This window comes from Rhizobium sp. JAB6 (assembly GCF_003024605.1).
In the GTDB taxonomy this organism is placed as follows: Bacteria; Pseudomonadota; Alphaproteobacteria; order Rhizobiales; family Rhizobiaceae; genus Rhizobium.
The window spans coordinates 113,234-1,019,473 of sequence record NZ_PYJQ01000009.1 but is presented as its reverse complement, the minus strand read 5'-3'; the positions used below and the strand labels follow the sequence as shown (position 1 = coordinate 1,019,473).

872 protein-coding genes, 4 tRNA genes, 3 other RNA genes, 13 pseudogenes and 3 riboswitches (1 of these 895 running past the window's edge) are annotated in these 906,240 nt (G+C 59.7%); of the genes and pseudogenes, 500 read left to right on the top strand and 392 right to left on the bottom strand.

Features of this window, described 5'->3' with window-relative positions; translation table 11 throughout:
- Positions 1-1,861, bottom strand: the 5' portion of a protein-coding gene (gene tkt, locus C7U61_RS15040; protein WP_106998829.1) for a transketolase. Its footprint begins 122 nt before the window's first position; 1,861 of the gene's 1,983 nt are visible here — the first part of the coding sequence; the start codon lies at positions 1,859-1,861; its stop codon lies off the left edge, out of view.
- Between the two features lie 398 nt (positions 1,862-2,259).
- On the opposite strand from tkt, the gene C7U61_RS15035 reads away from it, so the two are divergent.
- The 3 genes from C7U61_RS15035 (at position 2,260) to ssrS (ending at position 3,290) form a co-directional block, all read left to right on the top strand.
- Positions 2,260-2,535 carry a DUF4164 domain-containing protein gene (locus C7U61_RS15035; protein ID WP_106998828.1) on the top strand — a complete coding sequence of 92 codons (276 nt, stop codon included), beginning with the start codon at positions 2,260-2,262 and terminating at the stop codon, positions 2,533-2,535.
- A gap of 47 nt (positions 2,536-2,582) precedes the next feature.
- Positions 2,583-2,960, top strand: coding sequence for a cell division protein ZapA (locus C7U61_RS15030; protein WP_106998827.1), 378 nt, complete (start codon positions 2,583-2,585; stop codon positions 2,958-2,960).
- A gap of 171 nt (positions 2,961-3,131) precedes the next feature.
- Positions 3,132-3,290: non-coding RNA, 6S RNA (ssrS, locus tag C7U61_RS15025), on the top strand.
- Positions 3,291-3,362: 72 nt separating this feature from the next.
- Here the strand turns inward: ssrS and C7U61_RS15020 are convergent.
- Entirely contained in the window at positions 3,363-5,162 is a 1,800-nt protein-coding gene (locus C7U61_RS15020; RefSeq protein WP_106998826.1) for a chloride channel protein, read from the bottom strand.
- A gap of 226 nt (positions 5,163-5,388) precedes the next feature.
- Between C7U61_RS15020 and C7U61_RS15015 the strand changes: the two genes are divergently transcribed.
- Positions 5,389-5,826 carry a helix-turn-helix domain-containing protein gene (locus tag C7U61_RS15015; RefSeq protein WP_106998825.1) on the top strand — a complete coding sequence of 146 codons (438 nt, stop codon included), beginning with the start codon at positions 5,389-5,391 and terminating at the stop codon, positions 5,824-5,826.
- Between the two features lie 37 nt (positions 5,827-5,863).
- On the opposite strand, the gene C7U61_RS15010 is transcribed toward C7U61_RS15015, so the two are convergent.
- Both C7U61_RS15010 and C7U61_RS15005 read right to left on the bottom strand, forming a co-directional pair.
- Positions 5,864-6,577 carry an SDR family oxidoreductase gene (locus C7U61_RS15010; protein WP_106998824.1) on the bottom strand — a complete coding sequence of 238 codons (714 nt, stop codon included), beginning with the start codon at positions 6,575-6,577 and terminating at the stop codon, positions 5,864-5,866.
- Between the two features lie 47 nt (positions 6,578-6,624).
- Complete coding sequence (locus C7U61_RS15005) at positions 6,625-7,443, bottom strand: SDR family NAD(P)-dependent oxidoreductase (RefSeq protein WP_106999118.1); 819 nt, start codon at positions 7,441-7,443, stop codon at positions 6,625-6,627.
- Positions 7,444-7,544: 101 nt separating this feature from the next.
- Between C7U61_RS15005 and C7U61_RS15000 the strand changes: the two genes are divergently transcribed.
- Positions 7,545-8,408: a helix-turn-helix transcriptional regulator gene (locus tag C7U61_RS15000; RefSeq protein WP_106998823.1), complete on the top strand. Its 864-nt coding sequence runs from the start codon at positions 7,545-7,547 to the stop codon at positions 8,406-8,408.
- A 35-nt stretch (positions 8,409-8,443) separates the two neighbouring features.
- Here the strand turns inward: C7U61_RS15000 and C7U61_RS14995 are convergent, their stop codons facing one another.
- On the bottom strand, positions 8,444-8,767 hold the full coding sequence (locus C7U61_RS14995; protein WP_106998822.1) for a metalloregulator ArsR/SmtB family transcription factor: 324 nt from the start codon (positions 8,765-8,767) through the stop codon (positions 8,444-8,446).
- A gap of 73 nt (positions 8,768-8,840) precedes the next feature.
- Between C7U61_RS14995 and C7U61_RS14990 the strand changes: the two genes are divergently transcribed.
- The 9 genes from C7U61_RS14990 (at position 8,841) to C7U61_RS14955 (ending at position 18,741) form a co-directional block, all read left to right on the top strand.
- On the top strand, positions 8,841-9,323 hold the full coding sequence (locus C7U61_RS14990; RefSeq protein ID WP_106998821.1) for an SRPBCC domain-containing protein: 483 nt from the start codon (positions 8,841-8,843) through the stop codon (positions 9,321-9,323).
- Positions 9,324-9,881: 558 nt separating this feature from the next.
- Entirely contained in the window at positions 9,882-12,491 is a 2,610-nt protein-coding gene (gene mprF, locus C7U61_RS14985; RefSeq protein WP_106998820.1) for a bifunctional lysylphosphatidylglycerol flippase/synthetase MprF, read from the top strand.
- Entirely contained in the window at positions 12,488-13,885 is a 1,398-nt protein-coding gene (locus tag C7U61_RS14980; protein ID WP_106998819.1) for an AcvB/VirJ family lysyl-phosphatidylglycerol hydrolase, read from the top strand. Before mprF ends, C7U61_RS14980 begins: the two co-directional genes overlap by 4 nt.
- A gap of 213 nt (positions 13,886-14,098) precedes the next feature.
- On the top strand, positions 14,099-14,761 hold the full coding sequence (locus C7U61_RS14975) for an HAD family hydrolase (RefSeq protein WP_106998818.1): 663 nt from the start codon (positions 14,099-14,101) through the stop codon (positions 14,759-14,761).
- A gap of 104 nt (positions 14,762-14,865) precedes the next feature.
- Positions 14,866-15,453 (top strand): 5-formyltetrahydrofolate cyclo-ligase, encoded by a 588-nt coding sequence (locus C7U61_RS14970; RefSeq protein ID WP_106999117.1) that lies wholly within the window; start codon positions 14,866-14,868, stop codon positions 15,451-15,453.
- A gap of 3 nt (positions 15,454-15,456) precedes the next feature.
- Positions 15,457-16,281, top strand: coding sequence for a TIGR00282 family metallophosphoesterase (locus C7U61_RS14965; RefSeq protein ID WP_106998817.1), 825 nt, complete (start codon positions 15,457-15,459; stop codon positions 16,279-16,281).
- Positions 16,282-16,409: 128 nt separating this feature from the next.
- Entirely contained in the window at positions 16,410-17,249 is an 840-nt protein-coding gene (locus tag C7U61_RS14960; protein ID WP_106998816.1) for an MBL fold metallo-hydrolase, read from the top strand.
- 82 nt (positions 17,250-17,331) lie between these two features.
- Positions 17,332-17,883: a hypothetical protein gene (locus tag C7U61_RS19390; protein WP_146143958.1), complete on the top strand. Its 552-nt coding sequence runs from the start codon at positions 17,332-17,334 to the stop codon at positions 17,881-17,883.
- A 111-nt stretch (positions 17,884-17,994) separates the two neighbouring features.
- Positions 17,995-18,741 carry a YebC/PmpR family DNA-binding transcriptional regulator gene (locus C7U61_RS14955; protein WP_106998815.1) on the top strand — a complete coding sequence of 249 codons (747 nt, stop codon included), beginning with the start codon at positions 17,995-17,997 and terminating at the stop codon, positions 18,739-18,741.
- 53 nt (positions 18,742-18,794) lie between these two features.
- On the opposite strand, the gene C7U61_RS14950 is transcribed toward C7U61_RS14955, so the two are convergent.
- Positions 18,795-19,595 carry an anti-sigma factor gene (locus tag C7U61_RS14950; RefSeq protein WP_106998814.1) on the bottom strand — a complete coding sequence of 267 codons (801 nt, stop codon included), beginning with the start codon at positions 19,593-19,595 and terminating at the stop codon, positions 18,795-18,797.
- Positions 19,592-20,347, bottom strand: coding sequence for a sigma-70 family RNA polymerase sigma factor (locus tag C7U61_RS14945; protein WP_106998813.1), 756 nt, complete (start codon positions 20,345-20,347; stop codon positions 19,592-19,594). The genes C7U61_RS14950 and C7U61_RS14945 overlap by 4 nt, the downstream gene beginning before the upstream one ends.
- 342 nt (positions 20,348-20,689) lie before the next feature.
- On the opposite strand from C7U61_RS14945, the gene C7U61_RS14940 reads away from it, so the two are divergent.
- The 3 genes from C7U61_RS14940 (at position 20,690) to C7U61_RS14930 (ending at position 22,694) form a co-directional block, all read left to right on the top strand.
- Positions 20,690-21,664 carry an MBL fold metallo-hydrolase gene (locus C7U61_RS14940; protein ID WP_106998812.1) on the top strand — a complete coding sequence of 325 codons (975 nt, stop codon included), beginning with the start codon at positions 20,690-20,692 and terminating at the stop codon, positions 21,662-21,664.
- 24 nt (positions 21,665-21,688) lie between these two features.
- Positions 21,689-22,150, top strand: a complete 462-nt coding sequence (locus C7U61_RS14935) for a tetratricopeptide repeat protein (RefSeq protein ID WP_106998811.1) — start codon at positions 21,689-21,691, stop codon at positions 22,148-22,150.
- Positions 22,151-22,256: 106 nt separating this feature from the next.
- Complete coding sequence (locus C7U61_RS14930; RefSeq protein ID WP_106998810.1) at positions 22,257-22,694, top strand: DoxX family protein; 438 nt, start codon at positions 22,257-22,259, stop codon at positions 22,692-22,694.
- A gap of 62 nt (positions 22,695-22,756) precedes the next feature.
- Here C7U61_RS14930 and C7U61_RS14925 read toward each other — a convergent pair whose 3' ends face one another.
- A complete protein-coding gene (locus C7U61_RS14925) occupies positions 22,757-23,755 on the bottom strand; it encodes an LLM class flavin-dependent oxidoreductase (protein WP_106998809.1) in 999 nt (332 codons plus the stop codon).
- Between the two features lie 189 nt (positions 23,756-23,944).
- Between C7U61_RS14925 and ruvC the strand changes: the two genes are divergently transcribed.
- The 8 genes from ruvC to C7U61_RS14885 all read left to right on the top strand — a co-directional run bounded on the left by ruvC (position 23,945) and on the right by C7U61_RS14885 (position 28,988).
- Positions 23,945-24,445, top strand: coding sequence for a crossover junction endodeoxyribonuclease RuvC (gene ruvC, locus C7U61_RS14920; protein ID WP_106998808.1), 501 nt, complete (start codon positions 23,945-23,947; stop codon positions 24,443-24,445).
- Positions 24,446-24,494: 49 nt separating this feature from the next.
- Complete coding sequence (locus C7U61_RS14915; RefSeq protein WP_106998807.1) at positions 24,495-24,746, top strand: AbrB/MazE/SpoVT family DNA-binding domain-containing protein; 252 nt, start codon at positions 24,495-24,497, stop codon at positions 24,744-24,746.
- Position 24,747: 1 nt separating this feature from the next.
- Entirely contained in the window at positions 24,748-25,161 is a 414-nt protein-coding gene (locus C7U61_RS14910) for a type II toxin-antitoxin system VapC family toxin (protein WP_106998806.1), read from the top strand.
- A gap of 12 nt (positions 25,162-25,173) precedes the next feature.
- Positions 25,174-25,788 carry a Holliday junction branch migration protein RuvA gene (gene ruvA, locus C7U61_RS14905; RefSeq protein WP_106998805.1) on the top strand — a complete coding sequence of 205 codons (615 nt, stop codon included), beginning with the start codon at positions 25,174-25,176 and terminating at the stop codon, positions 25,786-25,788.
- 153 nt (positions 25,789-25,941) lie between these two features.
- Positions 25,942-26,982 (top strand): Holliday junction branch migration DNA helicase RuvB, encoded by a 1,041-nt coding sequence (ruvB, locus tag C7U61_RS14900; protein WP_106998804.1) that lies wholly within the window; start codon positions 25,942-25,944, stop codon positions 26,980-26,982.
- Positions 26,983-27,885, top strand: a complete 903-nt coding sequence (locus C7U61_RS14895) for a metallophosphoesterase (RefSeq protein ID WP_106998803.1) — start codon at positions 26,983-26,985, stop codon at positions 27,883-27,885.
- Between the two features lie 6 nt (positions 27,886-27,891).
- Positions 27,892-28,401 carry an NUDIX hydrolase gene (locus C7U61_RS14890; RefSeq protein WP_181315849.1) on the top strand — a complete coding sequence of 170 codons (510 nt, stop codon included), beginning with the start codon at positions 27,892-27,894 and terminating at the stop codon, positions 28,399-28,401.
- A 23-nt stretch (positions 28,402-28,424) separates the two neighbouring features.
- The gene (locus C7U61_RS14885) at positions 28,425-28,988 is read left to right on the top strand and encodes a DinB family protein (RefSeq protein WP_106998802.1); all 564 of its coding nucleotides are present in this window, start codon (positions 28,425-28,427) and stop codon (positions 28,986-28,988) included.
- Here the strand turns inward: C7U61_RS14885 and C7U61_RS14880 are convergent.
- From C7U61_RS14880 to C7U61_RS14870, 3 genes are read right to left on the bottom strand one after another with little or no spacing between them, the layout of a single operon-like run.
- Positions 28,933-29,886, bottom strand: a complete 954-nt coding sequence (locus C7U61_RS14880) for an NAD(P)-dependent oxidoreductase (RefSeq protein WP_106998801.1) — start codon at positions 29,884-29,886, stop codon at positions 28,933-28,935. The genes C7U61_RS14885 and C7U61_RS14880 overlap by 56 nt on opposite strands.
- Positions 29,883-30,746 carry a glycosyltransferase gene (locus tag C7U61_RS14875; RefSeq protein ID WP_106999115.1) on the bottom strand — a complete coding sequence of 288 codons (864 nt, stop codon included), beginning with the start codon at positions 30,744-30,746 and terminating at the stop codon, positions 29,883-29,885. Before C7U61_RS14875 ends, C7U61_RS14880 begins: the two co-directional genes overlap by 4 nt.
- A complete protein-coding gene (locus C7U61_RS14870) occupies positions 30,746-31,966 on the bottom strand; it encodes an NAD-dependent epimerase/dehydratase family protein (RefSeq protein WP_106998800.1) in 1,221 nt (406 codons plus the stop codon). Before C7U61_RS14870 ends, C7U61_RS14875 begins: the two co-directional genes overlap by 1 nt.
- Positions 31,967-32,101: 135 nt before the next feature.
- Here C7U61_RS14870 and ybgC point away from each other — a divergent pair, with 135 nt between their 5' ends.
- The 11 genes from ybgC to glmM all read left to right on the top strand — a co-directional run bounded on the left by ybgC (position 32,102) and on the right by glmM (position 44,150).
- Positions 32,102-32,557 carry a tol-pal system-associated acyl-CoA thioesterase gene (gene ybgC, locus C7U61_RS14865; protein ID WP_106998799.1) on the top strand — a complete coding sequence of 152 codons (456 nt, stop codon included), beginning with the start codon at positions 32,102-32,104 and terminating at the stop codon, positions 32,555-32,557.
- 417 nt (positions 32,558-32,974) lie between these two features.
- On the top strand, positions 32,975-33,697 hold the full coding sequence (gene tolQ / locus C7U61_RS14860; RefSeq protein ID WP_106998798.1) for a protein TolQ: 723 nt from the start codon (positions 32,975-32,977) through the stop codon (positions 33,695-33,697).
- 26 nt (positions 33,698-33,723) lie between these two features.
- Positions 33,724-34,182, top strand: a complete 459-nt coding sequence (tolR, locus tag C7U61_RS14855; protein WP_106998797.1) for a protein TolR — start codon at positions 33,724-33,726, stop codon at positions 34,180-34,182.
- Between the two features lie 9 nt (positions 34,183-34,191).
- Positions 34,192-35,442: a hypothetical protein gene (locus C7U61_RS14850; RefSeq protein WP_106998796.1), complete on the top strand. Its 1,251-nt coding sequence runs from the start codon at positions 34,192-34,194 to the stop codon at positions 35,440-35,442.
- 8 nt (positions 35,443-35,450) lie between these two features.
- Positions 35,451-35,867, top strand: coding sequence for a hypothetical protein (locus C7U61_RS14845; protein WP_245410800.1), 417 nt, complete (start codon positions 35,451-35,453; stop codon positions 35,865-35,867).
- A gap of 20 nt (positions 35,868-35,887) precedes the next feature.
- Complete coding sequence (tolB, locus tag C7U61_RS14840) at positions 35,888-37,192, top strand: Tol-Pal system beta propeller repeat protein TolB (protein WP_106998795.1); 1,305 nt, start codon at positions 35,888-35,890, stop codon at positions 37,190-37,192.
- Positions 37,193-37,345: 153 nt separating this feature from the next.
- Entirely contained in the window at positions 37,346-37,879 is a 534-nt protein-coding gene (gene pal / locus C7U61_RS14835; protein ID WP_106998794.1) for a peptidoglycan-associated lipoprotein Pal, read from the top strand.
- Positions 37,880-38,034: 155 nt separating this feature from the next.
- Entirely contained in the window at positions 38,035-39,036 is a 1,002-nt protein-coding gene (gene ybgF, locus C7U61_RS14830; protein ID WP_106998793.1) for a tol-pal system protein YbgF, read from the top strand.
- Positions 39,037-39,041: 5 nt separating this feature from the next.
- On the top strand, positions 39,042-40,430 hold the full coding sequence (tilS, locus tag C7U61_RS14825) for a tRNA lysidine(34) synthetase TilS (protein ID WP_106998792.1): 1,389 nt from the start codon (positions 39,042-39,044) through the stop codon (positions 40,428-40,430).
- A gap of 53 nt (positions 40,431-40,483) precedes the next feature.
- On the top strand, positions 40,484-42,427 hold the full coding sequence (ftsH, locus tag C7U61_RS14820) for an ATP-dependent zinc metalloprotease FtsH (RefSeq protein WP_106998791.1): 1,944 nt from the start codon (positions 40,484-40,486) through the stop codon (positions 42,425-42,427).
- 370 nt (positions 42,428-42,797) lie between these two features.
- The gene (gene glmM / locus C7U61_RS14815) at positions 42,798-44,150 is read left to right on the top strand and encodes a phosphoglucosamine mutase (protein ID WP_106998790.1); all 1,353 of its coding nucleotides are present in this window, start codon (positions 42,798-42,800) and stop codon (positions 44,148-44,150) included.
- 84 nt (positions 44,151-44,234) lie between these two features.
- Here the strand turns inward: glmM and C7U61_RS14810 are convergent, their stop codons facing one another.
- Positions 44,235-44,795 carry an SH3 domain-containing protein gene (locus C7U61_RS14810; RefSeq protein ID WP_106998789.1) on the bottom strand — a complete coding sequence of 187 codons (561 nt, stop codon included), beginning with the start codon at positions 44,793-44,795 and terminating at the stop codon, positions 44,235-44,237.
- A 318-nt stretch (positions 44,796-45,113) separates the two neighbouring features.
- Between C7U61_RS14810 and C7U61_RS14805 the strand changes: the two genes are divergently transcribed.
- Entirely contained in the window at positions 45,114-45,965 is an 852-nt protein-coding gene (locus tag C7U61_RS14805; RefSeq protein WP_106998788.1) for an outer membrane protein, read from the top strand.
- 241 nt (positions 45,966-46,206) lie between these two features.
- On the top strand, positions 46,207-47,040 hold the full coding sequence (locus C7U61_RS14800; RefSeq protein ID WP_106998787.1) for an outer membrane beta-barrel protein: 834 nt from the start codon (positions 46,207-46,209) through the stop codon (positions 47,038-47,040).
- A gap of 10 nt (positions 47,041-47,050) precedes the next feature.
- On the opposite strand, the gene C7U61_RS14795 is transcribed toward C7U61_RS14800, so the two are convergent.
- Positions 47,051-47,836, bottom strand: coding sequence for a glycosyltransferase family 25 protein (locus C7U61_RS14795; protein WP_106998786.1), 786 nt, complete (start codon positions 47,834-47,836; stop codon positions 47,051-47,053).
- Positions 47,837-48,102: 266 nt separating this feature from the next.
- Between C7U61_RS14795 and C7U61_RS14790 the strand changes: the two genes are divergently transcribed.
- The 9 genes from C7U61_RS14790 to C7U61_RS19670 all read left to right on the top strand — a co-directional run bounded on the left by C7U61_RS14790 (position 48,103) and on the right by C7U61_RS19670 (position 56,082).
- Entirely contained in the window at positions 48,103-49,281 is a 1,179-nt protein-coding gene (locus C7U61_RS14790) for a phosphoserine transaminase (protein WP_106998785.1), read from the top strand.
- 145 nt (positions 49,282-49,426) lie between these two features.
- Positions 49,427-51,022: a phosphoglycerate dehydrogenase gene (gene serA, locus C7U61_RS14785; RefSeq protein ID WP_106999113.1), complete on the top strand. Its 1,596-nt coding sequence runs from the start codon at positions 49,427-49,429 to the stop codon at positions 51,020-51,022.
- A 208-nt stretch (positions 51,023-51,230) separates the two neighbouring features.
- Entirely contained in the window at positions 51,231-51,878 is a 648-nt protein-coding gene (locus C7U61_RS14780; RefSeq protein WP_106999112.1) for a lysophospholipid acyltransferase family protein, read from the top strand.
- 2 nt (positions 51,879-51,880) lie between these two features.
- Positions 51,881-52,831 carry a phosphatidate cytidylyltransferase gene (locus tag C7U61_RS14775; protein WP_106998784.1) on the top strand — a complete coding sequence of 317 codons (951 nt, stop codon included), beginning with the start codon at positions 51,881-51,883 and terminating at the stop codon, positions 52,829-52,831.
- Positions 52,828-53,226: a hypothetical protein gene (locus C7U61_RS14770; protein ID WP_106999111.1), complete on the top strand. Its 399-nt coding sequence runs from the start codon at positions 52,828-52,830 to the stop codon at positions 53,224-53,226. Before C7U61_RS14775 ends, C7U61_RS14770 begins: the two co-directional genes overlap by 4 nt.
- 6 nt (positions 53,227-53,232) lie before the next feature.
- Positions 53,233-53,886 (top strand): CDP-alcohol phosphatidyltransferase family protein, encoded by a 654-nt coding sequence (locus C7U61_RS14765; protein ID WP_106998783.1) that lies wholly within the window; start codon positions 53,233-53,235, stop codon positions 53,884-53,886.
- A 271-nt stretch (positions 53,887-54,157) separates the two neighbouring features.
- On the top strand, positions 54,158-55,357 hold the full coding sequence (gene mnmA / locus C7U61_RS14760; protein ID WP_106998782.1) for a tRNA 2-thiouridine(34) synthase MnmA: 1,200 nt from the start codon (positions 54,158-54,160) through the stop codon (positions 55,355-55,357).
- Positions 55,358-55,521: 164 nt separating this feature from the next.
- Positions 55,522-55,598, top strand: a tRNA-Met gene (locus C7U61_RS14755).
- Between the two features lie 67 nt (positions 55,599-55,665).
- Positions 55,666-56,082 carry a hypothetical protein gene (locus C7U61_RS19670; RefSeq protein WP_245410799.1) on the top strand — a complete coding sequence of 139 codons (417 nt, stop codon included), beginning with the start codon at positions 55,666-55,668 and terminating at the stop codon, positions 56,080-56,082.
- Positions 56,083-56,103: 21 nt separating this feature from the next.
- Here the strand turns inward: C7U61_RS19670 and C7U61_RS19665 are convergent.
- From C7U61_RS19665 to C7U61_RS14720, 7 genes and pseudogenes are all read right to left on the bottom strand, one after another.
- Positions 56,104-57,153: pseudogene (locus C7U61_RS19665) on the bottom strand (recombinase family protein); the annotation flags it as partial.
- A gap of 128 nt (positions 57,154-57,281) precedes the next feature.
- Positions 57,282-57,593 (bottom strand): hypothetical protein, encoded by a 312-nt coding sequence (locus C7U61_RS14745; RefSeq protein WP_106998781.1) that lies wholly within the window; start codon positions 57,591-57,593, stop codon positions 57,282-57,284.
- Positions 57,587-57,790 (bottom strand): hypothetical protein, encoded by a 204-nt coding sequence (locus tag C7U61_RS14740; protein ID WP_106998780.1) that lies wholly within the window; start codon positions 57,788-57,790, stop codon positions 57,587-57,589. The genes C7U61_RS14745 and C7U61_RS14740 overlap by 7 nt, the downstream gene beginning before the upstream one ends.
- On the bottom strand, positions 57,783-58,037 hold the full coding sequence (locus tag C7U61_RS14735; RefSeq protein WP_106998779.1) for a hypothetical protein: 255 nt from the start codon (positions 58,035-58,037) through the stop codon (positions 57,783-57,785). Before C7U61_RS14735 ends, C7U61_RS14740 begins: the two co-directional genes overlap by 8 nt.
- On the bottom strand, positions 58,034-58,264 hold the full coding sequence (locus C7U61_RS14730) for a hypothetical protein (RefSeq protein ID WP_106998778.1): 231 nt from the start codon (positions 58,262-58,264) through the stop codon (positions 58,034-58,036). Before C7U61_RS14730 ends, C7U61_RS14735 begins: the two co-directional genes overlap by 4 nt.
- 50 nt (positions 58,265-58,314) lie before the next feature.
- Complete coding sequence (locus tag C7U61_RS14725) at positions 58,315-59,046, bottom strand: Rha family transcriptional regulator (protein WP_106998777.1); 732 nt, start codon at positions 59,044-59,046, stop codon at positions 58,315-58,317.
- A 69-nt stretch (positions 59,047-59,115) separates the two neighbouring features.
- A complete protein-coding gene (locus tag C7U61_RS14720) occupies positions 59,116-59,805 on the bottom strand; it encodes an XRE family transcriptional regulator (protein WP_106998776.1) in 690 nt (229 codons plus the stop codon).
- 557 nt (positions 59,806-60,362) lie between these two features.
- Between C7U61_RS14720 and C7U61_RS14710 the strand changes: the two genes are divergently transcribed.
- The 3 genes from C7U61_RS14710 to C7U61_RS14700 are packed head-to-tail and all read left to right on the top strand — an operon-like array spanning position 60,363 to position 61,794.
- Positions 60,363-61,109, top strand: coding sequence for a hypothetical protein (locus tag C7U61_RS14710; RefSeq protein ID WP_106998774.1), 747 nt, complete (start codon positions 60,363-60,365; stop codon positions 61,107-61,109).
- Complete coding sequence (locus tag C7U61_RS14705; RefSeq protein ID WP_106998773.1) at positions 61,106-61,354, top strand: hypothetical protein; 249 nt, start codon at positions 61,106-61,108, stop codon at positions 61,352-61,354. The genes C7U61_RS14710 and C7U61_RS14705 overlap by 4 nt, the downstream gene beginning before the upstream one ends.
- Entirely contained in the window at positions 61,351-61,794 is a 444-nt protein-coding gene (locus C7U61_RS14700) for a hypothetical protein (protein ID WP_245410798.1), read from the top strand. The genes C7U61_RS14705 and C7U61_RS14700 overlap by 4 nt, the downstream gene beginning before the upstream one ends.
- A 2-nt stretch (positions 61,795-61,796) precedes the next feature.
- Here the strand turns inward: C7U61_RS14700 and C7U61_RS14695 are convergent, their stop codons facing one another.
- Positions 61,797-62,060 (bottom strand): DUF982 domain-containing protein, encoded by a 264-nt coding sequence (locus C7U61_RS14695; protein WP_106998772.1) that lies wholly within the window; start codon positions 62,058-62,060, stop codon positions 61,797-61,799.
- Between the two features lie 68 nt (positions 62,061-62,128).
- Here C7U61_RS14695 and C7U61_RS14690 point away from each other — a divergent pair, with 68 nt between their 5' ends.
- On the top strand, positions 62,129-62,569 hold the full coding sequence (locus C7U61_RS14690) for a hypothetical protein (protein ID WP_106998771.1): 441 nt from the start codon (positions 62,129-62,131) through the stop codon (positions 62,567-62,569).
- Entirely contained in the window at positions 62,566-62,826 is a 261-nt protein-coding gene (locus tag C7U61_RS14685) for a hypothetical protein (RefSeq protein WP_106998770.1), read from the top strand. Before C7U61_RS14690 ends, C7U61_RS14685 begins: the two co-directional genes overlap by 4 nt.
- A gap of 24 nt (positions 62,827-62,850) precedes the next feature.
- Here the strand turns inward: C7U61_RS14685 and C7U61_RS14680 are convergent, their stop codons facing one another.
- A complete protein-coding gene (locus C7U61_RS14680; protein WP_106998769.1) occupies positions 62,851-63,069 on the bottom strand; it encodes a DUF982 domain-containing protein in 219 nt (72 codons plus the stop codon).
- Between the two features lie 107 nt (positions 63,070-63,176).
- Between C7U61_RS14680 and C7U61_RS14675 the strand changes: the two genes are divergently transcribed.
- The 3 genes from C7U61_RS14675 (at position 63,177) to C7U61_RS14665 (ending at position 65,439) form a co-directional block, all read left to right on the top strand.
- Complete coding sequence (locus tag C7U61_RS14675; protein WP_106998768.1) at positions 63,177-63,611, top strand: hypothetical protein; 435 nt, start codon at positions 63,177-63,179, stop codon at positions 63,609-63,611.
- A complete protein-coding gene (locus C7U61_RS14670; protein WP_106998767.1) occupies positions 63,608-64,222 on the top strand; it encodes a DUF6362 family protein in 615 nt (204 codons plus the stop codon). Before C7U61_RS14675 ends, C7U61_RS14670 begins: the two co-directional genes overlap by 4 nt.
- Before the next feature lie 188 nt (positions 64,223-64,410).
- Positions 64,411-65,439, top strand: coding sequence for a DUF2806 domain-containing protein (locus C7U61_RS14665; RefSeq protein WP_181315848.1), 1,029 nt, complete (start codon positions 64,411-64,413; stop codon positions 65,437-65,439).
- A 317-nt stretch (positions 65,440-65,756) separates the two neighbouring features.
- Here the strand turns inward: C7U61_RS14665 and C7U61_RS14660 are convergent, their stop codons facing one another.
- The 4 genes from C7U61_RS14660 to C7U61_RS19660 form a co-directional block, all read right to left on the bottom strand.
- A complete protein-coding gene (locus C7U61_RS14660; RefSeq protein WP_106998765.1) occupies positions 65,757-65,981 on the bottom strand; it encodes a hypothetical protein in 225 nt (74 codons plus the stop codon).
- 100 nt (positions 65,982-66,081) lie between these two features.
- Positions 66,082-66,651 carry a hypothetical protein gene (locus tag C7U61_RS14655; RefSeq protein ID WP_106998764.1) on the bottom strand — a complete coding sequence of 190 codons (570 nt, stop codon included), beginning with the start codon at positions 66,649-66,651 and terminating at the stop codon, positions 66,082-66,084.
- Between the two features lie 157 nt (positions 66,652-66,808).
- The gene (locus C7U61_RS19385; protein WP_146143957.1) at positions 66,809-67,015 is read right to left on the bottom strand and encodes a hypothetical protein; all 207 of its coding nucleotides are present in this window, start codon (positions 67,013-67,015) and stop codon (positions 66,809-66,811) included.
- 200 nt (positions 67,016-67,215) lie between these two features.
- Complete coding sequence (locus C7U61_RS19660; RefSeq protein WP_245410797.1) at positions 67,216-67,764, bottom strand: hypothetical protein; 549 nt, start codon at positions 67,762-67,764, stop codon at positions 67,216-67,218.
- Between C7U61_RS19660 and C7U61_RS14640 the strand changes: the two genes are divergently transcribed.
- The 22 genes from C7U61_RS14640 to C7U61_RS14530 all read left to right on the top strand — a co-directional run bounded on the left by C7U61_RS14640 (position 67,763) and on the right by C7U61_RS14530 (position 87,426).
- Complete coding sequence (locus tag C7U61_RS14640) at positions 67,763-68,239, top strand: terminase small subunit protein (RefSeq protein WP_181315847.1); 477 nt, start codon at positions 67,763-67,765, stop codon at positions 68,237-68,239. The two genes, C7U61_RS19660 and C7U61_RS14640, sit on opposite strands and share 2 nt — an antisense overlap.
- Entirely contained in the window at positions 68,217-69,713 is a 1,497-nt protein-coding gene (locus C7U61_RS14635; protein ID WP_146143956.1) for a terminase, read from the top strand. Before C7U61_RS14640 ends, C7U61_RS14635 begins: the two co-directional genes overlap by 23 nt.
- Complete coding sequence (locus tag C7U61_RS14630) at positions 69,713-71,665, top strand: hypothetical protein (protein WP_106998761.1); 1,953 nt, start codon at positions 69,713-69,715, stop codon at positions 71,663-71,665. Before C7U61_RS14635 ends, C7U61_RS14630 begins: the two co-directional genes overlap by 1 nt.
- A gap of 130 nt (positions 71,666-71,795) precedes the next feature.
- Positions 71,796-72,668 (top strand): hypothetical protein, encoded by an 873-nt coding sequence (locus C7U61_RS14625; protein ID WP_106998760.1) that lies wholly within the window; start codon positions 71,796-71,798, stop codon positions 72,666-72,668.
- Between the two features lie 41 nt (positions 72,669-72,709).
- The gene (locus tag C7U61_RS14620; RefSeq protein ID WP_106998759.1) at positions 72,710-73,870 is read left to right on the top strand and encodes a DUF4043 family protein; all 1,161 of its coding nucleotides are present in this window, start codon (positions 72,710-72,712) and stop codon (positions 73,868-73,870) included.
- Positions 73,871-73,926: 56 nt separating this feature from the next.
- Positions 73,927-74,322: a hypothetical protein gene (locus C7U61_RS14615; protein ID WP_106998758.1), complete on the top strand. Its 396-nt coding sequence runs from the start codon at positions 73,927-73,929 to the stop codon at positions 74,320-74,322.
- A gap of 11 nt (positions 74,323-74,333) precedes the next feature.
- Positions 74,334-74,678 (top strand): hypothetical protein, encoded by a 345-nt coding sequence (locus C7U61_RS14610; RefSeq protein ID WP_106998757.1) that lies wholly within the window; start codon positions 74,334-74,336, stop codon positions 74,676-74,678.
- 57 nt (positions 74,679-74,735) lie between these two features.
- Positions 74,736-75,059 carry a Gp49 family protein gene (locus C7U61_RS14605; RefSeq protein ID WP_106998756.1) on the top strand — a complete coding sequence of 108 codons (324 nt, stop codon included), beginning with the start codon at positions 74,736-74,738 and terminating at the stop codon, positions 75,057-75,059.
- 18 nt (positions 75,060-75,077) lie between these two features.
- A complete protein-coding gene (locus tag C7U61_RS14600) occupies positions 75,078-75,419 on the top strand; it encodes a hypothetical protein (protein WP_106998755.1) in 342 nt (113 codons plus the stop codon).
- Positions 75,419-76,843, top strand: coding sequence for a hypothetical protein (locus C7U61_RS14595; protein WP_106998754.1), 1,425 nt, complete (start codon positions 75,419-75,421; stop codon positions 76,841-76,843). The genes C7U61_RS14600 and C7U61_RS14595 overlap by 1 nt, the downstream gene beginning before the upstream one ends.
- Positions 76,843-77,004, top strand: coding sequence for a hypothetical protein (locus tag C7U61_RS19535; protein ID WP_181315846.1), 162 nt, complete (start codon positions 76,843-76,845; stop codon positions 77,002-77,004). Before C7U61_RS14595 ends, C7U61_RS19535 begins: the two co-directional genes overlap by 1 nt.
- 2 nt (positions 77,005-77,006) lie before the next feature.
- Entirely contained in the window at positions 77,007-77,696 is a 690-nt protein-coding gene (locus C7U61_RS14590) for a hypothetical protein (RefSeq protein ID WP_106998753.1), read from the top strand.
- A complete protein-coding gene (locus C7U61_RS14585) occupies positions 77,696-77,941 on the top strand; it encodes a hypothetical protein (RefSeq protein WP_106998752.1) in 246 nt (81 codons plus the stop codon). Before C7U61_RS14590 ends, C7U61_RS14585 begins: the two co-directional genes overlap by 1 nt.
- Positions 77,942-77,944: 3 nt before the next feature.
- Positions 77,945-80,026 (top strand): phage tail tip lysozyme, encoded by a 2,082-nt coding sequence (locus C7U61_RS14580; protein WP_106998751.1) that lies wholly within the window; start codon positions 77,945-77,947, stop codon positions 80,024-80,026.
- Positions 80,023-82,170, top strand: coding sequence for a hypothetical protein (locus C7U61_RS14575; protein WP_245410796.1), 2,148 nt, complete (start codon positions 80,023-80,025; stop codon positions 82,168-82,170). The genes C7U61_RS14580 and C7U61_RS14575 overlap by 4 nt, the downstream gene beginning before the upstream one ends.
- A 598-nt stretch (positions 82,171-82,768) precedes the next feature.
- Positions 82,769-83,707: a hypothetical protein gene (locus C7U61_RS14565; protein ID WP_106998749.1), complete on the top strand. Its 939-nt coding sequence runs from the start codon at positions 82,769-82,771 to the stop codon at positions 83,705-83,707.
- A gap of 2 nt (positions 83,708-83,709) precedes the next feature.
- Entirely contained in the window at positions 83,710-84,057 is a 348-nt protein-coding gene (locus C7U61_RS14560; protein WP_106998748.1) for a hypothetical protein, read from the top strand.
- On the top strand, positions 84,054-85,469 hold the full coding sequence (locus tag C7U61_RS14555; RefSeq protein WP_106998747.1) for a hypothetical protein: 1,416 nt from the start codon (positions 84,054-84,056) through the stop codon (positions 85,467-85,469). The genes C7U61_RS14560 and C7U61_RS14555 overlap by 4 nt, the downstream gene beginning before the upstream one ends.
- 18 nt (positions 85,470-85,487) lie before the next feature.
- Positions 85,488-85,727 (top strand): hypothetical protein, encoded by a 240-nt coding sequence (locus C7U61_RS14550; RefSeq protein ID WP_106998746.1) that lies wholly within the window; start codon positions 85,488-85,490, stop codon positions 85,725-85,727.
- Positions 85,714-86,316, top strand: a complete 603-nt coding sequence (locus C7U61_RS14545; protein WP_106998745.1) for a lysozyme — start codon at positions 85,714-85,716, stop codon at positions 86,314-86,316. The genes C7U61_RS14550 and C7U61_RS14545 overlap by 14 nt, the downstream gene beginning before the upstream one ends.
- The gene (locus C7U61_RS14540) at positions 86,316-86,741 is read left to right on the top strand and encodes a hypothetical protein (RefSeq protein ID WP_106998744.1); all 426 of its coding nucleotides are present in this window, start codon (positions 86,316-86,318) and stop codon (positions 86,739-86,741) included. Before C7U61_RS14545 ends, C7U61_RS14540 begins: the two co-directional genes overlap by 1 nt.
- Positions 86,742-87,078: 337 nt before the next feature.
- Positions 87,079-87,426 carry a DUF1515 family protein gene (locus C7U61_RS14530; RefSeq protein WP_106998742.1) on the top strand — a complete coding sequence of 116 codons (348 nt, stop codon included), beginning with the start codon at positions 87,079-87,081 and terminating at the stop codon, positions 87,424-87,426.
- 61 nt (positions 87,427-87,487) lie between these two features.
- Here C7U61_RS14530 and C7U61_RS14525 read toward each other — a convergent pair whose 3' ends face one another.
- The 10 genes from C7U61_RS14525 to C7U61_RS14470 all read right to left on the bottom strand — a co-directional run bounded on the left by C7U61_RS14525 (position 87,488) and on the right by C7U61_RS14470 (position 94,475).
- Positions 87,488-88,051 carry a hypothetical protein gene (locus C7U61_RS14525; RefSeq protein ID WP_106998741.1) on the bottom strand — a complete coding sequence of 188 codons (564 nt, stop codon included), beginning with the start codon at positions 88,049-88,051 and terminating at the stop codon, positions 87,488-87,490.
- A gap of 16 nt (positions 88,052-88,067) precedes the next feature.
- Entirely contained in the window at positions 88,068-89,117 is a 1,050-nt protein-coding gene (locus tag C7U61_RS14520) for a hypothetical protein (protein WP_106998740.1), read from the bottom strand.
- A 218-nt stretch (positions 89,118-89,335) separates the two neighbouring features.
- The gene (locus C7U61_RS14515) at positions 89,336-90,253 is read right to left on the bottom strand and encodes a hypothetical protein (RefSeq protein WP_106999106.1); all 918 of its coding nucleotides are present in this window, start codon (positions 90,251-90,253) and stop codon (positions 89,336-89,338) included.
- Positions 90,254-90,607: 354 nt separating this feature from the next.
- Positions 90,608-90,907, bottom strand: a complete 300-nt coding sequence (locus tag C7U61_RS14510; RefSeq protein WP_245410795.1) for a hypothetical protein — start codon at positions 90,905-90,907, stop codon at positions 90,608-90,610.
- A 198-nt stretch (positions 90,908-91,105) separates the two neighbouring features.
- Positions 91,106-91,414 carry a HigA family addiction module antitoxin gene (locus C7U61_RS14500; protein ID WP_106998738.1) on the bottom strand — a complete coding sequence of 103 codons (309 nt, stop codon included), beginning with the start codon at positions 91,412-91,414 and terminating at the stop codon, positions 91,106-91,108.
- Between the two features lie 10 nt (positions 91,415-91,424).
- A complete protein-coding gene (locus tag C7U61_RS14495; protein WP_106998737.1) occupies positions 91,425-91,703 on the bottom strand; it encodes a type II toxin-antitoxin system RelE/ParE family toxin in 279 nt (92 codons plus the stop codon).
- Between the two features lie 177 nt (positions 91,704-91,880).
- Positions 91,881-92,117 (bottom strand): hypothetical protein, encoded by a 237-nt coding sequence (locus C7U61_RS14490; RefSeq protein WP_106998736.1) that lies wholly within the window; start codon positions 92,115-92,117, stop codon positions 91,881-91,883.
- 284 nt (positions 92,118-92,401) lie between these two features.
- Positions 92,402-92,656 carry a hypothetical protein gene (locus tag C7U61_RS14480; protein ID WP_106998734.1) on the bottom strand — a complete coding sequence of 85 codons (255 nt, stop codon included), beginning with the start codon at positions 92,654-92,656 and terminating at the stop codon, positions 92,402-92,404.
- Positions 92,653-93,264 (bottom strand): hypothetical protein, encoded by a 612-nt coding sequence (locus C7U61_RS19655; RefSeq protein WP_245410794.1) that lies wholly within the window; start codon positions 93,262-93,264, stop codon positions 92,653-92,655. Before C7U61_RS19655 ends, C7U61_RS14480 begins: the two co-directional genes overlap by 4 nt.
- Positions 93,265-93,314: 50 nt before the next feature.
- Positions 93,315-94,475, bottom strand: a complete 1,161-nt coding sequence (locus C7U61_RS14470; RefSeq protein WP_106998733.1) for a hypothetical protein — start codon at positions 94,473-94,475, stop codon at positions 93,315-93,317.
- A gap of 384 nt (positions 94,476-94,859) precedes the next feature.
- On the opposite strand from C7U61_RS14470, the gene C7U61_RS14465 reads away from it, so the two are divergent.
- A complete protein-coding gene (locus C7U61_RS14465; RefSeq protein WP_106998732.1) occupies positions 94,860-95,642 on the top strand; it encodes a DUF6551 family protein in 783 nt (260 codons plus the stop codon).
- A 315-nt stretch (positions 95,643-95,957) separates the two neighbouring features.
- On the opposite strand, the gene C7U61_RS14455 is transcribed toward C7U61_RS14465, so the two are convergent.
- Both C7U61_RS14455 and C7U61_RS14450 read right to left on the bottom strand, forming a co-directional pair.
- Entirely contained in the window at positions 95,958-96,350 is a 393-nt protein-coding gene (locus tag C7U61_RS14455; protein ID WP_146143955.1) for a hypothetical protein, read from the bottom strand.
- 487 nt (positions 96,351-96,837) lie between these two features.
- Positions 96,838-97,047 carry a hypothetical protein gene (locus C7U61_RS14450; RefSeq protein WP_106998729.1) on the bottom strand — a complete coding sequence of 70 codons (210 nt, stop codon included), beginning with the start codon at positions 97,045-97,047 and terminating at the stop codon, positions 96,838-96,840.
- Positions 97,048-97,343: 296 nt separating this feature from the next.
- On the opposite strand from C7U61_RS14450, the gene C7U61_RS14445 reads away from it, so the two are divergent.
- On the top strand, positions 97,344-97,670 hold the full coding sequence (locus C7U61_RS14445) for a hypothetical protein (RefSeq protein ID WP_245410793.1): 327 nt from the start codon (positions 97,344-97,346) through the stop codon (positions 97,668-97,670).
- A gap of 102 nt (positions 97,671-97,772) precedes the next feature.
- On the opposite strand, the gene C7U61_RS14440 is transcribed toward C7U61_RS14445, so the two are convergent.
- The 4 genes from C7U61_RS14440 to C7U61_RS14425 form a co-directional block, all read right to left on the bottom strand.
- Positions 97,773-98,024: a DUF6074 family protein gene (locus tag C7U61_RS14440; RefSeq protein ID WP_106998727.1), complete on the bottom strand. Its 252-nt coding sequence runs from the start codon at positions 98,022-98,024 to the stop codon at positions 97,773-97,775.
- 121 nt (positions 98,025-98,145) lie between these two features.
- Positions 98,146-98,400, bottom strand: a complete 255-nt coding sequence (locus C7U61_RS14435; protein WP_106998726.1) for a DUF982 domain-containing protein — start codon at positions 98,398-98,400, stop codon at positions 98,146-98,148.
- Between the two features lie 245 nt (positions 98,401-98,645).
- On the bottom strand, positions 98,646-98,933 hold the full coding sequence (locus C7U61_RS14430) for a DUF982 domain-containing protein (RefSeq protein WP_146143954.1): 288 nt from the start codon (positions 98,931-98,933) through the stop codon (positions 98,646-98,648).
- A 233-nt stretch (positions 98,934-99,166) separates the two neighbouring features.
- Entirely contained in the window at positions 99,167-99,427 is a 261-nt protein-coding gene (locus C7U61_RS14425; RefSeq protein WP_106998724.1) for a DUF982 domain-containing protein, read from the bottom strand.
- 258 nt (positions 99,428-99,685) lie between these two features.
- On the opposite strand from C7U61_RS14425, the gene C7U61_RS14420 reads away from it, so the two are divergent.
- A complete protein-coding gene (locus C7U61_RS14420; protein WP_106998723.1) occupies positions 99,686-100,381 on the top strand; it encodes a DNA-3-methyladenine glycosylase I in 696 nt (231 codons plus the stop codon).
- Between the two features lie 54 nt (positions 100,382-100,435).
- On the top strand, positions 100,436-101,467 hold the full coding sequence (locus tag C7U61_RS14415; protein WP_106998722.1) for a hydroxyacid dehydrogenase: 1,032 nt from the start codon (positions 100,436-100,438) through the stop codon (positions 101,465-101,467).
- A 64-nt stretch (positions 101,468-101,531) separates the two neighbouring features.
- On the opposite strand, the gene C7U61_RS14410 is transcribed toward C7U61_RS14415, so the two are convergent.
- From C7U61_RS14410 to C7U61_RS14395, 4 genes and pseudogenes are all read right to left on the bottom strand, one after another.
- A complete protein-coding gene (locus C7U61_RS14410; protein ID WP_106998721.1) occupies positions 101,532-102,188 on the bottom strand; it encodes a methionine ABC transporter permease in 657 nt (218 codons plus the stop codon).
- Positions 102,178-103,260, bottom strand: a complete 1,083-nt coding sequence (locus C7U61_RS14405; protein WP_106998720.1) for a methionine ABC transporter ATP-binding protein — start codon at positions 103,258-103,260, stop codon at positions 102,178-102,180. The genes C7U61_RS14410 and C7U61_RS14405 overlap by 11 nt, the downstream gene beginning before the upstream one ends.
- Before the next feature lie 353 nt (positions 103,261-103,613).
- Positions 103,614-104,462 (bottom strand): MetQ/NlpA family lipoprotein, encoded by an 849-nt coding sequence (locus C7U61_RS14400; RefSeq protein WP_106998719.1) that lies wholly within the window; start codon positions 104,460-104,462, stop codon positions 103,614-103,616.
- Positions 104,463-104,673: 211 nt separating this feature from the next.
- Positions 104,674-105,176 (bottom strand): annotated as a pseudogene (locus C7U61_RS14395) (cupin domain-containing protein).
- Between the two features lie 324 nt (positions 105,177-105,500).
- Between C7U61_RS14395 and C7U61_RS14390 the strand changes: the two are divergent.
- On the top strand, positions 105,501-105,890 hold the full coding sequence (locus tag C7U61_RS14390; RefSeq protein ID WP_106998718.1) for a hypothetical protein: 390 nt from the start codon (positions 105,501-105,503) through the stop codon (positions 105,888-105,890).
- Positions 105,891-105,942: 52 nt separating this feature from the next.
- On the opposite strand, the pseudogene C7U61_RS14385 reads toward C7U61_RS14390, so the two are convergent.
- A pseudogene (locus C7U61_RS14385) lies at positions 105,943-106,355 on the bottom strand (carboxymuconolactone decarboxylase family protein).
- Positions 106,356-106,691: 336 nt separating this feature from the next.
- Here C7U61_RS14385 and C7U61_RS14380 point away from each other — a divergent pair.
- Positions 106,692-107,969: an L-fuconate dehydratase gene (locus C7U61_RS14380; RefSeq protein ID WP_106998717.1), complete on the top strand. Its 1,278-nt coding sequence runs from the start codon at positions 106,692-106,694 to the stop codon at positions 107,967-107,969.
- Positions 107,970-108,128: 159 nt separating this feature from the next.
- Here C7U61_RS14380 and C7U61_RS14375 read toward each other — a convergent pair whose 3' ends face one another.
- The 3 genes from C7U61_RS14375 to ggt form a co-directional block, all read right to left on the bottom strand.
- Positions 108,129-109,682: a VOC family protein gene (locus C7U61_RS14375; RefSeq protein WP_106998716.1), complete on the bottom strand. Its 1,554-nt coding sequence runs from the start codon at positions 109,680-109,682 to the stop codon at positions 108,129-108,131.
- A 128-nt stretch (positions 109,683-109,810) separates the two neighbouring features.
- Entirely contained in the window at positions 109,811-111,265 is a 1,455-nt protein-coding gene (locus tag C7U61_RS14370) for an MFS transporter (RefSeq protein WP_106998715.1), read from the bottom strand.
- 352 nt (positions 111,266-111,617) lie between these two features.
- Positions 111,618-113,360, bottom strand: coding sequence for a gamma-glutamyltransferase (ggt, locus tag C7U61_RS14365; protein ID WP_106999103.1), 1,743 nt, complete (start codon positions 113,358-113,360; stop codon positions 111,618-111,620).
- Between the two features lie 274 nt (positions 113,361-113,634).
- Here ggt and C7U61_RS14360 point away from each other — a divergent pair, with 274 nt between their 5' ends.
- Entirely contained in the window at positions 113,635-113,817 is a 183-nt protein-coding gene (locus C7U61_RS14360; RefSeq protein ID WP_106998714.1) for a hypothetical protein, read from the top strand.
- 17 nt (positions 113,818-113,834) lie between these two features.
- Here C7U61_RS14360 and C7U61_RS14355 read toward each other — a convergent pair whose 3' ends face one another.
- Positions 113,835-115,100: a glycerate kinase gene (locus C7U61_RS14355; protein WP_106998713.1), complete on the bottom strand. Its 1,266-nt coding sequence runs from the start codon at positions 115,098-115,100 to the stop codon at positions 113,835-113,837.
- Positions 115,101-115,311: 211 nt separating this feature from the next.
- On the opposite strand from C7U61_RS14355, the gene C7U61_RS14350 reads away from it, so the two are divergent.
- The gene (locus tag C7U61_RS14350; protein WP_106998712.1) at positions 115,312-115,740 is read left to right on the top strand and encodes an OsmC family protein; all 429 of its coding nucleotides are present in this window, start codon (positions 115,312-115,314) and stop codon (positions 115,738-115,740) included.
- 210 nt (positions 115,741-115,950) lie between these two features.
- Here the strand turns inward: C7U61_RS14350 and C7U61_RS14345 are convergent, their stop codons facing one another.
- The 3 genes from C7U61_RS14345 to C7U61_RS14335 all read right to left on the bottom strand — a co-directional run bounded on the left by C7U61_RS14345 (position 115,951) and on the right by C7U61_RS14335 (position 118,889).
- A complete protein-coding gene (locus tag C7U61_RS14345; RefSeq protein ID WP_106998711.1) occupies positions 115,951-116,493 on the bottom strand; it encodes a hypothetical protein in 543 nt (180 codons plus the stop codon).
- Positions 116,494-116,517: 24 nt separating this feature from the next.
- A complete protein-coding gene (locus C7U61_RS14340; RefSeq protein WP_106998710.1) occupies positions 116,518-117,864 on the bottom strand; it encodes an LLM class flavin-dependent oxidoreductase in 1,347 nt (448 codons plus the stop codon).
- A gap of 113 nt (positions 117,865-117,977) precedes the next feature.
- Positions 117,978-118,889, bottom strand: a complete 912-nt coding sequence (locus tag C7U61_RS14335; RefSeq protein ID WP_106998709.1) for a LysR family transcriptional regulator — start codon at positions 118,887-118,889, stop codon at positions 117,978-117,980.
- 121 nt (positions 118,890-119,010) lie between these two features.
- Between C7U61_RS14335 and C7U61_RS14330 the strand changes: the two genes are divergently transcribed.
- From C7U61_RS14330 to C7U61_RS14320, 3 genes are all read left to right on the top strand, one after another.
- Entirely contained in the window at positions 119,011-119,751 is a 741-nt protein-coding gene (locus C7U61_RS14330) for an SDR family oxidoreductase (RefSeq protein WP_106998708.1), read from the top strand.
- A gap of 81 nt (positions 119,752-119,832) precedes the next feature.
- On the top strand, positions 119,833-120,735 hold the full coding sequence (locus C7U61_RS14325; protein ID WP_106998707.1) for an SDR family oxidoreductase: 903 nt from the start codon (positions 119,833-119,835) through the stop codon (positions 120,733-120,735).
- Between the two features lie 153 nt (positions 120,736-120,888).
- On the top strand, positions 120,889-122,100 hold the full coding sequence (locus tag C7U61_RS14320) for an adenylate/guanylate cyclase domain-containing protein (RefSeq protein WP_106998706.1): 1,212 nt from the start codon (positions 120,889-120,891) through the stop codon (positions 122,098-122,100).
- A 16-nt stretch (positions 122,101-122,116) separates the two neighbouring features.
- Here C7U61_RS14320 and C7U61_RS14315 read toward each other — a convergent pair whose 3' ends face one another.
- From C7U61_RS14315 to C7U61_RS14280, 8 genes are read right to left on the bottom strand one after another with little or no spacing between them, the layout of a single operon-like run.
- Positions 122,117-124,084 carry a 3-hydroxyacyl-CoA dehydrogenase NAD-binding domain-containing protein gene (locus C7U61_RS14315; RefSeq protein WP_106998705.1) on the bottom strand — a complete coding sequence of 656 codons (1,968 nt, stop codon included), beginning with the start codon at positions 124,082-124,084 and terminating at the stop codon, positions 122,117-122,119.
- 21 nt (positions 124,085-124,105) lie between these two features.
- Positions 124,106-124,501 (bottom strand): RidA family protein, encoded by a 396-nt coding sequence (locus C7U61_RS14310; RefSeq protein ID WP_069611780.1) that lies wholly within the window; start codon positions 124,499-124,501, stop codon positions 124,106-124,108.
- Positions 124,479-124,910 (bottom strand): thioesterase family protein, encoded by a 432-nt coding sequence (locus C7U61_RS14305; protein WP_106998704.1) that lies wholly within the window; start codon positions 124,908-124,910, stop codon positions 124,479-124,481. The genes C7U61_RS14310 and C7U61_RS14305 overlap by 23 nt, the downstream gene beginning before the upstream one ends.
- Positions 124,911-124,918: 8 nt before the next feature.
- Positions 124,919-126,100: an acyl-CoA dehydrogenase gene (locus C7U61_RS14300; protein ID WP_106998703.1), complete on the bottom strand. Its 1,182-nt coding sequence runs from the start codon at positions 126,098-126,100 to the stop codon at positions 124,919-124,921.
- Between the two features lie 14 nt (positions 126,101-126,114).
- Positions 126,115-127,296, bottom strand: a complete 1,182-nt coding sequence (locus tag C7U61_RS14295; RefSeq protein ID WP_106998702.1) for an acyl-CoA dehydrogenase family protein — start codon at positions 127,294-127,296, stop codon at positions 126,115-126,117.
- Between the two features lie 4 nt (positions 127,297-127,300).
- The gene (locus C7U61_RS14290; protein ID WP_106998701.1) at positions 127,301-128,152 is read right to left on the bottom strand and encodes an enoyl-CoA hydratase family protein; all 852 of its coding nucleotides are present in this window, start codon (positions 128,150-128,152) and stop codon (positions 127,301-127,303) included.
- 3 nt (positions 128,153-128,155) lie between these two features.
- Positions 128,156-128,935 carry an SDR family NAD(P)-dependent oxidoreductase gene (locus C7U61_RS14285; protein ID WP_106998700.1) on the bottom strand — a complete coding sequence of 260 codons (780 nt, stop codon included), beginning with the start codon at positions 128,933-128,935 and terminating at the stop codon, positions 128,156-128,158.
- 7 nt (positions 128,936-128,942) lie between these two features.
- A complete protein-coding gene (locus tag C7U61_RS14280; protein ID WP_106998699.1) occupies positions 128,943-131,261 on the bottom strand; it encodes a bifunctional salicylyl-CoA 5-hydroxylase/oxidoreductase in 2,319 nt (772 codons plus the stop codon).
- 297 nt (positions 131,262-131,558) lie between these two features.
- Here C7U61_RS14280 and C7U61_RS14275 point away from each other — a divergent pair, with 297 nt between their 5' ends.
- Positions 131,559-133,172, top strand: a complete 1,614-nt coding sequence (locus tag C7U61_RS14275) for an AMP-binding protein (RefSeq protein WP_106998698.1) — start codon at positions 131,559-131,561, stop codon at positions 133,170-133,172.
- A gap of 25 nt (positions 133,173-133,197) precedes the next feature.
- On the opposite strand, the gene C7U61_RS14270 is transcribed toward C7U61_RS14275, so the two are convergent.
- From C7U61_RS14270 to C7U61_RS14245, 6 genes are all read right to left on the bottom strand, one after another.
- On the bottom strand, positions 133,198-133,761 hold the full coding sequence (locus C7U61_RS14270) for a VOC family protein (RefSeq protein WP_106998697.1): 564 nt from the start codon (positions 133,759-133,761) through the stop codon (positions 133,198-133,200).
- 69 nt (positions 133,762-133,830) lie between these two features.
- A complete protein-coding gene (locus C7U61_RS14265) occupies positions 133,831-134,682 on the bottom strand; it encodes an ABC transporter ATP-binding protein (protein WP_106998696.1) in 852 nt (283 codons plus the stop codon).
- Positions 134,679-135,551, bottom strand: coding sequence for an ABC transporter ATP-binding protein (locus C7U61_RS14260; protein ID WP_106998695.1), 873 nt, complete (start codon positions 135,549-135,551; stop codon positions 134,679-134,681). The genes C7U61_RS14265 and C7U61_RS14260 overlap by 4 nt, the downstream gene beginning before the upstream one ends.
- Complete coding sequence (locus tag C7U61_RS14255) at positions 135,548-136,396, bottom strand: ABC transporter permease (protein WP_181315864.1); 849 nt, start codon at positions 136,394-136,396, stop codon at positions 135,548-135,550. The genes C7U61_RS14260 and C7U61_RS14255 overlap by 4 nt, the downstream gene beginning before the upstream one ends.
- A gap of 37 nt (positions 136,397-136,433) precedes the next feature.
- Positions 136,434-137,441, bottom strand: a complete 1,008-nt coding sequence (locus tag C7U61_RS14250) for an ABC transporter permease (protein WP_106998693.1) — start codon at positions 137,439-137,441, stop codon at positions 136,434-136,436.
- 222 nt (positions 137,442-137,663) lie between these two features.
- Positions 137,664-139,199: an ABC transporter substrate-binding protein gene (locus C7U61_RS14245; protein WP_106998692.1), complete on the bottom strand. Its 1,536-nt coding sequence runs from the start codon at positions 139,197-139,199 to the stop codon at positions 137,664-137,666.
- Between the two features lie 358 nt (positions 139,200-139,557).
- On the opposite strand from C7U61_RS14245, the gene C7U61_RS14240 reads away from it, so the two are divergent.
- From C7U61_RS14240 to C7U61_RS14230, 3 genes are all read left to right on the top strand, one after another.
- Complete coding sequence (locus C7U61_RS14240; RefSeq protein WP_106998691.1) at positions 139,558-141,711, top strand: indolepyruvate ferredoxin oxidoreductase subunit alpha; 2,154 nt, start codon at positions 139,558-139,560, stop codon at positions 141,709-141,711.
- 9 nt (positions 141,712-141,720) lie between these two features.
- Entirely contained in the window at positions 141,721-143,280 is a 1,560-nt protein-coding gene (locus C7U61_RS14235) for an indolepyruvate oxidoreductase subunit beta family protein (RefSeq protein ID WP_106998690.1), read from the top strand.
- Between the two features lie 99 nt (positions 143,281-143,379).
- Complete coding sequence (locus C7U61_RS14230; protein ID WP_106998689.1) at positions 143,380-144,690, top strand: MFS transporter; 1,311 nt, start codon at positions 143,380-143,382, stop codon at positions 144,688-144,690.
- Positions 144,691-144,721: 31 nt separating this feature from the next.
- Here C7U61_RS14230 and C7U61_RS14225 read toward each other — a convergent pair whose 3' ends face one another.
- The 3 genes from C7U61_RS14225 to C7U61_RS14215 form a co-directional block, all read right to left on the bottom strand.
- Positions 144,722-145,228 carry a MarR family transcriptional regulator gene (locus C7U61_RS14225; protein ID WP_106998688.1) on the bottom strand — a complete coding sequence of 169 codons (507 nt, stop codon included), beginning with the start codon at positions 145,226-145,228 and terminating at the stop codon, positions 144,722-144,724.
- Between the two features lie 24 nt (positions 145,229-145,252).
- A complete protein-coding gene (locus tag C7U61_RS14220; RefSeq protein ID WP_106998687.1) occupies positions 145,253-146,842 on the bottom strand; it encodes an NAD(P)/FAD-dependent oxidoreductase in 1,590 nt (529 codons plus the stop codon).
- 70 nt (positions 146,843-146,912) lie between these two features.
- Positions 146,913-147,695 (bottom strand): cyclase family protein, encoded by a 783-nt coding sequence (locus C7U61_RS14215; protein ID WP_106998686.1) that lies wholly within the window; start codon positions 147,693-147,695, stop codon positions 146,913-146,915.
- 395 nt (positions 147,696-148,090) lie between these two features.
- Here C7U61_RS14215 and C7U61_RS14210 point away from each other — a divergent pair, with 395 nt between their 5' ends.
- A complete protein-coding gene (locus C7U61_RS14210) occupies positions 148,091-149,659 on the top strand; it encodes an NAD(P)/FAD-dependent oxidoreductase (RefSeq protein ID WP_106998685.1) in 1,569 nt (522 codons plus the stop codon).
- A 98-nt stretch (positions 149,660-149,757) separates the two neighbouring features.
- Positions 149,758-150,273 (top strand): MarR family transcriptional regulator, encoded by a 516-nt coding sequence (locus C7U61_RS14205; protein ID WP_106998684.1) that lies wholly within the window; start codon positions 149,758-149,760, stop codon positions 150,271-150,273.
- Positions 150,274-150,345: 72 nt separating this feature from the next.
- On the opposite strand, the gene C7U61_RS14200 is transcribed toward C7U61_RS14205, so the two are convergent.
- The 7 genes from C7U61_RS14200 to C7U61_RS14170 form a co-directional block, all read right to left on the bottom strand.
- Positions 150,346-151,020 carry an amino acid ABC transporter permease gene (locus C7U61_RS14200; protein WP_106998683.1) on the bottom strand — a complete coding sequence of 225 codons (675 nt, stop codon included), beginning with the start codon at positions 151,018-151,020 and terminating at the stop codon, positions 150,346-150,348.
- Between the two features lie 93 nt (positions 151,021-151,113).
- A complete protein-coding gene (locus C7U61_RS14195; protein ID WP_106998682.1) occupies positions 151,114-151,911 on the bottom strand; it encodes an ABC transporter substrate-binding protein in 798 nt (265 codons plus the stop codon).
- 83 nt (positions 151,912-151,994) lie between these two features.
- The gene (locus tag C7U61_RS14190) at positions 151,995-153,200 is read right to left on the bottom strand and encodes a pyridoxal phosphate-dependent aminotransferase (RefSeq protein ID WP_245410792.1); all 1,206 of its coding nucleotides are present in this window, start codon (positions 153,198-153,200) and stop codon (positions 151,995-151,997) included.
- 188 nt (positions 153,201-153,388) lie between these two features.
- The gene (locus tag C7U61_RS14185) at positions 153,389-154,171 is read right to left on the bottom strand and encodes an aldolase/citrate lyase family protein (protein WP_106998681.1); all 783 of its coding nucleotides are present in this window, start codon (positions 154,169-154,171) and stop codon (positions 153,389-153,391) included.
- A gap of 167 nt (positions 154,172-154,338) precedes the next feature.
- Complete coding sequence (locus C7U61_RS14180; protein WP_106998680.1) at positions 154,339-155,619, bottom strand: cysteine desulfurase-like protein; 1,281 nt, start codon at positions 155,617-155,619, stop codon at positions 154,339-154,341.
- A 101-nt stretch (positions 155,620-155,720) separates the two neighbouring features.
- Complete coding sequence (locus C7U61_RS14175) at positions 155,721-156,443, bottom strand: GntR family transcriptional regulator (RefSeq protein WP_106998679.1); 723 nt, start codon at positions 156,441-156,443, stop codon at positions 155,721-155,723.
- 83 nt (positions 156,444-156,526) lie between these two features.
- The gene (locus C7U61_RS14170; protein WP_106998678.1) at positions 156,527-157,474 is read right to left on the bottom strand and encodes a DMT family transporter; all 948 of its coding nucleotides are present in this window, start codon (positions 157,472-157,474) and stop codon (positions 156,527-156,529) included.
- 136 nt (positions 157,475-157,610) lie between these two features.
- On the opposite strand from C7U61_RS14170, the gene C7U61_RS14165 reads away from it, so the two are divergent.
- Entirely contained in the window at positions 157,611-158,372 is a 762-nt protein-coding gene (locus C7U61_RS14165) for a helix-turn-helix transcriptional regulator (RefSeq protein ID WP_106998677.1), read from the top strand.
- A 2-nt stretch (positions 158,373-158,374) separates the two neighbouring features.
- On the opposite strand, the gene C7U61_RS14160 is transcribed toward C7U61_RS14165, so the two are convergent.
- Entirely contained in the window at positions 158,375-159,265 is an 891-nt protein-coding gene (locus C7U61_RS14160) for a sigma-70 family RNA polymerase sigma factor (RefSeq protein WP_106998676.1), read from the bottom strand.
- 126 nt (positions 159,266-159,391) lie between these two features.
- On the opposite strand from C7U61_RS14160, the gene C7U61_RS14155 reads away from it, so the two are divergent.
- Complete coding sequence (locus C7U61_RS14155; RefSeq protein ID WP_106998675.1) at positions 159,392-159,850, top strand: carboxymuconolactone decarboxylase family protein; 459 nt, start codon at positions 159,392-159,394, stop codon at positions 159,848-159,850.
- A gap of 55 nt (positions 159,851-159,905) precedes the next feature.
- On the opposite strand, the gene C7U61_RS14150 is transcribed toward C7U61_RS14155, so the two are convergent.
- Entirely contained in the window at positions 159,906-160,817 is a 912-nt protein-coding gene (locus tag C7U61_RS14150; RefSeq protein ID WP_106998674.1) for a LysR family transcriptional regulator, read from the bottom strand.
- 231 nt (positions 160,818-161,048) lie between these two features.
- Between C7U61_RS14150 and C7U61_RS14145 the strand changes: the two genes are divergently transcribed.
- The 6 genes from C7U61_RS14145 to C7U61_RS14120 all read left to right on the top strand — a co-directional run bounded on the left by C7U61_RS14145 (position 161,049) and on the right by C7U61_RS14120 (position 171,454).
- Positions 161,049-161,861, top strand: a complete 813-nt coding sequence (locus C7U61_RS14145; protein WP_106998673.1) for an alpha/beta hydrolase — start codon at positions 161,049-161,051, stop codon at positions 161,859-161,861.
- A gap of 170 nt (positions 161,862-162,031) precedes the next feature.
- Positions 162,032-163,222 carry an efflux RND transporter periplasmic adaptor subunit gene (locus C7U61_RS14140; protein ID WP_106998672.1) on the top strand — a complete coding sequence of 397 codons (1,191 nt, stop codon included), beginning with the start codon at positions 162,032-162,034 and terminating at the stop codon, positions 163,220-163,222.
- A 120-nt stretch (positions 163,223-163,342) separates the two neighbouring features.
- Positions 163,343-166,540 carry an efflux RND transporter permease subunit gene (locus C7U61_RS14135; RefSeq protein WP_106998671.1) on the top strand — a complete coding sequence of 1,066 codons (3,198 nt, stop codon included), beginning with the start codon at positions 163,343-163,345 and terminating at the stop codon, positions 166,538-166,540.
- 323 nt (positions 166,541-166,863) lie between these two features.
- Entirely contained in the window at positions 166,864-167,748 is an 885-nt protein-coding gene (locus C7U61_RS14130; RefSeq protein WP_106998670.1) for an NAD(P)-dependent oxidoreductase, read from the top strand.
- 7 nt (positions 167,749-167,755) lie between these two features.
- Complete coding sequence (locus C7U61_RS14125) at positions 167,756-169,540, top strand: IlvD/Edd family dehydratase (protein ID WP_106999101.1); 1,785 nt, start codon at positions 167,756-167,758, stop codon at positions 169,538-169,540.
- Between the two features lie 144 nt (positions 169,541-169,684).
- Entirely contained in the window at positions 169,685-171,454 is a 1,770-nt protein-coding gene (locus C7U61_RS14120) for a GGDEF domain-containing phosphodiesterase (protein ID WP_106998669.1), read from the top strand.
- Between the two features lie 26 nt (positions 171,455-171,480).
- On the opposite strand, the gene C7U61_RS14115 is transcribed toward C7U61_RS14120, so the two are convergent.
- Complete coding sequence (locus C7U61_RS14115) at positions 171,481-172,503, bottom strand: YeiH family protein (RefSeq protein ID WP_106998668.1); 1,023 nt, start codon at positions 172,501-172,503, stop codon at positions 171,481-171,483.
- A gap of 115 nt (positions 172,504-172,618) precedes the next feature.
- Here C7U61_RS14115 and C7U61_RS14110 point away from each other — a divergent pair, with 115 nt between their 5' ends.
- Positions 172,619-173,500 carry a LysR substrate-binding domain-containing protein gene (locus tag C7U61_RS14110; RefSeq protein ID WP_106998667.1) on the top strand — a complete coding sequence of 294 codons (882 nt, stop codon included), beginning with the start codon at positions 172,619-172,621 and terminating at the stop codon, positions 173,498-173,500.
- Between the two features lie 15 nt (positions 173,501-173,515).
- On the opposite strand, the gene C7U61_RS14105 is transcribed toward C7U61_RS14110, so the two are convergent.
- Entirely contained in the window at positions 173,516-174,325 is an 810-nt protein-coding gene (locus tag C7U61_RS14105; RefSeq protein ID WP_106998666.1) for a DeoR/GlpR family DNA-binding transcription regulator, read from the bottom strand.
- A 310-nt stretch (positions 174,326-174,635) separates the two neighbouring features.
- Between C7U61_RS14105 and C7U61_RS14100 the strand changes: the two genes are divergently transcribed.
- From C7U61_RS14100 to C7U61_RS14090, 3 genes are all read left to right on the top strand, one after another.
- Entirely contained in the window at positions 174,636-175,514 is an 879-nt protein-coding gene (locus C7U61_RS14100; RefSeq protein WP_106998665.1) for a choline/ethanolamine kinase family protein, read from the top strand.
- A 6-nt stretch (positions 175,515-175,520) separates the two neighbouring features.
- Complete coding sequence (locus C7U61_RS14095) at positions 175,521-177,971, top strand: FAD-dependent oxidoreductase (RefSeq protein WP_106998664.1); 2,451 nt, start codon at positions 175,521-175,523, stop codon at positions 177,969-177,971.
- Between the two features lie 90 nt (positions 177,972-178,061).
- Complete coding sequence (locus C7U61_RS14090; RefSeq protein WP_106998663.1) at positions 178,062-178,685, top strand: septation protein IspZ; 624 nt, start codon at positions 178,062-178,064, stop codon at positions 178,683-178,685.
- Positions 178,686-178,687: 2 nt separating this feature from the next.
- Here the strand turns inward: C7U61_RS14090 and C7U61_RS14085 are convergent, their stop codons facing one another.
- The gene (locus C7U61_RS14085; protein ID WP_106998662.1) at positions 178,688-179,227 is read right to left on the bottom strand and encodes an AAA family ATPase; all 540 of its coding nucleotides are present in this window, start codon (positions 179,225-179,227) and stop codon (positions 178,688-178,690) included.
- A 228-nt stretch (positions 179,228-179,455) separates the two neighbouring features.
- On the opposite strand from C7U61_RS14085, the gene ung reads away from it, so the two are divergent.
- Positions 179,456-180,157, top strand: coding sequence for a uracil-DNA glycosylase (gene ung, locus C7U61_RS14080; protein ID WP_106998661.1), 702 nt, complete (start codon positions 179,456-179,458; stop codon positions 180,155-180,157).
- Here the strand turns inward: ung and C7U61_RS14075 are convergent.
- Together C7U61_RS14075 and C7U61_RS14070 are read right to left on the bottom strand one after the other, a co-directional pair.
- Complete coding sequence (locus C7U61_RS14075) at positions 180,151-180,561, bottom strand: type II toxin-antitoxin system VapC family toxin (protein ID WP_106998660.1); 411 nt, start codon at positions 180,559-180,561, stop codon at positions 180,151-180,153. The genes ung and C7U61_RS14075 overlap by 7 nt on opposite strands.
- Positions 180,561-180,815 carry a type II toxin-antitoxin system Phd/YefM family antitoxin gene (locus C7U61_RS14070; RefSeq protein ID WP_106998659.1) on the bottom strand — a complete coding sequence of 85 codons (255 nt, stop codon included), beginning with the start codon at positions 180,813-180,815 and terminating at the stop codon, positions 180,561-180,563. The genes C7U61_RS14075 and C7U61_RS14070 overlap by 1 nt, the downstream gene beginning before the upstream one ends.
- Positions 180,816-181,037: 222 nt before the next feature.
- On the opposite strand from C7U61_RS14070, the gene C7U61_RS14065 reads away from it, so the two are divergent.
- Together C7U61_RS14065 and C7U61_RS14060 are read left to right on the top strand one after the other, a co-directional pair.
- Positions 181,038-181,970: a VOC family protein gene (locus C7U61_RS14065; RefSeq protein ID WP_106998658.1), complete on the top strand. Its 933-nt coding sequence runs from the start codon at positions 181,038-181,040 to the stop codon at positions 181,968-181,970.
- 15 nt (positions 181,971-181,985) lie between these two features.
- A complete protein-coding gene (locus tag C7U61_RS14060; protein ID WP_106998657.1) occupies positions 181,986-182,597 on the top strand; it encodes an alpha/beta hydrolase in 612 nt (203 codons plus the stop codon).
- Between the two features lie 50 nt (positions 182,598-182,647).
- Here the strand turns inward: C7U61_RS14060 and C7U61_RS14055 are convergent, their stop codons facing one another.
- The gene (locus C7U61_RS14055; RefSeq protein ID WP_106998656.1) at positions 182,648-183,073 is read right to left on the bottom strand and encodes a hypothetical protein; all 426 of its coding nucleotides are present in this window, start codon (positions 183,071-183,073) and stop codon (positions 182,648-182,650) included.
- Positions 183,074-183,312: 239 nt separating this feature from the next.
- Here C7U61_RS14055 and C7U61_RS14050 point away from each other — a divergent pair, with 239 nt between their 5' ends.
- From C7U61_RS14050 to rutF, 4 genes are all read left to right on the top strand, one after another.
- Entirely contained in the window at positions 183,313-184,221 is a 909-nt protein-coding gene (locus tag C7U61_RS14050) for a DMT family transporter (protein ID WP_106998655.1), read from the top strand.
- Positions 184,222-184,282: 61 nt separating this feature from the next.
- Complete coding sequence (locus C7U61_RS14045; protein ID WP_106998654.1) at positions 184,283-184,672, top strand: RidA family protein; 390 nt, start codon at positions 184,283-184,285, stop codon at positions 184,670-184,672.
- Positions 184,673-184,726: 54 nt separating this feature from the next.
- Positions 184,727-185,455 (top strand): methyltransferase domain-containing protein, encoded by a 729-nt coding sequence (locus C7U61_RS14040; RefSeq protein ID WP_106998653.1) that lies wholly within the window; start codon positions 184,727-184,729, stop codon positions 185,453-185,455.
- Between the two features lie 180 nt (positions 185,456-185,635).
- Positions 185,636-186,175 (top strand): NADH-dependent FMN reductase RutF, encoded by a 540-nt coding sequence (rutF, locus tag C7U61_RS14035; protein WP_106998652.1) that lies wholly within the window; start codon positions 185,636-185,638, stop codon positions 186,173-186,175.
- A 15-nt stretch (positions 186,176-186,190) separates the two neighbouring features.
- On the opposite strand, the gene C7U61_RS14030 is transcribed toward rutF, so the two are convergent.
- The 3 genes from C7U61_RS14030 to C7U61_RS14020 form a co-directional block, all read right to left on the bottom strand.
- Entirely contained in the window at positions 186,191-186,964 is a 774-nt protein-coding gene (locus tag C7U61_RS14030; protein ID WP_181315863.1) for an alpha/beta hydrolase, read from the bottom strand.
- Positions 186,965-186,969: 5 nt separating this feature from the next.
- A complete protein-coding gene (locus C7U61_RS14025; protein ID WP_106998650.1) occupies positions 186,970-187,974 on the bottom strand; it encodes an NAD-dependent epimerase in 1,005 nt (334 codons plus the stop codon).
- A gap of 72 nt (positions 187,975-188,046) precedes the next feature.
- Positions 188,047-189,369: a UDP-glucose/GDP-mannose dehydrogenase family protein gene (locus C7U61_RS14020; RefSeq protein WP_106998649.1), complete on the bottom strand. Its 1,323-nt coding sequence runs from the start codon at positions 189,367-189,369 to the stop codon at positions 188,047-188,049.
- 320 nt (positions 189,370-189,689) lie between these two features.
- On the opposite strand from C7U61_RS14020, the gene C7U61_RS14015 reads away from it, so the two are divergent.
- The 3 genes from C7U61_RS14015 (at position 189,690) to C7U61_RS14005 (ending at position 194,539) form a co-directional block, all read left to right on the top strand.
- Positions 189,690-190,547, top strand: a complete 858-nt coding sequence (locus tag C7U61_RS14015; RefSeq protein ID WP_106998648.1) for a GNAT family N-acetyltransferase — start codon at positions 189,690-189,692, stop codon at positions 190,545-190,547.
- Between the two features lie 271 nt (positions 190,548-190,818).
- Positions 190,819-192,114 (top strand): adenylosuccinate synthase, encoded by a 1,296-nt coding sequence (locus C7U61_RS14010; protein ID WP_106998647.1) that lies wholly within the window; start codon positions 190,819-190,821, stop codon positions 192,112-192,114.
- 61 nt (positions 192,115-192,175) lie between these two features.
- On the top strand, positions 192,176-194,539 hold the full coding sequence (locus C7U61_RS14005) for a hypothetical protein (protein WP_106998646.1): 2,364 nt from the start codon (positions 192,176-192,178) through the stop codon (positions 194,537-194,539).
- Positions 194,540-194,624: 85 nt separating this feature from the next.
- Here C7U61_RS14005 and rpoH read toward each other — a convergent pair whose 3' ends face one another.
- Both rpoH and C7U61_RS13995 read right to left on the bottom strand, forming a co-directional pair.
- On the bottom strand, positions 194,625-195,533 hold the full coding sequence (gene rpoH, locus C7U61_RS14000) for an RNA polymerase sigma factor RpoH (protein ID WP_015340865.1): 909 nt from the start codon (positions 195,531-195,533) through the stop codon (positions 194,625-194,627).
- A gap of 366 nt (positions 195,534-195,899) precedes the next feature.
- Complete coding sequence (locus tag C7U61_RS13995; RefSeq protein WP_106998645.1) at positions 195,900-196,925, bottom strand: RluA family pseudouridine synthase; 1,026 nt, start codon at positions 196,923-196,925, stop codon at positions 195,900-195,902.
- 49 nt (positions 196,926-196,974) lie between these two features.
- Here C7U61_RS13995 and C7U61_RS13990 point away from each other — a divergent pair, with 49 nt between their 5' ends.
- The gene (locus C7U61_RS13990) at positions 196,975-197,352 is read left to right on the top strand and encodes a hypothetical protein (protein ID WP_106998644.1); all 378 of its coding nucleotides are present in this window, start codon (positions 196,975-196,977) and stop codon (positions 197,350-197,352) included.
- 10 nt (positions 197,353-197,362) lie between these two features.
- Positions 197,363-198,193, top strand: coding sequence for an RNA methyltransferase (locus tag C7U61_RS13985; RefSeq protein WP_106998643.1), 831 nt, complete (start codon positions 197,363-197,365; stop codon positions 198,191-198,193).
- 20 nt (positions 198,194-198,213) lie between these two features.
- Here the strand turns inward: C7U61_RS13985 and C7U61_RS13980 are convergent, their stop codons facing one another.
- Together C7U61_RS13980 and C7U61_RS13975 are read right to left on the bottom strand one after the other, a co-directional pair.
- On the bottom strand, positions 198,214-199,425 hold the full coding sequence (locus C7U61_RS13980; protein WP_106998642.1) for a hypothetical protein: 1,212 nt from the start codon (positions 199,423-199,425) through the stop codon (positions 198,214-198,216).
- 187 nt (positions 199,426-199,612) lie between these two features.
- Positions 199,613-200,224, bottom strand: coding sequence for an EipA family protein (locus C7U61_RS13975; protein WP_106998641.1), 612 nt, complete (start codon positions 200,222-200,224; stop codon positions 199,613-199,615).
- Between the two features lie 297 nt (positions 200,225-200,521).
- Here C7U61_RS13975 and C7U61_RS13965 point away from each other — a divergent pair, with 297 nt between their 5' ends.
- Positions 200,522-201,169 (top strand): histidine phosphotransferase family protein, encoded by a 648-nt coding sequence (locus C7U61_RS13965; RefSeq protein ID WP_106998639.1) that lies wholly within the window; start codon positions 200,522-200,524, stop codon positions 201,167-201,169.
- Positions 201,170-201,369: 200 nt separating this feature from the next.
- The gene (locus C7U61_RS13960; RefSeq protein ID WP_106998638.1) at positions 201,370-201,732 is read left to right on the top strand and encodes a response regulator; all 363 of its coding nucleotides are present in this window, start codon (positions 201,370-201,372) and stop codon (positions 201,730-201,732) included.
- Between the two features lie 134 nt (positions 201,733-201,866).
- On the opposite strand, the gene ctrA is transcribed toward C7U61_RS13960, so the two are convergent.
- Positions 201,867-202,568, bottom strand: coding sequence for a cell cycle two-component system response regulator CtrA (gene ctrA, locus C7U61_RS13955; RefSeq protein ID WP_069611718.1), 702 nt, complete (start codon positions 202,566-202,568; stop codon positions 201,867-201,869).
- Positions 202,569-203,009: 441 nt separating this feature from the next.
- Between ctrA and C7U61_RS13950 the strand changes: the two genes are divergently transcribed.
- Entirely contained in the window at positions 203,010-203,366 is a 357-nt protein-coding gene (locus C7U61_RS13950) for a flagellar export protein FliJ (protein WP_106998637.1), read from the top strand.
- Between the two features lie 216 nt (positions 203,367-203,582).
- On the opposite strand, the gene C7U61_RS13945 is transcribed toward C7U61_RS13950, so the two are convergent.
- The 3 genes from C7U61_RS13945 to cysQ form a co-directional block, all read right to left on the bottom strand.
- Positions 203,583-203,864, bottom strand: a complete 282-nt coding sequence (locus tag C7U61_RS13945) for a GNAT family N-acetyltransferase (RefSeq protein WP_106998636.1) — start codon at positions 203,862-203,864, stop codon at positions 203,583-203,585.
- Positions 203,865-204,102: 238 nt separating this feature from the next.
- The gene (locus C7U61_RS13940) at positions 204,103-204,378 is read right to left on the bottom strand and encodes a DUF1153 domain-containing protein (protein WP_004107124.1); all 276 of its coding nucleotides are present in this window, start codon (positions 204,376-204,378) and stop codon (positions 204,103-204,105) included.
- Between the two features lie 302 nt (positions 204,379-204,680).
- Positions 204,681-205,475, bottom strand: coding sequence for a 3'(2'),5'-bisphosphate nucleotidase CysQ (cysQ, locus tag C7U61_RS13935; protein WP_106998635.1), 795 nt, complete (start codon positions 205,473-205,475; stop codon positions 204,681-204,683).
- 328 nt (positions 205,476-205,803) lie between these two features.
- Here cysQ and C7U61_RS13930 point away from each other — a divergent pair, with 328 nt between their 5' ends.
- From C7U61_RS13930 to ureG, 23 genes are all read left to right on the top strand, one after another.
- Positions 205,804-207,054: a sarcosine oxidase subunit beta family protein gene (locus tag C7U61_RS13930; RefSeq protein WP_106998634.1), complete on the top strand. Its 1,251-nt coding sequence runs from the start codon at positions 205,804-205,806 to the stop codon at positions 207,052-207,054.
- Between the two features lie 13 nt (positions 207,055-207,067).
- The gene (locus tag C7U61_RS13925) at positions 207,068-207,343 is read left to right on the top strand and encodes a sarcosine oxidase subunit delta (protein ID WP_106998633.1); all 276 of its coding nucleotides are present in this window, start codon (positions 207,068-207,070) and stop codon (positions 207,341-207,343) included.
- On the top strand, positions 207,340-210,297 hold the full coding sequence (locus tag C7U61_RS13920; RefSeq protein WP_106998632.1) for a sarcosine oxidase subunit alpha family protein: 2,958 nt from the start codon (positions 207,340-207,342) through the stop codon (positions 210,295-210,297). Before C7U61_RS13925 ends, C7U61_RS13920 begins: the two co-directional genes overlap by 4 nt.
- 7 nt (positions 210,298-210,304) lie before the next feature.
- Positions 210,305-210,859: a sarcosine oxidase subunit gamma family protein gene (locus C7U61_RS13915; protein WP_106998631.1), complete on the top strand. Its 555-nt coding sequence runs from the start codon at positions 210,305-210,307 to the stop codon at positions 210,857-210,859.
- 217 nt (positions 210,860-211,076) lie between these two features.
- Positions 211,077-213,503, top strand: coding sequence for an FAD-dependent oxidoreductase (locus C7U61_RS13910; protein WP_106998630.1), 2,427 nt, complete (start codon positions 211,077-211,079; stop codon positions 213,501-213,503).
- Between the two features lie 303 nt (positions 213,504-213,806).
- Positions 213,807-214,709, top strand: a complete 903-nt coding sequence (locus C7U61_RS13905; RefSeq protein ID WP_069611711.1) for a branched-chain amino acid ABC transporter permease — start codon at positions 213,807-213,809, stop codon at positions 214,707-214,709.
- A gap of 4 nt (positions 214,710-214,713) precedes the next feature.
- Positions 214,714-216,138 carry a high-affinity branched-chain amino acid ABC transporter permease LivM gene (livM, locus tag C7U61_RS13900; protein WP_106998629.1) on the top strand — a complete coding sequence of 475 codons (1,425 nt, stop codon included), beginning with the start codon at positions 214,714-214,716 and terminating at the stop codon, positions 216,136-216,138.
- A complete protein-coding gene (locus C7U61_RS13895; RefSeq protein WP_106998628.1) occupies positions 216,138-217,010 on the top strand; it encodes an ABC transporter ATP-binding protein in 873 nt (290 codons plus the stop codon). The genes livM and C7U61_RS13895 overlap by 1 nt, the downstream gene beginning before the upstream one ends.
- Positions 217,010-217,738 (top strand): ABC transporter ATP-binding protein, encoded by a 729-nt coding sequence (locus C7U61_RS13890; protein ID WP_106998627.1) that lies wholly within the window; start codon positions 217,010-217,012, stop codon positions 217,736-217,738. The genes C7U61_RS13895 and C7U61_RS13890 overlap by 1 nt, the downstream gene beginning before the upstream one ends.
- A 24-nt stretch (positions 217,739-217,762) precedes the next feature.
- Positions 217,763-218,116, top strand: coding sequence for a DUF6867 family protein (locus C7U61_RS13885; protein ID WP_106998626.1), 354 nt, complete (start codon positions 217,763-217,765; stop codon positions 218,114-218,116).
- Between the two features lie 183 nt (positions 218,117-218,299).
- Positions 218,300-219,421, top strand: coding sequence for a branched-chain amino acid ABC transporter substrate-binding protein (locus C7U61_RS13880; protein WP_106998625.1), 1,122 nt, complete (start codon positions 218,300-218,302; stop codon positions 219,419-219,421).
- A gap of 148 nt (positions 219,422-219,569) precedes the next feature.
- Positions 219,570-220,541 carry a D-glycerate dehydrogenase gene (locus tag C7U61_RS13875; protein WP_106998624.1) on the top strand — a complete coding sequence of 324 codons (972 nt, stop codon included), beginning with the start codon at positions 219,570-219,572 and terminating at the stop codon, positions 220,539-220,541.
- 210 nt (positions 220,542-220,751) lie between these two features.
- Complete coding sequence (locus C7U61_RS13870) at positions 220,752-221,573, top strand: urease accessory protein UreD (protein WP_106998623.1); 822 nt, start codon at positions 220,752-220,754, stop codon at positions 221,571-221,573.
- A 31-nt stretch (positions 221,574-221,604) separates the two neighbouring features.
- Complete coding sequence (locus C7U61_RS13865) at positions 221,605-221,907, top strand: urease subunit gamma (RefSeq protein ID WP_015340839.1); 303 nt, start codon at positions 221,605-221,607, stop codon at positions 221,905-221,907.
- Between the two features lie 7 nt (positions 221,908-221,914).
- Complete coding sequence (locus C7U61_RS13860) at positions 221,915-222,169, top strand: DUF1272 domain-containing protein (RefSeq protein WP_106998622.1); 255 nt, start codon at positions 221,915-221,917, stop codon at positions 222,167-222,169.
- Between the two features lie 10 nt (positions 222,170-222,179).
- Positions 222,180-222,485, top strand: coding sequence for an urease subunit beta (locus C7U61_RS13855; protein WP_106998621.1), 306 nt, complete (start codon positions 222,180-222,182; stop codon positions 222,483-222,485).
- Positions 222,486-222,503: 18 nt separating this feature from the next.
- Complete coding sequence (locus C7U61_RS13850) at positions 222,504-222,941, top strand: lysozyme inhibitor LprI family protein (RefSeq protein WP_106998620.1); 438 nt, start codon at positions 222,504-222,506, stop codon at positions 222,939-222,941.
- Positions 222,942-222,958: 17 nt separating this feature from the next.
- Positions 222,959-223,582: a Urease operon accessory protein gene (locus C7U61_RS13845; RefSeq protein ID WP_106998619.1), complete on the top strand. Its 624-nt coding sequence runs from the start codon at positions 222,959-222,961 to the stop codon at positions 223,580-223,582.
- A 3-nt stretch (positions 223,583-223,585) separates the two neighbouring features.
- A complete protein-coding gene (ureC, locus tag C7U61_RS13840; protein WP_106998618.1) occupies positions 223,586-225,298 on the top strand; it encodes an urease subunit alpha in 1,713 nt (570 codons plus the stop codon).
- A 263-nt stretch (positions 225,299-225,561) separates the two neighbouring features.
- Positions 225,562-226,422 carry a GGDEF domain-containing protein gene (locus C7U61_RS13835; RefSeq protein WP_106998617.1) on the top strand — a complete coding sequence of 287 codons (861 nt, stop codon included), beginning with the start codon at positions 225,562-225,564 and terminating at the stop codon, positions 226,420-226,422.
- Between the two features lie 77 nt (positions 226,423-226,499).
- The gene (gene ureE, locus C7U61_RS13830; RefSeq protein ID WP_106998616.1) at positions 226,500-226,997 is read left to right on the top strand and encodes an urease accessory protein UreE; all 498 of its coding nucleotides are present in this window, start codon (positions 226,500-226,502) and stop codon (positions 226,995-226,997) included.
- Between the two features lie 6 nt (positions 226,998-227,003).
- Complete coding sequence (locus C7U61_RS13825) at positions 227,004-227,690, top strand: urease accessory protein UreF (RefSeq protein WP_106998615.1); 687 nt, start codon at positions 227,004-227,006, stop codon at positions 227,688-227,690.
- Positions 227,691-227,895: 205 nt separating this feature from the next.
- Positions 227,896-228,507 carry an urease accessory protein UreG gene (gene ureG, locus C7U61_RS13820; RefSeq protein ID WP_106998614.1) on the top strand — a complete coding sequence of 204 codons (612 nt, stop codon included), beginning with the start codon at positions 227,896-227,898 and terminating at the stop codon, positions 228,505-228,507.
- Positions 228,508-228,542: 35 nt separating this feature from the next.
- Here ureG and C7U61_RS13815 read toward each other — a convergent pair whose 3' ends face one another.
- From C7U61_RS13815 to C7U61_RS13785, 7 genes are all read right to left on the bottom strand, one after another.
- Positions 228,543-231,890 (bottom strand): efflux RND transporter permease subunit, encoded by a 3,348-nt coding sequence (locus tag C7U61_RS13815; RefSeq protein WP_106998613.1) that lies wholly within the window; start codon positions 231,888-231,890, stop codon positions 228,543-228,545.
- 14 nt (positions 231,891-231,904) lie between these two features.
- On the bottom strand, positions 231,905-233,095 hold the full coding sequence (locus C7U61_RS13810; RefSeq protein WP_106998612.1) for an efflux RND transporter periplasmic adaptor subunit: 1,191 nt from the start codon (positions 233,093-233,095) through the stop codon (positions 231,905-231,907).
- A 491-nt stretch (positions 233,096-233,586) separates the two neighbouring features.
- The gene (locus tag C7U61_RS13805) at positions 233,587-234,555 is read right to left on the bottom strand and encodes an ABC transporter substrate-binding protein (RefSeq protein ID WP_106998611.1); all 969 of its coding nucleotides are present in this window, start codon (positions 234,553-234,555) and stop codon (positions 233,587-233,589) included.
- Between the two features lie 55 nt (positions 234,556-234,610).
- Positions 234,611-235,744, bottom strand: a complete 1,134-nt coding sequence (locus C7U61_RS13800) for an ABC transporter permease (protein ID WP_106998610.1) — start codon at positions 235,742-235,744, stop codon at positions 234,611-234,613.
- Entirely contained in the window at positions 235,741-236,628 is an 888-nt protein-coding gene (locus C7U61_RS13795) for an ABC transporter permease (RefSeq protein WP_106998609.1), read from the bottom strand. The genes C7U61_RS13800 and C7U61_RS13795 overlap by 4 nt, the downstream gene beginning before the upstream one ends.
- Position 236,629: 1 nt before the next feature.
- A complete protein-coding gene (locus C7U61_RS13790) occupies positions 236,630-236,965 on the bottom strand; it encodes a hypothetical protein (protein WP_106998608.1) in 336 nt (111 codons plus the stop codon).
- A 9-nt stretch (positions 236,966-236,974) separates the two neighbouring features.
- Positions 236,975-237,766: an ABC transporter ATP-binding protein gene (locus C7U61_RS13785; RefSeq protein WP_106998607.1), complete on the bottom strand. Its 792-nt coding sequence runs from the start codon at positions 237,764-237,766 to the stop codon at positions 236,975-236,977.
- A 124-nt stretch (positions 237,767-237,890) separates the two neighbouring features.
- Between C7U61_RS13785 and C7U61_RS13780 the strand changes: the two genes are divergently transcribed.
- On the top strand, positions 237,891-238,304 hold the full coding sequence (locus C7U61_RS13780) for a cupin domain-containing protein (protein WP_106998606.1): 414 nt from the start codon (positions 237,891-237,893) through the stop codon (positions 238,302-238,304).
- A 135-nt stretch (positions 238,305-238,439) separates the two neighbouring features.
- Here C7U61_RS13780 and hydA read toward each other — a convergent pair whose 3' ends face one another.
- Together hydA and C7U61_RS13765 are read right to left on the bottom strand one after the other, a co-directional pair.
- A complete protein-coding gene (gene hydA, locus C7U61_RS13775; RefSeq protein ID WP_106998605.1) occupies positions 238,440-239,894 on the bottom strand; it encodes a dihydropyrimidinase in 1,455 nt (484 codons plus the stop codon).
- A 238-nt stretch (positions 239,895-240,132) separates the two neighbouring features.
- Positions 240,133-241,386 carry a Zn-dependent hydrolase gene (locus C7U61_RS13765; RefSeq protein ID WP_106998603.1) on the bottom strand — a complete coding sequence of 418 codons (1,254 nt, stop codon included), beginning with the start codon at positions 241,384-241,386 and terminating at the stop codon, positions 240,133-240,135.
- Between the two features lie 307 nt (positions 241,387-241,693).
- Here C7U61_RS13765 and C7U61_RS13760 point away from each other — a divergent pair, with 307 nt between their 5' ends.
- Positions 241,694-242,338: a TetR family transcriptional regulator C-terminal domain-containing protein gene (locus C7U61_RS13760; protein WP_106998602.1), complete on the top strand. Its 645-nt coding sequence runs from the start codon at positions 241,694-241,696 to the stop codon at positions 242,336-242,338.
- Positions 242,339-242,475: 137 nt separating this feature from the next.
- Here the strand turns inward: C7U61_RS13760 and preA are convergent, their stop codons facing one another.
- From preA to C7U61_RS13740, 4 genes are all read right to left on the bottom strand, one after another.
- Positions 242,476-243,789: an NAD-dependent dihydropyrimidine dehydrogenase subunit PreA gene (preA, locus tag C7U61_RS13755; RefSeq protein WP_106998601.1), complete on the bottom strand. Its 1,314-nt coding sequence runs from the start codon at positions 243,787-243,789 to the stop codon at positions 242,476-242,478.
- 13 nt (positions 243,790-243,802) lie between these two features.
- Positions 243,803-245,161, bottom strand: a complete 1,359-nt coding sequence (locus tag C7U61_RS13750; protein WP_106998600.1) for an NAD(P)-dependent oxidoreductase — start codon at positions 245,159-245,161, stop codon at positions 243,803-243,805.
- 473 nt (positions 245,162-245,634) lie between these two features.
- The gene (locus tag C7U61_RS13745) at positions 245,635-246,666 is read right to left on the bottom strand and encodes a sensor histidine kinase (protein ID WP_106998599.1); all 1,032 of its coding nucleotides are present in this window, start codon (positions 246,664-246,666) and stop codon (positions 245,635-245,637) included.
- A gap of 147 nt (positions 246,667-246,813) precedes the next feature.
- A complete protein-coding gene (locus C7U61_RS13740) occupies positions 246,814-247,608 on the bottom strand; it encodes a response regulator (RefSeq protein WP_106998598.1) in 795 nt (264 codons plus the stop codon).
- Positions 247,609-247,868: 260 nt separating this feature from the next.
- Between C7U61_RS13740 and C7U61_RS13735 the strand changes: the two genes are divergently transcribed.
- Complete coding sequence (locus C7U61_RS13735) at positions 247,869-248,075, top strand: NepR family anti-sigma factor (RefSeq protein ID WP_106998597.1); 207 nt, start codon at positions 247,869-247,871, stop codon at positions 248,073-248,075.
- A gap of 12 nt (positions 248,076-248,087) precedes the next feature.
- Complete coding sequence (locus C7U61_RS13730) at positions 248,088-248,639, top strand: RNA polymerase sigma factor (RefSeq protein WP_106998596.1); 552 nt, start codon at positions 248,088-248,090, stop codon at positions 248,637-248,639.
- 178 nt (positions 248,640-248,817) lie between these two features.
- Here C7U61_RS13730 and C7U61_RS13725 read toward each other — a convergent pair whose 3' ends face one another.
- The 7 genes and pseudogenes from C7U61_RS13725 to C7U61_RS13695 form a co-directional block, all read right to left on the bottom strand.
- A complete protein-coding gene (locus C7U61_RS13725) occupies positions 248,818-249,222 on the bottom strand; it encodes a hypothetical protein (RefSeq protein WP_106998595.1) in 405 nt (134 codons plus the stop codon).
- Positions 249,223-249,231: 9 nt separating this feature from the next.
- Positions 249,232-249,582: a DUF883 family protein gene (locus C7U61_RS13720; protein WP_106998594.1), complete on the bottom strand. Its 351-nt coding sequence runs from the start codon at positions 249,580-249,582 to the stop codon at positions 249,232-249,234.
- A 164-nt stretch (positions 249,583-249,746) separates the two neighbouring features.
- Positions 249,747-250,536 (bottom strand): annotated as a pseudogene (locus tag C7U61_RS13715) (heme ABC transporter ATP-binding protein).
- A 7-nt stretch (positions 250,537-250,543) separates the two neighbouring features.
- A complete protein-coding gene (locus C7U61_RS13710; protein WP_106999100.1) occupies positions 250,544-251,617 on the bottom strand; it encodes an iron ABC transporter permease in 1,074 nt (357 codons plus the stop codon).
- Between the two features lie 37 nt (positions 251,618-251,654).
- Positions 251,655-252,590: an ABC transporter substrate-binding protein gene (locus C7U61_RS13705; protein ID WP_106998593.1), complete on the bottom strand. Its 936-nt coding sequence runs from the start codon at positions 252,588-252,590 to the stop codon at positions 251,655-251,657.
- 10 nt (positions 252,591-252,600) lie between these two features.
- On the bottom strand, positions 252,601-253,656 hold the full coding sequence (locus C7U61_RS13700) for a ChuX/HutX family heme-like substrate-binding protein (protein ID WP_106998592.1): 1,056 nt from the start codon (positions 253,654-253,656) through the stop codon (positions 252,601-252,603).
- A gap of 9 nt (positions 253,657-253,665) precedes the next feature.
- The gene (locus tag C7U61_RS13695) at positions 253,666-253,839 is read right to left on the bottom strand and encodes a hemin uptake protein HemP (protein ID WP_106998591.1); all 174 of its coding nucleotides are present in this window, start codon (positions 253,837-253,839) and stop codon (positions 253,666-253,668) included.
- Between the two features lie 193 nt (positions 253,840-254,032).
- On the opposite strand from C7U61_RS13695, the gene C7U61_RS13690 reads away from it, so the two are divergent.
- The 5 genes and pseudogenes from C7U61_RS13690 to C7U61_RS13670 all read left to right on the top strand — a co-directional run bounded on the left by C7U61_RS13690 (position 254,033) and on the right by C7U61_RS13670 (position 256,874).
- Positions 254,033-254,485: a hypothetical protein gene (locus C7U61_RS13690; RefSeq protein ID WP_106998590.1), complete on the top strand. Its 453-nt coding sequence runs from the start codon at positions 254,033-254,035 to the stop codon at positions 254,483-254,485.
- A gap of 31 nt (positions 254,486-254,516) precedes the next feature.
- Positions 254,517-255,737 carry a TonB family protein gene (locus tag C7U61_RS13685; RefSeq protein WP_106999099.1) on the top strand — a complete coding sequence of 407 codons (1,221 nt, stop codon included), beginning with the start codon at positions 254,517-254,519 and terminating at the stop codon, positions 255,735-255,737.
- A 131-nt stretch (positions 255,738-255,868) separates the two neighbouring features.
- Positions 255,869-256,267 (top strand): DUF2325 domain-containing protein, encoded by a 399-nt coding sequence (locus tag C7U61_RS13680; RefSeq protein WP_106998589.1) that lies wholly within the window; start codon positions 255,869-255,871, stop codon positions 256,265-256,267.
- Positions 256,264-256,542 carry a hypothetical protein gene (locus C7U61_RS13675; protein WP_106998588.1) on the top strand — a complete coding sequence of 93 codons (279 nt, stop codon included), beginning with the start codon at positions 256,264-256,266 and terminating at the stop codon, positions 256,540-256,542. The genes C7U61_RS13680 and C7U61_RS13675 overlap by 4 nt, the downstream gene beginning before the upstream one ends.
- Before the next feature lie 18 nt (positions 256,543-256,560).
- A pseudogene (locus C7U61_RS13670) lies at positions 256,561-256,874 on the top strand (antibiotic biosynthesis monooxygenase).
- A gap of 12 nt (positions 256,875-256,886) precedes the next feature.
- Here the strand turns inward: C7U61_RS13670 and C7U61_RS13665 are convergent.
- The 3 genes from C7U61_RS13665 to C7U61_RS13655 all read right to left on the bottom strand — a co-directional run bounded on the left by C7U61_RS13665 (position 256,887) and on the right by C7U61_RS13655 (position 258,794).
- Positions 256,887-257,264 carry a DUF423 domain-containing protein gene (locus tag C7U61_RS13665; RefSeq protein WP_106998587.1) on the bottom strand — a complete coding sequence of 126 codons (378 nt, stop codon included), beginning with the start codon at positions 257,262-257,264 and terminating at the stop codon, positions 256,887-256,889.
- A 7-nt stretch (positions 257,265-257,271) separates the two neighbouring features.
- Positions 257,272-257,661 carry a group II truncated hemoglobin gene (locus C7U61_RS13660; protein ID WP_106998586.1) on the bottom strand — a complete coding sequence of 130 codons (390 nt, stop codon included), beginning with the start codon at positions 257,659-257,661 and terminating at the stop codon, positions 257,272-257,274.
- A gap of 86 nt (positions 257,662-257,747) precedes the next feature.
- The gene (locus C7U61_RS13655) at positions 257,748-258,794 is read right to left on the bottom strand and encodes a substrate-binding domain-containing protein (RefSeq protein ID WP_106998585.1); all 1,047 of its coding nucleotides are present in this window, start codon (positions 258,792-258,794) and stop codon (positions 257,748-257,750) included.
- A gap of 136 nt (positions 258,795-258,930) precedes the next feature.
- Here C7U61_RS13655 and C7U61_RS13650 point away from each other — a divergent pair, with 136 nt between their 5' ends.
- The 13 genes from C7U61_RS13650 to C7U61_RS13590 all read left to right on the top strand — a co-directional run bounded on the left by C7U61_RS13650 (position 258,931) and on the right by C7U61_RS13590 (position 271,191).
- Positions 258,931-259,974, top strand: a complete 1,044-nt coding sequence (locus C7U61_RS13650) for a Gfo/Idh/MocA family oxidoreductase (RefSeq protein WP_106998584.1) — start codon at positions 258,931-258,933, stop codon at positions 259,972-259,974.
- Positions 259,975-259,978: 4 nt separating this feature from the next.
- Positions 259,979-260,872 (top strand): sugar phosphate isomerase/epimerase, encoded by an 894-nt coding sequence (locus C7U61_RS13645; protein WP_106998583.1) that lies wholly within the window; start codon positions 259,979-259,981, stop codon positions 260,870-260,872.
- Positions 260,873-261,109: 237 nt separating this feature from the next.
- The gene (locus tag C7U61_RS13640; protein WP_106998582.1) at positions 261,110-262,378 is read left to right on the top strand and encodes an extracellular solute-binding protein; all 1,269 of its coding nucleotides are present in this window, start codon (positions 261,110-261,112) and stop codon (positions 262,376-262,378) included.
- A 71-nt stretch (positions 262,379-262,449) separates the two neighbouring features.
- Positions 262,450-263,355, top strand: a complete 906-nt coding sequence (locus tag C7U61_RS13635; protein WP_106998581.1) for a sugar ABC transporter permease — start codon at positions 262,450-262,452, stop codon at positions 263,353-263,355.
- A gap of 1 nt (position 263,356) precedes the next feature.
- Positions 263,357-264,232 (top strand): carbohydrate ABC transporter permease, encoded by an 876-nt coding sequence (locus C7U61_RS13630; RefSeq protein ID WP_106998580.1) that lies wholly within the window; start codon positions 263,357-263,359, stop codon positions 264,230-264,232.
- 93 nt (positions 264,233-264,325) lie between these two features.
- Positions 264,326-265,414: a sn-glycerol-3-phosphate ABC transporter ATP-binding protein UgpC gene (gene ugpC / locus C7U61_RS13625; RefSeq protein WP_106998579.1), complete on the top strand. Its 1,089-nt coding sequence runs from the start codon at positions 264,326-264,328 to the stop codon at positions 265,412-265,414.
- 94 nt (positions 265,415-265,508) lie between these two features.
- Complete coding sequence (locus tag C7U61_RS13620; RefSeq protein ID WP_106998578.1) at positions 265,509-266,072, top strand: TetR/AcrR family transcriptional regulator; 564 nt, start codon at positions 265,509-265,511, stop codon at positions 266,070-266,072.
- A gap of 16 nt (positions 266,073-266,088) precedes the next feature.
- Complete coding sequence (locus C7U61_RS13615; protein WP_106998577.1) at positions 266,089-266,430, top strand: SMR family transporter; 342 nt, start codon at positions 266,089-266,091, stop codon at positions 266,428-266,430.
- 163 nt (positions 266,431-266,593) lie between these two features.
- Positions 266,594-267,379, top strand: coding sequence for a ThuA domain-containing protein (locus C7U61_RS13610; RefSeq protein WP_106998576.1), 786 nt, complete (start codon positions 266,594-266,596; stop codon positions 267,377-267,379).
- Between the two features lie 8 nt (positions 267,380-267,387).
- Complete coding sequence (locus tag C7U61_RS13605) at positions 267,388-268,431, top strand: Gfo/Idh/MocA family oxidoreductase (protein ID WP_106998575.1); 1,044 nt, start codon at positions 267,388-267,390, stop codon at positions 268,429-268,431.
- Between the two features lie 41 nt (positions 268,432-268,472).
- A complete protein-coding gene (locus C7U61_RS13600) occupies positions 268,473-269,300 on the top strand; it encodes a methyltransferase domain-containing protein (RefSeq protein ID WP_106998574.1) in 828 nt (275 codons plus the stop codon).
- Between the two features lie 62 nt (positions 269,301-269,362).
- Positions 269,363-269,451: riboswitch (Fluoride riboswitch) on the top strand.
- Positions 269,452-269,655: 204 nt separating this feature from the next.
- Positions 269,656-270,048: a fluoride efflux transporter CrcB gene (gene crcB / locus C7U61_RS13595; protein ID WP_106998573.1), complete on the top strand. Its 393-nt coding sequence runs from the start codon at positions 269,656-269,658 to the stop codon at positions 270,046-270,048.
- Between the two features lie 297 nt (positions 270,049-270,345).
- The gene (locus C7U61_RS13590; RefSeq protein ID WP_106998572.1) at positions 270,346-271,191 is read left to right on the top strand and encodes an aspartyl/asparaginyl beta-hydroxylase domain-containing protein; all 846 of its coding nucleotides are present in this window, start codon (positions 270,346-270,348) and stop codon (positions 271,189-271,191) included.
- Positions 271,192-271,339: 148 nt separating this feature from the next.
- On the opposite strand, the gene C7U61_RS13585 is transcribed toward C7U61_RS13590, so the two are convergent.
- Positions 271,340-274,663, bottom strand: a complete 3,324-nt coding sequence (locus tag C7U61_RS13585) for a thiamine pyrophosphate-dependent enzyme (protein WP_106998571.1) — start codon at positions 274,661-274,663, stop codon at positions 271,340-271,342.
- A gap of 223 nt (positions 274,664-274,886) precedes the next feature.
- A complete protein-coding gene (locus C7U61_RS13580) occupies positions 274,887-275,882 on the bottom strand; it encodes a sterol desaturase family protein (RefSeq protein ID WP_106998570.1) in 996 nt (331 codons plus the stop codon).
- Between the two features lie 130 nt (positions 275,883-276,012).
- Here C7U61_RS13580 and aac(6') point away from each other — a divergent pair, with 130 nt between their 5' ends.
- Positions 276,013-276,453, top strand: a complete 441-nt coding sequence (gene aac(6'), locus C7U61_RS13575) for an aminoglycoside 6'-N-acetyltransferase (RefSeq protein ID WP_106998569.1) — start codon at positions 276,013-276,015, stop codon at positions 276,451-276,453.
- A 24-nt stretch (positions 276,454-276,477) separates the two neighbouring features.
- On the opposite strand, the gene C7U61_RS13570 is transcribed toward aac(6'), so the two are convergent.
- Positions 276,478-277,140, bottom strand: a complete 663-nt coding sequence (locus tag C7U61_RS13570) for a GNAT family protein (RefSeq protein ID WP_106998568.1) — start codon at positions 277,138-277,140, stop codon at positions 276,478-276,480.
- 29 nt (positions 277,141-277,169) lie between these two features.
- On the bottom strand, positions 277,170-277,853 hold the full coding sequence (locus C7U61_RS13565) for a pyridoxamine 5'-phosphate oxidase family protein (protein WP_106998567.1): 684 nt from the start codon (positions 277,851-277,853) through the stop codon (positions 277,170-277,172).
- A 94-nt stretch (positions 277,854-277,947) separates the two neighbouring features.
- Between C7U61_RS13565 and C7U61_RS13560 the strand changes: the two genes are divergently transcribed.
- Positions 277,948-279,375 carry a PLP-dependent aminotransferase family protein gene (locus C7U61_RS13560; protein ID WP_106998566.1) on the top strand — a complete coding sequence of 476 codons (1,428 nt, stop codon included), beginning with the start codon at positions 277,948-277,950 and terminating at the stop codon, positions 279,373-279,375.
- On the opposite strand, the pseudogene C7U61_RS13555 reads toward C7U61_RS13560, so the two are convergent.
- Positions 279,365-280,227 (bottom strand): annotated as a pseudogene (locus C7U61_RS13555) (AraC family transcriptional regulator). The gene C7U61_RS13560 and the pseudogene C7U61_RS13555 overlap by 11 nt on opposite strands.
- Positions 280,228-280,361: 134 nt before the next feature.
- On the opposite strand from C7U61_RS13555, the gene C7U61_RS13550 reads away from it, so the two are divergent.
- On the top strand, positions 280,362-281,297 hold the full coding sequence (locus C7U61_RS13550; RefSeq protein ID WP_106998565.1) for a phytanoyl-CoA dioxygenase family protein: 936 nt from the start codon (positions 280,362-280,364) through the stop codon (positions 281,295-281,297).
- An 85-nt stretch (positions 281,298-281,382) separates the two neighbouring features.
- On the opposite strand, the gene C7U61_RS13545 is transcribed toward C7U61_RS13550, so the two are convergent.
- From C7U61_RS13545 to C7U61_RS13525, 5 genes are all read right to left on the bottom strand, one after another.
- Positions 281,383-281,964: a histidine phosphatase family protein gene (locus C7U61_RS13545; protein ID WP_106998564.1), complete on the bottom strand. Its 582-nt coding sequence runs from the start codon at positions 281,962-281,964 to the stop codon at positions 281,383-281,385.
- 129 nt (positions 281,965-282,093) lie between these two features.
- Positions 282,094-282,300, bottom strand: a complete 207-nt coding sequence (locus tag C7U61_RS13540) for a hypothetical protein (protein WP_069612804.1) — start codon at positions 282,298-282,300, stop codon at positions 282,094-282,096.
- Complete coding sequence (locus C7U61_RS13535) at positions 282,297-283,043, bottom strand: COG4280 domain-containing protein (RefSeq protein ID WP_106998563.1); 747 nt, start codon at positions 283,041-283,043, stop codon at positions 282,297-282,299. Before C7U61_RS13535 ends, C7U61_RS13540 begins: the two co-directional genes overlap by 4 nt.
- A 128-nt stretch (positions 283,044-283,171) precedes the next feature.
- Complete coding sequence (locus C7U61_RS13530) at positions 283,172-284,071, bottom strand: MurR/RpiR family transcriptional regulator (protein WP_106998562.1); 900 nt, start codon at positions 284,069-284,071, stop codon at positions 283,172-283,174.
- A gap of 147 nt (positions 284,072-284,218) precedes the next feature.
- The gene (locus C7U61_RS13525; RefSeq protein WP_106998561.1) at positions 284,219-285,256 is read right to left on the bottom strand and encodes an LLM class flavin-dependent oxidoreductase; all 1,038 of its coding nucleotides are present in this window, start codon (positions 285,254-285,256) and stop codon (positions 284,219-284,221) included.
- A gap of 202 nt (positions 285,257-285,458) precedes the next feature.
- Here C7U61_RS13525 and C7U61_RS13520 point away from each other — a divergent pair, with 202 nt between their 5' ends.
- Positions 285,459-285,836 (top strand): cupin domain-containing protein, encoded by a 378-nt coding sequence (locus C7U61_RS13520; RefSeq protein WP_106998560.1) that lies wholly within the window; start codon positions 285,459-285,461, stop codon positions 285,834-285,836.
- A gap of 60 nt (positions 285,837-285,896) precedes the next feature.
- On the opposite strand, the gene C7U61_RS13515 is transcribed toward C7U61_RS13520, so the two are convergent.
- Positions 285,897-287,576: a phosphoethanolamine--lipid A transferase gene (locus C7U61_RS13515; protein WP_106998559.1), complete on the bottom strand. Its 1,680-nt coding sequence runs from the start codon at positions 287,574-287,576 to the stop codon at positions 285,897-285,899.
- Between the two features lie 229 nt (positions 287,577-287,805).
- Here C7U61_RS13515 and C7U61_RS13510 point away from each other — a divergent pair, with 229 nt between their 5' ends.
- Positions 287,806-288,192 (top strand): response regulator, encoded by a 387-nt coding sequence (locus C7U61_RS13510; RefSeq protein ID WP_106998558.1) that lies wholly within the window; start codon positions 287,806-287,808, stop codon positions 288,190-288,192.
- An 18-nt stretch (positions 288,193-288,210) separates the two neighbouring features.
- On the opposite strand, the gene C7U61_RS13505 is transcribed toward C7U61_RS13510, so the two are convergent.
- A complete protein-coding gene (locus C7U61_RS13505) occupies positions 288,211-288,972 on the bottom strand; it encodes a phosphatase PAP2 family protein (protein ID WP_106998557.1) in 762 nt (253 codons plus the stop codon).
- Between the two features lie 170 nt (positions 288,973-289,142).
- Complete coding sequence (locus C7U61_RS13500; protein WP_106998556.1) at positions 289,143-289,520, bottom strand: VOC family protein; 378 nt, start codon at positions 289,518-289,520, stop codon at positions 289,143-289,145.
- A 359-nt stretch (positions 289,521-289,879) separates the two neighbouring features.
- Between C7U61_RS13500 and C7U61_RS13495 the strand changes: the two genes are divergently transcribed.
- Positions 289,880-290,272, top strand: a complete 393-nt coding sequence (locus C7U61_RS13495) for a YciI family protein (protein ID WP_106998555.1) — start codon at positions 289,880-289,882, stop codon at positions 290,270-290,272.
- Between the two features lie 31 nt (positions 290,273-290,303).
- Positions 290,304-291,575, top strand: coding sequence for an RNA polymerase sigma factor (locus C7U61_RS13490; RefSeq protein WP_106999098.1), 1,272 nt, complete (start codon positions 290,304-290,306; stop codon positions 291,573-291,575).
- A 32-nt stretch (positions 291,576-291,607) separates the two neighbouring features.
- Here C7U61_RS13490 and C7U61_RS13485 read toward each other — a convergent pair whose 3' ends face one another.
- Positions 291,608-293,008, bottom strand: a complete 1,401-nt coding sequence (locus tag C7U61_RS13485) for an MFS transporter (RefSeq protein ID WP_106998554.1) — start codon at positions 293,006-293,008, stop codon at positions 291,608-291,610.
- Positions 293,009-293,128: 120 nt separating this feature from the next.
- On the opposite strand from C7U61_RS13485, the gene C7U61_RS13480 reads away from it, so the two are divergent.
- Positions 293,129-294,124, top strand: a complete 996-nt coding sequence (locus C7U61_RS13480) for a LysR family transcriptional regulator (protein ID WP_106998553.1) — start codon at positions 293,129-293,131, stop codon at positions 294,122-294,124.
- A 19-nt stretch (positions 294,125-294,143) separates the two neighbouring features.
- Positions 294,144-294,662, top strand: a complete 519-nt coding sequence (locus tag C7U61_RS13475) for a GNAT family N-acetyltransferase (RefSeq protein WP_106998552.1) — start codon at positions 294,144-294,146, stop codon at positions 294,660-294,662.
- Here the strand turns inward: C7U61_RS13475 and C7U61_RS13470 are convergent.
- The gene (locus C7U61_RS13470; protein WP_106998551.1) at positions 294,659-295,120 is read right to left on the bottom strand and encodes a cupin domain-containing protein; all 462 of its coding nucleotides are present in this window, start codon (positions 295,118-295,120) and stop codon (positions 294,659-294,661) included. The two genes, C7U61_RS13475 and C7U61_RS13470, sit on opposite strands and share 4 nt — an antisense overlap.
- A gap of 373 nt (positions 295,121-295,493) precedes the next feature.
- On the opposite strand from C7U61_RS13470, the gene C7U61_RS13465 reads away from it, so the two are divergent.
- From C7U61_RS13465 to C7U61_RS13445, 4 genes are all read left to right on the top strand, one after another.
- Entirely contained in the window at positions 295,494-296,594 is a 1,101-nt protein-coding gene (locus C7U61_RS13465; protein WP_106998550.1) for a porin, read from the top strand.
- A gap of 289 nt (positions 296,595-296,883) precedes the next feature.
- Entirely contained in the window at positions 296,884-297,195 is a 312-nt protein-coding gene (locus C7U61_RS13460; protein WP_106999097.1) for a hypothetical protein, read from the top strand.
- Between the two features lie 577 nt (positions 297,196-297,772).
- The gene (locus C7U61_RS13450; RefSeq protein ID WP_146143953.1) at positions 297,773-298,591 is read left to right on the top strand and encodes a hypothetical protein; all 819 of its coding nucleotides are present in this window, start codon (positions 297,773-297,775) and stop codon (positions 298,589-298,591) included.
- Positions 298,592-298,606: 15 nt separating this feature from the next.
- Complete coding sequence (locus C7U61_RS13445; RefSeq protein WP_106998547.1) at positions 298,607-299,488, top strand: DUF4238 domain-containing protein; 882 nt, start codon at positions 298,607-298,609, stop codon at positions 299,486-299,488.
- A 3-nt stretch (positions 299,489-299,491) separates the two neighbouring features.
- On the opposite strand, the gene C7U61_RS13440 is transcribed toward C7U61_RS13445, so the two are convergent.
- From C7U61_RS13440 to xylF, 5 genes are all read right to left on the bottom strand, one after another.
- Positions 299,492-299,980, bottom strand: a complete 489-nt coding sequence (locus C7U61_RS13440) for a hypothetical protein (RefSeq protein WP_106998546.1) — start codon at positions 299,978-299,980, stop codon at positions 299,492-299,494.
- 251 nt (positions 299,981-300,231) lie between these two features.
- Positions 300,232-300,308 (bottom strand) — tRNA-Arg (locus C7U61_RS13435).
- 161 nt (positions 300,309-300,469) lie between these two features.
- A complete protein-coding gene (locus tag C7U61_RS13430; protein ID WP_106998545.1) occupies positions 300,470-301,252 on the bottom strand; it encodes an ATP-binding cassette domain-containing protein in 783 nt (260 codons plus the stop codon).
- A 15-nt stretch (positions 301,253-301,267) separates the two neighbouring features.
- A complete protein-coding gene (locus tag C7U61_RS13425) occupies positions 301,268-302,581 on the bottom strand; it encodes a sugar ABC transporter permease (RefSeq protein ID WP_106998544.1) in 1,314 nt (437 codons plus the stop codon).
- Between the two features lie 284 nt (positions 302,582-302,865).
- Positions 302,866-303,906: a D-xylose ABC transporter substrate-binding protein gene (gene xylF, locus C7U61_RS13420; RefSeq protein ID WP_106998543.1), complete on the bottom strand. Its 1,041-nt coding sequence runs from the start codon at positions 303,904-303,906 to the stop codon at positions 302,866-302,868.
- Between the two features lie 223 nt (positions 303,907-304,129).
- Here xylF and C7U61_RS13415 point away from each other — a divergent pair, with 223 nt between their 5' ends.
- Positions 304,130-305,371 carry an ROK family transcriptional regulator gene (locus C7U61_RS13415; protein ID WP_106998542.1) on the top strand — a complete coding sequence of 414 codons (1,242 nt, stop codon included), beginning with the start codon at positions 304,130-304,132 and terminating at the stop codon, positions 305,369-305,371.
- A gap of 53 nt (positions 305,372-305,424) precedes the next feature.
- On the opposite strand, the gene C7U61_RS13410 is transcribed toward C7U61_RS13415, so the two are convergent.
- The 4 genes from C7U61_RS13410 to iolG form a co-directional block, all read right to left on the bottom strand.
- Positions 305,425-306,048 (bottom strand): ATP-dependent Clp protease proteolytic subunit, encoded by a 624-nt coding sequence (locus tag C7U61_RS13410; RefSeq protein WP_106998541.1) that lies wholly within the window; start codon positions 306,046-306,048, stop codon positions 305,425-305,427.
- A gap of 45 nt (positions 306,049-306,093) precedes the next feature.
- Positions 306,094-306,453 carry an SRPBCC domain-containing protein gene (locus C7U61_RS13405; RefSeq protein ID WP_106998540.1) on the bottom strand — a complete coding sequence of 120 codons (360 nt, stop codon included), beginning with the start codon at positions 306,451-306,453 and terminating at the stop codon, positions 306,094-306,096.
- Entirely contained in the window at positions 306,450-306,764 is a 315-nt protein-coding gene (locus C7U61_RS13400) for a metalloregulator ArsR/SmtB family transcription factor (protein ID WP_106998539.1), read from the bottom strand. Before C7U61_RS13400 ends, C7U61_RS13405 begins: the two co-directional genes overlap by 4 nt.
- A 151-nt stretch (positions 306,765-306,915) precedes the next feature.
- Positions 306,916-307,908 carry an inositol 2-dehydrogenase gene (iolG, locus tag C7U61_RS13395; RefSeq protein WP_106998538.1) on the bottom strand — a complete coding sequence of 331 codons (993 nt, stop codon included), beginning with the start codon at positions 307,906-307,908 and terminating at the stop codon, positions 306,916-306,918.
- A 228-nt stretch (positions 307,909-308,136) separates the two neighbouring features.
- On the opposite strand from iolG, the gene C7U61_RS13390 reads away from it, so the two are divergent.
- Positions 308,137-308,397: a hypothetical protein gene (locus C7U61_RS13390; protein WP_106998537.1), complete on the top strand. Its 261-nt coding sequence runs from the start codon at positions 308,137-308,139 to the stop codon at positions 308,395-308,397.
- On the opposite strand, the gene C7U61_RS13385 is transcribed toward C7U61_RS13390, so the two are convergent.
- Together C7U61_RS13385 and C7U61_RS13380 are read right to left on the bottom strand one after the other, a co-directional pair.
- On the bottom strand, positions 308,398-308,865 hold the full coding sequence (locus C7U61_RS13385; protein ID WP_106998536.1) for a hypothetical protein: 468 nt from the start codon (positions 308,863-308,865) through the stop codon (positions 308,398-308,400).
- A 71-nt stretch (positions 308,866-308,936) separates the two neighbouring features.
- The gene (locus C7U61_RS13380; protein WP_106998535.1) at positions 308,937-309,944 is read right to left on the bottom strand and encodes a LysR family transcriptional regulator; all 1,008 of its coding nucleotides are present in this window, start codon (positions 309,942-309,944) and stop codon (positions 308,937-308,939) included.
- 275 nt (positions 309,945-310,219) lie between these two features.
- Between C7U61_RS13380 and chvE the strand changes: the two genes are divergently transcribed.
- The 8 genes from chvE to C7U61_RS13340 all read left to right on the top strand — a co-directional run bounded on the left by chvE (position 310,220) and on the right by C7U61_RS13340 (position 319,336).
- Positions 310,220-311,284, top strand: coding sequence for a multiple monosaccharide ABC transporter substrate-binding protein (chvE, locus tag C7U61_RS13375; RefSeq protein WP_106998534.1), 1,065 nt, complete (start codon positions 310,220-310,222; stop codon positions 311,282-311,284).
- Between the two features lie 104 nt (positions 311,285-311,388).
- A complete protein-coding gene (gene mmsA, locus C7U61_RS13370; RefSeq protein WP_106998533.1) occupies positions 311,389-312,927 on the top strand; it encodes a multiple monosaccharide ABC transporter ATP-binding protein in 1,539 nt (512 codons plus the stop codon).
- Positions 312,924-314,132 carry a multiple monosaccharide ABC transporter permease gene (gene mmsB / locus C7U61_RS13365; protein ID WP_106998532.1) on the top strand — a complete coding sequence of 403 codons (1,209 nt, stop codon included), beginning with the start codon at positions 312,924-312,926 and terminating at the stop codon, positions 314,130-314,132. Before mmsA ends, mmsB begins: the two co-directional genes overlap by 4 nt.
- Positions 314,133-314,250: 118 nt before the next feature.
- Complete coding sequence (gene araD1 / locus C7U61_RS13360) at positions 314,251-315,249, top strand: AraD1 family protein (protein ID WP_106999096.1); 999 nt, start codon at positions 314,251-314,253, stop codon at positions 315,247-315,249.
- A gap of 65 nt (positions 315,250-315,314) precedes the next feature.
- Entirely contained in the window at positions 315,315-316,748 is a 1,434-nt protein-coding gene (locus C7U61_RS13355; RefSeq protein WP_106998531.1) for an aldehyde dehydrogenase family protein, read from the top strand.
- A 62-nt stretch (positions 316,749-316,810) separates the two neighbouring features.
- The gene (gene araD / locus C7U61_RS13350; RefSeq protein WP_106998530.1) at positions 316,811-318,556 is read left to right on the top strand and encodes an L-arabinonate dehydratase; all 1,746 of its coding nucleotides are present in this window, start codon (positions 316,811-316,813) and stop codon (positions 318,554-318,556) included.
- 127 nt (positions 318,557-318,683) lie between these two features.
- The gene (locus C7U61_RS13345) at positions 318,684-318,929 is read left to right on the top strand and encodes a type II toxin-antitoxin system prevent-host-death family antitoxin (protein WP_106998529.1); all 246 of its coding nucleotides are present in this window, start codon (positions 318,684-318,686) and stop codon (positions 318,927-318,929) included.
- Positions 318,926-319,336: a type II toxin-antitoxin system VapC family toxin gene (locus tag C7U61_RS13340; protein WP_106998528.1), complete on the top strand. Its 411-nt coding sequence runs from the start codon at positions 318,926-318,928 to the stop codon at positions 319,334-319,336. The genes C7U61_RS13345 and C7U61_RS13340 overlap by 4 nt, the downstream gene beginning before the upstream one ends.
- A gap of 10 nt (positions 319,337-319,346) precedes the next feature.
- Here C7U61_RS13340 and C7U61_RS13335 read toward each other — a convergent pair whose 3' ends face one another.
- The 3 genes from C7U61_RS13335 to C7U61_RS13325 are packed head-to-tail and all read right to left on the bottom strand — an operon-like array spanning position 319,347 to position 322,535.
- On the bottom strand, positions 319,347-320,165 hold the full coding sequence (locus C7U61_RS13335; protein WP_106998527.1) for a transglutaminase family protein: 819 nt from the start codon (positions 320,163-320,165) through the stop codon (positions 319,347-319,349).
- Positions 320,166-320,177: 12 nt separating this feature from the next.
- Positions 320,178-321,119: an alpha-E domain-containing protein gene (locus C7U61_RS13330; RefSeq protein WP_106998526.1), complete on the bottom strand. Its 942-nt coding sequence runs from the start codon at positions 321,117-321,119 to the stop codon at positions 320,178-320,180.
- Positions 321,120-321,125: 6 nt separating this feature from the next.
- On the bottom strand, positions 321,126-322,535 hold the full coding sequence (locus C7U61_RS13325; protein ID WP_106998525.1) for a circularly permuted type 2 ATP-grasp protein: 1,410 nt from the start codon (positions 322,533-322,535) through the stop codon (positions 321,126-321,128).
- Between the two features lie 396 nt (positions 322,536-322,931).
- On the opposite strand from C7U61_RS13325, the gene C7U61_RS13320 reads away from it, so the two are divergent.
- The gene (locus C7U61_RS13320; protein WP_106998524.1) at positions 322,932-323,825 is read left to right on the top strand and encodes a DMT family transporter; all 894 of its coding nucleotides are present in this window, start codon (positions 322,932-322,934) and stop codon (positions 323,823-323,825) included.
- 50 nt (positions 323,826-323,875) lie between these two features.
- On the opposite strand, the gene C7U61_RS13315 is transcribed toward C7U61_RS13320, so the two are convergent.
- The 3 genes from C7U61_RS13315 to C7U61_RS13305 all read right to left on the bottom strand — a co-directional run bounded on the left by C7U61_RS13315 (position 323,876) and on the right by C7U61_RS13305 (position 327,944).
- The gene (locus C7U61_RS13315) at positions 323,876-325,528 is read right to left on the bottom strand and encodes a DEAD/DEAH box helicase (RefSeq protein WP_106998523.1); all 1,653 of its coding nucleotides are present in this window, start codon (positions 325,526-325,528) and stop codon (positions 323,876-323,878) included.
- A gap of 368 nt (positions 325,529-325,896) precedes the next feature.
- Positions 325,897-326,211 carry a hypothetical protein gene (locus tag C7U61_RS13310; protein WP_106998522.1) on the bottom strand — a complete coding sequence of 105 codons (315 nt, stop codon included), beginning with the start codon at positions 326,209-326,211 and terminating at the stop codon, positions 325,897-325,899.
- 146 nt (positions 326,212-326,357) lie between these two features.
- Positions 326,358-327,944 (bottom strand): trimethylamine methyltransferase family protein, encoded by a 1,587-nt coding sequence (locus C7U61_RS13305; protein WP_106998521.1) that lies wholly within the window; start codon positions 327,942-327,944, stop codon positions 326,358-326,360.
- A gap of 215 nt (positions 327,945-328,159) precedes the next feature.
- Here C7U61_RS13305 and C7U61_RS13300 point away from each other — a divergent pair, with 215 nt between their 5' ends.
- Complete coding sequence (locus C7U61_RS13300; RefSeq protein WP_106998520.1) at positions 328,160-330,973, top strand: response regulator; 2,814 nt, start codon at positions 328,160-328,162, stop codon at positions 330,971-330,973.
- Positions 330,974-331,022: 49 nt separating this feature from the next.
- Here the strand turns inward: C7U61_RS13300 and C7U61_RS13295 are convergent, their stop codons facing one another.
- On the bottom strand, positions 331,023-331,850 hold the full coding sequence (locus C7U61_RS13295; RefSeq protein WP_106998519.1) for an oxidoreductase: 828 nt from the start codon (positions 331,848-331,850) through the stop codon (positions 331,023-331,025).
- Positions 331,851-331,932: 82 nt separating this feature from the next.
- Between C7U61_RS13295 and C7U61_RS13290 the strand changes: the two genes are divergently transcribed.
- Positions 331,933-332,862, top strand: coding sequence for an AraC family transcriptional regulator (locus C7U61_RS13290; RefSeq protein ID WP_106999095.1), 930 nt, complete (start codon positions 331,933-331,935; stop codon positions 332,860-332,862).
- A gap of 45 nt (positions 332,863-332,907) precedes the next feature.
- On the opposite strand, the gene mnmD is transcribed toward C7U61_RS13290, so the two are convergent.
- Complete coding sequence (mnmD, locus tag C7U61_RS13285) at positions 332,908-333,642, bottom strand: tRNA (5-methylaminomethyl-2-thiouridine)(34)-methyltransferase MnmD (RefSeq protein WP_106998518.1); 735 nt, start codon at positions 333,640-333,642, stop codon at positions 332,908-332,910.
- Between mnmD and C7U61_RS13280 the strand changes: the two genes are divergently transcribed.
- The 9 genes from C7U61_RS13280 to C7U61_RS13240 all read left to right on the top strand — a co-directional run bounded on the left by C7U61_RS13280 (position 333,641) and on the right by C7U61_RS13240 (position 339,327).
- A complete protein-coding gene (locus C7U61_RS13280) occupies positions 333,641-334,813 on the top strand; it encodes an FAD-binding oxidoreductase (RefSeq protein WP_106998517.1) in 1,173 nt (390 codons plus the stop codon). The genes mnmD and C7U61_RS13280 overlap by 2 nt on opposite strands.
- Positions 334,814-334,929: 116 nt before the next feature.
- Positions 334,930-335,637 carry a DUF1045 domain-containing protein gene (locus C7U61_RS13275; protein WP_106998516.1) on the top strand — a complete coding sequence of 236 codons (708 nt, stop codon included), beginning with the start codon at positions 334,930-334,932 and terminating at the stop codon, positions 335,635-335,637.
- A 117-nt stretch (positions 335,638-335,754) separates the two neighbouring features.
- Positions 335,755-336,678 carry an allantoinase PuuE gene (puuE, locus tag C7U61_RS13270; RefSeq protein WP_106998515.1) on the top strand — a complete coding sequence of 308 codons (924 nt, stop codon included), beginning with the start codon at positions 335,755-335,757 and terminating at the stop codon, positions 336,676-336,678.
- Between the two features lies 1 nt (position 336,679).
- Positions 336,680-337,177, top strand: coding sequence for a 2-oxo-4-hydroxy-4-carboxy-5-ureidoimidazoline decarboxylase (uraD, locus tag C7U61_RS13265; RefSeq protein WP_106998514.1), 498 nt, complete (start codon positions 336,680-336,682; stop codon positions 337,175-337,177).
- A gap of 228 nt (positions 337,178-337,405) precedes the next feature.
- Positions 337,406-337,768, top strand: coding sequence for a HepT-like ribonuclease domain-containing protein (locus tag C7U61_RS13260; RefSeq protein ID WP_106998513.1), 363 nt, complete (start codon positions 337,406-337,408; stop codon positions 337,766-337,768).
- 7 nt (positions 337,769-337,775) lie between these two features.
- Positions 337,776-338,276, top strand: a complete 501-nt coding sequence (locus C7U61_RS13255) for an ureidoglycolate lyase (protein WP_106998512.1) — start codon at positions 337,776-337,778, stop codon at positions 338,274-338,276.
- Entirely contained in the window at positions 338,273-338,629 is a 357-nt protein-coding gene (uraH, locus tag C7U61_RS13250; RefSeq protein WP_106998511.1) for a hydroxyisourate hydrolase, read from the top strand. The genes C7U61_RS13255 and uraH overlap by 4 nt, the downstream gene beginning before the upstream one ends.
- 163 nt (positions 338,630-338,792) lie before the next feature.
- Positions 338,793-339,053, top strand: a complete 261-nt coding sequence (locus tag C7U61_RS13245) for a type II toxin-antitoxin system prevent-host-death family antitoxin (RefSeq protein ID WP_106998510.1) — start codon at positions 338,793-338,795, stop codon at positions 339,051-339,053.
- Positions 339,054-339,060: 7 nt separating this feature from the next.
- On the top strand, positions 339,061-339,327 hold the full coding sequence (locus C7U61_RS13240) for a Txe/YoeB family addiction module toxin (RefSeq protein WP_106998509.1): 267 nt from the start codon (positions 339,061-339,063) through the stop codon (positions 339,325-339,327).
- Here the strand turns inward: C7U61_RS13240 and C7U61_RS13235 are convergent.
- The 3 genes from C7U61_RS13235 to puuD are packed head-to-tail and all read right to left on the bottom strand — an operon-like array spanning position 339,296 to position 343,052.
- Positions 339,296-340,462, bottom strand: a complete 1,167-nt coding sequence (locus C7U61_RS13235) for an alpha-hydroxy acid oxidase (protein WP_106998508.1) — start codon at positions 340,460-340,462, stop codon at positions 339,296-339,298. The genes C7U61_RS13240 and C7U61_RS13235 overlap by 32 nt on opposite strands.
- A gap of 47 nt (positions 340,463-340,509) precedes the next feature.
- A complete protein-coding gene (gene guaD, locus C7U61_RS13230; protein ID WP_106998507.1) occupies positions 340,510-341,817 on the bottom strand; it encodes a guanine deaminase in 1,308 nt (435 codons plus the stop codon).
- On the bottom strand, positions 341,814-343,052 hold the full coding sequence (puuD, locus tag C7U61_RS13225) for a urate hydroxylase PuuD (protein ID WP_106998506.1): 1,239 nt from the start codon (positions 343,050-343,052) through the stop codon (positions 341,814-341,816). The genes guaD and puuD overlap by 4 nt, the downstream gene beginning before the upstream one ends.
- A 215-nt stretch (positions 343,053-343,267) precedes the next feature.
- Here puuD and C7U61_RS13220 point away from each other — a divergent pair, with 215 nt between their 5' ends.
- The gene (locus tag C7U61_RS13220; RefSeq protein WP_069612748.1) at positions 343,268-343,603 is read left to right on the top strand and encodes a hypothetical protein; all 336 of its coding nucleotides are present in this window, start codon (positions 343,268-343,270) and stop codon (positions 343,601-343,603) included.
- Positions 343,604-343,606: 3 nt separating this feature from the next.
- Here the strand turns inward: C7U61_RS13220 and C7U61_RS13215 are convergent, their stop codons facing one another.
- Positions 343,607-344,503, bottom strand: a complete 897-nt coding sequence (locus C7U61_RS13215; RefSeq protein ID WP_106998505.1) for a LysR substrate-binding domain-containing protein — start codon at positions 344,501-344,503, stop codon at positions 343,607-343,609.
- Positions 344,504-344,605: 102 nt separating this feature from the next.
- Between C7U61_RS13215 and C7U61_RS13210 the strand changes: the two genes are divergently transcribed.
- On the top strand, positions 344,606-344,809 hold the full coding sequence (locus tag C7U61_RS13210) for a hypothetical protein (protein ID WP_106998504.1): 204 nt from the start codon (positions 344,606-344,608) through the stop codon (positions 344,807-344,809).
- Between the two features lie 256 nt (positions 344,810-345,065).
- Here the strand turns inward: C7U61_RS13210 and xdhB are convergent, their stop codons facing one another.
- From xdhB to C7U61_RS13195, 3 genes are all read right to left on the bottom strand, one after another.
- Positions 345,066-347,405 (bottom strand): xanthine dehydrogenase molybdopterin binding subunit, encoded by a 2,340-nt coding sequence (xdhB, locus tag C7U61_RS13205; protein ID WP_106998503.1) that lies wholly within the window; start codon positions 347,403-347,405, stop codon positions 345,066-345,068.
- Between the two features lie 260 nt (positions 347,406-347,665).
- A complete protein-coding gene (gene xdhA / locus C7U61_RS13200; RefSeq protein ID WP_106998502.1) occupies positions 347,666-349,132 on the bottom strand; it encodes a xanthine dehydrogenase small subunit in 1,467 nt (488 codons plus the stop codon).
- Positions 349,133-349,197: 65 nt separating this feature from the next.
- Positions 349,198-349,974: a 3-hydroxybutyrate dehydrogenase gene (locus tag C7U61_RS13195; protein WP_106998501.1), complete on the bottom strand. Its 777-nt coding sequence runs from the start codon at positions 349,972-349,974 to the stop codon at positions 349,198-349,200.
- 231 nt (positions 349,975-350,205) lie between these two features.
- On the opposite strand from C7U61_RS13195, the gene glpK reads away from it, so the two are divergent.
- The 8 genes from glpK to map all read left to right on the top strand — a co-directional run bounded on the left by glpK (position 350,206) and on the right by map (position 357,015).
- Complete coding sequence (glpK, locus tag C7U61_RS13190) at positions 350,206-351,708, top strand: glycerol kinase GlpK (protein WP_106998500.1); 1,503 nt, start codon at positions 350,206-350,208, stop codon at positions 351,706-351,708.
- Between the two features lie 178 nt (positions 351,709-351,886).
- Positions 351,887-352,696: a membrane-anchored protein gene (locus C7U61_RS13185; protein WP_245410791.1), complete on the top strand. Its 810-nt coding sequence runs from the start codon at positions 351,887-351,889 to the stop codon at positions 352,694-352,696.
- A 208-nt stretch (positions 352,697-352,904) separates the two neighbouring features.
- Positions 352,905-353,279 carry a YciI family protein gene (locus C7U61_RS13180; RefSeq protein ID WP_106998499.1) on the top strand — a complete coding sequence of 125 codons (375 nt, stop codon included), beginning with the start codon at positions 352,905-352,907 and terminating at the stop codon, positions 353,277-353,279.
- On the top strand, positions 353,276-354,532 hold the full coding sequence (locus C7U61_RS13175; RefSeq protein WP_106998498.1) for an RNA polymerase sigma factor: 1,257 nt from the start codon (positions 353,276-353,278) through the stop codon (positions 354,530-354,532). The genes C7U61_RS13180 and C7U61_RS13175 overlap by 4 nt, the downstream gene beginning before the upstream one ends.
- 97 nt (positions 354,533-354,629) lie before the next feature.
- A complete protein-coding gene (locus C7U61_RS13170) occupies positions 354,630-355,100 on the top strand; it encodes an SRPBCC family protein (protein ID WP_106998497.1) in 471 nt (156 codons plus the stop codon).
- A gap of 30 nt (positions 355,101-355,130) precedes the next feature.
- Positions 355,131-355,559, top strand: a complete 429-nt coding sequence (locus tag C7U61_RS13165; protein WP_106998496.1) for a DoxX family protein — start codon at positions 355,131-355,133, stop codon at positions 355,557-355,559.
- 51 nt (positions 355,560-355,610) lie between these two features.
- Positions 355,611-356,123: a GNAT family protein gene (locus tag C7U61_RS13160; protein ID WP_106998495.1), complete on the top strand. Its 513-nt coding sequence runs from the start codon at positions 355,611-355,613 to the stop codon at positions 356,121-356,123.
- Positions 356,124-356,262: 139 nt separating this feature from the next.
- Positions 356,263-357,015 carry a type I methionyl aminopeptidase gene (map, locus tag C7U61_RS13155; protein ID WP_106998494.1) on the top strand — a complete coding sequence of 251 codons (753 nt, stop codon included), beginning with the start codon at positions 356,263-356,265 and terminating at the stop codon, positions 357,013-357,015.
- A gap of 9 nt (positions 357,016-357,024) precedes the next feature.
- Here map and C7U61_RS13150 read toward each other — a convergent pair whose 3' ends face one another.
- Positions 357,025-357,609, bottom strand: coding sequence for a PadR family transcriptional regulator (locus C7U61_RS13150; RefSeq protein ID WP_106998493.1), 585 nt, complete (start codon positions 357,607-357,609; stop codon positions 357,025-357,027).
- A 422-nt stretch (positions 357,610-358,031) separates the two neighbouring features.
- On the opposite strand from C7U61_RS13150, the gene sbmA reads away from it, so the two are divergent.
- On the top strand, positions 358,032-359,297 hold the full coding sequence (gene sbmA / locus C7U61_RS13145) for a peptide antibiotic transporter SbmA (RefSeq protein ID WP_106998492.1): 1,266 nt from the start codon (positions 358,032-358,034) through the stop codon (positions 359,295-359,297).
- 224 nt (positions 359,298-359,521) lie between these two features.
- Here sbmA and C7U61_RS13140 read toward each other — a convergent pair whose 3' ends face one another.
- Positions 359,522-360,502 (bottom strand): polysaccharide deacetylase, encoded by a 981-nt coding sequence (locus tag C7U61_RS13140; protein ID WP_106998491.1) that lies wholly within the window; start codon positions 360,500-360,502, stop codon positions 359,522-359,524.
- A gap of 179 nt (positions 360,503-360,681) precedes the next feature.
- On the opposite strand from C7U61_RS13140, the gene C7U61_RS13135 reads away from it, so the two are divergent.
- From C7U61_RS13135 to der, 3 genes are all read left to right on the top strand, one after another.
- Positions 360,682-361,263 (top strand): NnrU family protein, encoded by a 582-nt coding sequence (locus C7U61_RS13135; protein WP_106998490.1) that lies wholly within the window; start codon positions 360,682-360,684, stop codon positions 361,261-361,263.
- 101 nt (positions 361,264-361,364) lie between these two features.
- Entirely contained in the window at positions 361,365-362,048 is a 684-nt protein-coding gene (locus C7U61_RS13130) for a tetratricopeptide repeat protein (RefSeq protein ID WP_106998489.1), read from the top strand.
- An 11-nt stretch (positions 362,049-362,059) separates the two neighbouring features.
- Positions 362,060-363,487 carry a ribosome biogenesis GTPase Der gene (gene der / locus C7U61_RS13125; protein WP_106998488.1) on the top strand — a complete coding sequence of 476 codons (1,428 nt, stop codon included), beginning with the start codon at positions 362,060-362,062 and terminating at the stop codon, positions 363,485-363,487.
- A gap of 25 nt (positions 363,488-363,512) precedes the next feature.
- Here der and C7U61_RS13120 read toward each other — a convergent pair whose 3' ends face one another.
- The 8 genes from C7U61_RS13120 to C7U61_RS13085 all read right to left on the bottom strand — a co-directional run bounded on the left by C7U61_RS13120 (position 363,513) and on the right by C7U61_RS13085 (position 371,908).
- Positions 363,513-363,953: a MarR family transcriptional regulator gene (locus C7U61_RS13120; protein ID WP_106998487.1), complete on the bottom strand. Its 441-nt coding sequence runs from the start codon at positions 363,951-363,953 to the stop codon at positions 363,513-363,515.
- Positions 363,954-364,221: 268 nt separating this feature from the next.
- Positions 364,222-365,322, bottom strand: a complete 1,101-nt coding sequence (locus C7U61_RS13115; RefSeq protein WP_106998486.1) for a glycosyltransferase family 1 protein — start codon at positions 365,320-365,322, stop codon at positions 364,222-364,224.
- A gap of 123 nt (positions 365,323-365,445) precedes the next feature.
- Positions 365,446-366,363: a sugar kinase gene (locus tag C7U61_RS13110; RefSeq protein ID WP_106998485.1), complete on the bottom strand. Its 918-nt coding sequence runs from the start codon at positions 366,361-366,363 to the stop codon at positions 365,446-365,448.
- Positions 366,364-366,462: 99 nt separating this feature from the next.
- The gene (locus C7U61_RS13105) at positions 366,463-367,449 is read right to left on the bottom strand and encodes an oligopeptide/dipeptide ABC transporter ATP-binding protein (protein ID WP_106998484.1); all 987 of its coding nucleotides are present in this window, start codon (positions 367,447-367,449) and stop codon (positions 366,463-366,465) included.
- Positions 367,442-368,437: an ABC transporter ATP-binding protein gene (locus C7U61_RS13100; protein ID WP_106998483.1), complete on the bottom strand. Its 996-nt coding sequence runs from the start codon at positions 368,435-368,437 to the stop codon at positions 367,442-367,444. The genes C7U61_RS13105 and C7U61_RS13100 overlap by 8 nt, the downstream gene beginning before the upstream one ends.
- A 1-nt stretch (position 368,438) precedes the next feature.
- The gene (locus C7U61_RS13095; RefSeq protein ID WP_106998482.1) at positions 368,439-369,356 is read right to left on the bottom strand and encodes an ABC transporter permease subunit; all 918 of its coding nucleotides are present in this window, start codon (positions 369,354-369,356) and stop codon (positions 368,439-368,441) included.
- Positions 369,353-370,276, bottom strand: coding sequence for an ABC transporter permease subunit (locus C7U61_RS13090; protein ID WP_106998481.1), 924 nt, complete (start codon positions 370,274-370,276; stop codon positions 369,353-369,355). The genes C7U61_RS13095 and C7U61_RS13090 overlap by 4 nt, the downstream gene beginning before the upstream one ends.
- 51 nt (positions 370,277-370,327) lie before the next feature.
- A complete protein-coding gene (locus tag C7U61_RS13085) occupies positions 370,328-371,908 on the bottom strand; it encodes a peptide ABC transporter substrate-binding protein (RefSeq protein WP_106998480.1) in 1,581 nt (526 codons plus the stop codon).
- Between the two features lie 294 nt (positions 371,909-372,202).
- Between C7U61_RS13085 and C7U61_RS13080 the strand changes: the two genes are divergently transcribed.
- Positions 372,203-373,849, top strand: coding sequence for an alpha-glucosidase family protein (locus tag C7U61_RS13080; protein ID WP_106999094.1), 1,647 nt, complete (start codon positions 372,203-372,205; stop codon positions 373,847-373,849).
- Positions 373,850-373,867: 18 nt separating this feature from the next.
- Here the strand turns inward: C7U61_RS13080 and C7U61_RS13075 are convergent, their stop codons facing one another.
- The 8 genes and pseudogenes from C7U61_RS13075 to C7U61_RS13040 all read right to left on the bottom strand — a co-directional run bounded on the left by C7U61_RS13075 (position 373,868) and on the right by C7U61_RS13040 (position 382,474).
- A complete protein-coding gene (locus C7U61_RS13075; protein ID WP_106998479.1) occupies positions 373,868-374,686 on the bottom strand; it encodes a DUF2066 domain-containing protein in 819 nt (272 codons plus the stop codon).
- A gap of 87 nt (positions 374,687-374,773) precedes the next feature.
- A complete protein-coding gene (ade, locus tag C7U61_RS13070) occupies positions 374,774-376,471 on the bottom strand; it encodes an adenine deaminase (RefSeq protein WP_106998478.1) in 1,698 nt (565 codons plus the stop codon).
- Between the two features lie 90 nt (positions 376,472-376,561).
- Positions 376,562-377,890, bottom strand: coding sequence for an aspartate aminotransferase family protein (locus C7U61_RS13065; protein WP_106998477.1), 1,329 nt, complete (start codon positions 377,888-377,890; stop codon positions 376,562-376,564).
- A gap of 341 nt (positions 377,891-378,231) precedes the next feature.
- On the bottom strand, positions 378,232-378,549 hold the full coding sequence (locus tag C7U61_RS13060) for a metalloregulator ArsR/SmtB family transcription factor (RefSeq protein ID WP_004116664.1): 318 nt from the start codon (positions 378,547-378,549) through the stop codon (positions 378,232-378,234).
- 371 nt (positions 378,550-378,920) lie between these two features.
- Positions 378,921-379,406 (bottom strand): annotated as a pseudogene (locus tag C7U61_RS13055) (pyridoxamine 5'-phosphate oxidase family protein); the annotation flags it as partial.
- 36 nt (positions 379,407-379,442) lie between these two features.
- On the bottom strand, positions 379,443-380,492 hold the full coding sequence (gene choV / locus C7U61_RS13050) for a choline ABC transporter ATP-binding protein (protein WP_106998475.1): 1,050 nt from the start codon (positions 380,490-380,492) through the stop codon (positions 379,443-379,445).
- On the bottom strand, positions 380,489-381,346 hold the full coding sequence (gene choW, locus C7U61_RS13045; RefSeq protein ID WP_106998474.1) for a choline ABC transporter permease subunit: 858 nt from the start codon (positions 381,344-381,346) through the stop codon (positions 380,489-380,491). The genes choV and choW overlap by 4 nt, the downstream gene beginning before the upstream one ends.
- Positions 381,347-381,517: 171 nt before the next feature.
- On the bottom strand, positions 381,518-382,474 hold the full coding sequence (locus C7U61_RS13040; protein WP_106998473.1) for a choline ABC transporter substrate-binding protein: 957 nt from the start codon (positions 382,472-382,474) through the stop codon (positions 381,518-381,520).
- Between the two features lie 233 nt (positions 382,475-382,707).
- On the opposite strand from C7U61_RS13040, the gene C7U61_RS13035 reads away from it, so the two are divergent.
- The 3 genes from C7U61_RS13035 to C7U61_RS13025 all read left to right on the top strand — a co-directional run bounded on the left by C7U61_RS13035 (position 382,708) and on the right by C7U61_RS13025 (position 385,816).
- Positions 382,708-383,289: a thymidine kinase gene (locus C7U61_RS13035; protein ID WP_106998472.1), complete on the top strand. Its 582-nt coding sequence runs from the start codon at positions 382,708-382,710 to the stop codon at positions 383,287-383,289.
- 167 nt (positions 383,290-383,456) lie between these two features.
- Positions 383,457-384,479, top strand: a complete 1,023-nt coding sequence (locus tag C7U61_RS13030; protein WP_106998471.1) for a hypothetical protein — start codon at positions 383,457-383,459, stop codon at positions 384,477-384,479.
- A 197-nt stretch (positions 384,480-384,676) separates the two neighbouring features.
- Entirely contained in the window at positions 384,677-385,816 is a 1,140-nt protein-coding gene (locus tag C7U61_RS13025) for a DUF2333 family protein (protein ID WP_106998470.1), read from the top strand.
- A gap of 51 nt (positions 385,817-385,867) precedes the next feature.
- Here C7U61_RS13025 and C7U61_RS13020 read toward each other — a convergent pair whose 3' ends face one another.
- Positions 385,868-386,599 carry a LuxR C-terminal-related transcriptional regulator gene (locus C7U61_RS13020; protein ID WP_106998469.1) on the bottom strand — a complete coding sequence of 244 codons (732 nt, stop codon included), beginning with the start codon at positions 386,597-386,599 and terminating at the stop codon, positions 385,868-385,870.
- 546 nt (positions 386,600-387,145) lie between these two features.
- Between C7U61_RS13020 and C7U61_RS13015 the strand changes: the two genes are divergently transcribed.
- Positions 387,146-388,126, top strand: coding sequence for a hypothetical protein (locus C7U61_RS13015; RefSeq protein WP_106998468.1), 981 nt, complete (start codon positions 387,146-387,148; stop codon positions 388,124-388,126).
- 14 nt (positions 388,127-388,140) lie between these two features.
- On the opposite strand, the gene C7U61_RS13010 is transcribed toward C7U61_RS13015, so the two are convergent.
- Positions 388,141-388,650 (bottom strand): TIGR00645 family protein, encoded by a 510-nt coding sequence (locus C7U61_RS13010; RefSeq protein ID WP_106999093.1) that lies wholly within the window; start codon positions 388,648-388,650, stop codon positions 388,141-388,143.
- A 164-nt stretch (positions 388,651-388,814) separates the two neighbouring features.
- Between C7U61_RS13010 and C7U61_RS13005 the strand changes: the two genes are divergently transcribed.
- Positions 388,815-390,494, top strand: a complete 1,680-nt coding sequence (locus C7U61_RS13005; RefSeq protein WP_106998467.1) for a formate--tetrahydrofolate ligase — start codon at positions 388,815-388,817, stop codon at positions 390,492-390,494.
- 159 nt (positions 390,495-390,653) lie between these two features.
- Complete coding sequence (locus C7U61_RS13000; protein WP_106998466.1) at positions 390,654-391,502, top strand: protein-L-isoaspartate O-methyltransferase; 849 nt, start codon at positions 390,654-390,656, stop codon at positions 391,500-391,502.
- A 41-nt stretch (positions 391,503-391,543) separates the two neighbouring features.
- On the opposite strand, the gene C7U61_RS12995 is transcribed toward C7U61_RS13000, so the two are convergent.
- Positions 391,544-392,386: an extensin family protein gene (locus C7U61_RS12995; protein ID WP_106998465.1), complete on the bottom strand. Its 843-nt coding sequence runs from the start codon at positions 392,384-392,386 to the stop codon at positions 391,544-391,546.
- 275 nt (positions 392,387-392,661) lie between these two features.
- Here C7U61_RS12995 and C7U61_RS12990 point away from each other — a divergent pair, with 275 nt between their 5' ends.
- From C7U61_RS12990 to C7U61_RS12980, 3 genes and pseudogenes are all read left to right on the top strand, one after another.
- The gene (locus tag C7U61_RS12990) at positions 392,662-394,893 is read left to right on the top strand and encodes a TonB-dependent hemoglobin/transferrin/lactoferrin family receptor (protein WP_106998464.1); all 2,232 of its coding nucleotides are present in this window, start codon (positions 392,662-392,664) and stop codon (positions 394,891-394,893) included.
- Between the two features lie 414 nt (positions 394,894-395,307).
- Positions 395,308-396,832, top strand: a pseudogene (locus C7U61_RS12985) (ABC-F family ATP-binding cassette domain-containing protein).
- 253 nt (positions 396,833-397,085) lie between these two features.
- The gene (locus C7U61_RS12980) at positions 397,086-399,275 is read left to right on the top strand and encodes an anthranilate synthase (RefSeq protein WP_106998463.1); all 2,190 of its coding nucleotides are present in this window, start codon (positions 397,086-397,088) and stop codon (positions 399,273-399,275) included.
- 121 nt (positions 399,276-399,396) lie between these two features.
- Here the strand turns inward: C7U61_RS12980 and bluB are convergent, their stop codons facing one another.
- A complete protein-coding gene (gene bluB / locus C7U61_RS12975) occupies positions 399,397-400,137 on the bottom strand; it encodes a 5,6-dimethylbenzimidazole synthase (RefSeq protein WP_106998462.1) in 741 nt (246 codons plus the stop codon).
- A gap of 405 nt (positions 400,138-400,542) precedes the next feature.
- Here bluB and C7U61_RS12970 point away from each other — a divergent pair, with 405 nt between their 5' ends.
- Both C7U61_RS12970 and queF read left to right on the top strand, forming a co-directional pair.
- The gene (locus C7U61_RS12970) at positions 400,543-401,457 is read left to right on the top strand and encodes a cation diffusion facilitator family transporter (RefSeq protein WP_106999092.1); all 915 of its coding nucleotides are present in this window, start codon (positions 400,543-400,545) and stop codon (positions 401,455-401,457) included.
- Position 401,458: 1 nt separating this feature from the next.
- Positions 401,459-401,923 carry a preQ(1) synthase gene (gene queF, locus C7U61_RS12965; RefSeq protein ID WP_106998461.1) on the top strand — a complete coding sequence of 155 codons (465 nt, stop codon included), beginning with the start codon at positions 401,459-401,461 and terminating at the stop codon, positions 401,921-401,923.
- 59 nt (positions 401,924-401,982) lie between these two features.
- Here queF and C7U61_RS12960 read toward each other — a convergent pair whose 3' ends face one another.
- A complete protein-coding gene (locus C7U61_RS12960; RefSeq protein WP_106999091.1) occupies positions 401,983-402,789 on the bottom strand; it encodes a DUF2076 domain-containing protein in 807 nt (268 codons plus the stop codon).
- A gap of 232 nt (positions 402,790-403,021) precedes the next feature.
- Between C7U61_RS12960 and C7U61_RS12955 the strand changes: the two genes are divergently transcribed.
- Complete coding sequence (locus C7U61_RS12955) at positions 403,022-403,609, top strand: ATP-dependent Clp protease proteolytic subunit (RefSeq protein ID WP_106998460.1); 588 nt, start codon at positions 403,022-403,024, stop codon at positions 403,607-403,609.
- Between the two features lie 196 nt (positions 403,610-403,805).
- Here C7U61_RS12955 and C7U61_RS12950 read toward each other — a convergent pair whose 3' ends face one another.
- Genes C7U61_RS12950 through C7U61_RS12940 form a run of 3 tightly spaced genes read right to left on the bottom strand, consistent with a single transcriptional unit; the run spans position 403,806 to position 406,153 of the window.
- The gene (locus C7U61_RS12950) at positions 403,806-404,189 is read right to left on the bottom strand and encodes a VOC family protein (protein ID WP_106998459.1); all 384 of its coding nucleotides are present in this window, start codon (positions 404,187-404,189) and stop codon (positions 403,806-403,808) included.
- A complete protein-coding gene (locus C7U61_RS12945) occupies positions 404,155-405,345 on the bottom strand; it encodes an MFS transporter (protein ID WP_106999090.1) in 1,191 nt (396 codons plus the stop codon). Before C7U61_RS12945 ends, C7U61_RS12950 begins: the two co-directional genes overlap by 35 nt.
- Before the next feature lie 22 nt (positions 405,346-405,367).
- A complete protein-coding gene (locus tag C7U61_RS12940) occupies positions 405,368-406,153 on the bottom strand; it encodes a DeoR/GlpR family DNA-binding transcription regulator (protein ID WP_106998458.1) in 786 nt (261 codons plus the stop codon).
- Positions 406,154-406,331: 178 nt separating this feature from the next.
- On the opposite strand from C7U61_RS12940, the gene C7U61_RS12935 reads away from it, so the two are divergent.
- Both C7U61_RS12935 and leuA read left to right on the top strand, forming a co-directional pair.
- Complete coding sequence (locus C7U61_RS12935; protein WP_106998457.1) at positions 406,332-407,516, top strand: benzoate/H(+) symporter BenE family transporter; 1,185 nt, start codon at positions 406,332-406,334, stop codon at positions 407,514-407,516.
- Positions 407,517-407,845: 329 nt separating this feature from the next.
- The gene (gene leuA, locus C7U61_RS12930; RefSeq protein ID WP_106998456.1) at positions 407,846-409,552 is read left to right on the top strand and encodes a 2-isopropylmalate synthase; all 1,707 of its coding nucleotides are present in this window, start codon (positions 407,846-407,848) and stop codon (positions 409,550-409,552) included.
- 68 nt (positions 409,553-409,620) lie between these two features.
- Here leuA and C7U61_RS12925 read toward each other — a convergent pair whose 3' ends face one another.
- The 5 genes from C7U61_RS12925 to C7U61_RS12905 all read right to left on the bottom strand — a co-directional run bounded on the left by C7U61_RS12925 (position 409,621) and on the right by C7U61_RS12905 (position 414,567).
- Complete coding sequence (locus C7U61_RS12925; protein ID WP_106998455.1) at positions 409,621-411,465, bottom strand: ABC transporter ATP-binding protein; 1,845 nt, start codon at positions 411,463-411,465, stop codon at positions 409,621-409,623.
- Positions 411,466-411,731: 266 nt separating this feature from the next.
- On the bottom strand, positions 411,732-411,863 hold the full coding sequence (locus tag C7U61_RS19730; protein WP_280952772.1) for a hypothetical protein: 132 nt from the start codon (positions 411,861-411,863) through the stop codon (positions 411,732-411,734).
- 11 nt (positions 411,864-411,874) lie between these two features.
- Positions 411,875-412,714 carry an anti-sigma factor gene (locus C7U61_RS12915; protein ID WP_181315844.1) on the bottom strand — a complete coding sequence of 280 codons (840 nt, stop codon included), beginning with the start codon at positions 412,712-412,714 and terminating at the stop codon, positions 411,875-411,877.
- A 3-nt stretch (positions 412,715-412,717) separates the two neighbouring features.
- Positions 412,718-413,230 (bottom strand): RNA polymerase sigma factor, encoded by a 513-nt coding sequence (locus C7U61_RS12910; protein ID WP_106998452.1) that lies wholly within the window; start codon positions 413,228-413,230, stop codon positions 412,718-412,720.
- Between the two features lie 398 nt (positions 413,231-413,628).
- Positions 413,629-414,567, bottom strand: coding sequence for a metallophosphoesterase (locus C7U61_RS12905; RefSeq protein ID WP_106998451.1), 939 nt, complete (start codon positions 414,565-414,567; stop codon positions 413,629-413,631).
- Positions 414,568-414,605: 38 nt separating this feature from the next.
- On the opposite strand from C7U61_RS12905, the gene C7U61_RS12900 reads away from it, so the two are divergent.
- On the top strand, positions 414,606-415,097 hold the full coding sequence (locus C7U61_RS12900; RefSeq protein WP_106998450.1) for an NUDIX domain-containing protein: 492 nt from the start codon (positions 414,606-414,608) through the stop codon (positions 415,095-415,097).
- 15 nt (positions 415,098-415,112) lie between these two features.
- Here C7U61_RS12900 and C7U61_RS12895 read toward each other — a convergent pair whose 3' ends face one another.
- Entirely contained in the window at positions 415,113-416,102 is a 990-nt protein-coding gene (locus C7U61_RS12895) for a glutathione S-transferase family protein (RefSeq protein WP_106998449.1), read from the bottom strand.
- 344 nt (positions 416,103-416,446) lie between these two features.
- Here C7U61_RS12895 and C7U61_RS12890 point away from each other — a divergent pair, with 344 nt between their 5' ends.
- Both C7U61_RS12890 and C7U61_RS12885 read left to right on the top strand, forming a co-directional pair.
- On the top strand, positions 416,447-417,016 hold the full coding sequence (locus tag C7U61_RS12890; protein WP_106998448.1) for an N-acetyltransferase: 570 nt from the start codon (positions 416,447-416,449) through the stop codon (positions 417,014-417,016).
- A gap of 232 nt (positions 417,017-417,248) precedes the next feature.
- Positions 417,249-419,240: a PhoX family phosphatase gene (locus C7U61_RS12885; RefSeq protein ID WP_106998447.1), complete on the top strand. Its 1,992-nt coding sequence runs from the start codon at positions 417,249-417,251 to the stop codon at positions 419,238-419,240.
- 31 nt (positions 419,241-419,271) lie between these two features.
- On the opposite strand, the gene C7U61_RS12880 is transcribed toward C7U61_RS12885, so the two are convergent.
- Genes C7U61_RS12880 through C7U61_RS12860 form a run of 5 tightly spaced genes read right to left on the bottom strand, consistent with a single transcriptional unit; the run spans position 419,272 to position 426,553 of the window.
- Positions 419,272-419,694: a GNAT family N-acetyltransferase gene (locus tag C7U61_RS12880; RefSeq protein ID WP_106998446.1), complete on the bottom strand. Its 423-nt coding sequence runs from the start codon at positions 419,692-419,694 to the stop codon at positions 419,272-419,274.
- Between the two features lie 2 nt (positions 419,695-419,696).
- The gene (locus C7U61_RS12875) at positions 419,697-421,769 is read right to left on the bottom strand and encodes a hypothetical protein (protein WP_106998445.1); all 2,073 of its coding nucleotides are present in this window, start codon (positions 421,767-421,769) and stop codon (positions 419,697-419,699) included.
- A gap of 1 nt (position 421,770) precedes the next feature.
- Complete coding sequence (locus tag C7U61_RS12870) at positions 421,771-424,596, bottom strand: DUF4159 domain-containing protein (protein WP_106998444.1); 2,826 nt, start codon at positions 424,594-424,596, stop codon at positions 421,771-421,773.
- Positions 424,593-425,513, bottom strand: a complete 921-nt coding sequence (locus C7U61_RS12865; protein WP_106998443.1) for a DUF58 domain-containing protein — start codon at positions 425,511-425,513, stop codon at positions 424,593-424,595. Before C7U61_RS12865 ends, C7U61_RS12870 begins: the two co-directional genes overlap by 4 nt.
- 26 nt (positions 425,514-425,539) lie before the next feature.
- Positions 425,540-426,553, bottom strand: a complete 1,014-nt coding sequence (locus C7U61_RS12860) for a MoxR family ATPase (RefSeq protein WP_106998442.1) — start codon at positions 426,551-426,553, stop codon at positions 425,540-425,542.
- Between the two features lie 167 nt (positions 426,554-426,720).
- On the opposite strand from C7U61_RS12860, the gene C7U61_RS12855 reads away from it, so the two are divergent.
- The 3 genes from C7U61_RS12855 to C7U61_RS12845 are packed head-to-tail and all read left to right on the top strand — an operon-like array spanning position 426,721 to position 429,229.
- Positions 426,721-427,344 (top strand): DUF1285 domain-containing protein, encoded by a 624-nt coding sequence (locus C7U61_RS12855; protein WP_106998441.1) that lies wholly within the window; start codon positions 426,721-426,723, stop codon positions 427,342-427,344.
- Positions 427,341-427,976 (top strand): CoA pyrophosphatase, encoded by a 636-nt coding sequence (locus C7U61_RS12850; protein WP_106998440.1) that lies wholly within the window; start codon positions 427,341-427,343, stop codon positions 427,974-427,976. The genes C7U61_RS12855 and C7U61_RS12850 overlap by 4 nt, the downstream gene beginning before the upstream one ends.
- Complete coding sequence (locus tag C7U61_RS12845; RefSeq protein ID WP_106998439.1) at positions 427,973-429,229, top strand: CCA tRNA nucleotidyltransferase; 1,257 nt, start codon at positions 427,973-427,975, stop codon at positions 429,227-429,229. The genes C7U61_RS12850 and C7U61_RS12845 overlap by 4 nt, the downstream gene beginning before the upstream one ends.
- 42 nt (positions 429,230-429,271) lie before the next feature.
- On the opposite strand, the gene C7U61_RS12840 is transcribed toward C7U61_RS12845, so the two are convergent.
- From C7U61_RS12840 to hemF, 3 genes are all read right to left on the bottom strand, one after another.
- Complete coding sequence (locus C7U61_RS12840; RefSeq protein WP_075851104.1) at positions 429,272-429,457, bottom strand: DUF1059 domain-containing protein; 186 nt, start codon at positions 429,455-429,457, stop codon at positions 429,272-429,274.
- A 124-nt stretch (positions 429,458-429,581) separates the two neighbouring features.
- Positions 429,582-429,860, bottom strand: coding sequence for a hypothetical protein (locus tag C7U61_RS12835; RefSeq protein ID WP_106998438.1), 279 nt, complete (start codon positions 429,858-429,860; stop codon positions 429,582-429,584).
- A gap of 184 nt (positions 429,861-430,044) precedes the next feature.
- The gene (gene hemF / locus C7U61_RS12830) at positions 430,045-430,956 is read right to left on the bottom strand and encodes an oxygen-dependent coproporphyrinogen oxidase (protein ID WP_106998437.1); all 912 of its coding nucleotides are present in this window, start codon (positions 430,954-430,956) and stop codon (positions 430,045-430,047) included.
- Between the two features lie 171 nt (positions 430,957-431,127).
- Between hemF and C7U61_RS12825 the strand changes: the two genes are divergently transcribed.
- Positions 431,128-431,388 (top strand): hypothetical protein, encoded by a 261-nt coding sequence (locus tag C7U61_RS12825; protein WP_181315861.1) that lies wholly within the window; start codon positions 431,128-431,130, stop codon positions 431,386-431,388.
- A gap of 84 nt (positions 431,389-431,472) precedes the next feature.
- On the opposite strand, the gene C7U61_RS12820 is transcribed toward C7U61_RS12825, so the two are convergent.
- Positions 431,473-432,630, bottom strand: a complete 1,158-nt coding sequence (locus tag C7U61_RS12820; RefSeq protein WP_245410790.1) for a hypothetical protein — start codon at positions 432,628-432,630, stop codon at positions 431,473-431,475.
- A 199-nt stretch (positions 432,631-432,829) separates the two neighbouring features.
- Entirely contained in the window at positions 432,830-433,306 is a 477-nt protein-coding gene (locus C7U61_RS12815) for a tRNA (cytidine(34)-2'-O)-methyltransferase (RefSeq protein WP_106998435.1), read from the bottom strand.
- 394 nt (positions 433,307-433,700) lie between these two features.
- On the opposite strand from C7U61_RS12815, the gene C7U61_RS12810 reads away from it, so the two are divergent.
- Complete coding sequence (locus C7U61_RS12810) at positions 433,701-435,554, top strand: ABC transporter ATP-binding protein (protein WP_106998434.1); 1,854 nt, start codon at positions 433,701-433,703, stop codon at positions 435,552-435,554.
- 107 nt (positions 435,555-435,661) lie between these two features.
- On the opposite strand, the gene C7U61_RS12805 is transcribed toward C7U61_RS12810, so the two are convergent.
- Positions 435,662-436,273: a LysE family translocator gene (locus tag C7U61_RS12805; protein WP_106999089.1), complete on the bottom strand. Its 612-nt coding sequence runs from the start codon at positions 436,271-436,273 to the stop codon at positions 435,662-435,664.
- A 238-nt stretch (positions 436,274-436,511) separates the two neighbouring features.
- Between C7U61_RS12805 and C7U61_RS19380 the strand changes: the two genes are divergently transcribed.
- The 5 genes from C7U61_RS19380 to C7U61_RS12785 all read left to right on the top strand — a co-directional run bounded on the left by C7U61_RS19380 (position 436,512) and on the right by C7U61_RS12785 (position 440,529).
- A complete protein-coding gene (locus tag C7U61_RS19380) occupies positions 436,512-436,874 on the top strand; it encodes a hypothetical protein (protein WP_146143952.1) in 363 nt (120 codons plus the stop codon).
- A gap of 234 nt (positions 436,875-437,108) precedes the next feature.
- Complete coding sequence (petA, locus tag C7U61_RS12800; RefSeq protein WP_106998433.1) at positions 437,109-437,687, top strand: ubiquinol-cytochrome c reductase iron-sulfur subunit; 579 nt, start codon at positions 437,109-437,111, stop codon at positions 437,685-437,687.
- A gap of 14 nt (positions 437,688-437,701) precedes the next feature.
- The gene (locus C7U61_RS12795) at positions 437,702-438,982 is read left to right on the top strand and encodes a cytochrome b N-terminal domain-containing protein (RefSeq protein WP_106998432.1); all 1,281 of its coding nucleotides are present in this window, start codon (positions 437,702-437,704) and stop codon (positions 438,980-438,982) included.
- Positions 438,983-439,003: 21 nt separating this feature from the next.
- Complete coding sequence (locus C7U61_RS12790) at positions 439,004-439,870, top strand: cytochrome c1 (protein WP_106998431.1); 867 nt, start codon at positions 439,004-439,006, stop codon at positions 439,868-439,870.
- 116 nt (positions 439,871-439,986) lie between these two features.
- Positions 439,987-440,529 carry an adenine phosphoribosyltransferase gene (locus C7U61_RS12785; protein WP_075851091.1) on the top strand — a complete coding sequence of 181 codons (543 nt, stop codon included), beginning with the start codon at positions 439,987-439,989 and terminating at the stop codon, positions 440,527-440,529.
- 148 nt (positions 440,530-440,677) lie between these two features.
- Here the strand turns inward: C7U61_RS12785 and C7U61_RS12780 are convergent, their stop codons facing one another.
- Positions 440,678-441,145 carry a MaoC family dehydratase gene (locus C7U61_RS12780; RefSeq protein ID WP_106998430.1) on the bottom strand — a complete coding sequence of 156 codons (468 nt, stop codon included), beginning with the start codon at positions 441,143-441,145 and terminating at the stop codon, positions 440,678-440,680.
- The gene (locus C7U61_RS12775) at positions 441,142-441,606 is read right to left on the bottom strand and encodes a MaoC family dehydratase (protein WP_106999088.1); all 465 of its coding nucleotides are present in this window, start codon (positions 441,604-441,606) and stop codon (positions 441,142-441,144) included. Before C7U61_RS12775 ends, C7U61_RS12780 begins: the two co-directional genes overlap by 4 nt.
- A gap of 181 nt (positions 441,607-441,787) precedes the next feature.
- Between C7U61_RS12775 and C7U61_RS12770 the strand changes: the two genes are divergently transcribed.
- A complete protein-coding gene (locus tag C7U61_RS12770) occupies positions 441,788-442,912 on the top strand; it encodes a hypothetical protein (RefSeq protein ID WP_106998429.1) in 1,125 nt (374 codons plus the stop codon).
- Positions 442,913-443,034: 122 nt separating this feature from the next.
- On the opposite strand, the gene ychF is transcribed toward C7U61_RS12770, so the two are convergent.
- Positions 443,035-444,138, bottom strand: a complete 1,104-nt coding sequence (gene ychF, locus C7U61_RS12765) for a redox-regulated ATPase YchF (protein ID WP_106998428.1) — start codon at positions 444,136-444,138, stop codon at positions 443,035-443,037.
- Between the two features lie 230 nt (positions 444,139-444,368).
- Here ychF and clpS point away from each other — a divergent pair, with 230 nt between their 5' ends.
- Positions 444,369-444,680 (top strand): ATP-dependent Clp protease adapter ClpS, encoded by a 312-nt coding sequence (gene clpS / locus C7U61_RS12760; RefSeq protein WP_106999087.1) that lies wholly within the window; start codon positions 444,369-444,371, stop codon positions 444,678-444,680.
- A gap of 118 nt (positions 444,681-444,798) precedes the next feature.
- Here clpS and C7U61_RS12755 read toward each other — a convergent pair whose 3' ends face one another.
- The 5 genes from C7U61_RS12755 to C7U61_RS12735 form a co-directional block, all read right to left on the bottom strand.
- Complete coding sequence (locus C7U61_RS12755) at positions 444,799-445,272, bottom strand: GNAT family N-acetyltransferase (protein ID WP_106998427.1); 474 nt, start codon at positions 445,270-445,272, stop codon at positions 444,799-444,801.
- Entirely contained in the window at positions 445,273-445,989 is a 717-nt protein-coding gene (gene pth, locus C7U61_RS12750) for an aminoacyl-tRNA hydrolase (RefSeq protein WP_106999086.1), read from the bottom strand. It lies immediately after the preceding gene.
- Between the two features lie 73 nt (positions 445,990-446,062).
- Positions 446,063-446,794, bottom strand: a complete 732-nt coding sequence (locus tag C7U61_RS12745; RefSeq protein ID WP_106999085.1) for a transporter substrate-binding domain-containing protein — start codon at positions 446,792-446,794, stop codon at positions 446,063-446,065.
- 14 nt (positions 446,795-446,808) lie between these two features.
- The gene (locus C7U61_RS12740; protein ID WP_106998426.1) at positions 446,809-449,175 is read right to left on the bottom strand and encodes an EAL domain-containing protein; all 2,367 of its coding nucleotides are present in this window, start codon (positions 449,173-449,175) and stop codon (positions 446,809-446,811) included.
- Positions 449,176-449,416: 241 nt separating this feature from the next.
- Positions 449,417-450,034, bottom strand: a complete 618-nt coding sequence (locus tag C7U61_RS12735) for a 50S ribosomal protein L25/general stress protein Ctc (RefSeq protein ID WP_106998425.1) — start codon at positions 450,032-450,034, stop codon at positions 449,417-449,419.
- A 298-nt stretch (positions 450,035-450,332) separates the two neighbouring features.
- Between C7U61_RS12735 and C7U61_RS12730 the strand changes: the two genes are divergently transcribed.
- The 3 genes from C7U61_RS12730 (at position 450,333) to C7U61_RS12720 (ending at position 454,603) form a co-directional block, all read left to right on the top strand.
- Positions 450,333-451,775, top strand: coding sequence for a hypothetical protein (locus C7U61_RS12730; protein ID WP_106998424.1), 1,443 nt, complete (start codon positions 450,333-450,335; stop codon positions 451,773-451,775).
- 106 nt (positions 451,776-451,881) lie between these two features.
- Positions 451,882-453,342, top strand: coding sequence for a hypothetical protein (locus tag C7U61_RS12725; protein WP_106998423.1), 1,461 nt, complete (start codon positions 451,882-451,884; stop codon positions 453,340-453,342).
- 25 nt (positions 453,343-453,367) lie between these two features.
- A complete protein-coding gene (locus C7U61_RS12720) occupies positions 453,368-454,603 on the top strand; it encodes an MFS transporter (protein WP_106998422.1) in 1,236 nt (411 codons plus the stop codon).
- A gap of 14 nt (positions 454,604-454,617) precedes the next feature.
- Here the strand turns inward: C7U61_RS12720 and C7U61_RS12715 are convergent, their stop codons facing one another.
- From C7U61_RS12715 to lgt, 6 genes are all read right to left on the bottom strand, one after another.
- Positions 454,618-455,550 carry a ribose-phosphate pyrophosphokinase gene (locus tag C7U61_RS12715; RefSeq protein ID WP_106998421.1) on the bottom strand — a complete coding sequence of 311 codons (933 nt, stop codon included), beginning with the start codon at positions 455,548-455,550 and terminating at the stop codon, positions 454,618-454,620.
- A gap of 105 nt (positions 455,551-455,655) precedes the next feature.
- Positions 455,656-456,537: a hypothetical protein gene (locus C7U61_RS12710; RefSeq protein WP_106998420.1), complete on the bottom strand. Its 882-nt coding sequence runs from the start codon at positions 456,535-456,537 to the stop codon at positions 455,656-455,658.
- Between the two features lie 55 nt (positions 456,538-456,592).
- Positions 456,593-457,744, bottom strand: coding sequence for a Xaa-Pro peptidase family protein (locus tag C7U61_RS12705; RefSeq protein WP_106998419.1), 1,152 nt, complete (start codon positions 457,742-457,744; stop codon positions 456,593-456,595).
- Position 457,745: 1 nt separating this feature from the next.
- Positions 457,746-458,528 (bottom strand): peptidoglycan editing factor PgeF, encoded by a 783-nt coding sequence (pgeF, locus tag C7U61_RS12700; protein WP_106998418.1) that lies wholly within the window; start codon positions 458,526-458,528, stop codon positions 457,746-457,748.
- A gap of 135 nt (positions 458,529-458,663) precedes the next feature.
- Entirely contained in the window at positions 458,664-459,761 is a 1,098-nt protein-coding gene (locus tag C7U61_RS12695; RefSeq protein ID WP_106998417.1) for a class I SAM-dependent methyltransferase, read from the bottom strand.
- Between the two features lie 73 nt (positions 459,762-459,834).
- Entirely contained in the window at positions 459,835-460,722 is an 888-nt protein-coding gene (gene lgt, locus C7U61_RS12690; RefSeq protein WP_162703259.1) for a prolipoprotein diacylglyceryl transferase, read from the bottom strand.
- Between the two features lie 262 nt (positions 460,723-460,984).
- Here lgt and C7U61_RS12685 point away from each other — a divergent pair, with 262 nt between their 5' ends.
- The 4 genes from C7U61_RS12685 to C7U61_RS12670 all read left to right on the top strand — a co-directional run bounded on the left by C7U61_RS12685 (position 460,985) and on the right by C7U61_RS12670 (position 463,332).
- The gene (locus tag C7U61_RS12685; RefSeq protein WP_106999083.1) at positions 460,985-461,245 is read left to right on the top strand and encodes an accessory factor UbiK family protein; all 261 of its coding nucleotides are present in this window, start codon (positions 460,985-460,987) and stop codon (positions 461,243-461,245) included.
- A 388-nt stretch (positions 461,246-461,633) separates the two neighbouring features.
- On the top strand, positions 461,634-462,134 hold the full coding sequence (locus tag C7U61_RS12680; RefSeq protein ID WP_041677603.1) for a YbjN domain-containing protein: 501 nt from the start codon (positions 461,634-461,636) through the stop codon (positions 462,132-462,134).
- A gap of 1 nt (position 462,135) precedes the next feature.
- On the top strand, positions 462,136-462,975 hold the full coding sequence (proC, locus tag C7U61_RS12675; protein ID WP_106998416.1) for a pyrroline-5-carboxylate reductase: 840 nt from the start codon (positions 462,136-462,138) through the stop codon (positions 462,973-462,975).
- A gap of 15 nt (positions 462,976-462,990) precedes the next feature.
- Positions 462,991-463,332, top strand: a complete 342-nt coding sequence (locus tag C7U61_RS12670; RefSeq protein WP_106998415.1) for a tRNA-binding protein — start codon at positions 462,991-462,993, stop codon at positions 463,330-463,332.
- A 35-nt stretch (positions 463,333-463,367) separates the two neighbouring features.
- Here C7U61_RS12670 and C7U61_RS12665 read toward each other — a convergent pair whose 3' ends face one another.
- From C7U61_RS12665 to C7U61_RS12640, 6 genes are all read right to left on the bottom strand, one after another.
- Positions 463,368-463,949 (bottom strand): DUF1349 domain-containing protein, encoded by a 582-nt coding sequence (locus tag C7U61_RS12665; protein WP_106998414.1) that lies wholly within the window; start codon positions 463,947-463,949, stop codon positions 463,368-463,370.
- Between the two features lie 12 nt (positions 463,950-463,961).
- A complete protein-coding gene (locus C7U61_RS12660) occupies positions 463,962-465,344 on the bottom strand; it encodes an ATP-binding protein (protein WP_106998413.1) in 1,383 nt (460 codons plus the stop codon).
- Positions 465,345-465,366: 22 nt separating this feature from the next.
- A complete protein-coding gene (locus C7U61_RS12655) occupies positions 465,367-466,068 on the bottom strand; it encodes a response regulator (protein ID WP_106998412.1) in 702 nt (233 codons plus the stop codon).
- 77 nt (positions 466,069-466,145) lie between these two features.
- Positions 466,146-466,616, bottom strand: coding sequence for a MarR family transcriptional regulator (locus tag C7U61_RS12650; protein ID WP_181315843.1), 471 nt, complete (start codon positions 466,614-466,616; stop codon positions 466,146-466,148).
- Between the two features lie 459 nt (positions 466,617-467,075).
- On the bottom strand, positions 467,076-467,339 hold the full coding sequence (locus C7U61_RS12645; protein ID WP_106998410.1) for a hypothetical protein: 264 nt from the start codon (positions 467,337-467,339) through the stop codon (positions 467,076-467,078).
- A 243-nt stretch (positions 467,340-467,582) separates the two neighbouring features.
- Entirely contained in the window at positions 467,583-468,221 is a 639-nt protein-coding gene (locus C7U61_RS12640; RefSeq protein WP_106998409.1) for a DUF1236 domain-containing protein, read from the bottom strand.
- Positions 468,222-468,470: 249 nt separating this feature from the next.
- Between C7U61_RS12640 and C7U61_RS12635 the strand changes: the two genes are divergently transcribed.
- Complete coding sequence (locus C7U61_RS12635) at positions 468,471-469,115, top strand: MBL fold metallo-hydrolase (protein ID WP_106998408.1); 645 nt, start codon at positions 468,471-468,473, stop codon at positions 469,113-469,115.
- Positions 469,116-469,122: 7 nt separating this feature from the next.
- Here C7U61_RS12635 and C7U61_RS12630 read toward each other — a convergent pair whose 3' ends face one another.
- From C7U61_RS12630 to C7U61_RS12610, 5 genes are all read right to left on the bottom strand, one after another.
- The gene (locus tag C7U61_RS12630; RefSeq protein WP_106998407.1) at positions 469,123-469,671 is read right to left on the bottom strand and encodes a nucleoside kinase; all 549 of its coding nucleotides are present in this window, start codon (positions 469,669-469,671) and stop codon (positions 469,123-469,125) included.
- A gap of 312 nt (positions 469,672-469,983) precedes the next feature.
- Positions 469,984-470,421 carry a BA14K family protein gene (locus C7U61_RS12625; protein ID WP_106998406.1) on the bottom strand — a complete coding sequence of 146 codons (438 nt, stop codon included), beginning with the start codon at positions 470,419-470,421 and terminating at the stop codon, positions 469,984-469,986.
- A gap of 147 nt (positions 470,422-470,568) precedes the next feature.
- Positions 470,569-470,784, bottom strand: coding sequence for a cold-shock protein (locus tag C7U61_RS12620; RefSeq protein ID WP_106998405.1), 216 nt, complete (start codon positions 470,782-470,784; stop codon positions 470,569-470,571).
- Positions 470,785-471,282: 498 nt separating this feature from the next.
- Positions 471,283-472,173: a DMT family transporter gene (locus C7U61_RS12615; protein WP_106998404.1), complete on the bottom strand. Its 891-nt coding sequence runs from the start codon at positions 472,171-472,173 to the stop codon at positions 471,283-471,285.
- Between the two features lie 96 nt (positions 472,174-472,269).
- Positions 472,270-473,379 carry a PQQ-dependent sugar dehydrogenase gene (locus tag C7U61_RS12610; RefSeq protein ID WP_106999082.1) on the bottom strand — a complete coding sequence of 370 codons (1,110 nt, stop codon included), beginning with the start codon at positions 473,377-473,379 and terminating at the stop codon, positions 472,270-472,272.
- A 568-nt stretch (positions 473,380-473,947) separates the two neighbouring features.
- Here C7U61_RS12610 and C7U61_RS12605 point away from each other — a divergent pair.
- Positions 473,948-475,150, top strand: coding sequence for a pyridoxal phosphate-dependent aminotransferase (locus tag C7U61_RS12605; protein ID WP_106998403.1), 1,203 nt, complete (start codon positions 473,948-473,950; stop codon positions 475,148-475,150).
- A 147-nt stretch (positions 475,151-475,297) separates the two neighbouring features.
- Here the strand turns inward: C7U61_RS12605 and C7U61_RS12600 are convergent, their stop codons facing one another.
- Positions 475,298-476,401, bottom strand: coding sequence for a calcium:proton antiporter (locus tag C7U61_RS12600; RefSeq protein WP_106998402.1), 1,104 nt, complete (start codon positions 476,399-476,401; stop codon positions 475,298-475,300).
- A gap of 229 nt (positions 476,402-476,630) precedes the next feature.
- On the opposite strand from C7U61_RS12600, the gene C7U61_RS12595 reads away from it, so the two are divergent.
- Entirely contained in the window at positions 476,631-476,912 is a 282-nt protein-coding gene (locus tag C7U61_RS12595) for a DUF2188 domain-containing protein (RefSeq protein WP_069612638.1), read from the top strand.
- Here C7U61_RS12595 and C7U61_RS12590 read toward each other — a convergent pair.
- Positions 476,909-477,430, bottom strand: a complete 522-nt coding sequence (locus C7U61_RS12590) for a GrpB family protein (RefSeq protein WP_181315842.1) — start codon at positions 477,428-477,430, stop codon at positions 476,909-476,911. The genes C7U61_RS12595 and C7U61_RS12590 overlap by 4 nt on opposite strands.
- Positions 477,427-478,338, bottom strand: coding sequence for a LysR family transcriptional regulator (locus tag C7U61_RS12585; RefSeq protein ID WP_106999080.1), 912 nt, complete (start codon positions 478,336-478,338; stop codon positions 477,427-477,429). The genes C7U61_RS12590 and C7U61_RS12585 overlap by 4 nt, the downstream gene beginning before the upstream one ends.
- Positions 478,339-478,433: 95 nt before the next feature.
- Between C7U61_RS12585 and C7U61_RS12580 the strand changes: the two genes are divergently transcribed.
- A complete protein-coding gene (locus C7U61_RS12580; protein WP_106998401.1) occupies positions 478,434-479,411 on the top strand; it encodes an SDR family oxidoreductase in 978 nt (325 codons plus the stop codon).
- 140 nt (positions 479,412-479,551) lie between these two features.
- Here the strand turns inward: C7U61_RS12580 and C7U61_RS12575 are convergent, their stop codons facing one another.
- The 4 genes from C7U61_RS12575 to trxB all read right to left on the bottom strand — a co-directional run bounded on the left by C7U61_RS12575 (position 479,552) and on the right by trxB (position 483,545).
- Positions 479,552-480,664: an alkene reductase gene (locus tag C7U61_RS12575; RefSeq protein WP_106998400.1), complete on the bottom strand. Its 1,113-nt coding sequence runs from the start codon at positions 480,662-480,664 to the stop codon at positions 479,552-479,554.
- A 130-nt stretch (positions 480,665-480,794) separates the two neighbouring features.
- Positions 480,795-481,088, bottom strand: coding sequence for a metalloregulator ArsR/SmtB family transcription factor (locus C7U61_RS12570; RefSeq protein WP_106998399.1), 294 nt, complete (start codon positions 481,086-481,088; stop codon positions 480,795-480,797).
- Between the two features lie 562 nt (positions 481,089-481,650).
- Positions 481,651-482,547, bottom strand: coding sequence for a LysR family transcriptional regulator VtlR (locus C7U61_RS12565; RefSeq protein ID WP_106998398.1), 897 nt, complete (start codon positions 482,545-482,547; stop codon positions 481,651-481,653).
- A gap of 23 nt (positions 482,548-482,570) precedes the next feature.
- The gene (gene trxB, locus C7U61_RS12560) at positions 482,571-483,545 is read right to left on the bottom strand and encodes a thioredoxin-disulfide reductase (RefSeq protein ID WP_106998397.1); all 975 of its coding nucleotides are present in this window, start codon (positions 483,543-483,545) and stop codon (positions 482,571-482,573) included.
- Between the two features lie 238 nt (positions 483,546-483,783).
- Here trxB and C7U61_RS12555 point away from each other — a divergent pair, with 238 nt between their 5' ends.
- Genes C7U61_RS12555 through C7U61_RS12545 form a run of 3 tightly spaced genes read left to right on the top strand, consistent with a single transcriptional unit; the run spans position 483,784 to position 486,134 of the window.
- Positions 483,784-484,251, top strand: a complete 468-nt coding sequence (locus tag C7U61_RS12555; RefSeq protein ID WP_106998396.1) for an Lrp/AsnC family transcriptional regulator — start codon at positions 483,784-483,786, stop codon at positions 484,249-484,251.
- Between the two features lie 4 nt (positions 484,252-484,255).
- Positions 484,256-485,164 (top strand): glycosyl transferase, encoded by a 909-nt coding sequence (locus C7U61_RS12550; RefSeq protein ID WP_106998395.1) that lies wholly within the window; start codon positions 484,256-484,258, stop codon positions 485,162-485,164.
- A gap of 55 nt (positions 485,165-485,219) precedes the next feature.
- Positions 485,220-486,134, top strand: coding sequence for a glycosyltransferase family 92 protein (locus tag C7U61_RS12545; RefSeq protein WP_106999079.1), 915 nt, complete (start codon positions 485,220-485,222; stop codon positions 486,132-486,134).
- Positions 486,135-486,143: 9 nt separating this feature from the next.
- Here the strand turns inward: C7U61_RS12545 and C7U61_RS12540 are convergent, their stop codons facing one another.
- The 4 genes from C7U61_RS12540 to C7U61_RS12525 form a co-directional block, all read right to left on the bottom strand.
- Entirely contained in the window at positions 486,144-487,223 is a 1,080-nt protein-coding gene (locus C7U61_RS12540; RefSeq protein WP_106999078.1) for a glycosyltransferase family 4 protein, read from the bottom strand.
- Between the two features lie 6 nt (positions 487,224-487,229).
- Positions 487,230-487,706 (bottom strand): transcription elongation factor GreA, encoded by a 477-nt coding sequence (greA, locus tag C7U61_RS12535; RefSeq protein ID WP_069612629.1) that lies wholly within the window; start codon positions 487,704-487,706, stop codon positions 487,230-487,232.
- A gap of 254 nt (positions 487,707-487,960) precedes the next feature.
- Positions 487,961-491,446 (bottom strand): carbamoyl-phosphate synthase large subunit, encoded by a 3,486-nt coding sequence (gene carB / locus C7U61_RS12530; RefSeq protein WP_106998394.1) that lies wholly within the window; start codon positions 491,444-491,446, stop codon positions 487,961-487,963.
- Between the two features lie 168 nt (positions 491,447-491,614).
- Positions 491,615-492,439, bottom strand: coding sequence for a LytTR family DNA-binding domain-containing protein (locus C7U61_RS12525; protein ID WP_106998393.1), 825 nt, complete (start codon positions 492,437-492,439; stop codon positions 491,615-491,617).
- Between the two features lie 86 nt (positions 492,440-492,525).
- Between C7U61_RS12525 and C7U61_RS12520 the strand changes: the two genes are divergently transcribed.
- Together C7U61_RS12520 and C7U61_RS12515 are read left to right on the top strand one after the other, a co-directional pair.
- A complete protein-coding gene (locus C7U61_RS12520) occupies positions 492,526-493,017 on the top strand; it encodes a DUF2306 domain-containing protein (protein ID WP_106998392.1) in 492 nt (163 codons plus the stop codon).
- A 93-nt stretch (positions 493,018-493,110) separates the two neighbouring features.
- The gene (locus C7U61_RS12515) at positions 493,111-494,025 is read left to right on the top strand and encodes a neutral zinc metallopeptidase (RefSeq protein ID WP_106998391.1); all 915 of its coding nucleotides are present in this window, start codon (positions 493,111-493,113) and stop codon (positions 494,023-494,025) included.
- A gap of 52 nt (positions 494,026-494,077) precedes the next feature.
- Here the strand turns inward: C7U61_RS12515 and C7U61_RS12510 are convergent, their stop codons facing one another.
- A complete protein-coding gene (locus C7U61_RS12510; protein ID WP_106998390.1) occupies positions 494,078-495,070 on the bottom strand; it encodes an aldo/keto reductase in 993 nt (330 codons plus the stop codon).
- A 123-nt stretch (positions 495,071-495,193) separates the two neighbouring features.
- On the opposite strand from C7U61_RS12510, the gene C7U61_RS12505 reads away from it, so the two are divergent.
- The 4 genes from C7U61_RS12505 to C7U61_RS12490 all read left to right on the top strand — a co-directional run bounded on the left by C7U61_RS12505 (position 495,194) and on the right by C7U61_RS12490 (position 499,732).
- Positions 495,194-496,105: a LysR family transcriptional regulator gene (locus C7U61_RS12505; protein ID WP_106998389.1), complete on the top strand. Its 912-nt coding sequence runs from the start codon at positions 495,194-495,196 to the stop codon at positions 496,103-496,105.
- Between the two features lie 159 nt (positions 496,106-496,264).
- Complete coding sequence (locus tag C7U61_RS12500; RefSeq protein ID WP_106998388.1) at positions 496,265-497,521, top strand: TCR/Tet family MFS transporter; 1,257 nt, start codon at positions 496,265-496,267, stop codon at positions 497,519-497,521.
- 148 nt (positions 497,522-497,669) lie between these two features.
- The gene (locus C7U61_RS12495) at positions 497,670-499,067 is read left to right on the top strand and encodes an MATE family efflux transporter (RefSeq protein ID WP_106998387.1); all 1,398 of its coding nucleotides are present in this window, start codon (positions 497,670-497,672) and stop codon (positions 499,065-499,067) included.
- A gap of 92 nt (positions 499,068-499,159) precedes the next feature.
- Positions 499,160-499,732: an EVE domain-containing protein gene (locus C7U61_RS12490; protein ID WP_106998386.1), complete on the top strand. Its 573-nt coding sequence runs from the start codon at positions 499,160-499,162 to the stop codon at positions 499,730-499,732.
- Positions 499,733-499,836: 104 nt separating this feature from the next.
- On the opposite strand, the gene carA is transcribed toward C7U61_RS12490, so the two are convergent.
- A complete protein-coding gene (carA, locus tag C7U61_RS12485) occupies positions 499,837-501,045 on the bottom strand; it encodes a glutamine-hydrolyzing carbamoyl-phosphate synthase small subunit (protein WP_106999077.1) in 1,209 nt (402 codons plus the stop codon).
- 297 nt (positions 501,046-501,342) lie between these two features.
- Between carA and C7U61_RS12480 the strand changes: the two genes are divergently transcribed.
- Positions 501,343-501,795: a GatB/YqeY domain-containing protein gene (locus tag C7U61_RS12480; RefSeq protein ID WP_106998385.1), complete on the top strand. Its 453-nt coding sequence runs from the start codon at positions 501,343-501,345 to the stop codon at positions 501,793-501,795.
- Positions 501,796-502,128: 333 nt separating this feature from the next.
- Here the strand turns inward: C7U61_RS12480 and C7U61_RS12475 are convergent, their stop codons facing one another.
- Positions 502,129-502,362, bottom strand: a complete 234-nt coding sequence (locus C7U61_RS12475; protein WP_106998384.1) for a hypothetical protein — start codon at positions 502,360-502,362, stop codon at positions 502,129-502,131.
- Between the two features lie 567 nt (positions 502,363-502,929).
- On the opposite strand from C7U61_RS12475, the gene dnaG reads away from it, so the two are divergent.
- Positions 502,930-504,915, top strand: coding sequence for a DNA primase (dnaG, locus tag C7U61_RS12470; RefSeq protein WP_106998383.1), 1,986 nt, complete (start codon positions 502,930-502,932; stop codon positions 504,913-504,915).
- A 7-nt stretch (positions 504,916-504,922) separates the two neighbouring features.
- Positions 504,923-506,803: a DNA helicase RecQ gene (recQ, locus tag C7U61_RS12465; protein ID WP_106998382.1), complete on the top strand. Its 1,881-nt coding sequence runs from the start codon at positions 504,923-504,925 to the stop codon at positions 506,801-506,803.
- Between the two features lie 26 nt (positions 506,804-506,829).
- Here the strand turns inward: recQ and C7U61_RS12460 are convergent, their stop codons facing one another.
- Positions 506,830-507,600 carry an SDR family oxidoreductase gene (locus C7U61_RS12460; RefSeq protein ID WP_106998381.1) on the bottom strand — a complete coding sequence of 257 codons (771 nt, stop codon included), beginning with the start codon at positions 507,598-507,600 and terminating at the stop codon, positions 506,830-506,832.
- A gap of 262 nt (positions 507,601-507,862) precedes the next feature.
- On the opposite strand from C7U61_RS12460, the gene C7U61_RS12455 reads away from it, so the two are divergent.
- The 10 genes from C7U61_RS12455 (at position 507,863) to C7U61_RS12410 (ending at position 520,499) form a co-directional block, all read left to right on the top strand.
- On the top strand, positions 507,863-509,050 hold the full coding sequence (locus tag C7U61_RS12455) for a glycine C-acetyltransferase (RefSeq protein ID WP_106998380.1): 1,188 nt from the start codon (positions 507,863-507,865) through the stop codon (positions 509,048-509,050).
- A 21-nt stretch (positions 509,051-509,071) separates the two neighbouring features.
- Positions 509,072-510,109 (top strand): L-threonine 3-dehydrogenase, encoded by a 1,038-nt coding sequence (gene tdh / locus C7U61_RS12450; RefSeq protein ID WP_106998379.1) that lies wholly within the window; start codon positions 509,072-509,074, stop codon positions 510,107-510,109.
- Between the two features lie 449 nt (positions 510,110-510,558).
- Positions 510,559-512,619: an RNA polymerase sigma factor RpoD gene (gene rpoD / locus C7U61_RS12445; RefSeq protein ID WP_106998378.1), complete on the top strand. Its 2,061-nt coding sequence runs from the start codon at positions 510,559-510,561 to the stop codon at positions 512,617-512,619.
- A gap of 100 nt (positions 512,620-512,719) precedes the next feature.
- Positions 512,720-513,520, top strand: coding sequence for an APH(3')-II family aminoglycoside O-phosphotransferase (locus C7U61_RS12440; RefSeq protein ID WP_106998377.1), 801 nt, complete (start codon positions 512,720-512,722; stop codon positions 513,518-513,520).
- 235 nt (positions 513,521-513,755) lie between these two features.
- Complete coding sequence (locus tag C7U61_RS12435) at positions 513,756-515,141, top strand: DUF930 domain-containing protein (protein WP_106998376.1); 1,386 nt, start codon at positions 513,756-513,758, stop codon at positions 515,139-515,141.
- Positions 515,142-515,276: 135 nt separating this feature from the next.
- Complete coding sequence (locus C7U61_RS12430; RefSeq protein WP_106998375.1) at positions 515,277-516,251, top strand: DMT family transporter; 975 nt, start codon at positions 515,277-515,279, stop codon at positions 516,249-516,251.
- Between the two features lie 91 nt (positions 516,252-516,342).
- Positions 516,343-517,149: an AraC family transcriptional regulator gene (locus C7U61_RS12425; RefSeq protein ID WP_106998374.1), complete on the top strand. Its 807-nt coding sequence runs from the start codon at positions 516,343-516,345 to the stop codon at positions 517,147-517,149.
- 81 nt (positions 517,150-517,230) lie between these two features.
- Positions 517,231-517,962 (top strand): phenylalanine--tRNA ligase beta subunit-related protein, encoded by a 732-nt coding sequence (locus C7U61_RS12420; RefSeq protein ID WP_106998373.1) that lies wholly within the window; start codon positions 517,231-517,233, stop codon positions 517,960-517,962.
- A gap of 92 nt (positions 517,963-518,054) precedes the next feature.
- Entirely contained in the window at positions 518,055-519,284 is a 1,230-nt protein-coding gene (locus tag C7U61_RS12415; RefSeq protein ID WP_106998372.1) for an MFS transporter, read from the top strand.
- A gap of 288 nt (positions 519,285-519,572) precedes the next feature.
- Positions 519,573-520,499: a LysR substrate-binding domain-containing protein gene (locus C7U61_RS12410; RefSeq protein WP_106998371.1), complete on the top strand. Its 927-nt coding sequence runs from the start codon at positions 519,573-519,575 to the stop codon at positions 520,497-520,499.
- A 12-nt stretch (positions 520,500-520,511) separates the two neighbouring features.
- Here the strand turns inward: C7U61_RS12410 and C7U61_RS12405 are convergent, their stop codons facing one another.
- Positions 520,512-520,904 (bottom strand): GNAT family N-acetyltransferase, encoded by a 393-nt coding sequence (locus C7U61_RS12405; protein WP_106998370.1) that lies wholly within the window; start codon positions 520,902-520,904, stop codon positions 520,512-520,514.
- Between the two features lie 133 nt (positions 520,905-521,037).
- Here C7U61_RS12405 and C7U61_RS12400 point away from each other — a divergent pair, with 133 nt between their 5' ends.
- The 4 genes from C7U61_RS12400 to C7U61_RS12385 all read left to right on the top strand — a co-directional run bounded on the left by C7U61_RS12400 (position 521,038) and on the right by C7U61_RS12385 (position 522,960).
- Positions 521,038-521,391, top strand: a complete 354-nt coding sequence (locus C7U61_RS12400) for a DUF1428 family protein (RefSeq protein ID WP_106998369.1) — start codon at positions 521,038-521,040, stop codon at positions 521,389-521,391.
- A gap of 80 nt (positions 521,392-521,471) precedes the next feature.
- Positions 521,472-521,897 (top strand): secondary thiamine-phosphate synthase enzyme YjbQ, encoded by a 426-nt coding sequence (locus C7U61_RS12395; protein WP_106998368.1) that lies wholly within the window; start codon positions 521,472-521,474, stop codon positions 521,895-521,897.
- A 168-nt stretch (positions 521,898-522,065) separates the two neighbouring features.
- Positions 522,066-522,374, top strand: a complete 309-nt coding sequence (locus C7U61_RS12390) for a hypothetical protein (RefSeq protein ID WP_106998367.1) — start codon at positions 522,066-522,068, stop codon at positions 522,372-522,374.
- 247 nt (positions 522,375-522,621) lie between these two features.
- Positions 522,622-522,960 carry a hypothetical protein gene (locus C7U61_RS12385; RefSeq protein WP_106998366.1) on the top strand — a complete coding sequence of 113 codons (339 nt, stop codon included), beginning with the start codon at positions 522,622-522,624 and terminating at the stop codon, positions 522,958-522,960.
- 124 nt (positions 522,961-523,084) lie between these two features.
- On the opposite strand, the gene C7U61_RS12380 is transcribed toward C7U61_RS12385, so the two are convergent.
- The gene (locus tag C7U61_RS12380) at positions 523,085-523,828 is read right to left on the bottom strand and encodes an SIMPL domain-containing protein (RefSeq protein ID WP_106998365.1); all 744 of its coding nucleotides are present in this window, start codon (positions 523,826-523,828) and stop codon (positions 523,085-523,087) included.
- 161 nt (positions 523,829-523,989) lie between these two features.
- Here C7U61_RS12380 and C7U61_RS12375 point away from each other — a divergent pair.
- The 4 genes from C7U61_RS12375 to C7U61_RS12365 all read left to right on the top strand — a co-directional run bounded on the left by C7U61_RS12375 (position 523,990) and on the right by C7U61_RS12365 (position 525,810).
- Positions 523,990-524,065: transfer RNA gene (locus C7U61_RS12375), tRNA-Ile, on the top strand.
- A 311-nt stretch (positions 524,066-524,376) separates the two neighbouring features.
- Positions 524,377-524,550 carry a hypothetical protein gene (locus C7U61_RS19530; RefSeq protein ID WP_181315841.1) on the top strand — a complete coding sequence of 58 codons (174 nt, stop codon included), beginning with the start codon at positions 524,377-524,379 and terminating at the stop codon, positions 524,548-524,550.
- Positions 524,551-524,692: 142 nt separating this feature from the next.
- Positions 524,693-525,193: a ferritin-like domain-containing protein gene (locus C7U61_RS12370; RefSeq protein ID WP_106998364.1), complete on the top strand. Its 501-nt coding sequence runs from the start codon at positions 524,693-524,695 to the stop codon at positions 525,191-525,193.
- Between the two features lie 119 nt (positions 525,194-525,312).
- The gene (locus C7U61_RS12365; RefSeq protein WP_106998363.1) at positions 525,313-525,810 is read left to right on the top strand and encodes an NUDIX hydrolase; all 498 of its coding nucleotides are present in this window, start codon (positions 525,313-525,315) and stop codon (positions 525,808-525,810) included.
- A gap of 155 nt (positions 525,811-525,965) precedes the next feature.
- On the opposite strand, the gene C7U61_RS12360 is transcribed toward C7U61_RS12365, so the two are convergent.
- Positions 525,966-526,199, bottom strand: a complete 234-nt coding sequence (locus tag C7U61_RS12360; RefSeq protein WP_106998362.1) for a hypothetical protein — start codon at positions 526,197-526,199, stop codon at positions 525,966-525,968.
- A gap of 211 nt (positions 526,200-526,410) precedes the next feature.
- Here C7U61_RS12360 and C7U61_RS12355 point away from each other — a divergent pair, with 211 nt between their 5' ends.
- The gene (locus C7U61_RS12355; protein ID WP_162703255.1) at positions 526,411-526,665 is read left to right on the top strand and encodes a DUF982 domain-containing protein; all 255 of its coding nucleotides are present in this window, start codon (positions 526,411-526,413) and stop codon (positions 526,663-526,665) included.
- A 91-nt stretch (positions 526,666-526,756) separates the two neighbouring features.
- On the opposite strand, the gene C7U61_RS12350 is transcribed toward C7U61_RS12355, so the two are convergent.
- A complete protein-coding gene (locus C7U61_RS12350; RefSeq protein ID WP_106999076.1) occupies positions 526,757-526,942 on the bottom strand; it encodes a hypothetical protein in 186 nt (61 codons plus the stop codon).
- A gap of 245 nt (positions 526,943-527,187) precedes the next feature.
- Here C7U61_RS12350 and C7U61_RS12345 point away from each other — a divergent pair.
- Positions 527,188-527,791, top strand: a pseudogene (locus tag C7U61_RS12345) (NAD(P)H-dependent oxidoreductase).
- Between the two features lie 36 nt (positions 527,792-527,827).
- Here the strand turns inward: C7U61_RS12345 and C7U61_RS12340 are convergent.
- Positions 527,828-528,115, bottom strand: coding sequence for a DUF3175 domain-containing protein (locus C7U61_RS12340; RefSeq protein ID WP_106998360.1), 288 nt, complete (start codon positions 528,113-528,115; stop codon positions 527,828-527,830).
- A 237-nt stretch (positions 528,116-528,352) separates the two neighbouring features.
- Between C7U61_RS12340 and treS the strand changes: the two are divergent.
- Positions 528,353-529,984: pseudogene (gene treS, locus C7U61_RS12335) on the top strand (maltose alpha-D-glucosyltransferase); the annotation flags it as partial.
- Between the two features lie 143 nt (positions 529,985-530,127).
- On the opposite strand, the gene C7U61_RS12330 reads toward treS, so the two are convergent.
- A complete protein-coding gene (locus tag C7U61_RS12330; protein WP_106998359.1) occupies positions 530,128-532,536 on the bottom strand; it encodes an FdhF/YdeP family oxidoreductase in 2,409 nt (802 codons plus the stop codon).
- On the opposite strand from C7U61_RS12330, the gene C7U61_RS19525 reads away from it, so the two are divergent.
- Both C7U61_RS19525 and C7U61_RS19725 read left to right on the top strand, forming a co-directional pair.
- A complete protein-coding gene (locus C7U61_RS19525) occupies positions 532,513-532,764 on the top strand; it encodes a hypothetical protein (protein WP_162703249.1) in 252 nt (83 codons plus the stop codon). The genes C7U61_RS12330 and C7U61_RS19525 overlap by 24 nt on opposite strands.
- 55 nt (positions 532,765-532,819) lie before the next feature.
- Complete coding sequence (locus tag C7U61_RS19725) at positions 532,820-533,137, top strand: DUF2934 domain-containing protein (RefSeq protein ID WP_106998358.1); 318 nt, start codon at positions 532,820-532,822, stop codon at positions 533,135-533,137.
- 382 nt (positions 533,138-533,519) lie between these two features.
- Here the strand turns inward: C7U61_RS19725 and C7U61_RS12320 are convergent, their stop codons facing one another.
- Entirely contained in the window at positions 533,520-533,723 is a 204-nt protein-coding gene (locus tag C7U61_RS12320; protein WP_106998357.1) for a hypothetical protein, read from the bottom strand.
- Between the two features lie 320 nt (positions 533,724-534,043).
- Between C7U61_RS12320 and C7U61_RS12315 the strand changes: the two genes are divergently transcribed.
- The 7 genes from C7U61_RS12315 to C7U61_RS12285 all read left to right on the top strand — a co-directional run bounded on the left by C7U61_RS12315 (position 534,044) and on the right by C7U61_RS12285 (position 539,512).
- The gene (locus C7U61_RS12315; protein WP_106998356.1) at positions 534,044-535,129 is read left to right on the top strand and encodes a DNA topoisomerase IB; all 1,086 of its coding nucleotides are present in this window, start codon (positions 534,044-534,046) and stop codon (positions 535,127-535,129) included.
- Between the two features lie 352 nt (positions 535,130-535,481).
- Positions 535,482-536,339 (top strand): SDR family oxidoreductase, encoded by an 858-nt coding sequence (locus C7U61_RS12310; RefSeq protein ID WP_106998355.1) that lies wholly within the window; start codon positions 535,482-535,484, stop codon positions 536,337-536,339.
- Positions 536,340-536,730: 391 nt separating this feature from the next.
- Positions 536,731-536,913, top strand: coding sequence for a hypothetical protein (locus tag C7U61_RS12305; protein WP_106998354.1), 183 nt, complete (start codon positions 536,731-536,733; stop codon positions 536,911-536,913).
- Positions 536,914-536,923: 10 nt separating this feature from the next.
- The gene (locus C7U61_RS12300) at positions 536,924-537,121 is read left to right on the top strand and encodes a hypothetical protein (protein WP_106998353.1); all 198 of its coding nucleotides are present in this window, start codon (positions 536,924-536,926) and stop codon (positions 537,119-537,121) included.
- A gap of 133 nt (positions 537,122-537,254) precedes the next feature.
- Positions 537,255-537,707 carry a DUF2231 domain-containing protein gene (locus C7U61_RS12295; RefSeq protein ID WP_106998352.1) on the top strand — a complete coding sequence of 151 codons (453 nt, stop codon included), beginning with the start codon at positions 537,255-537,257 and terminating at the stop codon, positions 537,705-537,707.
- Entirely contained in the window at positions 537,697-539,040 is a 1,344-nt protein-coding gene (locus tag C7U61_RS12290) for a sorbosone dehydrogenase family protein (RefSeq protein ID WP_106998351.1), read from the top strand. The genes C7U61_RS12295 and C7U61_RS12290 overlap by 11 nt, the downstream gene beginning before the upstream one ends.
- A 49-nt stretch (positions 539,041-539,089) precedes the next feature.
- On the top strand, positions 539,090-539,512 hold the full coding sequence (locus tag C7U61_RS12285; protein ID WP_106998350.1) for an HD domain-containing protein: 423 nt from the start codon (positions 539,090-539,092) through the stop codon (positions 539,510-539,512).
- Positions 539,513-539,527: 15 nt separating this feature from the next.
- On the opposite strand, the gene C7U61_RS12280 is transcribed toward C7U61_RS12285, so the two are convergent.
- Positions 539,528-540,457, bottom strand: a complete 930-nt coding sequence (locus tag C7U61_RS12280; RefSeq protein ID WP_106998349.1) for an NADP-dependent oxidoreductase — start codon at positions 540,455-540,457, stop codon at positions 539,528-539,530.
- Between the two features lie 117 nt (positions 540,458-540,574).
- Here C7U61_RS12280 and C7U61_RS12275 point away from each other — a divergent pair, with 117 nt between their 5' ends.
- Positions 540,575-541,360 (top strand): Crp/Fnr family transcriptional regulator, encoded by a 786-nt coding sequence (locus C7U61_RS12275; protein ID WP_245410789.1) that lies wholly within the window; start codon positions 540,575-540,577, stop codon positions 541,358-541,360.
- Between the two features lie 263 nt (positions 541,361-541,623).
- Entirely contained in the window at positions 541,624-542,016 is a 393-nt protein-coding gene (locus tag C7U61_RS12270) for a response regulator (protein ID WP_106998348.1), read from the top strand.
- A 10-nt stretch (positions 542,017-542,026) separates the two neighbouring features.
- Here the strand turns inward: C7U61_RS12270 and C7U61_RS12265 are convergent, their stop codons facing one another.
- Together C7U61_RS12265 and C7U61_RS12260 are read right to left on the bottom strand one after the other, a co-directional pair.
- Positions 542,027-542,521, bottom strand: a complete 495-nt coding sequence (locus C7U61_RS12265) for a sigma-70 family RNA polymerase sigma factor (RefSeq protein ID WP_106998347.1) — start codon at positions 542,519-542,521, stop codon at positions 542,027-542,029.
- A gap of 221 nt (positions 542,522-542,742) precedes the next feature.
- Positions 542,743-544,659 (bottom strand): hypothetical protein, encoded by a 1,917-nt coding sequence (locus tag C7U61_RS12260; protein ID WP_106998346.1) that lies wholly within the window; start codon positions 544,657-544,659, stop codon positions 542,743-542,745.
- Between the two features lie 1,032 nt (positions 544,660-545,691).
- Between C7U61_RS12260 and C7U61_RS12255 the strand changes: the two genes are divergently transcribed.
- The 4 genes and pseudogenes from C7U61_RS12255 to C7U61_RS12240 all read left to right on the top strand — a co-directional run bounded on the left by C7U61_RS12255 (position 545,692) and on the right by C7U61_RS12240 (position 550,753).
- A complete protein-coding gene (locus tag C7U61_RS12255; protein WP_106998345.1) occupies positions 545,692-547,452 on the top strand; it encodes an ABC transporter permease subunit in 1,761 nt (586 codons plus the stop codon).
- A gap of 21 nt (positions 547,453-547,473) precedes the next feature.
- Entirely contained in the window at positions 547,474-548,805 is a 1,332-nt protein-coding gene (locus C7U61_RS12250) for a nitrate/sulfonate/bicarbonate ABC transporter ATP-binding protein (RefSeq protein ID WP_106998344.1), read from the top strand.
- Positions 548,806-549,033: 228 nt separating this feature from the next.
- Positions 549,034-550,098, top strand: coding sequence for an ATP-binding protein (locus C7U61_RS12245; protein ID WP_106998343.1), 1,065 nt, complete (start codon positions 549,034-549,036; stop codon positions 550,096-550,098).
- 3 nt (positions 550,099-550,101) lie between these two features.
- Positions 550,102-550,753, top strand: a pseudogene (locus tag C7U61_RS12240) (response regulator transcription factor).
- Positions 550,754-550,812: 59 nt separating this feature from the next.
- Here C7U61_RS12240 and C7U61_RS12235 read toward each other — a convergent pair.
- The 3 genes from C7U61_RS12235 to C7U61_RS12225 form a co-directional block, all read right to left on the bottom strand.
- Positions 550,813-551,208 carry a DUF4440 domain-containing protein gene (locus tag C7U61_RS12235; RefSeq protein WP_106998342.1) on the bottom strand — a complete coding sequence of 132 codons (396 nt, stop codon included), beginning with the start codon at positions 551,206-551,208 and terminating at the stop codon, positions 550,813-550,815.
- 45 nt (positions 551,209-551,253) lie between these two features.
- Positions 551,254-551,649 (bottom strand): hypothetical protein, encoded by a 396-nt coding sequence (locus C7U61_RS12230; protein ID WP_106998341.1) that lies wholly within the window; start codon positions 551,647-551,649, stop codon positions 551,254-551,256.
- Between the two features lie 316 nt (positions 551,650-551,965).
- On the bottom strand, positions 551,966-552,754 hold the full coding sequence (locus C7U61_RS12225; RefSeq protein ID WP_106998340.1) for a LexA family transcriptional regulator: 789 nt from the start codon (positions 552,752-552,754) through the stop codon (positions 551,966-551,968).
- Between the two features lie 361 nt (positions 552,755-553,115).
- Between C7U61_RS12225 and C7U61_RS12215 the strand changes: the two genes are divergently transcribed.
- The 4 genes from C7U61_RS12215 to C7U61_RS12200 are packed head-to-tail and all read left to right on the top strand — an operon-like array spanning position 553,116 to position 554,807.
- Entirely contained in the window at positions 553,116-553,358 is a 243-nt protein-coding gene (locus C7U61_RS12215) for a hypothetical protein (RefSeq protein ID WP_106998338.1), read from the top strand.
- Positions 553,359-553,414: 56 nt separating this feature from the next.
- The gene (locus tag C7U61_RS12210) at positions 553,415-553,699 is read left to right on the top strand and encodes a hypothetical protein (protein WP_106998337.1); all 285 of its coding nucleotides are present in this window, start codon (positions 553,415-553,417) and stop codon (positions 553,697-553,699) included.
- 51 nt (positions 553,700-553,750) lie between these two features.
- On the top strand, positions 553,751-554,167 hold the full coding sequence (locus C7U61_RS12205) for a hypothetical protein (protein WP_106998336.1): 417 nt from the start codon (positions 553,751-553,753) through the stop codon (positions 554,165-554,167).
- Positions 554,139-554,807 carry a DUF6362 family protein gene (locus C7U61_RS12200; protein ID WP_245410788.1) on the top strand — a complete coding sequence of 223 codons (669 nt, stop codon included), beginning with the start codon at positions 554,139-554,141 and terminating at the stop codon, positions 554,805-554,807. Before C7U61_RS12205 ends, C7U61_RS12200 begins: the two co-directional genes overlap by 29 nt.
- Positions 554,808-554,877: 70 nt before the next feature.
- Here the strand turns inward: C7U61_RS12200 and C7U61_RS12195 are convergent, their stop codons facing one another.
- Positions 554,878-555,558, bottom strand: coding sequence for a 50S ribosomal protein L11 methyltransferase (locus tag C7U61_RS12195; protein ID WP_106998335.1), 681 nt, complete (start codon positions 555,556-555,558; stop codon positions 554,878-554,880).
- Positions 555,559-555,871: 313 nt separating this feature from the next.
- On the opposite strand from C7U61_RS12195, the gene C7U61_RS12190 reads away from it, so the two are divergent.
- The 4 genes and pseudogenes from C7U61_RS12190 to C7U61_RS19650 all read left to right on the top strand — a co-directional run.
- Positions 555,872-556,219 (top strand): hypothetical protein, encoded by a 348-nt coding sequence (locus tag C7U61_RS12190; RefSeq protein WP_106998334.1) that lies wholly within the window; start codon positions 555,872-555,874, stop codon positions 556,217-556,219.
- A complete protein-coding gene (gene terL / locus C7U61_RS12185; RefSeq protein WP_181315840.1) occupies positions 556,176-557,660 on the top strand; it encodes a phage terminase large subunit in 1,485 nt (494 codons plus the stop codon). Before C7U61_RS12190 ends, terL begins: the two co-directional genes overlap by 44 nt.
- Before the next feature lie 48 nt (positions 557,661-557,708).
- A pseudogene (locus C7U61_RS12180) lies at positions 557,709-558,623 on the top strand (phage portal protein); the annotation flags it as partial.
- A gap of 59 nt (positions 558,624-558,682) precedes the next feature.
- Positions 558,683-559,033 (top strand): annotated as a pseudogene (locus tag C7U61_RS19650) (sugar phosphate isomerase/epimerase); the annotation flags it as partial.
- A gap of 89 nt (positions 559,034-559,122) precedes the next feature.
- Here C7U61_RS19650 and C7U61_RS12170 read toward each other — a convergent pair.
- The 3 genes from C7U61_RS12170 to C7U61_RS12160 form a co-directional block, all read right to left on the bottom strand.
- Positions 559,123-559,329, bottom strand: coding sequence for a hypothetical protein (locus tag C7U61_RS12170; RefSeq protein ID WP_106998333.1), 207 nt, complete (start codon positions 559,327-559,329; stop codon positions 559,123-559,125).
- A 307-nt stretch (positions 559,330-559,636) separates the two neighbouring features.
- Positions 559,637-559,933, bottom strand: a complete 297-nt coding sequence (locus tag C7U61_RS12165; RefSeq protein WP_106998332.1) for a hypothetical protein — start codon at positions 559,931-559,933, stop codon at positions 559,637-559,639.
- A gap of 130 nt (positions 559,934-560,063) precedes the next feature.
- The gene (locus C7U61_RS12160; RefSeq protein WP_106998331.1) at positions 560,064-561,032 is read right to left on the bottom strand and encodes a polysaccharide lyase; all 969 of its coding nucleotides are present in this window, start codon (positions 561,030-561,032) and stop codon (positions 560,064-560,066) included.
- A gap of 328 nt (positions 561,033-561,360) precedes the next feature.
- Between C7U61_RS12160 and C7U61_RS12155 the strand changes: the two genes are divergently transcribed.
- Positions 561,361-562,584 (top strand): polysaccharide biosynthesis protein GumK, encoded by a 1,224-nt coding sequence (locus C7U61_RS12155; protein WP_181315839.1) that lies wholly within the window; start codon positions 561,361-561,363, stop codon positions 562,582-562,584.
- Here the strand turns inward: C7U61_RS12155 and C7U61_RS12150 are convergent.
- Positions 562,525-564,033 carry an oligosaccharide flippase family protein gene (locus tag C7U61_RS12150; protein ID WP_106998330.1) on the bottom strand — a complete coding sequence of 503 codons (1,509 nt, stop codon included), beginning with the start codon at positions 564,031-564,033 and terminating at the stop codon, positions 562,525-562,527. The two genes, C7U61_RS12155 and C7U61_RS12150, sit on opposite strands and share 60 nt — an antisense overlap.
- A gap of 71 nt (positions 564,034-564,104) precedes the next feature.
- Here C7U61_RS12150 and C7U61_RS12145 point away from each other — a divergent pair, with 71 nt between their 5' ends.
- On the top strand, positions 564,105-565,064 hold the full coding sequence (locus tag C7U61_RS12145; RefSeq protein ID WP_245410787.1) for an ATP-grasp fold amidoligase family protein: 960 nt from the start codon (positions 564,105-564,107) through the stop codon (positions 565,062-565,064).
- A gap of 59 nt (positions 565,065-565,123) precedes the next feature.
- Positions 565,124-565,612: a heme-degrading domain-containing protein gene (locus C7U61_RS12140; RefSeq protein WP_106998328.1), complete on the top strand. Its 489-nt coding sequence runs from the start codon at positions 565,124-565,126 to the stop codon at positions 565,610-565,612.
- A 42-nt stretch (positions 565,613-565,654) separates the two neighbouring features.
- Here C7U61_RS12140 and C7U61_RS12135 read toward each other — a convergent pair whose 3' ends face one another.
- Positions 565,655-566,911: an AGE family epimerase/isomerase gene (locus C7U61_RS12135; protein WP_106998327.1), complete on the bottom strand. Its 1,257-nt coding sequence runs from the start codon at positions 566,909-566,911 to the stop codon at positions 565,655-565,657.
- A gap of 264 nt (positions 566,912-567,175) precedes the next feature.
- Here C7U61_RS12135 and metH point away from each other — a divergent pair, with 264 nt between their 5' ends.
- On the top strand, positions 567,176-570,952 hold the full coding sequence (gene metH, locus C7U61_RS12130; protein WP_106998326.1) for a methionine synthase: 3,777 nt from the start codon (positions 567,176-567,178) through the stop codon (positions 570,950-570,952).
- Positions 570,953-571,083: 131 nt separating this feature from the next.
- Here the strand turns inward: metH and C7U61_RS12125 are convergent, their stop codons facing one another.
- Positions 571,084-571,848: a GntR family transcriptional regulator gene (locus C7U61_RS12125; RefSeq protein ID WP_106998325.1), complete on the bottom strand. Its 765-nt coding sequence runs from the start codon at positions 571,846-571,848 to the stop codon at positions 571,084-571,086.
- Positions 571,845-572,729, bottom strand: coding sequence for a BadF/BadG/BcrA/BcrD ATPase family protein (locus C7U61_RS12120; protein ID WP_106999071.1), 885 nt, complete (start codon positions 572,727-572,729; stop codon positions 571,845-571,847). The genes C7U61_RS12125 and C7U61_RS12120 overlap by 4 nt, the downstream gene beginning before the upstream one ends.
- 545 nt (positions 572,730-573,274) lie before the next feature.
- Between C7U61_RS12120 and C7U61_RS12115 the strand changes: the two genes are divergently transcribed.
- The 7 genes from C7U61_RS12115 to phnF all read left to right on the top strand — a co-directional run bounded on the left by C7U61_RS12115 (position 573,275) and on the right by phnF (position 580,185).
- Positions 573,275-574,534, top strand: a complete 1,260-nt coding sequence (locus C7U61_RS12115) for an ABC transporter substrate-binding protein (protein ID WP_106998324.1) — start codon at positions 573,275-573,277, stop codon at positions 574,532-574,534.
- A 197-nt stretch (positions 574,535-574,731) separates the two neighbouring features.
- Positions 574,732-575,685, top strand: a complete 954-nt coding sequence (locus C7U61_RS12110; RefSeq protein WP_106998323.1) for a sugar ABC transporter permease — start codon at positions 574,732-574,734, stop codon at positions 575,683-575,685.
- Positions 575,686-575,699: 14 nt separating this feature from the next.
- On the top strand, positions 575,700-576,539 hold the full coding sequence (locus C7U61_RS12105) for a carbohydrate ABC transporter permease (RefSeq protein WP_106998322.1): 840 nt from the start codon (positions 575,700-575,702) through the stop codon (positions 576,537-576,539).
- A complete protein-coding gene (locus C7U61_RS12100; RefSeq protein WP_106998321.1) occupies positions 576,536-577,600 on the top strand; it encodes a Gfo/Idh/MocA family oxidoreductase in 1,065 nt (354 codons plus the stop codon). Before C7U61_RS12105 ends, C7U61_RS12100 begins: the two co-directional genes overlap by 4 nt.
- 12 nt (positions 577,601-577,612) lie before the next feature.
- Positions 577,613-578,617: an ABC transporter ATP-binding protein gene (locus C7U61_RS12095; protein WP_106998320.1), complete on the top strand. Its 1,005-nt coding sequence runs from the start codon at positions 577,613-577,615 to the stop codon at positions 578,615-578,617.
- A 151-nt stretch (positions 578,618-578,768) separates the two neighbouring features.
- A complete protein-coding gene (locus C7U61_RS12090) occupies positions 578,769-579,455 on the top strand; it encodes a methyltransferase domain-containing protein (RefSeq protein WP_106998319.1) in 687 nt (228 codons plus the stop codon).
- A gap of 1 nt (position 579,456) precedes the next feature.
- Positions 579,457-580,185, top strand: coding sequence for a phosphonate metabolism transcriptional regulator PhnF (gene phnF / locus C7U61_RS12085; protein WP_106998318.1), 729 nt, complete (start codon positions 579,457-579,459; stop codon positions 580,183-580,185).
- A 40-nt stretch (positions 580,186-580,225) separates the two neighbouring features.
- Here phnF and C7U61_RS12080 read toward each other — a convergent pair whose 3' ends face one another.
- The 7 genes from C7U61_RS12080 to C7U61_RS12050 form a co-directional block, all read right to left on the bottom strand.
- Positions 580,226-580,591: a VOC family protein gene (locus tag C7U61_RS12080; protein ID WP_106998317.1), complete on the bottom strand. Its 366-nt coding sequence runs from the start codon at positions 580,589-580,591 to the stop codon at positions 580,226-580,228.
- A 146-nt stretch (positions 580,592-580,737) separates the two neighbouring features.
- Positions 580,738-581,214: a 6,7-dimethyl-8-ribityllumazine synthase gene (locus C7U61_RS12075; protein WP_106998316.1), complete on the bottom strand. Its 477-nt coding sequence runs from the start codon at positions 581,212-581,214 to the stop codon at positions 580,738-580,740.
- 89 nt (positions 581,215-581,303) lie between these two features.
- Positions 581,304-581,450, bottom strand: a riboswitch (FMN riboswitch).
- A gap of 106 nt (positions 581,451-581,556) precedes the next feature.
- Positions 581,557-582,618, bottom strand: coding sequence for an ABC transporter ATP-binding protein (locus C7U61_RS12070; protein WP_106998315.1), 1,062 nt, complete (start codon positions 582,616-582,618; stop codon positions 581,557-581,559).
- Between the two features lie 11 nt (positions 582,619-582,629).
- Positions 582,630-583,418: an ABC transporter permease gene (locus C7U61_RS12065; protein ID WP_106998314.1), complete on the bottom strand. Its 789-nt coding sequence runs from the start codon at positions 583,416-583,418 to the stop codon at positions 582,630-582,632.
- On the bottom strand, positions 583,415-584,305 hold the full coding sequence (locus C7U61_RS12060; RefSeq protein WP_106998313.1) for an ABC transporter permease subunit: 891 nt from the start codon (positions 584,303-584,305) through the stop codon (positions 583,415-583,417). Before C7U61_RS12060 ends, C7U61_RS12065 begins: the two co-directional genes overlap by 4 nt.
- 72 nt (positions 584,306-584,377) lie before the next feature.
- Positions 584,378-585,481: an ABC transporter substrate-binding protein gene (locus C7U61_RS12055; RefSeq protein WP_106998312.1), complete on the bottom strand. Its 1,104-nt coding sequence runs from the start codon at positions 585,479-585,481 to the stop codon at positions 584,378-584,380.
- A gap of 188 nt (positions 585,482-585,669) precedes the next feature.
- Positions 585,670-586,542, bottom strand: a complete 873-nt coding sequence (locus C7U61_RS12050; RefSeq protein WP_106998311.1) for a MurR/RpiR family transcriptional regulator — start codon at positions 586,540-586,542, stop codon at positions 585,670-585,672.
- Positions 586,543-586,719: 177 nt separating this feature from the next.
- On the opposite strand from C7U61_RS12050, the gene C7U61_RS12045 reads away from it, so the two are divergent.
- From C7U61_RS12045 to C7U61_RS12025, 5 genes are all read left to right on the top strand, one after another.
- Positions 586,720-587,490, top strand: a complete 771-nt coding sequence (locus C7U61_RS12045) for an N-formylglutamate amidohydrolase (RefSeq protein WP_181315860.1) — start codon at positions 586,720-586,722, stop codon at positions 587,488-587,490.
- A 125-nt stretch (positions 587,491-587,615) separates the two neighbouring features.
- On the top strand, positions 587,616-589,187 hold the full coding sequence (locus C7U61_RS12040) for an amino acid permease (protein WP_106998309.1): 1,572 nt from the start codon (positions 587,616-587,618) through the stop codon (positions 589,185-589,187).
- A 123-nt stretch (positions 589,188-589,310) separates the two neighbouring features.
- Positions 589,311-590,681 (top strand): glutamine synthetase family protein, encoded by a 1,371-nt coding sequence (locus C7U61_RS12035; protein WP_106998308.1) that lies wholly within the window; start codon positions 589,311-589,313, stop codon positions 590,679-590,681.
- A gap of 155 nt (positions 590,682-590,836) precedes the next feature.
- A complete protein-coding gene (locus C7U61_RS12030; RefSeq protein ID WP_106999070.1) occupies positions 590,837-592,222 on the top strand; it encodes an aldehyde dehydrogenase family protein in 1,386 nt (461 codons plus the stop codon).
- Positions 592,219-593,367: an iron-containing alcohol dehydrogenase gene (locus C7U61_RS12025; RefSeq protein ID WP_106998307.1), complete on the top strand. Its 1,149-nt coding sequence runs from the start codon at positions 592,219-592,221 to the stop codon at positions 593,365-593,367. Before C7U61_RS12030 ends, C7U61_RS12025 begins: the two co-directional genes overlap by 4 nt.
- A gap of 46 nt (positions 593,368-593,413) precedes the next feature.
- Here C7U61_RS12025 and C7U61_RS12020 read toward each other — a convergent pair whose 3' ends face one another.
- The 3 genes from C7U61_RS12020 to C7U61_RS12010 form a co-directional block, all read right to left on the bottom strand.
- Positions 593,414-593,836 carry a type II toxin-antitoxin system VapC family toxin gene (locus tag C7U61_RS12020; protein WP_106998306.1) on the bottom strand — a complete coding sequence of 141 codons (423 nt, stop codon included), beginning with the start codon at positions 593,834-593,836 and terminating at the stop codon, positions 593,414-593,416.
- A complete protein-coding gene (locus tag C7U61_RS12015) occupies positions 593,833-594,072 on the bottom strand; it encodes an Arc family DNA-binding protein (RefSeq protein WP_106998305.1) in 240 nt (79 codons plus the stop codon). Before C7U61_RS12015 ends, C7U61_RS12020 begins: the two co-directional genes overlap by 4 nt.
- 128 nt (positions 594,073-594,200) lie before the next feature.
- Positions 594,201-595,661, bottom strand: coding sequence for a L,D-transpeptidase (locus C7U61_RS12010; RefSeq protein WP_106998304.1), 1,461 nt, complete (start codon positions 595,659-595,661; stop codon positions 594,201-594,203).
- A 217-nt stretch (positions 595,662-595,878) separates the two neighbouring features.
- On the opposite strand from C7U61_RS12010, the gene C7U61_RS12005 reads away from it, so the two are divergent.
- The 3 genes from C7U61_RS12005 (at position 595,879) to C7U61_RS11995 (ending at position 597,560) form a co-directional block, all read left to right on the top strand.
- Positions 595,879-596,718: a DUF4432 family protein gene (locus C7U61_RS12005; protein WP_106998303.1), complete on the top strand. Its 840-nt coding sequence runs from the start codon at positions 595,879-595,881 to the stop codon at positions 596,716-596,718.
- 72 nt (positions 596,719-596,790) lie between these two features.
- On the top strand, positions 596,791-597,129 hold the full coding sequence (locus C7U61_RS12000; RefSeq protein WP_106998302.1) for a sulfur transferase domain-containing protein: 339 nt from the start codon (positions 596,791-596,793) through the stop codon (positions 597,127-597,129).
- A gap of 86 nt (positions 597,130-597,215) precedes the next feature.
- Positions 597,216-597,560 carry a RidA family protein gene (locus C7U61_RS11995; RefSeq protein ID WP_106998301.1) on the top strand — a complete coding sequence of 115 codons (345 nt, stop codon included), beginning with the start codon at positions 597,216-597,218 and terminating at the stop codon, positions 597,558-597,560.
- 39 nt (positions 597,561-597,599) lie between these two features.
- Here C7U61_RS11995 and C7U61_RS11990 read toward each other — a convergent pair whose 3' ends face one another.
- From C7U61_RS11990 to C7U61_RS11975, 4 genes are read right to left on the bottom strand one after another with little or no spacing between them, the layout of a single operon-like run.
- Positions 597,600-599,258, bottom strand: a complete 1,659-nt coding sequence (locus C7U61_RS11990) for a thiamine pyrophosphate-binding protein (RefSeq protein WP_106998300.1) — start codon at positions 599,256-599,258, stop codon at positions 597,600-597,602.
- A complete protein-coding gene (locus C7U61_RS11985; RefSeq protein ID WP_106998299.1) occupies positions 599,255-600,457 on the bottom strand; it encodes a CaiB/BaiF CoA-transferase family protein in 1,203 nt (400 codons plus the stop codon). The genes C7U61_RS11990 and C7U61_RS11985 overlap by 4 nt, the downstream gene beginning before the upstream one ends.
- A gap of 18 nt (positions 600,458-600,475) precedes the next feature.
- Entirely contained in the window at positions 600,476-601,435 is a 960-nt protein-coding gene (locus C7U61_RS11980) for a DMT family transporter (RefSeq protein WP_106998298.1), read from the bottom strand.
- Between the two features lie 19 nt (positions 601,436-601,454).
- A complete protein-coding gene (locus C7U61_RS11975) occupies positions 601,455-602,384 on the bottom strand; it encodes an alpha/beta hydrolase (RefSeq protein WP_106998297.1) in 930 nt (309 codons plus the stop codon).
- Between the two features lie 165 nt (positions 602,385-602,549).
- On the opposite strand from C7U61_RS11975, the gene C7U61_RS11970 reads away from it, so the two are divergent.
- The 4 genes from C7U61_RS11970 (at position 602,550) to metF (ending at position 607,191) form a co-directional block, all read left to right on the top strand.
- Complete coding sequence (locus C7U61_RS11970) at positions 602,550-603,296, top strand: ribonuclease (protein WP_106998296.1); 747 nt, start codon at positions 602,550-602,552, stop codon at positions 603,294-603,296.
- 124 nt (positions 603,297-603,420) lie between these two features.
- The gene (gene ettA, locus C7U61_RS11965) at positions 603,421-605,070 is read left to right on the top strand and encodes an energy-dependent translational throttle protein EttA (protein ID WP_106998295.1); all 1,650 of its coding nucleotides are present in this window, start codon (positions 603,421-603,423) and stop codon (positions 605,068-605,070) included.
- A 191-nt stretch (positions 605,071-605,261) separates the two neighbouring features.
- On the top strand, positions 605,262-606,287 hold the full coding sequence (locus tag C7U61_RS11960) for a metalloregulator ArsR/SmtB family transcription factor (protein WP_106998294.1): 1,026 nt from the start codon (positions 605,262-605,264) through the stop codon (positions 606,285-606,287).
- A gap of 1 nt (position 606,288) precedes the next feature.
- Positions 606,289-607,191, top strand: a complete 903-nt coding sequence (gene metF / locus C7U61_RS11955) for a methylenetetrahydrofolate reductase [NAD(P)H] (RefSeq protein WP_106998293.1) — start codon at positions 606,289-606,291, stop codon at positions 607,189-607,191.
- 413 nt (positions 607,192-607,604) lie between these two features.
- On the opposite strand, the gene C7U61_RS11950 is transcribed toward metF, so the two are convergent.
- From C7U61_RS11950 to C7U61_RS11930, 5 genes are all read right to left on the bottom strand, one after another.
- Positions 607,605-608,531 carry a DMT family transporter gene (locus tag C7U61_RS11950; protein ID WP_106998292.1) on the bottom strand — a complete coding sequence of 309 codons (927 nt, stop codon included), beginning with the start codon at positions 608,529-608,531 and terminating at the stop codon, positions 607,605-607,607.
- Positions 608,532-608,685: 154 nt separating this feature from the next.
- Positions 608,686-609,930: a lytic murein transglycosylase gene (locus C7U61_RS11945; protein ID WP_106998291.1), complete on the bottom strand. Its 1,245-nt coding sequence runs from the start codon at positions 609,928-609,930 to the stop codon at positions 608,686-608,688.
- A 79-nt stretch (positions 609,931-610,009) separates the two neighbouring features.
- Complete coding sequence (locus tag C7U61_RS11940; RefSeq protein ID WP_106998290.1) at positions 610,010-610,801, bottom strand: GH25 family lysozyme; 792 nt, start codon at positions 610,799-610,801, stop codon at positions 610,010-610,012.
- A 214-nt stretch (positions 610,802-611,015) separates the two neighbouring features.
- Positions 611,016-611,636, bottom strand: a complete 621-nt coding sequence (locus C7U61_RS11935; RefSeq protein ID WP_181315859.1) for a class I SAM-dependent methyltransferase — start codon at positions 611,634-611,636, stop codon at positions 611,016-611,018.
- Positions 611,637-611,686: 50 nt separating this feature from the next.
- Entirely contained in the window at positions 611,687-612,934 is a 1,248-nt protein-coding gene (locus C7U61_RS11930) for a DUF3419 family protein (protein WP_106998288.1), read from the bottom strand.
- 192 nt (positions 612,935-613,126) lie between these two features.
- Here C7U61_RS11930 and C7U61_RS11925 point away from each other — a divergent pair, with 192 nt between their 5' ends.
- The gene (locus C7U61_RS11925; RefSeq protein ID WP_106998287.1) at positions 613,127-614,515 is read left to right on the top strand and encodes a serine hydrolase; all 1,389 of its coding nucleotides are present in this window, start codon (positions 613,127-613,129) and stop codon (positions 614,513-614,515) included.
- A 27-nt stretch (positions 614,516-614,542) separates the two neighbouring features.
- On the opposite strand, the gene C7U61_RS11920 is transcribed toward C7U61_RS11925, so the two are convergent.
- From C7U61_RS11920 to C7U61_RS11910, 3 genes are all read right to left on the bottom strand, one after another.
- Positions 614,543-615,697 carry a lytic transglycosylase domain-containing protein gene (locus C7U61_RS11920; RefSeq protein ID WP_106998286.1) on the bottom strand — a complete coding sequence of 385 codons (1,155 nt, stop codon included), beginning with the start codon at positions 615,695-615,697 and terminating at the stop codon, positions 614,543-614,545.
- Between the two features lie 134 nt (positions 615,698-615,831).
- Positions 615,832-616,467, bottom strand: a complete 636-nt coding sequence (locus C7U61_RS11915) for a LysE family translocator (protein WP_106998285.1) — start codon at positions 616,465-616,467, stop codon at positions 615,832-615,834.
- Between the two features lie 118 nt (positions 616,468-616,585).
- The gene (locus tag C7U61_RS11910; protein WP_106998284.1) at positions 616,586-617,797 is read right to left on the bottom strand and encodes a pyrophosphate--fructose-6-phosphate 1-phosphotransferase; all 1,212 of its coding nucleotides are present in this window, start codon (positions 617,795-617,797) and stop codon (positions 616,586-616,588) included.
- 275 nt (positions 617,798-618,072) lie between these two features.
- On the opposite strand from C7U61_RS11910, the gene C7U61_RS11905 reads away from it, so the two are divergent.
- The 17 genes from C7U61_RS11905 to murB all read left to right on the top strand — a co-directional run bounded on the left by C7U61_RS11905 (position 618,073) and on the right by murB (position 636,672).
- A complete protein-coding gene (locus C7U61_RS11905) occupies positions 618,073-618,783 on the top strand; it encodes a DnaJ family molecular chaperone (RefSeq protein ID WP_106998283.1) in 711 nt (236 codons plus the stop codon).
- Positions 618,780-619,541 carry an N-acetylmuramoyl-L-alanine amidase gene (locus C7U61_RS11900; protein WP_106998282.1) on the top strand — a complete coding sequence of 254 codons (762 nt, stop codon included), beginning with the start codon at positions 618,780-618,782 and terminating at the stop codon, positions 619,539-619,541. Before C7U61_RS11905 ends, C7U61_RS11900 begins: the two co-directional genes overlap by 4 nt.
- Before the next feature lie 267 nt (positions 619,542-619,808).
- The gene (locus tag C7U61_RS11895) at positions 619,809-620,366 is read left to right on the top strand and encodes a transglycosylase SLT domain-containing protein (protein WP_106998281.1); all 558 of its coding nucleotides are present in this window, start codon (positions 619,809-619,811) and stop codon (positions 620,364-620,366) included.
- 78 nt (positions 620,367-620,444) lie between these two features.
- Positions 620,445-621,638, top strand: coding sequence for an FAD-binding oxidoreductase (locus C7U61_RS11890; RefSeq protein ID WP_106999069.1), 1,194 nt, complete (start codon positions 620,445-620,447; stop codon positions 621,636-621,638).
- 67 nt (positions 621,639-621,705) lie between these two features.
- An RNA gene (rnpB, locus tag C7U61_RS11885) (RNase P RNA component class A) lies at positions 621,706-622,102 on the top strand.
- A gap of 430 nt (positions 622,103-622,532) precedes the next feature.
- Complete coding sequence (mraZ, locus tag C7U61_RS11880; protein ID WP_106998280.1) at positions 622,533-622,973, top strand: division/cell wall cluster transcriptional repressor MraZ; 441 nt, start codon at positions 622,533-622,535, stop codon at positions 622,971-622,973.
- 14 nt (positions 622,974-622,987) lie between these two features.
- The gene (gene rsmH, locus C7U61_RS11875) at positions 622,988-624,013 is read left to right on the top strand and encodes a 16S rRNA (cytosine(1402)-N(4))-methyltransferase RsmH (RefSeq protein WP_106998279.1); all 1,026 of its coding nucleotides are present in this window, start codon (positions 622,988-622,990) and stop codon (positions 624,011-624,013) included.
- Between the two features lies 1 nt (position 624,014).
- Positions 624,015-624,536 (top strand): hypothetical protein, encoded by a 522-nt coding sequence (locus C7U61_RS11870; protein ID WP_106998278.1) that lies wholly within the window; start codon positions 624,015-624,017, stop codon positions 624,534-624,536.
- Positions 624,536-626,290 carry a penicillin-binding protein 2 gene (locus tag C7U61_RS11865; RefSeq protein WP_106998277.1) on the top strand — a complete coding sequence of 585 codons (1,755 nt, stop codon included), beginning with the start codon at positions 624,536-624,538 and terminating at the stop codon, positions 626,288-626,290. The genes C7U61_RS11870 and C7U61_RS11865 overlap by 1 nt, the downstream gene beginning before the upstream one ends.
- A gap of 66 nt (positions 626,291-626,356) precedes the next feature.
- Positions 626,357-627,820, top strand: a complete 1,464-nt coding sequence (locus tag C7U61_RS11860) for a UDP-N-acetylmuramoyl-L-alanyl-D-glutamate--2,6-diaminopimelate ligase (RefSeq protein ID WP_106998276.1) — start codon at positions 626,357-626,359, stop codon at positions 627,818-627,820.
- The gene (locus C7U61_RS11855; RefSeq protein WP_106998275.1) at positions 627,817-629,277 is read left to right on the top strand and encodes a UDP-N-acetylmuramoylalanyl-D-glutamyl-2,6-diaminopimelate--D-alanyl-D-alanine ligase; all 1,461 of its coding nucleotides are present in this window, start codon (positions 627,817-627,819) and stop codon (positions 629,275-629,277) included. The genes C7U61_RS11860 and C7U61_RS11855 overlap by 4 nt, the downstream gene beginning before the upstream one ends.
- 11 nt (positions 629,278-629,288) lie before the next feature.
- Positions 629,289-630,410, top strand: a complete 1,122-nt coding sequence (mraY, locus tag C7U61_RS11850; protein WP_106998274.1) for a phospho-N-acetylmuramoyl-pentapeptide-transferase — start codon at positions 629,289-629,291, stop codon at positions 630,408-630,410.
- A 7-nt stretch (positions 630,411-630,417) separates the two neighbouring features.
- Positions 630,418-631,830: a UDP-N-acetylmuramoyl-L-alanine--D-glutamate ligase gene (murD, locus tag C7U61_RS11845; protein ID WP_106998273.1), complete on the top strand. Its 1,413-nt coding sequence runs from the start codon at positions 630,418-630,420 to the stop codon at positions 631,828-631,830.
- 1 nt (position 631,831) lies between these two features.
- Positions 631,832-632,986: a putative lipid II flippase FtsW gene (ftsW, locus tag C7U61_RS11840; RefSeq protein ID WP_015340353.1), complete on the top strand. Its 1,155-nt coding sequence runs from the start codon at positions 631,832-631,834 to the stop codon at positions 632,984-632,986.
- Positions 632,987-633,167: 181 nt separating this feature from the next.
- On the top strand, positions 633,168-634,289 hold the full coding sequence (murG, locus tag C7U61_RS11835) for an undecaprenyldiphospho-muramoylpentapeptide beta-N-acetylglucosaminyltransferase (RefSeq protein ID WP_106998272.1): 1,122 nt from the start codon (positions 633,168-633,170) through the stop codon (positions 634,287-634,289).
- A complete protein-coding gene (gene murC / locus C7U61_RS11830) occupies positions 634,286-635,701 on the top strand; it encodes a UDP-N-acetylmuramate--L-alanine ligase (protein WP_106998271.1) in 1,416 nt (471 codons plus the stop codon). The genes murG and murC overlap by 4 nt, the downstream gene beginning before the upstream one ends.
- Positions 635,698-636,672 (top strand): UDP-N-acetylmuramate dehydrogenase, encoded by a 975-nt coding sequence (murB, locus tag C7U61_RS11825; RefSeq protein ID WP_106998270.1) that lies wholly within the window; start codon positions 635,698-635,700, stop codon positions 636,670-636,672. The genes murC and murB overlap by 4 nt, the downstream gene beginning before the upstream one ends.
- Before the next feature lie 92 nt (positions 636,673-636,764).
- Here murB and C7U61_RS11820 read toward each other — a convergent pair whose 3' ends face one another.
- Positions 636,765-638,096: an MFS transporter gene (locus tag C7U61_RS11820; protein WP_106998269.1), complete on the bottom strand. Its 1,332-nt coding sequence runs from the start codon at positions 638,094-638,096 to the stop codon at positions 636,765-636,767.
- 259 nt (positions 638,097-638,355) lie between these two features.
- Between C7U61_RS11820 and aqpZ the strand changes: the two genes are divergently transcribed.
- The 9 genes from aqpZ (at position 638,356) to C7U61_RS11775 (ending at position 649,187) form a co-directional block, all read left to right on the top strand.
- Positions 638,356-639,042 carry an aquaporin Z gene (gene aqpZ, locus C7U61_RS11815; RefSeq protein WP_106998268.1) on the top strand — a complete coding sequence of 229 codons (687 nt, stop codon included), beginning with the start codon at positions 638,356-638,358 and terminating at the stop codon, positions 639,040-639,042.
- 299 nt (positions 639,043-639,341) lie between these two features.
- Positions 639,342-640,268 carry a D-alanine--D-alanine ligase gene (locus tag C7U61_RS11810; RefSeq protein ID WP_106998267.1) on the top strand — a complete coding sequence of 309 codons (927 nt, stop codon included), beginning with the start codon at positions 639,342-639,344 and terminating at the stop codon, positions 640,266-640,268.
- Positions 640,269-640,279: 11 nt separating this feature from the next.
- The gene (locus C7U61_RS11805; protein ID WP_181315838.1) at positions 640,280-641,188 is read left to right on the top strand and encodes a cell division protein FtsQ/DivIB; all 909 of its coding nucleotides are present in this window, start codon (positions 640,280-640,282) and stop codon (positions 641,186-641,188) included.
- Positions 641,185-642,516: a cell division protein FtsA gene (gene ftsA / locus C7U61_RS11800; protein ID WP_069612528.1), complete on the top strand. Its 1,332-nt coding sequence runs from the start codon at positions 641,185-641,187 to the stop codon at positions 642,514-642,516. The genes C7U61_RS11805 and ftsA overlap by 4 nt, the downstream gene beginning before the upstream one ends.
- Positions 642,517-642,618: 102 nt before the next feature.
- The gene (gene ftsZ, locus C7U61_RS11795) at positions 642,619-644,352 is read left to right on the top strand and encodes a cell division protein FtsZ (protein ID WP_106998265.1); all 1,734 of its coding nucleotides are present in this window, start codon (positions 642,619-642,621) and stop codon (positions 644,350-644,352) included.
- A gap of 330 nt (positions 644,353-644,682) precedes the next feature.
- Positions 644,683-645,639, top strand: coding sequence for a UDP-3-O-acyl-N-acetylglucosamine deacetylase (lpxC, locus tag C7U61_RS11790; RefSeq protein ID WP_106998264.1), 957 nt, complete (start codon positions 644,683-644,685; stop codon positions 645,637-645,639).
- A 287-nt stretch (positions 645,640-645,926) separates the two neighbouring features.
- Complete coding sequence (locus C7U61_RS11785) at positions 645,927-646,796, top strand: outer membrane protein assembly factor BamD (protein WP_181315837.1); 870 nt, start codon at positions 645,927-645,929, stop codon at positions 646,794-646,796.
- Between the two features lie 12 nt (positions 646,797-646,808).
- Positions 646,809-648,482: a DNA repair protein RecN gene (gene recN, locus C7U61_RS11780; protein WP_106998262.1), complete on the top strand. Its 1,674-nt coding sequence runs from the start codon at positions 646,809-646,811 to the stop codon at positions 648,480-648,482.
- Positions 648,483-648,554: 72 nt separating this feature from the next.
- Entirely contained in the window at positions 648,555-649,187 is a 633-nt protein-coding gene (locus C7U61_RS11775; RefSeq protein ID WP_106998261.1) for a DapH/DapD/GlmU-related protein, read from the top strand.
- A 21-nt stretch (positions 649,188-649,208) separates the two neighbouring features.
- On the opposite strand, the gene C7U61_RS11770 is transcribed toward C7U61_RS11775, so the two are convergent.
- The gene (locus C7U61_RS11770) at positions 649,209-649,949 is read right to left on the bottom strand and encodes a CDP-diacylglycerol diphosphatase (protein WP_106998260.1); all 741 of its coding nucleotides are present in this window, start codon (positions 649,947-649,949) and stop codon (positions 649,209-649,211) included.
- Positions 649,950-650,291: 342 nt separating this feature from the next.
- Between C7U61_RS11770 and ligA the strand changes: the two genes are divergently transcribed.
- On the top strand, positions 650,292-652,445 hold the full coding sequence (ligA, locus tag C7U61_RS11765) for an NAD-dependent DNA ligase LigA (protein ID WP_106998259.1): 2,154 nt from the start codon (positions 650,292-650,294) through the stop codon (positions 652,443-652,445).
- 39 nt (positions 652,446-652,484) lie between these two features.
- Here ligA and C7U61_RS11760 read toward each other — a convergent pair whose 3' ends face one another.
- The gene (locus C7U61_RS11760) at positions 652,485-653,021 is read right to left on the bottom strand and encodes a GNAT family N-acetyltransferase (protein ID WP_106998258.1); all 537 of its coding nucleotides are present in this window, start codon (positions 653,019-653,021) and stop codon (positions 652,485-652,487) included.
- Positions 653,022-653,353: 332 nt separating this feature from the next.
- Between C7U61_RS11760 and C7U61_RS11755 the strand changes: the two genes are divergently transcribed.
- From C7U61_RS11755 to C7U61_RS11745, 3 genes are all read left to right on the top strand, one after another.
- Complete coding sequence (locus C7U61_RS11755) at positions 653,354-653,677, top strand: helix-turn-helix domain-containing protein (RefSeq protein WP_106999068.1); 324 nt, start codon at positions 653,354-653,356, stop codon at positions 653,675-653,677.
- Between the two features lie 38 nt (positions 653,678-653,715).
- On the top strand, positions 653,716-654,159 hold the full coding sequence (locus C7U61_RS11750) for an SRPBCC family protein (protein WP_106998257.1): 444 nt from the start codon (positions 653,716-653,718) through the stop codon (positions 654,157-654,159).
- 190 nt (positions 654,160-654,349) lie between these two features.
- Positions 654,350-654,844, top strand: coding sequence for a CreA family protein (locus C7U61_RS11745; protein WP_106998256.1), 495 nt, complete (start codon positions 654,350-654,352; stop codon positions 654,842-654,844).
- Positions 654,845-655,110: 266 nt separating this feature from the next.
- Here C7U61_RS11745 and C7U61_RS11740 read toward each other — a convergent pair whose 3' ends face one another.
- Entirely contained in the window at positions 655,111-655,575 is a 465-nt protein-coding gene (locus tag C7U61_RS11740; RefSeq protein ID WP_106999067.1) for a chemotaxis protein CheW, read from the bottom strand.
- 45 nt (positions 655,576-655,620) lie between these two features.
- Here C7U61_RS11740 and C7U61_RS19375 point away from each other — a divergent pair, with 45 nt between their 5' ends.
- The 4 genes from C7U61_RS19375 to C7U61_RS11725 all read left to right on the top strand — a co-directional run bounded on the left by C7U61_RS19375 (position 655,621) and on the right by C7U61_RS11725 (position 658,675).
- Entirely contained in the window at positions 655,621-655,809 is a 189-nt protein-coding gene (locus tag C7U61_RS19375) for a hypothetical protein (protein ID WP_146143951.1), read from the top strand.
- Positions 655,810-656,018: 209 nt separating this feature from the next.
- A complete protein-coding gene (locus C7U61_RS11735; protein ID WP_106998255.1) occupies positions 656,019-656,621 on the top strand; it encodes an SCO family protein in 603 nt (200 codons plus the stop codon).
- Positions 656,622-656,627: 6 nt separating this feature from the next.
- Entirely contained in the window at positions 656,628-657,776 is a 1,149-nt protein-coding gene (locus C7U61_RS11730) for an NAD(P)/FAD-dependent oxidoreductase (RefSeq protein WP_106998254.1), read from the top strand.
- A 20-nt stretch (positions 657,777-657,796) separates the two neighbouring features.
- Positions 657,797-658,675: a 50S ribosomal protein L11 methyltransferase gene (locus C7U61_RS11725; protein WP_106998253.1), complete on the top strand. Its 879-nt coding sequence runs from the start codon at positions 657,797-657,799 to the stop codon at positions 658,673-658,675.
- Positions 658,676-658,874: 199 nt separating this feature from the next.
- On the opposite strand, the gene C7U61_RS19520 is transcribed toward C7U61_RS11725, so the two are convergent.
- Entirely contained in the window at positions 658,875-659,015 is a 141-nt protein-coding gene (locus tag C7U61_RS19520) for a hypothetical protein (protein ID WP_162711788.1), read from the bottom strand.
- 343 nt (positions 659,016-659,358) lie between these two features.
- On the opposite strand from C7U61_RS19520, the gene C7U61_RS11720 reads away from it, so the two are divergent.
- A complete protein-coding gene (locus tag C7U61_RS11720; RefSeq protein ID WP_106998252.1) occupies positions 659,359-661,194 on the top strand; it encodes an aminopeptidase P family protein in 1,836 nt (611 codons plus the stop codon).
- A gap of 44 nt (positions 661,195-661,238) precedes the next feature.
- Here C7U61_RS11720 and C7U61_RS11715 read toward each other — a convergent pair whose 3' ends face one another.
- Both C7U61_RS11715 and C7U61_RS11710 read right to left on the bottom strand, forming a co-directional pair.
- On the bottom strand, positions 661,239-661,550 hold the full coding sequence (locus tag C7U61_RS11715; protein ID WP_106998251.1) for an AzlD family protein: 312 nt from the start codon (positions 661,548-661,550) through the stop codon (positions 661,239-661,241).
- A 2-nt stretch (positions 661,551-661,552) separates the two neighbouring features.
- Entirely contained in the window at positions 661,553-662,275 is a 723-nt protein-coding gene (locus C7U61_RS11710; RefSeq protein ID WP_106998250.1) for an AzlC family ABC transporter permease, read from the bottom strand.
- Positions 662,276-662,510: 235 nt separating this feature from the next.
- On the opposite strand from C7U61_RS11710, the gene C7U61_RS11705 reads away from it, so the two are divergent.
- Positions 662,511-662,762, top strand: coding sequence for a DUF2164 domain-containing protein (locus C7U61_RS11705; protein WP_106998249.1), 252 nt, complete (start codon positions 662,511-662,513; stop codon positions 662,760-662,762).
- Between the two features lie 7 nt (positions 662,763-662,769).
- Here C7U61_RS11705 and panB read toward each other — a convergent pair whose 3' ends face one another.
- The 3 genes from panB to C7U61_RS11690 form a co-directional block, all read right to left on the bottom strand.
- Entirely contained in the window at positions 662,770-663,591 is an 822-nt protein-coding gene (gene panB / locus C7U61_RS11700; RefSeq protein ID WP_106998248.1) for a 3-methyl-2-oxobutanoate hydroxymethyltransferase, read from the bottom strand.
- Position 663,592: 1 nt separating this feature from the next.
- On the bottom strand, positions 663,593-664,465 hold the full coding sequence (gene panC, locus C7U61_RS11695) for a pantoate--beta-alanine ligase (RefSeq protein ID WP_106998247.1): 873 nt from the start codon (positions 664,463-664,465) through the stop codon (positions 663,593-663,595).
- A 237-nt stretch (positions 664,466-664,702) separates the two neighbouring features.
- Positions 664,703-665,407 (bottom strand): SDR family oxidoreductase, encoded by a 705-nt coding sequence (locus C7U61_RS11690; protein WP_106998246.1) that lies wholly within the window; start codon positions 665,405-665,407, stop codon positions 664,703-664,705.
- Positions 665,408-665,723: 316 nt separating this feature from the next.
- On the opposite strand from C7U61_RS11690, the gene C7U61_RS11685 reads away from it, so the two are divergent.
- A complete protein-coding gene (locus C7U61_RS11685; RefSeq protein WP_245410786.1) occupies positions 665,724-667,109 on the top strand; it encodes a hypothetical protein in 1,386 nt (461 codons plus the stop codon).
- A 6-nt stretch (positions 667,110-667,115) separates the two neighbouring features.
- Here the strand turns inward: C7U61_RS11685 and C7U61_RS11680 are convergent, their stop codons facing one another.
- From C7U61_RS11680 to C7U61_RS11670, 3 genes are all read right to left on the bottom strand, one after another.
- Positions 667,116-668,201 carry a glycosyltransferase family 1 protein gene (locus C7U61_RS11680; RefSeq protein WP_106998244.1) on the bottom strand — a complete coding sequence of 362 codons (1,086 nt, stop codon included), beginning with the start codon at positions 668,199-668,201 and terminating at the stop codon, positions 667,116-667,118.
- Between the two features lie 79 nt (positions 668,202-668,280).
- A complete protein-coding gene (gene pncA / locus C7U61_RS11675; protein ID WP_106998243.1) occupies positions 668,281-668,904 on the bottom strand; it encodes a bifunctional nicotinamidase/pyrazinamidase in 624 nt (207 codons plus the stop codon).
- Between the two features lie 110 nt (positions 668,905-669,014).
- Positions 669,015-670,298, bottom strand: a complete 1,284-nt coding sequence (locus C7U61_RS11670) for a sugar MFS transporter (RefSeq protein ID WP_106998242.1) — start codon at positions 670,296-670,298, stop codon at positions 669,015-669,017.
- Positions 670,299-670,914: 616 nt separating this feature from the next.
- On the opposite strand from C7U61_RS11670, the gene C7U61_RS11665 reads away from it, so the two are divergent.
- Positions 670,915-671,985: a type I restriction endonuclease gene (locus C7U61_RS11665; RefSeq protein WP_106998241.1), complete on the top strand. Its 1,071-nt coding sequence runs from the start codon at positions 670,915-670,917 to the stop codon at positions 671,983-671,985.
- On the opposite strand, the gene C7U61_RS11660 is transcribed toward C7U61_RS11665, so the two are convergent.
- A complete protein-coding gene (locus C7U61_RS11660) occupies positions 671,986-674,451 on the bottom strand; it encodes a UvrD-helicase domain-containing protein (RefSeq protein ID WP_106999066.1) in 2,466 nt (821 codons plus the stop codon).
- 362 nt (positions 674,452-674,813) lie between these two features.
- On the opposite strand from C7U61_RS11660, the gene C7U61_RS11655 reads away from it, so the two are divergent.
- The 4 genes from C7U61_RS11655 to C7U61_RS11640 all read left to right on the top strand — a co-directional run bounded on the left by C7U61_RS11655 (position 674,814) and on the right by C7U61_RS11640 (position 681,258).
- Positions 674,814-675,980 (top strand): efflux RND transporter periplasmic adaptor subunit, encoded by a 1,167-nt coding sequence (locus tag C7U61_RS11655; protein ID WP_106998240.1) that lies wholly within the window; start codon positions 674,814-674,816, stop codon positions 675,978-675,980.
- A 17-nt stretch (positions 675,981-675,997) separates the two neighbouring features.
- The gene (locus C7U61_RS11650; protein ID WP_106999065.1) at positions 675,998-679,132 is read left to right on the top strand and encodes an efflux RND transporter permease subunit; all 3,135 of its coding nucleotides are present in this window, start codon (positions 675,998-676,000) and stop codon (positions 679,130-679,132) included.
- Positions 679,133-679,378: 246 nt separating this feature from the next.
- The gene (locus C7U61_RS11645; RefSeq protein WP_106998239.1) at positions 679,379-680,392 is read left to right on the top strand and encodes a flagellin; all 1,014 of its coding nucleotides are present in this window, start codon (positions 679,379-679,381) and stop codon (positions 680,390-680,392) included.
- A gap of 197 nt (positions 680,393-680,589) precedes the next feature.
- A complete protein-coding gene (locus C7U61_RS11640) occupies positions 680,590-681,258 on the top strand; it encodes an OmpA family protein (protein WP_106999064.1) in 669 nt (222 codons plus the stop codon).
- Positions 681,259-681,315: 57 nt separating this feature from the next.
- On the opposite strand, the gene C7U61_RS11635 is transcribed toward C7U61_RS11640, so the two are convergent.
- Entirely contained in the window at positions 681,316-681,723 is a 408-nt protein-coding gene (locus C7U61_RS11635) for a DUF2000 family protein (RefSeq protein WP_106998238.1), read from the bottom strand.
- A gap of 35 nt (positions 681,724-681,758) precedes the next feature.
- Here C7U61_RS11635 and C7U61_RS11630 point away from each other — a divergent pair, with 35 nt between their 5' ends.
- Entirely contained in the window at positions 681,759-682,625 is an 867-nt protein-coding gene (locus tag C7U61_RS11630; protein WP_106998237.1) for an AraC family transcriptional regulator, read from the top strand.
- Positions 682,626-682,641: 16 nt separating this feature from the next.
- Here C7U61_RS11630 and C7U61_RS11625 read toward each other — a convergent pair whose 3' ends face one another.
- The 4 genes from C7U61_RS11625 to C7U61_RS11610 form a co-directional block, all read right to left on the bottom strand.
- Positions 682,642-683,367 (bottom strand): amino acid ABC transporter ATP-binding protein, encoded by a 726-nt coding sequence (locus tag C7U61_RS11625; protein WP_106998236.1) that lies wholly within the window; start codon positions 683,365-683,367, stop codon positions 682,642-682,644.
- A complete protein-coding gene (locus C7U61_RS11620; RefSeq protein ID WP_106998235.1) occupies positions 683,345-684,004 on the bottom strand; it encodes an amino acid ABC transporter permease in 660 nt (219 codons plus the stop codon). The genes C7U61_RS11625 and C7U61_RS11620 overlap by 23 nt, the downstream gene beginning before the upstream one ends.
- Positions 684,001-684,672, bottom strand: coding sequence for an amino acid ABC transporter permease (locus C7U61_RS11615; RefSeq protein WP_106998234.1), 672 nt, complete (start codon positions 684,670-684,672; stop codon positions 684,001-684,003). Before C7U61_RS11615 ends, C7U61_RS11620 begins: the two co-directional genes overlap by 4 nt.
- A gap of 63 nt (positions 684,673-684,735) precedes the next feature.
- A complete protein-coding gene (locus C7U61_RS11610; RefSeq protein ID WP_181315858.1) occupies positions 684,736-685,509 on the bottom strand; it encodes a transporter substrate-binding domain-containing protein in 774 nt (257 codons plus the stop codon).
- A 352-nt stretch (positions 685,510-685,861) separates the two neighbouring features.
- Between C7U61_RS11610 and C7U61_RS11605 the strand changes: the two genes are divergently transcribed.
- The gene (locus C7U61_RS11605; protein WP_106998232.1) at positions 685,862-687,274 is read left to right on the top strand and encodes an FAD-linked oxidase C-terminal domain-containing protein; all 1,413 of its coding nucleotides are present in this window, start codon (positions 685,862-685,864) and stop codon (positions 687,272-687,274) included.
- Positions 687,275-687,519: 245 nt separating this feature from the next.
- On the top strand, positions 687,520-691,242 hold the full coding sequence (locus C7U61_RS11600) for an AsmA family protein (protein WP_106998231.1): 3,723 nt from the start codon (positions 687,520-687,522) through the stop codon (positions 691,240-691,242).
- 78 nt (positions 691,243-691,320) lie between these two features.
- Here C7U61_RS11600 and C7U61_RS11595 read toward each other — a convergent pair whose 3' ends face one another.
- The 4 genes from C7U61_RS11595 to ssrA form a co-directional block, all read right to left on the bottom strand.
- Positions 691,321-691,533, bottom strand: coding sequence for a ribbon-helix-helix domain-containing protein (locus C7U61_RS11595; RefSeq protein ID WP_041677915.1), 213 nt, complete (start codon positions 691,531-691,533; stop codon positions 691,321-691,323).
- Positions 691,534-691,637: 104 nt separating this feature from the next.
- Entirely contained in the window at positions 691,638-691,832 is a 195-nt protein-coding gene (locus tag C7U61_RS11590; RefSeq protein WP_106998230.1) for a DUF4169 family protein, read from the bottom strand.
- Positions 691,833-691,887: 55 nt separating this feature from the next.
- Positions 691,888-692,397 (bottom strand): SspB family protein, encoded by a 510-nt coding sequence (locus C7U61_RS11585; RefSeq protein WP_106998229.1) that lies wholly within the window; start codon positions 692,395-692,397, stop codon positions 691,888-691,890.
- 118 nt (positions 692,398-692,515) lie between these two features.
- Positions 692,516-692,886: a transfer-messenger RNA gene (ssrA, locus tag C7U61_RS11580) on the bottom strand.
- A gap of 181 nt (positions 692,887-693,067) precedes the next feature.
- Between ssrA and C7U61_RS11575 the strand changes: the two genes are divergently transcribed.
- The gene (locus tag C7U61_RS11575; protein ID WP_106998228.1) at positions 693,068-693,988 is read left to right on the top strand and encodes a thymidylate synthase; all 921 of its coding nucleotides are present in this window, start codon (positions 693,068-693,070) and stop codon (positions 693,986-693,988) included.
- A 68-nt stretch (positions 693,989-694,056) separates the two neighbouring features.
- On the opposite strand, the gene C7U61_RS11570 is transcribed toward C7U61_RS11575, so the two are convergent.
- Entirely contained in the window at positions 694,057-694,584 is a 528-nt protein-coding gene (locus tag C7U61_RS11570; RefSeq protein ID WP_106998227.1) for a GNAT family N-acetyltransferase, read from the bottom strand.
- 273 nt (positions 694,585-694,857) lie between these two features.
- Between C7U61_RS11570 and C7U61_RS11565 the strand changes: the two genes are divergently transcribed.
- The 6 genes from C7U61_RS11565 to C7U61_RS11540 all read left to right on the top strand — a co-directional run bounded on the left by C7U61_RS11565 (position 694,858) and on the right by C7U61_RS11540 (position 701,118).
- The gene (locus C7U61_RS11565; protein ID WP_106999063.1) at positions 694,858-695,424 is read left to right on the top strand and encodes an XRE family transcriptional regulator; all 567 of its coding nucleotides are present in this window, start codon (positions 694,858-694,860) and stop codon (positions 695,422-695,424) included.
- Positions 695,425-695,526: 102 nt separating this feature from the next.
- On the top strand, positions 695,527-696,363 hold the full coding sequence (locus tag C7U61_RS11560; protein WP_106998226.1) for an NAD(P)-dependent oxidoreductase: 837 nt from the start codon (positions 695,527-695,529) through the stop codon (positions 696,361-696,363).
- A 105-nt stretch (positions 696,364-696,468) separates the two neighbouring features.
- Complete coding sequence (locus tag C7U61_RS11555; protein ID WP_106998225.1) at positions 696,469-696,987, top strand: dihydrofolate reductase; 519 nt, start codon at positions 696,469-696,471, stop codon at positions 696,985-696,987.
- Between the two features lie 163 nt (positions 696,988-697,150).
- Positions 697,151-698,275, top strand: coding sequence for an FtsH protease activity modulator HflK (gene hflK / locus C7U61_RS11550; RefSeq protein WP_106998224.1), 1,125 nt, complete (start codon positions 697,151-697,153; stop codon positions 698,273-698,275).
- On the top strand, positions 698,275-699,213 hold the full coding sequence (locus C7U61_RS11545; RefSeq protein WP_106998223.1) for a protease modulator HflC: 939 nt from the start codon (positions 698,275-698,277) through the stop codon (positions 699,211-699,213). The genes hflK and C7U61_RS11545 overlap by 1 nt, the downstream gene beginning before the upstream one ends.
- A 192-nt stretch (positions 699,214-699,405) precedes the next feature.
- Complete coding sequence (locus tag C7U61_RS11540; RefSeq protein WP_106998222.1) at positions 699,406-701,118, top strand: Do family serine endopeptidase; 1,713 nt, start codon at positions 699,406-699,408, stop codon at positions 701,116-701,118.
- 3 nt (positions 701,119-701,121) lie between these two features.
- Here C7U61_RS11540 and C7U61_RS11535 read toward each other — a convergent pair whose 3' ends face one another.
- Genes C7U61_RS11535 through serB form a run of 3 tightly spaced genes read right to left on the bottom strand, consistent with a single transcriptional unit; the run spans position 701,122 to position 703,181 of the window.
- A complete protein-coding gene (locus C7U61_RS11535) occupies positions 701,122-701,700 on the bottom strand; it encodes a GNAT family N-acetyltransferase (protein ID WP_106999062.1) in 579 nt (192 codons plus the stop codon).
- On the bottom strand, positions 701,697-702,260 hold the full coding sequence (locus tag C7U61_RS11530) for a GNAT family N-acetyltransferase (RefSeq protein ID WP_106998221.1): 564 nt from the start codon (positions 702,258-702,260) through the stop codon (positions 701,697-701,699). The genes C7U61_RS11535 and C7U61_RS11530 overlap by 4 nt, the downstream gene beginning before the upstream one ends.
- Before the next feature lie 30 nt (positions 702,261-702,290).
- On the bottom strand, positions 702,291-703,181 hold the full coding sequence (gene serB / locus C7U61_RS11525; protein WP_106998220.1) for a phosphoserine phosphatase SerB: 891 nt from the start codon (positions 703,179-703,181) through the stop codon (positions 702,291-702,293).
- Between the two features lie 13 nt (positions 703,182-703,194).
- On the opposite strand from serB, the gene miaA reads away from it, so the two are divergent.
- Positions 703,195-704,076, top strand: a complete 882-nt coding sequence (gene miaA / locus C7U61_RS11520; protein ID WP_106998219.1) for a tRNA (adenosine(37)-N6)-dimethylallyltransferase MiaA — start codon at positions 703,195-703,197, stop codon at positions 704,074-704,076.
- An 8-nt stretch (positions 704,077-704,084) separates the two neighbouring features.
- Here the strand turns inward: miaA and C7U61_RS11515 are convergent, their stop codons facing one another.
- Positions 704,085-706,109: an ATP-binding protein gene (locus tag C7U61_RS11515; RefSeq protein ID WP_106998218.1), complete on the bottom strand. Its 2,025-nt coding sequence runs from the start codon at positions 706,107-706,109 to the stop codon at positions 704,085-704,087.
- 328 nt (positions 706,110-706,437) lie between these two features.
- Here C7U61_RS11515 and C7U61_RS11510 point away from each other — a divergent pair, with 328 nt between their 5' ends.
- From C7U61_RS11510 to C7U61_RS11500, 3 genes are all read left to right on the top strand, one after another.
- Complete coding sequence (locus C7U61_RS11510) at positions 706,438-708,231, top strand: acetolactate synthase 3 large subunit (RefSeq protein WP_106998217.1); 1,794 nt, start codon at positions 706,438-706,440, stop codon at positions 708,229-708,231.
- 85 nt (positions 708,232-708,316) lie between these two features.
- Complete coding sequence (ilvN, locus tag C7U61_RS11505) at positions 708,317-708,889, top strand: acetolactate synthase small subunit (protein WP_106998216.1); 573 nt, start codon at positions 708,317-708,319, stop codon at positions 708,887-708,889.
- Between the two features lie 142 nt (positions 708,890-709,031).
- Positions 709,032-710,063, top strand: coding sequence for a capsular biosynthesis protein (locus tag C7U61_RS11500; protein ID WP_106998215.1), 1,032 nt, complete (start codon positions 709,032-709,034; stop codon positions 710,061-710,063).
- A 2-nt stretch (positions 710,064-710,065) separates the two neighbouring features.
- Here C7U61_RS11500 and C7U61_RS11495 read toward each other — a convergent pair whose 3' ends face one another.
- Positions 710,066-710,908, bottom strand: a complete 843-nt coding sequence (locus C7U61_RS11495; RefSeq protein ID WP_106998214.1) for an aldo/keto reductase — start codon at positions 710,906-710,908, stop codon at positions 710,066-710,068.
- Positions 710,909-711,113: 205 nt separating this feature from the next.
- Here C7U61_RS11495 and C7U61_RS11490 point away from each other — a divergent pair, with 205 nt between their 5' ends.
- The 4 genes from C7U61_RS11490 to C7U61_RS11475 are packed head-to-tail and all read left to right on the top strand — an operon-like array spanning position 711,114 to position 713,389.
- Positions 711,114-711,707: a LysE family translocator gene (locus C7U61_RS11490; protein WP_106998213.1), complete on the top strand. Its 594-nt coding sequence runs from the start codon at positions 711,114-711,116 to the stop codon at positions 711,705-711,707.
- A 23-nt stretch (positions 711,708-711,730) separates the two neighbouring features.
- Positions 711,731-712,375, top strand: a complete 645-nt coding sequence (nthA, locus tag C7U61_RS11485; RefSeq protein WP_106998212.1) for a nitrile hydratase subunit alpha — start codon at positions 711,731-711,733, stop codon at positions 712,373-712,375.
- Positions 712,372-713,031 (top strand): nitrile hydratase subunit beta, encoded by a 660-nt coding sequence (nthB, locus tag C7U61_RS11480; protein WP_106998211.1) that lies wholly within the window; start codon positions 712,372-712,374, stop codon positions 713,029-713,031. The genes nthA and nthB overlap by 4 nt, the downstream gene beginning before the upstream one ends.
- Positions 713,018-713,389, top strand: coding sequence for a nitrile hydratase accessory protein (locus C7U61_RS11475; RefSeq protein WP_106998210.1), 372 nt, complete (start codon positions 713,018-713,020; stop codon positions 713,387-713,389). Before nthB ends, C7U61_RS11475 begins: the two co-directional genes overlap by 14 nt.
- Here C7U61_RS11475 and C7U61_RS11470 read toward each other — a convergent pair.
- From C7U61_RS11470 to C7U61_RS11460, 3 genes are read right to left on the bottom strand one after another with little or no spacing between them, the layout of a single operon-like run.
- Positions 713,386-714,189, bottom strand: coding sequence for an anti-sigma factor (locus tag C7U61_RS11470; RefSeq protein ID WP_106998209.1), 804 nt, complete (start codon positions 714,187-714,189; stop codon positions 713,386-713,388). The two genes, C7U61_RS11475 and C7U61_RS11470, sit on opposite strands and share 4 nt — an antisense overlap.
- A complete protein-coding gene (locus C7U61_RS11465) occupies positions 714,186-714,740 on the bottom strand; it encodes an RNA polymerase sigma factor (RefSeq protein WP_106998208.1) in 555 nt (184 codons plus the stop codon). The genes C7U61_RS11470 and C7U61_RS11465 overlap by 4 nt, the downstream gene beginning before the upstream one ends.
- Positions 714,724-715,104, bottom strand: a complete 381-nt coding sequence (locus C7U61_RS11460) for a hypothetical protein (protein ID WP_106998207.1) — start codon at positions 715,102-715,104, stop codon at positions 714,724-714,726. Before C7U61_RS11460 ends, C7U61_RS11465 begins: the two co-directional genes overlap by 17 nt.
- 151 nt (positions 715,105-715,255) lie before the next feature.
- Between C7U61_RS11460 and C7U61_RS11455 the strand changes: the two genes are divergently transcribed.
- Positions 715,256-716,383, top strand: a complete 1,128-nt coding sequence (locus tag C7U61_RS11455; protein ID WP_106998206.1) for an ATP-dependent RecD-like DNA helicase — start codon at positions 715,256-715,258, stop codon at positions 716,381-716,383.
- A 167-nt stretch (positions 716,384-716,550) separates the two neighbouring features.
- Entirely contained in the window at positions 716,551-717,303 is a 753-nt protein-coding gene (locus C7U61_RS11450; RefSeq protein ID WP_106998205.1) for a pyridoxine 5'-phosphate synthase, read from the top strand.
- 235 nt (positions 717,304-717,538) lie between these two features.
- Here C7U61_RS11450 and C7U61_RS11445 read toward each other — a convergent pair whose 3' ends face one another.
- Positions 717,539-718,426 carry an SDR family oxidoreductase gene (locus C7U61_RS11445; RefSeq protein WP_106998204.1) on the bottom strand — a complete coding sequence of 296 codons (888 nt, stop codon included), beginning with the start codon at positions 718,424-718,426 and terminating at the stop codon, positions 717,539-717,541.
- A gap of 137 nt (positions 718,427-718,563) precedes the next feature.
- Here C7U61_RS11445 and C7U61_RS11440 point away from each other — a divergent pair, with 137 nt between their 5' ends.
- Together C7U61_RS11440 and C7U61_RS11435 are read left to right on the top strand one after the other, a co-directional pair.
- Complete coding sequence (locus C7U61_RS11440) at positions 718,564-718,980, top strand: helix-turn-helix domain-containing protein (RefSeq protein WP_106998203.1); 417 nt, start codon at positions 718,564-718,566, stop codon at positions 718,978-718,980.
- 8 nt (positions 718,981-718,988) lie between these two features.
- Positions 718,989-720,236, top strand: coding sequence for an NAD(P)/FAD-dependent oxidoreductase (locus C7U61_RS11435; RefSeq protein WP_106998202.1), 1,248 nt, complete (start codon positions 718,989-718,991; stop codon positions 720,234-720,236).
- A gap of 89 nt (positions 720,237-720,325) precedes the next feature.
- Here the strand turns inward: C7U61_RS11435 and C7U61_RS11430 are convergent, their stop codons facing one another.
- The 4 genes from C7U61_RS11430 to C7U61_RS11410 form a co-directional block, all read right to left on the bottom strand.
- Positions 720,326-721,552: an MFS transporter gene (locus tag C7U61_RS11430; protein ID WP_106998201.1), complete on the bottom strand. Its 1,227-nt coding sequence runs from the start codon at positions 721,550-721,552 to the stop codon at positions 720,326-720,328.
- A gap of 51 nt (positions 721,553-721,603) precedes the next feature.
- Positions 721,604-722,221 carry a TetR/AcrR family transcriptional regulator gene (locus tag C7U61_RS11425; RefSeq protein ID WP_106998200.1) on the bottom strand — a complete coding sequence of 206 codons (618 nt, stop codon included), beginning with the start codon at positions 722,219-722,221 and terminating at the stop codon, positions 721,604-721,606.
- A gap of 187 nt (positions 722,222-722,408) precedes the next feature.
- Positions 722,409-723,338, bottom strand: coding sequence for a helix-turn-helix domain-containing GNAT family N-acetyltransferase (locus C7U61_RS11415; protein WP_106998198.1), 930 nt, complete (start codon positions 723,336-723,338; stop codon positions 722,409-722,411).
- 69 nt (positions 723,339-723,407) lie between these two features.
- Entirely contained in the window at positions 723,408-724,127 is a 720-nt protein-coding gene (locus tag C7U61_RS11410; RefSeq protein WP_106998197.1) for an aspartate/glutamate racemase family protein, read from the bottom strand.
- 162 nt (positions 724,128-724,289) lie between these two features.
- Between C7U61_RS11410 and C7U61_RS11405 the strand changes: the two genes are divergently transcribed.
- Together C7U61_RS11405 and C7U61_RS11400 are read left to right on the top strand one after the other, a co-directional pair.
- Positions 724,290-724,754, top strand: coding sequence for an Lrp/AsnC family transcriptional regulator (locus C7U61_RS11405; protein ID WP_106998196.1), 465 nt, complete (start codon positions 724,290-724,292; stop codon positions 724,752-724,754).
- A gap of 107 nt (positions 724,755-724,861) precedes the next feature.
- Positions 724,862-726,124 (top strand): NAD(P)/FAD-dependent oxidoreductase, encoded by a 1,263-nt coding sequence (locus tag C7U61_RS11400; protein WP_106998195.1) that lies wholly within the window; start codon positions 724,862-724,864, stop codon positions 726,122-726,124.
- 39 nt (positions 726,125-726,163) lie between these two features.
- Here the strand turns inward: C7U61_RS11400 and C7U61_RS11395 are convergent, their stop codons facing one another.
- Positions 726,164-727,207: an NAD(P)-dependent alcohol dehydrogenase gene (locus C7U61_RS11395; RefSeq protein WP_106998194.1), complete on the bottom strand. Its 1,044-nt coding sequence runs from the start codon at positions 727,205-727,207 to the stop codon at positions 726,164-726,166.
- A gap of 202 nt (positions 727,208-727,409) precedes the next feature.
- On the opposite strand from C7U61_RS11395, the gene C7U61_RS11390 reads away from it, so the two are divergent.
- From C7U61_RS11390 to ilvC, 3 genes are all read left to right on the top strand, one after another.
- Positions 727,410-728,321 carry an AraC family transcriptional regulator gene (locus C7U61_RS11390; protein WP_106998193.1) on the top strand — a complete coding sequence of 304 codons (912 nt, stop codon included), beginning with the start codon at positions 727,410-727,412 and terminating at the stop codon, positions 728,319-728,321.
- Positions 728,322-728,522: 201 nt separating this feature from the next.
- Positions 728,523-729,173 carry a TetR/AcrR family transcriptional regulator C-terminal domain-containing protein gene (locus C7U61_RS11385; protein ID WP_106998192.1) on the top strand — a complete coding sequence of 217 codons (651 nt, stop codon included), beginning with the start codon at positions 728,523-728,525 and terminating at the stop codon, positions 729,171-729,173.
- Between the two features lie 44 nt (positions 729,174-729,217).
- Positions 729,218-730,237 (top strand): ketol-acid reductoisomerase, encoded by a 1,020-nt coding sequence (gene ilvC / locus C7U61_RS11380; protein ID WP_106998191.1) that lies wholly within the window; start codon positions 729,218-729,220, stop codon positions 730,235-730,237.
- A gap of 50 nt (positions 730,238-730,287) precedes the next feature.
- Here ilvC and C7U61_RS11375 read toward each other — a convergent pair whose 3' ends face one another.
- Positions 730,288-730,875: a class I SAM-dependent methyltransferase gene (locus C7U61_RS11375; protein WP_106998190.1), complete on the bottom strand. Its 588-nt coding sequence runs from the start codon at positions 730,873-730,875 to the stop codon at positions 730,288-730,290.
- Positions 730,876-731,033: 158 nt separating this feature from the next.
- On the opposite strand from C7U61_RS11375, the gene C7U61_RS11370 reads away from it, so the two are divergent.
- The gene (locus C7U61_RS11370; RefSeq protein ID WP_106998189.1) at positions 731,034-732,263 is read left to right on the top strand and encodes a PLP-dependent aminotransferase family protein; all 1,230 of its coding nucleotides are present in this window, start codon (positions 731,034-731,036) and stop codon (positions 732,261-732,263) included.
- A gap of 32 nt (positions 732,264-732,295) precedes the next feature.
- Here the strand turns inward: C7U61_RS11370 and C7U61_RS11365 are convergent, their stop codons facing one another.
- Complete coding sequence (locus tag C7U61_RS11365; protein WP_106998188.1) at positions 732,296-733,354, bottom strand: aldo/keto reductase; 1,059 nt, start codon at positions 733,352-733,354, stop codon at positions 732,296-732,298.
- 172 nt (positions 733,355-733,526) lie between these two features.
- Between C7U61_RS11365 and C7U61_RS11360 the strand changes: the two genes are divergently transcribed.
- The 8 genes from C7U61_RS11360 (at position 733,527) to C7U61_RS11325 (ending at position 741,398) form a co-directional block, all read left to right on the top strand.
- Complete coding sequence (locus C7U61_RS11360) at positions 733,527-734,507, top strand: ABC transporter substrate-binding protein (protein WP_106998187.1); 981 nt, start codon at positions 733,527-733,529, stop codon at positions 734,505-734,507.
- A gap of 17 nt (positions 734,508-734,524) precedes the next feature.
- Positions 734,525-736,219 carry an iron ABC transporter permease gene (locus C7U61_RS11355; protein WP_106998186.1) on the top strand — a complete coding sequence of 565 codons (1,695 nt, stop codon included), beginning with the start codon at positions 734,525-734,527 and terminating at the stop codon, positions 736,217-736,219.
- The gene (locus tag C7U61_RS11350) at positions 736,207-737,238 is read left to right on the top strand and encodes an ABC transporter ATP-binding protein (protein WP_106998185.1); all 1,032 of its coding nucleotides are present in this window, start codon (positions 736,207-736,209) and stop codon (positions 737,236-737,238) included. The genes C7U61_RS11355 and C7U61_RS11350 overlap by 13 nt, the downstream gene beginning before the upstream one ends.
- 76 nt (positions 737,239-737,314) lie before the next feature.
- Positions 737,315-738,310, top strand: coding sequence for a 2OG-Fe(II) oxygenase family protein (locus C7U61_RS11345; RefSeq protein ID WP_106998184.1), 996 nt, complete (start codon positions 737,315-737,317; stop codon positions 738,308-738,310).
- A 48-nt stretch (positions 738,311-738,358) separates the two neighbouring features.
- Positions 738,359-739,474: an endonuclease/exonuclease/phosphatase family protein gene (locus tag C7U61_RS11340; RefSeq protein ID WP_106998183.1), complete on the top strand. Its 1,116-nt coding sequence runs from the start codon at positions 738,359-738,361 to the stop codon at positions 739,472-739,474.
- A complete protein-coding gene (locus C7U61_RS11335) occupies positions 739,471-740,214 on the top strand; it encodes a DNA mismatch repair protein MutT (RefSeq protein WP_106998182.1) in 744 nt (247 codons plus the stop codon). The genes C7U61_RS11340 and C7U61_RS11335 overlap by 4 nt, the downstream gene beginning before the upstream one ends.
- A gap of 66 nt (positions 740,215-740,280) precedes the next feature.
- Positions 740,281-741,198 carry a PhzF family phenazine biosynthesis protein gene (locus tag C7U61_RS11330; RefSeq protein ID WP_181315835.1) on the top strand — a complete coding sequence of 306 codons (918 nt, stop codon included), beginning with the start codon at positions 740,281-740,283 and terminating at the stop codon, positions 741,196-741,198.
- A gap of 124 nt (positions 741,199-741,322) precedes the next feature.
- Positions 741,323-741,398, top strand: a tRNA-Lys gene (locus tag C7U61_RS11325).
- Between the two features lie 155 nt (positions 741,399-741,553).
- On the opposite strand, the gene C7U61_RS11320 is transcribed toward C7U61_RS11325, so the two are convergent.
- Positions 741,554-741,850: a hypothetical protein gene (locus tag C7U61_RS11320; protein ID WP_106998180.1), complete on the bottom strand. Its 297-nt coding sequence runs from the start codon at positions 741,848-741,850 to the stop codon at positions 741,554-741,556.
- A 1,043-nt stretch (positions 741,851-742,893) separates the two neighbouring features.
- On the opposite strand from C7U61_RS11320, the gene C7U61_RS11315 reads away from it, so the two are divergent.
- The gene (locus tag C7U61_RS11315) at positions 742,894-744,354 is read left to right on the top strand and encodes an FAD/NAD(P)-binding protein (protein WP_245410785.1); all 1,461 of its coding nucleotides are present in this window, start codon (positions 742,894-742,896) and stop codon (positions 744,352-744,354) included.
- Between the two features lie 207 nt (positions 744,355-744,561).
- Positions 744,562-745,029 carry an Rrf2 family transcriptional regulator gene (locus C7U61_RS11310; protein WP_106998178.1) on the top strand — a complete coding sequence of 156 codons (468 nt, stop codon included), beginning with the start codon at positions 744,562-744,564 and terminating at the stop codon, positions 745,027-745,029.
- A 21-nt stretch (positions 745,030-745,050) separates the two neighbouring features.
- On the opposite strand, the gene C7U61_RS11305 is transcribed toward C7U61_RS11310, so the two are convergent.
- Positions 745,051-746,268 carry an SfnB family sulfur acquisition oxidoreductase gene (locus C7U61_RS11305; protein WP_106998177.1) on the bottom strand — a complete coding sequence of 406 codons (1,218 nt, stop codon included), beginning with the start codon at positions 746,266-746,268 and terminating at the stop codon, positions 745,051-745,053.
- A gap of 701 nt (positions 746,269-746,969) precedes the next feature.
- Here C7U61_RS11305 and C7U61_RS11300 point away from each other — a divergent pair.
- The 4 genes from C7U61_RS11300 to C7U61_RS11285 all read left to right on the top strand — a co-directional run bounded on the left by C7U61_RS11300 (position 746,970) and on the right by C7U61_RS11285 (position 753,880).
- Positions 746,970-748,385, top strand: a complete 1,416-nt coding sequence (locus C7U61_RS11300) for an FAD/NAD(P)-binding protein (RefSeq protein WP_106998176.1) — start codon at positions 746,970-746,972, stop codon at positions 748,383-748,385.
- Positions 748,386-748,781: 396 nt separating this feature from the next.
- Positions 748,782-751,397, top strand: coding sequence for a mechanosensitive ion channel family protein (locus C7U61_RS11295; protein ID WP_245410784.1), 2,616 nt, complete (start codon positions 748,782-748,784; stop codon positions 751,395-751,397).
- 135 nt (positions 751,398-751,532) lie between these two features.
- Positions 751,533-752,372, top strand: a complete 840-nt coding sequence (locus C7U61_RS11290; protein WP_106998175.1) for a response regulator — start codon at positions 751,533-751,535, stop codon at positions 752,370-752,372.
- 176 nt (positions 752,373-752,548) lie between these two features.
- Positions 752,549-753,880 (top strand): diguanylate cyclase, encoded by a 1,332-nt coding sequence (locus C7U61_RS11285; protein ID WP_106998174.1) that lies wholly within the window; start codon positions 752,549-752,551, stop codon positions 753,878-753,880.
- A gap of 40 nt (positions 753,881-753,920) precedes the next feature.
- Here the strand turns inward: C7U61_RS11285 and C7U61_RS11280 are convergent, their stop codons facing one another.
- The 3 genes from C7U61_RS11280 to C7U61_RS11265 all read right to left on the bottom strand — a co-directional run bounded on the left by C7U61_RS11280 (position 753,921) and on the right by C7U61_RS11265 (position 755,759).
- Positions 753,921-754,940 carry a GlxA family transcriptional regulator gene (locus tag C7U61_RS11280; protein ID WP_348627044.1) on the bottom strand — a complete coding sequence of 340 codons (1,020 nt, stop codon included), beginning with the start codon at positions 754,938-754,940 and terminating at the stop codon, positions 753,921-753,923.
- Between the two features lie 303 nt (positions 754,941-755,243).
- Positions 755,244-755,447: a DUF1127 domain-containing protein gene (locus C7U61_RS19645; RefSeq protein ID WP_106998172.1), complete on the bottom strand. Its 204-nt coding sequence runs from the start codon at positions 755,445-755,447 to the stop codon at positions 755,244-755,246.
- Between the two features lie 66 nt (positions 755,448-755,513).
- On the bottom strand, positions 755,514-755,759 hold the full coding sequence (locus tag C7U61_RS11265) for a hypothetical protein (RefSeq protein WP_106998171.1): 246 nt from the start codon (positions 755,757-755,759) through the stop codon (positions 755,514-755,516).
- A 120-nt stretch (positions 755,760-755,879) separates the two neighbouring features.
- Between C7U61_RS11265 and C7U61_RS11260 the strand changes: the two genes are divergently transcribed.
- Positions 755,880-756,779, top strand: coding sequence for a LysR family transcriptional regulator (locus C7U61_RS11260; RefSeq protein ID WP_106998170.1), 900 nt, complete (start codon positions 755,880-755,882; stop codon positions 756,777-756,779).
- A 17-nt stretch (positions 756,780-756,796) separates the two neighbouring features.
- Here the strand turns inward: C7U61_RS11260 and C7U61_RS11255 are convergent, their stop codons facing one another.
- From C7U61_RS11255 to C7U61_RS11225, 7 genes are all read right to left on the bottom strand, one after another.
- Complete coding sequence (locus C7U61_RS11255) at positions 756,797-758,797, bottom strand: ASKHA domain-containing protein (protein WP_106999060.1); 2,001 nt, start codon at positions 758,795-758,797, stop codon at positions 756,797-756,799.
- A 54-nt stretch (positions 758,798-758,851) separates the two neighbouring features.
- Complete coding sequence (locus C7U61_RS11250) at positions 758,852-759,181, bottom strand: hypothetical protein (RefSeq protein ID WP_106998169.1); 330 nt, start codon at positions 759,179-759,181, stop codon at positions 758,852-758,854.
- A gap of 1 nt (position 759,182) precedes the next feature.
- Positions 759,183-760,148 carry a methyltetrahydrofolate cobalamin methyltransferase gene (locus C7U61_RS11245; protein ID WP_106998168.1) on the bottom strand — a complete coding sequence of 322 codons (966 nt, stop codon included), beginning with the start codon at positions 760,146-760,148 and terminating at the stop codon, positions 759,183-759,185.
- A 100-nt stretch (positions 760,149-760,248) separates the two neighbouring features.
- Positions 760,249-761,355 carry a methylenetetrahydrofolate reductase gene (locus C7U61_RS11240; RefSeq protein WP_106998167.1) on the bottom strand — a complete coding sequence of 369 codons (1,107 nt, stop codon included), beginning with the start codon at positions 761,353-761,355 and terminating at the stop codon, positions 760,249-760,251.
- Positions 761,356-761,358: 3 nt separating this feature from the next.
- Complete coding sequence (locus C7U61_RS11235) at positions 761,359-761,937, bottom strand: methylenetetrahydrofolate reductase C-terminal domain-containing protein (protein ID WP_106998166.1); 579 nt, start codon at positions 761,935-761,937, stop codon at positions 761,359-761,361.
- Positions 761,930-762,232, bottom strand: a complete 303-nt coding sequence (locus C7U61_RS11230; protein ID WP_095435163.1) for a virulence factor — start codon at positions 762,230-762,232, stop codon at positions 761,930-761,932. Before C7U61_RS11230 ends, C7U61_RS11235 begins: the two co-directional genes overlap by 8 nt.
- 237 nt (positions 762,233-762,469) lie before the next feature.
- Positions 762,470-763,108, bottom strand: coding sequence for a DUF1638 domain-containing protein (locus C7U61_RS11225; protein WP_106998165.1), 639 nt, complete (start codon positions 763,106-763,108; stop codon positions 762,470-762,472).
- A 21-nt stretch (positions 763,109-763,129) separates the two neighbouring features.
- Here C7U61_RS11225 and C7U61_RS11220 point away from each other — a divergent pair, with 21 nt between their 5' ends.
- Positions 763,130-763,288: an entericidin A/B family lipoprotein gene (locus tag C7U61_RS11220; RefSeq protein ID WP_106998164.1), complete on the top strand. Its 159-nt coding sequence runs from the start codon at positions 763,130-763,132 to the stop codon at positions 763,286-763,288.
- Between the two features lie 143 nt (positions 763,289-763,431).
- Here C7U61_RS11220 and C7U61_RS11215 read toward each other — a convergent pair whose 3' ends face one another.
- Positions 763,432-764,133: a B12-binding domain-containing protein gene (locus C7U61_RS11215; protein ID WP_106999059.1), complete on the bottom strand. Its 702-nt coding sequence runs from the start codon at positions 764,131-764,133 to the stop codon at positions 763,432-763,434.
- Between the two features lie 256 nt (positions 764,134-764,389).
- On the opposite strand from C7U61_RS11215, the gene C7U61_RS11210 reads away from it, so the two are divergent.
- The 5 genes from C7U61_RS11210 (at position 764,390) to C7U61_RS11190 (ending at position 771,752) form a co-directional block, all read left to right on the top strand.
- A complete protein-coding gene (locus tag C7U61_RS11210) occupies positions 764,390-765,970 on the top strand; it encodes a trimethylamine methyltransferase family protein (RefSeq protein ID WP_106998163.1) in 1,581 nt (526 codons plus the stop codon).
- 101 nt (positions 765,971-766,071) lie between these two features.
- Complete coding sequence (locus C7U61_RS11205) at positions 766,072-766,764, top strand: 4Fe-4S dicluster domain-containing protein (RefSeq protein WP_106998162.1); 693 nt, start codon at positions 766,072-766,074, stop codon at positions 766,762-766,764.
- Positions 766,765-766,847: 83 nt separating this feature from the next.
- The gene (locus C7U61_RS11200) at positions 766,848-767,579 is read left to right on the top strand and encodes a phosphodiester glycosidase family protein (RefSeq protein ID WP_245410815.1); all 732 of its coding nucleotides are present in this window, start codon (positions 766,848-766,850) and stop codon (positions 767,577-767,579) included.
- Positions 767,580-767,698: 119 nt separating this feature from the next.
- On the top strand, positions 767,699-769,177 hold the full coding sequence (locus tag C7U61_RS11195; protein ID WP_106998160.1) for a glycosyltransferase family A protein: 1,479 nt from the start codon (positions 767,699-767,701) through the stop codon (positions 769,175-769,177).
- A 58-nt stretch (positions 769,178-769,235) separates the two neighbouring features.
- Positions 769,236-771,752, top strand: a complete 2,517-nt coding sequence (locus C7U61_RS11190; RefSeq protein WP_106998159.1) for an FkbM family methyltransferase — start codon at positions 769,236-769,238, stop codon at positions 771,750-771,752.
- 143 nt (positions 771,753-771,895) lie between these two features.
- Here the strand turns inward: C7U61_RS11190 and bmt are convergent, their stop codons facing one another.
- The 5 genes from bmt to C7U61_RS19515 form a co-directional block, all read right to left on the bottom strand.
- On the bottom strand, positions 771,896-772,909 hold the full coding sequence (bmt, locus tag C7U61_RS11185) for a betaine--homocysteine S-methyltransferase (protein ID WP_106998158.1): 1,014 nt from the start codon (positions 772,907-772,909) through the stop codon (positions 771,896-771,898).
- A 167-nt stretch (positions 772,910-773,076) separates the two neighbouring features.
- The gene (locus C7U61_RS11180; protein WP_106998157.1) at positions 773,077-774,129 is read right to left on the bottom strand and encodes a glycine betaine/L-proline ABC transporter ATP-binding protein; all 1,053 of its coding nucleotides are present in this window, start codon (positions 774,127-774,129) and stop codon (positions 773,077-773,079) included.
- On the bottom strand, positions 774,122-775,033 hold the full coding sequence (locus C7U61_RS11175; protein WP_106998156.1) for a proline/glycine betaine ABC transporter permease: 912 nt from the start codon (positions 775,031-775,033) through the stop codon (positions 774,122-774,124). Before C7U61_RS11175 ends, C7U61_RS11180 begins: the two co-directional genes overlap by 8 nt.
- A 248-nt stretch (positions 775,034-775,281) precedes the next feature.
- Entirely contained in the window at positions 775,282-776,280 is a 999-nt protein-coding gene (locus tag C7U61_RS11170; RefSeq protein WP_106998155.1) for an ABC transporter substrate-binding protein, read from the bottom strand.
- Between the two features lie 814 nt (positions 776,281-777,094).
- Positions 777,095-777,238, bottom strand: coding sequence for a hypothetical protein (locus tag C7U61_RS19515; RefSeq protein WP_181315834.1), 144 nt, complete (start codon positions 777,236-777,238; stop codon positions 777,095-777,097).
- A gap of 234 nt (positions 777,239-777,472) precedes the next feature.
- Here C7U61_RS19515 and C7U61_RS11165 point away from each other — a divergent pair, with 234 nt between their 5' ends.
- Entirely contained in the window at positions 777,473-778,930 is a 1,458-nt protein-coding gene (locus C7U61_RS11165; protein WP_106998154.1) for a cobyric acid synthase, read from the top strand.
- Here the strand turns inward: C7U61_RS11165 and C7U61_RS11160 are convergent.
- Entirely contained in the window at positions 778,927-780,723 is a 1,797-nt protein-coding gene (locus C7U61_RS11160) for a chloride channel protein (protein WP_106998153.1), read from the bottom strand. The two genes, C7U61_RS11165 and C7U61_RS11160, sit on opposite strands and share 4 nt — an antisense overlap.
- A 181-nt stretch (positions 780,724-780,904) precedes the next feature.
- Positions 780,905-781,303, top strand: a riboswitch (cobalamin riboswitch).
- 140 nt (positions 781,304-781,443) lie between these two features.
- Here C7U61_RS11160 and cobU point away from each other — a divergent pair.
- The 5 genes from cobU to cobO are packed head-to-tail and all read left to right on the top strand — an operon-like array spanning position 781,444 to position 788,259.
- Positions 781,444-781,968 carry a bifunctional adenosylcobinamide kinase/adenosylcobinamide-phosphate guanylyltransferase gene (gene cobU, locus C7U61_RS11155; RefSeq protein WP_106998152.1) on the top strand — a complete coding sequence of 175 codons (525 nt, stop codon included), beginning with the start codon at positions 781,444-781,446 and terminating at the stop codon, positions 781,966-781,968.
- 5 nt (positions 781,969-781,973) lie between these two features.
- Positions 781,974-783,023: a cobalamin biosynthesis protein CobW gene (cobW, locus tag C7U61_RS11150; protein WP_106999058.1), complete on the top strand. Its 1,050-nt coding sequence runs from the start codon at positions 781,974-781,976 to the stop codon at positions 783,021-783,023.
- Positions 783,024-783,032: 9 nt separating this feature from the next.
- Positions 783,033-787,022 carry a cobaltochelatase subunit CobN gene (gene cobN, locus C7U61_RS11145; protein WP_106998151.1) on the top strand — a complete coding sequence of 1,330 codons (3,990 nt, stop codon included), beginning with the start codon at positions 783,033-783,035 and terminating at the stop codon, positions 787,020-787,022.
- Entirely contained in the window at positions 787,019-787,618 is a 600-nt protein-coding gene (locus C7U61_RS11140; RefSeq protein ID WP_106998150.1) for a dimethylsulfonioproprionate lyase family protein, read from the top strand. Before cobN ends, C7U61_RS11140 begins: the two co-directional genes overlap by 4 nt.
- On the top strand, positions 787,615-788,259 hold the full coding sequence (cobO, locus tag C7U61_RS11135) for a cob(I)yrinic acid a,c-diamide adenosyltransferase (protein ID WP_106998149.1): 645 nt from the start codon (positions 787,615-787,617) through the stop codon (positions 788,257-788,259). Before C7U61_RS11140 ends, cobO begins: the two co-directional genes overlap by 4 nt.
- Positions 788,260-788,274: 15 nt before the next feature.
- Here the strand turns inward: cobO and C7U61_RS11130 are convergent, their stop codons facing one another.
- The 3 genes from C7U61_RS11130 to C7U61_RS11120 all read right to left on the bottom strand — a co-directional run bounded on the left by C7U61_RS11130 (position 788,275) and on the right by C7U61_RS11120 (position 790,327).
- A complete protein-coding gene (locus C7U61_RS11130) occupies positions 788,275-789,078 on the bottom strand; it encodes a helix-turn-helix transcriptional regulator (protein WP_106998148.1) in 804 nt (267 codons plus the stop codon).
- Positions 789,075-789,440, bottom strand: a complete 366-nt coding sequence (locus tag C7U61_RS11125; protein ID WP_106998147.1) for a nuclear transport factor 2 family protein — start codon at positions 789,438-789,440, stop codon at positions 789,075-789,077. The genes C7U61_RS11130 and C7U61_RS11125 overlap by 4 nt, the downstream gene beginning before the upstream one ends.
- Before the next feature lie 101 nt (positions 789,441-789,541).
- Positions 789,542-790,327 (bottom strand): TSUP family transporter, encoded by a 786-nt coding sequence (locus C7U61_RS11120; RefSeq protein ID WP_106998146.1) that lies wholly within the window; start codon positions 790,325-790,327, stop codon positions 789,542-789,544.
- A gap of 149 nt (positions 790,328-790,476) precedes the next feature.
- On the opposite strand from C7U61_RS11120, the gene C7U61_RS11115 reads away from it, so the two are divergent.
- From C7U61_RS11115 to C7U61_RS11050, 14 genes are all read left to right on the top strand, one after another.
- Positions 790,477-790,881 carry a cobalamin biosynthesis protein gene (locus C7U61_RS11115; protein WP_106998145.1) on the top strand — a complete coding sequence of 135 codons (405 nt, stop codon included), beginning with the start codon at positions 790,477-790,479 and terminating at the stop codon, positions 790,879-790,881.
- A gap of 162 nt (positions 790,882-791,043) precedes the next feature.
- The gene (locus tag C7U61_RS11110; RefSeq protein ID WP_106998144.1) at positions 791,044-792,003 is read left to right on the top strand and encodes a nucleoside hydrolase; all 960 of its coding nucleotides are present in this window, start codon (positions 791,044-791,046) and stop codon (positions 792,001-792,003) included.
- 257 nt (positions 792,004-792,260) lie between these two features.
- Positions 792,261-793,109, top strand: coding sequence for a uroporphyrinogen-III C-methyltransferase (cobA, locus tag C7U61_RS11105; RefSeq protein WP_106998143.1), 849 nt, complete (start codon positions 792,261-792,263; stop codon positions 793,107-793,109).
- On the top strand, positions 793,106-794,413 hold the full coding sequence (locus C7U61_RS11100) for a cobyrinate a,c-diamide synthase (protein ID WP_106998142.1): 1,308 nt from the start codon (positions 793,106-793,108) through the stop codon (positions 794,411-794,413). Before cobA ends, C7U61_RS11100 begins: the two co-directional genes overlap by 4 nt.
- On the top strand, positions 794,410-795,408 hold the full coding sequence (gene cobD, locus C7U61_RS11095; RefSeq protein WP_106998141.1) for a threonine-phosphate decarboxylase CobD: 999 nt from the start codon (positions 794,410-794,412) through the stop codon (positions 795,406-795,408). The genes C7U61_RS11100 and cobD overlap by 4 nt, the downstream gene beginning before the upstream one ends.
- Positions 795,405-796,385 (top strand): adenosylcobinamide-phosphate synthase CbiB, encoded by a 981-nt coding sequence (gene cbiB / locus C7U61_RS11090; RefSeq protein WP_106998140.1) that lies wholly within the window; start codon positions 795,405-795,407, stop codon positions 796,383-796,385. Before cobD ends, cbiB begins: the two co-directional genes overlap by 4 nt.
- A gap of 116 nt (positions 796,386-796,501) precedes the next feature.
- Positions 796,502-796,930, top strand: coding sequence for a L,D-transpeptidase (locus C7U61_RS11085; RefSeq protein WP_106998139.1), 429 nt, complete (start codon positions 796,502-796,504; stop codon positions 796,928-796,930).
- 220 nt (positions 796,931-797,150) lie between these two features.
- Positions 797,151-797,429 carry an acyl carrier protein gene (locus tag C7U61_RS11080; RefSeq protein WP_069613139.1) on the top strand — a complete coding sequence of 93 codons (279 nt, stop codon included), beginning with the start codon at positions 797,151-797,153 and terminating at the stop codon, positions 797,427-797,429.
- A gap of 123 nt (positions 797,430-797,552) precedes the next feature.
- On the top strand, positions 797,553-798,026 hold the full coding sequence (locus C7U61_RS11075) for a 3-hydroxyacyl-ACP dehydratase FabZ family protein (protein ID WP_106998138.1): 474 nt from the start codon (positions 797,553-797,555) through the stop codon (positions 798,024-798,026).
- 43 nt (positions 798,027-798,069) lie between these two features.
- A complete protein-coding gene (locus C7U61_RS11070) occupies positions 798,070-799,275 on the top strand; it encodes a beta-ketoacyl-ACP synthase (protein ID WP_106998137.1) in 1,206 nt (401 codons plus the stop codon).
- Positions 799,276-799,285: 10 nt separating this feature from the next.
- Entirely contained in the window at positions 799,286-800,566 is a 1,281-nt protein-coding gene (locus tag C7U61_RS11065; protein WP_106998136.1) for a beta-ketoacyl-ACP synthase, read from the top strand.
- 54 nt (positions 800,567-800,620) lie between these two features.
- Positions 800,621-801,649: a zinc-binding dehydrogenase gene (locus C7U61_RS11060; RefSeq protein ID WP_106998135.1), complete on the top strand. Its 1,029-nt coding sequence runs from the start codon at positions 800,621-800,623 to the stop codon at positions 801,647-801,649.
- A 5-nt stretch (positions 801,650-801,654) separates the two neighbouring features.
- Positions 801,655-802,587, top strand: coding sequence for a lipid A biosynthesis lauroyl acyltransferase (locus tag C7U61_RS11055; protein ID WP_106998134.1), 933 nt, complete (start codon positions 801,655-801,657; stop codon positions 802,585-802,587).
- A 271-nt stretch (positions 802,588-802,858) separates the two neighbouring features.
- Entirely contained in the window at positions 802,859-803,581 is a 723-nt protein-coding gene (locus C7U61_RS11050; protein WP_106998133.1) for a PAS domain-containing protein, read from the top strand.
- Between the two features lie 187 nt (positions 803,582-803,768).
- Here C7U61_RS11050 and C7U61_RS11040 read toward each other — a convergent pair whose 3' ends face one another.
- Together C7U61_RS11040 and znuA are read right to left on the bottom strand one after the other, a co-directional pair.
- Positions 803,769-804,974: a GTP-binding protein gene (locus tag C7U61_RS11040; RefSeq protein WP_106998131.1), complete on the bottom strand. Its 1,206-nt coding sequence runs from the start codon at positions 804,972-804,974 to the stop codon at positions 803,769-803,771.
- 81 nt (positions 804,975-805,055) lie between these two features.
- A complete protein-coding gene (gene znuA, locus C7U61_RS11035) occupies positions 805,056-806,018 on the bottom strand; it encodes a zinc ABC transporter substrate-binding protein ZnuA (protein WP_106998130.1) in 963 nt (320 codons plus the stop codon).
- A gap of 100 nt (positions 806,019-806,118) precedes the next feature.
- Here znuA and C7U61_RS11030 point away from each other — a divergent pair, with 100 nt between their 5' ends.
- From C7U61_RS11030 to C7U61_RS11020, 3 genes are read left to right on the top strand one after another with little or no spacing between them, the layout of a single operon-like run.
- The gene (locus C7U61_RS11030) at positions 806,119-806,982 is read left to right on the top strand and encodes a metal ABC transporter ATP-binding protein (protein WP_162703476.1); all 864 of its coding nucleotides are present in this window, start codon (positions 806,119-806,121) and stop codon (positions 806,980-806,982) included.
- On the top strand, positions 806,975-807,802 hold the full coding sequence (gene znuB / locus C7U61_RS11025) for a zinc ABC transporter permease subunit ZnuB (protein ID WP_106998128.1): 828 nt from the start codon (positions 806,975-806,977) through the stop codon (positions 807,800-807,802). Before C7U61_RS11030 ends, znuB begins: the two co-directional genes overlap by 8 nt.
- Positions 807,799-808,197 carry a Fur family transcriptional regulator gene (locus tag C7U61_RS11020; protein WP_106998127.1) on the top strand — a complete coding sequence of 133 codons (399 nt, stop codon included), beginning with the start codon at positions 807,799-807,801 and terminating at the stop codon, positions 808,195-808,197. The genes znuB and C7U61_RS11020 overlap by 4 nt, the downstream gene beginning before the upstream one ends.
- A gap of 49 nt (positions 808,198-808,246) precedes the next feature.
- Here the strand turns inward: C7U61_RS11020 and C7U61_RS11015 are convergent, their stop codons facing one another.
- Both C7U61_RS11015 and C7U61_RS11010 read right to left on the bottom strand, forming a co-directional pair.
- A complete protein-coding gene (locus tag C7U61_RS11015; RefSeq protein ID WP_106998126.1) occupies positions 808,247-808,777 on the bottom strand; it encodes a gamma carbonic anhydrase family protein in 531 nt (176 codons plus the stop codon).
- A 16-nt stretch (positions 808,778-808,793) separates the two neighbouring features.
- Entirely contained in the window at positions 808,794-809,489 is a 696-nt protein-coding gene (locus C7U61_RS11010; RefSeq protein ID WP_106998125.1) for a fumarylacetoacetate hydrolase family protein, read from the bottom strand.
- 142 nt (positions 809,490-809,631) lie between these two features.
- On the opposite strand from C7U61_RS11010, the gene dusA reads away from it, so the two are divergent.
- The gene (dusA, locus tag C7U61_RS11005) at positions 809,632-810,645 is read left to right on the top strand and encodes a tRNA dihydrouridine(20/20a) synthase DusA (protein ID WP_106998124.1); all 1,014 of its coding nucleotides are present in this window, start codon (positions 809,632-809,634) and stop codon (positions 810,643-810,645) included.
- Between the two features lie 343 nt (positions 810,646-810,988).
- Here the strand turns inward: dusA and C7U61_RS11000 are convergent, their stop codons facing one another.
- The 4 genes from C7U61_RS11000 to uvrB form a co-directional block, all read right to left on the bottom strand.
- Entirely contained in the window at positions 810,989-811,201 is a 213-nt protein-coding gene (locus C7U61_RS11000; protein WP_106998123.1) for a cold-shock protein, read from the bottom strand.
- 465 nt (positions 811,202-811,666) lie between these two features.
- Entirely contained in the window at positions 811,667-812,719 is a 1,053-nt protein-coding gene (locus C7U61_RS10995) for an adenylate/guanylate cyclase domain-containing protein (RefSeq protein ID WP_106998122.1), read from the bottom strand.
- Between the two features lie 160 nt (positions 812,720-812,879).
- The gene (locus tag C7U61_RS10990) at positions 812,880-813,338 is read right to left on the bottom strand and encodes an SRPBCC family protein (RefSeq protein WP_106998121.1); all 459 of its coding nucleotides are present in this window, start codon (positions 813,336-813,338) and stop codon (positions 812,880-812,882) included.
- 186 nt (positions 813,339-813,524) lie between these two features.
- Entirely contained in the window at positions 813,525-816,311 is a 2,787-nt protein-coding gene (gene uvrB / locus C7U61_RS10985; protein ID WP_106999057.1) for an excinuclease ABC subunit UvrB, read from the bottom strand.
- A 281-nt stretch (positions 816,312-816,592) separates the two neighbouring features.
- Between uvrB and C7U61_RS10980 the strand changes: the two genes are divergently transcribed.
- Positions 816,593-817,843 (top strand): MFS transporter, encoded by a 1,251-nt coding sequence (locus tag C7U61_RS10980; protein ID WP_106998120.1) that lies wholly within the window; start codon positions 816,593-816,595, stop codon positions 817,841-817,843.
- A gap of 55 nt (positions 817,844-817,898) precedes the next feature.
- On the opposite strand, the gene C7U61_RS10975 is transcribed toward C7U61_RS10980, so the two are convergent.
- The 5 genes from C7U61_RS10975 to C7U61_RS10955 all read right to left on the bottom strand — a co-directional run bounded on the left by C7U61_RS10975 (position 817,899) and on the right by C7U61_RS10955 (position 822,421).
- Entirely contained in the window at positions 817,899-818,414 is a 516-nt protein-coding gene (locus tag C7U61_RS10975) for a hypothetical protein (RefSeq protein ID WP_106998119.1), read from the bottom strand.
- 183 nt (positions 818,415-818,597) lie between these two features.
- Positions 818,598-819,668, bottom strand: coding sequence for an SEL1-like repeat protein (locus tag C7U61_RS10970; RefSeq protein WP_106998118.1), 1,071 nt, complete (start codon positions 819,666-819,668; stop codon positions 818,598-818,600).
- Between the two features lie 55 nt (positions 819,669-819,723).
- Positions 819,724-821,316, bottom strand: coding sequence for an SEL1-like repeat protein (locus C7U61_RS10965; protein WP_106998117.1), 1,593 nt, complete (start codon positions 821,314-821,316; stop codon positions 819,724-819,726).
- Positions 821,317-821,436: 120 nt separating this feature from the next.
- The gene (locus C7U61_RS10960) at positions 821,437-822,027 is read right to left on the bottom strand and encodes a hypothetical protein (RefSeq protein WP_106998116.1); all 591 of its coding nucleotides are present in this window, start codon (positions 822,025-822,027) and stop codon (positions 821,437-821,439) included.
- Positions 822,028-822,031: 4 nt separating this feature from the next.
- Positions 822,032-822,421: an acyl-CoA thioesterase gene (locus C7U61_RS10955; RefSeq protein ID WP_092716191.1), complete on the bottom strand. Its 390-nt coding sequence runs from the start codon at positions 822,419-822,421 to the stop codon at positions 822,032-822,034.
- A gap of 235 nt (positions 822,422-822,656) precedes the next feature.
- Between C7U61_RS10955 and C7U61_RS10950 the strand changes: the two genes are divergently transcribed.
- The 6 genes from C7U61_RS10950 (at position 822,657) to C7U61_RS10925 (ending at position 828,209) form a co-directional block, all read left to right on the top strand.
- Positions 822,657-823,850: an extensin family protein gene (locus C7U61_RS10950; protein WP_106998115.1), complete on the top strand. Its 1,194-nt coding sequence runs from the start codon at positions 822,657-822,659 to the stop codon at positions 823,848-823,850.
- A gap of 103 nt (positions 823,851-823,953) precedes the next feature.
- Positions 823,954-824,208 (top strand): hypothetical protein, encoded by a 255-nt coding sequence (locus tag C7U61_RS10945; protein ID WP_106998114.1) that lies wholly within the window; start codon positions 823,954-823,956, stop codon positions 824,206-824,208.
- 380 nt (positions 824,209-824,588) lie between these two features.
- Positions 824,589-825,515, top strand: a complete 927-nt coding sequence (locus tag C7U61_RS10940) for an ABC transporter ATP-binding protein (RefSeq protein ID WP_106998113.1) — start codon at positions 824,589-824,591, stop codon at positions 825,513-825,515.
- Positions 825,512-826,273 (top strand): ABC transporter permease, encoded by a 762-nt coding sequence (locus C7U61_RS10935; protein ID WP_106998112.1) that lies wholly within the window; start codon positions 825,512-825,514, stop codon positions 826,271-826,273. Before C7U61_RS10940 ends, C7U61_RS10935 begins: the two co-directional genes overlap by 4 nt.
- A 77-nt stretch (positions 826,274-826,350) precedes the next feature.
- On the top strand, positions 826,351-827,682 hold the full coding sequence (locus tag C7U61_RS10930) for a Mur ligase family protein (protein ID WP_245410783.1): 1,332 nt from the start codon (positions 826,351-826,353) through the stop codon (positions 827,680-827,682).
- Positions 827,679-828,209, top strand: coding sequence for a GNAT family N-acetyltransferase (locus C7U61_RS10925; protein WP_181315833.1), 531 nt, complete (start codon positions 827,679-827,681; stop codon positions 828,207-828,209). Before C7U61_RS10930 ends, C7U61_RS10925 begins: the two co-directional genes overlap by 4 nt.
- Positions 828,210-828,235: 26 nt before the next feature.
- On the opposite strand, the gene C7U61_RS10920 is transcribed toward C7U61_RS10925, so the two are convergent.
- The 4 genes from C7U61_RS10920 to C7U61_RS10905 form a co-directional block, all read right to left on the bottom strand.
- Positions 828,236-829,141: an EamA family transporter gene (locus C7U61_RS10920; RefSeq protein WP_106998111.1), complete on the bottom strand. Its 906-nt coding sequence runs from the start codon at positions 829,139-829,141 to the stop codon at positions 828,236-828,238.
- 105 nt (positions 829,142-829,246) lie between these two features.
- Positions 829,247-829,948, bottom strand: a complete 702-nt coding sequence (locus C7U61_RS10915) for a TIGR02281 family clan AA aspartic protease (protein WP_106998110.1) — start codon at positions 829,946-829,948, stop codon at positions 829,247-829,249.
- Positions 829,945-830,166, bottom strand: coding sequence for a DUF1289 domain-containing protein (locus C7U61_RS10910; protein ID WP_106998109.1), 222 nt, complete (start codon positions 830,164-830,166; stop codon positions 829,945-829,947). The genes C7U61_RS10915 and C7U61_RS10910 overlap by 4 nt, the downstream gene beginning before the upstream one ends.
- Before the next feature lie 19 nt (positions 830,167-830,185).
- Positions 830,186-830,962 (bottom strand): adenosylcobinamide-GDP ribazoletransferase, encoded by a 777-nt coding sequence (locus C7U61_RS10905; RefSeq protein WP_106998108.1) that lies wholly within the window; start codon positions 830,960-830,962, stop codon positions 830,186-830,188.
- A 127-nt stretch (positions 830,963-831,089) separates the two neighbouring features.
- Here C7U61_RS10905 and cobT point away from each other — a divergent pair, with 127 nt between their 5' ends.
- Both cobT and C7U61_RS10895 read left to right on the top strand, forming a co-directional pair.
- A complete protein-coding gene (gene cobT / locus C7U61_RS10900; protein ID WP_106998107.1) occupies positions 831,090-832,106 on the top strand; it encodes a nicotinate-nucleotide--dimethylbenzimidazole phosphoribosyltransferase in 1,017 nt (338 codons plus the stop codon).
- Positions 832,107-832,294: 188 nt separating this feature from the next.
- Positions 832,295-832,687, top strand: coding sequence for a diacylglycerol kinase (locus tag C7U61_RS10895; protein ID WP_106999054.1), 393 nt, complete (start codon positions 832,295-832,297; stop codon positions 832,685-832,687).
- Between the two features lie 119 nt (positions 832,688-832,806).
- On the opposite strand, the gene C7U61_RS10890 is transcribed toward C7U61_RS10895, so the two are convergent.
- Complete coding sequence (locus C7U61_RS10890; RefSeq protein ID WP_106998106.1) at positions 832,807-834,336, bottom strand: HAMP domain-containing sensor histidine kinase; 1,530 nt, start codon at positions 834,334-834,336, stop codon at positions 832,807-832,809.
- A 126-nt stretch (positions 834,337-834,462) separates the two neighbouring features.
- Here C7U61_RS10890 and C7U61_RS10885 point away from each other — a divergent pair, with 126 nt between their 5' ends.
- The 3 genes from C7U61_RS10885 (at position 834,463) to C7U61_RS10875 (ending at position 836,219) form a co-directional block, all read left to right on the top strand.
- Positions 834,463-835,035 (top strand): thermonuclease family protein, encoded by a 573-nt coding sequence (locus tag C7U61_RS10885; protein ID WP_245410814.1) that lies wholly within the window; start codon positions 834,463-834,465, stop codon positions 835,033-835,035.
- Complete coding sequence (locus tag C7U61_RS10880) at positions 835,032-835,664, top strand: uracil-DNA glycosylase family protein (RefSeq protein ID WP_106998104.1); 633 nt, start codon at positions 835,032-835,034, stop codon at positions 835,662-835,664. The genes C7U61_RS10885 and C7U61_RS10880 overlap by 4 nt, the downstream gene beginning before the upstream one ends.
- Before the next feature lie 66 nt (positions 835,665-835,730).
- Positions 835,731-836,219, top strand: a complete 489-nt coding sequence (locus tag C7U61_RS10875) for an Lrp/AsnC family transcriptional regulator (RefSeq protein WP_069613098.1) — start codon at positions 835,731-835,733, stop codon at positions 836,217-836,219.
- A gap of 60 nt (positions 836,220-836,279) precedes the next feature.
- On the opposite strand, the gene C7U61_RS10870 is transcribed toward C7U61_RS10875, so the two are convergent.
- A complete protein-coding gene (locus tag C7U61_RS10870; RefSeq protein WP_106998103.1) occupies positions 836,280-837,152 on the bottom strand; it encodes an NAD(P)-dependent oxidoreductase in 873 nt (290 codons plus the stop codon).
- Positions 837,153-837,419: 267 nt separating this feature from the next.
- On the opposite strand from C7U61_RS10870, the gene C7U61_RS10865 reads away from it, so the two are divergent.
- The 4 genes from C7U61_RS10865 to C7U61_RS10850 all read left to right on the top strand — a co-directional run bounded on the left by C7U61_RS10865 (position 837,420) and on the right by C7U61_RS10850 (position 841,430).
- On the top strand, positions 837,420-838,388 hold the full coding sequence (locus tag C7U61_RS10865; protein WP_106998102.1) for an aliphatic sulfonate ABC transporter substrate-binding protein: 969 nt from the start codon (positions 837,420-837,422) through the stop codon (positions 838,386-838,388).
- A gap of 194 nt (positions 838,389-838,582) precedes the next feature.
- A complete protein-coding gene (ssuD, locus tag C7U61_RS10860; RefSeq protein ID WP_106998101.1) occupies positions 838,583-839,758 on the top strand; it encodes an FMNH2-dependent alkanesulfonate monooxygenase in 1,176 nt (391 codons plus the stop codon).
- 24 nt (positions 839,759-839,782) lie between these two features.
- Positions 839,783-840,619 carry an aliphatic sulfonate ABC transporter permease SsuC gene (gene ssuC / locus C7U61_RS10855; RefSeq protein ID WP_106998100.1) on the top strand — a complete coding sequence of 279 codons (837 nt, stop codon included), beginning with the start codon at positions 839,783-839,785 and terminating at the stop codon, positions 840,617-840,619.
- Positions 840,620-840,629: 10 nt separating this feature from the next.
- On the top strand, positions 840,630-841,430 hold the full coding sequence (locus C7U61_RS10850) for an ATP-binding cassette domain-containing protein (RefSeq protein WP_106998099.1): 801 nt from the start codon (positions 840,630-840,632) through the stop codon (positions 841,428-841,430).
- A 96-nt stretch (positions 841,431-841,526) separates the two neighbouring features.
- Here C7U61_RS10850 and C7U61_RS10845 read toward each other — a convergent pair whose 3' ends face one another.
- The 4 genes from C7U61_RS10845 to C7U61_RS10830 form a co-directional block, all read right to left on the bottom strand.
- Positions 841,527-842,003 carry an SRPBCC family protein gene (locus C7U61_RS10845; protein WP_106998098.1) on the bottom strand — a complete coding sequence of 159 codons (477 nt, stop codon included), beginning with the start codon at positions 842,001-842,003 and terminating at the stop codon, positions 841,527-841,529.
- Positions 842,000-842,344: a metalloregulator ArsR/SmtB family transcription factor gene (locus C7U61_RS10840; RefSeq protein ID WP_106998097.1), complete on the bottom strand. Its 345-nt coding sequence runs from the start codon at positions 842,342-842,344 to the stop codon at positions 842,000-842,002. Before C7U61_RS10840 ends, C7U61_RS10845 begins: the two co-directional genes overlap by 4 nt.
- Positions 842,337-843,029 (bottom strand): glutathione S-transferase family protein, encoded by a 693-nt coding sequence (locus C7U61_RS10835; RefSeq protein ID WP_106998096.1) that lies wholly within the window; start codon positions 843,027-843,029, stop codon positions 842,337-842,339. The genes C7U61_RS10840 and C7U61_RS10835 overlap by 8 nt, the downstream gene beginning before the upstream one ends.
- Before the next feature lie 128 nt (positions 843,030-843,157).
- Positions 843,158-843,982 carry a class I SAM-dependent methyltransferase gene (locus tag C7U61_RS10830; RefSeq protein WP_106998095.1) on the bottom strand — a complete coding sequence of 275 codons (825 nt, stop codon included), beginning with the start codon at positions 843,980-843,982 and terminating at the stop codon, positions 843,158-843,160.
- A 144-nt stretch (positions 843,983-844,126) separates the two neighbouring features.
- Here C7U61_RS10830 and C7U61_RS10825 point away from each other — a divergent pair, with 144 nt between their 5' ends.
- The gene (locus C7U61_RS10825; RefSeq protein ID WP_106998094.1) at positions 844,127-844,852 is read left to right on the top strand and encodes a DUF2270 domain-containing protein; all 726 of its coding nucleotides are present in this window, start codon (positions 844,127-844,129) and stop codon (positions 844,850-844,852) included.
- Positions 844,853-844,897: 45 nt separating this feature from the next.
- Here the strand turns inward: C7U61_RS10825 and C7U61_RS10820 are convergent, their stop codons facing one another.
- The 4 genes from C7U61_RS10820 to C7U61_RS10805 all read right to left on the bottom strand — a co-directional run bounded on the left by C7U61_RS10820 (position 844,898) and on the right by C7U61_RS10805 (position 847,890).
- Positions 844,898-845,164 (bottom strand): aspartate-semialdehyde dehydrogenase, encoded by a 267-nt coding sequence (locus tag C7U61_RS10820; RefSeq protein WP_106998093.1) that lies wholly within the window; start codon positions 845,162-845,164, stop codon positions 844,898-844,900.
- A gap of 185 nt (positions 845,165-845,349) precedes the next feature.
- Positions 845,350-846,180 carry an ABC transporter permease gene (locus C7U61_RS10815; RefSeq protein ID WP_106998092.1) on the bottom strand — a complete coding sequence of 277 codons (831 nt, stop codon included), beginning with the start codon at positions 846,178-846,180 and terminating at the stop codon, positions 845,350-845,352.
- Positions 846,177-846,989 (bottom strand): ABC transporter permease, encoded by an 813-nt coding sequence (locus C7U61_RS10810; RefSeq protein ID WP_106998091.1) that lies wholly within the window; start codon positions 846,987-846,989, stop codon positions 846,177-846,179. The genes C7U61_RS10815 and C7U61_RS10810 overlap by 4 nt, the downstream gene beginning before the upstream one ends.
- A gap of 118 nt (positions 846,990-847,107) precedes the next feature.
- Entirely contained in the window at positions 847,108-847,890 is a 783-nt protein-coding gene (locus C7U61_RS10805; protein ID WP_106998090.1) for a lysine/arginine/ornithine ABC transporter substrate-binding protein, read from the bottom strand.
- On the opposite strand from C7U61_RS10805, the gene C7U61_RS19370 reads away from it, so the two are divergent.
- Positions 847,883-848,077, top strand: coding sequence for a hypothetical protein (locus tag C7U61_RS19370; RefSeq protein WP_146143950.1), 195 nt, complete (start codon positions 847,883-847,885; stop codon positions 848,075-848,077). The two genes, C7U61_RS10805 and C7U61_RS19370, sit on opposite strands and share 8 nt — an antisense overlap.
- A 181-nt stretch (positions 848,078-848,258) precedes the next feature.
- Positions 848,259-850,742, top strand: coding sequence for an OmpA family protein (locus C7U61_RS10800; RefSeq protein WP_106998089.1), 2,484 nt, complete (start codon positions 848,259-848,261; stop codon positions 850,740-850,742).
- Between the two features lie 50 nt (positions 850,743-850,792).
- Here the strand turns inward: C7U61_RS10800 and mobB are convergent, their stop codons facing one another.
- The 3 genes from mobB to C7U61_RS10785 are packed head-to-tail and all read right to left on the bottom strand — an operon-like array spanning position 850,793 to position 852,892.
- Positions 850,793-851,323 carry a molybdopterin-guanine dinucleotide biosynthesis protein B gene (gene mobB / locus C7U61_RS10795; RefSeq protein WP_106998088.1) on the bottom strand — a complete coding sequence of 177 codons (531 nt, stop codon included), beginning with the start codon at positions 851,321-851,323 and terminating at the stop codon, positions 850,793-850,795.
- On the bottom strand, positions 851,320-851,970 hold the full coding sequence (gene mobA / locus C7U61_RS10790; RefSeq protein ID WP_106998087.1) for a molybdenum cofactor guanylyltransferase MobA: 651 nt from the start codon (positions 851,968-851,970) through the stop codon (positions 851,320-851,322). Before mobA ends, mobB begins: the two co-directional genes overlap by 4 nt.
- 10 nt (positions 851,971-851,980) lie before the next feature.
- Positions 851,981-852,892 carry a DMT family transporter gene (locus tag C7U61_RS10785; RefSeq protein WP_106998086.1) on the bottom strand — a complete coding sequence of 304 codons (912 nt, stop codon included), beginning with the start codon at positions 852,890-852,892 and terminating at the stop codon, positions 851,981-851,983.
- Positions 852,893-853,247: 355 nt separating this feature from the next.
- Here C7U61_RS10785 and C7U61_RS10780 point away from each other — a divergent pair, with 355 nt between their 5' ends.
- On the top strand, positions 853,248-855,800 hold the full coding sequence (locus C7U61_RS10780) for a methyl-accepting chemotaxis protein (protein WP_106998085.1): 2,553 nt from the start codon (positions 853,248-853,250) through the stop codon (positions 855,798-855,800).
- A 103-nt stretch (positions 855,801-855,903) separates the two neighbouring features.
- Here C7U61_RS10780 and C7U61_RS10775 read toward each other — a convergent pair whose 3' ends face one another.
- Positions 855,904-856,656 (bottom strand): MBL fold metallo-hydrolase, encoded by a 753-nt coding sequence (locus tag C7U61_RS10775; RefSeq protein ID WP_106998084.1) that lies wholly within the window; start codon positions 856,654-856,656, stop codon positions 855,904-855,906.
- 19 nt (positions 856,657-856,675) lie between these two features.
- The gene (gene moaA / locus C7U61_RS10770) at positions 856,676-857,725 is read right to left on the bottom strand and encodes a GTP 3',8-cyclase MoaA (RefSeq protein ID WP_106998083.1); all 1,050 of its coding nucleotides are present in this window, start codon (positions 857,723-857,725) and stop codon (positions 856,676-856,678) included.
- Positions 857,726-857,858: 133 nt separating this feature from the next.
- Here moaA and C7U61_RS10765 point away from each other — a divergent pair, with 133 nt between their 5' ends.
- Both C7U61_RS10765 and C7U61_RS10760 read left to right on the top strand, forming a co-directional pair.
- On the top strand, positions 857,859-858,233 hold the full coding sequence (locus C7U61_RS10765; protein ID WP_106999053.1) for a DUF971 domain-containing protein: 375 nt from the start codon (positions 857,859-857,861) through the stop codon (positions 858,231-858,233).
- 31 nt (positions 858,234-858,264) lie between these two features.
- Complete coding sequence (locus C7U61_RS10760) at positions 858,265-859,449, top strand: low temperature requirement protein A (protein WP_106998082.1); 1,185 nt, start codon at positions 858,265-858,267, stop codon at positions 859,447-859,449.
- Between the two features lie 8 nt (positions 859,450-859,457).
- On the opposite strand, the gene C7U61_RS10755 is transcribed toward C7U61_RS10760, so the two are convergent.
- Positions 859,458-859,943 (bottom strand): MarR family transcriptional regulator, encoded by a 486-nt coding sequence (locus C7U61_RS10755; RefSeq protein WP_106998081.1) that lies wholly within the window; start codon positions 859,941-859,943, stop codon positions 859,458-859,460.
- Between the two features lie 45 nt (positions 859,944-859,988).
- Here C7U61_RS10755 and C7U61_RS10750 point away from each other — a divergent pair, with 45 nt between their 5' ends.
- Both C7U61_RS10750 and C7U61_RS10745 read left to right on the top strand, forming a co-directional pair.
- Positions 859,989-860,954 carry an alpha/beta fold hydrolase gene (locus C7U61_RS10750; RefSeq protein ID WP_106998080.1) on the top strand — a complete coding sequence of 322 codons (966 nt, stop codon included), beginning with the start codon at positions 859,989-859,991 and terminating at the stop codon, positions 860,952-860,954.
- A 56-nt stretch (positions 860,955-861,010) separates the two neighbouring features.
- Positions 861,011-861,619: a pyridoxamine 5'-phosphate oxidase family protein gene (locus C7U61_RS10745; RefSeq protein ID WP_106998079.1), complete on the top strand. Its 609-nt coding sequence runs from the start codon at positions 861,011-861,013 to the stop codon at positions 861,617-861,619.
- A gap of 54 nt (positions 861,620-861,673) precedes the next feature.
- Here the strand turns inward: C7U61_RS10745 and C7U61_RS10740 are convergent, their stop codons facing one another.
- The 3 genes from C7U61_RS10740 to fumC form a co-directional block, all read right to left on the bottom strand.
- Positions 861,674-862,741: a GGDEF domain-containing protein gene (locus C7U61_RS10740; protein ID WP_106998078.1), complete on the bottom strand. Its 1,068-nt coding sequence runs from the start codon at positions 862,739-862,741 to the stop codon at positions 861,674-861,676.
- A 194-nt stretch (positions 862,742-862,935) separates the two neighbouring features.
- The gene (locus C7U61_RS10735) at positions 862,936-864,543 is read right to left on the bottom strand and encodes a fumarate hydratase (protein WP_106998077.1); all 1,608 of its coding nucleotides are present in this window, start codon (positions 864,541-864,543) and stop codon (positions 862,936-862,938) included.
- Positions 864,544-864,818: 275 nt separating this feature from the next.
- The gene (gene fumC / locus C7U61_RS10730; RefSeq protein ID WP_106998076.1) at positions 864,819-866,210 is read right to left on the bottom strand and encodes a class II fumarate hydratase; all 1,392 of its coding nucleotides are present in this window, start codon (positions 866,208-866,210) and stop codon (positions 864,819-864,821) included.
- 404 nt (positions 866,211-866,614) lie between these two features.
- On the opposite strand from fumC, the gene C7U61_RS10725 reads away from it, so the two are divergent.
- A complete protein-coding gene (locus C7U61_RS10725) occupies positions 866,615-868,513 on the top strand; it encodes a L,D-transpeptidase family protein (protein WP_106998075.1) in 1,899 nt (632 codons plus the stop codon).
- A 70-nt stretch (positions 868,514-868,583) separates the two neighbouring features.
- Here the strand turns inward: C7U61_RS10725 and C7U61_RS10720 are convergent, their stop codons facing one another.
- Positions 868,584-869,258 carry an HAD family hydrolase gene (locus C7U61_RS10720; protein ID WP_106998074.1) on the bottom strand — a complete coding sequence of 225 codons (675 nt, stop codon included), beginning with the start codon at positions 869,256-869,258 and terminating at the stop codon, positions 868,584-868,586.
- 195 nt (positions 869,259-869,453) lie between these two features.
- Between C7U61_RS10720 and rpiA the strand changes: the two genes are divergently transcribed.
- The 5 genes from rpiA (at position 869,454) to C7U61_RS10695 (ending at position 874,400) form a co-directional block, all read left to right on the top strand.
- Positions 869,454-870,155, top strand: a complete 702-nt coding sequence (gene rpiA / locus C7U61_RS10715; protein WP_106998073.1) for a ribose-5-phosphate isomerase RpiA — start codon at positions 869,454-869,456, stop codon at positions 870,153-870,155.
- A 13-nt stretch (positions 870,156-870,168) separates the two neighbouring features.
- Positions 870,169-870,723 carry a DUF2059 domain-containing protein gene (locus C7U61_RS10710; protein WP_106998072.1) on the top strand — a complete coding sequence of 185 codons (555 nt, stop codon included), beginning with the start codon at positions 870,169-870,171 and terminating at the stop codon, positions 870,721-870,723.
- 180 nt (positions 870,724-870,903) lie between these two features.
- Positions 870,904-872,289 carry a glutathione-disulfide reductase gene (gene gor / locus C7U61_RS10705; protein WP_106998071.1) on the top strand — a complete coding sequence of 462 codons (1,386 nt, stop codon included), beginning with the start codon at positions 870,904-870,906 and terminating at the stop codon, positions 872,287-872,289.
- A 152-nt stretch (positions 872,290-872,441) separates the two neighbouring features.
- Positions 872,442-873,815 carry a 3-deoxy-7-phosphoheptulonate synthase class II gene (locus tag C7U61_RS10700; RefSeq protein ID WP_106998070.1) on the top strand — a complete coding sequence of 458 codons (1,374 nt, stop codon included), beginning with the start codon at positions 872,442-872,444 and terminating at the stop codon, positions 873,813-873,815.
- A gap of 159 nt (positions 873,816-873,974) precedes the next feature.
- A complete protein-coding gene (locus tag C7U61_RS10695; protein WP_106999052.1) occupies positions 873,975-874,400 on the top strand; it encodes a GFA family protein in 426 nt (141 codons plus the stop codon).
- 3 nt (positions 874,401-874,403) lie between these two features.
- On the opposite strand, the gene C7U61_RS10690 is transcribed toward C7U61_RS10695, so the two are convergent.
- On the bottom strand, positions 874,404-874,940 hold the full coding sequence (locus C7U61_RS10690; RefSeq protein ID WP_106998069.1) for a DUF1003 domain-containing protein: 537 nt from the start codon (positions 874,938-874,940) through the stop codon (positions 874,404-874,406).
- Positions 874,941-875,211: 271 nt separating this feature from the next.
- On the opposite strand from C7U61_RS10690, the gene C7U61_RS10685 reads away from it, so the two are divergent.
- The 3 genes from C7U61_RS10685 to C7U61_RS10675 all read left to right on the top strand — a co-directional run bounded on the left by C7U61_RS10685 (position 875,212) and on the right by C7U61_RS10675 (position 879,638).
- Positions 875,212-876,891, top strand: a complete 1,680-nt coding sequence (locus C7U61_RS10685; protein ID WP_106999051.1) for an NAD+ synthase — start codon at positions 875,212-875,214, stop codon at positions 876,889-876,891.
- Positions 876,892-876,921: 30 nt separating this feature from the next.
- Positions 876,922-877,746, top strand: a complete 825-nt coding sequence (locus C7U61_RS10680) for a TolB family protein (protein ID WP_106998068.1) — start codon at positions 876,922-876,924, stop codon at positions 877,744-877,746.
- 164 nt (positions 877,747-877,910) lie between these two features.
- On the top strand, positions 877,911-879,638 hold the full coding sequence (locus C7U61_RS10675; protein ID WP_106998067.1) for an ankyrin repeat domain-containing protein: 1,728 nt from the start codon (positions 877,911-877,913) through the stop codon (positions 879,636-879,638).
- Positions 879,639-879,689: 51 nt separating this feature from the next.
- Here the strand turns inward: C7U61_RS10675 and C7U61_RS10670 are convergent, their stop codons facing one another.
- The 3 genes from C7U61_RS10670 to C7U61_RS10660 all read right to left on the bottom strand — a co-directional run bounded on the left by C7U61_RS10670 (position 879,690) and on the right by C7U61_RS10660 (position 883,992).
- Positions 879,690-880,442 carry a hypothetical protein gene (locus tag C7U61_RS10670; protein WP_106998066.1) on the bottom strand — a complete coding sequence of 251 codons (753 nt, stop codon included), beginning with the start codon at positions 880,440-880,442 and terminating at the stop codon, positions 879,690-879,692.
- Positions 880,443-880,576: 134 nt separating this feature from the next.
- Positions 880,577-881,525 (bottom strand): IS630 family transposase gene (locus C7U61_RS10665; RefSeq protein WP_106998065.1). Its coding sequence is split into 2 segments (ribosomal slippage): positions 880,577-881,188 and positions 881,190-881,525, totalling 948 coding nucleotides; the frame shifts between segments, so codons are not numbered across the junction.
- A 154-nt stretch (positions 881,526-881,679) separates the two neighbouring features.
- Complete coding sequence (locus C7U61_RS10660) at positions 881,680-883,992, bottom strand: NADP-dependent malic enzyme (protein ID WP_181315832.1); 2,313 nt, start codon at positions 883,990-883,992, stop codon at positions 881,680-881,682.
- A gap of 327 nt (positions 883,993-884,319) precedes the next feature.
- On the opposite strand from C7U61_RS10660, the gene C7U61_RS10655 reads away from it, so the two are divergent.
- From C7U61_RS10655 to C7U61_RS10630, 6 genes are all read left to right on the top strand, one after another.
- The gene (locus tag C7U61_RS10655) at positions 884,320-885,159 is read left to right on the top strand and encodes a UDP-2,3-diacylglucosamine diphosphatase (protein ID WP_245410813.1); all 840 of its coding nucleotides are present in this window, start codon (positions 884,320-884,322) and stop codon (positions 885,157-885,159) included.
- Between the two features lie 157 nt (positions 885,160-885,316).
- The gene (locus C7U61_RS10650; RefSeq protein ID WP_106998063.1) at positions 885,317-886,534 is read left to right on the top strand and encodes an MFS transporter; all 1,218 of its coding nucleotides are present in this window, start codon (positions 885,317-885,319) and stop codon (positions 886,532-886,534) included.
- A 150-nt stretch (positions 886,535-886,684) separates the two neighbouring features.
- Positions 886,685-887,845, top strand: a complete 1,161-nt coding sequence (locus tag C7U61_RS10645; RefSeq protein WP_106998062.1) for an MlaE family lipid ABC transporter permease subunit — start codon at positions 886,685-886,687, stop codon at positions 887,843-887,845.
- A gap of 12 nt (positions 887,846-887,857) precedes the next feature.
- Positions 887,858-888,721, top strand: a complete 864-nt coding sequence (locus C7U61_RS10640) for an ATP-binding cassette domain-containing protein (protein WP_106998061.1) — start codon at positions 887,858-887,860, stop codon at positions 888,719-888,721.
- A 9-nt stretch (positions 888,722-888,730) separates the two neighbouring features.
- Complete coding sequence (locus tag C7U61_RS10635; protein WP_106998060.1) at positions 888,731-890,101, top strand: MlaD family protein; 1,371 nt, start codon at positions 888,731-888,733, stop codon at positions 890,099-890,101.
- A 38-nt stretch (positions 890,102-890,139) separates the two neighbouring features.
- A complete protein-coding gene (locus tag C7U61_RS10630) occupies positions 890,140-890,751 on the top strand; it encodes an ABC-type transport auxiliary lipoprotein family protein (protein WP_106998059.1) in 612 nt (203 codons plus the stop codon).
- Between the two features lie 6 nt (positions 890,752-890,757).
- On the opposite strand, the gene C7U61_RS10625 is transcribed toward C7U61_RS10630, so the two are convergent.
- Entirely contained in the window at positions 890,758-891,156 is a 399-nt protein-coding gene (locus C7U61_RS10625; protein WP_106998058.1) for a polyketide cyclase, read from the bottom strand.
- Between the two features lie 280 nt (positions 891,157-891,436).
- On the opposite strand from C7U61_RS10625, the gene gndA reads away from it, so the two are divergent.
- On the top strand, positions 891,437-892,864 hold the full coding sequence (gene gndA, locus C7U61_RS10620; protein WP_106998057.1) for an NADP-dependent phosphogluconate dehydrogenase: 1,428 nt from the start codon (positions 891,437-891,439) through the stop codon (positions 892,862-892,864).
- A 61-nt stretch (positions 892,865-892,925) separates the two neighbouring features.
- Here gndA and C7U61_RS10615 read toward each other — a convergent pair whose 3' ends face one another.
- Positions 892,926-893,960, bottom strand: a complete 1,035-nt coding sequence (locus C7U61_RS10615) for a LacI family transcriptional regulator (protein WP_106998056.1) — start codon at positions 893,958-893,960, stop codon at positions 892,926-892,928.
- A gap of 449 nt (positions 893,961-894,409) precedes the next feature.
- Here C7U61_RS10615 and C7U61_RS10610 point away from each other — a divergent pair, with 449 nt between their 5' ends.
- From C7U61_RS10610 to C7U61_RS10570, 9 genes are all read left to right on the top strand, one after another.
- Positions 894,410-895,645 carry an ABC transporter substrate-binding protein gene (locus C7U61_RS10610; RefSeq protein WP_106998055.1) on the top strand — a complete coding sequence of 412 codons (1,236 nt, stop codon included), beginning with the start codon at positions 894,410-894,412 and terminating at the stop codon, positions 895,643-895,645.
- A 210-nt stretch (positions 895,646-895,855) separates the two neighbouring features.
- On the top strand, positions 895,856-896,761 hold the full coding sequence (locus C7U61_RS10605; protein WP_106998054.1) for a sugar ABC transporter permease: 906 nt from the start codon (positions 895,856-895,858) through the stop codon (positions 896,759-896,761).
- A gap of 37 nt (positions 896,762-896,798) precedes the next feature.
- On the top strand, positions 896,799-897,695 hold the full coding sequence (locus C7U61_RS10600) for a carbohydrate ABC transporter permease (protein WP_245410812.1): 897 nt from the start codon (positions 896,799-896,801) through the stop codon (positions 897,693-897,695).
- 3 nt (positions 897,696-897,698) lie between these two features.
- Entirely contained in the window at positions 897,699-898,790 is a 1,092-nt protein-coding gene (locus C7U61_RS10595) for an ABC transporter ATP-binding protein (protein WP_106998052.1), read from the top strand.
- 58 nt (positions 898,791-898,848) lie between these two features.
- Positions 898,849-901,326, top strand: a complete 2,478-nt coding sequence (locus C7U61_RS10590; RefSeq protein WP_106998051.1) for a glycoside hydrolase family 2 protein — start codon at positions 898,849-898,851, stop codon at positions 901,324-901,326.
- A 79-nt stretch (positions 901,327-901,405) separates the two neighbouring features.
- Positions 901,406-902,167: a sugar phosphate isomerase/epimerase gene (locus C7U61_RS10585; protein ID WP_106998050.1), complete on the top strand. Its 762-nt coding sequence runs from the start codon at positions 901,406-901,408 to the stop codon at positions 902,165-902,167.
- Positions 902,168-902,178: 11 nt separating this feature from the next.
- Positions 902,179-903,312 carry a Gfo/Idh/MocA family oxidoreductase gene (locus C7U61_RS10580; protein WP_106998049.1) on the top strand — a complete coding sequence of 378 codons (1,134 nt, stop codon included), beginning with the start codon at positions 902,179-902,181 and terminating at the stop codon, positions 903,310-903,312.
- A gap of 69 nt (positions 903,313-903,381) precedes the next feature.
- Positions 903,382-904,413: an L-glyceraldehyde 3-phosphate reductase gene (gene mgrA / locus C7U61_RS10575; RefSeq protein ID WP_106998048.1), complete on the top strand. Its 1,032-nt coding sequence runs from the start codon at positions 903,382-903,384 to the stop codon at positions 904,411-904,413.
- 81 nt (positions 904,414-904,494) lie between these two features.
- Positions 904,495-906,105 (top strand): glycoside hydrolase family 43 protein, encoded by a 1,611-nt coding sequence (locus tag C7U61_RS10570; protein ID WP_106998047.1) that lies wholly within the window; start codon positions 904,495-904,497, stop codon positions 906,103-906,105.
- Positions 906,106-906,240 lie beyond the last annotated feature (135 nt).

Sequence of the window (906,240 nt, the reverse complement as noted above, 5' to 3'; positions counted from 1 at the left end):
GTCCGATGAAGGCATCCCAGCCTTCACGGACGCCAGCTTCGACGGCAACCTTGACCGGCGAGTTGCCGATGACTTCCTTGCGGTAGGCGTCCGGCTGCTCGAAGAAGAGTTCGGTGCAGGGAACCGAAACGACGCGCGTGGAGACGCCTTTGCCTTCGAGAACGGCGCGGGCGGCGACGGCGAGTTCGACTTCGGAGCCCGAAGCGAAGATCGTCACCTTGGCGTCGGCATTGCCGGCCAGTGTGTAGGCGCCGAGTTCGCAAAGGTTCTTCTCGCTATATTCCGTACGGGCGGCCTGGAGGTTCTGACGGGTCAGGGCAAGGCCGGAGGGACGGTTGGTCGTCTTGATGGCGATCTGCCAGCATTCCGCCGTTTCCGTTGCATCCGCCGGGCGGAAGAGCTGGAAGTTCGGAATGGCGCGCAGGCTTGCGACCTGCTCGACCGGCTGGTGGGTCGGGCCGTCTTCGCCGACGCCGATGGAATCATGCGTCAGGACATGGATGGCGCGGATGCCCATCAGGGCGGCGAGGCGCAGCGGCGGACGGCAATAATCCGAGAAGATCAGGAAGCCGCCGCTGTAGGGGATCAGACCGCCGTGCAAAGCGATGCCATTCATCGCGGCAGCCATGCCGTGTTCGCGGATACCCCAGTGCATATAACGGCCGGAGAAATCGGTCGGGGTGATCGACTTCATCTGGCTGGTCTTGGTGTTGTTCGACGGCGTCAGGTCGGCGGAGCCACCAAGCGTTTCCGGGATGAAGCCGTTGATGACTTCGAGCGCATCCTCCGAAGCCTTGCGGGTCGCAACCGTCGGCTTGGTTTCCGCGAGCTTCTTCTTGTAGTCGCTGATGGCGGCATCGAAGCCGGCGGGCAGCTTATGGTCGAAGCGGCGGGTGAACTCCGCCTTCTTGGCCGGGTCGGCGGCAGCAAGGCGGCCTTCCCAGGCTTCGCGGGTGCCGACGGAGCGTTCGCCAGCGGCGCGCCACTCGCCGAGAATGTCGTTCGGGATGACGAAGGGCTCGTAAGGCCAGTTGAGCGCGATGCGGGTTGCGGCAATTTCCTCGGCGCCGAGCGGCGAGCCATGGACCTTATGGGTGCCCTGCTTGTTCGGCGCGCCGAAGCCGATGATCGTCTTGCAGGCGATGAAGGTCGGGCGGTCGGACTTGTGAGCGGCTTCGATGGCGGCGGCGATGGCAGCCTGATCATGGCCGTCGATCTCGATCGTGTTCCAGTGAACGGCCTTGAAGCGTGCGACCTGATCGGTCGAATCCGAAAGCGAGACGGCGCCGTCGATGGTGATGGAGTTGTTGTCCCAGAACAGGATCAGCTTGTTGAGCTTGAGATGGCCGGCAAGCGCGATCGCTTCATGGCTGATGCCTTCCATCAGGCAGCCGTCGCCGCACATGGCGTAGGTGTAGTGATCCTGAAGCTCGGCGCCGAACTCCTCGCGCAGCTTGCGCTCGGCGATCGCCATGCCGACGGCATTGGCAATGCCCTGGCCAAGCGGGCCGGTGGTGGTTTCGATGCCGGTGGCGTGACCATATTCCGGATGGCCGGCGGTCTTGGAGCCGAGCTGGCGGAAGCGGGTGAGCTCATCGACCGTCATATCCGGATAGCCGGTGAGGTAGAGAACCGAATAAAGCAGCATCGAGCCGTGGCCGGCCGACAGGACGAAACGGTCGCGGTCCGGCCAAAGCGGGTTCTTCGGGTCGAAGCGCAGATATTTGCTAAAGAGAACGGTGGCGACATCAGCCATCCCCATCGGCAAACCGGGGTGACCGGAATTGGCCTTCTCGACAGCATCCATGGCAAGGAAACGGATCGCATTCGCCATCCGGTCGTGTTGTTCGCGAGAGTTCATGGGTTTTTCCGCAGTGTTCCGGGTTCGGGGATGGCCGCACGCTTGGGAGGGAGGCCATCGGTTAAAGGCGGGTGAAGGGAGGCGCTCTTCCGAACGCCATTTCCAACGTCGCCTCAGGCGGTCGAGACATAGCAGTTAGGGCGAGCAAGTCAATAAATCGAGGGCTCAATCCGGCCCTCCTGCGGCAATTTTTTGACATTTGCCCGTTCACTTTTACAAAAGACGACAATCATGCGACAAGGCGTGCGCAGGCGGCAAAGGCGGCATTCATCCACAGAATAGGGGCACTGCCACATGACGGCCTTTATTGACGTGCTGTTGCCGAGTTGAATATTGTTGCGAAATCAGACAAGTGGCCGGATGTTTTGATTCGGGCCTTGCGCGGAGATGCGAAGGGTATGACACCTTCAAGCAAAACGGTGGACACGGCGCTCGCCCGGTTGCGCCAGGCGCTTTCGACTTTGGAGAGTGCCGTCGACGGACGGTTCGAGCGGGAACGGGCTCAGAGCGATATAGAAGGCGAGGTCCGCAGGGTTCACGCCGACCGGTCGCGCCTTGCCCAGGAATTGGATCAGGCCGAGTTCCGGGCGAACCGGCTCGAAGAAGTCAATCGTGAAGTGTCGCGCCGGCTTGTTACGGCGATGGAAACCATAAGAGCCGTGCTGGACCGCTGATCCCTCGGGAGGCAGCCGTTCCAGAGCGGCAGTGATCGGAAAGTCGAATGGCGCAAGTAACGGTAACGATCGACGGCAAGGCCTATCGGATGGCCTGCGAAGAGGGGCAGGAAGACCATCTGACGGATCTTGCCAGTCGCTTCGACCGCTATGTCCTGCATTTGAAGAGCCAGTTCGGTGAAATCGGCGATCTCAGACTGACCGTCATGGCCGGGATCATGATTATGGACGAGGTATCGGAATTGACGCGCCGCATATCCGCGCTGGAAGCCGAACTGGAATCCCTGACCAGTAATCGCGATACGGCGCTTGCCGCCAATGCCCGCGCCGAGGAAACGCTCGCCAGCGTCATCGACGAGGTGACGACGCGCATCCACGGCATTACCGAGAAGCTCCTGGAGCGCCCGGGTATCGAGCAGGCCTAAAGCGCGCATCGCGAGCTTTCAGCCTCGCTTCTCTCGCTTTAGATTCGATTTCACGCATGTCGTTATCGCAAAACCGCTTGTCTCACTTTTGCGCGACATGCTTTGAGTTATTTCTGCGGATGCCGGCTGCGGCCCTCTGGTGCGGCGACACAATCCGCTCTATATAGTTCAGGCGGTCTGCGCTTCCCGACAGGAACCACAATCCCTGGGGCCATACTCGATCCAAAGGGAGCTGTCCCTGACCAGGCCCGTGGGCCTGGACACACGGTGCCCACCTACGTTTGTAGGCACCCAGGATCGTAAACATCCATCGGTCGTCGTGGATCGCTCTTCAATTTTTCGACAATGGTCAAGGAAGGCGCCGCGCAGTTCTTTTGCCGCGCTGGCGCCACTCCTCCTCCCCTAACCTTTAGCCCGCAGATAAGCCCCGCGTTCGAGTTCGGCGCGGTTGGCTGCGCTGCGCAGCCGCAGCAGATCCTTGCGGGCGATGAGGCCGACGAGGCGGCCGGTCTGCGGTTCGACAACGGGAACACGTCCCGTATCAGCCTGGATCATGATGTCGGCGACGCGGCCGACGGTATCGTCCGCATGCGCGACCGGAAGGGACGTATCCGAAATTGCGTCATACAGCGATTGATCCATGAGTTCCGGTTTGCTCTGCCAGCGCAGGGCGTCGGAGCGCGAGATCATGCCGACAAGGCGATCGTTTTCGCCGACGACGGGATAGAAGCGATGCGCGTCCGGCCGCTCCGTCATCTGCGCCAGCGCTTCCGATAGACGCATGGATGCGGGCAAGGTGTCCACCTTGGCGATCATGATGTCGCGGGCGCGGGTGAGCTCAAACGGATCGATGCCATATTCGCGGGTGATATGCTGGCCGCGCCGCGCGATCTTTTCGGTCAGAATTGATCGCTTCAGCAGCAGGACGGTGACGGCATAGGCCGCGACCGTTGCCGCAAGCAGCGGCACGAGCGCGCTGGTATCTCCCGTCAGTTCGACGGCGAAGAAGGTGCCAGTCAGCGGCGCGCGCATCGTACCGCCCATCATGGCGGCCATGCCGAGCATCGCCCAGAAGCCGGGATCGCCGGGCAAAACCAGGCCGACGAGCCAGCCAAGCGTACCGCCGAGAATGAGCAGCGGCGCCAGGACACCGCCTGATGTGCCCGAGGATAGCGCCACGAGCCAGATGCCGGCCTTGACCAGCAGGATCGCCAGCACTGCGGCGAGAGTGACGTGGCTATGCAGCAGATCGGCGATGATGTCGTAGCCGACGCCCAGCGCACGCGGCTCGATCAGGCCGCCGAGCCCGACGACGAGGCCGCCGAGTGCTGGCCACCACATCCAGTGGATCGGCAGCTTCTCGAAGGCGTCCTCGATCCTGTAGAGCAGAGTCGTGAGCAGGCCGGATTGCAAGCCGGAGACGATGCCGAGGCCGGTAGCGAGCAAGATGCCCCACCAGGAGAGCGACATTTCGAAATGGGCTGGGAAGAGCGCGCCGCTGCCGAGCAGCAGCGGACGCCAGACGACGGAAACGCAGGCTGCGACCGCGACCGGAATGAAGCTGCGCGGCTTCCATTCGAACAGCAGCAGTTCGACGGCAAGCATGACGGCCGCGATCGGCGTGCCGAACACCGCCGTCATGCCGGCCGCGGCACCGGCGACCAGCAGGGTCTTTCTCTCCGCCGCACTCATGTGAAAGAGCTGGGCGAAGAGCGAGCCGATGGCACCGCCCGTCATGATGATCGGACCTTCCGCACCGAAGGGACCGCCGGAGCCGATCGAGATCGCCGACGACAGAGGTTTCAGGACCGCCACTTTCGGCGACATGCGGCTGCCGCCGATCAGAATCGCCTCGATGGCTTCCGGAATGCCGTGGCCGCGGATCTTTTCCGAACCATAGCGTGCCATCAGACCGATGACGAGGCCGCCGAGGATGGGGGCGGCCACCATCCAGGGCGAGCGCGTCACCATGGCGAAGGATAGCGGCTCCGTGCTGATCTTGAACAGCCAGACGGCATTGCTGACGAGTGCGATGAGATTGATGAGCACCCAGGCGGCGAACGCGCCGCCGGTGCCGACAACGAGCGCCATGGCAATCAGCACCAGAACGCGCTTGTCCGTGGTGAAATCGCCATTGTCCTTGCGGGAGGCCCCGCCAGAGAAATCGTGGGTGTGACTTTGTGAGGTGGGTATGTCCTGCATGGGAGGCCTTCTGTGCTAAGCGCGCGCGGCCATCCTTCAGCCGCTCCCCGCTTCGAGATGGCAAATATATCGTAATGCGATATAAATCAACCGACGCGCGTCACGATCTGCAAGATTCGTTTTCGGCACTATAGTTCCTTGATCTGGAGCACGGTGTTGCCGCAAAACGCTGAAGATTTCGCGCGACTGCTTTAGGACCGCGAACGGCGGCAATGAGGACGATTTGATGGTGCGACGTTTGGACAAAACCCTTTCTCAGGCGGATTACGAGGCGCTGGCAACCTTGCGCTATACGCTGCGCAAATTCATGGATTTCAGCACTTCGGCCGCGCATGAGGCAGGCCTGCCGCCGCAGCAGCATCAGGCACTGCTGGCCATCAAGGGGAACGGTGTCCGCGAAGCCATGACCATCGGCATGCTGGCGGAAAAGCTGCTGATTGCGCCGCATACGGCAACGGAGCTGGTGGGGCGGCTGATCGATGGCGACTATGTCACCCGCCATCCCGATCCGACGGACAAGCGTCGCCAGACCCTGCAATTGACCGAGAAGTCCGAAGAGGTTCTTCAGCAGCTCAGCTCGATCCATCTGGTCGAGATCCGTGATATGGCGCCCAAGCTGATCGAAATCCTCACGCGTTTGCAGGCGGGTGTCCGCCAGGATTGAGAGCGCGATCGCCGGATGATGCCGGCAACGGCGGGGATTATTGGCCCAGGCGGATGCCGCCGTCACAGATCAGCGTATGGCCGCTGGTGAAGCCATTGCCGATCAGGAAGGCGATGGCTTCGGCGATTTCCCCTGGGTTGCCGACGCGGCCAACCGGCGTGCGTGCCGCAAAACCGGCAAAGGTCTGCTTCCTCCGCTCAGCGGTAAAATCCCACCAGGGGGTGTCGACGACGCCTGGAGATACGCAATTTACCCGGATCGGCTTGAGCTCGACGGCGAGAATCGGCGCCAGCGCGGCAATGGCGGCGTTTATGGCTCCGAGCCCCGCGGTTCCCGGCATGGCCGCCTGTGCCGATACGGCGGAAACGAAGGTGATGCTGCCCTGTTTCGACAGATAGGGAAGGCAGGCCTGGGCACAGGCAAAATGGGCCATCGTCTTCCGCTCGAAACCTCTTCTGACGTCGGCAAGATCGACCGTGGCGAAGGGACCGGCGCCATTGCCCCCGCCCAATGCCAGCACGAGATGATCGAACGGGCCGATTGCCTCGAATGCGGCGGGAAGGCCGGCGAGGTCGGCGGCGTCCATGGCGATCGCCGTGAGATCGCCATCCAGGCTTTGAGCGGCAGCCTGAAGTTTCGCCTTATCGCGACCAGTGATCGTGACGCGATAGTCTTTTTCGAGAAGATGGGCGGCAGTCGCAAGGCCGATACCGGAGGAGCCGCCGATAATGACGACACGTTGAGACGACATGGGTGTCTCCTTCTAAGGGCTAGGGAGGGGGAACAAGGAATAAGGTCTCAGACCAGGCCGGTAAGGCTTTGGCTGAGTGTTCGCAGCTCACGGCGCGCAGCCACGTCATAGGCCTGAGCATTGGCGCGCGACGGACGCATTCCGTCGAAATAGAGACCGGTGCGTCCGTCCAGAGCATTGCTCAATGCCAGATTGAGAATGGCGTCGGCGCCTTGCTCGACCGTGCTTAGCGGTGCAACGCCAGCCTGACGCACCATCGTCGTATCCATATAGGTCGCCGGGTGCAGGCAATTGACGGTGACGCCGGAACCCATCAGTTCCTCAGCAAGATCGAAGGTGAAGAGGATCTGCGCCAATTTGCTCTGACAATAGGCGCGCACGCCGCTATAGCCGCGCGTCATCATGACATCGGAGAAGTCGATGGCTTGCTGACCGGCGGAGGATACGTTGACGATGCGGGCGGGAGTACTTGCCTTCAACAGAGGCAGGAGCTGGCGCGTCAGCAGAAAGCCGGCAAGATAGTTCACCGCAAAGCGCAGCTCGTATCCGTCTCGGCTTACCTGGCGCCCGGCGCCGCCGCCAGTGGTGCCGATGCCGGCATTGTTGATCAGCAAATCGAGGCGATCATGATCGCGCTCGATGGCTTCCGCCAGAGTGCGGACCTCTTCCAGCGAGGAAAGGTCGGCAAGATAACAGACCGCTTTGCCGCCCTTGTCCCGGATACGAGAGACCAGCTCTTCAGCGCGGGTCTCGTCGCGGCCGTGAACGATCAGCGTAGCGCCTGCCGCTGCCAATCGTTCCGCAACTCGGCGCCCGACACCATCCGTCGAGCCTGTAATCAGGGCTGTCTTGCCGCTCATGTCCATAGCAATCGCCTTCTCGTTGTCTGCATGATGATATTTGGCAGCTTGCGGAACCGGCAAACAGTTCTGACTTTATCCTAGTATTGATCCTGCTATGATAGAGCATGACCATCAATCAGAGCCAGACCCTCCTCGAAGCCAGGCGTCGTGAGTTCGGCGCCTTCCTGCGCTCGCGCCGGGAAAAGCTGACCCCTGCCAGCGCCGGACTACCGGAAGGGTTTCGGCGGCGTACGCCGGGGCTCAGGCGCGAGGAAGTGGCGCTGCTCGCCGGTGTCGGCACCACCTGGTACACATGGCTTGAGCAGGGCCGGGATGTCCGTCCCTCCGCAGAGGTTCTATCGGCGCTGGCCGACGCGTTGCGCCTCGATCCGGCCGAGCGGCGGCATCTCTTTACGCTGAGTGATCGGCCGTCTGCAGAAGCTCCGTCGCGCGGACCGGAGGATGTGCCCGATGCGCTGCAGCGCATGCTGGCGAGCCTTGCCGGCCAACCGGCCTATGTTCTCGGCCGACGCTGGGATGTGCTGGCCTGGAATGCGGCGGCTGTTGCAGTTTTCGGCGACTACAATCTGTTGCAGGGCGATGCGCGCAACAGCGTCCATCGGGTATTTACCGACCCGGCCCATCGGCAGCTTCTTGTCGATTGGGAGATCGTGGCCGCGAATTCGCTGGCGATGTTTCGTGCCGACAGTGCCCGTTATGCCGGCGATCCCGATTTCGAGCGGCTAATCTCCACCTTGATGCAGGCGAGTCCCGAATTTCGTGCGTGGTGGCCCAGGCAGGACGTGCTGCGGCCGCTGACGGGTCACAAACGTCTGCGTCATCCGAAAGGCGGGTTGATGACATTCGAATATACCGCGCTCGCGGTCATGGATCGGCCCGATATGAAGCTGGTGGTCTATACGCCGCTTGACGAGGACGGAACGGGCGACAAGCTGAAAAGACTGTTGAGCCGAGCCCGCGCAGCCTAAATCGGCTTTCGCCGGCTGCGGTCATCCCTTTCCTCTTAATCTTCCAGATCCTTTTTCAGCTGATCGAGGATGGAGAGCGCATGGCCGGCATAGGCGCTGATCCAGCGGTCGTGGATCTGCTTGATCGGCAGGCTATTGAGATGGTTCCAGCGCTCGCGGCCATCCTTCTTGGCGATAACAAGATCGGCTTCTTCCAGCACCTTCAGATGCTGCATGACGGTGCAGCGGTCCATATCCGTGAATGCCTCGCAGAGCGAGCCCGTCGTGCGCGGTGCATCCTTGAGCATGTCCAGGATTTCGCGCCGGCGACGATGCGCAAGGGCCTTGAAAATAGCGTCGCTATCCGATTCGTTTGACATGTTATATTTTTATAACATAATGGTGTTGCTCGCAATCGAGGAATGGCAACCAGCGGATAATGGAGGAGATGTCATGACGTTGAATGTTCGGATTTCAGGGCGGATCGGCCGTAAGGTCGAAGATGTCTTCGATGCGGTCGTCAATCCGAAGAAGCTCTCGAGCTACTTCACCACAATCGGCGGTGCCAGCGCACCCCTCGTGGCCGGAACTACGGTCATCTGGTGGAAGAATGCGCCCGTCGAGGTCAATGAGGTGGAGGATAACAAGCGCATCGTCTTTCATTGGGACGGCGGCACGGGGGAAGACGGCGTTCGTTATAGAACCAAGGTTGAGATGACTTTCGATGCACTGGAGGATGGCGGCACGCTTGTCGTCATCGAGGAAAGCGGCTGGCGCGAAGACGAGGCCGGCCGGCGCGGCACCTATCTGAATTGCGAGGGCTGGACGCAGATGCTCTGCTGCATGAAGGCCTTCGTCGAATACGGGATCAATCTGCGCGAAGGATTCTTCCTGAGTGAAATGCGCGGCGAACCGGCGGAAGCGCCCGATCGCTGAGTTCCGGCATGGGCATACCGCAACTCGGCTCTTTCCGGCTTGGCCTTGAGCCCGGCGCCGATATTGGTGCCGGGCCGATTCGTTTGCCAGCCAGGTGCCGGTTGACTCGCGAGGTGGATATCTATTCCACGTTGTAGTAGGCTTCCGCAATCAGAAGCAAGGCTCGGCTTCAGCGGTCGAAAATTGCCTGGATGAGGTCTCTGGGGGAATAGCGATTCACGCGGGCTGGCCGACGGCCGCGATGCGCTTGAGTGAGGAATGGGTACACAGGTGACCGGATCGCGAATTCCTGATAGAGGCCGCCTTCGGGATGGAAGGGGAAATCATGTTATGTATGGATAAGCTCGAAAGCCGGCTGAATGGCAAAATCCTCTGACTAACGGCAGATTCATAGCTGCCGGTCCCGGGCCTGCGCCAAAATTGCCTAAATTTAGAATAATGGGAGCACGCGTCATAACGGACCTGTGAAAGAAGTGTATACGGCCACACCAAACATATGACCGGTGTACCGAATATCCCAATAATCAGGACCGCAAGGTCAATATAAACAGGTAGAGCATGTCGAGCCCAATCGATCTGGAAAATGCCGACGAGGAATTGGAAGAGCGTGGTGGCATCGTCGGGCTGTTGAACCGCTATCGCGCGCTGATTGTCGCCGTTCTCACTGTCGCCGTCTTCTGCATCGCCGCCTATGCGATCTACGACCTGACCACCGAAGTACGCTATGACGATGTCGTCCACGCCTTGACGACGACGAAGATCTCCTCGGTGCTGCTCGCGCTGTTGTTTACCGGCCTGAGCTTCGCCTCGCTGATCTTCTACGACCAGAATGCGCTCGAATATATCGGCAAGCGGCTGCCCTTTCCGCATGTCGCGCTGACCTCCTTCAGCGCCTATGCGGTCGGCAATACGGCCGGCTTCGGCGCGCTCAGCGCCGGCGCGATCCGCTATCGCGCATATACCCGACTCGGGCTATCGCCCGACGACATCACCCGCGTCATCGCTTTCGTCACGCTCGCCTTCGGTCTCGGCCTGGCCGCCGTCGGCGCCATCGCGCTTCTGGTTATCGCAGATGAAATCGGGCCGCTGATCAGCGTCGATGGCTTGTGGCTGCGGCTGATCGCCATCGCCATTCTTGCCGCGTTGGCTTTCGTCGTTTATGCGGGCCGCAATGGCCGCGAGGTGCGCATCGGGCCGGTCGAAGTTCGGCTGCCGGATTCGCGCACATGGTCGCGGCAGTTTCTCGTCACCGCATTCGATATCGCAGCATCGGCCTCCGTGCTCTATGTGCTGCTGCCGGAAACCTCGATCGGTTGGCCGGGCTTCTTCGCGATCTATGCGATCGCCGTCGGGCTTGGCGTGCTCAGCCACGTTCCGGCCGGCTTCGGCGTCTTCGAGACGATCATCATCGCCTGGCTCGGCAGTTCCGTGAATGAAGACGCCGTTCTGAGCTCGCTGGTCCTCTATCGCGTCATCTACAATGTCATCCCGCTCGTTATCGCCATTGCCGCGATCTCGGTGGCGGAGCTGCGCCGCTTCGTCGATCATCCGGTGGCTTCAAGCATGCGCCGCGTGGGCGCGCGCCTCATGCCGCAGCTATTGTCGGCCTTTGCGCTGCTGCTCGGCATGATGCTGGTCTTTTCGAGCGTCACGCCGACGCCCGACCATAACCTGATCGTGCTGTCGGATTATCTGCCGCTCTCCTTGGTCGAAGGCGCACATTTTCTCTCGAGCCTTCTCGGTCTTGCGATCATCGTCGCGGCGCGCGGTCTCAGCCAGCGTCTCGACGGCGCCTGGTGGGTCTCAACTTTCTCTGCGCTGTTCGCGCTGTTCTTCTCGCTGCTGAAGGCCATTGCCATCGTGGAAGCCGGGCTGCTGGCTTTCTTCGTCTTCAGCCTTGTGGTCAGCCGCCGCCTATTCAAGCGGCCGGCTTCGCTGCTTAACCAGACGCTGACGGCCGGCTGGCTTACCGCGATCGCGGTCGTCTGCATCGGCGCCATCGTCGTGCTGTTCTTCGTCTATCGCGATGTCGGATACAGCAACGAACTTTGGTGGCAGTTCGAATTTGCCGATGAGGCGCCGCGCGGGCTTCGTGCGGCGCTCGGCATTTCCATCCTGTCCTCGGCGATCGCGATCTTCAGCCTGTTGCGCCCGGCAACGAAGCGGCCGGAGCCTGTCAGCGACGATGCGCTGGCGCGCGCGGTCGAGATCGTGCGCAAGCAGGGCATTGCCGACGCCAATCTGGTGCGCATGGGCGACAAGAGCATCATGTTCTCGGAAAAAGGCGATGCCTTCATCATGTACGGCAAGCACGGCCGCTCGTGGATCGCCTTGTTCGATCCGGTCGGTCCGCGCCAGGCGGTGCCCGATCTGATTTGGCGCTTCGTCGAGACGGCACGCGCTGCCGGCTGCCGCTCGGTCTTCTACCAGATCTCGCCGGCGCTTCTCTCCTACTGCGCCGATGCCGGCCTGCGGGCGTTCAAGCTCGGTGAACTTGCCGTGGTCAATCTCGCCAATTTCGAGCTGAAGGGCGGCAAATGGGCCAATCTCAGGCAGACGGCGAGCCGCGCGGTGCGGGATGGACTAGAATTTGCCGTTATCGAACCTCAGGATATACCCGACGTGCTGGATCAGCTCGCCCATGTCTCGGACACATGGCTTGCCGATCACAATGCCAAGGAAAAGAGCTTCTCGCTCGGGGCGTTCGATCCGGATTATGTGTGCTCGCAGCCGGTCGGCGTGTTGAAAAAGGATGGTAAGATCGTCGCATTTGCAAATATCCTGATGACGGAGACCAAGGAGGAGGGATCCGTCGACCTGATGCGTTTTTCCCCTGATGCCCCGAAGGGTTCGATGGATTTTCTGTTCGTGCAGATCCTCGAATACCTCAAGGGTCAGGGATTTCAGCGTTTCAACCTCGGCATGGCGCCGCTGTCTGGCATGTCGAGACGGGAATCGGCGCCGGTGTGGGACAGGGTCGGGGGAACTGTGTTTGAACACGGCGAGCGTTTCTACAATTTCAAAGGGCTTCGTGCCTTCAAATCAAAGTTCCATCCCGAATGGCAGCCCCGCTACCTGGCTGTTTCGGGAGGTGTCAGTCCAATGATCGCGTTGATGGATGCCACATTCCTCATCGGGGGCGGACTTAAGGGGGTCGTGAGGAAATGATCTTGAAATACGCAATGTCATTGGCTTTTGCATGCGTGCTGTCGGCGGGCCTGCTGGTGTCGGGCCAGGCGCGGGCTGAGGCCGATGATACGAAATATGATCTGGGCGTAATCCCGGCGCCGCACATCATGCGACCGCATGGCAAGGTTTCGAACGAAGTCGTCCTGATTTCCGATCTCGCCGGCTGGGGCGACAAGGAGAAGGCCGTTGCCGACAAGCTCGTCGCCAATGGTTCGCTCGTCATCGGCATCGACTATCCGTCCTTTCTGGCTTCGCTCAATAGTTATGATGTCAGCAAGAACGACGGCTGCATCTATATCGTCGCGGATCTGGAATCGCTGAGCCAGCAGGTGCAGCGCTCCTTTGCCGACAGCACCTATCAACTGCCCATCATCGCCGGTGTTGGCGCCGGCGGCGCCATGGCGCTCACGATCGCGGCGCAGACCCCGGATGCGACCGTTGCCGGTACGCTGGCCGTCGATCCGACTGCCGGCATCGGCCTGAAGCAGGAACTCTGCACGCCGGCCGAGAAGAAGACCGATGGCGATATGGTGTCCTTCGGTCTGCAGGAGGGTGCGCTACCCAATCCTATTCTCGTGACCTTTACGGCAAATGCCCCGAAGGATGGCCGCGACCATGTTGCAGACATCCAGAAGGATCATCCCGAAGTCCAGACTACGGATTCCGACAATGCCGACACCTATGCGACGCTGGAGGCTTCGCTCGCCGATCTGATGAAGACGATCGACAGTTCCAAGTCGCCCCTCGGCCTGCCCCTCGATGTCATGGAAACGACGCCGACCGAGGACACGCTCGCGATCGTCTATTCGGGCGATGGCGGCTGGCGCGATATCGACAAGGAGGTCGGCAGCTACCTGCAGGATCAGGGCATCCCGGTCGTCGGCGTCGATTCGCTGCATTATTTCTGGTCCGAGAGGGATCCGCTGCAGACCGCCAATGATCTTGCCCGGATCATCGACTTCTACACCAAGCGCTTCAAGGTCAAGCATGTGGTGCTGGTCGGCTATTCCTTTGGCGCCGATGTGCTGCCGGCGAGCTATAACCGCCTGCCTCAGGCCGAAAAGGACAAGATCGTCCAGATGTCGCTGCTGTCCTTGTCGCAGAAGGTCGACTACGTGATCTCGGTCATGGGCTGGCTAGGGGCTTCGAGCGAGGGCAAGGGCGGCGATCCCGTCAACGACCTCAAGTCGATCAATCCGAAGATGGTGCAATGCGTCTACGGCAAGGATGATGACGAAGATGTCGCCTGCCCGCTGCTGAAGGGCACCGGCGCGGAGGTCATCGCCATGGATGGCGGCCACCATTTCGATGACGATTACGAAGCCCTGGCGAACCATATCATCAACGGCCTGAAGAGCCGCCTCGGCGAATAATGCTCACGGCGCGCGGCCTCTCTTGCTGCCGCGTGCCTTTTCTCGTCTTTCCTCAGTCACTGTCTCAAATTCACTTTTCCCGAGCGTCCTGCGCAGCATTTATTTGCTTCTTGCGATGGCTGCCGCTAGTCGAGAAGGGCTCACAGTAAGAGCGTCGCGTTTGCCGCAGTCGCTCACCGTCTTATCCAGAAAGGTCCGCCCTTGTCCGCCGCAATGAATTCCGCCTTCACCAAGACCTATTCCGGCTTCCTGTTCGACATGGACGGTACCATCATCAATTCGATTGCCGCTGCCGAACGTGTCTGGGGCAACTGGGCGCGCGCTCAGGGTCTTGATGTCGAGAAGTTCATGCCGACCATGCATGGCAAGCGCGGGGTCGATACGATCGGTCAGTTGAATCTGCCTGGCGTCGATCCGGTCGCAGAGGCGCTGAAGATCACCGAAGCCGAGATTGCCGATGTCGAGGGTGTGATCGCGCTGCCGGGCGCCGTCGATTTCCTCGCGTCGCTGCCGCCGGAGCGCTGGGCGATCGTCACCTCGTCGCCCTATCGTCTGGCGCTCGCGCGTCTGGACGCCGCCGGGATCCCGGTGCCGCGCTTCATGGTCACCGCCGAAGACGTGAAGGTCGGCAAGCCCGATCCGCAGGGCTATATTCTCGGCGCGCAGCGCCTCGGCCTCAGCCCCTCGGAATGCCTGGTGTTTGAAGACGTCTTGGCCGGAGTCAAGGCGGGCGAGGCGGCAGGTGCGGATGTGGTGGTCATCACGGCCACGCATTCGCATCCGATCGAGACCAATCACACCACATTGCAGAATTATGAAAATGTTCGCGCGCATGTGGATGGCGACGGAAAATTGTCGATCATCCGCAAAGGCTGATGCAGTTCACTCCTTTGCGCGACCACTGCATGTCGCTTTCGCGCTTTGCAACGGGCGACCGGCTCATTATGGTTTCGCGACAATATAAATTTCGCGAAGATCCTATGACTCCCAAAGAGCTGAAAGCCCGATATCGCAACGAGCGCCTGGCGGCGCGGGACGCCATTCCGGCAGAAGACCGCATCGAAAAAGGTCTGGCCATGGTGGCGCACGGCGGTGACGCCATCGATATCGGGCCAGGCGATATCGTCTCCGGCTTCCTGCCGATCCGTTCTGAAGTGGACATAAGGCCGTTGATGGCGCGTCTGCGGGAGCGTGGGGCGCGGCTTTGCGTGCCCGTGATCCTTGATCGTAGCACGATCGTCTTTCGCGAGCTCGTTGCCGGGGTACCGTTGGTTCCGGTTGGATTCGGGACCTCCGGTCCCGGACCTGATGCGGCGGTGCTGGATCCGGACGTCATGCTGGTGCCGCTTTCGGCCTTCGACAGAAGCGGCCATCGCATAGGTTATGGCGCCGGCTATTACGACCGCGCGATCGAGCAGTTGCATCAAAAAGGCCTGGATCCGCGGCTGATCGGCATTGCATTCGATTGCCAAGAAGTGCCATCAGTACCTGCGGAGCCGCATGATGTCCGTCTTGACGCGATTTTGACCGAGAGCGGACTCAGTTTCGTTTCGGAAGTGATTGGATAGCGAATGCGGCTGCTTTTTCTGGGTGACATGGTCGGCAAGACCGGACGGACCGCTGTGTGGGACCGCCTGCCGGGGCTCGTATCCGACCTGAAGCTCGATTTCGTCATCGTCAACGGCGAGAATGCCGCCGGCGGCTTCGGTATCACCGAAGACATCTTCCTTGAGACGATCAATGCGGGCGCCGATGTCGTGACGACCGGCAACCATGTCTGGGACCAGAAGGAAGCCGTTGTTTTCTGCGACCGCCACGACCAGTTCCTGCGCCCCGCCAACTATCCGGCCGGCACGCCCGGCCGGGGTTCCGGCCTCTATTATGCCCGTAACGGCGCGCGCGTGCTCGTAGCCAACATCATGGGCCGCGTCTTCATGCATCCGGAGCTGGACGACCCTTTCAAGTCGGCAGAGGCTATTCTCGATGCCTGCCCGCTGAAGGAACAGGCCGACGCCATCGTCTTCGACTTCCATGCGGAAGCGACGAGCGAAAAGCAATGTTTCGGCCATTTCGTCGATGGCCGCGCCAGCTTCGTCGTCGGCACGCATACGCATGTGCCGACCGCGGACGCGCAGATCCTGAATGGGGGTACGGCCTATATGTCGGATGCCGGCATGTGCGGCGATTACGATTCTTCGCTCGGCATGGAGAAGGAGGAGCCCCTCAACCGCTTCATTTCGAAGATGCCGAAGGGCCGCTTCGAAGCGGCTTCGGGGCCAGCCACCATATGCGGCGTCGGCGTCGAGATCTCCGACGCGACCGGGCTGGCCGAAAAGATCGCACCGCTGCGGCTCGGTCCGCGGCTGGCGGAAACCATTCCGGAGTTCTGGCGCTAAACGCCGGCCGATAATTCATCATCGCCTTATGATGACGCGATTGTGAGCAATCGCGTCCGATTGTCGCTGGACCTGTATCAACTCGTGCCGCATCCTTTCGCCACTATCGGGCTTGAGGGGATGGCGTCATGCCGCGATTTCCTGTGCTTGCCGTGTTTTTTCTGTCATTGGCCTTCTGCTGGAGTGCGGTAAATGCCCAGCAAATACCTTCGCGCCCGCAGCCCAGCCAATGTCAGGCGATCGCGCAATCCGTCCCCAAAGCGACTTTCGCCAGCTTTTCTCGTCCTGGCCCGACACTTGCCAATGATCCCGTCGACGGTGATGTGAAGATCACATTCCTCGGCCATGCCACGCTTTTCATCGAAACGCCTGGCGGCGTTTCCATCGCCACGGATTATAGCGGCGCTTATCAGCCGCCTTATACGCCAGAGGTCGTGACGATGAATAAGGCGCATCCGAGCCACTATACGTTGACCCCAGATCCGGCGATCAAATATGTGCTGCACGGGTGGAGCGACGTGCCCGGAGAGCCCGCAAAGATCCGCATGGCAATCGGTGATACGCTCATCCGCAATGTCGTCACCGATATCCGCTCCTGGGGTGGCGGCATCGAGGCCAACGGCAATTCCATCTTCATCTTCGAAGTCGCGGGCCTTTGCATCGGCCATCTCGGACATCTGCATTTCGAGCTCACCGACCAGCAATATGCCGAGATCGGCCGGCTCGATGTGGTGATGGTGCCGGTCGATGGCGGGCTGACCATGGGGGCTGACAGCATGAGCCGCGTCGTCAAGCGTCTGCGTTCGTCGCTGATCCTGCCCATGCATCGCTGGGGGCCGCCGATCGACCAGTTCCTGGCCCTGTTCGGCCCAGACTTCGACGTTGCCTATGCGCCGACACCGAGCGTCACGGTGTCGGTGAAGACCTTGCCGCATAAGCCGCTGATCTATGTGCTCAAGGGGCTATGACAATTTTCGTTGAGATATATCCCGCCATCTATGCAACTTCCGCTAGCCATGATTGATTGTGCCGTACCATTGGGGGAGGCGCATGAGCCGGGTTCTTTTGACTACAATCATAACTGCGACACTATCGGGGTGTGTCTCTCCGAATCCGGTAAGCACTACATCGGATGGCTACCGCATCGAAAAATTCAGTCAGGGAACGGTTTCTGTTGGCAAAAGCGCAAACCTGTTGGCCGCTGGCAATTGGAGCGTGTCATGCCCAACCGATGCAATGACCGATAAACGCAATTGCAGCATTACGTCCCTGTCGGGGGCCTTGTTCATTGATTACGGCAGTTCACCAACACCCCAACGCGTCTGTGCCTTGTCGCATGATGGGCCGGGCATGACTGCATTGATCAGAGTTGATAGCCATCCGGCGGTGGCTACGGATACACAGGGTTGCGTTCCGGCAGGCCGGATCATTCAACAGATGAGAAGCGGCAGCACTTTCCTGGCGCGTATTGGCGCCATCAATGACTGGTCGCCCGATCTACGGCCGGTAATCAAGGACGAACGCGCCTCGCTCGAGGGATTGAACAAGGCCATGGAAACCGTTGCGGATATTCGGGCGGGCAAGCTTGCGGTCAAGCTGTAGGAATGTGGCGCAAGGCTTCTACCGCCGCCATTACCCGGCTTTTTGCTTGAATGAAGGCTGCTTCGCTCTTATAAGGCGGCCATTCCAACAAAAGACGTGAACAGGGGTGCCATGGCTGGCCATTCACAGTTTAAAAACATCATGCACCGCAAGGGCCGTCAGGATGCCGTGCGGTCGAAAATGTTCTCCAAGCTGGCGCGCGAAATCACCGTCGCCGCCAAGACGGGCCTGCCCGACCCGACGATGAACGCGCGTCTGCGTCTGGCTATCCAGAACGCCAAGGCCCAGTCGATGCCGAAGGACAATATCGACCGCGCCATCAAGAAGGCGTCCGGTGCCGACACCGAGAATTATGATGAAGTCCGCTACGAAGGCTACGGTCCGGGCGGCACGGCGATCATCGTCGAAGCGCTGACCGATAACCGCAATCGCACTGCCTCGAACGTCCGCTCGATCTTCACCAAGGCCGGCGGCGCGCTTGGCGAAACCGGTTCGGTCTCCTTCTCCTTCGACCATGTCGGCGAAATCACCTACAAGCCAACCGTTGGCGATGCCGACAAGGTCATGGAAGCGGCGATCGAGGCCGGAGCCGATGATGTCGAGAGCGACGAGGAGGGCCATGTGATCATCTGCGCCTTCGAATCTCTCGGCGAAGTCGCCAAGGCGCTCGAGGCCTCGCTCGGCGAAGCCGAGACGGTCAAGGCGATTTGGCGTGCGCAGAACAACGTGCCGGTCGATGAAGAAAAGGCGCAGTCGCTGATGAAGCTGATCGACAGCCTTGAAGACGATGATGACGTTCAGAACGTCTATTCGAACTTCGAAGTTTCGGATGAAGTGCTGGCCAAGCTCTCGGCCTGATCCTTTGCAGTTATTCAACAAAGCCGGCTGCAGCGATGCGGCCGGTTTTTGCGTTATGGATTTGTCGCGCGGATAAAATTGTCGCGAAAGGCGGCAAGGTCGGCTGCGGCGACGTCGGAGATGGCCCAGAAGACCAGCCCGTCCGCATGCCATTCGGCGAAATTGTAGCCGTCTTTCTCGGCATTGCGGCCGGTACCCGAGGCGGCAGGCCAGATGAAGAGATTGATCACATGGCCATGCCGGCGATAGATCAGCGCCGCAACCACCCGGCCGTCGAGATAATCTACCCTCCCGCCGACCAAGGGGAAGCCTTGTGCCGCCAGATCGACCACCGGCGGTGAGAAATCGATCTTGCCGTTGAACCATGGCTTGACCGTGTGCTGGTCTGAGGTCAGCACATCGGTCAGGTGATCGGCCAGCATCGAGCGCACGTGGCTTGCAAGAAGCTGATCCTCGATCGTTTGGCTCTGCTGCGGCACGTTCAGCACGAGCATGAGGCTTGCGGCCAGAACGGCGAGCGAGGGCACGAAACTCCATTCGCGAACCCATCGCCAAAGGCGCCGCAGTGAGCTCTCGGCCCGATGCGGGGCGACCGCGCGCCTTGTCATGGCCTGTTCCAGCGAAAGTGCCGCTTGTACGCGCGCGTGGACGGTGTCCGGCGCCTGCCATTTGACGCCTTCGCGTGCGGAAAGACGCTTGACCATCATGGCATTCTCCATCTCGCCGGCACATTCGGCGCAGCTTGCCAGATGCGCCTGGAAAAGGGCGGCATTGGCTGCGTCCAGTTCGCCGTCGATGAAGCCGTGCAGCAGGTCTGCCCACTCGCTGTGGTCATTGAGTTCTCCGCCGCTCATCGCGCCGCCCCTGTTCCTTCGAGGCTACGCCATGCCTCGCCGAAATCGCGGCGGGCGCGGGCGAGGCGCGACATGACGGTGCCGATCGGCGCATCGATGATCTCGGCGATTTCCTTGTAAGAGAGATCTTCGAGTTCCCGCAGGACGAGGACCTCGCGCATGGCATCGGGCAGCCTGTCGATGACCTCGCGCACGCGCTGCGTTTCCGATTTGCGGAGGAAGGCTGCCTCCGGCGTATCTTCTTCAGAAGCGGGATCGGGAGAGGCGGCGCCTTGCTCGAGATCTCGTCCGTCGGTCAGCGGCTGCTCATAGCGGGTCTTGCGCCGGCCCTCCTGCAGCCAGGCATGGTAGCAGTTGCGGACGATGGTGAAGGTCCAGGCGCGGGCATCGCCGTCGCGAAAGCCGCCAAAGCCGCGATAGGCGCGAAGATATGCCTCCTGCACGATATCCTGCGCCGCATCGGCGTCCCGGCTCAGAAAGCGTGCGAAATTATAGGCGGCGTCCAGATGCGGGATGATGGTGCGCTGGAAGCGGCGCATGGTCTCGTCGGGCGAGGCGGGCGCGCGCTGTGAAGACACCGCATGCGTCGATGGTTCTGCCGTCGCCGTGAGGACAATGTGCCTCTCCGGTTTCATTGCGGCGAGGAAGGCGCGCAGGCGGTGGAGAAACCAAGCCAGCCTGCCAGCCGCGGTGTCTTGCGGCGAACGCCAGCTCCATGGTGCGAACTCGTCATCGCGCGTCATCGAAGTCATAAATCGGGCGTCTGTCATCATGATCCCCGCAAAACGCCGATGTGGACTGTAAGCCGCTGATACGGTGCTTGCAATGTTGCCTGCAACACTAGATCGCGCCCGCGCGGGCTTTATTCCCGATCGGATACAAAAAATCGCGGATGCCGAATGCGGACGCCCGCCGTTCTCACGCTTCAATCCGATCGTTCAAAAATAATACCATATACCTCAATGGCTTGTGGGAATTTTTCGAACTGCAGGGAATAAGCGCTCATCGCCATCGATCTTCTTCCTCAGTGGAAGGCCGCAATCGCTTGCGACTTCTGCCTAGCCCGAAAGCCATAACTTTGAGGAGATATTGCGATGTTTGATATGACCCGCCGCGCCGTTCTCGGCACGGCCGCAGCTGCGGCAGCCTTCGGTCTGTCGTCGAAGCTCGAATTCATCCCGCAAGCCTTTGCCGCCACGCCGCTGGAGCCGGCGATCGGCTTCTACAAATACAAGGTCGGCTCAATCGAGGTCACGGCCATTTATGACGGCATCTGGCACAAGCCGCATGACCCGGCCTTCATCAAGAATGCTTCCGTCGAAGACACCAAGGAAGCGCTCTCCAAGGCCGGCCTGACCACGGATTTCATGCCCATTCCGCTGACCGTCGTCGTTCTCGATATCGGCGGACGGAAGATCATGATGGATGCCGGCTCCGGTGTCGGGCAGTGGCAGACCAATGCCACGCATCTGCCGGCCAACATGGCGGCCGCCGGCATCGACTACAAGAAGATCGATACGATCATGATCTCGCATTTTCATCCGGACCACGTCTGGGGCCTGATGGAAAAGGGGACCAATGCCGCCGTCTTCCCGAATGCCGAACTGATCGTCAACGCGGCCGAATACAATTGGTGGACCGATCCCGGCCGTGTCGGCAAGCTGGCGGAAGGCCGCAAGGAAGCTGGCCGGCGCATTGCCTCCGTCTTTCCGACATGGAAGAACTGGAAGCTCGTCGAGGACAATGCGGAAGTCGCACCCGGCGTCCACATGCTGGCCGCATACGGCCATACCCCCGGCCATTCCGTCTTCCTCGTCGATGGCGGCAGCGAGCAGCTGATGGTCTCGGCCGACATCATGTATGTGCCGGCGCTGCTTGCGCCCCATCCGGAATGGGAAGGCGCCTACGACCAGGACGGTCCGATGGCCGTCGCCACCCGCCGCAGGCTGATCGATCGCGTCATTGCCGACAAGATCAGGATCTGCGGCTCGCATTTCCCATTCCCGGGCTCCGGCACCTTCGTCAAGGACGGCAATGCCTACGGATTCACCCCCACCATCCAGGCCTGAGCGGCCAAAAAGAGGAGCAGTATCATGTTCAGACATGCCATTTTCGGGATCGCCGGGCTTTGCGCCGTTACCATCCTTCCTGCCGCAACGTCAGGAGTCGCTTTTGCCGTCGACAATATGGAATCGAGCGATGCGCCCGATCTGACTTCGGTGCGCACCAAGATCGACGCGAAGGACTATGCCGGCGCGCTCGCCGAGCTTCGTGATATCGCCGAGGAGCACCAGCAAGCCGATGTCTACAATCTGATGGGCTTTACCCTGCGCAAGACCGGCGACTTCAAGACATCGCTGACCTACTACACCAAGGCCCTGGAACTGCAGCCGGGCCACAAGGGTGCGCACGAATATCTCGGCGAACTCTATGTCGAAACCGGCGATATGCCCAAGGCCCGCGAGCAGCTCGCAGCACTTGCCAAGCTTTGCCCGTCGGGATGCGAGGAGCTTGAAGATCTCACCAAGGCAATCGCCGCCAAGGGAACCAACTAAAGCCCCGGCCGCAACCGATCCGGCGGCATTTCACTCGATGACGTCGAGGGGATGCTGCCGGACGGGATCGGAAGCCGCGCGGATTTCGACGGGAAGGAGAAAGGCCATGGAATTGGAAGAGGAGAATGCCGTTCTCGTGAATATGGCCGACATGGCATTGCTGTTCGGCCGTCTGCTGCTATCGCTGCTCTTTCTCGAAGAAGGCATCGAACTTGCCAGCAATCTCGACACCGCATTGGAGGCGATGGCGAGGCTTGGCGTCACTGCTCCCATCGCCATTGCCACCATCGTGCTGCAGCTTGGCGCCGGCTTTGCCATCGCGCTCGGGTTCATGACCCGCCTGGCGGCATTTGGCCTTGGCCTGTTCTGCGTGCTGACGGCACTGCTGTTTCACACCAATTTCGCCAGCCACAACGAATTGCTGCATTTCGAAAAGGATTTGGCGATCGCAGGCGGCATGTTCGCCCTGATCGTTGCCGGCGCCGGCAAGCTGTCGCTCGACATGCTCATCCGGCGTCATTGGAAGACGAGGCTGGTGGCTTGAGCCCGTCGATCGCCCGGTGAGCCCGAATATGAGATCGGCTCACCGCATAGACCGCCTGAAAGTCAGGAGACCTTCTTGAAGCTTGGAAGCGTCGCGAAGAGTTCCACCGACTTCAAGCGCGCCTCGATGTCGTGGATCGGCATCGAAATGATGACTTCGTCTGCTTCCGTGTCCTTGATGAATTGCGAAAGCTTCGCCTGCGCCGTTGCCGGCGAGCCGACCACGGCATAGCGCAGCGTATTTTCCACATTCAGCTTTTCCATCGGCGTCCAGAAATCATCCATGTCACGGCGCGGGCGCGGGAAGGGGCCGCGCACGTTGCGGCGGAGATTGACGAATTGCTGCTGTGCTGAGGTGAAGTGATACTGCGCTTCTTCGTCCGTATCGGCCACAGCGCCCATGGCGCCGACCATGACATAGGGCTTATCGAGCGTGGCCGAAGGCGTGAAGCGCTCGCGGTAGATGGCGATAGCATCCATCAAGGCTTCTGGCGCAAAATGCGAGGCGAAGGCATAGGGCAAGCCGAACATGGCGGCGAGGTGGGCGCTGTAGAGGCTGGAGCCGAGCAGCCAGATGGGGATGTTGGCGCCATGGCCGGGAACGGCGAGGATGACCTGGTTGTCGTCAGCCGGGCTGAAGAGGTGCTGCAGCTCGACGATATCGTTGGGGAAGCTTTGTGCTCCTGCTTCCATATTCCGCCGCAGGGCCTGGGCCGTGCGCATGTCGGTGCCGGGCGCGCGGCCGAGGCCGAGATCGACGCGGCCGGGAAACAGCGCTTCCAGTGTGCCGAACTGCTCGGCAATCACGAGCGGAGAATGGTTCGGCAGCATGACGCCACCCGAACCGATGCGGATGCGCGAGGTTGCCGCGCCGACATGGCCGATGACGACTGAGGTCGCAGCACTTGCGACACCCGGCATGCCATGATGCTCGGCGAGCCAGAATCGGTTGTAGCCCAGTTCTTCCGCCTTCTGCGCCATGCGCTTCGAACTCTCGAAGGACTGGCTGATAGTGCTGCCTTCGGCAACGGGCGAAAGATCGAGGATGGAAAAGGGGACCATGGCAAGAAACCTGCGTGGTGGAAGGGAGGGTTGCTTGCACATGTAGGAGCGCTGCACGCCTATTCCAAACCCGCCGCCGCAATTTCGTCACGATGTTTTCAGCGTGGCTTCGGCGATCCAATCCAGGGCTTGTTTTTGTTTTGTTCACATTTTGCTGGCACATGTCGGGTCTGAAAGATAGGTTGGCTTATGCAGAATACGATTCGCATCATCGGCATCGATCCGGGCTTGCGCCGCACCGGCTGGGGTATCATTGATACGCTTGGCAATTCCCTGCGCTTCGTCGCATCGGGAACCGTGACCTCGGACGGCGACATGGATCTCGCGTCCCGCCTGTGCCAGCTTCACGACGGGCTTGTCGACGTCGTTCACAGCTATCAGCCCGACGAGGCTGCCGTCGAACAGACCTTCGTCAACAAGGATGCGGTGGCGACTTTGAAGCTCGGCCAGGCGCGTGGCGTAGTCATGCTGGTGCCGGCGCGCGCCGGTCTGCCCGTCTCGGAATATGCGCCGAACGCGGTCAAGAAGGCCGTGATCGGCGTCGGACACGGCGAGAAGCAGCAGATCCACATGATGCTGAAGATCCTGATGCCCAAGGTCGAGTTCAAGGGCAATGACGCCGCGGATGCGCTCGCCATTGCCGTCTGTCATGCCCACAACCGCGGCGCCAGCCGGATAGTTTGTTCTTGACTTGTTCCTATGGTAATGATAATTCTTACTTTGTGACGGGAGAGTAAGAATGCGTGTGACATCCAAGGGACAGGTGACTATCCCTCGCGATTTGCGTGAGTTGGCTGGCATAGAGCTCAACAGCGAGGTCATATTCTCCATCGAGAATGGAAAGCTGGTTGTTTCACCCAAAAACGGCAAGCGGGAGATCGAGGATCGGCAACGGCTCGATCGGTTCATGGCCACTCTCAAGCGCCTGGAAGGCACCGGCGATCAGGATATCGACGCCGAGACTCTGATGTCGATGACTCGTGACCGGTAGCATGGTCACCATCGTCGATACGAATGTGCTGGTTGATCTGGCGATATCTGGTTCAGCCTGGCACGGCTGGTCCAGTGGGCAGATTCTTTCCGCTTTCAAGCGAGGACCGGTCGTTATCAACCCCATCATTTATGCGGAATTCTCTCTGCGTTACAGCAGCATGGATCAAGTGGACGAGCTGCTGCCGCAAAGCGAATTTCGCCGTGAAAGCATTCCCTGGCCAGCAGCATTTGCCGCAGCGGCGGCTTTTAGGGTTTATCGCCAGGCTGGTGGTGAGAGAGAGCGCATTCTTCCAGACTTTCTGATCGGAGCGCACGCTGCAGTGCGCGGCTATTCCATATTGACGCGAGATCTCAAGGGCTACCGCTCCTACTTTCCCTCACTCGACCTCATCACTCCAGAAACCCATCCCTGACGGACGCAATTCATGATCGGCAAGCTGAAAGGCACAATCGAAGAGATCGGCGAAGACTATGTTCTCGTGGATGTCCATGGCGTCTGCTACGTCGCCTATTGCTCGGCCCGAACGCTGTCGAAGCTCGGCTCCGCCGGCGAGGCCTGCATTCTATTCATCGAGACCTATGTGCGAGAGGATCAGATCCGGCTTTTCGGCTTCATGACGGCGCTGGAGCGCGAGTGGTTCAATATCGTGCAGACGGTTCAGGGCGTCGGTGCGAAGGTGGCGCTGGCGCTGCTGTCGACGCTGACGCCGGCCGAGCTTGCAAATGCCATTGCGTTGCAGGATCGCGCCGCCGTTTCGCGGGCGCCTGGCGTCGGCCCGAAAGTTGCCATGCGCATCGTGACGGAACTGAAGAACAAGGCACCGGCTTTTGCCGGCGACGCCGCCAACATCCAGCTCAAGCAGGAGTTGGGCGAAGGAGTCGCATCGGCACCCGTGGCAGACGCCGTTTCGGCGCTGACCAATCTCGGCTATTCCCGCGATCAGGCGGCCAATGCCGTAGCGGCAGCGATAAAGGCGGCCGGCGAAGGTGCCGATAGTGCCAAGCTGATCCGCCTCGGACTCAAGGAACTCTCGCGGTGAGGCTTTGCACCTTCCGCAATCCTGACTATTGTCGCAAAGCCGAGAGATTGAGCTTCTGCACTCCTTCGTCGAAGAGTATTTTTGATGCGGCGGATGTGATAACGCCTTTGACGCGCGAGCCGCAAAACGCATACCGGAAATGGAACCTCTGACATGAGTGAAGCCGCACGTCTGATATCGCCGGAGAAGCGGGGCGAAGACATCGACGCGACGCTCAGGCCGCAATCGCTGGACGAGTTTACGGGCCAGGCTGAAGCGCGCGCCAATCTGAAGGTCTTCATAGAGGCGGCCAAGGGGCGCGGCGAGGCGCTGGACCATGTGCTGTTCGTCGGTCCGCCCGGCCTCGGCAAGACGACGCTGGCGCAGATCATGGCGAAGGAACTCGGCGTCAATTTCCGCTCGACATCAGGCCCCGTCATCGCCAAGGCGGGCGATCTTGCCGCACTGCTCACCAACCTCGAGGAGCGGGACGTCCTCTTCATCGACGAAATCCATCGTTTGAACCCGGCTGTCGAGGAAATTCTTTATCCGGCGATGGAGGATTTCCAGCTCGATCTGATCATCGGCGAGGGCCCGGCGGCACGTTCGGTGAAGATCGATCTCGCCAAGTTCACTCTGGTTGCCGCGACGACCCGTCTCGGCCTGCTGACGACGCCGCTGCGCGACCGTTTCGGCATTCCGGTGCGCCTGAGTTTCTATACGGTCGAAGAACTTGAACTGATCGTCCGGCGTGGTGCGAGGCTCATGGGTCTTGGCATGACCGATGAGGGTGCGCGGGAAATTGCGCGTCGCGCCCGCGGCACGCCGCGCATTGCCGGCCGGCTGCTGCGGCGCGTGCGCGATTTCGCCGAGGTCGCCAAGGTCGAAGCGGTAACGCGCGAGATTGCCGACGAGGCGCTGAGACGGCTTCTCGTCGACGATGTCGGTTTCGACCAGCTCGACAAGCGCTATCTGAACATGATCGCGGTCAATTTCGGCGGCGGCCCTGTCGGCATCGAGACCATTGCCGCCGGCCTTTCCGAGCCGCGCGACGCGATCGAAGATATTATCGAGCCCTATATGATCCAGCAGGGCTTCATTCAGCGTACGCCGCGCGGCCGTGTCTTGACCGCGATCGCCTGGAAACATCTCGGCATGCAGCCGCCCAAGGATTTGGAGGCAGCACAGTTCGGGTTGTTCCGGGAGGACGATTGAATGCTCGGCCGTCGTGCCTTCCTGAAGCTTTTCGGCGGCAGCATATTTGGTTTGATGGCATTCGGGGGATATGCGCTCGGCTATGAGCCGGTCGTTCGGCTGAATGTCACCCGCTATGCGCTGACCCCGCCGGGATGGACGCCCGGGCTGAAGCTGAGGATCGTTGCGCTCGCCGATTTCCATGCCTGTGAGCCCTGGATGAATGCCGAGCGCATCGCCTCGATCTGCGCCCATGCCAATGAGCTCGGCGGTGACATCATCGTACTGCTCGGCGATTACACATCGGGAACCGATCTCATTACCAGCCGTGTCGATCATCGCATCTGGGCGGCGGAACTGGCGAAGCTGAAGGCGCCGCTCGGTGTCCACGCCATCATCGGCAATCACGATTGGTGGCATGATGCGACGGCCCAGAGAACCGGCCATGGCCCTACTTTCAGCCATCGGGCGCTGGCCGCCGTTGGCATCGAGGTCTATTCCAACCGGGCAGCGCGCCTGGAAAAGGACGGGCAGGGTTTCTGGCTTGCCGGCGTCGAGGATCAGCTGGCCTTGCGCCGCAGCATCCGCTGGAAGAGGCCGCTCACCAAAGGGCTTGACGATCTCGGCGGCACGCTGGCGCAGATCGGCGATGACGCCCCGGTCATCCTTATGGCCCATGAGCCCGATATCTTTCCTGCCATTCCCCGTCGCGTGGCGCTCACCCTGTCAGGGCATACGCATGGCGGGCAGGTGAGGATTTTCGGCTGGTCGCCCTATTCGCCCTCGCGCTATGGTGACCGGTATGTCTATGGGCATATCGTCGAAGAGGAGCGCCATATCATCGTATCGGGCGGCCTCGGCTGCTCCATTGCGCCGGTCCGCTTCGGCGTTCCGCCCGAGATCGTGGTGATCGATGTGGGATAGAGGATCATGCCGAAACGCAAACATATCAGATTGAATGCCGGCCGAGCGCGCTTCCAGGTGCGTGTCGGGGGCCTTGGATTTCGCGACGGCCATGTCCTGGTGCATCGCGCCGTACATGAAGCCTTCTGGACCTTTCCAGGCGGCCGGGCCGAGATCGGTGAGACCTCGGAAGAGACCCTGCGGCGCGAGATGATGGAGGAGCTCGGCGTGGATGTCACGGTCGGGCGCCTGCTCTGGTCCGTAGAGAATTTCTTCCATTACGAAGAACTGGACTGGCATGAACTCGGCCTCTATTACCTGATGGAAATTCCAGCCGGATTTCCTTTCGATCCCGAGAGGATCGTGCATCGAATCAAGGACGGCGACAACGATCTGGAATTCAAATGGGTGCGGGCGACGCGCAAGGCGCTGGTGGCGCTCGACATCCCGCCCTATTTCATCGCCGAGGAAATCGAGAATCTGCCGCTGACGTCTCGTCATCTCGTCTGGCGGGATGGCGATCTCGACAGGACTTAGGGGATTTGGCTTTGGGGGATTGGATGGCCGCTTTCGATTCGGTTCGCAGCTTTCGTAAGCTTGCCTATAATAACGCATTGGCGAATGTCCGGCTGTATCGTGCTTGTGCGGCGTTGCTGCCCGGCGAATTCGAGGCGAGGCGTATGAGCTTCTTTCCGTCTATCAAGGCGACCCTTAATCATATCCTGACGGTGGACTGGTTCTACGTCGACGCGCTTGAAGGCGGTACTCTGGGCCTGAAGGCTTTTGACATCGAGGAGCCGTATGACCGGCTGGACGAGTTGAGCCGGGAGCAGGCCGATGTCGATCGCAGGCTGATCGTGTTCTGCGAGGCTCTGACGCCGGAGACGGCTGTGCGGATCGTCGATATCCAACGTGAGGGCCGTATTCAGCGGGAGAGGGCGGACGATGTGCTGAACCATCTGTTCCAGCATCAGACGCATCACCGCGGGCAGGTGCATGCCATGCTGGCCGGAAGCAGCGTTGCGCCGCCGCAGCTCGATGAATTCATCGTTTCCGACGATGCGCGGTTCAGGGGCGAGGAACTGGCGGCGCTTGGTTGGGACGAGACGAAGCTGATGCGCTGAGGATAACCTGTGGCGACATCGTCTTCGCCAGCGTTTCGATCGTCTGCCGCAGCAACGCCTTTCCGCCGCCTTGCCATCCGAGTGCGCGGATTTTCGCCGTATCCATGACAGAGATCGCATCGCGCTCCGCGGGCGCCGGCAGCGCATGCGCACAACCCATTGCGCTTTGAAGATGCCCTAGGATTTCGCACGTGTCTGTCAGGATATCCGAGAGATTGAAGGCTTGGCCGTCAATGCGGCCGGTTTCCGTTTCCAGCAGAAGACGAACCGCGCGGCCGAGATCGCGGCCGTGAACCTCGGTTCCGGCGCGGGAAGGAACTGGCTTGCCGCTCAGATGGTCGCTGAACATCTCATCCCATTTGTTCGGCCGCAGGTCGCCATAGACGCCCGTCGCTCTAAGGCTCGCCGTGGCAAAGCCCGGCATGGACAGAGAAAACAGGGCGTGCTCGGCATCACGCTTGATTTCACCGTAGAGCGTATTCGGCTTCGGCGCGGCCGTCTCGGTCAGCTCCTCCCCGGCAATGCCATCGCCATAGACGGCGCGGGAAGACAGAAAGATGCAGCGGCGAATGCCGGCCCTTCTGGCCGTCTCGAAAAGCTTGACCGAGCCGTCGAGATTGAGGCGGCGAAAGCCTTGCGGATCTTCCCCTTCGCCGCCGCGATATTTGCCGGCGACATGGCTGAAGGCGGCATGCACGAAGAAATAGGCATCGTCGAAGGCGCTGCTTTGATTTTCCGTTGGGTTAAGGCTCAGGGGGACGAAAGAGACGGGCTGGGAAAAGAGGCCCGGTGGGGGCGGATTGCGCCCACCGATGACAACCTTATATCCGGCCGACAGCAGTTCCTCGGCGATGTATCGGCCGACGAGGCCCGTTCCGCCTGATACAAGGACTTTCATGCCGCCGCTCGCGGGTTTGCGAGCGTGGCGATATCGGGCATGTTCCGGCCGGAATGGAAGCTATGCCACAGCTCGATCAGCGGTTTCAGCAGCTCGGCCTTGGGATGATTTTCCTCCCAGGGCTTCTCATACTGATAATGCAGGATCGAAACACTGCTCCAGTTCCAAAGCTCGGGCATGCTGAACCACACATATTGCAGCATGTTCATGAAGATGGGCAGTCCGTGCCAATCCGGGAAGAAGGTCTCGAGGAAGGTCTGGTCGGTGCGCCGCCAGAAGACGTCAGGGCGGTCGAGGTGCTCCAGCATGTGCTGAAAGGTCGCTAGCGACGGCTTGGCGACGAAGACGCCGGAATTCAGCCGATGGAAATCGGTGAGGCTTTCGTAGACATTCGGCGCGGCCGAAAATTCCGGATAGTCGAAAAGCCTGTCGACATTACGCAGCACCAGCGCATCCGCATCGATGAAGACGCAGGTATCGTATTCGATCAGCTGCCAGAGCCTGAGCTTGCAGAAATTATCGAGCGGCGTGTGGAAGGAGGGCTTGCGGCCCTTGGTGAAAGGCGCAGCGGCGTGAAGATTGCCACGGGCATGCCGCTCGTTGAAGGCATCCGAGAGCGGAAGATGTTCGACAGCGACCAGCCGGCAGTCGAGCGCGGCCAATGGGGCGAGGTCGCCTTCGCCGACCCCTTCCGTATGCAGCACGACGATATCGGCTTTCGTACCGCTGCGCACGATCGAGCGCGCCAGCGCCAGAGCGCCCATGGCGTAGTCGGCATTCGTGACGAGCGTCACGAATGCTTGTCTGGCACGAGGACGGGTCTGCGGGCGCAGGCCCTGCAGTAATTCGCTTCCCGGCATCATGACACGGACTTCAGCCTCTTGCCCTCGGGATCATGGTTGACTGTCGCGGCGAGATCCTTGGTCCAGGCGGAAACGGCGGGAACGCGCGAGCGATCCACACGATAGGCATATTTCCTGGCGACATCGACGATTTCGCTAAGAAGACCCGCCTCCAGTGTGATCGGCGCCAGCCCGAGATCGAGGAACTTGTCGTTTTTGACGATGAGATCGTTTTCCGGTGCCTCCTTGCGCGGGTTCGGCAGGCGGACCACCTCAGCGCCGCTCATCTTGGCGATCATATCGGCAAGATCGCGCACGCGATGCGTTTCCGTCATCTGGTTGAAGATTTCGACGCGGGCGCCGCGGGCCGGCGGATTCTTCAGCGCGAGCTCGATGCAGCGCACGGAATCCTGGATATGGATGAAGGCACGGGTCTGGCCGCCGGTGCCATGGACGGTCAGGGGATAGCCGATCGCCGCCTGAATGAGGAAGCGGTTGAGCACCGTGCCATAGTCGCCGTCATAATCGAAGCGGTTGATCAGCTGTTCATGCCGGCGCGTCTGCTCGGTATGCGTGCCCCAGACGATGCCTTGATGCAGGTCGGTGATCCTCAGCCCGTCGTTCTTGGCATAGAATTGAAAGAGCAGCTGATCGAGGCATTTCGTCATGTGATAGATCGAGCCGGGATTGGCTGGATAGAGGATCTCCTGGCTCGCCGTGCGGCCGTCGGTCGTCTCGATGCCGACGGGCAGATAGCCCTCGGGGATGGCGGCGCCGATCGTCGAATAGCCATAGACGCCCATCGTGCCGAGATGCACGAGATGCGAGTCGAGATTGAGCTCGACCAGCGCGTTCAGAAGATTGTGGGTGGCGTTGACGTTGTTGTTGACCGTGTAGTTCTTGTGGCGGTCACTCTTCATCGAATACGGAGCGGCGCGCTGCTCGGCGAAATGGACGATCGCGTCGGGGCGGTGCTCGGCCAACCATTTCTTCAGAAGTTCATAGTCCTTGGCGAGGTCGATCAGGTGGAAATGGATGCGGCGGCCGGTTTCGGCGTGCCAGATGCGGGTGCGTTCCTGAATCGAATCCATCGGCGTCAACGACTGCACACCCAGCTCGGTATCGATCCATCGGCGGGAGAGATTGTCGAGGATGTGGATCTCATGACCGGCGTCGGAGAGGTGAAGCGAGGTTGGCCAACCAATGAATCCGTCACCGCCCATAACCGCAATTTTCATAGGATCTTCCTTCCATGCCGATCCGCTAGCCGGCACGATTCCGGATAGTCGGAGTTTATGACAATTGTTCAAAGCTTGCTTGATGGCAGAACTTCGGCCAAAGAGATGCCGGACATTCAAGGAGATGCGGCAACGATGAACAGCCCCTTTCTGATTGCTGGGGAACTGGAAGCCGGAAGCCACCGGCTGGTGCAGCGAGTCTATTATGAGGATACGGATTTTTCCGGCCTCGTCTATCACGCGCGCTACCTGCATTTCCTCGAGCGCGGACGCACGGATTATCTGCGTTGTCTCGGCGTGGAACAGCGCGAACTTCTGAATGCCGATGAAGAGGGGTTGGTTTTCGTCGTTCACCGCATGGAGATCGACTTCAAAGGGCCGGCGCTCATGGATGACCTGCTGACGATCCGCACAGTCACCGAAAAGGCCGGCGGTGCCAAGATGGTCCTGTCCCAGGAAATCCGGCGCGGCGAAACGCTGCTGATTGCCGCGAAGGTCATCATTGCCGTGATCAATGCGAAAGGGCGTCCGCGCCGCCTGCCTGAGAAACTTGCCGCGCAGATGCTCATGGCGTCGGAAAATGCTGGTTAATCAATAATTTGGCATGCTCATCGTATCAGGCCGCCTCGCATAGGGGTAGCATGATGGACAAGAGACAGCTTGCAATAACTTGAGTTATATGTGAAGGAATTCCGCGCGCAAGCTTGTCTGCGTTTGTCGCCGGTCTCGTCCGGTCCGTTCTTCCCTCGAGCGAGAATAACCTTCGCCGCTGCCAAATCCTTCCTGTTTCGACGCTAACATTCTTTTAACCATAATAGTGTCTTACTGATTATGTCGGAGTTTGTGCGGTGCACGCCTTCCTTTGACCAAATTTGACGGCAAGAAGGCAGTTGTAAGCTTGGAAGGCTTGACCAGGGCGTTCAGCGGCGGCTGCCAAACAATTCTTGTGAGATCACTTTTAGCCGCCCGGTCTAGCACCGGGCGTTTGGATTCGGGGATTTTGGATCAATGGAACAAGTAGCATTGGCAGCGGCCACCACACCGGATATCACCCTCTGGTCGCTCTTCATGCAGGCAGGCCTGGTGGTCAAGCTCGTCATGATCGGCCTGCTGGCAGCGTCCGTATGGACCTGGGCGATCGTCATCGACAAATATCTGAGCTATGCGCGGGCGCGGCGGCAGTTCGATCACTTCGAGCAGGTTTTCTGGTCCGGCCAGTCGCTCGAAGAGCTGTACCGCACGCTTTCGGAGCGCAACAATACCGGCCTCAGCGCCATTTTCGTCGCGGCCATGCGCGAATGGAAGAAATCCTTCGAGCGCGGCGCCCGTTCGCCGATCGGTCTGCAGATGCGTATCGATCGCGCCATGGACGTGACGCTGGCGCGTGAATCGGAACATCTGACGGCCCGTCTCGGATCGCTTGCGACCATCGGCTCCGCCGGTCCGTTCATCGGTCTCTTCGGTACCGTCGTCGGTATCATGACCTCGTTCCAGGCGATCGCCGGCTCGAAGTCGACCAACCTTGCGGTCGTCGCGCCGGGCATCGCCGAAGCGCTGCTCGCAACCGCGATCGGTCTGGTTGCCGCTATTCCGGCGGTTATCGCCTACAACAAGTTCTCGGCCGATGCCGGCAAGCTCTCGGGCCGCATGGAAGGCTTCGCGGATGAATTCTCCGCCATCCTTTCGCGCCAGATCGATGAAAAGCTGCAGCCGCGTCAGGCTGCGCAGTAAGTCGCGGACAGAACCGGAGTATTCACATGGGAATGTCTGTTGGAGGTAGTGGTGGCGGCGGTGGCCGCCGTGGCGGTCGTCGTGGTGGAGGCCGTGGCGGCCCGATTTCCGAGATTAACGTAACGCCGCTGGTCGACGTCATGCTCGTGCTGCTGATCATCTTCATGGTGGCGGCGCCGATGATGACATCGGGCGTGCCGATCGACCTGCCGCAGACGCAGGCCGGCGCACTGAACGCCCAGACCCAGCCGATCACGATCTCGATCAAGGCCGATGGCCAAGTCTTCCTGCAGGAGACGCAGATTAACGTGACCGAGATCGCCGACAAGCTGAAGGCGATTGCGACGACCGGCTATAACGAGCGCATTTTCGTGCGTGGCGACGGCAAGGCGCCCTACGGCGTCATCGCCGACGTCATGTCTCGCATTCAGGAAGCCGGTTACAAGAATATCGGCCTGGTTACGCAGCAGATAACGGACCACTGACGAACCGACATGAAGCGCAGTCTTGCTACCTCTGCTGTCATTCACATCCTGGTGCTGATCGGCGCCATGGTGACGCTGAGTGCGCCGGCGCCGCTTGAGACGCCGGAAAGCACGGCAATGGATGTCGATATCGTGACTGCGGACCAGCTTCAGCAGGGTGAGAAGAAAGCGCCCGTGACGGATCACGCCGCGCGCAAGCCGACCACCAAGCAGGACCAGGTCGCCAACGCCCAGAATACCGGCGAGAACAAGGTCGATATCAAGAACCCGGTCGTACCGACGCAACGGCCGGAGAGCGAGACTGCGGCCCTGGCGCCGAAGAAGGTGGATGCGCCCGTTCCGCAGGACGATCCGAGGCCGAACGACGTCAAGACGATCGAACAGAAGGAAACGGAAGCCGCCCCCAAGGAAGTGGCCGCCATTCCGCAGCAAAAACCTGAGGTGACGCCGACCCCGAAGCCGGATCCCACGCCCCCGACACCGAAGGCCGATGCAACGCCGACCCCGCCGGCGCCGCAGCCGACGGAACAAGCCGAAATTCAGCTGCCAAACAACGTCCCCGTGCCGGATGTGAAGCCCCAGCCGACGCCGCCGAAGGCTGCCGAGCAGAAGCCGGAGGCCAAGCCGACGCCGAAGCCGGACGTGAAGGTCGCCGACGCAAAGCCGACGGATAAGACGACGACGCAAAGCACAAGCAAGAATACGTCGTCCGACGACGGCAAGAAGGACGCCGACAAGAAACGTGAGTCCGCCAAGGGACCCAAGTCGAGTGCCAGCGATTTCAACGAGAATGACATTGCTGCCATGCTGAACAACACATCGTCGAAGGGCGGTGCGAAACGTTCGTCCCAGCAGGCTTCCGCCGGTGCTGATACGCCCGTTACCTCGCGCGGCGGCATGAAGTCGCTCGGCGGCGGCAAGCTCAGCCAAAGTCAAAAAGACGGTTTGCGCGATCTGATCAGTAAGAACTGGCTTGTCGTCCCCGGCATGGAAGGGGCAAGCGATGTCACGATCAAGGTTCATGTTCGCCTCGACAAGTCAGGACAGATTATCGGCACACCGGAAGTCTCCGTCAGCGGTGGACCGACAACCACCCAGAATGCCCTGAGGGGGGCTGCTGAGCGTGCGGTGATGAAAAGCCGCGCCGATCTGCAGAAGGAAGTAAATGCCGGAGGGTTGTTGCCGCCGGACAAGTACGATGGCTCGGACGGCTGGAACGAGCTGGTGCTCAACTTCGATCCGAGAGACTTGGGAATGTGATGCGGGGGGTGCAGCTTTTGACAATTCACTGTCCTCGCTTCGGCATGAGCTTGCTTATGGCCTTGGGGATGATGTTGGTTGGTGCCGTGTCAGCACAGGCTGGAAGCGCTACACAGCCTCGCGGAAATTCGATTGGGGCCAGCATCCGCGACGACGTGGCGAAGAATTGGAATATCGTGCCCGGCATGGCAGGGGCGAAGCATGTCCACGTCCGAGTGCATCTCAAGCTCAGCCGAAGCGGAGAGATCGTGGGCGAACCGAAGGTTACCGCGGCTGGTGGACCCAAGGCGACGCAACAAGCCATGGAGGCCGCCGCTGTGCGAGCCGTGCTCCGGGCCGCTCCGTTCAAAAACCTACCAATAGATCAATATGACGACTGGAAAGAAGTGACGCTTCGCTTCGATGCCAGTGATCCAGCGAATTAATGCTGAAAGGCTTGATACATATGATCAGAAAATCCTTCGTCCGCCTCCTGGTGGTGCTAGCAGGCCTGATGGCTGTGGCATCCACTCCGGCCTATGCCGTGGTCGAGCTCAATATCAACAAGGGCAACGTCCAGCCCATGCCGATCGCTATCACCGACCTTCTGTCGAACGATAGCCTCGGACCGCAGATCTCGAGCGTGATCGCCGCCGACCTGCAGCGCTCCGGACTGTTCGCTCCGATTAACAAGCAGGCCTTCATCGAGAAGATTACCAATCCGGATTCGACTCCGCGTTTCCAGGACTGGACCTCGATCAACGCGCAGGCGCTGGTGACTGGCCGCGTGACGCAGGAAGGCGGCCGCCTCCGCGCCGAATTCCGCCTCTGGGATACGTTCGGCAATAGCCAGATGATCGGCCAGCAGTTCTTTGCCCAGCCTGATAACTGGCGTCGTGTCGCGCACATCATCGCCGATGCGATCTATCAGAAGATCACCGGCGAGAAGGGCTATTTCGATACCCGCGTGGTTTTCGTTGCCGAAAGCGGCCCGAAGACCGCCCGCAAGACGCAGCTCGGCATCATGGACCAGGACGGCGCCAACGTGCGCATGCTGACCGACGGCAGCGACCTGGTATTGACGCCGCGCTTCTCGCCCAACCGCCAGGAAGTGACCTACATGTCCTTCGCCAACCAGCAGCCGCGCGTCTATCTGCTGCAGCTGCAGACGGGCCAGCGCGAACTGGTCGGCAACTTCCCGGGCATGACCTTCTCGCCGCGCTTCTCGCCGGACGGGCAGCGCGTCATCATGAGCCTTCAGCAGGAAGGCAATGCCAATATCTACACGATGGATCTGCGCTCGCGCACCACGACGCGTCTGACGTCTACGGCGGCGATCGATACCTCGCCGTCCTATTCGCCCGACGGCACGCAGGTCGCCTTCGAAAGCGACCGCGGCGGTCAGCCGCAGATCTATGTCATGAATGCCGATGGCTCCAACCAGCGCCGCATCTCGTTCGGTAACGGCTCCTACTCCACGCCGGTCTGGTCGCCGCGCGGCGATCTGATCGCCTTCACCAAGCGGGCCGGCGGCAACTTTTCCATCGGCGTCATGAAGCCGGACGGCTCCGGCGAGCGAATCCTGACCTCCGGCTCCTACAGCGAGGGACCGACCTGGGCGCCGAACGGCCGCGTCATCATGTTCTTCCGCGCGCCGTCGGGCGCGAGCGGGCCGCAGCTCTACTCGATCGACCTGACCGGTTATAACGAGCAGAAGATCCCGACGCCGGGCTTCGCTTCCGACCCGGCATGGTCGCCTTTGCTCGAGTAGTGGAAAGACCTGCCACTTTATCGCCGCAAAGTCCTGTGAGTGGACCGTTTGGGGACAATCTTAGGACATTATTAACCATATTTGTTGGAATCCGATTAACCGAACCCGGTTACAGTCTGGCAACCCTGATAGAGACTTAAGGAGAGACCGGCCATGAGCCGCACCGCAATCCAGGCCGCTGGCCATATGCAGAACCTCGCCCGCAACCCGATCATGATCGCGCTTTTCGTTGGCCTTTCTCTGGCCGGCTGCGCTTCCAAGAAGGGCCTGCCGAACGATGCCAACGGTCTTGGCCTGAACGGTGCCGGCAACGCTACTCCGGGCTCGCCGCAGGACTTCACGGTCAATGTCGGCGACCGTATCTTCTTCGTCGTCGATAGTTCCTCCATCAGCTCCGAAGCAGCACAGACGCTCGATCGTCAAGCTCAGTGGCTTGCTCGCTATCCGAACTATTCAATCACGGTCGAAGGTCACGCGGACGAGACCGGCACTCGCGAATACAACCTCGCTCTCGGCGCCCGCCGTGCAGCCGCGGCGAAAAATTACCTCGCTTCGCGCGGCGTTCCCGCGAACCGCATGAAGACGATTTCCTACGGCAAGGAACGCCCGGTCGCTACCTGCGACAACGAGTCCTGCTGGTCGCAGAACCGCCGCGCGGTCACCGTGCTCAACGGCGCCGGCTCCTGATTCCAAAGACCAGTCGAAATGCAAAAGGCGGCCTCGTGCCGCCTTTACTTTTTTGACCACACTTTGGCCGAACTCCGTTGCTTTTTGAGAGCAATTGTAAAAATCTCCTGTTCGAGCCCTCCGGCCCGAAGAATCAATAGGACAGGAAGATCCATATGAGAAAACTTGTCGTGGCGAGCATGCTTTGTCTCGCTGCCGTCGTGGGTAGCGAGCGCGATGCTTCTGCCTTGTCGTTGTTTGGACTCCATTTCGGGGGCCGCGATGCTTCCGCGCAGGCGGCGCACGGCAACGCGTATCAAAGACAAGCGCAATACGGCCAGGCACCGGTCATCAACGTTCAAAACAGCGATGCCGAAATGCGCCTGCAGCAACTCGAAGACCAGATGCGCCAGTTGAACGGACGCGTCGAGGAGATGAGCTACCAGCTTCTCCAGATGCAGGAGCAGATCCGCAAGGCGCAGGAAGACAACGAATTCCGCTTCCAGCAGCTTGAAAAGCGCGGCAGCGCGCCGGCATCGGGCGGCACGATGAAGAAGAGCGAGGCCGATGTGCCCGCGCAGAGCGGCGGCAAGCAGGACGATATTGCCGGCGTTATCAGCAGCTCGCAGAATGGCGGCACCGCAGCGCCGCGTGGCGGCGGCAAGCCGCCGAGCGAACTCGGCTCCATCCAGTTCGACCAGAGCGGCGACCAGATCGGCTCCTCGATGAGCGGGGCCAACAATGGTTCGGGTGCGCCGCCAAGTGCAGGCTCAGGCTCGCAGACGGCATCGCTCGGCAGCGAGAACGACCAATACAAGGCCGCCTACGGTCACGTCCTGTCCGGCGATTATAACGTTGCCGAACAGGAATTCCGTCAATATCTCGACAGCTATCCCAGCAGTTCGCGGGCTGCGGATGCGAATTTCTGGCTCGGCGAAGCGCTCTATTCGCAGGGCAAGTACAACGAAGCCGCCAAGACCTTCCTGAATGCGCATCAGAAATATAGCACCTCGGAAAAGGCGCCGGAAATGCTGCTGAAGCTCGGCATGTCTCTGGCCGCCCTCGACAACAAGGATACCGCCTGCGCCACGCTTCGCGAGGTAACCAAGCGTTATCCGAAGGCCTCCAAGGCTGTGACCAGCAAGGTTGCTAGCGAACAGAAGCGGCTGGCCTGCTGACCGCCATGTCCGTTGACGCTGTGACCGGCGATGCCACAGCCATTACGCCCGAAGCGGCAGCCAGCAAATTTCTGGATTCTCTCTCGAAGCCTGCTCATATTCTCGTCGCCGTTTCGGGCGGCAGTGATTCCACAGGGCTTCTGATTGCCCTTGCCGAGCGGCTGAAATCCCATTCTCACGAAGATATCACCCTTACCGCAGCAACGATCGACCATGGATTGCGCGACGCATCCGCGGACGAAGCGCAAGAAGTTGCGGCATTCTGCGCTTCGCGCGGGATTTCCCATTTTATCCTTCGCTGGCAGGGGGAAAAGCCCGAAACCGGCATCATGGCCGCAGCACGCGAAGCGCGTTACGCGCTGCTTGCGGAGCTCGCCTCGGAGATCTCGGCCGACGTGATCGTTACGGCCCATACGCTGGACGATCAGCGCGAGACGATGGCCATGCGCGACGCGCGGAGGGGGCAGAGCGGTTATGGCACGGGCATCGCCGATGCGGTTCTCTTCGATCGGCGTATCTGGGTTATCAGGCCGTTTCTCGCATGCCGGCGGGCCGATATCCGGACCTACCTCCAGACGCATGGCGTATCCTGGCTCGACGATCCCAGCAACGAGGATGTGAAATACGAGCGCGTACGCACCCGCATGAGCCTTTCCAGGCAGCCTGTGGCCGAACTGCCTGCTGATGGAGGCGCCGATCGCGCCGCGCTTTCGACGCGGGCGGCAGCATGGCTGGACGAGCATGTCACCATCCATGCGGACGCGCTCTGCGCCGTCGGCCGGCCTGGCCTTTCCGCTGATGCAGCGGTCGTCGCCTATGCCCTGTCTTATCTTGCCGCCGTCTTCGGCGGCAAGTCTTTTCCGCCGGGGCGGGCGCAAATGCAGCGTGTTCTCGAATTTGTGAGCGGAGGGAACCTCGGCCGGCGCACGGCGGGAGGAGTGATCTTCGACCTGCGTCGCGATGCGCTTTATCTTATGCGGGAGAGCCGCAACATCGCTCCGGTTTCGGTCCTGCCTGGCGAAAAACGCAATTGGGATGGCCGCTTCGACGTCGAGAATTTCGGCTCGACTGCAGTCCGCATCAGCGCTCCTGAAGCGGGAAACGCGACGATTTTCCCGGCGAATCTGCCAGGAGGCGTGGTGAAACGCGCTCAGGCGGCGATGCCGTCGATTGTGGCGGATGGCAACGAAAAGGCGGCGACCGTCGCGCTTCAACCCCGTCTTTCGCCCTTCGACCGCTTTTTGACACGATTTGACCTCACATTCGCCGACCACCTATCCGCCGCTTTCGGACGTGAAGCCTATAGGCGGCTGCCGCTTTTCGGCCCTATAGACGGAAAAAACATGCGGCGATGCGGTTTGCCTTGGCAAGGGCTTGGCGCAACCCTATGTTAGGGATCAAGTAATACCGCCGCTTGACGGCGGGAGTTTCAGTGCTGGGGAGTTCGATGAACCCTAATTTTCGTAATTTCGCTCTGTGGGCAATCATAGCCTTGCTGTTGATTGCCCTGTTCAGCATGTTTCAGAACGCGCCGGCACAAACAGGCTCCAGGGAAATACCGTATTCGCAGTTCCTGCGGGAAGTCGATTCCGGACGCGTCCGTGACGTGACCGTCACCGGCAACCGCGTCGTCGGCAGCTATGTCGAAAACGGCACGCCCTTCCAGACCTATGCTCCGGTCGTGGATGACAGCCTGCTTGAACGCCTGCAAAGCAAGAACGTCAACATCGTCGGCCGTCCGGAATCGGACGGTTCTTCGAGCTTCCTGAGCTATCTCGGCACGCTGCTGCCGATGCTCCTGATTCTCGGCGTCTGGCTGTTCTTCATGCGTCAGATGCAGGGCGGCTCGCGTGGCGCCATGGGCTTCGGCAAGTCGAAGGCCAAGCTTCTGACGGAAGCGCATGGCCGCGTTACCTTCGACGACGTCGCCGGTGTCGACGAAGCCAAGCAGGATCTGGAAGAAATCGTCGAATTCCTGCGCGATCCGCAGAAGTTCCAGCGTCTCGGCGGGCGTATCCCGCGCGGCGTTCTGCTCGTCGGACCTCCCGGCACCGGTAAAACGCTTCTGGCGCGCGCCATCGCTGGCGAAGCCAACGTGCCGTTCTTCACCATCTCCGGTTCCGACTTCGTCGAAATGTTCGTCGGCGTCGGTGCGAGCCGTGTGCGCGACATGTTCGAGCAGGCCAAGAAGAATGCGCCTTGCATCATCTTCATCGACGAAATCGACGCCGTCGGCCGCCATCGCGGTGCCGGTCTTGGCGGCGGTAACGACGAGCGCGAACAGACGCTCAACCAGCTGCTGGTCGAAATGGACGGCTTCGAGGCCAATGAAGGCATCATCCTGATCGCCGCCACCAACCGTCCCGACGTTCTCGACCCCGCGCTGCTGCGTCCGGGCCGTTTCGACCGTCAGGTCGTAGTTCCGAACCCGGATATCGTTGGCCGCGAGCGGATTCTCAAGGTTCACGCCCGCAACGTGCCGCTGGCTCCGAACGTCGATCTGAAGACGCTGGCCCGCGGTACGCCCGGCTTCTCCGGTGCCGACCTCATGAACCTCGTCAACGAAGCCGCCCTCATGGCCGCCCGACGCAACAAGCGCCTGGTGACGATGCAGGAATTCGAGGACGCCAAGGACAAGATCATGATGGGTGCCGAGCGCCGCTCTTCGGCCATGACCGAAGCGGAAAAGAAGCTCACCGCCTATCACGAAGCCGGTCACGCGATCACGGCGCTCAATGTCGCCGTCGCTGACCCGCTGCACAAGGCGACCATCATTCCGCGCGGCCGTGCCCTCGGCATGGTCATGCAGCTCCCCGAGGGTGACCGCTATTCGATGAGCTACAAGTGGATGGTCTCCCGCCTCTGCATCATGATGGGCGGCCGTGTCGCGGAAGAGCTGACTTTCGGCAAGGAAAACATTACTTCGGGTGCCTCCTCCGATATCGAGCAGGCGACCAAGCTTGCGCGGGCGATGGTCACTCAGTGGGGCTTCTCCGACGAGCTCGGTCAGGTCGCCTATGGCGAGAACCAGCAGGAAGTCTTCCTCGGCCATTCCGTTTCGCAGTCGAAGAATGTCTCGGAAGCAACCGCTCAGAAGATCGACAACGAGGTTCGCCGTCTGATCGATGAAGCCTATCGTCAGGCCAAGGATATCCTCACCGAAAAGCATGACGAGTTCGTGGCTCTGGCGGAAGGACTGCTCGAATACGAGACTCTGACTGGTGACGAAATCAAGGCGCTGATCCGCGGTGAGAAGCCTGCGCGCGATCTCGGTGACGATACGCCGCCGAGCCGCGGCTCGGCCGTGCCAAAGACCGGCGCGAAGAAGGACGGCTCGCTCGGTGCCAAGGGTGATGAGCCCGAAAGCGGCTTCGAACCGCAGCCGCGTTAAGGCGCGGGAGACGAAAACCTCGAGATTGAAGGGCCAGTCACCTGAAAAGGCGGCTGGCCCTTCTGCTTTGAAGGCGAAGGAGATAGTGCTTGGGAATGGCGGCCGAGCCTTATGACAAGCCCAGTGCCTGGGCGAAGTAATGCGAGCGCGATGGGCTGTGGATGACTGTCTCCATGAGGATCTGATGCAGTTTTTTAGTGCTTATTAATGGTAACGCGGTGTAATAGGCGTTCTCGGTAATTTAAGTGCCGAGTTTTACAATCTATGGCATGAGCCAGAAGCATCGATGTTTGCAGTGCCGCTGGCTTCCAGGCGGCGATATCGATGCCGCCGCATTCCTTGCCCGAATGCGGCAACGACAGGAGTGCATATGAAACGCCGTTATTTCGGAACTGACGGAATTCGCGGTCAATCCAATATCTATCCGATGACGCCGGATCTTGCCATGCGCGTGGGTATCGCTGCCGGCACGATCTTCCATCGAGGCAGCCATCGCCACAGGGTTGTCATCGGCAAGGATACGCGCCTTTCCGGCTATATGCTCGAAAATGCCATAGTGGCAGGCTTTACCGCGGCCGGTGTCGATGCCTTCGTTCTCGGTCCTATCCCGACGCCGGCAGTCGCGATGCTGACGCGCTCGCTGCGCGCCGATATCGGCGTCATGATCTCGGCTTCGCACAATCCTTACCAGGATAATGGCATCAAGCTTTTCGGCCCTGACGGCTATAAGCTCTCCGACGATCTCGAAATGAAGATCGAGGACATGCTCGACAAGGACATGTCGGAGCATCTGGCCAGATCGGAAAATATAGGCCGCGCCAAGCGTATCGACGGTGTCCATGACCGCTACATCGAACATGCCAAGCGCACGCTGCCGCGCGATGTGACGCTGCAGGGGCTGCGGATCGCGATCGATTGCGCCAATGGCGCCGCCTACAAGGTCGCCCCGGCCGCCCTTTGGGAGCTTGGTGCTGACGTTGTGACCATCGGCAATGAGCCGAACGGCACGAATATCAATCTGAATTGCGGCTCCACCAGCCCGGTTGCCTTGCAGAGGAAGGTGGACGAAGTGCGCGCCGATATCGGCATTGCGCTGGATGGCGATGCCGACCGCGTCATTATTGTCGATGAAACCGGCACGATCATCGATGGCGACCAGCTGATGGCTGTCATTGCCGAAAGCTGGGCCGAGAGCCAGACGCTGCGCGGCAATGGCATCGTCGCAACCGTCATGTCCAATCTCGGGCTGGAGCGCTTCCTGGGCGATCGCGGCATGTCGCTTGCGCGTACGGCCGTCGGCGACCGCTATGTCGTCGAGCATATGCGCCAGCACAATTACAATGTCGGCGGCGAGCAGTCCGGTCATATCGTGCTCTCCGACTATGGCACGACGGGCGATGGTCTGGTGGCTGCGCTGCAGATCCTTGCCGCGGTGAAGCGCACGGGCAAGCCGGTCAGCGAAGTCTGCCGCCGCTTCGAGCCGGTGCCGCAGCTGCTGCGCAATGTCCGTATTTCCGGCGGCAAGCCGCTGGAGGACATTCACGTGCGTCAGGCAATCGCCGATGCGGAAAGCGAGCTGTCCCGCAACGGTCGGCTGGTGATTCGCCCCTCCGGCACCGAGCCCCTGATCCGCGTCATGGCGGAAGGCGACGATCGCGGCCAGATCGAGCGCATCGTCGGCGGATTGATCGACGTGATATCGAGCGTGCGTTCGGCCGCCTGAGCAGGCAAAAGAAGTTACTGGTAATATATTATGGCCGTCCTGTCAGGCGGCCATCATGTTTTCAGTTTCGGAATGACGGGCGGTCTACTGAAACATTTCTCCGGGATAAGCGCCCCAGAGCTTGTCCTGCCGGATATAACCTCTGACGGAGTGCCCGCGGACGGAGACGCGACACCACGTTCCGGTGCAGGATTGCAGTGAAACCAGCACCCGCGGCTGCAGCTCCGCGATCGCCCTGGCGGCGGGATTCGGATCGGCGCGCAGCATGGCATTCTTGGTCAGCCAGGGGGCGATCACGCCCGTACGCGTCCCGGAAAGCAGTGCACTGTGCATCCAGCCGGTAACGCCGGTATCATCACGGACCTGCCGCCAATGGCCGTATTCGTCGATGATCTCAAGGGGAAGACCGGGCTTCATATAGATCCATTTCGTGGCGTAGATCGTCGATGGCCCGACGCGCATGCGGGCTTTGTGAGCGCGAAGAGAAACATAGCGCGGGATCGGCAAGCCCGTTTCGCGCCCCTTGTTCCATGGGGCGGCTGTGGCCGCTATCGGCTTGACCGGCATCGCGCCTGCGAGGGGGGCGGAGCTCAGAAAGATAAGAGCAAGGCCCAAGGTGGCCCATATCGTTCGATGGTAAGTCAATGACTCCCTCCTGCGTTACCTCCCCGGCGGCAGCACTGTAATGGTTCGATACTTGCCAAACGGTTTAGGAACCCCGCCTTCGGTGATCCGCGGATCCGGTGCCTGAATGGAAAAAGAAGTTGGGCGGCACGCCTTATCTCATTCTTTTCACTTATATATAAAAATTGCCTTATATGTTGAATGAAGTATAATTCTGAATAAACACGGTAAATATTCGTAGTTAATCAGGTTTTAACTCCTTTTCATCATTATCCTGTCATGTCTTTTCAATTGGCAAGCATTTGCTGTGCCAAGGGCAAGAAATTTGGAGCCAAAGCCATGATGAAAACCCTGATTGGGGCACTTGCCACTTTGCTTGTTGGCACGTCGGCCTTTTCTGCTGATCTTTATACGCCCGAACCGGTACAGCCGGCGCCGGAAGTGACCGTCGCTCAATCCAGCGGCTGGTATCTGCGCGGCGATGTCGGCTATGCCTTCACGAATCTGCGCGGCGCGAACTACTTCCAAGGCTCCAATGCCAGCCTGGTCGATTTCGATCGCGCCAAGCTCGATGGCAATGTCACGCTCGGCGGCGGTGTCGGCTACCAGATCAACAACTACCTGCGCACGGACTTGACGCTCGACTATCTCTTCAAGTCCGACTTCAAGGGTTCTACGAAGGGCGATTGCGGTGCCTGCGGCCCGGGCTTTACTCCGGCGGCGGCGACCTCGCGTGATCTTGCCTCCCTGACGGCCTATAGCTTGCTTGCCAATGCCTATGTCGATCTCGGTACCTACGGCATCTTCACCCCCTATGTCGGTGGCGGCCTCGGCGGCACTTACGTCAAGTGGAGCAATCTGAAGAACACGTCCTGCTCTGACGCCAATCCGGATTCCTGCGACGGGACGGTCTCGCATAATGGCCGCGGCGGCTGGCGCTTTACCTACGCGCTGATGGCCGGTACCTCCATCGATCTGAGCTGCAACCTCAAGGCTGATGTCGGCTATCGTTATCGCCACGTTCAGGGCGGCGACATGTTCGGCTACAACGAGAATGGCGGTCCCGGCTACGACAAGGGCCTGAACCTGCACGAAGCCCGCATCGGTGCCCGCTATACGTTCGGCGGCTGCCAGACGGCAAGCTACATGCCGCCAGCTGACATTCCGGTCCAGGCGCCGGTCTACAAGTAAGCCATATCCATTCAAGCTATTGAAAAGCCGCCTGGTTCTCGCCGGGCGGCTCTTGTTTTTCCCCCTATCCCGTTAAGCAATTCTCCGTCGCCTTAAAGCTTCATTAACCATGAATTCCTTATGGTTAATGAAATGAGAATGGCAGCCTTCCCGCCAGACCTGACTGAAGGGCTATCGAAGGGATGGGCAGGCCAGCCGGTTCGGCATGCGGCGCGAGCCCGAGGATGGAAGGCGAGGGGTAATGATCCGTTTTGACGCTTTGGCGCTGGCGGCAGCGATGGCAGGCGCATCGGCGGGTATTGCACTTGCGGCCGATGCGACACCGCCGGAAATCAAGATGTCGGAGGTGAGCGTCAAGGATGCCAGGGGATGGTATGTGCGTGGCGATGTCGGCTATGCCGCCAATGCCAGCCGCACCGCCACGAAATTTCGCGCCTATGATCCTGCCGGTGGCGATTATAGCTCGAACAGCTTTGATTCGACCCGCTTCGGCGGCGATTTTTCCGGCAGCCTTGGTGTCGGCTATCAGTTCAACGATCTATTCCGCGCTGATGTCACCGGCGATTTCTTCAGCGGTGATTTCAATGGCCGCATTTCCAGCGATGCGCCATGTTCCGGCGGAGCCGGTGGCACGGGATGCTCCATGAAGGCACGATCTTCCTTCAGGGCGGGCAGCCTGATGGTCAATGGATATATCGATCTCGGGACGCTTGCAGGCTTCACGCCCTATGTCGGTGCCGGCGTCGGCGCCACGCGGGTTTCCTGGAGCAGTGTCAATGCCATCGGCTCCTGTGTCGATGGCACGTCGGGCTGTGGCGGTACTGCTTCAGTCAGCGCACGTTATCCCGGTGACAGCGACTGGCGCTTGACCTATGCCTTGATGGCTGGTGTCGCTTACGAGGTTGCGCCCAACATCAAGGTCGATCTTGGCTACCGCTTCTCCCATATCGCCGGCGGAGACATGTTCGGCTATTCCGCCGCAGATTCGGCTGCAGGCGCCGGCGGTACGGCAGGCCGCGACGGCGCGTTGTCACGCCATGAGATTCGCGTGGGGTTGCGGATCACCACCTGGTAGCGTCCGGCGCTCACGGCGTCGTCAGCACATAAGCAATGCGCCGGAAAAAATCCACTGTTCTGAAGATGTGCGCGGGTATGCGCCGCCATGCAGGCGCCTTGGCTGCGCGATAGTCGCGGCGCCAGCCGATCATCGTCGTTCGCTGCAGCCGGCTGAAACCGGCTATATTCGCACGCGTGCTGACGATGGATATATTCATGTCCCAGCCGCGTTCCACCGCCACATCCCAGGGCAGCGACATGATGGCCAGCGATTTTACGATCTTTTCGGCGCCTTTACGCGTGACGAGATAGCAGGCCGTGGAGCCCTGCGGACCAAAGAGGCAGCGGCCGACGATATCTCCCTTGCTGCTTCGGCCCATGATGCGAAAGCCGTTCCAGCGATGATTGACAAGCTTGATCAGGTCGGCGTTGGGCGCAGCGTCCTTCGCCGCCACTGCGCGTGCGAGGAAATCGATGTCCAGCGCAACATCATCCTCTATGACCACGGCCATTTCCTCGCCGCTCGCCAAAAACCGATGCAGCGCCAGCAGGTGACTGCGGTAGCAGCCATACTCTCCGGGCAGGATGGTACGGCCGTGCCGGCGCTGGAAGCGATTGTGATCCACGTCGGTCCACTCGTCGCGCGGGATGAGGGCACCGTCGATACCATGGACGCGCTCGAACCGAAAACCGACCTCGTCGCTCTGCCGCTGAATCTCCGCGAGCCGTTCGGTTGCCCGATCAATATTGATAAGATAGACCGGCATTGTTTGCGACGGCGTGAAAGAAGTTTCGGCAAGCGCAGTTAGGGACATCGAGCACACTTGATTTTTTTCATCGGCGCAATCGGCGAGCGCCAGGCCATATATGATTGCGTGTCAGTACGGAAACCAGCTTTTGTGGCACCAAATTTGGCATATTTCCGTTGCGCGTGACTTACGCGCTATCAAAAATCTCGCACGAAATCGTGAGGGAGCGCCATGCGCGAATTTAACTGTTGCGCCGGCAGGCGGCTTCCAATATATCCGGCGGCGGGACACCCTTCCCCAACGAAGGGCTTTCTATCTGAGAGGATAGCATCATGACTAAGCTCGCCAAGCCGGACATCCGTCCGAATAATACCCATTTCTCTTCTGGTCCATGCTCGAAGCGTCCCGGTTGGACGCTTAACGCTCTTTCCGACGCGGCTCTCGGCCGTTCGCACCGCGCGAAGGTCGGCAAGGCAAAACTGAAGCAGGCTATTGATCTTACTCGCGAAATTCTGGAAGTGCCGGCGGATTACCGTATCGGCATCGTTCCGGCTTCCGATACCGGCGCCGTCGAAATGGCGCTCTGGTCGCTGCTCGGCGAACGCGGCGTCGACATGCTCGCCTGGGAAAGCTTCGGCGCCGGTTGGGTCACTGACGTTGTCAAGCAGCTGAAGCTCAAGGACGTCCGCAAGCTCGAAGCCGGCTACGGCGAGCTGCCCGATCTTTCCGCTGTCGATTTCGATCGCGATGTGGTCTTTACCTGGAATGGCACCACCTCCGGCGTGCGCGTTCCCAACGGCGATTTCATCCCAGCCGACCGCAAGGGCCTGACGATCTGCGACGCCACCTCGGCCGCATTCGCTCAGAACCTCGATTTCGCCAAGCTCGACGTCGTCACTTTCTCCTGGCAGAAGGTTCTGGGCGGCGAGGGCGCTCATGGCGTCATCATCCTGTCGCCGCGCGCTGTCGAGCGCCTGACGACCTACCAGCCGGCCTGGCCGCTGCCGAAGATCTTCCGCATGACCAGCGGCGGCAAGCTGATCGAAGGCATCTTCACCGGCGAGACGATCAACACGCCTTCGATGCTCTGCGTCGAGGACTATATCGACGCTCTCCTCTGGGCCAAGGATCTCGGTGGGTTGAAGGCGCTGATCGGCCGTGCCGATGCCAACGCCAAGGTCATCCACGACTTCGTTGCCGCTCATGACTGGATCGCCAATCTCGCCGTCAGGACCGAAACCGCATCCAACACCTCCGTCTGCCTGAAGATCGTCGACAAGGATGTCGTCGCTCTCGATGCCGATGGTCAGGCGAATTTCGCCAAGGGTCTGGTGGCGCTCCTCGAAAAGGAAGGCGTCGCCTATGATATCGGCCATTACCGCGACGCGCCGTCGGGCCTGCGCATCTGGGCCGGTGCGACGATCGAAGCTTCCGACATGCAGAAGCTGATGCCCTGGCTCGCCTGGGCTTTCGAAACGCAGAAGGCGACGCTCTCCCCGGCTGCTGCCTGAGGCTGAAGCGTTCACGGTTCCGCCCGGACAGGCGGAGCCCAGCATCCCGAAATTCTCGTTGTTTTTCTCGCAATTCCAACCGGATAATCGTTTCGCATTTTTCGTGGAATTGCTCGTCTTAGCTGACCTTTTTCAGGAGGCCTCCATGGCACCTCGCGTTCTCGTATCCGATGAACTGTCGGAAACCGCCGTCCAGATCTTCCGCGATCGCGGCGTCGAAGTCGATTTTCAACCGCAGCTTGGCAAGGACAAGGACAAGCTGTTCGAAATCATCGGCAATTATGATGGTCTTGCCATCCGTTCCGCCACCAAGGTGACGGAGAAGATCATCGCAGCGGCGAAGAACCTCAAGGTCGTCGGCCGTGCCGGCATCGGCGTCGACAATGTCGATATTCCGGCCGCCTCGCGCCGCGGTATCATCGTCATGAACACGCCGTTCGGCAATTCGATCACGACGGCCGAACACGCCATCGCGCTGATGTTTGCCGTTGCCCGCCAGCTTCCGGCCGCCGATGCCTCGACGCAGGCCGGCAAGTGGGAAAAGTCGAAGTTCATGGGCGTCGAAATCACCGGCAAGACACTTGGCATCGTCGGCGCGGGCAATATCGGCTCCATCGTCATTGCCCGCGCCCTCGGCCTGAAGATGCATGTCCTTGCCTATGACCCGTTCCTATCCAAGGAGCGCGCCGAGGAAATGGGGGTCACCAAGGTCGAGCTCGAGGAGCTGTTTGCCCGCGCCGACTTCATCACGCTGCATGTGCCGTTGACCGACAAGACCCGCAACATCATCGATGCCAGCGCCATTGCCAAGATGAGGCAGGGTGTGCGCATCATCAATTGCGCCCGCGGCGGTCTCGTCGATGAAGCGGCCCTTGCTGCGGCCATCAAGTCCGGCCATGTCGCCGGTGCCGCTTTCGACGTCTTCGAAGTCGAGCCTGCCAAGGAAAGCCCGCTCTTCGGCCTGCCCAATGTCGTCTGCACGCCGCATCTCGGTGCGTCGACGACCGAAGCCCAGGAAAACGTCGCGCTGCAGGTCGCCGAACAGATGTCGGACTACCTGATGAAGGGCGCCGTCTCCAACGCCATCAACATGCCCTCGATCACAGCCGAGGAGGCGCCGATCCTGAAGCCGTTCATCAAGCTTGCCGATGTTCTCGGCGCCTTCGTCGGGCAGGTCACGGACGATCCGATCAAGGAAATCGAGATCCTCTATGACGGCGTCACAGCCGGCATGAACACCAAGGCCCTGACGAGCGCGCTGCTCGCCGGCCTGATCCGCAATCAGGTCGCCGACGTCAACATGGTTTCGGCGCCGATCATGATCAAGGAAAAGGGTATCGTTCTTGCCGAGGTCAAGCGTGACAAAACCGGCGTCTATGACGGCTATATCAAGCTGACGGTGACCACCGACAGTATGACGCGCTCCGTCGCCGGCACCGTTTTCTCGGACGGCAAGCCGCGATTCATCCAGATCAAGGGCATCAACCTCGATGCGGATGTCGGCAACCATATGGTCTATATTGCCAATACCGACGTTCCCGGCATGATCGGCTTCATCGGCACGACGCTCGGCTCTGCCGGCGTCAATATCGCGAACTTCCAGCTCGGCCGCGACAAGCAGGGTGGCGACGCCATCGCGCTTCTCTATGTCGACGGCCCGATCGGCGATGATGTACTTGCCAAGCTAACGGCGCATCAGGCGATCCGCCAGGCCAAGCCGCTGGTGTTCAACGTCGACTGAGTCTGCCCCGCCCTGATCGAGGGCGGCAGCCACAGAGTTTGCTCCTCCCAAGAGCCAACCGAAAGCCCGGTGCGACATGAGTTGCGCCGGGCTTTCTTCATGGTTGTGAGGGTTGTGGATAAGCTGGGCCCGCAGACTATCGAGGCCGAGGAAACGCGCCTATCTCTATGTCATGGAGGCTTTGCGGAAGAATATCCTCGGGGAAGGAATGGGTACGCCGATCGGATGGCTGGCGAAGCCGGTCTCGGTGGCGATCGTTCTGTTCGCACGGGCCATCACCGCCGTGCGGGCCATCTGGCCCGAAAGCGGCATGCAAACCCGCCGCTGCGTCTATTTCGCCAATCATTCCAGCCATGGCGATTTCCTCCTGATCTGGACTGTCCTCCCGCCGCGATTGCGCCGCCGCGTCCGGCCCGTAGCGGGCGCGGATTATTGGCTGAAATCGCCGCTGAACAGCTTCATCGGCCGGGATGTTTTCAACGCCGTGCTGATCGAGCGGGATCGCGAGGCGCGCAAGGAAGATCCCGTCACGCAGATGACGCAGGCGCTCGATGCCGGTTCCTCGCTGATCCTGTTTCCAGAGGGCACGCGTAATCTGACCGAGCAGCCGCTGCAGCCTTTCAAGAGCGGGCTTTTCCACCTTGCCCAGGCTCGCCCCGATATCGATCTTGTTCCCGTCTGGATCGACAATCTCAATCGCGTCATGCCCAAAGGCGAGTTCGTACCTATTCCGCTTATCTGCACCGTGACCTTCGGCGAGGCGCTGTATATCGGTGAGACCGAAGAGAAGGCGGAGTTCCTGGCGCGAGCCGAAACGGCGCTGCTGGCGCTCGCGCCCAAGCGGGCGGGAGACTAAACATGGGGGCGGCAAGCGCCGATCTGATCCACCTCGTTCTTGGCATTTTCGGCGTCCTGATCGTCGCCTCCATCATCGGCTACGTGCTGCAACGGCGCCTTTCGCCGGATGGATCGAATGCCGCGATCGAAAATCTGAATGCGCGCATCAAGGCTTGGTGGGTGATGGTGGTGCTGATCGGCATCGCCTTCATTGCCGGGCGTGCCGGCGTCATCCTGCTCTTTGCCTTCTGCTCCTTTGCGGCGCTGCGCGAATTCGTGACGCTGATCAATACGAAGCGGGCGGACCACTGGGCGCTTGCCGCGGCCTTCTTCGTGGCGCTTCCCGTACAATATTACCTGCTGTGGGCCGAGCAATACGGCATCTATTCGATCTTCATTCCCGTCTATGCCTTCCTCTTTATGCCGATCATCGCGGTGCTGCGCGGCGACACGGAGCGTTTTCTCGTGCGCATAGCCGAGGTGCAATGGGCGCTGATGATCTGCGTCTTCTGCGCCTCGCATGTGCCGGCGCTGCTGACCCTACATATTCCCGGCTATGAAGGCCGCAACGTGCTGCTGATCGCCTTCCTCGTGATCGTCGTGCAGCTCAGCGACGTCCTGCAATATGTCTGGGGCAAGCTGTTCGGGAAAACCAGGATTGCGCCGCGGCTTTCGCCATCGAAGACGGTGGAGGGTTTTGCCGGCGGCGTGATCAGCGCTTCTCTGATTGGCGCGGCGCTCTGGTGGGTAACGCCGTTCACGCCGCTGCAGGCCGGGCTTCTCGCCTTTGTCATCACGCTCATGGGCTTCTTCGGCGGGCTTGTCATGTCGGCGATCAAACGGGATCGCGGCGTCAAGGACTGGGGGCATCTCATCGAGGGACATGGCGGGCTGATCGATCGGCTGGACTCGGTCGTCTTTTCCGCGCCGGTTTTCTTCCATCTCGTGCGCTACTGGTGGTCGCTGTCATGACAGGAAAGCTGAGAGCGCTTGCCGGCAGCAGCATCGTGCATGTGCTTTTCGCCTTCCTTGCCATGGGCGGCTGGGCTTTCTTCGCCAACCGCATGCATCCGATGCCACGGCCACTGATCGCGGGCCTCGTGCAGGGCGTGCTTTCCGGCTGCCTGACACTGTTTCTGAAGTCGGCCGTCGAGGCCTTATCGCGGCGGTTCAGCGGCCTTATGCGTCTTTGGGCGCCGCCGCTGATCGCCTGCCTGAGCTCGGCGACCATCCTGATTGCCATCCACGCGCTGAGCGGCACACCGGAGATCCTGAAGACCATCGCCGTGCCGCTGCTGGTCTCCTCCAGCTACGCGGCGATCTACAATTATTCGATATACGCAAGGCTGCGAAATCATGAAGGGTGAGGGGACATGACAGGCGAGGGGGTAGGCGACAGGCGGCCGCTGGCGAGCCGCAACACCCGATGGGCGCAGATGCTGGCGCGGCGAATGACCGCGCTTTCGGTGACGCCGAACCAAATATCGCAGGCGAGCATGCTCATGGCGGCCTTGGCGGGGGCTTCGTTCTGGCTCTCTGGCGCCGCCGGCGGTATCGGGGTGCGGGTGGTCTTGCTGTTCCTTGCCGCCTTGTTCTGCCAGCTGCGTCTGCTCTGCAATCTGCTTGACGGCATGGTGGCGGTCGAGGGTGGAAAGGGTGAGGCCGACGGGCCGTTCTGGAACGAGTTTCCGGATCGGATCGCCGATATCTTCATCTTTGCCGGCATCGGCTATGGCATTGCAATGCCGGGGCTTGGCTGCGCGGCTGCCGCCTTTGCCGTGCTGACGGCCTATATCCGTGAACTCGGACGCGCCACAGGCAGCCCGAGCGATTTCTGCGGTCCGATGGCCAAGCAGCATCGCATGGCGGTCGCGACAGCTGCGGCTTTGCTCTCGATCATCGAGGCGCTATGGAGCGGCGGAAGCTGGGTTTTGACCATCGCGCTCTGGATCGTCACAATCGGATCGGCGGTGACAGTCCTGCGGCGCAGCCGCAATCTGATCCGGCATTTGAAAGCAAGGGGATGATTCGCAATTTCGCCCACCCCTTGCATGGGTCGGCAATCCTTTCTATATCCGTCCACAATTGAGGCTGGCTGCAAAGAGCGCTAAAGGCCCTGTATGATGAAAATTCGCCGCTTTTGCATCGCATGCGGCGACGAGAAGCATGATCCGGAAAAGTGTGCAGCGGTTTTGGATCAGGTCATGCGAAATCAAATTGTGAGAGCGTGACGATTTCTCGAAGAAAATCATCGCGCTCGGCAGCATCGAAGATCGTTCAAGACTGGCGGCAACGACCGTGAATACACTGGATTTTGACAAGAGGCCGGAAGATACCCGGGTCGTCGTCGCCATGTCGGGCGGTGTCGACAGCTCCGTCGTTGCCGGCATTTTGAAGCGGCAGGGCTATGATGTGCTCGGCATCACGCTGCAGCTCTATGACCATGGCGCAGCCGTGCATCGCGCCGGCTCCTGTTGCGCCGGCCAGGATATCGACGATGCGCGCCGCGTCTGCGAGACGCTTGGCATTCCGCATTATGTGCTCGACTATGAAAAGCGCTTCCGCGAGACGGTGATCAATCCTTTCGCGGAAAGCTATGTCGCCGGCGAAACGCCGATCCCCTGTGTTGCCTGCAACCAGACGGTCAAATTCGCCGATCTGCTGGCGACGGCGAAGGAGCTTGGCGCCGATGCGCTGGCAACCGGCCATTACATCCGCTCGCGCCCGAACCCATCGCCGGAGCATCCGCATCGCCGCGCACTCTATCGCCCGGCCGATGCCGATCGCGACCAGAGCTATTTCCTCTTCGCCACGACGCAGGAGCAGATCGATTATCTGCGCTTTCCGCTGGGCGGCATGCCGAAGGCGGAAACGCGGGCGCTCGCCGAAGAAATGGGCCTTGTCGTCGCCAAGAAGGCCGACAGCCAGGACATCTGTTTCGTGCCGCAAGGCAAATATTCCGACGTGATCGCCAAGCTGAAGCCGAATGCGGCGCTTGCCGGCGAGATCGTTCACCTCGACGGCCGCGTGCTCGGTCAGCACGAGGGTATCCTGCATTACACGATCGGCCAGCGCCGCGGCATCGGTGTGGCCACAGGCGAGCCGCTTTACGTCGTCTATCTCGACGCCCGCTCGCGCCGCGTCATCGTCGGCCCGAAGGAAGCGCTGGAAACGCATCGCGTCTATCTACGGGATGTCAATTGGCTAGGCGACGAGCCGCTAGAGCAGGCCGCTTCCGCCGAGGGCTTTGCCTGCTTCGCCAAGGTCCGCTCCACCCGCGCGCCGTCGCCTGCCGTGCTGCATGCCGATGCCAGCGGCATCTATGTCGATCTCACCGTCGGCGAGGCCGGCGTGGCTCCGGGCCAGGCCTGCGCGCTCTATTCCGCACCTGGCGATGATGCCCGCGTTTATGGCGGCGGCTTCATCGAACGCTCGGAACGCGAGCCGATGGCGGAGGCGTCGTTGAAGGCGTTGCTGGCAGGTCCGGTGGCTGCCTGAGGGAAGGCGGCATCGGCGCCAAGAGAAAGCACTGATTTTTCCAAATCATCCGCTTGACACCAAGCCGAACCGCACCTTATAAGCCGCTCAACCGACGGGCCAGCGCTTTTCGAGTGGCGGTTCGTTTGACCTTTGCATTTGATGTTCGACATCAAATGCGGCGTGGCGGAGTAGCTCAGTAGGTCAGAGCAGAGGAATCATAATCCTTGTGTCGGGGGTTCAAATCCCTCCTCCGCTACCACCTTTATCACCGACAGTTCGGGGCTGACCAAACTAGCCAAGCGGCCCTTGAGTCCGATGTCATATGGTTGACCGGGATCGGTCTGGTGGACCACCACGGCGGCGACAATCTCCCGGAACGGCCCGATAAGCTCGGGCGATGGTTCTGCCCCCTCCTTAGCGACAATCTGCGCCAAGCTTTCAATGTTCTCCCGAAAACGGGTAACCGCCTTCGGCTGAAGCTCAATGACGTTCGTAGGCTCTTCGATGGATTCGAGGATAGCCTTCTGGGCGTCCCTTTGTTCGCGCAGCGGCGTCAGCAATGCAACGCCTTCCTCTTCGCCGATCAATTCCTTTGCCATCATGCTGATGATCTTGGTTATCTCTGCCTTTGCTTCCTCAAGGAGGCGGGTGGCGCTCGCGCGATCACGCAGCGCGGAGCTGCGCAGTTTCTTTTGCTCTTCCTGATAAGCCTGAATGTAGGACTCGATATATTTCGTGTCTGAGAAGATGGACCTCAGCCGGTTCATCACTAGAGCCTCGATGCGCCCGAGATAATAGCGCCTGGTATTGTGGCAAACCCCTGATTCCCGATGATCACTGCACTGGATACGATGGCCGTTTCGATCCGGGCCGATCATAACCATTCCGCCCCCGCATGCGCCGCAGCGCAACAGGCCCGACAGCAGACGCTTTGATCGCGGAGCCTTTGGCCCGACCTTTGCCGCCGCAACCTTTCTCCCCTGTACAGCCTCGAAAATATCCTCGTCGATGATCCGCAGATGAGGGGCATCTATGGTTTCGATCTGTTCGTGATCGTTGGCCCTAGACAATCTTTTGCCGCTGGTGGGGTCTTTCACCATGTGCGTGCGGTTCCACATGATCTTCCCGGCGTAGATGCTATTCCTGAGAATGCCGTTGTTCCGTTGATTGCTGCCATTGATGGTAGAGGCATTCCATTGCCGCCCACGGGGTGCAGGGACGGCCTCCCGGTTCAATATGCCAGCAATCGTACGAGGCGAGATCCCTGCGGCGTACATCTCGAAAATGCGCCGGACTGTTGATGCCTCGTCTTCGACAATCTCCAGCTCGCCCGGCTTCCCCACTACAGGTCTATAGCCATACGCTTTGCCGCCGGCATTGCGTCCCGAGCGGACGACGCCGATCATCCCCCGCTTGACCTTCCTAGCCCCTTCCTCGCGCTGCATTTGGCCGACGAGGCCGTACATCCCGATCTGAACGGTATCCATAAGACCGCCATTGACGCAGTGCATTTCAATGCCGCGAAATTTCAGGACCTTGTGGATATGCCCCAAATCGGAAATGTCGCGTGACACGCGATCCGCATGCTCGGTGACAAGGATATCGAACTCGCCGCGCTCAGCGGCCGTCATGAGGTCGGCCAAGCCTTGGCGGCCGAACATCGATGCGCCGGATTTCGCCCTGTCGGAAAACTGCTTCACAACAGCGGCGTCGAGGCGCGCGGAGTACTCATGGCAAAGACGGAATTGGTCCTCGACCGATCTATCGTTCTGCAAATCGGTCGAGTATCGCCCATACAATGCCGCGCGCTTCATTTTTGCCTCGCCTGCTCGTCCTTTGGAAGGTTTTCATTTGCTGGCTGCTTCGGCGCGGCGTCAAGTCGCGCTTGACGCCGAGCAAGTGCCTTTACAAACTCGATAAAGGGGTCTCGGGGCTCCATCGGTCAGTTCTCCCCGTTATCCACAGGGCCAGCTCCATAAAATGCGCCGCCTTTCAGCGATCTCAGGAAGAGGAGAGCCCCATGGTTATCGGAGCGATCTACGAGCTCTTCAAAAAGGTTTGCATCACTCTCAATGAGCTCAATCTTCCGGAAATGCTCTTCTCGGCTCAGGCAGCAGTAGCCGAGAATTTCACCCGTCAAGGACATGTAAGCCGCCCATTCGGGAGAAGTGGTGGCACTGGCGCAATCATGTTCGAACTGCGCTTCCCAGACCTTCTTGGCATCGGTATAGCGGGCGATAAGGTCGGTCAGCATGAGCCTTCCTCCCCAATTCGATCAAAGGCGGTGAGCGCCTTGTTGATTTCTGTCTGCGCCGCTTCGGCGAGAAGTTGGAGGGCGCAATAATCCCTGCCGCCGCCTCCAAGCGCTTCGCTGCCCTCAGTCGCCATTTTTATGGCGTGAAGGAAGCTATGGGCTGCACCCAAGGCATCTTCGATTTCGGTATTATGCACGGGCGTTCTCCCCAGCTGGGGCACGCTCACTGTGGCGCGCGTCCGAGAAGCCACCTTGAATGCGCTCGCTTAGATCGCGGGCAACCCAGACAAAGGCTGAAGCCCGGTCGATATAATGTTTGGTATCGGCGGTGAGCGTGTGGCGATCGATTTCCAAAAGCTTATTCATGGTCTCGTCGATCAGATGGCCGAGGTGAATGACATCGCTTTGGATATCGTCGAGCGTGTACGGCTGAGCGGAAATCATGCGAGCTCCTCCCCAGCTTCGATCATAGCTTCGATTTCGGAGATGAGATCTTGAGCGATAATCGCGCCTCGTTCCATCGCGTTGCGCTCATGCGACATTTCAAGGGAACGCGCTCCAAGGTTCAAAAGGAGGAGGAGATCACGAAGGTCGTGGACCTTATCCAAAAGGCCCAATGGACGCTTTTGTTTAGCCATAGCTTCGCCATCCGACTGAATCGGGTCTGTCATTTTCTTGCTCCGTTTTCAGAAAATTGCCGTGGATCAGCCACGGCGCCGCATCAGTGCTCGAGGACCATCTTGAAGCGGCCCTCGACAAAAGGATGGGTATAGAAGGCGGCAGAAACCGGCCTGCATTCGTCGATGAAGCGTTCGAACGCCGCAGTCACATCTTTCTTCCAATATACGGCATAGGTTGCGCCATCCGCCTCAGCGCGGTCGTTCCGGACCATTCCGGCCGGCTTTGGTGCATACGGTGATTGGCGCATAACGGCGTCGATCGTGGCGTCCGAGAGTCCGTAAAGCCGCCAGATGCGCTTGCGGATATGCATGATGCTTTCGGAGTTCGCCGGCCGCGCGCTCAAGACGGTCTGCGCGGTCTCGATACGTTCGACCTTTGCATCGATAAGGTTCAGCCGCTCGTCCCGTTGCGCTTCGCGCTGCTCGGCATCCGCAATCATGCGGAAGGCGTGGGCGAAGGCCTCGGCTGTCGTCGGGATCTGTGCGGGCTGGCTCTTATGTGTTTGCCAGTAGTCTACCAGCCGCGCAGTGAATTCGGGGGAGAGCTGCGCGACGACGACGTAGCTGTCGCGCTCGTTGACGAGGTAGACTTCGACCGGGCGCGCGCCGGCGCCATCATGGGAGGTTTCCTCAAATTGAGTAAACCTCACCAAGCCCTTCTCAGCCAACGTCTCGATTGTACGCTTCACATTGTCGTGGCGCTTTTGAACGACGTCCGAGATCTCGCGGCTGGACATCATAGCCGATGCATTCATTTGGATGAGCGGATTCATGTTCACTCCATCGGGTTGATGGAGTCTTAATTAACTCAGTTATGTGTGGTGGTCAACACGAAAAATGGGTTAAATAGATCGACCGATTTTAGCGACGACAAGTTGCGGCATCGCGTACTCATCTTTTTTGAGGTCGGTCTTGATCAGCGGCTTCCATTGCTGGACCGACCATACCGTGTCGCTCTCACCGATAAAGGTCCTGATCGTTGGCTTTCCGTCAATCGTAACGACTACTTCGCTTTGCCATAGAGGCGGCAAATTCGGGTTTACGATAGCAATCTCGCCATTACGAATCGCTGGCTCCATTTCCGTGCCAAACATCACAAGGCCATATGCATCCTCCGAAAATTCGACCGGGTACGCCTTGGGGATAGCGTTAATCAAGCGAGGACCTGTGCCGTCTCCTGGAGCATATACGGGCATTCTTCCCTTTGTGACGATGTCAGAAGCGTGCTTTCCTTCTTCCATGAATCGCCGATAACTCTCGGCGCTGTCGGCTTTCATTCTCTCCACGGTCTTCTTGAAGCGTTCTAGATTGAACCCCTCATTGGGGATACCCAGCACGTCTAATATTCGTGGGTAGGCTCGCGAGTGCTCGACAGCGCCGCGCTCAATTCGATCGACCGTTTGCTGTGACGTATTGGCGAGCTTCGCGAGTTCGGTCTGGCTTAATCCGCGCTCCTCGCGCGCACGGCGCACGGCTGTACCTTTTCCTTCGCGCAGGCGGTCAATGAGGCTTTTTTCTTCTTTGTCTGCCATGGGAGTCCCTTTTTCTGATGAATGCCTCCTTTGTGTAACCAGTTCAAGTTAAATATGTGTTGCATAATAACTCAGAAATGGGTAATTCTGAGTGGCCATGAAGCGAAAATCCAATTCACAACAGATTACGCGGCTCCTAGAGGCCGCAATCACAATCGCTGGCTCCGAAGCTAAGCTTGGGACGCTAGCTGGGTATTCTCAGAATGCCATCTGGTACGCGAAACGGAACGGTCGCGTATCTGCCGAACTCGCGAGTGCGATTGATCATGCGACGAAGGGTGCTATTTCGAAGACCCAACTTCGCCCAGACATCTTTCCGCCCGCCACGACAATATCGGGAGCGTCCCTGTGACGGCGCCCTCCTTGGACAGACGTGAAAGTGTACGGAATTACGTACACCGCGCCGCCCAATGGCTCGCCGATCGCCACGAATGTTCCGATCCGGAACGTTCGCCGACCCTCCCAGAAATCGCCTCTCGCTTTGGTCTGACGGACGCTGACGCGGCCGAAGCGATATTGCTCGCCGGAAACTTCTCCGTCTGCAGGAGGGCGTTCGGATGAGCAAATATCGCAAGGTCGATACGAGAACTCTCTATGACGAAAAATTCCGTGATCTCGGTGACGACGGAAAGCTCGTCTTCCTCTCAATCCTGATCCATCCCCATATGACTGCCCTTGGCGCAATGCGAGCTTCGTTCGCCACCTTGGCTGAGGATCTCGAATGGTCGACGGAACGGTTTACGAAAGGGTTTCAGGAACCGTTGTCGAAAGGCATGATCCGGTTCGATGAAAAAGGGCGGCTCGTCGCGCTCCCGAATTTCCTCAAATACAATCCCGCCGACAATCCCAACGTCATCAAAGCATGGGCAAACAGCGCCGATCTTCTTCCGGAGTGTGATCTCAAAGAGGAAGTCATTTCATGGGCTTATGACAGCCTAGCGGACCGCCCGCAGTCCATGATCGACGCGTTCAAGAAACTGTTTGGCAAACCGTTACCGAAACCTTCTCGAAACCGTTTGGCAAACAAGGAACAGGAGAAGGAGCAGGAACAGGAACCGAAACAGGAGCAGAATTCTCGCTCTGAAGGAAGAAAGGATACGTATACACACGCACATGCGCGAGAGACGGACAGTGATCATCCCTTCGATCCACCAACCTCGGCTGAAGACGGTGTTGCCTTTCTCGTAAGCAAAGGTGTTCCACGTCAATTCATGGATCAGGCCCTTCACCGCCTGATGCGACATGCCCTTTTCCAGTGCGATATCGATGACTGGCGCCAGGAAGCGGCGGGAGGGGTAGCATGATAGTTTTTCCCTATCATCGTCGTCGCGCTGTCATCAATCGGATCGCTGACACCTTCGTCAATGAAGGTTTCGAGGCTGGTAATTCGCTCGCGTTGCTTACGGGAGCCCAAATGGTCGCCGATCTCATCAACAATGGCGCATCAGATGCTGAAGTCGAGGCCTCGATCACCCTTTTCATCAACGCATGGCGCGGCGCGGCGATTCCTCGGCTCGTCGAACAACAGCGAAATGGAGGCGTAGCATGACAGCTTTCATCGACATCAAGCCGGGCCAATGGGTTCTGGCGTTCCAACAGCCGTTTGGCCCCTACGTTCGGGAAATGCCCGATGTGCTCGAAGGCTATGCCGTTAAGCACTGGATGGACAGCTTCACCAAGGATGAGAATTTCTTCATCGCTCAGGTCGAGACAGTGAAGCCGAAGACATTCACGGCCACGGAACCAGTTCGATACGAGGGCAGCAGAATTCCGCGCTGTCAGGTCATCGCTGCTTGCCGATCGAAGGAGGCCGCTATTGCCCTCCGCGACAAGTTTTTCGCGATAGGCGAGGAGGCTGGCGAGGCGATCGAGAAAGAGATGCATAGGCGCATTGAGAAATTCGCCGAGCGCAAACGCGCGGCCGGTGAAAAGAAGATCCGCAAGCTGTTTCCAAGCTTCTTCGCAGAACCCAAAGGAGCTGCAGCATGACTTCAGCAGACGACCGAAATATGCGGGATATGTTCCTCGTTTGCAGCCCTAATCAGCGCCTCTCTGACTTCGCTGGCCGGCACGACGTCGTAGTAGGCGTCCAAGCATACACGAACCGCGATGATGTATTGCTCGCCATCATGCGACGGCCAGTCGCTTATGAGCGTTTCCGCTGCGTCTCTGACTGTTCTCACCACCCTGTATTTTTGCCGGCCATTCAGGACGAGCCGAAGTGCCGGAAACTGATGCGAAGTGTGCCGATTCATTACGGTTTGCCCTCACATGGTTATGATATTAGTAATCATGCAAGTGCTGTACCATTCGAGGTTGCGGCATGACGATGAACCAGATCCTCAACGTCAGCCGAAACGACGACGGCCAATTCGAAATCGTCGACCAGCGCGGCAAAGTCGTCGAAGGGCCGTTCGATACCAACGCAGCCGCATGGAAGGCGCTGGACCGTCTCGATCATCGGGATGTCAACGTCCCTGAGAAGCGCAGTTCGAACAAGAAGGTGCTTTGGGGCAAGCCTGAAAAGGGAAAATCGAAAAAGAGCCTGAAGCGGGAGCAGAAGATTGCGGCGCGGCAGGAAAAGCAGATGAAGCGCGATGCCGCAAAGGCGCCAGGCTGGGTGCGTTCGATTGCCGCCAAGAAGTTCGATCCTGCCGGCGAGCGTGCATTTCGCGATTATCGGTTGGGCACATTCGGGCCAGCATCCGAGGTTCGAAGGATCGATCCAGAACAATATCTTCGCGAGAGAGGTGGAAAGCTATGAGCAACATCCCGGACGATTTGAGAATGATTGCCACTCACCTTTCACATAGGTTCCATCAAAAGGACCTTGACGACGATTTGCCGACGGCGATTGCGAAGCTGTTGCTTGATGAGCGTAATCGCTGTGCCGCAGTTGCGGAGACTATGGCTGATACGATGGAAACGGCGCCCGGCATCTATCGAAAGACGCGGTTCAGCGATATCGCTGCGGCAATCCGCAAACCCGTCACGTCTCCGCGTCTGCCGTCCAAGAGATAGTGCTCGTCAATGAACCCAGTGATTTCACTGCTCCTTGATCGGTATCTTAGCTTCTTCGACAGCGGCGATGAACGCTCGGCGGGCATCCTCTGGGGTTCGCTTGCCGCTGATCACGTCGGCGCAGACGGTCAAGGCTCGATCCAATGCGGGCGCCTCCTCCAGTGGCCAATCCGCGATAAGTGCCCAGCTGGCGGCTTGGGTCGTATCGATGACGACCCACTCGTCGGGGCCCTCAAGCGCGATCGTGACCGCCTTGCTCCATTTTCTATGCGTCCCCGGAAATCCTCAGGTTTGTGGATGCTCATCGTCGCTCTCATAGGCCGATTTGTTTTGTGTGGCGAGGCGGCCATATGATCCAAACCGGCGCCCATTCCTGCGATATCCATAAGGTAGCCCGTCAATGTGGTGTGCTGCTACGGGATTGGCGACATCACAGTCCCAGCAGCCGCAAGGCTCGAGAATGCTATTGCAAGCCGACTGTCAGAGAAATCGGCCGGCGCTACGGTGAAGAGCATCTTCGTCTGGTGTTGATGCTCGTCACTGGCAGCCAGCGCAATGCCGACGAACTCTTTGCCGATGTCCTGAAAGCTGTATCGCGTCTTCTCATCGCCAATCCGGAACTGGTTAGGCGCCCTACCTTGATTTCCGACTTCAACGCTATCGACCTTGGCGCCCTCCGACGCGGTGCCAAGGCCATGAAATACGGGATGGCGACGAGTGACGAGATCCTCGTTGCCCTGAGAATGCAATTCGGCCTGTGGCCCTATCGAGGAGAAGCAGCATGACGATGGTTTTCGCTGAGTGGACTTATGAGCAGGTGCGGGCACAGATTATCGAGGGCGCTTTGACGCTCAGAGCCTCACCTGCAGCGTTGGGGCCACGGATGGGGCTTGGTGCCATGTCGGACATCGTTCGCGAGATGATGGAAGGCTACGGGTACAACGAAACGACGGTTAGAAGGATACCTTCGGCTGGCGCCATTAGCCGGATGTACGAGACTTGGGACTGGATCAACACGTACCTAAACGAGGAAGAGCGCAAGCTCGTCTACGATTACGCGTTCATCAAAATCCGGAAGGGCGTCTACTTCGATGCCTATCTGAAGAAAATCGACGTGTCGCGAAGAACTTTTGAGCGTCGAATAGCTTCGCATTGTCAACGTATTGCGGACAATCTGAACCAAAAGCACCGCGTCCGGTTGACAGTGACCTTTGACGACGTGACGCAAATTGCCCTAGAAGACATATCAATAACGGTAGCTTCGAAGAATTGCGCGACGAACTGGCGCGATGACGAGGTGGGCGGCCAGAAGAAGCAGGTGAGGGCAGACGTCCTAGCGCATGCCAACTGGCGAAACGAACGCCGGCGGCAGCTCTTGGAGCGCGTCGAACGGTAATGCCGCAATCGACCCTTCCTATTCGGGAATTCGAACACCGGGTGACCGGGCGCGGCGCTTACTTTTACTCGGAAGTAAACGGGTGAGGATAAGTATATAAGCGAGAAATATCCCCATCGTCTATGCAATCGAATGGTTGCCAAGAATCGAATCCGGCGCGATGCTTTCTCTACTTAAAGGAGAAAGCTATGTCCGACGATCATCTGAGTACTGAGACATCAATTTCGGCGGAATTGACTGAAACGGGTGTGAAAGCGGCAGCTAAGAGCCGCGCTGTGTCAGCGGTTGATCGTCTCATTGGAAACGTCGCCGACCTTGGGAATGCATGGCTTGAAGGCATTTCCGCGCGCAGGCGCGCAAAGACGGAGGGGGAGCGTCAGTTGATCGAAGCTGCCGCGAAGTACGGTGTAGAGCGCATGAATGCCGATGATGAGTTTGCAAATCGAGCTCTCGAAAATCACTTCAAAAAGATCGCGCAGCAGCAAGTTAACAAGGATGCCGTGGTTGCCGAGGCATTGGAGGATCTTCGCCAAAACCCACCGTCGGAGGAAGAGTCGTTGGCTGGGCCTGCAAACGTCAGCGACGAGTTTATGAATCGTTTCGAACAGTATGCGGAATCTGCGTCGACTGATGAGCTACGTCAGAGATGGGGACGCGTGCTTTCTTCGGAAGTCCGAAAGCCCGGTACCTTTGGTGCAAAAGTGCTGCGGGCAACCGATGAGCTGGATGCTCCAACGGCGCAGTTGTTTGAGCGCGTCTGTGCTTCCCGAGTTCGCCCGACTGCACTGGCCAAATCTCTCACGGGAGTGTTGTCGTTTGCGGAATTGACCGCATTGATATCAGCTGAATTGGTGGTCGACCCAGGAATTGCTGGTCATCTGAGCTTATTTATCGAAGGAACGATGAATTCGACAGATCCGGTTTGGTTATTCGGTGTTGGCAACTTCGCAATTGCCTTTAAAAAAAGCTGCACTATTACTTACACTGAAGATGGAGCGCTGGAAGGCCACAATGGGACGCCTGCTCTCCGGTCTTACATTCTTACTGACGTAGGTCAGGCGCTTGCTACGATCTTGCCGCATGATGACTTTGACGTATTCAAAAGGCTTATCGCCAGCATAAGGCCTGCGCTGCCTGACGGCGAATTGAAATACTTCCGAATTATGCCAGACGGCAATTTGATCGAAATACCACCTCAGAGCATTGGGCTGGTCTAGTCATCTTGCGGCGTCACTGAAGTTGCCAGATAGCCGTTCCTCAGATAGGGTTTGATAGCCGAAGTGCATCTCGGTCCCCCATCACAATTCGCCAAAATGGGCAACGAAATTGGGAAGAGCTGACATCTATGCGCCCTCGCTACGGCGAGGCTTCCCGGTACCCGTCCGAGCGGCTGCATTCATCAGCAGAACCGGAACGCAGAATGATGACTGCTCCGGCTAGTCGGTTAAATGGCAGGGGAAAGCCCACGTAGACAGCCACCCTCCGGGGCCTATTATGGTGCGCTCGGTAATTTTGGCCTTCATGCTCGATGCAATTACATCATCAGCATTGTTATCAGCGCTTCGATAGTCCCCCTCGGGGACCAAGCAAATGGCCCGCCGACTACGAGACCAACGAACCCAAGCGCAATGGCTGCAACCAGGCCATGCTTATGCCAGCCATAGGCGGCGCCAAAGCCTACAGCGGCCGCGATGATGATAAATGCCCAAACACACCGAAAGATGATCCGGATCCACCACACGGCAGCATCTGAGGTCATCGAGTTCTCCTGACGGTCTCGTATGGTTTCCACATGGGAGCGCACGCCATGAGTTGCAAGCCGCCCGATCGGCATAACCGCTGGGCGGGCTTTTCAATGACTAATTTGCTTCACCAGTCTGATTGCAATACTCATTGATGAGCGCATTTCTTTCGGAATTTGTTAATCCAGTCGCCGATGTCACCGCTGTGTCGATAGCCAGCGAGTTTTTTAACAACTTATCGCACCAGCCATCCATTTCAGCAATGGAATAGCTTTTCTCGACCCAAGGCTTAGCTCTCGCAGCGGAGAGTGCCATAACCGTTATTTTCCCTTGTCCACCATTGGAAATGATCGAATGACACAGCGTATCGCGATGTTTCTTGACCTCAGAAAGACGCTCCGTGGCCTTTCGGATGGTTTCCAGCAGCTCGTCCCCGAATGGAGCAGCAGCATTTTTCAATTGCTTGCTCATGGACTCAAACCCACCGGATCCAGTGTAGTAGGCCACACTAAGAAACGTTAGGGGATTGAATTCGACTTTTGTCTGATTGGGAGCGGTAGCGGCTAGTCTAGCGATCTGAATCTTCAGTCCGTGTTCAACAACGGCCCACGCTGAAACGACGCGGCCAACGGCAGCTTGCGTCTCCTTATCCAGAGGGCTTGTGTAATTCTGAATGCCTTCTTCCATAAAAGTGCGTTTGCCTCCGTATAATTAATTTCACTCCTGAAAACGCTTGGCGTGAGACTGGCTGAACTTCGAACGATAATCAATGCAACCAGCCGACTGGCAATGCAGAACGTTGCACTTTCTCGCGGCCCGGCCGGCATAACTGCTAGTCGGGCTTTTACGTTGGAAAGTGAGATGAGTTGGAGCCGACGCTGGCTTTATGTTCCTGCATCGTCTCGACCCGCACATTTACAGAAACCACCAGCCGCAGGCCCTGCCGCGCAGCTTCTGCAGATATTTGCTTGAGGGTGAGAGCCTGGTTTGGATGTTTGTCCATCATTTCATCGACAAGCCGCTCGAACGCCATGTCACCTGTCACTTCCAAAATATCGTTCCTCGTATCGATCTGGTAGGAAACGCGGATATCTAAATAAGAGACCATAAGCTGGCGTGGCAGATGGTGAAAGCCCGCTTAGCTGGTATCGCATTCAGACCATCTTTGCCAAGGAGCGCGTTCACTCGTGGCGGAGGATGCCGCGCGGCCGCTCGAGAATCTGCATTCCCAGGTGACTAGCGGATAGTGGATCAGTCTTGGATACGCTTGATGACATCAACTCGTTGGCAAGTGCCGGTAGCCGGAACGACGTCGAGCTTCTGTCCGACTGCAAAACTGTCCTTCGGCACGCCCAACTCGATTGTCATTTCGCATTGATATGATTTCCCCGCATGCGTTCGAGTAAATGAGATTCTACCTTCTGTGATGGTTTTACGCCCAGTCTCGAAGCCTAACCGATCTGTTATGATGAGCTCGTGGTTCCATACTTCGGCGATCGTCGCGACTGCATGCGGGAAGTGATGGATACGCCATGACCAGATCCCAAAGACAAGAATGCCGAAGATCAGGCAGCTGCCGACAATCACAGCCAACAGCCAATATTGCCCAGTGGACTCGTCGCGCGGAACGTCATCGATCGCTTCTCTCATCTCGATGAAATCGATGTTGGGATCGGACGGATGATCCATATCTGCCGCCGTTCGCCTTTCCGGCTCTTGAGAAGTGCACGGCATGAGTGTGGCTGAACTTCGAACGACAATCAACGCAATTCCAACTGGCCCACCAGAAGGCGCAGACATGACAGGCAGACCTTCAGACTTCACCTCAGAGATAGCGGAACAGATCTGCGAGCGCCTTGCCGAAGGCAATAGCCTGAGAAGCATCTGCGAGGCAGAAGATATGCCTTCGAAGACGACGGTCTTCCGTTGGCTCAATGCATTCCCCGACTTTCGGGACCAATACGCCCGCGCGCGCGAAGCCCAGGCCGACGCTCTCTTTGACGAAATCCTCGACATCGCGGACACGCCGATCACAGGCGAGAAGACGAAGGTCGACAAGGACGGCAATGTCATAGAGATGACGAAGGCCGACATGATCGAGCATCGCCGGCTGCAGATCGAGGCCCGCAAATGGATGGCCGGCAAGCTTCGCCCGAAGGTCTATGGCGACAAGCTCGATATAGACCTGAACAGCAAGGTCAACTTCGTCATAAATGCCAAGCCCATGACAGAAGCGGATTGGCTGAAGGAACATGGATCAGACGACGATAAGTAGGACGGCGTGGGCGCCTCAGGCTGGCCCGCAGACCGCTCTTGTCGATTGCCCGTTTCGTGAGGTGTTCTTTGGCGGCGCGCGCGGTGGCGGCAAGACTGACGGTGTTCTCGGCAAGTATGCGATAAAGGCCGCGACCTACCGATCTGCATTCAATGCCATTTTCTGCCGGCGCGAGTTGCCGATGCTTGATGACGCGATCGAGCGCAGCAAGGAAATCTACGGCAAGATCGGTGCCGACTGGAATGAGCAGAAGAAGACGTGGGTGTTTCCCGGTGGCGGCCGTCTGCGCTTCCGCCCGCTTGAGCGTGTCCAGGATGCCGACAAGTATCAGGGGCAGAACGTAACGGATGCCTGTGTCGAGGAAGCCGGCCTTTATCCTGACCCGAAGCCGATCGACAGAATGTTTGGTGTCCTTCGATCTGCAAAGGGCGTACCGACGCAACTGATCCTGACCGGTAACCCCGGCGGCGCTGGGCAGCATTGGATCAAGCAACGGTATATCGATCCTGCTCCTGGTGGCATGAAGCTTCTGACCCGCAAACTGCCGAACGGTAAAGAGCATCGTTATGTCTTCATCCCGAGCCGGATTGAAGACAACAAGCTCCTGCTGGAGAATGACCCGGACTACATCAACAACCTCTATCTGGTCGGCTCCGATCAGCTCGTAAAGGCATGGCTCTCTGGTGACTGGAACGCAATCGAGGGAGCATTCTTTGACTGCTGGGATACTCGAAAGCATATCGTTCGTCCTTTCACCGTCCCGAGCGACTGGACACGTTTCCGATCAATGGACTGGGGATCTGCCAAGCCGTTCTCGGTCGGCTGGTGGGCAATCGCTGGCGATGACTATCAGACGGAGACCGCTGTCATTCCTCGTGGTGCAATCGTCCGATATCGAGAATGGTACGGCTGCAAGGCTGGCGAGGCCAACGTAGGCCTGAAGCTGACGGCAGAAGAGGTTGCCCGCGGCATAGCCCAGCGCGAGGGCGCGAAGTTCGATCCGGACACGAAGGCGATGATCGAGAACCCAACGGAGAGGGTCTCCTATGGTGTTCTCGACCCCGCGGCCTTTGCCGAGGACGGCGGCCCGTCGATTGCCAGCCGCATGATGCGGGAAACGAAATTCAAAGTGATGTTCAAGGGCGCTGATAATTCCCGCGTGTCGCAGCGCGGCGCTATGGGCGGCTGGGATCAGATGCGCGCCAGGCTGAAGGGCGACGGCGAGCGTCCGGGATTGTTCGTGTTCTCGACCTGCACGGATTTCATTCGCACAGTCCCGCTTCTGCAGCACGACAAAGACCGGCCCGAAGATCTGGACACAGACGCTGAAGATCACGTTGCCGACGAAGCGCGCTACGGCTGCATGTCCCGGCCGTATCTGCCGCCAAAGAAAGACGAGCAGCCAGCGCAAAAGCACAAAGACTACACGCCGCGCAACAGCGATGCCGATGCCGGGGATTGGATGACCTACTGATGAATCAAACAGGCTATACGGCTGGTTCGTCTCCGTCACAGGGGCCGACAGCCTCGACCCTTCCGTCTGCCCAGTCGTTCGCCAATCACGCGAAGCTGAAGAAGCAATATCTAGATTATCTCGGCTTAAAGAACGAGGAAATCAAAGAGCAGCAGAACGCACGGCGCTATTACCATGGGGCGCAATATACGGCTGACCAGATCAAGATTCTGAACAAACGCAAGCAGCCGGTCGTCACCTACAATCGCATCGGTCGTAAGATCAACAGCCTCGTCGGGCTGCTTGAGCAGCAGAAGACGGACCCGCGAGGATTCCCGCGCACGCCGAAGCACGAAGAGGGCGCCGAAGTTGCGACTGCCGTGCTCCGGTATGTCTGCGATGAACAGGACTGGCAGACGAAAGCGCTTCTGAGCGGTCAGGATGGCGCAGTTGATGGCTTGGCCGGTGTCGAGATCATTATCGAGCACGGCGATCAAGGCGATCCCGAGATCGGTATCGAGACGGTTGACGCTGCCTCGTTCTTTTACGATCCGCGCTCCCTCAAGCCCGACTTCTCCGATGCTCGTTATATGGGCGTTGGGAAATGGGCTGATGAAGAAGCGGCAATGGAGATGTTTCCGGACAAAGCCGATGAGATCAGCGCCTCGTTGGAGAACGGCTCCGAGCTGACCAGCAACCCGGACAGCGACAATAAATGGTTTGCCAATGGTGAGACGTCGAAGCGCATTCGCATCGTCGATCATTGGTACATCAAGAACGGCGAATGGTACTGGTGCATCTATACGGGCTCCATGATCCTGGCCGAAGGGCCGTCTTATCTTCGAAATGAGAAGAACAAGACGATCTGCAAATACATCATGTGGTCGGCGGCGATCGATCAGGATGGCGACCGGTACGGCTTCATCCGCAACATGAAGTCAAGCCAGGACGAGGTGAATGCCCGGCGCTCCAAGGGGCTGCACACGCTTAACTCTCGGCGCATCATCGTCGAGAAGGGTGCTGTTGATGACGTCGAGCAGACAAGACGCGAGGCTGCGCGCCCTGATGGGGTGATCGAAGTTGCCCCGGGCGCTACGCCTCCTGTTTTCGACGATGCCGCTCGCGGCCAAGAGCTGCAAGGGCAAATGGCATTCCTTGAGGATGCTAAGAACGAAATCGAGAACTACGGCTTCAACCCGGCTCTGATGGGGCAGGGCGTCCAGGACATGTCAGGCCGCGCGATCCAATTGCAGCAGCGCGCCGGCGTTGCCGAGCTTGGGCCTTACCTGTCATCCAACCGGGGTTGGAAGATCCGCGTCTATCGGGCGATCTGGTGCGCGGTTCAGCAGCACTGGACAAGTGAGCGGTGGATTCGCGTCACGGATGACGACAAGGTTGCGCAGTTCTTCGCGGTCAATCAGCTGTCGATCGATCCCCGGACTGGTCAGCCGGCCATTGTGAACGCTCTCGGCTCGCTCGATGTCGACATCATCCTCGATGAGGGTCCCGATAGCGTTAACATGCAGGGCGACGCGTACGACACCTTGTCCATCATGGCGCAAAAGGGAATCGCGGTTCCACCAGAGCTGTTGATAGAACTCTCGCCATTGCAGGGCTCGATCAAGCAGCGGGCGCTTGCCATCATTCAGGAAGCGAAGCAGTCGGCCGCGCAGCCCAACCCGATCGCTGTTGCCCAAGCACAGGCTGAATTGCAGCAGACGCAGGCCGGCGCGCAGCTGAAGCAGGCACAGGCAGCCAAGGCCATGTCCGAAGCGAGCAACCCGAAACAGCCGAACGTTCCGAATGACCTCGATGTCGTGCGCAGTGTTGCCGAGATCAGAAACACCAACGCGCAGACGGCGAAAACTCTTGCCGATGCGCGCAAATCGAATGTCGAGGCCGAATTGAAGCCCGTTCAAGCCGCCAATGAGGCCGCGCGGACGCGTCAGCAGGCTCAAAGCAACCTCACATAGGAGCCGCCATCCTCAAGGGCGATCATCGGGCGCTGGTCCGCATCCAGCAGAGTGCCGCCGACTTCATGGGCGATAGCCGCCGCCAGGCTCAAGGGCGATCCGTGAAACCTCCCACGAATTGGAGACTACAATGTCCGTAAACTCGGAATTGAATGAGCTGTTGTCTGATAACGCCCCGGCGCCTGAGATCACAGCAGATGCACCAGCACCAGTAAATGAGCAGCCAGCCGTCGCTCGCGACGATCAGGGCCGCTTCGCCACCAAGACGCCGGCAGAAGCGCCGGCTCCTGTTGTCGATCAGCCAGTCGCAGCTACGCCGACCGAACAGCAGCCCATCCCCGGCAATGTACCAGTCGGCGCCGTCAAGGCTGAACGTGAAAAGCGGCAGGCAGCAGAGGCAGACGCCGAAGCCCTGCGCCGTGAAGTAGCGGAACTGCGCGGAATGGTCGTTGCGCGCCAGCAACCAGCTCCGCAGCCACCAAAGGAAGAACGTCCGATTGCCCTGTGGGACGACCCGGACGCCTACCTGCAGAACCAGCTAACGCCGTTCCAGCAGCAGATGCAGGAAATGCGTGAGGAACTGTGGGAGTCGAAAGCAGCAGCCGTGCATACACCTGAAGCCGTGCAAGCGGCCAAGGCAGCGGCTGAAAAGCTCTTCGGTACTCCGGAAGGCAACGCTCTGCATCAGCAGATCACGGCCTCCGGCAATCCCTTCGATAACCTGGTGAAGTGGCACAAACAGCAGCAGGCGATTGCTCGGGTTGGAGACGACCCGGAAGCGTTTATCCAGGCTGAACTTGAAAGGCGTCTCGCTGATCCAGCCGAGCAGGCGAAGATCCTCGAACGCATCCGCTCTGGTGCAGCATCCAATCCGACTACGGCACAGCCCGTCACAAGCCTTCCGCCCTCTCTCAGTCGTCTTCCGTCCGGTGGGAACGCCGCGGCCGACAATGACATGAGCGACAGCGCGCTATTCAGCCACGCAACCAGCGGCAAGCGGTAAAGCCACGAGAGGCGCCGCGCCCGTCTTGAAAGGACCATACCATGGCCGTCTCTACGGTTCAGGACAACAACAAACTTGTCCAGTACACCAAGGAAATCAACCGCGAGTTCGTTCGCGAAAACCTGTTCTCGCCCTACATGGGCCAGGATCTGACCGCTATCATCCGCATTCGCCAGGAGCTGAAGAACGGCGGCGAGCAGATGAACATTCCGCTTGTCACGAAGCTTCGCGGCAAAGGGCGAGGGGCCGGCACGCTCGTCGGCAACGAGGACAAGATCGACAACTACGGCATGCGCCTGTGGATCGATTGGGCGCGCAACGCGGTCACCATGAAGAAGAACGAGATCCAGAAGGACTCTGCTGACCTGTTCGGCGAAGCGAAGCCGCTTCTCGCGGATTGGGGCAAGGAGCGTCAGCGCGACGACCTGATTGCCGCCTTCATGGCTCTTCCTTCGGAAACCGCTCCCGCAGGGCTCGGCTCTGACGACGGCAACACCGTCAACGGTATCAGCTATGAGGCAGCTACTGCCGCGCAGCGCAATACGTGGAATGCCGATAATAGCGACCGCATCCTCTACGGCAATGCGATTGCCAATTACAATGCGGTCCACGCCACCGCTCTCGCCAACATCACCACGGCAGCCGGCAAGTCCAGCGCAGCGTCTCTCACTCTGGCAAAGCGCATGGCTGAAAATGCCGTGCCGGCGATCCGGCCGTTCAAGACCGCTGACGGCTATCAATGGTACGTCTATTTCTGCGGCTCGAACGAATTCCGCGATTTGCAGAATGACCCTGACATCAAGACGGCGAACACGAACGCCCGCGCCCGTGAAGGCAACGGCATCGATAAGAACCCGCTCTTTGTCGACGGCGACTTGCTCTATGACGGCATCATCATCCGCAAGGTGCCGGAAATCACCTTGTACGTCACTCAGATTTGGACATCGCTCCAGACGGCCGGCAACAGCGGCTCGCGCGTCGAGCCAGGTTTCCTCTGCGGCCAGCAGGCGGCCGTCCTCGGCTGGGGCCAGATGGCAAAGCCAACCTTCCGCAAGGAAGATGATTACGGGTTCATCCAGGGCGTCGGCACCGAAATGGCCTACGGTGCTGCGAAGATGTTCAAGAAGCACCCGATGGACGGCACGGCACTGAAGCAGTGGGGCGTCGTCACCAAGTTCAGCAGCGCCGCGCAGGACTCTTGATGAACGGCTAGGGCGGCTATGGCCGCCCGTTTACCTTCCCTCATTCATGAAAGGGCATGACGATGCCTCTCAATGCCAACACCACGGCGCGCGACGCCGGTTTCCAGAACGTCCAGTACTACCGCAAGCGCATCCAGTATTCGGACGGTGTTTTGACGTGGAAGTTCAAGATTCCCGCCGGCTCGATCATCCTGGCGCCCATCTCGGGTGTGGACGTTCAGACGGTTTTCAACTTCGGCACCAACAATCGCGTCCAAATCGGTGATGCCAGCAACCCATCCAAATACGGGCTGAACGTATCCCTGGCGGCGTTGGGTTTTGCGCCAATGGCTGTTGCAGTCGGCCACAAGGTCACGGTTGACACGGATATCGTGTTCACCGTCGACAACAGCGGCACGGCGGCAACAACCGGCGATGCCGAGCTTGTCCTTGCCTATATCCCGGCCAACTGAGGATCACGCTGATGGTAAAGGTCAAATACTTGCCGGAACCGGGCACCCCTGACGATACCGAGACGCTGAATCACAAGTTCAGCGCTCGACGCGCGGCCGATGTCACCGATGAAGCCGTTCTGGCCGTTCTTCGGGGAAATCCGTTCTTCCAGGTTCTGGATGACGAAAAGGGTTCCAGGACGCCCACTCCGGCGCCCAAGACGGCTGAGGTTGTCCTCACTGCCCTGGAGCAGGTTGATGGCACGTTTGCCATCATGAGCGGCCCCGATCTCATCAAGGAAGGCCTGACCAAAGAAGACGCAGATGCATTCAACGCCCTGTCCGACGAGGACAAGGCCGAATACGTCGCGGCATGACCATAAGGCGGCTTTCGGGCCGCCTTTTTTCTCTCCATAGATTGAAGGAAAAGATCGATGTCCAAGGATGAAGCTCAGATCGAAGCTGAAATTCAGGCAAAGGGCCTCAATGCCCCGCGGGTGACGCCAACGCAGATCGACGAGACAATCGTCTCCGAACAGTACCATGTCTTTCCGAACACGACGCTGACCGTGTGCGCACTGACGCTGCGCAATGGCTATATCGTGACCGGCGAGAGCGCGGCCGCGTCTCCCGAGAATTTCAATCAGGAGATCGGACGCAAGATCGCTCGCGACAATGCTCGCAACAAGATTTGGGCGCTGGAAGGTTATCTGCTGCGCGAGCACCTTTCGCGCGTTTCCCATGGCGTTGCTCAATAAAAGCTGGAGCGTGGCGAGATGAAGACGAGACAAGACCTGATCCTTGCCACGCTCAAGCTCCTGCAGGCCGATGGCGGGGTAGGGCAGAACCCGCCGCCGGAGAACGTCGAGGATATCGACGGCATTGTCGACGGAAAGCTCGCGGAACTGAGCCAGCGCCAGATCTATGGCGCCAGCGATCCGCAGCAGTTTGATGACGAGGTGATCGAGCCTCTATCGACCATCCTCGCCAATTCTATAGCGCCCAGCTATGGGCAGCCCCGCAATGAAGCTTCGAAGCTGGCCGCCGAAAACACGCTGCGCCAGCTCAAGCCTTCCACTTACGTTTCCGGCTCCGTTCTACCGGTGGAATATATCTGATGGTTGACATCATTTTTCCCACCAGCACGGCGCCGGGCGCGCGTCCGGGTGAAGGCTCCGGCAGGCTTATCAACTGCTATGCCGAACCACTCGAGCAGGGATCGCGCAACAGCTTTGCGCGCCGCCGTGTGCCGGGTCTGTCGCCAGTGGCGAATACGGCGCATAGCGGCTGCCGTGGCTTCCACTATTACAATGGTGATCTTTTTGTTGCGCAGGCCGATCGGCTCTCTCGAGTTAATTTCGTCTCGGGCGCCTTCACAGTAACCGACATCGGCGCGTTGACCGGCACAAAGCGCGTGACATTCGCCCGCAATAATAAAGCACCGATCCCCGATATCGTCTGCGTGACCGAGAACGGCGCTTTCGTCGTCACCCGCGATGCCCCGCCAACGGCGTATCCGGACGGTGATCTGCCGCAGCCGATCAGCGTAACGTTCATCGACGGCTATTTCGTCTTTCCGATCCGTGATGGCCGATATTTCGTGTCGGCGCTCAATGACACTGCCGTCAACGCCGTGGACCTCGGTAAAGCGGAGAGCCATCCTGGCGGTCTTCTGAACGCCTTCGGCTTCGGTGAGCAGTTGGTGCTCTTCGGACCTTCGGGGATGGAGTTTTGGCAGAACGCCGGTAATGCCACCGGCACGCCGTTTTCGCGCGCCGCAGTGTTTTCGAAGGGCTTGGCCGATACCTACGCGATTGCCGGCAATGAAGAGGGCTTTTCGAGCCTTATTTTCGTCGGTGACGACAATGGCGTCTATCGGCTCGATGGCGGATATCAGCCGTCCAAGATTTCTGGACCTGATCTCGATCGCCTGATTGAAGCCGTCGCGGACAAATCGACGATCGACGTCACGGTAGCTGTCACCTCCGGTCATATGTGGGCGACGGTGACTGGACCGACCTTCTCGTGGACCTATGAGCTTGCGACTGGCTTCTGGCATGAGCGCGCAAGCTATCTCGACAATCATTGGCGCGGCGTCTGTTCTGTCAAGGCCTTCAACGGATGGGTGATCGGTGATCGCACCTCGGCCGACATCTGGAAGCTTGACCCGGATTACAGAAAAGAGGGTAGCAATCCGCTCGTCATGAGCGCGATTTCGCTGCCGACGACGAGCTTCCCGGATCGCATCGCCATCCCACGCGCTGACTTCGACCTGATCGTTGGTCAGGGCCTTGTGACCGGAGACGAACCGATCGAAACCGATCCCGTTTGCCTGATCTCATGGTCCGATGACGGCGGTAATTTGTTCGGGACGCCATTGGTACGCCCAATCAGCCGCTTGGCGGCGCATCGTACGCCCGTCGTCATCAACCGCGCCGGCATGTCGAGCAGATATGGCCGCGTCTGGCGTATCGACGTATCCGACCCTGTTTATGTGTCGATCTTGGGCGGTTCACAGCAAGCAACACCGGTTTCGAACTGATGTCTTCCACACTCGCAGCGCTTCCGCAACTCCCGGTCCCGACCGAGCGGATTGCAGACCCACAGACGGGCCGCGTCAATCAGAACTGGTACCAGTATCTGAAGGCGCTCGATCAACATATCCGCGAAGCTGAAAAGCGCATCGCTGCCTTAGGAGGCTGACTATGGGATTTCTTAGCTCTCTGACCGGCAGCAACATCGGCAAGGCAACGACGAAGGCGATTGGGCAGAACGGCGTTTTGCTCAACAACTTCCAGAACGCCGGCAACAGCATCATCGACACGGGCGAACAGAAGTCGGCCGGCGCGCTAGATCAGGCTGTCGGCAACTACGATCCCTATCTTACGGCCGGCAAGAGCGCGACCAGCATGTATTCCGACGCGCTGGGCCTTAACGGCGCGGACGGAAACGCCGCCGCGACAGGTGCCTTCCAGGCGAGCCCTGGCTATCAGTTCTCGCTAGATCAGGGCACGCAGGCGGTTTTGCGCGGTGCATCTGCCGCTGGGATGCTCAATTCTGGAAATACGCTCACGGCGCTATCGCAGTATGGTACCGGCCTTGCAAATCAGGAATTTGGAAGCTGGCTTGATCGACTGAACGGTCTCTCCGGTCAGGGGCTTACCGCTGCCAACGGCGCAGCCGGTTCCCTCGGCAATCTCGCCAGCCTCTATCAAGGCACCGCAAATGATCGCCTCGGGCTCGAAAGCTCTGTAGCTCAAGGACAAATGGGCCTGAACAACGACCTGGCAGCGGTCAAAGAGCAGCAGGCGCAGAACAGCGGCGGCTTCCTTGGAAAGCTGCTGGGCACCGGCATTAGCCTTGGCACGAAGGCGCTGACTGGAGGATTGTTCTGATGTCGGTGACGCTTCCAAAGCCTGATTTCTCTTGGATGGGACAACTCGTCGGAGCGATTGGCCCACAGCAGCGGACGCTACCTGCTGGCGGCCAGATGACGGCAAACGGATACTTCCCGCCCGCACCTGGTATCAATCAAGGTCAGCAGCCCGGCGGCTTCTTGAGCCAACTCATGGGCAAACTCCCGCAAAATCAGTTCTCGATTAACCCCAGCATGAACCCCAACATTCGTCTTGGAGGGTGACCCATGGCCATCGCGAGCCTGCGCGTCCCGATTACCGCGCTTCCGACGCCCGACCGCTCCTGGCTCGATAGCCTGACAAACTCGCTTGGCAGTGCGATTGACACGGCTGCGCAGAACAAGGCATTCGAGCAAAATGTGATTCCGGCAATCACCGGCACGCCGGCACCCCAGCAGCAACCGGGTTTTCTCGGTCGTCTGTTCGGTGGAAGCCGCATTCCCGCGCCCGGGGCACAACAGCAAGTCGCGGCCACCAATCCCGCTCCGGTGCAGGGCAGCGCCGCAGTTGGCTCGCCGAACGATATCCAGAACCAGTTCATCAACACGGTGCGCAGCGGGGGCTTGACGAACCCTTACGGCTTGGCGGCGGTTGCCGCGACTGGCCGTGCGGAGAGCTCGTGGGATCCGTCGAAGGTCAATGCTGCTTGGCCCGATCCGTCGCAAGGCGGTGCTCCCGGTACTGCGGGTGGCATTCTGTCGTGGCGGAACGAACGACTGGCAAATCTACGCAACTTCGCGCAGTCGCAGGGCGCTGATCCTTCGAACATCAGTCCAGAGCTGCAGGCGAAGTTCTTCCTTCAGGAAGACCCGACGCTGATCCAGCGCCTGAATGCCGCCAAGAGCCCACAGGAAGCCGCCAGCATCATGGCGAATGCCTGGAAGTTCGCCGGATATGATCAGCCTGGAGGGGAAGCTGCGCGGCGTGCTGCCATGGCGCAGAACTATTATGCCAACCAGTTTGCCAATGCTCAGCCCCCGGCCGCGGCGCCTGCCGGTCCAACACAGGTTGCGAGTCTTGACCCGTCGATCGGTCTGCCTGCGCCTGGTGCTGCCGCTGAAATCCGTGCCACCAATCCGGCTCAATTAGCAGCCGGCTTCGATCCTGCCAGCGCAACGCCTGCACAACTGAATGCAGCGCTTGGCCCAAGCCAGCCGCAGACCGGCTATGTCGACCCTGTCGTGACGACAGCCTACCGGCAGACGCCGCCGGCAGCCGGGAGCTCACCGGTCAATCCTCCTGTGCAGTCAGCCGCCGTTCCCGCGACAGTTGCTCCGGCGGCGAGTGTCAGTCCCGATGTGATTGCCGCAGCCCAACCCGCAACCCGGCAGAACGTCACCAATGACCAAATCGCCGCCATGGTGCGCAATCCCTACACGCGCCAGGTCGGCTTGCAGCTCTGGCAGCAGGTTTTGACCGGCAAGACAGCGCAGCCGTGGTCATTCGTCAAGCTCGACGACGGCACGCTAGCACGGGCGAACCAGTCAACAGGCGAGGTCCAGAGCCTCGGCAAGTTCGCGAGCTCGAAGAAGGAAATTCTCAGTAACGGGAAGGGCGCCTTCTACGATACCAGCACCGGGCAGTGGATTGCTCCTCCTGAGGGAATGGCCGGCGGCACGGAATATGGACTTGCGCCGATCTATGGCACGGATGCAGGCGGCAACACCGTTATCGGTCAGCTCGCCAAAGACGGCACGTTCCAGCAGACGAAATTGCCGCAGGGCTTCGTTCCTACGCCTGGCGTCAGCAACACCGATCTGGGAACATCGGTTATCACCCGGAACAACAAGACTGGTCAGATCATCGATACCCAGGCGAAAGATGTTCGCGGGGAGGCACGGGATAAAGCTGGCGGCACAGCTCAGGCAGCGGCACAAACTGCGTTGCCAGCAGTCGAAGGCGCTGCAAATCAGATCCTCTCGTCGATCGATAGCCTCGCGAACGACCCGTATCTCCCGAAGATGCTGGGCAAGAGCAGCTATCTGCCGAACGTCACGACGGATTCCCAGCGCGTCCAGTCGAAAATGGATCAGATCACCGGCCAAACCTTCCTGCAGGCCTACAACACGCTGCGCGGTGCCGGTCAGATCACCGAAGTCGAAGGGCAGAAGGCAACAGCCGCTATGGCGCGCCTGAACACGGCCCAGAGCGAAAAGGACTACCGAGACGCACTCAACGATCTGCGCGGCGTTGTTCAGAATGCTGTCCAGCGCGCTCGCCAGCAGGCAGGCCAATCCGCGGCACCCCAAGCCACAGCGCCGGCTGGCAACACGACGTCTTCGGGCGTCAAATGGAGCATTGAGCAATGACCGTTCTGAATATCGCCGGTCATAGGGTGACGGTGGACGACAGCTTTCAGCAGCTCTCGCCCGACCAGCAGAACGCGACCGTCGCGGAGATTGCGAAGACGCTTGGCAGTCAGCCCGCGACCCAGCCGGACGGTAGCGCCGTTGTGCCTCGCACGCCCGACACTGGGATCGGTCAGCCGGCCGATCCTCGCGATAGCATCGCCGGCCGTGTAGACGCGTTTGGGCGCGGCGTCGCCGATACGCTTTCGTTCGGTCTCGCCGACGAAATTGCCGCTCAGGCAAAGAGCGGCCCGCTTTCTGTCCAACGGCCGCCCGACGAGTATTACAACAGCGGCATCTATGCCGGCGAGTATAACCCGCTCGGCGCCGTTGCTCGTTTTATCAATGCCCCGTTCGCATCCGATAGCAAGGACGCTGATTACAATCGTGTTCTTGCCGAAGAGCGCGCGACTAATGCTTCTGACGAGCAGAACCGCGGCGGCTATCGTCTAGCGGGCCAGCTTACCGGCGGTGTTGCCGGCGGCGCTGGGCTCGCCAAAAGCGGACTATCCGCAACTGCGAACGCTATCAATCGCGGCGCGAGCCTCGCGCGAACCGCAACGATCGGCGCTGGTGAAGGTGCGGCTCTCGGCGGTGCGCAAGGCTTTGGCAGCGGGCAAGATGGTTTCCTGAATAGGCTTCAAAGCGGGGCGGCAGCGGGAGCCGTGGGTTTAGCCGCTGGCGGCGCGACCCCCTATGTCGCTGCAGGCGCGGGCTCCTTCCTCCGGTCGCTTTTTGCGCCGGTCACATCGCGCCTGAATCCGACGCCGGCGGCAAACCGCGCTCTTGCCGTCGCTCTGCAGAGATCTGGAAAAACACCAGATCAGATTGCGAATATCATCCAGTCGGCAATCGACGACGGACAGCAAGGTTATGCCGTAGCGGACGCCATTGGTAATGCGGGTCAGCGGATGCTCTCGTCTGTCGCCCGCACGCCGAACGATGCGAGGCAGGAAGTCGTCAATCAGCTTCTGACGCGCCAGGCAGGGCAGGGCGAGCGCTTATCCAATGCCCTCGCGGAAGGCTTTGCCGCTCCTGACACCGCTGCGCAGCGCGCCGCTACGCTAACGGCGGCCCGAGATGCTGAAGCCAATCAGCTTTACGGCGCCGCGCGTCGAGACGCCGGCGCGGTCAACGTCTCACCTGTCCTCGATACAATCGATCAGACCCTTTCGCCTGGCGTCAATCAAGTCGCGAACCCTCGTGACAATATCGGCTACGACACGATCGAGGGTGCGCTCGCTCGGGTCCGGAACATGCTCTCCGACGGCAATTCGCAGGTCACGGATTTCAATACCCTATTCCGTGCGAAGATGGACGTTGACGACATGATCCAGCGCGCCACGAACCAGGGCGCAAACTGGCGGGCGAATGCTCTCGGTCAGGTACAGCGGCAGATCAACAACGCGCTTGCCGAAGCATCACCTTCCTACCGCCAGGCCGCTGCAAACTATGCCGAGCGGAGCGGCGTCATCGATGCCGTTGATGCCGGCACTGCAGCCGCTTCGGGTCGCACCCGCGCCGCCGACAATATCGCTGGGTTCAATGCGATGACGCCGGACCAGCAGCAGGCTTTCCGGGCAGGCTATGCTGATCCGCTGATCACCCGTGTCGAGGCCGCCGCTTCGTCTCCGACGACGAACAAGGCGCGCATGCTCATGACGCCGAAGTATGAGGATGAGTTTCAAGCCATTGCGGCCCCAGGAATGGCCCAGCAGCTCGGAAATCGTATCGGTCGCGAGCAGCGAATGTTCGAAACGATGAACCAGGCGATCGGCGGCTCGCGCACCGCCGATAATCTAGCGGACATGTCTGACATCGCGAACTTTGATCCGGCCGTGCTGACGAACCTCTTCAGCGGGAACCTCAAGACAGCCGCCATTCAGGCGGCCGTTCGGGTGCTAAACGAGGGAAAGGGCATGCCGCCGCGCGTCATAGAGCGTATCGGGCGAGGGCTGATGGAGACCGATCCGCAGGCCGCGAGAAACTTGTTGACGGTGGCGTCAAGTAAGATGACGTCTGATACCGCAAAGAGGGGGTTGGCGACGGCGATATTGAACAATCTGGTGTCGACGGTGCCGGGACGTATTGCCGCTCCGAACTAAGGGCCATCCCTGCGTGAATTGGCTTTCCACGAGCCCGGAACTTTGTTGCCGGTGATCTCGATTGCCCATCCGGCAAGCGTGCAGCCCATTCCGAGTCCAAGGCATAGAGAGATCCAATCAATCTGCCGGGTCAGCAGATTCGCCAAGAATAAAACGGCGATGATCGGAAACACCCAGCGCCACGGGCCAGGCGTCCGGTCAATCTTCGGCTCTTGGGGATCGTGGTCGATTGTTTGCATGCCGGAACATTACATGAATGCCGCGAGAAGGAAACAGGCGAACTGTTTCCTTCGGCCGATAATGGCAGCCACTTATCGTCTCCGGTGACCGTAGTGATAGGGGTAATGGTAGGTACCGCCGGGATGTTTCGTATAGCAGCTCGCCCTTTTGCAATGGCCAGTGGCCCAGCCGTTGTAGGGACGAGTGTCACGGTACCGAGCCTCGGCAGCGGAAATGCTGAACGCGAGGGTGCAAAGCGCAATTACTAAGATCTTCATGGGGCTCTCCGTTAAAGGCGAGCGTCCAGATACCATTTTCTCGTTAAAGGCGAGTTAGCAAAGGCGGTTCTTCGGAGCCGCCTTTTTCTATGGAGAAGCGAATGGCCGGTTTCTGGAACCAGTCTAATACCCAGATCCACGACGCAAACGGCAAGCCGTTTATTGGCGCCCGGGCATATTTCTATAAAGGTGGTACGACGACGCCGATCACGGTCTACAAGTCGTATTCGCTCGGCTCGATCAATGCGCATCCAAACCCGGTCCAGACCGACGGAAATGGGTATTTCCCGCCAGTTTTCTTCGATGAGGCTGACGGCTTCTATCATGAGCGTCTGACCAGCGCGCAGGGCGTCATCATCTATGACGTCGATGGGCTGCCGATTATCGGGCCATCGGCGGGCGGCGGTGGTGGCGGCGATACGCCGGTTGATCCAAGCTCAGTGCTGATCACTGGCGACATGATCATGGGCTACGGGAATGGAACTCGAACAGGCTTCGTCCGAGCTAATGCGCGGACGATCGGAAATGCCATCTCCGGAGCGTCGGAGCGGGCAAACTCCGATGCTCAGGCGCTCTTCTCCTGGCTTTGGAATGCCGATCCCAATCTAACCGTCGTCGGTGGCCGTGGCGCGAATGCGCTCGCGGACTGGAACGCGAACAAGCAAATGACGCTTCCGGATTGGCGCGGCCGCGCGATCGTCGGCACTGATGTCATGGGAAACATTGCGGCCAATATTATCCCAGGGGCCGGTCTGGGCTGGGCCGGAGGTGAAGCGGCGCATACCCTGTCCGTGGGTGAAATGCCGAACCACGCGCATCCCCTTAGCGATCCTGGTCACGTCCATAACTGGGGCAATAGAGCCCAGGGGTTTCCGCTTGGCTCTGGCAATGTGGGTGCCTTTGCCCAAGGCGGCCCAGATCCAAGCGCCCTGAATACCCAGAATGCTTATACCGGCATCACAATGTCGCCGGTCGGTGGCGGCCAAGCGCATAACAATATCCAGCCCTCCCGCGCCCTCACGATTTACATAAGGCTTTGACGATGTACGAAGCGAATTTTGCTCCTGTGTCGAACCGCGCGGATTGGTTCGGCACAATCGAGCTTGTCTATGACGATACCGGTGAAATCCTGACCGACCTGACAGATCTCTCGGTTCTCTTGGAGATCAGGAGCCGCAACCCGCCTTGCCGCGTGCTGTCAGCCTCAACCGATGACGGCCATATCGAGCTGACTGCCGCGGGCATCATCCAATGGCATTTCACCGCCGACGAAATGCGACGCCTTACGCCTGGCACATATGAAGTCGGCATCACCATCACGCGCGAAGACTTCACCGAACAGGAGCTCATTGGCTCTGTTCCGGTCATTGACGGGATTGTCAGAACATGAGCCAAACTTCTCTACGTCTCCGCGTCGTTCCGCGGTATCCGGCAAAAGTTACCGCGACCGATGGACTAAAAGCTGTCCGCACTGGTGTCGATCTCGTCGTGAAGTCTGATTATAGCAATCTCGTGCAAGTCCCGACGGTCACCAATCCCGACAGGACGTTCATGCTCGCGTGGGATTCCGACCTCGACAATTATCAGTCGATGTCCTTCACGAACATCATCAACAACATCCAGGATGCTGTGATCGGGCCGCCACTGGCAGCGATCGATGCCACCAATCCCGGCGCTAATCAGGCTGTCTATTTCACCGGTGTAGGTGTCGCTGCCACCTATACAATATCGCCCTTCGTGCGAGGCATTTCGAATGCGCCGGACCAAGGCTCGTTCGTGACTGCGGCCGGAGCGGCAACTGCAAGTCAGGGTGCGAAGGCAGACAGTGCGCTGCAAGCATCTACGCTGACTATTCCTGGTAACCGTACGTTCGGAGATTTTGCCTTCAAGAAGGCAGACCAGATTTACGGCGCCGTATACCCAGATATCACCGTAGATGGTGGGTTTTTCGACCAAACCTCCACCATCTTACACATTCCCTCCAGCGACTCGTTGGTCAATAACTACGGTGCCACGTCATCCTATATTTGGAATGAAAGCGGTAGCAATCAGAGTTCTACGCATGCCGGAAATGGCGTTAACTTCTTCGGCGTGCAAATTCTAGGCGCGGCGCATTCGGCAGCATGGGGCCTAAACACCCTTCTACAGGATGCGCCGACAAGAGCAGTGAGCACTCAGGCCGGCGGCATCTTGATCGGAGCTGAATTCGATAGCAATGTCATGTCGCCACTAACTCAGGTTATTGGTGTATCTGTTGGTGGTAACGGACTAAGGCAGCCTGCGTCCGCGAATGCGTTTATTGCAAATAGTTTGGGAACAATTGATGCAGGTGGTATTACACCTATCCGATGGGAAACCGCGTTCATCAGCTTCAATGGTTGCGCTCAGAGAATTCTATTCGGCGGCTCCGCTTCGCTGACTGCGAACAGTGACAGTCAGTTGATTACTCTGCGAGCTTTAGATGCGTCAAGAAATCCCATCGATACCAATATATACAACAGTGGTGGGTTCTTGGTCGCTGATACCGTCAATGGCCTGGCAGTTCGTAATGGCGGCATCTTTCTCGATGCCGGGAAGACGTTATTGATCGGTGGCGTGGGTGTCATCGGCAGTCGCAAGACCGGATGGGCCGCTGACACCGGGACCGCCAAACGGTCTGCCAACACCACCTACTCCGCCACAGCCGAAGCGGCCTATACGCAAGCCACTATCCAAACGTTGATGAACACCGTTCGCGATCTCAGCCAAACGATCAAGGCGTTGAAAGACGATATGATCGCGCACGGCCTGATCGGCGCGTAGTTTCCCTTAGGACATCCCATGAAACCGAAACTCGTCCCGAACGCGGGCCGGGTGCTTCGCCGCGCGTGGAGCATCCGGCTCATCATCTTGGCCGGCATTCTGTCCGGCTGCGAAGTCGCCCTCCCGATCATCGATCAGTTCGTCACCATCCCGCGCGGCACGTTTGCTGCACTCACGGGTCTCGTCACCTGCGGCGCTCTGATTTCTCGCATCGTCGCCCAAGAAAACCTGAAAGGTAACGCTGATGCCGATCAATAAGATCGTCGCCACCAAGCGCGGTAAGACTGCGATCGCCGCCGCTCTCGTCGCCGCTGGCGCCGCCGGCTGGCAGTCCGTTAAAGACACCAACCCCGCAAAGCACGTCTATCCTCCGGCCGTTATCCTCGCGACGGACAAGCTGATCAAACCCTGGGAAGGTCTGGTGCTCAAAGCCCATCGGGACCCGTACGCCAAGATCTATGACATCTGCTACGGCAAGACGCGGATCAACGGCAAGCCTGTCACCGCTGGCATGACCTTCACCAAGGCCCAATGCGATGACTTCCTCGAGCGGGAAGTCTACGAGGAATATTACCTGCCGCTCACCAAGCAAGTGCCGAAGTTCACGAGCTTCCCTGTCAGCTTGCAGGCCTCACAGATCTCCGGCGGCTATAACTTCGGGCTGGGAGCGCTGTTGCGATCGAGCGCCATGCGGGAGGCTGGAAAGGGCAACTATCGGCCGGCCTGCGAAATGCAAGCCCGGTTCAATCAAGCCGGCGGCCAAGTCGTCAATGGGCTGGTCAAGCGGCGCGAGATGGGTGATGCCCAGCGGCTCGGCGAAGCTGAAATCTGCGTGAGTGGTCTCTGATGCTCGGTCTCCTCGATTACCTCAAGCTCGGCGCCGGCATAGCGGTCGGAGTCCTGATCACCTCCCTGTATTGGACCGGCGTTCCGATCCTCAACGACTACCCGATCCTCAAGAATATCCCTCTGCTCGGCGACATCGCCGTTGGGCATGTGCAGGCGGTGAAGGACGAAGCGCTGAAGGGCTACGTGCTCGAAAGCGAGAAGACGACGGCAGAAGCCAAGGTGGCCGAGATGGAGCGCCAGCGCAATGCCTCCGCACAGGCCTTGGAAGAAGCCAGAAAGCGCCAGGCGGCCGACGATGCCGCCGAGCTCGCCAAAGACGCTCAAACCGATATCGAGATCGCTGACTATGAAAAGAAGCTCGCTGCTGCAAATCGCCAGTGCCTTGCCGATCCTGCTGACGTTCAGTTCCTGCAGTCTCACTGACCGGCTCCAAAGGGTGTCGTCGGCAAAGGGCATCATCAAGGCCGGCACCAATCTGCCGCCACTGCCCGACGACTGCCGGAAGAAAGAACCGCACACCGCCGTCAGGGTGGGGGACGAGCTGCGTTCCGTGCTTGTGCGGGAGCGTGGGGCTCTCGACCGGGCGAACGCGCGTGGCGAGCGTTGCGCGTCGTTTTATGACGATACGAAAGCCGGCTTCGAACGGCGTCCATGATGTCGGCCCGTCTGACCCTCCTTCTCTTCCTTCTATCTACCGGCGCATTTTTCTGTGTGATCGCACCCGGTTTAATTTCCCTCCTTCAGTGAAAGCTCCCACGGTATGGCGCCTCCCGACGACAACTACATCCATCAGCAGATCGGCACCCTCACGGCCAAAGTTGATATGTTGATCGAGGCTACGCGCCGTCAGGAGGAGAAATCCGATGTCAGCCGGTCGTCAATGCACCGCCGCCTGGATGAGGTCGTAGACCGTGTGAGTAAGGTCGAGACGAGCATCGTCACGGTTCAGGAAGATGTCTCGGAGATGCGTCCAGTCACGGATGATGTGAAGAGATGGAAGCTCATGGGGCTCGGGGCACTAGGCATGATCGGGATCGCCGGCATGGCCATGGGCGTAACCTTTGCTGACGCCATACGACGTATAGGCGCTGTAGTACTCGGAAAATAGTCAAAGCCAGTATGAGACATCGCTAGAATAGGTATTGCCGTGATTTTCACTGCAATTGAACCTACTGAATGATTTTGCCGTAATCTTTTGGGTTCTCTACCGGTGTGGTCGTGGATCTGCTTTGCGCTTTATCAAACCGGTCGGCCTGCTTGCGCTCCACCGCTCGGACAAAGAACTCTGCTTGAAGATCAACAAGGCCGACATCTCCCTCAATGACCGCTGTCACCCTAACGAGGATGTATGAGAGGAGAAGGCCAATCAAGCCTGAAATTCCAAACTGGAAAGCATGTGAAGCACTCGGCCATTGTGCAGATGCAGCTACAGCTAATCCCTTCGCCAAAACGAGACTTACCATCGTAAATAAGATCACCAGAATCAGAACGCGCAAAGCACGGATCGATTGCTTAATCGCTGCTGAAATTCTGCGCGCCTCATCTACCTGAAATTGGTCGATATTTGTAAACGGTAGACCACGGGCCAGACGCACAAGCACGCCCGCGCCGATGACTGACAACGCAGTCAAGATCGACGCTTTAGATGTGTCCCAGAAATCGACCGAAGCTGCTGCGATTGCGATCGCAGCTCCGAGCGTTGGGACGAGCACGTGGGTAGGCTTTATTTTCATAAAACCGATTCTACACCTATTCGGTGATTTTACCATCATGCAAGAAGCGCCGATGGACCTCTAAAATCTGCTCTATAACGTCTGGAATATCCAAGAGATTGCTCTCCTTGGAGAATTTCTTAATGCTCATGTCGGCCGATAGGCGGGCATCATCCCCTTTGATTTCGCCGTCCGTTCCGCGAACACGAAGCTCACCGTCGGGGGCGTTGCGAAGTCCGGAAGCCAAGTTCTTCATGAATTCTTTCTGGAACTTTCGCTTCTTGGCGCGATAGCCGATATTTACCGTAACTTCCAGCGCCGCATCGGGTGGCATCTGGGCCAAAAGCTTATCTGCCTCGACTTCGCCCAGTAGCTCAACAATTACGCCTTTCGCCTTTCCCCAACTCGCGGCCAACTTTTCGCCCAGGCTTTCGTGTGTCACGACATCAACAGCCGTCGCGGTATAAGTTGGAGGCGCTTCAGGTCTAATCGTTTCAGGAACCAAGCCCCCAATCTCGATCGATTTAACGTCGCCTAGGTCAGAACCAATTTGGGCGCGGTCAAACTCGGCCTGCAGTTCAACGTGCTGATCGTGTGCAATTACCCCGGACTGGTCTCGAAGAAACCAGGTTAGATATTCTTCGCTCGCTTTTGTCTGGAGCGCCACGTGTTGGATTTGATAAAAGTGGTCACCGACGGCCATCCAATAGGCCATCCCGTGCAAATACTCATGCCCTGCCGGCGCTTTAGATTCCGCGATCGCCCATGCCTTCAAGACTTCATCGAGGGAAGAATGGCTAGGGTCTGTCGACAGTTGTAGTAACGCCTGCATCTGGCCGGGAGAGAAAAGGCAAAGGTCGCCGAATACGTAGTTTTCGTTTATGTGAAAATTATTTAAGACCCGCTGATATCCGTCTGCACGCGGAACTTCGGAGATGCGCTTTTGAACACTTTCGCCGAGGACTATACCCTCTTTCTTGCTGCTTAACGCGGCCGCGATTTTCTCACTCAAGGTTTCGGCCGGAAATTGTCCGTTGTCCCGACGCAGTCGTCTATATTGAATTTTCACCCTCTTGCTGGTTGCCATGAGCCCCTCCCTGTCTTCTTTATGGGAGGTTGTATTATTTAATAAAATAGTCAACCTAGATTAGGGGTACACCAGGGATTACTTGCGGATAACGAAAGTGGTTTATCTAGCTGGCAGTCAGATTTTCTGGAAACGGACTCGGAAGGGCCAATCGTTTCAGTTGGTGAAACGTGGGCCGCGCAAAAAGAAACCCGCCGAAGCGGGTTTCCATGGGCTAGCTAGTTACCGGCGATTGTCTTCGGCCTGAATGCGTCTATCGCCTTCGTGGCGATTGCTGGCTTGACTTTCCCAAGCTTCGCCTGATTGCTGAGGTAATCAGGCAAATGAACCTCAATGTACATTTTTCTAAACCACTTGCGGAATTCCCCAAGGGCTTCGTCTGGATAGCAGTACGGCGTCTGCGGGTTGGAAAGTGCTTGGGGGAAGTAAACTGGATAATCATGCGAGTACTGCCGCCGCTCGCCGTACAGTACCTCGAGATTTTCTGTTTTCCAGTGCTTGGCCCACCGCTGTCCCACGCTGATGTCGGGAACTATGTGAGGCCCAACATCAATGCCAGCGTTAATCATCGGTACAATCATTCCGGCAATTTCTTGATAGATGCTGAAAAATCCGGCGGGGACCGCGTTGGCGACGAGGCTTACTCTATCGTGAAATTGCTGCCAGGCGAGGCTTACTTTACCATCTGGATTGTAGCCGACCTGCGCATAGACAAAATCGGTGAAGCCCTTTTTCGCCAGGGTACGGTAGCTCTTGATCGCATGATCGTTGCCAGCAACCTCGAACGCGTAGTATTCCAACGCCGCCATACAGACGTGAGCTGGTACCGCATGGTGGATAGTGCCGTTCTTTTTCACTGCGTGGAAGAAGACAGTATCATCAAATCCTTGCGCCTTTATCAGGTCGCGGATTTTCTGCTCCCGACCTTTTGTCGGGATTTGCCCCCATTCATCGGTGAGTTTCACCAGTGTAGAAATGGCGACGCCGCACATTCTCGATAGGCCGCGAAGCGTCAAAAATGGCGTCCCGTCACCCAAGACGCCCATCCCTACGCCATCAATTTCGGCTTCGACGACGATCTCGAGGTCGAATGCCAATTGTGAGGGGGTGATCGCCAAATCGCTGTTCTGAGTCATTTTTTCTAACCTTTTCAATTGGTTGAGGTGATGCCCAACGAGGCTAGAAATCTTTCCCAAAAAGCTTATCTTAAGGGTGCGTAGAGAGATCAAGCCTAGTTGCTGATCTACTCGCTAAAGCCGCTTTCCTTGGCCGGGGGCGGCTTTTCGTTTTTGATCGAGCAAATTGTACTCGATCCTTGCTTGATCCGCCAGTGGGGTTCCTCTGGGCCGACTCAGGTTGCGATTGCATCGTTGCGATCAACTCTCGATCTGCAGCAAAGACGCCGCTGTTATCGCTAATCGGGAGATCGGAACCCTGGCTCTTCCATCACTCGGCGCACGAGCGCAATTACCGCGACCGTCACGCCTTTATCAGCCGCGCGAACGAGCCTTGCGGCCCATGAACGGCTCAAACTCATCATTGCCATCGAGATATTCCAGCTCATGGTCGATATGATCGATTGCCCAGCCCAGCAGCTCGATCTGACTTTTCAGGTGGTCGGCCAAGTCTTCGGTGATAATGGCGAGATCAGCCGCCGGCAGCGATGCCCTGTTATTGATGATTTTGATCGCATCAGCCTCTAGGCGCAGCAGATGGCAATTGGCCTGCTTGATCTGGAACAGCAGCTTGTCGCGGTGGTCGAGCAGGTATTCTCTCGTTTCGTCGAGCATCGAGGCGTCCTCTATCGGCAAGGAAATCACTTGCGAAGATAGCTCTTTCGGCCGTCGTCGGTAAGGCAGTAGTGGACGCCGCGTGGCCCGACACAATAGGATCCCCCTCGGCACGAGCACTCGGACGACCCGGTTGATTCCATTTCAGCCGGCGTCGATCCGAGTAGTGCAGCTCCGCCCATGCGCGCGCAGATGGCGTCAAGCAACCTGCAGCGTAGGGATCGTCGATAAATCCTGGTCTCGCTCCGCATGCCAGGCATCATAGGCAGCCTGCATGCGAAGCCAAACTCCGGTCCCGTCTCCAAACAACTTGCCGAGGCGGGCTGCGACGGTCGGAGAAACACCCTTCTTCCCGCGGAGGATGTCGTGAAGATGCTGCCGCGAAATGTCCAGCATTTCGGCGATCTCGGACTTGCTCTTGCCGGTATCAATGATGACATCCTCAAGGAGCGCGCCCGGATGAGTAGGGCACCTGTCGGGCGAACGGCGAGCTACATATTCGGTCATTTTGTTACTCCTAGTGATATTGCTCATAGTCGACACGGGTTGCGTCTTTGCCATCAAATTCAAAAGTGATGCACCATGGTCCGTTCACATGAACTGTATAGCGTGCAGGATTGAAGCCATTCAGCGGATGAAAATCGAAGCCTGGGAGATCCATTTCATCCGGCTTTTCGGCTACATCTAAGCGGTCAAGGCGTTTCAAAATTCGGGAATGCATCTTTTTATCTATTTTCCCAGTCTTGCCGGTATCAAACAGATCCGCGAGGCCTTTGTGTCGAAACGTCTTGATCATGCTCTGGAATATGTAAGCAAAAAGGCGACAGTGTCAACTGTTTGTTGACATATTTTTTAGGCCTCAGATCCAGCCAAGGTACTCCATTAGAGCCGCTCCGCCGATGATAAGGGGCGCCATCAGGATCATGATCGCGAATATCAGGCCACCTATGTCCCTGGAATTGATCATCGGATATCAATCCTCCCAATTCTCTCGCCCATATGGTGCTCCGTTTCGGGCGGTCCCATAATCTTCCCAATTCTCTTTCCCATCGGGCGCAAACCCCGTGAAGGGATCGATCTTTTCCTTTTCCGGACTTGGGTGGATCGTCACGACCAGCGTCCGCAAATCGATCTGCACTACGGCGCCGGTGGCCTTCGCGGCCCGTATTATGCGTTCGATATCGACCTGGCGGAAGGCGGCTTTGGTCATCCACCTATTTTCCCGACCAATTTTTCTGCGAGAGTTTCTGGAAAGCCTCCTTCAAATCGACCATCGGAAATAAACCGAGGCCGAAAATAAAGAGGAAGGATAAAACGTCCACGAAGAAGGCATCTTCGAAAATATAAATTATTAGGATGCCGATCGGAAAATACGGAATTAGGTATTTTCGATTGTTCTTCCAGTTTTTACGCTCTTTCGGCCCAAAGGGTCCCATCATCAGCTTTTCCAGTGTCTGGTCGAAGCTCGGCTGTCCGGCAGAAGTTTTCTTTTTGTCAATTTGCCTGTTTGCTTTCTATGGCCGCTAGCTCTTTACGTGCGCGTTCGAGATCTTTCCAAGCTTGCCACTGCGCCAAGGTCGCGAAATCGTTTGGCTGGCGATCACGGGGCGCCTTACTTTCGACGGGAGCTTCGGGAGTAATTCCGAACCTTTTTCCATCGATCTCTACCCACACGGTCACACCCTCAAGCTTAGCAACCTTCGCCATCCGCTGCAGCTCGGCTTGGCTAACGAATGCTCGTTTGGTCATTGCTTCGACTTCCACGCCTCGTAACCAGCCTCGGTCAACATATAGAACCCGATCCGATCAGGAAATTTTTCATTGGGGAGCGTTTCCACAAAGCCACGCGCTTTCAGCCGGTCTTCCGTGTCTGGGCCGCAGTTTTTCACGTCCCGCCAATGAACTTTGACGTTAGGGCCATGTGCAGCTAGCTGTTGCAACGCCGTAACCTCGCGTTTCTGAAGCGGTGTCCCAGGAATGGAGGCCGCCCAACGGTCTTCCGCTTCCTTCTGCAGCCTATTCATATCTTCCCTACCCATTGTTCGCGCATCGAAGCCGAGCCGGTCGTACCAACGCCGAAGGGGATGGGACTTGTCATCGATGATGGGGTATCCGGAAGGACCCTTCTCGGGCTCAGCCGACCGAGTAGGAGATAAATCGAACTCTTCTACATCGCTCCAGTCTTCCTTGCCGTCCGGCACTTGCGTAGCCAGACGCGACCATCCAATTTCAGGCGCGGCGATAGGTAGTACGGTGACAATGAGCGATCTGAGATCGATCTGGACCGTCGACCCGGCAGCCTTGGCGGCCTTGAGTATCCGTTGAAGATCGGCTTGACGGAAACTTGATTTGGTCATGCCTCAATCACCCTCGGTTCCGGCACAGGCTTCGATTTCGGAATTCGAATTTAGATCTGCGGTTCTCTAAAATGGCTTAAAAACTGACCGGACTTGATAGGATCAATTCGGTCGGCCTGCTCCAAGGCCCATTCTTCCCAGGCCTGCAATTCTGATGGCTCGATATCGCTTGCGCCGCTAACCATTGCAGCGCGGACGCGCTCAACCAGCATCCGGATATCTTGAGATTTCCGCAATAATTCGCCCGAGGCGATGAGGTTTTGCAAGCGCTCTTCATTCAGCGCCTTGAGGTGTTCTTGGCGTTGCCTCTCAGCCTCAAGCCGCTTTTTCTCTTCTTGCTCCTCCATCTCACGAAGAGAATCTCGAAAGCTCGCTTCGCCAGCAACGATAACCGAGGCGGCGATGATGGCAATCTTATCCTCTAGTTGCCCGTCCTTATCGTCTTGCCACCTTCTTGTTGAACGTTCTTCGTACCGCGGTGAAATTGTAAGAGCGAGCGGTGTGGATAGAGGCAAGCCATCGGGGAGCGGTTGTCCGCGTTGTCGACGCGGATCTCTTCCAACAAGAGAAACATCAATACCCACCCCAGTATCGCCGATTGTAGCGGACGCGTAAATCGTCCCGTCATGCTCGTAGGCTTGGCAATCATGTCGACGTTTCGCAAGGGCCAAAAATAAGCCATTGAGAATTCTCAATTGGCGTTTTGCGACCGGGCTATCGAAAAGAGGGCCACCCCAACCGCGCACAGCGAATTTCGCCCGCTTCTTATCTTCCTTATTCAATAACTGGACGAGGCTACGGTGTGGGCGATCGAGCGATCTAGGAACCGTCACTTTGCCAATCGCCTCCAACTCCCGGGTATAAAGCTCGTTCAGATCCTCTGGAACCTCGGTTGACGCAAATGGACCTCCGGCGGCGATCGGGGGGGCGGCCGGGACAACGTTTCGAAATCGATGGTCGATGCGAAATCGCCCAGATTGGCCCGGTCGTCTTGGTTCGGGTTCGGGCACCGCAGGCAATGGTTTTCCCGCGTGTACCTTGTTCCAATATCCTTGCGGAGGGAGGGGAACGCCAAGGCTGACGAGTTGTTTCCTTAAGCCGACGTCAGAGAGCTCGACTTTAACGGCAAGCTCGCGCAACGGCGCAGACCAAGCAAAGGCTATAAGATCTTCAGGAAGAACAAGTATTTCATTTCCGAAGTATCTGCTCATCTCGATCTCTTGGCGGACGTCGAGGAAAATAATTTCCAGCTCAATTGCCTGATTGGAGACAATTTGGCAGACGAGAAAATTGGCGGGTCAAACTGGCCGAGTCAAGGATTCTGGCTTTCCTCTGCGGCATAGCTTTCGACATGCCATGCTTTGGACACGCTTCCTCAGCCTCTGTTTTCCACCGATTGCACCACTACTGATCATCAGCCTGTGGATGTTAGGCATTGCGAAAGCCTTTGGCTAGGTCTCTGTGGGATGTAAACCACGCACGCCCCAAGCTTGGTCCCGTTGTCAGCTTCCAAGAGGGAAAGCCATGCAGGATCAAATCAGACAGATTGCGCCCATCAATACCGCGGGTCTCGTCCCGCAAAAGCCTCCCACGGGATGCCGATCTGCGAGCACGTCGACCCTATCACTTTATTTGTCGACCCGGCATACCAACGAGATATTGGCGAACGCGGGCTCCGGCAGATAAGGAAGATTGTCGAGAAATTCGATTGGTCAAAATTTAAGCCCCCGATTTGCGCGTACGCTGATATCGAAGGAGATACCGTCCTAAAAGTCCTCGACGGCCAGCACACCGCCATCGCTGCGGCCAGCAACCCATTTATCAGCCAAATTCCAGTCATGATCGTCGAGGCCGAAGACACCATGTCCCAAGCCAAGGCGTTCATTGGGCAAAACGCCGATAGGGTAGGGGTAACCCACCTACAACTTCACCACGCTGCGGTAGCCGCAGGGGAAGAAGATGCCAAAACGATTGAGGAAGTTTGCGCAGCTGCAGGTGTCAAAATCCTGAAACGACCTGGTGCTTACAATCGGGAAGCGTCCAGGGAGAGCATCGCTGTGGCGGCGATTAAGCAATTGATTGCCCGACGTGGCGACAAACTGGCTCGCGAGATTCTCGAAATCATAGCGAATGCTGAGAGAGGCCCGATCACAGCCCAGCACATCAAGGCCGTGGAATTTCTGATGACGCACTCAGAATATAGCGAGCTTATAATTCCCGAGGATCTGACGGCCGCGATCGTCGATCTATTGATGAGTGCTGAGGAAGATGCCCAGCAACTGGCCATGGCACGACGGTGGCCATTCTGGAAGGCGCTCGCCATCATCTGGTATAAGAAATGCAAGAAGCGCAAACAGCCGCTCACCCGGGCCGCTTAGGCTTTTCAAGGATGGATTGGGGCGCGGCGACATCGTTCGCTGCGTCGACTTCCTTTGTCTTTTCAAGATATTGCTTGATCGCCCTTTTGAGTTCGACTTGCCAGTTGCCAAGATCAATAAGGCTCGGACTGTCGAGGCGGAGGAATAGATTGAAGCGGTCCTCCGCTACCAAAACTAACTTGTCCAGCTCGGAGACATAGGTAACGAAACGTATGTAGCCGGACGCGACTTTCCGGTGTAGCCGGACGCGACTTTCCGGAATTTTGACAGGGACTTCCGGAATTTTTGAATTCCAAGCTTAGCGACTGTGATCGCCTAATCATCGAAGTCATTCCACATGATATCCGGATATTTTTCCACCTCGTGCGCCTTGTAACGAGCTGCTGTGATGTTTGAGTTCGCGTTGATCCAGATTATACTCCTCGTGCCGGGCGGAGCGTGATGCACACGGGCTTCCAACAGCGTTGTGCGATGTGGCCGACGAAGTGAAGCACCGATTATCTCATCTGGAGAAAGAGTTCTGCAGGCGAGGCGCTGTATAATAGCGACGACTTCCTTGTCGCTTACACCGGCTGACAAGCGTCGCCGAAACACTGTTTTATTGGCGCGATCTGCAACGGCGGCGCTCGAATATTGGAGGAGCTTTAACAGCCGCATTCCTCGCAATTCTCCGGCAGTCGAGGAATGGCTCAGGAAGGAGATGTCCACGACTGACACTGTTCGCATAGAGCGAGTTGTCGCAACCCCTGAATATGCTTTAGAGGGTCTGGCTCAAGAAGTCAGAAGATTGCGCCAAGGCGTTCGACGTCATCGTTAAGCATCCCTCCGCCCCGGCGCTGACTGAACTCTATTTGTGGACAAAGACCCTCCGCTGCTATCGATCACCGAACGATCTGCTGATCGATCTAAAGCAAGCGGGATTGTCCGATGGCCGCGTGGATGGCGCTTTCAGCGCCCAACACTTCAGTCTTTTCCATCTAACTGTGACCGGCCCGCTCGCAAATGCAATAATGGAAGAAGGGCAAAAAGAAAAAATGAGAAGGCTTCGGATCATTAAGCCGCCTTCGCCATCCGCATATACCATCGCGGTGCCTTGAGATGTTTGGCGAAGTTGTAGGCGGTTACGAAGGTCATGATCGTCAACGATCAAGCTGTCACCAGCGTTGAAATTGCCATCGGCCTCGATACCTAGACTTCAGGAGCCGGCTGCGCCAATCCCCTTGGGGCCATCGAGCTGTGCGACGTCGTCATTCAGGGTCCGTACGGCCGCTGCTAAGGTCGCCAGTGCGGACATCATCAGGGCATGGTCCTGGCCTTCCTGGGATTGCGACTGGGACAGGGCAAGAGCGCGATCATGCAGCTGTTGGCCGATTGTATCGAGCCGATCGATGATGTCTTGGTTCATAGCCGTCTCCTTCACGGGGCATTGGGCAAAGTGCCATATGTTTTGGGAATGCCCGTTGCGGCTTATTGTTCCGGCCTCATCGACAGGGCAGCGGTTGCGATCCGGGACGGCATCAAGCGGAGGTGCAGCCGGGAATGCGTTGATATGTCAGAAAAACCGGGTGAACGAAGGCTCCGGCGAACAAGCCGCCGTCCGTTGCGTTGTATTTTCAAATGGCCCATGAAAATCCACGCGACATATCTTGCAAGACGAAATCTGCTCTGGCACCGTGCTGCCATAGGGGATCGGGGTTTTCAATGAAACTGTTTTTGGCGGCGGCCACCATGCTGGTGGGCGCTAATTCCGCGATGGCAGCAGACGATGCCGTGAACAATGCGTTCCGCGTCTGCAAGATGATCGACAATACGGGCCTGTTTACAGCGCCGTGCCAGGTATCCAGCCGGAGGTACGCCGTCATAGGGACGATTGATCTGCCGAGCGCCGATGCCAGAAAGGCCTGCGCGCAGATTGCCGGCGTGGTTTCGTCAAAGGGCTTCCATTTTCCGGGAGGAGAATGGACCGTGCAGATCAAGTCACCGACAAGCGGCGACAAGTCCATCGCATTTTGCAGATTGCCGAAATAGAGCAATCGCGCGGAGCGCATCGCGTTTTCGTTCGGAATCGCGTGAAAGTCCAGGAAGGAGAGCGTTTTCGCGGTTCGAAAAAGCGAAAAGGCTTCAACACCGTCAGGCCGACGCGTTCAGTTCCTCTTCGGCAAAGGCGAGCTGCAGTTCCATCTGCACCGCATGCATGAAGAGACCGGCCTGCCGCGAGATTTCGCCGTCTTCCACCCCCTGTTCGCGCAGGGCATTGGCAAAGATTGCCATTTCCGAACGCCAGAAGCGGTTTGCCGCCTCGCCATGTAGCTGCTGAAGGGCTGCGGCACACCGCCTGACATCACTGGTACGCCTGTCGGCCGGGAATGGTAGAAGCGACATATTCTCTCCGTCATTGGCAGGGCGAATCGCCTGCCTCCATTGGCAAGATCGCCGGCACTCGTTCATAAAAAGTGAATAGTGTCAGAGAGATCCCGCCTGCTGCGGGAGGAGCGGGGTGATTTCACTGCATGACGGATATGCCGGCTTCCCGCGCAGCCTTGATCAAGGCCTCCCTTACGGCTTCGGCAGGGACGGCACCCAGCATCGCTTCGAGGCAGATCCGCACTGCCGCGACATATTCCTCGCCATTTTCCACCGGCCAATATTCCAGCAGCAATTCCGCCGCCTGATGCACTGAATTGATACGGCGCGTTCCGCCGTTCTCTCCCATGACAAGCGTGATAGCCGGGAATGGGCGTAAACTGTTTCGTTTCAAAACGTATTACCTCCGAAACATTCATGCTTCGGTAAGATTGCAAGAAGCGTTCCGCTCCGAGGGCCTTGTCCGATTTCATCGAAGCTGATGTCATTCTTCCCGGCAGGCGGGTACATTGCGCTCCTGTATTGCAGCCGAGACCGCTTCGGTGTTGCATCTTATGGAGCGAATGGAGGTGCCATTCCCGGGTGAAAGCCGTGATTGTCTCACAGCGGTTTGCGAGTGGATTGAACGTCGCGCGAGCGCTAATCCAATACGTTCGCTTCCACGCAGGCCGCGATGAACATCTTCCTGGCTTTATCGCTCAGCAGAGGATCGGTATCGGCTTGGAGACAGAGGCTTCGGGCGGAATCATATTTTTCGCCTCTGATGGCCGGCCAGCGGAAAAGAAGGTGATTATGGGCTTCCTTGGGGCTGCGGACGACCTCCGGCATTCCATAACCGATGCGCAGATAAACCGGTTCATGCCAGCGGCATTCGCCGGCATTAAAAATACTGTTCATTTCGTTGACGCTCCGACATTGCGTCTCCAAACTCCCGCCGAACCGAAAAGTTTCGCAATATCCGCAAAATTGATCTTTATATTATGAGCCGGTTGCCGTTCTGCGCGGAAAGCGATCCGGCCATACGGCGATCACAGGGGGAAGGGCGGCCGCGGCAGTCCCGCGATCGATGCGCCCAGTCCAGCCGGCTGCTTCGTCGAACCATTCCACGCCGAGACATGCGGCATGTCCATCTTCGAATGGATGAGAGAGGTCGAAAGGCTTTATTGAACTACCGGCATGTCAAGAGGGACCCCAGCCTCCGACGCCGCGGCTACAAAGCTGTTGCGGGCCTCGAGTGGCTGTCCTTGCCCGCTTTCGACGTCGGCGCAGACTTGCAGTGCCATCATGAACGCCTTGCCTTCCGCAACAGGCCATGCGTTCAACAGCATATCCAGCGCTTCTTTCGTGTTCGCCACCGTGTAGACTTTTCCGGTGCGTTTGCAGATGACCATGATGGGATAATTCCAGTCTTTATTATTCATGGCAGGAGGCTCCGATCCGACGTCGCCGAAATTAACGTTACAGTGCGTAATATCTCAAGTTAATTTCAAGACGATATCTGGAGCAATCGGGATTTGTTTCAATTGTCGGGGAGCCAATTCGAACGCCTATGCAATCAACTTTCGAGTCGTAACTTTCAATAATTTGTTTTTCACGGAAAATCATCGCACGAAATTACGTGCACGCGCCAATGAGGTCATAAAAGACTTGTCGCGTCGCATGACTGACGGGAGAGGATGATGGGAAGCTTTGCGGAGATCAGGGAGCGTGCCGAGAAGCGCAAGGACGGCGCCGACGGATTGAGGGCGCTGATGCCTGGAATGCCGAACCATGACGTGCTGCGTACGCTCCCCGACGATCGGATATTGTCGGAAATGACGCGCTATATCTTCTATGCGGGCTTTGTGCGTAATGTCATCGATTCGAAATGGACAGGTTTCCAAGCTGCCTTCTCCGGCTTCGATCCTGCCTTCCTCAATCTCGCACCGGACGATTACTGGCATGACCTGACCTCCGATGTCCGGGTCATCCGCAATGGCGCAAAAATCATGTCGGTCAGGGCCAATGCGCAGTTCGTCCGCCGGCTTGCCGACGAGTATGGAAGCGCCGGCCGCTTCTTCGCCGATTGGCCGCTGGAGGATCAGATCGGCCTGCTGGCTGTCCTGGACAAGCAGGCCAACCGGCTCGGCGGCATGACCGGCCAATATCTGCTGCGCGCCATCGGCCGCGACAGCTTCGTCATGAGCCATGACGTCCTCGTCTGCCTGCGGCTCGCGGGCGTGCCCATTTCGGACAGCAAGCCCACCAAGAAGGATCTGCGGCTGATCCAGGATCAGTTCAATGCCTGGCACGCGGAGACCGGTCTGCCACTCACCTATCTCTCACGCATCTGCGCCTTCTCCGTCGGAATGCCAGGGAAGGAGGACGAGGCCTGATTGATCTCATCCGTCGAATGATATTGGATCGTATCGCGATATCGGAGGAGCAGAATGACGACCGACAGCAGACCCTTGGCTATCAGTGCGCCGGAGCCGCGCTCGCTTGAGCTTATCTTCACCAAGGATGCATTGGCGCTCCTTCATTCGAAATACCGCATCGTCGAGGCGGATCCGGATGATATCGCCGGGTTGGACGACGAGGTGCTCGCTGAGGCGCGCTATATCATCGGCCAGCCACCCTTGTCGAAGGAGACGCTCGACCGCATGCCGCAACTGCGCTGCATCCTGAATGTCGAGAGCAACCTCATCAACAACATGCCCTATGAGGTGCTCTTCGAACGCGGCATCCATGTCGTCACCACGGGTCTCGTTTTTGCCGAGCCGGTCGCCGAAATCGGCCTCGGGTTTGCGCTGAGCCTGGCGCGCGGGATCGTCGATGCCGATCTCGATTTTCGGGAGGGCAGGGAGCTTTGGGGCGGCGATGGCAATGCCAGCGCCCGGCTGCTTTCAGGCAGCGATATCGGCATCGTCGGCTTCGGCGATCTCGGCAAGGCCTTGAACCGGGTTCTCTCCGGCTTCCGCGCCAATATCAGGGTGTTCGATCCCTGGATGCCGCCATCGATCCTGAGGGAACATGGCGTGCAGCCCGCCGGGCTGGACGAGGTGCTGTCCGCCAGCGACTTCGTCTTCGTTGTTGCCTCCGTCACCAGCGAGAACAGGGGCTTTCTCGGTGCCGAGGCGTTTGCCACGATGCGCAGGGGCGCGGCCTTCATCCTGCTCAGCCGGGCCGACGTCGTCGATTTCGACGCGCTGATGGCGGCGGTTGCATCCGGCCATATCGTGGCGGCGAGCGACGTCTACCCCGAGGAGCCGCTTGGCCTCGATCACCCCGTCCGCAAGCTCAAGGGCTTTCTGCGTTCGGCCCACCGCGCCGGCGCGCTCGACAGCGCTTTCAAGAAAATGGGCGAGATGGTGCTGGAAGACATGGATCTGATGGATCGCGGTTTACCGCCGATGCGCTGCAAGCGCGCCGAACGGGAAACGGTGTCGCGCATGCGTTCGAAGCCGGTCACGCGCAACTGATCACGGTTCTCCATTCCCGGCACAGTGTTTCCCCCGCGCCGGGAATAGGTTTGATTCGACAGAGCTAGCGGCGGTCGAGCCGGTTGGCCAGGTGGTCGCCCAGCCATTGCATGCCCCAGACCAGAACGATCAGGATGATGACGACGGCGATCATGACGCTCGTCTCATAGCGTTGATAGCCGTAGCGGATGGCAAGGTCGCCGAGACCGCCGCCGCCGATCGTACCGGCCATGGCCGAAGCGCCGATCAGCGTCACCATGGTCACGGTGAAGCCGGCGACGATGCCGGGCATGGCTTCCGGTATCAGCACCTCGCGAACGATGGTCCAGCGATTGCCGCCCATGGCGCGCACTGCATCGATCAGGCCGCGATCGACATCGCGCAGCGAGACCTCGGCGACGCGCGCGTAATAGGGGATCGCGGCGATGGTCAGCGGCACGATCGCGGCCGTCGTGCCGAGCGCCGTGCCGACAATCAGACGGGTCAGCGGGATGAGGGCGATCAACAGGATGATGAAAGGGACGGCGCGGAAGCCGTCGACCAGGACCCCCAGGACGCGGTTGATTGCGCCCTGCTCGGCGATGCCGCCGCGGCTGGTGACGACGAGGCCAAGGCCGAGAGGCAGGCCGATGATGAGGGAAAGAAAGCCGGATGCGCCCGTCATCCAGACGGTCTGCCAGAAGGAGCGCCAAAGCAGGCCGAGGATTACATCAGTTGTCATAGCCTAGAACCTCCACCCGGGCGGAACGGGCTTTCAGAAAATCACTGACCTTAGTCGGCAAGGTCGCGTCGCGCGCCGGCACCGCCACGAAAAAGCGGGCGACGGGCTGGTTCTGGATATGGTCTATGCCGCCATGGACCAGCCGGAATGAGCGGGGAAGAGCGGCCGAAAGTTCGGCAAAGAGCGCACCTTGCGCGGCAGGACCGGCAAGATCGACGCTGAGGATGGCCTCGGCACCCGATGTCGAGGAAAGGCGGGCGGTAATATGGTCCGGAAGCTGGGGACGCGCGCCGCTGAGCAGGCTGGCGGTGATGTCCTGCTGCGGATTGGCGAAAACGGTCCACACCGAGCCCTCTTCGACGATCCGGCCGGCATCGATGACCGCGACGCGATCGGCGATCGAACGGATCACCTCCATCTCATGGGTGATGAGCAGGATCGTCAGGCCGAGCTTGCGGTTGATGTCCTTCAACAGGGCCAGAATGGATCGGGTGGTTTCGGGGTCGAGCGCCGACGTCGCTTCGTCCGACAGGAGGATGGCAGGCCGAGCGGCAAGGGCGCGGGCAATGCCGACGCGCTGTTTCTGGCCGCCGGATAGCGCCGATGGATAAGCCGTGGCCTTGTCGGCGAGGCCGACGAGATCAAGCAGTTCGCGGGCGCGCTGCAATCGCTCCGCCTTGGCGACGCCTTCGATCTTCAGCGGCAGCGCGATGTTTTCCTCGACGGTTCTGGAGGAGAGCAGATTGAAGTGCTGGAAGACCATGCCGATACGGCGACGCAGGGGCTGCAGTTCCTTTTCCGAAAGGCGGGCGATGTCGCGGCCCTCGATGTGGATCTCGCCGCTATCGGCGCGCTCCAATCCGTTCAGGCAACGGATCAGCGTCGATTTGCCGGCACCGCTGCGGCCGATGATGCCGACGATCTCGCCACGTCGTGCGGTCAGCGATATGCCGTCCAGCGCCGGTGTTGCGCCGAACCGGCGGCGGACATCGATCAGGCGGACGATCTCGTCGCCTGTCGATTCAGGTGGGGCCTGCCCGTCGATCGACGTGGCTGGGGTGAAGGAATTCATAGTGTGTCTCTTCGTATAAAAGTGGCCTTCGAGTTCGTTGAGGCCATTGTACCCCCTCTGTCACTTCGTGACATCTCCCCCCAAAAAGGGGGAGATCGCTGGGAATATGCCGCGCACTCTGTGAAATAAATCAGCCGGGTGTCAGCAGATGCGATGTTCGTTTCTGGCGATAGCTTGCCACGAGTTTCCGATCTCTCCCCTTGTGGGGAAAGTGACAGGGGGGGTATGTACCCTCCGCGAACTCCATAACCAACTATAAACTTCATCGCATCTAACGGGAAAACATCAAAGGCGGCCCGGGCAAGATGCCCCGGCCGCCCGCCGTTCAACGCCGTCCCAGCACTGTTCTGATATCAGTAAGCGCTCTGGCCTGTGCCCTTGTAGACCTTATCGAACTCTGCCTTAACGGTATCGTTCTGGTAGGCGGCAACCAAGGTCTTTACCCAGGGCGCGTTCTCGTCGCTCTGCTTGACGGCGATGAAGTTGCGGTAAGGGTTATCTTTCGTCTGCTCTTGCGCGATACGGTCGTTGGCGGAGAGCCCAGCTTTCAGCGCCCAGTCGGTGTTGACGACGGCTGCATCGAGATCGTCGATCGAGCGGCCGACGATGCCGGCATCCAGCTCCTTGATGTCGACGTTCTTCGGATTTTCCGCGATGTCGGCGGTGGTGGCGAGGATGCCGGTACCGTCCTTGAGCTTGATGATGCCCTCATGCTGCAGAACGAGCAGCGCGCGGCCTTCGTTGGAGGGATCGTTCGGCACCCCGATGGCGGCCCCCTTCGGAAGCTCGGCCACGGTCTTGTACTTCTTCGTGTAGAGGCCGATCGGCCAGATGCCCGTATAGCCGGCAATGACGATGTGATAGCCGTGCTGCTTGATCTGGTTGTCGAGGTAGGGCTTGTGCTGGAAGGCGTTGGCGTCGATTTCGCCGCGTTCCAGGGCCTCGTTCGGCTGGGTATAATCGTTGAAGACGACTGGCTCGACCTTCAGGCCCTTCTTGGCGGCTTCGGCGACAACGACGCGCCAGACATCCTCGTCCTCACCGCTCATGATGCCGACCTTGATCGTCTTGTCTGCGGCGAAAGACGGCATGGCGGTAGCCGTCAGGCCGAAGAGAGCAACAGCGGAGGCAAGGATGGCAGCAAGGCCGGCGCGGCGGGAAAGGCGCAGCGCGACGAAACCTCTAGAAAGCTTTTCAGTCATGGGAAATCCTATTCCAGATGATCGAGATCGTTCTCTCGTTGACATCCGGATCATTTCAGACGCGCGTCCCCTCTACCAAGCAGGATCATGCGTTGTGCACTGCGGTTCTGAAAAACTCTTTTCGACGCAACGCAAAAGAGCAAACTAATTTTCTATAAATACCATAGATTACTTATGCGGCAAATAGGCATTTGCTCAAAAATTAATCGATTCAGCGATGAATAGGGTCTTTCCAGAGGACCTCTTCCGGTTTTTCGACTGGTTCGATATCCAGATTGACGACAACCGGCTCCTGGCCGGAGCGGACGAGAACGCATTCCAGCGTTTCGTCGCGGCTCGCATTGATTTCCTGGTGCGGCACGTAGGGTGGCACGAAGATGAAGTCGCCGGGACCGGCTTCGGCGACGAATTCCAGATTGTCGCCCCAGCGCATCCTTGCCCTGCCTTTGACGACATAGATGATGCTTTCGAGATCACCGTGATGTGCGCGCCGGTCTTGGCATTGGCGTGGATCGTCACTGTTCCTGCCCAGATCTTTTCGGCACCGGCTCGTGCATGGTTGATCGCGGTCGCGCGGTTCATGCCGGGGGTTTGCGCGGTATTCGGATCGAGCGCATTGCCGGGAATGATCTTGATGCCGTGTTCGCGCCAATCGATGGACTGATGGCCGTGATCGTGCCCGTCGTGATGCTGATGTTCATGATCGACGCACATGACGTTCCCTTTGGGAGAGAGAGATTCGCGCGCCTTTCCTCGGCCGCAGCGATTTTATACTACGCGAAGTCATTCAAAAATAAAGAGAATTGCAGAAAATTTATAAAAAGGCTTTTCAAGTCACGATTAATCTATAGACTTGATCAAGTTACATGACCGGTGGGAACATTTCGTGTGTATCCCGCGTTGCGCCGGTCACAAGATAGTTTGCCGCGCCACGCCCCGTTTCTGGCGCGCCAAGCTGAAGAAGCAGCGCTTGGGTCTCGGACGAGAGGCCATCCACTTTCATACATGCGCCGGACTTCCAATTGAAAGGAGACAGACATGTCGAATGCCTTGCCGCCCCTTCATGAGGGTCATGCTCCCATCACCCTGCAGCAGCTCTTCCGCGAAGCGCTCTATGCCTTCGAGGAATGGGACAGCGAAGTAACCGAACCGATCGTGACGTTCGAAGGACGCATTCATCCCATCAGCGTCGTATTCGAAGCCATGCGCGAATGCACAGATATCGTACCCAACAATATCGTCACGGCTGTGACCGAGCGGCTGACCAAGCCCTGGGAGGGTGAGGGTCCGCTTGACACGATGACCTTTTCGACAGCTGCCCGCGTAATGGGCGTTCTGGTTCGCAAGAGACTGCTCGCCGTGAACAACGGCCTAAACGTTGCCGCCATTGCTGCGGACGTACAGGCGACGGAAAAATCCGACCGCTAAAAGCGAAACACCGTTTAAGGCCCGCCGGCATGCCCGCGGGCCTTCTGCATTTTCAGCAGCTGCCGACGTCGAATTCCGGATCGACGGGGATCTGCATCGCCGTAACCAGATGGTTGGTCTGTCCGGCCAGTCCGATGACATCAAGCAGTTCTGCATGCTGGGCATCGGTCATTCCCTTAGCCCTGGCAGCGGCCGTGTGAGAATGGATGCAATAGCTGCAGCCATTGGCGGTCGATACCGCGATGTAGATCATCTCGCGCACCAGCGGATCGAGCGCACCTTCCGCCATCATGACAGTTTCAAACCCTCCCAGGTGCGCTTGAGTAGCGCAGGATCGTTCGCCAGACCGCGCCAGAAATTATCGACGAAATCGGATTTTTGCACTGCGCGAATATCATCGAACACAGCCTTTACCGCCGGGATTGCCTCCGCTTCCGCATCATCGAGCAATTTTACTGTCGCCATTCTTTTGGTTCTCCTTCAGCAAATCCGTTTAGGTCGGACAGTAGCGCATTTTTCCATGGTGTCGGCAGTGGGGAGCTTGAATTCCCTTTGCGTTTTCGATTGCAAAAATCATGCATATGTGAAAATACTATTCACCTAAGAAATTTGAGGATGATGCCGGCATCGATGATGAAGTGAGGGGAAGGTGTGCTCGCTCACCTATCCGTATCGGCGGGTGGCTGCTGAAATTCAACCGAACGGCCCCGCATGTTGGCGAGCATATGCGGCACTCTGGGAGGAGTTCGGCCTTAAGAAAGGGGTCCGAGGGGTTGCGATGAATATAGAAGGAGTTTTCCAATGACGCGCATCACCAATCTTCGCGTTTTCGATTTGCGCTTTCCGACATCGCAGAGCCTCGACGGTTCGGATGCGATGAATCCGGATCCGGACTATTCGGCAGCCTACGTCATCCTCGATACCGACAGACCGGGCCTTGCCGGCCACGGCCTGACTTTCACCATCGGCCGCGGCAACGACATCTGCTGCATGGCGATCGAAGCGATGCGGCATCTGGTCGTCGGCACCGAGCTGGGGACGGTTCTGGAAAACCCCGGCAGATACTGGCGCCATCTGACCAGCGACAGTCAGCTGCGCTGGATCGGCCCGGAGAAGGGCGCGATGCATCTGGCGACCGGCGCGGTCGTCAATGCCGTCTGGGATCTGCTGGCCAAGGAAGCCGGCAAGCCGGTCTGGCGGCTGGTGTCAGAGATGGATGCCGAGCACATCGCCGATATCGTCGACTATCGTTACCTGACCGATGTTCTGACCCGCGACGAGGCCGTTGCCATCCTGAAAAAGGCGGAGACCGGCAAGGCCGACCGCATCGCCACGCTCGAGCGCGAGGGCTATGCCTGCTACACGACGTCTGCGGGCTGGCTCGGCTATGACGACGCCAAGCTGCGCCGCTTGTGCCAGGAGGCGATCGACGCCGGCTTCAACCACGTGAAGATGAAGGTCGGCTGCGATCTCGAGGACGATATTCGCCGCCTGACCATCGCCCGCGAGGTGATCGGTCCCGACCGCTATCTGATGATCGATGCCAATCAGGTGTGGGAAGTCAATCAGGCGATCGACTGGGTGGGCAAGCTCGCCTTCGCCAAACCCTTCTTCATCGAAGAACCCACCAGCCCGGATGATGTCGCCGGACACCGCAAGATCCGACAGGCCATCGGCCCCGTGAAGGTCGCGACCGGCGAGATGTGCCAGAACCGCATCATGTTCAAGCAGTTCATCGCCGAGGGTGCGATCGACATCGTGCAGATCGATTCCTGCCGGATGGGCGGCCTCAACGAAGTGCTGGCGGTGCTATTGATCGCCGCCAAGTACGGATTGCCGGTGTGGCCGCATGCCGGCGGCGTCGGGCTTTGCGAATATGTGCAGCACTTGTCTATGATCGACTACATCGCCGTATCCGGCACCAAGGACGGTCGCGTCATCGAATATGTCGATCACCTGCACGAGCATTTCATCGACCCCTGCATCATCCGCGATGCAGCCTACATGCCGCCGAGCCTGCCGGGCTTCTCGATCGAGATGAAGCCGGAATCGATCGCGGAATATACGTTCAAGGGTTGAGTACAGCCGTAATTTCCTTCTCCCCTCGGGGAGAAGGTGGCCCGAAGGGTCGGATGAGGGGGATAGCTGCTTCCAATCCACAGACTTTCGTGCTCTTGACACGCCCCCTCATGCGCCTGTCGGCACTTCTCCCCGAGGGGCGAAGTGGGCATGTCGGCGCTAATCATGCCTCGTCAACCAGGCCCGAATAGCCGGCACGTCGGCATCGTCAAACTCGTGACCGGCAGGCACCGTCGCCAGCTCGACCTTTGCGCCGCCATCACGTAGCCGTTCGGCGAGAGGCTGGGCGTATGGGCCGTATAAATCCTTTTCGCCCGCGACCACCAGCACATCGGCATCCGACATATCCGCAGCTGGCGGATTTTCAAGGACGGCCATGGAGCGCAGCAGCACAGCGCGGCGGACAAGATGCGGGTGCAGCGACAGCATGGCATTCAGTAGGTTGGCGCCGTTCGAATAGCCGATATAGACGATGCGGTCCGGATCGAGCCCGTAGGCATGGACCGCGCCGTCGATGAAGGCGGCGAAGGCTTCGGCCTCGCTGACGATATCGGCCCGATCGAAGGACATCGGTCCATTGCGGCGGAACCAGCGTGGCGCACCTTCCTCCAGCGCACGGCCACGTACCGAGAGCAAGGTCGCATCGGGATCGATCTTGTGGCCGAGCGGCAGCATCGTCGTTTCGTTGGCGCCGGAGCCGTGCAGCAGAACGAAGACATTGCCGTTCGGCTGCTCCGGCGTGAAGAAGCGATGGATGAAGGGCAGATCGCGATAGATGACGCGCGGCTCACCCGGCATGGAGAACTGCGGCAGGATCACGTTCAGCTCAGCCAGAAGCTTCGGACTATCGCCGGGAGCGAAGAGGCGCGTGCCAAGCGTCGCTTCGTCCTCGTCGATCAACATGCCGGGCGCATCCGTTGCAAGTTCGAACAGGATGCGGCCGGGCTCGCGGACATAGAGCGAGCGGAAATATTTGCGGTCATGCATTGTCGTCGGCCCGGAATCGATCGCCTGCAGGGCCGTGTGGACCGACTGCAATTCCGCATCGTCGGTAACGCGAAAGGCAACGTGATCGACCGTACCAGTACCCGGGGCGCTCGCCCAGAAGCCGCGTGCATCGCGGATGTCGAGGATATCGCCGGGCTCCGAGACGAGCCTGTTGATCGCTCCGCTGGTGGAGAGCGGCTTATAATCGAAGTGGTCCACCAGAATGGCCTGCGTCTCCTCCGGCGTTTCGCTGAACAGCGTTGCACCGCGAATGCGGCGGATCGCATGCTCCGGCGGAATAGCCTCACTCGTCCATGGAGCCGCAGACTGCAGAGCATTGGTCCCGACAAGCTTGACGATGACGCCGTCGGGGTCCTTCAGCCGAAGCACAGGCTCGCCGAATTCGTCTGACGGGCCTTCCGGTTTAAGGCCGGCACTCAGGGCGCGCGTCAGCCAGAAACCGATGCTTGCGGGATCAATGGCGAGCGAGATTTCGCCGATCTGGCCGACGCCGGCGCGACCGGGTGAACCGTCTTCCCAGGCAAGGAAGGTAATCAGCGAGCCGGGTGAACCCACGGCGTCGCCATAGAGGAGGTGAAGCTGCGTGGAGTCCTCGAAGCCGCCAGTGCGCTTGACGAGACGCAGGCCTAGGAAGCCGACGTAGAAATCGACGTTCGCCTGTACCTTGCGGGTGATCAGCGTGATGTGATGGATGCCGGCGACCATGAGATGCTCCAGACCGTTATTCGTTCTGGTCGCTATGTAGGCGGTGGGCATTGTTCAATGCAATGCGCTGCCCGTGGAGGCACTGTTCACAAAAGACGCTATTGCCTTGATCGGCAGGCGGCGAGCAATCAATGCCCGCCGAGGCCGTCTTCCGGCGATTTGCGGCGGTGGCCGCTGATTTCCGAGCCGGCGGTACGCGAGAAGCTGGCGTTCCAGATCACCGCGAGCAGCGCAATGGCTGTGACCACGATGAACGCGACGGAGAAGTCGATCATCTGGGCCTTCGTCTCTCCACGCAACTGCATCGAACCATGCAGAGCAAGGGCGGCGACGCAGATGCCGAGGGACAGCATCAGCTGCTGGAAGGTCGAGTAGAAGCTCGTCGCAATGCTCATGCGGTCGCGTTCGATCTCGTCATAGGCGATCGTGTTGTAGGCCGTGAACTGGAACGACATGAAGAAGCCGCAGAAGAACAGGATCACGAAGATAATCGGCAGGGGCCAATCCGGCTTGAAGATGGCGCACATGCCATAGCCGAGCGTGCCGATCAGGCCGAAGATGATGAGGGCGGTGCGGAAGCCGAGCGTGCGAAGGATGCGGACCTGCAGCGGCTTCATGGCCATGGAGCCGAGCGCGGTCGCAATGGCGATCTGGCCAGCTGCCGCAGCCGAAAGGCCGAAGCCGAGCTGCAGCATCAGCGGAATCAGGAAGGGATGGGCGCCCTGGCTGATACGCGTCAGCGAACCGGCGATGACGGAGGTGCGGAAGGTCGGCACCTTCATCAAGGAGAAATCCATGATCGGCGAGGGGTGCTTGCGGGCATGGCGCAGATAAGCAATGCCGAAGAGCAGGCCGATGGAGATGAGGAAGACCGCTAGATAGCCTTCGCCCTCACGGCTCGACATTTCGAAGCCGAAGAGCAGCGATCCCAGCGAAATGCCCGAGAGGATGAAGCCCGAGAGGTCGAAGCGGCTGGTACGCGGGCCTTTCACTTCCTCGATGAACATGGACACGAGGATGAAGCCGATGATGCCGATCGGCACGTTGATGTAGAAGATCCAGCGCCAGTCGAGGTAGGTCACGAACATGCCGCCGACAGGCGGGCCGAGGATCGGGCCAACGAGCGCCGGAATCAGCAGCCAGGACATGGCGTTGACCATGTCCTTGCGCGCGACGCTGCGCATCAGCACGAGACGGCCGATCGGCAGCATCATGGCGCCGCCGAGGCCCTGCAGAAGCCGGGCAAGGACGAGGAAGAACAGGTTCGGGGCCTGCGCGCACAAAAGCGAGCCGATAACGAAAACCGCGATGGCGCTGCGAAAGACGGTGCGCGAGCCGAAGCGATCGGCGATGGCGCCGCTGGCCGGAATGAAGATCGCGAGGCTGAGAAGATAAGAAGTCAGCGAGATACTCATCGCCGGCGCGCTGACGCCGAAGTCTCTTGCCATGGTCGGAAGGGCTGTTGCGAGCACGGTCGCGTCGAGCTGTTCCATGAACATCGCACTTGCTACGATAAGTGCTACTACACGAAAATTCGGTGCGGCCCTCCTGGCGGGGGCGGCCTGGAATATCTGATCCGACATTGTCGGGAATCGCTCTCGATGGTGCGGTGGGGTCCTAAGACAGAACCGCAAGTCTGGTCACGGCGCGAAGGCCTATTTGAACGGCGGCTTGTATACTCCTGCTTGCGCGCGATTGCTATATCAGAAATCGCAAATCCTATTGATCGGAATAGAAAAAATCGCTCACATACGCGTGAGTGCAGCAGCAAATGAACGTAAGATGAATGGATAGGACGATATCGCGCTGAAATGCTCACGCTTGGTTTTGCCGCGTAAGATAATGTGCTCGTCTTGACGCCCGTTTAAGCCCGAAAAAGACCGGCGCCGACGATAGCGACACCGGTCTGATTCATTGTTCTGCAGGCTGCTGCGATCAGTAGCCGGCCGCCAATCCGGAGCCGGCGCGGCTGTCCACAGCGCCGTTGTAGCGGGCGCCGCCGCCCTTGGCGATGTCGCTGAGGCTCTTGCCGCCGACAAGGATACCGGCGGCCTGGCCCCAGATCGGCCAGCTATTGTCGACCTGAACCGTGTAGCCCATGCCGGTTAGAAGCTTGATCGTATCGGGCGAAAGCGCGCGGGGTTCCATGTAGACCTTATCCGGCAGCCATTGGTGATGGATGCGCGGCGCGTCGATGGCTTCCTGGATGTTCATGCCGAAATCGATGACGTTGATGATCGCTTCCAGCGTGATGGTGATGATGCGCGAGCCGCCGGGGCTGCCGATCACCATGAAGGGCTTGCCATCCTTGGTGACGATCGTCGGGCTCATGGACGACAGCGGCGTCTTCTTCGGCTGGATGGCATTGGCCTCTCCCTGCACCAGGCCATAAAGGTTCGGCACGCCAGGCTTGGAGGTGAAGTCGTCCATCTCGTTATTCAGGAGGATGCCCGTGCCGGGCGCCACAACGCCGGCACCGAACGAGCCGTTCAGCGTATAGGTAACGGCGACGGCATTGCCGTCATTGTCGATGATCGAATAATGCGTCGTCTCATGGCTTTCGCCGAGGCCCTTCGGCATCAGATCCTGGGAAACGCCGGCCTTGTAAGGAGAGATGCCGTCGCGGATCTTCTGGGCATAGGCCTTGTCCAGCAGCTTGCTGACGGGGTTGTCGACGAAATCGGGGTCGCCGAGCGCCGAGTTGCGGTCGACATAGGCATAGCGCATGGCTTCGACCATGTAATGGATAGTGTCGGCCGAGCCATAGCCCGTATAGGAGAGCGGATAGCCTTCCAGCACATTGAGGATTTCGCAGATGATGACTCCGCCGGAGGATGGCGGTGGCGAAGAGATGATCTCATAGCCGCGATAATTGCATTTCACGGGCTCGAGTTCGCGGACCTTGTATTGTTCGAAATCCTGGTTTGCGAGAATGCCGCCCTTGTCCTGGCTCGCCTTGACGATGGCGTTGGCGACCGGCCCTTTGTAGAAGCCATCCGGCCCCTGATCGGAAATGCCCGATAGCGCGTTGGCGAGATCCGGCTGCACCAACTTGTCGCCCGCCGCGAAGGGCTTGCCGTCGGATTTGGTGAAGATCGCGGCGGTGGCCGGATCGCGCGAGAGCCAAGCCTTGCCCTCATTCAGCTCGGCGGCATCGGCCTGGTTCAGCGTGAAGCCTTCCCTGGCATAACGTATGGCCGGCGCCATGAGATCCTGGCGGGACTTGGTACCGTATTTCTCGCGGGCGGTCTCGAAACCCATGACCGAGCCGGGAACGCCGACGGCGAGATAGCCGTCCGTGCTTGCGCCTTTGACGATATTGCCCTTGTCGTCGAGATACATGCCTTTGGTTGCCGCCAGCGGCGCACGCTCGCGGAAATCGAGGAAGGCTGTCTTGCCGTCGCGCAGGCGGATGGTCATGAAGCCGCCGCCGCCGATATTGCCAGCGGTCGGGTAAACCACCGCCAGTGCATAGCCGACCGCAACGGCGGCATCGACGGCGTTGCCGCCGTTTTTCAGCACCTCGACGCCGACGTCCGTGGCGAGATGCTGGGCGGTGACCACCATGCCATGCTCCGCTTCGACCGGTGGCGGCGCGGCGGCTCTGGCGGTGATGGAAAAGAGAGCAAATGTGACGAGGGTTACAGACGAAATCGCCCGTTGGCGGAAGTGGCGCATGATGAATATGCCTCCCATTATTGTCTTGGTGGAAAATCGCCTCTGATGACATGGGATCACGCGCGAAAATGGCGATATCCGCTGTCACAATTTTTTAATGGAGCGATCGGCTAAAGGCCGGAATCGGGCTCACTATGTCTTCCGTGCACTACTGCGGATAATTTCGATCCACCGACAGCGCAGAAGCTTGGTTCGCACTTGCAAGACTTGTTTCATTAGTTGAGCCTATTTTAGATTTTTGCTTGTCGAGGCAAGTATTGCGTGGAGGGTAATCATGGCCGTGACGAAGCTCGAGCAGTGGAAGAGCGAGCGCAGGATCAAGACCAGGCCGTTCATTGTCGGCGAAGGAACGCATGTCGTCGAAATCGAGTGCGATCATTGCAGCCGGCATTTCCTCCGGTGGGTATCGACGGCAGCCGCCTACTGGCGCTGCGACGATTGCATGGCAATCGTCTAAGCCACCTGTTCCGGTCGCTACGCGATCAGGATGGCACGGAAATCATTGACGTTCGTTCCCGTCGGGCCGGGTACGAAGAGATCGCCGATGGCGTTGAAGGCTGTCCAAGCATCGTTGTTTGCAAGCATCTCGGCCGGCACCATTCCGGCCTTGCGCAATCGCGCCACCGTACCTGCATCGGCAAAGGCACCGGCATTGTCCTCGCTGCCGTCAATGCCATCGGTATCAGCGGCCATGGCGTGAATGCCGGCGTGACCGTCAATGTCGATGGCGAGGGACAGCAGGAATTCCGAGTTCCGTCCGCCCTTACCCTTGCCTTTCAGCGTTACGGTCGTTTCGCCGCCGGAAAGCAGCACGACCGGTTTGGTAAAGGGGCGGTTGCGATGAAGCACTTCGCGGGCAATCGCGGCGTGGACATGGGCGGCTTCGCGGGCCTCACCTTCGATGGCGTCGGAGAGAATAGCCGCTTCGATGCCGGCGCCGCGTGCTACCTCGGCAGCGGCCTCCAGCGAGACGCCGGCAGAGGCGATGACATGGACTTCATTGCCGGCAAAACGAGGATCATTCGGGCGCGGCGCATCGGCTTCCACCTTTTCGATATGGGCAAGAACGGCCGGTGGCAGTTCGATGCGGTAGAGGCGGATGAGATCGAGCGCTTCGGCGCGCGTGCCGGCGCCGGGTATGGTCGGGCCGGACGCCACCAGGGCAGGGTCGTCGCCGGGGATGTCCGAGACAACGAGCGATACTATCTCGGCGGGATGAGCCGCGGCAGCCAACCGGCCGCCTTTGATGGTCGACAGATGCTTGCGAATGACGTTCATTGCCGAAATCGGCGCGCCGGAGGCGAGCAGCGCCTTGTTGACGGCGATCTCGTCGGCAAGCGTCAAACTGCCGGCCGGCGAGGGCAGCAGCGCCGAGCCGCCGCCCGATATCAGTGCGATCACCAGATCGTTCTCGGTTAGACCCTCGACGAGTTTCAGGAGCCGGCGGGAGGCGATCAGGCCCGCTTCATCCGGCACCGGATGGGCGGCTTCGATGATCTCGATCTGGCGGCAGGGGGCGGAAAAGCCGTATCGCGTCACGACAAGGCCTTCCAGCGGACCATCCCAGCATTGCTCCAGCGCCGCCGCCATTTGGGCCGATCCCTTGCCGGCGCCGACGACGATCGTGCGGCCCTTCGGTTTGGCAGGCAGATGGGCGCGAATGCCGGTCAGCGGATCGGCTGCTCGGACGGCGGCATCGAACAGCGAGGTCAGGAAGGCGCGGGGATCGGAAACGGTCATGTCGAACTGCCTGTCTGCTGGAGCGTTTGTACGCAATGCCGGACGGAAAACCGCTACACAGTTTTCCTGGAATTGCTTCTCAGAACTTGTAACCATTTGGTGGCTTAATTGGCTGGAAGACGCAAGGGCCAGGAACTGCAATTGTGCCCTGCGCGATGAATCCCTATGTAGAAGGAAAGGGTTTCATGCTTTTATTCAGGGGTTTTTCGATATGGCCGAATTGAAAGTGAAGACGAGGCAGACGGGTGCAACCGCCACGGTTGGCCGCACCGGCTTTCCGCATGTGACGTCGGTGACGGGCGGTGAGATCGATATCGTCACTTCGCCGTCGCAGCCGGGCTTCAATCCGCTCGATCTGCTTTATTCGTCGCTCTCGGCCTGCCTGGTCTTGAGCGCCCGCATGGCAGCCAGCAGCCTCGGCGTGCTCGACAAGCTTACCGAAGTGACCGCCGTCGTGACTGGCGAAAAGGCGACCGAAGGTCCCTCACGTGTCGAGAAATTCAACATCGCCTTCACCATCAAAGGCGATTTCGGCGATGAAATCCGCAACGCGATTGCGCATGCCGCCGAAGATGAAATTTGTACGGTGAGCAACACGATCCGCGGCAATCCGCAGTTCGAGACGACGATTTCGGGGTAGGGTGCGAGCCCTCATCCGCCCTGTCGGGCACCTTCTCCCCGTTTTGGCGGGGAGAAGGGGATAGCGGCACCATCAGCGTTCCTTCTCTCGCGCTGAGTTTGGCGAGGGTGAGTAAATCATCCTATTCCTACATACGGCAGAAGAGATTTAGGCGGGGTAGTCCCCTCTCCCCGGCGTGCGGGGAGAGGGTTAGGGTGAGGGGCTATTTCGTCACTCCGCCGGAAACTCAAATCCCTCAAGATAAGGCCCAAGCTCCGGATCGATATCCACCTTCACGGCATTGTTGTAGATGGCCGTTGCAATCATGATGCCGGCGAAGGCGACGAGGTTGGCAAGCGTCGGCTCGTCGTATCGTGCCTTCAGCCGCGCCCAGACTTCCTCGGGAATGGCGTTGGAATCCTTAGCGATCGCCTTGCCGAAATCGATCAGCAGCGCCTCTTCCTCGGTCGGTACGACCGTTTCCGGCGTCAGGCCGGCATTGATCAGCGCACGCCGAAAGAAACCGACCGGAATGATCGAGCGGCATTCGATCGCGATCGCAAGGCAGAGCAGCCAGACGGCGCGATCGTCCAGAGCCGGGCGCAGCTCTTCGCGCAACGGGAACCATTCCGCATAGATGCGATGCGCGACCGGCGAATGGAGCAAAGTCCGCTTCATGTTCGTCATGCGGCCGCGCAGCTGCACTTCGCGATCGTGCTCGGCGCGCACGGCCTCGGAAGCGGTCTCGTAGTCGATCGGCGTAATATGGCTCATGTCGGTCTCTTTTCTTGGGCGCTCTTACTGCGCCGCCGCTGCCGTTTTCTGGAAGAAGCGGTTTTCCGGGCGCGGCAAGCCGAGGTGTTCGCGCAATGTCGTGCCTTCATAATCGCGGCGGAAGATGCCGCGGCGCTGCAGCTCTGGAACGAGGCGGGTGGTTACGTCAAGCAGGCCTTGCGGCAGGAAGGGGAAGACGACGTTGAAACCGTCAGAGCCTTCCTCGTCCAGCCACTGCTCCATCTCGTCGGCAATGCTCTCAGGCGTGCCGACGAAGGCGAGCCCGGCATAGCCGCCGAGGCGCTGCGCCAGTTGGCGCACGGTGAGCTTTTCGGCTTCGGCAAGTGCGATGACACGCTCGCGGCCGCTCTTGCTGGCATTGGTTTCCGGAATCTCCGGCAACGGGCCGTCAGGATCGAATTTGGAAGCATCGTGTCCCAGCGCGATCGATAGGGATGCGATGGCGCTATCGTAATGGACGAGGCTGTCGAGCTTCGCCCGCTTGGCCTTCGCCTCCTCGATCGTGTCGCCGACCACGATGAAGGCGGCCGGCAGGATCTTCAGATGATCCGAATTGCGGCCGATCGCCTTCATCCGTCCCTTGATATCGGCAAAGATCGACTTGCCGTCTGCGAGGTTGCGCGGAGCTGCGAAGACCGCCTCCGCCGTTTCGGCAGCAAGCTGGCGGCCGGCATCCGATTGTCCAGCCTGGACGATGACCGGCCAGCCCTGCGGTGGCCGCGCGATGTTAAGGGGGCCGCGGACGCTCAGTTCCTCTCCCTTGTGCCCAAGCACATGCATCCGGTCCGGATCGAAGAAGATGCCGCTTTCGGGATCGCGAAGGAAGGCATCGTCGGCGAAGCTGTCCCAGAGGCCGGTGACGACATCATAGAATTCGCGGGCGCGATGATAGCGTTCGCCATGTTCCATATGTTCTTCGAGGCCGAAATTAAGCGCGGCATCGGGATTGGACGTGGTGACGATATTCCAGCCCGCGCGGCCGCCACTGATATGGTCGAGCGAGGCAAAGCGGCGGGCAATGTGGTAGGGCAGGTCGAAGGTGGTCGACGCCGTGGCGACGAGACCGATCCTGTCGGTGACGGCGGCGAGCGCCGAAAGCAGGGTGAAGGGCTCGAAGGAGGTGACGGTCTGGCTGCGCTTCAAAGCCTCGATCGGCATGTTGAGAACCGCCAGATGATCGGCCATGAAGAAGGCGTCGAATTTCGCCTTTTCCAGCTCCTGCGCGAAGCTTTTGATATGCTGGAAGTTGAAGTTGGCGTCCGGGTAGGCGCCCGGATAACGCCAGGCACCGGTATGCAGGCTGACGGGACGCATGAAGGCCCCGAGCTTCAATTGCTTCTGTTCGGTCATCGGCTCTCTCTCGAAAATCGTCAGGCTGTCATGACGTCGGAACTACGACGTAGGCGTGCCTGCCGTGCATTCAAAGAGCCGATTTCATTTATTTGATCGCTTTCGCGGAATATTCATCCGGCCTCGGCTCCGGTGCCGGCCTGTCCCGCAAAAACCTTCACGAGCCAGTCTATGAAGACGCGGACCCGCGGCGAAAGCTGGCGGCTGCGCGGATAGAGCATCGAGACGGGCGTTCGGGTCGGTGGGTAGTCCTCGAGGACATGCAGCAGTTCACCCGATCGTATGGCTTCCTCGGCGTGATAGCGCGGAACCTGGATCAGCCCGAGGCCGAGTTTGGCCGCGGTGAAATAGCTCTCGGCTGCGTTGACGGTGATGGTTGCAGGCAAAGTGATCTCGCGCACCGCGCCGTCGATCTGGAATTCCAGCGGCAGCAATCCGCCCGTCGCAGACGAGCGGAACCCGATCATCCGATGTCCGTCGAGCCTATCCGGATGGGTTGGCATGCCGAAACGATGGACATAAATGGACGCGGCAAGCGTCACTTCCTCCAGCATCGCGACGCGCCGGCCGATCATGTCGCTATCCTGCAGCGTGCCGACCCGCAGCACGCAATCGATGCCCTCGCGGATGAGATCGACGAACCGGTCGCCCTCGGTGATCTGCAATTCGATATCGGGATAGGTTTCGAGAAAGGAGGGGAGGTTCGGCAGGACGAAATGCCGCGCAAGCGTGCCGTGCACATCGACGCGCAGGACCCCCTTCGGCTTTGCGCCGGCAAAGGCGCCTTCAGCATCCTCGATGTCGGAGAGGATGCGCAGGCAGCGCTGGTAATAGGCTTCGCCGTCGAGCGTCGGGCTCACATGCCGCGTCGTGCGCTGCAGCAGGCGCACGCCAAGGCGGGTCTCGAGCTGCTTGATGGCATCCGTCACGGTCGAGCGGGGCAGGCCGGTGTCTTCTGCCGCCAGCGTGAAGCTGCGCCGCTCGACGACCCGGCAGAACACCCGCATTGCATCGAATCTGTCCATATTATTTGTTCGCCGATTTCGGATAGTGATGCCGATTATTGGCCGATTATCCGTCGCATGAAAAGAGGCATCTTCTCCTCATCGAAACGCGCTGAGGCGCACATCAACGAAGGATGATGAAATGAACAGCGATTCCAATAAGGTAGCAATCGTCACCGGCGCATCGCGCGGCATCGGCGCCGCGATTGCCGAGCGTCTGGCCGAAGACGGCTTCACCGTCGTCATCAACTATTCCGGCAGCGAGGCCGCCGCCGAGGAGCTCGCCCGCAAAATCGAGGAAAAGGGCGGCAAGGCCTTGACTGCGAAAGCCGATGTCTCCGATGCGGAAGCCGCACGCCGTATGTTCGACGCTGCGGAAACTGCCTTCGGCGGCGTCGATGTCCTTGTCAACAATGCCGGCATCATGCAGCTTGCCAGGATTGCCGATGCCGGCGATGAGCATTTTGATCGCCATATCGCCATCAACCTCAAGGGCACGTTCAATACGCTGCGCGAAGCCGGCAAGCGCCTGCGGGACGGCGGCCGCATCGTCAACCTCTCGACCAGCATCGTCGGCCTCAAGCTCGAAACCTATGGCGTCTATGCCGCGACTAAGGCTGCGGTCGAGCTTCTGACCGGCATCATGGCGAAGGAACTGCGCGGCCGCTCGATAACGGTCAATGCCGTCGCCCCCGGCCCGACGGCCACCGATCTTTTCCTCAACGGCAAGAGCGACGAGCTCATCGACCGCATGGCCAAGATGAACCCGCTGGAACGCCTGGGCACGCCGCAGGACATTGCCGCCGCCGTCTCCTTCCTCGTCGGTCCCGATGGCGGCTGGATCAACGGCCAGACGCTGCGCGCCAATGGCGGCATGATCTGAGCAGCCAATGAGGCGGCAGGCAATCCCTGCCGTCCTCCACTTCATCGTCAATAACAGCCAAGCCAGTAAAGGAACAAGATCATGAGCAAGCAAGTCATCGTTATTACCGGCGCATCGAGCGGCTTCGGCGCTTTGACGGCACGCGCCCTCGCCAAGGCAGGCCATATGGTCTATGCCGGCATCCGCGAAACCAAGGGACGCAATGCGGCGCAGGTCGAGGCAGCGGCGGCGTTCGCCAAGGAGAACGGCGTCGATCTCAGAACCGTCGAGCTCGATGTTACATCGGACGTTTCCGTCGAAGCCGGCGTTGCCGCCGTCATCGCCGAGCAAGGCCGCATCGATACCATCGTCCACAATGCCGGCCACATGTCCTTCGGCCCGGCGGAAGCCTTTACGCCCGAGCAGTTTGCCGAGCTCTACGACATCAACGTGCTCAGCACCCAGCGGGTCAATCGCGCCGTGCTGCCTTATATGCGCAGGCAAGGAAAAGGGCTGGTCGTCTGGGTTTCCTCTTCCAGCACGCGCGGCGGCACGCCGCCGTACCTCTCGCCTTATTTCGCAGCCAAGGCGGCAATGGATTCGCTTGCCGTTTCCTACGCGTCGGAGCTGACACGCTGGGGCATCGAGACCACCATCATCGTGCCCGGCGCCTTCACTAAGGGAACCAACCATTTTGCCCATTCCGGTTCGCCGACCGACAAGGCTCGCGCCGCCGAATATGACAATGGTCCCTATGCCGGCGTTCCCGATCAAGCGCTGAAGGGGCTCGCCTCGCTGGAGCCGGCGGATGCCGATGCCGCGTCGGTCGCGACCGCCATTGTCGATGTCGTCGGCATGCCGTTTGGCACGCGGCCATTCCGCACCCACATAGACCCCTCGGAAGATGGTGCGGAAATCGTCAACGGTGTTGCCGACCGGGTGCGCGCGGAACTCTTCCGGCGCATCGGTCTGGAGGATTTGCTGAGGCCCGCCGTAAAGGGCTGAGACCGTGTTGCCATCCCCCAGCGTCAAATCGCCGCTTCTGTGCCACAGGAGCGGCGATGACTGACGTGCATCGAAACTATTTTGTGCAGGACGGCATTCCAAGCCTTAGAGTTTCGTACTAAAGCGAATCCTTCAGAGGGTCGGGAGATATCCATGGACGCGAAGGACATTGGTGAAATTGCCAGCTGGGTCATACAGGCCGGCCTCAAGGGTATGACGGAAGTCGATATCCTCTCGGGTTTCTGCGAGCAGTGCCGTCAGCATGGCCTGAACCTCGATCGCGCCATGGCACTAATGGATACGCTGCACCCGGTCTATGAGGGCCGCGCCTTCCGCTGGGACGGCAACCAGATTATCGAGCGCGAGTTCGAGTATGGCCCGACGCAACAGGGGATCGCCTCCGAAAACTGGCAGCGTTCCGCCTTCTATCACATGCTGACGACCGGTGGTGACGAGGTGCGCCGGCGTATCGGCTTCGGCGATCCAACAGATTTCTATGGACTCGATACGCTGCTTGCCGATGGTCATACCGACTACATCGCCATGGTGCACCGTTTCGAAGAGGGCGGCACGATCGGCGAGATGGATTGCTTCTATTCCAACTTCGCCACCGCACATGAGGTGGGCTTTCCGGAAGAGGATTTGCGTGTACTGCGCAAGCTGACGCCGGCACTTGCCCTCGCCATCAAATGCACCGGCATGAGCCGCATTGCCCGCACCATTGCGGAAGTCTATCTCGGGGAAGATGCTGCCAGGCATGTGCTTGAAGGCAAGATTACCCGCGGCAAGACCGAACGGATTTCGGCCGCGCTCTGGTTTTCCGATCTCGCCAACTACACGCGCATTTCGGATACGGCCGAGCCGGATGAAATCATACCGATGCTGAATGCCTATGCCGATGCGGTGATCTCCTCGATCCATGAGGCGGGCGGCAACGTGCTGAAGCTCATCGGCGACGGCACGCTGGCGATCTTCAAGGCCCGCAATTCCGCCGATGCCTGCGCCGCTGCGCTGATGGCGGAATCGTTGCTGCGCCAGCGGCTGCGCGATCTCAATTCGCAGCGGCAGATCGAAGGCCGGCCCGTAACGGACGTCTATCTCGGCCTGCATATCGGCGATGTCTTCTATGGCAATATCGGCAGCATGGACCGGCTGGATTTCACGGTCATCGGGCCGGCTGTCAACGAAGTCAGCCGCATCGCCTCGATGTGCCGATCGGCCGACCGAAACGTCCTGATGTCGTCGAACTTCGTCGAGGCGCTGTCAGGCCAGCAAAGCAACGATCTCGTTTCCGTCGGCCGTTACGCGCTGCGCGGCGTCAAGCGGCCGCAGGAATTGTTCACGCTGCTTTCTTCAGCGGCCTGACCCTGCGTGACCTGTTTCAGCGGCGACCGGCGGCAAACATCGGGCCACCCTTGCTTGCCGGGAAGCCGTAGCCGTTGATCATCACGAGATCGATATCGCTGGCGCGCGCGGCGATGCCTTCCGAAAGCAGGGTGTCGCCTTCGTCAACCATGGCTTTCAGCAGACGGCTCACGATCTCATCCGCGGTGAAGCTCTTCGGCACGATGCCTTTCTCGGCGCGAGCAGCTTCGATCATGGCCGTTACCTCGGGATCAACAGTGCGGTTGCCCTCGGGATAGGCGTACCAGCCGCGGCCGGTCTTCTGGCCGAAACGGCCGGCTTCGCAGAGCCGGTCGGCGATGACGACGTAGCGCTCCGAAGGATCGCGCGTCGCCGCCTGCCGCTTGCGGCGCGCCCAGGCGATTTCCAGACCCGCCATGTCGAACACTGCAAAAGGCCCCATCGGAAAGCCGTAGGCTTCCAGAGCCGCGTCGATCTCCTGCGGCGAAGCACCGTCCTCGACCATGTATTCGGCCTCGCGGCGATAGGCGGAAAAGATACGGTTGCCGATGAAGCCTTCGGTGACGCCCGATACGACAGGCAGCTTGCCGAGCCGCTTTGCGAGGGCAAGGGCTGTTGCCAGCACATCCGGCGCCGTCTTCTTGCAATTCACCACTTCCAGGAGGCGCATGATATGCGCCGGCGAGAAGAAATGCAGCCCCAAGACGCGCTCTGGCAGTTTGGTGGCCGCAGCAATGACATCGGGATCGAGATAGCTGGTATTGGTCGCAAGGATCGTGTCGGCTCGAACGATGCCGTCGAGGCGCTGGAAGAGCTCCGTCTTGACGGCGAGATCATCGAAGACGGCCTCGATGACGATGTCGGCCTGGACGAGCTGCTGCATATCGGCGGTAACGGTCAGCCGGCTGAGGCGATCTTCGCGGCCAGCGGCGTCGACACGGCCGGATTGCACGGCCTTATCAAGGAGACCGGCGATTCGGTCGCGGCCCTTCTCCGCTGCTTCGGCATTCTGCTCGATGCCGATGACGCGGTAACCGCCATTGAGGGCGGAGACGGTAATGCCCGATCCCATCAGACCGGTGCCGACAATGCCGATGGTTTCGATCTTGCGTGGAGCGACGGCCTCCAGTCCCTCGACCTTGCCCGCGGCCCGTTCCGCGAAGAAGACATGACGTAACGCTGCCGCCTCTTCGCTGTCGCGAAGGGTAATAAAGGTACGGCGTTCTTCGGCCAGTCCCTCTAAAAGAGGCGCGGTCGCTGCCAGGCGCACGAGACGGACGGCCTCGGCCGGTGCGCGCTGGCCGCGGGCCTTGCGCAATGCGTCCGATGCCGCCTTCTCAATAGCTTCCACCGTTCCAGAAGGAATGGATAGATAACCGGTGCGGCGCACCGCAGCGGCGCTGATTGATTTCGCATCAGCGATGGCGTCCGCGAGCAGAATATTATTAGACACGCTATCGACGATACCGAGCTTCAACGCTTCGGCCGCCGATACGATGCGGCCACTGGCGATCATGTCGATGGCGGCGGCGATCCCAATCAGGCGTGGGAGGCGCTGCGTGCCGCCGGCGCCGGGTACGATGCCGAGCTTGACTTCGGGAAAGCCGAGCTTCGCGGACGGCGCGGCAAGGCGGCGATGGCAGGCAAGCGCCACTTCCAGGCCGCCGCCAAGCCCTGCGCCATTGATTGCGGCGACAACGGGTTTGGCAAAGGCTTCGATGCGCGAGATGACGTCAGGTAGATGCGGCTCGACCGGCGGTTTGCCGAATTCCTTGATGTCGGCGCCGCCGATGAAGCTGCTGCCCGCGCCGGTCAGCACGACGCCGACCACTGCGTCATCCTTCTCCGCATATTCGAATGCGGCCGCCAGGCCGGCCCTGACATCGGAGGAGAGCGCATTGACGGGTGCGTTGTCGATGGTGACGACGAGGATCCCGTCGGTCAGCGCCGCCGAGATAGTGTCCGAAAAGCGCAATGCCGACATGAGCTACTACTCCGTGCGATATTATTCCGGGATGACGGCCGTCGCCTGGATCTCGATCTTCGCGCGATCCTCGACGAGGGCGACGACCTGCACGGCGGCCATGGCGGGGAAGTGCCGGCCGATGATCTCGCGATAGGCCTGACCGATCCCCTTCAGATTGCCGAGATATTCCTGCTTGTCGGTAAAATACCAGGTCATCGAGGTGATGTGCTTCGGCTCGGCGCCGCCTTCCGCGAGGATGGCGACGACATTCTTCAGCGTCTGACGCACCTGCTCGACGAAATCGTCGCTTTCGAATTCGCATGCGGCATTCCAGCCGACCTGACCGCCGACGAATACCATGCGGCCCGTCGCCGCCATGCCATTGGCATAGCCGATCGGCTTGGCCCAGCCCTCAGGTTGCAGGATCGTGTGCATCGGTCGTCTCCAGATGAGAGGTCAGCGCGGCGCGGAGATCATCCGGCCATTCAATGGATCTATGCGTATCGAGCGAGGTGGCGACCACACGGTGCTTGGCCGTCCATAGCAGATGGCCGTTCGCCGAAACTTGATGTTGCAGATCGAGCGAGGAGCGGCCGATACCATGGACCGAAAGTGCGAATTCGAGATTGTCGCCCTGCAGACCCGGCTTGATGAAGGTCAGATCGAGCCGCACGGTGGGAACACCGATGCGGCGGTCGTCGATCAGCTTTCGCCAGGAAAAGCCGATCGAGGCGAAATAGTCCTCCAGCACCCCGACGAGGATGTTCAGATAGGAGGGGAAGTAAGCGATCCCGGAGGGATCGCAATCTCCGAACCGCAGGGGTCTGGTGGTCTTGAATGCCAAGGCGGGCCTCAGTTCGAAAAAGCGGCGATGCCGGTGATGGCGCGGCCGAGGATGAGGGCGTGGATGTCGTGCGTCCCCTCATAGGTGTTGACCACTTCGAGGTTAACGAGGTGACGCGCAATGCCGAACTCATCCGAAATGCCGTTACCACCCAGCATGTCGCGGGCGGCGCGGGCGATATCCAGCGCCTTGCCGCAGCTGTTGCGCTTGAGGATGGAGGTCAGCTCGACCGGCGGATGGCCTTCTTCCTTCATGCGGCCGAGGCGCAGGCAGCCTTGCAGGCCAAGCGTGATCTCGGTCACCATGTCGGCAAGCTTTTTCTGGATCAGCTGGTTGGCGGCAAGGGGACGGCCGAACTGTTTGCGGTCGAGCACATATTGGCGTGCCCGGGCATAGCAATCCTCCGCCGCGCCGAGCGCACCCCAGGCAATGCCGAAGCGTGCGGAGTTGAGGCAGGTGAAGGGGCCCTTGAGGCCGGATACGTTCGGCATCAGATTTTCTTCGGGCACGAAGACATCGTCCATCACCACTTCGCCGGTGATGGAAGCACGCAGGCCCACCTTGCCGTGAATGGCGGGTGCCGACAAACCCTTCCAGCCCTTTTCAAGGATGAAGCCGCGGATGAGGCCATCCTCGGTCTTTGCCCAGACGACGAAGACATCGGCGATCGGCGCATTGGAAATCCAGGTCTTGGCACCGGTCAGGCTGTAACCGCCATCGACCTTCCTTGCGCGTGTGACCATCGAGCCGGGATCGGAGCCGTGATTCGGCTCCGTGAGGCCGAAGCAGCCGATCCATTCGCCGGTCGCAAGCTTCGGCAGGTATTTCTGCTTCTGCGCATCCGAACCGAAAGTCTCGATAGGCACCATGACGAGCGAAGACTGAACGCTCATCATCGAGCGATAGCCGCTGTCGACGCGCTCGACTTCACGGGCGATCAGGCCATAGGCGACGTAGCTGAGGCCGGCGCCGCCATATTCCGGAGAGATCGTCGGGCCGAGCAGGCCGAGTTCGCCCATCTCGCGGAAGATCGCCGGATCCGTCTTTTCGTGGCGGAAGGCTTCGAGTACGCGAGGGGCGAGCTTTTCCTGCGCGTAGGAATGCGCGGTATCCAGCACCATGCGTTCGTCGTCGCTCAGCTGTTCCGTCAGCCGAAACGGGTCGGCCCAATCGAAAATCTCGCGGCTCATGCTGGTATCTCCCATTAATTGGTCTTCAAAAGTTCGCGCGCGACGATGAGTTTCTGAACTTCCGTCGCACCTTCATAGATGCGAAGCGCGCGGATCTCCCGATAGAGTTTTTCCGTTATCTCGCCCGATTTCACACCGCGTCCACCGAAGAGCTGGACGGCGCGGTCGATGACGCTCTGCGCGGTTTCCGTCGCCGTCATCTTGGCCATGGCCGCCTCGCGCGTCGTCGGCAAGCGCTGCACGTCGCGACGCCAGGCTGCCCGGTAGGTAAGCAATGCCGCCGCGTCGATGCCGGTCGCCATATCGCCGAGGGCGGCCTGCGTCAACTGAAGGTCGGCAAGGGCGGCGCCGAACATCGGACGAGACCGCGCATGGGCCAGCGATTCATCGAGGGCGCGGCGGGCAAAGCCGAGGGCGGCAGCGGCGACCGAAGCGCGGAAGATATCGAGCGTGCGCATGGCGATCTTGAAGCCTTCGCCCGGCGAGCCGAGGCGGCGCGAAGCGGGAATGCGGCACTTGTCGAAGCGGATCGTCGCCAGCGGATGCGGCGCGATCACCTCGATGCGCTCGGCAATCGAGAAGCCGGGATCATCGGCAAAGACGACGAAGGCAGAGATGCCCCGGGTCCCCGGCGCTTCGCCGGTGCGCGCGAAGACAGTGTAGACGTCGGCAATGCCGCCGTTGGAAATCCAGGTCTTCTCGCCGTCGAGGATATACTGATCACCTTCGATGCGGGCAGCGCAGCTCATCGCCGCCACATCGGAGCCGGCATCCTTTTCCGATAGCGCGAAGGCCGCGAGCCAGTCACCCGAGCGCACCTTGGGCAGAACGGCGGCGCGCAATTCGGGCGAGCCAGACAGGCCAATGGCGCCGGTGCCAAGGCCCTGCATGGCAAAGGCGAAATCGGCGAGGCCATCATGCCAGGTCAGCGTTTCGCGGGCGAGGCAGACCATGCGGGAATCGATCAGCGGCTCGCTGTCGGACGAACCGGTTGCGGCGGTGAGAAGCCCGGCTTCGCCCAGCCCCTTGACCAGCTTCCGGCAGGCGCCATCGACATCGGCATGATCGATCGACGCCATGACGCCGGATCTTGCGAAGGTATCGACCTCTACGGCAAAGCGATGATGGCGCTCCTCGAAGAAGGGCCACTCCAGATGATCGCGGGTCGGACGGGGGAGGTTGCTTGCCGTGGACATTCCCTCAATCCCCCTGGAATTCCGGCCGGCGCTTGGCGGCGAAAGCCTCGAAAGCGCGGCGGAAATCCTGCGTCGCCATGCAGATCGCTTGGGCTTGCGCTTCGGATTCGATCATTTCATCGATGCCCATCGCCCATTCCTGGTTCAGCATGGTCTTGGTCATGCCGTGGGCGAACCACGGACCGTCGGCCAGCGAGCGGGCAAGCTTGATTGCTTCGTTCTCCATATCGGCGCCGGCATGCAGGCCGTTATAGAAGCCCCAGGCCTGTCCTTCTGCTGCCGTCATCGAGCGGCCGGTGAAGAGGAGTTCGGCGGCGCGACCCTGGCCGATGATGCGGGGCAGGATGCCGCAAGCGCCCATGTCCGCACCGGCAAGGCCAACGCGGGTAAAGAGGAAGGCCGTCTTGGCTTCGGGCGTTGCGAGCCTCAGATCGGAGGCCATGGCGAGGATGGCGCCGGCGCCGGCGCAGATGCCGTCGACTGCCGAGACGATCGGCTGGGGGCACTTACGCATCGCCTTGACGAGATCGCCGGTCATACGCGTGAAGGCCAGAAGCTCGGGCATTGCCATGCGGGTCAGCGGCTCGATGATTTCGAAGACATCGCCGCCCGAGGAGAAATTGCCACCGGCGCCGGTCAGCACGATGGCGCGGATATCGGACGCATAGACGAGATCGCGGAAGAGATCGCGCAGTTCGGCATAGCTGTCGAAGGTCAACGGGTTCTTACGCTCGGGGCGGTTCAGGCGGATGGTTGCGACGCGGCCGTCTTCGCTGATATCCCAGAGGAAGTGCTGCGGCTTATAATCCCTGAAGGGCCTCAGATGCCCCTTCATCGTCATATCTAGATCGCTCATCGCTCAAATCTCCCCACCGGCAACCGCAATCGCCTGTCCATTGATCGATGCCGCGGCCGGAGAGGCCAGCCAGAGCACGGTATCGGCCACTTCTTCCGGCTTGATAAGACGTCCCTGCGGATTGAACTTCGTAAACTCGGCAAGCGCCTGTTCGGCCGAACGCCCGGTCTTGGCGACGATCGTCTCGATCGAACGCCGGATGATCGGCGTATCGGTAAAGCCGGGGCAGACCGCGTTGACGGTGATGCCGGTCTTCGCCAGCTCCAGCGCCAGCGAGCGGGTGAGGCCGACGACGCCATGCTTGGCGGCGACGTAAGCCGAGACGTAAGCGTAGCCTTTCAGGCCAGCCGTCGAGGCGATGTTGATGATGCGAGCACCGGAGCCGCGGGCTTTCAGGTCCGGAAGGGCGGCCTGGGTCACCACGAAGACACCGGTGAGGTCGACCGAGAGAACGTGGTTCCAGGCCTCCAAGGTCGTTTTCTCGAAGGGCGCACTCGGCGCTTCACCGGCATTGTTGACGAGGATATCGACCGGGCCGAATTTTTCGCGTGCCTTGACAAGGCCTCGGGCAACGGCGTCGGTGCTGGTGACATCGAAGCTGTCGACCACGAAACCAGCTGCACCGATTTCGGCGGCAACCGCTTCCAGCGGCTCGCGGCGGCGGCCGGCTAGGCTTACATGCGCGCCTTCGGCGGCGAGCGCCTTGGCGATCGCGGCGCCTATGCCGCTGCCCGCCCCGGTGATAAGGGCGTGACGGCCGGCGAGTTTGCCCGAAGTCGTCATCTCATCCTCATTTCGCCGGTGCTGCCGTGGCAGCGCGGGCGAGGTTGGTTTCATACTGAGTCTTGCCGGAAAGATATTGCTTCGGCCAGGGAATGGAAGTCAGGCCGATCTTCGCCGCTTCATGCAGCGACCAGGCCGGATCCGCCAGATGCGGGCGGGCGATGGCGCAGAGGTCGGCACGGCCGGCGGCGATAATCGAATTGGCGTGATCCGCTTCTGAAATCGCACCGACGGCGATCGTCGGGATACCGATCTCGTTGCGGATCTTGTCGGAGAAGGGCGTTTGAAACAAGCGGCCATAGACCGGCTTTTCCTGTTTGGAGACCTGGCCCGAGGAGCAGTCGATCAGGTCGGCGCCTGCTTCCTTGAACATGCGGGCGAAGATCGCCGCATCTTCGGGCGTATTGCCGCCATCGGTCCAGTCATGGCAGGAAAGACGAACCGATATCGGCTTGCCCGCCGGCCAGATCGCGCGCATAGCCCTGAAGATCTCCAGCGGGTATCGGGCGCGGTTTTCATGGCTGCCGCCATATTCGTCGTCGCGCAGATTGGTGAGCGGCGACAGGAAGCTCGATAGCAGATAGCCGTGGGCGCAGTGCAGCTCCAGCCAGTCGGCGCCGGTTTCGATGGCAAGCTCGGTCGAGCGGATAAAATCGGCTTTGACGCGCTCCATATCGGCGCGATCCATGGCCTTCGGCACCTGGCTGTTCTTGAGATAGGGGATCGCCGATGCCGAGATCAGCGGCCACTCGCCTTCGGCTAGCGGCTGGTCGATGCCTTCCCAGGCGAGCTTCGTCGCGCCCTTACGTCCGGCATGGCCGAGCTGGATGCCGACCTTGGCGGCGCTATTCGTGTGAACGAAGTCGACGAGCCGCTTCCACTGTGTCGCCTGCTCCTCGTTCCAGAGGCCAAGGCAGCCAGGCGTGATGCGGGCATCTGGAGTGACGCAGGTCATTTCCGCGAAGATCAGCCCCGCGCCGCCAAGCGCCCGCGAGCCGAGATGGACGATATGGAAGTCGTTCATCACGCCATTCTCGGCCGAATACATGGCCATCGGCGAGACGACGATACGGTTGACGAGTTGAACGTCGCGCAGGCGATAGGGTGTGAACATCGGTGGGAGGCAGCGGTCGTTGCCGACGGCTAGACCGGATTTTTCCGCGAACCAGCGCTCGTATCCTTCGAGCCAGTCCTTGTCCCGCAATCGCAGATTTTCGTGGCTGATGCGCTGCGAGCGGGTCAGCATCGAATACATGAATTGCGGCGGCTCGAGCGTATCGGCATAGCGGCGCCCGACGACCTCGAACCATTCCATGGCATTGCGGGCGGCATTCTGGATACGTGCGACATCGACGCGGCGGATTTCCTCGTAGGTTTCGAGGACGGCCGGTATCTTGTCCTTCTCATGCCCGTGGATCTGGAACTGGCGAGTGAGCTCGATAGCGTCATCGATGGCAAGCTTGGTGCCGGAGCCGATGGCGAAATGGGCGGTGTGGGCGGCATCGCCCATCAGCACGACATGGGAATTGCCGTTGAAATGGCTCCACTTGCCGCAGATCAGGCGGTTGAAGTTCAGCCAGGCCGAGCCGCGGATATGGCGGGCGTTGGTCATCAGCGAAGCGCCCTCGAGCACTTCGGAGAACAGGTTTTCGCAGAAGGCGATGGAGCCGTCCTGGTCCATCTTGTCGAGGCCATGGGCGAGATAGGCTTCCTCGGTCGTCTCGACGATGAAGGTCGAGGTCTTGTCGTCGAACTTGTAGATATGCGCCTGGAACCAGCCGTGATCGGTGCGGCGGAAATCGAAGGTGAAGGCGTCGAAGAGCTTTTTGGTGCCGAGCCAGATATAGCGGTTCGGCCGGGTGATCATATCGGGCTGGAAGACTTCCGGATAATGATTGCGGATCTTCGAATTGAGGCCGTCGGAGCCGATGACCAGATCGGCATCCGGATAGTCGAGATCGGAATTCACTTCCGTTTCGAAGATCAGTTCGACGCCGAGGGCCTCGCAGCGGCGCTGCAGGATGTTCAAAAGCTTCTTGCGGCCGATGCCGACGAAGCCGTGGCCAGAGGTGCGCTGGCGCGTGCCCTTGAACAGGACTTCGATATCGTCCCAATGGTTGAACGCGTCCTCGATTTCGGCGGCACTTTCGGGATCCCATTCCCGCATGGATACCATGGTCGCATCGGAGAAGACGACGCCCCAGCCGAAGGTATCATAGGGCCGATTGCGCTCGACGACACGGATCGAATGTTCGGGATGGAGCTTCTTCATTAGAAGCGCGAAGTAAAGCCCTGCGGGGCCGCCGCCGATACAGACGATGCGCATCGCTTTTCCCTCCTCGTTCGGCAGAAGCCGGTCTCAAAATAATTTAAGTTTAAAATATCTTGTTGGCGCCATTCGTCAAGGCTTTTCCTGCCTGAATCTGGGGAGGGGTGACGGCCATGATCCTGCGAAAACCGGGAATTTTCCTTCTAAATCAATGGGAATTCAAAGGTAGTTTAGGCTTAAAATTTCTTGCTTGAACATTCCGCGCTTCAGTGCGATCTTTTTAGCAACGCCACATGCGCCGCGGGGAAACGGCGGTCGTGGCGACTTGATCGATAAGAACGCGGGAGCAAGGCAATGCTGGGACCGACCGGTCATACCGATACATTCACGCGAGACAATCTGCCGCCCTTCGATGAATGGCCCGAGCTGCGGATGGAGGGTTTCGACTATCCGGAATGGCTGAATGCCGGCTTCGAACTCAGCGACCGGATGGTGGAGAAGGGTTTTGCCGATCACGTGGCCCTGATCGGCAACGGCCGCCGCCGGACTTACAAGGAGCTGGCGGACTGGACCAACCGCATCGCCCACGCTCTCGTCGAGAATTTCAGCGTCAAGCCCGGCAACCGCGTTCTCATCCGCTCCGGCAACAACCCGGCCATGATTGCCTGCTGGCTGGCGGTGACGAAGGTCGGCGCTGTTGCCGTCAATACCATGCCGATGCTGCGGGCGGGCGAGCTTTCGAAGATCATCGACAAGGCGGAAATCTCGTTTGCGCTTTGCGATACCAGGCTGCTGGAGGAACTCGTCGCCGCAGCCAAGGACAGCCGCTTCCTGAAGCAGGTGGTTGGCTTCGACGGCACCGCCAACCACGATGCCGAGCTTGACAGGATCGCGCTCAACAAGCCCGTCCGCTTCGAGCCGGTCAAAACCGGGCGGGATGACGTGGCGCTGCTCGGCTTCACTTCGGGCTCGACAGGCGTGCCAAAGGCGACGATGCATTTCCATCGCGATATCCTGATCATCGCCGACGGCTATGCGAAGGAAGTGTTGCAGGTGACGCCGGATGACGTCTTCATCGGCTCGCCGCCGATTGCCTTCACCTTCGGGCTCGGCGGCCTGGTCGTCTTCCCCTTGCGCTTCGGCGCATCGACGGCGCTGCTGGAAAACGCTTCGCCGAAGAACATGGTCGAGATCATCCAGGAGTACGGCGCGACCATCAGCTTCACCGCACCAACGGCCTATCGCGCCATGCTGGCGGCGATGGAGGAGGGGGCGGATCTATCCTCGCTTCGGGTTGCGGTGTCCGCCGGCGAGACACTGCCGGGTCCGATCTTCGAGGAGTGGACGCGCAAGACCGGCAAGCCGATCCTCGACGGCATCGGTTCCACCGAGATGCTCCACATCTTCATCTCCAATCATCTCTCCGATGCCAAGCCGAACTGCACGGGAAAGCCGCTGAGGGGCTATGAGGCTCGCGTGGTGGATGACGAGATGAACGAGGTTCCCTGCGGCACGATCGGCAAACTCGTCGTTCGGGGGCCGATCGGCTGCCGCTATCTCGCCGACCGCAGGCAGGCCGATTATGTGCGGGATGGCTGGAATGTGACCGGCGACAGCTTCATTCAGGACGAGGAGGGTTATTTCCATTTCGCCGCCCGCTCCGACGACATCATTCTTTCGGCCGGTTACAATATTGCCGGGCCGGAGGTGGAGGCAGCCCTTCTTTCGCATGCCGATGTGCTTGAATGCGCCGTGATAGGCAAGCCGGACGAGGAGCGCGGCCATATCGTACAGGCCCATGTGGTGCTGGCGCCGGGTGTCACAGGATCGGATCTGCTGGTCAAGGCGCTGCAGGATCATGTCAAGGCCGTTATTGCACCCTACAAATATCCGCGTTCCATCGTCTTCGTCGAAGCTTTGCCGAAGACGGAGTCCGGCAAGATACAGCGCTTCCGCCTGCGTAACTGAGGATACCGTCAGGCGAAGTCTTGCTTTACTTACCCGGATCCTTCGGGCTCCACAGCACGGTTTCGGCATGTTTTTCATAAGCCATGCCCTTGGGATAGCTGATGGCCTCGAACTGCAAACCCCAAGGCGCCTGGAAATAAAGGATCGACTGGCCGGCTGCGGGGCCGTCTGTGATTGAGAGCGGCCCCAGCCGTGTTTCGACGTTCCGGCTGTCCAGATAAGCCTTTGCTGCATCAATGTCGTCTACATAGAGCGAGATGTGAAACGCGCCGATATCGCTGTTCTTCTGCTTGAGGTCCCGTTGATCGGGCGCTGAATATTCGAACAGTTCGATGTTCGAACCGAAACCGCACCGCACCTGGGTTATCTGTTTTATCTCAGCCTTGGGATGGACGCCGAGCAGATCGGTCATGAATGTGCCCTTATCGTCGGCAAACGGGCCGAACGACATGATGATTTCGCAGCCGAGCACGTTTTTGAAGAAATCGACCGCCTGCTTCATGTCCGGCACCGTCAATCCCGTATGGTCGTGACCACGAAGACCGGGCAGGCCGGTGGCCTTTGCTGCTGCTGAAACAGGATCCTTCATGGGGTCTTCCCTTTCCTTATGCCGACGCTGTCGCAGTCTCGCTGACACCTGCAGCGCAATTGATGATCTTCATGCATCGGACGCTTCCATGAGGCTTTCGCGACCGAGCCAGTGCGGGTCCACCTCCGGCAGGGGGATGGCGTCGAGCAGCATGCGGGTATAGGCGGAAGCGGGCGCGGTGAAGACGCGCTCGCAATCGCCTTCCTCTTCGACGCGGCCGTGGCGCATGACATAGACGCGGTTGCAGATGGCACGGATGACCGAGAGGTCGTGGCTGATGAAGGCCATCGAGAGGCCGAGATCGCGCGAAAGCTCCTTCAGCAGATTCAGAACCTGCGCCTGGGTCGACACGTCGAGGCCGGAGACGATCTCGTCGGCGAGCACGAAATCCGGCTTCAGCAGGGCCGCACGTGCGATGCCGACGCGCTGGCGCTGGCCGCCTGAGAGTTCATGCGGATTGCGGTCGAGGCATGCCTGCGGCAGCGTCACACGTTCGAGAATTGCAGCCGCATGGTGCTCGGCTTCTTTCCTGTCTGAAGCCAGCCTATGCAGCAGCAGCGGCTCGACGAGGATGCGGCGGATCGTGTGGCGCGGATTGAGCGAAGCCATCGGGTCCTGAAAGATCATTTGCATGCGTCGACGCAGCGGCCGCATCTCCGAGTCCGGCAGACGCGTGATGTCTCGGCCGTCGAAATGGATACTGCCTGCGGTTACATCGACCAGCCGCAGCAAGGCGCGGCCGAGCGTCGTCTTGCCCGAGCCGCTTTCGCCGACGATGCCGATGGTTTCACCGCGGCGGACACCGATATCGACGCCGTGCAGCACCTTGATGCCAAGGCCCGGCGGTCCGAAAAGGTGCCTCTTGGCGCCATAGGTGACCTCCATGCCTTTAGCGGACAGCAGATGATCGGAAACGCTCATCGGCCACCCTCCGACATGCCGATTTCGCGACGCAGCTGATCGAAGACTGCCTGTGGGACCGGCGTCAGCCCCGCATCCGGCCGATCGTAACGAGGACCGGCGGCAAGAAGCGATTTCGTGTAGATGTGCCGGGGATGGGCGAGCACCTCACTCGTGCGCCCCTCTTCGATAATCTTGCCGGCGTAGAGCAGCGTGACGCTATCGCAAATCTGGGCGACCACGCCGAGATCGTGCGTGACGAAGATAACGGCGGTGCCGTGCGCTTCCTGCAGGCCGCGGATCAGCCGCAGGATCTGCTTCTGCACGGTGACGTCGAGCGCGGTGGTCGGCTCGTCGGCGACAACCAGTTTCGGCTCCAGCGCGAAAGCGGCGGCAATCAGGATGCGCTGGCGCATGCCGCCGGACAATTCGTGCGGGTAGGCATGCAATACACGTTCGGGATCGCGGATATGCACTTCCTCCAGGAGCTTCAGCGCACGACGGCGGGCATCGCCTGATGACATGCCCCGCTTCAATCGCAGGCCGTCGGTCAGCTGTGCCTCGATGCGGCGGCCGGGATTGAGGGCGGTTTGCGGGTCCTGCGGGATCAGCGAGATCTCGTTGCCCATGATGCCGCGCAATTCCTTGGAGGACAGCGTGAGGAGATTGCGGTCTTCGAACAGGATCGATCCGCTCGTGATGCGGACGCTGCGCGGCAGGATACCTAGCAGGGCTTTGGCAATGGTCGATTTTCCGGCGCCGCTTTCGCCGACCAGCCCGCGTACTTCGCCGCGCTCAAGCGTAAGGGAAACATCGCGGAGAATCGCTGAGCCGCCATCGCGGTCGGAGACGGCGTTGAGGCCGGCAATGGAGAGAAGCGGAGATGTCATCGGCGCATTACCGGATCGAGGGCGCGGCGCAGGCCGTCACCGAGTTGATTGAAGGCAAGCACCGCCGCAAAGAGCGCGATCAGCGGCACGACCAGCACCCACCAGCCCTGATAGATCATCTGCCGCCCCTCGGCGATCATGCCGCCCCAGGTCGGTGTGTCCGAAGCGACCGACAGGCCGACGAAGGACAGAATGGCTTCGACGATGACGGCTATACCCATTTCCAGGCTGACAAGGGCGATCAGCACCGGCGTCACATTAGGCAGGATCTCGCTGAAGAGGATTTTGGCCCGCGAAAAGCCGATCGTATGGGCGGCGGTCACATAATCCATCCGCGCCTGTGCCTGCGTTTCGGACCGCACGACGCGGCAGAAGCGCGTCCAGTCGATGATGACGATGGCGGCGATGACCGAATGCACTCCGGAGCCGAAGACGGCGACGAGCAGGATCGAGAGAAGCACCGGCGGAAAGGCCATCCAAATGTCGACGAGGCGGGAGATCACCTTGTCGATCCAGCCGCCGTACCAGCCGGAGAGAAGCCCGAGCAGCGTACCAATGAAGGCTGCGAGGCCGGCTGCGACGAAGGCGACCGTCAGCGCGATGCGCGTGCCGAAGATGGCGCGGGAGAGCACGTCGCGGCCGAGATCGTCCGTGCCTAGCAGGAAGCCCGGATCGGAACCCTCGATCCAAGCCGGCGGCAAGGTGCCGGACATCAGATCCTGCTCCAGCGGATCCTTCGGCGCGATATAGGGCGCGAAGATCGCGAGGATGAGGAGGATGAGAATGAAGCCGCCGCCCAAGATCACCTTCGGCTCGGCGAGCAATGCGCGCAGGCGTTTCGCCATCCTGGAGGGCGATCGAGGCATGGCGTGCGGGGTGGCGTCAACCATGGGCGAGCCTCGGATTGAAGGCCGCGACCAGGAGATCGACCGCCAGATTGACGAGAATGAAGAGGGCGCCGAAGACCAATACCAAGCCCTGGATCAGCGGCAGGTCGCGATTGATGACGGCATCGATCGCCATGTTGCCGATGCCGGGATACGCGAAAATACGCTCGACGATGACGGTGCCGCCGATCAGGAAGGTGAATTGCACGCCGGTCAGTGCGATCGTCGGCCCAACGGCATTGCGCAGCGCCTCCTGCAGCACCAACCGCAGCTCGGACATGCCCTTCAGCTTGGCGAGCAGGATATAGTCCTGCACCATGGCCTCGGAGAGTGCGGCTTTCAGCACACGGGCAATAATTGCGGCGAGCGGCAGGCCGAGTGCCAAGACCGGCATGACCATATGGGCACAGATATCGGCGAAGATCCCAAAGCGAAGCGTCAGCAGGCTTTCAACCAGGTGGAAGGGGGTCGCGAATTGCGCGTCGATGCTCGGGTCGATGCGGCCGGAGAGCGGGAAAAGCGGAAAGAGGACGCCGAGGACAAGAACTAGCGCCAATGCCCAGACGAAATCCGGAACGGCAAGAAAAAGGCCGTTGAGGCTGTCGATCACGGGCTCGAAAATCGTGCGCCGGGCAAGCGTGCCGATGATCGCGACCGCGCCGCCGAGAAGGACCGCCAGGACGAGTGCTGCGAAGGCGAGTTCCAGCGTTGCGGGAAGGCGCTCTCCGAGCAGAGAAAGCACATCGCGTTTGAGGGAGATCGAGGTGCCGAAATCGCCTATCAGAACCGATTTCAGCCACAGCCAGAACTGCGTGGTCAGGCTCGCATCAAGGCCGTAATGAGCGCGGAGTGCCGCTATATCGGCGGGGCTTGCGCCCGGCGAGATCATCATCGCGATCGGATCGCCTGGGACGACGCGCAAAAGGACGAAGACGATCACCGCCACTCCGAAGAGGGTGATGGCGGCCATGATCAGCCGGTTGAGAATGGAGATTGCTATCATGCGTTATGGGTTCCGATCGCACGGCTATGGCGCTGAAGAGTCCTAAAGCCCCTCATCCGCCCTGTCGGGCACCTTCTCCCCGTTTTGACGGGGAGAAGGGGGAAGGAGGCACCTGCAGCCTATCCCCAACCGCCTGTTCACGCGAGGGAACAGAGATCGTTGCCTCTCCCCGCGGGCGGGGAGAGGGCTAGGGTGAAGGGCAAGGCTACACGCTCAAAAGCATCAAGCCTTCGACACCAGCGTCGGCTGCAGAGCGCCCGAGACGTTCGGCGTGACCTTCAGGCTCGATTTGTAGACGATCGGCTGGGCATATTGCAGCAGCGGGATCACATAGCCCTGTTCGGCGATGTATTTGATCGCCGCCTTCCAGCCGGCAATGCGCTTCGCCTCGTCCTTTTCCACCCAGAGCGGCCCCAGCATATCGTCGACATCCTTGGTCTTCCAGGCCGAGTGCGGCGAAGGGCCGAACATGGCAAAGCCGGCCGAGGTCGTGGGATCACCGATGGCGTTGCCCCAGTTGTAGAAGGCGGCCGGGCCGAGCTGATGGGCGGCGCGCAGCTCGTAATGCTTGGCGATTTCGTAGACTTCGATCTCAGCCTCAATGCCGACCTTGCGCCACATGCCGACGATCGCCTGAATCATCTCGTAATCCTTCGGCTTGAAGCCGCGGGTGGTCTTGATGCCGAACTTTACCGGCTTTTCCGGCGAGTAGCCGCTGGCCGCCAGCAGCTTCTTGGCCTGCTCCGGGTCGTAAGGAATCTTCACGGATGCGTCATAGGCTTCGTATTCCGGCGCTTCCAGCGTCGACAGCGGCTTGCCGTAGCCGCGCAGGAGCCGCTTGATGATCGCTTCCTTGTCGATCGCCATATTGGCGGCGAGGCGGACATTCTTGTCGAGCATCGGATCGACATTGCTGATGAAGATCATGCCGATGTCGGAGACCGGCGTGGCGACACCGGCAAGGCCCGATTTTTTCTTCAGACGGTCGAAATCCTCATAGGGAATTTCCAGCGTCACGTCGGATGAGCCGGATTCGATTTCGGCGACGCGGCTCGTCGTATCCGGCACGAACTTGAAGATGACCGTGTCGAAGGCAGGCTTACCGCCGAAATAGTTCGGGTTTGCCTTCAGGCGCAGGTAGGAATTGCCCTCATAGGCATCGACCATGTAGGGGCCGGTGCCGATCGGCTTCTTTTCGAAGCCTTGCGCGCCTACCTTGGTGTAGTAATCCTTCGGCAGGACATAGCCGGTGAGGAAGGCCATCCATTTGAAGAAGGTCGGCTCAAAGCGGACGACATCGCCGGTGATGCGGTTGCCTTCCACCTTGTAATTGTTGGCGGTCGACCAGATGAATTGGATCGGATTGCCCGTCTCCTGCTTGGCGGCGCGCTCCAGCGACCAGACGACATCGTCTGGGGTGAACTTGGAACCGTCGTGCCAGGTCACGCCCTCGCGCACGTCCATCCAGACCTTGGTCTTGTCGTCGTTCCAACCCCAGGCGGTCAGCAGGCCCGGCTGGAATTTCAAGTCCGGCCCCTGGCCGATAAACTGGTCGAAGACCGAGCGATAGATCGCCTGGATCGTCGGGTTGACGGCGGACGGGCCGGTCGTCGGGTCGAAGGATGGCAGGTTGACGTTGAAAGCGATGGTGAGCGTGCCGGCTTCGGCAGCTTCGACAGGCGTTCTGCCGGCCAGAATCCCGGTTATGAATGCGGCTGCGCCGAGGCTCAGGGCCTCGCGCCGAGTAAGTGTTGTCATGGTCACTCCGTTCCCCTGTTAAGCGACAGAAAAGCATGACGCCCAACTGCCGCTGGCGATTTATTGTCGGAATGTTTTAATCTTAAAATACGTATTTCTGAGCGGCAAGCGCTTTCTCTCGTGTTTTCAAAGAATCCGACGCTTTTGCGGCATTCATATTATATGCATATCCATATATGTAGGCTGCTGACTATGTACTGCAGGCTCCAATTCGGAATAATAGAAATGACAGTTCCCGGCTTCGGCCAGTACCGCATTAAGCCGCATGTCATATTTGTTCGTTGACAGCTTAAGGAAGTTCAAAATATGATTTTGCAAATGATTTAAGACAAGCCCGGAAGGGCAAAGGGGTAACGTCATGGCCGAGCGATCGTTTGCGCGCGAGGTCGAGGATCTGAAGCTCGGGGAAGGCGACATCTTCCGCGGCGAGGGTATTCTCGCGATCACCAAGGCACTTCTGCAGTCCGGTGTTTCCTATGTGGGCGGATATCAAGGCTCGCCGATTTCCCATCTCATGGACGTGCTGGCCGACGCCAAGGACGTGATGCAGGACCTGGGCGTTCATTTCGAGACATCGGCATCGGAAGCCGCCGCGGCCGCCATGCTATCGGCTTCCGTCATGTACCCGGTGCGTGGCGCCGTCACCTGGAAATCGACGGCGGGAACGAACGTCGCCTCAGACGCGCTTTCCAACCTGTCTTCCGGCGGTGTGACCGGCGGCGCACTGATCATCATCGGCGAGGATTACGGCGAGGGCTCCTCGATCATGCAGGAGCGCAGTCATGCCTATGCGATGAAATCGCAAATGTGGCTGCTCAATCCGCGCCCGAACCTGCCGTCGATCGTGAAGGCGGTGGAGGAGGGATTCGAGCTTTCGGAGGCTTCGAACACGCCGGTCATGCTGCAGGTCGGCATCCGCAGCTGTCATGTGCATGGCCAGTTCGTCGCCAAGGACAACAAGCGTCCCGCCTATACGCTGAAGCAGGCGCTTGAAAATCCGGTTCGCGACGTCAACCGGATCGTGCTGCCGCCAGCCTCCTTCGTGCACGAGAAGGAGAAGCTGGAAAAGCGCTGGCCGGCGGCGGTTGATTTCATCGGGAAGCGTCAGCTCAACGAGCATTTCGGACCCTCCGAGGGCGATGTCGGGATTATCCTGCTCGGGGGGATGTATAATGGCGTGCTGCGCGCGCTGCAGCAACTCGGGCTTGCCGACGTCTACGGCAATTCCGCTGTGCCGCTGTATGTCCTTAACGTCGCCTATCCGCTGGTCGACGATCAAATCGCCGAATTCTGCGCCAACAAGAAGGCGGTGCTGATGGTGGAGGAGGGGGCGCCCGAATATATCGAGCAGTCCCTGAACACCATCCTGCGCCGCCGCGACATACAGACCAAGGTCGCGGGCAAGGATGTCCTGCCGATGGGCGGCGAATATACCGCGCCGGTGCTGATGAAGGGCATCAAGAATTTCCTGGAGGTCCACCAACGCGTGCTGCTCGGCAACCAGCCGCCGCTCCCGGACCCGACGCCGATCCTCAACGATCCGAAAATCAAGGCGCTCGCCGAAGTGGTGCCGCCGCGTCCGCCCGGTTTCTGCATCGGATGTCCGGAGCGGCCGATCTTCGCTGCCATGAAGATGGTGGAGAGCGAACTCGGCCAGCATCACATATCGGGCGATATCGGTTGCCATCTCTTCTCGATTCTGCCGCCCTTCAATATCGGCAGCACGACCATGGGCTATGGGCTCGGGCCGGCCGCCGCCTCGGCCTTCAATGTCGAGGCCGACAAGCGTGTGATCTCGGTCATGGGCGACGGCGGCTTCTGGCACAACGGCCTTGCGACGTCGGTCGGCAATGCCGTCTTCAACAAGCAGGATGGGGTCATCCTCGTTGTCGACAATTATTATTCGGCGGCGACTGGCGGACAGGATATACCGTCTTCGCGTGCGCTGAACCCGCGCCGCAAGACCAACAATTCCATCGTCAATGCGGTCAAGGGCATCGGCGCCACCTGGGTGCGCCAGATCGACCGGACCTACGATGTCGCCAAGATGCGCGATACGCTGCGCGAAGCTTTGACCTCGAAGGAACCGGGGCCGAAGATCATCGTCGCCTCCTCCGAATGCATGCTCAACAAGCAGCGCCGCGTGAAGCCGCAATTCGCCAAGGCGGTGAAGGACGGCAGGCGCATGGTCAAGGAGCGCTTCGGTGTGGACGAAGATGTCTGCACCGGCGATCATGCCTGCATCCGCCTTTCCGGCTGTCCATCATTGTCGGTCAAGCATACCGATGATCCGCTGAAGGACGATCCGGTGGCGGCGATCGACAATAATTGCGTCGGATGCGGCAATTGCGGCGAGGTCTCGGAGGCGGCGGTGCTCTGTCCCTCCTTCTACCGGGCCGATATCATCCACAACCCGACGGGCTGGGATCGCTTCGTCGCCCGCATGCGCTCCGGCATCATCGGCTGGCTGCAGGCGCGCCGCCGCGCCGGCCGCATCGTCTTTTCGGATTGAGAGGGCGATATGAACGAGTACGTGAGCATGAGTGATCTTGGCGCTAACAGGCTTTCGACGGACAAGCCGCTGTCGCTTGCCATCCTCGCCATGGGCGGGCAAGGCGGCGGCGTACTGGCGGACTGGATTGTGGGTCTGGCCGAAGCGGAAGGATGGATGGCGCAGACGACCTCCGTGCCGGGCGTTGCCCAGCGGACGGGTGCGACGATCTACTATATCGAAATGCTGCCGCCGAAGGATGGTCACGCGCCTATTTTCTCGCTGATGCCAACTCCGGGCGATGTCGATGTCGTCATGGCCGCCGAACTGATGGAGGCTGGCCGATCGGTGTTGCGCGGCCTCGTCACGCCGGACAAGACGCTGCTGATCGCATCGACGCACCGCTCCTTTGCGGTAGCGGAAAAGGAGAAGCCGGGCGACGGTATCGGCAATGCCGAGGTGGTGGTCGACGCAACGGATTTCGCCGCCAAGCGCACCATCGCCTTCGATATGGAAACGATGGCCGTTAGGAACGGCAGCGTGATTTCGGCCTCCATGTTCGGGGCGCTCGCCGGCTCCGGCGCGCTGCCGTTCGGCAAGCAGGCTTTTGAAGCGATGATCCGCGCCGGTGGCAAGGGCATCGAGCCCAGCCTGAAAGCCTTCAATGCCGCCTTCGATCGCGTCAGGGAGAAGCCGCGCGATCCGGTTTCCGCAACGCCGCCCAAGCATTTCGATGCCTTGCCCGAGACGGCCGGTCACCCGGCCCTGGATCGCCTGGTCAATCGTATCCGCTCCGACTTCCCGGAAGTTGCCTGGCCGTTGCTGTTTGCCGGCGTTAAGAAGCTGACCGATTATCAGGATCCGGCCTATGCCGACGAATATCTGGGCCGCGTTGCGGCACTTCATGCGCTGGATCGTAAAGCCGGCGGCGCGGCCAAGGATTTCGCCTTTACCGTGCAGGCGGCGAAATATGTGGCCGTGGCCATGGCCTATGACGATGTCATCCGTGTTGCCGATCTGAAGGTCCGCAGCTCGCGCTTCGAGCGTGTGCGCAAGGAGGTCGGCGCCAAGGACGATCAGATCGTCTACATGACCGAATACATGCATCCGCGCATGGAGGAGGTCTGCGGCACGATGCCGAAGGCGATGGGTCTCTGGATCGAAAGCCGGCCGCGGCTGTTTGCCCGGCTCGACCGTTTCATCAACAAGGGGCGCCGCGTTCAGACGGGCACGCTTTTCTGGTTCCTCGCGCTCTACACGGTCTCGGCGCTGCGCCGCACCCGTCGCGGCACGTTGCGGCACGCGCGCGAGGTACAGCATCGCGAGGCCTGGTTGACGGCGGCTTCCAATCTGCTGGCTGCAAATTACGATCTTGCCGTCGAGGTGCTCGGCAACCGCCGCCTCGTCAAAGGCTATTCCGATACGCATGCGCGCGGACTTTCCAAGTTCGATCGCGTCATGTCGGCCTTGCCGCTTCTTCGCGAGCGCGAGGATGGAGCCGCCTGGATGAAGCGGCTGCGCCAGGCAGCGTTGCTGGACGAGCAGGGGACGGCGCTTGATGGCGCGTTGAAGACTGTCGAGACGCTTTGACACGATCACGCCGGTGGCCAGCGCGGATATCCGCCCGCGCTGGCTTCGGTTGCAAATAATATCGGCCGAGACCGATAGATTCCAAAAGGGAACAGTCGCATGGACAACATTCGAAATGGCGCTGCGAGGGACCTTTCAAGTGCTCGCGGCGGCGAAATCTCGCATGCCAAAAGCCTCGTCGTCGTGCTCATCTGCTGGCTGGCGATCTTTGCGGAAGGCTATGATGTCGGCGTTCTCGGCGCTATTCTGCCGGCTCTCTCCACGGATAATGTCTGGCATCTTACGCCACTCCAGCTCGGCGCGATGGGCAGCTATACCGTCTTCGGCATGCTTGTCGGTGGCATCGTCGTCGGCACTCTCAGCGAGCTCTACGGCCGCAAGCCGATGTTTCTAGCCTGCCTCTCGCTCTTTGCCGTCTGCACGGCAGGCACCGCCTGGTCTCCGACGCCGACCTGGTTCGGCGTCAGCCGCTTTGCGGCCGGTCTAGGCCTCGGCGGCATTATCCCTCTGGCGGCAGCGCTGACCATCGAATATTCGCCGGCAGCGAAGAAGAATCTCAACTACGGGATCATGTACTCGGGTTATTCTCTCGGGCTGTTTGCCGCCGCCCTCGTCGGTAGATGGCTGCTGCCGGACTATGGATGGCGGCCGGTCGTTCTCGTCGGCGCGCTGCCGGTGCTGTTCGTACCCGTTATGGCCTGGCTGCTGCCGGAGTCGCTTGATTTCCTTGTGGCCAAGGGGAAAGGCGAGAGGGCAGGGCGGCTTGCTGCCCGGCTTGGCGTTCCCGTTCCTGCGGGAAGTGCGCCGCGGGAAAGGGGGCTCGGCTGGCGCGCAGTGTTGGGCGAGATCTTTTCGCCGCGAAACGCCTTTGCCACAGCCTGCTTCTGGATCGCCCTGTTCATGGGACTGCTCCTCGTCTATGGGCTCGCTCAATGGCTGCCGCAGATCATGCGCAAGAGCGGCTATGATCTCGGCGACAGCCTGCTGTTTCTCGCGGTCTTCAGCTTCACGTCGGCGATTGGCGGCATCGTGCTCGGCCAGTGGGCGGATCGTTTCGGCGTGCGGCTGACCGTGACGCTGTCCTATGTGCTTGGCGCCGTCGGCATTGCGCTGCTCGCCTTCAAGGGTTCCATCTGGCTGAACTATACGGTCGTCGCCATTGCCGGTTTCGGCACGGTCTCGGCATCGCTGATCCTCACCGGTTATCTCGCCGCTTATCTGCAACCCTTCGTGCGAGCCGCCGGCACCGGCTGGGCGCTGAGCTTTTCGCGCATCGGCGCGCTCTCCGGCCCGCTGATGGGTGGATACATCGCCAGCCTGAATGTCGGACCGGAATGGAATTTTTACGTTTTCGCCATCGTTGCCGCCATCGCCGCACTGGCGACGGCACTCATTCCGAACAGGCGATGATCCAATCCGAGCGGCGCCTGTTTCGGTCCGCTCAGATCTCATGCTTCCTGATATTGTGCAGCACCTTGTGCAGCGTCGAGATGAAGGTGCGATATTCGGCCTCGTCGACTCCGTCGAACATTTGCAGGAACAGGTCGTACATGGTCGGCCACACCTTCTCGAAGGCGGCGCGGCCTTCCTCGGTGATCGAGACGTCGCGGATGCGCATGTCTTCGGCGCGGGGCTGGCGGCGGATGTAACCCTGCTGTTCGAGTGAGTCCAAGGTGCGGCTCATCGTCGATTGCTCGGTCACCGCGAAGACGGAGAGCTCGTTGATCGTGAGGCTGGAAGAAACGCTGAGAACGGCGAGCGCCCGCATCTTCGCAGTCGTCACGTCGTATTCGCGCAGCTCTTCCAGCAGATTGGCGTTCCAGCGCGCCATCAGCCGGTTCATCAGATAAGGCGCGAAGTGGTTGAGGCCGATTTCGCCCATGGTCGGGCGCTTTGCGTTCTCATCCCGATTGCGCCGCAAAACGGTGCCTGAAAACCGCTCCTCCATCGACGATGCTCCTCCGGAAACCTGTTATTTCAGCGATGATGCAAGCAGGAAGCCGGAGCCTCCACCAAGGCCTGGACCGGGATGCGCGGAAGCGCCAATGTGGTACAGGCCTGATATGTGGGTGCGGTGGTTAACAGATGACTTGAAGGGACGCCAGATGAAAAACTGGTCGAGGCCGCAATAGCCCCCATAGGGATCGCCACCGACAAGGTTCATGTTCATCGTTTCCAGATCAGCCGGGGAATAGGCGCGGCGCGCAAGCTTGATGCTTGCAAAATCCTCGATATGGCTTGCAAGCAGAGTTTCGATGCGGTCGGCGTAGCGCTCACGCACCTCCTCTGTCCAGCGGCCGTCCTCAGGCGTTTCGATTGCGCTCGCGGCATCGCCCTTGATGCGGCGCGGCGCTTCGGGAAGCTGCAGCCAGAGGATCGATTTTCCTTCCGGGGCGCGGGTGGGATCGAGTGCGACAGGCTGGCCGACGCAAACGGTGGGTTCGGCGGGCAGAAGCCCGCGCTCGCATTCGTTGGCGGCGCGCGAGACGCCATCGAGACCTGGGGTCAGGTGCAGCAGCGCCACCTTGCCGAGCTCGGCATTGGCTTTCCAGCGCGGCGGCTCGGAAAGCGCATAATGGATCTGCATGTCGCCCTTGCCGTAGCGATAGCTGGCGACGCCTGTTTTGACCTCCGGCGGCAGCAGATCAGGCCAATCCTTTATAAGCCGCTCATAGAGCTGGTTCGGCGTTACCGAGCAGATTACGCCCGCCTTCGCCTTCAACGTTTCGCCATTCGCAAGCCGCACGCCGTCGGCGCTGCGATTGTGGTCCGGAATAATGGCCGTGACATCGGCGTTCACACGAATTTCACCGCCATGATCGGCAATCAATCGTTCGAAGGCCGTGAGCAGTTTGCCGGCGCCGCCCTTGACGATCGGTGCGCCGCCGAGTTCCAGCGCAAAACCGATTACCTTCAGCATCTCCGCGGAATAAGCGCTTTCGGGGCCGAGGCCGCAGTGAAGCACCCAGGGCGCCCAGAGCGCATGGATATCCTCCGACCTGTAGCTGGTTTCGAGATAGCCGCGCGCCGGCATCAAGGCCTGGCCAAACCACGCCGCAAGCTTCCGCAGTCCGCGGCTCCAGCCTTGCTTGCCAACGGTCTTCAGGGTCGATCCGGACCATAGCGCACCGCCAAGCAGGGAAAACAGGAATGGCGCGTCGGCGGCAAGAGCCTCCATCTCGCGGGAGAAGGTCTGCCCGTCGCCGGGCGACAATTTTTCGAAAGCGGCGATATTGCGCCGCCTGTCCTTGGAGAAGACGACATGGGAACCGTCGGGCCGGAGCACGCCTGTGGGAAAGTCGGCATGAGCGAATTCCAGGCCTCGCGCCTCAAGATCCTTACCGATGGCGCCATAGGCCGGCGAGGTGAGGAACAATACCATGGTCGTTGCCATGACATCGAGGATGAAGCCGGGTTCGGTGATCTCCTCGGTGCGCAGGCAACCGCCGATGCGGTCGTTGCGCTCGAGGATGAGGACCTTGTGGCCTTTTTTGCCGAGCATGGCGGCAGCGACAAGCGCATTTATGCCGCTGCCGACGATGATGTAATCATGATCGCCCATTGCCGTTGCCCCTCGCTGACAAGATGAACGAAAGGCTGGAAGCCCGGTCTCCAGCCTCCCCCTCAGCCTATCACGCAATCAATGCCAGCGCGCGGACCGGCGAGCCGGTGCCCTTGACGAACTTCAGCGGGGCGGCGATCAGCACGGCGCCTTTGGCCGGAAGCTGGTCAAGGTTGGAGAGGCTGGCGAGTCCATAGCGGTTAGCCTTGTGCATGAGGTTGTGCGCCGGGAAGGGCGGGTTCATGCTACCGGCGGAACCGGCATCGGTGCCGACCGTTTCGGAACCCCAACCGATGATACCCTTGCTCAGCAGGTACTCGATGGCCTCGGCCGTCGGGCCGGGCGAATGAGGGCCGTTTTCATCGGCGTTCAGGAAGGTCTCCGTCGAGCCGTTGCGCTTGTACCAATCGGTGCGCAGCAGCACCCAGCTGCCGGCCTCGATCGCGCCGTTCTGGGCCTCCCATTCTTTGATGCTGTCGACCGTCAGCAGGTAATCCGGATCGGCGGCGGCTTCCTTGGAACGGTCGATGACATTGACAGGCGCCACGAAATTCTGCGGGGGGATGGTGTCGGTCGTGTTGTTCGGATTATCCTTGCCGGTAATCCAGTGGCATGGCGCATCGAAATGCGTGCCGGTATGCTCGCCGAGTTCCAGCCAGTTCCACGCCCAGAAGGGACCGTCCTGGTTATATTCGGAAATCGTGTGAACCGCGACCTTCGGCGTGTTCTTGCCGAACTGCGGCGGCAGATAGAGCACCGGGGTGTCGGGCCCGAGCGGAGCGGTGAGATCCACGACCTTGACGGAGCCCGAAAGCAGGGCCGAGGCGAGGCTGGCGAGTGTAGTAGCAGTCATTTTCTAGTTCCCCTTGTTGTCGCGTGAGCCCATGCGAAAAGCCGGCAGGCGGACCTTCCGAGAGAGATCGGGCTTGAAGTCGATATCACCAGGCGCGGGGTGCCCTTCCTCCTGGCACCGGGTCCGCGCGGCGGCGGAATGAAGGGAGCCTATGTCACAATATATGATATTGCAAGCATTCCGAGATGCTTCCGCGGATCAAAATTGATACATCTTTCAGGACACGAGGAGGACTTTAAGTCGCTGCGAGAGAATAATGAATCTCGGCAAAATCCAAGCCGATACTATCGTGGATTGTTCACCTTGCGAATGATTCGTGTCACTGGATACTTGAAGCTTAAAGCTCAAGATGTATGCATGTGACGATAATAAGAAATCGACAAAGAGGGCAAGCGATGAGCTATGATGCGATCATAGTGGGGGCCGGCCATAATGGCCTGGCGGCGGCGGTGCATTTGGCTGCCAAGGGCTGGAAGGTTGCCGTTATCGAGGGTAATGAAGAGCCCGGCGGTGCGGTCAAGACCCGCGAGGTGACGCTGCCAGGCTTCCGGCACGATCTTTGCGCGATGAACCTCTCCATGTTTGCCGGTTCGGCTTTCTTCGCGCAGTATAAAAACGAGCTTTTGGCCGAAGGGCTGGACTTCGTGCCTGCCGCGGATTGTTTCGCCAGCGTCTTTCGTGACAACACCTATCTCGGCGTCAGCACCGATATTGAGAAGACGGCAGGCGCGATCGCCGACATTTCGGCTAAGGATGCCGCCGCCTGGCGCGAAATGCTGTCGCAGTTCGGTGCGGATGCCCCGCACATCTTTGGGCTGCTCGGTTCTCCCATGCCTTCGTTGGCCGCAGCCAGGGTCGTATGGAAAGCATGGCGCGAACGGGGGATCGGGTGGGTCTACGATACCGCGCGCATGCTCTTTGCCTCGCCGCGCGATTTTCTCGATGGACGCTTTCAGAACACCAAGCTGAAGACGATGATGGCTGCCTGGGGGCTGCATCTCGATTTTGCGCCTGACGTCGCCGGCGGTGCGCTGTTTCCCTATCTCGAATCCATGGCCAACCAGGCATTCGGGATGGTGATCGGCAAGGGCGGTGCCGATACGATCGTCAAGGCGATGGCAGCCGTGCTGAAAAGCAAGGGCGGCGAGCTGATGCTGGGCACACGCGTCGAGAAGATCGTTACCTCGGGCGGCAAGGCGACCGCTGTCGTTCTGGCGGATGGAAGCCGGTATGAGGCGAAGCGCGCCGTCATTGCCAATCTCCATCCGCAGATCCTGTTCGGCAAGCTTATGGATCAGGATCCGGCGCGCGATGAGTTTGACGGCAAGGTCAAGCGCTTCCGCGCCGGACCGGGCACGATGATGATCCATCTGGCGCTGTCGGGTCTTCCGGACTGGACCGCAGGCAAGGCGCTCCAGAATTTCGCTTACGTCCACATTGCGCCCGATCTCGATATGATGTCGCGCGTCTATGCCGAGGCTATGGGCGGTCTGCTGCCGGCCGAACCCGCGCTGGTGGTCGGACAGCCTACGGCCATCGATCCCTCGCGCGCACCTTCTGGGCAGCATGTGCTCTGGATCCAGGTGCGCGTCCTGCCGGCGCAATTCCATGGCGATGCGGCCGGTCAAATCACCGGCGCGGGCTGGGATGAGATCAAGGATAACTATGCCGAGCGCGTTCTCGATATTATTGAACGCTATGCGCCCGGCTTGCGCGGCAAGATATTGGGGCGCTCGGTCTTTTCGCCCGTCGATCTGGAGCGCGAGAACCCGAATCTCGTCGGCGGCGACAACCTTTCGGGCAGCCATCATCTCGACCAGAATTTCCTGTTCCGCCCCGTCGCCGGCTACTCGCGCTACAGGACGCCCGTGGGATCGCTTTACATGTGCGGGGCTTCGACATGGCCGGGTGCGGGAACGGGCGCGGGTTCCGGTTTCATGCTGGGGAAAATGCTGGCCAGGTGACGGTCATATCACTTGACGTCCAAACCTTTGACATTTCAAATATCGTCCCCTAGATCGCTCAGGTTAGCGATGCGGAACGATAGATCGAGGCGACGTTTATGACAGAGTCGGAAAGTGCAAGCGTTGATCTGGAGATCATCGTTCAGGGCGCGCAGGAAGGCAAAAAGCTGGAGCTGCGGCTTTGGCTGCGCATGCTGTCGACGACCAAGCTGATTTCGCAGGAAATCCGCCGCCGGCTGCGCAACGAGTTCGGAGCGACCTTGCCGCAATTCGACCTGATGGCGCAGCTTTATCGCGAGCGCGAAGGCTTGCGGCTTGGGGAGCTGTCGAAGCGCACCATGGTGACCAACGGCAATGTCACCGGTCTTGTCGAGCGGCTGGAAGCGGATGGTCTCGTGCTGCGCGTAACGCCCGACGGTGACCGGCGCGTGACGGTCGCGAAGCTGACGGCGAAGGGCGAGACCTCGTTCAGCGCCATGGCCGCTGCTCATGAAGGCTGGCTGAGGGACATGATGGCGGATGTCGATCCTGCTATCGTCAGTGAGCTGTGGCGGGATATCGGCGCGGTAAAGTCATCGGTGAGCAACCATCTTTCCGGCACCGACTTCGATTGATGGAAACGCTTTACCGGTTGGTTCATACGCATTCCGGACGGAAAACCGTTACACGCTTTTCCTGGAAATGCTCTATCTCGCGCGCTCGTCCTTGAACTTCTTCTCGAGCACGCTGACGAGGCGCACCATCGGCCAGAGCAGGATAATATAGATCAGCGCGGCCATGATCAGCGGCGAGGGGTTGGCGTAGAACCCTTGAGCGTTCTGCCCTTCCTTGAGCAATTCGGGCAGTGCCACGGTCGAGGCGAGCGACGTATCCTTGAACATCGACACGCAGTTGCTCGTGGTCGGCGGAATGACGATGCGTACCGCCTGCGGCAGCACGACCTTGTAAAGCGCGATCAGGAACGGGATGCCGAGGGCGGCAGCCGCTTCGAACTGCCCGCGCGGCACGCTCTCTATCCCGGAGCGGAAGACCTCGGCCGAATAGGCGGCAAGCACGATCGAGAAGCCGAGGATTGCCGACCACCAGGCGGAAAAGCTGATACCGACGAAGGGCAGGGCGTAATAGATGAGGATCAGTACGACCAGCATGGGCATGGCGCGCATGATGTCGATATAGGCGATCGTCAGCAGCTGCAGAGGCTTGGGGGCATAGAGACGGATCAGGCTGATGACGAGACCGCCGGTCACGCCGATGAGGATGCTGACCACGCCGAGCGCAATGGTCATCCAAAGCCCGCGCAGCAATTGCGGGAAAGCCGAGATCATGACGTCGGAATTGAAGAAGGTATCGACGAAAGACATTGGCACTCCCGCGTGCGGAACGAAGACGAGGTTTCTTGCATCAACGCCGGTCGTTGCGACCGGCGCAGTTTCATTTCAACGATGATCTTTTGATCAAGCCTTGGGGATAGGCAATTCAGTTACGGTGGAGGAGCCTGCCGGCGCCTTGCTGCCGAACCACTTTTCATGGATCTTTTCCAGCGTGCCGTCTTTCTTCATCGCGGTGATGGCATCGTTGATCTTGGCGACGAGCGGCGAATCCTTGGTCATCATCAGGCCATACTGCTCGCCGGTCTTGATGCGATCCCTGATGGCGAAGCCTTTGGTCTTGACGAAGAGATACTGCATGCCGGGAATGTCGCTGACAACAGCGTCGATGCGCCCCGCGCCGAGATCGAGGAACATGTCCTGCTGCGAGTTGTAGCCCTTGACGTCGCCAAAGCCCTGTGCGGCCTTGTTTTCGTTGACCCACTTTTCGCCCGTCGAGCCGGACAGCACGCCAACGACGGCGCCCTTCAGATCGGCAAGCGTCTTGATCGAGCTGCTTTCCTTCGTGGCGACGCCCATGTCGGAGTCGTAGTAGGGCTGGGTGAAGGACTGCGACTTCAGGCGTTCCGGGGTAATGGTGATGGACGAGATCGCCACGTCGATGCGCTTGGAGCTGGTTGCCGCGAACAGGGCCTGGAAGCCATAATCGGCGATATTGGTCGTCATGCCGGCGCGCTTGGCCGCTTCGTTGACGACATCGACCTCGAAGCCTTCGAAGCCGCCATTGGCGGTCTTGTATTCGAAGGGGGGATTGTTGGGGTAAGAACCGACGTTCAAGACATCGGCAGCATAGGCAAAGTGGCTTCCGCCGGCCAGGCCGACGGCGGTCGCAAGGACCAGCAGACTACGACGGGTAATGGGCATTTTCTTGGTCTCCCTCTGGTTATGGCTGCGGGCTTTTCCTCTCACCCGCGGGGGTATTTCCGTCCGCCCGACCGGCGGCCGTCTCATGTCATCGCGTTGACCATACGATCGAGCGCGATGCGCATCTGTTCGGTTTCGCGGAACGTACACATGCGCAGGAATGCGCGGGACGCCTCGCCGAAGTGATATCCAGGCGCCAGGCCGACGCGGGCCGTTTCGAGAATGCGCTCGCAGAGCGCCGTCGCATCGGGCTCGCCCTGCAGCGCGAAGAAGGCGTACATACCGCCGCGCGGCTTTTCCGGCAGGATGATGCCCGGTATCTTCGGCAGCTTCTCATAGGCAAGATCGAGGCCGGCCTTGATCCGGCCGCGGATTTCTGCAACCAGCGGCTCGCCTTCACGTAACGCTGCTGCTGCACCGGCCTGAACCATGGCCGAGGTGCCGCTGTTGATATATTGCGTCATGGCGCCGAGCTGATCGGCGACGGCCGATGGGTGCGTCAGCCAGCCGACGCGCCAGCCGGTCATCGCCCAGGCTTTGGAGAAGCTGTTGATCGCGATCACGCGATCGCCATCCTCGGCCACCTGCAGGATCGATGGCGCTATGTCACCATCGAAATAGAGGCGTGCGTAGACCTCGTCGGAAATGATCCAGATGCCGGTACGGCGGCTGAAATCGAGCAGCGCCTGCATCTCTTCGCGCGAGGCCGTCCAGCCAGTGGGGTTGGAGGGCGTCGACAGGAAGATAGCGCGCGTGCGGGCATCGCAGCGGGCGAAAAGCTTGTCGAGGTCGAGGCGCCAGTCGGTATCGAAATCGAGCGATACGGCGCGCGGTTCGCCGCCGATGAGATGAATGGCGTTATGAATGTTCGGCCATTGCGGCGCGACATAGACGACATTGGTGCCGACATCGACGAGCAGTTCGAGCGCCATGTAAAGCGCCTGCATGCCGCCGGGGGCGACCGTCGTGCGCTCGACCGGGATGGGGCGGCCGTGCCAGTGCGTCTGATAGTCGGACAGCGCCTCGTTCAGGGTTGCGAGACCCCGCATATTCGGAACGTAAAAGGTGGCGCCATCGTCGAGCACCTTCTTCGCAGCATCGCGGATGAACTCCGGCGTCACGATATCGCCTTCGCCAAACCAGAGCGGAATGACGCCGCCAAGCTCGCGGGCGCGCTTGGCCAGCACGGCGATATTGTCGGTGCGCATATCGCGGATCTGAGCGCGAATGCCTTCGAGGGCATCACGGCCCGTCATCGCGTTCGGCAGGTTATGCTGCGGTAGAGACAAGAAATTTCCCCTGGGAATTCGGTGTGGAAGGGTTCAAACGGCTCTGGAAGCGTTCGCTCTCGCCACCTGTCGATCTCGAATGGTTATCCAAAAGCTTATGCATTTCAAGGACAAATTTTAAGCTTAAAAAGTCCATCTCCTTGCTCGATTTCACTTCACCATTCGAAATGACAACCTACTGATACACATCATCTTTCCTTCTTGTTTACGCGCTCCCCGTCCACTCGTGCGGCATCGACCCCCGCGGCCAGGCCGGCGCCGAGAAACATCGTGTCGCTTGCGAGCATGAAGAAGCTGATGCCGGCTTCCGACCATGCGCCGATATCGTCTGCCGAAGGGCGGAAGATGCCGACTGCGCGGCCGGCGGACAAAGCGGTCTTTGTAATTGTGCTGATCGCTGCATGGAGCCTGTCCTCGCCGGCCGGTCCCATGGCATCGATCGAAACGGAGAGATCGCCGGGGCCGATGAAGATGAGGTCGATACCGTCGACGGCAACGATCTCGGCGATATTGGCAAGCCCCTCGGCCGTTTCGACCTGGATCGCGAGCACAAGTTCCACATTGGCTTTGGCGAGATAGTCCGGAATGCGGTAGCCATAGGCGGCCGCCCGACCCGGGCCGACGCCACGTGCGCCGAGTGGGGGATAGCGGGTCGCCTTCACCGCGGCGCGGGCCTGCTCCGCCGTCGAAACACGGGGCACGAGGACGCCTGCCGCACCTGCATCCAGAACGGTGGCAATATCTTCCGCCGCATGTCCCGGCACGCGCACCATGGCGGGAACGCGATGAACATCGGCGGCGCGGATCAGATCCTCGATGCGTTCGCGGCCGATCTGCGAATGCTCCCAGTCGATGCAGAGGAAATCGACGCCCGAGGCTGCCGTGACTTCGATAGCGACGGGATGCGGAATCGCCGCAAACGTACCGATGAGCAGCGTCTGCTCGATACAGCTTCGGCGAAAATCGCTCATCGTCATCCTCATTTTAGCGGCCTCTCGACGCGGGATGGGCCGAAAGATACAACTGCGAAACGGCACCTGCTCTGCTTTCAGAACAGCTTTCCGCGCCATCAAACAGCGGCACGGAGGCATCGCGGTGGCGGAGTTGTTCGGGCGCCGCCACCGCTCTGAGGCACGGCTTATTTGCGCCGGGCCATGATCTCGGTCAGGACCGCATCGAACCGGGCGATCTCTTCGACCTTGTTATAATGCACCAGCGACACGCGGATAGCGCCCGTTTCCATGGACAGGCCGAGACGCTTCATCAGGCGCGGTGCAAACATGTGGCCATCGCGCAGGCCGATGCGCTGCTTGCCCATTTCGTCGGCGAATTCCTGCGGCGTGATGCCCGGCATGTTGAAGCAGATCGTGGGAACGCGCTGCTCCAGCCGGCTCTCGTCGGAAATGCCGTAAATCACAGCACCGTGGCGCTTCAGGACCGCGATCATTTCCCGCGACAGCATGAGTTCGTATTGGCGGATCGCGCCCATGGCGGCTGCAAGCGCTTCACGGCGGCTATGGTCGCCGGTCGGCAGGAAGCGGCGGCCGAGGCCTTCGAGATATTTGACCGCCGCATTCATGCCGGCGACGTTCTCATAGGTGAAGGTGCCGACTTCGATCTTGTAGGGCGGGACGTCCGGAATGAAATCTTCCTTGAATGTGGGAAGCTTGACCAGCGCGTCATAACGGCCCCAGAGGAAGCCCATATGCGGCGAGAAATTCTTGTAGCCGGAGCATACGAGATAGTCGCAGCCCCAAGCCTGTACGTCGATGAGGCCATGCGGGCCGTAATGGACGCAGTCGAGGAAGGTTTCGGCGCCGGCCGCCTGCGCCAGTTTGCAGACGCTAGCGACATCGACGAGCGTGCCGATGGAATGCGCCGTGACGGTGCAGGCGACGAGGCGGGTCTTGTCGTTCAGCAGCGGCTTCAGGTCTTCCACATGCAGCATGCCGTCCTCGCGCATGCGCCACCAGACGATCTTGGCGCCGTCGGCTTCCAGCGCCATCCAGGTGGCGATGTTGGCGTCGTGATCCATGTCGGTGACGACGATCTCGTTGCGCTCGCCGAGCAGCTTGGCGATGCCGAGGCTGACGAGGCGGATGAAGGAGGTGGCGTTCTGGCCGAAGGAAATTTCCTCCGGGCGATAGGCGTTGACCAGCATGGCGACGCTTTCGCGCGCTTCTTCGAGATTGCGGTCGACGCCCTGGCTGTGCTGGTATTTCGCCATACGCTGGACGTTGAAATCGATCAGGTGATTGGCAACCGCATCGACCACGGTTTGCGGCACCTGCGCGCCGCCCGCATTATCAAGAAAGACGAAATCGCCAGCCTTCCGGATGGCCGGAAACATGGCGCGGATCTCGTCAACCGGAAAGCTGTTGTGGCCGGAAAATTGCGATGCGGAAGGGGCGGAGCTCATGGGGATCTCGCTCTGGGTGCTGGGATTGAAACCTCGATTGTGATCATTTGATCACAAAATACTTTAAGGTTCAACCAAATTCCTCGATCTCTTTTTTGGAGTTAGCGGCGGCTGGAGCTCGAGCCCTTGCGCGGCTCATCCTGCGTGGCCGGGCAATAATCCTGGAGGATTTCGTGGGTGCGGCTTATGTCGGCGACAATACCCTCACGGGCGGCGGTGAAGTCTCCCGCCTTCAACGCGTTGACGATGACAACATGCTCGCCGGCGGGATCGAGCTCGCCGCTGCGCATCAGAGGCTCTACCGAGGCGGAGAGCATGCGCATATAAGGGCCGAAGCGCAGCCAGAGGGTCTCGATCAATTGCAGCAGTACCTCGGAGCCGGAGGCGCGGTAGATGGTAAAGTGAAACTGCTGGTTCCTGGCCATAAGATCATAGACATTGGCGCCGCGGCCGATCACATGCTGCTCCCCGGCGATGCGATCGAGCGTCGCGATGTCGCTGACGGTGAGATTCGGAAAACCGAGTTCGGCGGCCAGACCTTCGACGGCGATGCGGGCGCGGCAAAGATCGTTCAGCCGGGCAAGGGTGACAATTGGGATGCGGGCCGAGCCATTGGCTGCGACTTCGAGCGCATTTTCGGCCGCCAGCCGGCGCAGCGCCTCGCGCACGGGCATATTGCTGGTTCCGAAGGTTTCAGCAAGCGAGGCGATAGTCAGGGTCTGGCCGGGATCGAAATTGCCTGCCATGAGCGCGTTTCGGAGCTGCTGATAGACGCTCTCCTGGATCGTCGTTCTGGAGGACACCGGTTCCAGGGCTATGCGCACGCTTGCTTCCTCTCCGCTTCTCGGGACTCGTTCATGGTAGAACGAAGGGCAGGCGAAAGGAAAGGGGCCTCTCGGAGCGGCGGTCAGGCTTCCTCGGTTTCCCAGCTTGCCTCATCGGCCGGACCATTTTTTGCCCGAGGCTTGTGTAAGCCAAGGCCAACGCCGATGAGGGCGAGGACACCGCCGATGGCGTGGTAGGAATGCAGATGTTCTCCCAGCAGCGCCCAGGCCAAAGCTGCAACGACGATCGGGAGCAGATTGATCAGCAGCGACGTCCGGCCTGCGCCGAGCCTCTGAATGCCGATCATCCAGCAGAGGGGCGCGATAAGGGAGGTCGGGATCGCGGCATAGAGGATCAGCGGCAGGTTCGCCGTGGTGACGGGCGAGATATCGCCCATCAGAAAAATCGGGATCAGCAACAGGGTCGAAAAGCCGATCTGCCAGAAAAGCTGCTGCCACACCGGAAGCGGCATCGCCCAGCGCTTCAGCATGACGCCGTAGAGCGCATTCGAAAGGACGGCAACGATCATCAGGCCGTCGCCGATATGGAATCCGCCGTTTGCAAGACGCATCGGATCGCCTTGCGAGGTCAGATAGATGAGCCCGATCAGCGAGATGGCTCCGCCCGCCAGACTTGCCAAGGTGAGCCTTTCGCCCGCCAGCACGCCGGCGAGCACTGTCGAGAGAAGCGGCATCAAGGCGATCATGACGCCCATGTTGACGGCGGAGGTGGTCTTGGCCGCCTCATAGGCGAGGCTCTGATAGATCACCATGCCCAACGCACCGAGAATGGCGAGCTTCAGCCAGTGCTGGCGAAGTAGGGAACGATTACGCCATGCGGCGCGGCCGACGAAGGGCAGGAGCACGAGAAAGGCCAGCAGCCAGCGATAGAAGGAAATCGAGCCTGGCGAGATCACGCCGGCGGATGCCTTGGTGACGATGGTATTGCCGGACCAGATCAGCACCGTCAGTAAGGGCGCGAGGCCGGCCGCGGTGACGATGGATGCGGAAGCATTCTGCTCAGTGTTCATGTGAATGGTCTCCGCGGCTTCCGGGGGGAGGCGAAATAAGGGAGGGCGGATTGGAATTCGCCATCCCGAAGTTTTCTATCGCCTGTCCGAATTCCGGTATATAGTGAGATTAAGACAACAGTAGCGAAATGACGACATGTCCACCAGGTCTCCGCGCATTGAGGGCGACCCGCCGAAGCCGGTTTCCTTCCGAACCGAGAATTATAGGGCGGGCACGGTCTTCCCCAAAAAAAGCCAGCCCTGGGGGGAACTCAATTATGCGCTTATCGGCGTCTGCGAGTTCGACATTCAAGGCATGCGCTATCTGTCGCCACCACATTATGCCATTTGGCTGCCGCCGGATACGATGCACGGTGCTTATAACCAGCACGACTTGCGCTATGTGACCGTCTATATTGAACGCGCCCTTTGCGCCGATCTGCCCGCCAAGCCGTCGACGCTCAGCATCAGTCCGCTGCTGAAGGCAATCCTGGCGGATTTTGCGGCGCGCGACGTCACCATACCTGAAACAGCCGAAGATTTACGGCTTGCACAGGTTCTGGTCGATCAGATTCGTCTGGCGCCGCAGTGTGAGAGCTACCTGCCGCTTTCCGACGATCCGCTGCTAGGTCCGCTACTGAGCGCCTTGCAAGCCGACCCCGGCGACCGGCATTCCCTTGCGGAATGGGCGCGAAGGATGGGGACGACCGAGCGTACCTTGTCGCGCCGGTTCCAGCACGATCTCGGCCTTTCTTTCAACGAGTGGAGGCAGCGACTGAAACTCGTTGCCGCGCTGTCGATGATCGAGGCCGGAGAGCCAGTGCACCGGATTGCAGCGCAGCTGGGTTACAGCAATGCGTCGGCCTTCATTGCCATGTTCCGCAGGCTGACCGGTACGAGCCCGACTCAGATGCGCTAATTTCAGTTTTCGATGAGAACGATCTCCAGCTTGCGCAGCTCTTCCGGGTCGGCCATCGCGTCGATGACGGTAATCATGCCATCCGCACTGAGGGTGCAACGGAGGGCGATGCGCAGTTGTCCGTCGATGACGACGATGGCGCCGACCGCGCCGTTGATAACCGCCAGCCGAGCTCCCCGGGCACGGCCCTGGAAGGTCTTGGCGACATCCGCCCGCCCGCGGATTTCGCCGGCCGCTCCCATGCGGGCGGCAACCGCGTCCGGCCGGAAGACGGCGTCAGGATCGAGGACGGCGAGCAACGCCTGCAGGTCGCCATCCCGCGAGGCTGTGAAGAAGGCGTCGACGACGTGGCGCTGGCGGGTGAGATCGGCCTCCGTCGTTGATGGCTTATCCTGCACGCGGCGGCGGGCGCGGCTCGCAAGCTGGCGCGTCGCGACCGTCGTGCGTCCCAGAATCGGAGCGATGTCATCGAAAGAGACATCGAACATATCGTGCAGGACGAAGGCGAGCCGTTCGGCCGGGTTCAGCTTTTCCAATACGACCAGAAGAGCGAGGCCGACGGAGTCCGCGAGCAAGGCATCCTGTTCCGGGTCGGTGCCGTTGCCAGCCTCATGCACCACCATCGGCTCGGGAATGTGGATGGTCAGCGGCTCCTCGCGACGGGTTTTGCGCGACCGCAGCAGATCGAGGCAAATGCGGGCGGTAACCGTAGTCAACCAGCCGCTCAGATTTTCAACGTCGGACGCATCGTTCCTCATCAGGCGCAGCCATGTTTCCTGCACTGCATCTTCGGCCTCCGTGCGCGAACCGAGCATGCGGTAGGCGACAGCGCGCAGATGCGGCCGATTTGCCTCGAATTTCTCTGCCTGCCATTTTTTTCGTCCATCGGTCACATTCCCTCATCCTGTTTCGTCAAACCCATGACGAATGAAATTCGGCCGGTGTGACATCGGATCGGCAGGAAAGTGCATCGTCGGGAGAGGAGCCGCAACAGGCTCTGACAATCAGAGGAAAGAAATATGCAAGCTCGTATGAAGAATCCGGTTCTCGTCCTGCCCGAAACGCTGCAGGCGCTTCTCGCCGTCAGCAATTCCATCAAGGATCGCGGCCTTTCGGAAAATACCATGGATCTCGTCCATCTGCGCGTCAGCCAGATCAATGGCTGCAGCGTCTGCACCGACATGGGCTTTCGCAAGCTGCAGAAAGATGGCGAGACCATGGAGCGCATCGTCGGCGTCTCCGCCTGGCGGGAAATGCCCTACTTTTCCGATGCCGAACGCGCCGCTCTGGCACTCGGGGAAGCCGTCACTCGGCTCGCCGACCGGCCGGATGCAGTTACCGACGAGATATGGAACGAGACCGCGAGACACTACGACGAAAAGGCACTCTCTGCCCTCATCGTTGCGATTGCGATCGACAATGTCTGGAACCGGCTGAACTCGACGGTCCGTCAGCAGGCGGGAGCCTCCTGGAATTGATTGTTCGCAATCGGCACCACCTTCTTCCCGCACAGAGAAGAAGGTGGCTTGCTTCTCAAGCTTCGCCGACTCGTGAGCTTGTCAGCAGTTTCGCCAGCCAATCGACGAAAACGCGCACCTTGTTGCTCAGATGCCGGTTTGGTGGATAGACGATGTGCATGGGTAGCGTCGGCCTTGTCCAATTGGAAAGAACTGGCACAAGCTCACCTTTGGCAAGAGCCTCGCGCGCCATGAAGCTCGGCACCTGCGCAATGCCCAGCCCCATCAGTGCCGCCTGAACGTAGCTGCGGCTGTCGTTCACCGAAAGGATATAGCGCGGGCTGATTTCCAACGACTCATTGCCTCGCTCGAACATGAACGGAATCGTCCGGCCGGTTTGCGCGCGGAAATAGCTGACCGCATAGTGGCTGGTCTCCAGGTCTTCCGGCCGTTCCGGCAGGCCATGCTTCTCGATATAAAGAGGTGCCGCACAGGTGATGAGGTGGATCTCGCCGACACGGCGAGCGATCAGCGACTGGTCGCTCGGCATGCCGGCGCGCAGCGCGCAATCGACATTTTCGGCGAGATAGTCGACCAGCCGGTCGCCGACGCCGAGATCGATGTGGATATCGGGATAACGCTGATGGAAATCGCAAAGCGCCGGCATGACGATCTTCTCGGCGAAGGCGCCGGCCATTTCCACGCGCAGACGGCCGCTCGGCAGGCTCTGCGAATTGCTGATGCTGCCGTCCAGCTCCTCTATCTCAGAGAGGATCTGAATGGCGCGTTCATAATAAAGCGCGCCATCGGTCGTCACCATGACGCGCCGTGTCGTGCGATTGAGAAGTTTGGCGTGCAGATGTGCCTCAAGCGACTGGATGAGCGTCGTCACCGTCGCCTTCGGCATGGAAAGGGCTGCCGCGGCGCGGGTAAAGTTACCCGTCTCCACCACACGCGCGAATGCCCGCATTGCTGACAACTGGTCCATTCCATGATGCCCCTCGGCCGTAAAAGAAAGAGGCCGATTGTTTGTTATGCTGAATAGTCTTATCGAATATAGGCTACTTATTCTCAAAGCGGAATAACAATATGTTGTTTCGTAATTTGTTGCAATGCGGCATGGGGCGCCGAAGACCGCATTTCGGGAATATGATCGCAAAGCGTGGTAACCGCTTTTGGATTGGGACATATTCGCTCGAGCAGACAGGGATTTGGGTCGATGAGTGCGCCGTGGAAAGATGTTGTGCTGGAAAACGTGCCTACGGGGCCGGTGGCAGCTCGGATCTACAACGGTGATGGTTTGAAGAAGGCGGCGCCGCTGGTGCTTTACCTGCACGGAGGAGCCTTTCTCGATACCGACCACGCGACGAACAGACCGGTGGCGGCAAGCCTTGCCGAGGCCGGCGCCATCGTGGTTGCAGCGGATTATACCAGCTGCAATCAGAATGCTTTTCCGAAGGTGCTGGAATGCGCCTACGGGCTTCTCGCCTACCTCAGCAACAAGCGGAACATGCTTGCGCTGGGTGGGGCGAAAAAATCGCTGCTGTTTGTCGCCGGAGAGGAATCGGGTGGCAATGTCGCAGCGGGCGTTGCTTTAAAGGCGCGCGATCAGATACCGGGTTCGTTGGACGGGCAGGTGCTGATATCGCCTTTGCTTGATCCCTTCATGGGGTCGAAATCTTTCCTCCAGGCGGAGGAAAGCGGCATGCGCGAGCGCTGGACGGAGGGTTGGAACCGTTACCTGGGTTTCCTGGGCGGTGTCTGTCACCCCTATGCAGCGCCTCGATACTGTTCGCGGCTTTCGGGCCTCGCGCCGGCATTGGTGCTCACGGCCGAGGACGACCCGCTCCGCGACGAGAGCATGGAATACGGCAGCCGGCTGAAAGCGGCTGGCGTCCGTGTTCGCCAGCAAGTCCTTCCCGCCGGGACAGGCTGGCCCACCCTCTATGGCGGGCAGTCGAAGGACAGGCCTTCATGGCAGCAGGATATCTGCTGTTGTTTCAAGGGTTTTGTCGAAGACGTGCAGGCTTGATCGGCTAGGATGTCCCGTCCGCGAGGGATGAGCGCGGATTGGACTGATGTCGAGCGCATGAGACCGGAGCGATGGTCACGCGGATGCGCGGTGCTTCGGCCCCTGATTTTATTGAGACGATAGGAATTTGCGGTCCCGTATCCCAAGACGGGGCCAAAGGAGAGACTGACATGAAGTCCAACGATAAGCGCTGGGCCCTGTGGGGCGCCGGCATGGGTGTTGCTGCGGCTGTTGCCGGCGCGGCCTTCTATCTGGAGCTGCCACGCGGCGCTCAGGCAACCGAGGCGGCGAGCCCGGCCGCAAAGCCGGCTATTCCCGTCACGGTTGCGGCCGTCGAGCCGCGCGACGTCACATCCTGGCAGGAATTTTCCGGCCGCCTCGAGGCCATCGACCGCGTCGAGGTCCGTCCGCGTGTCGCCGGGGCCATTCAATCGGTGCATTTCCGCGAGGGCGCGCTGGTCAAGCAGGGCGACCTGCTTGTCACGATCGATCCGGCTCCCTATGAGGCGGCGGTCGCTCAGGCACAGGCCCAGGTCGGAGCAGCCAAAGCCAAGCTCGACCTTGCCAAGGTCGAAGTCGATCGCGGCCGGAAGCTCTTCGACAGCAAGACGATTTCGCAGAGCGACGTGGACACCCGCACCAGCAACTATGCCGAGGCGGAGGCCAATCTGAAGGCAGCGCAAGCGGCGCTGCAGACCGCGCAGCTGAACCTCGACTATACGCAGGTCCGTGCTCCCATCGCGGGCCGCGTCGGCAAGATCGCCATCACCGTCGGCAATCTCGTCGCTGCCGGTTCTACGTCGCCGGCATTGACGACGCTGGTTTCCGTCGATCCGATCTATGCGAGCTTCAGCGCCAACGAGCAGACCGTCACCCAGGCTCTCGCCGAACTGCCGACAACCGGAGGCGCTGTTCCGCCAGTCGAGCAGATCCCGGTTCAGATCGGTACGGCAAGCGACAACGGCACACCGATCAAGGGCAAATTGCAGCTGATCGACAACGAGGTCGATGCAGCAAGCGGTACCGTCAGCGTTCGCGCCGTTTTTGATAATCCGGGCGGCCGTCTTATCCCTGGTCAATTCGTGCGGGTCCGTATGGGTCAGCCGAAAGCCGAGAATAAGATCGTCATCGACGACCGTGCAGTCGGCACCGACCAGGACAAGAAGTTCGTCTTCGTCGTGGATGGCGAGAACAAGGTCAATTACAGGCAGGTCCAGCTCGGATCGCTGACCGACGGCCAGCGAGTGATCGAGAACGGCCTGAAAGCCGGCGAAAAGATCGTCGTCAACGGGCTGCAGCGCATCCGTCCCGGTGCAGTCGTTGCGCCGCAGTTGGCGGAGAAGGTCGCGACCGCTCAGTAAGACTTCGCCTTCTGCCCGTGGGCAGAAGGCCGGCATTCCGAAATCACATGATCCGCCGGCGGCTCTCAAATCGTCGGACAGGAATTTTGCATCCGTTCTCACCCCGGAGGGGGCTTTGATATGAACATCTCCAGATTCTTTGTCGATCGCCCGGTCTTTGCCGGTGTTCTTTCGGTCCTCATCGTGGTCGCCGGCCTGATCGGCCTCAGAGCGCTGCCGATCTCCGAATATCCGGAGGTCGTGCCGCCGTCGATCGTCGTGCGCGCCACCTATCCGGGCGCCAACCCGACCGTCATCGCCGAAACGGTGGCGACGCCGCTCGAAGAGCAGATCAACGGCGTGGAGGGCATGCTCTACATGTCCAGCCAGGCGACATCGGACGGCGTTCTCAACGTGACGGTCACCTTCAAGCTCGGCACCGATCCGGATAAGGCGCAGCAGCTCGTGCAGAATCGCGTTTCGCAAGCCGAGCCGCGCCTGCCCACGGAAGTCCGTGCCCTCGGCATCACGACCGTCAAGAGCTCGCCCGACTTCATCATGGTCGTCAACCTCGTCTCGGACGGGGCAGACCACGACATCACCTATCTGCGAAACTATGCGACCCTGAACATCAAGGATCGGCTTGCCCGGATCGAGGGCGTCGGACAGGTGCAGGTCTTCGGCGCCGGCGACTATTCCATGCGCGTGTGGATCGATCCGCAGAAGGCGGCCGAGCATAATCTTGCCGCCAGCGACATCAGCAATGCGATCAGCTCCCAGAACGTCCAGGCCGCGGCTGGCATCATCGGTGCCTCACCCAGCCGGCCGGGCGTAGATCTGCAGCTCAACGTCAATGCTCAGGGCCGCCTGCGCACACCTGAGGAGTTCGGCAACATCATCGTCAAGACGGGCGCCAATGGCGAGATCACCCGCCTTCGCGACGTCGCTCGTGTCGAGCTCGGTGCGGAAGACTACACGCTGCGTTCGCTGCTCGACGGCAAGCCGGCCGTCGCCGTTGCCGTCCTCCAGGCGCCCGGTTCGAACGCGATCGAGATCGCGAACAACGTGCGCTCGACCATGAATGTGCTGCAGCAGGCCATGCCGGCGGGCGTCAAGTACGAGATCGTCTACGATACGACGAAATTCGTCCGCGCCTCGATCGAGAAGGTGATCGACACGCTGCTCGAAGCCATCGCGCTCGTCGTCCTCGTCGTCATCCTGTTCCTCCAGACATGGCGCGCCTCGATCATCCCGCTGATCGCCGTTCCAGTATCGATCATCGGTACCTTTGCGGTGATGTATGTCTTCGGCTTCTCGATCAACGCGCTTAGTCTGTTCGGCCTGGTGCTGGCGATCGGTATCGTCGTGGACGATGCGATCGTGGTGGTCGAGAACGTCGAACGCAATATCGAGAGCGGGCTCAGCCCGCGAGACGCCACCTACAAGGCCATGAAGGAAGTCTCCGGACCGATCATCGCGATCGCGCTGGTCCTCGTCGCGGTCTTCGTGCCGCTCGCCTTCATCTCCGGCCTGTCCGGCCAGTTCTATCGCCAGTTCGCACTGACGATCGCCATCTCGACCGTCATCTCGGCCTTCAACTCGCTCACCCTATCCCCGGCACTGGCGTCCCTGCTCCTGAAGGGCCATCATGCGCCGAAGGATCGGTTAACGAGGGTCATGGACGCGGTCTTCGGCTGGTTCTTCCGTGGCTTCAACCGGGCGTTCGGAGCAGGTTCGAAGTACTACGGCAAGGGCGTCGGCCGGCTGGTGTCGCGCAAGAGCATCGTCATGGTGGTCTATTTCGCGCTGGTGGGAGCGACCTACAGCCTATTCACAACGGTTCCAGGCGGTTTCGTGCCGTCGCAAGACAAGCAGTATCTGATCGGCTTCGCACAGTTGCCGGATGCCGCAAGCCTAGACCGTACGGAAAGCGTGATTAAGCGCATGACTGATATCGCGCTGAAGCAGCCGGGCGTCGCCAATGCGATCGCCTTCCCGGGCCTGTCGATCAACGGCTTCACCAATTCCTCGAACGCAGGCATCGTTTTCGTAACGCTGAAGGACTTCGATGAGCGTAAGACGCCGGACCTTTCGGGCGGGGCGATCGCCATGGCACTGAACCAGAAGTTCGGCGCCATCCAGGATGCCTTCATCGCCATGTTCCCACCGCCGCCGGTCAATGGTCTCGGTACGACAGGCGGCTTCAAGCTGCAGATCGAGGATCGCGCCGGCCTCGGCAACCAGGCGCTCGACCAGGCGGCCAAGGCAGTGATTGGCAAAGCTTACCAGACACCGGAACTCACCGGCATCTTCTCGAGCTTCCAGATCAACGTGCCGCAGCTCTTTGCTGATCTCGACCGCGCCAAGGCCGAGCAGCTCGGAGTCTCCGTCACCGACGTCTTCCAGGCGCTGCAGATCTATCTCGGTTCGCTCTATGTGAACGACTTCAACGCCTTCGGCCGCACCTACAGCGTCCGCGTGCAGGCCGATGCCAAGTTCCGCGCTCAGCCGGAAGATATCGGCCAGTTGAAGGTTCGTTCGGCATCGGGTCAGATGATCCCGCTTTCAGCCCTGCTGAAGGTGAATGCCACGACCGGTCCTGAACGCACGAACCGCTATAACGGCTTTCTGGCGGCCGACATCAATGGCGGCCCGGCGCCCGGCTACTCGTCGGGACAGGCACAAGCAGCCATCGAGAAGATTCTGCATGAGACGTTGCCCCCCGGTATAGACTTCGAATGGACTGATTTGACCTATCAGCAGATCCTGGCTGGCAATTCCAGCGTCGTCGTCTTCCCGCTGGCGCTGCTTCTGGTCTTCCTCGTGCTGGCCGCCCAATACGAGAGCCTGACCTTGCCGCTCGCCATCATCATGATCGTGCCGATGGGTGTCTTGGCGGCGCTGACCGGCGTCTGGCTGACGGGTGGAGACAACAACATTTTCACCCAGATCGGCCTGGTGGTGCTCGTCGGTCTATCGGCAAAGAACGCGATCCTGATCGTGGAATTCGCCCGCGAGCTGGAATTCGAGGGCCGCACCCCGGTCCAGGCGGCGATCGAAGCCAGCCGCCTGCGTCTGCGCCCGATCCTGATGACCTCCATGGCCTTCATCATGGGTGTCGTGCCGCTGGTCACCTCGACCGGTGCCGGTTCCGAAATGCGTGCTGCCATGGGTATCGCGGTGTTCTCGGGCATGATTGGCGTGACCTTCTTCGGCATTTTCATGACGCCGGTCTTCTACGTGCTGATCCGCAGCGTCACGGGCAATCGTCCGCTGAAGCAGCACCCGCATAACGATAACGAACATTCGGCGGAGGTACTCCCGATCGCCGCCGAATAGGGCCGTGCCGAGACTTAACTCCAGTACTCGACATGCCAGGGCGGGACCGAAAGGCCCCGCCTTTTCTATGTTTATATTTTCGCATAGCTAATTCCTCCCTATTTCGAAGAATTTGCTGCGCGGCCGCCGATTTCCTTTGCATGCTGGCACCAGAGGTTTATCAAGCTGTTGGAGGAGTTGACTGACGTACATCGGGCGGGGAGGCGCCCGTGGAATTTGGGAGTTGAGGCCATCGTAACCGGAAGATTCTCGGCTCATCCGCACGGCGAAAAGGCTCTGTTATTTTTTCGGTGTCCGATGCGTTCCAATTCGGAGGATAGTTTATGCACGGCAGGAAGATAGCTTTTCTCGGAACGGGATTGATGGGCGCACCCATGGCGCGGCGGCTGCTTGCCGCCGGTTTTACGGTGGCCGTCTGGAATCGCGACCGGAGCAAGGCCGAACCTCTGGCTGCCGATGGTGCGACGGTTGCCGATACTGCTGTCGAGGCTGCGCGAGGAGCATCCGTTCTTTTCACCATGCTGACGAATGGCGGCGCCGTTGGCGAAATCCTGTTCGGCAGCGGTGTCGCCGATGTGCTGGAGGCTGGAACGATCGTGATCGACAACAGCTCGATATCGCCGGCCGTTGCCCGCGAGCACGCCTTCAAACTCGCCGAGCGCGGCATCCGGCATATCGATGCGCCGGTCTCCGGCGGCGTGGTGGGAGCGGCCGCCGGGACGCTGGCGATAATGGCTGGCGGCGATGGCGCTGTCATCGATAGCGTTCGTGATATCATGGCGCCGCTCGGACGTGTAACCCGCGTCGGCCCCAGCGGTACCGGCCAACTCGCAAAGCTCGGCAATCAGCAAATCGTCGCCGTCACCATCGGCGCGGTCGCGGAAGCGATGCTGCTGGTGGAGGCCGGCGGCGGTTCGCGCGAGGCGTTTCGGGACGCCATTCGCGGCGGCTTTGCGGAAAGCCGGATTCTGGAGTTGCATGGTCAGCGCATGATCGAGCGCAACTTCGAGCCGGGCGGCACTGCCCGTAATCAATTGAAGGATCTCGATACGGCGCTGGCGGCGGCCCAGAATCTGTCGCTTCATCTGCCGCTGACCGAAGCCGTCCGAGCCGAGTTTGCAGAATTTGTCGAGAATGGCGGCGGCGAGCAGGATCACAGCGGTTTGCTGCAGCATCTGGAAGACAAGAATGCCCGAGGAAAGGCTTGAGAAAGAGATGAGCGATAAGGGTGCATCCAAGCGTCGCCTGCGGTCGCAGGACTGGTTCGACAATCCCGATCATATCGATATGACGGCGCTTTATCTCGAGCGCTTCATGAACTACGGCATCACGCCGGAGGAGTTGCGCTCCGGCAAGCCGATCATCGGCATTGCCCAGAGCGGCAGCGATCTTACGCCCTGCAACCGTCATCATCTCGATCTTGCGAAGCGCGTGCGCGACGGCATTCGCGATGCAGGCGGCATTCCGATCGAGTTTCCGACCCACCCGATATTCGAGAACTGCAAGCGTCCGACGGCGGCGCTCGATCGCAATCTCGCCTATCTCGGTCTCGTCGAAGTGCTCTACGGCTATCCGCTCGACGGTGTCGTGCTGACCACCGGCTGTGACAAGACCACGCCCTCGGCGCTGATGGCGGCTTCGACCGTCAATATACCGGCGATCGTTCTCTCCGGCGGTCCGATGCTCGATGGCTGGCATGAGGGCGAGCTTGCCGGCTCCGGCACGGTGATCTGGCGTTCGCGCCGCAAGCTGGCGGCGGGCGAGATCGACGAGGAGGAGTTCATGGAGGCTTCCCTTGCCTCGGCGCCTTCGATCGGCCATTGCAACACGATGGGGACCGCCTCGACCATGAATGCCATGGCCGAAGCGCTCGGCATGTCGCTGACCGGCTGTGCCGCCATTCCCGGCGCCTATCGCGAGCGCGGTCAGATGGCTTACCGCACCGGACGGCGGGCCGTGGAACTGGTGCTGGAGGATATCAGGCCCTCGGATGTGCTGACGCGCGAAGCCTTCCTCAATGCCATAAGGGTCAATTCGGCCATCGGCGGCTCCACCAATGCGCAGCCGCATCTCGCCGCCATGGCCAAGCACGCCGGCGTCGAGCTTTATCCCGACGACTGGCAGGTACATGGCTTCGACATTCCGCTGCTCGCCAATGTGCAGCCGGCGGGCGCGTATCTGGGCGAGCGCTTCCATCGCGCCGGCGGCGTTCCGGCCGTCATGTGGGAGCTGCTGCAGGCCGGCAAGCTCGACGGCGGCTGTCCGACCGTCACGGGCCGGACCATGGCGGAGAACCTGAAGGGCCGCGAGGCGACCGATCGCGATGTCATTCGTCCTTTCGCCGAGCCGCTGAAGGAGCGCGCCGGCTTCCTCGTTCTCAAGGGCAATCTCTTCGATTTCGCCATCATGAAGATGAGCGTCGTCTCGGAAGAGTTCCGCAGCCGCTATCTGCAGGAGCCGGGGCACGAGGGGGTGTTCGAGGGGCGGGCCGTGGTCTTCGATGGATCGGAGGATTATCACAAGCGCATCAACGATCCCGATCTCGGTATCGACGAAAGGACCATTCTCGTCATTCGTGGCGCCGGGCCGATCGGCTGGCCGGGATCGGCCGAGGTCGTCAACATGCAGCCACCCGACGCGCTCTTGAAGCGGGGTATCCGCAGCCTACCGACGATCGGCGATGGACGTCAATCCGGTACTGCCGACAGCCCTTCGATCCTCAACGCGTCGCCGGAAAGCGCGGCCGGTGGCGGCCTTGCCTGGCTCAGGACTGGCGACATCATCCGCATCGATTTCAACCAGGGACGCTGCGACATGCTGGTGGAAGAGGCGGAGATTGCACGCCGGAAGGGCGAGGGTATTCCGGCGGTGCCGGCGGATGCGACGCCGTGGCAGCGCATCTATCGACGTTCGGTCACGCAGCTTTCCGATGGAGCGGTGCTCGATGGCGCTGCCGATTTCCGCGGCATCGCTGCCAATCCGCCCAGGCATAATCACTGACAGGCATGGCGGGCGCAGGGATTGGGGGCGCTGCTGTTAATTTGGGTAGCTTGCATAGCCATTAAAGTTCGCGAAAGGGAGTAGTGCAACTATCATTGGCTGCGGTTGGCTAGTCTCTTCAGTTTCCGAAGGGGGTGGAGCTCTTTGGCAGGGACGACATCAGGGCGAAGCGAAGAAGAGTTCCAGGACCTTTTAAGAAGGCTGGAGCTGGCGCTGGAGGCATCTCAAATCGGCGTTTGGCAGCATAATGTCAACGAGCAGGAACTGCTCTGGGACCAGCGGATGCACAAGCTCTACGGGACCGGACTCCAAGAGCGCCGGGTCTCGTCGGACGTCTGGATGAACGCCTTGCATCCGCAGGATGTCGAAAGGGCCATCCAAGACTTCGATACCGCGCTGGCCAGGAAGGGTTTCTATAACTCCCAGTTCCGCATCATCCTGCCGGGAGGCGAGGTGCGCCATCTGCGTTCGCGCGCGCATTACTATGAAGATGCCAAGGGGGCGCCTTCCTTCATCGGCGCGGAGTGGGACGTCACTGCCGACGTTCAGCTCAATCGGGAGCTGTCCGATCAAAAGGCTATCGCCGAAGCGCGTGCCGTTGCGTTGGAGCATAGTCGCGCGCGAATAGAGCATGCCGCCGATCACGATTATCTTACGGGTCTTCCGAACCGCCGCTATTTCGACCGCCGTCTGGCCGAGCTGCGCAACGACGCCTCTGTCGCAACCTTGGCGATACTCCATATCGATCTCGATGGATTCAAGGAGATCAACGACAAATGGGGCCATGCGGCCGGCGATGCCACGCTGCAAAGCGCGGCTGCGCGCATTTCAGGAGCGATCACCCCCAATGACGTCGTTGCCCGGATCGGCGGCGACGAATTCGTGGCGGTGCTGGTCAATATCGGCAGTATCGAAAGGCTCCAGGCGATCGCCGACGATATTTTATCGCGCTTGCGCCGGGAAGTGCGTTTCGGCAACGAGATGCTGAAGATCGGCGCATCCATCGGCGTGGCGGTAGGCGAGACGAGCGGCACCGGCAATCTTCTGGCGGAATCCGACGTCGCCCTTTTTCAGGCCAAGAAACTCGGCCGCAACCGCGTGGAGTTTTTCACGCCGCAGCTCCAGTCCGACCTGCATGCCGAGCGACGTCTGGCCGACGAGTTGCGATTGGCGCCGATGCTGCGGCAGATCGAACCCTTCTATCAGATTCAAGTGAATGCGCAGACCCGCCGCATCGTCGGACTGGAGGCGCTGGCGCGCTGGCGCCACCCGGTAAGGGGGTTGCTCAGTCCCGTTGCCTTCCTCAAGGTCGCCGATGAATATGGAGTCACACCGGAGATCGACGCGGCGGTGTTGAAGCGCGCGTTGGCGGATCGGGCGGCCTGGGCTTCGCGGGGACTTTCGCCGCCCCGCATCGCGGTCAACATCTCCGGCCGCCGCCTTGCCGATCCAGATCTGATCGATGGATTGCGTGCGCTCAGAATACCGCGTGGCGCCATCGCCTTCGAACTGGTGGAGACCATCTTTCTGGATGAGCCGGACGAGGTGGTGCTTGCCAATATCGCTGGTATCAAGGCGATGGGGATCGATATCGAGATCGACGACTTCGGCTCGGGTCATGCTTCGTTGATCGGGCTCGTCAAGCTGAAGCCGAAGCGGCTGAAGATAGACCGGCAGCTGGTGACCGCCGTAACAGTGTCCGAGGAGCAGCGTCGCCTTGTCGGCTCGATCGTTGAAATCGCCCGCGCATTGAATGTCGAGGTGGTCGCCGAAGGGGTGGAGACCGAGGATCATGCGCGCGTTCTGGCCGAGGTCGGCTGCGATGAGCTTCAGGGCTATGCCATCGGCTATCCTTCTTGCGAAAGCGAGACCGCGGCTTTGCTGAAATCTGCCGAACCACCGAGCCGGAGCTGATCCTCGGCCGATGGTTGGGTTCCATGCTATTGGATCTGCAGGGCGATGATCAGAGCGTAGCTGATGGCGCCAAGCGCCAAAAGCGATAGCGTCGCTGCCGCGATCACCCTGCCGCCGGCATGGGCGACGGAGCGGATGTTCACCGACAGGCCGAGAGCCGCCATGGCGATGACGGTGAGAACGCCGGAAACCGTTTGCATAGGCGCCACCAATGCATCGGGAATGAGCCCGAACGAGCGAAGTGCCATAAGTCCTAGAAAGCCGCAGATGAACCAGGGGACCAGCGAATGATGATCGCCGTGGCGATCGTCCGGCGCTGTCGTCTCGGTCTTGGTGAGGATGCCGAGCAGAAAGATGACCGGGCCCAGCATCAGAACGCGCACCAGCTTGACGAGCGTGCCGGTCTGGACGGCGAGCAGGCCGACAGGGGCGGTCGCCGCCAACACCTGCGGCACGGCATAGACCGTCAGTCCGGCGAGAGTTCCGTATTGCGGCGCGCTCATGCCGAAGTGGAAATAAAAAAGCGGCAGCAGAAATACGGCGGCAATGCCGAGCACGGCGGTGAAGGCCAGCGCGGCGGCGATCTCCTGCGAGTCAGCCTCGATCACCGGCGCCACGGCGACGATGGCGGAATTGCCGCAGATCGAGTTGCCGCAGGCGATCAACGTTGCAAGCTTCGGCGGCAGGTCAAGCGCCCGGCCGATGAAATAGGTGACGGCGATCGACAGCACGACGACGATGGCGATGCCGGCGATCAGCCAGATACCGGCGCCGCGGATCGCCGAAAGGCTGATGGAGGCGCCGAGAAGGACAATGGCGATTTCCAGAAGGAGTTTGGCACTGAAATCGATGCCCGGCTTCATGGCCGGCTTTAGCGGCTTGATCGTGCAGACGACAATCCCAAGGGCGATGGCAAGCACCAGGCTTTCGATCCACCGCCCGCCGAGAAGACCGGTTTCCACGTGTTCGGCGGCGTAGGCCAGAAGCGCTATCGCCGAGCTGAGCGCGAGGCCGGGGAGAATTTCGTTTGTGCGTTGAGCCAGAGACATCGCGTGCCGTCATTCGTTTCTGATGATTCCTAACGGTTGGAAAGTCTCATCTGCCGATGTCGACATCCATCGAATATTATCCTATGTATCATTCGATAAATTAGAATGATTTCCCATGACCTTCGAACAGCTCGCAATTTTCGTCGCCGTTGCCGAACGAGAACATCTGACCAATGCCGCGGAAGCCATCAACCTGACGCCTTCCGCCGTCAGTTCGGCGATCAAAAACCTTGAGGCTTATTACGGCGTGGAGCTGTTTCATCGCGTCGGCCGACGGATCGAGCTGACAGAGACGGGCCGATCCTTCCTCGGAGAAGCGAGGGCGACGCTCGCGCGCGTACGCTCGGCGGAACTCATGCTGTCCGAACTCGGCGGATTGCAGCGCGGCCGGCTCAGCCTCTGTGCAAGCCAGACCATCGCCAGCTATTGGCTGCCACCCTTGCTGATGCGGTTTCGCCGCGATTATCCCGGCATCGAGCTGGATCTCACGATCGGCAATACCCGCACCGTCACCGAGGCGGTTATCGACGGTGCGGCCGAACTGGGTTTCATCGAGGGTGAGGTGGATGCGCCGGCGCTGTCGATGAGGATCGTTGCGCAGGATGCGCTTGTCATCGTCGTCCCGCCGCGCCATCCCTGGGCGGACGGACGTAACCTCACCGCCGCCGAGCTCGCAAGCGGAACATCCTGGGTGATGCGGGAGGAGGGGTCGGGTACGCGTTCCGAATTCGAGAATGCGGTTGCCAGGCTTGGCGCTTCGCCGCGCGATCTCGACGTGACGCTGGTCCTTCCTTCCAATGAGGCAGTGCTCTCCGCAGTCTGCGCGGGGCAAAGCGCTGCCGCCATTTCCAGTGCCGCGGCAAGAGCTTATCTCGGACAGGGGCTGCTGGTTCAGGCCACCTTCGACCTCCCCGCCCGCAGTTTCCGACTGCTGCGCCACAAGGAACGGCATGCGAGCAAGGCCGCCCAGACGCTGGAGGCGATGTGCAAGGGCTGAATAACGGCGAACCTGTTATCGCCGCTCTACCCGTTGCCGGTTGGCGATAATGAGCTCGATCTCGTTGCGCTCCAGCATGGCGCGAATGTCTGCCGGCGGTTGTTCGTCCGTCACCAGAACGTTGAAATTTTCCGGCTCATTCAAAACGATCGGCGCACTGCGGCCGAACTTGGCACTATCGGCAACGATGATGCAGTTTTCGGCGCGGCCGGCCGCTTCCCGCGAATATTCCGCTTCTTCCAGATCGTGCAGCATGAAGCCCGAGGCAGCGTTGATGGCACCGACCGAAAGAATCGCGTGGCGCACATTGAAGCGGCGCAGGAAATTGGCCGCTTCCATGCCGAAGGTGCCGCCATCGTGACCGCGCAGTTCTCCGCCCGCAAAGAAGACGCGGTTGCCGTTGCGTGTGGCAAGCGCATGGGCAACGGCGACGGCATTGGTGACGACGAAGAGATTCTGATGTTTCTGCAGGGCCGCGGCGATGAAGGCGGTAGTCGAACCGACGTCAAGGAAGAGCGCATCGCCATCTTCGATCATCGCGGCGACCGAGGCGGCGATCATCCGCTTGGCTTCCGCATTCTCGTTCATCCGCAGATGCAGCGGCGGCTCGATCATCGAATCCTTGATGTGGACCCCGCCATGCACCTTGGTCACGAGCCCGTTGGCCTCAAGGCTGCGGATATTGCGGCGGATGGTTTCTTCGGAGACGCCGAGCCGTTCGGCCAGGAATTGTATGCGGCTTGCGCCGCCGGCAAGGCGCAGCTCTTCCAGAATCTCGCGCTCGCGATGGTTGGAGTGCAGCGGTGGCTGGGATGTGCCCGGCATGATTCCTGATCCTGTTGTGGGTATCGATCCCAAATTTTCGGGCCTCCGACCGGCTAGTTCGGTTGCCGCAGGGGCCATAATGCGCGCAACCTTTGTCCGGTTGCCTCGCGCCTGAGTTTTTTATGGCAAATCTCACCTATGGTGAAGCGCAGTCTTCAGAATATCCATAGTCATCCGATGGGAGTTGGCTCCTCGATTCCAACAAAAAGCCAAACATTCGTTTCATTTTGTGGGTCGCATCTTGACAGCATTGCGTTTGTGAGGAACTTTTCAGATCCGAAGGATGCTCAGCAGCAGGACCGGAGGGGGAATGACTGCGACGGCGGAAGACTGGATACATTCTCTCAGCATCTGGAACGGGCCGATCGACATCGAACCGCTTGTCGGCGGCATTACCAATCGCAACTATCTGGTCGGTAATGACGGTCGTCGCTTCGTCGTGCGGCTCGGATCGGACATTCCCGTTCACCACATCAGCCGCACAAACGAGGTGGCGGCAAGCAGGGCTGCACATGCCGCCGGTCTTTCGCCTGCAGTCGTTCACCACGAGCCCGGCATACTGGTGCTGGATTATATCGATGCAAAACCGCTGTCCGCCGATGATATAAGAAATCCATCCGTGATGAGCCGGGTCGTGCCGCTTGTCCGGTCCTGTCATCGGGACGTCGCCCGGCATTTTCGCGGACCGGCGGCCATCTTCTGGGTCTTTCATGTGGTCCGGGACTATGCGGCTCTTCTAAAGGACGGCGATAGTCGCCACGAGCCGCGGCTGACTTCCTTTCTGGATATTGCCGAGCGGCTGGAGCGCGCAGCCGGACCTTTCGAAATCGCCTTCGGCCACAATGATCTGCTGGCGGCGAATTTCCTCGATGACGGCAAACGGCTCTGGCTGATCGATTGGGATTATGCCGGTTTCAACACGCCGCTTTTCGATCTTGGTGGCCTTGCCTCCAACAATGAATTCTCGGAAGCGCAGGAAGAGGCGATGCTGGAGGCTTATTATGAAGCTCCCATTGGCGACGGTCTGCGTCGGCGCTATCGGGCGATGAAATGCGCTTCACTGCTGCGTGAGACGATGTGGAGCATGGTTTCGGAAATCCATTCCGACATCGAATTCGATTATTCTTCCTATACAGCTCAAAATCTCAGGCGCTTCGAAAGCGCCTGGCAGGATTTTCGCAATTCTTGAGGTGAGATGATGAAGGAACTGCCTGCTACCGCAAAGACCGTCGTCATCGGCGGCGGCATTATCGGCTGCTCGACCGCTTACCATCTCGGTAAACTCGGCTTTACCGATACCGTGTTGCTGGAGCGCAAGAAGCTGACCTCGGGCACCACGTTCCATGCCGCCGGACTTGTCGGCCAGCTGCGCACCAGCGCCAATATCACGCAGATGCTCGGCTATTCCGTCGATCTCTACAAGAAACTCGAAGCGGAGACGGGGCTTGCCACCGGCTGGAAGATGAATGGCGGCCTGCGCCTTGCCTGCAATGAGGAACGCTGGACGGAGGTGAAGCGGCAGGCGACGACGGCGCAATCCTTCGGCCTGCAGATGTATCTTTTGACGCCGCAGGAGGCGCGGGATCTCTGGCCGCTGATGGATGTCGACGATCTCGTCGGTGCCGCCTTCCTGCCGACCGACGGGCAGGCCAATCCCTCGGATATCACGCAGGCACTGGCGAAGGGCGCCCGCATGAGCGGTGTCTCGATCTTCGAGGATACCGAGGTTCTCGATCTGGAAATCGACAAGGGCCGGATCCGCGCTGTCATCACCGAGAAAGGCCGCATCGAATGCGAGCGCGTCGTCGTCTGTGCGGGACAATGGACACGGACATTTGCAAGCCGCTTCGGCGTTAACGTGCCGCTCGTCTCGGTCGAGCATCAATATCTCATCACCGAATCCTTCGGCGTGCCCTCCAACCTGCCGACATTGCGCGATCCGGACCGGCTGACCTATTACAAGGAAGAGGTCGGCGGGCTGGTCATGGGCGGCTATGAGCCCAATCCCATCCCCTGGGCGCTCGACGGCATTCCGAAGGATTTCCACTACACGCTGCTCGACAGCAATTTCGATCATTTCGAGCAGATCATGGAGCAGGCGCTGGTGCGTGTGCCCGCGCTGCAGACGGCCGGCATCAAGCAGCTGCTGTGCGGGCCGGAGAGTTTTACCCCCGATGGCAATTTCATTCTCGGCGAGGCGCCGGAGCTGAGGAATTTCTTCGTCGGCGCCGGCTTCAATGCCTTCGGCATCGCCTCGGCGGGCGGGGCCGGTATGGCGCTTGCCGAATGGGTTGCCAAGGGCGAGCCGCCCTACGATCTCTGGCCTGTCGATATCAGGCGCTTCGGTCGCCCGCATTTCGACACCGACTGGGTGCGCACGCGGACGCTGGAAGCCTATGGCAAGCACTATACCATGGCCTGGCCGTTCGAGGAGCATTCCAGCGGCCGGCCCTGCCGCAAGTCGCCGCTCTATGATCGCCTGAAGGCGCAGGGAGCCTGCTTCGGCGAAAAACTCGGATGGGAGCGGCCGAACTGGTTTGCCGATCTCTTTGCCGGCGAGGAGCCGAAGGACGAGTACACCTATGGACGGCAGAACTGGTTCTACGCCGTCGGCCGGGAACATAAGGCGGTGCGCGAGGCGGCCGTCATTTTCGACCAGACCTCCTTTGCCAAATTCGTGCTGAAGGGCAGGGATGCCGAGGCGGCGATATCCTGGATCGCTTCCAACGACGTCGCCAAGCCTGTCGGCGCCCTGACTTACACCCAGATGCTCAACGACCGTGGTGGCATCGAATGCGATGTCACGGTCGCCCGCATTGCCGAGAACGAGTTTTACATCACCACCGGCACGGGCTTCGCGACCCATGACTTCGACTGGATCGCCCGCAATATCCCGCCGGAAATGCATGCCGAATTGGTGGACGTGACCTCGGCCTACTCGGTCCTGTCGCTGATGGGGCCGAAGTCGCGGGAGATATTGCAGGCCGTGACCTCGGCGGACGTTTCCAACGCCGCATTTCCCTTCGGCAAGGTTCGCACCGTCGGTATCGCCGGCTGTCCTGTCCGGGCGCTGCGCATCACCTATGTCGGCGAACTCGGCTATGAGCTGCATGTGCCGGTGGAATATGCGGCCACCGTCTATGACGTCCTGATGGCCGCCGGCCGCGAGCACGGCCTTATCAATGCCGGCTATCGCGCCATCGAAAGCTGCCGGCTGGAAAAGGGCTATCGCGCCTGGGGCTCGGATATCGGGCCGGATCACACGCCTGTCGAAGCCGGGCTTGCCTGGGCGGTGAAGACGAAAAAGGATATTGCATTTCGCGGCAGGGAGGCGATCGAGCGGCAGCTGGCGTCCGGCGTGAAGAAGATGCTTGCCTGCTTCGTGCCCGACGATCCCGAAACCGTGTTGCTCGGCCGCGAGACGATCTATCGCGACGGCCAGCGTGTGGGCTGGCTGTCGAGCGGCGGCTACGGCTACACGATCGGCAAGGCGATCGGCTACGGCTATGTCCGCGATCCCGGCGGCGTGACGGAGGATTTCGTGCTTTCGGGGCGCTATGAGCTTGATGTCGCGCAGAGCCGCGTGCCATGCCAGGTGTCGCTGAAGCCGCTTTATGATCCGCAGATGGTACAGATCAAGGGGTGACTGGAGAAGGTGATTACGGGCTATCTCCTTGATAATGGTGGTCTGGGGCTTTATGAACCTTTGCTAGCGTCGCAATGAGGGCCAGGTGCGGTGAGAAGCTTTTTCGATGCAGCAAGGCTGCTGCTTGCCGACCTGGCCTCCAGCCTGTTTTTCGTCGTTTTGCTGTCATTGACGCATAATGCGACCCTGTCGGCATGCTTGGCGATCATGCTTGGTCTTCTCCAAATCGGAATTCAGTTCATTCGAGGCAAGCCTATCGACGCTATGGAGTGGCTGAGCCTTTTTCTGGTCATTGCCGCCGGCGCGGCAACACTGTTGACGGATGATCCACGCTTCGTGCTGTTCAAGCCGAGCGTCATCTATTCGATTGTCGGCGTCGTGATGCTCAAGCGCGGTTGGATGAATCGGTATCTGCCGGCCATCGCGCGGTCGGTCGCATCGGACGTCGCCACCTATGTTGGCTTCGCCTGGGCTGGCCTGATGTTCGTGTCTGCTGCGCTCAATGCTTTCGTTGCGATCGCCTTTGATCTATCCACATGGGCGGTCGTGATGACGGCCTTCGGCATCGGCAGCAAAGTGGTGCTGATGCTGGCCGGATTTGCTGCGATCCGACTCACGGTGAGGCGACGGGTGCGCGCCATGCCTGACGCCGAACGCAACGCTTTGCTGATCTCGACGGGCGTGAGGACGCAATCGCTAGCAACGTCCGCTTGAGCCTATCGCCTGCTCGGCAGATCCCAAGCGCGATAAAGGCTATTGAGCGCCTCCGCTGTGTGGCATTCCACCATTGGCAACCCGCATTCCTGGAGGATTTTTGCATATTTAGCGCCGCTGTTGCGGGTCTTCACGAGTATCCAGTGAATCATTTCCCATTTAACGCTGTCCTTGGCGCCTTCGAGATGGCCTGCGCGATCTGAGCGGTTGATCAGGGTCCGCTTCAGATAGCGGGAAAAGCGCAGCCAATGATTGGAGGTGATGAGAATGGCGCCCGTAGCGCGGGCCAAACGTTGCGGCATCAGACGCGTATAATTGCCTTCCATAATCCATTGGTCGCCCAGACTCGCCGCGTCGTGAAGCGCAGCGAATTCCGCTTCAGGGCGCTGTTGCCAATCGGTATGGGGGAGGTGATGAAGCTGATCTAGGTGTATAGCCGGAAAACCCAGCTTTTTAGAAAGGGCGACGGCCAGGGTTGATTTGCCGGCATTGGAAGGGCCGAGCACAACGATGCGCTCGCCAAGGGAATGCAAGGGAAGCATGAGACACCGGTCGGAAAATTGAGATGGCTTCCATTGGCGGAAGCGAGTGGCCTTGTCAATGTTTGCGTGTCCTGCCGTTATTACTACGTCATTTACGAGACAACCTGGAGGCAGGCCACACCACTTCCAAAAACTGTGATCTCTCTTGCGCAGCCTCTGCCATTTTCTTGACACGCCGGCTCTTTCATTCTCAATCGACATGCTGGCAACAGACGGAGGCCCGAGACGATGGCTGAGGCGAACATAAAGCTGGAGGAGAGCTGGAAAGAGGCGCTGTCTCCGGAGTTCGAAAGCCCCTACATGCAGCAGCTCAAGGCTTTTCTCGTCGAGGAAAAGCAGCGCGGCAAGGTGATCTTTCCCCGGGGCAGCGAGTATTTCCGGGCGCTGGATCTGACGCCGCTCGACGAGGTGCAGGTGGTCATTCTCGGGCAGGATCCCTATCATGGTTTCGGGCAGGCACACGGGCTCTGCTTCAGCGTGCGCCCCGGCGTGCGCATTCCGCCATCGCTGGTCAATATCTACAAGGAACTGGAAACCGATCTCGGCATCCCGCCGGCGCGCCATGGCTTTCTGGAAAGCTGGGCGAAGCAGGGCGTGCTTCTGCTTAACAGCGTGCTGACGGTGGAGGAATCCCAGGCCGCGTCGCATCAGGGCAAGGGCTGGGAGCGCTTCACCGACGCCGTCATCCGCAGGGTCAACGACGAATGCGATGGCGTCGTCTTCATGCTCTGGGGCTCCTATGCGCAGAAGAAGGCCGCTTTCGTCGATACCGACCGCCATCTGGTGCTGAAGGCGGCGCATCCTTCGCCGCTGTCGGCCCATAACGGCTTCCTCGGCTGCCGGCATTTCTCCAAGGCCAATGCCTATCTGGCCGAGCATGGCCGGGATCCGATCGATTGGGCGCTGCCAAGCAATCCGGATGCTCAGTAAGGCGCTTGATCCCAGGGGTTGACGATTAAAGCGCCGGTGTCGTCGAAATCGCCGATGTTGCGGGTGACGACGATGAGGTCATGAACGATCGCCGTTGCCGCGATGATCCCATCGGCGTCACCACGCGGTCGCTGTGCCGCGATACGTCCCCATTCGACCGCAATCTGATCGGTAATGGGAAGAATGCGATTGCGGTGATCGTGCCGGAGCTTGCGCAACCATTCTTCCAGATGTGTTGCGGTACGCGGGTCCGATTTTCGCTTGAGCGCAATCCCGCGCATGATCTCTCCAAGTGTGATGACACTCAGATAGATAGTGGAGGGATCGACCGAGCGCAGCCACGTAATCGCTTGGGAATTGCCGCGCCGGATTTCCGATACGACATTGGTATCGACCAGATACATCAGAAAAGAACATCCCGGCTTGGCGTTTTATCTCGCTTAGATACGGCCTCAGCCATTTCGTTGTCCCAAGCCGGCCCCGCCAGTAGATCATCGGCAAGGCTTGGTTTGCCAGCCAGAAGTGCATCATAGTCTTCGGCAGACAGAACGACCGCCGCGGGCTCGCCGCGCAAGGTGACGATTTGCGGCCCTTCGCTGCGGGCTTTCTGTACGACTTTGGAAAACTGGTTCTTTGCATCCTGCAATGGCCAATTCATCGAATCCCCGCTAGCTAGACTGTCTAGCTTAAAAGGTAATGCTGCTCCTGTTTAGAAGCAAGAGATGAAGGGCGACACGGTGTTTGTGTGAACGATTAGAATTTCTCGTTCACTCATTGAAGACAATCCGTTTGGCTATTGAGGGCTATCGAAACGCGGCCGACAAGACCATCTTTGCCCATGAGAAATGCCTGCCGGTGCAGGCGAGACAAGGGGTTTAAGATGCTCAACCAGATCAAAGGTCTTCACCACGTCACCTCGATGGCGGAAGACGCCCGGACCAACAACAAGTTCTTCACCGATACGCTCGGCCTTCGCCGCGTCAAGAAGACGGTGAATTTCGACGCTCCCGATGTCTATCACCTCTACTATGGCGACGAAATCGGTACACCCGGCACGATCATGACCTACTTCCCGTTTCCGAAGATGGCGCGCGGCCGCCCGGGCACCGGTGAAGTCGGCAATACGGTCTACTCCATTCCGGAAGGCGCCATCGGCTATTGGACCGAACGGCTTGGCCAACACGGTGTCCAGGGCCTGAAGGCCGACGAATCCTTCGGCCAGAAGCGCCTGCATTTCGCCGGCCCCGACGGCGATGGCTTCGCGCTCGTCGAGGTCAAGGACGACAAGCGTCAGCCCTGGACGCATGGCGGCGTCGATGCCGAACATGCCATCCGAGGCTTCCACTCCGTTGCCATGCGGCTCAGGGATGACGGCGCTACTGCCGAGCTGTTGAAGTACATGGGCTATGAGGTGGTCGATACGCATGACGGCATCAAGCGGCTTGCCATTCCCGGCGGCAACGGTGCCGATTATGTCGACCTCGAAACCATGCCGGACATCAACCGGGCGCTGCCGGGCGCCGGCTCCGTCCACCATGTCGCCTTTGCCGTCGAGAACCGCGCAAAGCAGCTCGAAGTGCGCCAGGCGCTGATGGATACAGGCTATCAGGTCACTCCGGTCATCGACCGCGACTACTTCTGGGCGATCTACTTCCGCACGCCGGGCGGTGTGCTGTTCGAAGTCGCCACCAACGAACCAGGCTTCGACCGCGACGAGGATACGGCCCATCTTGGCGAAGCACTGAAGCTGCCCGAACAGCATGCGCATCTGCGTGGCCTGATCGAGCAGCATCTCGAGCCGCTGGAAGGCTAACCCGGGAGAGATATCATGACCGATACGACTTATGTGCACCGGCTGAAGGCCGGTGCATCCGGCAAGCCTATTTTCTTCACCTTCCACGGCACCGGCGGCGACGAGAACCAGTTCTTCGATTTCGCCGCTCGCCTGCTGCCGGATGCAACCATCGTTTCGCCGCGCGGCGATGTCTCGGAATATGGTGCGGCACGTTTCTTCCGCCGGACGGGCGAAGGCGTCTATGACGTGGTCGATCTTGCCCGGGCGACGGAAAAGATGGCGACGTATGTCTCGGAACTGGCGGCGGAATATGGCGCGTCGCAGGTTATTGGCCTCGGCTTTTCCAACGGGGCGAACATTCTTGCCAATGTGCTGATCGAGCATGGCAATCTCTTCGATGCGGCCGTGCTGATGCATCCGCTGATTCCGTTCCAGCCGAAGGATAATGCAAGGCTGGAGGGCAAGCGCGTGCTGATCACGGCGGGCGAACGCGATCCGATCGCACCCGCACCGGTCACGAAAACGCTTGCCGATTACTTTATGCGGCAGAATGCCGAGGTCACGCTCGAATGGCATCCTGGCGGGCACGATATTCGCCCCAACGAAATCGAGGCAATCCGCGGTTTTCTTGCGCCCTACGCTTAGGAACCCGCGCTAAACACCGGCTGCGCGGCAGAGACTTGCTGCGCAGCCTTCTATTTGCCGATCAGGCGCATCATCGCCTTTGCCTGTGAGGCAGCCGCGCGCCGAGTCTCCTGATCGATATAGTCTGTTCCGCAGAAACGGTTGAGATTGGCGAAATCCATACTGTCGGGTAGCGCATGCCTCGTTTCGGCAATGACTATGCGCCACGCGCAGCCGAGCATCTTGTCGGGTTGGATCGCCTCGTCGCAGCCCGTGCTGAGGCACAAAGCGACATGTTTCTGTGCCCGATACCCGCCCGCAATGGCCTCCTCGTAATCGACCTTCCAGTTATCGCGTGTATGCTCACAGCGGGCCGTATTGCTGCTCTGGCTGCATTGCGCCGTCTTGTCGATATAGGTTTGCGCCGGCGGCCATAGCGGACCGTCGGCCAGGCTGACGCAGCCGCATGCAAACAAGGTGGCCGACAGCAGGTGCAATTGATTCTCCTTCGATGAAGCCGCCAGAACCGTAGAGCGATCGTAAAGATGTGCAAGATCAATGTGATCTTGCTAACACCAACGGGAGGCGGTGCGCCTCAATTGGCCGCAGCGAGGCGTGACCTTCCTGCAACCTTCACCATCTTCCAGCAGCCGCGACGCGCAACGGCGCAAGCTTTGCTTGTGGGCATCGCCGTCGCCCGCTAATGCTCTGCCGCTAGAGGGCGGAGGATTTCATCGTGACGCTGGCGGAACAGCAGCAATACAGGTTGGGCGTGATTTATGTGGCGCTTTCGGCGCTCGCCTGGTCGACGTCCGGTCTCTTCGTGCGTGCGATCCACGCCGACCTCATGACCATCTTGTTCTGTCGCGGAATCGTGTCCGGTTTCGGCGTCTTTGCATTGTTTTTCTACATCGAACGCCGCAACGCCTTTCGCATTCTGCGCTCCATGCGCGGCCCTTCATTGGCGGCGACGGTTTTTTCCACCGCCTCGATGATCAGCGGCATCGGCTCGATCTATTATACCTCGGTCGCGGATGCGATGGTCATCTATGCGACGGTGCCTTTCGTTACGGCCGGGGTCGCTTTTCTCTTCATTGGCGAGCGTCCGAATATGAGGACGCTGATTGCCAGCGGCGTCGCGTTTATCGGCGTGCTGGTCATGCTTTCCGGACATGGGGCAGGAGATGCGAGCGATGGCGGAAGCTGGCTCGGCAAGGGGCTTGCCGCCATCATGACGCTGACGGTCGCCGGTCTTGCGGTCGTCATGCGCCAGCACCGCAATGTGCCGATGCTGCCGGCCATGGCGCTTTCCGCCTGGCTGTGCTCCTGTGTTACCTTCTGGTTTGCTTCGCCGCTTTCGATCTCCGGCCAGGATCTCGGCTTAATCGTCGCCTTCGGCATCATTCAGAATGCCATGGGTCTTAGCCTCTATACCTTCGGCTCGCGGCTGGTGCCGGCCTCGGATGCAGCGCTGCTGACGGCCCTTGAGGTGCCATTGACACCGCTCTGGGTCTGGATGGTCTTTGCCGAGCGTCCGTCGATGGCGACACTCATCGGCGGGCCGATCGTGCTCGCCGCGCTTTTCGGACATATCCTATTGGAAATACGGCGGAATCGTGCGGTGGCAGCAGTGGGTGGGCACTGACGGACTTGCCCCTTCCATTACAAAATGCTGATATCGGCACGGTCATAAGGAGTCGGAATCGATGAAAAAGGTCTTCAATCCCGCATCTGTCCGCCGCCCCTTCGGCAATTACAATCACGGCCTGCTGGTGCCGCCGGGCGCCAGCCTTCTCGTTACCTCCGGCCAGCTTGGGATCAGTCTGGATGACCGCATCCCGCATGACGTCACGGCCCAGGCCGAGATGTGTTTCAAGGCGATCGGCGCTATCCTCGAGGAGGCCGGCATGGGATTTGCCGACGTCATCCGCATCGCCGGCTTCATCACTACGCGCGAGGATTTTCCCGCCTACATGGCCGTGCGCGATCGTTACGTCCATAATCCCGCACCGGTCTCCACGCTGCTGATCGTCGGCGGGTTTACACGGTCCGAGTTTCTGGTCGAGGTCGAGGTTACGGCGGCGAAGGTGATGTGATCTTAGCCGTAGGCCGCCTTATCGGGTTGGCCTTGCCGATCTGCGGAGATACATATGACGCAGAATATCTACGACGATCCAGGTTTCTTCGAAGGCTATAGCCGCCTGCAGCGCTCCATCAACGGACTGGCGGGTGCCGCCGAGTGGCCGGCGATCCGTGCCTTGATGCCGGACATGAACGGCCTCGAGGTCGTTGATCTCGGCTGCGGTTTCGGATGGTTCTGCCGCTGGGCGGCCGAACAGGGCGCAGCCAGCGTGCTTGGACTGGATGTCTCCGCAAATATGCTGGAACGTGCCCGGGCGGAGACGGCGGATGCGCGTATCCGCTATGACCGTGCCGATCTCGAGAAACTTCAGCTTCCGAAAACGAGCTTCGATCTCGTCTACAGTTCGCTCGCCTTCCATTATGTCGAAGGCTTTGCCGGATTGCTGACAACGATTCGGCACGCGCTGAAGCCGGGCGGTCGGCTGATCTTTTCGATCGAGCACCCGATCTATATGGCGCCCCGGCGGCCAGAATGGCTCGACGATGCTGACGGCGGCAAGATCTGGCCGCTCAGTGCCTATCAGATCGAGGGGCCGCGCGTGACGAACTGGCTTGCCGAAGGCGTCGTCAAGCAGCATCGCACCATGGGCACGACGCTCAACCTCCTGGTTAAGTCCGGTTTCATCATTGCCCATGTCGAAGAATGGTCGCCGAGCGACGAGGATCTTGCAGCCCATCCGGACTGGGCAATCGAGCGGGAGCGGCCGATGTTTCTGCTGATTTCCACCCGGACCTGAGGCGTGCTTCGGCATGCCGTGGTGGCCCAGAACGACGAGTCGATCTGTTTTTCTTTTTGTTGATAGATTTTATAGAAAATTAATTGCTCGTGAAGGCATACTTCCGCAAAATGTCGTTTCTTGAGGCGCATCCTTCCCAACGATAGTGTGAGCTATCGGCGCGATTTAGGGAAGAGTGCGATGAACATGAAAACTTCCGTGGCAATCGAGAAGGCGGTGCCTGTCGCCGATCCCGATATTGCGCGCACCGAGTTTCGCAATGCCATGGCACGGATGGCGGCGGCGGTTAACATTGTCACCACCAACGGCCCCGCGGGGCTCGCCGGCTTTGCCGCGACCGCCGTCTGCAGCGTCACGGACAGCCCGCCGACCCTGCTCGTCTGCCTCAATCGCGGCGCTTCCGTTCATCCCGCCGTCACCCAAAACGGCGTGCTTTGCGTCAATGTGCTGTCGGAAGCGCATCAGGACCTGTCGCGGCTTTTCGGCGGCAAGACCCCGGTTGCCGAGCGCTTCGCCGGTGCCTCCTGGTCGGAACTATCGACCGGTGCGCCGGTGCTTGAGGATGCTCTGGTTTCGTTCGATTGCCGCATCGTCCGCCAGGCCGACGGCGGAACGCATGATATCCTGCTCTGCGAAGTCGATGCTATCCGTCAACGTGACTCGGGGCAGGGGCTTATCTATTTCGACCGGGCCTATCATCCTGCGGGTCGGGCCGAGTAAACCCGGCATTTTCATTCACGTCAGAAAGGTCTCGATCGCTTGCAGGACCTGGGCCGGACGCTCCCGATGCGGCGAATGTCCGGTGTCCGGCAGGATATAGGAAGATCCGCGTCCGGCCGCGATCCGGCGAGGATGAGCCTCGGAGCCATATTCGTCACGCTCCCCGTGAATGGCGAGCACCGGGCAACGGAGCTTCTCAAGAGCCGGATCGAGCGACCAACCGGCGCGTTCGGGAGCGAGCCACGTATCGATCCATGCATGCAACACCCAATCGGTCTTGCTGCCGTGATATTTCTCAAGCCGGGCGAAAGTCTCGGCCGATTTGAAGTCCTGCTGCGCGATCCTGATGCCGTGCAGGGTTCTCTCTTCCACGAAAGCCTGTGCGGCGATGGTGATGACGGCCTGGCAGCGCTCGCCAAAGCGCGCTCCCGTTTCAACCGCCATGCCGCCGCCGACGCTATGCCCGCAGGCGATGAACTCATGGATGGAGAATCGCTCGCATAGGAACGGAACGGCCTGCTCGGCCTCCTGAGCCACGAAATTCTGCTGCAGAAGGTCTGTACGAGCATCGGATCGACCGAAGCCCAGCCGATCATAGGCGATCACCTGCCGTCCAAGGGAATGGGCAAGCCGTTGCGGGAAATCTCTCCAGAGCGCGATGCATCCGAGGGAATCATGAAACAGGATGATCGGCGCCCGGGAAGTCTCGATATCCGGTCTCCAGGATTTGGCGTAACGCCGCCCGGCGGAGCTTTCGATCCAGTGTTCCGTTTCGAGGATGTCGGCCATTTTCGTCAATAATTTTCCTGATACCACTCGACGAAGCGCTTTACGCCCTCGTCGACTTCGATCTGCGGCTTGAAGCCCGTCAGCGCTATCAAGAGGTCCGGCACGGCATAGGTGTTGTGGACGTCGCCGGGCTGCATGGGTAGCATCTTGCGGATTGCCGGCTTGCCGAGCATAGCCTCGATGGTTTCGACGAAACTCATCAACCCGACCGGCTGGCCACCGCCGATGTTGACGACGCGGAAGGGCGCATTCTTCGACAAGGTGTCGATGACCGTCTCCGATACCACGCGGTTTTCTTCCGACGGCACGACGCCGATGAGGCGCACGATGCCTTCGACGAGATCGTCGATATAGGTAAAATCGCGGCTCATCTTGCCTTCGCCGTAGATCTCGATCGGCCTGTCGTTCTTGATGGCATCGACGAACTTGAACAGCGCCATGTCCGGACGGCCCCAGGGGCCGTAGACTGTGAAGAAGCGGAAAGCGGTCGTGGGCACGTTGAAGAGATGGGCGTAGCTGTGCGCCATCAGTTCCATGCTCTTCTTGGTCGCCGCATAGATCGTCATCTGCTCGTCGGCCTTGTCGCTTTCCGCAAAGGGGATCTTTTCGTTGGCGCCGTAGACGGAAGAGGTCGATGCTAATAGCAGGTGTTTCGGCTGCAGGTTTCTTGCCAATTCCAGGATGTTGAACGAACCGACGAGATTGGAATCGACGTAGGAGCGCGGGTTTTCGAGGCTGTAGCGTACACCGGCCTGTGCTGCGAGATGGACGATCACATCAGGCTCGGCGAGTTCGGCGGCGCGATCCAGCGCTGCCTTGTCTTCCAGCATGCCGGTCACGGCCTTGAAGCCGTTGGAGCGGGCGAGGATGGCCGTGCGCTTTTCCTTGAGCCTGACGTCGTAGTAGGGCGTCATGCCGTCGAAGCCGACGACGAAATGACCCTCGTCAAGCAGACGCCTGGCAAGGTGGAATCCGATGAAGCCGGCGGTGCCGGTGATGAGGTAACGCATTGATCGGCCTTTGCTTAAAAGCATTTCGAGGAAAGGTGCGTAGCGGTTTTCCGTTCGGAATGCGTAAACGCCCTAAAGTGTCGCGTCGCTCGAGGGTCTGCCGACGCTCGTATAGGCAAAGCCGTGCTTTGTGACCTCGTCATGGCGATAGATGTTTCTAAGGTCGACGAGGACCGGAGCCTTCATGATGGATTTGAGCCGGACAAAATCCAGCGCGCGGAACTGGTTCCATTCCGTCACGATGACGAGCGCATCGGCGCCGCGGGCGGCGCTATAAGCATCGTCGGCATAGGCAATGTTGTCGATGACGAGCCGTGCATTGTCCATGCCTTCGGGATCGTAGCCGGTCACCGTGGCGCCGGCATCCTGCAGCGTCTGAATGATCGAGATCGCCGGGCTGTCGCGCATGTCGTCGGTATTCGGCTTGAACGTCAGACCGAGGACTGCGACCGTCTTGCCTCGGATATCGCCGCCCATGGCCGTGACGACCTTGCGGCCCATGGCGCGCTTGCGGTTGTCGTTGATCGATACGGTCGTTTCGATGAGGCGCACGGGACTGTCGTAATCCTGCGCGGTCTTGGCAAGCGCCAGCGTATCCTTCGGAAAGCAGGAGCCGCCATAGCCCGGTCCGGCATGCAGGAATTTCGAGCCGATGCGGCCATCGAGCCCGATGCCGCGCGAGACCTCCTGCACATTGGCGCCGACCTTCTCGCAGAGATCGGCCATCTCGTTGATGAAGGTGATCTTCATGGCGAGGAAGGCGTTGGCTGCGTATTTGATCAGTTCAGACGTGCGGCGGGAGGTAAAGAGCAGCGGCGCCTGGTTGAGATAGAGCGGGCGGTAAACTTCTGTCATGACGCCGCGGGCGCGCTCGTCATTGAGGCCGATGACGATGCGGTCGGGACGCTTGAAATCCTCGATTGCGGCACCCTCGCGCAGGAATTCCGGATTGGAAACGACGGCGACGTCGGCTTGCGGATTGGTTTCGCGCACGATGCGCTCCACCTCGTCGCCGGTGCCGACGGGCACCGTGGATTTGGTGACGATGACGGTAAAGTCCTTCACATGCTCGGCGATCTCGCGAGCGGCGGCATGGACATAGGAGAGGTCGGCATGACCATCGCCGCGCCGCGAAGGCGTGCCGACCGCGATGAAGACGACATCGCTGGCGGCAACGCTTGTCTTTACATCCGTCGCAAAAGAGAGGCGGCCGGCGCGCACGTTTTCGGCGACAAGCTGTTCCAGACCTGGTTCGAAGATCGGTATTTCGCCGCGCTTCAAGGCCTCGATCTTGCTGGCGTCCTTGTCGACGCAAATGACATCGTGGCCAAAATCGGCAAAGCAGACACCCGACACAAGCCCCACATAACCCGAGCCGATCATCGTGATGCGCATGAAATTTCAATCCTTTTGCTGGCGCTGGATCTTGCGTCGAGACACAAACCCGGCATGGGCGAATATCTGCGTTTATACACGGGATCGCCGGCAACGCCTATATGCGATGCCAGCTTTAGGCGAGTTACGACGGAAGTGTCACAGAAGCTTCGTTGATCTTCTGCTTGCGCGATCATCTTGTTTTTCAAGTGAAACGAAGCCTTTGCACTTTAGGTTTATCGTAGCCTCTTGCTTGTGATCGGCGGCGTGTTGCCACATGATGAATAGGGTGCGGCCGTTCCGCAGGGGCGGCAGTGTAGTGGGCGGTTCGGGACTCTTGCATGAAATCGACTTTCGCCGTGCGGACAATGCGGGCTGGCGAGCTGGAGCTCGCTTTGGAATGGGCTCGGCAAGAAGGCTGGAATCCTGGCCTTGACGACGCGCATGCCTTTTGGGAGGCAGACCCTGCCGGCTTTCTGATCGGCGCCATCGGCGAGGTCCCCGTCGGCTGCATATCCGTCGTCCGCTATGGCGAGGCTTTCGCTTTTCTTGGTCTTTACATGCTCCATCCGGAGTTCCGTGGGCGAGGATACGGCAAGCAGCTTTGGAACAAGGGCATGGTGCTTGCCGGCAATCGCGTCGTCGGGCTGGATGGGGTCGTCGCGCAGCAGGAATATTACCGGCGGCACGGTTTCGAGATGGCCTATCGGACGCTCCGCTATGGCGGCATCCCCAAAGTGCCCGAGGTGGACGAACAGCAGGCAAGGCAGGTGATGCCGGTCGCGGATCGCAAGCTCGAGGCGCTGGTGCAGTATGACGCGGAAATTTTCCCCGGCCTGCGTCACTCCTTCATCCGGGCCTGGTGCGGTGCTCCCGAAAGGCGGACATCCTTCATTGTCGGCGGCGGTAGCAGGGTTCGCGGTTACGGTACGATCCGCCGCTGTTTCGAGGGTTACAAGATCGGTCCGCTATTTGCCAACAAGCCGGAGGTCGCGCTTGCATTGATGAGCAAGCTGCTCGCCAAAGCCGATGGGCAGCCCGTCTATCTTGACGTGCCGGCCGATAATGCCCCGGCGATCCGGCTTGTTGAAGAGTGCGGCCTGTCTCCGGTATTCGAGACGGCGCGCATGTATCGGGGCAAGGCGCCGGAAATCCCGCTCGACCGCGTCTTCGGTGTCACCACGCTCGAGCTTGGTTAGCTGTTGTCGACCCGGTGCCGCGCGGGGTGTCAACGATAGCGTTGCCCTGCGGGACGATCTGGGTTTGGACGAGCGTGGATCATCCCCAGGGAAGGCCGTCGAAAGGGCCGCGGAACTGCAACACGGGAAAAATCCTGTTGGAGGGGCTGATTCGTCATGCAAAAAGCCGATTCTCCTGAGACAACAGGGTCGCTTTCCCAAAAACAAAGCTTTATAGATGCGCGGGTTTGAGCAAGGCGCGCCGCCGCGCGCAGGAAGCGGGATTGGATAAATGGCGAATGTTGTAGTGATCGGCTCGCAATGGGGTGACGAAGGCAAGGGCAAGATTGTCGACTGGCTTTCGGAACGCGCCGACGTGATTGTACGCTTTCAGGGCGGTCATAATGCCGGTCATACGCTTGTCGTCGACGGTGTCAGCTACAAGCTTGCGCTGCTACCCTCCGGGCTCGTGCGCGGCAAGCTGAGCGTCATCGGCAATGGCGTCGTAGTCGATCCCCATCATTTCGTTGCCGAAGTGGAAAAGCTGCGCGCCCAGGGTATCGCGGTTACTCCCGATGTTCTGCGCGTTGCCGAGAACGCGCCGCTGATCCTGTCGCTGCACCGTGATCTGGATGCCATGCGCGAAGATGCCGCCTCCAACAGCGGCACGAAGATCGGTACCACGCGCCGCGGCATCGGCCCGGCCTATGAGGACAAGGTCGGCCGCCGCGCCATTCGCGTCATCGACCTTGCCGAGCCGGAAACGCTGCCCGCCAAGATCGACCGGCTGCTGACGCATCACAACGCGCTGCGCCGCGGCATGGGCGTCGACGAAATCTCCTTCGACGCCCTGCACGAGGAGCTGAGCTCCGTTGCGGAGCATATCCTTCCCTATATTGATCAAGTCTGGCGATTGCTCGACGAGCAGCGCAAGGCCGGCGCCCGCATTCTTTTCGAAGGTGCGCAGGGCGCGCTCCTGGACAATGACCACGGCACCTATCCGTTCGTGACCTCGTCCAACACAGTCGCCGGCCAGGCCGCAGCCGGCTCGGGCCTCGGCCCGACGGCGCTCGGCTATGTGCTCGGCATCACCAAGGCCTACACGACCCGTGTCGGCGAGGGGCCGTTCCCCTGTGAACTGCATGACGAGATCGGCAAGCATCTGTCGACCGTCGGCCGCGAGGTGGGCGTCAATACCGGCCGTCCGCGCCGCTGCGGTTGGTTCGATGCCGTACTGGTGCGCCAGACCGTGAAGACTTCTGGTATTACCGGCATTGCGCTTACTAAGCTCGACGTGCTCGACGGCTTGGACGAGCTGAAGATCTGCGTCGGCTACAAGCTCGACGGCAAGGAGATCGATTATCTGCCGGCGAGCCAGGCAGCGCAAGCCCGCGTCGAGCCGGTCTACATCACGCTCGAAGGCTGGAAGGAATCGACTGTCGGCGCCCGCAAATGGGCCGATCTGCCGGCGCAGGCAATCAAGTATGTGCGTCAGGTGGAAGAGCTGATCGGCGCGCCCGTGGCGCTGCTTTCGACCAGCCCGGAGCGCGAGGACACCATACTTGTGACCGACCCCTTTGAGGGCTAGAGTTGCGTATCTATGACGAATCCCGGCCCGGCTGCGCGCCGGGCATCATGAGAAAGTACTGATGGCGGATTTTGTAGCAGTTATTCGACGGGCCGTTGACGGCCTGACGGACAATACTCCCGAGATGCGGGTCAAGGTTTACGATCGAGCTCGTGGGGCCGTGCAACGGCAGCTCGAGAGCATGAAGCCGCGCCCGCCCGAGGAAATGCTGCGTCGCCAGCTCGACAAGCTTGAGGCAGCGATCGTCGAGGTCGAGGCCGAACATGCCGAAGCCTTGCCGGGCGGCGAGGAGCCGCCGGTTGCGGAAGCGCCTGCGCCGCATGAAGAGATCGCTCACGATTATCATGGGGCCGAGGAAGTCCACACTGAGCCGCATGAGGAAGAGCCCGCTCCGGCACCTGCCGAGGCTCATGTCCATGAGGAACCGGCCGCCGCTGCGCCGGTCGAGGAAGAGCCGGATTATGACGCGCCAGCCGCGCACGTCGAAGAGAGCCATGCGCCAGAGCACCAGCCCGCTGAGGAATGGAGCGAGCCGCATGGGGCAGATGAGCCTTTTGCTCCGGTTGCCGAGCATGCCGGCGTCGAGCACCATGCCGAGGTTCACGAGGAACCGGCTCTTGAGCCGGTTTACCATGAAGAGCCGCAGAGGCACTGGGAAGAGCCGCAACAGCATACGGAGCCGCACCATGTGGAAGAGGCACCGGCAGTCGCTGCAGCAGCCGCGCCGCATGTGCCGCCAAGGCCGGCTGACGATGTCATAAGCCAGGTCGAACAGATCTGGGCGGAGGTGGATGCGCCGGCGTCCCACGCCGCGCCGGGATCGGCGGCGGCCCGTCACAACGAGCCGGTCATGCCGGCCGCAGCTTTTACGGAAGCGCCCTTTGGCCAACCGGTAGAAGGGCCGGTCAATTCCAAGGCGCCTGCCGTCAACACCGGTTTCGCCTGGGATGCGGATGTCTTCGAGGAACTGCAGCCTATACCGGCGGTCTCCAAGCCCGCGCAGCAGCTAGCCCGGCAAATGCCTGAAAATGCCTTCGACGATGTCGATCTCTTTGCGGATGTGCATCCGTCCAGGAAAACCGCGTCCGAAGCCGATGCCACCAATGACGGCTGGCGTGAATTGAAGGAGCTTGCCGGCTTCGACAAGCGCGCCGAAGACGAACGTCGCGGGGGTTCTGCCGTTCCCCCTGATCTCGATCAGGCGATGGCTGCGAAACTGCAGGGCCGCAGCTTCCGCATGGAGCCGAAGCGTCGCCGGATCAATGTCACCGGTATCATCGTCACGCTCGTCTGCCTTGCGGTCGTTGGGGGCGGTGGCTATGCAGCCTGGCTGAACCGCGACGCACTCAATAATATGGTGACGAAGCTTGTCAGCTCCGCGCCGAAGAAGGCGGCGACGCCTGCGACTTCGGATACGGCAAGCAGCAACACGCCGAACAACGGCAATGCTGCAGCGCCTGCCCAGTCGACGGCCGCGCCGCAGCAGGCCAATACAGCCGCTCAGCAGCCGGCGGGAGCGGGCAAAACGGATACCGCCGCGTTGGGCAGCGATCCGAATACGGTCAATACGAAATTCACCCAGCGTCTTCTGGCGAATGGCACCGAAGAGGACGAAGGCCCTGCTCCAAACGGGCAGCCCGGCCTGGTCGAAGGCAAATCCGTAGCCGAGCAGAACGTTGCCTCTGCCGCGACGCCGCCGGCTGCCAACAATGCCGGTACGGTTCAGAGCCAAGCTCCTGCGACCGCCGCCCCGGGCACTCCATCCGCTTCGACCGACCAGCAGCCGCCTGCCGCCGGCCAGCAGCAACAGGCGGTCGCCAATCAGCCGCCGCCGGTGACGCAGCAGACCGCTCCGTCAACCGACGGACAGAAGGTTTTCCTCTACGAGGAGCGCCTCGGTCAGACGTCGCCCACGGCCTTCCAGGGCACGGTCAGCTGGTCGTTGCAGGAAGGCAAGGGGCCTGACGGCCGGCCGGAGCCTTCGGTGCAGGGTCTGATTACCGTTCCGGATCGCGGCCTGACTGCGACGATCACCGTTTCGCGGAATTCGGACTCTTCGCTGCCGGCCAGCCATCTGATCGAGCTTGCCTTCCAGGTGCCGCCGAATTTCGAAGGGGGGGCGATCGACAACGTCCAGCGCGTGGCGTTGAAGGCGACGGAGCAGGATCGCGGCGATGCGTTGATCGCGGTTCCGGCCAAGGTTACTGACGATGTCTACATGGTCGCGCTCAACGATTTCCCGGATGCCCGCAAGACCAATCTCGATCTTTTGAAGAGCCGCAACTGGATCGATATCCCAATCGTCTATCGCAATGGCCGGCGGGCGCTGTTGACCATGGAAAAAGGCCCGACCGGCACGGATGCTTTCAACAAAGCGATTGCGGAGTGGCAGGCCCTCGGCGGTGTTGCTTCGAGCGGCCAGTAAGTCATCTTAAATCGATGAATATGAAAAAGGCGGGTTTTGGCCCGCCTCTTTCTTTCTAGACTGCGAATGTGCGAAGCAGAGATCGTTATGCGGTCGCCTCGACGACGCGCAGCGCCTTGGCGCGCTCCAGAGCGTCCTTCTGGACGGCTTCCTGCACCTTTTCGAAGGCGCGAACCTCGATCTGGCGCACGCGCTCGCGGCTGATGTCGAACTCGGACGACAGGTCCTCCAGTGTCACCGGCTCCTCGGCGAGACGGCGTGCCTCGAAGATGCGGCGTTCGCGGTCGTTCAGGACGCCCATGGCGCGTGCCAGCATGCGGCGGCGGGTATCGAGCTCGTCCTGTTCGATCAGTACATCTTCCTGGCTGTCGTGGTCATCGACGAGCCAATCCTGCCACTGACCGGAATCGCCTTCTGAAGCCTTGATCGGCGCATTCAGCGAAGCGTCGCCGGACAGGCGGCGGTTCATCGAAACGACTTCTTCTTCCGAGACGTTCAGCTTGGTGGCGATCTCGGTGACGTGTTCCGGCTTCAAATCGCCGTCGTCGATGGCCTGGATGCGGCCCTTCAGACGGCGCAGGTTGAAGAACAGGCGCTTCTGGTTGGCCGTCGTGCCCATCTTTACCAGCGACCACGAGCGCAGGATATATTCCTGGATCGAGGCCTTGATCCACCACATGGCATAGGTGGCCAGGCGGAAACCGCGTTCCGGATCGAATTTCTTCACGGCCTGCATCAGGCCGACATTACCTTCGGACACGACTTCGCCGATCGGCAAGCCATAGCCGCGATAGCCCATGGCGATCTTCGCCACGAGGCGCAAATGGCTGGTGACGAGCTTATGCGCAGCCTGGCGGTCGGCATGTTCCGCATAGCGCTTGGCGAGCATGTACTCTTCCTGCGGCTCCAGCATCGGGAACTTGCGGATTTCGTCGAGATAACGATTGAGGCCGGCTTCTCCGGCAGCAATGGACGGTAAGGTATTACGGGCCATGATCTTGCACCCTCCTATTCGAGATTTGGTTCCTTCTGGGGGCGTATTTTGCGCGCCTTCTGCGAAGCGGACCAAGGTGTACGGGTCCTGCGACCCCGCACTTAACCAATGTAAAGATAAGTACGGCGAAACGGTGATTCAAGGATGCGGTCACGCAAGTGTTATATCGGCGTGACCGCAGGTCTCGCCGGAACATCGCCCTTGGGATGATCCTCCCGAATAATCCAGCGCCACGCGGCATGACCACATCGACCTCCCAAACGCGGTCGCGTTTTCGGTCAGCACAGGCGCTCGGACATCGGTCCTTCATACGCGATATTATAGGGCGGGAGACGGCTGGCGTCCAGTCATTGCGACGTTCGACGCCTAGTCCCTCAATGCAGCCGCCAATTCCTCCATGTCATCGGGCAGCGGCGCTTCGAAGCGCATGACTTCGCCGGTACGAGGATGCTCAAACTGCAGCATATAGGCATGCAGTGCCTGGCGCGTGAAGCGATGGACGGCCTGCTTTGCGGCTTCCGGCAGGAGATTGGCCTTGGTCTTGAAGCCCCCGCCGTAAACGGCGTCGCCGAGCAGCGGATGGCCGATGTGGGCCATATGCACGCGGATCTGGTGCGTGCGACCTGTTTCCAGGTGGCACTCGATCAGTGAGGCAAGCGCAGTCGCGTCCGGTGTTTCGTGAAAACGTTCCAGTACTTCGTAATGTGTGATCGCCTCATCGGCATCCTGCGAATCCGGGCGCTTGACGGCGCGGCGCGTGCGGTCGCTGCTCGACCGGCCAAGATGGGCATCGATGGTGCCGATGAGCTGGCGGGGGCGGCCCCAGACGATCGCCTGATAGGCACGCTCCAGGGAGGTGGTGCGGCCGTGATCGGCAAATTGCAATGAGAGATGCCGGTGCGCGACATCGTTCTTGGCGACGACCATGACACCGGTGGTATCCTTGTCCAGCCGATGCACGATACCCGGCCGGCGAACGCCGCCGATGCCGGAAAGGCTGCTGCCGCAATGGTGGATCAGCGCATTGACCAGCGTGCCCGTCCAATTGCCTGCGCCGGGATGGACAACCAGGCCGGCGGGCTTGGAGATGACGATGACATCCTCGTCCTCATAAAGCACGTCGAGCGGGATATCCTCGCCCTGCGGTGTCGGATCTTCCAGTTCGGGCATCGTGATCTCATAGACGTCGCCGGGGCGCACTTTGCGCTTGGCATCCGTCACCGGCGTGCCCTTGAGCAAAACGGCACCGTCCTTGATTAGCGCCTGCACCCGGCTGCGGGAAAATTCCTCGCCGATCTCGGCCGTCAGCCATGAATCCAGCCGTCCTTCGGCATTTTCATCGGCGGTTAGGACTTTTCTGTTGTCCGCGGCTTCTTTAAAGGGGTCGCTCAAACATATTCTCCGGCGCGCAAAGCGCTCTACTGGAAGCAAGGACGCATCAATGACGAATCTCGAGCCAGACGATCAAGAGGAAAAGCCCCTCGATCCGGCCCTGGAGAAAGTCCGACGCAAGATGATCCGCCTGCAGATCGTCTCCGCGGCCGTCATGGTGGTGAGCCTTATGGCCGTCTTCGGCGCCGTTGTCTACAAGACGATGAAGCCGGCGGCCAAGCCCGCGGGCCAGGCGGCGTCCGGTATCCCGTCCGATGCTCCCGTTGCCGTGACGGCTCTGCTGCCGGCGGGCTTTACGGTGCAGTCCACAGCTCTGTCGGGCAATCAGGTGCTGTTCTACGGCACGCTTGCCGGCGGCCAGCGCCAGGCCATCGTCTTCGACTACGGTATCGGCCGCATCGTGGCGACCATATCGCTGTCCAATTGACGGTTCGAGGATGATGAGCGGGCGGCTGATCGAGATTACGCATCCCGACGATCCGCGCATCGCCGAATTCCGTGACATCCGCGAACGCGATCTCACGGGCCGCGACAGCCGGTTCATCGCGGAAGGAACTGTCGTGCTGCGGCTTCTTGCCGACGCACATGCGGCCGCTGGCGATTTCGCCGCCGAAAAGGTGCTGCTCCTCAAGAATCGCGTCACGGGACTTGGCGATATCATCGATAGTTTCCCCGACGACGTTCCAATCTATGTCGCCGATGCTGAGGTGCTCGACGGCATCGTCGGCTTTCATCTGCATCGCGGTGTTCTGGCCCTGGGGCATAGGGCGGCGGAAAGCGGGATCGACGCCTTTCTTGATCGTCTTCCGAAGCAGTCGCTCGTGCTCGTCGGCTGCGGTATTTCCAACCACGACAATATAGGTTCCATGTTCCGCAATGCCGCGGCCTTCGGCGCGGCTGCGGTGCTGCTGGACGAAAGCTGCTGCGATCCGCTCTATCGCAAGGCGCTCCGGGTTTCGGTCGGCTCGATCCTGACCGTGCCCTACTGCCGGCAGTTGGGCGGGCCCGAATTGCTCGCATCGCTTGCCGGATACGGGTTTGCGATCTGGGGTCTGTCGCCGCGTGGCGCGTCGGATATTCGCGACGTCCCGGCTTCGGAGCGCATGGCGCTCGTGGTCGGCGCGGAAGGGGATGGCCTGCCCGAAAGCGTTCTTTCCGCGTTCGGCAGCGTGCGGATTCCGCAGGTTCCCGGATTGGATAGCCTCAATGTTGCGACAGCAAGCGGTATCGCCCTTTTCGAGATGGCGGCAAAGAACGGGCGCATCTAAGCGGGCTTGTGCCCCTGCGTTCAGGGATGCTTCGGCAGTATGGCGGCGACACGGTCGGCGAGGCTGATGCGAGCGCCGGGCTCAACTGGTTCTCGATTCTTCGGCAGCAGATCGAAGATCGGCGAGCCGTCGCCCTCTTTAAGCGCCGTCAGGGCGACCATATTGGCGGCGATCTTGGCGATTTCTTCGCGCATGGCATCGTCATGGGCCGGCGTGCGGGCCTTCAGCAGGCGGTCCGACAGAGCGGCGGCCCGATTGCGAACCTCTTCCGTCATCTGGGCGATTTCATCTTCCACTATTCGTTCCGGTTCCATTGCCTGCGGCGGCGCGGCTATGGACCCTTGCTCGCTGGGGCTGCCGGCAATCATCGGCGCGGCAGCGAGTTTCGGTGTTCTTGCCGTCTTCTTCGGTGGCGTGAGGCCTGCGGCGCGCAGCGCCTTGCCGGCTTCCTTCGATTCGGTGATGGCCGCCTCGAGCCGTTCCCTGAGGCGGGTAACATCCTGGGCCTGGCGTTCAATCGCGGTTTCCTTGTCGGCATTGCCGGCGATCTCGCGATCGAGGCGTTCTTCGAGCCGCTTGTTCCTGTCGCTTTCCTGGCGCAGCGATTGTTCGGCATCCGCAGCGCGCAGGTTTGCTGCGTTCAGATCCCGGCGCAGCGTATCGCGCTCGTCGCGCAATGTGTTGATGCGCAGCTTCAGGCTCTCGATTTCGGTTTCGCGGGCCGCCAGATCGATCCTGAGATTGTCCGCATCGGCACCCATTTTCGTCATCCGCTTGCGCAAGCTGTCGATATCTGCCTCCTTCTCGGCGCTGGCCTGCTCGGCGGCATGGATGCTCGATTTCAGCTGGCTGATATAGCTCTCTTCGTGACGCAGGCGCGAGCGCAGTTCACCTGCCTCCACCTCCAGATCGTCGATGCGCGTCTGCAACTCCGCGCTTGCGGCGGAAAGACGGCTTGCTTCCTGCTGAAGCTTGCCGTTCTGGATCTGCAGCGCGACGGTCTTGTCGCGCTCCTGCGTCAGAGCATGTTCCGTCCGCGCGTTTTCGGCTGCGAAGAGGGCGCGTGCCATGTCCTTCTGCGCGCGCACTTCCTGCGGGCTCAAGGGCATGGTCGCCCTAAGGCGTTTTTCGGTGAACCAGACGATACGACGATGGATTGCCGGCGCGATGAGAAAGACCAATAGAGCGGCCGTCAGAAAGCCCAATCCGAACAAGAGAGCAAATTGAATCACGACGCAGCCAGTATCCTGGAGTTATGTTCAAGGTCTATGAAATGATTAATCATGGGTTAGCCACACGGGCAAGCGTTTAACGCGGATATGGTTTATCGGCGTAGAGCCTGATTTACGAAAAGAAAAGGCCCGCAAGTGACGCGGGCCGAGGCGTGTGCTGCTTGGGAGGCCGTATGGGAAGATCGGTTCAGAAGGGGTTCCAGGTCGGGTTCGGCGTGACCTTCAGATAACCCATGTTGATGCCGAGGCGTGCGCCGAGGCCCGTGCGGATCGGAACGAGCACGATGTTGTTGTTCTTGAGGACCGTCATGCCGAAGCCGGCAACCACGAAGGCCTGGCCGCTGACGCCGCCGAAGCGGGTATAGACGCTGTCGACGCTGGGCAGATCATAGACCAGCATCATGACGCGGGTGCCCTGGCCGCCGTAGTCGAAGCCGAGTGATGGTCCCTGCCAGTAGAGCGGATGCTCGCCGGCATTCTTGGTGTTGAGCTGGCCTTCGCCATAGGTCAGGCCGGCGAGGAACGCACCGGAGCCTTCCTGGCCTAGGATGTAGCCGTTCGGCAGGCCATATTGCTGGAAGGCTCGCTCGACCACCTTGGCAAGGCCACCGCTGGTGGAGCCGAAGAAGGAGTGGCCCGCATCGACGATTTCCTGGGCCGAATACTGATTGGTAGGCGCGGCAGAGGCCTGACGGATCGGCAATGCGAAACTCACGAATGCGACAATGGCCAGAATCAGGCCGAGACCGAGCGTTCTGGTGCCGAAGCTTGGCATTCTCTTCAGGAATTCATAGCGCATGGAAGTCTTCCGTTCATCATGGTCGGTAGTCGGGGCAAGGATGCCGGCGCATTCGAAAAAACGCCCCAGCACGACATGCCCCTGATCTCAGACTTTCCGCCCTTCCATCGCTGGACGATTCGCGCGCGAACGAGTCTGATGGTGATGAACGCATTTTGCGTCGATGGTCTTAACAATCGGTTTACCAAATATGGTGTCATTATGGCGCGCGGTACACTGGCTGCGAAACCCTCGAGCAACCTTACCGTGGCAAGGTGGACCATTCGCTTTGCCCTGCCAGCATTCAGGAGACAATGAATGTCGAAAAATCCCAATCTCACTCTGACCGGACCGGATCTGGCCGCGCTGCTGTGCAGCCGCGTCTGCCATGACGTGATCTCGCCGGTCGGAGCGATCAACAATGGCCTGGAGCTGCTCGACGAGGGTGGTGCCGACGCCGACGCGATGGATCTGATCCGCACCAGCGCGCTCAACGCTTCCGTCCGGCTGAAATTCGCGCGGCTTGCCTTCGGCGCCTCCGGCTCCGTCGGTGCTTCGATCGACACCGGCGAAGCGGAACGGGCCGCCAAGGATTTCGCCGCTGCCGAGAAAAAGACCGAGGTCAGCTGGGTCGGTCCGCGCGCTATCATCGCCAAGAACCGCGTGAAGCTGCTGCTCAATCTCTTCCTCGTTGCCTATGGCGCCATTCCGCGCGGCGGCAACATCGAAGTGACACTCGAAAATCCCGAATTCGAGGCAAAATTCAGGATCACCGCCAAGGGGCGGCTGATGCGCATTCCGCCGAAGTTCGCCGAGATTTGCTCCGGCACGCTGGAGGAGGCCATCGATGCACATTCGATCCAGCCCTACTACACGGTGCTTCTTGCCGAGGAGAGCGGCATGGAGCTTTCCTATAATGCGACGCCGGAGGAATTGACCTTCGTTGCGGCGATGGCAGCCGAATAACGGTTCGATCCATCCTCGTTTTCGCCCGCAGTCGGTCACCGGCTGCGGGCTTATTTTTTCGTGTGTCAAAAATTCTGTGCAATCTTGAGGTTGTCCGCTCAATTGACAATGTAGCGGTAACGAATCCTTAGCTTGCTGCTCCTATCGTTTCAATTTGAAGCCGACATCGGACGATGGCGGTGACGTAAGGGAGCTCACACATGCAGCGGTTCATGATTACGGATACGTCGGATGTCGTACGCAAAGTCGGCAAACGGATCCTGTCCGAACTGGATTTTCTCGTGAGTGAAGCCGGGGATGCCCGCGAAGCGCTGATGCGCTGCCAAGCCGAAATTCCGGATTATCTGATCGTCGACGCCGGCATGGATGGGGCGCTCGATCTCATCGCCAACATCCGCGCCATGCCTGAAGGCAAGGATGTGAAGATCTATTACTGCGTTGTCGAGGCCGATCTTCGCAAGCTGATGGCCGGGAAGCGCGCGGGCGCCACGGATTTTCTGCTGAAGCCCTTCGATCGCAAGATTCTCACGGCCATCTTCGGCAATCGCGCCGCCGCCGCCTGAATGAGACGAGATAGATTGCAGCAGACAGCCGCCCCTTTGAGGCGGCTTTTTTCGTTCCATTTTCAGGAACCAATAAAAATCCCGCCTCGGAAGGCGGGATTTCTGCATGCCGGCGGTAAAAACGGGGAGGCGGCTCAGGCGCTTTCGGCGAAATCGCTGCTGTCGGGCTCGCGCAGCACGTAGCCGCGGCCCCAGACCGTTTCGATATAGTTGGCGCCGCCGGCGGCGTTTGCCAGCTTCTTGCGCAGCTTGCAGATGAAGACGTCGATGATCTTCAGTTCCGGCTCGTCCATGCCGCCATAAAGGTGGTTGAGGAACATTTCCTTGGTGAGCGTCGTGCCCTTGCGCAGCGAGAGCAGCTCCAGCATCTGATATTCCTTGCCGGTCAGATGCACCCGCTGGCCGCCGACTTCGACGGTCTTGGCGTCGAGGTTGACGATCAGTTCGCCGGTCATGATCACGGACTGGGCATGGCCCTTGGAGCGGCGGACGATGGCGTGAATGCGGGCGACCAGCTCGTCCTTGTGGAAAGGCTTGGTCATGTAGTCGTCGGCGCCGAAGCCGAGGCCGCGAACCTTGTCCTCGATGCCGGCCATGCCGGAGAGGATGAGGATCGGCGTCTTAACCTTCGAAAGGCGCAGCGTGCGCAGCACTTCGTAGCCGGACATATCGGGAAGATTGAGATCGAGAAGGATGATGTCGTAGTCGTAGAGCTTTCCAAGATCGACGCCTTCCTCACCGAGATCGGTGGTATAGACGTTGAAACTTTCGGATTTGAGCATCAGCTCGATGCTCTGCGCCGTCGCGCTATCGTCTTCAATGAGTAGAACCCGCATAATTGTCCCCTTTACCGCCGCCGAAAGGTCGTCAGCCCCTTAACGCGATACCGATCAAATCACTGCTTGATTTGGAAGCTGCCATGTAATGGTTAACAAATTCTGATTCACTCTGGCAAGTCGTATCGAATTTATTAAATAATTTTTCCATTACACTGTTTTCCAACGATAATCAGTGAAATCGACTCCTAAAGTATCGCATTAACAACCAACGCCAAGTGATTCATCCGACTCACCAATGCCGATATGCCGAATTCCGACCGCAACATTTACCGAGCCTTAAATCATTGCGCCTATCATTAACGATGCCCGTAAACGAAAGGTTACCAGCGGTAGGCTTTTATTAAGATCGCTGGAAATTTTTTTAACCAAGCCGTCTCAAAGCGGTGCGGCGAACGGGGATATCGAGAGCCGGGGTCTCGCATCACGGGAGTAATGCGTATGAAGTCACGTGAGAGCCTTGTTCGCCTGAAAGAATTTCAGGTGAACGAAAAACGCCGTCAGCTGCAGCAGTTGCAGATGATGATGGCGGAGTTTGACCGCATGACGAAGGAGCTGGAAAGCCAGATCGTCGTCGAGGAGAAGAAGTCCGGCATTTCCGATCCGAGCCACTTCGCCTACCCGACCTTTGCCAAGGCTGCACGCCAGCGTGCGGACAATCTGCAGGTGTCGATTCGTGAGCTGCAGGTTCAGGAAGAGGCACTGGAAAACTCGCTCGAGGAAATGCAGGCCGAATATGCCAAGGCCGCAGCACTCGAAGAGCGGGATGCTTCGGGTCCGGCGCGGGCACGCGCCTGAGATCCCAATTGCGTCATCTCCTTCGGATCAAGCATCATGGCGATGCGGGTCCATCGTTGGAATGCGAAGGGGTATGGCGGCGGTATTGAAGGCTGCGCATGACTGGCCGTGACGGGGCCGGCCATGCGCAGCTTTTGCATTTTGAGAAGCAATCCGGCCGAGCGGACGGATTTTTGCCTGCACATTCGCGCGATATACTGCCTTTGCCTCCGCGCATCAGAGATTGACGACGTCGCGCCAGTCGTCATGACGTTGCGCCTGCGCCTTGAAGAAGGGGCAGAGCGGGATGATCTTCCAGCCGCCGCGCCGCGCTTCCTCGACGGCGTGAAGCGACAGCGCCTGGCCCACCCCTCTGCCACGCAGAGCATCGGGCACGCCGGTGTGATCGATAATGATCAGCTTGGGAGATGTGCGGGAAAAGGTCATTTCCGCCTCGTGGCCGTCGACGGTTGCGACATAACGGCCGCCGGATGCATTGTTTTCGTTGCGAATATCCATGATTTTCTTCCTTGTCGCGTCTGATGGAGCAAGGATTGCATGTGCTCTGGCATCTGCCAACCATCGAGATTGGTAACGGATCGTTCCGTTTAAGTTGATGTCGAAAATACGGTCGGGCCAGGCCCTTTAGCGCTGGGCAGGCTTAACCGTTAGGGCACACTTCGACAAATAATTCGGGCCTCTTCCGTGAGAAAAGAGGCCCGAACACAAAAAAGGATTAGTGGTGCTGTCGCTGCTGTCAGTGGCGATACTGCTGTATGCGCGTCGTCCGGAGGCCAGCCAGGCCATGGGTATTGATGGACGACTGCCAGGAGAGGAACTCTTCGACGGTCAACGTATAACGTTCGCAGGCTTCTTCCAAGCTGAGCAGACCACCACGCACGGCGGCGACAACCTCTGCCTTACGACGAATGACCCAGCGGCGCGTATTCGGCGGCGGAAGGTCTGCTATCGTCAGCGGGCTGCCATCGGGGCCGATGACATACTTCACTCGGGGACGTATCATTTCGGTCATTGGACTCTCTACACACACTCAAGACCACGTGTGGCACTCTAGCTTGCCACATTTAAAAATTGCCTAAGCCCCGGGTAAGACTTTGCTAATAATTTTAATCAATGTGGCGAGGTGCTGATTTGCGCATGTTTCGCCTGAGCAAAATACCCAAAACCCCTTGTGACTTCGGGGAAAATCGCATTCGTTCTATGATTTTTCGTCAGTAAAAACTTACGCTTCCGACGCGAAAATCGCGGAAGCCGGTACCCGCTCTCGGAGTCAGGAGAAGGCACAAGAATAGCTTTTTACTTGCAAAAGCAAACTTACGCCGAGACGTCGTGCTTCTGTCCGCCCCAGCAGATGAAGTGCGGATTGGCGAAATCGGCATCTTCGCTCTGGTCGGTCTTGCCATAGGTCAGAAGGCCGCCCTCAATGGTGACCGTCTTGCCGCCCGCGGCCCGCAACACGGCATCGCCGGCTGCCGTATCCCATTCCATGGTGCGGCCGAAACGCGGATAAACATCGGCTTTGCCCTCGGCGAGCAGGCAGAATTTCAGCGACGAGCCGATCGACGTGCAGCCGGAAACCGCATTGTCGGTCAGAAAGCCTTCGGTCTTGGCGTTGCTGTTGCAGCGGCTGGCAAGCGCGGTCAGCCTAGCCGGCGGTTCGCGCACGGCGATGGTCAGGCGGTCGGCAATGGAAAATTGCTCGTCGACGATCAGCTTGCTTGCCCTGCCGGGCTCACCGGTAAAAGCGACACCGAGCGCCGGAGCGTAGACAATGCCGATGACTGGGATACCATTCTCGACATAGGCGATATTGACGGTGAACTCATCCCGATGTTCGATGAATTCCCTGGTGCCGTCGAGCGGATCGACCAGAAAGAAGGCGCGGCCGCGCACATCCGGAATCTTGCCGGCTGAAACCTGCTCTTCGGCAATGGCGGGAATATGGGGAAAATCGCGTTCGAGGTGTCTGAGAATAATGGTTTCGGCGCGTTCGTCGGCGAGCGTGACGGGGCTCATGTCTTGCTTCAAGGCAACCGAATAGCCGGCACGATAGACCTCCAGAATGGCCTTTCCTGCTTCGAGCGCCGCCTTTTCGAATGTTGCAAGCATGTGCTTCTTCGTCTTCCGCGCGCTGTCCGCGCCTGAATTCTCCGGACATTATATATAGGACGTTGCGATTGCGAAGTTTAGACTTCCGATGTCCCGGCTTTCTTCGCTTAGCGCTTGCGCGAGGGTTTAGCAACAGCGCTCCCCTTGCGTGCAAAACGGGCAGACCTTTCGGCTGGCCGGCGATGTATTCTTCTCGGCAGCCGATGCTCTCCGTCACTGCGCATTCGGAAAAGATCATGTTCTGTTTGCGAAGCTTTTTCGTCCTTCCGGGACTTGTCGTTTTTATTGCATATGCGAATGTGCGGCCGGACAGCATCGGGATGAATGCATGCGATATTCGGCATATCAGCTTCTAAAACAGGCGTTTTCGGGCAATCGTCATTGGCAGCCGGTGTGGCGGACCCCGGAGCCGAAGCCGCATTATGACGTAATCATCGTCGGCGGCGGCGGCCATGGGCTGGCGACCGCCTATTACCTCGCCAAGGAATTCGGCATTACCAATGTCGCGGTGCTGGAAAAGAGCTATATCGGCTCCGGCAATGTCGGCCGCAACACGACGATCATCCGCTCCAACTATCTGCTGCCCGGCAACGAGCCCTTCTACGAATTCTCGATGAAGCTCTGGGAAGGGCTGGAGCAGGACTTCAATTACAATGCCATGGTGTCCCAGCGCGGCATCGTCAATCTATTCCATTCCGATGGCCAACGCGATGCCTATGCCCGGCGCGGCAATGCCATGCGCATGCACGGCGTCGACGCGGAACTGCTCAGCCGCGAGCAGGTTCGCCGCATGATGCCTTACCTGAACTTCGATCATGCCCGTTTTCCGATCCTCGGCGGCCTCATGCAGCGGCGCGGCGGCACGGCGCGCCACGATGCGGTTGCCTGGGGCTATGCCCGTGGTGCCGACAGCCGCGGCGTCGATCTGATCCAGCAATGCGAGGTGATCGGCATTCGCCGCGAAAACGGCATCGTCACCGGCGTCGAGACCAATCGCGGCTTCATCGGCTGCAACAAGCTGGCGCTTGCGGCTGCAGGCCACACGTCGATCCTCGGCAAGATGGCCGATCTGGAATTGCCGATCGAGACGCATGTGCTGCAGGCCTTCGTTTCCGAGGGGTTGAAGCCCGTCATCGACAACGTCATCACCTACGGCGCGGGACACTTCTATATCTCGCAGTCGGACAAGGGTGGCTTGGTCTTCGGCGCCGATATCGACTACTACAGCTCCTATGCGCAGCGTGGCAATCTCGCCACCGTCGAGCATACGATGGAGGAGGGAGTGTCACTCATCCCCGGCCTGTCGCGCGTGCGCGTGCTGCGCACCTGGGGCGGGGTCATGGATATGAGCATGGACGGCTCGCCGATCATCGATCGCACGCCCATCGAAAATCTTTATCTGAACTGCGGCTGGAACTATGGCGGCTTCAAAGCGACGCCGGCTTCGGGCTTCTGCTTCGCGCATCTGATCGCCAGGGGCGAGAGCCACGACGTCAGCCGCCTTTTGCGGCTTGACCGCTTCGAGCGCGGCTTTGCGATAGACGAAGGCGGCAAGGGTCCGCAGCCGAACCTGCATTGAGGGCACAATACCAATGGCAAGCTTGATCAACTGCCCGCATTGCGGCGTGCGAGCCAAGGAGGAGTTCTCCATTCGCGGCGCCTCCGTGGTTCGTCCCGCGCCGAACGCGCCGGATGAGGACTGGAACCGTTACGTCTTCATCCGCGACAACGAGCGCGGCCGGATTGAGGAATATTGGCACCATAGCGCCGGGTGCCGCCGCTGGCTGGTCGTCGACCGCAGCAATGTCACCCATGAGGTCTTTTCCGTTACGGATGCCGAGGACAAGGCGAGGGAGGCGGCACGATGACGGCCTATCGTCTGTCGACCGGCGGCCTGGTCAATCGCAGCCGGCCGCTTTCCTTCCAATTCGACGGCAAGGAGATGAAGGGATTAGAGGGCGATACGCTTGCCGCCGCTCTGCTTGCCAACGACCAGCTGCTGGTTGGCCGCAGCTTCAAATATCATCGGCCGCGCGGCATTCTGACCGCAGGCTCGGCCGAGCCCAATGCACTCATCACCATCGGCAAGGATGGCCGCACCGAGCCGAATACGCGCGCCACTGTCGCCGAGCTTTATCAGGGCATGAGTGCGGTGAGCCAGAACCGCTGGCCGTCGCTGAAGTATGATTTCGGCTCGATCAATGGTTTGTTCTCGCCCTTTCTTGGCGCCGGCTTCTACTACAAGACCTTCATGTGGCCCGCCGCCTTCTGGGAGAAGGTCTATGAGCCGCTGATCCGGCGTGCCGCCGGCCTCGGCAAGGCCGTCATGCAGGCGGATCCGGACCGGTACGAGAAGGCCTGGGCGTATTGCGACCTGCTTGTGATCGGCTCCGGTCCCGCAGGCCTGATGGCGGCTCTGACCGCTGCCCGCACCGGCCTGCGCGTTGTCTTGGCCGATGAAGGTTTCCGGCTGGGCGGCTCGCTCTTGTCGGAAAGGCTGACGATCGGCGGCGCTTCCGCTGACGTTTTCGTGCAGGCAACGCTCGAGGAGCTGCAGAGCTTCGAGAACGTGACCTTGATGCCGCGTACCACCGTGTTCGGCTGGTATGACGACAACATCTTCGGCGCAGTCGAGAAGGTGCAGAAGCATCTGGCGATGCCATCGCGCGACCTGCCGGTCGAGCGGCTCTGGCGCATCGCCGCCAAGCGCGCAGTTCTCGCATCCGGCGCCGAGGAGCGGCCGCTGGTGTTCGGCGGCAACGATCGTCCAGGCGTAATGATGGCGGGCGCCATGCGCAGCTATCTCAACCGCTATGGTGTCGTTGCCGGGCAGAAGGTTGCCGTCTTTACCAATGGCGGGTCCGGCTACCGGACCGCCGCCGATCTCGCCGCTGCAGGCGCCGAGATTTCGGCAATCCTCGACACGCGCGCCGCATCGGCCGATGCTGCTCCTCAGGGCGTGCGCGTGGTTCATACAGCAAGCGTGCATGCGACCAAGGGCAAGTATCGCATCACCGGCGTCATTGCAGACCGCGGCGGCTTGGATGAGCTGATCGCCTGCGATGCGCTGGCCATGTCGGGCGGCTGGTCGCCGATCATTCATCTTGCCTGCCAGCGGGGCGCCAAGCCGGTCTGGTCGGACGAGAAGCAGGCCTTCATGGCGCCGATCGTCTCTGGCGAGTTGGAGATTGCCGGTTCGGCTGCGGGCATCGAAAGCGTTTCCGGCTGTCTTGCCGACGGGGCGGAAAAAGCGCGGAAAATCGCTGAAGGCTTCGGCCGCAAGGCTCACGGGGTCGAACTGCCGGAAGTGGAGGGCGAATATGATCCGTCTTTTGCGGCGATCTGGCATGTGCCGGGCGCGAAGGACAAGGCATTCGTCGACTTCCAGAACGACGTCCACGCCAAGGATCTTGGTCTCGCTTTGCGCGAAGGCTTTGGCCATGTGGAACATGCCAAGCGCTACACGACGAGCGGCATGGCGACGGACCAGGGCAAGCTCGGCAACGTCAACGCCGCCGGTATCATCGCCGGCATGCGCGGCGTCAGCCCGGCGGCCGTCGGCACGACGACTTTCCGGCCGTTCTACACGCCGGTTTCCTTCGGTGCACTGGCGGGAACCGCGCGCGACAAGCATGCGCAGCCGGTTCGGGAATCGCCGCTGCATGGATGGGCAAAGAAGAACGGTGCCGCCTTCGTCGAGGCCGGCCTTTGGTATCGTTCGTCGTGGTTTGCCCGACCGGGCGAAAAAGGCTGGCGCGACAGCGTCGATCGCGAAGTGCTGAATGTCCGCAGCAATGTCGGCATCTGCGACGTGTCGACTCTCGGCAAGATCGAGATTTTCGGCAAGGATGCGGCCGAGTTTCTCAACCGCCTTTATTCCAACGCCTTCCTGAAGCTGCCGATCGGCAAGGCGCGCTATGGCTTGATGCTGCGCGAAGACGGCATGGTCTTCGATGACGGCACGACGAGCCGGCTGACGCCCGACCACTTTTTCATGACGACCACGACGGCGATGGCCGGCGAAGTGATGACGCACATGGAATTTGCGGCACAGACGCTCTGGCCGCAGCTCGACGTTCGTTTCGTCTCATCTTCCGATCAATGGGCCCAGATGGCGATTGCCGGTCCGAAGGCGAGGCTGGTGCTGGAGCAGATCGTGGAAGACGATATTTCCGACGCGTTCTTGCCATTCCTCGCCGCAGCCGAGATCATGCTGAAAGGTGGGCTGAGGGCGCGCCTGTTCCGCATCTCCTTCTCGGGCGAGCTCGCCTATGAACTCGCGGTGCCGGCCGGCTACGGCGAGGCGGTCGCGGACGCGATCATGGAAGCGGGCAAGGCGCATGGCATCTGCCCATATGGCGTCGAAGCGCTCAACGTGCTGCGTATCGAGAAAGGGCATGTCACCCATAATGAGCTCGATGGCCGCACCACGCCTGATGATGTCGGGCTTGGCCGCATGATGTCGACGCAGAAGCCAGACTTCATCGGCAAGCGGCTGTCGACCCGCTTCGGTCTGACCGCCGCCGACCGTAGCCAGCTTGTCGGCTTGAAGCCGATCGATACGGCCAAGGAAATTCACGCTGGCGCACATATTTTGAAGGAGGGCGCGAGACCTTCGACGGTAAATGATCAGGGGCATGTCTCCTCGGCGTGCTTCTCGCCGACGCTCGGTCATTCCATCGCGCTCGCTTTCCTGAAGTCGGGTCGGGAACGCATCGGCGAGCGCGTGGTCGTCTGGGACGGGTTGCGGAGTGAAGAGGTGGCGGCGGAGGTCTGCAGCCCGGTCTTCGTTGATCCGGACAACAAGAAGCTTTTGGGGTGATGGACTGATGAGCGTCGCGTTTCAGAACAGGCATGTGCTGGAAGATCATATTTCCGGTTTCGAGGCTGCCGCAAATCCGAATCATCTCGCCATCGTGCGTCGCCCCGCGATCTTCTCCGTGCTCGCGAAGGCGGGGGATCGGGATGGCATTCTGGCGGGCCTGAAGGCGCTGAAGGATGTATCGGTTCGCGATGTCGGGCCGAGGGAATGGTTCGTTGTGTCGGACATGCTCGGAGCCGATAGCGTGGCGCGGGATCTCTTCATGCTCGATCCGGCCAAGGTCTCGTTTTTCGAGCAGAGCGACGGTCGCGTGCTGCTGCGCATTTCCGGCCCCAGCGTCCGCCGTATTCTCGCCAAATGCGTGGCTGTCGATCTGCATCCGCTGGTCTTTACCGAGGGAAAGTCGGCCAACATGTTGTGCTGCCATATCAGCGCCAATGTCGCCCGAACCGGCCCCGACCGCTTCGACATCATCGTGCCGCGCTCCTATGCCGGCAGCGTCTTCGAAGAGATCATGGAGATGGGACGGGAGTTCGCGCTCACGGCCGGTTTCGCCGATTGAAAATCCTTATATCGCCTGATGCCGGATGCTTGCCTGCGGGGTTGCGCCGCCAATAACCGATGACGCGATCCGAACAATTGCGATGGCGCAAACAGACATATCGGTTTCGCAGTTCGGGCTATTTGGCCTATCGGATAGTCTCTAGGTTTCCTCTCAAATAAGGCCGGTCGCGCGGGAAGACACCCGGCGGCTTCGTGCCGAAAACAGGGGATTCCCAATGAAAAGCCATGCCAAGGTCGTCGTCATCGGTGGCGGTGTCGTCGGATGTTCGGTGCTCTATCACCTGACGAAATTCGGCTGGACGGATGTGGTCCTGCTCGAGCGCTCCGAGCTGACATCCGGCTCGACCTGGCATGCAGCCGGCGGTATGCATACGATCAATGGCGATCCGAATGTCGCCAAGCTGCAGAAATATACGGTCGAGCTCTACAAGGAGATCGAGGAATATTCGGGCCAGGACATCGGGCTGCACCTGACGTCCGGCCTGATGCTGGCGGCCACCCCTCAGCGCTTCGACTGGCTGAAATCCATTCTCGCCAAGGGCCGCTACAACGGCCTGGAAGCGACGCTGCTGACGCCGAAGGAAGCGCATGACATGATGCCGCTTCTCGATCCCGATCAGTTCGTCGGCGCGCTCTACGACCCCGTCGAGGGCCATCTCGATCCCTATGGCACCACGCATGCCTATGCCCGTTCGGCCAAGAAGAACGGCGCCGAGATCTACCTGCACACCAAGGTGGAAGAGCTGGTGCAGCGTGAGGATGGTTCCTGGCGGGTCATTACCAACCAGGGCGAGATCATAGCCGAGCACGTCGTCAACGCCGCCGGCCTTTGGGCGCGCGAAGTCGGCCGTATGGTGGGGCTTGAGCTGCCGGTGCTGGCCATGGAGCATATGTATCTCATCACCGAGGACATGCCCGAGGTCATCGATTTCAACAGGACGTCGGGCAAGGAGCTGATGCACTGCGTCGATTTCGACGGCGAAATCTATCTGCGCCAGGAGCGGCAGGGCATGCTGATGGGCACCTATGAGAAGGCCTGCCGCCCATGGTCGCCCGTGACGACCCCTTGGGATTTCGGTCACGAGCTGCTGGCCGAGGATATCGAGCGCATTACGCCGGAGCTGGAAGTCGGCTTCCGCCATTTCCCGGCCTTCAACAATGCCGGCATCAGGAGGATCATCAACGGCCCCTTCACCTTCTCGCCGGATGGCAATCCGCTCGTCGGCCCGGTGCGAGGCTTGAGGAACTATTGGTCGGCCTGCGCCGTCATGGCCGGCTTCAGCCAGGGCGGCGGCGTGGGGCTCGCGCTCGCCAACTGGATGATCTACGGCGATCCGGGCTTCGATGTATTCGCCATGGACGTTTCCCGCTATGGCGACTACGCCACGCTCGCCTATACCAATGCCAAGGTGCGCGAGAACTATGCCCGCCGCTTCTCGATCCGCTATCCGAATGAGGAACTGCCGGCTGCGCGTCCGCTGCTGACGACGCCGATCTACGATAAGCTCAAGGAAGCCGGCGGCGTCTTTGGCGGCTACTATGGCCTGGAGCAGGCGCTGTGGTTTGCGCCGCAAGGCGAAGTGGATCAATTCTCGTGGCGCCGTTCCAACGATTTCGATGTCGTCGGCGCCGAAGCCAAGGCGGTTCGCGATAGCGTCGGCTTGATGGAGACATCCGGTTTTGCCAAATATTCGGTCAAGGGACCGGGCGCCGAGGCCTTCCTCGACACGTTGCTCGCCTGCCGCATTCCGGCCGTGGGCCGTATGACGCTGGCGCCGATGCTGAAGCATGACGGCAAGCTGATCGGCGATTTCACCCTGGCCAAGCTCGGCGAGAAGGATTTCCTTCTCATCGGCTCCGGCATCGCCGAAGCCTATCATATGCGCTGGTTCGAACGCCTGCTGCCGAAGGACGGTTCGGTGGAGCTCAAGGCACTCGGTCTTTCCCTGCTTGGCCTTTCGATCGCCGGCCCGAATGCCCGCAAGCTGCTGCAGAAGCTGACCCATCAGGATCTTTCCACGGCCGCGTTCCCTTTCATGTCGATCCGCCGCATGGATATCGGCATGGCGCCCGCGGTCGTCGGCCGCGTCTCCTATACGGGAGATCTCGGCTACGAGATCTGGATGAAGCCGGAGTACCAGCGCTACATTTTCGACCTTCTGATGCAGGAAGGTGCCGAATTCGGCATCCGGCTCTTTGGGTTGAGAGCATTGAACGCACTGCGTCTCGACAAGTCCTATGGCAGCTGGGCGCGCGAATACCGGCCGCTTTACGGGCCGTTGGAGGCCGGGCTCAACCGATTTGTCGCTCTGTCCAAAGAGGCCGATTTCATTGGCAAGACCGCCGCTGCTAAGGAAAAGGCGGAGGGCGGAACCTTGCGGCTGCGTACCTTTATCGTGAGCACAAGGGATGCAGACGTCATCGGCGACGAGCCTATTTATCACAAGGGCGCGGTCTGCGGCTGGGTGACGTCGGGCGGATATGCGCACGCTTCCGGCCTTTCCGTTGCCGTCGGCTATGTTCCGAAGGAAATTGCCGACGAGACGCAGGATTGGGCGATCGAATTGCTCGGCGAGCTTCTGCCGGCAAGGCTTCAGCCCGAGCCACTGTTCGATGCAGACGGCGCCCGTATGCGCGCCTGAAGAACGCCATTCACGCGTCAGCGGCGATCATGGCTGATCTGCCGCTGACGAAAGCTTTTCAGCACGGCGGCGTCCTGGACAGCTTTGGCTAATTTTGAGCCATGGACTGCCGTTTTCATGTCATTTTTGGTCGGATTCGCATCAGCCCACGGTGATTTGAAAAGAATTTGTCAATTTCTCGCCTTTTTGGCTTCACATTTCCTTCGAAACCAGTATGGAATCGCGGCCATAGGCCTTCAGAAGGAGCCTAAAAAAGTAATAAGAGATGCGGTCGCATGACGCCGCATCCAGGGGAAATGATATATGGATTATTTTATCCAGCAGCTCTTAAACGGGCTGACTCTCGGGTCGATCTACGGCCTGATCGCCATTGGTTACACCATGGTCTACGGCATCATCGGCATGATCAATTTTGCCCACGGTGATGTCTTCATGCTTGGCGGTTTTGCCGCGCTCATCACCTATCTCGTTCTCATTTCGCTCTTTGCCGGCCTGCCGGTTGCCATCATGCTTTTGGTGATGCTGATCGTCGCCATGCTGATGACGAGCCTCTGGAACTGGGTGATCGAGCGCGTTGCCTATCGGCCCTTGCGCGGGTCGTTCCGCCTCGCGCCGCTCATCACGGCAATCGGCATGTCGATCGTTCTGTCGAACTTCATTCAGGTCGCGCAGGGTCCGCGCAACAAGCCGATCCCGACGCTGGTGGGCGATGTCTATAATTTCGGCGGTGTCTCGCTGTCCTTGAAGCAGATCATCATCTTCATCATCACCGTCGTGCTGCTGGCCGCCTTCTGGTACATCGTCAACAAGACGGCGCTTGGGCGTGCCCAGCGGGCGACCGAGCAGGACCGCAAGATGGCGGCGCTGCTCGGCATCAACGTCGACCGGACCATCTCCATCACCTTCATCATGGGGGCGGCGCTCGCCGCTGTCGCCGGCACGATGTATCTGATGTATTATGGCGTTGCGAACTTCACGGACGGTTTCGTGCCGGGTGTCAAAGCCTTTACGGCGGCGGTTCTTGGCGGCATTGGCTCGCTGCCTGGCGCTGTTCTCGGCGGTCTGATGATCGGCTTCATCGAGTCGTTCTGGTCGGGCAATTTTCCCATCGCGTATAAGGATGTCGCGACATACGGTATCCTGGCCTACGTGCTGATCTTCAAGCCGACGGGTATTCTCGGCCGGCCGGAAGTCGAAAAGGTATAACGCCATGGCAAATTCAAACTTCGTTGCAGGCAAGACCGCACCCGGCCTTGTCCAGAAAGGGATTACGGACGCTCTCTGGGCGGCCGTCATATCCTTCGGCATGTTCGTCCTCTATATCGGTCTCAAGACCGATCAGAACATGGACAACAAGCTGATCATCGTGCAGCGCTGGGGCCTTCTGGCGACCATCGTTGCGATCGCTACCGTCGGCCGCTTCATCATGACGGTTTTCGTTCAGCCTTATCTGGCAGCGCGAAAGGCCGCCAAGGCGAAGGTCGTAAAGGTGGGAGGCGAACAAAGTTTCGCCGCCAGGCATTTCAACAAGATCGCGCTCCTGCTGCTGCTCATCTATCCGCTGGTGGCCGTTGCAATGTACGGTCCCCAGGGATCGTTGACCTATGTCGATAATTTCGGCATCCAGATCCTCATCTACGTGATGCTTGCCTGGGGCCTGAACATCGTCGTGGGCCTCGCAGGCTTGCTTGACCTGGGCTATGTCGCCTTCTATGCGGTCGGCGCCTATTCCTATGCCCTGCTGTCGACGCATTTCGGGCTGTCCTTCTGGCTGCTGCTGCCACTGTCGGGGATTCTTGCTGCACTTTGGGGGATGATACTGGGCTTTCCGGTGCTGCGCCTCAGGGGTGATTACCTGGCGATCGTGACACTCGCTTTCGGGGAAATCATCCGCATCGTGCTGACCAACTGGACCGATGTGACGCAGGGAAGCTTCGGCATCTCCAACATCACCAAGGCATCGCTGTTCGGCCTCTATACCTTCGATATGAAGGATCCGCACAATTTCGTGCGCAGTTTCGGTCTGCCGATCTCGTCGGCCTGGTACAAGATCTTCCTGTTCTACGTGATCCTGCTGCTCTGCATGCTGACCGCCTATGTCACCATCAGGCTGCGCCGCATGCCGATCGGACGTGCGTGGGAAGCGTTGCGCGAGGACGAAATCGCCTGCCGCTCGCTCGGAATCAACACGGTGACGACGAAGCTGACGGCTTTTGCCACCGGCGCCATGTTTGGCGGCTTTGCCGGCTCCTTCTTTGCGGCGCGTCAGGGCTTCGTCTCACCGGAATCCTTCGTCTTCCTGGAATCGGCGATTATTTTGGCGATCGTTGTTCTCGGCGGCATGGGCTCCTTGAAGGGTATCGCTATCGCGGCGATCGCCATGATCGGCGGCACCGAAGCGCTGCGTAATATGGGTTTCCTGAAGACCGGCCTGGTTTGGGGCGACACGACGCTCATTCCCGGTTTCGGCCCGGATTTCACCCCGGAACTCTACCGCATGCTGATCTTCGGCCTCGCCATGGTGGTCGTCATGATCATCAAACCGCGCGGCTTTGTCGGCACGCGTGAGCCGACCGCCTTCCTCAAAGAGCGAAAAGCGGTTTCCGGCAGCTTTACCAAGGAGGGCCACGGCTGATGAACGCTGTGACCGCAAACCATAATGACATTCTGCTGAAGGTCGATCACCTGTCGATGAGGTTCGGCGGCCTGATGGCGATCAACGACTTCTCCTTCGAGGCGAAGCGTGGCGACATCACTGCGCTGATCGGGCCGAACGGCGCTGGCAAGACGACGGTGTTCAACTGCATCACCGGCTTCTACAAGCCGACGATGGGCATGATCAGCCTGCATCAGAAGACCGGTAAGGAATATCTTCTGGAACGGCTTCCGGATTTCCGGATCACGCGTGAGGCAAAGGTCGCGCGCACCTTCCAGAACATCCGCTTGTTTTCGGGCCTCACCGTGCTTGAAAACCTGCTGGTGGCGCAGCACAACAAGCTGATGCGGGCCTCCGGCTATACGATCCTCGGCCTGCTCGGCATCGGTCCCTATCGCTCCGAGGCGAAGAATGCGATCGAACTTGCGCGCTTCTGGCTCGAGAAGGCTGATCTCGTCGATCGTGCCGACGATCCGGCCGGCGATCTTCCTTACGGCGCGCAACGCCGCCTGGAAATCGCACGCGCGATGTGCACGGGTCCCGAGCTGCTTTGCCTGGACGAGCCGGCCGCTGGTCTCAACCCTCGCGAATCCCTGGTTCTCAACGAATTCCTGCGCAGTATCCGCAAGGATACCGGTACATCTATCCTGCTGATCGAGCACGATATGTCGGTGGTCATGGAAATTTCCGACCATGTCATCGTACTCGAATATGGGCAGAAGATTGCCGATGGTACGCCGCAAGAGGTGAAGAACGATCCTCGCGTGATCGCTGCCTATCTGGGCGTTGAGGATGAGGAAGTGGAAGAGGTGATTGCCGAAGTCGAACACCTCCAGGAAGGTGAACATTGATGACGGGGCAGCCACTTCTCAAAGTTGCGGGTGTGGAAACCTATTACGGCAATATCCGCGCCCTTGCCGGGGTCGATATCGAAGTCAACCGTGGCGAGATCGTCAGCCTGATCGGCGCTAACGGCGCCGGCAAGTCGACACTGATGATGACGATCTGCGGCAGCCCCCAGGCTCGCACCGGGTCGGTCATTTTCGACGGCCAGGATATTACGCGCATGCCGACGCACGAGATTGCCCGGCTTCGCATCGCGCAATCGCCGGAGGGGCGGCGCATCTTTCCGCGCATGACCGTCTATGAAAACCTGCAGATGGGTGCGAGCCTCGACAAGCTCAAATACTTCAGCGAGGATGTCGAGAAGATCTTCACGCTCTTCCCGCGCCTGAAGGAGCGCCAGTCGCAGCGCGGCGGTACGCTTTCCGGCGGCGAGCAGCAGATGCTCTCGATCGGCCGTGCGCTGATGGCGCGCCCGAAGCTGCTGCTGCTGGACGAGCCCTCGCTCGGCCTGGCGCCGCTGATCGTCAAGGGCATCTTCGAAGCGATCAAGGTTCTGAACCAGAGCCAGGGGCTGACCGTGTTCCTGGTCGAGCAGAATGCCTTTGCTGCGCTGAAGCTTTCCGACCGCGCCTATGTGATGGTCAACGGCCGGGTGACGATGAGCGGTTCGGGCAAGGAACTGCTCGCCAATCCGGAAGTGCGCGCCGCCTATCTCGAAGGCGGACATCATTGAGTTTCGTTTCGCGGAGAATTTGAGATGCAGGGACTTCTCTTCGACAGCGATACCGGCGGCCGCATGGTCATCCGAGCCGTTATCGTCATCCTGGGGTTCTGGACCGCATGGCGCGCAGGCCGCGCTGTTGCCTCCAACTGGGAAACCTATCCGTTCGCCGTGGTCTACAGCTTTCTGATCGGCCTTGGGCTGCAGTTTCTGCACCACGCGCTGTTCAATGGCCCAGTGTTCGACATCACCATCTACATCATCGATGTCGTGCTGCTGCTTGTTTTTGCGACGGCAGGATACCGGTATCGGCGTACCGATCAGATGGTGAATAATTACTACTGGCTTTATGAAAAGACTTCGGCCTTTTCTTGGAAGAAGAAGAATTGACACTGGGCCTAAACTAGGCACAGTCTGCGTACAACCAAGAGCGTCACCCAGCCCATAAAACAGATGGGAACTGGCTGGGTCATGCCTCCAGAGTTCGGAATGCAAGCGTTACCGGCGTGATGATTGGTGGGTATCGCGCAGGGCAGATTAAACGGAACCCGCTCAAAAATTGGGAGTAATAATATGAAGAAGTATCTTCTGTCGGCGGTGGCTTTGTCGGCGATGATCGCTTTCGGCGGCGTTGCGAAGGCCGACATCATTGTTGGCGTTGGCGGTCCGTTGACGGGCCCGAATGCTGCGTTTGGCGCGCAGCTTCAGAAGGGTGCGGAGCAGGCTGCAGCCGACATCAATGCGGCAGGCGGCATCAATGGGGAAAAGATCAAGATCGAACTCGGCGACGACGTCTCCGACGCCAAGCAGGGCGTCTCGGTCGCCAACAAATTCGTTGCTGACGGCGTGAAGTTCGTCGTCGGTCACTTCAACTCCGGCGTTTCCATTCCGGCTTCGGAAGTCTACGCCGAAAACGGTATCCTGCAGATCACTCCCGCTTCGACGAACCCGCAGTTTACCGAGCGCGGTCTGTGGAACACGTTCCGTACTTGCGGCCGTGACGACCAGCAGGGCGAGGTTGCCGGCAAGTATATCGCCGACAATTTCAAGAGCGCTAAGGTCGCCATCGTTCACGACAAGACCCCGTATGGCCAGGGTCTGGCCGACGAAACCAAGAAGAACCTCAACGCCGATGGCGTGAAGGAAGTTCTTTATGAAGGCATCACCCCTGGCGACAAGGACTACTCGGCCCTGATCGCCAAGATGAAGCAGGCCGGCGTCGATTTCGTCTATTACGGCGGTCTGCATACGGAAGCCGGCCTCATCATGCGTCAGATGGCCGACCAGGGTGTGAAGGCTCACTTCATGTCGGGTGACGGTATCGTCTCGAACGAATTGGCTTCGATCGCCGGCGACGCCGTCGACGGCACGCTGATGACCTTCGCTCCGGACCCGCGCAAGAACCCGGCTTCCGCCGATCTCGTCGCCAAATTCCGCGCTGCCGGCTACGAGCCGGAAGGCTATACGCTGTACTCCTACTCGGCTCTGCAGGTCATCGCTGCCGCCGCCAAGGCTGCCGGCTCCAACGACCCGATGGCCGTCGCCGACGCGATCAAGGCAAAGGGTCCGTTCAAGACCGCTATCGGCGACCTCGGCTTCAACGCCAAGGGCGACATCACCCGTCCGGACTATGTCATGTACAAGTGGGCCAAGGGTTCCGACGGCAAGTACAATTACACCGAAATCACGAAGTAAGCTTTGCGATGCCGGTTTTCCGGCATAGGCAGGATCTGGGAAGCCCGGCCAGCGCGCCGGGCTTTTTCGTATCCGCGATTTCGGTTCGCCATTTCCTTCATGCCGAGGCTGCTTTAAATCTGACCCAGATCGGCAGGAGGATGGCAGCATGAGCAAACCCCGTATTCTTGTGACCCGGCGCTGGCCGGCCGCAGTCGAATCGGTGCTTTCTGGGCGTTTCGACACGACGCTGAACAGGGATGACATCGCGCTGGATGCGGGGCAGCTGCGCAAAGCATTGCTCACCTACGACGCCGTCCTGCCGACCGTCTCCGACAAGCTTCCGGCGGCGCTTTTCGAAGGCCAGGCGATCAGGACGAAGATCCTCGGCAATTTCGGCGTCGGCTTCAATCATATCGATATTTCCGCGGCAAGGCAGAAGGGCGTGATCGTCACCAATACGCCCGGTGTGCTGACCGATTGCACGGCCGATATTGCCATGCTGCTCCTTCTTTCGGTTGCGCGCCGTGGCGGCGAAGGCGAGCGCGAAGTCAGGGCTGGCGCCTGGAGCGGCTGGCGGCCGACACATATGGTCGGCACCAAGGTCACCGGCAAGACCGTCGGCATCATCGGCTTCGGCCGCATTGGCCGGGCCTTCGCGCAGCGCTGCCATTTCGGCTTCGGCATGAATGTCGTCTTCTACAATCGCTCCGCCATCGATCCGATGGAGGCGGCGCGCTATGGCGCCGTCCAGTTGCCGACGGTAGAAGATGTTCTGGAAATTTCCGACTTCGTCTCGCTGCACTGCCCGGGCGGCGCCGAGAACCGCCATCTGATGAATGCGGCCCGTCTTGGGGCCATGAAACCGGAGGCTTTCCTGATCAATACCGCAAGGGGCGATGTCGTCGACGAGGGAGCATTGATTTCAGCGCTGGAGCAAGGGACGATCCGCGGCGCCGGCCTCGACGTTTATGAGGCTGAACCGCATGTTCCGGAGCGGTTGAGGGCGATGGACAATGTCGTGCTTCTGCCGCATCTCGGCAGCGCGACGGAGGAGACGCGCACGGCCATGGGGATGAAGGTGGTGGACAATATCACGGCCTTCTTTGCCGGGCACGAACCACCGGATCGTGTTATCTAGGCTGATGCTTACGGCCCCACAGGGCCAAGGACCAGACAATCCGTTGGAGATGATTGCCTTTCTTTTGAGCGTTTGACGAAAAATGCAGCCGATGCAGCTGGCATAAGGCGGCTATCGCACGTCGTCGAATAAGGCACAGGAATTGCTTGCATTTATTCCTTGCCGGGCTTCAATGACCGGCTTGGCATGGTGCGATGCGTGGAGAGATTGATGGTGATGACGGAGGCAGGCACGAGACCGCAGAGGGCACGGGGTCGCGGCCATCTTGCGGCGAAGTCGCTTGGCGGCCGCACGCGCCTTTCCGAGCTCTTTCAGGAGGGGGCGGCCAAGATCAGGCTGCCGGAAACTTTCGATCATTCCATGGAGGCCGTCATCATCAACACGGCCGGCGGCCTGACCGGCGGCGACCGCATGGATTGGAGCATTTCCGCCGCGTCGGGCACACGCATCGATGTGACGACGCAGGCCTGCGAAAAGATCTACAAAGCTTCGGCTGGGACGGCGGAGGTCGAAACCTCCATCAAGGTCGGCCACAGCGCCCGGGTCGATTGGCTGCCGCAGGAGACGATCCTGTTCGACCGCGCGTCGCTTTCGCGCAGGTTGAATGTGGACCTTGACGATGCGGCCGAATTCCTTGGCGTCGAGGCGATCCTGCTTGGGCGCAAAGCCATGGGCGAGGCGATGGAGCAGGGGCTATTTCGGGATCGTTGGCGCATTCGCCGCGGCGGACGGCTGGTTCATGCCGAGGAGCTGCGGCTGGATGGCGACGTGGCCGCATTGACGGCGAAGATGGCCGTGCTTGATGGTCAGGTCGCCTTCGCGACCTTGCTCTATGTTGGCCCGCTGGCCGAGATCTATCTCGGCCGTATCCGGCCACTCCTCGAAACCTGTATGGGAGGCGCAAGCCACTGGGGCGAGAAGCTCGTCGTGCGGCTTGTCGCCGCCGATGGCTTCGCGCTCAGAAAAATCCTTATCCCGATCATTTCCGCCTTGCGCGACGGAGCGCCTGTGCCGAAAGTCTGGAATCTGTAAATTGAGCAAACAGCAATCACATAGGTAGGCGATGAACCTCACTCCGAGAGAAAAAGACAAGCTGCTGATTTCGATGGCGGCGATGGTGGCGCGGCGGCGGCTGGAGCGCGGCGTCAAGCTCAATCATCCCGAAGCCATTGCGCTGATTACCGATTTCGTGGTCGAAGGCGCGCGCGACGGCCGTCCGGTCGCCGAGCTGATGGAGACCGGCGCCCATGTCATCACGCGCGATCAGGTAATGGAGGGCGTTGCCGAGATGATCCATGACGTTCAGGTCGAGGCGACATTCCCCGACGGCACCAAGCTCGTCACCGTCCACGAACCGATCCGGTGAGACTGCCATGCTGGAATTGAGGCCCAATTGCGAATGCTGCGACAGGGATTTGCCGCCGGAAAGCCGGGAGGCGATGATCTGCACGTTCGAGTGCACCTTCTGCATGGATTGCGTCGATACTGTATTGGGCGGCGCCTGCCCGAATTGCGGCGGCGACTTCGCGCCGCGTCCTGTCCGTCCGGCAGCCATGCTCGCCAAATATCCTGCTTCGACCAAGCGTGTTCTGAAAGCTGAGGGATGTGCGCCCGTCCGGGCCGCATGAGGAGAGAACCATGATTCCAGGTGAAATCATTGCCGCAGGCGGCGACATCGAACTCAATGCCGGAGCGCCGACCGTGACGCTTGAGGTTTCCAATACCGGCGATCGGCCGGTGCAGGTCGGCAGCCATTATCATTTTGGCGAGACCAATGCCGGGCTTTCCTTCGATCGCGACAAGGCAAGGGGCATGCGGCTCGATATTCCCGCCGGCACCGCCGTTCGCTTCGAGCCTGGGCAGACGCGTTCTGTCACTCTGATCCCGCTGTCGGGCAAACGCGAAGTCTACGGCTTCCGTCAGCAGGTCATGGGCAAGCTTTAGATTTTTTCGGGGGGATTGATGTCTATGAAATTGCTTGCGCCCGCTGCAGCTCTTGCTGCGGCCCTGATTTGTGGTCCTGCCTTTGCGCAGAACAATCCGGATGAACCGAAGGTCGATTGCGCCAAAGCAGAGGCGCAGACGGACCTGAATATTTGCGCCGCGCTCGATTTCGACACTGCCGACAAGGCGTTGAACGTACAATACAAGAAGACCCGCGCTGCCATGATCGCCCTAGACACGGATCTCGACAACGATATGAAGGGCGCGGAAAAGGCGCTCGTCAAGGCGCAGCGCGCCTGGGTTGATTATCGGGATGGCGAATGCGAGGCGCAAGGGTTTCAGGCCCGCGGCGGCTCAATGGAACCCATGCTCGTTTCCGGCTGCAAGGCGGAGCTGACCAAGAAGCGAACGAAGGAATTGAAGGATCTCGCGGATGGGCCGGAGGGCGGTCAGTGAGCCTCAGGCGCCACGTGATGATCGTCGGCAATGGTGAGATTGCGGCCGGGACAGCCGCTGTCATCGATGCCGCCGATCTCGTGATCCGTTTCAACGATTGCCGATCGGTGGGGGCCGGCGGCAGCCGGACCGATGTCGTCGCGGTGTGCAACACAGGCCGGCCGGCCCGCGCCATGCTCGGCTCGGCGGAGTGGCGCAAGAGCTCTGCCGTTGCCGCCGCATCGGAAATCTGGAGTGTGCGCGATCCCGGCAAATTCGCTGAGCTGCGCGCGCCTCTGGCGATTTCGCATCCTGAGCTCGACGATTTCTGCGACGATTATACCGAGCAGTTCACTGCCTTCTGCCAGGCCGCAGGCAAGCGGCATATGGTGATCGACCGAGCCGTTCATGAAGGCGCCGATACGGCGCTGGCGGATTACGATCCCGGCTCCTACGTGGTGCCGAGCAGCGGCATGATCGTGATTGCCTATGTGATGGCACGCCATCCCGACGATGACATTGCCATTACCGGCTTCAGCCACACAGGCTGGGAGGAACATCCGTTTGCCGCCGAAAAACGGCTGGTGGATGCTTATGTTTCCCTAGGTCGCCTTAGGCGCCTTGCCGCCACGAACCTCATCTCTGCCTCCCAAGGAGACTGATTCATGCCTTACAAGATTTCCCGTGCCGCCTACGCCAACATGTTCGGACCGACGGTCGGCGACAAGGTTCGTCTTGCAGACACCGAATTGTTCATCGAAGTGGAGAAGGATTTCACCACCTATGGCGAGGAGGTAAAGTTCGGCGGCGGCAAGGTCATCCGCGATGGCATGGGACAGAGCCAGGTGACGCGCGCTGGCGGAGCCGTCGATACAGTCATCACGAATGCGCTCATCCTTGATCACTGGGGGATCGTCAAGGCGGATATCGGCCTGAAGGACGGCCGCATCGCCGCGATCGGCAAAGCCGGCAATCCGGATACCCAGCCCGATGTCAATATCATCGTCGGACCCGGCACGGAGGCGATCGCAGGCGAGGGCAAGATCGTCACCGCCGGCGGCATGGACAGCCACATCCATTTCATCTGCCCGCAGCAGATTGAGGAAGCCCTGATGTCCGGCGTCACCACCATGCTCGGCGGCGGCACCGGGCCGGCGCATGGAACGCTGGCGACGACCTGCACGCCCGGACCCTGGCATCTGGCGCGAATGATCGAGTCCTTTGACGCCTTTCCCATGAACATCGGCCTGTCGGCCAAAGGCAATGCGTCCGTTCCTGCCGCACTGGAGGAAATGGTGCTCGGTGGCGCCTGCGCGCTGAAGCTGCATGAGGATTGGGGCACCACGCCTGCGGCAATCGACTGTTGCCTCAGCGTTGCCGACGAGTACGACGTGCAGGTGATGATCCACACGGATACGTTGAATGAAAGCGGCTTCGTGGAAGATACGATCGGTGCGATCAAGGGTCGCACGATCCATGCCTTCCACACGGAAGGCGCCGGCGGCGGCCATGCACCTGATATCATCAAGATTTGCGGCCAGTCGAACGTCATTCCATCTTCGACCAATCCGACGCGGCCCTACACGGTTAATACGATTGCCGAACATCTCGACATGCTGATGGTCTGCCATCACCTGTCGCCTTCGATTCCCGAGGATATTGCTTTCGCCGAAAGCCGTATCCGCAAGGAGACGATCGCCGCTGAGGATATTCTCCACGATATCGGCGCTTTCTCGATCATTTCCTCCGACAGCCAGGCGATGGGCCGCGTCGGCGAAGTGGCGATCCGTACCTGGCAGACCGCCGATAAAATGAAGCGCCAGCGCGGCCGCCTGACGCAGGAGGTCGGCGACAATGATAATTTCCGCGCGAAGCGTTATATCGCCAAATATACGATCAATCCGGCAATCGCCCATGGCGTCAGCCATGAGGTCGGTTCGATCGAGGTCGGCAAGCGCGCCGATCTGGTGCTCTGGAATCCGGCCTTCTTCGGTGTGAAGCCGGAGATGGTGCTGATCGGCGGCTCGATCGCCGCAGCGCCCATGGGTGACCCGAATGCTTCCATTCCTACGCCGCAGCCGATGCATTACCGGCCGATGTTCGGCGCCTACGGCAAGAACCGGACGAATTCGTCGGTGACCTTCGTTTCCCAGGCAGCGGTCGATGCCGGGCTTGCCGGCAAGCTTGGCGTTGCCAAGACGCTGCTGCCCGTCCGGAACACGCGTGGCGGCATCTCGAAGGCATCGATGATCCACAACAGCCTGACGCCACATATCGAGGTCGACCCGGAAACCTATGAAGTGCGGGCCGATGGCGAGCTTCTGACCTGCGAACCGGCGACGGTGCTGCCGATGGCGCAGCGCTACTTCCTTTTCTGACGCGTTTCGCCGCTCGGTCATCGGCACACGAGAAAGTCCTGCTACGGGGCTTTCTCATGGTGCGCGTGGTGTGCAGCTTTATCGAGACCTGGGACGGCAGTGTCTGTCCTTCATTGCTGCCGATCCCTTCAGTGTTTCGTTGACGTCGTTCACCGTTCATAACCTCGCAATGCGGTGCATTTTAATTGTTACATTAAAGGGCTGGAAGCTCCTTCACCCCTATCTCACCTAGTTGAAACGATAGGTTGAGGAAGGTGAATCGCATGAAGCAATGGATTTCGCTGCAGGCCGAGTTCGGTAATTTTCAGCAGCGACGTGCGATTTTTATCTTCGCGCTTAAGATGAGTTTCGTTGCCGTCATCATGTCTTTGGCGATCATCGTCGCAATGCTGTTCGTGCTGGAGTGGCTCGACCTTCTGCCATTGCCGATCTTCGAGGCGATGCGCTTTGGCGTTTTGCTGGCATGGGTCATCGGCGGCACCGTATCCGGAGCGCTGGCAGTGATGGCCGGCTTCTTCATCCATAAGCTTGCCGTCTCGCGGGCCGAGTTCGAGCGCCTGAGCCGCACTGACATGTTGTCAGGCCTGCTCAATCGCCGCGCTTTTACCGAAGTCCTGAATACGGCCAAGGACGGCGCGTCATTGGTGATCTTCGATCTCGACCGGTTCAAGACGATCAATGATCGCTTCGGGCATGCCTCCGGAGATGCCGTCATCGTTGCTGTATCCCAGATATTTTCCGATGAATTCACTGGCGAAGATGTGATTGCCAGGCTCGGTGGCGAGGAATTTGGCGCCATCGTCCATGGCGGCGATGTCGCCGAGCGGATCGCCCGTATCGAAGCGATCAGGGAGCGGATTGCCGAATATCCGATCGCCATTGAAGGCGGTTCGGTGAAGATCACCATTTCGGCCGGAATTGCTGATATCACGAAGGATCGCAAGACGGAGGCCGTCTATGCCGCCGCCGACAAGGCGCTGTATCTCGCCAAGACGCTCGGCCGCAATCGCGTCATGCACGAGCGCGAGCGTCTGTCGCAAGTCTGGCATCGCTGCGCCTCCGAGCAGGAGCAGGAGGCGACGACGGATGTCAGGGAATTGCAACGCTATGTGCAGCGGATGTAATGCTTCCTCATGTCATTGAGCTTGCGCAGGCGGCGACAATTCTGCATGGTCTGACCAAATATTGAACTGGAACAGTCATGCTACGCGTCACTTCCTATCTGCCGGCCGGCACCCCTTCCTCCAATCCGATCGATCGTGTCGTTCTGCCTCATGATCTCAGGCATCTGCGCCGCAAGCTCCTGCATCTTGAAAATGGCGAGATGGTGATGCTAGACCTCAAGGAGCCGGTGCTGTTTGCGAGCGGCGATCTGCTGGTGCGCGAGGATGGCGAGCTGATCGAGATTGTCGCCGCCGACGAAAAGCTTTTCGAAATCCGTCCGCGTGACCGCCGGCATCTGATCGAGCTGGCCTGGCATCTGGGCAACCGGCATCTTCCCGCCCAGATCGAGGAAGAGCGTATCCTGATCCTGCGCGATCATGTGATCCGCTCCCTGCTCGAAGGCTTGGGTGCGACCGTGAGCGAAGTCAGCGAACCTTTCCAGCCGGCGCGCGGCGCCTATCACTCCCATGGCGGCCATTCGCATGGTCACGACCACCACCATGGTCACGATCACCACAACCACTCGCACGATTGAACTGCGATGACCGACACGGCGGTTTCGGACGACCACGATCTGCAGGCGCTGCTGCGGCTGATGGCGTGGCTGTCGCCGGCATTTCCGGTGGGATCGTTTGCCTATTCCGGTGGTCTCGAGCGTGCGGTGCATGACAGCGTTGTGCGAGACAGTATCGGCCTTAACGATTGGATTGCTGCGCTCATCGAGCATGGCTCCGCGTGGAATGATGCAGTGCTACTTGTCGAGGCGCACCGGGCAGGTACGGATGAGCAGCGGGTTGCGGCCGTGGCAGAGCTTGCGGAGGCAGTGGCCGGCTCGAAGGAGCGGCATAACGAGACCATGCTGCTTGGAGATGCCTTTCTTTCGGCGGCTGCCGCATGGCCGCATGCGATCTTTTCCATGCTTCCGGCAAGGACGGCCTATCCGGTTGCGGTTGGCGCCGTCGCAGGTGCGCATGGCATTGCCGCCGAGAAGGCGGCTGCCGCCTTCCTGCATGCGCTCGCTTCGCAGATGGTATCCGCCGGCATTCGCCTTGGCGCCAGCGGGCAGAAAGACGGTGTTGCAATTCTCGCACGGCTTGAAGCTCTCCTTGCCGATGTCGCATGGCGGGCCGCCCAATCCAGCCTCGACGACCTCGGCGCTGCGACTGTGCAGGCCGATATTGCGAGCCTGCGTCATGAAACCCAGGGCACGCGGCTCTTCAGGTCATGAGGGGCGTCACAAGGAAGATATTGAAACTGCGGCATCGCCTACGTCATTCGCCGCTGTGCGGCCGCCCGACGCTTGGCTATGCTAAAGCCATTTCGTCTTTCTTCGAATTGCGAAACTGCTCTATCTCTTTTTTACGCAATTCCGGACGGAAGACCGCCACGCGCTTTTCCTGGAATTGCTCTCTTGCTTTATCGGAGTTGCGAACATGAAATCGAGACATGGACCTTTGCGCGTCGGCATCGGCGGCCCTGTCGGGTCGGGCAAGACGGCGCTGACGGAGAAGCTGTGCAAGGCGATGCGCGACGACTATTCCGTCGCCGTCGTTACCAACGACATCTATACGACCGAGGATGCGGAAGCGCTGGTGCGAATGCAGGCGCTGCCATCCGATCGTATTGTCGGCGTCGAAACCGGCGGCTGCCCCCACACGGCGATCCGCGAGGACGCGACGATCAATCTGCAGGCTATCGCCAGCCTCAACGAGCGTCTCCCTGATCTCGACGTCGTCTTTATCGAATCCGGCGGCGACAATCTGGCGGCGACCTTTTCGCCCGATCTTGCCGATATCACCATCTACGTGATCTCGGTATGCCAGGGCGAGGAAATCCCGCGCAAGGGCGGCCCCGGCATCACCAAATCCGACCTTCTCGTCATCAACAAGAAAGATCTGGCGCCCTTCGTCGACGTGGATCTCGAGGTGATGGATCGCGATGCGACCCGGATGCGGCAGGCGCGTCCCTTCGTGTTTTCCGACATGAAGCGCGGCGATGGCGTCAGCAAGATCGTCGATTTCCTAAAGGAACAGGGTGGTCTTTGAGCCACCCCGTCCTTTCCGATATCCTCTGAACTGCTTTATTCTGCCGCAAAAGGCGGCAGCTTCAGGACATTCGTGCCTACGGACCTGTTTCTTCCATCCTTGTTTTCGATGGCCTCCAGCCGCTCTTCCAGATTGGTGAGCGACTGCCGGTTTTCGTTGACGGCAGCCGCCAACCCTTCCTTGGTGATGACCTCGTCGTCCACATCCTTCCTGCCGACAAGCCTGCCGAAGAGATAGCCGAGCAGGCGGGACAGGTCGTCCATAATCAGGAAGAAGGACGGCACGACCACTAGGCTAAGCACGGTCGAGACGATGATGCCGCCGATCACCGCAATCGCCATCGGTGCACGGAAGGAGCCGCCTTCGCCGACGCCGAGAGCGGATGGCAGCATGCCGGCCGACATGGCGATCGAGGTCATGATGATCGGACGGGCGCGCTTACGGCCGGCTTCGACCACTGCTTCCAACCGGGGCATGCCCTGATGCATCATCTCGATGGCGAAATCGACCAGCAGGATCGCATTCTTCGTCACGATACCCATGAGCATCAGAATACCGATCATGACGGGCATGGAAAGCGCATTGCCTGTCAGGATCAAGGCCAGCGCCACGCCACCGATCGCCAATGGGAGCGAGAGCAGGATGGTGAAGGGCTGGATCACATCCTTGAACAGCAGGATGAGCACCGTCAGAACAAGCATCAGGCCGAGCAGCATCGCATTGCCGAAGCTCTGCTGCATTTCCTTCTGGACCTTGGTATCGCCGCTCTCCGCCAGATGCACGGTTGCCGGGATCTTGGCGTTGTTGACGATATTGAGGAAGTGTTCTGATGCCGTATCCAACGCCACGCCCTGGGGCAGGTCGGCGCCGATGGCGACGACGCGGAAACGGTTATTACGCTTGATGGAGGACAGGCCCTCCGAATAATCGATGTCGGCCACGCTCGATAGCGGCACGGTGGTGCCCGTGGACGTCTGTCCGCCAGTGGTACCCATGGACGTCTTGATGCGCAACGCACGAATTGCTGCCAAATCTCGGCGCATGCCGAGCGAGGCCTGAACGCGGATCGGGATCTGGCGATCGTCGAGCGAGATCTTCGCAAGCGAAGCGTCGATATCGCCGATGGTGGCTACGCGGACCGTGTCGGAAATCATCTGCGGCGTGATGCCGAGGCGCGCGGCCTCGTCCTTGCGAGGATAGATCTGCAGTTCCGGCCGTGGCAGGGCGCCGTCGGCGCTGACATTGGCGAGTGCCGGATCGGTGCGCAGCTTGGCTTCCAGGATGCCGACCGCCTGGTTCAGATCCTTTTCGTTGCGCGAGAGGAAGTTGTAGGTCAGGTCGCGATCGCCGCGGTCGTTCAGCTTGGTGATGCGGACGTCGGGGATCGATCGGAGCGTGGCAAAGACTTCCTTTTCGATCTCCCATTGCGGGCGTACGCGGCCATGGACGGCGACCTTCGGCAGATGGGGGCCGATGACCGGGATCGAGCCGAGGACATCGTTCACCAGCTTCTTCATCAGCGACTGGTCGAGCTTGCCAAGTGTCAGCGTCACGGTTGCGCGGCGCAGTTCCAGATCGCCTTTCGGCGAGGCGCCGCCGAGCACGAAGACGCTTTCAACGCCGTCGATGCCCTTCACGCGCCGATAGATTTCATTGGTCGCCTGTTCCGTATCATCGAGCCGGGCGTTCGGCGGCAGTTCCGCCGACAGAACGATGCGTGAGGAATCTTCCGGCGGGATGAAGCTGCCGGGGACGAACATGATGAGGGCGAAGACCGAAGCGATCGAGAAGGCGAAGGCGGCAAGCAGCGTCGGATATCGCGTGTACCAGCGCTTTGTCGTCTGCCGCACCAGCCAGCTGTAGCCGCGCATGAAACGGCCGTCATTGTCGTGATGGTCGTCGACGCCATCTTCCGCGCGCATCAGATAGGCGGCCATCATCGGCGTGATCAGGCGCGCCACCAGCAGCGAGAAGAACACCGAGAAAGCGACCGTCAGGCCGAACTGGATGAAATACTGGCCCGGAATGCCCGGCATGAAGGAGACGGGCACGAAGACCGCGATGATGGTGAAGGTCGTCGCGATAACAGCGAGACCGATTTCATCGGCGGCATCGATGGCGGCGCGATAGGGCGTCTTGCCCATCTTAATGTGGCGGGCGATGTTCTCGATCTCGACGATGGCATCGTCTACGAGGATGCCGGTCGCCAGCGTCAGCGCCAGGAAGCTGACGAGATTCAGCGAGAAGCCGATCTGGTTCATGATCCAGAATGTCGGGACGGCAGAGAGCGGCAGAGCGATCGCAGATATCAGCGTCGCGCGCCAATTGCGCAAGAACAGGAAAACGACGATGACGGCCAGTATGGCGCCCTCGATCAGCGTGTGCATCGCTGATTCGTAGTTGCCATAGGTATAATACACGGCGTCGTCGATCATTTCGATCGAGACATTCGGGTTTTCGGCGCGGACCTTGCCGAGCGTGTCGGCCACCAGCTGCGCCACGGTCACTTCGCTGGCGCCCTTGGCGCGGAATACGCCGAAAGTTACGACAGGCGCGCTGTTGAACCGTGAGAAGGACTTCGGCTCTTGATAGGTATCCTTGATCGCACCGAGATCCGAGAGTTTGACGAAGCGGCCGTTGGTGAGCGCGATCGTCGTATCGGCGAGCTGTGCGACATTGCGGGCATCGCCGAGTACGCGGATTGCCTGCTCGCTGCCGGCTACCTGGCCGCGGCCGGAGCCGAGGTCGATGTTGGTGCTGCGCAGCTGCTGGCTCACCGAGAGCGCGGTAATGCCATAGGCGTTCAGCTTGTTCGGATCGAGCTCGATGCGCACTTCGCGATCGGCGCCGCCATAGCGGTCCACACGGCCGATGCCTGCCTTGCCCTGCAAGGCGCGCTTGACCGTATCGTCCACGAACCATGACAGCTCTTCCAGCGACATGTTCGGCGACGAAACGGCAAAGCTCTGGATCGCCTGGCCGACGACGTCTACCTTGGAGACGATCGGCTCGTCGATGGTGGACGGCAGGTTGCCGCGGATACGGTCGATGGCGTCCTTGGTATCCTGAACGGCCTGCGCAGTCGGCACTTCCAGGCGGAAGACGACGACAGTCTGCGATTGGCCGTCCGTGACGGTCGACTGTATCTCGTCGATGCCGTTGATGCTGGCGACGGCGTCTTCGATCTCCTTCGTCACCTGCATTTCGAGCTCGGACGGCGAGGCGCCGCTCTGCGTCACGGTGACGTTGACAACAGGCACGTCGATATTCGGGAAGCGGGTGATGGGCAGATTGAAGAAGGCGTGCGCACCCACCACCATCAGCAGGAAGAAGCCGAGGAGCGGGGCGACCGGATTTCGGATGGACCAGGCGGAGAAGTTCATCTTGCCGTTCTCGCTCAGTTGGAGGCTTGCGACGCGTCGCGGACGGGTGTGATGTGATCGCCGTCGCGAACATAGGCACCGGCCTTGGCAACGACATCATCGCCCGCTTTCAGGCCCTTGACGATCTCGACATAGCCAGCGTCCTGAATGCCGGTCTCGACAGCCACGAACTTGACCACGCCGTTTTCGACCTTGCGGACGGAGGAGCCGTTTTCCTCGCTGTTGACTGCCGTCAACGGCAGGGCGACGCCATCTTCCTGGCGAATGATGATCTCGGCGCTGCCATACATGCCAGCGCGCGCCTTCTCGCCATCGTCGATCGTGATATGCACCGCACCGAGGCGGGTGACGGCATCGACGATCGGGGCGACGAGGCGCACGGTTCCGGCAAGCTTTTCGCGGCTGCCGGAAAGCGCGATGGACGCCTTCTGGCCGATCTTGATCTTGGTAATATCGCTTTCGGAGACATCGACCACTAACTCGAGCTGGCTGTCGCGGATGATGGTGAAGAGCGGATCGCCATTGCCGTTGGCAATGGCTCCGACGCGGGCGTTGCGCGAGGCGACGGTGCCTGCGACCGGGGTCTTGATGCCCGTTCTGGCAAGCTTGAGGTTGGTGTCGGCGATCTGGCTGTCGGTGACCTTGAGATCGGCCTCCGCGACCGCGATCGCCTGCTCGGCGGAAACAACGCGCGCCTTGTTGGCGGCAGCCGAAGCATTGGCCTGTTCCACCGAGGAGGTCGACATGGTGCCCTTGGCACCCATGGCAACGGCGCGTACGCGCTGCAATTCGGCCTCTTCGGCATTGGCGCGGGCCTCGGTGAGCTGCGCGTGCAATTGCGCCAGGCTTGCCTCGCCCTTGGCGCGCGTCGCCTGCATCTGGCTCTTTTGCAGGATCAGCGCGTCGTCGTTCAGCGTGGCAAGCGTGCTGTTCGCCGTCACCTTGTCGCCGACATCGGCATTGAGAGAGCGGATTGAGAGGCCATCCACCTGCGGCTGGATATAGACCTCCTCGACGGCCTTTACCGTGCCGGTCGCGACGACCTTGTCGGTCAGGTGGCGCATCGCGGCTGTGGTGATGACGATTGCGGGCAGGTTCTGCTTCGGCGTGGTAACGGCAGCCTGCTCCGCCAAGGCGGCGGGAGCGGTCAGCAGCGAAAGCAGAATGGCAGTCGTGCTCAGTAGTCTAAACGGCGTGAAGGCCATGCGTCCGGTTCCAGTTCGGCATTGGTGAAAAAGATTTCGCTGTCTTCCGTCGCGAACACGGGAGATCACTGCATGCGAGCCGGCTTCCCCCGGCGGATTACTGCATAATTCCTTAAATCGAATCGATTTAAGGAATTATGTAGAAAATTTAATGCGTTACAGCCACCTTTTGCGCGTCACATTGGACGCGCGGCGCTGTAATATCCGTCTGTCATGCCTTGCAGGTCCTCATCCTAAAATCGCCCTTGTAAATGGGAGCGGTTTTCAATTCTCGCAAGATCACGAGAAAATGATTTCGCGGGCATTTCTATCCTCTACAACCATGCGAAGCAATCACGGCATTGTGATGTCAGCATTCGAATATTTGATAGCCGAAGGCTTTTCAGGCAATTGTTGCGGGAAAGCGAGCCTTTTGTTGCCTCTGTTACAAAATGAAAAAAACGCGCGAGGCCGGAAACCTCGCGCGTTTTAGTCTCTGTGGATGCTTCAAGCTATTTCAGAGCAGCGTCCGTGATCTCATGCGTGTAGGCGCCCGACGGCTTCTTATTGATGATCTTCTGATCGAGCAGGGCTTCGACCGTGCGATCATAGGTCTTCATGTCGAGCTTGCCGTTGCCGATCAGCTTGGCGACTTCGGCCGCCATGCGCTTCTGATGGTTTTCATCCTGGCCGCCATTGTCCATGACGATTTCGGCAGCTTCATCCGGATGCTCGACGGCATATTTCCAGCCTTTCATCGAAGCGCGGACGAATTTCACCATATCGACCTTGAACTTCGCATCCTTCAGCTTGTCTTCCTTGACATAGAGGCCGTCTTCCAGAAGGTCGTTGCCGAGCTTGGTGTAGTTGAAGACGGTCAGGTCTTCAGCCTTGAAGCCGGCATCGATCGCCTGCCAGTATTCGTTATAGGTCATGACGGAGATACAGTCGGCCTGCTTCTGGACGAGCGGTTGCACGTCGAAGCTCTGCTTCAGAACGTTGACGCCATCCTTGCCGCCGTCGGTCTTCAAGCCGAGCTTGTGCATCCAGGCGAAGAAGGGATATTCGTTGCCGTAGAACCAGACTCCGAGGGTATGCCCCTTGAAATCCTTCTCCGTCTTGACCGGGCCGTCCTTCGGGCAGATCAGTTCCAGGCCGGATTTTTCGAATGGCTGGGCGATATTGATGAGCGGCACGCCTTTTTCGCGGGCAACCAGCGCACCACCCATCCAGTCGACGATGACATCGGCGCCGCCGCCGGCAATCACCTGTTCCGGAGCGATATCGGGGCCACCCGCCTTGATATCGACATCGAGACCTTCCTCCTTGTAGAAGCCCTTGTCCTTGGCGACGAAGTAGCCGCCGAACTGAGCCTGGGCCACCCATTTCAGCTGCAGGGTCACCTTGTCCGCCGCCGTTGCGCCCTGGGCGGCGGCAAGCGTCATGGCACTTGCCATCAATGCAAACATTATTTTTTTCATGTCTTCACCCTTTCCCTCTGAAGTTATGCCTTGATCCCTTGGAAGGGATCCTGGATTACGTCTGCCCACCACGGATAGACGGATGCCAGAACGTCACCATTCGTTCGATGATGGCGACGATACCGTAAAAGACGGAGCCGGCGATCGCGGCAATCGCGATCTCGGCCCAGACCATATCAAGGTTCAACCGGCCATTTTCGGTTGAAATGCGGAAGCCCATGCCCGACATGGGCGTGCCGAAGAACTCCGCCACGATGGCACCAATCATCGCCAGGGTCGAGTTGATCTTCAGCGCATTGAAAATAAAGGGAGCGGCCGCTGGCAGCCGCAGCTTGAAGAGCGTCTGCCAGTAGCTCGATGCGTAGGTGCGCATCAGGTCGCGTTCCATGTTGCCAGCCGCGGCAAGGCCTGTCACCGTGTTCACCAGCATCGGGAAGAAGGTCATGATGACGACGACGGCGGCCTTGGATTGCCAGTCGAAGCCGAACCACATGACCATGATCGGCGCGACGCCGATGATCGGCAGGGCCGAGACGAAATTGCCGATCGGCAGCAGGCCGCGACGCAGGAAGGCGAAGCGGTCCGCGAGAATGGCGACGATGAAGCCGCTGGCGCAGCCGATGACATAGCCGATCAGGACGGCGGTGAGGATCGTCTGGCGCACATCGATCCACAATGTCGGGATCGAACTGGCGATCCGGGCGCCGATGGCGCTTGGCGGCGGCAGCAGAACCAGGGAAACGCCGGCGCCGCGGGTGACCGCTTCCCAGATGATCAATATCCATATGCCGAAGATCGCCGGGATCAGCAGCCGCAGCGTATAGCCGCCGGCGGTCGAGTGCGACCGCATCGACGACAGGACGGAAACGCAGCGCCAGGCCAGCAGCCAGGCGGCGGCAATCAGAATGAAGAAGGATAGCTGCGCTTTGCCTTCATTGCCGGAAATTCCGGCAAGCAGCAGCCATGCCGCAGCATGTGCGCCAAAGAAGAGGACCGCTGCACTGAGCTCATCGGAGAGGCGCATGAAGGAGAGGGCGGCGGCCGCCGCGATGAGAATGAAGATGACGAAGGTCGTTCCGCTGCTGACGGGTGCCGCGGCATCGGCCGCAAGCAGCGGCAAGGCGGGGATCGCCAAGAGACAGAGAAGAAGTGCAAGCACGCCTTGCCAAGAGAAATGAAAGGACTTCATGCCGTTCTGCCTCCCATCGAACGGTCGACGATGCGCGCGGCAACGCTGACGATACCGACAAGGATAGCCGCGAGAACGGAGCCTGCGACGAGAGCGGCCCATATATCGATCGTCTGGCTGTAATAGGAGCCTGCGAGCAGCTTTGCGCCGATGCCGGCGACCGCGCCCGTGGGCAGTTCGCCGACGATCGTTCCGACCAGGCTTGCGGCGATCGCAACCTTCATCGAGGTGAAGAGGAAGGGAATCGATGCCGGTACGCGCAGCTTCCAGAAGGTCTGCCAGCTGCTGGCATTATAGGTGCGCATCAGGTCGAGATGCATGATTTCCGGCGAGCGCAGGCCTTTCGTCATGCCGACCGTGACCGGGAAGAACGACAGATAGGTGGAAATCAGCGCCTTGGGGATCAGTCCGTCTATGCCAAGGGCACTGAAGACGACGATGATCGTCGGGGCAATGGCGAGGATCGGGATCGTCTGCGACGCGATGATCCAGGGCATCAGGCTGCGGTCGAGCGCCACGAGATGAACGATGCCGACGGCGAAGAGGACGCCGAGGATCGTGCCGAACGCGAAGCCGACCGCCGTCGGCGCCAGCGTCACCCACGCATTGTAGACGAGGCTGCGATTGCTGGTGGGCACCCGCAGGAAGGTGTTTTCAAAGACATTCTGCGCAACCTGATGCGGTGCCGGCAGGGTCGGCTTCGGCTGCGCCAACGTCTTGCCGATGAATTCCATCGCTGTCGGGCTGGCATTGCCGCGCCGATCCATATCGCGCTGAAACGGTGCGTTGAGGATGATGGCGAAGACATACCAGAACAGAATGATCGCCAGGACGATGGTCGTGACCGGCAGGAACTTGTGCTTGAAGAACTGTTCTTTCTCCATGTCATGCCCTTCCTTGCGCGGGAAGCAGCATGAGGATCATGGCGACGATGCCAAGACCCACGCCGGCAAGCTGCTGCAGACTCAGCCGTTCGCCGAAGACGATGAAGGCGATGACATTGACGACGACGAGCTGGGCGATGGAGGAGGCGGAGATCGCCAGCCCCAGCCCTCCCTCTCGCATCAGCCGCACCATCATCAGATTGCCGATGCAATAGAGCGCAAGCGACAGGATCAAGACCAACATGTTGTTGTTGGCGATATAGGCGCGCGAGGCTGTGGCAGCACCGATGAAGATCGCCATCGCACCGACAAGCCAAAGGAGGAATTGCGGGTTCATGGCCTGATCCTATTCCTCGTAGCTATGTCCGGCCCGCAGGCCTTCTCGGACGCGGTGGGCGATTTCCAGGAATTCGGGCGTTTCGCGAATGCCGAGTGGCCGCTCTGCCGGAAGCGTCGATTCGATGACATCGGTCACGCGGCCTGGACGCGGCGACATGACCACGATCCTGGTGGAAAGATAGACTGCTTCCGGTATGGAGTGGGTCACGAAGCAAATGGTCTTGTTCGTCTGCTTCCACAGCTTCAGAAGCTGTTCGTTCAGGTGGTCGCGGACGATTTCGTCGAGCGCGCCGAAGGGCTCGTCCATCAGCAGCAGATCGGCATCGAAGGCCAGGGCACGGGCGATCGAGGCCCGCTGCTGCATGCCGCCGGAAAGCTGCCACGGAAACTTATGCTCGAAACCGTTGAGATTGACGAGCTCCAGCGTCCGCGCGATGCGGTTGGTCTGCTCTTGCCTGTCATAGCCCATGATCTCGAGCGGCAAGGCGATGTTCTTCTCAATCGTGCGCCAGGGATAGAGAGCCGCGGCCTGGAAGACGTAGCCGTAGGCCCGGGTTTTACGCGCATCTTCCGGCGACATGCCGTTGACGCTGATATCGCCCGATGTCTTGCGCTCGAGATCGGCGATGACGCGCAGGAAGGTAGTCTTGCCGCAGCCCGAAGGGCCGATGAAGGAAACGAAATCGCCCTTGCGAACATCGAGATCGACATTGCTCAGCGCATGCACTGGCCCGTCGTTCGTATTGTAGGTGAGACAGAGATTCCGCGCGGAGACGACGGAGGAAGCGGATGACGTCATTAACACCTACCAGTCCTGTTTTCGCCGCATGTTTGTGGCGGATTGCGTGTTATCCTGTTTGGCATTGCTGCAGTCCGTAGAGGCGAGGGCGCCTTGTGGCTGCTGGACAGAGGGGAGCAATGCCATGAATGTCTCATCGAAGCCCACCTGCCGCGTCGTGCGGCCCGGCAGCACCTATGCCGGAAAACAGGGCCTCAATTATTTCGAAGGGATTGCCGCTGAGACAGTGGGCTCGACGGGGATCTGCATGCATCTTTTGACCATACCGCCGGGCGCCCGCGCCAAGGCCCATCTTCACGCCTCGCATGAAACGGCGATCTACGCGATTTCCGGCGAGACGCATTGCTGGTTCGGCGACCGGCTGGAAGAGCACGTGATCGTGCGGGAGGGCGAAATGTTCTATATCCCGGCCGGCGTTCCGCATCTTCCCGCCAATCTCAGCGATCGGCCGGCCACAGCGGTCATCGCCCGCACCGATCCGAACGAGCAGGAAAGCGTCGTCCTGCTGCCGGATCTGGAGCGGTATGTGCCGCGCTAGAACCGTTTCGCTTTTCTTCGAATCGCGAAAATGCTCGATCTCTTTGTTTTTACGCAATTCCGGCCGGAAAACCGCCACGCACTTTTCCTGGAATTGCTCTAGGCGGCCGATGAGCCGAAGCGCCGTGCCCAAGCGTCATACCCCGCTTGCGGGGATGCCGCTGCGCTGCACCTTGCGCGGCGCGGTGACTTCTTTCCAGGTGGAAAGCGCCCGGTTGACGGCGGTGAAGGGTTCGCGCTTGACGAATTCGCCGTGGCCCTCCCTGGTCTTGACCGCGCCTTCCTCGATGGCGACGACGCCGCGCGTCAGCGTATAGCGCGGCAGGCCGGTGACTTCCTTGCCTTCGAAGACATTGTAGTCGATCGCCGATTGCTGCGTCTTCGCGGCGATGGTCTTCGAACGCTTCGGGTCCCAGACAACGATATCGGCATCGGCGCCGACGAGGATCGCGCCCTTCTTCGGGTAGACGTTGAGGATCTTGGCGATGTTGGTCGAGGTGACGGCGACGAATTCGTTCATCGTCAGGCGGCCGGTGTTGACGCCATAGGTCCAGAGCATCGGCATGCGATCCTCAAGCCCGCCGGTACCGTTCGGGATCTTGGTGAAGTCATTGAGGCCGAAGCGCTTCTGCTCGGTCGTAAAGGCGCAGTGGTCGGTCGCCACCACCTGCAGCGAGCCGGAGGCAAGGCCAGCCCAGAGGCTGTCCTGATGCTGCTTGTTGCGGAAGGGCGGCGACATGACGCGGCGGGCAGCATGGTCCCAGTCCGGATTGGCATATTCGCTTTCATCGAGCGTCAGGTGCTGGATCAGCGGTTCGCCGTAGACACGCATGCCCTTCTGACGGGCGCGGCGGATGGCTTCATGCGCCTGTTCGCAGGAGGTATGAACGATGTAGACGGGCGAGCCGGCCATATCGGCGATCATGATGGCCCGGTTGGTTGCCTCGCCCTCGACTTCGGCCGGGCGGGAATAGGCATGCGCTTCAGGCCCGTTATTGCCTTCGGCCAGCAGCTTTGCCTGCATCTGTGCGACCACATCGCCATTTTCGGCGTGGACGAGCGGCAAAGCGCCAAGCTCTGCGCAGCGCTGGAAGGAAGAGAACATCTCGTCGTCATCGACCATCAGTGCGCCCTTATAGGCCATGAAGTGCTTGAAGGTGTTGATGCCCTTCTCGCGGACGACCGCTTCCATCTCGTTGAAGACCTGCTCGCCCCACCAGGTAATCGCCATGTGGAAGGAATAGTCGCAGGTCGCGCGCGTGGACTTGTTGTCCCACATGGTCAGCGCCTCGAGCAGCGACTGGCCGGGCGAGGGGAGCGCGAAATCCACCACCATCGTTGTGCCGCCGGCAAGGGCCGCGCGCGTGCCGCTCTCGAAATCGTCGGAGGAATAGGTGCCCATGAACGGCATTTCGAGATGCGTATGCGGATCGATGCCGCCAGGCATGACGTAGCAGCCGGAAGCGTCGAGCACTTCGCTGCCCGAGAGATTCTGCCCGATTTCGACGATCTTGCCGCCTTCGATCTTCACGTCGGCCTTATAGGTCAGGTCGGCGGTGACGATAGTTCCACCCTTGATGACTGTGCTCATGGTGTTTGTTCCCTGTTTTTGAAGCTCTGGCGTCCGTGGTGCCCCCTCATCCGACCCTTCGGGCCACCTTCTCCCCGAGGGGAGAAGAGGATTCTTGCCGCACCTTCGCTGTCAAACAAGAGCTTCTCAGCCTGGGCTGCATGTGCGAAAGCGAAGGGCACAGCGAGCCCCTCCTTCTCCCCTCGGGGAGAAGGTGCCGGAAGGGCGGAGTAGGGGGATGGCTGGGCGCGAGCCGTGATCAAGCTACGATCTCCGCCGTCTCGACGACTGCGTGGAACAGCACATCCGCGCCGGCGGTCGCCCATTCCTTAGAGATTTCTTCCGCCTCGTTGTGTGAGAGGCCGCCGACGCAGGGGCACATGACCATGGTGGCGGGAGCGACCTTGGCGGCCCAGCAGGCGTCGTGGCCGGCGCCGGAGATGATGTTCATGTGGCTGTAGCCGAGTTTTTCAGCCGCATTGCGCACGGAGGTTACGAGCTTCGGGTCGAAGGTGACCGGCTCGAAATGCCCTATGGCTTCGACCGAGCAGCCGACGCCGAGGGCATCGGCGATCTTCTTGCCTTCGGCTTCGATCCTGGTGCGCATGCGATCGAGCTTTTCCTTGTCAGGCGTGCGGATGTCGACGGTGAAGACCACCTTGCCGGGCAAGACGTTGCGCGAATTCGGCGAGAAGAAGACCTGGCCGACACCGCCGACGGCGCCCGGCTGGTTTTCCATCGCGACGCTCTGCACCATCTCGATGATCCTGGACATGGCGAGGCCGGCATTGACGCGCATCGCCATCGGCGTCGAGCCGGTATGCGCTTCCTTGCCCGTCAGGGTGAATTCCAGCCACCAAAGGCCCTGACAGTGGGTGACGACGCCGATGGTCTTGTTCTCGGCCTCGAGGATCGGACCTTGCTCGATATGATATTCGAAATAGGCATGCATCCTGCGGGTGCCGACCTCTTCCTCGCCGAGCCAGCCGATGCGCTTGAGCTCGTCGCCATAGGTCTTCCCCTCCGGATCCTTGCGGCCATAGGCGTAGTCCAGTGTATGCACGCCGGCAAAGACGCCGGAAGCGAGCATCGCGGGTGCGAAGCGCGCACCTTCCTCGTTGGCCCAGTTGGTGACGACGATCGGGTGCTTGGTCTTGATGCCAAGGTCGTTCATCGTGCGGACGACTTCCAGCGCCGCGAGGACGCCGAGCACGCCGTCATACTTGCCGCCGGTCGGCTGCGTGTCGAGATGCGAGCCGACATAGACGGGCAGCGCATCGGGGTCGGTGCCGGGACGGGTCGCGAACATCGTGCCCATCTTGTCGACGCCCACGGTCAGGCCCGCCTTGTCGCACCAGGTCTTGAAAAGGCTGCGCCCTTCGGCATCGGCATCGGTCAGCGTTTGGCGATTGTTGCCGCCGGCAATGCCGGGGCCGATTTTCGCCATGTCCATCAGCGTATCCCAAAGGCGATCGCCATTAATACGCATGTTTTCTCCTGGCGCTGCCACCATGATGCAATCCTCACCTGTTTGTCCCAGGGCATGCAAGGCGCATGCCCAAATTGTTCCCGTTGGTCTTATTTCAAATTCCGGAGCATCGTCTTGTTTTTCTTGCCCGGAAATCGCCGGTTGCCTTTAGGAGACATCTGACGGATAATTTGACCGATTGGTAAACATTACAACTTCCGTGGCGCGGCTCAAGACGAAAAGCACGAAAAATTCCGATAAAATTTCAGGCGATTGCCTAAATCCGATGCATCGACAGGATGAATGAGGGAACGGCCGAAAGGCTTGGATTTCAAGGAGAAACAGAGCAGACATGGCCATCCCCAGAGCCGCCAGGACGCAGCGCCGCACCCGTATCCAGGAAGAGAAAGAGGAAATCATACTGGAAGCCGCGCTGGACGTATTTTCCGTCAGCGGCTTTCGTGGCTCGACCATCGATCAGATTGCCGAAGTCGCGGGCATGTCGAAGCCCAATCTGCTTTACTATTTCCGCACCAAGGAGGCGATGCATCGGGCCTTGATCGACCGGGTGCTGTTTACCTGGCTGGAGCCGCTGCGCGCTTTCGACGCCAACGGCAACCCCGAAAGCGAGATCCGCTCCTATATCCGCCGCAAGCTTGAGATGGCGCGGGATTTTCCCCGGGAAAGCCGGCTTTTTGCCAATGAAATGCTGCAGGGCGCGCCGCATGTGGAGGACGAGCTGCGCGGGCCGCTGAAGGCGCTCGTCGACGAGAAGGTGGAGGTCATCCGTGCCTGGGCAAAGGCCGGCAAGATCGCCCAATGCGATCCCTATCACCTGATCTTTTCGATCTGGTCGACCACGCAGCATTATGCGGATTTCGACGTACAGGTGCGCGCCGTGCTTGGCGACGAGCATTCGGGCGAGGGACGCTTCGAAGATGCCGCGCGCTATCTGGAACAGCTTTTCGTCGACGGGCTTCGGATTCGTCAGGGCTGAGCGGCGGCGTCATGCCCGAGGCATAATGCTGCATATCGCGTCTGGTTGAGCTCAAGTTTTCTGATGCGATTGGTCACGAAGAAGGCGACCGCAGCAAGCTGCGACCGCCTTTTGAATGCCTGCGGACTTTACTGTTATTATTCCGCCGCCTGCCGCGCCATCGGATTGTTCGGATGGGTCGTCCAGTTGGCATAGTTGGGATCGACGATCTTGCCGGTGCGCTTGTCGAGGGCGCCGGCCGGCAAGGCTTCCATGGTGATGCAGTTCTCGACGGGACAGACGTTGACGCAGAGATTGCAGCCGACGCATTCCTCTTCCAACACTTCGAAGCGCCTGATGCCATCGACCATGTTGGTGATCGCCTGGTGCGAGGTGTCCTCGCAGGCGATGTGACAGCGGCCGCACTTGATGCAGGCATCCTGGTCGATCTTCGCCTTGGCGATGTAGTTGAGGTTCAGATATTGCCAGTCGGAGACATTGGGCACTGCACGGGCGATGACATCGTCCAGGCTGCGATGGCCCTTTTCGTCCATCCAGTCGGAAAGGCCCGTGATCATCTCTTCGACGATCTTGAAGCCATAGGTCATGGCCGCCGTACAGACCTGCACGTTGCCGGCGCCAAGCGCCAGGAATTCCGCCGCATCGCGCCAGGTCGTGATGCCGCCGATGCCCGAGATCGGCAGGCCATAGGTTTCCGGATCGCGGGCGATCTCGGCTACCATGTTGAGCGCGATCGGCTTCACCGCCGGGCCGCAATAGCCGCCATGGCTGCCCTTGCCGCCGACTGTCGGGTTAGGGGCGAAATTGTCGAGATCGACCGAGACGATCGAGTTGATCGTGTTGATCAGCGATACCGCATCGGTGCCCCCGGCCTTGGCGGCGCGGGCGGGCTTGCGGATATCGGTGATGTTGGGCGTCAGCTTGGTGATGACCGGCATGCGCGTGTACTGCTTGCACCAGCGCACGACCATTTCGATATATTCCGGCACCTGTCCCACCGCGGAGCCCATGCCGCGCTCGGACATGCCGTGGGGACAGCCGAAATTGAGCTCGATGCCGTCGGCGCCGGTTTCTTCGACCAGCGGCAGGATTGCCTTCCAAGCCTGTTCCTCACAGGGCACCATGATCGAGGCGATCAACGCGCGATCCGGCCAGTTCATCTTCACCTGCTTCATTTCGCGCAGGTTGGTATAGAGATCGCGGTCGGTGATCAGCTCGATATTGTTGAGGCCGAGCAGGCGCCGGTCGGCACCCCAGATCGCGCCATAGCGCGGGCCGTTGACGTTGACGACCGGTGGGCCTTCCTCGCCGAGCGTCTTCCAGACCACGCCGCCCCAGCCCGCCTTGAAGGCGCGCTCGACGTTATAGGCCTTGTCGGTCGGCGGCGCGGAGGCCAGCCAGAACGGGTTCGGAGACTTAATACCAACGAAATTATTGCGGAGATCAGCCATGTCGGTTCTCCTTTCAGGCGACTGCAGCGGCCGGGATGGCCGAGCCAAGCGCACGGTTGATGGATTCGGCTGCATCGCGACCCTGCGCCACGGCCGAGACCGTCAGGTCATCGCCGCCAACCACGCAGTCGCCCCCGGCCCAGACGCCTTCGATCGAGGTCCGGCCTTCGCCATCGATGGCGATGCGGCCGGATTCCATGCGCAGCGCGCCGAGCCCCGACGCTTCGAACGTTTGGCCGATCGCCTTGAAAATCTGATCGGCGGCGATGACGCCGATATCACCGGTACCAACGAGCTTGCCGTCACGCAGCTCGGTATATTCGACCTCGATACCGGCAACCTTGCCGTCCTTCTCGAGGATGCGCTTCGGGGCGAGCCAATGGCGGATGATGACGCCCTTGGAGGCGGCGAGATCCTGCTCGAATTCCGAGGCGTTCATGTGCTCCTTGCCGCGGCGATAACAGATCGTCACCTCTTCGGCGCCAAGCAGCTTCGCCTGCACGGCGGCGTCGATTGCCGTCATGCCGCCGCCGAGAACGACGACGCGGCGGCCGACGGCGATATCGGCCTTGTTGCCGGCCTGGCGCAGCTCGGCAATGTAGGCGACGGCATCAGCGACGCCCTCGAGATCCTCGCCTTCCGCCCGCAGCGCATTGACGCCGGCAAGGCCGAGGCCGAGGAAGACGGCGTCATATTGCTGGGAAAGGTCGGAAAGGCTGAAATCGCGGCCGAGCGCCTGGCCGTTCCTTACCTCGATGCTGCCGATGGCGAGCACGTAATCGACTTCCTTCTGTGCGAAATCGTCGACCGCCTTGTAAGTGGCGATGCCGTATTCGTTCAGGCCGCCGGCCTTCTCGCGGGCGTCGAAGATGGTGACGTCGTGCCCCTTGACGGCGAGACGGTGCGCGCAGGCAAGACCAGCCGGTCCGGCGCCGATGACGGCGATCTTCTTGCCGGTATATTCGGCGCGCGTATAGAACTGCTTGTTTTCCGCCATGGCCGTGTCGGTCGCATAGCGCTGCAGCCGGCCGATCTCGACCGGACGCTCTTCGGCAGTGTTGCGCACGCAAGCCTGCTCGCAGAGCTCTTCCGTGGGACAGACGCGGGCGCACATGCCGCCGAGGATGTTCTGATCGAAGATCGTTTTCGCCGAGCCGATCGGATTACCCGTCGAGATCTGGCGGATGAACATCGGAATGTCGATGGAGGTGGGACAGGCCGTCATGCACGGCGCGTCATAGCAGAAATAGCAGCGGTCGGCTGCGACCAGCGCCTCGTGTTTGGTAAGGCGCGGGTGAAGATCGGAAAAGTTCGCATCATATTCGGCGGGCGTGAGCCTGCCTTTATGAATCCCAGTTTCCAGTCGTCCCATTGAAGTTCCCTCTTATAGTAAACGGCTAGTACTGGAACGGTAACTCAGCTGAAAAAATTTATCAAACGGTAAAATTTTGACCGCAAAGCGCGTCGCGGAGCATCGTCAGCTATGGAATAATTATTTCATGGAGCACCGGCTCATGAGCCTTAAACTTATGATTTTAATGGATTTCCTGCTTTCGGAGAGGAGAACTGCGAAAGCTTGAATGGCAATGATGACAGCGGGCACGTGCCCGGGCGCCGATAAGCGTCATCTCCTCAGCCGCGCTGAAATGTGAAAGACTGATGAATTTTTTTGGCTCTGCACGGAACCAAGGCTGTGCAGCATCGTTATGTTGATGTCCTGATGATGATCGCATCTCCCGATGCACGCCCAATACATCTCAGGACTTCTACTCACGGTCCCCTCCCGATGAGTGCAAAGCAGCCAGTGCGCCGCCCTCGCACTGGCTGTTTTATTTTGCCTCAGCCTTAACGGCGTCTCAGGATTTCATATTCGGTTTCGGGAATGATGATCCGATAGCCGATGCTGCCGTCGTCGATGGCGAAATCGGCGCGGCCGTTCATGGATGTCGGTACGACGCGCTCGAGTACCGTGCGGCTGAAGCTGTTATCTTCGAACTCGTGATCGGAGGGGGCATAGAATCGCTCCGACCAGGCGACTTCGATCGCCTTCTTGCCATCGAGTTCGGCTTCCCTGCAGTTCAGCGTGATGCTGGTTGCGCCCGTCGAGATGGCGCCGTGCGATGCGGAATTGACGATGAGCTCATGCAGGGCAAGGCCCAGATGCACGGCGGCATTGGGCGTAAGATGGGCATTGATGCCATAGATCGGCATGGGTACGCCGGCATCCGGCCAATAGGGTGCGAACTGCTTCTCCGCCAGTTCGAAGAGATAGGCGCCCCGCCAGCTGGAATCCGTAATGAGGTCCTGCGAATTTGACAGGGATTGCAGGCGGCCGCGGAACTTGATGAGGAAATTGTCGACGGAAAGCGTGTGGCGGGCGGTCTGCGTAGCGATGCCCTGAATGATGGCAAGCAGGTTCTTGGAACGGTGCGACAACTCGCGCAGCAGCGATTTCAGCACTTTTTCGCGGTGGCGGCTTTCGGTGACTTCGGAGATGATCGACAGCACGCCTTGCGGCTTGCGCCCGCCGACCCGCTCCATTTTCAGTTCATAGATGCGTATGCCGTCGCCGCTGGGAATCTCGACCTCGGCGGTTGCCGGCTTGCCGCTATCGAGCACGCCCCGCTTCAATCGCGAAAGGTGCTCGCCGTCCTTGTCGCCAAAGAGATGCGAGTCGTTGCCGCCTATGACGACAGACTGCTGCAGATGATCCGGCAGATTGTCGGCATAACGGATCGAAAGATTTGCGTCCTGAAACAGGATGGACACACTGGCGCTCGCGAGCGCCCGCTCCATCAGAGCGGCCTTGCCTTCCAAACTCAAAGGCGCGCCGGGTAATGGTTCAGACGTATTCACCGGCTTGCCTTTCACACGCATTTCGAGAACCCCGCCGATAGGGTATTCTCAGTCGCAACAACTTGAACCGACCTATAGAATCATCCCGGATAACAGTCGGTAAACCGGCCGTTTCGCACACAAACGCCCGGTCATTGTCTTTGTTCCGCCGTAAGGTTTTCACTTGACTCAGGCGGCCACCTTTGTGGTTTCGTTAAAGAAGAGCGCCTGGCTGATGAGGGCCTTTACCATGTCTGGGTTGAAAGGCTTGGTCACAAGGAAGGTCGGCTCCGGCCGCTCGCCGGTCAGCAGCCGCTCGGGGAAGGCGGTGATGAAGATCACCGGTATGCTGGCAGTCTTGAGGATGTCGTTGACGGCATCGATGCCGGAGCTGCCGTCGGCAAGCTGGATATCGGCAAGCACCATGCTCGGTTTCGTCGCATTGTAGAGGGCGACCGCTTCGGCATGCGTGCGTGCGATGCCGGTGACGCGATGGCCGAGGCTTTCCACCATCTGTTCGATATCCATCGCGATCAGCGGCTCGTCCTCGATGATCATGATATCGGTCGCCACCTGCCGGGAGATTTCCTGGGAAGCCGTGTCGAGCAGGTGCATCGCATCGCTTTCCGAAACATCGAGGATATCGGCGATCTCGCCGAGGCGGAAACTTTCAACGGAGGCAAGCAGGAATGCCTGGCGGGCGAGCGGCGAAACCTTCGAGAGGTTGACGGTGGCCCGCTGTTCCCAGGCGAAAGGAGAGGTAGGCTCGGGAATCTGAAGTGTCACGGAACCGAACAGCTTCGTGAACAGTTTATAAAGTGCGACACGGTCGCTGTCCGTGTCCGGAAAGATGGATATGTCGGCGATGATGGCTTCCAAAACCGCAGCAACATAGGCGTCCCCCGATGTCTGCGTTCCGGTCAAGGCACGTGAATAACGCCGCAGGTAAGGAAGATGCGGCGCAATGCGTGTGGAAAGTGTCATCAATGGCTCCCGCCTTTTATCAAATTCTAATTAAATACAGCCCGCAGGCCGCAACGACTAACAAACGTCAGTTGAGTAAAAAAGTTCCTCTTTGTCGGAACTTTTTTTAGGCAGTCGCATTACAATGCTTACAATCGGTGGACCTCAACCTTTACGATTCGTCAGGCAATTGTTTTTGAATGAGGTCGATCGGCCTTCCGGACGGGAGACAAGGGCGTCTTATCCATGAACGCGAGAAAAATGAAAAGCGAGCGGGTTAAATGACTATCCAGAATCACGAGGACGCAGACAAGAAGACATCGGACCTGCGCGCGGTGGATATCCTCGATCCCAATAATCAGATCGGCAACCGGTTGCGTTCGTTCTACGCCGCCGTGCAGGACGAGGCCATTCCGGATCGCTTTCTCGACCTTTTAGAAAAGCTCGATCAAGCTGAGCGTTTGGCCTCCGCAAAGGTCTCCGAATAGGAGGTGGATGCGATGGAAACGCAAACGAGTTTCAAACGCGAACTTCTCGCAGCTCTACCCAGCCTTCGGGCCTTCGCCATTTCGCTGACCGGTCGGCACGACCGGGCCGATGACCTTGTCCAGGATACGATCATGAAGGCTTGGGCCAAGCAGGATCATTTCGAGATGGGCACCAACATGAAAGCCTGGCTCTTCACCATTCTCCGCAACGAGCTTTATAGCCAGATGCGTAAGAGCGGCCGCGAGGTGCAGGACAGCGACGGCGTGTTCACGGAATCGATGGCGACGCACCCCTCTCAATATGGCGCCGTCGATCTGCAGGACTTCCGTAAAGCCCTGGATCAGCTGCCTCCGGATCAGCGTGAAGCTATCGTCCTGGTAGGTGCGTCGGGATTTTCCTACGAAGAAGCGGCCGAAATCTGCGGCTGCGCGGTCGGCACCATCAAGAGCCGGGTCAATCGCGCCCGCCAGCGGCTGCAGGAACTGCTGGATATTTCCGGCGAGGCGGATTTCGGACCGGATGCCACCTCCGCGCCGTTGACGTCAAAGGCATTCGCTTTCTAGAACGGGTTCGCTTTTCTTCGAATCGCGAAAATGTTCGATTTCTTTGTTTTTACACAATTCCAGGAAAGCCGCTTCGCACTTTCCTGGAACTGCTCTAAGAAAAAGGTCCGGCGCTATCGACCGGACCTTTTCTCATTCCTACTCATTTCCGTGATTCATGCGCTTCGTGGATGCCGGCTCAATCGTCTTCGTCGCGCGTGCCGAACAGATTTCCGAAGAGAAGAGCGGCGGCAATGGCAGCAGTCATCAGCGGTTGCTTGCGCACGAGACCGAGCGCCGCGGCCGCAAGCGATTCGGTCGCCAGCAAACGTTCGCGGGCCCGGCGTTTCTCCTGCTGATTGATGATGGACATGACGACCAGGACGATCAGCCCGAGCAACAGCGCACCTGCGGCAATCAGCAATGCGGAGAGCGCCGCGCCATAGATCGTTGCCAGCCAGATGGCTGCCGCTATTAGCGCGAAGGCATAGGCTGTCAGCAGGAGAAGGGCCGCGACGGCGATGAAAATACCGCTGCGCTTGGTTCGCGCAACGGTGCGGGTGAATGTGCCTGACAGGAGCAGGCCGAGGATCGGGGCGATCATCCCGCCACCCTAGCGGCGAGACAGAAGCAGGGCAACCGCAAGGCCGAATGCAGCCGCCGCGCCGATGGTGGCGACGGGATGCTGACGTACGGTCCTGCGCACTTCGCGCGAACCTCTCGCATAGCCGCGCTGCAGATCACGCAGCAGCTCTTCGCCGCGAACGGTCAGATCGTCCAAATTGGACTCGGCAGTTGCGCGCAACTTCCTACCATGCCTTGCGCCGCTCTCCCCGAGCAGCTTGGCGAAGGCTGCAACTTCTTCGCGCAGCGATTCGATCTGATCTTCGATGCTTGCCTCGACATCGTGCAGGCTGCTGCCATTGCGCTTGCCGCGCGCCGAATGAAGGATGGATGTAGCCATGTTCAGCTCCCTTTCGCTTTGCTTCGGCACCTGAAGGCACCTGTTATTCGCGATGATCGGAGGTCCCTTGACGCACCGATAGCCTTCGGAACATCGATTCCGATCACCCGCTCTCAACGCGCGGATGCAACAAAAGGTTCCAGGAGCCGGCGGACGGAGAGTTCTCAGTCCTCCAGCGCGCTATGTGCGAGGACGAATGGAGCACCATCGGCGGGAACGCGATTGACCCGTAAATTGCATCCGAACACATCCTGAAGATGCCGATCGGTCAGCACGTCCTGGACCGAACCCTTGGCCTGCAGCCGGCCGCTCTTCAGCAGAACTATCCGATCGGCAAAAAGTGCAGTAAGGTTGAGGTCATGCATGACGGCGATGACGCCGCCACCGCGCCGGCAGAATTGCCGGGCAAGTGTCATGATAGTGAGCTGATGGGATATCCAGGCTGGAGACCGGCTCGTCGAGAAGTAGCCAACACGGTCTCCCGTCCATGACCGGCTCGGAAATCTGGCACAGCACGCGGGCGAGCTGCACCCGTTGCTGTTCGCCGCCGGAGAGCGCCTGATAGAGCCGCCCTTCGAAGCCGCCGAGATCGACGGCGGCGAGCGCCTCCATCGCGATACGATCGGTTTGATCGGGATGACGGTTGCGCCCGCTTGTCAGGCCCATGCGCACGATCTCGCGGACGGTGAAGGGAAAGGATATCGAGCTTGCCTGCGGCAGGACGCCGCGCATTTCGGCAAGCTGCCAGGCCGCGAGGCCGGCGATCTCGGCGCCGTTCATTCGAGCGCTGCCGCGATAGGCGAGTTCACCGGAAATGGCTTTCATCGTGGTGGTCTTGCCGGAGCCGTTCGGTCCGCAGATTGCCGTCAGCGTTCCGGCCTCGGCCGTGAAGGATATGTCCTGAACGACCGGCTTGCCGGCAAGCCGGACGCTCAGATTGGAAACATCGATCATCGCGAACTCACAGGCTGAGGCGCGAGCGCTGTCTCAGCAGCATCCACAGGAAGAAGGGACCGCCGACACCGGCCGTGAGAATGCCGATCGGCAGCTCGGCCGGAGAAACGATGGTGCGGGCAACGACATCGGCCACGACCAGCAACGAGCCGCCGAGCAGCGCGGAGGCAGGCAGCAGGAAGCGATGATCCGGCCCGATCACCATGCGCAGAATGTGCGGTACGACGATGCCGACAAAGCCTATGCCGCCACTGACGGCGACGGAGGCGCCGACCGCCGCGGCAACGCTGACGATTGCAATATTCTTCAGCCGCTGCACCGATATTCCCATGTGGAAGGCGGCCGCTTCACCGAGCGTCAGCGCATTCAGCCCGCGCGCCATGAAGGGCAGGGGCATTAGGGAAAGGATGATGATGGGGCCGGCACCCGCGACCTTGCTCCAGGTCGAGCCCGCCAGCGACCCCATGCTCCAGAAGGTGAGGTCTCGCAATTGCCGGTCGTCGGCCATGTAGATCAGGATTCCGGTCACCGCCAGCGCAAGCGAACCGAGCGCGATGCCGGCGAGCAGCATGGTCGCGATGGAGGTCTGCCCGTGCCGCGTCGCGACTTTATAAAGCAGTATCGTCGTTGCCAGCCCGCCGATGAAGGCGGCGATGGGCAGAGCGTAAATGCCGAAGAAATGTGCCACGGATGCAAGTACGCCGCCGCGGAGGACGATCATGGCGACCGCCCCGAGACTGGAGCCAGCGGAGACGCCGATCAAGCCGGGATCGGCGAGCGGATTGCGGAAAAGGCCTTGCATGACAGCACCCGAAACCGCCAGCCCTCCGCCGATCAGGAAGCCGAGGACGGCGCGCGGCAGGCGGATGTCGAAAATGACGATGCGGTCGCGGATGCTGAGGGTGCTTTCCGCGCCGCCGCTCATCATACCCGTTATTACGTCGATGACCGAAGCATTCGACGCGCCCGTCGTGATCGAGAAGAGAAGGGCAGCGGCCGAAACCAGGACGAGGCCGGCGAGGACAAGGATTGCCAGGGCGGTGCGATCCCCTTCGGGTCGGCGTGCCGTGATTTGCGGCATCTGCTTCAGCCCTGCCGTGGCATGGTTGAATGCCACGTCAGCCTCCGTAGATCGCCGCGTTCAGCTCTCGGATGGCGCTGGCCGTGCGCGGTCCGAAGCCGAGCAGGTGCAGGCCGTCCATGCGCACGATCGCCTTTTGACTCGCGGCCGGCGTCAACGAAATGGCGGGCTGTTTCAGCAGGTCCTCGTTCGATATCGATAGCGGCCCCTCGCGATCCATGATCAGGATGACGTCCGGCTTGGCCTCGATGATCGCTTCGTCCGTCACCGGCTTGTAGCCGGAGAAGCCGCTGATCGCATTGATGGCGCCTGTCAGCTTGATGATGCCGTCCGCAGCCGTGTTGGTGCCCGAAGCCATGATCTTGCCGTTCTGGCTGCTCAGCACGAAGAGCACGCGCTTGCGCTCGGCTTCCGGGCGCTTGGCGGAATCGTTGATCGCGGCATCGAGATCGGCGGCGACCCTGTCCTTCAGGGCCTCTGCCTTGTCCGGCACGCCAAGCAGTGTGCCGACGACGACGATCTTCTCCAGAATGCCATCGCGATCATAGGCCTGCGGCACGGTCTCGAAAGGCAGGCTGGCATTGCGCAGCACGGCCAAGGCTTCCGGCGGGCCGGAGCCTTCGACGGCGATGATGGCGGTCGGATTGACGGCCAGAATGCCTTCCGGCGATAGCGCGCGCATATAGCCGACATCGGGAAGCTTGGCCGCTTCCTTGGGATAAAGGCTGGTGGAATCGCGGGCGATGAGCCGATTCTCTTCGCCAAGCGCATAGACGATTTCGGTGACATCGCCGCCGATGGTGACGAGGCGTGAGGTACCGATCTTCGGTGCCGCCTCGGCAGCATGCGTGTGACGCACGAAGCTGCCAAGGCCGGCGGTCGGATTGGCCGGCAGGAGCGGCAGAGCCATCACCCCTATGATCAGGGCGATTTCCCGTTGTCTGATGTGCTTAAGATTCTTAAATATCATCATGCACCATCTCTTATGCGGCGACGCAGGTGCCGGCTCTTGTCAGGCTTTCCATGATGGCACGCCAATCGGGGCGTTCATCGAAGCCTTCCTTCCGCTTGCCGAAGAACTGGATGATCATCTCGCCCTTGGCATTGTAGGCCTCCAGCGAGGTGACATGGCCGTCCTTGGTCGGCTTGCGCACGGCCCAGGTCTCGGCGATGTGATCCAGCCGCAGATGCAGATGGAAGGTCGGATCCATGACATTGATCCATGGACCCATGGTCTGCACGTTGTGGATTGGGCCGGAATGGATTTGTACGGTGCCCTCGTTGGCGACGAAGCACATGATCGGCAGGCCCTCGCGCACGCAGGCGTGCATCATTTCGGCAACACCGCCGGCGTCCAGCTTCCACGCATAATCGTCGCCGACGGTGCGGATCGCGTCCTGGCGGCCGATCTTCAGCTTCTTCAGCATGCCGAAGAATTCGTGCGTATCGGTCATGCGGCTCCAGTGGTCGCGCAATTCGTCGCGGCTCACGTCGCCATCCGTTGCGCCATTGTCATGGCCTGAACGATCTTCGACGAACTCCTGCGACTGATCATCGACGCGCAGCTCGGCGACCATAGCGTGATAGGCATCGACATTCGAGGCAGGGCGCAGATGCACCTTGTGGACGGCATCGCCGGCCTTGTCGAAGAATTGCAGGCTCAGCCTCTTCTGATCGCCATCCGTCTTTGTGACGGCAAAGCCGTGCACCCAGCGCTTCGGGAAGATGCGAAGATCGATATTCTCGCCAAGCACGATCGCCGCCTGCGCGCCGAATTTCATGTTCTCATAGACGCCGATTTTCTCGTGCACGGCGCTTTCGTTGCGCGACAGCGCCATGATCTCGCCGAGCGAGGCGATCCGCTCCAGGAAGCGATCGACGCTGGGGTCGATGCGGATGGCAGAGATGCCGACTTCCGCCGCCACAAGAGCGGCTTCGGAAATATTGAGGCGGGCGGCGATGTCGCGCTCGCGCATCTTGGGGTTCTCGGTGCGGAAGGCCCGGATTTCGGCTGGGGTCGGTCTGGTCGTCTCAGTCATCTGTCATGCCTATTTGTTCAGTATGAGTTTGCCCTGGCGCGTAATCTTCATGCGGTAGATGACGCCCTCGTGCTTGATCATGATTTCGCTCTGGCCCCGGAAAATATCCGTGCTCTCGACAATTCGTATCTGTGGTGCGGCCATGCATTGCACCGGCGGCGTTGGGGTCTTTTCAGCAATCATCCTGTTTAGTTTTGCCTGAAAAATTCATCGGGGGCCGAACCATTGCGCGGCCAAATTTATCTTGACTCTCATACTCATGGTTTCATAAACACACAATAGGATACTTACAGAGTCAAGTTTAAATTTTTTGACGATACACGCCCAGGCCGCGCTGGGTCGGGCGAGTGGTGTCAAACCTTCAGGAGACATGCCGATGCTGACGAAAACGATCTTGGCGCTCGCTGCCTCGGGGCTGTTTGCCGCCGCATCTTCTGTTTCCGCTTTCGCTCAGAATGCGAATGCTGCGGCACCCGCATCGGCTGCGCACAAGCTCACTGTCGAGCTCAATGCATTGGCTCCCTCCCAGAAGGGATGCATGATGACCTTCGTTGCCGAAAACGATATGGCGACACCGATCAACAAGATCTCTTTCGAGCTTGCCTTCTTCAACGACAAGAATGCCGTCGACCGGGTTACGGTGCTTGATTTCCGTGACCTACCGCTCGGCAAGAAGCGGGTGCGGCAATTCGATATGCCGGGCCTCAAGTGCGAAACGGTCTCCCGCATCATCATCAATGACACGCCGGTCTGCGACGGTCCGGCGGCGGGTGAGTGCAAGGCCGCTCTAGCCACGCGTTCGCAGACATCGGTTCCCTTCGAAGGCTGAAGCCATGGCAATGCGCTCGGCGAAAGTTTCCATGAAACGCCGCGCCAACGGCGGCTTGAATGACAACTATCCGAGCGTGCTGCCCGGCCACGAACTGAGCGGCCTCGATGGCGTAGCGCGACCCCCGGCGGCCGAAGCCGTGGCGCACTACAGCCGTTTCACACAAATCAGCTCCTATCCGGAGCATCCGGCAGAGGCTGCGCCGATTGAGACGGCCGAGCACCTGCCGATAGAGGCGCTGCCTGAAAGGTCGGGTGAAACCGTTGCTGGGCGCAGGACGTCGCTGCTTTTCTCCGGCGTCGGATCCTGCCTGTTTCATGCTGCGATCATCACGATATTGTTGTTCACTTTCGTAGCGACGCCTGAGGAAGCGCAGGAAGAGGCGGGCGATACCGTCAGCGTCATCATGATCGGCAATTCCGACACCGACCAGATGGCTACGGGCGAGGAACCCCCGCAGCTCGAACCAGAACAGGTAGCGGCCGTGCAGCCGCAGCCGGTGCAGCCGACTGAAGTCACGCCCGAACAGGCGCAACCGCCGCAGCCGAATGTCGTTCAGCCGCAGGAGGCGGAAACACCGCAGATGCAAACCGTTGAACCCGTCCAATCCGTCGAGCAGGCTCAGCCGATGGAGGTGGCTCCGGAACAGCCGCAGATTTTGGCGACGCAGACACCGGCCGAGACGACGATCGTCCAGCCAACTGAACCGGTGCAGCCGGTGGAGACCCGGGTTGCGGAGGCGCAGCCGATCGAACCGCCCGCAGCGGTCGTAACCCCTGTCGAGAAGCCGAAGCCGGTTGAACGGCCGAAGGAAGTGAAAAAGCTCGCCGCAAAGGTGGCTAAGACGAAATCCGGATCGCGTGGACAAAACGATCAGGATTCCAAGAGGGGATCGGTCGACGGCACGGAGAACGCGCAATCCGATAACAATTCACAGCTGAATGCTCGCAGGACCGGCTCAGGCGATGCGGCGATTGCAAACTATACAGGCAAGGTGCAGGCCCGCATCAAACGCTATGTGCAGCGCGTATCATCAAAATATGAGAAGGGCCTGACGCTCGTCGTGCGTTTGACGATCGGTTCGGACGGCGAGCTTCGGTCTCTCTCCGTTGCGCGCAGTTCCGGAGATTCCGGCTTGGACCAGGCTGTGATCGAGCAAGTGCGGAAGGCCGCTCCATTTCCATCGCTGCCTTCCGAATGGGGTAGGCCGACCTGGCCGTTCACTCAGGCGGTTCAGGTCGGAGGGCGATAACAGCCGCTTCTCTCGTCTAAATATGATTTAAATTCTCAACTTTATACTTTACTCCCAAACTCATGTTTATTAAGGTCGCCCCATGCTCGGTGGAATCGAGCATGGAAGAGCAACCAGCAAACGGGTGATGCATGGCGCGTAAGGGGAAGAGGGATTCTGGCAGCGAGAGCCGCGAGGCGCAGACAAGGGCGCAGGTTTCCGGGAAATCCACTCTCGATGTGCGCAGCTTCCTCTATGTCGGCGGTCGCGATTGCCAGGTGGCGCATCTGCGCCAGATCGCCAGCAACTTCGGTGCCGAGCTCATCCATCATGATGGCGGTCTGCGCGAGGCAGTCTCGCGCATCGACACGGTGCTACCATCGGTCGACTGCGTCTTCTGCCCGATCGATTGTATCAGCCATGATGCCTGCCTGCGCGTGAAGACTGGCTGCAAGAAATTCGGCAAGGCGTTCATTCCCTTGCGTAATGGCAGCAAATCCAGCCTCGAACGGGCGCTGCAGACCATGAAAGAACGAGACGCTTCAAGATGATCGATAATGGCCCTGACGGGTTCATGCTGATCGGCCTGCACAAGCTGGCCGCACAGAATGGCGATGGGCTGGTGCCCGAACTCCATGAATTGCTGATGCGCCGGGCCGAGGAACAACGGCGGGCTTCGAATGTCACGACATTTCCCGTCTGGAAGACGCGGCAGCCAGGAGAGGCGCCGGAGCAGCCGCTCGATGACGCGAGCCGCAATGGCGCAAATGTCGTTGCCTTTGGGCCCGCCGTGGATAAGACTGCCGCACGCCGCAAGAAGGTCTGATCGTCGAACGAGGTCGCCATGTACATCGCCATGAACCGCTTCAAAGTCGTCATCGGTTTGGAAGGCGAATTCGAAGAGGTTTGGCGCAGGCGCGATTCCCGCCTGTCGGAAGTCCCAGGTTTATCGAGTTCCGCCTTCTGCGCGGAAAATCGAGCGTGGAGGAGGGCTATACCCTGTTTTCCTCGCATACGACCTGGCACAGCGAAGATGCTTTCATCAATTGGACGAAATCCGAACATTTTCGCATGGCGCATCGCAATGCAGCCGACAACAAGCGGCTCTACTGGGGGCCTCCGCAATTCGAAGGTTTTGCTGTCGTTACAGGTATTTAGGCCGAGATATAGTTACGCCTTTGCCGGGCTCGTCCTGAAGAATGTGCCGAGCGCTATCGCCGCCCAGCCGGCGATCATGCCTATTCCTCCTGTCGGTGCAGCCAGTGGAAAGAGCGAGCCGCCGCCGAAATGCCTGATGATCAGATCGCCGGCAAAGATCAGCGTTCCCAATCCGAGCAGGACTGCGGCCACAGGCGCTGTGCGAATGCGATCGTAGCCGGCATAGAGCGCCAAAAGGGCAGGGGCGTGGGCAAGGCTCATGGTGGAGGCTGCCCCGAGGAAATGCGTGTCGCCGCCATGAGTTGCGGCTGCGGCAAGTGCGACACCGCCGCCGCCGAGGATGCCGGCGATAAACAGGGTGGCCGGACGGATTATCCCGCCAATGCTCATGTTTTCCTCATTCCCTGTTCTGCATGTGGAAGGCCAGACGCTCTACCGGCTCCCAGATGATGGCCCGCAGCTTTTCGTTCCCGATGGTTTCATCCATGGCGCGGCGGAAGCACAGCAGCCATTCGTCTCGCTCCTGTGGTCCGATGGCGGCAGCGAAGTGGCGGCTGCGCAGGCGGGGATGGCCGCGCTTCTTGATATAGAGCTGCGGTCCGCCGAGAGAGCCGGTCAGATACTCGTAGAATTTCTCCCGTGAGCCCTCGAGGCTCGGCGGATGCACGGCGCGGCAATTGGCTGCCTCCGGCAACGTGTCCATCAGGTCGTAAAAGCGCGCCGTCAGCGCCCGCACGGTTCGGTCGCCGCCGATCGCCTCGTAGAGTGTGATGGTTTCGTCGCTCAAGCTCGCGCCTTTCTTTTGCGGTGTTCTACATGGCAATTGAAAGGCGAAGCTGCAACCGTCGAAGCGGCCAGTGCGGCGTTTCGGCGCTAGTTGCTCGGGCTCGCAAGCTGGAACGCGTCGCTTTCGCCGGGAATGAGTTCGAGCGGCCACACCGTCTGGCGCGATCTTCTAGGATATTCCTCACTATAGGCTGGCATGCAGGAGAGCAGGATTTCGGCGAGTTCGACGCCGAGATCGTGTACCGAGGTGCGAAAGCAGGTCAGCGCCGGCTGGAGGAATTTGGCGCGCGGCGCCTCGCGGAAGCTGACGACGGCAATGTCGCGACCTGGAACGACGTCGGCTTCCATGAGGCGGCGATAGAGGCCGATCGCCATCAACTCGTAGATCAGGATCACGGCGGTCGGCCGGTTTTCGAGACGCAGCAATTCGTCGCCTACCTGATAACCGCCCTGTTCGCTCGATTTCGCACGCAGGACCAGGGCTGGGTCGTAGGAAATGCCATGCCGCTCAAGCGCGCGGCGATAGCCCTCCACGAAGACGAAGCCGAGATTGATCTCGCTTGCGGGCGCGCTGATGGCAATGCGGCGATGCCCATGCGCGATAAGCCGGTCGATGGCGGCATTGGCGACGCCGTCAAAATCGAGATCGGCCCAGGGATGCTGCGCGCCCGACAGGCTGCGGCCGAGCGCTGCGAAGGGGATTTTCGCCTTGGCAAGCAGGTCGAAGCGCTTGTCGACGCGCTGCGTCTCCGAAATGATCAGCGCATCGACGATACGCCTTGCCACCATGCGCTTCAGATATTCATAAGGGTCCTCGTCATGCGGGCAGGGGAGCATGATGAGATCGAGCTTGTGGCGCGAGAATACGCTCTGCAGCCCGCCCGTCACAGTCAGGAAGAAATTGTCGCTGTTTTCAACCGTTTCCCGGCTGGACTGGATCATCAGGCCGATAACGTTCGTCGTGCCCTGCCGCAGGCTGCGACCGGATTGGTTGGCGACATAGCCAAGCTGCTCGGCAGCGGCGAGAACGCGCTTGCGGGTCTCCTCGTTGACATCAGGCTTGCCATTCAATGCGCGTGATACTGTGCCGATCGAAATATCGAGATGCTCGGCAAGCTGACGAATTCCCTTCATCGGCCGCAGTTTTCCTCCATGCGCCATTTTCCGTAGTCCTCCTCTATTGACACAGGAAAATCTTTTCGCATAGTATCGTAAACGTTTACGGAGCGCGTGTCATGAGGGGTTTACGCACCGCCCGCTGGAGGACATCGTGAAATTTAATGCCATTTTGTGCGGGTGCGGAGCTATGTCCAAGGGCTGGCTCAGGGCCATCGCCTCGACGCCGGCGCTTGCCGAATCCATTCAGATCGTCGGCCTGGTCGATCTCAATCGAGTGACCGCCGAAAACCTTGCGAAAGAATTCTCTCTCGAAGGCGCCGTTATCGGTTCCGATCTTGCTGACGTTATTGCGGCGACCAAGGCGGATATCGTCTTCGATATCGTCATTCCCGCCGCGCGCTTCGGCGTGGTGTCTACGGCGCTGAAGTGCGGCTGCCATGTCTTGAGCGAAAAGCCGATGGCGACGTCGCTTGCCGAAGGTGCTGCTCTGATCGACCTTGCGGCGGAAGTGGGCAAAGTCCATGCCATCATCCAGAACCGCCGCTTCATCTCCGGCATCCGTCGCATGCGACGTCTTGTGGAGGAGGGGACGATCGGCGAACTGACGGGCGTCCATTGCGATTTCTTCCTCGGTCCGCATTTTGGCGGCTTCCGCGAGGAGATGGACAATGTGCTGCTGCTCGACATGGCGATCCATACGTTCGATGCGGCGCGCTTCGTGTCCGGCAAGGTGCCTCTCTCTGTCTATTGCATCGAAAAGAACCCAGTAGGCTCCTGGTACAAGCATGGCGCATCGGCCCATGCGCTCTTCGATTTGTCCGATGATGTCGTCTTCAGCTATCGCGGTTCCTGGTGTGCCGAGGGAAGGCGCACCAGTTGGGAGAGCCAATGGCGGCTCACCGGCAGCAAGGGCATGCTGACCTGGGACGGCGAAGAGAATTTCGAGGCCAGTGTCGCCGGCAATGAGCCAGGTCTGCTGCATGGCTTTACGCCGATCGAGGTCCCCGCGCCGAAGCACGAGGAGGAGACGCATGGCCATGCCAGCGTCATCGCGTCCTTCATCGAGGCGATCAAAACCGGCAAGCCGCCGGAAACGGCGAGCAGTGACAACATTCGCAGCCTCGCCATGGTCTTAGGCGCCATCGAAAGTGCCAAGACCGGCCGGCGCGTCGACATTTCAGCACAAGGACAGTGACATCATGACAAATCCGGCAAAGGCCATCCGCATCGGCACGATGATCAGGGCGACGAACGAGGATGCCGCCCAGAACATCGCTAAGATCGCCGATCTCGGCTTCGAAAGCTTCGAGCCTTTCTTCTGGCAGACCACCAACGGCCAGAACCTTGCGGAGCTCGGCAAGCGCTGCCGCGACGCTATCGGCGACCGCGATATCACGATCTCCACTCTCGGCATGTTCGGCAATCCGCTTGAAGAGCGCGAGATGGACCTGCAGACGCTGCAGGGCTGGAAGGACTGCATCGACAACGCGCATCATTTCGGTGCGACCTGCGTTGCCGGCTTCACCGGCCGTATCCGCAATCAGCCGCTCACCGACAGTCTGCCTCGCTACAAGCGAATCTGGAGCGAGCTGGCGAAGCGCGCCGCCGACAAGGGCATCAAGATCGCCTTCGAAAATTGCGCCATGGACGGCAACTGGGCGACCGGCGATTGGAACATCGCTCATAACCCGGATGCCTGGGAACTGATGTTCAATGAGACCCCCGACGACAATCTCGGCCTGGAATGGGAGCCGTGCCATCAGATGGTCTATCTGATCGAGCCGCTGCCGCAGATCCGCAAATGGGCGAAAAAGATTTTCCACGTCCACGGCAAGGATGCGACGATCCGCTGGGATGTCATCAAGGAGCACGGCATCTTCGGCAAGGAGAAGTTCGTCTTCATGCGCACGCCCGGCTTCGGCGACAGCAACTGGACCGATATCATCTCCGAGCTGCGCTTGGCCGGCTGGTCCGGCTCCATCGATATCGAGGGCTGGCACGATCCGGTCTATCGCGATGCGCTCGAAATGACTGGCCAGGTTCACGGCCTGAACTATCTCAAGGCAAGCCGCGGTGGGGACTTCGTCGAGTAACGCACGCATCTGCAAAACTGCATCGATTTAAGAGGCAAGTTGTGCGTTAATGGAAATGCCCGGGGCGGTCGGCGCTTAGGGCAGGACGGATACCTGAACGGAGGAACTGCCGAGCGTCCGCACATTGTCCCACGGGGCAGGCGGGCGCTTGGCGCAGGTGAGAGGAAAACGCCGGTGGCAGCGCGGGCCATGTCATCGGACAGATACCGTCACGGTTCGCATGGTGGAGGAGAATATATGAATATTTTTTCGAAGCTGGCGATCTCCGCCGGCATGTCGCTTCTGTTGGCCGCCGGCGTGGCACAAGCGCAGGGCAAGACATTTAACGTCTGGTGGTTCGAGCTGCCGGACACTTCGCAAGCCAAGGCATGGACCAAGGCGCTCGAAGAGCTGAAAGCCAGGCACCCCGACGTCACGATCAATTTCGAACAGAAGACTTTCGAGCAATTGCAGAAGGCAGGCAGCCTCATCCTCAATTCCGATCAGGCGCCTGATGTTCTGGAGTACAACAAGGGCAACGCCACGGCTGGCCTCGTCGCCTCGCAGGGGCTGCTGACGCCGCTCGATGACCAGTTCAAGGCGCGCGGCTGGGACAAGATCCTCAACGAGACCAACAGCCAGCTCAGCAAATACGATGCCAACGGCATCTACGGTTCCGGCCCGATTATCGGTATTCCCGTCTATGGCGAATTCGTTTCGGTTTTCTACAATATCGACATGTTCCAGGCCAATGGCGTGAAAGTGCCGACCACGCTAGACGAATTCGAAGCTGCTCTCGACACTTTCAAGAAGAAAGGCATTACGCCGCTTGCCTATGGTACGGTGGATTCCAACGCGCAGCACCTAGTCTATACGCTTGCGCTGACGCAGGCTGACGACACCTGGGTCAAGAACTATCAGGGCCTCAAGGCACCGCTTGATACCAAACCTTTCCTCTTCGCCGCTCAGAAGATCGCCGACTGGGTGAGCAAGGGTTATATTTCGAAGGATTCGACCGGCCTGAAGGGTACGGGCGGCGCTGACAATCTCTTCTCGTCGGGAACAGCTCCGATGTTCGTCAGCGGCACCTGGAACAATGGTAACTTTGCAAGCTCGATCAAGAAGTTCAAGTGGAGCCAGTTCATCTTCCCGACCCCGAAGTACAGCGTGGGTTCGACCGGCAACCTGTTCATGGTACCGAAGAGCGCCAAGAACAAGGATCTCTCCTACGAGTTCATCGATCTCGTCCTGAGCAAGGAAAACCAGAACCTGCAGGCCAATCTCGGTGGCGTTGCCATTGCCGCCGATCCGGCTTCGGTCACCGACGAAGTTGGCAAGCGCAATGTCGAGCTCTTCAACCAGATCTCCGGCAAGGGCGGCCTCGGCTTCTACCCGGACTGGCCGGTGCCCGGCTACTACGAACTGTTGATCCAGGCGACCACCGGCCTTGTAAACGGCTCGACCACGCCTGACCAGTTCGTGGCGCGCCTGAAGAAGGCTTATGACGACGTGCAGGCAGCGCAATAGCACCATCGGCGACAATCACAACGGCAAGACGGCTTCCATGCCGCCTTGCCGTATCGGACTGGAGGATTTCGATGGATAAGTCGAAGAGCGCCGGCAGGGCGGGGTATTATTTCTATATGCTTCCCGGCGTGCTGGGCTTTGTTCTTATCGTGCTGGTTCCCCTGATTGCCAATTTCGCGATCAGCTTCACGACATGGAAAGGCGGCGTCATCCCACCGCGATATGTTGGCTTCGAGAACTACCAGCGGCTGCTTCATGATGCGGCTTTCTGGGGCTCCATTCAGCATACGCTGCTGTTCATCATCTCGATGACGATCGTGCCCATCCTCTTGGGGCTGGTGCTGGCGGCCGTGCTGTTCGACTATATCAGTGCGCAATTCAGTCAGACGTGGTCGAGCTTCTTTCGCGCAGGCTTCTACCTGCCGCAGATTCTGCCGCTGACCGCAGCCGGCGTATTGTGGGCGTGGATTCTCAACCCGATCGGCATCATCAATGCGGTGCTGAAGGCGATCGGCCTCGATTTCATGGCGAAGAACTGGCTCGGGGATGCCACCTATGCGCTGTGGGCGGTTTCGGCCGTTATCGTCTGGGTGCAGGTGGGTTATTGCCTGGTGGTGTTCATGTCCGGATTGGCGCGCGTCGATCCTTCGCTCTACGAGGCCGCCGAACTCGACAATGCGAGCTGGTTCGCGCGCTTCCGCGCCATTACCATTCCCATGCTGATGCCCGAAATTTTCGTCGTCGCGCTGACGACGCTGATTGCGGCGCTCAAGGTCTTCGCGCCGATCTACGTGTTGACGTCAGGCGGACCGGACAATGCGACGACGGTCCCATCCTATCTGTCGTACTATCATTTCTTCACGACGAACCGCGTCGGATATGCGGCAGCCATCGCGACGCTGCAGACGGTCATGACCATCATACTCGGCGTCGTCTTCCTGCGCATGCAGTCGAAGCAGGCCGAAGGAGGGCATTGAGATGGCAACGGCATCCTCGATTTCCACACAGGTCGTTTCGGCGGAACATCGCGCAAGAAGAGGCTTCGGCCGCTGGGTCGTCCTGGGCATCCTGCTGGTTTTTCTTGCGGGCACGCTCTTTCCGTTCTTTCTCGCGGCAATCAACGCCGTCAAGACGCCCTCTGACTATGCCGCCAATGGTCCGCTTGCAATTCCGCACAGTTTCGATCTGACGGCGCTCAAGAACTTCTGGGCGACCGTGGATTTTCCCCGCAAGCTCTTCAACAGCGTTCTCATCAGCGGATGCACCGCCATTCTGGCCGTCGTCCTCAGCCTGCTGAATGCCTATGCCATCGGCATAGGCCGGGTGCGGGGCGGGCAAGGGCTTCTCGTCCTGCTGCTGATATCCATCATGGCGCCGCAGGAGGCTTTGGTCTATCCGCTCTACTATATGTCGAAGCAGGTCGGCCTGTTCGACTCGATGCTCTCGGTTATCCTGATCATCGGCGTGCTGCATACCGCATTCGGAACCTATCTTCTGTCTTCGGTGATGGCGACCTTCCCGCGCGAGATCATCGAGGCGGCGCAGATCGACAATGCGACGCGGTGGCAGATTCTCTGGATGGTGATCGTGCCGGTGCTGCGCCCGACGCTCGCGGTGCTGGCGACCTTCTTCTTCATCTGGACGTGGAACGAATTCCTGATCCCGCTTGTGTTTCTGGTTTCCAACAACAATCAAACCGTCTCGGTCGCCATGGGCGTGCTGTCAGGCGCCAATACGCAGGACCCGACCGCGATTGCGGCCGCTTCTCTGCTTGGCATAACGCCAACGATCATCTTCTTCCTTATTTTCCAACGGACCCTGACGCGCGGCGTCGCGGTAGGTGCCGTCAAATAACCAATGCGGAAGCTCCGTTCCGGCGGCAGGCGCCGGGCGGAGCGCGATGAATGGCAAGTTCGATGAATTCGATTTTTCCGCAGGAGGCGTGAAGTGGCAGGAATCAATATCAAATCCCTCACCAAGCATTTCGGTGCCGTGCAGGTTCTGAACGACATCGATCTGACGATCGAGCGCGGCGAGTTCGTCGTCTTTCTCGGCGGCTCGGGCTGCGGCAAGTCGACCTTGCTGCGTATGATTGCGGGTCTCGAGACGATCACCAGCGGAGAGATCTGGATCGGCGGGCGCCGTGTCGATCAGCTGCCGCCGGGCGAGCGCGGGGTGTCGATGGTCTTTCAGTCCTACGCGCTCTATCCGCACATGACGGTCCGCGAGAACATGTCCTTCGGCCTGAAAAATATCAAAACGCCCAAGCACGAGATCGCAAGACGCATCGAAGAGGCCGCGAAGATCCTGGAAATGCCGCATCTTCTCGATCGCAAGCCCTCGGCATTATCAGGTGGTCAGCGCCAGCGTGTCGCGATCGGCCGCGCCATCGTGCGCGAGCCCGACGTCTTCCTGTTCGACGAGCCGCTCTCCAATCTCGATGCCGGCCTGCGTACCCGCACGCGCGTCGAGCTGGCGCAGCTTCACGAGCGGCTGGGCGCAACGATGGTCTTCGTCACCCACGACCAGGTGGAGGCGATGACGCTCGCCGACCGTATCGTGCTCCTGAACAACAAGAAGATCGAGCAAGTGGCGACACCCGTCGAGATCTATACGCGGCCTGCAACGCGCTATGTCGCCCAGTTCGTCGGATCTCCCGGCATGAACTTCATCAATATAGAGGGAGTTGGCGAGGCAGGTGGGCTTGCGACCGCCAGGTTGCCGGACGGTTCGGTCATCAAGACGGCGGTCGCGCTCAATGGCCTTGCGAATTCCGGACTGACGCTCGGCATCCGGCCGGAGCATCTGGTCGTTACGACGGCGGAGAAGGGCGACATCGGCGGCCAGGTCGAGACCGTCGAACGCTTGGGCGACCGTTCGCTCGTTCACGTCCGGCTCAAGGACGGCTCGAAGATCATCGGCACGGATCCCGGCATGACGAGGATCACGACCGGCTCGCCGATCGCCTTCGCCGTCGACGCAACAAAGGTTAGCATCTTCGATGAGAACGATGCCGCCCATCATTCCGTAAACTAAGGAGGAGGAACAGAAGGATCAGTCATTTCGATAAGCTTTAGAGGCGATCAAGTAGGTCGTTGACGAAACCGTCCAACTGGTATGTTATGTCGCCATGTCTACCGCGCACCACAGAAAGAAGCAGCCATTGTTCGTCCGCCAGCAGTTGCTGGAGGTAGCGGCGCGTCTTGCTTCCGAAAAGGGAATGACGGCGGTGACGCTGGATGCCGTCTCCGGCGCTTCTGGTGTCAGCAAGGGTGGATTGCTGCATCACTTCCCCAGCAAGAACATGCTGCTGGAAGCGCTGTTTGACAGCCTGCTGGAGCGGCTGGATGCTGCGATCGAGGAAGCAATGCGGGCCGATCCCTTGCCGCATGGCCGCTTTACCCGCGCTTATCTGCATGCCTGTCTGGCGCTGCGGGACCAGCCGCAGGGCACCAAGGATTGGGCGCAGGTGACGATGGTGCTGCTCACGGAGCCGCAATTGCGGCAGCGGTGGCACGCATGGGTGCGCGAGCGCAGCGAGGAATATGTCGGCACGGACTCTTCGGTGGATGCGGCGATCGTCAGACTGGCGGCCGACGGGATCTGGCTTGCCGACCTGCTCGGCAGCCACGACTTGGACGAGAGCGCCCGCCAAAGGCTGATCGACCGGCTGATCGAGCTCACACGGCTCTAACCTTATCGGAGAAACCATGGCGAACGCATCGGTCTATGCAATGCTGCTGGTTGCGATCGTGCTTGAAGTGATCGGCACGACGGCATTGCAGATGTCGCAGCAATTCACCCGCCTCGGTCCCACAGTCGTTCTGGTGGTCTGCTATGCGGCGGCGTTCTATTGTCTTTCGATAACGTTGCGGGTCATCCCGGTGGGCATCGCCTATGCCATCTGGAGCGCGCTTGGAATCGTGCTGATTTCCGTGGTGGGGGTGGTGCTTTTCCGGCAGAAACTCGATCTTGCCGCGATCCTCGGTCTCGCGTTGATCATCGCCGGAGTGCTTGTCGTCAACCTCTTTTCAAAATCCGTGTCGCACTGAAAACAGAGGTGTTGTTCGTGGCTCCTTTTGCCTTTGTCAAATCGCTTTGAACCCGTTATGTCATGGGCGAATGGGCTGATGAAGGCTTGAAATACGGCGCTTTCCCAAAGCGCTTTGAATCGCATAACCTATTCAATTCAAATGGTATCAGAGGAGTGCCGTAATGACTATTCGTGCCGTCGTTTGGGGCGAGAACATTCATGAGCAAACAAATAAAGTCGTCGCCGGCATCTATCCGGACGGCATGCACAACACCATCGCCAAGGCACTGAATGCCGATGTCGGCATCCAGGCGACTACGGCAACGTTGCAGGAGCCGGAGCACGGCCTCAGCGAAGCGCGTCTGAAGGATACCGACGTCCTTCTGTGGTGGGGGCACAAGGACCATGGCGCCGTCAAGGACGAGGTCGTCGAGCGCGTGGCGAAGCGGGTGTGGGAAGGCATGGGCCTCATCGTCCTGCATTCGGGTCATTTCTCAAAGGTCTTCAAGCGCCTGATGGGTACGCCCTGCGCGCTGAAGTGGCGCGAAGCCGGTGAGCGTGAGCGCCTCTGGGTCATCAATCCCCGCCACCCGATCGCCGCCGGCCTCGGCGAGCACTTCGAGCTCGAGAACGAAGAAATGTACGGTGAGCAGTTCTCCGTTCCGGAGCCGCTGGAAACCGTGTTCATCTCATGGTTCCAGGGTGGCGAAGTCTTCCGTTCGGGCATGACCTGGCGCCGCGGCGCCGGCAATATCTTCTATTTCCGTCCGGGCCACGAGACCTATCCGACCTATCACAACGGTACAATTCAGAAGGTTCTGATCAATTCCGTGAAATGGGCCCATAACCCGCTCGGCACTCAGGCCAGCATCCATGATGCGCCGAACGTGCCGGTCGAAAAGGCGTTGGAGCCGATCGTCGAACGCGGCCCGAAACTGCACCAGGCCGGCGAAGCCGGTTATCGCTGAGGTATCATATGCGTCTTATAGTAGTAGGCACGGGCGGCATGGCGAAGAACCATGTGGAGCATTTCGCCCGCATTCCCGGCGTCGAAATCGCCGGTGCCGTCGATACGGATGCGACGAGGCTCACCGCCTTCTGCGATACGTTCGATATCAAGAAGCGCTTTTCGTCGCTCGACGAGGCGCTGGCCTGGGGTGAGTTCGATGCGGCGACCAACGTCACGCCGGACAAGGCGCACCATCCGACGACCCTGCCGCTGCTTGCCGCCGGCAAGCACGTTCTCTGCGAGAAGCCGCTTGCGGAGAATTACGAAAAGGCACTCGAGATGACGGAGGCTGCCGAAAGGGCAGGGGTCGTCAACATGGTCAACCTGACCTATCGCAATGTCGCGCAGTTGCAGAAGGCACGCGAGATGGTGATTTCAGGCGAGATCGGCACGGTCAAGCATGTGGAGGCGTCCTATCTGCAGAGCTGGCTCGTCTCGAAAGCCTGGGGCGACTGGCGCAGCGAGTCGAAGTGGCTGTGGCGACTGTCGACCGGACATGGCTCGAACGGCGTTCTTGGCGATATCGGCATCCATATCTGCGATTTCGCCGCCTATGGGGCCGCAACGGATATCGATCATGTCTTCGCTCGTCTCAAGACCTTCGCCAAGGCGCCCGGCGAGCGGATCGGCGAATATACGCTCGATGCGAATGACAGCTTCTCGATGTCGGTCGATTTCGCCAATGGCGCGCTCGGCGTCGTGCATGCGAGCCGCTGGGCAACGGGGCACTTGAATGAGCTGAAGCTGCGCATCTATGGCGAGCGCGGCGGCCTGGAAGTGTCGCACAGCCCGAACGGTTCCGAACTGCGCGGTTGCCTGGGCGACGACACGGAAACGGCGACGTGGCGTGTGCTCGAAGTGCCTCCGGTGCCGACCAACTACCAGCGCTTTGCCGAAGCTGTCATGACCGGCAGCAGCCAGGATCCGAGCTTTCGCCATGCCGCCAACTTGCAGCGAGTGCTGGATCTTGCCATGGTGACGGAAGTTGAACGGCGCGAACTGAAGGTCTGATATCATCGCCAGCTTTCGGGCCAAACCTTGGGAGTGCACGCATGTCTACCGAGGAAAAAGTGGCCAGCCACTACACGCATGGATCGCTGGAAGCGGCGATCCTGCAAAGCCTTGCGGCCGACGGCAAGGATGTCGACAATCTTCGCATCCGCGATCTGGCTGATATCGATGAGTTCCATCTGGGGCGTCATGCGGCCACGGTGGATTTCGCGAGAGATCTCGATCTTTCCGCCGGCTTGCGGCTCGCGGATATCGGCTCCGGGCTAGGCGGGCCCGCCCGCCATTTTGCGGATTCCTATGGATGCGTCGTTTCGGGAATCGATCTCACCGAGGAATTCGTTCAGGTCGCCAATTCGCTGACGGCTCGCTGCGGTCTGGCGGACCAAGTCTCTTTCCGGCAGGGGAGCGCTTTGGCGCTGCCCTTCGAGAGCGGCAGTTTCGATCGGGCGACGCTCATTCACGTTGGCATGAACATAGAGGACAAGGCGAGACTATTTGCGGAGATCAGGCGCATTCTCAAGCCGGGCGGCCGTTTCGGCCTCTATGAAATCATGCAGATGCGCGACGGCACACTCCCCTTTCCGATGCCTTGGGCGATGGAGCTCGAGACGAGCTTCGTGTGCAGCCCCGATGTTTACCGCCGTTTACTTGAGGAAGCCGGTTTTGCTGTGGAACTGGAGCAGGACCGCAGCGCCCTCGCGATCCGGCTGGCACATGAGGCGCGCGCCAAGGCTGCGGCGGGTGGGGCGCGAAATCAGGGGTTCCGTACGCTGATGGGGCCGCGGGCCGGCGAGCGCAGCAGCAACGTCAACGCGTCGGTCGAAGCCGGCCTGCTTGCGCCGATCGAAATGATGGCCCGCGCGATGTGACGGGAAGTATGCGGCACCTCAGCTGTGGCGCATTGACAGCGGCGGGCCTGTTTCGGTATGGAAAATACGACGGTAATGGATTTCTGCCGGGCCATGGTGGCCGAACCGCTGCTCTGATTTTTCCAGGGAAGCTGATGACTCCTACTCAACACGCCTGAAAGGCGAAGGAGTAGAGTCGTGCCTGTTATCTTGCCGTTGCTCCATTCAGTTTTCGTAGTCACCGCCTCAACCGGTCTGTGGGCGGGCGGATTTTGGCGCCGGCATTTGCGATAGCCGATATCGCGACGCCGCCAATTCGGGTCTTTCGATCGGGAATGTTGCGGATGATGACCAATAAACACAGCGGGAGATTGCCGTGATCTATCTTATTGTTTTTCTGGGGGCCGGACTGGGCGGCGCGTTCCGCCTCGGTATCAACGAGCTCGTTGCCCGACTGCTCGGGGTCGAATTTCCATTCGGTACGCTCATCATTAATATCCTCGGAGCCTTTATCATGGGACTGCTGACGGAATATTTCGCCTTTCGCGGCGGTATGTCGCAGGAGATGCGATTGTTTCTGACTACAGGCGTTCTAGGCGGATTCACGACGTTTTCGACCTTCGCGCTGGAGAGCGTTGCGCTTTGGCAGCGCGGCCAATGGACGCCGGCCATCGCTTATGTCGGCCTGTCGGTTTTCCTGTCGATCGGGGCTCTGATGGGAGGACTTGCAATTGTCCGGCTAATAATTCAGGCTCAAACTGCGCAGTGATTGGAGGTCGGCAGATTTCGCCGCATTTTTGCCGATTCCGAGGTGAATCCCTCTTGAGAATCTCTGGAGATTCCTTGCACGACCAACCACCGCTCGTCGCGAACGGATTCTCTTGCGAAAATCGACTAATCAACTCATATAATCGGCTATCGTAATTACCGCATAACAAAGGAGTCGGGCGTCAATCAGGAAGGGATAGGCAAATATCTCAAAGCTTTGTGCCTGTTGCCTTCGGGATTTCCATGCAGATTCCTCCCGGGCCAATACTTCCTCCTAGGCAGCCCCTTAAAAACAGACATGACGGAGAGTCCCTTGAGCGCACCTGCTCCCACTTCCAACCAATCTCCCGCTCCGGAACAGACTTTCGGCACCGCTGGCATCGCGCCGATGGACCGTCCCAGCGCGATGACGCGCTTTTTCATGGGCATCGTCGCCTGGGCTGAAAGCCTCAATCTGAAATATGCCAAACTTGGCAACCCGCCGGTCTATGACACCGCGACTTTCCCCTGGGCGGCCGAGATCGAAAAGGATTTTCCAGCCATTCGGGCCGAGCTTGAGAAGGTACTATTGCGCCAGAGCGAACTGCCGACGTTCCAGGACATCTCCACCGACGTGAAGACCATCTCCACCGACACCCGCTGGAAGACCTTCTTCCTGCTCGGTTTCGGCGTGAAATCCGAACAGAACATCAAGGCGTGCCCGAACACCTGGGCGGCCGTGCAGAAGATCCCCGGCCTGACGACGGCGATGTTCTCGATTTTCGAGCCGGGCAAACATCTTCCTGCGCATCGCGGCCCCTATAATGGCGTGCTTCGCCTGCATCTCGGCCTCATCGTGCCGGAGCCGAATGACAAGCTTGCCATCCGCGTCGACAAGCAGGTTTGTCATTGGCAGGAAGGCAAGGCGCTGATCTTCGACGACGCCTATGAGCACGAAGCCTGGAACCATACCGACAAGACCCGCGTGGTCCTCTTCGTCGACTTTGTCAAGCCGCTGAAATTCCCGGCTCGTTTCGTCAACTGGGCTTTGATGAACCTGGCGATCTTCACGCCTTTCATCAAGGAAGGTCTCGACAATCACAAGGAATGGGAAAAGAAGTTCTACGCCGAAGCAGAGGCGTTCAGAAACCGTCCGAAGCGCTGATCACATCGACTGTTCAGCTTCAAAACCCCGACTCCCTGAGGAGCTCGGGGTTTTGTTTATTGGTCATGCGCAGCCGCTGAAGTGCGCAAATTGACGATGTGGCATTCGTCATTCTCGACGCGAGGATACCCGCAGAACGGAACCGCGACTACTTTACGGTCCGTACGATGGCAGCGCCCGCCGTCATGCCGCCGCCGAAGGCTACCAGGCCAAGGTTCAGCGGCTCGGAGCGTTCGCTGGCGACATGCAGCATGGCAAGCGGAATGCTTGACGAGCTGGTGTTGCCATAGGTCTCGATGACGCTGAGGGCAGGGCGGCCGCTGCGCTTGGCGATCGTATCGATGATGCGCTGGTTGGCCTGGTGCGGCACCAGGAGATCGAGATTTGCAAGCTCGATGCCGGCATCGACGCAGGCGTTTTCGATCGATCGGGTCATCGAATGTACGGCTTCGGTGAAGACCGAGCGGCCATTCATCGCGATGACGCCATCATCAGGAAGCGGAACATAGAGCAGATCCCCCGGCTCCGGCCGGCCGCTGACGATCGGGCGGCTCGCGGTAAAGAGCGGGTTGCGCGCCATGTCGCGGCTGGTCACGAGGCTGGCCGTGGCGGCATCGCCGAAGAGGATTGCCGTGGAGAAATCGTTCATGTCGAGCAGCGGCGATAGGACTTCCGAGGTGATGATCAGCACCTTGGCGTCGTTCTGCTGTGCAATGAAATCATAGGCCTGCTGCAGCGCATAGAGATAGCCGGAGCAGGCCGCGCCCATGTCATAGGCGGCGAGCGACGGCCGAACGCCATCCTCGGCGACGGCAACCGCGACGCGGCTTGCGAGCGACGGCGTGGCGATATCGGGCGTGCCGGTGGCGGCGATCACCAGATCGATATCGTGGATCGACATCTGGTTCTGCTTGAGAAGATCGCGCGCCGCCTTGGTGGCAAGACTCAGCGTGCCTTCCTCTGGTCCGACCCAGAAGCGGCTCTTGATGCCCGTCAGCGCGAGGATTTCGTCGGCGCGGCGGTTCGGCCAATTGTGGATGATCTCTTCGTTGGTGACGCGGCGGGCGCCGGTTGCAAATCCGATGCCGTTGATGGCTATTTCCGAAAAGCTGCCAGTATGACGGCGCAGCGTCTGGATCACATGCGACTTCAGGCGCCGCAGCACGAATTTGTTCTGGATTTCGGAGGCGAGGGCGAAATTCTGTTCGCTGAGATCGCGGTTGGCATCGACGGTCAGAAGCGGGCTGTCGGTGGCGATCTGGTCGCCGACCTTGGCGAAGACCTCCTGCACGACGCCGCCGATATTGGCGCAGATTTCGACGGAGGCTTTCGTCGCTTCAACGACGGCAACGAGCTGGCCGACCTCGATCTTGTCGCCGGGCTTGACGAGCAGATCCGTCACGAGGACGTTTTCGTCGGCGGGACCGGAGCCGATCGCCTTGATCGCCGCCGTCGGACCGCTGTCATCTTCTTCCTGCCAGGTGACCTCGCATTCAAGCACTTCGGCCATGAGATCGACCAGCTTGCGATAAGAGGGCAGCGTTTCGAGCTGATTGCGGAAGTTGAAGGGAATGTGGGCGTCCGAGCGGGCAAGCCGGCGCACGACAACAGGCACATCGGTCTTTTCGGTGACGGTGGCAATGATTTCCGCGCCCATGCCGACGGTGCGGTTATCTTCGTGGACGACGATCAGGCGGCGGGTTCGCCGTGCGCTCGCCAGCACTTCCTTCTCGTCCCAGGGGGAGATCGAGCGCAGATCGATCACCTCGACGGAGAAGCCCTGAGCCTCGAAGGCGCTTGCGGCATTGGCGCAGAGCGAAACGGTGTTGCCGTAGCTGACGAGCGTGATATCGCGGCCGCGGGTAACATGGCGCGACAGGCCGGGATGGACGAAATGCCTGTCGATATCCTCGGAGGTGCGGCCGTCGGAATTGTTGAGCACGGCCTTCGGATAGAGGAAGACCGTCGGGCGTCGCGACTCGAAGGCGGCATTCAGCAGGCCGGCGGCATCGCCGGCGCTGGAGGGCATGACGACGTCGATGCCGGGCGTATGTGCCAGCATCCCTTCGAAGCTCTGGGCATGGAACGGGCCGAGGCCGGGCTTGTAGCCGCCGCAGCTCACCATCAGGATGACGGGCGCTTCCCAGGCGCCATTGCTGCGCCAGAACATGCTGCCCATTTCAGAGACGATCTGGTTATAGGCAAGCGGCAGGAAATCGGCGAACTGCAGGAAGGCGACGGGGCGCTGGCCGGCCAGCGCGCGGCCGACGGCCGTGCCGACGATCGTCGATTCGGTGAGTGCGGCGTTGCGCACGCGGTCGGGATATTTGGTGCTGAGGCCGCGCGTCACACCAAAAACGTCGCCCTTCGGATCCTCTATATCCTGGCCGAACAGGACGACGTCGGGATTGGCGGCCAGCTGCTTGTCGAGAACGACATTCAGCGCCTCGCGCATCGTCAGCTTCGATGCTTTCTCGTTGCCGCGATATTCTGCCTTCTTATCGAAGGAAGCGGGGTAGGGAGCCTTGGCTTCCGGCTCGACCGTCGGTGCGTCTTCCTTGCGGGCAAGGGCGGCTTCCGCCTGCACTTCCGCAATCAGTTCCTGTTCGATCTTCTGCAGCGCATCGGCGTCGACACCGGCCTTATGGAGCATTGCCCGCAGGTTCGGCAGCGGGTCGCGCGAGGAGCCGGCCTCGATTTCCAGCAGGGTGCGATAGGTCTTCTGATCGTCGGCGTTAGTATGATCGGATAGGCGCTCGACGTTCAGAAGCACGATGCTTGGGGTGCGGTTGTTGCGGCTATGGCGGACGGCTTTTCGAAAGGCGTCGCGCGATGCGGTGAGATCGTCGCCGTCCGTGCGGATGATATCGATGCCGTAGAAAGAGGAGGCGGGGCCAGCCGGCAGGTCGAAGAAGGTCTGCTTGCCCGTACGCGTCGAGATGGAGAAGCTGTTGTCCTCGATGACGAAGACGACCGGATACTGGCTGCGCACGGCTTCGGCGACGGCTTCGAGGAATTCGCCCTGCTGCGTGGTACCGTCGCCGACGCAACAGATGGCGATCGGCAGGCCCGGCTTGTGCTTCAAGGACGCCGCGACGCCGACGGCATGCAGAGCATTGTTGCCGACCGGTCCGACGATCGATGTGATGTTGAGGGCGCGGGAGGAAAGATGCGCGCTCATCTGACGGCCGGCGGAATGCGAATTGGCTGTTGCGAGCAGGCTGGAGAAGAACTCACGAATGGGCATGCCGCGCGCCAGCATCAGGGCTTTGTCGCGATAATGCAGATGCAGCCAGTCGTCGTCCTGAAGGAATTCGTTGAGCAGCGCCGTGGACTCGTGGCCGGCGCCGGAAACATGAAAATGTGCTATGCCTTGCTTGATGAACTCTCGCTCAAGGCGATCTATTTCTCTGGAAACGAAAAATATTCTGTGAAGTTGCTTAAGGTATTCTGTGGCAAACCTCCCTTCCATCTCAATGATTTTCCTGATCTTTCGTCTAAATCAACTGCAGGGACCTAGGTAGACCCCTGGACTACCTTTTTCAATACACGTTAGATGACAATATCTTCCCGGTTTGAAACCGAAATACGTGAATTGCCGGGCAGCAATTTTTCGCGATGTTTCTATCCACAGGCATACATTGATAAATGCACCCGGTCCGGGTGATAAGATTGGCGCATTTTTCGAACCGATTTTAGCCGGATTTGCGGATCGTGATGCTGCCGCTCCGCCTTGCCACAGCGGCCTTTGCGGCCTGTTCTTCCTGCAGGATCAACTCCTTCGGCTTCTTGCCCATGATCTCCTTGCGGCCCTTCTTCGAGAAGGGTTGAACGAGCTGCGCGAGGAAGCCCTTGGCGACCTTGCCGGTGATGCCGATATCAGTCGAGGATGGACGCGGCGGGTTATAGAAGGTGCCGAGAAGCTGGTCCCAGATCACGAGGTTTTCCCCGTAATTCGTATTTCCCTCGGCCAGAATCTTGGAATGATGCCAGCGGTGCAGGCGGGGAGTGGAGAATATGAGGTCGAGCGGACCAGTGCGCATATCGACATTGCAATGGGTCAAGAGGCCGATGAAGGCCGTGACCGCGCCGATCCAGAGGAAAACCGGCAACGGCGCACCAAGGAGATAAAGCGGTATCTGACCGAGCGCGATCTTGAACAGCGTATCGATGACGTGAAAGCGGCCAGTATTGATGACCCAGAGACGCTCGACGCTGTGATGCAGTGCATGGAAGCGCCACAGCGACAGATGCTCATGCGCCAGGCGATGCGCCATATAAAGACCGAACTCGGCAATCACGAGGCCGAGCACCACCTGCAAGGCCATCGGCCATTGATTGGGCCAGAAATGCGAATGGTAGCTCAGCGCCGGTTGCGCGACCGTTGCGACGGCCATCGGGAAGGACGTGCCGATCGCAGCGGCGATCTGCACGCCGCCTTTGTTCAGCAGCGTGTGTGCGATATCGTTGAAGGTCTCGCCATCGCGCTTCTGCCAAGTCTTCTCGTAGGGCATCAGCCGCTCGAAGAGGGCAATGATGGCTACCGCCGAAAGATAGACGACATTGAACCAAAGAAGATGCATATCCGACTGGAAGGCGAAATAGCCTCCCGCTAGTCCCCCGCAGAGGATGCCAGGCCACAGCAGGGAGGAAACAGCAGCGTAAAGACGCGAACTGCTTTGAAATGTCATTCCATCAACCTCAGATTCTGATCGGCGAAATAGCGCATGAATATGCGCGATATGTAGCGCGATGATTGTGGAGTCGAAAGCGAAATTTTTCCGTTGGCCGGCAAGAGGCAGTTGGACAGGAGATCAAGACATGCGCATAGAGCAGGCGGCAACTGAACATCTGGAGGCGTGGGCGCGGTTGCGCGCCGAACTTTGGCCCGATAGTTCGCTCGAACATCATCAGGCGGAACTGGCGCAATTTCGCGCCGATGAAAATGGTACTGCGTTTGTTGCGATCGATTCTGTCGGTCATGTCGTCGGTTTTGCCGAAGCGACATTGCGGCACGATTACGTCAATGGCTGCGAGACCTCGCCGGTCCTGTTCCTGGAGGGCATCTATGTGCGGCTGGAAAATAGGCGGGAGGGGGTAGCGGGGGCGCTTTGCCAGGCCGTCGCCGCCTGGGGGCGGGCCGCCGGCTGCACGGAATTTGCCTCGGATGCGCTGATCGACAATCTTGCGAGCCACGCCTTCCATGACGCGCTCGGTTTCGACGAAACCGAGCGCGTCGTCTATTTTCGGAAGCTCCTATAGACGGAGCTGCCGGGAATATCCGGCCTAGCCGAAGCTCAGCTTGGTCTTCTGGTGGCCGGCCTCGTCGAAGTTCTCCGGGCTCAGCCAGCGCTCGTAGCCGGCCTTCAGACGCGGCCAGTCGGCATCGATCATGGCAAACCAGGCGGTATCGCGATTCTGGCCCTTGGCGACCATATGCTGTCGGAAAATGCCTTCGAAAAGGAAGCCGAAGCGTTCGGCCGCCCGCTTCGACGGTTCATTGAGATTGTTGCACTTCCATTCGAAACGGCGATAGCCGAGCGTGTCGAAGACATAGGATGCGAACAGATAGAGCGTCTCGGTCGTCACGCGGCTGCGGGCAATGGAAGGTCCCCACAGGATGCTGCCGATCTCGATGACGCCATGCGTGCTGTCGATGCGCATCAATGCCTGCCGCCCTTCGGCGCGTCCCGTACGCTTGTCGATTGTCGCGAAGAACAGCGGATCGGTGCTGGAAGCCGCTTTCTCGAGCCAGGGCGAAAAGGCGGCGCGATCGGCCGGCGCATCCTCAAAAAGATAACGAAAGCGATCTTCCGCGCCGGGTGCGCGGGCCGAGGCAAGAAGATCGTTGCCATGACGGGTCGCGTCGAGCGGCTCGATCCGGGCGTAGCGGCCTTCAAGGGTAATTCGCTCGGGGCGAGGGGCACCCTTCCAGTTCGTGAGATCCATGTCAAAGTCCTTTGGTCATCAAATATAATCTAGCGGAGCCGGCCGGATTGTATCAGGTCTGCAAGGGATTGTGGCAGTTCCACTCCGTTGGGCAAGCCGGGAGCGGGCTGCGGCGATACCAGACGGCTTTCGATGGGCAGGACGCCAGCCCATACGGGATGATCCGCCTCGTCCATATCGCCTGGCGGTCCATTGCGGATCTTGGCCGAAGCCTCGTCGATTTTCATCCGCATGACCGAGGTCGCCTTGACCTCCTGCTGGGTCATCGGTCTGAGACTATCCCAGCGGCCTGGAAACAGGTCTTCGATCAGGCGGCGCAGCGCATGGGTCTTTTCGTCGGGATCATCGACCAGCCGGGCCGTACCGAAGACCATGGCCGAGCGATAGTTGACCGAGTGATTGAAGGCGGAACGGGCCATCACATAGCCGTCCATGATGCTGCAGGTCAGGCAGACGGGCATGTCCTCCGCGGCGCGCAGAAAGCGGCTGGCGGATGATCCATGCCAATAGACGTAATCGCCCTCGCGCCAATGCAGGGTCGGCGTCACATAGGGCGCGCCGTCGATGACATAACCGACATGGCAGAGCGGGGCGGCGTCCAAAATGGCGTGGACATCGGCATGGGCGTGACTGCCGCGCTTCGGGCTGCGCCGGACCCGGGTGCGCTCCGTTGTGGGATAGGTCTTGGTATCGGGCGGATAGAGATCGGCCATGTCGTCCTCGTCGATTGAGCGTTGATCTCTGGCAGCAAAGAGGTAGGCTATAAACAGCCAGTTTCTTGATTTCTGACAGACCAGTTGAGGTTTCATGGCATCGGTTGCGCAATGGCCGGCACTCGACAGGATTTCGGGTGATCTGGAAGGGCAAGTCTATCGCCTGATGCGCGATCGCATCCTGCATGGACAGATGCCGGCAGGACAGCGCGTGCCGTCCACACGGACAATGGCACTCGCGCTCGGTGTCGCGCGATCGACCATCATCAATGCCTATGATCGCCTGAAGGCGGAGGGTTACCTGCAATCGGCGGCCGGCGCCGCAACGCGTGTCGCGGCCTTTCCATCGGTCCCCTTGCCGGGGCAGACTGCTACGCCGCTGCCGAACCAGCCGCGCATGACCGAATTCAAGACCGGAGGATTGTTCGAACCCGGCCTGCCGGACGTTTCCGCCTTTCCGCATGCCGCATGGGCGCGTTGTCTCGGTGCTCGCGGCCGCTCTTTGCGGGTTCACGACCTCGGCTATAGCGATCATGCCGGCATCCGCGAACTGCGCGATGCCATCCTCGACCATATCGCTGCGACACGCGGCGTCATCGCCCGGCCCGAACAGGTGGTGATCGTACCGTCCACCGGCGCAGCGCTCGGCCTTCTCGCGAGCGTGCTGATCCATCCAGGCGATCCGGCTAGCGACCTCGTCTGGATGGAGGATCCCGGCTATGCCACCGCACAGGCGATCCTGCGGATGGCGGGTGCCAGGCTCGTGCCGGTGCCTTGCGATGCCGAAGGTCTCGATGTGGCCCAGGGCGCCGGGCCGTCACCGCGGCTGATCTATGTTACGCCGTCGCATCAATATCCGACAGGCGTCACCATGAGCCTGCAGCGCCGTCTCGCCTTGCTCGAAGTTGCCCGCGCCGATGGCGCGATCGTGCTGGAAGACGATTACGACAGCGAGTTCCAATATGCTTCGCGGCCGATCGCCGCCTTGCAGGGCATCGATCGCAGCGAAGTGGTTGTCTATGTCGGCACTTTCTCGAAAACGCTCGCGCCTGGTTTGCGTGTTGCCTATGCCGTTGTGCCATCCAGGCTGGTGGCAGCGATCGAGGCCGCGCAGCGGCTGAGGGGCACCATCGTGCCCGTTCACATTCAGGCCGCTCTGGCCGACTTCATGCGGGAGGGACGGTTCCGTGCACATCTGCGGCACATGAACGGCATTTATGCCGAGCGCATGGCGGCGACCGTCGAAGCGCTCAATCGTCACTGTGGCAATTGGCTGGAGGTCGGAGCCGGTGGCGGCGGGCTGCAACTGGCAAGCTGGTTCCGCGACGGAAAGACCGATGATGTCGCCGTCGCGCGTGCAATCAACTCCAATGGTTTCGCGGTGCGGCCGATATCGGCACTATATCTTGGACCTGCCCGACCCGGGCTGCTGCTTGGTATCGCCCGCATGGAAGCTCAGGCTGCGGATGCTGCGGCTGCAAGGATTGCCAGGCTGCTTGCGACGTTGCCCGTCAACGCCTGAGAAACATCGCCCTGTATTCGCGTGGCGTCATGCCTTTGAGTGCCTTGAACTGCCTGTTGAAATTGGCAAGTGAACTATAGCCCACGGCATCGCTGATGTGATGAATCGCCTGATCGGTGGAAGAGAGGCGAGCGCAGGCATCACCGATGCGGATGCGCATGAGGTACTCCGATATCGTCCCGGCGGTATGGCGACGAAACATGCGATGCAGGCCGGATACACTGAGGGCTGCTATATCCGCCAGCTCATCGAGACTGATCGTACGGGCATAGTGAAGATGCAAGTGCGTGAGAACGCGGTCGATGCGCTCGCGGCTTTCCTTGAAATCCGGTGCTTGCGCCGGCGCGCTGGCGAGCGGCGTTGCCTGCCGGTCTTCCGCAATCCTCACCAGAATGTCGAGCAACGATAAGAGACGCTCGACAGGCGGCTTTTCGAAAACGGTTTCGAAGGCAGGCGGACGGCGGTCGAGGTCGTCTGCGAAAAACGCAGGCCTTTGTCACCACGCTGCAGCATCGCTTCCATCGACCGGAATTCGACGGCACCGCCCGTTATCTGCAAGAGCCATTCGCGGTTGAACCAGAGCACCAGGGCGATATGCGGCTTTTCTTCCTCGATCTTGGCGCGTGAAACCCAGCTGTGCGGCAGATTGGGGCCGACGAGAACGAGATCGCCGTCTTCATAGTCGCCGCTGTGATCGCCGATGAAGCGCTGGCCGATGGAGTTCAGCGTCAGCGTCAGTTCGAATTCCGGATGGTGATGCCATTGGAAGGGGATGCAGTCGTCAAGCCTGCGGTTCAGCATGCTCCAGGATGCCTCCGGCGAACGGGGCAGGACTTCGAGATAGGGCCTCATGGGGCGTCCATAACACGATTGAAGCCAGAATAGTATCAGAATTGGCCAGAGCCAGGCAACATGAGCGCGAGCTTCGGCGCCACAAGTTTTCTGTCACCCGAAATCAAAAGGGGTAGCCAAGATGGAGGAAACTTATGCAGCCTGCCTTGAAACGAGACGCGCACCAGACCGCATCCGCGGTCACGACGCAATTGAAGGATATCCAGAAGACATTGCCGCTCAGGGTCCTGTCGAAGGACGATTGGCAGCATTGGATCACGAAGGGTTATGTTATCGTGCGGCAGGCTGTGCCGGCTGTCAATGTCGAGCGGCTTGTCGATCTCTTGTGGCGTTTTGACGAGAAGGATCCGAACGATTCCTCCACCTGGTATGCGCCGCAGCGGCGCGAGCACAAGATGAAGGAGCTCAACAACACCGGCATGGTGGAGATCTACAATCACCAATATCTCTGGGACAACCGCATGGAAAAGCGGATCTACGATGTCTTCGTCGATATATGGGATCGCGAGGACCTCTGGGTGACCATCGATCGCGCCAATCTCAATCCGCCGAAGAAGGTGAAGGGCAATCCGGACGGATTCATCCATTGGGATGTCGATACCTCGGTCCGGCCTCTGCCGATCGGCGTGCAGGGTGTGCTCAGCCTCAAGAAGCAGGATGGCGATGTCGGTGGATTCCAGTGCGTGCCGGAACTCTTCGAGCATTTCGAAGAATGGGAAAAGACGCAGCCGGCGGATCGCGATCCGATGCACCCCGACATGACGGGTCTCTCGGTCGTCAACATCGACATGGAGCCGGGCGATCTCATGATCTTCAATTCGCTGCTGGCGCATGGCGTCCGTCCCAACCATTCGGACAACCGCGTTCGCATGGCGCAATATATCTCCATGCATCCAGCCGAGTACGACAATGTCGCCGAACGCGAGGAACGTATCCGCCTGTGGAGGGAGCTGGATTCTCCGAAGCGCGACGCCTTTCCCGGCGATCCCCGCGAATGGGAAAAGCACAATGCGACGACGGCCGAACTGACGCCGCTCGGTGAAAAGCTGCTGGGCCTCAAGGCCTGGTAAACGGTTGAAAGCACGCTCCCGAAGACATCGAGCGGCCATGGTCGCTCGAAATTCTTAAACAGATGTGATGGTAAATGCGCGGCCGTCAGGTCTCATTCCAGCGGCGGATGACCGGTTCGGTCAGATCATGTTCGTAGCCGAGCACGCTGATGCTGGTGGTATCGAGAACCAGATGCGCACCGCCTTCCGGCGGCAGGCCGACCCAGCGGGCGGCGAGGACCCGCAGGAAATGGGCGCTGGAAAAGATCAGGACGGAGCCATCGATGCCGCGAAGTTCGCTGATGATCCGGTCGGCGCGGGCGCCGACATCGGCCGCTGTCTCTCCATTCGGGCAGCCGTCGCGAAAGACCTGCCAGCCGGGGCGTTCAGCCAGGATCGCCTTGGTGGTGATGCCCTCATAGGCGCCGTAGTCCCATTCCGCCAGATCCTCTTTGACGACGCGCCGATCACCGAAGCCGGCCAGGGCGCAGGTGTTTTGGGCCCGCTGCGACGGGCTGGACCAGACGGCGGCGAAATCGATAACGAGCAGGCGGCCGGCAAGTTTGCGGGCGGCATCCTCTCCGGCAGCGGTCAGGGGAATATCGGTCCGGCCGGTGTGTCTGCCTGAGAGGCTCCACTCCGTCTGTCCGTGGCGTACCAGATAGACTTCGGGATAGGCGCTGCTCATGCCGTTTCTCCTTGCATTTGCCGTGCGAAATTCTTCGCATCTGCGAAAGCTTCTGTCGAGAGTTAAGGCTGTTGGATACGTGTCGCGACAACCCTCGCAAATTCAACCTCTTGCAGAGGGTCGTGAATCTCACCGTTTCACGGCGCGACGGACGCTGTAGAGCAGGATGGCGAGGCAGCCCACCAATAGCAGAATCCCGCCTGCGAGCGGCGGCATGGCGAGAAACTCCACCGCGCCGGCAATCACGAGGATGAGGATGAGGCAGAGCGTGGCGAGGCTACCATCGTCGATGAACATGCCGATGAGTTCGGACAGGGCGATACGCAGGACAGTCATTGGGCCGCCTTTGCTGTTTGGTTGCCGCGCAAGCCGCGGATGATGGCGTAGGAGGCGAGCGAGACGATCGCGAAGATGGCGATCAAGGCGAGGTCCTCTCCCGGCCAGTGTGCGCCGATGCCTTCGCCGGTCCAGAAGATGCCGAAGCTGGTGAGCATGAGGCCCACGACGAATTTGAGGGTATTTTCCGGGACGGTGGCGAGCGGGCGATGGACCAGCAGTCCGATCAGCATGACCAGCACGAAGGCGGCAAGCGCGCCGAGGCCGGCATAGTGTGTCAGGCCATGCGCGCCGCCGACTGCGATGACGATGAACACCACTTCGACACCTTCGAGCAGTACCGCCTTGAAGGCGGCAAGGCCGGCGAGATAATCGGCACGGCGGTCGGACGATTGAGCCTGTAATGCCGCGGTCTCTTTCGAAAAGGCTGCTTCCTCGTCATGCAGGGCGATAACGCCGAGCGAGCGCAGAATGGCTTTGCGCAGCCAGCGCATCCCGAACAGGATGAGGAGAACGCCGACGACGAATTGCAGGATTTCGATCGGTATCAGCGCCAGTAGCGGCCCGAAGATGAGAACGAGAGCTGCCAGTACCGCAAGCGCAAGCGCGGCACCGGTGAGTGCCGGCCGCCAGCTTCGCGTGACGCCGACGGCAAGGACGATGGTGAAGGCCTCCACGACCTCGACAAAAGAGCCGAGGAACGATGCCGTCACGGTGGAGAGAATGGGTGTGAGGCTGTTCATGAATTGATTCCCGAATGGCGATTAGGGCATTGAATGTAAATGGTATTTCCGGGCGATTGTTCTTCATGTCCTGGATGAGCTTACGCCAGGGCAGGTGCTGATATGATGCGCGCTGCGCTTTGCATCGTTCATTTGCGTTTCCTCGTGCCGCGCTTGCTCCATGTCTTGTCGATGGCGCCGCGCAGCCGGCTGAGCCGATCAAGGCTGTCGATGGCGGCGTCTTTCCTCTTGGCGGCGAGGGCGACGATCAGGGATTCGATCAGCACCATGGTGCCCGCATGCATGGCGAGATGGCCGGCATTGCCGCGCGGAACGGGCAGGACTTCCGCCACCTTGCCATCAAGCGAGAGGCCGAGATCATCGCTGATCAGGATAACCGGCACCTCGTGCTTGCCTGCCTGCTCGATCAGCACTTCCACTTCGCGGTAGAGCGGCGCATAGGCGATCATCAGCACCACGTCACCCTTGCCGATCCAGAGCAGTCGATCGGCAAGCGCGATGCCGGAAGCCGAGAGTGCATTGGTCGGCAGGCCGATGCGGTTGAACTGCAGGCTGGCATAGTCCGCGACCGCGCCCGAAGGGCCGATACCGAAGACATGACGCCGAGCCGCGTTTGCGAGACGATCGACGCAGCGTTCGAAGCTTGCGGCGAATTCCTCGCGCCGTAGAACGTCCAAAGCCTGCTCGTGCATGCCGATGACGTGGTGAAGCGCATCGCTGGCCTGGTTGCCGGTTTCAGCCAGCGTGCGTTGCATCCGCGTTCCGGGGGATGGCGCTCCGGTCAGTTCCTCAAGCAGGGCGACGCGCAGCGTCGACAGGTTTTCGAAGCCGAGGGCACGGGCGGTGCGGACGACCGTCGCGTCGCTGGCGCCGGCGAGCTGCGCGATTTCGGCAGCCGAATTCAAGAGCGCCGCCTGCTTCTGATCGACGAAGAAGCGGGCGACGCGCTGCTCTGCGGGCGCGAGCGTCTCGATCACACCGCGAACGCGATCTTCGAAGATGCGAGATTTCTGCATCTTGTCTGCCATGGAGATCTTTACGTAGTAAATGCTACCATTTCCATTATCTGTAGCATTTACTGCAAAAGAATGACAGCGCAAAACAAGGGGCGCTTCGCCGTGCCGCGAAGCGCCCGCTGACTTGATCGAAAAGCCCGAAGGAATATCCGGCCGCGATTATGCCGCTAGTGCGGCGCGCACCGCTGGGATCACTTTCTGTCCATAGAGTTCGATGCATCGCATCATCTTCTCATGGCCAAGCGCACCGGCGCTATACTTCAGCTGGAAGCGGTCGATGCCGAGGGTCTTGATGACGGGGGCAAGCTTGGCGGCGACTGTTTCCGGCGAGCCGACATAGAGCGAGCCCTTTTCGATCTCATTGTCGAACTCGGCGCGCGTCATGGGTGGCCAGCCACGCTCGCGGCCGATGCGGTCGCGCATCGCCTTGAAGCAGGGCCATAATTCCTCGCGGGCCTGTTCGTCCGTCTCGGCGATATAGCCCGGCGAATGGATGCCGATCGGCTGCACGGGCTTGCCGAGCTGCTCGAAGGCGCGGTGATAGAGGTCGACATAGGGCTGGAAGCGATAGGGGCTGCCGCCGATGATCGCCAGCATCAGCGGGAGATCATAGTGAGCGGCGCGCACCACCGATTCCGGGCTGCCGCCGACGCCGATCCAGGTCTTCAGCTGACCGCTCTCGATGGTCGGGAAGACCTTTTGATTGCGCAGCGGCGGGCGGATGCTCCCCTGCCAGTTAACCGGCTCGTTCTTGAGCAGGGCCGCGAACAGATCCAGCTTTTCCTCGAAAAGCTGCTCGTACTGCGACAGCTCGAAGCCGAACAGCGGGAAGGACTCGGTAAACGAGCCGCGGCCAAGAATGACTTCGGCGCGACCGTTCGAAACCGCGTTCAGGCTGGAGAAGCGCTGGAACACGCGGATTGGATCATCCGAACTCAGCACGGTTACGGCCGATCCCAGATGGATTTTTGATGTACGGCTGGCGATGGCGGCCAGGATCGTCTCGGGCGAGGAGACCGCGAAATCCTCGCGGTGATGCTCGCCGATGCCGAAGAAGTCTATTCCAAGCCGGTCGGCAAGGACGCCTTCCTCGACGACATTGCGAAGGACCTGCGCATGCGGCAACGGCGCGCCGCTGTCGTCAAAGGTCACGTCGCCGAAGGTATCCAGGCCGAATTCGACATTGTTTGTCGTCATGATTTTTCCTGCCATGTGTCGAAATGATAATGTTGAGACAGCATGTAGTGTCACTTCCGGCCATCCACTACCCGGAAAGTTTCGGCTGAAATCTTCGAAGAATTCGATATGCGAATGCGGTGGCCGGCGTTGTCTTCGGTTCTGCTGATGCCAATATTGGTGGCGGCGGCGTCAGCTGTTTGGACGCGCAAGGAGGAAACATATGGTCGCACTGAAAAAGGTTAATCTCACCAAAGCCTTTGCAGCCTTCGATGAAACATGGAGTCCGCGCGTCGGCGGCGACATCAACGATTTCCAGGTCAAGCTCACGAAGCTGGAGGGTGCCTTCCACTGGCACCATCATGAAGAGGAGGATGAGCTGTTCCTGGTCATCAAAGGCACGCTGCGCATGAAGCTGCGCGAGGAAAACGGCGGCGACGTTGTCCTCGGCCCTGGCGAATACATCATCGTTCCGCATGGAGTGGAACATTGTCCGGTCGCCGAACCGACCTGTGAAGTTCTACTGTTCGAACGCAATACGACGCTCAATACCGGCAATGTCGAAAATGAGCGGACGATCCGCGAGCCGAAGCGTCTTTGAGTGAAGCCCGATGTCCGGCGACCTCGTTAAAAAGGAGGCCGCCGGACGTCGTCCAGCCTATCATTTCAATGCCAGCTTGTTCGATGGCGTGCGGCAGGCGGCGAACACGTCGAGGCTCGGATCATAGACCTTCGTCGAGACGTCCATCATGCCAAGAACGCTGTGGAAGATGTTGTCGTGAGAGTAGGTGCCGTCGGCCGCGCGTTTTGCAAGGCAGGCCATGTCGAAACCGGCCGCCTTGGCAAGATCGTCGGCCATCCACACCAGCATCGGCACATGCGTCTGCTGTGAAGGGGCGATGATATAGGGCGTGCCGTGCAGATAGATGCCGTTTTCGCCGAGCGATTCGCCGTGGTCGGAGAAATAGAGCACGGAGCCGGATATCGAGTTCGAGCGCTGCTTCAGCTTGTCGATGACCATGGCGACGATATGATCCGTATAGAGGATCGTATTGTCATAGGCGTTGGTGATTTCCTCCTGCGAGCAGGAGCTAAAGTCGTTGGAGCGGCAGTCCGGCTGGAACCGCCGGAATTCTTCCGGGTAGCGCTGATAGTAGGCGGGGCCGTGACTGCCGAGCTGGTGCAGCACCAGCACGCTATCGCCCTTCACCTTGTCCAGCCAGTCGTCGACCTTGTCGACCAGGATCTCGTCCTTGCATTCGCCATCCTGGCAGAAGCGCGGATCGGCGGAGTGCGGCAGAAAGGTGTAGGAAACGCGATTGGTGACATCGTAGCTGCCGGTGTCGTTGTCGAGCCAAGTCACATCGACCTTGGCATGGGTGAGCACATCGAGCAGGTTTTCCGTCTCCAGACCCTTGCGGTGGCTATATTGTTCGCGCGTGTAGACCGAGAAGAGGCAGGGTATGGAGGTGGCCGTCGCGGTACCGCAGCTGCTCGTATTCGGGAAATAGACGACGTTGCGCTTTGCCAACTCCGGATTGGTCATCTTGGCGTAGCCGCCAAGCGAGAAGTTCTGCGCACGCGCCGTCTCTCCGGCAACAATGATCGTCACGCGCGGCTTGCCGTTGTCGACGGCGCCGACCCTGTGCGCATCCGTGCCGAGTGGCTGTGCCACGACGTTTGCGTTCCTTTGCGTATCGATGACGTAGCGCACCGCGCTGGTGATCGGCATCACGGGATTGAGCGTATCCATCATATCTCGGTGAGCGCGGCCGACGCCGGCATAGGTCTTGTAGTAAGTCGTTCCAGCGACGACGAAGATCGCCGAACAGGCGAGGATGACCGCCGTATTGGAGGCGAGCTTCTTAAGGATCGGACGATGGACGATCCGAATCCATACGATGACCAGGGACGGCAAGACGCCTGTCAGCAAAACATAGGTGATGAAGCGCGCCGTGATCAGATGGCCGCTTTCCGCGCCGGTCGAAACGGCGGCATTGCGGATCATTTCCTTGTCGATAATGACGCCGAACTGGTCGTTGAACCAGGAAGATATCGAAGCCACCAGAATGAAGAAGATAAGGACTGGTTTCGTCACGTATTTGGCGGAGAAGAACGTGAACAGCGCCATGATCGCCGCAGAGATACCGATGACGAAGGCGGCAAAGGCTGCCGGCTCGGCGGTGAAATAGCCGTAAGCCTTGGTCCAGAACATCCTGTTTGTCACAAGAAGTACATAAAGCGTCGCTACGAAGCATAGCGTAACGCTGCCGACTGCTGGCCTGAACTTTTGTCGGCCAGGTGCTGCTTTTTCGTTGGTCAATGATCGTCTCCGAGGCATGGGCTGGCGGTAAACGCAGAAAAACCCATCGCTGCAGGTGTGCTTTAGCGGCTAAAGCTGGCCACCATGGTGATCAATCCTGACATTTACCTGAACGGCGATTTGCTGCGCGGAGCTATTTCGGCGCAAACTCCCGTCATCCTTCCTTTTTGCCGGTGTCATATCGAAAGTTCAGGTTGTCGTCAGAAATACGTCTCATAGGTTCCCGATTGCAATCGGGGATGCAATCGTGCGGCTTCTATTGGTCGAGGACAACACACTCATAGGTAATGCCGTGCAGGATCATCTGACTGCGGACGGCTGGGCGGTCGACTGGTTCATGGATCTGGAATCCGCCAAGCTCGCCGTTACGGCCGAAGCTCATGACGTGATGCTTCTCGATCTTCGATTGCCCGATGGCAGCGGGCTCGATCTGCTAAAGCTCATGGAAGCGCGCGGAGATACCACCCCAATCATCGTCATGTCGGCCTATGATCAGCTGTCGGATCAGATGACGGCCATGGATATCGGTGCCGTCGATTATCTTGTGAAGCCTTTTGCGCTGAGCGAAATGGCGGTCCGTGTCCGCAAGGCAGCAAAACGCGGCCGCCTGATCCGCATGCGCAATGCCGGGTGAACAGGGCCAGCTTCAGGATCAGGGCCGCATTCCCGATCGCAGGAAGTCGATCGTCGCCATGGCCGCGGCAAAGACCACCAGAGACAATAGCCAGCCGAGCACTGCGTCCGAGAGGTAATGGGCTCCGGTCATCACGCGCATGACCGGCATCGTGATCGAGATGACGGCGAGCGGAATACCTACCGGGAAGCGCAGGCGCGGTGGCAGCAGCAACACAAGACAAAGTAGCCAGCCGCCAGACGATGCCTCGCCCGACACGAAGGAGCAGTTTGCAAGACATCGGCCGGCAAACGAACCTGCCTGAACGAAATCCAGCGAGCCGCCGAAGAGATCAGTGCTGCGTGGTCGCGGCCTGCCGCCATAGGCTTTTAGGAGCGCGTTCACGATAAGGCCGCAGCCGACGCCAAGCGATATCAGTGCGGCGATGTACCGGTCCGTTTTCAATGTCCGCCATCCTTCACCGTATTTGTACCAGGATGCAATCAGGGCGGCGAATAGGACAAGAATGGCAGTGTATGGCAGGGCGAGCGTCACCTCTCGCACGATCTTGAGGAGAGGGTTCTTGGCGAGCGTAAAGCTACCGCAGACGTTACCGATAGGGGTGGCCGATGTGCACGGCTCCGCCGTGAAGACGTTTTTTGCAACAGCGAGATCGATGCCTGGAAATCGATAGAAGACAAACAGCAGCGCCCACCAAAGCGCGAACAATGCGAGAAACACAAAGAAGTATCTGCTTACCGGCGCGTTCCGTTTCGTATAGGCAATGGAGTTGTCGTACATCTAAAAGGCCGGCCGCTGTCTAAACACGTTCCAAATGAATGCCCGTCCGCGTTGAGGGCGTCAGGAAGTCACAATCGAGCGACTATTATGATAGAAGCCTTAAGGCAGGCTGAAGGTCAATGATCGGGAAAGTCTTTCGAGGGCATCCCGATCGCGTCGCGCGCGGCGATCTATTCGCCCGTCTTGAAATAGGCTTCCAGCCGGTAGCCGTCGGGATCGATAACGAAGGCGGCATAGTAGAACTGGCTGTAGTCCGGCCGGATGCCGGGTTTGCCGTTGTCTTCGCCGCCATTGGCGATGCCGGCGGCATGGAAGGCGTCGACGGCAGCCCGGCTTGGCGCCACGAAACAGAAATGCAGGCCGGAACCGCGATCGGCGGGAACGGGACGCTCCACCTCGCTCACCCAGAATTGCGCACGCTCCGCACCATATCCGACCGTGCCGTCGAAGTTGGTGACGCGCTCGTAGCCAAGAGGAGAAAGCGCCGCATCATAAAATTTCTGCGCCCGCGCCAGCTCTTTGACGCCGATCGAAACATGGTCGAACATGAAAACAAGCTCCTGCCGTGTTGTCTGCGAAGCTTGCGGAAGGCCTGCTCGTGGGGAAGCGCGCTTTCGAAAGTCCGCGGGGTCGAGTTGGCCCCACCATCTTGCAACGATCATGGGAAGTCAACAAAACGAAGAAAGGGATCGTCGGGTCGCTTGATCCAAGCGCTTCATCTATGAGGCGGTGGGATGCTGCCGTTCCGCTGAGATAACCGGATCGGGCCTCGGATTTACTGCTGTTTGGCTGTGATCTAAATTTTTCGCAACGACTGTCGATTTCCAGAGAGTTGCTTCGTCGTCAATATGAGCGGGTTAGTAGAGCGGCAATGGTGCCGGTACCTGGCTTCCGGAGGACACTTTCCATGCGTTTCATGTCTATCGTCACCGCCAAGGATTTCATGCATCCGACGCCGGAGCTTGCCGAGGCCATGCACAAGCTTGCCGATCGGGAAATCAAAGCCGGCCGCATGATCGATACGGCGGGGCTGATGCCGCTTGCGACGGGCGCCCGCGTCACCATCAAGGATGGCAAATTGAGCGTGGTCGACGGTCCTTTCGTCGAGGCCAAGGAGGTCGTCGGCGGCTATGCGATCTTCGAGCTGCAAAGCAAGGAGGAGGCCGTGGCGCTGGCGGTCGAGTTCATGCAGCTGCACAAGGATTTCATGCCAGGCTGGGAAGGCACATGCGAGGTGCGCGCCTACTTCGAGCCAAATGCCGACGGTGTGTGCGACCCGCTCGCCGAAGCAAGGGCATGATGCTTTCAATCTGTCATCAGGGCAGGCGGCCTTGACAGCCGCCGGCGCCCATCAGGCGATCCTGGCCGTCTGGCGGATCGAGCAGCCGAGGCTTATCACCAGCTTGTCGCGACTGCTGCGCGACGTACCGCTGGCTGAAGATCTGACACAGGAAGCACTTGTTGCCGCCTTGGAACGATGGCCGGAGACCGGCATCCCCGAGCGGCCTGGCGCATGGCTTATGACCACGGCCAGGCGCCGGGCGCTCGATCATTTGCGGCGGCGTCGGATGTTGGACCAGAAACACGAGATGATCGTTCGCGAAATGGAGGAGGACGAGCAGATCATGCCCGATCTAGACACTCCCCTCGACGACGATATCGGCGATGAGATGCTGCGCCTGATCTTTACGGCATGTCATCCGTTGATCTCACGCGAGGCGCGGGTGGCGCTTGCCTTGCGGATGATCTGCGGTCTGACGACCGAGGAAATCGCCAGAGCGTTTCTGGTGACGGAGGCAACGATCGCCCAGCGTATCGTCCGCGCCAAGAAGACCTTGTCGGAATCCGGGCTTTCCTATGAGACGCCGCACGGCGAGCAGCTGTCACAGCGTCTCGCCTCGGTGCTGGAGGTGGTCTATCTGATCTTCAACGAGGGATATACGGCGGCGCGCGGCGAGAATTGGATGCGGCTGCAATTGTGCGGCGAAGCGCTGCGGCTTGGGCGAATCTTGACGTCCGTGGCGCCGCAGGAACCGGAGGCACATGCATTGCTGGCCCTGATGGAGCTGAATGCATCCCGTTCAGCGGCCAGGACGGATGCCGACGGCAATCCGATTCTGCTGCTGGATCAAAATCGCGGCCTCTGGGATCGGCTGCAGATCCAACGCGGCCTGAAAGCGCTGATGCGGGTGCATGAACTCGGCGGTGCCGGCGGAGCTTATGCCTTGCAAGCCGCGATCGTCGCCTGTCACGCAAGGGCAAGAACGGCCGATGAAACCGACTGGAGGCGGATCGCCGATCTCTATGCGGAGCTCGCCGGCCTCGTTCCGTCCCCGATCGTCGAACTCAATCGCGCGGTTGCGGTCGGGATGGCGGCAGGTCCCGGGGCGGCGCTTGATATCATTGAAAGCCTCCGCGACGAGCCTGCATTGAAGGATTATCATCTTCTGCCGAGCGTTCGCGGCGATCTTCTTTACAGGCTCGGCCGATACGATGAAGCGCGGCATGCCTTCGAGACGGCAGCCGCGCTTGCTGAAAATCAGAGGGAGCGTGATCTCCTGCTGCGCCGCGCCGGCGAAGCTGCCCGCGCGGAGAGGGGGTGACCCGCCGGTCGGGCGGGCCATCTTGCTTTGAACTATTCCGCAGCCTGATAATTTGCGGCCCTGACGGCGGACGAACGCGGGCCGACGGCTGCGAGCAGCGTGATGGCGGCCGCGAGGATCGTCACGAAACCGATGCCGGCGACGTAGGGGTTCCAGCCGAAGTTCGGAGCTGCACTGAAGACGGCCGAGGTTGCTGCCAGAATGATGCCGCCGCCGATCTGGAAGGAGGCAAACAGCATGCCTGAAGCCAGACCGGATTCATCGTCGCCGACATCGGAGAGGGCCGCGACCTGGATCGACGGATAGGTCATGGCATAGCCGACGCCGAGCAGGAGCTGCGAGATGGCGACGAGCACCATCGTATCGATATGTCCGGCCGACAGCACCCAGAAGAGATAGCTGATGGCCTGCAATCCCACGCCGAAGGTCATGAGCAGGGTCGTGCCGCGGCTCTGGCCGATCGTTGCAAAGCGCGGTGCCAGGAACATCACGCAGGTGCCGCCGATGGCGAAGGCGAAGCCTGTGGCAAAGGCCGACCAGCCGATGACGGTCTGATAATAGAGCGTCGCGATGAACTGGAAACCGACATAGGCTCCCTGGTACAGCGCGGCGATGGCATTGGCATGGCTAAGCTTGGTGCGGCGGAACATGGCGAGCGGCACCATCGGATCGTGATGGCGCGACTCGACGACCAGGAACAACAGGATCAGGATCAGCGCGGCAAGGAGCGAGCCCCAGGTTGCGAAGGCCTGCCAGCCATCGGCGGCGGCATTGGTGACGCCGAAGACGAAGAGGAGCAGGCCGGGAGTGATCGTCAGGGCGCCGGCCCAATCGAAGCGGGCGCGTGGGCCGCTTCGCTTGTGATCGGCAGGCAGGACCAGCGGAGCGACGATCAACGCCAGAATGGCGATGGGAGCGCCCATGACAAGCGTCGCGCGCCAGCTGATGAGGGTTGCCGCTCCACCCAGCACCATGCCGAGCACGAAGCCGGCAGCGCCGGTGGAGGAGAAGACGCCGAGCGCCTTGGCGCGCGCATTGCCTTCTCCAAAGACGGAGAGAAGGAGGGCGAGTGCCGCCGGCGCCGTGAAGGCCGCGGCAATGCCCTTGATCAGGCGGGCGGCGATCAGCGTCGGTGCGCTATCGACGAAACCGCCGGCGATGCTGGCGGCGGCGAAGACGCCGAGCGACCAGAGGAAGACGCGACGGTGGCCGAAGAGATCGGCAACGCGGCCGCCGAGCAGCAGGAAGCCGCCGTAGCCGAGCACATAGGCGCTGACGGCCCATTGCAGCGAGGTCGCCTGCATGCCGAGCTCTTTCTGAATTGCGGGCAGGGCCACACCAATGGTGGAGACGTCCATGGCGTCGAGGAAATTGGCGGCGCATAGCAGCAGCAACGCCAATCCCGCCCCGCTTCGGGTTTGGGAAGAAGTCATCGGGATCGTTCCTTTCTAGACTGCCATCTTTTGGGAGGTTGAAAACGGCAGGGAACGAGAAAATGTACATCTTCAAACCCTATTGCAAATTGATAGTAACCATGTCAGGTATTACTGACGATGATGAATGATGCGATACTTCGAAAGATCGATCTCAATCTGCTGCTCGCCTTTTCCGTGCTGATGCAGGAGCGGAATGTCAGCCGCGCGGCCGAGCGCCTGCTGCTCGGCCAGCCGGGTCTTTCCGCGGCGCTCCGCCGGCTGCGCGAGACGCTGGATGATGAATTGTTCGTGCGGGTCGGACGCGGCCTGCAGCCGACGCCGCGGGCGTTGGCGATTGCGCCGGCGATCGAGGATGCACTCTCCGGCATTGAACGCGCCATCCGCCCGCCGGCAGCCTTCGATCCGGAAAACTGGCATGGCGAGTTCCGTATCGGGCTCTGTGACAATCTCGAATCGTCTTTCTTCGGGCCGCTGGTGGCGCGGCTGCGCCAGCTCGCGCCGAATGCCCGGCTGACCAGCATTGCCTTCGACCGGCGTGATGCCGTGCGGCTGCTGGACGAGGGCGCCATTGACTTCAGCATCTCCGTGCATGACGAACCGGTCTCCTGGCATGTTCGCGCGCCGCTTTTCGAACAGGCTTCGCTCTGCATCTACGATGGCCGGCATCTCAAATGCGCGGCGCCGCTGAGCCTGAAGCATTTCGCCAGCGCGCCGCATGTCACCGTTTCGGTGGAAGGCGCCATATCCACCGGCGTCGACGTCGCGCTTGCGCGCCTCGGCCATCGCCGTCAGGTCGTGGCGACGGTTCCCCGCTTTTCCGCACTGCCGCCGACGCTCCGGGCCATCCCAGCCATTGCGACGGTTCCCGAAGCCATTGCCCGCTGTATGGCGCAGCTGCACGACCTGACGATTTCGGAGCCGCCGTTCGAGCTGCCCGCCGATCCGGTGACGATGCTCTATCGCCGCGTCGATCAGGCCGATAGCCGTTCGGTATGGTTCCGCCGCCTTTTCGTTGAGGTCGTCAAGGAAGCGCTCGAGGCCAGCGGGTGCCGCATGGGTGTTTCCACGGATGCCTGCTGCTACGATCCGCCTGAACTCGCAGAAGCTGTTTGACCCTTCGAGCGGAGGCGCCATGATCCGGCATACCTCACGCCTTTCCCTGCGGAAGCCGGAAGAGCGGGACATCGACTTCCTCACGGCCCTGTTCTTACGGCCGGAACTGGTCGCTCACAGGCCCGATCCGAAACCGGATTCTCCCGAAGAGAGTGCTCGGCGTCTGGCCCGTGACCGGGCACACTGGCGCCTGCATGGGTTCGGGCGTTGGGCTATCGAAGCGGAGGGACAACTGATCGGTTTCGGAGGTGTTACCGTGTCAACGGAATTCGAGGGGCTTAATCTCTCCTATCATCTGCATCCCGATCACTGGGGAAGCGGCTATGCGACGGAGCTGGTGACCGAGGCGCTGGCTTTTGCCGGCAACGATCTGCAGGCGAGGCGCGTGATCGGGCTTGTGCGCCCCGTCAATATCGCTTCGCGGCGCGTGCTGGAAAAATGCGGCTTCCGTTTCGAGCGTGAAGTCATGCTGCACGGAGCACCCACTCATCTGCTTTCCTATGAGATGAGAGCGGCTGACGTCGACGAACGCGCTTAGCCGTCCGGATAGGGCAAGCCGTCCTTGTGCACGAAGCGGCCATCGGTGCTGGAGCTCATCATATCGACATCCGAACAGGTGATGATGTCCGTCGGCGAACGTGTGCCCGCCTCCAGATAAATTGCCATGGCGCTCGACTTGTTGATCATGTGATGGCCGTTGCCCGAGCCTTTCGGGAAGGCGGCACAATCACCCGCGCGCAGCACGGTCTCGCCATCATCCTCGATCAGCGTCAGTTCGCCTTCAAGCACATAGATGAATTCGTCCTCCTCCGAATGCCAGTGGCGCTGGCTCGACCAATTGCCCGGCGGCAGCCGCATGAGGTTGATGCCGAAATCCGTGAGGCCGCCTGCATCGCCCAGCCGCTGACGTATGCGCTCGGCGCAGGGTTCATTAAACGGAGCGGGATAACGCGTGCCCTTGATCTCGGGTATAGCTGCAATATCGATCTTCGGCATGACGATCCTGCCTGCGATTTGCGATGGATGAATGGGTTGCTTGTCGTTTGAAGTCTAGCAAGACTTATCGCTTTCAGTCCAGCGGTGTATTGCGCGACAGCATGGCAATTGAGCCGTCAGTTGCCTCGCTTTGTCATCTATTTGTTACGTCGCTGTCATCGTTCATACACATGTGCGACGTTTGCGCAACACGGCATATGTAGGTGCTGTCACATATGTTTTGGGACCTCTCCAAGCCCTTGTAAAAGCAAAATACTAAATGCAGCTTATTAATCGAAGTGAAGCTTGTGCTTCGTATTAGGTACTGGAACTTGATGTCGAGCGACCCCCAGGTTCGTCCATCGCGCAAGTTCATTCGACGGATGGAGTTACCATGAACATCAAGAGCTTGCTTATCGGTTCTGCCGCTGCCCTCTGCATCGTATCCGGCGCGCATGCGGCCGATGCCATCGTTGCCGCAGAGCCGGAGCCGCTGGAATATGTCCGCATCTGCGACGCTTTCGGCGCCGGCTACTTCTTCATACCCGGCACGGAGACCTGCCTGAGGGTCGGCGGCAAGGTCCGCACCGAAGGCCAGTGGAAAGATCCTTACAATCGCGCCAGCAGCTTCGGTACCAAGTGGCATACCCGCGCCGAGCTCAACCTCAATACCGCAACCGACACCGAATATGGTCCGCTGAAGACCGAAACCATCGTGCGCTGGGACTGGAACGATGGTGGCTCTACCGGCACGAACCTGCTTTGGGCCTACATTACCCTCGGCGGCTTCACCGTCGGTAAGACCGATTCTCAATACAACCAGTTTATCGGCTACGCCGGCGATGTGATCCAGGACGACGTCATCTATGACGGCCCATATGAATTGAACCAGCTCACCTACAACTACGACAGCGGCACGGGCTTCACGGGCGTCATCTCGCTCGAAGACAGCAATTCGGGAACGACGACCAGCGCCTATGGCGGCAGCTGGCAGCTCTCCAAGAGCGACCATTACGCTCCGAACGTGGTTGCCGGTCTCGGCTACAAGGCCGGTGCCTGGCAGTTCCGTGTCGTCGGCGGTTATGACTCCATCGTCGAAGAAGGTGCCATCAAGGCGCGTATCGATGCCGATTTCGGCGTCTTCTCCGCCTTCCTGATGGGCGGCTGGAATACCGACGGCGACAAGCTCAACCAATATGCCGGCTCGAACCAGAACGTCTCGGCCTGCACGACCTCCGACGGCGTCGTTCACGGCGCGGATTGCGGCTGGGGTGACTGGGCAGTCTGGGGCGGCGTCGGCGTCCCGATCAATGACAAGCTGAAGTGGAACGTTCAGCTCGCCTATACCGACTCCAAGATCTTCGAAGCGACCACGAACGTCAAATTCAACCCGGTCAAGAACCTGCTCATCGAGCCGGAGTTCACCTACGTTCATTACGATCTGCCGAGCGACGATAGCTTCTCGGGCATCCTGCGCTTCGAACGGACCTTCTGAGGCTTTTCGTCCAGGCTGATCTTCACAGAAATAAGGCCCGGTCTTCTTATCGGGCCCCATCTATCTTGACGGAGGATTTCTAAATCTCCGTCCGCATCGCATCCTGCCGGCAGGCACCATGCGGTGCATAGTGATCCCCAGCGCAATCGTACCCAAACGGGCGCCCGGGTCACCCTTGGCAGTGGTCAAACAGCCGATAAAGGGAAGTCGGTTCACTGTCATAAATCCAATGCTCATCAACGACTATCTCATTTTCGATAGCGCCCTTCGCGCGACCAAAGGAAGCCCCATGAAGACGATCATCATCCTTGCAGCAATCGGAATGTTCTCCACGAACGCGGTGGCCATGTCGGCCTACAATTCCAAATCGATGACCTGCGCAGCCGTGCATGAAAAGATGGCCCAGGAAGGGTCTATCGTGCTGAGATACCCCTCACACCATCCGGGCTTGATGATGTACAGCCGGACGGTATCGAATTCGATGGCGTGCCTCGGGCAAGGTGCCATGGCCAGCGCCAGCGTGCCCACCAGCGACGACCCCAGTTGCAAGATCAAGACCTGCAGCTTTGCGACCGGCAAGGGGCCGAACAAGAACCATTGAGGTGGTGGGACGGAGGCTAACTAGCGCCTAAAAGAACGTCGCTGCGGCGGGAGATCTATCCTGTCGTCGGGTGATCGCTAAGATGATCGGTACTTCGCTCTTCTTTGCTCTGCGCTCGTCAAATCCCTCAAGAATCAAATCGAATTTCTGCAGGCCAAAGTCCAACGTTACGCCGCCGGCGTTGATCGGCTGGCGGCATAACTTGAGCCGTTCCTCATAGCCCGGGAGACGCTGGCCGAGGTCTATACCTCGCAGATGGTGCCTGCCGGCGAACGCCAGATGAAAGAGCCGGAATCGGACTAATTGAGAGGCAATATGGTCGCCCGAAAAACGAGCGGTCGTTGCGGTACGCGCCGTAACCGCGACGGCATAAATGCTTGGAGGCAAACCCTTCCTATAGTGCAAAGAGATAGCTTTGGCCAGGGGCTCACCTCATGCAACCCGCGCCATCTCTTCTTTTGTTAATTTACACGCGCCTCTCGGTTTTCCAGCAAATATTGTTCGATGCTCTTATGAGTGGCATGGTACTTGGTCGGGAAACAGGGCTGATCCGATGATAAACAACTTGCCGACAGAGATGTTGAATACATTCTACGATTTGTTGCGGGTCGAGTACGCAAGTTTGGACAAACAATTGCACGGTGAGATCAGGGCGATTGAGCACCAGGCCGCCGCGCGTGGAACTCTTGTCTCCGGGGGCACGATCCAGCTCGCTTGCGAAGCTGGCGCCGTTTCGCTCACGGCCAGATGCCGTCAGGCATGGGAACAGCTTTCCAGGACGATGACCGCAAATGGCATTGAGATCGATCGAGAGTCTGGGCAACTGTTCCTATCGGAAGTAGGATCGCAGGCGGAGAATTCGTCGATCGCCGTTAAGGCCATCGTTAAGGGCTGCGCCGTTTTCCGCTCCGAGCTCCCGGCCAATGCAATGCAAGCCGGAATGGACATCATCGAGAAGGCGCTTCAACATGAGTTCGCCCGCGCGAAAGCCGAGGTCCAACTCCTCATCGCGGCTTCGGAGAACATGAAACCCACGGCACACCAACCAGGCATCACGATCAACGGCGACGGTAATGTCCTCAACACCGGTAACGGGAACCAGATCAACGTCGCAACTACAATCGACACCAATGCGGCCACCGCGCTTGCGAATGCGCTGAAGGCTTCGCTCGATCACTTGGCCGTGCTGCCCGCTGGGACGCCAGTCGACGCAGACGAGATCAAAGAGCTTGTCGAGGACGCGCTTGCCGAAGTCCAGAAGCCCAAGCCAAACAAGATCAAGATTGCGAGCGTAATCAAAGGATTCGCGGAGGCGATCAAGTTCGTTCCGGAACTAAAGGCTGCCTATAACGTCATTAAGCCCGCCGCTGCCGTTGCCGGCATCTATTTCCCGTGATCGAATGGAACCCGTTTGAAACACCACTATATTCCAAAGTTCTATCTTCGAGAATGGCTCGGAAACGACCATAAGCTTCTGGAATATAGGCGGGAACAGCGTAAGGATGAGCTTCGCCCGCGTCTCGAAATCAAGCGTCGTGGCTTGAATGAGACTGGATACGAGGAAAATCTTTACACGCTCCCAGGCGCATCCAAGGAGACCCGGCAAAACGTCGAGCAAATATTCATGGGCGCGGTCGATAACAAGGCCAGCCTAGCGCGCAATTTGCTGTTGAATGGTGTCATTCCTGATGGCGAACTGCGGTTCGCGTGGGCGCGTTTCCTCCTATCGTTGATGCTGAGGACGCCTGACCAAATCCATCTTTTTAAGGAAATCATGCGCGCGTACTGGGACAACCCTTCTGCGGACTTGCTAGAGCGTTACAGCGGCGCCCGTGAGCAGAACTGGCCTGAAACGTTGGCAGAATGGCTCAAGGGCGAAGATCCGAAATCGTTGGAACGGAGCGCGATCATCGCTGCCACACAGATGATTCAGAATGAATTCGTCTTAAAGATGCTCATGCAGGCAAGATGGTGGGTGCTTGACACAGGTGCGGTTCAACGGCGCCTAATGACCTCAGACCATCCACTTTTCATGACGAATGGTCTTGGTCGTCGTGATGGCCATTTTGGTATTCCAATCAGCCCAACCAAACTGTTTCTCGGCTTTATGACAGACGACATATCGAAGACGGTTCGCGCTCAGGCGGTTGGCAAGATCGTCCGTCAGGCGAACGACCCAGTGATCGGTCAGGGGCGAAGATGGGTATATGCTCTGAATGAAAACGGTTCGCAGCTTGTGAAGCAGCGAATGGGCAAGCGTGACTACTTTCAGCCGCTACCGCAAGTGAAATGACTTTTATGCCTCTGGCTTACGACTGAAGCCGGAGAACGCCCACATAAACCACCAACCTAGGAGCAGAACCGCAAGAGGGAACCCGAATGCGAGCGAGACGATGCGGGCGAGATTGTTCCACGGATGGGGCGGTTTTAAATGATTGATGGGAATATTCATCTGCCAATGGAGCCGGTCAGAGAGGTCGGTGTCGGACAGGGCACTGTCTTCAGGGTAAAACGTCCGGTACTTTGGAATGTCATACCAGCAGATGTCGTAGGGGTTTGGTTTTGCAAGGCGCTTTTCTGTGGTGTAATCGACGTTCGCCGTCCCTCTGGCTTCTCCACACATAACCGGCACCACCACTGGGGCGTTGGCGTTGGCCACGTATTTGGTTAAGGCCGCGCGGTCGAATTCCGCTCTCATGCTCGACCATGTAATCAGAAAAACGAGCCCGGCAAAAATCACCGAAAGAACCAACCAAAGCCTGAAGAGACCACGCTTGATGTTCATGAAAAATCCCCCGCGGGTAGTGCTGATTAAGCACACCGTAGAGAGGTATCGATAGCGCGCTGCACCAGCGTTGGCGATTCAATTTTCTGTCCTGAAGCTAACGCCAGTCCGTCCAGAAGGTGCCGCCGCGCCACAGTTAGCGACCAGATTTGCCGTGCCAAAGCTGAGCCCGATCTGCGCCAAAGGTCGCGCCGCGCCACAGTCTCAGGAATAAACCGTAACCTATGTGTCCAGAATGGACACTTGGAAAATGGCGCACCCGACAGGATTCGAACCTGTGACCTTTGGAATCGGAATCCAACACTCTATCCAGCTGAGCTACGGGTGCATGCCTTGGCGGTTTTGAATCGCCTGTCCGATGGCTGGTTCTTAGCCCAGGAAAGGTTTGGCTTCAATGCGGAAAATTCAGGAAAGCGTGAGATCGGACGTTTTGTTGGGATAAGGCCGCGCCTTTGGGCGCGCGGCCTTGCTGTCATGGGCGGTATCGCCTCATTCCTTCATGGCGCCGGGGCCGGGGGTGGCCTTTGGCGGCACCTTGCCGAGGATGATCATGCCGAGCACTTCGTCCTTGGTGACGTCTTCCGTGCGGGCGTGGCCGACGACCTGGCCGTTTTTCATGACCGACACGCGGTCGGCAAGGTCGAAGACGTCGTGGATGTCGTGGCTGATGAGGAAGATGCCGATGCCCTCCTTCTTCAGCTGCTTGATCAGCTCGCCGACCTGCGCCGTCTCCTGGGGGCCGAGTGCCGCCGTCGGCTCGTCCATGATCAGGATGCGGGCGTTGAAGAGGATAGCGCGGGCGATCGCCACCGACTGGCGCTGGCCGCCGGAAAGCGCCTTCACCGGCTCCTTGAAGCGCTTGAAGTTGGGGTTGAGGCGCCCCATGACCTCACGCGCCTTGGCTTCCATCGCGACGTCATCGAGCGTACCCCAGCGGGTCTGCAGCTCGCGGCCGAGGTAGAGGTTGGCGGCGGCGTCGACATTGTCGGCGACGGCAAGCGTCTGGTAGATCGTCTCGATGCCGTATTTCTTGGCGTCGCGCGGGGTGCGGATATCGGCAGGTTCGCCATTGATCAGGATATCGCCGCTGTCGCGCTTGTAGGCGCCGGAGAGAATCTTGATCAGCGTCGATTTGCCGGCGCCGTTATGGCCGAGCAGAGCGACGACTTCGCCGGGGTAAAGGTCCACCGAGGCGTTGTCGACCGCGTGGATGCCGCCGAAGGAGATGGAAATGTTCTTCATTTCCACAAGCGGAGTGGTTTGATCCGTCATGGTTCAGAATTCCTTTTACTTGGCGCGCGAGCGGTAGACGATGTCGAGCCAGACGGCGATCACCAAGACGACGCCGACGACGACGTTCTGGATCGGCGTATCGACATTGGCGAGCCCCATGCCCGATTGCAGCGACTGCATGACCAGGGCGCCGAGCATGGCGCCGGCGATCGTGCCGCTGCCACCGGCAAGCGACGTGCCGCCGATGACGGCCGCAGCGATGGTGAAGAGCTCGTAGGTCGTGCCCTGCGAATTGGCGGCGGCATTCAGACGGGCGGTGGAAATGGCGGCGGCCACGGCTGCCAGCAGGCCCATCAGCGCGAAGATGCGCACCGTCACCCAGCGGGTCTTGATGCCGGCGAGTTCCGCTGCTTCCGGATTGCCGCCGATCGCGAAGACGTAGCGGCCGAAGCGCAGGCGGGTGGCGATGAAGGTCATGATGATACCGATGCCGACGGCGATCAGCACAGGCACGGCGATGCCGTAGGGGATATCGAGGCCGGTTTCCGGCCAGGGGATATTGTGCTCGGTCGCGTATTTCTTGGCGATACCGGTTGGCCAGTAATAGATGTTGAAGACGTAGATCGTGACGAGGACGAGGGCGGAGCCGAGAATGGCGAGGAAATATTCCGCCCAGAGCGGCCGGCGCGGAAAGTTGAAGCGCTTGCGCTGATGGCGTCCGCCGATAATGCCGAGAACGATGAATACGCAGGCGAGTACCCCGAGGATCCAGCTCCATGTCGCACCGATCGAACCTTCGGCGCCGCCTCCCATGATACGGAAGGTGGCGTCGAGCGGAGCGACCGTCTGACCGCTGGTGACGTACCAGGCGAGGCCGCGCCAGGCGAGAAGGCCGCCAAGGGTAACGATGAAGGAGGGGACATTCAGGAAAGCGATGATGACACCCTGAAAGGTGCCGAGCAGCGTACCGATGACGAGGCCGCAGATCAGCGTGATGACCCAGGTCCAGGAGCTGTCGAAGCCGAGATAGGTCGGCAGGTACTTTGCCTGGATGACGCCCATGATCATGGCGATGAAGCCGAGCAGGGAACCGACCGAAAGGTCGATGTTGCGGGTGACGATGATGAGCACCATGCCCGTCGCCAGCACGGCGATCTCGCAGGTCTGAACGGAAAGATTCCAGAGGTTTCTGGGGGTCAGGAAGAGGCCGCCGGTATAGACGTCGAAGCCGATCCAGATGATCAGCAGCGCGCCGATCATGCCAAGCAGGCGCGTATCGATTTCGGTCGCGCGCAGGAAGCGTGTAAACGCACCTTCCTCTGCCTTGCGCGGACCGCTCGATGTTGTGGAATGTGTCATGTCGGCCATCGCTTTGCCGTTCTCCCACTTGTTGGGCGCAGGCCCGCGAATGTTCTTTCTTGATCGCTGGGCAGTATCCGCGCTGGTCACAATAGACGTCATCGCTCGCCCATCCGGTCTCTCCCCGGTTCCACGACCGCCATCCGGCAGGCCGGTCGGATATGCAATGACGCAACACATGCGGGAAGGCTTGCGTCTCCATTCTTGGCGGAGCTGCGGGCCTCTTATCCGCACTCGACGCCGCAACGGAAAACCCCTTGCGGCGTCGGCATTATCTTCGGGTCAAGCCTTGCTTACTTGCAGGCAGCGACGCTGCCGGCCTTGACGCCCTGGCAGGCTTCAGCCTTGCTGATCCAGCCTGCGTCGATGACGACGTTCAGGTTATCCTTGGTGATCGGGATCGGGGTCAGGAAGACCGACTTCATGGCGACGTGCTTCGGGCCACCGTTGAAGGTCTGTACGCCGGAGATCTGATCCATCGTCTTGCCCTTGGCGAGGTCGATGGCGATTTCGGCGGCGCGCTTGCCGAGTTCGCGCGAGTCCTTCCAGACCGAAACGGTCTGCGTGCCGAGCGCGATGCGGTTGAGTGCTGCCTTGTCGGCGTCCTGGCCGGAAACCGGCACGGAACCGGCAAGACCCTGGGCGTCGAGAGCAGCGACTGCGCCGCCGGCGGTGCCGTCGTTGGAGGCGACGACCGCATCAACCTTGTTGTTGTTGGCGGTCAGGAACTGCTCCATGTTGCGCTGCGCGTTCTGCGGCAGCCAGCCGTCCGTATAGGCTTCACCGACGTTCTTGATCTTGCCGGCGTCGATGGAGGGCTTCAGCACTTCCATCTGGCCGGAGAACAGGAAGTCGGCGTTCGGGTCGGACGACGAGCCCTTGATGAAGACGTAGTTGCCAGCCGGCTTCGCCTTCAGGACTTCGCGAGCCTGCATACGGCCCACTTCCTTGTTGTCGAAGGTGATGTAGAAGGCGGCCGGATTTTCGATCAGTCGGTCGTAGCCGACAACCGGGATGCCTTCATCGGCGGCCTTTTCGACGGCCGGGCCGATGGCGTCGGAATCCTGTGCCAGAATGATGAGGGCGTTGGCACCCTGCGAAATCAGCGATTCGACGTCGGTCAGCTGCTTGGAAGCGGACGACTGGGCGTCGGCGGAAATATACTTGGCGCCGGCGGCTGCCAGAGCCTTCTTGATGGCTGCTTCATCGGTCTTCCAGCGCTCTTCCTGGAAATTCGACCAGGAAACGCCGACGACGAGATCCTTGGCGAAGGCGGCCGTCTGCATGGTCAAAACGATGGCCGCGCCCGCAGCCAGCTTGATGAAAGCTTTCATGTGAATCCTCCCGAGTGAATGCGACCGCACGTATCCTGAACTCCCGTCGGCCGCGGCGAAAACGCTGACAAGAAAAGTTTTGGACTTTTTTCTCGACAGTCGAGAAATTTAGTGTCAGAGATTTTTTCAGCTGTCAACACCCGCGCCACCAGCTTTCATCGGTCGTCCGAAAAAGCTATCAGGGCTGCGGAGAAGGAGGGTTGAATGAGCAGGGAGTTTGCCGATGCTGGCCAAATCGAGCACCGAATTGGTCCGTCAAAAGAACAGCGCCTTGGTCTTGTCGGCGCTGCGCCGGCATGGCCCGCTCGCCCATACCGAACTCTCTGATTTCACCAGGCTCTCATCTGCGACCGTATCGGTCATCACCGCCGATCTCGAGCGGGCGCAGATCATCGAAAAGGCGGAGCAGCAGCCTGCCAGCGGCCGCGGGCGGCCGCGCGTCTTGTTTTCGCAGCGGCGGGATTGCGGCTATCTGATCGTCGTCGTCATCTCGTCGGATGCGGTGCAATATTCCCTCGTCGATTTTGCCGGTCGTCTGATCGACCGCTTTACCGAGGACAGGCAGCAGAACGTTGCGGGAGTGGAGCGCTTCGTGGCCGCCTTGCGCGATGGTTTGAACCGTATTGTCACCCGATCGCAATTGCCGCGCGACAAGGTGCTGATGATCTCGATCAGCAGCAAGGGGCTGGTCGATGCTTCGGCGCCCGTGCTGCGCTGGTCTCCGATCCTCGGGCACGACGAGATCGATTTTGCCGCCGTGCTGCGCGACGATTGGTCCGCGCAGGTCGTTCTCGGCAATGAAACCCTGCTGGTGGCCGCAGCCCTTGGACGGCAGGAAGAAATCAGCACGCGGGGCGATTTCCGCTCGCTGGCGGCGCTATCGCTCGGCCATAGTATCGGGCTCGGCATCGTGCGCCGGGAACATGAGGGCGACCATCATATATCGGCGCCCAATTTTGGGCATATGATGCATGTGCCCGGCGGCGGTCTTTGCCGCTGCGGCGCGCGCGGCTGCATCGAGGCCTATGCCGGTTTCTATGCCATGCTGCGCACGGCCTTCGACGTGCCGCTCGACACGATCCCGGCGAAGTTCGTGCCGATCGCCGAGCTCGACAAGATCGCCGCGAGCGCGCGCCACGGAGGGCGCCGCAACGTGCTGGCCTTCCGCCAGGCCGGACTGGCGCTGGGCAACGGCCTTTCGCGTGTCCTGAGCCTGCATGAGCGGATGCCGATCGTCATCACCGGCCCCGGGGTCCGCTACTACGATCTTCTGATCGAGGGCATCATCGAAGGCCTGGCGGAATCGCATGTCGTGCGCATGGAGGGCATGCCGGAGCTGCGAGTCATCGCCGACGAGCCGACGCTCGTCTTCGAAGGGCATCTGAACCGCGCATTTTCGATCATCGACAATGATATCGTGAAGAGGGGGGCCTCGGTCGTCGAACTGCGCGGCCAGGCGGGTTGAGAGGTGTGGGCGCAGGGCGTGGCCATGCGCTTGGCCGCAGGGTATTGTCCTAATCAATCTGCCGGGCCCAGAGGCCGCTCGTCTTCGCGGACCCGAAGAATACGGTCGATCAGCCCCCATTCCAGAGCTTCTTCCGCCGTCATGAAGTGGTCGCGGTCCATGGCGCGTTCGAATTCTTCGTAGGAGCGTCCGCAATGCTCGGCGTAAAGCCGCGTCATGCGATGCTTCGTTCGCCTCATTTCCTCCGCGTGGATAAAGATATCCGATGCCTGTCCCTGGAAACCACCCAATGGCTGGTGAATATGGATGCTGGCATTTGGAAGCGCGGTGCGCTCGCCCGGCTGGCCCGACATCAAGAGGAATGAGCCCATCGAACGGGCGGTTCCCATGCATAGCGTATGCACCGGCGCCCGGATGTAATGCATGGTGTCATACATCGCGAGACCGCTGGTCACCACGCCGCCCGGCGAATTGATGTAGAGATGGATCGGTCTCTTGGGATTTTCGGCCTCGAGAAACAGCAATTGCGCGCAGACGAGGGCCGAGACGTCATCGTTCACCTCGCCATTCAGGAAGATGATTCTCTCGCGTAACAGGCGGGAGTAGATATCGAAAGATCGCTCCCCTCGGCTGGACTGTTCGACGACCATAGGGACGAGTTGCATCGCTTCGCGCATCGGCGAACTCCAATGTTCTTGAAATTTGAGGTGTATTCGACGCCGTCAGGCAGCGCGCATGACGGTCAGGCTGTTCGTGTTCGCCGCAGTTTTTTCCGTTTCGCGAAGCCGCGCATCGTCGAGCTCGTGGATGATGCGCAGGCTCGTGCCGCCGTTTGCGTTCGAAGATATTTTGAAAGTCACGGTGCTTTCGAGGAAGGGCGGTACATCGTCCCGCAGCCTGTAGCGGACCTCTTTACCCGGCGTGACCGCTATCGCCTCGGGATTGGCCAAGGCGTCCTGCGGCAACCAGTTTTGGCGAAGCTCAGGGGTGCTGATTGCACGCCAGACTTTCTGCGGCGGTTCGCTGAGCTGGTATTCCAGCTCGATACCGTTCTTTCGCTCGGGGATCTTGAGATTGTTCATTGATCCATGTCCTTCAGCAATACCTTGAGAGCTTCGATGCGGGCGGGCCAGTATGCGCGGTATTTCGCCAGCCAGCGGGCGATGAGGGCAAGTCCCTCCGGATCGACTTCGTAGTTCACGAAACGTCCCTGTCGTTCTTCCCTGACCAGCCCGGCACTCCGCAGAACCGCAAGATGCTGGGACATGGCCGGCTGGCTGATGTCGATACCTTCGCGCAGGGCACTGGCATTCATGCCGCCTGCCGCCAGCTTCTCGAAAATCGTGCGGCGGGTCGGATCGGCCAAAGCCTTGAATATCTCATTCTCTATCATGGAAACAAATAAGCATGGACTTATGTGATTCGCAAGAGATTTCGATCCAAGTCTGTTCGGGTGCTCCGGATGCGCCAAAAGAAAAGTCCGCCGCAATGGAGATCGCGGCGGACTTTCGGGAGGATCACATTCCCTGGGGAATGGAGAGGACTTAGTCGATCCTTATCAGCCGGCCTTCCTTGACCGACTGCAGCGCGGCATCCGCCAGCTTCAGGGCGGCAAGACCATCGGCGCCCGATGGTGTGATGGCGGTGCCCTTTTCGATAGCGGCGATGAAGCTTGCGATCTCATTGGCATAGGCTTCGGTGTAGCGCGTCATGAAGAAATCATGGAGCGGCGGGCGGGTATAGCCTTCACCGTTGGCGACTTCGATGGAGAAGGGACGCTGGTTTTCAGCGGAGACCAGGCCGTTCGAGCCGTGAATTTCGATGCGCTGATCGTAGCCATATGTGGCGCGACGCGAATTGGAAATGATCGCCTGCTTGCCCGATGCCGTCTGGAGGATGACGGAAACGCTGTCGTAATCGCCGGCTTCGCCGATCGCCTTGTCGACCAGAACTGCGGCCGTTGCAGTGACGGCGACCGGTTCTTCGCCGAGCAGGAAACGCGCCATATCGAAGTCATGGATCGTCATGTCGCGGAAGATGCCGCCGGAGCGCTTGATGTAGTCGACCGGGGGCGCGCCAGGATCGCGCGAGGTGATCGTCACCATCTCGACCGTCCCGATGCGGCCTTCGTCGATGGCTTTCTTGACAGCCATGAAATGCGGGTCGAAGCGGCGGTTGAAACCGACCATCAGCTTGCCCTTGGTCTCGTTGACGACCTTGATGCAGGCTTGGACGCGGGCGACGTCGAGATCGACGGGCTTTTCGCAGAAGATAGCCTTGCCGGCGCGGGAGAAGCGCTCGATCAGATCGGCATGGGTATCGGTCGGCGTGCAGATGACGACGGCATCGATATCCTTGGCGGCCTCGATCGCCTCGATGGTACGTACTTCACAGCCATAGGCGGCCGAAATTGCTTCCGCAGCCGCCGGAAAGGCATCCGCAACGGCGACGAGCTTGGCGTTGGCATCGCCGCTGACGGCTTTCGCATGCACCTTACCGATGCGTCCGGCGCCGAGCAGACCAAATCTGACAGTCATGATTACCTCCCTGGATTCGGAATAAATAGACCGAACATCAATCACTGTGGAATTTTCATTCCATTTTCCGGCGACGTCGTCAAGCCGCCCGGACTTCACAATTCTGAAAATTCCGCATCCACATCACTTAGCCGAAATCCGGATTCGAAAGCTTATTTATGCGGATGACTTCACAATTTTCCCGATGATGCGCTAAAGACATGTCTTCTTGAACAGGCAAAGAGACCCATGCAACTGATCGATCCCAGCCATCCCATCTACAAGCCGCTTTGGGTGCGCATTCTCATCGTGGCCGTCTGCTTTGGCTGGGCAGCCGTCGAAACGCTCGGCTCGCAGCCATTCTGGGCAATGCTTTCGGGTGCGCTCGGCGCCTATTCGGCCTGGATGCTGCTTCTGAATTTCAAGCCGCAACCGCCTGCGGCAGAGAGCGATGCGACCGCGCGGGACGATGCTGCCGAAAATGATGAGCCGCCCTCCGAAGGCAAATAATCATCGTCGGAGGCGGCGTATGGCTTCGTCGATCAGCTGATTGGCGAGCGTCATACGGGTCGTCGCCTGTTCGCGGAAGGGGGCTGCGACGCCGTCCGGGTGATTGGCCTTGGCGAAGCTGCGGCGCTTTTCCTGCAGGGCTTCGCGCGTGAGGTCGGAGGTGAGTGCGAGTTCGGCGGCGACTTCTTCCCGTGACGTTCGTGCCAGATGCTTTGGCATGACCGGCGGCTTCGGCTCTTGCGGCGCCGATTCCGGCTCCGGCTTCGGCAGGATGATGGGGTCGCCGAGATTGTCGCGGTAGGCTTCGTCCGGACGATGTGCGTCCGGTGTTTCGCCTCCCGGCACCGTTGCGGCAAAGCTGACGTTCAGGCCGCGGATGCGATGCGCGGCCTCTTCCTGTTCCGCAGGCTCCTCTTCGCTGTCGAAGCGATCGAGCACGGATTGAAACAATGATTGTTTGAACAGCATGCGTGGTCTCCACGCCAAGCGTCATAGGAGCGCAAGTTGGCGTGGAGCTTATGGCGGCAACCGTTCTTCGTTCATGTCGGCGAGAGATGCCGGCTTTCTTCCAGGATCATGTCGTGCAGCAGCCGTGCGCTCGGCGGCATCGCGCGTTCGCGGGCGGTGATGAGGCTGTAGGGCCTGACGTCGATGTCGAAATCGATCGGCAGGATCGAGGATTCGCCCGCCTGGGACGTTTGTCCGCAAATGAATTGCGCCATGTCGAGCGCAATCGGCGCGATCGCATCCGTCTTGCAGACCACCGCCAGCGTCAGCAGCAGGGACGAGGTGTTGATGACGTTTTCGGGCAGGGGCACGCCGGAGGCCAGAAAAATGTCTTCCACCTTGCGGCGAAGCAATGTGCCCGGCGGTTGGAATACCCAGTCGTAACCGGCTAAATCGTGCAGGCTGGCCACACCTTTTTCAAGCAGCGGATGTCCGTTGCGAACCACCAGGCAGGCTTTTTCGACGCCGATCTCGTGGGCGGTGAACAGGCGCGGATTGAGATCGTCCGGGATGCGGCTGATGATGAAGTCGTGGCGGGCCGCCAGTAGCTCGCGCGCGAGCACATTGCTGTTTTCCACCTCGATATTGATCTCTATGCCGGGATAGGTGCGCGTCACGCGCTGGATCGCCGGGACGACAAGGCTGATTGCCGGCGCGGTTACCGCCCCCAGAAAGACCGAGCCGCCCTTGCCCGTCCGCAAGGCGCCAAGCTCCCGGCCCGCCTCGCGCAGCTCCAGCAGGATCTTGCGTGCCCGCTTGGCCAAGGCGAGGCCGAAAGGGGTCAAGACGACGCCTCTGGCGACACGCTCGTAAAGCGGGCTTTTGACAATCGACTCCATTTCTGAGAGCATGCGTGAAGCCGCAGGTTGTGACATGTTCATGGACTCGGCGGCCGCGGAAATTTGCCCGTGATCCTCGATCGTGACGATCATCCGCAGGTGATTGAGCTTCAAACCGGCTTTCAACAACGCATCGTCGCGAAAATTGTCGGAATGAATCTCAATGCCGTCGCTGAAATAATCGTTATATATTTTCTCCATAGCGGCCAATTTTCCCCTTCATCGGCAAAAAAGTACTATTTTTTAACATTATATCAAAGTTGGTATATGTTTAGCCAGTTATTCTATTTGACAGTTATACGAAATCGTACGAGTTTGCCGATTGTGCGCTGGGTACAGCTCATAAACCGTGAGAGCGTGGAGGAGACCTACTTCGTTTCTCACAATTAGAAGTAAATCATTCCTTCTACGGAACCTGCCGCAGTTTCGGGCGGGCATTTTTTGTCCGCCGCATTTATTCAACAAGGGAGAGAGTAATGAAATCCATTATCTCATTGATGGCCGGCGCTGCGTTCGGCGTCGCTACGCTGGTGGTACCTGCCTTCGCGGCAGACAAGGGCACGGTAGGCATCGCCATGCCGACCAAGGCTTCGGCCCGCTGGATCGATGACGGCAACAACATCGTCAAGCAGCTCCAGGCTGCCGGCTACGGCACCGACCTTCAGTATGGCGACGACGATATTCCGAACCAGCTCTCGCAGATCGAGAACATGGTCACCAAGGGCGACAAGGTCCTCGTCATCGCTTCGATCGACGGCACCACGCTGTCCGACGTTCTGCAGAAGGCTCACGACGCCGGCATCAAGGTCATCGCCTATGACCGCCTGATCCGCAACAGCCCGAACGTCGACTACTATGCGACCTTCGACAACTTCAAGGTCGGCGTCCTGCAGGCAAACTCGATCGTCGACGCTCTCGGCCTCAAGGATGGCAAGGGCCCGTTCAACATCGAGCTGTTCGGCGGTTCTCCGGACGACAACAACGCCTTCTTCTTCTATGACGGCGCAATGTCGGTCCTGAAGCCGTACATCGACAGCGGCAAGCTGGTCGTAAAGTCCGGCCAGATGGGCATGGACAAGGTCGGCACGCTGCGTTGGGATCCGGCAACGGCCCAGGCCCGCATGGACAACCTGCTGTCGGCCTACTACACCGACGCTCACGTCGATGCCGTGCTGTCTCCGTATGACGGTCTGTCGATCGGTATCCTCTCCGCGCTCAAGGGCGTCGGTTACGGTTCCGGCGGCGTGAAGCTGCCGATCGTGACCGGTCAGGACTCCGAAATCCCGTCGGTCAAGTCGATCATCGCCGGCGAACAGCACTCCACGATCTTCAAGGACACCCGTGACCTTGCCAAGGTTACCGTCAACATGGTCAACGCTCTGATGGAAGGCAAGACGCCCGAAGTCAACGACACGAAGACCTACGACAACGGTGTCAAGGTTGTTCCGTCCTACCTGCTGACCCCGGTCGCAGTCGACAAGACCAACTACGAAAAGGTTCTCGTCGAGAGCGGTTACTACAAGGCTGATCAGCTGAAGTAATCTTCCGACATAGCGGTCAGGGCTCGCTCAATGCGAGCCCTGGCTTTGATATTTAAGACGATCGCGCGGTCTGCTATGTTCGATCGCGGCGTTGGATACGGACAATGGACAATACCATTCTCGAAATGCGGAACATAACCAAGTCGTTCCCCGGTGTGAACGCCTTGGAAAATGTCAATTTGAAAGTCCGTCAGGGCGAGATTCATGCTTTGGTCGGCGAAAACGGAGCCGGCAAATCCACCCTCATGAAGGTGCTATCGGGTGTCTATCCGGCCGGCACGTATGACGGCGATATCTATTACGATGGGGCAGTCCGTCAGTTCAAGACCATCAGGGATTCCGAAGATATCGGCATCATCATCATTCACCAGGAACTGGCGCTCGTTCCGCTTCTGTCGATTGCCGAAAATATCTTCCTCGGCAATGAGATCGTCGCCAATGGCATGATCAATTGGCAGGAAACCTTCAGCCGGACGAAACAGCTTCTTTCCAAAGTGGGTCTCAAGGAATCTCCGAACACGCTCGTAACCGACATCGGCGTCGGCAAGCAGCAGCTCGTCGAGATCGCCAAGGCCCTGTCGAAGAGCGTCAAGCTGCTCATTCTCGACGAGCCGACGGCATCGCTGAATGAAAACGACTCCGATGCGCTGCTCAATCTCCTCATGGAGTTCCGCAATCAGGGCATCACTTCGATCATCATCACGCACAAGCTCAACGAAGTGCGAAAGGTGGCCGACCAGATCACTGTCTTGCGCGACGGCATGACGGTGAAGGCGCTGGATTGTCATGAGGAAGAGATCAGCGAAGACATCATCATTCGCAACATGGTCGGGCGTGAGCTGGCCGACCGCTATCCGCCGCGCTCGGTGCCGATCGGCGAAACGATCTTCGAAGTGAAGAACTGGAACGCCTTCCACCAGCAGCATCGCGATCGCCAAGTGCTGCACAATATCAACATCAATGTGCGCAAGGGCGAGGTGGTCGGCATTGCCGGTCTGATGGGCGCAGGCCGCACCGAATTTGCCATGAGTGTCTTCGGCAAATCCTATGGCCACAAGATCAGCGGCGAAGTCTTCCTGGACGGTAAGCCAGTCGATACCAGCACGGTGCGCAAGGCGATCGATGCCGGTCTTGCCTATGTGACCGAAGACCGCAAGCAGCTCGGCCTGGTTCTGACCAACAGCATCCTGCACAACACGACGCTTGCCAATCTGTTTGGCGTTTCCAAGGCGACCGTCATCGACGACGTGCGCGAGCTACAGGTGGCGACAAACTATCGTTCCAAGCTGCGCATCCGTTCGGCCGGCGTCTTCCAGGAGGCGGGCAATCTTTCCGGCGGTAACCAGCAGAAGGTGGTGCTGTCGAAATGGCTGTTCTCGAATCCGGACGTTCTGATCCTCGATGAGCCCACACGCGGCATCGACGTCGGCGCCAAATACGAAATCTATTCCATCATCAACCAGCTTGCCGCCGACGGAAAGGGCGTTCTGATGATCTCATCGGAAATGCCCGAGCTTCTCGGCACTTGCGACCGCATCTACGTCATGAACGAAGGCCGGATCGTCGCCGAATTGCCAAAGGCAGAGGCAAGCCAGGAGAGCATCATGCGCGCTATCATGCGCTCAGGGGAGAAACAACAATGAGTTCGGCCAACCCAGCCACAGAAAGCAGCCACGTCGTTTCCATCGGCGACCACATCCGCAATAACATCCGCGAATACGGCATGTTGATCGCGCTTGTCGTCATCATGTTGCTGTTTCAGTATTTGACGAACGGCGTTCTCTTCAGGCCGCAGAACCTGACCAACATCGTGCTGCAGAATTCGTTCATCGTCATCATGGCGCTCGGCATGCTGCTGGTCATCGTGGCGGGCCATATCGACCTTTCCGTCGGCTCCGTCGTCGGTTTCGTCGGGGCGGTCGCCGGCGTCCTGGTCGTGCAGATGCATATGAATCTCGCGCTCGCGACGGTCCTTTGCCTGCTGATGGGTGCCGCGGTCGGCGCCTGGCATGGATATTTCATCGCCTATCACCGCATTCCGTCGTTCATCGTGACATTGTCGGGCATGCTGGTTTTCCGCGGCCTGACCTACGCCATCATCAACACGACCGGCAACGGCAGCAGCATCGGCCCGTTTCCGCCGGCATTCCAGATCGTCGCTACGGGCTTCATTCCCGATTTCACCGATATAGGCGGTATCCATTCGACGTCGATTTTGCTGACGGTCGCCATTCCGATCGTCATGTTCCTGCTGTCATGGCGGCGCCGTGCCGTCAATGAAAAGCACGGTATCGATGTCGAGCCGTTCAGCTTCTTCCTTGCCCAGAATCTGGTGGTTGCTGCTGCGACTATCTTCATCGGCTATCAGATCTCTTCCTACAGAGGCATGCCGAACGTTCTGGTTCTCATGCTGCTTCTGATCGCGCTCTACAGCTTCGCCACGCAACGCACGACGATCGGCCGCCGCATCTACGCCATGGGCGGTAATGAAAAAGCCACGAAGCTCTCGGGCATCGATACCCGCCGCCTGACCTTCTATACATTCATCAACATGGGCATCCTGGCGAGCATCGCCGGCATCATCATCGCGACTCGCCTGAATTCGGCAACCGCGAAGGGCGGTGACGGTCTCGAACTCGACGTGATCGCAGCCTGCTTCATCGGCGGCGCTTCGGCTTCCGGCGGTGTCGGCAAGGTGACGGGTGCCGTTATCGGCGCGTTGATCATGGGCGTGCTGAACCAGGGCATGTCGATCCTCGGCTACCAGACGGACTCCCAGAAGATGATCAAGGGTGCGGTGCTGCTCGCCGCCGTGTTCATCGACGTCTACAACAAGAACAAGGGCTGATCGCCTAAGCGACCAGCCGAGACTTTTAAAACCAAATCCATGACAGAGTCCGGCTCTCGCTGAGAGCCGGAACGGTAGAACGTGTCCGATCTCTGTCTGTTAGGAAAGGATGAAGGATATGCTCATCTCGCAGATCAAGGGTTCGAACGGCGAGATCGTCGTTGCGGTCCGCAACGGCCCCGGTGAAACCGCCAAAGCTGTCATCAATGGCGGCAGCGTCTATGCTCTGGCGATCGAAGCCGCCGATAGCGGCAAGTCGCTGGCATCGGTGATCGAAGCCCATGGTCTCGGCGAGCCGATCGATCTCGACAAAGCCTATGCCGAAGGCCGCTTCCTGCCGCCGATTACGCATCCCGACGCAGCTCACCTGCACCTGACGGGCACCGGCCTGACGCATCTGGGTTCTGCCGCGACGCGCGATTCCATGCATAAGAAGACGACGGAAGCCGCTGAGGAAACGCTGACCGACTCCATGAAGATGTTCAAGATGGGCATCGAGGGCGGCAAGCCGAAGGCGGGTGAGAAGGGCGTGCAGCCCGAATGGTTCTACAAGGGGAACGGCTATGGCGCTGCGGCCCCGGGTGCGGCACTCGTGTCTCCGTCCTTCGCGCTTGACGGCGGCGAAGAGCCGGAAATGGCCGGCATCTATGTCATCGCCAAGGACGGCACGCCATTCCGCATCGGCTTCGCGCTCTCGAACGAGTTTTCCGATCACGTCACCGAGCGGATCAACTATCTTTATCTCGCCCATTCCAAGCTGCGTCCGGCAAGCTTCGGGCCGGAAATCCGCATCGGAGTGGCGCCGGAGGATATTCGCGGCACCTCCCGCATCAAGCGCGGCGACAAGGTGATTTTCGAGAAGCCTTTCCTCTCCGGCGAGGCGAACATGTCGCACACCTTTGCGAACCTTGAATATCACCACTTCAAGTACGGCATCTTCCGCGTCCCAGGCGATGTGCATGTGCACATGTTCGGCACGGCGACACTTTCCTTCGCCGAAGGTATCAAGCCGGAAGTCGGCGATATCTTCGAAATCGAAGTTGGCGAATTCGGCCTGCCGCTGCGCAATCCGCTCGCGGTTGCTGCCGAGGACGACGTGGCTGTTCGCCAGCTGTAATGCATCGAGCCCGGCCGCAAGGATCGGTCGGGCATCTTCAATACGATCCAGGAAGGCATGACGCCATGACCATTCATCAGAACCTGATTGCCGGGGAATGGACGGGAACGAACGGCACCGAGAACATCAATCCGTCGGATACGAACGAGGTCGTCGGCCTCTATGCGAACGCAAGCGCGCAGGATGTTACGGATGCGATCGCTGCCGCCAAGGCCGCTTTTCCGGCCTGGTCGCGTTCCGGCATTCTGGAGCGCCACACGATCCTGAAGAAGACCGGCGACGAGATCCTCGCCCGCAAGGACGAGCTCGGCGCGCTGCTTGCCCGCGAAGAAGGCAAAACGCTGCCCGAGGCGATCGGCGAGACGATCCGCGCCGCGCAGATCTTCGAATTCTTCGCCGGCGAGGCACTCCGCCTGGCAGGCGAGGTGCTTCCTTCGGTGCGCCCGAACATCGGCGTCGAGATCACGCGCGAGCCGCTCGGCGTCATCGGCATCATTACGCCCTGGAACTTTCCGATCGCCATCCCGGCCTGGAAGATTGCGCCAGCGCTCTGCTATGGCAACACCATCGTCTTCAAGCCGGCCGATCTCGTGCCGGGCTGTTCCTGGGCGATCGTCGATATTCTCCACCGCGCCGGCTTGCCGAAGGGCGTGCTGAACCTCGTCATGGGCAAGGGCTCGGTCGTCGGCCAGGCGATGCTGGACAGCCCGGTTCTTTCGGGTATTACCTTCACCGGTTCGGTCGGCACGGGCAAGCGCGTGGCACTGTCCTCGGTCGAGCACGGCCGCAAGTACCAGTTGGAAATGGGCGGCAAGAACCCGATGGTCGTGCTTGACGATGCCGATCTGACGGTTGCCGTCGAAGCGGCTGCCAATTCCGCCTTCTTCTCGACCGGCCAGCGCTGCACGGCTTCGTCGCGCCTCATCGTCACCGAAGGCATTCACGACAGGTTCGTGGCGGCGCTGACAGAGAAGCTGAAGACGCTCAACGTCGACAATGCCATGAAGTCGGGCACGCATATCGGCCCGGTCGTCGATGCGAAGCAACTGAAGACGGATACGGACTATATCGAGATCGGCCGCCAAGAAGGCGCCAAGCTCGCCTTCGGAGGCGAACTCGTCAAGCGCGATACACCCGGTTTCTATCTGCAGCCGACGCTCTTCACGGAAGCGACGAACCAGATGCGCATCAGCCGCGAAGAGATCTTCGGCCCGGTGGCTTCCGTCATCCGCGTTAGGGATTACGAGGAGGCTTTGGCCGTCGCCAACGATACGCCGTTCGGCCTGTCCTCCGGCATCGCCACCACCAGCTTGAAGCACGCGACGCATTTCAAGCGCAATGCGGAAGCCGGCATGGTGATGGTCAACCTGCCGACGGCGGGCGTCGATTTCCACGTGCCGTTCGGCGGCCGCAAGGGCTCGTCCTTCGGCCCGCGCGAGCAGGGCAAATATGCCGCCGAATTCTTCACCACCGTCAAGACGGCTTACACGCTCGCCTGATCATCGATTTCAAAGTCCAGGCGCGAACGAGGCGGCCTGTGCGACGCAAAGGGTACTGAGATATGAAAAAGAAAGCTGAATGGCCGCGCAAGCTGCGCTCCTACGACTGGTTCGGCGGCACCGGCAAGAACGCAATCATGCACCGCTCCTGGATGAAGAACCAGGGTCTGCCGGCCGATACATTTGACGGCCGTCCGATCATCGGCATCTGCAACACCTGGTCGGAGCTGACGCCCTGCAACGCGCACCTGCGCGATCTTGCAGAGCGCGTGAAGCGCGGCGTCTACGAGGCGGGCGGTTTCCCCGTCGAATTTCCGGTCTTCTCCGTCGGCGAGAGCACGCTGCGCCCGACGGCGATGATGTTCCGCAACCTCGCTGCCATGGATGTGGAAGAGGCGATCCGCGGCAATCCGGTCGATGGCGTCGTGCTGCTCGGCGGCTGCGACAAGACCACGCCGAGCTTGCTGATGGGTGCGGCTTCGGTCGATATCCCCGTCATCCTCGTTTCCGGCGGCCCGATGCTGAATGGCAAGTGGCGCGGCAAGGATGTCGGTTCCGGCACGGCGATCTGGCAATTCTCGGAAATGGTGAAGTCGGGCGAGATGTCGCTGGACGAATTCATGGATGCGGAGCAGGGCATGGCGCGCTCGGCCGGTAGCTGCATGACCATGGGCACGGCCTCCACCATGGCATCGATGGCCGAAGCGCTCGGCATGACGCTGCCCGGCAATGCTGCCATCCCGGCCGTGGATGCACGTCGCCGCGTCATCTCGCAGCTTTCCGGCCGCCGTATTGTCGACATGGTCAAGGAAGACCTGAAACCATCAGATATTCTGACCAAGGAAGCCTTCGAAAACGCCATCCGCGTCAATGGCGCCGTCGGCGGTTCGACCAATGCCGTTCTGCACCTGCTGGCGCTTGCCGGCCGCGTCGGTGTCGATCTCTCGCTTGACGATTGGGATCGCCTCGGCCGCGAAGTGCCGACGATCGTCAATCTGCAGCCGTCGGGCAAATACCTGATGGAAGAGTTCTACTATGCCGGCGGCCTGCCCGTCGTCATCAAGGCTGTGGGAGAAATGGGCCTGCTGCATAAGGACGCCATCACGGTCACCGGCGATACGATCTGGGCCGGCGTGAAGGATGTCGTCAACTACAATGACGATGTCATCGTTCCCCGTGAGAAGGCGCTGACGCAGTCGGGCGGCATTGCCGTTCTGCGCGGCAATCTCGCACCGAAGGGTGCCGTCCTGAAGCCGTCGGCGGCTTCGCCGCATCTGATGCAGCACAAGGGCCGCGCTGTCGTGTTCGAAAGCATCGAGGACTACCACGCCCGCATCAACCGTGACGATCTCGACATCGACGAGAACTGCATCATGGTGCTGAAGTACTGCGGCCCGAAGGGTTATCCGGGCATGGCCGAAGTCGGCAACATGGGCCTGCCGCCGAAGGTGCTGAAGAAGGGCATTACCGACATGATCCGCATTTCCGATGCGCGCATGTCAGGTACGGCCTATGGCACTGTCATCCTGCACACCGCTCCGGAAGCTGCCGACGGCGGTCCGCTGGCGCTGGTCCAGAACGGCGACATCATCGCCGTCGACGTTCCCGCCCGCACCATCCAGCTCGAAGTGTCGGATGAGGAACTGGCAAAGCGCCGCGCCGCCTGGGTTTCCCCGGTCAAGCCGCTCACGGGCGGTTATGGCGGTCTCTACGTGAAGTCGGTCATGCAGGCCGACACCGGCGCCGACCTGGACTTCCTCGTCGGCCCGCGCGGCTCGGAAATCCCGAACAACCGCGACAGCCATTAAAATCATTGTCTGAATCAAAAGGGGCGGGCGAAAGTTCCGTCCCTTTTTCATTGCCGCATCTTGGAGTTATTGACGGCCTCGCGTTAGATGACCATACGTTATGTACATCTGTACAGGAAAAATGGACATGTCTATCAAGTCTGTCGGTGCAGCCGAATTCAAGGCAAAATGCCTTCATCTGATCGATCAAATGGGCGACGACGGCGAGCCGATTATCATTACGAAGCGTGGAAAGCCCGTCGCTTTGCTGACGCCCGCATCGGAGAAATCAGATCGCCGCAGCATTATCGGCGCGATGAAGGGCAGTGTTCTTCGATATGACGATCCGTTTCTGCCTGCTGTCGATGTTGGCGAATGGGATGCGACGCGTTGATCGTCATCGATACCCATATTCTGATCTGGGCCATGCATGACGATCCGAGGCTGAGTGCTCGGGCTCGTGAACTTATCGATGAAACGACGGCGCGCAGCCGCATTCTGGTCTCGGCGATTACGCCTTGGGAAGTCGCCATGCTTGCTGAGAAGGGACGCGTCGCACTTGGTGACGACGTCGGCCGTTGGCTCGCCTCAGCGCTGGCTTTACCCGGTTTGCAATTGGCTCCCATAGAGCCGCAAATCGCGGTCGATAGCGTTCGCCTGCCGGGCGAATTCCATGCCGGCCCGGCTGACCGGATTATTGTCGCGACGGCACGCTTCCACCGTATCCCGCTGCTGACGGCCGACAAAGCGATCCTTCACTATGGCGACAAAGGCCATGTCGCGGTTTTCCCTGCCGGATGAATTGCCTCTATCAGCTCTGGCTCTGACTCTGCCCCTGGTTCGCGACCGTCACCTTGACGGTAAGAGTTTCGCCCGGCGTGCCGATCCGCATGCCTGAAACCGGTGCTGCGTCGCGGTAGCAGAGGCCGGTCGCGACGCGGACGTAGCGGGCATCGGGGCAGACGTCGTTGGCCGGATCGAAGCCGACCCAGCCGAGGCCGGGAATATGCGCCTCGGCCCAGGCATGGGTGGCTGCCTGCTCGTTCTTGCCTTCCATCATCAGATAGCCGGAGACGTAGCGGGCAGGGATCTGCAATGCACGGGCGCCGGCGAGGAAGATGTGAGCATGGTCCTGGCAGACGCCACTCGTGGCTTCCAGTGCCTGCTCCGCCGTCGTCTCTGTATTGCTGGTGCCCGGCTTGTATTCCACGGCCTCATGGATCGCTTTCATCAGCGCATGCATCCTGCTGAGTTCATTGTCACCGGAAATACGGCGCAACAATTCCTTGGTCAGCTTGCCCGCCTTGGTGCGCGGCGATTCCCGCAGGAAAAGCCAGAGCGGGCTGAAGCCCTGATGCAGGCCGACGACGCCGTTGAGATCCTGGGTCTCGACTTCGCCTGACGCGATGATCTTCGTTGCGTCCTGCTGCCCGTCGAGGGAAACAAGGGTGGCGCGATTGCCGAATTGGTCGTCATATTCGACCTCGGGCTTCGCGCCTTCGACAGTCAGTTTCCAGTCGATGACCGTCTGACCGACGTCCGTCAATGGTGTCAGGTGCAGCCGCTGCAGGGAAAACTGCGCCGGCTCGTCGTAGCGATATTCCGTGATATGGCTGATCGTCAGTCTCATGATATCGCCCGCCTATTCGTAGAATCGGTAGCCGTCGGAGATCTCGGCGCCCAATTGGTTGTTGCGCGCAACGAAATCTTCGAGGAACTCATGCAGGCCCTGGTCCATGATGCGCTTGATCGTCAGCTTTTGCAGCGACTGACGGATGGCTTCCGCGGTATCGTGCGCCAGCAGCCGTTTTTCATATTCGGCGCTGAGATAACCCATGTTGCTGACGATCTTGTCATAGCAATAGGCAAGTGAGCGGGGCATCTGGCCGTTGAGGATCAGAAAGTGGGCAATGTTGGCCGGCTTGTATTCCGGATCGTAGGCCCATTTATACGCCCGGTGCGCCGAGACCGATCTGAGGATCGATTCCCATTGGGCATTGTCGAGCGAGGAGCCGACATGAGAGACGGATGGCAACAGGACATAGTATTTCACATCGAGAATGCGGGCCGTGTTGTCGGCGCGCTCGATGAAGGTGCCGATGCGGGCAAAGTTATAAAGCTCGTTGCGCAGCATCGAGCCGTGGAAGGCGCCGCGGATCAAGCCGGCGCGCTGCTTGATGACGTCGATCGTCTCGGGCAGTTCGGCCGTCTTCAGCTTCCGGCCAAGCAGGGCCTTCAGCTCGATCCAGCATTCATTGGTCGCTTCCCAGGTGTCGCGCGTCAGCGCCGTGCGCACCATGCGGGCATTGTTGCGGCCATATTCAATGCAGGACATGACGCTCGAGGGATTGGAACGATCGCGCATCAGATAATCGATCGCGTCGGCGCCGGTCAGTTTGTTATGCACTTCATTGTAGGCCTCGCGCACGCCGGCGCTTTGCAGGACGCCGTCCCAGTCGTCATCGGCAGCATCGCTGCGGGTCAGCGACATGCGCTGGCCGGCATCGACTAGGCGCGCTATGTTTTCGGCGCGCTCGATGTAACGGAACATCCAGTAGAGGCCATTCGCGGTTCTTCCCAGCATGTCCGATCAGTCCTCCAGAACCCAGGTGTCTTTGGTGCCGCCGCCCTGGCTGGAGTTGACCACCAGCGAGCCTTCCTTCAGCGCCACGCGGGTGAGCCCGCCGGGGATGATCCGCACCTTGTCGGAGACGAGGACATAGGGCCGCAGGTCGACGTGCCGCGGGGCAATGCCCTTGTTGACGAGGATCGGCACAGTCGAGAGCGAAAGGGTTGGTTGCGCGATGTAGTTGTTCGGCTTGCTCCTGAGTTTTTCGGCAAAGGCCGCCCGCTCTTTCTTCGTCGCCGTCGGTCCGACGAGCATGCCATAGCCGCCGGAGCCGTGGACTTCCTTGACGACGAGATCGGCAAGATTATCGAGCACATATTGCAGGCTATCGGGCTCCGAACAGCGCCATGTCGGCACGTTCTCCAGGATCGGTTTGCGGCCGGTATAGAATTCGACGATCTCCGGCATGTAGGAATAGATCGCCTTGTCGTCGGAAATGCCGGTGCCGGGCGCATTGGCGATGGTGATGTTGCCGGCGCGGTAGACATCCATGATGCCGGGGATGCCGAGGGCGGAATCCGGACGGAAGGTGAGGGGGTCGAGGAAATCGTCGTCGACGCGGCGATAAAGCACGTCGATCGCCTCGTAACCGCGCGTCGTGCGCATCTTCACCTTGCCGTCGATGACGCGCAGATCGGAGCCTTCCACCAGCTCCACGCCCATCATGTCGGCGAGGAAGGAGTGCTCGTAATAGGCGGAATTGTAGATGCCGGGCGTCAACACGGCGACGCGCGGCTTGCCGCTGCAGCCGGGAGGCGCAAGAGAGGCCAGGCTCTGGCGCAGCAGCAGCGGGTAGTCCTCGACGCGCTGCACCTTGTTCTGGTGAAACAGCTCGGGGAACATCTGCATCATCGTTTCGCGGTTTTCCAGCATGTAGCTGACGCCGGAAGGCGTGCGGGCATTGTCCTCAAGCACGTAGAACTGGTCTTCGCCGGTGCGGACGATATCGGTGCCGACGATATGGGTGTAGACGCCACCCGGCGGGCGGAAGCCGATCATTTCAGGCAGGAAAGCCACGTTCTTCTCGATCAGCTCGCGCGGGATGCGGCCGGCGCGGATGATTTCCTGTTTGTGGTAGATATCGTCGAGGAAGGCGTTGAGGGCGATGACCCGCTGCTCGATGCCCTGGGCGAGCTTGCGCCATTCGCGGCCTGATATGATGCGGGGGATGATATCGAAGGGGATGAGCTTTTCGGAGGAGTCTGCGTGTCCGTAGACCGCAAAGGTAATGCCCGTCTTTCGGAAGATGGTTTCCGCATCGCGGGATTTGGCAATGAGGTGGCCCCTGTCCTGGCCTGAGTACCACTCGAAATATTTCTCGTAAGGCGCGCGCGGACTTTCATCCGCAGTCATCATTTCATCAAATGCCAAAGGTGCGGTCCCCGTGTTTTTATCCATTTGAATACAACGGTTTTTACAATGCAAGAACTATGCGCAGTTGCCGTCGCGAATTTCGCAATATCAAAAAATGAGGGATTTACAGGCAGTTAAGAATAAGGTGGCCATCGTCTGCCGGGTCTTGTCGCAATCTGCGGATCAAAATTTGAGCATCTGCTTCTTTCGCGGACTGAACGCACGGGTGGCGGCCGAGATTTCTGAAACGAGGACGGCGGTTCACCGGAGGTGAAGAAAAATTGATTGCTGTTTTCAGCGGATCGATTTTGACCGCTCTACCGCCATCGGCTATCAGCCCTCAACCCTTCGCGCGGCACCCTGAGTCGACCAGGATTCCGGATCTCAAGCGCCAAATATATCGGTCCGATTCCCATGTCTCTCGATAAACTTGCGCCGGCAATTTTTGTCCTTCTCTGGTCCACCGGCTGGATCGTCGCCAAATATGCCTCGTTGCATGCAGGCCCTTTCACCTTCCTGATGATCCGTTACAGTCTGTCGGCGCTTGCCTTCGTGCTGCTTTGTTCGATCGCGGGCGCCCGATGGCCGCGCAACTGGACGAGCGTGTTTCGCGCCATCTATTCCGGCATTTTCCTCCACGGCATTTATCTGGGCGGTCTCTGGTGGGCGATTGCCGAGGGCGTGCCGGCCGGTATTTCCGGCATCATTGCGGCGCTGCAGCCGCTGATGACCGCTATGGCCGCGCCGCTTATCGTCGGCGAGCGGCTGCGGCCGATCCAGAAAGCCGGCCTGCTGCTCGGCTTCCTCGGCATTGCTATCGCGATCTCGCCAAAGCTCCTGGCGATGGATACGGCTAATCTCTGGCAGTCTTCCGTTCCGTTGATCGTCAATCTGCTGGCGATGGTGTCGGTAACTTACGGCACGCTCTATCAGAAGCGTCATCTGCAGACCGGCGACCTCAGAACCATCGCGACCTTGCAATATGTCGGCGCGCTGATCGTCACCGTGCCGCTCGCCTTCATTTTCGAAGGCTTGCGCTTCGATGGCACGCACGAGGCGATCCTGGCAATGTTCTGGTCTGTCTTCGGCCTGTCGATGGGCGCAGTTGGCCTGCTGCTCTATCTCATCCGCCGCGGACAGGTATCGCGCGCCGCATCGCTGATCTACCTGATGCCCCCCGCCGTCGCCACCGAGGCCGCGATCGCCTTCGGCGAGCCCCTGACGCTGCCGATCATCGTTGGTACGGTGATCGTGGTGATTGGGGTTTACCTCACCAACCGGCGCGCGGCGGATGCCGTGCCGGAATAGGTTAGCAGCATTCTTAAAAGAAAGGGGGCCAACCAGCCCCCTTCATTCATTCAGGCACGTTCGCGGCGCTGGCCGCCATTGCTGGGGCCACGGCGGCGCATGCGGCCGTTGCCGCCATTGCGCTGTTCGCCCTGGGCGCCACGCTCGTCATTGTGGCGGCCCGCAGGGCGGCCATGGGAATGACGCTGGCCGCGATGGCCCCCGCCCTCATGTGCGGCACCGTTGCCGCTGGACTGGCCGTTGTGCTGCTTGCGAGCGGGGCGGAAATCCGAGGTGGAGGCGAGGTCGTTATCGATCTCCGGACGCGGCGTCGGTTCGTTGCGGCGCTGGCCACGGAAATCGGCGTTGCGATTGTTTTCGCGCTGCGGGCGATCGTTGCGCGGGCGGCGATCCTGGCGCTCGCCAGCCTCACCACGAGCCTCGCCGTTTTCCCTGTCGAAGAACGGACGGCGGGCCGGGCGTTGCGGGCGTCCTTCGCCGCGCTCGCGTCCCTGGCCATTCTGCCCTCTGCCTTGATTGCCATTACCTTGGCCACCACGGCCCTTGCCGCGAACGGGGCGGCCGCGATCGGCCGGTGCTTCACCGCTGGCAACGGCGATCTCGATGCCCATCAGGCGCTCGATGTCGCGCAGCAGGCGGATTTCATCCGGAGCGCAGAAGGCGATAGCAATGCCGTCGCGGCCGGCGCGGGCGGTGCGGCCGATGCGGTGAACATAGGCATCCGGAACTTCCGGCAGGTCGTAGTTGTAGACGTGCGAGACGCCGGGGATATCGATGCCGCGCGCCGCAACATCGGTTGCAACGAGAACGCGGACATCGCCATCACGGAAGCCCTTGAGCGCGCGTTCGCGCTGGCCCTGGCTCTTGTTGCCGTGGATGGAGGCAGCGGCAAAACCGACGTGATCGAGGTGCTTCATCAACTTCTCGGCGCCATGCTTGGTGCGCAGGAACACGATGGCGCGGCCATCCGGATTGGCAGAGATGGTTTCCTTGAGGATTTCGGTCTTGTGGTTCTGGCCGGCAACGAAGTGGACATATTGCTCGACCTTGTCGGCCGCCTTGCCCGGAGGCGAGACTTCGACCTTGACCGGATTGGTTAGATAGTCGGAGGCGAGATCGGCGATCGCCTTCGGCATGGTGGCCGAAAACAGCAGGGTCTGGCGCTTGGCCGGAACAAGCTTGGCTATCTTGCGCAAGTCGTGGATGAAGCCGAGATCGAGCATCTGGTCGGCCTCGTCGAGGACGAGATGGGTGACATGGCCGAGCGAGAGGGCGCGGCGATTGATGAGATCGAGGAGACGCCCCGGTGTCGCGACGAGAATGTCGGTGCCGCGCTCGAGCTGAAGCTGCTGCTTGTTAATCGACGCGCCGCCGACCACCAGGTTGATGCGCAGCGGCGACTTACGGACGAAGAGCTTGAGGTTGTCCGCGATCTGGTTCACCAGCTCACGGGTCGGAGCGAGGATCAGCGTGCGGACGGTGCGATTGTCCGGGCGCTTGGCTTCCTTCAGCAGCATTTCGATGATCGGTAGGCCGAATGCGGCCGTCTTGCCGGTGCCGGTCTGGGCGAGGCCGATGAGATCACGGCCCTGGAGAACGAGCGGGATGGCCTGAGCCTGGATGGGCGTCGGCGTCGCGAAGTTGTTCTGCGACAGTGTATCGACGATCTGCTTGGAGAGACCAAGCGAGTGAAAATCGGTCAATTCAATACCTTTCGGGGCGCCAAAGCAAATAGGCCGGATCGCACCATGCGGTCCGGTCTGTCTCTGGCGTCAAGAACCCCGCGTGAAGTGGGAACTTGTAAGTTGGAAATAGCTTTCCAGCGCATCTGGCCGCAGCGCCTGGCGCGGCCTTATTCATAAAAGCGCTTTTGTCCTTCTCTTGCGTACAGATTGTCCCGCAGGGCACGCTCACGCGGCGGCCGGAAGGTGAAAGCTGAGGCGCATTTGGTCTTAAACGCGGACAATGTCAAGAGGTGTGAACGAAAGCTTTTCAACAGGCGGACGAAAATGCCGCCGGAATCCGGCGGCATTGGGTGGACAGATAAGAAAATCATCAGCAGCTTCGTGCCTCAGCGGCAGACTTCGACGCGGTAGGGCCGGCCCCACCCGTCGTGACGCCATGCCCAGTAGCAGCTGGGATAGCGGCGCATATAGACCCGCTCGTAGACAGGGCCGTCGTAATAGGCAGGATACGCCGGATAGTAGGCCGGATAAGCGGGTCGCGCGGCGCCGGCTACCAAGGCGCCGCCGACGACACCGGCGGCAAGGCTGCCGAAGAAGGCGCCGCGGTCGGAGGCGCTGGCAGTGGTGGTGGTTACGGCGGCGGCGCTGCCAAGCGTCAGCGCGATCAAACCGGCCGTCGTAAATGTGCGAAGCACAGACATTGACATCCCTTTCCAAAACACAGGCCGGCTCTCAGCCGAAGCCGAGTTAGACGTTGTTTGGGAAAGGGGGCGAAGTCGCGGCTAAAAAGCGGGTCGCGATATTAAATTTCGTTCATAATTTGAGGGCTAAAAACCTTTATTTTCAATCAGAAATCGGTGGGGACTCCACCCTCTGCCTTGCGCCGGGCGACAAAGGCGTCGAGCTCTTCCTCGATTGCCGCATCAAGCGGCGGGCGTTCATAACGCGCCAGCGTTTCCTTATAGACGCGGTTGGCGTGATCGTAAGTTGTGGGCCGCCCAGCTTCCGCCCAGGTTTCGTTGTTTCGCCAATCCGACAGGATCGGCGAGTAGAAGGCGGTTTCGTAGCGGGCGAGCGTGTGCGCCGTGCCGAAATAGTGGCCGCCGGGACCGACATCGCGCACGGCATCCAGCGCCAGGGCGTCGGCGCTGACATCGAGCGGCTTCAGGAATTCCGCGACCATCTGCAGCATGTCGACATCGAGGATGAACTTTTCGAAGGATGCGGTCAGCCCGCCCTCGCTCCAGCCGGCCGCATGCAGCACGAAATTGCCGCCACCCTGCGTCAGTGCCCATAGGGACAGCGCCGATTCGTAGGCGGCCTGCGCATCGAGCGTATTCGAAGCGTTCGTGTTTGAGGTGCGGTAGGGGATGCCGTAGCGGCGGGCGAGCTGGCCGCCTGCAATGACCGCCTTCATATATTCCGGCGTGCCGAAGGCGGGCGCACCCGTCTTCATGTCGACATTGGAGGTGAAGCCGCCATACATGACCGGCGCGCCCCTGCGCACCATCTGGGTGAAGGCGATGCCGCAGAGCGCTTCGGCGTTCTGCTGCACCAGAGCGCCGGCGATCGTCACCGGCGCCATGGCGCCCGCCAGCGTGAACGGTGTGACGACCACGACCTGGCCGCGCGAGGACATTTCGATGATGCCCTGCAGCATCGGCCCGTCGAGACGAAGCGGCGAGGAGGAGTTGATGATGGTGAAGAGCGAGGGTTCGCGTTCCATCTGTTCCATGCTGATGCCGCGCCCGATGCGGGCGATCTCGATCGCGTCGAGATTGCGCTGCTTGCCAAGCGAATAGCAGTGGAAGGCCTTGTCGGTGAGCTTTATGATATCGGAGAGGCAGTCGAGATGGCGCACCGAGGCATGGATGTCGATGGGTTCGACCGGATAGCCGCCGGTCATATGGATGACGTCGAAGGACTGGGCGAGCTTGATGAGCTTGCGGAAATCTTCCTGATTGCCGGCTCTCCTGCCGCCTTCGCGATCGGCGACGAAGGGGGCCGAGGCAACCTGCGCGAAGACGAGATTGCGGCCACCAATCTCCACGTTTCTGATCGGATTGCGGGCATGCAGGGTGAAGGTCGAGGGAACGGACGCGATCAGCTCCATGATCATGTTACGGTCGAAGCGCACGCGTTCCTTGCCGGGCGTGACGTCGGCGCCGGCGGCCCTCATGCGCTCGCGCGCCTCCGGCAGGATGATGTCCATGCCGATCTCTTCGAGGATGGTTAGGGATGCCTCGTGAATATCGTCGAGCGCTTCGGGCGACAGCAGTTCCGTGTGAGCGAGATTGTTGACGAGGTTGAGATATTTCGTGCCGCTCGGCTTGCGGCCGCGTTCGGCGCCGCGTCCTCCGGCCCGCCGCCGCCGTTCGCCCGTCGCCGTTGCGATCTGCGCTTCGTTCAAGGTCAGGCTTTCTTCGTCGCTCATGGCGCTCGCTCCCAATGATCCATCGACGGATTCTTGGCAGAGTTTCCTTCGGTGTGCCGCCGTCGTTTGCGACCAAGGCATGACCGTTATAGAACAGTCCATGGTCTGAACGCGACGTCGGCGCGACGGTCAACATGGTTAAGGCTTTGTTAAAGCCATTTGTGCTAGAGCGTCGTTTCATGAACTATCATGCGCGGTGAAAAGAGAGGCTCCGTTTGACCGTGGACGGTGAACTGCTCGACATAGTGTGCCGTCGGATCGCCAGTCTGGACAGGCCCGCCTACATCAAGAACAGCGAGCTTCGTTATGTTGCCGTCAACGATGCCTATGCGCGGTTTTTCGGGCGCGATATTTCCGATTTCATCGGCAATCGCAGCCGTGATCTTCTCGATGCGGGCGAGAGCGCCGACAGGGAAGACAGGGAGCGCCGCGCATTGGTCTTCGGTTCGGAAGAGGTGGCACTCTGCTTCGACGCATCGGGCCGTGAGCGTTCGCGCATCCAGATCGAGAGTTTTTCCCCTTCGGAAGACCGCGTCTATATTTTCGGCATGTTTCTCGAAGCGCCTGCCAGAGGATTGCATCAGGATCTCGACAATATTCTTCGCTCGATGCCGATCGGCGTCCTGATCCACGACAGCGGCTACGTTGTCGAATATGTGAATGACGCCTTCTATGACATTTTCGAATTCTCGAAGGATGAGCGCTTCGAAGGGCGCCCCTATCGGGATCTCATCGCCAAGCACTATGAACTGGCGCGCTTCGGCTCGGACGATCGTAGCGTCGACGACATCTATCAGGCGCGCCTGGCAGCACTGCGCAAGGCGGGCGGGCATCTGCAGACAGAAGTGAATTTTGCCGACGGCAAATCCGTCATCATCGATGCGCGCCGCATTGCCAATGGGCGGACGCTGATGTCCTACACGGATGTTTCCGCCGTCAAACAGCAATTCCGTGAGATCACCGAGGCCAGGCTGGCGTTGGAGCGCCTGGGCGAGCTGATGGCCGACGCCATGAAGGCCATGTCCCAAGGCCTGCTGATCGTTCAGGACGGTACGATCATGCTGGCCAACGACCGGCTCAAGGACATGCTGAAGCTGCCGGCCGAACTTCTGGAGGTCGGCAAAGACTGGTCTGCGGCGTTCGATTATTGTGCGCAACGCGGCGACTTCGGCGAGGATGCCGAGGCTGTGCGGGCATCTTGGGGGGAAAGCGTCGTTGCCGGCAAGCCGATCTCCTGCGTCTTCCAGATCAAGGGCGATCGCTGGATGCAGCTAGACGCCGCCATTGGCGAGCATCGCCGCTGGACCGTGGCCCTGACCGATGTCACCGAGATGAAGGGACGCGAGGCGGATTTGCAGCTGCTCCTGGCGCGCAGCAATGCCGCGGACCGGGCGAAATCCGAATTCCTGACCCATATGAGCCATGAAATCCGCACGCCGATGAACGGCGTTCTTGGCATGGCGGAGTTGCTTGGCAAGACCGATCTCGATGCGCGGCAGAAGACTTTCGTCGATATCATCGTCAAGTCGGGCAATGCGCTACTGACCATCATCAACGACATTCTCGACTTTTCCCGCATCGATACCGGCGAAATGCATCTGCGCAAGATGGCATTCGATCCCGCCGAGGCTGTCGAAGACGTTGCGACCTTGCTGGCAGCTGCCGCGTCGGAAAAGAATATCGAGCTGATGGTGCGCATCGCTCCCGGCGTGCCGGCGGCGGTACTCGGCGATGCCGGCCGTTTTCGACAGATCGTGACCAATCTCGTCGGCAATGCGATCAAGTTCACCGAGCGCGGTCATGTGCTGGTGGAGCTGGACAGCCAGCCGGCACCAGATGACAATATATTGCTGATGCTGCGGATCGAAGACACCGGGATCGGCATTCCCAAAGAAAAGCTCGATACGATCTTCGACAAATTCTCGCTGGCGGATTCGTCCTTTGCGCGGCGGCTTGAAGGTTCGGGTCTTGGTCTCGCTATTACTGCCGGCCTCGTCGATCTTTTCGGCGGTTCGCTGTCGGTGGAGAGCGAATGGGGCAGGGGATCGGTTTTCACCGTCCATCTAGCGGTGCCGCTGGTCGCGCCGCGCGGCAAAATCGCCGAGCTGCCGGCCAATGTGAGGGATGCCCGAGTTCTGATCGTGGAAGACGATGCTATCCATCGGCGCATCTTGACCGAACAGTTGCTGCAATGGGGCTTCGACGGGCATGTCGCCGAAGATGGCAGGACCGCGCTCGCCATTCTGAATGCTGCTTTCGATATGGGTGTATCGGTCGATGCGATCATCGTCGACTACAGCATGCCCGGCATGAACGGCTATCAGATCGCGAGCGCATTGCGCGCCGATCCGCGTTTCGAGGCACTTCCCATCGTGTTTCTCACGTCGATGGGCGTCGCGGGCAGCGATAAGGAGTTTGTCGCCGTCAATGGTCAGGCGCATCTCATGAAGCCCGTGCGGGCCAATGTGTTGCGCAGCACGATCATCGATGTTGTCCGTACATCGCGGCGGAAGAAAATGGCCGGACAATCGGGATCCGCGGAGCTGCCGCTACCGGTGGCGACCGAGGCGGCAGCAGCAATTGAGGCGGTCGATCAGATGGTATCCGCCGAAGCCGGCAATGCCATCGACGTCCTCGTGGCCGAGGATAACGAGGTGAACCAGATCGTCTTCACGCAGATCCTGCAGGCGACCGCCCTACGATTCCTCGTTGTGGAGAATGGCCAGGCGGCCGTGGACGCATGGCGCCAGCTACGGCCGTCGCTGATCCTCATGGATGTGTCCATGCCGGTCATGAATGGTCATCAGGCGACCCGCATGATCCGGCAGTTCGAGGCCCAGGCCGGGGAGGGTTGGCATGTGCCCATCGTCGGGGTGACGGCGCAGGCGCTGGATGTCGATCGCATCATGTGCACGCGCTCTGGCATGGACGATTGCATGTCCAAGCCGATCAGCCCCGAACTTCTCGAAACGAAGATCCGGCGCTATCTGGGCGATACCGCTCTCGTGGCCGATCGCTCGAAGAACTAGGGTCCAATCCAGACCCATACGCGTGACTGGCTGCCAACCGTCGCGGCGATCAGCCATCGGTGGAAACGGTAACGGTTTTCCAAGCTTCGATCTCCTGCTTGAGACGCTCGATCCTGTCCGTCACGAGTGCAAGGGCATCGCTGCCAAGCAGGAGCTGCGGCGGAGGGGCGTCGGATTCGATCAGGTCCAGAACGGCCGTCGCAAGCTTGTCCGGATTGCCAAGTTGCTTGCCGCTTTTGGATTGCCGCGCCTGCCGGATCGGATCGAACAATGCGTCATAATCCGCGATCGATCGTTCGGTTCGGACCATCGAGCGCCCGGCCCAGTCGGTCCGGAAGGAGCCGGGGCAAAGGGCGGTCACCCGAACGCCGAATGGCGCCATCTCCGCTCGCATGACCTCCGAGATGCCCTGAAGCGCGAATTTGCTTCCGCAATAATAAGCGATGCCGGGCATGGTGATCATGCCGCCCATGGAGGTGACGTTGACGATGAAGCCGCTGCGCCTTTGGCGGAAGCGCGGCAGGAAGGCTTTTGCGACCGCAACGGCGCCGAAAACATTCACGTCGAACTGGCGGCGCATTTCCTCGATAGGCGACTCTTCAAGAATTCCCTCGTGGCCGTAGCCGGCATTGTTGATCAGCACGTCGACAGGTCCATGATCTTCTTCCGCCTGTCGAACGACGTCGGCTATCCGGTCGAACTCCGTTACATCGCATAGGACGGATCGCACTGCCGGCAAGCGCTCCGCCAGGCCTGCCCGCGACTGTTCCGAGCGGACGGTGCCAATAACCTTATGGCCCTTCCGGATCGCGGCGGCTGCGATTGCAAAACCGAAGCCGGAATTCGTTCCGGTGATGAAAAAAGTCTTCTGTGACATGATCGATATCTCGTCTTGATTGCTCGATAGTCATGACTGATAATCTTCGAAATCATCCCCGGCGATTGCAAAAATTATGAATATCTTGCCAAATCCTATGAACCACACCGACAAGGGGTCAAAGCGCCGGGAATTGGTGGAACTGGCGGGCCTTCTTGCTCCCAGCCAGGGATACAATTCAACGGCGCTTGCCGGTGTCCGCATTCTCAGGACCGAAGCGGTCCTTCACGACGTCCCGGTGCTCTACAAGCCGGGCGCGGTTTTCGTCCTGCAAGGCCAAAAGCAGGGCATGCTGGACGGTGAGATCTATCTTTACAATGAGGAGCATTATCTGGCCGTATCGGTGCCCGTTCCGTTCCGGATGGAATCCTCAGCCAGCTCAGAACGCCCTTTGCTTGCCGTTTATCTCGAGTTCGACATGCTTCTTGCTGCCGAGATCGCCTCTGAGGTGGGGGCGAGACAGCCGGAGCCAAGGGCCGGCAAAGTGAGAAGCCTGATATCGAGCAGGATGGAGCCGATGATCGAAGATGTCGTGCTGCGCCTGCTGCGGGCACTGCGTGATCCTGTCGAGCTTGCGGTTTTGGGAGCAGGCATCCTGCGCGAGCTGCATTACCGGGTTCTCGTTGGCCCGCAGGGCGGAGCGGTGATCTCAGCTCTTCGACAGCAGGGCTTGTCCGGGAAGATCGTGCGAAGCCTGGCGCGATTACGTGAAACCTACAATTCCGAAATTTCAGTTGCCGCGCTGGCGCGTGAGGCGGGGATGAGCGTTCCCTCCTACCACGTCCATTTCAAAGCCCTAACGGGCAGCACTCCTATCCAATATGTAAAGGCGCTGCGGCTTCACGAGGCACGGTTGATGATTGCGCGTCAAAGAGGGACGATTGCGGAGGTGGCGGCATCGGTCGGCTATGCCAGTGCCGCCCATTTCAGCCGGGATTTCAAACGGTACTTCCGGCGGACGGCCTCGGAAGAGGCCAAGTGGGTTCGCCAGCATCTTGGCGAGCTCATTTGAGCCCTCGCGATGGTTGCCGCCTGACCCGGCACATCAGCTCCGGCTTCAGGCCGGCTTTATGCCGCAGAGCATTTCGCGCTTGCCGGCAAAGCCCTTGCGCCGTTCCACGATAAATCCCGCCGCCTGCAGGTTTCGCCTCACGAAGCCGGCGGCCGCGTAAGTGGCGAAGGTGCCGTTCGGAACCGTCTTGTCGTGGAGTGCCTGCATCAGTTCCGGTGACCACATGTCGGCATTGCGGGAGGGTGCGAAACCGTCGAGATACCAGGCATCAAAGCCCTGTTCGGCGCGGCTGACACCTTCGAGAGCCGGGCCGCAGACGACGCTGAGGCGCGTATTTGCATCTAGCCTCAGCGATACGACACCCTCGGGATGGCTCGGCCAAGTCGCGACAAGCGCCTGTCGCTCGCTGTCAATTTCAAGCCAGTGCGACAGCGCGCGGTCGATTTCATCGGCCCGCATGGGATAGAGTTCGAAGGACATGAAGTGCAGGGTCGAAGCCGAAACGGCCGACTCTCGCCATCGGCGCCAGGTCTCGCAGAAATTCAGGCCGGTGCCGAAGCCGAGTTCGCCGACGAGGAAATCCTGCCGTCCCTGCCAGCGGGCAGGCAGTCCATTGCCGGCCAGGAAGACATGGCCGCATTCCAGCCGGCCGTCCGTCTGGCAATAAAAATGGTCGCCAAATGCGGTCGAATAGGGCATATCGCCGTCGCGCCATTCGAGCTCCGGGCTTGCCGCATTGGTTTCGGACGCCTCGGTCCGATCGGAAACTGGATCTGTCATGGAAAGAGCCGATAATCCTCCAAGCCGCGCCGGTCAATCGTCCGTCGATCTGCTGATTGTTGGGGGCGGGATCATGGGGCTATGGGCCGCCGTTCATGCCGAGCGTCTTGGTATCCGGACATTGCTTGTCGAAGGCGGCCGCTTTGGGCAAGGGGCGAGCGGCGGTCTGCTCGGCGCGCTGATGCCGCACATGCCGGACAAATGGTCGGACAAGAAGCAGTTTCAGTTCGACGCGCTTGTCGCGCTGGAAGAGGAAATTGCTGTCATGGAGGCGGAGACCGGGCTTTCAGCCGGTTATCGCCGCGCGGGCCGGTTGATTCCGCTGCCGAAGCCGCATTTGAGGCAGATCGCCCTTGGCCATTCCCAAGATGCGGAGGTGCATTGGCGGCATCGGGATCGGCAGTTTCATTGGCACGTGCTCGATGCGGCGCCCGTCGAAGGCTGGATCGAGCCGTCCCTTGCCGAAAGCGGATTTGTCCACGATACCCTGGCGGCCCGCGTCGCGCCGAGGGCCCTGCTGGAGGTGCTTTGCAGGTCTCTGGCTGGGGCAGGGGATGTCCGGCTCGCCGAGGGCGTTGCCGTCGGCAGCATCGATCCGGACAAGGGGCTGGCACGCACGAATCAAGGCGACATCCGCTTCGGGCACTGCATTCTTGCCGCCGGCTACCGTTCGTTCCCCATTCTTGACGCGCTGACGGACAATCGCAAAGCCTCGCTCGGTCAGCCGGTCAAGGGGCAGGCGGCGATGCTGAAGGCGGATATCGACGGTGGCATGCCGGTTATCTTTCGGGATGGTCTCTACATCGTGCCGCATGAGAATGGATTGGTTGCGGTCGGCAGCACGAGCGAGAACCGATTTGACGATCCCTTATCGACGGACGGGCAGCTCGATGATCTGCTCGACGCGGCGCGCGCCATGGCGCCGGTACTCGCCGGCGCGGAAGTCGTTGAGCGTTGGGCGGGCCTACGTCCGAAGGCCGTGGATCGTGATCCGATGGTGGGCGCGCATCCCGATCATCCCTCGCTGATTGCCCTGACCGGTGGCTTCAAGGTGAGTTTTGGTTTGGCGCATCGACTGGCGGAGGCGGCCGTGCGTGAGGCGGTGGGCGTCCCCGGTCGCTTCGACTTGCCGCAGAGTTTCACTTTAGCAAGTCATATTTCAGTCATATAACATAAAAGGTGAGTTCAGACCTCTTCCGGGTCGTCAATCTGTCACGCAAATCACCTATCTCCTTGGCCATCGGTGCCGGTTCCATCTGCCTGATGTCACGCCCTGGAGGAGATTTCATGCGCTATGCCATTTGCTTCACGCCGTCTGCGAGCGATCCGCTGACGCTTGTGGCGGCGAATTGGCTCGGCCGCAACGTCTATTCCGGCGAGATGGTGGACCCGCCGGCAGTCCGTGGACTTGGTATCCATGAAATCGCCTTCTACACCGCAGTCCCGCGCCGCTATGGCTTCATGGGAATGCTCAAGGCGCCGTTCCGGCTGGCCGAAGACATGACCGAGGCAGGGCTGCTGCGCGACCTGATGCGGTTCTCCGGCACGGTGGCGCCCTTCGAAATACCGAGGCTGGAGGTCGCGCGGCTCGGCGGTGCGCTGGGCCTCGTTCCCTCCGCACCAAGCCAGCAGATGCATTTTCTGGCGGCATCGCTGGTGCAGACCTTCGATCAATACCGGGCTCCTTTGAGCGAAGCGGAAATAGAGCGCATCGATCCGGACGGCCTGTCGGCGACGCAATTCGCCAATCTGCATCGCTGGGGCCATCCGCATGTCATGGACGAATTCCGCTTCCAGATGATGCTGACGGGTACGGTAAGCCCCGGCGACATGGCGCGCATCGAGCGCGCGCTGCGCGATTTCTTCGAGCCTGCCTTGGCTGCGCCCATCCCCGTTTCCAATATCGCGCTCATGATGGAAGAAGGCGCTGGCGGTCCTTTTCGGGTGCACTCGCTGCATCCGATGGGAAAGGTCAGCGCCCGCAAGATCGCCTAGATTAGCGAATGGCGTTCACGCCAATACCTCGCTTTGAAGCGAAAGTGATTTTCCCATTTTCCGTCTCGACTTTCGCGGCGCGGATGCTACCGTTCCGCGATCAGAGAAGGTGCTTCAATGTCGGAAATCTATCCCCGTAATCTCATCGGCTACGGCCGCAACACGCCTGATCCCAAATGGCCGGGTGACGCCCGCATCGCGGTGCAGTTCGTGATCAACTATGAAGAGGGCGGGGAAAGCTGCATTCTCGACGGCGATCCCGGATCGGAAAACCTGCTGTCCGAGATCGTCGGCGCAGCCTCCTGGCCGAACCAGCGCAATCTCAACATGGAATCGATCTACGAATATGGTGCGCGCGCCGGCTTCTGGCGGCTGTGGCGCATGTTCACCGAACTCAAGGTTCAGGCGACCGTCTATGGCGTAACGCTTGCGATGGCGCGCAATCCGGAAGCGGTTGCCGCCATGAAGGAAGCGGGCTGGGAGATTGCGAGCCATGGTTACCGCTGGCTGGAATACAAGGATTTTTCCGAGGATCTCGAGCGCAAGCATATCCTCGAGGCCGTGCGGCTGCATACCGAGCTTACCGGTGAGCGGCCTTACGGCCTGTATCAAGGCAAGCCCTCGGACAATACGCTACGGCTCGTCATGGAGGAGGGAGGCTTCCTCTATTCCTCCGATTCCTACGCCGACGATCTGCCTTTCTGGGTCGATGGTCTGAACGGCAAGCCGTTCCTGATCATCCCCTATACGCTTGAGACCAACGACATGCGCTTTGCGACGCCGCAGGGCTTCAATTCCGGCGATCAGTTCTTCACCTATCTCAAGGATGCCTTCGACACGCTCTATGAAGAGGGCAAGCAGGGCAGTCCCAAGATGATGTCCGTGGGCTTGCATTGCCGTCTCGTCGGCCGCCCCGGCCGCGCCGCGGCGCTGCGTCGGTTCATCGAATATGTGCAGAAGCATGACAAGGTCTGGATTCCAAGGCGCATTGAAATCGCCAACCACTGGTATGAGAATCATCTTCCCGGGGGCGCGCGCTAACATGATCTCGCGGGATGATTTTGTTAGCCGCTTCGGCGGCGTCTTCGAACATTCGCCCTTCGTTGCCGAACGCGCCTACGATCAGGGCGCCATTGCTGAGCCGTTGACCTCCGGCGGCGTGCATGCCGCGCTGGTGCGGGCCTTCCGCGCAGCCAACGAGGCGGAACGACTTGGCGTGCTGCGGGCGCACCCCGATCTTGCCGGGCGCCTTGCGATTGCCGGCCAGCTGACCGAGGATAGCCGCAAGGAGCAGGCCGGTGCCGGGCTCGATCGGCTGAGCCCGGAGGAGCACGCCCGGTTCACCGAACTCAACGCCGCCTATGTGACGAAATTCGGCTTTCCCTTCATCATCGCGGTCAAGGGACTCGGCAAGGACGATATTCTCGCCGCCTTCGAAACGCGGATAAACAATGGCAGGGATGCGGAGTTAGCGACTGCGGCGGCGCAGGTCGAAAAGATCGCTCTGCTGCGGCTACAATCCATGCTGCCGGAAGCCTGACGCTCGGCCTCTGGGCTGCATCCTTGCTGCGTCTGTCCCTGCGCGGGTTTTCCCGTTGATGTATGCGCTGTTTTTCGGTTCACTCATGGCCTAGTATCCCCCGGCGGGATACTGAGCCATGGGGCCACGGAAAGAATTGGACAGAGATAGAAGCGGACGGATGATTGGTGACGCCAAGAGGCGCGTCATCGTAACGGAAACGGGTGTTGCCGGCGAAAGGAAGCCGGCATGAGCGTGGATCGGCTGATTACCTACCTTGAACGCATGCAGCAGGCTGCATCCGAAACCGGTCCTTTCCTCCGGGAAATTGATCAAGCGGTGTTCTCCACGAATGTTGAGAAGCAACGTGCCGTCGGCATGAATCTCATGCTGATCGGCGAGGTGGCCGCGCGCATTGCCGAGGATTATCCCGAGTTTGTCGTTGACCATCCCGACCTGCCTTGGCATGTGATGGGCGACTTCCGGAATCGGATCACGCAAGGGTACTTCGACATCGAGCCGGCGACCCTGTGGGATATCGCTCACAAATCTCTTCCGGAGTTGCTCCTGCAACTGGACTCTATTCGCCACTGGCGAGCGGAAGGCGAATAATCATTCAATGACACAGCATCTCGATATCAATCCTTTGACAAGGGCCGCATTCGCGCCGTTCGGCGATGTCATCGAGGCCGATCCGGCAACCATGCGATTCATCAACGGCGGTACGACCGAGCGCTTCCATGCCTTGTCCCGCGCCGAGGCTATCGGAGAGGGCGCGCGGGTCATCCTGAACCTCTTTCGCGGCCAGCCGCGTGCCTTTCCCTTCTCGATCGACATGATGGAGCGCCATCCCTTCGGCAGCCAATGTTTCGTGCCGTTGAACGGCCGGCCGTTCCTCGTCGTTGTCGCAGAGGATGAGAACGGCAAGCCCGGCAGACCGCAAGTCTTCCTGGCGCGGGGCGACCAAGGCGTGAACTATCGGGTCAATGTCTGGCATTATCCGCTGATGGCACTCGACGAGCCGAGCGATTTCCTTATCGTGGATCGCGATGGGCCTGGAAACAATCTGGAAGAGCACTTCTTCGACACGCCCTTCATCATCGGAGCACCGACGCTATGACGGGACTGACCACTCATGTACTCGATACCGCTCTGGGCAAGCCGGCCGAAGGTCTGGTGATCGATCTCTTCAGGATCGAAGGCGATGCCCGCAGGCATGTGAAGACGGTCACGACCAACTCGGACGGCCGCGTGGATGGCGGTCCAATCCTCGTCGGCGAAAGCTTCGTCGCAGGTACCTATGAATTGCTGTTTCGGGCCGGGGACTATCTGCGCGCCAGCGGCACCAAGCTGCCGGAGCCGGCTTTTCTCGATCTCGTACCCATCCGCTTCGGCATTGCGGATACGACGGCGCATTACCACGTGCCGCTGCTGATCTCGCCCTACGGCTATTCCACCTATCGCGGGAGCTGAGATTTGCGGTTTACCAGAATGAGGCCTATCTCTGCCACACGACCTCGGCTACCGCGAGGAGTGGGCGAGTGACCTGGCGACAGCTTGGCTGCGTTGGGTTGTTCCTTGACTTCAAGTTGGACTTGTACCATTTATTGTACAAGTGTAGGCACAGGAGCATAACATGCGAACGGTCATGTTTTCAGCAGCCCGAAATGAACTTGCTAGCTTGCTTGATGAAGTCGCGCAGGATCGTGTCGCCGTGGAAATTGTTCGTCGTGATAAGCCATCAGCCATTCTGATCGACAAGGAAGAATATGAAGGAATCATCGAGACGCTTCATGTCCTGTCGACACCGTCAAATGCGGCGAGATTGATGGAAGCGATCACCGACGCAAACGAGGGAAAGAACCTCGTTTCTCACGATTTGCTCGATCCGAAGTAAGCTCGTCATGTTGCTTGCCTGGCACGCACATGCTTGGGAAGACTATCTATATTGGCAGGAACGAGACCGTAAAATAGCCGTTCGAATCAACGACCTTTTACGGGACGCGCTACGCCACCCTTTTGAGGGACTCGGCAAACCAGAGCCCCTGCGCAATCAACTCAAAGGGCAATGGTCACGTCGCATCACGCAAGAGCATCGGCTGATTTACAAAGTTGAAGGTGAAGGCGATCGGCAAACCCTTATAGTTTTGCAATGTCGCTTCCACTACTAAATTCAGCAAGAATCGACCGATCCACCGCGTTGATATCCCGCTTGCCGCAAAGGGCCATGGAAATATCCAGTTCCTTGCGGATGATCTCGAGCGCGAGCGTTACTCCTTCCTTGCCCATGGCGCCGAGGCCGTAGAGAAAGGGGCGGCCGATGAAGGTGCCTTTGGCGCCGAGCGCGATGGCCTTGAGCACATCCTGGCCTGAACGGATGCCGCCATCCATATGGACCTCGATCCTGTCGCCGACGGCATCGACGATCCGCGGCAGCATGCTGATGGAGGAATGGGCGCCGTCGAGCTGCCGGCCGCCATGATTGGAGACGATGATGGCGTCTGCGCCGGTATCGACGGCCGCCTTGGCATCTTCGACGTCGAGAATGCCCTTGATGACCAGCGGGCCGCCCCATTGCTCCTTGATCCAGGCGACATCGCTCCAGGAAAGCTTGGGGTCGAACTGCGAATGTGTCCAGTGCGACAGCGTCGTCATGTCGGAAATATCCTTGGCATGGCCGATGATATTGCCGAAGGAATGCCGCTTGGTCTTCAGCATGTTCATGCACCAGCCGGGCCGGGTTGCCATCTGCCACAGGTTCTTTATCGTCATTTTCGGCGGTGCCGAAAGCCCGTTGCGAATGTCGTTGTGGCGTTGGCCGAGGATCTGCAGGTCGGCCGTCAGCACCAGCGCCGAGCATTTCGCCGCCTTGGCGCGATGGATCAGGTTCAGGACGAAATCGCGGTCCTTCATCACGTAGAGCTGGAACCAGAAGGGCTGCTTCGTCACCGAGGCGATGTCCTCGATCGAGCAGATACTCATCGTCGAGAGCGTGAAGGGGATGCCGAATTCCTCCGCCGCCCGCGCCGCCAGCATCTCGCCATCGGCGTGCTGCATGCCGGTGAGGCCGGTGGGCGCGAGCGCCACCGGCATCGAGGCCTTCTGGCCGACCATGGTGGTTGCAAGCGATCGGTCGGACATGTCGACGAAGACGCGCTGGCGCAGCTTGATCTTGGCGAAATCAGCCTCGTTTGCGCGATAGGTTGATTCCGTCCAGGAGCCGGAATCGGCATATTGGAAGAACATTTTCGGCACGCGCCGCTGCGCAAGCGTCTTCAGTTCAGCGATGGTAAGCGGCGCGGTCATGGCTATCTGCCCTCTGAAAGATTATCGTGCGGCGGGTTCGGATTGCCTCATTGCAGGATCGATTTCATCGGCTTTCCGGCAACATAGGTTTCGACGACGGCGCGATCGTCGCCCATCGTCTGCAGCAGGAACAGCTCTTCGGTGAGGCTTTTCGTCACCTCCATCTTCAGCGCCATGGCCGGCGTTGCGGCGGCGTTAAGGACGATAAGATCGGCTTCGGTGCCGGCATCGAGCGTGCCGATCTTGTCGACGAGGGAAAGGGCCTCAGCATTCCCTCGGGTCATGTAATAATAGCTTTCCAGCGGATTCAGGCGTTCGCCGAGCAGCTGCTGGATCTTGTAGGCCTCATCCATGGTGCGCAGCATGGAATAGCTGGAGCCGCCGCCGATATCGGTGGCGACGCCGATGCGAACGGGCTTCTCGCGGCGCGCCAGCGCCTTCAGCGGGAAGAGACCGGAGCCGAGAAAGAGGTTCGAGGTCGGGCAGTGGACGGCGACCGCGCCGGCTTCGCTCATGGCATCGGCCTCACGATCGGAAAGGTGGATCGCATGGCCGAACAGGCTCTTTGGGCCAAGCAGCCCGTAGCGGGCATAGATATCGGTATAGTCGATCGCGTCCGGATAGAGCTCGCAGGTGAACTTGATCTCGTCATCGTTCTCGGAAAGATGCGTCTGAATGTGCAGCTCTGGGAATTCGCGGGCAAGCGCGGCGGTCGCCTCCATCTGCGCCGGCGTCGAGGTGATGGCAAAGCGCGGCGTGATGGCAACGTGGTTGCGGCCCTTGCCGTGCCAGTCGGCGATGACCTGCCGGGTCTCGTCATAGCCCATCTCGGGCGTATCGAGCAGACCCTGCGGGGCGTTGCGATCCATCATCACCTTGCCGCCGACCACGCGCATGTTGCGGCGCATGGCTTCGGCAAAATAGGCGTCGGCGGAGGTCTTGTGAACCGAGCAATAGGCTACCGCCGTCGTCGTACCGTGGCGGATCATCTCGTCGTAGAAATGCCTGGCGATACGCTGCGCATGCGCGCTTTCCACGAAGCGGCATTCCTCGGGGAAAGTATAGGTGTTCAGCCATTCCAGGAGATTGGCGGCGTAAGAGGCGATGACCTGCATCTGAGGGAAATGCAGGTGCATGTCGATGAAGCCGGGCAGGATCAGATGCGGCCGATGGTCGATTTCGGTTGCACCTTTCGGCGCCTGCGCCTTGATATCGGCATAGGGGCCGGTCGCGACGATCAGGCCGTTTTCGACCAGCAGACCGCCATCGCTTTCATAGGCGTAGCTGTTGGTATCATCGAGGCCTTGCGGCAGGCGCTTGAAGGAAAGCAGGCGGCCGCGCAGAAGGGTAGTCATTGGCTCTTTTCTCCGATGGAGCTTTCGAACCAGGCAACCAGCAGCTTGCGTTCCTCCGGCGTGACGTCGGTGACGTTGCCGGGCGGCATGGCATGGCTGCGGCCCGCCTGGATATAGATCTCCCGGGCATGCATAGCGATTTCCGCGTCATTTTCCAGCGTTACACCCTTCGGCGGGCGGACAATCCCCTCATAGAGGGGTTCGGACGCATGGCACATGGAGCACCGCGCCGAGATCATCTGCTTGACCGCCGGAAAATGCGCATCGGAGGCGAATTGCTGGAAGGCAGGCGAGACAGCGTTGGCTTCTTTTTCGCCGGTCAGCACCTTTGGAACGGTCGAAAGCCACATGATGACGATGAAGAGGACGACTGTGACGATCCAGGTCCAGGTCGGGCGGCCTTTGCGCGCATGCGTCGTGTTGAACCAGTGACGGATGGTGACGCCCATCAGGAACACCAGCGCTGCAATAATCCAGTTGAACTGCGTGCCGAAGGCCAGCGGATAGTGGTTCGACAGCATGAAGAAGATGACGGGCAGCGTCAGGTAGTTGTTGTGCAGGGAGCGCTGCTTGGCGATGCGGCCGTATTTCGGGTCGGGCGTGCGGCCGGCAATGAGATCGGCGACGACGATCTTCTGGTTGGGGATGATGATCATGAAGACGTTGGCCGACATGATCGTTGCGGTGAAGGCGCCGAGATGCAGGAAGGCGGCGCGGCCGGTGAAGAGATGCGTGTAGCCCCAAGCCATGAAGACCAGGACCGCGTAAAGCACGATCATCAATCCCCAGGTATTGCTGCCGAGCGGCGACTTGCAGAGCAGGTCATAGATGATCCAGCCGCCAGCGAGCGAGGCGAGCGAAATCAGGATCGCGACGGGAACGCTGACATCGAGCACGTGCCGATCTATCAGGAAGAGGTTGGCGCCGCCGTAATAGACGATGCACAGCATCAGAAAGCCGGAAAGCCAGGTGAAATAGCTCTCGTATTTGAACCAGGTCAGGTGCTCCGGCATCTGCGCGGGGGCGACGAGATATTTCTGAATATGATAGAAGCCGCCGCCGTGAACCTGCCATTCCTCGCCATGGGCGCCGGGCGGCAGATGCGGGCGCTTCACCAGTCCGAGATCGAGCGCGATGAAGTAGAAAGACGAACCGATCCAGGCAATGGCGGTTATGACGTGGAACCAGCGGGCGGCAAAGGCCAGCCATTCCCACGTTATGGCGTATTCATACATTCAGTTCCCCTTTTCTTCCTCCGACTCGGTACCTTGCAGAATGTTGAGAGCGGATGGAAGAGGGGTGTTTGATGTGCCGGTAAAAAGCCGCGGTCTTGTCTAGCGCCGAGGGCGCATTAGATCAGATTATGGCAGTTTTTTAATAAAATGCCCTTGGCTGCTTGGAGCGGGCCGTGTCCGCGGCAGCCGTCTATTTTTTCGACGGAGAATTGCCCATGCGTGGTATTCTGACGTTCGTATTTTTTCTCCTCTCCGCAGCCTTCGCCCTGGCGCACGAGGCGCCCTCCGGCTGGTCCTACGACCCGTATTGTTGCAATGGCGACAGCAAGACGGGCGATTGCGAGATGATTCCCTCACGTACGGTCACCATTGTACCCGGCGGCTACCGAGTGACGCTCAATCCCGGCGATCATCGCTACATAACGCACGCACATATCTTTAATCTGCCGCAGCAGAAAACGATGCGTTCGCCCGATGGAGCTTATCATCTCTGTCTGTTCCCGGACGAGAATACACCGCGTTGCTTTTATGCACCCGACATGGATTATTGAGCGCTATTCCAGCGGCATGCCGAATTCGCAGAGGAGCCAGTCCCTGAAGGCGCGGATTCGCGGCGTATGACGCCTGTTTTCCGGATAGGCGATCCAGTAGTCGGTGTTGTCGGATGAGAGAATATCGAAGGGCTGGATGAGCCGGCCGGACGCCAGGTCATCCGCATAGAATTCCGGGGTCAGGATGGCGACGCCCTGACCGGCCAATGCCGCGCTCGCCTCGAAGGACTGGGCGCCGAGCCTGCTGCGCGGCCGGCCCTGAAGACCGGGGTCGGGAACGCCGGCTTCCCTAAACCATTGGGCCCACCAGGGGTCGCCTGCGTCGATGATGCGGAGCTTCAGGAGGTCTGCCGGCTCATGTATGCCGCCGATGGTGTCAGCGAGCGCGGGACTCAGCATCGGCGTAAAATAGACCTTCATCAGCAGGTGCGCGCGCAGACCCGGCCATTGGCCACGGCCCGCGCGGATGGCGATGTCGGAGCCCTCCCGGGCGAAGTCGATGATCGAGGCCGAAGTGTCCAGCCGGACGGCGATATTGGGATGCTTCAGCTGAAAGGAACCGATATGACGGGCCAACCACTGAGAGGCGAAGGTTGGAGTGGAATGGATGCATAGCGTCGTTTCGGATTCGCCGCTGATCGAGGTCATGGCCTCCTGCAGCATGGCAAAGGCTTCCGCCACTTTGGGTGCAAGCTGTTCTCCGGCCTTGGTCAACAGGATCTGCCGCGGGCGACGCAGGAATAGCGGTTCGCCCACGGTCTCCTCCAGCAATTTTATCTGATAGCTGACCGCCGTCTGCGTCATGCCAAGCTCTTCGCCGGCGCGTGTGAAACTGCCGTGCCGCGCGGCAGCCTCAAAAACGCGGAGCGCATTCAGCGGAAAGCGTTTGGAGAGCTTCATGGATAAGTTCTCTTTATGTATGCAGACGATAGTTCGATTGGAATTTCAGCATTTTCCGCGACAGACTGCAATTCACATCATTGATCGGACTGAGGTGTTATCATGGATTGCTATGTCGTGGAGGAGGTGGAAACCGCAAGGCCAAGGATTCTGGCTCGTCTTGTGGAATCGTTGGCGCAGGCCTTCGGCAAGCACGCTGAGCCGTCGCCGCATCTCGATCTCGACGAGATGCCGGACCGGCTGAAGCGGGACCTTGGATTTCTGGATGGGCGTGAGCCGCGTTATGATGACAGCCGACCGCTGTAGGTGGCAGAGGCAGTCGAAAAGTTGGTTATGAGTCGAGACCATGGGTTTGTGGGGAGGGGGTGCCCGCCAAGACTACGAAAACCCATGAATTCAAATCGGTAACCCCCTCAGCCGACCCTTCGGGCCACCTTCTCCCCGCTGGGGAGAAGGAATTTTCGGTGCCGATCCGCCCTATATGCGACAGCCCTGCCCTTGTGGGGGAGATGTCAGAGGAGGACTGCGTCAAATGCAGCTCCCTTGTTTTGCAGGAGGGCAATCACATCCGTTTCAGCCGCTCGACAGCCATCAGCACCCGTTCGGGTGTTGCCGGCGCATCGAGGCGCGGGCAGATGCGATAATCCGCGACACTGGCAACCGCCATCGATAGGGCCTCCAATACGGATATGCTGAGCATGAAGGGCGGTTCGCCCACAGCCTTCGAGCGGCCGATGGTCGCCTCCGTATTTTCAGACCATTCCGCCAGTCGGACGTTGAAGATCTTCGGCCGATCGGAAGCAAGCGGGATCTTGTAGGTGGATGGCGCGTGGGTGCGTAAGCGGCCCTTCGCATCCCACCAGAGCTCTTCGGTCGTCAGCCAGCCCGTGCCCTGCACGAAGGCACCTTCGACCTGGCCGATGTCGATCGCCGGGTTGAGGGAGCGACCGACGTCATGAAGGATATCGGTGCGATCGATCAGGTATTCGCCGGTCAGCGTATCGATCGACACTTCCGAGCAGGCGGCGCCATAAGAGAAATAGTAGAAGGGCGTGCCGCGGCCGGCCTTGCGATCCCAATGGATCTTTGGCGTCTTGTAGAAGCCGGCGGCCGACAGCTGGACGCGAGCGAAATAGGCCTGCTTGACGAAATCGGGGAAGGGGATCTCCGTTTCTCCGACACGCACGCGGTTCGGCAGGAACTGCACTTCCTCGGTGCCTACGCCCCATTTCTCGGCCGCGAAGACTACCAACCGCTCCTTGATCTGCCGCGCGGCGTCATAGGCTGCCATGCCGTTCAGGTCGGAGCCGGACGAAGCGGCCGTCGCCGACGTATTCGGCACCTTGCCTGTCGTGGTCGCTGTGATCTTCACCCGGTCGATATCGACCTGGAAGCTGTCTGCAAGAACCTGCGCCACCTTCGTATAGAGGCCCTGGCCCATTTCGGTGCCACCGTGGTTCAGGTGAATGGAGCCATCCTGATAGATATGCACCAGCGCGCCCGCCTGATTGAAGGCGGTCATGGTGAAGGAGATGCCGAATTTTACCGGCGTCAGCGCAATCCCCCTTCGGATGAAGCGGCTGGAGCGGTTGAATTCGATGATGGCGTTGCGCCGCGCCTGATAGTCGGAGGTTTGTTCGAGTTCGTCGACGATGCGGTTGATGATGTTGTCCGTGACTTCCTGATGATAGGGGGTCAGTGTCCGGCCGGAGCCCGGCTGGCCATAGAAATTGGCGCGCCGAACCTCCAACGGATCCTTGCCGAGCGCATAGGCGATCTCCTCGATCATGCGTTCGCCGCCGACCATGCCCTGTGGGCCGCCGAAGCCGCGGAAGGCGGTGTTGGAGACGGTATGCGTCTTCAGCGGCTTCGAGACCAGATGCACATGCGGGTAGAAATAGCTGGAATCCGCATGAAACAGCGCTCGGTCGGTCACCGGGCCTGAAAGGTCGGAGGAGAAGCCGCAGCGTGCGGCATAGGTGGCGTCGACCGCATGAATGCGGCCTTCGTCGTCGAAACCGACTTCGTAATCCACGAGGAAATCATGGCGCTTGCCGGTCGCGCTCATGTCTTCGTCCCGGTCGGGCCGGAATTTCACGGCACGGCCGAGTTTCTTGGCGGCGACGGCGGCAAGCGCCGCAAACTGGTTGCCCTGTGTTTCCTTGCCGCCGAAACCGCCGCCCATACGGCGGACGTTGACGGTCACGGCGTTGGAGGGAATGCCGAGGACATGGCCGACGATATGCTGGATTTCGCTCGGATGCTGGGTCGAGGACCAGACGGCGACTTCGTCGTCCTCGCCTGGGATTGCCATGGCGATATGGCTCTCAAGGTAGAAATGCTCCTGACCGCCGATGCGCATCTGCGCCTTGATGCGGTGCTTGGCATTTGCCATCTCGGTTTTGGGTTCGCCGCGCTTTAGCGTCATCGGCTCGTAGACGAGCGGAGCGCCGTTGGCGAGCGCGCCATCGATATCGCTCCAATGCGGGAGGTCGTGATAATCGATCTTGGCAAGGCGGGCGGCGCGGCGGGCAGCATCGCGGGTCTCGGCGATAACGGCGAAGATCGGCTGACCGTGAAATTCGACTTTGGTCTCGGCCAACAGCGGTTCGTCATGCATGCCGTTGGAGCTGGTGTCGTTGATGCCGGGGATATCGGCGCCGGTGAAGACCCAGACAACGCCTGGATAGGCCTTTACGGCCGAGAGATCGATGCCAGCGATCTCGGCGTGGGCTCGGTCGGAAAGGCCGAGCGCGCCGTGCAGGAGGCCGGCAGGTTCGGGAATGTCATCGATGTAATCGGCGGCTCCGGTCACGTGCTTGTGCGCGGAGTCGTGGCGCAGCGATCCATGCATCGAGCCGTTGATGACAACCTTGGCTTCTTCGAAGGTGGATTTGTCCATGGCTTAGGCCTCCGCGGTTTCCCTTCTCCCCAGTGGGGAGAAGGTGGCCGGCAGGCCGGATGAGGGGGATGCATCGCGAAGCGATGCGTGTGTCGAGACCAGATGGAAGGATGGTTGCTCTTTGCTGCGTAACCCGCTCATCCGCCCTTCGGGCACTTCCTCCCCGAGGGGAGAAGGGGGAAGGAAGCGGCTGCCGTCATCCGGCGAAAGGTGCCGTGCCGTGTCAAAGAAATACGGTCGAATAAATTCGAAATCCCTCATCATGCAAGCACCTCGAAACGCTTCAGTTCCTGCGGTGCGCCTGATGTCTCCAGGTAGAAGCGGATGAGAAGATTTTTGGCGGTCAGCTGGCGGTATTCGGCTGAGGCGCGCCAGTCGGTCAGCGGCGTGTAATCGGCGTCGAAGGCATCGCGTGCGGCAGTCACCGTCGTCTCCGTCCAGGGTTTGCCGATCAATTCCGCCTCGACGGTGCGGGCGCGCTTCGGCGTGCCGGCCATGCCGCCGAAGGCGATGCGGATGTCGGCGACATTGCCAGCGGCATCCAGTGACAGATGGAAGGCGCCGCACGCAGCCGAAATATCCTCGTCGCGGCGCTTGGAGATTTTGTAAACGGCGAAATGAGCCTCGTCGGCAGGGTAGGGTACGAAAATGCTTTCCACGAACTCGCCGGTATGCCGGTCCTGCTTGCCATAGTCGATGAAGAAATCTTCGAGCGGCAGGCTGCGCGTCCCCGCCGTCGAGCGGAGCTTCACGGTCGCGCCGAGCGCAATCAGCGGCGGCGGCGTGTCGCCGATCGGCGAGCCGTTGGCGATATTGCCGCCGATCGTGCCCATATTGCGCACCTGCTCGCCGCCGATACGGTTGATGAGGTTGGCAAAGGCCGGGATCTTTTCGCCAATGACAGCAAAGGCGCGGCTATAGGTGACGCCGGCGCCGATGGTCAGGCCCGCATCGTCAGCGGTAATTTTCTGCAGATCGGCCAGGTGGTTGATGAAGACGACCGGGTTCAGCCGGCGCATCTGCTTGGTGACCCATAGACCGACGTCGGTCGAGCCGGCGACGATGGTCGCCGTGGGCTCGTCGGCAAGCACCTGCGCCAGTGCCGATACTGAACCGGGCACGATGAGACGATCCTCGCCCTCGGCAATCTCTATCGTATCGCCGCCCTGCATGGCCCAGAGGCGGGCGATGATATCGGCTCTCGTCTTTTCGAGGGGATCGAAGAGCGCGCTCGGCCGCTTCTGGCTGACCTGTTCGGCCGCCTTGACGATCGGCTCGTAGCCCGTGCATCGACAGAGATTGCCCTGGAGCGACTTTTCGATCTGGGCCCGGCTGGGCTTTTCCGTCGTCAGCCACAGACCGTACAGCGACATGACGAAGCCAGGCGTGCAGAAACCGCATTGCGAGCCGTGGCAATCGACCATGGCCTGCTGCACCGGGTGAAGCGTGCCGTTCTGGGCGGCAAGATGCTCGACGGTAACGATATGGGTTGCATGCAGCGAGCCGACGAAGCGAATGCAGGCATTGACGGTTTCATAATGCAGCCCGCCATCGATCAGCCGTCCCACAAGCACCGTGCAGGCGCCGCAATCGCCCTCCGCGCATCCTTCCTTCGTTCCTGTCAGGCGCCGGTTGAGACGCAGGAAATCGAGCAGCGTCTCGGTAGGGCGCAGACTGGATAGGGTGATATCCTCGCCATTGAGGATAAAGCGGATGCTGTCGCTCATGTCGTTCCCGTTTATCTGTTGGCCGGGCCGGATGCGCGAACGAATCCGGCCCTAACGGCAAATGGTTATTCCGCGGTCCAGCCACCGTCAATCGAGACGTGTGTGCCGGTGACCTGGCGTGCCTCGTCGCTTGCAAGGTAGAGCGACAGGGCACCGATCTCCTCGGCCTTGACGAATTCGTGCGTCGGCTGGGCCTTGAGGATGACTTCGTTCTTGACCTGCTCCTCGGTCATGTCGCGTGCCTTGGCGGTATCCGGGATCTGCTTTTCCACAAGCGGGGTCAGGACGTAGCCGGGGCAAATGGCATTCACCGTCACGCCGAATTCGGCAAGCTCCAGCGCTGCCGTCTTGGTGAGGCCCAATATACCATGTTTTGCCGCGACATAGGCGGATTTAAAAGGCGAGGCGACCAAGCCATGCGCAGAAGCGATGTTGATGATGCGCCCGTACCTCTTTGCCTTCATCAGCGGAATGGCGGCACGGATCGTATGGAAGGAGCTGGAGAGATTGATCGCGATGATCTGATCCCATTTCTCGATGGGGAAATCCTCGATCTTTTCGACATGCTGAATGCCGGCATTGTTGACGAGAACATCGACGCTGCCGAAGGTGGAGTTGGCGGTCGCGATCAGATCGGCGATCTCGGCGGGCTTCGTCATATCGGCCGGATGATAGATTACCTTGCCGCCGCCGGAAGCTTCCAGCTTCGTCTTGATCCCATCGATTTCCTCTGGTTTTCCAAAACCGTTGATGACGACGTTATCGCCCTTGGCGGCGAAGGCGGCCGCGATGGCGAGACCGATACCGCTCGTGGAACCGGTGACGACAACTGTTCTTGCCATGATCTTCTCCCTGGACAGCGCAGCTTCCTGCTGCGGTGCAAAACTGTTTCAGCCTAGTCCTAAACCTCGGGATATGGCAATCGCGTTGCCACAGACAGCTTTCGCGGGCGCTCAGCGGGATGCAACGAACGGGAAAGCGCATATCCAGCGAAAAATTTCGTTTTGCTTTCTTTTCACATTCGTTTTGCTCGCGTATCTGTTGCTTCGGGATGCAACAGGCGGGAGGACTGTATGAGCGGTTATGTCTTGGCGATCGATCAGGGAACGACGTCGACGCGGGCCATCGTTTTCGACGGCAAGATGAAGGTTGCCGGTGTCGGGCAGCAGGAATTCACCCAACATTATCCGAAGCCCGGCTGGGTCGAGCACGATCCGGAAGAAATCTGGTCGTCCGTTCTCGTCACCGTCGGAAAGGCGATCGAGGCTGCCGGCATCACCGCCCAGGATATTGCAGCCCTCGGCATCACCAACCAGCGCGAGACTGTCGTCGTCTGGGATCGCGAGACCGGCAAACCGATCCACAATGCCATCGTCTGGCAGGATCGCCGCACAGCGAGCTATTGCGAGAAGCTGAAGCGGCGGGGCCTGGAAAAGCTCTTCACCCGCCGCACCGGCCTGCTGCTCGATCCCTATTTTTCCGGCACCAAGCTCTCCTGGCTGCTCACCAACGTGAAGGGCGCGCGGGCGCGTGCCGCCAAGGGCGAGCTTTGCTTCGGTACCGTCGATAGCTTCCTCATCTGGCGGCTGACCGGGGGCAGGAGCTTCGTCACGGATGCGACCAACGCCTCGCGGACACTGATGTACAATATCGGCGCGAACGAATGGGACGAGGAGCTGCTGGATATCCTGCGCGTTCCCGCCGCGATGCTGCCCGAAGTGAAGGATTGCGCCGCCGATTTCGGTGTCATGGACACTGCGCATTTCGGCGCGGAGATCCCGATCCTCGGCGTTGCCGGCGATCAACAGGCGGCGACGATCGGCCAGGCCTGCTTCGAACGCGGCATGATGAAATCCACTTATGGCACCGGCTGCTTCGCGCTGCTCAATACCGGCGCGGACATGGTGCGCTCGAAGAACCGCCTGCTGACCACCATCGCCTATCGGCTGAATGGCGAGACGACCTATGCGCTCGAAGGCTCGATCTTCATCGCAGGCGCTGCGGTACAATGGCTGCGCGATGGCTTGAAGGCCATCCGGCGGGCCTCGGATTCCGGCGAACTGGCGGCAAAGGCCGATCCGCTGCAGGAGGTCTATCTGGTGCCTGCCTTCACCGGGCTCGGGGCGCCGCATTGGGACCCGGATGCTCGCGGCGCAATCTTTGGGTTGACCCGCAACACAGGCCCGGAGGAGATCGTCCGGGCGGCGCTGGAGGCCGTCTGCTATCAGTCGCGCGACCTCCTGGATGCCATGCATAGGGATTGGCGCAACGGCAACGGGCAAGGGACAGTACTGCGCGTCGATGGCGGCATGGTCGCCTCCGACTGGACGATGCAGCGGCTTGCCGATCTGCTCAATGCTCCGGTCGACCGCCCGACGATCCTCGAAACGACCGCGCTGGGTGCCGCCTGGCTTGCTGGCAGCCGCGCCGGCGTCTGGCCGGATCGCGCGGGCTTCGCCAAGGCCTGGGCGCGCGATCGGCGGTTCGAGCCCGGCATGGATGACAAGACCCGAAACGCGAAGCTCAAGGGCTGGAAGAATGCCGTCTCGCGCACTTTGAGTACACGGCAGAGGTGATCGGCCCTCATCGGCCGCTCACCCCAGGTTATATCGTGTAAGATTTCTTTATTTTGCTTATATAAGTGTGCGCAGCGATACTCGTGTTGTTCGTAGCTCGATGAGGATTCTGGGCCGCATTTCGCCGGACCGCGCCTCTTGAGGGCGGACGCCCTCTCAAGAGACGATAAAGCGAATAATGGCTGCTCCATTTTCTGAACTGAAAAAACATTACTATCGGCAGATCAAATATCACCTGACCCGGCCGAAGCCGCCGATGCTCGCCGAGCGGTTCTATGGGCCTGTCCTGGTCGTCGGCTCGGCGCCGGTTTCGAACAAGCCGGTGGATTTCGATGAAAGCTTCAAGGTCATCACCATCAACGGTTCGCAGACGGTGACGAAGGGCTGGGGCATAGAGGCGCCCGATGTGACGCTTGTCCAGTTCAATCAGATCGAGGGAACGAATACAAACGCCGTCGAGGTGCGCCGCGTGCTGAACGGCGAGCGCACGAAGATGCTCTATGTTCTGCTGTGGCGGAAGGAGCTTCAACGGCTGGAAGATGGGCTGAAAGCCTTCAATTACGGCTATGACAAGCTTGAGATCGTCGATCGCTACAAGCGCATGGCGCTGCTCGACCGGGTCGGCGGGGTGAAGTGCAGCGAGCTCTGCGCCGACGACAAATGCTCGAACGGCATCAATGCCGTGCTCTTCGCCATCTATAACGGCGCGACCGAAGTCATCATCACCGGCATCAATCCCGATTCCGGCGGACATGTCTATAATCAGGAAAACCTCGCCCGATTGCATGTCCGCAAGGACCGCGAGGTTCTCGAACGGCTTCTCGAGCGCGGCTATCCGGTATTTACAAGCGATCCTGCCGTGTCACGATCGATCGGCCTTCCTCTATGGAGGGGCAGGGCGGAAGCGGGGCGCGCGGAGGAAGCGGCGACGCATATGGCAAGACCGTCATCGCCGCAGGCGACCGCTGCAAATCCCCAGCCCAGCTGATGCGGGCGCGGCTTGATGGCTGTCGTCCCCCCCAACCATAGCAATAGCCCCGCTAGCGTTTTTATCGGCGCTGTGGCGGAGCTTGATACGAAGGCTGGTATTCTGGCGATCCGGCGCGGGAGCGCCTGACGTCCTCTTCGATATTTTTTGACGTAGCCTGTCGGTGCAGGTGATATTCCTTCGTCTTTAAAGGGAGAAGGGAATATCCATGCTTTATGCCATCCTGTGCTACAATGACGAAGATACCGTGTTTGCCTGGTCCAAGGAACAGGAAGACGCGACGATGGCACGGTTGATTGCCGTGCAGGAGCCGCTCAGGGCGGCTGGAAAGCTCGGCCCCGTGGCACGCTTGATGCCGACGACGGCGGCGACGACCCTGCGCAAGGGCAAGAACGAACCGATCGTGATCGACGGTCCCTTTGCCGAAACGAAGGAGCAGTTGCTCGGTTTCTACGTCGTCGATTTTGAAACCCTCGACGAAGCCATCGGTTTTTCGAAGGAGCTTGCCGCGGCCAATCCCGGCGTCGGCTCCTATGAAATCCGTCCGCTTTACGTCTTCCGGCCGGGAGCTGTTGCAACATGACCGATATTGACTGGATCGACATCGCGCTTACCAATGCCCGGCCACAGGTTATGGGCGCGCTTTTGCGCTATTTCCGCAATCTCGACATTGCCGAGGAGGCCTTTCAGGAGGCCTGCCTCAGGGCCTTGAAGACTTGGCCCGACAAGGGGCCGCCGCGCGATCCCGTCGCCTGGCTGATCTTCGTCGGCCGCAATAGCGGCATCGATACGGTGCGCAAACAGGCGAAATTGCAGAGTCTGCCGGATGAGGAGACGATCTCCGATACGGGCGATGCCGAAAGCGATCTGGCCGAGCGGCTCGATGGCTCCGGATATCGTGACGATATTTTGCGATTGCTCTTCATCTGCTGCCATCCGGATCTGCCGGCCACGCAACAGATCGCGCTGGCGCTGCGCATCGTTTCCGGCCTTTCGGTGCAGCAGATCGCCCGCGCCTTCCTCGTCAGCGAGAGCGCAATGGAGCAGCGCATCACAAGAGCTAAGGCGCGCGTGGCCGCCGCAGGCGTTCCTTTTGAAGCGCCGGGCGCGGTGGAGCGGAGCGAAAGGCTGGCGCTCGTCAGCGCCATGATCTACCTCATCTACAATGAAGGCTATTCGGCCGGGGGAGCGCATCGTGAGGCTGCTGCCTTCGCCGACGAGGCGATCCGGCTTGGCCGGCTGCTGTTGCGGATCTTTCCCTCCGAGCCGGAGACCATGGCGCTGCTGGCGCTGATGCTCCTGCAGCAATCGCGAAAGGACGCGCGGTTCGATGCCAATGGACAGATCATTCTTCTGGAAGATCAGGATCGTTCGCTTTGGGATCGGACACTGATCGACGAGGCGCTGGCGCTGCTGGACAAAGCGATCCGTCACCGCAAGCCAGGCCCCTATCAGGTACAGGCGGCAATCGCGGCGCTGCATTCCAGAGCGAAGCGCGCCGCCGATACGGATTGGGAGGAGATCGATCTCCTCTACCAGATGCTGGAGCGGCTGACGCCTTCTCCCGTCGTCACGCTCAATCGTTCGGTTGCGCTCTCCAAACTCAAGGGGCCGGAAGCGGCTCTGGCGCTGATTGCGACGCTGGAAGTGCCGCTCGACAGCTATTTCTATTTTCATGGCGTCAGGGGTGGTCTGCTCGCGCAGCTCGGCCGCGCGCAAGAAGCCCGCGTTGCTTTCGACAGGGCGATCGCACTTGCCCGTTCGCCGGCCGAAGCAGCCCATATCCGTTATCAGCTCGATCGTCTCAGCGCGGACGCTCTCGCCTCTGTGAAATAATCAGCAAATTTGTACTTGTGCTGTCGGGAAGCGGCGGTTCCGAACGTCGTTAAGGTATAGGCCGAGCGGGCCGCGTCAAACCATAGAGGAGCAAGACATGACTGAGCAGACCGAGCGACACGAACTTTCCCTGACCCGCGTCATCGATGCGCCGCGTGAAAAGATCTTTCGTTGCTGGACCGACGTGGCGCTTCTCAAGCAATGGTTCGCGCCTCTGCCATGGGCGGTATCGGCAGCCAGTGTCGATGCTCGAGCCGGCGGTTCAAGCTCCATCACCATGCGCAGCCCCGAGGGCGAGGATTATCCGGGCAACGGCGTTTATCTGGAGGTCGTTCCCAATGAGCGGCTCGTCTTTACCGATGCCTTCACCAGCGCCTGGGTGCCGTCAGCGAAACCTTTCATGGTGGTGACGATCCAGCTCGACGATCTCGGCGGCGGCAAGACCCGTTATACCGCGACCGTCCTGCATTGGTCGGCGGAAGATCGCGAAGCGCATGAGAAAATGGGCTTTCATCAGGGATGGGCACAGTGCGCCGATCAGCTCGCGGCATTGGCGGCGAAGATCTGAATTTCCGATTCAATTCCGGGGGATACGACAATGTCTTACGCAGGCGATTCATTTCTGCCGTCAGTCACACGCGCTCAGCGCGTAGCCGGCATGATCCTCAGCGGCTTGGTCATCGCCTTTCTTGTCTTTGACGGCGTGATCAAGCTCATTCCGTTGCCTGTTGTGACGGAGACGATGGCGGGGCTCGGCTATTCCGTTGATCCGGCGCTTGCGCGGCTTCTCGGTGTCATCACGCTCGGCTGCGCCATTCTCTATGGGATCCCGAGAACGTCGGTTCTCGGCGCCATCCTGTTGACCGGTCTTCTCGGCGGGGCGATTGCGACGCATCTGAGGGTCGGCAGCCCGATCTTCTCGCATCTGCTGTTCGGCGTCTATATCGGCGTGATTGCCTGGGGCGGCCTTTATCTTCGTTATGAAGCGCTTCGCAAAATGATTCCGCTCCTTCAGCGAAGCTTTTGATTTCGGATTCGATTTGCTAAAGCTCGCTCCCGAACAAGGACGGAGCGAGCCATGCCGCAAGTGATCATCGCACCGGTCAGGCAATCGGATGCAGACGAGCTGATCGCCGCCAACATCGCCAGCCGCGCCCATCATGTGCCATGGGCCTATCCCTTTCTCGATCGCGACGGTTTCGATGCCTGGCTCGGCCAGACGGTGACGGGGCCGAATATAAGTCTTGTGGCGCGCGAGCCGGGCTCCGGCGGCATCGTCGGCGTCGTCAATATCAATCAGATGGTGTGGGGCGGGTTTCGCAGCGCCTTTCTCGGCTATCACGGCATGGTCGGATTTGCCGGCCAGGGCTTCATGACGGAGGCGGTCCGCCTGGCCGTCGCCCACGCCTTCGACGCAATCGGCCTGCATCGGCTGGAGGCCAATATCCAGCCGGGCAATCATCCATCCATTGCGGTGGTCAAGCGGCTCGGCTTCCGCAAGGAGGGATTTTCGCCCAAATACCTGAAGATCGGCGGCGTCTGGTGTGACCATGAGCGCTGGGCATTGCTCGCTGACGATCCGCGTTCCTGACCCCTTTCAGATTTCGAAAGCCGCGCTATCTGGCGGAAAACCTCACAAAGACATTGACTGCGCGGAGGGAAGGGGCGAAAGCCAGCTTGAGCCTCTCGCCGAACCGCTGCCGAGAGAGCGCGAGTGCCGGAAGCCTTAAATGATCGTTTCGACCGAAGAAGAACTGACCAAGCTCAAAGATATCGGCCACATCTGCGCCAACGCGCTGGAGGCCATGGCCACGGCTCTGGAGCCGGGCATCACCACGCTGGAGCTGGACGCGATCGGCCGCAAGGTACTGGAGGATGCCGGCGCGCAATCGGCGCCGGAGCTGGTCTACAAGTTTCCCGGCGCGACCTGCATCAGCATTAACGAGGAAGTGGCGCACGGCATTCCGGGTCCGCGCGTGATCAAGGCGGGGGATCTGGTCAATCTCGATGTATCGGCGGAGAAGGACGGGTTCTTTTCGGACACCGGCGCATCCTTTGCCGTGCCGCCCGTCAAGCCGAAGATCGAGCGCCTTTGCCGGGACGGCAAGCGGGCGCTCTGGGTCGGCCTCAATCAGGTGAAAAGCGGCGCGCCGCTTGCAAAGATCGGGCAGGCCGTCGGCGCATTCGCCCAGAAGAACCGCTACACTTTGATTGCCAATCTCGCCAGCCATGGCATCGGCCGCTCGCTGCATGAAGAGCCCGCCGAGGTTTCCACCTGGTCGGACCCTTCCGAGACCAGGATCATGGAGGATGGCCTGGTCTTTACCGTCGAGCCATTTCTTTCGCTCGGCGCGATCTGGGCAGAGGGCGGCGACGATGCCTGGACGCTCTATGCCGATCCGCAGGCGCCCACGGTTCAGTACGAGCACACGATCGTTGCCACCCGCAACGGTCCCGTCATCCTAACTCTGCCGGACAAGTGAGATTTCGGCTCAATCATCAGCCTTTGGCTCGTCCTGGCCCTTCGTCTCGCCGCGGATGATATCGGCGGCGGCGCGCTCCAGAATTGCCGCGATGCGTGCGCCTTCGGCCCTACTCCAGGGGAACTTCGAGCGAAGTGCGGTGCGGAGCAGATGGCGGGCGCGATGCACGTCGCCGCTGCCATGGCGATCGAACGGATTGTCGCGGCCATCCTCGTCCTCACCGCCGAAAACCTCGCGAACACGGGCCATTTTCTCGCCGATGGACGTGAGCTTTGCGAGTGTCACCTCGACCAGATCACGATTGTCGTCGACACGCTTCTGGCCGCTTTCGGTGATGCGGTAGAGCTTCTTCGTGCCGCTGACCTCGACCTCTGCCTGCCCTGTCTCTTCGAGATAGGTGAGGGCAGGATAGATGACGCCCGGGCTCGGCACGTAAAAGCCGCCCGAGCGCTCTTCGAAGGTCTTGATCAGTTCATAGCCGTGGCGCGGCTGCTCGGAGAGCAGGGCAAGAATGATGAGCTGCAGATCGGCCGCATCGAACTTGCGGCCGGTGCGAAACCCGCCGCCGAACATGCCGCCCTTGAAGCCTCTCATAAAGTCTCTCCTATGCTCGCCGCGCGATTCACGGCCTCGGCCATGTCGTAGGATATATGCCTCGACCATGTCAAAGCTATCTCCGAACATGCGATCTCTGAAACCTCTCATATCGTTTCTCCTTTTAAAGTGTGAGAGCTTATATCGTTCGTCATGTCGTAAGATATATATCGTAAGATAGAATTCTGCAAGGGGGCGATATGCAGATTGAGTAATCGACGAAGGAGATGCGTCTCTATGAGGAGGGGCTCATCCAGTGGATGAAAATTCGCTGCTGAACAACTGCATCACGATCATGGGATAAGCGGTTACATCTACGTAAGAATAGGGCTCCGACGGTTGCCGCTCCCGGCGAACTGTCTTAGGCTCGCCGCAAATTGACGCCATTGCGGTCGTTCGAACCAACAGGAATCCTAACCGTCGTGTTTCATTCTTTCTTCCCGAATCCGAGATTGTTTTTTTCCTCAGCGGTCGTGTGGGCGCTTGTCTGCGTTTTTCTGTGGTACTTTGTCGGTGCCCATGTCGTGGCGTCCATGGGCTATCCGCCGCTTCCGGAAGAGCAGCAGCCGGTCGGAGCAGCGTTCTTTGCTGCCCCCACCAATTTCCTGTTCTATATTTACTTTATTCTCTGTGCCGCCGTCTTTTGCGGTTTTTGGCAAGTGGTTTCCAAGAACAACCCCTGGGTCCTCTGGTCCGTGTGGGGATCCGCTTTCATCGTATTCATTACCTATTTCGGTGTTCAGATCGACGTCGCCGTGAACGTATGGCGCAGGCCATTTTTTGATCTTCTGCAAAATGCGCTCGGGGGAAAGCCGGGCGTTACCAATGCGGATTTCTATGCTTTGCTATGGGCGTTCACGCAGCTCGGCATGGTGGGCGTCACAGTGAGCGTCATTTCATCGTTTTTCCTGAGCCATTATCTCTTCCGTTGGCGTTGGGCGATGAACAATTTCTATATGTCGAAATGGGAAAAGCTCCGACATATCGAAGGCGCATCGCAGCGTGTTCAGGAAGATACGATGCGCTTTGCGACGAACCTCGAAGGGCTCGGGGTTAGCCTGATCGGCTCTGTCATGACCCTCATCGTGTTCCTGCCCATCCTTTTGGAACTCTCACAATATGTGACTGATTTGCCGATTATTGGCGCAATCCCGTATTCGCTGGTTTGGCTGGCGCTTATTTGGTCGGTATTCGGTACGTTCCTGCTCGCGCTCTTCGGTATAAAACTTCCGGGATTGAACTTCCGAAATCAGCGGGTGGAAGCGGCCTACCGAAAGGAGCTCGTCTATGGCGAAGATCGAGAAGACCGGGCGCAGCCGCTGACTGTAAAGGAGCTCTTCTCCAACGTTCGGCGTAACTATTTCCGGATGTATTTCCACTACGCCTATTTCAACATTGCGCGCTATTCCTATGGGCAGCTCGATGCGATCTTTCTCTATTTCGTGTTGGTGCCGACGTTCGTCGCCCACAAGATCACGCTTGGCATCTGGCAGCAAATCGCCACCGCCTTCGGTCAGGTCAGCAATTCTTTCCAGTATCTCGTCAGCTCCTGGACGACGATCATCGAACTGCTGTCGATCCACAAGCGTCTGAAAGCCTTCGAGGCCGCTATCTATGACGAGCCGCTGCCGCCGATCGATCAGCGCTATTTGGAACGTGAGGCCGGCGTCATTCACGCGGATGGTTGACGGCAAAAGGTTCTGACCTTCCCATTGGTCAGAAGATCCGAGTCATCCTCTCCCTTTGACAAAACTCTGGGTGAGGATGGAGTTGATTTCGCAGTGAATCCGAGGAGTTGAGCCGTTGGAGGTGAGGCCCTCATGGAGAGGCCTGAAGGGCCGTCTCGAACCACGGCGTCCGCCGCGGCAATCGATTCACGCGATCGATTGCTCGGGCTTTGCCCAACCGCTTTTCACCCCTGCTGCGGCTTGCCTCTTGCCGCGATGAGCGGGATCGCTTCGGAATAGCTGACGCAGGCGACATCCTGTTTGTGGCAGACGTCACTGACGAAACGGTCGAGGGCGCGCCAGTAGGCGCCGTCATTCATTTCGACGAAATGGAAGCCGAGCTGCAGCGGGATGCGCTCGCCGTCGTACTGCTTGTTGAAAGCCGCCTCGAAGGCTTCGAAGGCGCGGTCTTCATAGGTCTTGGCGTTTGCCTTGTCCTCGGCGCCCTTGGAGTGGCGCACATAAAGATTGTAATCCATGCCGATGACCGGGCGCTGCCCGGGGCCTTCGGGGATCAATGGCAGGCCGAAGCGATAGATGCCGTCGACGACCTGCGGCAGGGCAGGTCCCTTGGTGACGAGGCTTGCGTCATACTGAAAGCCCATCTCTTTTTCCGCCGGCACGAGACCATCGCTGGTAGAAAGATAGGGTGCGCGGAATCCCTTGACGTCATTCGTGGCGAAGTCCGCCCAATCCTGAGGTTCCTTATCGGCGAGGCCGACATTCTTCCAGGCGTCGCGAAGCGCGATGCGGGCATTCGTGAATTCCTGTTTCCAATCGGCAGCACTCCAGCCCTTGCCATCGAAATGACCACAGGCATGGCTGGAAATATCGTGGCCTTCCTGATGGGCGCCCCAGATGTTGGCGATGCGGGTGCGGACATCGTCCTCGCTCTTGGCGAAGCCGACATTGGATTTGCCCGGCCGCTGCTTCGGTCCCTGATAGGCCTTGGCCTGCGCCTGGTTCATCAGGAAGGTGCACGACAGAAAGTAAGTGAAATGCGCGCCGTTGCGCGAAGCGATCTCGCGGCTCTTGGTCCAGAGTGCATTGTCATGAGCGCCATCGAAGGAAATCATGACCAGCTGCTTGGGCTTGGCATCCGCCTGGGCGGCGGCGGGCAGGCCCAGGGAAATGGCGAGGGAGAGACAGGTAGCAAAGCGAAACATGGGCACCAAATACTGATTGGGTCGAGCACGGCTTGCCAAGATCGTCTGGCGATATGGGGATGGCGCGCTCCGGGTCACATTCTTCCTTTCGCGCAATTGCGGCGAAGCTGCGGTGATGCTGGCATTTTTTTGCGGCAGCCGATAAGGATGTGGCTACAAGACCATAGAGGATTTCATCCATGGCATTGCTCGTTCTCGGCATTGTTCTTTTTCTCGGCCTCCACCTGATCCGCGTCGTGGTACCCGGCCTGCGGACCTCATTGATTGCCAGCCTTGGCGAAGAGGGCTGGAAGATCGCCTATTCGATTGCCAGTATCATCGCGCTGATCGTCCTGATTTACGGCTTCGGCCAGGCGCGCGACATGACGCCGATCTGGTCGCCGCCGATCTGGATGAGCCACATCACCATCCTGCTGATGCTGTTCGCCCTGATCTGTCTTGTCGCCTCGCTGCTGCCGGCCGGACACATTGCGGTCAAGACCAAGCATCCGATGGTGCTGTCGGTGAAGATCTGGGCCCTCGCGCATCTTCTATCGAATGGCGACGGTGCGGCCATGCTGCTCTTTGCCGCCTTTCTTGCCTGGGGCGTGATCCTGCGCATTTCGCTGAAGCGGCGCGAGCGGGCGGGCGAAATCACACTGCGTCCCTTCGTCTCGGCCAAATACGATCTTTATGCGATCATCATCGGTGCGATCGCCTGGATCTTGATCATTTGGAAGCTTCATGCGTGGATTATCGGCGTTTCGCCGCTGGTTATGTGACGATTTCCGCCGTTCCCCCTTACATAAGCCGTAAAATGGAGTAGAAGGCCCAACTAACCCCTAAGCTTGTTGGAACTATTTGGCCTGGGCCGGAGACGAGAATGGCATTCAATGACGATAGCTTCATCCGCGAGGTGAATGAGGAACTGCGCTCGGACCAGTTGCGGTTCATATGGCGCCGTTTCGGCAAGCTCATCATCGGACTGGCCGTGCTCATCGTTCTCGCCACCGCGGCCTATAGCGGCTATCGCTATTGGGCCGGCAATCAGGCTGGCAGCGGCGGCGATCAGTTCATTGCCGCGCTGACGCTTGCCGATCAGAACAAGACGGATGAGGCGCTGGCCGCATTCGCCGCCATCGAAAAGAGCGGCCCTGGTTCCTATCCGGTGCTGGCACGACTGCGCGCCGCAACGCTGCAGGCGCAGAAGGGCGACAAGGCCGCTGCCATCGCCACATTCTCGGCGATCGGCAAGCAGACGGACCTTCCCGTCGTTATCCGCGATGCGGCCCGCTTGCGCGCTGCCTATCTGCTGGTCGATACCGGCACCTACGATCAGGTCGCCGCCGAAGCGCAGGAGCTCGCCGTCCCCGCTGATGCCTTCCGCCATTCGGCGCGCGACGTTCTCGGCCTTGCTGCCTACAAGGCCGGGGATTTCGCCAAGGCCCGGCAGTGGTTCCAGGCGATCGTCGACGATCCGCAGAGCCCGCGCAACGTTGCCAACCGTGCCCAGATGCTGCTCGACCTTATCACTGCATCCGGCAAGGCTCCGGTCGCAAAAGGCTGAAGGATCGCTCAATGAGTTTTACGGTCGCGATCGTCGGTCGCCCGAATGTCGGCAAGTCCACGCTGTTCAACCGTCTGGTTGGCAAGAAGCTGGCACTCGTCGACGATACGCCGGGTGTCACGCGTGACCGCCGTCCCGGTGAAGCCAAGCTGATCGATCTTCGCTTCCGCATCGTCGATACCGCCGGCCTCGAAGAAGCTGGCGAGGAGACGCTGGAAGGCCGCATGCGCGCCCAGACGGAAGCGGCGATCGATGAAGCCGATCTGACGCTCTTCGTCGTCGATGCCAAGATGGGCCTGACGCATGTCGACAAGACGCTCGCCGAAATGCTGCGCAAGCGCGGCCGGCCCGTCGTGCTCGTTGCCAATAAATCGGAAGCCCGCGGCTCCGACAGCGGCTTTTACGATGCCTATACGCTCGGTCTCGGCGAACCTTGCCCGATCTCGGCCGAACACGGCCAGGGCATGATGGATCTGCGCGACGCGATCGTTGAGGCCATCGGCCCCGAACGCGCCTTCCCGGAAGAGGAAGACGAGGCGGAGACGAATGTCAGCATTCCGCGTCCGGCCACCGGCGAAGATGGCGAGGAGATCGATGAAGAGCCGGCCTATGACGAGATGCGCCCGCTGCGTGTGGCGATCGTAGGCCGCCCGAATGCCGGTAAGTCGACGCTCATCAACCGCTTTCTCGGCGAAGACCGGCTGCTGACCGGCCCGGAAGCCGGCATTACGCGGGATTCCATTTCGGTCGACTGGATTTGGCGCGGCCGTACCGTCAAGATGTTCGATACCGCCGGCATGCGCCGCAAGGCGAAGGTGACCGAGAAGCTGGAAAAGCTTTCAGTGGCCGACACGCTGCGTGCCATTCGCTTTGCCGAAACCGTCGTCATCGTCTTCGATGCGACCATTCCCTTCGAGAAGCAGGATCTGCAGATCGTCGATCTCGTGATCCGCGAAGGACGTGCCGCCGTGCTTGCCTTCAACAAGTGGGACATGATCGAGGATCGCCAGGCCGTGCTTGCCGATCTGCGTGAAAAGACCGACCGCCTATTGCCGCAGGCGCGCGGGATTCGCGCGATACCGATTGCCGGCCAGACGGGCGAGGGGCTCGACCGCCTGATGCAGGCGATCGTCGATACCGACAAGGTCTGGAACAAGCGTGTGTCGACCGCGCGCCTCAACCGCTGGCTCGAGACGCAGCAGGTTCAGCATCCGCCGCCGGCCGTTTCCGGCCGACGCATCAAGCTGAAATATATGACGCAGGTTAAGGCGCGGCCGCCGGCCTTCATGATCTCCTGCACCCGTTCGGACGCTCTGCCGGAGTCCTATGTACGCTACCTGATCAACGGTCTGCGCGCAGATTTCGCCATGCCCGGCGTACCGATCCGCATCCACTTCCGCTCGTCGGAAAATCCTTACGAAAACAAGAAGAAGCGGTAATCCGCCGATCCTGTGATCGCGCGCGTCAGGCCGCATTTCTGCTCAGCGCTTCGCGCAGCATCGTGATTTCCGTCTTCAGCCGCACCAGTTCTTCGGGCGTTTGTTCCGTGGCTTCGAGAACGCACGGGGGAACTGTCGCCGCCTTCTTCTTCAGCGCCCTGCCTTCGCCGGTCAGCTGAATCAGGACCTGGCGCTCGTCTTCCTTGCTGCGGATGCGCTTGATGAAGCCGGCTGCCTCCAAACGCTTCAACAGCGGCGTCAGCGTGCTCGATTCGAGGAACAGCTTTTCACCGATGCCGCCGACGGTCTGGCCGTCTTCTTCCCACAGCGTCACCATGACGAGATATTGCGGATAGGTGAGATTGAGCGCGTCCAGCATGGGTTTATAGAGCCGGTTCATCGCATGGTTCGCCGAATAGAGTGCGAAGCAGATGAAGTTATCCAGCTTTAACAGGTCGTCGGTCATCTCAAGAACTCCCTGAGAGGTCTTATGTAAGTCGTGCGATAAATAATTGTACACCCAAATTTATGCTTGGGCTACGGGGTTTCTTCCTTTTCTGAGGATACCGTTCGCTGGCCGATATCTTCCGGCACTCGCATCTGGGCTGCGGAGATTTGACACCGGGTGCTATGGCGAGGTCTCGGGTGCTGACTTTGAAACCAAGGCCGAAATGACATTGGTTCTGGCGCGTCGGGTCAATAACATTCAATGCTGAAGGAAGCGGACCGCCAGTTCAGCGGGGATGAGCTCGGCCTCGATGGTTGGCAATCCGGACATTGCCGATAAATTGCGCTGTTGCAGCTTCCCAGGAATAGTTCAGTGCCAGCGCGCGTGCAGCATCACGCGAGCAGGAAAGGGCAGCAAGACAGGCAGTCGCCAGGTCGGTATCCACGACGCCGGCTGTCCTGTTTCCTCCCAGAATGTCCGCGGGGCCGGTGACTGGGTAGGCGGCGACCGGGACGCCGCTCGCCAGCGCTTCCAGAATGGCGTTGCCGAACGTGTCGGTCCTGGACGGGAAGACGAAGACGTCGGCCTGTGAATAGGCGTGCGCCAGTTCTTCCTCGAATTTCGCGCCCAGAAAATGGACATCGGGGTAGAGCTTCTGAAGTTCCGCCCGCGCGGGCCCATCGCCGACCACCACTTTCGATCCGGGCAGATCGAGTTCAAGGAAAGCGGGCAGGTTCTTTTCAAGCGCCACGCGGCCGACGGTCATGAAGATCGGGCGCGGCAGGCCGAAGGGTGCGTCGTCCTGGGGCTGTGGCCGGAACAGGGAGGAGTCAATGCCACGGCTCCAGGGCAGCAGATTGCGGATGCCACGCTGCCTGAGCTCGTTTGCCAGGCTTGGTGTCGCCACCATGCAGCCATAGCCCGCATTGTGAAACCATTTGACGAAGGCATAGAGCCAGCTTTCCGGTATCGGCAGGCGCGCGGCGACATATTCAGGGAAACGCGTATGGTAGCTGGTCGAAAACGGCATGCCATTTCTCAGGCACCAGCGCCTTGCCGTGAGCCCGAGGGGTCCTTCGGTGGCAATGTGGACATAAGTGGGCCGGAGCGCTTCTATTCTCGCGGCGATCTTGCGATAGCTGGCGATCGAGAGCCGAATTTCCGGATAGGTCGGGCAGGGGATGTTGCGAAAGGCGTCCGGCGTGATCATCGAAACCTCGACGCCCATGCGTGCCAGTTCGCGATTGGTGTTCTCGATAGAGCGGACCACACCGTTGACTTGCGGATGCCACGCGTCGCTGACGATGAGCAGCCGTTCAGGTACTGCGACAGGTGTCGCCGCCTGCGTCCAGGTGGTTTGATCGATGTCTGACAAGCGTTGCAACATGCCCAAAACAGTCCATCCGCACCGCATCCTCACGATGGCGGTGTCAGCGATTGCGGTGCTTCAAACATGATTCCCGCGCCCACTCTATTGTGGGGCGTCTCCATGATGGAAATATTACAGCGTTTAGCGGATGGACTTCAGCTTCTCAGGCGAGACGAGCGCGCCGTATTCCTGAATGACCCTTGCCGCGATCTTGGCCGCGAATCCGGCGGCGGCAACCGCATCCTTGTGCTGCAGATAATGTGCCAGAAAGGCGCCGTTGAAGCTGTCGCCGGCACTGGTGGTGTCGATAACCTTGACGACCTTGACCGCCGGAACGAGCGTCTCCTGAGTGCCGTCGCCAATGGTTGCGCCGTCGGGGCCATTCTTGACGATGACCATGGGGGCTCCATATTGCCGATAGCGGCGTATGGTGGCGGCAATCGAATCGTCACCGAAATGTGCGGCTTCATCGTCGAAGCTCGGCATGACGAGCGTCGCGGCACGCGCTCCCTCCGCAATCATCGTATGCATTGCGTCGAGGCTGGACCACAGGCGAGGGCGCAGGTTGGGATCGAAGGCGACCAACTTGCCGGCAGCCTTGGCCCGGCGCAGTTCCGCGAGCAAAGTGAACGCGTCTTCGCGCGCGAGGATTGCCAGCGTAATGCCGGAAAAATAGAGGACGTCGGAGGCTTCGATTGCCGTGCGCAGGGCATCGCCATCGGTCGCAAGCTGTCGGGCGGCAGAGCTGTCGCGCCAATAGCTGAAGGAGCGCTCCCCGTCCTTCAGATTGATCATGTAGAGGCCGGGCGTCTTGCCGCGAAGGCGGCGGATGCTCTGCGTGCCGATACCGGCGCTGGCCATGAAAGCGATCATCTCGTCGGACATGGCATCGTCGCCGAGTGCGGTGAAATAATCGATCGACCAGTCCGCCGGCAGGCAGGCGCGGGCATACCAGGCAGTGTTGAAGGTGTCGCCGGCAAAGCCCTTGCGCAGGTGTCCGTCATCGGCCTGCGACAGTTCCACCATGCATTCGCCGATCGATAGAAAACGCCCGCCCAAGACTGCCTCCTGCATTTTGCCTCGGTGCTGCATACGCGCAAGCAGAGGCGGGGGCAAGGTGGACGGCGGCAGCCGCCGTCCACTTTCGATGGACGCGCTTTACGGCCGATCCATGTGATAGCAGGCCGCGGTCTGGCCCGGACGCACCTGCTCGGTCGGCGGCATCTTCGTGCGGCAGATATCCGTCGCCTTCCAGCAGCGGGGCGAGAAGACGCAGCCCGGCGGCGGATTGAGCGGCGAGGGCGGATCGCCCTGCAGGCGGATACGCTCGCGGCCACGCGCCAGCTTCGGATCGGGGATGGGGGCTGCCGAGAACAATGCCTGCGTATAGGGGTGAGCCGGATGGTCGAAGACGGTTGCTGCTTCGCCGGCTTCGACCACCCTGCCGAGATAGAGCACCAGCACGTCATCCGAGATCAGGCGCACGACCGAAAGATCGTGGCTGATGAAGATCAGGGTAAGGCCAAACTCCTTGCGCAGGCGGCGCAGCAGGGTGATGACCTGTCCCTGGATCGAGACGTCGAGGGCCGAGACCGGTTCGTCGCAGATGATAAGTTTCGGCCGGGTGATGACCGCGCGGGCAATGCCGATGCGCTGCGCCTGTCCGCCCGAAAATTCATGCGGATAGCGGTTGATCATTTCCGGAACGAGGCCGACTGCCGCCATGATCTCGCGCACCCGATCCTGCCGCTGCGCGCGACTCAGTTTCGGCTCGAAGACGGTGAGCGGCTCGGCGATGATGTCACCCACGGTCATGCGCGGATCGAGCGAGGCGATCGGGTCCTGGAAGATGATCTGCATGTCGCGGCGGGCGGCGCGCATTTCCTCATCGGTGAGATCGAGCAGGTTGCCGCCTTGCCACATTATACGGCCCTTCTGCGCTTTGATCAGCCGCAGGATGGAGCGGCCGAGCGTGGACTTGCCGCAGCCGGACTCGCCGACGATGCCGAGCGTGCGGCCGGTCTTCAGCTCGAAGCTGACATCGTTGACCGCAGTCAGGATCAGCGGCGGCCTGAAGAAGGATTTCGATGGCAGTTCGAATTCGGTCGTCAGATGCTCGACCTTCAGAAGCGTTTGCTCAGCCATGGACGAGGCTCCGTTCCTGATTAGCCGAAAGGGGGTGGAAGCAAGCTGCGCAGCGTCGCGATGCCAGCCGATCGAGCGGAGGCGCCGCGTTCAGACAATCGTCCTGGACATGGGCGCAGCGCGGCGAGAAGGAGCAGCCGCGCGGCAGATGCATCAGGTTCGGCGGACGGCCGGGGATGACGGTGAGATCGTCGACATCCTGATCCGGCCGCGGGATCGCCGAGTGGAGCGCCGCCGTATAGGGATGGGCCGGATTTTCGAACAGCTCTTCGACCGGCGCTTCCTCGACGATGCGGCCGGCATACATGACGGCAACGCGGTCGGCGAGGCCGGCGACGACACCGAGGTCATGGGTGATCATCACCAGCGCCGTGTGCATTTCCGCGGTCAATTCATTGAAAAGATCGAGGATTTGCGCCTGGATCGTCACGTCAAGCGCGGTGGTCGGCTCATCGGCAATGAGGAGCTTCGGTTTGGTCAGCAGCGCCATGGCGATGACGACGCGTTGGCGCATGCCGCCCGACAGCTCGTGCGGATAGAGGCTGAAGCGGCGTGTCGGATCAGGGATGCCGACCCGCTTCAGCATATCGAGTGCCGCTGCAGAGGCTGCGCGCGCCGTCAGGCCGCCATGGACCTCGAGCTGCTCCGTCAGCTGCCGCGAGATGCGCAGGGACGGGTTGAGGGCGGTCATCGGGTCCTGGAAGACCATAGCCATGTCCTTGCCGCGCACATGGTCGAGCTCGCGCGGTTTCAGCGTCAGCAGGTCCTTGCCATCGAGCAGAGCCTGGCCGCTGGTGCGGCCGTTCTTGGCGAGCAGGCCCATGAGGCCGAGGAAGGTCTGGCTCTTGCCGGAGCCGGACTCGCCGACAACGGCGATACGTTCACCTCGGCCGATCTTGAGGTTCATCTTCGAAACCGCCGCCACTTCGCCTTCCGGCGTGCGGAAGGTGATGGAGTAGTCTTTGAGTTCGAGAAGTGTGTCTGTCATGTCAGCGATCCTTCGGATCGAATGCGTCGCGCAGACCGTCGCCGATGAAGAGCAGGCTCATCAGCAGCGCGACCAGGAAACCGGCCGGGAAGAGCAGCAGCCAGGGCGTCGTCTCCATGCCCGCAGAGCCTTCGGCAATCAGCGTGCCGAGAGACGTCAGCGGCTCCTGAACGCCGAAGCCGAGATAGGAGAGGAAGCTCTCCGTCGCGATGATTTCGGGGATGGTGAGCGTCGCGTAGATGACGACCGGACCGACGAGGTTCGGCACGATATGTTTCAGGATGATCTTGAACGATCGCTGCCCCGACGCGCGGGCGGCCTCGATGAACTCCCGCTGCTTGATCGACAAGGTCTGGCCGCGCACGATGCGGGCCATGGTGAGCCACTCCAGCGCACCGATCGCCGCAAACAGCAGATAGACGTTGCGGCCGAAGATCACCATCAGCAGGATGACGAAAAGAACATAAGGCAGGGCGTACATGATATCGACGAAGCGCATCATGATGGCATCGACGCGGCCACCGAAATAGCCGGCAACGGCGCCATAGAGCACGCCGATGACGACCGAGACGAGGGTTGCGACAAGTGCGACCGTCAGCGAGACGCGGGTGCCGTAGAGCGTGCGCGCCAGCAGGTCGCGGCCGTTGCCGTCGGTGCCGAAATAGTGGCCGGCGGCGAAGTCCGGAGCGCCGCGGAAGGAGGTCCAGTCCGGATCCTCGTAGTTGAAGGGCAGGAAATACGGGCCGAATATGGCGGCCAGGACCAGCACGGCCAATATGACCAGCGAAAGTGCCGCCGCCTTGTTGCGCAGGAGACGACGCATCGCGTCGCCGCTGAGGGACCGCCCCTTGGGTGCGAGCCCTTCTGCCGAAAGCAATTCCGCTTCCAGCAATTCTCTCTTGGCGGAATTGAGGATCATCGCATTCTCACTTTCGGATCGAGCCAGGCATAGGCGATGTCGACCAGCAGATTGAGGACCACGATCAGGACCATGTAGAAAATGACCGTACCGAGGACCATGCCGTAATCGCGGTTGAGCGCTGCGCCGACGAAGTAGCGGCCGACGCCGGGGAGACCGAAGATGCTTTCGACCACCAGCGAGCCGGTGAGCAGATAACTCGCCGCAGGCCCGAGATAGGAGACGACGGGCATCATGGCCGGCTTCAGCGCGTGCCGCATGATCGTCAGCCGCGGGCCAATGCCCTTGGCCTTGGCGGTGCGGATGAAGTTCTGGCTCATCACCTCGATCATCGAACCGCGCATCAGGCGCGAAATACGGGCCGCATGCGGCAGGGTCAGGACGACGATGGGCAAGATCAGGAATTTGAACGAGCCATCGCCCCAGCCGCCCACCGGCAGCCAGCCGAGCGTATTGCCGAAAACGAGCTGAAGGATCGGCGCTATGAGGAAGTTCGGCATGACAAGGCCGATCAGAAGGCCGCCGCCCAGCCAATAATCGGCCGCGCGGTTCTGATAAAGCGCCCCAAGACAGCCTATGAAGACGCCGACGACCGTCGCGAGCACGAAGGCGGAGCCCCCGATGGTCAGCGTGTAAGGGAAGCCGGACATGATCTGCTGTGTGACGGTGAAGTCCTGATTGGCGAAAGAGGGGCCAAGGTCGCCCTTCATGACGTCGCCGACATAGATCAGGTATTGCTCAACCAGCGGCTTGTCGAGGTTATAGTGAGCCGCGAGATTGGCTTTGACTTCGGGCGGCAATGGCCTTTCGCCATCGAAAGGGCCGCCAGGAGCGAGGCGCAGAATGAAAAAACACACTGTCACGGCAATCCACAAGACGGGGATTGTCGACAGCAAACGACGGAGAGCGTAGCCAAACATGGTCTTAGACGGCTCCCTCCCGGTTGTCTCCGGGAGAGAGCCTGTTCCCAATTATTCTTTGATCGACAGCCAGCGCGTGCGGTGGATGTCCTGGATATTATCGACGAAGCCCTGGACCTTCGGGGCGACGATGTTCTGGGAAACGTAGTAGTAGATCGGAATCGCGGCGCTGTCGTCGAGGGCGAGCTGCTCGGCCTTCTTATAGATTTCGGCGCGTTTCTTCAGGTCGGTCTCTTCATTGCCCTGCTTGATCAGAGCATCGTAGTCCTTGTTGCTCCAGCGGCCGTAATTCATTTCGACGCCGGTGGACAGCAGGTTCAGGAAGTTGATCGGATCATTGTAGTCGGCGAGCCAGCCGGCACGGCCGATCTGCACCTCGCCGCGCTGCATTTCATCGTAATGCACCTTGGTCTCGGTGTTATAAAGCTCGATATCAACGCCGAGCGGCTTCCACATGGCGGCGATCGCAACGGCGATGCGCTTGTGGTTGTCGTTGGTATTGTAGCGCAGCTGAGCCTTCAGCGGATGATCGGGGCCGAAGCCGGCCTCCTTCAGGAGCTTCTTGGCCTCTTCGACCTTCTGCTTGTAAGGCTCGTCCTTCCAGCTGACATAGGCTGGCTCACCGTAATTGGCCGTGCCCGGCGGGACCCAGGAATACATCGGCAGTTCGCCGGTGCCGAGGATCTTCGGGCCGATGACCTCGCGGTTGACGGCCATGGAGAGAGCCTGGCGGACGCGCTTGTCGTTGAAGGGCGGCTTGGTGGCATTCATGACGTAATAGTAGGTGCCAAGGAAGGGCACCACATGTGCCTGGCCGGGGAGGTTCTTCTGGATCCATTCGAACTGGTCGGCCGGGAAGGAGGTCAGAATATCGAATTCGCCGGCGCGATAGCGCTTCAAGGCGGCGGCCTGATCTTCCAGCGTGTAGAAGTTGACCTTGTCGATCTTCACGTCCTTGGCGTCATAATACTGATCGTTCTTGACCGTGGTGACGTGCGAACCCGGCACCCATTCGACGGGCTTATAGGGGCCGTTGGTGACGATGTTCTCGATCTTGACCCACTGATCGCCCTTGGCTTCCACGACATGCTTCGGCAGCGGATAGGCCGTGTAATGCATCAGGGCGTTGAGGAAGTAAGGCGTTGGGTTTTCAAGCGTGATTTCCAGTGTCTTGTCGTCGATTGCTTTGACGCCGAGCTGGGTCGGATCCTTGATCTCGCCCTTGTTGATCTTTTCCGCGTTCTTGATCGTGTACTGCAGATAGGCGTACTGGGCGGCGGTCTTCGGATCCATAAGGCGCTGGAAGGCGAAAACGAAGTCCTGTGCCGTCACCGGCTGGCCATCGGACCACTTGATGCCGTCACGCAGCTTGAAGGTATAGACCTTCTGGTCGGGAGAGATGGTCCAGCTTGCAGCCTGGCCGGGAATTGGGTTGTCCTTGGGATCTTCGGTCACCAGTCCTTCGAAAATATCGCCGTCGATGCGGTTTTCCCAATCGCCGGAAATCTTTTGCGGGTCGAGGGAAGTCGGGTCGCCGCCGTTGTGGATATTCAGTGTGGCAGCGTGCGCGGAGAAGCTCAATATCGTGCTGACGAGAGCTGTCGCTAGGAATTTTCTGGTGAAATGAGTCATACCTTTTCCCACCTTTCTGGAGTTATTGTCCTTGTTTTACAAGGGTGTTTTTGATCCCGCAGGTGACCTGTACGTGCAGGTCAATGCGGGAAGTTATCGAAAGCGACGTCGCATTCAAGTTAAAAAAAGTCGGGCATGCTTAGCGTGTGAACTTTCATATTGATAATTCTCTAAAATTGATACTGCGAATTTATCGTCCGTGGGTTGGGTTTACCGGAGCGGCCGATTTGCGGCTTGCCGCCTGCGTCCGAGTGTGCAAACTGGGAGGCCTTGTGCGATATCGAGGCGGTTTTGATGAAATCGACGAATAAAGCGGCGGGAGCCGACTGGTGGCGCGGCGCCGTAATCTATCAGGTCTACCCGCGGTCGTTTCAGGACACCGATGCCAACGGGCTTGGTGACATCAAGGGGATCACCCGGCGCCTGCCTCACATTGCCGCCCTTGGGGTCGATGCGATCTGGCTGGCGCCCTTCTTCACCTCGCCGATGGCCGATATGGGCTATGACGTCGCCGATTATTGCGATGTCGATCCGATCTTCGGCACGCTTGCCGATTTCGACCAGATGATGTCGGCAGCGCACGACCTCGGTCTGAAAGTCATCATCGACCAGGTTATCTCGCACACCTCGGACCGGCATCCCTGGTTCGTGGAAAGCCGTGCAAGCCGCGACAATCCCAAGGCGGACTGGTATGTCTGGGCCAATCCGAAGCCGGATGGCACTGCGCCGAACAACTGGCTGTCGATCTTCGGCGGCCCGGGTTGGGAGTGGGATGGCGTCCGCCGGCAATATTACCAGCATAATTTCCTGACCTCGCAGCCGGATCTGAATTTCCACAATCCGGAGGTTCAGGATGCCGTGCTCTCGGCCCTGAAATTCTGGCTTGATCGCGGCGTGGACGGTTTCCGCCTGGATACGGTCAACTATTATTTCTGCGACAAGAAGCTTCGCGACAATCCGCCCGCCATCGTTGCGACCGGCGGGCTCGACTCGCCCGAAACCAATCCCTACGGGATGCAGAGCCATCTGTACGATAAGACCCAGCCTGAGAATATCGGTTTCCTGAAGCGGTTGCGTGTGTTGCTCGATCAATACGAAAACCGCACGACCGTCGGCGAAGTGGGTGACGGCGCACGCTCGCTGGAGACGGTCGCCGCCTATACGACCGGCGGCGACAAGCTGCATATGTGCTATACGTTCGACCTGCTCGGGCCAAATTTCACGCCGGCTCATTTCCGGCGCTGCGTCAGCGATTTTCAGGACAATGTGGTCGATGGCTGGGTTTGCTGGGCGTTTTCCAACCACGATGTCCGGCGTCACGTCAGCCGCTTCGCCAAAACGCCGGAGGAGCAGCCGCGCGTTGCAAAGCTTGCGATTTCGCTGCTTTCCACCTTGCGCGGTTCGATCTGCCTCTATCAGGGCGAAGAACTCGGCCTGCCGGAGGCGGAGCTAGCCTTCGAGGATCTGCGCGATCCCTACGGGATTCGCTTCTGGCCCGCATTCAAGGGGCGTGACGGATGCCGCACGCCAATGCCCTGGGAAGCGGGCCGCGCTCATGCGGGCTTTACGACGGCCGACAAGTCATGGCTGCCCGTTCCCTATCAGCATGCGGCCCTTGCGGTGGACAAGCAGGAAGCAGATGGGAATTCCGTGCTGCATCACTATCGGCAGACGCTGGCCTTCCGCGCGGAGCATGCGGCCTTGCGCGACGGCGACATGACCTTCCTAGACACGGAGGAAGACGTTCTTGCCTTCACCCGCTCCAAGGGCGAGGAGACGCTGCTGTTCATCTTCAATCTTTCGCGCAAGCCGGTGAAGGTCGCGCTGCCGACGGACATCAAGCTCGGCAAGACGATTGCCATGCCAGGCTTCGCCACGGCCGATGCGGGATCGTTGGTGGCGCTTGCCGCGCTGGACGTCTATTGCGGCCGGGTGGAATGATCGAAGTTGGCCGAAGGCCTATTGTTTGACAGGGGCGAAGGCGCCGGCGGGTTCACCGTTTCGCGATAGAATCTGCGCGGCACCCTGAAGCGCCGCGCGGAACGCATCGTCGAAACTCACGCCTCGCACCTGCCACGTCACGTCATGCGGTTCAATGCCGTTTTGCTGATCGCTCAGCGTCCATGTCGCGACCCAGCCCAGGGCGCTCTCATTCCACTCCAAATCGCCTGATAAGGGAATCGCGCCTGCTGTCGAATCGGCTTGCAACCTCCCTTCGGAAGGGAAAACGACGTCGATGCCCGTGAGATCGGACGCTGCGGTGAATGCTTCGCGCATGGCCAGATCGCGGCCCCTCCCGGCCGTTACCTGATAGCTCAAGTCACCACGACGGACGGTCAACAGGATTTCGAGCACAGGCCGCTTGGCGAGCCACGGGCGGGTGCCAAGCCTCTCGAGCAGATCATCGAGGCGTTCCTTGCGAAAGCGGCATATGAGGTCGAAGGGGCGGTCGTGGGTGCCTTGCTCATCATGGATAGGACGGCCCGCGAGCCTGTCGCGATACGTGAAGTTCTCGATGTAGTCGGCCGCATGCTCGCGAGCGGTCCGCATGAGAGGGCTATCAGCCAATCTCGAGTTACCGGAAACGCGCGGCAGAACCTTATCCAGACAATCGGCAAAGCCCTTGGCTCGATTTTCCGGTCCCTGGCCGGTAACGACGCAGACGCTCGTGTAAACATCATCAGGCATGAAGGCTCGCGCCTGAGATGCAGGAAAAGTCGCGATCAACAGCAGCGCAAGTAGCTGCCAACTGGTCGCATAAGCGAAGTTTCGCACCATCCCCTCCCTGCGGTTTCCGAGCCTATAAGCGGACACGATAAGACAGCCTCGGGGATCGAGACAAGGATGGACGAATAAGTGTCGCCGTCAGCCGATCAGCATGAACTTGTCGACATCGACCAGGCCCCGGTCCGATATCTTCAGATGCGGGATGACGGGCAGGGGCAGGAAGGCGAGCTGCAGGAAGGGCTCTTCCAGCGTCGCGCCCAGGGCATAGGCTGCCTGGCGCAGATGGTGCAGCGTGTCCCGCACGCTTTCATAGGGCTCCAGGCTCATCAAGCCGGCGACCGGCAGGGCGATTTCGCCTGTCACGACGCCATTCTCGACGACGACGAAGCCGCCATTGATCTCACTGAGGCGGTTGGCGGCAAGCGCCATATCGTCCTCGCTGACGCCGACGACGCAGATATTATGGCTGTCGTGGCCGACGGTCGACGCGATCGCACCCTTCTTCAAGCCAAAGCCTTGGACAAAGCCGTTGGCATGATTGCCGTTCTTGCCGTGCCGCTCGATAACGGCGACCTTGATGATGTCGTTGCCTAGATCGATATCGGTCTGGTTGCCTTTGGCCGGCAGGCGATGGCGGCGATGTTGGGTGATGATCTTGCCAGGCGTCACGCCAATGACCGAGCTTTCGCCTTCCGTTACCGGCACACCGAAATCGGCAGCATTGATCGGGCGGGCCTCGACGCTGTCGAGGCCGACAGGTGCGACGGAATTTCGGGTCGCGAAGAGTTCGGGGGTAACAAGACGGCCTGCCGAGAAGACGATCTCGGCCTTGCAGCTTTCGAGACTGTCGATAACGACGAGATCGGCGCGCCAGCCCGGTGCCACGAGACCGCGATCCTTGAGGCCGAAGGCACGGGCGGCGGAGATGGAGGCGGCGCGATAGATCGCCAGTGGCTCGACGCCATGGGCGATCGCCGTACGGATCATGTAATCGAGGTGGCCCTGTTCGGCGATATCGAGCGGGTTCCGGTCATCGGTGCAAAGGGCGAGATGAGGCGACAGGCGCTCGGTGATGATTGGCATCAGCGCGTGCAGATCCTTGGAAACCGATCCCTCGCGCACGAGTATATGCATACCCTTGCGGATCTTTTCCAGCGCTTCCTCTGATGTCGTCGATTCATGCTCGGTACGGATGCCGGCCGCGAGATAGCCGTTGAGATCATTGCCGCGCAAAAGCGGTGCATGGCCGTCGATGTGGCCGCCCTGAAAGGCCTCGAGCTTCGCCATGCAGACGGGATCCTTGTGGACCACGCCGGGGAAGTTCATGAATTCGGCAAGGCCGATGACCTTGGGATGACCGCGGAACGGCAGGAGCTTCTCGATCGGCAGGTCAGCGCCGGAGGTTTCCAGATGCGTTGCCGGCACGCAGGAGGAGAGCTGGACGCGGATGTCCATGATCGTTTCCAGCGAGCAATCCAGGAAATAGCGGATGCCTTCGGTACCGAGCACATTGGCGATCTCATGCGGATCGCAGATGGCGGTGGTGACGCCGTAGGGCAGGACGCAGCGATCGAACTCGAGCGGGGTCACCAGCGAAGACTCGATATGAAGATGGGTATCGATGAAGCCCGGCACGACGATCCGGCCGGCAATATCGATTTCCTGACGACCATGATACTCGCCGCAGGTGCCGACGATGCGATCGCCGGAGATGGCGATGTCCGAAGCGACCAGCTCGCCCGTCACAAGATCGAAGAACCGTCCGTTCTTCAGCACGATATCGGCAGGTTCCCGGCCGACGCCCTGGTCGATATAGCGTTCGAGTTTGGTGGTCATTCGTCCCTCGCATATGGATCGCCCCTCACGCCGGCTCTCTTGCTCATACAAGAGGAGGCGTGAGGGGCGGAGATTGTTTGAGCTTAGGCCTTAGATATTATTCTGCAAGATCTCTCTCAACTTGCCGAACAGCTCGTCGACGTGGTGCTTCTCGATGATCAGCGGCGGCGAGAGCGCGATGATGTCGCCTGTAGTGCGGATCAGGAGGCCCTTTTCGTAGGCCTTCAGGAAGGCGGTGAAGGCGCGTTTGGTGGGTTCGCCGGCGATCGGGTCGAGTTCGATGGCGCCGATCAGGCCGGTGTTTCTGATGTCGATGACGTTCGGACAGTCCTTTAGGGAATGCAGGGCATCGGCCCAGTAGTCGGAAAGTTCGGCTGCGCGCGTCAGCAGGCCTTCTTCCTTGTAGGTGTCGAGCGTCGCAAGCGCCGCGGCCGAGGCGATCGGATTGCCGGAATAGGTGTAGCCGTGGAAGAACTCGATCATGTGCTCGGGTCCCTGCATGAAGGCGTCATGGATCTCCGAGGTGACGAAGACCGCGCCCATGGGGATGACACCATTGGTGAGGCCCTTGGCTGTCGTGATGATATCCGGCTTCACATCATAATACTGAGCAGCGAAGGGAGTGCCGAGGCGGCCGAAGCCGGTAATGACTTCGTCGAAGATCAGCAGGATGCCGTGCTTTGTGCAGATTTCGCGCAGCTTCTGCAGATAGCCCTTCGGCGGGATGAGCACGCCGGTGGATCCGGCAATCGGCTCGACGATGACGGCTGCGACCGTGGAGGCGTCATGCAGAGTGACGATACGCTCCAGTTCGCTGGCGATATCGCCGCCATGCTCTGGCTCGCCGCGCGTGAAGGCGTTCTTGCCGGGAACATGCGTGTGCGGCATGTGGTCGACGCCGGTCAGCAGCGTGCCGAACATCTTGCGGTTGGTGACGATGCCGCCAACGGAGATGCCGCCGAAATTGACGCCGTGATAGCCGCGCTCGCGGCCGATGAGACGGAAGCGTGAGCCATTGCCCTTCACGCGGTGATAGGCAAGCGCGACCTTGAGCGCGGTTTCGACCGATTCCGAACCCGAATTCGTGTAAAGAACATGATCCATGCCCTCGGGGGCAATATCGACCAGCCGGTTCGCCAGCTCGAAGGCCTTGGGGTGGCCGAGCTGGAAGGCAGGTGCATAATCGAGTTCGCCGGCCTGCTCGCGGATGGCCTCGGTGATCTTCGGGCGGCAGTGCCCGGCGTTTACGCACCAAAGGCCCGCGGTTCCGTCCAGCACCTGGCGACCGTCATGAGTGGTGTAATACATATCCTTGGCGCTGACGAAGAGGCGCGGTTCCTTCTTGAATTGGCGGTTGGCCGTAAACGGCATCCAGAAGGCGCGCAAATCGTTAGGGGTGGCATTCAAACGGTCCGACATGCTGTTCTCCAATGGCCATTCGGGGGCCTGTTTCCCGGCCACGGCCCCACGCCGCGCTATTATATTTACTGCTTGGTCAAATTATCAGCCGCCCCTTTGGCGTCAAGGCAAAGATAGCGCTGGGGGAGGCAGGTTGAGCGTCGAACTACGCGTATCGACAGTCGCGGGCAAGGAATCGCGCGACGAAGCATCGTGGGCGTCTGAACATGAAAAAACTGGCAAATCCTAGGATTTGCCAGTTAAAGCAGCAAAACGGCTGGTAATGAAAGCAAGTCGATCTTCCGAGGTTTAAAGTGTCCCCTAAAGATCATGTGCCGGCAGGCCAGGAGCCATCTTAGCTCTTAGGCAGCCGATCTACTTTTTTCCGGCTCGCAATAAATGTCTTCCAGCGTTTCGAGAACACGGATCACGGATTCCGATGTACTGGAGTAGTAAATCGTTTGAGCATCGCGACGCGTCTTGACCAGCTTCTGGGCGCGAAGCTTCGAAAGATGCTGGGAAAGTGCTGATTGGCTCAGACCGACCTGATTTGCAAGAACGCCAACTGGAACTTCGCCTTTAACGAGGCTGCAAAGGATCAAAAGGCGCTTCGGGTTCGCCATTGCTGATAATAATGCTGCCGCAACATTAGAGTGTTCGGCCAAATTTCTTGTCTTCATCTTCTAAACTTCCAAATACGGAGCTTACATCGGAAATTTTGCTATTTCCAACCCGGCTCTTACCGATATCTAACAATACCAAGACGGGGCAAAGATTGTATATACCTAAATTTAAGGTATCGAGTATGCTGTTTTAGGTATGTACGTATGATGCTCCTGCGATGGTGCGGGCGTCTCCAACACCCCAAGGGGAGGCTCGATTAGACCAAAATAGGTCGATTCTTATCGCTTTGGTGAGGCTAATGTACCAAATTTGGTCACCTGAGATTTGCAATCTGCCAATAATAGCCATTTCTACTCCGAGCTCTCCGACTACTAATTCTCGCACTATTGTATGACTTATTCCGGCGCGCTTTGTTTTCGGTTTAAAGCATCGCAAGGTCTTGCGAGGACAAGATATAAGCCCTTCCGAAGCCGCCATTCAGGCTGGCGTCCAGAGGAACAAGGCGGAAGAAGCAGAAGTCCGGAAAGTCGATATAGAGCTTGGACTTCGGATGGCGGTTGAGGAAAAGTGCGCGAATGCGCTCATGTGCCTGGCTCCGGCGATCGACGCGTTGCGCGTTGCATCGCAGGGTCAAGCGAGGATGAGCGAGAGGGTCGCCCTTACCGGGGTCACCAAAAAGCGCGGAAGCGCGACCGTCCTTCATCAGCGCTTTGGTATGCGAGGAAAGGCCAGAGACCAGAATGGCCGGAGCACCATCGGCGTCGATGACGGTCAGGACGCGGCTGACGGAGGGAAAGCCGGTGTCGGGATCGATAACGGCCAAGGCCGCATGTCCGGCAGAGCGCATAAGGTCGCGCGCTTGTTTGCGCGCATCCTCATCCGTTTCCCTTATCACCGATGGCTTGTCGTTCATTGCCTGCTCCGTGAATTGAGGAGCAGTGGCGAACGACTACTCCTTTCGCCGATGGCTGGTCAGGCCCGCCACCACGTCTTGTGCCGAGATCGTTCCGATAATCGTGCCGTTGTCAACAACGCCGATGTTGCCAGGCTGGCGCGTCAGAGCGTCGAGGATGTCGACAAGCGGCGTTGTCGCGGTTGCAGTGGCGGTGACGGAACCGGCATTGGCCGAATGTCCGATGCCCTGCTGCATGATGTCCCGTGCCGTCAGCATGCTGATCGGGTTCATGTGCTGCACGAAATCGGCTACGTATTGATCGGCCGGGTTCTTGACGATCTCCTGCGGTGTTCCGCACTGGATGATATGGCCGCTTTCCATGATGGCGATGCGGTTGCCGATGCGGAATGCCTCGTCCAGATCGTGGCTGACGAAAAGGATCGTGCGCTTCAGGCGACGCTGGAATTCCAGAAGTTCGTCCTGAAGGCGGGTGCGGATCAGCGGGTCGAGCGCGGAGAACGGCTCGTCCATGAGCAAGATCGGCGCCCCGGTCGCAAAGGCGCGGGCGAGGCCGACGCGCTGCTGCATGCCGCCCGAAAGCTCATTCACCTTGCGATTGGCCCATTGTGCGAGGTTGACGAGCTGGAGCTGCTCGTCGACACGCTTCTTGCGCTCCGCATCCGGCACGCCGGCGAGCTCGAGCCCGAAGCCGACATTGTCGGCGACCGTCCGCCATGGCAGCAGAGCGAACTGCTGGAACACCATGGAGACCGTATGCATGCGCAGATCGCGCAGAGCCTTGGGGCTGCAGGAATAGGGGCTGACGGCGCCGTTCTTGGTGTTGACGGAGACTTCGCCGCGCACCACCGGCGCCAAGCCGTTGACGGCGCGCAGCAGCGTCGATTTGCCGGAGCCGGACAGGCCCATGAGCACGAGGATTTCGCCTTCTTCGATCTGCAGCGAGGCATTTGCGACGCCGAGCACCATGCCGGTGGATTTGCCGATCTCGTCGCGCGACTTGCCTCCGTCGACGAGTTTCAGGGCGGCGTCGGGACGGTCGCCGAAGATGATGCTGACATTTTTGAAATCGACGGCGACGGTCATGAGCGGTCTCCTTCGCCGGGCGCGCGGAACATACGGTCGAGAATAATCGCGAGGATGACGATGCATGCGCCGGAATCGAAACTCTTGGCGACATTGACGCTGTTCAGCGCGCGCAGCACGGGCACGCCGAGGCCGGGAGCGCCGACGAGCGCTGCGATCGAGACCATCGAGAGCGACAGCATGATGGTCTGCGTCAGGCCGGCCATGATCTGCGGCGTGGCAAAGGGCAGCTCGACCTTGCGCAGAACCTGGCGAGGCGTCGCGCCGAAGGATTCGGCTGCCTCCACCAGCGAAGGGGGAGTGGAAATGATGCCGAGGCGGGTCATGCGGATCGGTGCGGGAAGAGCAAAGACGACGGTGGCAACCAGGCCCGGAACCATGCCAAGGCCGAGCAGGATCATTGCCGGCACCAGGTAAACGAAGGTCGGGATGGTCTGCATCAGATCGAGGATCGGCCGCATGATGGCGTAGAGCCACGGTCGGCGTGCAGCCGCAATGCCGAGGGGAACGCCCACCAGCATGCATACGAAGGTGGAGGCCAATACCAGTGCCAGCGTCTCGGTCGTCTCTTTCCAGTAGCCCTGGTTGATGGTGATCAGCAGGCCGATCAAGGTAAGGACGGTGATCGTGACGCTCCGGCGCATCCAGTAGGCGATTGCCGTGAAGACAACGACGACGATCAGCGGATGCGGCGCCTGCAAGAGGAACAGCAGCCCGTTGATTCCATGGGCGACAACGAAGGAAAGGCCGTCGAAGAACCATGTGACATTGCTCGTCAGCCAGTCGACGACGGCTTTGGCCCATGGCCCGATGGGGATGCGGTAATCGGTTAACCAGTTCACGTCTTTGCCCATGATTGGGGCGGCGTTTCCGATTGTTGCGTATGATGCCGGAGGTGCCGCCGCAGAATAACGATCTGTCACGCCAGGCGGACCATTGTCCTTGATATGGCGGGACGCGAAAGCAAGCAGTCCGTTCAAGGAAGAGAAAGGGGCGGTTTGGCCGCCCCTCCATGCATCCTCGTATTACAGGCCGAGCTTGGCCTTGACCGCCTTCAGGCCGTCACCACCATCCTTGGTGGTGACGCCCGCGAGCCACGGCGTGATTGCTGCGGGGTTGGCCTTCAGCCATTCGGTCGCTGCAACTTCCGGGTCCTTGCCGTCGTTCAGGATCTTGCCCATGATTTCGTTTTCCATCGGCAGCGAGAAGACCAGATTTTTGACGAAAGTGCCGACGTTCGGGCATTCCTGGAGGTAGCCGGCCCGGACGTTTGTATAGACGGTCGCACCGCCGAAGTTCGGTCCGAACACGTCGTCGCCGCCCGTAAGATAGGTCATCTTGTAGGTGGTGTTCATCGGATGCGGTGCCCAGCCGAGGAAGACGATCGGCTTGCCTTCCTTATCAGCGCGGGCGACCTGGGCGAGCATGCCCTGCTCGGAGGATTCAACCACTTCGAAGCCCTTGAGACCGAAGGTGTTCTTGTCGACCATGTCGATAACCAGACGGTTGCCGTCATTGCCCGGCTCGATACCGTAGATCTTGCCATCGAGATCGTCCTTATGGGCGGCAATATCCTTGAAATCCTTGATGCCGAGCGCGGCGCCCTTTTCGTTGGTCGCGAGCGTGTATTTCGCGCCTTCCAGGTTGGGGCGCACGGTTTCGACCGACTTGTCCGCGGCGAATGGCTTGATGTTCTCGGCCATCGACGGCATCCAGTTGCCGAGGAAGACGTCGATATCCTTGTTCTTCAGCGACTGATAGGTCACCGGCACGGCGAGCACCTTGACGTCGGTGTCGTATCCGAGCGCCTTCAGAAGAGTGGAGGCGGTTGCCGTGGTGGAGGTGATGTCGGTCCAGCCCACATCGGCAAAGTGCACGGTGCCACAGCTTGCCGGTTCGGCTGCGGAGGCCGTGGTGGCTCCCAATGTCAATGCGGAGAGAGTTGAAGCGAAAGCGAATGCAGTAAGGGTCATTTTTATCATTGCGTGACTCCCAGTCTAACGTTCCCAAGCAACCATCAATAACTGACATTTTCAAGCGACCACAGTGCATTTGCGGCGGTTTGAGGGGGCTGAATGCGACGCCTGTCTTTTTCTGTCCGCCGGTGGTCAAAGCTTTTGCCCCTTGGTGAAGCGCGCCTGAATCCTGTGGTTTTCGCCGAGACCATCTTTCCTTATCGTCGCGCAGCAACCATGAAACATTCAAGGAGAATGTCATGGCCAAACTCTACTTCCATTATTCGACGATGAATGCCGGCAAATCGACGATGCTGCTGCAGGCGGCCTATAATTATCAGGAGCGCGGCATGCGTACGGCGGCCTTCATTGCAGCCCTCGACGATCGCGCCGGGCGCGGTACGATTTCCTCGCGCATCGGCCTGACGATGGATGCCTTGCCCTTTGAAACCAGCGACGATCTCTATGCGATGGTCGATGAAATGCATGTGAAAGAGCCGCTTGCCTGCGTTTTCGTCGATGAGGCCCAATTTCTCACGCGCGAGCAGGTCTGGCAGCTTGCCCATATCGTCGATCGTCTCGGTCTTCCGGTCATGACTTACGGTCTGCGTACGGATTTCCACGGACGTCTGTTTCCAGGATCGCAGGAACTGCTGACCATCGCCGACGAGTTGCGGGAGGTGCGCACCATCTGCCATTGCGGACGCAAGGCGACCATGGTGGTGCGGCTCGATGCCGCCGGCAAAGTCGTCCACGAAGGCGCGCAGATCGAGATCGGCGGCAGCGACAAATATGTTTCGCTTTGCCGTCGCCATTGGGAGGAGGCGATGACCTGCGAGTGAAGGAGCCGCCCTGCCGGATGGCGTTCCCGGCTATGAAAAGCGAAAAAGACCTCGACACTCGCATCGCCCATCTGAAGAACCCTGCCGCTGCCCAATAGTTTTCGTGCATTTCCTTCTCCTCCGGAAGCGGCTAGTCTTGCGTCAAAGGTAGGGGAGGGAATGCTTTTATGCTCAGGCCTCATTCCTTCGATGGCATGCTCGACAAGGCGCGCACGACGCTAGACGACGCCATCGGCGACGCAAATTCGGCAGTGGCGACGCTCGCCGGCCACGCCAGGGACAGCGAGCGCGTCGCAGCCGTCAATTTTCCTGTCGAAGAAGCATTGGTCCGCGAAGCGGTCGAACTGCTCGACCGCTGGAAATCAGTCGCCCTCTCGCTGGTCAAGGAGCTGGATCATGCGACGGAGGAGCTCGATCTGCAACATCGGCGATTGTTCAATGAGAAGATCGGCCTTGAAAATGCAAGCCTGCTCCGACGGAGGCTGGCGCGCAAACCCATGAAGCCGGATGAGATCATCGTCAGTCTCGAAGCAACCCTTGCGGCATCGGCCGAACTCGATCTTCTTTTCAAGCAGGCAAAACCCGTATTCTCGCGGTGCTTTCACGAGTGCGAACTTCAACTCGAAGGCGCCATCGAGCGGCGGCGGAAACTCGATATTCAGATCGAGGAGGTGCAGCGCCGCGCCAATGCCCTGGCGGAAAAGCTCATGTATCAACGGCGCAACCGCCCATCCTCGCGCCATGCCGATCTCCAGTCCGAACTAGAAGCGGATTATCGCGCTCTGGTGGCCGAGCAGGACGATATCCGGCGGCAAGAACAGGAGCTTCAATCCCGCCGCACCGTGCGGCAGCGCCTCATAGACATTTATGAAGGGCTGGCGGCCGCCCTGAACAATCAGATCGCCGCCATCGGCGCCATGGCAGCCAAGCTGACCGTCGATATCGAGCAACGGATCGCCTTGCTCAAGGCATTGGCGACAGAAGCGGAGCCGGCATCGGCCACGGGTTCGCGAACGGCGGCGGTCGAGAGCCTGATCCAGGCGTTCGAGGCGAATGTGCTTGCGGGACATGATCTCGCCGCGCGCAAGGCTCACGTCGATGCCGTATTCACGAGGCGGCTGGAGCCACATCTGCTGCCAGCATCCGCGGACCCGGGCGGAGTGGCGGAAGAGACGCAACCTGAGGGATGATTGCCATCCGGCACTGAAAATTCCATACGGACGGTTGTTGTTTTTCTCGACAACACATATTTGCTGGAACGCGAGTGGCGATAAGGACTTAATGATCCGAGAACCGCGGCGATTTTTCGCGACGTCAATTGCGCAGGTTGGTGTGGTGCGTCCTTCGCATGTCGGCGGATGCGCGATAGGGTTTAGGAGGCGTGTCCATGCTTGACTCGATCACGGCGTTCTTCAAGCGGATCTGGGCGGCTATTGCACGCTGGGTGGGACTGGTTTTCGTCGGGCTAAGCTGGCCATTTCTTGCCGCTCATGGCTGGTATCGGCAGGGCAACTGGCTGATCAAGCTGCCGCTTGCCGCCTTCGTGGCGCTGATGGCGCTGCTTTACGTCTATTTCGTTTGGCAAACGCAGGTGTGGACCGGGTTCAATCCGGCCTATCCGGACATCTACAAATTCTCCGAGCGCAAATATTCCGCAGGTCAGGAACTGTCTGCGGCGGACGGTCAGCAGGCGGCCGCAACGGCGCCCAAGACCTGCCAAACCTCGGCTGTCGTCGACGTTGCCACCGACCTGATCGATTTCAATGTCAACCAGAATGCCTGGATTTCCTCCATGCTGCTCTACAAGCTCGGCTTCTTCGGCATTTCATGGGATGACACGCCCTTCCTCGACAACAAGGCTTCCTTCCAGCGGGGCATCAATTCCGTGGTTCGCCGCACCTCGGCGGAACTGGTCGATACGCTCGGCCGCGTGCGCGGGACATCCGGCATCAACAGCGATCTGCAGAAGGCGCGGGGCAATCTGCAGTTCGACGAGTCGAGTTGGTATTTCGGCCTGCACCCCTTCGGACCGAAAACACCGAGCCCAAGCTATTATCGCGCCGCAATGAGCAATCTGCGCAGCTTCAATAGCGACCTTGGCAACTGCAAGGCGATTTTCGACGGACGTGCCGACAATCTCCTTCAGTTCGTCGATCATATTGCCAACGATCTCGGCAGCACGGCGGATATATTGGCCAAAAGGGCGGGGGATCACAGCTATGGCTGGCTGGATATGCGGGCTGACGATCGTTTCTGGTTTGCCTATGGTCAGCTTTACGCGAGCTACGGCATCCTGACGGCGGCCCGCTCGGATTTCCAGCAGGTGATCGCCGAGCGTAATGTCGGCGCGCTTTGGGCTGATGTCACGACGCAGTTGCAGACGGCTTTGCGCATTCAGCCCTTCATCATTTCCAATGGGCCTGAAGACAGCTCCTTCATGCCGAGCCATCTTGCGACCATGGGCTTCCATATTCTGCGGGTGCGCTCGAGCCTTGTGGAAATCCGTACGGTCCTGGGTGGCCGCTAAACGAGCACGGCTGCCGGATTCAATTTAGACAGTACTGGAAGGGGAGTTCGGCTAGCTTATCAGCTTCAGGCGGATGGCTTTTGCGACGAGCTGCGTACGGTTGACGCAATCGAGCTTCTTGATAGCGCTCATCATATAGGCGTTGACCGTATGGTCGGAGAGCGAAAGAATCTGGCCGATCTCGACCGAGGTTTTCCCTTGGGCAGTCCAGCGAACCACCTCCAGCTCACGCGCCGAAAGCGAATGCGATGCGGCACCACCGTTGCGCTTGAGGCAATTATAGGAATCAAGCGCCTCCAGCATGAGCATGGTGAGCTCGTTGGTTTCACTCTGGCCGAGACTGCCGCGATTGCCCATAAACCAGAAGACGAGGCGCTGGCCATCCGGAGCATTGACCGGGATGATGACGCTCAGCGGACAATTGTAGCTGATCAGGAGTGCGCGAAGCTCATCCGGCAAATCGGCGTCCGGTTCGGCATCTTTTTCGAGCAGATGCCACGCGCGCGGCATTACCGAATCACGCGTGCGCAGCAGCATCGGACAGCGGCGAACCAGATGATGCCGATCGAACTCGCGTACGAACTGTGCTGGCACGGTGCCGTCGATAAGCAACGGCGTCATCATCGTATCGTCGGGAACCGGCGCGTTCATCATAGCCATATGGCTGAAGCCGAAAGCCGATCCTGTCCGCTCCAGCGCTAATGCAAACGCCGCCTGGGTCCGAGCGGCAGCCAACTCGGCAGAAAGCAGCAATTGTCTCTCGGCAGCAATGAGATAGGACATATGAGTTAAGGCGCCCGCAGCGTGTTATCGTTATCAAATACTGAATTTATGAGTGAATGCTAGACTCAAAAATACCACACGGCTAGAAATAATTTTCATTTTCATATATTTTAATATTTAAATCTATCTTCCCGAGGGCTTCGCCCAAAATGGCAATAATGCGGAGCGATCTTTAGCCGGCGGGACCTCCGTTCCATCATACATTTTGCGCCACCGCCAGGAGGGCGGAGCCGCCTTATGATGCTTTCTCACTATCTCGAATCGAGCCAAAAACGCAGGCTTTGAACTGGGTTCCGTGCTCGAGGGATATGTCAGGGATGCCTGTTGGCAGTTTTACCGTCCCACGGAACGAGCTGACGTAAGATTTCACGCTTTTGAGTTCGCCGCGGCCAATTTCCTGGAAATGTGCTTCTTGCGTGCGGGACTTTGCTGCAGGCGGCGTGGGAGCTTTAGCAAATGATGCATCGCCGCGTCGGTGCGCCTTGCGAAGGCCTAAAGCGGTTGCTATCCGTCTTGCCAAAGTAATCGCTTGCAGGCGTATAGCTTATGAAATTTCGCTTCTTCCCGCGGTTTGCGGCGCGCTGTTGTCACATGCTGTTGTGGTTCGCCACCAGCATTTCGCTTCTGCTGGTTTCGCCTGAACTGGCCGATGCGGCCGGCGCTGCCACTGGCACGCCGATGCGGTTTCTGCTCGTTCACGGCGAGATGGGCCAGTGCCGAGCCGACGATACTTGTCCGGACTGGATCTCCGCCGAAGGGCAGATCATGGCGGATACGCCGCGGAAGCTGCAGAAAGTTCTGAAGCAGGTGGGCAGCCGTAAACTGCCCATCGTTGTCAGTTCGCCGGGTGGCGATGTCAAGGCGGCCATGGAGATGGCTCGCATCATTCGCAAGCAGAAGCTCTCGATCGCAGTCGGCCGCACCCGCTCGCGGGCGTGCCCCTATGCCGAGCCGATCTGCCCTGCGGCTTTTGCCAAGGACGGCTCGATCACGGGGCAGCCATTCTCCTATGGGGCAATCTGCTTTTCGGCCTGCCCGCTGTTTTTTACGGGCGGTGTCCAGCGCGTTTCCAGCCCTTTCGCACTGCTGGGCGTTCATCAGATAACGACGACCTATAGCGAGGTGCGCGTCCAGTACCGCACCGAATACGAGATGGTGGACGGCAGGCGCAGGGTCATCTCCAAGAAGGAAATCGGGCGTAAATTCGTCGGCAAGTACGACACGACGAAGCTCGACAAGGCGCAGAGGGCGAGGCTGGTGGCCTTTCTCGACAAGATGGGCGTAGACCGGGGGCTTGTCGATCTGATGCTGGGAACCGACCCGAACGGCATTCATCTGATTTCGCGGATGGACGCGTTGAGGCTGAGGCTGACGACGGAGCCTGCCGATGCCGACGCCCTGGTTTCGGCGCGCAACTGCAAGGAAAATCAATCGATATCCGATTGCGCCGCGTCCGCACCCTCGACGAACGAGGCGCCGACGACCGGTGCGCCGATGACCAGCGCATCGGCAATAGCCGGCAAGTAGCCGCCGATCCGGCCTCAGCTATCCTTGGCTTTGGCTTTCGCCATGATCTTTTCCAGAAAGCCCAACAACAGCGCGGACACGACGAAGGCCAGATGGATGATGGTGAACCACATCAGCTTGGCATTGTCGTACTGCGTGGCGTTCAGGAAGATCTGCAGCAGTTGGATTGAAGAAATGGCGACGATCGACGAGGCGACCTTGATCTTGAGGCTGCCCGAATCGAGCTTGCCGAGGAAGGACACCTCACCTTCGGCTTCGTCGAAACGGCTGACGAAATTTTCATAGCCGGAAATCATAACCATGACGATGAGGCTCGCCACCAGGGCGGCGTCGATGAGGCCGAGAATGGCGAGGATCATGTCCGCTTCGTCATAACCGAAGACATTGATCGCCACCTTATAGAACTTGTAGGCGAATGAAACGGCATAGACGGCGAGCGAGGCGGCAAGACCGAGATAGAAGATCACCAGAAGCCAGCGACTGGAGAGAATGATGCGCTCGACCAGCAATTCCAGGGATTTTATATCTCTTCCTCTTTCTCGGTTCGAATTGGATGCCGAAAATAGGCACGCCCGCGCCATGAGACAAGCGGCGCTTTCCGATAGGGAGGGGCTTCGCCAACTATTCACACCCGATGGATATTGGTTTATCCCGACAGGGAAATGACCGTATGTTCGGGGCGAGACTTATGGCGACTGTGGCATCCGATATCGAGATCGCGCGCGCGGCAAAGAAGCTGCCGATTACGGAGATCGGCGCAAAACTCGGTATCCCGGCGGAGGAGCTCGCGCCCTACGGCTACGACAAGGCAAAGATCGGTGCCGGGTTTATCGAGGCTCAGGCCGGCAAGAAGGACGGCAAGCTGATCCTCGTTACGGCGATCAATCCGACGCCGGCGGGCGAGGGCAAGACCACCACGACGGTCGGCCTCGGCGATGGCCTGAATCGCATCGGCAAGAAGGCAGTAGTCTGCGTGCGCGAGGCCTCGCTCGGCCCCTGCTTCGGCGTGAAGGGCGGGGCTGCCGGCGGCGGCTATGCGCAAGTCATCCCGATGGAAGATATCAACCTCCATTTCACGGGCGATTTCCATGCGATCACATCGGCCCATAATCTGCTCGCTGCGCTGATCGACAATCATATCTACTGGGGCAACGAGCAGAATATCGACCTCAGGCGCATCACCTGGCGGCGCGCGATGGACATGAACGATCGGGCGTTGCGCGATATCGTATCGTCGCTCGGGGGCGTCGCGAACGGTTTTCCGCGCGAGGGCGGCTTCGACATCACTGTCGCCTCCGAGGTGATGGCGATCCTCTGTCTGGCATCCGACCTCAAGGATCTCGAAAAGCGGCTCGGCAACATCATCATCGGCTATCGCCGCGACCGCACACCCGTTTATGCCCGCGACCTGAAGGCCGACGGTGCCATGGCCGTGCTCCTGAAAGACGCCATGCAGCCGAACCTCGTGCAGACACTGGAGAACAATCCGGCGCTGGTGCATGGCGGTCCCTTCGCCAATATCGCCCATGGCTGCAATTCGGTGATCGCGACACGCACGGCCCTGAAGCTTGCCGATTATGTGGTGACGGAAGCCGGCTTCGGCGCCGATCTCGGAGCGGAGAAATTCTTCGACATCAAATGCCGCAAGTCCGGACTTTCGCCGGATGCGGCCGTCATCGTCGCGACCGTGCGGGCCTTGAAGATGAACGGCGGCGTCAAGAGGGACGATCTCGGCAAGGAGAATGTCGAGGCCCTGGTGAAGGGCTGCGCCAATCTCGGCCGGCATGTCGCCAATGTCCGCAAGTTCGGGGTGCCTGTCGTCGTCGCCATCAATCATTTCGTTTCGGACACGGAAGCCGAAGTCGAGGCGCTGAAGAATTATGTCGCACGGCTCGGCGCCGAGGCGATCCTTTGCCGGCACTGGGCAGAGGGTTCGGCCGGGATAACCGACCTCGCGCACAAGGTGGTGGAGCTTGCCGAATCCGGGCAGGCGAGGTTCCAGCCGCTCTATCCGGACGACCTGCCCCTCCTGGAGAAGATCGAGATCGTCGCCTCGAAGATCTACCATGCCGGGGAAGTCACGGCCGACAAGTCCGTGCGTGATCAACTCCGGTCCTGGGAGGATCAAGGTTACGGCCATCTGCCGGTCTGCATGGCGAAGACGCAATATTCCTTCTCGACCGATCCGAATGTCCGAGGAGCGCCCGAGGGCCATATCGTGTCCATTCGCGAGGTACGGCTTTCGGCCGGCGCCGGCTTCGTCGTCGTCATCACAGGCGAGATCATGACCATGCCCGGCCTGCCGAAATCGCCGGCGGCCGAGAGGATTTTCCTCAATGATCAGGGCTACATCGAAGGTCTGTTTTAAGTTCAGAATCCGGTTCAACTTGCCGGTCATGAGGCGCTGGTTCGCCAGCCGCGCGCAACTGTTGTCATCCGATCCCGCTACGGTATCTAATGCATTGATCTTGGCAAAATCCGAAGGCAAATCGGCACGGTCCAAGCGTGGTTAAGGTGGAGGCGGATCGTGACTGCTGACAGCCGTGCAAGTTTGGATGAGATACGGGATTTCCATGCGAAGATGATGGCGGCTGCCAGCAATTCTTCGGATGAAAGGCTGGAGCAGGCCTTTCGCCTCGTCAGGCGCGAGGCCTTCATGGGGCCGGGGCCCTGGCAGATCGGGGCCGGTGCCCGCTACCTGGAAACCCCAAATGCCGATCCTGCGTTCCTTTACCAGAATGTGCTCGTCGCATTGGACAAATCCAAGGGCATCAACAATGGAGAGCCGTTTCTTCATGCCGCCTTCATGGGCGCCGTCGCACCGCAACCCGGCGAGACCGTCATCCAGATTGGCGCGGGAACTGGATATTACACGGCTATTCTGTCGATGCTGGTGGAACCTGGCGGCGAAGTCCACGCTATCGAGATCGACGAGGCTTTGGCCAGCCGCACCCGTGATAATCTCGCCCCATTCGAAAACGTGTCCATCATCTGCGCCGATGCGACGGAACTGGAGCTTCCGGAGGCTGATCTGATCTACGTGAGTGCGGGGGTGGTGGCGCCGCCGATATCGTGGTTGCAGGCCCTGCGCCCCGGCGGCCGGATCATCGTGCCCTGGCAGGCGAATGAAAAGGTCGGGCTTGCCGTCCTGATCACACGTGCAGAGCAGGGGTTCAGCGCCCGCGCCTTGATGCCCGCCTATTTCATTCCCTGCATCGGAGCTTCGGATCCCACGCAATCCATGAAAATTCCACATGACGGCGAGGCTCGCTCCATCCAATCGGTCTGGCTCACCCAAGATCGAGCGCCGGATGAAACCGCAGTTGCGATCTATCGGGACCTATGGTTCTCGAACGCAGGCCTCGGGTGTGATTAGGTTTTTAGGATCAAAGTGCCCGTCGATTCCGGGACGCATTTCTAATGGCAATAGCGAAAGCCGCCATTCCTCTCGATGACGTCGAGATGGAAATGGGTTTCGTGCGCGGCGTCGCTCTCCGGGTCCAGAACGGTCGAGAAATAAAGGCAGGCGGAGGCGCTGGTTGCGCGCTGGAACGCACCCGTCAGCGTCGGATCTTCGCGCCGCGGCTCGATTGCGACGGTCTTGCCGTTTTCGAAGGTGAAGCTCGCGACATCTATGGCGTTGCCGCGGGCATGCTCGGAGATCTTACCGGTGGAAGCATTGTTGCGCAGCCGGCAGACATAGGTCGAGGCCTGGTTGATGGCGACGATCTTGCCATTATCCAATGCAGCGGCAGAGGGGATAACGCTTTCCTTCACCCATTGTGCCAGGGCGAGAGCCGCTTCGCAGCGCATTTTCCCTTCCGGCTTGAACTCAATACCCGGCAACGGGGAGCTAAGTGCGATCGGCTTGTCGATGCCGCAGCCATTGCCCTCGTCGATGCGGGGGATCTCCTTGAAGGTTGCTCCGATGGCGGTCAGCGCCTTCAGGCAAGCCTGGTGTTCGTCATCCGGCTCGGACGCGACGGTCAAAGGCGGGCGGGGTGGGCCTTGCATCTCGCCTGTCGTCTGTTCCTCTGGCTGTGATGCCGGTTTCTCCTCCGGTTGCGACGCCGGCTTTTCCGTTGGAACGACAGGGGCGTCCGGCGACGCAGCAGGTTTTTCTACCGGAATCGGCGCCTTGTCATCCGGTTGAACCTGTTGTTGATCCGGTTTTTCCTCGGGTACCGGTCCGGCCTGCGGGAGAGAGGCGGCCGCGAGAAGGACGACGGCAGAGCTCAATGAAACAATCCTAAACAGCATCCGGTAAAACAGCCAATTCTAACGACGATTCCCTCAGAACGCTTGAGACTGTCATTTCGTTGCAATTCAGCAACGCTCGCTGCTTGTCTTAAAATATGACAATTCTGTTCATGATTGTGTGTATCGAATATATTGACAAAAACAGTCATGTTTTTTATGCGGCGGAAAGAAGGCGAAATATTTCCGCCTGTCAACAGATCCAACCTAGCCAGCCCCTTGCCTGCATTCGAAGCAGCAACCAGCCAGCCCGGTGAAGCAATTCGAAAGGAATGGTTATGGTTGTCCGGCGATCCCGCTCGGTCCTCTTGGCATGCACCGCGTTTCTGGCCCTTGGGCTAGCCACAGTTTCTCTTGCGCAAACCGCGGCCCAGAATGATGAGGCGGCAGGCGAGGCCGTCAAGGGTGATCGCGTCACCAATCTGAAACCGATTGTCGTGAAGGGCAAAGGCACGGCGAACAAGGATGTGCTTGTCGACTCGCCGACCGCCAGCGAGACGACAGCCAAAGAGATCGAGGACAAACAGATCACGCGCATCGAAGATCTAGGCCGCAGCACCGAGGTCGGCGTCGGCTTCAGCCGCACGACCGGCGGCGTCAACATTCGCGGCCTTGGCGATGACCGCGTGCTGACGACGGTCGACGGGATCCAAATTCCTTTCCTTCTCGATGCATCCCGCGAATCCGACGGTGGCATCAATAGCTTCGATTTCAATGCGCTTTCGAGTGTCGATGTCGTTCGCGGCGCCGATTCCAGCCGTGCCGGTTCGGGGGCTCTCGGAGGCGCCTTCGTGCTGCGCACGCTGGAGCCGGAAGATCTGATTACGCCCGGTTCGACCTGGGGCGGCATCTTCAAGTTCGGCTATAACGGCGACGACCGGAGTGTCGGCGGTGCCGCGGCCGTCGCCAAGCGTATCGACGACACCGCCGTTCTCTTCCAGGGCGGCTATACGCATGGGCATGAGCTCGAGAACAGCGGCGATGTCGGCGGCTATTCGACCAAGCGGACAAAGGCCAATCCGGCTGATTACAATCAGAGAAGCGGCCTGTTCAAGATCCGCCAATATACCGATGTCGGCACCTTAGGCATCACGGCCGAGCACTACAACAAGGATAAAGACACCGATCTGATGACCCTGCAGAGCCCGACCGGAAACTTCCGGCCCGGCAACTATAATGGGACCGACAATATCGAGCGCAATCGCGTGTCACTCGATTACAAATATGAAGCCGATAGCGCCGAGTCACTGCTTGATACGGCCAATGCCGTTTTCTATTGGCAGAATCTCGTGCGTGAAACCGGTACAGCAGGCTATCGGTACACGTCCGTTATCGGAGACTACTCCCGCCTCAATGAAATGGAAGACCGCAGTATCGGCTTCAGCGGCAATGCGTCGAAGTCTTTCGACACCGGCAACCTGCATCACCAGGTGACCTTCGGTCTCGATGTCGCCTTCGACAAGGTTCACCAGTATTCGGCCGGCAGGGATAGCTGCAGCAACCCGCGCTGGCGTGCTTCTTGCGCCTTCCTGCACACCAATCAGTCCGATATGCCCGATGTCGACGGCAATCGCGTCGGCGTTTTCGTCGACGACAAGATCGAGTTGGGCTCCAGCAATTTCTATCTGACGCCGGGTCTGCGCTTCGACTGGTATGATTACGCGCCGAAGAACACGGCTGCCTATCGCGATAGCGCCAACTACGATGGCCTGCCACCTGGACAGTCCGACAGCCGCTTCTCGCCGAAGCTGCGCGCCTCCTATCAGCCTCAGGACAGTGTCGAACTCTATGCGCAGTGGGCGATGGCCTTCCGTGCGCCCAGTGTCAGCGAACTTTACGTCAACTACGGCGTGCCCGGCGGCTACGTTAACATCGGTAACCCCGACCTGAAGCCCGAGACCAGCAATGGCGTCGAAATCGGCACCAACCTTGGTGACGACGATTTCGGCGGCCATATCGGTGCGTTCTATAACAAGTACAAGAACTTCATCGACACGCTGAATTATCGTGATCCGACAGGCATCTATCCGCTCGGGATTACCGAATATTTCAACCGCGCCAGCGTCCGCATGTTCGGTGTCGAGGTGAACGCGCACAAGAAGTTCGACAACGGCATCCACATCAAGGGTGCGCTTGCCTATGTGAACGGCAAGGACTCCGATACCGGACAATGGATCAATTCCGTCGCTCCGGCCAAGGCGGCCTTTACCGTCGGCTATGCGACGGAAGTCTGGGGAACGGATCTGACCTTCGTCACCGCGGCTCGCGAAGCGAAGAAGACGGGCGATACGCTGCAGACCCCCGCCTATGGCATCTTCGATCTGACTGCCTGGTGGGAGCCGGAGCAGGTGAAGGGTCTCAGTATACGCGGCGGTGTCTACAACATCTTCAACAAGACCTACTACGACGCGCTCAATGCTCCGTCCTACAGCGGCACGCTGACCCAGCCCGTTTCCTATTATTCGGAACCCGGCCGAACCTTCAAGCTGACGCTGACGCAAAGGTTCTGAGCCGACATCGATGCAGCAAACTTGGGCGATGCTTCGGCATCGCCTCTTTTTGCCCTCATGTGTGGCGTCTCGCGGTTTGTGCAATTATAAATCGCAATATTCGGTGTTATTCGAACCCCGTAGTCTTTAACCGGGGAGAGAAAGAGAGGAGGACCATATGATCAAGATAGTCTGGCATATTCGCCAGTTCGGTCCGACTCGTGCCCTGCAGATGCGTTTGCAGGGCTGATCAGAGGCTGTTACTCGCTCATTCCTTCTGGTCTGCCCTTTGGGCGACGTGAGCCTGAGCATCCGCGTGGCCGCGTCACGACATGTTTCGAGCATTGGCCTGCTTGGGCCTTCGGCATCGGTTTGGCGCGGCAAAAGGAGCCGCTGGCGATGTCTTGAGATGCTCGATCGAGACCGGAAAAGACCATGACTCTGATCAATCTCCGCAATCTGGGCGTCACCATGGGTGCGCCGCTATTTTCCAATCTCAACTTAACGGTGGATACGGGTGACCGCATCGGCATCGTCGCCGCAAACGGGCGCGGCAAGACCACGCTGCTCAATTGCCTAACCGGCCAGCTGGAGCCGACGACGGGCGAGATCACCCGCGCGCGAGGCTTGCGTGTCGGCTATCTCGAACAATATGTGCCGGCGGACCTGCTGGATGTCTCCTTCTATGAGGCCGTCCTGCAAGCCTTGCCCAAGGAGCAGGTTGCGAGCGAAAGCTGGCGCGTCGATGTCGCTCTCGATTCGCTTGATGTACCCGAAGCGATGCGGGGTAGGACGTTGGCTCAGCTCAGCGGCGGCTGGCAGAGGCTTGCCATGCTTGCCCGCGTCTGGGTGACAGAGCCTGATGTGCTGTTGCTCGACGAGCCGACCAACCATCTCGATCTCGCCAAGATCGTGCTGCTGGAGGATTGGCTGAACGCCTTGCCGCGCGATGTGCCCGTCATCATCGCCAGCCACGACCGCGCCTTTCTCGATGCCGTCTGCAATCGGACGCTGTTCCTTCGTCAGGAGCAGTCGCAAACCTATGGCTCGCCATATAGTCGGGCGCGGGCGGCGCTCAATGAGGTCGATGCCTCGGACGAGCGCCGTTATCAGAAGGAGATGAAGACGGCACAGCAGCTGCGCAATCAAGCGGCCAAGCTCTACAATCTTGGCGTCAATTCCGGCAGCGATCTTTTGACCGTCAAGACGAAGCAATTGAAGGCGCGGGCAGAGACCCTGGAGGACAGCGCGAGACCGAGCTACCGCGAGCGTTCCTCCGGCTCGATCAAGCTCGCCAATCGTGGCATTCACGCCAAGGTGCTGCTGACGTTGGAGGATGCTTCGGTGACGACGCCTGATGGTACGCTGCTGTTCAAGACCGGTCAGCAATGAATTTTGCCAGGGTGATCGCATCGTGCTGCTCGGGCAGAACGGCGCGGGCAAGACGCGGTTCGTGGAGATGATCCGCAAGGCGATTGCCGATCCGTCTGGCGGCGGCGCAATCAAGCCGACGCCGTCCCTCGTGCTGGGTTACAGCGATCAGGCACTCTCCAATCTCGGTCAGAAGGACACGCCGCTCTGCATGATCACGCGCCTGTTCGAGCTTGGCGAGCAGCGAGCCCGCACGCTGCTGGTCGGTGTCGGCATCGGTATCGATATGCAGGGGAAGGAGATCGGCCGCTTGTCCGGCGGGCAGAAGGCGCGGCTTGCCATGCTGGCGCTGCGGCTGACCAATCCCAATTTCTACCTGCTGGACGAGCCGACAAACCATCTGGATATCGACGGCCAGGAGGCGCTGGAGGGCGAACTCACGGCGAACGAGGCCAGCTGCCTTCTCGTCTCGCACGATCGCAGCTTCGTGCGTTCGGTCGGCAATCGCTTCTGGCTGATCGACCGGAAGCGGCTGGTCGAAGTGGACAATCCGGAGCAGTTCTTCGAGGCGGCGCGAACGCAACAGTAACGAAAGAGGGCAGAGACGGAAAATCGTTTCTGCCCGTTCGCCAAGATTGCGGCTTGCGCATCCCCTCATCTCACGCTAACAATTCCCGCCATGAACACGTCTTTGAACAACATTGCAGTTTGGTGGTGGGCACGCTGAGGCGGCCTCGACCAATCGTGTTCAAAGACGACGAGTGAGCCGCCCGAGATTTCGAGGCGGCTTTTTTGTTATATTGGCCGCCTGTCATCCGGGCCCGACGACGGAGTGAGGAACAATGGTAACGATCCTTCGGGATGATGGTGCGGAAATCTACGAGACGAAGGGTGGTATCACCGTCACCCGGCAGCGCCGGCCGACGCCCTATGCGGATGCCGTATCATCCTATATCGACAAGCTCGATGAGCGCCGCGGTGCGGTCTTCTCCTCCAATTACGAATATCCCGGCCGCTATACGCGTTGGGATACCGCAATCGTCGACCCGCCGCTCGGCCTGTCCTGCAACGGGCGCGATGTCTGGATCGAAGCCTATAACGAGCGGGGCGAAGTCATTCTCGGCTTCATCGCGGAGAAGCTGAAGACGGTTTCGGAGGTCGTGCTCGGCGCTTCGACGCCGCGCCGGCTCGATCTGACGGTCAAGACGCCCGACCGGGTTTTTACCGAGGAAGAGCGCTCGAAGATGCCTACGGTCTTTACGGTGCTGCGCGCCGTGACCGATCTCTTCTACTCGCAGGCCGATGCCAGCATCGGCTTCTACGGCGCCTTCGGCTACGATCTGGCCTTCCAGTTCGACGCGATCGATCTGAAGCTCAAGCGCCCGGACGACCAGCGTGATATGGTGCTCTACCTGCCGGACGAAATCCTGGTAGTGGACAACTATTCCGCCAAGGCCTGGATCGATCGGTACGATTTCGCCAAGGGCGAGGTTTCCACGGAAGGCAAGTCGGGCGAGATCGCGCCCGAGCCGTTCCGGCATACCGATGCCATTCCGCCGAAGAGCGATCATCGCCCCGGCGAATATGCCGAGCTGGTGGTCAAGGCGAAGGAGAGCTTCCGCAAGGGCGACCTCTTCGAAGTGGTGCCGGGCCAAAAGTTCATGGAGCGCTGCGAGAGCAAGCCGTCCGATATTTCCAAGCGCCTGAAGGCGATCAATCCGTCGCCCTATTCCTTCTTCATCAATCTCGGCCATCAGGAATATCTCGTCGGTGCGTCACCCGAGATGTTCGTGCGCGTGTCGGGCCGCCGCATCGAGACCTGCCCGATTTCGGGCACGATCAAGCGCGGCGACGATCCGATCGCCGATAGCGAGCAGATCCTGAAACTGCTGAATTCCAAGAAAGACGAGTCGGAACTCACCATGTGCTCCGATGTCGACCGCAACGACAAGAGCCGCGTCTGCGAGCCGGGTTCGGTCAAGGTCATCGGCCGCCGCCAGATCGAGATGTATTCGCGCCTGATCCACACGGTCGACCATATCGAGGGCCGACTGCGCGACGATATGGATGCTTTCGACGGTTTCCTCAGCCATGCCTGGGCGGTCACCGTCACCGGCGCGCCGAAGCTTTGGGCCATGCGCTTCATCGAAAACCACGAGAAGAGCCCGCGCGCCTGGTATGGCGGCGCGATCGGCATGGTCGGCTTCAATGGCGACATGAACACCGGCCTGACGCTGCGCACCGTCCGCATCAAGGACGGCATTGCCGAGGTGCGTGCCGGCGCGACGCTGCTAAACGACTCGATCCCCGAGGAAGAAGAAGCCGAAACCGAACTGAAGGCCTCCGCCATGCTTTCCGCTATCCGTGATGCCAAGACCGGCAATTCCGGCAAACAGCAACGAGACGTCGCTTCCGTCGGCAAGGACGTGAAGATCCTGCTCGTCGACCACGAAGACAGCTTCGTCCATACGCTTGCCAATTACTTCCGCCAGACCGGCGCGACGGTGTCTACCGTGCGCACACCGGTGCCGGAAGAGGTCTTCGACCGCCTCGATCCGGATCTCGTCGTGCTGTCGCCCGGTCCCGGCAATCCGAAGGATTTCGATTGCAAGGCGACGATCAAGAAGGCGAGGGCGCGCAACCTGCCGATCTTCGGCGTCTGCCTGGGCCTGCAGGCGCTCGCCGAAGCCTATGGCGGCGAGCTGCGTCATCTGGCGATCCCGATGCATGGCAAGCCCTCGCGCATCCGCGTGCTCGAACCCGGCCTCGTTTTCTCGGGTCTTGGCCGCGAAGTGACGGTTGGCCGCTATCACTCGATCTTTGCCGATCCGTCGAGCCTGCCGCGCGACTTCGTGATCACGGCCGAAAGCGAAGATGGCACGATCATGGGCATCGAGCATGTGAAGGAGCCGATCGCGGCGGTACAGTTCCACCCGGAATCGATCATGACGCTCGGCGGCGATGCCGGCATGCGGATGATCGAGAATGTCGTGGCGCATCTGGCGCGGCGGGTGAAGACGAAAGCCGCCTGAGGCCGCATTTAGAATTCGGAAGTTTGATAGCCCTGTGCACTCGGAAAAAGTGTGTGGGGCTATTTTATGCCTTGAAAGAGCCAGCAAACCGCTGAGGCATCGTATGCCGGTAGGCTAGCCCTCACATGTCCTCGCAATCCTGCCAGCCTTCCTCGAAGACGAGCTTGTCGAGCGGCAGGCGGTCGCGCCATCCCTTCACGGCGAGTTCCGGCATGTCGTAGAGCTCGTCGACATAGCCGACGCAGAGCCATGCGACGATCTTGACGTGCTCGGGTATGCCGAGGATTGTCTTGATGGCATTCTCGTGGAAGATGCTGACCCAACCGACGCCGACGCCTTCCGCCCTTGCGGCAAGCCAGAGGTTCTGCACGGCGCAGACGGTCGAGTAGACATCGGTATCCGGATTATGGGTGCGGCCGAGCACGACCGGGCCGCCGCGCTTGGTGTCGCAGGTGATGCAAATACTGAGGGGCGCCTTGCGGATGCCCTCCAGCTTCAGCCGCTGATACTGCGCGCGGCGGTCGCCTTCGAACATCGCGCAGGCTTCCTCATTGGCCTGATGGAAGGCCTGCCATGCGCGCTCGCGCATCTGTGGCTGGCGGACCAGGATGAAGTTCCATGGCTGCATGAAACCCACCGACGGCGCCGAATGGGCTGCTTCGAGCAAACGCCTGACGAGATCGTCTGGCAGGGGATCGGAGCGGAACTGGTCGCGGACGTCGCGGCGGGTTTCGATGGCGCGATAGACGGCGTCACGTTCCGCTTTCGAAAATGCGCCAGCTGCGACGAGATGATCCGATGCGCCCGGAGGGACGTCGGCGGTGGAGAGGGCAGCATGGGCAGGTTTTTCAAGAGCGGGCATATTCAACCATGATTTCTAAAAGAGACGCCGGCACGTCGGCCAATATCGCGACCCTTGCACACCAGGCTGAAGCACAGCTTAGTGCGGGATAGCGTGCCAAACTAGCAGCACAAATTTTCACAGGCGAGCGTATGATCGGCTTCCAATTGTCGCGGAACGGCGATCTGCGCAAAGTCTTCCTCATGTTTTGCGCATGGGCTGCGGAAATTGCGTTTCTTTCCATCCGCGGGCAGGGATGAATTGTCATGCGAAAGCGGCGGCCTCCTTTGACAAACTCGGCGTCCTGATCCATATGAGCGTCAATGAACCGCCTGCGCGAAATTCGCGCGGGCGGTTTTGCATTTCAACGACGCCTTTCTTGCAAATCATTCGCATGAGCAGGCGTGGACGACATCGGAGAAGGGCATGAGCGGACAGGGAAACGATACGATCAAGCGGCTTGCCCTTTGGGGCATTCCGCTGTCGCTCGGCGTCATGGGGCTGAAGATGCTCGCCTGGTGGCTGACGGGCTCGGTGGCGCTTCTGTCCGATGGACTGGAATCGCTGGTCAACGTCGTCGCCGCCTTCATCGCCTTCTTTGTCATCCGTTACGCGCAGAAGCCGGCCGATCATGATCATCCCTTCGGGCACCACAAGGCGGAATATCTTTCCGCCGTTACCGAAGGGGTGATGATCGTCGTGGCAGCGCTGATGATCGTGCAGGAGGCGGTCGGCCATCTCGCCAATCCGCAGCCCATGCAGGCGCCGGTGCTCGGTCTCGCCATCAACTTTGTCGCGGGAGTCATCAACTGTATCTGGGCACTGACCCTGATCCGGGCCGGAAAGACGCACCGCTCGCCGGCATTGACGGCGGATGGCCAGCACATCATGTCGGATGTCTATACTTCGATTGGCGTGCTCATCGGTCTGTTGCTGGCGCTTGGCACCGGCCATCCGATCTTCGACCCCGTGCTTGCCATTCTCGTTGCGATCAACATTCTCTATCAGGGCTGGAAGGTCATCTCCAGTTCGATCGATGGACTGATGGATAAGGCCGTGCTGCCCGATGAGGAGGCTGTCATCAAGAATGCGATCGCAGGGAATGCCGAGGGCTCGCTCGGCGTGCACGATCTCAAAACCCGCAGGGCAGGGGCTGTGACCTTCGTCGATTTCCATATGGTCGTGCCCGCCGCCATGCCGGTGCGTGAGGCTCATCGAATCTGCGACCGCCTTGAAGATGCCATACGGACGATCCATGCGGGCGCCGAAATAACCATTCATGTGGAGCCGGAGGGCGAGAAGGCCCATGGTATCCGCGTCAAAGTGATCAAGGAGACCTGAGATGCCAAAGACCGATGTGTCCGGCCTGTCGATGCTCGGCAACCAGACGGAGACCGCCAGCAATCCGGAAGAAGCCGTTCTGGAAAAGGTGCCGTCCGGCCATGCCCGCACCGATTATGTCGTGCGCTTCACCGCGCCCGAATTCACCTCGCTCTGCCCGATGACAGGACAGCCGGATTTCGCCCATATCGTCATCGACTACATTCCGGACGAATGGCTTGTCGAATCGAAGTCGCTGAAGCTCTTTCTGCATTCCTTCCGCAATCACGGCGCGTTCCACGAGGATTGCTCGATCTATATCGCCAAGCGCCTGGTGGATCTGCTGCAGCCGAAGTGGCTGCGCATCGGCGCCTATTGGTATCCACGCGGCGGCATTCCAATCGACGTCTTCTGGCAGACCGGCAAGCCCCCGGAGGGCGTCTGGCTGCCGGACCAGGGCGTCCAGCCCTATCGCGGCCGAGGCTGAATGAAAAAGCCGTCATCCGGAGATGGCGGCTTTTCTATTAGATCGGCGATGGGCCGGACTTAGGCGAACGAGTTGTCATCGCCATCGTCATAGGACGAGCCGTCATAATCATCGTCCTGAGCGTCTTGGGCCGCGTCCTGGGCGTAATCGGCCGCGCTCTGATCATTCTGATCGCTATTATCGTCATTGCCGAAATAGTTGTTGTTGATGATCGTTTCCTGAACGGGCTGTTCGGCTGCATTGGCCGTGCCTCCGAAGAGACCGCTACCGGCGCCGCCGCCGAAGAGGCCGCCGCCTGTGCCGCCCAGATGCGGGCTGAAGAGGCTGGAGAGCGATTCCGCCAGCATCACGCCGCCGGCCACGCCGGCCGCCGTGCCAAGGGCGCCGCGCAGAAAACTGCCGCCGGCCGAAGGTGCCGCGGCCTGCTGGCTCCACGGGCCGGACGGCTGTGGTTGCGGCTGGCTGGCCCACGGGCCGGGCTGAGGCGCATTGCGAGCATAATCGTCATAAAGACGGCCCTGCTGCTGCGGATTGCCGCTCTGTGGAGCTACGGCGCGTTGCTGGCCGCCGCCAAAGAGCGAGCCGATCCCGCCCAGGAAACCGCCGCTCTGGCCCTGCTGGTGATTATCGGCGCCCTGCTGCTCGAGCTCGTGTACACGAGCTTCGAGCTGCTGGATGCGATCGGCAGCCGCCTTCATGCCCTGTTCCTGCATGATGACGGCCTGCGCCAAGTAATAGGGCGCATAGGGCTGGTCGCGGACCGACTGATTGATGAAGGCCTCCGCATCGGCGTCGCGCTGCGTGCTGGCGGCACCGCGCACGCGATCGAAGAGAGAGGCAAGCAATTGACGTTCTTCAGGCGACATGATGGCCTCCTTGGCGATCTGTTGCTGTAAATTCGGGGCGCGATTCTTGACCACGCTCACCTGACGTAGGATCCAATCTCGGCTTTTCAAAGCCATTCAAGTTACATTTCGGTAACCCGCAACCATAACACCATGTTGTCAGCCGCTATTCCCGCCTTGTCTTTTTCCGGCATTGTTTTACGCATTGAGTCGCACTATGTGCGGTGAACGACGCATCATGCTGGAGAGTTGAATGAACGACGAAGACGAACAGGAAGACAAGAAGACCGAGCAGCCCTTGGGCAAGGACGCGGAGGCGAATCTTTTCAAGTCGCGTTCGATCTTCATCTATGGCAGCATCACGCAGGAACTGGCGCAGAAGGTCTGCTCGCAGCTCGTGGCGCTTTCCGCCGCCGGCGACGACGACATCCGCATCTATGTGAACTCGCCCGGCGGCCACGTCGAGTCCGGCGATTCCATCCATGACATGATCAAGTTCATCAAGCCGAAGGTCTGGATGATCGGCACGGGCTGGGTCGCTTCCGCCGGAGCGCTGATCTATGTCTCCGCTCCCAAGGAGCGCCGCATTTGCCTGCCGAACACGCGCTTCCTGCTGCACCAACCGTCCGGCGGCACGCGCGGTATGGCCTCGGACATCGAAATCCAGGCACGTGAAATCATCAAGATGAACGAGCGCCTGAACAAGATCTTCTCGGAAGCCACCGGTCAGCCGGTCGAGCGCATCGCCAAGGATACGGATCGCGACTATTGGCTCTCCGCGGAGGAAGCCAAGGCCTATGGCCTGGTCTCGCGCATCGTCACCTCGCAGGCGGAAATCTGATCTAGCAGGTTTTCCGATGGAATTGAGCGCCCTCGTCTGCCGGAAGGCAAGCGGGGGCGTTTTGCGATGGCTCAGCTTTAATCGAAAGCCAAAAGCTGGCGGCGGAAATCTCCGCCGCCAGCCGTCGCCACTCGGGAGGTTGCAACGTTCCGGGAGCGGCGAGCTCGAAAGCGCAGATTGCAGGCCGGGTGCGCTCCTATCTGGTAATCTCCACCGGCGTTCCGTCCGGCATGGTGATGACGGCCTCATAGAAGCCGTCGCCGGTGGTGCGCGGTGCGGATTTCAGGCAATCATCCGCCCTGCATTGTTCGGCCAGCGCATCGACGGCAGCTTTGCTGCCGAGCGATATGGCAATGTGATCCCAGCCCACGCGTTCACTTTGCGAATCGCGGGGAAGCCAGGGGCCGGTCATCAGTTCGATCCGGTCGTCGCTTCCAGGCAAGGAAATGAAGCGAGAGACGAATCCAGGCCGCCGCTGGCTTCGATAGGGTTCGCCGACGGTCGCGCCGAAATAGATCTTCCAGAAATCGACGGCGGCATCGAGATCATGCGTCCATAGAGCGGTATGAGCGATCCGCATTTGCCTCTCCCTGTTCCTGTTCGTGATTGCGGGTGACGATGCCCGCGCAGAGAGGTGCGACGCAGAGCAATAGAGTGAGCATCCAGAAGGCGCCGGGCAGGCCGAGATGATCCGCCGCAAAACCGACGCCGGCCGGGCCGACAAGCACGCCGGCATATCCGGTCATCGTGATCGCCGCGACGGCCAGGCCTGCCGGCATGACCTTCTGCGAACCCCCCTTGCGGAACAGCACCGGGACGATGTTGGAGGCGCCAAGGCCGATCAGCAGGAAACCACCCATCGCAACGATCGAAATCGGGCTGACAAGGAGGACGGCAAAGCCGATCACTGCAACTACGCCACCCCAAAGCATGATCGCCCTGTCACCGACCCTCGCGGCAATGGCATCGCCGCTCAAGCGTCCAGCCGTCATCGCGATTGCAAACAGCATGTAGCCGAGGCCGCCATGGCTTGCATCGACCCGGCCCTGCGTGGTGAGGAGCAGAGCGCTCCAGTCGAGGATGGCGCCTTCGACAAGGAAGGTGATCGCCGCAAGAGCCGCGAGCAGCAGCACGAAGCCGCGCGGCATGACGAAGAGCGGTGCGTCCTCCGATTGCACTGTCCGCAGCAGCCGTGGCCATGCGACGATCATGGCGATTACCATGACCGCCGAGCTTAGAAGCGTGGCGGCAAGAGGACCGGCCTTCACGGACAGGAGCAGGGTGACGTGCAGGGAGCCGATGAAGCCGCCTATGCTGAACAGGGCATGGAAGCCGGACATCAATGGCCGATCCGCGCCTTTCTCCACTTCGACGGCGTGAATGTTCATGGCGACGTCCAGCGATCCAAGACAGGCGCCGAAGGCTGCCAGCGCAAGGCCGAGGGTAAATGGCGTGCTGGCTACGGCCAAAGTCGGCAAGAGAAGTGCCAGGCCGAGGCCGCCCGCGATGATGATCGGCTTGCTGCCATATCGCGCGCTCAATATGCCGGTCGCAAGCATTGCCGCCACCGAGCCGAGGCCGAGGCAGAGCAGCAGCATGCCCAGCACGCCATCATCGACGCCGAGGCGAGCCTTGGCGAAGGGGACGAGGGGAGCCCAGCAGGCGAGAGCAAAGCCTCCGACCAGAAAGGCAAGTCGTGTTGCCAGCCGGGTTTCCGGCCGATCTGTGGATTGCATGGTCATTCCTTGTCTTTCGAAATCAGGAGGAAGAGCTGATGTCGCGTGCCTTCACGAGCGAGAAGCCGGCGTCGGCCGCCGCCTTTTCGTCTGCGGCGGGCAAGTCATCCTCGACAACAAGCCAATCGATATCGCCAGCGCCGCCGATGCGGTGCGGCGCGCGTTCGTGAAATTTCTCCGAAGTAATCAATGCGATGCGCGCTGCGCTTTTCTTGAGCAACGTCCGCTTGAAGATGGCATCGGCATGTTCGTACACGCTGATGCCGTTTCTTGCCGAAACGGCGCAGACACCCAGAAAACAGCGGTCGATGTTCATGGCTTCGATGGCTGCAACAGCCGAGGCATCGACGCTGCCGCCGACGGTAGGATCGACCGTACCACCGATCAGGACGAGCGGGATATCGCCGCGTTTCATGACAGCACTGGCGATGTCGATGGAGTTCGTCGCGATCGTCGCCTCCAGGTTTTTGGGCAGGAGATCGATCATCGCGAGATTGGTGCTGCCGCTGTCGAAAAAGAGGAATTCGCCCGGCTCGATCATCGCAGCGGCGGCTTTGGCCAAGGCTCTCTTACGGCCGGAATCCTGCCCGACGCGTGCGGCCATCGGCTGCGATGGTGTCAGCAGGGGGAGCGCGCCGCCATAGACGCGGCGGCATTTGCCCTCCGCGGCAAGCGCCCGCAGATCGCGGCGCACGGCATCCTCGGACACGTTGAACTCGGCCGCCAAGGATGCGGCGACGATCTGCCGCCCTTCCGCAAGCCGCGCTTCGATGACGTCCCGGCGGGACAATGGAAGTGAATTGCTCATAAACTTGAATTAGCGTGCATAAATCAGAGAGTCAATATGCACGTTTATGCACGATATGCTCCGCGACCGATTTGCTTAGTGACACCGTCATTTTGCGCGAAAACTGCACTTGCACCTCCGATGCTTGTGATGCTCCATTCGACTTCAATCGATCATCGCCCTCCGAGTCTCTGCCGCCATGCTCAAAGATTTCTCCGTTCAAAGCCTGTTCATGGGATGCCTGACCGCCTTCGTCGGCTTTGCCAGTTCCTTCGCGGTCGTCTTCCACGGCCTGCAGGTGGTGGGCGCTTCGGATGCAGAGGCTGCCTCCGGCCTGACGGCGCTTTCCGTTGCGATGGGCCTCTGCGCGATCGTGCTCAGCGTCGCGACAAGGCTCCCGATCAGCATCGCCTGGTCGACGCCAGGTGCCGCGCTGCTGGCGAGCGCCGGAGCGATCGAGGGCGGCTTCCCGGCGGCTGTCGGTGCGTTCTTCATTTGCGGCATATTGATCGTCATTGCCGGGCTTTTCCGGCCTTTTGGGCGGGCGGTCGCCTCCATCCCGGCGCCGCTCGCCAATGCGATGCTGGCCGGCGTTCTGCTCGGCCTCTGCTTCGCGCCGGTGAAGGCGATCGCCTTCAATCCTGCCTTCGGCCTGCCGATCATGCTTGCCTGGATCGTGGTCGGCGCATTCAAGCGGCTTTGGGCCGTCCCGGCAGCACTTGCCGCTTTTGCGCTGGTATTGGCCTTCGGCGTGAAGATACCTGATGGCGCCTTTGCGTCGCTCGAACATTCGCTGTTGCCGGCGGTCGAATTCGTGAAGCCGGTCTTCACGCTTGCCGGCATCGTCTCCATCGCGCTGCCCCTGTTCATCGTGACGATGGCGTCGCAGAACATTCCCGGCATCGCCGTGTTGAAGGTGCATGATTACGATCCGAAGCCTGGTCCGCTGTTTGCCGTGACCGGCGTGTTCTCGCTTCTCGCCGCTCCCTTCGGCGGCCATGCCGTCAATCTTGCGGCCATTACCGCTGCCATGTGCGCCGGACAGGATGCGCATGCCGATCCCAAGCGGCGCTACTGGGCGGCGATCGTCGCCGGCGCCGGCTATATCGTCTTCGGCTTGCTGGCGAGTGCGGTCACGGCTTTCGTGGCGCTGGCGCCGCCGATTCTCATCGAGGCGGTCGCCGGCCTGGCGCTCGTCGGCGCGCTTTCCAACTCGGCCTTGAATGCCTTCCAGCAGCCGGAATTGCGCGAGGCGGCCGCTATTACCTTCCTGGTGACGGCATCGGGCGTTTCCTTCGGCGGGATTTCAGGCGCCTTCTGGGGCCTGATCGCCGGCGGGCTGATGCTGGCCCTGTCGCGCGGCGTGCAGATGCTGAAGAAGTAGGCGAGGGCTTGCTTCTTTTTGATCCGGCGGCTATAAGCGCGGCCATGAAGCTGAATGGCGCAAAGATTTCCGAACAGATTGCACGTGGGCGCGTTGCCCTGCGTGACAACACGCGCGCCCTTACTTCGCTTCTCCTCCTCGGCCTTACGCGCGGTTGCCGGGTCCTTTGAGGAGCGCCCGGCGGCCGAAAAGCCCGCTGGCCATCGCTCCTCGCGACTTACCCTAAAATCGACAGCTTACCCGCAAACGGGTCCGCATTTATCATCGCCAAGCCGCATCCGATCGGCTAAGACGCGGGATAAAATGACGGGAAAGGAAGAGACGAAACCATGGACGCGAACAGCCATTCCCCCAAAGGCATGCCCGAAGCTGCGGTGAAATACCGCGCCTATCCCCAGATCAATATTCCGGACCGGACCTGGCCGTCCAAGACCATCACAAAGGCGCCGATCTGGTGCTCGGTCGACCTGCGCGACGGCAATCAGGCACTCGTCGATCCGATGGGCCATGACCGCAAGGCGCGCATGTTCCAACTGCTGCTGGACATGGGCTTCAAGGAAATCGAGATCGGTTTCCCTTCGGCTTCCCAGACCGACTTCGATTTTGCCCGCTGGTGCATCGAGCAGGGCAATGTGCCTGCCGATGTATCGCTGCAGGTTCTCGTCCAGTGCCGCCCGGAACTGATCACGCGCACCTTCGAGGCGCTGGAAGGCGCCAACAAGCCGATCGTGCATTTCTACAATTCGACCAGCGAATTGCAGCGCCGCGTGGTGTTTGCCAAGGACGTCCAGGGCATCAAGCAGATCGCCGTCGATGCGGCCAAGATGATCACCGACATGGCGGCAAAGGCCGGCGGCGGCTACCGTTTCGAATATTCGCCGGAGAGCTTTACCGGCACCGAGCTGGACGTGGCTTTGGAAATCTGTAACGCCGTTATCGACGTCGTCAAGCCGACGCCTGACAACAAGCTGATCATCAATCTGCCATCTACCGTCGAAATGGCGACGCCGAACATCTATGCCGACCAGATCGAATGGATGTGCCGCAATCTCGATAACAGAGAAAGCCTGATCATTTCGCTGCATCCGCACAATGACCGCGGCACGGGCATTGCTGCCGCCGAGCTGGCGCTGATGGCCGGCGCCGACCGGGTCGAAGGCACCCTGTTCGGCAATGGCGAGCGCACAGGCAATGTCGATGTCGTCACCATGGCGCTGAACATGTTCACGCAGGGCGTCGATCCAGAGCTCGATTGCTCCAACATCGAGCGGATGAAGGAAGTTTACGAATATTCCAACCAGATGGCGATCGGCGAGCGTCACCCTTATGTCGGCGAGCTCGTCTATACGGCCTTCTCCGGTTCGCATCAGGATGCGATCAACAAGGGCATGAAGGCCGCCAAGGTTGCCAACGACCCGGTCTGGGAAGTGCCTTACCTGCCGATCGATCCGCAGGATGTCGGCCGCACCTATGAGGCGATCATCCGCATCAACTCACAATCCGGCAAGGGCGGCATCGCCTATATCATGCAGCAGGATTACGGGCTGAATCTGCCGCGCAACCTCCAGGTGGAATATCGCGAGGAAATCCAGCGCATCACCGACGAAGAAGGCAAGGAATTGCCGTCCAGGCGCATCTACGAGCATTTCATCGAGCGCTATGTGACACAGTCCGACGCGCGGCTCCGCTTCGTCGATCACCACACCTTCGCCGACCCCGAGCACAAGGGACAGCGTATCGTTGCGGCCGAGATTACCGACAATGGCGAGGTGAAGCGCATCGAGGGCAGGGGCAACGGCCCGATCGACGGCTTCATCAACGCGCTCTCGATCTATCTCGGTATTCCGATGTCCGTCGAGGATTATTCCGAGCATTCGCTCCAGCATGGCTCCAACGCTTCGGCAATCTCCTATGTCGAGATTTCCTATCCGGGCGGCAAGCTCTTCGGCGCCGGCATCAACACCAATATCGTCGCTGCATCCCTCGAGGCGATCGTATCGGCGGCGAACCGCGTACTTGCAATCAAGGCGGCATAAGGTTCCGGCTTGGTGCAGCCCTGATTTGAGAGGCCCCTCGTTTTCGAAGGGGCCACTTTTGTTGCACATCAGTCGGCTGCCGGCTCGTCGTCTTCGATGAAGCCGCCGGACTGGTGTGACCACAGCGTTGCGTAAATGCCGTTTTGGGCGATCAGCTCCGCATGCGTGCCGTCCTCGACGATGCGGCCGTGGTCGATCACGACGATGCGATCCATGCGTGCGATGGTCGACAGACGATGTGCGATGGCAATCACCGTCTTGTCTTCCATGATGCCGTAGAGCGTATCCTGGATTTCGGCTTCGACTTTGGAATCGAGTGCGGAGGTTGCTTCATCGAGCACCAGGATCGGGGCGTCTTTCAGGATAGCCCGCGCAATCGCGACGCGCTGCCGCTGGCCGCCGGAAAGCTGGACGCCACGTTCGCCGGCATGCGCATCGAAGCCGGTCCGTCCTTCCTGATCCCGCAGGCCCGCGATGAAGTGGCTCGCGGCCGCCTTTCCGGCTGCGGCCAGAATTGCATTCTCCGAAAAGCTGGGATTGCCATGGGCGATGTTGTCGCGAATGGAGCGGTGAAGAAGCGATGCCTCCTGGCCGACCACGGCAATCTGCCGGCGCAGACTGTCCTGCGTCACCTGCCGGATATCCTGCCCATCGATTTCGATGGTGCCGGCTTCCGGATCGAAGAAGCGCAGCAGCAGGTTGACGAGGGTCGATTTACCGGTGCCGGAGCGACCCACAAGACCGACCTTTTGGCCCGCAGCAATTCGAAGCGAAATGCCGTCCAGTCCGCCATCTCCCTTGCCGTAGTGATGCGCGACCTGACGGAAGACGATCTCGCCCTTGGTGATGGCAAGCGGCTTGGCATCCGACGCATCGGTAATCGCAAGCGGCTGCGAGACGGTCAGCAGCGATTGCCGCATGGCGCCGAGATGAGCAAAGAGCGAGGACACTGCATCCAGCATCCATTCGGCCATGCCGGTTATGCGGAAGCTCAGCGCTAAGGATGCCGCAATCAGCCCGAGTGGTGCGCCGCCGGACTGCCAGAGAACGACCGCATAGCCGACGAGCGCGACAATGAGGAAGCTGCCGAGGAGCAGCATGCTCGAATTGACCTGCACCTCGAACCTCTGCACCCGGACGAATGTTTCGCGCGTTTGAGAGAAACGGCGACGGGCTTCTTCGTCCTCCGCCTTCGCATCGGCAAAGAGCTTGATGAGGTCGATATTGGCATAGCTGTCCACCAGCATGCCCGTCAGCTCGGCATAAGCTCCCTGGTATTGCGCAGATGCTTTTTGCAGGCGTGGGATGACATAGGCCATCAGTCCGAGATAGCAGAGCAGCCAGACCGCCAGAGGCCAGATGAGGCGCGGGTCGATCGTGGCCATCAGCCAGAGTGAGCCGGCCACATAGATCGTGACGAAAGACAGCGTGTGCAGCACGGCATAGGCGGCTCCTGTTGCCGCCGTGCCGATGTCGCGCACCTGGCTCGCGATACGCCCGGAAAAATCCTGACGGAACCAGCCGACCGATTGCCGAAGAACGTGACGATGAGCCCGCCAGCGGAACAGGGTCTCGGCATTCGGCCGGAATGCGATGTCATCCAGGCTTTCGCGGAGATAGCCGGCAAGCGGTCGTCCGATCAGAACGAGGGCGGCCGCAGCGAGCAGGCCGAACCCTTCGGACATCCAGAAATCATCCCGTCGGGCGGCGGCGAGATCGTCCACCAGCCGGCTCGAAAAGCCGATGAGCCAGATCTCGATGATGGCGCCGATCACGGTCAGGCCGAGACTCGCCGCCATGACTGTGCGAAACGGGCGAAGGTTGGTTAGGAGATAACGCCAGGCCTTGGATGATGGTTGCGGCTCGTCATGATCCTCAAACGGATCGACAAGCTCTTCGAAGCGACGAAACATGAGTGCCCTCCACGGGCGAAAGATAGCAATCTGATGGTCGGGCCGATAAGCAGCCCTTCACGGCACTGCCTTTCAGCGGTGGTTTCCTGTGCCGTGATTTTTCATCCGAGTGCTCTCCTCATTGGTCGCTGCAACCCATATAGCGTGTATCGGCGCCGATGTCAGCTGCAATGTATCGTGATCGTTCGACATAGATGGGCGGGTGCTATCCCTTGCAGGCCTCACGTCGAGGTCGTCCGAAGCCAATCCTTGAGGATGGATCTTGCTCAAGCCTTGCCGTTGGCAAGCAGATCGCGCGTCTTCGTCAGACGCTCGAGCTCTTCTTCCTGTTCGGTTATCCGCTCGGACGCTCGCTCCTCGTCGGCGGCGCCGGAAAAGGCTGCCGCCTGCTCGATCAATTCGCTATAAGTCAGATTTCCGAGGATACGCGATTGGCGATCTGATCGAGCATCGCATTCGAGGAGGGGCCGACAATCGCATAGGTTGCGCCGTTGCGGTGCCACGATACGATACTGATATCGTCCTTTATGGTTTCGCTGAAATCGTCATCGGCAGTACCATCCGTCTTGGTAAAACAGATGGCGACGACATCGCCGTCGAGATTTTTATAGATCAGCTGGCCGACTGGTTTGCCGGCGGCGACGGACATGCGCGCGCCCTGGAAGACCAGGCCATCGGCAGCGAGATCCGGAAAGTTGAATTTGACGCCGACCGTGCTTGCCAGCCATTTGGCGATCTCGTCCAATTGGCTTGCCTGCAGCTCGACCATATGCTGCGGCTGGCGCGAATAGATGCGATGATAGGCGGCAATATCGTCCAGCCAGTTGCGTAACATAAGCTGTGTCGGGGTCGGCGGAGCGCCCACGGGAACATCCGCTGGCTGCATGCCGAAAAGATAGCCGATGCCGCCGCCGACGACGAACAGGATAAGGGCTGCAGCCAATGATTGCTTGCCCGTGGGCGCCAGCTTCAGCGATTGCCGGGTGAGGCGCGGAGAGGGCTCCCTGGTCTTCGGAGGCTGGGTGCTCTTGATGGAGCGGACGAGCGCCAGCGGTACCGGCTCCTTCAGAACCTCGTCGAAAGCCTTGCGGCCGACATCGGAGCCGTGCTTCAGCTCATCGTAAATACGCCGGGCGTCCGCGTCGGAGGCAATGAGCTTTTCCAGCTCTTCTTTTTCTTCGCGGCTCATCTCGCCATCCATGAAGGCGGACAAGCGGACTTCAAGTGGCGTTTTCTTCATGTCCTGCAATGCTTAAAACCTTCGAGGCGAGCGGCTATGGCCGTGGGAGGCGAGGTAAAGGCGTGCGCTGGAGAGCCTTGACGTCACCGCCGACAACGGGATGCCGAGAACGTCGGCCGCCTGCTTGTAGCTGTGTCCTTCGACGTCAACCAGCAGGAAGACACTGGCAAGTCCTTCTGGCAAAGATGTGACGAGGCGATGTGCTTCACCGGCTTCCACCGGGTTTAAATGGGTTTGCGATGCCGGATCGCCCTGTTCCAGCGCATTGCTCTTTGCAGCAGGACGCAGCTTGTGGCGCCGTGCTTCGTCCACCCATTGGTGCCGGGCCATGGTGTAGAGCCAGCTTTCCAGCTTGCCGCCGCTGTTCCAGAGATGGAATTTGGCTATGCCGCGCTGACAGACGTTTTGAACAAGCTCGTCTGCCTCGGCGAGGTCGCCGGTCAGCGTCACCGCAAAGCGGCGAAGTTTCGGAAGAAGGCCGACCAGATCGCGTCTGATATCGATGGCTGCTACCGGCGTTGGCATGATCGTTCCAAGAGGGCGTTGGGGGTTGTTAGATCGGCAATTTGCTTCCGCGATCGACGGTCTTCCCCGTTGGGAAGATGATGCGGGCGGAATAATCGTCCTGTGTTGGTATGAACCATTTCTCTGCCGTTTCGCAAGTCTTCAGAAGCACCCGCGCGTTTGACCGTTATCCTTATCGCAGTGGTCCGGAAACGTGCCGGTCCGTCCCGTCCCCCGCGTGGCCCCAACCATCCAAGAAGCAGCCCTGGTCCATACGGGCTCAGAAAGCCGGCATGCGGTGCTCCTTGTAGCGGCTCCAAAACCCACCGCCACCCGTCGGGATTCCAATGGCCCGATTGTAGCTCCGTATCTTAGAAAACGCTACCGAAACGATGTGCACCACGACGCCAAAGAGCTCATCATGTCGCCAGAATATCGAAGCCTTCAGGGTCGACGCCGCTGCCATTGTTGCTGAGGCTATAACGCTCCGCTTTCAGTTCCCAGGCACCCGGCCGGCCGGCGATGGTGAAGAGATTATAGGCAGCGCGCGGCTTCAGTCCGCCGACCCCTTGCGATGCGGAGGCAATCCCGACGACCGGAACCGGACCCATGTGGCCGCGCAGCCAGTGCAGGGTGTTGAGATGTGTATGGCCATGCAGGACAAGTTCGGCGCCGCCGGTGGATATGACGGCTGCGAAACGGCGAATGCCGATCATCCGCTTGTAGAAGCTGGTCGCGCCGCGGATCGGCGGGTGATGAATCATGACCACACGAAAGAGCCCGGCATCCTCGGCTGCGCGCAGGATGTTCACCGTCTCGCGGGCCTGGCGTGAGGAGTAGAAACCGCTCGCGGAAAAGGGGGGGGTAGCGACGGCCGTGGAGCAGCCCACCAGGGCGACCTGACCGCGGATACGCAGATAGGGGAAAATGCGCTTGTCCTCCTGCCATTCCGCTGGAGCATCGTCGCCGCGGACATAGGGATACCAGGCGCGCATCGCCTTTTCGTAGGCGCCGGGCACATAGGCATCGTGGTTGCCGGGGACGACGGATGTGTGAAGGGGATCGCCGACCGTCTTCAGCCATGCAGCCGCTGTCTGAATTTCGATGCCGCTTGCCAGATTGACGAGATCGCCGGTTACGGCCAGATGATCGGCCTGCCTGGCCTTGATGTCCTCAAGAAGGAGATCGAGCGTATCGCCAAAAAGATGCTTGCGCCGGTTCCGGTGCCAGTTCACAAATCCGGTAATGCGTTTGGAGGCGAGTTCTCTGATCGAAAGGCGCGGCAGCGGACCAAGATGAACATCGGAAATATGCGCGAGCTTGAACATGGGATGAGACATAGTCCACTCTGTTATCAAAACAAACACATCCCTCATCGGATTGTCGAGGTTCGGTCATGAGCGAAGACGAGCGACGCGACGAAAGACAGGGACTGGCGGTGCGTTTGTTCGGCCGTGCGCTGCATGTCTATTTCGCGCTGACCCGCAGTATGACGCTTGGCGTGCGTGCCGCCTGCTTCGATCGCGAAGGGCGAATTTTCCTGGTGCGTCACTCCTATATTGCCGGCTGGCACATGCCCGGCGGCGGCGTCGAGCGCCATGAGACGGTGGAGCAGGCGCTTGAGAAGGAGCTGCGCGAGGAAGGCAATCTGGTGATCTCCGGCAAGCCGCAGCTCTTCCATGTTTATTTCAACAATTACACCAGCAAGCGCGATCACGTCGTCTTCTATCGCGTCGAGGTCACTCAGACCGCGCCGCGCAAGCCGGACCGCGAGATCGTCGAAAGCGGCTTCTTTCCTGTCGATGCGCTGCCGCCAGGCACGACCAAGGCAACCTATCGCCGGCTGCAGGAGCTGGAGGGTGCATCGGCCCCCTCCAGTTACTGGTAGGCTCCGGCGCTTGGATCAGGCCGCCTTTGCCAGCCGCTCACGCTCATGCGGGCGATCGGAATCCAGTTCCGGGCCGATCGGTACGATGCCTGTCGGATTGATGGTCTTGTGGCTGCGATAGTAGTGATTCTTGATGTGCGCGATGTTGACGGTCTCCGCAACGCCGGCAACCTGGTAGAGATCCCGGAGATAGGCCGAAAGATTGGCATAATCGGCGATGCGGCGGATGTTGCATTTGAAATGCCCGACATAGACGGCGTCGAAGCGGATAAGCGTCGTGAACAGCCGCCAATCCGCCTCCGTCAAGCGGTCTCCGAATAGATAACGCTGCGCCGCCAGCCGCTGGTCGAGCATGTCGAGGGTTTCGAAGAGACGGTATGCGTTTTCCTGGTAGGCTTCCTGCGTCGTCGCGAAGCCGGCCTTGTAGACGCCGTTGTTGACCGTATCGTAGACGAGCTCGTTCAGTGCATCGATATCGGTTTGCAAATCGGCAGGATAGAAATCCGTCTTGGAGCCGGTCAGGTCATCGAAGGCCGTGTTGAACATGCGGATGATTTCGGCCGACTCGTTGTTGACGATCGTGCCGGTGTGCTTGTCCCATAGAACAGGAACGGTTACCCGGCCGGAATATTGCGAATCTGCCTTGAGATAGACCTCCCAGAGCTTCGTCGCGCCGAAGAGATGGTCGACAGTGCCGCCGTCCGCGCCTTTGAACTCCCAGCCATTTTTCAGCATCAGCGGATCGACGATAGAGACGGAGATCAGCTCTTCCAGCTTCTTCAGCTTGCGGAAGATTAGGGTTCGATGCGCCCAGGGGCAGGCGAGCGACACGTAGAGATGATAACGGCCGGGCTCTGCCTTGAAGCCGCCGGTGCCTGTAGGGCCGGCGCTGCCATCCGCTGTCACCCAGTTTCGAAACTGCGAGGCGGCGCGCTTGAAATGCCCTTTCGTCTCCGTGGTATCGTACCAGACGTCATGCCAGACGCCGTCCACCAACATGCCCATTGCTCGATCCTTTCGGGAAACTGCCGAAACCATACATCTACAGATACGGCATGCACGCCGGATTTCGAGGTGGCAAATGATGAACACTGCGTCATGGGTGCTGCTGGCGGGCTCAGGTGGCAGGACCGAGCTCGAAAAGACAATGATGCCGGCACATCCTGCATGAATGAGCGGCAGGATGCATTTTGCATTGGACGCGCCGAATATTTCCTGCTATCCGGCTCTTCACCCTTGAGGACCCTTGTCATGAAGGTAACCAGAAGCCTGCGACGACGCCGATGATCTTGAACGCTCGATGAGCGCTTTCGGGAACAATATTGTCCGTCTACTGGTTTTCTGGGCTAATGTACAAGCACGATCTGGTCTATCTCACCGAGGATGCGTCGCACGACGCTGCTATCGAACTCATCAACGAAGAAGCTTTCGGTCCGGGGCGGTTTACCCGCGCTGCTGCTCGTATTCGCGAGCAGGGGCCGCATGACCGCTCGTTATCCTTCATCTGCGCCGATGATGGCGAGACGATCGCCTCTGTACGGATGACGCCGGTGCTGGCCGGATCGGTCAAGGGACATCTGCTCGGCCCGCTTGCCGTGCGCCCCTCGCACAAGAACAAGGGGATCGGCCGTGAGCTCGTGCGGATTGCGGTGACGGCCGCTCAGCGCAAGGGATCGGAAGCCATCATCCTGATCGGCGATCCGCCCTATTATTGTCCGCTCGGTTTCGAGAAAGTCGCTTACAACGCGCTCGTCTTTCCTGGGCCGGTCGATCCCAACAGGGTTCTCGTCGTGCCGATCGCCGCCGATACGCATGCACGGCTGAAGGGCACAATCGCCTGGCGCGATGCCGGCATTCCGGTTGTCTCCGATGAGGAGAATGATGATGAAGACCTGCCGCTAAGAGCAATCGCAGTCTAAAGCGCATCGCGATCTTTCAGTTTCGCTTCCTACGTTTCAGGTTCTGATTTGTGCATGTCGTCGCAAAACCGCGGCACACATTTGCGCGACATGTCTCTACGATTTCCACAGGCAAGGATAGCGCGGCGCGTGCGCGCTACTCCCGCGGGCATTTTTCATCCACCTGTCATACGGCCAACCTAGAGTTTCCCGGTTCTAAGCTAGGACCGTTGCTAAACTTGGGGGTAAAGCAATGACCGGAAATTTCACGCAGAAAGACATATTCCCGACCAGCCAACTGGAAGAGGCTGACGGCGAGGGGCACAATGGCACCGACAATCCGACGATGGGGGAAATCATCGGACGCCGCTTTTCCCGGCGTGGCTTCCTGCAGGGATCGCTCGCCGTTTCCGCGATCGCCGCGACGGTGGGGCCGCTCGCTTTGGTAAGTGCCGAGAGGGCGCGCGCGGCTGGTGGTTCGGCTTTCGCCTTCAAGGAAGTCGAAGCCGGTGTCGATGCCGACCACCACGTCGCCGAAGGTTATGACGCGAACGTGCTGCTGCGCTGGGGCGATGCGCTCTTTGCCGATTCGCCGGCCTTCGATCCCAGGAACCAGACGGCCGAGGCCCAGCGCCGACAATTCGGCTATAACAATGATTATGTCGGCTATATCCCGCTGAACGGCTCGTCCGAGCACGGCCTGCTGGTCGTCAATCACGAATATACCAACCCGCATCTGATGTTTCCGGGCTTGGTGACCATCGCTGACGGTAAAATCAAGCAGGCGCCCCTCAGCAAGGCGCAGGTCGACATCGAAATGGCGGCGCATGGCGGTACGATTGTCGAGATCAAAAAGGTCGACGGCAAATGGCAGATCATGCCGGACAGCCAATATAACCGCCGCATTACGGCAACGACCGAGATGCAGTTGACCGGCCCGGCGGCCGGGCACGACCGGCTGAAGACCTCGGCCGACGCGACGGGCACGAAGGTGATCGGCACGATGAACAATTGTGCCGGCGGCGTCACGCCATGGGGCACCTACATCATGGCCGAGGAAAACTTCCACGGGTACTTCTCCGGCAAGCTGCCGGAAGGCCACAAGGAGGCGGCCAACTACAAGCGTTTTGGCGTCCCGGAAGGCGCCTATGAATGGGCGAATTTCCACGGCCGTTTCGATCTTTCCAAGGAGCCGAACGAACCGAACCGTTATGGGTGGATCGTGGAAGTCGATGCGTTCGATCCGCACTCGGTGCCTAAGAAGCGCACCGCGCTCGGCCGGGTCAAGCATGAAGGGGCAGCCAATATCGTCTCTAAGGATGGTCGCGTCGTTCTCTATCTCGGCGACGACGAGCGTTTCGATTATGTCTACAAGTTCGTGACCGCGGGCATCTACAATGCCACCGACCGCGCCGCCAATCTCGATCTGCTCGACGATGGCACGCTTTATGTCGCCAAGTTTTCGGAGGATGGTACGCTGAAATGGCTGCCGCTGACCTTCGGACAAGGCCCATTAACGGCGGAAAACGGGTTTGCCAGCCAGGCCGACGTCCTGATCGAAACACGCCGCGCCGCAGACCTGCTCGGCGCCACCAAGATGGACCGGCCGGAAGACATCGAACCCAATGCCGTGAACGGCAAGGTCTATGTCATGCTGACCAACAATACGAAGCGCAAGCCGGAGCAGATCGACAGCGCCAATCCCCGCGCCGATAATGCCTTTGGCCATATCATCGAGATCAGCGAGGATGACGGCGTGTTTTCTGCGACGTCGGGCAAGTGGGAAGTGCTGCTGAAATGCGGCGATCCTTCCGTCGCCGACATCGGCGCGTCCTTTTCGACGGACACGACGAAGAACGGCTGGTTCGGTATGCCGGACAACTGTTCGATCGATGCTGCCGGCCGCCTCTGGGTGGCAACCGATGGCAACAGCAACAAGGCGACCGGCCGCACCGACGGCCTCTGGGCCGTCGATACGGAAGGCAATGCGCGGGCGACGTCGAAACTTTTCTACCGCGTGCCCGTCGGCGCCGAGCTTTGCGGCCCGCTGTTCCTTCCCGATGACCAGACGGCCTTCGTCGCCATACAGCATCCCGGCGACGGCGGTGATGACTGGTCAGGCCATGGCCGGCCGTCCTATTATGAGGACCTTTCCACCCGCTGGCCGGATTTCAAGCCCGATATGCCAGTCCGGCCGGCGGTGGTGGTCATTACCAAGACCGGCGGCGGCAAAATCGCCGTATAGCATCTGACAGCAGACTATCGCCCGGTTTCCATCAGCGGGGCGATAGTCTTTTCTGCAGAAAGTAGCGGCTGCGCCCGACGGGAAAGTCCGGCAGCTCGCCGAAGATCGCATAGCCCTGCCGTTGATAGGCTTTCAGCGCCTGCGGATTGAAGGTGTCGATCCAGGCGCCTTGGCAGCCTCGTGCGCTTGCTTCCGCTTCCGCCGCCTCCAGCAGCTTTCCGGCCATGCCCTGGCCGCGCAGGCTTTCGGGCACGAAGAGCCATTGCGTGAACAGCCATCCCCAGGCCGTGTAGCCGGAAATCCCGCCGATGGTCCTGCCCGTATCGTCGCGGATCAGAACGGCCAGGGATTGCCGGCCGGACGGGCCGACATCGGCGGTATTGAAAGCCGTCAATCCCTCGTTGATGGCCGCAAGGTCGCTTTCCAATGGCATATCGGTCACATCGATCTTCATCGTCACCGTCCTTCGCGCCACCATGTGGCGGAGAAAGCAAAGAGGAGGGCGGCAAGGCCGGCAAAGCCCGCAAACAGGGGCAGACTATTGATCCCCTTCAGCACGGTTTCGTCGGTCATGCGGATAGTCAGGCGCTGGCCGTCGGCGACGCGCACGGCGCCGTGCACCGGCAGAACCTGCGGCACCGTCACGCCGCCATTTGCACCGGCAACTCGGGTGACGAGACCCTTGGTCTTCTGTGCGAGCGGTTTAAGCGTCTCGGTAGTGGAAATCATCGCCTTGAATTCCGGGGCGTCAATGGCGCCGATATGAACCAGCGTCGACAGATTGGCGCTGGCGATCTGATAGAGGCCGATCTCGCCCATATGTTTCTCCGCCTGATAAAGGCCCGGCTGCGTCTGCTTCAGCGGCAGGGTCTCCGTCTTCCCCGACGGCGTCTTGATCGTGGCGGGACCGGGATCGCTGCCGATCGTCTGGCGCGTTACCTGCAGCGTGCGCCCGGCGGCATTGGCCGTCAGGGCTTCCTCTTCCAGCGCCGGCTCCTTGAGCAGCCAATGGGCAATACGGCGGTAGAGCGACACATGCGGGCCGCCGCCTTCGAAACCGCGTGCCCAGAGCCAGCCTTCGTCCGAGAGCAGCATGGCGACACGTCCCTGGCCGACGCGGTTCAGCACCAGCAAGGGACTGTTGTCGGCACCGACCATCACGGTCTGGCCTTGAGGTCTTTCGACATCGACGCTGCGGAACCAGCGGCCCCAGTGCGGCGGCTCGGTTTCGGAACCATCCAGCCCGCGCGTCACGGGATGTTTTTTGCCCTGGTCCGACAGGCGCGGGTAGAAGGCCTTCTCGATCATCTGGCCCGTCGGCTCGGCCGGCAGTACCGAGGCAAGCGGCGTCAGTGCGATCGAACTGCCGCCGGCATGTTCGGGACCGGCCGCGACCAGCAGCGCGCCGCCATTTTCGACATATTGCGCCATGTAATCATAATAGATCGTCGGCAGGACGTTCTGGCGGTCCTGATAGCGGTCGAAGATGATCAGATCGAAAGAATTGATCTTGTCGACGAAAAGCTCGCGCGTCGGGAAGGCGATCAGCGACAATTCGTTGATCGGCGTACCGTCCTGCTTGTCCGGCGGACGCAGAATGGTGAAATGGACGAGATCGACCGATGCGTCAGATTTCAAAAGGTTGCGCCAGGCGCGCTCGCCGGCATGCGGTTCACCCGAAACGAGGAGAACGCGCATGTTCTGGCGGATGCCTTCGATCAGCTGGACCGTCTGATTGTTGATGCCGGTGACTTCGCCAGGCACTTCGGCGACTGCGAATTCGAGGACATTGTTGCCGGCGCGCGGCACCTTGAAGCTGAAGGGCGTGTCCTGACCGGGCGTGGCCTGCAGCGTGGCGACCTCGTCGCCGTTCATCTTGACCGTCACCGCTGCGGTGCCGCCGGGGCTCTTGCCGTCGTCGACGACCCGAAAGACGAGCTGTTGCTCGTCATTGACGATGCCGAAGCGGGGTGCGCGAACGATCTCTATGCGGCGATCGAATTCGTCCGGCTTGCCGGTGATCAGCCCATGGATAGGCGCGTCGAAGCCGAGCTGCTGGTTGACGCCGGGAATGTCGTGGATCTGGCCGTCGGTCAGGAAGATGGCACCGCCGATGCGGGCGGGCGGCACGTCGGCGATCGACGAGGACAGGGCGGAGAAAAGCCGTGTCGATGGCGATTCCGATTCCGCCGGATCGCGGAATTCCACAATGCGCGGCTCGATGCGGGGGAATTGCGCCAGCCGATCCTTGAGCATCGCGAGCGCCTCATCCGTCATCTTCGCACGTTCCGGCGTCTGTTGGCTGAGGCTGCGGTCGACGATGATGGGAACGATCGTCGACAACTGATCCCTGTCCTCCTGCATGAGCACGGGATTGGCGAGTGCTGCCAGCAGGGCGATGCCCGCCAAGGCGCGTATCCAGCCGCCGCGCAGGCGCCTGTAGATCGCCAGCGCAGCGATGGCGAGCGTCAGCACCGCCAGAGCGGCAAGCACGGGCCAGGGGAGGAAGGGGGCAAAACCGATATTCATATTATTGCCCCAAGCGCTGCAGGATATCGGGAACGTGGACCTGATCGGACTTATAGTTTCCGGTCAGCATGTACATCATGATGTTAACGCCGGTGCGGTAGGCATATTCGCGCTGGGTCTCGTCCGGGGGCACGGTTGGCAGCAGCGGCGAACCATTGTCGCCCACGGCCCAGGCACCGGCAAAATCATTGCCCGTGATCATGATCGGCGTCACCCCGTCGGAGGTGGCGACCGCATTCGCGTCGCGACGCGCATCCTGGCGCGCCTCCACCCAGAGCGGGCTGTCCGCATAGCGCCCGGGGAAGCTCGACAGCAGATAGAAGGACTTGGTCAGCACATGGCCGGCAGGCACCGGCTCCAGGGGAGGGATGTCGAGATTGGCAAGGATCTGCTGCAGCCTCTGGCCGTTCGGGCTCGGCGACGACGTGTCGCCCATCGTGTCGATGGCATCGCGCGTGTCGAAGAGCACGGTGCCGCCGTTGCGCATATAGGCATCGATGCGATTGATGGCGTCATTGGACGGCATGGCTGCCGTCGCGGAAATCGGCCAATAGATCAGCGGATAGAACGCGAGTTCATCCTTTGCAAGATCCACACCCACCGGGGGGCCGGGTTCGAGCGTCGTGCGATAGGTGAGATAATCGGAAAGGCCGGCAAGCCCGCGCTCCGAAATGTGATCGACATCCGTTTCGCCTGTCACGACATAGGCAAGATGCGTCTTGTCCAGCCGCGAAAAGATGGTGTCGTCGCCCGGTTTGGAATCGTCGGCGAGCGCACCTGTGGGATGAAGGAACATGGCGAGCGAGGCGGCCAGCAGCAGCATTGCCGCACCCCCCGCGATCGTCTTGGCCGGTCTGCCCAAGCGCGGGAGGGCGCCGTTCATGAACAGGACGATGATGCTGTCGGCCAGCAGGATAAGAAAGGCGATAGTGAAGAGGATCGGCTTTGCCGACCAGGCCTCGCCGCCGATCAGGCCCTCGCGTGCAACCGCACTGGCTGCCGAGGCATCCAGCGGTTTGAGCGCTGCGCCGCTCGGCAGGGTATTGAGTGCGGTGAAGCCCTCTTCGGAACCATAAAGACCAGGCGGGTTGTCGAAGCTTGCGACGGGAGTTCCCTTGCTGCTTGGTTCCAGCGGGCGGGCGCTGCCGATCTCGCTGGTCAACACGCCCTTGGCGGTCAGGAGCCGGTAGGGCGGCATTGCTTCACTTGCCTTCGACGCCCCTCCTTGCCCCGGCGCGACGCCGCCGGCGCGCGACAGTTGGACGATGCGGCGCAGCATCTCGACGAAATCGCCTGATATCGGCAGATCGGACCATTGCGGCTCGGCGCTGACGTGGAAGAGCACGATGCGGCCGGCCCGCATCTGCTTTTCTGTGACGAGCGGTGTGCCATCGGCGAGGCTTGCCCAGGTGCGCTCGGCCAGATCCGGCGTCGGCTCGGCGAGAACCTGCCGCTTGATCAGGACATCGTTCGGCTTCGGCATGCCGGCAAAGGGGCCGAACGATGGGAAATCGGCAAGCGGCTGCGGCTCGGCCCAGGAAAGAGCGCCGCCGAACGTGCGCTCGCCCTGCCGCAATGTGACGGGGACCAAGGGATCGTCGGCCGGTGCCGCGGCAAGCCGTGGTCCGGCAAAGCGGACGAGCGTGCCGCCGTTTTCGATCCACTTCTGCAGCGGCGCGTAGGTTTCCTGCGGTAGGCGGCCGACATCGGCCATGATGATGACGGAGGGATTGCCCGCAAGCAGCTGGGGGATCGCTTTTGCAAGATCGGCGCTGTTGGGCTGAGTCAGATCCGCATAGGGCTGAAGGGCGCGCTGGATATAGTAGAGCGGCGACAGGATCGGCTGGAATTCGTCGGCGGCCTGGCCGGAGAGGAGCGCCACACGGCGGCGGCGAAAGCCGTCGTCGAGCAGGTATACGCTGCCGGCGCTTGCCTGACGGTCGATGCTGATGCGGGCGAAATCATTGCGCATTTCGAAGGGAGCGGCGATGGAGCCGGTTGCAACCGTCTGCCCGCCCGCGAAGTCAAGCGAACCGGCGGCGATCGGCCGTCCCTGATTGTCCTGCGCCGTCAGCCCGAGGTGCATCGGGCCACTGCCGTTCAGCCGCGTGGCGGTGACGGTCATGTTGCTGGCGGTATTGGCTGCGCCGGTAATGGCAACGATGTTTTGACCGTCTCCCTCAATGAGCCGCAGCTCGCTTGGCTGAAGCGCGGCAAGCCGGCTGACGATATCGTCCTTGTCCCTGCTCTCGACGCCATCGGAGATGAAGGCAATGGTGCCGGGCTTGCTGCCGTTGAGCGCAGCCTTGACTGCGTCGGCAGCGCGTTGGCGATCCGGCACCAGCGGTCTTGGGTTCATCGCATGCAGCTTGTCGCGGGCCGACGTCGCGGCACCCGGCGTTGCATCGTTGCTCTGCTCGGCGGTGAAGGCGATCGAAACGGGGATGCCCTTGGCATCGGCGTCGTCGATCAGCGCGTCGGCGGTGCGCACGCGGCGCTCCCAGTCGGAGACGCTCGCCCAGCTATTGTCGATCATCAGCACCAGCGGGCCGCCGCTCGAGAGCGTGTTGGTGCGCGGATTGAACATCGGATTGGCGATGGCGAGAATGACCAGGGCGGCAAGCAGCATGCGCAGCAGCGTCAGCCACCATGGGCTGCGCGCCGGCGTTTCCTCGCGCTTCAGAATGCTTGCCAGAATGCGAAGCGGCGGGAAGACTTCGGTGCGCGGCTGCGGGGGCGTCAGGCGCAGCAGCCACCAGATCGCAGGGAGCAGAAGGAGCGCTGCCAAGATGGCAGGCGATGCGAATGCGAAGGAGAGGCCGCTCATGGCTGCCCTCCAGAAGCTACCCTCGCGGGCATGCCTGAGAGATACATATGCACGGCCACCAGGGCTTCGGAAGCCAGCCGATCTGTGCGGTGACTGAGGAAGGTCCAGCCGAGCTGACGCAGCGACTGGCCGAGATTTTCACGCCGTGCGAGATAGGCGCGCTGATAGTCCTCGCGCAGGTTTTCCGCGCGGCCGGCGATGAGCTTCGAGCCCGTTTCGGGATCGCTGAATTCGGTGCGTCCGCTATAGGGAAAGAGTTCTTCGGCGGGGTCGGCAACCTCGATTACGTGGCCCCGCAGACCACGACGGGCCAGCGGCCCGATCCTGCCCATGACGCTATCGGCATCATCGAGAAAATCGCCGATCAGCACGATATCGCTCCAGCCGCGGATCATTGATGTCTGCGGAAGACCGCCTTCGAGCGGTGTATGCATCAGGGCTGCAGCAAGACGCTCGGCGGCGTTGCGAGTCGAAACCGGCTCCATGATGCCAGGGCAGCCGATGCGTTCGCCGGAGCGGGAAAGAATTTCCGCCAGCGCCAGCATGAGGACGAGAGCGCGGCCCTCCTTGGACACATGGCCATAGGTAGACTTATACATCATGGATGGCGACAGATCCGCCCAGAGCCAGATCGTGTGGGCGGCTTCCCATTCATGATCGCGGATATAGGTATGATCGTCTCGGGCCGAACGTCGCCAGTCGATGCGCGACAGGCTTTCGCCTTCGGTATAGGGGCGGAACTGCCAGAAATTCTCGCCGATGCCGCGCTTGCGCCGACCGTGCCATCCGGCAATCACAGTGTTGGCGATGCGCTTGGCTTCGACTAGGCAATCGGGCACGAGGGCGGCGCGGCTGCGGGCTCGGGAGAGGGCATCGTTGCCTGAGGTCGGTCTGACGGTCTGTCCGATGGATGCCACGCGCTATACTCTCCTCGACATCCGCATCATGATCTCGACTGCTTGACCAGCCCTGCAATGACATCCCGCACGGACATGCCTTCGGCGCGAGCTGCAAAAGTCAGCGCCATGCGGTGTTCCAATACAGGTTCGGCAAGCGCATGAATGTCGTCGATCGACGGAGCAAGCCGGCCTTGATAGAGCGCGCGAGCGCGGGCGCAGAGCATCATTGCCTGACCGGCGCGCGGGCCCGGACCCCAGGCGACGTGCTTGTCGGTCGAGGTATTGCCTTGACCCGGGCGAGCCGAACGCACGAGCGACAGGATCGCATCGACCACACCGTCGCTAACGGGCATCTGGCGGATGAGCTGCTGAATTTCCAGAAGGCGCTCGGCGTCGATGACAGCCTGCGGCGTCGCTTCGCTCAAGCCCGTGGTTTCGAGCAGGATGCGGCGCTCGTCGGCAAGCTCGGGATAATCGACGTCCACCTGCAGCAGGAAACGGTCGAGCTGGGCTTCCGGCAGTGGATAGGTGCCCTCCTGCTCCAGCGGGTTCTGCGTGGCGAGAACGTGGAAGGGGGCAGGCAGGTCGTACCGCTGGCCGGCGATCGTCACATGATATTCCTGCATCGATTGCAGCAGGGCGGATTGCGTGCGCGGCGAGGCGCGGTTGATTTCGTCGGCCATCAGCAATTGCGCGAAGACCGGCCCCTTGACGAAACGGAAGGAGCGGCGGCCGGTTTCATCCTGGTCCATGACTTCGGAGCCGAGAATGTCCGACGGCATCAGATCCGGCGTGAACTGCACGCGATTGGAGGCAAGACCGAGGACCGCGCCGAGCGTGGTGACGAGCTTCGTCTTGGCGAGGCCCGGCACGCCGACCAGCAGGGCGTGACCGCCGGCAAGCACCGCCAGAAGCGTGTTTTCGACGACGCTTTCCTGACCGAAAATGACCTTCGATACCTCTGCGCGGACGCGGGCAATATCGCTGAGCGCCTTTTCGGCGGAGGCGATGATGGCCTGCTCGTCGAGGCTCGTTTCGGTCGATTTGATCATGCCCATTTGCGTCTCCAATGGCAGAAAAACGGTGCGCGCGATTCGCAGACGTTACACATTTGCCTCATAATCAATACAACTTATCGCCAGCAAGACCGCTGACAAGCACGTTTCAAATGACTATCTCGTGAGAACTGTCATATTCCTGACTAACGACCAACCGGGACAGAAGAATGGCAACCGAGGAAATCAGGACAACGGGCGATGCCGCAAGCCTGGCGGCGCTGATTTCGCGCGCGGCCGGCGATAGCGGCGGTTCCAAAAAGGGTCTGCCGCCCGTCGATCGCTGGAATCCGCCGTTCTGCGGCGATATCGACATGGAGATCCGCGCCGACGGCACCTGGTTCTATCTCGGCACGCCGATCGGCCGCGCGCCCTTGGTGCGGCTGTTTTCCACAGTTCTGCGCAAGGACGAGGATGGGAAGACCTATCTCGTCACGCCTGTAGAAAAGGTAGGCATTCGCGTTGTCGATGCGCCTTTCGTGGCTGTCGAGATGAGCGTGACGGAGCGCGAAGGCAGACGAGTGCTGACCTTCCGCACGAATGTGGGCGATGTCGTCGAGGCGGGCAGGGATCATCCAATCCGTTTCGTCATCCGCGGCGAGAACGACGAGCTGAAGCCTTATCTGCATGTCCGCGGGCGGCTCGAGGCTCTGGTGACGCGTGCGGTCATGTACGATCTCATCGAGCTCGGTGAGTCCGTCGTGATTGCCGGGCGCGAGATCTTCTGCGTGCGTTCCGGCACCTCTATCTTTCCCGTCATGCCGGTTGCCGAACTGGATGCGCTCACTCGATGAATGAATTCCCCCTTTATTCCGCGGACGAATTCCGCCGTCGCGCCCTCCATCAGAGCGGAGGGCCGGTGGAGCTTGCCTGGCGCGATCACGGCGATCATCTCCTCAACCCCGAGACCATATCGCAGGTCGCGGACCTGAAGCTCAAGGATGCCGCCGTGCTTGTGCCTGTCGTCGACAACGGCGACGATGCCAAGGTCATCTTCACGCTCAGGACATCGACCTTGCGCAAGCATTCCGGCCAGATCGCCTTTCCGGGCGGGGCTATCGATCCGGAAGACGCGTCGCCGGAAATGGCGGCGGTGCGTGAGGCGGGCGAGGAAATCGGGCTTGCCGATATCTTCATCGAGCCTGTCGCGCGGCTGCCGCATTATCTGGCGGCGACCGGATTTCGCATCACGCCCGTTCTTGCCGTGGTGAAGCCGGGCTTTCATCTGGCTCTCAATCCCACCGAAGTGGAGGATGCCTTCGAGGTGCCGCTCTCCTTCCTGATGAACCCCGACCACCATGTGACCGACACGATGCTTTGGCAGGGGACGGAACGCCATTTCTATCGCATGCCCTATGGACAGCGCATGATCTGGGGCATAACGGCGGGTATCGTCCGCACGCTTTATGAAAGGCTTTATAGATGACGTCCGTTGCCGATGAGGCCTGGTTTCGCGATGAGGCATTGCAGCGGGTGCTGACGCTGCTCGATGCCGACGGCGGCGAGGGGCGCGTGGTCGGCGGTGCCGTCCGCAACAGCCTGATGGGATTGCCGGTCGCCGATATCGACATAGCCACAACTCTCCTGCCGGAAACGGTCGTGGAGAGAGCGGAGGCGGCCGGGATCAAGGCGGTGCCGACAGGTATCGCGCATGGCACGGTTACTCTGGTGATCAATGGAAAGCCGTTTGAGATCACTACCTTGCGGCGGGATGTTGAAACGGACGGACGGCGTGCCGTAGTGGCCTTCAGCAGGGATTGGCAGGCGGATGCCGAGCGGCGGGACCTGACGATCAATGCGCTCTATGCGTCTGCCGATGGCGAGGTGGTGGATCTCGTCGGCGGGCTTGCCGATCTGGAACGCCGCAATATCCGCTTCATCGGTGATGCTGCGACGCGGATTGCCGAGGATCATTTGCGTATCCTGCGCTTCTTCCGTTTCTTCGCTTATTACGGCAGCGGCCGCCCGGATGCGGATGGTCTGCGTGCCTGCGCCGCCGCAAAATCAAAGATTTCAATGCTCTCGGCCGAGCGCGTCTGGTCCGAAATGAAGAAACTGCTGTCGGCTCCGGATCCCGGCAGGGCGCTGCTCTGGATGCGCCAGATCGGCATTTTGACCGAAGTGCTGCCGGAAACCGAGAAGTGGGGGATCGATGCCATTCCCGGGCTGATGGCCGCTGAGAAAGCGCTCCATTGGCCGGCGGAGGCTCTGCTTCGTCTTGCCGCCATCGTGCCGCCCGATGTGGCAAGGCTTGCCGAGCTTGCCGAGCGCCTGCGCCTCTCGAAAGCGGAAGGCGCCTACTTGCAGGCCTGGGCGAGCGCACCAACCGTCAAGGACGATATTTCGGAAGCGGGCCTCGACCGCCTGCTTTATCGCCATGACCCGACCGGTATTGCGGTTCGCCTGAAGCTGACGCTGGCTGCTGCGCGGAGCAAGGCGGAAGGGGATTTTGAGGAGATGGCGCGCGTGGCGCGCCTTGGGAAATTGCTGGAGCGTGCCGCAAACTGGAAGAAGCCCGCTTTTCCGCTCAATGGCGCGGATGCGCTTGCTGCGGGGGTCAATGCGGGACCGCGCGTGGGCGAGCTTCTTGGCAAACTCGAACAGGAGTGGCTGGACGGGAATTTTGCAATGAACCGGGCGAGCCTTCTCGCCCGACTCAAGGACTTGGCCAGTGCCTGATCCCGAAGCCTGATCCGCGGGACTGACTGGCCGGGCTGCCGATCAGGCTGCGTTGGCCTCGTCGCGAATCCGGGCCTTGATATTGTCGACCATGTTTTCGCGGATGATGGTTTCGCCATGCGCTTCGCGCATGTGCTCGACCGCACGGCGAACCACCTCGGCGTCATCCTTGGCGCGGGTGTGCCAAGCGCAACCGGGCACGAGCGTACCACATTCGAACAGTCGCATATCTTCCTCCTCATCTTCAACGGATTCTCGCCCACAAAGGACCTGATGGCCTAAACGCAACGAACGAGAAAAGGTTTCTGCCGTCCGGCAAGTCTCCCGCTTGCCGGCGGCCGCCTTCCGGACATCAATCCGGCATCGCCCAGGATTTGAAGCAATCCGAAGATTGATATCGGGTGATAGACGCCTGCTTGGCCGCACGATCGGCCGCGAAGCGAGCGATATCGCTTGGAGATTTGCCCGCCAACTGCATTCTCACCTGCTCTATGAAGCAGGAGAGGGGCAGATCGGATCCACTGCGGGTCCGCATATCCTCCGCCAGCCGGATGATGAACTCCGGGCTATCGACCGTGCGCGATAGTTTCTGTTCTTTCGACGCTTCCGTGACTTGTTTCTCTGCTGCCATTACAACCTCCTCCGATCGAACGAGCATTAGGTCACTTAGGCACTCCTCCCGCTGATTTCAGGGCATTGTCCGATCATTTAATGTTGAACGGTTCAAGCGCATCGCGATCTTTCAATCGTTTGCTGCGCTTGAGGTTTCCCATAGGTCGCGATCGCAAAATTTCCGCCCTAGTATGCGACGCGCTTCAGGGCCAACGCACCACCGGCGGCAGAGACGATAGGATCGACTCCACGTTGCCGCCTGTCTTCAACCCGAATATTGTACCTCTATCGTAGAGCAAATTGAACTCCACATAACGTCCGCGGCGAATTAATTGCTCGTCACGGTCTTCTTCCGTCCATGTTTCATTGAAATTGGAGCGGACGATGCGCGGATAGACCATCGTGAAGGCACGACCGACATCGCGGGTGAAGGCGAAATCCGCGTTCCAGCCGCCGGCTTCCTCCGTCGAATGCAGCCAGTCGAAGAAGATGCCGCCGATGCCGCGCGGCTCGTTGCGATGCTTCAGAAAGAAATATTCGTCGCACCAGCTTTTGTATCGCTGATAGTCGGCGACGGCATGACGATCACAGACGATCTGCATGGCGCGGTGGAAGAGGGCGCTGTCGGGATCTTCCTGGGTGCGCCGGCGATCGAGCACTGGTGTCAGGTCGGCGCCGCCGCCGAACCATTGGCTCGTCGTCACGACCATGCGAGTGTTCATATGCACCGCCGGCACATTCGGATTGACAGGGTGGGCGATCAGCGACAGCCCCGAGGCCCAAAAGCGGGGATCTTCCTCGGCGCCGGGAATCTGGCTGCGAAAGTCGGGGGAGAATTCGCCATGGACCGTCGACGTATGGACGCCGACCTTTTCGAACACGCGGCCTTCCATCATCGACATGCGGCCGCCGCCGCCCTGACCCTTGTCCCTCTGCCAGTCCTTAGCGACGAAGCGGCCCGGTTCCTGGTCGGAAAGCGGGCCGGTCAGCTCGTTTTCCAACTGCTCGAATTCCGCGCAGATCGTGTCGCGCAGGCCTTCGAACCAGTGCCGTGCGGCCTCTTTCTTTTCTTCAATATCCTCGGGTAATCCCTTGGGAAGATTAGGTCGTTCCATTCACGCTCTCCGACGGTGCGAGCAGCCGGCGGCCCGCGATTCGCACCGCATGTATCGTGATTTGGAATATCAGCAAGATTGCGGCGCAGCCAGTGCTGCAGCGCCGCAGGAGAATCGACTCGCAAATTTCACAATGCGGTATTATGTTCCCTCTCTCAAAGGCGAGGTTTTATCATGAAGATACCTGGACCGCCGCCCCTGGATGGGTTGAGAAACAGAATATTCCGCTACCGGCAGGATCATCCTGCAGGCGGGAAGAGCGAATTTGTTCGCGAGACCTTTTGTCTCAGTCGCCCCGAAGCGCGGGAAAAGGCCCGTGAATGGTTCGATGAATTCCCGAAAGCCGCTTATTGGACCGAAGTCGAAAGCTGGCGTCAGGTCGACGGCGATCGTATCGAGTTCACCATGCGGCGCCTGCCATCGGCGGATTGAACTGGAGGCATCGCGAGTGCCGCGATCGACCAGGCCGAGACACGGTCTCGTGCCTGATAACCGGCCTGGCGTATCGTAGCCTGCTCAATGCGGCGTCGGTGATCGTGGATCATCCAACGAGCCGGATGCGGGAAGCTGAATTCCTGGCCTGGCGTCTGCGGAGAAAGCTTTCCTGACTTTCTCGATCGTGACCGCGTTTTCGCCGCCCAGTCCCGCGGGTGTAAGCGGCTTCGTCTCTCGTGTTGCCGACGGCTCGGTCGCGACGTCGGGATTTGCCGTTCGATGTTCTCCAGCCTTCTGATCTGCGGCAAGGGGAGATGCCGCCAGGATCTCCATTAGCGTGACGGTCACCGGCAGATGGCCGCTCAAATCAGTATTGGTATGATGCCATGCCTGCGCAACGCGCCGATCGGCATGAATGAACGCTCGGGAGTTGATCTCGCCGAACCAGTCCCATTCGCCGATGACGTCGACGACGTCGGTAAATATTGGCGGCATGGCGATACGCGTGCCGATCGTCACGATCTTCATTTCCCGCGCCAAATCGGCGACCCGCACTCCGTCCTGTTTCCAGAGGTTATACAGTGCGGCTGACAGCACGAGATTTCCCTTGGAATGGCCGGTCAGCAGACGGAAGGAGAGGCGAGGGTCGGCAAGAAGCGCCTGCACGGTTCTCGTGTCGAGGCTGGTGCGAGCCGCCGCCGTGTCAGTCTGCGCTCCGACCTTGGGACGGCCGGCAAGATCGTCCAGACTTTCGAGAAAGGGCCGTAGACCCCGCATGTGACCGAAGAAAAACAACCCGCCGAGTGCCTCGGTGATGACATCGGCGATACCATAGCCGGAGACGACGACGGCGACCGGCGCGTCGATCGCATCGGCCACGTTGCGGGCGAAAGCGGCGGCCCCGAGTGCCGAACCGCCGATGCCGGCGGCTGCGAGCGCCCGTGTCTCAGTGCCGCCGCGCAGGACGAACTCATCGATGGTTTCGCAGAGGGTGAGCGCCCCGAGGCCGCTCGGCGGCACGATCATGATCGCGCCCTCGGCGGCCAGCGAGTCGCTGATATAGAAGGCTTCCTCCGGCGTGATGACCTTGACGTCGTAGAAGAGCGCGTCGAGGGCGACATTGCGTTGGCGCAGGCCTTCGAGAGCGAGGTTGCGCACTGGGGAATGCTGCAGCCGTTCGGGCAGGCTCAGCGTGCGTGCGAATTGCGTCAGGGAAAGCGTGAATGCTGTCTGGAACATGGGTCACCTCGCCAAGGTCGCCTGAGTTAGAGCATTCCAAGGCAAAGCTTCTCACACTTTATCCGGCCTGCCAACGCCTCTTCGGTGCGACATTCCTGCCCGGTGCAGAGAACGGCTGCAACCATAATTCCTTAAACCGGAATCGATCTAACGGTAAAATTGCGCGGCAGCTTTAAAATGCTGCAGCGATCCTTGCGCGTCATATCTGACGCGCGGCGCCGTAGTATGTCTGTCGCAGCGCCTCACCTGAAATCATGGCCGCCGACATCGCGACATTGATGGAGCGTTGACCCTCGACCATGGGGATCAGGATGCGGGCATCGGCCTTTTCGTGTACGTGCTCCGGCACGCCGGCACTCTCGCGGCCGAAAAGGAGAACATCGCCGTCACGGAAGGCAAAGTCCGTGTAGCGTTGCGCCGCCTTCGTCGAGGCAAGCACGAGCCGCCGTCCGCTTTCCTGCCTCCACGCCTCGAAGCGTTCCCAGTTGACGTGCCTGGTCAGGGTGACGGCGGCGAGATAATCCATGCCGACACGCTTGAGATTGCGGTCGGATATGTCGAAGCCGGCAGGCTCGATAATGTCGACACCGAGACCGAGGCAAGCGGCAAGGCGCAGGATCGTGCCGGTATTGCCGGGAATGTCGGGTTGGTAAAGGGCGATGCGCAGTTTTGTCATGTGCTGCAACTAGCGAAATCGCCTCGACTTGTCTCCGGTTTTTCGCAGGCCCCTCGATTTCCGTGATGTCTCCCATCAGCAGAATTGAAGAATTCAGCCTATTTTTGCGGCATATTTCGCTTTTCAAACGACAAAAGTCGCGCTAAAAGTCAGGCGCTCTACAACTTGCGAAAGAAGGAGGCTCAGATGGATATCTTGTTTATGATGCTGCGCCTCGGTGCCGTGAACCCACGGATCTGATGAGCGCTATAAGGCGCGTATTCGCAAGTACCCCCCTTCTTTAAGTCATCGCGCGGCCGGCATGGCCTCGTTGTTTTATCACCCGGTCACCATATGAGTCCGCGATCCTTGGGCGCAGTGGGTGGTTGAAGGGTCGAGTCTCTGGAGCATTTCAATGTTTAGCTGGTTCGAACGCCGACTAAATCCATTTCCGAGCGAGGTGCCGGATACGCCGCCGCGCGGCCTCTTCGCCTTCTGCTGGCATTATTCCAAACCGGCCCTGCCGTGGCTGATCGCCATGAGCATTCTCACCATGTCGATCGCGATCGGCGAGGTGGCGCTGTTCCAATTCCTGGGCGATATCGTCGATTGGCTGACGCATGCGGATAAGGCGACCTTCCTGCAGACGGAATGGCCCAAGCTGTTCTGGATGGGGGCGATGGTGCTGATCGGCTTGCCGCTCGCGGCGATCCTAGACAGCTTCATCATGCACCAGGTGCTGCTCGGCAACTATCCGATGATCGCGCGCTGGCAGATGCACCGCTTCCTGCTGCGCCACAGCATGACCTTCTTCGCCAATGAGTTTGCGGGCCGAGTCGCCACCAAGGTGATGCAGACCTCGCTTGCCGTACGCGAAACGGTCATGAAGATCCTCGACGTCTTCGTCTACGTCTTCACCTATTTCCTGTCGATGATCCTCGTCATCGCGGCGGCTGACTGGCGGCTGATGATCCCTATACTGGTCTGGCTTGGCGTCTATGTCGCCATCGTCGCCTATTTCGTGCCCGTGCTGCGCAAGATCGCGGCACAGCAGGCCGATGCGCGCTCGATGATGACGGGCCGCGTGGTCGACAGCTATACCAACATCGCCACGGTGAAGCTTTTTTCGCATGCGGGCCGCGAAGAGAAGTATGCGAGGGCCGGCATGGAGGAATTCCTCGATACCGTGCACAAGCAGATGCGCAAGGTGACGCTGTTTCACGCCTCGGTCTATTTCAACAACTGCGCCGCGCTGTTCATCGTCTCGGCTCTGTCGATCTGGTTCTGGCTCAGCGGCTCGATCTCCGTCGGCTCGATTGCCATCGCCATCGGCCTTGCGATGCGCGTCAACGGCATGTCGCAATGGGTGATGTGGGAGGTCTCAGCACTCTTCGAAAACATCGGCACCGTCTATGACGGCATGGAGATGATGACGAAGCCGCACGATATCGTCGACAAGCCGGCGGCACCGCCGATCGTTGCCAAGCAGGGCGCGATCCGCTTCGACCACATCCGCTTCCATTACGGCAAGGCGAAGGGTGTCATGGAGGATCTGACCCTCGATATCCGCGCGGGCGAAAAGGTCGGCCTTGTCGGCCGCTCCGGTGCCGGCAAGACGACGCTGATGAACCTGCTGCTGCGCTTCTACGATCTGGAGGGTGGCCGCATCACCATCGACGGCCATGATATTGCGGGTGTGACGCAGGACAGCCTTCGCTCGATGATCGGCGTAGTGACGCAGGATACGTCCCTGCTGCATCGCTCCATCCGCGACAACATCGCCTACGGCCGTCCGGACGCGACCGATGAGGAGATCGTCCAGGCGGCCAAGCGCGCTAATGCCTGGGACTTCATCGAAGGTCTGGTCGATATGCATGGCCGCAAGGGGCTCGATGCGCAGGTCGGCGAGCGGGGCGTGAAGCTCTCCGGCGGCCAGCGGCAGCGTATCGCGATCGCCCGCGTTTTCCTGAAGGACGCGCCGATCCTGGTGCTCGACGAGGCGACCTCGGCGCTCGATTCCGAAGTGGAGGCGGCGATCCAGGAAAACCTCTTCGCGCTGATGCACGGCAAGACAGTGATCGCGATCGCTCACCGCCTGTCGACGCTGACCGAGATGGATCGCCTCGTCGTTCTCGACAAGGGCCGGATCATCGAAACGGGCACACATCAGGAACTGGTCAAGAATGGCGGCATTTACGCCGAACTCTGGAGCCGCCAGTCCGGCGGTTTCCTCGCCGACCACGAAGAGGTCGAGACGGCAGCACAATGATGAGATGAACAACTGGGGCGCCAAGGTGCCCCAGTTGTTGTTTTCCTGAGTGACTATTTTTCAGAAATCCCAAACGTAACAAGAAGTCTGGAAGACGGCGATGTGGGCTAACGGCTTGCCAGGGCAAGTTGCGCCGCAAGCAATCCGAACGCGGTCGCAAAGCTTCGCCGCATCCACGATTGTACCGTTGGATTCGAGACGATATGGCGGCGTAGATAGGCTGCGAAAACGCCATAGGCTGCGAAAATGATGAAGGTGAGCGCCATGAATATCAGGCTCAGCTTCAGCATCAGTATGATCGGGTTCGTCTGATCCGGCGTCACGAATTGGGGCAGGAAGGCAAAGAAGAAGATCGACAGTTTCGGGTTGAGCAAATTGATCAGGATTGCCGAGACAATTACTTGCCGCGTGCTCCTGCCGGTCGGAGCGCCGTCAATGCGCAAGATGCCCTTTTCCAAAAACATCGACCAGGCCATGTAGAGCAGATAGGCGACGCCAAGCCATTTGAGCGCTTGAAACGCCACGGCGCTGGCGTGCAGGAGTGCGGCAAGGCCGCTTATCGCGGCAAGCAGATGCGGGATTATGCCAAGCGTGCAGCCGAATGCAGCGACCGCGCTTGCCCTCGCGCCGCCCGATAGTCCGGCAGCAAGCGTGTAGATTGCGCCGGTGCCGGGAGACGCCACGATGATGAGGGTCGTTATCAGAAACTTGATGCTCATACGACGGCCCCCCCCGGAAGAATGGAGTATCGGCAGTGAGGCTTGAGCCGAGGTGCTTGTTTCCGCCACGGTTCCGCGCGAGATGTGCAGGAGGACTTCAGGCGAAACTTTCTCGACGGCGGCCGCCGCCGCACGATTTCGCGCGATAAAATATTCAACCGGCGGGTTTGTCGCGGGCAAGGTGCGGATCGACTGCGGCTGACGATCGATCCCATCGGCTTGAGGGAAAATAGCGGGCATGACTCTCACTCGATTATGGCTTCCCCGCAATATCGAGGCATCGCGTTTTCCGGTCTTGAATGAAATTGCAGTTCAACCGGCATTTCGCTCGACGCTCAATGCATCGGCTCACGAACGTTGCCAAACTCGACCGTTCGATCCAGGTCCGTTTTGTGGTTCTTACAGAGTCGCGCGTGATATGGCGTCCGCTGATAAATCGCGTATGAAATACAATCTCCTTCTGGCGGGAAAGGAGAGGCTGAGATTGGAATCTCGAGGGATTTTCGTCGCACTTGTCGCAGCGCTGCATTGCGCCGACTGCTTATTTTGTGCCGCAACAGAAAAATTAGATGCAGAATTTCCTAATATTTCAGATGCTTAACTTCTCTCCGCGCGGAAAGGGAGATTGCGCTCCAGGCTTGCGGCGCATTAACGCAGTTTTGCCGCGACATTGTGCCCTGACCCCTTGCCAAGACTGGACATAATTTGCGATCAAGCTTAGAACGCAGCGGGTTACGGAGGAATCTATGGCGGAATTATGGTCGCATTGATTCGCCGTTGAGTGAGAGGGGTACCGCGGTGTTTGCCGTGGTTTGCGGGAAGAGGATGTGCAGCTTTGAGCGAGCATAGTACGACAGTTGAGTCCACCGGCGAGCCGACTCGCCGCGATTTCCTTTATTTGACGACAGGCATGGCCGGTGCGGTGGGTGCAGTTGCCGTCGCATGGCCGTTTATCGACCAGATGCGGCCCGACGCATCGACACTCGCTCTTGCATCCATCGAAGTCGATGTGTCGAGCCTTGAGCCCGGCATGTCGTTGACGGTGAAGTGGCGCGGTAAGCCCGTTTTCATCCGTAACCGCACCCAGAAAGAAATCGACGATGCCAAGGGCACGCAGCTTTCGGATCTTAAGGATCCGATCGCGCGCAACGCCAATCTTCCGTCCGATGCGCAGGCAACCGACGTTGCCCGTTCGGCTGGGGAGGGCAAGGAAAACTGGCTCGTCATGATCGGCGTCTGCACCCATCTCGGCTGCATTCCGCTCGGTCAGGCGGGGGAATATGGCGGGTGGTTCTGTCCCTGCCATGGCTCGGTCTACGACACCGCCGGCCGCATACGCCATGGGCCTGCGCCGATGAATCTTGCGATTCCGCAATATACGTTCACGTCGGAAAAGAAGATCAAGGTCGGTTGAGGGGGAGCTGAAACATGAGTGGTCATTCGTCTTACGAGCCATCGACAGGGCTCGAAAAATGGGTCGACGCGCGGCTTCCGCTGCCGCGCATGGTCTATGATAGTTTCATTGCCTATCCCGTCCCGCGCAACCTGAATTATGCCTACACCTTCGGCGCCATGCTGACGGTCATGCTGATTTTGCAGATCCTGACCGGTGTCGTGCTGGCCATGCACTATGCAGCCAACACGGCGATCGCCTTCAATTCGGTCGAAAAGATCGTCCGCGACGTCAATCATGGATGGCTGCTGCGCTACATGCATGCCAACGGCGCATCCTTCTTCTTCGTTGCGGTCTATCTCCACATCGCCCGCGGCCTTTATTACGGCTCCTACAAGGCGCCGCGCGAAATCCTCTGGATCCTCGGCGTGATCATCTACCTCCTGATGATGGCGACCGCCTTCATGGGTTACGTTCTGCCCTGGGGTCAGATGTCCTTCTGGGGTGCAACGGTCATCACCGGCTTCTTCTCGGCCTTCCCATGGGTCGGCGACTGGATCCAGACCTTCCTGCTCGGCGGCTTCGCCGTCGATGATCCGACGCTCAACCGCTTCTTCTCGCTACATTATCTGCTGCCGTTCATGATCGCCGGCGTCGTCATCCTGCACATCTGGGCGCTGCATGTGACCGGCCAGACGAACCCGACCGGCGTAGAGGTCAAGCTGAAGACCGACACCGTCGCCTTCACGCCCTATGCGACGCTGAAGGATGCGCTTGGCGTTTCCATCTTCCTGCTGGTCTTCGCCTATTTCGTCTTCTATCTGCCGAACTTCCTCGGTCACGCCGACAACTATATCCCGGCCAACCCGCTGAAGACACCGGCCCATATCGTTCCGGAATGGTACTTCCTGCCGTTCTACGCGATGCTGCGCTCGATCACCTTCAACATCGGCCCGATCGACTCCAAGCTTGGCGGCGTTCTGACCATGTTCGGTGCGATCATCGTGCTGTTCTTCCTGCCCTGGCTCGACACCTCGAAGGTTCGTTCGGCCGTCTATCGTCCATGGTACAAGCTGTTCTTCTGGCTGTTCATCGCCGACGCCATCCTGCTCGGCTGGCTTGGCTCTCAGCCGGCGGAGGGCATCTATACCACGGCCGCACAGTTCGCGACGCTGTTCTACTTCCTGTTCTTCCTCGTCATCATGCCGATCCTCGGGATCGTCGAGACACCGAAACGCATTCCGAATTCAATTACGGAGGCGGTTCTTGAGAAGCAGGGCGGCAATAAAAAAGACGCCGTCGCGATGAGCGCCTGAGCGGTTGGAAGGAAGAGAACGATGAAAAAGATTGTTGCCGGCCTTCTTTCGCTTGCCCTGATCGGCGGCTTGGCCACCGTTTCCGCCATTGCTGCGGAAACGAAACCTGCCGCGGAAGCCGAGACGCCGCATTATCCGCTGAAGGAGCCGCGCGAGCAGCATTGGACCTTCTCCGGACCGTTCGGCTATTACGACAAGGCGCAGCTGCAGCGTGGTCTCAAGGTCTATACGGAAGTCTGTTCCGCTTGCCATTCGATGAAGCTGGTGGCTTACCGCACGCTGGAAGACCTCGGCTATACGGAAGCCCAGGTGAAGGCCTTTGCCGCCAATTACGAAGTGCAGGACGGTCCGAACCCTCAGGGTGAGATGTTCACCCGTAAGGCGCTTCCGTCCGACCATTTCAACTCGCCGTTCCTGAACGACGAAGCGGCTGCGGCCTCCAACAACGGCGCCGTGCCGCCCGACATGTCGCTGCTTGCCAAGGCACGCGAAATCGAGCGCGGTTTTCCGCAGTTCATCTTCGATATCTTCACGCAGTATCAGGAAGGCGGGCCGGATTATATCTACTCGCTGCTGACCGGATACGAAGAGCCGCCGGCCGGTTTCAAGGTGCCGCAGAACTCGCACTACAATCCGTATTTCGATGCGGCGGCGACCTTTGCGATGCCGAAGCCGCTTTCGGACGGGCAGGTGACCTATGACGACGGTTCGCCGCAGACGGTGGACCAATATGCGCGCGACGTGGCGGCGTTCCTGATGTGGACCTCCGAACCGCATCTGGAAGATCGCAAGCACCTCGGCTTTATGGTCATGGTGTTCCTGCTCATCTTCTCCACGCTAATCTATCTCACCAAGCGCTCCGTCTATGCCAAGGCTGGCGCTCACTGAGCATTGCGATGTTTGAGTGAAAAGGCGGCCCGTCGAGGCCGCCTTTTTTGTTGGTATAGCGCCTGCGTCTTGATAGGGTGCGGCCGGCCCTATCATAGCCTGAGAGTACGTATTTCATGAACACTATCGCTTCGGAGCTCGCCGCCAGCATCCGTTCCATTCCGGACTATCCCAAGCCCGGTATCATCTTCCGCGACATCACGACGATGCTTGGCGATGCCAGAGCATTTCGCCGCGCCGTGGATGCGCTCGTCCATCCCTACGCCGGTTCCAAGATCGACAAGGTCGCCGGCATGGAAGCGCGCGGCTTTATCCTTGGCGGCGCAGTGGCGCACCAGCTGTCGTCCGGCTTCGTGCCGATCCGCAAGAAGGGCAAGCTGCCGCACGATATCGTCCGCATCGCCTACAGTCTGGAATATGGCGTGGACGAGATGGAGATGCATCGCGATGCGGTCAATCCGGGCGAAAAGGTCATCCTGGTCGACGATCTAATCGCGACCGGCGGTACTGCCGTCGGCGCCACCAAGCTCCTGCGCCAAATTGGTGCGGAAGTGGTTGCCGCCTGCTTCGTCATCGATCTGCCTGACCTTGGCGGCCGCAGGAAGCTTGAGGAGCTTGACGTGCCGGTGCATACGCTGGTGGAATTCGCCGGGCACTAAGCGGTTCGGCTTTTCACGGAATCTCCGAACCGCTCTATCTTTTTGTTTTGACGCAACTCCGGACGGAAAACCGCCACGCACTTTTCCTGGAATTGCTCTAAGCGGTTTGGAAGATCGGCGGAGCCGTCATGAGCGGCCCCGCAGATTGCTATTCAAAGGCAAGCACGCTGCTTTCGAAGCGCAGGGCCGGGGTGCCATGCTGGTTCACCCCATCACAGGCAAGCGTGTAGAGCATCCAGCCAGGGCGCGAGGTCAATGGGCGGCTGCCGAGGATGGCGACGCCATAGCGGATCGTGTCGCCGGCGAAGACCGGCCGCAGCCATTGCAGGTTCTTGAAGCCGGGTGAGGGGCCGAGATTGGGGGGCGTCTTGCCTTCGGCAATCAAGCGGGCCTGTTCGGACGTCCAGAAATCGACGAAGTTGCGCATCCACATGGAGCAGCTATGCCAGCCGGAAGCGCACAGGCCACCGAACAGGGAGTGCTTGGCCGCTTCGGCATCCATATGGAAGATCTGTGGATCGAAGCGCGAGGCGAAGTGGACGATGCCTTCGGGCGTGAAGGTGTGGCTGCCGATCTCGACGCGTTCGCCTAGGGGATAGAGGTCGCTCATCTTCATGCCGGAACCTCCACGGCGCTGCGCATGCGGATCATTGTCGCGTTCTCCCCGAGGCAGACGAGTTCGCCGCGCTGGTTTTCGATCTCATGGCGGAACTTGACGATGCCGATGCCGGGACGGGAGCGCATCGGGCGTGCCTCGACCACGATGGATCGGCCAGACAACGTATCTCTGGCGAGAACCGGCTTCTTCCACTCCATGAAATCGATGCCTGGCGCACCCTGCGCGTCGGTAGCGAGGAGATAGGAATCGCACATCATGCGCATGAACACTGCCGAGGTGTGCCAGCCGGAAGCGGCGAGGCCGCCGAGAATGCTGGCCCGGCCCGCTTCCTCGTCCAGATGCATCGGCTGCGGGTCGAATTCCCTGGCGAATGCGATGATCTCCGCCGCCGTCATGTGTTTGGGACCGAGCGGAAATTCCCGCCCCGGCTGGAAGTCCTCGTAGACGAGTTTCGTCATGCCCTCTGTCATCCTCCACGTCTTGCCTATCGCCAATCGCATAGCCCGCTGTAGTGGCGCAAGCATTTTCACGATCATAGGGGCACCGCTCAGGATGATTGTCCATCGGTGTCGGCAGCCCTTGATTGTGCGATGATGATATGGTGAGGCTTGATCATGGTACCGTGAAACGAGAGCAAGAATGAGCGAACTCAAGATGGCATTGGACGAAGCGGCCGGCGAGGGGATTATCTCGTCGAGCCAGGCCGAGAGATTGCTGCCCTATCTCACGGGGAAGAACATCGGCGCTCTGTCGGTAGATCGGGGGCTCTCGGCGCCGCGCTCGCTTGGTGATTCCAACCCGGTTGAAGATACGGAAGCGCCGCGTTTCGTGCGCGGTTTTCACGACGTGCTCATCACGATTGGCGTCGTCGTGCTGCTGGTCGGGCTCTGGGGCGTGGCGAACCGCTACGTGTCCTTGCTGGCAATTGTCATCCTGGCGGAAATCTTGGTGCGGCGTCAACGACTGGCGCTTCCGGCCGTTGACCTGACTGTCGCGCTCATCGCCTGGGTTTTCCATACCGTGGTCACCTATGTCGCCTCTACGCCGGCACTGAGCAACAATTTCACCATCGGTGCGATCGTCATAGCGGCGCCATTTCCGCTATCGCTGGCATTGTTTTACTGGCGCTATCGCGTGCCGCTCTCGCTGGCACTATTCTTGTTTTCGTTGTTCGGCCTGTTTCTCGCAACGGTCTTCTATGTCGCCGGCACGGTGACGGGATCTACGAATGTGCCGGCAGACTATCCGATTCAGACGTTCATGATCCTGCTCGTAACCGCGCTCGGCAGCTTCGCCTTGGCGATGCGCTTCGATCTCAGCGATCCGCAGAGGGTTACGCGCCGTTCCGACGTGGCGTTCTGGCTGCATCTCGCAACCGCGCCGGCGCTGCTTTATTCGACCATCCTTCTGGCCTTGCGCCTGGAGCTTGCCAGCGGCGGCACCGTTTTTAACAATCTTATCGATGTACCATTCGGCAGCTATCAGCAGGCCGTAACGGTGCTGGTTGTCGTTCTGGTCATGATGCTGATCGGGCTTGTCATCGATCGCCGCGCTTTCGTGACCGCCGGACTCGTCTCGCTGGGCCTTGCGACCGCGGCCCTCCTCACGCACAGCAATGCCGGCTTCGACAAAATCGCTTTTCTGGTGCTGATGATTGTCGGGCTGGTCGTGCTTGTGATCGGTATCGGCTGGGCCGATCTGCGCCGCCTCATCGTGCGGCGTTTGCCCGCCGGAATGCAGGCGAGATTGCCGGCGCTGAGATAGAGCTTTTCCGCTTTTCTTCGAACCGCGAAAACGCTCCATCCTTTTGTTTTAACACAATTCCGGACGGAAAACCGCTTGGCACTTTTCCTGGAATTGCTTAGGCGTCGGCAGCGGAAAAGCAATCAGGTGTTGAAGCGGAAGTGGATGACGTCGCCGTCCTGGACGACATATTCCTTGCCTTCGTCGCGGGCCTTGCCGGCCTCTTTCGCGCCGGTTTCGCCGTTATAGGCAATGTAATCGTCATAGGCGATCGTGTTGGCGCGGATGAAGCCGCGTTCGAAATCCGAATGGATGACGCCGGCTGCCTGCGGCGCCTTCGTGCCCTGTTCGATCGTCCAGGCGCGCGTCTCCTTCGGTCCCACCGTGAAATAGGTGATGAGATGGAGGAGCTTATAGCCGGCGCGGATCAGGCGGTCGAGGCCGGCTTCGTCGAGGCCAAGCGCGGAGAGGAATTCCTTCGCCTCTTCGTCGGGCAGCTGCGCCACTTCCGCTTCGATGGCGGCGGAGATGATGACGACTTCGGAATTCTGCTCCTTGGCCATGGCGGCAACGGCTGCCGTATGTTCGTTGCCGGTCGCGGCGTCAGCCTCGGCGACGTTGCAGACGTAAAGGACCGGGTGCGAGGTCAAAAGGTTCAGGCCCTTGAGGATGCGGGTCTCTTCCGCATCGAGCTTCGAGAGCAGCGTGCGAACCGGCTTGCCTTCCTGCAGCAGCTTCAGCGAGGCTTCCATGATCGGCAGCATCGCCATGGATTCCTTGTCCTTGCCGGTGGCGCGCTTGCGCGTCTGCTCGGTGCGGCGTTCGAGGCTCTCGAGATCGGCGAGCATCAGCTCGGTCTCGATCGTCTCAGCATCGGCGACCGGATTGATGCGGCCCTCGACATGGGTGATGTCGCTATCTTCAAAGCAGCGCAGCACATGCACGATGGCGTCGACCTCGCGGATGTTGGCGAGGAACTGGTTGCCGAGACCTTCGCCCTTGGACGCGCCGCGTACGAGGCCGGCAATATCAACGAAAGAGATACGGGTCGGGATCAGTTCCTTCGACTTTGCGATGTCGGCGAGCTTGCGCATGCGCGGATCGGGCACCGCGACTTCGCCCGTGTTCGGCTCGATCGTGCAGAACGGGTAGTTCGCCGCCTGCGCTGCCGCCGTCTTGGTCAGCGCGTTGAACAGAGTGGACTTGCCGACATTCGGCAGCCCGACGATACCGCATTTGAAACCCATGGCACCTTGTCCATATCTTGAAAATCTTTGCAGTGCCTATGGGGGAAGGGCCGTTGCGGGTCAAGTCTTGTGCGGGCAGGGAGCTGTTTTTCTGCCGATAGAGGAGGGGTGGCGGGGATATTGGCACGTTGTTCCTCTCACATGACCATCCTTGAAGGATGTGGTGCGCTGCACTATAATCCCAAGCTATCAGCCAAAAACTCTTTCCCCTGTCGTCAACGGTGATGCCGATGAGTGACAATGATGTTGTCCTGAAGCCAAAGCCCAAAACCAAGCCGAAGGTCGAAAGGCCGAAGCTCTACAAGATCATTCTCGTGAACGACGATTATACGCCGCGGGAATTCGTGATCATGGTGCTGAAGGCCGTCTTCCACATGAGCGAGGAAACCGGTTACCGCGTCATGATGACCGCGCATAAGCTCGGAACTTGCGTTGTCATGATCTGCGCACGGGATATCGCCGAGACGAAGGCGCAAGAGGCGGTCGATCTTGCTAAAAGCGCTGGGTTCCCGCTGATGTTCACGACCGAACCGGAGGAATAGGAACGGCCGTTCTCACTAACGCGCGTCGCGATCTTCAGATTGGCTTCCCACGCTTTAGGTCCTTGATTTTCCGCACGTCGTTGTCGCAAAAGCGCTGCACACTCTTGCGCGATATGCTCTAAGCGGGCCGGCGCACCTGAAAGCCGGTCTTATCCTGCTTGAAGCCGCAATTGGCGTAGAAGCGTAGCGTTGCCGGATTCTTCGAGCCGGTCAGCAGCATGACCTTGTAGCAGTGCCTTTCCCACGCGTTTGCTATTGCCGCGCGGATGACCGTGCCGGCGAGGCCGCGCTGACGGTAATCGGCGTGGGTTACCACGTTCTCGATCAAAGCATAGGGTGCGCCGCCGCGCGTGAGATTGGGAATGACGACCAGCGTGACGGAAGAGACCGCCATGTCGCCGTCAAAGGCGGCGAGGATCGTCATGCCGGGATGGGCAAGGATTTCTGCAAGGCGGCTCTGCGCCAGCTGCAGCTCCAATACCGGATCTTCGACGTTCAGATGCCGATAAAGTGCAAGAAGTGTCGGCAAGTCCGCCATTGTGATGGAACGGATAGGAAGATTTGCGGCGTCTGTGATTGCTGGCTGCGGCATTCAACTATCCTTCTTGCCGAACATCCTCTTCAGCATTTCCGCCATAGGCCCGGTTTCCGGAACCTTCGGCTTGATCTGATTGCGTGCCTGATGGATGTGGGACTTTGCTGGCGCCTTCTTTTCCGGCTTGGTTGCGTCGCCTTCCGCCTTGCCGCCGAGAGCAAGCGCGATCTTGTTCATCAGCTGCGAATCTTCGCCGCGCACCAGCATGTCGGCGTTGTCGGCGAGGGCATCGAACAAGGGGTCAAGCCAATCCCTGTCCACTTTGGCGAAGTCGCCGAGAACGTGATTATGGACTAGTTCCTTGGCGCCGGGATGACCGATACCGAGCCGCAGGCGGCGATAGTCCTTGCCGCAATGGGTGTCGATCGACTTGATGCCATTATGGCCGCCATGGCCACCGCCGGTCTTCAGCCGCGCCTTGCCAGCCGGCAGATCGAGCTCATCGTAGATGACGACGAGATCTGACGGCTGGAGCTTATAGAAGCGCATGGCTTCGCCGACGGCTTCGCCCGAGAGGTTCATGAAGGTCTGCGGCTTGATGAGCAGCACCTTCTGGCCCCCGAGTTCGCCTTCGGCAATCTCCGCCTTGAATTTCTTCGACCAGGGCGAAAAGCTGTGGCGGCGGTAGATCGCGTCCACGGCCATGAAGCCGATATTGTGGCGGTTGCCCTGATATTTGGCGCCCGGATTGCCGAGGCCCGCGATGAGAAGCATGCGCTTCACCCCTTGGAAAATACCGATGCCCTTCACCACAGCGATTTGACGGCAAAGTCAAGGCGGCATGCGGTCAGTCGCCGAGGTGCAGGCCGTACTTCAGGAAAATCTGCCGTTGGGTGCCGTTTGCGATCAGCATGTCGAGCGCGGCCTGCATTCTGCCTTGAAGATCGGCGGGGAAATCCTTCTGGCATGCAATGGCCATGGGCTGCTGAGAAAGGATCATCACTTTCTCGACGGCATTGCCTTCCTTGCGCAGCTTGTCGAAATAGAATTCCGAAATCGGCATCAGGTCGATCCGATCGCTCATCAACTTCTTCAGCGTGGCCTTGAAATCGCTGCCGATGTCGATGCGCGAGAAATCGTTCCGGCGCAGGATCGCTTCCGTATAATCTTCGCGCCAGGTGCCGACGATGTATTTCTTCGCTTCGGCGATGGTCGTTGCTGCAACGTTTGAGCCGCTATGCTTGATGAGAACGCTACGATCGATCAGCAGCGGCTGTATCCATTTGAAGAGCTTGTCGCGTTCCTCATTGTGCGCGGTGACGAATACGCAGGTCATGGGTTCCACCAAGGCCTGATTGTAGGCCCTCACCCAGGGCATGACGTCGATCGTATAATCGACCCCGATATCGGCCATGAGCTTCTGTATCTGCTCGGTGGCTGCGCCGACCGGTGTCTTGCCTTCGCGATAGTTGAACGGCGGATATTCCTCGGTAGTGAAATGAACCGTTTGGGCGTGGGCCGGGAAGAGGCACGAAAACGAAAGCAGGCTGGTGGCGATCGTGAAAAGCAGCCCTCGCATCCAGCCCTCCATCGCTATGACGCCTGCGCTACGAGGAAGGAACGGTCTTCCTGCAGGTTCGTCAGAGTCTTCATGAGGTTGTCGGGGTGCATCGGACGGTAGAAAAGATAGCCTTGGCCATAGTCGATGCCCATCGTGCGCAAGGTTGCACATTCCTCTTCCGTTTCCACGCCTTCGGCGATCACCGTACAGTTCATCTTGTGCGACAGCGTGGTAATGCTCTCGACCAGCATGCGGCTCTTGGCGCTGACATCGGAGACGGTATCGTTGATTGCGCGGATGAAGGATTGATCGATCTTGATGATATCGACCGGGAAGCGGTTGATATAGCTCAGGGATGAATAGCCTGTGCCGAAATCGTCCAGCGCGATGCGGCAGCCATAGCGGCAGATCTCGTTGATGACCATGCGCGTCTCGGGATTGTCGTCCATGAGTACCGCTTCGGTGATTTCGACGACGATGCGCCGGGGGGCAATTTCGTAGTGCGACAGCAGAGCCGCAATGCGCAGCGGCAACTCGGGTTCGAATTGCAGAGGTGAGAAATTGATGGCGAGATAGGTGTCCTGCATGCCCTCCAGGCGCGAGAGGCGGGCAAAATTGGCGACGGCCTTCTCCATGATGCGATTGCCGATACGAATGATCGAGCCGGTCTCTTCGGCGAGATCGATGATACGGGCAGGGGGAAGAATGCCTTTCTGCGGATGGTTGAGGCGCATCAGCGCCTCGAAGCCAGCAATCGAGCGGTCGTCTATATTGACGATGGGCTGCAGATAGGCTTCGAACCAATCTTCATTGAGGCCGGCTTCGATGTGGCTTTCGAGTTCGGCGCGGCGACGCGAGTCGTCCAGCATCCCATTGTCGAAGATCTGGGCGCCGTTCTTGCCATCCCGCTTCTTGGCATACATGGCGATATCGGATTTCAGCAGCAATTCGGCTGCATTGGCGGCATGGCGCGGATAGATGGCGATGCCGATACTGGCACTCAAGCGTGCATCGCCTTCGAAAGGTGCTTCGAAGATTTCCGCAATCCGGGCGGCCATCTCGATTGCTCTTGCTTCCGCATTCTCGGCCAGCAGCAGCATGGCAAATTCGTCGCCGCCGAGGCGGGCGGCAATATCGCCGGGCGTCAGGCATTTCTGCAGGCGCGATACCAATTCGCGCAGCGCAGCGTCGCCGGCAGCATGGCCCATATTGTCGTTGATCCATTTGAAGCGGTCGAGATCAACGAAGAGGCAGGCGAGCTCGCGCTTGCGCAGATCGGCCTCGTTGATCTTGGCATCCAGGGCGCTCTCGAAGCCCTGACGGTTGAGAAGACCGGTCAAATGATCGGTAATCGCCTGCCGCAGGTTGCGGTCTTCGGATTGCTTGAGCTCTGTGACGTCGGTCATGACGGAGAGGGAGAGCCCGTCCTGGATCGCAGTTGTCTCGAGGATCAGCACGTCCATGACCCTCCCATCCCGGCAGAGGAATTTCACGGTCACGTCAATGCGGGCGGCGCTCTGGGTGTTGCCGCGTTTGCGCTGGATATATTGCATGCGCGAATCCGGCGATACCAGGCTCGCAAACTCGCGTCCGATCACTTCGGCGCGATCATAGCCGGTAGTGGCAAGCCAATAGTCGCTGACGGCTGCGATGCAATCGTTCTTGTCGAGCGAAAAGAGCATGGCAGGCGTCAGATTATAGGTGTCGGTTGCCCGGCGATGGGCAAGCTTCAGTTCGTTTTCCTCTCGCTGCAGCTTGCTCTGCATGTCGTTGAAACTGCTGGCAAGCCGACCCATTTCATCATTCGACTGCCAGTCCACATGATGGCGCGAACCGAGCCTTCGCGTCGCCTCTATGGCATGCGTCAGCCGCATCAGCGGCTGGATGACAAAGATGCGATTGCCGATCAGTGCCGCGCCGAAGACCGTCAGGACGGCGAAGATGAAGATGGAGATGAAGACGATCTCCTCGCTCTTCAGGCCGTCGAAAAGGCCGAGCTGAGGATAATAGACCGTGATGGTTCCGAGCCGCTTCGCACCATCGATGCCGTTGTAGATGATCGGGCGCTCGATGGACTCCAGATTGCCCTTGTATGATTTCGGAATGGTCGATTGCGTGACGTCGAGCTGGCCGGAAAGATCGCGGACGTTAACACGAACGATCGCGCCTTCCGCAACGGTCGTCGCACTGATCTGGGTTACGCTGTCTTCGTCCAGATCCCATAGCGGTTTTGCGAGGGCCTGAGCATTGGCGACGAGGAGAACGGTTATATGGTCCTTGATTTCCTTTTCCGCGCGTTCGGACGACAAAAAAAGGAAAAGGACGAAGAGTGGCGCCACGAAAATCAGCAGCGCACCGGAAACGATCGCGAAAAACCTGTTTTCGACCGAATGGCTCATAATTCCGTTAGCTCCCCAGCCGTAGACCAGCGGATCTTTGGGGGCCGCTTTCTACAACTCTTTCGCGCAGGTTTTCATGAATCAGTTAAATGTTGCTGAAACGGTGGGGTTAACGGAAATCAATAGTAGTATAGATTCCAAGTCGTCTTACTTTTACTTCCTCTAATATTTGCTTTCGGACATAAAAAACCCGCCGTCCCAGAAGGAGGCGGGTCTCAATGCGCGAGCTTGAAGATGCCGATCAGGCGCCGGCTTCTTCGCCGCTTTCGGTTTCGTCTTCAGCAAGGCCGGCAGCCGGGGCAACGATCGTTGCGATCGTGAAGTCGCGGTCGGTGATGACCGGGGTCACGTTCTTCGGCAGCTTGACGGCGGAGAAGTGGATGCTGTCGCCGCTCTTCAGGCCGCTGAGGTCAACGGTGAAGAATTCCGGGATGGCATCGGCCGGGCAATGAACTTCGACTTCGTGACGAACGATGTTCAGCACGCCGCCAGCCTTGAGCCCCGGGGACTTCTCGTGATTTTCGAAGTGAACCGGGATTTCGACGGTCACCGCGGTGTTGCCGGAGACGCGCAGGAAATCGACGTGAAGCGTGAAGTCACGGACCGGATCGAGCTGGTAGTCCTTCGGCAGAACCTTGATCTTCTTGCCGTCGACGTCGATCGTTGCGATCGTCGTGAGGAAGCCGCCGGCGTGAATGCGCTTCGTCACCTCATTGGTGTTGAGAGCGATGGAAATGGGGGCCTGCTTGTCACCGTAGATGACAGCGGGGATCAGACCATTGCGGCGAAGTTCACGGGCGGACCCCTTACCAACCCGTTCGCGCGCCTCGGCCTTGAGCTCGTAGCTTTCGTGGCTCATAGCTATTCCTTTCGAGGTTATTTGGAGAGTTCATCCGGTCGACCATATGTCGCTTCGGCTAAACTGGAGGAGGGCGTGCCCTGCCTCATCTGCGTTGCCTCCAAGGGTGTCTACGCGGACGCGTGGCGTATAATACAAAGCAGCCGAAGGTGCAAGCACCTCGGATTGGAGGCCTTGTGATGACATTGCAACTGCCGCCGACAAGCCTTAGGCGCCACTTCTATCGGCAGCTTGACATATACCCTTGACCCCATCAACAGTCGAATTTGATCGACGGGATCAGAAGGAGAGGTCGGGCATGCGTTCCAGAGCAATCGCCGCCGCGGTTTTTTCCGTAGGTCTTGCCAGCGCGGCGCAGGCGGCCGACGTCAATGAGCAAGGCGCCAAGGAACTCCGCAACATCCTTACTCATTCGCTTTCGCAAGATCTTGTCCGCAGCGATTTCGTGACGGTCAAGCCGGCTGGCGATCAATATGAGATCACCTACGATCTTGCGAAGTTCTTCGACAAGATAAATTCGAGCGCATTTTCGGTGACGGGTTTCAAGCCGCTCTCCCTCTTCGCGCAGCCTGTCGAACAGGGAAGGTGGCATCTGACGGGCGACAACAGCTTCGATGTCGCGCTGCATTCGCCGACTTCGGATATTGCCTATTCGATCGCTTCGAGCTCTTTCGACGGTATTTTCGACCCCAGCATCGAAATGATGCGTTCGATGGGTATCAAGAGCAGCGGCGCGAAGTTCTCGAGCGCTGGCAGCGGTCCGAAAAGTGGGCGCAAGATCGATGCCACCATCGACAGCGCCTCATTCGCGCATACGGTCACCGACAGTAGTGAAGCGGGTAAGGTCGACCTGCAATTGCAAGGTACGCTGCAGCGTTTGCGCGAGCAGGTCACGGTGCGGCCGGATGGGGCGCCCATCACTTTCAGCGCCGATAGCGTCGACACCAAGCTCACCGTCACCAGCTTGCCGGTGAAGGATCTGCGCGCGCTCTTCCGTTTCTTCGTTCAACACGTCAAGGCCAAGCAGCTCTCGCAAAGCGGCAGCGAGAAGTTCGAGCAGCTGGTACATCAGGCCCTGCCGGTTTTCGGTTCGCTCGGCAAGACCGTGATCGTGAACGATGCGCTGGTGGCGACGGAGAAGGGCAAAGTCGGCATCAAGCGCATCGACTACAGTTTCAAGATGGACGGACTGACCAAGGCGTCGAACGTCAATCTGGGCCTTAGGGCCGAGCAGTTTACGCCTGACGCGGGTCTCGTGCCGGCTGCCTTCCTGCCCTTCCTGCCGGCGATGGTGGATGTTCAGCTCGGCGTTCCCAATATCAATTTCGCCGGCCTCATCGATGCCGGGCTCGATTCAATTGTCGCAAGAGAGACGCCGGTCTCCGGCGAGGCTCTGAAACGGACGATGTTTCCAAGCGGTTATGGAACGCTGGAATTTCCGAAGATCAGTGCAAAATCCGACGTCTACGACCTCGAGGTTTCCGGTGAGCTGAAAGGCTCGATTAAACCGCATTCCGGCTTTTCGCTGCAGGCGACGATCCTGGCGCGTGACTTCGACAAGACGGTCGCTGCCATGCAAGAAGCTGCCAAGACCCAGCCTCGCTTGAACAGTGTCTCCTTCAGCCTGATAGCGGCGAAGGGTTTTGCGAAGACCGACCCGGACGGCCGCCTGCGCTGGGACGTCACCATGGATGAAGACCGGACTGTGACGGTCAATGGACAAGTGATGAAGAAGCCTTGAAGTTTGAGGGTAAGCCCATGTATCAGGGCGAAGATAAGTTCCATGCAAGGCCGGTCGGCCTTTTCCAGATTTCCACATTTCTTTTTATCGTATTTGGGGGTGAATTATGCGTTTCAAAGCGGTTGCCATGGCGGCTGTTCTCGCTGCCGGCGTGGCCGGCATTGTGCAGGCGGCCGATGTCAGCGAGCAGGGGGCCAAGGATCTTTACGGCAATCTGACCTATTTCCTGCCCGACGATATCGCGAAGAGCGGGGCGATCGCGGTCAAGCCGGTCAGCGCGCACTACGAAGTCACCTATGATTTGCAGAAGCTGCTCGATAAGCTGAATTTGAGCGGTTTCGACATCAGCGGCCTCAAGCCGCTGATGATGCTGGCGACACCGCTTGATAGCGGCCTCTGGAACATCGAAGGCAACAATGCTTTCGATATCACCGCGAAGTCGAAGCCTGGCAACGGCCCCGACACTGAAGTCCGTTATGCCCTGGCGTCGTCGACCTTCCAGGGTGTGTTCGATCCGGCGCTTCATTATCTGCGTTCCATGGATATGAAGGGCAACGGCATCACCGTCGCGACAAAGACCATCGACGAAGATAAGAGCGTCCAGAAGAACGACGCCACAGCCGACAGCATCGCCTATAATGTGTCGTCCGCGGACAGCGGCGAGCCGGGCAGGCTCGATCTCAAGATGAACGGCAGCCTGCAATCGCTCTACGACAAGATCTCGGCCGACGATGCGACGCTCGGGGAAGTCAAGATCGCGGCGATCGACTTCAGCATGGGGGCGACGAAGCTACCCCTGAAGGCACTGAATTCCCTGCTGCAATTCGTCTCCGAACACAAGGATGAGAAGACGCTTTCCGATGCCGATAGCAAGGCGATCAAGGCCTTGCTGATGGATGCCATGCCGATCGTCGGCTCCTTTGAAGAATCCGTCGCCATCAAGGATATCGCTGTCACGACGCCATTCGGCAATGGCGGCCTGCAGAAGATGGGCTATTTCTTCAAGGTAGCCGGGCCAGCCAATGCCATGAATGCCGATTTCGGGCTGAATGCCGAAAAGCTTGCCCTGGAAACGGGCCTGATTCCCGAAGACTATATCGCCTTCATTCCGGATACGGCCGATATACAGGTGCAGGTGCCGAACCTGAATTTCTCCGCTCTGGTGGATGTGTTCCAGCAAGCCGATTTGAAGAAGCCGGACAGCGACACAGCCATGGACGAGAAGCTGCAGAAGGCCATGTTCCCCGATGGGACGATGACGGTCAACTTCCCGAAGATCAGCGCCGTGTCGGGTCTCTATGATGTCGAGGCGTCCGGCAGCTTGCGCGGCTGGCTGAACGAGAAGGACCGCGTCGCCATGAAGATGACGGTTCTTGCCCGCGATCTCGACAAGACCATCGCTGCCATTCAGGAGGCAGCAAAGACCAAGGAGGATCTGTCTCAGCTCTCCTTCGGCCTGATGATGGCCAAGGGCTTTGCCAAGACGGATGCAGATGGGCGCTCGCGCTGGGATATCGATCTTTCCGACGATGGCCACGTGTCGGTCAACGGTCAGGTCATGAAGTAAATTACTCTGAAATCAGAATGCGATCATGTTTGTCCTGAAGCCGCTGAGCCAGCGCTCGATCTCTCTTTTATGGACCGGCCAGGTGCTGGCGGCTACAGGCTCCGAATTCTACATGGTCGCAGTCGTCTGGATCGCGGCTGATTTCATCGGCAGTGATGCGGGATATGTTTCCGCATTGCAGTCCGGCGCACTGCTGCTCGGCAGCCTGTTCGGCGGCATCGTTACGGATCGCTGGCGGCATAGCACGACGATGATTGCGGCCGATCTGCTGCGTGCGGCTTTATTGCTGATACTATCGCTGGCTGGAATACTGCATTTGATGAGCCTGCCGCTGCTGGTCGTGCTTGCCGGAAGCATCGCATTGCTGACGGCGACGTTCGACCCCTCGCTGCAGGCGACCCTGCCGACGATTGCGGTCGATGCCGAAGTCCGGCATGCGACCAATGGCTTGTTCGATGCCACCCGCCGCATGGCGCGCATTCTCGGCCCGAGCCTGATCGCGCTGGTGAACGGGTTCCTGCCGAAAACTCAGTTTTTCACCGTCACTGCAGCTACCTTCATATTCTCGGCGCTTGCCGTTTGGCTGGCGGTGGCGAAACTCCCGATGGCTTCCCGGCGTCGGGATTTTTCCGGAATGGCGGCTGTGGTGGACGGTGTTCTTGGCGGATGGCGCGCGGCGCGGGGCCATGCGGCTATCCTCTATGGCCTCTTCACCAACCTGATGGGAAACGTCGCCTGGGCGATGGGGATCCTGCTCGGCATGATCCTGCACCTGCGCGAAACCAGCGCCGACCCGCTGACCGACTACAGCCTGATGATGACGGCTTACGGTGTCGGCAATCTGACGACCAATCTGATCCTGGGCAGCGTCAAGCCGCGCCGGCCCGTGGTCTGGATCATCGCGGCGAAGCTCATCTTCGGGGCGGGAGTTTTCCTGTTGCCGCTGATGCATGATCGTATGTGGCTGATGATCGTTGCCTGCTTCGCGGCCATCAACGGCCCGTTCGAGAACCTTGCCATGCTGCATCTGATGCAGACGCGCAGCGAACCGCATCGTCTTGCGCAGGTCTATCGTCTATTGATGTGTGCGATCTTCACCGGCCTGCTTCTGGCTTATCTGATGTCGCCAACGCTGTTTGCGCGGTTCGGCATCGGGCCTTCGATCATGGGATCGGGGGCGGCGGTCTTCATCTCGGGGCTGCTGGGCATTGGCCTGCTCGTATGGAGGCAGGCCCATCCCGTACCCGCGAAGGCGAGCTGAGGCGACTGCGAGCCTCAGTCGAAGAGGCTCGAAACCGATTCTTCCTGGCTGGTGCGGTTGATCGCTTCGCCGATGAGGCCAGCCGTCGTGATGACGCGAATATTCGGGGCCGATAGCACGGCCGTCGTCGGCTGGATGGAATCGGTAATCACCAGTTCCTTTAGCTGCGAATTTGCGACGCGGGTTACGGCGCCGCCGGAAAGAACGCCGTGGGTGATATAGGCAGTGACGCTTGCCGCGCCTCGTGCGAGCAGAGCATCGGCCGCGTTGCAGAGGGTACCGCCGGAATCGACGATATCGTCGATCAGGAGGCAATCCTTGCCGGCGACGTCACCGATGACGTTCATGACTTCGGACTCACCCGGGCGGTCGCGGCGTTTGTCCACGATCGCCAGTAGACAGTCGAGGCGCTTGGCAAGCGCGCGGGCGCGCACGACGCCGCCGACGTCCGGAGAGACGACCATGACATTGCCGATATCGTAGTTCGCCTTGATATCGCGTGTTAGGATCGGCAGTGCGTAGAGATTGTCCGTGGGGATATCGAAGAAGCCTTGGATCTGGCCTGCATGCAAGTCGAGCGTGAGAACGCGGTCCGCACCTGCCTCGGTGATCAGATTGGCGACGAGCTTTGCCGAAATCGGCGTGCGCCCCGAGGCGCGGCGATCCTGGCGGGCATAGCCGAAGTAGGGGAGGACCGCGGTTATACGCCGCGCCGATGAGCGGCGCATCGCATCGATCATGATCAGCAGTTCCATAAGATGATCGTTGGTCGGAAACGACGTCGGCTGTACCAGGAACACATCCTCGCCGCGTACGTTTTCCTGGATCTCTACGAAAATCTCCTGGTCGGCGAACCGGCGGACGCTGGCTCTTCCCAAGGGAACGTTGAGATAATTGCAGATCGCTTCGGCAAGATGCCGGTTCGAATTGCCTGCGAAAACCTTCATTGTGGCCCGCCTATTACCAACCTGATAGCCGCGCTTTTAACCGCCTTGCTCTCGAATGCAAGAGGGAGAGGCACGTTAGCTTTCATATTTCTGAAAAGCTTTTGGCTATCCACCGCTGGATTCGCGCCAGGAATTGAATTCCGACATGGTTTTGGTGGCGATTTTCTGCATGACCGTCGGAGGAACGGCCGACCAGGGGTCGCCACGTTTCAGAGGCGCGCTTTCCGAGCCCTGGATGCGGTGGACGCGGTTGCCGTTGCTATCAAGCACGTCCCAGACGTAGGTCACGGAAATCTGCGGGCCGTCTTCGAAGGCCGAAAGGTAGCCCTTGAGAATATAGGCGGCACTGGAATCACTTGAGCTCTTGATGGTCAGGCCGAGCGAGCGGGCGTCGGCACCCAGCTGGCGCGATAGTGGCGTGACGGCTTCCACGGGAGCGCCGATGATCGGCAGAAAGCGGATGCTGCTACCACCGGCCGCAGCCGTCGGCGGCAGCGATGCCTGCTGTTGCTCCGGCTGCTGTTGTTCCGGCTGGGGATCGTCGGCGGTCTGCCGTTGCTGTTGCGGCTGAGGATCGTCCGACAGGCGCCGGTCGGCCTCGCGCTGCTCGTCGGCCTCCGAAAATTGATTGTCCGCCGGAGCGATGGAGGCGGTCCGCGAGCCGTCGAGCGGGCGGGAGGCGTATGGATTGGTGCCGCTCGACCTCAGCGCCGACGCCTGCTCGTCGAGCGTACCGCTCCCGCCGGAGATTTGCGGCTGGTAGGCCTGCTGGGAGGTCTGCTGCCGATACCCGTAACTGTCCTGCGTGTCCTGATAGACCTGGCGGCGCTGCGGCACCGACGCCATGCGCTCGACATCGCGTTGGGTCACCGGGCTGGAGCTGACGTCACCGATGGTTTCGGGGGGCGTCAGCGCGTCCGTGGTGTTGCAGGCGGAGAGCGCCAGGCAAATGCCGGCGACAGTCAACGTTATCCTGACCAGTCCCATTGACGCGATCCTTTCTCCGGACGGTCTGACCGTCCAGGATCGCTATCTTACGCCCCTAACGGTTAAGAAATTCGAGAGGGTGGCGGGAAAGAGCCTTCGGTGCCTGCGAGGTTGTGAGATAGGTCTGCCCGAGGGTCATGGCAGTGCCGCTGTCGGAATCCATGACGATCATGTGCACGAAGAGCGACATGTTCTCCTGAATTTCCAGCGGATTGCCCATGTGGAACATCTCGTGCTCCATCCATGATGGCGAGAAGCGGGCGCCGAGAGAGTAGCCGCAGGCGTTCAGCCGGTGACGGGCAAGGCCGCGCTCGTCCATGATCTTGGCGTGCATGTCGAAGACGTGACCGAAGGTGTGGCCCGGCATCAGGATTGTCTCGATCGCCTGCAGGGTTTCCAGACAGGCGCTGTAAAGCTCGCGTTGGCGATGGCTAGGGGTGCCGATCACGACGGTGCGCATCATGGCTGCGTGATAATGCGCATCGACACCGGCCCATTCGAGCGTCAGCTGGTCGTCCGCATCGAGCTTGCGGCGGCCGGACTTGTAGCGGCAGAGCAGGGCTTCCGTGCCCGAGCCTATGATGAACGCGTTGGCCGGATAATCGCCGCCGCCGGCAAAGACGGCTCCCTGCATGGCTTCGAGAATGTCTGACTCATCCACACCGGCCTTGACCAGAGACAGGGCTGCATCCAGGGCATCGTCGGCCAGTGCCGCGGCGCGTTCGACATGGGCGATTTCCGCCGGGCTCTTCGTCAGCCGCAGCCGGCTGATGAGATAGGAGGCATCGACGATCTGGCCGAAGCTCGCCAATTGCTGGTCGAGCAGCCGGGCGATGCGTCCTGTCATGCCATGGGTGTCATATTCGATCCCGATGCGGGCGCCGAGAAGATCGAGATCGGACAATAGTTGCTTGAGATCGAGTGTCGGATCGGCGTTGACGCGATCGACCCATATGCGGATGTCGGTAATGACGGAGGTCAGCTGCGCCTGGCGCAGATCGGCCGAGCGCGTCATCAGTGTCAACGATCCATCCGCTTTGACGACCAGCGTCTGGAAAAAGCAAAAGCCGAACGTATCGTAGCCGGTGAGCCAATACATGCTCTCCTGCGCGAAGAGCAGCATGGCATCGAGTTTTTCTTCCTGCATTCTCGCCAGCAGCCGTGCCAGGCGAGCATCGAATTCGCTGCGTTCGAAATGCAGGGCCATACTAGCTTGCCTCCTCGATAGCGATGGCGGAAATCTGACGCCCGTAGTCCGGTTCCTTCGCATGCGTCGTGCGCCGATAGGAGAAGAAACGCTCTGCGTCCGGATAGGTGCAGAGGTTCAGGCTTTCGGCGGTGACACCGGCCTTGCGCAGGCGATCGACCGTGAGGGACGGCAGATCGAACATGGCGTGGCCCTCGCGCTCCGACGGAGCGAAATATTTGGCATAACCGGGATCGTGAGCAAGAAAACGCTCGACGAATTCGGGGCCGACCTCATAGCTCGCCTGACTGATCGATGGGCCGAGGCAGGCAATAATGGCCTCGCGTCTTGCGCCGAGCGCCACCATTGCATCGATGGTATTTTCAAGCACGCCAGTCAGCGCGCCCTTCCAGCCGGCATGCGCGGCGCCGATGATCCGGTTTTCGGGATCGGCAAACAGGATAGGTCCGCAATCGGCGGCGAGGACGCCGATTGCGATGCCGGGCGTTGCCGTTACCATCGCATCGGCCTGCGGCCGGCCGCCGTCGTAACGTGCGTCGATGGTCATGACATCGGGCGAATGGATCTGATGCACGGTGGCGAGTTGCTCGACGGGCAAGCCGAACCAGCCGGCAACGCGGCGCCGGTTTTCCTGCACGTGCTCGCGATCATCATGCGAACCGAGCCCGACGTTCAGTCCGCGATAGAGGCCCTCGGACACGCCGCCGGCGCGGGTGAAATAGCCGTGGCGAATGCCCGCAGCCTCGGCGGCGCTCAGCAATGTGCTTGCAAGTGGTGTCGGCAACGAGAAGTCCCTTGATACTCTTGATTGGCCGGTCGTGCTTGACATAACGCAGCCGCGGCGAAGCAGTTCGATCGTTGGGGGATGTTGGCCCAGCCCGCCGCGCGCTGTCAATCCGCAGGATTGATGGTCAAACCGTCAGCTGACGGGACGAAAGGGCAGAAGGTCGATCGCAGGGCTGGAGACTGCCAGCACCTTGAAAAGCTCGCCCATCTTGCCTTCGCCGGCGCCGGCAAGCCGCTCCACGGCGACGCGGATATTCTCCTGCGTTGCCGCGTCCTGGTCGCGGCCGAGGGTGGCGGCGCGCTCCAGCAGGCCGAGACCGACAAGAAAATCGCCCTGATGACAGCAGCCGTTTATATGCAGGCCGGAAGCGAGCGCCGTCTGTGCCAGATGCTGGAAATCGACATGGCTGGTCAGATCGGCTTCGCCGGGGTGTTCCAGCGGCGGATCGTATTCGTGCATGCGCACGGCCTGCAACGTATCGCCGAAACTTGTCGCCATATGGCCGTAGTCGATGGCAAGCGCCGTGCCGCCATGGGCGGCAAGCCTGTCGCAGATTGTCGTCATGACGGCCTGCCGGGCGGGGGCGATCTCGAAGATCGTGCCGATCGGCGGAAAGCCACCCTCGGGAAGAAGCGAGGGGTCGAGCGTCGCAACACCTGTCGTGAAGGTCAGCTCGTCGCTGACGTCGAGGCCGACCATGCGCTCGCGGAAACCATTGGCGGTGCGCACGAACTGGCGGATCGGAATGGCATCGAAAAGCTCGTTGGCGGCGAGCAGGGTGAAACCGTCAGGCACGTCGCCGAAATCCGTGTGCCACGAGATTTTGGCGCCATGCGCTTCCAGGGTCTGCCGCTGAAAGCCCTGCAAACGTTCGCTGGTCTCGACGAGATGCACCGTCATGACATCATGGAGCGGCGGCGCCAGCTTCCCGATAACGCGCAGCATGTCCGACATCATCGTGCCGCGGCCAGGGCCGATTTCGACGAGGCGCACCTCGGCCGGCGTTCCATGCCGCTGCCAGGCATGCACCATGAAGACGCCGATCATTTCGCCGAACAGCTGGCTGATCTCGGGCGCTGTGACGAAGTCGCCGGATTGGCCGAAGGGTTCACGCGTCTTGTAATAACCATGCACCGGATCGGCGAGGCACAGCGAAAAATAATCCGTGATGCTCAACGGTCCACTGGTGCGGATGATGGCTTTGATTTTTTCCCCGAGCGCCGTCGTCATTCTTTGCTTTCGCTAGTGCGTGATCCTGAAAGGCTGGGAGCGTTCCAGGGACCACGCGATATTGAACCCCACCCTAAGCGATCTGCCTTGCCGCTGCCTGCCGTGCGCGGATGACGGCCCATAGGCCGATGGCGACCATCGGAAGCGACAGCACCATGCCCATCGTCAGCCAGTTCGTGCCGAGCAGATAGCCGAGCTGCTCGTCAGGCTGACGGAAGAATTCGACAAAAATGCGCGAGAAGGCATAGCCGATGACAAAAATACCGCTGACTGTCCCCGGCTTTTTCAATGCCAGCTCCCAGCGGGTCAGCATGAAGAGCAGAAAGAAGAGAAGAATGCCTTCGATGCCGGCTTCGTAGAGCTGGCTCGGGTGGCGCGGATCGGGACCGGCGGGGCAGATGCCGTTGTGGGCGGCGGTCACATGCGGACTGCAGAAGACCATCGCCCACGGAACGTCGCTGGCCCGGCCCCAAAGCTCCCCGTTGATGAAATTGGCGATGCGGCCGAAGAATAGGCCGATCGGCGCGACGGCGGCAACGATATCGAACAGGCTCCAGGTCGGGATTTGGTTGCGCCTTGCGAACAGGATCATGGCGATAGTGGTGCCAATTAATCCGCCGTGGAAGGACATGCCGCCGTTCCAGACCTCAATGGCGCGGATCGGATTGGCTAGCACCGGATCGAGATCGTAGAAGAGGATATAGCCGATACGGCCGCCGAGAACGATGCCGAAAGCGACCCAGAGAATAAAGTCATCCAGATGCTGGCGCGTCATCGGTGCGGTATCGTTCAGCCAGAGCTTGCCGTTGTCCACCAGCCGCCTCGCATAGAACCAGCCGAGCAGGATGCCGGCGACATAGGCAAGCCCGTACCAATGGACTGAGATCGGGCCGAGGGAGACGGCGATGGGGTTGATGTCCGGGAACGGCAGGATGGCGGCGAGATTGGCGGATGTCAGCAAGATCGTCAGGCCCGTTTCAGCATGTTCCCGAAAGCACCGTGCCATTTTGGAACGGGGATCATGCTATATAGCGAAATGTGCGCGGAACATGGCGTTCGCTATCGAAACGGTCAAGTCGATTGTTGATCCGCCCGAGATATCAGGCCTGCTTGTCCAGTCCTATCTCAATTTGCTTGCATCAGACCGTTGGAAATCCTACCTCAGCACTATCTGGCCCATATCGACTGACCGTAGAGGGGCCGACGGCCGCAAGGAGATAGCCATGAGCACTGGACCGAACCGAATCTTGGATGAATTCGCCAAGCTGATGACCGATGCCGCCGGTGCTGCCCAAGGCGTGCGCCGCGAAATCGAGACCGCCTTCAACGCCCAGGCCGAGCGCTGGCTGAACAGCATGGATATCGTCAAGCGCGAGGAATTCGAAGCCGTTCGCGAAATGGCGATCAAGGCGCGCGACGAAAACGAGGCGTTGCTTGCAAGAATCGAAGCGCTCGAAGCCAAGCTTGCTTCCGCGGGTAAATAGCCCGGTCTTCCGTTTGCAGATCGGCGCGGCACCCGTATGCCGTGCCTTTTTCCTCCGAAAATTTCCGTCTGTTTTTCCACCTGTGGACATACGCAAAAAAGCCAATCGCCAGAGTCGGTTATGACTCCCTTCTGAATAGGCGTCCGAAGAGCTTTCCACAGTGCCGTTTCCAAAATCACCGTTCAGGGGCTGGCATGCCGGGCATGCCGCTATACACTGATTTTAAATGATGATTCGAAACGGACTTGGTAAGCCCCGGGCATGGTGGAAGCGTTAGTCTGGCAGCCGTTCAACATCATCCCGAGGATGTTTCCGGAGTAAAATTGTTTGCGTTCTTTCAGTGTCGAGCCACGGGAAACTGCAACCGATCCGGTCAAGAAGGTGCTGCATGAGCCTTATGGAAATGGAAGCCGAACGACAATCGAATCCGGTCGACATGATCGAATTCGTCGCTGCCAACAATGACTGGTCGTTCGAACGGTCCGGCGAGGATGAACTCGCCATGACCGTCGAGGGTCGATGGACCGACTATCACGTCTCCTTCTCCTGGATGGAGGAGTTCGAGGCGCTGCACATAGCCTGCGCCTTCGATGTCAAGGTTCCGGATCCGCGCGTGAACGAGGTGATCAAGCTCTTGTCCTGCATCAACGGGCAGGTGCTGATGGGGCATTTCGATTTGTGGCGCCAGGAAGACATCGTCATCTTCCGCCAATCGCTTCTCTTGTCGGGCGGGGCAGAGCCCACGAACCGTCAGGTGGAAGTGCTGCTTTCCAACGCGCTTGACACCTGCGAAGCTTACTATCAGGCTTTCCAATTCGTTGTATGGTCGGGGCTCGATGCAAACCGCGCCATGGAAGCCGTACTTTTTGAAACGGTGGGCGAAGCGTGACATGACAGGCGAACAATCCGCCAATGCATTTGCATCGTCCGGTCCGATCGTCCTGATCGGCGCCGGTAACATGGGTGGAGCATTGCTGACGGGGTGGCTGAAAAACGGCGTGCCGGGATCATCCGTCATCGTCGTCGATCCGAACCCGGCCGACGCGATGCGCAAAATGATCGCGGACGCCGGCGCAAGTCATGTCACCGAAGTTCCGAAAGGCGTGACGGCGGGCGTTCTCTTCATCGCCGTCAAACCGCAAATCATGGATGCGGTTCTGCCGCCCTTCAAATCCGTGATCGGCGAGGGGACCGTCATCGTCTCCATCGCTGCCGGCAAGACGCTCTCGCTGCTTGAAAAGCATTTCGGCGATGCTGCGATGGTGCGCGCCATGCCGAATACGCCTGCCATGATCGGACGTGGGATCACGGGTGCCTTTGCCAATGCTGGGGTCAACGACCGTCAGCGGCACCTGGTGCAAAGTCTGCTGAAGGTATCGGGTCCGGTGGAATGGGTGCCTGGCGAAGCCGATATCGACTCGGTAACCGCCGTGTCCGGCAGCGGCCCGGCCTATGTTTTCTATCTCGTGGAATGCATGGCGGAGGCGGGCCGAAAGCTCGGCCTGCAGGCGGACCTCGCCATGCGGCTCGCACGGGAAACCGTCGCGGGGGCTGGTGAATTGCTGCACCAGTCTCCCGACGACGCTTCGCGCCTGCGCCAGAATGTGACTTCTCCCGGCGGCACGACCGCTGCGGCGCTGAGCGTCCTGATGGCGGAGGATGGCATGCAGCCTCTGTTCGACGCGGCCCTTGAGGCGGCGCGCAAACGGGCGCAGGAACTGGCCGGCTGAATTTAAAGGCGGGACATGACGGAAGAGATCACTTACGGCGATTTCGAGCGGGTGGACATCCGCGTCGGTACCATCATCGAGGCGGAGGCTTTTCCGGAAGCGCGCAAGCCCGCTTACAAGCTCAGGATCGATTTCGGGCCGGAGATCGGCATCAAGCGCTCCTCCGCGCAGATCACCGTGCATTACACGCCGGAAACCCTTATCGGCCGGCAGGTGCTGGCCGTCGTCAATTTTCCGCCGCGTCAGATCGGTCCGGTGCGCTCCGAGGTACTGACCCTCGGCTTCGAAGATGAAGGCGGCGCGATCGTTCTTGCCGCGGTGACCCAGCCGGTGCCGAACGGCAAGAAGATGATGTGAGCCTTGTCCCTTTCGCAATCGGAGAGGGGAAGGCGTCAGTGAATATCCCGTGATACCGGGTCGGTCAGGCTGAAATCGAGGAACTCCGCTTCGAAGCCTTCGCGTTGTGGCGAGCAGAAGGCTGGGCCGACCAACACTTCCTCCAGCGTCGGATCGAACCAGGCGAGTCTTGCCATATGCCACTCGCTCATCCGGTCGGTGCGGTACTGGATGAAGAGGGCGTCGCCGTTGCGGGTGACCCGCGCCGATATGGCATCGAATTCGTGATCGAGGCGGAAGGCGGACCAATCCGAATTGCCATTGGTGGCGACGACGCTGAAATGCCTGGCGCCGTCGGTATATTCGATCCCGCATTTCATCCAGTGCCTTGCATCGTGGCGGACCATCAGGCCAGCCTGATCATAAAGCTCGCGATAATGCCCGACGAAGGTGGCTTCGGCGGTGAAATCGCCGCGGCGGGGCATTCCAAGAAAGTGGCCGTCGTCGCGGTGGAAGCCGTAATAGGTTTCCTGCCAGAAATCGGTCTTGCCGCCGGATTGGACGAACAGGCGGCCTTGGTTCACTTCCCACATCGGCGGCGTGTTCAACCAGTGCATGCCATCGATATCGATCGGCATATGCTCTCTCCCTCAGGCAGGAATGCGGATGGTGGCGCGCAAGCCCCCGAGCGGGCTGTCGCCGAGCGTGACATTGCCGCCATGGCTGCGGGCGATGTCGCGCGCAATGGCAAGGCCGAGGCCGGTGCCCGACTTATCGAGATTGCGGGCCGAATCCAGCCGGAAGAACGGTTTGAAGACGTCGTCTCGCGCTGCGACCGGGATGCCGGGGCCATCATCATCGAAGATGATCGTCAGCCATTTGGCGCTGTGCCTTGCTTCGATGCGAAGGCTGTTGGCGTAGCGGCGGGCGTTGGTGGCAAGGTTCGTTACCAGGCGGGTAAACGCATTCGGCCGGACGGAGATCTGATCGTCGCCTTCGATGGAGAAGCTCATGGATTTGCCGTGGAGGGCGAAGTCCTGCTGGATCTTCTCAAGGATATCGGTGAGCTTGAACTGCCCGACATCTTCTTCCGCCTCGCCGCGTGCGAAGGCCATGTAGCCCTCGAGCATGCTTTGCATGTCCTCCACATCTTCACTGAGGCCGGCAAGATCCGGATTGTCGCCGACGAGGGCGAGCTGCAGCTTGAAGCGGGTAAGAACGGTGCGCAGATCGTGGCTCACGCCGGAGAGCATGGCGGTACGCTGCTCGATCTGCCGTTCGATGCGTTCGCGCATCAGGATGAAGGCAAGGCCCGCCCGGCGTATTTCGTCGGCGCCGCGGGGAGAGTAGTTTTCCAGCCGCTGTCCCTTGCCGAAGCTTTCGGCCGCCTGAGCCAGCGCCAGGATCGGGCGGATCTGGCCTCGCAGAAACAGGACGGCGATGCCGATCAGCACCAGCGAGGTGCCGACCATCCAGAGGATGAAGATATGGGTATTCGACGCATAGGTCTGGCTGCGCTTGGCGAAGACGCGCAGCACCTTGTCGGGCAATTTGATGCGGATCTCGACTAGGCTGGAATTGCCGACCGTATCGATCCAGAAGGGCAGGTTGATTTGATCGCGGATCTCGTCGCTCAGAATACCATCCAGGATCGAGAAGAACGGCTTTTCGGCGGGCGGCGGCAGTTCGCCACCCGGTTCGATCGAAATGGCGAGATCGAGCTTCTGCCGCGCCATCTGCGTGATGGCGGAATAGTCGTCATCCTGCGGGTAGGTCTGGATGATGCTGATGATGGCGGCGATATCGCGCGTGGTCGCCATGGACAGGCGCTGCGTCACCATCTGCCAGTGGCGCTCCATGAAGACGACGGTGACGACCGCCTGCAGGATGATCATCGGCAGGATGAAGATCAGCAGCGAGCGGGCATAAAGACCGGTCGGCAGAATATAGCGACGCATCCAGCGCGAAAGCCACCGCAATCCGTTGGACGGCGTGTGATCCTGGTCGCGTCTGATGGAATCGAATGTCACCATAATCTGGTCCCGCGGGCCGATCTCAATCTATGCTCAGACGATAGCCGATACCACGCACCGTCTGCAGCCAGATAGGGTTGGCGGGGTCATCTTCAATCTTGCGGCGCAGCCGATTGATCTGCACGTCGATCGTCCGCTCGCCCACTTCGGCGTCGTTGCCGATCAGTTCATGGCGCGGGATCGTCTCGCCGGCGCGCTTGGCAAAGAGCAGCATGATTTCCTGCTCGCGATCGGTGAGGCGAATGAGCTCCGCGGCCTTCTTGAGCTCCTTGCGCGTCAGCGAAAACGTATAAGGTCCGAACATCACGAGTTCGATCTTCGGGGAATCGGCGGGTGCATTGCGGCGCAGGATATTGTTGACGCGCAGCACCAGTTCGCGCGGATCGAAGGGCTTCGGCAGATAATCGTCCGCGCCGGCTTCGAGGCCCGCTATGCGGGAATCGGCCTCTGCCAGGGCCGTCAGCATGATGATCGGAATGTTCTTGATGGCCCGCAGGCTCGAGGTCAGCGCAATGCCGGATTCGCCGGGCATCATCACATCCATGATGATGAGATCGAAATCGAGCCCTTCCAGCTTGCGGCGCGCTTCGGCGCCATCGGCGGCGGCCGTGACGCGGAAGCCCTTTTCCATCAGGTAACGGTTGAGAAGGGCGCGGATACGTGTGTCGTCATCCACCACCAGAAGATGTGCTGCGTCGTCCGAAATTGCTGCTTTTGTCGTCATTCGATCAATCTCGATCCTGTCCCTACCCGTCGGTTTCGTTGACGCATTCCATTCCGGCCCCGCAGATTGGAGTGCGGTCATTTCGCGGTCTGCATTCCCCTTAGGAAACGCTTCACGCTTTCGCGCGTCGCTTCCGACGCGCCTTCGAATGCCCTTTCAATGCGGCGCGATTGCGGCTCGGCCAAAGCCAGCGCCAAGTCTCTGCCGGCTTGTGTCGGATACAGCTTGCGCTGCCGCCGGTCCTCCGGACCTGCGACCTGGCGAATATACCCCGAATCGATCAATTGTTTGAGAACCCGCGCCAAACTCTGTTTTGTGATCTGCAATGTTTCCAGAAGGTCCGCAACGGTCATGCCGGGTTCGCGGTTGACGAAATGGACGACGCGATGATGAGCTCGGCCGAAGCCGCTCTTGAGCAGAATTTGGTCCGGATCGGAAACGAAATCGCGGTAGGCGAAGAAAAGCAGTTCGATGATCTCGAAATCGATGCTTCCCGCGTTTTGCAGCGGCGTGGCCAGCAGCTCCGTCTTTGCCGCATTCTGGCTCATCTGTCGTGGCACCGTGGCATTTCCTTTCCTATCATGGAGCATTCGGGAAACTTACGCAAAATTACGTCAGGCCTGTTGACGCATTTTTACGTTGCCGTCCGGCTTCGCACAATGCCATGCTGATCGAATGGCGCTCCTTCATTAGGAAATTAAGCGCTGTCCCAGAAAAACTCCAACATATCCTGTATTTTCGCCCGCAGCCACCGGGGCAGAGACATAGCGCTCGGATGGTTGGGGGAGGTAGATCGTCCCCGGGGCAAAATAGAAGCCTGGAGGGCGCTCGGATGGAAGCGCACGCATATCCGGTCATTGCAGGCGGCAAACATCGCGGCGGCAGCATGTTTTCCGCGTCACCTTGCTAGAGGCCCGCACCACCGAGGTGCGCCTGTCGCCAGGCAAACTGCGCATGGATTCGCACAAGCCGGGTTGTTGCCAAGCCCGCTTGTGCGATCCGGTTATTTACGACTTGTGGCCGAGAACGGCACCCACGATCGCGGAGAGTACGCCGCCGGCGATCAACGAGGATATGCCCTGCGCGATGAGGCCCGTAAGAGCCTCACTGCCGATCAGGTTCAGGATCAGACCGCCCCCAAGGCCGCCGACCGCTCCGGCGATCGTTCTCGCGATGAGATTGATCCCGTCCTGCTTCAAAGCGGCGCTTGCGGCGTTGCCGCCGATCGCACCGGCAATCAATTGCGTAATGATAGGCCCTAGACTTTCCATGACTGCCCTCTCCCATAATTCCGGAGACGCTTCCGGATGCCCTCTCGCTCAACCCAGATCGATGCCAGGGCGGCGATAATCCCTACTGATATTAGGATTACATGATGTACGGATTGCTGGAAATAGAAGGACAACTCAAACGGGAGAAATCTGCAATAATTTCCAGGGAAATCTACAGTTGGGGCGTGCGGCTATCCAGCCGCATGCCAATTTCCTCATCTTTATGATGTGTCGGCGCGCGAATCAGCGGTAGACGTAGACGATCCTGCGTGTGCCAGGATCGACCAGCACGGGCTGATGGTTCACTTCTACATAGCTGTATTGATAATCTGGAATGCGGTGCACCTCCACGCTTTGTGGAACCGCGGCGCCCACGACCAGATCACCATTCAACCGGACCGTATTGACCGGGTTGTCATCGATATAGGTCCGAACTTCCTCGGGCGGGGTGACGGCGACCACATCGGTGCCATTCTCGTCGACGGGGCCCAGCAACTGATCGTTCGGACTTGGCTGAACACGCCGGACGCTGCCGGTCTGGACTGCATCTGTCTGTTCATAGGTGATGGTGGGAACGCCGAGATCATCCCGATGGTCCTGCACGACGACCGAGGCGCCATTCTGTTCCACGCTCAGATATTGCGCATAGACCCAGCCTCGCATGCCGTTGACATCGACCCGGCACCAGCGGCTGCCCTCGACACAGCCATCCAGGGTGGCTTCGGATCCTCGCGTGGCAACGCCGACGGTCGGAAATTCCGCGCCAGGCCCGGAACGAACTTCGATATCCGTGGCGGTGGTTGCGGCCATCTCGGCTTGGGCTAAGCCCGCACTGCCGAGAAAAACGAAGCCGGCCAGCAGGAGATTTCTTTTCAAGGACATTGGTTTTCTCCTTCTGTCTTGAAAGACTTCTCTTCAACGCTTCGAATGCTTCGGTGTTCCGGTTGGCTGGGCGAGAGCAATCCGGCCATCGGGCGAAGATCAGAACAACCATATGAAATGACTTGCCATTCGCGAATTTTCCCGAGGACGGCCTTCGCTACCCGCGCCACTTTGCAGCCGGTAGGGGCTGTTTTACCGGGAGTTTGCCGCTATACCGGCGATAAGACGATCAAACAGACGAGGCGCTCCATGGGCATGCTCCAGGCCGGCATCATTCCGGTGACCCCTTTCGAACAGAATTGCACCATCCTGTTCGATCCGGAGACGAAGGAGGGCGTGGTGGTCGATCCGGGCGGCGATGTCGATATCATCCTGCAGACGGTGCGCGAGAACGGCATCGCCTTGAAGGCCGTCTGGCTGACGCATGGTCATATCGATCATGCCGGCGGTGCCGACGAGGTGCGCGAAGCGCTCGGCATCGAGGTGATCGGCCCGCACGAGGACGATCGCTTCCTGCTCGAAGATATCGAAGCCAAGGGCAAGATGTTCAATATCAGCGGCGTGCGCAACGTCACGCCGGACCGCTTCCTGAAGGAGGGCGACAAGGTCTCCTTCGGCGAGCATGAGTTCGAGGTTTTCCACTGCCCCGGCCATGCGCCGGGTCACGTCATCTATTTCAACCGGAAGCAGGGTTTCGCCCATCTCGGCGACGTGCTGTTCAACGGTTCGATCGGCAGAACCGATCTGCCCGGCGGCAATCACCGGCAGCTTTTGGAATCGATCCGCGACAAGGTTTTCCCGCTGGGCGATGAGGTCGGCTTCATCTGCGGTCACGGGCCGGGAAGCAAGATCGGCGACGAGCGCCGCACCAATCCGTTCCTGCGCGGGCTATAGTAGAAGGTTACCAGCGGGCCTTTTGCCCCGCATTCTCGCGGCACCTGGAAAGAATATCGTCGACAACGCTGGCGAGCGGCGCGGTGGCGTCAATGCTCACCGCGTTTTTCGGAACATCCTCCTGCGTCGCATGCAGCCGCACGATGATTTCTCGCTCGGCAGGCTTGCCGCCAAACTCATCCTCCGGCCTGCTGGCAAGGCGGCGGTTCAGCGTCTCCAGATCGACATTGAGAACGAAGACCTTATCGAACAGACCGATGAAGCGATCGAAATTCCTGGAGCCGCCGCAGAAGAAGGAGATCGGGTGGCTTCGATCGGCGACGAGGGATTTGACCTTGCCGACATCCCAAAGATGATGTCCGTGCCCGAAGGCCGCATCCGCAATGCGCTCGTGAGGGACAGAGGAATCCAGCGGTTCACCCGTTTCCGGATCGCCCTGATACGCCAACTCCCGATCGCCGTGGATGACATGATGGCCGCGCCGCTGCAGCTCGGCAGCGACAGAGGTCTTGCCGGTTCCTGAAACACCTTCGATCAGATAGTTCCTGATGCCCATGCTAAATCTCTGGGAAACTTCCTCGCACCGCTAAAATGATGGCAACGTCCATAGAATGCCAGCCACGGCAGGACATTATAACAGAGTGTCTGGTCGGCAGCTCGGGATGCGATAGTACCGGCGTTCTTATCGGAATGTTGTTTCTGGGAGAAGGCGTGGAGCTTTCAACGGCCGAGAGGCGGCACTATCGGCACATTGTCGCAAATCCAGGCGGAAGACGAAAGCTTCGACGGAACCTATTCCGCATCAATCAGGCGCCGCTCGAAAGCGGCGTCCCGGTTCCTGTATTCTCATTCGGGTTATTTGTCGAAATCAATCGGCCGTGCAGAAATGACGCATGCCGTCATAGCCGACATAGGTGCCGGAACGGCTGTCGAAGCTTCTGTAGCGGTCGTAGCAATAACGCATCCATGCCGGCGACCAGGGACGCAGGCCATATGACGGCGCCGGCGCATAATAGCTGACGTCGCGTTCGACATAGACACGGCGCGGCGCGGGGCGATAATAATAGGCCGGGGGAGGCGCGTCATAGTCCGGATCGACATAGGCCGGTCCCGGCTCGGCATAGCGCGGCTGGCTGGCAATGGCGGAGCCGACGATCAGGCCGGTTGCAAGCCCCGCAGCGCCGAGCGCCCAACCATCACGGTTGTGATGGCGCCAGTATTCACCGGCGGAAGCAGTGCCCATGGAAGTGACGGTCAATGCCGCGGCGACGGCGGAGATGACGAGCGTTTTGCCAAGTATAGTCATTGGCCTATCCTCTAACGGAGGCGGGATAAAATCAGTCCCGCCCTTTCATGGGAGGCAAATTATACGTGGCAAACTGAATGCAGACTGAATGACAAAACCCGGCATTGCTGCCGGGCCTCAACTCGAATTTGATAGCCGTAAGGTGTCTCAGCTAGCAATCTGCAGATTGACAGCCTTCGGTCCCTTGCCGCGGCGATCCGGTTCCGTGTCGAAGCTTACCTTCTGGTTTTCCGACAATCCTGCCAGACCAGAAGCCTGAACTGCAGAAATGTGTACAAAGATGTCTGCGCCACCCTTGTCCGGTTTGATGAAACCGAAGCCCTTATCGGTATTGAAAAACTTTACAGTGCCAGTCTCGGCCATGCCTCAGGTCCTTTTCTCTCTGCCCACCATCCACACGGGCAGCATTACTTCAGTTGCCCTTGCGGGCGTTTGCAGGCAGTTCTCGAAATTTGAAGGAAAAGGTCCCCGTAACCCGGCATGGACGTGATGCGATGTTTGCCACCCCGCTTCTCGACCAAGCTGACCGGAATATTAGCGTTTCCGGCGCGCAATTCTATTAGGACTTCCCATGCTCTAAAAATGCCCGAACACTATGAAGAGTGCTGTGTTTAAGGAAAATTGGCAAGCAAAAGTTTTTTAACGTGGCACCAACCGGCACAATACAGTAACGCGAATATGTTAAGGCGATTCGCAAATTTTCCCACTTTGAAATAAGTTTCCAAGGGTTTTGCATCGCGGGCGATATAGTTTCGGTGAAATTTTCCCAAATCGCTGGCGCGAACGGTCATTTTCGATCGTTCAAAAAATTTTGCCAAGCCATAGCGTGATGCGGTTAAAAGCGCGCATTTCCGGTGTTTTTCATACTGCCGGGCTGCGCCGGCGCGTCAATTCCGGCACCAACTCCACGGCGAGCATCGCTGCAAACATCAAGGCGCAGCCGGCATAGCCGAGCGGACGGATGGTCTCACCGAGCAGCAAGGCGCCGAGCGAAGCGCCGAACAATGCTTCTGAAGACAGGAAGATCGCCGCTTGCGGCGCGGTCGTGTAACGCTGGCCGATGATCTGCAAGGCGAAAGCCAGGCCGGAAGAAAAGATGCCGACATAAAGGATTTCGCCGAGTGCGGCACGGATATCGGCGATACTGATTGGCTCGATGGCGGCGGCAACCGCGAGTGCGAGAACCGCCGTGACGGCGAATTGCGTGGCGGAAATGCCGAGCGGCCGGCCGGTTTCGTTCACGGCAGAGCCGGCAAGCGTGATTTGCGCCGCCCAGAAGAGGGCGCAGACGACGGTCAGGAAATCGCCTGATGACAGGTGCGAGAACGAGCCGCCGGAGAGCAGATAGATGCCGCAGAGCGCCATTAGCGCCGCCGGCCAGATGACCCAATGCGGCGAGCGGCGCAGGAAGATGACGGCGATCAGCGGCACGAAGACCACGTAAAGGCCGGTGATGAAGCTGGAGTTGGTGACGGTCGTCGTCAGGAGGCCGAGCTGCTGCGTTGCCGCTCCGCCGAAGAGAGCGACGCCGATCAGCAGAAAGGCGAGCCAGTTGCGTGGCGTCAGCGGCTTGGGGGCCTTCCTGTTTTCCATCCACACGAAGGGCAGGACGACCATGGTGGCGACTGCGAATCTGAGGCCGATGAACCAGAAGGGCCCGATCGCCTTCATGGCTGTCGATTGCGCGACGAAACCGCCGCCCCAGATCGCGGCGGCAAGCAATAACAACAAATTCGCCTGTATGCGAGACATGTGCATCCTGCGGGAGGGAGAAAGAGTGAGGCGACCGTTAGCAGCTGCTTTTGCCGGCGGCAAGGCTGAAAGGCGCCAGAAGCGGAATGCTTCGCGCTAGCTTCCAGCCCTCGAAATTCTCAGGAGCGCGCCGTCGCTTTCATCGGTCGTTATCAGCAGCGCACCATCGGGCGCGACCATTATGTCGCGCATGCGGCCGAATTTTCCCTCAAACATGCGTTCCCGCTCGGTGATCTTGCCTTTGCCGTCCTGGCTCAGCCGTGAGAGCAGTTCGAACTTCAGGGCCGTGACGAGAAAATCGCCATTCCATTCGGGAAACATCTTGCCGCGATAAACGGCAATAGCGCCGGGCGCGATCGAAGGATCCCAATAGAAGCGGGGCTGCTCCATGCCGGCCTTTGCCGTGCCGATGCCGATCTTGGTGCCGTTGTAATTAACGCCATAGGAGATAACCGGCCAGCCGTAATTCTTGCCGGCTTCGGGCGTATTGATTTCGTCACCTCCCTTGGCGCCGTGTTCGGCTGTATAGAGCCTGTTCGTGGTGCTGTCGAAGGTGATGCCCTGCGGATTGCGGTGGCCCTTCGACCAGATTTCGGGCAGAGCGCGTTTGCCGCCCCTGAACGGATTGTCGGCGGGAATGCTGCCATCCGCGCCGATATGGATGATGGAGCCGGCGTCGTCATGAAAGTCCTGGGCGCGGTCCTGCTGGCCACGGTCGCCGAGGCTGACGAAGAGGCTGCCATCGCGGGCAATCGCGATCCGCGAACCGTACTGGATATTGCCGCGCGAGAGCTTATTCATCAGGAATATGCGCTTCACATCCGTCAGTTGCTTCTCGTCCGCGGAGAGTCGGGCGCGAAAGACGGCCGTGCCGCTTCCGCCGTCACTCGCCACCGAGGCCGTGAAATAGAGGGTGCGATTGCTGGCGAATTGCGGATCAAGGGCTATATCGAGCAGACCGCCCTGGCCATGCGCATAGACTTCGGGCATGCCGGAAATGGGGGCCGAGACCTTGCCGTCGCGGATAAGGCGCAAGCGGCCGGGCCGCTCGGTCACGAGGTAGGCGCCATCCGGCAGCACTTCGACCGCCCAAGGGTGATCAAGCCCCGTCGCAACCGTCTCGACCTTGACCTCCACCTTTTGCGTCTTGAACGTCTGCACCGGTTCGGCAAGCACCGATGTTGCCGTGAGCAGGGCGCATGCCATCGAGACGATCGTAAATCCGTTTCCGTCCGATCCCTTTTTGACCCCACGCATCTATTCGACCTCCCCAATAGGCTCGCTTTTGCAAGGTGGGACCGTTCGGTTGCCATTCAAGGCTGGTTGCCGAGCCGATAACGTCTTTGTGTTTTCGCTTCCGGCGGAAGGAAGCTTTTCGGATCTTTCGAACCCGTCTGAGGGTGGGGGCCTTTCCCGCGCAAGGGGCATCCGGCTTGCTTCATGAGAGTCGGATATTCATGAAGTGTCTGATCTCTATTGGAAATTTCCGCCATCTTCAGAATCTGATTCCGGCGCTTCGCGTGATGATTCAAGTTGCGAGGGGTTACGGGTCCCCAGCCGCGTGCGATCCGACCTGGGCGAAAGCGGCGCGTGGTCTCTTGGCCAGGCTTCCAGCCGGACAGAGAAGCTAACGCGCATGGCGCGGAAAGCCATGAAATAAAGCCACTGTGACGCCTTTGTGCTTGAAACGTCGGCCCATATTCGACATAGAGCTTAGCGCAGAAATCTGGTCCACAGGCTTTCTGCCATTTTCAACCGAATAGGACCGATCACCATGGCCTTTCTTGCCGACGCTCTTTCCCGTGTAAAGCCTTCTGCCACCATCGCCGTTTCCCAGAAAGCGCGCGAGCTGAAAGCAAAAGGACGCGACGTGATCGGCCTCGGCGCCGGTGAGCCGGATTTCGATACGCCCGATAATATCAAGAAGGCCGCTATCGACGCGATCAACCGCGGCGAGACGAAGTACACGCCGGTCTCCGGCATCCCGGAACTGCGCAAGGCGATCGCCGCCAAGTTCAAGCGCGAGAACAATCTGGACTATGCTCCCGAGCAGACCATTGTCGGCACGGGCGGCAAGCAGATCCTGTTCAACGCCTTCATGGCGACGCTGAACCCAGGCGATGAAGTCATCATCCCAACGCCTTACTGGGTGTCCTACCCGGAAATGGTGGCGCTGTGCGGCGGCACGCCGGTTTTCGTCGCAACGACCCAGGCCAACAACTTCAAGCTTCAGCCGGCCGATCTCGAAAAGGCGATCACGCCGAAGACGAAGTGGTTCATGTTCAATTCGCCGTCCAACCCATCGGGCGCTGCCTATTCGCATGCCGAACTGAAGGCGCTGACGGACGTGCTGGTCAAGCATCCGCATGTCTGGATCCTGACCGACGACATGTACGAGCACCTGACCTATGGCGATTTCAAATTCGCCACGCCGGTCGAGGTCGAGCCGAGCCTCTATGATCGCACGCTGACGATGAACGGCGTGTCGAAAGCCTATGCGATGACCGGCTGGCGTATCGGTTACGCTGCCGGCCCGCTGCAGCTGATCAAGGCCATGGACATGATCCAGGGCCAGCAGACTTCGGGTGCGACCTCGATCGCCCAATGGGCTGCCGTCGAGGCGCTGAACGGCACGCAGGATTTCATTCCGCGCAACAAGAAGATCTTCGAAGGCCGCCGCGATCTCGTTGTATCGATGCTGAACCAGGCGAAGGGCATTTCCTGCCCGGTTCCGGAAGGCGCTTTCTACGTCTATCCGTCCTGCGCGGGTCTCATCGGCAAGACGGCTCCGACCGGCAAGGTCATCGAGACGGATGAGGATTTCGTCTCCGAACTGCTGGAGTCGGAAGGCGTTGCCGTCGTGCACGGCTCGGCCTTCGGCCTCGGCCCGAACTTCCGCATCTCCTACGCGACCTCGGAAGAGCTGCTTGAGGAAGCTTGCCGCCGCATTCAGCGTTTCTGCGCCGCCTGCAAGTAAGCGGCTGAAGATAAGCCAAATGAAGCCCGCCGTCGCATGGGCGAGGGCGGGCTTTTCGCATTCCGGTTGGCGGTTTCGACTTCAGCAACTGATTCAAGCGCTTCGCAATTTGAATCTGCCAGTCGGCGTAAGTCCTTGAAATCGGAATCAAAGACCGAGCGCCGTCAGCATGATGAAGGTGGCGAAGAGGATGAAATGGGTCATGCCTTCGATGGCGTTGGTTTCGCCGTCATTGAGGTTGATGGCGGCGACGATCAGCGTGATCATCACCATGACTGTCTGCACCGGCGACATGGCCATGATGAAGGGCTGGCCTGTATAGAGCGCAATCGCCTCCATGACCGGCACCGTCAGGATGACGGTCGAAAGAGACGCGCCGAGGGCGATGTTGACCGTCGCTTGCATGCGGTTTTTGAGGGCTGCCCTCAGGGCGGTCAAAATTTCCGGTGCTGCCGATATGGCGGCAACGACGATTGCGGCGATGGCGGGCGGTGCGCCCGTGCCCTTGAGGCCTGAATCCATGAAGGCCGACATGAATTCCGCCAAAGCGCCGATCAAGACGACGCCGAGCAGGATCGTGACGATCGAGGTGGTCGTGGATTCCTCTTCGTGATGCGCTTCGGTCTCGGCTGCTGCGAGCTTTTTTTCGGCGCGCGGATAACTGTAGCTGAAGAAATAGCTGTGCCGGCCGACCTGCATGCGCAGGAACAGCGCATAGAGGGCAATCATCGCAACGATGGTGAAGGCGGAATAATAATGCCATTTCGCATCGGGAATAAACTCCGGCACGATCATCGAAATGCCCATGGCGGTCAGGATCATCACGCCGTAGGTCCGGCTGGAATCGTCGTTATACGGCTGTTCGCCATGCTTCAGCCCGCCGAGGAGGGCGGCAAGGCCGAGGATGCCGTTGATATCGAGCATGACGGCGGCGTAGATGGTGTCGCGCACCAGCGTCGACGAACTCTCGCCGCTCATCATGATCGCAAGGATGATGACCTCGACGGCAACGGCGGAAAGGGTGAGGATCATCGTGCCGTAGGGGTCGCCGACCTTGACGGCGAGGGTCTCGGCATGATGGGCAACGCGCATCGAGGCCAGCACAATGGTCGCGATCAGTGCCGCGGCTGCGATCATTGATGCGGCCTGGCCCATTTCCAGAATGGAATGCTCGCCGGCATAGGCGACAACGGCGATTGTCAATGCCACCAACAGGTTTCTTTCCTGCCTAAACCACTTCGCTATGATCACTTTCCCACCCTTTGCGCCGGTTCACGGTTGCACTCTAAAGCAAGGATTTCGCACATCAAGCTTGCTAGGAAGAGGGCGAAATTTGCAGTTAACGCGGTTTAATGGAATACTGCGCGGATAGGTCTGCCCAACCACAACGCCGCGGCATTCTCGAATCCGCCTCAGATGCACGCGATCCCGCCGGTAATGTCCGGTCCGAAGGTCTTGGCAGATGAGAAGGAGGGTCTGAATGGTCAAGGTCGTTTACGAAATCGTGCCGCATGACGGTGGATGGGCTTATCGCTTCCGCGATGTTTATTCGGAAGCGTTTCCAACACATTCCGAGGCCGTGGAGGCCGCCAGGATCGTGGCGGCGGAACAGCAAATCGGGGGAGATTCAGCCGAAATCAGCTGGCAGGACGAGAGCGGCAAATGGCATGAGGAATATGCCGACGGCGGCGACCGACCGGAAACGGAAGTCATCGATGGTCAGGTGCATTTCCCGCCGGTCGATACTGCTCCCGGCGCTTAGCCTTTCGGGTTGTCTGACGCCTTTTCGATGATCGCGTCGACAAAGTAGCGTTTTTCGGCGGTGTAGCGATCGCCATCATGCCGATGCGTTTTGGCGAGCTTCAATTTCAGCGCGGCGTAGGCTGCTGCTTCCGTGGGATGCGCCCGAAGATAATCGCGAAAGATTACCCTACGCTCATGGGTCCGGTTGTTCGGCGGGCAGAGATAGATGCGTTCCGGCGGCTTGCCGTCGCGCCGCATGAATGCCCAGACATCGTCGTCGTAGCGATTGCCACGCGGTTCATAATTCTCCGTCAGAAGAATCTGGGTCGCCGACGGGACATCGGCTGAGCTTCGCAGGATGATGTCGATATCGATAAGCGGCTTTGCGGCAATGCCGGGAATGGATGTGCTGCCGATGTGCTCAATCGCCATGGCATAGGGACCCAGCAATCCCTCAAGCTTGTCGCGGATGCGTGCGTAATCGTCCGGCCAGCGCGGATCGTATGGCACCAGTTCCACCGCCGCTCCCAGGGTCAAGATCCATTCTCCGCATTGTTTTCCTTGATGTAATCAAGCAAACCGGTGACGAGGGCATCGAATGTCGCGCGGCAGCGTGGCGATGTCTTCAGGTTTTCATGCATGACGATCCAGGTGTCGATCTCGACCGTTATTTCCGGCAACAGCTGCACGAGGTTTGAATCGCGGCTTGCCAAGGGGATTTGAAGGAAGCTGATACCGATGCCGGCGCGCAGGGCGTTGTGCAGAGCGATGCTGTGATCGGAACGAAAGCTGAAGGAGATGCCTTCGAGCATCGGATAGCGCTTCAGCATCATGCGGATATAGGCTGTCTGGCGATCGAAGCCGATGAACTTGTGCCGGCGCAATTCCCTGACGGTCTCGGGCTTGCCGTACCGCTCGATATAGCTGCGGTGAGCGAAGAGGCCGAGTGAGATGATGCCGATATGCCGGGCGAACAGTGCTTCTTGCGCCGGCGCGACCATGCGCACGGCGATATCGGCCTCGCGCTGCAGCAGATCTTCGACCGTATCGGAGGCTGAAAGCTCCACGATCAGATCGGGATAGCTTGCCTGCAGCTTGGCAAGGATCGGCGGCAGCACTTCGGCACCGATGACCTCGCTCGCGCTGATGCGTACGGTGCCGCTGACCTTGTCCTTCGAACCGGAGGCCGCGCGCAGCAGAGCAGCGGCCGTGCTGGCCAAAGTCTCGGCATAGGGTTTCAGAACCATGGCGGCATCGGTCGGCAGCAGGCCCTGTTGCGAACGCGTGAACAGCTCCGCGCCGACCGCTTGCTCCAATGCGAGGATATGGCGACCGACCGTCGGCTGTGTCAGACCGAGCTCGCGCGCCGCAGCCGAAAGTGAGCCGTGCTCCAGCACGGCAAGAAAGGTGCGATAGAAATCCCAGCTTGGCTCAGCGAGTCGCATCATACATTTATGTATAGCATCTGCAAAATTTTCGGCAATTTCGTTTATCGCCAGTCCGAGGCATAGTCACCTCATCGAAACCGATGGAGATGACGATGAGCAACAACATGGAAAACATGAAGACAGCCTTGATACTCGGCGCGACCGGCGGCATTGGCGGTGCCGTGGCAGACGGGCTTGCGCGCCGCGCCTGGCGCATCCGGGCGCTGAACCGCAATGCGGCCGAGGCGGCTCGCCGTCAGCCTGAATTCGACTGGCTCCAAGGTGATGCCATGCAGGCGGACGACGTTCTGAGAGCCGCGCAAGGTGCGGATGTCATCGTGCATGCGGTCAACCCACCCGGCTATCGCAATTGGGGGAAGGTCGTCCTGCCGATGCTCGACAACACCATTGCGGCCGCCAAGGCGGTCGGCGCACGCATCGTGCTACCAGGCACAGTCTATAATTTCGGCCCCGATGTGTTCCCGCGTGTGACCGAGGAGAGCGCGCAACGGCCGAAGACCCGCAAGGGCGCAATCCGCGTGGAGATGGAGCGGCGTCTCAGAGCGGCAGCCGAGCAGGGCGATAGCCCGGTCATCATCGTTCGCGCCGGCGATTTCTTCGGCGGCTCTCGGGCCAACAGCTGGTTTTCTCAGGCGATGGTGACGCCGGGCAAGTCGATCGGCTCGATAACTTATCCGGGCAGACGCGGGGTCGGCCACCAATGGGCCTATCTGCCTGACGTAGCCGAGACCATGATCCGGCTGATCGAGAAGGGCGACGAACTGCCGTCCTTCGCCGTCTATCATATGCGCGGTCACTGGGATGGAGACGGCAGACAGATGATCGAAGCCGTGCAGCGCGTCCTTGGGCGCAAGGTGAAGGTGAAGGCGTTCCCATGGTGGATAGTGCCGCTGGCCGCTCCCTTTGTGACCTTGATGCGGGAACTGCGCGAAATGCGCTATCTCTGGGACGTGCCGCTGGAGATGCGGAATGACAGGCTGGTGGCTGTTCTCGGCGAAGAACCACACACGCCGATCGACCAAGCGGTGAGGGCAAGCCTGGCCTCGATCGGCTGTCTGCCCGCGGCTTGAGCCGCCAATCGGACGTCAAGTTCGGCAGGAGCATTGATTGCGACAGCGAGTGGAAAAGCCCCGCAACATCTCGTTGCGGGGCTCATTGTTAGCTTCATGCTAAGCTTTGCCGCTGGTAGGCAGATCGGCGCCGACACGGCTTACGCGGCATCGTCCAGCATCGGATAATCGGCGTAGCCCTTGGCTCCGCCGCCATAGAGCGTCGCCTGGTCCCATTGGGCGAGCGGTGCATTTTCCTTCAGGCGACGCACGAGATCCGGATTCGAAATGAACGGCTTGCCGAAGGCCACGACATCGGCCTTGCCGCTGTCGACGGCCTCGATCGCCATTTCGCGGGTGTAGGCATTGTTGACCATCCAGCCGGCGGTGCCGCCTGCAGCCTTGTAGGCCGCCCGAAGAGCGTCGTAGTCGAAGGGCAGGAAGTCGCGTTTGCCACCGGTCTGGCCTTCGATGACATGAATATAGGCGAGGCCATACTTCGCCAGGCGTTCTACGACATGGGTGAAGAGCTGCTGCGGAGCCGGATCGCTGGCATCGCCGGACGGCGTGACGGGAGAAATACGGATTGCCGTGCGGCCGGCGCCCACTTCCTTGGTGACGGCGTCGACCACTTCGAACAGGAAGCGTGCACGGTTTTCGATCGAACCGCCATATTGGTCGGTGCGATCGTTAATATCGCCGCGCAGGAATTGGTCGATCAGGTAGCCGTTGGCGCCATGGATTTCGACCCCATCGAATCCGGCATCGATGGCGGCACGGGCGGCCTTGCGATAGTCTTCAACGATGCCCGGGATTTCCGAGGTTTCCAGGGCGCGCGGCTCGGAAACGTCGGCAAAACTGCCGGTGCCGTCGCTATGGACGAGATAGGTCTTGGAATTTGCAGCTCGCCTGGAGGTGGAGGATACCGGCTTGCCGCCATTCGGCTGCAGGGTCGTATGAGAGATACGGCCGACATGCCACATCTGCACGACGATCTTGCCGCCATTGGCGTGCACGGCATCTGTCACCTTCTTCCAGCCATTAAGCGCTTCCTTGCTGTAGAGGCCGGGAACGTCGGCATAGCCCTGGCCCTGATGGGTGATCGCGGTTGCTTCGGTGATGATCAGGCCTGCGCTGGCACGCTGAGCGTAATATTTGGCGTTCAGCTCGTTCGGCACGGCGTTCGGCGAACGGTTGCGTGTCAGGGGCGCCATGACGATGCGGTTGGCGATGGAAATGTCACCTAGTTTCGTCGGTTCGAACAATTTGGTCATGGGGTAGTCCTTTCTGTGAGGGGGAAGAAAGAGAAGCGGAGGGGTCAGGAAGAGGGGCGCGCCTCTTCTTTTTCGGTCGCGCTGGTGGCGAAGGAAATCGGCGCGAGCAGGAGGAGCGCAAGGGGCATCTTCACAGTTCCTTCTGCATGGCTGCGAGGAACTGAGCGATGGTTTCCTCGTTGCGCTTGTAGAAAATCCACTGACCAAGGCGCTTGGTCGTCACTAGGCCGGCGCGGTGGAGCGTGCCGAGGTGGGCCGAGACGGTGGACTGCGAGAGACCGCAGCGCTCGAACTGGCTGGCGCAGACACCAAGCTCCAGAGGGTGTTCCTGTGTCGGAAAATGCTTTTTCGGATCTTTCAAGTGGTTGAGGATTTCGAGCCGGGCCGGATTGGCCAAGGCCTTCAAGATCTCGTTCTTGTCCATGGTGTTTACCGAGCAGTATCGAATAATTACGATTTATGTATCGACGATTTTCGATATATCAAGGTCCGCGCAAAATTTTATCTTTTGCATGGCAGGCGGAGGAGTGCTTAGAAAATGGGCAAAAAAAGAGGGCCACCGGTATGAACCAGGGCCCTTATAGGTGTGAAGGTCAAAACCTCCAGAGGGGAACAGCCAATGCGGTGGAACTGGGAGGAAAAGCCACCATGTGCATCAGCTGTGTGCGTTATGATGCTAATTTGTGCAGTGCGCAATGCTTTTTTGTGCATGGCAGTTATGCGTTTGCAACGTTTGGGACAAAAGAGCAAAAAAAAGGGCCTCCGGAATGAACCAGGGCCCTATAGGTATGAAGGTCAAAAACCTCCAGAGGGGAACAGCCAATGCGGTGGAACTGGGAGGAAAAGCCACCGTGTGCATCAGCTATGTGCGATATGGTAGTTAAATGTGCAGCCTTCAACTCTCATTTGTGCATATCAGCTATGCATCATATGCGTGGCTGATCTCCTGCCCCGAAAAAGAGTTGGTTATCAGTGGCTTACCTTTTTCAGAAATTCCAGTTGCGCGCTTTTGCGACGATAAAATCACGGAAAACCTTGAGCTTAGCCGCATTCTTCATTTCGTCTGGATAGCAGAAATAGGTGTCGAAGGATGGTACGTCCGCATTGATCGCGAGCTGAATGAGTCCGGGGTCGCGGCCGACGATATAGTCAGGCAGTACCGCGATGCCGATGCCGAGCAGGCAGGCGCGCTTGATCGACGTCTGGCTGTTGATCTGCAGATGCGGAATGCGCTTGTTGTCGGACGAGCGGCCGGCAATCTCCAGCCAGTTGACATCGAGCAGGTAGTTCGGTGCGGGTTCGCCGAAGCTGATGATGCGATGTTCGTCCAGATCCTCAACCGACTGCGGCTCTCCGTAGCGGTTGATATAGGAGGGGGCCGCATAGACATGCATATGTACGGTGAAGAGCTTGCGCTGGATCAGATCGGACTGCTGCGGCTGCCGCAAACGAATGGCGCAATCCGCGTGGCGCATGTTCACGTCCAACTCCTCGTTGTCGAGGATGAGCTGAATCTGCATATCCGGATAGAGCTGCAGGAATTCCTGGATCTTGTCGGTGAGCCAGCCCTGGCCGAGGCCGACCGTGGTCGTTACGCGCAGCTTGCCGCTCGGCTTGTCGGTCGTCTCGGTCAGTTGCATCTTGACCGTTTCGAGCTTCAGCAGAACGTCATGGGCCGTGCGATAGAGCAGTTCGCCCTGTTCCGTCAGGATGAGACCGCGCGCATGGCGATGAAAGAGTTTTATGCCGACATCCTGCTCGAGAGCGCTGACCTGCCGGCTGATGGCGGATTGGGACAAATGCAGCTTATCAGCCGCATGCGTGAACGAACCCGCTTCGGCCGCCGCGTGGAAGATACGCAGCTTGTCCCAATCCAATGGCATGCCGTTTCCCCTCATCGGCTGCATCACTCCGCAGCCACGGCGACGGGCATGTGCCCGGTCAGATAGCGTTCCGCCTCAAGTGCCGCCATGCAGCCCATTCCCGCTGCGGTGATCGCCTGGCGGAACGTATCGTCGGTCACGTCGCCGGCGGCATAGATGCCCTCGACGCTGGTCGCGGTCGAATCGGGAGCGGTCCAGAGATAGCCATTGTCCTTGAGCTTCAATTTGCCCTTGAAGAGTTCGGTTGCCGGCGCATGGCCGATGGCAACGAAGACGCCGTCGATCGGCATCTCCGTAATGGCACCCGTATGCGTATCGCGCAGGCGCGCACCCGTGACCGATGGCGGCATTGGCGGCTTGGCCGGCGTGCCGGTGATCTCGGCAATCTCGGTGTTCCAGAGAATCTTGACGTTTGCCTTGGCGAACAGGCGCTCCTGCAGGATCTTTTCCGAACGGAAAGTATCGCGGCGATGCACCACGGTCACCGATTTGGCGATATTGGACAGGTAGAGGCCTTCCTCGACGGCGCTGTTGCCGCCGCCGACCACGATCACATCCTTGTTGCGATAGAAAAAGCCGTCGCAGGTGGCGCAGGCGGAGACACCAAAGCCCTGGAAATGCTGCTCGCTTTCGATGCCGAGCCACTTCGCCTTGGCGCCGGTGGCAATGATGAGGGTGTCGGCCGTCCAGACTTGGCCACTGTCGGTATTGGCGACGAAAGGACGCTTGCTGATATCGACTTCGGTCACGAGATCGTTGACGATCTCGGCGCCGACATGCTGGGCCTGCTGCAGCATCTGCTCCATCAGCCACGGACCCTGAATGGGATCGGCGAAGCCCGGATAGTTCTCGACATCGGTCGTGATCATCAGCTGGCCGCCCTGTTCGAGACCGGCGATCAGAACGGGCCGCAGCATCGCGCGCGCGGCATAAACCGCGGCTGTGTAACCGGCTGGGCCGGAACCGATGATGAGCACCTTCGTGTGGCGGGCAGGCATAGGCAGTCCTTTCAATTTCGGCGATTGCGAAACCGCGGCTTCAAGCGCGCAAAGCAGGCGATTTCGCGATCCGCGGCTTCATTTATGATTGGCTTATGCATTTATTCAAGGGCAGCCTTGCATTACACACAGAGCAAATCTGCTTAGTGTAAGAATCAACTACGCGGGAGAAACTTTCTTGCGTATTTTCCTGCCTTATATAGAAGCTGGCGGAGGGGAATTAAAGAAAGGCAAAAAAGTGCTTCGCGCTGAGCTCGATGCCATCGATATCAAGATTCTGCGGGAACTCCAGCGAGACGGGCGGATGACCAACGTCGAACTCGCAGACCGGGTCGGCATTTCGGCGCCTCCATGCCTGCGCCGTGTGCGCAAATTGGAAGAGGCCGGCGTCATCGAAGGCTACCACGCCATGCTGAACAGCCCGAAACTGGGCTTCGATCTCGTGGCCTTCTGCATGGTCGGCCTGAAGCATCAGTCGGAAGCGAACCTCAAGGCTTTCGCCACCGCAACTTCGGCGTGGCCGCTCGTTCGGCAGGCATGGATGGTATCCGGTGACAGCGATTTCCTGCTGCACTGCGTTGCGGAAAATCTTACCCGTTTCCAGGATTTCGTCATTGAGGTTCTGACGGCGAATGAACATGTCGACACCGTGCGCACCATGCTGACTATCCGGCAAGTCAAGAAGCTCGGCCTGGTGGAGCTCTAGGCGAATGGCGGATCGCCCCTGGCACCGGTCGCTGATCAAATCCGGCGTGCGCCTCTTTCTTGGCGGCTCGCGGGCTCATGTGCAGGACTGGTTTCCGGGGCTCAGCATCGTCCGCAGCCAGAATGTCAGCAAGGTGCTTTACCGCGGCGCCAAGGTCGCAAGCCTCGCCGGCATGGATCGTCTGCGCGAACGCTGTGGCGATGCGATCTATATCGTGGGGTCAGGTCCATCGATTCGCGATTGCGATCTGAGCGGCCTGGAATTCCGCAGTGCCATTCTTCTGAATGGTGCGATCCGCTTGTCCGGCGACCCTATCGCCGAGCCATTGGCGATTGCCGTCGAGGATGAGCGATTTGTCTGGCGCCATCTCGCTATGCTGCGCGAGAAGGTGGCTCCCGGTTCGCTTTGCCTGTTTTCCGTATCGGTGCTGCGCGCGCTGTGCGAGATCGACAAAAACTGGCTCGCCGACAAGACGATCATTTTGATCGACGATATCCGCAAGCCCTACGGCGCGCGGCGCCGCTCCCTCGACGATCTCAAAAAGCTGCAATATGTGCGGTTGGATGCCGATGGTTCGGCGGGTTTTTCTCTTTCGCCTGATCGCGGAGTTTTTCTGGGCGGTTCCGTCGCTGTCTCGGCGCTGCAATTCGCTCTTTACTGTGCAAGACATCAAGTCGGCTTTCTGGGGATCGATATCTCCAATGCCGGCGAGCCCCGCTTTTACGAGACTGCCGGAGATACCGCTTTTTCCGGCATTGCGCGCGCCGAAGCCCGCATCATCGAGCATCTCGTCCTTGCTCGGCAGATCGCTGCTGAGCGCGGCGTCTCTTTCGTCAATTATTCCCATGTTTCGGCGTTGCTCAAATATGATTTTGGTTACGACGACAGGTTCGCATTGAAGCCGCAGGCGTGATCTTTGCCGGAGGCGGCGAGCCTGCTTTGAAATTAAGGTCGATGGAATGAAGCTTATGCACTGGTTGAAACCCAAGGCGTCCGACGCCAAGAAGCTATCCATCGATCCGCCCGAGCCAAGGGCAGGGCGCCATGGCATCGCCATTGCCGCCTGTGTGAAGAACGAGGCTCGTTATATCGAGGAATGGGTGCGCTTCCATCAGGCGGTCGGCATTCGCCACTTCTATATCTATGATAATGGCTCGACGGACGAGACATGTTCGCATCTTCGAAGCCTGCTCTCCGAAGATGCGCTGACGATTATTCCCTGGGCGGGGCGCATGCGCGATGCGGCGACATCGGTGGTGCTGAACGGCCAGGTCATCACCTTCGCGCATGCCATTTTGAATTTCGGTGGTGATTATCGCTGGATGGCGTTCATCGACGTCGACGAATTCCTCCTGCCGAAAGAGGCCGCGACGGTCGAGCAGGCGTTGGAAGCTGCCGGCGATTTCCCGAATGTCTCGCTACCCTGGCACATGTTTGCAACCAGCGGCCATGAGACTCCGCCGGATGGCCCTTTGACACTGAACTATACGATGCGCGGTGCCGATCCCATGACATCGAAGGAAAACGTCTGCAATTTCAAATGCATCGTCGATCCATGCGAAGTAACGGAGGTCAGTGTGCATCAGTTCCGGACGCGGGCATATGGCGATCTGACGGCCAACGACGCGGGCAAGCGGTTTAGCCGGCGTGCGCGAAAATCCCCGGAGTTCTATTCGAACCGTTTTCTGCAGCTGAACCACTATTACACGAAATCCCGGCAGGAACTGATGGAGAAGCTGGCGCGGGGTTGGACCTATGACGCGAATGCGATGAAATATCGGGACAAGGTCCTCTCTATTGTCAAAAGCCTTGAGGAGGACTTGGTGGAGGATCGTTCGATGATCGATTTCATTGAGCGCAACCGCATCGATCTTGGTCGCTGACCCAGCCGCTCACGTGTTGGCGACGAGCAGCCGCTTGTAGACGTCGCCGATGGCGGTCGCTTCCTTTTCCAGCGCGAATTCGCTGCGCACATGGCGCACGGCATTTTCCCCCTGGCGGAGCGTTTCCTCCGGATTGGCAAGATAGAATGCAATCGCCTTGGTCAGGGCTTCGCCATCGCCTGCCGGCACGATGGTGCCGGTTTCGCCGGGCACGATCATTTCGGCATAGGCGCCGGCATCCGAGGCGACGACGGCGGTGCGGGAGGCCATGGCTTCCAGCGGCGTGAGACCGAAACCCTCGTTGCGGGAAGGGGCGACATAGAGAGTGGCGCGGCGATACCAGGGCTTGATATCGTCGACTTCGCCCATGAAGCGGATGCGATCGCCAAGGCCGGCTGCCACTACCAACCTCTCCAGCTCATCGCCAAAGCCGCGATGCTCTGATGTCACGCGGCCGCAGACTACCGCTGTCCAGTCCGGATAGCGCGGCAGAAGCTCGATCACCGCTTTGACGAAGAGATCCGTGCCCTTTTGATGGCGGACGCGGCCGAAGCAGCCGATCAGATAGGTGCCGGGCAGGTCGGTTGCGGCCATGCGGTCGCTTGACGTCTCCGGTGGATGAAAGCGATTGAGATCGACGCCGTGCTGGATGACGGTGTGCGGCACTTCGAGGAAGCTGCCGGAGCGGGTGCTGGTGGCAATGACCGCGTCCATGCGGCGGATCAGCCAGCGCGTATAGCCGGTATGGCGGCGCTGGGCGGCCGAGGTAAAGACGAGCTTGAGGGGCATGCGCAGAACGGAGCGTAACAGCAAACCCACCAGCATTTCGTTGTTGCGGCGGGCATGCCAGATACGCACACGATAGCGGCGCGGCTTGATCCAGAGACCGGGAAGCCGGAACCAGCCGAGCTTCGGCAGGTCTTCCGGCAGGCCAGGGCCGAGTGTGGCGATATGATAGCCAAGTTCGACCTGCTTGGGGATCAGTTGCACGATTGTAGACGTAACGCCGGAAAGCCGGCGTTTGAAATTCGTTGCTATGATTTCGATCTCGCGGAGATCGGCCGCATGCGCTGACTCGCGATCGCGCACGGGCAATCAGCCCCAGGAGACGGAGAGGATTTCGTAAGCCTTGGCGCCGCCGGGAGCATTGACCTCGATGGAATCGCCGACTTCCTTGCCGATCAGGGCGCGGGCGATCGGCGAGGAGATGGAGATGCGGCCTGCCTTCACATCGGCTTCCTGATCGCCGACGATCTGGTAGATCTTCTCTTCTTCGGTGTCTTCGTCGACGAGCTTGACCTTGGCGCCAAACTTGATCTTCGAGCCCGACATCTTGGTGAGATCGATGACTTCGGCGCGCGCCGTCAGATCTTCGAGCTCGGTGATGCGGCCTTCGTTGTGGCTCTGGGCTTCCTTGGCTGCATGGTACTCGGCATTTTCGGAGAGGTCGCCATGGGCGCGCGCTTCTGCAATTGCCTCGATGATTCGCGGGCGCTCTTCCTGCTGACGCCAGCGCAGTTCTTCCTGCAGCTTGACGAACCCGTTTTGCGTCATCGGTACTTTTTCAACCATTTTTCTTATCCTTCACTCCCTGTGTTGCTCTGCTGCAGACACAAAAGAAAACAGGTCCCGAAGGGGTACTTCGGAACCATCCAGAGCCGTAATTCTGTCATCTATAGCAGATTGCGACAGACGAATGCCAGAAAATTCGAAGGTTTAAGGAAAAGCTCCTGTTGAAGCTCCCTGACCATTCCGCCACCCGGCCGGGTCGCAACGAACGTGAGCCGGCTATCCTGCTCACGCTATTAACGGTCGAATTAGCTGCTTCAGAAATAGCTCTGCAGCGGCTGGACTTCGAGGTTTCCGGCCTTTAGCGCCTTGATCGCCATGGCGGCTGCTTCGGCACCGGCCATAGTGGTGTAGTAGGGCACCTTCTGCATCAGCGTCGCGCGGCGCAGCGACTTCGAATCCGAGATCGCCTTGTTGCTGTCAGTCGTATTGATGACGAGCTGCACCTGGCGATTGCGGATCGCGTCCTCGATATGGGGACGGCCCTCCAGAACCTTGTTGATCTTGGTCGCTTCGATGCCGTTTTCAGCCAGATAGCGCTGGGTTCCGCCGGTTGCGAGCACCTTGAAACCCTGTTCGGCCAGCATGCGGATGGCCGGCAGCACGCGCGGCTTGTCTTCGTCGCGAACCGAGACGAAGACCGTTCCGTCACGCGGCAGTTCCACGCCGGCGCCGAGCTGCGACTTGGCGAAGGCCAGCGCAAAATCCGTGTCGAGACCGATGACTTCGCCGGTGGAGCGCATTTCCGGTCCGAGCAGGGTGTCGACGCCGGGGAAACGGGCGAAGGGGAAGACGGCTTCCTTGACGGCGATATGCTTCAGCTTGCGCGGATCGGGCTTTTCGCCATAGGCGGCGAAGGTCGCATCCAGCTTCTCGCCGGCCATAACGCGAGCAGCGATCTTGGCGATCGGCGCACCGATGGTCTTGGCGACGAAGGGCACCGTACGCGAGGCGCGCGGATTGACTTCGAGCACGTAGACCGTGTCGTCCTTGATGGCGAACTGAACGTTCATCAGGCCGCCGACGTTCAGAGCCTTGGCCATGGCTTTTGCCTGTCGTTCCAGCTCATCGATCATGGCGGGCGGCAGCGTGCGCGGCGGCAGCGAGCAGGCGGAGTCGCCCGAATGGATGCCGGCCTCTTCGATATGTTCCATGATGCCGGCGACGTAGACGTCGGTGCCGTCGGACAGGCAATCGACATCGACCTCGATAGCGTTCGTCAGATAGCTGTCGAAGAGGAGCGGGTTCTTGCCGAGCAGCGTGTTGATCTGGCCCGTCTTGTCGTTCGGATAGCGCTGCTTGATATCTTCGGGCACCAGTTCCGGAACTGTATCGAGGAGGTATCCCTGCAGCTGGCCTTCCGAATGGATGATCTGCATGGCGCGGCCGCCAAGAACGTAGGACGGCCGCACGACCAGCGGGAAGCCGATTTCGGAGGCGACGAGGCGTGCCTGCTCGACGGAGTAGGCAATGCCGTTGTTCGGCTGGTTGAGATCAAGCTTCATCAAGAGCTTCTGGAAGCGGTCGCGGTCTTCGGCAAGGTCGATCGCGTCCGGAGCGGTGCCGAGGATCGGGATGCCATTCTTCTCGAGCGCTTCGGCGAGCTTCAGCGGGGTTTGGCCACCGAACTGGACGATGACGCCCACCACTTCACCCTTTTCCTGTTCCGCGCGCAGGATTTCGATGACGTCCTCAGCCGTCAGCGGCTCGAAATAGAGACGATCTGACGTGTCGTAGTCGGTCGAAACCGTCTCCGGATTGCAGTTGATCATGATGGCTTCATAGCCGGCATCCTTCAGGGCGAAGGCGGCATGGCAGCAGCAATAGTCGAACTCGATACCCTGGCCGATGCGGTTGGGGCCGCCGCCGAGGATGACGACCTTCTTGCGGTCGGAAACCAGGGCTTCGGAACGGGCGGCGCCGACGAAGGGCGTCTCATAGGTCGAGTACATATAGGCCGTCGGCGAGGCGAATTCGGCGGCGCAGGTATCGATGCGCTTGAAGACCGGGCGAACGTTCAGCGAATTGCGCAGCTCCGCCACTTCCTTCGGGCGCTTGCCGGTCAACGTTGCCAGACGCGCATCGGAGAAGCCCATGGCCTTCAGCATGCGCAGATTAGCGGCATCCTGCGGCAGGCCGTGCTCGCGGATGCGGCCTTCCATGTCGACGATCTTCTTCAACTGCTCGAGGAACCAGGGGTCGATCTTGCAGCCTTCATGCACCTCTTCGATGCTCATGCCCTGGCGCAGCGCCTGCGCCACCATACGCAGGCGGTCGGGGGTCGGCGTGCCGATGGCGGCGCGAATGGCATTCTGGCTGCCTTCGCCTTCCTCGATGCCGGGGATTTCGATTTCGTCTAGGCCCGTCAGTCCAGTTTCGAGGCCGCGCAGCGCCTTCTGCAGCGATTCCGCGAAGGTACGGCCGATCGCCATGACTTCGCCGACCGACTTCATGGCCGTCGTCAGAACCGGGGAGGCGCCGGGAAACTTTTCAAAGGCGAAGCGCGGGATCTTGGTAACGACGTAGTCGATCGAGGGCTCAAAGGAGGCAGGCGTTGCGCCGCCGGTGATATCGTTTTCGAGTTCGTCCAGGGTGTAGCCGACGGCAAGCTTGGCGGCGACCTTGGCGATCGGGAAGCCGGTTGCCTTGGAGGCAAGCGCAGAGGAGCGCGATACGCGAGGATTCATCTCGATGACGACGAGGCGGCCGTCCTTCGGATTGACGGCAAACTGTACGTTCGAACCCCCGGTTTCGACGCCGATCTCGCGCAGAACCGCGATCGAGGCGTTCCGCATGATCTGATATTCTTTGTCCGTCAGCGTCAGCGCGGGAGCGACGGTGATGGAGTCGCCCGTGTGGACACCCATCGGATCGATGTTCTCGATCGAGCAGATGATGATGCAGTTGTCCGCCTTGTCGCGGACGACTTCCATCTCGAATTCCTTCCAGCCGAGCACCGATTCCTCGATCAGCACTTCCGTGGTCGGCGAAGCATCGAGTCCGCCGCCGACGATTTCGAAGAATTCCGAGCGGTTGTAGGCAATGCCGCCGCCGGTGCCGCCGAGGGTGAAGGATGGTCGGATGATGGCGGGCAGGCCGACATGGTCGAGCGCCTGCGCGGCAATTGCCATCGCATGGCTCATGTAACGCTGCTTGCGGTCGCTTTCGCCGAGGTTCCACTGATTTTCCAGTTCGTCCAGCGCCTTGTCGAGCTCGGGGCCCGAGAGCGAGGCCTTCAGCTTGCTGCGCTCGGCCTCATGGGTCTTGCGGTCGGCATCCTTGATATCGGTGGCGTTCGCCAGCATGGAGCGCGGGGTTTCGAGGCCGATGCGGGCCATGGCCTCGCGGAAGAGGGCGCGGTCTTCGGCCATGTCGATCGCGGCCGGCTTGGCGCCGATCATCTCGACATTGTAGCGGTCGAGCACACCCATGCGCTTCAGCGACAGCGCTGTGTTGAGGGCAGTCTGGCCGCCCATGGTCGGCAGCAGCGCGTCCGGGCGCTCCTTGGCGATGATCTTGGCGACGACCTCGGGCGTGATCGGTTCGACATAGGTTGCATCCGCCAGACCCGGATCGGTCATGATCGTTGCCGGATTGGAGTTGACGAGGATAACGCGGTAGCCTTCCTCCCGAAGTGCCTTACAGGCCTGGGTGCCGGAATAGTCGAATTCGCAAGCCTGCCCGATAACAATCGGTCCTGCACCGATAATGAGGATCGATTTGATATCTTGGCGCTTCGGCATGGGCTCTCATCCGTTTTTGTTGCGCAAAAAGCCGGCCAGGGTGGGAGGTCACCGGTCGGGGCGCATGGGCAATATTTTCAGGCTAGAAGCGGCTTATAGGCAAATGTATTTGTAAACGGAACCCCATAAATGGCGGAATCGACATGAATTCTGCAGGCTTTGTCACCATCAGCCGAAACGACGCCGAACGGCATCCGTATAGGAGCGACTGACGGGCATCTCCGTTCCATCGCGTGCGACGACGAAAAGCTTGCCGTTGCCGCGTTTCAGGCCGGCGACTTGATCCACCGCCACCCAGTGCGATCGATGGAGGCGTATACCTTCTATATTGCCGATTTCCATCAGGGCATCGCTGAAGCGCAGCAGGATGAGTTCGCGACCGCGTGTTGTCACGACCTCCGTATAATGGTCGCGAACGGTAAGCCTTACCAGCGTTCCGCGGTTTTCCGGTTTCAGGCGCAAGAGAATCGGTGGCTGCGGTGTCGGGGGCCGAATCTCCGGTACGGAGGCGGATATCGTCTTCGTTTCCGCAAGATTTGTTCTCGCGGTTACCGTCGCGATTTGTCGATGCATGGTCAAATAGGTGAGGATGCAGAAGAGAGCGCAAAGTGGTATGGAGCCCAGCGATTGACGTAGGCTGTCGCTCACCGTGGGCAACGTGCCGAAGAATGTGAAGTCGACGAACGTGATGCCGAAACCGATCGGCAATGCGGCGGCGACGGAACCGATCATCATCCTGGCGAACATGCTTGCTATTTGCCTGCGGAGCAGGATTTCGGCGACGACGGAAAATACGATTGCGAGGAACCACGCCATGGCATGAAGGGCGAGCCAGTAGCCCAGTCTTGCTCCCGGCATCAGCCGGTCGAGGGTGCCGTACGGTCCGGTCAGGGCAAAGATCAGGACAATCGTGATGAAGGTCGCCCAGAAGCGCGGTGAACGCTGGATGACCTGCAACTCACGAAGCGTGGACTGCAGAAAGGTGTGATCCACGAAGATGTCTCGTTCTTTCGCGCAATTTCGGTTGAGAGAGCAGCACTATCGCGGAAAGGCTCGATAAACTCAACCGGATAGAGATCATGACTTTCGAACCGCTTCTTGATGCTCCAATCGCGATCCGGATCCATGTCGCGGCGGTCGTTCCGGCCGCCTTGCTCGGAGCGTATCTTCTTGTCAGGCCCAAGGGAACGCCAAGACATCGCCTGCTCGGCAAGATTTGGCTGATCCTGATGGTCGTGACCGCGCTATCGAGTTTTTTCATCCATCAGATCAATATGTTCCATGGCTTCAGCCCCATTCACCTACTCTCCGTATTCGTCCTCTTCGGTTGCTGGGGAGCGATCGTCAATGCGCGCAGACACAATATCGAGGCGCATAAGCGCATCGTCAGAGGTCTTTACTTCGGCGGCATTGTCGGTGCCGGGGTTTTTACCTTTCTTCCCGGGCGGATCATGAACAAGATGGCTTTCGATGGCGACGAAATAGTGCCGTTTGTGGTAGCGGCAGGTCTAGCGATTGCGCTTTTATGGCTAGTGTCCAAAGAAATATGGCGGCGGCGGCGTTTCAGCTAATGTTCTGTCGATAACCAACTGGCTTTATTACACTTCCTGGATATATAAATGCCTCAAGGGACTTTGATTTTAGGCATCGCCAGGAGGTGCACCATGGATTGGAAGGGGCGTCGGCAATCCGACAATATCGAGGACGAACGCGGCTCGTCACCCATGAGCGGTGGCGGCGGCTTCCGATTCCCGGGCGGAGGGATTGGCGGCGGCGGTTTGAGCTTCCGCACCATTATCGTGCTCGTCGTGATCTTCCTGATCCTGAGAGCCATGGGCGTCGACGTTATCGGGCTGCTGCAGCAAAGCGGCATGCTGGAGGGCGGCGGTTCCGGATATCAGCAGAGCACCTCCAACGGCAGTGGAGGCGGGCAGCCGGCCAATGACGAGATGAAGCAGTTCGTCGCGACCATTCTTGCCGATACGGAAGACACCTGGAGCGGCATCTTCAAATCGATGGGCCAGACCTATACCGATCCGAAGCTCGTGCTGTTTTCCGGCAGGTTCCCTTCGGCCTGCGGGCAGGCTTCGGCGGCAACCGGCCCCTTCTATTGCCCGAGCGATCAGAAGGTCTATCTCGACATGGCTTTCTTCCAGCAGATGAAGGATCAATTCGGCGCATCCGGCGATTTTGCGCAAGCCTATGTGATCGCCCATGAGGTCGGCCACCATGTGCAGGACCTGCTTGGCATTCTGCCGAAATTCAATCAGGCCCGCCGCAGCATGAGCGAAGTGGACGCCAACAAGATGTCGGTGCGCATCGAACTGCAGGCGGATTGTTTCGCCGGCATATGGGGCAAGTTCACCCAGCAGAAGGGCATCCTGCAGGCCGGCGACCTCGAAGAGGCGCTGAATGCCGCACAGCAGATCGGCGACGATACGCTGCAGAAGCGCACGCAGGGCTATGTCGTTCCCGACAGCTTCAACCACGGCACTTCGGCGCAACGCGTGAAGTGGTTCAAGAAGGGCTTCGATTCCGGCAAGCTCTCGGATTGCGATACGCTGAACAACCCGGTCTGATCTTACTTGCCTGCTCGCGGTGATGACGGCGAGCAGGCAAGCCTTTGGCGCGTTATTTCTCGCTGTCGAGATGCGTCAGCTGCGCTTCCGGATAGCGGCCGCCGGCCGCGGCGTCTTTCGGGATCGCGCGTTCGATCGCAGCCATATCGGCTTGCGACAATTCAATCGGGAGTGCTCCCAAGGCTTCGGCCAGGCGATCGCGACGGCGGGCACCGATGACAGGAACGATGTCCTTGCCGTTCGCTGCGACCCAGGCGATTGCGATCTGCGCGACGCTGACGCCCTTCGTCTCGGCGATCTCTCGTAAAGCTTCCACCAGCTCCAGGTTCTTTTCGACGTTTCCGGCCTGAAAGCGTGGGCTTATCGTGCGGAAATCGCCCTTTTGGACATTATCCTTCTGCCAATGGCCGCTGATGAGGCCGCGCGAAAGTACGCCATAGGCGGTTATGCCGATGCCAAGCTCGCGGCAAGTCGGCAGGATCTTGCCCTCGATCCCCCGCGAGATCAGCGAATATTCGATCTGCAGGTCGACGATCGGATGAAGCGCCGCGGCGCGGCGGATCGTATCCGGGCCGACTTCAGACAGGCCGATATGCCCGATATAGCCCGCCTTGATCAGATCGGCCATGGCGCCGATCTGATCTTCGATCGGCACGCTTGGGTCGAGACGGGCAGGGCGGTAGATGTCGATATGATCGACGCCGAGTCGCTGGAGCGAATAGGCGACGAAATTCCGGATCGCCGCCGGGCGGGCGTCATAGCCGAGCCATGCGCCGGAGGGATCCCGGAGAGCACCGAATTTGACACTCAGCAGGAAATCGTCCCGTTTCCGCCCCTTGATGGCTTCGCCGACCAGCATCTCATTGTGGCCCATGCCGTAGAAATCACCGGTATCGAGCAGGTTGATCCCGGCATCGAGCGCGGCATGAATGGTGGCGATGCTCTCGGCGCGGTCGGATGGCCCGTACATGCCCGACATCCCCATGCAGCCGAGGCCAAGCGCCGATACCTGCGGTCCGGTTCTTCCCAGTTGATGCTTTTCCATCGTTACTCTCCCTGGTCAGAGGCGCGCTCTCGTCTTCAGAAGCCTCTATCACCTAGGTTTACTCCATCGCCCTCTGTGCGATAATCCCGGTAAATCAAAACGGGTTGTTTGGGATTTCGCACAATGGATGACTTACCGCTGGCTGACCTGGTTGCCTTTACGGCGGTTGCCCGCCAGCGCAGCTTTCGTGAAGCGGCACGCAAGCGCGGCGTTTCCGCCTCGTCATTGAGTGAAGCGGTCCGGCGGCTGGAGGAGCGGCTGGCGGTCCGTCTGCTCAATCGCACGACCCGAAGCGTGACGCCTACGGAGGCGGGAGAGCGGCTGATGGAGCGCCTGACGCCGGCCATGAGCGAGATCTCTGTGGCGCTCGACGATATCAATAGCTTTCGCGACAATATCGGCGGGACTTTGCGGCTGAACGTGCCAACCGTCGCCGCCATGGTGGTCATGCCCGATATCATCAGCCGCTTCCTCAAGGAATATCCGGCAATTTCAGTCGAGATCGTCGCCGAAGACAGTTTCATCGATGTCGTGGCGGCCGGCTACGACGCAGGTATTCGCTATGACGAGAGGCTGGAAAAGGACATGATCGCAGTACCGATCGGGCCGCGGCAACAATATTATGTCACTGCCGCCGCTCCGAGCTATCTAGCTGCACACGGTATCCCCAACCATCCACGCGACATACTTGAGCATCGCTGTATCCGCCATCGATTCCTGAGCGGCTCGGTCGTTCCCTGGGAGTTCGAGAGGAATGGTGAAACGATCTTCATCGCGCCGCCGATGGTCGTCACAACCAATTCGATCGATATCGAGCGCAGCGCGGCAGCAGCCGGCTTGGGCATCATCAGAACATTCAAGGAATTCCTTGCGCCGCAAATTGCCAGCGGTGAACTGGTGCCGATCCTGGAGGAATGGGACACGGCCTTTTCCGGCCCGTTTCTTTACTACGCCAGCAGACGGCATATGCCGACGCCGCTCAGGGCCTTCGTCGACTTCCTCAATCGTGAGCCACGTCGGGGTCGCGACACATAGTCGCTTTTGTGCGAAGGATCAAAAAAAGCGTCCGATAAATCAATAGGATTGAAGCGTTCACGCATTGTTTCCGCCAAAATCTTTATGTATGGGGAAACTTCCGTTTTTCGTTCACGTTCTGTCTCTTTCATCGAGGCGGAGCCTCCACAAGGCATCTCCATGATCGATCAGAAATTCGCCCGTCGAGGCCTGTTCCTCGTCTTCCTCATTCTCTTCCTCGACGTCATCGGCATCGCCATCATCATGCCGGTGATGCCGAAATATCTGGAGGAGTTGACGGGTGCCTCGGTCAGCACGGCGGCAACCGAGGGCGGCTGGCTGCTGCTGGCCTATGCTGCCATGCAGTTCCTGTTTTCGCCGTTGATCGGCAATCTGAGCGATCGTTTCGGCCGCCGTCCGTTATTGCTGGCCTCCGTGCTGACCTTCGCGATCGACAATTTCATCTGTGCGATTGCCGGCTCCTATTGGATGCTGTTCGTCGGTCGCATCCTCGCGGGGATCAGCGGCGCAAGCTTCTCCACTTGCTCGGCCTATATCGCCGATATCAGCAACGACGAGAACCGTGCGAAGAATTTCGGCCTGATCGGCATGGCTTTCGGCGTCGGCTTCGTGCTGGGTCCGGTCATCGGCGGCTTCCTCGGGGAGTTCGGCCCGCGCGTACCTTTCTATGGTGCGGCAGCTCTGGCGTTCCTGAATTTCGTCGGTGCCTATTTCCTGTTGCCGGAAACGCTTGACGCGAAACACCGCCGGCCCTTCGAGATCACCCGTGCCAATCCGTTCGGTGCGTTGAGGCAGATGCGCCGCTATCAAGGTATCGGCTGGGTCTGTGTCGTGATGTTCCTGAACTGGCTGGCGCACGGCGTCTATCCGGCAGTCTGGGCTTTCGTCACCTCCTATCGCTATGACTGGAGCGAAGGACAGATCGGTTTCTCCCTCGGCGTTTATGGTATCGGCGCTGCCATTGTCATGGGCCTCGTTCTGCCGCGGCTCGTGCCATTGCTTGGCGAATGGAAGACCGCGTTGCTTGGGCTATTATTTTCGTGCCTCGGCCTGATGGGCTATGCCTTCGCATGGCAAGGATGGATGGTCTACGTGGTAGTGATCCTGACGGTCATCGAAAACGTCGCGGATGCGCCGCTTCGCTCCATCGCGGCCAGCAAGGTTCCGCCCTCCGCGCAGGGCGAGTTGCAGGGAGCGCTCGGCAGCCTGACGAGTATCACCGCCATTGTCGGCCCGGTGCTGTTTCCTTATCTGTTCCAGTATTACACCGCGCCGACCGCACCCGTCGTCTTTGCCGGTGCGCCCTTCATCATGAGCGCAATTCTGGTGGCCGCCGGGCTTGTCGTACTTGTGACGAAGGTCCGCAAGACTGAGCCGAAGGCGGTATCCCAATCGCAGGCAGGCGAAGCGGCCTAAAAAATCATCAGATATTTTGATGCTCTGATGAATTCTTTAGCATCGTGGGCTTGTCTGCTGGCTTTTTGAGCTAAGTTGCGCTAATGCGGCAAGCTCGCGCGCCCTTGGGTAGGGCGGTTCGCGCGATTCTAAAGATCGAGTCTTCATTATGGATATCCCGGCACCTGCGCGCTCGTTCGCGCATGACAACAATAATTCGTGGTCTGCACACGTCCGCGCAACGCTGGCGCTGGGCGTTCCGCTGATCGGTGCGCAATTGGCGCAGCTCGGCATCAACACCACGGATGTGATGATCGTCGGAAGGCTCGGTGCCGAGCAGCTGGCGGCGATGGTACTTTCCGCGCAGTTTCTTTTTACAATCCTGGTTTTCGGTTCGGGTTTTTCCATCGCGGTCATGCCGCTGGTGGCGCAAGCCTATGGCAGAGGCGACGTTACCTCGGTCCGCCGTGCGCTACGCATGGGCCTATGGGTCGTAACGGCGTATTGGCTGTTGGCACAGCCGGCCTTCTTCTATTCCGAAGAGATTCTGCTCGCGGCAGGACAAAAGCCCGAGGTCGCGAAATTGGCGAGCGGCTATATCGACATCGGTCACTTCGCCGTGTTGCCGGGTCTGCTCTACAATGTCATCCGGGCGCTGGTGAGCGCCATCGGCCGCGCCGGCATCATCCTCAAGGTGACCATCGCCATGTTGGTCATGAATGCCGTGCTCGCCTATATTCTGGTGCTTGGTCATTTCGGTCTGCCAGCGATGGGCCTGCATGGCGCCGCCATTGTCTCGGTCGCCGTACAGACGGCCGGCTTCCTTTTCATTCTCGGCTATGTACAGGCTCACCAGGAAACGAGGCGCTATGAGATCTTCGCCCGATTCTGGCGGGCCGACTGGCATGCTTTGTGGGATGTCATCCAGCTCGGCTTTCCGATCGGCGTGACGGTTCTGGCGGAGGTCAGCCTGTTCACCGCTGCTTCGCTGCTGATGGGGCAGATCGGCACGATCGAACTTGCCGCCCATGGCATCGCTCTGCAGTGGGCGTCCATCGCCTTCATGATCCCGCTCGGCCTCAGCCAGGCTGCGACCGTGCGCGTCGGCGTCGCCCACGGGCAGGGCGATCATCTCGGCCTCAGGCGTGCTGCCATCGTGGTCGTCATTGTTTCGAGCTGCATTGCGCTTTGTGGCAGCATCCTGTTTGCAACCCTGCCGTCCTGGCTGGCAAGCTGGTTCCTTGACGTCCATTCGGCCGATGCGCCTGAGGTCCTTGCCTTTGCCGCACCGCTGATCGTGGTGGCCGGCTTGTTCCAGCTCGTCGATGGCCTGCAGTCGATTGCAAGCGGTCTGCTGCGCGGGCTGAAGGATGCGCGCGTGCCGATGATCATGGCGTTGATCGCCTATTGGCCGATTGGCTTCTTCCTCGCCTGGTTGCTGGCGTTTCCGCTCGGTTTCGGCGGCATCGGCATCTGGTTCGGCTTCCTGCTCGGCCTTGGCTCAGCGGCGGCGATGCTTTGCGCGCGGTTCTATATTCTCGTGCGGACGGAAAAGGCTGCCGCTTGATGGTGGCAGCCATTGATGCGTCGAAAGATTGCTGACAAAAATTGACAGCATGCTCGTCTATATTGGTGACATACCGAAGACGGGAGACGACCATGATATTCAAGGCAAGCAATCGTAACGATGCCGCGCTTTTCCCGCGGGAAGATCAGATCAATCGCGGGGTGGCTTTACGACTCGTGCCACACGCCAACACCTCATCCCGGCGGCCGGAGCCGGAGCAGAAATCGTATTGGCTGGCGGTGGCCAGTGCCGAGCACGTGCGCCTTGGGCGCAAGCAAGGCTTCATGCAGGTCAACCACGGCAAGCGAGCCCCTTTGATGCGGATCAAGCCGGGCGACGGTATCGTCTATTACTCCCCATCCGTCAAAATGGGCGAGAGGGACGGCTTTCAGAGCTTCACCGCTATCGGTTTTGTCCGTGAAGGCGCGCCTTATCTCGCCGAAATGGGCTGCGGAAAAGCCTATCGCAAGGATGTGGACTGGCTGGACGCGCCTGAACAGCCGCTTCGTCCGCTCCTCGGCTGGCTCGATTTCACGCAGGAGAAGAATTGGGGTTACAAGCTCAGATTCGGCCTCATCGAATTCGGGCAGTCTGATTTCGAGTTCCTCGAAGAAATCCTGATGAGCGAGCTTGAAGTGGTGAAGCAACGCCGCCTGCAGGCCTAAACTTCAATATCAGCCAATGCAACCAGACCTCCCAAGTCGATGCGAAAAAGCCTCGGATTGTCCGCCAATCCGAGGCTTTTCTCATGCGATTGGTTGGCCTGTGGTCAGGCGCGTTCGGCCAGAGCGGGCTCGCCCTTCTTTTCCCGCACCAGATTGATGAAGCGGCGGAAGAGGTAATGGCTGTCCTGCGGACCGGGAGAAGCTTCCGGGTGATGCTGCACGGAGAAGACCGGCTTGCCGGCAACGCGCAGGCCGCAATTGCTGCCGTCGAAGAGCGAAATATGAGTCTCCTCAACACCTTCCGGCAGCGACTTAGAGTCGACTGCGAAGCCGTGGTTCATCGAGACGATCTCGACCTTGCCCGTCGTATGGTCCTTGACGGGGTGATTGGCGCCATGATGGCCCTGATGCATCTTGGCCGTCTTGGCGCCCAGGGCGAGGCCGAGCATCTGGTGGCCGAGGCAGATGCCGAAGAGCGGGATTTCCGATTTCAGCAGGTCCTTGATGACGGGCACGGCATATTCGCCCGTCGCAGCCGGGTCGCCGGGGCCGTTCGACAGAAAGATGCCATCCGGCTTGAGGCCGAGTACGTCATCCGTCGAAGCCGTCGCCGGCAGGACCGTCACCTTGCAGTCGAGACCGGCGAACAGGCGCAGGATATTGCGCTTGACGCCGTAGTCGAGGCAGACGACATGGTACTTGGCGTCGTCGGCTCCGAGTTCGCCATAGCCTTCGTTCCACACCCAGGGCGTCTGCGACCATTGAGAGGACTGGCCGGAGGAGGCGACCTTGGCGAGATCGAGGCCTTCGAGGCCGCTCCATGCCTTGGCATCCGCCTTCAGCTGCTCGATGTCGAAGGCGCCGTTCGGATCGTGAGCGATCACACCGTTCGGCATGCCGTTTTCGCGGATCCAGGCGGTCAGCGCGCGCGTGTCGATGCCGCAGAGACCGATGATCCCGCGGGCTTTCAGCCACTGGTCGAGGTGCTTGGCGGCGCGATAGTTCGATGGGTCGGTGATATCGGCCTTGAAGATGACGCCGACGGCGCCATGGCGGGCGGCCGGCGTCAGATCTTCGATGTCTTCCTCGTTCGTACCGACATTGCCGATATGAGGGAAGGTGAAGGTGACGATCTGGCCGAGATAGGAGGGGTCGGTCAGGATCTCCTCATAACCCGTGAGTGCCGTGTTGAAGCAGACTTCGGCCTGGACCTTGCCGGTTGCGCCGATGCCCTTGCCTTCGATCACGGTGCCATCGGCAAGAACGAGGAGGGCGGTCGGCTTTTCAGTGGTCCATGGGGCTGTCGCGGTCATAATCATCCCGTTTCCGGCGTCGGGCGCGGCCTTGAAGAGACCGGCGGTTCCGCCATGTTTGTAGCAAGGTACAGCCGGCGACCGAGGTCGCGGCTTGAGATCTTCCTATCGATCTTATGTGCAGGTGATGGACATAGCTAAACAAGGCGAGCCGGTCAATGCGCGCTTTTGCTTTCCCGTCAAGGAATTCGGGCTCTCGGGCGCAATTGCGTTGATCGACACTGTTGGTTTAAGAGACAGCAACGTGACATAAGTGGCGGGGCGATCGTCGCCGGCCTGCTTCAAGGAGTGAAAGACATGATCCGCGAAATCCTTTCCAACGCCCAGAAAGATGCCATGAAGGCCAAGGATCCGGCGAAGCTTTCGACCATCCGTCTCATCCTTGCGGCCGTCAAGGACAAGGACATCGCCAATCGCGGGCTCGGCAAGGAACAGGCGAGCGAAGACGAGATTCTGCAGCTGCTCGCCAAGATGATCAAGCAGCGCGAGGAATCCGTGAAGATCTATATGGATGGGGGCCGCCCCGAACTGGCCGACAAGGAGCGCGAGGAAATCGCCGTCATTCAAGGGTTCATGCCGGAGCAGCTTTCCGAAGAGAAGGTGCGCGAGATCTGTGTCGCGGTCGTCGCGGAACTCGGCGCGCAGGGCCTGAAGGATATGGGCAAGTGCGTGGCCGCCCTGCGCGAGCGCTATGCCGGTCAGATGGATTTTGCCAAGGCTTCGGCTATCTTGAAGGAACTGCTGAAGTAAAACGCTGTTTCGCCCCCGGCATGCGGATCGGCCGCGCGCCGAGGGCGTTCTGCCGGGCGGCGTCTATGATGGCGAGTTCCCCGCTTGATAGTTGCGGTACTCCTCGATGAAGGCAGCCGAAGACGCAAGTTGTCGCTAAATAGAGACGGCCCAAAATTAAAATTGGAGCCGAAATTAGAGAAGGCAGGAGCTGGGGGAGCTCCTGCCTTCTTGCGCTTTGCTGACATTTGATGACGCAGGGTGGGGCCCAAAAATCAAATGTCGTTTGCAAAGGCACTCAGGTGGGGCGGCGCCGGGGGTAGGGATGGTGCCCCACCTGAGTATCTGGTGAACTTATCGGAGAATCCTGATGTGCTGCGGCAAGGCCAAGGCCTGCGACGGCAATCCGGACATTTGAATCTTCACGCCTGCCGCAAGGGCTGGAGCGCTCATATCCGCCGGCAACTGATATCCCGCACCGGCATAGAGCACGTTCTTGTCGCTGGCGCTGCCGGTCATCGTGGCCGAGCTATAGCTAGCTGTGGCGAAGATGGCTGCTGCTGCCAAGGGTACGATAAGAACGCGCATTTTCCTCTCCTAAACTGAAAGCCCGTACCTAGTGGCCTTCGGTTCGTCAGGGCGTCTCGGCATGTCGCGTCGCGAAGAAGTTCTTCGCCGGCTTGTCTCGCCCTGTAAGAAGGACGCTATTGCGCCGCACACCAACAATCAAATTACAAAAAAATAATGTTTGGCTAACGAACCATGCCGCAAATGTGCTTTCAGAAAGTGTCGCCTGCATGCGGCAGCTTCGCACCTTCTGATTGGCAGAAGCGCTGACTCTATTCGCGTATGCTGTATGGAGCCTCTACAAGCCTTTGCTTTCGCCCGAATATTTGCGCACGAAATAGTTACTCCGTTGGTGTGGCAGAGCCTTCCACGGCCGTTCCGGAAGGATTTCGTGGCGTTTAGGGATCTGCCAAACGCAGTTTTGCATTCCATGGACGTGCGGATAAATGAGCGGCCATCTTCACGGAGTTGTGATCGGAAGGCCGAGATGCAGCCGCCGGCAAAGGGCTGTGAATAGCGTGGGCGGCGGCCGCGTCGTCGTGGCAATGCCCGGCATTCCTGTTTATATGGAGCGAGCCAGAGGTAGCCATGCGATTTTCCCATACGTTTCTCGACGAGATTCGCGACCGCGTCTTGATTTCGGACGTGATCGGTCGTCGTGTGACCTGGGATCGGCGCAAGACAAATGTGCCGCGCGGCGATTACTGGGCTTGCTGTCCCTTCCACGGCGAAAAATCGCCGAGCTTCCATTGCGAGGATCGCAAGGGGCGTTATCACTGCTTCGGGTGCGGCGTGACGGGCGATCATTTCCGCTTTTTGACCGAGCTGGAGGGCTTGAGCTTTCCAGAGGCCGTGCAGCAGATCGCCGACATGGCCGGCGTTCCGATGCCGGTTGCCGATCCGATGGAGGCGAAGCGCGAGAAGGAGCGCACGTCGCTGCTCGATGTCATGGAGATGGCGACTCAGTTCTTTCAGGATCAGCTGCAGACGGCCAATGGGGCGCGGGCCAGGGCTTATCTGCGAGATCGCGGCCTCAGCGGGCGTACCATCGAGACCTTCCGTTTGGGGTATTCGCCCGATAGCCGCAATGCCCTGAAAGAACATCTCGCCAGCAAGGGTGTGCTGAAGGAGCAGATGGAGGCTTGCGGCCTCGTGGTGCATGAGAATGTCCCCGTCTCCTACGACCGCTTCCGCGACCGCATCATGTTTCCGATCCTCTCGTCGCGTGAGAAGGTGATTGCCTTCGGCGGCCGCGCCATGTCGCCGGACGCGTCGGCGAAGTACCTGAATTCCAACGAGACCGAGCTTTTCCACAAGGGCACTGTGCTCTATAATTTCTCGCGTGCGCGCCGTGCTGCTCAGGGCGCCGATGGTGCCGGGACCATTGTCGCGGTCGAAGGCTATATGGATGTCATCGCGCTGCATCAGGCCGGTGTCGAAAATGCGGTTGCACCGCTCGGCACGGCGCTGACGGAGAGCCAGCTCGATCTCCTCTGGAAGATGACACCGGAACCGATCCTCTGCTTCGATGGCGATGGTGCCGGCATCCGCGCCGCCAATCGGGCTGCCGATCTCGCATTGCCGCACATCAAGCCGAACCGCACCGTACGCTTTGCCTTGCTGCCGGATGGCAAGGATCCCGACGACCTCGTGCGGCAGGATGGGCGCGCACCGTTCGACAAAGTGCTGGCGCAGGCAAAGCCGTTGGCCGATCTGATCTGGACGAGGGAGGCCGGCAGCGGCACCTTCGAGACGCCGGAGGCGCGGGCGGAGCTGGAAGCACGGTTGCGGCGCATCGTGTCCGTCATCGGCGATGAAGATGTGCGCCGCCATTATCAGCAGAATATGCGCGAGCGGTTGAATGGGCTGTTCCAGCCACAGTTCCAGCGGGGCGGTCAGCAGGGGCGCGGGTTTTCCCGTGACGGGAATGGCCGCAACTTTGCAGGTCGTGGCGGACAGGCCCGTGCTGCGGCCGTGATGGCGACGACCGCATCGGATCGCTTGCAGCGTTCGGCCATGATCAAGGGACATCAGGATATTCCGAGCCTTCGAGAAAGCGTGCTCGCCTTGACCATCGTCAATCATCCGGCGCTGCTCCAGGACGAATACGATGAGATCGCCGCGATCGATTATGACAGCCGCGAGCTGCAGCGGCTCTGGTCCGCGGTCCTCGGGGCGGCCGCAACCCTGGTCGGGCCTCAGCTCGTCCGTGAGCGGTTGATCGAGCAACTCGAGGAACAGGACTTCGGTGCTTTGCTAAAGAGTCTTGAGCAGCAGATCCGCAATGCCCGTCTTTGGACGGCAACCGAGGAGGCTGCCATGGAGGATGCGCGTGAGGGCTATCGTCAGGCGCTTGCGCTCCATAAGCGTTCGAAAGCATTGCGCTGGCACAAGATCGAGCTGGAAGGCGCTATTGCAGAGGCAACGGAAGAAGGCGACGGTGAAGCGATCGAGCCATTGATTCGCGCCTTGCAGGAGGTGCAGCTCGAGGCGCTGCGGCTGGAAAATCAGGAAGCGATCATCGACGGTTTCGGCGTGCTTTCCGGCCGCGTCAAAGGTGCCGCTGGAAAATAGGGAATAGATGCCTCAGCCCGAAAGACAAGAGCCGCGATTTTCCGCGGATGACGCATTGTTTGGTGAGCGCACCGGTGCGCCGGTGCCGCTCGATGTTTTGAAACGCGTCTATGGCTACCCCGCCTTTCGCGGCAAGCAGCAGCAGGTGATCGACCATGTCGTTTCCGGCGGTGATGCGGTCGTGCTGTTTCCGACCGGCGCCGGCAAGTCGCTGTGCTTTCAGATCCCCGCGCTGTGCCGCGATGGTATCGGCGTCGTCGTCTCGCCGCTGATCGCGCTGATGCGGGATCAGGTGGAGGCGATGAAGCAGCTCGGCATCCGGGCCGCCGCCTTGAATTCGTCCCTATCGCGCGAGGAGGCGAGCGATGTCTATCGCGCCATTTCCGCAGGCAAGCTCGATCTGCTCTATGTGACCCCGGAACGCATCGTGACGGAAGGTTTCTGCCAGATGCTCGGGCGGGCCAACATCGCGCTTTTTGCGATCGACGAGGCGCATTGCGTCTCGCAATGGGGCCATGATTTCAGGCCGGAATATCGCGATCTAGGCAGGCTTGCCGAGCTCTTTCCCGGTGTCCCGCGCATCGCCCTGACGGCAACGGCCGATCCCCATACCCGAGACGACATCATCGAACGGCTGGCGCTCGACGATGCCAAGGTCTTCACCACCAGCTTCGATCGCCCGAACATTACCTATGAGATAGTCGAGCGCGATCAGCCGCGACAGCAATTGTTGCGTTTTCTCGACGGGCATCGTGGCGATAGCGGCATCGTCTATTGTCTCTCGCGTGCCAAGGTCGAGGATACGGCGGAGTGGCTGAACGGGCAGGGCATCCGGGCGCTTCCCTATCATGCCGGCATGGATCGCGCGCTTCGTGATGCCAATCAGGATGCCTTCCTGAAAGAGGAAGACCTGTGCCTCGTGGCGACGGTTGCCTTCGGCATGGGCATCGATAAACCGAACGTGCGCTATGTCGCCCATCTCGATCTGCCGGGATCGGTGGAAGCCTATTACCAGGAGACGGGCCGCGCCGGGCGCGACGGGCTGCCCTCCAATGTCTGGATGGCCTACGGCATGGCCGATGTCATCCAGCGCGGGCGGATGATCGACGAGGGCGGCGCATCGGAGGAGATCAAGCGGGTCGAACGGGCGAAGCTCAATGCGTTGCTCGCCATCTGCGAAACGGCGGGATGCCGGCGGCAGGCGATTCTTGCACATTTCGGCGAGGCGCATGGCGGCGGTTGCGGCAATTGCGATACCTGCCTGAAGCCTGTGGAAACGTGGGACGGGACGGAAGCGGCGATCAAGGCGCTTGCTGCTGTCTATCGCACCGGCGAGCGTTTCGGCACCGGCCATGTCATCGATGTGCTGATGGGGACGGTCAACGAGAAGACCGAGCGCTTCGGTCATGTCGACATGCCGGTTTTCGGCGCGGGCAAGGATATTTCCTCTCGCACCTGGCAATCCATCTTCCGGCAATTGCTGGCGAATGGCTTCGTCAGCATCGATCACACGGCCTTCGGCGCCATGAAGCTCCAGGAGCAGGCAAGGGCAGTTTTCAAACGCGAGCGACAGGTGTTTTTCCGCAAGGATCGGCCCGAACCGGGCCGTCGCAGCAAGAAGGCAGGGCGACCGGAGAAGCAGGCTCACGGTCTTGCCGGTGAAGCGCAGGCGCTGTTCGACGCATTGCGCGCCGAGCGCACCCGGATCGCCAAGGAATTGGGTGTGCCGCCTTATGTCGTCTTCCCAGATACGACGCTGATCGCCTTTGCGACCGAGCGGCCTGGCAGCCGCAAGGCCCTGCTCGAGATTTCCGGCGTCGGACAGTCAAAACTCGAGCGCTATGGCGATGCCTTCCTCGCTGCAATCTCGCAATTCTCCAGCCGGTGACATGCCAAAACTCGGCTGTCGACATGCTACATGCGCACGGTCATGCCGCCATCGACGGTCAAGACGTGGCCGTTGACGAAGGAGCCAGCGTCGCTGGCAAGGAATAGTGCGGCTCCCGCGATTTCATCCGGACGCCCCCAGCGCTGAACCGGAATGCGCTGGCGCACGAAGGGCATCAGATCTTCGTTCGCGGCCATTGCGGCATTCGTTTCCGTGGCGAACCAGCCTGGCGCAATGGCGTTGCTGGTGATGCCATAGGGGCCAAACTCCACCGCCATGCCGCGCATAAGGCCCGTCAGCCCCTGCTTGGCTGCCGGATAAACGCAGTCGCCGGGCATGACGACCTGGCCGCTAATCGAGGTCACCGAGATCAGCCGTCCATGATTGTGCCGCTTCATCAGGCGGGCGGCATCGCGGGAAAGCATGATCGAGGCGGCGAGGTCGGTATTGAGCAAAGCGAGGATCGCCTCGTCGTCGAAATCGGCCAGAGCGCGCCTGTCGCGGGCGCCGACATTGTTGATCAATATGTCGAGCCGGCCGTGATTTTTCTCGATGTCGTTCATTGCCGCGCGCTGCGCGTCGCAGTCGGCAATATTGAAAGCGCCGGCTTCTGCCGAGCCACCGCTCGCTCGGATGGTCTCGACGGCGGCATCCAGCGTCGCGACGGTCCGTCCATTGATGATGACGTGAGCGCCGGCATCGACGAGAGCCCTTGCCATTTCGAATCCGAGGCCGCGCCCGCCACCAGTCACGAGGGCAACCCGTCCTGCGAGGGAGAACCTGTGGAATATGCTCATTGCTTTCCCTCGTTTTCAGATCAGCATCAACTTGGTGTAAAATATTGGACTGAGTCAAGTAATTTATGTGATGACGACAGGTAAAATCCGGCCGAAAAGTTGCGTCTATCGCGCTCGGTTTGACAGATAATATCGAAACTGCGCCCTATCGCGCCGGCGTCACGGTCTTGCGCATTTTTGCCGCTGCTGGATGCAGCAAGAGCCCGGATCCTATGTTATTTCTTGATAAATCAGGCACCGTGACCAGCATCGGAATGCGACCATGACCTCTGCGTTCATATCCCATTTGCGCAACGAACTTCTCGGCCTCAAGGAAGCCGGTCTTTACAAGGCCGAGCGCGTCATCACCTCCAAGCAGGCCGGCGAGATCGCCGTGCTGGGCGGCGCGCGCGTTCTCAACTTCTGCGCCAACAATTACCTGGGCCTCGCCGACAACGAAGAGCTTGCCGATGCCGCGAAGAAAGCGCTCGATCGCTATGGCTACGGCATGGCTTCGGTGCGGTTCATCTGCGGCACGCAAGAGGAGCACAAGCAGCTAGAGGCGCGGATTTCGGCTTTCCTCGGCATGGAAGCGACGATCCTTTATTCCTCCTGCTTCGATGCCAATGGCGGATTGTTTGAGACGCTGCTGTCGGAAGAGGACGCCATCATCTCGGATGCCCTTAATCACGCCTCCATCATCGATGGCGTGCGGCTCTCCAAGGCGAAGCGTTTCCGATATGCAAACAACGATATGGCGGCTTTGGAAGAAGAGCTGAAGAAGGCCGAGGGCAGCCGCTTCAAGCTGATCGCAACCGATGGCGTCTTCTCGATGGACGGAATCATTGCCAATCTCGGCGGCGTCTGCGATCTGGCGGAGAAATATGGCGCTATGGTCATGGTCGATGACAGCCACGCAGTCGGCTTCGTCGGCGAGTACGGCCGGGGATCGGCCGAATATTGCGGCGTAGAAGGTCGGGTGGATATCATCACCGGTACGCTCGGCAAGGCGCTCGGCGGGGCCTCTGGCGGCTATACGTCGGCGAGAGGCGAGATCGTCGAATGGCTGCGGCAGCGCTCGCGTCCCTATCTCTTCTCCAACACGTTGGCGCCCGTCATCACGGCGGCCTCGTTGAAGGTCTTCGACCTGATCGAGAACGGCGGCGAACTGCGTGCGCGGCTTCAGGGCAATGCCGAACTCTTCCGCCGGGAGATGGCCAAGCTCGGCTTCACCCTCGCCGGCGCCGATCACCCGATCATCCCCGTCATGCTGGGCGACGCGAAGCTCGCGCAGGACATGGCGGCCCTCATGCTGCAAAAGGGCGTCTACGTCATCGGCTTTTCCTTCCCCGTGGTGCCAAAGGGGCAGGCGCGCATCCGCACGCAGATGTCGGCCGCCCACACGAAGGCCGATGTCGAAAGGGCGATCGCAGCCTTTGCCGAAGCCGGAAAAGAACTCGGAATCATTTGAATTGGTTGGAGAGAACCGATCATGTCGAACATGATGAAAGCGTTGGTCAAATCTAAGCCGGAGGTCGGGCTGTGGATGGAGCATGTGCCGGTTCCCGAGGTCGGGCCGAACGATGTCCTCATTCGGGTCAAAAAGTCGGCGATCTGCGGCACGGATGTCCATATTTGGAACTGGGATCAATGGGCGCAGAAGACCATTCCCGTACCGATGGTCGTCGGCCATGAATTCTGCGGCGAGATCGCCGAGATCGGCTCAGCCGTGACGAAATATCATGTCGGCGAGCGCGTCTCAGGCGAAGGTCATATCGTCTGCGGCAAATGCCGCAATTGCCGGGCGGGCAGGGGCCATCTCTGCCGCAACACGCTCGGCGTCGGCGTCAACCGTCCCGGCTCTTTCGGCGAGTTCGTCTGCATTCCCGAATCCAATGTCGTGCCGATCCCCGACGATATCCCGGATGAGATCGCTGCGATCTTCGATCCCTTCGGCAACGCAGTTCACACCGCGCTCTCCTTCGATCTGGTTGGCGAAGATGTGCTCGTGACCGGCGCGGGGCCGATCGGCATCATGGGAGCCATGGTCGCCAAGCGCTCCGGCGCGCGCAAGGTCGTCATCACCGATATCAATCCCACCCGGCTGGCGCTTGCCCGCAAGGTCGGCATCGATCATGTCGTCGACGCTTCCAAGGAGAACCTTGCCGATGTGATGAAATCCATCGGCATGACAGAGGGTTTCGACGTCGGGCTGGAAATGTCGGGCGCGGCTCCTGCCTTTCGCGACATGATCGACAAGATGAACAATGGCGGCAAGATCGCCATTCTCGGCATCGCGCCGGCCGGCTTCGAGATCGACTGGAACAAGGTCATTTTCAAGATGCTGAACCTGAAGGGTATCTATGGCCGCGAGATGTTCGAAACCTGGTACAAGATGATCGCCTTCGCGCAAGGCGGTCTCGATGTATCGCCCCTCATCACCCATCGTATCGGCATCGATGATTTCCGCGATGGGTTCGAAGCAATGCGCTCGGGCAATTCCGGCAAGGTCGTAATGGACTGGAATTGATGCCATTCGGTCACACTTCCGGCTTCGGCAATACCTACCGATGCTGGAAATGTGAGGCTTTGCTCAGGATGCTCTTGTCATCGCGCGGGGACTTCCTAAATACGGGAAACGATAAATCGCTGCGTGCGAAGCCTGTGGATAAGGCTTTTTCGCGCATTTAACGGGCTTTTTTGCTGGAAAAGCTTGACGAGAACTAAAATTCTGGGAATCATCGTTTAACTTCGGAAAGAACGGTAAACTGGATCAAGCGGATCACCTTATACCATGGCCGGAAATCCAAACGCAATCCAGCTTTGCAATCCGGTAGCGGTGATCGTGGTTAATCGGGCATTAAAGGTCATTCCGTTAGGTGTTCGTCGGTGAGTCGCAGCTGGTGCAGGGCGCGCCAGCCAGTGTGATTGTTTCACCGCGTGTAAGTTTGCAGCGTCAGGGAAAGCGACGATATAAAGATGGCAACAAAGGTCAAAGAGAACGAAGAAGCTGAAGTCGAGCGCGACGGCACCTCCGACGGCCCACTTCTCGATCTTTCCGACGACGCGGTCAAGAAGATGATCAAGGCTGCCAAGAAGCGCGGCTACGTGACGATGGACGAGCTCAACGCCGTTCTGCCGTCCGAGGAAGTGACGTCCGAACAGATCGAAGACACCATGGCCATGCTTTCGGACATGGGCATCAATGTTATTGAGGACGAAGACGTCGAAGAGGCTGGCGCTGCGGCCGGCGACGACGATGACGCCGGCGGCGACGACGACAGCGAAGGCGGCGAACTGGCTCCCTCCACCGGTTCTGCGCTTGCGACCGCGAAGAAGAAAGAGCCGACCGACCGCACGGACGACCCGGTGCGCATGTATCTGCGCGAAATGGGTTCCGTCGAGCTTCTGTCGCGTGAAGGCGAAATCGCGATTGCCAAGCGCATCGAGGCTGGCCGCGAAACCATGATCGGCGGCCTCTGTGAGAGCCCGTTGACGTTCCAGGCCCTGATCATCTGGCGCGACGAACTCAACGAAGGCACGACGCTGCTGCGCGAGATCATCGATCTTGAAACCACCTATTCCGGTCCCGAGGCCAAGGCTGCACCGCAGTTCCAGAGCCCTGAAAAGATCGAGGCCGACCGCAAGGCAGCCGAAGAGAAGGAAAAGGCACGCCGCGGCCGCTCTCCTTCCGGTGACGACGACATCACCAATGTCGGCGGCGAAGGCCTGCCCATCGAGGAAGAGGAAGAGGACGAGGACGAATCCAACCTCTCTCTCGCCGCGATGGAAGCCGAGCTTCGCCCACAGGTGATGACGACGCTCGACATCATCGCTGAAACCTACAAGAAGCTGCGCAAGCTGCAGGACCAGCAGGTCGAGCAGCGCCTGTCGGCTTCCGGTACGCTGTCTTCGGCGCAGGAGCGCCGCTACAAGGAGCTCAAGGATGAGCTGGTCAAGTCGGTCAAGTCTCTGTCGCTGAACCAGAACCGCATCGACGCCCTCGTCGAGCAGCTCTACGACATCAACAAGCGCCTCGTTCAGAACGAAGGCCGCCTGCTGCGCCTTGCTGAATCCTATGGCGTCAAGCGTGACAGCTTCCTGGAGCAGTATCAGGGCGCCGAGCTCGATCCGAACTGGATGAAGTCGATCGGCAATCTGGCTGCCCGCGGCTGGAAGGAATTCGCCAAGAGCGAAAACACGACGATCCGCGACATTCGCCAGGAAATTCAGAACCTTGCGACCGAAACCGGTATTTCGATCTCAGAGTTCCGCCGCATCGTTCACATGGTGCAGAAGGGCGAGCGCGAAGCGCGTATCGCCAAGAAGGAAATGGTCGAAGCCAACCTGCGCCTCGTCATCTCCATCGCCAAAAAGTACACCAACCGCGGCCTGCAGTTCCTCGACCTCATTCAGGAAGGCAATATCGGCCTGATGAAGGCGGTCGATAAGTTCGAATATCGCCGCGGCTACAAGTTCTCGACCTACGCCACCTGGTGGATTCGTCAGGCGATCACTCGTTCCATCGCCGACCAGGCGCGCACCATCCGGATTCCGGTGCACATGATCGAAACGATCAACAAGATCGTTCGCACGTCGCGCCAGATGCTGCACGAAATAGGCCGCGAGCCGACGCCGGAAGAACTGGCCGAAAAGCTCGCCATGCCGCTCGAAAAGGTGCGCAAGGTTCTGAAGATCGCCAAGGAGCCGATCTCGCTCGAAACCCCGGTGGGCGACGAAGAAGACTCGCATCTCGGCGATTTCATCGAGGATAAGAATGCGCTTCTGCCGATCGACGCCGCCATCCAGGCGAACCTGCGTGAGACGACGACGCGCGTCCTGGCATCGCTGACGCCGCGCGAAGAGCGCGTGCTGCGCATGCGCTTCGGCATCGGCATGAACACCGACCATACGCTCGAAGAAGTGGGCCAGCAGTTCTCGGTCACGCGCGAACGTATCCGCCAGATCGAAGCCAAGGCTCTGCGCAAGCTCAAGCATCCGAGCCGCAGCCGGAAGCTCAGAAGCTTCCTCGATAGCTGAGGCCTGGCGCAAGCCGACATCGGCAGTTTACAAAACAAGGCCCGGTTCGCGAAAGCGAGCCGGGCTTTTCATTGCCGCCGTCAAATTTGAGGAGCCGCTTATGGCAAGCAAGCCGCAATTCATGGAGACATCCCTTCCTGTCCGCCTGCGTGATTTGTTGGCTGGGTATGAATGGCGCCAGGATGCGCTTGGGCGTTCTTCGGCCCATGTCTTTCGCCTTGAGGCTGATGGACGCGCGCCGGTCTATCTCAAGACCGAGTTGGCCGACGCCTTGGGTGAGCTGGCCGGCGAGGTTGCCAGGTTGCGATGGCTGACCTCGCAGGGCCTTGCCTGTCCGGAAGTCATCGCCCACGAGAAGGATGATGAACGCGAATGGCTTTTGATGAGCGCTCTTCCGGGCTGCGATCTCGTCAGCGCCGAGCGGCTACAGCCGCTCGAGCGGGTGCGGCTTTTGGCGGATGCCTTGCAGCGATTGCACGCCATCGATATCGCTGCCTGCCCCTTCGATCATCGGCTGGAGAATAGGATCAAGACGGCAAGGGCACACTTGTTTGCCGGCCGTGTCGACGAGGACGACTTTGACGAGACCCGGCTGGGAAGGGCGGCAGGGGATCTTTTCCGCGAGCTCGTGGAGACGAGGCCGCCCACGGAGGATCTGGTCGTCACCCATGGAGATGCCTGCCTTCCGAACTTCGTTGCCGACGGCCCGAAGTTCAGCGGCTATATCGATTGCGGCCGTCTCGGCGTTGCCGATCGTCATCAGGATATTGCACTTGCCTGCGGCAGCATCGAGCGCAATTTCGGGGAGCATCTCGTTGCCGCGTTTCTGGAAGCCTACGGGAATTTTGAGCAACGGCCGGAAAAGATCGTTTACTATCGGCTGCTGGATGAGTTCTTCTAGCGGTGGACGAGCTGTTTTCTCTGTCTTTGATCACGCAGGTTTGTTTTTGCGCCATTGCGGATCGCGCGGAGGCCTGACAAGTTCGATTTTGACGATGGCCTCTTTTGAGCCGTATTGCAGCACACCATATATCGGCGGCTTGAACGTTTTCTGATCTGTTTGCCGGTAAGGATCGAATGAATCGATGCGCTATGCCTTCTTGATTGCTTTTTCTTCGCGCGCCATCCGCTGAACGATGGAAAAGGTTGCGGAAAAACGGGATAGGGAGATAAGGCCGGGCTTTGTCCTGTCGATCCTTCTGCACGTCCTGTTCGTCGCGATTTTTTTGCTGCCACTGTTTCCCGCGCCGCCCGAGGCTAAGCCCGAACAGAGCGTCAATGTCGAGCTGGTGCCGCAGCAGGAGGAAAAACAGGATCTTGCGACCAAGGCGAACGAGAAGCCCGACCAGCCTCCCAAACCGACGCCGAGACCAGACGAGAAGCCGGCGCAGGAGATGGCTCAAGCCCAGGACACGCCGCAGAAGCCTCAGGGAAAGAAATCGGACGAGCAGCCGCCAAAGCAATCCGATCCCGACGGCAAGAAACAGGCAGAGAAGCCCGCAGCCAAGCCTGACGAGGCCAAGGCTGATAAGCCGGTAGAGCAGGCGAAATCTGAGCCCAAACCCGATGATCCCGGCGCTGACAAGCCCCTTGACAAGGCGGAGCAGCAGCCTCCTGTCGTAGATGTACCTGTTCCAGAAATGAACGGCGATCAGAAGAATCCGACCACAACGAAGCAGGCCGACACCTCGGAGCAGCGGGACAATACATCTCCGATGCAGCCAAATAATGCTGCGGCCGAGCAACAGGCAGCCATGGAGGCAGTTGCACAAGCCCAGGCAACGCAACAGGCACAGGATGCCCAGCAGCAGGCTGATGCCGAAGGACGGATGGCAAATGTGGCCGGGCCGCCGGCAAGCGACTCGACCGCCAAGGCCCAATCATCGGCGCCCGATGTTCTTACGACCAAGGAGCCGTCGGATTTTCAAGTACAGCCGCCGCAGGTGGCATCATCCGACCTGAAGCAGCAGGCTCCTGCAGAACAGGTCAAGAATGAAACAAAAGATCTGCCACAGATTGTCGTTCCGGCGGTAAAGCCCTCTCCCTCTCAACCAAATTCTCAAGACCAATCCGCTTCGAGCAGTCAAGGTAATCCGACTGGCGGCACTGCATTAGTCACTGAAGCGCAGCCTAAATCAGACGTGATGAAGATGGCTGTCCGCGCAAAAAAGCTTTACTCAGACGTCGAGATGGCTCGACTGTCCAAGAGCAATTATGATGCCTGGAAGAAGATGCCACGTAGAGAACGTGTTTCGTATCTTTGCCGCAGTGAAGCTCTAGCTCAATTTGGGCATGAATTTAACGCGCCAAATTATGTCAATTCGGCATTCTCGCCTACTATGCTGAGTGATGCTGGTGTCTCGGCCGACGGAGTAGCGGTTCCGACCTCAAAAGGTTGGTATCGAGTTGCCTTTAGGTGCCAAGTTGACGATGCAGCTTTGAAGGTTACGGCCTTCTCATATACGAACGATGGACATGTCCCTAAAAATCAGCTTGAGAGGCTCGGTTTGCCTGCATTTTGATGATACGCACAGTTATGGCTGTAGGTTGAAATAATAGTTTATCCTCAACCCAATCGAAATTTAGCCCATTTCATCATACAATTGCCTGTGTCTCACTGATTCAGTGTCCTCCATCGCACTTTTCTGAAGATTCAGATGTCCTCGATTACAGCCGATTCCAGCTCTGCCGCGGGCCGCTCCGCTTTGCGTGGTGTCCTTGTGGCATTCGCGTCCTATGCTGTCTTCGCCTTCAGCGATGCCTCGATCAAAATCCTGCATGGGGTAATTCCCTCCTATCAGGTCGCCTTCATCGGCGCGCTGTTCGGCTTTGCCGCCATACCTTTCCTGAAGAAGCGGGAAGACGAGTGGCTTGACATGGTGAGGACGTCGAACCGTCCCTTATGGCTGCTGCGCTTCGTCTGCGGCGCGACCGGCGCCATCTGCTCCGTCGTCGCCTTCACCAAGCTGCCGATGGCGGAAGCCTTTGCGCTGCTGTTCCTGCTGCCGTCCTTCGTCACCATTCTCTCGGTGATCTTTCTCAAGGAAGATGTGCGCTGGCAGCGCTGGACGGCCGTCATTCTCGGGTTCGTCGGCGTGCTGATCGTCCTGCGGCCCGGTTTTCGCGAGCTTTCGATCGGTCATCTCTGCGCGGCGATCGGCGGTCTTGCCGCGGCGATCTCCATCGTGGTCAACCGCGCGCTCGGCTCGAAGGAGAAGCGCATCTCGCTCTATGGCGCAGGCCTTTTCGGAACGCTCATCGTCAGCGGCGTCCTCATGCTCTCCGAAGTCATCATGCCGACGCCGACGCAGTGGATATTCCTCGCGAGCTATGGCCTGCTGGGCGCGTGCGGCAGCGTCCTGCTCTTGACGGCCGCGCAGATGGCGCCCGCCAATCTCGTCGCGCCGCCGCAATATAGTCAGATGCTCTGGGCGATCGCCTTCGGCTATCTCCTTTTCAACGACAGCATCGATATGCCGATGGCCGTCGGCATCGTCCTCATCATCTTTTCCGGCCTGCTGACATTGGCGCGGGAGCGCAAGCGCGGCACGCCGCCGCCGACCGCGGTTGCCGGCAATACGCAGGCAGCATTGGTGACGGCGGAGGAGGACAAGGCCGCGGGAGGCGCTTAGGGCTTGTGTGCCGATTGCGGATGCGCAACAGTGTCGCTCGAATGGGACGCATAGCTGAAACAGCGAATAGCCGGGATGAGAGGCACCAGCGATGAAGTCCGGCCAATTCAGGATATATCGTTCTCGCTTTGCCGGCATCGAGGCAGTCCGGGCCGAGACCGGGCATAGCTTCCCCAGGCACACGCATGACCAGTTCGGCATCGGTGTCATCGAGGCCGGCGCGCAGAGATCGCATAGCGGGCGAGGGATGGTGCAGGCCGAGGCCGGCGACGTCATCAGCGTCAACCCGAATGAGGTGCATGACGGCATGCCCATCGGCGAAAGCCGCGCGTGGTCCATGCTCTATTTCGATCCCCGGCTGATCGGCGATCTGTTGCGCGATGTCGGCGAGGGCAGGTTCGGTGCGATGGAGTTTCCGTCGCCTGTTATCCGCGATGGAAGGCTGGCCGGGCATTTCGAAACCCTGTTTTCGCTTCTGATCGAGGACGCGACAGAGAATGCCCTCCTGCGGGATGGACTGCTGCTATCGCTCATTGCTGCTGTACTGTGTGAGGGATCAGGCACCTTGCGTGAAGATATCATTCCGGCTGATATCAAAAGGGCGCGTGAGCTGATCGATGACGATCCTGCCGCTCCCCTGACGCTTGCCGAACTTGCAGAACTATGCGGCTTGAGCCACTTTCGTTTCCTGCGTGCCTTTGCCAAGGCGACGGGATTGACGCCGCATGCCTACCTTATGCAGCGCCGGATCCACGAAGCGCGCCGGCTGATTGCGGCGGGCACCTCCCTGGCCGAAGCAGCCTTTGCCAGCGGCTTTTCCGATCAGAGCCATATGACGCGCCTCTTTGTTCGTAATTTCGGTGTTGCGCCGGGCGCCTATGCCGCGGCCATCGGCTGAAGCTTCTGCAATTTTATTCAAGACCGGAGGATTGGTGACGGGTTTTCTGCTGCGGCGAGCAGATACCTGTCAGGAGGTACGATGTTTTTCCGTCATTCGAATGAGATATGGAGCGAATTTCCCGAGCTGGTTCCCGGCGTGTTGTTCGCCGAAGGGATCACCTCGACTGCCGATGTCGGCGATCGGATCGCCGGATATCATGCAACCGCCGCAGGCCGGCTGAGGCAGGGTCCCGAAAGCGAGATGCCTGAAATCCAGGCATGGCGGCGGGCTTTCTCCAAAATGGGATTGAAGCCGACGCAATATCGCTGCGCCTCCGAAGCGCTGCTGCGCCGCTTTCGCCAGGAAGGGATGCTGCCGCGGCTGCACCCGCTTGTCGATCTCTGCAATGCTATCTCGATCGCTTTCGCGATTCCCGTCGCCGTTTTCGATCTTGCGAAAATCTCCGGCGATCTCGAAGTGCGGCATGCAAGCAGCAGCGAAACCTATTTGACCTTTTCCGGCGAGATGGAGCATCCGGAGGCGAGAGAGGTGATCTTTGCCGATGCTGCTGGGCAGGCGCATGCCCGCCGGTGGACCAATCGGCAGAGCGGGTTGTCAGCGGTCCGCAATGATACGCGCGGGGTGCTGATCGTCGCGGAAGCGCTGCACGAATCCGCAGCCAGAGATATTGCGAAGCTGATCGCTGCGATCGCAGCGGAACTGGCGGCTATCTGGTCGATCGAGGCCAGGCACGGTCTTCTCAGCTCGTCTTCACCGCGATTTGATCTATCGTCCGCGATGAATTTGCCGTTGCAGCAAAAACAAGATTGACAGCAGGCGCATCGAGGCAGAGCAGGGGTGTAGAAAATCCGATCGTTGAGAAGCAAGTCTGCAAGCGTCCGTGCCGGCAGACAAAAAGGCCCATGGATACACTGCAGACTGTCGACCGGCCAAACGTGCTCGGTCACCCCGGATATCGTTCATTCGCTGCGTCGCGTGTCTTTTCCTCGATAGGCTTCCAGTCTGTCACGGTTGCCATGGGCTGGATGATCTACGACCAGACCCACAGCGCCTTTTTCCTTGGCCTCGTCGGTTTCTGCCAGTTCCTGCCGATGGTTATCCTGACCTTCGTCGTCGGACATGTCGCCGATCGGTTCGACCGCCGCCGCATCGGCCTTATCTGCCAGCTGATCGAGGCGCTGACGGCGCTTGTTCTCGCTGTGGCCGTCTGGCAGCATTGGATTGGACCCGCCGGCATCCTGGCCAGCGTTGCCGTCATGGGCGCGGGGACGGCCTTTGAGCGTCCGACGATGGCGGCACTCCTGCCCAATATCGTGCCGTCTTCGCTGCTGCAGGTTGCCATCGCCACCTCCACCTCCATGATGCAGACGGCCTTTATCATCGGCCCATCGCTTGGTGGCCTGCTCTATGGTGTCAGCCCTGTCGCTCCGTTTGCCGTTTCGGCCGTGCTTTATGTCATAGCGAGCATCAACGTCATTTCGATCCGCGTCGAGCGGGAGCAGCCGTCGTCGCGCGAGCCGGTGACGTTGAGCTCCGTCTTTGCCGGTGTTTCCTTCATCAAGAGCCGCCCGGTCATGCTGGGAACGATTTCGCTCGATCTCTTCGCCGTGCTGCTCGGTGGCACGACGGCGCTGCTGCCGATGTTTGCGCGGGATATTCTGCATGCCGGACCATGGGGGCTTGGCCTGTTGCGCGCCGCGCCGGCAATCGGCGCGCTCGCCATGTCCATCTGGCTGGCGCGCCGGCCGCTGCAGAGCGATGTCGGCAAGAAGATGCTGTTCGCGGTCCTCATTTTCGGGATCGCCACCATCGTATTTTCGTTGTCGAGCAATATTGTCCTTTCGGTCGCCGCGCTCTTTGTCGTCGGTGCCTCGGATACCGTCAGCGTCGTCGTGCGCAGCTCGCTCGTGCAGCTCCTGACGCCTGATGCCATGCGCGGCCGGGTCAATGCCGTGAATTCGCTGTTCATAGGCACCTCCAATCAGCTCGGCGAATTCGAGTCCGGCATGCTTGCCAGCGCGCTCGGACCTGTCCTGACCGGCATCGTCGGCGGCGTCGGAACCATCGTCGTGGTGCTGCTCTGGATGCGTCTCTTTCCGGACCTTACCAGGGTGAAGACGCTCAGGGGCTAGCGATGTCCATCTTTGGATCGTTCTTCCGCGAGATTGCTTAACCCGACATCGCGTAGCAGATGGCGGTTTGCCTGAGATAGCATGTCTCGCTTCCGATCACCTTCCATATGCGAGCGTCGTTCCGAGGCGCCTTTCCGAATCAGGAGCCGGACGACCCATGCTTTCCAGCCGGTATTATGAAGAATGTTCATCTATCTTTACCCTCGAAACACGTCGTCAGTCGATAGATGCGCTAGGAGTATAGTGATGTATAATGAATCCTCAGGCTGTAAAGCATGAGGGATTTTCATGGGAAAGAGGCCGTTGCCGCCGCTTTCGGTGCTTCAGACATTCTGCGCCATTGTTGAGACCGGTGGTTTTGGCCGTGCCGCCGAGCGGATCGGTCAGACACAGACGGCGGTCAGTCATCAGCTTGCTCAGCTGGAAGGATGGATCGGCGGACGCCTGTTTGACCGGGGCCGAAATGGGGCGCGGCTGACACCGTTGGGCGCCCGCCTGCATCCCGCAATCTCAGGCACGATTACCGAGCTGGAAACGGCTCTGTACCAGGCGCGTGCAAGTATTTCGGTTCGCAGCGTCGCGGTCTCCGTCTCGCCGGAGTTTTCCAGCCAATGGCTGGCGGCGCGGCTGCCGGATTTCTGCCAGCGTCATCCGGACATCGAGGTGAAGCTGGCTGTCGGCTATCAGCGCCCCGATTTTCAACCAGGCGGCACAGATCTCGCCATCTGGCTCGGCCGCGCCGACGCCGGTTTCACGCATGAAGAACTGCTGACGGACGAGGAGTTCGTCGTCAGTTCGCCGGAACTGTCCAAGCGGCTGCCGCCGCGTTGGGCCATAAGGGCGGCTCCGCTTCTGCGTTACTCCGGCATGCGGCATACGATTCTGGATTGGCAGCGCTGGCACGAGCAGGTGATTGGCGAGAGCGGCGGCGAGGACGGCGTGCGTTTCGATATCGGACGGGCTGTGGAGGAGGCACCTCTCTTCGATTCCTTCGCCGAGATGCTGGACGCCTGCCGGCAGGGTCGTGGCTTCGCCCTCGTGCGAAGCTCGTTGGTGGCGCGCGATCTCTCCGAGAAAAAGCTGGTGAGGTGCTTTGTGGAGGTACAGCCGGCTGCCGTCAGCTACAATCTGGTCTATCCGCCGGCCGCCTTGCTCAATCCAGCCGCAGCCCTGTTCCGCAACTGGCTGCTCGCGCAAAGCCGCTCATCCACCTAGCCAGGCATTCCGTCAATCGCGCAGGCGGATCAGGCCAGCCTCCGTCGAAGCGAAACCAAGTCGGCGATAGAAGCTGGCGAGATGCGGTTCGAAATCGACATGCAGCCATTCGGCTCCACGCTCGCGGGCCAGGGTTTTCGCCCGTTCGACCAGGGCGCTTGCAATGCCTCTGCGCCGAAATTCTGGATCGACGCAGGTATCGAGAATGAAGGCGTGAATGCCGCCGTCCCAGGCCACGTTGACGAAGCCGACCAGTCTCGTGCCAGCGAATGCGCCGACATGGACGAGGTTTCGGGAGAGGATGGGCTGGAAGTCCCGTAGGTGGGGACTATTCCATGCGGCCGCCCATAGGGCATTGAGCGCCTCATTTTCGAGCTTCGGATCATTCTGGTATTCTATCGTCATTGGCAATCCTTCACGGGATCGTTCAGCGAATTCGGGCTGGCGAGATGATGCGCGGAAAATATCCGCACGGGATGTCGGATCTGGTCGCCATCAATCGTCCTTCGAAAGTGAACATAGAACAGAGGAGGTGGAAATGTCGTATGTCGACGGTTTCATCGTCGCCGTGCCGAAAGATAAGATCGAGGCATACAAGGCGCTGGCGCAAAGAGCCGGGGAGATCTGGCGGGAATATGGTGCGCTCAGCTATGTCGAGGCCATAGGCGACGATGTTCCCTATGGCGAACTCACTTCCTTTCCGCGTGCCGTGCAGGCAACTGAAGACGAAGTCGTGGTGTTCTCATGGATTACCTATGAATCGCGCGAAAGCCGCGATGCGATATTGGCCAGGGTCATGGCCGATCCCCGCTTGAAGGATGAGATGGAAAACATGCCCTTCGATGGCAAGCGCATGATCTATGGTGGCTTCAAGGTCGCCATCGAGCTTTAGTCCGAGCAGTGGGCGGACTTGACATCCGGCCACTGCGCCCGACCTGATGCGCATCGCCATCGTCATGTTCGGGGAATGCCATGCCACAAACCGTTGTCACGCTCTCGACCCATGGTCAGGGGCTTTATGAATTTACCGATCAGGCGGCGGAATTCGTCCGCACGGTGGCGGCGGGCGGTGAGGGGCTTCTGACCGTCTTCGTACGCCATACCTCCTGCTCACTTTTGATTCAGGAAAATGCCGATCCCGACGTGAAGACCGATCTCAAGGCCTTCTTCAGCCGGCTCGTGCCGCCATCCTCGGATCCCTCGATGCGCTGGATCGTGCACACGGTGGAAGGACCGGATGATATGCCGGCGCATATCAAGGCCGCGCTGACGCAGGTCTCGATCGGCATTCCGGTCATGCGCGGCCGGCTGGCGCTCGGTACCTGGCAGGGTATCTATCTCTTCGAACATCGCGACCGGCCGCATCGCCGCGAGATCGTGCTGCATTTTTCCGCCTGAGCTTCATCCGCTGCTGCGTCAACAGGTTGTTAACCGCCATGAATACAATCTGAATGGCCGGTTCGTGTTCGGTTCAGCTTTTCTGACCTAACGTGGCTCCAATCCCAAGGTGCGAGACCAATAACGGGATTGCAACGATCCGCAGCAAGGATTTGAAGGAGAAACACCATGACCAATCTTTTCGCCAAGGCAGCTATTGCCGCTGTCATCGCGCTCGGCGCTATATCCGCCACTACCGTGACGGCATCGGCCAATGACTTTCATCCTGGCTTCCATCAGGCTCGCTATGATCACCACCCACGCGGCCGCATGTGCTCGCCCCGTCTCGCAGTCGAGAAAGCTCGCGACATGGGCCTGCGCCGCGCCCGCATCGACAATGTCACGCCGCGTCGCGTCGTCGTCGACGGTTTCGGGCGTCGCGGTCCGGATCGCATCGTCTTCGCCAACGTGCCGGGTTGCCCGCTGATCCGCCGCTGATTGCAGTGCATCGAGGTTTTCCACATCCATGTGAGGAACTTGAAGCCGCTTCCAAAAGGGAGGCGGCTTTATTTTGGGGCTATGCTATTATCGGGCCGTCTGGTTTTCCTTTCGCGTTCATTGTAGCTGAATAATGGATGAATGGCTGATTCCGAGCTTATTCAGCATCATGCCTTTACTTCTCGGGCGCTCGTTCAGCACCTGTTGCTGGCATGAGATAGAGGCTTTCTGCTTTACGGAGAACACAATGAGACAAATGCTGGCAAAGTTGGGGATCGCTGCGTGCGTCGCGGTGACTGCAATGTCGGGCACCGCGGATTTTGCCTCTGCACAGGGGGTGGATATTTATGTGAACCCGGGCCGTCATCGCCCGCCGCCGCCGGATTATGATCGTCCCCCGCCGCGCTTCGATCGGCATGGCTGCGATCCGCGTCAGGCTGTGGATGTTGCACGCAGTTACGGTCTGCGCCGCGCCCGCATCGTGAATGTGACGCCGCGTCGTGTTATCGTCGACGGCTTCGGCCGGCGCGGCCCGGATACGATGATGTTTGCCAATGTTCGGGGTTGCCCGCTTTTGGGCCGCTGATAAGCAAAGCGGCCACACAGAGCGCCCGCTTTCCGTTCTCTGACCTTTTCGCCTTTGGCGGGGGCCGCGGAACCGCCCTTTGCACGATCCGATCGGATCCGAGCGAAGGGCGGTTTTGTTTTGTCTACTGCTGGATGGCGTAGGTGATGCTCACCGAAGCGTTGTATCCGTTCTCGCCGGTTGCGACGGGAACTGCCTTGTCCATCGGAGCCGCGGCGGCCATGCTGCGCATATAGGGCTGCGGCGGGGCTGCAATGCCGCCTTCGTGGATGGAGATGATACGGCCGAGTTTGACGCCGGCGGCATCCGTCAGGGTCTTTGCCTTGGCGGCGGCATCGGCGACGGCCTTCTTGCGTGCTTCTTCGAGCACGGCATCCGGCTTGTCGTTGGTGAACTGGATATCGCCGCCCTGATTGATGCCGAGCTTGACCGCCTGGTCGAGCAATGCGCCCAGCTTGGAGAGATCACGCACCCGAACGGTCAAGCCGTTCGTCACCTGATAGCCGGTCAGAACCGGCGGCTGGTTGTGACCGTCCTTGTCGTTCGGATAGGTATATTGCGGCTGAATCGAAAAGCTCGAAGTCTGCAGGTCGCGCTCGGCGATGCCGCTTTCCTTCAGCGTTGCCAGTACAGCGCCCATGGCCTTGTTGTTCTGATCGAGAGCGTCCTGGGCAGCTTTGGCCTGCTGAACGACCGACAGCGTCACCACCGCCATATCCGGCGCGATCGCCGCATGTCCCTCGCCGGTGACGGTAATGACGGCCTCGCGCGGCTTGACATCCTCGGCAAAGGCAGCAGCTGCCGGCACGAAAAAAGTGGCGCTGACAAGAGCGGCAAGAGCAAAATCTCTGGTTTTTGTCAGAAGCATGATTCGTTCCTTGGTTGATGGTCCCTCAAGATTCGCTTTTGGGGATTCATTGTGAAGGTATTACGGCAGTCCCTTGTCGGAAAAGAGAAATTGGGTTAGAGCCAAGTCGGCTCCGGAGAACCATTGCTCCGGAACCGCAAGCGCACGTCCTTTGCTGCGCCGGGCCTGTAGCTCAATGGTTAGAGCCGGCGGCTCATAACCGCTTGGTTGGGGGTTCGAGTCCCTCCGGGCCCACCAAATCCTTTAATTTCAACAGATAAGCTTCATGCGGATTAAGAAGCCGGTGAGGCGGGTGGCTTTCCGGCCTCATATTTTCGCGCCTGTCGCGAAAATCACGATGCGACTGCCCTATCGCAACGCCGTGGGGCAGCGCCATCCAGCGCAGCTTGAATGCAATTGCGCTTGGCATCGGGTTTGCCATGTTCGCTGCGGTCACAGGTAGGGCCCAAGGCATTTTTTTAGCAGCCATGCAGGAACCAAACTTGCGATTGTCTGTTCGAAGATAGAGGCCAGTTCGGCCTCGCAATCAAACTAGAGGAGAAAGCATCATGGCTTCCCAAGGTGGATCTCATGAACAGCACGTCAAAGCCGGCCAGCAGAGCCACAAGAATACCGACACGAAGCAGGCTTCGTCGCACAAGGAACAACGGTCAGGCGGCGAGCGCGGCGGTTCGCACGAGCAGCATGTGAAAGCCGGTCAGCAAAGCCATAAGAAATCCTGACCGAATCCCGCGGAGGCCCGCGGCTCTGCGGACTTCTCTTTTTGCAAGTGGATCGAGCGGACAGACCGTCCACCCGATTTGACCGGAAGCGAAGTGCTTCAGCTTCGCAAATGACCGTTACACCCACGTTGGAGGACCCCAAATGGCATCCGAAAAGACTTTGAACGATCTCTTTCTGGAAACGCTGAAAGACATCTACTACGCCGAAAAGCAAATCCTGAAGGCATTGCCCAAAATGGCGCGCGCAGCCCAGGCGGAAGAAGGCAAGCAGGGCTTTCTTCATCACCGGGACGAAACCCAGGGCCATGTCGAACGTCTGGAGCAGGTGTTCGAGCTCCTCGGAAAATCGGCGCGCGGCAAGACCTGCGACGCAATTCTCGGTATCATCGCCGAAGCCGACGAGATCATCGAGGAATTCAAAGGTACGCCGGCACTCGACGCAGGCCTGATTTCTTCGGCGCAAGCCGTCGAGCACTATGAAATCGCCCGCTATGGAACGCTCATCGAATGGGCCAAGCAGCTTGGACTCAAGGAGGCCGTGCCGCTTCTTCAGCAGACGCTGGAGGAAGAGAAGGCTACCGACCAGAAGCTGACGAAGCTGGCGGAAACGGCCGCCAACGCCAAGGCCAAAAAGGCGGCGTAAGGCGCCGATTATGTCCTTTTCGGTGCGCTGCAGGATCAGCGCATCGCTTGAGACCGCGGACGGCAACGAATTACAGAAGGATTCGGTGCCGTCCGATGATCCCGGCAGTATGAGGAGCCATGTCAAAACACCGAGCGCATCTTGCGAGACTTGCTCCCCATATCGAAACCATCGCAGCCGGAGATATGGCGGAGCAGTATGGGGCGCTTTGCTTTCGATATGGTGAGGCAAACGTTCTTGAGGTCTTGCTCATCACGACGCGTGAGACCAAGCGATGGATGATCCCGAAGGGATGGCCAATCAAGGGCCTCGATGGCGGGCAGGTTGCGGAACGAGAAGCCTGGGAAGAAGCCGGCGTCAAAGGCAAGATCAAGAACAGCCCATTCGGCTATTTTACCTATCTGAAGGCCATAGCCGGCGGCAAGACCATACCCTCGGTGGTCGAAGTCCACCTTCTCCATGTCCGAAAGCAATATCAGAAGTTTCCGGAAAGCGGTCAGCGCCTGATCGAATGGATGATGCCCGAAGAAGCCGCCAGGCGCGTCCGTGAACCGGAATTAAAGGGGCTTTTGATGCGGTTCGCTCTGGAGCAGGCAGGACCTGTAGCCGCAGGCTAGATTTCCGCTTCGCATGGAAGAACGGACTATTTCATCCTCTCTGTTTTTTCACACGCTTAACCGTCAGAAGATGGCTTCGCGTACTTCTCGCTGGGAAGAATGGTCATTGGCGCCATTGCAGCCGGAACGAAACCGGCAATTTCCGCCGAGGTGCCTCATTCCAGTCTGATGAGATCGCGAAAGCGAATAACCGCGCGAACTTCGCCGCGCTCGTCAACGATCTCGAATGTCATTCCATCGATCGGCTTGTTCTCCAGGACCAGCTCGGCGATCATTTCCCTTGCGGAATGGCAGGCTTCTTCCCTGGCAGCTTGCAGCGACGGCAGTTCCACCCCATCCCCGTCAATATCGACCGCATCCTCTGAATGGAGATTGAAGAAGAATTTCATAGGATTTCTCCCGCGATGCTTGCACCCTGCAACGGCAAACGCCGGGGTGCCCGTTCGGTTCCGCACATGGGGACCAACAGGCTGGGCGACCGATCAAGTTCCATATTTTCGCATATTCATCGGGAGCTTTATGCAGGCCAGGCGTCAGGACGTCAGAAGCGCTGGAACATTCCGTTTTCCGCCATGTTCAGTGCGGCGGAGGATACGGGGGATGACGCAAATTTGGTGGAATAAGTCGGTCACGGTCGAAGCTAGAAAGACGGGACTACGCGTTAACATTCCAAGCGTTGAGCGCGCCTCCGAATATATGCTTCACGAATGGCCTACGTTGGAAGAGGGACCGGCTTTCCATGTGGCAAAGGAGGCATTGCTCAAGGCGTCCGACGGGCGTCTCGATCCTGAAGCTGCTCGCAAAGCGTTTCTGGAGGCGGTCAAGGAAGGGAATATCTTCATTTTCGACGCATGAGTTTCGTGAAGAAATCGAGAGGCGCCGGGAGGGCAATCCACGGCATCATGCGTTGCGCCCGCATCTCGATCTTAGGCGGTGATGAGGCGGGTTATCTCCATCGCGGTTTGCGCGTGATATTGTGCTGCAATTCCCCGGCCGTTGCGAATGCACCAAATAATTGGCGGAGGCGGCGTTCCTCATTCTCATCGAGGTTATTTCGCTTCGCAAAGTCGGCAACCGACCAGACCTGCGTGGACGATCGAATTTCAATCTCCCCCGTTTCAATGCGTTCCATGATCTCCACCCCATTACTATCGCTGACATCCAAACTCCGGAAAGCGGGCGCGGTTCCCACTGAAAAGGCGTGTGTAAAGAAAATTTTGGTTTCTTGGATGCAAGGGCGGCGCCGGACGATAGGATCTGCCGCGCTGCTTCTTCCCCCGCCCACGATCAGCCTAGAGCAGTCCTTGCAGGCCATGGAGGTTAGAGGAACGATAGGGCCTATCTTGCGGTTAGGGCCTCGACGTCGATCGAGGAGTCATGAGCCTGAAAGCCGTGGCGTTGAACGCAACCTTAAAGGCATCCGAGGCGAAGCTTCGTCCACGGAGAGAATGCTTTCGCTCGTGGCAGAGGCAATGGCCAAGCTGGGTGTGGAGACGAAGACGCTCCGCCTTGCCGATCACAATATCCCCGCCGGCGTTAAGTCAAACGAGGGGCCGGCCGATGATTGGCCGAACATCCGCGAGTTGATCATAAAGGCCAATATTCTCATTCTTGGCAGGCCGATCTGGGCCAGCCATCGAGCCCAACAAAACGCGTGCTGGAACGCATGGACGCCTTCTCTCGGAAACGGATGAGGAGGGACGAATGATATCTTATGGCCGCGTCGCAGCCGTTGCGGTGGTGGGCAATGAGGGACGGCGCTCACCATGTATCGGCCGAAGTCTATCAGGCCTTGAACGACGTCGGTTTCACCATTCCGGCAAACGCCGTCGCCTACTGGGTCGGGCCTGCAATGGGAAAGACAAACTTCGTCGATCTGAAGACTATCCCTGACGAGGTGACGAAAGCCGTGAACATGCTTGCCCGCAACACCGTGCATCTCGCCCGGTTGCTCGATCAAAGCGGATATCCCCCAGACTGAGCAGCAGCGTATCCTCAACGGAAGCAGAGCCGCGCTCTAGGGATTGCGCCCGAAATCTTTCCTCAATTCGGCCTTTGCCTTTTCCAACCTTGTCCGTTTCGCTTTCGAAAGCTGGGCACCCGCCCGGTTGATGTAGAAGTTGAGCATCGACATGGCCGACTGAAATGGGCTGGCCTTGCGACGGCTGCTCTGTTCGGCGGACTGTTTGAGAGAGTCTGCGATCTTCTTTGCGCTGCGCTGCTTGAATACCCCCTCCTTCAAATCCATTGCGTCGCTATTATCGCTGACCTGCTGCGACCACTTCTTCGACTTCTTCTTCGGCATCGTCCTATCCTCCAAGAGACCGTATCTGGGTCGTCTTGCCATTGCCATCTCGAGCGCAACGACGAACCCATGAAACCGAACAAGCCGGTCTCGCTTGTGTTCCGGAACTCGAGCCGATGGCGCTTTGCCGTCTGCCTCCAGCCCGGCCTGACTTTGGCGGTCTTGAAGATCGGACTGTCGGCTTTAGTTGTCAGAGCCTGGATGTTCATCATCAATGAAGTTGCTAGGGAGAGCCGCTTGAGCACGAGTGACCGCAATCTTCGCTATCCGTCGTGGCATAAGGATGCGGTAATCTATCAATTGCATGTGAAATCCTTCTTCGATGCGGATGGCGACGGGTTCGGCGACTTTGCCGGGCTTACCCAAAAGCTCGATTATCTGGCATCGCTTGGCGTCAATGCGATCTGGCTGCTGCCCTTCTATCCCTCGCCGCGGCGCGACGATGGTTACGACGTCTTGGACTACAGAGAAATTAACCCGCAATTCGGTACCATCGAGGACTTTACGTCCTTCGTGGATGCTGCGCATGCGCGCGGCATGCGGGTGATTACGGAGTTGGTCATCAATCATACATCGGACCAGCATCCCTGGTTTCAGCGCGCCAGATATGCGCCGCCCGGATCTCCCGAGCGCGATTTCTATGTCTGGTCCGAGACGGATGACAAGTTCGCAGAGACGCGCATCATTTTTGTCGATAGCGAAAGATCCAACTGGACCTGGGATCCTGTCGCGAGGGCCTATTTCTGGCACCGTTTCTACTCGCATCAGCCCGATTTGAATTATCGCAATCCCGAGGTCGTGGAAGCTTTGCTTGATATCATACGCTTCTGGCTCGATGCCGGTGTCGATGGATTCCGGCTGGATGCCGTGCCCTATCTGGTCGAACGGGAAAATACCAACAACGAAAATCTTCCCGAAACCCACGCGCTGCTCAAGCTCATCCGAAACATGCTCGATACGGAGCACCCGGGCGTCATTCTTCTGGCCGAGGCCAATCAGTGGCCTGACGAGGCGCGGGAGTATTTCGGTGCGGGCGATGAATGCCACATGGCTTTTCATTTTCCGCTGATGCCGCGGATTTTCACGGCGATTGCAATGGGAAATGCCCAGCCGATCATCACGATGGTAAGGCAGACCCATGATATTCCGAGCGATTGCCAATGGGCCATTTTCCTTAGAAATCATGATGAACTGACCTTGGAAATGGTCAGCGAGGCGGAGCGAAATTTCCTCTGGAATACCTACGCTTCCGACGAGCGCGCGCGCCTCAATTTGGGGATCAGACGCCGCCTGTCGCCTTTGATGGACCAGGACAGACGACGGGTTGAGCTCCTTCATATGCTGCTGCTGTCGCTGCCGGGCAGCCCCGTGCTTTATTACGGCGACGAGATCGGGATGGGTGACAATCTCGACCTGGGCGACAGGGATGGGGTGCGCACGCCGATGCAATGGTCGAATGGTCGGAACGGAGGTTTTTCCGATGCGGCCTCCGACAAGCTTGCGCTTCCCGTCATCGACGATGCGCAATTCGGCTACCGTGCCATCAATGTCGCGGTGCAGGAAAACGATGCGCACTCGCTTTTGAACTGGATCCGCCGTGTCCTGGCGATCCGCGCCCACCATCCCGCATTCGCACGAGGCTCCATACGCTTTCTTCATACGGGCAATACGGCCGTCATTGCCTATGCCAGAGAGTATCGCAACGACTGCGTGCTTTTTGCGGCCAATCTGTCGAATAACGGGCAGGCGGCGCAGCTGGATCTCAGCCCGTTCCTGGGCAAAACCCCTCTCGAATTGTTTGGTGAAACAAAATTCCCGGCGGTCGAGCAGGCTTCCTATTCACTGACATTCCAAGCCTACGGCTATTTTCTATTATCCTTTGAGAGCGGGTCCGAGCGCTCTGCCGGCTGAACCGGTTTGTTATGTGCGGTCCGCCGACAGCAAATTGTGAGAATCCCATGCCGCCTTCGAGAGGCCGGGCCTGGGACATGCTCGCTCTTTGAGAACGAGTATTATCGAGCCGTTTGCGCGCCCTCCCGCGAGCGCGCGAGGAAGACCGGCAGGAGCTTGTAGGAAGGTGTCTTGGATTTCTTATCGTGATGATCGAGCGGAAAGAGCGGGTTCGTTTCCGGATAATAGGCTGCGCAACAACCGCTCGGGATCGCATATTCGACGATGCGCAGGCCAGAAACTCTCCTGTCCGTCGCTCCCTTTATTGCGGTGAAGAGATCGATCATGTCGCCCTCGGCAAATCCAAGCCGTGCGATATCCCCGCCGTTCATGAAGATCACCATCCGCGTTCCCTCCACACCGCGGAAGCGATCGCTGTAGCCATAGACAGTCGTATTGAATTGGTCGTTGGAGCGCAGCGTGGAAAGATGGAGAACCTCGCCGCTGCCGTCCGGAATGTCCAACTCGGGAAAGAGACGCGTCGGTGTGATGAAATTGGCCTTGCCGGTTGCCGTCACCCACTTTCGCTCCCGCGCCGGGAGCGGGCGCGTGAATCCTCCGGGCTGGAAGAGACGTTTGTTGAAGTCCTTGAATGTCTCCGGATAAGTGCGCTCAATTGCATTGCGGATTTCCGCATAATCCGCGACCCATCGATCCCAGGGGACCGCGTTGGGGGCCAGCGTCGCCTTTGCCAATCCGGCGATGATCGCCGGTTCCGAGCGCAGATGTTCGCTTGCGGGCGTTGCTCGGCCCCTGGAACCATGGAAGTGGGCGACGGAGCTTTCGATAGACACCGCCTGAGGGCCCGTTTCCTGCTCGTCGATTTCGATGCGCCCGAGACAGGGAAGAAGATAGGCGATTTCGCCATGAATCACGTGCGTCCGATTGAGCTTGGTGGCGATTTGCACCGTCAGGCGCAATTTTTGCCACGCGGCCTCCATTGCGTCGGTTTCCGGTACGGCACGCAGGAAGTTGCCCCCGAGCCCGATAAAGGCCCGGCTCTTGCCGTTCAAAATCGCGCCGCAGGTGTCGACAGTCGAGCGTCCGATCCATCTCGGCGGCTTGAAATCATAGAGCTGTGCCAGCTTGTCCAGCGGTGCAAGGCCAGGCTTTTCGGTGATCCCGACCGTTCGCTGCCCCTGGACGTTCGAGTGGCCGCGCACGGAACATATGGCGGCACCGGGCTTGCCGATATTTCCTCGCAGCAAGGCGAGGTTGGCGATCATATGAACATTATCGACACCCATGAGGTGCTGTGTAACGCCCATACCATAGGCAATGAGTACGGCTTGCGCTTTTGCGTAGGTATTTGCCGCCTGCTGCATCTGCTGGCGAGTGAGACCGGAGACATCTTCCAGCTCTTCCCAGGAATGGGCTCTCGCAACGGCTGCGAACTTATCGAATCCCGTGGTGTGGGTTTCGATGAAGTCATGGTCCAAGACATGTTTCTTGTCCGCCGCAGCGATCGAGGCAGCGAAAGCGATCTCTCCGGCATTCGTCTGGTCCTTCGGCTCGGCGTCGGAGCCGCTGACTTTGCTGTCGCCGGTCAATTTCAAAGCGTCATCCTGCTCGATCAAAGCCTTGCAGATGCCGAACAGCGCGGCGACGTCTCCGCCGCTGCGAACCTGGTAATATTCCGTCGAAATGATGGTTTCTTTTCCCGACAGCATCTGGCTCGGCATTTGCGGATTCTTGAAACGTTCGAGGCCGCGTTCGTGAAGCAGATTGAGGGTCACGATCGGCACGCCGCGGTCGGCGGCATCCTGCAGGTCGTGAAGGAGGCGAGGGGAGGAGGTACCGACATTTTGTGCGATGTAGAAGATGCAGTCGCAATTCTGGAAATCCGAGAGCACCGCCGTACCGACAGATGCGCCGATGCTCTCCGGCAATGCCACAGAGGTGCTCTCGTGACACATGTTCGAGGAATCGGGCAGGTTGTTGCTGCCGTACATGCGGGCGAAGAGCTGATACATATAGGCCGCTTCGAGGGATGCCCGGCCTGACGTATAAAAGTCCACCTGTTCGGGTGCCAATGCCCGGAGTTCACGGCCTATTTCGCCAAAGGCTGCATCCCACTCGACGGGCTCGTACTTGTCGGTCGCCGGATTGTAGCGCATCGGCTGTGTCAGCCGTCCTTGTTCCTCCAGGTCGTGATCGCTCCAGCCCGTCAACTCCGCCAGCGTGTGACCGGCAAAGAAAGCGGCATCGGTTCTGCGGTTCGTCGTCTCCCACGCCGTCGCTTTCGCGCCATTTTCACAAAATTCCAGCGGATGGGGTTTCGCCGGTTTCGCCCACGCGCAGCTGACGCACATATATCCATCTGGCTTGTTCTGGTGGGCGAGCAGGGTAGGTCCCTTGGCGGGGACATGCTCGCGGAGCAGAACTTCGCTCACGGATTTGGCGGATCCCCATCCACCAGCGGGGCCATGATATGCTTTGATCTTGGGATGATTGCTTGGGTTGCCGGTCATTTTTCCGTTCTCCGAAATGCCTATCCAACCTTGAGAAAAGCCATTGGTTCCAAGCCTATCTATCCGTTTCCGCTGGCAGACCTCCGCATCGCATCGTTCGCTGCGGTGCTGGAATGTAGTTTTCTCGACGGGGATCTGAGAGAACGGTTGGAGCGTTCCGCACCGGTAGCTCTGGAGCGGCCTGGCGGGAACATTGTTTTGGCACCGCTGTTGGAGACTGTTTGTTGACGGCGCCCCGAGGGAAGCCGGAAGGTTTCGCATCTATTTCAGGAGGCATCATGCGATGGCAGAGAACGTAGACCCCGCGAAGGAAGAGGACATTCGGTCCCGCGCCTATCAGATATGGGAAAGTGAAGGGCGTCCCGAGGGGGAGCATCTCGATCATTGGTATCGCGCCCAGCGCGACCTCTTGCCGGGAGATAACCAACCGAAGCGGAGAGACGCCGGACCGTCGCCGGCAGCCGAAACGGAGGGTGCGACCCAGGCGACCAGCGTTCCGCAGGCGCCTCCCGCTCTGGCAGCTCGTCGGAAGCGTGCCAGCCAACCGTCTCCATCACAGCCCGGGAAAGTGGAACAAAAGAATAAAAGTCCCGATATCTAGATCTGGCTTCTACCCTGTCTTTCTGCATCAGAGCCGACGCGGCGGAGCCTGCAGCTGTCACCATCATTGTCCTGGCAACTTTGAGAATTGGTACTTTCCACCTGCTCAGGGCAATCAAAAAGGAAGTAGAACGCAATGAATCGAAATTCCTCGGGCGTCGCGGTGACTTCCTGAACACCAGCGAGCCGGCTCTATGCCAGCGCGCTTTCAACAGCTTCATTGCCTAGCGAAACATCGCCAAAGACAGCGAATTGGCCGAAGAAGCGGCCGCCAGGATCATCTAATTATACCAGCAGGGTATCCGCGACGAGCAACAGCTTATGGGCTCTGGCGAAGGCTGCCTCATGGAGCTGCGTGATCGAAAACGCATTCTGAACAGACCTTAATCATCGCCCTTCTGCTTCAGCGCGTCGGAAACTCGGCGCTTGCGGGGATGATCAATGTTTTCGCCATGCGCATCTCGGGCCTTCTCTCCACCGTCCTTTGCCGGCAGGTAACCGGCAGGCTTCGATCCGCTTGGTCCTTCCCATCTCGGTGACTGATCCGTCGTTCCTGGTGCGCCATCCTGGGGTTGTTGATGTTTCATGGCTGGTCTCCGTGGGGTGTTGATACTCGCAACGATGTCGCGTCTGTCATCGAACCGGCGACCAAGCCTATTGTTCCGAGTCCGCACCTGCCGATGCCGTCTGGCTTTTCATACCGTCGGGAGAGAAATCGGCATACTCCTCATCTCGCGCAAGAGGAATGCATCTCGCGCAAGAGGAATGCGTGCCGCGGCACAAGATGCGCGGCAGGCAACGTGTCCGGAATGAAAGCTTCAGCCGCACCGCGCGGGCTCCTCAGCTGTAAAAAGATCATCTGCGTCAGCGCGATGGAACCGGCACGCTCAGGCGGAGTTATGCGGACATGAACCAGATGCTCCCCAAAGTCAGCGTTGCCGCGGCTGCCGCAGAGGCCAAGCTTACCTCCGGATTGATCTACACTCCCGGCCTCAGTGTTGGAATTACCCGAAAGCAAGGAAAGAACGGTTTCCTCTACTACTCGCCCACGGGACAGCGGATCACGGAGCCTTCGGAAACCGATCGACTGAACGCATTGGCAATTCCGCCGGCCTATACGAACGTGGTAATCTCCACCAATCCTCTTTCTCACCTTCAGGCCATTGGAACGGATGCTCGCGGCCGTAAACAATACCGCTATCATCCCGATTGGCAATCCGAACGGGAGCGTGCAAAATTCGATCGCCTCGTCGCTTTTGCAGACCGCCTGCCGGACATTCGGCAGCGGGTCGATGGAGATTTGCGCTCGCGAGGTTTGACCATGGAAAAGGCACTAGCGACCGTGGTCTGGATGCTGGACAACCTCTACATTCGCGTGGGTAACGCAGCCTATGCGGAAATGAACCGATCCTACGGCTTGACCACGCTCAGGAATCGGCACGTGCAAGTGGAGGGTGGAAGCGTCAAGTTTCGGTTCACCGGCAAATCCGGCAAGGAATGGAACCTCGTTCACTATGACCGCCGCATCGCCAACATTGTGCGTCGCCTGCAGGAACTTCCGGGACAGCAACTGTTCAAATATGTCTGCGATGACAGCGGATGCCGCCAGGTCTCCTCCGAGGACGTGAATGCTTACATCCAGGAAACGGCTGGAGGCGACTTCAGCTCGCGTCAGTTCAGGACCTGGGGCGCGACCTGCATGGCGGTGTCCGCCCTGGCACCGCTTGAGGTCGAGAAAACCGAGAGGGCGATCGCCCGCCAAATCAACAGCGTGATCGACCCTATAGCATCACGCCTCGTGAACACCCGCTCGGTCTGCAAGTCTTCTTACGTCCATCCGGCGGTTTTCGAGGATTTCAGGGCAGGGGTGCTCGCCGACGTCCTCAAGATCCGGACCAGCAGTAAACGGTTTCTGGAATGGATGGACTTGGAGGAGATCCGCGTTCAGCGATGGCTCAAGAGGCGCGCTCAGACGCGGGAAACTTCCCAGTAAAAGAGAAATCTTGAATATCGCTCTTCCTGGAAACTATGAGAAACAACACCTGCCGACCAACGGGGTGGGCAGGTGTTGCTTGTCGCCGGACGGGAGGCTGAACCGGCGACATGACGGGTGAGGTTCTTCCTCGCGAGCATGCGAATTCCGGAGTCTCTATCCCAATACTACTTCGGTGCGGCAGCGATCGCGCTTCCTGTACCGAAGTCGCGCATCGAACCTTCTGTGATCCGGAATGTTCCGTACGAGGCGGCAATTAAGGCCAGCTTGCCCTCATCGCCTGTTGTTGTTCGGGAACCATAATCTCCAAAGAGGGTTCGAGACGCAGACATCATCAGGACAGGAGAACGTCATGGTTACGCATCCGAAGCCTCCATTTCCAGCGCAGCAACAGGCAATGCCGGGCTATACGGCCGCAATGCGGCCGGTGCCGGATCATGGCGAGGAGAGCTATCGCGGATCCGGTAAGCTTACGGGCAAAAAGGCGATCATCACGGGCGGCGACAGCGGTATCGGCCGCGCCGTTGCCATCGCTTTTGCGCGGGAAGGCGCCGACATCCTGATTTCCTTTTTGAAGGAAGAAGAGGATGCCCAGGAGACCAAGCGCTGGATAGAAGAAGCAGGGCGAAAGGCGGTCCTCGTCCCCGGCGATATTCAGGATCCGGAACATTGCCGAATGATCGTCGAAAAAGCGGCGGGGGAGCTTGGCGGGATCGACATCCTCGTCAACAACGCCGCGCACCAGGCGAGCTTTCACGAAATCGGCGATATCAGCGACCAGGAATGGGAGACGACATTCAAGGTCAACATCCATGCCATGTTCTATCTGACCAAGGCAGCGGTTCCCCACATGAAGCCTGGGAGTGCCATCATCAATACGGCTTCGATCAATTCCGATAGTCCCAATCCGACCCTTCTTGCCTATGCAACGACGAAGGGTGCTATTCAGAACTTCACGGCCGGTCTGGCGCAGCTGCTCGCCGACAAAGGCATTCGTGCCAATGCCGTTGCTCCCGGACCGATCTGGACGCCGTTGATCCCGTCCACGATGCCGGCGGAGGCTGTCCAGAACTTCGGCAAGCAAGTACCAATGAAGCGTCCCGGTCAGCCGGCCGAGCTCGCAACTACCTATGTCATGCTCGCCGATCCGCTCTCCAGCTATGTGTCCGGCACCACGGTCGCAGTCACAGGCGGCAAGCCGATCTTATAGCGGCCGACAGGATATATAACTGCCGGCCGTCGCTGGTTTCGGAACATTCGGAATGGCAGAGGGTTTGAATATTCGTCCGCACGCTATTCCGGGAAGCCGCGCCTGATGGCGCGATCGCAACACTCGCAAGAGGCAAAATGGATCGTAACCCGCAAGCACGTCACCGCATGATGATTTTCGTAGCGACGATTTTCATTATCGCCTGCTGCATCGCAGTCTATTTTGCGTTCGAGTTTCATCCGGGCGAACCCGCCCCGCCGGCTACGGGTACTGCGTCGACTGGCAGCCAATGAAAGCTGCAATCCGGCTTGCGGGCAACCCGGGTACCTTGCTGCCCGGCATCGCAGATATTTTCGCAAGGTCTCGGCCAACGCCATGACAGGAGGAAGCCATGAACAGCAAACTGCCACCGGTTCCCGCTGACAATCGAAGCGACAAGGGAGTTGGAGATCATTCCAAGCCGTCTGTTGCCGATCCGCACAAACCCGATGTTGCACGCGATCCGGATAAAATGGGCCAGCAAGGCAACAGCAGGATCAACACCAGTCATCAAGGTCATCAACAGGATCGATGAGGAGGAGCCAATGTCCACGTCGACCAAGACTCCCGCCAGCATTCGCCAGGGCGGCCCGGGCGCATCCCATGAAAATGCCAAGGCGCCTTTGAACATTCCCAAGCCGTCCGCCGACGCCGATCGTCGCGACCGCAGCAAGGTTTTGGGCGGCGGTGGCGAACCCGATCGCCATCATGGCCACGACCCTAAGCGCAAGGGCGGTCAATAGGGGGAAGGTGCAGGTATCAATCTCGCCTCGCCACTGCCCGTCTTCATGGCGGGGCGAGGTGACGTCGTTGCGGGAACAAAACGCTCTGCAAGAGGTTCGGGGAGCGCTTCTACTCCTAGCGTGGAGGGCGGATATGCCAGATCAAAATCCCCAGCCGATAGCTCGCGTCTCACACCGTTCCTTTCACTCGCTATTCACTCCATTTCCAACGGTTTGTTTTACAGGAGCGTTGGCGACCGATCTCATCTATTGGAAAACTGCGGAAATGATGTGGGCCGACGCGTCTGCGTGGCTCCTTGCCATCGGAATATTATTTGGCATCCTCGCGGCAATTGCAGCGCTCGTTGATCTCTTCGCCAGGCGGATTTCGATAGAAGGTCCTCTCACCTTATATCTCGCCTGCAGCGCTGTTATTCTCGTCCTGTCCGTCTTCAATTCGCTTGTGCATAGCCGCGATGCATGGACGTCGGTTGTTCCTGAAGGACTGATACTCTCATCCATCGTAGTCATCTTCATTCTTGTCGCCGCATGGATCAATTGGACACTCCTTTATCGAAGAACTGCGGGAGTGAGCCATGAGCGTTAGGACACAGAGTCCCCGAGCGCATGTCACGGCTGCGGTATTTTTAGGCGCTGCCGTCTTCATCCTTCCCGGATGCAGCCGGAACGAGGATGATCCAAGCGGCCAGATCGGGCCAAATCCGACATTGCCGGCACTGACGCAGTATTTGATACCGCCGATGCATGTCGCAGACGTCGTCGGTTGGAAAGGCGGCGAAAAGCCGATCGTTGCGCCAGGGTTGCAAGTGACTGCGTTTGCCACGGGACTCAAACATCCACGTTCGGTTTACGTATTGCCGAATGGCGACGTGCTTGCGGTGGAATCCATCGCTCCGCCGGCCGCTTCGATCAAGCGCCCCAAGGATCTGATCATGGGCTGGATCGAGTCGATGGCGACGTCAGCCGGCAGCAATGAAGGCAGCAATCGCATAACCTTGCTTCGCGACGCCGATGGCGATGGCGTTGCGGAGACGCGGAGCATCTTTCTCGATCATCTGAGATCTCCCTTCGGCGTCGCTCTGGTTGGAAATGATCTCTATGTCGCCCAAACCGACGAGATCACACGCTATCCCTATAAATCCGAGGAGACCGGCATTTCCGAACCCGGTACGAAACTCACCGACCTGCCGGGCGGTCCCATCGATCATCATTGGACGAAGAGCCTTTTGGCGAGTGAGGACGGATCCCTGCTTTATGTCGGGATCGGATCAAACAGCAATATCACGGAAAACGGCATCCAGGCGGAAGCCGGGCGCGCCTCCATATGGGAAGTCGACAGGGCGAGCGGGCGCCACCGCATTTTCGCAGATGGGCTCAGAAATCCCAATGGGCTCTCCTGGGAGCCCCAAACGCATGCCCTATGGGCCGTCGTCAATGAACGTGACGAGCTCGGGCCCAATCTCGTTCCCGACTATATGACTTCTGTCAAGGAGGGCGGATTTTACGGCTGGCCCTACAGCTATTTCGGCGGCAATGTCGATCCGCGCGTCATGCCGCAGCGACCTGATCTCGTTGCGAAGGCGATCGTACCGGACTATGCGCTGAGTTCGCATGTCGCACCTCTCGGGATGGCATTCTACACCGGAAGCAATTTGCCTGAGACCTACCGGGGCGGCGCGTTCGTCGGCGAGCATGGAAGCTGGAATCGTCAAAAGTTCAACGGCTACAAGGTCATATTCGTGCCGTTCGCCGACGGCAAACCGAAGGGCTTGCCGCAGGATGTCGTCACGGGCTTTCTGAATGCTAACAACCAGGCGAGGGGCCGGCCGGTGGGCTTGGCGGTCGACAAAGCTGGCGCCTTGCTGGTTGCGGATGACGTCGGCAATACCATTTGGCGCATTACCGCGGCCAATAGGTGAAAGCGGGCCTCGGCATGCAGCGATCTTTCCAAACCTATGAGAGGATATCGTGAACCCGCTTGATAGAGCCATCCGCATCGCCGTTGCCGCACATGAAGGCCAGACCGACAAAACCGGCGGGCCTTATTTCGAGCACTGCGAGCGAGTTGCGAGCCTCATTTCGGATGAGGACGGCAAGATCGTCGCTTATCTCCATGACGTCGTCGAGAAAGGTGCCGGCTGGAGCATCGAGCGGTTGAGAAGGGAAGGCTTTTCATCGCCGGTACTGATGGCCGTCGATGCATTGACGAGGCGGCCGGACGAGCCGGAGATCGCCTTTATAAACCGGCTGGCCATCAATCCTCTGGCTGTTTCAGTCAAGCAAATCGATCTTGCGGATAATATCTGGCAGACCGGACGGAAAAATGTGAACCCGGAAAAATACTGCCACGCCCTTCAAATGCTGTTTGCAGCCACGGGGCGACCTCGATAGGTCGCGCTGCCTGGTTCAGTTTGCCACCTTCAGGACAATTTTGCCGCGGATATGATCTTCCTTGAGGGCTGCCTGGGCTGCCGCTGCGTCTGCAAGCGGGAACGTACGCTCCACGCAGACCTTCACTTTGCCGCTGTCGATCAATGCCGCGATTTGCGCTAACTGGGCGCCATCGGGTTCAGCCGTGTAGCGACCGGCCTTGATGCCTTTTTCCCCGGCCAGCTGCTTGTCCGGTTCCGTCAATGTAGAAATGAGGGCACCGCCGCGTTTGACTACGGAAAAGCTTCGCTGCTGCACGTCTCCTCCAATCAGATCGAAGACGAGATCCACCGGTTCGACGATATCCTCGAAACGTTCCGATTTATGATCAATGATCTGGTCGGCGCCCAAATTGCTGACGAAATCCTTGTCGGCCGCGGAGACGGTGGCTGCCACCCACGCGCCACGAGCTTTTGCGAATTGAACGGCGAAGTGACCGACGCCGCCCGCGCCTCCATGGATGAGAACCCACTGGCCCGCGGCTAAGGCGCCGTGGACGAACAATCCCTGCCATGCGGTGGTACCCGCCAGCGGTACTGCCGCCGCTTCCACAAAGTCGAGAGATTTGGGTTTTGCGGCGACTTCGTTCGATTTTGCGAGCACGAACTCCTCGTAACCGCCGTGTTCGGGGGACAGAAACGCAAAGACCCGATCGCCCACCAGAAAACTCGAAACGGACTGTCCCGTCGCAACGATTTCACCGCTCACGTCACGGCCGAGCACGTAGGGGAGGTTCTTCTCCGTCACGGCCGGGTATTTTCCCTCCCGCATCTTGGCGTCCACCGGATTGACGCTTGCAGCCAACACTCGGATGACAAGGTCGTTTGCCCCGGTGAGCGGCTGCTCGATTCGTTCAAGCTGCATGACGTCCGGCCCGCCGAAGCGATGAATTCGCACGGCTTGCATCGATGGATACTCCTTCTTGGCAATCGAACGGAACCCATGGTGAAAACAAATGTTCCCGATGGAAATAGTTGGACTCGGCATCGGCTGTCCGTTGCTCGCGGAGTTCGGCAATGACAGATGAAAGCGGCGCTGCGGTTTGAAACTTTCGTCGTGGCAAGGCGTTCGGTGCCTGAAGCAGAGATCGAGATGGACACGACGATAGACATTCTAACCCGCAACCTGCTCCTCTCGAGAATGGATACGATAAGCCGATCCATGATCGTCTCGGCGCTAGAGCCGGTGGAGCTACCCGTGAAATACATGCTTTCGTCGTTCGAGAGAAAGACCGAATTCTGCTATTTTCTGAGTTCCGGTATCGCTTCGGTCGTCGCCCGGTCGCCTCGAAACAAAACCAGCGAGGTGGGCATTATCGGCCGCGAGGGAATGGTTCCTGCTTCGCTGATCCTTCATAGCGGGCCGGCCGCTTTCGATATTTTCATGCAGGTGAGCGGCCATGGGCAAAGGATAAGGGTCGAACTTTTGGAGGAAGTGCTCCGGACTACTCCAACACTGCGGGAACTGATTGGCAAATATGTTCAAACCTTTTTGATCCAATCCGCTTATACGTCGCTCGCGAACGCCAACCATAGCGCTCAGGAGCGTCTGGCACGCTGGATATTGATGTGCCACGACCGCGTGGATGGCGACTGCATTCCGCTGACGCATGAGTTTCTTGCCACAATGCTCGCCGTTAGACGCCCGACCGTTACCGATGCCTTTCATGCGCTGGAAGGCCGGCGCCTGATCCGGTCGGAGCGTGGCTTGATAACGGTTCGCGATCGCGCCGGTTTGGAGGCTTTCGCTCGTGATTGTTACGGCCGGGCCGAAAACGAGTACCGAAACCTGATAGGAGAGTTTCGCTAGGGATCATTCCGACATCCTTTGCCCAATAGCTCCGGATGCTGCTGCATCGCACATCGATCTTCGTGGACGATGTATTTCTGCAGCGAAAGATCGGCTCTGCTCAATTTTGCAACTCGCTATCAGGGACGACTTGATGCCGGAGCGCTTTGGAAGCATACGTATCTTAGCGAACCGTCCAACGAAAGGAACCAATCGCTGCACTGGTTTCAATGTTGTCGCAGCATTTGCCGACTTGTGAACGGTAGGAAATTTGGTGAGGCATTTTGGCTGGCGATCAGAGATATCTAAAATATTACGCAGGCAAGCGCATTCTCGTCGTTGAAGACGAGTACTTCCTTGCCGATGAAACTCGCCGCCAGCTCCTCGCACTCGGCGCCATTGTCGTAGGGCCGGTTGCAAAGGTCGACGATGCGCTGGATCTGATTGATACAGCCAAGATCGACGCGGCGATCCTTGACGTTCATCTTGGAGGTGAGTTCGTTTTTCCTGTCGCGGAGCGACTCGACAAGCTCGGCGTCGCCTTCGTCTTTGCGACAGGCTACGATCCTTCGTTCATTCCCGACGAATTCAGAGGCTTTTCGCTTTGTGAAAAGCCGGCAGAGTTGGAAAAAATCGCGCAAGCACTTTGGGGAAACGGAAGCAAGAACCTGCAATGATTGACGATCGTCAGTCGCCGAGCTGGTTCACGATCCTTTCCCGCGCCCGATTGACCCGGCTTTTGATCGTGCCTATCGGGCATCCGAACTGCTTGGCCGCCTCTTCGTAGCTCACACCCTGAATGAACACCACTTCGATTGCAGTGCGGTACCGTTCGGGAAGCTTTGCTATCGCGGTCTCGAGTTCATGTCCGCGTACCGTCCATTCCTGATGGGGTTGGACGGAAATTCTGTAGTCGGGAGCTTCACCCAAGCCGGCGCGTTCCCGTTTTGCAAGCCCGAACCGCGTGCAGAAGGCATTCCTCATAATCGTGAAGAGCCAGGATTTCAGACGCGTTCCTTCTTCGAATTTATCAAGATTAGCGAGCGCCTTGACAATTGTTTCCTGAACGAGATCATCTATATCGTTTGGGGAAGCGTAGAACCGTCGCGCGAAATTACGCAGTGCGGGAATGAGTTCGATCAATTCAGCGTCAAGTTTCGTATTCCGATTTCCATCGTCCATTCCAGCCTCCCAGGTTTCCAGGAGAACCCCTCAAAACCCAGGTCGTTCCGCTGAAAGGCGTGCTGTTGGCCGTTCGTACGCTACCGTACGCAGCCATTCCGCGAGTTTCCGCAAGAATATTTCAAATAACGGCTCGGTATTCTGTAATCGCAGGTTTTTAAAACGCGTCCGATTTTAGGTGAGGGAAGATTGCGAAGACCTGCGGCTGGAAGGCTTCAGGTTCAAAATCCTGCCTTTTTGAAACCTTCCCGATATAGGTCCTTATGCCATTGCTCCTTCACCGGAACAAGCGACAGCCACTCGCCGCCATCAAAGGCAGGATTGCTCTCGCGGACGCGCTGAACGAGCGCCCGGGCTTCGTCCTGGTTGCCGATCATTGCCCAGCTGGCTGCGGCAAGCCCGTCCGCGGGCCTTGGATCAATCATTCGGCCGATATAATCGATCACGGTCTGGAACTGGTTCAGGGCATAATTCGCCTTGGCTGCGATCCAAAGATAGGAATCCGGATTGATGGGATTGAGATCCATGGCCCGCTGGATTTTTTCGAGAGCCAGGCCGGGCCGGGAAAAGTGGACCAGCGCGTCAGCATGGTCGGCAATGATATCCGCGTGATGCGGACTGAGGGTTTCCGCTATTTCCAACGCTTCCACGCTGCTGTCGATAGAACCCAGAAGAAGCTTGGCGACGCCCAGCTCACGATAGCCGTTCGACACATCGTTACGAACCGAGATGGCGCGTTTGGCTAAATCCTCGGCCGATTTCAGCAGTTTGTGGTCACCACGCGGGGTTAGCAGCCATTCCTTGGAATAGGTGCGTGCGAGGGAACCGAGGGCCGGTACAAAATCGGCGCTCTGACGCAGGGCGGCTTTCAGCTCTTTGCGGGCGCGCCCTAGGTTAGGCAGGGCAAGGTGATGGAGATATTGCTGTCCGACAAGGTATCGGTGATACGCGGCAGGGTTTCGCTCAAAATATATACGCGCCAATTCATGGTGTTGGGCCTCTGTGACGGAGATACGCACGACCTCCTGCGAGATTTCGCGCTTGCAGCGCGCAAGATCCGGCTTACCGAAGGAGAAACGCTCCGCCCACAGGATCTCGCTATCTGGCAATGAGATGAGCTGGGCAAAGAGCGTGGGATCTCCTTTCGGCCCACTTAATCGGGTCTCCAGGACGTAATTGATGCCGTACCGCTCGAAAAGCGCGGTTTGATCGCCATTTTGGCGGCCGATTCGGGCGGCGGAGTAGGGAGCGGTCACGCGCAGACTATGCAGCGCGCTAAAGCCAAGGGTGATATCTTCGATCAGGGAGGATGCGAGCATGTCCGCCATGTCATCGGGATTGCCACCGGCCGGCGGCAGCAACACGAGACGTGGAATGCGCGAGATCGCCCGCGGAGAAGTATCCTGTTCGGAAATGGCCGGGGAATGCGGCGCAACGGGTGATATTGATGAGCGCGGAGATGCCCGCAGGATCGCCGGCCACGATGAGGCGAGATCCTTCCGCTGCGCAAATATGCGTTTGAGTTGTTCGAGATCACCCTCAGCATCGAAGGCCTTCAACAATATACGATGGGTTGCATCGTTCTGCGGCTCGGCTTCAAAAAGAAGGAGGGCAGCCTCCTTGAGGAGCGCGACATCGCCGGCCGCCATCGGAAGCTTTACCCTATCCAGCGTCTTCTTCAAGAGGGCAAGGTGACGCCTTCTTTCACCCTCTCGCCAGTCGATAAAGGCCCTGGTTTGACAATTGGCCCTTTCCATAAATTTTGATCGTAAGGCCTCGACCAGGCGAGCAAGGCTTTTTGCCGGGTCCTTGGACGTGCCTGCATGTGCCGGGATGATGTCGCTCCTGAGCGAGCCGGCCACCAAGTGAATATCCGTATCGTCAAAGGTCAGAAATTCGGTGTTCAGTTCCGACTGTCGGCTCTTGATACGGGATATCAGCTTGCGAAGGTTAGTCAGCGAATTTGCCAAGTCACCATCACCCCAGAGAAATCGCGCCATGCTTGTTCTGCCGGCGGATTTTCTATCGTTCGCGAGCAGATAGGCAATAATCAGAAGCGCCTTCTTCGGGAACGCCATTTGGTGTTCGCCGCTATCCAGAAGAGCGATTTCACCAAAAGTTCTGAGCAAAAATTTCATCGCGCCTTCTATATTGCTTCAGATCTATAACCACGGCCATCTTTCGCGCCCCGTCTGGATACACGCCGAAATGACAGTGGAATCGATTGTATATTCCTGCTGCAAGGCATCAATATTTGCAAATGAACTGTTCTATGGCTTCAATTTTGAAAGTTATTGTTGCACAAAAGCTTAGTTTTCCGATGCCATTGCCAACGAAGCGCGGAAAGGCTGTTTCGCACATGCGTTTGCAGAGAAAGCCTTCCGGATTTGATGAATTCCAGCTTTCCCACAAGCCCAGTGGGCCGATCGAAAATTTAGCCGGCGATGGCCAGAGAGATCACGGACCTCGAATACTTTCTCATCTCAGCGGACAACTTCCAGTAGGCGCAGGGCTTCCATCGTGTCCCTCCGGGCTGCCGCCGCCGTCGCGATCGCGCGGCATATACTTTGGTATAATGGCGGTGCACCATCGCCTGATTGACCGCTCTCCGCCCCTGTGACACTACGGCCATGTCTTCGCGACGTCATGCGGAGGCTCACGAAACCGACAGATCAAGAAACAATGGACAGTTACCCAAGGCGCTGTCCGGTTGTGGCGTCATGCTGCATCCGACGGTCATCGAAAAAACCTGGACCGCTGCCGGCCTTCGCCGGGCGAGCGCCGGTCGGGCCTAGCCTGTCCGGCTCGCCCCTCGGATCTGCCGTCAGGTGGGCCGAAGAGGTGAGCCATGAACAACATCGTTCTTTTCCGCGGACGCGGGTTCGCAGCCAAGTTTTCCGCCCCGAACACTTTCCGGGTTCGACCGGCAGCCGTCCGGCTGAGCGTTCCGTATCGCCGCAGCGTCAATGCTTGATCGCTGTCTGGCACATCAATTCCCATACGGGAAAGCTTGAGTGCTTTTGGACGACAAAGGGCGAACCCTCCTTCGACGAGGATGGTAGCCGCCGTACGGCCTAAGCCGTCCCTTTTCAAAGACGTGGCCGTGGCGTCGCTATGCGGCGCCTACGTCACGCCTTGGCTAAAAATTCTGGTTTTCAAAGGGTTATTCCATGGTTTTCCTTGCTAACGATCGACGCGGGCGCAGTGCCGTTGCTGCGTTGGCGGGTGCGCGTATCCTGCCGAACGGCTATGATATTGCTGGATTCGCCTTCATCGCAGCTGCCGCCTATCTCGCACTTCATGGTATAGCCGAGATGCGTGCGCCGCTGGCTGGCTTGTCTACGGCACCGCTGTCGCTCGATCCGGCCCTTCTGCCCGAATACGCCTTGCGCACGACTTTGCGGATGATGGCGGCCATCGTCGCATCGCTCGTCTTCACCTTCCTGGTCGCAACGCTTGCCGCAAAGAGCCGCCGCGCCGAGAAGATCATCATTCCGGCACTTGATATTCTGCAATCGGTGCCGGTGCTCGGCTTTTTGACCTTCACTGTCACCTTTTTCATGGGCCTTTTTCCTGGAAGCCAGCTTGGTGCGGAATGTGCTTCTATCTTTGCGATCTTCACCAGTCAGGCATGGAATATGGCCTTCTCCTTCTATCAGTCGCTGCGGACGGTTCCGCGCGATCTCGATGAGGTCAGCCGCGGGTTTCGCCTTTCGAGCTGGCAGCGCTTCTGGCGGCTGGAGGCTCCCTTTGCCGCGCCCGGCCTCGTCTGGAATACGATGATGTCGATGTCCGGCGGCTGGTTCTTCGTGGTTGCATCCGAAGCGATCACGGTGGGGAACACCACTGTGCAGCTTCCCGGACTGGGTTCCTGGCTGGCGGTTGCCATCGACAAGCAGGATTTCGCCGCCGTAAGCTGGGCCGTACTTGCCATGGCGGTCGTCATCCTTCTTTACGATCAGCTGCTTTTCCGCCCGATCGTCGCCTGGGCGGACAAGTTCCGCTTCGAGCAGACCGCTGGGCAGCAGAAACCGCGCTCCTGGGTCTATTCGTTGATCCGCCATACGCGCCTCCTGAAATACCTGACCGCACCTTTGGCCGCTGCATGGGGCCGGCTGATACTCGTGCGGCTGCTGCCAACGTCGCAGGGCGCAGCAAAAGAGCGGGCTAGGCGCCGCGGCGTCAACTGGGCCGTCGATGTCGCCTGGTACCCCCTGATCGTCGCCGTTGGTGCCTGGAGCGTCTGGCATACCGTCTCCTATCTCGGCCAGACGCTCTCCTGGGGCGATGTCTGGATCGCTTTTGCCGGCGGGTTCGCAACACTCGTTCGCGTTGTCGTTCTCATTGCGGTCGCGAGCGTCATCTGGGTTCCGATCGGCGTCTGGATCGGACTTCGCCCGGCCGTTGCTGAGCGGGTGCAGCCTCTCGCCCAATTCCTGGCGGCGTTTCCGGCAAACGTGCTCTTTCCCGTCGCGGTGGTTGCTATCGTTGCGACGGGTGCCAGCCCGAACATCTGGCTGTCGCCACTGATGGTCCTCGGCACGCAGTGGTACATCCTGTTCAATGTGATTGCTGGTGCAAGCGCATTTCCTACCGATCTGCGGGAGGCATCGTCGGTTTACCGGCTGCGCTCGTGGACCTGGTGGCGGCGGGTGATTTTGCCGGGGATATTCCCTTACTACATCACGGGAGCGCTGACCGCGTCCGGCGGCTCCTGGAATGCCAGCATCGTCGCTGAACTGGCAAGCTGGGGCAATACGAAACTCGAAGCCTTCGGGCTTGGCTCATACATCGCGAAAGCGACGGAAGCAGGCGATTTCCCACGGGTCATTCTCGGCATCGTCGTCATGTCGCTCTTCGTCACGCTCTTCAACAGAACGCTCTGGCGGCCGCTCTACGTCTTCGCCGAACGCCGCATGCGCCTCGATTAATTCGAAATCGGAGAACCGAATATGGAAAACGCTGTCATCTCCAGGAAGACCGATATTGCAAAGAACGCGCCGCTGGTACTCGCCAGGCAGGTGTGCCAAGCCTATGACAAGGGAGCGTCCGGCTCGCTCGTCGTGCTCGAGAATGTCGATCTGCAGCTTTATCCCAATGAAATCGTTGGTTTGCTCGGCCGCTCCGGTTCCGGCAAATCCACGCTGTTGCGCGCGATTGCCGGCCTGATACGCCCAAGCAAAGGCGACATCACTTTCGAGGGGCGGCCGGTCGTCGGCCCCAACTCCGATGTCGCAGTGGTCTTCCAGAGCTTTGCCCTCTTTCCCTGGCTGACGGTACTGCAAAACGTCGAGCTTGGCCTGGAGGCGCAAGGCGTTGCATCCGCCGAGCGGCGCAAGCGCGCGCTTGCTGCCATCGATCTCATCGGCCTTGACGGTTTCGAAAGCGCCTATCCGAAGGAGCTGTCGGGCGGTATGCGCCAGCGCGTCGGCCTTGCGCGCGCGCTCGTCGTCCGGCCGAAGGTTCTGCTGATGGACGAACCCTTTTCGGCACTCGACGTGCTGACGGCAGAAACGCTTCGCACGGATCTGCTCGATCTGTGGTGCGAGGGCCGGATGCCGATCGAGTCGGTTCTTATGGTGACCCATAACATCGAGGAAGCCGTGCTGATGTGCGACCGCATCCTGATCTTCGGATCAAACCCCGGCCGTGTGATTGCGGAGATCCATGTCGATCTGCCGCAGCCGCGCAACCGTCTCGATTCGGCCTTCCGCATGCTGGTCGAAGACATCTATGCGCGGATGACGGTAAAGACCGGGGTGCCGGCGCGCGAAGGCCTTTTTCCCGGTACGGGTATTGCCATGGCTCTGCCGCGCGTATCGACCAACCTTATGTCCGGCCTCATCGAAACGGTCGCCGCCGAGCCTTATCGCGGGCAGGCCGATCTGCCGCCGTTGGCAACCCATCTGCATCTCGATATCGATGATCTCTTTCCGGTCGCCGAAACGCTGCAGCTCCTGCGTTTCGCCGATCTGGAAGGAGGCGACATCAAGTTGACGGCGCCAGGCTTGCGTTTCTCCGACAGCGATGTCGATGAACGCAAGAAGCTCTTCGAACAGCATCTGGCAACCTACGTGCCGCTGGCTGCGCATATTCGCCGAGTGCTCGACGAGCGGCCGACCCACCGGGCTCCTGCAAGGCGCTTCCGCGATGAGCTGGAGGATTACATGTCCGAGGACTATGCCGACACCACCATCAAGGCCGTCACGAACTGGGCCCGCTACGCGGAATATTTCGCGTATGACGAAAACGCCGATCTGTTCACCTTGGAGAACCCGAGTTGAAACCATCAGCCGAAGTGAGTGTGAAAGGGCTGCCGCCGGCTGAGGCGACGACCAACCCCTGGCATTTTAGGATTTGAGAGGCCAAGGCAAGACTTAGCACATCAGATTCGGCGGATTGCGAGCTTTAGCGGCACCGGAGAAAGCTGCTGTTGTCTTGATGCTTCTGCTCAGGCAGTTTGCAGCTTCTGCACACAATGCTGCGGAAACGGTGATGCAGGGATGCAAGGGATGAGGCGCGAATTTCTGAAGTATCTTTTCGAGATGCCCTTTCTTTGGCTCGGCATTGTGTCCCTCGCCGGCCTCATATTCATCGGCGATACCGTCACGGATCTGGAGATCGCCTTTGCCGTTCTTTACGTCTCCGTGATTCTGCTCGCGGTCTATTCGGGTCGAACCGGAGCTATCGCGATGGTCGGGATTGCCTGCGCCGCTCTGACCATCATCAGCTATTTTTTGACGAGCCATGGCGCTTCGCAGGCTGGCCTGATCAACAGTACTCTTAGCCTGGTGGCGATCGGAGCAACCACTTATCTGGCCATCAGGATAGAAATGCTTGATGCCACGGCAAGGCAGGCACAATCGGAGCTTGCGCGCATGTCGCGTCTTATGACCGTCGGCGAGCTGGGCACGTCCATAGCGCATGAGGTCAGCCAACCGATCACTGCGATCGCCGCGAATGGCAATGCCGCGCTTCGATGGCTTTCGGCAACGCCGGCCAACCACGACGAAGCCCGCCGTGCTATCGAGCGAATTGTTGCTGATGCAGGGCGGGCGGGCGATGTCATCGGCCGCGTCCGGGGACTTGTAGCGCGCTCATCGCCGTCTCACGATACAGTCGATCTGGTCCAGATGATCAATGATGTATTGGAACTCGTCCGCAGCGAGATCCGAAGGGGCCAGATCCTGTTCCGCACCGAATTGGCGAGCGATCTGCCGTTGGTCGCCGGCGACCGCGTCCAGCTTCAGCAGGTGATCCTCAATCTCGTTATCAACGCGATCGAAGCTCTGGCGGAGCTGGACGCGGAAACGCGCGAGTTGCTCGTCAGCGCTGCCGCGGACGAACGGAAGGTGACCGTCAGCGTGCGCGACACGGGTGTCGGCATGCCGGCCGAAATGCCGGACAGGATATTCGAAGCCTTCTACACGACCAAGCCGAAAGGCATGGGAATGGGGCTGGCCATCAGCCGGTCCATTATCGAGGCGCATGGCGGGACCATCTATGCCGCGCCGAATTTTCCACGCGGAGCCGTCTTCGGTTTCACCTTGCCGCTCGGCGGAAAGGCAAAGGGGTAGGGAATGCAGGGACAGCAGCCGACCGTTTACGTCATCGACGACGATCCATCCGTGCGCGATGGACTGGATAGCCTGTTGCGCTCCGTCGGTTACGATGCGCGTGTCTTTGCATCGCCGCGGAATTTCCTGACGTCTCCCCCGTCTGAGGGGCCGGCCTGCATCGTGCTTGATGTCAGGATGCCGGATGCGAGCGGTCTTGATTTTCAGGATGAGCTTGCGCGGACGGGTTATGCGATCCCGATCATTTTCCTCACCGGGCACGGCGATGTGCCGATGTCCGTCAGAGCGATGAAAGCGGGAGCGGTGGAGTTTCTCTTAAAGCCGTTCCGCGAGCAGGATCTTCTCGATGCGATCAGGCAGGCACTCGAAATCGATCGCATCCGGCTGCGCAAGCAGGCGGCGGAAGTGGACCTTCATGAGCGCTTTTCGACCCTCACGCCACGCGAACGCGAGGTGATGGCGCTCGTTGCGAGAGGGTCTCCTCAACAAGCAGATCGCTGCCGAGATCGGTCTCAGCGAAATCACCGTCAAGGTCCACCGCGGTCAGGCCATGCGCAAGATGCGGGCCGACTCCGTCGCCGACCTCATCCGGATGGCGGATAACCTCGGTCTCACGGACGATAAAACCAACGATACGGCGCCTGGGCTCCGCTGATCTTACCCGCTCGTCCCAGCTTTCATGGCTTACGAGGGCAGTGTCGCCACCTGGTGGAGTCAATCCTGCGGAGCCGTGGGCGTTCCCTGATGAAAGATCATCTGCCATCGCCCGTCGATACGCTGCCAGATCGAACTCCGTAAAGTATGCCGCTCCGGGCCGCTCTCTTCGGCCTCTCTGACGCTTCGGTAGGTGACGAGAACAGCATCCGCCGAGATCCGCCGAAAAGCATAATTGCGGGAACTGATTAATGGGGAGGGTTTCTCCACCTTTTCTGCCGCCAGGCGAGCGATTAGGTCATCCCTATCGTCATAAACCGTTCCGGAACTGCCGAATTCAACGAAATCTTCCGCCAGCAGTTCTGCAACGATCTCTGGCGATTGCCGGACTTCGGCGAGATGCAGTTTCTGTTCCAGCAGACGGATTTCTTCAAACTCGTGCTCGGTGACGTCCATAGTTTCGGCGAGCTCCGTTGGATTTCGATGTTTGCATGTCGAACCTCAATACGATGTTGCGAATGTCTCCAGCTTTCTCTCCCGACCGAGCTTGCGGTTTTGATCAGGGTCGAGCTCCTTGGATTGCTCCAATGCAGACACGAAAAGCTCGGCGGCGTGACGGCCCGCCTGCGTTCTGTCGTCCTCAATGACGGCTGCTATCCGCCGGAACAATTCCGATTCGAAACCGCCTGCATTGTTCGAGGCATTCGGCCGCGCCAGCCTTGCGCCGCCATCCAGCCTGATTTCAGATACATAGAACTCGTCCTCATAATCGGCTCCCGCGGAGGTCAGCTCGGCGCGCCCGTACAATAGCAACCCGGTTTCCCAGCGATCGCATAGGCGGATGCTGAGTTCATCGAACGAATATTCGCAGGAGAATTCCGGAGCGTACACCATCATTCTCCCGTCTTGGCGATCGGCAATGTTCCGGCACTACCGGCTTCTCTCACGGCATCTGCCCGTGCGGTCATGAAAGCATTCGGCTGTCTCGGCATGAATGACGCTCTCCTTCGATGGCCTTGCGGCCTTTCCAATCGTTGCACTTGGCCTGTCCGGTTTCGCTAACTTCGGGCGAGATCCTGCTCTTGCCCGGGCTCATTCCATTCAGGGCCAACGGCTCTTCTCGGCGAAGTTGCCACTCAACACGATTTATGTCAACATAATTCATGTCGATCGCGTGGCTAAAATAGAAGAATGTCTATGGCCTAGATTGGTTTTATTTGCGTGCGATATGACCGCAGATTCGCCCGATGATCGTCAAGCGGTCCAATTCGACGGTAAAAGTTTCCAGTGCCGGATTGTCGGAGATGATCTTGACTTCGCTTGGTCTGCTAAAGGGAACCCGCTGCAGGCGCTTGATCTGCGGCTCCGTATAACCGTCGCTGATCGCATAGACGGTATCGGTGGTCATTTGGTTCTGTGAGAGATCGACGATGACGCGATCGCCCGGCATATAAGTCGGCTGCATGGAATCGCCCACGACTTCCATGATGATCGTGTGGTTTGGGGAGGCCTTGGCCTCGTTTCGCAGATAGCCGGTAGGGATTAGCCATTCTGCAACGATCTTATGCCCGGCAACATTGCCCGAACCGACGGGGAGATTGATGACTTCCCCGACGATGCCGCTACCGGCGCCAAGTTTGACGTCGACCTCCGGTGTCGCGCCTTGGATCTGCGGCTTCCAATGCTCGCGGCTGTAGCTGAGCTCGTCTCCGCTCTCGGCAAATCCATCGTGATCCTGCTCGTCGGGATCGAAGGACATGACAATGTTCGGCGCCGGGCGTTCGGTTTTGCGCACGCCTTCGCCGGTCAGAAGGTAAGCCGCGGTCGTGCCGAATTTCTTGGCATAGCGATTGGCGACTTCGGCACTGAATTCGTTCTGACCGTTTTCGTGTGCGCGATAGGTGGACAGGCTTACGCCTAGGGCTTCTGCCGCTTTCGTGGCCGATGGATAATTTGCGGCTTCGCGCGCCGCTCTCAGTCGTTCGCCCATGGATTTCTGCATCTTTTGACCCTCGCAAAATTTTCGACATAAATCATGTTGACATTGCCATTATTATCAACATAATTTGTGTTTATCAAGATGCTGACGGCGCAAAACGCTGTTTGGCAGTTGAGCGGCCTGACACGGTACGCGGCAGACAGTGTTTTGGAGGTGAAGTCATGATCACAGGCAGCGGAAACAGGAGAGTAACGTCTCGGGCTGGGTATTTCGATCGCTTCTGGGGGTGTCCTGGATGCTTCCGAATTCTATCCATCGCGGAGGTCATCGAGCTGCATTGCGAGAATTGTGATGCAGCCATCGAGCCTGCGGAAATGACGGAGGCCAAGTCTTTTTCGGAAGCGGCTGATCAGGAGATGCTGCCATGATCGAGATGCTTCAAGGCCTTCTCGCCTGCATCGGCGCGGCATTGTTTTTCGTTGCTATGGTGATCGCGATAAAGTCGGTCATTTGGAAATCGCCAATGCCATCCCTAGAGGATGAAGATTCCGGTGCTCCTGAGGGAGACCAAATTCACTTCCACATTGCTGAAGATCCCAAGCTTGAGCCCAAAGAGCCGGCATGGCGGCGAAGCTGTGCAGAGGGTAGGCGGGCACCCGAACGTTAAAATTCAATCGGAAACTATAGAGATAGACCCGGCCAAGCGAGCCGGGGGAGGTTGCTATGAACGAATTTCAAATTGGAACGGAAGCCGTTGCAGGTGGCCATCTCGGCTGGATTCGCAAGGTTCACCGAGCGACAAATGAGATCCTCCGGGATAAGCGCGGTGAACCGATCGTCTTCGCGACGCAGGATGCTGCCAAAGCTGCCGCCGGCGAGGCGATGGTCGCTTATCTCAACACGCCCATGCTGCGCGATGGGGCGAGGGTGGAGGCGATTTCGAAGGCGGAAGCCTTTTTCAAGCCGAAATCGGCCAGTTCTACCGCCGCCGTGGCAAGCGCTGTTTGAGCGCCCATGGAAAGAGGCAACAAATTTCCCGGCAAAAGGAGTTGAACTGTCATGACCAAAGGCAGGCTAGATCTTCTTCTCGATGGGCTCGGCATCAAGCTGGTTCCCGTCCATCGGCGCCGTGCGGCTGCGGAGAGCCACGCGCGCGGTACGATGCAGGAAATCCGGGGCCGTTACGGGGACGGCCATCTGGTTTTTGTTCTGCGATGCATCCGGCAAACCGGGAGTAATCGCGATGAACTTTGGTCGGACACGATCGGTGCGGTATCCGACGTCCTGGCGCAGCGTCAGGATTGGGCACTGCAGCGCCCGGGCGATCTTCTGGGCGCCTTCGACGATATTGCGCTTGCCACATTGCGCACGGATGCGGTGGCGCGACGGCCGTGGCCCGTTCGGGCGACATTGCGAACACTGATTTATCAGGAACTGGAGAAACGACTTGATACACCGGTCCGCCTCGCAGTTTGATGACCTTTCCCGCCGCGCGGCCGAGATTGCCGACCTGAGCCTGGTCATCCGCGCGCGTTTCGTCGAAGCTGCCGATACGATGGTTCATCTCGATGTGCGCGGCATTCGGCCCGACCAGATGCGGACGCTTTGGCCGGAGGTTTTGCCCGAGTCGACGGACCATGCCGATATCCGTATTCGCTATCGCCCGAGTGCCGCGGCGATCAGCCGGGCAGAGGAGGTTTTGCAGGAATGGCTTCGGGTTCACGTCAAGGACGTGGAGCGGCGCATTCTGCTTTCGCGATGGTCCATTTGCCTCGCAGCACCCCATATCGCCGGTTCGTTTCGGGACTTCTGCGCGGGGACGGGGCGCGTACGGCGCACGGCCGAACGGCGTATCCACAGCGAGTTCCAGAAACTTGCCGATGTACTTCTCGCTGCCTCATCGATGCTGCAGGAGCCGGATTGGTCGCGCATAGCGCCGATGATGCCGAATGCGCCAGGCGGGCTCGACCGAATACGGCCTAAGGCGCCCAAACATGAAACCCATTGGCTGCCGGAAGACGCGCGGCCCGTCTTCGATGCGGCAAATCCTGATCTTGCCGAGTTGGCCAAACGCCTGGAGCGCGGGAACCGCCGGCGCGCCAAGATGAAAGCCTGAGCCGTCGCAATGATGCGGTCCGAGCCCGTAATCATTGTGATGCGTCGATCTCTCCGATCGGTGACTTTATTCACCCAAGTGCAAAGACCCCAGCTGGGCGAGTCTTTGTGGTGACCTCGCCAAAATCTGGGACCGAGTATTCTGCCAGGAGCCGAAGACGCGACGCCGGCAGATGAGCCCGCCATGGATCGCCGATCAGAATCATGATTTCCCGAGCGAGGCAGCGGTCCAGAAATGCGATGACGCTTTCCGCAAGCGCTTCTTCATAGAAAAGATCTGCGACGCATACGACGTCCACATCAGGCGCCTGGCTTTTCGTCAAATCGGCGAGTACCGCATCGATCATCACCTCATTGAGTGCGGCATTAAGCTCGATAGATACAATTGCATAGGGATCGACGTCGGCGGCATATACTTTCGCTGCGCCCGCCTTTGCGGCTGCGATGCCGACAATTCCCGAGCCGGCGCCCATATCCAATACGCAGCGACCAGCCACAATTTCGGGTTTATCGAGAAGATAACGAGCCAGAACCAGACCTCCTCCCCAGTAATGCGCCCAATAAGGTGAGCCGAATTGCGGATCTTGTTCCGCAAGACGCCGCAGCTCGCTTTTGGGGCCTGCTTTATGCAGCCGAATATCGGGGATGCCGGGAACGGGCAGGACCGGGAGCTTGGCGGCGATGAACCGCCGAACCCGATCCTCGCTCACGGGGCGGCCATCCGGATGGTCATCTGGCGTGGATCTGTTCAAGAGATTCCCTCGACTGAATTTGATCGCACATCTCGGATATTTCGAAGCCAACGGGTGAAGTTGAAAGTTATATCGTTCAATTCGTCGGACCTTGAGGTGTAAGGTTGTTCTGCAATTTCAAATGGTTATTTTTAGTCTCCGTCAAAGCCCTCATTCCTTGCGCGCCGGGCGCGCTTCAAGGGTGTCGCCAATTGCGCCGAAATGGGGTATCTATTTTGGCATGATGAGAACAGTTGCAGCGACGCACTGTCGACCGCAAGCGTTGTTTTTGAACTGCTTGTTTTCTTTCAAAATTCCATCGGAAATCTGACGCATGACCAATGCCGAGAAGCCGGCAGCGCTGCGCAAACCGCGTGCGCGCCGCCGCAAGGTTGTTTCCACCGAAGATACGCCGCTTGATTATATGCTGAAAGTGATGCGCGACGACGAGGCGGACCAGAAGCGGCGCGATGAAATGGCGAAGATCGCCGCGTCCTATGTTCATCAGAAACCGAGCGAGCGCTCCGGCACCGGAACCAAGGGAGGCCGCGGCATCACTATTGACCTGAGCAATGCCACGGATGAGCAGCTTGCGATACTCGAATCTCTCTTCGGCCCGCTTGCCGGATCCGGCGGCGATGATGGCGGCGATCCAAGAGGAGAAGGCGAGGCGGAGAGCTGAGCGCGAGCAGATGGAGGTTGCCACCCGGCTTGCCATGGATGCCGAGCGGATTCGGGCCGACTGCCAATCGCTGACGGGCTTCGTTCGGGAGGCCTGGCATGTCGTTGAGCCTTCGGTCGATTATGTCCACGGCTGGCACATCGATGCCATCTGTCAGCATCTTGAGGCCGTGACATCGGGTGAGATTACGCGTCTTCTGATCAACGTCCCGCCAGGCACGATGAAGTCGCTTCTCTGCGGCGTCTTCTGGCCGGCTTGGGAATGGGGAGCGAAAGGCAAGCCGCAAATGCGCTATCTCGGGGCCTCTTATTCGGAACATTATGCCAAGCGCGATAATAGGCGCATGCGCGACCTTGTTGCCTCCGAATGGTATCAGGCACTCTGGGGCGATCGGGTCAAGCTGACGAGAACGGGCGAGATGGCCTTCGCCAATAGCTGCATGGGCTCGCGGCAAGGTGTGCCGTTCTCGAGGCTGACCGGTGGACGCGGCGATCGTGTCATCATCGACGATCCGCATTCCGTCGATGGGGCGGAATCGGAGGCCGAGCGCCTGTCCACGGTCCGCACTTTTCGTGAATCTGTCCCGACGCGGCTCAACGACCCTCAGCGCTCGGCGATCGTCGTCGTGATGCAGCGACTGCATGAGGCGGATGTCTCCGGTACGATCCTCGCGCTTGGGCTCGGTTACGAGCACCTGATGCTGCCGATGGAATTCGAGCCGGAGCGCCGTTGTCGGACCTCGATCGGATTTGTCGATCCGAGAACGGGGGAAGGCGAGCTGCTTTTTCCGCAGCGTTTTCCTCGGGCGGTGGTCGAGCGGGATAAGATCCCACTCGGCTCCTATGCGGTGGCCGGCCAATTTCAGCAGCGGCCTGCACCTCGCTCGGGCGGTTTGTTTCAGCGCGGTGATTTCGAGATCGTCGAAGTGCTGCCTGCAGGTGCAAAGCGTTGCCGCGCCTGGGATTTCGCGGCTTCGAAAGCGCGTCCCGGTCGTAAGCCAGACTGGACCGTTGGTCTGCGCATGGCTTTGGTCGGTGGTATTTTCTATGTCGAAACCGTCGCGCGCGGGCGCTGGTCGCCCGCTGAGGTGGAGCGCAATCTCAAGAATACGGCGTCGCAGGATGGACCGACGGTGACGATCCGCATGCCGCAGGATCCCGGTGCGGCCGGTAAGGCTGATGCGGAAACCAAGATCAAGCTGCTCGCCGGCTTTCCCGTAAAAGCCATATCACCAACCGGCGACAAGGCGACGCGCGCTAAACCCGCCTCGGCGCAGGCTGAAGCGGGAAACGTCAAGCTTTTGCGTGGAGACTGGAACGAGGCCTTTCTCGATGAGATCTGTGCCTTTCCCAATGGGCAGTTCGACGATCAAGTCGATGCCTTCGCCGATGCTTTGAACGAACTCGCGCTGAGTTCGTCCTTCAGCTTTAGCAACTTCTAGGCTCGCCTTGTGCGAGCCTCTTCATCACACGACATCAAAGGACAGTCCATGGGGCAGGTATTCTCGATGGTTCGCGACGGATTGGTGAGCCTTGCATCCCGCATGGGCACCGAACGCGACAAGGCGGCATCGGTTTTCTACACGCAGCCGATCCTGACGGACGAGCAGATCATCGCCGCCTATCGCGGCTCCTGGCTGCCGCGCAAGATCGTCGACATCCCGGCTCTGGATAGCTGCCGGAAATGGCGGAACTGGCAGGCCGCGAGCGATCAGATCGGATTGATCGAAGCGGACGAGCGCCGGCTCAATCTGCGCGGCAAAGTGCTGGAAGCAGCGACGAAAGCACGGCTTTTCGGTGGCGCTGGCCTGTTCATTGGCACGGAAGATGCCGATCCAGCATTGCCGCTCGAGGTCGAAGGTGTTGGCAAGGGCGGTCTACAGCATCTGACGGTGTTGACGCGCCGGCAGCTGGCCTCTGGCGACATCGAGGGGAACCCCGGTTCGGAATGGTATGGCAAGCCCAAATTCTACACGCTGACCGGTGCCAGTGGCATGCAGGTGACTATCCATCCGTCTCGGCTCGTCGTCTTCAAAGGTGCGATGACGCCGAATGAAGAGTTTGGCGGAATGGGTAGCCAGGCCTGGGGCGAAAGCGTGCTCACCGCGACTTTCGACGCGATCAAGAATGCCGACAGCACGGCGGCCAATATTGCCAGCCTAGTTTTTGAAGCCAAGATCGACATCATCAAGGTCCCGCAATTCTCCGCCAATATCGGCAACCAAGCCTATGAAGATGCCGTGCTGCGCCGCTATGCGCTCGCCAACACCATCAAAGGCGTCAATGGGACGCTGATCCTTGATGCCGAGGAGGAATATGACAGTAAGAGCGCGCCGCTCGCCGGCCTCACCGATATTCTGATGGCTTTCCTGCAGATCGTTGCCGGCGCGGCCGACATTCCGGTCACGCGATTGCTCGGTCAGTCTCCCGCCGGAATGAACGCGACCGGCACGGCCGATATGAAGAAAATTGGTTCGATCTCCTGCCCGGGCCGAGGGAGGTCAATCGGATTCTCGACGCTCTGCACGGTAAAGTCGGCCTCAATGGAGATTTCGGCAATTGGGAGCGAGCCGGCAAATATGAGGATCTCGCAAAGATCATGGGCCGCGCCGAACTCTGTCATGCAAAGGGGCGGTATTCGGCAGCAGGCCTTGATGCAGAGGATTATGTTCGCTGCATTAAGCTTTCCAATTGGGCTGGCTATCAAGGTCCTTTCACGCTGATCTACGACTCCGCTTATCATCAGGATGAATGGATGGGAATCCTCGAAGAGCGAGACTGCATCGCCGGTGTCTTCGAAGAGACATCGGCATAATTGCGGTGATTATCGCAGTATTGTAGAGGCGCTACCTAGAGAAATTGCGCTCTGATTTTAGATGCAAAACTTGAGGTCTGGGCAAGACATCAGTGCAAATCGTAATTGTGTAATGCGTCAAGCAACCGATCTTGCGTTTGATAGCCGGCGTTATAGAGGTCAATGGCTACATTGGCCGCAGACAGAGCTTCCTGACTTTGTAATTTGATACTGCGTTCGGCACACCATGCAAAAAGTGCGCCTGCGAGGACGTCGATGTCATCGGGGTAAAGCGGCGTGGTGACCATAATAGACATTCGCTACACCATTCATGTTGGAGCTTGATATTGGTGGGATGAAGCGAACACTGCTTGGAGTTTTGGAAATTTGCAACCGACTTCCCTGGGTGACGTTAATGGCTGCCTGATATGGGACAGACTCTGTGTCGTAACGTGACGTGGGTTCATTCTTGAACACATTATTGTTTATTTTGATGCCCAGTGGGCGGTGCCGGAGAAGGGATCAGCCTGTCACCCCTATCGTGGGGCGCAACAAACAACAGGACGCCAAGCGCAACTGCCAGCGCCACTAGGAGGGATAACGCCAGCCTCGGCCGGGAAGGCATCATTGACGGATGGGATGCGACGCCTTAACGGCGGCCTCGATCAACTCCTCGGCGTATAAAAGTGCCGATGCCGTATCTTCTCCGTCCAGTTTCAAGTCCTTACACTTACGATGCATGGCTCTGCGAATTTGGGCCAGCAAAGCTGCATCAATATCGACTTCGCCTTCGTCGAACACATGCGCAAGGGCAGACTGAGCGACAACCTCCAGGACCGCAACTCGACCTTCGATTTCGCCCAGAGAGGGTATGGCATTCCTCTTCACATGTTGTTTGCAATCACGGTGGGTAGTAAGCATCTCGGTCACCTCCTTCACGAAGGAGGATAACTATGGAGAAAGGAAAAAGTTCGGCCGCTTCTTAAAAAAGTGTGCTCTCGCAGCGCGCCTGACCATATTGATCTGCCGCTATACGTTGTCGGCAGCCTTGTCATTTCATGGGGCAAAGGTTGGCATCCGAGAGTACATCGGCGCAGTGGGGGGACCGACGAAAATCATCGTAGTAAAGTGTCCATATAGTGGTATCCGCGGCGCGATACGGGCCGAATTTGAAATATTGGTTTTTTCCCAATCCATGATCCGCATGTCCTATATGGCCGGTAACAGTAACGATCCATTTATTATTGGCAAATATCTCAATGTGACCTGAGCCATCCGGGCCTGGTTTGCTATAAATGGCAAAATCGATCCAGCCTGATGCCGGTGTCGGCAATTTGTTGCCGCGATTTATGACTTTGATCGCGTCTGTACAACCTGTAAATTCTTGCCCGTCGGATTCATCCCAATTGTCGTCCGTGGCGACCAAGGCGCGCATCTGATTGGTATCGGGACGAAACCAGACCGGCGCTTCGTCATCATTGCAGCCCTTGCCTTTATTTTCGGACTTCTGGCTCTTGATGGGCGCAACGTAGTTAGTTTCAACAGTCGCGAAGAGCTTCCCGTTATTGAGCCGCAATGCGAGAAAGGGACTGAAGTCCCCTTCGGCTTTCGGCCCAATTTCCCGCTTCCACTGTGCGATGAGGTAGCGATGGTCGCCAGAGGGTATGGGATCGGCGAACTTTACGGCAAAACCGTACCAAACTCCCTGGTTGTAGGGCACGCGATATTTGGTGCGCTCCCAGATCTCCGCCCTTTCACTGCAGTTTGCCTTATCCGGCGGGCAGAAGGGCCGGACGCTCAGCTTCAGTGCACCCGCGCCGGTACGTTTTACGTCTGATTGAAATTCGATCGTTCCCGCCTTTTGTTCGGCATTATCGCGATAGTAAAGGTGCCCAGATCGAGCGAAATCCTTGCCATCGAAGCCGTCGCGCAGCACTAATTGCGCCGGGCTGTCGGCCAGAGCCGATGTTGTGGCACAGGTGCAGGCCAGTATGGCGGGCAGTGCATATTTTGCATTCATGCAGGAGTATTCCTCTGGCGGGACATTCGTCGAACTTTATCAATGACCTGTTCGCTTCCTGCAAGCAAGCGAGAGCGACATGCCTTTAAGGCCGGATTGATGACTTTAGGATTCACTTCCAATGCATGAAGCAGAACTACAGCCTAGGAACGTGACGTCTGATGATGCAACTTTAACCCCATGTTAGACGCTTGCGGTTCATATCGCCCGGAATGGGCTTGGTTGCGGCATCAATGCCCCGGACATGACTGTTCGTCGCCGCGACCTCATCGACGTTGAATGTCGGTCATGACATAAACCGGCTGAGAGTCGCTGTTGGGGACCGCTTTTGGCAAATGGTGAACTAGAACTGGCCGGTCGGGAGGCTCAGCTACGACGAAAAATCGTGATCCTGACGTCGCACGTGTTTCTGCGCGGCTATCGGAAAGCGTCGATCCACTTCATAGCATCCCGCTGGGCCGAGCAGGGGCATGAAGTCCATTTTCTTACCATAGGTCACAGCTGGCTCACTTTGCTCAAGGATCGCCGGCGCTTTCTCGCCTTGTCTCAAGATCAGGGGAACCGGTTTCAGGCTATCGCTGCTAATTTGAGAGCCGGCGCCTATCTTCCTCCGGTTTATGCCTTCAGTTCCAACAACCGCTTTCTTAATGCCGCTAATTCTGCATTCTTTCGATTCTACGGCAGTTATTTTCCGCCCTTTATGAGCCGCGCTATAGCCGAGGCGGATCTGGTGCTGGTTGAGAGCGGTTCCGCGCTCGCTTTCTTTGCTAAGGTCAAAAAGTTGAATCCGATGGCACGGACTCTATATTTTTGCCGCGACCTGCTGAGGACAATCGGAGCGGCACCTGCGCTACAGGATATACAAGCTCGGCAGATTTCCTGCTTCGATGCGGTTTGTGTTCCTTCAGAGCGGCTTGGAGCCATGCTTCCCTCAGGCGGACGCATAAGGGTTATCCCGCAGGGCGTCGATGCGGCCCTGTTTGATGATGAGCAGCCATCTCCTTATGCGCCTGGTACTCGCAACGCGATTTCCGTCGGCAATATGCTTTTTGATCAAACTGCCGTAGCCGCGATGGCTGTTGCCGCGCCGGATGTAAATTTCCATGTCTTTGGCGTCACCTGGAACGGCTGGGTTCGACCGAATATCACGATCTATGGCGAAAGGGATTTTGAGAGCATCATCCCTTATCTGCAACATGCTGATTTTGGTATTGCTCCCTATCGTTTGGCCGCAGATGAGGTCTATCTTGCGGAATCGAGTTTGAAACTCGCGCAATATAGCTATTGTGGCCTGCCGATCCTGTTACCCGATCTTGTTCCGTTTACCCGGGCCAACGGCATTGGCTATCGGCTGGATGGCGAGATTGCCTGGCGAGAGAAGATCGATGCAGCGCTGGCGATGCAGCGTTCGGCCGCTTTCCGCGATGGAATAATGACCTGGGAGGAAGTCGCGCGGCAAACTATGGCTGCTGCGTATGAAACCCATGATCGCTCAGCCGGTCGCAAGGAAGCTCAACAGTTTGCCGGTCAAGGGATGAAATACGCTCGGTAACTTTCCACCGGCCGTCGCCATCAGAATTTGTAGGTCCTCCGGCGTAATCAAGCGCAAGAAGCGGATAGCGAGCAGATAGGTGACCGCTCCGGCGGGAATGGCGCTTAAAAGCGCCAGCAGCCCGTCGAGGCTGGAAATGCAGAGGTTTGCGGCGCCAGCGCAGAGAACTGCCGCAAGGATCGTCTTTGCCAAGGCGGTTATGGGGATGGTAACTCGGACATATTTCCATGCCATCCAGCTGAGCAACGCAAACGTCAAGGTCACGATCATCCCCCGCCCCAAGGCAGCCCCTTCCAGGCCGAGGGATGGCACGAGAATGGCTAGCAAGAGTATTGTTGCTGCAGCGCTTGCAAGCTGAATGCGCAGCAAAATGGCACTGCGTCCGGAAGCGCTGATCATGCCCCAGGGGATTACGGACAAACCGGCGAGCCAGATGAAGGCCAGCAGCGTGGCTGCAGCCGGAATCGCGGGCTTGAAGGCATCGCCGAAGGTCAGAGGCAACAGTTCAGGCATAATGATCGCGCCACCCATGCTGATCGGTAGCAAGATCATCGCGACTATTCGGATGACGCGCTCATAGGCTGCATTAAGTGATTGCTGGTCGCTTCTGGCATGGGCTTCGGTAAAGTTGACGATCAATGCCGGCGATATTTGGAGCATGATCTGTTCGATGAGGCTGGCCAAGCCGAGTGCGGCCGCGAAGTAGCCGATACTTGTTGGCGAGAGAAAAGCGCCCAGAAAAAGGAACTCAATGCGGGAAAGAACAAGGATTTCGATGAGATCGCTGAACCAGATGTACCGGCCGTAGCGGAGCATTTCCGGCGTTAGTGCTTCTTGCGCGTATTTTGCGGTCGGATCGATGTAGTCGCGCAATTTCAACGCTTGCGGCAGGTAGCGCGCGACATAGCCGATCAAAGCGCCCGTCGGGCCAAGCAACCAAGCTCCGAGGAAGACGAGCGGTATCTGCATGGCACCGCCCAATAAAGTGGTGCGGGCGGTTTGACCGAACCGATTTCGTCCTCGTGCCACGGCTGTGGAAAATGCGTAAAAGGCATAACTAAGAAAGAGGAGCCCCGTGACCAGCCAGAACCATGCATGCGGTGCATCGCGATAAGCGTGGGTGATCGCAGCAAAGAGAAGAATGCCGACGCCGACCATGCTCACCGATATAAGAAACCGGCGGAGCGCCGTGCGGACCAGCGCCTTCCATGCATTCTCATCGCCTCTGTTGTGCCCCGTATTGCGCAATAGCGTTTGAGGCAGGCCCATGTCAGCCAATGCGGCAGCTGACGTGGCAACCCATAAGGCGTAGGCGACTTTGCCGGACCCTGCAGGACCAAGGAGCCGCGCCGCGACGATGCTGCTCGCAAAACCGGCTGTCAACGAGATGAACGTCGCTGCCAGGCTGATCAGCGAGCTTCTGAGGAGGTTGGATGCGGACGGGCTCATGGCCGTCTATATTGAACGTCGACGCATAACCTTGTGTTAAAGAGCGGCTGATAGTTTTCACTTGCTTCTAGTTGAAATTCGAGACCGTCGCTATGACAGATCGCGCTGCCGGCCGAGATGGATTTCTCATTCCGGGATATCTGCAGAAGGGATTGCGCGAGCGGGGGCACAACCTTCTCTGGCGGCTAATGTCGCCTTTATCTGATAAGCCATATTGCGCACTTAAATATCGCGCCATTCGCGGCAAGTTTCCGAATTTGTCGTCCCCCCAAACCTTCACCGAGAAGGTGCAGGCACGTAAATTATATGATCGCAATCCTCTTTTTCCGCGTCTCATAGACAAGGCTGATGCCAAAGTACTAATTGCCGAAAGGGTTGGCAGCCAATATGTGATTCCCTCGCTTTGGGTCGGGCGCGATCTGGCCTCCGTGGATTGGTCAGAGATTTCGTTGCCGGCCGTCGTCAAGCCGACCCATGCGAGCGGCGTAGGGCGATTTCTCTACCGCGAAGCTGACGTCGATCGGCTCCTTAAGAACGACCCGTCCGGCGAATGGCTGGCGATCGATCATGCTCGTTACAATAGGGAGTGGGCGTACAGCCAATTGAAGCCTCGCATTCTCATTGAAAGCATGCTGCTCGTCGACGGGCTTATTCCCTGGGATTACCGCCTCTTTACATTTGGTGGAAAGGTCTCGCATATCGAGATCGATATACGCGAGAACGGTCGAGGCTATTCATGCAACTATACGCCCGATTGGCGGAAGCTGCCCTTCTACGACCGGGATTATCTCGGCCTATATCCAGGCGAGGTGGCCCGTCCGCCGCGGCTTGACGAGATGATCCAGGTCGCTGAAGCGGTTGCTCACGATATCGATTTCGTTCGCGTCGATCTCTATGCGTCGGCGGAATGGGTTCGCGTCGGAGAGCTGACCTTCTATCCAGGCGGAGGTTTTGAGGCGTTCGAGCCGGAAGAGTATGACTTCTCGATCGGTCAGAAGTGGCAGCTTGGTTTCGAAATACCGAAGAGATAGATGGACAAATCGTTCTGCCCGCGTTTGATAGGCCAATCCAATTCTCAGAGAAGGTTTCCATGACGATCGACCAGGATCTCGCTCGTATCGAGTTGCAAGAGGAAATGTTGCGTTTCGATGCTTTTGACCTTTCAACCGCTTGGGTGCTTGGCAAGCTGCTGCGCGATCTCGCCAGCGAACGCAATATGGGCGTCGCCATCGACATCACGTTGCATTCCATGCCGGTTTTCTACATTGCCTTGCCCGGCTCGACACCCGATAATTCCAACTGGATTCGCCGGAAGCGCAATATGGTGCTGCGTTATTTCCGCAGCAGTTATGCCAGCACGCTGCGGCTGCAGCAGCAGGGCAAGACGATCGAGGACAACGGGCTTTCAAGCACCGAATACGCCGCGTCCGGCGGCAGCTTTCCGATCTTCGTCAATGGCACGGGCTGCATCGGCGCTGTCACGGTTTCGGGGCTGCCGCAGCGTGAAGATCATAATCTCGTTGTCGAAGCCCTGGCTCTCACTCTCGGCCATGAGCTTCACAATCTCAGTCTCGCATAGAGCGGCGAGGCGGCGCACTTCGATTGGGCGCCGCCGCCGATTTCAGATCTTGCCGCCGGCCTCGGCGATGACTTTGGTCAGGCTTCCCGTTGCCGGGAAGAGGGGGATAAGGCAGGCCTGCAGGGCATGATAGATATCGCCCTTGCCAGGAAACAGCGTGTGCGCGGGAGCGAGATCTTCCGTCAGTTCCTCATGCCAGCCCCCATTTGCGCGATCGATAAAGGCCTGGCCGATCACGCTCCAGATCTTGCGATAGCTTTCTTCGTGGAAATCGCTCGGGGCGTGTTCGTTCAGGTAATGAGCGGCACCGGCGCCTTCGCAGGCAGGCCACCAGAGCTTGTTGCGCTTTGCAGGCACATCTTCCCAGTCAAGTGTATAGAAGAATCCATTCTTCTCGCTGTCCCAGCCGAGTGACATGGATTGAGAGAAGAGGCCCTTGGCTGCATCCGGCATCCAGTCATGCCGCTTTTCCCCAAGCGCCCAAAGCTGCAGGATCAGGCGCGCCCATTCCAGCCAATGTCCGGGTGTCGTGCCCGACGGGCGGAACATCTCATTGCCGCGGTAGTCTTTGTCGACCACCCAATCGGCGTTGAAGTGTTCGGCAACGCGCCAGCCGACGGACCCTGCCGAGCGACGAATGACAAGATCGGCGATGCTCTCCGCCTTTTCGAGATATGCCTTGTCGCCGGTCGCTTCGAACGCAGCCATCAGCGCTTCCGTCAGGTGCATGTTTGAGTTCTGGCCGCGATAGGTGCCGCCGTCGATCAAGGACCAATCCCGATTGAATTCCTCGGCAATCGCGCCGTGTTTTTCTTCCCAGAACTTCGTATTCAGAATTTCCGTGACATCCGCGAGCATGCCATCGGCAAGCGGGTGTCCGATCGTCTTTGCGGACGAGGCGGCGAGCAGCACAAAAGCGTGACCATAGCCCTGCTTGCTGGAATCGACGGGGCCGTCATTGTTCAGCGACCAAAAATAGCCGCCACGCTCGGTGTCGCGATGATGGTTCCACAGATAGCTCATGCCGTGATCGACAATTTCGTTTGCGCCGGGACGGCCGAGTAGCGATCCGATCGAGAAGCAGTGCACCATGCGGGCGGTCGAATGAATGCCGCGTACAGGATTTGCCGGATCCAGCGGCTTACCGGCATCGTCCATATCGTAAAAGCCGCCATTAGGATTGACGGCGCGGTACTGGAAGAAATCGAAAAGCGCATCCGCTTGATCAAGCAGCCAACCCCGATGATAGGCGCGCGTGCTCCAGTTTCCGAGCGCTGCGGGTTCAGCCTGTATGTTCATTATCGTCCTCCATGGATTCTTTCCTGAAGCCGTATAGCGCCGCCCGAAAGCGCTGTCATGGCATTACGGACGAAACTGCGTCGTCGGCACTGCGTTGTCCATGGCCGGATCGGTAATTACTCCAGATGCAGCTATTTTCCTGAAATAGCCGGAACGGGGAAGCATCGTGCTTGCCGCCGCCGATAAAAGTATAGATATGTTGACATAAAGATATCTTTATGTGATCTGTTGGCGAAGTCGCAATCAGGCCAGAGGAATTCGCTTATGTTTGACAATCTTTTTGGTTCGGAAACGGCGAAACGTGATGGCAGCGAGGTGTTCAAGGCTTTGAAAAAGGCTGCGAGCGAGCGGATTCTCGTCCTTGATGGTGCTATGGGCACGCAAATCCAGGGCCTTGGCTTTGATGAAGACCAGTTTCGCGGTCATCGCTTCATTGGCTGTGCCTGCCACCAGAAGGGCAATAATGACCTTCTCATTTTAACGCAGCCCGATGCGATAGAAGAGATTCATTATCGCTACGCCAAGGCGGGCGCCGACATTCTGGAAACCAACACTTTCTCGTCCACCAGCATTGCGCAGGCGGATTATCAGATGGAAGGGGCGGTTTACGATCTCAACAAGGAAGGGGCGGAAATCGTGCGCCGAGCCGCGATCCGCGCCGAGCGCGAGGATGGCAAGCGCCGTTTCGTGGCAGGCGCCATCGGCCCGACCAATCGAACAGCCTCCATTTCTCCCGATGTCAACAATCCTGGCTATCGCGCGGTCACCTTTGATAATCTGCGGCTGGCCTATGGCGAGCAGATCGACGGTCTGATCGACGGCGGAGCCGATATCATCTTGATCGAGACCATCTTCGACACGCTGAACGCCAAGGCTGCGATCTTCGCCTGCGCGGAGCGCTTCGAAGCCAAGGGTGTTCATCTGCCCATCATGATATCGGGCACGATCACCGATCTTTCGGGGCGCACGCTGTCCGGTCAGACACCATCGGCGTTCTGGAATTCCGTGCGCCATGCCAACCCTTTCACGATTGGCCTCAACTGTGCTCTCGGCGCTAACGCCATGCGTCCACATCTGCAGGAACTCTCGGCGGCTGCGGATACTTTCATCTGCGCTTATCCCAATGCAGGTCTGCCGAACGAATTCGGGCAGTATGACGAGACGCCGGAAATAATGGCGGCCCAGATCGAAGAATTTGCGCGGGAAGGGCTGGTCAATATCGTTGGCGGCTGCTGCGGTTCAACGCCGGAGCATATCGCCGCAATCGCTCAGGCGGTTTCGAAATATCCGCCGAGGCAGCCTGCCGAGCACCGTCCTTTCATGTCGCTCTCGGGGCTGGAACCGTTCGAGCTCACCAAGGATATTCCCTTTGTCAATGTGGGCGAGCGGACCAACGTCACTGGCTCGGCGAAATTCCGCAAACTGATCACCAATGCCGATTATACGGCAGCGCTTGCCGTCGCCCGCGATCAAGTCGAGAACGGCGCGCAGGTCATCGACATCAATATGGACGAGGGCTTGATCGATTCCGAGAAGGCGATGGTGGAGTTCCTGAACCTCATCGCCGCCGAACCGGATATTGCCCGCGTTCCCGTGATGATCGACAGTTCCAAGTTTTCGATCATTGAGGCCGGCCTGAAATGTGTTCAGGGCAAGCCTATCGTCAATTCCATCTCCTTGAAGGAGGGCGAGGAGAACTTCCTCAAGCAGGCTCGCCTGATGCGGATGTATGGCGCGGCCGTCGTCGTGATGGCATTCGATGAACAGGGGCAGGCGGATAGTTATGAGCGCAAAGTGGAAATCTGCTCACGCGCCTACAGGCTGTTGACGGAAGTGGCGGGCTTACCGCCAGAGGATATTATCTTCGATCCGAACATCTTCGCCGTTGCGACCGGCATCGAAGAGCACAACAATTACGGCGTCGATTTCATCGAGGCGACGCGGACGATCCGGAAGACCATGCCGCTGGTCCATATTTCCGGTGGTGTCTCGAATCTCTCCTTCTCGTTCCGCGGCAATGAACCCGTTCGCGAGGCCATGCATGCCGTATTTCTCTACCACGCCATTCAGGCGGGTATGGACATGGGCATCGTCAACGCCGGTCAGCTGGCTGTCTACGATAATATCGATCCGGAATTACGGGAGGCATGCGAGGATGTAGTCCTCAATCGCCGCGCGGACAGTACGGAACGTCTGCTTGAGATTGCCGAACGTTTCCGCGGCGCCGGCGGCAAGGAGGCCAAGACGCAGGATCTTTCCTGGCGTGAGTGGCCGGTCGAAAAGCGGCTCGAACATGCGCTGGTCAACGGCCTTACCGAATATATCGAAGCGGATACCGAAGAAGCGCGCCACGCTGCTGAGAGGCCGCTGCATGTCATAGAAGGCCCCCTGATGGCCGGCATGAATGTCGTTGGCGACCTTTTCGGTTCGGGCAAGATGTTCCTGCCGCAGGTGGTGAAGTCTGCGCGCGTCATGAAGCAGGCCGTTGCCGTGCTGCTGCCGTATATGGAAGCCGAGAAAGCTGCCAACGGTGGTGGCAGCGAACGGCAGTCGGCCGGCAAAGTGCTGATGGCGACCGTCAAGGGTGACGTGCACGACATCGGCAAGAATATCGTTGGCGTCGTGCTCGCCTGCAATAATTACGAAATCATCGATCTAGGCGTGATGGTGCCGGCGACGAAGATCCTGGAGAGGGCCGTCGCCGAAAAGGTCGATATCGTCGGCTTGTCGGGATTGATTACACCGTCATTGGACGAGATGGTGCATGTCGCCTCTGAGATGGAGCGGCAGGGCTTCGATATTCCCTTGCTGATCGGCGGTGCCACCACCAGCCGTGTCCATACGGCGGTGAAGATTCATCCGAGCTATCATCGCGGGCAGACGGTCTATGTCACGGATGCTAGTCGTGCCGTCGGTGTCGTCTCAGCCCTGCTGTCGCCCGAGGCGCGGCAAGGCTATATCGACACTGTCCGTGCCGAATATTCCAAAGTGGCCGCCGCGCATGCACGGAGCGAGGCCGAGAAGGTACGCTTGCCGATCGCCAGGGCGCGCGAGAATGCCGAAAAAGTGGATTGGTCGAATTATAAGCCCGTCAAACCGCAGTTCCTCGGAACCAAGGTATTCGAGACCTACGATCTGGCCGAGCTGGCGAAATATATCGACTGGACACCGTTCTTCCAGACATGGGAATTGAGAGGGCGTTTCCCAGCAATTCTCGAGGACGAGAAACAGGGCGAGGCGGCGCGGCAGCTCTACAGCGATGCGCAGGCGATGCTGGAAAAGATCGTCGCGGAAAACTGGTTCCGTCCGCGCGCGGTCATCGGCTTCTGGCCGGCGGGCGCGGTGGGAGATGATATCAGACTTTTCATGGATGAAAGCCGTAGGGAGGAGCTTGCGACATTCTATACGCTGCGTCAGCAGCTCTCAAAGCGTGATGGCCGGCCCAATGTAGCTCTATCGGACTTTGTTGCACCGGCTTCCAGCGGCATTGGCGATTATGTCGGCGGCTTTGTCGTCACGGCGGGTATTGAAGAGGTGGCTATCGCGGAGCGCTTCGAGCGCGCCAATGACGATTATTCGTCGATCCTCGTCAAGGCACTGGCCGACCGGTTTGCGGAAGCCTTTGCCGAGCGGATGCATGAGCGGGTGCGGCGGGAATTCTGGGGCTACGCCCCAGACGAGAATTTCTCTAGCGAGGAACTTGTTCTCGAAGCCTATGCCGGTATCCGGCCGGCACCCGGCTATCCGGCTCAGCCAGACCATACGGAGAAGGATACACTTTTCCGTCTCTTGGACGCTGAAGCTGCAACGGGCGTAAGGCTCACGGAGAGCTATGCCATGTGGCCAGGTTCGTCCGTCTCGGGCATCTATATAGCTCATCCGTCCTCCTATTATTTCGGAGTCGCAAAGGTCGAGCGCGATCAGGTCGAAGACTATGCAGCTCGCAAGGGAATGCCTTTAGCCGAGGTAGAGCGTTGGCTAGGCCCTGTCCTCAATTATGTGCCGAAGAAGCGCGAGGCCGCGGTCGACGACGCAGCCTGATTCAGTCGTTTCAAGGACTTGCAGTACTTCCCTTAGAATTCGATTCTGCATGCAAAAGGCCGCCCCGGTCATCTTGGCTGGGGCGGCTTTTTTTGATTCCGGCTTTTTTTCGGGGGGTTCGACGATATGAATTAATTCGCACCGATGGTCAGTTCCGCGACGAAATCATAGGCATCGCCGCGATAAAGCGACCGTGTGAATTCGACCGCGCGGCCGGAGCCGAGATAGGAGATGCGCTCGATCGAAAGGCCCGCAGCGCCGACAGGAACACCGAGCAATCCCGCATCAGCTTCTTTCATGTTAGTCGCCGATATGCGCTGAACAGCGCGAACGGGACGCACCTGGCGCTTTTCCAATTCCGCATAGAGCGATGTCGTGACCACGGAAGGGTCCGGCAGGAATTCGCCGGAAACGCTGGCGTGCTCGATCGCGAGCGGCTGGTCGTCGGCAATGCGCAGGCGGCTGAGGCGCGAGACCCGGGTGTCGGCGGCAAGACCGAGAATCATCATCTCGTCCGGGGAGGGCGTATGGATGCCTTTGTGCAGCCATTCCGAACGAGCCGTCATCCCGCGCCTCGCCATGTCCTCGGTAAATGATGTCAGTTGCGACAGCCGCTGCTCTACTTTAGAAACGGGCTTTGCAACGAATGTGCCCGAGCCATGACGACGAACGAGGATACCTTCCGACACGAGATCGTCGATCGCCTTGCGCACCGTGACGCGGCTGACCGCGGCAAATTCGGCGATGTCGCGTTCAGGAGGGAGCGCATCTCCGTGTTTCAGTCTGCCGACCTTCACGGCCTCTTCAAGCGTGCGCCGTAGCTTGACGTAAAGCGGACCCGTACCGCCTCCAGAAAGGCGTTCCGGCGAGAAGATCGCGCTCAAATCTTCGGTCATCCTCTATTATCCTCTCCGCCCCGCAGCAGTTTCGCCGCCAGTTCTACGGCCCCGCGCAGAACATCCCCTTTGGGTTCAGCGAGAATCGCCTTGTGGCGTTCATCAAGCCAGGGACGATAGGCGTGAGCAAGACCGCCAAGAAGGCAGATCGAAGGGCACTCGGGCCAAAGCAGTGCATCCAAGCTCTCAGCTATCGATCTTGCCGCCGCCATGACGATACCCATGGCGACTGCATCCTTCATTCCTGCATATTCAAAGACCACCGGCGCATAGCGGGCGAAATCCTTTGGCTTGGAGGCGTGTGCAAACTCGACAATGCGCTGTGGATCATTGCCGTATTCGGCCATGATCGATGCCGTGAGCTCCGAGCCCGCCGTAACTTTGTCATGCGCGAGAAGAGCTTTTTCAAGCAAATCGCGCCCGAGACGGGCGCCGCTTGCCTGATCGCCAATGACGAAACCCCAGCCGCCGATGCCCCAAATCCTGCCGTCGCGGCGGGCGTTATAGACGGATCCGGTGCCGAAGGCGCCGATAATCCCATCGGCATCGCCAAGCGCACCCTGAAGCGCTGTTGTCGCATCTGTGACGACGCGCGTACTCGCAAAGGGTAGAGCGCCTTCAACCTGCTTGCCGTAGTTGCCGACATTGGCTCCTGCTGTTCCGATGACGGCCGGGAGCGTCTGCAGCAGCTCGGGGGCGAGCCCGGCATCGATCAATGCCTGCTTTGCCGAGGCAACGATATGGATCAGTGAGTTTTCCAGATCTGAGAGGATATTCGCCGCACCGGCCTTGCCCGTACCGAGCACCAGCCCGTTATGATCTATAACAGCCGCGCGACAACTCGTGCCGCCACCATCGATACCAATTGCAAACTGCCCCATCATGCCTCCGGATACCGGCTGTTCCCCATTTTCCATACAATACCAAAAAAATACCATTTACCAATAGGCAACTCACCCATTTTTCTGTTCCAATATCTATTTGAAATTTCTATATAAAAATATGTGTCTCGATCTTTTTGCGCCTGAAAGTTAAATTCGACTGGACAATTGGTATTTTTTTGGCCTTAATTCAGGGCAAGGGAACAGAGCGAATATGCATCGGCAAAGCCGGCAGAAGAACAACAGTCGGAGGGCGAGGCGCCAAGGCCCGCATCTCATCGTTGTCTCAAACCGTCCGGATCAGGAGGATCTCGGTTCGGCGTTCGTCATGAATTTCCCGCATGGTGCTTGCAGCGTTTCCGCCCGAGGCGGCCGGCAGGCGGCAATTGATCGGGCTCATGGGCCAATGCCTTTGAAGCCTTTTGCATGGAGGGGTCGGCAATATTGACGGCTCCTATGGAGCGCTGACCGTTTCCTCGGACAGGCCAGCGGATTTTCAGATCGAGAACAGCGCCTAGTTGTGGCGCGGAAAACAGGAGAGGGAAATGAAAACCAATGTTCTGAAAGGCTTGCTTCTCGCATCGAGCCTGCTGACCTCGGTCAGCCTGGTACATGCGGCCGATGTGACGCTGACGGTTGAAAGCTGGCGTAACGACGACCTGCAGATCTGGCAGGAAAAGATCATCCCCGCTTTCGAAGCGAAGAATCCGGGTATCAAGATCGTCTTCTCGCCAACCGCTCCAACCGAATATAACGCATCGCTGAATGCCAAGCTCGACGCCGGCTCTGCTGGCGACATCATCACCTGCCGTCCGTTCGACGCCTCGCTCGACCTGTTCAACAAGAAGCACCTTGTCGATCTGACGAGCCTGAAGGGCATGGAAAACTTCTCGGCTGTCGCGAAGGCCGCATGGTCGACGGATGACGGTAAGTCCACCTTCTGCGTGCCGATGGCTTCCGTAATCCACGGCTTCATCTACAACAAGGACGCCTTCGACAAGCTCGGGCTGAAAGTCCCGGCGACGCGCGATGAGTTCTTCGCCGTTCTCGACAAGATCAAGGCCGACGGCACCTACATCCCGATGGCCATGGGCACGAAGGATCTCTGGGAAGCGGCAACTATGGGCTACCAGAATATCGGCCCGAACTATTGGAAGGGCGAGGAAGGCCGCAAGGCTCTCATCGCCGGCAAGGAAAAGCTGACGGACGCTCCCTGGGTCGATCCTTACAAGGAACTGGCCAAGTGGAAGCCCTATCTCGGCGACGGTTTCGAGGCTCAGAGCTATTCCGATAGCCAGAACCTCTTCACGCTTGGCAAGGCCGCGATCTATCCGGCCGGCTCCTGGGAAATTGCTCTCTTCAATACGCAGGCGCAGTTCAAGATGGGCGCTTTCCCGCCGCCGGTCGCAAAGGCTGGCGACACCGCCTACATCTCCGATCATCCGGACATCGGTGTCGGCCTGAACGCCAAGAGCAAACATCAGGAAGAAGCCAAGAAGTTCCTGAGCTGGGTTGCGTCCGACGAGTTCGCCAACATCTACGCCAACTCTCTGCCCGGCTTCTTCAGCCTGAACTCGCACCCGGTAAAGATGAGCGATGCGCTTGCGCAGGAATTCGTCTCCTGGCGTGACAATCACAAGTCAACCGTTCGTTCCACCTATCAGATCCTGTCGCGCGGTACGCCGAATCTGGAAAATGAAACCTGGACCGAATCCGCAAACGTAGTCAATGGCACGGACACGCCGGAGCAGGCTGGTGAGAAGCTCCAGAAGGGCCTCGACAGCTGGTACAAGCCCGGCAAGTAACGGCTGAGTCCTATAGGCGAGGGGTCCTCCGGACTCCTCGTCCTTTTCATTATTTTGATCATTGGATTGGCGATCATTCGCCTTTGTATCGACACGCTCATGTTGTTTCCATCCGGTTGCAGAGCCGGGGCAGGGGCGGATTTTGAACCATTGAGCTGCCGCCTTATCAAGCAGCCAAGAAAAACAGGCAGAAAGCCATGAGCGACGCTGCGACATCAGATGCCCTCGAGGTCATGCCGATCAGGCGCTCCAAGCGCTGGCATATCCTTGTTTTCCTTTTCCCGGCCTTCATCGTTTATACGGCGGTCATGATCTTGCCGCTGATCGAGACACTGCGGCTGTCGCTTTACAATGTCGCCGACAATCAATCCGTCTTCGTCGGTTTGAACAATTTTAAGGTCCTGTTCGGTGACGAACGCTGGGCGCATGATTTCTGGAATGCGCTGCGCAACAACCTGATCTTCTTCGCCATTCATATGTGCGTACAGAATCCGATCGGTGTCGCGCTGGCAGCACTCCTGTCCTTGCCCAAGCTGCGCTTCGTCGCCTTCTATCGCACGGCCATCTTCCTGCCGACGCTGCTCTCCTTCGTCGTCGTCGGCTTCATCTGGAAGCTGATCCTCTCGCCGCTTTGGGGCGTCGCGCCCGAGCTGCTGAACGTGATTGGTCTGAAATCCTTCTTTGCTCCTTGGCTTGGCAAGCCGAGCACGGCGCTGATTGCCGTGGCGCTGATCTCGGTCTGGCAATATGTCGGCATTCCGATGATGCTGATCTATGCCGCTCTGCTCAACATTCCGGAGGAGGTCATCGAAGCCGCAGAATGCGATGGCATTACCGGCTGGAGCCAGTTCTGGAAGATCAAGCTGCCGCTGGTGTTGCCGGCGATCGGCATCATCTCCATCCTGACATTCGTCGGCAATTTCAATGCGTTCGACCTGGTTTATACCGTGCAAGGCGCCTTGGCGGGACCGGACGGCTCGACGGATATTCTCGGCACGCTGCTCTACCGCGTCTTCTTCGGCTTCCAGCTGCAGTTGGGCGACCGCTCGATGGGCGCGACGATCGCGACAGTGATGTTCCTGATCATCCTGGCCGGCGTGTCCTTCTATCTTTTCATCGTCCAGCGGCGCATCCGCCGCTATCAGTTCTAAGGAGGACGCGCCCCATGTCCAAGGCACGCACTTCCGTTGTCCGCACCGGCTTCGTCCATCTGGCGCTGATAGCCTATACGCTGGTCGCCATTTTTCCGGTGTTCCTGACTGTCGTCAATTCCTTCAAGGATCGTGCGTCGATCTTCCGCGCACCCTTGAGTGTCCCCACGCCATCCTCTTTCAGCATGATCGGCTATGACACCGTTCTGAAGCAGGGGGATTTCCTGACCTATTTCCAGAACAGCTTCGTCGTGACCATCGTGTCGATCGTCCTGACGTTGCTGTTCGGCGCCATGGCGGCTTTCGCGCTGTCGGAATATCGTTTCCGCGGCAATACGTTCATGGGTCTTTATCTGGCGATCGGCATCATGATCCCGATTCGCCTCGGTACAGTCGCGATCCTGCAGGGCATGGTCGCTGCCGGCCTGGTCAACACGCTCACAGCGCTGATCCTCGTCTATACCGCGCAGGGCTTGCCGCTCGCGATCTTCATCCTGTCCGAGTTCATGCGCACGGTTTCGGATGATCTGAAGAATGCCGGCCGCATCGACGGTCTCAGCGAATATGCCATCTTCTTCCGTCTCGTCCTGCCGCTGGTCCGTCCGGCCATGGCGACGGTTGCCGTCTTTACCATGATCCCGATCTGGAACGATTTGTGGTTTCCGCTGATCCTCGCGCCGAGCGAGGCGACCAAGACGGTGACGCTCGGGTCGCAGATTTTCATCGGCCAGTTCGTGACCAATTGGAATGCGGTGCTGGCGGCGCTGACGCTCGCCATTCTGCCGATCCTCATCCTCTACGTCATCTTTTCGCGTCAACTCATTCGCGGCATTACCTCCGGAGCAGTCAAGTGAGCCCATCCGAAAAGCCGATACGCGTTCTTGTTGCAGGCCTTGGCAACATGGGTCGCAGCCATGCGCTGGCCTACCACAATAATCCCGGCTTCGAGATCGTCGGCCTCGTCAATCGCTCAAGGCCGGAACTCCCCGAGGAGTTGCGGGGATATACGATCCATCCGGATTTCGAGGCCGCATTGAGGGAGCTGAAACCGGATCTCTGCTCGATCAATACCTATTCCGACAGCCACGCCGATTTCGCCGTCCTGGCTTTCGAAGCGGGTTGCCATGTCTTCGTGGAGAAGCCGTTGGCAACGACAGTCGAAGATGCCGAGCGCGTCGTTGCGGCCGCGAAGAAGGCGGGGAAGAAGCTGGCAATCGGCTATATATTGCGCCACCATCCCTCGTGGATGCGGCTGATTGCGGAGGCGCGCAAGCTCGGTGGTCCGTATGTATTCCGTATGAACCTCAATCAGCAATCGAGTGGCCCGACCTGGGAAACACATAAAGCGTTGATGCGCACGACCTCGCCGATCGTCGATTGCGGCGTACATTATGTCGACGTCATGTGCCAGATCACCGATGCCCGGCCCGTCGAGGTGCGCGGCATGGGCCTGCGGCTGTCGCAGGAGGTCAAGCCGGACATGTACAATTACGGCCACCTGCAGGTGATCTTCGAGGACGGTTCGGTCGGCTGGTACGAGGCTGGTTGGGGTCCGATGATTTCGGAAACAGCCTTCTTCGTGAAGGATGTGATGTCGCCGAACGGATCGGTCTCGATCGTCATGGATCAGAATGCCAAATCCGACGATATCGATATGCACACGAAGACATCGGTCATTCGGCTGCATAGCGCCGAGACAGGGCAGAACGGTCAATTCATCCGGCCTGATCAAGACCTGCACATGGATGGCGAGCCAGGCCATCAGGAGCTCTGCGACTTCGAGCAAGCCTTCATGCTGAAGGCCATTCGTGAGGATCTCGACCTCAATCGCCATATGGCCGACGCCGTTCAATCGCTGCGCATATGCCTTGCCGCTGATGAGAGCGTGCGCACCGGCAAGCCTGTTTATCTATAAGGACTAGAGACTGTGGGATCGCTTCAACTGAAATCCATCCGCAAGGCCTATGGATCGCATGATGTGCTGAAGGGCATCGACCTCGAGGTGAAGGATGGTGAGTTCGTCATCTTCGTCGGTCCGTCGGGCTGCGGCAAATCGACCCTTCTGCGCAGTATTGCCGGCCTCGAAGACGTGACCTCCGGTGCCGTGCTGATCAACGGCCAGGATGTGACCGTGACGCCGCCTGCCAAGCGCGGAATCTCGATGGTCTTCCAGTCCTATGCGCTCTATCCGCATCTGACCGTCAAGGACAATATGGGTCTGGGCCTCAAGCAGGCCGGCACGGCGAAGGCCGAAATCGACAGCCGTGTCGAGAAGGCGTCCGGTATGCTCTCGCTTGCGCCTTATCTGGCTCGCCGCCCATCCGAGCTTTCCGGTGGCCAGCGCCAGCGCGTCGCCATCGGCCGCGCCATCGTTCGCGAGCCCGAGCTTTTCCTCTTCGACGAGCCGCTGTCGAACCTCGATGCCGCATTGCGCGTGCAGACGCGTCTGGAAATTGCCCGCCTCCACCGCAGCCTGAAGGCGACGATGATCTACGTCACCCACGACCAGGTCGAGGCGATGACGCTTGCCGATAAGATCGTCGTGCTCAATGCCGGTGCGATCGAGCAGATCGGTTCGCCGATGGAGCTTTATAACCGCCCGGCCAACACCTTCGTTGCAGGCTTCATCGGCTCGCCGCAGATGAATTTCATCCCTGCAGAACGACTCGGCGAAAACGGTGCCAAGACCGTCGGCATCCGCCCCGAACATATCACGTTGTCGCGCGATCAGGGCACTTGGGCAGCAAAGGTCATCCATGTCGAGCATCTCGGTGCCGATACGATCATCTACCTCGAATCCGAGACCACCGGTCTTCTGACCGCGCGTCTTTTCGGGGAACATAAATATGAGCCGGACGAGATGGTCTATGCGACGCCGAATGTGAGCCAGATGCATCGTTTCGATGCGAACGAGAAGGCGATCCGGACGTAACTCATCGAGATCATTTGTAAGAAGGGCTCCGTTGCGGCAGAGCCCTTTTTTATTTGCCTTGTTTTATAAGTCCGGTCGTCCGGACGAATTCATCGGGCTGTCATGAAGCTGCGTTATCTGAGGCATAGTCCACTCCAACAGCGAGCACATTATGGCAAACGCAGTAACGACTTACGCCACGTGGCACAAGGATCCGCACGGTGACATCGCAATGGCCGAATCGCATAGTCCCTATTGGCGGCATTTCATCGAAACGGTGCCGGAGCGGGATTTCTCTTCGAAGACTGTCCTGGACTTCGGCTGCAATCGCGGTGGCTTTCTGCGGCTGCTTTATGCCACGCGGCCGTTCCGACGCGGCGTCGGCATCGATATCGCTTCGGAGTCGGTGGCTGCTGCTGTCGCCGCTGTCGGCAATATGCCGCTGCAATTTCATGTGACGACCGATTTATCACCTTTTGCCGACAGTTTCGACGTGGCCTTCAGCTATGAGGTGATCTATCTGCTGCCGGAACTGAAAGAGCATGCCGAAGGGATGTTCCAGGCCATGCGCAATGGTGGCGTCTACTACGCCGTGACCGGTTGCCATAACGAAATGCCCCTTTGGCCGAAATGGCTCGAGCTTATCGGCAACAACAGCAATGCGCCGATGCAGGATCGGTCCCCGCAGGATTATATCGAGGCGTTCACGGCGGCTGGCTTCGATGTCTCCGTCAAGCGTTTCGGCTATAACGGTTTTGTGCGCGCAACCAAGGATCGCAAATATTATCCAAGCATTCTCGATGCGTTGAGCTATCCAGCCGAATACAAGCTTTTGTTCCGGCTTGAGAAGCGCGTCTGACATGGAGACGATCGACCGCAAGGGCGGCAGCGCCCTCTGGCATCAGATCGGTGAAATCCTGGCGGCCGATATTGCCGCTGGGACTTTCGCGCCTGGAGAGAAATTGCCGACCGAGCCGGAACTGATGCAGCGTTTCGGCGTCAGCCGTTTTACCGTGCGTCAGGCGCTGGGGCATTTGGAGCAGCGTGGGCTGGTCCGCGCCGAGCAGGGGCGAGGGACATTCGTTCATAGGGGCATGCTGGACTATTCCTTGTCCAAGCGAACTCGCTTCTCCAAGAACCTGATCGAACAAGGTTTCGAGCCCGGTGGCGAATTGCTCGTTCATGAGATCGTGCCGGCAGCGGAGCGCGTTGCTGCCTGTTTGAAATTGGCCTTGAATGCACCGGTCATCCATCGTCGCGGCCTCATGACCGCCGATGGTATTCCGGTCGAATTGGGCGATTCCTATTATCCAGCCGCGCGATTTCCTGATTTCGACAAGGCCAGATTACAGCATCCGACAATCTCGGCGGCGCTCGCCAGCTATGGTGTCACCGATTACGAGCGGTTATCGACGGAGATCGAGGCGCGAATGCCGACGGCGGAAGAGGCACGGCTCCTGCGGCAACCGAAATCCGTACCGCTGCTCATCACCCGCAAACTGGACGTGGATGCGGACGGCGTGCCGATTACCTATTCGGAGTCGATGTGGCCGGCGGAGCGGATCACCTTCAACGTGGATCTGCGGTAACAGGTCAAGCGGCCTGGCGTATATCCAGCACTAAAGCGAGTCACCCGTTTCCACCTGAGCGGTGAGAGAGGATATTGACGACCTTGCCGAAAGGATCGCGCACATAGAAGCGGCGCACGCCCCAAGGTTCGTCGGTCAGGTCGTACAATATGCCGAAGCCCATGGATGTCGCGCGGCGATAAAGCGTATCGACGTCGTCAACCTCGATCGAGAGATCGGGAACGATGGTGCCGGAGCCGCCTTCGCTGGCGACGCTGATCTGCGGCACCGTTGCCGCCTCGGAGGCGAAAGTCACAATCCAGCCGTGATCCATGACGACCTCCAGGCCGAGGAGGTCACGATAGAAAAGGCGGGCTGCATCGGGATCGGCGGCAGGCAGATTTGGGATGATGCGTAGGACGGTCACTGACGGTTCTCCGTGGTAAGATGGAGGCGGGCAGATGCCACGCCTCCACGATGCTTAGCTTAGAGCCGTTTCGCTTTTCTTCGAATCGCGAAAATACTCTATCTCTTTGTTTTCCGGACGGAAAACCGCTTTTTCCTGGAATTGCTCTAGACTGTGACGGCCGGCAGCAGCTTGGCGCGTTCCGCGAGAATATGGCGGCAAGCGCTGGCCACTTCACGGCCCTTGATGATGAAATGTTCCTTGAAGAACTGAATATGCGCTTCCGACTCCTGGAAGTGATGCGGTGTCAGGACCGCCGAGAGGATCGGCACGCCGGTATCGAGCTGGACGCGCATCATGGCATCAAGAACCGTATTGGCGACGAACTCATGGCGGTAGATGCCGCCATCGACAACGAAAGCGGTAGCAACGATTGCGGAATAACGGCCGTTACGGGCAAGTGTCTGGGCGTGCAGCGGAATTTCCAAGGCACCCGGCACATCGAAGATATCGATCGGCGATGCGCCTTCGATCGTCTGCCATTCGGCAACGAAGGAGTCGACCGAGCGATCGACGATGTCGGCATGCCAGCGAGCCCGAATGATCGCGATGCGGCTCGGCTGGGTAGAAATCGAAATGGTCATGAATTTTGCCTTTCAAGGGTTATTTTCCATTATCCCTTGGGCGAACACGCAGCATCGCGGCACCCCTCACGTGGAGGAGGTGCGATCCTGCTTGCTCTCTTCCATCCGGACTATACCGTCGGCTCCGGCATCTCACCGGATCTGCTGACCCTTCCGTAAGTTCGGAAGGCGCTCGCGGGCTCGAGGAAGCTCCCCATACCGCCGGTGGGGAATTGCACCCCGCCCTGAGAACATGTGGACTATAGATGCTTTCCCTCACGGAAATCAAAGAAAAACGCCGGGCTTGTGACCCGGCGTCCGCGAATAATTTTCCAAAATGACCCTGCGATGCAGAGCCCTTTCTCAATCCTGAATCACGAGCAAGTCGGAGGAGGCGAAGCGCAGGGTCACCTTCTCGCCGACGCTCGGAGGCATCATGCCTGGGCTGTTGAACATGTCGAAGGAAATCGTGTTGCCGGCGACATTCATGCGGGTGCGGATGACCGAGCCCAGGAAGTGCGCCGAGGAGACCTCCCCCGTCAGAGCGGTATCGCCCTTGGCCGATTCCGCCAGCGAGCCGGCTTCGGGACGGAGGGCGAGCGATACGGTATCGCCGGGCTTGTAGGCCGTCACCGACTGCTTCAGGGTGATACCCTGATCGCCGATCATGATGCGGTTGTTATCGGGATCGACGACCTTGCCTTCGATCAGGTTCAGCGTGCCGACGAACGACGCGACGAAACGGGTTGCCGGCTTGTTGTAGATTTCGAAGGGCGTGCCGATCTGATCGGCGCGGCCTGCATTCATGACCACGATGCGATCGGAAATGGACAGCGCTTCTTCCTGATCGTGCGTCACGAAAACGGTGGTGATACCGAGCTGCTGCTGAATGGCGCGGATTTCTTCGCGTAGCGAGATACGGATCTTGGCATCAAGGGCCGAGAGCGGTTCGTCGAGCAGGAGGACCTGCGGCTTGACGGCGATGGCGCGGGCGAGCGCCACGCGCTGCTGCTGGCCCCCGGACATCTGATAGGAATAGCGGCCGGCGAGATGATCGAGCTTGATGAGAGCCAGCATCTCCTTGACGCGCTTGTCGATGTCGGGCTTCGCCATGCCGGCGACCTTGAGGCCGAAGGCGACGTTGTCATGCACGGTCATGTTCGGAAACAGTGCGTAGGCTTGAAAGACCATGCCGATATTGCGCTGGTTCGGCTTCAGCGATCGCTGATCCTTGCCGTTGATCGACAGGGTGCCGGCGGTCGGGGTTTCGAAACCGGCGATCATGCGCAGCACGGTCGTCTTGCCGCAACCCGACGGGCCGAGGAAGGAGACGAATTCTCCTTTCTCGATCTGCATATTGAAATCATGGACGACCTGAACGTCGCCGAAGGACTTCTTGATGTGGGTGAGTTCGAGAAAAGCCATGGTGAGAAGCCTTACGCCTTGACCGGAGCGGATTTTGAGAAGCGAGAAACGAGCTGCAACAGGCCCATGCTGAGCCAGGTAACGGCAAGCGCTATGATGGCCAGGGCAGAGGGCTCGTAAGCTCTATTTGCGCCCATGAGCTGCATGTAAGGCCCGAATGCCGGACGGTTGAGCAGCGATGCCATGGTGAATTCGCCCATGACGATCGCAAGGGTGATGAACGCTCCGGAAAGTACACCGCTCATGACATTTGGAAAGATGCATTTGAACATGATGGTTGTCCATTTTGCACCAAGGCTTTCGGCGGCCTCCGTCAGCGTGCCGACATCAATGGTACGCATCGCCGTATCGACCGAACGATACATATAGGGCAGCGACAATACAATATAGGAGCAGACGAGCAGAATGTTCGTCGTCGAATTATAGCCGGTCAGCGGCAGAATCGACGACGAATTATAGAGCCGCAGATAGCCGAAGACGATGACAATGGCCGGAATGACCAACGGCATCAAGGTGACGAATTCTACGACCGGGCGAAGCTGCGGCAGCCGCAACCGCACCCAATAGGCCGTGGGCACAACGAGCAGCATGCCGAAGATAATGGTCAGAAGCGCCATCAACATCGAGAAGCCAAAGGCCGTTATGAAGCCGAAATCCGAAAAAACGGAGGCATAGGCGTCGAAGCTGTAAGCGTTGCGCCGCATGCGCAGCGAGAACTCCAGCGTACCGATGAGCGGCACCAGGAAATAGATGAGGCCGATGGCAACGGCGATCCAGGCGAAGAATTTGTGCAGTTTCATTTCTGCCACCGTTCAGCGCGCATGCGCATCAAGATATAAATGACGTTCGAAATACCGGTGATGACAATCATGCCGAGCGCCAGCGCATAGCCAAGATTGGCATTGTGCAGCACGTCGCCGCGGATTTGCGCATAGAGCACGATCGGAACGATATTCAGCGAGCTGCCCGTAAGTGCAATTGCCGTCGCGATGGCGCCGAACGAATTTGCAAACAGTAGCAGCGTCGTGCCAAGCAGGCTCGGCCAGAGGATCGGCAGGGCGACCATCCGCCAATATTGCCCATTGGTAGCGCCGAGAATGGAAGCCGCTTCGTGCCATTCCTTCTTCATGCCGTCGAGCGCAGGGGTAATGATCAGCACCATCAGCGGGATCTGGAAGTACATATAGGTAATGGTCAGGCCGAAGAAGCTCAGCAGGTTAAAGCCGGTGCCGTAGAGGTTGAAGCCGAAATGAGCGAGCAATATCGTGACCAGACCCTGGCGGCCCAGGGTGGCGATGAACGAGAAGGCCAGCGGCACGCCGGCGAAATTCGATGCCACCCCCGAGAAAGTCAGGAAGGCGTGACGGATCCAAGTGGGGAGCCCGCCAAGGACGAGCGCCCAAGCCAGGTAAAAACCGATGATCGCGCCGCCGAGCGCCGAAGCGACCGAGATTTTGATACTGATCAAGTAGGCGCTCATGATCGTCGGCGTGAACAGATCGCCGATGTTCTTCAGCGTCAGGCTGCCGTCAGGCGTCAGAAAAGCGCCGGCGATCAGGTAGATCGTCGGGAGAATCAGAAACAGCAGCGCGAAGATCAGGAAGGGCGCTATTCCCAGCCAGTCGACAACCAAACGCTTGTTGATCATGGGAGTGGAACTGACCGTTGATGTTGTGGCGATGCTCATGATTGGCCCAATCCGCGGCGTCAGAAAAATGGAAACCTCCCCGCCGGAGCGGGGAGGTCGTGTAAGGTCAAATTACTGTACGTTCGAACCGACGACGGAATCCCACTTGGTGGTGATGGCGGCCTTGCCGGCATCCTGCTCTTCGAGCGTCGGGAAGACGGCCTTTTCATAGGCAGCGGCCGGCGGCAGCTTGTCGAGAAGTTCCTGCGGGACCTTCTTGTTCTTTGCCAGATCGTTGAAGCGGATCGGGTGGCAATAGCCCTTCAGCCAGCCGATCTGACCTTCGTCGGAATAAAGGAATTCCATCCAGAGCTTGGCAGCGTTCGGATGCGGAGCGAAAGCCGAGATCGCCTGGACATAGACGCCTGCGATCACGCCCGAAGCCGGAACGGTGACGTCGACCGGCGGGTTGCCGTTCAGGCTATCGCGCCAGGACAGGCCATTGTAGTCCCAAGCAACGACGATCGGGGTTGCGCCCTGCGCGAGCGAAGCGGACTTGCCGATGACCGGAACGAAGTTGCCGGCCTTGTTGAGCTTGGCGAAGTAGTCGAGACCGGCGGCGCCGACCTTGGTGGCGTCCTTTTCGCCGGCTGCAAGGCCAGCGGCGTAAACGGCCTGAACGGCCTGGTTCGAGGTGCGCGGGTCGCCGGCGAGCGAAACAGTGTTTGCATATTCCGGCTTCAGGAGGTCAGCCCAATCCTTCGGCGGGTTCTTCACAACGTCCTTGTTGATGACGAAGGAGAGAACGCCGTAGTAGTCGCCGTACCAATAACCTTCGGCATCCTTGGCGCTGTCCGGAATCGAATCCCAGGTCGAAACCTTGTAAGGCTGCAGCAGGCCTTCCTTCTTGGCGGTTGGGCCAAAGGAAAGACCAACGTCGATCACGTCCGGAGCCTGCGGCCCGGTATTGCCCTTGTTGGCGCGGATTGCCTCGACTTCATCGCCCGAACCGGCATCCGGGTTCAGTTCGTTGACTTCAATGCCGTATTTTGCCTTGAACGCAGCGATCAGGTCGCCATAACCGCACCAGTTGTGGGGCAGGGCGATGGTGGTCAGCGTGCCTTCCTTCTTGGCGGCAGCGATGAGATCGGCGCTCGGTTCTGCGGCGGCAATAGCCGTCGAAGCGACGAGCATCGCCGTAGAAATTGTCAGAAGACGATGAATTTTCGAGATCACTGCATTTCCTCCTTTTAGGTTTTCAGTGTCTGGCGTTGCTGTTAATGACGTTACATGAAGGTTGTGTGACGACTTCAAAGCATTGGGTTTGCTGAAAACGCAGTCGATTTTTGCTTCTAATCGACAAGTATGACAGCCGCTGTATTTCACATCCTCCATCAGCCGTTATTTTCTGTTTTCATTCCCCCTCAGCTTAGCTTGCGAAACAGCTTGGTTTGTTCGAAAAGTCCTTCCAGTGTCTTCATGCGCTCGCTCGTTTCGTCCCAGGTCGAGCTTTGCACCGCTTCGATCAGGGCTTCGACGATGAAGAGGGTGACGACCGATGAATCCCAGGCGGATGGCGCCTCGATTTGCACGCGGAACGTGTGCTTGGCGTGCTTGGCAGCCGGAGTTGCCCATTGATCTGTGAAGACGATGATTTCAGCACCATGGCGGCGGGCGGCGGCGGCCAGATTGACCATTTCCTGCTCGTAGCGCCTGATATCGAAGATGATGAGCAAATCACCCGGATTCATGTTCAGAACATATTGCGGCCATGCGCTTGAGTTCGAAGAGAGTAAGGTCGTATTCGGCCGGATGACCTGCATATGGGTGAAAAAATACTCGGCAAGCGCCCCGGTAATGCGGCCGCCCACGAAATAAAGCCCGCGCTTTCTTTCCGACAGCAGTGCCGCAACGCTGTCGAAGGTCGCCACGTCGAGGTCCGATAGGGTCTGCCGCAGATTGCCCATAATGGTATCGGCGAAGCGATTGAGGATATGCGTGCCCGGAGCGTTCGATGCCCAGCGGTCGTGCTTTGTTAGCGGGTTGGAGATCGTGGCTTCGACTTCCTGATGAAGATGGGCTTGGAAGTCCGGATAACCTTTGTATCCGAGCTTTTGCACCATCCGCGCGACCGTCGGAGTTGAAACCCGGGCATTCTCGGCGACTGTGGTGATACTGCCCAACCCGGAAACGGGGTAGTTGTCGAGCAGGCTCTTGGCAAGCTGCTTTTCGGCGCGCGTTAAGGTGTCAAAGCGCGCATTGATCACGTCCGAAACTGTCTTCGACGCATTGCTCACTCGATTTTTGCTCCCCAAACGGTCTGATGCCGCTTTTCTTCTCAGGATATAACAACGCTGTCACAATTCGAGTCAATGTCACAATTGAAGAAATAATTTCAGTTTCCAGTTGACAGCGACGAAAACCTGAAGAATTCTTTTCTTATAAAGATTTTATTAATCGGCAATGGGGCGTCTCTGATGCTTGCGCAGCAAGGCATTTTGTCGAAGGCGGACGGCGATTGCGTTGCGGTCGAAAGGCCGGAGGGAAGCAGCGCGGTTTTGCTCGTTTGCGAGCATGCCTCGCGCGAACTTCCAGAGCGGTTCGGCGATCTCGGGCTTTCAGCCGAGGCGCTTTCCAGTCACATCGCCTGGGACCCGGGCGCACTCGCGGTTGCAAGGAAATTATCCGCGGCCCTGAATGCTACTTTGGTATTTCAGCGCTTTTCGCGCCTGATCTATGATTGCAACCGGCCGCCGGAAAGCGCCGGCGCCATGCCGGAGACGAGTGAAATCTACACGATCCCAGGCAATCAACATCTTGGCGAGGCGGACAGAAAGGCGCGCACGGAAGGGCTCTATATCCCGTTCCACGATCGCATCCGGTCGCTTTTGAGGGAGAGGGCGGCGCGGGGACAAAAAACCGTGATCGTGACAATTCATAGCTTCACGCCGGTCTATAATGGCAAGCCGCGGACTGTGGAGCTTGGCATTCTGCATGACGAAGACCGTTGGCTGGCCGATCGCATGTTGGACGCGGCGGCCGAGGCGCCTCTCTACAGGACCGAACGCAACCAGCCCTACGGGCCCGAAGATGGCGTCACGCATACGCTGAAGCTGCATGGGCTTGCCAATGGTCTGCATAACGTAATGATCGAGGTCCGCAACGATCTCATTCGCGATGACGTCGGCCAAGGGGTCATGGCCGATTATCTGACAGGGCTTCTCGAGAGCAGTCTGGAAGCCTGAACATACAAGAAAAGACCCCGGGGAGCAGTTCAACTGCGATCAGGCCGCATGGTGAAATGCCAGCGGTCAATGTGACAGATGGTTCTCCGCAATCCCGCGGACGACCTGACTTTAGGGGGAATGGCATGTCTGATTATTCAGAGTTAGACAAAAAGCAGGATATACAAATCCTGCACTCCATGGGCTATGCTCAGGAGTTGGAACGGCGCATGAGTTCATTCTCGAATTTCGCCATTTCCTTCTCCATTATCTGCATTCTGTCCGGCGGCATCAATTCGCTCGCACAGGCCACTTCTGGCGCCGGTGGTGCTGCGATCGGTATCGGGTGGCCGCTCGGCTGCCTGATTTCCGGTGTTTTCGCACTCTCGATGGCGCAGATTTCTTCGGCTTATCCCACAGCCGGCGGCCTCTATCATTGGGGGTCGATCCTCGGCAACCGGTTCACCGGCTGGCTGACGGCCTGGCTCAATCTTCTCGGCCTGATCACCGTCCTTGGCGCGATCAATGTGGGCACGTGGGGCTTCTTCAGCGGCTCCATCGCCCCATGGTTCGGTATAGCCGTCGACACCACTACTTCGGCTGGTTTCGCGAACCAGATCATTTTCGTCGCCATCATCACCGGTCTGCAGGCCTTGATCAATCACTTCGGCATCAGGCTCACGGCAAAACTGACCGACATGTCCGGCTATCTGATCTTCGCCGCCGCGATCGCGCTCACCATCGTCTGCCTGATCGGTGTGAAGAGCTGGGACATCAGCCGCATCTGGACCTTCACCAACTATTCCGGCACGCCGGAAGGCGATGCCTCCGTCTGGCCGAAGATGGACAACATCTGGTACGTTTTCGCCCTTGGCCTTTTGTTGCCGATCTACACGATTACGGGTTATGACGCCTCGGCGCATACGTCGGAAGAGACCGTCAAGGCTTCGAGCTCCGTGCCGCGCGGCATGGTCTCCTCGGTCTGGTGGTCGTCGTTTTTCGGTTACATCATGCTATTGGCCTTCCTGCTGGCCATTCCGGACATGAACGAGGCCTCGAAACAGGGCTGGAACGTTTTCTTCTGGACGATCAACAGCATCACCAATCCTGTCGTCGCCAATATCCTCTATGTTGCGATCTTCATCTCGCAGCTGCTGTGCGGCCTGGCAACCGTGACGTCCGCGTCGCGCATGATCTATGCGTTCTCACGAGATGGCGGCCTGCCATTCTCGAGATCGCTGGCCAGCGTCAGCCCGAGGTTCCGTACCCCCTCGATTGCTATCTGGACGGCTGCGATCCTTGCGGTCCTGTTCGTCTGGGGCGCTTCGCTCGTGACCATCGCCGGTTCTTCGGCCTATACCATCGTCGTGTCCTGCACCGTCATTTTCCTGTTCCTCTCCTTCACCGTGCCGATCGTTCTGGGCATCAAGGCGATCGGAACTGCGAAATGGCCGAAGATGGGGCCTTGGAACATGGGCATCGGCACCTATAAGCTGGTTTCCGTTCTGGTGATCATTGCCATGGCGATCATCTTCATCATCGGCGTGCAGCCGCCGAACGAATGGGCGCTCTACATCACGATCGGCTTCCTGGTACTGACCGCAATCGTCTGGTTCGCCTTTGAGAAGCGCCGTTTCCAAGGACCGCCGATCGGTGACATGATCGCCAAGCGTCAGGCCGATATCGTCGCTGCCGAACGGGCCGTCGGCGAGGTGTGATCCCCTTCTATCAGACTGGCAGGGGCCGCCGCTGCGGCCCCATTCAACTTGCCGAGCGGCTCCAGCATTACATCCGACAGCGCCGCTGGCCCATCCACTTCTATTTTCTAGGCGGACCAAATTATGAGCAGCAGCTATACGTTCGACGACCTCAAGCGAGATGTGGCCGAAGGGCGCATCGATACGGTTCTGGCATGTCAGATCGACATGCAGGGCCGGTTGATGGGCAAACGCTTCCAGGCGGAGTTCTTCATCGAAAGCGCCTGGAAGGAAACGCATAGCTGCAACTATCTGCAGGCGACGGATATCGAGATGGAGACCGTCTCCGGCTACAAGTCGACAAGCTGGGAAAAGGGCTATGGCGACTATACGATGAAGCCGGATCTCGCCACGCTTCGCCGCATTCCCTGGCTTGAGGGCACGGCGCTCGTCCTCTGCGATGTGCTCGACCATCATACCCATGAGGAGGTGCCGCATTCCCCGCGCGCCATTCTGAAGAAGCAGGTGAAGCGGCTGGAGGCCATGGGGCTGAAGGCCTACATGGCTTCGGAACTCGAATTCTTTCTGTTCGACCAGAGCTATGACAGCGCGCGAGAGTCCGGCTATCGCAACATGAAGCTCGCCAGCGGCTATAACGAAGATTACCACATCTTCCAGACGACCAAGGAGGAAGAGGTGATGCGGGCGATCCGCACCGGTCTCCAGGGTGCCGGCATCCCCGTCGAGAATTCCAAGGGCGAGGCATCCGCCGGCCAGGAGGAAATCAACGTTCGCTACGCCGATGCCCTGACCATGGCCGATCGTCATGCGATCATCAAGAACGGCTGCAAGGAAATCGCCTGGTCGAAGGGCAAGGCGATCACCTTCCTAGCGAAATGGAACTACAGCGCTGCGGGCAGTTCCTCGCACATCCATCAGTCGCTCTGGAGCCTTGACGGAAAAAGCCCGAAATTCTTCGAAGAGGGCGGCAAATACGGCATGTCGCCGATGATGAAGCATTATGTCGCCGGACTTCTGACCCATGCCAGCGAGATCACTTATTTCCTGGCGCCCTATATCAATTCCTACAAGCGCTTCATGGCCGGCACGTTTGCGCCGACCAAGGCGATCTGGAGCAAGGATAACCGCACCGCCGGTTACCGCCTCTGCGGCGAGGATACCAAGTCGATCCGCATCGAATGCCGCGTCGGTGGCTCGGACCTCAATCCTTACCTGGCGTTTGCGGCCCTGATCGCGGCCGGTATCGACGGCATCGAAAACAAGCTCGAGCTCGAAGCGCCCTTTGTCGGTGACGCCTACGGCGCGCGTGAAGTGCGTGAGATACCGCGCACTTTGCGTGACGCCGCCACCGCCCTGACCACCTCGAAGATGCTGCGTGCAGCTTTCGGCGACGATGTCATCGACCATTATACCCGTGCCGCCGAATGGGAGCAGGAGGAATACGACCGTCGCGTCACCGATTGGGAAGTGGCGCGCGGATTCGAAAGAGCGTAAGGCTCTTGCGATCTGCCTCTTGCCCGATTTTCATTTTATGATCGGGCAGGGGTGCTCGGATGTTCTGTCTGTCCGCCGTTTCTTCTTTGAATGCGGCTGCTACCTATGCAACATCCGGGCAATCAATGGATGACCAAGAAAACAGGAATCCGATCATGACGATGATCACATGCGTCTCTCCGGTCAACGGAGAGGTTTATGCCGAACGCCCGGCCTTGCCGCTGGAAGCGGCCAAGGAAGTCGTGGCCCGTGCCCGCAAGGCGCAAAAGGATTGGGCGCGTCGCCCGCTGGAGGATCGCGTACAGCTGGTGCTCAAGGGCGTGGTCCGGCTCAATGAAATGGCCGATGTGATCGTGCCGGAGCTTGCCTGGCAGATGGGCCGTCCGATCAAGTATGGCGGCGAATATCGCGGCTTCAACGAGCGCTCGAATTATGTCGCCTCGATTGCCGCCGATGCGCTGGCGCCTTTGGTTGTCGAGGACAGCGCGAATTTTGCCCGCCGGATCGAGCGCGACCCGCATGGCGTCGTCTTCGTCATCGCTCCGTGGAACTATCCCTATATGACGGCAATTAACACGGTCGCCCCGGCGTTGATGGCTGGCAATGCCGTCATTCTCAAGCATGCAAGCCAAACACTTTTGGTTGGCGAGCGGCTGGTGCAGGCTTTCGTCGAGGCTGGCGTTCCCGCCGATGTCTTCCAGAATGTCTTCCTCGATCATGAAACCACCTCGGCGCTGATTGCGGCCGGCAGCTTCAACTTCGTCAATTTCACCGGCTCAGTCGAAGGCGGCCGTTCGATCGAACGCGCAGCCGCCGGCACTTTTACCAGCCTCGGCCTCGAGCTTGGCGGCAAGGATCCGGGCTACGTCATGGAAGACGCCGATCTCGACGCCGCCGTCGACACGCTGATGGATGGAGCGACCTACAACTCCGGCCAGTGCTGCTGCGGCATCGAGCGCATCTACGTGCATGAATCGCTCTATGACGCCTTCGTCGAAAAGTCGGTGGCCTGGGTTTCGAACTACAAACTCGGCAACCCGCTTGACCCTGAGACGTCGCTCGGACCGATGGCCAACAAACGCTTTGCCAAGGTCGTGCGCGAGCAGATCGCCGATGCGGTCGCCAAGGGTGCCAAGGCGCTGGTCGATCCCAAGCTGTTCCCGGCCGATGACGGCGGCGCCTATCTTGCGCCGCAGATCCTCGTCAACGTCGATCACTCGATGGCTTTCATGCGCGAAGAGACCTTCGGCCCGGCCGTCGGCATCATGAAGGTGAAGAGCGACGCGGAAGCGCTGGAACTGATGAATGACAGCCCCTATGGTCTGACGGCTTCGCTCTGGACCCGGGATGTCGAGCGCGCCTCCCGTATCGGCCGCGAAATCGAAACCGGTACCGTCTTCATGAACCGTGCCGACTATCTCGATCCGGCGCTGTGCTGGACCGGTGTGAAGGAAACCGGCCGTGGCGGCTCGCTGTCGGTCATCGGATTCCATAACCTGACGCGCCCGAAATCCTATCATCTGAAGAAAGTAATAGCATGAGCACTATCTCAGCCAATTGGAGCTATCCGAACGCCTTCAAGCTCGGCCGCGGCCGCATCAAGGAGCTCGCGGACGCCTGCAAGAGCCTGGGCATGAAGAAGCCGCTTCTGATCACCGACCGGGGACTTGCCTCGATGGCGATCACGGCAACGGCACTGGATATTCTGGAAGATGCAGGTCTTGGCCGCGCCATCTTCGCTGATGTCGATCCGAATCCAAACGAGAAGAACCTCGAAGCCGGCGTGAAGGCCTTCAAGGATGGCGGCCATGATGGCGTCGTCGCCTTCGGCGGCGGCTCCGGCCTCGATCTCGGCAAGTGCGTCGCCTTCATGGTCGGCCAGACGCGTCCGGTCTGGGACTTCGAAGACGTCGGTGACTGGTGGACCCGCGCCAGCGTTGAAGGCATTGCGCCGATCGTCGCGGTGCCGACGACCGCCGGTACTGGTTCGGAAGTCGGCCGCGCCAGCGTCATCACCAATTCCGCAACGCATGTGAAGAAGATCATCTTCCATCCAAAATTTCTGCCCGGCGTCGTCATTGCCGATCCGGAGCTGACCGTCGGCATGCCGAAGATCATCACGGCGGGGACCGGTATGGACGCTTTCGCCCATTGCCTGGAAGCCTATTCTTCCCCGTTCTACCATCCAATGTCGGCCGGTATCGCGTTGGAGGGCATGCGGCTCGTCAAGGAATTCCTGCCGCGTGCCTATCGCGAAGGAACGGACCTCGAAGCCCGCGCCAACATGATGAGTGCTGCCGCCATGGGCGCCGTCGCCTTCCAGAAGGGGCTTGGCGCCATCCACGCGCTTTCACACCCGATCGGCGCCGTCTACAACACGCATCACGGCATGACCAATGCCGTCGTCATGCCGGCCGTCCTGCGCTTCAACCGCAAGGCCATTGAGGACAAGATTGCGCGTGCCGCAGCCTATCTCGGCATCTCAGGCGGTTTCGACGGCTTTTACGACTATGTACTGAAGCTGCGTGCGGAACTCGGAGTACCCGAAAGTCTCTCGGCCATGGGCATCGCCCCAGACCGGATCGACGAACTCTCCGCCATGGCGATCGAAGATCCGAGCGCCGGCGGCAATCCGGTGCCGATGACGCTTGAAAATACCAAGGCTCTGTTCCGGGATTGCTTCTAGGTAGCTGTGGCTGCACTGCGAGTGGATCGCGGTGCAGCCATTTTAGTCAACCCTCGTGCCAAGGGTTGATCGTTGCGATCCCCGCCGCCACGAACGGAGCTGTATCCCGCGTAGCAACGACAAAACCATGCGTGGCCGCAATTGCCGCGATCTGACCATCTGCAACGGCTATTGAATATCCTGCGGATCTCGCGCGGCTGATCAAAGGCGCATAGTGCTCTGCAGCAGCCTGATCAAAGGAAAGAATGCGTGAAGCAAAGAGCCGCGAGACAAGCTGTTTAAGCGCACCATCAAGACCTATCTTGCGCTTGCCATCCGGCAAGATCTCTATGCCGACCAACAGTTCGGCAAGGCTTGTAGTTGTGAGGAAAAGCGTTTCTGCCAGCTGCTTGTCCAACCACTGCAAAACATTGTTGTTGGCGGCCGGTTTCATCGGCTCAGAGACGATATTCGTGTCTAGAATAATCATTCGAAACTGGCTGGTTCTGTTGGCGCTCGCTCACGTTCCAACTCGAGATCGAGGCCGCCAAACTGTTGTCCAAATGCCGCCAGTTCCGAACCGATCTTCAATCGATCCTTGGGTCGAACGGCCTCTTCGAGAATTTCGCGGATTTCGGCTTCAGTGCTGCGGCCATGCTGCTCTGCCCTGTGCTTCAATGCTCGGTGAGTCTCGTCAGGAAGATTCCTTACGGTAATGGCAGCCATCGCTATTTCTCCTAGCGGGAGGAATGATATCAATTCTAAGATTTGATAGCAATATCGCGCGAATGTATCCGAGGGACATGAAGGCTGTTGAAGGGCTAAATCCTCACCTTTGCTTTCGTTAGGTGAGGTCAGTCTACGAATTCGACGACGACGCCCGGTTTGACCATCTTGGCGAGTTCGGTTGCGTCCCAATTGGTGAGGCGCACGCAGCCGTGGCTTTGCGACTTTCCGATCCTCGAGGGATCCGGCGTGCCATGAATACCGTAGGTCGGCTTCGAGAGAGCCATCCACACGGTGCCGACCGGGCCATTCGGGCCTGGCGGAATGTTCAGCACTTTATCGTTGGCGCCCTGCTGAAAGTTGATCTTCGGATTGTAAGTATAGCCGGGATTGAAGGCGACGCGCTCGACGGTGACGGTGCCGGACGGCGAGGGCGTGTCGGCCGAGCCGATGCTGGCCGGATAGGCGGCGATCAGCGTGCCGTTGGCGTCATAGGCGAATACCTGCTTGCGGCCCTTGTCCGCCAGGATCTTGGCGACTGCGCCGGTCTTGCCCGGGCCTGTATTGACGACCTTGATGGTCGTCCCCGGAACGGTGAAATCGACCCCGGGATTGAGCGCCTTCAGATAGCCCTCGTCCATGTGAAAGCGTTCCGCCAGCATTTCCGTCGTCGAGGTATAGCCGAGCGAGGGCATCTGTGCCTTAGCCGCATAGTCCTCGGGGATCGAAGCGACATAGGGGCCGGCCGCATCGGCCGCCGTGATCGTATAGTTGACGATCGGCATGCCGCCGGACATGCGCAGTTGCTCGAGAATCCAGTCGGTATTGTTGGGGTCGAGCGTCTGACCGGTCATCTGCTGATAGGCATAGATCGCCTTGGTGACATTGGCGCCCATGCGGCCGTCGATCGCACCGGGCGAAATACCCTGCCGCGCGAGGAAGACCTCCAGCGCGGTAATCTCCATCTTGGACTTGCCCTTGAGGGTGATGACGGGCTCCGCCGGTGCCGGCTTGTTGACGATGTCAGGCGCGCCCTGCTGCGGGTCTATCGAGGCATAATCCCTGCCGTTCGGGTTCGCGCGGCTTTGGTTCTTATCGAGCAATGGCTGATTGTCGAGTGGTTGACTCCGGATATCGCCATCGCGCGGAATGCCGCCCGTAACGACGCCGCGATCCTGCTGGTCGTAACCATTGCCGGAGGCGCCGTCGTAGTTTCCGTAGCTGTCGGTGCGATACTGACGATAATCCTGGTAATCGCCGTTGTTGGAAAGCTGTGTATCGCCATAGCGGCCGCTATTATTGCCATAGGTATCGCGCGCCGGCGCACGGGGATAATAGGCGCTGGCTCTCATCTCGGTGGCGACGACATTGCCATAGGCATCGATCAGGACCCGGCGGCCGCGTCCGTCACGGGCCATGGAATATCCGCCGCCGTAAGGATATTGATCGAGAATCCGGCCGTCGGGAGTGACGAGAACCGTGTTGCCGTTGCCACTGCGATAGTATTGTGCCTGCGCATCGGTGAGCGCGAGCACAGATACAGCGGCAGTCATTGCCAAGGCAAAACTCAATTTTACGAACCGGTTCACGTCTGTCGAATCCTCGGGATAATCGTTCGGCTGACACACACATGGCAATTTTGACGCCAGTATGGAAATTTAGATTATCATGCTGAATAAAATATAAAAATTTATGTGATCAAGGGTTCAGGTTAATATTTGATAAGCCAAATAACCGTTTATTTCGGCTGCGAGCCATCTTGGGACAATGCCCGCGCGTGGAGCCGAATCAGGGAGGATTTAAGGAATGATGGATTTTTCTGCCGCGAAAGGGCCGAAATTGACGTTGGATGAGGGCTCCGTCCTGGATATCGGCGCCTGCGTCGTCGACGGCAACAACCTTGCGCCTGGAAGCGCGGTTCCCGACGATGGCGATCCGCGTATCAGCCATTCCGTGGAAGGCTTCCTCTTCACTTGCGGGCCGGACCATATCCGCCATCCCGAGCCAATGTCCGGCCCAAATGAGGGCAAGCGCTATCCGCTTCACGGTTCCCTCTCGTCTCATCCCGCCAAGATTCTTTGGACCAAATCCGAGGACGGCAATGCGGAATGCCGTGCCGATATCGATGTTGTCACCGCGGAAAGGCGGACGGCCAGGCTCGAACGGCTTTGGCGGATCGATGGCGCGACGGGCGAGGTCTCGCTTGCGGACCGTATCGTCAATACCAGCACAGAGGCGATGCCGGTCTTCCTGATGTACCACATGAATATCGGCGGGAAATGGTTCGACAGCGGCACGCGCCTTGCCGGGCAGATGCTTGACAATGGCGGCTTTCCCTGGACCTTCGGCGAGGAGGGAGGCGATATCTTCTGCGTGCCGGCGCAAGACAAGGGCGAGGATTGGGCCGAAATCAGCCTTGGCCCGATCGCGGCCATCGGCGGCAAGACTTTAAGAGTTCGCTTCGGTACCGATACGCTGCCATTCCTGCAGGTCTGGCGCAATCAGCGTGCGCCTGCGCATGTGCTTGGCATCGAGCCGGTTTCGCATCGCTGGGTCTCGCGCGCCGAACTGGAGGAGGCGGGCGAATTCAATATTCTCCAGCCCGGCGAAACCCGCAATTTCATGCTCAACTTTGCCTTCGTTTGAGAGGGGGCCGCGGTTGACGCTCGCCCTATGGCGGCGTAGATCAAGGCCACGGTTTTAGAGAGGACATGAACCATGGATATCCGCCCGATCGACGATGAATACTCGGTATCCGGCCAGATCACCGTAAAGGATCTGGATGAGATCAAGGCTCTTGGGTTCAAGTCCATCGTCTGCCATCGCCCCGATGGCGAGAGCCCGGATCAGACGCCGTTCGGCGTCATCGAGGCCCGCGCCAAAGAACTTGGCCTGGAGATCACTCAGGTGCCGGTTGGCCCGATGGGCGTAACTGAAGAGGCCGTACAGGGCATGGTCGATGCGCTCGACGAATTTCCGCGGCCGATGCTCGGCTATTGCCGCTCGGGCGCACGCTCCACGGCGATCTATCAGAAGACGCATCACATTCGCGGCTAACTCCCCTTTACCCTCCCTTTGGATTGCGGGGTAGGCCGTAGGCCATGCCCCGTTTACCTGTCGAAGAACAACATCAGGAGAAGATCATGAGCATCAAGCGCATCGACGTTGGCGCCCGCATGAGCGGCGCTGTCATCCACGGCAACACCGTCTATCTTGCCGGCCAGGTTGGTGAAGGCGAAAGCGTCACCGATCAGTGCAAGTCGGCACTCGCCGAAGTCGATCGCCTGCTCGCTGCAGCCGGTACCAACAAGTCGAAGATCCTGCAGACGATCATCTATCTCTCCGATATCGCCTATTTCGCCGAAATGAACGCTGCCTGGGAAGCCTGGGTCGATCCGGCCAATACGCCGGCGCGTGCTACCAGCGAAGCCAAGCTCGCAGCGCCGAAGTACAAGGTCGAATTCATCGTGACGGCAGCACTCGACTAAGTCGGTTCATCACATTCCGAAAGGCCGGTGGGTTCGCGCTCACCGGCCTTTTGTTTGCGCGATTTCCGTCAAAGTACGCGAGGGCGTGATTGCTTCCGGGTCTAGCGCGATTTCGATGATCGCGGGTTTACCGCTGGCGCGCGCCCGCTCGAAGGCCGGGCCGAATTCTTCCGTCGCCTTCACTGTTTCGCCATGGCCGCCATAGGCGCGGGCAAGGGCCGCGAAATCCGGATTGTCGAGCGCGGTGGCGCTGACACGGCCGGGATATTCCCGTTCCTGATGCATGCGGATGGTACCGTACATGCCGTTGTTGATGACCAAAGCGATCAGCGCCAGTCCATACTGGACGGCGGTCGCAAACTCCTGCCCATGCATCATGAAGCAGCCGTCACCGGCAAAACAGATCACGTCGCGCTCCGGAAAGAGCTGTTTCGCCGCAACCGCTGCCGGGAGGCCGTAGCCCATTGAGCCCGACGTCGGAGCCGCCTGCGTGTTGAAGCGACGGAAGCGATGGAAGCGGTGAAGCCAGGTGGCGTAGTTGCCGGCCCCGTTTGTGAAGATCGTGTCGTCAGCGGTATTGGCTTCGATCCAATCCATGATGCGGCCCATATGGACGGCCCCGGGGCTCTTTTCCGGTGTTTTCGACCAGGCAAGATAGGCGGCGTGCATACGCTCGGTTCGCCCGGCCCAAGGCATCTCATGCAGTGGCTCCAAATCCGCGAGAGCCGAAACGAAGTCCGCCGGGCTGGCACAGATGGCGAGGTCCGGCCGATAGACGCGTCCGAGCTCCGAAGGGTCGGGATGAATGTGGACGAGCTGCTGGCGCGGGTAGGGGATGTCGACCAGTGTGTAGCCCGAGGAGGGCATTTCGGAGAGACGGCCGCCGAGAAGGATCAGCAGGTCTGCTTCCTTGATCTCTTTGGCCAGCGCCGGATTGATGCCGATGCCGACATCGCCGGCATAATTGAGATGCAGATGGTCGAACAGCATCTGCCTGCGGAAGGAGCAGCCGATCGGCAGTTTAAAACGCTCGGCGAATTGTCTGATGCCGGCAACCGCTTCTTCGTTCCAGCGGGTGCCGCCGAGAATGACCATTGGTCGTTCTGCGGCCGAAAGGCGCTGGCGGAGATCGGTAAGCTGGCCTCGGCCGGGATGGGCGGCGACCGGGACATAGGGCAGCGCTTGTGGCGCCTCCACCTCATCGCGCAGCATGTCCTCCGGCAGGGTCAACACGACTGGACCGGGGCGACCCGATGTTGCCACGGCGAAGGCGCGCGTGACGAATTCCGGAATGCGGGCGGCATCGTCGATCTCGCCGACCCATTTGGCGAATTCGGTCAAGGCGCGGCGAAATTCGACCTCCTGGAAGGCCTCGCGCTCGCGAGCATCCCGCTGGACCTGGCCGATGAACTGGATCATCGGGATCGAATCCTGCCGCGCGATATGAAGGCCGGCGGAAGCGTTGGTGGCGCCAGGGCCGCGGGTGACCATGCAGATGCCCGGTTCGCCGGTCAAGCGGCCCCAGGCATCCGCCATCATCGCCGCGCCGCCTTCCTGGCGGCAGACGAGCACCTTGATATCGGTGTCATGCAGGGCATCGAGCACGGCGAGAAAGCTCTCGCCCGGCACGCAGGAAATGCGCTGCACGCCATTTGCCTTCAAAGCCTCGACGATGAGTTGCCCGCCCGTTCGCTTCATGTCCTTGCCTTTCCCTCCAGTTCGGCCAATTCGGCCAGAACTTCCTCCTGATGTTCGCCGAGGCGCGGGCTCGGCCGCGTATAGGTCAACGGCGTTTCCGACAGCACGATCGGTGTGCGGACGCTCGGAATGACGGTGCCGGCACTATCTTCGAGATCGATCCTCAGGCCCCGCGCCACAATTTGCGGATCGGAGAACATGTCCTCGATCGTGTTGATGGCGCCGGCCGGAACGGCATTGGTCTCGCAGGCTTGCAGCAGTTCCGCCTTGTTCCACTTCAGCGTCTGCGCAGAGACGAACGCCCGTATCTCGTTGCGGTGTGCGACGCGCGCCTTGTTAGTCGCATAGCGCTCGTCGTTGGCATGCGCCTCGATGCCGAGAATGGCGCAGAGGCGCCGAAACTGTCCGTCATTGCCAACGGCAAGAATGAGATAACCGTCGGCGGTGGGTACGACTTCATAGGGCGAGATATTGGGATGAGCGTTGCCGAGCCGGGACGGCGGCTTGCCCGAGATCAGATAATTCATGTTCTGGTTGGCGAGCACGGCCGACTGCACATCCAGCAGCGCCATGTCGATCAGCTGTCCTTCCCCGGTCTTCAGGGCGTGGATCAGCGCGGCCTCGATTGCCGACACGGCATAGATGCCGGTGAAGATATCCGCGATCGCGACGCCCGCTTTCATCGGCTGGCCATCCGGTTCACCTGTGATCGACATGAAGCCGGACATGCCCTGAACGATATAGTCATAGCCTGCGAGACCGGCATAGGGGCCGGTCTGGCCGAAGCCGGTGATCGAGCAATAGACGATACGGGGATTGATCTTCTTCAGGCTTTCATAATCCAGCCCGTACTTTACCAAGCCGCCGAGCTTGAAATTCTCGATCACCACATCGGCCGTTTTCACCAGTCGGCGCACCAACTCTTGCCCTTGCTCGGTCTTGAGGTCGGCGGTGATGGAGCGCTTGCCGCGATTGGCGGAGTGATAATAGGCGGCGGAGAGATTTTCGCCATCCTGGCCTTCGACGAAGGGCGGTCCCCATTGGCGCGTATCGTCGCCGCCGTCGGGATTTTCCACCTTGATGACATCGGCACCGAGGTCGGCCAGCATCTGCCCGGCCCAGGGACCGGCGAGAACGCGGGCGAGTTCAATGACACGAATACCGGACAGCGGAGGTTTCTTGGTTTTCTGGTCTGTCATGTCGATTCGCTCTCCCGCTTAGGGCGTGAATGCCGTTTCAGATGTATCGGATACGGGCTTGGAAGCAAAGCGCTGCTCGCGCCAAAGAATGTAGAGACCGGACCCGATGATGATGAGGATGCCCAGCCATTTGATCGCATCGGGAAAATTGCCGAAGACGAGCCAGCCGAAGATCGTGGCGGAAACGATCTCGAAATATTGCAGCGGCGCGAGCGTCGAGGCCGGCACGGCGCGATAGGCATATACCGTGAGAATGCCCGCCGCCGCTGCAGTAGCGCCAACTCCGAGCAGATAGAGCATAGCCGTCTGATCCGGCATCACCGGGTCGAGGATTGTAGACCCTGTCGCCCGGCCGATGGCAAGCAGGACCAGGCTGAAGCCTGTCCCCCACAAAGCCGTCTGGAACTGCATCGACCATGCGTCCTCGCTGTGGGAGACGACGCGCGTGATCATGACATAGACGGCGATGCAAAGCGCGGTGACGACAGGAAGCAAGGCGATGAAACCGACTTCCTGAAAGCTTGGCTGGATGATCAGCATCGCGTCGAAAAAGCCGACGGCGCAGGCGGTATAGCGCCGCCAGCCGATGGTTTCCTTCAGGAAAATGCTGCTCAAGATCGTCAGCATCATTGGCTCGACGAAGAAGATGGCGATGGCATCGGCAACCTCCATCACCTGCAACGTCGTGACGAACGACACCATGGACAGCGTCAGCACCGCGGCACGGATGGCATGGACACCGCTGCGCCGCCAGCTCCACACGCCCCATTTCCAGCGAACCGCCATCATCGGCAGGGCAAAAAGAGCCTGGAAAATGAAGCGGGCGGCGGTCACTTCGCCGGGCGGAATGGTAGTTGCCGCAAGCTTGGAGAAGATGTCGATGATCGGCGAGAGGACGACGGAGAGAAACATCATCACCAAACCGAAGGTCAGCTCCGATTGCGGCAATCGTGCCGAGGAGCCGCTGGAGGTATCCATTACAGAACTTCCTTGAGAATCAGGTATTTGCCACCGTTTTGCACCAGTCGGCAAAGCGGGAAATGGCTTTGTCGGCGCCGATTTCGTTGAGCGTCTCGTGCCGCATGTCGGGGTAGATCTCAATGGTAATATGAGAAAAGCCGGCTCTTTTCAAATGCTTTGCCAGCCAGGAAATCGCTTTCGCATTGTCGGTCGCCGGATCCTTGCCGCCGCCGACAAGATGGATCGGCATGTCGCGTCGTAGACGATCGAGATGGGCCTTTTGCGGTGCCCGGAAGGTGAGTTCGAACAGGTCGAGCCAAAGCGAGACTGAGGCATCGAAGCCGCAAAGGGGGTCGGCAATATATTTGTCCACCTGTTCGGGAACGCGCGAGAGCCAGTCGAAATCGGTACGGCAGTTCGCGATCGATTTACCCCAGCTGCCGAAGGTCAGTTTCGGCAGCGGCCCGCTCGGGACGTCCGATCCCTTGAACATGCGTTCCGTTTTCAGGATGAGCTGGGCGGCACGGCCGGCGAGGCCCGGATTGAAATTGGAGTTCCAGACCGTGACCGCATCGAACTTGTCCGGATGCGTGACCACGGCGTTGAGGCTGATCAACCCGCCCATGGAATGTCCGAACAGGATGATCGGCAGGCCGGGATGGGCACGTGCGGCGAGTTCGCGCATGGCGAGCACATCGGCGATGACCTGAGCGGCGCCATTTCTTCGGGCAAAGCGGCCGAGGGGGGCGTCATGGGCGGTCGTCTCGCCATGGCCGCGATGATCGTGGGCATAGACATGAAAGCCTTGGCGGGCCATTGCATCGGCAAAGGTCTCGTATCGGCGGGAGTGTTCGGCAAGGCCGTGCGAGATCAGCAGGATGCCGCAGGCACCGGTCGCCGCAGGCAAATGATGATAGGCAAGGGTTGCGCCCGTCGGACTTTTCAGGCGCTTCGTCTCGGCGAACATATATTCGTTCCTCCCCAGTTGGACCAAAGGTTATCATCCGCGCGATTGCAATGGATAGGTGGTAAAGCTCACAGAAATAAATCTTTCCGAGCGCTGCGATTCAGGATTGCGCCCGCTCGCTCAAACTGCTTATTTGTTCCTATAATGTTCTAGTTGGAGGTAAGAATGAAGCAGTGGCTTCGGGTATTTACGGTTGTGCTCGTTTCGGTCGGGGCGGCGGCAAGCGCTATGGCGCAGGAGCATAGCCGTGGACGGACGCGCTTTATCCTGGCGGCAAGCTGGGAGCCGGCATTTTGTCAGACGAACCAAAAGAAGGCGGAATGCCGCAACCAGTCGCCGGACAATCATGACGCAACGAATTTCTCCCTGCATGGTCTCTGGCCGATGCGGCAGGAATATTGCGATGTTTCCGAGGATCTGAAGCAGGCGGATCGTGGCCGCGACTGGAAGGACCTGCCGGCGGTACAGCTTTCTCAGGACGTCAAGGCTAAGCTCGACAAGGTGATGCCGGGCACCCAATCGGGCCTGGAGCGGCATGAATGGATCAAGCACGGCACCTGCACGAAGCTGAGCGCCGACCAATATTTCTCCATTGCCGCAGGCCTGATTGCCGAGCTCAATACATCGGCCGTGCGGGATCTCTTTGCGCAGAATATCGGCAAGGAACTGGATGCCGAGAGCATTAAGGCAGCCTTTGATCAAAGCTTCGGCGAGGGCGCCAATGCACGCATCAAGATGAGCTGCCGCCGGGTCGGTGATGTCAGGGTTATTTCGGAGTTGACCATCGGCCTCTCTGAAGATGCGATCTCCCCCCAGCAGGGCAGCGAACCTCGGCTCGCCAAACTGATCCAGGGCGCCGGCAGCACGTCGTTCGGCTGCGATCGTGGCATGGTGGACGCGGCCGGCTTCTGAGAAATACGGCCTTTCTGACGCGGATAATGCCCTCGGACAAGGTTTCGCCGTTGCCCGAGGGCGGGGTTTCGCCTACATAGCGGCACAAATCGCAACGCTATTCGTCCGTGGAGCAACCCAAGCTATGGCACGTCAGTTCATTTATCATATGGCCGGTCTGAATAAGTCCTATGGCGCCAAGAAGATTCTCGAGAATATCCATCTCTCCTTCTACCCCGACGCCAAGATCGGTATTCTCGGTCCGAACGGTGCGGGTAAGTCGACGGTGCTGCGCATCATGGCTGGCCTCGACAAGGAATATACCGGCGAAGCCTGGCTCGCCGAAGGCGCTACCATCGGCTATCTGCCGCAGGAGCCGCAGCTCGATCCCAATAAGACGGTGTTTGAAAACGTCATGGAAGGCGTTGCCAAGAAAACCGAAATCCTCAATCGCTACAACGAATTGATGATGAACTATTCGGACGAGACCGCGGAAGAGGGTGCGAAGCTCCAGGATATCATCGACAGCCAGAACCTCTGGGATCTGGAAAGCCAGGTGGAGATGGCGATGGATGCATTGCGCTGCCCGCCGCGCGATGCCGAAGTTACCAGCCTTTCCGGCGGTGAGCGCCGCCGTATCGCGCTTTGCCGCCTGCTTCTTTCGCAGCCGGACCTGCTGCTGCTCGACGAACCGACCAACCATCTCGACGCTGAGACCATTGCCTGGCTGGAAAAGCACCTGCGCGACTATCCGGGTGCCGTGATGATGATCACCCACGACCGCTACTTCCTCGACAATGTTACCGGCTGGATTCTCGAGCTCGACCGCGGCCGCGGCATTCCCTACGAAGGCAACTACTCCGCCTATCTGCAGGCCAAGGCCAAGCGCATGCTGCAGGAAGCCCGTGAAGAAGCCGGCCGCCAGAAGGCGATCAGCCGCGAACAGGAATGGATCGCCTCCAGCCCGAAAGCCCGTCAGGCCAAGTCCAAGGCGCGTATCAATGCTTACGAACAGCTGGTCGATGCTGCCGAAAATCAGCGTCCCGGTGATGCGCAGATCATCATTCCGGTGAGCGAGCGTCTGGGCCAGGTGGTGATCGAGATGGAAGGCATCACCAAGGGTTTCGAAGGCCGCACGCTGATCAACGATCTGTCGATCAAGCTGCCGCCCGGCGGCATCGTCGGCATCATCGGGCCGAACGGCGCCGGCAAGACGACCCTGTTCAAGATGATCACCGGGCAGGAAAAGCCGGATTCCGGCTCGATCCGTATCGGCGAGACGGTGCATCTCAGTTATGTCGACCAGAGCCGCGACGCGCTTGACGGCAACAAAACGGTATGGGAGGAAATCTCCGGCGGTGCCGAAATCATCAAGCTCGGCAAGTTCGACATGAACTCGCGCGCCTATTGCGGTGCCTTTAACTTCAAGGGCGGCGACCAGCAGCAGAAGGTCGGCAGTCTCTCCGGCGGTCAGCGCAACCGCGTTCACCTGGCCAAGATGCTGAAATCCGGCGGCAACGTGCTTCTGCTCGACGAACCGACCAACGACCTCGATACGGAGACGCTGGGGGCGCTGGAAAGCGCGCTCGAAAACTTTGCTGGCTGCGCCATCATCATTAGCCACGATCGCATGTTCCTCGACCGCCTGGCCACGCATATCCTGGCCTTTGAAGGTGACGGTCATGTCGAATGGTTCGAAGGCAATTTCGAAGATTACGAGCAGGACAAAATCCGTCGCCTCGGTCCTGATGCCCTCAATCCGGGCAGCCAGGCGCATAAGCGATTGACTCGCTAAGCTCCCGGTTTGGCTATTTGAAAACCCCGGCTTGTCCGGGGTTTTCGTTTATGCAGCCATTGCCGTCGATGTTCCGTTTTCGCCGGAAACTAACAGATTTCCGACGTCGAATTCCCATGACGGGCCGATTGGCTCTTGCCATGAAAACCCAAATCACATAAAGATATCTTTATATCTTGATTGGGTGTGGAATGACGGATCTGGTTAAACTCGGTTTGGATGAGGTGGTGGATGTGCTGAAGGCGGTCGGCGAGCCGACACGGCTGCGTCTTCTTGCGCTACTCGCGGCCGGCGATCTCACTGTTACCGACCTTACCGAAATTCTCGGCCAGTCGCAGCCGCGCATTTCCCGGCATTTGAAGCTGCTCGGTGAAGCCGGCCTCATCGATCGTTATCAGGAGGGCGCCTGGGCTTATTTTCGGTTGAAGCAGGAGGGCAAGGCCGTGACGCTGGCCCGCAGCCTCCTGCGCCATACCGCCGAAAAGGATACGGTGCTGCTGCGCGACGGGGAACGTCTCGCCTCCGTAAAGCGCATTCGCGCCGAGCGCGCCCAGGCCTATTTCAGCCGGAATGCCGCCGAGTGGGATGAACTGCGTCGCCTCCATGTCGCGGATGAGGATGTCGACAAGGCATTGATCGATCTTATCGGTCCGCAACCGATCGACTCCTTCCTCGATCTGGGCACGGGCACGGGCCGGATGCTGCAGCTTCTGGCCGGGCACTATCGCCGAGCCGTCGGCATCGATGCAAGCCGGGACATGCTGGCGGTCGCCCGCGCCAATCTCGACCGTGCCAACATCACCGCCGCCTCGGTGCGGCATGGCGATATTTTCAACCTGCCGCTCGAGCAGCAGGATTTCGATCTCATCACTATCCACCAGGTGCTGCATTTCCTCGATCAGCCGGAAGTTGCCATTAACGAGGCAGCGCGAATGCTGCGGCCCGGCGGCCGGCTTGTCATCATCGATCTCGCGCCGCACGGGCTTGAATATTTGCGTGACGAGCATGCGCATCTTCGCCTCGGCTTCTCGCATCAGATCATGTCGGATTGGCTGAAACTGGCGGGACTGGATATGGAGCGCGTGCAGGATCTTCATTCGGGGAGGGAAGGCGGACAGGCGCTGACCGTCACCATCTGGCTGGCGCGCGACCCGCGGTTGCTGATTGCGTCCGACCAGGGCCACCAGTCATCCCCCATTCTTGCCGGGAGAGTTTGACATGTCTTCGAGATTAGAAAGCCGTGACGCGGGCATCCGCATCTCCTTCGAGTTCTTTCCGCCGAAGTCGGAAGAGGCTGAGGAGCAGCTGTGGAACACCGTCGCGGAACTTAGCGATTGGGAACCTGAATTCGTTTCGGTAACCTATGGGGCAGGCGGCTCGACCAAGGCGCCGACGCTTTCTGCCGTGTGCAAGATGATCCACGAGACGCCGTTTACGACCGCATCGCATTTGACCTGCGTCGGTGCCACGCGCGAAGATACGCATCGCGTGATCGACGAGTTTCTTGCAGCCGGGGTTCGCCGTTTCGTCGCTTTGCGTGGCGATCCGCCCGGCGGTGTCGGCTCGGCCTACCAGCCGCATCCGGGCGGTTATGCCAATGCCGCGGAACTGGTTGGCGCTTTGCGCGAGCGCGGCGATTTTGATATTTCCGTTTCCGCCTATCCCGAAAAGCATCCGGAAAGCCGCGATACGGCAGCCGATATCGACATGCTGAAGCGCAAGGCGGAGAATGGTGCCGACCGAGCCCTGACGCAGTTCTTCTTCGACAATGATGCGTTCGAACGCTATCACGATCGCGTTCGCGCCGCCGGTATCCGGATTCCCGTTGTGCCGGGGATCATGCCGATCCAGAACCTGACGCAGCTGAAGCGCTTCGCCGGTGCATGCGGCGCCAGTATCCCTTCCTGGCTCGATGAGCGTTTCGATGGCTTGGACGACAATATCGAGGAACGAGCCAAGGTCGCAGCCGATGTTGCCGCCGAACAGATCGAGGATCTGGTACGCCGTGGCATTCACGAGTTTCATCTCTATACGATGAACCGTTCGGCGCTCGTTTCCGCCGTGCTCGAGCGGCTCGGCCTGCAGCGTAAAGTGGATTCCCGGGCTGGCGCTGCCGCCTAAAGCGTTTTCGCGCAGGTAACGATAAAAAGCGCATGTCCGGCGGGGCATGCGCTTTTCCAATAATACAGGGGTTTTGTTAACTTCTCGGAGTCTGGTCGCCTGCGAATTTCGCCGAGTCCGTCAGATGAAAAGCATCGTCACGACAAAAGCGAAGGCCGCACCGACCACTAGGACGTTGATGGATCGTGTTAATCCCATGTCTTTCTCCTCAGTCAGCCGTTAAATTTTATGTCGAAAATGTGTTGCTTGGAAAGAACATTCGATGCTGCGACGCGGTATGGAGCTTCCCGCGCGATTCATGAACTTGCAGCAGCGATTTGATATTGCTTTATAAATGTCGATTCCGGCTCGCTGACGAGCTGTAAATAAATATTAATTTGTTGTGAGCGCTGGCTTCCGGAAGGAGCCTGGGATTATGTTTCGTGCGTTCTGACGCTGCGTCGCATCCACACGAAGAGCCGGCCGTCGAGAATGAGCAGACCGGCGGCTATGAGCAGCATGCCGGCGATTTCCGCAGGCCCCATCCTCTCGCCGAGGAAGAGGAAACCGAGCAACAGCGCGCTCGGCGGCACCAGCAACGTGACGAGCGAGGCATTGACGGCGCCGGCAAGCTCGATGATGCGAAAATAGAGAATATAAGCAAAGGCGGTCGATAGCAGCGCCAGGCCGAGAATGGCGGCAATTGCAGGCACCGGAGGTGTGGCAAGCGTCCAAGGCTGGTCGATCACCAGCGCAACCGGGAGCATGATAAGCGAGGAGCCACTCAGCTGGCCGGCGGCCACGACAGGCGGCGCGATGCCCTTGAAACGTTTGGCATAGATTGCCGCAAAGCCATAGGAGATCGCCGCGATGATCGGCAGCGACAGTGCCCAGACTGGAACCGAACTGCTGCTGGTAGTGCTTGGGCCAAGCAGGATCGCCGCCCCGAGGAAGCCGGTGAGGCAGCCGATCAGCTTTGCCGGCGTCAGGCATTCGTCGGTGGTGAGCTGATTGCCGATCAACACCGTCCACATCGGCGTCGTCGCGTTCAAGATGGCTGCAAGTCCGGCGCCCATTTGGGTCTGGCCGCAGAAGATCAAGGCATGCGGGATCGCATTGTTGATCAGCCCCAACAGCAGGAATTGCCGCCAATGCTGTCGCAGCGACCGATAGATGCCGAGGCGACCGGCCAGATAGATGTGCAGCGCCATCGCCGCCAAGGACAGACGCAGCAAGACGAGCGTGAAAGGTGGTACATGGTGAACCGCGATGCGTGCGAAAAAGAAGGAGCCGCCCCAGATCAACCCTAGCAAAAGCAGCAGGCCCCAGGTCGATGCGCTCATTCGGTGCTCACTATTCATGGCATCTCTCCTCTTTCGCTTCAGCTAAACCGGAAGAGCGCGGGTATTCCACCCGTTTCTTGCCGTCGCGGGATCGCGGCACCTACCAGAATGAGGGGAGCAGATACAGAAAAGGCGGCCTGCAGCCGCCTTTTCGATCGATAAATGAGGGAAATCAAAGTGCGTTGAGGAGTGCCGCTGTCGCCCAGCCGTCGGCCGGCAACCCCAGACGGAACTGTTCTTTCTGGATCGCGACACGCGTGCCGGAGCCGAGAATGCCGTCGATCTTGCCGACATCATAGCCGCGGGCCACAAGCTTGGTCTGAAGCGCTTTCATATCGACATCGTTGAGACCCGGCTCGGGATTGCCCTTGTTATAGGGCGGAGCGCCGGCAAAGCGCGTGGCAAAATAGGCGGCGGAAGTCGTGTAGATGAACGACTGGTTCCATCCGAGATAGGCATTGTAGTTCGGATAGGTCAGGAAGGCAGGTCCCTTGCGGCCCTGCGGCAGGATGAGGGCAGCCGGCAGAGAGCCGAAACTCGTGTTGCCATCGCGCGGCTTGACACCGAGCTTGAACCAGTCACCGGCCGTCAGCGTACCGCCGATGCCGGATTTTTCCCAGGGAAGACTATCCGGAACCGTCACCTCCTGCAGCCAGGGCTGGCCGCGCTGGAAGCCGAGATGCTGGAGGAAGCGTGCCGTCGTCAGGATCACGTCCGGAGCGCTGGTCTTCAGATTGACATGACCGTCTCCATCGCCGTCGGTGCCATAAGCGATGATATCGGGCGGCAGCATCTGCGTCTGGCCGATTTCGCCAGCCCATGCACCCGTCGTCGTTGCCGGGTCGACATCGCCGCGCTGGACGAGTTCGATCAGCGCGATCAGGCGCGGCCGGAAAAAGTCCGGCCGGCGGCAGTCATGCGAGAGCGTGACGAGCGCGTTGCGGGTATTGAAATTGCCCTGAACGGCACCGAAGTCGGTTTCCATTGCCCAGAAGGCGGTGATGACGCCAGGAGGGACGCCATAGTCCTGTTCGGCTTTGGCGAAGACGTCGGCATATTGCTTCATCTTCTGGCGGCCAATGTCGAGACGGCCCTGGCTGACGGTGCGCTGCGAGAATTCGAGGAAGGTCTGGCGGAAGACGCCCTGGCCGCGGTCCATGGCAAGGACCTTGGGATCGATCTGAGCGCCGGCGAGCGTCTTGTCGGCAGCGGCCGCATCCGCGCCATCGGCAATCGCCTCGGCCTTCACGCCGGCCAGGAACGTGGTGAGATCGCCACCGCAGGCTACTTTGGGAGTGGCATCGCTGCTCGCCGGCGGCACTGCAGCGGGTGCTGCGCTTTGAGCCAATGCCGTACCGGTCATGGCTGAGGCGAAGAGCAACGCGAGAGCGCCGCGTCGAATGGTGTCACGATCCATGAGCGATCCTTTCCAGTGATAGAATAGGGTCGCTTTCACAGAAGATTGTGACATAAGCAAGAGAGAATTGGCTGCAGTCTCAAGAATTTCCCTGCTTCTCTACTGCCGCTACCCAGTTGTGCCAATTTTGTTCGGAACCGGCAAAAACATTGATATCCGTAGGCCCCTTGATGCCTGGAATGACCCCCGTCGAGGTATATTGCCAGAAGGCCCAGCTGCGGTCTGCGTAGGTCTCTTTCGGATGTTTGGCGACGGAGCGAACCCAGAAGTGATAGTCCTTGAAATAGCCGACAAGATTTTCGCGGTGGAAGTCGACCGAAGTATAGATGATCGGGCGCTTGCCGTAATAGGCCTGCAGGCGATCCATAAAGCGCTTGATCTCGCTGCGCACCGTTTCGGGAGCCGGTCTGGTCTTGCAGGTCGGGGAGCCCGGGTTCCATTCCACGTCGACGACGGGCGGAAGCGCCATGGCATCCTTCGGCACGTTGCGGATGAACCAATCGGCCTGCTCGTCGGCCGTGGAGCAGAAATAGAAGAAATGATAGGGTGCGTGCAGAAGTCCCGCAGCGCTCGCTTCGTTCCAATATTCGGTGAAGCGCGGATCGATCCGGTCCTTGCCTTCCGTGGCCTTGATGAAGACGAAGGCGACACCCGAACCCTTGACAGCTTTCCAATCGATATCGCCCTGCCACTTGGAAATATCGATGCCATGGATGGGATGGCGCTGTGGATGATCGCGGCCGAAGTCCTGGGGTTTCGTATCGGCGAACCTCGTCTTGGGAAGGGCCGCAGTCGAGAGGGCGTCATAGCCCGTCGTGCAGCCATTCAACGCAAGAGCGAACGGCAGTAGGCATGCCAGAAGCCGGCGCATGGATATCCTGTTATGGCCCGAGTGATCTTGCTGCCCCAAGACTTGGCTTCCGTAATGTGGTCCCCGAGAATCCGAAAGAGCGGCAGACCATACCGTTGCCAGCTGGTCTTGCCACTTTATTCACCATATCAACGTAAAAAATGCGTTATCTTCAAGCAAATTCTCATGCTTGAAGCCCTCCGCGGCCGGATTTTGCGCGGGAATCTACCGCCGCTCAGGCGCCGCGCCGGGTCGCCACGGCCCGCCAGGCATAGCCATGGCCGATCTTTTCGGTTTTCACCGACATGCCCCGTGCTGCAGCCTTTTCTTCGAGCACCATCAGAAGATCGGCGCGGGGAGTGACGTGGAATTTCTTCAGCCAACCCTTGAGCATGGCCCGGAACCAGCGTGGCAGTCCCTCCTGCTGGCCGAAATCGACGATGTGAAGCTCGCCGCCCGGCGCGACCGCATCGAGGGACGCGTCGATAGCGCTTGTCCAGTCCGGGATCATCGACAGCGCATAGGAAACCATGACGCGGTCGAACCCTTCAGCGCCGAAATCGGCGGGCGAAAAAGCAGTGGCGTCGGCAACGCGAAAATCGGGCATCTGCTTCAAGCCGCGGAAATTGCTGCGTGCCGAGATCAGCATTTCCTGTGAAATATCAAGGCCATATAGGTGGGCCGAGGGGAAGCGCCGACAGGCGAGCAGCATATTGCGGCCCGTGCCGCAGCCCACTTCCAGAAGCGAGCCGCCGACGGGAACATTCAGCTGTTCGATCGTTCGATCGCGGCCGAACAGGTAATACTTGCGGGTCAGGTCATAGATGTGGCGCTGATAGCGATACATGCCGTCCATCAGCTTGGCGTGATTGTTATCGCTGGCTTCTATGCCCGTACCCGCCTGGCTCACGCTTTTTTCCCGTAGATGTGGAAGCCGCCGTAGATGGCCGAACGATCACGAACATTGAGCTCCTGCGAACGCTCTTCGAAATAGACCCACTGATCGCGGATCGCCGGAGAAAGGCGGCCTTCGATGATGCTCTTTTCGGCCGCCGTGCGGAAGATGACGCGGGCATCTTCGCGGGCCGTACGGGTTATCTCCGCCCAAAGGCCGTTGAGCTGCTCGTCGGTCATCCAGTCCTGCGCATCGAGGAGGACATAGCGATCGCGCGAGGCGGCGGGCTTCGAAGCGAGAAGCTCGGTGAAATTGGCGTGATGGACGCTCACACGGTCGGCATTGGCCCGGATCGCCGCATAGTGCTCCGGCTTCAGATAGGTGGGCAGGGGGCCTTGGTGCTGGGCAGCGTAGCGCCGGGAGAACGCCTGCCAGGCAAAGTAATTGTCGCGCATCGGGAAATGACAGGCGAGCTTTTCAAGACGGTGCTTCAGCACAGCGGAAATGGAATCGTCGCCCGCGAGGCTGGCAAGCTCGTCATATTGCTGCGGCGGGATGCCGAGGCCGAAGAGTGAGCTCTTACGGCCGAGCAGCCAGCGAACCGCCGGCTTGTCGAAGATCGGCGCGATCTCCTCTTCGAAGAACTGCCGTTGCTCGCGCATGGTGCGGGCTTCCGTCATCTTTTCGAGGCGAACGCCGTGCAGGCGCGCCAATATGTGGGCAGCGCCGATAAAGCGGCCGAGAAGGCCCGTCTTGTAGATATTGCGATTGAACACCGTGATGCGGCGCCGAGCATAGAGATCCCGACCGTTCCAGTAGTCAGCCGTTGCGGCGTCAAGGCGCGGCGCGATGAACTGGTCGTAGGCCTGGCTATTGGCCGCAATATCGGGCGTTCCGAAGAAGCGCACCAGATCAGCATGGCCCGGAAGCAGTCGGAAGGCGGCGAGTTTCAGCTTGTTGAGGGCGATATGGTGGCGATTGAGGTCGACGACGTCGATGGAGGCCGGGTTTTGCGAGAGGTAGGCGAGCATGTTGCATCCGCCCGAACCGATGGTGACGATGCGATGATGTGCCTGCAGCTCCATCGCCTCCATATCGATATCCGGATCTTCCCAGATCTGCGGATAGACAAGGCCGGAAAACAGCATTCCGAACAGGCGCTCGGAGAGACCCGCTTTAGACAGTGCCTTGTGCTGCAGCAGAGCGTCCTTGAGTTTCCGGTTCTTTTGGAGACCGGCATCCGGGGCGAATTCCGTCATCTGAGTCCTGTCACCGATTTGTGAAGTTCAGGGCGTTTAACCCGGCAATGCTACAGTCTGATGACGCGGGCTGTTGGCAGATTCGGCGGAGAAGCGTCCTTGCACATATTTGAGGAGCCCTGACCATCATGGGTCTTTCATCTTGCTGCGTTTCCTGATTGTCTCCGCCTAACTTTCGGGAGAGTATGTGACATGCGTTTGATATCGAGAGTGATCGGGGCTCTTATCGTTCTGCTGCTGATCATTGTCGCCGGCGGGGCCGTCTGGCTCTCTCTTTATCCGCCGGAATTGCTGAAGGTGGGCGATGGCTACGCGGCAAAGATCGTCTGCTCCAATACGTTCGTGGCCAAACGGGACCCGGACAAGGTGATGGAGGAGGATGTACAGGCTCCCGGCAATCCGGCATTGAAGCTCATTCGCGTTTATGTCGACCGCGACGAGGGCGTGGTGACGGCGCGGTTCCTGGGATTGTTCGCGCCGAACCGGGCGCTCTATCGCGGTGCGCTCGGCTGCGCGCTGGTGCCGGACGGTGATCTGCAAACGGCTCGCAGCGCCGTCTTCCTCAATAAGGTCAAGGCGCCGAAGAACGATGCAGTGTGGCCCGATGGGGATACGGTAAACCTCGGTCAGGGGGATGTCGGCAAGAAGCTTGCCGATATCATATCGAATCCGGATCTCGCCGGGCCGGCCATGCGGGCGATCGTCGTTGTCAAGGATGGCCGTATCGTCGGCGAGACCTATGGCGACGGCTTTAGCAAGGGGACGCCGCTGATCGGCTGGTCAATGACGAAAACGGTCAATGCCGCCATCATCGGCCGGCTCATGCTGGCTGGGCGCATGTCCTTCGACGATCAGAATCTTCTGCCGCAATGGAGCGAGGATTCGCGCAAGAACATCAAGCTCAGCGATCTTCTCGCCATGGAAAGCGGCCTTGCCTTCAACGAGTCATATGGCACCGTATCGGATGTAACGCGCATGCTCTATCTCGATGCGGACGTAACCAGCCTCGCAGCCGATGCGCGTCAGGTAGCAGCGCCGGGCGAACGTTTCAGCTATTCCAGCGGTACGGCAGCGCTGCTTTCGCGCCTCTGGATGAACCGGCTGCCCAATCTGAGCGCCGCCGTCTCCTATCCGCGCGAGGCGCTTTTCGGACCGCTCGGCATGTCAAGCGCCGTTTTCGAGGCCGACGAGCGCGGCACCTTCGTCGGCAGTTCCTATCTCTATGCCAGCGCTCGCGACTGGGCGCGCTTTGGCCTGTTTCTGCTGCAGGATGGGGTTTGGAATGGGCATCGCCTGCTGCCGGAGGGTTTCGTCGGCGCCATGCGTACGCCGACGAATGCCTCAGAGGGCATCTACTCGCAGGTTCAGACCTGGCTTGCGGGTCCTGGCGGCTTGAATGCCCAATTCGGTCTGCCTGCGGACACTTTCTGGATGACCGGTCACGACGGTCAAACGGTCGCAATCGTCCCGTCTGCCAATCTCGTCGTCGTACGAATGGGCCTGACGCCGGTCTGGGCGGACTATCGGCCGCAAATTCTGGTAAAGCGGATCATGGGTGTGATAAAGCCGGCCACGAATTAGACCGGCTTTTCAGCCTATTCCGATAAATCAGTAATCGCCGTTGGCGACGTCCGTCAGGCCCTTGCGCTTGGCGTCATAGTAATAGCCACGGGCATAAAGCTGGACGGCGCTGGCTTCCTTGTTTTGAGCCTTGCTGTCTGCCGTCATCCAGGCGCCGCGCAGATACTTGGCGGCGTATTTAATGTTGGTTTCGGCGTCGAGGAGACCGGAAGGCGGGCCTTCATAGCCCATGGATTTGGCCGTGTTATACTTGATCTGCATCAAGCCGAAATATCCAGCGCGGTTATAGGCTTTCGGATTGTAGCGGCTTTCGCGATGAACGACGCGATGGATCAAGGATTCCGGAATCTCGTAAAGCTTGGCGTATTTCTGAATAAGCTTCGAAACGTAGCTCTTTTCCACGGTGGGAACATCGGAATCGTAATTCGGAGTATTGCTGGTGGTCATGACGGCCGGAACGACCGTCGGACCGCTGCTGTCGAAATTGAAGTCGTAATGCATGCGGTTGTCCGCATAGCGTGGAACACCGATCTGCGCGGGCGTGGCGAAGGCGACTTCTGCCTGCGGCGCCGAGCCCGGACGCGGTGTCGGCACGGCGACCTGAATGGCTGCTAGATCCGATGTCATCGGAATGGCCGGCTGGCTCTGAGCCACTGAGGAGGAGGCCGGCGCGAGCGCGGCATCGCCCGGACGCGCCGGATTGGGCATCGGAATGGCGACTACGGAAGGCACCAGCGGTACGTCGGACGCGGCATAGGCTGCTGCGGCTGAGGTGCCGGCAGCTGGAACGCCCGTTGCCGCAGCGATTGCGGCGGTTCCCTGATTGGCAGCGCTCGTAACAGGCGTGCCGAAACGCCCTGCGTCCATCTGCTGCTGGCTTGCAGCCGCAACATTTGTCGTAGCCGGAACAACGCGACCGGCCTTTGCCACTGCTGTTTGTTGAGGCTGCCGCGGACCAATGAAATTCGGCGATACCGCGGCGATTGCGACGCCGCCTGCAGGCGCGGCCGTGCCGGTGGCGGTCAGGGTCGTATTCGGATGCGGCACGTTGGTGTGTGCCGACGGGAGTTCTGCCTGAGAGGTCTGCTGCTGCTGAGTGCTTGCGCACCCGGCGAGAGCGCCGCACATCATTGCCGACAAGGCAACGCTGCGCTTCAGGCTGGGAAATCCGATCGTTACCATTCTGTCACTTTCGAAAAAACCAAACCAAATTTCGATGCAATTCGGCCACAGGACCGCCAAATTCGGTCACAGGATCGATAAAATTATGAATCCCCATTAACCTATCCGTGATCGCGCCGCAACCCTGCACCGCCTCAGGCGGCCATCCGGCGATATCCGGCGGTCACTGCGCCGGCTGCAATCAACAGCGTTCCCCCCGTTCTGTTGACGGCGCGTTGCACGCTTGCCTTGCGGATGAAGCCGCGTGCCATGTCGGCGACGAACACGTAAATAAGTGAGTTCAAGGCCGCCAAAGTGAGGAAAGTTGCCTCCAGAATAAGCGTTTGCTGAAGAAATGGCTTCGACATATCGAGAAATTGCGGAACGAACGCAACGAAGAAGACGATACTCTTCGGGTTTAGAGCCGTTACAACATATGAGTGTAGGAGAATTTTTAACGGTTTTTCCTCTGGGAGATTGTCATTGTCGCCTATTGGACCTGTCACAATAGGGGCTCTCCAGAGCTTGATTCCGAGGAAAACGAGGTAGGCTGCGCCGATCAGTTTCAGAATCGTGAATAGTGTCGCCGATGTGGCAAGGAGAGCGCCGAGGCCGGCGAGCGAAGCGGTCATTGCCGTGAAATCGCCGAGCGTTACGCCGGTCACCGTGGCCAGCGCCGTTTTGCGGCCGTGGCCCAGTGCGTAGGATATGACAAGGAGAATGGTCGGACCCGGTATGGCCAGCATGATGCAGGATGCGGCGGCGAAAGCGAGCCAGGTTTCGATGGACATAGAATCCTCCTCTATTCCTATTTCGCCGCCAGCAAAGACATCGGATTAGCAATCCGTCAACTCAACTGATTGACAATCGGGCCGCCTGATCGTCAATCAGTCCGTGATCACCGATCGATCAGGCCTGTGTGTATTTCTGCCCGATATGCGCCATGACCTCGGCAAACCAGGGCGCGGAGATGTCGAAGGCTTTGCCGCCCTTGATACGCGGAAACTCGATGACGCGCAGTTTGCCGCCCTGACCTTCATCATGTCCCGTGACGCCCGACACCTTATTGAGGGCGTTTTCCACCGCCAGGTCGACCATGCTCTGGATCAGGCGGAGGTCCTCGCCGTTTGCAGGGGCGGAGCGTGCGAAATAGCCTGATTTCTGCACCATCGAGCGTTCGGCGCCGATGATGGCCGCGAATTGCTTCTGGAACCAGCCGCCGACATTGATAGTGTCGATCTTCACGTGACCGAAGGCATCGCGCTTGACGGTCTCCCCAGCCGCCTCGCGTTCGGCGACGATCGCATCGAGGCCTGCGCCTTCCGAAACGAACAGCGTCACCTGACCGGTCTTTTCCATGATGGAGCGCAGGCGTTCGCCTTCAGCTTCGATATCGAATGACATTTCCGGCAAATAGAGGCCGTCGATGCGCTTCAAATCGGCATTCATCATGAAGCCTTCGACATATTCGTTGGCGCTGGTCTTCTGAATGTAGGCGCGCGCGGTTGCCGCGGTCAGCCAGCCACAGTGGCGGCCCATCACTTCATGGATGACGAGCGTCTTCGGGGCGGCGGTCTGTTCGTTGCTGACATTGTCGAAGAAGTCCGCGCCGACTTCGGCTGCCGTCCAGGCGCCGAGGGACTGGCGGATCGGCACGACGTCGTTGTCAACGGTTTTCGGTAAGCCGACGACGGTCAGGTCGTAGCCATTGGCGCCCAGATAGGCGGCAAGATCGGCAGCGGTCGTGTTGGTGTCGTCGCCGCCGATCGTGTGAAGAATGGTCACCCCGTCGGAAGCGAGCCGTTCGGCAGCGACGCGTAGCGGGTTTTCGCCTTCCTTGACGAGGCCGCGCTTGACGCAATCGGCGATGTTGGTGAGCTTGACACGGCTGTTGCCGATCGGCGAGCCGCCGTAACGGTGCAGCAGATAGGCCTTTTCCCGCATGGCCGGAGTGATTTCGATGCTGTCTCCCAGCAGAACTCCCTGGTAGCCCGAGCGATAGGCTACTATGTCGAGGTCAGGTGCCACATCGCTATAGCGCTGGATCAGCCCGCCAACGGCAGACGAAAGGCAGGGCGCCAATCCGCCGGCAGTGAGCATTGCGACTTTCTGTTTGGCCATGGGGATCCTCCTTGCAGTCATGCTGCATCATGTCAGTGGTTGCGGTGGGAATGGATGCGACAGGCGGACATGGGTGTAAAGTAAAGAATTTAAGAAATCGGCGGTTTGTTTCGGCCTCCAAGGCCGGGCAGGGCCGATTGGACGGCCGCTTGCAATGCAGCATCATTACCAAATTGTGAAAAGTGTTTTCGCGCTTGCGACGAATGGACTGCTTGCAATGGCAACCATTATTTGATCAAGGTGTTCTACTGTTTGAGTAGGATATCGAGACCGGCATGTCGTTCTGGGAAAAATTGCTGAATGCTATCGGTAGCACTGCCGGCAATGCCCTGTCGGCGGTCGTCGAGGCTATTCGTACCGTCTTTGAAGGGGATCCGGAAACGCGCCGCAAGGTGGCATTTTCCGTCGCCATAATCGCTCTTTCCGCCAAAATGGCGAAAGCGGATGGCGTGGTCACGGAAAACGAGGTCAACGCATTCCGCGAAATCTTCGAATTCCCGCCCGATCAGGCGAAGAACGTCGCCCGTCTCTACAATCTGGCGCGCCAGGATGTAGCCGGTTACGAAGCCTATGCGGAACGACTGTCGTCCCTTTGCGAAACCTGCACGAAGAATTGCCCTGTGCTGGAAGACGTGCTTGACGGTCTCTTCCATATCGCCAAGGCCGACGGCCTGATCCATGAGAAGGAAATGGCTTTCCTTCAGCATGTCGCCGAAATCTTCCATATGAGCGAGGAGCGGTTCGAACAGATCATGGCGCGTCATGTCAATGTTGGCGGCCGCGATCCCTACAAGGTGCTCGGCGTCTCCCGCCAAGACGATTTTCCGACGATTCGCCGCCGCTACCACGGCCTCGTCTACGAGAACCATCCGGATCGCCTCATGTCGCGTGGGGTGCCGGAAGAGTTCCATGCCATCGCCAACGAGCGCATGGCAGCTCTGAATGCGGCTTATGCCGAGATCGAGAAAGAACGCCGCGCCGCATGAGTGCATTCAAGGCCGATTTCGCTCGCGCCCATGTGCAGCCTTCGCCGAATCATGGCGAGAGGCGGGATGGGCGTCAGCCTGATATCATTCTTCTGCATTATACCGGCATGGGCACGGCTGAGGGCGCTCTCGACTGGCTCTGTCGTCCGGAGAGCCAAGTTTCCAGCCATTATTTCGTCTTCGAGGATGGGCGCGTCATGCAGCTTGTTCCCGAAGAACGCCGAGCCTGGCATGCGGGCAAGAGCTCGTGGCATGGCGAGACCGACATCAATTCATCGTCGATCGGCATCGAGATCGCCAATGCCGGCCATCCCGGGGGACTGCCGGAATTTCCCGATGCGCAGATCGAGGCGGTGATCGAACTGTGTCGCGATTGCGGCCAACGCTGGGCAATCGCGCCTGAACGGGTGCTTGGACATTCCGATGTGGCCCCGGTGCGCAAGGTCGATCCGGGTGAGAAGTTCCCCTGGGCGCGGCTGGCTGCTGCGGGTGTCGGACACTGGGTTGAGCCGGCTTCGATCACCGGCGGACGGTTCTTCCAGAAGGGCGATGTGGGACAGCCTATCGAAGCCTTGCAGTCGATGCTCTCGCTCTATGGGTATAGTACTGAAATAAATGGCAAATTCTCGGAAAAACTGAAAGGCGACGTCGAAGCCTTCCAGCGCCATTTCCGGCAGGAGCGCGTGGACGGCATTGCCGACTTTTCGACGATCAATACGCTTCATCGGTTGCTTGCCGCGCTGCCACGCTATTCCTGAGTTCGTTCCATCCTGTCCCGGTCATTTATAGCCGGCTATAGATAGAAAAACGCGTAACCCCCTGCTGCGCCACAGCTTTTCCCTATTATTTCCGCATTGCATTGGTCTAACGGCGCTCGCTGAACGGCGGTCGCGCCGTCTGGGTTTGTGTGTCGCGCGGCCGTAGACGACTAATGGGGACTGTGCACTCCGGCGGCTCTTTTTGCCTCCAGCCGGACGTGATGGCTTTGGCTATCCGCGGTCCCGCCCCTGGAGACAAAAGACTACATGAAAAATTTGATTGTTGCGGCTGTGGCATGCATGGGCGTGCTGCTGGTGGGATATGATTGCGCCTCTGCGGGCGAGCGTCACGCAAAACAGAAAACGGTTTCCCTCAAAATCGTCAGCCGCACCACGGGCTTCCCGGCTCCCAATGTTCCCGCCGAATTGCGCGATGCAGAGACCTCCTTCGCACGGCAAAATCGCTACTCCGCACTAATTGCCAAATATGCCAAGCAGAACGGGGTCGCAGTCGAACTCGCTACCGCCGTCGTCCAGATCGAAAGCAATTTCAATCCGAAAACTCGTGGAAGTGCAGGCGAAATCGGCCTGATGCAGATCAAGCCGGCGACTGCCCGCCTGATGGGCTATACGGGCGGCGTCAAGGGGCTCTACGATCCCGAAACGAACATCAAGTTCGGCATGAAATATCTCGCCATGGCACAGGACCTCGGCGGCGGTCCGACCTGCAACACCATCCTCAAATATAATGCCGGCCATGGCGCCACGCGCATGAATCCGATCTCGAAGCGTTATTGCGGCAAGGTGCTTGCACTGCTGGACTAACGTTCATACCAGGATTTCGGGTAGGGCGGAATCGCTTTCCGTGCTATCGAAACCGCGACTATGGATGAGGGTTATGACATGGCAGCGGATTTCAGGTTCATCGTCGTCGGCCGGGGTCTGATGGGGGCGGCGGCCGCCCGTCACCTGGCCGGACAAACCGACGGCATCGCTGTTATCGGGCCGGATGAACCTGAGGATCGAGCCAGTCATCAGGGTGTCTTCGGCAGTCATTATGACGAGGGCCGCATCACTCGCACGATCGATCCGGACACGGATTGGGCCCGCCTCGCAAACCGTTCGATCAGCCGCTATGCGGATATCGAACGCGATAGCGGTATCCAGTTCTATACGCCCGTCGGCTGCCTGGTCACGGGCCCGAAACGCGGCGGCAAAATGGCCTATGTCGGCGATGTCGTCGAAGCAGCCGGGCGGCTCCGGGTTCAAATCGAACTTTTCGACGATGCCGGGCTCAAGGCAAAGTTTCCCTTCTTTAGCTTCCCGCCGGGAAGTGAAGGTGTGTTCGAGCCGCATGGGGCGGGCCATATCAGCCCGCGCCGGTTCGTGAAGGCGCAATCGCTACTGGCGGAAAAGGCCGGCGCGCGCGTCATCAAGCAGACGGCGGTGTCGATCCGCGACGAGGGCGGCCTTGCTGTGGTCACGACCGCGGAAGGCGAGACATTCAGTGCGGAAAAAATACTGCTGGCCGCCGGCGGTTTCTCCATTGCCGAGAATCTCTTGCCGCGACCTGTTGAGATGAAGGTCTATGGCCGTACCGTTACTTTCTTCGAAGTTAGCGAGGCTGAAGCCGAGGCGCTTTCCGGCATGCCGTCGCTGATATCGGTGGCGCCGGACGATGTGGACAGCATCTATATGCTGCCGCCGATCCGGTATCCGGACGGCAAGTACTACATCAAGATCGGCGGCGATCCGGACGATCTTCAATTCGAGAGCGAAGCGGAATTACGTGCCTGGTTCCGTACTGCCGGCCGCGACAAGGCGCGCGAACATCTCGTACGGATCTTCCAGGAGCTCGTTCCTGGCGTAAAACGGCCGCCGGCGTTCACCAATTCCTGCGTGGTTTCCTATTCACCATCGGGCTATCCGATGATCGGCTACACCTCGTCCCCACGTGTGGCGGTTCTAACGGGCGGCTGCGGCATGGCCGCCAAGAGCTCCGATGAAATCGGCCGGCTGGGAGCAGAGCTACTGCTTGCGGGTCGAATCAAGGACGAGGGCTACGGCACGGATTTCCCAGCATATTTCCGCAACTAAGATCGGGCTTTGGCAAAGCCGCATATTTCGGTGGCAATTGCGGGCGGTCTCGGTTAATGAGCCTGTGCCAGTTGGCCGGGCAGCCGCGCTTTATCAATGCCGAAAGGCGATGAGGTGAGGAAAGTCCGGGCTCCACGGAAACACGGTGCCGGATAACGTCCGGCGAGGGTAACCTCAGGGAAAGTGCCACAGAAAGCAAACCGCCCGATTTGATCGGGTAAGGGTGAAAGGGTGGGGTAAGAGCCCACCGCGTCTCTGGCAACAGCGACGGCACGGAAAACCCCACCGGGAGCAAAACCGAATAGGGATGACGCGGGACGCGCAGGCGCCCCAGCCCGTTTCCGGGCCGGTCATCCGGGTGGGTTGCACGAGGCGTCGCGCAAGCGCCGTCCCAGATGAATGGCTGCCACGTTCCGGTCACGGCCGGAGCCATACAGAACCCGGCTTACAGGCCAACTGGCAAATCACCACGCTGCCTCCGCAGGTGCATCGAACACTTCGGCGAAAATAATTTCCCGGGGCGGCGAAGCGCTTGAAACTCAGGGGTTCCAGGCTGCGACAGGCAAAGGTTTCGCTTGTGAAAACAATCCGTTTCGCGACGTCTCCTGAAGCCCATCCTAACCTTTCGTTAAACTTAACGTCTTATGAATATTCAGGCTGCGGCCATGTCTGACGTGGCTTCATCCCATTGACGCCCATATGGTCCCATGGTATCCCAAAAGCACACTGCACAAGGGCAAATCAGTGCCCAATCATCGCAAAGCCGTGATCGCTCCCGCTCCGGGGGTGTCGAGGGGGTCTTCGCCCTTTCGGCTTGCGAAGCTGTGTCCGATTTTGGCTGTGCCTGTAGGCGAGTAGCGGCCTGCGGGTCATGGGAGACGGGTGTTTCGCGTCATGAACCGCTTCCTGTCAAATGCGACCAACCGGATCGATTCCAAAGGGCGGGTTTCCGTGCCGGCGGCGTTTCGCTCCGTGCTGGCCGAGCGCAATATCCAGGAGCTTTATTGCTTCCAGGATTTTGTATTTCCGGCGATCAGCGTCGGCGGTCTCGATCTGCTCGGCCGTTTCGAGCGGCAGATCGCGGCGGAGGATCCGTTTTCGCCGGCGGCGAACCAGATGTCGCTCCTCATTCACGGGGGCGGGGTCTTCATGAAGCTCGACGCCGAAGGGCGGTTGATGATCACGGATTTCATTCGCGACTTCACCGGAATCGCAGGCGAGGTGACCTTCGTCGGGCGAGCGGATCATTTTCAATTGTGGCGACCGGAGGCCTTTCTGGCCTTGCAGTCGCAGGCACGAGAGGAGCGCAGGCTGGCGGGCAGGCGCTCGGAATAGAGCGGGGAAACGGAATGGCGGCGAATTCAGGCGGAGGTTCTTCTGATGCCGGTGGCGGACCGGTTCGTCACATTCCGGTTCTTCTTCCCGAGGTGCTGGAGGTGCTGGCTCCGGCGCCCGGCAAAGTCATCCTTGATGGAACGTTCGGCGCTGGCGGCTATACGTCGGCTATCCTCGAGGCCGGTGCCGATGTAATCGCGCTCGATCGTGATCCGACGGCGATTGCGGCAGGGCAGGCGCTCGTTTCCGCCCATGCCGGCCGTCTCACGCTCATTCGGTCGCAGTTTTCCCAGCTGGCCGAACATGCCCCTGCGGGCGGCCTCGATGGCATTGTCCTCGATATCGGCGTCTCGTCCATGCAGATCGACGAGGCCGAGCGCGGTTTCTCCTTCAGCAAGAACGGTCCGCTCGACATGCGCATGTCGGCAAGCGGCGTATCGGCCGCCGATGTCGTCAATCGTGCAAAGCTCGCCGATCTCATTCGCATCTTTGTGTTTCTCGGCGAGGAAAAGCAGGCGCCGCGCATTGCGCATGCGATAGAGAAGCGGCGTGCGGAGGCTCCTTTCGTAACCACTCGCGATCTAGCCGGGTTGATCGAGGTCGTGACGCCGCGAAAGGCAAAGGACAAGATCCACCCAGCGACGCGGGTCTTTCAGGCCTTACGCATTTTCGTCAATGACGAGCTCGGCGAGCTGGCTCAGGCATTGTTCGCAGCCGAGCGCGTGCTCAAGCCGGGCGGGCGCCTCGTCGTCGTGACCTTCCATTCGCTGGAGGATCGGATCGTCAAGAAGTTCTTCGCCGATCGTTCGGGCCGTGCTGCCGGGTCGCGTCACATGCCGATCGTAAGCGAGCGGGCCGCCACCTTCGAGCCGGTCGGCAAGCCGATGATTTCTGCGAGTGACGCCGAGGCGGAAGCCAATCCGCGCGCTCGTTCGGCCAAGTTGCGTGCGGGGATTCGCACCTTGGCTCCGGCGGAAGCGGCAGATCTTTCCATCTTCGATCTGCCAAGTCTCGCCAGTCTTGGAAAGCTTGGGGGCTAAAATGCTGAAGACTTTTGACATCGTGCTGATCGGCGTCATGACGGCCATGGCCAGCGTGACCTATACGATCAAGCATCGTGCCGAGCTGAAGCTGGAAGAGGTTCGCCGCCTCGAATCGGAAATCAAGCTTGAAAGAGATACGATCGATCTCCTCAAGGCGGACTGGGCGCTGGTTTCTCAACCGAACCGTCTCGAACGTCTCGTTAATACCTATAATAGCGAACTTCAGTTGCAGCCGACGCTCTCGACGGCAATCGTCCGGCCGAGCGAATTGCCGATGTTGCGTTCGCAGCTTCCGCCGCCCACGGTAACGGCTTCCAACGATCCGAAGAGCGGCAAGGCAGGGGGCGCCAAGAGCGGCGCCCCGGCAGCCTCGATCAACGGCGATACGACAGACGCGCAAATCAGGAAGGCCATCGCCGACGTGGCTGCCGCGCCGGCACCGCGACCTAAGCCGCCCGCACTTGCGAAACGCAAGAAGCCGGATGTCGACAATATGGCAACGGGATCGGTGAGGGATTAATGTCTTTTCTTTCTCGCATCATGGTGCTGAAGAGCAAGGCCCATTTCTCCACCGACGGCAACAACCGCCTCAACGATGGATCTTCCCGCTCGACATTCGAGGGCGCCCGCAAGCGCAAGTCCAGTCAGGCAAAAAGCCGTGTCGTGCTGCTGGTTGGAAGCTTCATCGCGATCTACTGCGTGATCGGCGGTCGTCTTGCGCAATTCGCCATGACCAAGCCGGATATCACGTCAAGCATTCTGCCGCCGGATCGGCTGATGGCTTCGCGGCCCGATATCGTCGACCGTAACGGCGCCCTTCTTGCAACCGACATTCGTACCGTCTCTCTGTTTGCCGAGCCAAACAAGATCATCGATGTGGACGAAGCTGTCGAGGAGTTGCGTAAGGTCCTGCCGGATCTCGACGCCAAGTCGACCTATAAGAAACTTTCGGCCAAGTCCTCGCACTTTGCCTGGCTCCGTCGGCAATTGACGCCGAAGCAGCAGAGTCAGATTTTGGCACTTGGGATTCCCGGCATCGGCTTCCGTCCGGAGAAGCGCCGCTTCTATCCGGGCGGCACCACCGCTCCCCACATTCTCGGCTATGTCAATATCGACAATCGCGGCGTTGCCGGAATGGAGAAATATATCGACGACCAGGGGCTCGCCGATCTGGCGGCTGCCGGCATGACCAACGATCAGCCGCTGCAGCCGGTGAAGCTTTCGATCGATCTGCGTGTGCAGGGCATTGTCCGCGATGCGGTCGTCAATGCAGTCAAGAATTTCCAGGCCAAGGGCGCAGGCGCAGCTGTGCTCGACGTCCACACGGGCGAGGTCCTCGGCATGGCCTCGGCGCCGGACTTCGATCCGAACTATCCGAACGAAGGCGCCACGGAAGGTTGGCTCAACCGCATGACGAACGGCACGTTCGAAATGGGGTCGACCTTCAAGACCTTCACCATGGCCATGGCGCTGGATGATGGAAAGGTGACGTTGCGTGATGCCTTCGATGCCACCAATCCGATCCGCATCGGTGGCTTTACCATCAAGGATTTCCACGGCCAGCGTCGCGTTTTGACTGTTCCTGAAATTTTCCAATACTCCTCGAACATCGGAACGGCCAAGATCGCCGATCTCGTGGGCATCGAGGGCCATAAGGAATTCCTCACCCGTATCGGCCTGCTCACGAAGATGCAGACCGAATTGCCCGAGGTGAAGATGCCGTCGCAGCCACGCGTCTGGAAGAAGATCAATTCTATCACGATCTCCTTCGGCCACGGTGTCTCGACGACGCCGCTGCAGACAGCCGTCGCGGGAGCAGCACTCGTCAATGGCGGCAAGCTGATCGAGCCGACCTTCCTGCCGCGCACGCGCGACCAGGCCGACGCGATCGCCAAGATGGTCGTCAAGAAGAGCACCAGCGACGACGTGCGCTTCCTGCTCGAGTTCAACGGTACCAGGGGCTCGGGTCGTAACGCCCGCGTTCCCGGCTACAATGTCGGCAGCAAAACCGGAACGGCCGATAAGGTGGTCAACGGCCGGTATTCCAATACGCTGAACTTCAATACCTTCATGGCCGTGTTTCCGATCGACAATCCGCAATACATCGTCATGACCTTCATCGATGAGCCCAAGAGCGGCGAGCGCGGCGGCGGGACGATTTCGGCCTTCACGGCCTTGCCGATCGCCCGTGATATCGTCGCTCGCGCGGCACCGATTCTCGGAGTGCAGCCCAGTTTTGGAAAAGATGACTCGGCCTTGCTGGCGTCTTATTAAGCGTGAAAGAATACACACGTCGATTCGCGAGGGGCGGACTGATCGAGAAGGCGAAAAGTACATTCGATGAACTTGCGGGATATTGCCGGAAATGAGTTTCCGGAACTCAACACACATATTGGCGGGGCACTTGGCGATCTTGAGATAAACGGGATCTCCGCCGACAGCCGTAAGGTGGCGCCGGGCATGGCTTTTGTTGCCGTCGCCGGTACCAAGGCCGACGGCGCAAGCTTCATCGCCGACGCCGTTTCGCGCGGTGCCTCCGCTATAGTTGCGGGTCATGCGGCCGATGCCGGTAATGTGCCGCTGCTGCAAGTCTCCGAGCCGCGCCGATTCCTCGCCGTCGCCGCTGCGCGTTTTTATGAACGGCAGCCCGGAACGATGGTGGCGGTGACGGGAACAGCGGGTAAGACCTCGGTTGCTTCCTTTACACGTCAGATATGGGCTCATGCCGGCCATCCGGCCGCGATGATCGGCACGACAGGGGTCGTTTCGCCTACCCGCAATGAATATGGTGCACTGACAACGCCCGATCCGGTGTCGCTGCACAAGCTGCTGGCCGAACTGGCGGGCGAAGGCGTTACCCATGCGGCGATGGAGGCTTCCAGCCACGGCCTCGATCAGTTCCGGCTTGATGGCGTGAAGCTCGCTGCCGCTGCCTTCACCAATCTCGGCCGTGATCACATGGATTACCATCCTACGGTCGAGGACTATATGGCCGCAAAGATGCGGCTGTTCCGCGATTTGCTGCCCGAGGGCGCGCCGGCTGTCATCTTTGCGGACGATGCCTGGTCCGCGCAGGCAATTGCCGCCGCACAGGCGGCCGGGCACGATGTCCGCACCATCGGGCGCAAGGGTGATTTCCTCGCGTTGAAGCGCGTCGAGCATTTCCGCCACAAGCAGACCGCCGAGGTGCATGTCGGCGACGACATATTCGAAGTTCATATCCCGCTCGCTGGCGATTTCCAGATCGCCAATGCGCTGGTTGCTGCCGGCCTCGCGATTTCGACCGGTGTTGCCGCGCCGGTCGCCATGGCGGCACTCGAAAAGCTCGTCGGTGCATCTGGCCGCCTTGAGCTTGTCGGTCATACGCATGACGGCGCGCTCGCCTATGTCGACTATGCCCACAAGCCGGATGCGCTTGAAAACGTGCTGAATTCGGTGCGTCCGTTCACGACGGGACGAGTCATCGTCGTCTTCGGTTGCGGCGGCGACCGCGATCGCGGCAAGCGCCCGATCATGGGCGAGATCGCCTGCCGCCTTGCCGATGTCGTTATCGTCACCGACGACAACCCGCGCTCGGAAGATCCGGCAACGATCCGCTCGGAGATCATGGCGGCTGCCGCTTGCGCGACCGAGATCGGCGATCGCGCCGACGCGATCCGTAGGGCCGTCGGCCTGCTGAAATCCGGCGACACGCTGATCGTTGCCGGCAAGGGGCATGAGGAAGGTCAGACGATCGGCAGTGTCACGCTGCCGTTCTCCGATCATGCCGAATTGCGCAAAGCATTGGAGGATTTGAAGTCTTGAGCTGGCTATGGACAACTGAGGATCTGATCGCTGCAATCTCCGGCCGCTCTTTCGGGGTGCTGCCTGAAGGCATTACGGGCATTTCCATAGACAGTCGTTCCATCCAGCCTGGCGAGGCTTTCTTCGCCATCAAGGGCGATCGCGTCGATGGTCATGACTATGCCAATATCGCTATGGCGAACGGCGCAGCTTTCATCGTCATCAGCGAGGCACGCCTGCCTGCCATGGGTAGTCTGACCGTACCGAAGGTTGTCGTGGACGATGTGTTGGCGGCGCTTGCGCGGCTCGGTGTTGCCGCCCGCAAGCGTACGCGGGCGAAGATCATCGCTGTCACCGGTTCGGTCGGCAAGACGACGACGAAAGAGATGCTGCGGCGGGCCCTGACGCCTTCCGGCAAGGTGCATGCCTCGGTTGCTTCGTTCAACAACCATTGGGGCGTCCCGCTGACCTTGGCACGCATGCCCGAGGGCACCGATTTCGGCGTTTTCGAAATCGGCATGAACCATCCTGAAGAGATCAGGCCCTTGGTCAAGATGGTGCAGCCGCATGTGGCAATCATCACCACCATCGCGCCGGCCCATCTCGGCAATTTCAACAGCATCAGTGAGATCGCTGCTGCAAAGGCGGAGATATTCGACGGCGTCGTGCCAGGTGGTCATGCCATCCTCAATCACGACAACGACCAGTTCGAAATGCTGGAGAAGGCCGCCATGGCAGCCGGAATCGAGCATATCCATAGCTTCGGACAGCATGCGAAGGCCGATGTCCGCCTCGCCGAGTTCAATGCCTCGGAAGAGAATTCGACACTTTGGCTGACGATCGGCGGCGAGACCATGGAGGTGGCGCTTGGCGCGCCCGGGCGCCATATCGCGGAAAACGCGCTCGCCGTGCTCGGCGCCGTCATGCTGGTGGAGGCCGATCTGGATCGGGCGGTCGATGCGCTGGCCGACCTCCAGCCGGAAAAGGGCAGGGGCCAACGCCACAAACGGGCGATCGGTAACGGCTATTTCACGCTGATCGACGAAAGCTACAACGCCAATCCCGCTTCGATGCGCGCGGCTATCGCGCTGCTGGCGACGACATCGCCGCAGGCTGGGCCGGGCGGACGGGTGGGCAGGCGCATCGCCGTGCTCGGCGACATGTTGGAAATGGGAGACTACGCCCAGCGCGTGCATGCCAACCTTGCGGGGCCGCTGCTTGCGGCCGGCATCGAGCATGTCTGGCTGGCAGGTCCGGAGATGGCGGCTTTGAGGGATGAGCTGCCGGAAAGTGTTCATGTCGAATATCACGAGACGACGGAGGAGCTCTCGGAATTCGCGCTCAATTCTGTCGCACCCGGCGATGTCTTGATGGTGAAATCGTCGCTGGGAATGGGGTTCGGAAAGATCATCGCGGGCTTGCTTGACAAATTTCCCGCATTTTCCGACACGGGCCCCCACACCCATCAGGGGCTTTAGAAAGGGCTCTTATGCTGATCTGGCTTGCCGAACTGTCGGACCATATTCATTTTTTCAGTACCCACTTCAGATTCCTCAATCTGTTCAGATACATCACGTTTCGTACCGGCGGTGCCCTGTTCACGTCAGCGTTGATCGTTTTTCTCTTCGGGCCGCGAATCATCTCCTCCCTGCGCGTACGTCAGGGCAAGGGGCAGCCGATCCGCGCCGATGGTCCGCAGACGCACTTCAAGAAGGCTGGCACCCCCACCATGGGCGGCCTGATGATCCTCGCCGGGATTGTCGTTTCTTCGCTGCTTTGGGCTGATCTTGCCAATGTCTATGTCGTTGCCACGCTGCTGGTGACGCTCGGCTTCGGCGCCATCGGCTTCTATGACGATTATCTCAAGGTCACCAAGCAAAGCGACAAGGGCTTTTCCGGCCGTGCGCGTCTCGGCATCGAATTCGTGATTGCCGCGATTGCCGTCTATTTCATGATGACGACGGCGCTTTCCTCCGGTCCGGCCGGCTCCACCTTCGGCTCGTCGATCGCCTTCCCCTTCTTCAAGAACCTGCTGCTGAACCTCGGCATGTTCTTCGTGCTGTTCGGCGCCTTCGTCATTGTTGCCGCCGGCAATGCCGTCAATCTGACGGACGGTCTGGACGGACTGGCGATCGTGCCCGTCATGATCGCCGCGGCCTCCTTCGGCGTCATCGCCTATCTTGCCGGCAACTTCGTCTTTGCCGATTATCTCGCGATCAATTTCGTACCCGGAACGGGCGAACTGGCCGTCGTGCTTGGCGCGGTCATCGGCGCAGGTCTCGGCTTTCTCTGGTTCAATGCGCCGCCGGCGGCCATCTTTATGGGCGACACCGGCTCGCTGGCTCTCGGCGGTATGATCGGCTCGGTTGCGGTTGCCACCAAGCACGAGATCGTCATGGCGATCATCGGCGGTCTCTTCGTGCTCGAGGCGCTTTCCGTCATCATCCAGGTCGGCTTCTTCAAGATGACCAAGCGCCGCGTTTTCCTAATGGCGCCTATCCACCATCACTTCGAGAAGAAGGGCTGGACGGAAAGCCAGGTCGTCGTGCGTTTCTGGATCGTCGCCGTCATCCTGGCGATGATCGGCCTTTCCACTCTGAAGCTGCGGTGAGGCGCCGATGATTCCGGTCTCCACGCTGAACGGAAAGAAGGTCGCTCTCTTCGGCCTTGGCGGCTCCGGCTTTGCCACTGCGCGCGCGCTCGTTGCCGGCGGCGCCGATGTCACGGCCTGGGACGACAATCCGGACAGCGTGGCGAAAGCGGCTGCCGAGGGAATAGCGGTCGCCGATCTGAGAACGATCGACTGGAAGAGCTTGTCCGTTTTCGTTCTTTCGCCCGGCGTGCCGCTGACCCATCCCAAACCGCATTGGACAGTCGATCTTGCCCATGCCGCCGACGTCGAGGTCATCGGCGATGTCGAGCTTTTCGTTAGGGAGCGGCGAGCACATGCGCCGGATTGCCCTTTCATCGCCATTACCGGAACGAACGGCAAATCGACGACGACGGCGCTGATTGCCCATATCCTGCGATCGAGTGGGCGTGACACGCAGCTTGGCGGCAATATCGGTACGGCGGTGCTGACGCTCGATCCGCCGAAGGCCGGGCGCTTCTACGTCGTCGAATGCTCCTCCTATCAGATCGATCTGGCGCCGACGCTCAACCCTTCGGCCGGCATTTTGCTGAACCTGACGCCGGATCACCTCGATCGGCACGGTACGATGCAGCATTATGCCGATATCAAGGAACGGCTCGTCGCGGGCAGCGATGTCGCCGTCGTCGGGGTCGACGATCGCTATTCCTCGTTGATCGCCGATCGCATCGAGCGGGCAGGCAGCAAGGTGATCCGGATTTCGCGCCGGCACGCCCTGGCGGATGGCCTCTATGCGGAAGGCAGCCACATCCTGCGGGCATCGGGCGCTGCTGCGCACGAGATCGCTGATCTCGACGGCATTCAAACGCTGCGCGGGGGGCATAATGCACAGAATTCCGCGGCGGCAATCGCCGCCTGCCTCGCTGTCGGTGTTTCCGCGGATGAAATTCGCGCTGGGCTGAAATCCTTTCCAGGGCTCAAGCATCGCATGCAGCCTGTGGGAAGGCGCGGGCGCGTCGTCTTCGTCAACGATTCCAAGGCGACCAATGCCGATGCGGCTGCACCCGCACTTTCGAGCTATGAGAATATCTACTGGATCGCCGGTGGTTTGCCAAAAGAAGGCGGTATCAGAAGTCTCGCGCCGCTTTTTCCGCGGATTGCCAAGGCCTATCTGATCGGCGAGGCGGCACCCGCCTTTGCGGCGACGCTTGGCGATCAGGTTCCTTACGAGATTTCCGGCACGCTGGAACGCGCCGTCGCGCATGCTGCCGCGGATGCGGACAGAGATGAGCACGAGTCCGCGGCGGTGATGCTGTCCCCGGCTTGCGCAAGCTTCGATCAGTATAAGAATTTCGAGGTCAGGGGCGACGCCTTCGTCAGCCATGTCGCTGCGATCGATGGCGTCACCATGCTGATCGGTTCAGCAGCTGGAGGCAAATGATATGGTAAGCCGCGTTGAACGTGGGGCCTTGGCCGAGTGGTTCTGGACCATCGACCGCGTGTTTCTCGCCCTTTTCATCCTCTTGATCGGCATCGGCTTCATGCTGTCCTTCGCGGCTTCACCCGCGGTGGCGGAGCGTATCGGGCTTGAGCCGTTCCACTTCGTCAAGCGCCACGCCCTGTTCCTCGTTCCGGCGATCGCGGCAATGATCGGCATTTCCTTCATGACGCCTAGACAGGTGCGAAGGACGGCTGTCATCCTGCTCATCGTGTCGCTGGCGATGATGCTTTTCGCGCTTTTCTTCGGCATCGAGGTCAAGGGTTCGCGGCGCTGGGTCAATATCGCGGCCTTGTCGATCCAGCCTTCGGAATTCATGAAGCCGGCTTTCGTCGTCGTCTGCGCCTGGCTGTTTTCCGAACATGCCCGTCAGCCGGAGATTCCCGGCAATCTCTTTGCCATCATCCTTTTCGGTATCGTCGTCGCCTTGCTCGTCGCGCAGCCTGACCTTGGTCAGACGATCCTGACGACCGCTGTCTGGGGCGGCATGTTCTTCATGGCCGGCATGCCCTGGCTGTGGATTATCGTGCTCGGCGGTCTCGGGGCCGGTGGTTTCGTTACCGCTTATTATGTGTTCGATCACGTGGCGCAGCGCGTGAACAAGTTCCTGACGGGCGAGGGTGATACGTTCCAGGTCGATACCGCCAAGGAAGCGATCGTTCACGGCACCTGGTTCGGCGTCGGCCCGGGTGAAGGTACCGTCAAGCGCATCATTCCGGACGCCCATACCGACTTCATCTTCTCGGTCGCAGCCGAAGAGTTCGGCGCCATCTTCTGCATGGTACTCGTGCTGATCTTCGCCTTCCTTGTGCTGCGCGGTCTTTCGCATGCCTACAAGGAGAAGAATGACTTCAACCGCTTCGCCGTTGCCGGCCTGGTGCTGCAGATCGGTATCCAGTCGATCATCAACATCGGCGTGAACCTCCAGTTGCTGCCGGCAAAAGGCATGACGCTGCCGCTGATTTCCTACGGCGGTTCGTCGATGACCGCGATCTGCGTGACGGCAGGCTTCATTCTGGCACTCACGCGTCACAGGCCGGAAAAGCGTGCGCAGGATCGGACCATGTTCCGCGTGACGCACGGATTGCCGGCGGAGTGATCGTCTTGGGACTACCGGCCATCTGCTCCTTGTATCTCCTGCCTGCCGCTCATTCTCCGGTCGCTTTTCCCGAGGCGCCGGTCTATGAGGGGGGCTTGGCCCGCGCCGATGACGCGGTCGGGGCGGCTTCCTATATTAGGGAGATGCCCCGAGTAGTGGGGTATTCGCGGGAGCGAAAATTATGAGTAAAGGCATTGTCCTTCTTGCCGCCGGCGGTACCGGCGGCCACGTATTTCCAGCCGAAGCACTGGCCTATAAGCTGAAGGAGCGTGGTTACTCCGTGCACCTCGTCACCGACAGCCGTGCCGAACGCTATGCCGGCAAATTCCCAGCCGATGATATCCATGTCGTGCCCTCGGCGACGATCGGTTCGAAAAATCCGGTGAAGGTCGCGCAAGCCCTTTGGACGCTGTGGACCGGCATGCGTGCAGCACGCAAGCTGATCCAGCGCATCAAGCCCGTCTGCGTCGTCGGCTTCGGTGGCTATCCGACGGTTCCGCCGCTTCTCGCGGCGACGCGCATGGGCGTGCCATCCATGCTGCATGAGCAGAATGCCGTCATGGGCCGCGCCAATAAGATGCTGGCGACGCGTGTACGCGCGATTGCGGGCGGCTTCCTTGCAGAGAACGGCGCATTCGCAGAAAAGACGGTGACCACGGGTAATCCCGTGCGTCCGGCCGTCATCGAAGCCGCGAAACGCCCCTATGCCCCCTCGGGGCCGGATGATCCATTCAATCTCGTCGTCTTCGGTGGCAGCCAGGGCGCGCAATATTTCTCGAAGGCCGTGCCGACGGCGATCAGCCTGCTTGAGGAGCCTCTGCGCAAGCGGCTGCGTATTACCCAGCAGGTACGCCCCGAGGACATGGAGACGGTCAACAGCTGCACGAGAAAGCTCGAAATGGGCGCCGATATCGCGCCGTTCTTTAACGACATGGCGGAGCGCATCGGTGCAGCGCATCTGGTTCTCTGCCGCTCCGGAGCTTCGACCGTCTCCGAGCTCGCGGTCATCGGGCGCCCGGCGATCCTGGTTCCCTATCCGCATGCGCTCGATCACGATCAGGCGGCCAATGCGGCAGCGCTCGCGGCAACCGGAGGCGTGAAGGTCATCGCGCAGTCGGATCTGACGGCGGAGAAACTTTCCACCATCCTGCGTGGCGCCATGACCATGCCGGAAAAGCTCGCAAAGATGGCTGCATCGGCCAAGCAGGCGGGCAAGCCGGATGCGGCAAACTTGCTTGCCGACATGGTTGAGGCTATTGCCGCGGGACGTTCAATTCAGCAATTCAAGGGGGCAGGCGCATGAAGCTGCCGAAGGCAATCGGCCTTGTGCATTTTATCGGTATCGGTGGCATCGGAATGAGCGGCATTGCCGAGGTTTTGCACAACCTCGGCCATCGCGTGCAGGGTTCCGACCAATCGGAAAGCGCCAACGTGCAGCGGCTGCGCGACAAAGGCATTCCGGTCCATATCGGCCACAGGGCTGAAAACCTCGGCGATGCCGAAGTCGTCGTCGTCTCCACCGCCATCAAGAAGAGCAATCCGGAGCTTGTCGCCGCTCGCGAAAAGCTGCTGCCGGTCGTGCGCCGTGCCGAAATGCTGGCCGAACTGATGCGTTTCCGCAGCGCCATTGCGATCGGCGGCACGCATGGCAAAACCACGACGACGTCGCTGGTGGCGACGCTTCTGGAAGCCGGCGGCCTTGATCCCACGGTTATCAACGGTGGCATCATCAATGCCTATGGCACCAACGCGCGCATGGGTGAAGGTGAGTGGATGGTGGTCGAGGCCGATGAATCGGACGGCACTTTCCTGAAGCTGCCGGCGGATGTCGCCGTCGTCACCAATATCGATCCCGAACATCTCGACCATTACGGTAATTTCGATGCCGTCCGCGCCGCTTTTCGGCAATTCGTCGAGAACGTGCCGTTCTACGGCTTCGGCGTCATGTGCATCGACCATCCGGAAGTGCAGTCGCTTGTGGGGCGCATCGAGGACCGCAAGGTCATCACCTACGGCGAGAATCCACAGGCCGACGTGCGTTTTTCGAATGTGCGGATCGATGGCACGCGCTCGCTATTCGACATCGAGATCCGCAGGCGCCGTACCGGCAAGGTGATCCAGATCAAGGATCTCGTCATGCCGATGCCTGGCCGCCACAATATTTCCAATGCGACGGCTGCCGTCGCTGTTGCCAACCGGCTCGGAATTTCCAGCGAGGCGATCGCCAAGGGGCTTGCATCCTTCGGCGGCGTCAAGCGCCGCTTTACGCTGACCGGCGAATGGAACGGGGTCAAGGTCTTCGACGACTACGGTCACCATCCCGTTGAAATCAAAGCAGTGCTGAGGGCCGCGCGCGAAGCCTGCAAGGGCCGCATCATCGCCGTTCACCAGCCGCACCGCTATACGCGCCTGTCGAGCCTCTTCGAGGAATTCGCGGCCTGCTTCAACGATGCCGACAGCATCTTCCTGGCGCCCGTCTATGCCGCCGGGGAAGAGCCCATCGAAGGTATCGATTCGCAGACATTGGTTTCGCGCATCAAGGCCAGTGGCCATCGCGATGCGCGCTATCTGCCGTCACAGGAAGATCTTGCCGCCATGGTTGCAGAGATTGCGCAGCCTGGTGATTTTGTGGTTCTGTTGGGGGCTGGCAGCATCACATATTGGGCAGCATCATTGCCAAAGGAATTGGAAGGCCTCTCAGGTAAGTCCGCATGAAACAGGTAGATGGGGAAAAGCTTCTGGCGTCGCTTGGCGACGGCGTAAAGGACATCAGGGGACGGCTGACGCCGGACGCACCGATGGATCGTGTGACGTGGTTCCGCGCCGGTGGGCTGGCGGAGCTGATGTTCCAGCCGCATGACACGGACGATCTCATCACGTTCCTAAAGATCCTGCCGGAAGATGTGCCGCTGACGGTCGTCGGCGTGGGTTCAAACATATTGGTGCGTGATGGTGGCATTCCGGGCGTCGTCCTCAGGCTTTCGGCCAAGGGCTTCGGTTCGGTCGAGCTTGCCGGCGAGAACCGCATCCTGGCCGGTGCGATCTGCCCGGACAAGCATGTCGCAGCCATGGCGATGGATAACAGCATCGGCGGTTTCCATTTCTATTACGGCATTCCCGGGAGCATCGGCGGCGCTGCACGAATGAATGCAGGCGCCAATGGTGCCGAAACCCGTGAGCGCGTCGTCGAAGTGCATGCGGTCGACCGCAAGGGCAACAAGCACGTCTTGACCAATCCGGAGATGGGTTACAGCTACCGCCATTCCGAAGCATCTGAAGATCTGATCTTCACCCACGTTCTTTTCGAGGGGTACCCGGAGGATCGAGCCAAGATCCGCACCGAGATGGATGCCGTGCGCGCTCATCGCGAAACAGTGCAGCCGGTACGCGAGAAGACCGGCGGTTCAACCTTCAAGAATCCGGACGGTTTCTCCGCCTGGAAGCTGATCGACGAAGCGGGCTGCCGCGGCCTGGTTATCGGCGGCGCGCAGATGTCGTCGCTGCATTGCAACTTCATGATCAACATGGGGCAGGCGACGGGTTACGATCTGGAATATCTCGGCGAACAGGTGCGCCGCGAGGTTTTCGAAAAATCCGGCATTAAGCTGGAGTGGGAAATCAAGCGCCTCGGAAACTTCATGCCTGGCCGGGAAGTCCGCCCGTTCCAGGGGGTAACGACCGAGTAGGCCCTGACTGCAATCGTTGCCATCTTCATAAAATGATTCAATAAAAAAGGCCGGATTTTCACCGGCCTTTTCAATTGGTTATGCCTGTTTGCTCAGACTTCGTCATTGCCTGAGAGCAGGATGCCGATCAGCGAGAGTACTGCTGCGCCGGCGAGATAGTAGCCGACATAGACGAGGCCGTAATTGGTCGCAAGCGAAGTGGCGATGTAGGGCGCCAGGGATGCACCGACGATGCCGCCGAGATTGAAGGTCATCGAAGCGCCGGTATAGCGCACGCTGGTCGGGAAGGGTGCCGCCAGAGCCGCGCCGATCGGGCCATAGGTAAAGCCCATGAGGGCAAGACCGATGATCGAGCAGGCGAAGGCGCCGGCAAGGCCGGCCGTCAGCAGCGACGAGTAGAACAGGCCGAAGATAAGAATGCCGATGGTCGTCAGGATGAGGACCAGACGGCGCGAATAGCGGTCCGACAGCAAGCCGGAGACCGGGATCATCAGGCCGAAGAAGACGACGCCAACAAGCTGAACGACCAGGAACTGACCCTGCGAATAGCCGAGGCCGGCCGGAAGGGGCCCGTTGCCCGGAGGGCGGGTGCCCCAGCTCAGGGTGAATGCCGTCATCAGATAGAACAGCACGAAGGTCGCGACGGCAATGATGGTGCCGAGAATCAGGCTGCGGAAATGCGAGCGGAAGATGACCGCGATCGGAACGGAAACGCGCTCTTCCTTCTCGATGGCGCGCTGGAATTCCGGGGTTTCGGTGATCTTCAGGCGGACATACAGACCGACGGCGACCAGCACGATGCTGATCAGGAAGGGAACGCGCCAGCCGTAGTTGAGGAAATCCGCATCCGCCATGCTCTCGCGCAGGATGAGGAAAAGACCTGCCGAAAGGATGAAGCCGATGGGCGCACCGAGCTGCGGGAACATGGCATACCAGCTGCGCTTGCCTTCCGGCGCATTTTCCGTCGCAAGCAAGACAGCGCCGCCCCATTCGCCGCCAAGGCCAAGGCCTTGGCCGAGGCGGCAGAGCGCCAGCAGAATCGGTGCGAGAACGCCGATCGACTCATAGGTCGGCAGCATACCGATCACGACCGTCGAGAGGCCCATGGTCATCAGAGCGGCGACGAGGGTCGCCTTACGGCCGATTCGGTCTCCGAAATGGCCGAAGATCATCGCGCCGATCGGGCGCGCGAAGAAGGCGATGGAAAAGGTCGCGAATGACTGCAGGGTTGCCGAAGTCGGATCGCTTGCCGGAAAAAACAGCTTCGGGAAGACGATAACCGCCGCCGTTGCATAAACATAGAAATCGAAAAATTCGATCGTTGTGCCGATGAGGCTCGCGATCAGAACACGTGCCGGGGAATTCGCAACAGCATTGTTCGATGACGAGGGAGTCGGCGATAAGGGAGATATCGCGTCAGTCATGTTCCCACCAATTCAGAGGATGCTAAGGCGCGCTTAGCGTAAGAAAATTGTCCTTAACGTAATTTTTGTTCAACGCAAACGTTAACTGCGCAAGAAATCAGCGGTTGCGTGCTATTATTTTGCCGTAATGTTGATTCGTGGGCAATCAGGCGGCGTTTGTTTGTTGGAGAGGCGTGCTCCGGCGAGTCCCCTTACCGGAATTTCTTTTTCACCAATGGCCGATTCTCGCTTGGATTGCGGGCTGAGGAGAAGGATTTTCATGCAGAAAAAACTCATTGCTGAGTTTCTTGGGACGTTTTGGCTCGTTTTCGGTGGCTGCGGCAGTGCGATCTTCGCAGCAGCCTTTCCGAGCCTCGGTATTGGTTTTCTAGGCGTTGCTTTTGCATTCGGTTTGACAGTGCTGACCATGGCTTTTGCCGTAGGCGGCATATCGGGAGGGCACTTCAACCCGGCCGTCTCGGTGGGCCTGACGGTGGCCGGCCGTTTTCCGGGCAGTCAGCTTCTCCCCTATATCATTGCGCAGGTGATCGGCGCCATCGCCGCTGCGGCTGTGCTCTATCTGATCGCAAGCGGCAAGGCTGATTTCCAGCTCGGCGGCTTTGCTGCGAACGGCTATGGTGAACATTCCCCCGGCGGCTATTCCATGGTGTCGGCATTGGTGGCTGAAATCGTCCTGACGCTGTTCTTCCTGGTCGTGATTCTGGGTTCGACGAGCAGCAAGGTGCCGGCCGGTTTTGCGCCGATCGCCATCGGCCTGGCGTTGACGCTGATCCATCTGATTTCGATTCCGATCACCAACACGTCGGTCAATCCGGCCCGTTCGACGGGGCAGGCTCTCTTCGTCGGCGGCTGGGCTCTGCAGCAGCTTTGGCTGTTCTGGGTCGCTCCCATCGTCGGCGGAGCGTTGGGCGGATTGGTCTGGAAACTGGTCGACGACGGCGAATAATCTCAGCCTCATTTTAAAGCCGGAAGCCCCGCATCGAGCGCTCGATGCGGGGCTTATTGTTTAAAAAAATCCAAATGTAGTGATTTCAAAAGTAGCAACTCCATGATTCCAATGGCAGAATTCTTCAAGTCGGTTTGATTCGAAGCATGCTTCCATCGCCTGGTCGGCGGAAAGTTAACGAAAGTAAACGCTTCATTAACCTTAATGTCGTTCTAATCGGCCTATTGAAAGCGGGCGAGAATCGCGGTTAGGCGAGGCCCTGCAAACGCAAGGTAGAGACCGTGAAGTCGGGGGTATTGATGGGTGGCAAGCATGTGGCTGTCCTTTTGGGCGGATTTTCCTCGGAGAGGCCCGTCAGCCTTTCCTCGGGAAAGGCATGCGCCGATGCACTCGAAGCCGAAGGCTTTCGAGTTACCCGTGTCGATGTCGGTCATGACGTCGCCAGCCGCTTGACCGAGCTGAAGCCGGATGTGGTCTTCAATGCATTGCATGGTCCCTTCGGCGAAGACGGCACAATCCAGGGCATTCTGGAATATCTGCAGATTCCCTATACGCATTCCGGCGTGCTTGCCTCGGCTCTTGCGATGGATAAGTCACGAGCGAAGACGGTCGCTGCTGCCGCGGGAATTCCCGTTGCGAGTTCGATCGTCATGGATCGCTTCGCTATCGTTGGCGAGCACCCGATGAAGCCGCCGTATGTCGTCAAGCCGGTACGCGAAGGCTCGAGCTTCGGTGTCGTGATCGTCAAGGAAGATCAGGCGCATCCGCCGCAGATCGTTACCTCCTCTGAATGGCGCTATGGCGACGAAGTCCTGGTCGAGCGTTATATCTACGGGCGCGAGCTGACCTGCGGCGTCATGGATGGCAAGGTTCTCGGCGTGACCGAGATCGTGCCGCTCGGTCACAGCTTCTATGATTATGACGCCAAGTACGCCAAGGGTGGCTCAAAACATGTCTTGCCGGCGGAAATTTCATCGAATCTTTACCAAAAGATACAAACATTATCGTTAAGGGCGCATGAAGCTATCGGCTGCCGCGGCGTTAGTCGATCTGACTTCCGTTTTGACGATCGCTTTTCCGAAGAGGGCGAACTTGTCTGGCTGGAGATCAATACTCAGCCCGGCATGACTCCTACCTCCCTAGTGCCTGAAATGGCCGCTCACGCCGGCTACTCTTTTGGTGAATTTCTCCGGTGGATGGTGGAGGACGCGTCTTGTTTGCGCTGACGGTCAAAAATATGAGGCGGTCCCGTCATCGCGTCCCGCTCGCCATCGACGACGTCGAGGATGCATTCGTCCTGCCGCGTCCGCTGCGCCGGACTGTTCGTTTTCTGGTCAGTCTCGGTTCGGGCCGCATCAATGTTCCGGCCCATACCGGTACTGTTTCGGCCCTCGTTCTGCTGGCTGCGACCGGCCTCTATGGCATGTCGGTCGGTGGTCATACACAGGCTGTGGCGGAAGCAACGACGTCTGCTGCCGGTTTCGCTATCGAAGATGTGAAGGTCTCCGGCAACGACGAGACGTCCGAAATCGAGATCCTGCAGTTGCTCGGCCTCGATGGTACGACCTCGCTCGTCGCTCTCAATGCCGATGCCGCCCGCCAGAAGATCGAGAGCCTGCCCTGGGTTCAGGATGTCGAGGTTCGCAAGGTCTATCCAAAGACCGTCGAGGTTAAGCTCAAGGAGCGCAAGGCTTACGCCATTTGGCAGCACGGTTCCGAGCTCTCGCTTATCGAGAAGGATGGCAGTGTGATTGCGCCGCTGCGCGACAACAAGTTTGCCAAGCTGCCGCTCTTCGTTGGTCGTGATGCCGAAACCGCTGCCGCCTCCATCGACGACCAGTTTGCGAAATGGCCGGAAATTCGTGGTCATGTGAAGGCATTCGTGCGTGTCGCCGGTCGCCGCTGGGATCTCTATCTGGATAACGGCGTGATCATCAAATTGCCGGAAGACAATATCGACGGCGCGCTCGCGCGGCTGACCAAGCTCGACAAGGATCAAAATCTTTTGCAGCGGGATATCGCTGCCGTCGATCTTCGGATCGATGACCGTACCGCCATAGAGTTAACTCCGGATGCCGCAGTTCGTCGCCAGGCCGCAGTCGATGCAAGAAACAAGGCTTTGAAGAAAGCAGGTCAGGATACATGAGCTTATTTGGTTCGTCCCATTTCGGCCTGCCTCGGTTGAAGCCACTGTCTTCGAAGCGGTCGCATATCGTGTCGGTCCTCGACATCGGCTCGACGAAGGTCGTCTGCATGATCGGCCGCCTGACGCCGCGCGAGGAGAGCCAGGTCCTGCCGAACCGCACCCACAATATCGAGATCATCGGTATCGGGCATCAGCGTTCCCGCGGCATCAAGACCGGCGTCATTGCCGATCTGGACGCGCTGGAAGGGGTCGTCCGGCTTGCCGTCGATGCCGCCGAGCGCATGGCGGGCCTCACGGTCGATAGCCTGATCGTCAATGTTTCGGCCGGCCGTCTTGGCAGCGATATTTATACTGCGACCATCGATCTTGGTGGCCAGGAAGTCGAAGCCAACGATCTCAAGAAGGTTCTGGCTGCGGCCTGCCAGCAGTCGATCCGTCAGGAGCGTGCGGTGCTGCACTCGCTGGCAACCGGCTATTCGCTGGACGGCGAGCGTGGCATCCGCGATCCGCTGGCAATGTTCGGCGACGCGCTTGGTGTCGACATGCATGTGGTGACGGCCGAGCGTGCGGCGCTCCGCAACCTCGAACTCTGCATTAATCGCGCGCATCTCTCGGTCGAAGGCATGGTGGCCACACCTTATGCCAGCGGTCTTGCAGCCCTCGTCGACGATGAAGTCGAGCTCGGCTGCGCCGCGATCGACATGGGCGGCGGCACGACGACGATTTCGGTCTTTGCCGAGGGCAAGCTGGTGCACACCGATGCTGTCAGCCTTGGCGGCCATCACGTCACCACGGACCTTGCCCGCGGCCTTTCCACCCGCATCGAGGATGCGGAGCGGCTGAAGGTCGTTCATGCCTCGGCGCTCGCGAATTCTTCGGAAGAGCGCGAACTGATTTCCATCCCGCCGATCGGCGAAGACGAGCGTGACCAGCCGACACAGGTGCCGAAGGCGCTGGTGTCGCGCATCGTCAAGGCTCGCATCGAGGAAACCCTCGAGCTCATTCGCGATCGCATCCAGCGTTCGGGCTTCAGCCCGATCGTCGGCAAGCGCGTCGTCCTGACGGGCGGTGCGAGCCAGCTGACCGGTCTGCCCGATGTGGCGCGCCGGGTACTTGCCCGCAATGTCCGCATCGGCCGTCCGATGGGCGTGTCCGGTTTGCCGACGGCAGCCAAGGGACCGGCTTTTTCGACGGCGGTCGGTCTGATGATCTATCCGCAGGTCGCAGACATGGAAACACATGCGCCGAGCAGCGGTCTGCTCTCGTCGTTTGGAGGCAATAACAGCCGGATCGGCCGTGTGGGCCAATGGCTGAAAGAGAGTTTTTGAGTGCCTGATCCCGGCGTTCAGTCCGGGGCAAGCGTCAGGCAAGTGAAATCGAGTGAATTGGCCGGCGTGGCGATGCGGCCATAAAGAGAAGGAACGGGTACAATGACTATCAAGCTGCATAAGCCAGATATCACCGAGCTTAAGCCGCGAATCACCGTGTTCGGTGTCGGTGGCGGTGGCGGCAATGCCGTCAACAACATGATCACGGCAGGTCTGCAGGGCGTCGATTTCGTCGTCGCCAACACGGATGCTCAGGCACTGACCATGACGAAGGCGGAGCGGATCATCCAGCTCGGCGTCAACGTCACGGAAGGTCTCGGCGCCGGCTCGCAGCCGGAAGTCGGCCGTGCAGCTGCGGAAGAATGCATCGATGAAATCATCGATCACCTGAACGGCACACATATGTGCTTCGTCACCGCCGGCATGGGCGGCGGTACGGGCACGGGGGCCGCTCCTGTCGTCGCACAGGCCGCTCGCAACAAGGGCATCCTGACCGTCGGCGTCGTGACCAAGCCGTTCCACTTTGAAGGCGGCCGCCGCATGCGTCTCGCCGAGCAGGGCATCCAGGAACTGCAGAAGTCGGTCGACACGCTGATCGTCATTCCGAACCAGAATCTGTTCCGCATCGCCAACGACAAGACGACTTTCGCCGACGCGTTTTCGATGGCCGACCAGGTTCTCTATTCGGGCGTGGCGTGCATCACCGACCTGATGGTGAAGGAAGGTCTCATCAACCTCGATTTCGCCGACGTCCGTTCGGTCATGCGCGAAATGGGCCGCGCCATGATGGGTACGGGCGAGGCTTCCGGCCAGGGTCGCGCAATGCAGGCTGCCGAAGCTGCCATTGCCAACCCGCTGCTCGACGAAACCTCGATGAAGGGCGCGCAGGGCCTGCTGATCTCCATCACCGGCGGTCGTGACCTGACCCTGTTCGAAGTCGACGAAGCCGCAACCCGCATCCGCGAAGAGGTCGATCCGGACGCCAACATCATCCTCGGCGCTACCTTCGACGAATCGCTTGAGGGCATCATCCGCGTTTCTGTCGTCGCGACCGGCATCGATCGCGCGATGAACGAAGCCTCCGACAGGGGCATGGAATTCCGCACGGCCGCAAAGCCTGCTATGCGTCCTTCCGCGGCCGCCGCTCCGGCAGCGGCCGCAGTTCAGCCTGCCCACGTCTCGCAGGCCCAAGCCGCACAGGCTGCCGCTCCGGCTCCTCGTACCGTGGATCCGGTCGCTCAGACCATCCGTGCGGCAGAAGCCGATCTGGAGCGCGAACTGGAATTCCAGATGGGCCGGCAGGCTCAGACGCCGCCGCAGCCCGTCATGCAGCAGCCCGCCGCGCCGGAAGATAACTTCCGTCCGCAGAGCCGCATCTTCGCAGCCGCTCCGGAACCTCAGCCTGTCCGTCAGGCTCCGGTTCAGCCACAGCAGCAGGCGCCGGTCATGCATCAGCAGCCGGTCATCCGCCAGGCTCCCGAGCAGGTCCGCATGCCGAAGGTCGAGGATTTCCCGCCGGTCGTTAAGGCCGAAATGGAACACCGCGCCCAGCCGGCCGCTGCCCAGGCGACCGAGGAACGTGGTCCGATGGGTCTGTTGAAGCGAATCACGAATTCGCTCGGCCGTCGCGAAGAAGATCCGGCTTTCGATGACATGATGGCTCCGACGAACAATGCGGCGCCGCAGCGGCGTGCACCGTCGCAGGAAGCAAGCCTCTACGCTCCGCGCCGCGGCAATCTCGACGATCATGGCCGCCCAGTTCCGCAGGCACGCATGGCAAGCCATGAGGACGATCAGCTTGAGATTCCGGCCTTCCTGCGCCGTCAGTCGAACTGACCCGCAACGGGCAGCCTTTTAATAGGTTACTAACCATATTGAGTGAATCCGGGGCCGAAAGGCTCCGGATTTTCTTATTTTATACCTGTTGGCCTATTTAAAATTATCCAATGAGTTCAATGGGATGCTTTCGTAACAAAACGAAAGAAACAGTGATTTGGAATGCGGTGTCTCGACGCGTATGTAAATACTAAGCAAGCCCGCTGAATCACATTCGATGACGAATGCATGTGACGTGCGTGGCATAGTTAACAGACTGAACCGGCGATAAAGGGTAAGCGTCCGAAGATGACCGCCCGGCCTGGATCAGACAGACGAAGGCAGAATTAAATGGCAATTGGATTGCTTGGTTTTCAGACCACCATTGCAAACCCTGTGACACTTTCCGGTATTGGCGTTCATTCCGGTGCCAACGTGTCGATCACCTTCTATCCCGCCGAAGCCGGTACCGGTGTCGTTTTCCAGCGCCAGCACGACAATGGCGATGTGACCGAACTTCGCGCCGTTTCCTCGCAGGTCGGCAATACGGATCTCTGCACGGTTCTCGGTTTTTCTCCGGCGCGCTCCGTCGCGACGGTCGAGCACGTCATGGCGGCGATCTATGCGATCGGCCTTGATAACGTCGTCGTCGAAGTGTCCGGCGCGGAAATGCCGATCATGGACGGCAGCTCCTATCCTTTCATCGAGGCGATCGAGCAGGCGGGTATCGTCTCGCTCGGTGTCAAGCGTCGCTACATCCGCGTCATCAAGCCGGTGCGGATCGAAGCTGGCGGCTCCTGGTGCGAGTTCCGCCCCTATGACGGCACGCGCTTCGAAGTCGAGATCGATTTCGAATGCCCGCTGATCGGCCGCCAGAAGTGGGAAGGCGATCTGACGGCCGAGACCTTCAAGACGGAACTGTCGCGCGCCCGTACCTTCGGCTTCATGCGCGACGTCGAGTCGCTTTGGGCTTCGGGCCATGCGCTGGGTTCGTCGCTGGAAAACTCCGTCGTCATCTCGGACGACAACACCGTCATCAACGTCGAAGGCCTGCGTTACGCCAAGGACGAATTCGTCCGCCACAAGACGCTGGATGCCGTTGGCGATCTGGCTTTGGCGGGCGCGCAGTTCATTGGCTGCTACCGCTCCTATCGTGGCGGCCATCGCATGAATGCGAATGCTCTGAAGGCATTGCTGAGCGATTCGACGGCTTATGAGGTCGTTGAAACTTCGGCACCCCGCCAGCGCGGTCACGGTCGCGAGTATATCGCGGTCAACGCCCCGGAGTTCGCTCCCTGGTCGGCGTAATCCTTTCGGGATTGGAATGAGAAAAGCTGCCGCTCTGATGAAGGGCGGCTCTTTTTTTGACGGCGACTCACTGGGGCTGCCTTCGGCCGCGGAGCGGCGGCGGAACGGCTTGGGCGATATGAGAAATCGCTGTCAAAACAGTGATTAAAGGCTGCGGTTATGCAGTCTTTGCCACAAAAATGCGTTAATGCACCATCAATGCGTTGCCCTGATGGTGTTTTTGCGGCTAGAAACGCCAGCGAGAGAGAACGCCGTCTCCGCAACGACGGCTATGGGACAGTCATCCGATGGGTTTTGCAAGGTCTGAACGCATGAATATCACAGCACGGGCTTTGCTCGTATCGCTCCTTCTGGCCGGTACCGGTGCGGTGGTGACGGGATGTAATACGAAAAAGGATATCGACATCACCAAGCTCGGTGTCGAGACCGATCCGCCGGAGATGCTCTACAATCAGGGCCTTGCCAACATCAAAGCCGGCAACATGACGGAGGCCGGCAAGAAGTTCGATGCCATCAATCAGCAGCAGCCCTTCTCCGAATGGGCGCGCAAGGCATTGGTGATGAGCACCTTCGTGAAATACCGCACGGGCCGGTATGATGAAGCGGTGCAGACCGGCAATACCTATCTCAAGCAATATCCGGCCTCGGAAGATGCCGACTATGTGCAGTATCTGGTCGGTTCGTCCTATGCCAAGCAGATCGTGGATGTGACGCAGGATCAGCGTGCGGCGCAGCAGACGATCGAGGCGATGACCAAACTCGTCAATACCTATCCGAAGTCGCAATATGTCAGCGACGCTCAGGAAAAGATCCGCTTTGCCAAAGATCAACTCGCCGGCAAGGAAATGCAGGTCGGCCGTTATTATCTGGAGCGCAAGGATTATCTGGCTGCCATTTCCCGTTTCCGCGTGGTGGTGGAGCAGTATCCGACTACGAACCAGATCGAAGAAGCGCTGGCTCGACTCGTCGAAGCCTATTATGCGATGGGTATTGTCCAGGAAGCCCAGACAGCCGCCGCGGTTCTCGGCCACAACTATCCGGACAGCCGCTGGTATAAGGATTCCTATCAGCTGCTGAAGAAGGGCGGCGTAGAACCGAGCGAAAACTCGGGCTCGTGGATTTCCAGAGCAGGCAAGAAACTTCTTCTTGGGACGTGAGATTGAGCGCAGATGCTGATCCAGCTTTCGATCCGCGATATCGTTTTGATCGAGCGGCTGGATCTTGCCTTCGAGTCCGGGCTTTCGGTTTTGACCGGCGAGACGGGAGCGGGCAAATCCATCCTGCTTGACAGCCTGTCGCTTGCCCTGGGCGGGCGCGGTGATGGCGGGCTCGTGCGCCATGGCGAAGAGCGCGGCCAGGTGACGGCGGTATTCGATGTCGGCTCGCAGCATCCAGCCCGCAAGCTCCTGCGTGAAAACGGCATCGACGACGACGGCGACTTGATTTTCCGCCGCGTTCAATCCGCCGATGGCCGCACCAAAGCCTTTGTCAACGATCAGGCGCTCAGCGTTCAGCTCATGCGCCAGATCGGGCAACTTCTCGTCGAAATTCATGGCCAGCACGACGACCGGGCGCTCGTCGACACGGATGCGCATCGCACCTTACTCGATGCTTTCGCGGGTCTTGCTGACAAGGCACAGGACGTCGGCAGGCTTTACAAGATCTGGCGGGATACCGAGCGCACGTTAAAGAAGCACCGAGAGCAGGTGGAGCGGGCTGCCCGCGAGGCCGACTATCTTCGAGCTTCCGTCGAGGAATTGGAGAAGCTCTCGCCGCAGGACGGTGAAGAGGACGAGCTCGCCGAAAAGCGCTCGCGGATGATGAAGGCCGAGCGCATTGCCGGCGATATCGCCGAGGCCTCGGAATTCCTCAATGGAAACGCATCGCCCGTGCCGCATATTGCCTCCCTGGTGCGCCGGCTCGAGCGAAAGAGCCATGAGGCGCCGGGCTTGCTCGAAGATACCGTCGCCTTGCTGGATGCCGCTCTCGATCAGCTTTCCAACGCGCAGATGGAGGTCGAAGCCGCGCTGCGCAAGACGGAATATGATCCGCGCGAACTGGAGCGGGTCGAAGAGCGTCTCTTTGCGCTGCGGGGCGCCTCGCGTAAATATTCCGTACCGGTGACGGAACTGCCGGCCCTAGTCGCCCGCATGATTTCCGATCTTGCCGAGCTTGACGCCGGCGAGGAACGGCTGGCGCGGCTCGATGCCGAGCTCACCGCCGCCAAGGCCAATTACGACGTCGCCGCGCGCAGCCTGTCGGAGAAGCGCCGCCACGCCGGCGAGGCGCTTGCGGCGGCCGTCATGGCGGAATTGCCTGCCCTGAAGCTCGAGCGTGCACGCTTCATGGTGGAGATATCAAGCGATCCCGAAGCCGCAACGGCCGATGGCATCGATGTCGTGGAATTCCATGTGCAGACCAATCCCGGTACGCGTCCGGGCCCGATTACCAAGGTTGCTTCCGGAGGCGAGCTGTCGCGTTTCCTCCTGGCATTGAAGGTTGCGCTTGCTGATCGAGGCTCGGCGCCGACCCTTGTCTTCGATGAAATTGACACCGGTGTCGGCGGCGCGGTCGCGGATGCGATCGGCCAGCGGCTGAAGCGCTTGTCCGACCGCGTACAGGTATTGTCGGTCACCCATGCGCCGCAGGTCGCAGCCCGCGCTGCGACGCATCTGCTGATCTCCAAGGGGCCGGTTGCTGACGGTTCGGAAAAAATTTCCACGCGCGTTGCCACCATGGAGCCGAAGGATCGCACCGAGGAGATCGCCCGTATGCTTGCCGGCGCTTCTGTGACCGAAGAGGCGAGGGCGGCTGCCAAACGCTTGCTTGCCGGCAACGGATGATCTCACGGCTGTTCTTGCGTCACATAGCCTTCATCGTCCCCGGTTAGGCAGACAAGAATCCGGAGACCGTCAATGCACTCGACCGCACAGCCAAATCACCCAAAAATCGCAGAAACCGTTATCCACCCCACAGCGACCGTAAGGGATTCGAGCATCGGCAGATGCTGCGAAATTCTGGAAGACACGTCTTTACATACGGCCGAGCTCGGAGATTTCTCTTATTTGGGGCCGCGCTGCATCGTTGGCGACGCAACGATTGGAAAATTCTGCGCCATTGCGGCAGAGGTAAGAATTGGAGCGCCGAATCACCCGATGGACCGTCCGTCCATGCACCGCTTCACCTATTGTCCGGAATATTACGCGGCGGACGCCGTACGCGATCATGCCTTTTTCGATCGGCGGAAACAGGATCGCGCTGTCATTGGCAATGACGTTTGGATTGGCCACGGCGTGATCGTTCTGCCGGGCGTAAAGGTTGGAGACGGTGCCGTGCTCGCGGCAGGTGCGGTCGTCACCAAAGATGTCCAGCCATATACTGTCGTCGGTGGTGTTCCCGCCAAATTCATTCGAGAGCGGTTCGCGCGAGCGGTCGCAGAGAGGCTTGCGTCTATCGCCTGGTGGGACTGGCCTTTCGAAACCATCATGGAGCGGCTTGCCGATTTTCAGTCAAGCGACATTGAAGCCTTTTGTGAGCGCTGGTCTTGATCCGCGTCTGAGCAACATGCATCAGAGCCGGCATTTGGGATCAATCATGTCTTCCGCGGACCCGCGGGATTTATGTGCTTCGTTTATTCTCGCCAGAATATAGAAACCGTGCTGCCCGTCGGGCGATACGGCGCCAAAGACGCCGATCACCACGTTTTCCATATTTGCACGGGCGCCATCGACGCCATCCGCGACGAGTTGCAGCGGATTCAAATTCGAGAGGTCATCGGCTGGATGGAAAGTCGCCCACCAACCAGCTCGGGTCTTCAAATCAGTAAACCGGCCGCTTTCAATTGCCGTCGCATGGGCTTTCAAAAGAGCGCGAAAGCGAGGTGTCTCGCAGCCCATGTGAATGTGAAGCCGGTCTTGCGTGCGCCAACTGGCGGCGTTTATCGCCAGCGCAAAATTCTGTGTCGAAGCCTTCGTTGTGCGTGGATCGATTGTCGATAGCTCTTTCCACGCCTCTTCAAAATAGTTCGGCGCTCCCGCGGTCAAAAGGCGAGGATCCTCGATGCCGGGGACATCGGCGAGCGGTGCAAGAATGGTGCGCTCCTTGTCAGCCGGTTCGCGAAGAACAACGTAGGAAGACAACCGATCCTTCGACTGGACTATCTTGAGGCAGGGATATGGCGACCCCGTGAGGTTGGAATTGATCTCACACGCTCTAACGACCAGCCCCAAAGCAGAGCGGCTGACGAAGGAGCTCATGATCAACACGGCAGCAATGAGAGAAATGGAAAGAACGGCGAGACGATGCTTCATGCGTGATTTCGAATTTCTGCTGACGATCCGATCATTCCAAAGGTCTCGCTCTCAAAATAACTTATCTTAAATCCCCGCGATAGTCGGGGAAGAGCCGCAGCCAGGAATTGGAAACAGAATTCCACCAGGGCTGCCTCGATGCTGATATTTCCCGCACCTGTAACACCAAGAACAGCCGATCATGGCGTAAAGTTGTCGTGAACGCTACCATGATGGTCATTGGCGTTCGGTAACTGAAATGCAGATTTTTCCCTTTGTTTTTGCGTGCTGTTGGCGGAAAACCGCTTCGCACTTTTTGCGGAAGTGCTCTAAAACATCTTCGAAGTCGGGGAGTGTAGATTCATGAGCACCGAGCAGAAGCCCGTGGAAGATTTGAGCGAAGAGGAAGCGGCTGCAGCGCTTGCCTATCTAGCTGCGGAGATCGCGCGCAACGACGCGCTTTATCATGGCAAGGATGCGCCGGAGATTTCGGATGCCGAGTATGATGCGCTGAAGCGGCGCAATGATGCGATCGAGGCTCGGTTTCCCGCATTGATTCGTGCCGATAGCCCGTCACGCCGGGTCGGTGCCGCACCCTCGGAGACCTTTGCACCGGTCGTCCACGCAAGGCCGATGCTCTCGCTCGACAACACCTTCTCGCAGGAGGATGTCCAGGATTTCGTCGCCGGCGTCTATCGCTTTCTCGGCCGCCTGCCTGATAATTCCATCGCCTTCACGGCGGAGCCGAAGATCGATGGTCTTTCCATGTCCATCCGCTACGAGAATGGGCGGATGGTCAGTGCCGCGACGCGTGGCGACGGCACGACGGGTGAGAACGTCACCGCCAATATCAGGACCATCAAGGAAATCCCCCAGACTTTGCCAGCCGGCGCTCCCTCGGTCGTCGAAGTGCGCGGCGAGGTCTATATGGCCAAGAGCGATTTCCTGGCGCTGAACGCGCAGATGGAGGCTGAGGGCAAGCAGACCTATGTCAATCCGCGTAATACGGCCGCCGGCTCGCTGCGCCAACTCGACGCCAGAGTGACCGCCAGCCGCAAGCTGAAATTCTTCGCCTATGCCTGGGGCGAGATGTCCGACATGCCAGCCGATACGCAATACGGGATGGTGCAGATTTTCAAATCCTGGGGCTTTCCGGTCAACCCGTTGATGGAGCGCTTGAATTCGGTTGCCGATATTCTCACGCATTACGATCAGATAGGGCTGCAGCGGCCGGATCTCGATTACGATATCGATGGTGTCGTCTACAAGGTCGACAGCCTGGAGCTGCAGGCTCGCCTCGGTTTCCGCTCGCGCTCGCCCCGCTGGGCGACGGCACATAAGTTTCCGGCGGAACAGGCATTCACGCGTCTGGTCGGCATCGATATCCAGGTCGGCCGCACCGGCGCGCTGACGCCGGTCGCGCGCCTCGAGCCGATCACGGTCGGCGGCGTCGTCGTGACCAATGCGACCCTTCACAATGCAGACTACATCAAGGGCATCGGCAACAAGGGCGAGCCGATCCGCGATGGCCGCGATATCCGCGTGGGCGACATGGTGATCGTGCAGCGGGCGGGCGATGTCATCCCGCAGATCGTCGACGTTGTGCTGGAGAAGCGGGAAGCCTCGAGCATGCCGTACGAATTTCCCAAGGTCTGTCCAGTCTGCGGCAGCCATGCCGTGCGCGATATCAATGAGAAGACAGGCAAGGTCGATGCCGTCACCCGCTGCACCGGCGGTTTCATCTGCCGCGCACAGGCAACCGAGCATCTCAAGCATTTCGTCTCGCGCAATGCCTTTGATATCGAGGGCCTCGGCTCCAAGCAGATCGATTTCTTTTTCGAGAGCGAAGACCCGGCGCTGCAGATTAAGACCGCGCCGGATATATTCACCCTGGAAAAGCGCCAGCAGGCGTCGCTGACGAAGCTGGAAAATATCGAAGGTTTCGGCAAGGTCAGTGTAGGCAAGCTCTATGCCGCCATCAATGAGCGGCGCCAGATCGCCCTGCATCGCTTCATCTTCGCCCTTGGCATCCGCCATGTCGGGGAGACGACGGCCAAGCTTCTGGCGCGCTCCTACGGCACCTACGAATCCTTCGAAACGGCGATGAAAGAAGCCGCGCCGCTTACCGGCGATGCGTGGAACGATCTCAACAATATCGAAGGCATCGGCGAGGTGGTGGCACGGGCCATCGTCGAATTCTACAAGGAACCGCGCAACACGCAGGTAATCGCTAAGCTCCTGGAGGAGGTTCGGCCTCAACAAGCGGAGCAGCCGGTGACTTCGGGCAGTCCGGTGGCTGGCAAGACCGTCGTATTCACCGGCTCTCTGGAAAAATTCACCCGCGACGAAGCCAAGGCAAAGGCCGAAAGCCTCGGCGCCAAGGTCTCCGGCTCGGTTTCGAAAAAGACCGATATCGTTGTGGCGGGGCCGGGCGCCGGCTCGAAGCTGGACAAGGCGCGTGAATTCAATGTCCAGGTCATGACCGAGGACGAATGGCTCGATTTGATCGGCGGATGATCGGTGCGGCGGAAATCCAGTCCGCCGCGCCTCAATTGCTCAGAATTTCAGCCGCGCCATCGCGAGTGCATCCACATATTCGCCATTGCGGAAACCGAAGGCACGCAGCCGGCCTTCGGTCTCGAATCCGAATTTTTCATAGAGTCGAATCGCCGGCGCGTTGTCGATATAGACGGTCAGTTCCAGCCGCTTGATCGCCAGCCAGTTGTCCGCGGTATCGATGATGGCGGCCAACAGCGCGGACCCGATGCCGCAGCCCGTGAAATCGTCGTGTACGCCCATACCGATGCTGCCGCTGTGGATCCGGCGGCCGGCAAGACGCTTCAGGCCGGCATTGCCGACTATCTGCCCGTCAAGCACGGCGACGAGGCCGATCGAGTTGGGCGACGACTTTTCCAGCCATTGCCGTGTTTCCTCGACACTTTGAAAGGGCAGGCGAAGCGTGCCGGCGCGAAAGCCGGGTAAATTGGCCATTGCCGCAATTCCTTCCGCGTCGGATGGGTGCGAGGCGCGAATCTCGACGGCGCCGATCTTGCCTGATCGTCGTTTGGCGGGTTCTTGCTCTTCGAAAGACATGGGCTCTCCTTGGTATGAATGAGGAGAGCAAGGAGGCCTCAACCCTGCTCGCCTCGGCAGGGTTGAGATGGATCGCGGTCAGCTCAGCGCAACACCGCTTCCACTCGCCCTGGCAGGGGAGAGATGGTGTGAAGGTGCATCACGGTGGCGCGGTTTGTGATCATAGATAGATGATCCGATGCCGCGCCAAACTTGTCAATCGTCGTCGCATGAATCCTTGGATTGCCGTGTCTCTCAGGCGGAATGCAGTCGCCTTGCTTTGCATGCAGCTTGACAGGCAACCGTTTAGTTGCCTATAAGACAATAAAATGCAACCAAATGGTTTCATATTCATGGACGATGATGCGGTTTTCAGGGCGTTGGCGGATGCCAGCCGGCGGCAATTGCTCGATAGGCTTCATGAGCGCAACGGGCAGACCCTGAACGCGCTCTGCGAGGATTTGGACATGAGCCGCCAGGCGGTCGCAAAGCATCTTGCCATTCTGGAGGAGGCCAATCTGATCTCCTCTGAGAAGCATGGGCGCGAGAAACTGCATTTCATCAACGCGGTCCCGATCAATGGCATCGCCGAACGCTGGATCAACAAGTTCGAACAGCGGCATTTGAATGCACTTTCGGCCTTGAAAAAGGCGCTGGAAGGTGAGGACGGGCAGTGAACTCAAGACACAACGCAATTCAAACAGGGAGAAATGGCATGACTGGAAGCAAATTCGTCTACGTCACCTTTATCCGCACCACTCCGGAGAAGCTCTGGTCGGCGCTGACCACGCCTGAATTCGTCAAGCAATATTGGTTCGACATGATCCACGAGACCGAGTGGAAGGTTGGATCGCCGTGGAAAATGCTCTTTCCGGATGGCCGGGTTGCCGACACCGGAGAGATAGCAGAATTGGACCCGCCGCGGCGGCTCGCCATCAAATGGCGCAACGAGTGGCGCCCGGAACTAAAGGCCGAAGGCTGGTCGCGGTGCCTGATGGAGCTGGAGCCGGCGGATGGTGTCGTGAAGTTGACGGTTACTCATACAATCGAGGTCGAGAACTCGAAACTGATCGAAGCCGTTTCCGGTGGGTGGCCGAAGATCCTGTCCAACCTCAAATCGCTTCTGGAAACCGGTACGGTCGCAATCAGCCAGAAGTGAAAAGACGCGTTACCTATGTGTATCAGAACGCCGTTGCTTTGGCGACGGCGTCTCTACCGTCGGCCGGATGGCTATTATCGGCGCGCGTGACCGCTCCGAGATGACCTCCCTTTATCTTGCAACGATCGTGAACCATCTTACCTTAGCCGTGCCGCTCTTGCTCCTGGCGGCTGTTGTTGGAGGATGATCGATGCGTTCACCCAAACTTTCCGCCGCCATTGCCGCATCTTTTCTGGCTGTGGCGCCCGTTTCCGCTTCCGCCGAAATTGTCGGCAAGGTGGGCGTGGACTGGACGGGTAATGATATTCTGGTCGATGCCGTGCCGGACCCCGAAGTCTCGGGCATCACTTGCCATGTGACCTATTTCGATCGCAGCGTGATCGACCGGCTGCGCAAGGGCAACTGGTTCGAAGATCCCTCCAACAATTCCATTGCCTGCCGTCAGACCGGTCCGATCGAGATCGGTGACATTAACCTGTCCCAGAGCGGGGAGGAGGTGTTTCGCGCCGGTCTGTCGCTTATCTGGAAGAAGCTGGTTGTCACCCGTATTTACGACAGGAAGAATGATACGCTCATCTATCTTATCCATTCGCGGCAGCTGACGGATGGCTCGGCCAAGATGGCCATTTCGACGATCCCCTTGTTCGGCCAACAGGTTATCTGGAAAAACGGCAAGCCGAAGTGATGGTATACTGATACCTTAAAGACAGCGCGCAGAAGAATAATACCAAAAAAAGTCATTCTCTTGGGTTGTCGAATTCCTTCTGGTTGCTTTCGGTTTGCATCTTTTTGATGCAATTTCGAAGACGGACAGTGAGGCGACTCCCGCCCCTGTTCACGGCCTGCAAGACCGTGTCCTTGGCTACACCCCAGCCAAAACCGGTAACATAAAAAGCGATCGCCCTGAAGCTCGGCTCCAGGGCGATCTGCTTTTATGAGCTGACTATCGAATCAGGCTGCCTGCGCCAACTGATCGGCAATGACCGTATCGAGGTTGAGGAAGCAGACCATGGTCTTTTCCAGCGCTACGATGCCGCGGCAGAAGGCGCGCTGCGCTTCGGGAATGATTTCCGGAGCCGGCTGCAGATCTTCGCTCTTGATGGTCATCATGTCGGATACCTGCTCTACCAGGAGACCGACGAGCTTGCCTGCAATATCGGTAACGATGATCGCTGAGCGCTCTGACGGTTCCGTCATTTTCATGCCGAGGCGGCAGGCCATGTCGATGACGGGGATCACCGCTCCGCGCAGGTTGATGAGGCCGAGAACATAAGGCGGCGTATGCGGCATCGGCGTCACCGGAGCCCAGCCGCGGATTTCGCGGATGGCCATGATGTCGATGCAGAACTCCTGATCGCCGAGATGAAATGAGACGATTTCCAGATAGGCGCCCGATTGCTTGATAGCGTTCGTCATGTTCGAGAACTTCCCGTTTGGCATCGCCGCATGCGACGCCCGCGATTGAAGAAGGAGATCGGCTGGAGCTTCGGCAGCGGCAGCGTCCGGTGCTTCGGCGAAGAATGCCTGGCTTTTCCGGCGGGCGTCATGCCCTTCTGGGATAAAGAGGTTTGCCGCGCTTTCGGGCGGCGGACGAAATCGAGTTCGACCTTTGAAGCAGATGTTGGCGCGCACTGGTTAGGATTGGTTTAACATGAATGCAGATTTCGCCCCGCGGGCCTGGGAAGAGCGAGGAATCGAGCGGATCAGGGCTTGAAAGATATTCATTTCTACCCTGCGGCGATTTCCGCCGTCTCTGAACGTCTTCTTGAATTGCGTCCTCCACTTCGAGCCGTTACATCGACAGGTGAGTTGACTGCGAGCGTCTGGGCGCGGTTGCGTGTTGGTGAGGAATGACCGTCATGAGAAGCGTGCGGATTGCAGTTTGGGTTGCCGTGTTGATCGTGGCCGGGATATTAGGCTGGCTGAGCTTTGGCGGCGGCAAGTCGCCGGAGGTCGCCGCATCCGGGCCCTACGGCGTGCCCTTCACGCTCGTTTCGCAAAGCGGTCAGCCGATCAGCGAGGAGGCATTCCGCGGCAAGCCCTCTGCCGTCTTCTTCGGTTACACGCATTGCCCCGATGTGTGCCCGACGACGCTGTTCGAGCTGAACGCCTGGCTGCAGAGGGTCGACCCCGACGGCAGCAAGCTCAACGCCTATTTCGTGACGGTTGATCCCGAGCGTGATACGCCTGCCATCATGGACCAATATGTTTCCAACGTCTCGAAGCGCATCACCGGAATTTCCGGTGACCCCGCCAAGGTAATGGATATGGTCAAGGGATTCCGCGTCTATGCCAAGAAGGTACCCGTCGACGACAAGCAACCGAATGGCGACTATACGATGGACCACACTGCTTCCGTCTTCCTGCTGGATTCGCAGGGCCGCTTTGCCGGAACCATTGCTTATGAGGAAGACCCGGACGTGGCGGTGAAGAAGCTGGAGAATCTGGTCAAGAAGGGATAGATCTGCATGGGCGAGGGGATTGGCGGACGGGGAAAATCCAGATCCATTCTGATTGCGGGGGCCGGGCCGGTTGGCCTTGCCGCCGCTCTGGAGCTCGCCCGTCGCGGTTTTTCGCCGCGTATCGTCGACGACGGTGCCGGGCCGACGCCCATGGAGGAGAGCCGTGCGCTAGGCGTCAACGCCCGCACGCTGACGCTGCTGTCTCCTTCGGGAGTTACGGATCATATCCTCACCGCTGCCCAGCCGATCGGGCGCTTTTGCGTCCGCTCGAATAGAAAAATTCTCATCCAGCTGGATACCCAAGAGGTGAAAGGCCGCTTCAGCGCTATCTGCGCCCTGCCGCAGGGCAGTACCGAGCGTCTGCTGATGGAAGCGCTTTCGGTCTATGGCATTTCGCCCGAATGGCAGACGGCCGTAGTGGCGGAAGCCATGTCGGACCTGCAGAAGCCGGAGGTCACGCTGCGCCGGGCTGACGGTACATTGGAAACAGTGCGGCCGGACATATTGATCGGTGCCGATGGCGCTCATTCCGCGGTGCGCAAGGCACTCGGTGCCGGATTTCCGGGTGAGGCGCTGGAGGCCTATTTCTATCTTGCCGATTTTCGCTATGCGGAGCCAGTCGATACGCATTTCGCCGAGATATCGCTCTTCGATCCCGGCATGGTGGGGCGCCTGCCTGTCACGGCCGAGATCATTCGCTACATTTCGACGCTGGAAAATTTCGAAAGCCGCATCGTTCATCCGGCCGCCATTTCCGAAAAGATCTGGGCCTCGCAGTTCCGCATCAACTTCCGGCATGTCGAACCCATGGCCAAGGGCAGTGTCTTTCTTGCCGGTGATGCCGCGCATATTCATTCGCCGGCTGGCGCGCGCGGCATGAATCTCGGCATCGAAGATGCCTGCTGGCTTGCCTGGCTGATTGCGGAAGGCCGTGAACAGGAGTATTCGGCTTTCAGAGTTCCCGCCGTCAAGCAGGTTTTAAACCAGACCTACGGCCTGACACGATTGGTGACAATGCAAAACCCGCTGGCAGTTGCGGCGCGTAATTTTCTTGCGCCGCTGTTGCTGCGCTTCGGCCCGTTCCGCCGGCAATTGCTTCGGGGTGTGTCCGGCTACGACACGCCGAAACCGCCTTGGATCGACTGGGCCGAATAAGAACGAGAAAGAGCGACGAGTTGAGTGAAATCCGCCTTTATGTGACGACGACCGAGAAGAAGGCCGAGCAGGTCCTGGATCTGATGACGCCGGTCTTCGAAGACGAGGAATTGCCGATCGCAACGACGGAAATCGACGAGAAGAACGATATCTGGGAAGCATCGATCTATCTCTATGCTGCGGATGAGGATGAGGTCCGCGGCCGTTTCGAAGCGCTGCTGAAGCCTGCCTTCGCCGATCTCGCCATTCAAAAGGAAGTGCTTCCCGATATCGACTGGATCGCCAAGTCGCTGGAAGGGTTGAAGCCCGTGCGCGCCGGGCGCTTCCTCGTGCATGGTTCGCATGACCGCGATAAGGTCGGCCCAAGCGATATTGCCATCGAAATCGAAGCCGGACAGGCCTTCGGCACCGGTCACCATGGAACGACGGCGGGTTGCCTTGAGACGATCGAAAAGGTTCTGGTGAGCCGCCGCGTGCGCAATGCGCTCGATCTCGGGACGGGTAGCGGCGTGCTGGCCATTGCCGTGCGTAAGTTGCGCAATATTCCGGTTCTGGCGACCGATATCGATCCGATCGCCGTCCGAGTCGCACGGGAGAATGTCCGCAGCAACGGCATCGCCTCGGGTGTCACGCTGGAGACGGCTCCGGGATTCCATTCCACGGCCTTTTCCCGACATGGGCCGTTCGATCTCATCATCGCCAATATTCTGGCGCGTCCGGTCATCAAGATGGCGCCGCAGCTTGTGGCGCATCTGGCACCGGGCGGTTCAGTCATTCTTTCGGGAATCCTTGCCGAGCAGCGCTGGAAGGTTCTGGCCGCCTATAACGGCGCGCACCTGCGGCATGTGCGCACGATCTGGCGCAACGGCTGGGTCACCATCCATCTCGACCGGCCCTGAGCCGGTCACTTTCCGCATCAACCCTCGCAAATAAAAAGGCGGTGCCGAAGCACCGCCTTCAGATCGGTTTTCGCCGATCTTGCCCGCGAGCGTGTGGAGGAGGAGTGCTCAAGCGGGCTCTAAGCGTTCTGATCACAATCCGAGAGGGAGGAGGAGAACCGGATTGCGATCAATTTGGAACGCGTAGATCGTAAACTTGTTAGCGGCGACCGCCGCGGCTGGCGCCGATCGCCTTTGCGGTTTCGACTTCGAGCTGACGAAGCGAGCCGACGGAATGGCGTACGGTGCGACGCTCGCCAGCCAGCGCCGGGCTAACATATGCGGAGCGAGAGATAGGCATTGTCTTAAGTCCTTGGTTTTGAGCTGGTTCTTCGTGAACCCCGTTTGATGCCGCGGATATAGCGACTCGCCCCTCCGCGTGGCAGGGGGCCAGCTTCATGGGAGCTATGCATGAGGCGCATGCTTTGTGCCGTGAAGTTGTCATATTCGGACCGCGTGCTCACGAAATGGGCGGATTCGTTAACGGCCCGAGATGGGATAAACTGCTCTCTTGGGATGTGATGTGCCTGTAATCGCGCATATCGTCTCAGGAACTGAAAATCACGTCGCACTTCCGACCGCGATGCTCTAACATACTGGCAATATTCAGTTTCACGAATTCTCCACTACTACCGGATCAGCTCATGTTTCAGTCTTTCGACGTCACTTCCACCCCGCAATTCGGTCGCGAGCGTGTTGCCGGTTTGCGTGCTGCCTTCGGCGATCTTGGCGTTGACGGCTTCCTCGTGCCGCGGGCTGACGAGTATCAAGGCGAGTACGTGCCCACATGCTCGGAGCGTCTCGCATGGCTCACGGGCTTCACGGGATCGGCAGGTGTTGCGCTTATCACACACTCCCAGGCCGTGGTTTTTGTGGACGGCCGTTATGTGACCCAGCTTGCAGAGCAGGTGGACCGAAGCGTCTTCACCGGAGGCGATCTGGTGAACGAGCCGCCGCATGTCTGGCTGCCGCGTCACGCGAAGAAAGGTTTCCGGCTCGGCATCGATCCCTGGCTGCATACGGGCGCCGAAGTACGCCGTCTGGAGAAGGCGTTGGCTGAGATCGACGGCAAGCTCGTCTTCCTGCCCCACAATCCGCTCGACAGGCTCTGGACGGACCGCCCGCCCGAGCCGCTGGGCAACGTTATCATTCAGGATATCGCCCAGGCCGGCGTCCTCGCCAAGGACAAGCTTGCGACGATTGCAAACGGCCTCAGGGAGAAGGATCTCAAGGCGGCGCTGATTACCGATCCATCTTCGGTCGCCTGGATCTTCAATATCCGCGGCAGCGACGTGCCGCACACGCCGCACCCCTTGGCCCGCGCCATCATTTATGCGGAAGGAGAAGCGGCGCTCTTCCTCGACAAGCGCAAGACCAAGGTCGAGGCCGAAGCCTATCTCGCGCAGATATGCAAGCAGCTGCCACCCTCTGAGCTTGCCAAACGCCTGGCTGCTGCTGCCGCAAACGGCGGTCGCATCCTGGTCGATCCGGATCTCGCGTCCTACGCCCTGACCGACATTATTCGTCGCGAAGGTGGAGAGGTCGTGGAGGGCAATGACCCTGCGAAGCTGCCGCGCGCCTGCAAGAATGCTGCCGAAATCAACGGCTCTGCGGCTGCCCATCTGCAGGATGGCGCCGCCATGGTCGAGTTCCTTTACTGGCTGGAGACGAGCAAGCCGGGAACGGTAACGGAAATCGCCGCGGCAGAACGGCTGGAAGCCTGCCGCGCCCGCGTGGGCGAAAGCATGCAGAACCCGCTGAAGGATATTTCCTTCGATACGATCGCCGGCGCCGGCGAGCATGCGGCCATCATGCATTACCGCGTGACTACGGCGAGTGACCGGCTGATCCAGGCGGGCGAACTGTTTCTCGTCGATTCGGGCGCGCAATATATCAACGGTACCACCGACATTACGCGAACGGTCGGTATCGGCGCAGTCTCCGAAGAGCAGAAGCGCCTCTTCACACTGGTATTGAAGGGGATGATTGCCATCAGCACGGCGCGTTTCCCGAAGGGGACGCGCGGCTGCGATCTCGATCCGCTGGCCCGCATCGCGCTTTGGAAGGCAGGCGTCGATTTCGCCCATGGCACGGGCCATGGCGTCGGCTCCTATCTTTCCGTCCATGAGGGGCCGCAGCGTATTGCGCGGCTTGCCGTGCAGGAACTGCTTCCCGGTATGATCCTGTCCAACGAACCCGGCTATTATCGCCCGGGGCACTTCGGCATTCGCATCGAAAACCTGATCTATATCCGCGAGCCGGAGGAAATCGAGGGCGGCGACATGCCGATGCTGGGCTTCGAGACTTTGACCTTCTGCCCCATCGATCGTAGCCTGGTGCTCGTGCAACTGCTGACGCATGAGGAACTGCATTGGCTGAACGAGTATCACGCCCGGACGCGCGAGGCGCTGATGCCGCTGATCCATGATCACGACGTACGGGCATGGCTGGAAAATGCCACGCTCGAACTCAGCCATTGAGAAATGGAGGCCTCATCCCATTCGAAATCGGGATGGGGTCCGTCTCAAGCGCCTAGGGAATGGCGCCATGCCATGACGACAACCCATCCGGCGACAAGCATGTAGGTCGACGGGTAGCGCAGGCCGACGAGAAGCGCCGCGAGCATCGCCAGCTTGATATCCCAGCCACCGATGAAGAAGGCGGGCGCGACGAGGGTCGTAAGAACGGCGGCGGGCACGGCATTCAGCGCGGCTTCGACGCGCGGCGGAATGCGGGTCATCTTGACGATGAGGATATAGCCGCCGACGCGCGTCAGGAAGGTCACCAAGGCCGCGGCTGCAATCAGCAGGACCATGTGCGGATTGAAATCGAACATGGTCAGACCTCGTGGCTTTCGTGAGCGACGTCGGGCTTCCGGTTCGCCTTTATTGGCGGCAGTATGGCCGCAAGCGCGACGCCTGCCAATGCGCCGATGCTGACATGCCAGGGTGAGCCCACATAGCGATAGGCAATGGCCGATGCCACGGCGCTGACCGCCACGACGGGCAGGAAGTTGTCGCGCTTGCGAAAGCCCATGACGATGCCGAGGAAATAGACCGGCAGCAGGATATCGAGGCCGATGGCTTTGGGGTCGCCGATGAGGCTGCCGAGAAGACCACCGATCAGGCTCACCACCACCCAGGGAATATAGATCACCGTCGCAAATCCGATATACCAGGCGAAGGTCACGGGCTTGCCGCTTTCGTGGCGCTTGATCGTCTCGGCGAATTGAGGATCGACCAGCAGGAAGAAGGTGAAGAACTTTTCCACCGCGGAAAAGTGCCTGATATAGCGAGCGATCGCTGCCGAATAGAGCACATGGCGGAAGTTCACGGCCAGGATCGACAGCACGATGAGCCAGGCCTGAACATTGTGGCCGAAAAGATCGATCCCGACCATCTGACTGGCACCGGCATAGACTGTGCCGCTCATCAGGGTCAGTTCGCCAAGGGACATGCCCTGATCGCGCGCCAACGCACCGAAGAGGGCCCCGAAGGGCGCTGCAGCGAGGCCGACGGGGATGCCGCCCTTCAAGCCTTCAAGAAATTCCGCGCGACTCATGGTCCGCTTCGTCCTTTGTGGAAAATCCGGCGCTTTCGCCAAGATGTCGTGTCGAGGGCGCGCATTCCGCATGGAAACAACTGTCGTTGTACCCCTTGCGCATTTGTTGCCGCGCTGTTCAATGGCGGGAGATGTAAGCCGAGCCTTTAAAGCCAGCAATTGAATTTCCTTGATGGATCAATTGATTTCCTTGATCCGGCCTTTAGAGCCCGCTCGCAAAATGGGAGATGGAGAGATGAAGAAGATCACCTTTGCGAAGGAGGATAAGGCAGCCATGATCGCCCACCTTCAGCGCTATTTCGCCGATGAGCTGGACCAGACGCTCGGCGCCTTGCCCGCTGAATTCCTGCTCGATTTCTTCACATCCGAGATCGGCCCTTACTATTACAATCAGGGCCTGCGGGATGCCCATGCGGCATTGATGAGCAAGATGGAGGATTTCGGCGAGGCGATCTATCTCTTGGAGAAGGAGCCGGCCAAGAGCTGATGGCGGTTCACTTTTTTGGCTGGAACGTGTGCTCCAGTGCCGGAAAGGTGCGAGCCTTCACCTCCTCGGCATAGGCTTCCGTCGCTTTCGAAATCATGGGCGCCAGTTCCGCGAAATGCTTTACAAAGCGCGGCTTGAAATCGTTGAACAGGCCGAGCATGTCGTCGGAAACGAGAATCTGCCCATCGCAGGCGGCCGATGCGCCAATGCCGATGGTGGGAATGGCAATGGCGGCGGTGATCTCGCGCGCGAGCGGTTCGATCGTGCCTTCGATCACCATGGCGAAAGCGCCGGCCTCGGAGATTGCCTTGGCATCACGCCGGATCTTGTCGGCTTCCCTGTCCGAGCGTCCAAGCGAGCGGTAGCCGCCGGTCGTATTCACCTGCTGCGGCATCAGTCCGACATGGCCGAAGACGGGAATGCCACGGCTGGTCAGAAAGGCCACGGTTTCAGCCATTTCCTCGCCGCCCTCGAGCTTCACGCCATCGCAGCCTGTTTCCTTCAGGATGCGGGCTGCATTGCGAAAAGCCTGCTCCTTCGATTCCTGATAGGAGCCGAAAGGCATATCGACGGTGACGCAGGCATGCTTGGCGCCGCGCATGACGGCGTGGCCGTGGGCAATCATCATATCCAGCGTGACGCCGACGGTCGTTTCCATGCCGTAGAGCACCATGCCGAGGGAATCACCCACCAGAAGCAGGTCGCAATGCGGATCGAGCAGGCGGGCAATCGGCGTCGTATAGGCGGTCAGGCTGACGATCGGGCGTGTGCCCTTCATCGCTTCGATGGCTGCTGGCGTCGTGCGTTTGGAATGTCCGACGGTGCTCATCTCAGGCGGCTCCCTCGTTTGCGGATCTGCTGGCGATAACCCGATTGTCGAGCAGGCGGGTGGTGCCCATGCGGACGAACAAGGCGACGAGGACCGGCTGACCCTGCAGTTTGGTCAGCCGTTGCAGCGTTTCGGGATGACGAACGGCGGCGACTTCCACGGTCGCGAGCGGCTCCTTTTCGATGAAAGCGCGCAGTGCCTCTTCGAGCGCTGCCGGATCATCCGCGCCGAGACCGTAAAGTCTTGCGGCTTCCGCCAGTGCCTTGGGGATAATAACAGCGGCGGCACGCTCTTCCTTAGACAGATAGACATTGCGCGATGACAGGGCGAGCCCATCCGCATCGCGAACGGTCGGCACAGGTACGACCCGAACAGGCTGGGCCAGATCCTCGACCATGCGGCGGATGATCGTTACCTGCTGATAGTCCTTCTCGCCGAAATAGGCGCTGTCGGGCTGGACGATGTTGAAGAGCTTGGTGACGACGGTGGCAACGCCGGCGAAATGGCCCGGGCGAACCGCGCCCTCCAGTTCCGCGCCGAGTTTCGGCACATCGACCACCGTTTGCATCGGACGCGGATACATATCCGTGACACCGGGTGCGAAGAGAAAATCGACGCCGGCCTCGCGCAGCATGGCGCTGTCGCGTTCAAGATCGCGCGGATATTTTGCCAGATCCTCATTGGCGCCGAACTGTAGAGGATTGACGAAAATGGAGGTGACGACGACGTCGTTCTCGGCTTTTGCCCGGGAGACGAGTTCCATGTGACCGCCATGCAGGTAGCCCATGGTCGGCACCAGGCCGATGAGCCTACCGGCTCTGCGTTGTACTCCGAGCCGTTCGCGCAGGTGGGCTATCGTGTGAACGATCTCCATCGTGGCAATCCTCCGCAAGCAATGTCGTTTCCGTATTGCCTGCTTCCATCCCTCAAAATTGCGGGGACTTCTAACGTGTGCAGTGCAAAAAGGCAATTCGGCCGCCGCCATGAGGTTTGCAACTCATGGCTCAGGCCAGCCGGAGGTGGTTAATTGCCGCTATTGTGCTTCAAACAAAATCGCTCTCCCAAGCGATGCCCGAGCGAGTGAAAGCGAAATAATACTGTTTTGCCCAGGCTAGACCGAGCGGGTCAGACCGCCGTCGACCTTGAGGTTCTGGCCGGTGATGTAGCCAGCGCCATCGGAGGCAAGAAAGGCGACGGTGGCGGCGATCTCGGCGCTAGTGCCATAGCGCCGCATCGGAACGCTGTCGCGGCGTTCATCGGTCGCCGGCAGGCTGTCGATCCAGCCGGGCAGCACGTTGTTCATCCGTACGTTGTCGGCGGCGTAGGTGTCGGCAAAAATCTTCGTATAGGAGGCAAGGCCCGCGCGGAATACGGCCGAGGTCGGGAACATTGCCGACGGCTCGAATGCCCAGGCGGTGGAAATGTTGATGATCGCGCCGGATTTCTGCTTCTGCATGACGGGGGCGATGAGGCGAACCGGGCGGATGACGTTCATCAGATAGACGTCGAGGCCGGTGTGCCATTGCTCGTCCGTGATTTCCAGGATCGGGGCACGCGGACCATGGCCGGCGCTGTTGACGAGCACATCGATGCGGCCCCACTTTTCCATCGTCGCATCGACCAGGCGCTTGAGATCGTCATTCGACTGATTGGAGCCGGTAACGCCGATGCCGCCAAGCTCCTGAGCCAGCGCCTCACCCTTTCCGGAGGAGGAGAGGATGGCGACATGGAAGCCATCGGCCGCAAGCCGTCTGGCGCTTTCGGCGCCCATACCGCTGCCGCCCGCCGTGATCACAGCCACTTTTTCTATCGACATCTTCGGTTCCTCCGTCGTCTGGTTCGGTAGAGTTGATTGTCTCGAACTTACCGACCGAATATCATCTTTCTCGCGCGTAGCGAAGCAGTTGCGTTAGTGATGGAAGGATCGCTAAGCGGTCCATCCGACTTCTATCTCGTCTGGCCGCGCTATCGCAAATCCGCAGCGCTCGAGACGGTTATCGGCAGGAATGAAAGGCCGCTGGTTTGCGGCGCGGCCTAACGGACGTGATCGTGCTGCCGAATGCTGCAATTGCGCTTCCGGGATTAGCGCTTTCCTCAATCTTTTCCTGTTAGCTGCAGCCATGGCGAAGATCGTGGCATTGGCTGCATATTTCTATCAGGCTGCGGTGGCTTTCGGGCTGCTGATTGCGGTGGCGCATCTGCTGACGCCAGCGGATTATGCCGCCTATTCGCTGTTCATTTCGATCAGCCAGTTCGCCGCGATCCTGTGTTTCGAGTGGGTTCGCTTCGCCTGCAGCCGCTTCTATCCGGGGCAGGGGCCGGGAAGCGAGGCGCTAGAGCGCAAGGCGTTGACGGTGGAATTTGCGGCCTGCTCGGCGATCTGCCTGATTGCCGCCTTGGCCTCGATCTTCTTTTCGGTATCGGCAGAAATTGCGCTGCTGGGCGGTCTGGTCGCGATCTTCCAGGCCGGAAGCGATCTGCATCTTACCATGCTTCGCTTTCGCCAGGAATTTCGCGTCTTCTCACGATTGCAAGGTTCACGTGCCACGATCCTGGCAATCGGTACGCTCGCGGGCGCGGCCATTGCCCCGACTTTCACATATACGGTGGCCGGTCTGATGGCCGGCTATCTTGCCTATGCTCTCCTGGCCGTATTTTTGACCCGCAACAGTCTGCACGAGGCCGCATCTTTCGAAAAGGCCCTGGTGCGTAAGCATTTCGTCTACGGCAGCGTCGCCGCCAGCGCCTCGGTCATCGGCATGCTGACGCCGCTGGGCTTGAAGTCCATTCTCACGGCCATGTTGGGGGCAGGCGGTGCGGCCGGCGCGCTGCTGGCGCTCGATCTGCTGCAGCGACCTTTCATCCTGATCGTCTCCGCCTTGCAGGCCATTCAATATCCCGATGTTGTGACGACCTATGACCGCGATGGCGCGACGCCCGCCTTCACCAAGCAGCTTGGGGAATATTATTCGCTGCTGACAGGCCTGACGCTGATGACGGCCGCCGGCATTTTCGCACTGCTGCAGCCGATCGGGCAATTGGTGATTGCCGCCGGCTTGCGCAACGAATTTCTTGCCGTCGCTCCCTTTGTCATCGGGCTCGCGACATGCCGTGCGCTAACGGCCAACATGTTGCCGACGCCGGCGCATCTAAAGCACCGGCTGTTGACGATCTTCCTGCTTGCCGCGCTGGATTGCGTATTGCTGAATGCGGGCACGATCATGGGCGGCTATCTCGGCTCTTACGACGATGCTGCGCTTATGGCCGGCGGCATGATCGGCGCGCTCTGTGCCATGACGATCGGTGTGAAGGTGATGATGTCCCTTGCTTTCGATTTCGTCTGGCCGCCCGTCATCTTGTCCGCCGTCGGGCTCGCCTTGCCGGTGTTGGCGACGATCGGCTTTGGTTATTCGCTATGGATATCGGTGGCGGGGGGCGTGGTCGGCGGCGCGCTCTTCTGTCTGCTCGGCCTCTACAGCTATTTCGTCATCATGTTCCAGCGTCAAGTGCGGCCATGAGGCCGCTCAAAGTGCTTCCAGCATGGAGAGAACGCGATCCGCGCTGCCATCCCAGGAAAAGCGCTTGATGTTCGCGTGGCCGCGCCGGCGCAGATCTTCGCGCAGTGCATCATCCGTTACGATCCTGCGCATGGCATCGACGAGTTCGTCCTGCCGGAAGGGGTCGAAATAGAGTGCAGCATCGCCCGATGCCTCGCGGACGGCAGGAATATCGGCTGCAAGCACCGGGCAGCCCTGGGTCATCGCTTCCAGCGGCGGGATGCCGAACCCTTCGTAGAGGCTGGGGAAAACGAAAGCCGTGGCATGGCGCTCCAGGGCGGCGATTTCCGCATCCGCGAGCCGGCCGGCGAAGAGAAGGCTGCCGTTCGAGTGCTGGTTATCCGATTTGAACACGGTCGGCGCGGAGCCGCCGACGACCACGAGCTTCTGATTGTTGTCCTTGAGTGCCTCGAAGGCGCGGATGGCGAAATCGAGGTTCTTGTTAGGTTTCATCGTCCCGACAAGCAGGAAGAAGCCGTTCGTCTTCAGCCCGAGCCGCCCGATGACGGCCTCGTCCGCCGCGATGGCGGCGTAGTGATCGACGGCATTGTAGACGACGTCGATTCCTGTCGAGGGAACCCCGAAAACGGAGGCAAGCTCCTGCCGCGAGAATTCGGATACGGTGCCGATCTTGGCGGTGCGCGTCAGCACGGTTCCGAGGGCGCTGTGCAGCAGCCGGTAGCTGCGTTTGAAGGATTGCGGATGGCGGAAGATCGTCACGTCATGAATAACGACGGCCTGGCGGCGATGCAGGAGCGGGCCGCTGCCGCCGAAGCCGATCAGACGGCTGCCGCGCGAGCGCGAAAGCAGCGATGTCTGCTCCCAGACGTGACCAGGACCGGAGCCGAATTCGTCGATTTCGATAGCGGAGAGCTTGAGATCGACGGGCGTGTTGCGCGGGACGGCCAGCCGCCAGCGCGCGCCTTTCAGCGAGGCGGGCAGGGCGCCTGCGGAAATCTTGCGATCGAGCGCCAGCGTCAGCTCGCGCGCGAAGCGCTGCACGCCCGACAGGGGCTGGCCGAGGAAACGCCCGTTGATGACAATAGATTGCACGCAAAAACCCGATACTTAATTGATCGGGAACAGCTTGCATCATTTTGTTTAGAGAAGGTTTAGCTGGACCTGCGTGATTTTATGCAAGCGCATCCTTGCTGCTGATCACTGCAACACCCCGGGCCCGCATATTGTCGATCGCCGCCTCGACGCCGGCGGGATCGATGCCGCGGCTGGCATCCTCGATAAAGCGCACGCCGACACCGGGCAGCATTTCGACGGCATCGAGGGCGGAGAATTTCACGCAGTAATCGGTGGCCAGACCGCAAAGATCGAGCTCGGTCACACCCTGGCTGCGCAGATAGGCGGCCAATCCGGTGAGGGCGGCCTGATCGTTGTCGCGGAAGGCGGAATAGCTGTCGACCGCAGGGTTCTGGCCCTTCTGCTGGACGAAATCGACGGAACCTACATGGAGGTCGGGATGGAACTCGGCATCTTTGCTGTTCTGGACGCAATGGTCTGGCCACATCATCTGCGGCTTGCCCGAAAGTGTGCCGATTTCAAAGGGTTTCTTGCCGGGATGGGAGGAGGCGAAGCTGCCGTGACCAGGCGGGTGCCAATCCTGTGATGCGACGATGAGATCGTATCGGCCGCTGTCTATCAGCTTGTTGGCGACAGGCACCACCTGGTCTCCCCCTGGCACCGGAAGGTTGCCGCCAGGGCAGAAGCCGTTCTGAATGTCGATGAGCAGCAGCGCTTTCATGAGGCCCGTCCTTCCCTTTTGTTGCGCTGCACGATGCCAAGCGGCGCGCTTCGGATCAAGCCCTTTGCGCTCCGCTGAAAAAACCGGCGGAGCGCAAAGTTAGTTCAGTCTCAGGCCGGCTTGTGGCCCTTGAGGCCGTAAAAGGCGATGTAGACGTAGCAGATGATCGGCATCAGGAAGGCGAGGTGGATGCCGATCGTATCGGCAAGGCCGCCCTGGATGACCGGCAGGATCGCACCGCCGACGATGGCGAGGCAAAGAATGCCCGAGCCCTGGCTCGTATATCTGCCGAGACCGTGCAGTGCCAGGCTGAAGATCGTCGGGAACATGATCGAGTTGAACAGGCCGATCGCAAGCACGGACCACATGGCTACATGGGCTGTCGTCAGCACCGTCACCAGCAGGAGGATGATCGCGACGGCGGCATTGAAGGCGAGCACCTTGCCGTCATCGATATGGCGCATGATCGCCGAGCCCACAAAGCGTCCGACCATCGCGCCACCCCAGAAATAGGAGACGTAATGGGCGGCGTCGGCCTCCGAGAGATGAGCGATATCCGGTTGGCTGAGGAAGTTGACCAGGAAACTGCCGACGCTGACTTCAGCGCCAACATAAAGGAAAATGCCGACAGCGCCGAGCACCAGATGGCGATACTGCCAGGCGGAGCCGCCGCCGCGCATCGGCTCTATGGTCTCCTCATCCTCGACTTCGGGAAGTTTCAGCGCCGCGAAGACGGCTGCGAGCACCAGAAAGGCCGCGGCTAGGAGCAAATAGGGGAACTTGACCGCGCCGGCTTCGGCAAGCCGCATGGCGTCGAGCTGTTCCGGCGTCGCATTGGCGGCCGCAACGGTCGCGGCGGACAGGATCAGCATCGCGCCGAAGTAGGGGGCAATCGTCGTGCCGAGCGAATTGAAAGCCTGCGTCAGGTTCAGGCGGCTGGCGGCGGTATCCGGCGGTCCCAATACGGTGACATAGGGATTGGCGGCGACCTGCAGGATCGTGATGCCTGTGGCGAGCACAAAGAGCGCGCCCAGGAAGAGAGCGTAGACGCGATAGCTTGCGGCTGGGATGAACAGCGCGCAGCCGACGGCTGCGATCGCAAGGCCGACGACGATGCCCCATTTATAGGTGATGCGCTTCACGAGCGCGCCGGCCGGCAGCGATACGATGAAGTACGCGCCGAAGAAGCAAAGCTGGATAAGCATCGCCTGGGTATAGTTGAGCTGAAAGACGCTCTTCAGGTGCGGGACCAGAATATCGTTCAGGCAAGTGATGAAGCCCCACATGAAAAAGAGTGAGGTGAGTGCGATGAGCGCGAATTGATAATTGCCCTGGCCTTGGCGTGCGGATGCACGGGCGCTGGTGGGCGCAGAGCTTGTTGCTGAGCCAGCCACTTTTTTATCCTCGGTTCTTGTTGTTGCCAGGCTTCGAAATTCGAGCCGGACGAGAAGCCCGAACGGGCCGAAAGAAGAGCTGGCAGCGGCTTGCCGAGATGCCGCGGGAAACGTGGAACCCCTAAGCCGCTTAAATCGATATAATCGATTGGTCCGCTATTGGTAGTTTGCTAGCGATGCCGATTTTGCAATGCAGCAATGCGGCAGTCGGTGGAGGCGCGTGAAGCCTCACCCGATCTCGTGGTATAAATCCCGCCAATCCGGATTTGTCTTTTCGATGGGCTCGATTTTCCATTGGGGCTGAGCGATATCGGCATGGTCTTCCTACCAGACGAGCCGTGATGCCCGCGATAATGATGACGACTTCTATGCCCATCCGTTCAGCACGGATGGCTCGAAGGGGTGTAAAACATTCGATGGATCGCTTGTGCGTAGATCCTCCGGTCAAGCCCGAGTGTGACGTGAAAAGTGCGATGGGTTTAAATGAGGGAAACTTAAACTCTCTAATTAAGACGAGCTGGAAAAGATAAACTCAACCAAAATATGCACTCGTACCGATTGCATCCGGCAACGAATATAATATTGTCAGCATGGGATCGAATTTGGGGGGCTATTTATGTCATTCAAAGAACAAGTTGCTGAATTATCGAAGCGCGCAATTGGTGCACAAAATATTGCTCTTACTGAAGAGGCGACAAAGAACGCGCTCGTTATGCCATTTCTGCGCACGCTTGGTTTCGATGTTTTTGATCCAACGCAGATTGTGCCCGAGTTTATAGCTGATGTTGGTTTAAAGAAGGGAGAGAAAGTCGATTACGCTGTCAAAATAAACGACCGGATCGAATTTATTCTGGAAGCAAAGGCCGTCAGCGCCAATCTTTCGCAAGCCCAATATAGTCAACTTTATCGGTATTTTTCCACTACGGATTGTTCAATCGCCATCCTCACAAACGGCATACAAATCTGGTTTTTTACTGATCTTGATGCTCCAAACAAGCTTGATAGTAACCCATTCTTTAAGTTCGATCTCTTCGACTACGATGACAACGATCTAAAAGAGTTAGAAAAATTTCACAAAGAGAAATTTTCTATTGAAGACATCAAGAGTTCGGCCAGCACTTTGAAGCGAATGAAAGCAACTATCGGCTGTATAGAGGCGCAGTTTAATAATCCTGATGACGAATTCGTGCGGCTCATCTCCAAGGAAATACACGATGGTAAGCTGACAGCAGCTGTTGTTGCTGAGTTCAAGCCGATAATCAAACGTGCCTTTGAAGATCTTGTTCGTCAAAAAATCCAAAGGAAATTAAGCGCAGCATTCAATGAGAACGTGAATATCCCGACGATAAAGGATGTAGATTCGGTCACTCAAATCAGTGACGATGGGGATGGCATTGAAACGACTCAAGAAGAGATTGACGGGTTTAATATAGTGCGTGCGATCGGAGCAGAGTTCGCAGATGTCTCCCGAATTGTCATGCGTGATCAGAAATCTTACTGCGGTATTAATTTCGATGACAACAATCGCAAGCCAATTGTCAGACTGCACTTTAACTCGAAGACCAAGTTTCTAACGGTCTTCGATGCAGAAAAAGCCGGATCTCGATTCGATATCACGCAGACTACGGATATTTTTAAAGCCAAGGCGCAAATTCAAGCTGTCATCCAATCGTACGTCGGCTCTTGATCACACCCTCTCCACAAACCCATCCAGCACGCGCTTCTGCCCGGCGCGGTCGAATTCGATCGTCAGCTTGTTGCCTTCGATCTCGGAAACATTGCCGTTGCCGAACTTGATGTGGAAGACGCGGTCGCCGATGGCGAATTTGGAGGGTTCGGTGGAGGTGGATTTGGCCACCAGCTCGCCGTCGATGGTGCGCACCTTCGGGCCGCTCTCGCCATAGCCGATGCGCTCGACGGCATGGCCGGAGCGGCTGCCCCAATTGTCGCGGGTCGCATCGTTGCGGTTTGCCTGGGCGCGCTTCCAGCCCGGCGTGGAATAGGTATTGGCGAAGGGATCGGCCTTATCGAAGCGGGATTGGCCATAGCCGCCGCGGCCATATCCGCCATAGGACTGCTCGACTTCGGCGACCTGAACATGCGTTTCCGGCAGTTCGTCGAGGAAGCGCGAGGGGATGGTGGATTGCCACAGGCCGTGGATGCGACGGTTGGAGACGAACCAGATATGGCAGCGGCGCTTGGCGCGGGTGATGCCGACATAGGCGAGGCGGCGCTCTTCCTCGAGACCGGCGCGGCCGCTTTCGTCGAGCGAGCGCTGATGCGGAAACAGGCCTTCCTCCCAGCCGGGCAGGAACACTGTATCGAATTCCAGACCCTTGGCGGAGTGCAGCGTCATGATGGAGACGGCGTCGAGATTTTCGTTCTGCTCGGCGTCCATGACAAGGGCGACGTGTTCGAGGAAGCCGCGCATGGATTCGAAACTATCCATGGAGCGGATGAGTTCTTTCAGGTTTTCCAGACGTCCCGGCGCTTCCGCCGATTTGTCGTTCTTCCACATATCCGTATAACCGGACTCTTCGAGGATCTGCTCGGCAAGCTCGGTATGCGGCGTGCTTTCGAGCAGGCCCTGCCAGCGGCGGAAGGATTGCACGACGTCGAACAGCGCCTTGCGCGCCTTCGGCTTCATTTCGTCCGTTTCGATGATATCGGCCGCCGCCGCCAGCATGGGAATATCCCGCACGCGGGCGTAATCATGCAGGGCGCGGACGGTGGTGTCACCGAGGCCGCGCTTCGGCGTGTTGATGATGCGCTCGAAGGCAAGATCGTCGGCCGGCTGACAGACCAGGCGGAAATAGGCCATGGCGTCGCGGATTTCGAGGCGCTCGTAGAAGCGCGGGCCGCCCACGACACGATAGTTCAGGCCAAGCGTGACGAAACGGTCTTCGAATTCGCGCATCTGAAAGGAGGCGCGCACGAGGATGGCGATGTCATTGAGATTGTGCTTGTTGCGCTGCAGCTGCTCGATCTCTTCGCCGATCGCGCGTGCTTCCTCCTCGGAATCCCAGGAGGCGTGCACCTGCACCTTGATGTCGTCCGGATCGGAGCGGTCGGTGAACAGCGTCTTGCCGAGCCGGCCCTCATTGTGGGCAATCAGGTGCGCAGCGGCACCGAGAATATGCTCGGTGGAGCGATAGTTGCGCTCGAGCTTGATGACCTTGGCGCCGGGAAAATCCTTCTCGAAGCGCAGGATGTTATCCACCTCGGCGCCGCGCCAGCCATAGATCGACTGGTCGTCATCACCGACACAGCAGACGTTCTGCGGCTCGCCTTTCTGCCGCTGCGCCAGCAGGCGCAGCCACATGTATTGCGCCGTATTGGTGTCCTGATACTCGTCGACCAGGATGTAGCGGAAGCGCTGATGGTAATCCTTGAGGATATCGGGATTCTGCCGGAACATATTGATCGGATGCAGCAAAAGATCGCCGAAGTCGCAGGCGTTCAGCGTCTTCAGGCGGTTCTGGTAGGCGGCATAGAGCTCGCGGCCCTTGCCGTTGGCAAAGGCGCGGGCGTCACCCTCCGGAATATCGGCGGGGCTGAGACCCTTGTTCTTCCATGTATCGATCATGCCGGCGAACTGCTTGGCCGGCCAGCGCTTGTCGTCGAGCCCTTCCGCCTGGATCAGCTGCTTGATCAGGCGAACGACATCGTCGGTATCGAGAATGGTGAAGCTGGAGGTGAGGCCGACCAGCTCGGAGTGGCGGCGCAACAGCTTGACGCCGATCGAATGGAAGGTGCCGAGCCAGGGCATGCCTTCGACCGCGCCGCCGACGAGCAGCGCGATGCGCTCCTTCATCTCGCGGGCTGCCTTGTTGGTGAAGGTGACGGCGAGAATCTGGCTCGGGAAGGCGCGGTTGGTGGAGAGGATATGGGCGATGCGGGTGGTCAGCACGCGCGTCTTGCCGGTGCCCGCGCCGGCGAGCACCAGAACCGGGCCATCGAGCGTTTCCACCGCTTCCGTCTGCTCTGGATTAAGGCCTGAGAGATAATCCGGCCGGCGGCCGCTGTCGCGTGCCGCCATGGCGCGGGCGGCAATGCCGCCGCCAATGCCACCGGCACCCGGCGCGGAACGGCGCGGTGCGGGATGCTCCGGCTCCTCGTCAAAGAAGGGAATGTCGTCATGTCCAATGGTCATGCGGCCCAATGTAATGATTCTACCCCGAAAGGCAAAAGAAACGGGCCGAAATTAGAACAAAAAGTGCACATTCACAGGGCATGATGCTCGATCGAGAGCTGTTTTTCATGTGGGAATGGATCGGCCAATTCGGCGGGTAAAACGTGGCGTTGTCCGGGCCAAGATTACAACTTTGTCATAATCTGCAGCAGAACTTGCCGCATATGTACAAAAACACGATATTGCAGCAAATCGGGCACAATCTCGCGTTATAGAGCCGCCCGAACTGAGATTGGCCCCGATAAGTGCGCTGGGTGAGTAGGGCCATACTAAAACCAACGACGCGATTTCATCGCCTCTGACACAATGAGCCGGAGACGTGCATGACCGCCTGGAAGCAGCTTTCCTTGTCTTTTCTCTTGCTGGCAGCCGGCATAGCCGCTGTCGTGGCCTTCATGCCAAGTGCGGCGGGCTTGCTGCAGAAGGTCGGCGTTCCGGAGACCGTCGTCGCCTGGAGTGCTCCGGGCGATGGCGCGGCGGACGGAAAAGCGGAGACGAAGGTAAGTTTCGGCGGACGGCGCGGTCAGAACATACCGCTTGTCGTCACTGAGCCCGTGGTCAGCGGTATCGTCAATGATCGCCTGAGCGCGATCGGTACTGGCGACGCCATCCGCTCGGTCGTCGTCATGCCGCAGGCGGCGGGCACGATCCGGGAAATTCTCATCAAGTCCGGCGATAGGGTGAAGCAGGGGCAGGTGCTGGCGCGTCTCGATGACGATGAGCAGATCATCGCTCGCGGTCAGGCGGAGGTGGCGCTGAAGAGTGCCGTCGAGAAATCCCAGCTCTACCGTAATATCAAATCTACCGTCTCGCGCATGGATGTGTTCGATGCGGAGATCGTGGAGCAGGGCGCCAAGTTGGCGCTGCAATCGGCCGAGCTGGCGCTGAAGCGCCGCGATGTGGTCGCACCGATCGACGGGATCGTGGGTATCGTGCCCGTGGTCGTCGGCGACAATGTGACGACGACGACCAATATCGTGATGCTGGACGACCGCTCGGAAATCCTGGTGGACTACTGGGTGCCGGAACGCTTCGCCAATACCGTCAAGGTCGACCAGCCGGTGGAAGCGACGTCGGTGGCGTTGCCGGGGCGAGCCTTTTCGGGCGTTGTGGAAGCAGTTGACAATCGTGTTGACGGCGCGAGCCGGACGCTGCGCGTGCGCGCCCGCATCGACAATGCCTCCGACGTTCTGCGCGCCGGCATGTCCTTCAATGTCGGCATGCGCTTTGCCGGCGAATCCTATCCCTCAGTCGATCCGCTCGCCATCCAATGGGATGGAGCGGGTGCGCATGTCTGGCGCGTCGTCGACGGCAGGTCCTCGAAGGTGCGCGTCAGTATCGTGCAGCGCAATCCGGATGCGGTGCTGGTCCGCGGCGATCTCCGCAATGGCGATCTCATCGTCGTCGAAGGACTGCAGCGCGTGACCGAAGGCGGCGAGGTTCGCTTTGCCCGCGATGTCGCCCAGGCCAAGGAGGTCATCACCCAATGATGACCGATGACGATGACATGACGGATGCCGGCTCGGCGGCGGCCAAGCAATCCTTTACCGCACTCTTCGTGCGCCGGCCGATCTTGGCGCTGGTCTTCAACACGCTGATGGTCGTCGCCGGCCTTGCCGCCTATTTCGGCGTCGAGGTGCGCGAATTGCCTGACGTCGACCGACCTGTCGTCACGGTCAGAACCGTGTTCGACGGCGCCTCGCCGCAGACGGTGGATCAGGAGCTGACGAAGATCATCGAAGGGGCGGTTTCCCGCGTCAGCGGCCTGAAATCGGTCTCCTCCAGCTCGTCCTTCGGTCAGAGCCGGGTGACGCTGGAGTTTTCGGATGCGACCGATCTTTCCGTCGCCGCCAACGATGTCCGCGATGCGATCGGTCGTATCACCGAACAGTTGCCGGATCAGGCGGATGCACCGCAAATCGTCAAGGCGGATTCGGATTCGCAGCCGATCATGCGGCTTGCCGTCACCTCGAGCACGTCGACGATGGACGACCTGACGCAGCTCGTCGACAAGGAAATCACCGACCGGTTGGCTTCGGTCGAGGGCGTTGCCGATGTCGAGCTCTATGGCGATCAGGAAAAGGTTTTCCGCATCGATGTTGATCAGGCAGCTCTTGCCGGGCGCGGCCTGACGATCGGCGATCTGACGGCGGCGCTAGCGACCGCGGCGCTCGACGTGCCGGCAGGATCGTTGAAGAGCGCGCGCCAGGATATCGTCGTGCGCGCCACCGCGGCGTTGCAGACGCCGGAGGATTTTTCGCGATTGATCATCAAGAACCGCGTGCGGCTCTCCGATGTCGCAACCGTGACGCTCGGGCCGAGGGACGGCACGACTGCATTGCGCTCGAACGGCGTGCAGGGTGTCGGTCTCGGCATCATCCGTCAGGCGCAGTCGAACACGCTGAATATTTCCGAAGGCGTGAAGGCCGTCGTCGCGCAACTTTCGAAATCGCTACCCGAGGGCACGCGCATTGTCATCACCAGCGATGATGCCCTATTCATTAAGGGAGCGATCCACGAGGTCGTGCTGGCCCTCGTCCTGTCGGCATTGATCGTCACCGCAGTTATCTATCTCTTCCTGCGCGACTGGCGGGCAACGCTGATCCCAGTGGTCACCATGCCGGTAGCGCTGATCGGCACGCTTGCCGCGCTCTATATGGTGGGATTCTCCGTCAATATCCTGACGCTGCTGGCGATCGTGCTTGCGACCGGCCTCGTGGTCGACGATGCCATCGTCGTGCTCGAAAATATCGTGCGTCGTCGGGCCGAAAAGATCGGGCCGCGTGCTGCCGCGGTGCTTGGCACGCGTGAGGTCTTTTTCGCGGTCATCGCAACGACGGCAACGCTTGCCGCCGTGTTCATTCCGCTGTCCTTCCTGCCGGGGCAGGTGGGCGGCCTCTTCCGCGAATTCGGCTTCGTGCTTGCCTTCTCTGTAGGCCTTTCATCGGTCGTAGCGCTGACGCTGTGCCCTATGCTTGCCTCGCGCATGCTGACCAAGGAGATGCGCGAGGAGCATGGCGCACTCGGGCGTTTCGGCGAGCTTTTCTCCGGTCTCTATCGTCGTACGCTCAAGGCCTGTCTCAATGCGCCTTTCGTCGTCATCGTCTTCTGTGCCGTGTTTTCGGCTGGAGCCGTCCTGGCGTTCGTAAACGTCAGGAGCGAACTGACGCCGAGCGAGGACCGGGCGATGGTCATGCTGCGCCTCACCACACCGCAGGGCGCCGGTCTCGATTACACAAAGGACCAGCTCCAGCGCGTTGAGGAGCGGCTGCAGCCATTGATGGACAGCGGCGACATAAGAAATATCTACGCGATCTCTGGCATGAATAGCCAGAAGAACAGCGGCTTCATGGTACTGACGCTGGCGCCTTGGAGCGAGCGTGACCGCACGCAGCAGGACATCGTCACCGATATCAACCGGGCCATGGAAGGCGTGCCGGCTCTTCGCGGCAATGTCATCCAGGCCAACAGCCTGCGCATCCGTGGCGCCGGCAGCGGCGTGCAGATGGCTCTCATCGGCAACAATCACGAGGCACTGACCGAGGCGGCTTTGAAGCTGGTGCAGGAGCTGGATAAGACCGGACAATTCGACACGCCGCGCCTCAACAACGAGCCGACGCAAGCCCAGGTCTCCGTCACCATTGATCGTGAGCGCGCTTCCGACCTTGGGGTCGACATTTCAGGTCTTTCGGTGGCGTTGCAATCGCTGCTTGAGGGCCGCTCCGTCGTTGACGTATTCGTCGCCGGAGAATCCTATCCGGTGCTTTTGACGTCGACCATGCGGCCGATCGATGATCCCACGGACCTCGAAAACGTCTTCCTGAAGACCGGCGACGGCATGATCGTGCCGATGTCGGTCATTGCGTCGTTGAAGGAGAATGCGGTTGCGCCGCAGCTGACCCGCGAGCAGCAGCTGGCGTCCGTCGCGATCACGGCCGGGCTCAAGAACGGCATGTCGCTCGGGCAGGCGGTCGAGGAGGTCACACGGATCGCGACACCGCTCCTGCCGCCGGGTTCGCGGCTGATGCCGCTTGCCGAAGCGGCGACGCTGGAGGAAAACTCCACCGGCATGGCGCTGACCTTCGGTTTTGCCATCGTCATCATCTTTCTGGTTCTTGCCGCGCAGTTCGAAAGCGTGCTGTCGTCGGTCATCATCATGTTCACCGTGCCGCTCGGTCTCGCCTGTGCCGTTTTTGCGCTCGTCATCACCGGATCGAGCCTCAACATCTACAGCCAGATCGGCCTTGTGCTGCTTGTCGGCGTCATGGCCAAGAACGGCATTCTGATCGTCGAGTTCGCCAATCAGCTTCGCGACAAGGGTGAAAGCGTGCGCGAGGCGATCGAAAAGGCCTGCGCACTGCGTCTACGCCCGGTCATGATGACGATGATTGCGACCATTCTTGGTGGCGTGCCGCTTGTCTTTGCCGAGGGGGCCGGCGCAGAAGCGCGTGTCGCACTCGGCTGGGTCATTGTCGGCGGCCTTGGATTCGCGACCCTGGTTACGCTCTACATCACGCCCGTCGCCTATCTGCTGATCGCCCGCTTTGCGAAGCCGCAGACGCATGAGGAGCAGCGTCTGCATGACGAAATGTCGGACGCGGCGCTGCGCGCGAAACTCACCAATCTTCGCGTGGCGGAGTAGATCGGAACGGACAGGTTGCGCCCGGTGGGGGCGTTGCGCTTATTTATGGTAAATCAGGTGTATCGTTTAGCGCTTTTTTAAGCATGTTTGCTAATCATGGCGACATGTAACCGCCGGAGCGCAGGTGTTGTTTTGCCTGTCTCCCGTTTGCCGAGGCGATCGGCCCGCGCGCATGAGCGCCCGCGGCAAAGGTTCCGATGTTTCCCTGTATGTGTTGCGTATCGTTGCGTCCGGAGTTCATGTGCCGTGAGTATTTTTTCGACCTTCATCAGGGTCAGTCCCTCCGCGAATACAGCGCTGGAAGTGCTGCGGGACACCCAGACCAAACTGGGCAACGCCGAACGACAGATGTCGTCGGGCCTGCGGGTCCAAACGGCCAGAGACAATGCTACATACTGGAAAATCTCGACTTTGACACATACCGACATCGGTGCGATTTCGTCGGTTCAGGATGCGCTCGGTCTCGCCGCCTCGACCGTCAGCACCGCCTCCACGGGTGTCGGCAGCGCAATCGACGTTGTGACCGAGATCAGAACGAAGCTTGTCGGCGCCTATGAGACCAGCGTCGACAAGACGAAGCTTAATGACGAGATCACCGAGCTCAAGCAGCAGCTTCGCAGCATCGGAGAGGCTGCTACCTTCAACGGCGTCAACTGGACCGTACTGCGGGATGGAGCCGATCCCACCGATCCGCACGAAGTGCCGGGTTCGCTGATCCGCGGCAGCAACGGGACGGTCTCGATCGGCATGTTGAGCTATGCCGGCGTGAGCTCGACGACAGGTCCGATCACCTCAGCCGATGCGCGTTATCTGATCGATGACCAGTCGAGCGGCTCCGGCGGATATGGCGTGCTGACGTCGACGTCTTTCGCGAGCGAGGCCGGGGCTGCGAGGAATTATGTGCTCGTCAGCAGCAAGAATGGCAATACGAGCGGCCAGGTGGAGGTCTCGCTCGATGCAAATACGACCCATGGAGCCATCGTCGACATGGTCAACACAGTGACGGGAATGTTGAACCAGCTCAAGACGATCGGGTCCGCCTTCGGTTCCCTCGAATCGCGCATCAATCTGCAGACCGAGTTCGCCAAGAATCTGAGCGATTCCCTGACCAGCGGTGTCGGGAAGCTTGTCGATGCCGATATGGAGCAGCAATCGAGCAAGGTTCTGGCGCTGCAGGCCCAGCAACAACTCGGGCTGCAATCGCTCTCGATCGCCAATGCCAGCTACAACACGACTTTGCAGCTTTTCCAGAATCTCTGATGCGGGTAGGCCGGGCGGGATCAGGCAGTGCGGTCGTACGAATGGCCGGCCGGCCCATCTGGGTAGGAAGCAGTGTCGTCAAAGCTTCACACGCACAGTGTGCACAGGGGATAAGGAGCAGGATAAGATTTCTTTTCATGATATTGCCGCAATGCTTCATATCTGCTGCGGCCATCGAACCGGAGAGCGACGATTCTATGATCAAGAAAATTGCCATTCTTGCCCTAGCGGCAGCCTTTTTGAACGCATGCACCACCACCGACCCCTATACGGGTGAACAGAAAGTTTCCAATACGGCCGGCGGTGCAGCGATCGGCGCCGGTGTCGGCGCTGTCGCAGGCCTTCTGATCGGCCATTCGCCGGCCTCGCGCCGCAATGCCGCGCTGATCGGCGCCGGCGTCGGTGCGCTCGCGGGTGCGGGCATCGGCAATTATATGGACCAGCAGGAATCCGAACTGCGCGCACAGCTGCAGGGCACCGGCGTTTCGGTTACCCGCGTCGGTGACCGCATCATCCTGAACATGCCGTCGGCGATCACCTTCGATGTCGACCAGGATGCAATCAAGCCGGAATTCTTCCCGACGCTCAATTCCGTCGCAATCGTTCTGCGCAAGTTCAATCGCACGCTGATCGACGTCAATGGCCATACGGATTCCACCGGCAGCCTGCAGCATAACCAGGACCTGTCCGAACGCCGCGCCGGATCGGTTGCGTCCTACCTCGGCAGCCAGGGTATCGATCAGCGCCGCATGTCGGCCATCGGCTTCGGTCCGTCGCAGCCGGTTGCAACGAATGCGACCGAGGCTGGCCGCGCGCAGAACCGCCGCGTCGAGATCCAGATCGCACCGATCACCCAGAACGGCTAAATTTTTCCGAGCAAAAGCGGCCGGGTCTCGTGATCCGGCCGTTCTTCCTGCCTATGGTTACGCATGCATGCTTGCTCCCTTGGTGATCTTGTCGACGATTTTCTTCTCGGCGCGCAGGGCGATGCCCACGACCTTGGCGTCCTCGGGCGCGAATTCGGCGAAGACGGCGCGATTGGCCGCATCATGGCCGGTTGAGAACATTTCCTTGATGAAAATGGAAGACGTGACGCCACGCTCCAGCGAGCGGCGGTGGATGGCGGCGATGCTCTCCTTGTCGGCCGAGAGCACGATGATCGGCTGGATCGACAAAGCGTTGTAGACGTTGCCGGTGCGATCGCGATAGGCTTCGCCGATGATATCGGGATTTTGTCCGGCTATGCCTGTCGACAGGAAGGCCGTCACATTCAGCTTTTGCCAGGATTGAAGGTCGTTTCGCAGAACGATCGCGATTTTGGTATCGAACATCGATGGTTACTTTCATGCAGTCTGGAAATGGGACGTTGCACGAGGATGTAACAGGACAGATCTTCGAAGGTCTTGAACGTTTGTGCGTGGCGCCGGAGAGCAATCGTATCCTTTCCGCACCGGCCTATCCGGGCATCGAACGCATTCAGGCGCAGTTTCGCGGCGATGCCTTCCAGCTGCATCGGCACGATACCTATGCGCTTGGCGTCACCATGCGCGGCGTGCAGACATTCCGTTATCGCGGCGAACAGCGCTACAGCCTGCCGGGGCGGGTCATCATTCTTCATCCGGACGAACTGCATGACGGCGGGGCCGCGACCGAGGACGGGCTCGTCTATCGCATGCTCTATCTGGAGCCATCGGTAATGTTTCAATGCCTGGAAGTGGCGCGTATCGGCCTGCCTTTCGTTGATGATCCGATCGTCAGGGATGATGGGCTTGCGGGTCTACTGCTGGCAGCGCTCGGCGAGCTCGATCGCGAGTTGGATGAACTCTTCGTCGACGATTTCGTCTCCCGCCTTACCGGCGGTCTCCTCCAGCATGCCCGTCTGCCGCAACGGCCTTTGGGCAGCATTGCCTGGGGGCAGGTGAAGGCTGCACGGGACTATCTCGAAGCGCATGTCACACGGGGTGTGCGCTCGCAGGAACTGGAGCGCATCACCGGTCTCGATCGCTTTGCGCTTGCGCGGCATTTCCGTGCCGCCTTTGCAACAAGCCCGCACCGGTTCCTGCTGATGCGTCGGCTGCAGCGGGCAAAGGCGATGATCGGCGCGGGAGAGCCGATCGCGGAGGTGGCCGCCGCAACTGGGTTTGCAGATCAAAGCCATCTCACCCGGCATTTCAAGAAGGCGTTCGGCATTGCCCCGGGTGCCTGGAACACTATGGTTCAGAGAACTGCTTAGCCGAGCTTGCCGGCTCTCAATGCAGACCGAGGAACTGCTTGAGTTCGGGCGTTTGTGGATTGGCAAAGACTTCGCCGGGGGGGCCGATTTCGTGCACTCGCCCCTGATGCATGAAGACGACGCGCGAGCAGACGTCGCGGGCGAATTTCATCTCATGGGTGACCATCAGCAGCGTCATGCCTTCGCTTGCCAGCTCGCGCACGACCGCGAGAACATCGGTCACCAGCTCCGGATCCAGCGCGGAGGTGATTTCGTCGCAGAGAAGTGCGATCGGCTGCATAGCGAGCGCTCTCGCGATGGCGACGCGCTGCTGCTGGCCGCCGGAGAGTTCATCCGGATAGGCGTCGAACTTGTGCCCAAGGCCGACACGGTCGAGCATGCGCCGTGCCATGGCCTCGGCTTCGGCCTTGGCGGTCTTCTTGACGACCATCTGCGAGAGCATGACGTTGCGTCCCGCGCTCAGATGCGGGAAGAGATTGAATTGCTGGAAAATCATGCCGACTTTCAGCCGGAGCGCCTTCAGATGCAGGTCGTCGGGCAGGAGCTGCGCGCCTGCGACGGAGATCGAGCCGTCATTGATCGTCTCCAGCCCGTTGATGCAGCGCAGCAGCGTCGATTTTCCCGAACCGCTCTTGCCGATGATGGCGATGACTTCGCCGGGCTCGACATCGAGGTTGATGCCCTTCAGGACTTCGTTCGTGCCGAAGCTCTTGCGGACTTCAGTGATTTCGATGAGCGACATTGAGCTTCCTCTCCAGGATCTGACTGCTTTTCGACAGCGGCCAGCACAGGGCGAAATAGATGAGCGCGACGAAGCCGTAGACGGTGAATGGCTGGAAGGTCGCGTTGGTGATGACGGTGCCGGCCTTCGATAGCTCGACGAAGCCGATGATGGAGGTCAGGGCCGTGCCCTTGACGACCTGCACGGAGAAGCCGACCGTCGGCGGCACGGCGATGCGCAGCGCCTGGGGCAGGATGACGTAGCGCATCTGCTGCAGATAGCCCATGCCGAGACTTGCCGAAGCCTCCCATTGGCCTTTGGCCACGGCTTCGACACAGCCGCGCCAGATTTCGGTCAGGAAGGCAGCCGACCAGAGGGTGAGTGCGACGCCGGCGGCGAGCCAGGCCGGCACGTCGATGCCGAAAAGCCCGAGACCGAAGAAGGCCAGAAAGAGCTGCATCAGCAGCGGCGTGCCCTGGAACAGCTCGACGAAATATCTGACCGCGATGCGGCCGGCCTTGGCCTTGCCGATGCGCAGGAAGAGCAGGATTGCGCCGACGATGGCACCGCCGGCGAAGGATACGAGCGACAGCAATATCGTCCAGCGTGCGGCCAGCAGCAGACCGCGCAGGATATCCCATGTGGTGAACTGAATCATTGGCGGACCCTGCGTGGAAAGATCATCTTGCCCGCGATCGCGAGTACCTGCCGAAGCAGGATTGCCAACACGAGATAGATCGCCGTGGACACGAAATAGGCCTCGAAAGCCCGGAACGAGCGCGACTGGATGAAGTTTGCCGCGAAGGTCAGGTCCTCGGTGGCAATCTGCGAGACGACGGAGGAGCCGAGCATGACGATGATGACTTGCGATGACAGTGCCGGCCAGATGCGCTGAAGGGACGGAACGAGGACGACATGCCTGAAGGTTTCGAACCGCGTCATGGCAAGGCTGGCGCCGGCTTCGAACTGGCCGCGCGGGGTTGCCTGTATGCCGGCGCGGATGATCTCGCAGCTATAGGCGCCGAGATTGATGATCATGGCGATATTGGCGGCGGTCATCTCGTTCATCTGAACGCCGATGCCGGGCAGGCCGAAAAAAATGAAGAAGAGCTGGATCAGAAACGGTGTATTGCGGATGAGCTCCACATAGGCGGCAACGAAGGGCTTGAGCCAGGCTGGGCCGAGGGCACGGGCCCAGGCGCACACAATTCCGAGGAGAATGCCAAGCACAGCGCCGATAAGGGTCAGCTCCCCCGTGACGAGAACGCCCTTGATCAGCGTGGGATAGTATTCGGCGAGCCAGCCGAAATCGAAGTGATAGCGCATGGGAAAAAGCCTCGCTCGGACCGATCAGGCCGCCGAATGACGGCACGATCGGACCTGCGTTGATCAGAAGCCGGCCGGCAGGTCGGCGCCCAGCCACTTTTGCGACATCTTGTTCAGTGTCCCGTCTGCCTTGGCGGCAGCAATGATGTCGTTGACCTTCTTCTGCAATGCCTGCTCGTTCTTGTTCAGACCGATGTAGCAGGGGGAGTTGGTGATGAGGAATTTCATCTCGGGCTTTTTCGGCGGGTTCTTGGCGAGAATCGCCGCCGCGACGACATTGCCGGTCGCAACCAGCTGGACCTGCCCGGACAGGAAGGCGGAGATGGTGCCGTTATTGTCCTCGTAGCGCTTGATGGTCGCATCCTGCGGCGCGACCTTGGTCAGGGCCAGATCCTCGATCGCGCCGCGGGTGACACCGATCGTCTTGCCGGATAGGTCTTCGGGCTTTGCTGTGGCGACATCACCGGGACCGAAGACGCCGTTGAAGAAGGGCGCATAGGCTTCGGAGAAATCGATGACCTTTTCGCGATCCGGATTCTTGCCCAGGCTCGAGATCACCAGATCGACCTTGTTCGTCTGCAGATAGGGAATGCGGTTGGCGCTGGTGACAGGAACAAGTTCCGTTTTCACGCCGAGCTTTTCGCCGATCAGATTGGCTATATCGATGTCATAGCCCATGGGCGCCATGTCCGTACCGACGCTGCCGAAGGGCGGGAAGTCCTGCGGGACGGCGACGCGGAGCGTGCCGCGGGAGGTTATGTCGCTCAGAGCATCCGCCCGAGCTGCGTCGAGGGTGGAAATCGACCCCATCGCCAGCATCGCGATGCCGAGTGCCATGAACATTTGTCTGCGCTTCATCGAATGTCCTTCCAATCGTGGCTGCATGAAAGCTGAAAGGCGCAAGGCAAGACCTATGCCAATCGACGGAAGACTGCGTTGCCACTGTTAATGCATGGATGAAAGTGATTGGTCAGTGATCGCTGGAGAAGTAAACTGATTAAAATATGGGCAAAGTTTTGCCGCGGTGCTTTTCCCGCCCAACCGATCGGCGCCCCTTTGACCGACTGCACAAAACTTGAACTTATGCGCGATGGTGCCTCGCTTTCATCACTGGACAGCCCCGACCCAAATGCCCCATAGAACCGACCGGGGTTAACGCTCTGGACGACTGCGATGGGAGATTCGGACTATGGTTTTGGCTGACGCAAAGGCGGGAACACGCAACGAAGCTGGCATATCCGCCGTTCTCGGCATTCTGAAGCAAGCCTTCGGCGAGCGTTTCCAGACCGGCGAAAGTTTTCGCGCCCAGCACGCCCACACCACCACCTATATTCCCTCGCAGCTCCCGGACGGTGTGATCTTTGCCGAAACGAGCGAGGACGTGCGGACTGTCGTCAAGGCATGTGCCGAACATAAGGTTCCGGTCATTCCCTTTGGCACGGGATCTTCGCTCGAAGGGCAGGTGAATGCGCCGCAGGGGGGCATTTCCATCGATTTCAGCCGCATGAACCGCATTCTCGAAGTCAATGCCGAGGATCTGGATTGCACGGTAGAGCCTGGCGTCACCCGCGAGCAGCTTAATACGTACCTGCGCGATACGGGTCTGTTCTTCCCGATCGATCCGGGCGCCAATGCCTCGATCGGCGGCATGGCATCGACGCGCGCATCGGGCACGAACGCCGTGCGCTACGGCACGATGAAGGACAATGTCTTGTCCGTGACCGTGGTGACCGCCAATGGCGAGGAAATCCGCACCGCCCGCCGCGCAAAGAAATCGTCGGCCGGTTACGATTTGACGCGGCTTTTCGTCGGCGCCGAAGGCACGCTCGGGGTGCTGACCTCGATCACGCTGCGCCTGCAGGGCATTCCGCAGAAGATCGCAGGCGGCGCCTGTTCCTTTCCGGATATCAAGGCGGCATGCGACGCCGTCATCATGACGATCCAGATGGGTGTTCCCGTCGCGCGCATCGAGCTCCTCGATGCCATGCAGATGCGGGCCTGCAACCGCTATTCCGGCTTGACCTATGACGAGAAGCCGACGCTTTTCCTCGAATTTCACGGCACCGGCGAGACAGTAGCGCTGCAGTCGGCGCAATTTGCCGAGATCGCAGCCGAATGCGGTGGCGGCGAATTCCTTTGGACCAGCAATGCGGAGGAACGCAACAAGCTCTGGAAGGCGCGGCACGACGCTTATTGGGCCTGCCGCGCGCTGGCGCCGGAGCTGGCTGCGCTATCGACCGATGTCTGCGTGCCGATCTCGCGGCTTGCCGAATGCGTCGCGGAAACCCAGGCCGATATCGAGGCGCATGGCCTGCTGGCGCCGATCGTCGGCCATGCCGGCGATGGCAATTTCCATGTGCTGGTCCTGTTCGACGACAAGACCCCGGAAGGGATCGCCCTCGTCGAGGAATTCGTCGCGCGCCTGAATGCGCGGGCGCTGGCCATGGACGGCACATGCACCGGCGAGCACGGCATAGGGCAGGGCAAGATGGCGTTTTTGAAGCAGGAACTCGGCGATGCGGTCGATCTGATGCGTCAAATCAAGGAGTCACTCGACCCGGATGGTATTTTCAACCCCGGGAAAATATTCCGCAGACACTAAAAGAAGGAATATTTTCATGATCTTGGCTTGCTACAGGCGCGAATGGCGCTAGGCTGCATCCGCACTTTTCCGGTTTTTGCCATGAAAAGCCACTGACATGCGCTAGATGAGGGATACCTCTTAAAAAGAGCTGCTGTCACAGGCGGAGATCGGGTAGAACCGTGCATAGTCTAAGTTATGCCGCGTATGCGCTCTGACAAGCGACGCCTGCATATGTTGGGAATGAAGATTGGAGACGATACGCGTTGTTAGGTAGGGTCCTGGTTTTTCTGGGTGGATTGCTCGTGGTGGTGCTGTTCGTAGCGCTGCTTGCTCCGCTCTTCATAGACTGGACCGATTTTCGCAAGAATTTCGAAGAACAGGCGAGCCGCATCATCGGCAAGAAGGTGACCGTTCACGGCACCGTCGATGCCCGTCTTCTGCCGTTCCCATCCGTGACGCTGCACGATGTCCGTGTCGGCCAGGAGGCTGATGGCACGCCGCTGGTGCAGGTCGCCGAATTCTCCATGGATGCGGAACTCGCGCCTTTTCTTTCCGGCGAAGCGCTGATCTTCGATATGCGGGTGTCCAAGCCCAAGGTACGGCTGAGGCTGCTGAAGGACGGCACGCTCGACTGGATGCGTGGCAGTCAGCCGGAAATTCCCGCTAAGTCCGTTGTGCTCGAAAGCGTTCACGTCGAAGACGGCGATATTCTCTTCATCGACGAGCAGACGGGCAGGACCCGGCATGTCACAGGCCTGAACGCTCAGATGTCGGCGAAATCGCTTGCCGGCCCCTGGCGCATCGAGGGCGACGCGGCTCTCGACAGCGAACACGGCAATTTCACGATTTCCAGCAGCCAGCCTGACGACAACGGCGTCCTGCGTGTCCGCACGCGACTGATGCCGGATCGCCATCCGCTTAACGTCGATCTCGATGGCGAGCTTAAACTCGTCGACAGCAAGCCCGATTACATGGGCTCCTTCACGGCCGGCGTCAACGACAAGCAGACGCGCGATTCTAACGATCAGAAGGCGCAACCGCGCATCAAGGGTCGTTTCGAGCTGACGAATGACCGCATTCGCGTTCCGGAATATCGGCTTGAAGTCGGCGCCGATGACGATCCTTATGTCGTTACCGGCGAGGCGACGCTGGATACGGGCTCGAAGCCGGAATTCCTGCTGACGGCCGACGGACAGCAGATCGACGTCAACCGCCTCGGCAACAACAAGGGTTCCAACGGCAAGACCAATCGTAACCCGGCAGTCTCGGCGCGTCAGCGCCTCAACAATCTGGTTGCGATTGCGGCTGAAATCCCGGTGCCGCAGGTCCCCGGCAAGGCGACCTTCCGGCTGCCGGCGATCGTGGCGGGTGATACGACCATACGCGACGTGCAGCTCGATCTCGAGCCGGCGGGAACGGGATGGAAGATCGATCACGCGATCGGTACGATGCCCGGCCGCACCCAGGTCGAAGCGCGCGGCAATCTCATGCTGATGGGCGAGCCGAACTTCATCGGCAATCTGGTCGTTGCCTCCAACCAGCCTTCGGGATTGGCGTCGTGGCTTGTCGGGTCCGTCGATCCGGCGATACGCCAGCTGCGTCAGGCCGGCTTCTCCGCCGATGTCAGCCTGAAGCATGACGAGCAGCGTTTCGAGAGCCTGGAGATCGCAATCGGCTCAGCCACGCTGAAAGGCCGCATCGATCGCCAGAGCGGAACGGATAAGGTCCCGCCGAAGCTCGCCGTCGATTTGACCGGCGATGCTCTCGACCTCGACGCGCTGAGGGCACTGACCGGGCTCTTCACAGGCCAGGATAGCGGGGAATCCCTCTTCGATCATCGGATCACGGCGCATCTGCAGGCCGGAAAATTCATGGCCTTCGGCGTGCCGGCCGATAATGTCGATACGTCCTTCTCCATTGCCGATGGCGCTCTGACGCTCGACAAGCTTTTGGTACACAATGTCGCCGGCGCCGAGATCACCGCAACCGGCCGCGCCGACGGTTCGCCTTCCGACTACAAGGGATCGGGCGAGATTACCGTCAAGGCTGCCGATCCCGGGCCGTTCTTCGAAATGCTGCGCCAGCATCTGCCGCACCATCCCGTCATGGACCGGCTGGTGCGCAATGCCGCCTGGTATGGAAACACGGCGCTTCGCGGCGCAGTGACGCTCGGCGGCGATCAGGACAATGCGCTGACGGTGACGCTTGCGGGCGTTTCCAACGGCAGTCGCGTCAATTTCGATTATCGCATGTCGGATCTTTCGGCTTTCAGCGGCAAGGGCACCACGACCCTCGAAGGAACGCTGGAAAATTCGGTGACGTCGATCCTGTTCGGCCAGGCCGGTCTCGATCCTTTGCCCGTCGAAGCCGATGCCAATGGCCGTCTGACGCTAAAAGTATCGGCAAGCGGGAGCGATCCGGCCGATGCCGCGCTGACATTTGCCACCGACAAGACGTCGTTCACCGCAAACGGCAAGGTGGATGTCCGTCCCGCCACCTTCCTCAACGGCAACATAGCGCTGTCGCTCGAGAGCGCTGACATCGATCCTTATTTCGTGATGAACGGCATCGGCATTCCGCAAATGGGCGCCGGCTTGCCGCTCAAGTTCCAGACCAATGCCGCGCTGAATCCGGACAAGATCGTATTTTCGGATATGAAAGGGCTGTTTGCGGACAACAATGTGTCCGGTACGTTGACCGTCGACCGGAAAGCTCCGAATTTGAAGGCATCGGGCGAGCTGGCGCTCGACAAGCTGGATCTCGAATGGCTCGCGGAGGCGATCTATGGGCCGATGAGCGATCCGAAAACGGGCGCGCTCAACAAGGACAAGCTCGGCCTTCCGGCCTTCAGCGGCATGGACATCGGCGTCAAGCTTTCGGCAAAGCAGGTATGGCCCGGCATCTTCGGTCCTATTTCGAATTTCACCGCCAATGCGGCCTATAAAGGCGAGGAGTTGAGGCTGAACGATCTGACGGGCGACTGGAATGGCGGCACGCTGGCCGGCAGCGCGATGTTCGCCAATTCAGATGGCACCGGCCTCCTGCAGATGAAGCTCAGCCTCGCCAATGGCGATCTTGCGGCCGTCGCCTGGCAGCGCGATGGAGCCCCGCTTGCCACCGGCCGCTTCGGCCTCGCAATGAATGCCGAAGCGAGCGGCAAGAGCATTGCCGATCTTGCCGCCAATGCCAGCGGCTCGGGCGAAATCAAGCTCGGCGAGACGCATGTGCGGGGCCTCAATTGCTCCGTCCTGCCGCCGTTGCTTTCGGCGACGGACCAGATTCAGGGCGATATCACCGCCGCCAAGGTGTTGCCGATCGTGCAGACGCTGCTCAACAATGGTGAAGCGGTCCTTCCGGCAACGGCCATACCCTTCAATATCTCCACCGGCGTCGCGCGGGCGACCAACATTGCCGCCAGCAACGATCTGGCAAAGCTTTCGGGCAATGCCGAAATCAGCCTGCCGGATGAGCGTATGCGCGGGTCTCTCGGTGTCGACTTCAACGCCGGCGCTGAAGCGCAGAGCGGGGCGGAGCCGGCCCTGCGACTCGATTTCGCCGGACCGCTTTCCGCGCCCGGCCGGACGATGGATGTCACAGATATCACCAGCTTCCTGTCGGTTCGCGCATTCGAGCGCGAGCGCCGGCGGGTGGAGCGCCTGCAGGCCAATGTGCTTGAAAAGCAACGGCTGCGGCGTGAGGTGGCGCTCTATAAGTATGTGGCCGCCATGCGCGAAGCCCAACGCCAGCGCGAGGCGGCCATCGAGCAGCAGCGCCGTGCGGAAGAAGAACGGTTACGCAATCTAGCCCAGCAGGCCGCTGTTCAGAAACAGGCAGAGGAAGAGGCGCGCGCCAAGCAGGCGACGGATGAGGCGGCCAAAGCCAAGGCGGCGGCCGACGCGCGAGCCCGAGCCGAAGCTCAGCATCCGCCGGTTCCGCAGACGACGGCACCTTTGAACTTCAACGAACTGCCGGGAGTTGCCCAATAAGCTGGGCAATTGCGAACCGACCCACATCCGATAAGTGAAGCGCGCTCACGATGTAACCGTGAGTTCCTCTGCAACCATTCAGTTGCGATCCTTCAACCATTTAAGGACGTAGAGCCGGAGTGCGGAGGAGAGATTGCTGCCGGCTTCGCGGCCGTCGTCGATCTCGGAGATCAGTGCTGCGAGCGACGTGCCGCGCGCATTGGCGATAGCCTTCAGTTCTGTCCAGAAGGCATCTTCAAGGGAAAAGCTCGTGCGATGGCCATGCAGCGTCGCGGAATGTTTACGGATCATCAGCGGATCGATCAAAAATCGGAAATGGTGGGATATTTCTGAAGGTGATTCAAAATGCGGAAGCAAGCAACTGATTTCTGAAGTTTTTTATCGTGAGGCCGAAATTAGTCTTCCGTCTTCCCGGTTTCGATTCGGCCGGCCTCGTGCGCCTTTGCGGCCTTTTCGTTAAGTGTTGCCGTCAGCTTCTTCTCGGCCTTGGTTCGTCCGAAGGCAATGCGGTTCTGCTCCGCCTGTTTTTCCTTGTCCGAACGGGCCTGCTTCTTGCGAAACTGGCGCAGATTGACGATTTCGGCGCTCATCGATCTTTTCCCATTGCCGAATGAAAAAGGGAAGCGAATGCTCCCCTTGTAATGCCTACTGCTTCTTGCGGAATGCGTCGAGAGAGACGACGGATCCGGGCTTCTTTTCCTCACCTTCCTTGGCTGCAGCCGCAGGCGCTTCCCCGCCTTCGACCGGCACCGGATAGGCCGTGATTTCGCTGGAGGTTTCTTCTTCCTCGTCGGCCAGAGGCACGTCGAATTCCAGCTCGAAATTGACGGAGGGATCGTAGAAGCCGCGGATGGCGTTGAAGGGGACGACCAGCTTTTCCGGAACGTCGGAGAAGGAGAGGCCGATCTCGAATTGGCTTTCGCTGATCTTCAGATCCCAGAACTGGTGCTGGATCACGATGGTCATCTGCTCGGGATACTTCGCCTTCAGGTGCTGCGAAATGCGCACACCGGGAGCGCCGGTCAGAAAAGTGATAAAGAAATGGTGGTCGCCGGGCAGGCGGCCTGTAGCGGCGACCTCGGTCAGCACCTTGCGGATTACTCCTCGCAGGGCGTCCTGTGCCAAAATGTCGTAGCGGATATGATCCTGCCCCATGCTTTCCTGTCTTTCGTTGGCCATGTTTTTTATAGGCTTATGCCACGCTGAACGCCGCCGGAAAAGCCCTATGCGCGAGTCACCGCATGTCGATCTATAATATAGCACTGGAGAAGAAGGTGAAGGCTTCTGTTGCCAGGTGCCTTCGAACCCCGCCTAAGAGTGCGACCCCTTAGGACTTTATTTGAAGTGTCACACCGCGATTAAGCAGCGAGACGAGCTTCCGCATAGTTGTCGTTTGCAACTACAATTTTAGCCCGATAACGGCGGTACAATGCCGAGCGAAAAGTCGATCTTTACACCCTTGTCGATCCTGTTTCGCCCCCATCAAAAGCCGGTCTGCCGCAAGTTCTGCCGGCCGGTTTTTGGTGGAGGCGCCGGGTACCGCCCCCGGGTCCAATAGGTTTATTACACCGCTCATTTATCGCCATAGCCGGCCCGAAGACCGGCAAGGGTGATATAGTGTTTTCCGCAGGTGAAGGGAAGGGCAATTGTCATAAATGCTTCGTGGAAACATCGGTTTGTCCGCGAAGCCACGAGATTTCCCTGAATTGCGCTTGCCCGTGGTTGGTTTCGCACCGGCTTGTCATTAAAATTGCGAAAAGGGAATCGGCAGGCTGCTGTTAGGCTGCCTCATGGCCGAACAATTCAAGCAATTTCGGAGCGGAAGATGGCTCGTCACCCGGAGTATCAATATCTCGATCTGATGGCGCATCTGCTCGAGCACGGCGATCGCCGCATCGATCGCACCGGCGTCGGCACCTTGAGCGGTCTCGGCGCGATGATGCGCTTCGATCTCTCGAAGGGGCAGGTTCCGATCTTCACGACGAAGCGTGTCTATTGGAAGCTCGCCATCAAGGAGATGCTCTGGTTCCTGACCGGCGACACCAATATCCGCAATCTGCTGAAGGAAAATGTGCGGATCTGGACCGACTGGCCGCTCGCCAAATATCGCAAGGCGACAGGCGAAGAGATCGATCAAGTCGCTTTTGAAAAGCGCATTCTGGAGGATGAGGTCTTTGCTCTGCAATGGGGCGATCTTGGCCCGGTTTACGGTAAGCAGTGGCGGCAGTGGCGCGATGCCGAAGGCCGCGTGCAAGACCAGGTCGCCGCGGTCATAAGCGATCTCAAGACCAATCCCAGCAGCCGCCGCATGATCTTCCACGCCTGGAATGTCGGCGAGCTCGCCGATATGGCGCTGCATCCCTGCCATATGGTCTATCAGTTCCATGTATCGAACATCTCGGCCGAAGGGGGAAGGCGCCCGCGCCTCAGCCTGATGGTTTTCCAGCGCTCCTGCGACCTGTTCCTCGGCAACCCCTTCAACATCTGCCAGCAGGCGGCTTTGCTTGCCATGGTCGCGCAGCAGGTCGATATGGATATGGGCGAGCTCGTCTGGTCGGGCGGCGACGTCCACCTCTATCTCAATCATCTGGATGCCATCCGCCAGCAGCTCAGCCGCGAGCCGAAGCCGTTTCCGACCTTGCGTCTGCTACGGCGCCCTGACAGCATCGATGATTATCGCATCGAGGATTTCGAGGTTGTGGGCTATGAGCCGCACGCTGCGATTGCGGCCGAAGTTGCCGTTTAAGCTGCGGCTCGTCCGGTAATGCCGGCGAGAATGAGCGTTGCCGCCCTTGTCGGCATCGCGTTCGTTTCCTAGGCCGAAGGCTTGCCGTCGGGGTCGACGCGCTCATCCAGCAGGAGCTGCAGGAAGGCGAGATCAAGCCATCGCCCGAACTTCGTGCCGACCTGCGGGAGAAGGCCGACCTGCCGGAAACCGAGTTTTTCGTGCAGGCGGATGGAGGCGACATTGCCTGCCTCGATGCCTGCTACCATCACATGTTTGCCGATCGCCCGGGCACGCTCGATGAGCTCCATCATCAGTGCCTTGCCGATACCGCCACGATATTGATCGTTTCGCACATAGACCGAATGCTCGACCGTATGCCGATAGCCGTCGAAGGCACGCCAGTCGCCGAAGGAGGCATAGCCGACGACTTCGCCTTGCTCATCGGTTGCGACCAGCACGGGGTAGCCGAGCTTGTGCCGATCCAGCAGCCATTGCCTGCGATTGGCGATATCGACCTGGGTCTCGTTCCAGATTGCGGCGGTGTTGGCGACGGCGTCATTGTAGATCGCGGTTATTCCCGCGAGATCCTCGTCTCTCGCATCGCGAATTTGCATTGATTGGCTCCGTAGGACATCCACGAAATTGGATACAGCTGTTGTTACTCTATTTCGTCATACACCGTTTTCCATAGAAATCCACTATATTAGTATACGCATCCGGCAGATTAAAAGCGATGCGTGCACTTTTCGTTTCTGGCGTCGCGATGAATATCCGGGATTTTTAAGGAAATTTAACGTTTCCTATGCTGTCAGGACTATGTGATAGTGACCTTTCAGATGTGCAGGGCGCTGATTGCCAGCTCCGCCGAAGTCCACTATAGTAAATTCATGTCGCACTTTGATGATATCGACAGGCGCATCGGCGCCCGCATTCGCATCGAACGGGAAAGCCGCGGCTGGTCGCTGACGGAGTTGGCCGAACGCTCGGCCGTGTCCCGTGCCATGATTCACAAGATCGAGCGCGGCGAAAGCAGCCCGACAGCAACGCTGCTTGGTAAGCTTTCCGGTGCTTTCAGTTTGAGCATGTCGGCCTTGATGGCGCGTGCGGAGATGCAGCAAGGCCGGTTTCTCAAAAAGGAGGAGCAACCGGTCTGGATCGATCCGCAGACGGGCTACGAGCGCCGGCATGTTTCCCCAAAGTCCAATCTGCCGCTCGATCTCGTTCGCGTCGAATTGCCTGCTGGGGCTGAAGTTCCGATGCCCGCATCGGCTTATGCCTTCATGCGGCAGCTCATCTGGGTGCTGGAGGGGCAGCTGACTTTTCTCGAGGGAGATACCCGGCACTTGATGTCGGCAGGCGATTGCCTCGAACTCGGCCGGCCCACGGATTGCGTGTTCAAGAATGAAAGCGGCGAGCCCTGCACCTATGCCGTCCTCGTGCTTCGCAGCACTTGAGAGGCAGCGCTAAACTTAGCGTGACCGCATGGCAATGTGCTCGCCCGCCTGCGCGACAGGCGATATGCTGCCGTCTTTCTCAAGCCGAGGAGGAGATTGGCCGTGCAGATCGCAGTCATCGGGGCCGGCGCAATGGGGAGCGCGATTGGCCGGCGTTTGGTCGAAAATGGGGCGAGGGTGCTCACCTATCTCGAAGGACGATCGGCTTCGACCATCGAGCGGGCGAAAACGGCAGGCATGGAACCCGCCGGATTGGGCGCTGTCGCGGCCTCACCTCTCATTCTTTCCATCGTTCCACCGGCGGAGGCTGTTGCCGTTGCAAAGCAGATGGCCGCTGAACTGCGTCGGACGGGCGCGAAAACGACGTTCATGGACTGTAATGCGATTTCACCGAAAACCATGACAGAGGTTGCGGCGATTTTCGGCGGCGATTGCGGCGTGGTTCTCGACGGTTCTATCATCGGCGGGCCGCCAAAGCCCGGCCTGAAGGGGCCGAAACTTTACGTGAGCGGCGATACCGCTAGCGAGAGCGGCGTGCTTGCGGATCATGGGCTTCAGATCCGCCGCATCGATGGGGCGATCGGTGCGGCCTCGGCATTGAAGATGTGCTATGCCGGCATCAACAAGGGTGTGATGGGCCTCGGCACGGCCATGCTGCTTGCGGCGATCCGTTCGGGTGCCGATGCCGCCCTGAAGCGCGAACTTCAGGAAAGCCTGCCGGATCTCGACTCGAAATTCGTCCACGGCATTCCCGACATGTATCCGAAAGCCTATCGCTGGGTTGCGGAGATGGAGGAGATTTCCGAGTTCCTCGGCGAGGATGATCCAGCCGCCTTGATCTTCAAAGGCATGGCCGGGTTCTATCGGAAGATAGCCAGGGATCGGGAAGAGGGAGGCCTTTTGGCCGGTCAGCTTGATAAATTGAATAGCGGCTGCTGATGCGAGGTTGCGACAGGCGACTTCCATCTGCCGTTGCGGTCATCATGATGTAAAGTCGCCAGGCCGACTCGCATTGGCGTCGGGAAGGCAGAGTGAGGGAGGCGCATGACCCAGCCGATCAAGACCATCGTCGTTGCCGTATCGCGCAACGGCATCATCGGACGCGAAGGCGATATGCCCTGGCGGCTGTCATCCGATCTCAAGCGTTTCAAGGAGATGACGCTCGGAAAGCCGGTCATCATGGGGCGCAAGACGTTCCAGTCGATCGGCAAGCCTTTGCCCGGTCGGCCAAATATCATCATTACCCGCGATACCGATTTTACCGGCGAGAGGATAACAGTGGCCCATTCGCTCGACGAAGCGATCGTGGTTGCATCCCATCTGGCCAGCGAGAGCAATGTCGACGAAATCTGTATTATCGGTGGCGGCGAAATCTATCGGCAGGCGATCGGTCTGGCGGACCGGTTGCTGGTGACCCATGTCGGGGCAGATGTAGAGGGCGACACTTCCTTTCCGGACATCGATCCCGGCATTTGGCAGGCAGATAGCGAGCTTGTCATTCCGGCGGGAGAAAAGGACACCTATCCGACGCGTTTCGTTCGCTATGTCAGACGAAAGGCATGAAAGCTGCTGCCGAAAAGCAAATATTTTCCAACGAATCCGACGAACTTCCTGAAGTCGCGTTGAAAGCAGGTGCTTCGATACCTATAACGGGAAACAATCGCTGGCACCCGCGGATTTCGTGGGCTTGGCGCGATATCGGGAGCCAACAAACAAAGAGGTTTTGATGCCTTGGAGCAATCAGAATGGCGGCGGCGGTGGCCCATGGGGCGGCGGTGGCGGCGGAAATAATCAGGGCCCTTGGGGACAGGGACCGAACCGGCCGCGGGGCAGCGGCAACGGAGGGCCTCCGGACCTCGAGGATATCATTCGCCGCGGCCAGGACCGATTGAAAGGTTTCGTGCCAGGTGGCTTCAACGCAGGCGTCGTGCTCATCATCATCGCAGTGATCGCCGTTTTCTGGCTGATCCAGTGCATCTATACCGTCCAGCCGGACGAGCGCGGCGTTGAGCTGCGCTTCGGCAAGCCGCGCGAGGAAGTCTCGATGCCCGGCCTGCATTTCCATATCTGGCCGATGGACCGCATCGAATTCGTGAAGGTCACCGAGCAGCAGCGCAATATCGGCGGCCGCTCCACGGCCGGTTCCACGGCCGGCCTGATGCTGACGGGCGATCAGAACATCGTCAACGTGCAGTTCTCGATCCTCTATACCGTCACCAATCCGCAATCCTATCTGTTCAATCTCGAGACCCCCGACGAGACTTTGCAGCAGGTTGCGGAGAGCGCCATGCGCGAGGTCGTCGGTCGCCGCCCGGCTCAGGACATCTATCGCGACAAACGCCAGGAAATCGCGACCGAAGTCAGAAGCATCATCCAGGATACGATGGATCGCTACGGCTCCGGTATATCCCTCAACGCCGTTCCGATCGAGGATGTCTCGCCGCCGCGCGAAGTGGCCGATGCGTTCGAGGAAGTGCAACGTGCGGAGCAGAACGAAGACCAGCAGGTGGAAGAGGCCAATCAATACGCCAACCAGAAGCTCGGTCAGGCCCGCGGTCGCGCGGCTCAGATCCGCGAAGAAGCGGCTGCCTACAAGGACCGTATCGTGAAGGAAGCTCAGGGTGAGGCGCAGCGCTTCATCTCGATCTACGACGAATACGTCAAGGCGCCCGAGGTCACACGCAAGCGCCTGTTCCTGGAAACCATGGAGTCCGTCATCGGCAATTCCAACAGCATCATCATCGACGACAAGCAGGGCGTCGTGCCTTATCTGCCGCTGAATGAAATCGGCAAGCAGTCCACGACCCAGGCGGGCAAGCCTGCCGCTGCAACTCAGCCGGAGGCCAAATAATGACATCCAGCCGTTTGCCAGCCATTCTTATCGCACTCGCGGTCGTGCTGCTGCTTATCTATTCATCGGTGTTCGTGGTCAATGCGCGTGAACAGGCGATCGTCCTGCGCTTCGGCCAGATCCGCGACGTCAAGACGGAACCCGGCCTCTATTTCAAGCTGCCTTTCGCCTTCATGGATGCCGATCGCGTCCAGTATGTGCAGTTGCAGGAACTCCGCTTCGATCTGGACAATATCCGTGTCCAGGTGTCCGGCGGCAAGTTCTACGAAGTCGATGCCTTCGTCGTCTACAAGATCATGGATGCCCGCAAGTTCCGCGAGACCGTCTCGGGCGATCGCGATGCGGCTGAATCACGTCTCAGGACCCGCCTCGACGCCGCTCTGCGTCGTGTCTACGGTCTGCGCGGCTTCGAGGCGGCGCTTTCCAACGAGCGTGCCGCGATGATGACGGAAGTGCGCAACGATCTCCATCGCGATGCGGAAACACTCGGCCTCAACATCGAGGACGTCCGCATCCGCCGCACGGACCTGTCTCAGGAAGTGTCGCAGAACACTTACGACCGCATGAAGGCCGAGCGTCTGGCGGAAGCCGAGCTGATCCGCGCACGCGGTAACGAAGAAGGCCAGCGCCGCCGAGCAGTCGCGGACCGTCAGGTCGTCGAGATCGTTGCCGACGCGCAGAAGGATTCGGAAGTGCTGCGCGGTGAAGGCGAAGCCGAACGCAACGCCATCTTCGCGGATGCCTCGAAGCGTGATCCGAACTTCTATGAGTTCTATCGCTCGATGGCCGCCTACACCAAGGCGCTCGCCTCGGGTGGCAAGACGCTTGTCCTGCCTCCGAACCAGTCGGACTTCTTCAAGTATTTTGACAGTCCTGCGGGTTCCGCGCCCAATTCCGGGGCGCCGGCGCTCGCCAATCCGACGGCGCCCGCGAACTGAGACGTTGGTCCGAGAATTGAAAGGGGCTGCCTTCCGGCGGCCCTTTTCTTTATGACGGATGCATCACCGTTACCATCTCTACATTGGCGGGACGGAGGTCCGGGGATTTCGCAAAAAGGTGATTTCACGCTTCATCATTCCGCCTTATGTTGATGCTTATACAAGTTTTCCCTTTCTTTATGAGGATGCCTGATGGCTTCGACCAATCGCCTGCCTTTCAGCCGTTCGTTTGCCTTGCTTGCAAGCATTGCAATGATTGCCGGCCCCGCCGTGGGTGCCGCCGAACAGGCTCATGCGCAGACGCAGAACAGTGGTGCGCCCGCAGGTGCTCAGCCGCCGGCCGCGACCAATAATCAAACGCCGCCGGCAACAGCTCCCACGGTTACGGCAAATCCGGCGATGAATGCCGGACCGGCATCGGTTGCGGATCTCGCTTCCGGCCTGCTCGACGCCGTCGTCAATATTTCCACATCCCAGAAGGTCAAGGATGAAGGGAATGGACCGGCCACCCCGAAGATGCCGGACAATTCGCCTTACCAGGATGAATTCAACGACTTCTTCAACAACAAGAAAGACGACGACAGCAACCGCAAGGTGAGTTCGCTCGGCTCCGGCTTCGTCATCGACCCCTCCGGCTATATCGTCACCAACAACCACGTCATCGAAGGCGCCGACGATATCGAAGCGATCTTCCCGAATGGCACGAAGCTGAAGGCCAAGCTGATCGGGACGGATACGAAGACCGATCTTTCGGTCCTCAAGGTCGAGCCGAAGCACCCGCTGACATCCGTCAAGTTCGGCGATTCCTCCAAGATGCGGATCGGTGACTGGGTGATGGCGATCGGCAACCCCTTCGGCCTCGGCGGATCGGTTACCATCGGCATCGTCTCGGCGCGCGGCCGCAATATCAATGCGGGCCCCTATGACAATTTCATCCAGACGGATGCGGCGATCAACAAGGGCAATTCCGGTGGTCCGCTCTTCAATATGAAGGGCGAAGTGATCGGCATCAATACGGCCATCATCTCCCCCAGCGGCGGTTCGATCGGCATCGGCTTTGCCGTGCCGTCCGAACTGGCGGAAGGCGTCGTCAATCAGCTCCGCGATTTCGGCGAGACGCGCCGCGGCTGGCTCGGTGTGCGCATTCAGCCGGTCACGGACGATATCGCCAACAGCCTCGGCCTATCCGAAGCCAAGGGCGCGCTCGTGGCCGGCATTATCAAGGGTGGTCCTGTCGACAACGGCTCGATCAAGGCGGGCGATGTCATCCTGAAATTTGACGGCAAGGATGTGGAAGAGATGCGCGACCTGCCGCGCGTCGTCGCCGAAAGCACTGTCGGCAAGGAAGTCGAGGTCGTCATCTATCGCGATGGCAAGCAGCAGACCGTCAAGGTGACGCTCGGCCGGCTGGAGGACAGCGATCAGGCGGCAGCCGCAAGCGCCGACAAGAACAAGAAGCCGCAGCTCGCACCCGACGACAAAGGCAATGGCGACGGCGTCATCAATCCCGACCAGGGAGATGATGGTGACGACGGGGACATGGATGGGCAGGATCAGGGCGGCGACCCGCAGCAATCGCCGCAGGCTCAGCCGCCAGTCCAGGCAACCTCCAGCATTCTCGGAATGAAGCTCTCGACGCTGACAGCCGAAAACCGCAAGAGCTTCGGCATTGCCGACAGCGTCGACGGCGTCGTGATCACCGAAGTCGCACCTGGCTCGGCGGCAGCGGAAAAGGGGCTGAAGCCCGGCGATGTCGTCGTTGAGGTCGCGCAGGAATTCGTCCAGACCCCGAGTGCCGCGTCGGAGAAGGTGGCTTCGCTGAAGCGTGAGGGCCGCCGCAATGCGCAGATGATGATTGCGTCTCCGAATGGCGACTTGCGCTTCATCGCCGTCGCGCTCGAATAGCGCTCAATTTCCTGCTTGCTCTGTCTGCTGCGCCCGCCACTCGGCGGCGCTCAGGCGGTAGACAACGTGACGCTTCAGCTGCGGATGCGTCTCCGGAATTTGCGGGTGATCGAAATCCCAGGCCGGATAAGGTTGCATGCCGATCTTGCGCATCATCGCCAGGGCGCGCCTGTTGTCACGCACGGCAATGGACAGGATCTCCTCGAAGTTCAGGACGGTGAAAGCGTGACGCACGAGAGCGACACCGGCTTCGGTTGCGTAGCCTTTGCCCCAATGCTGCGCTGATATCCGCCAGCCGATTTCCACGGCATTTCTCGGCAACTGTGGATCGAGCTGAAGCCTCGACAGGCCCGAGAAACCGATTCCCTCGCCGCTATGCTTCAAGACCAAGGTCAGAAATTCGAAGCCGGGTTCGGGCGTGATGTCTCGGATCATGGAGAAGATGGTGTCGGCATCTTCACGGCTGCGGCTGAATGGAAAGAACTCAAGAACGGCCGGATCGGAGCTTAGCTCATAAAACAGCTCCCGGTGCTCTTCCAGACATGGCCGCAGGATCAGCCGGGATGTTTCGAGTGTCGTCATCGCCCAGAGCGCCACTCGGCTGCCGTCAGGCGATAAAGGACATGGCGCTTGAGGTGCGGATGGGTGTCGGGAACATTGGGGTGATCGAAGTCGCCGTCCTCGACCCGATGCATACCGATCCGCTCCATGACAGCTGTCGATCTGACATTGTTGTGCGCGGCGAAGGAAACGATTTGATTGAGGCCAAGCGTTCCGAAGCCATAGGCTAGCAAGGCCCGCGCCGCTTCAGTGACCAGTCCCTTGCTCCAGTGACGGACGACGAGCCGCCAGCCGATCTCGATTGTCCCGGCCGGAACGAACGGTTCCAGATGATCCGTTCGCATCAGCCCGCAATAGCCGATTGCCTCGCCGCTTTCCTTCAGTTCCAGCACATAGAGGCCAAACCCTGTTTCCGCGATCATGGACTGAACGCGATCGAAAAAGGCGTCCGCTTCCGCGCGATTGCGGCGAAACGGAAAGAACTCCATGACGGTCTCATCGGAATTGATCTCGTAGGCCAGGTCGCGATCCGCCTCGCGCCAATTGCGGATGATGAGGCGATCGGTTTCGGTGATGATCATGGGAGGCCCGATCTCGGCGCCTGCGCCGCTCTATGGTTTGATGAAATCCGTCTTGCGATAGCCCTGGATATAGAGCAGGGCGGTCAGATCGCCGTGATCGATGCGCATCCTGGCCTGTGCCGACACCGTGGGCTTGGCATGGAGCGCGACGCCGGAACCGGCAAGCTGCAGCATGCCGAGATCATTGGCGCCGTCGCCGACGGCCAGCGCGTCGTCAACGGAAATGCCGAGCCTCTCGGCGATTTCGTTCAGCGCATCCACCTTGGCCTGCTTGCCGAGGATGGGTTCCTCGACCAGGCCGGTCAGGATGCCGTTTTCTTCCAGCAGGATATTCGCCCGGTTCTCGTCGAAGCCGAGGGTCGCGCCGATCCGGCTGGTGAAGACGGTGAAGCCGCCGGAAACGAGGGCGGAGTAATAGCCTTTCGCTTTCATGGTGGCGATGAGTTCAGGGCCGCCCGGCGTCAGCGTGATGCGTTTGGCGATGACAGCGTCGACAACGGAGAGCGGCAATCCTTTCAGGAGAGCGACGCGCTCGCGCAGCGCCGGTTCGAAAGCGATCTCCCCATTCATGGCGCGGGCGGTGATGTCGGCAACCTTCTCCTTGAGGCCCACTTCGGCAGCAAGCTCATCGATGCATTCCTGGCCGATCATCGTGGAATCCATATCGGCAATCAGCAATTTCTTGCGGCGGGTTTCGGCCTGCTGGATGATGAGATCGATGGGTTCGCTGCCGATTATCGCCAGGATATTTGCCTCCGCCGCCTCGATATCGGTGTCGTCCCGCAGCGCGATATCGCAGGCAATGCCGTCAGCCAGCCAGTAAAGCCCGGATGCCTTCACAGCATCAGCCGCCTGTTCGGCGATCGCCGGAACAAGAACGGGATTTGACGGATTGGCAATAAGCGTGGCAACGAAGGCCATGAGCAGAAACCCTATGAGCAATATCGACGCGATCCTGATAACCGGGCCGACCGCCAGCGGCAAGTCCGCCTTGGCCGTAGAATTGGCACGTTCGCATGATGGTGTCGTTATTAATGCCGACAGCATGCAGGTCTATGACACCCTGCGCGTACTGACCGCACGCCCGGACGAAGCGGATATGGACGGCATTCCACACCATCTTTACGGTCACGTTCCGGCGCGCCAGGCTTATTCGACCGGCGCCTGGCTGCGCAAGGCAGGCGACTTGGTCGAGCGCTTGCGCGGCGAGGGCAGAATGCCGGTCTTTGTCGGGGGGACGGGTCTTTATTTCAAGGCGCTGACGGGCGGGCTTTCCGATATGCCGGAGATTCCGTCCGATATTCGCAACCGGCTCCGCAGCCGCCTGCTGGCGGAAGGGCCGGAAGCGCTGCATCGCGAGCTTGCGCAGAGCGATCGGGCGATTGCGGAAGTTCTGAACCCGCAGGACGGGCAGCGCATCGTTCGTGCCTTGGAGGTGATCGAAGCGACGGGCCGGTCCATCGCCGCTTTTCAGGGGAAGAACGGGCCAATGGTCATCGATCCCGACCGGGCGCAAAAAGTCGTGGTCCTGCCCGAGCGTGTCGTCCTGCACGAGCGTATCAACAGGCGCTTCGAGGCGATGCTGGCGATGGGTGCGGAAGACGAGGTGAGGGCTCTGCTGGCCTTGGATTTACCGCCGGAAATGCCGGTCATGAAGGCAATCGGCGTTGCACAGATCGCCGCGATGCTGAAGGGGGAGATGACACGCGCCGAGGTCATCGAAACCGGGGCGGCGGCGACACGGCAATATGCCAAGCGGCAGATGACCTGGTTCCGCAATCAGATGGACGAGAGCTGGGAGCGCTTGAGCCCGTAGTTCCGGGATCAGTCCTTGCTGTAAAGACCGTTCAGCGGCTTTTTCAGAATGCTGTCCCGCAATGACAAGCCGGATTCCCGCCGCAGGGATGGGGAAGGCTCCCTTGGCGGTACCGAGCGCGCGCCTCCTTCGTCGCCGCGAAGTTCGCGGCGCAATTCCGCAAGCTTGCTGTCGATCGATGTTTGCGAAGCCGGCCCAGGTTGGGGTGCGGCGGTACGAGGCAGCATGTCGGGACGATAGGGTTCGATCGGTTGAGGAGTTGATTCCGCTTGATGCAGAATTGGTTGCTGGACCGGCACGTCGCCGACATCATCCTTGATGTCCGTCACGGGCAGAGCACTGTAGCTCTGCTGCGGAGGACTGATGTCGGGACCTGAAATCGAACGCATGCGGCCGACGATCGTGCGCAAATCGACGGTATCCGGCGAGTCCTCGCTGGTTTTTGTCACGCTGCCGCTGGCTTTTGGCAGCAAATGCCGCTCGACCTGCGAAAAGCGCATGCGCATGGGAACTGCGATGGCCTCACCGAACGCGATGGCTTCGCCATTGCCGATCGACGACAGGAAGCTGGTCGTCGAGATCGACGAGTTGGGGATGGCCGAACGGATGATTTCCTGGTCGCGATCGTTGGCAAGGCGCATGGCAAACAGCGTCGAGCACTGCGACAGGATCGTCTGGTCCAGCTCGCCCGGACGCTGCGTGATGATGCCGAGCGATACGCCGTATTTGCGTCCTTCCTTGGCGATGCGGGCGATCGCCTGGCGCGTCGGAAAGAAGCCGAGGTTCGGATCAGCGGGAATATAGCGGTGCGCTTCCTCGCAGACGACGAGCATATGGATTGCACCGTCGCTCCAGAGCGCCAGCTCGAAGGCCATGCGGCAAAGCACAGAAGCGACGGAATTGATGACTTCCGAAGGGATGCCGGCGAGCTGAAAGGTGCAGATCGGCTTCCCGTCGCCGGGAATGCGGAAGATCTTGGCAATGGTCTCCATGATCGTATCGGTGATCGTATTGTTGGAGAACATGAAATGGTAACGGGGATCGTTGATTGCCGAGATGATGCGCATCTTTAGCGAGCGCAGGTGCGGCTTTTCCTGCCGGCCTTCGAGGCGGCCGATGCGTTCGTCGATCAACGCCAGCAGATCGGCCATGCGATAGGGGACCGGTGTGTCTGCCGTCACCGAAGATTTTTCCGTCTGACGCCGCATAAGGGCAGAATCGCTGCCTCGGAAGGCACGGCGTGCCTCGGGAATGAGATCGCGTAGAGCGTCGAGCTCCTCCGGAATCGCCGGGCGGCCGCGGAAGACCACTTCGCTGAACTCCTCCAGCCGCATCAGCCAGAAGGGCAGATCCAGCGTATCGGTGTCGATGACGACGGCGTGCCGGGGAAAGGCGGCGGCGAATTCGTTATGCGGATCGAGGATCAGCACGCGCAGTTTCGGATCGGCTGTGATCGCCTTGTGCAGCAGCAGCGACACCGCGGTGGATTTGCCGACGCCTGTGGAGCCGACGACGGCGAAATGTTTCGAGAGCATCGAGGGGATATGGATGGCAGCGTCGATACTTTCGTCCTGCGTCAGCTTGCCGATGACGCAGCTGCTGCCCTTGCCGGCGTCGAAAATGCGCATCAGGTCGGCCGCACGGATGCGGTGCGCGATCGCTCCAAGATAGGGGTAGGCCGATATGCCGCTTGAAAACTCCTCGCGGCCGTCAGGTCCGACGCGGACTTCGCCGAGCAGTTCCACCTCGATGCGGAAGAGATTATCCTGCCCTTCGCCCCAGCCGACGCCTTGGGTGTTCATCGAATAGACGAGGGCGGCCACGCGGTTCGATCCAACGCTAATGGAAATAAGCCTGCCCACCGACCAGAGCTCGGTCAGATCCGTGCCACCGGCCTCCGCGACAGCGGCAATTGTCGCCCGCGAGCCGTTGCACGCGACGACGCGGCCAAGGAAACGATTTCCCGGCTTCAGCTTATCGCGGCGATCCAAATCTCCGGCTTTGCCGGATGTCTGCAGATCATTATTCAGCAAACATCTACCCCAACTATTAGACGTCGGAGCATATAGAAATGGGCTTAATAAAACCCTGTCCGTTACCCGTGCTTTTTATAGGGTTATGATGCGGCCGCGATTTTTTATTGCTTCGCGCGTTGACGCTTGGAAATTTTCTGTCTATCACTTCGCTCCATGAAAAACTCGATCGTTCTTATCGTGGTGGGAAAGCGCATGGGCAGGATGGTGTAACCATCCGGCGATAGCCACCCATGCGCTAGATGACAGGCTCCCGAAGGGGCCTTTTTTTATGCCCGAAATCGAGATTTCATCTTTCCAAACCTCCAGCAGACAGCGGAACAAACGTATGACCGGCACAGATAATCAGGCGAGCGGCAATCGAATGACAGGCGCGGAGATCGTGTTGCAGGCGCTCAAGGACAACGGCGTCGAACACATCTTCGGTTATCCGGGCGGCGCCGTGCTTCCGATCTATGACGAGATCTTCCAGCAGGATGATATCAAGCACATTCTCGTCCGCCATGAGCAGGGCGCGGGCCACGCGGCCGAAGGCTATGCCCGCTCCACCGGCAAGGTCGGGGTCATGCTGGTCACTTCCGGTCCCGGCGCGACCAATGCAGTCACGCCGCTGCAGGATGCCTTGATGGATTCGATCCCGCTCGTCTGCCTCAGTGGTCAGGTTCCGACGACGCTGATCGGCTCCGATGCGTTTCAGGAATGCGATACGGTTGGCATCACGCGACCCTGCACCAAGCACAACTGGCTGGTCAAGGATGTCAACGAGCTGGCCGCCGTCATCCACGAAGCCTTCCGCATCGCGCAGACCGGCCGTCCCGGTCCCGTCGTCGTCGATATTCCGAAGGACATCCAGTTTGCGACCGGCACCTACACGCCGCCGGAAGCCCATCATGTCCAGAAGAGCTACCAGCCGAAGATCCAGGGCGATCTCAGCAAGATCACCCAGGCCATCGAACTCATGAAGAACGCACGCCAGCCGGTCATCTATTCCGGCGGCGGTGTCGTCAATTCCGGCCCGGAAGCTTCCAAGCTGCTGCGCGAACTGGTCGATCTGACGGGTTTCCCGATCACCTCGACGCTGATGGGCCTCGGCGCCTATCCGGCATCGGGTAAGAGCTGGCTCGGCATGCTCGGCATGCACGGTTCCTATGAAGCCAATATGGCGATGCATGATTGCGATGTCATGGTCTGCATCGGTGCGCGCTTCGACGACCGCATTACCGGCCGCCTGAATGCCTTCTCGCCGAATTCGAAGAAAATTCACATCGATATCGATCCGTCCTCGATCAACAAGAACGTTCACGTCGATATCGGCATTCTCGGCGATGTCGGCAATGTTCTGGAAGACATGGTTCGCCTGTGGCGCGCCCTGCCGCAGAAGCCGGCAGCCGATCGCCTCGCCGAGTGGTGGGCCGATATCGCTCGGTGGCGCGCGCGCAATTCCTTCGCTTACAAGCCGAGCGACGATGTCATCATGCCGCAATATGCGATCCAGCGCCTCTATGAGCTGACGAAGCATCGCGATACCTACATCACGACCGAAGTCGGCCAGCATCAGATGTGGGCGGCGCAGTTCTACGGCTTCGAACAGCCGAACCGCTGGATGACCTCGGGCGGCCTCGGAACCATGGGCTACGGCCTGCCGGCGGCACTCGGCGTTCAGATCGCCCATCCGGAAAGCCTCGTGATCGACATTGCCGGCGATGCCTCGATCCAGATGTGCATCCAGGAAATGTCGGCGGCCATCCAGCACAATGCGCCGATCAAGATCTTCATCCTCAACAACCAGTACATGGGCATGGTTCGCCAGTGGCAGCAACTGCTGCACGGCAATCGCCTTTCCAATTCCTACACGGAAGCGATGCCTGATTTCGTCAAGCTCGCGGAAGCCTATGGCGCCGTCGGGCTGCGTTGCGAAAAGCCGGGCGAACTCGATGCCGCCATCCAGGAAATGATCGACGTCAAGAAGCCGGTCATTTTCGATTGCCGCGTGGCCAATCTTGCCAACTGCTTCCCGATGATCCCCTCGGGCAAGGCGCATAATGAAATGCTGCTGCCGGACGAGGCGACCGACGAGGCCGTTGCCAACGCGATCGATGCCAAGGGCCGTCAGCTGGTTTGATCGATAGCCAAGGGCGCGGCGGAAGCCGCGCTCCGGCCGATCACGCTGGCATATCGAATAAAACCGAGGAAACGGAACAGGAATAATGAACGCACACCTTCAACCCACGGGCTCCGCCTATTTCATCTCGCCGGAAACCGCGGCGGTCGAGAGCCATACGCTTTCGGTACTCGTCGACAACGAGCCCGGCGTTCTCGCCCGCGTCATCGGCCTCTTCTCCGGCCGTGGCTACAACATCGAAAGCCTCACGGTTTCCGAGACCGAGCACCAGGCGCATCTGTCGCGCATCACCATCGTCACGCGCGGCACGCCGCAGGTGCTGGAACAGATCAAGGCGCAGCTTGAGCGCATCGTTCCCGTCCACCGCGTCGTCGATCTGACGGTGCGCGCCCGCGAACTCGGCCAGGAACGGCCGATCGAGCGCGAAGTGGCGCTGCTGAAGGTGACCGGGAGCGGCGAGACCCGTGCCGAGACGCTGCGGCTGGCCGACGCCTTCCACGCCAAGGTGGTGGATGCGACGGTCGAGCACTTCATTCTCGAAATCACCGGCAAGTCCTCGAAGATCGATCAGTTCATCGCCATCATTAAACCGCTCGGCCTCATCGAAGTCTGCCGCACCGGCATCGCCGCGATGAACCGCGGCCCGCAGGGGATGTAAGAGCCTGCGGAGCTGACTGCCTTACCGATCGGAATTGCGTGAGAAATCAGAGCGGTTGGTGCTTTCGTGAAGCACCAAACCGCTCTATCTTTTGCGGCGGGCCGATCCGGGCCGGCGACATCACTTGCAGCGGGGGAATATAGTGGCAGTTCTTGCCGGCGAGACTTTGCCTGAGATCGGTAAAAAGCCATGGCATCCGCCGGCTGGCATGCGCCTCGGCGCCGCACCTTTCGTGCGAAGTGACTTTCCCTGGCTTGGACATTATTTCGGTTCGCAGAAGCTTGCTTCCGCGTTGGCGCCCGGCATAGGCGGCCTGGTGTCCTGGGGCGGCCGTGCGCCGGCCAAGGTGGCCGCCAGCATTGCGCGGTTTCGCCGATTGCGCTACTGGCATCTGGAGGACGGTTTTCTGCGCTCGATGGCGCTAGGCAAGTCGGGCGCCATTCCGCTTTCCATCGTCATCGACGATCGCGGCTTGGCGGTCGATGCAGGCCGATCTTCGCGGCTCGAGCGGCTGATAGAAGGCGCGGGTGAGGCAGGAGAGCTTGGCCGCGCCATCCGCGAGCAGATCGTTCTCAACAAGCTCTCGAAATACAATCATCTCCCTCATCGATCGCCTCACATCGAGCGGACGACGAAGCGGCGCATTCTGCTGGTCGATCAAGTCGTTGGCGACGTTTCCGTCGGTCGGGCGCTCGGCTCGCGAGCTTCCTTTGAAAAGATGCTTGCCGATGCGCTGGCAAGTGATGCGCAATGCCTGATCCGCACGCACCCGGATGTCATGGCCGGCCTTCGTAAGGGATATCTTACGAATGGCGCTCCCAAAGGCGGTGCAATCCTGGTCGGCGACGAGGTGTCGGTGGCGTCGATCCTCGAAGTCGTCGATGAAGTCTGGACGGTTTCCAGCCAATTCGGCTTCGATGCGCTCCTGCGCGGCCTTCCGGTTCGCTGTTATGCCGCGCCGTTCTATGCAGGCTGGGGCGTGACCGAGGATCATTTCGGTGTCCATACCAAAGCCACGCTTGCAGGGCGTCGGACGAAGCGGCGGACCGTCGATCAGATCGCCGCTGCGGCCTTCTCACTTTATCCGACCTATCGCAATCCGGACAACTGGCGCGAGATCGACGTTTTCCGGGCGATCGAGCTGATCGTAGCGCAGCAGAAAGCGGCGGCGTGACGCTATAGCATGTCCAATGATTTCTTTCGCGACGGCGGCGGGAAGGCGGCGTCGAGAACAGCCCAATCCTCGTCCGTGATATCGATATCGACAGAGTCACGGTTTTCCTCGATGCGCTGCGGGTTCGAGGATTTCGGGATCGGTATCACGCCGTCGCGTTCCAGCAGAAAGGCAAGTGCGACCTGTGCCGGCGTTGCCTGATAGATCTTGGCAATGCGGATCAGCTCGGGATGATGGAGCAAACGGCCTTGCTCGATCGGGGAATAGGCCATGATCGGAATGCCGCGCTCCTGGCACCAGGGCAGGAGGTCGTATTCGATGCCGCGCCGGGAGAGATTGTAGAGCACCTGGTTGGCCGCGACATTACCGCCGTTCGGCACGGAAAGCAGCTCGTCCATATCCACGACATCGAAATTCGAAACGCCCCAGGCTTCGATCTTGCCGGCGGCCTTCAGGTCCTCAAAGGCTTCCACGGTTTCTTCGAGCGGATAGTTGCCGCGCCAATGCAGGAGATAGAGATCGAGGCGATCGGTCTGCAGGCGCTTCAGGCTGCGTTCGCAGGCGGCGACAGCGCCCTGGCTGGCATTGGCGGGATAGACCTTGCTGACGAGGAAAACCTCGTCGCGGCGGCCTTCGATCGCCTTGCCGACGATCTCCTCCGAACCGCCGTCTGCGTACATCTCAGCCGTATCGATCAGCGTCATGCCGAGATCAAGGCCGGTTTTGAGGCTGGCGATCTCGTCCCTGGCGGTGGCGCTATTCTCGCCCATGTTCCAGGTACCCAGGCCGAGTGCCGGAACCATGATGCCGGAGGGTAGGGTGACGGTCGGGACGGGATCGCGCATGGTCATTCCTTGCTGAGGAAAACCGAAGGATAGGAGCATTCGACCGGATTTCAATCGGTATGCGTCATGTCACGGTGACAATCACCCTATGGCTTTCGTATGGGTGGCGAACTAATGTCGGATCAATATGCGCCGTCATATTCCAGGCGCGAGAAGACGAATTTCGGATGCCGCCTTATCCCGATACGGTGTCCCAGGAGGAATCATGGCGCTGGATACTTTTCTGGCTCTTCTACTTTTCGCATTCACCACATCGATAACTCCAGGGCCAAACAACATGATGCTGTTCGCTTCAGGCGTGAATTTCGGGTTTCGCCGCACCATTCCGCACATGCTCGGCATCGGCGTCGGCTTTTTTGTGCTGCTGATTGCCGTGGGATTGGGATTGGGTGCGCTTCTGCACACGGTGCCGGTGCTCTATACCGTGCTGAAATTCGCCGGCGGAGCCTACCTTGTCTGGATTGCCTGGAAGATCGGCTCCTCGCGCAGCCTGAGCGAGGCGGAAAGCGATGCAAAGCCGATGAGTTTCATCAGCGCTGCTGCGTTTCAATGGATCAACCCCAAGGCGTGGGTAATGGCCGTCACCGCCATGGCCACTTATACCAATGAGCAGCTCTATCTTTTCACTGTCCTTCTCGTGGGGTTCGCGTTTGCCGCTGTGAACGTCCCCAGCGTATCGACCTGGGCGGGCTTCGGCTCGGTCCTGCGCGATTGGCTCTCCGATCCCGTCCGGCTGAAATGGTTCAACATAACCATGGCCGTCCTGCTGGTGCTTAGTCTCTGGCCGATGTTAAAGTAGGCGCAAAGAGACAGGAGACGGCCATGTCCCACGACCATTCGCATGATGACGGCGATCATCATCACCATCATCACGACAACCACTATTCGGACATGCAGGCGCGGGTAAAGGCGCTGGAGACGCTGCTGACGGAAAAGGGGCTGATCGACCCGACGGCGGTCGACCGCATCGTCGAGACCTATGAGACGAAGGTCGGGCCGCGCAACGGGGCGCTGGTGGTGGCGAAAGCCTGGAGCGATCCCGATTTCGCCGACTGGCTAAGGCGTGACGCGACAGCGGCGGTCGCAAGCCTCGGCTTTACCGGCAGACAGGGCGAGCACATGCGCGCGGTGTTCAATACGCCGGAAACGCATAATCTGATCGTCTGTACGCTGTGCTCCTGCTATCCATGGGCGGTGCTCGGGCTGCCGCCGGTCTGGTACAAGGCGCCGGCCTATCGCTCCCGCGCGGTGATCGATCCGCGCGGCGTTCTGGCGGAGTTCGGCCTGACACTGCCACAGGAGACGAAGATCAGGGTATGGGATTCGACGGCCGAACTTCGCTATCTGGTGATCCCGGAACGGCCTGCCGGTTCCGAAGGCATGGATGAAGCAGGGCTCGCGGATCTCGTCAGCCGCGATGCCATGATCGGGACCGCGCTCGCCAAGGCGCCGGAGGCCGCGCTATGAACGGGCCGCACGATCTCGGGGGCCAGATGGGCTTCGGCCCGGTCGCGCCTGAGCGGAACGAGCCCATTTTCCATGCCGAATGGGAAAGGCGCGCGCTCGGCATCACGCTCTCCTGCGGCGCCTTCGGTGCCTGGAATATCGATGAAAGCCGTCATGCGCGCGAGAATATTCCACCCGCCGACTATCTTGCCGCCAGCTACTACGAGGTCTGGATACGGGGTATCGACATGCTGCTGGAACGGCATGGTTTTGCGACGGCGGAAGAGCTTCGCACAGGCTATTCGCTCGAACGGGGCAGAGCGCCGAAGCGGATATTGAAGTCGGATATGGTCGACGGTGTGCTAGCCAAGGGCGGCCCCTGCGACCGGCCGGTCGATACCGCACCGCTTTTTGCCGTCGGCGATCATGTGCGGACGAAAAATTTCAATCCGACCGGCCACACCCGATTGCCGCGCTATGCGCGCGCCAAGACGGGTGTCATCGAAGCGGTGCAGGGTTCTTTCGTCTTCCCCGACGACAATGCCCATGGCCGAGGCGAAAACCCGCAATGGGTCTATACGGTCGTCTTCGACGGTGCCGAGATCTGGGGCGAGGGAATCGATCCCTCCTTGACCGTCTCGATCGACGCTTGGGAGAGCTATCTTGAGCGCATGTAAGATCATATCGCCTCTGACGCATTCGCCCAGATTGCCGAAGTCAACCGATGGCGAGCCGGTCTTTCCCGAACCCTGGGCGGCGGAGGCGTTTGCGATGACCGTTCATCTGCACGAGAAGGGCCTGTTTGCCTGGAGCGAATGGGCCGAACGCCTGTCGGCCGAATTGCACAAACCCGGTCGCGCGGTTGACGGCAGTGATTATTTCGATTGCTGGGTGACGGCGCTTTCGGATCTGCTCGTGTCGAAGGATATAGCGGATCACGATACGATCCTGGCTTTGCAACAAAGTTGGCAACGCGCGGCTGAAGCAACGCCGCATGGCAAGCCGATCGCATTGGAGAACGACCCGCTGGGTTAGGACGAAAACTGTTTGTAGCACGCGTCCGCCACCTGCCGCAGCATGTCGCGGGAGATTTCGCCTGTCACCGCATAGCCGAGATCGCCGTCGATCCAGTAGAACGTCTCGACGGCCTTGTCGCTGGCGAAGCGGAAGCTGGTCGTGGTATTGCCGCTGTTGCGCCCCACCAGCACCGTCAGGCGCTGGCCGCTGGCATTTTCATACATGAACAGGGCGCCCGGCGTGCCGTTGATCGGCAGCAGGCGACCGCCGACCAGCTGGAAGCCCAGCGTCTGCAGGATCGGCACCTTGAGGCCGGCGACATTCATGCGTTTGCCGAGCCAGGTGGCGAGATGGGCTTCCTGATCTGCGCCGACTTCGACGGGATGGCGGACATCGCTGGCATAGACGACGAATGCCGAATGTGCCTGCTGCGGCAGAGCTTCGATCGAGGTCAGCTCTAATTCGGGCTGCGCGAAAAGATCAGGGCCGAAATGGCCAGCAACCGCACCGGCAACGAATAATGCCAGCGAGGCGGCGAGCATCATCAGCTTGCGGCTTGCTTGCGACGCAGCCGCCCCCGCAGAAGATGTGATTCTGCTTTTCGCAAAGAGGTCTGCGTCGCCATCCTTCGATATGGCATAGGGGGAGAACATGGCCCGGATTTCATCGTTCTGGACCTGCCATGCCGCAACGGCGACAGCATCCTCGGGATTTTCGGTCAGCCATGCCCGCAATTCCGCCTGTTTTTCCGGCGGCAAGAGGCCATCGGCAAAGGCGTGAAGATCTGCTTCGGTCACGGTCGGTTTGCGTTCGTTCATCTTGGTCTCCGAAGCGTGACGACATTGTCTGCATTCAACAGACTGGTCATCTTCTGGCGCGCGCGAGACAGGCGCGACATCACGGTGCCGATCGGGATATCGAGCATGTCGGCGACATCCTGATAGCTGCAGCCTTCGACGACGACGAGCATGAGCACTGCGCGATAGTCTTCGCTAAGGCTGTTCAGCGCCGTTTCCAGGCGCGAGCGCTGCAACGGATCGTCGTCCATCTCGGCTGCGGCCAAGTGGCTGTTGTCGTCGATATCGATGAATTTCCGTGCGCTCTGCTGGCGTAGTCGGTTGCGATAGAGATTGGTCATGATGGTGAGGACCCAGCCGCGGAGGTTCAGCCCGCGCCATTGGCCGCGCCGGGTCAAAATCTTCTCGACACAATCCTGAAGCAGGTCTTCGCCGTCGGCATCCGAGCGGGTGAGGCTGCGCGAATAGCGGCGCAACGAGGGGAGGAGCGCCAGCACCTCCGCCTCGAAGCTGTCGGGCGCGGGGGAGGCTCCCGCCGCGACCTTTTCGTTCCCGTCAGGGCTTCGCGGCATCCCAGACGCCCTTGAAACCGTCGCCGGCGACATCACCGGGCTTTGTGTCCTTGACGAAGAAGTAAAGCGGCATGCCGTCCTTTGCCCACTGTTTCTTCCCGTCCTTGCGGGTAATAACCGAATATGCACCTTCCGCCTTGGCTTTGCTATCGGCCATGAGCGGCGGCCAGGCTTTCGCGCAATCGCCATTGCAATTGGATTCGCCTGATTTGTCGTTCTTGAACGTATAAAGCGTCATGCCGTTCTCGCCGGCGAGCACCTTGCCCTTCGCGCTTTCAACCGTCTTGACTGGAGCCGCGGCGAGCGCGGCCGTGGCAAAGGCAGATGCCACAACGAGCGCGGTCAGGAATCTCATGGTCTTCATGATGTCTCTCCTCGGGTGGTGGACGATGGATCGTCCAGGCTTTGCTTTTTGCGTTGCCGGACATGAGACACGGGGGCTTGCGATTTTATTCCCGGTTCGCCGGGTATTTTTACCGCTTGCTTGCAGCGGCCGAATCCTGCCAATTCGGTCCATGCAATTCGCGCCGCAACAAGATGAAGCACTCAAGGCTGTCGCAAACTGGCTGAAAGAGGGGCGCTCGCCGTTATTCCGTCTGTTCGGCTATGCTGGCACGGGCAAGACGACGCTTGCGCGGCATTTCGCCGAACATGTGGGCGGCGAGGTGCTGTTCGCGGCCTTTACTGGCAAGGCGGCGCAGGTGCTGCGCTCGCGCGGCGCCTCGAACGCCAAGACCATCCACTCGCTGATCTACCGGCCGCGCGGCGAAGAGGCCGTGGAGGATAAGGAGACCGGCAAGACATCGATCGCGCCGATGTTCACCATCAACCGCCAGAGCCCGGTTGCCAAGGCCGCGCTGATCATCGTCGACGAATGCTCGATGGTGGACGAGGCGCTCGGCAAGGATCTCATGAGCTTTGGAACGCCCATTCTGGTGCTCGGCGATCCCGGCCAGCTGCCGCCGGTTTCCGGCGGCGGTTTCTTCACGAACGAAGAGCCGGATTACTTGCTGACGGATATTCATCGTCAGGCCCGCGACAATCCGATCATCCAGCTCGCCATGGAGGTGCGTGAGGGCAAGGAAATCATGTATGGCGACTATGGCACCGCGCAGGTGATTTCGAAGAACGAGGTCACGCAGCCGCTCGTGCTGGAAGCCGATCAGGTGCTCGTCGGCACCAACAGGACGCGCCGGCGCTACAATCAGCGTCTGCGCGAGCTGAAAGGATTTACCGCCGACTATCCGCAATCCGGCGACAAGCTGGTCTGCCTGCGCAACGATCCCGCCAAGGGGCTGCTCAACGGCTCGCTCTGGCAGGTGATGACGTCTTCCCGGGAAACGACAAAGCCGGGCATCAATCTTCTGGTGCGCCCGGAAGATGACGACATGGATCGCGGGGCAGCGAAGATCAAGCTGTTGAAACAGGCCTTCGAGGATGTCGAGGGCGAAATTCCGTGGTCGACCCGCAAACGGTACGACGAGTTCGACTACGGCTACGCGCTGACCGTCCATAAGGCCCAGGGCTCACAATGGAACAATGTCGTGCTGTTCGACGAGAGCTGGGCGTTCCGCGATACCCGCGAGCGCTGGCTTTATACAGCCATTACCCGCGCCGCCGAGACGCTAACCATCGTCCGTTGATACGATGTCTCGAGCATTGCCGGAGGGATGTCGCGCCGCGGTGACCTGGTTCGATCCTCTCCATCAAAGTTTTGCATGGGTTGATGTCGGAATCTCGTTGGTTTTGCTGCGTATGATGACATAAAAACCGGTGATATCATCCGCTTTGAAAATCAGGGATTTCCATCATGCCCGCCAAGCTTTCCGTGAATCTCAACGCTATCGCGATGCTGCGCAACCGGCGTGATCTTCCCTGGCCGAGCGTTACGGGCTTGGGACGCATCGCGCTGGCAGCCGGCGCCAGCGGGTTGACCGTTCATCCGCGTCCCGATCAGCGGCATGTCCGCTTTTCCGACCTGCCAGACATCCGTGCGCTGATCGACGACGAGTTTCCGGAGGCGGAGTTCAATATCGAGGGCTATCCGAGCGACGAGTTCTTCGATCTCTGCGCTTCTGCCGAGCCCGAGCAGGTGACGCTGGTGCCCGATGATCCCGCGCAGGCGACATCGGATCACGGCTGGGATTTCCGCAAGAATCGAGACCTGCTGGCCGAGGTCGTTGCAAAATACAAGACGATTGGCTGCCGCGTATCGCTGTTCGCCGATGGCGACGGCGATGCAGACGCCGTGAAGATCGCGAGGGAGGTCGGTGCCGACCGCATCGAGCTTTACACCGGCCCCTACGGCGGCTGTTACGATGATCCGCAAAAGGCTGCCGTCATTCTCGAAGCGCTCGGCAAGACCGCGGACGCCGCCTTCGCCAACGGCCTCGACGTCAATGCCGGTCACGATCTGACCGTCGCCAACCTGCCGGCGCTCGTGAAGCGCATTCCGAAGCTTGCCGAAACGTCGATCGGCCATGGGCTGACGGCGGATGCGCTGGAATATGGCATGGCCGAAACGGTTCGGCGCTTCCGCCGGGCTTGCGGTCAGGTGGTTTGATAGGAAATAGGCTTGGGCTGGTCAGGCGAGGGCGTCACTGACGCGCCATAGTGCCTAGCCCCTCATCCCAGCCTTCTCCCCGCTTGCGGGGAGAAGGGATGACAACGCAAGCCAATCATTGCATCACTCGGCTAGAGTTTTGCTTGAGGCATGAAAACTCCCTCGCCCCGCTTGCGGGGAGAGGGGGCATGCTTGAAAGTTCGGCAAAGCAGGTCTTGCCTGACCTTCTCTAAAATCAGCCCACCAACGCGGCCTTATGCTCCTCGAAGAAGCTGCGTAGCGTTTGCGGCTCCTTGCCGGTCAGCTTGTTGAAGTCATTGGCGAGGATGTCGAATTTGCCGGCGCGGGTATTGGCTTCGGAGGAGACGAGCATGTCCACCACGAACTTCGGCAAGCCGGCGCCGGTGAGGCCGGCGGCCAGCTGTTCGTCATTGACCTGAACGACTTCGAGCGGGCGACCGGTGATCCGGCTGACGACGCTCGCCACATCCTCGACGGTGACGGCGGTCGAGCCGGTCAGCGTATAGGTGGCGCTGTCCGTTGCGTCGGATGCCAGAGCTGCGGCGATGGCGACTGCGCAATCTTCGCGGCTAATGTTGCTGACGCGGCCGCCGCCGGTTGCCGTATACCATTTGCCGGTTTCGAGGCTGTGCGGCAGACCCATCAGGTAGTTGTCGAAATACCAGGCGTCGCGCAGGATCGTGTAGCCGATGCCGCTTGCCTTGATGGCGTTTTCCGTTCCGAGATGATCGGGTGCGAAGCTGACGAGCGAACCTTCCGGAGCCGGCATGGAGGTATAGAGAATATGCCGGACGCCAGCCTTCTTGGCGGCTTCGACGGCGGCCGTGTGCTGCTTCAGGCGCAGGCCGGGCACGGCGAGCGCATCGGTGCTGATGATCAGCAGCCGGTCGACACCGGCAAAGGCGGCAGACAAGCTGGAGACATCGTCGAAATCGGCCTTGCGGGTGACGACGCCCTTGGCGGCGAGATCGGCAAGCTTCTCCGGGCTGCGCGTCGCGGCGATGATGCGGCCGGGCGCGACCTTGTATGTCTCCAGCAGGTGATGGATGACGCGCTGGCCAAGCTTGCCGGCGGCGCCAGTGACGAGAAGAGTGCTGCTCATATGTTTTCCTTTGTTGGACCGCCGCACATTCGCAGGGCCTTGTTGCTCTCAAAAAGAGACTAGCACTAGAATAGGAATTGACTTCGCTATGTAAAGAAGGCAGTTTTTCGGCTCCAAGTTACCAAAAGGGAACCGGCATGGCAGCGAGCGCCGTCATCAATCTGCGCAGCAAGGATCCGCCGCTGCGCGACGTCGATCTCAGCAATCTCGATTTCAGCAATTGTCCCGTGCGTGACCTGATCTCGCAGATCGGCGGAAAATGGTCGGTGCTGCTGCTGGAAACATTGGCTAAACGGCCATACCGTTTCGGCGAGTTGCGCCGCCTGGTCCCCGATATCTCCCAACGCATGCTGACGCAGACGTTGCGCGACCTCCAGCGCGACGGCTATGTCGACCGCGAGGTCTTTCCCACGAAGCCGCCAAGCGTCGAATATCGCATGACGGATCTCGGCTACTCGCTTTACGAGCCGCTGGCGCTGCTTCTGAACTGGGCCGAGGCCAATCATGAGGCGGTAAAGGCTGCGAGAGCCCGTTTCGATCAATCGCCGGACTGAGCCTTATCGTGAAGCCCTTGAAGATTGCCATCGTCGGCGCCGGGCCTGCCGGTCTTGCCGCCTCTCTCTTTCTCATTCGTGCTGGTCATACGACCGATATTATCGAACGCTTCGACAACCCGGCTCCCGTCGGTTCGGCGCTGATGCTGCAGCCGACCGGATTGACCGTGCTGGAAGCGCTCGGGCTCGGTCCAGCCATTCATGCCGCCGGCAACCGCATCGATCGATTGTTCGGCACGGAAACCACCCGCGGCCGTATCGTTCTCGATGTGCGCTACGATGCATTGCCCGGCGGGCGCTATGGGCTTGGCGTTCATCGCGCCGCTCTGTTCGATACGCTCTACGATGAAGTCTCCGCACGGCGATATCCGATCCATACCGGGCAGCGTGTTATCGGCGTGACGGAGGAGAGCGGTGAAAGCTACCTCTCTGTCGAAGGTGGCGAGCGCCTCGGGCCTTACGATCTCGTCATCGATGCGAGCGGCGCGCGCTCGGAACTGGTGACGGCATCGCCCGTTGCGCCGCGTGCACGAAATCTCGCCTACGGCGCCTTCTGGGCGACGCTCGACTGCCCGGACGGGCTGGTGGATCAGGCGGCGCTGACGCAGCGCTACGACAAGGCAAGCGTGATGATCGGCGTTTTGCCGATCGGCAGCAGAAGGCCGGATTTGCCGAAGCAGGCAGCCCTGTTCTGGAGCCTGAAAGTGGCGGATGCGGATGAGGTGCGCAGGCGTGGGCTCGAGCGTTGGAAACAGACGATCCGCGGCTACTGGCCGGAATGCGAGCCTCTGCTGGAGCAGATCACGGATTGGGATCAGTTGACGCTCGCACGCTATGCTCATCGCACCGTGATGACGCCCTATAGCGGGCGGACTGTTTTCATCGGCGATGCAGCGCATTCCACCAGTCCGCAGCTGGGGCAGGGCGCCAATATGGCGTTGCTCGATGTGGCTGCGTTAGCGCATGCTCTGGCAGGACATGAAACGATCGAGGCCGCTCTTGCTGCCTATGCCAAGGCACGGCGGATGCATGTGCGGCTGTTTCAGTTGCTGTCTGCGGCCTTTACGCCCTTTTACCAATCGGATTCGGCAGCATTGGCCTGGATCAGGGATCGGCTGGTCGCCACCATCGCCAAAATACCGCCCGCACCACAGATCCTAGCCGGCATTGTCTCCGGCACGCTGGTCGACCCGTTTCATGGCGCAGGCTTGCGGGAATGCGACTGGCTGCGGCAGGCGGTGCCGCAGCCGTCGTGATCATTTCTCCCGCTCGAGCCTTCCGCTTTTCTTCGAATAGCGAAAATGCTCTATCTCTTTGGTTCTACGCAATTCCGGACGGAAAACCGCTATGCGCTTTTCCTGGAATTGCTCTCGGTAAGATAGGCAAGAAGCGCAATGACCGGGAAGGCGACGCCGATCCAGGAGGCCATGCTCCAGCCGCCGGTGGCATAGGCCCAGCCGCCGAGTGCGGAGCCGAGGGCGCCGCCGGCGAAGAAAGTCGCCATATAAAGGCCATTGAGGCGGCTGCGATGTTCGGCGCTGAGCGCAAAGATGGCGCGTTGACCAAGCACGAGATTGGTCTGAACGCCAAAGTCGAGCATGATGCCTGAGAGCGTCAGCGTGATGAGTGCCAGAAGCGAACCGCTGCCGGAAAAATGGCCGATCAGGAAGGCGACGATCGCGAGCACCAGGGCGAAGGCCGTGGCAAGCTTCGTCCAGCCGCGGTCTGCAACGCGTCCGGCAATGGGTGAAGCGACGGCACCGGCGGCGCCGGCAAGTGCAAAAAGGGCTATGCCGTTCTGTGTCAGACCGAAAGCCGGGCTTGCCAGCAAGAGAGGTGTCGTTGTCCAGAAGAGGCTGAAGGCGCCGAACATGCAAGCCTGATAGAGTGCGCGCCGCTGCAGGACCGGTGTACGGAGCGCGAGATGGCCCATGGAGGATAGCAGCTGCCCATAATGCAGCCTGGTGTGCGGCACGCGGGTGGGCAGAACGAGGCGCAGGATGACGATCAGCCCGATCATGACGCCGGCTGAGATAATATAGACAGCATGCCAGGACAGAAGCTCGGACAGGAAGCTGGCGGCCGGGCGGGCCAGCATGATGCCGACGAGGAGGCCGCTCATGACATTGCCGACGACGGCGCCGCGGCTGGCGTCCGGCGCCATATGGGCGGCGAATGGGACAAGGACCTGCACCGCGACAGACGCAAGGCCGATGCAGAGCGAGGCGAGCAGGAACAGTGATGGCGACCACGCGAAGGCGGCGCCCACAAGCGCGACGGCGGCAAGCGCCACCAGCGTCAGGACCAATTTCCGGTTCTCGAGAAGATCGCCGAGTGGGACGATCAGCAACAAGCCGAGGCCGTAGCCGATCTGTGTAAGGGTGACGATGAGGCCGGTGGCGGCGGGGGTGAAGCCGAGCGATTGACTGATGGGGCCGGCGAGCGGCTGGCCATAATACAGATTGGCGGCCACCAGCCCGCAGGCGGCGGCGAACATGAATGTGAGAAGCGGCGAAATGGTTTTTTCTGGGAGCGGCGTGCTCTCCCGTCTGGCGGCGGCAGTTGCGGGCATGTCTTGTCCTCAATAGGGCGGGGATTACGTTCCCCGAAATTTCAGTGAAAATCAGGTCAGCAGTTTCATCGCCGTCTCGGCGACGGCGAACATCTGTTCGGTCTTGCGGCCGGTCTTGCCGATCACGCGCATGCCCTTGGTCAGCGCCAGCAGGGCGCAGGCGGTACTTTCCGGATCGACATGCTTTGGTATGGAGCCATCCTCTTGTCCGAGACGGATCAGATTGAGGATGCGCCTTTCGTCGAAATCGAAGGCGGCGCCAACCCGACCGGCAACCTCCTCGTCGAAAAGGGCAAGCTCGGTCGCGCTTCCGACCACGAGGCAGCCGCGGCGGCCGATCTCCCCGCATGAGGCCTCCGCGAAGAACCTCACCAAGATACGAAGTTTTTCATGAGCATTCGGAGCGTCCGCCAGCGTCTTGTCGATGAGCTGCTGACGGACTTGGCGATACCGGCTGAATGCGGCGAGAAAGATGCCGCGCTTGTCGCCGAAAGCCTTGTAGACACTGCCTGCGGTCAGACCCATGGCTTCAGTCAATTCGCTGATCGAGGCGGCATAATAGCCGCGCTCGGAAAAGACGCGCAGCGCTTCGTCCAGCGCGGAATTCATATCGAATTCACGCGGGCGTCCACGAAGCTTTGGTGCAATGTCGAAGGTGTCCGTCGTCATGGCACTCTTTTAGGAAATGATCGTTTCCAAATCAAGCGAATTTTGCGCCGCAACAAGAATCGCGAGAATGATGGCTGCTACTGGTTTCCCTATTGTGAAAAAAACGCAATGGGGATCGCTCTTATAGCACTCGTCTATGCCCTTGCGGACGAAGAACAATGCAGCGACACGATTGCGCCGGCCGAGCTCAGAGATCGAGCTCCCAGGTCTGGCCATTCAGTTCCGTGCCGAACATGCGATGTTTTTCCTCCGCCGCAAGCCTGAAGCCCGCCTTGATGTAGATCGCCCGTGCCGTATCTAGGATGTCATTGGTCCAAAGCGATAGCTTTTTATATCCGGCATCACGCGAGAAACGGATGCATTCATCGACCAGCAGCTTGCCAAGGCCGAGGCCGCGCGCGGTCTTGTCGACATAAAGCAGCCGGAGCTTTGCGATGCCATCGCCGCCATCGGTAATCATGGCAGATCCGACATTCAGGCCGTCTCGCTCGGCAATCCAGCAGCGATCCTTTTGCGGATTGAAATTGGAGAGGAATTTACCGGCGACTTCGGCCGCCAGACCTTCGAAGCGATCGTCCCAGCCAAATTCTTCGGTGTAAAAGCGTGCCTGGCTTTGTACGATCCAGCCGATGTCACCGGGCCGGTGATTGCGAATTGTGGCGGTGGGCGCTGCGGTTCGATCAGAGCTAAGTGTTTCCTGTATCGTCCGCATAGCCCCAACGACACGCTCGGCTTCGCCGGGCGCCAGCTTTTCGAAATATCCGGCGATCTGCGCGCGTGAGCGACGGACGAATTCCTCGTATTGAGCTTGTCCCTTCTCGGTGACCTTCATGATCTGGCTGCGGGCGTCGTTCGGATCCGGGGTCGTTTCGATCAAACCATCTTGGCGAAAGCGCTTGACGATACGGCTGAGGTAGGCAGGGTCGAGATGGAGGTCGCGCGTCAGGGCTGAGGCGGCGACGCCGCCGCGAAAGCCGACTTCGAACAGCACGCGTGCATCCGTCAGCGTATAGGGGCTGTCGAGATAGGCCTTGTTCAGGACGCCGAGGAAATTCGTATAGAACCGATTGAAGTTACGGACTGCATCGATAGTCGCGATTTCTGCAGCAGCGGGCATGACATCGTCTCCTCAGATATAGGAGACGATGTCATTATTTATTGGACGCAGTCAAGTAATTTGAGGCAGTCAGGCAGCGCAACTGCTGCGAGCCTTTTCATCCGCAAGGGCAAAGTCCACAGCGGCTTCCGCGTGGATCGTTGTAGTGTCGAAGCCGGGCAGGATCAGCGCCTTCGGGTCGAGAATGAGGCAGATCTCGGTGCAGCCGAGAATGACGCTGTCGGCGCCTTCGGCTTTGGCGCGCTCGATGATGCCGTTCATCTTCCGCCGAGATTCGTCCTTGATGATGCCGGCGCAGAGTTCGTTGAAGATTATGTCGTGCGTGATCGTGCGATCCTCGGGGCCGGGAACCATGATGGAGATGCCATTCTCGGCCATGCGCTCCGCATAGAAACCATGTTCCATCGTATAGCGGGTCGCCAGCAGCAGCGGCCTGGCCCGGCCGGCGGCCTTCAAGGCCGCGGCGGTCTCATCGATGATATGGATGAGCGGAGCGGAAACGCGTTCGGCAACCTGGGGTGCGATCAGATGCATGGTGTTGGTGCAGATGAGCACACATTCGGCACCCGCCGACTGCAGGCGCTGCGCGGCATCGGCGAGCCGGTCGGCCGCATCATTCCAGCGGCCGGCCTTTTGCAGGGCGACGATTTCCTCGAAGTTGACGGAGTACATGACAAGTTCGGCCGAGGAGAGGCCGCCCAGGCGCTCGCGGACCATTTCATTGATCAGGCGATAGTAGACTGCCGAACTCTCAAAACTCATGCCGCCGATCAGGCCAATGGTGCGCATAATACTGTTCTCCGCTCGTAGATTTTGAATGGAGGGAATAGTGCGGCGATTCATCCGCCATGTGTTTGCGTTTTTAGAAGCTTATCAAAGTCTCACTGCAATATTTTGCGTATTTCTGTATTTCTGTGCAAAATGAAGGCGCCAAAAGAAGGAATGCTGCACATGCTCGACGAACGCGACCGAAAGATTCTCGACTTTCTGCAGGCGGATGCCGGCATCTCCGTCACCGAACTTGCCGATCGCGTCGCCCTGTCGGTATCGGCCTGCTCGCGCCGCATACAGCGGCTTGAGGAGAGCGGGCATATCGCCAGGCGCATCGTCGTACTCGATCGCGAGAAGATGGGGGTGCCGACCACGGTCTATGCGATGATCAAGACGGCGCATCACGCCGACGAATGGATCGAATCCTTCCGAAAGGTCATCGGCGACATCCCCGAGATCGTCGAGGCCCATCGGCTTACCGGGAATTATGATTACATCCTCAAGATCGTATTGCCGCGTGTCGAGCATTACGATGTCATCTACAAACAGCTCGTGCGCAAGATCGAGCTCTTCGACGTCTCCGCGTCGATCTCGATGGAGGAACTTAAAAGCGGCGCCTCCGTTCCTGTCGGGTATGCACAATAGGCGCGTTGCCGCATCGTAGCCGTGCAGAGGTGCCATGCATAAAAGATGGTTGCTGCATATCCTTCTCAACCCTACGTTTTCAGGAAACTTAGTCGCGAGGTGTTGCCATGCAGGATCATCATGTCGTCGTGGTCGGAGGCGGGTTTGGCGGGGTACAGCTCGTCAACGATCTGAAAGGCTTGCCTGTCCGCGTGACGATGATCGACCGGCGCAATCATCACCTTTTTCAGCCGCTTCTCTATCAGGTCGCCACTACGCTGCTTGCCACCTCCGAGATCGCCTGGCCGATCCGCAATTTCTTCCGCGATCGGCCTGAAGTGACGACCTTGCTCGCCGAGGTTGTCGGCGTCGACAGTGTGGCACATCAGGTGCTCCTGAAGAATGGTCAAAAGATCCATTATGATACGCTGGTGCTGGCGACCGGCGCCACCCATGCCTATTTCGGCCATGACGAATGGGAGCCGGTTGCGCCGGGATTGAAGACGCTGGAGGATGCCACCACCATTCGCCGGCGCCTGTTGCTGGCCTTCGAACAGGCGGAATTGGAAACCGACGCGGCTATCCGCGAAGCGCTGCTGACCTTCGTGATCGTCGGCGCCGGCCCCACGGGCGTCGAGCTCGCCGGCATCATCTCGGAACTGGCGAGGACGACCTTGCCGAAGGAGTTCCGCAATATCGATACCCGCAAGGCGAAGATCATCCTCGTCGAAGCCGGTCCACGCGTGTTGCCGGCTTTCGCGCAAGAGCTCTCCGACTATGCCTACAAGGAACTGGAACTGCTGGGTGTCGATGTTCGCTTCGGCAGGCCGGTCACCTCATGCGCGGCGGAAGGCGTGACGATCGGCGACACGTTCGTGCCATGCCGTACCATCGTCTGGGCGGCGGGCGTCGAGGCATCGCCGGCGGCGAAATGGCTTGGCATTCCGGCCGATCGCGCCGGTCGCGCCATTGTCGACAAGGATCTGAGGGCGCCGGGCAAGCAAGATATCTTTATCATCGGCGATACGGCAGCCGTCATGCGTGACGATGGCAGCCCTGTGCCCGGGATCGCTCCGGCCGCCAAGCAGCAGGGCTCTTACGTTGCCAAGGTCATCAAGGCAAAGCTTACGGGCAGACCGGTGCCCGGACCGTTTCGCTATCGCCATCAGGGCAGCCTTGCGACGATCGGCAAAAGTGCCGCTATCATCGATTTCGGCTGGATCAAGCTTAGGGGATGGCTGGCCTGGTGGGTGTGGGGGCTTGCCCACATCTATTTCCTGATCGGCGTGCGCTGGCGCATCGCGGTCGCCTGGAGCTGGCTTTGGATCTATCTCAGCCGGCAGCACAGCGCCCGGCTGATCACGCAGAAGGAAAGCTCGCGCGAGGAGTAAAGGAAAGGCGGCGCCTCGATGGACGCCGCCCTTTTCGGTTTAAGCCAGCGAAGCGATATCGATGACGAAGCGGTAGCGCACGTCGCTCTTCAGCACGCGCTCATAGGCTTCGTTGATATCCTGAATGTCGATCTTCTCGATCTCGGCCACGATGTTGTGCTTGCCGCAGAAATCCAGCATTTCCTGGGTTTCCTTGATCGAGCCGATCATGGAGCCGGAAAGGCTGCGGCGGCCGGGGATCAGCGAGAAGGCGTGAACCGGAACCGCATGCTCGGGAACGCCGACCAGCACCATGCTGCCATCGTACTTCAGCAGGTTGAGATAGGCGTTCCAGTCGATCGCCGTGCCAACCGTGTTGATGATCAGGTCGAAGGTGCCGGCGAGCTTGGTGAAGGTCTCGGCATCGCTGGTGGCATAGTAATCCTTCGCGCCCAGCTTGAACCCGTCTTCCTTCTTCGACAGCGTCTGGCTGAGAACGGTCACATCGGCTCCCATGGCATGGGCCAGCTTCACGCCCATATGGCCGAGGCCGCCCATGCCGACGATCGCAACCTTCTTGCCCGGTCCGGCCTTCCAGTGACGCAGCGGCGAATAAAGCGTGATTCCGGCGCAAAGCAGCGGTGCGCCTGCGTCGAGCGGAATGTTGTCGGGAAAGGAGAGGACATAGCCTTCCTTGACGACGATGGAGTCGGAATAGCCGCCGTAAGTCGGCGTCTTGCCATCGGCTTCGACGTCATTGTAGGTCTGGACGAGGCCCGGCATATAGTGCTCGTAGTCCAGGTCGCGCGTGGCGCAGGTGGTGCAGGAATCAACGAAGCAGCCGACACCGACGCGATCGCCGACCTTGAACTTCGTGACCTCGGAACCGACGGCGGTCACGATGCCGGCGACTTCATGGCCGGGCACCATCGGATATTTCGAGCCGCCCCATTCGTTGCGGGCCTGGTGAATGTCGGAATGGCAGACGCCGCAATATTTGACGGAGATGACAACGTCGTCTGCGTTCGGGTCGCGGCGCTCGAAAGTGAACGGCGTGAGCGGCTTGGACGCGTCGGTCGCGGCATAACCCTTTGCGATAGGCATGGGAGATTTCCTTATCTTTCGGATGGGTTGGGAGTGGAATTTGGAGTGGCCCACCATGCATCAGGACCGGGCCGTAGCGTTAGAGCGATCCTGCAAGCTTTATGTACGATCCTGCGAATCTAAATGTTCGGCAGGTCTTTCGCGATCGAGCGGTGTTACCTAGATAGACCATCGATATCTGCTCGAAAACAGTTGGTTGCGCATGACACTGCCTTTCAATCCCAATCAGGAACTCGCATCGATCGTTGCACGTTTCGCTCCGAGCGACGGCGAACACCGCACGCGGATAGACAATCTTAATCTCTATCGGCAGTCGGCCGCGACCGTGTGGCAGCATGGGGCTTACCGGCCCTGTTTTGCAATCGTGGTCCAGGGGCGCAAGAGCCTGACGATCGGTGCGGAAACCTACAATTACGGTGTCGGCGAGTATATTTTAACGGCGCTCGACCTGCCGGTATCGACGCAGGTCACCAATGTCGGCAGCGATACGCCCTATCTTTGTTTCGGAATGGCGCTCGACAGCGAACGGCTAAAGGAGCTGCTGTCGCGCGTCAGCATTCCCCGTCAGGCGCTGACTGCCGAGCCGGTGCGCGGCATTGCGGTCCATGCGGCCCCTCCGGAACTCCTCGATGCCTCGCTGCGCCTGCTCCGATTGCTTGATCGGCCGGAAGATATTCCGGCCATGGCGCCTTTGATCGAGCAGGAAATCCTCTATCGCCTGCTGACTGGTCCGAACGGTCCCAGGCTGCTGCAGATTGCCATGGCGGAGAGCCAGAGCAACCGGGTGGCGCGTGCCGTCGCCTGGCTCCGCAGCAACTATACGCAGCCGTTGCGCATCGAAGAGCTGGCCGAGCGCGTCGGCATGAGCGTTTCCTCGCTGCATCACCATTTCAAGACTGTTACGGCCCTATCGCCAATCCAGTATCAGAAACAGCTTCGGCTGCATGAGGCGCGGCGGCTGATGCTCGTCGAGCAGCTCGATGTCGGATCGGCCGGCCATCGCGTCGGATATCAAAGTCCTTCGCAATTCAGCCGGGAATACAGTCGCCTCTACGGCCTGCCGCCGCTGAAGGATGTCGAGGCGATGCGCAACAACGCGGTCGCCGCCGAGTAGGTGATGTTTCCGACCGATCGTTTGCGTCAAGCTCTTTTGATCGAATGACCGGCTTATGGCAGTTGCCATGGTTTAGCAGCCCTGACAAGCACTCTTGTTTTTAACGCAGTGCAGCAACGAATTCCGCTTGACGACGGTTTTGGGGTACTGCATAAAGCGTTACGAACCGTACCGTACGGTACGCATTTGGGAGTAGCCATCGTGCTGAGCGAAGCAGGACAGTCGAGCGAGTTTTCGCCGCGCCAGAACGCGGTTCTGGAACAGGCGCTGCGTCTCCTTGTCGACGGCGGCGAAAAGGCGCTGACGACCTCCGGCGTCGCGCGCGCCGCCAATTGCTCCAAGGAAAGTCTTTATAAGTGGTTCGGCGACCGCGACGGCCTGCTGTCGGCAATGATCACCTACCAGGCCAGCAAGGTGCGCACCTTCGAGCGCAATGGTGAGCGGCTGAATGCGGCAAGCCTGCATGACCATCTCGTCGTTTTCGCGCGTGATTTGCTGGAGGTTCTGGCTGGCGATGTTTCGCTCGCTTTGAACCGCCTGGCGATCGGTCAGTCGAACCGCGATGGCTCCAAGCTCGGCAAGCTCTTGCTGGAACGTGGCCGCAGGCAGATCGATCGCCGCGCCATCGGTCTCATCGATGCCGGCAAGCGGGCAGGGCTGCTGCGCTTTACCGATGCCGACGAGGCATATCACACGCTTTACGGGCTCATCGTCTCCGATCTGCATGTCCGCATGCTGCTCGGCGAACCCGGTTTGAAGGATACGAGCCGTCAGGCTGAGAAGGCGGTCAGCGCCTTCCTCAAGCTTTACGGCACGGAAAAGGTATTGGCGGAAGCGGCAGCGACCGTCTGACAACTTAAAATCTGCACCCAGACAAGCAAAGGGAAGGACAAACAATGCGCGTCTATTACGATCGTGATGCCGATCTCAATCTCATCAAGTCGAAGAAGGTCGCCGTCATCGGCTACGGTTCTCAGGGCCGCGCGCACGCGCTGAACCTGAAGGATAGCGGCGCACAGAATGTTGTGATCGCACTGAAGGCCGGTTCGCCCACGATCAAAAAGGCCGAAGCCGATGGCTTCAAGGTCATGACCGTTGCCGAAGCCGCCGCCTGGGCCGACCTGATGATGATGGCGACCCCGGACGAACTCCAGGCCGACATCTACAAGTCCGAAATCGCTCCGAACATCCGTGACGGCGCTGCGATCGCTTTTGCCCACGGCCTCAACGTCCACTTCGGCCTCATCGAGCCGAAGGCTTCGGTCGACGTCGTCATGATCGCTCCGAAGGGCCCCGGCCACACGGTCCGCGGCGAATACCAGAAGGGCGGCGGCGTTCCCTGCCTCGTCGCCGTTCACCAGAACGCTTCCGGCAACGCCCTTGAACTCGCCCTCTCCTATGCCTGCGGCGTCGGCGGCGGCCGTTCGGGCATCATCGAAACCAACTTTCGCGAAGAGTGCGAAACCGACCTCTTCGGCGAACAGGTCGTTCTCTGCGGCGGTCTCGTCGAGCTCATCCGCGCCGGCTTCGAAACGCTGGTCGAGGCTGGCTACGCTCCGGAAATGGCATACTTCGAGTGCCTGCACGAAGTGAAGCTGATCGTCGACCTGATCTATGAAGGCGGCATCGCCAACATGAACTACTCGATCTCGAACACGGCCGAGTGGGGCGAATACGTCACCGGTCCGCGCATCATCACCGAAGAAACCAAGGCTGAGATGAAGCGCGTCCTTAAGGACATCCAGACCGGCAAGTTCACTTCCGAGTGGATGCAGGAATACCGTTCGGGCGCAGCCCGCTTCAAGGGTATCCGCCGCAACAACGACAGCCACCAGATCGAAGAAGTTGGCGCCAAGCTGCGCGGCATGATGCCCTGGATCGGCAAGAACAAGCTGGTCGACAAGTCGGTCAACTAAGCTTTCGGCGAGAGCCGGATTGGAGGGCCGGGGCGAAAGCTCCGGCCTTTCTATTTTCGGGCTTTAAGGTAGAGCCATTTCGTTGGCTTACCGTCAAAGCCGCTGCCGTTGGCTTCTGTGATAATGATGTTTTTCCATCCTCCGGCACTCAGCATAGCCTCAAGCCATCTGGCGGAAGGATAGTTGTAATAGCGTCCGAACTTGTCGTGGCCCTCTGCTTCACCCGCCTTGAAGCTGGCGTGGAAGATGCCGCCCGCTTTCAGGGCGTGCAGAATGCGATCGAAAACATCCGGCAGGACGGATCGCGGAACATGCAAAAGGCTGGCTTCCGCCCATATGCCGTCGAAGATTTCGGTCTCATCCAAGGCTTCGAAACGCATGACTCGAACAGGCTTGCCAAGCAGCTTTTCCGCTTCTCTCGCAAGTTCGGCGGAGCCGTCGGTGGGCGTAACGTCGAAGCCGCGGGACAGCATATAGGCGGCATCCTGACCGCCGCCGCACCCCAGTTCAAGGATGGATGCGCCAGCGGGCAGGGCGGCCAGAAAGGCATCCAGCCTCTGGCGCGGCAGCCTGCGTTGACGCGCCGCGTAGACGGCGGCGTTGTCGGTATAGAAGGACGATGTCGGGTCGGGGCTCATGCTGGCTTGCGTTCATTTCTTTGTAAGACCACCGCCGATGCTAGCAGGAAAGGCAGACAATATCTGTCTCCATAACAAACAAAATAGGTCAGCATTGTTGACTTATCTTTTATTGCGTGATCTTGTTACGCAAAGACCAAAAATTACGAGGAAGCCCCATGTTGAATTGGGAAAATATCTTTGCGACGCGCTCGAGCCGCATGCGCGCCTCCGAAATCCGCGAGCTTTTGAAGCTGCTGGAGCGGCCGGATATCATCTCTTTCGCCGGCGGCATTCCCGATCCGGCCTTGTTTCCGGATGCGGAATTCAAGCAGGCCTATGCCGATATCTTTTCCGGCCCGACGGTGAATGCAGCGCTGCAATATTCGGTCAGCGAGGGCTACAAGCCGCTGCGCGAATGGCTTGTCGGACAGATGGGTGCGCTCGGCATTCCCTGCGAGCTCGAAAACGTCTTCATCGTTTCCGGTTCGCAGCAGGGGCTCGATTATCTCGGCAAGCTTTTCCTGTCGCCGAGGGATACCGCGCTGGTCACGGCGCCGACCTACCTCGGCGCACTGCAGGCTTTCAACGCCTATGAGCCAACCTATGACCAGCTGACGCCGAACGGCAACCGCACGCCGGATTCCTATCGCGCTGCCGCTTCGCAGGCGGGCGGCAGGGTGAAGTTTGCCTATCTCTCGGCGGATTTCGCCAACCCGACGGGCGAGACGGTGGATCTCGCCGGCCGCGAGAAGCTGCTCGATCTGGCGGAGGAACTGGATATCGCCGTCATCGAAGATGCCGCCTATCAGTCGCTGCGTTATAATGGCGAGCCGGTTGCGCCGATCCTGGCGCTCGAAATCGCGCGCAAAGGCAGCATCAACGGCACGCGCACGATCTACTGCGGCAGCTTCTCCAAGACGCTGGCGCCCGGCCTGCGCGTCGGCTTCGTCGTCGCCAACGCCTCTGTCATCCGCAAGCTTGTCCTGATGAAGCAGGCGGCCGACCTGCATTCCTCCACCATCAACCAGATTGCCATTCATCAGGTTGCCGAGCGCGGTTTTGAGGCGCAGGTTGCCAAGATCCGCAAGACCTATAGCCATCGCCGCGACTGCATGCTGGCAGCACTTGCAAAATACATGCCTGAAGGTGCGAGCTGGACGAAGCCGGAAGGCGGCATGTTCGTCTGGGTTACCTTGCCGAAGGGTATGGACGGCGCCAAGCTGCTCGCACGGTCGCTGGAAACGGCGAAGGTCGCCTTCGTGCCAGGCCAGGCATTCTTTGCCGATGGTAGTGGCGCAAATACCTTCCGCGTCAGCTTCTCCTGCGCCAATGACGAGTTGATCGAAGAGGGTATCTCGCGGCTCGGCAAGCTGATCGCCGGTGAGATCGAGGCGATGGCGGCCTAGTTTTTACCTTCCCCCCGAGGGGAGAAGGGGTATCACTTCGCCAGATGCGGGCCGATCAGTGCCAGATCGGCCTCGCTCAAGCGGTCGCTGGCCGTATTGCGCTGGTGCCAATAGGGATACATCAAGGGCTGCAGGCTGACGTCGTCGAGCCGCTTGCGTTCTTCGTCAGTCAGCTTCAAATCCGCGCTGGCGAGATTATCCTTGAACTGTGCCTTCGTGCGGCCACCGATAATGACCGAGGTCACGCCCTTGCGGCCGATGAGCCAGGCAAGCGCGACTTGGGCCGCCGAAACGCCGCGGCCGTCGGCGATCTCCACCAGCGTATCGACGATATTCCATAGGCGATTTTCATCGCGGATCGGCGGTTCCGTCCAGCCGGCGAACTGGCGCGTACCTTCCGGCGTCGCCTGGTTTCGGCGATGCTTGCCCGAAAGCAGGCCGCCGGCAATCGGGCTCCAGATAAGAATGCCGAGGCTCTGATCGATACTGATCGGCACGAGCTCGTTTTCCGCGTCGCGGGCTTCCAGCGTGTAGTGGATCTGCTGGCTGACGAAGCGTTCGCGCTTGTCGCGCTCGCTGACGCCGAGCGCCTTCATGATGTGCCAGCCGGAAAAGTTCGAGCAGCCGATATAGCGGACCTTGCCCTGGCGAACGAGTGTGTCGAGCGCTTCCATCGTCTCTTCCAGCGGCGTCTGTCCGTCCCATTCATGCAGCTGATAGAGATCGATCACATCGGTCTTCATGCGCTTCAGGCTTGCCTCGCAGGCCTGAATGAGATGCTGGCGGGAGGAGCCGGCATCGTTGACGCCAGGGCCCATCGGGAAGCGCGCCTTGGTGGCGATGAGCACGCCATTCTTGCGTGGGCCGCCGATGATCTCGCCGAGGATTTCCTCCGACGCGCCTTGCGAGTAAACATCGGCCGTATCGAGCAGGTTGACGCCGGCATCGATGCACATATCGACAAGCTTCTTGGCTTCCTTGACGCCGAGATCGCCAACGGTTTTTGCCCAGCCGACTCCACCGAAGGTCATGGTGCCCATGGTGATGGTGGAAACTTTGAGGCCGGAGCGGCCAAGCAGGCGATATTCCATGGATCTGTCCCTCCTCGATTCCGTCTGAAATACGTGCATCAAGAAATAACGCCAGAGAACGATGGTCAAGATTCAATCATCATACGAACGGCATTCTATACAAAATCAACTGTCACAATCATGTTAAGCCCTGCGTCTAGACAAACTCCTACAATCCAGCCGAGGACGTTTCATGAAGACCTTTGTTTCCGCCTTTGCCAGCTTCCTGGCTATCGCTCTTTTTTCCGGCAATGCCGATGCAGCCGATCTTGTCCTCTATACCAGCCAGCCGAATGCCGATGCGCAGGCCACTGTCGACGGCTTCATGGCCGCCAATCCCGGTATCAAGGTCGATTGGGTTCGTGACGGCACGCCGCAAATCATTGCCAAGCTACAGGCTGAAATGCAGGCCGGCGCACCGGTTGCCGACGTTCTGCTGATTGCCGATACGGTAACGCTGGAGCGCCTGAAGGAAGCCGGCAAGCTGCTCGCCTACAAGTCGCCGGAAGCCGCCAATTACGATCCGTCGCTCTATGACGCCGGCGGCTATTATTATTCCACCAAGCTCATCACGACCGGCATCGTCTACAACACGGCTGCCGCGATGAAGCCCGCAAGCTGGCAGGATCTGGTGAAGCCGGAAGCCAAGGGCCTGGTTGCCATGCCGAGCCCGCTGGCTTCGGGCGCCGCTCTCATTCATGCGCAGACGCTCGCAGGCGTCGGCAGCCTCGGCTGGGACTATTACAAGAACCTCGCCGACAATGGTGCGATCGCGTCGGGCGGCAACGGCGCCGTGCTGAAGTCGGTGGCTTCCGGCGAGAAGGCCTATGGCATGATCGTCGACTACATGCCGATCCGCGAAAAGGCCAAGGGTGCTCCGCTGGAATTTGTTTTCCCGAAGGAAGGCGTTTCGGCTGTTACCGAGCCGGTCGGCATTCTCGCCGGTACGCAGCATGCCGATGCGGCGAAGAAGTTCGTCGATTACGTTCTCTCGGAAAAGGGCCAGGAAGGCTTCCTGAAGCTCGGCTACATCCCGGCCCGCAACGGCACGCCGCTGCCGGAAGGTTTTCCGGCACGTGACAGCATCAAGGTTTTGCCGTTGAATGCATCCGATGCTCTCAAGAACACGGATCAGGACCTGAAGACCTTCTCCACCTACTTCAAGTCGAAGTAATCCGACCCGGATTTGGAATGTACGAATATGTGCGTCGAGGAAACAGCCAGCCGGCCTGGCTGTTTCCTTTTGTTGTTGCCGTCGTGCTTTTGCTCAGCGTCCTGCCGCTGGCGCGTCTGGCGCTTGCCGGCGTCGAGGCACTGCTCAAGGGCGGCACTTATGAGCTCATTACCGATCCGGCACTTTGGCGCTCGGCGTGGTACACGATCGAGACCGCTGTGCTCGGCACCATCGTTTCCGTGGCCCTTGGTTGCCTCTTTGCGTTCCTGCTGACATTGACGGATCTTGCAGGCCGGGGGCTCATCGGCTTCCTCTTCGTATTGCCGATGATGATCCCGCCGCAGGTGACGGCGCTTGCCTGGGTGCAGATGTCAGGCCCATCGAGCCCTCTGCTGAAAGCGCTGCACGTCGCGCCGCCGCTCGGCTCGCCGCAACCGCTCTATTCGGTCGGCGGCATCGCGCTGCTCTATGGCGTTCAGCATGCGCCGCTCGTCTATCTCGCTTTGCGCGCCGGCTTGATGGCGCTGCCGCGCGATGGTGTCGAAGCTGCGAGGCTTTCCGGAGCCTCCGGCCTGCGCGTCTTCCGCGATATCATCCTGCCATTGTCTCTGCCCGGCGTCATCGCCGGAGCGGCGATCGCCTTTGTCTCGTCGATCGGCAATTTCGGCATTCCGGCGATCCTCGGCATTCCGGCCTCGATCTATACCTTATCGACGCTGATCTTCACGAAGTTCTCCAATTTCGGGCCGCGCACCTTCGGCGATATCGCCGTGCTCTCTATGATGATCGCCGTCATTGCGGTCGCGGGGCTTGCCGTGCAGGGCAGGGCCTTGAAAGGCCGTGATTATCGTGTCATCGGCATTTCCGGGGCAACGGCTGCCTTTTCGCTCGGCCGCTGGCGCTTTCTTGCCCTGCCGGTGCTCTGCGCCATCCTCTTCGTCATGCTCGTCGCACCCTTTCTGGCGCTGGTCGCGGGCGCGCTTGTGCCGGCTTACGGCGTGCCGCTCACCTTCAAGACGGCGTCGCTCAATGCCTTCACGGAAATCCTGTTTCGACAGAGCATAACGCGGATCGCCTTTTCCAATTCGCTGTTCCTCGCGGGCATGACGGCTTTTGGTCTCCTGCTGGTGACAGTGCTCGCGGCCTATGCGCTGACGCGGCGCAAGGACGCGCTCAGCCGCATCGTCGGCGGTATGATCGAGATCCCCTATTCGCTTCCAGGCATCATCATTGCCGTCTGCTTCATCCTGGTGTTCGCAGCACCCTTGCCGATCCTCAACGTCACGCTTTACGGGACGATCTGGATCATCCTGCTTGCCTATTTCTCCGCCTATTTCGCCGTCAGTCTGAAGCCGGTCATGAGCGCCTTTCTGCAGCTCGATCCGGCGCTGGAGGAGGCTGCGCGTCTTTCCGGGGCCGGCTTCTTCCGGCGCTTGACCGATATCATCGTGCCGCTGATCGCGCCCGCGGCGGGCGCATCGGTTATCCTCGTCTTCCTGATCGCCTGCAATGAGCTGACCGTTTCGGCTCTGCTCTGGTCGGCAGGCACGCAGACCCTCGGCGTCGTCATCTACAATCTCGACGATGGCGGCAGCGCCGATCTTGCCTCGGCCATGTCGGTCATCGTCATCGCCATGGTGGTCGTCATGATGGTGGTTCTGGAAATCATGGCCAAGCGCCTGCCGAAGGGAGTGGTGCCTTGGCGAAGCTGATCCTCAATCACGTTAGCAAGGATTTCGGCACGGGGGGCCGCGCCGCCGTCAACGCCTTATCGCTCGAGGTACGCGAAGGCGGCTTCCTGGCGCTGCTCGGCCCCTCCGGCTGCGGTAAGACGACCGTGCTTAGAATGATCGCCGGCTTCGAGCAGCCGACGGACGGCTCCATTCATCTCGGCGAACGGCTGCTGGCGGATGCCGCAAACATGTTGCCTCCGGAGCGGCGCAACATGGCCATGGTGTTCCAGTCCTACGCGCTCTGGCCGCATATGAACGTATCAGACAATGTCGGCTATCCCTTGAGGGTGCGCGGCATTTCCGGAGAATGCTACCGCGAAAAGGTGCGCGAGGCGCTGGCGACGGTGCGGCTTGGCGACTATGCCGAGCGCAGGCCGGCCGATCTTTCCGGCGGCCAGCGGCAGCGCGTGGCGCTTGCTCGCTGCCTGGTGACATCTCCCGACGTCGTGCTGCTGGATGAGCCGCTGGCGAACCTCGACCGTCATCTGAAGAAGGAGATGGAGGAGACCTTCCGCGAGTTCCATCAGCGCTCCGGCGCCACCATGGTCTATGTCACGCATGACCAGAGCGAAGCGATGGCGCTTGCGACTGATGTTGCCGTCATGTCCGAGGGCCGGCTTCTGCAGGTGGCGCCGCCGGCGGAGATCTATGCGTACCCCGAAGGCAGAATGGTCGGCGGGTTGGTCGGGCAGGGGGCTATTCTGTCGCTGGCTTTTCCCGATGGCGGTTCGCGCCGGATCGATTCGCCGTCCTTCCGAGATCTGTGGGACAATAGGGCAAGCGGCTCGGCAAACTCGGATATTCTCGTACGGCCGGAGGATGTGATTGCCGATGCGGAAGGAATTTCCTGCAGGGTCGACTCCGTTCTTTATGAGGGCGAGCGCTATGCGATAAGGCTCTCGATGCCGGATGGCCAGGTGCTGCGCGCCTATAGCCGCGAGCCTGTCACAGCCGGTGATGATTATCGGGTTGTCATCCGCTCGGCCTGGCGGCTTTGATCGGTAGGGGACAAGATGGTTGTTCCCTGTCGCCTCCTATGCTTGATTTGCTCGACGTCACGAAGGGGAGTCGCGCATGTCCGGTCATAGCTTTCCGATTTTCGATCTCGGTTCTTTCGAAGCAGCCGGTCATGACGAGAAGAATCGGCTGGGCGCGGAGGTGGATCGGATATGCCGCTCGACCGGCTTTCTGGCGATTGCCAACCACGGGGTCGCCGATACGGTCGTTGCCGAGGTCTGGAAGAAGACGCAGGCTTTCTTCGATCTCCCGCCCGAGATGAAGCAGCGTGCCAAGACGCTTTATCCCGGCTATCCCTACGGCTATCTCGGACCGGGCACAGAAGCGCTGGCAAAATCGCGCAATGTCGATACGCCGCCGGACCTGAAGGAAAGCTTCAATGGCGGCCCGCTTTCCGTACCCGCAGGCATGACAGATCCTGAAGCACTCGGTTTCTGCTATGCCGCCACCATCTGGCCGGAGAAGCCTGATGGATTCGTGGAGGCGTGGAAGGCTTATTATCGGGCGATGGAGGATCTGGCGGCGCGCATCATGCGCGTATTCGCAACGGCGCTCGGCCTCGATGAACATTTCTTCGATTCCTACGTGGATGCGCCGATCAGTGCGCTGAGGGCGCTGAACTATCCCGAGCAGCACGTGCCGCCGCAGCCGGGCCAGCTTCGCGCCGGCGCCCATACCGATTACGGCAGCCTGACGATCCTCCTGCCGCAGCCCGGTTCCAAGGGTCTTGAGATCATCGCTCCTGATGGCAATTGGACACCGGTGCCGCCGGTTGAGGGGGCTTTCGTCATCAATATCGGCGATCTGATGGCGCTCTGGACCAACGATCGCTGGGTTTCCACCGTGCATCGCGTCGTCAATCCGCCGCCGGAAGAGGGCGGCATGCAGCGCCGGCAATCCCTGGCCTTCTTCCATCAGCCGAACTGGTTTGCCGAGATCGCCTGCCTGCCGTCGTGCCTGAAGGAAGGCGAGGAGCCGAAATATGCACCTGTTCTTTCCGGCCCGTATCTGATGGGCAAGTTCAAATCGACTGTCACAGCCAAAGCCGGATGATGCGAACATAATAAGCCGGCTCATATTCTTCTTTAACTGGAATGCTTCATGTCCCTGCGCCTTGCGACTTTCAATGTCGAAAACCTTCTGACCCGTTTTGATTACACTGGTTTTCGCAACCAGTTGCGCCAGGATCGCGTTCTGCAGCTCTTCGATGTCCGCAATGAAGAGATCTATCAGCAGTTGGAAGCGGCGCGCGTGATTGCGGCGACCGACGACACCAGGCAGATGACGGCGCTTGCGATCGCGGATGCCGATGCGGATATCATCTGCCTGCAGGAGGTCGACAACATGGCGGCGCTCCAGGCTTTCGAATATGGCTATCTCTACCGCATGGTCGGCAACGGCTACCGTCAGAAATTCCTGATCGAAGGCAATGACAGCCGCGGCATCGATGTTGCCGTAATGATGCGCGAGGAGACGCGCGACGGCCAGCCGATCGTCCTCAACGACATCAAGAGTCACGCCATGGTGACCTACGGCAATTTCGGACTGTTCAACGACGAGCTTGCCGAACTCGGCCTTCATTCGGAGGACAAGATCTTCAAGCGCGATTGCCTGGAACTGCATCTCCATATTGGTGGCGTTCCATTTTCGCTCTATGTCATCCATCTGAAATCGATGGGGCCGGCGCGCGAGGGCGTGGATGGACGTCATGCGACCATGCCGATCCGCCGAGCAGAGACCATGGCGGTTTGCCGCATCATTGAAGATCGTTTCGGGGCCGGCCATACGGCGACGAAGAATTTCGCCATTTGTGGCGACATGAACGACTACCAGGAATGGATCGATGTCATCGGCACGCGCCGCACCGGCTATCGTTTCGAACCGCGCAGCGAGGAAAAGGGCAGCGCGCTCGATGTTTTCAGCCATGATGGCTTTGCGGAAAACGTCATACGGCGGCGAGACGAGCTTGACCGCTGGACGCTCTATCATGCCCGCGGGCCGCAGGAACAGCGGCTTTGCCAGCTCGATTATATCTGGCTCTCTCCCGCGCTGGCTCGCGCCAACGCGGCGCGCATGCCCGACATCATCCGCTCGGGCCAGCCTTTCCGCACGATTTTCCCACCGGGGCAGGACGTAGAGCGCTATCCTCGCGTCGGCTGGGACAGGCCGAAGGCCTCCGACCATTGCCCCGTCGTCATGACATTGGATTTGATATGAGCGTTTCAGAACTGCAGAGAGATATGGCCGGCTGGCCGCCGGAAGCCACCGTGTTTCCCGTCTTCAGCATCGATCTCGCCGTTTTTCCCGGCGAACATCCCTTTCATCTGCGGGAACGGGAGGCCGCACAGAGGAATTGGGCGAGGGAAATCGCCGCTACACCAGCGCTCTATGACGGCCGCATGGTGTTCCAGCATCGGCTGTCGATTGTTAACGGTGCTGTGAAGGGGGAAGCCTATCTTGCGCCTTTTTCAACGTTCCTTTGGTGGCGCAAGCAAAGTGAGCGGCAAGGCGGCTTTCACCTTTTCGCACTTCCAGTGGCGGTATCGTCTGACGGTGCGATCATCGCAATCCGCATGGCGTCGCATACGGCTAATCCCGGTCAGGTCTATTGCGCTGCCGGGTCGCTGGATGAGAACGATATCGTCGGCGGGCAGGCCGATGTTGCAAGCAATATGCGGCGAGAGGTACTGGAGGAAACGGGTCTGTATCTGGACGACGCGATTGCTGAGCCTCAATACTACGCCAGCCATATAAACCATTCGGTCACGCTCTTCCGTGTTTTCCGCTTTCCCTGGACTGCCGAGGATATGCTGCGGCGGATCGAGGCTCATATACTGGTTTCCGAAGAGGATGAAGTCGAGGGTGCGGTCGCGATTCGCTCCGGTGATCCTGCGGCGCATCATTACAGCGCGGCGATGTTGCCGATCCTTGCCTGGTTCTTCGGCGGCGGCAGATAGCTAGGCTTGCGGTGAGGCCACCTGCCGGTATGAATGATTAAGTCTGGAAGCATGATGGAGGCCAGATTGGCGCGCAGCTACAGTGTCTATGATGTGTTCACCGACAGCAAACTGGCCGGTAATCCGCTGGCGATCATCTTCGATGCCGAGGGGCTGAGCGATCAGGCGATGCAGGCTATCGCCAGAGAGATGAACCTTTCCGAGACGGTATTCGTGCTGCCGTCGCAAAATCCGGCCCACACGGCGAGCCTGCGCATATTCACGCCCGGTCGCGAACTGCCTTTTGCCGGTCATCCGACAGTCGGCACGGCGATCGCCCTGGCGGAGAAGGCCCATGCCAATCATGGCGGCGACCTCGATCTCGTTTCCGTTCTCGACGAGCGTGTCGGACCGGTGCGCTGCGCCATCAAGCTGCGACAGAACAAGGCGAGTTTTGCCGAGTTCGACCTGCCGAAGAAGTCGCAGGAGATTCTGCTGCCGCTCGACAGAGCCGATATCGCCAACGCACTCAGCCTGAAGATCACCGAGATCGGCTTCGAGAACCATGTTCCTTCCATCTGGAGTGCCGGCGTGCCGTTTCTCCTGGTGCCGGTGCACGATGTCGGCGCGGCCGAAAGACTGGAATTCGATCTGCAGCTTTGGGAAAAGACGGCACCCTTCGTCGATGGCGCACTCGCCTCGGCTTTCATCTATTGCCGCGGCGGCGTCAACCATGTTGCCAAATTCCATGCGCGCATGTTTCCGGTGGGAATGGGCATCGTCGAGGATCCGGCGACGGGATCCGCGGTGGCGGCGCTGTCCGGCGCGATCAATCAGTTCGATGCTTTGCCGGATGGGCATCATCCGGTCGTGGTAGAGCAGGGCATCGAGATGGGGCGGCCCTCGTTGATTCATCTTCATCTCGATATCAATGGCGGCCTGATCGCCAATGCCCGCATCGGCGGCCAGGCTGTGCGCGTTGCGTCAGGAATTCTTGAGCTTTGATTTTATTGAGTTTTCGGTGATGTCTGAAATTTTTTTGACAAATAATCAAAGAAAATTCGTCTGGCCGCTGGACAATCAAACCGATCCTATTTATATGCCCGGTCACGCCGCCAGCAAGCGGTACGGGTGATTAGCTCAGTTGGTAGAGCAGCTGACTCTTAATCAGCGGGTCGTAGGTTCGAGCCCTACATCACCCACCAAAAACTCCTTGAAATCATTAGATGATTTGTAGTGCAGCAAGGGTTTTCGGCTGCGCTGGTTTCCAGCGCATCGAAACGCGGGAGCGCTGCAGCATAGGCGATATGCCCTACGCATTCCCGGCAGAAAACCGCCGCGCACTTTTCCTGGAAATGCCTTAGTCGGATAGCCTGCCCAATAGAAGACCGGTCAATAAGCCGAGAAGCGCCGTCACAATCAGGACTGAGCTTGTGGCTGTTGGATTTTCCTTTGCGACCTGCACAACGTTCCGGCCCTCGGAACGGGCCTGGTCAGCGATGGTCCCAACTTTTCCCTTTGCCGAAGAAAGGGCCTCGTCGGCACGGTCCGAAGCGCTATTGATCCGCCTTCCCAAGTCGGCGGAGAGCCTATCGATCTGGCTACGAAGTTCATCGATTTGAGCGTTGATATCCTTCTCCGTCGAGACGTCGGCCATGGCGCCCTCCTTGATTGCGAGTAAGTTCCTTCAGGAACGAACCGAGGCTGGCTTTGGTTCCCGTCGCGGTATCTCCGATTGGATCACGTCTGCGGAGTTTGTTAGCTTTTTGAAACGACAAGCGGGGGGCCGATGTGCCAAAGAGATTCAATGCAAATGCAGCAGAAACGCCGTTGGTGCCGATAGCGATATTGTGAAAAGAAACAGGGAAAGTCCATATTTCAGTCTTCGCATCCGGCGTGTCTTGATGCCGTCCCAGTCGTAGCCCATGAGTATATCTTCTTTGCTTTATGTTTTTAATGATGCCAGCAAATATCCCGGGAATTGTTTGCGCGAAGCTTGTGACGCATTTTTCATTGGCTGGTGAGTACATACACTGAATTATACAATTCTGCGCTGCACGTTTGTCTCTAATGTTTCAGGTATAACTGCGCAGTTTCATTCAAAGGATTGAATCCGGCTGCCTCATTACGCCACAGCTTATCTACATCGCCAAATTCCACCGTATGCTTTGGGCGGCGCCCGTAGAACAGGGTGAAGCAGGGTCGAGGGAATTGCTCGATGATTAGGAGGCGCTCAAATGAGGACCGACATATTGTCGGATGGCAACGAGTGCGACTTTCAACGGCGCATCGTCAATGCTTCTTATGTCCGGCTTCCATGACGCTGAATACAAAGATGGCAGCCAGAATCACCATCAGCGTATAGTCGAAGGCGGAGAGCAGTCGAAGCAGTTCCATGATGTTTCTCCTCCTACAGAGAACACGGACCAGAACAACCGCGAGTATGTTCCTCCAGCAGGCGTATGCCAAGTTTTTTGCATCCTGCGGCGCAAAAACAATGTTGTGCAGGGCACAAATAACCCATTGTTTGAAAAAGCATATCAGCACTGCTTTTGACTGTCGCCGGGTGCTGAGAGAGCGGGGTACGCCGCAATCGTATTGTCAACAAATTCTATAGAGTATAGGATCGTCTCAACCATTATTCCGATTGCCAGACGCATGCAGAATTCACCTGGCGATCGATCTGGAGGGAGTTGGCTATTGACCCTTGGCTCTGACCATCAGACGCGCGATGTGCCTGTTGTCGTCATTATTGGCGGTGGCGTTTCGGGAACGGGGGTTGCCTTTCATCTGCTGCAGCGACAGTCGCTGCAGGCCGGGCAGGTCTTCATATTCGAGCCCCGGGAGCGTTTGGGGGCAGGGCTCGCCTACGACACGCAGGATGCGGCCCACCGCATCAATGTGCCCGCGGCGAGGATGAGCCTGCTGCCCGATGATATCGAGCATTTTCAGCGTTGGATGCTGGAAAATAATGCGCTTGCGGACGATGACGCGGCGATCGCCGCCGATGGCAATCTTTTTCCGCGACGCTCCGTGTTCGGGAACTATATCAACAGTATGATCCGCCCCTTTGTCGAGAGCGGGAGACTTCGCCACGTCAGGCAAAGCGTCGAGCGCGTCCAGAGGATGGGCGGCCGCTGGGCGGTCACCGGTGCTGATGGAGCAAACGTGGATGCCGATATTCTCGTCATTGCCACGAGCCATCCGTCGCCTTTGCCGCCGCAGCTATTGCGGGATGCGCTTGCCGATCATCCGCGCTTCGTTCCCGATCCTGCTCGACCGGATGCGCTTGCGGCTATTCGCGCCGACGATCGTGTTTTGGTCGTCGGTAACGGCCTGACTTCGGCGGACGTCATTGCCTCCCTCGAGCACAGGGGGCACAAAGGTCCGCTGACCGCCATATCCCGACGTGGTCTGCGCTCGCGCGGCCATGCGGCGGTCAAGCAGGAACCGCTCGGTGATTTTGCCAGCCAGCCGTCGAAGACGGCGGTTGAGCTCCTGCGCAGCGTGCGGGCGGCCATTCGTCAAGCCGAAGGCAAAGGTCTGAGCTGGCATGCGGTCATCGATCAGATAAGGACACAAGGGCGGCAAATCTGGCAGGCGCTTCCAACCGAGGAGCGGCGCCGGCTGGTTCGGCATTTGAGGCCGTTTTGGGACGTTCATCGTTTCCGTATTGCACCGCAGGTGGAAGCTGTCAGCGAACGGGCGCTTGCGAATGGCAGGCTTGAAGTGCTGGCGGCTTCGGTGGCAGAGGTTGGCGTTGCCGACGATGTCATCGATTGCAGGTTGCGATTGAGCCGTTCCAAACGGTTCGTGAGAAGGCAGTTCGATGCGGTCGTCGTCACCACCGGTCCGGGGCACCGAGGCATTCTGCAGTCCCAAGCCTGGATCGACCAGCTGTCGCAAGCCGGGTATCTTGCGCTGGATCCCACGCGCCTGGGATTTTCCTGCGATACGCAATCGCGCGCCCTTGCCGACGATGGGACGGTGATACCGTCTCTGTTTATTTCCGGACCGCTCGCACGCGGCACCTTCGGCGAACTGATGGGATTGCCCGAGGTGGTCGAGCACGCCGTTCTGGTGGCGGACCAGGTGGCTGGCGCGATCGCCGGCCATACGCATGGGCAAAGGAAGGCTTATTGGGACAGTAGCGCCGCCTAAAATCCAAGAAAAGTCGCAAATTCGTTGCTTAGACGATACATTTGCCTAAATTTACTCATATAAACTATACAATTTGTGAGTTACTATCTTGTTCCCAAGAGATTGCGGGGTTACTTCCGCAATCCCATGCTGACAGGATCGGCCCGTTGAGTCTCTTCGAGCCATGCCGGGTTTTCAACAATTGACTTTGCAGTAAAGCGGACGGCGATGCTTACGAAAAAAGGAAAGTACGGATTGAAGGCGCTGGTGGATCTCGCACGCCTCGGCCCGGGTGAAACCGCGTTCATCAACGATATCGCGTTGCGCAACAATATTCCGAAGAAGTTTCTCGATACCATCCTGCTCGAATTGCGAAACGCCGGGGTGTTGCGTTCGAAAAAGGGGCCGGGCGGCGGCTATTCGCTGTCGCGTCCCGCCTCGGAAATCCGCATCGGCCATGTCATCCGCACCCTGGACGGTCCGCTGGCTCCTATCCGCTGCGCCAGCCGCACGGCCTATGAAGCCTGCGACGACTGTTCCGATCCGGAGCGTTGTCAGGTGCGGCGCTCGATGACCGAGGTGCGTGACGCGATTGCCGAGATTCTCGACAACATGTCGTTGGAACAATTCGTCGCCGGTGGCGCGGATTTCGAAGTCCCGGAACGGGAAGATCGACGCGCGTCTCACACCGCCTGATTTTTAAGACGCCTTAGCTTCTCAAGGCAACCAGCTCTTCAATGGCTTCCTGCCATTGAGATGGTAGTTGCCGATGATGGGATATTTCCGGCGGGCCGGTTCATGCAGCGTGTGGATGCGGGCATTGCGCCAATGGCGGTCGAGGTTAAGGCCGATGCCTGCCGAGGCCGTGCCGGCGAGCTCGAACAGCGTATCGGCTGCTTCCATCGCAATATCGGCCGTCATTGTCTGGGCCGCCGCTACGGAGAGCGCGGCACCGATGACGTGATCTTCCGTGAGATTGATCTGCGCGGCGTCGATCTTGCCGCCGGCTCGCTCCACCGTTGCGGTTGCCGCTTCGATGCGGATGGCAATCTCGCCGATTCTCGTGACGATCAGCGGATCATTCACGGTTTGCTCATCCCCGCTGCTTCCCCTCGAGTGAGAATGAGCCCGCACGAATTCCATGGTCGCTGCCAGCGCGGATCGGGCGATACCGAGATTGATGCCGGCGCGCGTGAGCTGGTTCACGCAATCGATCACCGTGGGCTCGGCCAACTTTTCTCGGTGCGCAAGTAGGGTATCGAGGTCGAGATAAACATTATGCAATATGACCGTGCCGTTTCCTGAGGTGCGTTGACCGAAGCCGTCCCAGTCGTCGATGATCTGGATGCCTTCCGCATTTCTGGGCACGACAGCAGCAATCAGTCCTTTGCGTTTGTCCGCCGCAAACAGCCCGATCCAATCCGAAAACAAAATGCTGGCGGAAGGCTGGCTTCGTCCGTTGAGGCGGAAGCCGGGCCCGTCCGATGTCAGATGCAAGGAATTCTGGTCGGCGCCGCTTGCACCAGACTCGGAAAAGACGCTGGCGAAACGATCGCCGGTCATCGCGCGATCGAAAAGGGATGTCCGCTGATCCTCGCCACCGCTGATTCTCACCGCTTCCAGCACATGAAAATGCGTCTGCAATATCTGTGCGATGGAAGGGTCGGCCTCTGCCAGAATGGCAATGACTTCGGCGAGAACGCAGTTCGAAATGTCGATGCCGCCATGTTCCGAGGGAACGGAAATTCCCAGCAGGCCGGATTGGGACAGTGCCTCGACCTCGTCATAGGGCAGGATGCGGTTGATATCGCGGTCGCTCGCCTGCTGTGCAAAGCTCGCCGCAAGCGAACGCGCAATATCGAGCGCCTCCTCTTCGCTTTGAACGCGATGGGCAGGCGACCTGATGCGTTCATGCAATTGAGAAACAGTCCCCATTCGTCACTCCCTCGGCCAGCGCCAGCTCGGCTACTCAAGGTGTGGCAAATCAGCGAGATGCTGATTTCCATAAATGCAGCATACAACGGTTTTATCGGCGCATTCGCATCGCACCCTTCTGTAAAATAGGCTCCAGCTGCAAAAATGTAAGCGCTCCGCTCGATATCCATCCGGTCGAAGAGCGAACTCGGCGCCTTTCCGATGCCATTTCAGCCACAGCGAAAGCGGTTTCGAAAGCTGATCTTAGCGCTCGGAATTGCTTTCCTTTTTCCCGGTACGTACGAAGGCGGGACAGGAAAAAAGCAGCCGGACGCATGATGTTTTTCAAGCTGCAATATCGTCGATCCGGTTTCGCCCCGACAAGAAAGCGCTTGCTAGCGGCGCGTTTTCGCGCTTTCATATACGACTAAATAAGTAGACAATGACAATAATCATGCTGCCTGATCGCTTCAATAAGCAATGGCAGACGATTGCGGGCATCGGATATTGGACCGAGTTGGACCCGCCTGTCGCAGCCTTCTTTCGCGGGAAGAGCTCCGGATTGAAGGAAGGTGGAGTTTTGAGACCCGATGCGGCTCTTATGCGTTTGTCAGCCCACCGTTCTTCGGCTGTCGAGCGCGAGATCGGAGTTCGAGTTTCGGGCCGTTAAGTGACAAGCCCAAGAAAGGCATGATCGACCACCTCTTGCCCCAGGAGTTGATATGACGGTTCAGGGATTCTTTTCCGCCATGACGAATGCGGCGGCGTCGGCTTACGTGATGCCTCGAATCGCCGTGATCGGACGTGGTTTTTCCGGTATGATGATGGCAATCGCGCTGATGAAGACGGTGCGCTTCCCATTTCATCTCCAGCTTTTCGATCCCAATTCCAGCGTCAGCGGCGGTCAGGCGCTCGCTTCCGGGCACAGCAGCGAAATCCTCAACAGCCGCGTTCGCGATCTTTCCGTCTCAGCCGGCGATCCAGACGATTTCAATCAATGGCTCTGCGGCAATGCGCCTTTCCGCAGCGCCGTCCCCGCTGCTATACCGGGTTTCCTGCAGATCTTCGTACCGAAGCGCATTTTCAGCGACTACGTCTACCAGCGCTTTTCGGAAGCCTTCTCATCGCGGCGCGATGTGGCGGTGCAGGTCAGCAGCGAGACGGTCTTCGGTCTCAGGCGTGTTCGTGGCGGCCGTTTCGTAGTGGAGAGCGATGGTGCTGCCAATGCGCCGTTCGACATGGTGGTGCTGGCAACCGGCTATGGCATTACCGATCGGGAGGCGCAGGCCGGCGATCTCGTGACGGTCCCGACAACCGTTCGGGCGCGCCGCCTCGTGTCGCGACCGCATACGATCCTCCTGGGAAGCGGCCTGCGCGTGGTCGATCGGCTGCTGCAGATGCGTGAAAACGGCTATACGGGGCAGATCACCATCGTTTCGCGTCGGGGCTTCCTACCGCAGAGCCATACGCGCAACAACGCCGATCCGGTTTTCCCTGCAGATGAGATGCCCGGCAAACTCAGCGAGATCGTTCGCTTCATTCGGCGCGCTTGCGAGGAGGCGGAGGCGAACGGGCAGAGCTGGCAGTCGGTCATGAACGGTTTGCGCAAGCATGCCCGATCCCTATGGCGATCTCTGCCGGCCGGTCAGAAGCAGCAGTTCAACCGTCATCTGCGGGCGCTCTACGACAGCCATCGCAATCGGCTGCCCGAAGCGCTGCATGTGCGCCTCAATCAGGAGCTTGCCGAGGGCAATACGCTGCTGCGGCGCGGTCATTTCATCCGGCGGACGCCGACGGGGCTGGTCTTGAGGCCTGCGGGACGGCAGGAGACAGAGCAGCTCTACGCAGACGACGTGATCGATTGTCGGTGCCAGGCGCCCGATCTGAACGCGCCCTTGCTGCGCAGCCTCATCGATGCCGGCCTTGCAGTGCCGGACGAACTCGGCCTTGGCCTTGCCGTCGATGCCGCAGGCGCGCTTGAGGTCAATGGGCGTTCGACGGAGGGGCTCTTTGCCATCGGTCCTCTGGGGCTTGGAAGTCTTCCCGACATCGATCTTGTGCCCGAGATCGTGACACAAGCCTATGCGGCCGCCGAAAGCGTCGCGGAGCGTTTTCATCCGCAGTGCAAGGCTGTCTAACCACTCAGCAGCTTCTCCCATCCGCGAGCAAGACGGCTCCGCGCTTGGCTCGCGAAGGATGTCTCGCGTGCTGCAGAATAGCCTCTGCTCTGGCGCCGCAGCGGCATTCCCCTCAGCCCGATATTGCCGAGCGCGTAGAGTTTCCATTGCCAAGGTGGATTTCCGGCCTATTTCCGGGCGGCAATGGTCCATGCCATAGATTACGTCCAGGATGAGGCGGCGTTACTTCGTTTCGCGCGCGGTTCCGGACAGGATAGGGGCGTGGAATGCCTTTGTGTCGCCTTTCTTTGCCTTACAAGGCGTACGCGTAAAGACTATGGAATTCGCAATCATATTATAGGACGAATCGGGTCTCCATTTTTGCGGCGATTTCGGTCATCCATTGACTGCGACTTCATGTGCAACGAGGAGCTCTGCTTGCGCCCGCTGAAATCTCGTCTTTTTCTATTGCCTCTTTTGCTGCTGGGATTGGCTGTGTTTATCATTGCCCTTCCACTGGCGGGGGCGCATGCCTTTGCGCAGGATCAGCAGCCGACCCAGACGCAGCAGCAAACGGATCAACAGTCCGGACAACTCGTCAATGGGCTGCTGGATACGGCCGTCACCGATCTCGGCAAGGCAAAGAAGGCCTATGCATCGCTCCAGGAGGCGGCGAAGCAGGCAACAGCGGACGACGAGACGCTCGTGGCGCTCTCGGGCCAGGTTGACGAACTCAATCGCACCGCAGCGGCTATTTCCGGACGCCTGAAGCCCCGTACCGCCGAGATCGATGCGCGCCTGACACAGCTCGGTGCCCCTCCCAAGGAGGGCCAGCCGCCCGAGGCGCCGATCGTCGCGCAGGAGCGCGAGAGGCTCAACGCCGAACGCTCGCAGATCAGCGCCGTGATCCTCGATGCGGACAATCTCACCACGGAAACCAACCGGCTTTCGATGCAATTCATGGAAATGCGCCGAAAGCTGTTCGCCGAGACGCTATTCAGGCGCACGGAGATTTCCATCACGACATTCGACGATGCGGGGGCCGCTCTGGTCGACGAGGGCGTCAAGTTCAGTACCGCCGTGACGAGCTGGATCGGCTTCGTGCTCAAGGCCAAGCTTGCCTCGTTTTTAGGCGCCGTCTGCCTGTCGATCGGCGCCGCGCTGATATTTCTCGTCGGTGGGTACCGGCTGTTCCGCCGCTATTATGTGCAGGACGAGGCCGTCGAGAATCCTCCGTATATCAGCCGGCTCTCCGTCGCCTTCTGGTCCACCCTGATCCGCACGCTGTCACTGGCGGCATTTCTCGTCACATCCTTCTTTTTCCTCTCGAATTTCAACGTGTTGCGGCCTGATATCGCGCCGATATTGGCGGCGGTTTTCGGCTTCATCGGCCTCGTCTATTTCGTCGGCCGTCTGAGCAATGCCGTCTTCGCGCCGTTCCGGCCGCATTGGCGGCTGGTCAAGCTGTCGAACAAGGGGGCACATTCGCTCACCTGGTGCCTGCAGGCCATGGCTGTGGTCAACGGACTGGATTACGTCTTCGACCGCATTAGTGAGTCCATGGGCTCGCCGGTCGTCGTTACCGTGGCGAAAAGTTTCCTGGCGGCACTGTTGATCGGCCTCATTCTGATCGCTGCCTCCTTCGGGTCCCCGATGCTTGCCAAGAACGGCGATCCGGATGCGCCGGGCCGCCATTGGCCGCATGGCATGGCCATCATTCTTCGCGGTCTGGGCATAGTGGTGATCTTCACCTCGTTCATCGGCTATGTGGGGCTGGCCCGCTTCATGGCAACGCAGATGATCGTGACGAGCGCGGTCATCGCGACCATGTATCTCGGTTTTCAGCTCGGCAAGGCGGTATCCAAGCAGGGGGTTTTTGCCGAAACCATCATCGGCCGCTTTCTGGAAAATCGCCTGAAGCTGCGTGAAGTGGCGCTCGATCAGGCCGGTCTTGCAGCGGGACTTGCGACCTACGCCGTCGCTCTGTTGACCGGCATTCCGCTGATCCTGCTCTCCTGGGGCTTCCATATCCAGGACTTGGAAGCCTTTACCTACAGGCTCTTTACCGAGATCAAGATCGGTAACATGTCGATCTCGCTGCTCGGCATTTTCGTCGGCATTCTGCTGTTTGCCGGCGGCTATCTGGTCACGCGCTGGTTCCAGCGGTGGCTCGACAGCAATGTCATGGCCCGCGGACAGGTGGACCTCGGTGTACGCAACTCGGTGAGGACCGGCATCGGCTATCTAGGCATAGCATTGGCGGCGATCTTCGCTATTTCGGCCGCCGGTATCGATTTGTCCAGCCTGGCGCTCGTCGCCAGTGCCCTCTCGGTCGGTATCGGTTTCGGCCTGCAGAATATCGTGTCGAATTTCGTGTCCGGCCTGATCCTGCTGGTCGAGCGGCCGTTCAAGGTCGGCGACTGGATCGTTTCGGGCACATCGGAAGGTATCGTCAAGCGCATCTCGGTGCGCGCGACCGAGATCGAGACCTTCCGCAAGCAGTCGATCATCGTGCCGAACTCGGAACTCATCAACGCGTCCGTCGGCAACTGGACACATCGCAACAGGCTCGCCCGCTCTGAAATCCCGGTATCCGTCAGCTATGATACCGATCCGCGCAAGGTGATGGATATCCTGCTGGAGCTGGTACGCTCGATCCCAAAGGTGCTCAGGAATCCGGAGCCGCATGTAGAGTTCCTGCGTTTTGGTCCGTCATCGCTCGATTTCGAGATGCGCTTCTATCTGTCCGATCTCTCCGACGGCATGGAGATCCGCAACAATCTGCGCATCGAAATCCTGAAGCGTTTCAAGGAAGAAGGGATTTCCATTCCCTATCCGCATCAGGAGCTGCATATCGTTCGCGACGGCAGGCGAGGCAGGCAGTCCGATGTCACGGCGGATGCGCTGATGGATTCTGCCGACGGGCCTGAGGCGGAGGACGGCGTGAAGGAAGATTCCGCGTTCTCGGCCGGAAGCAAGGTATCGGAAGCAAAGAGCCCAGGCCGGCGCCGGGGCAGGACCGCCGCGGAGTAATCCGGTCACCGCCCGGTAAACGCGACCCCGGAGCTGTTTTCTTCATCTCCGGGAAACCAGTCGACTTAACAAATCCGCAAAGGCTTTGTTCTAAAAGAAGACAGAGGGGATTATTTTCAAAAACAGGTTTTCATTATGCCATTTCTGGGTGTTTCTGGGATGCAATATTCCGGCGCGTCTCTTGCCGGCTCGCGCATTCTGCTCGTAGAGGATTCCAATCTCTTTACGTCGATGGTCAGGGTCAAAGTGAAGGAGCTTCTGGACATCGACGTCGAAATCTGCCGCAATTTCGAAGAATTGCAACTTGCCTATGACAAGTCGTCGGAACCCATCAAGCTGGCGATCTCCAATATGAACCTGCCGGGAGCCGAGAAGGGCGAAGCACTCGCCTATCTTCTCGATCTCAGCATTCCAACGATCGCCTTCACAGGCACTTTTCTGGAAGGTACGCGTGACGAACTGATCGCCAAGAATGTGGTGGACTATATTCTCAAGGACAATGTCTTTGCCGTGGACATGCTGGCGGAATCGATCTGCCGCTTTCTGACAAACCACCGTCACCACGTTCTCATTGTCGACGATAGCGCAACCGCGCGCGCTTTGCTGTCCAGTCGGCTCAAGCGCTATAATTTCCGTGTCAGCGTCGCCGAGAACGGCCTCAAGGCTCTCGAAATCCTTAAGACAAGCCCGGATATCGGCCTCATGGTGACGGACTACAACATGCCCGACATGGACGGATTCGAGCTGACGCGGCGCATCCGTGCGACCACCGGCTCCCATGAGCTGCGCATAATCGGCGTCTCGTCATCCAATAACCGGCTGCTTTCCGCCCGTTTCCTGAAGGCCGGCGGCAATGATTTCATACTGCGGCCATTCATCGACGAGGAGTTCTACTGCCGCGTGAATCAGAATCTCGACACGCTGTTGCAGATTCAATTGGCTCAGCCGCCCGCCAAAGTCGTAGGAGCCCGATAAAGTCGGACGAAATAGTTTCTATAAAAGTGAGGAAAAATCACTTTTATGCAAGTCTCCGCAATCAGCGGTTCCAATTTTTTCACGAATCCTGTTCAGGATACGGGCAAGACGGTTTGGCAGACCTGCAATTAACTGAATATTCAGACACCTGATGGTGTGGGAGGAATTGACGGGAAATGGTACTGCATGCGGGAAACCTCGGCGGCGGCATAGGCCACCGCGATGGCGGCCAGAAAATACTTCTGGTCGAGGATTCGCGCATGTTTTCGGCGGTGTTGTCGCACCGGTTCGAAACGGAACTCGGTCTTGCCGTTACCCATTGCTCTTCGTTGAAAGTGCTGAACGAGGTGCTGGCAGAGGCGGATCGCAGCTTCACGATGGCGGTGATCGACCTGAACCTTCCGGATGCCGCCCATGGGGAAGCCCTGGACGTTGCCGTCGCCCATGACATTCCCACCATCGTCTTCACGGCGTCTTTCGACATCACGACGCGCAATCGCATCATGGAGCGCAATGTCGTCGACTATGTGCTCAAGGATGGCGAGTTCGCGCTCGACAATCTCGTCTCCTCCGTCCGACGGGCCATTGCCAATCGGTCTGTGCGCGTCATGGTTGTCGACGACGTGCCCTCGGCCCGGAAAATGCTGACGGACTTGCTGCATGCCCAGCAGTTCAAGGTCGCCGAAGCCGGCACGGGTATCGAAGCCCTGGCGATGCTCGAGACATTCGACGACATCGAAATCGTCGTCACCGACTATAATATGCCCGACATGAACGGCCACGAGCTGACCCGGCGCATCCGCCACCTCTACGGCTCGGACCGGATGCGCATCATCGGCATTTCGTCATCGAATGACCGCTTGTTGTCTGCGACTTTCCTCAAGGCGGGCGCCAGCGATTTCATCTATCGGCCCTTCGTTCAGGAGGAGCTGCAGTGCCGCATCGCATTGAACGTGGAGACGTTGTCACAGCTGAAACAATTGCGGGCGGCAGCGGCAAGCGATTATCTGACGGGGCTCTATAACAGGCGCTATTTTTACGATCACGGTCCGCGTCTGGTCAACGAATGCCTGCGCCGCCAGCGTCCAAGCTCCGTTGCCATTCTCGACATCGATCACTTCAAGCATCTGAACGATACTTATGGTCACGAGATCGGAGACCAGGTGCTGAAAGCTGTTGCCGGCAGGCTTAACGCGCTGTTGGAAGGCACGGACAATCTGCTTTCCCGCCTTGGCGGCGAAGAGTTTGCCATTCTTTTTGCGGAAATGAATTCGCGTGCGGCGACCGAGCTGTGCGATGAGGTTCGCCTCAACCTTGCCAGCCTGAAGGTTCATGCCGACGACGAAGAGCTTTCGGTGACTGTTTCCATCGGGGTGGCGGAGATTGCCGGCTACGAATCCTTCGACAACTATCTCAATGCTGCCGACCAGTTTCTCTACATGGCGAAGCACAATGGCCGAAATCAGGTCTATTCCGATTTCAAAATGGCTCAGCAGGCGGCCCAATAAGCCGCCTGCCGTGATCCGCTTGCTTTGATTTCCATAGCTCTCAGACGACGATGCCGGTGCGGTTGGTCGACATGGTCAGCTTGCGCTCGGCGCGCTCCTGCTGCGGCGAGCGATTATAGAGTTCGCGATAACACTTGGAGAAGTGCGAGGCGGATACGAAGCCGCATGCGACCGCCACTTCAACGACCGGCATGGAGGATTGCACCAGCAGATGCCGGGCGCGATCGAGGCGGATTTCGAGATAGTAGCGAGCCGGTGAGCGTCCCATTTCCTGGCGGAAGAGGCGCTCGATCTGCCGGCGCGACAGGCCGGCATCATCGGCGATTTCCAAAAGCGACAGCGGTTCGGCAAGGTTGCTTTCCATCAGCTCGATGATCGACAGGACCTTTGAGTTCTGCACGCCGAGACGCGCGCGCAGCGGCAGGCGCTGGCGGTCATGCGGACTGCGGACGCGATCGGTGAGTTGCTGCTCGCAGACGCGGTTGACGAGGTTTTCGCCGAAATCCTGGCCGATGAGATTGAGCATCATGTCGAGCGAGGCGGTGCCGCCCGCGCATGTATAGAGATTGCTGTCGACCTCGTAGAGATCGGCATAGACTTCCGCCTGGGGGAATGTTTCCGAGAAGCCCGGCAGGTTCTCCCAGTGGATCGCGCAGCGCTTGCCGTTCAACAGTCCCGCCTGGGCAAGCACATGGGCGCCCGTACAGAGGCTGCCGACGGCTACGCCACGATTGTAGGTTTCGCGCAGCCAGGCATTGACCGATTTGTTGTGGAATTCTTCGACATAGATGCCGGAACAGACCAGCACCATGTTCGGGCGGTTCTCCCCGCCCAGATATCGGCGCTCGTCGGTGAGGGAGGAATTGACCTCGAGCCCGATGCCGCTCGAGGAATAGACTTTCTGACCGTCCGTCGAGGCAAGCCGCCATGTGTAGGCGGGGTAGCCCAGCATGCGATTGGCAATCCGCAGCGTCTCGATCGCGGCGGAAAACGGCAGCATGGTGAAATGCGGAACAAGGAAGAAAACCAGGGAACGCGTCTTGATCGGAGTCTTGCTCATGTTGTGAAAATCCATGCTCCAGGGCGGTTACGTATTCCTTGCGTCAAATACGTCGGCCCGATGGTCTATAAGCGACATTGGCATGGATATTCGCGGCCGCAAAGGGATATTTGCGTCTACTGTGAAAAATACGGCTCTTAAAGAGGGAAGCGATGGGAAGGCGAGCAATATGCTCAGGCGGGAAAATATATTTGCAGGTAATTTCCAGGATTAACGTACTATTCGCGTGTGGACGCGGAAATGTTCAAAAGGCGACGCTCTCCCAGGTTGAACGCCGCCTTCAGCCGTTATGCTTGCTCATGATCATCGGTCGGCTTTCGGCTTCTTGATTTCGTTTGCGGCCGGCCAGCCCAAGTCCTTGCGCATGTCATCGGACAGTGATTCGAGCTCGCGAACAGAGCGCCACTGCTGCCAGCGATCAGCGAGGCGAGAAAAGAAGGGCACATGATTTCCGCCGGACGGAAACGGGCTCCGGGTGCTGGTGTGTCTATAACTGACAGTCGTCATTTTCAGGGTCCTTTCCGTGTCAACCGCTCAAAATGTCACGGTTTTAATATGGGCTTGCCAGATCCATCAATCAAACGAATAGATCTTATAGCTGCCATTAGTATTCTTGAACGAACGCAACCTGCCGGGTTTCCGCTCCAACACCGACAATGTGCGATCCGGTGGAAGGCCGCGTGCATTGACGTCGTCGATCAGATGAGCGGGAAAGCGGGTGGCGATCTCGTCAAGCGTGTGCTGCGCCATGCGCTGAATTTTGCGAAGGCGTAGAAGAGAGAAAAGCCGTGAGGCTTCGTCCGATATCGTGCCAGCCATGGTTTTACTCCTTTGAGGCTGTCTGCGAATTCCCATTACGTCTAATATGGTGCTTCGTTGACATTCAGACAAATGAAATGATATGGTGCTTAGGATCAGAAAAATTGAAAGGTGACCGATATGACCGTTCCGTTCCGCCGGCCCATACCGTTGCTTGACAATGAAGTTCTGCGTACTTTTGTCGCGATTGCCGAAACGGGGAATTTTTCGACCGCGGCCGATGCTGTCTTTCGCACGCCGTCGGCTGTTTCCATGCAAATCAAGAAGCTGGAAGAGCAGCTCGGCGTTACGCTGTTCCTGCGCGATGCGCGCTCGGTCAGCCTGACGCAGCATGGGGAGATGCTACTCTCTTACGCCCGCAATATTCTGGCCCTCTCAAACGAAGCGGTGTCGCGGTTCATCATGCCTGAACTCAGCGGCGTGGTGCGGCTTGGCGCGCCTGACGATATAGGCGAGCGCCTGCTGCCGACCATCCTGAAGAGCTTCTCGGAGACTTATCCGGGCATCATGGTCGATGTCGTCGTCGATATGAGCATCCAGCTCAAGAAGCGCATCGAGGAGCAGCGGCTGGACCTCGCGCTGATCAATTGCGCGACGCGGCCTTTCCCGACCGAGGGCGAGGTGATCTACACGGAGCGCCTCGTCTGGGCCGGCGCCAAGTGCGGTACCGCCTATCGCCGCGACCCGCTGCCGATTTCCATCTGGGAGGAGGGTTGCATCTGGCGGTCCGAAGCCATGGCGCAGCTGGAACGACAGAAGCGCCCCTATCGCGTCTCCTATCTCAGCGCCCATACGATGGCGCAGCGCGCGGCCGTGGTCTCTGATCTCGCCATCGCGCCGTTTCCGCGCTCCTATGTCACGGAGGACATGGAAATCCTCGGTCCGAACGAGGGACTGCCGGAACTGACGCCCTTCGATATTCGCCTGCTGACGGCGTCACAAATGACTGGGCCGATGAAGGCTGTGGCTGACAGCATCCGCCAGGCTTTCGTCGAGATCGGGCGCAAAATGGCCGCGTGAACGCGGCCGGTCGATTTTTATTCACGGCTGCGGCGACGCCTGCGGCCCGCGCCTTCTCCGCCATCGTCGGAGGTCTGCTTGCGTTCCGGCAATGTCACGACGTTGGAGAGTTCCGGGAAGGCGTCCACCTTGTTCGGCAAGGCCATGGCGTAGACGAAATGCTCCTGAAACTTTGATTCAAGCGCCGTCTCTATCTTCTCGATTTTCCTGACGGTTTCTTCGATCTCGCGGCGATGGCCGCGATTGAGCAGAGCCATGCGTGCGCCGGTGCCGGCGGCGTTGCCGACGGCCTTGACCTTGTCGAGCTCGCAATCGGGGATGAGCCCCAGCACCATCGCATATTTCGGATCGATGAAGGTGCCGAAGGCGCCGGCAAGGCCGATGCGGTCGACGTGATCGATGCCCTGCTTGTCCATCAGCAGCTTGACGCCGGCATAGAGCGCGGCTTTGGCAAGCTGAATGGCGCGGATATCGTTCTGCGTGACCGTGATGCGCGGTTCGCCATCGCGCAGCAGATAGGAAAAGGTGCGGCCGTTCTGCAGGATGCGCGGCGAGCGCGTCGTCATCGAGCCATCGACGACGCCGTCTTCCGAGATGATGCCTGTCAGGAACATTTCGGCGACGACCTCGATGATGGCCGAGCCGCAGATGCCGGTGACACCGACCTTGGCGGCAGCCTCTTCGAAACCTGGCTCATCCGACCAAGGTTCGATGCCGATCACACGATAGCGCGGCTCCAGAGTGACGGGATCGATGCGCACCCGTTCGATCGCGCCCGGGGCAGCGCGCTGGCCGCTGGAAATCTCCGCGCCTTCGAAGGCCGGCCCGGTCGGCGAGGAGGCGGCGACGACGCGGTGGCGGTTGCCGAGGACGATCTCGGCATTGGTGCCGATATCGACCAGCAGCATCATCTCATTCTGGCGATGCGGGCCTTCGGCGAGCGTTGCGGCAGCCGCATCGGCGCCGACATGGCCGGCGATGCAGGGCAGCATGTAGATGCGCGTGCCGGCATTCATCGGCAGGCCGATCTCGGACGATTTCAGATGCACCGCGCCGGATACGGCAAGCGCAAAGGGGGCGCCGCCAAGTTCGGTCGGGTCGATGCCGAGGAACAGGTGGTGCATGATCGGGTTGCCGACGAAGACGGCGTTCAAAATATCCTCGCGCGATACGCCACCATCGGCGCAGACCTTGTTGATCAAGCCGTTCAGGGCTTCGCGGACGGCGTTGGTCATCGCCTCGCGGCCATCCGGATTCATCATTACATAGGAGACGCGGCTCATCAGATCCTCGCCGAAGCGGATCTGTGGGTTGGAGGCGCCCGCCGAAGCAACGGTTCGGCCCGAGAGCAGCGACGACAGATGCATGGCAATCGTCGTCGAACCGATATCGCAGGCGATGCCGTAGGCTTCATTCTTCAAGCCGGGATAGAGCGCGATGAGGCGAGGGCGCTCGCTATCCTGATCGCGATGAATGGCGGCCGTCACCTTCCATTCGCCTTTGCGCAGGATCGACTGCACCTGCGGAATGAGGTGGAAATCCACTTCGAGATTGTCGTATTTCCAGTCCGCTGCGATTGCCGCCTTCAGGCGGTCGAGATCGCCAAGCGGCTTGTGCATGTCGGGCTCCTCGACCTCGACGTAACACATGTGTACGGCCGGATCGCGGGCAATCACGCGCTCGTCGGCCGCCTTGCGCACGACCTGCGCGTTGATGACGGTATCCTGCGGCACGTCGATGACGAGATCGCCCTGGATCAAAGCGGAGCAGGAGAGGCGGCGGCCCTCGGGCAGATCGCGCACCTCGGCATAGCGCCTTTCCTTCGGCCCGATCGGCGAAAGATGGTCATTGGCCGAGACGATCTTGTGCTTGGCGAAATTGCCTTCCTGGACGGAGACCTGGCAGCGTCCGCAGGTCGCGCGGCCGCCGCAGACGCTTTCGACATAGACGCCAAGCTGGCGGGCTGCCTCCAGCACGGGCGTTCCCACCGGGAAGTGGCCACGCTTGCCGGATGGCATGAAAAGGACGAGAGGTTTGGCGCTGTCGCTGGCTTCGGCCACGGATCAGCCTTTCTATTTGCTAAGACGGCGCACGTTCGAGCGAACGCGCCTGCTATAGGGTTTTATCGCGGCGTGAGCGACCGCATCGGCGATGCTGCGCTGGCTTGTCGCGCCGGCGGCCGTCAGAACCGCGAAGCCCTGTTGCACCATTGCTGCGTTGACGGCAACGGCGCTTTCCGCCGCAGCCATTATCTTTTCCGACACCATTCGGTTCATTTCGACCGCGTTCACGCTGCCGGCCAGCGCGTCCATCCACATCTGCTGCAGCCGTATCGCCATCACGACAGGCGCCTGCAGCCAGAGCGTGGCAAGATCGTTGGAGAGGCCGCGACCGGATGCCATCTTACTCCCTCGCTGCTCCCGCACCGGCGCGCGCTGCACGGCCGCCGCGGCGTCCGCCACCAGCGGCAGGAGCAGCCGTTGCTGCCGCGGCAGCGCCGCCTTCCGCCGGCTTGTAGTCGCGATAGGTCATGATCCAGTTGGTGCAATTGGCATCCGTGCCGTTCAGCACGTTGGCGGCGCGCACGGCTTCCATTTCCTGCGGGCGGCAAGGGTTCATGATGGCGGAGGTCATGCCCGCGCCGATGACCATCGGGATGAAGCCGGCGTTGATGCCGTGACGATGCGGCAGGCCGAAGGAGATGTTCGACAGGCCGCAGGTGGTGTTGACCTTGAGCTCGTTGCGCAGGCGGTGAAGCAGCGCGAAAACCTGACGGCCGGCATCGCCCAAGGCCCCGATCGGCATGACGAGCGGGTCGACGACGATGTCCTCCGGCTTGATGCCGTGATCCATGGCGCGCTCGACGATCTTCTTGGCGACGGCAAAGCGCACGTCCGGGTCCATGGAAATGCCGGTCTCGTCGTTCGAGATGGCGACGACGGGCACGTCGTATTTCTTGACGAGCGGCAGGATGGCTTCGAGCTTTTCCTCCTCGCCGGTCACCGAATTGACCAGCGGTCGCCCCTTGGCAACCTTGAGGGCAGCTTCGATCGCCGCCGTGACCGAGCTGTCGATCGAGAGCGGTACATCCACTAGGCCCTGCACGATCTCCAGCGTCTGCACCAGGAGACCCGGTTCGGTCTCGTTCGGATTGACCGAAGTCACACCCGCATTGACATCCAGCATGGTCGCACCGGCGGCCACCTGCTCCAGGGCATCCTTGATGACGGTGTCGAAATTGCCTTCGATCATCTCGGCGGCAAGCTTCTTGCGCCCCGTCGGGTTGATGCGCTCGCCGATCACGCAGAAAGGCTGGTCAAAGCCGATGACGATCTCGCGGGTGGCGGAGGCAACGATGGTACGCGTCATGTCTGATCCTCTGGTCAGTTGGCCCGATAGCTGGTCTATCGTGCGGTGATTTGGGTTACAAGCCGGCCGAGTGCTCTACAGGCTTGCTATCGTATCGAATTCAATGTGCCTGCTGCGGCGTATGATGGGCAGCGATTTCCGCCATCGCCTGCTGGTTTTCTTCCCTGCCTTCGCTGATCTGGTGCAGCCGCTCGGCGACGAGCGCGTCGGTGCGGCTTGCCTCGCGCTTCCACGGCTGACGGCCCTTCAAAACGCCGGAGTCATGCACCATTTCGGCGACATATTCTTCCTGGCGATAGGCCATGACGTGGACGCCGGAAACCCCCTCGATCTCCTTCACCTCATTGATGATGTCGATGCAGAGCTGCTTGCCTTCCTTCTTCTGATCCTGCGCACCCTCGATACGCTTGATGACTTCATCGGGAATATGGACGCCCGGCACGTTCGAGCGCATCCAGCGGGCAGTCTTTGCCGAGGCGAGCGGGCCGACGCCGACGAGAATAAAGCATTTTTCGTGTAGGCCGAGATCTCGGACCTTCTTCATGTATTCGCGGAACATCGTTACGTCGTAGCAATACTGGCTCTGGACGAACTGCGCTCCTGCCTCGATTTTCTTTGCCAGCCGGTAGGGCCGAAAATCGTAAGGCGGTGCGAAGGGGTTGATGGCGGCGCCGAGAAAGACCTTCGGTGGCGAGGTCAGCTTCCGGCCGGAGAGGAATTTGGCGTTGTCGCGCATGATGCGCACGGTTTCGAGCAGCGACATGCAATCGAGATCGAACACCGGCTTGGCGCCCGGCTGATCGCCGGCCTGCACGCCGTCACCGGTCAGGCACATGATGTTCTGCACGCCCATTGCCGACGCGCCGAGCACATCGCCCTGAATGGCGATGCGGTTCTTATCGCGGCAGGCAATCTGCATGATCGGGGCGTAGCCCATCCGCGTCAGCAACGCGCAAATGCCGACCGAAGACATATGGCAATTGGCACCGGAGGCATCGACGGCGTTGATGCCGTCGACCCAGCCATCAAAGATCGCCGCACGTTCGTAAACGTCTTCCGGGTTGGCGCTGTCGGGCGGGTTCAGTTCGGCGGTGACGGCAAACTCGCCGCGCCGAAGCACGCGCTCCAGCCGCCCGAGCGAGGAGTGGCCGGGCAGGGGATCGAGCGGCAGATGCGCGCCAAGGGGATTTTCATCGATATGCGCCATCGCTCAGGCTTCCTTTTTCGCCGTTTCGCGGGCCGCCGCAGCCTCCGCCGTGACGCGGAGCCAGGAGGAGGTTTCGCGCAGCGACTGGTTCACAGGCTTCTGCACCTTCAGGATCGCGTCGCCGTGGGTCATGTTCTGCGAGCCTTTCCATGCCTGCACCCAGACGCATGGCATGTCGGGCTCGACCTCGCAATTGCCGTTGGCACGAACGCCGCCGCACGGCCCGTTGCGCAGCTGCTTTGGACAGTTCATCGGACAGGACATGCCCGTCGACGACAGCGCGCACTGGCCGCACATGCGGCAATCGAACAGGAAGCCCTTCACATTGCGTTCGATGAAGGTGATCGGGCGTTCCACGCGGTCATAGCCGAGTGCCTTCCACAGCGGATGAAGCAGCAGGAAAGCGTCGGCGAAACGACGGTAGAACCATTCGAAGAAGCGTGAATGACGGACCGCCCAGAGGCGGACCGTATATTTGCGCCGGGCGCGGCGATTGGGCGAAACTCCCGCCGGCGTATAGGCGCCGCTGGCTGCCTTTGCGCCCGCGGCGGCATTGCCGGGCTTCTGAACGGCATCAGCCATTATCGCGGCCTCCGGATTTCACCAGAGCCACCAGCCGTTCGCGATCATAAGCAGCCTCGAGCTCGCTTGCCGCTTTGTCTGCCTCGGCTTCGAGATCGTCAGATACGGGCACCGGATCGGCCTTGCGCCATTCGGCGAGATAATCGTCGGTTTCGGCGGCGCCGGTGCGCATGGCGCACATGTCGATCGCCTCGGTAAAGCGCAGCGAAAGCTCGCGTTTTGCCGTCTGCCTGCCCTTCTTGATAATCACCTGGGCTGGTATGTCCCGCCAGTAGACGACAATGCGATCCGCCATGCACAAAATCTCCTCTTCACGCAAGAATGCACGTCGGCCGATCATCGGACTGCGCTCGCCACGACGCGCCCCATGCCGAAAAGCGACGCGACATGAAAACCTTGTCAGTCGTTATCGCCAACGCGCTTTATCCTTTGAAACGGCCAGCTTCGAACCGTGATTGAATGTCGATCGCTCGTCCAGAAGGCCGGCCATGGCAAAGAAGCGCGCGGCTGGAAAGCGACCGGGATGTCGCAGTCAGACAGTCAGCAATTCGCGCGCCAAATCGCCGTAGCCGGTAAAACGGTATTCGTAATCCAGCCCGAGATAGGCGGCCGCTTCCTTCGCCTTTGCCTGTAGCGCCGGATCCTCTTCCTGCGAGAGGTAAACCACCTTGCGGTAGTTGCCGAAATACATGTCGCGCAGCTCTGGATGACGATCCAGTCCGAGCGGGACGATAACGAAGGATTCGAACTGACGGGCAAGGAAATCCGTCAGGAAAAATGATGTGACATCATCGTCGCGCGCCGCGAATGCCTCGTTGCCCGTGAAGAAGGAATAACAATGCGGTCCGGAAAGCCGTTCTATTCCCTCGCGTTCACAGATCCTGTCGATTTCTCCGCCGGTGCCGCAATCGGCATAGCCTATGAAAATCTTTTCGAAGCCGCGAGAGCGGGCATCGGCAATCGCCTGCTCCAGAGCAGGCGCGATCTTCTGCGGGTAGGAATGATAGATTGCGGGAAGACAGTGAAGATCGATGTGATCGAGCCCGTTTATTCGGGTAAGGACCAGTATTTCGCGCGCGATTGCACCGCACGCGATCACATGAACCTTTTGCTTTGTTATACGTTTATCGTCCGGAGGGTTCTTCTCCGCATCTTGCCGATCAACATCCATTCCAAAAAGGGGCTCCTGATCATGACTACTTCGACAAGCAAAGTTGCTGCTGCCTTCGCCGTACTTATGGTACTCGCCTCATGCTCCAACACAATTCGTGGCATGGGCAAGGACACGGCCAATGCCGTCAATGCGACGGAAGATGCCGGCCACAAGGTCAAGCGGGCCGCTCAGAACTAAGCCGGTTCTCGTACTTGCTCTTTGATTTTGCGCATGTGATTGTCGCAAAATCGCTGCATACCGTTGCACGGCATATTCTAATGTGAGGTGTGGATCGGCCGGCGACAAGGCTTCGAGTGTCGCCGGCTTCGAATAGGCAGCGATCAGGCGCCGGCAGCCAGGCTGTTGTGCTTGCGCTTCATGAATTCCTTGGCGGTCTCGACCGCCACCGCAGCGTCACGGCAATAGGCATCCGCGCCCACGGCCTTGCCGAATTCCTCGTTCAGCGGCGCGCCGCCGACCAGCACGACGTAGTCGTCGCGCAGGCCCTTTTCCTTCAGCGTATCGATGACGACCTTCATGTAAGGCATCGTCGTGGTCAGCAGGGCGGACATGCCGACAATGTCGGGCTGTTCGCGCTCGATGGCGTCGAGATAGTTTTCGACCGGATTGTTGATGCCGAGATCGATGACGTCGAAACCTGCGCCTTCCATCATCATCCCGACAAGGTTCTTGCCGATGTCGTGAATGTCGCCCTTGACGGTGCCGATCACCATCTTGCCGAGCTTCGGTGCGCCGGTCTGCGCCAGAAGCGGCCGCAGGATCGCCATGCCGGCCTTCATCGCATTGGCGGAAAGCAGCACTTCCGGAACGAAGAGAATGCCGTCGCGGAAGTCGATGCCGACGATGCGCATGCCTTCGACCAGCGCCTGGGTCAGGACATCGTAAGGGGCCCAGCCGCGTTCGAGAAGGATATTGGTGGCTTCCTCGATTTCTTCCTTCAAGCCGTCATACAGGTCGTCATGCATCTGCTGCACAAGCTCTTCATCAGAAAGTTCCGAGAGAATGATTTCGTCGTCAGACATGCGCTCCATCCCATTTTCGTGCAGCATCAGAGACTTGTATAAAACACTGCCGCCATTACGGATAGACCGGAAGGCCGCCAAAACTCTTTTTGAATGCGACGTCGCGCGGATCAATCGCGACGGACGAAGAACAGTTGATATTAGCAGCCCATGTCTGTCCTATGCTAATTGCTGGCGCATTAAGGAACGTCCGCCCGGCGGAATCGGATAGCATGGGCCTGATAGACGCATCCATGCGCAGGAGTGAGGAAACATCATGGACGATATGATTGAGCAACCGGCTGCAGGCAATGATAGCGGCGGACGGCGTTCGCGCAGCGAGGGCAGAGGTGCGGCAGCGCGGCGCGCTTCGCGCAGCGGCGGCGGGCCGGGTCCTTCGCTCCCCTATATCACCCGCAGGATCGGCGTCTACGAAGTGCTTGACGAAGAGGGCCTGCAGCTCATCGAGCGCAATGCCGATACGGTTCTGGAAGAAATCGGCATCGAATTTCGCGACGATGCGGAAGCTCTTGAACTTTGGAAGAACGCCGGCGCTGACGTGCGCGGGCAGCGTGTGCATTTTCCGAAGGGCCTTTGCCGCGAGCTTCTGAAGACGGCGCCGAAGGAATTCACCTGGCATGCGCGCAACAGCGCCCGCAATGCCCATGTCGGCGGCAAGGCAACGATTTTCGCGCCCGTCTACGGCCCGCCCTTCGTGCGCGATCTCGAGGGCAACCGCCGCTATGCGACGATCGAGGATTTCCGCAATTTCGTGAAGCTCGCCTATATGGCGCCGTCGATGCATTCGTCCGGCGGCACGGTGTGCGAGCCGGTGGATATTCCGGTCAACAAGCGCCATCTCGATATGGTCTACAGCCATATCAAATATTCCGACAAGCCGTTCATGGGATCGGTGACCGCGCCCGAGCGTGCGGAAGACACGATCGCGATGGCAAAGATCGTCTTCGGTGACGATTTTGTTGAAAACAACTGCGTGACGTTGAACCTCATCAACGCCAACTCACCGATGGTGTTCGACGAGACCATGCTCGGCGCCCTGAAGGTCTATGCGCGGCACAACCAGGCCTCGGTCGTTTCGCCCTTCATTCTCTCGGGCGCCATGAGCCCGGTGACGGTCGCAGGCACGCTGACGCAGATTCTCGCCGAAGTGCTGGCGGGAGCTTCCTTCACGCAGCTGATCCGCAAGGGCTCGCCAGTGCTTTATGGCACCTTTGCCGCCTCCATCTCGATGCAGTCGGGCGCGCCGACCTTCGGCACGCCGGAGCCGTCGCTCGTGTCCTACGGCGCAGCACAGCTTGCGCGCCGTCTCGGTCTGCCGTTCCGTACCGGCGGCTCGCTCTGCGCCTCCAAGGTGCCGGATGCGCAGGCGGCGCATGAATCCGCAAATACGCTGAACATGACGCTGCTGGCCGGCACGAATTTCGTGCTGCATGCGGCGGGATGGCTCGAGGGCGGTCTTGTTTCCTCCTACGAAAAGTTCATGATCGACCAGGATCAGCTCGGCATGATGCAGAAGATGGCCGAGGGCGTGGATCTCTCCGAGAACGGTCAGGCGCTCGATGCCATCCGCGAAGTCGGTCCGGGTAGCCACTATCTCGGCTGCGGCCATACGCAGGCGAATTTCCAATCCGCCTTCTATCGCTCGCCGCTGGCCGACAACAACTCCTTCGAGCAGTGGGAGATCGAAGGCCAGAAGCGCATCGAGCAGCGCGCCAATGCGCTTTGCCGTTCCTGGCTCGATCATTACGAAGCGCCGCCGCTCGACCCGGCCATCGACGAGGCTCTTCTGGCCTATATCCAGAAGCGCAAGGACTCCATGCCGGACGCTTTCACCTGAAGAGAGCCCGAGGCCGCCAGGGAGCAAGGCGGTGCGACGCGCGTTGCCGACCTGATCCAGAAGGAAGTCTGGCGGCCGCACTATGAATATAAGGGGCCACGGTGAGCCGCGGCCCTGTCATACTCGAGCAGCTCCGTGCGGCGCTCGGCGTCCACGGAGTTTTCGTTCGAGGTATAGTGTCCTTCGGTGAAGGCGAAGGGCCGCTGTTGACCGATGGGACGACGGCGCGAAGCGTGGTCCTGCTTGGCAATATCGGCGGCTCGATCTGGCCGGCGTTTTCCCGCTGGCGGCAATTGCCTGAGAATGCCGGCCGGTCCCATCCGCTCGATGACTGGTCGAAGACGATCATCCGGCCGGTCGCAAGCAGCTTGGGGGCTACGGCCTATTTTCCTTCGGATCCGCCGTGGCAGCCGTTTCAGCGATGGGCTATCGAGGCTGAGGGCCTGAGGGCATCGCCGCTCGGTATCTTGATTCATCCCGTTTATGGCTTGTGGCACGGTTATCGGGGTGCGCTGGGATTTGCGCAAGCAATTGAGAACGACGTCCTCCCGGCATTTTCCCAGCACCCATGCGATTTATGCGTTGAGAAGCCCTGTGTCACTGCCTGCCCGGTAGAGGCCGTGACGGCAGCAGGCTTTGATATTTCAGGCTGTCGCTCTCATTTGCGCACACGGGAAGGGCGGGACGGCTGCATGGGCGGCGGCTGTCTCGCGCGCAATGTCTGCCCTGTAGGTGCAAGCTATCGATATCCCGTCGAACAGCTTGCATTCCATATGGCGGCACTCCAGCTTTAGCTCCCCGGGGGGTCCTTGTTTCGCCGCATTGCGGTGCGTTCCAGGGCTTGTGCTATTCATATGGAGCTACGCGTTTGATTCGATTGGTAATCATCCTTGCCGTTCTGGCTCTTGCCGCCACCGCCTCGGCTGGCGAAGATTGCCGCAAGGTTCAGCATCTCGGCGACGGCTACACGGTTTGCACCTTCGATCCCGCCCGTTACGACATCCAGATTTTCCAGAATGACCGCAACGGTAAGCCTTACGGCTCGTTCCGGGCGCTGGAAATGGACCTGCGCCAGGATCGAGTCTACGTGCGCTTTGCCATGAACGGCGGCATGTATCTCGATGATCAATCTCCTGTCGGTCTCTTCATCGAAAACGGACGCGAGGTAAAGGCGATCAACACCAACAAGGGCTGGGGCAATTTCCATCTCTTGCCGAACGGAGTTTTCTACGCGGAAAAAGGCAAGGCGGGTATCGTGGAAAGCAAGGCCTTCGCTGCTTCCGGCGCCAAGCCATTCTATGCGACCCAGTCCGGCCCGATGCTCGTCATCGGCGGCAAGCTCCATCCGTCGTTTCTGGCCGACAGCACCAGTCTCAAGACCAGAAACGGCGTCGGCGTCACCGCCGACGGGCTCGTCGTGTTCGCGATTTCCGATGGGCCCGTGCGCTTCCACGATTTTGCAACGCTGTTTCGCGACGATCTGAACTGTCCGGATGCCCTGTTTCTCGACGGCAGCATTTCCAGCGTCGACATACCGGAATGGCAAAGGCGCGACAGCCTATTTCCACTCGGGCCGATCATTGCGGTGACGCAAATGCTGCCGGGCTGAGCGCGGCAATGCGCAAGGTTGGAGCCAGCCACATTCGCTAATCGAATTGCGGGCGCTAATCGAATGCGGGGGATCCTATATCCCGCACGGACATTGTCGAGTGAGGCATCGAGACATTCATGGCAGAAATTGCAAACGGGACGAAGGCGCTGATATTCATGACGGCGCGCGATTGCGAGATGTATGTCCGGCAATCCCTGGCGAGCCTTTCGCGGCAGACACTCGACGACCTGCATGTTCTTTTCATCGACGACTGTTCGACCGACGACACCGGCGTCATTGCCGAGGCGCTTCTCGAAGACTTTTTTCCGAACCGGCATACTTTCATCCGCAACGAGGAGCGGCTGGGAAAATCGCGCAACGTCTGGGAGCATTTGAAGCCACGCACGAATATGGCCGAGTTCATTGCGGTTCTGGACGGGGACGACCAATTGATCATTCCCAATATCCTTGAACGAATGTCGCAGAGTTACGCCGATGGCCGGGATGTCGTCTGGACGAACTTCATGACTGATGGCGGCGGGATTGGCGGGAATGCGGCTCTCGATCCCAATGTTTCACCGCGCCGTCAAGGATGGAAGACCAGTCACCTCTTCAGTTTCCGCGCCTCTTTGCTGGATAATGTTCCAGAGGGTTATTTTCGCGATGAGGCCGGACAATGGTTCATGGCCGCCTGCGACATCGCCCTGGCCCTGCCGATCCTCGACCAGACGCGGCGTTACGAATTCATCCCGGTCAACGCGCACCGCTACACCGCGACGAACCCGTATTCGCATCACAATCTCGACCCGCAATCAAACGGCTTGAATTCTCCAGCGCAGCAGCGCTCGGCGCGGGATGCCTTCAACAAGCCACCCTTGCCGCTGACGCGACCGGCAAAAACGGAGGCGCCACGGGTTGCGGCAGCGGCCTTTGCTGGCAGCTATTCGCCGGATATCGCTCCGGTCAATATGGCGTCCACCGGCGCCGCAGACGCCTGGCAGGCGACGGCAAGTGAAATTCTCATCGCCGGCTATCCGACCCTGCTCGATGCCCAATCCGCTGCCGGCTGCAATCCCTTGACACCTATTCAAATCTGGGCGCTTCGTCGCGCGGCATTCGGACGAAGCGATACCCCGAACATCCTGCATATTGGCTCGCCGCGTTCGGCTCTGGTGCTGGCATCGCTTATTGCCGGCCAAAATGCCGCTCTTAACTGCCTGTGCATAACGCCGGAGCAGGTTGGAGATCTCGAGGCGCGCTTCGTCGCCAGCGGCTTGACGGAGAGTGTGTCCATCGTCGAGACCGAGAGCGCCATGGTGGGTTTCGAAGATGTTTCGGCCATCTTTCCGGACACCCGGCGGATCGACGAGTCGGTCAAATTCGATCTGGTCGTGGTTGACCTGAAGGATACGTCTTACCCCAGCGAGAGCGCCTTGCTTGCCTTGCCGGCACTTGCGAACAACCTGTCGCCCGTCGGCTTCAACCTTTGCCTTTTCGCTCGGGATCGGGCGACCGAGGCGATGGCGGCGAAGCGCTGGGCCAGCGTGAGTACCGGCTTGAAGATCAGCCTGGATGCCATTGGCGGCAGCGGATTGATGGTCGTTGGCGGCCGCTGACGCCGCCTCCAGCCCACAGCATATTTTCGATAAACTCTGCACGTTGGAAAGAACTGCGATGACGCTGCAAGCCACGGTCGCCTGCGAAGTGAACAGCTACCGGAACCCCGTCCGGTTTCATCTTCCCAATCCGAACGATCATATCCAGAGAATCATCCTGCAGAGCCGCGCCTTTTACGAGCGGGGGATGCTGGAAGACGTCGGATTCGCCTTGCCGGAAGATGCCTTTGTGATCGACGTCGGCGCCAATATCGGCAATCACACGCTGTTCTTCAGCGCTGTCGCCGGTGCCAGGATACTCGCCATCGAGCCGAACGAGGCTGCGCTCAATGTTCTTCGGGCGAACGTTACTCTCAATGGCCTGCAGGATCGGGTCGATATCAAGCCGATAGCCCTGGGGGCCGAGGCGGGCATGGGAAACGTTATCGAAGAGGATTCGTCCTGGCTGGGGTTGGCCCGCGTCATGGTGACCGCCGACGGACAGGTTCCGGTCGCCCGTCTCGACGACATAGCCGGGGGGCAGCATGTCGATCTCATCAAGATCGATGTCGAGGGCATGGAGGTGGACGTTCTGCGCGGCGCCATCGGCACGATAGAGCGGTGCCGTCCCAAGCTGCTTGTCGAAGCGGCGACGGCGCAGGCTTTGACGGATGTCGAAGCCGTTCTACGCCCGCTCGGCTATCGCAAAATCAAGGTCTACAACGAAACGCCGACTTATCTCTTCGAAGCGAAGCCTGCGGATGCCCGCCCGGAAAGGCGTATTCAGACGATCGATCCCGCGCATATGGCGGCGTTGCCGCCGACGGAAGAGATCGTTGCCGGCATGGCGACGGTCGCCGGCAACGAGGTCGCCTTGCGAGCGACCGTCATGTCTCTGCTGCCGCAGGTCGATCGGATCTATGTCTATCTCAACGGCTTTACAGAGGCGCCGCGCTTCATTGCGGAACATCCGAAAATCCGGCATTTCATCGATACCGATGGCAGCCGTTATGGCGACGCCGGAAAGTTCTGGGGACTGGAACAGGTCAAGGATGCCATTTATATCAGCTGTGACGACGATATCATCTATCCCGACGATTTTGTGACCCGCATGGTCGGCGAACTCGCGCAGTTGCGTGGCCGCGCCGTTGTCAGCGTGCATGGCTCGATTATTTTGCAGCCGAGCCGTGGCTACTACAAGGAGCACAGCCGCGCCGTCTTTCACTACGAGCGTGCCCTGATGCGTCGCCGACGCGTCCATGTGGCTGCGACCGGCACCAGCGCTTTTCATTCGAGCATCGTCAAGGTGACGCTTGCCGATTTCCGTCATCGCAACATGGCGGATATCTGGCTAACGGAATATCTTCATCGGCGGGGCATCCCCTCCTATGTAGTGCCACGCAGGGATGGCTGGCTGCAGACGATAGAGGTGCCGCGCTCGACGATCTACGCACAGTCGGCAGCCGGCACGGGATCGGCCTATGACAGCTCGATGAGGCAGGATGAAGTATTGTCGTCGATGTATCCGATCTCGCTTCTCAGCTCGGATGCGGCGGATACTTCCTCCATCATCTATCTCGTGGATGCAGATCGCGCCGACGGGCTGGTTGAATTCGTCCTGGCGGTGGCCGGGCGTGAGCGTGATCCGATCATCTTCGTCACCTGCGATCACGAGACGGAGGACATGCGCAGCGTGGCGCTTCATCCGGATTTCTTCTGCGAAGTGCATCTTGTTGCCCGCAGCGGCGGCAAAACATCTGCCTATCTGGAATTATTGTCGAAACATGCAGGGCGGGTCAAAGCCTGGACGCTTCGCAACGGCAACGAATTGAGATTGGCTGGTGGCAACGAGTGGGAAAACTGGCTCAAGCCGATTGCGCCGCTTGCCAACCCCGTGGCCGCTCCATCTTTGCCGGCGCATTCCGCTCCTGATGAACAATCCGGCTTCGATTCGGCGCAATATTGGGAGCAGCGCTATCTCGCAGGGGGCAATTCTGGCGCTGGTTCCTACAATAAATCCGCTGAATACAAGGGCCTCATCCTCAATGCCTTTGCGGCCGAAAAGCAGTTGCGGCGGGTAGGGGAGCTTGGCAGTGGTGATGGAAACCAGCTCCGCTATCTCGCCTTCGAAGACTATACGGGCTTCGATGTCTCACGGACGGCGGTCGATCTCTGCCGCCGTATCCATGGGAATCATCCCGGCCGAGCCTTCGTCTGGCTGGGCGATCCGCAATTGGACATGAGCCGCTATTACGGCGCCTTCGAGCTGACCTTGTCACTGGACGTCATCCTCCACCTCGTCGAGGATGATGTATATCGAGCTTATATCGACAAGCTTTTCGCGCTGTCGAACAAATATGTCGTCGTTTATTCCTCGAACTACAGCGCTCCCGACCGTCAGGGTGCCGTTCATGTGAAAAACCGCCGGTTCACCGATGACGTCGAGCGCTGGCTGCCGGAATGGAAGCTGCTCAAGCACGTCGATAATCCCTACAAGCACCCGTTGATCACGGAGGCGGATTTCTTCGTCTTCGGGAGGAATGGTGCCGAGGACATGTCCTTCCTCGATGCGGTCAATCGGCGACCGCTAAGCTGATGGCCTGAGTTCGGGGATCCACAGGCCTCTAGCCCGTCGGAGGTGGGTCGGCAATCACGGCGCAAAAGTCCCTTGGACAATGCCGCCATTTCTAAAATATTCGAGCGGGATGAGCCTCTAAAGGATATCCCGCTCGATCAGTTTTATCCCCGTCTGCGACGCTCACGCGCCGGAGCGGCGCCGCCTTCGTTGGCCGTCTTGTTGCGCAAAGGGCCAATCCGTTCCACGATCGTCTCCAGTGTCGGGCGAGTGCCGGGCACGTAGTTGTCCAGCGCCTCCCGCATGGCGGCCAGATGGCCACAGGAGGTGCCGCAGCAGCCGCCGATGATCTTGGCCCCGGCATCGCGGGCGAGGCGGGCATAGTCGGCCATCAGCGGCGGCGTGCCGGAATAATGGATCTCGGCACCACGATATTCGGGAATGCCGCAATTGCCCTTGACGATAACGATCGCCGCCGGGTCTGCCTCGGTCATGTCGAGAAGGCTGGACAGGATGTCCGAAGCGCCGACGCCGCAATTGGCACCGACCGCGAGCGGCCCGGCGCCGATATCGGTGGCAACGGCATGAATATCCTTGGGATGCAGGCCCATCATGGTCTTGCCGGCGGTGTCGAACGAGCCGGTATAGGTATAGGGCAGGCCGACCTTGGCGGCGGCCTCGGCAGCAGCGCGGATCTCGTCCGGCGAAGACATGGTTTCGATCCAGGCCACATCGGCACCGCCTGCCTGAAGGCCTTCCATCTGCTCGACGAAGGCTGCAACGGCGTCTTCATAGGTCAAGGCGCCAAGCGGCATCAGCAACTCGCCCGTCGGTCCTACGGAGCCGCCCACGATGACCTTGCGGCCGGCCTTGTCGGCAACGGCACGGGCGATCTCGGCCGCCGTCTTATTGAGGCTGTGCACGCGATCCTGCGCATGATGAAGCTTGAGGCGATGGCGCGTGCCGCCGAAGGTGTTGGTTAGGATGATGTCGGCGCCTGCATCGACGAAATCCTGATGCAGCTTCGTGATCCGGTCGGGGTGTTGTTCGTTCCAGAGTTCGGGCGCTTCGCCGGCCTCGAGGCCCATGGCAAAGAGGTTCGTGCCGGTTGCGCCGTCGGCAAGTAGCACGCCTTTTTCGGCAAGCAGATCGGTCAAGGGATTGGTGGCGACGGTCATGATGTGTCCTCTGCTGCGTCGGCTCTTGAGAGTGTCAAATGCAGATATAAACATTTCTTTATGTGAACACAACGACAAGATGACTGCCCCATATGTCGATGCGGCAATCAATCAGAAAAAAGCGCCCTGCTTGGGGCGCTTTGTCACTTCAGATGAAAATGGTGCCGTCAGGCTGCTGCCATCTCTGCCGCCTCATGCGTCGTGGGCGTGACCATGGCGGCGATGATGCTTTGTAGATCGATCGTGCCGATGGGCTTGCCGCCTGCATCGGTGACGACAGCGCCGGTCTGGCCCGCCTCGGTGATCTGTTTGGCGGCAACTTCCAGCGTCATGTCGGCAGGCACGCGCGCGCCGCCAAACTCGCCGGAAAGCGGCTTCATGATCGTCTGCGTCTGGATGACGCGTCCGCGGTTCACCTCCTTGACGAAGGCCGTGATATAATCATCGGCCGGCTGCAGCACGATCTGCTGGCCGGTTCCCTGCTGCACGACCTTGCCGTCGCGCAGGATGGCGATCTTGTCGCCGAGGCGCAGCGCCTCGTCGAGATCGTGGGTGATGAAAACGACGGTCTTTTTCAGCTCCTTCTGCAGATCGAGCAGGACGGTTTGCATATCCACGCGGATCAGCGGGTCGAGCGCCGAATAGGCTTCGTCCATTAGCAGGATGTCGGCATCGTTGGTCAGCGCCCTGGCAAGCCCGACGCGCTGCTGCATGCCGCCGGAAAGCTGGTTCGGATAATGCCTCTCGAAACCCTTCAGTCCGACGCGCTCGATCCAGTACTGGCCCTTCTTCTCACTTTCGGAGCGCGGTACGCCCTGAATGTCCAGGCCGTAAATCGTGTTCTCGATCACGGTGCGATGTGGCAGAAGCGCGAATTTCTGGAACACCATCGCCGTCTTGTGGCGGCGGAATTCGCGCAGGTCGTTTTCGTTCATCTTGCAGACGTCGACGCCGTCATAGAGCACTTCGCCGACGGTCGGCTCGATCAGCCGGTTGATATGGCGGATCAGGGTCGATTTGCCCGAGCCGGAAAGGCCCATGACGACGGTGATGGCGCCTGCCGGCATATCTATGCTGATGTCCTGAAGGCCGAGCACATGTCCGTGAGCCTCGTTGAGCTCGGCCTTGCTCATGCCGTTCTTGATCTGATCCACGAAGTCTCGCCCGCGACGGCCGAAGATCTTGTAAAGGCTTTTGATTTGGATCGCATGACTAGCCATGGATGACCTCCGAGTGCTTCTGGAGCCGTCTGCCATAGGCCTGGCTCGTCCGGTCGAAAATGATGGCGATCGCGACCAGAGCGAAACCGTTCAGGAAGCCGACGGTGAAGAACTGATTGTTGATCGCCTGCAGCGTGTTCTTGCCGAGTCCGCCGACGCCGACCATGGAGGCGACGACGACCATGGCGAGCGACATCATGATGGTCTGGTTGATACCGGCCATGATGGTGGGCAGTGCGAGCGGGATCTGCACGTTGAACAGCTTCTGGCGATGCGACGACCCGAAAGCGTCTGCGGCTTCCAACACCTCCTTGTCCACGAGGCGGATGCCGAGATTGGTCAGGCGGATCATGGGCGGCACAGCATAGATGACGACGGCGATAAGGCCCGGCACCTTGCCAATGCCGAAGATAACGACGACGGGAATGAGATAGACGAAGCTCGGCATGGTCTGCATGACGTCGAGGATCGGATTGACGATCGACTGCAGCCGGTCCGAGCGCGCCATCAGAATGCCGATCGGCAGCCCGATGACAATGGCGATGAGCGTACAGACCGTTACCATGGCGAGCGTGACCATCGTGTCGGTCCAGAGGCCGAAGACGCCGATGAGGATCATGGAGATCGCGGTGCCGACAACAATTTTAAGGTTGCGGCTTGCCGCATAGACGACGAGCATCATCACGATGAGCACGATGAACCAGGGCGTATTGGTGAAAGCCCATTCGAGATAGTTCAGAAACCATTGCAGCGGCTGCACGATGGCGTCGATGAGAGTGCCGTAGGCGCGTACGGACGCCCTGAAGCCGTCATCGATGTTCTTGCGTGCGAGGCGTATGATCGATTCGTCTATTGCCGGAAAGTTGCAGAGCACATTCGGCAGGATCGTACACTGAATAGCCATGTATTTCCCCTTCTTAGTCCGGTTCTGTTCCGCTCCGCCCGTGTGGCCTTCACGTGCGGATGGCTCGCAGCGCTGCGACCGGTTCTTCAGGCTGCCCCTGAGTTCTTACTACATCCGCCGCCATCAATCTGCGCTCGTTGCGACCTTGCGCATTGTAGCGCCGTCGGTATGAGCGTCATCTGGGGGCGCTCTGTGCGAATGTAAAATCGGCGGCAGGCACGAGGCCGCCGCCGATTCCGCAGCATGGATTAGAGCGAAGCCTTGACCTTGGTGGCGACGTCCGGAGAAACCCACTTGGTCCACATGTCCGGGTAGGTCTTGAGGAAGTACTTGGCGCCATCCTCGTTGGTGCCCTGATTGTCGGTCATCCAGGCGAGTACCTTGCCGACGGTGGCATTATCCCACTTGCGGGTCTTCATGTAGTCCATGGCGACGCCGGCCTTTGCCGCAAAGTCCTTGGTGACGACAGTATAGACATCCGAAACCGGATAGGAGTTCACCTTCGGATTGGCGCAATCCTGCTGCGACGTGCAGGCATCCCATTCCTTCTTGTCATGCGGTGCGTTGAAGCTCAGACGAACCATGTCGTACTTGCCGAGGATCGCGGTGGGCGCCCAATAGTAGCCGAGCCAGCCGGACTTCTTTTCGAAGGCATTGGCGATCGAACCGTCGAGACCTGCGGCCGAGCCGGTATCGACGAGAGTAAAGCCGAGCTTGTCGGCGCCGAGCGCCTTGTAGAGGTTGGTCGTGGAGATCTGGCAGTTCCAGCCTGCCGGGCAGTCATAGACGGCGCCCTTGGAGGGATCTTCGGGGGCAGGGAAGAGCTCGGGATGCTTGAGGGCGTCCTGAACGGTCTTGATGTCCGGATGGGCGTCTGCAAGGAACTTCGGAATCCACCAGCCCTCGACGCCGCCATCGCTCAGAAGCGGTGCGGCGACGATCAGGCGGCCTTCGGATACGGCCTTGTCGAGCGCAGTGCGCACTGCGTTGACCCAAAGTTCGGGTGCGACGTCAGGCTGACCTTTTTCGTTCATGGAGGTAAAGGTCGGCTGTGTATCGCCGGTTACGAGGGTGACATTGCAGCCGTAACCGTTCTGCAGGATGATCTTGTCAACCTGCGCGGCAACGCCCGCCGATGCCCAGTTCATTTCAGCGATGGATACGCTGCCGCAATCCGCGGCGTGCGCCGAGCCAGCCAAAGCATAGGCGCCGAATGCGAAGATGGCTGAAGCGAGAAGCTTCTTCATTGATATCGTCTCCCAATTTTTCGTTAGGTTGCGGAAACCGACTCCAAACACGTTCGATTTCTGTCGATCCCCTGTCAGCGCGGTCCAATTGCAACCGTTCATACGCCGCTGACGACGCCCGTACGGTCCCCTTTTGCTGCCGTCGTGCATTTGGTCTTTTTGCGACCGCCGAACTCTGTCGCGGCCGGGCATTCTTTGCATCGACGTGGGGCAGCGTAAGGATTTGGATGAAGAAATCAACAGCCCGTAGGTCAATGGACGTTATCGTGCCTCTTGGAGAAGCTTAATTAAGCGCCTGAATTAGCCTGTTTTCTGCTATTCGTCGCTGCAAAACGGTCATTGCGTGGCTTTCACGAAGCTATACGTCGAGCCGGAGGTGAATGGCGCTCAAATATCGCGTCCCTCAAAGACGTTTTGTATTCAATTTGCGTCGTTTCCGATTTCTCACCGCAAAGCGGAAAATTTTCAAAAAATTTTCGGATTCACTCTAATTTAAGCACTTAATAACCCTCCGGTAACGATGTCGGTTTATCAATCGATACGTGGCGGGGGACATACCGCTGCTTCCCTGGATCAGGTATTGCGTACCGGGGAGAGCGAACCTTGCGGTGTATGTGCAGGGCAGCCGGCGTTTTTGGCAAACCGCGTCGATCTCCGGATCGCGCGGTTTTCGCGCTTAAATAGCGCCGTTACGAGGCAGTTTCACGTGTGGGAGCGGCAATCCACTCCAATCCCGGCAATGATCAAAAAATAAAGCCGCCGGTGCTGTCGCATAGCGGCTTCTCACGGGTCGGATCGGCGGCTTGACGCGATATCAGCCAGCATTATAGGTGCGGATGAAGCCGACCGTGCCGAAGCGCGTATCGAGTTGCTGCAGGCGGTTCTCGGGGCGGTGAGCCGGAAGCTTGCCGTTCCAGGCGATCTGGATGGAATTCTGTCTGTTGAAGATGAAGAGCATTGGGGTATCCTCCGGGCCGGATCGGCCGTTTTCGTTGTTTGTTTTCGCGATGCAGATAATCCTCTCCTGCGTAACCCACAATGGATGAAATCGCCATCCGATGTCGCAAATAGAGGATATCGGTGGGTGATGTATTTTTGTATCGTGGCTGTGGGCTGCGAGCAGTGGGATCGCGGCGAAATCAAGGCGAAATCCAGCATTTTCAGTGGCTGTAGCATATCGAGGTGGTGGGGAATGACAAAAGCGATCATGCTGCAGGGAACCGGCTCGGATGTCGGAAAAACGGTATTGGTCGCGGGCTTGTGCCGGCTGTTCGCAAACAGGGGCGTGAGAGTGCGCCCGTTCAAGCCGCAGAACATGTCGAACAATGCCGCCGTTGCCGAAGATGGCGGCGAAATCGGACGCGCCCAGTGGCTGCAGTCGCTGGCGTCGCGCGTTCCCTCATCGGTTCACATGAATCCCGTATTGCTGAAGCCGCAATCGGAAACGGGCAGCCAGATCATCGTGCAGGGCAAGGTCTGGGGCCACGCCAAGGGCAGGGACTATCAGGCGCTCAAGCCGCAATTGCTGGGCGCCGTGCTCGAAAGCTTCGCAACGATGCGGGCGGGAACCGATCTCGTGATCGTCGAGGGGGCAGGTTCGCCCGCCGAAATCAATCTGCGGTGCGGCGACATCGCCAATATGGGCTTTGCGACACGCGCCAATGTCCCCGTCGTGCTGGTCGGCGACATAGACCGCGGCGGCGTGATCGCATCGCTGGTCGGCACATACCATATATTGCCCGAGGAAGACCGGCGGATGATCCGCGGTTATCTGATCAACAAGTTTCGTGGCGATATTTCGCTGTTCGGTGAGGGCATAGAGGCGATTGGCAGCTTCACGGGCTGGAAATGCCATGGTGTCGTGCCCTGGCTGAAGGCGGCGGCGCGTTTGCCGGCGGAGGATTCCGTTGTGCTGGAGCGGCTTGCCCGCGGCTCGTCCGGTGCATTGAAGGTCGCCGTGCCCGTGCTGTCACGCATCGCCAATTTCGACGATCTCGATCCGCTGCGGGCCGAACCGGATATCGATCTGGTCTTCGTCCGCGCTGGAGAGCGTTTGCCTGCCGATGCGGGACTGGTGGTGCTGCCGGGCTCGAAGTCTACGATCGGTGACCTGCTGGATCTGCGTGAACAGGGATGGGACCGCGATATAGCCGCGCATGTGCGCCGCGGTGGCCGCGTCATCGGCATTTGCGGCGGCTACCAGATGCTCGGCCATACGGTCCGTGATCCACTTGGCATTGAAGGATCAGTCACCGAAACGCCCGGATTGGGTCTGCTCGATATCGAGACGGAAATGGCGCCGGAAAAGACGGTGCGCAACAGCACGGCCGTTTCCAAGGAATATGACGTGCCGCTATCGGGCTATGAAATCCATCTCGGCGTGACGTGTGGTCCGGACTCCGAGCGGCCTTCGACTGTCATCGACGGACGGCCCGACGGAGCCGTATCGCCGGATGGTCGCGTCATGGGCACATATCTGCATGGGCTCTTCGGCAGCGACGCTTACCGGGCAAGGCTGCTGGCAAGCTTCGGCCTTTCCGGCGAGCGCATGAACTATCGCGCCAGCGTCGATGCGGCTCTGGACGACGTTGCGGCGGAGCTGGAAAGCGTGCTCGATCCCGCCTGGCTGGATAGCCTGGTAGCCGCCTAAAGTTCGCCGGAAACTTCCCGACGGCGGCGGTCGAGTTCTTCGCTGTAGCGACGCAGCGTATAGCTCTCCGTCAGCAGGCCGATGACCTTGCGTTCGATAAGGTCGTTGACCACGACGAGGGCTTCGCTCTTCGTCTGCTCGAACATGGCGGCTGCCTGCTTGGCGTTCATTTGCGGCTGCAGAAACTCGTTGCGCAGCTGAATGAAATCGGAAAGGCCGTGCTCCTCGTCCTCCTTTTCGATCGGGCTCGCATAGACGTCGGGCACGAGGACCATTCCGGAATATTTTTCGTTCTTGTCGACCAGGATGACGCGCTGCGCCGAGCCGATCGGGAAATTCTTGCGGAAGTCCTCGATGCTCATGTCGATGCTGGCGGTATGTACATCGGGGCGCATCATGCGCGCGACCGTCAGGTTGCGGATCCAGCCGACATCGTGAGCGCTGCGGATGCTCTCGCCGCGCAAGTGGAAGCGCCATGTGGCGAAGGAGTAACCGAAGGTCGTGCGCACCACCAGCGAGGAGGTGATGACGGCCGCCAGAACCAGGGCGGTGATTGGGAAATCCCCGGTGATTTCGAGCGCCAGGAACGTCATCGTCAGCGGCCCCCCGATGATCGCGACGGCAAGCGAGCTCATGCCGACCACTGCGTAGACGGCCGGCGTCAGCGTGGCGTGATCGAAATAGGGCGCGCAATAGGCGAAGATCTTGCCAAGCAGTGCGCCCATGAACAGGGAGGCAAAGAAGAGGCCGCCTCTGAAGCCGGAGCCGATCGAAACCGCTGATGCCAGGGATTTCAGGATGAAGACGCCGACAAGTGCGCCGAGCGTCACATCGGTCGAAAGGTTGAGATGCAGGGCGCCATGGCCGGCAGACAGAACCTGTGGCGAGATCAGCGCCAATGTTCCGACGACGAGGCCGCCAAGCGCGGGACGGAAGGGCGGCGCGATGGAGCTTTTGCGCGCCAGTTCCTCGACCCATGCGACGCCCTGCATGATCAGGATGCCGATACCGGCACAGAAGGCGCCGAGCAGGATGGCTGGAAGATAATCCGCCGGAACGATCGCCCCGAAATGATCGATATCGATGGCGAAATCGTCGCCGGCGAGCAGTCTTGCGATCATCGTCGATATCAGCGCCGAGACGACGACGGGTGTCAGGGTCACGATCGAATAGCTGCCGATGATCAGCTCGAAGGCGTAGAAGGCGCCGGTGAGCGGCGCGTTGAACGCGGCGGCGATGGCGCCGGCCGCGCCGCAGCCGACGAGCATGCGCAGGTCCGCGCGGCGCATCTGCATCTTGTAGCCGAATTTGGAGGCAATGCCGGCGGCAATCTGCGTATAGCCGGCTTCGAGCCCGACAGAGGCGCCAAATCCGTTCGAGATCAGATTCTGCACGGCAACGATGATACTATCGGTGAGCGACATGCGTCCGCCGTGCAGCGCATTGGCTTCGATCGGGTCGACCATCGGCTTCTTGCGCGTGCGCGATAATATGTAGAGCAGTATGCCGAGAATGATGCCGCCGGCGATCGGTGCGATGAACAATACCGATTTGTCCTGAATAGCCAACGCCGCCGAACTCAAGCGTTCGTAGTCGGTTATGCCGTAGATGACGCTATGAAGCTTGCGCGAGATATAGCTCATCGTCGTCACGGCGCAGCCGGATGCTATTCCTGCGAGCGCCCCGGCGAAAACAAGTCCCAATTCGCCACGACGCAGCAATGCCCTGAAGCGACCGAGATCGAATAGGGCCGAGAAGACGCCAAGGCGTCGCGGTTGGAATTTCTGTAACATGGGAAACGGACGATACGTGTTTATTCGAATGTGAGAGCCTACCCTCTATAAACCCCTAACATCAAAGAAATACGGCAAAAAAACCGCTGGTTTCGTGGGAATTTTCAGCCGATTTCGCAATCAGGACGGCTAAGGTCGCATCCGTACCGTTGATTGACTTGACGCAAGTGAAGGCCTAATCATTGCCGGCATAACGAATGGTTCCCGAGCGGCGATCTGCCGCATGGGATGAAAAGGGAATGTGTAGGGACGGACCCAATCCGGGCGTTCTCATCACAGCCGACCCCGCGACTGTAGAGCGGTCAGGGTCTTTCGTTCGGTTTGAATCCTACTCCGTCGATGGTTCGCATGGGGCGAACGGGGCGAGGCAGGCACAAATTGAAAAAGCCACTGGCGTGGCATCATGATCAACCGGGGCTGGACGCCTCTTGTTCTACGAATCGTCCGCCTTTTCATGATGCGTTGCCGGGAAGGCGAGAAAGATCCGCCGGCGTACGACTGGGGCGACCGATTTCGGTCCGCCCCCGTCGCAGCGCCTTATCCGCGAGCCAGGAGACCTGCCATGCGTGCCGGGCGCAGAGCCTGTCCTGGGACGTCAGTCCCGCTGCCAGCACGGAGGTTGTCATGGCGCAAGACGAGTTTTCGGCGTGTAGGCGCCCGTTTTCCGGTATCGGCTTGATGCCGACGAGCCTCGCTTTTGCGTGGGAGCGGCAATAGCGGATGTCGTCTTCAGCTTCCCAAGCAGTTTTCGTCCTCGGCGGCGCGCGTTCCGGCAAATCCAGGTTTGCCGAATCCCTGATTTCGGACATGGGGCTGGAACGTCACTATGTGGCGACCGGGCGGGCGTGGGATGACGAGATGCGCGAGCGCATCGCCCAGCATCGTGCCGACCGCGGCAACCTTTGGCAGACGCATGAGGAGCCGATCGATCTTGTGGCGCAACTTGCCGCGATCGACGCCGAGGGGCGGGCGGTGCTTGTCGACTGCCTGACGCTCTGGGTGACCAATCTGATGATGGCGGAGCGTGACATGGCGGCGGAATTTGCCGCGCTCACTCAATTTCTGCCGACCGCACGATCGCGGCTCGTTCTCGTGTCCAACGAGGTAGGCTTGGGAATCGTGCCGGAGAATCGCATGGCGCGAGAATTTCGCGATCATGCCGGCCGCCTGCACCAGATGGCCGCGGCGGCAAGTGCCGAAGTTTATCTTATCGCAGCGGGCCTCCCGCTGAAAATGAAGGGTTGATCCATATGAACCAGGAAAAGATTCCCGCCACCGTCATCACCGGCTTCCTAGGAGCCGGCAAGACGACGATGATCCGCAACCTCCTGCAGAACGCCGGCGGCAAGAAGATCGCGCTGATCATCAACGAATTCGGCGATCTCGGGGTCGATGGCGACGTGCTGAAGGGTTGCGGCGCGGAGAACTGCACCGAAGACGATATCATCGAATTGACCAATGGCTGCATCTGCTGCACCGTGGCCGACGATTTCATCCCCACCATGACGAAGCTGCTGGAGCGCGACGCGCGCCCGGATCACATCGTCATCGAGACCTCTGGCCTTGCGTTGCCGCAGCCGCTGGTCGCCGCCTTCAACTGGCCTGACATCCGCACCCACGTGACGGTGGACGGTGTCATTACCGTCGTCGATAGCGCGGCCGTTGCGGCCGGCCGTTTCGCCGACGATCACGACGCCGTCGAGGCCGCCCGCGTCGAGGACGATTCACTCGATCATGAAAGCCCGATCGAGGAACTGTTCGAGGATCAGCTGACCTGTGCCGATCTGATCGTGCTCAACAAGACCGATCTGATCGATGTCGATGGTCTCGGCCGCGTCCGCGCCGAGGTTGCCTCGCGCACGGCCCGCAAGCCGACGATCATCGAAGCCAGGAACGGCGACGTGCCGGCCGCCGTCCTGCTCGGCCTCGGCATCGGCACGGAAGGCGATATCGCGAACCGCAAATCGCATCACGAGCTGGAGCATGAGGATGGAACGCCGCACGATCACGACGAATTCGACAGCTTCGTCGTCGAACTCGGCCCGATTGCCGATCCGGCCGCCTTCGTCGATGCGCTGAAGGGCGTGATTGCGGAACATGACGTGCTGCGTCTCAAGGGCTTCGTGGATGTTCCGGGCAAGCCCATGCGCCTGCAGCTTCAGGCCGTTGGCAGCCGCATCGATACTTATTTCGATCGCGCCTGGATGCCGGGTGAAGCGCGCGCGACCCGGCTTGTGGTGATCGGCCTGCACGAGATGAACGAGACGATCGTTCGCAAAGCGATCGAAGCGCTGGTCTAAGGGAAATCCATGCATCTCCTCCTGGCTCAAAAGGGAACGATCAGCGACGGCGAAGAGGCGATCGATCTCGGGCAGTCGCCCGGCGATATTCTCTTCCTGTCGGCCGCCGATACCGAGCTTGCGGCGATTGCCGCAGCGCATCGCGAGGGCGACCGTTCCCTGCGGCTTGCAAGCCTGATGAGCCTCAAGCATCCCATGTCCGTCGATACCTATATCGACAGGACGGCGCGGCATGCGAAGCTCATCGTCGTGCGGGCGCTTGGTGGCGCGAGCTATTTCCACTATGCGCTGGAGGCGCTGCATGCCTGCGCTGCACGCCAGGGTGCCTTGATTGCGGTGCTGCCAGGGGATTCGAAGCCGGATCCGGGGCTGACACCTTTTTCCAACGTTGCGCTCGACGATCTCAACGCGCTCTGGTCCTATCTGATCGAGGGCGGCGAGACGAATTCGCGCGCGTTTCTTGCCTATGCCGAGGCGATACTCGCGGGCACCGAGAAGCCGATGCCTGCCGTGCCCTTGATGAAGGCCGGCATATGGTGGCCGGGCAGGGGCGTGATCGGCGTTGACGAATGGCGGAGGGTTTCCAATTCGGCCGTGGCGGTCCCGGAGGGACTCGAATCCCCGACTGTCGCGATTTCCTTCTACCGCGCTCTCGTCCAGAGCGGTGAAACCAAACCTGTCGAAGCTATGATCGAGGCGCTTATCGCCGAGGGAATGCGGCCGCTGCCGGTTTTTGCCTATAGCCTCAAGGATGCCGTATCCGTCGGCATTCTCGAAAGCGTCTTTACCGAGCTGCAGCCGGGCGTCGTCATCAATGCGACAGGCTTTGCAGTGTCGGCACCGGGCGCGGATCGGCAGGCGACGGTTCTGGAAACGGGTGATGCCGTCGTTCTGCAAGCCATCTTCTCGGCTTCGTCCAAAGAAGCCTGGGAAGCGTCGTCTCAAGGACTTTCGGCTCGCGATCTCGGCATGAATGTGGCGTTGCCCGAGGTCGACGGGCGCGTTCTCGCCCGCGCCGTATCCTTCAAGGCGGCGGCCCGCTATGACGAGCGTGTCGAGGCCAATATCGTTGCCAGCGAACCGCTTGAGGATCGCATGCGTTACACGGCGCGGCTGGCTGCCAATTGGGCGCGGCTGCGCAATACGCCGCCCGGCGATCGCCGCGTCGCGCTCGTCATGGCGAATTATCCCAATCGGGATGGACGTCTCGGCAATGGCGTCGGGCTCGATACGCCGGCCGGCACGATCGAGGTATTGAAGGCGATGAAGGCGGCAGGTTATGGCGTTGCCGATCTGCCTGCCGATGGCGATGCGCTGATGCGGCACCTGGCGGAAGGTCCGACAAATTCCGGCCATGATGGCCGCGTCGTTCGCGAGAGGCTTTCCTACAGCGACTATAAGGATTTCTTCTCGTCGCTTCCCAAACAGATTCAGAATGAGATCACGGCGCGCTGGGGCGATCCGGACGTCGATCCTTACGCGCTCGATGACGGTTTTGCCTTGCCGTTCGCCCGCTTCGGCGATATGCTTGTCGGCATCCAGCCGGCACGCGGCTACAATATCGATCCGAAGGAGAGCTACCACTCTCCCGATCTCGTGCCGCCGCACGGCTATCTGGCCTTCTATACTTTCCTGCGCCGCTCCTTCGATGCGCATGCAGTCATCCACATGGGCAAGCACGGCAATCTCGAATGGCTTCCCGGCAAGGCGCTGGCCTTGTCGGAAACCTGTTACCCGGAAGCGATCCTCGGGCCGCTGCCGAACCTCTATCCCTTCATCGTCAACGATCCCGGCGAGGGCACGCAGGCCAAGCGCCGCACGAGCGCCGTCATCATCGATCACCTGACGCCGGCGCTGACGCGCGCCGAAAGCTACGGTCCGCTGAAGGATCTCGAGGCGCTGGTCGACGAATATTACGAGGCTTCGGGCGGCGACCCCCGCCGCATTCGTCTGTTGCGCAAGCAGATCCTCGACCTCGTCGCCGATATCGGCTTGGATCAGGATGCGGGCATCGCCAAGGGCGAAGGCGAAGATGAGGCCTTGCGCAAACTCGATGCTTACCTCTGCGATCTCAAGGAAATGCAGATCCGCGATGGCTTGCACATTTTCGGCGTTTCGCCTTCCGGGCGGCTGCTGACGGATTTGACGGTGGCGCTGGCAAGGGTGCCGCGCGGTCTGGGCGAGGGTGGAGATCAGAGTCTGCAGCGCGCGATTGCACGGGATGCTTTTGTCAGCGTGGGGCATGGGGAGGGTACGGTACCCCCCTCTGCCGCGTTCGCGACATCTCCCCCACAGGGGGGGAGATTGGTTGCTCGTGGCACGGCATCGCCTCAAATGACTATCGAATCCGCTGACGCGATTGGTGATGCATCAGGAGAAGCGGGCAGCATACTCCCCCCAATCTCCCCCCTTGTGGGGGAGATGTCAGCGAAGCTGACACAGGGGGGCATCTCTCCACACAAGCCATTCGACCCTTTGGATTGCGACATGGCGGCCGAATGGACGGGGTCGCGCGCCGGCATCCTCCAAGATGTCTCCAACGCCCCATGGCGCACCCAAGGCGACACGGTCGAGCGCATCGAACTGCTGGCCGCAAAGCTCGTGGACGGCGAAATAGCCTGTCCCGACAACTGGCCAAACACCCGCCTGGTCCTCAGCGAGATCGCCGCAAAGCTCCAGCCCTCCATCCTCTCCTGCGGTGATGCCGAGATCGCAGCCCTGCTCAAGGGCCTCGACGGCCGTTTCGTTCCTCCCGGCCCCTCCGGCGCCCCGACGCGTGGCCGACCGGATGTTCTGCCGACGGGACGGAATTTCTATTCGGTCGATAGCCGCGCCGTGCCGACGCCGGCGGCTTACGAACTTGGCAAAAAATCGGCCGAGCTGCTGGTGCGCCGCTACGTTCAGGATCACGGCGAATGGCCCGTTTCCTTCGGGCTGACCGCCTGGGGCACGTCGAACATGCGCACGGGTGGCGACGATGTCGCGCAGGCGCTGGCACTGATCGGCGTCAAGCCCGTCTGGGATATGACGTCGCGCCGCGTCACCGGCTATGAGGTCATCCCGCCGGCCATGCTTGGGCGGCCGCGTGTCGATGTCACGTTGCGCATATCCGGCTTTTTCCGTGATGCATTTCCCGAGCAGATCGCCTTGTTCGACAAGGCTATCCGCGCCGTCGGCATGCTGGATGAAGATGCGGCCGACAATCCGATTGCAGCGCGCATGCGCGGCGAGATCGCGCGGCTTGAGGCAGCCGGACTGGACACGGCGTCTGCCAGCCGCAGGGCCGGTTATCGCATCTTCGGCTCCAAGCCCGGAGCCTACGGCGCCGGTCTGCAGGCGCTGATCGATGAGAAGGGCTGGGAGCGGCGTGCCGATTTGGCCGAGGCTTATCTCGTCTGGGGTAGCTATGCCTATGGCGCCGGCGAGGAAGGAAGAGCCGAGCGCGGCGTCTTCGAGGAGCGGTTGCGTTCGATCCAGGCGGTCGTGCAGAATCAGGACAATCGCGAGCATGACCTCCTCGACAGCGACGATTATTATCAATTCGAGGGCGGCATGGCTGCGGCGGCCGAACAACTTGGCGGCGCGCGTCCCTCGATCTACCACAATGATCATTCGAGGCCGGAAAAGCCTGTGATCCGCTCGCTTGAAGAGGAGATCGGCCGGGTCGTGCGCGGCCGCGTCGTCAATCCCAAGTGGATCGAGGGCATCATGCGCCATGGCTACAAAGGCGCCTTCGAGATTGCTGCAACGGTGGATTATCTCTTTGCCTTCGCCGCGACGACGGGTGCCGTGCGCAATCATCATTTCGAAGCCGTCTATCAGGCCTTTGTCGTTGATCAGCATGTGCGGGATTTCATGGGGGAGAAGAATCCGGCTGCGCTGAGGGACATGCGGGAACGTCTGCTGGAGGCGATCGACCGCAAGCTCTGGACGCCGAGAAGCAATTCGGCGCGATTCGATCTGGAAAGCCTGAAAGAGGGTAAGGAGGCGGCAGCATGAGTGCGGTCGACGAGCTTTTGGCCGCCTTTCGGGATTATCTGCGGTCGCGCAGCGATCCGTTACTGCGGCATTTTCTCGAGGGGTTCGATTGGCCGATGGAGGAGCGGTCGCTTGCGGCATGCGATCTTCCCGCGGTGGCCTATCTTCGCACGCGCAATCGAGCTGCCAGCGGGGCGGAAGGGGCTCTGCTCGACGGGCTTTATCGCTCCGCTGATTTGCTTCATTGGGCCCAGACCTACGGCGTCACCGATTTCGGCAGCGATTTCCTGCAGCGATATGGCTGGGTGGAGTTGTTCGGTACGCGCGGGCATTTCGCAAGCGAAGAGATGGCGGGCGGCTTCCTGCTGCTCGGTCCCGATGTGCATTATCCGGACCATCATCATGAGGCGGAGGAGATCTATATTCCGCTGACCGACGGCTCGTTATGGAGCAAGGATGCCCAGCCGTTCCTGCCGCGCTGGTCGGGCGAGATCATCCATCACCCCTCGAATATCCGCCACGCGATGCGCACGGAAGACCAGCCCCTTGTTGCGCTTTACCTCTGGCGTGGCGGACCGCTGACACAGAAATCGATCATATCAGGGAGAATGCAATGAGCGACGAATTGGCCGAAACCGGCGCGGATGTCCCGAAGAACGACGACGCCCGTCACGCCGACAAGATGGCGAAGAAGAAGGCCGCCCGCGACAAGATCATGGCGACCAAGACAGACGAGAAGGGCCTGATCATCGTCCATACCGGCAAGGGCAAGGGAAAGTCTTCCTCCGCCTTCGGCATGATCTTCCGCCACATCGCCCATGGAAAGCCGAGTGCGGTGGTGCAGTTCATCAAGGGCGCCATGTGGACCGGTGAGCGCGATTTGATCGAGAAGCATTTCTCCGATCTTTGCCAGTTTCACACGATGGGCGAGGGCTTCACATGGGAGACTCAGGATCGCGCGCGCGACGTGGCGGCGGCGTCCGCTGCCTGGGAAAAGGCCAAGGAACTGATCCGCGACGAACGCAACTCCATGGTGCTGCTGGATGAGATCAATATCGCGCTGCGATACGACTATCTCGATATCCATGAGGTGCTTGAGTTCCTCAAGAACGAGAAGCCTTACATGACCCATGTGGTTCTGACGGGCCGCAATGCCAAGGAGGAGCTGATCGAGATTGCCGATCTCGTGACCGAGATGGAATTGATCAAGCATCCTTTCCGTTCGGGCATCAAGGGCCAGCCGGGCGTCGAGTTCTGATCGCCCGCCGCGCGTTCAACTGCCCGGCAGCATCCTCTTCAGCGCTTCCGCCGTATGGGGATTCGCGGGAAAGAAGGATTCGATTGCGAGTTCCGACAGCGTGACATCGACAGGCGTTCCGAAGACAGTCGTGGTGGATAGAAACGAGAGATGTCCCGCCTCGGTGACAAGCTCCAGAGGTACGGCAATGCCGGCGAAATCCCGCTCCGGAACCGCCGATTTCGGCGCAGGCGGTGCGGGATAGGCCGACAGTTCCGCAAGCAGTTTTATCAGGATGGGATCGCCGGTCGCCGATATCTGTTGGCGTAGGCGCTCCAACAGATGTGCCCGCCATTCGGCTAGATTGGCGATGCGGGATGCCAGACCTTGGGGATGCAGGCTCAATCGCAGGACGTTAACCGGCCCCTGGGTCAACGAGACATCGAGGACACCGGCAAGCAGGGGCGCAACGGCGGCATTGGCGGCGGTCAGTGTCCAGTGCCGGTCGACCGCCAGAGCCGGGAAGGGTTCGTGTCCCTTCAGCAGCATGTCGATGGCGCGCCGTGCCGGCGCAAGCGCAGGGTCGTCCAGCTTGCGTTCGGGAAAGACCGGAGCAAATCCGGCCGCCAGAAGCATGGGGTTACGGTCGCGCAAGGGTACGCCGAGCCGTTCTGCGAGATGCATCAGCATCTCGCGGCTCGGAAGCGCCCGCCCGCTCTCGATGAAGCTCAGATGTCGCTGCGATATATTGGCTTCGAGGGCGAATTCGAGCTGGCTCATGCGGCGGCGTTGCCGCCATTCGCGCAGATGATCGCCGAGAGAGCGGGCCGGGTTCATCATGCGGCAGCCGGCAGCTGATCGATGAAGCCGTGAACGGATTTCAGTCGCTCGCCTTCGAGGATGGCGAAATCCGTGCCCTTGATCAGCGGCTCGGCGTCGGCCGGGCCGAAGCCCCAGGAGAAGCGAAGATTGTCGCCATGGCGGTCGCCCTCGGTGATGAGCGTGAAACGGAAGCCGGGGAAGCGCTCATGGGCGGCTGTGACCAGCGCATGAATCTGCTCCCGATTATCGGCGCGCATCATCGGATCGACATAGCTGCAGTTTTCCGTCCAAGCCTCGGCAATGAGCGCACGGCGGCGTTCCGTGTCGGCCTCGTTCCAGATGGCGATATAGCGGCGTGCGATGGTGTTTGCGTCAGTCATCGGTCAACTCCTTTTGGATCGCCTGAACCGTTCAGGCAGGGCGATCATCGGTGAGTACCGAAGCACTATCAATTACGTCGGAGGTAATCAAAGGTCCGCTTTTAAAGGCCGAGCCAAATCCTGACGGGATGAGTGGGGTCTGCCAGCAGCTTGATTGCAAAGGCGATGCAGACGACGACCAGCAACGGTTTGATCAGCTTGGCGCCGATGCGCATGGCAAGCCGCGAGCCGAGCTGCGCGCCGAGGAATTGGCCAAGCCCCATCGTCAGCCCGATTTTCCAAAGGATAGCGCCGGAGAAGATGAAGACGATGAGGCCGCCGAGGTTCGATCCGAAATTGAGCAGTTTCGTATGCGCCGTCGCCTTCAAAAGGCCGAAGCCGGCGAGGGTCACGAAGGCGAGCATCAGGAACGAGCCGGTGCCGGGGCCGAACGCGCCGTCATAGAAGCCGATCAACGGCACGAGTGTCACGCCGAAGAGCCCGGCGCTCATGCGCCGATGCTTTTCGACGTCGCCGAGATTGGGTTTCAGGGCGAAATAGAGGGCGATTGCAATCAGCAGAATGGGCAGGATGATGCGCAGGACCTGACTTGGCATGATTGTCGCCAGCATCGCGCCGAGCATGCCGCCGATGACGGCCATCAACGCCATCGGAAGCTGCTCGCGAAGCTTGACGTGTCCCTGTCGGGCATAAGCGATCGTAGCCGAAGCCGCGCCGCAGATGGACTGCACCTTGTTCGTGCCGAGGGTTTGCAGCGGCGGAATGCCTGACAGCAGCATGGCGGGGACGGTAATCAGCCCGCCGCCGCCAGCAATGGAATCGACGAAACCGGCGAAGAATGCTGCAGCGAAGAGCGAAAGCAGGATCTGAATTGTGATATCTGGCAAGGCGGGGGAACTCTGAGGCGGGAAATCACCGGCCTTCTGGCACTTCGCCCGCCGCAAGGCAATTGCTATCAGGACACACCAGGCGAAATTGACGTGCCAAAAGGTGCCCGCTACAGCTGTCCTATCGGTCGATGCTGTTGGGAGCGACTATGACGACATATGCCAACTCCACCCGCCGCTATCTCCTGGGTCTTGGCTGCGAGCGCGGCACGGACTGGAATGAGGTGCGGATGCTTGCGGAAAGAGCATTCCACGAGGTCGGAATCGGGAGTGATCAGGTTCTGGCCGTTGTATCGATCGACACGCGCATGGACGAACCGGCCATCCTTGAGACCGCCAAGCATTTTCGTCTTCCGGCACGCTTCTTCAAGGCGGCCGCATTGGAGCGGGAGACGCCCAGACTGAAGAACCCCTCCGAGATCGTTTTCGCTCATGTCGGTTGTCACGGCGTTGCCGAGGCTGCGGCGCTGGCGGCCGCCGGCCCGGATTCCGAGCTTGTGCTTCCCAAGATCAAGTCCGGCTTTGCCACGGCGGCCATCGCCCGGATCACCTGAGCGGCGAATTCGCAACGCAAGTCTCGCAAATGATCCGCAGGAGATCCCGACGGCATTTCACCGCCGGCTATTCTCGTGTATGCCGGTAGGTCAAGCGCTGATCCCAAGCGGAGGAAACTTCCGGAAGATCATGCTTATTCAGTATGTTGGTAAGGAAAAATCATGCATAAGGTCATCTATGATACCGATCCTGGCGTCGACGACGCCATGGCGCTTCTCTTTTTGCATCGTCACCCGGGTATCGACCTTCTCGGCGTGACGACGGTTTTCGGCAATGCCTCCGTGGATACGACGACGCGTAACGCGCTGTTCCTGAAGCGCGAGTGGAATATTCCATGCCCGGTCGCGCGCGGCGCCAGCGTTACCTTCGATCCGTCGCGGCACGAGCGTCCCTGGCCGACGATGGTTCACGGCCATAACGGTCTCGGCGACATCGACGTGCCCGACACGATCGATTTGCCGACGGATCCGCGGCCGGCCTATCAGTTCATCATCGACACGGTTCGCGCCCATCCGGGGGAGGTGACCCTGGTCGCCGTCGGCCGCATGACCAATCTGGCATTGGCATTGAAGCACGATCCGGAAATCGCCAAGCTCGTGAAGGGCGTTGTCATCATGGGCGGCAATTTCTATGTGCCGGGCAATGTCTCTCCGGTCGCGGAAGCCAATATTCACGGCGATCCGGAAGCCGCCGATTTCGTCATGACGGCGGCCTGGAAGGTGGTCGTGGTCGGTCTTGACGTGACGTCGGTGACGACCATGAGCCGCAGCTATCTCGCCGATATGGCGAAAGCGGGCGGACCTTCGGTGCAGCTCCTGGCCGACTTGTCGCAGTCCTACATCGATTTTTACAAGCATGCGGTCGAAGACGGCATGATGGTCCACGATAGCTGCGCTTGCGTCTATGTCGTGGCCCCGGAGCTGTTCGACACGATCGAGGGTTCGATCCGCGTCGTCTGCGGCGGCATTGCCGATGGTCAGACTGTCATCAAGCCAGCCGGCCGCCACTTTCCGCCGGGTGATTGGGACAATCTGCCGAACCAGATCGCTTGCATCGGCATCCGCTCGCAGCAGGTTCTCGATCTGATACGCGACGCGATTTTGGGCAAGGTGAAGCACTAAGCTCCGTGAAGGGGTCGATTGGGCCCCTTCACCCATCCTATCAAGACCCCGTATGAGTTTCCCGGTATGTTGGGTCGGATGCCATGCGATCGACGTGTTTTGTTCCCTGTCGCCGTTGGAAAAGCCCATAGCGTGTTGCCGCTCATGCTGCGGGGATATGTGGCGTAATGTTTGCAGCGGGAGCGACGTCGAACCGAGATCGTCTTATCCCGTTCTCAACATTGCAATTTCGCCCGGCCGGGCATAGGACACATGGGATGAACGATACTGCTTTTTCCACTCTGCCGGCCTTGGAGCCGGGGTCGGTCTGGCTCGTTGGCGCCGGGCCGGGCGATCCAGGGCTTTTGACCCTGCTGGCCGCCAAGGGATTGGCGGAGGCTGATGTCATCGTGCACGATGCGCTTGTCAACGAGGATTGCCTGAAGCTCGCCCGCCCGGGCGCTATGCTGGAATATGCCGGCAAGCGCGGCGGCAAGCCATCGGCCAAGCAGCGGGACATTTCCCTGCGGCTGGTGGAACTGGCGCGGTCAGGCAAGCGCGTATTGCGCCTCAAGGGCGGCGACCCCTTCGTTTTCGGGCGGGGCGGCGAGGAGGCGCTGATGCTCGTTCAGCACGGCATTCCTTTCCGCATCGTGCCCGGCATTACCGCCGGGATCGGCGGCCTTGCCTATGCCGGCATTCCGGTTACCCATCGCGACGTCAACCACGCCGTAACCTTCCTCACCGGCCACGATTCGTCCGGCGTGGTGCCCGATGCGATCGACTGGGAGGCGATCGGCAAGGGATCGCCCGTTATCGTTATGTATATGGCAATGAAGCATATCGCGCAGATCAGCGCCAATCTTATCGCGGCCGGCCGTTCGGCGGACGAGGCGATTGCCTTCGTCTGCAATGCGGCGACGCCCTCCCAGCAAGTGCTGGAGACGACGCTTGGGCGTGCGGCTGCCGATGTCGAAGCGTCCGGTCTCGAGCCGCCCGCCATCGTCGTTGTCGGCGAGGTGGTGAAGCTGCGGCCATCGCTCGACTGGCTGGGCGCGCTTTCCGGCCGCACCCTGGTGCCGCCGACCGAAAGGCCCGGCGAGAGCGGACGCAAGGTGCCGGCATGAGCGGACTTCTGATCGCTGCACCCTCGTCAGGCTCCGGCAAGACCACATTTACGCTTGGTCTGCTGCGAGCATTGAGAAACAGGGGTGTAGCGGTCGCGCCCGGGAAGGCTGGACCCGACTATATCGATCCCGCCTTCCATGCCGCGGCGGTCGGATCAGCCTGCCTCAATTTCGATCCCTGGGCCATGCGCGCCGAGCTCATTTCCGCGAATTCGGAGCTTCATCGGGCCGGCGGGCGGATGCTTGTGATCGAAGGGATGATGGGTCTCTTCGATGGTGCTGCCGATGGCACGGGCACGCCGGCCGATCTCGCCGCCTTGCTCGGTCTATCCGTCGTGCTCGTGGTCGATTGCTCGCGCATGTCCCAATCGGTTGCGGCCGTCGTCATCGGCCTTGCCAATTTCCGCGCCGATATCCGCATCGCCGGTGTGGTGCTCAATCGTGTCGCCAGCGACAGGCATGAGAAGATGTTGCGCCAGGCGCTGAATGCGGTGCGTATGCCTGTTATCGCCGTTATCCGCAGCGATGCAAACCTGGCCTTGCCGGAACGGCATCTGGGCCTGGTTCAGGCTGGAGAGCATGGGGCGCTCGAGCAGTTTATCGAGGCGGCGGCGGAGGTCGTGTCGAAAGCATGCGATTTCGAGCTGCTCTTACGGGCTGCGCAGCGGCATCTCGTTCGCACCTCAGCGGCCAATATTGCCCGCCTTATGCCGTTCGGCCAGCGTATTGCCGTGGCGCGCGATATCGCCTTCGCCTTCTGCTACGAGCATATGCTGCTCGGCTGGAAGCGCCGCGGTGCGGAAATATCCTTTTTTTCTCCGCTCGCGGATGAAGCCCCTTCGGACGATGCCGATGCCATCTATCTGCCGGGCGGCTATCCGGAATTGCACGCCGGAAAGCTCACCGCCGCGCAGCATTTCCAGAATGGCGTCAAGGCCGCAGCCGCGCGTGGTGCGCGCATTTATGGTGAGTGCGGCGGGTATATGGTGCTCGGCGAGGGTCTTGTGGATGCGGCAGGCACCCGTCACGGGATGCTCGGCCTGCTGCCCGTCGTCACCAGCTACGAAAAACGGCAGCGTCATCTCGGCTATCGACGCGTGGTGCCGCTTGCCGGCTCTTTCTTCGAAAAGCCGATGACGGCGCACGAGTTTCATTATTCGACCATCGTATCGGAAGGCGAGGCAGACCGTCTGTTTGCGGTCAGGGATGCGCTCAACGAGGATCTGGGTACCGCCGGCCTGCAGCGCGCCAATGTCGCCGGCTCCTATATGCATCTGATCGATCTTGCCGACGAGGCCGCATGACGAACAGGATTATCCATGGCGGCGGCATCACAGCGGCGGCGCGTCAGTATGGCGGGCGGCCGGAGGATTGGCTGGATCTGTCGACCGGCATCAATCCCAATCCGGTGACATTGCCGGAGATTCCGGCTGCCGCATGGCACCGGCTGCCGGATCAGCATTTGCAGGAGCGTGCACGCGAGGCGGCAAGGGGCTATTATCGCAGCGGCGATATTCTGCCGCTGCCGGTTCCAGGCACGCAGTCCGTCATTCAATTGCTTCCGAGGCTCGTCACCGGCGGCAGGGTTGCGATCTTTTCGCCGACCTATGGCGAATATGCGCGCGCCTTCACGTCGGCCGGCCTGCAGGTTCGCCAGATTTCGACGGTTGCCGAACTCACCGCCGACGACAGGCTGGTCGTAGCCGTCAATCCCAACAATCCCGATGGGCGGATGCTCCCCATCGAGGAATTGCGGGAACTGCATGACAGGCAGCGCGAGCAGGGCGGTATTCTTTTAGTCGACGAGGCTTTCGGCGATATCGAACCGGCGGCAAGCATGGCGCCTTTTGCCACCTCTATGCCGAATCTGATTATCTTCCGCTCCTTCGGAAAGTATTTCGGCCTGGCCGGCCTGCGCCTTGGCTTCGCAATTGCCGAAGACTCGATCCTGACGCGCTTCGAGGATTGGCTTGGGCCCTGGGCGGTTTCCGGCCCGGCCCTTTCGATTGCTGCTTCCCTTATGGAAAGCGATACAAGCGCCATACGAAAGCTTGTTCTTCAGCGGCACTCGGCGCTGCAGACGGTTCTTCGCCGCGGTAAGCTGCAGGTTGCGGGAGGTACGGCGCTATTTGCTCTTGTTGCAGACGACCGGGCCGAGGGCATATATACGCATCTTTGCCGTCATCATATTCTCGTCCGCAAGTTCGATTACGCCCCCAATTGGCTCCGCTTCGGACTGGCTCCGGATGAGAAGGCAGATGAAAGACTCGCCGCGGTATTAGAGGATTATTCGACATGACCGCCGACGAACATTTGCTCATTCTGGTCCTTGCCTTGCTGCTTGATCGTGTCGTCGGCGATCCCGAATGGCTTTGGCAGCGCTTTCCGCATCCGGTCGTGCTGTTCGGCAAAGCGATTTCCGCTTTCGATCGCCGGTTCAACGCAAAGCATCTGCCCGGCGTGCTTCGCCGCCGCAACGGTGTCATGTCGATCGTCGCGCTGCTCATGGGAGCGGTGATCGCCGGTTGGGCCATTCACGGATTTCTCGTCTTTTTCGGCTGGCTCGGCATATTGGTAGAGGCGGGGCTGGTGGCGGTTTTCATGGCGCAGAAGAGTCTTGCCGATCATGTCGGCGAGGTATCGCGGGCCTTGCGCGCCGATGGTCTGGAAGGCGGGCGTCTTGCCGTATCGCGCATCGTCGGCCGCGACCCAGAGACCCTGGACGAGCCGGGTATCTGCCGCGCGGCCATCGAAAGCCTTGCCGAGAATTTTTCCGACGGCGTGGTCGCGCCGGCCCTATGGTACGGTTTTTTCGGCCTTCCGGGCCTGTTTTTCTACAAGATGCTGAACACCGCCGATTCGATGATCGGGCACAAGTCCGAGACCTATGTCGATTTCGGCCGTGCTGCCGCGCGTCTCGACGATATCGCCAACTGGCCGGCCGCGCGCCTCTCCATCCTGTTGATTGCTGCCGGCGCTCTGGTGAAGCGCGGAATCTCCGCGCTTGGAAATGCGATCCGCATCGCCGTCCGCGACGGCGGACTACATCGCTCGCCCAACTCGGGCAGACCGGAAGCGGCGATGGCCGGTGCCCTCGATATTCAGCTCGCCGGCCCGCGAATCTACGGCGGCGAGCTCGTGCGCGAACCGATGATCAATGGCGCCGGCCGCGATACGGCAACCGTCAGCGATATCGACGCGGGCATTTCCATCTTCTATTGTGCTTGCTCGATGCTGACGCTTCTCGCTTTCCTGGGATTCCTGGTGCTCCTGTGAGCATCCAAATTAATCAATCGCTCACCATATGTATTAAGTTGGTATAATCAGCATAGCGATAGACTCTCCCTTCGTCTGAATTGCTTCAAGAAGAGGCAAACGGTCGGAGGGGCAAGATGAAGGGTATCGCGTTAGCAGTAACGGCATCTCTATGCATGCAATTCAGCGCCATTTCGGCTTACGCCGGAACTGTTGTTGCAGTGGTCGATCTTCGATCGCAAACAATGACCGTTTCCGAAGATGGAGCTCTGAAGTATCGCTGGCGAGTGTCGACGGCGCGCAGAGGTTATGTAACGCCGATTGGTTCCTATACGGCCAAATGGCTGTCGAAGGATCACCGCTCGAAGAAATACGACGATGCGCCGATGCCCTATGCCGTATTTTTCAACGGCGGCTATGCCGTTCACGGCACCTATGAGGTGCGTCAGCTCGGCCGGCCGGCATCGCATGGCTGCGTGCGGCTCGATACCCGCAATGCCGCCACCTTCTTTGCGATGGCGGCTGACGCTGGGCTTCACAATACGCGCATCGTGATCAGCGAATGATCTTTAGCGAATACGCGCGCTTCGCCGTTGCGGTTCGGCCGCAATGCTGCCGTATCTCGCGTCCATGTCGCGCATGATTTCATAGTTATGACGCGACTGTCATTTTGCTGTTTGCGCAACAGTGGCTTGCCAAATTGCCGGGGTTTCTGGTGGAAACCATTGGCTTTTGGAATGGATTTCCCTATGAGGGGATGAATTATTATTTCAAGAGGTATGGGCAGTGACTGCTACATTTGACAAAGTTGCCGACATTATCGCTGAAACCAGCGAGATCGACCGTGACACCATCACCCCGGATAGCCACACGATCGACGACCTCGGCATCGACAGCCTGGACTTCCTGGATATCGTTTTTGCGATCGACAAGGAATTCGGCATCAAGATCCCGCTCGAGCAGTGGACGCAGGAAGTCAACGAAGGCAAGGTTTCGACCGAAGAGTACTTCGTGCTGAAGAATCTCTGCGCCAAGATCGATGAGCTGCGCGCCGCCAAGGGCTGAGCTACATCCTTATATTTTTTTGCCGCCCAGCCGCCCATGAATATGGCGGCCGGGCGGTTTCATTCTTAAATAGCGTATCCCGCCCGGCGCGTCCTTTGTTGCCGAGTTGGATCGGAGGCGTTGATGCTGCTGGAATATTTCCAGATGATTGACAGGGTCGAATCTGTCGATCTGTCCAAGGGCCGGCTGAAGGCTCATTCCATCGTTCCGGCGAAAAGCCCGGTCTTCGAAGGCCATTTCCCGGGCATGCCGCTGGTTCCAGGCGTTCTCCTCATCGAAACGATGGCGCAGGCTTCGGGCATGCTCGTGCTTGCGGCGACAAAATTTGCCTATATGCCATTCCTGATGTCGGTCGATGGCGCCAAGATGCGGACCTTCGTGGAGCCGGAAGCCGAACTCGACATCGAAGCCGATCTGGAGCACGAGGGCTCGGGCTTTGCCGTCACCAAGGCGCGTATTACCATCGGTGGAAAGAAGGTCTGCGATGCTCAGTTGAAGCTGCGGACCATGCCGTTTAATGAGGTGCCGCTCGGCGATATCGTGCGCAAGCGGGCGGGCGAGGTCGGACTTCTCGACGCCATCGCCGCCAACGGTTGATGCTCCCGGCTTGTCCGGCGCCGCATTCGAAGAGGATTGATGAATGAGCAAGGCTCAGAATGATGTGGTCATCACGGGTATCGGCATTGTTACCTGCCAGGGCGTCGGCAAGGATGCGCATGTCGCCCTGCTGAAGGCGGACAAGGCGCCGGCGGCCATCGTCGAAACCGAGAAATTCAAACCCTATCCCGTGCATCCGCTGCCTGAAATCGACTGGTCGCAGCAGATCCCGAAGCGCGGCGATCAGCGTCAGATGGAAAACTGGCAGCGCATCGGCGTCTTCACTGCCGGCCTGGCGCTCGACGATGCCGGCTTCAAGGACGATCTCGAAGCATGCGGTACCATGGACATGATCGTCGCGGCCGGGGGCGGTGAGCGCGATACCAATGTCGATACGCTGATCGTCAATGAGGGCCTGAAGCGCAATGACCGCGAACTGCTGCTGAACGAGAAGCTGACGACCGAATTGCGGCCGACCCTGTTCCTGGCGCAGCTTTCGAACCTGCTTGCCGGCAATATCTCCATCGTACACAAGGTCACGGGTTCGTCGCGCACTTTCATGGGCGAAGAGGCCTCGGGTATTTCCGCCGTCGAGACGGCTTTCCATCGCATCAAGTCCGGCGAATCGAGCCATGCTCTCGTGGGCGGCGCTTTCTCTGCCGAGCGCCTGGACATGATCCTGCTGATCGAGTCGATCAATGCGCATGCTCTCGGCGACTGGCATCCGATCTGGTCGCGCAAGCCGGAAGATGGCGGCGGCATGATCATGGGTTCGCTGAGCGCCTTCCTCGTTCTTGAATCGCGTGCGCATGCCGAAGATCGTGGCGCGCATATCTATGCGACGATCGATGCGGTCGAAGGCGATCGCGGCCGGCGTGACGACGGCAAGCTCGAAGCGCGGCTGGAGCGCATGCTCGCACCCGCCAAGCAGGCGCCCAGCGATGCGACGGTCGTCTTCTCCGGTACGACGGCCATCCCCGATCTCGCCCAGCGTGAAAAAGCCGTGATCGAGGCACAGCTTCCGGAGGCGGCCATCCGCGCCTATTCCGGCGTTTCCGGGCATGGGCTCGAGGGCCAATTTCCGCTCGGGCTCGCCTTAGCGGCGCTGGCCGTCGCCAATAACGCCAAGGTGCCGCCCTTCGACGCGGCGCATGAAAAGCCGATGGCGACGGGCGCACGCAAAGCCGTGGTAACTACCGTCGGCCATGCGCGCGGCGAAGGTATCGCCGTACTGTCAGCCGAAGCGTAAGGAACAGGATATGACCGCTTACAAGGATCATCTCGGACGTCCGATCGTCGCCGTCACCGGCATGGGGATCATAACGTCGTTGGGGCAGGGCCTGGAGGATAACTGGAATGCGCTGTCTTCGGGCACGTCGGGCATTCACGGGATTACGCGCTTCCCGACGGACGGCCTTTCCACGCGGATCGCCGGCACGGTGGATTTCATCAATATTCCCGCTCCGAACGCCGTCGAGCGCTCCTACGCTTTTGCTCGTGAAACGACCATCGAAGCTCTGGCCCAGGCCGGGATTTCCGGTGATTTCGACGCACCGCTGTTCCTGGCTGCGCCGCCGATCGAACCCGAATGGAGCGCCCGCTTCGAGCTGGCCGACCGCTCTCCTCCGGCGGATCACGAGGGCGATGCATATGAACGCTTCCTTGCCGCCATGCGCCAGCGCCCGGACCCGGCCTTCCATGAAGCGGCTCTTTTCGGCGCCATTTCCGAGCGCCTTGCCGACCGCTTCGGTACGCGCGGCTTGCCGGTGACGCTGTCGACGGCCTGTGCATCTGGCGTGACTGCAATCCAGCTCGGTATCGAGGCGATCCGTCAGGGCCGCACCACGCGGGCGCTGACGGTTGCAACCGACGGTTCCTTGAGCGCGGAGGCTCTGATCCGCTTCTCGCTGCTGTCGGCGCTGTCGACGCAGAACGATCCGCCGACCAAGGCATCCAAGCCCTTCAGCAAGGATCGTGACGGCTTTGTCATCGCCGAAGGGGCTGCAACACTGGTACTGGAATCGCTCGAAGCAGCAGTTGCGCGCGGCGCCAAGATCCTCGGCATCATGAAAGGCGCCGGCGACAAGGCCGATTCCTTCCATCGCACGCGGTCTTCGCCGGACGGCGGCCCGGCGATCGCGACGATCCGCGCAGCACTTGCCGATGCAGGCATGGCGGAGGCCGATATCGGTTACATCAACGCTCACGGCACTTCGACGCCGGAAAACGACAAGATGGAATATGGCGCGATGTCTGCTGTCTTCGGTGAGCGGCTTCCGACCATTCCGGTCTCGTCGAACAAGTCGATGATCGGTCATACCTTGACCGCTGCGGGTGCAGTCGAGGCGGTATTCTCGCTGCAGACGATGCTGACCGGCACGTTGCCGCCGACCATCAACTACAACAATCCGGATCCGTCCATTATTCTCGACGTGGTGCCGAACAAGAAGCGTGAAAAGCAGGTGAATGCCGTCCTTTCGAACTCCTTCGGGTTCGGCGGTCAGAACGCCAGCCTTGTCATGGCCCTTGAACCGGCTTAAGCGGACATCTGAAAAATTGGATATAACTGCGCCCGAGGGGCGAGGGACTTTGTCATGCGTGCTTTGCAACTGATCGACGACCGCAAACTTGAGATCACCGATCTGCCGGAGCCGGAGGCGCCGGGTGCGGGTGAGGTGACCTTGCGCGTCAAGGCTGTCGCGCTCAACCACATCGACGTCTGGGGCTGGCGAGGCATGGCTTTCGCCAAGCGCAAGATGCCGCTGGTCATCGGTGCGGAAGCTGCCGGCGTGGTCGAAGCGATCGGTCCGGGCGTTGCGAATGTTCTGCCGGGTCAGCTCGTGTCGATCTACGGCGCGCGCACCTGCGGCCTTTGCCGCCATTGCCGCGAAGGTCGCGACAATCTGTGCGAACATGTCGGCGGCGTGCATGGTTTCCATCTCGATGGTTTCGCGCAGGAGAAGGTCAATCTTCCGGCTCGTCTGCTCGTTCCCGCGCCTCCCGGCGTCGACGCGGTCGGTGCAGCGCTTGCTCCGGTGACTTTCGGTACCGTGGAGCACATGCTGTTCGACAATGCCAAGCTGGAGCCGGGTGAAACCATCCTCGTTCATGCCGGCGGATCGGGCATCGGCACGGCTGCCATTCAGCTTGCCAAGAAGATCGGCTGCGCGGTCATCACGACGGTCGGCTCCGACGACAAGATCGAGAAGGCCAAGGCCTTGGGCGCCGATCACGTCATCAACTATCGAACGGACCGCTTCGAGGGCGTCGTTCGCAAGCTGACGAAGAAGAAGGGTGTCGACGTGGTCTTCGAGCATGTCGGCAAGGATACCTGGGCCGGCTCCATGCTTTGCATGAAGCGCGGCGGCCGTCTCGTCACCTGCGGCTCGACATCGGGCGTTTCGACCGAAATGAACCTGATGATGCTGTTTCAACAGCAGCTGAAGCTCCTCGGCTCCTTCGGCTGCCGCATGGAGAACATGGCCAATGCGATGCAGAAGATGGCGCGTGGCCTCGTTCACCCGGTGATCGATACCGAAGTTGGCTTCAATGATATCGACCGGGCGCTGGAACGGATGGAATCGCGCCAGATCTTTGGCAAGATCATCCTGAAGATGGACTGAGCGGCGTGAAGCTCTTCATCACCCGGATCGTCCTGGCGCTCAGAAATCTCCGGCAGTGGCTGGTGGCGCAGGTCATCTTCGGATTCCTCAATTTCCTGAAACTGTTTCCGGCAGATGCAGGCATCAACTTTGCCGATTGGCTGGCCCGTAAAATCGGTCCGAGCATGCGCCGGCATCAGTTGATGCTGACCAATCTGCGCAATGCCTTTCCTGAAAAGAGCGAGGCGGAGATCGAGAAAATTGCGCGTGCGAGCTGGGGCAATATGGGGCGCCTGGCAGCGGAATATGTCTTTCTCGACCGGCTTTTCGACTTCGATCCCGATGGCGACAAGCCTGGCCGCATCGAAGTCTCGGGCATTCCGATCTTCCTTGATCTCAGGGACAATCCGCGCCCGTTCATCGTCTTTACCGGGCATATCGGGAATTTCGAGCTGCTGCCGGTCGCCGGCGCTGCCTTCGGCCTGAAGGTGACCGTGCTCTTTCGCCCGCCGAACAATCCCTATGTCGCTCAGAAGGTTTTCGACTTCCGGGCCAAGCGCATGGGCAATCTCGTGCCATCGCATGCAGGGTCGTCGTTCGCGCTCGCTAGAGAGCTTGAGGCAGGACGCGGCGTCGGCGTGCTGGTCGACCAGAAATTCCGTAAGGGTTTGAAGACTTTGTTCTTCGGCCGCGATGTAAAGACGAACCCACTGCTGCCGAAGCTCGTGCGCCAGTTCGATTGCGAAGTCTATCCGGCCCGTTGCATCCGTCTGCCCGGCAACCGCTACCGGCTGGAGATCGAACCGAAGCTGGAGATGCCGCGCAACGAGGCCGGCGGTCTCGATCTCACGGCAACGGCGCAGATGCTGAACGACAAAGTCGAGAGCTGGGTGAGGGAAAATCCCGAGCAATGGCTCTGGTATCACGATCGCTGGAATATCAAGAAGAGCGTTTTTTAAGCTCACCGTCTCATGTGCTGATGGCAGTTCTGTCCGCATACCCGCATGCGCCCTTCATCCGGGCATTGTGATTACAAGCCTTGTTTTTCATAAAGTTCTCGTTTCCCGAGAACTTCGGCTCAGCCCAATTGAAAGTGGGAATAAGTCATGTTAATTCACAATACGGAAAGTTTGGTGAGAATGCGGACACCAAACTGAATATCCTTGGTCATGGCAGCGCCGGGAAACGAGGCCCCTGCGTCCTGTCGTGGTCGGGGACAGGAGGGCAATTTTGCTGGCACTCTTTCATGCCTTCTCCATGAAATGTAGTCAGATTCAGCGTGCGATAAAACTTGGCGACGACGAGCTCGTGGCATCGCTTGATCGCGAATTGGAACCCATTATCGCAGCTATCCTGGCCTATAGGGCCGCGAGTCTGCTGGAAATTTACATGCAGCTCCAGTTCATGAACAATCTCATCCGCGAGGAAGCGGACGACCATACGCGAGTTGTGCGCAACTCTGCGTCGCTTTCGGCGCTGATCGATCGCTATTTCGGGGGCGCGAGTGAAGCAGCGGGCGAAGTTTTCCGGGTATTTGCGAGTGAGAAAATCGATCGGGACGATGTGTTCGGTTTCGAGGAGGGCAGTGTTCTGAATGATGTCATTCTGGACAGCCTGCCCAATCGGGTCGCGGTCGTCACACGGGATTATCGCTACCTCTACAGCAACGCCGCCAATTCGGAATTTCTGAAATCGAAGCCGATGGAGCTTGTGGGGCGTCACATCTCGGAATTCGTCGGTTCGGAAGATTTCGAAAGCAGACTGAAGGCGAAGCTCGATGCCTGTTTTGCCGGAGAGAAGGTGGAGTGCCTTTTTCCCTCCCATCGGCAGACCGAGCCCGGCAGAGTGTTTCACTGCACCATGACGCTGTTGCGCGCCAGAGAGGAAGTGATCGGCGCCTTGCTGGTCATGCATGAGATCATCGCCGTTCCCGCCGGCATGCTGGTGGCCTGAACCTGCGTTCAGGTGCCAAACAGCAATTTTCCAATCACATCCGGCATCAGGCGAGGGCTCCCTTCGCCGGATTTTATGCCCTCTTGGTGTGTTTCGGTGGCATCGGAGCTTAATCCATTGTTCGCCTCCTCGTCCTCGATGCTGCATTCGAAACAATGGCATCGGAATCCGATGGGTTTGGTCTCCTTCATGCGGTCGGTTGGCTCCAGCTGGCAAAGGGATCTGGCAGATTCCGCCAGCGCTCGGGCGTGAAGCCGTCCGCTTCAATCAGGCAGGCGTTCAGTTCAGCCGTGATCTGCCTTTCGTTCATCGGATCGGCGCCGATGAACACCAATTCCTGGCGGCGATCCCCCCATATCGGATCGAGATAGGGCGCCAGGGCACGCTCGAAGCTCGGATCGCACGGCCATTGATCTTGCGGCACGGCTGCCCACCAGATGCCCATCTTGCTCGTGCGAACGAGAGCACCGGCCTGGCTCATCTCACCGACATAATTGGGCCTGGTCGCAAGCCAGAAGAAGCCCTTGGCGCGAACGACGCCTGGCCATGACCTATTGAGAAATGCCTGGAATTTAAGAGGATCGAATGGTTTTCTCGCGCGATAAACGAAGGAACGGATACCATATTCCTCCGTTTCCGGAACATGATCCTTGAAGCCATGCAGCTCCTTGTACCAGAGCGGATGGGTTTCGGCTCGATCGATGTCGAAGCGGCCCGTTCCGAGAACCGCGGACGGTTCCACCGCACCAAAATCGGCTTCGACCAGATAGGCATCGGGATTGAGGCCGACGATGATCTTGCGGGCGGCGTCGCGTTGCTCTGCTGTCGCCGCGCCGATCTTGTTGAGAACAACGACATCGGCGAACTCGATTTGCTCGACCAGCAGATCGACGATGGTGCGGTTGTCGCCATCGCCGGCCGTCTCGCCGCGGTCGGCAAGAAAATCCGTCGAACCATAGTCGGCGCGAAGGTTGGCGGCATCGACTACGGTGACCATCGTATCGAGCCGAGCAACGTCGGAAAGACTGCGACCGTCTTCGTCACGGAACTCGAAGGTGGTGGCGACGGGCAAGGGTTCGGCAATGCCTGTGGATTCGATCAGCAGATAATCGAAGCGGCCCTGCTCGGCGAGCTGGCGGACTTCCTTCAGCAGGTCGTCGCGCAACGTGCAACAGATGCAGCCATTGGTCATTTCGACGAGCTGCTCTTCCGTGCGGGAAAGATTGGCGCCGCCGTCGCGCACCAGCGCGGCATCGATATTCACTTCGCTCATGTCATTGACGATCACGGCGACGCGCATACCGTGGCGATTGTTGAGGATATGATTGAGCAGTGTCGTCTTGCCGGCGCCAAGGAAACCGGAAAGGATGGTGACCGGGAGCTTCTTATTCATGGCAAACTCCTTGTAACGTAATATCATTACATTTGCTGTGATGAAAAAAGCGAGCAAGAGGCTCGCTTCCTTCTGTAATGTTCAGCCTTGCGCTGAAAGGCAGGCTTTGAGAGAGCTTGCGATGCCGCGCATCAGATCGAAATAGAGATCTGGTCCCTGCGGCAGCGTTGCAGCTTCCGGGTCGAGGACACCCGATTTTGCGGAGGTGCCTTCGAGCACGACATTGACCAGCTTTGGCTCGAATTGCGGTTCGGCGAAAACGCAGGTCGCGCCGAGATCGGCGACCTTCCTGTGGATTTCGGCGACGCGCTGCGCACCGGGAATGGTTTCCGGGCTGACCGTGATGGAGCCGGAGACGCGCACGCCATAACGATGCTCGAAATACTGATAGGCATCGTGGAATACGATGAAGGGCTTGTCTTTCACCGGAGCAAGCGTCGAAGCAATTTCCGCATCCAGCGCATCAAGCTTGTCGTTCAAGGCCTTCTGGTTTGCTTCATAGGCGAAGGCGTTGGCAGGATCCGCAGCGACCAGCGACGTTGCGATTTCAGCGACCATCGCCTTGGCATTGTGTGGATCGAGCCAAAGATGCGTGTCGAATTCGCCATGATCGTGGTCATGATCATCGCTGGCTTCATGTTCATCGCCGTCATCATGCGGTTCGAAGGCGCCGCCTTTGCGGAATTTCAGCTTGGTGATGCTAGGTGCGTCCTCAAGCTCGACGATGGTCGCGTTGGAACCAAGCGCTGCGAGCGGCTTCTGCAGGAAGGCTTCCATGCCTGGCCCGACCCAGAAAACAACCTGCGCCTGCTGGAGGCTGCGGGCATTCGATGGCTTGAGCGCATAGGTATGCGGCGAAGCGGCACCGTCAACGACCAAATCCGGCGTGCCGACGCCCTGCATGACGGCTGCGACCAGCGAGTGGATCGGCTTGATGGAAACGACGACTTTGGGAGCATCGGCTGCAGTTGCGCTCGTGCCGAAGAGCATGCCCGAAAGGAGGAAGGAGGCCGCGATAAGAAGAAGCGTTTTTATTGCGTTCATGCGATAAGTGCCCTTGAATGGGTATGTAATGTTATTACATCAATTGCGTTATGCTATAACGTGTGCGATAGCATGGCGCAATAGTGCAATTGGAAATTTCATGCTTTCTTCCCTCGCCAACAAGAGCCGTCCGCTCGTGTCGCTCCATGATGTCGGCGTCCGACGCAACGGCCGCTGGCTGGTGCGCGGCGTCGATTTTTCCGTGAGCCGGGGCGAGATCGTTACCCTGATCGGCCCCAATGGTTCCGGCAAGTCGACCAGCGCCAAGGCGGCGATCGGCGTTCTGAAGCCGGACGAGGGGCGCGTGGAGCGCATTGCCAATCTGAAGGTCGGCTATGTCCCGCAGAAGCTTGCGATCGATTGGACCCTGCCGCTCAGCGTTGAGCGATTGATGACTCTGACGGGACCTTTGCCGGAGCGTGAGCTGATCGCGGCTTTGGAAGCGGTCGGCATCGCGCATCTTGCCAAAGCCGAAGTGCAGCATCTTTCCGGCGGCGAATTCCAGCGGGCGCTGCTGGCGCGCGCCATTGCCCGCGAGCCCGATCTCCTTGTGCTCGACGAGCCTGTGCAGGGCGTGGATTTCAGCGGCGAGATCGCGCTTTACGACTTGATCAAGTCGATCCGCAATTCGCAAGGCTGCGGTATTCTGCTGATTTCGCATGATCTGCATGTCGTCATGGCGGCAACGGATACGGTGGTTTGCCTGAACGGCCATGTCTGCTGCCGCGGCACGCCGCAGACCGTCAGCCAGAGTCCCGAATATGTCAGGCTGTTCGGCACGCGGGCAGCACAATCCCTGGCGATCTACAGCCATCATCACGACCATACGCATCTGCCCGATGGCCGCGTGCAGCACGCGGACGGCTCGATTACCGATCATTGCCATGCCGATGACGGCCACCACCATCATGAACATGACGATCATGATCACCACGACCATGCCGAGGGAGAGCGTCATGTTTGACGATTTCTTCCTGCGTGCGGTCCTGGCCGGCGTCGGACTGGCGCTGACAACCGGGCCGCTCGGCTGCTTCATCATCTGGCGGCGCATGGCCTATTTCGGCGACACGATCTCGCATTCGGCGCTGCTCGGCGTGGCGCTCTCGCTGCTGTTCCAGCTCAACCTGACGCTCTCGGTTTTTGCGGTTGCGGCGCTTGTTTCGATCCTACTCCTTCTGCTGCAACGGCGGCAGGCGCTGTCGGCGGATGCGCTGCTCGGCATCCTCTCGCATGCGACGCTGGCGATCGGCCTCGTCATCGTCGCCTTCATGAGCTGGGTACGGATCGATCTCATCGCCTTCCTCTTCGGCGATATTCTCGCCGTCAGCCAGTCGGACATCGCGGTGATCTGGAGTGGCGGCATTTTCGTGCTGGCGGCGATCGCGTGGCTCTGGCGTCCGCTGCTGGCTTCGACGGTCAATCCCGAGCTCGCCGAGGCTGAAGGATTGCGGCCGGAGCGCGCGAGGCTGTTCTTCATGCTGCTGATGGCCGTGGTGATCGCGATCGCCATGAAGATCGTCGGCATTTTGCTTATCACTGCGCTGCTGATCATTCCCGCCGCCACAGCGCGCCGCTTTGCTGCGACGCCGGAAACAATGGCGGTTTTCGCTTCGCTGCTCGGCGCCGTCGCCGTCGTCGGAGGTCTTTTCGGATCGCTGCGCTACGATACGCCCTCCGGACCTTCCATCGTCGTCGCAGCGCTTGTTCTATTTGTCATCAGTCTGCTACCCCTCGTTCGCAGGGCCGGCACGCCAGTGGCGCAACAGAGAGGACAGTCATCATGACCACTCCTATGCTCACCAAGAACCAGTCTCTCGTTTTTGACGTCCTGACCAAGGCGGAAGCGCCGCTCAGCGCCTATACCATTCTCGACAAATTGCGCGATCAGGGGTTCCGCGCGCCGCTGCAGGTCTATCGGGCGCTGGATAAGCTTCTGGAATATGGCGTGGTGCACCGGCTCGAGAGCATCAATTCCTTCGTCGTCTGCGCACATCCGCATGAGGATTGTCATAGTCATGGCCTGGTCGCCTTCGCCATCTGCGAAAGTTGCGGCCAGGTGATCGAGTTCCACGATCACGAGGTGGATCATCGGCTGATGGACTCGCTGAAATCGCAGAAGTTCAAGGCGGAGAAGTCCACCATCGAAATTCGCGGCCATTGCGCCAATTGCGCGGCTTGATCCGCAGGCCGCTGTTATTTCATATCCACCAGATATTTGTAAGAATTTTCTAATCTAATATTTTAAGATCACGCGCGAAGCGCTGCCAGTTGGCAACATAATGCTTCGCTGAGCGGCGCAGGCCTTCGATTGCCGTCTCATCCAACGTGCGGATGGCTCTTGCCGGCGCGCCGACAACCAGGGAGCCATCCGGGAACTCCTTGCCTTCCGTGACAAGCGCATTGGCGCCGACGAGGCAATTATTGCCGATCTTCGCGCCGTTCAGAATGGTTGCGCCCATGCCGATCAGCGAATTGTTGCCGATGGCGCAGCCATGAATGATGGCGTGGTGGCCGATGGTGCAGCCTTCCCCGATGGTGACGGGAAAGGCCGGATCGGTGTGGACCATCGTGCCTTCCTGGATATTCGTCGCCCTGCCTATGGCGATGAGCTCATTGTCCCCGCGCAGGACCGAGCCGAACCAGACGCCGACATCCTCGCCGATCTCGACCTTGCCGATGACGCTTGCATCCGGCGCGATCCAGTAACGGCCCGGGTCTGGCGTTTTCGGCGTCAGGCCGGCGAGGGCGTAAAGCGGCATGGTCGATCCTCCTCGATCAGACGACGTTCAGGACAAGATTGGCGACGCCATCGATAGCGCAGCTGATCCGGTCACCGCGCGCAACAGGGCCGACGCCGGCCGGCGTGCCCGTCATGATGATATCGCCCGGGGCGAGCGTGAAGAGCTTGGAAAGCTCGGCGATGATTTCCGGCACCTTCCAGATCATCTGAGAGAGATCGCCTCTCTGGGCAGCCTCGCCATTGCGCATCAGCCAGATGCCGCCCCTGTCGGGATGGCCGACCCGCGTGGCAGGTGCGAGCGCGGAGACGGGTGCCGAATGATCGAAGGCCTTGCCGATTTCCCAGGGGCGGCCGAGCTTCTTGGCTTCGCCCTGCAGGTCGCGGCGGGTGAAATCGATGCCAACGCCATAGCCGTAGACGCAGTCCAGCGCCTGTTCGACCGGGATGTTTGCGCCGCCGCTGCGCAACGCCACGACAAGCTCCACTTCGTGATGAACGTCGGACGACAGCGAAGGATAGGGGAAGTCGCTGGCGACAAGCAGGTTGTCGGGGTTTTTCTGGAAGAAGAAGGGCGGTTCGCGGCTGGGGTCGTGTCCCATTTCTATGGCGTGGTCGGCGTAGTTGCGGCCGACGCAATAGACGCGGCGCACGGGAAAGAACTCGGTCTCACCCTCGATCGGCAGAAGAACTGGGGCAGGCGGCGGAATGACTGTCGTCAATGGGGCGTTCATATGGGTTTTCGAAACTTTCGCTCTTTCTCGGAAGGCCAGTCGCTCTCCGATTCCGTCCGGGCAAACTAGCATCATTGTGACTGCCACGAAAACTGGCCTTTTTGAGAGATTTGGTGTAGAGGGCGCCTCAGAAAGGCTTCCCATGTATAGCGACGCACTGAAAACTGGCCGCAAGATCTTTGCGGTAGCCCCCATGATCGACTGGACGGATCGCCATTGCAGATATCTGCATCGGCAGATCAGCCGGCATGCGCTGCTTTATACCGAGATGATCGTGGCGGACGCGATCATTCACGGGCCGCGCGACCGGCTACTGGGGCATGATGCTGTCGAGCATCCCGTTGCGCTGCAGCTTGGCGGCTCCGACCCGGCCAAGCTTGCCGAGGCGGTGAAGATCGCGGAATCCTATAATTATGACGAGATTAATCTCAATGTCGGCTGTCCTTCCGATCGGGTACAGTCAGGCACCTTCGGCGCCTGCTTGATGCTGACGCCGGAGACGGTGGCATCCTGCGTTGCGGCGATGAAGGCGGTTTCGAAGGCGCCCGTCACGGTGAAATGCCGGATCGGCGTCGATGAGCAGGAGCCGGAAGAGGCCTTGCCGGAGCTGATGACGCGCGTGCTGGATGCCGGCGCGGACGCGATCTGGATCCATGCGCGCAAGGCCTGGCTGAAGGGGCTGTCGCCGAAGGAAAACCGCGAAATACCGCCGCTTGACTACGATATCGTCTACCGCATGAAGAGCCGTTGGCCCGAGGTTTTCATCGGCATCAATGGCGGCATTCAGACGCTGGATCAGGCTGAGGCGCATCTTGCCCATGTCGACGGCGTCATGCTCGGCCGCGCCGCCTATCAGAATGCCGCGATCCTTGCCGATGTCGATCACCGCTTTTATGGCGAGCCTGCAGTTGAAGCCGATTGGAATGGTCTGCGCGACCGGATGATGACCTATGTTGAGCGCCACATAGAAAATGGCGGCCGCCTGCAGCATGTCGCGCGCCATATGGTCGGTCTCTTCACCGGTCTGCCGGGCTCGCGCCGCTACCGCCAGATCCTCTCCACCGACGCCAACAAGCCGGGAGCGGGGCCGGAGGTGATCGCGGCCGCTTTCGCCGCGGTGGATTTCAGTGCGGATTCGGAGCGGGTCAGCGCTTGAGGTGCTAATCTCGCCCTTGGCGGGCGAGAAAGCAAAATCAGCATCTAGCTTCAGCTAAGTGCTAGATTTTGCAAGAGAGGGGTAGGTATGGGCGCACTGACTTCCGAACTATTTCTCTCAAGAAGATGGCCCCCGTTCTTGCGATTTCAATCGCTTAGAAATTGCGCTGCATTTTGAGTATGTGGAGCGATCCGATATCGCAATTGCTAAACCGGTGAGATTGCTTTCTCGCCCGCTAGGGGCGAGATAGGACACGAACCCGTTGTAACCTCATCCAGCAAACGAAAAACGGCGCGGTTTTCACCGCGCCGTCCGAAACCTTAGTCAGGCAATCACCAGAGGCTTAGGCAGCCTGGATGTTGACAGCCTTCGGGCCCTTGCCCATGCGATCCGGCTCGGTGTCGAAGGTGACCTGCTGGCCTTCGCGCAGCGACTGGATCCCGGAAGCCTGAAGAGCGGAGATGTGGACGAAAACGTCCTTTGCGCCGCCGTCAGGAGTGATGAAGCCAAAACCCTTGTCCTGGTTGAAGAATTTTACGATGCCCTTGGTGGCCATGGGGGATAGTCCTTTACCCATCAGTCTTAGTTTATCCGGATAAACCGGACGGCTTTGCCTCCGCGCCATGCGAAAGCCAGTCGAGTAGTTCACGTACGGGGAAAGAACGTCTGCGCGGGTCAGAAGACCCAACCGCTGCCTGCCGCAAGCGGATCACCAAATCAGTCCAGTCACCGGCATGCAAATGCCCGAGCATGCATATGGGTGACAGGGTTTGTGGAAAAAGGCAAGAGGTGTTTTAGCCGGCAGCGGTAATGAAAGGGAAATCAACGGGTTGAAAAAAGCGATCGGTCCGATTGCCCGGCGAATCTACGATCTTCAGCTTATATAATGAGGAGGCTTGTTATTCCTGAAACACTGTTCAAATTGCTTTTGTAAGAGAGACTGCCGTAGCTGCTTTTCCAAAGCCGCCGCGATTGCGACATTGAGGACTCTCCTTGTAGACCGACGTTCGGGATACCAGCTCTAGCTCGGTGTAAACACCGCACAAGGCTCCGCTATCCCCCGCAGCTCGTAACATCCCAAGGCCAGCAGCGGCATCGCCGTCTCGGCTGCGACCGATCCCGAAACGAGGATATTGTGGCCGAGCGGCTTGCAGAGGCCCTCCAGCCGGCTGACGAGGTTGACGGCGGGACCGATGGCGGTGAAGTCCAGGCGGTCGGCGGCGCCGATGTTGCCCCAGAGCATGTCGCCGAAATGCAGCGCGACGCCGAAGGGGAGTTGTGGCAGGCCCTGGCTTGTCCGCGTTGTGTCAAGATGCGCCATGCCGGCGCGTATGGCGGTGGCGGCGCGCAAGGCCGCCTCGCAAGCTTCCTTCGGTGTCCCGCTAACGGGGAAGATTGCTAGTACGCCGTCGCCCATGAATTTCAGCACTTCGCCGCCGAAGGCATGGACGGCGCCGGCGACGCGGTCGAACCAGGCATCGAGCGCCGCGATCATGACCGTCGGCTCGGTGGCTTCGGAAAGAGCGGTGAAATCCCGCAGATCGGCGCAGAGCAGGGCTGCGCGGATGGTTTCGCCACTATTGCGGCTGAGCGCACCGGCCTGCACGCGCGCCGCACTTCTGCGGCCGAGATAGGCTTCGAGCAGGGTCGATAGAGTGGCGCGGGCGGCCAATGCCGCCAAGGGGGCCGCGGCGAAGCGGGCGATTTCGCGCAGGGTTTCCGTTTCGAAGGTGGTGAAGGGCCGCGCGCCGGCCCAGGCAAGCACGGAATTGCCTGGCGCAATCCCGATCGTTTCCTCGGATATCGGGCCGAGATCGCCGAGCCAATCGCGACCGGCCTGTCCTAGCGCCGTGCCGGCGAAGCCGAGAGCTTCGGTTACCGCTCCGCTCTCCGCGCGCCAGAGCCATGTATGCTGCGTGATGATCGGATGCGGCGCGGCAAGCGTCAGGGCGCTGCCGGCAAGCGGGAGGCCGGCAGCCGACAGGTGTGCGCCCAGATCGGCCAGGAAGCGTTCGGGGCTGGGCGAGGTGCCGGCTTCGTCGACCAGCCAGGCAAGGGGGGCAGGTAAATCCATGCCGCGATCATGCCATGGCGATTGCGAGCTGTCATCCGGGCCGGCGCAACCTTCCTGACGGCGCAGGGATCGCCAAGTTCTAGCGAACGAACCTATGTCCCTGGCCGGTGATTTCCCTGCTCCTCAAGCCATCGAACCGGATGGAGCAGTACTCAAGGCATTATTGTTTTCGGTCGTCTTGACCGCGCATGGGGTCCGGGCCGGGATCGCGTCCGGCAGCCACTGCCGCCATGCGGTCGAGATAATGCGCCCAGCCTTTTGCGTGCGCCTCGCATTGTTCGAGGGTCGGCAGGCCGGTATGGGTGAGGCGCACCAGCGTCCCGTTCGACTGCTCTATCAGGTCGATCTCCACCAGTGTCGATCCGGGAGGCACCTCCTCGCTGCCTTCCCAGCCGAAGCTATAGGCGAGGCGGTGCACCGGCACGACTTCGCGGAAAGTGCCGCGCGCGGCACGAGCGCCGGTGACGTTGACGAGATAGATGCCGCCAGGCTCCGGCTTCGTCTGGGCTTCCGTGCCCATCCAGCGCAGGATCTTTTCCGGATCGGTCAGCAGTGCGAATATGGCCGCAGGCGGCGCCGAGACATGAGTCTCGCGATGGACGATCAAAGGTTCCGGCATCGGTCTCTCTCCCATGTTCTGTCACTTCCCGCCGGTCCGGGCGTGTTCAACGCTTCCCTGCCGTCACGGGCTCCCTATGCGATGCATGTAGGACTGCCAGACAGGCCGGCAAGGCATCTTCCGATGCCGGCTGCTGCATCCTCCGTCATCGGCGGCAGGGTGGGACATTCAGAGACGATCGCCGTCTTAGCGTCCAGGCCGCCCCGTCTTGCCTTTGGTCCGGCCCTTGCGCTGCTTCTCGTCTACCGAATCCTCATAGGAGCCGACGCCGGGCTTCGCCCGGATGATCGGCTTGTCCGGCACCTTACCCGTGACCGGCTTTTCGGTGCGGCCGACAGTCATCTCGTCCAGTGTGTTCTTGCGGAAGAGCGGCGTGCCGGCATCGCTGCCCGGCCCCATTTCGTCGAGACTCGGCTTGGCGAAATAGGAGCGGGAATCCGGTGCTGGCGGTGCGCGCTTGACGGTCGCAGAACCGCGGCTTTCGAGGCTCTTCGCCTCCTCGCGGGCGAGTGGATCGTCCATGGCGGCGAGTTCGACGGCCTTGAGGCGCTTGATCTCGTCACGCAGCCGTGCCGCCTTTTCGAAGTCCAGGTCGGCTGCGGCATCGCGCATGGATTTTTCCAGCGCGTTGAGGTGGGCCTGGAGATTGTTGCCAACGAGATGGCCGCCATCGGCAAAGCCCTTGCCGGAGGCGCCGCCGATATCGGCGCGGACATGGTCCTTCTCGTAGACGCTGTCGAGGATATCGGAAATCTTCGCCTTGACCGATTCCGGCGTGATGCCGTGTTCCTTGTTGTAGGCCATCTGCTTTTCGCGCCGGCGGCTGGTTTCGTCCATAGCGCGCTGCATCGATCCGGTAATGGTATCGGCATAGAGAATGACCTTGCCGTCGACGTTACGCGCGGCGCGGCCGATCGTCTGGATCAGCGAGGTTTCCGAGCGCAGGAAGCCTTCCTTGTCGGCATCGAGAATGGCGACGAAGCCGCATTCCGGAATGTCGAGACCCTCGCGCAGTAGGTTGATGCCGACGAGCACGTCGAAAGCGCCCAGGCGAAGATCGCGGATGATCTCGATGCGCTCCAGCGTGTCGATGTCGGAGTGCATGTAGCGCACGCGCACGCCCTGCTCATGCAGATATTCCGTCAGGTCTTCGGCCATGCGCTTGGTCAGCACGGTGCAGAGCGTGCGATAGCCCTTGGCGGCGGTTTCGCGGATTTCGCCGAGCACGTCGTCGACCTGGGTGCGGGCAGAGCGGACCTCGACCGGCGGATCGATGAGGCCGGTCGGGCGGATGACCTGTTCGGCGAAGACGCCGCCCGATTGCTCCATTTCCCAGCCGCCGGGCGTTGCCGACACCGCGATCGTGTCCGGGCGCATGGCGTCCCATTCCTCGAAGCGCAGGGGGCGGTTGTCCATGCAAGAAGGCAGGCGGAAGCCATATTCGGCCAGCGTCGCCTTGCGGCGAAAGTCGCCTCGGTACATGCCGCCGATCTGGGGCACGGTGACGTGGCTTTCGTCGATGAAGATGATGGCGTTATCGGGGATGTACTCGAAGAGCGTCGGCGGCGGCTCGCCGGGATTGCGGCCGGTCAGATAGCGCGAATAATTTTCGATGCCCTGGCAGGAGCCGGTGGCCTCGAGCATCTCGATATCGTAGCGGGTGCGCTGTTCCAGGCGCTGCGCCTCCAGCAGGCGGCCGGCCTTTTCCAATTCGGCAAGGCGGTGCTTCAGCTCTTCCTTGATTGCCTTGATGGCGGCGTTCAGGGTGGGACGCGGCGTGACATAGTGCGAATTGGCGTAGATCTTCACCGATTTCAGGTCGCCGGTCTTATGACCCGTGAGCGGATCGAATTCGGTGATGGCGTCGATCTCGTCGCCGAACATGGAGATGCGCCAGGCGGCATCCTCCAAGTGGGCCGGAAAGATTTCGATCGTGTCGCCACGAACGCGGAAGGAGCCGCGCGTGAAGTCGATGTCGCGGCGCTTATACTGCTGTGCCACTAGATCCGCCAGCAGCTGCCGCTGATCGAGACGATCGCCGACATTCATCTGGAAGGTCATGGCCGTATAGGTTTCGACCGAGCCGATACCGTAGATGCACGAGACCGAGGCGACGATGATACAATCGTCGCGCTCCAGCAGCGATCGTGTCGCCGAGTGGCGCATGCGGTCGATCTGTTCGTTGATCGAGCTTTCCTTCTCGATATAGGTGTCCGAGCGCGGCACATAGGCTTCCGGCTGGTAGTAATCGTAGTAAGATACGAAATATTCGACGGCGTTGTCCGGGAAGAAATTCTTGAATTCGGAATAGAGCTGTGCCGCCAGCGTCTTGTTCGGCGCAAGGATGACGGCCGGGCGCTGTGTCGCCTCGATCACCTTGGCCATGGTGAAGGTCTTGCCGGAACCGGTGACGCCGAGCAGCACCTGATTGCGATCGCCGTTCTGCAGCCCTTCCACGAGGTCGCGGATCGCCGTCGGCTGGTCGCCGGCCGGCTTGTATTCCGAGGCCATGCGGATTTCGATACCGCCTTCGGACTTTTCCGGCCGGGCAGGGCGGTGCGGCGTCCAGATCTTGCCGTTCTTATGCAGCGGGTTGCCGCTTTCGATCAGCTTCGACAGGGCTTCCACCGTCGCGGTCACGCCGCCGGTCGAAATCTTGTCGGCATCCTCGAGCGCGATATCGAGGCCGGAGACCGGGTTGAGGCCGGCGGCGGCGCGAGTCTTGGGGTCGGTCGAGCCGCCCATGGAGACGCCGCGCGCGGTCTTGCCGGCGGTGATTTCCACCTTCTTGCGATGCTTGCCGGCCTTCGAAGCGATCTCGCGCTGGGTTTCCACGCCTGATGCTTCCGCGTCGGCCTCCAGCTGCTTCACCCAATCGGCAACGCTGCCGCTGAGCGGCGCGCCTTCGAACGGCGCCTGCGGCGCCTCTTCGAAACCGGTCGCGGCGGGGGATTTTTTCGATGATCTGGCCATGGGGCGAATATGGCGACAGATCGCGCCGATGTGAAGAGGCAAAGAGTACAAAAGGGAAACGAATGGCGGATTTTTCCATTCGCCGGAGATGTCAAATATGTTACAACCCAAGGGCGGCCGATGCGCTATCGCCGATCCAAAGTCCGCATAGCGCGATCCTCGCAGGCGCCAAGGAGGAACCAGCCGCAACGTCGACATGCCCGGCCAGTGCCGGGTTCCCCCAGCTTCGACGGCATCCGGTATTGCCCGCCTCGCCGCCGCCATCCGGTCGGAGGATCATTATGACCGCATTGGATAGCTTACGTTCCTTGTCCCCCCAGCAACGAAACACTGTGATCGCGGCCTATCTGGGCTGGACATTGGACGCTTTCGATTTCTTTATTTTGGTTTTCGTTCTGAAGCATATAGCCGAAGAGTTTCACACGGATGTCCCCGCGGTTGCCGTGGCGATCTTCCTCACGCTCGCTATGCGGCCGGTCGGCGCCCTGATCTTCGGGCTGGCGGCGGATCGCTTCGGGCGGCGCACGACCTTGATGGTCGACGTCCTGCTTTATTCCGTCTTCGAGTTCCTGACCGGCTTTTCGACCGGCCTGACGATGTTTCTCGTTCTGCGCGCGCTTTTCGGCGTCGCCATGGGCGGGGAATGGGGTGTCGGCGCATCGCTCGTCATGGAGACGATACCGGAGGACTCCCGTGGTCTGGTGTCGGGTATCCTGCAGGCCGGTTATCCCTCGGGCTATCTGATCGCCTCGATCGTCTTCTTCCTCCTGTTTCCGATCATTGGCTGGCGCGGCATGTTCTTCGTCGGCGCGGTGCCTGCGCTGCTGGTGCTCTATATCAGGCGCAATGTGGAGGAATCTCCGGCCTTCCTGCAGCGGCAGGCGAAGCCGCAGCGGCCGTTTCTCACCGTGTTGCGCGAGAACATCCCGCTCTTCCTCTGGGCCGTGCTTCTCATGACCGCGTTCAATTTCTTCAGCCACGGCACCCAGGATCTCTATCCGACCTTCCTGGAAACCCAGCGGCAATATGATTCCTATACGGTGGGCGCCATCGCAATCGTCTACAATATCGGCGCGATTGTCGGAGGCCTGACCTTCGGTTCCCTGTCGCAGCGCTGGGGCAGGCGGCGGACGATCGTCATCGCGGCGCTGCTGGCCATACCCGTCGCCCCGCTCTGGGTCTGGGGACACGGGCCGGTGATGCTCGCGATCGGCGCCTTCCTGATGCAGCTGTTCGTGCAGGGCGCCTGGGGCATCGTTCCCGTCCATCTCAACGAATTGTCGCCGGACGAGGTGCGCGGCACCTTCCCCGGATTTGCTTATCAGCTCGGCAATCTGCTGGCTTCGGGCAATGCCTCGATCCAGGCGGGGCTGGCCAAGCGATGGGGCGGGGATTATGCGCTGGCGCTGTTGATCGTTGCCTGCATCGTCGCCGTCGTGGTCGCCGTTTTTGCCGGCTTTGGCTTCGAGAAGAAGGGTGTTCGGTTCGGCGGCAAGGATGCGGGGCAAGCGGACAGTGCCGTACGGGCCTGAACAGGATCGCCGTCATGATCAGCAAGGGCCGGCCGATACCGTCGGCCCTTGTCGGTCACTTTCCGCAAATTTCCGAGATCTTGGCCTGGGCAAAGCCGCGGGCAACTTCCTGCAGACCTCCGACTGAAGAGATCAACTCGCCGATCGGGCCATTGATGCCGAGATGCAGGTCGGTGATGTGGCATGCGCCGACATCAACGGTCATGGCGGCATCGAGCTGACCCTTGATCGTCGTCTTCAGCACGCCATGCGATTTGCAGGCCATCTCGGCATGGGCGTTGATCTGGAGGCCGCCATTCGGACCGTCGCAGACGTCGAGCGATTTTACCTCGAACTGGTCCTTGTGATCGACACCCGGCAGCTTCTTGCAAGGGTCGGCTTCGTTCACCGACTTCTCGATCTGCGGACCAAATTTGCTCTGCAGCAGCGACCAGCACGAAGCCGGAGCAGCTTCGGCCGGCGTTGCCGCCATCGGAAGCGGAGACAGCGGCAGTATGATCGCCGCCGTCAGCAAAGCCATGCGAAGCGGCGGTAGGAGCGAAACGGGGAACATGGGATATTTCAGGTTCACGGCGATCTATCCTCTCAAGAGAAGAAGCAGCAAATCAGGCGCGGCGCGGCGACAGTCTTCATCTCTTCCTTTGCAAAGGCAATCCCCGGCGTGCTGCTTGACGGGCATCAGCATGTTTTCGGCAAGCGGCGGGGGCAGCGGCAAATGGCCGGCAGGGCATGATGGTACGGGTCGGTCGACCCGTCAAATCGGGATAGGCTGTCCGCCGGAGCGGTCTTCCTGCTGTTGGTCTTCGCCGTCGTCATAGCCGAGATGCTTCGCCTTGCGGAACCATTCTGCCGCCTTGACCGCATCCGCGGCGATGCCATCGCCGTCGCGGTACATCATGGCGAGATTATAGGCCGCGCCGGCATAGCGATGCTCCGCCGCCCGCTCGAACCAGTAGACGGCTCGATGACCGTTCTTGGGAACGCCCTCGCCATCGCGAAACATGACGCCGAGATTGTATTCGGCCTCGACATCGTTCTGCGCCGCCGCTTTCAGAAACCATGTGATCGCCTCGGCCTGATCCTGCTTGATCCCGTCGCCGTCGGCATACATGGCTCCGATATTGAACTGCGCGCCGGCGTCGCCTTGATCGGCCGCCTTCTTGAACCAGGAGAAGGCCGCAGCGCCGTCCTTGGCAACGCCTTCGCCGTCGCGATACATGATGCCCAGATTGAATTGCGCCTCGACTTTTCCCTGTTCGGCCGCCTTGTGATACCAGATGACGGCCTTCCTCTTGTCCTTGCCCGTGCCATCGCCCTGATCATACATGGTGCCGACATTGAACTGTGCATCCGCATCGCCCTGTTCCGCGGCCTTGCTATACCAGGCAAACGCCTCCTGCTTGTCCTGGGCTACGCCTTGGCCCGTGTCGTAGACTACGCCGAGATTATATTGCGCATTGAGGTATCCTTGTGCCGCAGCCTTCCTGTACCAGGCAATGGCCTGGCTCTTGTCGGCGGCAACGCCTTCACCCTGATCGTACATGGTGCCGACATTGAATTGCGCTTCGGCATTGCCCTGATCGGCGGCCTTCCTGTACCAGCTGAGCGCGAGCGTAAGGTTCTTTTCGACGCCGTTGCCCTGCTCATACATTTGCCCGAGTTTCAGCTGTGCGGTGGCATTGCCCTTGCTCGCCAGCGGACGCCAGTAATCCAGACCGGATTTGATATCGCCGCGATCGTAGCTGTTTCTTCCGACATCGGCTTGTGCGGCTCCCACGGACGCCAGCACCAAGAGCAGACCTGCTGCCCCCTTCTTCCAGTTCACGATCTACCCCTCAGTCGAAATCCGTTGAATTAACATGCCAAGCGCTTCGTAACCGTTACGGCATGAGCGCCATCAGCAAATGAAACAAGACCCAGCCGGTGCTGACGCCCGTGCCCTTTTTGCCGGCGGCGCCTTGTCCCAGGGGTCCGAGATCCTTGATGGGGCCGTCGCCATTGGCTTCCATGTAGCTGAGTCCGTGCTGCGCCTCCGGCAATCCCTTGGCCGCCGCCTTATTGAACCAGTCGGCAGCGATCGTGGAGTCCTTTGGCACGCCATAGCCGTTATAATACAGATATCCAAGACCGTATTCCGCCCGAGCGTCGCCCTGATCGGCTGCTTTGCGAAAGAGAGCGGCCGTTTGGCCATAGTCCTTGGGAATGCCGGCGCCCTGATAATAAAGGTAGGCGAGGGCATATTCGCCCTGTGAATTGTTCCGGTCGGCCGCCTTGCGGTACCAGCTGGCGGCGGCCGATTTGTCGGCCGTCGTACCCAGTCCGTTTTCGTACATGTAGCCGAGGGCATATTGGGCATCGGCATGACCCTGGCTGGCCGCTTTCTGGTACCAGTCAAAGGCCTTGCCATTGTCCCTGCCAACGCCGCGACCGGCTGCGTACATATAGGCGAGAGCATATTGGCCCTGGGCGTCGCCATGTTCAGCGGCCTTGCGATACCATCTCACCGCGCTGTCATCATCCACCTTCACGCCCTGACCGTTGGCGTAAAGATAGCCGATGGCATATTGCGCGTCGGGGCGGCCCTGGTCGGCAGCTTTACGATACCATTGCAGCGCCTGCCTGTAGTCTCGGTCGACGCCTATCCCGTTTGCAAGACTGTAGCCGACGGCGTATTGCGCGTCGGCGCGGCCTTTTAGGGCGGCTTTCATATACCAGGAATAGGCTTCGGCATCGTTCCGCGCGACACCCTTGCCGTTGGCATAGGCGTAGCCGACCGCATAGAGACCCTGCGCGCTTCCTTGGTCGCCGGCCTTTTTGTACCAGGCGACCGCCTGCTCCCGGTCTTCTTCCGTACCTTGACCGTTGTCGTACATGTAGCCGATCGCGTATTGGGCATCGGGCCGACCCTGGTCGGCGGCTTTGCGATACCAGCCGAGTGCGACTGACGCGTCCTGATGCACGCCCAGGCCATTGGCATACATATAGCCGAGCGCATATTGCGCCTGCGCCTGTCCCTGGGCGGCGGATTTCTGGTACCAGGTGACAGCGTCTTCGTTACTGACAGCCATGCCGCGGCCGTTGGCATAGGAATAGCCGATGGCATATTGAGCATCGGCATTGCCGGCTTGTGCCGCCTTCAAATACCAGTCGTTTGCCTGCTTCAGATCCGTATCGACGCCGCGGCCGCTGGCATACATGTAGGCCAATGCATATTGGGCCTGCGCATTGCCTTGCTCCGCCGATCTCCGATACCAATCGACAGCCTGAGCGTCATCCTGTTCCACGCCCTGACCGTTGGCGTAGCGATAGCCGAGACCGTATTGGGCGGCGGGATTGCCCTGTTTTGCGAATTCCACCCAATATTTCAGGTCGATCGCCGTATTGGCGGGGCCTGGGACCGGATCCTCGGCGTGAGCAAGCCAGGGCAGCGAAAGAGCGAGCGCCAGTCCCAATGCATAGCTCGTTGTCTTCAAGGCTCGAGTCTCCCACCTGCGTCCCAGACCGTAATCGATCTGAACAATATGGCGATGTCTTGGTCAAGGATCGCAGGAACCCAATGCAGTGGATTTAACGCCCTATCCAGGATGCGGCCGCTATGCCGGCAGCACGTCGTAGAGGCGGAAGATCCATGTGATCTGATAGATCAGCCCGACGATCACGAATGCCGCCTGGAAGCGCCGGTTTGCGGTAATCGAGGCGATGATGCAAAGGATGACATAGACGATATTGCGTATGGGATATTCCCAGCCGAGCGATCGGAAATAGGCTTCACCCTTCAGCAATGTGTCGATGAGGTCGACGGCGTAGGTGACGGCGAGCAGGCCGAAGAACCAATGGCGGCGGGAGATGAAATATTCCTCGAAGCCGCCATAATCCTCGACCGAAGGCGGATTGAGCAATACGCAGAGGAAATAGAAGAGGCAGCAGAAGCAGATGAGGAAGAGATAGACGCCGAAATTGATCTGCGCAACGGATTGCAGCCGATACTCCCACCACCAGAAATGGATGATGAAGAGGAACATGGATACCACCCAGCCGATATGGACGAGGTAGATCTTGCTCTTGCCAGGCGACTGCACGAAACCGGCAAGCCTGGTCAGAAGCTGAGCCAGCGAAAGGCCGATCACCATGCTCATGACAGTCCTGATATAGACATAGACTTCCGGTGTGTGCGCGGAACCCATAGCGTCAGCTCTCCTCCGGTACGGCCTTCGGCAGGCCGTTCTCATCGAGCGCGACCATGATGAATGTCGCCGCCGTAACCTTTTCGAGGCTGTTGTAACGGGCGCGGTGCGCCCACGCTTCGACGCTCAGCGTGATCGAGGTGCGGCCGACGCGTTCGATGTCGGTGAAGACGCTCAGCGTATCGCCGATCTTGACCGGCAGCTCGAAGGCCATTTCTTTGACCGCGGCTGTCACCACGCGGCCGCGCGCCCGCTCGGCGGCGCGGATGCCGCTTGCCAAGTCCATCTGCGCCATGACCCAGCCACCGAAAATATCGCCGGCGGGATTGGCGTCGGCGGGCATGGCAAGCGTGCGCAATGTGAGCTCGCCTCTCGGTTTGACGCTGTCGTTCATTCATAGCTCCTGTTTGCGGTCGAGTCCGACAAGCAGCCTATGCAATCCGGCCGCGATGGAAAAGCCATAGCCGCATTTCCATGGAGGACTCCGTGGGTGCTTTGCTTCAAGCCACCGTGCGGTGACGCGGTACCTGCGTGAAACACCGAGATCACCTGCGGTAAGCTTTCGTTCACCCTTCGCATTTAGGATTTGTAATCGTTACCGACCGTGGCTGGGGCAGCGGATCAGGATTATGGCCATTTTACCCATTCTACGGCGGGTCGCGCTGCCATTGCTGCTATCGTCGGCGCTGGTCGCCTGCACCGCCGACAGCCTCGTGCCGCCGTCCGGCATCGACAGTTCCTCGCGCGTCGGCTCCATCAAGCCGCATCGCAGCGTGCCGCAGCGTCAATTTGCCTATCAAGGGGTGCAGGATCCCGTCGTTTCCGCGTCGAGCAGTTACAAGAGTGCCGGCCCCGTTCGTTCCAACGGAACCGGCGAGGCCGTGACGACCTCGGATGTCGAGGTCGGGCTGGCGCAGCAATCGGACATTCCGTCCCAAGGCGTCAATATGGATGCCGAACTCGGCGTCGGTCCAAGCGAGGAGGCGCAATCCGCCTCGGTGGTCGGCTTGGCGCAGGAAGAGCAGCAGAACATCGCCGAAGGTCAGTCCGACCAGCCCGTGGTCGATGGCATCGGCACCGATGCGCCGGTACAGACCAACCGGTCGATCGTTCAGCGACCGGCCGCACAGGCCGAACTCAATCGGTCACGGATCTCGAGGCAGTTGCCGGGAACTGAGGTCGCGATGCTGCCGCGTGTCGAAAATCCGATACCACGCCTTGATCAGCAGTTCGAAGCGCCGCAATCGACGCCGGGCATGATGCCGCCTTCGGAGATCGCCTGCCGTCAGGAATTGCAGCGCATGGGCGTCGTCTATACCGATAAGCCGGCGATCTCCAATGGTCCTGCATGCCAGGTTCCCTATCCGGTTTCGCTCAGCGGCCTCTCAGGCAATATCGCGGTGCGGCCCGCCGTCACGTTGAATTGCCAGGTGACGCTCGCCTTCGCCAAATGGGTGAAGAACGAACTGGCGCCGGCGGCGCGCACGCGCTACTGGACGGGCATCGGCACGATCGTGCCGCTCGGCGGCTATTCCTGCCGGCGGATGAACAACAGCCGGCAACGCTACAATCCGATGTCGGAGCATGCGCATGGCAACGCGATCGATGTCGGCACTTTCATCCTGAAAAACGGGCATGTGATCGACGTGCGGAAGAAGGGTCTGTTCTCCTTCCGGGAAGGGCGGTTGCTCAAGGCGGTGCGCAGCGACAGTTGCCGCTATTTCGATACCGTGCTCGGCCCAGGCAGCAATCCGGAGCACTGGAACCACTTCCATTTCGACCTGAGGGACCGTAAGGGCGGCCGGCGCTATTGCAGCCTCTGATCGGCCTTTTGCCGGGACAACTTCTACCCTTGCCGAAGGGGAAAGCTGATTTACCTTTCGGCGGAATTGCGCTGAACTGCGCGGCCCGATACCAGAGGGGTTCATGGACAACGTACCGCGACGAAAAAGAAGCCCGGGAAGGGCGCTCATTGCTGCCCTGATTGCCATCGTTATCGTCATTGGCGGGCGCTGGTATGCCTATGTCGCCTACGCCGATGATCCCTTCGATGAAGTGGGCATCGGCCTCAACTCCATGATGCCCGGGCCTATCCGCGACAGGGGGTGCGCGATGCTGAAGGCTCGCTTCGAGCACAAGACGCTGCCGCCGGCCGGTTGCGGCGTCAACGGCAACTGGTGAGGCCTTTCCGATGATAAGCTGGCGAAAAGAAAAAAGCCGGCTGGGCCGGCTTGAACGGAACATGGCAACGACGGGGTATCCTTGCCTGCTCCAGAAAAGAACTTCATGTTGCAATGGTGATGCACGCAATATGAATGCAAAGCAATAAATCGGCCAATACAGCAGGCGCTACGGTGTCGCCAAGAGGCGTTGGGCGGAGTAGCGACGAACGTTGCTCACCTAAGGAGCTATATGCCCGAGCAAGGTCACGATTTGATGACAGCTTATTTGGCTTAAGCGAACGCTGTGTTTCGCTACCATGGGGTGGTCAAAGCTTGGAACCGATTATATAGCGGGCAAACGCCGCGAAATTCATCACAAAAGCCGGACTTTGCCTCGCCATGGCTCCGATCATTTCTATAAGTAATCTTACCAAGACCTACTCGAACGGGTTTCAGGCGCTGAAAGGTGTCAGCCTCGATATCGAGCGAGGGGAAATCCTGGCCCTGCTCGGACCAAACGGTGCCGGCAAGACGACGCTGATTTCCATCGTTTGCGGGATTGCCAATCCGAGCGGTGGAACGGTGACGGTCGGCGGCCATGACGTGGTGCGCGATTTCCGTGCCACGCGCAGCATGATCGGCCTCGTGCCGCAGGAATTGACGACCGACCAGTTCGAAACCGTCTGGAATACGGTGAGTTTCTCGCGCGGGCTGCACGGCAAGAAGCCGAACCCGGAATATATCGAGAAGATCCTGCGCGATCTCTCGCTGTGGGAGAAGAAGGACAACACGCTTCGCCAGCTATCCGGCGGCATGAAGCGGCGTGTGCTGATCGCCAAAGCGCTCTCGCACGAACCGGAAATTCTCTTCCTCGACGAGCCGACAGCGGGTGTCGACGTAACGCTGCGCAAGGATATGTGGCACGTGGTCGAGCGCCTGCGCGCATCCGGCGTCACGATCATTCTGACGACGCATTACATCGAGGAGGCCGAAGAAGCGGCGGACCGCGTCGGCGTCATCAATGGCGGCGAGCTGCTGCTGGTGGAGGAGAAGAAAGCACTCATGGCCAAGCTCGGCCGCAAGCAATTGATCCTCGATCTCAACGAACCGCTGGACGCCGTCCCCGACCGTCTCGACGGCAACGGGCTTTCGCTTGGGCCTAACGGCCTGACGCTGGTCTATGACTTTGATGCGCAGAACGAACAGTCCAGTATTGCGGCGCTGCTGTCGAAGCTCGCTGCCGAGGGAATTCATTTTAAGGATCTCTCGACGCGCCAGAGTTCGCTCGAGGATATTTTCGTATCGCTGGTGGGGGCAGGCAAATGAACTTCGAAGCGGTCAAGTCCATTTATTCTTTCGAAATGGCCCGCACGCGCCGCACCCTGCTGCAGAGCGTCGTGTCGCCGGTCATTTCCACATCGCTCTATTTCATCGTCTTCGGCGCGGCGATCGGTTCGCGCATCAACCTGGTCGAAGGCGTTTCCTACGGGGCCTTCATCACGCCCGGCCTGATCATGTTGACCTTGCTCGGCCAGTGCATCAGCAACGGCTCCTTCGGCATCTATTTCCCGAAATTCACCGGTACTATCTACGAGGTGCTGTCGGCGCCTGTCGCCATGACGGAAATCGTTCTCGGCTATGTCGGTGCGGCGGCGACCAAGGGGATGCTGATCGGTCTAATCATCCTGGCAACCGCGAGCTTCTTCGTCGATATCAGGATCGAGCATCCGTTCATGATGATCCTGTTCTTCGTGCTGACGGCCGTCACCTTCAGCCTGTTCGGTTTCATGATCGGCATATGGGCCGGGAATTTCGAGCAGCTGAACCTGATCCCGATGCTGGTCGTGCCGCCGCTCACCTTCCTCGGCGGCAGCTTCTATTCGATCAACATGCTGCCGCCCTTCTGGCAGGCGGTCAGCCACCTCAATCCGGTCCTCTATCTGGTCAGCGGCTTCCGCTGGAGCTTCTACGGCATTGCCGACGTCAATCCCGTATTGAGCGTTGCCATGATCACGCTTTTCCTCGTCATCTGCCTGGTCATCCTTGGATGGATTTTCCGGACAGGATATCGCTTGAGAAATTGATGGCGGTGTACGTCCGGCGGGCTTAAGAAGGCCTGCGGCTTTTGCAGCCGTAACAAAGTGGTCCAGGAAAGCATCCAATGTCGCAGGCTCATCTCAACCCTTCGCTGTCCCAGGCACTTTCCCGGCTTGATCAACTGACCAACTGGGAGCGCAAGCCCCGCGGAGAGATGCGGGTCGGTCTCGAGCCGATGCTCGATCTCATGCAGCGCCTGGGCAACCCGGATCGGAGTTTTCGCGCCATCCATGTCGCCGGCACCAAGGGCAAGGGATCGGTTTCCGCGCTTGTCGAAGCGGGATTGCTGCGGGCAGGCTGGCGGGTCGGGCGCTATGGTTCGCCGCATGTCGATCGGGTGAGTGAGCGTGTCAGCATCCTTGGCCAGGAGGTCGCGGACGATGCGCTGGCAATCGCGATCATGCAGGTTCTGGATAGCTATGAGAGTGCGAAGCAGGCGGCAACCGCCGGCGAGGATGCCACCTGGTTCGACGTGATAACGGCGGCCGCTTTCGTCGTCTTCAGGGATGCCGGCTTGAACTGGGTCGTGGTCGAGGTTGGACTGGGCGGCAGGCTGGATTCGACGAATGTGGTCTTCGGCGAAGTCGCGATCGTCACTAATATCGGCCTCGAGCATACCGAAATTCTTGGGAGCACGCGCGAGGCGATCGCGCGCGAGAAGGTCGGTATATTGAAGCCGGGCGCGACGCTTGTGACGACGCTTGCCGCCGATGATGCCGCTGGGCAGGTCTTGCAGCAGCGCGCCGATGAGCTGGCATGCGAGGTGCTTCGGACCGACCTTCCCGAAGACGCGACGATTGCTGGGACGAATATTTCGCTGGCCGGCCTTGTCTTCGATCATCTGGGCCGGCAGGGCGAGACCGTGCTGCAGGGACGCGAAAAGGGCCAGCCGATCGGCGCATGGCTGCTCGAACAAGAGGTAGTCGACAAGGCACGTCTGCCGGGGCGGATGGAGCGTTTCGACGTCTCTCTGCCGCCTGCATTGGCAAAGAAGCGGCAAAGCCTGCCCATAATCATGGATGGCGCGCATGTGCCGTTCAATATCGAGGCCGTGCTGAGGGATATCACGCGCTCTTCCTCAATCAGCGGCGAATGTGTCGCTATCGTCGCACTGGCATCCGACAAGGATGCGCCCGGCTTTCTGGACGTGTTATCGCGATACGCGGCTTACGCTGTCTTTACGGAAGCATCCGGTTCGGGGCGAGCCCATGCGGCGAGCGAGCTGGAAGCGCTGGCGAGGTCCATGGGTATGGCTTGCAAAGCCGAGCCGGACCCGCATAAGGCGCTGGATCGGGCCATGGTGAAAGCCGCTGAGCGCGACGGCTGGATGCTTGTCACCGGTTCGCTTTATCTCGTCGGCGCGCTGCGTAGCACCGTCCTCAGAAGTGCCCAATGACGATGGACATAGAGATCAGGCTCGCGCGCGCCGATGATGTTGCTGACATCGCCAGGCTGCATCGCTCCGTCTGGTGCGACACCTATCGAAATCTGGCGCCTGCCGAAGTCTATCAGGTCCTTGACGAGGATTATCGCCGTTTGCGATGGGCCGATATGCTGGCCAATCCGCGTAGGGATCAGCGTGTGTTCCTGGCTGAGCAAAGGGAGCGAATTGTCGGCATCGGCGCGATTGCGGCGCCGTCCGAACCAGCATTCGAGGGCCGCGGCGAGATAAAATCGCTCTATATCGATCCTTCGGTCAAGCGTCAGGGACTTGGCCGCCGGCTCATGCGGACAATGATGGAAGAGTTTGCTGCCATGGGATATTCGCGCGCCGCGCTTGGCGTTGTCGTCGGCAACGAGCCGGCAATCGCCTTCTATCGGGCGCTGGGGGGCCGATTGATCGGCCGCTACACCGATCCGGGACCTCTCTGGCGCTCCGACAATCTCATTTTTGCCTGGGATGATCTGTCTCTGCTGATCTGACTTCGCCACGTGCCGTCAGAACCGGTTTATCCCGCAATCGCCCGTTTGCGCGGCGCGATGGTCATGGCCATGACGCCTGTCACGACACAGACGAGGCCGATGGCTGCCGTCGGGGATAGAGGCTCACCGAGGAAGGCGACGCCGATGCCGACGCCGATCGGGACGCGAAGATAGGCCTGGGCCGTCGTGCCGACCGAGCCCAGGGTCTGGATAAGCCGGAAATAGATGCTGAAGGCAAGCGCGGTGGAGACGACCGACAGGCCGAGCAGAGCCAGGATCGAAGGGGCAGACGGCGCGATCTGCCAGGGATGTTCGACGATCAGACTCGCTGGGATCAGGAGAGCGGCACCGCAAAGCAACGAGCCGGCTGCTGGCATCATCGGGTCCAGCCCCTTGAAATTCCGGCCGAACAACGCGGCGCAGGCGTAGCAGATCGATGCCGCGACGACGGAAAGCTGCGGCAGCAGCTGGCGACCCATGCCATGCAGCGCATCCAGGCCGATGATCAGGCAGATTCCCGCCATGCCGGCAAATACGCCGAAAAGCTTGCGTCCCGTCAGCGGCTCGCTGCGTAAGAGAAACCCGGCGATCAGGAAGGCGAAAATCGGCGTCGTGGAATTCAATATGGTCGCCAAACCCGCATCGACAGTCTGTTCCGCCCAGGCGATCAGCGTGAAGGGGATGGCGCTGTTGAGACAGGACTGGATGAGAAAGCGCTTCCATGTAGCGGCGTCCCTCGGCAAGCTCAGCCTGCGCCACCGAATGATGGCGAGCAGCACAAGACCGGCGATCAAGGTACGCGCGGCGATCAGCGTGATCGGTGGAATGGTTGCCACGCCGATGCGGATGAAGGTGTAGGAGGCGCCCCAGCAGGTCGCGAGTGCAAGGAGGAGCAGCAGTTCCGTCGTAAGGTTCGGTCTTGCAGGTGTCATTGCGTTTCACTCTGAATGCGGTTCGGATATGCCCGTCTTTTAGAGCGAAAAGGACGAGGAATGCTTCGGTCCGCGCCGAACTATCGAGCCGCTCGTTCGCCCGCCTCAGTCGCGCAGCCGAAGCTCGTCGGTCTGCATCTGCATCGACCCCAAGGTTTCGAGAAAGCTCATGCCGAGCAGGCTCTGATAGAGCCTGCCTGCTTCGGCCACGCTCGCTTGGACATCCCTGCGCTTGATCGGCCCGATTGCCACGGAGCCGAGTTCCACGGGAGCCGCCCTGGCGCGGCCGTTGGCGGTCAGCACCGTCTGCGAATAGGTCAGGTTTTCCGGAATGATGCCGATGCGCTCGGCATCTTCCTGCGACAATGCGATGGTGCTGGCGCCGGTATCGATCAGCATGTCGATCGGCTGGCCATTGATCATGACCTGTGCTTCGAAATGCCCGTTCGAGCGCTTGTGAAGGATGACTTCCTGGCCGCCTTCGCTTGTGGTGACGACGACGGCGTGGCCGGGCATCAGGCCGGCGAAGACGCGGTTGCCGACCTGTTCGGCATCGCGGCGATAGATGTAGGCAGTCGCGAGCGCCATGATGATGACGAACCAGATCAGAAGATTGCGGATCGATTGGCTGACCGTATGCCGGCTCGCCCAGACGGCGGCGCTCATCATCAGGGCGATCGGCAGGAGAGAGACGACGCGTGCGAAGTCGTCGTTGTGCATGCCAAAGGTGGAGCCGGTGTTGTTGTTGAAGATGAGCAGTGCGAGGCCGATACCGAGAATGGCGAGAACGATGTTCAGGCGGTTCATACGGCGCTGCGCTCCCGTGCCATCCTTTGGCGGCGAGTCTCCCGGCGCGGCTTGCGCTCGACCTTGGTCAGCCGCTCCGGAAGCATTTCCATGATCTGACGGCGCTCGTCGTCGCTATAGCTCATCCACGCGCCGATTTCAGCCGATGTGCGGCCGCAGCCGAAGCAATAGCCGGTATTCTGGTCGACGGAGCAGACAAGGATGCAGGGTGACAGCATGGGATCATATATCGATGCTTCAAACGCACATGGCAAGGGTACAGAGCGACGCGATCTCGCAAATCTGCTGGGTCGCGCCGATCGTGTCGCCCGTATGGCCGGTCAATTTTTGGCGGACATATCTTGTGGCAAGAAATGTCGCGATGCTCGTCGTGAGAAGGCAGCCAACCAACGCCGGAACGCCCATGGCGGGACCGACGAGCAGTATCGCGAGGCCCAATGTCGCGATCAGCGCCAGCTGCATGGCGTCGCCATCCGGCTTGCCAGCCGATGCCGCGGTCCCATCCGGTTTCGCCGATGGGAGGGCGTACCAATGCCAGACCATGGCGCCGCGGCTCAATGTGGCTGCCGCAAGGATCGCGACAGCGGCATCGTCAGGCGGGAGATGGCGGGCGATGGCGGCAAGGGCGGCTGCCCGCAATCCGAACGACAATATCAATGCTGCCGCCCCATATGTGCCGATGCGGCTATCCTTCATGATTTCAAGCGCGCGTTCGCGGTCCTTGCCGCCGCCCACTCCGTCTGCCGTGTCGCTGAGCCCGTCTTCATGGAGGGCGCCGGTCAGGATCGTCTGCACGGCAAGCGCCAGCAATGCGGCCATCAACGGATCGGCGTTGAGGGCGAGCAGCACGCTGAATGTCAGCGCCGAGGGTAGGGCGATCAGCAGGCCGGCGACTGGAAAAGCGCGCGAAACGCGCGAGAGCTTGCCGTCATAGCCTTCGAAGAAGGACGACGGCACGGGAACGCGGCTCAAGAAAGCGACGGCGCGCGCGGTGTCACGCATATATTCCCGCATTTCTTCTTCTCCCCGCCATGCGCGCGACAGCATCGGGCGCTTTTGGAGTTGTTCACGCCGATTCCCAGGACTAATAGAGTCGCACGCAAAGAACCCGATTTGAGACCAAAAGACAAGGAACGCATTCATGAGCGTCAGCGGCCTCCCATTCGACGATTTCCGCGCATTGTTGCGCGACCTTCCAGGCCCGGATGCCCGGGCGCTCGTGGCCGCGCGCGAACGTGACGCGCAACTCACCAAACCGCCGGGTGCCCTTGGAAGGCTGGAGGAAATCGCCTTCTGGCTGGCCGCCTGGACCGGTCGTGCGCCGGCCGTGACCCGGCCTCTGGTGGCGATCTTCGCCGGCAATCATGGCGTCACCAAGCAGGGAATTACACCGTTTCCGCCTTCGGTGACCCAGCAGATGGTGGAAAATTTCGCGGCCGGCGGCGCAGCCATCAACCAGATCTGCGTTGCCTATGACCTCGGCCTCAAGGTCTTCGATCTCGCGCTCGATTTTCCGACCGGCGATATCACCGAAGAGCCGGCGTTGAGCGAGCGCGACTGCGCAGCCACCATGGCCTTTGGCATGGAGGCGATTGCCGGCGGTACCGATCTGCTCTGCATCGGCGAAATGGGCATCGGCAATACCACGATCGCCGCGGCCATTCATTATGCGCTCTATGGCGGCAAGGCTGAAGACTGGGTCGGTCCGGGTACCGGCTCGGAAGGTGAGATGCTGAAGCGCAAGACCGCCGCCGTCGAAAAGGCGGTCGCGCTCCATCGCGATCATCTCAACGATCCGCTGGAAATCCTGCGCCGCCTTGGCGGGCGCGAGATCGCCGCCATGGCCGGCGCCATCCTCGCCGCCCGCATGGAGCGCATCCCTGTTATCATCGACGGCTACGTCGCGACGGCCGCCGCCTCCATTCTCAAGGCGGCCAATCCTTCTGCTCTCGATCATTGCCTGATCGGGCATGTCTCGGCCGAGCCGGGCCATCTGCGCTCCATCGAAAAGCTAGGAAAGACGCCGCTTCTGGCGCTCGGCATGCGGCTTGGCGAAGGTACGGGCGCCGCGTTAGCCGCCGGCATCGTCAAGGCCGCGGCGGCCTGCCATTCCGGCATGGCGACGTTCGAAAGCGCCGGCGTTACGAACAAGCAATAAAAAGCGGGGCGGCGAGACGTTGAAATAAGCGTTTCGCCGCTCAATTGTCCTGTAGACAATCGGTTTTTCGTCATAAAACTGCAATGAATTTTGAAGGCGGCGAGAAGGTGTCGCCTTGCTTCGTCCCCGGCGAGGCGGTATTCGCAAAGCATCCAGATTGCAACCGGGACAATACGGGCGGAGCGCGAATGGCTGAGTTTTCAAAATCAGCGGTCAACAAGGAGACCGGGATTCGGCACTTTTTCGCCGCCGCCGGCTATTCCTGGGGCGGATTTCAGCGGTTGCTGCAGGAATCGGCCTTTCGCCAGGAGCTGCTTTTTGCCGGGGTGGCGCTGATCCTTTTGATTGTAGTCGGCGCGACCATTGGCGAGATCGTCATTGCCATGGTGCTGTTCCTCGCCGTCTTCGCGGTCGAAGCCATGAATACGGCGGTGGAAGAGGTCATCGACCGGATTTCACCGGAGATTTCCAACGTCGGCAAACATGCCAAGGATCTCGGCTCTTTTGCCGTTCTGTGCATGCTGGTCGCTTCCGGTATTTACGTCCTCTATGTCATTGGCAGCCATCTGCTGTTTCGCTAAAGCAATTCCAGGAGAAGTGCGTAGCGGTTTTTCCGTCCGGAATTGCTTGAAAGAGATAGAGCGATTCAGAGCCTCTGTGAAAAGCTGACGCGCTCTACCGATCAGCGTCCGCGCTTTGTTCAAGCGAAGCTCTTCTTGCGCCGCTCGGCGAGCGGGGCATCCCCGATCGCCGGCAAGCTTTGCAGCACCCGCTTCGGCGGCAAGATGGCGATGACTTCCGTGCCTTCCCGCAGCTTGGATTTCAGCATGAACTGACCGTCATGCTTTGCGAGAATGGCCTGTACGATGGGCAGGCCAAGGCCCGTGCCCTGTTCCGCGCTCTTGATGGCGATGGAACCTTGGCCGAAGGCCGACAGGACAATCGGGATTTCCTCTTCCGGAATGCCCGGACCATTGTCCTTGATCGAGACATATTCCCCGCCGCCGGCCGTCCAGCCGACCTTGACGCTGATCTCGCCGCCTTGCGGGGTAAATTTGACGGCATTCGACAGGAGATTGAGGATTACCTGGCGCATCGATTTCTCATCGGCCCAAACGGAAGGCAGCTGCGCTTCGAATTGCGATGAGATCGAAATGTTCTTGGCGCGGGCGCGCAGCTGCACCATGCCGATGCAATCCTCGGCAATATCGAGCAGGGAAATTGCTTCCTCGTTCAGCTCGTATTTGCCGGCCTCGATACGCGAGAGATCGAGGATTTCGTTGATCAGGTTGAGCAGGTGCTGGCCGGATCGATGGATATCGGTGGTATATTCGCGATAGGTCGGATTATTGAGCGGCCCCATGACCTCCGCCGACATGACCTCGGAAAAGCCAAGGATCGCATTCAGCGGCGTTCTAAGCTCGTGCGACATCGACGCAAGAAAGCGCGATTTGGCGAGATTGGCTTCCTCGGCACGCCGGCGCGCCTCGTCAGACATCGACTTTGCGACCTCCAGCTCCACGATCAGATCGTCCTTTTCCGACTGGAAGGAGAGGATCTTGAGGTTGGATTGATACATGCGGATGGTGATGAAGGTGAAGAACGCGACGGCGACCGAGATCGCGGCGGCCAGGGCGATGTCCGATGGCTTTCGTGTGAGGATGGCGGTCACGACCAGCGCGACGGTGACGGGCGCAAAGGAGAAGGGTACGGCACGCGGCAGCATGAAACTGGACATGGCCGTGACACCGATCGCCACGAGCAGGATCGCGCCCTTATAGAGCACGAAACTGTCGCCACCGCAGATCGAACAGCCCTGCATGGCAAAAATTGCCCAACAGAGGCCCATCAGCAACTGCCCGAGCAAGAAGACCTGCCGCCATTTCCTAGCGCTTTGCGCCGAGATTTCCTGCTTCCGTGCCCTGCGGCCGAGCAGCATGTTGATCGCGTGTGCCGTCAGGATCGGAATAGTCCAGAAGAAGATCTGCACGTCCCGCGTTAGGTAGGCGCCGAGCACGGCAACGATGACGGCGAAAATCGGAATGACCGCGGCGCCTTGCAGCAGCGTATCGATATGCATGAGCATCATTTCGCGGTCGAAATTGCGGCTGTGGCCATTCTGCAGGCGCTCGCGCGTTTGCCGCACGGCCTTCGATACAGCCCGGTTACGGTGACTGCGCGATCGGTCGACAATGTTTTTATCTGTCGATGTGCTGACGCCGGTGCTCATGGTTACATTGAAACTTGGCCTGCCTGAGGCTACACACTAGCGTTCAAATCTTAAGAAGATGCTGCGCCGAAATGATTTGTTTGCCATCTTCGCCAAGGATTTATTCTTAAAGGAGGCAACAACGTGATGCGGTCGGGCCGCCTGTTTCGTGACGGCGTGGCCACTTTCGTGCTGCTTGCCATCCTTGCATTATTCGCGTTGAAGATGAACAATCGACCGGAAATCGTTCAAAACGGCAGCTTTTATGCCATCGACGGTGATACGCTTTCCGCCAATGGTGAGCGCCTGAGGCTGAAAGGTATCGATGCTCCCGAATGTCGGCAGCGCTGCCAACGCAATGGCACGGATTGGGCCTGCGGCGAAGAAGCGCGCAAGGCGCTTGCCACAATGATTAAGAGCGGAGCGCCCGAATGCCGGGGACGGGAAAGGGATCGCTATGGTCGCCTGCTGGTGACATGCGCTGCCGGGAATATCGATATCAACGCCGCGATGGTTCGCAATGGCATGGCGGTGTCCTATGGCGGCTATGCGAGCGAGGAACGGAGCGCACGGCAGGCAAAAGCCGGGCTTTGGGCCAGTGATTTCGAGAGGCCGAGCGACTATCGGCGCGAGGAGCGTATGGCTGACGGCAATGACAATGATCCGATTGCCGGGTTGTTCGGCTATTTGCGCCAGCTTGTCGGGTGGAGTACCCCATGAAGCAGGAGAGCGAATTGCAGATCCTGCGTTCCGCGATCGCGGCCTGCCGTCTTTGCCGGGATGCGCCGGCCAAGGGCGAGGCGGATCGTTTGCCGCATGCACCGCGTCCGGTTGCGACGCTGTCGTCCACGGCGCGGATACTCATCGCCGGGCAGGCGCCGGGATTGCGCGTTCACGAGAGCGGCCTGCCGTTCAACGATGCTTCGGGTGACCGTTTGCGGCAGTGGCTCGCGGTGGATCGCGAGAGTTTCTACAATCCGGATCATTTCGCCATAATGGGCATGGGCTTCTGTTTTCCAGGCTATGATGCGGCCGGAAGCGATCTGCCGCCGCGCAAGGAATGCGCGCCATTATGGCGGCAGCGGGCTATGGATGCGATGCCGCAGATCGAGTTGATCCTGACGATCGGTCAATATGCGCAGGCATGGCATCTTGGGGCGGAGCGCATGGGCTCGATGACCGAGACGGTCGCGCAGTGGCGGCGTTATCTTCTAAGCAATCGGTCGCCGTCCATCCTGCCGCTGCCGCATCCGAGTTGGCGCAACAGCGGCTGGCTGAAACGTAACCCATGGTTCGAGGCCGAACTGCTGCCGGTTTTGCAACAACGTGTGAAAACCTTGCTGTCTTGAGAAAAAGTTTCTTTTCTCTCGCTTATAATGAGCTATAGAGAGAATATAATTCGAAGGGATGCTTAAATGGACCGCCTTGACCGCAAGATTCTGCGCCTGCTGCAGGAAGATTCCACTCTGGCTGTAGCCGATCTCGCCAAGAAGGTCGGTCTTTCGACGACGCCCTGCTGGCGCCGTATCCAGAAGATGGAAGAGGATGGCGTCATTCGCCGCCGCGTGGCCTTGCTCGATCCGGAAAAGGTCAACACGAAGGTCACGGTTTTCGTTTCCATCCGCACCAACAGCCACTCGATCGAATGGCTGAAGCGCTTTTCCGAAGTAATCGCCGATTTTCCGGAAGTGGTCGAATTCTATCGTATGAGCGGTGATGTCGATTATCTGCTGCGTGTCGTCGTCCCCGATATCGCCGCCTATGACGCCTTCTACAAGCGCATGATCGCCAAGATCGAAATCCGCGACGTTTCCTCGGCTTTTGCCATGGAGCAGATCAAGTATTCGACGGAACTGCCGCTCGATTATATGCTGCTCGAAAATGCCAAGTCCAACGAGGACTGAAAAGGACTGGGCGCCGCTTTGAAGAGGCGCTCAGCACCCTGCCGATTTCGTGGCGGCTCTTTACTTCTTATCGAGGCGTGCGAGCAGCGAAGAGGTATCCCAGCGATTGCCTCCCATCGCCTGGACGTCACCGTAAAACTGGTCGACGAGGGCCGTGAGCGGCAGCTTGGCTTTATTGCGGCGGGCTTCCTCAAGCACGATGCCAAGATCCTTGCGCATCCAGTCGACTGCGAAACCGAAATCATATTTGCCTGCATTCATGGTCTTGTGGCGGTTTTCCATCTGCCAGGAGCCGGCGGCACCCTTGGAAATGACGTCAACCACCTTCTCGATATCGAGCCCAGCCTGCTTCCCGAAGTGAATGCCTTCGGCCAAGCCCTGGACGATGCCTGCGATGCAGATCTGGTTGATCATCTTGGTCAGCTGCCCCGCGCCGACAGGCCCCATGAGGCCGACCATGCGGGCATAGGCATCGATCACGGGGCGAGCCTTTTCGAATACGGCCTCGTCGCCCCCGCACATGACGGTCAGCACGCCGTTTTCCGCGCCTGCCTGTCCGCCGGAAACCGGTGCATCGATGAAGTCGACACCTTTTTCCTTGGCGGTTGCATAAAGTTCGCGGGCGACTTCGGCGCTTGCAGTGGTGTTGTCGATGAGGACCGAACCGGCCTTCATGGTTGAAAGGACTCCGTTTTCACCCGTCGTCACCGAGCGCAGGTCGTCGTCATTGCCGACGCAGGTGAAGACGAAATCGGCACCTGTAGCGGCTTCAGCCGGAGTAGGGGCGAATTTACCGTCATATTGCTTGGCCCATGCCTCTGCCTTGGCGGCGGTGCGGTTATAGACGGTGACGTCATGGCCGCCCTTGACCTTCAAATGCCCAGCCATGGGATAGCCCATGACGCCCATGCCGATGAACGAGACCTTTGCCATTTCATAACTCCCTGACCGAATTTGTCTCGAAGGCTTAGCCGAAAGGCCAGGGAGACGAAAGACCGATTTGTCGGGCAACTTGTCACCATGGCATATGATTTGAAATCTCGTTTCTAATTTTCGCATCTGTTGGAATGGAATTTCGTCATAGCTGCGAATCTTCATAATTTCCTTTGTCGATATAATCTATGGATTTGCGATCTTTAAGCCATCGACAACGAGCCGATGGCAGCGGAAGCGCCGGGGCCTCATGAAAAGGGATCTTCGATGATTTCGCGCAGACAGACACTCGGCCTTCTCGGTGCGACGGCAGCTGCTTTCGCTTTGCCTTCCGTTCGATCATCGCGCGCGGCTGCGGCGACGACGCTTCGGATCGGCTGGCAGAAGAACGGCGTCTTGGCGTTGGCAAAGCGTCAAGGGGCGCTGGAAAAGCGGCTTTCTGATCGCGGCATTTCCGTCGAATGGTCGGAATTCACATCCGGGCCCCCTTTGCTTGAAGCTCTCGGCGCCGGTGCTCTCGATTTCGGTGCGACGGGTGACGTGCCGCCGCTGTTCGCACAGGCTGCCAACGGCAATCTGCTTTATGTCGGCCTCTATACCGGCAGTCCCGAAAGCTCCGCCATTCTCGTGCGCAAGGATTCGCCGATCCAGACGCTTGCTGATCTCAAGGGAAAGAAAGTCGCCTTCAAGCGTGGCTCCAGCGCCCACAACGTCACCGTTAAGGCGTTGCGCAAGGGCGGACTTACGGTCAGCGATATCCAGCCGCTGGATCTCGCGCCGCCGGATGCCTCTGCTGCGTTCAAGACGGGGGCGATCGACGCCTGGTCGATCTGGGATCCCTATCTCGCCATTGCCGAGGCCGATCCGGATACGCGTATCCTGACGACGGCGCGCGGCATCGTCGATTCCTTCAGCTATTTCCTGGCGAATGGCGATTTCACCAAGGGCAACCCGCAGGTCATCGTCGATGTCATCGATGAACTGGCCAAGGTAGGGGCGGCGGCGCAATCGAATCTGGACGGCACCGTTAAGGCTCTCTCGGAAATCACCGGCGTCCCAGCCGAGGTGACGCGGGTGACGCTGACGCGCCCGGGCGCCAATCTCGGTGGTGTTTCGACCATTACGGATGCGGCGATCACCTATCAGCAGGGGCTTGCCGATGAATTCTACAATCTCGGGGTCATCCCGAAGAAGCTCAATATAACGGATATCGTCTGGCGGCCGAAGGCGAGCTGAGACTGACAAGAGCCGGAAGGTGGCGCCGTGCCTGAAACACTCCAAGCGTGGGCCTTATCAGCAAAAATATTTCGTGAAAGCCCGGCAACTCGAAAATCTATATTGTCGATATAATCAATAGTCTATGCCACTATCCGGATCGAACATCGGGAGGTGGCTCCCGACCACGCGCACCCAGAAAGCAGGAAAGCTTCATGACCGCGACCGCAAAACCCATCGATTTCCTCTGGTTCATCCCGACTTCCGGCGACGGTGCCTATCTGGGTACGACCGACCTCAACCGCGGCCCGGAGATCGGCTATCTCCAGCAGATCGCGCAGGCGGTCGACCGGCTCGGTTATACGGGCGTGCTTTTGCCGACGGGGGTCTCCTGCGAAGAGTCTTTCGTCACCGCCGCCGCTCTTTCGGCGCATACACAGAAGCTGAAGTTCCTGGTCGCGATCCGCCCCGGCACGGCCTCGCCCGCTTATTATGCGCGCCTTGCCTCGACGCTCGATCGTGTCTCGAACGGCCGAGTGCTGCTGAACATCGTCGTTGGCGGCAGCCCGGCTGAACTGGCCGGTGACGGCATTCATCTCGAGCATGACGAACGCTACGCCCATGCCGATGAATTCTTCCATGTCTGGGAGGAGCTGCTGGAGACGGGATCGTCCACCTTCGAGGGCAAATATATCAAGGCGACGAATGCGCGGCTCGGCTTGCCGCCGGTGCAGGCGCCGCGCCCGCCGCTCTATTTCGGCGGCTCCTCCGACGCCGGCATCGAATTCTCGGTCGGTCGTGTCGACAAGTATCTGACCTGGGGCGAGCCGCCGGCACAGGTGGCCGAGAAAATTGCAAAGGTACGGGCGGCTGCTGCCAAGCGCGGACGCGAGGTCAGCTTCGGCATCCGCCTTCACTTCATCGTTCGCGAGACGGACGAAGAGGCATGGGCCGCGGCCGAGAAACTGATTTCCAAGCTCGACGACGAGACGATCCGCGAAGCGCAGGAGCAATTCGTCAATCAATCCGATTCCGTCGGCCAGAAACGCATGGCGGCGCTGCATGGCGGCCGCCGGGACAAGCTGGAAGTATCGCCGAACCTCTGGGCAGGCGTTGGCCTGGTGCGCGCCGGGGCCGGGACGGCGCTCGTCGGTTCGCCGAAGACGGTTGCCGCAAGGCTGCGGGAATATCAGGAGCTCGGCATCGAAACCGTGATCGGCTCGGGCTATCCGCATCTGGAAGAAGCCTATCGTGTAGCCGAACTTCTCTTCCCCGAGCTGGGATTGAAGCGCGACGAGCAGCGTGCCGGGTTCCGCAACGAATTCGGCGCCAAGCAGATTTTCGCCGGCGGCAGCCATGGCGGCAATCTCAAGGTCGTTTCCGGCTCGTAACGCCAGTTCAAAAGGGAGATCTCCATGTCGGCACTCGACACGTCCTTCGTCCGCGTGGCCTCGGAACGGCGCACGCGCCCGGCCGGGAGCGCGCGGCAAGGCATCTCGTTCCAGAGATTTCTGCCGTTTCTGCTGCCGGTTGTCGTCATCGCGGCATGGCAGCTGGGCTCCTCGCTTGGATGGATCTCCACCCGTATCATGCCGTCGCCGACGGCAGTCGTGGTCGCCTTCTGGCAGACCACGATTTCCGGGCAGCTGCCGAACAATATCGTCGTCAGCGCAGGCCGGGCCTTCGCCGGCCTGCTGGTCGGCGGCTCGATCGGCTTCCTGCTCGGTATCGCCAACGGCGTCTCGCGGCTTTCGGAGCAATTGACGGATACGACACTGCAGATGCTGCGCACCATTCCGCATCTTGCCATGGTGCCGCTCGTTATTCTCTGGTTCGGAATCGGTGAGGAATCCAAGCTGTTCCTGACGGCGCTCGGCGTGCTTTTCCCAATCTATCTCAACACCTATCACGGCGTGCGCAATGTAGACCGTGGGCTGATCGAGATGGGACGGGTCTATGGCATGAGCAACTGGACGCTGTTCCGGAAGGTCATCTTTCCCGGCGCGCTTCCGTCCATCCTCGTCGGCTTGCGGTTTGCCCTCGGCATCATGTGGCTGACGCTCATCGTTGCCGAATCCATCGCGGCATCGTCAGGCATCGGCTACATGGCCAACAATGCCCGCGAGTTCGGCATGACCGATGTCGTGGTGCTGACGCTGGTCATCTATGCCATCCTCGGCAAGCTCGCCGATGTCGTCGCGCGGGCACTCGAGCGCAGAGCCTTGCGTTGGAATCCGGCCTATCAGAATTGAGGAGCTTCCCATGAGCGTCAACACACTCGATCGCCCACGGGCGGAAGCCAAGAATGTCACCTCGCAGATTACGGGCGGCGCCGCCATCCATATCAAGGGCCTGGAAAAGAGCTTCGGCAACAATCGTGTCCTTCGCGGTATCGATCTCGATATTCCTGCCGGCCAGTTCGTCGCCGTCATCGGCAAGAGCGGCTGCGGCAAGAGCACGCTATTGCGCATCCTGATGGGACTGGAAGAGCCGAGTGCCGGCCGTCTGCGCCTCGAAGCGGTCGATGGCGGTGACACACAGCCCAACACACGCATTGTCTTTCAGGAGCCGCGGCTGCTGCCCTGGCTTTCCGTCGCCGATAATGTTGCGGTGGGCCTGGGCGAGGGCGTATCGCAGGATATCTCGCGTAAGGAGACTGCGTCCGTTCTTTCCGAGGTGCAACTGGCCGAGAAGGCCGGCGAATGGCCGTCCAGCCTTTCCGGCGGGCAGAAGCAGCGCGTGGCGCTGGCCCGAGCGCTCGTCAGCAAGCCCGGTATCCTCGCCCTCGATGAGCCGCTTGGTGCGCTGGATGCGTTGACCCGCATCAGCATGCAGGAACTGCTGAACCGCGTCTGGCGCGAGCTCGGCTTTACCGCCGTACTCGTGACCCACGACGTCAGCGAAGCCGTGCATCTGGCCGATCGTGTCGTGGTGCTGGACGAGGGCCGGATCGTGCTCGATCTTGCCATTCCCTATCCGCATCCACGCCGTCATGGCAATCCGGCGCTTGCAGAACTCGAAGGGCAGCTGCTGGCGGCAATCCTCGGTGACGCGCGGGGTTAGAGCTTTTTCGCTTTTCTTCGAATCGCGAAAACGCTCTGTCTTTTGTTTACGCAATTCCGGACGGAAAAAGCGTTACGCACTTTTCCTCAAATTGCTCTAATTCGGCCTGCTATCGTCTCCCTCGACATAGAGCTTGAGGTTATCGAAGCCGATTTCCGTGCCCATAAGGCGTGAGCCGTTGTCGCTGTAGCCGTCGAGGAACACGACCTGTTCGACGAAGGTCATTTTCGTGCCGCCCGGTTCCGAAGTGAAGCTGACCGTTGCGAGCGATACCGAGATGCGCTTCTGGTCGAGCATCATGTCAAAGGCGTAGATGAAGCGCTCGTTCTGAACGACATCGATATAGCGCGCCTGATAGGCATGAATGACGCCATTCGTCGAGGCGATACGGTTGCTTTCGCTGCCGCCGGTGCGGAAATCGAGCTGGAATTCCAACGGTTTCCAATCTCCGTGACAGGCGAACCATTGCTGCTTCTGTTCGGGCATTGCCCAGGCATCGAAGACTTTCGCCAGGGGTGCCTTGAAATGACGCTCTATGGTGATCGTCGTATGGTCTGTCGATCTTCTGCTCATTCGTTCGTCGTCTCCGTCGATGTATCAGCCAGAAAAAGATCGAGCCGGTCGAAGGTCCTGTTCCAGGACGCCTTGCGCTCGGCGATCCAGCGCTCGACGGCTGCCAGAGCTTCCTTGCGCAGATGGTAAGTGCGCACCCGGCCGGCCTTTTCCGACAGTACGAGCCCGCTCGTCTCGAGCACCTGCAGATGTTTCATCACCGTCGGCAAGGCCATGTCTAGCGGCTGTGCCAGTTCCGTGACGGAGGCCGGTCCACGCCCGAGCCTGTCGATCATGCCGCGCCGGCTCTGATCTGAAAGAGCCTGGAACATGCGGTCGAGTGCCTGCGGTTCTTCAAGCATTCGGCTTTTCCGGCCGGAACTGCGCCCGCAGCTTGTGACTATAAGGGTACATATGGAAATAAGGCATTGCTTCCTGGAGGACGCGGGCGAAGGATGGGCGCTCAAGCAGGCGCCGATAATAGGCCTTCAGCCGATCATGCTCTTTGGCGAATGGGACCAGGGTTTCAGCGTAGAACAAAGCTGGCGCGGCCGCGCAATCCGCCATGGTCAGGCTGTCGCCGGTGATCCAGATCTTTCCGTCAAGTTGCTTTTCAATCATGCCATAAGCGGTGCGCAGCAAGGTCTCGGCTGCGGCGACGCTTTGCGGGCGCTGATCCTGTTCTGGCCGGCGCACGTCCGCAACGATCGCTTGCATCGGTTCTTGCACATAGAGATCGAAGAAGCGATCCCAAAGCCGCACACACAGAGCATCCGACGGATTTGCCGGCAGCAGCGGCGTTGCGCCCGGATAATGGCGATCGAGATATTCGATGATGATGCTGCTTTCGGGAACGGTGCTGTCGAGATCTTCGTCGCGCAGCACTGGAAATTTTGCAAGCGGCCAGAGGCGCACCAGCGAGGCGCGCGATTCCGCATCGCCGAGATCGATGATCCGGCTTTCGAAGGGTGTGCCGTTCTCATAAAACGCCATCAGAGCCTTGTGGCAGAACGAGGCGAGGGGATGCTGGTAGAGAATAAGGGACATGCGGCGTCCTTCCAAGACCACGGTTCAAGCTGATACTTTCCTGATTGACTAAGTATCAGTTCCCGCCATGCTGCGCAAGAAAATACTTATCCATTTGGGTAAGTAGTTTCCCGCTTATATCCGTCGTCTCAGTCGGCGATCAAACGCGCAATGACGAGATGGCCCGGTGTGGGCTGGCCATCTTCCATGCGAACATTGATGTCGGTGATCTCGACCAGCTCGAAGCCGGTGGCTGTCAGCCGTTCGCGCACATAGGCTTCGGAATGCGCGAAACGCTGATGCGGGCCGACCATATAGGGGCGGCCGGCCATTGTGGCCTCGGGCAGGGTCTCGGAAGAGAAAATGAAGAGGCCGCCAGGTCTCATGTTTTCGGCGGCGCCGAAGAACAGCGGCTCCAGTGCACCGAGATAGGGCAGCACATCGGTGGCCGTGATCAGGTCGAATGGCTCCTCGTCATTGTCGTCAAGGAAATCCTCGACCTCGGCGACAAACAGCGTTTCGTAGATGTCCTTTTCGTGGGCGACCTCGACCATGTTCTCGGAAATGTCGATACCGGTGATATCCTCGACGATATCGCGCAGCGTGCCGCCCGTGAGGCCCGTGCCGCAGCCGAGATCGAGCATGCGCTTGAAGGGGCCGAGGCCGAGAGCCTGCAGGCGCTGGCGAACGAGAACCGGAACATGGTAGCCGAGCTGCTCCACCAGCACATCCTCGAAAACTTCGGCATGCTGATCGAAGAGCGTTTCGACATAGGCGTCAGGCGCTTTGATGGGCGTCTCGCCGCGGCCCATGGAGGCGATTCGAACGGCTGCGCCGCCGTGATCTTCCGGGTCGAGCGCCAGCACCTTCTCATAGGCCTGAACCGCAGCGTCGATATCGCCCGCCTTTTCCAGCGCCAATGCCTGGTTATAGGCTTCCGCAAGCGCGTCTTCGTCGATCTTCTTCTTTGCCATGAGTGACAGCCCTTCCATTCGTCACGGAGGCATTAAGGCGCTTGATCGGCTTTTGCAATGCTTGCTGAGCAGGCGCAGAATATGACCCTCGGCGAAGGCCACTTCAGGCACGCTACCCGAACAAAAGAATAAGGGAGGAAAATCATGGATAATGAACGCACCACACCGAACTCGGCGAGCGGCACCGGGGAGCGCAGCCGTACCTCCTTGCCGTCGACGCCGGCTGAAGTTACCAACACCTTGACCCACTATTATCGGGGAGAATTGGGGAGGATGACGAGCTGGCGCGATCGCATCGACCGGACATCGAATTGGGCCATCACCGTGGTTGCCGCCCTGCTGTCCGTCTCGCTTTCGACACCGACGTCGCATCATGGCGTATTGCTGTTCGGAATGATGCTGATCACGCTGCTGTTGCTGATCGAGGCGCGGCGATATCGCTTCTTCGATGTCTATCGCTCGCGGGTGCGGCAATTGGAGCGGCATTACTTCGCGCAGATCCTGGCGCCGCAAACGGAGTTCAATCCCGATTGGGCCTTGTCGGTTGCCGCGAGCCTGCGTTCGCCCCGACTGCTGCTTAGTTATGTCGAGGCAGCGCAGCGGCGGTTGCAGCGCAATTATTGCTGGATGTATGCGATCCTGCTCCTGGCATGGATCCTGAAGATTTCGACGCCAAGGCTTCAGACCCAGGGCGTGACGCAGGAGCAGCCGCATTCATGGAGCTATATCATCGACAATGCGGCACTCGGACCAATTCCCGGCTGGGCCGTCCTCATCCTTGTCGCGGTCTTCTACGCCTTCGTCCTCTACGGCACGCTCCATCGCGGTTCGGATGACGGGGATTTCATCCATGGCGAGGCGCATGTCTGATGGTGACGCTGCGGTCGTGACGCCGCCCCATGCGATCCGGCTGCCTTAATGCAGGATGAATTCGCCCTTCACGGCGCGCCATTCGGTCGCTGAAATCAGTTTGCGGTGGACATAGCGCACGGAATGTAGCGGTCCCTCCAGCGTTTCCTGCCAGAATTTCAGGAAGCCGCGCATTTCCGGGAAGTTGGGGGCGAGATCATAATCCTGCCAGATGTAGGTCTGCAGGAATTGCGGATGATCCGGCAGGCGATAGAAGATCTGCGCTGTCGTCAACCCATAACCCTGCAACTGCTTTTGCATGTCGTTATGCATGAGCTTTCTCTTTCCGTTCCCATTCTTGTTCGTGACTCATGGTCACTCAAATATGGAAACAGCAGATGGTAAACTCAAGCTTTACAAAAACGTCATCAATGAAATTTGTTCACAAAAATCAATGCGTTAGCAGCGACAATGTAGGAGTGCTGCCAAGGCCGCGCCGCGATGCAGCCTTGGCGGCATCAGCGTTTAAGATGCCGTGTCAGCCCGCCTTCCATCCGCGCCCAGCCGTTTCGCATGAGTTCGACGATCACGAGATAGAAGATCGCGGCCCAGAGATAAATCTGGTAGTCGTAGGTCCGCGAGAAGGCGTAGCGCGTTTCGCCCATCAGGTCGTAGACGGTGATGATGGACACCGTGGCGGAACTCTTGATCAGCAGAATGATCTCATTGCCGTAAGGACGCAGCGCCACGATGAGCGCCTGAGGAATGATAATCTTGCGGAAGGCGATCCAGGTATGGATACCAAGCGCGTTGGCCGCTTCCCGCTGGCCTTTCGGTACGCTCTGAATGGCGCCCCGGACGATTTCCGTCTGATAGGCCGCCGTGTTCAGCGTCATGGCGAAGACGCCGCAATAGAAGGGATCCTTGAAGAACCACCAGAGGCCGATATCCTCGAAGAACCAGCGAAAGCTCGGGAAACCGTAATAGACCATGAAAATCTGCGCCAGCAGCGGCGTGCCGCGAAACAGATAGACATAGCAATAGGTCAGGGTGCTCAGGATCTTGTTGTTCGACATGCGGGCAAAGGCCAGCGGTATCGAGAGGATCGCACCGAGGATAAAGGATGTGGCGACCAGCTTGACCGTGATCCAGAGACCGTGAAGCAGCCGTGGCCCGTAAGTTTCGAGCTTGTCCACATCCCACCCGGCTATAATCATTGCCAGCAGTGAAATGCCGAGAATGGCCCAGAGGGTCAGAAAGAAATAACCGGCGACGCGCGCCTTGGAGAGCTTCCTGACCGTCTTCGGCGGTGCCGGTCGGGCGGAGATCAGAACTTCGGCATGGCTCATCGATGGACCTCCGCACGTTTAGCCCATCGATCGAGATAGAAGAGGCCGACGGAAGAGATGACGGCCAGTGTCAGATAAAACAGGCAGGCGATGGAATAGAAGGTGAAGGGCGCCTTGGTGGCGCGCACGGCGATCCCCGTCTGCCTGATGATATCGGCAAGGCCGATGATGGATACGTAGGATGTATCCTTCAGCAGGTTCATCCAAAGGTTTCCGAGATTCGGTAAGGATATCCGAACGAGTTGCGGCACGATGATAAGCCGCATGGTGCGCGCCCGATGAAATCCAAGGGCATCGCCCGCCTCATACTGACCTTTGGGAATGGCTTTGAAGGCAGAGAGGAGGACCTCCGAGCAATAGGCGGAAAAGACGATTGCGAGCGCCACCATGCCGGCGGCAAACGCATTGATCTCGACGGGGCCGTTGTAGCCGAACTTGGCAAGCAGCGATTGCAGGAGGATCTGCATGCCGTAGTAAATGATGAAAAGCGTCAGCAGTTCCGGCAGGCCGCGGAAAATCGTCGTGAAGACACCCGCCGCAAGCCGCAGCGGCTTTTCCTCGGATTGCTGCGCCAGCGCGACGAAGAAACCGATGACGATGCCGAGCGGCAGCGTCAGCACCGAGACGGCGATGGTTATCTTCAATCCGCCGGCCAGTTCGTCACCCCAGCCTGTGTCGCCGCAGGCGAGCATGGTGTCCGGGCGGAACATGCTGAACACGGTGAACAGTCCCGCGGGACCGCACAATGGGTCAAAAATCGTACTCAACCAGGTCCACAAGGAACCGAGGGCGGAAAACAATCCGCTCATGCTGTATTTCCCCTAGCGGCTTTTGCCGCGTTTCTGCTTATATTCTTCTCGTTGTCAAACAAAAACGGCGGAAGGGCAAGCTTCCGCCGTCGTCTTTTCCAAGGGAATCGACGGGCGATCAATCGCCGTAGACGTCGAAATCGAAGTACTTGTCCTGAATCTTCTTGTAGGTGCCGTTGGCGCGGATCGCAGCGATCGCGGCATTCAGCTTGTCCTTGAGAGCCGTATCGCCCTTGCGCACGGCGATGCCTGCGCCCGCGCCGTTGATGACCGGATCGATCTTCAGCGTGCCGAGCATCTTGCAGCAATTGCCGGCATCCGACTTCACCCATTCCGACAGGACGACAACGTCGTCGATGGCCGCGTCGATGCGGCCATTGCTGAGGTCGAGCTTGTATTCGTCGGCGGACGGATAAAGCTTCAGCTCGGCATCCTTCAGGTGCGCCGAGGCGTAGTTCGCATGCGTCGTGGACGACTGGGCGCCAATCGTCTTGCCCTTCAGAGCTTCGTCGGTCGCTTCCTTGAGGGTGGAGTCCTTCGGAACGGCGATCGCCGGCGGCGTGTTGTAGTACTTGTTGGTGAAGTCGACGATCTTCTCACGCTCGGGGGTGATCGACATCGAAGAAACGATCGCGTCGAACTTCTTGGCCTGCAGGGCCGGGATGATACCGTCGAAATCCTGGTTCACAAAGGTGCACTTGACCTTCATCTGATCGCAAAGCGCATTGGCTATATCGATGTCGAAGCCGACGAACTTGCCGCCTGCATCGAGTGATTCGAACGGCGGGTAGGTCGCGTCGGTGCCGATGACGAGCGTGTCGCCGTCGGCAAGCGCCGCGCCGGCGACAAGCGACATCGCGGCGAAGGACGCGGCGGCAAGAAGACGAGTGGAGATGCGCATATTGACCCTCTCTGTTGGTGGCCGGCAGCCCATTATTGTTTTTGGCAGACGGCTCGAGTGGAGCGGACCGGTGGCCCGCCTTGCGGCGATATTCGTACTTTTTTTGGGAAAATGCAACTGGAATTACGAAGGCAATCTGCCTTTGCGCAATGCCGCCGCAATGCGCTCGCGACAAGGAGAAATCTGAATGTAAGCCGTCCATTGCGTTCAGGCAGGGTTAATTGCGGCAACCTGATAGTGCGGGAACATATAGCGGCCTGCCGCGATTCAGCCTCACGCGAACCGAAAATTGGCCGGGATCGTGAGGCAATTGCTTCGCCTGCTGAGATTCGTAATTCGGCGGACAAAGATCATAAGAGGAGACCCCTATGGGAAAACGATCCAGACTATTTGCCAGCGCCGCGTTTCCGCTGCTTTCGCTATCGCTTGCTTTCGAGCCGGCAGCAGCGGCAGTACTTCGTGAACAAGCCATCGCACCGCTGAACACCGGCATCGGCGATGCAGCGGCCGCTAATGCGAGCTTCGAGGTAGCGCAGCAGGAAGCACCGGCGGCTCAGCCCGATGAGGAGCAGCTCAAACACAAGAAGCCGGCCGAAGGCGGAGAGGGCCAGAAACATCAGGGTGGCGGCGAGCAGCAGCACCAGATGAAGCAGGCGGAGCCTGAAGGCGAGCCGCAGCAGAAGGCGCCGAAGCAGCAACAGCCCGAAGCGCAGCCGCCGAAAGCCGAGCATCAGCAGCCCGCTGAGCAGGAGCAGCCAAAGCCGCACAAGCAGCAGCCAGCCGCGGAGGCCCCGCCCGAGCCGAAGAAGCAGCGCCAGCAACCGGCCGAAGAGCCTCAGGTGCAGCCTGAAGCCAAACCGCAGCCGAAGGCTGCCGCTCCCGAGGCGGAGCCAGAAGCGCCCAAGCCGAAAGCCAAACAGCCCGAGGCCAAGCAGCCCGAGGCAAAACAGCCGGCCGCAGCAGCGCAGCCAAAGGTAGAGCAGCAGCCCGCTACGGAAGCGCAGCCGGGGGTGAAGCCTGAACCGAAGGCGAAGCCCGGTGCGAAGGCGCCGCAGCCCATCCCCGCTGAAAAGCAGACCCCTGCTGCCGGCGAACAGCAGAATCAGGAGGCCCAGCCTGGAAAGCAGGCGCAGCCCGAGCAGAACGCCCATCCCAAGCCGCAAGGTCAAACCGAGGCACCGGCAAAACAGCCCGCCGAACAACAGCCGGCGCCCGCCGGTGAACCTGCTCAAGGACACAAGGGTCAGCCGGGAACGCAGGCGCAGCCTCAGACACAGGCACAGCCCGAAGCTCAGCCAGGAACGCCGGCGACACCTGGCACCCAGCAGGGGCAGAAGCAGGGTGAGGATAAGACCCATGGCAAGCAGCCGTTGAACCAGCAACAGGGCGAGCAGCCTGCCGCCAATCCGCAGCAACCGGCCCAGCAGGGACAGCCCGCACAGGCTGGCACCCCGATAACGCCGCAGCCCGGCAAGCAACAGCCGGCCAATGGCGCCCAGAACCCGGCTCAAGGTGGTGCAACGGCTCCCGCCGCCAACGGCAATGGCCAGCAGGCCGGCGAAATCCAGGTGCCTCCGGCCGAGCAGGTCTCGCCCCAGGAACTGGAGCGCCGCAAGAAGATCGCCGAGAACCCGGCCTCTGCCAACGGTCCGGTCATCCTGCCTGTAGCAAACGGCAGCGCCGTTCTGGATAGCCAGAAGGATGCGGTTCGCCGAGGCGAGCATCTGAACAACGGACAGAATCCTGCCGCGCCGGGCACCCAGGGTGGCAGCGGACAGGCTGGTCAGGTGCGGCCGAACGGGCAGGCTCAGAATGCCCCGGCCCAGCAGCCGCCACCGGCTTACACCAAGCCGCCGACCTCTGACGCCGAGGCGCAGCGCGCGGCAGCGGGCGCCCAGCCGCAACCACCGGTCAAGATGGAAGCCGTGACCAGCGAGCAAGGTCGCCGCATCGATCGCCGGCCGGATTTTGCTCCGCCGCAGGGAACGACGATCCAGACCGTCATCAATCAGGACAATCGTACGGTCGTCAACGTCGACAACACCTATGTCGTGCGTCACGACGATAGCGAGCGGTTCCTTCGCGGCGGCGAGCGGCCGATCTATGAACAACTGCCGCGCGACCGCTATCGCGAGACGATCGAGCAGCCCGACGGCGATCGCGTCGTGACGATCCGCAACCGGTACGGCGACATCATCCAGCGTTCGCGCATCGATGCGAGGGGCCACGAATATGTGTTGTTCTATTCGCCGGAACTGGAAGATCGTCCCGACAATGACGACTATTTCCGCGACCCGGGCGACAGCCTGCCGCCGATGCGGCTGCTCATTCCCGTGAGCCAGTACATCATCGATACGGCATCGAACCGCGACGCGGATTACTATGACTTCCTGCGCGAGCCGCCGGTCGAGCCGGTCGAGCGTATCTATTCGGTCAATGAAGTCCGCTATTCGGCTCGTATCCGAGACAAGATCCGCCGCATCGACCTCGACACGATCACCTTCGCAACGGGCAGCGCCGACATTCCGATGTCGCAGGCCAGCACGCTGCGCGGCGTGGCCGACGGTATGTCAAAGATCATCAAGCGCGATCCGACCGAAACCTTCCTGATCGAAGGTCATACGGATGCCGTTGGCTCGGCTCAGAGCAACCTGATCCTATCCGACCAACGCGCGGAATCGGTCGCCAACGTGCTGACGGATGTCTACGGCATTCCTGCCGAAAATCTGGTCACCCAGGGCTATGGCGAGCAGTATCTCAAGGTGAATACGCTCGGTCCGTCGCAGGAAAACCGCCGGGTCACCATCCGCCGCATCACGCCGCTGGTGCGTCCGGTCGCGTCCAACCGGTAAGGATCAGACAGCATTCTGAGAGAGGCCGTTCGGGCAACGGGCGGCCTTTTTCATTTCGGCCGGCCGGTGAGACCCACCTTCGCAGCGATGAAGTCGGCAATGGCGACTGTATCGTCGAGATCGAAAACGGCGAGCGAACCGGCATCTTGAACCGGATGGTCGGCGGCGATGGCAACGATGTGAGGGTCCTGCGGTGCGAGCGGTTCGCGCTTGGCCGCTTCCAGCCGGCGCGCTTCGATCTTCGGAATGGGTTCTCGTTTGTAACCCTCGATCAAAACGAGGTCGCAAGGGGCGAGGCGCGCCAGTATTTCTTCGAAGCTCGGTTCGGGCGCGCCGCGCAATTCGTGCATGATGGCATAGCGCGTGCCGGAAACGATGGTGACTTCATGCGCGCCGGCCTCGCGATGACGAAAGCTGTCGGCGCCCACCTTATCGATATCGAAATCATGATGCGCATGCTTGATGGTCGAGATGCGATAGCCGCGCCGGGTGAACTCCGTGACCAGCCGCACGGCAAGTCCCGTCTTGCCGGAGTTCTTCCAGCCGGCAATGCCGAAGATTTTGGGACGAGACTTCGTCATGCTACGTCTTCCAAAGCTCCCAGCCATGTCTCCGCTTCGGCCAGATCGGCTGGCGTATTGATGTTGAAGAAGGGGTCGAGGGAGCCGATCGCCGTCGCGACCGCAGGAAATTCCACGCGTCGCACCTTATGGCGGGCGAGAAAATCCCTGACGCGCCGCTTTTCGTCCGAGGCAATCCATTGTTCCAGATCGGCGGCGGCGGAGACAGGCCAGAGACCGAAAACAGGATGATCCTGGCCAAGAGATGTGGCAATGGCAATCTCGTCGGAACCGCGAATGACCCCGGCGAGGCGCGCAATAAGGTCAGGTGGAAAAAAGGGACTATCTATGGGGATGGTGGCGATATGCGTGGCCTCCGGGTCACGCAACCGTACGTCCTGCAGTCCAGCAAGCACACCTGCAAGCGGCCCCAATTTGCTCGGCATTCTATCCGGAACAAGCGGCATCCCCATGGTATCAGGCCAGTCGGCATCCGCATTCAGAGCGATCGGTTTGCGCTGCCTTTCAGCGATCTTCGACGAGATGCGAGCCAGCAGGCTTTCGCCAGCGAGCAGCGCAAAGGCCTTGTTCGCGCCCATGCGGCTGGAACGGCCTCCCGCAAGCAGAAGGACGGGAATATCTTCGGGGCTGACGATGAAGCCGGACATGACTGCGACCTCAAGCGGGAAGGCGGGGTTCTGATGCCCGTGCGACGGGTTTTGCCGCCCGCCGTTTGCTTTCGCGATAGAAAGCATAGATGCCGGAGGCGATGACAACAGCCGCGCCGAAGACCGACCATCCATCCGGCACTTCGCCAAAGACGATCAATCCGAGCAGGGCCGACCAGATGAGACTGAGGTAGCGGAACGGTGCGACAAAAGAGATTTCGCCGGTGCGCATGGCCAAAATGACGCTCTGGTAGCCGATCAGCACCAGTACGGAGGCCAGCAGGATCTGCAAGAGCGACGTCATGCTCACCGGGTGCCAGCCGCCGAAGGGGACGATGCACAATGCTCCGAAGGTTGAGATGGAAATTGCGGTGCAGAGCGTGACCATCAGCGAGGGCACGTCCTTGTCGATGCAGCGCGTCGCCAGATCGCGTGCCGCGGTCGCAAACATGCAGGCAATAACGAGGAACGCCGCCATTGTGAATCCCTCCCGGCCGGGCCTGATGATGATCAACACGCCAAGAAACCCGACGGCAATAGCAGTCCATCGCCTCCATCCCACGGGCTCCTTCAGGAAAATCATCGCGCCAAGCGTGACGGCAAGCGGGACTGCTTGCTGGATAGCGGAGGCATTGGCGAGAGGCATCATTCCAAGAGCGGTGATGTAGGTTGCTGCCGCCAGGGCTTCGCACGCGATGCGCAGCGCAATCATCGGCTGCAAGATAACGCGCCAATTGCGCAGGGCGCCCATACGCCGTGCGAGCAGATAGACGAAAAAGCTCGTGAACAAGCCGCGAATGAAGATGATCTCGCCTGCGTTCATGGTGGCGATGACTGCCTTCGACAGCGCATCGCTGCAGGAGAAGCCGGCCATGGAGGCCGCCATGAAGAGCGCGCCCTGCGTATTCTTGGTCAGTTGCATGAGAAAGATGAGTCCCCCGATATGCCATCTGGATTAGCGCTGTTTTCGGCAAATTGGAATCGGTTGTGCTCCGGCCGCTGTTGAATTCGATGGCGCGAAAGTCGAATTTCATTGTGCGTCGCGGCGGAATTGTCGCCCATGCATGGCGGTTTTTCGTGCTGTGGTCGCGGAATGGCACAGCGGTTGCAGATTTTTTGCCGGTAAATCGGCTTTTAAGTGGGCGGTTAATGCTTATTCAATCTTATTTCCCGAGGCTCTCAGCGGTTTTGCATGATGCAGAAGCACCTACCGCAGCGCAGCAGGAATGACGATCCCGCCTTCGCTGGAGATTTTCATAATCCAGTTGAGGCGTCGCATGTTTTTCATTGATCGTCTTTTGCAAGGCCGCAGGATTGTCACCAAGGTTCTCATTTTCGTGGTGCCGCTGGTGGTTCTCATCGCCGGCGTCGGCCTGGTGGGTTATCACACGGCCAATATTCTGAACGGTCATATGACCGTGACGCGTGCCACGATCGAGAACATCAGCGATTTCGAAAACCTGCAGGCTGCCCTACAGGAATTCACGGCGTTACCTTCCGATGATACGCGCCAGGCATTGGCGGAAAAAATCGACGCGCAGGAGCGGGGTGTGCTTCGCTTGAGCGGGCTTTTGAGCGATGATCAGCGGGCCAAGATCGTTCCGGTCAGCGAGCTTGCCGCCAAGATGCGCACGCAGGCAGCCACGCTCTGGTCTATCAGGCAGAAGCAGGACAGCGATGTCGACGCCATCCGGAAGGCGGTGCAGAATATCGAGGCGACCGCCAAGGGAGCCGGCAAACAGATCGATATCATCCGCAAGGATTTCAGCGACAAGGAAACCTTTGCCAAGGAGCTGCTTTACGATGCTGCGGCCTATAAGGGCCTTTCGGAGAAGATGAGCAATCTGCGCATTCAGGTGCAAATGGCTGCCGATTCCACCGAGGAGATTTCGGATGCACGCACCTACGCCGACGCCATTTTGAAGCAGGTGACCATTTCCAAGGCACTCGTCTCCAAGCGCGGCGCCGGCCTCGTTGCGAACGCCTCCGATGCTGCCGACAAGCTCGATGCGGTATTGAAGAGCGCCGGCACGCCGGACCAGAAGGTCGAGGCGATGGGGCCGATCCTGCAGAGCTTTGTGAAGATCGAGGGCGAAATGACCCTGCAGTCGGCCAAGAACAGCGATACCGCCGCCGATCGTTTCGTCAGCCTCGACAAGATCATCGATGGTCAGAAAGAGCTTCTGGATCATGTCGATCAGGCGCTTAGTCTCGTCGATCGCCTGAACTTGCATGCCTCGCGCATGGAAAACGTTCGCGATGCAGCCTCACGCGAACCGGTGCTTGCGGACCTTAAGGATCTGCAGAGCATTGCTGCAAGGATTTCGGAACTCGGCCCGACCAACGCTACCATGCGTGATTTCGCGGCTCACATGAAGCCGCTGATCGATAGTTTGACGAACGGATCGGCCGATCTGCTGCAGACGGCGGCCGACTGGAAGACGACGCGTGTACAGTCCAACAGCCTGCTGGCCGATGCGATGACCTCGCTGCGCGGCTTTGTCGCCCAGGCACAGGAACTCGGCAAGGAAGACAGCGAGCGTTCGGCCAACGTCTCGGTCATTGCCATGATCGTCGGTACGCTGCTTGCCATCGTCGGTGGCCTCATGCTGGTGGAAACGCTGCGTGGGCCTCTGAAGCGTGTCACCGATGTCATGACACGCCTTGCAAGCGGTGATCTGGAGGTGGCGATCGACGGCCGCAATCGCGGCGACGAGATCGGTGACATGGTGCGCTCCGTCAGCGTCTTCCGCGATGCCGCGCTTGAGAATGTCCGGCTGGAGCGCGAGGCAGAAAGTGCTCGCGCGCTCTCCGCCGAGGAAGCGTCCCGCCGCGCCGCTGAGCGCGCCCGCATCGAGGCCGAGCAGAAGCAGGCGCTCAATGCGCTGGCCGACGTTCTGGCCAAGCTTGCCGACGGCAATCTTGAAGAGGGCATGCGCGAGGATCTTTCGGCCGATTTCGTCGAAATGGCGTTCACCTATAATCATGCCGTCGAAGCGCTGCGCGAGACCCTTACGGACGTTCGTTACACCGCTGAGGAAATCAAGGGCGGCACCGGCAACCTCGCAATGTCAGCCGATGATCTTGCCCGGCGTACCGAGCAGCAGGCCGCCGCCCTCGAAGAAAGCTCGCGGGCGCTGCATCGCTTGAGCGATGTCGTCCGCTCGACCGCCGATCGCGCGCGTCAGACGGCGAGCTCCGTCAACGAGACACAGGCCTATGCAACCCAATCAGGTGAAGTGGTCGCCAAAGCCGTCGGTGCCATGAGCGAGATCAACCGCTCCTCCGAGAAGATCGCCACGATCATCGGCGTCATCGACGAGATCGCCTTCCAGACCAACCTCCTCGCGCTGAATGCCGGTGTCGAGGCAGCTCGTGCGGGCGAGGCGGGCCGCGGTTTTGCCGTCGTCGCCCAGGAGGTGCGTGAACTTGCGCAGCGCTGCGCCAACGCGGCGAAGGAGATCAAGGGTTTGATTTCCGCAAGCTCCACCCAGGTGCGCAACGGCGTTCATTTGGTCGAGCAGACCGGCGCGGCACTGACCGAAATCATCAACCATGTCACCGGCGTCCAGAGGCTCGTTGCCGATATTTCGGCTGCCACCACCGAACAGTCGACCGGTATCGAGGAAGTGACGCGTGCTGTTTCCGAAGTCGAGCTGATCACGCAGCGCAACGCGGCTATGGTCGAGGAGAACAATGCGGAGATCCACGGCCTGCGCCAGCGCGTCGATATGCTGTCGGAGAAGATCGATCGCTTCCGCACCGGCGATGGCGAGGCCGAACATGCGACGAGCTATGGCAGCGCGGATGCACGTTATCGTGCCGCTTGAGGCTGTATCGATAGAAAGACCATTATGAATCGAAAAGCGCCGGGCCAAAGGTCCGGCGCTTTTCGATTAAAGTCTGATTTCCAATTGCTGAATTACGAGCCAATTACCGGTCCAGATGGAGCGTCTCACCGTCGGCCGGAATGAGCAGCCGCGAGGGATCGAGACCGCCTGCCTCTGCGGTTCGGCGAAGATCCTGACGCGTGACAGTCGCGTGATCGAGCGCTTCCATGTGAGTTGCGACGATGGTTGCTTGCGGGGCGAGGCGGCTGACTTCGAGCGTCTGTTTGTCGTCCATGACGATCAGGTCGCCGTCCCAACGGGCGCCGCAGGAATGGGTGATGATGATATCGGGTGAGAATTCGCGGATCGTTCCGGCGACCAGAGGGTAAAGCACGGTATCGCCGGCCCAATAGACGGTGGGTTCGCGATCTGCCTCCAGCGTGAAGCCGATGACCGGTCCCATTTTTTCCACCACCGGCCAGACGCCGTGGCTGCCCTGCCGCGGCGTGATTGTCAGCCCTTGCCAAACGGTCGATTGCGCGAGCGGCGTGACGCTTGTGAAGCCGGCGTCGCGGATACGTCCTTCGTCACCGGGCTGGCAGAGGATCGGTAGCGATTTTGGCACGCGCTCCTTCGCCACGGCATCGAAATGGTCGGTATGCAGATGCGATACGATCACCAGCTCGACGCCCTGGAGAATATCGTCGATCGAACGCGGCAGTTCCGTCATCGGGTTGGGAGAGCGGCCGGTGAAGGACGGGAGGCTGTGGCGTGGCGCAAAGTATGGATCGATCAGCAACACATGGCCGCCATAGGTGATCTTCAGCGTCGCGTTGCGAATAAGCTCAAGCTGCATGTGATCGTCTCGATTTCGGTTAGCCGCCGGTGACGCTCATATGGCGCGCGACCGCAGGGCGATTGTGCGTGCGGTCGATGATGAAGTCATGACCTTTCGGCTTGCGTGTAATGGCTTCGTCGATTGCGGCATGGAGCAAGGCGTCATCCTCGCTTGCGCGCAGCGCCGTGCGCAGGTCGGCCGCATCGTTCTGGCCAAGGCACATGTAGAGCGTGCCCGTGCAGGTGAGCCGCACGCGATTGCAGCTCTCGCAGAAATTATGGGTCATCGGCGTGATGAAACCGAGGCGGCCGCCGGTCTCCCTGACTTCGACATAGCGGGCAGGACCACCCGTCTGGTAGGGAATGTCCGTCAACGTGAACTGACGCTCGAGATCGGCGCGCAACTGCGAGAGCGGCAGATATTGGTCGGTGCGATCCTCGTCGATCTCACCCATGGGCATGGTCTCGATGACCGTCAGGTCCATGCTACGACCATGCGCGAACCGCAGCAGGTCGGGAATTTCGGCATCGTTGAAACCCTTGAGCGCGACGGCGTTCAGCTTGATATTCAGTCCTGCTTTCTGCGCCGCTTCGATGCCTTCCATGACCTTGGAGAAATCCCCCCAGCGGGTGATGGCGCGGAACTTGTCGGGATCGAGCGTATCGAGCGATACGTTGATGCGCCGCACGCCGCTATCGTAAAGTTCTTCGGCATGGCGGGCGAGCTGCGAACCGTTCGTCGTCAGGGTCAATTCGTCGAGTGCGCCATTTTTCACGCTCTCGCCGAGTTTGCGGACCAGAAACATGATGTTCTTGCGCACCAGAGGCTCACCGCCGGTGAGCCTGATCTTGCGCACGCCCTTGGCGATGAAGGCGGAACAGAGCCGGTCGAGTTCTTCGAGCGTCAGCAGATCCTTCTTCGGCAGGAAGGTCATGTGCTCCGCCATGCAATAGGTGCAGCGGAAATCGCAGCGGTCGGTAACGGAAACGCGGAGATAGGTGATGGCACGCCCAAAGGGGTCGATCATCGGGCCAGTATCCCCTGCCAGTGGCGATGCGCCGCCTATCGTGCCAACAATGCTATTCACTCGAACCTCCGTCAGGCCTCTAATGTGTGCATAGGCGATTGTTGCGTCAAGGAAAATGCCTTTCAATTATACTTGCGTACGAAGCTTTGGCGGCATAATTCTCGGAAAGACGCTGAAAGACACGGAAAAATCGATGAGTGACGTTTGGCCGACCGAATTGCGGGTCTCGAAGGATCGCCGTCACCTAATAGTGACGTTCGACAACGGCGCGAGCTTCGACTTGCCAGCCGAGATGCTGCGGGTACTATCCCCCTCCGCGGAAGTCCAGGGACATGGTCCGGGACAGAAAGTTACTGTTCCGGGCAAGCGCGACGTCGGCATCATGTCGATGACGCCGACCGGCAACTATGCCGTTCGCATCGGCTTCGACGACATGCACGATACCGGCATTTTCACATGGTCCTATCTGCGCGAGCTTGGAGAAAAGGGCCAGGAGCTTTTTGCGGCCTATGAGGCTGAATTGAAGGAAAAGGGTCTCAGCCGCGACCCCGTTGGAAGGCCGCACTAGCAAACTCCAGCAACGGACAGGGGATGCAGGCATGATCCTTGGGGGTAGGGAAAACTGGCTTCGCGTCAAAGGCAGCAAGAACGAGAGCAAGGTATCCTTCGTCGAGTTGTTTTTCGATCTGGTCTTCGTTTTCTCGATTTCGCAGCTTGCGCACGCACTGGCCCAGCATTTCACTCCACTGGGCGCGCTCGAAGCCATCATGCTGATCTTCGCCGTGTGGTGGGTCTGGGTTTTCACCGCCTGGGTGACGAACTGGCTTGATCCCGATCGCATGCCGGTGCGCATCATGCTGTTTACGCTGATGTTTGCGGGGCTTGTCCTTTCGGCTGCCATCCCCGAGGCCTTCGGCGAGAAGGCGATTTTCTTTGCCGGCGCCTATGTCTTCATGCAGGTGGGCCGCTCGCTGTTCACCGTCTACGCCCTCAAGAATGCCAGCGCTGCCAATCATCGCAATTTTCTGCGGATCACCAGCTGGCTCGTGCTCTCCGGCATTTTCTGGATATTGGGCGCGCTGATGGAAGGCGAGGCCCGCATTGTGCTTTGGCTGATCGCTCTCGTCATCGAATATTCTGCCCCCGCGCTTGGCTTCCGGGTACCTGGGCTTGGCAAGTCGACGACGGCGGACTGGAACGTGTCGGGCGCGCATCTCGCCGAACGCTGCGCGCTATTCATCATCATCTGCCTCGGCGAAGCGGTCCTGCAGGCCGGCAAGACCTTTGCCGAGCAGCCGGTGACGCCACTGATCGTAATGGTGTTCATCACCGCTTTCATCGGCACGGTTGCTCTCTGGTGGATCTATTTTCAGTTTGGTCATGAAAGGGCGGCCCATCGCATCGAACATGAAGACACGCCCGGCAGTCTCGCGCGGCAGGCGTTTACCTACGCGCATATTCCGATCCTGGCCGGTATCATGCTGAGCGTCGTCGGAGATGAATTTCTCTTTGCTCATCCGCATAGTGCAGCCGACATCCATACCGCCGCCGCCATTCTTGGCGGCCCGGCGGTCTTTCTGCTTGGAAATCTCTGGTTCAAAGGGGTAACCACCGGCCGGGCGCCGCTGTCACATATGGTGGGGCTCGTCGGGCTGGCGCTCTTGCTGCTTACCTTGCCGATGGTCGTGGTCTATCAGCTCGGCATTCTGGCCACGGCCGTCCTCGTCGTCGTCGCGATCTGGGAATTCGCCTCATTGAACCGGGTCGTTCCTTCGGCACGCTAGGCTGGCGATCACTGATCGCCGGCGGGCTCCAGCGGTTCACGCTCTTCCTGTAGCAGGAGGCTGACGACCCGCTCCATATGCACGGTGATCGCTTGGCACTCTTCGATCGGCGCATCCGAGAGCATGCGGTCGATAAGCGCGGTCTGGATGGTCATCGCTTCTTCCGTCACACGCCGCCCTTCCTCGGTCAGGTAGAGGCGGAGCACGCGCTTGTCCTGCTTGTCGCCGCGCCGTTCGATGAGCTCGCGCTTTTCCATCTGCGGCAACAGCATGCTCATATTGGAGCGGCCGACCAATAGCTTGCGGGCGAGTTCCTGCTGGGAAATGCCTTCAAAGCGAAACAGGTTGACGAGAATGTCGAGGTGCGGCGGCTTGATATCGAGATGAGCCAAAGCTCGCGCCAGCGATTGCTGCATCAACTGGCAGGCGCGCGCCACGGCGATCCAGCTTCGAAAACGCGGATGGTCCCAAGGGAGGGATTGATTTTTGTTCATCGTTGTACTTTATTGTTCATAGTTGAACATTATTGGAATCCCACTATGCCATCCTTTGCGCTCAAGGTCACCCGGTCGGGTCTCGCCGGTATCGAGAGACTGTCTCCGCGGCTGGCCGGCAAGGCGGCTTTCCGGCTTTTCTGTCTGACGCCGTCGCGTCGGCCCCGCGGCTCGAAGGCGAAGGCAGCCTATATGGAAGGGAAACGGCGTCTTTTCACGGCAGAGCAGGTGATGCTGCCATTTCCCGGTGGCCGCGCCATGGCTTACCGTCTCAACGGCGGAGCCAAGGGGCCGCGCAAGCGCTATCTCGTGGTCCACGGCTGGGGCTCCAGCAGTGAATACATGTCCGAGCTGGTCGCATTTCTTGCCGACGGCGGAGCGGAAGTGATCTCGCTCGATCTTCCAGGCCACGGGCGATCGGCCGGTCGGTTCCTGAATGTGCGTTTGGCGGTCTCCGCGATTGCGGCGGCGTCGGCGCGCTTCGGAGCCTTCGATGCCGCCATCGGACACTCCTTCGGCGGGGCATCTCTGGCTCTGGCATCCGCGGGTTTTCTGCCTGATATCGAGCCGCTTCGACCGGATAGACTGGTGCTGATCGGTGCGCCGAGCGCCATGGGCTGGCTTTTCAAGGGTTTCGGCCGTCTGCTCGGTCTTGGGCCGGTGACGCAGGCGGCCATGGAAGACGAGGTTCGCCGCGTGACGGGCAGGACGCTTGCTTCCTATGACCAGAAGCGCGAGCGGCTCGATCCGAGCCGGCCGGTTCTCGTCATCCATGCCGAAGAGGACAAGGAGGTGAGCGCCGACCATGCGCGCGGCTACGCGGCCGAGGGTCCGCATGTCCGTCTTTTCTGGGCCAATGGCTTCGGACACCGGCGCATTGTCAGTGCCGCACCCGTGCTTGACGCTATCAAGGACTTTCTTGCCGAAGACCTCGAAGAGGAAAATCCGCTCGAAAATCGCGACGGGACGGTGCTATCGTTCCACCGAACCCCGCTGCGTCGCTCGTCATAACAATGTCTGCGCCGCCCCGGATCCGAGTGGATTGCCACAGAGAAGCGTGAGGCCGCATGCACATCGTCACATCCGTCGAGGAACTGAAGCAACTCTATGGCGACGCCGGCGAGGCGTCGATCACCAAGGTAACGAGCGTTCTGACACCGCACTATCGCCGGATGATCGAAGCGTCGCCCTTTATGGCGCTGGCTACAGCTGGGCCAGAGGGGCTCGATTGCTCACCGCGTGGTGACTTGGGCGGAGTTGTTCACGTCGAAAACGAAAAGACGCTGCTTCTGCCGGATTGGCGCGGCAACAACCGCGTCGATTCGCTTGCGAATATCGTGCGCGATCCCCGCGTGGCGCTGATGTTCCTCATTCCGGGATCGAACACCACGATGCGGCTCAATGGCCGCGCAGTGGTCTCGATCGAGCCGGCCTTGCTTGATAGTTTCGAGATGGATGGAAAGCATCCGCGCTGCGTTGTGGTCATCACGATCGAGGAAGTCTATTTCCAGTGCGCGCGAGCGGTGATGCGGGCCGAGCTGTGGAATGCGGAACGATTCGCCGATCCGGCAAGCCTGCCGTCGCCGGGCATGATGCTCAAGGCAGCGAAGGCCGATTTCGATCAGGAAACCTATGATCGCGAGGCGCCGGCGCGGGCGGCCAAGACGCTCTGGTAAGCAAGCCGCCGGCATGCCTGGGAAAGCGGCGCCGGCGGTTGGTTGGCTTCGCTTCTAATTCTTGTAGATGAGCCAACTTTTGGTGAAATCCTTCTGCATGCCGTCCTGATAGACGCTGCTGCAGTTGCGGCCGGCATTCTTCGCGCAGTAAAGCGCCAGATCGGTCTTGTTATACAGTTCTCCCGAATCGGCTGCTTCCGAAGCCATGCAGATGCCGAGCGAGAGGGTGATCGGACCATAGTCGATCTTGGTGCGCGAATTCTTGAACGGCATCGTCTCCAGGGTACGACGGATCCTTTCGCAGACTGTCGTAACTTCCTCGATGCTGGTGGCTTCCAAAATGAGGGCGAATTCCTCGCCGCCGACCCGAGCGACGAAAACGTCGCGCCGCACATTGGCGCGGATGATGGAAGCGACGGTGGCGAGAATCTTGTCGCCGACCGGATGGCCGAACGTGTCGTTGATCCGCTTGAAGTGATCGATGTCGGCGAGCACCAGCGCCGTGGTCGGCCGCGTAAGCTGGTTGTCGAAGATGGAGATCAGCCGGTCCTCGAAGGCGCGGCGGTTGGAAAGCCGGGTCAGCGAATCGGTGTTGGCGATGCGCTTGTATTCGTCCAGCTCCTTGCGGACCAGATCCATTTCATGGCTGCGCTCCACGACATGCTCGACCGTTTTTTCGCCGTGAGCCATTGTATCGCCGGTCGCTGTGGCGAGCATATCAATGGCACTGCGTAGCAGTTCGGCGCTGTTGTGACTTCTGGATCTTATGCTTTCGCTGGTTTCGCCGAGCAGGCGATTATAGCTTTCGAGTGTTTTCTGTTCCTGACGCAGGGCACGCAGGACAGCATCCAGTTCGGAGGCGAGGCGAGTATGCGCATCATCGAAGACGCGACTTCCATGATGCGGAAAATATTTGGCGCCGATCTCGTCCAGCTCCTGCTGGATGACGTTTTTGCCCAGAGCCGCCAGTTCACGCGTCAGAGTGGGATTGGAGCCGATATAAGCTTCGTAGAAAAGTTCGTAATTGCGCGGAATAGGTGCGACCCCCATGGATCGCATGGCGAAGGTAATCTGCCCTGCCACGTCGGTAATTTGCACCTTTGGCGCAATCGCCGTACTCATCGGTGAGCTCCGTAATATGTATTTGTTAAAACTCTTCTTTATCTAGGCAAAGATTCTTTGAAAAAATATTAAGAGCGCGGTTGTGAATAATCCTCTGTAACTATGGTTTTATTCGGAAATAATTATAATCGGAGAGCGGTTTTACAGAAAGGGTGCGATGCACCCTTCCGCTATGCTCAATCCAAAATGCTATTCTATCCGAGATTGAGTTCCTGAAAGAAATCGTTGCCCTTGTCGTCAATGACGATAAAGGCGGGAAAATCTTCGACCTCGATCTTCCACACGGCTTCCATGCCGAGTTCCGGATATTCGAGAACCTCGACCTTTTTGATGCAATCCTGGGCAAGGCGCGCTGCCGGACCGCCGATCGAACCCAGGTAGAACCCGCCATATTTCTTGCAGGCTTCACGTACTGCACGCGAGCGGTTGCCCTTGGCTAGCATCACCATGGAGCCGCCGAAGGACTGGAACTGGTCGACGTAGCTGTCCATGCGGCCCGCGGTCGTCGGGCCGAAGGAGCCGGAGGCATAGCCGGCGGGCGTCTTTGCCGGGCCGGCGTAATAGACCGGGTGGTTCTTCAGATAGTCCGGCATGCCTTCGCCCTTTTCCAGGCGTTCGCGGATCTTCGCATGGGCAAGATCCCGCGCGACGATGATGGTGCCGGTGAGGGACAGGCGGGTCTTGACGGGATGCGCCGAGAGTTCTGCCAGGATATCCGCCATCGGCCGGTTAAGATCGATGCGGACCATGGATTCCGAGAGCTTCGCCTCATCGATCTCGGGCATATATTTGGACGGATCGGTCTCGAGCTGTTCGATAAAGATGCCGTCACGCGTGATCTTGCCTTTGGCCTGGCGGTCGGCGGAACAGGAGACGCCGAGGCCGATCGGCAGCGAGGCGCCGTGGCGGGGCAGGCGGATGACGCGGACATCATGGCAGAAATACTTGCCGCCGAACTGCGCACCGACGCCGAGGCTTTGCGTCAGCTTATGGATTTCCTTCTCCATTTCGATATCCCGGAAGGCATGTCCGCTTTCGGAGCCTTCCGTCGGAAGACAGTCGAGATATCGCGTCGAGGCGAGCTTGACCGTCTTCAGGTTCATCTCCGCCGACGTGCCGCCGATGACGATGGCGAGATGATAGGGCGGACAGGCTGCCGTGCCGAGCGTCAGGATCTTTTCCTTGAGGAAATGCAGCATGCGGTCATGCGTCAGGAGCGAGGGCGTGCCCTGATAGAGGAAAGTCTTGTTGGCCGAGCCACCGCCCTTGGCGACGAAGAGGAATTCGTAGGCGTCGGTGCCTTCCTCGTAGATGTCGATCTGCGCCGGCAGATTGTTCCTGGTGTTCTTTTCCTCGAACATCCTGATCGGAGCGAGCTGCGAGTAGCGCAGGTTTTTCTTCTCGTAGGCGTCGAGCACGCCCTTGGCGATCGCGCCGCTGTCGCCGCCTTCGGTCCAGACGCGGCGGCCCTTCTTGGCCATGATGATCGCCGTGCCGGTATCCTGGCACATGGGCAGAACACCGCCGGCCGCGATATTGGCGTTCTTCAGCAGATCGTAAGCGACGAAGCGGTCGTTATCGGTCGCTTCGGGGTCTTCCAGGATCGAAGCCAGCTGCTTCAGGTGGCCTGGGCGCAGCAGGTGGTTGATGTCGGCAAAAGCCGTTTCGGCGAGGAGACGGATGCCCTCGGGATCGACGGTCAGGATTTCCTGGCCCTTGAACGTGTCGACGGAAACATAATCGCCCGAAATCTTGCGGTAAGGGGTCGTGTCGTCGCCGAGGGGAAACAGATCGTCAGCCATGTAGGAAACCTTTCAAGCCGGATGGCGGGGAAGAAGTTTGGAGACGATCTAAATCCGGCTTGCGGCAAAAGCAATTGCTTGGCTGCAATGTCGAAATCTCAAAAGAGGAGATTTGTCGATGTGAGATGCGCAGTTCGGGTCGGTCTTCAGAGGCGGAAACATTGTACCGGCCTTCTCCCGAGCCCTCTCTCCGCTTGCGGGAGAGGTGGGGTGAGGGGCCATGCGCACGGCTGCAACGTCGGAGAACATCCCCGGACGATCACCGTCCGGTGATATCACTTCGGTCCGATCATCGTTTCCGGCCGGACGATCGCATCATACTCTTCCGAAGACACCAATCCGCTCGCCAGCGCTTCTTCCTTCAGGGTCGTGCCATTCTTATGCGCCGTCTTGGCGATCTTGGCGGCGTTGTCGTAGCCGATTTTCGGCGCCAGCGCCGTGACCAACATCAGCGACCGCTCCAGACCAGCCTTGATGTTGTCCTCGCGCGCCTCAATGCCCACGACGCAATTGTCGGTGAAGGAGACGGCGGCATCGCCGAGCAGTTGTACGGACTGCAGGAAATTATAGGCCATCATCGGATTGTAGACGTTGAGCTCGAAATGGCCCTGGCTGCCGGCAAAGGTAATTGCGGCGTTGTTGCCGAAAATATGTATGCAGACCTGCGTCAGCGCCTCGCACTGGGTCGGGTTGACCTTGCCGGGCATGATCGATGAACCCGGCTCGTTTTCCGGCAGGGAGAGTTCTCCAAGGCCCGAGCGCGGGCCGGAGCCGAGCAGGCGGATGTCGTTGGCGATCTTGAACAGCGCGGCGGCGGCGGCATTGATTGCGCCGTGGCTGAAGACCATCGAGTCATGGGCAGCCAGCGCTTCGAATTTGTTCGGGGCAGTAACGAAGGGTAGGCCGGTGATTTTGGCAATCTCGTCGGCGACCTTCTCGGCAAAGCCGATCGGCGCATTGAGCCCGGTTCCGACCGCCGTACCGCCCTGGGCGAGTTCGCAAAGGCCCGGCAATGTCAGCTCGATGCGTTTGATCGAGGAGGCGACCTGCGCCGCATAGCCGGAAAATTCCTGGCCGAGCGTCAGCGGCGTGGCGTCCTGCGTATGAGTGCGGCCGATCTTGATGATATGAGCGAAGTCGGCGACCTTCTTTTCCAGTGCCGCATGCAAATGCCTGAGCGCCGGCAGCAGGTGGTGGACGATCTGCTCGGCGCAGGCGATGTGCATGGCGGTCGGATAGGTATCGTTCGACGACTGGCTCATGTTCACATGATCGTTCGGGTGAACCGGCTTCTTTGAGCCCATGACGCCGCCGAGCATTTCGATCGCTCGATTGGAGATCACCTCATTGGCGTTCATGTTCGATTGCGTCCCCGAGCCGGTCTGCCAGACGACAAGCGGAAAATGCTCATTGAGCTTTCCGTCGATGACTTCCTGCGCCGCGTTGACGATCGCTTCGCCGAGGGTTGGATCCAACTGGCCGAGCTCCATGTTGGCGCGTGCGGCCGCCTGCTTGACCATGCCGAGGGCGCGCACGACCGATAGCGGCTGCTTTTCCCAGCCGATCTTGAAATTGCCGAGCGAGCGTTGCGCCTGCGCGCCCCAGTAGCGGTCGCTGGCGACCTCGATCGGACCAAATGTATCGGTTTCGGTGCGGGTGGACGTCATGTTCCTGATCCTGCTTTCCATTGAGACGGATAGCAGTCCATATAGGTCCGAAAAGGCTTCGTGAAAATATCAAGGCGTTATTTGATGACTGCCCCAATCATGTTTTGGCTGGCGTAGCGTGCTCTTTTTAACACGCTTCCCATATATTAACGGACATGCATTTTCGGGCGCTTAAAAACTCCCCGAAAATTCAATAAAGCATTAACCAATAATTTCATATTTTTGTGTGGACTGAGCCGCGAAAGACGCCACCGCTTCGTCACATGAAGTTGAGGCATTGAACGAAAGGCGGGATCTCGCCGTTTTCATCGTTGTAGGTATGCGATGTCGAAGACATCGCGGCTGAGTTGAAAACAGCACTGCCGAGCTCGAAGTTACCGCACGATACAGGGACTGATTAGAGAATGAAACCTGCCTCCAAAGCCACCGCATCCGTCCTGGCTCTTTCCTGTTGCCTTTCGTCGATAGGCGCAACCTCCGCAAGCGCTATGACCCTCATGGATTTCATCCGTGGCGGTCAGGGCCGCCAGCAGAGCACGCAGGTTTCAGCTCCCGTTCCCGTCAATCCGGTGCAGACGCTCGATGCTGCCCAGCCTCCGCGCGTGAAGCAGCCGCTGCCGACCGTCGATGCGCCAAAATATTATACTTACAAAGCCGACCAGATGCGTCTGGTGTCGACGGCGCATTTCGCCGACCCGGTCGTAACCGGCGCCGTTGCAGATGCTTCTCCGTCGCCCGTTGCGATCGATTCCGGGATTTCGCAGCGCCGTTATCTGGCGGATGCGCGTGTCATGGCGACCAATGATATCGCCAGGGCGATCGAAACCTATTACGCCGATCAGAGCAAACCGCTTCTCTGGGTTGCCGATCATGCGGTCAGCGACAAGGCGAAGGCTGCCATGGCGGTTCTTGCCGACGCGGGTTCCGTCGGCCTCGATCCTGCCGATTATGCGGTGACGCTGCCCAGTGCCGATGCGGAAAACGCCGATCCGGTCCTGCGCGATCGCGCGCTCATGCAATTCGAGCTCGCGCTGTCGAGCAAGATATTGATGTTCGTTCAGGACACGGTTCGCGGTCGTCTCGATCCGAATAGGATTTCCGGCTATCACGACTTCAAGCGCAAGGACGTCAATCTGTCGGCGATGCTCGACGTGTTGAGCGCCAGTCCCGATGTCACGGCTTATCTTAACAGCCGCAACCCATCCAATCAGCAGTTCCTCGCTCTGAAGGCGGAACTTGCGAAGCTGCGTGCTGAATCCGGATCGGACGGCAGCCATATCTCCATTTCGCTGACCGGAATTCTGAAGCCGGGCGGCAGCTCGCCGGAAATGGCCAACATCGTCAAGGCAATCCAGCACCGCGGGTCGGATGCGCTGAAGGCCGCTCATGCCGATCTTTTCGATGCCTATCCTGGTACGCCGGACTATACGCCTGAGCTGGTATCGCTGGTTGAAGACTTCCAGCGCGAAAAGGGTCTGACGGCCGACGGCGTCATCGGCCCGTCCTCCGTTCGCGCCATGGTCGGCGAAAACAATGACGTGAAGATCCAGAAGCTGGTCATCGCCATGGAGCAGTTGCGCTGGCTGCCGCCGGAGCTTGGCCCGCGCTATGTCTTCATCAACCAGCCGGCCTTCATGGTCTATTACTACAATAACAACCAGGAGCAGCTGTCGATGCGTGTCGTCGTCGGCAGCAAGCAGCATCAGACCTTCTTCTTCGAAAATCAGGTGCAGACGGTTGAGTTCAATCCGTTCTGGGGTGTTCCGCAGTCGATCATCATCAACGAGATGCTGCCGAAGCTGCGCTCCGATCCGAACTATCTCGACCGCATGGGCTATCAGGTCGAAGTCGGCGGCCAGGCTGTCGCATCGTCGAGCGTCGATTGGTACGGCTCGACCAAGAACATCTCGGTTCGCCAACCGCCGAGCAGCGACAATGCGCTGGGCGAGCTGAAGATTCTCTTCCCGAATTCGCATGCGATCTACATGCACGACACGCCGCAGAAGAGCTTCTTCAAGAAGGACATGCGCGCACTCAGCCACGGCTGCGTCCGCCTTGCCGATCCCCGTGCGATGGCCGCCGCCGTGCTGAACACCACGGTCGACGATGTCGCCAAGCAGATCGCCACCGGCCAGAACAAGGCCGTGGCCGTGCCGCAGAAATTCCCGATCTACATTGCCTATTTCACCGCCTGGCCGAACAAGGACGGCGTGATCCAGTATTTCAATGATGTCTATGATCGCGATGCTGCCACGCAAAAGGCGCTCGATGCGACCTCAAAGGCGCGGACTGCCCAGATTTAAATCTGTTCCGTGTAGAAAACGAAAAATGGCGGCCATGTGCCGCCGTTTTTTGTTGAAGAACTGATGTGTCTCAGGCAGCCAGCAGTCCCTCGACCAGTTCCGGCGTCAATTCGTCGTAGTGGTAGATGATGCGGTTCGGTCCGAGCGTTTCGATGCCGACATCGGAATAGCCGAACGGGACGGCGATGGAGGGGACGCCGGCGTTGCGGGCGACGAGGATATCATTGATGCTGTCGCCGATCATGATCGTGCGGGCAAGGTCGCCGCCGGCGCGTTCGACCGTGCCGATCAGGTGCTCGGCATTCGGTTTTCGCACGGTGAAGGTATCCCCGCCGGTAATGGCCTCGAAGTAATGGGTCAGCTCCAGCCGCTGGAGCAGGGTACGCGCCAGCGATTCCATTTTGTTGGTGCAGACGGCGAGCTTATAGCCTTGGCTCCTCAGCGTATCGAGAGCTGAAAGCAGCCCTGGGTAAGGCTGCGTGACCCCCGGCATGGTCTCGGAATAATGAGTGATGAAGCGCTGCAGGAGGGCGGGCAATTCTTCCGATGTCAGCATATAGCCGTGCAGCTTGCAGGCCCGCTCGATCATGACCTGCGCACCATTGCCGACGAGATGCGTTACGTCGTCGTAACTGACCGGGGGAAGTTTCAGCGCGGCGATCGTATGGTTCAGGCTGACGATGAGGTCCGCATGCGTGTCGAGCAGCGTGCCGTCGAGATCGAATACGACAAGGGGAGATTTCACGAGGAATCGGCCTTTGCAGAGAAAAGATTGCGTCTTTCGGAGTTAAAAGATCACGCCGGCAATTGCAACCGAAGTGCCGGAATGCCTTGGCGGGAAGGGGCCGGGGATTTCTATATCATGCCGTTATTTTGGCTTTCGTTTGGCTGGAGAGCCGTGTAAACAGCAGACCAACGTAACAATGGGAGCAGGTGGCGCATGGACGCCCGCCAGATGAAAATCGAGGCTGCGAGAGCTGCGCTCGCTCATGTCGAAAGCGGCATGCGGCTCGGGATCGGCACCGGCAGCACGGCGGAAGAGTTCGTGCGCCTGCTCGCCGAAAAGGTTGCAGCCGGGCTCTCGATCCAAGGCGTTCCGACGTCCGAAAGGACGGCCAAGCTTTGCAACGAGCTCGGCGTCCCGTTGAAATCCCTGGATGAGCTTCCGGAACTTGATCTGACCATCGATGGCGCCGACGAACTCGATGGGGCGCTGACGCTGATCAAGGGCGGCGGCGGCGCGCTGCTGCGCGAAAAGATCGTTGCGGCGTCGTCAGCCCGCATGATCGTCATCGCGGATCAGAGCAAGGTCGTCGAGACGCTCGGCGCATATCCGCTGCCCATCGAGGTCAATCCGTTCGGGCTCGTTTCCACCCGCACCCTCATCGAGAAAGCCGCATCGCGCATCGGTCTTTCCGGCGCTCTGAACATGCGCCGCTCGGGCGACGGCCTCTTTGTCACCGATGGCGGGCATTATATCGTCGATGCATCTTTCGGCCGCATTCCTGATGCAGAGGCGCTGTCGAACGAGCTCTATTCGATTCCCGGCGTTGTCGAACACGGGCTCTTTATCCATATGGCGACATTAGCGATCATTGCCGGCCCTGCCGGTGCGCGCACGTTGCAGGCGAACAATACATAGGAGCACTCATCTCATGATCAAATTTGCGGGTCTTGGCCGTCTTGCCGCTGCAACCATCCTTCTTTCCGGCATTGCCTTCGGTTCCGTCAACGCTCAGGAAGTTTCCGAGGATCAGATCAAGGCTGCCCGCGCCGCGATCAATGCTCTCGGCATTACCAACCAGTTCGACAATATTCTGCCGAACCTCGCCGAGCAGCTGAAGAGCACGATGATCCAGGCAAACCCGAATTTCGGCGATGCGATCAACTCGACCGTCGATGCGACCGCGCTGGCGCTCGCACCGCGTCGTGCCGATCTGGAGCGTGAAGCTGCCATCACCTATGCCAAGGCCTTTTCCGCCGACGAGCTGAAGGCGATCGCCGATTTCTACAATTCAGCGGCAGGCAAGAAGCTTCTCAAGGATGGTCCGCTTGCCACACGCGAACTCTACAAGGCCGCCGATATCTGGAGCCAGGGCATTTCGCGCGATCTCGCAAAGCAGAGCAACGATGCCCTGCAGAAGGTCGTCAAGCAGCCGGTCGTTACGCCGGATGCCGGTGCGGCCGCCCAGTCGGCGCCGAAGCAATAAGCGACGCGTCTGCGCCGCCGCCGTTCCGGAAGAGATTTTTCGCCTTTTGGTGTGTGCGGCAGATAGTTGAAATTCGAAGCCCGGATGGATTCCGGGCTTTTCTTTTTAGATCCCGGCTCACTATATGAATGCGACCCCCATTGGCGCTTCTAGCGCATCTGATGTCCACAGGAGCGATCCATGCCTTCGTTTGATTTCGACCTTTTCGTGATTGGCGGCGGCTCCGGCGGCGTGCGCAGCGCGCGCGTGGCCGCATCGCTTGGCAAGAAGGTCGGCATCGCCGAGGAGTATCGCTATGGCGGCACCTGCGTCATTCGCGGTTGCGTGCCGAAGAAGCTTTTTGTCTACGCCTCGCAATATAGCGAGCATTTCAAGGACGCTGCCGGTTTCGGCTGGACGGTCGGCGAGAGCAGCTTCGACTGGAAGAAGCTGATCGAGGCGAAGGACAGGGAAATTGCCCGCCTGGAAGGCCTCTATCGCAAGGGGCTCGACAATGCCAAGGCGGAGATCTTCGATACGCGTGCGGAGCTGGTGGATGCCCATACGGTCAAGTTGCTGAAGACCGGGCAGACCGTGACTGCCGAGACCATCGTGATTGCGACCGGCGGCCGGCCGAACCTGCATACGGCGCTGCCCGGCCATGAGCTTTGCATCTCCTCGAACGAAGCGTTCCATTTGAAGGAGTTGCCGAAATCGATCCTGATCGCGGGCGGCGGATATATCGCCGTCGAATTCGCCAATATCTTCCACGGTCTCGGCGTCGAAACGACGCTGATCTATCGCGGCGCCGAGATTCTGTCGCGCTTCGATCACGACCTTCGCAAAGGCCTTCATGAGGCCATGGAGGAGAAGGGCATCCGCATTCTCTGCCATGACATCATCGAGAACGTCGAGAAGGCAGAGGGCAGGCTCAGCGTTCGGACGAAGAACGACAAGGTGCTCACGGTCGATACCGTCATGCTGGCGCTCGGCCGTACGCCGAATACCGAAAATCTCGGGCTTGAGGCTGCGGGCGTCGCGATCAACGAGCAGGGTGCTGTCATCGTCGACGAATATTCGCGCACTTCCGTCGCGAACATCTTCGCTCTCGGCGACGTCACCGACCGGGTACAGCTGACGCCCGTCGCGATCCACGAGGCCATGTGCTTCATCGAAACGGTCTATAAGGACAATCCGACCCGGCCCGATCACGAACTCATCCCGACAGCCGTTTTCTCGCAGCCGGAGATCGGCACGGTCGGACTGACCGAGGAGGACGCTGCCAAGCGCTATCCGGAGCTCGAGATCTATCGCGCGCAGTTCCGGCCGATGAAGGCGACCCTTTCGGGCCGAGCCGAGAAGATGATCATGAAGCTGATCGTCAATGCCGCAGATCGCAAGGTCGTTGGCGCTCATATTCTCGGCCACGATGCCGGCGAGATGGCGCAGCTTCTCGGCATCACCTTGAAGGCCGGCTGCACCAAGGACGATTTCGACCGGACGATGGCGGTGCATCCGACGGCGGCGGAAGAATTGGTGACGATGTATTCGCCGAACTACCGCATCCGCAACGGCGAGCGCGTGTAACGCGGCCGTTTTGGCGCCGATATCGGCTGCGCCATAAAAGATTCGCATAGTAGTTTGCTGCCTTTGCAAGCGGGCGGCAAAGGTTTATAAGCGCGCGTTATTTACGACGACGGGCCGTCCGAAAAGATCGGGCGCACAAGCAGGTGAGTGAGATGGCACAGAATTGGACCCCGAGCAGTTGGCGGCAGAAACCGATCCAGCAGGTGCCGGATTTTCCGGACAAGGCAGCGCTGGCAGAAACGGAAGCGCAGCTCGCAAGCTATCCGCCGCTCGTTTTTGCCGGTGAAGCCCGTCGCCTGAAGGCGCATCTCGCCAACGTTGCCGAAGGCAACGGCTTCCTGCTTCAGGGTGGCGATTGTGCCGAAAGCTTTGCCGAGCACGGCGCAGACACCATTCGCGACTTCTTCCGTGCCTTCCTGCAGATGGCCGTCGTGCTGACCTTCGGCGCCCAACTGCCGGTCGTCAAGGTCGGCCGCATTGCCGGCCAGTTCGCCAAGCCGCGCTCTTCGAACATCGAAACGCAGAATGGCATCTCGCTGCCGAGCTATCGCGGCGACATCATCAACGGCATCGATTTCACCGAAGAGGCACGCATTCCCAATCCGGAACGTCAGATGATGGCTTACCGCCAGTCTGCCGCGACGCTGAACCTGCTACGCGCCTTCGCGATGGGCGGCTATGCCAACCTCGAAAACGTGCAGAAGTGGATGCTCGGCTTCGTCAAGGACAGCCCGCAGGGCGAGCGTTACCGCAAGCTTGCCGATCGCATCGGCGAGACGATGGATTTCATGCGTGCGATCGGCATCACCGCCGAGAGCAATGCAAGCCTGCGCGAAACCGATTTCTTCACCAGCCATGAAGCACTGCTGCTTGGCTATGAAGAAGCCTTCACCCGCGTCGACTCCACAACCGGCGACTGGTATGCCACCTCGGGCCACATGCTCTGGATCGGCGACCGCACGCGCCAGGCCGACCATGCCCATGTCGAATATTTCCGCGGCATCAAGAACCCGATCGGTCTGAAGTGCGGCCCCTCGCTGCAGGCGGACGATCTGATCAACCTGATCGATATTCTGAACCCGCAGAACGAAGCCGGCCGCCTGACGCTGATCTGCCGTTTCGGTCACGACAAGGTCGCCGACAACCTGCCGCGCCTCATCCGCGCCGTCGAGAAGGAGGGCCGCAAGGTCGTCTGGTCTTGCGATCCGATGCATGGCAATACGATCACGCTCAACAACTACAAGACGCGTCCGTTCGAGCGCATCCTGTCGGAAGTGGAAAGCTTCTTCCAGATCCACCGCGCCGAAGGCACCCATCCGGGCGGCATCCATATCGAGATGACCGGCAAGGATGTGACCGAATGCACGGGCGGTGCCCGCGCAGTCGGCGCCGAAGACCTTCAGGATCGCTATCACACCCATTGCGACCCGCGCCTCAATGCCGACCAGGCGCTGGAACTTGCCTTCCTGCTCGCCGAGCGGATGAAGGGTGGCCGTGACGAGAAGCGCATGCGCGCGCACGGCTGAACAGAGCCGCATCCATGACCTATCAAACGGGCCGGCGAAAACCGGCCCGTTTGCTTTTGGGGGCCTGAGCAATCAGCGCGGCTGAAAGATGCTTCATTTCTTTGAGATTGACCCAAATGCGGTTCTCGGGAAGGCTGCCTCGAAATAAAGGGAGCGATGATGAGCGACGAACACAGGGGAGCCTGCCTTTGCGGCAGCGTACGTTTCAAGACACGGGGAAAACTGCGCGAGGTCGTCGCCTGCCATTGTTCGCAGTGCCGCAAGCAGACCGGGCTCTATTATGCCGCGACCAACGTCGCGCGCGAAAATCTCATCATCGAGGGAGAAGAGGCGATCACCTGGTATCGTGCCAGCACGTTCGCGCGGCGCGGTTTCTGCAAGATCTGCGGCTCGGCCCTGTTCTGGGTCGCCGACAGCGCCGATGAAATATCGATCATGGCCGGTCTTTTCGACCAGCCGAGCGGCCTTGAGATGGGCTATCATATCTATTGCGCCGACAAAGGCGATTATTACGAGATCAGCGACGGACTGCCGCAATATCGGCAGGGGCGACCGGGGCTTTTGACGGCCGGTCCCTCCGACTGATCGTCAGATAGCGCCTTTTTCGGCAACGAGCTTGCTCAGTTTGGCGAGCTCTTCCCGCACCACCGCAAGCTCGGTCAACACTTGCATATCGATCTTCTGGTGGAGGGACAGTACTTCGAGTTCGGACTTGAGATTGACTTCATAGTCTTTGGCGGCCTCGAAGCGGTCCCTTTCTGCCTGCCGGTTCTGCGACATCATGATGATCGGGGCCTGAATTGCGGCGAGCATGGAGAGGACGAGGTTCAGGAAGATGAAGGGGTACGGGTCGAAGGCGTTCGTGGCGAGAAGGATCGTGTTGACGACGCACCAGAAGGCCAGAAACAGCAGGAAGGCGATGATGAAGGACCATGAGCCGCCAACGCGTGCGATGCCGTCGGCCAGACGCTGTCCCCGAGACGATTCCGCCGAGATGGCCGCGTTGATATCGGTGGAGATGATCTTTCGCTCGTGCGCCTTTTTTAGAACGCGTTTTTCGATATCGCCCAGTTGATCCGCCGTCTTGTCAAAATGCAGATGAACGAAGTTGGGAAGATTATGCATTGGGAGAGCTCCGAGGTCCTGATGGCATTGGGTGTAACTATTCGGCCAAAGCGCAAAAATGCAATGATCGATGAGTTTCAAACGTCACCGCGCGGTTGCCGCTGTGCAGCCAGAGCGCATGCTGGTCGCTCCGGGAGTCTGACTATCCGACCGGCCGCTGGTCTCGTATTTTTCGGGCAAAAATACCGCCTGGGCGCGTGGTGCGATCTTTGATGCGCGTGCGGGGAGGAAGGCGGTTGCGGAAGAAAGATGGCATCGCTAAATGTATGGCATGACAGAGCAAAGCCAGATTACCCACACCATCCGCATCGCCGTCGCGCAGTTAAATCCGACCGTAGGCGACGTCGCAGGCAATCTCGCCAAGGCGCGTGAGGCCCGCGCGGAAGCCGCGCGCGAGGGCGCTCAGCTCCTACTGCTGACGGAATTGTTCATCTCCGGCTATCCGCCGGAAGATCTCGTGCTGAAGCCGGCCTTCATTCGCGCCTGCTGGAAAGCGGTAGAGGCCCTCGCTGCCGATACGGCGGATGGCGGCCCTGGCGTCGTCGTCGGTTTTCCGCGTCAGGACGACACCGGGCGTTATAATTCCGTAGCCGTGTTGGACGGTGGCAAAATCATCTTCATCAGAGACAAGGTCGATCTGCCGAACTACGGCGAGTTCGACGAGAAGCGTGTCTTCGACGAAGGGACGATCTCCGGTCCCGTCAATTTCCGGGGCGTCCGCATCGGCATACCGATCTGTGAGGAAATCTGGAACGATCTCGGCATCTGTGAGACGCTGGCCGAGAGCGGTGCGGAAATTCTGCTTGTGCCAAACGGTTCGCCTTACTACCGCGGCAAGGTCGATGTCCGTCACCAGGTCGCTTTGCGGCAGGTGATCGAGTCAGGCCTGCCGCTGATCTTTGCCGCACAGGTCGGTGGTCAGGACGAACTGGTTTTCGATGGCGCGAGCTTCGGTTTCAACGCCGACAAGACACTGGCCTTCCAGATGAGCCAGTTCGAAACTGCCTTGGCGGTCACCACCTGGAAGAAGAACGGCGACGGCTGGCACTGCGCAGAGGGCCCGATGGCTCATATTCCCGAAGGCGAGGAGGCGGATTATCGCGCCTGCCTGCTGGGCTTCCGCGACTATGTCAACAAAAATGGCTTCAAGTCGGTCGTGCTCGGCCTCTCCGGCGGCATCGACTCGGCGATCTGCGCCGCGATCGCCGTCGATGCGCTTGGCGAAGAGCGTGTGCGCACCGTCATGCTGCCCTATCGCTACACGTCGCAGGATTCGTTGAAGGATGCGGCCGATTGCGCCAAAGCGCTCGGCTGCCGCTACGATATCGTGCCGATCGAAGATCCGGTGACGGGCTTCACTTCGGCCTTGTCAGATCTCTTCGAGGGCACCGAAAGCGGTATCACCGAGGAAAACCTGCAGAGCCGCGCCCGCGGAACCATCCTCATGGCGATCTCCAACAAGTTCGGCTCGATGGTGGTGACGACGGGCAACAAGTCGGAAATGTCTGTGGGATATGCCACGCTCTATGGCGACATGAACGGCGGTTTCAATCCGATCAAGGATCTCTACAAGATGCAGGTCTATGCGCTGTCGCGCTGGCGCAACCTGCATGTGCCCCCCGGTGCGCTCGGCCCTTCGGGCGAAGTCATTCCCCATAATATCATCGACAAGGCGCCTTCGGCGGAATTGAGGCCGAACCAGACCGATCAGGATTCGCTGCCGCCCTATCCGGTGCTTGACGATATCCTCGAATGCCTGGTGGAAAAGGAAATGTCGGTGGAGGAGATCGTTGCCCGAGGCCATGATGTCGCAACCGTACACCGCATCGAGCATCTGCTCTACCTCGCGGAATACAAACGCCGCCAGTCGGCACCGGGTGTGAAGATCACCAAGAAGAATTTCGGTCGCGACCGTCGGTATCCGATCACCAACCGGTTCCGCGATCGCTGATCGCGGCATCAGCGGCAAGGGAGAGGAAGAATGCGCAGCTCGGTCGAGATCTATAACATCCGCACGGGTGCGAACCGGGTGGTCTGGCAAACGGACCGGCTGATCGAAGCGCCGAACTATTCGCCCGACGGCCGGTATCTGCTGCTGAATGGCGACGGACTGCTCTACCGGCTGCCGCTGGATGGCAGCGGCATCGCACAGGTCGATACCGGCTTTGCGACCCAGTGCAACAACGATCACGGCATTTCCCCGGATGGGTCCCTGATCGCGATTTCCGACAAGACCCAGCACGGCAAATCCTGCATCTATGTTCTGCCGGCAGAGGGCGGTACACCAAGGCAGGTGACGACCAATCTGCCCTCCTACTGGCACGGTTGGTCCCCGGACGGGAAACGCTTCTCCTATTGCGGCATCCGCAACGACGTTTTCGATATCTACACGATCTCGATCGATGGCGGCGAAGAGACCCGGCTGACGCATGGCGAGGGCCGCAACGACGGACCTGACTATTCAGCCGATGGGCAATGGATCTATTTCAATTCGAGCCGCACCGGCCTGATGCAAATCTGGCGCATCCATCCCGATGGCACCGACCTGGAGCAGGTGACCCACGACAATTATGGCAACTGGTTCGCCCATCCGTCGCCAAAGAACGACAAAGTCGTCCTGATCTCCTACGATCCAGATGTTTTCGATCATCCGCGCGATCTCAATGTGCGGATGCGGCTCATGGATATGGATGGCGGCAATCTGACGACGCTGTTCGAACTCTTCGGCGGGCAGGGATCGATCAATGTGCCGAACTGGTCACCGGATGGAGACGAGTTCGCCTATGTCCGCTATGAGCCGGCCTGAGCGCTGGACAGATCGCAACCCGCGCGATAGATCTGGATGCGTTCTCAGGGCGCATCCGATCCGCGGGAAGGGCCAGGCCCACCTGATGCATATAAAGTGAGACTGCCACACCTCTTTTCAGTCTGTGGGCGCGGATACCCGACATAAATGGAAGGAGGTCTATCGTGACCACGCGCTCTTTGGCTGTCGACGCCACTCTCGATTCCCTGAAAAAGCAAGCCAAGTCTTTTCTCAAAGCCGTTCAGTCGGGCGATGCTTCTGCCCGCAGCCGCGTAGCACCCTATTTTACCGATATCGCCGATGTGGGGTTGCAGGACATTCAGCTTGTTCTTGCTCGCGAGTTCGGTTTCTCCAGCTGGACGAAGCTCAAATCATATCTGGAAAGCGGCGATCGCAAGCATGCTCCGGCAGATCAGCTAGCCAACCGATTCCTGTCGCTCGCGACGGTTTCCTACTTTGCCAATATTCCCGCCGATACCATACGCTTCGATGAGGCGCTGCGACTGCTGGAGGCTCATCCGGAGATTGCCGACGAAAGCATCCATGTCGCTGCTGCGCTTGGCGACGCCGACCGCGTAGCTCGCTGGCTCGATCGTCAGCCTCAGCTCCTTGATCGCAGGGGCGGGCCGCATGATCTTACTCCGCTGATGTGCGCCGCCTACGCTCGCGTGCCGGGTCGTTCCAGCCTTCCGGCCGCCCGCGAACTGATCAGGCGCGGGGCCGATGTCAACGCCTTCTTTCTCGATGCTGGCCAATATCGGTTCACCGTTTTGACCGGTGTCTTCGGCGAGGGCGAGGCGGGGAAGGAGCGCCAGCCTCCGCATCCGGAATGCGAGGCATTCGCGCGGTTGCTTCTCAATGCCGGCGCCGAGGCGAATGACAGCCAGGCGCTCTACAACCGCATGTTCGAACCGGACGATACATGCCTGAGATTGCTGATCGAGTATGGCTTGTCCGCGAGGGATAAGAACAACTGGCTCGTCCGCGAGGACGGAAAGTTCGTCGAGAACTCGCAGACTGTTTTCGACTATCAGCTTGCCTGGGCGCTGGAACATCGTATGGGCGAGCGGGTGCGCCTGCTGGTGGATCATGGGGCGGATGTGCTGAAAGTCGTTAACGGCAGAACACCGTTCGAGTGGGCTCGGCTCGGGGACGATAAAGCATTGGCTGAGTATCTGGTGCGCAAGGGTGCCGTTGCAGTTCGCCTGAAGCCGGAAGACGAATTCTATATCGCAATTACGAACAAGGAAATTTCGCTCGACGAGTTGCTTGTCATGCAGCCGCCCGGTGACATGTTGGCGGCGATGCGGAAAGCCCATCCCGCCATGCTCCACGACGCTGCCGGGGAAAACGACCTCGAAGCCGTCCGTCGAATGCTGGCTCTGGGGTTCGATGTGAACACCATGACCGGCCGCACGCCGCTGCATGAGGCGGCATTACATGGCCATATGGAGATGGCGAAACTGCTGATCGAGCATGGAGCCGATACCACTATTCGCGACCCTAGTTTTCATGCGCCGCCAATCGGTTGGGCCGAATATAACGGCAAGGATGAGATGGTCGGGTTCCTGAAGGCCTATCCGCTCGATATTTTCGCGGCGGCCGCTTTCGGCCAGGTCGATCAGCTCGCGGCTATTCTCGATAGACATCCGGAGCAGGTGAATATCCGCTTTGGCGAATTCCGCTCGCGTGGGCAGCCCACCGATCGCGATTGGATGACGCCGCTTGGCTTTGCCATCGTCAATCGACGCGGCGAGGCGGTTCGCTTCCTGCTGGCGCAGGGTGCGGATCGCTCGATAAGGGATGTTTCCGGACGGTCCTATCGCGATCTTGCGCGGGAGATGGGCGATGAGGCCATCATCTCTCTGTTACGCCAGTCGGGACCGGCGTGAAACCTTCGAGGCAGGGTGGTCAGGCGGAGATAGGAAACGGCTGGCCGTGCATTATTGCGTCGGCTGCGGCCCAGCCTCTTTGGGATGCTTGAGGTCGATGCTGCCCTGGTCGTTCGCGAGGAATTGCGGGCCGACCTGGCGCACCTTATGGTCCGAGGGATCATAGGCGCGATCCGGCGGAAATTGCTGCGGCTGCGCCTGCGTTACCTTGGGGGGCGACGTCGGCGGCGCTTGCTTTTGCTCCAGGCTGGAATTCTTCTGGAGCCTTGGCGTCTCGATAACGGTGATGGAGCTTTCAGGATTAGCCAAGGACTGCTCCTGCGGCGCATAGGCATCCATCTTCGTGTGGGTATCGATTACGATGTCCGGGGTTGCCGAAGCCGGCGGGCTGCAGCCGTTGCGCTGCATCGTATCCAGCAACCGCCGGCGCTGCATGGCAACGGCATCGACTCGGCCGACGCTTTGCTCGCGCTGATCCATCAGCAGGGAGAGATCCTGCCGCATCTGATCGATCGATTGCCTGATGTCATCGCAGACGCCCTGATTGTCCTGGCCCCCAAATACTCCATCGTCACCTTCCGCACACCCTTGGTTGCGTAGATCGCTCATCGTCCGGCGGATCATCAAGTTCTGTTGGACGATGGCGCGCGAGAGCTGGCGCGTTTCCTGGCTGGCGCCGACCACTTCGCTGATATCGACGTAGCGGCCGCGCAGTTCGTCGCAGAGATCGGCCTGTGCGAGGGCCGGCGTGGCCGTCAGCAGGGAAAAGAGGGCAATGGAAGTGTGTTTTATGCCGCGGTTCACGGTTCTGCTCTCGAAAGCGGTTTTAAGTCGCTGAAGATTACATGCCGCAGCTTAACAACGTATCCATGAAAAAGCACGGATTTCGAGAGGATTTTCGCGAATTGCTGCTCGCAGCCGCCAATGGCTAGAGCATTTCATGTTTTGTTTGAAGCGTATCCGGCATTGACAAGATAGTTGGTGCACTCGTCTGGACCGATTGTCTGGACGAGTGAGCCGAGATATCGCCAGGTGTCGTCGACGGTGCGCTTTTGCGCTTTTCGCATCCAATGCTTGATCTTGGCGAAGGCCTGCTCGATTGGATTGAGGTCAGGTGAATAAGGCGGCAGAAACCAGAGCCTTGCGCCGGCGGCCTTGATCAACTGGCGTATCTGCACGGATTTGTGGCTACCCAGATTGTCCATGATGACGATGTCGCCTGGTCGCAGCGTCGGGATGAGTTGTTGCTCGACATAGGCCTTGAAACATTGGCCATTGATCGGGCCGTCGAAGACGCAGGGTGCGGTGAGACAATCGGCCCGGAGCGCGCCGATGAAAGTCAATGTGCGCCAATGGCCATGCGGAGCAAAACCACGCAGGCGCTTGCCCTTAACACCCCAGCCGTAGAGCGGCGCCATGTTGGTCTTAATCCAGGTTTCGTCGATGAACACAAGCCTTTGAGGATCAAGTCGCGTCTGCCATGACTGCCAGCGCTTGCGCCGACGGACGATGTCAGTGCGCGCCTGCTCAAGGGCAAACATCGTTTTTTTTGAAGCGCAGCCCCTCGCGGCGCAGGAAACGCCAAACGGCGTCATGCGAGACGATGACGCCTCTTGCCGCTAGTTCGTCCTTGAGGCCGTGCAGGCTGATCTGCGGGCTCTGAGCAATCCGCTCGGCTATGAAAGCGCGATGCGGTTCTAAAAGGCGCTTGCGATGCCCGCCCATCTGACCGGGCGCGATGGAGCCGCTGCGGCGATAGCGCTGCGACCACTTCACGACAGATGAGACCGAGACACCGAACCGCGCCGCCACCGAGCGGCAGCTCTCTCCCGCCGCAGCAGCGCCCACGACACGTTCACGCAGATCATTCGAAAGAGGTGCGACCATCGATGCTGACCTCCTCTCAGCCAGCATCTTGAATCACATTCGACAACAAAAGGGAATCCGCGATTCAAATAAAATCAGAAACGCTCTAGGAGATAGACGGTACCGCGATTGCATGAAGCGCGGAACCGTTCTGGCGGCGGCTGGAGATGCAGTGTCAGGCGATCTGCGAGGCCTCAACGACGGCGAGTGCCGCCATATTGACCACGCCGCGGGAGGTGACCGACGGCGAGAGAATGTGGGCCGGAAGCGCCGTCCCGAGCAGGATGGGGCCGACGTGCAGACCATCGGTCATCGTCTTGACGACGCCGAGCGTGATATTGGCCGCATCGAGATTGGGGAAGACCAGTAGATTGGCTTCGCCGGAAAGCGCGCTGTCCGGCATTACGTGACGGCGCAGGCCCTCGGAAATGGCGCTGTCGCCATGCATTTCCCCGTCGACCTCCAGATCCGGCGCTGCCTCGCGAATGAGAGCCAGTGCTTCGCGCATCTTGGTGGCGCTTTCCGACTCCCGTGAGCCGAAGTTGGAATGCGACACGAGGGCAGCGCGCGGCTCGATGCCGAAGCGCTTGATTTCCTCGGCTGCCAGCCAGGTCGATTCCGCGATTTCCTCGGCGGTCGGGTTAAACGTCACATAGGTATCGGTGTAGAAGGTCGCGCCGCGCTGCGAAATGAGCAGGCTCAGTGCGGAAAAATCGCGAACGTCCGGCCGCTTGCCGATGATCTGGCGGACGATGCGCAGATGACGCTCGTAGCGGCCTTCGAGGCCGCAGATGAGCGCATCGGCTTCGCCGCGCTTCAGCGCAAGAGCGCCGATGACGGTTGTGTTGGTGCGAACGATGGTGCGCGCTGCTTCCGGGATAACGCCTGCGCGGCCGACCAGCGAGAAATAGAGATCGACATACTCGCGGAAGCGCGGATCGTCTTCCGGGTTGATGACGGCGAAATCCGTATGCGGACGGATCTTCAGGCCGTAGCGCTTCAGGCGCGTCTCGATGACGGAAGGACGGCCGATCAGGATCGGAACGGCCGTGCCTTCTTCAAGAAGAACCTGGGCGGCGCGCAGCACGCGCTCGTCCTCGCCTTCGGAAAACACGACACGCTTGCGCTCGGCAGTCTTCGCCGCCGCAAAGATCGGCTTCATGACGAAGCCGGAGCGGAAGACGAAGCGGTTGAGCTCATCCATATAGGCGTCGAAATCCTTGATCGGACGCAGGGCGACGCCGCTGTCTGCGGCTGCTTTCGCCACGGCCGGTGCAATACGCAGAATGAGGCGCGGGTCGAAGGGCGAGGGGATCAGGTAATTGGGTCCGAAGACCGGAGTTTCACCGGTATAGGCCCGCGCCGCGACGTCGGAAGGCTCTTCGCGGGCAAGTGCTGCGATGGCGCGTACGGCCGCCATCTTCATCTCTTCGTTGATCGTCTTGGCGCCGCAATCGAGCGCACCGCGGAAGATATAGGGGAAGCAGAGGACGTTGTTGACTTGGTTGGGGAAGTCAGAGCGGCCGGTGCAGATCATCGCATCGGGGCGGGCGGCACGGGCGAGATCCGGCATGATTTCCGGTGTCGGGTTGGCGAGCGCCATGATCAGCGGCTTTTCGGCCATCTGCGCCAGCAGTTCAGGCTTGAGTACGCCGGCGGCGGACAGGCCGAGGAAGACGTCGGCGCCCGGAATGGATTCGGCAAGCACCCGCTTGTCGCTATCCTGCACGTAGATGGATTTCCACTCGTCCATCAGGACGTTGCGGTCCTTGTAGACCAGGCCCTCGATATCGTGGACCCAGATGTTTTCGCGCTTGGCGCCTAGAATGACGAGCAGGTTGAGGCAGGCGAGTGCGGCCGCACCGGCACCGGAGGCGACGATCTTCACATCTTCGATCTTCTTGCCGGCCAGTTCCAGTCCGTTGAGGATGGCGGCGGCGACGATGATGGCGGTGCCGTGCTGATCGTCGTGGAAGACCGGAATTTCCATTTTCTCGCGCAGGCGGCGCTCGACGTCGAAGCATTCCGGTGCCTTGATGTCTTCGAGATTGATGCCGCCGAAGGTCGGCTCCAGCGCCGAAACGGTATTGACCATCTCATCGACCGTCGGCGCCGCGATTTCGATGTCGAAGACGTCGATGCCGGCGAATTTCTTGAAGAGAACAGCCTTGCCTTCCATAACGGGCTTCGAGGCGAGCGGGCCGATATTGCCGAGCCCGAGCACTGCCGAACCGTTGGAAATCACCGCCACGAGATTGGCGCGGGACGTATAATCGGCTGCCGTTTCCGGGTTGTCGCGGATGGCGATGCAGGGAGCGGCGACGCCGGGGGAATAGGCAAGCGCCAGATCGCGCTGGTTGCCCAGCGGTTTCGTCGCCTGGATTTCCAGCTTGCCGGGGCGGGGATAACGATGGAAATAAAGCGCCTGATCGTCGAAATTGCCGCTCGGCATATTCTTGGCTGCTTTCGAAGTGTCGTTCGTGTCCAACTCGCGTCTCCATTCCTGCCTGCGCTAGAGTCCCCTCCATACATCAATCGCTTCGCCTTCACAGTATGCAATTGAGGTGACGGCGCGTTTTTGTCGTGGCAAAACTGAATTGCCTTTTTTGCAAGGATCAGGCGGCGCAGGTCCCTCGGGGCGAATATTGCGGTGGCGGCTGGCCAGGTTTTGCATCGGTATTGCGAGCTTCAAGAGCGACGTCCACATCTCTCGCGATTATCGCTAGGCGCTGTTGAACTTAATTCCTGAGCCGTCAGGCACAGGGTTTGTCATCTTCCTGAAACACGAGTCTGGTTTTGGAATAGCCAAGGTAGGATAGGGCACGGACAAAAGTTCGTGAATGAAAACATGGACCCCCGGCATTTCCGAACGCTATTCATTTCTGACGTGCACCTCGGCTCGAAGGCCGCCAAGGCGGACTACCTGCTCGACTTTCTCCGTCACCACGACGCCGATACCATCTTCCTGGTAGGCGACATCGTCGATGGCTGGAGGCTGAAGCGAAACTGGTACTGGCCCCAGCATTGCAACGATGTGGTTCAGAAGCTCCTGCGCAAAGCCCGCAAGGGGACACGTATCGTCTATATTCCCGGCAATCACGACGAATTCCTGCGGGATTTCCCCGGCATGCACTTCGGCGGCATCGAAGTGGCGCAGCGCGCCATGCATGAAACGGCCGATGGCAAGAAATATCTCGTGCTGCATGGCGATGAATTCGACGTCGTCGTCCGCAATGCCCGCCTGCTCGCCTATCTCGGCGATTGGGCCTATGACATGGCGATACTGATCAATATCGGCCTTGCGGCGGTGCGCCGCCGCCTGAACATGCCCTATTGGTCCTTCTCGGCCTGGGCGAAGCTGCAGGTAAAGCATGCCGTGAATTTCATCGGCGAGTTTCAGCGCGTGGTCGCCGAAGAAGCCAAGCGCAACGATGCCGACGGTGTGATCTGCGGCCATATCCACCATGCCGTGATCGAGGATCTGGACGGCATCCGCTACATCAATACGGGCGATTGGGTGGAAAGCTGCACGGCGATTGCCGAACACGAAGACGGTACGTTCGAGCTGATCACCTGGCAGAGCATTCTCGAGACGCAGCCGGTTGGCTCGCCGGTCGAGGAAATGCCGCGGGCACTTGGGGCGCAGGCGGCTTAATTCCCGCATCTCTTCACAGGCCTGCTAATAGCTTGTCATAATTATTGAACGCCTGCGGCTTCGGTTTTTCCGAAACGATACGGTTTTGGCCATTTCTCGCCATGGTCGTATTCTCGATAGCATGATAGGGACAAATAAGTTCCCCTTCAGGTCTGTCATGATTCCCGCAATCAAGTCCTTCCAGGGCGAGGGTGCGCCCCCATATTTCCGCTTGCGCACCGCCTTGTCCTATTGCGCCCCGTTGTTCGTCAACGGAATTGCCCTGCCGTTTTTTCCCGTCTGGCTGGCGGGGCTGAATTTCAATGATCATGAGATCGGCCTGGTGCTCGCCATTCCCATGGTCGTGCGGGTGCTCGTGACACCCGTCATCGCGGTGCTCGCCGATCATATGACGGAGCGGGCGGATGTGCTGCTATGGTCGGGTGCACTGTCGCTGCTGACGGCTGTTGCGCTCTACTGGACGAGCGATTTCTGGCCGGTGCTTCTGGTCTACGGCATTCAGGGCGCCACCTACGCGCCTTACGTGCCGGTGGTCGAGTCGATCGCTATGTCGGGCGTGCGGCGCTGGGGTTTCGACTATGGTTCCATGCGAGTCTGGGGATCGATCACTTTCATCCTGTCGACCCTTCTCGGCGGCCAGTTGATCGGCATGTGGGGCGGCACCACCGTTCTGCCGGTAATGGTGGCCGGATTCATTCTGACGACGCTGATGGGCTTTTTCGCCCCGCGCATAGGGCCGACGCGCCGGCGCAATCAACCGATCAATCTGCAATCGCCGACCGGAAATCTGCGCTCGCCGCAATTGCTCATCACCATGATCGGGGTGTCGATACAGCAATCGAGCCATGCGATGCTCTATACGTTCGCGTCGATCTACTGGCATAAGCTTGGTTTTTCCGGCGCGCAAATTGCTGTCCTATGGAGCATCGGCGTTGCGGCCGAGGTGATGGTTTTCTTCCTGTCGAAGAGGCTTGGCCGGCGGTTCAGCGCCTGGACGTTGATCTTTTTCGGCGCGACCATGTGTATTCTGCGCTGGATTCTGTTTCCGATCAATTTGGGCTTCCTCGGCTATTTCGTCCTCCAATGTTTTCATTCCTGCACCTATGCGTGCGTCCATACTGGCATTCAGCGCCGTATCGTTGCCTCGGTGCACGAAACGCAGGAATCGTCAGCGCAGGGGGCCTATTATTTTTACAATGGGATGTTCCTGGGGTTGATGACGCTTGCATCCGGCTATCTCTATGCCTGGCTCGATCTGGCAGGTTATTATGTCATGGCCGGCATAGCAGCGCTGGGCCTTGTCATGGTCATTTTCGCCTATGGACTGCAGGCGAGGAAGCCGGCAATGGGCGGCGGCGCTCACGGCGTATCCTGACGCGGTGCAACAAATTCATTTGGATATCAAAAAGCCGTGACATATGTTGGCGCCGGCGCGAGATGGAAATTCCACGCGTAGTCGGTGTATGAAGCATTGACCAAGCGGACTTTCCGAGTCGGCTTATATTGTGCCAGATTTGAAAGACGCATGAGTTTGAAAGCAGCCGAACAAAGGTCCGATGCACCGAAGATCGATGATGCGCCCGAGGGCGCAGGCCATCGTTATCGGCTGGAGGGCAATTGGCGCAGCGCCAATGTGCATGGCGTCCTGCGCCAGATCGAGCAGCTGTCCAAGCGCAGTTCCGGCGGCGACGTCGTGATCGACCTTTCCGGTCTTTCCGATGTCGATACGGCAGGCGCGTTGCTGATTCGCCGGCTGAAGGAAAGCCAGGAAGCACATAAGGCTCGCGTCACGATCGAAGGCTCCAATCCGCATATCGACGAATTGCTGACGACGTTCGATACGCAACCGGACGACGAGGCGGCAGCGGCGAAGCCGAGAAAATCATTGGCGGAGCGTGTCTTTGCGCCTATCGGCGAAAGCGTCTACGATATCTGGGGCAATCTCATCGCCGCCATGTATATCCTGGGTTCGGCCGTGCGTGGTGGGCAGCTCAAGTTCGGCCGCGGCAGCGGCGTTTCGCCGGCCTCGATCATCAATCAAATCGATCATATGGCGGTGCGGGCCGTTCCGATCATCCTGCTGATGTCGTCGCTGATCGGCGCGATCATCGCCCAGCAGGGCGCTTTTCAGCTACGCTATTTCGGCGCGGAAATCTTCGTGGTCGATCTGGTCGGCATCCTGCAATTGCGCGAAATCGGCGTGCTGCTGACCGCGATCATGATTGCCGGACGTTCGGGCAGCGCGATTACCGCCGAAATCGGCTCCATGAAGATGCGCGAGGAAGTGGACGCGCTGAAGGTGATGGGCCTCAATCCAGTCGGCGTGCTGATTTTCCCCCGGCTGGTGGCGCTGACGGTTGCCCTGCCGCTGCTGACGGTCATTGCCAACTTTGCCGCGCTTTTTGGCGCTGCCCTGGTGTCCTGGGCCTATTCCGGCATCACGTTTGCGACCTTCATCTCGCGTCTGCATGAGGCCGTCAGCATTTCGACGGTCATTTCGGGCATGATCAAGGCGCCGTTCATGGCGCTGGTCATCGGCATCGTCGCTGCGGTCGAGGGTTTGAAGGTGGGGGGCAGTGCCGAATCTCTCGGGCAGCACGTGACGTCGTCGGTGGTGAAGTCGATCTTCGTCGTGATCCTCATGGACGGGCTTTTCGCCATGTTCTACGCAGCAATCGACTTCTGAGGGACGATAACGATGAGCGCGCTTCATTCGGAAATCCCGTTGGAAAAAGACGAGCAGGGCAGGGACATCGTGCTGTCGGCCCGGGATGTAACGGTCGGCTTCGGAGCGAAGATCGTTCTCGACAAGCTGAACCTCAATATCTACCGAGGCGAAATCCTCGGTTTCGTCGGCGCTTCCGGCGCCGGCAAGTCCGTGCTGCTGCGCACTGTGCTGCGGCTCCTGCCGCGACGATCGGGTAAGATCGAGATCCTCGGCGAAGATTACGACAAGCTCGGCGAAGAGGACCGCAATCGGCTCGACATGCGGCTCGGCGTTCTCTTCCAGCAAGGCGCACTGTTTTCCTCGCTGACGGTCAAGGAAAACATTCAGGTACCCATGCGGGAATATCTGGACCTGCCGCAGGAGATGATGGACGAGCTGGCGCTGATGAAGATCCGGATGGTGGGTCTCGCCGCTGATGCCGCCGACAAATATCCTTCCGAGCTTTCGGGCGGCATGATCAAACGCGCGGCGCTCGCCAGAGCCCTAGCGCTTGATCCCGACCTCGTTTTCCTGGACGAGCCGACGTCTGGCCTCGATCCGATCGGTGCGTCGGAATTCGACGAATTGATTGCCAAGCTGCGCGACACGCTGGGCCTGACCGTTTATATGGTGACTCACGACCTCGACAGCCTGTTTTCCGTCTGCGACCGTATTGCCGTTCTCGGACAGAAGCGGGTATTGGTGGAAGGCACGGTTGAGGACATGCTCGCCTGTGATGACCCCTGGGTGCAATCCTACTTCAGGGGCAAGCGCGCACGCACGATCGTGCCGCGCGAGGACATCAAAGGGCACAACGACGACAAAGGCGCAGGCGCCCACAGCCGCGAGAAGTGACTGGAGACAATGGAAACCAAAGCCAATTACACGATCGTCGGGTTCTTCACGCTGGTTGTCATCGCGGCCGCCTTCGGCTTCGTCTACTGGATGGCGGAATATGGCCGCGGCGGTCCGATGGTCGAGCTCGTCGTGCGCATTCCCGGTTCGGCAAATGGGTTGAGCGTCGGCTCGCCGGTTCGCTTCAATGGTATTCAGGTCGGCTCGGTGCAGGGGCTCTCGATCGACGCCGACGATCCGAACTATTCTCTCGCCTTCACGCAGGTGCGCGCCGATGCGCCGGTCTACACCTCGACCAAGGCCATTCTTGAGATCCAGGGCCTGACGGGTGCTGCCTATATCGAGCTTTCCGGTGGTCGCAACAGTGACGAAAACATCCTCAAGCGCTCGATCGACACGGGCAAGCGGGCGGTCTTGCTCGCGGATCAGTCCAGCGTGACCAACCTGTTGACGACGGCCGACAAGATCCTGAACCGCGCCAATGACACGATCGGCGACATTCAGGGCTTCGTCTCGGATTCCCGAGGGCCTCTGACGGATACCGTGCGCAATGCGCAGAAATTCTCCAAGGCCATCGCTGACAATTCCGACAATATTGACAAGTTCCTGGCAAGCGTCGGGCAGCTTTCCGATACCTTCAAGACCGTTTCAGTCCGCGTCGACTCGACGCTCGATGCGATCGAGAAGCTGGTGCGCGCGGTCGATGCCCGGAAGGTCAACGACGTCATCGCCAACGCCGACAAGATCACGGCCAATGTCGCCGACGCGACGACGGACCTGAAGGCGACCATTGCGAGTTTCAAGCAGACGGCCGATACCTATACGACCTTCGGTCAGAACGCTCAAAAGACGCTGGATCGGGTCGATGCGATCGTCGCGCAGATCGATCCGGCCAAGATCAAGGGATCGGTTGACGATATTGCCGATGTGACGAAACAGGCGCGTACGGCGGTCGCTTCGATCCGGGACGTCGCCAACTCGGTTGCGGCGCATCAGCAGGATATCGACCAGACGATCGCCAATGCCCGCGAGATTTCGACCAAGCTTAACGCAGCATCCGGCAAGGTCGACGGAATCCTGACGAAGGTCAATTCCCTGCTCGGCGACGACAGCACGAAATCGCTGTTCGCAGAAGCCAAAGACACGCTCGAATCCTTCAAGAAGATGGCGGACAATCTCAATTCCCGTATCGGGCCGATCGCCGACAACTTGCAGAAATTTTCCAGCAGCGGATTGCGCGATGCCCAGACCCTCATCAATGACATGCGAGGCACGGTTGACAATCTGAACAGTACAATCACTAATTTCGACCGCAATCCGCAACGACTGATTTTCGGCGGGGATACGGTCAAGACTTATGACGGCCGCGCGCGGCATTGATGAAGAGCGATATCTGGTCTCCAGGGGATAAGCGAAATATGATCGGTTGCGTGTCGAGTGGGCGTCATCAGGTGTGGAAAGCTGTCATCGCGTTACCATTGTTCGCAGCCTTGCTGGGAGGCTGCGGGAGTACGAATAAGGATACCTACGATCTTTCCGCGTCGGTAAAGGCGAGCGGACCTTCGGTCAAGAGCCGCCAGATTCTCATTCCGCCGCCGACGGCGCTGCAGGCGCTGGACAGCAATCAGATCGTCATTCGCGTCTCGTCCTCTGAAATTCAGTATCTCGGCAAATCGCAGTGGAGCGACAAGCTGAGCAAGATGGTGCAATCGAAACTGGTCGAGGCCTTCGAGAATACCGGCAAGCTCGGCGGCGTCGGCGTGCCGGGGCAGGGACTTGCAATCGATTATCAGATCGTCACCGATATCCGTTCCTTCGAGATCAATGCCTCGGGCGGTCAGAAGACGGCGATTGTCGAAATTTCGGAAAAGATTCTGAACGATCGCACGGGCACGGTGAAGGCCCAGAATGTCTTCCGCAAGGTCGTGCCGGTCAGTGGCGGCAGCAATCCTGATTTCGTCCGCGCACTCGATGCTGCATTCGCCGGTGTGGCAGGCGAACTCGTGGACTGGACCTTGCGGTCGCTGTAAGGGCGATCAGCGTTCCATCAACTCTTTCAATCTCTTCAGATCGCGCATGACATGCGCGGCATCGGCCGCGAATTGCGTTTCCTCCATGCCCGGTAGCTGGAGCAGGGTGAACATGACCTCGCAGCCGTCGCCGTTCGGTACGACGCGTAAGGCGTTGTAGACCTGCAGATCGGATTCCAGCGTAACCCAATGGTCGATGACCCCGAAATCATTGCGAGGCGAGAAGCGGACCCGAGCAGTGCCGAGCGTGCCTTCGGCGATCCAATCATTCCCATCCTGCGTCAGCCCGGATGCCAGGCCCGAGGCCCAGAAGGGCATATTTTCCGGGCGGCTGGCGTAGTCGTAGACCTCCTTCCAGTCGCGATCGATGGAGAGATGCACGATCTTCGCATTCATGGTCGACATGGTGTTTTCCTCCTCTATATCACCGTCAAAGGGCTGAGATCGGCCGCAACCCTGCATTCGCGCGAGATGAATCGCGAATTCGGCAACATTGTTGCACAGTTCTGCAAAGGGAACGATTCACGGCTTTCGAAGACTTGCCGTTTTCCGTCCGGAGTGCAACAACAGCCCCAACGCAGGGCTGCCGCCCGTCGCGCCGAGCGTCGGCGGCATTGCGTCATATCGGATGTTGCTGCGTCTTCGGTGTGGCCGGGCGCGGTAAACGGCTCACTGGAGGATTGTCGTGGAAAAGGCAGAAATCGGGCTGATCGGTCTCGCGGTAATGGGATCGAATCTGGCGCTCAACATCGCTGAAAAAGGCAACAAGATCGCGGTCTTCAACCGTACGCCGCAGGTGACGGATGAATTCTACGCGAATGCTGGCGCGCTCAAGGACAAGATCATTCCCTGCAAGACGATAGAGGAGTTCGTCGAGGCAATCCGTCCACCGCGGCCGATCATCATCATGATAAAGGCCGGTGAGCCGGTCGACCAGCAGATGGCGGCGCTGCAGCCGCATCTCGACAAGGGCGACATCATGATCGATGCCGGCAATGCCAATTTCCGCGATACGATCGCCCGCTTCGACCGCCTCAAGGACACCGGCCTGACCTTCATCGGCATGGGTGTCTCTGGCGGCGAGGAAGGGGCGCGTCATGGCCCCTCCATCATGGTCGGCGGCACGGAAGAGTCCTACAGGCGTGTCGAGAAGGTGCTGACTTCGATCGCTGCCAAGTACAACAACGATCCCTGCGTTGCCTGGCTCGGCAATGACGGCGCCGGTCATTTCGTCAAGACGATCCACAACGGCATCGAATATGCCGACATGCAGATGATCGCCGAAATCTACGGCATCTTGCGCGATGGCCTCGGCAAGAGCGCCGCCGATATCAGCTCGATCTTCGGCGAGTGGAACAAGGGCCGCCTCAACTCCTATCTTATCGAGATCACGGAAAAGGTTCTTGCCGCCAAGGACCCGGCAACCGGCAGCGCCATGCCTGACGTCATCCTCGACAAGGCCGGCCAGAAGGGCACCGGCAAGTGGTCCGTTATCGAAGCCCAGAACATGGGCATTCCCGCGACTGCCATCGAAGCCGCCGTTGCCGCCCGCAGCCTCTCGGCCATCAAGGGCCAGCGTGAGGCGGCCGAGAAGATCTTCGGCACGCCGGACTACAAGTTCCCGATCGCTTTCGGTCCCGATCTCTTGAGGGATCTGGAACTCGCGCTGTTCGCCGCCAAGATCGGCGCCTATGCGCAGGGCTTTGCCGTGATGGCCGAGGCCTCGAAGGAGTTCAACTGGTCGCTGCCGATGCCTGTCATCGCCAAGATCTGGCGTGCCGGCTGCATCATCCGTTCGCAGTTCCTCGATGAGATTACCAGCGCCTTCACGAAGACGCCGGACGCGGCGAACCTGATCGTCACGCCTGCCTTTGCGGAAATGGTCAAGGAATCGATCCCGTCGCTGCGCCGCATCGTTTCTGCGGCGACGGCTGCCGGCCTGCCGGTTCCCGCGCTTGCGTCGGCACTGACCTATTTCGACGCGTATCGCCAGGCTCGCGGCACCGCCAACCTGATCCAGGCCCAGCGCGACTTCTTCGGCGCCCACGGCTTTGACCGCGTCGATGGCAAGGATATTCACCACGGCCCATGGGGCAGTGGTGCTCAAGGCTGATAAAACAGTCGGATACGATTATCGAAAGGGCCTGCCGTGAAAGCTGCAGGCCTTTTCGTTGTCAGCTCTTTGGCCAGACGGGTGGGCTGATGCTTTGCAGAAGTTCCGGCTCCACGCCGTCGATGCGCGCGATGACTGCCTTGGCGAGTTCCCGGCCGGCATGGCGAAAATCTTCCGATACTGTGATGATCTCAGGTCTGATCCAGCTTAAGACATCCGTCGACTGCTTGGCGACCATATCGATATCACGGCCCAAGCGGAAACCGGCTGCCTCGATGCCGGCGTTGACGGCTATGGCGCCGCCGCTGCTGGAGCAGACGATCCCATCGGGCGCATGCGGAGAGCGCATCAGTGCCTCGACCGTGTCCTTGATATCGGCAAGGGCATTGTCGGTGGTAATCCTGAGCGGGATCTCTTCCGCACCATATTGATGCAAACCCGTTTGGAAGCCTATACGGGTATGCGAATAATAGGTCAGTTTGCTGGAGGGCTGCAGCAGGGCCAGGCGACGCCGTCCTTTGGCGACCAGCGCGCGCACGGCCTCGTGGGCGAAGGCTTCATTGTCGAAATCATGGAAGGGATGGACGATGCCCATATCGGTTCGTCCATGCGTAGCAAAGGGCATGCCGCGGTCGTGCATGAGTTCGACACGCGGATCGTCCGGTTCGGTACGCGATATGATGACGCCGTCCGCTGAACCGGTATCGAGGATATAGCGCACCGGCACCAGCGGGTCCTTGCTATGCGAATGCGGCGTAATGACCAGATGATACTGAGTGCCGGCGAGAACCTCGGAAATGCCGAAGACGATGTGGCTGGTGAAGCCCATGATTTCTTCGTCGATGCTCAGCACCAAAGCGATGACATTGGTCTTGCCGGTTCTGAGGCGCACGCCGGCGCGATTGGGATGATATCCCAATTGCCGCGCGACCATGCGCACCCGCTGCTTTGTCTCGGCGCCGATGTCGGGAGCATCTTTCAAGGCGCGGGAGACGGTGGTTATCCCGAGCCCCGTCATAAAGGCGATCGTCTTGAGCGTCGGCCGTTCACGCGTGGATGGCGCTGTGCTGCTGCCGGAAATCTTCTTACTGTCCATGTCCTGCAATGCTGCCTCCCGCGACCAACCGCCTATCATTGCCCACGGCCATGCCGCAAGCCTATGTATGATGTGGTCGCTCCTTCCTCGTCTCGAAAATCTGTAACGATACAGTTGAAAAGTCGAGCACTTTTTCTCCTATCGAGAAAGCTGACATGGGCGATGGCTCAATCCACCTATCTTTTCCCAAATTTGCCGATGCGAAGTGCAGGCTACAGAGGCTTCGTTGTCGGCATTTGAAATATACCAATATAATCAAAATGTTAAATTTTATGTCCGCCAGCAAATGGTGAGATGGGTGGTAAGCGCTTTGGCATATTTGAAAGAGGGTATATAATCCAAGGCGGCTATATTTGAGCTTGCTGAAAAATTTTATGAGCGGGCGGTTGCGCGTTCAAAATGATTCGACTACGTTTTTCCGGCAACGTTTCAGTGAGGGAGGAGAACTCATGAATATTCGTTTGATGGCCGTTATGCTGGCCGCTTCAGTCGCGCTGCCGTTTGGTGCGGCCAAGGCAACTGACCTTGAGGTAACGCATTGGTGGACGTCCGGTGGCGAAGCTGCCGCCGTGGCGGAATTGGCGAAGGCGTTCGACGCGACCGGCAATCATTGGGTCGATGGCGCGATCGCCGGTTCGGGCGGTACTGCTCGTCCGATTATGATCAGCCGCATCACCGGTGGCGATCCCATGGGTGCCACCCAGTTCAACCACGGCCGTCAGGCCGAGGAACTGGTGCAGGCCGGCCTGATGCGGGATCTGACCGATGTCGCGACGCAGGAGCATTGGAAGGACATCATCCGTCCGTCGAGCCTGCTCGATTCCTGCACGATCAACGGCAAGATCTATTGCGCTCCGGTTAATATTCACTCCTGGCAGTGGCTCTGGCTTTCGAATGCTGCCTTCAAAAAGGCCGGCGTTCCGGTTCCGAAGAATTGGGATGAATTCGTCGCCGCCGCTCCCGCGCTGGAAAAGGCAGGCATCGTTCCGCTCGCTGTCGGCGGTCAGCCCTGGCAGGCAACGGGCGCCTTCGACGTGCTGATGGTTGCCATCGCCGGCAAGGACGTCTACCAGAAAGTATTCGGCGAGCGAGACGCCAAGTTGGCGGCTGGCCCGGAAATTGCGAAGGTCTTCAAGGCCGCCGATGATGCCCGCAAGATGTCCAAGGGCTCCAACGTTCAGGATTGGAATCAGGCGACGAACATGGTCATTACCGGCAAGGCCGGCGGCCAGATCATGGGCGACTGGGCGCAGGGCGAATTTGCGCTCGCAGGTCAGAAGGCAGGCACCGATTACACCTGCCTTCCGGGTCTCGGCGTCAACGAAATCATCTCCACGGGCGGTGACGCTTTCTATTTCCCTCTGCTGAAGGATGAGGCGAAGTCGAAGGCTCAGGAAGTTCTCGCCAAGACGCTTCTCGACCCCAAGACGCAGGTCGCCTTCAATTTGAAGAAGGGGTCGCTGCCCGTGCGCGGCGACGTCGATCTCGCATCCGCCAACGACTGCATGAAGAAGGGCCTGGAAATCCTGAAGAAGGGCAACGTGATCGAGGGTACGGACCAGCTTCTGTCTGCCGACACGCAGAAGCAGAAAGAGGATCTGTTCTCCGAGTTCTTCGCCAATCCTTCGATGACGCCCGAAGCGGCTCAGAAGCGCTTCGTCGAGATCATCGCTGCGGCTGATTGATTCGATCTTTTCGCCGTAGCGATACCGGCCTCCTCGTGGGGCCGGTATCACGACCGGGACGCATCTCGCTCATCGGAATTACGGCGCTTCTTGTCGGCAACGGACGCGCAGGATGTGATGTCGACTGTCGGCGAGGAGGGAGCGGCAGAAACTGCGCTCATTGACGCGGTTCCTGATCACCGAAGCAGTCGCGCTTCAGAAAGAGGTACAATGACGGGTCACGCGAAAGCCGGCCGGCCAAATCAATATCTGCGCAATTTGAATTCGAAGATTGCATCCATTCCAATGATCCTGACCGCCGTCGTCATCTTTTTTGGCGGCACGATCTGGACGGTCGTTTATTCCTTCACCAATTCGAAGCTGCTGCCCCGTCTCAGCTTCGTCGGACTGGATCAATACTACCGCCTGTGGGCAGCACCTCGCTGGAGCGTGTCCATTGAAAATCTTGCGGTTTACGGCATTTTTTCGTTGATCTTCAGTCTCGTGATCGGCTTTGTGCTGGCTACGCTGATGGACCAGAAGATCCGGTTCGAAAACACCTTCCGCACGATTTTTCTCTATCCTTTCGCTCTCTCCTTCATCGTCACCGGCCTTGTCTGGCAGTGGCTGCTCAACCCCGACTACGGCATCCAGTCCGTGGTGCGTTCGCTGGGTTGGACGACCTTTACCTTCGACCCCCTCTATACCCCGAGCATCGTCATCTACGGTGTGCTGATTGCGGCTCTCTGGCAGGGAACTGGGCTCGTGATGTGCCTGATGCTCGCAGGCCTGCGCGGCATCGACGAAGATATCTGGAAAGCGGCACGCGTGGACGGGATTCCCATGTGGAGGACCTATCTTTTCATCGTCATTCCGATGATGCGCCCGGTCTTCATCACAACGCTGGTCATCATCGCCAGCGGCATCGTCAAGGTCTACGACCTCGTCGTTGCACAAACGAGCGGCGGACCCGGTATCGCTTCCGAAGTCCCGGCGAAATACGTCTACGACTACATGTTCCAGGCGCAGAACCTCGGTCAGGGATTTGCTGCTTCCACCATGATGCTGGTGACCGTCGCGATCATCATCATTCCCTGGGCCTACCTGGAATTCGGCGGAGGGCGCAAACGTGTCTAATCCTGTTACTCTCAAGAATGCGAACGGCGGTGCTGCCTTGACTGACAAGACGCTCTCCGGACCGAGAGGGCGCAAGCCGCGCCGGGTGATTTCCGGCCGCAATATCATGCTCTACGGTACGCTCTTCGTTGCCGCGGCCTATTACCTGTTGCCGCTCTATGTGATGATCGTCACATCGCTGAAGGGAATGCCTGAAATCCGGCTCGGCAACATCTTCTCGCCGCCGCTCGAGATTACCTTCGAACCATGGGTAAAGGCCTGGGCAACGGCTTGTACCGGTCTCAATTGTGACGGTCTTTCCCGCGGCTTCTGGAATTCCGTACGCATCACCGTGCCGTCCACGATTCTCTCGATCGCGATTGCTTCGGTCAACGGCTATGCACTTGCCAACTGGCGCTTCAAGGGAGCTGATCTGTTCTTTTCGATCCTGGTGATCGGGGCGTTCATACCCTATCAGGTGATGATCTATCCGATTGTCATCGTACTGCGCGAAATCGGCATCTACGGTACGCTGACCGGACTTATTTTGGTGCACAGCATCTTCGGCATGCCGATCTTGACGCTTCTATTCCGCAATTATTTCGCATCGCTGCCGGTAGAGCTTTTCAAGGCGGCGCGCATCGACGGTGCCGGCTTCTGGCAGATTTTCCTGCGTATCATGCTGCCCATGTCGCTGCCGATTTTCGTCGTCGCGATGATCCTGCAGGTCACGGGCATCTGGAACGACTTCCTGTTCGGCGTCGTCTTCACCAGGCCGGAATATTATCCGATGACCGTTCAGCTCAACAATATCGTCAATTCCGTCCAGGGCGTGAAGGAATACAACGTCAACATGGCGGCAACGATCCTGACCGGTCTTGTTCCACTTATCGTCTATTTCGTGTCCGGACGGCTCTTCGTCCGCGGCATTGCCGCCGGCGCAGTGAAGGGGTGATCCATGAACAGCAGCGTTTCCATCAGAGACCTCTCGCTCGATTTCGGTGCGGTCACCGTTCTGAAGAACCTCAACCTCGAGATCAATGACGGCGAATTCCTCGTACTTCTCGGTTCGTCGGGCTGTGGCAAATCGACTTTGTTGAATTGCATTGCCGGCCTGCTCGATATCACCGAAGGGCAGATCTTCATCAAGAACAAGAACGTCACCTGGGAGGAGCCGAAGGACCGCGGCATCGGCATGGTGTTCCAATCCTATGCCCTCTATCCGCAGATGACGGTCGAGAAGAACCTGTCCTTCGGCCTGCGTGTCGCCAAGGTGCCGCAGGACGAGATCAATAAGCGCATCGCGCGCGCTGCCGAGATCCTGCAGATCCAGCCGCTTCTGAAGCGCAAGCCGGCCGAGCTTTCAGGCGGCCAGCGCCAGCGTGTCGCGATCGGGCGGGCGCTCGTGCGCGATGTCGACGTCTTCCTCTTCGACGAGCCGCTGTCGAACCTCGATGCCAAGCTGCGCTCGGAACTGCGCGTGGAAATCAAGCGGCTGCATCAGTCGCTGAAGAACACGATGATCTACGTGACCCATGACCAGATTGAGGCGTTGACGCTCGCCGACCGCATCGCGATCATGAAGAACGGCGTCATCATGCAGCTCGACGATCCCACAACGATCTATAACGAGCCGCGCAATCTCTTCGTGGCTGGCTTCATCGGCTCGCCGTCGATGAATTTCCTCAAGGGCGAGTTGGTCAACCGCGAAGGCGAGATCGTGTTCGCGACCAATGACGTGCTGTTTTCTCTCGATGGCTACAAGGCCGGCGAGGCGCTGCAGGCCGGCCGCAAGGTCGTATTGGGTGTTCGCCCCGAGCATATCAAGGTCAATGAAACGGCCGTGTCCGGCGCCGAGATCCACAATGCAACGGTCGATATCGAAGAGCCGATGGGTGCCGACAATCTGCTCTGGCTGAAGCATGCCGGTCACACCATGTCGGTTCGCGTCAACGGCGCCAGGCGCTTTGGCCCCGGATCGGCGGTACAGCTCGGCTTCGACATGTCTCTCGCATCGCTCTTCGATGCGCAGACAGAACTCAGAATATGATCCCATGCCCGGAGGCGGCCAGGCCGCCTCCTTCTTTGCAGCGGTCCGAGGAGGTCCGATGTCTTCTTCCATCAATGATAGCCTCACCGTCGACCTGGCCGGATCGTGGAGGCTGACGTCTCCCGGCAGCGATCATTCTCTGTCCATGTCTCTGCCCGGTGATATCCACTCGGCGCTCCATGCGGAGGGATTTATTCCCGATCCTTATTTCGCGCGGAATGAAGAGGTCGTGAAGTGGGTCGCCAAGCAGGACTGGGAGCTGACGCGCAGCTTCGTGCTCGATGATGCCGGCGGAGACTGGTATCTCGATATCGACTATCTCGATACCGTCGCTAGCGTCTATCTCAACGATGCACTGGTGCTGGAGGCCAACAACTGTTTCCAGCGCTATCGTCCCGACGTCTCGAAAGTGCTGAAGACGGGTGAAAACACCATTCGCATCGTCCTACACTCGAGCATTTCGGCCGGGGCCGCCCTGCAGGCAAAGCAGCCGTTCTACATTCCCTACAGCACCGGCAATTCGCCGATCCCGAACGGCAATATGCTGCGCAAGCCGCAATGCCATTTCGGTTGGGACTGGAACATCGCGATCGCGCCGCTTGGCCTCTATGGCACCATCGCGCTGAAGAAGCTCGAAATAGCGCGCATCGAAAATGTCGTAACTCAGCAGATTCATAATGGTGACGGCTCGGTCGATCTCAAGGTGACGGTGGCGTTGTTTGCCAAGGGAACGGGGATCGCGCAGCTCTATTTTTCGCTCGACGATGAGCGCGTGCGCCTCGATGTCGGCGTCAACGCCGGCGAGACGTCGATCACCCATTTCTTCCATATCGACAAGCCCAGGCTCTGGTGGCCGGCCGGCAATGGCGAGCAGGCGCTTTATGCGCTGTCCGTGGAAACCAATTTCGAAACCGTCACGCGGCAGATCGGCCTGCGTACGGTCGAGCTAATCACCACCGAGGATGAAGCGGGCAGCCGTTTTGCATTGAAGGTCAACGGTCGCGAGATATTTGCTCGCGGGGCGAACTGGATTCCGGCCGACGCTCTGTTTTCCCGCTCCAATCCTGCTGCAACCGAGGATCTGCTGCAATCGGCCGCCGATGCCAACATGAATGCGATCCGCGTCTGGGGCGGCGGCTTCTACGAGCATGATTGGTTCTACGATACCTGCGATCGCCTGGGGCTGATGGTGTGGCAGGACTTCATGTTCGCCTGCAATCTGTATCCTTCGACGAACGACTTCCTGGAGAATGTCGAGGCAGAGGTGGATTACCAGGTGCGCCGCCTCGCAAGCCATCCCTCGATCGTTCTCTGGTGCGGCGACAATGAACTGGTGGGTGCGCTCACCTGGTTCGAGGAGTCGCGCAAAGACCGGGATCGCTATCTCGTCTCCTATGATCGCCTGAACCGGACGATAGAGACGGCAATGAAGAAGGCGCTGCCGGATGCGATCTGGTGGCCGTCCAGCCCGGCTTCCGGCTACCTCAACTTCGGCGACGCCTGGCATGCCGATGGCTCCGGCGACATGCATTACTGGTCGGTCTGGCACGAGAACAAGTCCTTCGACAATTACCGCTCGGTCCGCCCGCGCTTCTGCTCGGAATTCGGCTTCCAGTCCTACACCTCGCTGCCTGTTATCAAGACCTATGCCGAGGCCAAGGATATGAACATCGCCTCTCCGGTCATGGAGCTGCACCAGAAGAATGCCGGCGGCAACGAGCGTATTGCCGGCACCATGTTCCGCTATTTCCGCTTCCCGAAGGATTTCCCGAATTTCGTCTATCTGAGCCAGGTCCAGCAGGGCCTTGCCATCAAGACGGCCGTGGAATATTGGCGTTCGCTGAAGCCGCATTGCATGGGCACCATCTATTGGCAGCTCAACGACACCTGGCCCGTGGCTTCGTGGTCGAGCCTGGATTACGGCGGCCGGTGGAAGGTGATGCACTATCTGGTGCGGCGCTTCTTTCAGCCCGTATCGGTCGCGGCAATTCCCTCGGAAGACAATAAGACGATCCGCTTCTCTCTGGTCAACGATACCAATGCCGATGTGGTGGTCGATATCTCGGTGTCGCTGCTCAAGCTCGATGGCGAGCGCGTGCCGCTGACAACGGCGCATGCCGTGTGCACGCCGGATGCCGCCGTCACGGCCTTGTCGATCGATGCGGACCAGGTGCCGGCCGATTGCCTGCTGGCGTGGCGCTTCACCGCGTCGAACGGCATGGGCGGCGAGGGGCACTATGTCCACGGCACCTATAAGGCGCTCGAGCTTCAGCCCGCCGGCCTGACGGTGCTGCGGGAGGAGAAAGAGGAAAACGGGACAGTGGAACTCACGGTCACCGCAAAGGGACTTGCGCTGTTCGTGATGATCGAGAGCGAGGCGGAAGGACGTTATTCCGATAACGCCTTCGATCTTGCCGCCGGCGAAAGCCGCCGCGTCGTCTTCACGCCGGCCAAGCCGCTCCCAAGCGGCGTGCCGGAATTCCGCATCTACGATTTGCAATCCAGCCAGTCGGCGGCCAGCCAACTGGCGGATTGACCTATTGCGCCGCAGTGGCGGCGCTTACGGGGCCCCAAGTCCCAAGACAGACGGCCCGATGGCCATTGGAGGACTATTGATGACGAAACTCGGATTTCAGCTCTACAGCGCCCGCAATTTCCAACCTTATTCGGAGATCTTCGTAAAGCTGGGCAAAGCCGGCTACGCCGAAGTCGAAGGCTTCGGCGGCATCTATGCCGATCTCGACGAGACCGGCCTCAGGAACCTGCGCGCCGAACTCGACAAGAACGGCCTGCGGATGGCGAGCGGCCACTTCAGCCCGGACTTCCTCGATGGCGATGTGCAGAAGTCGCTCACCATCGCCAAGACCTTGGGCATGGATTCGATCTATGCGCCGCACATTGCTGCCGACCAGCGTCCGACCGACGCTGCCGGCTGGCTCGCCTTCGGCAAGCGGCTGCATGAAATGAGCAAGCCCTACAAGGATGCGGGCTTCGAGTTCGGCTGGCACAACCATGACTTCGAATTCGTCAAGCAGGCCGATGGCTCGTTGCCGATTGAACAGATATTCGAAGGCGCTCCGGATATTTCCTGGGAAGCCGATATCGCCTGGGTCATTCGTGGCGGCGGCGATCCCTTTGCCTGGATCGAAAAACTCGGTCCGCGCATCACGGCCGTTCACGTCAAGGACATCGCGCCGGCTGGCGAGAACAAGAATGAAGACGGCTGGGCCGATGTCGGGCACGGCACGGTCCCGTGGGCAAAGCTGCTCAAGGCGCTCGCCGGCACCAAGGCCAAGCATTTCGTCGTCGAACATGACAATCCGAGCGATGTCGATCGTCTGATCACGCGCTCCATCGCATCCTTCAAGAGCTTTTGAGGCACTTCTACATGGCTAAGGAACTTGGCGTCGGCATCATCGGATGCGGCAACATTTCAACCACCTATTTCTCGCTCGCACCGCTCTTCAAGGGCCTGAAGGTGCTGGCCTGCGCGGATATCAACATGGATGCGGCGCGTGCGCGTGCCGCGGAATATAAGGTCAAGGCCCAGACCATCGATGAACTGCTCGCCAATGACGAGCTCGACGTCATCGTCAACCTGACCATCCCGGATGCGCATTTCCCGGTTTCCAAACGCATCCTTGAAGCCGGCAAGCACGTCTACTCCGAAAAGCCGCTGGTGCTGACGCTGGAGCAGGGCGAGGAGCTGCGCCGCATCGCCAAGGAAAAGGGGCTGGCCGTCGGCTGCGCTCCCGATACCTTCCTTGGCGGCGCGCATCAGCTCGCCCGTAAATTTATCGATGATGGCGGCATCGGGCGCGTCACCTCCGGCTCGTGCCACGTGATGAGCCCGGGTATGGAAATGTGGCATCCGAATCCGGATTTCTTCTTCCTGCCCGGCGGCGGCCCGATCCTCGACCTCGGCCCGTATTACGTCGCCAACCTCATCAACCTGATCGGACCGGTGAAGCGTGTTGGCGCGATGACCTCCATGGCGTCGCCGACCCGCACCATCACCAGCCAGCCGCGCCACGGCGAGATCATCCCGGTGAAGACCCCGACGACGATCCAGGCGCTGCTCGAATTCGTCAGCGGCGCCCGGATAACGCTGACGGCGAGTTGGGATGTGTGGTCGCACCGCCACGCCAATATGGAGCTCTACGGCACCGAGGGCTCGCTCTACGTGCCCGATCCGAACTTTTTCGGTGGCACCGTCGAGGCGAGCGGCCGCGACAAGGACATCAAGCCGCTGGAAAACTGGGCGCATCCCTTCGGCATCGTCAATCAGGAAAGCCCGAACGGCTCACGCGCCAACTATCGCACGGCGGGTCTTGCGGACATGGCGGCCTCGCTGATCGACGGACGCGATGCCCGTTGCTCGCTCGACCGCACCCTGCATGGTGTCGACGTCATGACATCGATCCTGAGGTCGGGCGAGGAGGGACGTTTTATCGATCTGACGACGACCTGCACGCAGCCGGCAGCCCTCGGCATCGAAGAGGCTCAGGCGCTCTTGAAGTAGGCGCAGGAAGAGCTAGTTTGCGCGCGGGTAACCAACCTGCGCGCTTTTTCATCTCGAAGGAATTCCATTATGGCCTGGCAACCGGCATCCGATCGTTATTCAAAAATGAAATACAACAGGACCGGCCGTTCCGGTCTGAAGCTGCCGGCGGTCTCGCTGGGGCTCTGGCACAATTTCGGCGGTGATACGCCGCATGACCGCAAGGTCGACATGTGCCGCACGGCCTTCGATCTCGGCATCACTCATTTCGACCTCGCCAACAATTACGGGCCGCCTCCCGGCAGCGCCGAGACCGCGTTCGGCGAGATCCTGCGCACTGATTTTGCCGGGCTGCGCGATGAGCTGATCATCTCCTCCAAGGCCGGATACGACATGTGGCCGGGTCCCTATGGTGAATGGGGCAGCCGCAAATACCTGATCGCCTCCTGCGACCAGAGCCTGAAGCGCATGGGCCTCGACTATGTCGATATCTTCTATTCCCACCGCTTCGATCCGGACACACCGCTCGAGGAAACCTGCGGCGCGCTCGACCATATCGTCCGCTCGGGCAGGGCGCTCTATGTCGGCATTTCCTCCTACAACTCGCAGCGTACGCGCGAGGCTGCCGCCATCCTTAGGGAACTCGGCACGCCATGCCTGATCCATCAGCCGAGCTATTCCATGCTCAACCGCTGGATCGAGGATGACGGTCTGGTCGATACGCTCGAAGATCTCGGCATCGGTTCGATCGTCTTCTCTCCGCTGGCGCAGGGCATGCTCTCGACCAAGTATCTCGGCGGCATTCCGGAAGACAGCCGCGCAGCGCAGAACCACTTCCTGAAGCGCGACTTCATCCGGCCGTCGATCATCGACAATATCAGAAAGCTCAACGAAATCGCCGAAAAGCGCGGCCAGACGCTGGCGCAGATGGCGATCGCCTGGGTTCTGCGCGGCGGCCGCGTCACCTCCGCCCTGATCGGCGCCAGCCGTGCGTCGCAGATCGTCGATTGCGTCAAGGCGCTCGACAATCTCGACTTCACGGACGAAGAGCTGAAGCAGATCGATGTCTATGCCAAAGAGGCCGACATCAATCTATGGGCCAAGTCGGCTGAACGCGATTGACCGACCCAAAACGCCCGGAAACCGGTTCCGGGCGTTTTTCTTCACTTTGCCGCTGCCGTGGTCTCCGGAGGAGAGAGTTTCATGATCCGCAATCCGATCCTGCCGGGGTTCAATCCCGACCCGTCCATTTGCCGCGTCGGCGAGGACTATTATATCGCCACCTCGACCTTCGAATGGTATCCTGGCGTGCAGATCCATCATTCACGCGATCTGGTGAACTGGACGCTCGTCAGGCGGCCGCTGGAGCGCGCGTCTCAGCTCGACATGCGCGGCGAACCCGACAGCTGCGGCATCTGGGCACCCTGCCTCTCTTATGCGGATGGGTTGTTCTGGCTCGTCTATACCGACGTCAAGCGTTATGACGGCAACTTCAAGGACGCTCATAATTACATCGTGACCTCGTCGACCATTGAAGGCGAATGGTCCGAGCCTGCCTATGTTAATTCCTCCGGTTTCGACCCGTCTTTGTTTCATGACGATGACGGCCGCAAGTGGTTCGTCAACATGCAATGGAACCACCGCACCGAGAGCTATGGCGGCTCGCCGAAAACGCCGGCTTTCGACGGTATCCTGCTGCAGGAATGGGATCCAGCGACGAAATCGTTGAAAGGGCCGATCAGGAACATCTTTGCCGGCACGGAGCTGGGATTGGTCGAAGGGCCGCATCTCTTCAAGCGTAATGGCTGGTACTATCTGACCACGGCCGAAGGCGGCACTGGTTACGATCATGCCGTGACCATGGCCAGATCCCGGGATATAGCCGGCCCTTACGAACTACATCCGAACAAGTACCTGATTACCTCCAAGGATCATCCGGAGGCGGCGCTGCAACGTACGGGCCACGGACAATATGTCGAGACGCATGACGGACAGTTCTATCATACGCATCTTTGCGGGCGGCCTCTGCCGCCGCATCGCCGCTGTACGCTCGGCCGGGAGACGGCTCTGCAGAAATGCGCCTGGAAAGACGACGGCTGGCTCTATCTCGAAAACGGCACTACTGTTCCCGATGTCGATGTCATCGGCTTGAACGGTGCCGTGCCGGTCGAAAAGCCGCGCCGCAGCGGTTACAATTTCGATGAGGCGAGCCTGCCGACGGATTTTCAGTGGCTGCGCACACCGCAGCCTGAACGCATCTTCAGCGTAACGGACCGCCCTGGGCATTTGCGGCTGTTTGCCCGGGAAAGCATCGGTTCCTGGTTCGAGCAAGCGCTCGTCGCCCGCCGTCAGGAACATCACAGTTTCCGCGCTGAAACCGTCGTCGATTTCCAGCCCGATACCTATCAGCAGGTGGCGGGCCTGACGCACTACTACAATCGCTTCAAGCTGCATGCCATTGCGGTGACCTTGCATGAAAAACTCGGCCGCTGCGTCACCATCATGACGTGCCCGGGAGACTATCCGAATGGCCGCCTAAGCTTCCCGATCGAGGGCGGCGTCGCAGTGCCGGATGGGCGGATCCAGCTTGCGATAGAAGTGCAGGGCAACGATCTGCAGTTCTTCTGGCAAGCCGAAGGCATGGGCTCATGGCAAGCCATCGGGCCAGTGCTCGATGCCGGCGTCATTTCGGACGAGGGCGGGCGCGGCGAGCATGGCTCCTTCACCGGTGCTTTCGTCGGCATGTTCGCCTTCGACATCTCAGGCCGAACAAAGACAGCGGATTTCGACTGGTTCAACTATGATGAGCTGTGAGAGGTCAAAGACCTACGGCAATGCCATGCAAAGCCTGCCTGCTGTCTTCTTCCCGATTACGGAATTGTAATTCGACTGTCAGATGCGTTTCATGTCTGTCACGGTAAGTTCGCGTGCAGATTCTGAAATGAGGAA

What these genes read in the sequence shown, in the direction of transcription:
- C7U61_RS15035 (WP_106998828.1), top strand. Translation starts at nt 2,260, where the DNA reads ATGACACCTTCAAGCAAAACGGTGGACACGGCGCTCGCCCGGTTGCGC.
- C7U61_RS15030 (WP_106998827.1), top strand. Translation starts at nt 2,583, where the DNA reads ATGGCGCAAGTAACGGTAACGATCGACGGCAAGGCCTATCGGATGGCC.
- C7U61_RS15020 (WP_106998826.1), bottom strand. Translation starts at nt 5,162, where the DNA reads ATGCAGGACATACCCACCTCACAAAGTCACACCCACGATTTCTCTGGC.
- C7U61_RS15015 (WP_106998825.1), top strand. Translation starts at nt 5,389, where the DNA reads ATGGTGCGACGTTTGGACAAAACCCTTTCTCAGGCGGATTACGAGGCG.
- C7U61_RS15010 (WP_106998824.1), bottom strand. Translation starts at nt 6,577, where the DNA reads ATGTCGTCTCAACGTGTCGTCATTATCGGCGGCTCCTCCGGTATCGGC.
- C7U61_RS15005 (WP_106999118.1), bottom strand. Translation starts at nt 7,443, where the DNA reads ATGGACATGAGCGGCAAGACAGCCCTGATTACAGGCTCGACGGATGGT.
- C7U61_RS15000 (WP_106998823.1), top strand. Translation starts at nt 7,545, where the DNA reads ATGACCATCAATCAGAGCCAGACCCTCCTCGAAGCCAGGCGTCGTGAG.
- C7U61_RS14995 (WP_106998822.1), bottom strand. Translation starts at nt 8,767, where the DNA reads ATGTCAAACGAATCGGATAGCGACGCTATTTTCAAGGCCCTTGCGCAT.
- C7U61_RS14990 (WP_106998821.1), top strand. Translation starts at nt 8,841, where the DNA reads ATGACGTTGAATGTTCGGATTTCAGGGCGGATCGGCCGTAAGGTCGAA.
- mprF (WP_106998820.1), top strand. Translation starts at nt 9,882, where the DNA reads ATGTCGAGCCCAATCGATCTGGAAAATGCCGACGAGGAATTGGAAGAG.
- C7U61_RS14980 (WP_106998819.1), top strand. Translation starts at nt 12,488, where the DNA reads ATGATCTTGAAATACGCAATGTCATTGGCTTTTGCATGCGTGCTGTCG.
- C7U61_RS14975 (WP_106998818.1), top strand. Translation starts at nt 14,099, where the DNA reads ATGAATTCCGCCTTCACCAAGACCTATTCCGGCTTCCTGTTCGACATG.
- C7U61_RS14970 (WP_106999117.1), top strand. Translation starts at nt 14,866, where the DNA reads ATGACTCCCAAAGAGCTGAAAGCCCGATATCGCAACGAGCGCCTGGCG.
- C7U61_RS14965 (WP_106998817.1), top strand. Translation starts at nt 15,457, where the DNA reads ATGCGGCTGCTTTTTCTGGGTGACATGGTCGGCAAGACCGGACGGACC.
- C7U61_RS14960 (WP_106998816.1), top strand. Translation starts at nt 16,410, where the DNA reads ATGCCGCGATTTCCTGTGCTTGCCGTGTTTTTTCTGTCATTGGCCTTC.
- C7U61_RS19390 (WP_146143958.1), top strand. Translation starts at nt 17,332, where the DNA reads ATGAGCCGGGTTCTTTTGACTACAATCATAACTGCGACACTATCGGGG.
- C7U61_RS14955 (WP_106998815.1), top strand. Translation starts at nt 17,995, where the DNA reads ATGGCTGGCCATTCACAGTTTAAAAACATCATGCACCGCAAGGGCCGT.
- C7U61_RS14950 (WP_106998814.1), bottom strand. Translation starts at nt 19,595, where the DNA reads ATGAGCGGCGGAGAACTCAATGACCACAGCGAGTGGGCAGACCTGCTG.
- C7U61_RS14945 (WP_106998813.1), bottom strand. Translation starts at nt 20,347, where the DNA reads ATGACTTCGATGACGCGCGATGACGAGTTCGCACCATGGAGCTGGCGT.
- C7U61_RS14940 (WP_106998812.1), top strand. Translation starts at nt 20,690, where the DNA reads ATGTTTGATATGACCCGCCGCGCCGTTCTCGGCACGGCCGCAGCTGCG.
- C7U61_RS14935 (WP_106998811.1), top strand. Translation starts at nt 21,689, where the DNA reads ATGTTCAGACATGCCATTTTCGGGATCGCCGGGCTTTGCGCCGTTACC.
- C7U61_RS14930 (WP_106998810.1), top strand. Translation starts at nt 22,257, where the DNA reads ATGGAATTGGAAGAGGAGAATGCCGTTCTCGTGAATATGGCCGACATG.
- C7U61_RS14925 (WP_106998809.1), bottom strand. Translation starts at nt 23,755, where the DNA reads ATGGTCCCCTTTTCCATCCTCGATCTTTCGCCCGTTGCCGAAGGCAGC.
- ruvC (WP_106998808.1), top strand. Translation starts at nt 23,945, where the DNA reads ATGCAGAATACGATTCGCATCATCGGCATCGATCCGGGCTTGCGCCGC.
- C7U61_RS14915 (WP_106998807.1), top strand. Translation starts at nt 24,495, where the DNA reads ATGCGTGTGACATCCAAGGGACAGGTGACTATCCCTCGCGATTTGCGT.
- C7U61_RS14910 (WP_106998806.1), top strand. Translation starts at nt 24,748, where the DNA reads ATGGTCACCATCGTCGATACGAATGTGCTGGTTGATCTGGCGATATCT.
- ruvA (WP_106998805.1), top strand. Translation starts at nt 25,174, where the DNA reads ATGATCGGCAAGCTGAAAGGCACAATCGAAGAGATCGGCGAAGACTAT.
- ruvB (WP_106998804.1), top strand. Translation starts at nt 25,942, where the DNA reads ATGAGTGAAGCCGCACGTCTGATATCGCCGGAGAAGCGGGGCGAAGAC.
- C7U61_RS14895 (WP_106998803.1), top strand. Translation starts at nt 26,983, where the DNA reads ATGCTCGGCCGTCGTGCCTTCCTGAAGCTTTTCGGCGGCAGCATATTT.
- C7U61_RS14890 (WP_181315849.1), top strand. Translation starts at nt 27,892, where the DNA reads ATGCCGAAACGCAAACATATCAGATTGAATGCCGGCCGAGCGCGCTTC.
- C7U61_RS14885 (WP_106998802.1), top strand. Translation starts at nt 28,425, where the DNA reads ATGGCCGCTTTCGATTCGGTTCGCAGCTTTCGTAAGCTTGCCTATAAT.
- C7U61_RS14880 (WP_106998801.1), bottom strand. Translation starts at nt 29,886, where the DNA reads ATGAAAGTCCTTGTATCAGGCGGAACGGGCCTCGTCGGCCGATACATC.
- C7U61_RS14875 (WP_106999115.1), bottom strand. Translation starts at nt 30,746, where the DNA reads ATGCCGGGAAGCGAATTACTGCAGGGCCTGCGCCCGCAGACCCGTCCT.
- C7U61_RS14870 (WP_106998800.1), bottom strand. Translation starts at nt 31,966, where the DNA reads ATGAAAATTGCGGTTATGGGCGGTGACGGATTCATTGGTTGGCCAACC.
- ybgC (WP_106998799.1), top strand. Translation starts at nt 32,102, where the DNA reads ATGAACAGCCCCTTTCTGATTGCTGGGGAACTGGAAGCCGGAAGCCAC.
- tolQ (WP_106998798.1), top strand. Translation starts at nt 32,975, where the DNA reads ATGGAACAAGTAGCATTGGCAGCGGCCACCACACCGGATATCACCCTC.
- tolR (WP_106998797.1), top strand. Translation starts at nt 33,724, where the DNA reads ATGGGAATGTCTGTTGGAGGTAGTGGTGGCGGCGGTGGCCGCCGTGGC.
- C7U61_RS14850 (WP_106998796.1), top strand. Translation starts at nt 34,192, where the DNA reads ATGAAGCGCAGTCTTGCTACCTCTGCTGTCATTCACATCCTGGTGCTG.
- tolB (WP_106998795.1), top strand. Translation starts at nt 35,888, where the DNA reads ATGATCAGAAAATCCTTCGTCCGCCTCCTGGTGGTGCTAGCAGGCCTG.
- pal (WP_106998794.1), top strand. Translation starts at nt 37,346, where the DNA reads ATGAGCCGCACCGCAATCCAGGCCGCTGGCCATATGCAGAACCTCGCC.
- ybgF (WP_106998793.1), top strand. Translation starts at nt 38,035, where the DNA reads ATGAGAAAACTTGTCGTGGCGAGCATGCTTTGTCTCGCTGCCGTCGTG.
- tilS (WP_106998792.1), top strand. Translation starts at nt 39,042, where the DNA reads ATGTCCGTTGACGCTGTGACCGGCGATGCCACAGCCATTACGCCCGAA.
- ftsH (WP_106998791.1), top strand. Translation starts at nt 40,484, where the DNA reads ATGAACCCTAATTTTCGTAATTTCGCTCTGTGGGCAATCATAGCCTTG.
- glmM (WP_106998790.1), top strand. Translation starts at nt 42,798, where the DNA reads ATGAAACGCCGTTATTTCGGAACTGACGGAATTCGCGGTCAATCCAAT.
- C7U61_RS14805 (WP_106998788.1), top strand. Translation starts at nt 45,114, where the DNA reads ATGATGAAAACCCTGATTGGGGCACTTGCCACTTTGCTTGTTGGCACG.
- C7U61_RS14800 (WP_106998787.1), top strand. Translation starts at nt 46,207, where the DNA reads ATGATCCGTTTTGACGCTTTGGCGCTGGCGGCAGCGATGGCAGGCGCA.
- C7U61_RS14795 (WP_106998786.1), bottom strand. Translation starts at nt 47,836, where the DNA reads ATGTCCCTAACTGCGCTTGCCGAAACTTCTTTCACGCCGTCGCAAACA.
- C7U61_RS14790 (WP_106998785.1), top strand. Translation starts at nt 48,103, where the DNA reads ATGACTAAGCTCGCCAAGCCGGACATCCGTCCGAATAATACCCATTTC.
- serA (WP_106999113.1), top strand. Translation starts at nt 49,427, where the DNA reads ATGGCACCTCGCGTTCTCGTATCCGATGAACTGTCGGAAACCGCCGTC.
- C7U61_RS14780 (WP_106999112.1), top strand. Translation starts at nt 51,231, where the DNA reads ATGGGTACGCCGATCGGATGGCTGGCGAAGCCGGTCTCGGTGGCGATC.
- C7U61_RS14775 (WP_106998784.1), top strand. Translation starts at nt 51,881, where the DNA reads ATGGGGGCGGCAAGCGCCGATCTGATCCACCTCGTTCTTGGCATTTTC.
- C7U61_RS14770 (WP_106999111.1), top strand. Translation starts at nt 52,828, where the DNA reads ATGACAGGAAAGCTGAGAGCGCTTGCCGGCAGCAGCATCGTGCATGTG.
- C7U61_RS14765 (WP_106998783.1), top strand. Translation starts at nt 53,233, where the DNA reads ATGACAGGCGAGGGGGTAGGCGACAGGCGGCCGCTGGCGAGCCGCAAC.
- C7U61_RS14745 (WP_106998781.1), bottom strand. Translation starts at nt 57,593, where the DNA reads ATGCTGACCGACCTTATCGCCCGCTATACCGATGCCAAGAAGGTCTGG.
- C7U61_RS14735 (WP_106998779.1), bottom strand. Translation starts at nt 58,037, where the DNA reads ATGATTTCCGCTCAGCCGTACACGCTCGACGATATCCAAAGCGATGTC.
- C7U61_RS14730 (WP_106998778.1), bottom strand. Translation starts at nt 58,264, where the DNA reads ATGACAGACCCGATTCAGTCGGATGGCGAAGCTATGGCTAAACAAAAG.
- C7U61_RS14725 (WP_106998777.1), bottom strand. Translation starts at nt 59,046, where the DNA reads ATGAATCCGCTCATCCAAATGAATGCATCGGCTATGATGTCCAGCCGC.
- C7U61_RS14720 (WP_106998776.1), bottom strand. Translation starts at nt 59,805, where the DNA reads ATGGCAGACAAAGAAGAAAAAAGCCTCATTGACCGCCTGCGCGAAGGA.
- C7U61_RS14710 (WP_106998774.1), top strand. Translation starts at nt 60,363, where the DNA reads ATGAGCAAATATCGCAAGGTCGATACGAGAACTCTCTATGACGAAAAA.
- C7U61_RS14705 (WP_106998773.1), top strand. Translation starts at nt 61,106, where the DNA reads ATGATAGTTTTTCCCTATCATCGTCGTCGCGCTGTCATCAATCGGATC.
- C7U61_RS14700 (WP_245410798.1), top strand. Translation starts at nt 61,351, where the DNA reads ATGACAGCTTTCATCGACATCAAGCCGGGCCAATGGGTTCTGGCGTTC.
- C7U61_RS14695 (WP_106998772.1), bottom strand. Translation starts at nt 62,060, where the DNA reads ATGAATCGGCACACTTCGCATCAGTTTCCGGCACTTCGGCTCGTCCTG.
- C7U61_RS14690 (WP_106998771.1), top strand. Translation starts at nt 62,129, where the DNA reads ATGACGATGAACCAGATCCTCAACGTCAGCCGAAACGACGACGGCCAA.
- C7U61_RS14685 (WP_106998770.1), top strand. Translation starts at nt 62,566, where the DNA reads ATGAGCAACATCCCGGACGATTTGAGAATGATTGCCACTCACCTTTCA.
- C7U61_RS14675 (WP_106998768.1), top strand. Translation starts at nt 63,177, where the DNA reads ATGATCCAAACCGGCGCCCATTCCTGCGATATCCATAAGGTAGCCCGT.
- C7U61_RS14670 (WP_106998767.1), top strand. Translation starts at nt 63,608, where the DNA reads ATGACGATGGTTTTCGCTGAGTGGACTTATGAGCAGGTGCGGGCACAG.
- C7U61_RS14665 (WP_181315848.1), top strand. Translation starts at nt 64,411, where the DNA reads ATGTCCGACGATCATCTGAGTACTGAGACATCAATTTCGGCGGAATTG.
- C7U61_RS14660 (WP_106998765.1), bottom strand. Translation starts at nt 65,981, where the DNA reads ATGACCTCAGATGCTGCCGTGTGGTGGATCCGGATCATCTTTCGGTGT.
- C7U61_RS14655 (WP_106998764.1), bottom strand. Translation starts at nt 66,651, where the DNA reads ATGGAAGAAGGCATTCAGAATTACACAAGCCCTCTGGATAAGGAGACG.
- C7U61_RS14640 (WP_181315847.1), top strand. Translation starts at nt 67,763, where the DNA reads ATGACAGGCAGACCTTCAGACTTCACCTCAGAGATAGCGGAACAGATC.
- C7U61_RS19660 (WP_245410797.1), bottom strand. Translation starts at nt 67,764, where the DNA reads ATGTCTGCGCCTTCTGGTGGGCCAGTTGGAATTGCGTTGATTGTCGTT.
- C7U61_RS14635 (WP_146143956.1), top strand. Translation starts at nt 68,217, where the DNA reads ATGGATCAGACGACGATAAGTAGGACGGCGTGGGCGCCTCAGGCTGGC.
- C7U61_RS14630 (WP_106998761.1), top strand. Translation starts at nt 69,713, where the DNA reads ATGAATCAAACAGGCTATACGGCTGGTTCGTCTCCGTCACAGGGGCCG.
- C7U61_RS14625 (WP_106998760.1), top strand. Translation starts at nt 71,796, where the DNA reads ATGTCCGTAAACTCGGAATTGAATGAGCTGTTGTCTGATAACGCCCCG.
- C7U61_RS14620 (WP_106998759.1), top strand. Translation starts at nt 72,710, where the DNA reads ATGGCCGTCTCTACGGTTCAGGACAACAACAAACTTGTCCAGTACACC.
- C7U61_RS14615 (WP_106998758.1), top strand. Translation starts at nt 73,927, where the DNA reads ATGACGATGCCTCTCAATGCCAACACCACGGCGCGCGACGCCGGTTTC.
- C7U61_RS14610 (WP_106998757.1), top strand. Translation starts at nt 74,334, where the DNA reads ATGGTAAAGGTCAAATACTTGCCGGAACCGGGCACCCCTGACGATACC.
- C7U61_RS14605 (WP_106998756.1), top strand. Translation starts at nt 74,736, where the DNA reads ATGTCCAAGGATGAAGCTCAGATCGAAGCTGAAATTCAGGCAAAGGGC.
- C7U61_RS14600 (WP_106998755.1), top strand. Translation starts at nt 75,078, where the DNA reads ATGAAGACGAGACAAGACCTGATCCTTGCCACGCTCAAGCTCCTGCAG.
- C7U61_RS14595 (WP_106998754.1), top strand. Translation starts at nt 75,419, where the DNA reads ATGGTTGACATCATTTTTCCCACCAGCACGGCGCCGGGCGCGCGTCCG.
- C7U61_RS19535 (WP_181315846.1), top strand. Translation starts at nt 76,843, where the DNA reads ATGTCTTCCACACTCGCAGCGCTTCCGCAACTCCCGGTCCCGACCGAG.
- C7U61_RS14590 (WP_106998753.1), top strand. Translation starts at nt 77,007, where the DNA reads ATGGGATTTCTTAGCTCTCTGACCGGCAGCAACATCGGCAAGGCAACG.
- C7U61_RS14585 (WP_106998752.1), top strand. Translation starts at nt 77,696, where the DNA reads ATGTCGGTGACGCTTCCAAAGCCTGATTTCTCTTGGATGGGACAACTC.
- C7U61_RS14580 (WP_106998751.1), top strand. Translation starts at nt 77,945, where the DNA reads ATGGCCATCGCGAGCCTGCGCGTCCCGATTACCGCGCTTCCGACGCCC.
- C7U61_RS14575 (WP_245410796.1), top strand. Translation starts at nt 80,023, where the DNA reads ATGACCGTTCTGAATATCGCCGGTCATAGGGTGACGGTGGACGACAGC.
- C7U61_RS14565 (WP_106998749.1), top strand. Translation starts at nt 82,769, where the DNA reads ATGGCCGGTTTCTGGAACCAGTCTAATACCCAGATCCACGACGCAAAC.
- C7U61_RS14560 (WP_106998748.1), top strand. Translation starts at nt 83,710, where the DNA reads ATGTACGAAGCGAATTTTGCTCCTGTGTCGAACCGCGCGGATTGGTTC.
- C7U61_RS14555 (WP_106998747.1), top strand. Translation starts at nt 84,054, where the DNA reads ATGAGCCAAACTTCTCTACGTCTCCGCGTCGTTCCGCGGTATCCGGCA.
- C7U61_RS14550 (WP_106998746.1), top strand. Translation starts at nt 85,488, where the DNA reads ATGAAACCGAAACTCGTCCCGAACGCGGGCCGGGTGCTTCGCCGCGCG.
- C7U61_RS14545 (WP_106998745.1), top strand. Translation starts at nt 85,714, where the DNA reads ATGCCGATCAATAAGATCGTCGCCACCAAGCGCGGTAAGACTGCGATC.
- C7U61_RS14540 (WP_106998744.1), top strand. Translation starts at nt 86,316, where the DNA reads ATGCTCGGTCTCCTCGATTACCTCAAGCTCGGCGCCGGCATAGCGGTC.
- C7U61_RS14530 (WP_106998742.1), top strand. Translation starts at nt 87,079, where the DNA reads ATGGCGCCTCCCGACGACAACTACATCCATCAGCAGATCGGCACCCTC.
- C7U61_RS14525 (WP_106998741.1), bottom strand. Translation starts at nt 88,051, where the DNA reads ATGAAAATAAAGCCTACCCACGTGCTCGTCCCAACGCTCGGAGCTGCG.
- C7U61_RS14520 (WP_106998740.1), bottom strand. Translation starts at nt 89,117, where the DNA reads ATGGCAACCAGCAAGAGGGTGAAAATTCAATATAGACGACTGCGTCGG.
- C7U61_RS14515 (WP_106999106.1), bottom strand. Translation starts at nt 90,253, where the DNA reads ATGACTCAGAACAGCGATTTGGCGATCACCCCCTCACAATTGGCATTC.
- C7U61_RS14510 (WP_245410795.1), bottom strand. Translation starts at nt 90,907, where the DNA reads ATGCTCGACGAAACGAGAGAATACCTGCTCGACCACCGCGACAAGCTG.
- C7U61_RS14500 (WP_106998738.1), bottom strand. Translation starts at nt 91,414, where the DNA reads ATGACCGAATATGTAGCTCGCCGTTCGCCCGACAGGTGCCCTACTCAT.
- C7U61_RS14495 (WP_106998737.1), bottom strand. Translation starts at nt 91,703, where the DNA reads ATGATCAAGACGTTTCGACACAAAGGCCTCGCGGATCTGTTTGATACC.
- C7U61_RS14490 (WP_106998736.1), bottom strand. Translation starts at nt 92,117, where the DNA reads ATGACCAAAGCCGCCTTCCGCCAGGTCGATATCGAACGCATAATACGG.
- C7U61_RS14480 (WP_106998734.1), bottom strand. Translation starts at nt 92,656, where the DNA reads ATGACCAAACGAGCATTCGTTAGCCAAGCCGAGCTGCAGCGGATGGCG.
- C7U61_RS19655 (WP_245410794.1), bottom strand. Translation starts at nt 93,264, where the DNA reads ATGACCAAATCAAGTTTCCGTCAAGCCGATCTTCAACGGATACTCAAG.
- C7U61_RS14470 (WP_106998733.1), bottom strand. Translation starts at nt 94,475, where the DNA reads ATGAGCAGATACTTCGGAAATGAAATACTTGTTCTTCCTGAAGATCTT.
- C7U61_RS14465 (WP_106998732.1), top strand. Translation starts at nt 94,860, where the DNA reads ATGCCGATCTGCGAGCACGTCGACCCTATCACTTTATTTGTCGACCCG.
- C7U61_RS14450 (WP_106998729.1), bottom strand. Translation starts at nt 97,047, where the DNA reads ATGAACCAAGACATCATCGATCGGCTCGATACAATCGGCCAACAGCTG.
- C7U61_RS14445 (WP_245410793.1), top strand. Translation starts at nt 97,344, where the DNA reads ATGAAACTGTTTTTGGCGGCGGCCACCATGCTGGTGGGCGCTAATTCC.
- C7U61_RS14440 (WP_106998727.1), bottom strand. Translation starts at nt 98,024, where the DNA reads ATGTCGCTTCTACCATTCCCGGCCGACAGGCGTACCAGTGATGTCAGG.
- C7U61_RS14425 (WP_106998724.1), bottom strand. Translation starts at nt 99,427, where the DNA reads ATGAATAATAAAGACTGGAATTATCCCATCATGGTCATCTGCAAACGC.
- C7U61_RS14420 (WP_106998723.1), top strand. Translation starts at nt 99,686, where the DNA reads ATGGGAAGCTTTGCGGAGATCAGGGAGCGTGCCGAGAAGCGCAAGGAC.
- C7U61_RS14415 (WP_106998722.1), top strand. Translation starts at nt 100,436, where the DNA reads ATGACGACCGACAGCAGACCCTTGGCTATCAGTGCGCCGGAGCCGCGC.
- C7U61_RS14410 (WP_106998721.1), bottom strand. Translation starts at nt 102,188, where the DNA reads ATGACAACTGATGTAATCCTCGGCCTGCTTTGGCGCTCCTTCTGGCAG.
- C7U61_RS14405 (WP_106998720.1), bottom strand. Translation starts at nt 103,260, where the DNA reads ATGAATTCCTTCACCCCAGCCACGTCGATCGACGGGCAGGCCCCACCT.
- C7U61_RS14400 (WP_106998719.1), bottom strand. Translation starts at nt 104,462, where the DNA reads ATGACTGAAAAGCTTTCTAGAGGTTTCGTCGCGCTGCGCCTTTCCCGC.
- C7U61_RS14390 (WP_106998718.1), top strand. Translation starts at nt 105,501, where the DNA reads ATGTCGAATGCCTTGCCGCCCCTTCATGAGGGTCATGCTCCCATCACC.
- C7U61_RS14380 (WP_106998717.1), top strand. Translation starts at nt 106,692, where the DNA reads ATGACGCGCATCACCAATCTTCGCGTTTTCGATTTGCGCTTTCCGACA.
- C7U61_RS14375 (WP_106998716.1), bottom strand. Translation starts at nt 109,682, where the DNA reads ATGGTCGCCGGCATCCATCACATCACGCTGATCACCCGCAAGGTACAG.
- C7U61_RS14370 (WP_106998715.1), bottom strand. Translation starts at nt 111,265, where the DNA reads ATGTCGGATCAGATATTCCAGGCCGCCCCCGCCAGGAGGGCCGCACCG.
- ggt (WP_106999103.1), bottom strand. Translation starts at nt 113,360, where the DNA reads ATGCGCCACTTCCGCCAACGGGCGATTTCGTCTGTAACCCTCGTCACA.
- C7U61_RS14360 (WP_106998714.1), top strand. Translation starts at nt 113,635, where the DNA reads ATGGCCGTGACGAAGCTCGAGCAGTGGAAGAGCGAGCGCAGGATCAAG.
- C7U61_RS14355 (WP_106998713.1), bottom strand. Translation starts at nt 115,100, where the DNA reads ATGACCGTTTCCGATCCCCGCGCCTTCCTGACCTCGCTGTTCGATGCC.
- C7U61_RS14350 (WP_106998712.1), top strand. Translation starts at nt 115,312, where the DNA reads ATGGCCGAATTGAAAGTGAAGACGAGGCAGACGGGTGCAACCGCCACG.
- C7U61_RS14345 (WP_106998711.1), bottom strand. Translation starts at nt 116,493, where the DNA reads ATGAGCCATATTACGCCGATCGACTACGAGACCGCTTCCGAGGCCGTG.
- C7U61_RS14340 (WP_106998710.1), bottom strand. Translation starts at nt 117,864, where the DNA reads ATGACCGAACAGAAGCAATTGAAGCTCGGGGCCTTCATGCGTCCCGTC.
- C7U61_RS14335 (WP_106998709.1), bottom strand. Translation starts at nt 118,889, where the DNA reads ATGGACAGATTCGATGCAATGCGGGTGTTCTGCCGGGTCGTCGAGCGG.
- C7U61_RS14330 (WP_106998708.1), top strand. Translation starts at nt 119,011, where the DNA reads ATGAACAGCGATTCCAATAAGGTAGCAATCGTCACCGGCGCATCGCGC.
- C7U61_RS14325 (WP_106998707.1), top strand. Translation starts at nt 119,833, where the DNA reads ATGAGCAAGCAAGTCATCGTTATTACCGGCGCATCGAGCGGCTTCGGC.
- C7U61_RS14320 (WP_106998706.1), top strand. Translation starts at nt 120,889, where the DNA reads ATGGACGCGAAGGACATTGGTGAAATTGCCAGCTGGGTCATACAGGCC.
- C7U61_RS14315 (WP_106998705.1), bottom strand. Translation starts at nt 124,084, where the DNA reads ATGTCGGCATTGCGCTTTTCGGACACTATCTCGGCGGCGCTGACCGAC.
- C7U61_RS14310 (WP_069611780.1), bottom strand. Translation starts at nt 124,501, where the DNA reads ATGCACACGATCCTGCAACCTGAGGGCTGGGCCAAGCCGATCGGCTAT.
- C7U61_RS14300 (WP_106998703.1), bottom strand. Translation starts at nt 126,100, where the DNA reads ATGAGCCGCGAGATTTTCGATTGGGCCGACCCGTTTCGGCTGACGGAA.
- C7U61_RS14295 (WP_106998702.1), bottom strand. Translation starts at nt 127,296, where the DNA reads ATGTCCACGGCAAGCAACCTCCCCCGTCCGACCCGCGATCATCTGGAG.
- C7U61_RS14290 (WP_106998701.1), bottom strand. Translation starts at nt 128,152, where the DNA reads ATGAGCGATCTAGATATGACGATGAAGGGGCATCTGAGGCCCTTCAGG.
- C7U61_RS14285 (WP_106998700.1), bottom strand. Translation starts at nt 128,935, where the DNA reads ATGACGACTTCGGGCAAACTCGCCGGCCGTCACGCCCTTATCACCGGG.
- C7U61_RS14280 (WP_106998699.1), bottom strand. Translation starts at nt 131,261, where the DNA reads ATGCGCATCGTCTGTATCGGCGGCGGCCCCGCAGGGCTTTACTTCGCG.
- C7U61_RS14275 (WP_106998698.1), top strand. Translation starts at nt 131,559, where the DNA reads ATGCTGGGACCGACCGGTCATACCGATACATTCACGCGAGACAATCTG.
- C7U61_RS14270 (WP_106998697.1), bottom strand. Translation starts at nt 133,761, where the DNA reads ATGAAGGATCCTGTTTCAGCAGCAGCAAAGGCCACCGGCCTGCCCGGT.
- C7U61_RS14265 (WP_106998696.1), bottom strand. Translation starts at nt 134,682, where the DNA reads ATGAGCGTTTCCGATCATCTGCTGTCCGCTAAAGGCATGGAGGTCACC.
- C7U61_RS14260 (WP_106998695.1), bottom strand. Translation starts at nt 135,551, where the DNA reads ATGACATCTCCGCTTCTCTCCATTGCCGGCCTCAACGCCGTCTCCGAC.
- C7U61_RS14255 (WP_181315864.1), bottom strand. Translation starts at nt 136,396, where the DNA reads ATGGCGAAACGCCTGCGCGCATTGCTCGCCGAGCCGAAGGTGATCTTG.
- C7U61_RS14250 (WP_106998693.1), bottom strand. Translation starts at nt 137,441, where the DNA reads ATGATAGCAATCTCCATTCTCAACCGGCTGATCATGGCCGCCATCACC.
- C7U61_RS14245 (WP_106998692.1), bottom strand. Translation starts at nt 139,199, where the DNA reads ATGACAACACTTACTCGGCGCGAGGCCCTGAGCCTCGGCGCAGCCGCA.
- C7U61_RS14240 (WP_106998691.1), top strand. Translation starts at nt 139,558, where the DNA reads ATGGCCGAGCGATCGTTTGCGCGCGAGGTCGAGGATCTGAAGCTCGGG.
- C7U61_RS14235 (WP_106998690.1), top strand. Translation starts at nt 141,721, where the DNA reads ATGAACGAGTACGTGAGCATGAGTGATCTTGGCGCTAACAGGCTTTCG.
- C7U61_RS14230 (WP_106998689.1), top strand. Translation starts at nt 143,380, where the DNA reads ATGGACAACATTCGAAATGGCGCTGCGAGGGACCTTTCAAGTGCTCGC.
- C7U61_RS14225 (WP_106998688.1), bottom strand. Translation starts at nt 145,228, where the DNA reads ATGGAGGAGCGGTTTTCAGGCACCGTTTTGCGGCGCAATCGGGATGAG.
- C7U61_RS14220 (WP_106998687.1), bottom strand. Translation starts at nt 146,842, where the DNA reads ATGGGCGATCATGATTACATCATCGTCGGCAGCGGCATAAATGCGCTT.
- C7U61_RS14215 (WP_106998686.1), bottom strand. Translation starts at nt 147,695, where the DNA reads ATGACTGCTACTACACTCGCCAGCCTCGCCTCGGCCCTGCTTTCGGGC.
- C7U61_RS14210 (WP_106998685.1), top strand. Translation starts at nt 148,091, where the DNA reads ATGAGCTATGATGCGATCATAGTGGGGGCCGGCCATAATGGCCTGGCG.
- C7U61_RS14205 (WP_106998684.1), top strand. Translation starts at nt 149,758, where the DNA reads ATGACAGAGTCGGAAAGTGCAAGCGTTGATCTGGAGATCATCGTTCAG.
- C7U61_RS14200 (WP_106998683.1), bottom strand. Translation starts at nt 151,020, where the DNA reads ATGTCTTTCGTCGATACCTTCTTCAATTCCGACGTCATGATCTCGGCT.
- C7U61_RS14195 (WP_106998682.1), bottom strand. Translation starts at nt 151,911, where the DNA reads ATGCCCATTACCCGTCGTAGTCTGCTGGTCCTTGCGACCGCCGTCGGC.
- C7U61_RS14185 (WP_106998681.1), bottom strand. Translation starts at nt 154,171, where the DNA reads ATGAGCGATTTTCGCCGAAGCTGTATCGAGCAGACGCTGCTCATCGGT.
- C7U61_RS14180 (WP_106998680.1), bottom strand. Translation starts at nt 155,619, where the DNA reads ATGAGCTCCGCCCCTTCCGCATCGCAATTTTCCGGCCACAACAGCTTT.
- C7U61_RS14170 (WP_106998678.1), bottom strand. Translation starts at nt 157,474, where the DNA reads ATGAACACTGAGCAGAATGCTTCCGCATCCATCGTCACCGCGGCCGGC.
- C7U61_RS14165 (WP_106998677.1), top strand. Translation starts at nt 157,611, where the DNA reads ATGTCCACCAGGTCTCCGCGCATTGAGGGCGACCCGCCGAAGCCGGTT.
- C7U61_RS14155 (WP_106998675.1), top strand. Translation starts at nt 159,392, where the DNA reads ATGCAAGCTCGTATGAAGAATCCGGTTCTCGTCCTGCCCGAAACGCTG.
- C7U61_RS14150 (WP_106998674.1), bottom strand. Translation starts at nt 160,817, where the DNA reads ATGGACCAGTTGTCAGCAATGCGGGCATTCGCGCGTGTGGTGGAGACG.
- C7U61_RS14145 (WP_106998673.1), top strand. Translation starts at nt 161,049, where the DNA reads ATGAGTGCGCCGTGGAAAGATGTTGTGCTGGAAAACGTGCCTACGGGG.
- C7U61_RS14140 (WP_106998672.1), top strand. Translation starts at nt 162,032, where the DNA reads ATGAAGTCCAACGATAAGCGCTGGGCCCTGTGGGGCGCCGGCATGGGT.
- C7U61_RS14135 (WP_106998671.1), top strand. Translation starts at nt 163,343, where the DNA reads ATGAACATCTCCAGATTCTTTGTCGATCGCCCGGTCTTTGCCGGTGTT.
- C7U61_RS14130 (WP_106998670.1), top strand. Translation starts at nt 166,864, where the DNA reads ATGCACGGCAGGAAGATAGCTTTTCTCGGAACGGGATTGATGGGCGCA.
- C7U61_RS14125 (WP_106999101.1), top strand. Translation starts at nt 167,756, where the DNA reads ATGAGCGATAAGGGTGCATCCAAGCGTCGCCTGCGGTCGCAGGACTGG.
- C7U61_RS14115 (WP_106998668.1), bottom strand. Translation starts at nt 172,503, where the DNA reads ATGTCTCTGGCTCAACGCACAAACGAAATTCTCCCCGGCCTCGCGCTC.
- C7U61_RS14110 (WP_106998667.1), top strand. Translation starts at nt 172,619, where the DNA reads ATGACCTTCGAACAGCTCGCAATTTTCGTCGCCGTTGCCGAACGAGAA.
- C7U61_RS14105 (WP_106998666.1), bottom strand. Translation starts at nt 174,325, where the DNA reads ATGCCGGGCACATCCCAGCCACCGCTGCACTCCAACCATCGCGAGCGC.
- C7U61_RS14100 (WP_106998665.1), top strand. Translation starts at nt 174,636, where the DNA reads ATGACTGCGACGGCGGAAGACTGGATACATTCTCTCAGCATCTGGAAC.
- C7U61_RS14095 (WP_106998664.1), top strand. Translation starts at nt 175,521, where the DNA reads ATGATGAAGGAACTGCCTGCTACCGCAAAGACCGTCGTCATCGGCGGC.
- C7U61_RS14085 (WP_106998662.1), bottom strand. Translation starts at nt 179,227, where the DNA reads ATGCTTCCCTTGCATTCCCTTGGCGAGCGCATCGTTGTGCTCGGCCCT.
- ung (WP_106998661.1), top strand. Translation starts at nt 179,456, where the DNA reads ATGGCTGAGGCGAACATAAAGCTGGAGGAGAGCTGGAAAGAGGCGCTG.
- C7U61_RS14075 (WP_106998660.1), bottom strand. Translation starts at nt 180,561, where the DNA reads ATGTATCTGGTCGATACCAATGTCGTATCGGAAATCCGGCGCGGCAAT.
- C7U61_RS14070 (WP_106998659.1), bottom strand. Translation starts at nt 180,815, where the DNA reads ATGAATTGGCCATTGCAGGATGCAAAGAACCAGTTTTCCAAAGTCGTA.
- C7U61_RS14065 (WP_106998658.1), top strand. Translation starts at nt 181,038, where the DNA reads ATGCTCAACCAGATCAAAGGTCTTCACCACGTCACCTCGATGGCGGAA.
- C7U61_RS14060 (WP_106998657.1), top strand. Translation starts at nt 181,986, where the DNA reads ATGACCGATACGACTTATGTGCACCGGCTGAAGGCCGGTGCATCCGGC.
- C7U61_RS14045 (WP_106998654.1), top strand. Translation starts at nt 184,283, where the DNA reads ATGAAAAAGGTCTTCAATCCCGCATCTGTCCGCCGCCCCTTCGGCAAT.
- C7U61_RS14040 (WP_106998653.1), top strand. Translation starts at nt 184,727, where the DNA reads ATGACGCAGAATATCTACGACGATCCAGGTTTCTTCGAAGGCTATAGC.
- rutF (WP_106998652.1), top strand. Translation starts at nt 185,636, where the DNA reads ATGAACATGAAAACTTCCGTGGCAATCGAGAAGGCGGTGCCTGTCGCC.
- C7U61_RS14030 (WP_181315863.1), bottom strand. Translation starts at nt 186,964, where the DNA reads ATGGCCGACATCCTCGAAACGGAACACTGGATCGAAAGCTCCGCCGGG.
- C7U61_RS14025 (WP_106998650.1), bottom strand. Translation starts at nt 187,974, where the DNA reads ATGCGTTACCTCATCACCGGCACCGCCGGCTTCATCGGATTCCACCTT.
- C7U61_RS14020 (WP_106998649.1), bottom strand. Translation starts at nt 189,369, where the DNA reads ATGCGCATCACGATGATCGGCTCGGGTTATGTGGGGCTTGTGTCGGGT.
- C7U61_RS14015 (WP_106998648.1), top strand. Translation starts at nt 189,690, where the DNA reads ATGAAATCGACTTTCGCCGTGCGGACAATGCGGGCTGGCGAGCTGGAG.
- C7U61_RS14010 (WP_106998647.1), top strand. Translation starts at nt 190,819, where the DNA reads ATGGCGAATGTTGTAGTGATCGGCTCGCAATGGGGTGACGAAGGCAAG.
- C7U61_RS14005 (WP_106998646.1), top strand. Translation starts at nt 192,176, where the DNA reads ATGGCGGATTTTGTAGCAGTTATTCGACGGGCCGTTGACGGCCTGACG.
- rpoH (WP_015340865.1), bottom strand. Translation starts at nt 195,533, where the DNA reads ATGGCCCGTAATACCTTACCGTCCATTGCTGCCGGAGAAGCCGGCCTC.
- C7U61_RS13990 (WP_106998644.1), top strand. Translation starts at nt 196,975, where the DNA reads ATGACGAATCTCGAGCCAGACGATCAAGAGGAAAAGCCCCTCGATCCG.
- C7U61_RS13985 (WP_106998643.1), top strand. Translation starts at nt 197,363, where the DNA reads ATGATGAGCGGGCGGCTGATCGAGATTACGCATCCCGACGATCCGCGC.
- C7U61_RS13975 (WP_106998641.1), bottom strand. Translation starts at nt 200,224, where the DNA reads ATGCGCTATGAATTCCTGAAGAGAATGCCAAGCTTCGGCACCAGAACG.
- C7U61_RS13965 (WP_106998639.1), top strand. Translation starts at nt 200,522, where the DNA reads ATGTCGAAAAATCCCAATCTCACTCTGACCGGACCGGATCTGGCCGCG.
- C7U61_RS13960 (WP_106998638.1), top strand. Translation starts at nt 201,370, where the DNA reads ATGCAGCGGTTCATGATTACGGATACGTCGGATGTCGTACGCAAAGTC.
- ctrA (WP_069611718.1), bottom strand. Translation starts at nt 202,568, where the DNA reads ATGCGGGTTCTACTCATTGAAGACGATAGCGCGACGGCGCAGAGCATC.
- C7U61_RS13950 (WP_106998637.1), top strand. Translation starts at nt 203,010, where the DNA reads ATGAAGTCACGTGAGAGCCTTGTTCGCCTGAAAGAATTTCAGGTGAAC.
- C7U61_RS13945 (WP_106998636.1), bottom strand. Translation starts at nt 203,864, where the DNA reads ATGGATATTCGCAACGAAAACAATGCATCCGGCGGCCGTTATGTCGCA.
- C7U61_RS13940 (WP_004107124.1), bottom strand. Translation starts at nt 204,378, where the DNA reads ATGACCGAAATGATACGTCCCCGAGTGAAGTATGTCATCGGCCCCGAT.
- cysQ (WP_106998635.1), bottom strand. Translation starts at nt 205,475, where the DNA reads ATGCTTGCAACATTCGAAAAGGCGGCGCTCGAAGCAGGAAAGGCCATT.
- C7U61_RS13930 (WP_106998634.1), top strand. Translation starts at nt 205,804, where the DNA reads ATGCGATATTCGGCATATCAGCTTCTAAAACAGGCGTTTTCGGGCAAT.
- C7U61_RS13925 (WP_106998633.1), top strand. Translation starts at nt 207,068, where the DNA reads ATGGCAAGCTTGATCAACTGCCCGCATTGCGGCGTGCGAGCCAAGGAG.
- C7U61_RS13920 (WP_106998632.1), top strand. Translation starts at nt 207,340, where the DNA reads ATGACGGCCTATCGTCTGTCGACCGGCGGCCTGGTCAATCGCAGCCGG.
- C7U61_RS13915 (WP_106998631.1), top strand. Translation starts at nt 210,305, where the DNA reads ATGAGCGTCGCGTTTCAGAACAGGCATGTGCTGGAAGATCATATTTCC.
- C7U61_RS13910 (WP_106998630.1), top strand. Translation starts at nt 211,077, where the DNA reads ATGAAAAGCCATGCCAAGGTCGTCGTCATCGGTGGCGGTGTCGTCGGA.
- C7U61_RS13905 (WP_069611711.1), top strand. Translation starts at nt 213,807, where the DNA reads ATGGATTATTTTATCCAGCAGCTCTTAAACGGGCTGACTCTCGGGTCG.
- livM (WP_106998629.1), top strand. Translation starts at nt 214,714, where the DNA reads ATGGCAAATTCAAACTTCGTTGCAGGCAAGACCGCACCCGGCCTTGTC.
- C7U61_RS13895 (WP_106998628.1), top strand. Translation starts at nt 216,138, where the DNA reads ATGAACGCTGTGACCGCAAACCATAATGACATTCTGCTGAAGGTCGAT.
- C7U61_RS13890 (WP_106998627.1), top strand. Translation starts at nt 217,010, where the DNA reads ATGACGGGGCAGCCACTTCTCAAAGTTGCGGGTGTGGAAACCTATTAC.
- C7U61_RS13885 (WP_106998626.1), top strand. Translation starts at nt 217,763, where the DNA reads ATGCAGGGACTTCTCTTCGACAGCGATACCGGCGGCCGCATGGTCATC.
- C7U61_RS13880 (WP_106998625.1), top strand. Translation starts at nt 218,300, where the DNA reads ATGAAGAAGTATCTTCTGTCGGCGGTGGCTTTGTCGGCGATGATCGCT.
- C7U61_RS13875 (WP_106998624.1), top strand. Translation starts at nt 219,570, where the DNA reads ATGAGCAAACCCCGTATTCTTGTGACCCGGCGCTGGCCGGCCGCAGTC.
- C7U61_RS13870 (WP_106998623.1), top strand. Translation starts at nt 220,752, where the DNA reads ATGGTGATGACGGAGGCAGGCACGAGACCGCAGAGGGCACGGGGTCGC.
- C7U61_RS13865 (WP_015340839.1), top strand. Translation starts at nt 221,605, where the DNA reads ATGAACCTCACTCCGAGAGAAAAAGACAAGCTGCTGATTTCGATGGCG.
- C7U61_RS13860 (WP_106998622.1), top strand. Translation starts at nt 221,915, where the DNA reads ATGCTGGAATTGAGGCCCAATTGCGAATGCTGCGACAGGGATTTGCCG.
- C7U61_RS13855 (WP_106998621.1), top strand. Translation starts at nt 222,180, where the DNA reads ATGATTCCAGGTGAAATCATTGCCGCAGGCGGCGACATCGAACTCAAT.
- C7U61_RS13850 (WP_106998620.1), top strand. Translation starts at nt 222,504, where the DNA reads ATGTCTATGAAATTGCTTGCGCCCGCTGCAGCTCTTGCTGCGGCCCTG.
- C7U61_RS13845 (WP_106998619.1), top strand. Translation starts at nt 222,959, where the DNA reads ATGATCGTCGGCAATGGTGAGATTGCGGCCGGGACAGCCGCTGTCATC.
- ureC (WP_106998618.1), top strand. Translation starts at nt 223,586, where the DNA reads ATGCCTTACAAGATTTCCCGTGCCGCCTACGCCAACATGTTCGGACCG.
- C7U61_RS13835 (WP_106998617.1), top strand. Translation starts at nt 225,562, where the DNA reads ATGAAGCAATGGATTTCGCTGCAGGCCGAGTTCGGTAATTTTCAGCAG.
- ureE (WP_106998616.1), top strand. Translation starts at nt 226,500, where the DNA reads ATGCTACGCGTCACTTCCTATCTGCCGGCCGGCACCCCTTCCTCCAAT.
- C7U61_RS13825 (WP_106998615.1), top strand. Translation starts at nt 227,004, where the DNA reads ATGACCGACACGGCGGTTTCGGACGACCACGATCTGCAGGCGCTGCTG.
- ureG (WP_106998614.1), top strand. Translation starts at nt 227,896, where the DNA reads ATGAAATCGAGACATGGACCTTTGCGCGTCGGCATCGGCGGCCCTGTC.
- C7U61_RS13815 (WP_106998613.1), bottom strand. Translation starts at nt 231,890, where the DNA reads ATGAACTTCTCCGCCTGGTCCATCCGAAATCCGGTCGCCCCGCTCCTC.
- C7U61_RS13810 (WP_106998612.1), bottom strand. Translation starts at nt 233,095, where the DNA reads ATGGCCTTCACGCCGTTTAGACTACTGAGCACGACTGCCATTCTGCTT.
- C7U61_RS13805 (WP_106998611.1), bottom strand. Translation starts at nt 234,555, where the DNA reads ATGAAAAAAATAATGTTTGCATTGATGGCAAGTGCCATGACGCTTGCC.
- C7U61_RS13800 (WP_106998610.1), bottom strand. Translation starts at nt 235,744, where the DNA reads ATGAAGTCCTTTCATTTCTCTTGGCAAGGCGTGCTTGCACTTCTTCTC.
- C7U61_RS13795 (WP_106998609.1), bottom strand. Translation starts at nt 236,628, where the DNA reads ATGGAGAAAGAACAGTTCTTCAAGCACAAGTTCCTGCCGGTCACGACC.
- C7U61_RS13790 (WP_106998608.1), bottom strand. Translation starts at nt 236,965, where the DNA reads ATGAACCCGCAATTCCTCCTTTGGCTTGTCGGTGCGATGGCGATCTTC.
- C7U61_RS13785 (WP_106998607.1), bottom strand. Translation starts at nt 237,766, where the DNA reads ATGACGTCATCCGCTTCCTCCGTCGTCTCCGCGCGGAATCTCTGTCTC.
- C7U61_RS13780 (WP_106998606.1), top strand. Translation starts at nt 237,891, where the DNA reads ATGAATGTCTCATCGAAGCCCACCTGCCGCGTCGTGCGGCCCGGCAGC.
- hydA (WP_106998605.1), bottom strand. Translation starts at nt 239,894, where the DNA reads ATGAGCACAGTCATCAAGGGTGGAACTATCGTCACCGCCGACCTGACC.
- C7U61_RS13765 (WP_106998603.1), bottom strand. Translation starts at nt 241,386, where the DNA reads ATGGTGGCAGCGCCAGGAGAAAACATGCGTATTAATGGCGATCGCCTT.
- C7U61_RS13760 (WP_106998602.1), top strand. Translation starts at nt 241,694, where the DNA reads ATGGCCATCCCCAGAGCCGCCAGGACGCAGCGCCGCACCCGTATCCAG.
- preA (WP_106998601.1), bottom strand. Translation starts at nt 243,789, where the DNA reads ATGGCTGATCTCCGCAATAATTTCGTTGGTATTAAGTCTCCGAACCCG.
- C7U61_RS13750 (WP_106998600.1), bottom strand. Translation starts at nt 245,161, where the DNA reads ATGGGACGACTGGAAACTGGGATTCATAAAGGCAGGCTCACGCCCGCC.
- C7U61_RS13745 (WP_106998599.1), bottom strand. Translation starts at nt 246,666, where the DNA reads ATGCGTGTGAAAGGCAAGCCGGTGAATACGTCTGAACCATTACCCGGC.
- C7U61_RS13740 (WP_106998598.1), bottom strand. Translation starts at nt 247,608, where the DNA reads ATGACACTTTCCACACGCATTGCGCCGCATCTTCCTTACCTGCGGCGT.
- C7U61_RS13735 (WP_106998597.1), top strand. Translation starts at nt 247,869, where the DNA reads ATGACTATCCAGAATCACGAGGACGCAGACAAGAAGACATCGGACCTG.
- C7U61_RS13730 (WP_106998596.1), top strand. Translation starts at nt 248,088, where the DNA reads ATGGAAACGCAAACGAGTTTCAAACGCGAACTTCTCGCAGCTCTACCC.
- C7U61_RS13725 (WP_106998595.1), bottom strand. Translation starts at nt 249,222, where the DNA reads ATGATCGCCCCGATCCTCGGCCTGCTCCTGTCAGGCACATTCACCCGC.
- C7U61_RS13720 (WP_106998594.1), bottom strand. Translation starts at nt 249,582, where the DNA reads ATGGCTACATCCATCCTTCATTCGGCGCGCGGCAAGCGCAATGGCAGC.
- C7U61_RS13710 (WP_106999100.1), bottom strand. Translation starts at nt 251,617, where the DNA reads ATGCCGCAAATCACGGCACGCCGACCCGAAGGGGATCGCACCGCCCTG.
- C7U61_RS13705 (WP_106998593.1), bottom strand. Translation starts at nt 252,590, where the DNA reads ATGATGATATTTAAGAATCTTAAGCACATCAGACAACGGGAAATCGCC.
- C7U61_RS13700 (WP_106998592.1), bottom strand. Translation starts at nt 253,656, where the DNA reads ATGACTGAGACGACCAGACCGACCCCAGCCGAAATCCGGGCCTTCCGC.
- C7U61_RS13695 (WP_106998591.1), bottom strand. Translation starts at nt 253,839, where the DNA reads ATGATTGCTGAAAAGACCCCAACGCCGCCGGTGCAATGCATGGCCGCA.
- C7U61_RS13690 (WP_106998590.1), top strand. Translation starts at nt 254,033, where the DNA reads ATGCTGACGAAAACGATCTTGGCGCTCGCTGCCTCGGGGCTGTTTGCC.
- C7U61_RS13685 (WP_106999099.1), top strand. Translation starts at nt 254,517, where the DNA reads ATGAAACGCCGCGCCAACGGCGGCTTGAATGACAACTATCCGAGCGTG.
- C7U61_RS13680 (WP_106998589.1), top strand. Translation starts at nt 255,869, where the DNA reads ATGGCGCGTAAGGGGAAGAGGGATTCTGGCAGCGAGAGCCGCGAGGCG.
- C7U61_RS13675 (WP_106998588.1), top strand. Translation starts at nt 256,264, where the DNA reads ATGATCGATAATGGCCCTGACGGGTTCATGCTGATCGGCCTGCACAAG.
- C7U61_RS13665 (WP_106998587.1), bottom strand. Translation starts at nt 257,264, where the DNA reads ATGAGCATTGGCGGGATAATCCGTCCGGCCACCCTGTTTATCGCCGGC.
- C7U61_RS13655 (WP_106998585.1), bottom strand. Translation starts at nt 258,794, where the DNA reads ATGAAGGGAATTCGTCAGCTTGCCGAGCATCTCGATATTTCGATCGGC.
- C7U61_RS13645 (WP_106998583.1), top strand. Translation starts at nt 259,979, where the DNA reads ATGACAAATCCGGCAAAGGCCATCCGCATCGGCACGATGATCAGGGCG.
- C7U61_RS13640 (WP_106998582.1), top strand. Translation starts at nt 261,110, where the DNA reads ATGAATATTTTTTCGAAGCTGGCGATCTCCGCCGGCATGTCGCTTCTG.
- C7U61_RS13635 (WP_106998581.1), top strand. Translation starts at nt 262,450, where the DNA reads ATGGATAAGTCGAAGAGCGCCGGCAGGGCGGGGTATTATTTCTATATG.
- C7U61_RS13630 (WP_106998580.1), top strand. Translation starts at nt 263,357, where the DNA reads ATGGCAACGGCATCCTCGATTTCCACACAGGTCGTTTCGGCGGAACAT.
- C7U61_RS13620 (WP_106998578.1), top strand. Translation starts at nt 265,509, where the DNA reads ATGTCTACCGCGCACCACAGAAAGAAGCAGCCATTGTTCGTCCGCCAG.
- C7U61_RS13615 (WP_106998577.1), top strand. Translation starts at nt 266,089, where the DNA reads ATGGCGAACGCATCGGTCTATGCAATGCTGCTGGTTGCGATCGTGCTT.
- C7U61_RS13610 (WP_106998576.1), top strand. Translation starts at nt 266,594, where the DNA reads ATGACTATTCGTGCCGTCGTTTGGGGCGAGAACATTCATGAGCAAACA.
- C7U61_RS13605 (WP_106998575.1), top strand. Translation starts at nt 267,388, where the DNA reads ATGCGTCTTATAGTAGTAGGCACGGGCGGCATGGCGAAGAACCATGTG.
- C7U61_RS13600 (WP_106998574.1), top strand. Translation starts at nt 268,473, where the DNA reads ATGTCTACCGAGGAAAAAGTGGCCAGCCACTACACGCATGGATCGCTG.
- C7U61_RS13590 (WP_106998572.1), top strand. Translation starts at nt 270,346, where the DNA reads ATGACGGAGAGTCCCTTGAGCGCACCTGCTCCCACTTCCAACCAATCT.
- C7U61_RS13585 (WP_106998571.1), bottom strand. Translation starts at nt 274,663, where the DNA reads ATGGAAGGGAGGTTTGCCACAGAATACCTTAAGCAACTTCACAGAATA.
- C7U61_RS13580 (WP_106998570.1), bottom strand. Translation starts at nt 275,882, where the DNA reads ATGACATTTCAAAGCAGTTCGCGTCTTTACGCTGCTGTTTCCTCCCTG.
- C7U61_RS13570 (WP_106998568.1), bottom strand. Translation starts at nt 277,140, where the DNA reads ATGGATCTCACGAACTGGAAGGGTGCCCCTCGCCCCGAGCGAATTACC.
- C7U61_RS13565 (WP_106998567.1), bottom strand. Translation starts at nt 277,853, where the DNA reads ATGGCCGATCTCTATCCGCCCGATACCAAGACCTATCCCACAACGGAG.
- C7U61_RS13560 (WP_106998566.1), top strand. Translation starts at nt 277,948, where the DNA reads ATGGCATCGGTTGCGCAATGGCCGGCACTCGACAGGATTTCGGGTGAT.
- C7U61_RS13550 (WP_106998565.1), top strand. Translation starts at nt 280,362, where the DNA reads ATGCAGCCTGCCTTGAAACGAGACGCGCACCAGACCGCATCCGCGGTC.
- C7U61_RS13545 (WP_106998564.1), bottom strand. Translation starts at nt 281,964, where the DNA reads ATGAGCAGCGCCTATCCCGAAGTCTATCTGGTACGCCACGGACAGACG.
- C7U61_RS13540 (WP_069612804.1), bottom strand. Translation starts at nt 282,300, where the DNA reads ATGACTGTCCTGCGTATCGCCCTGTCCGAACTCATCGGCATGTTCATC.
- C7U61_RS13535 (WP_106998563.1), bottom strand. Translation starts at nt 283,043, where the DNA reads ATGAACAGCCTCACACCCATTCTCTCCACCGTGACGGCATCGTTCCTC.
- C7U61_RS13530 (WP_106998562.1), bottom strand. Translation starts at nt 284,071, where the DNA reads ATGGCAGACAAGATGCAGAAATCTCGCATCTTCGAAGATCGCGTTCGC.
- C7U61_RS13525 (WP_106998561.1), bottom strand. Translation starts at nt 285,256, where the DNA reads ATGACGACAAACAATGTCGAATTCGGCCTGGATACCTTCGGCGACGTG.
- C7U61_RS13520 (WP_106998560.1), top strand. Translation starts at nt 285,459, where the DNA reads ATGGTCGCACTGAAAAAGGTTAATCTCACCAAAGCCTTTGCAGCCTTC.
- C7U61_RS13515 (WP_106998559.1), bottom strand. Translation starts at nt 287,576, where the DNA reads ATGCCTCGGAGACGATCATTGACCAACGAAAAAGCAGCACCTGGCCGA.
- C7U61_RS13505 (WP_106998557.1), bottom strand. Translation starts at nt 288,972, where the DNA reads ATGTACGACAACTCCATTGCCTATACGAAACGGAACGCGCCGGTAAGC.
- C7U61_RS13500 (WP_106998556.1), bottom strand. Translation starts at nt 289,520, where the DNA reads ATGTTCGACCATGTTTCGATCGGCGTCAAAGAGCTGGCGCGGGCGCAG.
- C7U61_RS13495 (WP_106998555.1), top strand. Translation starts at nt 289,880, where the DNA reads ATGCGTTTCATGTCTATCGTCACCGCCAAGGATTTCATGCATCCGACG.
- C7U61_RS13485 (WP_106998554.1), bottom strand. Translation starts at nt 293,008, where the DNA reads ATGACTTCTTCCCAAACCCGAAGCGGGGCGGGATTGGCGTTGCTGCTG.
- C7U61_RS13480 (WP_106998553.1), top strand. Translation starts at nt 293,129, where the DNA reads ATGATGAATGATGCGATACTTCGAAAGATCGATCTCAATCTGCTGCTC.
- C7U61_RS13475 (WP_106998552.1), top strand. Translation starts at nt 294,144, where the DNA reads ATGATCCGGCATACCTCACGCCTTTCCCTGCGGAAGCCGGAAGAGCGG.
- C7U61_RS13470 (WP_106998551.1), bottom strand. Translation starts at nt 295,120, where the DNA reads ATGCCGAAGATCGATATTGCAGCTATACCCGAGATCAAGGGCACGCGT.
- C7U61_RS13465 (WP_106998550.1), top strand. Translation starts at nt 295,494, where the DNA reads ATGAACATCAAGAGCTTGCTTATCGGTTCTGCCGCTGCCCTCTGCATC.
- C7U61_RS13460 (WP_106999097.1), top strand. Translation starts at nt 296,884, where the DNA reads ATGAAGACGATCATCATCCTTGCAGCAATCGGAATGTTCTCCACGAAC.
- C7U61_RS13450 (WP_146143953.1), top strand. Translation starts at nt 297,773, where the DNA reads ATGTTGAATACATTCTACGATTTGTTGCGGGTCGAGTACGCAAGTTTG.
- C7U61_RS13440 (WP_106998546.1), bottom strand. Translation starts at nt 299,980, where the DNA reads ATGAACATCAAGCGTGGTCTCTTCAGGCTTTGGTTGGTTCTTTCGGTG.
- C7U61_RS13430 (WP_106998545.1), bottom strand. Translation starts at nt 301,252, where the DNA reads ATGACGGATCAAACCACTCCGCTTGTGGAAATGAAGAACATTTCCATC.
- C7U61_RS13425 (WP_106998544.1), bottom strand. Translation starts at nt 302,581, where the DNA reads ATGGCCGACATGACACATTCCACAACATCGAGCGGTCCGCGCAAGGCA.
- xylF (WP_106998543.1), bottom strand. Translation starts at nt 303,906, where the DNA reads ATGAAAGCTTTCATCAAGCTGGCTGCGGGCGCGGCCATCGTTTTGACC.
- C7U61_RS13415 (WP_106998542.1), top strand. Translation starts at nt 304,130, where the DNA reads ATGCTGGCCAAATCGAGCACCGAATTGGTCCGTCAAAAGAACAGCGCC.
- C7U61_RS13410 (WP_106998541.1), bottom strand. Translation starts at nt 306,048, where the DNA reads ATGCGCGAAGCGATGCAACTCGTCCCTATGGTCGTCGAACAGTCCAGC.
- C7U61_RS13405 (WP_106998540.1), bottom strand. Translation starts at nt 306,453, where the DNA reads ATGAACAATCTCAAGATCCCCGAGCGAAAGAACGGTATCGAGCTGGAA.
- C7U61_RS13400 (WP_106998539.1), bottom strand. Translation starts at nt 306,764, where the DNA reads ATGATAGAGAATGAGATATTCAAGGCTTTGGCCGATCCGACCCGCCGC.
- iolG (WP_106998538.1), bottom strand. Translation starts at nt 307,908, where the DNA reads ATGACTGTCAGATTTGGTCTGCTCGGCGCCGGACGCATCGGTAAGGTG.
- C7U61_RS13390 (WP_106998537.1), top strand. Translation starts at nt 308,137, where the DNA reads ATGCAACTGATCGATCCCAGCCATCCCATCTACAAGCCGCTTTGGGTG.
- C7U61_RS13385 (WP_106998536.1), bottom strand. Translation starts at nt 308,865, where the DNA reads ATGCTGTTCAAACAATCATTGTTTCAATCCGTGCTCGATCGCTTCGAC.
- C7U61_RS13380 (WP_106998535.1), bottom strand. Translation starts at nt 309,944, where the DNA reads ATGGAGAAAATATATAACGATTATTTCAGCGACGGCATTGAGATTCAT.
- chvE (WP_106998534.1), top strand. Translation starts at nt 310,220, where the DNA reads ATGAAATCCATTATCTCATTGATGGCCGGCGCTGCGTTCGGCGTCGCT.
- mmsA (WP_106998533.1), top strand. Translation starts at nt 311,389, where the DNA reads ATGGACAATACCATTCTCGAAATGCGGAACATAACCAAGTCGTTCCCC.
- mmsB (WP_106998532.1), top strand. Translation starts at nt 312,924, where the DNA reads ATGAGTTCGGCCAACCCAGCCACAGAAAGCAGCCACGTCGTTTCCATC.
- araD1 (WP_106999096.1), top strand. Translation starts at nt 314,251, where the DNA reads ATGCTCATCTCGCAGATCAAGGGTTCGAACGGCGAGATCGTCGTTGCG.
- C7U61_RS13355 (WP_106998531.1), top strand. Translation starts at nt 315,315, where the DNA reads ATGACCATTCATCAGAACCTGATTGCCGGGGAATGGACGGGAACGAAC.
- araD (WP_106998530.1), top strand. Translation starts at nt 316,811, where the DNA reads ATGAAAAAGAAAGCTGAATGGCCGCGCAAGCTGCGCTCCTACGACTGG.
- C7U61_RS13345 (WP_106998529.1), top strand. Translation starts at nt 318,684, where the DNA reads ATGTCTATCAAGTCTGTCGGTGCAGCCGAATTCAAGGCAAAATGCCTT.
- C7U61_RS13335 (WP_106998527.1), bottom strand. Translation starts at nt 320,165, where the DNA reads ATGAGACTGACGATCAGCCATATCACGGAATATCGCTACGACGAGCCG.
- C7U61_RS13330 (WP_106998526.1), bottom strand. Translation starts at nt 321,119, where the DNA reads ATGCTGGGAAGAACCGCGAATGGCCTCTACTGGATGTTCCGTTACATC.
- C7U61_RS13320 (WP_106998524.1), top strand. Translation starts at nt 322,932, where the DNA reads ATGTCTCTCGATAAACTTGCGCCGGCAATTTTTGTCCTTCTCTGGTCC.
- C7U61_RS13310 (WP_106998522.1), bottom strand. Translation starts at nt 326,211, where the DNA reads ATGTCTGTGCTTCGCACATTTACGACGGCCGGTTTGATCGCGCTGACG.
- C7U61_RS13305 (WP_106998521.1), bottom strand. Translation starts at nt 327,944, where the DNA reads ATGAGCGACGAAGAAAGCCTGACCTTGAACGAAGCGCAGATCGCAACG.
- C7U61_RS13295 (WP_106998519.1), bottom strand. Translation starts at nt 331,850, where the DNA reads ATGTCACAGAAGACTTTTTTCATCACCGGAACGAATTCCGGCTTCGGT.
- C7U61_RS13280 (WP_106998517.1), top strand. Translation starts at nt 333,641, where the DNA reads ATGGAAAGAGCCGATAATCCTCCAAGCCGCGCCGGTCAATCGTCCGTC.
- mnmD (WP_106998518.1), bottom strand. Translation starts at nt 333,642, where the DNA reads ATGACAGATCCAGTTTCCGATCGGACCGAGGCGTCCGAAACCAATGCG.
- C7U61_RS13275 (WP_106998516.1), top strand. Translation starts at nt 334,930, where the DNA reads ATGCGCTATGCCATTTGCTTCACGCCGTCTGCGAGCGATCCGCTGACG.
- puuE (WP_106998515.1), top strand. Translation starts at nt 335,755, where the DNA reads ATGTCGGAAATCTATCCCCGTAATCTCATCGGCTACGGCCGCAACACG.
- uraD (WP_106998514.1), top strand. Translation starts at nt 336,680, where the DNA reads ATGATCTCGCGGGATGATTTTGTTAGCCGCTTCGGCGGCGTCTTCGAA.
- C7U61_RS13260 (WP_106998513.1), top strand. Translation starts at nt 337,406, where the DNA reads ATGAGCGTGGATCGGCTGATTACCTACCTTGAACGCATGCAGCAGGCT.
- C7U61_RS13255 (WP_106998512.1), top strand. Translation starts at nt 337,776, where the DNA reads ATGACACAGCATCTCGATATCAATCCTTTGACAAGGGCCGCATTCGCG.
- uraH (WP_106998511.1), top strand. Translation starts at nt 338,273, where the DNA reads ATGACGGGACTGACCACTCATGTACTCGATACCGCTCTGGGCAAGCCG.
- C7U61_RS13245 (WP_106998510.1), top strand. Translation starts at nt 338,793, where the DNA reads ATGCGAACGGTCATGTTTTCAGCAGCCCGAAATGAACTTGCTAGCTTG.
- C7U61_RS13240 (WP_106998509.1), top strand. Translation starts at nt 339,061, where the DNA reads ATGTTGCTTGCCTGGCACGCACATGCTTGGGAAGACTATCTATATTGG.
- C7U61_RS13235 (WP_106998508.1), bottom strand. Translation starts at nt 340,462, where the DNA reads ATGACCGCGCCGCTTACCATCGCTGAACTGAAGACGCTTGCGCAGCGG.
- guaD (WP_106998507.1), bottom strand. Translation starts at nt 341,817, where the DNA reads ATGACTACCCTTCTGCGCGGCCGCCTGCTTTCCTTCAAGCGCCTGCCG.
- puuD (WP_106998506.1), bottom strand. Translation starts at nt 343,052, where the DNA reads ATGTATGAATACGCCATAACGTGGGAATGGCTGGCCTTTGCCGCCCGC.
- C7U61_RS13220 (WP_069612748.1), top strand. Translation starts at nt 343,268, where the DNA reads ATGCGTGGTATTCTGACGTTCGTATTTTTTCTCCTCTCCGCAGCCTTC.
- C7U61_RS13215 (WP_106998505.1), bottom strand. Translation starts at nt 344,503, where the DNA reads ATGAAGCTCTCCAAACGCTTTCCGCTGAATGCGCTCCGCGTTTTTGAG.
- C7U61_RS13210 (WP_106998504.1), top strand. Translation starts at nt 344,606, where the DNA reads ATGGATTGCTATGTCGTGGAGGAGGTGGAAACCGCAAGGCCAAGGATT.
- xdhB (WP_106998503.1), bottom strand. Translation starts at nt 347,405, where the DNA reads ATGGACAAATCCACCTTCGAAGAAGCCAAGGTTGTCATCAACGGCTCG.
- xdhA (WP_106998502.1), bottom strand. Translation starts at nt 349,132, where the DNA reads ATGAGCGACAGCATCCGCTTTATCCTCAATGGCGAGGATATCACCCTA.
- C7U61_RS13195 (WP_106998501.1), bottom strand. Translation starts at nt 349,974, where the DNA reads ATGGCAAGAACAGTTGTCGTCACCGGTTCCACGAGCGGTATCGGTCTC.
- glpK (WP_106998500.1), top strand. Translation starts at nt 350,206, where the DNA reads ATGAGCGGTTATGTCTTGGCGATCGATCAGGGAACGACGTCGACGCGG.
- C7U61_RS13185 (WP_245410791.1), top strand. Translation starts at nt 351,887, where the DNA reads ATGGCTGCTCCATTTTCTGAACTGAAAAAACATTACTATCGGCAGATC.
- C7U61_RS13180 (WP_106998499.1), top strand. Translation starts at nt 352,905, where the DNA reads ATGCTTTATGCCATCCTGTGCTACAATGACGAAGATACCGTGTTTGCC.
- C7U61_RS13175 (WP_106998498.1), top strand. Translation starts at nt 353,276, where the DNA reads ATGACCGATATTGACTGGATCGACATCGCGCTTACCAATGCCCGGCCA.
- C7U61_RS13170 (WP_106998497.1), top strand. Translation starts at nt 354,630, where the DNA reads ATGACTGAGCAGACCGAGCGACACGAACTTTCCCTGACCCGCGTCATC.
- C7U61_RS13165 (WP_106998496.1), top strand. Translation starts at nt 355,131, where the DNA reads ATGTCTTACGCAGGCGATTCATTTCTGCCGTCAGTCACACGCGCTCAG.
- C7U61_RS13160 (WP_106998495.1), top strand. Translation starts at nt 355,611, where the DNA reads ATGCCGCAAGTGATCATCGCACCGGTCAGGCAATCGGATGCAGACGAG.
- map (WP_106998494.1), top strand. Translation starts at nt 356,263, where the DNA reads ATGATCGTTTCGACCGAAGAAGAACTGACCAAGCTCAAAGATATCGGC.
- C7U61_RS13150 (WP_106998493.1), bottom strand. Translation starts at nt 357,609, where the DNA reads ATGAGAGGCTTCAAGGGCGGCATGTTCGGCGGCGGGTTTCGCACCGGC.
- C7U61_RS13140 (WP_106998491.1), bottom strand. Translation starts at nt 360,502, where the DNA reads ATGTTTCGCTTTGCTACCTGTCTCTCCCTCGCCATTTCCCTGGGCCTG.
- C7U61_RS13135 (WP_106998490.1), top strand. Translation starts at nt 360,682, where the DNA reads ATGGCATTGCTCGTTCTCGGCATTGTTCTTTTTCTCGGCCTCCACCTG.
- C7U61_RS13130 (WP_106998489.1), top strand. Translation starts at nt 361,365, where the DNA reads ATGGCATTCAATGACGATAGCTTCATCCGCGAGGTGAATGAGGAACTG.
- der (WP_106998488.1), top strand. Translation starts at nt 362,060, where the DNA reads ATGAGTTTTACGGTCGCGATCGTCGGTCGCCCGAATGTCGGCAAGTCC.
- C7U61_RS13120 (WP_106998487.1), bottom strand. Translation starts at nt 363,953, where the DNA reads ATGACCGACGACCTGTTAAAGCTGGATAACTTCATCTGCTTCGCACTC.
- C7U61_RS13115 (WP_106998486.1), bottom strand. Translation starts at nt 365,322, where the DNA reads ATGTTGCAACGCTTGTCAGACATCGATCAAACCACCTGGACGCAGGCG.
- C7U61_RS13105 (WP_106998484.1), bottom strand. Translation starts at nt 367,449, where the DNA reads ATGGCTGAGCAAACGCTTCTGAAGGTCGAGCATCTGACGACCGAATTC.
- C7U61_RS13100 (WP_106998483.1), bottom strand. Translation starts at nt 368,437, where the DNA reads ATGACAGACACACTTCTCGAACTCAAAGACTACTCCATCACCTTCCGC.
- C7U61_RS13095 (WP_106998482.1), bottom strand. Translation starts at nt 369,356, where the DNA reads ATGATCCTCAATTCCGCCAAGAGAGAATTGCTGGAAGCGGAATTGCTT.
- C7U61_RS13090 (WP_106998481.1), bottom strand. Translation starts at nt 370,276, where the DNA reads ATGTTTGGCTACGCTCTCCGTCGTTTGCTGTCGACAATCCCCGTCTTG.
- C7U61_RS13085 (WP_106998480.1), bottom strand. Translation starts at nt 371,908, where the DNA reads ATGACTCATTTCACCAGAAAATTCCTAGCGACAGCTCTCGTCAGCACG.
- C7U61_RS13080 (WP_106999094.1), top strand. Translation starts at nt 372,203, where the DNA reads ATGAAATCGACGAATAAAGCGGCGGGAGCCGACTGGTGGCGCGGCGCC.
- C7U61_RS13075 (WP_106998479.1), bottom strand. Translation starts at nt 374,686, where the DNA reads ATGGTGCGAAACTTCGCTTATGCGACCAGTTGGCAGCTACTTGCGCTG.
- ade (WP_106998478.1), bottom strand. Translation starts at nt 376,471, where the DNA reads ATGACCACCAAACTCGAACGCTATATCGACCAGGGCGTCGGCCGGGAA.
- C7U61_RS13065 (WP_106998477.1), bottom strand. Translation starts at nt 377,890, where the DNA reads ATGTCGGACCGTTTGAATGCCACCCCTAACGATTTGCGCGCCTTCTGG.
- C7U61_RS13060 (WP_004116664.1), bottom strand. Translation starts at nt 378,549, where the DNA reads ATGAAGACAAGAAATTTGGCCGAACACTCTAATGTTGCGGCAGCATTA.
- choV (WP_106998475.1), bottom strand. Translation starts at nt 380,492, where the DNA reads ATGACCGTCGCCGTCGATTTCAAAAATGTCAGCATCATCTTCGGCGAC.
- choW (WP_106998474.1), bottom strand. Translation starts at nt 381,346, where the DNA reads ATGGGCAAAGACGTGAACTGGTTAACCGATTACCGCATCCCCATCGGG.
- C7U61_RS13040 (WP_106998473.1), bottom strand. Translation starts at nt 382,474, where the DNA reads ATGATAAAAATGACCCTTACTGCATTCGCTTTCGCTTCAACTCTCTCC.
- C7U61_RS13035 (WP_106998472.1), top strand. Translation starts at nt 382,708, where the DNA reads ATGGCCAAACTCTACTTCCATTATTCGACGATGAATGCCGGCAAATCG.
- C7U61_RS13030 (WP_106998471.1), top strand. Translation starts at nt 383,457, where the DNA reads ATGCTCAGGCCTCATTCCTTCGATGGCATGCTCGACAAGGCGCGCACG.
- C7U61_RS13025 (WP_106998470.1), top strand. Translation starts at nt 384,677, where the DNA reads ATGCTTGACTCGATCACGGCGTTCTTCAAGCGGATCTGGGCGGCTATT.
- C7U61_RS13020 (WP_106998469.1), bottom strand. Translation starts at nt 386,599, where the DNA reads ATGTCCTATCTCATTGCTGCCGAGAGACAATTGCTGCTTTCTGCCGAG.
- C7U61_RS13015 (WP_106998468.1), top strand. Translation starts at nt 387,146, where the DNA reads ATGAAATTTCGCTTCTTCCCGCGGTTTGCGGCGCGCTGTTGTCACATG.
- C7U61_RS13005 (WP_106998467.1), top strand. Translation starts at nt 388,815, where the DNA reads ATGGCGACTGTGGCATCCGATATCGAGATCGCGCGCGCGGCAAAGAAG.
- C7U61_RS12995 (WP_106998465.1), bottom strand. Translation starts at nt 392,386, where the DNA reads ATGCTGTTTAGGATTGTTTCATTGAGCTCTGCCGTCGTCCTTCTCGCG.
- C7U61_RS12990 (WP_106998464.1), top strand. Translation starts at nt 392,662, where the DNA reads ATGGTTGTCCGGCGATCCCGCTCGGTCCTCTTGGCATGCACCGCGTTT.
- C7U61_RS12980 (WP_106998463.1), top strand. Translation starts at nt 397,086, where the DNA reads ATGGTAACGATCCTTCGGGATGATGGTGCGGAAATCTACGAGACGAAG.
- bluB (WP_106998462.1), bottom strand. Translation starts at nt 400,137, where the DNA reads ATGCCCGCTCTTGAAAAACCTGCCCATGCTGCCCTCTCCACCGCCGAC.
- C7U61_RS12970 (WP_106999092.1), top strand. Translation starts at nt 400,543, where the DNA reads ATGAGCGGACAGGGAAACGATACGATCAAGCGGCTTGCCCTTTGGGGC.
- queF (WP_106998461.1), top strand. Translation starts at nt 401,459, where the DNA reads ATGCCAAAGACCGATGTGTCCGGCCTGTCGATGCTCGGCAACCAGACG.
- C7U61_RS12960 (WP_106999091.1), bottom strand. Translation starts at nt 402,789, where the DNA reads ATGTCGCCTGAAGAACGTCAATTGCTTGCCTCTCTCTTCGATCGCGTG.
- C7U61_RS12955 (WP_106998460.1), top strand. Translation starts at nt 403,022, where the DNA reads ATGAACGACGAAGACGAACAGGAAGACAAGAAGACCGAGCAGCCCTTG.
- C7U61_RS12950 (WP_106998459.1), bottom strand. Translation starts at nt 404,189, where the DNA reads ATGCGGATCGCTCATACCGCTCTATGGACGCATGATCTCGATGCCGCC.
- C7U61_RS12945 (WP_106999090.1), bottom strand. Translation starts at nt 405,345, where the DNA reads ATGCAATCCACAGATCGGCCGGAAACCCGGCTGGCAACACGACTTGCC.
- C7U61_RS12940 (WP_106998458.1), bottom strand. Translation starts at nt 406,153, where the DNA reads ATGAGCAATTCACTTCCATTGTCCCGCCGGGACGTCATCGAAGCGCGG.
- C7U61_RS12935 (WP_106998457.1), top strand. Translation starts at nt 406,332, where the DNA reads ATGCTCAAAGATTTCTCCGTTCAAAGCCTGTTCATGGGATGCCTGACC.
- leuA (WP_106998456.1), top strand. Translation starts at nt 407,846, where the DNA reads ATGGACGCGAACAGCCATTCCCCCAAAGGCATGCCCGAAGCTGCGGTG.
- C7U61_RS12925 (WP_106998455.1), bottom strand. Translation starts at nt 411,465, where the DNA reads ATGTTTCGTCGCTTCGAAGAGCTTGTCGATCCGTTTGAGGATCATGAC.
- C7U61_RS12910 (WP_106998452.1), bottom strand. Translation starts at nt 413,230, where the DNA reads ATGCCAACGCCGGTAGCAGCCATCGATATCAGACGCGATCTGGTCGGC.
- C7U61_RS12900 (WP_106998450.1), top strand. Translation starts at nt 414,606, where the DNA reads ATGAGCGAAGACGAGCGACGCGACGAAAGACAGGGACTGGCGGTGCGT.
- C7U61_RS12895 (WP_106998449.1), bottom strand. Translation starts at nt 416,102, where the DNA reads ATGGGCATGTTGGTGGACGGCGTCTGGCATGACGTCTGGTACGATACC.
- C7U61_RS12890 (WP_106998448.1), top strand. Translation starts at nt 416,447, where the DNA reads ATGTACAAGCACGATCTGGTCTATCTCACCGAGGATGCGTCGCACGAC.
- C7U61_RS12885 (WP_106998447.1), top strand. Translation starts at nt 417,249, where the DNA reads ATGACCGGAAATTTCACGCAGAAAGACATATTCCCGACCAGCCAACTG.
- C7U61_RS12880 (WP_106998446.1), bottom strand. Translation starts at nt 419,694, where the DNA reads ATGAAGATCGATGTGACCGATATGCCATTGGAAAGCGACCTTGCGGCC.
- C7U61_RS12875 (WP_106998445.1), bottom strand. Translation starts at nt 421,769, where the DNA reads ATGAATATCGGTTTTGCCCCCTTCCTCCCCTGGCCCGTGCTTGCCGCT.
- C7U61_RS12870 (WP_106998444.1), bottom strand. Translation starts at nt 424,596, where the DNA reads ATGAGCGGCCTCTCCTTCGCATTCGCATCGCCTGCCATCTTGGCAGCG.
- C7U61_RS12860 (WP_106998442.1), bottom strand. Translation starts at nt 426,553, where the DNA reads ATGGGCATGATCAAATCGACCGAAACGAGCCTCGACGAGCAGGCCATC.
- C7U61_RS12855 (WP_106998441.1), top strand. Translation starts at nt 426,721, where the DNA reads ATGGCAACCGAGGAAATCAGGACAACGGGCGATGCCGCAAGCCTGGCG.
- C7U61_RS12850 (WP_106998440.1), top strand. Translation starts at nt 427,341, where the DNA reads ATGAATGAATTCCCCCTTTATTCCGCGGACGAATTCCGCCGTCGCGCC.
- C7U61_RS12845 (WP_106998439.1), top strand. Translation starts at nt 427,973, where the DNA reads ATGACGTCCGTTGCCGATGAGGCCTGGTTTCGCGATGAGGCATTGCAG.
- C7U61_RS12840 (WP_075851104.1), bottom strand. Translation starts at nt 429,457, where the DNA reads ATGCGACTGTTCGAATGTGGTACGCTCGTGCCCGGTTGCGCTTGGCAC.
- C7U61_RS12835 (WP_106998438.1), bottom strand. Translation starts at nt 429,860, where the DNA reads ATGGCAGCAGAGAAACAAGTCACGGAAGCGTCGAAAGAACAGAAACTA.
- hemF (WP_106998437.1), bottom strand. Translation starts at nt 430,956, where the DNA reads ATGGAACGACCTAATCTTCCCAAGGGATTACCCGAGGATATTGAAGAA.
- C7U61_RS12820 (WP_245410790.1), bottom strand. Translation starts at nt 432,630, where the DNA reads ATGTTCCAGACAGCATTCACGCTTTCCCTGACGCAATTCGCACGCACG.
- C7U61_RS12815 (WP_106998435.1), bottom strand. Translation starts at nt 433,306, where the DNA reads ATGACAAAACTGCGCATCGCCCTTTACCAACCCGACATTCCCGGCAAT.
- C7U61_RS12810 (WP_106998434.1), top strand. Translation starts at nt 433,701, where the DNA reads ATGTTTAGCTGGTTCGAACGCCGACTAAATCCATTTCCGAGCGAGGTG.
- C7U61_RS12805 (WP_106999089.1), bottom strand. Translation starts at nt 436,273, where the DNA reads ATGAGCATCAAGTTTCTGATAACGACCCTCATCATCGTGGCGTCTCCC.
- C7U61_RS19380 (WP_146143952.1), top strand. Translation starts at nt 436,512, where the DNA reads ATGACTCTCACTCGATTATGGCTTCCCCGCAATATCGAGGCATCGCGT.
- C7U61_RS12795 (WP_106998432.1), top strand. Translation starts at nt 437,702, where the DNA reads ATGAGTGGTCATTCGTCTTACGAGCCATCGACAGGGCTCGAAAAATGG.
- C7U61_RS12790 (WP_106998431.1), top strand. Translation starts at nt 439,004, where the DNA reads ATGAAAAAGATTGTTGCCGGCCTTCTTTCGCTTGCCCTGATCGGCGGC.
- C7U61_RS12785 (WP_075851091.1), top strand. Translation starts at nt 439,987, where the DNA reads ATGAACACTATCGCTTCGGAGCTCGCCGCCAGCATCCGTTCCATTCCG.
- C7U61_RS12780 (WP_106998430.1), bottom strand. Translation starts at nt 441,145, where the DNA reads ATGAAGATGAGCGACCTCTATCCCCTAGGCGAACGCGTCGAGATCGGC.
- C7U61_RS12775 (WP_106999088.1), bottom strand. Translation starts at nt 441,606, where the DNA reads ATGACGAAACTCGTCTACGAGGACTTCCAGCCGGGGCGGGAATTTCCG.
- C7U61_RS12770 (WP_106998429.1), top strand. Translation starts at nt 441,788, where the DNA reads ATGAGCGAACTCAAGATGGCATTGGACGAAGCGGCCGGCGAGGGGATT.
- ychF (WP_106998428.1), bottom strand. Translation starts at nt 444,138, where the DNA reads ATGGGTTTCAAATGCGGTATCGTCGGGCTGCCGAATGTCGGCAAGTCC.
- clpS (WP_106999087.1), top strand. Translation starts at nt 444,369, where the DNA reads ATGAGTGACAATGATGTTGTCCTGAAGCCAAAGCCCAAAACCAAGCCG.
- C7U61_RS12755 (WP_106998427.1), bottom strand. Translation starts at nt 445,272, where the DNA reads ATGCCGCAGCCAGCAATCACAGACGCCGCAAATCTTCCTATCCGTTCC.
- pth (WP_106999086.1), bottom strand. Translation starts at nt 445,989, where the DNA reads ATGCTTCTCATCGCGGGCCTCGGCAATCCGGGCGCCAAATATCAGGGC.
- C7U61_RS12745 (WP_106999085.1), bottom strand. Translation starts at nt 446,794, where the DNA reads ATGCGAGGGCTGCTTTTCACGATCGCCACCAGCCTGCTTTCGTTTTCG.
- C7U61_RS12740 (WP_106998426.1), bottom strand. Translation starts at nt 449,175, where the DNA reads ATGAGCCATTCGGTCGAAAACAGGTTTTTCGCGATCGTTTCCGGTGCG.
- C7U61_RS12735 (WP_106998425.1), bottom strand. Translation starts at nt 450,034, where the DNA reads ATGAGCCACGAAAGCTACGAGCTCAAGGCCGAGGCGCGCGAACGGGTT.
- C7U61_RS12730 (WP_106998424.1), top strand. Translation starts at nt 450,333, where the DNA reads ATGCGTTCCAGAGCAATCGCCGCCGCGGTTTTTTCCGTAGGTCTTGCC.
- C7U61_RS12725 (WP_106998423.1), top strand. Translation starts at nt 451,882, where the DNA reads ATGCGTTTCAAAGCGGTTGCCATGGCGGCTGTTCTCGCTGCCGGCGTG.
- C7U61_RS12720 (WP_106998422.1), top strand. Translation starts at nt 453,368, where the DNA reads ATGTTTGTCCTGAAGCCGCTGAGCCAGCGCTCGATCTCTCTTTTATGG.
- C7U61_RS12715 (WP_106998421.1), bottom strand. Translation starts at nt 455,550, where the DNA reads ATGAAGGTTTTCGCAGGCAATTCGAACCGGCATCTTGCCGAAGCGATC.
- C7U61_RS12710 (WP_106998420.1), bottom strand. Translation starts at nt 456,537, where the DNA reads ATGGGACTGGTCAGGATAACGTTGACTGTCGCCGGCATTTGCCTGGCG.
- C7U61_RS12705 (WP_106998419.1), bottom strand. Translation starts at nt 457,744, where the DNA reads ATGGCCCTGCATTTCGAACGCAGCGAATTCGATGCTCGCCTGGCACGG.
- C7U61_RS12695 (WP_106998417.1), bottom strand. Translation starts at nt 459,761, where the DNA reads ATGACGACGGCGCTCGGGGAAAAAATCAAAGCCATCATCCGCACCAGT.
- C7U61_RS12685 (WP_106999083.1), top strand. Translation starts at nt 460,985, where the DNA reads ATGAGCACTGGACCGAACCGAATCTTGGATGAATTCGCCAAGCTGATG.
- C7U61_RS12680 (WP_041677603.1), top strand. Translation starts at nt 461,634, where the DNA reads ATGAGCCTTATGGAAATGGAAGCCGAACGACAATCGAATCCGGTCGAC.
- proC (WP_106998416.1), top strand. Translation starts at nt 462,136, where the DNA reads ATGACAGGCGAACAATCCGCCAATGCATTTGCATCGTCCGGTCCGATC.
- C7U61_RS12670 (WP_106998415.1), top strand. Translation starts at nt 462,991, where the DNA reads ATGACGGAAGAGATCACTTACGGCGATTTCGAGCGGGTGGACATCCGC.
- C7U61_RS12665 (WP_106998414.1), bottom strand. Translation starts at nt 463,949, where the DNA reads ATGCCGATCGATATCGATGGCATGCACTGGTTGAACACGCCGCCGATG.
- C7U61_RS12660 (WP_106998413.1), bottom strand. Translation starts at nt 465,344, where the DNA reads ATGGTGACATTCGATTCCATCAGACGCGACCAGGATCACACGCCGTCC.
- C7U61_RS12655 (WP_106998412.1), bottom strand. Translation starts at nt 466,068, where the DNA reads ATGACGACAAAAGCAGCAATTTCGGACGACGCAGCACATCTTCTGGTG.
- C7U61_RS12650 (WP_181315843.1), bottom strand. Translation starts at nt 466,616, where the DNA reads ATGAGCCAGAATGCGGCAAAGACGGAGCTGCTGGCCACGCCGCTGCAA.
- C7U61_RS12645 (WP_106998410.1), bottom strand. Translation starts at nt 467,339, where the DNA reads ATGGAAAGTCTAGGGCCTATCATTACGCAATTGATTGCCGGTGCGATC.
- C7U61_RS12640 (WP_106998409.1), bottom strand. Translation starts at nt 468,221, where the DNA reads ATGTCCTTGAAAAGAAATCTCCTGCTGGCCGGCTTCGTTTTTCTCGGC.
- C7U61_RS12635 (WP_106998408.1), top strand. Translation starts at nt 468,471, where the DNA reads ATGGGCATGCTCCAGGCCGGCATCATTCCGGTGACCCCTTTCGAACAG.
- C7U61_RS12630 (WP_106998407.1), bottom strand. Translation starts at nt 469,671, where the DNA reads ATGGGCATCAGGAACTATCTGATCGAAGGTGTTTCAGGAACCGGCAAG.
- C7U61_RS12625 (WP_106998406.1), bottom strand. Translation starts at nt 470,421, where the DNA reads ATGACTATACTTGGCAAAACGCTCGTCATCTCCGCCGTCGCCGCGGCA.
- C7U61_RS12620 (WP_106998405.1), bottom strand. Translation starts at nt 470,784, where the DNA reads ATGGCCGAGACTGGCACTGTAAAGTTTTTCAATACCGATAAGGGCTTC.
- C7U61_RS12615 (WP_106998404.1), bottom strand. Translation starts at nt 472,173, where the DNA reads ATGTCTCGCATACAGGCGAATTTGTTGTTATTGCTTGCCGCCGCGATC.
- C7U61_RS12610 (WP_106999082.1), bottom strand. Translation starts at nt 473,379, where the DNA reads ATGGCATGCGCCCTGCTCACGGCAACATCGGTGCTTGCCGAACCGGTG.
- C7U61_RS12605 (WP_106998403.1), top strand. Translation starts at nt 473,948, where the DNA reads ATGGCCTTTCTTGCCGACGCTCTTTCCCGTGTAAAGCCTTCTGCCACC.
- C7U61_RS12595 (WP_069612638.1), top strand. Translation starts at nt 476,631, where the DNA reads ATGGTCAAGGTCGTTTACGAAATCGTGCCGCATGACGGTGGATGGGCT.
- C7U61_RS12585 (WP_106999080.1), bottom strand. Translation starts at nt 478,338, where the DNA reads ATGCGACTCGCTGAGCCAAGCTGGGATTTCTATCGCACCTTTCTTGCC.
- C7U61_RS12580 (WP_106998401.1), top strand. Translation starts at nt 478,434, where the DNA reads ATGAGCAACAACATGGAAAACATGAAGACAGCCTTGATACTCGGCGCG.
- C7U61_RS12575 (WP_106998400.1), bottom strand. Translation starts at nt 480,664, where the DNA reads ATGACCAAATTGTTCGAACCGACGAAACTAGGTGACATTTCCATCGCC.
- C7U61_RS12570 (WP_106998399.1), bottom strand. Translation starts at nt 481,088, where the DNA reads ATGGACAAGAACGAGATCTTGAAGGCCTTGGCCAATCCGGCCCGGCTC.
- C7U61_RS12565 (WP_106998398.1), bottom strand. Translation starts at nt 482,547, where the DNA reads ATGCCATTGGATTGGGACAAGCTGCGTATCTTCCACGCGGCGGCCGAA.
- trxB (WP_106998397.1), bottom strand. Translation starts at nt 483,545, where the DNA reads ATGCCTGCCCGCCACACGAAGGTGCTCATCATCGGTTCCGGCCCAGCC.
- C7U61_RS12550 (WP_106998395.1), top strand. Translation starts at nt 484,256, where the DNA reads ATGGCGGATCGCCCCTGGCACCGGTCGCTGATCAAATCCGGCGTGCGC.
- C7U61_RS12545 (WP_106999079.1), top strand. Translation starts at nt 485,220, where the DNA reads ATGCACTGGTTGAAACCCAAGGCGTCCGACGCCAAGAAGCTATCCATC.
- greA (WP_069612629.1), bottom strand. Translation starts at nt 487,706, where the DNA reads ATGGTTGAAAAAGTACCGATGACGCAAAACGGGTTCGTCAAGCTGCAG.
- carB (WP_106998394.1), bottom strand. Translation starts at nt 491,446, where the DNA reads ATGCCGAAGCGCCAAGATATCAAATCGATCCTCATTATCGGTGCAGGA.
- C7U61_RS12520 (WP_106998392.1), top strand. Translation starts at nt 492,526, where the DNA reads ATGACTTTCGAACCGCTTCTTGATGCTCCAATCGCGATCCGGATCCAT.
- C7U61_RS12515 (WP_106998391.1), top strand. Translation starts at nt 493,111, where the DNA reads ATGGATTGGAAGGGGCGTCGGCAATCCGACAATATCGAGGACGAACGC.
- C7U61_RS12510 (WP_106998390.1), bottom strand. Translation starts at nt 495,070, where the DNA reads ATGGAAAAGCATCAACTGGGAAGAACCGGACCGCAGGTATCGGCGCTT.
- C7U61_RS12505 (WP_106998389.1), top strand. Translation starts at nt 495,194, where the DNA reads ATGGATGACTTACCGCTGGCTGACCTGGTTGCCTTTACGGCGGTTGCC.
- C7U61_RS12500 (WP_106998388.1), top strand. Translation starts at nt 496,265, where the DNA reads ATGATCGATCAGAAATTCGCCCGTCGAGGCCTGTTCCTCGTCTTCCTC.
- C7U61_RS12495 (WP_106998387.1), top strand. Translation starts at nt 497,670, where the DNA reads ATGGATATCCCGGCACCTGCGCGCTCGTTCGCGCATGACAACAATAAT.
- C7U61_RS12490 (WP_106998386.1), top strand. Translation starts at nt 499,160, where the DNA reads ATGATATTCAAGGCAAGCAATCGTAACGATGCCGCGCTTTTCCCGCGG.
- carA (WP_106999077.1), bottom strand. Translation starts at nt 501,045, where the DNA reads ATGACCGCGACAGCCCCATGGACCACTGAAAAGCCGACCGCCCTCCTC.
- C7U61_RS12480 (WP_106998385.1), top strand. Translation starts at nt 501,343, where the DNA reads ATGATCCGCGAAATCCTTTCCAACGCCCAGAAAGATGCCATGAAGGCC.
- C7U61_RS12475 (WP_106998384.1), bottom strand. Translation starts at nt 502,362, where the DNA reads ATGCGCGTTCTTATCGTACCCTTGGCAGCAGCAGCCATCTTCGCCACA.
- dnaG (WP_106998383.1), top strand. Translation starts at nt 502,930, where the DNA reads ATGCGATTTTCCCATACGTTTCTCGACGAGATTCGCGACCGCGTCTTG.
- recQ (WP_106998382.1), top strand. Translation starts at nt 504,923, where the DNA reads ATGCCTCAGCCCGAAAGACAAGAGCCGCGATTTTCCGCGGATGACGCA.
- C7U61_RS12460 (WP_106998381.1), bottom strand. Translation starts at nt 507,600, where the DNA reads ATGAGCATATTCCACAGGTTCTCCCTCGCAGGACGGGTTGCCCTCGTG.
- C7U61_RS12455 (WP_106998380.1), top strand. Translation starts at nt 507,863, where the DNA reads ATGACCTCTGCGTTCATATCCCATTTGCGCAACGAACTTCTCGGCCTC.
- tdh (WP_106998379.1), top strand. Translation starts at nt 509,072, where the DNA reads ATGTCGAACATGATGAAAGCGTTGGTCAAATCTAAGCCGGAGGTCGGG.
- rpoD (WP_106998378.1), top strand. Translation starts at nt 510,559, where the DNA reads ATGGCAACAAAGGTCAAAGAGAACGAAGAAGCTGAAGTCGAGCGCGAC.
- C7U61_RS12440 (WP_106998377.1), top strand. Translation starts at nt 512,720, where the DNA reads ATGGCAAGCAAGCCGCAATTCATGGAGACATCCCTTCCTGTCCGCCTG.
- C7U61_RS12435 (WP_106998376.1), top strand. Translation starts at nt 513,756, where the DNA reads ATGGAAAAGGTTGCGGAAAAACGGGATAGGGAGATAAGGCCGGGCTTT.
- C7U61_RS12430 (WP_106998375.1), top strand. Translation starts at nt 515,277, where the DNA reads ATGTCCTCGATTACAGCCGATTCCAGCTCTGCCGCGGGCCGCTCCGCT.
- C7U61_RS12425 (WP_106998374.1), top strand. Translation starts at nt 516,343, where the DNA reads ATGAAGTCCGGCCAATTCAGGATATATCGTTCTCGCTTTGCCGGCATC.
- C7U61_RS12420 (WP_106998373.1), top strand. Translation starts at nt 517,231, where the DNA reads ATGTTTTTCCGTCATTCGAATGAGATATGGAGCGAATTTCCCGAGCTG.
- C7U61_RS12415 (WP_106998372.1), top strand. Translation starts at nt 518,055, where the DNA reads ATGGATACACTGCAGACTGTCGACCGGCCAAACGTGCTCGGTCACCCC.
- C7U61_RS12410 (WP_106998371.1), top strand. Translation starts at nt 519,573, where the DNA reads ATGGGAAAGAGGCCGTTGCCGCCGCTTTCGGTGCTTCAGACATTCTGC.
- C7U61_RS12405 (WP_106998370.1), bottom strand. Translation starts at nt 520,904, where the DNA reads ATGACGATAGAATACCAGAATGATCCGAAGCTCGAAAATGAGGCGCTC.
- C7U61_RS12400 (WP_106998369.1), top strand. Translation starts at nt 521,038, where the DNA reads ATGTCGTATGTCGACGGTTTCATCGTCGCCGTGCCGAAAGATAAGATC.
- C7U61_RS12395 (WP_106998368.1), top strand. Translation starts at nt 521,472, where the DNA reads ATGCCACAAACCGTTGTCACGCTCTCGACCCATGGTCAGGGGCTTTAT.
- C7U61_RS12390 (WP_106998367.1), top strand. Translation starts at nt 522,066, where the DNA reads ATGACCAATCTTTTCGCCAAGGCAGCTATTGCCGCTGTCATCGCGCTC.
- C7U61_RS12385 (WP_106998366.1), top strand. Translation starts at nt 522,622, where the DNA reads ATGAGACAAATGCTGGCAAAGTTGGGGATCGCTGCGTGCGTCGCGGTG.
- C7U61_RS12380 (WP_106998365.1), bottom strand. Translation starts at nt 523,828, where the DNA reads ATGCTTCTGACAAAAACCAGAGATTTTGCTCTTGCCGCTCTTGTCAGC.
- C7U61_RS19530 (WP_181315841.1), top strand. Translation starts at nt 524,377, where the DNA reads ATGGCTTCCCAAGGTGGATCTCATGAACAGCACGTCAAAGCCGGCCAG.
- C7U61_RS12370 (WP_106998364.1), top strand. Translation starts at nt 524,693, where the DNA reads ATGGCATCCGAAAAGACTTTGAACGATCTCTTTCTGGAAACGCTGAAA.
- C7U61_RS12365 (WP_106998363.1), top strand. Translation starts at nt 525,313, where the DNA reads ATGTCAAAACACCGAGCGCATCTTGCGAGACTTGCTCCCCATATCGAA.
- C7U61_RS12360 (WP_106998362.1), bottom strand. Translation starts at nt 526,199, where the DNA reads ATGAAATTCTTCTTCAATCTCCATTCAGAGGATGCGGTCGATATTGAC.
- C7U61_RS12355 (WP_162703255.1), top strand. Translation starts at nt 526,411, where the DNA reads ATGACGCAAATTTGGTGGAATAAGTCGGTCACGGTCGAAGCTAGAAAG.
- C7U61_RS12350 (WP_106999076.1), bottom strand. Translation starts at nt 526,942, where the DNA reads ATGGAACGCATTGAAACGGGGGAGATTGAAATTCGATCGTCCACGCAG.
- C7U61_RS12340 (WP_106998360.1), bottom strand. Translation starts at nt 528,115, where the DNA reads ATGCCGAAGAAGAAGTCGAAGAAGTGGTCGCAGCAGGTCAGCGATAAT.
- C7U61_RS19525 (WP_162703249.1), top strand. Translation starts at nt 532,513, where the DNA reads ATGATTGCTTGGGTTGCCGGTCATTTTTCCGTTCTCCGAAATGCCTAT.
- C7U61_RS12330 (WP_106998359.1), bottom strand. Translation starts at nt 532,536, where the DNA reads ATGACCGGCAACCCAAGCAATCATCCCAAGATCAAAGCATATCATGGC.
- C7U61_RS19725 (WP_106998358.1), top strand. Translation starts at nt 532,820, where the DNA reads ATGGCAGAGAACGTAGACCCCGCGAAGGAAGAGGACATTCGGTCCCGC.
- C7U61_RS12320 (WP_106998357.1), bottom strand. Translation starts at nt 533,723, where the DNA reads ATGAAACATCAACAACCCCAGGATGGCGCACCAGGAACGACGGATCAG.
- C7U61_RS12315 (WP_106998356.1), top strand. Translation starts at nt 534,044, where the DNA reads ATGAACCAGATGCTCCCCAAAGTCAGCGTTGCCGCGGCTGCCGCAGAG.
- C7U61_RS12310 (WP_106998355.1), top strand. Translation starts at nt 535,482, where the DNA reads ATGGTTACGCATCCGAAGCCTCCATTTCCAGCGCAGCAACAGGCAATG.
- C7U61_RS12305 (WP_106998354.1), top strand. Translation starts at nt 536,731, where the DNA reads ATGAACAGCAAACTGCCACCGGTTCCCGCTGACAATCGAAGCGACAAG.
- C7U61_RS12300 (WP_106998353.1), top strand. Translation starts at nt 536,924, where the DNA reads ATGTCCACGTCGACCAAGACTCCCGCCAGCATTCGCCAGGGCGGCCCG.
- C7U61_RS12295 (WP_106998352.1), top strand. Translation starts at nt 537,255, where the DNA reads ATGCCAGATCAAAATCCCCAGCCGATAGCTCGCGTCTCACACCGTTCC.
- C7U61_RS12290 (WP_106998351.1), top strand. Translation starts at nt 537,697, where the DNA reads ATGAGCGTTAGGACACAGAGTCCCCGAGCGCATGTCACGGCTGCGGTA.
- C7U61_RS12280 (WP_106998349.1), bottom strand. Translation starts at nt 540,457, where the DNA reads ATGCAAGCCGTGCGAATTCATCGCTTCGGCGGGCCGGACGTCATGCAG.
- C7U61_RS12275 (WP_245410789.1), top strand. Translation starts at nt 540,575, where the DNA reads ATGAAAGCGGCGCTGCGGTTTGAAACTTTCGTCGTGGCAAGGCGTTCG.
- C7U61_RS12265 (WP_106998347.1), bottom strand. Translation starts at nt 542,521, where the DNA reads ATGGACGATGGAAATCGGAATACGAAACTTGACGCTGAATTGATCGAA.
- C7U61_RS12260 (WP_106998346.1), bottom strand. Translation starts at nt 544,659, where the DNA reads ATGAAATTTTTGCTCAGAACTTTTGGTGAAATCGCTCTTCTGGATAGC.
- C7U61_RS12255 (WP_106998345.1), top strand. Translation starts at nt 545,692, where the DNA reads ATGGTTTTCCTTGCTAACGATCGACGCGGGCGCAGTGCCGTTGCTGCG.
- C7U61_RS12250 (WP_106998344.1), top strand. Translation starts at nt 547,474, where the DNA reads ATGGAAAACGCTGTCATCTCCAGGAAGACCGATATTGCAAAGAACGCG.
- C7U61_RS12245 (WP_106998343.1), top strand. Translation starts at nt 549,034, where the DNA reads ATGAGGCGCGAATTTCTGAAGTATCTTTTCGAGATGCCCTTTCTTTGG.
- C7U61_RS12235 (WP_106998342.1), bottom strand. Translation starts at nt 551,208, where the DNA reads ATGGACGTCACCGAGCACGAGTTTGAAGAAATCCGTCTGCTGGAACAG.
- C7U61_RS12230 (WP_106998341.1), bottom strand. Translation starts at nt 551,649, where the DNA reads ATGATGGTGTACGCTCCGGAATTCTCCTGCGAATATTCGTTCGATGAA.
- C7U61_RS12225 (WP_106998340.1), bottom strand. Translation starts at nt 552,754, where the DNA reads ATGCAGAAATCCATGGGCGAACGACTGAGAGCGGCGCGCGAAGCCGCA.
- C7U61_RS12215 (WP_106998338.1), top strand. Translation starts at nt 553,116, where the DNA reads ATGATCGAGATGCTTCAAGGCCTTCTCGCCTGCATCGGCGCGGCATTG.
- C7U61_RS12210 (WP_106998337.1), top strand. Translation starts at nt 553,415, where the DNA reads ATGAACGAATTTCAAATTGGAACGGAAGCCGTTGCAGGTGGCCATCTC.
- C7U61_RS12205 (WP_106998336.1), top strand. Translation starts at nt 553,751, where the DNA reads ATGACCAAAGGCAGGCTAGATCTTCTTCTCGATGGGCTCGGCATCAAG.
- C7U61_RS12190 (WP_106998334.1), top strand. Translation starts at nt 555,872, where the DNA reads ATGACCAATGCCGAGAAGCCGGCAGCGCTGCGCAAACCGCGTGCGCGC.
- terL (WP_181315840.1), top strand. Translation starts at nt 556,176, where the DNA reads ATGATGGCGGCGATCCAAGAGGAGAAGGCGAGGCGGAGAGCTGAGCGC.
- C7U61_RS12170 (WP_106998333.1), bottom strand. Translation starts at nt 559,329, where the DNA reads ATGTCTATTATGGTCACCACGCCGCTTTACCCCGATGACATCGACGTC.
- C7U61_RS12165 (WP_106998332.1), bottom strand. Translation starts at nt 559,933, where the DNA reads ATGCTTACTACCCACCGTGATTGCAAACAACATGTGAAGAGGAATGCC.
- C7U61_RS12160 (WP_106998331.1), bottom strand. Translation starts at nt 561,032, where the DNA reads ATGAATGCAAAATATGCACTGCCCGCCATACTGGCCTGCACCTGTGCC.
- C7U61_RS12150 (WP_106998330.1), bottom strand. Translation starts at nt 564,033, where the DNA reads ATGAGCCCGTCCGCATCCAACCTCCTCAGAAGCTCGCTGATCAGCCTG.
- C7U61_RS12140 (WP_106998328.1), top strand. Translation starts at nt 565,124, where the DNA reads ATGACGATCGACCAGGATCTCGCTCGTATCGAGTTGCAAGAGGAAATG.
- C7U61_RS12135 (WP_106998327.1), bottom strand. Translation starts at nt 566,911, where the DNA reads ATGAACATACAGGCTGAACCCGCAGCGCTCGGAAACTGGAGCACGCGC.
- metH (WP_106998326.1), top strand. Translation starts at nt 567,176, where the DNA reads ATGTTTGACAATCTTTTTGGTTCGGAAACGGCGAAACGTGATGGCAGC.
- C7U61_RS12125 (WP_106998325.1), bottom strand. Translation starts at nt 571,848, where the DNA reads ATGACCGAAGATTTGAGCGCGATCTTCTCGCCGGAACGCCTTTCTGGA.
- C7U61_RS12120 (WP_106999071.1), bottom strand. Translation starts at nt 572,729, where the DNA reads ATGGGGCAGTTTGCAATTGGTATCGATGGTGGCGGCACGAGTTGTCGC.
- C7U61_RS12115 (WP_106998324.1), top strand. Translation starts at nt 573,275, where the DNA reads ATGAAAACCAATGTTCTGAAAGGCTTGCTTCTCGCATCGAGCCTGCTG.
- C7U61_RS12110 (WP_106998323.1), top strand. Translation starts at nt 574,732, where the DNA reads ATGAGCGACGCTGCGACATCAGATGCCCTCGAGGTCATGCCGATCAGG.
- C7U61_RS12105 (WP_106998322.1), top strand. Translation starts at nt 575,700, where the DNA reads ATGTCCAAGGCACGCACTTCCGTTGTCCGCACCGGCTTCGTCCATCTG.
- C7U61_RS12090 (WP_106998319.1), top strand. Translation starts at nt 578,769, where the DNA reads ATGGCAAACGCAGTAACGACTTACGCCACGTGGCACAAGGATCCGCAC.
- phnF (WP_106998318.1), top strand. Translation starts at nt 579,457, where the DNA reads ATGGAGACGATCGACCGCAAGGGCGGCAGCGCCCTCTGGCATCAGATC.
- C7U61_RS12075 (WP_106998316.1), bottom strand. Translation starts at nt 581,214, where the DNA reads ATGACCATTTCGATTTCTACCCAGCCGAGCCGCATCGCGATCATTCGG.
- C7U61_RS12070 (WP_106998315.1), bottom strand. Translation starts at nt 582,618, where the DNA reads ATGGCTTTTCTCGAACTCACCCACATCAAGAAGTCCTTCGGCGACGTT.
- C7U61_RS12065 (WP_106998314.1), bottom strand. Translation starts at nt 583,418, where the DNA reads ATGAAACTGCACAAATTCTTCGCCTGGATCGCCGTTGCCATCGGCCTC.
- C7U61_RS12060 (WP_106998313.1), bottom strand. Translation starts at nt 584,305, where the DNA reads ATGAGCATCGCCACAACATCAACGGTCAGTTCCACTCCCATGATCAAC.
- C7U61_RS12040 (WP_106998309.1), top strand. Translation starts at nt 587,616, where the DNA reads ATGTCTGATTATTCAGAGTTAGACAAAAAGCAGGATATACAAATCCTG.
- C7U61_RS12035 (WP_106998308.1), top strand. Translation starts at nt 589,311, where the DNA reads ATGAGCAGCAGCTATACGTTCGACGACCTCAAGCGAGATGTGGCCGAA.
- C7U61_RS12030 (WP_106999070.1), top strand. Translation starts at nt 590,837, where the DNA reads ATGACGATGATCACATGCGTCTCTCCGGTCAACGGAGAGGTTTATGCC.
- C7U61_RS12025 (WP_106998307.1), top strand. Translation starts at nt 592,219, where the DNA reads ATGAGCACTATCTCAGCCAATTGGAGCTATCCGAACGCCTTCAAGCTC.
- C7U61_RS12020 (WP_106998306.1), bottom strand. Translation starts at nt 593,836, where the DNA reads ATGATTATTCTAGACACGAATATCGTCTCTGAGCCGATGAAACCGGCC.
- C7U61_RS12015 (WP_106998305.1), bottom strand. Translation starts at nt 594,072, where the DNA reads ATGGCTGCCATTACCGTAAGGAATCTTCCTGACGAGACTCACCGAGCA.
- C7U61_RS12005 (WP_106998303.1), top strand. Translation starts at nt 595,879, where the DNA reads ATGATGGATTTTTCTGCCGCGAAAGGGCCGAAATTGACGTTGGATGAG.
- C7U61_RS12000 (WP_106998302.1), top strand. Translation starts at nt 596,791, where the DNA reads ATGGATATCCGCCCGATCGACGATGAATACTCGGTATCCGGCCAGATC.
- C7U61_RS11995 (WP_106998301.1), top strand. Translation starts at nt 597,216, where the DNA reads ATGAGCATCAAGCGCATCGACGTTGGCGCCCGCATGAGCGGCGCTGTC.
- C7U61_RS11990 (WP_106998300.1), bottom strand. Translation starts at nt 599,258, where the DNA reads ATGAAGCGAACGGGCGGGCAACTCATCGTCGAGGCTTTGAAGGCAAAT.
- C7U61_RS11985 (WP_106998299.1), bottom strand. Translation starts at nt 600,457, where the DNA reads ATGACAGACCAGAAAACCAAGAAACCTCCGCTGTCCGGTATTCGTGTC.
- C7U61_RS11980 (WP_106998298.1), bottom strand. Translation starts at nt 601,435, where the DNA reads ATGGATACCTCCAGCGGCTCCTCGGCACGATTGCCGCAATCGGAGCTG.
- C7U61_RS11975 (WP_106998297.1), bottom strand. Translation starts at nt 602,384, where the DNA reads ATGTTCGCCGAGACGAAGCGCCTGAAAAGTCCGACGGGCGCAACCCTT.
- C7U61_RS11970 (WP_106998296.1), top strand. Translation starts at nt 602,550, where the DNA reads ATGAAGCAGTGGCTTCGGGTATTTACGGTTGTGCTCGTTTCGGTCGGG.
- ettA (WP_106998295.1), top strand. Translation starts at nt 603,421, where the DNA reads ATGGCACGTCAGTTCATTTATCATATGGCCGGTCTGAATAAGTCCTAT.
- C7U61_RS11960 (WP_106998294.1), top strand. Translation starts at nt 605,262, where the DNA reads ATGACGGATCTGGTTAAACTCGGTTTGGATGAGGTGGTGGATGTGCTG.
- metF (WP_106998293.1), top strand. Translation starts at nt 606,289, where the DNA reads ATGTCTTCGAGATTAGAAAGCCGTGACGCGGGCATCCGCATCTCCTTC.
- C7U61_RS11950 (WP_106998292.1), bottom strand. Translation starts at nt 608,531, where the DNA reads ATGAATAGTGAGCACCGAATGAGCGCATCGACCTGGGGCCTGCTGCTT.
- C7U61_RS11945 (WP_106998291.1), bottom strand. Translation starts at nt 609,930, where the DNA reads ATGGATCGTGACACCATTCGACGCGGCGCTCTCGCGTTGCTCTTCGCC.
- C7U61_RS11940 (WP_106998290.1), bottom strand. Translation starts at nt 610,801, where the DNA reads ATGCGCCGGCTTCTGGCATGCCTACTGCCGTTCGCTCTTGCGTTGAAT.
- C7U61_RS11935 (WP_181315859.1), bottom strand. Translation starts at nt 611,636, where the DNA reads ATGGACGGCATGTATCGCTATCAGCGCCACATCTATGACCTGACCCGC.
- C7U61_RS11930 (WP_106998288.1), bottom strand. Translation starts at nt 612,934, where the DNA reads ATGACGGAATTCGCCCCGGATGCCGGTCTCCAAAAGAACCGGAAACTC.
- C7U61_RS11925 (WP_106998287.1), top strand. Translation starts at nt 613,127, where the DNA reads ATGCGTTTGATATCGAGAGTGATCGGGGCTCTTATCGTTCTGCTGCTG.
- C7U61_RS11920 (WP_106998286.1), bottom strand. Translation starts at nt 615,697, where the DNA reads ATGGTAACGATCGGATTTCCCAGCCTGAAGCGCAGCGTTGCCTTGTCG.
- C7U61_RS11915 (WP_106998285.1), bottom strand. Translation starts at nt 616,467, where the DNA reads ATGTCCATCGAAACCTGGCTCGCTTTCGCCGCCGCATCCTGCATCATG.
- C7U61_RS11910 (WP_106998284.1), bottom strand. Translation starts at nt 617,797, where the DNA reads ATGGCCAAACAGAAAGTCGCAATGCTCACTGCCGGCGGATTGGCGCCC.
- C7U61_RS11905 (WP_106998283.1), top strand. Translation starts at nt 618,073, where the DNA reads ATGTCGTTCTGGGAAAAATTGCTGAATGCTATCGGTAGCACTGCCGGC.
- C7U61_RS11900 (WP_106998282.1), top strand. Translation starts at nt 618,780, where the DNA reads ATGAGTGCATTCAAGGCCGATTTCGCTCGCGCCCATGTGCAGCCTTCG.
- C7U61_RS11895 (WP_106998281.1), top strand. Translation starts at nt 619,809, where the DNA reads ATGAAAAATTTGATTGTTGCGGCTGTGGCATGCATGGGCGTGCTGCTG.
- C7U61_RS11890 (WP_106999069.1), top strand. Translation starts at nt 620,445, where the DNA reads ATGGCAGCGGATTTCAGGTTCATCGTCGTCGGCCGGGGTCTGATGGGG.
- mraZ (WP_106998280.1), top strand. Translation starts at nt 622,533, where the DNA reads ATGAACCGCTTCCTGTCAAATGCGACCAACCGGATCGATTCCAAAGGG.
- rsmH (WP_106998279.1), top strand. Translation starts at nt 622,988, where the DNA reads ATGGCGGCGAATTCAGGCGGAGGTTCTTCTGATGCCGGTGGCGGACCG.
- C7U61_RS11870 (WP_106998278.1), top strand. Translation starts at nt 624,015, where the DNA reads ATGCTGAAGACTTTTGACATCGTGCTGATCGGCGTCATGACGGCCATG.
- C7U61_RS11865 (WP_106998277.1), top strand. Translation starts at nt 624,536, where the DNA reads ATGTCTTTTCTTTCTCGCATCATGGTGCTGAAGAGCAAGGCCCATTTC.
- C7U61_RS11860 (WP_106998276.1), top strand. Translation starts at nt 626,357, where the DNA reads ATGAACTTGCGGGATATTGCCGGAAATGAGTTTCCGGAACTCAACACA.
- mraY (WP_106998274.1), top strand. Translation starts at nt 629,289, where the DNA reads ATGCTGATCTGGCTTGCCGAACTGTCGGACCATATTCATTTTTTCAGT.
- murD (WP_106998273.1), top strand. Translation starts at nt 630,418, where the DNA reads ATGATTCCGGTCTCCACGCTGAACGGAAAGAAGGTCGCTCTCTTCGGC.
- ftsW (WP_015340353.1), top strand. Translation starts at nt 631,832, where the DNA reads ATGGTAAGCCGCGTTGAACGTGGGGCCTTGGCCGAGTGGTTCTGGACC.
- murG (WP_106998272.1), top strand. Translation starts at nt 633,168, where the DNA reads ATGAGTAAAGGCATTGTCCTTCTTGCCGCCGGCGGTACCGGCGGCCAC.
- murC (WP_106998271.1), top strand. Translation starts at nt 634,286, where the DNA reads ATGAAGCTGCCGAAGGCAATCGGCCTTGTGCATTTTATCGGTATCGGT.
- murB (WP_106998270.1), top strand. Translation starts at nt 635,698, where the DNA reads ATGAAACAGGTAGATGGGGAAAAGCTTCTGGCGTCGCTTGGCGACGGC.
- C7U61_RS11820 (WP_106998269.1), bottom strand. Translation starts at nt 638,096, where the DNA reads ATGACTGACGCGATATCTCCCTTATCGCCGACTCCCTCGTCATCGAAC.
- aqpZ (WP_106998268.1), top strand. Translation starts at nt 638,356, where the DNA reads ATGCAGAAAAAACTCATTGCTGAGTTTCTTGGGACGTTTTGGCTCGTT.
- C7U61_RS11810 (WP_106998267.1), top strand. Translation starts at nt 639,342, where the DNA reads ATGGGTGGCAAGCATGTGGCTGTCCTTTTGGGCGGATTTTCCTCGGAG.
- C7U61_RS11805 (WP_181315838.1), top strand. Translation starts at nt 640,280, where the DNA reads ATGAGGCGGTCCCGTCATCGCGTCCCGCTCGCCATCGACGACGTCGAG.
- ftsA (WP_069612528.1), top strand. Translation starts at nt 641,185, where the DNA reads ATGAGCTTATTTGGTTCGTCCCATTTCGGCCTGCCTCGGTTGAAGCCA.
- ftsZ (WP_106998265.1), top strand. Translation starts at nt 642,619, where the DNA reads ATGACTATCAAGCTGCATAAGCCAGATATCACCGAGCTTAAGCCGCGA.
- lpxC (WP_106998264.1), top strand. Translation starts at nt 644,683, where the DNA reads ATGGCAATTGGATTGCTTGGTTTTCAGACCACCATTGCAAACCCTGTG.
- C7U61_RS11785 (WP_181315837.1), top strand. Translation starts at nt 645,927, where the DNA reads ATGGGTTTTGCAAGGTCTGAACGCATGAATATCACAGCACGGGCTTTG.
- recN (WP_106998262.1), top strand. Translation starts at nt 646,809, where the DNA reads ATGCTGATCCAGCTTTCGATCCGCGATATCGTTTTGATCGAGCGGCTG.
- C7U61_RS11775 (WP_106998261.1), top strand. Translation starts at nt 648,555, where the DNA reads ATGCACTCGACCGCACAGCCAAATCACCCAAAAATCGCAGAAACCGTT.
- C7U61_RS11770 (WP_106998260.1), bottom strand. Translation starts at nt 649,949, where the DNA reads ATGAAGCATCGTCTCGCCGTTCTTTCCATTTCTCTCATTGCTGCCGTG.
- ligA (WP_106998259.1), top strand. Translation starts at nt 650,292, where the DNA reads ATGAGCACCGAGCAGAAGCCCGTGGAAGATTTGAGCGAAGAGGAAGCG.
- C7U61_RS11760 (WP_106998258.1), bottom strand. Translation starts at nt 653,021, where the DNA reads ATGTCTTTCGAAGAGCAAGAACCCGCCAAACGACGATCAGGCAAGATC.
- C7U61_RS11755 (WP_106999068.1), top strand. Translation starts at nt 653,354, where the DNA reads ATGGACGATGATGCGGTTTTCAGGGCGTTGGCGGATGCCAGCCGGCGG.
- C7U61_RS11750 (WP_106998257.1), top strand. Translation starts at nt 653,716, where the DNA reads ATGACTGGAAGCAAATTCGTCTACGTCACCTTTATCCGCACCACTCCG.
- C7U61_RS11745 (WP_106998256.1), top strand. Translation starts at nt 654,350, where the DNA reads ATGCGTTCACCCAAACTTTCCGCCGCCATTGCCGCATCTTTTCTGGCT.
- C7U61_RS11740 (WP_106999067.1), bottom strand. Translation starts at nt 655,575, where the DNA reads ATGACGAACGCTATCAAGCAATCGGGCGCCTATCTGGAAATCGTCTCA.
- C7U61_RS11735 (WP_106998255.1), top strand. Translation starts at nt 656,019, where the DNA reads ATGAGAAGCGTGCGGATTGCAGTTTGGGTTGCCGTGTTGATCGTGGCC.
- C7U61_RS11730 (WP_106998254.1), top strand. Translation starts at nt 656,628, where the DNA reads ATGGGCGAGGGGATTGGCGGACGGGGAAAATCCAGATCCATTCTGATT.
- C7U61_RS19520 (WP_162711788.1), bottom strand. Translation starts at nt 659,015, where the DNA reads ATGCCTATCTCTCGCTCCGCATATGTTAGCCCGGCGCTGGCTGGCGAG.
- C7U61_RS11720 (WP_106998252.1), top strand. Translation starts at nt 659,359, where the DNA reads ATGTTTCAGTCTTTCGACGTCACTTCCACCCCGCAATTCGGTCGCGAG.
- C7U61_RS11715 (WP_106998251.1), bottom strand. Translation starts at nt 661,550, where the DNA reads ATGTTCGATTTCAATCCGCACATGGTCCTGCTGATTGCAGCCGCGGCC.
- C7U61_RS11710 (WP_106998250.1), bottom strand. Translation starts at nt 662,275, where the DNA reads ATGAGTCGCGCGGAATTTCTTGAAGGCTTGAAGGGCGGCATCCCCGTC.
- C7U61_RS11705 (WP_106998249.1), top strand. Translation starts at nt 662,511, where the DNA reads ATGAAGAAGATCACCTTTGCGAAGGAGGATAAGGCAGCCATGATCGCC.
- panB (WP_106998248.1), bottom strand. Translation starts at nt 663,591, where the DNA reads ATGAGCACCGTCGGACATTCCAAACGCACGACGCCAGCAGCCATCGAA.
- panC (WP_106998247.1), bottom strand. Translation starts at nt 664,465, where the DNA reads ATGGAGATCGTTCACACGATAGCCCACCTGCGCGAACGGCTCGGAGTA.
- C7U61_RS11690 (WP_106998246.1), bottom strand. Translation starts at nt 665,407, where the DNA reads ATGTCGATAGAAAAAGTGGCTGTGATCACGGCGGGCGGCAGCGGTATG.
- pncA (WP_106998243.1), bottom strand. Translation starts at nt 668,904, where the DNA reads ATGAAAGCGCTGCTGCTCATCGACATTCAGAACGGCTTCTGCCCTGGC.
- C7U61_RS11665 (WP_106998241.1), top strand. Translation starts at nt 670,915, where the DNA reads ATGTCATTCAAAGAACAAGTTGCTGAATTATCGAAGCGCGCAATTGGT.
- C7U61_RS11660 (WP_106999066.1), bottom strand. Translation starts at nt 674,451, where the DNA reads ATGACCATTGGACATGACGACATTCCCTTCTTTGACGAGGAGCCGGAG.
- C7U61_RS11655 (WP_106998240.1), top strand. Translation starts at nt 674,814, where the DNA reads ATGACCGCCTGGAAGCAGCTTTCCTTGTCTTTTCTCTTGCTGGCAGCC.
- C7U61_RS11650 (WP_106999065.1), top strand. Translation starts at nt 675,998, where the DNA reads ATGACGGATGCCGGCTCGGCGGCGGCCAAGCAATCCTTTACCGCACTC.
- C7U61_RS11640 (WP_106999064.1), top strand. Translation starts at nt 680,590, where the DNA reads ATGATCAAGAAAATTGCCATTCTTGCCCTAGCGGCAGCCTTTTTGAAC.
- C7U61_RS11635 (WP_106998238.1), bottom strand. Translation starts at nt 681,723, where the DNA reads ATGTTCGATACCAAAATCGCGATCGTTCTGCGAAACGACCTTCAATCC.
- C7U61_RS11625 (WP_106998236.1), bottom strand. Translation starts at nt 683,367, where the DNA reads ATGTCGCTCATCGAAATCACTGAAGTCCGCAAGAGCTTCGGCACGAAC.
- C7U61_RS11620 (WP_106998235.1), bottom strand. Translation starts at nt 684,004, where the DNA reads ATGATTCAGTTCACCACATGGGATATCCTGCGCGGTCTGCTGCTGGCC.
- C7U61_RS11615 (WP_106998234.1), bottom strand. Translation starts at nt 684,672, where the DNA reads ATGCGCTATCACTTCGATTTCGGCTGGCTCGCCGAATACTATCCCACG.
- C7U61_RS11610 (WP_181315858.1), bottom strand. Translation starts at nt 685,509, where the DNA reads ATGGCACTCGGCATCGCGATGCTGGCGATGGGGTCGATTTCCACCCTC.
- C7U61_RS11605 (WP_106998232.1), top strand. Translation starts at nt 685,862, where the DNA reads ATGGTTTTGGCTGACGCAAAGGCGGGAACACGCAACGAAGCTGGCATA.
- C7U61_RS11595 (WP_041677915.1), bottom strand. Translation starts at nt 691,533, where the DNA reads ATGATCCGTAAACATTCCGCGACGCTGCATGGCCATCGCACGAGCTTT.
- C7U61_RS11590 (WP_106998230.1), bottom strand. Translation starts at nt 691,832, where the DNA reads ATGAGCGCCGAAATCGTCAATCTGCGCCAGTTTCGCAAGAAGCAGGCC.
- C7U61_RS11585 (WP_106998229.1), bottom strand. Translation starts at nt 692,397, where the DNA reads ATGGGGCAGGATCATATCCGCTACGACATTTTGGCACAGGACGCCCTG.
- C7U61_RS11575 (WP_106998228.1), top strand. Translation starts at nt 693,068, where the DNA reads ATGGCTCGTCACCCGGAGTATCAATATCTCGATCTGATGGCGCATCTG.
- C7U61_RS11570 (WP_106998227.1), bottom strand. Translation starts at nt 694,584, where the DNA reads ATGCAAATTCGCGATGCGAGAGACGAGGATCTCGCGGGAATAACCGCG.
- C7U61_RS11565 (WP_106999063.1), top strand. Translation starts at nt 694,858, where the DNA reads ATGTCGCACTTTGATGATATCGACAGGCGCATCGGCGCCCGCATTCGC.
- C7U61_RS11555 (WP_106998225.1), top strand. Translation starts at nt 696,469, where the DNA reads ATGACCCAGCCGATCAAGACCATCGTCGTTGCCGTATCGCGCAACGGC.
- hflK (WP_106998224.1), top strand. Translation starts at nt 697,151, where the DNA reads ATGCCTTGGAGCAATCAGAATGGCGGCGGCGGTGGCCCATGGGGCGGC.
- C7U61_RS11545 (WP_106998223.1), top strand. Translation starts at nt 698,275, where the DNA reads ATGACATCCAGCCGTTTGCCAGCCATTCTTATCGCACTCGCGGTCGTG.
- C7U61_RS11540 (WP_106998222.1), top strand. Translation starts at nt 699,406, where the DNA reads ATGGCTTCGACCAATCGCCTGCCTTTCAGCCGTTCGTTTGCCTTGCTT.
- C7U61_RS11535 (WP_106999062.1), bottom strand. Translation starts at nt 701,700, where the DNA reads ATGACGACACTCGAAACATCCCGGCTGATCCTGCGGCCATGTCTGGAA.
- C7U61_RS11530 (WP_106998221.1), bottom strand. Translation starts at nt 702,260, where the DNA reads ATGATCATCACCGAAACCGATCGCCTCATCATCCGCAATTGGCGCGAG.
- serB (WP_106998220.1), bottom strand. Translation starts at nt 703,181, where the DNA reads ATGGCCTTCGTTGCCACGCTTATTGCCAATCCGTCAAATCCCGTTCTT.
- miaA (WP_106998219.1), top strand. Translation starts at nt 703,195, where the DNA reads ATGAGCAATATCGACGCGATCCTGATAACCGGGCCGACCGCCAGCGGC.
- C7U61_RS11510 (WP_106998217.1), top strand. Translation starts at nt 706,438, where the DNA reads ATGACCGGCACAGATAATCAGGCGAGCGGCAATCGAATGACAGGCGCG.
- ilvN (WP_106998216.1), top strand. Translation starts at nt 708,317, where the DNA reads ATGAACGCACACCTTCAACCCACGGGCTCCGCCTATTTCATCTCGCCG.
- C7U61_RS11495 (WP_106998214.1), bottom strand. Translation starts at nt 710,908, where the DNA reads ATGCGCGATCCCGTCCCGACCGTCACCCTACCCTCCGGCATCATGGTT.
- C7U61_RS11490 (WP_106998213.1), top strand. Translation starts at nt 711,114, where the DNA reads ATGGCGCTGGATACTTTTCTGGCTCTTCTACTTTTCGCATTCACCACA.
- nthA (WP_106998212.1), top strand. Translation starts at nt 711,731, where the DNA reads ATGTCCCACGACCATTCGCATGATGACGGCGATCATCATCACCATCAT.
- nthB (WP_106998211.1), top strand. Translation starts at nt 712,372, where the DNA reads ATGAACGGGCCGCACGATCTCGGGGGCCAGATGGGCTTCGGCCCGGTC.
- C7U61_RS11470 (WP_106998209.1), bottom strand. Translation starts at nt 714,189, where the DNA reads ATGAACGAACGCAAACCGACCGTGACCGAAGCAGATCTTCACGCCTTT.
- C7U61_RS11465 (WP_106998208.1), bottom strand. Translation starts at nt 714,740, where the DNA reads ATGCCGCGAAGCCCTGACGGGAACGAAAAGGTCGCGGCGGGAGCCTCC.
- C7U61_RS11460 (WP_106998207.1), bottom strand. Translation starts at nt 715,104, where the DNA reads ATGAAGACCATGAGATTCCTGACCGCGCTCGTTGTGGCATCTGCCTTT.
- C7U61_RS11455 (WP_106998206.1), top strand. Translation starts at nt 715,256, where the DNA reads ATGCAATTCGCGCCGCAACAAGATGAAGCACTCAAGGCTGTCGCAAAC.
- C7U61_RS11450 (WP_106998205.1), top strand. Translation starts at nt 716,551, where the DNA reads ATGCCCGCCAAGCTTTCCGTGAATCTCAACGCTATCGCGATGCTGCGC.
- C7U61_RS11445 (WP_106998204.1), bottom strand. Translation starts at nt 718,426, where the DNA reads ATGAGCAGCACTCTTCTCGTCACTGGCGCCGCCGGCAAGCTTGGCCAG.
- C7U61_RS11440 (WP_106998203.1), top strand. Translation starts at nt 718,564, where the DNA reads ATGGCAGCGAGCGCCGTCATCAATCTGCGCAGCAAGGATCCGCCGCTG.
- C7U61_RS11430 (WP_106998201.1), bottom strand. Translation starts at nt 721,552, where the DNA reads ATGCCCGCAACTGCCGCCGCCAGACGGGAGAGCACGCCGCTCCCAGAA.
- C7U61_RS11425 (WP_106998200.1), bottom strand. Translation starts at nt 722,221, where the DNA reads ATGACGACGGACACCTTCGACATTGCACCAAAGCTTCGTGGACGCCCG.
- C7U61_RS11415 (WP_106998198.1), bottom strand. Translation starts at nt 723,338, where the DNA reads ATGCCCGCTGCTGCAGAAATCGCGACTATCGATGCAGTCCGTAACTTC.
- C7U61_RS11410 (WP_106998197.1), bottom strand. Translation starts at nt 724,127, where the DNA reads ATGCGCACCATTGGCCTGATCGGCGGCATGAGTTTTGAGAGTTCGGCA.
- C7U61_RS11405 (WP_106998196.1), top strand. Translation starts at nt 724,290, where the DNA reads ATGCTCGACGAACGCGACCGAAAGATTCTCGACTTTCTGCAGGCGGAT.
- C7U61_RS11400 (WP_106998195.1), top strand. Translation starts at nt 724,862, where the DNA reads ATGCAGGATCATCATGTCGTCGTGGTCGGAGGCGGGTTTGGCGGGGTA.
- C7U61_RS11395 (WP_106998194.1), bottom strand. Translation starts at nt 727,207, where the DNA reads ATGCCTATCGCAAAGGGTTATGCCGCGACCGACGCGTCCAAGCCGCTC.
- C7U61_RS11390 (WP_106998193.1), top strand. Translation starts at nt 727,410, where the DNA reads ATGACACTGCCTTTCAATCCCAATCAGGAACTCGCATCGATCGTTGCA.
- ilvC (WP_106998191.1), top strand. Translation starts at nt 729,218, where the DNA reads ATGCGCGTCTATTACGATCGTGATGCCGATCTCAATCTCATCAAGTCG.
- C7U61_RS11375 (WP_106998190.1), bottom strand. Translation starts at nt 730,875, where the DNA reads ATGAGCCCCGACCCGACATCGTCCTTCTATACCGACAACGCCGCCGTC.
- C7U61_RS11370 (WP_106998189.1), top strand. Translation starts at nt 731,034, where the DNA reads ATGTTGAATTGGGAAAATATCTTTGCGACGCGCTCGAGCCGCATGCGC.
- C7U61_RS11365 (WP_106998188.1), bottom strand. Translation starts at nt 733,354, where the DNA reads ATGGAATATCGCCTGCTTGGCCGCTCCGGCCTCAAAGTTTCCACCATC.
- C7U61_RS11360 (WP_106998187.1), top strand. Translation starts at nt 733,527, where the DNA reads ATGAAGACCTTTGTTTCCGCCTTTGCCAGCTTCCTGGCTATCGCTCTT.
- C7U61_RS11355 (WP_106998186.1), top strand. Translation starts at nt 734,525, where the DNA reads ATGTACGAATATGTGCGTCGAGGAAACAGCCAGCCGGCCTGGCTGTTT.
- C7U61_RS11345 (WP_106998184.1), top strand. Translation starts at nt 737,315, where the DNA reads ATGTCCGGTCATAGCTTTCCGATTTTCGATCTCGGTTCTTTCGAAGCA.
- C7U61_RS11340 (WP_106998183.1), top strand. Translation starts at nt 738,359, where the DNA reads ATGTCCCTGCGCCTTGCGACTTTCAATGTCGAAAACCTTCTGACCCGT.
- C7U61_RS11335 (WP_106998182.1), top strand. Translation starts at nt 739,471, where the DNA reads ATGAGCGTTTCAGAACTGCAGAGAGATATGGCCGGCTGGCCGCCGGAA.
- C7U61_RS11320 (WP_106998180.1), bottom strand. Translation starts at nt 741,850, where the DNA reads ATGGCCGACGTCTCGACGGAGAAGGATATCAACGCTCAAATCGATGAA.
- C7U61_RS11310 (WP_106998178.1), top strand. Translation starts at nt 744,562, where the DNA reads ATGCTTACGAAAAAAGGAAAGTACGGATTGAAGGCGCTGGTGGATCTC.
- C7U61_RS11305 (WP_106998177.1), bottom strand. Translation starts at nt 746,268, where the DNA reads ATGGGGACTGTTTCTCAATTGCATGAACGCATCAGGTCGCCTGCCCAT.
- C7U61_RS11300 (WP_106998176.1), top strand. Translation starts at nt 746,970, where the DNA reads ATGACGGTTCAGGGATTCTTTTCCGCCATGACGAATGCGGCGGCGTCG.
- C7U61_RS11295 (WP_245410784.1), top strand. Translation starts at nt 748,782, where the DNA reads ATGTGCAACGAGGAGCTCTGCTTGCGCCCGCTGAAATCTCGTCTTTTT.
- C7U61_RS11290 (WP_106998175.1), top strand. Translation starts at nt 751,533, where the DNA reads ATGCCATTTCTGGGTGTTTCTGGGATGCAATATTCCGGCGCGTCTCTT.
- C7U61_RS11285 (WP_106998174.1), top strand. Translation starts at nt 752,549, where the DNA reads ATGGTACTGCATGCGGGAAACCTCGGCGGCGGCATAGGCCACCGCGAT.
- C7U61_RS11280 (WP_348627044.1), bottom strand. Translation starts at nt 754,940, where the DNA reads ATGAGCAAGACTCCGATCAAGACGCGTTCCCTGGTTTTCTTCCTTGTT.
- C7U61_RS19645 (WP_106998172.1), bottom strand. Translation starts at nt 755,447, where the DNA reads ATGACGACTGTCAGTTATAGACACACCAGCACCCGGAGCCCGTTTCCG.
- C7U61_RS11265 (WP_106998171.1), bottom strand. Translation starts at nt 755,759, where the DNA reads ATGGCTGGCACGATATCGGACGAAGCCTCACGGCTTTTCTCTCTTCTA.
- C7U61_RS11260 (WP_106998170.1), top strand. Translation starts at nt 755,880, where the DNA reads ATGACCGTTCCGTTCCGCCGGCCCATACCGTTGCTTGACAATGAAGTT.
- C7U61_RS11255 (WP_106999060.1), bottom strand. Translation starts at nt 758,797, where the DNA reads ATGCCATCCGGCAAGCGTGGCCACTTCCCGGTGGGAACGCCCGTGCTG.
- C7U61_RS11250 (WP_106998169.1), bottom strand. Translation starts at nt 759,181, where the DNA reads ATGGCATCCGGTCGCGGCCTCTCCAACGATCTTGCCACGCTCTGGCTG.
- C7U61_RS11245 (WP_106998168.1), bottom strand. Translation starts at nt 760,148, where the DNA reads ATGACGCGTACCATCGTTGCCTCCGCCACCCGCGAGATCGTCATCGGC.
- C7U61_RS11240 (WP_106998167.1), bottom strand. Translation starts at nt 761,355, where the DNA reads ATGGCGCATATCGATGAAAATCCCCTTGGCGCGCATCTGCCGCTCGAT.
- C7U61_RS11235 (WP_106998166.1), bottom strand. Translation starts at nt 761,937, where the DNA reads ATGGCTGATGCCGTTCAGAAGCCCGGCAATGCCGCCGCGGGCGCAAAG.
- C7U61_RS11230 (WP_095435163.1), bottom strand. Translation starts at nt 762,232, where the DNA reads ATGGCGGATCGCATTGTCGTCTACTGGCGGGACATACCAGCCCAGGTG.
- C7U61_RS11225 (WP_106998165.1), bottom strand. Translation starts at nt 763,108, where the DNA reads ATGGATGTTGATCGGCAAGATGCGGAGAAGAACCCTCCGGACGATAAA.
- C7U61_RS11220 (WP_106998164.1), top strand. Translation starts at nt 763,130, where the DNA reads ATGACTACTTCGACAAGCAAAGTTGCTGCTGCCTTCGCCGTACTTATG.
- C7U61_RS11215 (WP_106999059.1), bottom strand. Translation starts at nt 764,133, where the DNA reads ATGTCTGACGACGAAATCATTCTCTCGGAACTTTCTGATGAAGAGCTT.
- C7U61_RS11210 (WP_106998163.1), top strand. Translation starts at nt 764,390, where the DNA reads ATGGACGATATGATTGAGCAACCGGCTGCAGGCAATGATAGCGGCGGA.
- C7U61_RS11195 (WP_106998160.1), top strand. Translation starts at nt 767,699, where the DNA reads ATGGCAGAAATTGCAAACGGGACGAAGGCGCTGATATTCATGACGGCG.
- C7U61_RS11190 (WP_106998159.1), top strand. Translation starts at nt 769,236, where the DNA reads ATGACGCTGCAAGCCACGGTCGCCTGCGAAGTGAACAGCTACCGGAAC.
- bmt (WP_106998158.1), bottom strand. Translation starts at nt 772,909, where the DNA reads ATGACCGTCGCCACCAATCCCTTGACCGATCTGCTTGCCGAAAAAGGC.
- C7U61_RS11180 (WP_106998157.1), bottom strand. Translation starts at nt 774,129, where the DNA reads ATGGCTAGTCATGCGATCCAAATCAAAAGCCTTTACAAGATCTTCGGC.
- C7U61_RS11175 (WP_106998156.1), bottom strand. Translation starts at nt 775,033, where the DNA reads ATGGCTATTCAGTGTACGATCCTGCCGAATGTGCTCTGCAACTTTCCG.
- C7U61_RS11170 (WP_106998155.1), bottom strand. Translation starts at nt 776,280, where the DNA reads ATGAAGAAGCTTCTCGCTTCAGCCATCTTCGCATTCGGCGCCTATGCT.
- C7U61_RS19515 (WP_181315834.1), bottom strand. Translation starts at nt 777,238, where the DNA reads ATGCTCTTCATCTTCAACAGACAGAATTCCATCCAGATCGCCTGGAAC.
- C7U61_RS11165 (WP_106998154.1), top strand. Translation starts at nt 777,473, where the DNA reads ATGACAAAAGCGATCATGCTGCAGGGAACCGGCTCGGATGTCGGAAAA.
- C7U61_RS11160 (WP_106998153.1), bottom strand. Translation starts at nt 780,723, where the DNA reads ATGTTACAGAAATTCCAACCGCGACGCCTTGGCGTCTTCTCGGCCCTA.
- cobU (WP_106998152.1), top strand. Translation starts at nt 781,444, where the DNA reads ATGTCGTCTTCAGCTTCCCAAGCAGTTTTCGTCCTCGGCGGCGCGCGT.
- cobW (WP_106999058.1), top strand. Translation starts at nt 781,974, where the DNA reads ATGAACCAGGAAAAGATTCCCGCCACCGTCATCACCGGCTTCCTAGGA.
- cobN (WP_106998151.1), top strand. Translation starts at nt 783,033, where the DNA reads ATGCATCTCCTCCTGGCTCAAAAGGGAACGATCAGCGACGGCGAAGAG.
- C7U61_RS11140 (WP_106998150.1), top strand. Translation starts at nt 787,019, where the DNA reads ATGAGTGCGGTCGACGAGCTTTTGGCCGCCTTTCGGGATTATCTGCGG.
- cobO (WP_106998149.1), top strand. Translation starts at nt 787,615, where the DNA reads ATGAGCGACGAATTGGCCGAAACCGGCGCGGATGTCCCGAAGAACGAC.
- C7U61_RS11130 (WP_106998148.1), bottom strand. Translation starts at nt 789,078, where the DNA reads ATGATGAACCCGGCCCGCTCTCTCGGCGATCATCTGCGCGAATGGCGG.
- C7U61_RS11125 (WP_106998147.1), bottom strand. Translation starts at nt 789,440, where the DNA reads ATGACTGACGCAAACACCATCGCACGCCGCTATATCGCCATCTGGAAC.
- C7U61_RS11115 (WP_106998145.1), top strand. Translation starts at nt 790,477, where the DNA reads ATGACGACATATGCCAACTCCACCCGCCGCTATCTCCTGGGTCTTGGC.
- C7U61_RS11110 (WP_106998144.1), top strand. Translation starts at nt 791,044, where the DNA reads ATGCATAAGGTCATCTATGATACCGATCCTGGCGTCGACGACGCCATG.
- cobA (WP_106998143.1), top strand. Translation starts at nt 792,261, where the DNA reads ATGAACGATACTGCTTTTTCCACTCTGCCGGCCTTGGAGCCGGGGTCG.
- C7U61_RS11100 (WP_106998142.1), top strand. Translation starts at nt 793,106, where the DNA reads ATGAGCGGACTTCTGATCGCTGCACCCTCGTCAGGCTCCGGCAAGACC.
- cobD (WP_106998141.1), top strand. Translation starts at nt 794,410, where the DNA reads ATGACGAACAGGATTATCCATGGCGGCGGCATCACAGCGGCGGCGCGT.
- cbiB (WP_106998140.1), top strand. Translation starts at nt 795,405, where the DNA reads ATGACCGCCGACGAACATTTGCTCATTCTGGTCCTTGCCTTGCTGCTT.
- C7U61_RS11085 (WP_106998139.1), top strand. Translation starts at nt 796,502, where the DNA reads ATGAAGGGTATCGCGTTAGCAGTAACGGCATCTCTATGCATGCAATTC.
- C7U61_RS11075 (WP_106998138.1), top strand. Translation starts at nt 797,553, where the DNA reads ATGCTGCTGGAATATTTCCAGATGATTGACAGGGTCGAATCTGTCGAT.
- C7U61_RS11070 (WP_106998137.1), top strand. Translation starts at nt 798,070, where the DNA reads ATGAGCAAGGCTCAGAATGATGTGGTCATCACGGGTATCGGCATTGTT.
- C7U61_RS11065 (WP_106998136.1), top strand. Translation starts at nt 799,286, where the DNA reads ATGACCGCTTACAAGGATCATCTCGGACGTCCGATCGTCGCCGTCACC.
- C7U61_RS11060 (WP_106998135.1), top strand. Translation starts at nt 800,621, where the DNA reads ATGCGTGCTTTGCAACTGATCGACGACCGCAAACTTGAGATCACCGAT.
- C7U61_RS11040 (WP_106998131.1), bottom strand. Translation starts at nt 804,974, where the DNA reads ATGAATAAGAAGCTCCCGGTCACCATCCTTTCCGGTTTCCTTGGCGCC.
- znuA (WP_106998130.1), bottom strand. Translation starts at nt 806,018, where the DNA reads ATGAACGCAATAAAAACGCTTCTTCTTATCGCGGCCTCCTTCCTCCTT.
- C7U61_RS11030 (WP_162703476.1), top strand. Translation starts at nt 806,119, where the DNA reads ATGCTTTCTTCCCTCGCCAACAAGAGCCGTCCGCTCGTGTCGCTCCAT.
- znuB (WP_106998128.1), top strand. Translation starts at nt 806,975, where the DNA reads ATGTTTGACGATTTCTTCCTGCGTGCGGTCCTGGCCGGCGTCGGACTG.
- C7U61_RS11020 (WP_106998127.1), top strand. Translation starts at nt 807,799, where the DNA reads ATGACCACTCCTATGCTCACCAAGAACCAGTCTCTCGTTTTTGACGTC.
- C7U61_RS11015 (WP_106998126.1), bottom strand. Translation starts at nt 808,777, where the DNA reads ATGCCGCTTTACGCCCTCGCCGGCCTGACGCCGAAAACGCCAGACCCG.
- C7U61_RS11010 (WP_106998125.1), bottom strand. Translation starts at nt 809,489, where the DNA reads ATGAACGCCCCATTGACGACAGTCATTCCGCCGCCTGCCCCAGTTCTT.
- dusA (WP_106998124.1), top strand. Translation starts at nt 809,632, where the DNA reads ATGTATAGCGACGCACTGAAAACTGGCCGCAAGATCTTTGCGGTAGCC.
- C7U61_RS11000 (WP_106998123.1), bottom strand. Translation starts at nt 811,201, where the DNA reads ATGGCCACCAAGGGCATCGTAAAATTCTTCAACCAGGACAAGGGTTTT.
- C7U61_RS10995 (WP_106998122.1), bottom strand. Translation starts at nt 812,719, where the DNA reads ATGGATTTACCTGCCCCCCTTGCCTGGCTGGTCGACGAAGCCGGCACC.
- C7U61_RS10990 (WP_106998121.1), bottom strand. Translation starts at nt 813,338, where the DNA reads ATGCCGGAACCTTTGATCGTCCATCGCGAGACTCATGTCTCGGCGCCG.
- uvrB (WP_106999057.1), bottom strand. Translation starts at nt 816,311, where the DNA reads ATGGCCAGATCATCGAAAAAATCCCCCGCCGCGACCGGTTTCGAAGAG.
- C7U61_RS10980 (WP_106998120.1), top strand. Translation starts at nt 816,593, where the DNA reads ATGACCGCATTGGATAGCTTACGTTCCTTGTCCCCCCAGCAACGAAAC.
- C7U61_RS10960 (WP_106998116.1), bottom strand. Translation starts at nt 822,027, where the DNA reads ATGGGTTCCGCGCACACACCGGAAGTCTATGTCTATATCAGGACTGTC.
- C7U61_RS10955 (WP_092716191.1), bottom strand. Translation starts at nt 822,421, where the DNA reads ATGAACGACAGCGTCAAACCGAGAGGCGAGCTCACATTGCGCACGCTT.
- C7U61_RS10950 (WP_106998115.1), top strand. Translation starts at nt 822,657, where the DNA reads ATGGCCATTTTACCCATTCTACGGCGGGTCGCGCTGCCATTGCTGCTA.
- C7U61_RS10945 (WP_106998114.1), top strand. Translation starts at nt 823,954, where the DNA reads ATGGACAACGTACCGCGACGAAAAAGAAGCCCGGGAAGGGCGCTCATT.
- C7U61_RS10940 (WP_106998113.1), top strand. Translation starts at nt 824,589, where the DNA reads ATGGCTCCGATCATTTCTATAAGTAATCTTACCAAGACCTACTCGAAC.
- C7U61_RS10935 (WP_106998112.1), top strand. Translation starts at nt 825,512, where the DNA reads ATGAACTTCGAAGCGGTCAAGTCCATTTATTCTTTCGAAATGGCCCGC.
- C7U61_RS10930 (WP_245410783.1), top strand. Translation starts at nt 826,351, where the DNA reads ATGTCGCAGGCTCATCTCAACCCTTCGCTGTCCCAGGCACTTTCCCGG.
- C7U61_RS10925 (WP_181315833.1), top strand. Translation starts at nt 827,679, where the DNA reads ATGACGATGGACATAGAGATCAGGCTCGCGCGCGCCGATGATGTTGCT.
- C7U61_RS10920 (WP_106998111.1), bottom strand. Translation starts at nt 829,141, where the DNA reads ATGACACCTGCAAGACCGAACCTTACGACGGAACTGCTGCTCCTCCTT.
- C7U61_RS10915 (WP_106998110.1), bottom strand. Translation starts at nt 829,948, where the DNA reads ATGAACCGCCTGAACATCGTTCTCGCCATTCTCGGTATCGGCCTCGCA.
- C7U61_RS10910 (WP_106998109.1), bottom strand. Translation starts at nt 830,166, where the DNA reads ATGCTGTCACCCTGCATCCTTGTCTGCTCCGTCGACCAGAATACCGGC.
- C7U61_RS10905 (WP_106998108.1), bottom strand. Translation starts at nt 830,962, where the DNA reads ATGCGGGAATATATGCGTGACACCGCGCGCGCCGTCGCTTTCTTGAGC.
- cobT (WP_106998107.1), top strand. Translation starts at nt 831,090, where the DNA reads ATGAGCGTCAGCGGCCTCCCATTCGACGATTTCCGCGCATTGTTGCGC.
- C7U61_RS10895 (WP_106999054.1), top strand. Translation starts at nt 832,295, where the DNA reads ATGGCTGAGTTTTCAAAATCAGCGGTCAACAAGGAGACCGGGATTCGG.
- C7U61_RS10890 (WP_106998106.1), bottom strand. Translation starts at nt 834,336, where the DNA reads ATGAGCACCGGCGTCAGCACATCGACAGATAAAAACATTGTCGACCGA.
- C7U61_RS10885 (WP_245410814.1), top strand. Translation starts at nt 834,463, where the DNA reads ATGCGGTCGGGCCGCCTGTTTCGTGACGGCGTGGCCACTTTCGTGCTG.
- C7U61_RS10880 (WP_106998104.1), top strand. Translation starts at nt 835,032, where the DNA reads ATGAAGCAGGAGAGCGAATTGCAGATCCTGCGTTCCGCGATCGCGGCC.
- C7U61_RS10875 (WP_069613098.1), top strand. Translation starts at nt 835,731, where the DNA reads ATGGACCGCCTTGACCGCAAGATTCTGCGCCTGCTGCAGGAAGATTCC.
- C7U61_RS10870 (WP_106998103.1), bottom strand. Translation starts at nt 837,152, where the DNA reads ATGGCAAAGGTCTCGTTCATCGGCATGGGCGTCATGGGCTATCCCATG.
- C7U61_RS10865 (WP_106998102.1), top strand. Translation starts at nt 837,420, where the DNA reads ATGATTTCGCGCAGACAGACACTCGGCCTTCTCGGTGCGACGGCAGCT.
- ssuD (WP_106998101.1), top strand. Translation starts at nt 838,583, where the DNA reads ATGACCGCGACCGCAAAACCCATCGATTTCCTCTGGTTCATCCCGACT.
- ssuC (WP_106998100.1), top strand. Translation starts at nt 839,783, where the DNA reads ATGTCGGCACTCGACACGTCCTTCGTCCGCGTGGCCTCGGAACGGCGC.
- C7U61_RS10850 (WP_106998099.1), top strand. Translation starts at nt 840,630, where the DNA reads ATGAGCGTCAACACACTCGATCGCCCACGGGCGGAAGCCAAGAATGTC.
- C7U61_RS10845 (WP_106998098.1), bottom strand. Translation starts at nt 842,003, where the DNA reads ATGAGCAGAAGATCGACAGACCATACGACGATCACCATAGAGCGTCAT.
- C7U61_RS10840 (WP_106998097.1), bottom strand. Translation starts at nt 842,344, where the DNA reads ATGCTTGAAGAACCGCAGGCACTCGACCGCATGTTCCAGGCTCTTTCA.
- C7U61_RS10835 (WP_106998096.1), bottom strand. Translation starts at nt 843,029, where the DNA reads ATGTCCCTTATTCTCTACCAGCATCCCCTCGCCTCGTTCTGCCACAAG.
- C7U61_RS10830 (WP_106998095.1), bottom strand. Translation starts at nt 843,982, where the DNA reads ATGGCAAAGAAGAAGATCGACGAAGACGCGCTTGCGGAAGCCTATAAC.
- C7U61_RS10825 (WP_106998094.1), top strand. Translation starts at nt 844,127, where the DNA reads ATGGATAATGAACGCACCACACCGAACTCGGCGAGCGGCACCGGGGAG.
- C7U61_RS10820 (WP_106998093.1), bottom strand. Translation starts at nt 845,164, where the DNA reads ATGCATAACGACATGCAAAAGCAGTTGCAGGGTTATGGGTTGACGACA.
- C7U61_RS10815 (WP_106998092.1), bottom strand. Translation starts at nt 846,180, where the DNA reads ATGAGCCATGCCGAAGTTCTGATCTCCGCCCGACCGGCACCGCCGAAG.
- C7U61_RS10810 (WP_106998091.1), bottom strand. Translation starts at nt 846,989, where the DNA reads ATGAGCGGATTGTTTTCCGCCCTCGGTTCCTTGTGGACCTGGTTGAGT.
- C7U61_RS19370 (WP_146143950.1), top strand. Translation starts at nt 847,883, where the DNA reads ATGCGCATATTGACCCTCTCTGTTGGTGGCCGGCAGCCCATTATTGTT.
- C7U61_RS10805 (WP_106998090.1), bottom strand. Translation starts at nt 847,890, where the DNA reads ATGCGCATCTCCACTCGTCTTCTTGCCGCCGCGTCCTTCGCCGCGATG.
- C7U61_RS10800 (WP_106998089.1), top strand. Translation starts at nt 848,259, where the DNA reads ATGGGAAAACGATCCAGACTATTTGCCAGCGCCGCGTTTCCGCTGCTT.
- mobB (WP_106998088.1), bottom strand. Translation starts at nt 851,323, where the DNA reads ATGACGAAGTCTCGTCCCAAAATCTTCGGCATTGCCGGCTGGAAGAAC.
- mobA (WP_106998087.1), bottom strand. Translation starts at nt 851,970, where the DNA reads ATGTCCGGCTTCATCGTCAGCCCCGAAGATATTCCCGTCCTTCTGCTT.
- C7U61_RS10785 (WP_106998086.1), bottom strand. Translation starts at nt 852,892, where the DNA reads ATGCAACTGACCAAGAATACGCAGGGCGCGCTCTTCATGGCGGCCTCC.
- C7U61_RS10780 (WP_106998085.1), top strand. Translation starts at nt 853,248, where the DNA reads ATGTTTTTCATTGATCGTCTTTTGCAAGGCCGCAGGATTGTCACCAAG.
- C7U61_RS10775 (WP_106998084.1), bottom strand. Translation starts at nt 856,656, where the DNA reads ATGCAGCTTGAGCTTATTCGCAACGCGACGCTGAAGATCACCTATGGC.
- C7U61_RS10765 (WP_106999053.1), top strand. Translation starts at nt 857,859, where the DNA reads ATGAGTGACGTTTGGCCGACCGAATTGCGGGTCTCGAAGGATCGCCGT.
- C7U61_RS10760 (WP_106998082.1), top strand. Translation starts at nt 858,265, where the DNA reads ATGATCCTTGGGGGTAGGGAAAACTGGCTTCGCGTCAAAGGCAGCAAG.
- C7U61_RS10755 (WP_106998081.1), bottom strand. Translation starts at nt 859,943, where the DNA reads ATGAACAAAAATCAATCCCTCCCTTGGGACCATCCGCGTTTTCGAAGC.
- C7U61_RS10750 (WP_106998080.1), top strand. Translation starts at nt 859,989, where the DNA reads ATGCCATCCTTTGCGCTCAAGGTCACCCGGTCGGGTCTCGCCGGTATC.
- C7U61_RS10745 (WP_106998079.1), top strand. Translation starts at nt 861,011, where the DNA reads ATGCACATCGTCACATCCGTCGAGGAACTGAAGCAACTCTATGGCGAC.
- C7U61_RS10740 (WP_106998078.1), bottom strand. Translation starts at nt 862,741, where the DNA reads ATGAGTACGGCGATTGCGCCAAAGGTGCAAATTACCGACGTGGCAGGG.
- C7U61_RS10735 (WP_106998077.1), bottom strand. Translation starts at nt 864,543, where the DNA reads ATGGCTGACGATCTGTTTCCCCTCGGCGACGACACGACCCCTTACCGC.
- fumC (WP_106998076.1), bottom strand. Translation starts at nt 866,210, where the DNA reads ATGACGTCCACCCGCACCGAAACCGATACATTTGGTCCGATCGAGGTC.
- C7U61_RS10725 (WP_106998075.1), top strand. Translation starts at nt 866,615, where the DNA reads ATGAAACCTGCCTCCAAAGCCACCGCATCCGTCCTGGCTCTTTCCTGT.
- rpiA (WP_106998073.1), top strand. Translation starts at nt 869,454, where the DNA reads ATGGACGCCCGCCAGATGAAAATCGAGGCTGCGAGAGCTGCGCTCGCT.
- C7U61_RS10710 (WP_106998072.1), top strand. Translation starts at nt 870,169, where the DNA reads ATGATCAAATTTGCGGGTCTTGGCCGTCTTGCCGCTGCAACCATCCTT.
- gor (WP_106998071.1), top strand. Translation starts at nt 870,904, where the DNA reads ATGCCTTCGTTTGATTTCGACCTTTTCGTGATTGGCGGCGGCTCCGGC.
- C7U61_RS10700 (WP_106998070.1), top strand. Translation starts at nt 872,442, where the DNA reads ATGGCACAGAATTGGACCCCGAGCAGTTGGCGGCAGAAACCGATCCAG.
- C7U61_RS10695 (WP_106999052.1), top strand. Translation starts at nt 873,975, where the DNA reads ATGAGCGACGAACACAGGGGAGCCTGCCTTTGCGGCAGCGTACGTTTC.
- C7U61_RS10690 (WP_106998069.1), bottom strand. Translation starts at nt 874,940, where the DNA reads ATGCATAATCTTCCCAACTTCGTTCATCTGCATTTTGACAAGACGGCG.
- C7U61_RS10685 (WP_106999051.1), top strand. Translation starts at nt 875,212, where the DNA reads ATGACAGAGCAAAGCCAGATTACCCACACCATCCGCATCGCCGTCGCG.
- C7U61_RS10680 (WP_106998068.1), top strand. Translation starts at nt 876,922, where the DNA reads ATGCGCAGCTCGGTCGAGATCTATAACATCCGCACGGGTGCGAACCGG.
- C7U61_RS10650 (WP_106998063.1), top strand. Translation starts at nt 885,317, where the DNA reads ATGATTCCCGCAATCAAGTCCTTCCAGGGCGAGGGTGCGCCCCCATAT.
- C7U61_RS10645 (WP_106998062.1), top strand. Translation starts at nt 886,685, where the DNA reads ATGAGTTTGAAAGCAGCCGAACAAAGGTCCGATGCACCGAAGATCGAT.
- C7U61_RS10640 (WP_106998061.1), top strand. Translation starts at nt 887,858, where the DNA reads ATGAGCGCGCTTCATTCGGAAATCCCGTTGGAAAAAGACGAGCAGGGC.
- C7U61_RS10635 (WP_106998060.1), top strand. Translation starts at nt 888,731, where the DNA reads ATGGAAACCAAAGCCAATTACACGATCGTCGGGTTCTTCACGCTGGTT.
- C7U61_RS10630 (WP_106998059.1), top strand. Translation starts at nt 890,140, where the DNA reads ATGATCGGTTGCGTGTCGAGTGGGCGTCATCAGGTGTGGAAAGCTGTC.
- C7U61_RS10625 (WP_106998058.1), bottom strand. Translation starts at nt 891,156, where the DNA reads ATGTCGACCATGAATGCGAAGATCGTGCATCTCTCCATCGATCGCGAC.
- C7U61_RS10615 (WP_106998056.1), bottom strand. Translation starts at nt 893,960, where the DNA reads ATGGACAGTAAGAAGATTTCCGGCAGCAGCACAGCGCCATCCACGCGT.
- C7U61_RS10610 (WP_106998055.1), top strand. Translation starts at nt 894,410, where the DNA reads ATGAATATTCGTTTGATGGCCGTTATGCTGGCCGCTTCAGTCGCGCTG.
- C7U61_RS10605 (WP_106998054.1), top strand. Translation starts at nt 895,856, where the DNA reads ATGACGGGTCACGCGAAAGCCGGCCGGCCAAATCAATATCTGCGCAAT.
- C7U61_RS10595 (WP_106998052.1), top strand. Translation starts at nt 897,699, where the DNA reads ATGAACAGCAGCGTTTCCATCAGAGACCTCTCGCTCGATTTCGGTGCG.
- C7U61_RS10590 (WP_106998051.1), top strand. Translation starts at nt 898,849, where the DNA reads ATGTCTTCTTCCATCAATGATAGCCTCACCGTCGACCTGGCCGGATCG.
- C7U61_RS10585 (WP_106998050.1), top strand. Translation starts at nt 901,406, where the DNA reads ATGACGAAACTCGGATTTCAGCTCTACAGCGCCCGCAATTTCCAACCT.
- C7U61_RS10580 (WP_106998049.1), top strand. Translation starts at nt 902,179, where the DNA reads ATGGCTAAGGAACTTGGCGTCGGCATCATCGGATGCGGCAACATTTCA.
- mgrA (WP_106998048.1), top strand. Translation starts at nt 903,382, where the DNA reads ATGGCCTGGCAACCGGCATCCGATCGTTATTCAAAAATGAAATACAAC.
- C7U61_RS10570 (WP_106998047.1), top strand. Translation starts at nt 904,495, where the DNA reads ATGATCCGCAATCCGATCCTGCCGGGGTTCAATCCCGACCCGTCCATT.